At 70.6% G+C, this 922,746-nt stretch carries 751 protein-coding genes, 9 tRNA genes, 3 rRNA genes, 18 pseudogenes and 2 riboswitches (1 of these 783 running past the window's edge); of the genes and pseudogenes, 476 read left to right on the top strand and 305 right to left on the bottom strand.

Annotation, left to right across the window (positions count from 1 at the left end; all coding sequences use genetic code 11):
* The 3 genes in view from K1J60_RS15670 to K1J60_RS45835 are tightly spaced (each overlapping or abutting the next) and all read right to left on the bottom strand, a layout consistent with a single transcriptional unit that may run on beyond the window.
* Positions 1–3,181, bottom strand: partial view of a putative T7SS-secreted protein gene (locus K1J60_RS15670; RefSeq protein WP_220646755.1) — the 5' portion only. It extends 1,496 nt beyond the left edge of the window; only the first 3,181 of its 4,677 coding nucleotides appear in the window; the start codon lies at positions 3,179–3,181; its stop codon lies off the left edge, out of view.
* Positions 3,181–3,873 carry a hypothetical protein gene (locus K1J60_RS15665; RefSeq protein WP_259407741.1) on the bottom strand — a complete coding sequence of 231 codons (693 nt, stop codon included), beginning with the start codon at positions 3,871–3,873 and terminating at the stop codon, positions 3,181–3,183. Before K1J60_RS15665 ends, K1J60_RS15670 begins: the two co-directional genes overlap by 1 nt.
* Positions 3,870–4,469: a hypothetical protein gene (locus K1J60_RS45835; protein ID WP_259407740.1), complete on the bottom strand. Its 600-nt coding sequence runs from the start codon at positions 4,467–4,469 to the stop codon at positions 3,870–3,872. The genes K1J60_RS15665 and K1J60_RS45835 overlap by 4 nt, the downstream gene beginning before the upstream one ends.
* A 398-nt stretch (positions 4,470–4,867) precedes the next feature.
* On the opposite strand from K1J60_RS45835, the gene K1J60_RS15655 reads away from it, so the two are divergent.
* From K1J60_RS15655 to K1J60_RS15595, 13 genes are all read left to right on the top strand, one after another.
* Complete coding sequence (locus tag K1J60_RS15655) at positions 4,868–5,728, top strand: hypothetical protein (protein WP_259407739.1); 861 nt, start codon at positions 4,868–4,870, stop codon at positions 5,726–5,728.
* 112 nt (positions 5,729–5,840) lie between these two features.
* Complete coding sequence (gene cpaB / locus K1J60_RS15650; RefSeq protein WP_220646753.1) at positions 5,841–6,557, top strand: Flp pilus assembly protein CpaB; 717 nt, start codon at positions 5,841–5,843, stop codon at positions 6,555–6,557.
* Between the two features lie 286 nt (positions 6,558–6,843).
* Positions 6,844–8,460, top strand: a complete 1,617-nt coding sequence (locus K1J60_RS15645; RefSeq protein WP_220646752.1) for an AAA family ATPase — start codon at positions 6,844–6,846, stop codon at positions 8,458–8,460.
* A 379-nt stretch (positions 8,461–8,839) separates the two neighbouring features.
* Entirely contained in the window at positions 8,840–9,118 is a 279-nt protein-coding gene (locus K1J60_RS15640) for a hypothetical protein (RefSeq protein WP_398683225.1), read from the top strand.
* Positions 9,119–9,207: 89 nt separating this feature from the next.
* Positions 9,208–10,548: a CpaF family protein gene (locus tag K1J60_RS15635; RefSeq protein ID WP_033531779.1), complete on the top strand. Its 1,341-nt coding sequence runs from the start codon at positions 9,208–9,210 to the stop codon at positions 10,546–10,548.
* Positions 10,549–10,736: 188 nt separating this feature from the next.
* Positions 10,737–11,684 carry a type II secretion system F family protein gene (locus tag K1J60_RS15630; protein WP_220651483.1) on the top strand — a complete coding sequence of 316 codons (948 nt, stop codon included), beginning with the start codon at positions 10,737–10,739 and terminating at the stop codon, positions 11,682–11,684.
* Between the two features lie 19 nt (positions 11,685–11,703).
* Positions 11,704–12,615, top strand: coding sequence for a DUF5936 domain-containing protein (locus K1J60_RS15625; RefSeq protein WP_220651482.1), 912 nt, complete (start codon positions 11,704–11,706; stop codon positions 12,613–12,615).
* Positions 12,616–12,659: 44 nt separating this feature from the next.
* Positions 12,660–14,117, top strand: a complete 1,458-nt coding sequence (locus K1J60_RS15620) for a sensor histidine kinase (protein ID WP_259407738.1) — start codon at positions 12,660–12,662, stop codon at positions 14,115–14,117.
* Entirely contained in the window at positions 14,110–14,880 is a 771-nt protein-coding gene (locus K1J60_RS15615; protein WP_220646750.1) for a response regulator transcription factor, read from the top strand. The genes K1J60_RS15620 and K1J60_RS15615 overlap by 8 nt, the downstream gene beginning before the upstream one ends.
* Positions 14,881–14,985: 105 nt before the next feature.
* Positions 14,986–15,192 carry a hypothetical protein gene (locus K1J60_RS15610; protein WP_220651481.1) on the top strand — a complete coding sequence of 69 codons (207 nt, stop codon included), beginning with the start codon at positions 14,986–14,988 and terminating at the stop codon, positions 15,190–15,192.
* A complete protein-coding gene (locus tag K1J60_RS15605) occupies positions 15,189–15,806 on the top strand; it encodes a pilus assembly protein TadG-related protein (protein WP_259408270.1) in 618 nt (205 codons plus the stop codon). The genes K1J60_RS15610 and K1J60_RS15605 overlap by 4 nt, the downstream gene beginning before the upstream one ends.
* A 15-nt stretch (positions 15,807–15,821) precedes the next feature.
* Positions 15,822–16,421 carry a hypothetical protein gene (locus K1J60_RS15600; protein ID WP_220646749.1) on the top strand — a complete coding sequence of 200 codons (600 nt, stop codon included), beginning with the start codon at positions 15,822–15,824 and terminating at the stop codon, positions 16,419–16,421.
* The gene (locus K1J60_RS15595; protein ID WP_398683224.1) at positions 16,418–17,089 is read left to right on the top strand and encodes an OmpA family protein; all 672 of its coding nucleotides are present in this window, start codon (positions 16,418–16,420) and stop codon (positions 17,087–17,089) included. The genes K1J60_RS15600 and K1J60_RS15595 overlap by 4 nt, the downstream gene beginning before the upstream one ends.
* Positions 17,090–17,110: 21 nt before the next feature.
* Here the strand turns inward: K1J60_RS15595 and K1J60_RS15590 are convergent, their stop codons facing one another.
* On the bottom strand, positions 17,111–18,226 hold the full coding sequence (locus K1J60_RS15590; protein ID WP_220646747.1) for a HEAT repeat domain-containing protein: 1,116 nt from the start codon (positions 18,224–18,226) through the stop codon (positions 17,111–17,113).
* 251 nt (positions 18,227–18,477) lie between these two features.
* Here K1J60_RS15590 and K1J60_RS15585 point away from each other — a divergent pair, with 251 nt between their 5' ends.
* Complete coding sequence (locus tag K1J60_RS15585) at positions 18,478–19,089, top strand: dihydrofolate reductase family protein (protein WP_220646746.1); 612 nt, start codon at positions 18,478–18,480, stop codon at positions 19,087–19,089.
* Between the two features lie 27 nt (positions 19,090–19,116).
* On the opposite strand, the gene K1J60_RS15580 is transcribed toward K1J60_RS15585, so the two are convergent.
* The 9 genes from K1J60_RS15580 to K1J60_RS15540 all read right to left on the bottom strand — a co-directional run bounded on the left by K1J60_RS15580 (position 19,117) and on the right by K1J60_RS15540 (position 29,966).
* Positions 19,117–20,514, bottom strand: coding sequence for an AI-2E family transporter (locus K1J60_RS15580; RefSeq protein ID WP_220646745.1), 1,398 nt, complete (start codon positions 20,512–20,514; stop codon positions 19,117–19,119).
* 165 nt (positions 20,515–20,679) lie between these two features.
* Positions 20,680–21,405, bottom strand: coding sequence for an aggregation-promoting factor C-terminal-like domain-containing protein (locus tag K1J60_RS15575; protein ID WP_220646744.1), 726 nt, complete (start codon positions 21,403–21,405; stop codon positions 20,680–20,682).
* Between the two features lie 386 nt (positions 21,406–21,791).
* Positions 21,792–23,117, bottom strand: a complete 1,326-nt coding sequence (locus K1J60_RS15570) for a PhoH family protein (protein ID WP_220646743.1) — start codon at positions 23,115–23,117, stop codon at positions 21,792–21,794.
* Positions 23,118–23,443: 326 nt separating this feature from the next.
* Entirely contained in the window at positions 23,444–24,217 is a 774-nt protein-coding gene (locus K1J60_RS15565; RefSeq protein ID WP_220646742.1) for an isoprenyl transferase, read from the bottom strand.
* A gap of 615 nt (positions 24,218–24,832) precedes the next feature.
* Positions 24,833–25,612, bottom strand: a complete 780-nt coding sequence (locus tag K1J60_RS15560; protein ID WP_220646741.1) for a class I SAM-dependent methyltransferase — start codon at positions 25,610–25,612, stop codon at positions 24,833–24,835.
* Positions 25,613–25,784: 172 nt separating this feature from the next.
* Positions 25,785–26,318 carry a carboxymuconolactone decarboxylase family protein gene (locus K1J60_RS15555; RefSeq protein WP_220646740.1) on the bottom strand — a complete coding sequence of 178 codons (534 nt, stop codon included), beginning with the start codon at positions 26,316–26,318 and terminating at the stop codon, positions 25,785–25,787.
* Between the two features lie 74 nt (positions 26,319–26,392).
* Complete coding sequence (locus K1J60_RS15550; protein ID WP_220646739.1) at positions 26,393–28,744, bottom strand: ABC transporter permease; 2,352 nt, start codon at positions 28,742–28,744, stop codon at positions 26,393–26,395.
* A complete protein-coding gene (locus tag K1J60_RS15545; protein ID WP_220646738.1) occupies positions 28,741–29,445 on the bottom strand; it encodes an ABC transporter ATP-binding protein in 705 nt (234 codons plus the stop codon). The genes K1J60_RS15550 and K1J60_RS15545 overlap by 4 nt, the downstream gene beginning before the upstream one ends.
* Positions 29,442–29,966, bottom strand: coding sequence for a PadR family transcriptional regulator (locus K1J60_RS15540; protein ID WP_033531809.1), 525 nt, complete (start codon positions 29,964–29,966; stop codon positions 29,442–29,444). Before K1J60_RS15540 ends, K1J60_RS15545 begins: the two co-directional genes overlap by 4 nt.
* Before the next feature lie 334 nt (positions 29,967–30,300).
* On the opposite strand from K1J60_RS15540, the gene K1J60_RS15535 reads away from it, so the two are divergent.
* On the top strand, positions 30,301–32,688 hold the full coding sequence (locus tag K1J60_RS15535; protein WP_220646737.1) for a transglycosylase domain-containing protein: 2,388 nt from the start codon (positions 30,301–30,303) through the stop codon (positions 32,686–32,688).
* Between the two features lie 159 nt (positions 32,689–32,847).
* On the opposite strand, the gene K1J60_RS15530 is transcribed toward K1J60_RS15535, so the two are convergent.
* The 4 genes from K1J60_RS15530 to K1J60_RS15515 all read right to left on the bottom strand — a co-directional run bounded on the left by K1J60_RS15530 (position 32,848) and on the right by K1J60_RS15515 (position 39,296).
* Positions 32,848–34,962, bottom strand: a complete 2,115-nt coding sequence (locus K1J60_RS15530) for an ATP-binding SpoIIE family protein phosphatase (RefSeq protein WP_220646736.1) — start codon at positions 34,960–34,962, stop codon at positions 32,848–32,850.
* Between the two features lie 343 nt (positions 34,963–35,305).
* Positions 35,306–35,998 (bottom strand): cytidylyl-2-hydroxypropylphosphonate hydrolase, encoded by a 693-nt coding sequence (gene fomD, locus K1J60_RS15525; RefSeq protein ID WP_220646735.1) that lies wholly within the window; start codon positions 35,996–35,998, stop codon positions 35,306–35,308.
* A gap of 114 nt (positions 35,999–36,112) precedes the next feature.
* Positions 36,113–37,498, bottom strand: a complete 1,386-nt coding sequence (locus K1J60_RS15520; RefSeq protein WP_220646734.1) for a class II fumarate hydratase — start codon at positions 37,496–37,498, stop codon at positions 36,113–36,115.
* Positions 37,499–37,628: 130 nt separating this feature from the next.
* The gene (locus tag K1J60_RS15515) at positions 37,629–39,296 is read right to left on the bottom strand and encodes a fumarate hydratase (RefSeq protein ID WP_220646733.1); all 1,668 of its coding nucleotides are present in this window, start codon (positions 39,294–39,296) and stop codon (positions 37,629–37,631) included.
* Positions 39,297–39,485: 189 nt separating this feature from the next.
* Between K1J60_RS15515 and K1J60_RS15510 the strand changes: the two genes are divergently transcribed.
* The gene (locus K1J60_RS15510) at positions 39,486–40,208 is read left to right on the top strand and encodes a DUF1707 SHOCT-like domain-containing protein (protein ID WP_220646732.1); all 723 of its coding nucleotides are present in this window, start codon (positions 39,486–39,488) and stop codon (positions 40,206–40,208) included.
* Between the two features lie 173 nt (positions 40,209–40,381).
* Positions 40,382–40,759, top strand: a complete 378-nt coding sequence (locus tag K1J60_RS15505) for a WhiB family transcriptional regulator (RefSeq protein WP_220646731.1) — start codon at positions 40,382–40,384, stop codon at positions 40,757–40,759.
* A gap of 97 nt (positions 40,760–40,856) precedes the next feature.
* Here K1J60_RS15505 and glpX read toward each other — a convergent pair whose 3' ends face one another.
* On the bottom strand, positions 40,857–41,891 hold the full coding sequence (glpX, locus tag K1J60_RS15500) for a class II fructose-bisphosphatase (protein ID WP_033531799.1): 1,035 nt from the start codon (positions 41,889–41,891) through the stop codon (positions 40,857–40,859).
* Between the two features lie 134 nt (positions 41,892–42,025).
* Here glpX and K1J60_RS15495 point away from each other — a divergent pair, with 134 nt between their 5' ends.
* Positions 42,026–42,535, top strand: a complete 510-nt coding sequence (locus K1J60_RS15495; protein ID WP_220651479.1) for a DUF4245 domain-containing protein — start codon at positions 42,026–42,028, stop codon at positions 42,533–42,535.
* 138 nt (positions 42,536–42,673) lie between these two features.
* On the opposite strand, the gene K1J60_RS15490 is transcribed toward K1J60_RS15495, so the two are convergent.
* Together K1J60_RS15490 and xseA are read right to left on the bottom strand one after the other, a co-directional pair.
* On the bottom strand, positions 42,674–42,964 hold the full coding sequence (locus K1J60_RS15490; RefSeq protein ID WP_220646730.1) for an exodeoxyribonuclease VII small subunit: 291 nt from the start codon (positions 42,962–42,964) through the stop codon (positions 42,674–42,676).
* A 10-nt stretch (positions 42,965–42,974) separates the two neighbouring features.
* On the bottom strand, positions 42,975–44,225 hold the full coding sequence (gene xseA, locus K1J60_RS15485; RefSeq protein WP_220646729.1) for an exodeoxyribonuclease VII large subunit: 1,251 nt from the start codon (positions 44,223–44,225) through the stop codon (positions 42,975–42,977).
* A 296-nt stretch (positions 44,226–44,521) separates the two neighbouring features.
* Between xseA and K1J60_RS15480 the strand changes: the two genes are divergently transcribed.
* Both K1J60_RS15480 and ppgK read left to right on the top strand, forming a co-directional pair.
* On the top strand, positions 44,522–45,532 hold the full coding sequence (locus tag K1J60_RS15480; RefSeq protein WP_220646728.1) for a 4-hydroxy-3-methylbut-2-enyl diphosphate reductase: 1,011 nt from the start codon (positions 44,522–44,524) through the stop codon (positions 45,530–45,532).
* 140 nt (positions 45,533–45,672) lie between these two features.
* On the top strand, positions 45,673–46,419 hold the full coding sequence (gene ppgK, locus K1J60_RS15475) for a polyphosphate--glucose phosphotransferase (protein ID WP_220646727.1): 747 nt from the start codon (positions 45,673–45,675) through the stop codon (positions 46,417–46,419).
* A gap of 93 nt (positions 46,420–46,512) precedes the next feature.
* Here ppgK and K1J60_RS15470 read toward each other — a convergent pair whose 3' ends face one another.
* A complete protein-coding gene (locus K1J60_RS15470) occupies positions 46,513–47,136 on the bottom strand; it encodes a DUF6542 domain-containing protein (RefSeq protein ID WP_317619712.1) in 624 nt (207 codons plus the stop codon).
* A 402-nt stretch (positions 47,137–47,538) separates the two neighbouring features.
* Here K1J60_RS15470 and ychF point away from each other — a divergent pair, with 402 nt between their 5' ends.
* A complete protein-coding gene (gene ychF, locus K1J60_RS15465) occupies positions 47,539–48,627 on the top strand; it encodes a redox-regulated ATPase YchF (RefSeq protein WP_033529355.1) in 1,089 nt (362 codons plus the stop codon).
* Between the two features lie 244 nt (positions 48,628–48,871).
* Here the strand turns inward: ychF and K1J60_RS15460 are convergent, their stop codons facing one another.
* The 6 genes from K1J60_RS15460 to K1J60_RS15435 all read right to left on the bottom strand — a co-directional run bounded on the left by K1J60_RS15460 (position 48,872) and on the right by K1J60_RS15435 (position 54,452).
* Positions 48,872–49,180 carry a hypothetical protein gene (locus tag K1J60_RS15460; protein ID WP_220646725.1) on the bottom strand — a complete coding sequence of 103 codons (309 nt, stop codon included), beginning with the start codon at positions 49,178–49,180 and terminating at the stop codon, positions 48,872–48,874.
* Between the two features lie 157 nt (positions 49,181–49,337).
* Positions 49,338–50,438: a PDR/VanB family oxidoreductase gene (locus tag K1J60_RS15455; protein WP_220646724.1), complete on the bottom strand. Its 1,101-nt coding sequence runs from the start codon at positions 50,436–50,438 to the stop codon at positions 49,338–49,340.
* Between the two features lie 23 nt (positions 50,439–50,461).
* Positions 50,462–51,373, bottom strand: a complete 912-nt coding sequence (locus tag K1J60_RS15450) for a metal-dependent hydrolase (RefSeq protein WP_220646723.1) — start codon at positions 51,371–51,373, stop codon at positions 50,462–50,464.
* A gap of 88 nt (positions 51,374–51,461) precedes the next feature.
* A complete protein-coding gene (locus tag K1J60_RS15445; protein WP_220646722.1) occupies positions 51,462–52,385 on the bottom strand; it encodes an alpha/beta fold hydrolase in 924 nt (307 codons plus the stop codon).
* Positions 52,382–53,536, bottom strand: coding sequence for an MBL fold metallo-hydrolase (locus K1J60_RS15440; RefSeq protein WP_220646721.1), 1,155 nt, complete (start codon positions 53,534–53,536; stop codon positions 52,382–52,384). The genes K1J60_RS15445 and K1J60_RS15440 overlap by 4 nt, the downstream gene beginning before the upstream one ends.
* Positions 53,537–53,540: 4 nt before the next feature.
* On the bottom strand, positions 53,541–54,452 hold the full coding sequence (locus K1J60_RS15435) for an SDR family oxidoreductase (protein WP_220646720.1): 912 nt from the start codon (positions 54,450–54,452) through the stop codon (positions 53,541–53,543).
* A gap of 152 nt (positions 54,453–54,604) precedes the next feature.
* On the opposite strand from K1J60_RS15435, the gene K1J60_RS15430 reads away from it, so the two are divergent.
* The 6 genes from K1J60_RS15430 (at position 54,605) to lipB (ending at position 59,974) form a co-directional block, all read left to right on the top strand.
* A complete protein-coding gene (locus K1J60_RS15430; protein ID WP_220646719.1) occupies positions 54,605–55,246 on the top strand; it encodes a TetR/AcrR family transcriptional regulator in 642 nt (213 codons plus the stop codon).
* A gap of 159 nt (positions 55,247–55,405) precedes the next feature.
* Positions 55,406–55,561: a hypothetical protein gene (locus K1J60_RS15425; protein WP_220646718.1), complete on the top strand. Its 156-nt coding sequence runs from the start codon at positions 55,406–55,408 to the stop codon at positions 55,559–55,561.
* 475 nt (positions 55,562–56,036) lie between these two features.
* Complete coding sequence (locus tag K1J60_RS15420) at positions 56,037–56,849, top strand: oxidoreductase (RefSeq protein WP_220646717.1); 813 nt, start codon at positions 56,037–56,039, stop codon at positions 56,847–56,849.
* A gap of 63 nt (positions 56,850–56,912) precedes the next feature.
* Positions 56,913–57,431, top strand: coding sequence for a nuclear transport factor 2 family protein (locus K1J60_RS15415; RefSeq protein ID WP_220646716.1), 519 nt, complete (start codon positions 56,913–56,915; stop codon positions 57,429–57,431).
* Between the two features lie 288 nt (positions 57,432–57,719).
* Positions 57,720–58,871, top strand: coding sequence for an L-dopachrome tautomerase-related protein (locus tag K1J60_RS15410; RefSeq protein WP_220646715.1), 1,152 nt, complete (start codon positions 57,720–57,722; stop codon positions 58,869–58,871).
* Between the two features lie 434 nt (positions 58,872–59,305).
* Positions 59,306–59,974 (top strand): lipoyl(octanoyl) transferase LipB, encoded by a 669-nt coding sequence (lipB, locus tag K1J60_RS15405; protein WP_220646714.1) that lies wholly within the window; start codon positions 59,306–59,308, stop codon positions 59,972–59,974.
* Between the two features lie 40 nt (positions 59,975–60,014).
* Here lipB and K1J60_RS45830 read toward each other — a convergent pair.
* Positions 60,015–60,154: pseudogene (locus tag K1J60_RS45830) on the bottom strand (IS5-like element ISMt1 family transposase); the annotation flags it as partial.
* 31 nt (positions 60,155–60,185) lie between these two features.
* Between K1J60_RS45830 and K1J60_RS45825 the strand changes: the two are divergent.
* The 3 genes from K1J60_RS45825 to K1J60_RS15395 all read left to right on the top strand — a co-directional run bounded on the left by K1J60_RS45825 (position 60,186) and on the right by K1J60_RS15395 (position 61,968).
* Positions 60,186–60,503, top strand: a complete 318-nt coding sequence (locus K1J60_RS45825) for an SNG1 family protein (RefSeq protein WP_259407737.1) — start codon at positions 60,186–60,188, stop codon at positions 60,501–60,503.
* Between the two features lie 38 nt (positions 60,504–60,541).
* A complete protein-coding gene (locus K1J60_RS45820) occupies positions 60,542–61,303 on the top strand; it encodes an SNG1 family protein (RefSeq protein WP_259407736.1) in 762 nt (253 codons plus the stop codon).
* Positions 61,304–61,398: 95 nt separating this feature from the next.
* Positions 61,399–61,968, top strand: a complete 570-nt coding sequence (locus tag K1J60_RS15395; protein ID WP_220646713.1) for a TetR/AcrR family transcriptional regulator — start codon at positions 61,399–61,401, stop codon at positions 61,966–61,968.
* Between the two features lie 111 nt (positions 61,969–62,079).
* On the opposite strand, the pseudogene K1J60_RS15390 reads toward K1J60_RS15395, so the two are convergent.
* Positions 62,080–62,584, bottom strand: a pseudogene (locus tag K1J60_RS15390) (TetR/AcrR family transcriptional regulator); the annotation flags it as partial.
* 303 nt (positions 62,585–62,887) lie between these two features.
* Between K1J60_RS15390 and K1J60_RS15385 the strand changes: the two are divergent.
* The 3 genes from K1J60_RS15385 to K1J60_RS15375 all read left to right on the top strand — a co-directional run bounded on the left by K1J60_RS15385 (position 62,888) and on the right by K1J60_RS15375 (position 66,871).
* Entirely contained in the window at positions 62,888–63,703 is an 816-nt protein-coding gene (locus K1J60_RS15385) for an oxidoreductase (protein ID WP_220651478.1), read from the top strand.
* A gap of 52 nt (positions 63,704–63,755) precedes the next feature.
* Positions 63,756–65,450, top strand: coding sequence for a CocE/NonD family hydrolase (locus tag K1J60_RS15380; RefSeq protein WP_220646712.1), 1,695 nt, complete (start codon positions 63,756–63,758; stop codon positions 65,448–65,450).
* Between the two features lie 719 nt (positions 65,451–66,169).
* Positions 66,170–66,871 carry an SDR family oxidoreductase gene (locus K1J60_RS15375; protein WP_220646711.1) on the top strand — a complete coding sequence of 234 codons (702 nt, stop codon included), beginning with the start codon at positions 66,170–66,172 and terminating at the stop codon, positions 66,869–66,871.
* Between the two features lie 320 nt (positions 66,872–67,191).
* Here K1J60_RS15375 and K1J60_RS46880 read toward each other — a convergent pair whose 3' ends face one another.
* The 6 genes from K1J60_RS46880 to K1J60_RS15345 all read right to left on the bottom strand — a co-directional run bounded on the left by K1J60_RS46880 (position 67,192) and on the right by K1J60_RS15345 (position 77,585).
* Positions 67,192–68,988 carry an AAC(3) family N-acetyltransferase gene (locus K1J60_RS46880; RefSeq protein WP_220646710.1) on the bottom strand — a complete coding sequence of 599 codons (1,797 nt, stop codon included), beginning with the start codon at positions 68,986–68,988 and terminating at the stop codon, positions 67,192–67,194.
* Positions 68,985–70,247: an FxsB family cyclophane-forming radical SAM/SPASM peptide maturase gene (locus K1J60_RS15365; protein WP_220646709.1), complete on the bottom strand. Its 1,263-nt coding sequence runs from the start codon at positions 70,245–70,247 to the stop codon at positions 68,985–68,987. Before K1J60_RS15365 ends, K1J60_RS46880 begins: the two co-directional genes overlap by 4 nt.
* A 90-nt stretch (positions 70,248–70,337) precedes the next feature.
* Positions 70,338–74,309, bottom strand: a complete 3,972-nt coding sequence (fxsT, locus tag K1J60_RS15360) for an FxSxx-COOH system tetratricopeptide repeat protein (protein WP_220646708.1) — start codon at positions 74,307–74,309, stop codon at positions 70,338–70,340.
* A complete protein-coding gene (locus tag K1J60_RS15355) occupies positions 74,299–75,600 on the bottom strand; it encodes a TIR-like protein FxsC (RefSeq protein WP_220646707.1) in 1,302 nt (433 codons plus the stop codon). The genes fxsT and K1J60_RS15355 overlap by 11 nt, the downstream gene beginning before the upstream one ends.
* A gap of 162 nt (positions 75,601–75,762) precedes the next feature.
* Entirely contained in the window at positions 75,763–75,933 is a 171-nt protein-coding gene (fxsA, locus tag K1J60_RS15350; protein WP_220646706.1) for an FxSxx-COOH cyclophane-containing RiPP peptide, read from the bottom strand.
* 545 nt (positions 75,934–76,478) lie between these two features.
* Complete coding sequence (locus K1J60_RS15345) at positions 76,479–77,585, bottom strand: threonine synthase (protein WP_220646705.1); 1,107 nt, start codon at positions 77,583–77,585, stop codon at positions 76,479–76,481.
* 391 nt (positions 77,586–77,976) lie between these two features.
* On the opposite strand from K1J60_RS15345, the gene K1J60_RS15340 reads away from it, so the two are divergent.
* The 6 genes from K1J60_RS15340 to K1J60_RS15315 all read left to right on the top strand — a co-directional run bounded on the left by K1J60_RS15340 (position 77,977) and on the right by K1J60_RS15315 (position 85,048).
* Positions 77,977–79,203 (top strand): DUF4190 domain-containing protein, encoded by a 1,227-nt coding sequence (locus tag K1J60_RS15340; protein ID WP_220646704.1) that lies wholly within the window; start codon positions 77,977–77,979, stop codon positions 79,201–79,203.
* Between the two features lie 149 nt (positions 79,204–79,352).
* The gene (locus tag K1J60_RS15335; RefSeq protein ID WP_033525551.1) at positions 79,353–80,105 is read left to right on the top strand and encodes a GntR family transcriptional regulator; all 753 of its coding nucleotides are present in this window, start codon (positions 79,353–79,355) and stop codon (positions 80,103–80,105) included.
* Between the two features lie 444 nt (positions 80,106–80,549).
* On the top strand, positions 80,550–80,750 hold the full coding sequence (locus K1J60_RS15330; protein ID WP_033525550.1) for an SPOR domain-containing protein: 201 nt from the start codon (positions 80,550–80,552) through the stop codon (positions 80,748–80,750).
* 45 nt (positions 80,751–80,795) lie between these two features.
* Positions 80,796–81,203: a (deoxy)nucleoside triphosphate pyrophosphohydrolase gene (locus K1J60_RS15325; protein ID WP_184899062.1), complete on the top strand. Its 408-nt coding sequence runs from the start codon at positions 80,796–80,798 to the stop codon at positions 81,201–81,203.
* A gap of 344 nt (positions 81,204–81,547) precedes the next feature.
* The gene (locus tag K1J60_RS15320; protein ID WP_033525548.1) at positions 81,548–81,955 is read left to right on the top strand and encodes an ATP-binding protein; all 408 of its coding nucleotides are present in this window, start codon (positions 81,548–81,550) and stop codon (positions 81,953–81,955) included.
* A 318-nt stretch (positions 81,956–82,273) separates the two neighbouring features.
* Complete coding sequence (locus K1J60_RS15315; protein WP_398683220.1) at positions 82,274–85,048, top strand: SpoIIE family protein phosphatase; 2,775 nt, start codon at positions 82,274–82,276, stop codon at positions 85,046–85,048.
* A 161-nt stretch (positions 85,049–85,209) separates the two neighbouring features.
* On the opposite strand, the gene K1J60_RS15310 is transcribed toward K1J60_RS15315, so the two are convergent.
* From K1J60_RS15310 to K1J60_RS15290, 5 genes are all read right to left on the bottom strand, one after another.
* On the bottom strand, positions 85,210–86,997 hold the full coding sequence (locus tag K1J60_RS15310) for a hypothetical protein (RefSeq protein ID WP_259407735.1): 1,788 nt from the start codon (positions 86,995–86,997) through the stop codon (positions 85,210–85,212).
* Positions 86,998–87,116: 119 nt separating this feature from the next.
* Positions 87,117–87,893 (bottom strand): succinate dehydrogenase/fumarate reductase iron-sulfur subunit, encoded by a 777-nt coding sequence (locus K1J60_RS15305; RefSeq protein WP_033525547.1) that lies wholly within the window; start codon positions 87,891–87,893, stop codon positions 87,117–87,119.
* A gap of 22 nt (positions 87,894–87,915) precedes the next feature.
* Complete coding sequence (locus K1J60_RS15300) at positions 87,916–89,883, bottom strand: fumarate reductase/succinate dehydrogenase flavoprotein subunit (protein ID WP_220646703.1); 1,968 nt, start codon at positions 89,881–89,883, stop codon at positions 87,916–87,918.
* Complete coding sequence (locus K1J60_RS15295; RefSeq protein WP_220646702.1) at positions 89,883–90,719, bottom strand: hypothetical protein; 837 nt, start codon at positions 90,717–90,719, stop codon at positions 89,883–89,885. Before K1J60_RS15295 ends, K1J60_RS15300 begins: the two co-directional genes overlap by 1 nt.
* Positions 90,720–90,785: 66 nt before the next feature.
* Complete coding sequence (locus K1J60_RS15290; protein WP_220646701.1) at positions 90,786–91,076, bottom strand: hypothetical protein; 291 nt, start codon at positions 91,074–91,076, stop codon at positions 90,786–90,788.
* 486 nt (positions 91,077–91,562) lie between these two features.
* Between K1J60_RS15290 and K1J60_RS15285 the strand changes: the two genes are divergently transcribed.
* The 9 genes from K1J60_RS15285 (at position 91,563) to K1J60_RS15245 (ending at position 104,788) form a co-directional block, all read left to right on the top strand.
* Positions 91,563–93,968 (top strand): ABC transporter family substrate-binding protein, encoded by a 2,406-nt coding sequence (locus K1J60_RS15285; RefSeq protein WP_220646700.1) that lies wholly within the window; start codon positions 91,563–91,565, stop codon positions 93,966–93,968.
* A 256-nt stretch (positions 93,969–94,224) separates the two neighbouring features.
* Complete coding sequence (typA, locus tag K1J60_RS15280; RefSeq protein ID WP_220646699.1) at positions 94,225–96,132, top strand: translational GTPase TypA; 1,908 nt, start codon at positions 94,225–94,227, stop codon at positions 96,130–96,132.
* Positions 96,133–96,813: 681 nt separating this feature from the next.
* The gene (locus K1J60_RS15275) at positions 96,814–97,854 is read left to right on the top strand and encodes an ABC transporter permease (RefSeq protein ID WP_220646698.1); all 1,041 of its coding nucleotides are present in this window, start codon (positions 96,814–96,816) and stop codon (positions 97,852–97,854) included.
* 103 nt (positions 97,855–97,957) lie between these two features.
* A complete protein-coding gene (locus K1J60_RS15270) occupies positions 97,958–99,760 on the top strand; it encodes an ABC transporter substrate-binding protein (RefSeq protein ID WP_220646697.1) in 1,803 nt (600 codons plus the stop codon).
* Positions 99,761–99,868: 108 nt separating this feature from the next.
* Positions 99,869–100,846, top strand: coding sequence for an ABC transporter permease (locus K1J60_RS15265; protein ID WP_220646696.1), 978 nt, complete (start codon positions 99,869–99,871; stop codon positions 100,844–100,846).
* Positions 100,847–100,856: 10 nt separating this feature from the next.
* Positions 100,857–101,918 carry an ABC transporter ATP-binding protein gene (locus K1J60_RS15260; RefSeq protein ID WP_220646695.1) on the top strand — a complete coding sequence of 354 codons (1,062 nt, stop codon included), beginning with the start codon at positions 100,857–100,859 and terminating at the stop codon, positions 101,916–101,918.
* A gap of 14 nt (positions 101,919–101,932) precedes the next feature.
* Positions 101,933–103,075: an ABC transporter ATP-binding protein gene (locus K1J60_RS15255; protein ID WP_220646694.1), complete on the top strand. Its 1,143-nt coding sequence runs from the start codon at positions 101,933–101,935 to the stop codon at positions 103,073–103,075.
* A gap of 836 nt (positions 103,076–103,911) precedes the next feature.
* Complete coding sequence (locus K1J60_RS15250) at positions 103,912–104,274, top strand: HAD family hydrolase (protein ID WP_220646693.1); 363 nt, start codon at positions 103,912–103,914, stop codon at positions 104,272–104,274.
* Positions 104,275–104,413: 139 nt separating this feature from the next.
* Positions 104,414–104,788, top strand: a complete 375-nt coding sequence (locus K1J60_RS15245; RefSeq protein ID WP_220651475.1) for a VOC family protein — start codon at positions 104,414–104,416, stop codon at positions 104,786–104,788.
* Positions 104,789–105,072: 284 nt separating this feature from the next.
* Here the strand turns inward: K1J60_RS15245 and K1J60_RS15240 are convergent, their stop codons facing one another.
* The 3 genes from K1J60_RS15240 to K1J60_RS15230 form a co-directional block, all read right to left on the bottom strand.
* Positions 105,073–106,056 carry an ABC transporter permease gene (locus K1J60_RS15240; protein ID WP_220646692.1) on the bottom strand — a complete coding sequence of 328 codons (984 nt, stop codon included), beginning with the start codon at positions 106,054–106,056 and terminating at the stop codon, positions 105,073–105,075.
* A 23-nt stretch (positions 106,057–106,079) separates the two neighbouring features.
* Positions 106,080–107,870 (bottom strand): ABC transporter substrate-binding protein, encoded by a 1,791-nt coding sequence (locus K1J60_RS15235; RefSeq protein ID WP_220646691.1) that lies wholly within the window; start codon positions 107,868–107,870, stop codon positions 106,080–106,082.
* Between the two features lie 77 nt (positions 107,871–107,947).
* Complete coding sequence (locus K1J60_RS15230) at positions 107,948–108,952, bottom strand: ABC transporter permease (protein ID WP_220646690.1); 1,005 nt, start codon at positions 108,950–108,952, stop codon at positions 107,948–107,950.
* A 320-nt stretch (positions 108,953–109,272) separates the two neighbouring features.
* On the opposite strand from K1J60_RS15230, the gene K1J60_RS15225 reads away from it, so the two are divergent.
* From K1J60_RS15225 to K1J60_RS15205, 5 genes are read left to right on the top strand one after another with little or no spacing between them, the layout of a single operon-like run.
* On the top strand, positions 109,273–110,916 hold the full coding sequence (locus K1J60_RS15225) for a peptide ABC transporter substrate-binding protein (protein WP_220646689.1): 1,644 nt from the start codon (positions 109,273–109,275) through the stop codon (positions 110,914–110,916).
* 6 nt (positions 110,917–110,922) lie between these two features.
* Positions 110,923–111,846, top strand: coding sequence for an ABC transporter permease (locus tag K1J60_RS15220; protein WP_033525531.1), 924 nt, complete (start codon positions 110,923–110,925; stop codon positions 111,844–111,846).
* Positions 111,839–112,852 (top strand): ABC transporter permease, encoded by a 1,014-nt coding sequence (locus K1J60_RS15215; protein WP_220646688.1) that lies wholly within the window; start codon positions 111,839–111,841, stop codon positions 112,850–112,852. The genes K1J60_RS15220 and K1J60_RS15215 overlap by 8 nt, the downstream gene beginning before the upstream one ends.
* Positions 112,853–112,861: 9 nt before the next feature.
* Positions 112,862–113,857, top strand: coding sequence for an ABC transporter ATP-binding protein (locus tag K1J60_RS15210; RefSeq protein ID WP_220646687.1), 996 nt, complete (start codon positions 112,862–112,864; stop codon positions 113,855–113,857).
* The gene (locus K1J60_RS15205; RefSeq protein WP_033525528.1) at positions 113,838–114,917 is read left to right on the top strand and encodes an ABC transporter ATP-binding protein; all 1,080 of its coding nucleotides are present in this window, start codon (positions 113,838–113,840) and stop codon (positions 114,915–114,917) included. The genes K1J60_RS15210 and K1J60_RS15205 overlap by 20 nt, the downstream gene beginning before the upstream one ends.
* 159 nt (positions 114,918–115,076) lie before the next feature.
* Here the strand turns inward: K1J60_RS15205 and K1J60_RS15200 are convergent, their stop codons facing one another.
* On the bottom strand, positions 115,077–117,194 hold the full coding sequence (locus K1J60_RS15200; RefSeq protein ID WP_220646686.1) for a S9 family peptidase: 2,118 nt from the start codon (positions 117,192–117,194) through the stop codon (positions 115,077–115,079).
* A gap of 225 nt (positions 117,195–117,419) precedes the next feature.
* Between K1J60_RS15200 and K1J60_RS15195 the strand changes: the two genes are divergently transcribed.
* The 6 genes and pseudogenes from K1J60_RS15195 to K1J60_RS15170 form a co-directional block, all read left to right on the top strand.
* A complete protein-coding gene (locus tag K1J60_RS15195) occupies positions 117,420–117,614 on the top strand; it encodes a hypothetical protein (protein WP_005480627.1) in 195 nt (64 codons plus the stop codon).
* A gap of 127 nt (positions 117,615–117,741) precedes the next feature.
* Positions 117,742–118,692 carry an N-acetyl-1-D-myo-inositol-2-amino-2-deoxy-alpha-D-glucopyranoside deacetylase gene (gene mshB, locus K1J60_RS15190; protein WP_220646685.1) on the top strand — a complete coding sequence of 317 codons (951 nt, stop codon included), beginning with the start codon at positions 117,742–117,744 and terminating at the stop codon, positions 118,690–118,692.
* 64 nt (positions 118,693–118,756) lie between these two features.
* Positions 118,757–119,188 (top strand): DUF6113 family protein, encoded by a 432-nt coding sequence (locus K1J60_RS15185; RefSeq protein ID WP_033525525.1) that lies wholly within the window; start codon positions 118,757–118,759, stop codon positions 119,186–119,188.
* A gap of 160 nt (positions 119,189–119,348) precedes the next feature.
* The gene (locus tag K1J60_RS15180; RefSeq protein ID WP_220646684.1) at positions 119,349–121,526 is read left to right on the top strand and encodes a hypothetical protein; all 2,178 of its coding nucleotides are present in this window, start codon (positions 119,349–119,351) and stop codon (positions 121,524–121,526) included.
* 220 nt (positions 121,527–121,746) lie between these two features.
* Positions 121,747–122,243: pseudogene (locus K1J60_RS15175) on the top strand (ATP-binding cassette domain-containing protein); the annotation flags it as partial.
* Position 122,244: 1 nt separating this feature from the next.
* Positions 122,245–122,478 (top strand): annotated as a pseudogene (locus tag K1J60_RS15170) (response regulator transcription factor); the annotation flags it as partial.
* 69 nt (positions 122,479–122,547) lie between these two features.
* On the opposite strand, the gene K1J60_RS15165 reads toward K1J60_RS15170, so the two are convergent.
* Positions 122,548–123,420, bottom strand: a complete 873-nt coding sequence (locus K1J60_RS15165) for a transglutaminase-like domain-containing protein (RefSeq protein WP_259407733.1) — start codon at positions 123,418–123,420, stop codon at positions 122,548–122,550.
* Positions 123,417–124,484: a GNAT family N-acetyltransferase gene (locus K1J60_RS15160; RefSeq protein WP_220646683.1), complete on the bottom strand. Its 1,068-nt coding sequence runs from the start codon at positions 124,482–124,484 to the stop codon at positions 123,417–123,419. The genes K1J60_RS15165 and K1J60_RS15160 overlap by 4 nt, the downstream gene beginning before the upstream one ends.
* Before the next feature lie 140 nt (positions 124,485–124,624).
* Here K1J60_RS15160 and fdxA point away from each other — a divergent pair, with 140 nt between their 5' ends.
* Together fdxA and K1J60_RS15150 are read left to right on the top strand one after the other, a co-directional pair.
* Positions 124,625–124,942: a ferredoxin gene (fdxA, locus tag K1J60_RS15155; protein WP_005480604.1), complete on the top strand. Its 318-nt coding sequence runs from the start codon at positions 124,625–124,627 to the stop codon at positions 124,940–124,942.
* A gap of 132 nt (positions 124,943–125,074) precedes the next feature.
* Positions 125,075–126,175 carry a bifunctional succinyldiaminopimelate transaminase/glutamate-prephenate aminotransferase gene (locus K1J60_RS15150; protein WP_220646682.1) on the top strand — a complete coding sequence of 367 codons (1,101 nt, stop codon included), beginning with the start codon at positions 125,075–125,077 and terminating at the stop codon, positions 126,173–126,175.
* A gap of 58 nt (positions 126,176–126,233) precedes the next feature.
* Here the strand turns inward: K1J60_RS15150 and K1J60_RS15145 are convergent, their stop codons facing one another.
* Positions 126,234–126,647, bottom strand: coding sequence for a hypothetical protein (locus K1J60_RS15145; RefSeq protein WP_033525521.1), 414 nt, complete (start codon positions 126,645–126,647; stop codon positions 126,234–126,236).
* A gap of 312 nt (positions 126,648–126,959) precedes the next feature.
* The gene (locus K1J60_RS15140) at positions 126,960–127,967 is read right to left on the bottom strand and encodes a heavy metal transporter (protein ID WP_450165977.1); all 1,008 of its coding nucleotides are present in this window, start codon (positions 127,965–127,967) and stop codon (positions 126,960–126,962) included.
* A gap of 130 nt (positions 127,968–128,097) precedes the next feature.
* On the opposite strand from K1J60_RS15140, the gene dapE reads away from it, so the two are divergent.
* Both dapE and K1J60_RS15130 read left to right on the top strand, forming a co-directional pair.
* A complete protein-coding gene (gene dapE, locus K1J60_RS15135) occupies positions 128,098–129,177 on the top strand; it encodes a succinyl-diaminopimelate desuccinylase (protein WP_220646681.1) in 1,080 nt (359 codons plus the stop codon).
* Positions 129,178–129,281: 104 nt separating this feature from the next.
* Positions 129,282–130,040 (top strand): LOG family protein, encoded by a 759-nt coding sequence (locus tag K1J60_RS15130; RefSeq protein ID WP_220646680.1) that lies wholly within the window; start codon positions 129,282–129,284, stop codon positions 130,038–130,040.
* A gap of 162 nt (positions 130,041–130,202) precedes the next feature.
* Here K1J60_RS15130 and folP read toward each other — a convergent pair whose 3' ends face one another.
* Positions 130,203–131,063: a dihydropteroate synthase gene (gene folP, locus K1J60_RS15125; protein ID WP_220646679.1), complete on the bottom strand. Its 861-nt coding sequence runs from the start codon at positions 131,061–131,063 to the stop codon at positions 130,203–130,205.
* 119 nt (positions 131,064–131,182) lie between these two features.
* Between folP and K1J60_RS15120 the strand changes: the two genes are divergently transcribed.
* On the top strand, positions 131,183–131,533 hold the full coding sequence (locus K1J60_RS15120) for a DivIVA domain-containing protein (protein WP_220646678.1): 351 nt from the start codon (positions 131,183–131,185) through the stop codon (positions 131,531–131,533).
* Positions 131,530–132,117, top strand: coding sequence for a DNA-3-methyladenine glycosylase I (locus K1J60_RS15115; protein ID WP_220646677.1), 588 nt, complete (start codon positions 131,530–131,532; stop codon positions 132,115–132,117). The genes K1J60_RS15120 and K1J60_RS15115 overlap by 4 nt, the downstream gene beginning before the upstream one ends.
* A 56-nt stretch (positions 132,118–132,173) precedes the next feature.
* Here K1J60_RS15115 and chcB read toward each other — a convergent pair whose 3' ends face one another.
* Positions 132,174–132,965 carry a 2-cyclohexenylcarbonyl CoA isomerase gene (gene chcB, locus K1J60_RS15110; protein WP_220646676.1) on the bottom strand — a complete coding sequence of 264 codons (792 nt, stop codon included), beginning with the start codon at positions 132,963–132,965 and terminating at the stop codon, positions 132,174–132,176.
* Positions 132,966–133,341: 376 nt separating this feature from the next.
* On the opposite strand from chcB, the gene K1J60_RS15105 reads away from it, so the two are divergent.
* Positions 133,342–133,509, top strand: a complete 168-nt coding sequence (locus tag K1J60_RS15105; RefSeq protein WP_003966491.1) for a DUF3117 domain-containing protein — start codon at positions 133,342–133,344, stop codon at positions 133,507–133,509.
* Between the two features lie 114 nt (positions 133,510–133,623).
* Here K1J60_RS15105 and K1J60_RS15100 read toward each other — a convergent pair whose 3' ends face one another.
* Entirely contained in the window at positions 133,624–134,325 is a 702-nt protein-coding gene (locus tag K1J60_RS15100) for an O-methyltransferase (RefSeq protein WP_317619752.1), read from the bottom strand.
* 269 nt (positions 134,326–134,594) lie between these two features.
* On the opposite strand from K1J60_RS15100, the gene sigE reads away from it, so the two are divergent.
* The 5 genes from sigE (at position 134,595) to K1J60_RS15075 (ending at position 140,663) form a co-directional block, all read left to right on the top strand.
* On the top strand, positions 134,595–135,311 hold the full coding sequence (gene sigE / locus K1J60_RS15095; protein ID WP_220651472.1) for an RNA polymerase sigma factor SigE: 717 nt from the start codon (positions 134,595–134,597) through the stop codon (positions 135,309–135,311).
* The gene (locus tag K1J60_RS15090) at positions 135,308–136,510 is read left to right on the top strand and encodes an anti-sigma factor family protein (protein WP_220646675.1); all 1,203 of its coding nucleotides are present in this window, start codon (positions 135,308–135,310) and stop codon (positions 136,508–136,510) included. The genes sigE and K1J60_RS15090 overlap by 4 nt, the downstream gene beginning before the upstream one ends.
* 514 nt (positions 136,511–137,024) lie before the next feature.
* The gene (locus K1J60_RS15085; protein ID WP_398684255.1) at positions 137,025–139,064 is read left to right on the top strand and encodes a S1C family serine protease; all 2,040 of its coding nucleotides are present in this window, start codon (positions 137,025–137,027) and stop codon (positions 139,062–139,064) included.
* A gap of 233 nt (positions 139,065–139,297) precedes the next feature.
* Positions 139,298–139,756: a sec-independent translocase gene (locus tag K1J60_RS15080; protein ID WP_220646674.1), complete on the top strand. Its 459-nt coding sequence runs from the start codon at positions 139,298–139,300 to the stop codon at positions 139,754–139,756.
* 235 nt (positions 139,757–139,991) lie between these two features.
* Entirely contained in the window at positions 139,992–140,663 is a 672-nt protein-coding gene (locus K1J60_RS15075) for a hypothetical protein (protein ID WP_220646673.1), read from the top strand.
* Positions 140,664–140,800: 137 nt separating this feature from the next.
* On the opposite strand, the gene K1J60_RS15070 is transcribed toward K1J60_RS15075, so the two are convergent.
* Genes K1J60_RS15070 through K1J60_RS15060 form a run of 3 tightly spaced genes read right to left on the bottom strand, consistent with a single transcriptional unit; the run spans position 140,801 to position 143,991 of the window.
* On the bottom strand, positions 140,801–141,934 hold the full coding sequence (locus K1J60_RS15070) for an Mrp/NBP35 family ATP-binding protein (RefSeq protein ID WP_220646672.1): 1,134 nt from the start codon (positions 141,932–141,934) through the stop codon (positions 140,801–140,803).
* A 43-nt stretch (positions 141,935–141,977) separates the two neighbouring features.
* A complete protein-coding gene (locus K1J60_RS15065; RefSeq protein WP_259407730.1) occupies positions 141,978–142,700 on the bottom strand; it encodes a DUF1003 domain-containing protein in 723 nt (240 codons plus the stop codon).
* Positions 142,690–143,991: a magnesium transporter MgtE N-terminal domain-containing protein gene (locus tag K1J60_RS15060; protein WP_220646671.1), complete on the bottom strand. Its 1,302-nt coding sequence runs from the start codon at positions 143,989–143,991 to the stop codon at positions 142,690–142,692. Before K1J60_RS15060 ends, K1J60_RS15065 begins: the two co-directional genes overlap by 11 nt.
* Before the next feature lie 176 nt (positions 143,992–144,167).
* Here K1J60_RS15060 and K1J60_RS15055 point away from each other — a divergent pair, with 176 nt between their 5' ends.
* Positions 144,168–144,926, top strand: coding sequence for a hypothetical protein (locus K1J60_RS15055; RefSeq protein WP_220646670.1), 759 nt, complete (start codon positions 144,168–144,170; stop codon positions 144,924–144,926).
* Between the two features lie 128 nt (positions 144,927–145,054).
* Here the strand turns inward: K1J60_RS15055 and K1J60_RS15050 are convergent, their stop codons facing one another.
* Together K1J60_RS15050 and K1J60_RS15045 are read right to left on the bottom strand one after the other, a co-directional pair.
* Complete coding sequence (locus K1J60_RS15050) at positions 145,055–145,630, bottom strand: hypothetical protein (RefSeq protein ID WP_220646669.1); 576 nt, start codon at positions 145,628–145,630, stop codon at positions 145,055–145,057.
* A gap of 156 nt (positions 145,631–145,786) precedes the next feature.
* Complete coding sequence (locus K1J60_RS15045; protein WP_220646668.1) at positions 145,787–146,911, bottom strand: magnesium and cobalt transport protein CorA; 1,125 nt, start codon at positions 146,909–146,911, stop codon at positions 145,787–145,789.
* A 537-nt stretch (positions 146,912–147,448) separates the two neighbouring features.
* Between K1J60_RS15045 and K1J60_RS15040 the strand changes: the two genes are divergently transcribed.
* The 5 genes from K1J60_RS15040 to K1J60_RS15020 all read left to right on the top strand — a co-directional run bounded on the left by K1J60_RS15040 (position 147,449) and on the right by K1J60_RS15020 (position 152,127).
* Entirely contained in the window at positions 147,449–148,033 is a 585-nt protein-coding gene (locus tag K1J60_RS15040; RefSeq protein ID WP_220646667.1) for a suppressor of fused domain protein, read from the top strand.
* Between the two features lie 241 nt (positions 148,034–148,274).
* Positions 148,275–148,916, top strand: a complete 642-nt coding sequence (locus tag K1J60_RS15035; RefSeq protein WP_033525501.1) for a DUF6758 family protein — start codon at positions 148,275–148,277, stop codon at positions 148,914–148,916.
* Between the two features lie 185 nt (positions 148,917–149,101).
* Positions 149,102–149,959 carry a PHP domain-containing protein gene (locus tag K1J60_RS15030; protein WP_220646666.1) on the top strand — a complete coding sequence of 286 codons (858 nt, stop codon included), beginning with the start codon at positions 149,102–149,104 and terminating at the stop codon, positions 149,957–149,959.
* 170 nt (positions 149,960–150,129) lie between these two features.
* Complete coding sequence (locus tag K1J60_RS15025; protein WP_220646665.1) at positions 150,130–150,735, top strand: MarC family protein; 606 nt, start codon at positions 150,130–150,132, stop codon at positions 150,733–150,735.
* A 153-nt stretch (positions 150,736–150,888) separates the two neighbouring features.
* The gene (locus tag K1J60_RS15020) at positions 150,889–152,127 is read left to right on the top strand and encodes an IS701 family transposase (protein ID WP_450165973.1); all 1,239 of its coding nucleotides are present in this window, start codon (positions 150,889–150,891) and stop codon (positions 152,125–152,127) included.
* A 275-nt stretch (positions 152,128–152,402) separates the two neighbouring features.
* On the opposite strand, the gene K1J60_RS15015 is transcribed toward K1J60_RS15020, so the two are convergent.
* Complete coding sequence (locus tag K1J60_RS15015) at positions 152,403–152,555, bottom strand: hypothetical protein (protein WP_107072223.1); 153 nt, start codon at positions 152,553–152,555, stop codon at positions 152,403–152,405.
* 236 nt (positions 152,556–152,791) lie between these two features.
* Here K1J60_RS15015 and K1J60_RS15010 point away from each other — a divergent pair, with 236 nt between their 5' ends.
* Positions 152,792–153,697 carry an NYN domain-containing protein gene (locus K1J60_RS15010; protein WP_220651468.1) on the top strand — a complete coding sequence of 302 codons (906 nt, stop codon included), beginning with the start codon at positions 152,792–152,794 and terminating at the stop codon, positions 153,695–153,697.
* A gap of 64 nt (positions 153,698–153,761) precedes the next feature.
* Here the strand turns inward: K1J60_RS15010 and K1J60_RS15005 are convergent, their stop codons facing one another.
* Together K1J60_RS15005 and K1J60_RS15000 are read right to left on the bottom strand one after the other, a co-directional pair.
* Positions 153,762–154,637 carry an alpha/beta fold hydrolase gene (locus tag K1J60_RS15005; protein ID WP_220646664.1) on the bottom strand — a complete coding sequence of 292 codons (876 nt, stop codon included), beginning with the start codon at positions 154,635–154,637 and terminating at the stop codon, positions 153,762–153,764.
* Between the two features lie 129 nt (positions 154,638–154,766).
* Positions 154,767–157,121 (bottom strand): DEAD/DEAH box helicase, encoded by a 2,355-nt coding sequence (locus K1J60_RS15000; protein ID WP_220646663.1) that lies wholly within the window; start codon positions 157,119–157,121, stop codon positions 154,767–154,769.
* 494 nt (positions 157,122–157,615) lie between these two features.
* On the opposite strand from K1J60_RS15000, the gene K1J60_RS14995 reads away from it, so the two are divergent.
* On the top strand, positions 157,616–158,392 hold the full coding sequence (locus K1J60_RS14995) for a ferritin-like fold-containing protein (RefSeq protein WP_220646662.1): 777 nt from the start codon (positions 157,616–157,618) through the stop codon (positions 158,390–158,392).
* A 146-nt stretch (positions 158,393–158,538) separates the two neighbouring features.
* On the opposite strand, the gene K1J60_RS14990 is transcribed toward K1J60_RS14995, so the two are convergent.
* The 4 genes from K1J60_RS14990 to K1J60_RS14975 form a co-directional block, all read right to left on the bottom strand.
* Positions 158,539–158,811, bottom strand: coding sequence for a hypothetical protein (locus tag K1J60_RS14990; RefSeq protein WP_220646661.1), 273 nt, complete (start codon positions 158,809–158,811; stop codon positions 158,539–158,541).
* A 206-nt stretch (positions 158,812–159,017) separates the two neighbouring features.
* Positions 159,018–159,245, bottom strand: a complete 228-nt coding sequence (locus K1J60_RS14985) for a DUF3107 domain-containing protein (protein ID WP_009293559.1) — start codon at positions 159,243–159,245, stop codon at positions 159,018–159,020.
* A 164-nt stretch (positions 159,246–159,409) separates the two neighbouring features.
* On the bottom strand, positions 159,410–160,051 hold the full coding sequence (locus tag K1J60_RS14980) for a TetR/AcrR family transcriptional regulator (protein WP_033525564.1): 642 nt from the start codon (positions 160,049–160,051) through the stop codon (positions 159,410–159,412).
* Between the two features lie 201 nt (positions 160,052–160,252).
* Positions 160,253–160,471: a hypothetical protein gene (locus K1J60_RS14975; protein ID WP_220646660.1), complete on the bottom strand. Its 219-nt coding sequence runs from the start codon at positions 160,469–160,471 to the stop codon at positions 160,253–160,255.
* Positions 160,472–160,817: 346 nt separating this feature from the next.
* On the opposite strand from K1J60_RS14975, the gene K1J60_RS14970 reads away from it, so the two are divergent.
* The 7 genes from K1J60_RS14970 to moeZ all read left to right on the top strand — a co-directional run bounded on the left by K1J60_RS14970 (position 160,818) and on the right by moeZ (position 170,360).
* Positions 160,818–161,948, top strand: coding sequence for an alpha/beta fold hydrolase (locus K1J60_RS14970; RefSeq protein ID WP_220646659.1), 1,131 nt, complete (start codon positions 160,818–160,820; stop codon positions 161,946–161,948).
* A gap of 746 nt (positions 161,949–162,694) precedes the next feature.
* Positions 162,695–163,720: a DUF3152 domain-containing protein gene (locus K1J60_RS47155; protein ID WP_398683217.1), complete on the top strand. Its 1,026-nt coding sequence runs from the start codon at positions 162,695–162,697 to the stop codon at positions 163,718–163,720.
* Between the two features lie 213 nt (positions 163,721–163,933).
* Positions 163,934–165,973 carry a DUF3492 domain-containing protein gene (locus K1J60_RS14960; protein WP_220646657.1) on the top strand — a complete coding sequence of 680 codons (2,040 nt, stop codon included), beginning with the start codon at positions 163,934–163,936 and terminating at the stop codon, positions 165,971–165,973.
* Positions 165,974–166,194: 221 nt separating this feature from the next.
* Positions 166,195–167,226 (top strand): hypothetical protein, encoded by a 1,032-nt coding sequence (locus tag K1J60_RS14955; protein ID WP_220651467.1) that lies wholly within the window; start codon positions 166,195–166,197, stop codon positions 167,224–167,226.
* A 195-nt stretch (positions 167,227–167,421) separates the two neighbouring features.
* Complete coding sequence (locus K1J60_RS14950; RefSeq protein ID WP_220646656.1) at positions 167,422–168,381, top strand: NAD-dependent epimerase/dehydratase family protein; 960 nt, start codon at positions 167,422–167,424, stop codon at positions 168,379–168,381.
* Positions 168,369–169,118 carry a spherulation-specific family 4 protein gene (locus tag K1J60_RS14945; RefSeq protein ID WP_220646655.1) on the top strand — a complete coding sequence of 250 codons (750 nt, stop codon included), beginning with the start codon at positions 168,369–168,371 and terminating at the stop codon, positions 169,116–169,118. Before K1J60_RS14950 ends, K1J60_RS14945 begins: the two co-directional genes overlap by 13 nt.
* 63 nt (positions 169,119–169,181) lie before the next feature.
* Entirely contained in the window at positions 169,182–170,360 is a 1,179-nt protein-coding gene (gene moeZ / locus K1J60_RS14940; RefSeq protein ID WP_033525488.1) for an adenylyltransferase/sulfurtransferase MoeZ, read from the top strand.
* Positions 170,361–170,473: 113 nt separating this feature from the next.
* On the opposite strand, the gene K1J60_RS14935 is transcribed toward moeZ, so the two are convergent.
* The 3 genes from K1J60_RS14935 to K1J60_RS14925 all read right to left on the bottom strand — a co-directional run bounded on the left by K1J60_RS14935 (position 170,474) and on the right by K1J60_RS14925 (position 176,601).
* The gene (locus K1J60_RS14935) at positions 170,474–172,000 is read right to left on the bottom strand and encodes an alpha/beta hydrolase (RefSeq protein ID WP_220646654.1); all 1,527 of its coding nucleotides are present in this window, start codon (positions 171,998–172,000) and stop codon (positions 170,474–170,476) included.
* Positions 172,001–172,119: 119 nt separating this feature from the next.
* On the bottom strand, positions 172,120–173,670 hold the full coding sequence (locus tag K1J60_RS14930; protein ID WP_220646653.1) for an alpha/beta hydrolase: 1,551 nt from the start codon (positions 173,668–173,670) through the stop codon (positions 172,120–172,122).
* 126 nt (positions 173,671–173,796) lie between these two features.
* The gene (locus K1J60_RS14925) at positions 173,797–176,601 is read right to left on the bottom strand and encodes a lysylphosphatidylglycerol synthase domain-containing protein (RefSeq protein ID WP_220646652.1); all 2,805 of its coding nucleotides are present in this window, start codon (positions 176,599–176,601) and stop codon (positions 173,797–173,799) included.
* 185 nt (positions 176,602–176,786) lie between these two features.
* Here K1J60_RS14925 and K1J60_RS14920 point away from each other — a divergent pair, with 185 nt between their 5' ends.
* From K1J60_RS14920 to nudC, 5 genes are all read left to right on the top strand, one after another.
* Positions 176,787–177,152 (top strand): MGMT family protein, encoded by a 366-nt coding sequence (locus K1J60_RS14920; RefSeq protein ID WP_317619711.1) that lies wholly within the window; start codon positions 176,787–176,789, stop codon positions 177,150–177,152.
* 311 nt (positions 177,153–177,463) lie between these two features.
* On the top strand, positions 177,464–180,898 hold the full coding sequence (locus tag K1J60_RS14915; RefSeq protein WP_220646650.1) for an ATP-dependent helicase: 3,435 nt from the start codon (positions 177,464–177,466) through the stop codon (positions 180,896–180,898).
* 58 nt (positions 180,899–180,956) lie between these two features.
* Positions 180,957–184,394, top strand: a complete 3,438-nt coding sequence (locus K1J60_RS14910) for an ATP-dependent DNA helicase (protein WP_220646649.1) — start codon at positions 180,957–180,959, stop codon at positions 184,392–184,394.
* A gap of 76 nt (positions 184,395–184,470) precedes the next feature.
* Entirely contained in the window at positions 184,471–185,883 is a 1,413-nt protein-coding gene (locus K1J60_RS14905; protein WP_220646648.1) for a dipeptidase, read from the top strand.
* A 96-nt stretch (positions 185,884–185,979) separates the two neighbouring features.
* Positions 185,980–186,927: an NAD(+) diphosphatase gene (nudC, locus tag K1J60_RS14900; protein ID WP_220646647.1), complete on the top strand. Its 948-nt coding sequence runs from the start codon at positions 185,980–185,982 to the stop codon at positions 186,925–186,927.
* A gap of 12 nt (positions 186,928–186,939) precedes the next feature.
* Here nudC and K1J60_RS14895 read toward each other — a convergent pair whose 3' ends face one another.
* The gene (locus K1J60_RS14895) at positions 186,940–187,182 is read right to left on the bottom strand and encodes a mycoredoxin (RefSeq protein WP_220646646.1); all 243 of its coding nucleotides are present in this window, start codon (positions 187,180–187,182) and stop codon (positions 186,940–186,942) included.
* 217 nt (positions 187,183–187,399) lie between these two features.
* Here K1J60_RS14895 and K1J60_RS14890 point away from each other — a divergent pair, with 217 nt between their 5' ends.
* From K1J60_RS14890 to K1J60_RS14870, 5 genes are all read left to right on the top strand, one after another.
* Positions 187,400–189,622 (top strand): ATP-dependent DNA helicase UvrD2, encoded by a 2,223-nt coding sequence (locus K1J60_RS14890; protein ID WP_220646645.1) that lies wholly within the window; start codon positions 187,400–187,402, stop codon positions 189,620–189,622.
* 164 nt (positions 189,623–189,786) lie between these two features.
* The gene (locus K1J60_RS14885) at positions 189,787–190,110 is read left to right on the top strand and encodes a hypothetical protein (protein ID WP_220646644.1); all 324 of its coding nucleotides are present in this window, start codon (positions 189,787–189,789) and stop codon (positions 190,108–190,110) included.
* Between the two features lie 173 nt (positions 190,111–190,283).
* Positions 190,284–190,652 (top strand): WhiB family transcriptional regulator, encoded by a 369-nt coding sequence (locus tag K1J60_RS14880; protein WP_005480495.1) that lies wholly within the window; start codon positions 190,284–190,286, stop codon positions 190,650–190,652.
* Positions 190,649–190,972, top strand: a complete 324-nt coding sequence (locus K1J60_RS14875; protein ID WP_045559068.1) for a hypothetical protein — start codon at positions 190,649–190,651, stop codon at positions 190,970–190,972. Before K1J60_RS14880 ends, K1J60_RS14875 begins: the two co-directional genes overlap by 4 nt.
* Before the next feature lie 148 nt (positions 190,973–191,120).
* A complete protein-coding gene (locus K1J60_RS14870; RefSeq protein WP_220646643.1) occupies positions 191,121–191,330 on the top strand; it encodes a hypothetical protein in 210 nt (69 codons plus the stop codon).
* Between the two features lie 21 nt (positions 191,331–191,351).
* Here K1J60_RS14870 and K1J60_RS14865 read toward each other — a convergent pair whose 3' ends face one another.
* Together K1J60_RS14865 and K1J60_RS14860 are read right to left on the bottom strand one after the other, a co-directional pair.
* Complete coding sequence (locus K1J60_RS14865; RefSeq protein WP_220646642.1) at positions 191,352–192,710, bottom strand: ABC1 kinase family protein; 1,359 nt, start codon at positions 192,708–192,710, stop codon at positions 191,352–191,354.
* Complete coding sequence (locus K1J60_RS14860; RefSeq protein ID WP_220646641.1) at positions 192,703–193,968, bottom strand: TOMM precursor leader peptide-binding protein; 1,266 nt, start codon at positions 193,966–193,968, stop codon at positions 192,703–192,705. The genes K1J60_RS14865 and K1J60_RS14860 overlap by 8 nt, the downstream gene beginning before the upstream one ends.
* A 217-nt stretch (positions 193,969–194,185) precedes the next feature.
* Between K1J60_RS14860 and K1J60_RS14855 the strand changes: the two genes are divergently transcribed.
* The 4 genes from K1J60_RS14855 to K1J60_RS14840 all read left to right on the top strand — a co-directional run bounded on the left by K1J60_RS14855 (position 194,186) and on the right by K1J60_RS14840 (position 198,253).
* Positions 194,186–194,782: a M48 metallopeptidase family protein gene (locus tag K1J60_RS14855; protein WP_220646640.1), complete on the top strand. Its 597-nt coding sequence runs from the start codon at positions 194,186–194,188 to the stop codon at positions 194,780–194,782.
* A gap of 253 nt (positions 194,783–195,035) precedes the next feature.
* On the top strand, positions 195,036–196,787 hold the full coding sequence (locus tag K1J60_RS14850; protein ID WP_220646639.1) for a TerD family protein: 1,752 nt from the start codon (positions 195,036–195,038) through the stop codon (positions 196,785–196,787).
* A gap of 8 nt (positions 196,788–196,795) precedes the next feature.
* On the top strand, positions 196,796–197,473 hold the full coding sequence (locus tag K1J60_RS14845) for an AIM24 family protein (RefSeq protein ID WP_220646638.1): 678 nt from the start codon (positions 196,796–196,798) through the stop codon (positions 197,471–197,473).
* A 27-nt stretch (positions 197,474–197,500) separates the two neighbouring features.
* The gene (locus K1J60_RS14840) at positions 197,501–198,253 is read left to right on the top strand and encodes an AIM24 family protein (protein ID WP_220646637.1); all 753 of its coding nucleotides are present in this window, start codon (positions 197,501–197,503) and stop codon (positions 198,251–198,253) included.
* 173 nt (positions 198,254–198,426) lie between these two features.
* Here K1J60_RS14840 and K1J60_RS14835 read toward each other — a convergent pair whose 3' ends face one another.
* Positions 198,427–198,942 carry an NUDIX hydrolase gene (locus K1J60_RS14835; RefSeq protein WP_220646636.1) on the bottom strand — a complete coding sequence of 172 codons (516 nt, stop codon included), beginning with the start codon at positions 198,940–198,942 and terminating at the stop codon, positions 198,427–198,429.
* Positions 198,939–200,354 carry a zinc-dependent metalloprotease gene (locus K1J60_RS14830; protein ID WP_220646635.1) on the bottom strand — a complete coding sequence of 472 codons (1,416 nt, stop codon included), beginning with the start codon at positions 200,352–200,354 and terminating at the stop codon, positions 198,939–198,941. Before K1J60_RS14830 ends, K1J60_RS14835 begins: the two co-directional genes overlap by 4 nt.
* A 190-nt stretch (positions 200,355–200,544) precedes the next feature.
* Here K1J60_RS14830 and K1J60_RS14825 point away from each other — a divergent pair, with 190 nt between their 5' ends.
* The 4 genes from K1J60_RS14825 to K1J60_RS14810 all read left to right on the top strand — a co-directional run bounded on the left by K1J60_RS14825 (position 200,545) and on the right by K1J60_RS14810 (position 203,784).
* On the top strand, positions 200,545–201,657 hold the full coding sequence (locus K1J60_RS14825) for an SDR family oxidoreductase (RefSeq protein ID WP_033525466.1): 1,113 nt from the start codon (positions 200,545–200,547) through the stop codon (positions 201,655–201,657).
* Between the two features lie 143 nt (positions 201,658–201,800).
* The gene (locus K1J60_RS14820) at positions 201,801–202,259 is read left to right on the top strand and encodes a molybdenum cofactor biosynthesis protein MoaE (protein ID WP_220646634.1); all 459 of its coding nucleotides are present in this window, start codon (positions 201,801–201,803) and stop codon (positions 202,257–202,259) included.
* Positions 202,260–202,449: 190 nt separating this feature from the next.
* The gene (locus K1J60_RS14815; RefSeq protein WP_220646633.1) at positions 202,450–202,614 is read left to right on the top strand and encodes a hypothetical protein; all 165 of its coding nucleotides are present in this window, start codon (positions 202,450–202,452) and stop codon (positions 202,612–202,614) included.
* A gap of 72 nt (positions 202,615–202,686) precedes the next feature.
* The gene (locus tag K1J60_RS14810; RefSeq protein ID WP_220646632.1) at positions 202,687–203,784 is read left to right on the top strand and encodes a YlbL family protein; all 1,098 of its coding nucleotides are present in this window, start codon (positions 202,687–202,689) and stop codon (positions 203,782–203,784) included.
* A 94-nt stretch (positions 203,785–203,878) separates the two neighbouring features.
* Here the strand turns inward: K1J60_RS14810 and K1J60_RS14805 are convergent, their stop codons facing one another.
* A complete protein-coding gene (locus K1J60_RS14805) occupies positions 203,879–204,421 on the bottom strand; it encodes a PPA1309 family protein (RefSeq protein WP_259407728.1) in 543 nt (180 codons plus the stop codon).
* Positions 204,422–204,583: 162 nt separating this feature from the next.
* On the opposite strand from K1J60_RS14805, the gene K1J60_RS14800 reads away from it, so the two are divergent.
* From K1J60_RS14800 to K1J60_RS14785, 4 genes are all read left to right on the top strand, one after another.
* Positions 204,584–207,520, top strand: a complete 2,937-nt coding sequence (locus K1J60_RS14800; protein WP_259408266.1) for a UPF0182 family membrane protein — start codon at positions 204,584–204,586, stop codon at positions 207,518–207,520.
* Positions 207,521–207,564: 44 nt separating this feature from the next.
* Positions 207,565–207,638 (top strand) — tRNA-Met (locus K1J60_RS14795).
* Between the two features lie 171 nt (positions 207,639–207,809).
* The gene (locus tag K1J60_RS14790; protein WP_220646629.1) at positions 207,810–209,864 is read left to right on the top strand and encodes a tetratricopeptide repeat protein; all 2,055 of its coding nucleotides are present in this window, start codon (positions 207,810–207,812) and stop codon (positions 209,862–209,864) included.
* A gap of 114 nt (positions 209,865–209,978) precedes the next feature.
* Positions 209,979–210,052 (top strand) — tRNA-Met (locus K1J60_RS14785).
* Positions 210,053–210,179: 127 nt separating this feature from the next.
* Here the strand turns inward: K1J60_RS14785 and K1J60_RS14780 are convergent.
* From K1J60_RS14780 to hisN, 3 genes are all read right to left on the bottom strand, one after another.
* A complete protein-coding gene (locus tag K1J60_RS14780; protein ID WP_220646628.1) occupies positions 210,180–210,596 on the bottom strand; it encodes a Fur family transcriptional regulator in 417 nt (138 codons plus the stop codon).
* 235 nt (positions 210,597–210,831) lie between these two features.
* A complete protein-coding gene (locus tag K1J60_RS14775) occupies positions 210,832–211,224 on the bottom strand; it encodes a CBS domain-containing protein (protein ID WP_220646627.1) in 393 nt (130 codons plus the stop codon).
* A gap of 152 nt (positions 211,225–211,376) precedes the next feature.
* Positions 211,377–212,177, bottom strand: coding sequence for a histidinol-phosphatase (gene hisN / locus K1J60_RS14770; RefSeq protein WP_220646626.1), 801 nt, complete (start codon positions 212,175–212,177; stop codon positions 211,377–211,379).
* A 330-nt stretch (positions 212,178–212,507) separates the two neighbouring features.
* Between hisN and K1J60_RS14765 the strand changes: the two genes are divergently transcribed.
* Positions 212,508–213,125, top strand: coding sequence for a TetR/AcrR family transcriptional regulator (locus K1J60_RS14765; protein WP_220651466.1), 618 nt, complete (start codon positions 212,508–212,510; stop codon positions 213,123–213,125).
* Positions 213,126–213,379: 254 nt separating this feature from the next.
* Here the strand turns inward: K1J60_RS14765 and K1J60_RS14760 are convergent, their stop codons facing one another.
* The 4 genes from K1J60_RS14760 to K1J60_RS14745 all read right to left on the bottom strand — a co-directional run bounded on the left by K1J60_RS14760 (position 213,380) and on the right by K1J60_RS14745 (position 217,082).
* On the bottom strand, positions 213,380–213,703 hold the full coding sequence (locus tag K1J60_RS14760; RefSeq protein ID WP_220646625.1) for a DMT family transporter: 324 nt from the start codon (positions 213,701–213,703) through the stop codon (positions 213,380–213,382).
* Between the two features lie 128 nt (positions 213,704–213,831).
* The gene (gene rsgA / locus K1J60_RS14755) at positions 213,832–214,845 is read right to left on the bottom strand and encodes a ribosome small subunit-dependent GTPase A (RefSeq protein ID WP_220646624.1); all 1,014 of its coding nucleotides are present in this window, start codon (positions 214,843–214,845) and stop codon (positions 213,832–213,834) included.
* Positions 214,846–214,861: 16 nt separating this feature from the next.
* Positions 214,862–216,193 carry a 3-phosphoshikimate 1-carboxyvinyltransferase gene (gene aroA / locus K1J60_RS14750; protein WP_220646623.1) on the bottom strand — a complete coding sequence of 444 codons (1,332 nt, stop codon included), beginning with the start codon at positions 216,191–216,193 and terminating at the stop codon, positions 214,862–214,864.
* Between the two features lie 166 nt (positions 216,194–216,359).
* Positions 216,360–217,082, bottom strand: a complete 723-nt coding sequence (locus K1J60_RS14745; protein WP_220646622.1) for a M50 family metallopeptidase — start codon at positions 217,080–217,082, stop codon at positions 216,360–216,362.
* 106 nt (positions 217,083–217,188) lie between these two features.
* Here K1J60_RS14745 and K1J60_RS14740 point away from each other — a divergent pair, with 106 nt between their 5' ends.
* From K1J60_RS14740 to rsrA, 4 genes are all read left to right on the top strand, one after another.
* The gene (locus K1J60_RS14740) at positions 217,189–218,004 is read left to right on the top strand and encodes an SOS response-associated peptidase (RefSeq protein WP_220646621.1); all 816 of its coding nucleotides are present in this window, start codon (positions 217,189–217,191) and stop codon (positions 218,002–218,004) included.
* Between the two features lies 1 nt (position 218,005).
* Complete coding sequence (locus tag K1J60_RS14735; protein WP_220646620.1) at positions 218,006–218,653, top strand: alpha/beta hydrolase family protein; 648 nt, start codon at positions 218,006–218,008, stop codon at positions 218,651–218,653.
* Between the two features lie 267 nt (positions 218,654–218,920).
* The gene (sigR, locus tag K1J60_RS14730; RefSeq protein WP_220646619.1) at positions 218,921–219,592 is read left to right on the top strand and encodes an RNA polymerase sigma factor SigR; all 672 of its coding nucleotides are present in this window, start codon (positions 218,921–218,923) and stop codon (positions 219,590–219,592) included.
* Positions 219,589–219,900, top strand: coding sequence for a mycothiol system anti-sigma-R factor (rsrA, locus tag K1J60_RS14725; RefSeq protein ID WP_033525449.1), 312 nt, complete (start codon positions 219,589–219,591; stop codon positions 219,898–219,900). Before sigR ends, rsrA begins: the two co-directional genes overlap by 4 nt.
* 85 nt (positions 219,901–219,985) lie before the next feature.
* On the opposite strand, the gene K1J60_RS14720 is transcribed toward rsrA, so the two are convergent.
* Complete coding sequence (locus K1J60_RS14720; protein ID WP_220646618.1) at positions 219,986–220,351, bottom strand: hypothetical protein; 366 nt, start codon at positions 220,349–220,351, stop codon at positions 219,986–219,988.
* 194 nt (positions 220,352–220,545) lie between these two features.
* Here K1J60_RS14720 and K1J60_RS14715 point away from each other — a divergent pair, with 194 nt between their 5' ends.
* The 7 genes and pseudogenes from K1J60_RS14715 (at position 220,546) to def (ending at position 225,895) form a co-directional block, all read left to right on the top strand.
* On the top strand, positions 220,546–220,887 hold the full coding sequence (locus K1J60_RS14715; protein WP_220651465.1) for a hypothetical protein: 342 nt from the start codon (positions 220,546–220,548) through the stop codon (positions 220,885–220,887).
* Entirely contained in the window at positions 220,884–221,720 is an 837-nt protein-coding gene (locus K1J60_RS14710) for a DUF4388 domain-containing protein (protein WP_220646617.1), read from the top strand. Before K1J60_RS14715 ends, K1J60_RS14710 begins: the two co-directional genes overlap by 4 nt.
* Before the next feature lie 368 nt (positions 221,721–222,088).
* Positions 222,089–222,271: a hypothetical protein gene (locus K1J60_RS46775; protein ID WP_263013083.1), complete on the top strand. Its 183-nt coding sequence runs from the start codon at positions 222,089–222,091 to the stop codon at positions 222,269–222,271.
* 87 nt (positions 222,272–222,358) lie between these two features.
* Positions 222,359–222,748, top strand: a complete 390-nt coding sequence (locus tag K1J60_RS14700) for a roadblock/LC7 domain-containing protein (protein WP_220646616.1) — start codon at positions 222,359–222,361, stop codon at positions 222,746–222,748.
* A 291-nt stretch (positions 222,749–223,039) separates the two neighbouring features.
* A pseudogene (locus K1J60_RS14695) lies at positions 223,040–223,971 on the top strand (metal-dependent phosphohydrolase); the annotation flags it as partial.
* 128 nt (positions 223,972–224,099) lie between these two features.
* Complete coding sequence (locus K1J60_RS14690; protein WP_033525444.1) at positions 224,100–225,107, top strand: tetratricopeptide repeat protein; 1,008 nt, start codon at positions 224,100–224,102, stop codon at positions 225,105–225,107.
* 137 nt (positions 225,108–225,244) lie between these two features.
* Positions 225,245–225,895, top strand: a complete 651-nt coding sequence (gene def / locus K1J60_RS14685) for a peptide deformylase (protein WP_215448915.1) — start codon at positions 225,245–225,247, stop codon at positions 225,893–225,895.
* Positions 225,896–225,913: 18 nt separating this feature from the next.
* Here the strand turns inward: def and K1J60_RS14680 are convergent, their stop codons facing one another.
* Positions 225,914–226,876: a GlxA family transcriptional regulator gene (locus K1J60_RS14680; RefSeq protein WP_220646615.1), complete on the bottom strand. Its 963-nt coding sequence runs from the start codon at positions 226,874–226,876 to the stop codon at positions 225,914–225,916.
* 93 nt (positions 226,877–226,969) lie between these two features.
* On the opposite strand from K1J60_RS14680, the gene K1J60_RS14675 reads away from it, so the two are divergent.
* Positions 226,970–227,149, top strand: a complete 180-nt coding sequence (locus K1J60_RS14675) for a hypothetical protein (RefSeq protein WP_220646614.1) — start codon at positions 226,970–226,972, stop codon at positions 227,147–227,149.
* 47 nt (positions 227,150–227,196) lie between these two features.
* Here the strand turns inward: K1J60_RS14675 and K1J60_RS14670 are convergent, their stop codons facing one another.
* The 7 genes from K1J60_RS14670 to K1J60_RS14640 form a co-directional block, all read right to left on the bottom strand.
* Positions 227,197–228,207 carry a ribonucleotide-diphosphate reductase subunit beta gene (locus tag K1J60_RS14670; protein ID WP_220646613.1) on the bottom strand — a complete coding sequence of 337 codons (1,011 nt, stop codon included), beginning with the start codon at positions 228,205–228,207 and terminating at the stop codon, positions 227,197–227,199.
* Positions 228,207–230,663, bottom strand: coding sequence for a ribonucleoside-diphosphate reductase subunit alpha (locus tag K1J60_RS14665; RefSeq protein ID WP_398683216.1), 2,457 nt, complete (start codon positions 230,661–230,663; stop codon positions 228,207–228,209). Before K1J60_RS14665 ends, K1J60_RS14670 begins: the two co-directional genes overlap by 1 nt.
* Before the next feature lie 123 nt (positions 230,664–230,786).
* Positions 230,787–230,922: riboswitch (cobalamin riboswitch) on the bottom strand.
* A 63-nt stretch (positions 230,923–230,985) separates the two neighbouring features.
* On the bottom strand, positions 230,986–231,492 hold the full coding sequence (locus tag K1J60_RS14660) for a GNAT family N-acetyltransferase (RefSeq protein WP_220646612.1): 507 nt from the start codon (positions 231,490–231,492) through the stop codon (positions 230,986–230,988).
* Positions 231,493–231,574: 82 nt separating this feature from the next.
* On the bottom strand, positions 231,575–232,564 hold the full coding sequence (locus K1J60_RS14655; RefSeq protein ID WP_220646611.1) for a nucleoside hydrolase: 990 nt from the start codon (positions 232,562–232,564) through the stop codon (positions 231,575–231,577).
* A gap of 236 nt (positions 232,565–232,800) precedes the next feature.
* A complete protein-coding gene (gene mctP, locus K1J60_RS14650) occupies positions 232,801–234,429 on the bottom strand; it encodes a monocarboxylate uptake permease MctP (protein WP_220646610.1) in 1,629 nt (542 codons plus the stop codon).
* On the bottom strand, positions 234,426–234,746 hold the full coding sequence (locus K1J60_RS14645; protein ID WP_220646609.1) for a DUF3311 domain-containing protein: 321 nt from the start codon (positions 234,744–234,746) through the stop codon (positions 234,426–234,428). Before K1J60_RS14645 ends, mctP begins: the two co-directional genes overlap by 4 nt.
* Before the next feature lie 258 nt (positions 234,747–235,004).
* Complete coding sequence (locus tag K1J60_RS14640; RefSeq protein WP_220646608.1) at positions 235,005–235,769, bottom strand: GntR family transcriptional regulator; 765 nt, start codon at positions 235,767–235,769, stop codon at positions 235,005–235,007.
* 367 nt (positions 235,770–236,136) lie between these two features.
* Here K1J60_RS14640 and K1J60_RS14635 point away from each other — a divergent pair, with 367 nt between their 5' ends.
* From K1J60_RS14635 to K1J60_RS14620, 4 genes are all read left to right on the top strand, one after another.
* Positions 236,137–237,417, top strand: coding sequence for an extracellular solute-binding protein (locus K1J60_RS14635; RefSeq protein WP_220646607.1), 1,281 nt, complete (start codon positions 236,137–236,139; stop codon positions 237,415–237,417).
* Between the two features lie 295 nt (positions 237,418–237,712).
* A complete protein-coding gene (locus tag K1J60_RS14630) occupies positions 237,713–238,705 on the top strand; it encodes a carbohydrate ABC transporter permease (RefSeq protein WP_220646606.1) in 993 nt (330 codons plus the stop codon).
* The gene (locus K1J60_RS14625; protein WP_220646605.1) at positions 238,702–239,544 is read left to right on the top strand and encodes a carbohydrate ABC transporter permease; all 843 of its coding nucleotides are present in this window, start codon (positions 238,702–238,704) and stop codon (positions 239,542–239,544) included. Before K1J60_RS14630 ends, K1J60_RS14625 begins: the two co-directional genes overlap by 4 nt.
* 9 nt (positions 239,545–239,553) lie before the next feature.
* On the top strand, positions 239,554–241,137 hold the full coding sequence (locus tag K1J60_RS14620) for a glycoside hydrolase family 3 protein (RefSeq protein ID WP_220646604.1): 1,584 nt from the start codon (positions 239,554–239,556) through the stop codon (positions 241,135–241,137).
* 121 nt (positions 241,138–241,258) lie between these two features.
* On the opposite strand, the gene nagB is transcribed toward K1J60_RS14620, so the two are convergent.
* Complete coding sequence (gene nagB, locus K1J60_RS14615; protein ID WP_220646603.1) at positions 241,259–242,044, bottom strand: glucosamine-6-phosphate deaminase; 786 nt, start codon at positions 242,042–242,044, stop codon at positions 241,259–241,261.
* 603 nt (positions 242,045–242,647) lie between these two features.
* Here nagB and K1J60_RS14610 point away from each other — a divergent pair.
* The gene (locus K1J60_RS14610) at positions 242,648–244,114 is read left to right on the top strand and encodes a sensor histidine kinase (RefSeq protein ID WP_220651462.1); all 1,467 of its coding nucleotides are present in this window, start codon (positions 242,648–242,650) and stop codon (positions 244,112–244,114) included.
* A gap of 193 nt (positions 244,115–244,307) precedes the next feature.
* Here the strand turns inward: K1J60_RS14610 and K1J60_RS14605 are convergent, their stop codons facing one another.
* On the bottom strand, positions 244,308–244,565 hold the full coding sequence (locus K1J60_RS14605; RefSeq protein ID WP_003992873.1) for a WhiB family transcriptional regulator: 258 nt from the start codon (positions 244,563–244,565) through the stop codon (positions 244,308–244,310).
* Between the two features lie 319 nt (positions 244,566–244,884).
* Positions 244,885–245,856, bottom strand: a complete 972-nt coding sequence (locus K1J60_RS14600) for a diacylglycerol/lipid kinase family protein (RefSeq protein WP_220646602.1) — start codon at positions 245,854–245,856, stop codon at positions 244,885–244,887.
* Positions 245,857–246,017: 161 nt separating this feature from the next.
* Between K1J60_RS14600 and K1J60_RS14595 the strand changes: the two genes are divergently transcribed.
* On the top strand, positions 246,018–246,470 hold the full coding sequence (locus K1J60_RS14595) for a hypothetical protein (RefSeq protein ID WP_220646601.1): 453 nt from the start codon (positions 246,018–246,020) through the stop codon (positions 246,468–246,470).
* Positions 246,471–246,716: 246 nt separating this feature from the next.
* Here K1J60_RS14595 and K1J60_RS14590 read toward each other — a convergent pair whose 3' ends face one another.
* The 3 genes from K1J60_RS14590 to K1J60_RS14580 form a co-directional block, all read right to left on the bottom strand.
* Positions 246,717–247,865 (bottom strand): SigB/SigF/SigG family RNA polymerase sigma factor, encoded by a 1,149-nt coding sequence (locus K1J60_RS14590; protein ID WP_220646600.1) that lies wholly within the window; start codon positions 247,863–247,865, stop codon positions 246,717–246,719.
* Entirely contained in the window at positions 247,862–248,275 is a 414-nt protein-coding gene (locus K1J60_RS14585) for an ATP-binding protein (protein ID WP_128379511.1), read from the bottom strand. Before K1J60_RS14585 ends, K1J60_RS14590 begins: the two co-directional genes overlap by 4 nt.
* A 316-nt stretch (positions 248,276–248,591) precedes the next feature.
* Positions 248,592–248,852 carry a UBP-type zinc finger domain-containing protein gene (locus tag K1J60_RS14580; RefSeq protein ID WP_220646599.1) on the bottom strand — a complete coding sequence of 87 codons (261 nt, stop codon included), beginning with the start codon at positions 248,850–248,852 and terminating at the stop codon, positions 248,592–248,594.
* 59 nt (positions 248,853–248,911) lie between these two features.
* On the opposite strand from K1J60_RS14580, the gene K1J60_RS14575 reads away from it, so the two are divergent.
* Complete coding sequence (locus K1J60_RS14575; RefSeq protein ID WP_220646598.1) at positions 248,912–250,507, top strand: Na+/H+ antiporter; 1,596 nt, start codon at positions 248,912–248,914, stop codon at positions 250,505–250,507.
* Here K1J60_RS14575 and K1J60_RS14570 read toward each other — a convergent pair.
* Entirely contained in the window at positions 250,504–251,469 is a 966-nt protein-coding gene (locus tag K1J60_RS14570; protein WP_398683215.1) for a 1-aminocyclopropane-1-carboxylate deaminase/D-cysteine desulfhydrase, read from the bottom strand. The genes K1J60_RS14575 and K1J60_RS14570 overlap by 4 nt on opposite strands.
* 55 nt (positions 251,470–251,524) lie before the next feature.
* Positions 251,525–252,115 (bottom strand): N-acetylmuramoyl-L-alanine amidase, encoded by a 591-nt coding sequence (locus K1J60_RS14565; RefSeq protein WP_220646596.1) that lies wholly within the window; start codon positions 252,113–252,115, stop codon positions 251,525–251,527.
* 302 nt (positions 252,116–252,417) lie between these two features.
* Between K1J60_RS14565 and K1J60_RS14560 the strand changes: the two genes are divergently transcribed.
* Positions 252,418–253,824, top strand: a complete 1,407-nt coding sequence (locus tag K1J60_RS14560) for a family 2B encapsulin nanocompartment shell protein (RefSeq protein ID WP_220646595.1) — start codon at positions 252,418–252,420, stop codon at positions 253,822–253,824.
* A 111-nt stretch (positions 253,825–253,935) separates the two neighbouring features.
* Complete coding sequence (locus tag K1J60_RS14555) at positions 253,936–255,135, top strand: family 2 encapsulin nanocompartment cargo protein polyprenyl transferase (protein WP_220646594.1); 1,200 nt, start codon at positions 253,936–253,938, stop codon at positions 255,133–255,135.
* Between the two features lie 137 nt (positions 255,136–255,272).
* On the opposite strand, the gene K1J60_RS14550 is transcribed toward K1J60_RS14555, so the two are convergent.
* Complete coding sequence (locus K1J60_RS14550) at positions 255,273–255,857, bottom strand: TetR/AcrR family transcriptional regulator (RefSeq protein ID WP_220646593.1); 585 nt, start codon at positions 255,855–255,857, stop codon at positions 255,273–255,275.
* 145 nt (positions 255,858–256,002) lie between these two features.
* On the opposite strand from K1J60_RS14550, the gene K1J60_RS14545 reads away from it, so the two are divergent.
* The 3 genes from K1J60_RS14545 (at position 256,003) to K1J60_RS14535 (ending at position 257,508) form a co-directional block, all read left to right on the top strand.
* The gene (locus K1J60_RS14545; protein WP_220646592.1) at positions 256,003–256,587 is read left to right on the top strand and encodes a dihydrofolate reductase family protein; all 585 of its coding nucleotides are present in this window, start codon (positions 256,003–256,005) and stop codon (positions 256,585–256,587) included.
* Positions 256,588–256,663: 76 nt separating this feature from the next.
* Positions 256,664–257,023 (top strand): hypothetical protein, encoded by a 360-nt coding sequence (locus K1J60_RS14540; protein WP_220651999.1) that lies wholly within the window; start codon positions 256,664–256,666, stop codon positions 257,021–257,023.
* A 71-nt stretch (positions 257,024–257,094) separates the two neighbouring features.
* A complete protein-coding gene (locus K1J60_RS14535; protein WP_220646591.1) occupies positions 257,095–257,508 on the top strand; it encodes a YciI family protein in 414 nt (137 codons plus the stop codon).
* Positions 257,509–257,541: 33 nt separating this feature from the next.
* On the opposite strand, the gene K1J60_RS14530 is transcribed toward K1J60_RS14535, so the two are convergent.
* From K1J60_RS14530 to K1J60_RS14500, 7 genes are all read right to left on the bottom strand, one after another.
* Complete coding sequence (locus K1J60_RS14530; protein WP_220651461.1) at positions 257,542–258,297, bottom strand: VOC family protein; 756 nt, start codon at positions 258,295–258,297, stop codon at positions 257,542–257,544.
* A 179-nt stretch (positions 258,298–258,476) separates the two neighbouring features.
* Entirely contained in the window at positions 258,477–258,932 is a 456-nt protein-coding gene (locus K1J60_RS14525) for a VOC family protein (protein WP_220646590.1), read from the bottom strand.
* A 9-nt stretch (positions 258,933–258,941) separates the two neighbouring features.
* A complete protein-coding gene (locus tag K1J60_RS14520; protein WP_220646589.1) occupies positions 258,942–259,367 on the bottom strand; it encodes a helix-turn-helix transcriptional regulator in 426 nt (141 codons plus the stop codon).
* Positions 259,368–259,454: 87 nt separating this feature from the next.
* Entirely contained in the window at positions 259,455–260,357 is a 903-nt protein-coding gene (locus tag K1J60_RS14515; protein ID WP_220646588.1) for a carbohydrate ABC transporter permease, read from the bottom strand.
* A 2-nt stretch (positions 260,358–260,359) separates the two neighbouring features.
* Complete coding sequence (locus K1J60_RS14510; protein ID WP_220646587.1) at positions 260,360–261,346, bottom strand: carbohydrate ABC transporter permease; 987 nt, start codon at positions 261,344–261,346, stop codon at positions 260,360–260,362.
* 182 nt (positions 261,347–261,528) lie between these two features.
* Positions 261,529–262,884, bottom strand: a complete 1,356-nt coding sequence (locus K1J60_RS14505) for an ABC transporter substrate-binding protein (protein WP_220646586.1) — start codon at positions 262,882–262,884, stop codon at positions 261,529–261,531.
* Positions 262,885–263,107: 223 nt separating this feature from the next.
* Positions 263,108–264,130 (bottom strand): LacI family DNA-binding transcriptional regulator, encoded by a 1,023-nt coding sequence (locus K1J60_RS14500; RefSeq protein ID WP_220646585.1) that lies wholly within the window; start codon positions 264,128–264,130, stop codon positions 263,108–263,110.
* Positions 264,131–264,311: 181 nt separating this feature from the next.
* On the opposite strand from K1J60_RS14500, the gene K1J60_RS14495 reads away from it, so the two are divergent.
* Positions 264,312–265,667, top strand: a complete 1,356-nt coding sequence (locus K1J60_RS14495; RefSeq protein ID WP_220646584.1) for a glycoside hydrolase family protein — start codon at positions 264,312–264,314, stop codon at positions 265,665–265,667.
* A 154-nt stretch (positions 265,668–265,821) separates the two neighbouring features.
* Here the strand turns inward: K1J60_RS14495 and K1J60_RS14490 are convergent, their stop codons facing one another.
* The 3 genes from K1J60_RS14490 to sodN form a co-directional block, all read right to left on the bottom strand.
* Positions 265,822–268,104, bottom strand: coding sequence for a UvrD-helicase domain-containing protein (locus K1J60_RS14490; protein ID WP_259408263.1), 2,283 nt, complete (start codon positions 268,102–268,104; stop codon positions 265,822–265,824).
* Entirely contained in the window at positions 268,104–268,994 is an 891-nt protein-coding gene (locus K1J60_RS14485) for a hypothetical protein (protein WP_220646582.1), read from the bottom strand. Before K1J60_RS14485 ends, K1J60_RS14490 begins: the two co-directional genes overlap by 1 nt.
* 517 nt (positions 268,995–269,511) lie before the next feature.
* A complete protein-coding gene (gene sodN / locus K1J60_RS14480) occupies positions 269,512–269,907 on the bottom strand; it encodes a superoxide dismutase, Ni (protein ID WP_007491258.1) in 396 nt (131 codons plus the stop codon).
* Between the two features lie 156 nt (positions 269,908–270,063).
* Here sodN and sodX point away from each other — a divergent pair, with 156 nt between their 5' ends.
* Complete coding sequence (gene sodX / locus K1J60_RS14475) at positions 270,064–270,498, top strand: nickel-type superoxide dismutase maturation protease (protein WP_220646581.1); 435 nt, start codon at positions 270,064–270,066, stop codon at positions 270,496–270,498.
* Here the strand turns inward: sodX and K1J60_RS14470 are convergent.
* Positions 270,402–271,031, bottom strand: coding sequence for a CGNR zinc finger domain-containing protein (locus tag K1J60_RS14470; RefSeq protein WP_220646580.1), 630 nt, complete (start codon positions 271,029–271,031; stop codon positions 270,402–270,404). The genes sodX and K1J60_RS14470 overlap by 97 nt on opposite strands.
* A gap of 125 nt (positions 271,032–271,156) precedes the next feature.
* Between K1J60_RS14470 and K1J60_RS14465 the strand changes: the two genes are divergently transcribed.
* The gene (locus tag K1J60_RS14465; RefSeq protein ID WP_220646579.1) at positions 271,157–271,915 is read left to right on the top strand and encodes a class I SAM-dependent methyltransferase; all 759 of its coding nucleotides are present in this window, start codon (positions 271,157–271,159) and stop codon (positions 271,913–271,915) included.
* A 162-nt stretch (positions 271,916–272,077) separates the two neighbouring features.
* On the opposite strand, the gene K1J60_RS14460 is transcribed toward K1J60_RS14465, so the two are convergent.
* The 3 genes from K1J60_RS14460 to K1J60_RS14450 are packed head-to-tail and all read right to left on the bottom strand — an operon-like array spanning position 272,078 to position 274,785.
* Positions 272,078–272,839 (bottom strand): amino acid ABC transporter ATP-binding protein, encoded by a 762-nt coding sequence (locus K1J60_RS14460; protein WP_317619710.1) that lies wholly within the window; start codon positions 272,837–272,839, stop codon positions 272,078–272,080.
* Positions 272,836–273,777: an amino acid ABC transporter permease gene (locus K1J60_RS14455; RefSeq protein WP_220646578.1), complete on the bottom strand. Its 942-nt coding sequence runs from the start codon at positions 273,775–273,777 to the stop codon at positions 272,836–272,838. The genes K1J60_RS14460 and K1J60_RS14455 overlap by 4 nt, the downstream gene beginning before the upstream one ends.
* A gap of 45 nt (positions 273,778–273,822) precedes the next feature.
* A complete protein-coding gene (locus K1J60_RS14450; protein WP_220646577.1) occupies positions 273,823–274,785 on the bottom strand; it encodes an ABC transporter substrate-binding protein in 963 nt (320 codons plus the stop codon).
* A gap of 609 nt (positions 274,786–275,394) precedes the next feature.
* Between K1J60_RS14450 and K1J60_RS14445 the strand changes: the two genes are divergently transcribed.
* From K1J60_RS14445 to K1J60_RS14430, 4 genes are all read left to right on the top strand, one after another.
* The gene (locus K1J60_RS14445) at positions 275,395–276,636 is read left to right on the top strand and encodes an NAD(P)-dependent malic enzyme (RefSeq protein WP_184899317.1); all 1,242 of its coding nucleotides are present in this window, start codon (positions 275,395–275,397) and stop codon (positions 276,634–276,636) included.
* Between the two features lie 343 nt (positions 276,637–276,979).
* The gene (locus K1J60_RS14440) at positions 276,980–277,945 is read left to right on the top strand and encodes a zinc-binding dehydrogenase (RefSeq protein ID WP_220646576.1); all 966 of its coding nucleotides are present in this window, start codon (positions 276,980–276,982) and stop codon (positions 277,943–277,945) included.
* Between the two features lie 99 nt (positions 277,946–278,044).
* The gene (locus K1J60_RS14435; protein ID WP_220646575.1) at positions 278,045–278,254 is read left to right on the top strand and encodes a helix-turn-helix domain-containing protein; all 210 of its coding nucleotides are present in this window, start codon (positions 278,045–278,047) and stop codon (positions 278,252–278,254) included.
* A complete protein-coding gene (locus K1J60_RS14430; RefSeq protein ID WP_220646574.1) occupies positions 278,254–278,865 on the top strand; it encodes a Clp protease N-terminal domain-containing protein in 612 nt (203 codons plus the stop codon). The genes K1J60_RS14435 and K1J60_RS14430 overlap by 1 nt, the downstream gene beginning before the upstream one ends.
* 52 nt (positions 278,866–278,917) lie before the next feature.
* On the opposite strand, the gene K1J60_RS14425 is transcribed toward K1J60_RS14430, so the two are convergent.
* Together K1J60_RS14425 and K1J60_RS14420 are read right to left on the bottom strand one after the other, a co-directional pair.
* Positions 278,918–280,030 carry a PadR family transcriptional regulator gene (locus tag K1J60_RS14425; protein WP_220646573.1) on the bottom strand — a complete coding sequence of 371 codons (1,113 nt, stop codon included), beginning with the start codon at positions 280,028–280,030 and terminating at the stop codon, positions 278,918–278,920.
* 1 nt (position 280,031) lies between these two features.
* Complete coding sequence (locus K1J60_RS14420) at positions 280,032–280,943, bottom strand: DUF4097 family beta strand repeat-containing protein (RefSeq protein WP_220646572.1); 912 nt, start codon at positions 280,941–280,943, stop codon at positions 280,032–280,034.
* Positions 280,944–281,102: 159 nt separating this feature from the next.
* Between K1J60_RS14420 and K1J60_RS14415 the strand changes: the two genes are divergently transcribed.
* Positions 281,103–281,954 (top strand): hypothetical protein, encoded by an 852-nt coding sequence (locus K1J60_RS14415; RefSeq protein ID WP_220646571.1) that lies wholly within the window; start codon positions 281,103–281,105, stop codon positions 281,952–281,954.
* Between the two features lie 27 nt (positions 281,955–281,981).
* Here the strand turns inward: K1J60_RS14415 and K1J60_RS14410 are convergent, their stop codons facing one another.
* The 6 genes from K1J60_RS14410 to K1J60_RS14385 all read right to left on the bottom strand — a co-directional run bounded on the left by K1J60_RS14410 (position 281,982) and on the right by K1J60_RS14385 (position 291,288).
* Positions 281,982–282,164 (bottom strand): DUF6104 family protein, encoded by a 183-nt coding sequence (locus K1J60_RS14410; protein ID WP_003961784.1) that lies wholly within the window; start codon positions 282,162–282,164, stop codon positions 281,982–281,984.
* Positions 282,165–282,249: 85 nt separating this feature from the next.
* A complete protein-coding gene (locus K1J60_RS14405) occupies positions 282,250–286,050 on the bottom strand; it encodes a multifunctional oxoglutarate decarboxylase/oxoglutarate dehydrogenase thiamine pyrophosphate-binding subunit/dihydrolipoyllysine-residue succinyltransferase subunit (RefSeq protein WP_220646570.1) in 3,801 nt (1,266 codons plus the stop codon).
* A 619-nt stretch (positions 286,051–286,669) separates the two neighbouring features.
* On the bottom strand, positions 286,670–287,824 hold the full coding sequence (locus tag K1J60_RS14400; protein WP_259407727.1) for a HAMP domain-containing sensor histidine kinase: 1,155 nt from the start codon (positions 287,822–287,824) through the stop codon (positions 286,670–286,672).
* A 65-nt stretch (positions 287,825–287,889) separates the two neighbouring features.
* A complete protein-coding gene (locus K1J60_RS14395; protein ID WP_033526582.1) occupies positions 287,890–288,627 on the bottom strand; it encodes a response regulator transcription factor in 738 nt (245 codons plus the stop codon).
* A gap of 131 nt (positions 288,628–288,758) precedes the next feature.
* Positions 288,759–289,439 (bottom strand): spermine/spermidine synthase domain-containing protein, encoded by a 681-nt coding sequence (locus K1J60_RS14390; protein WP_220646569.1) that lies wholly within the window; start codon positions 289,437–289,439, stop codon positions 288,759–288,761.
* Positions 289,440–289,533: 94 nt separating this feature from the next.
* On the bottom strand, positions 289,534–291,288 hold the full coding sequence (locus K1J60_RS14385) for a glycoside hydrolase family 3 protein (RefSeq protein WP_220646568.1): 1,755 nt from the start codon (positions 291,286–291,288) through the stop codon (positions 289,534–289,536).
* Between the two features lie 314 nt (positions 291,289–291,602).
* Here K1J60_RS14385 and K1J60_RS14380 point away from each other — a divergent pair, with 314 nt between their 5' ends.
* On the top strand, positions 291,603–292,304 hold the full coding sequence (locus tag K1J60_RS14380) for a TetR/AcrR family transcriptional regulator (protein ID WP_220646567.1): 702 nt from the start codon (positions 291,603–291,605) through the stop codon (positions 292,302–292,304).
* A gap of 164 nt (positions 292,305–292,468) precedes the next feature.
* Positions 292,469–293,308 (top strand): rhomboid-like protein, encoded by an 840-nt coding sequence (locus K1J60_RS14375; RefSeq protein ID WP_259407726.1) that lies wholly within the window; start codon positions 292,469–292,471, stop codon positions 293,306–293,308.
* Here K1J60_RS14375 and K1J60_RS14370 read toward each other — a convergent pair.
* Positions 293,249–293,899: a GNAT family N-acetyltransferase gene (locus tag K1J60_RS14370; RefSeq protein ID WP_220646565.1), complete on the bottom strand. Its 651-nt coding sequence runs from the start codon at positions 293,897–293,899 to the stop codon at positions 293,249–293,251. The two genes, K1J60_RS14375 and K1J60_RS14370, sit on opposite strands and share 60 nt — an antisense overlap.
* 128 nt (positions 293,900–294,027) lie before the next feature.
* Here K1J60_RS14370 and K1J60_RS14365 point away from each other — a divergent pair, with 128 nt between their 5' ends.
* From K1J60_RS14365 to K1J60_RS14355, 3 genes are all read left to right on the top strand, one after another.
* Positions 294,028–294,567: a GNAT family N-acetyltransferase gene (locus tag K1J60_RS14365; RefSeq protein ID WP_220646564.1), complete on the top strand. Its 540-nt coding sequence runs from the start codon at positions 294,028–294,030 to the stop codon at positions 294,565–294,567.
* A gap of 104 nt (positions 294,568–294,671) precedes the next feature.
* The gene (gene lon / locus K1J60_RS14360) at positions 294,672–297,074 is read left to right on the top strand and encodes an endopeptidase La (protein WP_220646563.1); all 2,403 of its coding nucleotides are present in this window, start codon (positions 294,672–294,674) and stop codon (positions 297,072–297,074) included.
* 170 nt (positions 297,075–297,244) lie between these two features.
* Positions 297,245–297,766 (top strand): MarR family winged helix-turn-helix transcriptional regulator, encoded by a 522-nt coding sequence (locus K1J60_RS14355; RefSeq protein ID WP_220646562.1) that lies wholly within the window; start codon positions 297,245–297,247, stop codon positions 297,764–297,766.
* A gap of 51 nt (positions 297,767–297,817) precedes the next feature.
* On the opposite strand, the gene K1J60_RS14350 is transcribed toward K1J60_RS14355, so the two are convergent.
* Positions 297,818–298,603: a protein phosphatase 2C domain-containing protein gene (locus tag K1J60_RS14350; protein ID WP_220646561.1), complete on the bottom strand. Its 786-nt coding sequence runs from the start codon at positions 298,601–298,603 to the stop codon at positions 297,818–297,820.
* Positions 298,604–298,968: 365 nt separating this feature from the next.
* Between K1J60_RS14350 and K1J60_RS14345 the strand changes: the two genes are divergently transcribed.
* The 5 genes from K1J60_RS14345 to K1J60_RS14325 all read left to right on the top strand — a co-directional run bounded on the left by K1J60_RS14345 (position 298,969) and on the right by K1J60_RS14325 (position 305,086).
* Positions 298,969–301,941 (top strand): sensor histidine kinase, encoded by a 2,973-nt coding sequence (locus K1J60_RS14345; RefSeq protein WP_220646560.1) that lies wholly within the window; start codon positions 298,969–298,971, stop codon positions 301,939–301,941.
* Entirely contained in the window at positions 301,938–302,459 is a 522-nt protein-coding gene (locus K1J60_RS14340; protein ID WP_220646559.1) for a roadblock/LC7 domain-containing protein, read from the top strand. The genes K1J60_RS14345 and K1J60_RS14340 overlap by 4 nt, the downstream gene beginning before the upstream one ends.
* A complete protein-coding gene (locus tag K1J60_RS14335; protein ID WP_259407725.1) occupies positions 302,456–302,950 on the top strand; it encodes a DUF742 domain-containing protein in 495 nt (164 codons plus the stop codon). The genes K1J60_RS14340 and K1J60_RS14335 overlap by 4 nt, the downstream gene beginning before the upstream one ends.
* A 271-nt stretch (positions 302,951–303,221) precedes the next feature.
* On the top strand, positions 303,222–303,797 hold the full coding sequence (locus K1J60_RS14330) for a GTP-binding protein (RefSeq protein ID WP_259408262.1): 576 nt from the start codon (positions 303,222–303,224) through the stop codon (positions 303,795–303,797).
* Between the two features lie 53 nt (positions 303,798–303,850).
* The gene (locus K1J60_RS14325) at positions 303,851–305,086 is read left to right on the top strand and encodes a styrene monooxygenase/indole monooxygenase family protein (protein ID WP_220646557.1); all 1,236 of its coding nucleotides are present in this window, start codon (positions 303,851–303,853) and stop codon (positions 305,084–305,086) included.
* Positions 305,087–305,213: 127 nt separating this feature from the next.
* Here the strand turns inward: K1J60_RS14325 and K1J60_RS14320 are convergent, their stop codons facing one another.
* From K1J60_RS14320 to K1J60_RS14305, 4 genes are all read right to left on the bottom strand, one after another.
* A complete protein-coding gene (locus K1J60_RS14320; protein ID WP_220646556.1) occupies positions 305,214–305,942 on the bottom strand; it encodes a hypothetical protein in 729 nt (242 codons plus the stop codon).
* Positions 305,943–306,044: 102 nt separating this feature from the next.
* Complete coding sequence (locus tag K1J60_RS14315) at positions 306,045–306,386, bottom strand: hypothetical protein (RefSeq protein ID WP_220646555.1); 342 nt, start codon at positions 306,384–306,386, stop codon at positions 306,045–306,047.
* A 10-nt stretch (positions 306,387–306,396) separates the two neighbouring features.
* Entirely contained in the window at positions 306,397–307,122 is a 726-nt protein-coding gene (locus K1J60_RS14310; protein WP_220646554.1) for a TetR/AcrR family transcriptional regulator, read from the bottom strand.
* 287 nt (positions 307,123–307,409) lie between these two features.
* Positions 307,410–308,366: an AurF N-oxygenase family protein gene (locus tag K1J60_RS14305; protein ID WP_220646553.1), complete on the bottom strand. Its 957-nt coding sequence runs from the start codon at positions 308,364–308,366 to the stop codon at positions 307,410–307,412.
* Positions 308,367–308,490: 124 nt separating this feature from the next.
* Between K1J60_RS14305 and K1J60_RS14300 the strand changes: the two genes are divergently transcribed.
* The gene (locus K1J60_RS14300) at positions 308,491–309,321 is read left to right on the top strand and encodes a hypothetical protein (RefSeq protein ID WP_317619751.1); all 831 of its coding nucleotides are present in this window, start codon (positions 308,491–308,493) and stop codon (positions 309,319–309,321) included.
* Here the strand turns inward: K1J60_RS14300 and K1J60_RS14295 are convergent.
* From K1J60_RS14295 to K1J60_RS14265, 7 genes are all read right to left on the bottom strand, one after another.
* Positions 309,314–309,844 carry a DUF3291 domain-containing protein gene (locus K1J60_RS14295; RefSeq protein ID WP_220646551.1) on the bottom strand — a complete coding sequence of 177 codons (531 nt, stop codon included), beginning with the start codon at positions 309,842–309,844 and terminating at the stop codon, positions 309,314–309,316. The genes K1J60_RS14300 and K1J60_RS14295 overlap by 8 nt on opposite strands.
* A 137-nt stretch (positions 309,845–309,981) precedes the next feature.
* Positions 309,982–311,445: a penicillin-binding transpeptidase domain-containing protein gene (locus tag K1J60_RS14290; RefSeq protein WP_220646550.1), complete on the bottom strand. Its 1,464-nt coding sequence runs from the start codon at positions 311,443–311,445 to the stop codon at positions 309,982–309,984.
* Complete coding sequence (locus K1J60_RS14285) at positions 311,442–312,887, bottom strand: FtsW/RodA/SpoVE family cell cycle protein (protein ID WP_259407724.1); 1,446 nt, start codon at positions 312,885–312,887, stop codon at positions 311,442–311,444. The genes K1J60_RS14290 and K1J60_RS14285 overlap by 4 nt, the downstream gene beginning before the upstream one ends.
* Before the next feature lie 43 nt (positions 312,888–312,930).
* Positions 312,931–313,290: an SH3 domain-containing protein gene (locus tag K1J60_RS14280; RefSeq protein ID WP_220646549.1), complete on the bottom strand. Its 360-nt coding sequence runs from the start codon at positions 313,288–313,290 to the stop codon at positions 312,931–312,933.
* 160 nt (positions 313,291–313,450) lie between these two features.
* Positions 313,451–314,719 carry a sensor histidine kinase gene (locus K1J60_RS14275; RefSeq protein ID WP_220646548.1) on the bottom strand — a complete coding sequence of 423 codons (1,269 nt, stop codon included), beginning with the start codon at positions 314,717–314,719 and terminating at the stop codon, positions 313,451–313,453.
* Positions 314,716–315,495 (bottom strand): hypothetical protein, encoded by a 780-nt coding sequence (locus tag K1J60_RS14270; RefSeq protein WP_220646547.1) that lies wholly within the window; start codon positions 315,493–315,495, stop codon positions 314,716–314,718. The genes K1J60_RS14275 and K1J60_RS14270 overlap by 4 nt, the downstream gene beginning before the upstream one ends.
* A 123-nt stretch (positions 315,496–315,618) precedes the next feature.
* Positions 315,619–316,137, bottom strand: a complete 519-nt coding sequence (locus K1J60_RS14265; RefSeq protein WP_220646546.1) for a protein-tyrosine phosphatase family protein — start codon at positions 316,135–316,137, stop codon at positions 315,619–315,621.
* 132 nt (positions 316,138–316,269) lie between these two features.
* Here K1J60_RS14265 and K1J60_RS14260 point away from each other — a divergent pair, with 132 nt between their 5' ends.
* On the top strand, positions 316,270–317,073 hold the full coding sequence (locus K1J60_RS14260) for a nuclease-related domain-containing protein (protein WP_220646545.1): 804 nt from the start codon (positions 316,270–316,272) through the stop codon (positions 317,071–317,073).
* A 38-nt stretch (positions 317,074–317,111) separates the two neighbouring features.
* Here K1J60_RS14260 and ligD read toward each other — a convergent pair whose 3' ends face one another.
* The 3 genes from ligD to K1J60_RS14245 all read right to left on the bottom strand — a co-directional run bounded on the left by ligD (position 317,112) and on the right by K1J60_RS14245 (position 321,181).
* Positions 317,112–317,993 carry a non-homologous end-joining DNA ligase gene (gene ligD / locus K1J60_RS14255; RefSeq protein ID WP_220646544.1) on the bottom strand — a complete coding sequence of 294 codons (882 nt, stop codon included), beginning with the start codon at positions 317,991–317,993 and terminating at the stop codon, positions 317,112–317,114.
* A gap of 104 nt (positions 317,994–318,097) precedes the next feature.
* Positions 318,098–320,497, bottom strand: a complete 2,400-nt coding sequence (locus tag K1J60_RS14250; RefSeq protein WP_220646543.1) for an ATP-binding cassette domain-containing protein — start codon at positions 320,495–320,497, stop codon at positions 318,098–318,100.
* A gap of 276 nt (positions 320,498–320,773) precedes the next feature.
* Positions 320,774–321,181 carry a VOC family protein gene (locus K1J60_RS14245; RefSeq protein WP_220646542.1) on the bottom strand — a complete coding sequence of 136 codons (408 nt, stop codon included), beginning with the start codon at positions 321,179–321,181 and terminating at the stop codon, positions 320,774–320,776.
* A 197-nt stretch (positions 321,182–321,378) separates the two neighbouring features.
* Between K1J60_RS14245 and ku the strand changes: the two genes are divergently transcribed.
* Complete coding sequence (gene ku / locus K1J60_RS14240; RefSeq protein WP_450165938.1) at positions 321,379–322,470, top strand: non-homologous end joining protein Ku; 1,092 nt, start codon at positions 321,379–321,381, stop codon at positions 322,468–322,470.
* A 48-nt stretch (positions 322,471–322,518) separates the two neighbouring features.
* Here ku and K1J60_RS14235 read toward each other — a convergent pair whose 3' ends face one another.
* Together K1J60_RS14235 and K1J60_RS14230 are read right to left on the bottom strand one after the other, a co-directional pair.
* Positions 322,519–323,787 carry a beta-ketoacyl-[acyl-carrier-protein] synthase family protein gene (locus K1J60_RS14235; RefSeq protein WP_220646540.1) on the bottom strand — a complete coding sequence of 423 codons (1,269 nt, stop codon included), beginning with the start codon at positions 323,785–323,787 and terminating at the stop codon, positions 322,519–322,521.
* A gap of 242 nt (positions 323,788–324,029) precedes the next feature.
* A complete protein-coding gene (locus K1J60_RS14230; protein ID WP_398683212.1) occupies positions 324,030–325,385 on the bottom strand; it encodes a YbhN family protein in 1,356 nt (451 codons plus the stop codon).
* A gap of 486 nt (positions 325,386–325,871) precedes the next feature.
* On the opposite strand from K1J60_RS14230, the gene K1J60_RS14225 reads away from it, so the two are divergent.
* The 3 genes from K1J60_RS14225 (at position 325,872) to K1J60_RS14215 (ending at position 331,393) form a co-directional block, all read left to right on the top strand.
* Positions 325,872–329,003, top strand: coding sequence for a SpoIIE family protein phosphatase (locus tag K1J60_RS14225; protein ID WP_220646539.1), 3,132 nt, complete (start codon positions 325,872–325,874; stop codon positions 329,001–329,003).
* A gap of 499 nt (positions 329,004–329,502) precedes the next feature.
* The gene (locus tag K1J60_RS14220; RefSeq protein WP_220646538.1) at positions 329,503–329,886 is read left to right on the top strand and encodes a (2Fe-2S) ferredoxin domain-containing protein; all 384 of its coding nucleotides are present in this window, start codon (positions 329,503–329,505) and stop codon (positions 329,884–329,886) included.
* 388 nt (positions 329,887–330,274) lie between these two features.
* Positions 330,275–331,393, top strand: coding sequence for a substrate-binding domain-containing protein (locus K1J60_RS14215; protein ID WP_220646537.1), 1,119 nt, complete (start codon positions 330,275–330,277; stop codon positions 331,391–331,393).
* Here the strand turns inward: K1J60_RS14215 and K1J60_RS14210 are convergent.
* Complete coding sequence (locus tag K1J60_RS14210; protein WP_220646536.1) at positions 331,350–331,832, bottom strand: MarR family winged helix-turn-helix transcriptional regulator; 483 nt, start codon at positions 331,830–331,832, stop codon at positions 331,350–331,352. The genes K1J60_RS14215 and K1J60_RS14210 overlap by 44 nt on opposite strands.
* 404 nt (positions 331,833–332,236) lie before the next feature.
* On the opposite strand from K1J60_RS14210, the gene urtA reads away from it, so the two are divergent.
* The 5 genes from urtA (at position 332,237) to urtE (ending at position 337,109) form a co-directional block, all read left to right on the top strand.
* Positions 332,237–333,490 carry an urea ABC transporter substrate-binding protein gene (gene urtA, locus K1J60_RS14205; protein WP_220646535.1) on the top strand — a complete coding sequence of 418 codons (1,254 nt, stop codon included), beginning with the start codon at positions 332,237–332,239 and terminating at the stop codon, positions 333,488–333,490.
* 97 nt (positions 333,491–333,587) lie between these two features.
* Positions 333,588–334,475, top strand: coding sequence for an urea ABC transporter permease subunit UrtB (gene urtB, locus K1J60_RS14200; protein ID WP_220646534.1), 888 nt, complete (start codon positions 333,588–333,590; stop codon positions 334,473–334,475).
* Positions 334,472–335,611, top strand: coding sequence for an urea ABC transporter permease subunit UrtC (urtC, locus tag K1J60_RS14195; protein ID WP_220646533.1), 1,140 nt, complete (start codon positions 334,472–334,474; stop codon positions 335,609–335,611). Before urtB ends, urtC begins: the two co-directional genes overlap by 4 nt.
* A complete protein-coding gene (gene urtD, locus K1J60_RS14190; protein WP_259407723.1) occupies positions 335,608–336,411 on the top strand; it encodes an urea ABC transporter ATP-binding protein UrtD in 804 nt (267 codons plus the stop codon). The genes urtC and urtD overlap by 4 nt, the downstream gene beginning before the upstream one ends.
* A 5-nt stretch (positions 336,412–336,416) precedes the next feature.
* Entirely contained in the window at positions 336,417–337,109 is a 693-nt protein-coding gene (gene urtE, locus K1J60_RS14185; RefSeq protein WP_220646532.1) for an urea ABC transporter ATP-binding subunit UrtE, read from the top strand.
* An 18-nt stretch (positions 337,110–337,127) separates the two neighbouring features.
* Here urtE and K1J60_RS45800 read toward each other — a convergent pair whose 3' ends face one another.
* Positions 337,128–337,256, bottom strand: a complete 129-nt coding sequence (locus K1J60_RS45800) for a hypothetical protein (protein ID WP_259407722.1) — start codon at positions 337,254–337,256, stop codon at positions 337,128–337,130.
* Between the two features lie 223 nt (positions 337,257–337,479).
* On the opposite strand from K1J60_RS45800, the gene K1J60_RS14180 reads away from it, so the two are divergent.
* Both K1J60_RS14180 and K1J60_RS14175 read left to right on the top strand, forming a co-directional pair.
* Positions 337,480–338,013, top strand: coding sequence for a hypothetical protein (locus tag K1J60_RS14180; protein WP_220651456.1), 534 nt, complete (start codon positions 337,480–337,482; stop codon positions 338,011–338,013).
* Positions 338,014–338,091: 78 nt separating this feature from the next.
* Positions 338,092–338,555: pseudogene (locus tag K1J60_RS14175) on the top strand (tyrosine-type recombinase/integrase); the annotation flags it as partial.
* 233 nt (positions 338,556–338,788) lie between these two features.
* Here the strand turns inward: K1J60_RS14175 and K1J60_RS14170 are convergent.
* Positions 338,789–338,860: transfer RNA gene (locus K1J60_RS14170), tRNA-Arg, on the bottom strand.
* Between the two features lie 125 nt (positions 338,861–338,985).
* Here K1J60_RS14170 and K1J60_RS47150 point away from each other — a divergent pair.
* The 31 genes and pseudogenes from K1J60_RS47150 to K1J60_RS45790 all read left to right on the top strand — a co-directional run.
* A pseudogene (locus K1J60_RS47150) lies at positions 338,986–339,423 on the top strand (response regulator); the annotation flags it as partial.
* A 418-nt stretch (positions 339,424–339,841) separates the two neighbouring features.
* Positions 339,842–341,170 (top strand): ArgS-related anticodon-binding protein NrtL, encoded by a 1,329-nt coding sequence (gene nrtL, locus K1J60_RS14160; RefSeq protein WP_220646531.1) that lies wholly within the window; start codon positions 339,842–339,844, stop codon positions 341,168–341,170.
* 321 nt (positions 341,171–341,491) lie between these two features.
* A complete protein-coding gene (gene lysA, locus K1J60_RS14155) occupies positions 341,492–342,883 on the top strand; it encodes a diaminopimelate decarboxylase (protein WP_220646530.1) in 1,392 nt (463 codons plus the stop codon).
* 162 nt (positions 342,884–343,045) lie between these two features.
* On the top strand, positions 343,046–344,338 hold the full coding sequence (locus tag K1J60_RS14150; protein WP_220646529.1) for a homoserine dehydrogenase: 1,293 nt from the start codon (positions 343,046–343,048) through the stop codon (positions 344,336–344,338).
* Positions 344,339–344,344: 6 nt separating this feature from the next.
* Positions 344,345–345,403, top strand: coding sequence for a threonine synthase (gene thrC / locus K1J60_RS14145; RefSeq protein ID WP_220646528.1), 1,059 nt, complete (start codon positions 344,345–344,347; stop codon positions 345,401–345,403).
* Positions 345,404–345,727: 324 nt separating this feature from the next.
* Entirely contained in the window at positions 345,728–346,681 is a 954-nt protein-coding gene (thrB, locus tag K1J60_RS14140; RefSeq protein WP_220646527.1) for a homoserine kinase, read from the top strand.
* A gap of 404 nt (positions 346,682–347,085) precedes the next feature.
* Positions 347,086–349,137 (top strand): transcription termination factor Rho, encoded by a 2,052-nt coding sequence (gene rho, locus K1J60_RS14135; RefSeq protein ID WP_220646526.1) that lies wholly within the window; start codon positions 347,086–347,088, stop codon positions 349,135–349,137.
* 168 nt (positions 349,138–349,305) lie between these two features.
* Positions 349,306–351,051, top strand: a complete 1,746-nt coding sequence (locus K1J60_RS14130; protein ID WP_220651454.1) for a trypsin-like serine protease — start codon at positions 349,306–349,308, stop codon at positions 351,049–351,051.
* 242 nt (positions 351,052–351,293) lie between these two features.
* The gene (locus tag K1J60_RS14125; protein ID WP_220646525.1) at positions 351,294–352,439 is read left to right on the top strand and encodes an LCP family protein; all 1,146 of its coding nucleotides are present in this window, start codon (positions 351,294–351,296) and stop codon (positions 352,437–352,439) included.
* A 148-nt stretch (positions 352,440–352,587) separates the two neighbouring features.
* Complete coding sequence (rpmE, locus tag K1J60_RS14120) at positions 352,588–352,809, top strand: 50S ribosomal protein L31 (RefSeq protein WP_028804216.1); 222 nt, start codon at positions 352,588–352,590, stop codon at positions 352,807–352,809.
* Between the two features lie 134 nt (positions 352,810–352,943).
* Positions 352,944–354,020 carry a peptide chain release factor 1 gene (prfA, locus tag K1J60_RS14115; protein WP_220646524.1) on the top strand — a complete coding sequence of 359 codons (1,077 nt, stop codon included), beginning with the start codon at positions 352,944–352,946 and terminating at the stop codon, positions 354,018–354,020.
* 38 nt (positions 354,021–354,058) lie between these two features.
* Complete coding sequence (gene prmC / locus K1J60_RS14110) at positions 354,059–354,904, top strand: peptide chain release factor N(5)-glutamine methyltransferase (RefSeq protein ID WP_033526520.1); 846 nt, start codon at positions 354,059–354,061, stop codon at positions 354,902–354,904.
* 71 nt (positions 354,905–354,975) lie between these two features.
* Positions 354,976–355,623 (top strand): L-threonylcarbamoyladenylate synthase, encoded by a 648-nt coding sequence (locus tag K1J60_RS14105; RefSeq protein ID WP_033526519.1) that lies wholly within the window; start codon positions 354,976–354,978, stop codon positions 355,621–355,623.
* Entirely contained in the window at positions 355,620–356,291 is a 672-nt protein-coding gene (locus K1J60_RS14100) for an arsenate reductase/protein-tyrosine-phosphatase family protein (RefSeq protein ID WP_033526518.1), read from the top strand. Before K1J60_RS14105 ends, K1J60_RS14100 begins: the two co-directional genes overlap by 4 nt.
* A 129-nt stretch (positions 356,292–356,420) precedes the next feature.
* Entirely contained in the window at positions 356,421–357,659 is a 1,239-nt protein-coding gene (locus K1J60_RS14095) for a serine hydroxymethyltransferase (RefSeq protein WP_220646523.1), read from the top strand.
* A gap of 141 nt (positions 357,660–357,800) precedes the next feature.
* Entirely contained in the window at positions 357,801–359,084 is a 1,284-nt protein-coding gene (locus K1J60_RS14090) for an MraY family glycosyltransferase (protein WP_220646522.1), read from the top strand.
* Between the two features lie 338 nt (positions 359,085–359,422).
* A complete protein-coding gene (locus K1J60_RS14085) occupies positions 359,423–359,860 on the top strand; it encodes a hypothetical protein (RefSeq protein ID WP_220646521.1) in 438 nt (145 codons plus the stop codon).
* A 273-nt stretch (positions 359,861–360,133) separates the two neighbouring features.
* A complete protein-coding gene (gene atpB / locus K1J60_RS14080) occupies positions 360,134–360,904 on the top strand; it encodes a F0F1 ATP synthase subunit A (RefSeq protein ID WP_184903689.1) in 771 nt (256 codons plus the stop codon).
* Positions 360,905–360,980: 76 nt separating this feature from the next.
* A complete protein-coding gene (gene atpE / locus K1J60_RS14075; RefSeq protein WP_143636214.1) occupies positions 360,981–361,214 on the top strand; it encodes an ATP synthase F0 subunit C in 234 nt (77 codons plus the stop codon).
* Positions 361,215–361,254: 40 nt separating this feature from the next.
* Positions 361,255–361,803: a F0F1 ATP synthase subunit B gene (locus K1J60_RS14070; protein ID WP_033526514.1), complete on the top strand. Its 549-nt coding sequence runs from the start codon at positions 361,255–361,257 to the stop codon at positions 361,801–361,803.
* Positions 361,800–362,615 carry a F0F1 ATP synthase subunit delta gene (locus K1J60_RS14065; protein ID WP_033526513.1) on the top strand — a complete coding sequence of 272 codons (816 nt, stop codon included), beginning with the start codon at positions 361,800–361,802 and terminating at the stop codon, positions 362,613–362,615. Before K1J60_RS14070 ends, K1J60_RS14065 begins: the two co-directional genes overlap by 4 nt.
* A gap of 144 nt (positions 362,616–362,759) precedes the next feature.
* Entirely contained in the window at positions 362,760–364,355 is a 1,596-nt protein-coding gene (gene atpA, locus K1J60_RS14060; protein ID WP_215449029.1) for a F0F1 ATP synthase subunit alpha, read from the top strand.
* 21 nt (positions 364,356–364,376) lie between these two features.
* Positions 364,377–365,291, top strand: a complete 915-nt coding sequence (locus tag K1J60_RS14055; RefSeq protein WP_220646520.1) for a F0F1 ATP synthase subunit gamma — start codon at positions 364,377–364,379, stop codon at positions 365,289–365,291.
* A complete protein-coding gene (gene atpD / locus K1J60_RS14050) occupies positions 365,291–366,727 on the top strand; it encodes a F0F1 ATP synthase subunit beta (protein ID WP_220646519.1) in 1,437 nt (478 codons plus the stop codon). The genes K1J60_RS14055 and atpD overlap by 1 nt, the downstream gene beginning before the upstream one ends.
* Before the next feature lie 130 nt (positions 366,728–366,857).
* Positions 366,858–367,232 carry a F0F1 ATP synthase subunit epsilon gene (locus K1J60_RS14045; protein ID WP_033526509.1) on the top strand — a complete coding sequence of 125 codons (375 nt, stop codon included), beginning with the start codon at positions 366,858–366,860 and terminating at the stop codon, positions 367,230–367,232.
* Positions 367,233–367,365: 133 nt separating this feature from the next.
* Positions 367,366–367,818: a DUF2550 domain-containing protein gene (locus tag K1J60_RS14040; protein ID WP_033526508.1), complete on the top strand. Its 453-nt coding sequence runs from the start codon at positions 367,366–367,368 to the stop codon at positions 367,816–367,818.
* Between the two features lie 466 nt (positions 367,819–368,284).
* A complete protein-coding gene (locus K1J60_RS14035) occupies positions 368,285–369,325 on the top strand; it encodes a right-handed parallel beta-helix repeat-containing protein (protein ID WP_259408260.1) in 1,041 nt (346 codons plus the stop codon).
* A 464-nt stretch (positions 369,326–369,789) separates the two neighbouring features.
* A complete protein-coding gene (locus tag K1J60_RS14030; RefSeq protein WP_220646518.1) occupies positions 369,790–370,536 on the top strand; it encodes an IPT/TIG domain-containing protein in 747 nt (248 codons plus the stop codon).
* Positions 370,537–370,689: 153 nt separating this feature from the next.
* Positions 370,690–371,964 carry an IPT/TIG domain-containing protein gene (locus K1J60_RS14025; protein WP_220646517.1) on the top strand — a complete coding sequence of 425 codons (1,275 nt, stop codon included), beginning with the start codon at positions 370,690–370,692 and terminating at the stop codon, positions 371,962–371,964.
* A gap of 17 nt (positions 371,965–371,981) precedes the next feature.
* The gene (locus K1J60_RS45795) at positions 371,982–372,641 is read left to right on the top strand and encodes a hypothetical protein (protein WP_259407720.1); all 660 of its coding nucleotides are present in this window, start codon (positions 371,982–371,984) and stop codon (positions 372,639–372,641) included.
* Between the two features lie 87 nt (positions 372,642–372,728).
* Positions 372,729–373,196, top strand: a complete 468-nt coding sequence (locus tag K1J60_RS45790; protein WP_259407719.1) for a hypothetical protein — start codon at positions 372,729–372,731, stop codon at positions 373,194–373,196.
* A gap of 119 nt (positions 373,197–373,315) precedes the next feature.
* On the opposite strand, the gene K1J60_RS14015 is transcribed toward K1J60_RS45790, so the two are convergent.
* The 3 genes from K1J60_RS14015 to K1J60_RS14005 form a co-directional block, all read right to left on the bottom strand.
* Entirely contained in the window at positions 373,316–375,139 is a 1,824-nt protein-coding gene (locus tag K1J60_RS14015; protein WP_220646516.1) for a glycoside hydrolase family 18 chitinase, read from the bottom strand.
* A 139-nt stretch (positions 375,140–375,278) separates the two neighbouring features.
* Positions 375,279–375,920 (bottom strand): response regulator, encoded by a 642-nt coding sequence (locus tag K1J60_RS14010; RefSeq protein ID WP_220646515.1) that lies wholly within the window; start codon positions 375,918–375,920, stop codon positions 375,279–375,281.
* Between the two features lie 37 nt (positions 375,921–375,957).
* Positions 375,958–377,145, bottom strand: coding sequence for a sensor histidine kinase (locus K1J60_RS14005; RefSeq protein ID WP_220646514.1), 1,188 nt, complete (start codon positions 377,143–377,145; stop codon positions 375,958–375,960).
* A 153-nt stretch (positions 377,146–377,298) separates the two neighbouring features.
* On the opposite strand from K1J60_RS14005, the gene K1J60_RS14000 reads away from it, so the two are divergent.
* Entirely contained in the window at positions 377,299–377,889 is a 591-nt protein-coding gene (locus K1J60_RS14000) for a hypothetical protein (RefSeq protein WP_220646513.1), read from the top strand.
* Positions 377,886–378,107, top strand: coding sequence for a DUF5708 family protein (locus K1J60_RS13995; protein WP_220646512.1), 222 nt, complete (start codon positions 377,886–377,888; stop codon positions 378,105–378,107). The genes K1J60_RS14000 and K1J60_RS13995 overlap by 4 nt, the downstream gene beginning before the upstream one ends.
* A 30-nt stretch (positions 378,108–378,137) precedes the next feature.
* Here the strand turns inward: K1J60_RS13995 and K1J60_RS13990 are convergent, their stop codons facing one another.
* Complete coding sequence (locus tag K1J60_RS13990) at positions 378,138–378,710, bottom strand: cob(I)yrinic acid a,c-diamide adenosyltransferase (RefSeq protein WP_220646511.1); 573 nt, start codon at positions 378,708–378,710, stop codon at positions 378,138–378,140.
* Between the two features lie 99 nt (positions 378,711–378,809).
* On the opposite strand from K1J60_RS13990, the gene K1J60_RS45785 reads away from it, so the two are divergent.
* The 5 genes from K1J60_RS45785 to K1J60_RS13970 all read left to right on the top strand — a co-directional run bounded on the left by K1J60_RS45785 (position 378,810) and on the right by K1J60_RS13970 (position 383,583).
* Positions 378,810–378,938, top strand: a complete 129-nt coding sequence (locus K1J60_RS45785) for a hypothetical protein (RefSeq protein ID WP_259407718.1) — start codon at positions 378,810–378,812, stop codon at positions 378,936–378,938.
* Positions 378,939–378,949: 11 nt separating this feature from the next.
* Positions 378,950–379,111, top strand: a complete 162-nt coding sequence (locus K1J60_RS13985) for a hypothetical protein (protein ID WP_220646510.1) — start codon at positions 378,950–378,952, stop codon at positions 379,109–379,111.
* Between the two features lie 129 nt (positions 379,112–379,240).
* A complete protein-coding gene (locus tag K1J60_RS13980) occupies positions 379,241–380,089 on the top strand; it encodes a 3-hydroxyacyl-CoA dehydrogenase family protein (protein WP_220646509.1) in 849 nt (282 codons plus the stop codon).
* A 198-nt stretch (positions 380,090–380,287) separates the two neighbouring features.
* On the top strand, positions 380,288–380,611 hold the full coding sequence (locus K1J60_RS13975; protein ID WP_033526497.1) for an STAS domain-containing protein: 324 nt from the start codon (positions 380,288–380,290) through the stop codon (positions 380,609–380,611).
* Positions 380,612–380,955: 344 nt separating this feature from the next.
* A complete protein-coding gene (locus K1J60_RS13970; protein ID WP_220646508.1) occupies positions 380,956–383,583 on the top strand; it encodes a PT domain-containing protein in 2,628 nt (875 codons plus the stop codon).
* A 195-nt stretch (positions 383,584–383,778) separates the two neighbouring features.
* Here the strand turns inward: K1J60_RS13970 and K1J60_RS13965 are convergent, their stop codons facing one another.
* Complete coding sequence (locus tag K1J60_RS13965) at positions 383,779–384,180, bottom strand: DUF3291 domain-containing protein (RefSeq protein WP_220646507.1); 402 nt, start codon at positions 384,178–384,180, stop codon at positions 383,779–383,781.
* Between the two features lie 90 nt (positions 384,181–384,270).
* On the opposite strand from K1J60_RS13965, the gene K1J60_RS13960 reads away from it, so the two are divergent.
* The gene (locus tag K1J60_RS13960; RefSeq protein WP_220646506.1) at positions 384,271–384,891 is read left to right on the top strand and encodes a MerR family transcriptional regulator; all 621 of its coding nucleotides are present in this window, start codon (positions 384,271–384,273) and stop codon (positions 384,889–384,891) included.
* Positions 384,892–384,989: 98 nt separating this feature from the next.
* Here the strand turns inward: K1J60_RS13960 and nucS are convergent, their stop codons facing one another.
* Positions 384,990–385,661: an endonuclease NucS gene (gene nucS, locus K1J60_RS13955; RefSeq protein WP_033526493.1), complete on the bottom strand. Its 672-nt coding sequence runs from the start codon at positions 385,659–385,661 to the stop codon at positions 384,990–384,992.
* A gap of 394 nt (positions 385,662–386,055) precedes the next feature.
* Between nucS and K1J60_RS13950 the strand changes: the two genes are divergently transcribed.
* On the top strand, positions 386,056–386,448 hold the full coding sequence (locus tag K1J60_RS13950) for an SCO5389 family protein (protein ID WP_005480204.1): 393 nt from the start codon (positions 386,056–386,058) through the stop codon (positions 386,446–386,448).
* Between the two features lie 79 nt (positions 386,449–386,527).
* On the opposite strand, the gene K1J60_RS13945 is transcribed toward K1J60_RS13950, so the two are convergent.
* Entirely contained in the window at positions 386,528–387,556 is a 1,029-nt protein-coding gene (locus tag K1J60_RS13945) for an LLM class flavin-dependent oxidoreductase (protein WP_220646505.1), read from the bottom strand.
* 221 nt (positions 387,557–387,777) lie between these two features.
* Between K1J60_RS13945 and K1J60_RS13940 the strand changes: the two genes are divergently transcribed.
* Positions 387,778–388,125 carry an ATP/GTP-binding protein gene (locus tag K1J60_RS13940; RefSeq protein WP_220646504.1) on the top strand — a complete coding sequence of 116 codons (348 nt, stop codon included), beginning with the start codon at positions 387,778–387,780 and terminating at the stop codon, positions 388,123–388,125.
* A gap of 30 nt (positions 388,126–388,155) precedes the next feature.
* Here K1J60_RS13940 and K1J60_RS13935 read toward each other — a convergent pair whose 3' ends face one another.
* The 7 genes from K1J60_RS13935 to mce form a co-directional block, all read right to left on the bottom strand.
* Positions 388,156–389,022: an ABC transporter permease subunit gene (locus K1J60_RS13935; protein WP_220646503.1), complete on the bottom strand. Its 867-nt coding sequence runs from the start codon at positions 389,020–389,022 to the stop codon at positions 388,156–388,158.
* Entirely contained in the window at positions 389,019–390,287 is a 1,269-nt protein-coding gene (locus K1J60_RS13930; RefSeq protein WP_220646502.1) for an ABC transporter ATP-binding protein, read from the bottom strand. Before K1J60_RS13930 ends, K1J60_RS13935 begins: the two co-directional genes overlap by 4 nt.
* A 170-nt stretch (positions 390,288–390,457) precedes the next feature.
* Positions 390,458–391,228: an ABC transporter permease gene (locus tag K1J60_RS13925; RefSeq protein ID WP_220646501.1), complete on the bottom strand. Its 771-nt coding sequence runs from the start codon at positions 391,226–391,228 to the stop codon at positions 390,458–390,460.
* Between the two features lie 2 nt (positions 391,229–391,230).
* Positions 391,231–392,199 (bottom strand): ABC transporter ATP-binding protein, encoded by a 969-nt coding sequence (locus K1J60_RS13920; protein ID WP_220646500.1) that lies wholly within the window; start codon positions 392,197–392,199, stop codon positions 391,231–391,233.
* 480 nt (positions 392,200–392,679) lie between these two features.
* A complete protein-coding gene (locus tag K1J60_RS13915; RefSeq protein ID WP_033529339.1) occupies positions 392,680–393,618 on the bottom strand; it encodes a coiled-coil domain-containing protein in 939 nt (312 codons plus the stop codon).
* Positions 393,619–393,865: 247 nt separating this feature from the next.
* Complete coding sequence (scy, locus tag K1J60_RS13910; protein ID WP_220646499.1) at positions 393,866–397,717, bottom strand: polarized growth protein Scy; 3,852 nt, start codon at positions 397,715–397,717, stop codon at positions 393,866–393,868.
* Between the two features lie 276 nt (positions 397,718–397,993).
* Positions 397,994–398,434 carry a methylmalonyl-CoA epimerase gene (gene mce / locus K1J60_RS13905; protein ID WP_220646498.1) on the bottom strand — a complete coding sequence of 147 codons (441 nt, stop codon included), beginning with the start codon at positions 398,432–398,434 and terminating at the stop codon, positions 397,994–397,996.
* 148 nt (positions 398,435–398,582) lie between these two features.
* Between mce and K1J60_RS13900 the strand changes: the two genes are divergently transcribed.
* The 3 genes from K1J60_RS13900 to K1J60_RS13890 all read left to right on the top strand — a co-directional run bounded on the left by K1J60_RS13900 (position 398,583) and on the right by K1J60_RS13890 (position 402,349).
* On the top strand, positions 398,583–399,785 hold the full coding sequence (locus K1J60_RS13900) for an acetyl-CoA C-acetyltransferase (protein ID WP_220646497.1): 1,203 nt from the start codon (positions 398,583–398,585) through the stop codon (positions 399,783–399,785).
* Between the two features lie 54 nt (positions 399,786–399,839).
* Positions 399,840–400,796: a methylmalonyl Co-A mutase-associated GTPase MeaB gene (gene meaB / locus K1J60_RS13895; protein WP_220646496.1), complete on the top strand. Its 957-nt coding sequence runs from the start codon at positions 399,840–399,842 to the stop codon at positions 400,794–400,796.
* Between the two features lie 263 nt (positions 400,797–401,059).
* Positions 401,060–402,349 (top strand): MFS transporter, encoded by a 1,290-nt coding sequence (locus K1J60_RS13890; protein WP_259407717.1) that lies wholly within the window; start codon positions 401,060–401,062, stop codon positions 402,347–402,349.
* 231 nt (positions 402,350–402,580) lie between these two features.
* On the opposite strand, the gene K1J60_RS13885 is transcribed toward K1J60_RS13890, so the two are convergent.
* The gene (locus K1J60_RS13885; protein WP_220646495.1) at positions 402,581–403,288 is read right to left on the bottom strand and encodes a PepSY domain-containing protein; all 708 of its coding nucleotides are present in this window, start codon (positions 403,286–403,288) and stop codon (positions 402,581–402,583) included.
* A gap of 181 nt (positions 403,289–403,469) precedes the next feature.
* On the opposite strand from K1J60_RS13885, the gene K1J60_RS13880 reads away from it, so the two are divergent.
* Positions 403,470–404,138, top strand: coding sequence for a response regulator transcription factor (locus K1J60_RS13880; RefSeq protein WP_220646494.1), 669 nt, complete (start codon positions 403,470–403,472; stop codon positions 404,136–404,138).
* Entirely contained in the window at positions 404,135–405,571 is a 1,437-nt protein-coding gene (locus tag K1J60_RS13875; protein ID WP_220646493.1) for a sensor histidine kinase, read from the top strand. The genes K1J60_RS13880 and K1J60_RS13875 overlap by 4 nt, the downstream gene beginning before the upstream one ends.
* Positions 405,572–405,665: 94 nt before the next feature.
* Here the strand turns inward: K1J60_RS13875 and K1J60_RS13870 are convergent, their stop codons facing one another.
* The 4 genes from K1J60_RS13870 to K1J60_RS13855 all read right to left on the bottom strand — a co-directional run bounded on the left by K1J60_RS13870 (position 405,666) and on the right by K1J60_RS13855 (position 408,362).
* Positions 405,666–406,142, bottom strand: coding sequence for a MarR family winged helix-turn-helix transcriptional regulator (locus K1J60_RS13870; RefSeq protein WP_220646492.1), 477 nt, complete (start codon positions 406,140–406,142; stop codon positions 405,666–405,668).
* Positions 406,143–406,277: 135 nt separating this feature from the next.
* Complete coding sequence (locus K1J60_RS13865; RefSeq protein WP_033529328.1) at positions 406,278–407,075, bottom strand: AIM24 family protein; 798 nt, start codon at positions 407,073–407,075, stop codon at positions 406,278–406,280.
* Between the two features lie 2 nt (positions 407,076–407,077).
* A complete protein-coding gene (locus tag K1J60_RS13860) occupies positions 407,078–407,728 on the bottom strand; it encodes an AIM24 family protein (RefSeq protein ID WP_033529327.1) in 651 nt (216 codons plus the stop codon).
* A 1-nt stretch (position 407,729) separates the two neighbouring features.
* A complete protein-coding gene (locus K1J60_RS13855) occupies positions 407,730–408,362 on the bottom strand; it encodes an AIM24 family protein (protein ID WP_033529326.1) in 633 nt (210 codons plus the stop codon).
* Between the two features lie 155 nt (positions 408,363–408,517).
* Here K1J60_RS13855 and K1J60_RS13850 point away from each other — a divergent pair, with 155 nt between their 5' ends.
* The 6 genes from K1J60_RS13850 (at position 408,518) to K1J60_RS13825 (ending at position 412,054) form a co-directional block, all read left to right on the top strand.
* The gene (locus K1J60_RS13850; RefSeq protein ID WP_033529325.1) at positions 408,518–408,862 is read left to right on the top strand and encodes a DUF3817 domain-containing protein; all 345 of its coding nucleotides are present in this window, start codon (positions 408,518–408,520) and stop codon (positions 408,860–408,862) included.
* Positions 408,859–409,149: an MTH1187 family thiamine-binding protein gene (locus K1J60_RS13845; RefSeq protein ID WP_220646491.1), complete on the top strand. Its 291-nt coding sequence runs from the start codon at positions 408,859–408,861 to the stop codon at positions 409,147–409,149. The genes K1J60_RS13850 and K1J60_RS13845 overlap by 4 nt, the downstream gene beginning before the upstream one ends.
* 194 nt (positions 409,150–409,343) lie before the next feature.
* A complete protein-coding gene (locus K1J60_RS13840; protein ID WP_220646490.1) occupies positions 409,344–410,090 on the top strand; it encodes a hypothetical protein in 747 nt (248 codons plus the stop codon).
* Between the two features lie 5 nt (positions 410,091–410,095).
* The gene (locus tag K1J60_RS13835) at positions 410,096–410,827 is read left to right on the top strand and encodes a DUF4166 domain-containing protein (protein ID WP_220651452.1); all 732 of its coding nucleotides are present in this window, start codon (positions 410,096–410,098) and stop codon (positions 410,825–410,827) included.
* Positions 410,824–411,456, top strand: a complete 633-nt coding sequence (locus K1J60_RS13830) for a TetR/AcrR family transcriptional regulator (RefSeq protein WP_220646489.1) — start codon at positions 410,824–410,826, stop codon at positions 411,454–411,456. The genes K1J60_RS13835 and K1J60_RS13830 overlap by 4 nt, the downstream gene beginning before the upstream one ends.
* 88 nt (positions 411,457–411,544) lie before the next feature.
* Positions 411,545–412,054 (top strand): MarR family winged helix-turn-helix transcriptional regulator, encoded by a 510-nt coding sequence (locus K1J60_RS13825; protein ID WP_220646488.1) that lies wholly within the window; start codon positions 411,545–411,547, stop codon positions 412,052–412,054.
* 10 nt (positions 412,055–412,064) lie between these two features.
* Here the strand turns inward: K1J60_RS13825 and K1J60_RS13820 are convergent, their stop codons facing one another.
* Positions 412,065–412,406 carry a DUF3817 domain-containing protein gene (locus K1J60_RS13820; protein WP_033529320.1) on the bottom strand — a complete coding sequence of 114 codons (342 nt, stop codon included), beginning with the start codon at positions 412,404–412,406 and terminating at the stop codon, positions 412,065–412,067.
* A gap of 94 nt (positions 412,407–412,500) precedes the next feature.
* Between K1J60_RS13820 and K1J60_RS13815 the strand changes: the two genes are divergently transcribed.
* Positions 412,501–414,201 carry an acyl-CoA mutase large subunit family protein gene (locus tag K1J60_RS13815; protein ID WP_220646487.1) on the top strand — a complete coding sequence of 567 codons (1,701 nt, stop codon included), beginning with the start codon at positions 412,501–412,503 and terminating at the stop codon, positions 414,199–414,201.
* Positions 414,202–414,409: 208 nt separating this feature from the next.
* Here the strand turns inward: K1J60_RS13815 and K1J60_RS13810 are convergent, their stop codons facing one another.
* Positions 414,410–415,132, bottom strand: coding sequence for a TetR/AcrR family transcriptional regulator (locus tag K1J60_RS13810; RefSeq protein WP_259407716.1), 723 nt, complete (start codon positions 415,130–415,132; stop codon positions 414,410–414,412).
* Between the two features lie 192 nt (positions 415,133–415,324).
* Here K1J60_RS13810 and K1J60_RS13805 point away from each other — a divergent pair, with 192 nt between their 5' ends.
* From K1J60_RS13805 to K1J60_RS13790, 4 genes are all read left to right on the top strand, one after another.
* Entirely contained in the window at positions 415,325–416,302 is a 978-nt protein-coding gene (locus tag K1J60_RS13805; protein WP_220646486.1) for a tetratricopeptide repeat protein, read from the top strand.
* A gap of 695 nt (positions 416,303–416,997) precedes the next feature.
* Positions 416,998–417,633: a DUF6230 family protein gene (locus K1J60_RS13800; protein WP_220646485.1), complete on the top strand. Its 636-nt coding sequence runs from the start codon at positions 416,998–417,000 to the stop codon at positions 417,631–417,633.
* Positions 417,634–417,798: 165 nt separating this feature from the next.
* Entirely contained in the window at positions 417,799–418,422 is a 624-nt protein-coding gene (locus K1J60_RS13795; protein WP_220646484.1) for a DUF6114 domain-containing protein, read from the top strand.
* The gene (locus K1J60_RS13790) at positions 418,412–419,824 is read left to right on the top strand and encodes a hypothetical protein (RefSeq protein WP_220646483.1); all 1,413 of its coding nucleotides are present in this window, start codon (positions 418,412–418,414) and stop codon (positions 419,822–419,824) included. The genes K1J60_RS13795 and K1J60_RS13790 overlap by 11 nt, the downstream gene beginning before the upstream one ends.
* A gap of 147 nt (positions 419,825–419,971) precedes the next feature.
* Here K1J60_RS13790 and pyk read toward each other — a convergent pair whose 3' ends face one another.
* The 3 genes from pyk to pta all read right to left on the bottom strand — a co-directional run bounded on the left by pyk (position 419,972) and on the right by pta (position 424,912).
* A complete protein-coding gene (gene pyk, locus K1J60_RS13785) occupies positions 419,972–421,402 on the bottom strand; it encodes a pyruvate kinase (protein WP_033529314.1) in 1,431 nt (476 codons plus the stop codon).
* A 127-nt stretch (positions 421,403–421,529) separates the two neighbouring features.
* Positions 421,530–422,741, bottom strand: coding sequence for an acetate kinase (locus tag K1J60_RS13780; protein WP_220646482.1), 1,212 nt, complete (start codon positions 422,739–422,741; stop codon positions 421,530–421,532).
* A 32-nt stretch (positions 422,742–422,773) separates the two neighbouring features.
* Positions 422,774–424,912 (bottom strand): phosphate acetyltransferase, encoded by a 2,139-nt coding sequence (gene pta, locus K1J60_RS13775; RefSeq protein ID WP_220646481.1) that lies wholly within the window; start codon positions 424,910–424,912, stop codon positions 422,774–422,776.
* Between the two features lie 279 nt (positions 424,913–425,191).
* On the opposite strand from pta, the gene K1J60_RS13770 reads away from it, so the two are divergent.
* The gene (locus K1J60_RS13770) at positions 425,192–426,217 is read left to right on the top strand and encodes an ATP-dependent 6-phosphofructokinase (protein WP_220646480.1); all 1,026 of its coding nucleotides are present in this window, start codon (positions 425,192–425,194) and stop codon (positions 426,215–426,217) included.
* Positions 426,218–426,282: 65 nt separating this feature from the next.
* Here K1J60_RS13770 and K1J60_RS13765 read toward each other — a convergent pair whose 3' ends face one another.
* Entirely contained in the window at positions 426,283–427,077 is a 795-nt protein-coding gene (locus K1J60_RS13765) for a helix-turn-helix domain-containing protein (protein WP_259407715.1), read from the bottom strand.
* A 173-nt stretch (positions 427,078–427,250) separates the two neighbouring features.
* On the opposite strand from K1J60_RS13765, the gene K1J60_RS13760 reads away from it, so the two are divergent.
* Positions 427,251–427,712, top strand: a complete 462-nt coding sequence (locus tag K1J60_RS13760; RefSeq protein ID WP_220646478.1) for a PPOX class F420-dependent oxidoreductase — start codon at positions 427,251–427,253, stop codon at positions 427,710–427,712.
* Positions 427,713–427,718: 6 nt separating this feature from the next.
* Here K1J60_RS13760 and K1J60_RS13755 read toward each other — a convergent pair whose 3' ends face one another.
* The 5 genes from K1J60_RS13755 to K1J60_RS13735 all read right to left on the bottom strand — a co-directional run bounded on the left by K1J60_RS13755 (position 427,719) and on the right by K1J60_RS13735 (position 434,072).
* Entirely contained in the window at positions 427,719–429,689 is a 1,971-nt protein-coding gene (locus tag K1J60_RS13755; RefSeq protein WP_259408259.1) for a tetratricopeptide repeat protein, read from the bottom strand.
* Positions 429,690–429,792: 103 nt separating this feature from the next.
* A complete protein-coding gene (locus K1J60_RS13750) occupies positions 429,793–430,671 on the bottom strand; it encodes a 5'-methylthioadenosine/S-adenosylhomocysteine nucleosidase family protein (RefSeq protein ID WP_220646477.1) in 879 nt (292 codons plus the stop codon).
* A gap of 254 nt (positions 430,672–430,925) precedes the next feature.
* On the bottom strand, positions 430,926–431,750 hold the full coding sequence (locus tag K1J60_RS13745) for a carbohydrate ABC transporter permease (RefSeq protein ID WP_220646476.1): 825 nt from the start codon (positions 431,748–431,750) through the stop codon (positions 430,926–430,928).
* 5 nt (positions 431,751–431,755) lie between these two features.
* Complete coding sequence (locus tag K1J60_RS13740) at positions 431,756–432,646, bottom strand: carbohydrate ABC transporter permease (protein ID WP_220646475.1); 891 nt, start codon at positions 432,644–432,646, stop codon at positions 431,756–431,758.
* A gap of 10 nt (positions 432,647–432,656) precedes the next feature.
* Complete coding sequence (locus K1J60_RS13735; protein ID WP_220646474.1) at positions 432,657–434,072, bottom strand: extracellular solute-binding protein; 1,416 nt, start codon at positions 434,070–434,072, stop codon at positions 432,657–432,659.
* A gap of 150 nt (positions 434,073–434,222) precedes the next feature.
* Between K1J60_RS13735 and K1J60_RS13730 the strand changes: the two genes are divergently transcribed.
* The gene (locus K1J60_RS13730; RefSeq protein WP_220646473.1) at positions 434,223–434,777 is read left to right on the top strand and encodes a hypothetical protein; all 555 of its coding nucleotides are present in this window, start codon (positions 434,223–434,225) and stop codon (positions 434,775–434,777) included.
* A 272-nt stretch (positions 434,778–435,049) separates the two neighbouring features.
* On the opposite strand, the gene K1J60_RS13725 is transcribed toward K1J60_RS13730, so the two are convergent.
* Complete coding sequence (locus K1J60_RS13725) at positions 435,050–435,742, bottom strand: response regulator (RefSeq protein ID WP_220646472.1); 693 nt, start codon at positions 435,740–435,742, stop codon at positions 435,050–435,052.
* Entirely contained in the window at positions 435,739–437,475 is a 1,737-nt protein-coding gene (locus K1J60_RS13720) for an ATP-binding protein (RefSeq protein WP_220646471.1), read from the bottom strand. The genes K1J60_RS13725 and K1J60_RS13720 overlap by 4 nt, the downstream gene beginning before the upstream one ends.
* Before the next feature lie 505 nt (positions 437,476–437,980).
* Here K1J60_RS13720 and K1J60_RS13715 point away from each other — a divergent pair.
* The 5 genes from K1J60_RS13715 (at position 437,981) to K1J60_RS13695 (ending at position 444,386) form a co-directional block, all read left to right on the top strand.
* Positions 437,981–439,363 carry a cation:dicarboxylate symporter family transporter gene (locus K1J60_RS13715; protein WP_220646470.1) on the top strand — a complete coding sequence of 461 codons (1,383 nt, stop codon included), beginning with the start codon at positions 437,981–437,983 and terminating at the stop codon, positions 439,361–439,363.
* A 234-nt stretch (positions 439,364–439,597) separates the two neighbouring features.
* A complete protein-coding gene (locus K1J60_RS13710) occupies positions 439,598–440,032 on the top strand; it encodes a MerR family transcriptional regulator (protein WP_220646469.1) in 435 nt (144 codons plus the stop codon).
* On the top strand, positions 440,029–440,361 hold the full coding sequence (locus K1J60_RS13705) for a thioredoxin family protein (protein ID WP_078937260.1): 333 nt from the start codon (positions 440,029–440,031) through the stop codon (positions 440,359–440,361). Before K1J60_RS13710 ends, K1J60_RS13705 begins: the two co-directional genes overlap by 4 nt.
* Before the next feature lie 188 nt (positions 440,362–440,549).
* The gene (locus tag K1J60_RS13700) at positions 440,550–442,793 is read left to right on the top strand and encodes a HelD family protein (protein WP_220646468.1); all 2,244 of its coding nucleotides are present in this window, start codon (positions 440,550–440,552) and stop codon (positions 442,791–442,793) included.
* 144 nt (positions 442,794–442,937) lie between these two features.
* A complete protein-coding gene (locus K1J60_RS13695) occupies positions 442,938–444,386 on the top strand; it encodes a cytochrome P450 (RefSeq protein ID WP_259407714.1) in 1,449 nt (482 codons plus the stop codon).
* Between the two features lie 112 nt (positions 444,387–444,498).
* On the opposite strand, the gene glgB is transcribed toward K1J60_RS13695, so the two are convergent.
* The 5 genes from glgB to K1J60_RS13670 form a co-directional block, all read right to left on the bottom strand.
* A complete protein-coding gene (gene glgB / locus K1J60_RS13690) occupies positions 444,499–447,708 on the bottom strand; it encodes a 1,4-alpha-glucan branching enzyme (protein WP_220646466.1) in 3,210 nt (1,069 codons plus the stop codon).
* A 28-nt stretch (positions 447,709–447,736) separates the two neighbouring features.
* On the bottom strand, positions 447,737–449,224 hold the full coding sequence (locus tag K1J60_RS13685) for a maltokinase N-terminal cap-like domain-containing protein (protein ID WP_220646465.1): 1,488 nt from the start codon (positions 449,222–449,224) through the stop codon (positions 447,737–447,739).
* 93 nt (positions 449,225–449,317) lie between these two features.
* A complete protein-coding gene (treS, locus tag K1J60_RS13680; protein ID WP_220646464.1) occupies positions 449,318–451,018 on the bottom strand; it encodes a maltose alpha-D-glucosyltransferase in 1,701 nt (566 codons plus the stop codon).
* A complete protein-coding gene (locus tag K1J60_RS13675; RefSeq protein WP_259407713.1) occupies positions 451,015–453,153 on the bottom strand; it encodes an alpha-1,4-glucan--maltose-1-phosphate maltosyltransferase in 2,139 nt (712 codons plus the stop codon). Before K1J60_RS13675 ends, treS begins: the two co-directional genes overlap by 4 nt.
* 229 nt (positions 453,154–453,382) lie before the next feature.
* Positions 453,383–454,594: a S8 family peptidase gene (locus K1J60_RS13670; RefSeq protein ID WP_220646463.1), complete on the bottom strand. Its 1,212-nt coding sequence runs from the start codon at positions 454,592–454,594 to the stop codon at positions 453,383–453,385.
* Positions 454,595–454,938: 344 nt separating this feature from the next.
* On the opposite strand from K1J60_RS13670, the gene K1J60_RS13665 reads away from it, so the two are divergent.
* A complete protein-coding gene (locus K1J60_RS13665; RefSeq protein WP_220646462.1) occupies positions 454,939–457,575 on the top strand; it encodes a glycosyltransferase family 1 protein in 2,637 nt (878 codons plus the stop codon).
* 167 nt (positions 457,576–457,742) lie between these two features.
* Here K1J60_RS13665 and K1J60_RS13660 read toward each other — a convergent pair whose 3' ends face one another.
* The gene (locus K1J60_RS13660; RefSeq protein ID WP_220646461.1) at positions 457,743–458,153 is read right to left on the bottom strand and encodes a VOC family protein; all 411 of its coding nucleotides are present in this window, start codon (positions 458,151–458,153) and stop codon (positions 457,743–457,745) included.
* 80 nt (positions 458,154–458,233) lie between these two features.
* Here K1J60_RS13660 and K1J60_RS13655 point away from each other — a divergent pair, with 80 nt between their 5' ends.
* Positions 458,234–458,851, top strand: coding sequence for a TetR/AcrR family transcriptional regulator (locus K1J60_RS13655; RefSeq protein ID WP_220646460.1), 618 nt, complete (start codon positions 458,234–458,236; stop codon positions 458,849–458,851).
* Between the two features lie 49 nt (positions 458,852–458,900).
* Here K1J60_RS13655 and K1J60_RS13650 read toward each other — a convergent pair whose 3' ends face one another.
* From K1J60_RS13650 to glgX, 11 genes are all read right to left on the bottom strand, one after another.
* Positions 458,901–459,131: an e9imm peptide gene (locus tag K1J60_RS13650; protein WP_220646459.1), complete on the bottom strand. Its 231-nt coding sequence runs from the start codon at positions 459,129–459,131 to the stop codon at positions 458,901–458,903.
* 50 nt (positions 459,132–459,181) lie between these two features.
* Positions 459,182–460,249 (bottom strand): hypothetical protein, encoded by a 1,068-nt coding sequence (locus K1J60_RS13645; RefSeq protein WP_220646458.1) that lies wholly within the window; start codon positions 460,247–460,249, stop codon positions 459,182–459,184.
* 74 nt (positions 460,250–460,323) lie between these two features.
* Positions 460,324–460,857 (bottom strand): DUF1990 family protein, encoded by a 534-nt coding sequence (locus K1J60_RS13640; RefSeq protein ID WP_220646457.1) that lies wholly within the window; start codon positions 460,855–460,857, stop codon positions 460,324–460,326.
* Positions 460,858–460,932: 75 nt separating this feature from the next.
* Positions 460,933–462,594, bottom strand: coding sequence for a M4 family metallopeptidase (locus K1J60_RS13635; RefSeq protein WP_220646456.1), 1,662 nt, complete (start codon positions 462,592–462,594; stop codon positions 460,933–460,935).
* Positions 462,595–462,812: 218 nt separating this feature from the next.
* A complete protein-coding gene (locus K1J60_RS13630) occupies positions 462,813–464,879 on the bottom strand; it encodes a M4 family metallopeptidase (RefSeq protein WP_220646455.1) in 2,067 nt (688 codons plus the stop codon).
* A 336-nt stretch (positions 464,880–465,215) separates the two neighbouring features.
* Complete coding sequence (locus K1J60_RS13625; RefSeq protein ID WP_259407712.1) at positions 465,216–465,398, bottom strand: hypothetical protein; 183 nt, start codon at positions 465,396–465,398, stop codon at positions 465,216–465,218.
* Between the two features lie 125 nt (positions 465,399–465,523).
* Positions 465,524–467,290 carry an ABC transporter ATP-binding protein gene (locus tag K1J60_RS13620; RefSeq protein WP_220651448.1) on the bottom strand — a complete coding sequence of 589 codons (1,767 nt, stop codon included), beginning with the start codon at positions 467,288–467,290 and terminating at the stop codon, positions 465,524–465,526.
* A 35-nt stretch (positions 467,291–467,325) separates the two neighbouring features.
* Positions 467,326–469,179: an ABC transporter ATP-binding protein gene (locus K1J60_RS13615; RefSeq protein ID WP_259407711.1), complete on the bottom strand. Its 1,854-nt coding sequence runs from the start codon at positions 469,177–469,179 to the stop codon at positions 467,326–467,328.
* Between the two features lie 99 nt (positions 469,180–469,278).
* Positions 469,279–471,324: an ABC transporter ATP-binding protein gene (locus K1J60_RS13610; protein WP_220646454.1), complete on the bottom strand. Its 2,046-nt coding sequence runs from the start codon at positions 471,322–471,324 to the stop codon at positions 469,279–469,281.
* The gene (locus tag K1J60_RS13605; protein WP_220646453.1) at positions 471,321–473,198 is read right to left on the bottom strand and encodes an ABC transporter ATP-binding protein; all 1,878 of its coding nucleotides are present in this window, start codon (positions 473,196–473,198) and stop codon (positions 471,321–471,323) included. Before K1J60_RS13605 ends, K1J60_RS13610 begins: the two co-directional genes overlap by 4 nt.
* A 160-nt stretch (positions 473,199–473,358) precedes the next feature.
* Positions 473,359–475,623: a glycogen debranching protein GlgX gene (glgX, locus tag K1J60_RS13600; RefSeq protein ID WP_220646452.1), complete on the bottom strand. Its 2,265-nt coding sequence runs from the start codon at positions 475,621–475,623 to the stop codon at positions 473,359–473,361.
* A gap of 149 nt (positions 475,624–475,772) precedes the next feature.
* On the opposite strand from glgX, the gene K1J60_RS13595 reads away from it, so the two are divergent.
* The 6 genes from K1J60_RS13595 to K1J60_RS13570 all read left to right on the top strand — a co-directional run bounded on the left by K1J60_RS13595 (position 475,773) and on the right by K1J60_RS13570 (position 482,179).
* Positions 475,773–476,999 carry a L,D-transpeptidase gene (locus tag K1J60_RS13595; RefSeq protein WP_220646451.1) on the top strand — a complete coding sequence of 409 codons (1,227 nt, stop codon included), beginning with the start codon at positions 475,773–475,775 and terminating at the stop codon, positions 476,997–476,999.
* A 193-nt stretch (positions 477,000–477,192) separates the two neighbouring features.
* A complete protein-coding gene (locus K1J60_RS13590; RefSeq protein WP_220646450.1) occupies positions 477,193–478,452 on the top strand; it encodes a L,D-transpeptidase in 1,260 nt (419 codons plus the stop codon).
* 88 nt (positions 478,453–478,540) lie between these two features.
* Positions 478,541–479,308, top strand: coding sequence for an enoyl-CoA hydratase/isomerase family protein (locus tag K1J60_RS13585; protein ID WP_220646449.1), 768 nt, complete (start codon positions 478,541–478,543; stop codon positions 479,306–479,308).
* A gap of 317 nt (positions 479,309–479,625) precedes the next feature.
* A complete protein-coding gene (locus tag K1J60_RS13580; RefSeq protein ID WP_217179687.1) occupies positions 479,626–480,129 on the top strand; it encodes an ATP-binding protein in 504 nt (167 codons plus the stop codon).
* 73 nt (positions 480,130–480,202) lie between these two features.
* The gene (locus K1J60_RS13575; RefSeq protein ID WP_220646448.1) at positions 480,203–481,429 is read left to right on the top strand and encodes a YncE family protein; all 1,227 of its coding nucleotides are present in this window, start codon (positions 480,203–480,205) and stop codon (positions 481,427–481,429) included.
* A 117-nt stretch (positions 481,430–481,546) separates the two neighbouring features.
* Positions 481,547–482,179 (top strand): ADP-ribosyltransferase, encoded by a 633-nt coding sequence (locus K1J60_RS13570; protein ID WP_220646447.1) that lies wholly within the window; start codon positions 481,547–481,549, stop codon positions 482,177–482,179.
* 55 nt (positions 482,180–482,234) lie between these two features.
* Here K1J60_RS13570 and K1J60_RS13565 read toward each other — a convergent pair whose 3' ends face one another.
* A complete protein-coding gene (locus K1J60_RS13565; RefSeq protein ID WP_220646446.1) occupies positions 482,235–482,867 on the bottom strand; it encodes a GNAT family N-acetyltransferase in 633 nt (210 codons plus the stop codon).
* Positions 482,868–482,919: 52 nt separating this feature from the next.
* On the opposite strand from K1J60_RS13565, the gene K1J60_RS13560 reads away from it, so the two are divergent.
* Together K1J60_RS13560 and K1J60_RS13555 are read left to right on the top strand one after the other, a co-directional pair.
* Entirely contained in the window at positions 482,920–483,834 is a 915-nt protein-coding gene (locus tag K1J60_RS13560; RefSeq protein ID WP_220646445.1) for a helix-turn-helix domain-containing protein, read from the top strand.
* Positions 483,835–483,905: 71 nt separating this feature from the next.
* Complete coding sequence (locus K1J60_RS13555) at positions 483,906–484,118, top strand: EF-hand domain-containing protein (RefSeq protein ID WP_005480082.1); 213 nt, start codon at positions 483,906–483,908, stop codon at positions 484,116–484,118.
* Here the strand turns inward: K1J60_RS13555 and K1J60_RS47145 are convergent.
* Together K1J60_RS47145 and K1J60_RS13550 are read right to left on the bottom strand one after the other, a co-directional pair.
* Complete coding sequence (locus K1J60_RS47145) at positions 484,063–484,353, bottom strand: IS3 family transposase (protein WP_398683208.1); 291 nt, start codon at positions 484,351–484,353, stop codon at positions 484,063–484,065. The genes K1J60_RS13555 and K1J60_RS47145 overlap by 56 nt on opposite strands.
* The gene (locus K1J60_RS13550) at positions 484,350–484,646 is read right to left on the bottom strand and encodes a hypothetical protein (RefSeq protein WP_220646444.1); all 297 of its coding nucleotides are present in this window, start codon (positions 484,644–484,646) and stop codon (positions 484,350–484,352) included. The genes K1J60_RS47145 and K1J60_RS13550 overlap by 4 nt, the downstream gene beginning before the upstream one ends.
* Positions 484,647–484,918: 272 nt before the next feature.
* Between K1J60_RS13550 and K1J60_RS13545 the strand changes: the two genes are divergently transcribed.
* A complete protein-coding gene (locus K1J60_RS13545; RefSeq protein ID WP_220646443.1) occupies positions 484,919–485,140 on the top strand; it encodes a hypothetical protein in 222 nt (73 codons plus the stop codon).
* A gap of 685 nt (positions 485,141–485,825) precedes the next feature.
* Here K1J60_RS13545 and K1J60_RS13540 read toward each other — a convergent pair.
* The 8 genes from K1J60_RS13540 to K1J60_RS13505 form a co-directional block, all read right to left on the bottom strand.
* On the bottom strand, positions 485,826–487,412 hold the full coding sequence (locus K1J60_RS13540) for an NADase-type glycan-binding domain-containing protein (protein ID WP_220646442.1): 1,587 nt from the start codon (positions 487,410–487,412) through the stop codon (positions 485,826–485,828).
* Positions 487,409–487,966: a phage tail protein gene (locus K1J60_RS13535; RefSeq protein ID WP_033526814.1), complete on the bottom strand. Its 558-nt coding sequence runs from the start codon at positions 487,964–487,966 to the stop codon at positions 487,409–487,411. The genes K1J60_RS13540 and K1J60_RS13535 overlap by 4 nt, the downstream gene beginning before the upstream one ends.
* Before the next feature lie 145 nt (positions 487,967–488,111).
* On the bottom strand, positions 488,112–490,070 hold the full coding sequence (locus tag K1J60_RS13530) for a putative baseplate assembly protein (protein WP_220646441.1): 1,959 nt from the start codon (positions 490,068–490,070) through the stop codon (positions 488,112–488,114).
* Positions 490,070–490,531: a GPW/gp25 family protein gene (locus K1J60_RS13525; protein ID WP_033526816.1), complete on the bottom strand. Its 462-nt coding sequence runs from the start codon at positions 490,529–490,531 to the stop codon at positions 490,070–490,072. Before K1J60_RS13525 ends, K1J60_RS13530 begins: the two co-directional genes overlap by 1 nt.
* Positions 490,532–490,687: 156 nt before the next feature.
* Positions 490,688–492,589 carry a VgrG-related protein gene (locus K1J60_RS13520; RefSeq protein WP_220646440.1) on the bottom strand — a complete coding sequence of 634 codons (1,902 nt, stop codon included), beginning with the start codon at positions 492,587–492,589 and terminating at the stop codon, positions 490,688–490,690.
* Complete coding sequence (locus K1J60_RS13515; protein ID WP_033526818.1) at positions 492,589–493,314, bottom strand: CIS tube protein; 726 nt, start codon at positions 493,312–493,314, stop codon at positions 492,589–492,591. Before K1J60_RS13515 ends, K1J60_RS13520 begins: the two co-directional genes overlap by 1 nt.
* Positions 493,315–493,330: 16 nt before the next feature.
* Positions 493,331–493,756, bottom strand: coding sequence for a phage tail protein (locus K1J60_RS13510; RefSeq protein WP_033526819.1), 426 nt, complete (start codon positions 493,754–493,756; stop codon positions 493,331–493,333).
* Positions 493,757–493,877: 121 nt separating this feature from the next.
* Positions 493,878–496,421 carry a hypothetical protein gene (locus K1J60_RS13505; RefSeq protein ID WP_220646439.1) on the bottom strand — a complete coding sequence of 848 codons (2,544 nt, stop codon included), beginning with the start codon at positions 496,419–496,421 and terminating at the stop codon, positions 493,878–493,880.
* Between K1J60_RS13505 and K1J60_RS13500 the strand changes: the two genes are divergently transcribed.
* Positions 496,411–497,421: a hypothetical protein gene (locus tag K1J60_RS13500; RefSeq protein ID WP_220646438.1), complete on the top strand. Its 1,011-nt coding sequence runs from the start codon at positions 496,411–496,413 to the stop codon at positions 497,419–497,421. The two genes, K1J60_RS13505 and K1J60_RS13500, sit on opposite strands and share 11 nt — an antisense overlap.
* Before the next feature lie 312 nt (positions 497,422–497,733).
* Here the strand turns inward: K1J60_RS13500 and K1J60_RS13495 are convergent, their stop codons facing one another.
* From K1J60_RS13495 to K1J60_RS13480, 4 genes are all read right to left on the bottom strand, one after another.
* On the bottom strand, positions 497,734–497,892 hold the full coding sequence (locus tag K1J60_RS13495; protein WP_086786782.1) for a DUF6760 family protein: 159 nt from the start codon (positions 497,890–497,892) through the stop codon (positions 497,734–497,736).
* Positions 497,889–498,407: a hypothetical protein gene (locus K1J60_RS13490; RefSeq protein WP_220646437.1), complete on the bottom strand. Its 519-nt coding sequence runs from the start codon at positions 498,405–498,407 to the stop codon at positions 497,889–497,891. The genes K1J60_RS13495 and K1J60_RS13490 overlap by 4 nt, the downstream gene beginning before the upstream one ends.
* Entirely contained in the window at positions 498,407–498,850 is a 444-nt protein-coding gene (locus K1J60_RS13485; RefSeq protein ID WP_033526822.1) for a phage tail protein, read from the bottom strand. Before K1J60_RS13485 ends, K1J60_RS13490 begins: the two co-directional genes overlap by 1 nt.
* 86 nt (positions 498,851–498,936) lie before the next feature.
* On the bottom strand, positions 498,937–500,514 hold the full coding sequence (locus tag K1J60_RS13480; protein WP_220646436.1) for a phage tail sheath subtilisin-like domain-containing protein: 1,578 nt from the start codon (positions 500,512–500,514) through the stop codon (positions 498,937–498,939).
* Positions 500,515–500,750: 236 nt separating this feature from the next.
* On the opposite strand from K1J60_RS13480, the gene K1J60_RS47140 reads away from it, so the two are divergent.
* The 3 genes from K1J60_RS47140 to K1J60_RS13465 all read left to right on the top strand — a co-directional run bounded on the left by K1J60_RS47140 (position 500,751) and on the right by K1J60_RS13465 (position 505,814).
* Positions 500,751–502,733 carry an eCIS core domain-containing protein gene (locus K1J60_RS47140; RefSeq protein ID WP_220646435.1) on the top strand — a complete coding sequence of 661 codons (1,983 nt, stop codon included), beginning with the start codon at positions 500,751–500,753 and terminating at the stop codon, positions 502,731–502,733.
* A gap of 109 nt (positions 502,734–502,842) precedes the next feature.
* Positions 502,843–504,303, top strand: coding sequence for a hydrolase (locus K1J60_RS13470; RefSeq protein WP_220646434.1), 1,461 nt, complete (start codon positions 502,843–502,845; stop codon positions 504,301–504,303).
* 95 nt (positions 504,304–504,398) lie between these two features.
* A complete protein-coding gene (locus tag K1J60_RS13465; RefSeq protein WP_220646433.1) occupies positions 504,399–505,814 on the top strand; it encodes an RICIN domain-containing protein in 1,416 nt (471 codons plus the stop codon).
* A gap of 61 nt (positions 505,815–505,875) precedes the next feature.
* Here the strand turns inward: K1J60_RS13465 and K1J60_RS13460 are convergent.
* The 4 genes and pseudogenes from K1J60_RS13460 to K1J60_RS13445 form a co-directional block, all read right to left on the bottom strand.
* Positions 505,876–506,061: pseudogene (locus K1J60_RS13460) on the bottom strand (ATP-binding protein); the annotation flags it as partial.
* A gap of 107 nt (positions 506,062–506,168) precedes the next feature.
* Positions 506,169–508,259 carry an ATP-binding protein gene (locus K1J60_RS13455; RefSeq protein WP_259407708.1) on the bottom strand — a complete coding sequence of 697 codons (2,091 nt, stop codon included), beginning with the start codon at positions 508,257–508,259 and terminating at the stop codon, positions 506,169–506,171.
* Entirely contained in the window at positions 508,256–508,912 is a 657-nt protein-coding gene (locus tag K1J60_RS13450; RefSeq protein ID WP_220646432.1) for a DUF4255 domain-containing protein, read from the bottom strand. The genes K1J60_RS13455 and K1J60_RS13450 overlap by 4 nt, the downstream gene beginning before the upstream one ends.
* 253 nt (positions 508,913–509,165) lie before the next feature.
* Positions 509,166–509,837, bottom strand: a complete 672-nt coding sequence (locus tag K1J60_RS13445) for a helix-turn-helix transcriptional regulator (RefSeq protein WP_220651446.1) — start codon at positions 509,835–509,837, stop codon at positions 509,166–509,168.
* 313 nt (positions 509,838–510,150) lie between these two features.
* Between K1J60_RS13445 and K1J60_RS13440 the strand changes: the two genes are divergently transcribed.
* Together K1J60_RS13440 and K1J60_RS13435 are read left to right on the top strand one after the other, a co-directional pair.
* Positions 510,151–513,408: a LuxR family transcriptional regulator gene (locus K1J60_RS13440; RefSeq protein WP_220646431.1), complete on the top strand. Its 3,258-nt coding sequence runs from the start codon at positions 510,151–510,153 to the stop codon at positions 513,406–513,408.
* Between the two features lie 161 nt (positions 513,409–513,569).
* Positions 513,570–514,007: a DoxX family protein gene (locus tag K1J60_RS13435; RefSeq protein WP_220646430.1), complete on the top strand. Its 438-nt coding sequence runs from the start codon at positions 513,570–513,572 to the stop codon at positions 514,005–514,007.
* A gap of 306 nt (positions 514,008–514,313) precedes the next feature.
* Here K1J60_RS13435 and K1J60_RS13430 read toward each other — a convergent pair whose 3' ends face one another.
* A complete protein-coding gene (locus tag K1J60_RS13430; protein WP_220646429.1) occupies positions 514,314–515,375 on the bottom strand; it encodes a helix-turn-helix domain-containing protein in 1,062 nt (353 codons plus the stop codon).
* A gap of 161 nt (positions 515,376–515,536) precedes the next feature.
* On the opposite strand from K1J60_RS13430, the gene K1J60_RS13425 reads away from it, so the two are divergent.
* From K1J60_RS13425 to K1J60_RS13395, 8 genes and pseudogenes are all read left to right on the top strand, one after another.
* On the top strand, positions 515,537–516,001 hold the full coding sequence (locus tag K1J60_RS13425; RefSeq protein ID WP_220646428.1) for a peptidase inhibitor family I36 protein: 465 nt from the start codon (positions 515,537–515,539) through the stop codon (positions 515,999–516,001).
* Positions 516,002–516,184: 183 nt separating this feature from the next.
* Entirely contained in the window at positions 516,185–517,078 is an 894-nt protein-coding gene (locus K1J60_RS13420; protein ID WP_220646427.1) for a hypothetical protein, read from the top strand.
* Between the two features lie 12 nt (positions 517,079–517,090).
* Positions 517,091–517,573 (top strand): peptidase inhibitor family I36 protein, encoded by a 483-nt coding sequence (locus tag K1J60_RS47135; protein WP_398683207.1) that lies wholly within the window; start codon positions 517,091–517,093, stop codon positions 517,571–517,573.
* A gap of 113 nt (positions 517,574–517,686) precedes the next feature.
* A pseudogene (locus tag K1J60_RS47130) lies at positions 517,687–517,767 on the top strand (hypothetical protein); the annotation flags it as partial.
* Between the two features lie 74 nt (positions 517,768–517,841).
* Positions 517,842–518,866: pseudogene (locus tag K1J60_RS13410) on the top strand (IS256 family transposase); the annotation flags it as partial.
* A gap of 171 nt (positions 518,867–519,037) precedes the next feature.
* Positions 519,038–520,246 (top strand): annotated as a pseudogene (locus K1J60_RS13405) (IS256 family transposase).
* A 39-nt stretch (positions 520,247–520,285) separates the two neighbouring features.
* Positions 520,286–520,546 carry a hypothetical protein gene (locus tag K1J60_RS13400; protein WP_220646425.1) on the top strand — a complete coding sequence of 87 codons (261 nt, stop codon included), beginning with the start codon at positions 520,286–520,288 and terminating at the stop codon, positions 520,544–520,546.
* A gap of 3 nt (positions 520,547–520,549) precedes the next feature.
* Positions 520,550–521,125, top strand: coding sequence for an SMI1/KNR4 family protein (locus K1J60_RS13395; protein ID WP_220646424.1), 576 nt, complete (start codon positions 520,550–520,552; stop codon positions 521,123–521,125).
* 367 nt (positions 521,126–521,492) lie between these two features.
* Here K1J60_RS13395 and K1J60_RS13390 read toward each other — a convergent pair whose 3' ends face one another.
* From K1J60_RS13390 to gcvT, 4 genes are all read right to left on the bottom strand, one after another.
* Positions 521,493–522,860 (bottom strand): L-serine ammonia-lyase, encoded by a 1,368-nt coding sequence (locus tag K1J60_RS13390; protein ID WP_220646423.1) that lies wholly within the window; start codon positions 522,858–522,860, stop codon positions 521,493–521,495.
* Positions 522,861–522,969: 109 nt separating this feature from the next.
* Positions 522,970–524,232: a serine hydroxymethyltransferase gene (glyA, locus tag K1J60_RS13385; RefSeq protein ID WP_220646422.1), complete on the bottom strand. Its 1,263-nt coding sequence runs from the start codon at positions 524,230–524,232 to the stop codon at positions 522,970–522,972.
* Between the two features lie 18 nt (positions 524,233–524,250).
* Positions 524,251–524,628, bottom strand: coding sequence for a glycine cleavage system protein GcvH (gene gcvH / locus K1J60_RS13380; RefSeq protein ID WP_033526832.1), 378 nt, complete (start codon positions 524,626–524,628; stop codon positions 524,251–524,253).
* A 134-nt stretch (positions 524,629–524,762) separates the two neighbouring features.
* On the bottom strand, positions 524,763–525,890 hold the full coding sequence (gene gcvT, locus K1J60_RS13375; protein ID WP_220646421.1) for a glycine cleavage system aminomethyltransferase GcvT: 1,128 nt from the start codon (positions 525,888–525,890) through the stop codon (positions 524,763–524,765).
* A 167-nt stretch (positions 525,891–526,057) separates the two neighbouring features.
* Positions 526,058–526,156, bottom strand: a riboswitch (glycine riboswitch).
* 218 nt (positions 526,157–526,374) lie between these two features.
* On the opposite strand from gcvT, the gene K1J60_RS13370 reads away from it, so the two are divergent.
* From K1J60_RS13370 to K1J60_RS13320, 11 genes are all read left to right on the top strand, one after another.
* A complete protein-coding gene (locus K1J60_RS13370) occupies positions 526,375–527,046 on the top strand; it encodes an AAA family ATPase (RefSeq protein ID WP_398683205.1) in 672 nt (223 codons plus the stop codon).
* Positions 527,047–527,118: 72 nt separating this feature from the next.
* Positions 527,119–527,895 (top strand): enhanced serine sensitivity protein SseB, encoded by a 777-nt coding sequence (locus K1J60_RS13365; RefSeq protein ID WP_220646419.1) that lies wholly within the window; start codon positions 527,119–527,121, stop codon positions 527,893–527,895.
* Positions 527,896–528,086: 191 nt separating this feature from the next.
* Positions 528,087–528,836 carry an enhanced serine sensitivity protein SseB C-terminal domain-containing protein gene (locus K1J60_RS13360; RefSeq protein WP_220651445.1) on the top strand — a complete coding sequence of 250 codons (750 nt, stop codon included), beginning with the start codon at positions 528,087–528,089 and terminating at the stop codon, positions 528,834–528,836.
* 316 nt (positions 528,837–529,152) lie between these two features.
* Positions 529,153–530,151, top strand: a complete 999-nt coding sequence (locus K1J60_RS13355; protein ID WP_220646418.1) for an ABC transporter permease — start codon at positions 529,153–529,155, stop codon at positions 530,149–530,151.
* Between the two features lie 57 nt (positions 530,152–530,208).
* Positions 530,209–531,966: an ABC transporter substrate-binding protein gene (locus K1J60_RS13350; RefSeq protein WP_259407707.1), complete on the top strand. Its 1,758-nt coding sequence runs from the start codon at positions 530,209–530,211 to the stop codon at positions 531,964–531,966.
* 69 nt (positions 531,967–532,035) lie between these two features.
* Complete coding sequence (locus tag K1J60_RS13345; RefSeq protein ID WP_220646417.1) at positions 532,036–533,043, top strand: ABC transporter permease; 1,008 nt, start codon at positions 532,036–532,038, stop codon at positions 533,041–533,043.
* The gene (locus K1J60_RS13340) at positions 533,040–534,134 is read left to right on the top strand and encodes an ABC transporter ATP-binding protein (RefSeq protein WP_220646416.1); all 1,095 of its coding nucleotides are present in this window, start codon (positions 533,040–533,042) and stop codon (positions 534,132–534,134) included. The genes K1J60_RS13345 and K1J60_RS13340 overlap by 4 nt, the downstream gene beginning before the upstream one ends.
* Entirely contained in the window at positions 534,131–535,384 is a 1,254-nt protein-coding gene (locus tag K1J60_RS13335) for an ABC transporter ATP-binding protein (protein ID WP_220646415.1), read from the top strand. Before K1J60_RS13340 ends, K1J60_RS13335 begins: the two co-directional genes overlap by 4 nt.
* 62 nt (positions 535,385–535,446) lie before the next feature.
* On the top strand, positions 535,447–536,082 hold the full coding sequence (locus K1J60_RS13330; RefSeq protein ID WP_259407706.1) for a trimeric intracellular cation channel family protein: 636 nt from the start codon (positions 535,447–535,449) through the stop codon (positions 536,080–536,082).
* A gap of 45 nt (positions 536,083–536,127) precedes the next feature.
* Positions 536,128–536,982 carry a thioesterase family protein gene (locus tag K1J60_RS13325; RefSeq protein ID WP_220646414.1) on the top strand — a complete coding sequence of 285 codons (855 nt, stop codon included), beginning with the start codon at positions 536,128–536,130 and terminating at the stop codon, positions 536,980–536,982.
* Between the two features lie 174 nt (positions 536,983–537,156).
* Complete coding sequence (locus K1J60_RS13320; RefSeq protein WP_220646413.1) at positions 537,157–537,555, top strand: hypothetical protein; 399 nt, start codon at positions 537,157–537,159, stop codon at positions 537,553–537,555.
* Positions 537,556–537,629: 74 nt separating this feature from the next.
* On the opposite strand, the gene K1J60_RS13315 is transcribed toward K1J60_RS13320, so the two are convergent.
* Positions 537,630–538,256, bottom strand: coding sequence for a TetR family transcriptional regulator (locus K1J60_RS13315; protein WP_220646412.1), 627 nt, complete (start codon positions 538,254–538,256; stop codon positions 537,630–537,632).
* Positions 538,257–538,376: 120 nt separating this feature from the next.
* Between K1J60_RS13315 and K1J60_RS13310 the strand changes: the two genes are divergently transcribed.
* The 3 genes from K1J60_RS13310 to K1J60_RS13300 all read left to right on the top strand — a co-directional run bounded on the left by K1J60_RS13310 (position 538,377) and on the right by K1J60_RS13300 (position 540,131).
* Positions 538,377–538,541, top strand: a complete 165-nt coding sequence (locus K1J60_RS13310; protein ID WP_220646411.1) for a hypothetical protein — start codon at positions 538,377–538,379, stop codon at positions 538,539–538,541.
* Positions 538,542–538,605: 64 nt separating this feature from the next.
* On the top strand, positions 538,606–538,890 hold the full coding sequence (locus K1J60_RS13305) for a DUF4190 domain-containing protein (protein ID WP_220646410.1): 285 nt from the start codon (positions 538,606–538,608) through the stop codon (positions 538,888–538,890).
* Positions 538,891–538,961: 71 nt separating this feature from the next.
* The gene (locus tag K1J60_RS13300; RefSeq protein WP_220646409.1) at positions 538,962–540,131 is read left to right on the top strand and encodes a cysteine desulfurase family protein; all 1,170 of its coding nucleotides are present in this window, start codon (positions 538,962–538,964) and stop codon (positions 540,129–540,131) included.
* Positions 540,132–540,228: 97 nt separating this feature from the next.
* Here the strand turns inward: K1J60_RS13300 and K1J60_RS13295 are convergent, their stop codons facing one another.
* Both K1J60_RS13295 and K1J60_RS13290 read right to left on the bottom strand, forming a co-directional pair.
* Positions 540,229–541,749, bottom strand: coding sequence for a multicopper oxidase family protein (locus tag K1J60_RS13295; protein WP_220646408.1), 1,521 nt, complete (start codon positions 541,747–541,749; stop codon positions 540,229–540,231).
* Positions 541,750–542,033: 284 nt separating this feature from the next.
* On the bottom strand, positions 542,034–542,747 hold the full coding sequence (locus tag K1J60_RS13290) for an N-acetylmuramoyl-L-alanine amidase (protein WP_220646407.1): 714 nt from the start codon (positions 542,745–542,747) through the stop codon (positions 542,034–542,036).
* Positions 542,748–542,807: 60 nt separating this feature from the next.
* Here K1J60_RS13290 and mnmA point away from each other — a divergent pair, with 60 nt between their 5' ends.
* From mnmA to K1J60_RS13205, 17 genes are all read left to right on the top strand, one after another.
* Positions 542,808–543,938 (top strand): tRNA 2-thiouridine(34) synthase MnmA, encoded by a 1,131-nt coding sequence (gene mnmA / locus K1J60_RS13285; RefSeq protein WP_220646406.1) that lies wholly within the window; start codon positions 542,808–542,810, stop codon positions 543,936–543,938.
* Between the two features lie 470 nt (positions 543,939–544,408).
* Positions 544,409–545,281, top strand: coding sequence for a class I SAM-dependent methyltransferase (locus K1J60_RS13280; RefSeq protein WP_398684249.1), 873 nt, complete (start codon positions 544,409–544,411; stop codon positions 545,279–545,281).
* Positions 545,282–545,290: 9 nt separating this feature from the next.
* Positions 545,291–545,830: an LOG family protein gene (locus K1J60_RS13275; protein ID WP_220646405.1), complete on the top strand. Its 540-nt coding sequence runs from the start codon at positions 545,291–545,293 to the stop codon at positions 545,828–545,830.
* Positions 545,831–545,870: 40 nt separating this feature from the next.
* Complete coding sequence (locus K1J60_RS13270) at positions 545,871–546,560, top strand: SDR family oxidoreductase (RefSeq protein WP_220646404.1); 690 nt, start codon at positions 545,871–545,873, stop codon at positions 546,558–546,560.
* Positions 546,561–546,787: 227 nt separating this feature from the next.
* Positions 546,788–547,804, top strand: coding sequence for a methionine synthase (locus K1J60_RS13265; protein ID WP_220646403.1), 1,017 nt, complete (start codon positions 546,788–546,790; stop codon positions 547,802–547,804).
* A gap of 14 nt (positions 547,805–547,818) precedes the next feature.
* Complete coding sequence (gene ligA / locus K1J60_RS13260) at positions 547,819–550,038, top strand: NAD-dependent DNA ligase LigA (RefSeq protein WP_220651441.1); 2,220 nt, start codon at positions 547,819–547,821, stop codon at positions 550,036–550,038.
* Positions 550,039–550,265: 227 nt separating this feature from the next.
* Positions 550,266–552,656 (top strand): putative bifunctional diguanylate cyclase/phosphodiesterase, encoded by a 2,391-nt coding sequence (locus tag K1J60_RS13255; RefSeq protein WP_220646402.1) that lies wholly within the window; start codon positions 550,266–550,268, stop codon positions 552,654–552,656.
* Between the two features lie 319 nt (positions 552,657–552,975).
* On the top strand, positions 552,976–553,272 hold the full coding sequence (gene gatC, locus K1J60_RS13250) for an Asp-tRNA(Asn)/Glu-tRNA(Gln) amidotransferase subunit GatC (RefSeq protein ID WP_005480000.1): 297 nt from the start codon (positions 552,976–552,978) through the stop codon (positions 553,270–553,272).
* Between the two features lie 7 nt (positions 553,273–553,279).
* Positions 553,280–554,776: an Asp-tRNA(Asn)/Glu-tRNA(Gln) amidotransferase subunit GatA gene (gene gatA, locus K1J60_RS13245; RefSeq protein WP_220646401.1), complete on the top strand. Its 1,497-nt coding sequence runs from the start codon at positions 553,280–553,282 to the stop codon at positions 554,774–554,776.
* The gene (locus K1J60_RS13240; RefSeq protein WP_220646400.1) at positions 554,773–555,015 is read left to right on the top strand and encodes a hypothetical protein; all 243 of its coding nucleotides are present in this window, start codon (positions 554,773–554,775) and stop codon (positions 555,013–555,015) included. Before gatA ends, K1J60_RS13240 begins: the two co-directional genes overlap by 4 nt.
* A 15-nt stretch (positions 555,016–555,030) precedes the next feature.
* Entirely contained in the window at positions 555,031–556,545 is a 1,515-nt protein-coding gene (gene gatB / locus K1J60_RS13235; protein ID WP_220646399.1) for an Asp-tRNA(Asn)/Glu-tRNA(Gln) amidotransferase subunit GatB, read from the top strand.
* A gap of 225 nt (positions 556,546–556,770) precedes the next feature.
* A complete protein-coding gene (locus K1J60_RS13230; protein ID WP_220646398.1) occupies positions 556,771–559,008 on the top strand; it encodes an MMPL family transporter in 2,238 nt (745 codons plus the stop codon).
* Complete coding sequence (locus tag K1J60_RS13225; RefSeq protein ID WP_220646397.1) at positions 558,986–559,561, top strand: GNAT family N-acetyltransferase; 576 nt, start codon at positions 558,986–558,988, stop codon at positions 559,559–559,561. The genes K1J60_RS13230 and K1J60_RS13225 overlap by 23 nt, the downstream gene beginning before the upstream one ends.
* A 35-nt stretch (positions 559,562–559,596) precedes the next feature.
* The gene (locus K1J60_RS13220; protein ID WP_220646396.1) at positions 559,597–560,211 is read left to right on the top strand and encodes a hypothetical protein; all 615 of its coding nucleotides are present in this window, start codon (positions 559,597–559,599) and stop codon (positions 560,209–560,211) included.
* Between the two features lie 197 nt (positions 560,212–560,408).
* On the top strand, positions 560,409–560,624 hold the full coding sequence (locus tag K1J60_RS13215) for a hypothetical protein (protein ID WP_220646395.1): 216 nt from the start codon (positions 560,409–560,411) through the stop codon (positions 560,622–560,624).
* Between the two features lie 110 nt (positions 560,625–560,734).
* Positions 560,735–563,821 (top strand): helix-turn-helix transcriptional regulator, encoded by a 3,087-nt coding sequence (locus K1J60_RS13210; protein ID WP_220651440.1) that lies wholly within the window; start codon positions 560,735–560,737, stop codon positions 563,819–563,821.
* A gap of 81 nt (positions 563,822–563,902) precedes the next feature.
* Positions 563,903–564,106, top strand: coding sequence for a DUF6191 domain-containing protein (locus K1J60_RS13205; protein ID WP_220646394.1), 204 nt, complete (start codon positions 563,903–563,905; stop codon positions 564,104–564,106).
* Between the two features lie 7 nt (positions 564,107–564,113).
* Here the strand turns inward: K1J60_RS13205 and K1J60_RS13200 are convergent, their stop codons facing one another.
* The gene (locus K1J60_RS13200) at positions 564,114–565,280 is read right to left on the bottom strand and encodes a PQQ-dependent sugar dehydrogenase (RefSeq protein WP_220646393.1); all 1,167 of its coding nucleotides are present in this window, start codon (positions 565,278–565,280) and stop codon (positions 564,114–564,116) included.
* A gap of 166 nt (positions 565,281–565,446) precedes the next feature.
* Positions 565,447–566,445 (bottom strand): aldo/keto reductase, encoded by a 999-nt coding sequence (locus K1J60_RS13195; RefSeq protein ID WP_220646392.1) that lies wholly within the window; start codon positions 566,443–566,445, stop codon positions 565,447–565,449.
* Between the two features lie 76 nt (positions 566,446–566,521).
* Between K1J60_RS13195 and K1J60_RS13190 the strand changes: the two genes are divergently transcribed.
* From K1J60_RS13190 to K1J60_RS13160, 7 genes are all read left to right on the top strand, one after another.
* On the top strand, positions 566,522–567,523 hold the full coding sequence (locus tag K1J60_RS13190) for a 2-hydroxyacid dehydrogenase (protein WP_220646391.1): 1,002 nt from the start codon (positions 566,522–566,524) through the stop codon (positions 567,521–567,523).
* A 392-nt stretch (positions 567,524–567,915) separates the two neighbouring features.
* Positions 567,916–571,020 (top strand): putative bifunctional diguanylate cyclase/phosphodiesterase, encoded by a 3,105-nt coding sequence (locus tag K1J60_RS13185; RefSeq protein WP_220646390.1) that lies wholly within the window; start codon positions 567,916–567,918, stop codon positions 571,018–571,020.
* A 247-nt stretch (positions 571,021–571,267) separates the two neighbouring features.
* Positions 571,268–573,115, top strand: coding sequence for an acetolactate synthase large subunit (locus tag K1J60_RS13180; protein ID WP_220646389.1), 1,848 nt, complete (start codon positions 571,268–571,270; stop codon positions 573,113–573,115).
* A gap of 25 nt (positions 573,116–573,140) precedes the next feature.
* A complete protein-coding gene (gene ilvN, locus K1J60_RS13175; RefSeq protein ID WP_220646388.1) occupies positions 573,141–573,668 on the top strand; it encodes an acetolactate synthase small subunit in 528 nt (175 codons plus the stop codon).
* Between the two features lie 118 nt (positions 573,669–573,786).
* Positions 573,787–574,788 carry a ketol-acid reductoisomerase gene (gene ilvC, locus K1J60_RS13170; RefSeq protein ID WP_033526863.1) on the top strand — a complete coding sequence of 334 codons (1,002 nt, stop codon included), beginning with the start codon at positions 573,787–573,789 and terminating at the stop codon, positions 574,786–574,788.
* Positions 574,789–575,043: 255 nt separating this feature from the next.
* Entirely contained in the window at positions 575,044–576,633 is a 1,590-nt protein-coding gene (serA, locus tag K1J60_RS13165; protein ID WP_033526864.1) for a phosphoglycerate dehydrogenase, read from the top strand.
* 101 nt (positions 576,634–576,734) lie between these two features.
* Positions 576,735–579,665, top strand: coding sequence for a helix-turn-helix transcriptional regulator (locus K1J60_RS13160; RefSeq protein ID WP_220646387.1), 2,931 nt, complete (start codon positions 576,735–576,737; stop codon positions 579,663–579,665).
* Here the strand turns inward: K1J60_RS13160 and K1J60_RS13155 are convergent.
* Positions 579,643–580,576: pseudogene (locus tag K1J60_RS13155) on the bottom strand (MFS transporter). The gene K1J60_RS13160 and the pseudogene K1J60_RS13155 overlap by 23 nt on opposite strands.
* A 190-nt stretch (positions 580,577–580,766) precedes the next feature.
* Here K1J60_RS13155 and K1J60_RS13150 point away from each other — a divergent pair.
* Positions 580,767–581,363, top strand: a complete 597-nt coding sequence (locus tag K1J60_RS13150; RefSeq protein ID WP_220646386.1) for a TetR/AcrR family transcriptional regulator — start codon at positions 580,767–580,769, stop codon at positions 581,361–581,363.
* Here K1J60_RS13150 and K1J60_RS13145 read toward each other — a convergent pair.
* The 4 genes from K1J60_RS13145 to K1J60_RS13130 all read right to left on the bottom strand — a co-directional run bounded on the left by K1J60_RS13145 (position 581,360) and on the right by K1J60_RS13130 (position 586,719).
* Complete coding sequence (locus K1J60_RS13145) at positions 581,360–582,067, bottom strand: ATP-binding cassette domain-containing protein (protein ID WP_220646385.1); 708 nt, start codon at positions 582,065–582,067, stop codon at positions 581,360–581,362. The genes K1J60_RS13150 and K1J60_RS13145 overlap by 4 nt on opposite strands.
* On the bottom strand, positions 582,064–583,098 hold the full coding sequence (locus K1J60_RS13140; protein ID WP_220651439.1) for an ABC transporter ATP-binding protein: 1,035 nt from the start codon (positions 583,096–583,098) through the stop codon (positions 582,064–582,066). The genes K1J60_RS13145 and K1J60_RS13140 overlap by 4 nt, the downstream gene beginning before the upstream one ends.
* Before the next feature lie 139 nt (positions 583,099–583,237).
* Positions 583,238–585,025, bottom strand: coding sequence for an ABC transporter permease subunit (locus K1J60_RS13135; protein ID WP_259407704.1), 1,788 nt, complete (start codon positions 585,023–585,025; stop codon positions 583,238–583,240).
* Between the two features lie 203 nt (positions 585,026–585,228).
* Complete coding sequence (locus K1J60_RS13130; protein WP_220646384.1) at positions 585,229–586,719, bottom strand: ABC transporter substrate-binding protein; 1,491 nt, start codon at positions 586,717–586,719, stop codon at positions 585,229–585,231.
* 163 nt (positions 586,720–586,882) lie between these two features.
* On the opposite strand from K1J60_RS13130, the gene K1J60_RS13125 reads away from it, so the two are divergent.
* Entirely contained in the window at positions 586,883–587,464 is a 582-nt protein-coding gene (locus K1J60_RS13125) for a DUF4240 domain-containing protein (protein ID WP_220646383.1), read from the top strand.
* Between the two features lie 15 nt (positions 587,465–587,479).
* Here K1J60_RS13125 and K1J60_RS13120 read toward each other — a convergent pair whose 3' ends face one another.
* Complete coding sequence (locus K1J60_RS13120) at positions 587,480–588,703, bottom strand: PucR family transcriptional regulator (protein ID WP_220646382.1); 1,224 nt, start codon at positions 588,701–588,703, stop codon at positions 587,480–587,482.
* 107 nt (positions 588,704–588,810) lie between these two features.
* Here K1J60_RS13120 and K1J60_RS13115 point away from each other — a divergent pair, with 107 nt between their 5' ends.
* The 3 genes from K1J60_RS13115 to K1J60_RS45775 all read left to right on the top strand — a co-directional run bounded on the left by K1J60_RS13115 (position 588,811) and on the right by K1J60_RS45775 (position 592,066).
* Positions 588,811–589,737 (top strand): proline dehydrogenase family protein, encoded by a 927-nt coding sequence (locus K1J60_RS13115; RefSeq protein ID WP_220646381.1) that lies wholly within the window; start codon positions 588,811–588,813, stop codon positions 589,735–589,737.
* Positions 589,738–589,976: 239 nt separating this feature from the next.
* Positions 589,977–591,608, top strand: coding sequence for an L-glutamate gamma-semialdehyde dehydrogenase (gene pruA / locus K1J60_RS13110; protein ID WP_033526871.1), 1,632 nt, complete (start codon positions 589,977–589,979; stop codon positions 591,606–591,608).
* Between the two features lie 326 nt (positions 591,609–591,934).
* Positions 591,935–592,066, top strand: a complete 132-nt coding sequence (locus tag K1J60_RS45775) for a hypothetical protein (RefSeq protein ID WP_005479955.1) — start codon at positions 591,935–591,937, stop codon at positions 592,064–592,066.
* A gap of 88 nt (positions 592,067–592,154) precedes the next feature.
* On the opposite strand, the gene K1J60_RS13105 is transcribed toward K1J60_RS45775, so the two are convergent.
* On the bottom strand, positions 592,155–593,762 hold the full coding sequence (locus K1J60_RS13105; RefSeq protein WP_220646380.1) for a purple acid phosphatase family protein: 1,608 nt from the start codon (positions 593,760–593,762) through the stop codon (positions 592,155–592,157).
* A 142-nt stretch (positions 593,763–593,904) separates the two neighbouring features.
* Here K1J60_RS13105 and K1J60_RS13100 point away from each other — a divergent pair, with 142 nt between their 5' ends.
* From K1J60_RS13100 to cimA, 3 genes are all read left to right on the top strand, one after another.
* On the top strand, positions 593,905–594,948 hold the full coding sequence (locus K1J60_RS13100) for a 3-isopropylmalate dehydrogenase (RefSeq protein WP_220646379.1): 1,044 nt from the start codon (positions 593,905–593,907) through the stop codon (positions 594,946–594,948).
* A gap of 250 nt (positions 594,949–595,198) precedes the next feature.
* Positions 595,199–596,284 carry a branched-chain amino acid aminotransferase gene (locus K1J60_RS13095; RefSeq protein WP_220646378.1) on the top strand — a complete coding sequence of 362 codons (1,086 nt, stop codon included), beginning with the start codon at positions 595,199–595,201 and terminating at the stop codon, positions 596,282–596,284.
* A gap of 381 nt (positions 596,285–596,665) precedes the next feature.
* A complete protein-coding gene (cimA, locus tag K1J60_RS13090; protein WP_220646377.1) occupies positions 596,666–598,270 on the top strand; it encodes a citramalate synthase in 1,605 nt (534 codons plus the stop codon).
* An 87-nt stretch (positions 598,271–598,357) separates the two neighbouring features.
* Here cimA and K1J60_RS13085 read toward each other — a convergent pair whose 3' ends face one another.
* Positions 598,358–598,663, bottom strand: coding sequence for a hypothetical protein (locus K1J60_RS13085; protein WP_259407703.1), 306 nt, complete (start codon positions 598,661–598,663; stop codon positions 598,358–598,360).
* Between the two features lie 215 nt (positions 598,664–598,878).
* On the opposite strand from K1J60_RS13085, the gene K1J60_RS13080 reads away from it, so the two are divergent.
* Positions 598,879–600,261: a hypothetical protein gene (locus tag K1J60_RS13080; protein WP_220646376.1), complete on the top strand. Its 1,383-nt coding sequence runs from the start codon at positions 598,879–598,881 to the stop codon at positions 600,259–600,261.
* A gap of 126 nt (positions 600,262–600,387) precedes the next feature.
* On the opposite strand, the gene K1J60_RS13075 is transcribed toward K1J60_RS13080, so the two are convergent.
* A complete protein-coding gene (locus tag K1J60_RS13075; protein WP_220646375.1) occupies positions 600,388–601,170 on the bottom strand; it encodes a serine protease in 783 nt (260 codons plus the stop codon).
* A gap of 266 nt (positions 601,171–601,436) precedes the next feature.
* On the opposite strand from K1J60_RS13075, the gene K1J60_RS13070 reads away from it, so the two are divergent.
* Together K1J60_RS13070 and K1J60_RS13065 are read left to right on the top strand one after the other, a co-directional pair.
* Positions 601,437–602,309: an aminoglycoside phosphotransferase family protein gene (locus tag K1J60_RS13070; protein ID WP_220646374.1), complete on the top strand. Its 873-nt coding sequence runs from the start codon at positions 601,437–601,439 to the stop codon at positions 602,307–602,309.
* Between the two features lie 240 nt (positions 602,310–602,549).
* Positions 602,550–603,068, top strand: a complete 519-nt coding sequence (locus tag K1J60_RS13065; protein ID WP_220651438.1) for a YdeI/OmpD-associated family protein — start codon at positions 602,550–602,552, stop codon at positions 603,066–603,068.
* Between the two features lie 203 nt (positions 603,069–603,271).
* On the opposite strand, the gene K1J60_RS13060 is transcribed toward K1J60_RS13065, so the two are convergent.
* Complete coding sequence (locus K1J60_RS13060) at positions 603,272–603,889, bottom strand: YceI family protein (RefSeq protein ID WP_220646373.1); 618 nt, start codon at positions 603,887–603,889, stop codon at positions 603,272–603,274.
* Between the two features lie 147 nt (positions 603,890–604,036).
* On the opposite strand from K1J60_RS13060, the gene K1J60_RS13055 reads away from it, so the two are divergent.
* The 3 genes from K1J60_RS13055 (at position 604,037) to K1J60_RS13045 (ending at position 608,386) form a co-directional block, all read left to right on the top strand.
* Positions 604,037–606,385, top strand: a complete 2,349-nt coding sequence (locus K1J60_RS13055; RefSeq protein ID WP_220646372.1) for a polysaccharide lyase 8 family protein — start codon at positions 604,037–604,039, stop codon at positions 606,383–606,385.
* Between the two features lie 165 nt (positions 606,386–606,550).
* Positions 606,551–608,134, top strand: a complete 1,584-nt coding sequence (locus K1J60_RS13050; protein WP_220646371.1) for an acyl-CoA carboxylase subunit beta — start codon at positions 606,551–606,553, stop codon at positions 608,132–608,134.
* 57 nt (positions 608,135–608,191) lie between these two features.
* Positions 608,192–608,386: an acyl-CoA carboxylase subunit epsilon gene (locus K1J60_RS13045; protein WP_033526882.1), complete on the top strand. Its 195-nt coding sequence runs from the start codon at positions 608,192–608,194 to the stop codon at positions 608,384–608,386.
* 140 nt (positions 608,387–608,526) lie between these two features.
* Here the strand turns inward: K1J60_RS13045 and K1J60_RS13040 are convergent, their stop codons facing one another.
* The 8 genes from K1J60_RS13040 to K1J60_RS13005 form a co-directional block, all read right to left on the bottom strand.
* Complete coding sequence (locus K1J60_RS13040; protein WP_013000463.1) at positions 608,527–609,108, bottom strand: GTP-binding protein; 582 nt, start codon at positions 609,106–609,108, stop codon at positions 608,527–608,529.
* The gene (locus K1J60_RS13035) at positions 609,089–609,658 is read right to left on the bottom strand and encodes a DUF742 domain-containing protein (protein ID WP_045561500.1); all 570 of its coding nucleotides are present in this window, start codon (positions 609,656–609,658) and stop codon (positions 609,089–609,091) included. Before K1J60_RS13035 ends, K1J60_RS13040 begins: the two co-directional genes overlap by 20 nt.
* A gap of 98 nt (positions 609,659–609,756) precedes the next feature.
* On the bottom strand, positions 609,757–610,170 hold the full coding sequence (locus K1J60_RS13030; RefSeq protein WP_004983065.1) for a roadblock/LC7 domain-containing protein: 414 nt from the start codon (positions 610,168–610,170) through the stop codon (positions 609,757–609,759).
* Between the two features lie 10 nt (positions 610,171–610,180).
* Positions 610,181–613,399, bottom strand: a complete 3,219-nt coding sequence (locus K1J60_RS13025; protein WP_220646370.1) for a sensor histidine kinase — start codon at positions 613,397–613,399, stop codon at positions 610,181–610,183.
* A 399-nt stretch (positions 613,400–613,798) separates the two neighbouring features.
* A complete protein-coding gene (locus K1J60_RS13020; protein ID WP_033526884.1) occupies positions 613,799–614,374 on the bottom strand; it encodes a GTP-binding protein in 576 nt (191 codons plus the stop codon).
* Entirely contained in the window at positions 614,355–614,753 is a 399-nt protein-coding gene (locus K1J60_RS13015; protein WP_009314205.1) for a DUF742 domain-containing protein, read from the bottom strand. Before K1J60_RS13015 ends, K1J60_RS13020 begins: the two co-directional genes overlap by 20 nt.
* Positions 614,754–614,863: 110 nt before the next feature.
* Complete coding sequence (locus K1J60_RS13010) at positions 614,864–615,277, bottom strand: roadblock/LC7 domain-containing protein (RefSeq protein ID WP_005479910.1); 414 nt, start codon at positions 615,275–615,277, stop codon at positions 614,864–614,866.
* Positions 615,278–615,286: 9 nt separating this feature from the next.
* Entirely contained in the window at positions 615,287–619,144 is a 3,858-nt protein-coding gene (locus K1J60_RS13005; protein ID WP_220646369.1) for a sensor histidine kinase, read from the bottom strand.
* A 605-nt stretch (positions 619,145–619,749) separates the two neighbouring features.
* Between K1J60_RS13005 and K1J60_RS13000 the strand changes: the two genes are divergently transcribed.
* The 9 genes from K1J60_RS13000 to K1J60_RS12960 all read left to right on the top strand — a co-directional run bounded on the left by K1J60_RS13000 (position 619,750) and on the right by K1J60_RS12960 (position 623,808).
* A complete protein-coding gene (locus K1J60_RS13000) occupies positions 619,750–619,929 on the top strand; it encodes a hypothetical protein (protein WP_184899770.1) in 180 nt (59 codons plus the stop codon).
* A gap of 204 nt (positions 619,930–620,133) precedes the next feature.
* On the top strand, positions 620,134–620,910 hold the full coding sequence (locus K1J60_RS12995) for a fumarylacetoacetate hydrolase family protein (protein ID WP_220646368.1): 777 nt from the start codon (positions 620,134–620,136) through the stop codon (positions 620,908–620,910).
* On the top strand, positions 620,903–622,378 hold the full coding sequence (gene gltX / locus K1J60_RS12990; RefSeq protein ID WP_220646367.1) for a glutamate--tRNA ligase: 1,476 nt from the start codon (positions 620,903–620,905) through the stop codon (positions 622,376–622,378). Before K1J60_RS12995 ends, gltX begins: the two co-directional genes overlap by 8 nt.
* 95 nt (positions 622,379–622,473) lie before the next feature.
* Positions 622,474–623,205 carry an HAD family hydrolase gene (locus tag K1J60_RS12985; RefSeq protein WP_220646366.1) on the top strand — a complete coding sequence of 244 codons (732 nt, stop codon included), beginning with the start codon at positions 622,474–622,476 and terminating at the stop codon, positions 623,203–623,205.
* A gap of 90 nt (positions 623,206–623,295) precedes the next feature.
* Positions 623,296–623,367: transfer RNA gene (locus K1J60_RS12980), tRNA-Gln, on the top strand.
* Positions 623,368–623,407: 40 nt separating this feature from the next.
* A tRNA-Glu gene (locus K1J60_RS12975) sits at positions 623,408–623,480 on the top strand.
* Between the two features lie 62 nt (positions 623,481–623,542).
* Positions 623,543–623,615: transfer RNA gene (locus tag K1J60_RS12970), tRNA-Glu, on the top strand.
* Positions 623,616–623,635: 20 nt separating this feature from the next.
* Positions 623,636–623,707 (top strand) — tRNA-Gln (locus K1J60_RS12965).
* Positions 623,708–623,735: 28 nt separating this feature from the next.
* Positions 623,736–623,808 (top strand) — tRNA-Glu (locus tag K1J60_RS12960).
* 265 nt (positions 623,809–624,073) lie between these two features.
* Here K1J60_RS12960 and ndgR read toward each other — a convergent pair.
* Entirely contained in the window at positions 624,074–624,790 is a 717-nt protein-coding gene (gene ndgR / locus K1J60_RS12955; protein ID WP_020270051.1) for an IclR family transcriptional regulator NdgR, read from the bottom strand.
* A gap of 198 nt (positions 624,791–624,988) precedes the next feature.
* Between ndgR and leuC the strand changes: the two genes are divergently transcribed.
* The 4 genes from leuC to K1J60_RS12935 all read left to right on the top strand — a co-directional run bounded on the left by leuC (position 624,989) and on the right by K1J60_RS12935 (position 628,327).
* Positions 624,989–626,419, top strand: coding sequence for a 3-isopropylmalate dehydratase large subunit (gene leuC, locus K1J60_RS12950; RefSeq protein ID WP_220646365.1), 1,431 nt, complete (start codon positions 624,989–624,991; stop codon positions 626,417–626,419).
* Between the two features lie 6 nt (positions 626,420–626,425).
* Positions 626,426–627,019: a 3-isopropylmalate dehydratase small subunit gene (gene leuD / locus K1J60_RS12945; RefSeq protein WP_220646364.1), complete on the top strand. Its 594-nt coding sequence runs from the start codon at positions 626,426–626,428 to the stop codon at positions 627,017–627,019.
* A gap of 287 nt (positions 627,020–627,306) precedes the next feature.
* Positions 627,307–627,537: an SCO5555 family protein gene (locus tag K1J60_RS12940; protein WP_033526892.1), complete on the top strand. Its 231-nt coding sequence runs from the start codon at positions 627,307–627,309 to the stop codon at positions 627,535–627,537.
* A gap of 139 nt (positions 627,538–627,676) precedes the next feature.
* Positions 627,677–628,327, top strand: coding sequence for an HU family DNA-binding protein (locus K1J60_RS12935; protein WP_220646363.1), 651 nt, complete (start codon positions 627,677–627,679; stop codon positions 628,325–628,327).
* Positions 628,328–628,448: 121 nt separating this feature from the next.
* Here the strand turns inward: K1J60_RS12935 and K1J60_RS12930 are convergent, their stop codons facing one another.
* The gene (locus K1J60_RS12930) at positions 628,449–628,652 is read right to left on the bottom strand and encodes a hypothetical protein (RefSeq protein WP_220646362.1); all 204 of its coding nucleotides are present in this window, start codon (positions 628,650–628,652) and stop codon (positions 628,449–628,451) included.
* 9 nt (positions 628,653–628,661) lie between these two features.
* Entirely contained in the window at positions 628,662–629,312 is a 651-nt protein-coding gene (gene cofC, locus K1J60_RS12925) for a 2-phospho-L-lactate guanylyltransferase (protein WP_220646361.1), read from the bottom strand.
* Between the two features lie 165 nt (positions 629,313–629,477).
* Here cofC and K1J60_RS12920 point away from each other — a divergent pair, with 165 nt between their 5' ends.
* Genes K1J60_RS12920 through K1J60_RS12910 form a run of 3 tightly spaced genes read left to right on the top strand, consistent with a single transcriptional unit; the run spans position 629,478 to position 632,517 of the window.
* Positions 629,478–630,293, top strand: coding sequence for a lysophospholipid acyltransferase family protein (locus tag K1J60_RS12920; protein WP_220646360.1), 816 nt, complete (start codon positions 629,478–629,480; stop codon positions 630,291–630,293).
* A complete protein-coding gene (locus K1J60_RS12915; RefSeq protein WP_220646359.1) occupies positions 630,290–631,300 on the top strand; it encodes an NAD(P)H-dependent glycerol-3-phosphate dehydrogenase in 1,011 nt (336 codons plus the stop codon). The genes K1J60_RS12920 and K1J60_RS12915 overlap by 4 nt, the downstream gene beginning before the upstream one ends.
* A gap of 59 nt (positions 631,301–631,359) precedes the next feature.
* Positions 631,360–632,517: a D-alanine--D-alanine ligase family protein gene (locus tag K1J60_RS12910; protein ID WP_220646358.1), complete on the top strand. Its 1,158-nt coding sequence runs from the start codon at positions 631,360–631,362 to the stop codon at positions 632,515–632,517.
* A gap of 106 nt (positions 632,518–632,623) precedes the next feature.
* Here the strand turns inward: K1J60_RS12910 and K1J60_RS12905 are convergent, their stop codons facing one another.
* Together K1J60_RS12905 and K1J60_RS12900 are read right to left on the bottom strand one after the other, a co-directional pair.
* Entirely contained in the window at positions 632,624–633,145 is a 522-nt protein-coding gene (locus tag K1J60_RS12905; protein ID WP_220646357.1) for a DUF3515 domain-containing protein, read from the bottom strand.
* Between the two features lie 20 nt (positions 633,146–633,165).
* Complete coding sequence (locus K1J60_RS12900; RefSeq protein ID WP_033526900.1) at positions 633,166–633,399, bottom strand: Lrp/AsnC family transcriptional regulator; 234 nt, start codon at positions 633,397–633,399, stop codon at positions 633,166–633,168.
* 227 nt (positions 633,400–633,626) lie between these two features.
* Here K1J60_RS12900 and K1J60_RS12895 point away from each other — a divergent pair, with 227 nt between their 5' ends.
* Both K1J60_RS12895 and thiD read left to right on the top strand, forming a co-directional pair.
* Positions 633,627–634,592 carry a thiamine-phosphate kinase gene (locus K1J60_RS12895; RefSeq protein ID WP_220646356.1) on the top strand — a complete coding sequence of 322 codons (966 nt, stop codon included), beginning with the start codon at positions 633,627–633,629 and terminating at the stop codon, positions 634,590–634,592.
* An 8-nt stretch (positions 634,593–634,600) separates the two neighbouring features.
* Positions 634,601–635,422, top strand: coding sequence for a bifunctional hydroxymethylpyrimidine kinase/phosphomethylpyrimidine kinase (gene thiD, locus K1J60_RS12890; protein ID WP_259407702.1), 822 nt, complete (start codon positions 634,601–634,603; stop codon positions 635,420–635,422).
* Here the strand turns inward: thiD and K1J60_RS45770 are convergent.
* Positions 635,397–635,753 carry a hypothetical protein gene (locus K1J60_RS45770; RefSeq protein WP_259407701.1) on the bottom strand — a complete coding sequence of 119 codons (357 nt, stop codon included), beginning with the start codon at positions 635,751–635,753 and terminating at the stop codon, positions 635,397–635,399. The two genes, thiD and K1J60_RS45770, sit on opposite strands and share 26 nt — an antisense overlap.
* A gap of 145 nt (positions 635,754–635,898) precedes the next feature.
* Complete coding sequence (gene rpmB, locus K1J60_RS12880; RefSeq protein ID WP_220646355.1) at positions 635,899–636,084, bottom strand: 50S ribosomal protein L28; 186 nt, start codon at positions 636,082–636,084, stop codon at positions 635,899–635,901.
* A gap of 256 nt (positions 636,085–636,340) precedes the next feature.
* Between rpmB and K1J60_RS12875 the strand changes: the two genes are divergently transcribed.
* Positions 636,341–638,032, top strand: coding sequence for a DAK2 domain-containing protein (locus K1J60_RS12875; protein WP_220646354.1), 1,692 nt, complete (start codon positions 636,341–636,343; stop codon positions 638,030–638,032).
* Positions 638,033–638,288: 256 nt separating this feature from the next.
* Here K1J60_RS12875 and K1J60_RS12870 read toward each other — a convergent pair whose 3' ends face one another.
* Both K1J60_RS12870 and K1J60_RS12865 read right to left on the bottom strand, forming a co-directional pair.
* The gene (locus K1J60_RS12870; protein ID WP_220651436.1) at positions 638,289–641,216 is read right to left on the bottom strand and encodes a tetratricopeptide repeat protein; all 2,928 of its coding nucleotides are present in this window, start codon (positions 641,214–641,216) and stop codon (positions 638,289–638,291) included.
* 26 nt (positions 641,217–641,242) lie between these two features.
* Complete coding sequence (locus tag K1J60_RS12865; protein WP_259407700.1) at positions 641,243–643,156, bottom strand: HSP90 family protein; 1,914 nt, start codon at positions 643,154–643,156, stop codon at positions 641,243–641,245.
* Positions 643,157–643,347: 191 nt separating this feature from the next.
* Between K1J60_RS12865 and K1J60_RS12860 the strand changes: the two genes are divergently transcribed.
* The 8 genes from K1J60_RS12860 (at position 643,348) to mutM (ending at position 651,779) form a co-directional block, all read left to right on the top strand.
* Positions 643,348–646,578 (top strand): helicase-related protein, encoded by a 3,231-nt coding sequence (locus K1J60_RS12860; protein WP_220646353.1) that lies wholly within the window; start codon positions 643,348–643,350, stop codon positions 646,576–646,578.
* Positions 646,579–646,713: 135 nt separating this feature from the next.
* The gene (gene rsmD / locus K1J60_RS12855; RefSeq protein ID WP_220646352.1) at positions 646,714–647,301 is read left to right on the top strand and encodes a 16S rRNA (guanine(966)-N(2))-methyltransferase RsmD; all 588 of its coding nucleotides are present in this window, start codon (positions 646,714–646,716) and stop codon (positions 647,299–647,301) included.
* A 26-nt stretch (positions 647,302–647,327) separates the two neighbouring features.
* Positions 647,328–647,807, top strand: coding sequence for a pantetheine-phosphate adenylyltransferase (coaD, locus tag K1J60_RS12850; RefSeq protein WP_220651435.1), 480 nt, complete (start codon positions 647,328–647,330; stop codon positions 647,805–647,807).
* Between the two features lie 89 nt (positions 647,808–647,896).
* Positions 647,897–648,982, top strand: coding sequence for an ATP synthase subunit B family protein (locus K1J60_RS12845; RefSeq protein WP_220651434.1), 1,086 nt, complete (start codon positions 647,897–647,899; stop codon positions 648,980–648,982).
* 125 nt (positions 648,983–649,107) lie between these two features.
* Positions 649,108–649,761, top strand: coding sequence for a YceD family protein (locus K1J60_RS12840; protein WP_220646351.1), 654 nt, complete (start codon positions 649,108–649,110; stop codon positions 649,759–649,761).
* A 2-nt stretch (positions 649,762–649,763) separates the two neighbouring features.
* Positions 649,764–649,937: a 50S ribosomal protein L32 gene (gene rpmF / locus K1J60_RS12835; RefSeq protein ID WP_007493396.1), complete on the top strand. Its 174-nt coding sequence runs from the start codon at positions 649,764–649,766 to the stop codon at positions 649,935–649,937.
* A gap of 19 nt (positions 649,938–649,956) precedes the next feature.
* Positions 649,957–650,775: a ribonuclease III gene (gene rnc, locus K1J60_RS12830; protein ID WP_398683200.1), complete on the top strand. Its 819-nt coding sequence runs from the start codon at positions 649,957–649,959 to the stop codon at positions 650,773–650,775.
* Between the two features lie 143 nt (positions 650,776–650,918).
* Positions 650,919–651,779, top strand: a complete 861-nt coding sequence (mutM, locus tag K1J60_RS12825) for a bifunctional DNA-formamidopyrimidine glycosylase/DNA-(apurinic or apyrimidinic site) lyase (RefSeq protein WP_220646349.1) — start codon at positions 650,919–650,921, stop codon at positions 651,777–651,779.
* On the opposite strand, the gene K1J60_RS12820 is transcribed toward mutM, so the two are convergent.
* Together K1J60_RS12820 and K1J60_RS12815 are read right to left on the bottom strand one after the other, a co-directional pair.
* The gene (locus K1J60_RS12820) at positions 651,752–652,192 is read right to left on the bottom strand and encodes a winged helix-turn-helix transcriptional regulator (RefSeq protein WP_220646348.1); all 441 of its coding nucleotides are present in this window, start codon (positions 652,190–652,192) and stop codon (positions 651,752–651,754) included. The genes mutM and K1J60_RS12820 overlap by 28 nt on opposite strands.
* A 137-nt stretch (positions 652,193–652,329) precedes the next feature.
* Positions 652,330–653,316 carry a CAP domain-containing protein gene (locus K1J60_RS12815; protein WP_220646347.1) on the bottom strand — a complete coding sequence of 329 codons (987 nt, stop codon included), beginning with the start codon at positions 653,314–653,316 and terminating at the stop codon, positions 652,330–652,332.
* 190 nt (positions 653,317–653,506) lie between these two features.
* Here K1J60_RS12815 and K1J60_RS12810 point away from each other — a divergent pair, with 190 nt between their 5' ends.
* From K1J60_RS12810 to K1J60_RS12795, 4 genes are all read left to right on the top strand, one after another.
* Complete coding sequence (locus K1J60_RS12810; RefSeq protein ID WP_220646346.1) at positions 653,507–653,788, top strand: acylphosphatase; 282 nt, start codon at positions 653,507–653,509, stop codon at positions 653,786–653,788.
* Positions 653,789–654,189: 401 nt separating this feature from the next.
* Entirely contained in the window at positions 654,190–654,390 is a 201-nt protein-coding gene (locus K1J60_RS12805; protein ID WP_005479841.1) for a hypothetical protein, read from the top strand.
* A gap of 234 nt (positions 654,391–654,624) precedes the next feature.
* Positions 654,625–658,278, top strand: a complete 3,654-nt coding sequence (locus tag K1J60_RS12800) for an AAA family ATPase (protein ID WP_220646345.1) — start codon at positions 654,625–654,627, stop codon at positions 658,276–658,278.
* Positions 658,279–658,370: 92 nt separating this feature from the next.
* Entirely contained in the window at positions 658,371–659,786 is a 1,416-nt protein-coding gene (locus tag K1J60_RS12795) for a sugar porter family MFS transporter (RefSeq protein WP_220646344.1), read from the top strand.
* A 123-nt stretch (positions 659,787–659,909) separates the two neighbouring features.
* Here K1J60_RS12795 and K1J60_RS12790 read toward each other — a convergent pair whose 3' ends face one another.
* Positions 659,910–660,881, bottom strand: a complete 972-nt coding sequence (locus K1J60_RS12790; protein ID WP_220646343.1) for an LLM class flavin-dependent oxidoreductase — start codon at positions 660,879–660,881, stop codon at positions 659,910–659,912.
* A gap of 212 nt (positions 660,882–661,093) precedes the next feature.
* Here K1J60_RS12790 and ftsY point away from each other — a divergent pair, with 212 nt between their 5' ends.
* On the top strand, positions 661,094–662,293 hold the full coding sequence (gene ftsY, locus K1J60_RS12785) for a signal recognition particle-docking protein FtsY (RefSeq protein WP_033526916.1): 1,200 nt from the start codon (positions 661,094–661,096) through the stop codon (positions 662,291–662,293).
* Positions 662,294–662,395: 102 nt separating this feature from the next.
* Here ftsY and K1J60_RS12780 read toward each other — a convergent pair whose 3' ends face one another.
* On the bottom strand, positions 662,396–663,052 hold the full coding sequence (locus K1J60_RS12780) for a bifunctional DNA primase/polymerase (RefSeq protein WP_220646342.1): 657 nt from the start codon (positions 663,050–663,052) through the stop codon (positions 662,396–662,398).
* A gap of 426 nt (positions 663,053–663,478) precedes the next feature.
* Here K1J60_RS12780 and nsdA point away from each other — a divergent pair, with 426 nt between their 5' ends.
* From nsdA to ffh, 5 genes are all read left to right on the top strand, one after another.
* On the top strand, positions 663,479–664,954 hold the full coding sequence (gene nsdA, locus K1J60_RS12775; protein WP_220646341.1) for a transcriptional repressor NsdA: 1,476 nt from the start codon (positions 663,479–663,481) through the stop codon (positions 664,952–664,954).
* 388 nt (positions 664,955–665,342) lie between these two features.
* The gene (locus K1J60_RS12770; protein WP_033526919.1) at positions 665,343–666,638 is read left to right on the top strand and encodes an ammonium transporter; all 1,296 of its coding nucleotides are present in this window, start codon (positions 665,343–665,345) and stop codon (positions 666,636–666,638) included.
* The gene (locus tag K1J60_RS12765; protein ID WP_003997576.1) at positions 666,635–666,973 is read left to right on the top strand and encodes a P-II family nitrogen regulator; all 339 of its coding nucleotides are present in this window, start codon (positions 666,635–666,637) and stop codon (positions 666,971–666,973) included. The genes K1J60_RS12770 and K1J60_RS12765 overlap by 4 nt, the downstream gene beginning before the upstream one ends.
* 26 nt (positions 666,974–666,999) lie before the next feature.
* Positions 667,000–669,450 carry a [protein-PII] uridylyltransferase gene (locus K1J60_RS12760; protein WP_220646340.1) on the top strand — a complete coding sequence of 817 codons (2,451 nt, stop codon included), beginning with the start codon at positions 667,000–667,002 and terminating at the stop codon, positions 669,448–669,450.
* A 148-nt stretch (positions 669,451–669,598) separates the two neighbouring features.
* The gene (gene ffh / locus K1J60_RS12755) at positions 669,599–671,149 is read left to right on the top strand and encodes a signal recognition particle protein (protein ID WP_220646339.1); all 1,551 of its coding nucleotides are present in this window, start codon (positions 669,599–669,601) and stop codon (positions 671,147–671,149) included.
* Positions 671,150–671,470: 321 nt separating this feature from the next.
* Here the strand turns inward: ffh and K1J60_RS12750 are convergent, their stop codons facing one another.
* On the bottom strand, positions 671,471–672,229 hold the full coding sequence (locus K1J60_RS12750; protein WP_259407699.1) for an SAM-dependent methyltransferase: 759 nt from the start codon (positions 672,227–672,229) through the stop codon (positions 671,471–671,473).
* Positions 672,230–672,533: 304 nt separating this feature from the next.
* Between K1J60_RS12750 and proS the strand changes: the two genes are divergently transcribed.
* The 18 genes and pseudogenes from proS (at position 672,534) to K1J60_RS12660 (ending at position 687,552) form a co-directional block, all read left to right on the top strand.
* Entirely contained in the window at positions 672,534–673,949 is a 1,416-nt protein-coding gene (proS, locus tag K1J60_RS12745) for a proline--tRNA ligase (RefSeq protein WP_220646337.1), read from the top strand.
* A gap of 260 nt (positions 673,950–674,209) precedes the next feature.
* Positions 674,210–674,806: a hypothetical protein gene (locus K1J60_RS12740; protein ID WP_033526923.1), complete on the top strand. Its 597-nt coding sequence runs from the start codon at positions 674,210–674,212 to the stop codon at positions 674,804–674,806.
* 373 nt (positions 674,807–675,179) lie between these two features.
* A complete protein-coding gene (gene rpsP, locus K1J60_RS12735; RefSeq protein ID WP_220646336.1) occupies positions 675,180–675,599 on the top strand; it encodes a 30S ribosomal protein S16 in 420 nt (139 codons plus the stop codon).
* A 2-nt stretch (positions 675,600–675,601) separates the two neighbouring features.
* Complete coding sequence (locus K1J60_RS12730) at positions 675,602–675,841, top strand: RNA-binding protein (RefSeq protein WP_033526925.1); 240 nt, start codon at positions 675,602–675,604, stop codon at positions 675,839–675,841.
* A 111-nt stretch (positions 675,842–675,952) separates the two neighbouring features.
* On the top strand, positions 675,953–676,495 hold the full coding sequence (gene rimM / locus K1J60_RS12725; protein ID WP_033526926.1) for a ribosome maturation factor RimM: 543 nt from the start codon (positions 675,953–675,955) through the stop codon (positions 676,493–676,495).
* Positions 676,495–677,328: a tRNA (guanosine(37)-N1)-methyltransferase TrmD gene (gene trmD / locus K1J60_RS12720; RefSeq protein WP_220646335.1), complete on the top strand. Its 834-nt coding sequence runs from the start codon at positions 676,495–676,497 to the stop codon at positions 677,326–677,328. The genes rimM and trmD overlap by 1 nt, the downstream gene beginning before the upstream one ends.
* Positions 677,329–677,462: 134 nt before the next feature.
* Positions 677,463–677,813: a 50S ribosomal protein L19 gene (rplS, locus tag K1J60_RS12715; RefSeq protein WP_033526928.1), complete on the top strand. Its 351-nt coding sequence runs from the start codon at positions 677,463–677,465 to the stop codon at positions 677,811–677,813.
* 57 nt (positions 677,814–677,870) lie between these two features.
* Positions 677,871–678,599 (top strand): signal peptidase I, encoded by a 729-nt coding sequence (gene lepB, locus K1J60_RS12710; RefSeq protein WP_220646334.1) that lies wholly within the window; start codon positions 677,871–677,873, stop codon positions 678,597–678,599.
* Positions 678,592–679,311 (top strand): annotated as a pseudogene (lepB, locus tag K1J60_RS47125) (signal peptidase I); the annotation flags it as partial. The gene lepB (K1J60_RS12710) and the pseudogene lepB (K1J60_RS47125), both read left to right, overlap by 8 nt.
* Positions 679,312–679,579: 268 nt before the next feature.
* Complete coding sequence (gene lepB / locus K1J60_RS12700) at positions 679,580–680,593, top strand: signal peptidase I (protein WP_398683199.1); 1,014 nt, start codon at positions 679,580–679,582, stop codon at positions 680,591–680,593.
* An 80-nt stretch (positions 680,594–680,673) separates the two neighbouring features.
* Positions 680,674–681,420, top strand: coding sequence for a signal peptidase I (lepB, locus tag K1J60_RS12695; RefSeq protein ID WP_220646331.1), 747 nt, complete (start codon positions 680,674–680,676; stop codon positions 681,418–681,420).
* Positions 681,410–681,961, top strand: a complete 552-nt coding sequence (locus K1J60_RS12690) for an NUDIX hydrolase (RefSeq protein WP_220646330.1) — start codon at positions 681,410–681,412, stop codon at positions 681,959–681,961. Before lepB (K1J60_RS12695) ends, K1J60_RS12690 begins: the two co-directional genes overlap by 11 nt.
* 56 nt (positions 681,962–682,017) lie before the next feature.
* On the top strand, positions 682,018–682,326 hold the full coding sequence (locus K1J60_RS12685) for a DUF2469 domain-containing protein (protein ID WP_005311352.1): 309 nt from the start codon (positions 682,018–682,020) through the stop codon (positions 682,324–682,326).
* 148 nt (positions 682,327–682,474) lie between these two features.
* Positions 682,475–682,900, top strand: coding sequence for a YraN family protein (locus K1J60_RS12680; protein WP_220646329.1), 426 nt, complete (start codon positions 682,475–682,477; stop codon positions 682,898–682,900).
* Positions 682,900–684,522 carry a YifB family Mg chelatase-like AAA ATPase gene (locus K1J60_RS12675; protein WP_220646328.1) on the top strand — a complete coding sequence of 541 codons (1,623 nt, stop codon included), beginning with the start codon at positions 682,900–682,902 and terminating at the stop codon, positions 684,520–684,522. The genes K1J60_RS12680 and K1J60_RS12675 overlap by 1 nt, the downstream gene beginning before the upstream one ends.
* Before the next feature lie 34 nt (positions 684,523–684,556).
* A complete protein-coding gene (dprA, locus tag K1J60_RS12670; RefSeq protein ID WP_220646327.1) occupies positions 684,557–685,720 on the top strand; it encodes a DNA-processing protein DprA in 1,164 nt (387 codons plus the stop codon).
* A gap of 272 nt (positions 685,721–685,992) precedes the next feature.
* Entirely contained in the window at positions 685,993–686,829 is an 837-nt protein-coding gene (gene whiG, locus K1J60_RS12665; RefSeq protein WP_220646326.1) for an RNA polymerase sigma factor WhiG, read from the top strand.
* A 165-nt stretch (positions 686,830–686,994) separates the two neighbouring features.
* Entirely contained in the window at positions 686,995–687,552 is a 558-nt protein-coding gene (locus tag K1J60_RS12660; RefSeq protein ID WP_220651433.1) for a TetR/AcrR family transcriptional regulator, read from the top strand.
* Between the two features lie 70 nt (positions 687,553–687,622).
* On the opposite strand, the gene K1J60_RS12655 is transcribed toward K1J60_RS12660, so the two are convergent.
* Positions 687,623–688,237 carry a M23 family metallopeptidase gene (locus K1J60_RS12655; RefSeq protein ID WP_220646325.1) on the bottom strand — a complete coding sequence of 205 codons (615 nt, stop codon included), beginning with the start codon at positions 688,235–688,237 and terminating at the stop codon, positions 687,623–687,625.
* Positions 688,238–688,520: 283 nt separating this feature from the next.
* Between K1J60_RS12655 and rpsB the strand changes: the two genes are divergently transcribed.
* From rpsB to K1J60_RS12605, 10 genes are all read left to right on the top strand, one after another.
* On the top strand, positions 688,521–689,435 hold the full coding sequence (gene rpsB / locus K1J60_RS12650) for a 30S ribosomal protein S2 (RefSeq protein WP_220646324.1): 915 nt from the start codon (positions 688,521–688,523) through the stop codon (positions 689,433–689,435).
* Between the two features lie 159 nt (positions 689,436–689,594).
* Positions 689,595–690,431 (top strand): translation elongation factor Ts, encoded by an 837-nt coding sequence (gene tsf, locus K1J60_RS12645; RefSeq protein WP_220646323.1) that lies wholly within the window; start codon positions 689,595–689,597, stop codon positions 690,429–690,431.
* Positions 690,432–690,626: 195 nt separating this feature from the next.
* Complete coding sequence (pyrH, locus tag K1J60_RS12640) at positions 690,627–691,385, top strand: UMP kinase (RefSeq protein WP_045561445.1); 759 nt, start codon at positions 690,627–690,629, stop codon at positions 691,383–691,385.
* A 155-nt stretch (positions 691,386–691,540) separates the two neighbouring features.
* Positions 691,541–692,098 carry a ribosome recycling factor gene (gene frr, locus K1J60_RS12635; protein ID WP_045561444.1) on the top strand — a complete coding sequence of 186 codons (558 nt, stop codon included), beginning with the start codon at positions 691,541–691,543 and terminating at the stop codon, positions 692,096–692,098.
* Positions 692,098–693,216: a phosphatidate cytidylyltransferase gene (locus K1J60_RS12630; protein ID WP_220646322.1), complete on the top strand. Its 1,119-nt coding sequence runs from the start codon at positions 692,098–692,100 to the stop codon at positions 693,214–693,216. The genes frr and K1J60_RS12630 overlap by 1 nt, the downstream gene beginning before the upstream one ends.
* Positions 693,217–694,233: 1,017 nt before the next feature.
* Complete coding sequence (gene rlmN / locus K1J60_RS12625; protein WP_033526944.1) at positions 694,234–695,340, top strand: 23S rRNA (adenine(2503)-C(2))-methyltransferase RlmN; 1,107 nt, start codon at positions 694,234–694,236, stop codon at positions 695,338–695,340.
* A gap of 224 nt (positions 695,341–695,564) precedes the next feature.
* Complete coding sequence (locus K1J60_RS12620; RefSeq protein ID WP_220646321.1) at positions 695,565–696,680, top strand: thiamine ABC transporter substrate-binding protein; 1,116 nt, start codon at positions 695,565–695,567, stop codon at positions 696,678–696,680.
* 107 nt (positions 696,681–696,787) lie between these two features.
* Positions 696,788–698,386 carry an ABC transporter permease gene (locus tag K1J60_RS12615; protein WP_220646320.1) on the top strand — a complete coding sequence of 533 codons (1,599 nt, stop codon included), beginning with the start codon at positions 696,788–696,790 and terminating at the stop codon, positions 698,384–698,386.
* On the top strand, positions 698,386–699,420 hold the full coding sequence (locus K1J60_RS12610) for an ABC transporter ATP-binding protein (RefSeq protein ID WP_220646319.1): 1,035 nt from the start codon (positions 698,386–698,388) through the stop codon (positions 699,418–699,420). The genes K1J60_RS12615 and K1J60_RS12610 overlap by 1 nt, the downstream gene beginning before the upstream one ends.
* An 11-nt stretch (positions 699,421–699,431) precedes the next feature.
* On the top strand, positions 699,432–700,247 hold the full coding sequence (locus tag K1J60_RS12605) for a maleylpyruvate isomerase family mycothiol-dependent enzyme (protein ID WP_259407698.1): 816 nt from the start codon (positions 699,432–699,434) through the stop codon (positions 700,245–700,247).
* 72 nt (positions 700,248–700,319) lie between these two features.
* Here K1J60_RS12605 and K1J60_RS12600 read toward each other — a convergent pair whose 3' ends face one another.
* The 7 genes and pseudogenes from K1J60_RS12600 to K1J60_RS12570 form a co-directional block, all read right to left on the bottom strand.
* On the bottom strand, positions 700,320–701,054 hold the full coding sequence (locus K1J60_RS12600; RefSeq protein ID WP_220646318.1) for an LAETG motif-containing sortase-dependent surface protein: 735 nt from the start codon (positions 701,052–701,054) through the stop codon (positions 700,320–700,322).
* A 105-nt stretch (positions 701,055–701,159) separates the two neighbouring features.
* Positions 701,160–702,305, bottom strand: a complete 1,146-nt coding sequence (locus K1J60_RS12595; RefSeq protein ID WP_220646317.1) for an LOG family protein — start codon at positions 702,303–702,305, stop codon at positions 701,160–701,162.
* A 101-nt stretch (positions 702,306–702,406) separates the two neighbouring features.
* On the bottom strand, positions 702,407–702,814 hold the full coding sequence (locus K1J60_RS12590; protein ID WP_033526951.1) for a VOC family protein: 408 nt from the start codon (positions 702,812–702,814) through the stop codon (positions 702,407–702,409).
* A 108-nt stretch (positions 702,815–702,922) separates the two neighbouring features.
* Positions 702,923–704,212: a hypothetical protein gene (locus K1J60_RS12585; RefSeq protein WP_220646316.1), complete on the bottom strand. Its 1,290-nt coding sequence runs from the start codon at positions 704,210–704,212 to the stop codon at positions 702,923–702,925.
* Positions 704,213–704,832: 620 nt separating this feature from the next.
* Positions 704,833–705,546: pseudogene (locus K1J60_RS12580) on the bottom strand (ABC transporter ATP-binding protein); the annotation flags it as partial.
* A gap of 215 nt (positions 705,547–705,761) precedes the next feature.
* Positions 705,762–707,161, bottom strand: a pseudogene (locus tag K1J60_RS12575) (aspartate aminotransferase family protein).
* Complete coding sequence (locus K1J60_RS12570; RefSeq protein ID WP_220646314.1) at positions 707,146–707,661, bottom strand: Lrp/AsnC family transcriptional regulator; 516 nt, start codon at positions 707,659–707,661, stop codon at positions 707,146–707,148. Before K1J60_RS12570 ends, K1J60_RS12575 begins: the two are co-directional and overlap by 16 nt.
* 174 nt (positions 707,662–707,835) lie before the next feature.
* On the opposite strand from K1J60_RS12570, the gene K1J60_RS12565 reads away from it, so the two are divergent.
* The 5 genes from K1J60_RS12565 to K1J60_RS12545 all read left to right on the top strand — a co-directional run bounded on the left by K1J60_RS12565 (position 707,836) and on the right by K1J60_RS12545 (position 713,638).
* Complete coding sequence (locus K1J60_RS12565; protein ID WP_220646313.1) at positions 707,836–709,272, top strand: gamma-aminobutyraldehyde dehydrogenase; 1,437 nt, start codon at positions 707,836–707,838, stop codon at positions 709,270–709,272.
* A 289-nt stretch (positions 709,273–709,561) separates the two neighbouring features.
* Positions 709,562–710,299 carry an MBL fold metallo-hydrolase gene (locus K1J60_RS12560; protein ID WP_220646312.1) on the top strand — a complete coding sequence of 246 codons (738 nt, stop codon included), beginning with the start codon at positions 709,562–709,564 and terminating at the stop codon, positions 710,297–710,299.
* 197 nt (positions 710,300–710,496) lie between these two features.
* Positions 710,497–711,156, top strand: coding sequence for a YceI family protein (locus K1J60_RS12555; protein ID WP_220646311.1), 660 nt, complete (start codon positions 710,497–710,499; stop codon positions 711,154–711,156).
* 81 nt (positions 711,157–711,237) lie between these two features.
* Positions 711,238–711,783: a hypothetical protein gene (locus K1J60_RS12550; RefSeq protein ID WP_220646310.1), complete on the top strand. Its 546-nt coding sequence runs from the start codon at positions 711,238–711,240 to the stop codon at positions 711,781–711,783.
* Positions 711,784–711,940: 157 nt separating this feature from the next.
* Positions 711,941–713,638 (top strand): sigma-70 family RNA polymerase sigma factor, encoded by a 1,698-nt coding sequence (locus K1J60_RS12545; protein ID WP_220646309.1) that lies wholly within the window; start codon positions 711,941–711,943, stop codon positions 713,636–713,638.
* A 58-nt stretch (positions 713,639–713,696) separates the two neighbouring features.
* On the opposite strand, the gene K1J60_RS12540 is transcribed toward K1J60_RS12545, so the two are convergent.
* Entirely contained in the window at positions 713,697–714,401 is a 705-nt protein-coding gene (locus K1J60_RS12540; protein WP_220646308.1) for a glycerophosphodiester phosphodiesterase, read from the bottom strand.
* Positions 714,402–714,780: 379 nt separating this feature from the next.
* A pseudogene (locus K1J60_RS12535) lies at positions 714,781–716,005 on the bottom strand (adenosine deaminase).
* 93 nt (positions 716,006–716,098) lie between these two features.
* On the opposite strand from K1J60_RS12535, the gene K1J60_RS45765 reads away from it, so the two are divergent.
* A complete protein-coding gene (locus tag K1J60_RS45765) occupies positions 716,099–717,463 on the top strand; it encodes a DUF4190 domain-containing protein (protein WP_259407697.1) in 1,365 nt (454 codons plus the stop codon).
* 79 nt (positions 717,464–717,542) lie between these two features.
* On the opposite strand, the gene K1J60_RS12525 is transcribed toward K1J60_RS45765, so the two are convergent.
* A complete protein-coding gene (locus K1J60_RS12525; protein ID WP_220646307.1) occupies positions 717,543–718,109 on the bottom strand; it encodes an NADAR family protein in 567 nt (188 codons plus the stop codon).
* A gap of 212 nt (positions 718,110–718,321) precedes the next feature.
* On the opposite strand from K1J60_RS12525, the gene K1J60_RS12520 reads away from it, so the two are divergent.
* From K1J60_RS12520 to K1J60_RS12490, 7 genes are all read left to right on the top strand, one after another.
* On the top strand, positions 718,322–719,857 hold the full coding sequence (locus K1J60_RS12520) for a gamma-aminobutyraldehyde dehydrogenase (RefSeq protein ID WP_220646306.1): 1,536 nt from the start codon (positions 718,322–718,324) through the stop codon (positions 719,855–719,857).
* A gap of 82 nt (positions 719,858–719,939) precedes the next feature.
* Positions 719,940–721,184, top strand: coding sequence for a polyamine ABC transporter substrate-binding protein (locus K1J60_RS12515; protein ID WP_220646305.1), 1,245 nt, complete (start codon positions 719,940–719,942; stop codon positions 721,182–721,184).
* Positions 721,185–721,192: 8 nt separating this feature from the next.
* Entirely contained in the window at positions 721,193–722,365 is a 1,173-nt protein-coding gene (locus K1J60_RS12510) for an ABC transporter ATP-binding protein (protein ID WP_220646304.1), read from the top strand.
* On the top strand, positions 722,365–723,300 hold the full coding sequence (locus tag K1J60_RS12505) for an ABC transporter permease (protein WP_220646303.1): 936 nt from the start codon (positions 722,365–722,367) through the stop codon (positions 723,298–723,300). Before K1J60_RS12510 ends, K1J60_RS12505 begins: the two co-directional genes overlap by 1 nt.
* Positions 723,301–724,101: an ABC transporter permease gene (locus K1J60_RS12500; protein WP_220646302.1), complete on the top strand. Its 801-nt coding sequence runs from the start codon at positions 723,301–723,303 to the stop codon at positions 724,099–724,101.
* A 38-nt stretch (positions 724,102–724,139) separates the two neighbouring features.
* On the top strand, positions 724,140–725,558 hold the full coding sequence (locus tag K1J60_RS12495; protein ID WP_220646301.1) for an NAD(P)/FAD-dependent oxidoreductase: 1,419 nt from the start codon (positions 724,140–724,142) through the stop codon (positions 725,556–725,558).
* A 198-nt stretch (positions 725,559–725,756) separates the two neighbouring features.
* Entirely contained in the window at positions 725,757–726,209 is a 453-nt protein-coding gene (locus K1J60_RS12490) for a hypothetical protein (RefSeq protein ID WP_220646300.1), read from the top strand.
* A 111-nt stretch (positions 726,210–726,320) separates the two neighbouring features.
* On the opposite strand, the pseudogene K1J60_RS12485 reads toward K1J60_RS12490, so the two are convergent.
* Positions 726,321–727,162, bottom strand: a pseudogene (locus K1J60_RS12485) (phosphatase PAP2 family protein).
* A 258-nt stretch (positions 727,163–727,420) separates the two neighbouring features.
* Positions 727,421–728,755 carry a 4-aminobutyrate--2-oxoglutarate transaminase gene (gabT, locus tag K1J60_RS12480; protein WP_220646299.1) on the bottom strand — a complete coding sequence of 445 codons (1,335 nt, stop codon included), beginning with the start codon at positions 728,753–728,755 and terminating at the stop codon, positions 727,421–727,423.
* 272 nt (positions 728,756–729,027) lie between these two features.
* Between gabT and K1J60_RS12475 the strand changes: the two genes are divergently transcribed.
* Together K1J60_RS12475 and K1J60_RS12470 are read left to right on the top strand one after the other, a co-directional pair.
* On the top strand, positions 729,028–731,160 hold the full coding sequence (locus K1J60_RS12475) for an ATP-binding protein (protein WP_220646298.1): 2,133 nt from the start codon (positions 729,028–729,030) through the stop codon (positions 731,158–731,160).
* A gap of 173 nt (positions 731,161–731,333) precedes the next feature.
* The gene (locus K1J60_RS12470; protein WP_220646297.1) at positions 731,334–733,226 is read left to right on the top strand and encodes a PucR family transcriptional regulator; all 1,893 of its coding nucleotides are present in this window, start codon (positions 731,334–731,336) and stop codon (positions 733,224–733,226) included.
* A gap of 202 nt (positions 733,227–733,428) precedes the next feature.
* On the opposite strand, the gene K1J60_RS12465 is transcribed toward K1J60_RS12470, so the two are convergent.
* Positions 733,429–734,007, bottom strand: a complete 579-nt coding sequence (locus K1J60_RS12465; RefSeq protein WP_220646296.1) for a TetR/AcrR family transcriptional regulator — start codon at positions 734,005–734,007, stop codon at positions 733,429–733,431.
* 90 nt (positions 734,008–734,097) lie between these two features.
* On the opposite strand from K1J60_RS12465, the gene K1J60_RS12460 reads away from it, so the two are divergent.
* Complete coding sequence (locus K1J60_RS12460) at positions 734,098–734,544, top strand: DUF1772 domain-containing protein (RefSeq protein WP_220646295.1); 447 nt, start codon at positions 734,098–734,100, stop codon at positions 734,542–734,544.
* A 236-nt stretch (positions 734,545–734,780) separates the two neighbouring features.
* A complete protein-coding gene (locus K1J60_RS12455; protein WP_220646294.1) occupies positions 734,781–736,277 on the top strand; it encodes an aldehyde dehydrogenase family protein in 1,497 nt (498 codons plus the stop codon).
* A 145-nt stretch (positions 736,278–736,422) separates the two neighbouring features.
* On the opposite strand, the gene K1J60_RS12450 is transcribed toward K1J60_RS12455, so the two are convergent.
* On the bottom strand, positions 736,423–739,275 hold the full coding sequence (locus tag K1J60_RS12450) for a glycoside hydrolase family 3 C-terminal domain-containing protein (RefSeq protein ID WP_220646293.1): 2,853 nt from the start codon (positions 739,273–739,275) through the stop codon (positions 736,423–736,425).
* A 385-nt stretch (positions 739,276–739,660) separates the two neighbouring features.
* Here K1J60_RS12450 and K1J60_RS12445 point away from each other — a divergent pair, with 385 nt between their 5' ends.
* The 6 genes from K1J60_RS12445 (at position 739,661) to K1J60_RS12420 (ending at position 748,729) form a co-directional block, all read left to right on the top strand.
* The gene (locus K1J60_RS12445; RefSeq protein ID WP_220646292.1) at positions 739,661–741,346 is read left to right on the top strand and encodes an extracellular solute-binding protein; all 1,686 of its coding nucleotides are present in this window, start codon (positions 739,661–739,663) and stop codon (positions 741,344–741,346) included.
* Between the two features lie 26 nt (positions 741,347–741,372).
* Entirely contained in the window at positions 741,373–742,425 is a 1,053-nt protein-coding gene (locus K1J60_RS12440; RefSeq protein ID WP_220646291.1) for an ABC transporter permease, read from the top strand.
* Positions 742,422–743,381, top strand: coding sequence for a carbohydrate ABC transporter permease (locus tag K1J60_RS12435; protein ID WP_220646290.1), 960 nt, complete (start codon positions 742,422–742,424; stop codon positions 743,379–743,381). The genes K1J60_RS12440 and K1J60_RS12435 overlap by 4 nt, the downstream gene beginning before the upstream one ends.
* A gap of 237 nt (positions 743,382–743,618) precedes the next feature.
* The gene (locus K1J60_RS12430; protein WP_220646289.1) at positions 743,619–745,847 is read left to right on the top strand and encodes a sialidase family protein; all 2,229 of its coding nucleotides are present in this window, start codon (positions 743,619–743,621) and stop codon (positions 745,845–745,847) included.
* Positions 745,847–747,847, top strand: coding sequence for a beta-galactosidase (locus K1J60_RS12425; RefSeq protein ID WP_220646288.1), 2,001 nt, complete (start codon positions 745,847–745,849; stop codon positions 747,845–747,847). The genes K1J60_RS12430 and K1J60_RS12425 overlap by 1 nt, the downstream gene beginning before the upstream one ends.
* Before the next feature lie 147 nt (positions 747,848–747,994).
* Complete coding sequence (locus K1J60_RS12420; protein WP_220646287.1) at positions 747,995–748,729, top strand: glycoside hydrolase family 12 protein; 735 nt, start codon at positions 747,995–747,997, stop codon at positions 748,727–748,729.
* 124 nt (positions 748,730–748,853) lie between these two features.
* Here K1J60_RS12420 and K1J60_RS12415 read toward each other — a convergent pair whose 3' ends face one another.
* Entirely contained in the window at positions 748,854–751,178 is a 2,325-nt protein-coding gene (locus K1J60_RS12415; protein ID WP_220646286.1) for a glycoside hydrolase family 36 protein, read from the bottom strand.
* Positions 751,179–751,551: 373 nt separating this feature from the next.
* On the opposite strand from K1J60_RS12415, the gene K1J60_RS12410 reads away from it, so the two are divergent.
* From K1J60_RS12410 to K1J60_RS12390, 5 genes are all read left to right on the top strand, one after another.
* Positions 751,552–752,589 carry a LacI family DNA-binding transcriptional regulator gene (locus K1J60_RS12410; protein ID WP_220646285.1) on the top strand — a complete coding sequence of 346 codons (1,038 nt, stop codon included), beginning with the start codon at positions 751,552–751,554 and terminating at the stop codon, positions 752,587–752,589.
* A gap of 127 nt (positions 752,590–752,716) precedes the next feature.
* The gene (locus K1J60_RS12405; RefSeq protein ID WP_220646284.1) at positions 752,717–754,045 is read left to right on the top strand and encodes an ABC transporter substrate-binding protein; all 1,329 of its coding nucleotides are present in this window, start codon (positions 752,717–752,719) and stop codon (positions 754,043–754,045) included.
* Between the two features lie 25 nt (positions 754,046–754,070).
* Positions 754,071–754,994, top strand: coding sequence for a carbohydrate ABC transporter permease (locus K1J60_RS12400; RefSeq protein WP_220646283.1), 924 nt, complete (start codon positions 754,071–754,073; stop codon positions 754,992–754,994).
* A gap of 8 nt (positions 754,995–755,002) precedes the next feature.
* Entirely contained in the window at positions 755,003–755,818 is an 816-nt protein-coding gene (locus K1J60_RS12395) for a carbohydrate ABC transporter permease (protein WP_220651429.1), read from the top strand.
* Between the two features lie 112 nt (positions 755,819–755,930).
* Complete coding sequence (locus tag K1J60_RS12390; protein WP_220646282.1) at positions 755,931–758,402, top strand: CBM35 domain-containing protein; 2,472 nt, start codon at positions 755,931–755,933, stop codon at positions 758,400–758,402.
* Positions 758,403–758,481: 79 nt separating this feature from the next.
* Here the strand turns inward: K1J60_RS12390 and K1J60_RS12385 are convergent, their stop codons facing one another.
* From K1J60_RS12385 to K1J60_RS12370, 4 genes are all read right to left on the bottom strand, one after another.
* Positions 758,482–759,687: a sulfotransferase family protein gene (locus K1J60_RS12385; protein WP_220646281.1), complete on the bottom strand. Its 1,206-nt coding sequence runs from the start codon at positions 759,685–759,687 to the stop codon at positions 758,482–758,484.
* Positions 759,688–759,751: 64 nt separating this feature from the next.
* The gene (locus K1J60_RS12380) at positions 759,752–761,029 is read right to left on the bottom strand and encodes an AI-2E family transporter (RefSeq protein ID WP_398683197.1); all 1,278 of its coding nucleotides are present in this window, start codon (positions 761,027–761,029) and stop codon (positions 759,752–759,754) included.
* Between the two features lie 131 nt (positions 761,030–761,160).
* The gene (locus K1J60_RS12375; protein WP_220646280.1) at positions 761,161–763,212 is read right to left on the bottom strand and encodes a glycoside hydrolase family 31 protein; all 2,052 of its coding nucleotides are present in this window, start codon (positions 763,210–763,212) and stop codon (positions 761,161–761,163) included.
* 173 nt (positions 763,213–763,385) lie between these two features.
* The gene (locus K1J60_RS12370; RefSeq protein ID WP_220646279.1) at positions 763,386–764,399 is read right to left on the bottom strand and encodes a LacI family DNA-binding transcriptional regulator; all 1,014 of its coding nucleotides are present in this window, start codon (positions 764,397–764,399) and stop codon (positions 763,386–763,388) included.
* Between the two features lie 309 nt (positions 764,400–764,708).
* Here K1J60_RS12370 and K1J60_RS12365 point away from each other — a divergent pair, with 309 nt between their 5' ends.
* From K1J60_RS12365 to K1J60_RS12315, 11 genes and pseudogenes are all read left to right on the top strand, one after another.
* Positions 764,709–765,518, top strand: coding sequence for a GH12 family glycosyl hydrolase domain-containing protein (locus K1J60_RS12365; protein WP_220646278.1), 810 nt, complete (start codon positions 764,709–764,711; stop codon positions 765,516–765,518).
* A gap of 218 nt (positions 765,519–765,736) precedes the next feature.
* Positions 765,737–767,677, top strand: a complete 1,941-nt coding sequence (locus K1J60_RS12360) for an acyl-CoA dehydrogenase family protein (protein WP_220646277.1) — start codon at positions 765,737–765,739, stop codon at positions 767,675–767,677.
* Between the two features lie 400 nt (positions 767,678–768,077).
* Entirely contained in the window at positions 768,078–769,352 is a 1,275-nt protein-coding gene (dxr, locus tag K1J60_RS12355) for a 1-deoxy-D-xylulose-5-phosphate reductoisomerase (RefSeq protein ID WP_220646276.1), read from the top strand.
* On the top strand, positions 769,349–770,653 hold the full coding sequence (locus K1J60_RS12350; RefSeq protein WP_220646275.1) for a M50 family metallopeptidase: 1,305 nt from the start codon (positions 769,349–769,351) through the stop codon (positions 770,651–770,653). The genes dxr and K1J60_RS12350 overlap by 4 nt, the downstream gene beginning before the upstream one ends.
* A 158-nt stretch (positions 770,654–770,811) precedes the next feature.
* Positions 770,812–771,969, top strand: a complete 1,158-nt coding sequence (ispG, locus tag K1J60_RS12345; protein WP_033526996.1) for a flavodoxin-dependent (E)-4-hydroxy-3-methylbut-2-enyl-diphosphate synthase — start codon at positions 770,812–770,814, stop codon at positions 771,967–771,969.
* Between the two features lie 233 nt (positions 771,970–772,202).
* Positions 772,203–773,057 (top strand): GNAT family N-acetyltransferase, encoded by an 855-nt coding sequence (locus tag K1J60_RS12340; protein ID WP_220646274.1) that lies wholly within the window; start codon positions 772,203–772,205, stop codon positions 773,055–773,057.
* 121 nt (positions 773,058–773,178) lie between these two features.
* A pseudogene (locus K1J60_RS12335) lies at positions 773,179–773,694 on the top strand (GNAT family N-acetyltransferase); the annotation flags it as partial.
* Positions 773,695–773,843: 149 nt separating this feature from the next.
* A complete protein-coding gene (locus K1J60_RS12330; RefSeq protein WP_220646273.1) occupies positions 773,844–775,550 on the top strand; it encodes a proline--tRNA ligase in 1,707 nt (568 codons plus the stop codon).
* Between the two features lie 120 nt (positions 775,551–775,670).
* Positions 775,671–776,021 (top strand): hypothetical protein, encoded by a 351-nt coding sequence (locus K1J60_RS12325; RefSeq protein WP_220646272.1) that lies wholly within the window; start codon positions 775,671–775,673, stop codon positions 776,019–776,021.
* The gene (locus K1J60_RS12320) at positions 776,021–777,013 is read left to right on the top strand and encodes an FAD:protein FMN transferase (protein ID WP_220646271.1); all 993 of its coding nucleotides are present in this window, start codon (positions 776,021–776,023) and stop codon (positions 777,011–777,013) included. Before K1J60_RS12325 ends, K1J60_RS12320 begins: the two co-directional genes overlap by 1 nt.
* Positions 777,010–777,168, top strand: a complete 159-nt coding sequence (locus tag K1J60_RS12315; protein WP_259407695.1) for a hypothetical protein — start codon at positions 777,010–777,012, stop codon at positions 777,166–777,168. Before K1J60_RS12320 ends, K1J60_RS12315 begins: the two co-directional genes overlap by 4 nt.
* Positions 777,169–777,319: 151 nt before the next feature.
* Here the strand turns inward: K1J60_RS12315 and K1J60_RS12310 are convergent, their stop codons facing one another.
* The 4 genes from K1J60_RS12310 to K1J60_RS12295 form a co-directional block, all read right to left on the bottom strand.
* The gene (locus K1J60_RS12310; RefSeq protein ID WP_220646270.1) at positions 777,320–778,213 is read right to left on the bottom strand and encodes an IS982 family transposase; all 894 of its coding nucleotides are present in this window, start codon (positions 778,211–778,213) and stop codon (positions 777,320–777,322) included.
* Positions 778,214–778,276: 63 nt separating this feature from the next.
* Complete coding sequence (locus tag K1J60_RS12305) at positions 778,277–779,209, bottom strand: aminoglycoside phosphotransferase family protein (protein WP_220646269.1); 933 nt, start codon at positions 779,207–779,209, stop codon at positions 778,277–778,279.
* A 28-nt stretch (positions 779,210–779,237) separates the two neighbouring features.
* Positions 779,238–779,693, bottom strand: a complete 456-nt coding sequence (locus tag K1J60_RS12300) for a ferritin-like domain-containing protein (protein WP_220646268.1) — start codon at positions 779,691–779,693, stop codon at positions 779,238–779,240.
* Positions 779,690–780,235 carry a hypothetical protein gene (locus tag K1J60_RS12295; RefSeq protein ID WP_259407694.1) on the bottom strand — a complete coding sequence of 182 codons (546 nt, stop codon included), beginning with the start codon at positions 780,233–780,235 and terminating at the stop codon, positions 779,690–779,692. Before K1J60_RS12295 ends, K1J60_RS12300 begins: the two co-directional genes overlap by 4 nt.
* A 276-nt stretch (positions 780,236–780,511) precedes the next feature.
* On the opposite strand from K1J60_RS12295, the gene rimP reads away from it, so the two are divergent.
* From rimP to K1J60_RS12250, 9 genes are all read left to right on the top strand, one after another.
* On the top strand, positions 780,512–781,021 hold the full coding sequence (gene rimP / locus K1J60_RS12290; RefSeq protein WP_220646267.1) for a ribosome maturation factor RimP: 510 nt from the start codon (positions 780,512–780,514) through the stop codon (positions 781,019–781,021).
* A 2-nt stretch (positions 781,022–781,023) separates the two neighbouring features.
* Entirely contained in the window at positions 781,024–782,010 is a 987-nt protein-coding gene (gene nusA, locus K1J60_RS12285) for a transcription termination factor NusA (protein ID WP_220646266.1), read from the top strand.
* Between the two features lie 125 nt (positions 782,011–782,135).
* Positions 782,136–782,432, top strand: a complete 297-nt coding sequence (locus K1J60_RS12280) for a YlxR family protein (protein ID WP_220646265.1) — start codon at positions 782,136–782,138, stop codon at positions 782,430–782,432.
* A 147-nt stretch (positions 782,433–782,579) separates the two neighbouring features.
* Positions 782,580–785,672, top strand: coding sequence for a translation initiation factor IF-2 (gene infB / locus K1J60_RS12275; protein WP_220646264.1), 3,093 nt, complete (start codon positions 782,580–782,582; stop codon positions 785,670–785,672).
* Positions 785,673–785,910: 238 nt separating this feature from the next.
* Positions 785,911–786,204, top strand: coding sequence for a DUF503 domain-containing protein (locus K1J60_RS12270; protein WP_086762067.1), 294 nt, complete (start codon positions 785,911–785,913; stop codon positions 786,202–786,204).
* A 63-nt stretch (positions 786,205–786,267) separates the two neighbouring features.
* A complete protein-coding gene (gene rbfA, locus K1J60_RS12265; protein WP_045561382.1) occupies positions 786,268–786,732 on the top strand; it encodes a 30S ribosome-binding factor RbfA in 465 nt (154 codons plus the stop codon).
* On the top strand, positions 786,729–787,643 hold the full coding sequence (gene truB, locus K1J60_RS12260) for a tRNA pseudouridine(55) synthase TruB (RefSeq protein WP_220646263.1): 915 nt from the start codon (positions 786,729–786,731) through the stop codon (positions 787,641–787,643). The genes rbfA and truB overlap by 4 nt, the downstream gene beginning before the upstream one ends.
* A 349-nt stretch (positions 787,644–787,992) precedes the next feature.
* Positions 787,993–792,393, top strand: coding sequence for a trypsin-like peptidase domain-containing protein (locus K1J60_RS12255; RefSeq protein WP_220646262.1), 4,401 nt, complete (start codon positions 787,993–787,995; stop codon positions 792,391–792,393).
* A gap of 155 nt (positions 792,394–792,548) precedes the next feature.
* Positions 792,549–793,529 carry a bifunctional riboflavin kinase/FAD synthetase gene (locus K1J60_RS12250; RefSeq protein WP_220646261.1) on the top strand — a complete coding sequence of 327 codons (981 nt, stop codon included), beginning with the start codon at positions 792,549–792,551 and terminating at the stop codon, positions 793,527–793,529.
* A gap of 125 nt (positions 793,530–793,654) precedes the next feature.
* Here the strand turns inward: K1J60_RS12250 and K1J60_RS12245 are convergent, their stop codons facing one another.
* The 3 genes from K1J60_RS12245 to eccE all read right to left on the bottom strand — a co-directional run bounded on the left by K1J60_RS12245 (position 793,655) and on the right by eccE (position 799,834).
* A complete protein-coding gene (locus tag K1J60_RS12245) occupies positions 793,655–797,233 on the bottom strand; it encodes an SCO5717 family growth-regulating ATPase (RefSeq protein WP_259407693.1) in 3,579 nt (1,192 codons plus the stop codon).
* 469 nt (positions 797,234–797,702) lie between these two features.
* Positions 797,703–798,500: a hypothetical protein gene (locus tag K1J60_RS12240; protein ID WP_220646260.1), complete on the bottom strand. Its 798-nt coding sequence runs from the start codon at positions 798,498–798,500 to the stop codon at positions 797,703–797,705.
* A complete protein-coding gene (gene eccE / locus K1J60_RS12235; protein ID WP_259407692.1) occupies positions 798,500–799,834 on the bottom strand; it encodes a type VII secretion protein EccE in 1,335 nt (444 codons plus the stop codon). Before eccE ends, K1J60_RS12240 begins: the two co-directional genes overlap by 1 nt.
* A 176-nt stretch (positions 799,835–800,010) precedes the next feature.
* On the opposite strand from eccE, the gene eccB reads away from it, so the two are divergent.
* From eccB to K1J60_RS12220, 3 genes are all read left to right on the top strand, one after another.
* Positions 800,011–801,549, top strand: a complete 1,539-nt coding sequence (gene eccB, locus K1J60_RS12230) for a type VII secretion protein EccB (protein ID WP_220646259.1) — start codon at positions 800,011–800,013, stop codon at positions 801,547–801,549.
* A gap of 114 nt (positions 801,550–801,663) precedes the next feature.
* A complete protein-coding gene (gene mycP, locus K1J60_RS12225) occupies positions 801,664–802,854 on the top strand; it encodes a type VII secretion-associated serine protease mycosin (protein WP_220651424.1) in 1,191 nt (396 codons plus the stop codon).
* A gap of 2 nt (positions 802,855–802,856) precedes the next feature.
* Positions 802,857–804,356 carry an outer membrane protein assembly factor BamB family protein gene (locus tag K1J60_RS12220; protein WP_220646258.1) on the top strand — a complete coding sequence of 500 codons (1,500 nt, stop codon included), beginning with the start codon at positions 802,857–802,859 and terminating at the stop codon, positions 804,354–804,356.
* 56 nt (positions 804,357–804,412) lie between these two features.
* Here the strand turns inward: K1J60_RS12220 and K1J60_RS12215 are convergent, their stop codons facing one another.
* Positions 804,413–804,745, bottom strand: a complete 333-nt coding sequence (locus tag K1J60_RS12215; RefSeq protein ID WP_220646257.1) for a DUF397 domain-containing protein — start codon at positions 804,743–804,745, stop codon at positions 804,413–804,415.
* Between the two features lie 416 nt (positions 804,746–805,161).
* Here K1J60_RS12215 and K1J60_RS12210 point away from each other — a divergent pair, with 416 nt between their 5' ends.
* From K1J60_RS12210 to K1J60_RS12190, 5 genes are all read left to right on the top strand, one after another.
* Positions 805,162–805,548 carry a WXG100 family type VII secretion target gene (locus tag K1J60_RS12210; RefSeq protein ID WP_259407691.1) on the top strand — a complete coding sequence of 129 codons (387 nt, stop codon included), beginning with the start codon at positions 805,162–805,164 and terminating at the stop codon, positions 805,546–805,548.
* Between the two features lie 19 nt (positions 805,549–805,567).
* Positions 805,568–805,879: a WXG100 family type VII secretion target gene (locus K1J60_RS12205; protein ID WP_220646255.1), complete on the top strand. Its 312-nt coding sequence runs from the start codon at positions 805,568–805,570 to the stop codon at positions 805,877–805,879.
* A gap of 773 nt (positions 805,880–806,652) precedes the next feature.
* Entirely contained in the window at positions 806,653–807,081 is a 429-nt protein-coding gene (locus tag K1J60_RS12200; RefSeq protein ID WP_220646254.1) for a hypothetical protein, read from the top strand.
* A 21-nt stretch (positions 807,082–807,102) separates the two neighbouring features.
* On the top strand, positions 807,103–809,448 hold the full coding sequence (locus tag K1J60_RS12195; RefSeq protein WP_220646253.1) for a hypothetical protein: 2,346 nt from the start codon (positions 807,103–807,105) through the stop codon (positions 809,446–809,448).
* Between the two features lie 29 nt (positions 809,449–809,477).
* Positions 809,478–810,167: a hypothetical protein gene (locus K1J60_RS12190; protein ID WP_220646252.1), complete on the top strand. Its 690-nt coding sequence runs from the start codon at positions 809,478–809,480 to the stop codon at positions 810,165–810,167.
* 462 nt (positions 810,168–810,629) lie between these two features.
* On the opposite strand, the gene K1J60_RS12185 is transcribed toward K1J60_RS12190, so the two are convergent.
* The 5 genes from K1J60_RS12185 to eccCa all read right to left on the bottom strand — a co-directional run bounded on the left by K1J60_RS12185 (position 810,630) and on the right by eccCa (position 818,776).
* Entirely contained in the window at positions 810,630–810,947 is a 318-nt protein-coding gene (locus tag K1J60_RS12185; RefSeq protein WP_220646251.1) for a hypothetical protein, read from the bottom strand.
* Between the two features lie 362 nt (positions 810,948–811,309).
* The gene (mycP, locus tag K1J60_RS12180; RefSeq protein ID WP_220646250.1) at positions 811,310–812,689 is read right to left on the bottom strand and encodes a type VII secretion-associated serine protease mycosin; all 1,380 of its coding nucleotides are present in this window, start codon (positions 812,687–812,689) and stop codon (positions 811,310–811,312) included.
* A 32-nt stretch (positions 812,690–812,721) separates the two neighbouring features.
* Complete coding sequence (locus K1J60_RS12175) at positions 812,722–814,248, bottom strand: hypothetical protein (protein WP_220646249.1); 1,527 nt, start codon at positions 814,246–814,248, stop codon at positions 812,722–812,724.
* Positions 814,248–814,766: a hypothetical protein gene (locus K1J60_RS12170; protein WP_220646248.1), complete on the bottom strand. Its 519-nt coding sequence runs from the start codon at positions 814,764–814,766 to the stop codon at positions 814,248–814,250. Before K1J60_RS12170 ends, K1J60_RS12175 begins: the two co-directional genes overlap by 1 nt.
* 50 nt (positions 814,767–814,816) lie before the next feature.
* Positions 814,817–818,776 (bottom strand): type VII secretion protein EccCa, encoded by a 3,960-nt coding sequence (gene eccCa, locus K1J60_RS12165; RefSeq protein WP_220646247.1) that lies wholly within the window; start codon positions 818,774–818,776, stop codon positions 814,817–814,819.
* Positions 818,777–818,939: 163 nt separating this feature from the next.
* Between eccCa and eccD the strand changes: the two genes are divergently transcribed.
* The 6 genes from eccD (at position 818,940) to K1J60_RS12135 (ending at position 826,153) form a co-directional block, all read left to right on the top strand.
* Positions 818,940–820,409 (top strand): type VII secretion integral membrane protein EccD, encoded by a 1,470-nt coding sequence (gene eccD, locus K1J60_RS12160; RefSeq protein WP_220646246.1) that lies wholly within the window; start codon positions 818,940–818,942, stop codon positions 820,407–820,409.
* 198 nt (positions 820,410–820,607) lie between these two features.
* On the top strand, positions 820,608–820,895 hold the full coding sequence (gene rpsO / locus K1J60_RS12155) for a 30S ribosomal protein S15 (RefSeq protein ID WP_030041128.1): 288 nt from the start codon (positions 820,608–820,610) through the stop codon (positions 820,893–820,895).
* Positions 820,896–821,310: 415 nt separating this feature from the next.
* Positions 821,311–823,530, top strand: coding sequence for a polyribonucleotide nucleotidyltransferase (locus K1J60_RS12150; protein WP_220646245.1), 2,220 nt, complete (start codon positions 821,311–821,313; stop codon positions 823,528–823,530).
* Entirely contained in the window at positions 823,527–824,906 is a 1,380-nt protein-coding gene (locus K1J60_RS12145) for a M16 family metallopeptidase (RefSeq protein ID WP_033529272.1), read from the top strand. The genes K1J60_RS12150 and K1J60_RS12145 overlap by 4 nt, the downstream gene beginning before the upstream one ends.
* A gap of 21 nt (positions 824,907–824,927) precedes the next feature.
* Positions 824,928–825,680 carry a 4-hydroxy-tetrahydrodipicolinate reductase gene (gene dapB / locus K1J60_RS12140; RefSeq protein WP_220646244.1) on the top strand — a complete coding sequence of 251 codons (753 nt, stop codon included), beginning with the start codon at positions 824,928–824,930 and terminating at the stop codon, positions 825,678–825,680.
* Positions 825,681–825,697: 17 nt separating this feature from the next.
* Positions 825,698–826,153, top strand: a complete 456-nt coding sequence (locus K1J60_RS12135; protein ID WP_220646243.1) for a tetratricopeptide repeat protein — start codon at positions 825,698–825,700, stop codon at positions 826,151–826,153.
* Between the two features lie 88 nt (positions 826,154–826,241).
* Here K1J60_RS12135 and K1J60_RS12130 read toward each other — a convergent pair whose 3' ends face one another.
* Positions 826,242–826,799: a hypothetical protein gene (locus tag K1J60_RS12130; protein ID WP_220646242.1), complete on the bottom strand. Its 558-nt coding sequence runs from the start codon at positions 826,797–826,799 to the stop codon at positions 826,242–826,244.
* A 190-nt stretch (positions 826,800–826,989) separates the two neighbouring features.
* Between K1J60_RS12130 and thyX the strand changes: the two genes are divergently transcribed.
* The 8 genes from thyX to K1J60_RS12090 all read left to right on the top strand — a co-directional run bounded on the left by thyX (position 826,990) and on the right by K1J60_RS12090 (position 837,308).
* Positions 826,990–827,730 (top strand): FAD-dependent thymidylate synthase, encoded by a 741-nt coding sequence (gene thyX / locus K1J60_RS12125; RefSeq protein ID WP_220646241.1) that lies wholly within the window; start codon positions 826,990–826,992, stop codon positions 827,728–827,730.
* Between the two features lie 210 nt (positions 827,731–827,940).
* Positions 827,941–828,840, top strand: a complete 900-nt coding sequence (dapA, locus tag K1J60_RS12120) for a 4-hydroxy-tetrahydrodipicolinate synthase (protein WP_220646240.1) — start codon at positions 827,941–827,943, stop codon at positions 828,838–828,840.
* A 150-nt stretch (positions 828,841–828,990) separates the two neighbouring features.
* Positions 828,991–830,676, top strand: a complete 1,686-nt coding sequence (locus K1J60_RS12115) for a ribonuclease J (protein ID WP_220646239.1) — start codon at positions 828,991–828,993, stop codon at positions 830,674–830,676.
* A gap of 500 nt (positions 830,677–831,176) precedes the next feature.
* Positions 831,177–832,703, top strand: a 16S ribosomal RNA gene (locus K1J60_RS12110).
* Between the two features lie 305 nt (positions 832,704–833,008).
* A 23S ribosomal RNA gene (locus K1J60_RS12105) occupies positions 833,009–836,129 on the top strand.
* An 89-nt stretch (positions 836,130–836,218) separates the two neighbouring features.
* Positions 836,219–836,335, top strand: a 5S ribosomal RNA gene (gene rrf / locus K1J60_RS12100).
* Together the 16S, 23S and 5S rRNA genes form the textbook arrangement of a ribosomal RNA operon.
* Positions 836,336–836,449: 114 nt before the next feature.
* Complete coding sequence (locus K1J60_RS12095; protein WP_220651423.1) at positions 836,450–837,112, top strand: DegT/DnrJ/EryC1/StrS family aminotransferase; 663 nt, start codon at positions 836,450–836,452, stop codon at positions 837,110–837,112.
* Positions 837,113–837,235: 123 nt separating this feature from the next.
* Positions 837,236–837,308: transfer RNA gene (locus tag K1J60_RS12090), tRNA-Thr, on the top strand.
* Between the two features lie 46 nt (positions 837,309–837,354).
* Here the strand turns inward: K1J60_RS12090 and K1J60_RS12085 are convergent.
* A complete protein-coding gene (locus K1J60_RS12085) occupies positions 837,355–840,099 on the bottom strand; it encodes a SpoIIE family protein phosphatase (protein ID WP_220646238.1) in 2,745 nt (914 codons plus the stop codon).
* 421 nt (positions 840,100–840,520) lie between these two features.
* On the opposite strand from K1J60_RS12085, the gene K1J60_RS12080 reads away from it, so the two are divergent.
* The 10 genes from K1J60_RS12080 to K1J60_RS45755 all read left to right on the top strand — a co-directional run bounded on the left by K1J60_RS12080 (position 840,521) and on the right by K1J60_RS45755 (position 855,581).
* Positions 840,521–845,965, top strand: coding sequence for a HAMP domain-containing protein (locus K1J60_RS12080; protein ID WP_259407690.1), 5,445 nt, complete (start codon positions 840,521–840,523; stop codon positions 845,963–845,965).
* Positions 845,966–846,262: 297 nt separating this feature from the next.
* A complete protein-coding gene (locus K1J60_RS12075; RefSeq protein ID WP_033525098.1) occupies positions 846,263–846,946 on the top strand; it encodes a response regulator in 684 nt (227 codons plus the stop codon).
* Positions 846,947–847,129: 183 nt separating this feature from the next.
* Positions 847,130–849,865 carry a DNA translocase FtsK gene (locus K1J60_RS12070; protein ID WP_259407689.1) on the top strand — a complete coding sequence of 912 codons (2,736 nt, stop codon included), beginning with the start codon at positions 847,130–847,132 and terminating at the stop codon, positions 849,863–849,865.
* A gap of 323 nt (positions 849,866–850,188) precedes the next feature.
* Complete coding sequence (locus tag K1J60_RS12065; RefSeq protein ID WP_220646235.1) at positions 850,189–851,055, top strand: helix-turn-helix domain-containing protein; 867 nt, start codon at positions 850,189–850,191, stop codon at positions 851,053–851,055.
* Positions 851,056–851,177: 122 nt separating this feature from the next.
* The gene (gene rimO, locus K1J60_RS12060; protein ID WP_220646234.1) at positions 851,178–852,659 is read left to right on the top strand and encodes a 30S ribosomal protein S12 methylthiotransferase RimO; all 1,482 of its coding nucleotides are present in this window, start codon (positions 851,178–851,180) and stop codon (positions 852,657–852,659) included.
* Positions 852,656–853,402 carry a CDP-diacylglycerol--glycerol-3-phosphate 3-phosphatidyltransferase gene (pgsA, locus tag K1J60_RS12055; RefSeq protein ID WP_220646233.1) on the top strand — a complete coding sequence of 249 codons (747 nt, stop codon included), beginning with the start codon at positions 852,656–852,658 and terminating at the stop codon, positions 853,400–853,402. The genes rimO and pgsA overlap by 4 nt, the downstream gene beginning before the upstream one ends.
* Positions 853,399–853,944: a CinA family protein gene (locus K1J60_RS12050; protein WP_220646232.1), complete on the top strand. Its 546-nt coding sequence runs from the start codon at positions 853,399–853,401 to the stop codon at positions 853,942–853,944. The genes pgsA and K1J60_RS12050 overlap by 4 nt, the downstream gene beginning before the upstream one ends.
* Before the next feature lie 109 nt (positions 853,945–854,053).
* A complete protein-coding gene (locus tag K1J60_RS12045; protein ID WP_005481441.1) occupies positions 854,054–854,431 on the top strand; it encodes a helix-turn-helix domain-containing protein in 378 nt (125 codons plus the stop codon).
* Between the two features lie 198 nt (positions 854,432–854,629).
* Positions 854,630–855,100 (top strand): Dps family protein, encoded by a 471-nt coding sequence (locus K1J60_RS12040; RefSeq protein WP_220651422.1) that lies wholly within the window; start codon positions 854,630–854,632, stop codon positions 855,098–855,100.
* Between the two features lie 187 nt (positions 855,101–855,287).
* Complete coding sequence (locus tag K1J60_RS45755) at positions 855,288–855,581, top strand: hypothetical protein (protein WP_259407688.1); 294 nt, start codon at positions 855,288–855,290, stop codon at positions 855,579–855,581.
* On the opposite strand, the gene K1J60_RS12035 is transcribed toward K1J60_RS45755, so the two are convergent.
* From K1J60_RS12035 to K1J60_RS12025, 3 genes are all read right to left on the bottom strand, one after another.
* Positions 855,529–856,293 (bottom strand): SDR family NAD(P)-dependent oxidoreductase, encoded by a 765-nt coding sequence (locus K1J60_RS12035; protein WP_220646231.1) that lies wholly within the window; start codon positions 856,291–856,293, stop codon positions 855,529–855,531. The genes K1J60_RS45755 and K1J60_RS12035 overlap by 53 nt on opposite strands.
* A gap of 32 nt (positions 856,294–856,325) precedes the next feature.
* Complete coding sequence (locus tag K1J60_RS12030; RefSeq protein WP_220646230.1) at positions 856,326–857,192, bottom strand: Fpg/Nei family DNA glycosylase; 867 nt, start codon at positions 857,190–857,192, stop codon at positions 856,326–856,328.
* A gap of 153 nt (positions 857,193–857,345) precedes the next feature.
* Positions 857,346–862,232, bottom strand: a complete 4,887-nt coding sequence (locus K1J60_RS12025; protein WP_220646229.1) for an ATP-dependent helicase — start codon at positions 862,230–862,232, stop codon at positions 857,346–857,348.
* Positions 862,233–862,468: 236 nt separating this feature from the next.
* Here K1J60_RS12025 and K1J60_RS12020 point away from each other — a divergent pair, with 236 nt between their 5' ends.
* The 3 genes from K1J60_RS12020 to K1J60_RS12010 are packed head-to-tail and all read left to right on the top strand — an operon-like array spanning position 862,469 to position 864,593.
* A complete protein-coding gene (locus tag K1J60_RS12020) occupies positions 862,469–863,377 on the top strand; it encodes an AraC family transcriptional regulator (protein WP_259407687.1) in 909 nt (302 codons plus the stop codon).
* Positions 863,378–863,406: 29 nt separating this feature from the next.
* A complete protein-coding gene (locus K1J60_RS12015; protein WP_259407686.1) occupies positions 863,407–864,288 on the top strand; it encodes an AzlC family ABC transporter permease in 882 nt (293 codons plus the stop codon).
* Positions 864,285–864,593 (top strand): AzlD domain-containing protein, encoded by a 309-nt coding sequence (locus tag K1J60_RS12010; RefSeq protein WP_220646228.1) that lies wholly within the window; start codon positions 864,285–864,287, stop codon positions 864,591–864,593. Before K1J60_RS12015 ends, K1J60_RS12010 begins: the two co-directional genes overlap by 4 nt.
* Before the next feature lie 73 nt (positions 864,594–864,666).
* Here K1J60_RS12010 and K1J60_RS12005 read toward each other — a convergent pair whose 3' ends face one another.
* A complete protein-coding gene (locus tag K1J60_RS12005; RefSeq protein ID WP_220646227.1) occupies positions 864,667–865,611 on the bottom strand; it encodes a hypothetical protein in 945 nt (314 codons plus the stop codon).
* Between the two features lie 79 nt (positions 865,612–865,690).
* Between K1J60_RS12005 and K1J60_RS12000 the strand changes: the two genes are divergently transcribed.
* The 4 genes from K1J60_RS12000 to recX all read left to right on the top strand — a co-directional run bounded on the left by K1J60_RS12000 (position 865,691) and on the right by recX (position 869,651).
* A complete protein-coding gene (locus K1J60_RS12000) occupies positions 865,691–865,885 on the top strand; it encodes a DUF3046 domain-containing protein (protein WP_220646226.1) in 195 nt (64 codons plus the stop codon).
* A gap of 94 nt (positions 865,886–865,979) precedes the next feature.
* Complete coding sequence (locus tag K1J60_RS11995) at positions 865,980–867,314, top strand: AI-2E family transporter (RefSeq protein ID WP_220646225.1); 1,335 nt, start codon at positions 865,980–865,982, stop codon at positions 867,312–867,314.
* Positions 867,315–867,629: 315 nt separating this feature from the next.
* Positions 867,630–868,760, top strand: a complete 1,131-nt coding sequence (gene recA, locus K1J60_RS11990; protein WP_220646224.1) for a recombinase RecA — start codon at positions 867,630–867,632, stop codon at positions 868,758–868,760.
* A gap of 3 nt (positions 868,761–868,763) precedes the next feature.
* A complete protein-coding gene (gene recX, locus K1J60_RS11985; RefSeq protein WP_220646223.1) occupies positions 868,764–869,651 on the top strand; it encodes a recombination regulator RecX in 888 nt (295 codons plus the stop codon).
* Positions 869,652–869,729: 78 nt separating this feature from the next.
* On the opposite strand, the gene K1J60_RS11980 is transcribed toward recX, so the two are convergent.
* The 7 genes from K1J60_RS11980 to K1J60_RS11955 all read right to left on the bottom strand — a co-directional run bounded on the left by K1J60_RS11980 (position 869,730) and on the right by K1J60_RS11955 (position 875,860).
* Positions 869,730–870,269: a cupin domain-containing protein gene (locus K1J60_RS11980; protein WP_220646222.1), complete on the bottom strand. Its 540-nt coding sequence runs from the start codon at positions 870,267–870,269 to the stop codon at positions 869,730–869,732.
* A 79-nt stretch (positions 870,270–870,348) separates the two neighbouring features.
* Positions 870,349–870,435, bottom strand: coding sequence for a putative leader peptide (locus tag K1J60_RS46875; protein ID WP_316731559.1), 87 nt, complete (start codon positions 870,433–870,435; stop codon positions 870,349–870,351).
* 103 nt (positions 870,436–870,538) lie between these two features.
* Positions 870,539–872,230 (bottom strand): FAD-dependent monooxygenase, encoded by a 1,692-nt coding sequence (locus tag K1J60_RS11975; RefSeq protein ID WP_220646221.1) that lies wholly within the window; start codon positions 872,228–872,230, stop codon positions 870,539–870,541.
* Between the two features lie 199 nt (positions 872,231–872,429).
* Entirely contained in the window at positions 872,430–873,353 is a 924-nt protein-coding gene (locus tag K1J60_RS11970; RefSeq protein ID WP_220646220.1) for an amino acid ABC transporter permease, read from the bottom strand.
* On the bottom strand, positions 873,350–874,027 hold the full coding sequence (locus tag K1J60_RS11965; protein WP_220646219.1) for an amino acid ABC transporter permease: 678 nt from the start codon (positions 874,025–874,027) through the stop codon (positions 873,350–873,352). Before K1J60_RS11965 ends, K1J60_RS11970 begins: the two co-directional genes overlap by 4 nt.
* Before the next feature lie 120 nt (positions 874,028–874,147).
* Complete coding sequence (locus K1J60_RS11960) at positions 874,148–875,002, bottom strand: glutamate ABC transporter substrate-binding protein (RefSeq protein ID WP_220646218.1); 855 nt, start codon at positions 875,000–875,002, stop codon at positions 874,148–874,150.
* 81 nt (positions 875,003–875,083) lie between these two features.
* Complete coding sequence (locus K1J60_RS11955) at positions 875,084–875,860, bottom strand: amino acid ABC transporter ATP-binding protein (protein ID WP_045561136.1); 777 nt, start codon at positions 875,858–875,860, stop codon at positions 875,084–875,086.
* Positions 875,861–876,178: 318 nt separating this feature from the next.
* On the opposite strand from K1J60_RS11955, the gene K1J60_RS11950 reads away from it, so the two are divergent.
* Entirely contained in the window at positions 876,179–876,865 is a 687-nt protein-coding gene (locus K1J60_RS11950; RefSeq protein ID WP_220646217.1) for a response regulator transcription factor, read from the top strand.
* A gap of 9 nt (positions 876,866–876,874) precedes the next feature.
* A complete protein-coding gene (locus K1J60_RS11945) occupies positions 876,875–878,287 on the top strand; it encodes a sensor histidine kinase (protein WP_220646216.1) in 1,413 nt (470 codons plus the stop codon).
* A gap of 155 nt (positions 878,288–878,442) precedes the next feature.
* Here the strand turns inward: K1J60_RS11945 and K1J60_RS11940 are convergent, their stop codons facing one another.
* The gene (locus K1J60_RS11940) at positions 878,443–879,441 is read right to left on the bottom strand and encodes a TAXI family TRAP transporter solute-binding subunit (protein ID WP_220646215.1); all 999 of its coding nucleotides are present in this window, start codon (positions 879,439–879,441) and stop codon (positions 878,443–878,445) included.
* Between the two features lie 152 nt (positions 879,442–879,593).
* Complete coding sequence (locus K1J60_RS11935) at positions 879,594–880,742, bottom strand: peptidoglycan recognition protein family protein (RefSeq protein WP_220646214.1); 1,149 nt, start codon at positions 880,740–880,742, stop codon at positions 879,594–879,596.
* 192 nt (positions 880,743–880,934) lie between these two features.
* Between K1J60_RS11935 and K1J60_RS11930 the strand changes: the two genes are divergently transcribed.
* Complete coding sequence (locus K1J60_RS11930) at positions 880,935–881,330, top strand: pyrophosphohydrolase domain-containing protein (protein ID WP_220646213.1); 396 nt, start codon at positions 880,935–880,937, stop codon at positions 881,328–881,330.
* A gap of 68 nt (positions 881,331–881,398) precedes the next feature.
* Here K1J60_RS11930 and K1J60_RS11925 read toward each other — a convergent pair whose 3' ends face one another.
* The 3 genes from K1J60_RS11925 to K1J60_RS11915 form a co-directional block, all read right to left on the bottom strand.
* On the bottom strand, positions 881,399–882,316 hold the full coding sequence (locus K1J60_RS11925; RefSeq protein ID WP_220646212.1) for a hypothetical protein: 918 nt from the start codon (positions 882,314–882,316) through the stop codon (positions 881,399–881,401).
* A gap of 118 nt (positions 882,317–882,434) precedes the next feature.
* On the bottom strand, positions 882,435–885,125 hold the full coding sequence (locus K1J60_RS11920; RefSeq protein ID WP_220646211.1) for a right-handed parallel beta-helix repeat-containing protein: 2,691 nt from the start codon (positions 885,123–885,125) through the stop codon (positions 882,435–882,437).
* Positions 885,122–896,110: an actin cross-linking domain-containing toxin gene (locus tag K1J60_RS11915; RefSeq protein WP_220646210.1), complete on the bottom strand. Its 10,989-nt coding sequence runs from the start codon at positions 896,108–896,110 to the stop codon at positions 885,122–885,124. The genes K1J60_RS11920 and K1J60_RS11915 overlap by 4 nt, the downstream gene beginning before the upstream one ends.
* A gap of 250 nt (positions 896,111–896,360) precedes the next feature.
* On the opposite strand from K1J60_RS11915, the gene K1J60_RS11910 reads away from it, so the two are divergent.
* The 7 genes from K1J60_RS11910 (at position 896,361) to K1J60_RS11880 (ending at position 908,324) form a co-directional block, all read left to right on the top strand.
* The gene (locus tag K1J60_RS11910; protein ID WP_220646209.1) at positions 896,361–898,601 is read left to right on the top strand and encodes a coiled-coil domain-containing protein; all 2,241 of its coding nucleotides are present in this window, start codon (positions 896,361–896,363) and stop codon (positions 898,599–898,601) included.
* An 86-nt stretch (positions 898,602–898,687) separates the two neighbouring features.
* Positions 898,688–898,987, top strand: a complete 300-nt coding sequence (locus K1J60_RS11905; protein ID WP_033525126.1) for a hypothetical protein — start codon at positions 898,688–898,690, stop codon at positions 898,985–898,987.
* A 370-nt stretch (positions 898,988–899,357) separates the two neighbouring features.
* Positions 899,358–899,936 carry a sigma-70 family RNA polymerase sigma factor gene (locus K1J60_RS11900; protein WP_220646208.1) on the top strand — a complete coding sequence of 193 codons (579 nt, stop codon included), beginning with the start codon at positions 899,358–899,360 and terminating at the stop codon, positions 899,934–899,936.
* Positions 899,933–901,219, top strand: coding sequence for a hypothetical protein (locus K1J60_RS11895; RefSeq protein ID WP_220646207.1), 1,287 nt, complete (start codon positions 899,933–899,935; stop codon positions 901,217–901,219). Before K1J60_RS11900 ends, K1J60_RS11895 begins: the two co-directional genes overlap by 4 nt.
* A 55-nt stretch (positions 901,220–901,274) precedes the next feature.
* Positions 901,275–905,915 (top strand): FtsK/SpoIIIE domain-containing protein, encoded by a 4,641-nt coding sequence (locus K1J60_RS11890; RefSeq protein WP_220646206.1) that lies wholly within the window; start codon positions 901,275–901,277, stop codon positions 905,913–905,915.
* 53 nt (positions 905,916–905,968) lie between these two features.
* Positions 905,969–907,492: a tRNA (N6-isopentenyl adenosine(37)-C2)-methylthiotransferase MiaB gene (gene miaB / locus K1J60_RS11885; protein WP_220646205.1), complete on the top strand. Its 1,524-nt coding sequence runs from the start codon at positions 905,969–905,971 to the stop codon at positions 907,490–907,492.
* A gap of 124 nt (positions 907,493–907,616) precedes the next feature.
* Positions 907,617–908,324, top strand: a complete 708-nt coding sequence (locus K1J60_RS11880; protein WP_220646204.1) for a class III extradiol dioxygenase subunit B-like domain-containing protein — start codon at positions 907,617–907,619, stop codon at positions 908,322–908,324.
* 97 nt (positions 908,325–908,421) lie between these two features.
* On the opposite strand, the gene K1J60_RS11875 is transcribed toward K1J60_RS11880, so the two are convergent.
* Entirely contained in the window at positions 908,422–908,691 is a 270-nt protein-coding gene (locus K1J60_RS11875) for an antitoxin (protein WP_220646203.1), read from the bottom strand.
* Between the two features lie 24 nt (positions 908,692–908,715).
* Positions 908,716–909,003 carry a hypothetical protein gene (locus K1J60_RS11870; RefSeq protein WP_220646202.1) on the bottom strand — a complete coding sequence of 96 codons (288 nt, stop codon included), beginning with the start codon at positions 909,001–909,003 and terminating at the stop codon, positions 908,716–908,718.
* Positions 909,004–909,184: 181 nt separating this feature from the next.
* Between K1J60_RS11870 and miaA the strand changes: the two genes are divergently transcribed.
* The 6 genes from miaA (at position 909,185) to hflX (ending at position 917,438) form a co-directional block, all read left to right on the top strand.
* On the top strand, positions 909,185–910,123 hold the full coding sequence (gene miaA / locus K1J60_RS11865) for a tRNA (adenosine(37)-N6)-dimethylallyltransferase MiaA (protein WP_220646201.1): 939 nt from the start codon (positions 909,185–909,187) through the stop codon (positions 910,121–910,123).
* 108 nt (positions 910,124–910,231) lie between these two features.
* Positions 910,232–910,756: a hypothetical protein gene (locus K1J60_RS11860; protein WP_398684244.1), complete on the top strand. Its 525-nt coding sequence runs from the start codon at positions 910,232–910,234 to the stop codon at positions 910,754–910,756.
* A 22-nt stretch (positions 910,757–910,778) separates the two neighbouring features.
* Positions 910,779–911,648, top strand: a complete 870-nt coding sequence (gene dapF, locus K1J60_RS11855) for a diaminopimelate epimerase (protein WP_220646199.1) — start codon at positions 910,779–910,781, stop codon at positions 911,646–911,648.
* A gap of 298 nt (positions 911,649–911,946) precedes the next feature.
* Positions 911,947–914,112, top strand: coding sequence for a RelA/SpoT family protein (locus K1J60_RS11850; RefSeq protein WP_220646198.1), 2,166 nt, complete (start codon positions 911,947–911,949; stop codon positions 914,110–914,112).
* A 145-nt stretch (positions 914,113–914,257) separates the two neighbouring features.
* Complete coding sequence (locus K1J60_RS11845) at positions 914,258–915,739, top strand: M1 family metallopeptidase (protein WP_220646197.1); 1,482 nt, start codon at positions 914,258–914,260, stop codon at positions 915,737–915,739.
* A gap of 199 nt (positions 915,740–915,938) precedes the next feature.
* Positions 915,939–917,438: a GTPase HflX gene (gene hflX / locus K1J60_RS11840; protein WP_220646196.1), complete on the top strand. Its 1,500-nt coding sequence runs from the start codon at positions 915,939–915,941 to the stop codon at positions 917,436–917,438.
* Between the two features lie 199 nt (positions 917,439–917,637).
* Here the strand turns inward: hflX and K1J60_RS11835 are convergent, their stop codons facing one another.
* Both K1J60_RS11835 and K1J60_RS11830 read right to left on the bottom strand, forming a co-directional pair.
* The gene (locus tag K1J60_RS11835; RefSeq protein ID WP_220646195.1) at positions 917,638–918,090 is read right to left on the bottom strand and encodes a hypothetical protein; all 453 of its coding nucleotides are present in this window, start codon (positions 918,088–918,090) and stop codon (positions 917,638–917,640) included.
* Between the two features lie 182 nt (positions 918,091–918,272).
* Entirely contained in the window at positions 918,273–919,505 is a 1,233-nt protein-coding gene (locus tag K1J60_RS11830) for a trypsin-like serine peptidase (protein ID WP_220646194.1), read from the bottom strand.
* A 482-nt stretch (positions 919,506–919,987) separates the two neighbouring features.
* Here K1J60_RS11830 and K1J60_RS11825 point away from each other — a divergent pair, with 482 nt between their 5' ends.
* Positions 919,988–920,806: an SAM-dependent methyltransferase gene (locus K1J60_RS11825; RefSeq protein ID WP_220646193.1), complete on the top strand. Its 819-nt coding sequence runs from the start codon at positions 919,988–919,990 to the stop codon at positions 920,804–920,806.
* Between the two features lie 198 nt (positions 920,807–921,004).
* Entirely contained in the window at positions 921,005–922,507 is a 1,503-nt protein-coding gene (locus tag K1J60_RS11820; protein ID WP_398683190.1) for a diaminobutyrate--2-oxoglutarate transaminase family protein, read from the top strand.
* Positions 922,508–922,746 lie beyond the last annotated feature (239 nt).

The raw sequence follows: 922,746 nt of genomic DNA, 5'->3' as shown, positions 1-922,746 counted from the left end.
TCGGTGTTGTGCGGGATAGCCGTCGACCGAACTCGTCGTACTTGTACGTCAGTTCGCGGCCGTCGACCGTTTCCGAGCGCACCCGGCCGAAGCGGTCGCGCAGGATCGTCAGTGTCGTACCGTCCGGGCCTGTCGCCTGGGCGAGTTGGTCCGTCATGTCGTACGCGTACGTCGTGACGTCGCCCGCCGCGTCCTTGCGGAGCACTTGGCCCAGTTCGTCGCGCTCGAAGGAAACCACCTGGCCGAGCGCGTTCGTGCGGGTCTTCAGGCGACCCGCCTCGTCGTGGGTGTACGTGAGGGTGCGGTCGTCGAAGTCCGTCTCCGTGACCAGGTTGCCTGCGGCGTCGTACTCGTATGCCCACGTCAGGCCCTGCGGGTTGGTCACCCGCGTCAGGCGTAGCTCCTTGTCGTGGTCGAACTCGTAGCGGACCCCGTCCGGGCCCGTGCGGGCCGTCAGCAGGTCGAAGTCGGTGTACTCGAAGTGGGATACGCCGCCCATCGGGTCGGTGTGGGTGGTGCGGTTGCCCTCGCCGTCGTACGTCCACGACTCCGTGGTGCCGTCGGCGGCGGTGCGGCGGGCGAGGTGGCCCTCGACCGTCCACTCCAGCCGGGTCACCGCACCTGTGGGGTCCGTGATGGTGACGGGTCTGCCGAAGGGGTCACGTGCGTAGCGGGTGACCGCGCCGAGGGGGTCCGTGATCTCCAACGGGAGACCGGCGGGGTCGCAGCGGACCGTTGCCGTGTGGCCGAGGGGGTCCGTTACGGCGGTCAGGTGGCCCGACTCGTTGTACGTGAAGTGGGTGGTGTGGCCGGTCGGCCCGGTCACGGAGGTGCGGTTGCCCCGCTCGTCGTACGTCTGGCGGACGACCGTGCCGTCCGGGTTCACCACCCGCACCGGCAGGCCGAGTTCGTTGTGCTCGGCCCTCGCCTCGCGGCCGTCCGGGCGGGTGACGACGGTCGGGTTGCCGGCTTCGTCGTAGCGGTACGTGGTCGTGTGGCCGAGGGGGTCCGTCAGGGAGAGGAGGCGGTGGTAGCGGTCCCGTTCGAAGTGGGTGGCGGCGCCCAGGGGGTCGATCTCGGTGACGACCTGGCAGGCGTCGTTGATCACGAAGCGGCGGGTGTGGCCCTCGCCCGTTGTCGTGGTCGTCACGCGGTGACCGGTTGCCGGGTCCCGTTCGCCGTAGGTGAAGCGGAGGCTCATGTGGCCGTGCGTGCCGCCCTCGGCGACGCAGCGGTCCCGGTCGTCGTACTCGTACGTGTAGCCGCGGTCGTTCGTGTCCGTCCAGGACGTGACGCGGCCGGCCTCGTCGTACGTGAAGCGGAGGGGGAGGCCGGAGGAGTTGACGACCTCGGTCAGGTGGCCGTCCGTGTAGCCGTAGCGCTTCAGTTCCTGGTTGCCGGAGGCCAGGTGGAGTGCCGTGATCCGGCCGGCCTCCGTGGTGACGCGTACGTCGTATCCGGCGCTGGAGACGATGCCGAGCGGGGTGCCCTCGGCGTCGTACTCGAAGGTGAGCCAGTTGCCGTTGCGGTCGTCGATCTGCTCGATGACGGCCAGGTCGTCTCCGCGGTCGGTGAAGTGCCAGGTGCGGCGCGTACCGGGGTCGGTGACCGTGTAGCCGCCGTCCTCGCGGTCCAGGGGCCAGCGGGGGCCGTGGCTGGGGAGGGTGGGGACACCCGGCGCGGGGTGGGGGTAGGCGAGGAGCAGGCCGTCCTCGGTGACGAAGACGACGCCCTCGGAGTCGATCTGCAGGCGCTGGTCGACCGTTGAGGACCACGACGGGCCGAACCAGCGGCCGAAGTGGTAGCCGGACTCCACACGCCGTCTGAAGACGAGGGGGAGAGCACCTGGAAGCACCACGTCCGTCTGGGGCAGGTACATCTTGCCCGTGGTGAGGTCGACCGGGTCGGTCGGGTCCTTCTGGACCTTCTGGCCGGGGTTGTCGTGCTCTTGGGGCGCCTTGCCGACGGTGTCCCTCAGCCCGCGTTGGGCTCCTCCCGCCTCGGCCGCGTCGTCCAGGGTGTGCTTGAGCGTGCCTTTGATGCCGCCTGTCGCCGCCCCGCGCGCGGCCCCCGCGCCCTTGGTGCCGAGCAGGTCGAGGACGACGCGGCCCCCGAATTCGGACGGGTCCTTCTTGGCGGACTGCCAGGCGTCCTTGAGGGCCCGGTCGGGGTGGGCGACCGTCGATGTGAGCCCCGCGAGCGTCATGTTGACGTTCTGGTAGTACTCGGCGGGGTGGGCGATGTTGTACGGGTCGAGCGCGTTCATGCTGCGGCCGAAGGTGATGATGCCCGCGCCGCCCTTGACGACGCCTCCGACGACATGGGTGAGTTCCACGGCCGATGACGCACCCTGGTCGGCGAAGTTGGCGGCGAGTTTGAGGGCGGGCGGCAGTTCGGCGGGGGCGTGCTCCAGGGCTGCCTTGACCGAGGTGGTGGCGGTGCGGGCGGCCTCGTTGCGCTGGCGGCGGGCCTCCTTGAGGAGTTCGTGGGCGCGGGTGATGTCCGCCTTGCCGGGGTCGCTGAACTCGGCCGGTTTGGGGCCGGGATCCTCACCGGCCTTCACCTTGGCGTTGTAGGCGTCGACCTTGGTGTTGTACGCCTCCACGGCCGCCTGGGACGCTTTCATGCCCGCCTTGTAGGCGTCGATGGCGTCCTGGGCCTGGCCCTGGGCCCACTTGACCGTGTCGGCGTACGAGTCGAGCGCCTTGGCGGCCTGGTCGCAGGCGTCCGCCGCACGCATCCACTTCTTGGGCTGCATGGCGAACTTCTCGCGGAAGGTGTCGGCGGCCTGGCCCTTCCAGTGGGAGGAGTCCAGCTTGCGCATACCGTCGCCGACCTTGTCGAAGGCCGTGTGGAAGTCCTTGAGGTGCTTGGCGCTCTCCTGGATACGGCCGACATTGCCGTGGACCAGTTCGTTGGCCTGCTCGGTCTCCCCGAGCTGCTGCTCGCCGGGGGTGGCGCCCAGGGCGGACGCGGTGCCGTCGCCCCAGTCCTCCACCTTGTCCGCGACGCCCCGGAGGCCCATGTCCTCCAAACGCTCACCGGCGTAGTCGGTGCCCGCGTCGATGCCTTCGCCGAGGAGCTTCTTGCCGTCGTCGTACACCTCTTCGGCCTTGCCGACGACCGTGTTGGCGGCGCCCTTGAGCTTGTCGCCCACGCCGTCCGGGATCCAGCCGCCCATCAGCCCGCGTCCCCGCCTCGCTGGTTCTCGTCCGCCCCGGACTGGGCCGCCTGGTCACGCTCCTCGCGCGAGGGGCCGTACTGCTGGTCCAGCCACGCCTCGTACTGCTGGTCGGTCATGCCCATCGACTCCTGCGGGTCGACCGGCCCGTTCTGGAGGACGGGGGACGTCAGCACGTCACGCTGTGCGTCGTTCCAGGCCTGGTCGGTGTTCTCCTGGGCCCGCTCCCAGGACTCCGCGCTCCAGTCGGAGGTGGCGAACATGTGGTTGTCGCCGATCTCGCCCCAGGACATCCGGGTGACCTGGTCCTCGCTGAGGTGCGGGTTGCCCATCACGGAGTTCGCCGCGATCTTGAAGGTGCCGTCGATGTACTGCTCGGTCTCGTGGAACGTCCCCGCCGCCAGACCCACCGCGTCCGCGAACCTGCTGCCCTCCAGGATCAGCGCACGGACTCCCCACTCCCAGCGCTCGCAGAAGGTGTCGAGCGCCGACGTCAGTCCGCCGTGCCCCAACTCCAGCCCGGACAGGGCCAGGTCCGAGAAGCCACGGCCCACACTCGCCTCGCCGACCATGCCGAGTTCACGGAGCTCCGACATGGCCAGGTTGATGCCCTCGGTGATCAGGGCCAGGCCCTCCACCTGAAGGTCCTTGCCCTCACCGCCGCCGCCCCCGCCACCGCCGCCGTCGTTCACTGCGTCAACTCCCCGTCTCTGCCGGACTCGTTCGTCCCGTCAGCCACGTCCACGTCCACGTCCACGGCCGCCGCGTCCGGCACGATCCCCGTCACCGGCGGGAACAGCGCGCCCTGACCCTCGCTGCCTACGTCCAGCGCCACCCCGTACGGCACCGGCATCGCCGGGATCGCCACGTCCAGCAGCCGGGCGCCCAGGACTCGGTCGTACGTCCACTCCCGCGCGCCTTCGCCCCTTGCGATGGCGAATCGGGCCAGGGAGGGCTCGTCCGAGAAGGCGTAGATCCAGCGGATACCGCCGAACTCCCCGGTCAGTGGGTCGCCGTCCGCCGACAGGGGCACGAGGACCGCCGTACGCCGGAACTCGCCGAGCAGGGCGGCGGCTTCGCGTCGGCGGTGGGCGAGTGCGGCGTCATCCGCCGCCGGGGAGAGGGTGTCGCCGTCTGTCGGGGACGGGGTCCGCTCTTCGGGCGGGGCCGACGGGCGTTCGGAAGCGGGACCGTTCGGCTTGGCCGGCTCGGCCCCTTCCACGTAGTCGAAGATCCTGGATCGGCGTATACCGCCCGCCGCTCCGAAGCCTCCCCCGTGATCAGACATGCGTGCGATCATCGCATCGGCGTGTGGCGCGCTGCAACGCCACGGCCTTTGCCGCAAAGTGTGTCGCCGGACCGGCCATCGGGTGACGGGACCGGGGTGGGCACGACCGTGAAGAAGAGGACGAAGGTACTCCCGCACAGGCCCCGCTCACCCGTCCGGGTCGCCCAATACCCCCTGACGCCCGTCGAGTTGAGGCATATGCGTCTCACTCTGTGTGGATACGGCCCCCACCGCCCGTGAGTTGATCAAGGAGATTCGGTGTTGATCGGGCCATGCCGTGGATATGGTGCTGATGCAAGACGATGCAGGAGGGACGTCGAGGCAGACGTCGCTCCGCACAGGGGCCGTCTGAGGCGGTGGTCGACCACTCCGCCGAAGTGAACGGGGTGGTGTGCAGCGTGCCGACCGCGATAGCCGTCACCAGTTCCGACCTGGTGCTCCCACCGCACGACCGGCAGACCCCGCCCGCGGTCGTCCAGCCGCAGGAAACCCTCGAAGCCTCCCTGTACGGCATGCACGCGCTCATCGAGCAGCACGGCTATGTCATCGCCCTCCACTCGTCCTCCGACGCGTCGGCCGTCACCCGGCGGCTGCACACCGTCCGTTCCGTGCTGGAGAGCGACCGCATCGCCCTGCTCGGCGTGGATCTGCCCCCGCTCGGCGTCGCCCTGCTCGCCCAGCAGCTGCGGCAGCTGTCCGTGTGCGACTTCAGCCCGGGAGTGCTCGCCTCCTCCGTACGCCTCCTCGCGCACTACATCTACGCCGGCGCGCTCCTCGGCTCCGTCGCCAAGCTCGACCGGGTGCCGGTCACGCTGAAGTCGCACGCCAAGTCGTGGCTGCCGGGCGCCCAGTTCGCCGTCCTGGCCAACCCGCGGCCCCAGCTGGTCCGGCTCCACACCGCCGACGAGGAGCCCCTCGCGGGGCCCGAGTTCGGCACCCGCCTGCTCGTCGCACAGGGACCGCAGCCGCCGTCCGACTGGGTCACCGGTTCACTCGCTCCGGCCTGGCAGGTGCAGGGGTCCCTGCCGGTGCCGCTGCCCGAGGGATCCGTGCGCTGGTGGGGGACCGGCAAGCTCGTCGAGTTCGCCGCCGGCCTCTGCGACGTCTCCGTGCTCTACCAACTCGTGTCGTCCGTACGCCGCGAGACCTGCCACTGGTGCGGCCTCGAACTCATCGGCGACCGCTGCGGGTTCTGCTCGGCCCCCTTACGAGAGCCCGAACCGCCGCCCGTGCGCGCGCTGCCCCGAGGGGTCACATGACAGCCGTACGACAACTCCACAGCCCGCAGGGCCGTACGACCCGCCCGTCCCCGCCCCGGTCGAGCAGCAGGCCCGCTCACGTGCCCGGCACGTCCCCACGAGGTGAGATGTAGTGAACTCACGCCAGCGCCGCGGCGTCATCCTGCTGGTCCTCTCGGCCCTGTGCGCCCTGGCCGCCTTCGCCGGGGTGCTCTCGGTGATCCGTGACGTGAACGCGAAGGTCGGGCCCGAGGTGACCGCGTACCGGCTGAAGAGCGACATCGCTCCCTACAAAGAGCTGACGGCGGGCCAGTTCGAGAAGATCTCGATGCCGGAGCGGTGGCTGTCCGGCACGGCCGTCACCGATCTGGCGGAGATCCGCGGGAAGATCGCCGTCACCCAGCTGAGCAAGGGCTCCCTGCTCCAGTCCGACATGATCGTCGACCGCCCCGAACTCGAAGCGGGCCAGCAGGAGATCGCCATCCTGATCGACGCCTCCACCGGCGTGGCCGGAAAGATCAACCCGGGGTCGCTGGTCAACATCTACGCCACGTTCGAGGAGAAGGACAGCGACTCGGGCAAGGACACGTCCAAGCTCATGGTCGCCGACGCCCGGGTCATCGACGTCGGGAAGCTGACCCCCCTCGAACCGGGCCAGTCCAGCAGCGACCGCCGGCGCACGGCGACCGAGGCCGTCCCGATCACCTTCGCGCTCGACACCGCCGACGCCCAGCGCGTCGCCTTCGCCGAGTCGTTCGCCGAGCATGTCCGTCTCGCCCTCGTCGGGGGCGGCGAGGCCACCGTCGTCGTACCGGACGACCGCTCGTACACCCTCGACGAGGACAAGTAGGAGGCCCCGCGATGAGGTCGGTCCGGAACGTCCGCACGAGGGAACCTCGAACGGGGGTACGTCGAATGCCGCTGCGGATGGGCGCGTCGAGGGTGGGCATGCTCAGGGGGGTACGGCGCACGACGGTGCCGAGGCCCACGAGCGGGCCTCGGGTGCCCGGTGCGCCGGGGGCGTGGTCGCCGAGGACGACGCCCGGCGAGCCCCGCCGCCGCGCGGCGGCCGAGCCCCGCCCGTCCGAGGCCCCCGCGCCCTCCGCGTCCTTCGCCACACGAACGGGGATCCGCCGATGACCATCCGCATCCTCCCCGCCGCCGGTGACGTCGAATCGGCCCGTGCCCTCACCACCCTGCTGGGCCAGCTCGCCGACGCGGAACCGGCACCACCCGTCGCCGACTCCACCGCGCTGCTGGACACCCTGGCGCGGATGGCCGCCGATTCGCTGGACGAGCTGCCGGAGGTGGTGCTGGTCCACGAACGGATCGGCCCGGTCCCCGCGTTGGACCTGGTCCGCGACCTCGTCCTGCGCTTCCCGGCGGTCGGCGTCGTGCTCGTCACCTCCGACACCAGCACGGGCGTCCTGACCGCCGCCATGGACTCCGGCGCCCGGGGCATCGTCAACCTCCCCCTCTCGTACGAGTCCCTCGCCGAGCGCGTCCAGGCCGCCGCCGCCTGGTCGGCCGGCATGCGACGCCACCTCGGCAGCGGAACGCCCGAGCTGTACGCGGGCCCCGGCGGCACCGTCGTCACGGTCAGCGGGGCCAAGGGCGGCGTCGGCGCCACCGTCACCGCCGTGCAGCTCGCGCTCGCGGCCCGCGCGTCCGGCCGTACGGTCGCCCTCCTCGACCTCGACCTCCAGTCGGGGGACGTGGCCTCATACCTCGACGTGCAGTTCCGCCGCTCGGTCGCCGACCTGGCCGCCATCACGGACCTCAACCCCCGTGTCCTCCAGGAGGCCGTCTACGCCCACGACACCGGTATCTCCCTCCTCCTCGCCCCCGCCGAGGGCGAACGCGGCGAGGAGGTGACGGACCGGGTGGCCCGCCAGGTGGTGGCCACCCTCCGCTCCCGGCACGACGTGGTGATCGTCGACTGCGGCTCCCAGATGAACGCGGCCACGGCGGCGGCCGTCGAGATGGCCGACCAGGCCCTGCTGCTGGTCACCCCGGACGTCGTCGCGGTCCGCGCCGCCAAACGCATGGTCCGCCTCTGGGACCGCCTCCAGATCCGCAAGGCCGAGGAGACCCTGACGGTCGTCAACCGCCTGTCCCGCGCCACGGAGATCCAGCCCTCCCTGGTCGAGAAGGTCACCGGCACCAAGGTGGCCCGCGCCGCCGTCCCCGCCGCCTTCAAGGAACTCCAGTCCGTCGTCGACGCGGGCCGCCTCCAGGACCTCGACGCCCGCTCCGTCGTCAAACAGGCGCTGTGGGCGCTGGCCGGTGAACTGGAACTGGTCGCCGCGCCGGACCACGGCCACGGCGGCCGGCGCCGCAGGTCCTCCGCCGACCGAGGCGCCCTCGTCCTGCGCCGCAAGGGCGGCGACCGGGGCTCGGCGACCCTCGAATTCGCCGGCATGCTCCCCCTGATCCTGATCACCATGACGATCCTCTGGCAGGCGGCCCTCTACGGCTACACCTACTCCCTCGCCGGCAACGCCGCCGACGAGGCCGCCCGCGCCGCCACCGCCGCGTACGCGGTCGACGGCGACATCGCCGGCGCGTGCCAGACGGCGGGCGGCGCGCACCTGCCGGGTGCCTGGAGCGACACCGCCATCGACTGCGCCGCAGTCGGCCCCGTCATGCGAGCCGAGGTCCAGGCCAACGTCCCCCTCTTCTTCCCGGGCTTCGACACGGGCTGGACCGTCAACGGCGAGGCGGGCGCGGCCCTGGAGGGAGACGCGCCATGACCCGTACCCGCCCGACCACCGCAACGGGTGCCGTACGCCCGACCACAGTGACGACCGCGACACAGCCCGCACGGCGGGTGAGCCGCGAACGGCGAGAAGGGGGCGTGTCGGGGGGTGTCCGCCCGCAGCGGTTGGCGCGTCAACAGGTCGGACTTCACAGCCGACCGATTCCGCGCCGTTCCGAGGACGGACACCCCCGGCGCGCCCCCGACCCACCCACCGCACCCGGGCGAACCCCCCACCCACGGGACGGCGACCCACCCACCGCACCCGGGCGAACCCCCCACCCACGGGACGGCACCGCGCCCACCGCTGGAACGACCGGGGCTCCTCCATCCTGGAGTTCGCGGGCTTCCTCCCGATCCTGCTCCTCGTGGGCATGGCGGCGATCCAGCTCGGCCTGATCGGCTACGGCATCAGCCAGGCCGGATCGGCCGCCCGGGCCGCCGCCCGCGCCGAGTCGCTCGAACCCGGGAACGGCGCGGCCGCCGGCGTGGCCGCGGCGAGCGCGTGGCTGGACCCCTCGGTCGACGCGGGAGGCGGCGGCTCCGACACCACCACCGCCACGGTCGTGGTCACCGTCCCCTCGGTCGTCCCCCTCTTCGACCCGGTCACGGTCGAACGCTCGGCCACCATGCCCAACGACCTCGACCCCTGACCCCACCCGCACACACCCCGCCCCCCGGCACCCCCGCACCGCACCGCACCGGCCCAAGATGCCCACCCCCGAGAGGAGTTGACGACAAGATGAGCCTGCGATCCCGTATCGCCGCCCCCGACGAGGGGGGAGCCGGGCGCGAGGACGGACACCTCGTGGCCGTCTACCGCGCCAAGCTCCTCGAAGAGATCGACCTCGCAGAGATGTCGGCCCTGAGCGCGGCCGACCGCAGGGCCCGCCTGGAACGCGTCCTCGGCCACATCATCAGCCGGGAGGGCCCGGTCCTCTCCTCGGGCGAACGCTCCCAACTCATCCGCAGGGTCGTCGACGAGGCCCTGGGCCTGGGCGTCCTCGAACCCCTCCTCGCCGACGCGTCGGTCACGGAGATCATGGTCAACGGCCCGGACTCGATCTTCGTCGAACGAGCCGGCCGAGTGGAGCAACTGCCCCTGCGCTTCGCCTCCACCGACCAACTCATGCAGACGATCGAACGCATCGTCTCGACCGTCAACCGCCGCGTCGACGAATCCAACCCCATGGTCGACGCCCGCCTCCCCACCGGCGAGCGCGTCAACGTCATCATCCCCCCACTCGCCCTCACCGGTCCGACCCTCACGATCCGCCGCTTCCCCCGCGCGTACACCCTCCCCGAGCTCATCGACCTGGGCTCCCTCGACGAGCAGATGCTGATGCTCCTCGCGGCCTTCGTCCGCGCCCGCTTCAACGTCATCGTCAGCGGCGGTACCGGCACCGGAAAGACGACCCTCCTCAACGCCCTCTCCGGCCTGATCCCACCGCGCGAACGCATCATCACCATCGAGGACTCCGCCGAACTCCAGCTCCAGCAGGAACACGTGATCCGCCTGGAGTCGCGGCCCCCCAACATCGAGGGCAAGGGCCAGATCACCATCCGTGACCTGGTCCGCAACTCCCTCCGTATGCGCCCCGACCGCATCATCGTCGGTGAGGTCCGGGGCGGCGAGACCCTCGACATGCTCCAGGCCATGTCGACCGGCCACGACGGCTCCCTCGCCACGGTCCACGCCAACTCCGCCGAGGACGCGCTGATGCGCCTGCAGACCCTCGGCTCGATGTCCGAGGTCCTCATCCCCTTCGAGGCGCTCAAGGACCAGATCAACTCGGCGGTGGACGTGGTCGTGCAGCTCACCCGCTTCGCCGACGGCTCCCGCAAGGTCACCGAGATCGCCCTGCTCGTCTCGCACGGCCGCGAACAGTTCCGGATCGCCACCGTCTCCCGCTTCGCCCCCGACCCCCTCGGCGCCGACCGCGTCGTCCACGGCCGCTTCGAGCACCTGCCGATACCCCGCCCCGTCGCGGAGAAGCTGTACGTGGCCAACGAGCCGCTGCCCCCCGCGTACGGCGTGACCGAGGCCATCGACCCGCTCAACACCCGCCAGGCCATCGGATAGCCGAGAGCCCCGAGGAGGTAGGACCGACCATGGCGACAGCGCAGGCAGCGCAGGTAGCGCAGGCAGCCCAGGCAGCCCAGGCAGCCCAGGCAGCTGAGACAGCACAGGTGACCCAGGCGACCCAAGTGCCCCAGGCACGCCAGGCACTCCAGGAGCCCCTGGCAACGCTGGCCCAGGCACCCCTGGACCTGGACAACATCACTCTGCTGGCTCTCGGCGCCACCGTCCTCTGCGGCACCCTCGCCGTCGCCGGCGCGCACGCGTACGCCTCCGGCCGCGCCCAGCGCCAGGCCCTCGTCGACCGTCTCGCGGGCCACCAGGGCGGCCCCCCGCGCACGGCGGCGGGCCGGGTGCGGCGCTTCACGGCCGTCGACCGCCGCCTGCGCCGCACCCGCCTGGGCCGCGCCATCCACCTCCGTCTGACCACGACCGGACTGGACCTCACCGCAGGGGAGTTCGCCACCTATGTGGCGATGGTCGTCGTGGCGCTGTGGCTGATCGCCGCCGCCACCCTGGCGCCCTTCTTCGGCCCGATCGCGGGCGCCGTGGGCGTGTGGGCGTCCGCCATCTTCCTCAACTGGCAGCGCCAGAAGCGCATCGAGGCCTTCATCAACCAACTCCCGGACGTGGCGCGCCTCCTGGCCAACGCCACCGCGGCCGGCCTGGCCCTCCGTACGGCACTGGCGATGGCGGCGGAGGAACTGGAGGCCCCCGCCGGTGAGGAACTGGCGCGGGTCGCCGACCAGCTGGCGCTCGGCCGCTCGGTGGACGACGCCCTCGGTGAGCTGGCCGAACGCCTCCCCTCCCGCGAACTGATCGTCCTCGTCACCACCCTCGTCCTGTCCAACAAGGCGGGCGGCTCGGTGGTCAGCTCGCTGCGCAACCTCACCCAGACGCTGGAGGACCGCAAGGAGACCCGCCGCGAGGTCCGCACGATGCTCTCCGAGGTCAACGCGACGGCCTTCACCGTCCCCCTCCTGGGCCTCGGCTCCCTCCTCCTGATCAACTCCTCGAACGACGGCGCCCTGGCCCGGGTGACCGGCTCGCCCCTCGGCCAGCTCCTGGTCCTGATCTCGATCGGCCTCTACACGGTCGGCTTCTTCGTCATCCGCCGCCTCGGCAAGATCGAAGTATGAGAAGGCCCCGGTGACCGACATGACGACCTCGACGCCCTCCTTCCTCCCGCTCCTCCTGGCCCTCCTGATGGCGATCTCCGTGGCGGGCGTGCTCCTGGGCATCCGCATGATCCGCGCCGACGCGAAACTCCCGAGCGACCTGGCCCTCGCCCTGGAGGTGGGCGCCACCCGGGTCTCCAAGACGGGCTCGGCCGTCGACCGCCTGGGCATGCGCTTCGCCCCGCTGGTCCTGCGCCTCATGGGCCCGCGCCGCGTCGAGGCCAAACGCCACCGCATCGACATGGCGGGCAACCCCGGCGGCCTCACCCTCAACCGTTACGCCGCCCGCCGGGCCGTCTACGGCTTCTTCGGCGCCTTCATGGGCCTGGTCTTCCTCACCAGCGGACGCCCCCTGTTCGCCGCGTTCACCTTCGCCTTCGGTCTCCTCGCCGCCGACGCGGCGATCTGGCAGGCCATCCGCGAGCGCAAGGACGTCATCGACCGCACGCTGCCCGACTTCCTCGACGTCCTCGCGGTCGTGGTCTCGGCGGGCCTGGGCTTCCGTCAGGCGCTGGACCGGGTGGCGGAGAAGTACGAGGGTCCGTGGGCCGACGAACTCCGCATCACCCTGCGCCAGATGGACATGGGCGTCAGCCGACGCCAGGCCTTCGACGAACTCCGCAGGCGCAACTCCTCCGAACAGGTGGCACAGTTCGTCTCGGCCCTCCAACAGGGCGAGGAACTGGGTTCCCCCATCGCCGAGACCCTGATCCAACTGGCCGCCGACATGCGCCGCACCGACGCGCAGAACGCCCGCCGCCGAGCCGCCCGCACCATCCCCAAGGCCACCCTCGTCACGCTGGTCTTCATGCTCCCGGCCACGATGATCCTCATCGCCACGGGCATGTTCCTGGGCTCGGGAACCAACTTCGGCGAAATCCTGGGCCGCTGATGAACCCCCGCCGGTCTCCCCGCCTGACTCCCCCCTTGTCCCGGGTGCGGGCAGTCGTGCCGTTGGGGCGATGGAGGTCCCCCCGCTCGAGCGAAGCCGGGAGCGGGGGAGGGTGGGCGCAGCGGCACCCTGTCGGCGCGGGCAAGCACCTCCAACCCCCGCCCAGCCCCAGCGAGGGCCGACGCACCCCACCCCCGCCCAGCCCCACGACCGGCTACCTCCAGGACGACGCCACACCCCCCGCCACTCTCCGCCTCCAGCTCAACGCCCTCCAGGCCCTCGCCCGCCAGACCTTCGCCGTCCGCCTCACCGCCCTCACCATCGGCACCCCGTTCGCCATGGCCAACACCACGAACGGCCCACCGACGCACGCCGTACTCACCGCCGCCGTCCTCGGCATCACCGTCTCGTACGCCATGCTCAGGGACTGGGACCGCTTCGCCCCCCGCCTCCTCGCCCACCCCACTCTCATGGCCCTGGACCTCCTCTTCGGCGCGGTCCTCCTCCTCACCGCCTCCCCGGTCTCCCCCCTCGCCTACGCCACCGTCTGCACCCCCCTCCTCTCCGGCCTCCTCTACGGCTGGCGCGGCGCAGGCGTCCTCACCGGCCTCCAGCTCGCCGTCCTCCTCACCGTCCACCGCGCCTGGGAACACCGTCCCGGTGCAGGCGCCAACACCCTCCTCATCGCCGGCTTCTGCGTCGCCGCCGGCATCATCGGAGTCACCCTCCGCAACCTGATGTTCCGCTTCGGTACGGCCACCCAGGCCCTCTCCGAAGCCACCTCCCGCCTGGCCGTCGCGGAGGCCGTGGAGTCCGAGCGCGCTCGCCTGGCCCGCGACCTCCACGACTCGGTGGCCAAGACCCTCCACGGCCTCGCCCTCGCCGCCGACGCCCTGGCGACCTCGGCGGACCGCCCCGCCCCCGACCCGGCCCACCTCAGACAACAAGCCGGCCTCGTCGCGTCGGCGGCCCGCCGAGCCGCCGCCGAATCCCGTGAACTCCTCACGGACCTACGCCACCACACGGACCTGACGACGCCCGCCCCACCCACCGACCTCACGGCCGAACTGCTGGAGAGGGCCAGGGACTTCGCGTCCCGCACATCGATCCCCACCCACGTCACCCACACCGGCGCGCCACCCCCGCCCCTCCCGCCCGAAACGACCCGCCACCTCCTCGCGATCACCTCGGAGGCCCTGGAGAACATCCACCGCCACGCCCACGCGACCACGGCGGAGCTCTCCCTGACGACCACGCCGGACACGCTCCACCTCGTGATCAAGGACGACGGCGTGGGACTGCCGGGCGCCCTCACCCTCGAAGAAGCGCAAAGATCCGGCCACTTCGGTCTCCTGGGCATGGCGGAGCGAGCGGCCCGCGCGGACGGCACCCTCCGCGTGCGCACGACCAGCCCCGGCACGGAAGTCGCCCTGACCCTCGCGCTGCCCCGCCCCGAACCCCCCGTCACCCCCACCCCCCGACAGGAGGCCGCACATGCCTGACCAGCCGCAGGCACGCCCCGGCCCACCCCTTCGCGTACTCGTCGCGGACGACAACCCGGTGGTCCGCGCCGGCCTCACCGCCCTGCTGGGCGCACACCCCGACATCACGGTGGTGGCCCAGGCCACGAACGGCGAGGAGGCGGTGCGCGAAGCCCTCCGGCACCGCCCGGACGTCGCCCTCCTCGACGTCCGTATGCCGGGCACGGACGGCCTGACCGCGCTCCCCGAACTGGCCGCCCTCTGCCCCGTGATGATGCTGACCTACAGCACGGAGCCCGAGGTGGTGACCGAGGCCCTGCGCCGCGGCGCCTCCGGCTACCTGGTCCACGGCGACTTCACGGCCCCCGAACTGATGACAGCGGTACGGGATCTGCGGGAGGGGCGCCCGACCATCTCCGCGACTGTCTCAACTTCACTCGGCGTTTCCTACGAACCTTCACACGAAAGTCACGACCGACCTTCGCAGCTGCAACCATTTATGACACAGTCGTCAGAGTCCGGCCCCACGCACGCGCCAACTCTGTACCGCCACACCCTCGACCGCGCCAACCGCCCTTCCTACGGCCTGAGTTCAAGAGAGGTGGAGGTGATGGACCTCATCGCGTCCGGCATGAACAACCGTCAGATCGCCGCCACCTGCTTCATCAGCGAGAAGACCGTCAAGAACCACATCAACCGCATCTTCGCGAAACTGCACAGCTCGACCCGAAGCGAAGCCATAGCCCACTGGCTGGGCACCACCCTCGGGGGGTGGCCCCGATGACCCCACCCCCCAACAAAAGTTGGGCCCCCGGACCCACCCCGCGTACGTGCCGTCTCACGTACGGTGATCCGGTTGGTGTCGGCATCGCGCGGGAAGGCAACCGCCATGAAGGTGAAACACCGTTTCGAAGCCTGGAGGACCACGGTCTCCGCCCGCATGCGGGGGAAAGACCGGGACTCGGGCGCGGGGTTCGTGGAGTACGCGGGCATCATGATCATCGTCGCGGGGATCTTTGTGATGATCGACGGTCTGGGGCTGGACGGGTTGATCTCCCAGGCGATCCTGAACGCCGTAAAGAGCGTTATCGGCTGACAGGCGCGCGGCTGGTCTGCGACCGGGGATCGACCCTTCCCCTCTACATCTGGCTGACGACGATCCTGCTCTTCGCAGGGTTGGCGTTCTTCGCGTTCGCTCAGGCCGCCTCCGCCCGCAGCGGAGCGCAGTCCGCTGCGGACGCCGCGGCGTTGGCGGCTGCGCAGCAGGCGAGGGAAGAACTGTTGTTGGACCTCAGTGAGGCCATCGACGCCGGCAACGGCGACTGGCTGGACTGGCTGGACCTGTCCATGGGGGGACTTCCCGTCGACGAGGTCGATGCAGCGGCCGCAGAGCTGGCTGCCCAGAACAATTCGTCCCTCGACGGAAGCGTCCAGCCCACCGAGGTAAACGGTGCCCCGGGATTCCAGGTGGATGTCGTGACGGACTACACCGTGGGTGATTCGATCATTCCCGGAACGGAGAACATGACGGCCAAGGCCCGGGCGGTGGCCGTCATCCAGCCGCGCTGCGACTTCCCCTCGAACACCAACCCTACGGATCCCGTCTCTCTCGACTGCGACGGTGTGCCTGTGGACATCGACCCAGGAAATTTCAATCCGGACGACCTTCCCGACGCGTCCGTGATGTTCTCTGCGTATCTGGCCAAGTGAGAGGAAGCCGTACCGATGAACCTTCGGCACACCATGAAGGGCCGCAGGGCAGTGACCGCGGTGGCGATCGCGACCGGGCTGCTCCTCACGGTGGCCGGTTGCGGCGGGGGAGGTGACGACGACAAGTCGTCCGACAAGGGCTCGTCTTCGACGCCGTCACCGAAGGAAGAAGGCAGCGGCGGTGAGCAGGATGCGTCGGCGCCCGCCACCGACTCGGTGCTGGCCGAGGTGAAGGGGGAGAACGGGTTGACGCTCACGGTGACGTCGGCTCAGAGGGACGACGGAGGGTTCGTCACCGTCGAGGGAACCGTCGTGAACAACACAGGAGAGGCCTGGGTCCCGGCGAATTGGCTGGGCGACGAGAAAGAGCTGGCCAAGAACGGGGCCTCCATCGCGGGTGCCAACCTCGTCGACCAGTCCGGCAGGAAGAGGTACCTCGTTCTCCGTGACACCTCGGGCCGATGCCTGTGCACCAAGTTCACCGGCGGCGTCGACGAGGGCGCCACGGCCCAGTGGTTCGCCCAATTCCCGGCACCCCCCGAAGGCACCACCTCGGTCGACTTCCAGGTCGGCTCCATGCCCCCCGCCACGATCGAACTCTCCGAGGGCGAGTGACCATGACCGTCCTCACCCCACGGGTCACCGCGGCCCTCGCCGTCCTGGCCGCCCTCACGCTTGCGACGCCCTCCCCGGCCGCCGCGGACGACCCCAGCGAACCTCCAGGCACCGTCACCACGTCCCCACCCCCGGAGGTGGACGCGAACAGCCCTGGCCTGAAGCTCGCCCAGGGGGCCACCCTCGCGCCCGCCAAGGTCCTGGACATCAAGTCGGTCGTGGAGGACCTCGGCGGCGAGGAACGCCGCGAGGACACCAACGAGAACGTGACGTTCGCGCTCCAGGCGGAGGTCCTCTTCCCGAAGAACAGCGCGAAGCTCAACCCGCAGGCCCGCTCCCGCATCCAGACGATCGCGGAGGAGATCAAGAAGCAGAACGCGGGCACGGTCCGCGTCTTCGGCTTCACGGACAACCTCGGCTCCTACGCCCACGGCCTGACCCTCTCCAAGAAACGTGCCGAGGCGGTCCACGACCTCCTCGCCGCGGACCTGGGCGGCAACGTCACCTTCGAGGTGCGCGGCTACAGCGAGGACTACCCGATCGCCGACAACTCCTCCGAAGAGGGCCGCAAGAAGAACCGCCGTGTCGAGGTCTCCTTCCCCCGCACCACGGCCGAGCCCGAGACCGCCGCGGACACAGGCACCGACACCGGCAGCGAGGGAAGCTGACCCGACGGACCCGCCACCCACTCACTCCGGCAGCGAATCCCGTACGTCCCACAGACGCTCCCGGGGCCACCGCTCGATGACCCGGAACGCGCGCGCGTAGTACCGGCTCTCACCCGGCTCGTCGAGATACCGCCGTACGAGGATCTGCTCGGCGCGGAAGGGCAGCCGGCGCCCGCTGTCGAGCTTGCCCAGCGCGCAGGCCGCGTCATGGACCACGGACGGGTCCGGGTCGTGCAGAGCGCGGCGCAGGGCGGTGTGCACGGCGGGAACCGGCTCGGCGGGGTCGAAAAGACAGGAAAGGCTCGCCACCGCGTGGCCGCGTACCTCGGCGCACGGGTCGCGAGCCAGGGCGAGCAGGGCCTCCAGGGTCGTACGGGCCTCGCGGCCCCCCAGGTCCGGGGAGACGTCCGGCGAGACGTCCTGGGAGACGTACACGGCGTAGGCGACCGCCGCCCGGACCTCGCGGTGCGGATGACCGGCGTGCCGCAGGATCTCCCGGGCGTCGTCGGCGAAGCCGGACTGCTCCACCAGCCCCTGGATGACGAGTCCGAGGACGGCTGGATGGTCCTCCACCGCCAGTCGCGCCCGCAGCAGCGCCGCCGCCTGCCGCGTCCGGTGTGCGCCGTTGCGCAGGGAGGCGTTGTAGAGGCGGAAGGACCTCAGCAGGTCGGCCGCGAAGTACCGTTCGGACGCCCGGGGACTGTTCAGTGCCACCTCCGCCCCTGCCACGGCCTCGTCGTCCGCCCAGCCGTCCAGGGCCGAGATGGCCCTGAACCAGATGTCGCTCTCGGGATCACCGAACCGGATCGCCCGCTCCATCGTCGTCGCGAAGTCGGCTCGTCTGCCGAAGTACTTCTCCAGATCGGTGACGATCATCAGGTACCCGGGCTCTTCCGGGTGCCGTTCGGCGCCCTCCTCCGCGAAGTCGAGCGCGCTGCGGCCGTGTTCGTCCCGCAGTGCCACGTACGCCCCGTTCTCCCGCAGCGCGTCCGCCGCGTGGTGGGCGCCGGCCCCCGCCGCCAGCATCAACGCGGTCAGCCCGCCGGGCGACCGCCCGTTGACATCGGCACCGCCGTCGAGAAGGGCCCTGACCGACTCCTCGTCGTCGTCCCGCGCGGCCCGTCCCAGTGGCTCCAAGCCCGATCCACCAACCCTCGACTTCCTCGAACATCCATCCGGGGAACCCTGGGCCGGTACGCCGACACGGGCGACCGAAATTCCCCGCCGCGACCCACGTCCGTGCGACCGGCCCCCGTACAGGCGATCCTCTCCCTCACAAGCCGCAACACCCCAGGCACCCAGAAACCCGAGACACCCGAACCCGAGACCGCCCACACACCCGAACACACGCGAACACACTCGAAGCAGCCCGACACCCGAGAGGCCCCATGCGCAAGCTCGTCCTGATGATGTCCGTGTCCCTCGACGGCTACATCGAGGGCCCGAACCGGGAGATCGACTGGCACCTGGTCGACGACGAACTGCACACGCACTTCAACGACGTCCTCCGTGGCATGGGCGTCTTCCTCGAAGGCCGCGTCACGTACGAGCTGATGGACGCCTACTGGCCCACGGCCGACCGGGACCCCGGCACCCCACGTCCCGTGGCCGACTTCGCCGAGATCTGGCGGAACAAGCCGAAGCTGGTCTACTCCCGGACCCTGCGGCACGGGGACCGGCACACCACTATCGTCCGGGACATCGTCGTGAAGGACATCGAGGCGCTCAAGGCACAGGACGGCGGTGACCTGGTCGTGGGCGGCGCCGAACTGGCGGCCCAGTTCATGCGGCACGGCCTGGTCGACGAGTACCGCGTCTACGTCCACCCCGTGCTCCTGGGAGCCGGCAAGCGGCTCTTCCCGGCAGCCGACACGGCGACGCCCACCGGCCTGCGCCTGGTCGAGACCCGTACCTTCGGCAACGGCGTGGTCCTCCTGCGCCACGAACACCGCCACCAGGAAAGCCCGTCCGCCGACCCGTCCGCCGACCCGTCCGCCTAGCCCGACCACCCGCCTCCGCCCGCTGCCCTAGGCGGTGTCGTGCAGTTCCCGCGCCTGCTGCTCGTCCGCGTACGCGCGCAGCGACCCCACCACCGTGTTGGTGACGGCGACCAGCGGCACGGCCACCACCGCACCCCCGATCCCCGCGATCATGCCACCGGCGGCGACCGCCAGCACGACGGCCAGGGGATGCACCCGGACGGCCCGGCCGAGGATGAACGGCTGGAGGATGTGCCCCTCGATCTGCTGCACGGCGAGCACGACGGCCAGCGTCATGACGGCCGTGAAGACACCCTGTGTCACCAGTGCCACGACGACCGCCAGCGCGCCCGAGACGACCGCACCCACCAGCGGGATGAAGGAGAACAGGAAGATGAACACGGCCAGCGGGACCGCCATCGGCACGTCCAGGAAGTAGATCCCCAGGCCGATGAAGATCGCGTCGATCAGCGCCACGACCACCGTGCCGCGCACATACGCCGTCAACGTCTGCCAGGCGCGCGGCCCGGCCGCCGAGACCCCCGGCCGGGCCGCCGCCGGCACCAGCTTCAGGGTCCACTGCCAGATCCGCTTGCCGTCGTAGAGCAGGAATAGGGTGGAGAACATCGTCAGGAGGATGCCGGTGAGCGCTTCGACGATGACGGTCACGCCCTCCAGTCCCGCCGAGGTGATCGTGTCCGTGTTGTCGCTGATCGCCTCGCGGAGGTTCTTCGCGATGTCGTTGATCTGGTTCTCGGTGACGTGGAACGGGCTGTCGAGCAGCCAGCGCTGCAACTCGTCGATGCCGTCCTGGATCTGGTCGGAGAGGTCGTCGATGTTCTCCATGACCTGCCAGGTGACGAACCAGCCGATCAGTCCCATGACGATGAACCCGAGGGCGGCGGTCAGCGCGGTGGCGAGGCCGCGCGGTACGCCGTGCCGGGTCAGCCGTGCCACGGTCGGCTGGAGCACGGCGGTGACGAGCAGAGCGGCGGTGAACGACAGCACCAGCAGCCGTACGGAGCTGATGACCCGCATCAACACCCAGACGGTGCCCGCGAGCACGAGCAGCCGCCATCCGGCCTCGGCCGCCACCCGCATCCCCCAGGGCACCGCCGACGCGGGATCCGGACGCGTGGAGAGGACAGGGGCGGTCGGCCGACTCCGAGAGCCCGCGGACCCGGCAGAACCCGCCGCACCCGTGGGGCCGGTGGAACCACCCGCCTCAGCAGTCGAATCAGAGCCGCCCGTACCGTCGTCGCCAGTCCCGGTCCCGGTCCCAGCCCCGGTCCCAGTCCCAGGCCCGGCTGCGCCCCGGCCGTCTTCGGAGGCGGCCGACCCTTCCGCGTCCTCCGCCTCCATCTCCGCCCGGCGTCGCTCCAACCGCTCGCCCCACCCGCTCAGTCCGGCGCCGAGCCGGCCGAGCCACCCTGGAACTCGCGACATCATCCGTCCTCTTCCCCCGCCGCTCCTGTGGGTCACCACTCCTCCCGGAGGTTGCGATTCCTCTCGGGGGCTCCGACCGTACATGCCCGAAGCCCCCCACCAAAGGACGGCGGAGGGCTTCGCAGGGTTGAGCGGCGGATGGGCGTCACCCCGTCGCCGACCGGCCTAGTACCAGTGGTTGGCCTGCCAGAACGACCAGGCCTCGCACGGGCTGCCGTAGCGCGATTCCATGTAGTTCAGGCCCCACTTGATCTGTGTGGCCGGGTTGGTCTGCCAGTCGGAACCGGCGGACGACATCTTCGAGCCGGGCAGGGCCTGGAAGAGACCGTAGGCACCCGAGGAGGGGTTGACGGCCTTGTAGTTCCAGGTGGACTCGTGGTTCACGATGTTGCTGAAGCACGTCCACTGGTCGCTGGCCACGACCGCCTTCGCCATCGCCTGGATCTCGGCGATGGTGTACGAGCTCTGCGCGGGGATGTCACCGAGAGAGCCGGCGGCAGCGGACTTCGACTTGGCTTCAGCCTCCGCCGCTTCCTTCGCCTTGCGCTCCTGCTCGGCCTTCTCCGCGGCCTTCTGCTTGTCGATCGCGTCCTGGGCCGCCTTCTTACGGGCGGTCTCCTCGGCGTCCTTGCGGGCGCTCGCGTCGGCGGCGATGGCCTGGGCGTCGGCCTGAGCAGTCAGGGACGCGGTCTGCACCTGGGCCTGCTGGCCCACAGGTATGTCGGCGAGCAACGTGGTGTCGTTCGCGACCGCCTCGGCGTCGTCAGTGGTCGTCTGGGCGGTGCTGCCCGAGGCAACTCCGACGACACTGCCGACTGCGGTGACCGCGGTGGCCGAGGCCACTGCGAATCCCCGGACCGAAATCCGGCTCACACGGTTTCCTTCCAGCATCGCCCGCCTCGGTGACCCTGGCGGACGCAATCGTGCCCCTGACGCTGGCCTCCCAACTGCGGGGTCACGGAGGCGCGGGCCCGACGGGCAACTCCCTTGCGGGAGCGCCGTGTGGTGCTCGGGCGGCATACGACGACGCTGTGGAGTTGACGTGGTGGTGCTGTTGTTCCGTACCGCTGGGGGTACAGGTGTGTCGTATGCGGGGCCTGACAGGAATGAGACTCTGCCGTAACCCGACACCGGGAGGCAATTCAGTGGTGAGTGTGAAAGCTCACACCTCGTTTGACGCTGGAGATTCCAGGAAACCCCCACGCACCGAAGCGCCGCCCGGCTAGGCTGCTGAGCCTTTTGCCGGGCGGCGCCCCGGGGTTGGTGCGGAAGTCGTGCTAAATCTGCCCGTCCTCCAGCATTTCGGTCACAAGGGCCGCGATCTGGGACCGTTCGGACCTCGTCAACGTGACGTGGGCGAAGAGCGGGTGACCCTTCAGCTTCTCGACGACCGCGACGACACCGTCGTAGCGGCCGACGCGCAGATTGTCGCGCTGGGCGACGTCATGGGTCAGAACGACCCGTGAATTCGCCCCGATCCGGGACAGAACGGTCAATAGGACGTTCCGCTCCAGGGACTGTGCCTCGTCCACGATCACGAACGCGTCGTGCAGGGAACGGCCGCGGATGTGCGTCAGCGGCAGAACCTCCAACATCCCGCGTGCGGTGACCTCCTCGATGACCTCGCGGCTGGTGACCGCGGACAGCGTGTCGAAGACCGCCTGCGCCCAGGGGCTCATCTTCTCGGACTCGGAGCCGGGCAGATAGCCGAGCTCCTGCCCGCCCACCGCGTACAGCGGCCGGAAGACCATCACCTTCTGGTGCTGGCGCCGTTCGAGCACCGCCTCCAGACCCGCGCACAGCGCGAGCGCCGACTTGCCGGTGCCGGCCCGACCGCCCATCGACAGGATGCCCACGTCCGGGTCGAGCAGCAGATCCAGCGCGATGCGCTGCTCGGCGCTGCGCCCCTTGATGCCGAACGCCTCCCGGTCGCCGCGCACCAGACGGACGTTGCCGTCGGGCGTCACCCGGCCGAGCGCCTTGCCGCGCTCCGACTGGATCGTCAGGCCGGTGTGGACGGGGAGCGTGCTCGCCTCGGGGACATGGATCGACCCTTCCTCGAAGAGGATGTCGACCTGTTCGCCCGGCAGGGTCAGCTCGGACATCCCGGTCCACCCGGAGGCGTCCGTGATGGCCAGCTCCGCGCGGTACTCCTCGGCGAGGAGGCCCACGGAGGACGCCTTGATCCTGAGGGGGAGGTCCTTCGACACCACGGTGACGTCGAAGCCCTCGGCCTGCAGGTTGCGGGCGACCGCGAGGATCCGGGAGTCGTTGTCCCCCAGGCGGTAGCCGCTCGGCAGCACGCTGGGATCCGAGTGATTGAGCTCGACCCGTACGGTGCCGCCGAGGTCCCCGATCGGGATGGGGGCGTCGAGACGGCCGTACCGGACCCGGAACTCGTCGAGCAGGCGCAGGGCCTGCCGGGCGAAGTAGCCGAGCTCGGGATGGTGCCTCTTCGCCTCCAGCTCCGTGACCACCACGATCGGCAGCACGACTTCGTGCTCGTCGAAGCGGCTCAAAGCATTCGGGTCGGCCAGCAGGACGCTGGTGTCGAGAACGTAGGTGCGCCGGTCTGGCATACGGCGCTTTGTGCTGGTCACCACGGAAGGACGTACCCCCTCGGATGAGGTCGGGGAGCGACGGGTTCGAACTGGGCCGGTCGTCGGCACCGTTGCACGGGCCGGTGACCGGCCCTCCGCTGCTTCGTCCGTGCTGTGACCGCACGATCGGGCTGGTGCAAAGGGCCTCCCGGGCGGACGGCCCCGAGCCGCCCGCTGAGATCCGACACCCGTGGTTCGGGCATCGACCTGACTGGCTTATGCCCTCGAACGTGCGCTGCCATGCCAAGCGGTACGACGGCGGCCCGGTGAACTCCTCGTTACTTCTGTCCCGGTGAGGGTCCTGCGCACCTCACCCGTGGGGCGGAGTCTCAGCCTCCGTAACGGCGGTGTCGCGCGGCGTAGTCACGCAGGGCGCGCAGGAAGTCCACCTTCCGGAAGGCCGGCCAGAAGACGTCACAGAAGTAGTACTCGGAATGGGCGGTCTGCCAGAGCATGAATCCGGACAGCCGCTGCTCGCCGCTCGTACGGATCACCAGATCCGGGTCGGGCTGGTCGACGGTGTAGAGGTGGCTGCCGATCAGGTCCACGGAGACCTCCTCGGCGAGTTCCTCCATCGAGGTGCCCCGCTCCTGCGCGTCCTGGATCATCGACCGGACGGCGTCGGCGATCTCCTGGCGCCCGCCGTACCCGATGGCCACGTTGACCAGTATCCCGTCGACGTCCGCGGTGGCCTCCTCGGCCTCCTTGAGCGCGCGCTGCATCCCGGGGGACAGCAGGTCCAGCGCCCCGACGTGGTGCACACGCCAGCGGCCGTCGGCGGCGAGGGAGCGGACGGTGTCCTCGATGATCCCGAGCAGCGGGACGAGCTCTTCCTTCGGGCGGTTGAAGTTGTCCGTGGAGAGCAGCCAGAGAGTGACGACCTTCACGTCCGTCTCGGTGCACCAGCCGAGGAACTCCTCGATCTTGTTGGCCCCCGCCTGGTGGCCCTGCACCGTGGTGGAGCCCGCGGCCTTCGCCCAGCGGCGGCTGCCGTCCACGATCACGCCGATGTGCTTGGGCACCTGGGCGTGGTCGAGGTGACCCTCGACCCTGCGTGCGTAGACCTTGACCAGCAGGCCGCGCAGTTTGTCGCGCAGGTTCACGTCTTCCAGCCCCTCCGGTGCGGTGGCAGTCCCCTAGGTGGGCAGAGCCTACCGGGGCTGGAGGCCAACTGCGCCAAGGGGTGTGCGGGGTCGGCGGGTGCCCGGGGCCCAGGGCGCGGCCTCTTCGGAGGGCCGCCTTCCGGGCAGAAAAAACGGGCCGGTCCGTGGGGGGGAGACGGACCGGCCCGAGGGGGGGTTTCCACCATAACCCTTCGTGAGTGATGCTGCGTGCATCGGCGTGCCACAACTACTCTCCGGAGCCGGACGACAGCGCGGCGGTGAGCGCGGAAGCCTTCATTCAGGGCGTGATCGAAGGGTGATCATGGCCGAATGCCAGCGGATTCCAAGGGAGAATGAAGGAATCTCGGCGGGAATGTGGGGTTTGCGTATCGTTGTGCGACTTCCGGGGAGAAGCGCTCCGGCGCCCCCGTACGGGTGAAGCGTCGGCAGAACGCGCGCTTGACGCCGACGACGGGGTGCCCGGCGTCGCGCAGCCCCCTCCACTGCGCGAGGCCGTGCCGCGCAGCTTTGCTGGCGCGAATTACCTTGGTCTGAACCTACGCGAGTAGACCCGGATAAGCCAAGCCGCGGGCGATAACGATGTGGACAACCGGCTCAGGCGGTCGGCGGCCTGCGGGCCTCGAACAGATGGCGGGCGCTGTGCGCGACAAAGGGCCCCTCGGCCTCGATCCGCTCGTGCAGGGAGCGGAGCTGGGGCAGATACGCCTCGACGGTGAAACCGGGCACCATCCAGACGACCTTCTTCAGGAAGTGCACGACCGCGCCGATGTCGTAGAACTCCATCCGCAGCCGCTCGGCCCGCAGATCCACGATCTCCAGACCGGCCGCCTCGGCGCCGGCGCGTTCCCCGTCCGGATGACGGGCGCTCCGGTTCTCCTCCGGCAGGGGACCGGTGAAGTGCTCGACGAGTTCGTAGGCGCTGCTCGGTCCCACATGCTGCGCGAAGTACGTGCCGCCGGGCCGTAGCACCCGGGCGATCTCCGCCCAGTGCGCTCGCACCGGGTGCCTGCTGGTGACCAGGTCGAACGCCCCGTCGGCGAACGGCAGCGGCGCGTCCTGCGCACTGGCCACCACCACCGCGCCCCGGGGGTGCAGCAGCGCGGTCGCCTTCGCGACGTTCGGCGGCCACCCCTCCGTGGCCACGGTCAGCGCCGGAAGCCGTGCAGCGGAAGCGAGCACCTCACCGCCCCCGGTCTGGATGTCCAACGCCGCCGAGGCCCGCCCGAGCCGCTCGGCCATGGCCCGCGCGTACCCCCACGACGGCCGTGCCTCCGTGGCCCGCCCCTCGAACCACGAGAAGTCCCATCCGTCGGTGGGCACGGCATCGCCTTCGGCGACGAGTTCTTCGAAGGTGGGGGAGGGGAGGGAGGCCATGGGGTGAGCTTTGCAAGAAAGGCGAGGTACGCGCGAGCGCATTTCCGAAGGGCCGCGGCTCCTTCGGGGGCGCGGGGAACCGCGCGATCAGCCACCTTCGAGCCGCGACCGCCCTACGACCCCACCCCCCCGCTCCCAGGCGATTCCAGGCCACCCGTCCCACCCCGGCGCCCTACTCGGAGAGAACCGCCTCCGCCTCCAACGTGACCCCCACCGCCTGCACCACCGAAGCCACCCGGAACGCCTCCTGCACGGTCTCCCGGCTCACACCGGCCCCGCGCAGCACCCGCTCGTGCGAGTCCAGACACGCCCCGCACCCATTGATCGCGGACACGGCGAGCGCCCACAGCTCGTAGTCGACCTTGTCCACCCCGGGATCACCGATGACATTCATCCGCAGCCCCGTCCGCAGAGCGCCGTACTCGTGGTCGGACAGCAGATGCCGCGTACGGAAGAAGACGTTGCTCAACGCCATCGCCGCGGCCGCGGACTTCGCCGCGGTGTACGCCTGAGGCGACAGCCGCGCCCTCGCCTCCGGCGCCAGCTCGCGCAGCACGATCGCCGAACGCGAGGCGATGGCCGTGGCCAGCACCGTGCCCCACAACCGCTGCGCCGACAGCCCGGAGTCACCGAGAACCGCGTCGAGGTTGCGACGCAGGTCCTTGGCGTAGTCCGGAATCAAGGACCTCAAGGTGTCGAGCGACATGCCGTCCTCACTCCCGGGGCGAGCGGTTGACGGGGTCCAGTGTGACGGTGCCGAGGCGGTGCCGCGGCACCGGCCTACTCCGTACGCAGCCCCTCCGGCCGCATCATCCTCATCAGCGGTGGCATGCTCAGCGCGGTGACCAGGACGACGACGCCCGCGCCGATGCCGGTCATGGCCAGCACCCCCGACCAGTCGACGGACACCTTCACGTTCGTCATCCGCAGCAGGACCGCGCCCAGGGTCACCCCGACCGTCGAGGCGAGGACGAGGCCGAGGGTGATCGGGATCGCCGTCTGCCACAGCACGGACAGGCCCAGCGTGCGACGCCGGGTGCCGAAGGCGACCAGCGCCGACAGCAGCTTCCTGCGTTCGCGCAACTGCTCCAGCTGGGAGACGAGCAGGCTCGCGCCGATGAGGGTGAGCACGGCGGCGGCACCGACCAGCAGCCCGGTGCGGATGTCCGCGAACTGGTCCACCCGCCTCGTCGTCTCCCACTCCCAGGTCCGGATCAGCGGATCGATCGCCACGGCGGCGTTGCGCACCTCGTCGAGCGCGTCCGGCACCTTGGGGTCGGTGCGTACGTAGATCGTGCCGTAGAACTCGCTCTCCGTCTTCGCCGGAAGGGCGCCGGGGGTGGCCAGCAGCCCCACCGTCCCGTTCCGCAAGGCGTCGACGCGCTCCGGCACCTCGCGCACCGCGGCCGGCAGCTTCCAGGCGATCTCGGCGCCCTGCTCGTCGCCGGTGTACGTCGGGTCGAAGTAGAGCGTCTTCCCGGGAACGGCCGGCTCCGTCACGCTCGGGTCGTCCGCGGACTCCACCCGGAAGACGTCGCCGTCGCGGCAGGAGGGGATCGTCGCCAGTTCGCGCAGCGCGGCGCAGTCGCCGACGGTCAGGTCCGTCAGCAGCTCGGGGTCCTTGGCCGTGGCGGAGACCGCCGCGCTGGACAGCGCGGCGGTGGTCTGTGCGCCTCTGGCCCGCTTCAGCTTCTCGCCGACGACACTCACCCGGGCGTCCTCCGGCAGGACGAGCTCCAGCTGTGCCCGCGTGGTGTCCTGCCCGGTCGGTACCTCGTACCGGGCCTCGATGCCGGAGAACAGCATCTGCAGGGCGATCGCGCCGGCCACCGCCACCGCGATGCCGTTGACCATGCGGGCCGCCGTACCGCTGCTCAACTGCAGCCTGCGTACGGCCAGTTGCCAGGAGACGGCGCCGGAGCCCAGCCGGGCGACGAACGCCTCGACGACCCAGGGCAGCAGTGCGGTGATGCCGACCAGCAGCAGGACGACACCGCCGGTCACCATGTACTCGTTGAACTCCCCGTTCTCCGAGCCCTGGCCGATCATCGGGTAGAGCAGGGCGAGGCCGGCGAGCGGCGGCAGCAGTCGCCACCAGAGCCTGCGGCGCGGCGGCTTGGCCTTGCGGACCACGCCGAGGGGCTCGATGACCACACCGCGCAGCGCGAACAGGGTGACGAGGATCGCGGCGGTCGGCACCGCGACCGCGACCAGCAGGGCCAGACCGGGGGAGGGGTCGAGGTCGCTGGGGAACACACTGATGTCGAACACCTCGACGGAGCCGGCGACCGCCCTGCCGAGCAGGAAGAAGCCGGCGCCGAAGAGCAGCCCCAGCAGGGAGCCCGCGAGCGCCTCACCCGCCGCGATCCGACGGGTCATCCGTCCGTCGGAGCCGACCAGCCGCAGCGCCGCCAGCCTGCGGTCGCGCCGCTCGCCGCCGAACCGTACGGCCGTGGCGATGAAGACGGCGACCGGCATCAGCAGCACCACGAAGACGACCAGGGTGAGCAGGAGGAGGATCGGGTCGACCTCATCGTCGGGCAGGCCGGTGGTGTCCATTCCGAACGCGTCGATCCGCGCCACCACCGAGCCGTCGACCCGGTCGGCGATCTCCTTGCTGCCGGCGTAGTAGACGAGGTCGGTCGAGCCGATGAGCCCGGCCTGGCCGATGGTGCCCACCATCTCGTACGGCAGGCGCTCGCGCAGGAGCTTCCCGGCGTCGGACTCCAGCAGCTCGGACAGGGCGGGGGAGACGACCATCTCGCCCGGCGCGGGGAACTCGGCGACCCCGGGCGGCAGCGGCGCCTTCGCGCCCTCGGGCTGGAGGAGCCGCCCCCGGATCTCCCGCTGCCGGTACTCGGTGTCGGTGTCGGCGATGACCAGGCTCTCGCCGGTCGGCTTCGACTGGTCGTCGAGGTAGCCGATCGACCGGTCCTCCCGGGCCTCCGCACGGGCCTCCCGAGCGGACAACAGGTTCGGCACCGCCGCGGTGAGCAGCAGCAGCGCCACCCCGAGTCCCACCCCGACGGCGGTGAGCACGGCACGCACCCACCCCTCGCGGCCCCCGGTGAAGGTGAACCGCATCCCCATCGCCAGGTCCCGGTACCACTGGCGGAACACGGCGGAACTCATATGACGCGCTCCATGTCCCGGGACCTGCCGTCGCGTACGACGATCTCGCGGTCGGAGTACGCGGCCACCCGCGCCTCGTGCGTGACCAGGACGACGGCGGCGTTGGTGGACCGGGCGGCGTCGGTGAGCAGTTCCATCACCCGCTCGCCGTTGAGGGAGTCGAGCGCCCCCGTGGGCTCGTCCGCGAACAGCACCCGCGGGTTGGTGACCAGCGCCCGTGCGACGGCGACCCGCTGGCCCTGGCCGCCGGAGATCTCGCCGGGCCGCTTGCGGGCGAGGTCGTCGACCTCCAGGCGCTGCATCCAGCCGAGGGCAGTCTTCTCGGCCTCCTTGCGGGAGGCGCCGTTCAGCCGCAGCGGCAGCGCCACGTTCTCCACGCACGTCAGCTCCGGCACGAGCTGGCCGAACTGGAAGACGAACCCGAACTCGCTGCGCCTGAGCGCGCTGCGCTGGGCGTCGTTCATGGTGGCCATCTCGCGGCCGTTGTACGTGATCGAGCCCGAGTCGGGCGGCACGATCCCGGCGAGGCAGTGCAGCAGCGTCGACTTGCCGGAGCCGGAGGGGCCCATCACCGCGACGACCTCGCCGGGGTGGATGGAGAACTCGGCGCCGTCCAGCGCGGTGGTCGGGCCGTAGGACTTGCGCAGATCGGTCGCGACGAGCAGGGAACCGGCGGGGGCCGGCGAGGAGGTCGGGTTCACCGGGTCACCGCCTCGGCCAGCTTGCCCAGTCGGGCGGCGGTCAGCTCCAGCCATCGCAGATCGGCCTCCAGGTGGAACAGGGCGTGGTCGCAGATCAACTGGTCGGCCAGGTCGCCCTTGCGCTTGCGGTCGGTGAGGATGCGCATCATGCGCAGGTGCTCGGAACGCTGGGTGTCGAGGATGTCGGCCGCGTTCCGGTCGGTGAGCAGGGCGAGGACGACCTTCGTGTAGAGGGTCGACTGCAGATACGGCTCGGGCTTCTCGGGTGTCGCGAGCCACCGCTGGACATCCGTGATGCCGGCCTCGGTGATCGCGTACCGCTTGCGCTCGGGGCCGCCGCCGGGCTCGATGCCGTCGACCTCGACGAGGCCGTTCTTCAGCAGCCGCGACATCGTCGAGTAGACCTGGCCGTAGTGCAGCGGCCGGTCGTGACCGAACTTCTCGTCGAAGGCCCGCTTCAGGTCGTAACCGTGTCGGGGCCCGGACTCCAGGAGTCCCAGGAGGGTGTGACCGATGGACATGAGCACGACTGTACACACGGGGTATACACCGCACGTATACATGCCGTGTATAGCCCCTCGTCGGATGGTGAGAGGGCGCAGGTCAGAGCTGATTGTCACGGTTCTGTCACCGAGGCCGTCAGGAACTGGTGAGTCGAGTGGGGCAACCATCGCCCCTGCTGGAACGTCCGTTCCGGTGGGATGAGGTCTGTGGACACGCGTCGCGCGTGCGCTTTGTCACGTCGCCACAGAGCGGACCGACTCCCTCTTGTCATGGTCCTCGGTGTTAGCTTGCTGAGCCGACAAGACCCGAGTGACGTATGAGACCGAGCAGAATGCGGAGCGGACCGGAGCCATGGGACGAGCGGAAGAAAGACGAGCGCGGCAGCGCGGCGGTCGCCGCGCGGCGCCCCAGCGCTCGTCCGGGGGCGAAGCGGGCACGACGACCGTCATAGGCGCGCCGGAGGGCGGCGGCCGGGCGGCGGCGCGCGCGGCGGCCAAGGCCGGCGGCAAGAAGCAGCAGAAGAGCCAGCAGAGCTTCCTGCGCCGCCTCTTCACCTGGAAGAAGATCCTCGGCACCTTCTTCGGTGTCTGTCTGCTCGGCATGGGCGCCTTCATCGTGCTCTACCTGATGATCGACATACCCAAGGGGAACCCCGAGGCGCTGCAGGAGAGCAACGTCTACAAGACCTCCGACGGCAAGATCTTCGCCCGCACCGGCGACACCAACCGCGAGATCGTGGAACTCGAGGACGTCCCCAAGCCGGTCCAGCTCGCCTTCGTCGCCGCCGAGAACAAGACGTTCTACTCGGACCCCGGCGTCGACTTCAAGGGCATGGCGCGCGGTGTGATCAACACCCTCTCCGGCAAGGGCAAGCAGGGTGGCTCGACCATCACCCAGCAGTACGTCAAGAACTACTACCTGACGTCCGACCAGACGGTGACCCGCAAGCTCAACGAACTGGTCATCTCGCTGAAGCTGGAGCGCAACGAGTCCAAGGACTACATCCTCGCGGGCTACATCAACACCAGCTACTACGGCCGCGGCGCCTGGGGCATCCAGGCCGCCGCCCAGGCGTACTACCAAAAGGACGCCAAGGACCTCAACGTCCGGGAGGGCGCGTACCTCGCCGCCCTGCTCCAGGCTCCCAGCCAGTACGACCTGTCCACCGCCACACCGACCGGCAAGAAGCTGGTCACCGCGCGCTGGAACTACGTGCTGGACAACATGGTCGAGATGCAGGATCTGACCAAGCTGACCGCCTCGGAGCGGGAGGGCATGAAGCTCCCCAAGCCGAAGGAGCCCCAGGCCGCCCCCGACATGGAGGGTCAGAACGGCTACCTGGTCACGGCCGCCAACAACCAGCTGGCCAGGCAACTCGTGGCCAACGACGCGGCGGACAACCTCGAAGAGGCCAAGACCAAGATCGACGCGGGTGGCTGGACCGTCACGCTGAACATCAACCCGAAGAAGCAGGCCGCGCTGGAGAAGGCCGTGAAGCAACGCCTCACCAGCAAGCTCGACCCGAAGAAGCGCAAGGTCGACAAGCACATCCAGGCCGGCGCCGTCTCCGTGGACCCGAAGACGGGCAAGGTCGTCGCCATGTACGGCGGTGTCGACTACGTGAAGCACTTCACGAACAACGCCACCCGCCGGGACTACCAGCCCGCCTCCACCTTCAAGCCGGTCATCCTCGCCGCGGCCGTCGACGAGGACGCCGAGACGCAGGACGGCGACCCGATCACCGCCAGCACGGTCTACGACGGTGACAGCCGGCACAAGGTCACGGACGACGGCACCGCGGTGGGCTTCGCCCCGCCGAACGAGGACAACGTCAACTACGGCGACGTCACCGTGCAGGCCGCCATGAACAAGTCCATCAACTCCGTCTTCGCCCAGATGGGCGTCGACGTGGGCATGGAGAAGGTCATGGAGGTCGCCGGGAAGCTCGGCATGGACACCGAGGGCATGGAGGCCGTGCCCGCCCAGACCCTGGGCTCCATGGGCGCCAGCCCGCTGGAGATGGCAGGCATCTACGCCACCCTCGACAACCACGGCAAGAAGGTCACCCCGACCATCATCGCCTCGGCCGAACACCGCGACGGCGAGGTCGAGTTCCCCGAGCCGATCGGCGAGCAGGTCATCAGCGTCGAGGCCGCCGACACGGTCACCTCGGTCCTCACCGGCGTGGTCGACGACGGTACGGCCAAGACCTCCGTCCGTGACAACCCGGCCCGCAACGGCCAGCAGGTCGCCGGCAAGACGGGTACCTCCGACGAGAACCGCTCCGCCTGGTTCACCGGCTACACGCCGAACCTCGTGACCTCCGTCGGCCTGTTCGGCGAGGACATGAGCAAGAACGGCAAGCACGTCTCGATGTACAACGCCCTCGGCGAGCCCCGGATCAACGGTGGTGGCTTCCCGGCCCGGATCTGGGCCACGTACACCTTCGGCGTGATGGGCAAGACCACCAAGTTCGACCTGGACACCAAGCAGGGTGCCGCGGTCGCGCCGACGGAGTCCCCGACCCCGTCGGCGACGCCGTCCGAGACTCCTTCGGAGACGCCGTCCGAGACCCCGTCGGAGACGCCCACCACGGACGAGCCGACCAGCGAGCCCCCGACGACCCCGGAGACCACCCCGGAGGAAACCCCGGAGACCACCCCGGAGGAGACCCCGACGGGCGACGACGGGGGTATCGAGTTCCCGACGAACCCGAACGATCCCCAGGTGGACGACTAGCGATCGAGAAAAGCGGAGGGCGCCCGGTGAACCACCGGGCGCCCTTTGCGCGTCTGGGGGCCGCAGGCCCCCCAGGGGCGCGGGGAACTGCGGGAGAAGTCCCACCGCACCCGCACCCGCCGAACTCACGGAAGCCCTACGGCGCTCCCGCGAAATCCCTCACGCCTGGTTGAGCTCGAACCACACGACCTTCCCCGCACTCAACCGAGTGGCCCCCCACCGCTTCGCCAGCCGATTGACCAGGTAGAGCCCACGGCCCCCCTCGTCCGTCGCCCGAGCCTGCCGAAGCCGGGGCAGCTGAGGCACGTCGTCGGTGACCTCGCACCGCAGCACATCGGTCCGCAGCAACCGCAGGGTGACGGGCCGCGTCGCGTACCGCACCGCGTTCGTCACCACCTCGCTGATGAGCAGCTCGACCGAGTCGGTCAACTCCTCAAGGCCCCATCGGGACAACGCGTGCCGGGCCAGCCGACGCGCCCGCCCCGGGGCCATCTCCTCCGGCTCCAGGAACCAGTAGGCGACGTCGCTGGGAGCGATCCCATCGAAGCGCGCGGCAAGAAGCGCGATGTCGTCGTCGCGGTCCCCCGGGCCGAGCATGTCCAGCACCTCGTCGCACAGCGCTTCCAGCGGCGGAGGGTGATCCGGCCCGGTCAACTGCGCGGTGGCGGCCAGCTTCTCCCGCAACTGCTCTATCCCGGTCCACACGTCCCGCAGCCGGGACTCCACGAGCCCGTCGGTGTACAGCAGCAACGTGCCACCGGCCGGCGCGTCCAGCTCGACCGCCTCGAAGTCCACCCCGCCCACACCGATCGGCGCGCCCGGCGGCACCCGCAGCACCTCGGCACGCCCGCCGAGATGCAGCAGGACCGGCGGCGGATGCCCGGCGTTGGCGATGGTGATCCGGTGCGATACCGGGTCGTACACGGCGTACAGACAGGTCGCCATGCGATCCGTACCGAGCCGCTGGGCCTGCTCGTCGAGATGGTGCAGCACTTCCTGCGGCGGCAGATCCAGCCCCGCCAGCGTCTGCGCGGTGGTCCGCAGCTGACCCATGATCGCGGCCGAGGTCATCGAATGACCCATCACATCACCCACGACCAGCGCGACCCGGCTCCCCGGCAGGGGAATCGCGTCGTACCAGTCGCCGCCGACCCGCGCGGTCTCGGCGGCCGGCAGATACCGGTGCGCGAGCCGCACGCCGGTGCACTTCGGCAGCGCCTCCGGCAGCATCGTGCGCTGCAACTCGTCGGCGATGTACGCCTCGCGGCCGTAGAGCACCGCCTTGTCGATGCCGAGCGCGCTGTGCGTGGCGAGCTGGGCGGCGACCAGCAGATCGTCCTGCTCGAACGCCATCCGCTCCGGGCGGCGCAGGAACACCGCCGCGCCGATCACCCGGCGCCGCCCGCGCAGCGGGGCGAGGATCGCCCGCTGGCCGGTCGGCACGGTCAGTTCCGCGTCCGGGCCCAGCAGTTCCGGCAGCGCGTCGTGCGCGGCGGGCGCGTCCGCGAAGACCGGGCGCACACCCCGCAGCACCTCGGCGAGCGCCCCTCCGGGCCGTACCTCGCACTGCTCGGCCGTGACGACCGCGAGATCGACGGGCTGCTCGGGCTGGAGCGACGAGGGCATGAAGCCGCCCTCGGTGTCCCGCTCCTCCGGGATCCGGTCGGTGCGGCGCAACCGCAGCACCATGGGCCCGGTGGGCCGCTCGTCACCGACCGGCAACGGCTCGCGCAGATAGACGAGGATCGCGTCCGAGAACGTCGGCACGGTGGCCCGGCACAGACCCATCACGATCTCGTCCAGGTCGATGCCCCGGGCGATCCGCCGGGTCGCGGCGCCCACGAAGCGCAGCCGGTCGCCGTCACGCCGCATGGGCATGGGAGCGCCGGGCGGCACTCCCTGCCCGCCGCGCCGCTCCAGGCCGCCCGCCGCCGAGCCGGACCGGTCCGGCTCACCGCCGGGCTGCGCCGGGATGGTCTCCGGCGCGGGCCTCGGGCGGTGCGGATCGGGCTCGGTGGCCGCGGGCTGCGAGTGCTCGGAGAGCGCCGGCTGGGCGTGCTCCGAGGGCGCCTGTCCGCTCTTCGCGCACGGGGCCGCGGTGCCCGGCTCGGCCGGTGCGTCACCCTTGCGTGCCTGAGCGGGTAAGGCCGTGGCGGGCGCGGTGCGCATCGGCTCCTGGGTACGCAGAAGCGCCCCGCGGGGATCCGTGGGGCCGGCGCCGCCCTGAGGGCGCTCGTGGGAGGTGGGGTGCTCCGTCACGCGTGTCGAATCCATCCGTCCGGGACTGCGCGTCGTGAGCGCAGTGCGTCCCGCAAACCCGATCCTTCGTCCCGCAGAAAGGCCGATACCCGGATTACGTGTCCTGGGAACGGAATTCCCGCGTGGTCAGAGGCAGTTCCTGTGGCACACACGGTACCGGCGGGCTCGCCGAAGGGCAGTACTGCCCGTCCGTCGGGCCGTCTCCGGCTCGCCCCGGTGTAACACTCGTACCCCTTGATCACGTCTTGCCGCCCCTCGGTGACGTACGGTCAAGCCCTGCCCGAACTGCGGGAGTTGCCCCTGTGAACCATTGCGGAGGACGATCCTACGGTTGCGGACCGGGGGCGCATCAAGGGTCTCATGAGGACAACTGCGCGGGCGTACGGTCCCAGTCTTCCGGGAGAGACGGTACCCCCCACGCCGGATTCGGGCGCCAGTGCTGCCAGCCGTCCGAGAACGGCGGGCCCCACGCGCGGATCACCTCGACCGCCGACAGCCCCGCCTCCCGTACCCCTCGGGCCGCCGACGCGTCCATCAGACCGTCCTGCTGGGCCTGCGCGAACTCGTCCTCGTCGAGCCAGTTCCACGTTCGGTCCGGGTACACGCAGATGTCCAGGAAGTGGTCCTCGGAGTCCACACCGCCGTCCCAACGGGCCAGTGGCGTCTCCAGATTGACGTACCAGTTCTTGAAACGCCAACCCTGCTCCCAGAACAGCCACACCGACCACGGCTCGCCCGGCCGCGCCAGCTTCAGCACCCCCGAGCCGGACCAGCGGCCGAGCCGCACCCCGCGCGGCTTCTTGTAGCGGGACGTCAGGGGTTCCGAGTTCAACGAGGTGCCGTCCGCCAGCACGGGCCGTACACACTCGGTACCGGGCGCCATCCACACGGCCAGCAGTTCCGCGTCGTCGCGCACCACTGTGACCGGACGCGCGATGTGGAAGCTCTCGCCGCCGTTCTCCCGGTAGCGCCACAGGATCTGACTGCCGGGCTCCCAGAACGCCGTCGACCCGCCCGCTTCCACTCGTCTCACCACTCCGTCGTCTCCCATGCGCAGATATTAGGTGTCATGCGCATACGACGCTGCGGCACCGGTCACGGTTCACGCCTTGGCGGGAATCGGTTACCCGGAGGACACCCACGAAGGCCGGAACTCGCCGTCCCGTCACGGCCGCGTCATCCGCAGTACATCCAGCGCCTCGTCGAGCTGCTCCAGTGTCAGATCGCCACGCTCCACGTAGCCGCTGTCCAGGACGACCTCGCGGATGGTCCTGCGTTCCGCGAGCGCCTTCTTGGCGACCTTCGCGGCCTCCTCGTATCCGATGTACTTGTTGAGCGGGGTGACCACGGACGGGGACGACTCGGCGTACTCACGGGCCCGCTCCCGGTCGGCGACGATCCCGTCCACGGTCCGGTCGGCGAGCAGCCGCGAGACGTTCGCGAGGAGCCGGACGGACTCCAGGACGTTCTTGGCGATCACCGGCAGCATGACGTTGAGCTCGAAGTTGCCGGAGGCGCCCGCCGTGGTGACCGTGACGTCATTGCCCGTGACCTGCGCGGCGACCATGAGCACGGCCTCCGGGATCACCGGGTTGACCTTGCCGGGCATGATCGAGGAGCCGGGCTGGAGGTCGGGCAGGGAGATCTCCGCCAGACCGGTCCGCGGCCCCGACGCCATCCACCGCAGATCGTTGGCGATCTTGGTGAGGGAGACGGCGATCGTACGGAGCTGGCCGGACGTCTCGACGATCCCGTCCCGTGCGCCCTGCGCCTCGAAGTGGTCCCGCGCCTCGGTGAGCGGCAGTCCGGTGACCCGCGCGACCTCCGCGATGACGGCGGCGGAGAAGCCGGGCGGCGTGTTGATGCCCGTCCCCACCGCCGTTCCCCCCAGGGGGAGTTCGGCGAGCCGGGGGAGCGAGGCCGTGAGCCGCTCGACGCCGTACCGCACCTGGGCCGCGTAGCCGCCGAACTCCTGGCCGAGAGTCACCGGTGTGGCGTCCATCAGATGTGTACGACCGGACTTCACGACGTCCGCGAACTCCACGGACTTGCGGGCGAGGGCGTCGGCGAGATGCTCCAGGGCCGGGATCAGGTCACGCGTCACGGCGGCGGTGGCGGCGATGTGGATGGAGGACGGAAACACATCGTTGGACGACTGCGAGGCGTTGACGTGGTCGTTCGGATGCACGTCGCGCCCGAGCCGCTCGCTCGCCAGGGTGGCGACGACCTCGTTGGTGTTCATGTTCGAGGACGTCCCGGAGCCCGTCTGGAACACGTCCACCGGGAAGTGCTCGTCCCAGCGGCCCTCCGCGACCTCCTCGGCCGCCTCCCGGATCGCCTCGGCGATGTCCTTGTCGAGCACGCCCAGTTCGGCGTTGACCTTCGCGGCCGCGCCCTTGATCCGGGCCAGGGCCTCGATGTGGGCACGCTCGATGTGCTGCCCGGAGATCGGGAAGTTCTCGACCGCCCGCTGGGTCTGGGCCCGCCACTTGGCGTCCGCCGGCACGCGGACCTCGCCCATGGAGTCGTGTTCGACGCGGTAGTCACTCATGCCCGGTACAGCGTCCCGGCCGCCCGTGGTGTTCCCGGCCTTACCCCGTGAGGGTGACCATGACGCGCGGCGGCGGGCCCCGGTCCCGGGGCCCGCCGCCGTCATGACTCCTCAGGTGTCCGAGGGGGCGCTACGCCAGCCCGGGCCCCCGCACCGGGATCGACGTGAACGTGGGTGCCGGGGCCGGGTCCTTGAAGAAGTCGTTGCCCTTGTCGTCGACGACGATGAACGCCGGGAAGTTCTCGACCTCGATCTTCCAGACGGCCTCCATGCCGAGCTCCTCGTACTCGACGACCTCGACCTTCTTGATGCAGTCCTGCGCGAGGCGGGCGGCGGGGCCGCCGATGGAGCCGAGGTAGAAGCCGCCGTGCGTCCCGCACGCGTCCGTGACCTGCTGCGACCGGTTGCCCTTCGCCAGCATCACCTTGGAGCCGCCGGCTGCCTGGAACTGCTCCACGTACGAGTCCATCCGCCCGGCCGTCGTCGGACCGAACGACCCCGACGCGTACCCCTCGGGAGTCTTCGCCGGTCCCGCGTAGTACACGGGGTGGTCCTTCAGGTACTGCGGCATCTCCTCGCCGGCGTCGAGCCGCTCCTTGATCTTGGCGTGCGCGATGTCGCGCGCCACGACCAGCGGCCCCGAGAGCGAGAGCCGCGTCTTCACCGGGTACTTGGTCAGCTCGGCGAGGATGTCGTCCATCGGCTGGTTGAGGTCGATCTCGACCACGTCGCCGTCGGACTCCAGGTGCTCGTCCGTGGTCTCCGGCAGGAACCGCGCCGGGTCCGTCTCCAGCTGCTCCAGGAAGACGCCCTCGGCGGTGATCTTCGCGACGGCCTGGCGGTCGGCCGAGCAGGACACGGCGATCGCGACAGGGCAGGAGGCACCGTGCCGCGGCAGCCGGACGACCCGCACGTCGTGGCAGAAGTACTTGCCGCCGAACTGCGCGCCGATCCCGATCTTCTGCGTCAGCTCGAAGACCTTCTCCTCCAGCTCCTTGTCCCGGAACCCGTGCCCGAGCGGCGACCCCTCGGCCGGGATCTCGTCGAGGTAGTGCGCGGAGGCGTACTTGGCGGTCTTCAGCGCGTACTCGGCGCTCGTGCCGCCCACCACGATCGCGAGGTGGTACGGCGGACAGGCGGCCGTACCCAGCGAACGGATCTTCTCCTCCAGGAACTTCATCATGGAGGCCTCGTTGAGGACGGCCTTCGTCTCCTGGTAGAGGAAGCTCTTGTTGGCGCTGCCGCCGCCCTTGGCCATGAACAGGAACTTGTACGCGCCGCCGTCGGTGGCGTACAGCTCGATCTGCGCCGGCAGGTTCGACCCGGTGTTCTTCTCCTCCCACATGGTGAGCGGAGCCATCTGCGAGTAGCGCAGGTTGAGGTTCAGATAGGCGTCGTAGATGCCCTGGGACAGGGCCTTCTCGTCGCCGCCCGCCGTGAGGACGTTCTGCCCGCGCTTGCCCATCACGATCGCCGTACCGGTGTCCTGGCACATGGGCAGCACACCGGCGGCCGCGATGTTCGCGTTCTTCAGCAGGTCGAGCGCGACGAACTTGTCGTTGCTCGACGCCTCGGGGTCGTCGATGATCCGGCGGAGCTGCGCGAGGTGCGCCGGACGCAGATAGTGCTGGATGTCGTGGATCGCCTCGGCGGCCAGCTTGCGCAGCGCCTCCGGCTCCACCTTGAGGAACGTCCGCCCGTCGGCCTCGAAGGTGGAGACACCCTCGGAGGTCACCAGCCGGTACGGGGTGGTGTCCTCTCCCATGGGGAGCAGATCGGTGTACTCGAACTCAGGCATGTCGCCCATTCCTCACTCGGCACTCGGCGCTCGGCGCTCGACAAGACGGCGCGGCTGGCCTCCATCGGCAGCGTCCACCAGCGTAGAACCTGCCTCGGGGGCCGGGCTTGTGAGGTAAGGCTCAGTTCGTCGGCCCCGAGTTGTCCACACCTCTGGTCGCGATCTATCGCGAGTGGGTACGCTGCTGCCGTGGACCTTCAGAAGCGCCCCACCCAGGAACCGCCGTTGTCCGCTGCCGAACTGCGCGCCTCCGACGCCGACCGCGACCGGATCGCCGACCTCCTGCGCGACGCTCTCGCCGAGGGCCGCCTCACCGCGGACGAGCACGCCGAGCGGGTCGAGGGCGTGCTCGCCGCGAAGACGGTGGGCGAGCTGGACGTCTTCGTACGGGACCTGCCGGCCGGCCAGGCCCGCAAGGCGGGCCAGGTGTATGTGCCGCCCGTCTCCTCCGTGCCCAACCGGCCCACGCCCGGCGCCATCCCGATCGACCCCGACGACCGTCTGGTCGCCGTCTTCAGCGCCTCGACGCGCAAGGGCCGTTGGCGGCCCGGGCGCCGTATCCACGCCTGGGCGATATTCGGCAGTGTCGAACTGGACCTGAGCGAGGCGCTCTTCGAGCACCGTCAGGTGATGATCAAGGCGATCTCGGTCTTCGGCAGCGTCGAGATCCGCGTCCCGGAGAACGTCTCGCTGCGCGGCAGCGGCGGCGCCGTCCTCGGCGACTTCACGGTGGACGCGCTGGATTCGAGCGAGACCGACGCCCCCGTGGTCTATGTGGACGGGCTGGCCGTCCTCGGGAGCGTCGAGGCGAAACCCAAGCGGGGCAAGGTGATCTCCGACCTCCTCGGTCGGGTCACCGACCATGTCGCCCGCAAGGTGGACGATCATTTGCGCAAACATCTGGATCGTTGACGGTTGTGAATTCGACCACGCCCGGACAGCCCCCGAGCGATCCGGTCCGGTTGTGACCACACGGTGTTGACAACGAATTCCAGCGGTTCGGGACTCAGTGCATAGGCCCGCGCACAGCGGGTAGGCCTTGCTGCATCGTCTCTCGCTCGCGAAGCCGTCGTCAGGAGTAGACCGTGCTGCATCCGCCGCATTCGTCCCTGCAGGTCGCTGCTGTTCCGCCCCAGCGGGTGCCAGTGGGAGACAGGGATCAGGACGCCCCGTGGCACACGGAGGCCGTGTGCCGGCGTGACGAGGCCGGGCTGTTCTTCGCCCCCTCCAAGGAACCCACCGCGTCCCGGCTCTCCCGCGAGGAAGCCGCCAAGCGTGTCTGTGCCCGCTGCCCCGTCATGGTCGAGTGCCGGGAACACGCACTCCTGCAACCCGAGCCCTACGGCGTCTGGGGCGGCCTCACCGCGGCCGAACGCCGCGTGGTGCTGGCCCGCAGGCGCCGCCGGGACCTCGAACTGAAGAAGGCCGCGAGGACGAACGGGACGATAGCGGCGGCAGGTTGAGACCCGCACCCACCCAGGAGGGCGCCCTCTCCGCACAAGAGGGCGCCCTCCTGGTGTGGTTACTGCCAGGGCACGGGGTACCGCGCGACCGGCGGAGCTACTTGGCCTTCTCGAAGTCGATGGAGCTGTAGGCCCGCAGCTTGCTCAAGCGGTGCGTCGAGTCGATCCGCCGCACCGTCCCCGACTTCGACCGCATCACGATCGAGTCGGTGGTCGCGGTCTCCGACCGGTACCGCACCCCGCGCAGCAGCTCACCGTCGGTGATCCCCGTGGCGACGAAGAACACGTTCTCCCCGGACACCAGGTCGTCGGTCGTCAGTACCCGGTCGAGGTCGTGCCCCGCGTCGATCGCCCGCTGCCGCTCCGCGTCGTCCTTCGGCCACAACTTGCCCTGGATCGTGCCGCCGAGACACTTCACCGCGCAGGCCGAGATGATGCCCTCGGGCGTACCGCCCACCCCGAGCAGCAGATCGACGCCCGTGCCCTCCCGCAGCGCCAGGATCGAGCCCGCGACATCGCCGTCGGAGATCAGCTTGATCCGCGCCCCGGCCTCCCGGATCTCCTTGATGATCCCCTCGTGCCGGGGCCGGTCCAGGATGACCACGGTCACGTCGTCCGGGGCGGACCGCTTGGCCTTGGCGACCCGGCGGATGTTCACAGAGACGGGCGCGTCGATGTCGACGAAGTCGGCCGCCTCGGGCCCGGTGACCAGCTTGTCCATGTAGAAGACGGCCGACGGGTCGAACATCGTCCCCCGGTCGGCCGCGGCCAGCACGGCGATCGCGTTCGTCATGCCCTTGGCGGTCAGCGTCGTACCGTCGATCGGGTCCACGGCGATGTCGCACTCCGGCCCGGTGCCGTCACCGACACGCTCGCCGTTGAAGAGCATCGGGGCTTCGTCCTTCTCGCCCTCCCCGATCACGACGACACCGTTCATCGACACGGTGGAGACGAGGGTCCGCATGGCGCGCACGGCCGCTCCGTCCGCCCCGTTCTTGTCCCCGCGGCCGACCCAGCGGCCCGCGGCCATCGCGGCCGCCTCGGTCACCCGTACGAGCTCCAGGGCGAGGTTGCGGTCGGGGGCCTCGGAGGGGACTTCGAGCTCGGACGGCAAATGATGGTTCTCGGTCATCGGAGCGCACCTTTCTGATACGACGACGGCCGGATGAGGGTTCCCGTCGACTCTATCGTCAGTTCGACAGAATGAGCAGGGGACCCCACGGATGAGCAGACCAGGGCACCTGCGACGATGAGGCCGTGGCAGGTATGAAAGGCAAGCAGACCGTTCGCGACATGGTCCTCTCCCTGGGGCTCATCATGCTGGCGGCATGGGTGATCTATCTCTTCATCCCGCATGACGAGACCGAGCAGGAGCCCAAGCGCGTCGACTACCGCGTCGAACTGCTGACGGCACGTCGCGCGGCCTCCTATCCGGTGGCGGCGCCCGAAGGCCTGCCCGCCACCTGGAAGGCGACCTCCGTCCGCTTCCGGGGCGACGAGTCCGACCGCTGGCACCTCGGGTTCCACGACCCCGACGGGCAGTACGTGGGGATCGAGCAGTCCGCCGAGAAGCCAGCCCGGTTCATCGCGGACGCCACCCAGGACGCGAAGAAGACCGGCACCACGCAGGAGATCGGCGACGAGACTTGGACCCGGTACGAGGGCGACCGCTACGACGCCCTCGTCCTGCAGGGCCAGGGCTCCACCACCGTGGTCACCGGCTCCGCGTCCTTCGCCCAGCTGACGAAGATGGCCGAGGCGCTCACGACGGAGTGACCGGCGCTCACGACGAGTGACCACGCGCGGTGGGACGAGGCCCGCGGAGGGCCCCGGCGAGTGCGCCGGGGGTCCTACGTCATGGCTGCTGTGAGGCTCGGTCGGGTGGCATTCGCCCCGGTCGGGGACCGCTCGCCGCTACTCGGAGCCCCGGGCCTTCCCGTCGGCCGCAGGCTCCGCCGACTCGTCCGCCAGCGCCGCGTCCAGCCGCGCCCGTGCCCCGTCCAGCCAGCGCCGGCAGACCTTGGCCAGCTCCTCGCCGCGCTCCCAGAGGGCGAGGGACTCCTCCAGCGTCGTACCGCCCGCCTCCAGGCGCCGGACGACCTCGATCAGCTCGTCCCGCGCCTGCTCGTACCCGAGGGCGCGATCGGCCTCGGAGACCCCGGCGGCCTCGGTCGTCGCCTCGGCCTCACTCACGTTGCTGGTCATGCGGCCCACCTTATGCGTCCCCTCCGACAGTCCCGGTCTCGTGGCCGGTCCCCGCTCCCTCGACCCGTACGACGAACTCGCCCTCCGCCACCCGCGCCCGCAACGGCTCCTCCGGCCCGACCTCGCCGGGCGCGCGGATCACATGCCCGTCCGCCTTCTGCAGCACCGCGTACCCCCGCTGGAGCGTCGCCGCGGGGGAGAGGGCCACCACGCGCGCGTGCGTGTGCGTCAACTCCGAGACGGCGCGGTCCAGATGGTGCCCGAGGCAGCGGCGTCCCCGGTCGAGCAACGAGGCCACGTGGTCGGCACGCTCGTCGATCATGCGGTGCGGGTCCTCTATCGAAGGGCGCGCCAACGCATGGGCCAGCCCCCGCTCCTCCCGCTCCACGAACGCCTGCACGCACCGTCGCGCCCGGTCCCGCAGCCACCGCACGCGCTCGTACTCCTCGCCCACGTCCGGTACGACCTTCTTGGCCGCGTCGGTCGGCGTGGACGCGCGCAGGTCCGCCACATAGTCCAGCAACGGCGTGTCCGGCTCGTGCCCGATCGCCGACACCACCGGCGTACGACAGGCCGCGACCGCCCGTACGAGCTGCTCGTCGGAGAACGGCAGGAGATCCTCGACGCTGCCGCCGCCGCGCGCCACCACGATGACGTCCACGCCCTCCAGCGCGTCCAGCTCCTTCACCGCCTGCACGACCTGCGGCACCGCGTGCACACCCTGCACGGGGACGTTACGCACCTCGAAACGGACGGCCGGCCAGCGGTGCCGCGCGTTCTCCAGCACGTCCCGCTCGGCTGCCGAGGCGCGGCCGCACACGAGCCCGATGAGCTGCGGCAGGAAGGGCAGTGGCTTCTTGCGCTCGGGCGCGAACAGCCCCTCGCTCGCCAGCGACTTCTTCAACTGTTCCAGTCGGGCCAGCAGTTCACCGACGCCGACCGGCTTTATCTCGGTGGCCCGCAGCGACAGCTGCCCGCGCGGGGCGTACCATTCCGGCTTCGCCAGGACGACGACCCGGGCGCCCTCGCTCACCACGTCGGCCACCGCGTCGAACACCTGCCGGTAGCAGGTCACGCCCACGGAGATGTCGTGCGACGGGTCCCGCAGCGTGAGGAACACGACGCCCGCACCCGGCCGCCGCGACAACTGCGTGATCTGCCCCTCCACCCACACCGCGCCGAGCCGGTCGATCCAGCCACCGATGAGGCGGGAGACCTCGCCGACGGGGAGGGGGGATTCGGCGGATGTGTTCAGAGCCATGCGGCCGAGCGTAGCGGGGGGTACGGACAAAGCCGCCGACGAGCGCGGGACGGGGTGGGGGTGCCTGTGCGTCGGCGGGTGCGGGTGGTTCGTGGTTGCTCGCGGAGTTCCCCGCGCCCCTTGAGGGCCTACGGCCCCATCGGGTCGAAAAGCACGGGGCGCAGCCCCTGCTTTTCAGGGGCGCGGGGAACTGCGCGAGCGAGAAGCCCCACGCACCCGCAGCCGCCGACGCACCGGCACCCCCACCCCCTCTCGCGCCGCCCGTCGGCCAAGACCCCGCCGGGGAACCCCCTACGATGGAAGACATGACCGCTTCGCCTGGCCGCCGCCGTGTCCTCCTCGCCGCCCCGCGCGGCTACTGCGCGGGTGTCGACCGCGCGGTGATCGCCGTCGAGAAGGCCCTGGAGCAGTACGGGGCCCCGATCTACGTCCGCCACGAGATCGTCCACAACAAGTACGTCGTGCAGACACTGGAGAAGAAGGGCGCCATCTTCGTCGAGCAGACGGAGGAGGTCCCCGAGGGCAACATCGTCATGTTCTCGGCGCACGGCGTCGCCCCGACCGTCCACGAAGAGGCCGCCCGCGGCAAGCTCGCCACCATCGACGCGACCTGCCCGCTGGTCACCAAGGTCCACAAGGAAGCGATCCGGTACGCGCAGGACGACTTCGACATCCTCCTGATCGGGCACGAGGGCCACGAAGAGGTCATCGGCACCTCGGGTGAGGCCCCGGACCACATCCAGCTGGTCGACGGCCCCGAGGACGTCGCCAAGGTCGAGGTCCGCGACCCGTCCAAGATCGTCTGGCTCTCCCAGACCACGCTCTCCGTCGACGAGACGATGGAGACGGTCGGTGCGCTCAAGGAGAAGTTCCCGCTGCTCGTCTCGCCGCCGAGCGACGACATCTGCTACGCCACGCAGAACCGTCAGCTCGCCGTGAAGCAGATGGGCGCCCAGGCGGAACTGGTCATCGTGGTCGGCTCCCGCAACTCCTCCAACTCGGTCCGGCTCGTCGAGGTCGCCAAGCTCGCCGGCTCGCGCGAGGCCTACCTCGTGGACTTCGCGAGCGAGATCGACGAGGCCTGGCTGGAGGGCGTGGAGACCGTCGGCGTCACCTCGGGCGCCTCCGTGCCGGAGGTCCTCGTCGAAGAGGTTCTGGAGTGGCTGTCCCGGCACGGCTACGAGGACGTCGAACTGGTGAAGGCCGCCGAGGAGTCGATCACCTTCTCCCTGCCCAAGGAGCTCCGCCGCGACCTGCGCGAGGAGGCGGCCTCCCTGGTCGCCGAGCGCACCGGCCAGGGCGCCTGACCCCGCGAACACGCGAGTACGGCCCCGGGACGTGAAGGTTCCGGGGCCGTACCCGTTCGGGGACGTGAGGATTCCCGCTCCCGTCGGCGGTCGGCCACCTCGGGAACGTGACTGTCAGTCGTACGACGTAACGTAGGGCCATGCACATCTTCGGCGTGGACATCGGCGGTTCGGGCATCAAGGGCGCTCCCGTGGACCTGGACCTGGGGGACCTGGCGGACGAGCGGCACAAGGTGCTGACCCCGCACCCGGCGACGCCCGACGCGGTGGCCGACGGGGTCAAGGAGGTCGTCGACCACTTCGGCTGGACCGGCCCGGTCGGCATCACCTTCCCCGGCGTGGTCACGGGCGGTGCCACGATCCGCACGGCGGCCAACGTCGACAAGAGCTGGATCGACGTCGACGCGCGCGCCCTGCTGAGCGAGCGGATCGGCGGCCTGCCGGTGACCGTGGTGAACGACGCGGACGCGGCGGGGGTGGCCGAGGTCCAGTTCGGCGCGGGGCGCGACCGGCAGGGCACGGTCATCCTGCTCACCTTCGGCACGGGCATCGGCAGCGCCGTCTTCTCCGACGGCGTCCTCGTCCCCAACACGGAACTGGGCCACCTGGAACTCCACGGCCACGACGCCGAGACCCGCGCCTCCACCAAGGCCAAGGACGACCACGAGCTGACCTGGGAGCACTGGGCCAAGCGCGTCACCAAGTACCTCGCCCACGTCGAGATGCTCTTCTCGCCCGAGCTGTTCATCGTCGGCGGCGGCGTCAGCCGCAAGTCCGCGAAGTTCCTCCACCTCATCGAGGGCATCAGGGCGGAGATCGTCCCGGCCCAGCTGCAGAACAACGCGGGCATCGTCGGCGCGGCGATGCGTGCGGCCAAGGCCGGCTAGGGGGCGGGCGGTCCGGAAAGAAGAGCCGGGGCCTGCTGCGGCTTCCGCGGCACCCTGACGCACGGCACCGCGGAGGCACGTCGCGCGGAGCGCTCAGTACCCCCGGGGCACGGTACGGCGGGGCTGGGCCGGAGGCCTCGGCGCCCTGGGCCCGACGGGCCGGTGGCCGTACGAAGGCCGCGCCTGGACACCCGGCGCTCGCTCCCGGCCCTGCCCCTGGCTGCCCTGCCCGCCGACCCGCGCCCGTCCCTCCCGGCCGTCCCGCTCCCCCGCCCTCTCTTTCACCCTCTCCCTTTGCCTCTCCAGCTCCCGTTCGGCGGCTCGGCGGGCCATCAGCCGCAGCTTGCGTACGGTCACGATGACCCCGGCGACGAGCGTGCCGCCGTAGAGCCAGCCGGCCTGCATGGCGAGGGCGGTGACCAGGGCCATCAGATGTCCTCCGAGGCCGCCCTCGCCCTCGGCGAGCAACGGCAGCCCCACCGCGAAGGCGATCGGTACGACGACGGGCGCGCTCGCCAGGTCCCCGCGCCGCACCCACCCCGCGCTCAGCGCGCTGACCAGCAGGAAGAGCACGCCGTACACGGCGGCGGACGCGCCGAGGAGCAGCCGGTCGAGGCCGGCCAGCACCACCATCGACACTCCGCAGAACACCCCGCAGCCCAGTCCGGTGAGGCGTGGATTCGGCATCCGGCGCACGGCCCGCGCGATGCTCCGCACGGCTCGGACCGGAGGCGGTACGGGCCCGCGCGCGACCGGAGCACGACGCGGTCCGCCCGCGCCGGGAACCCGGCGCCCTCTGCCCGCCTGCGGCGGCAGGGGCGAGGCGCCGCGCTGCGGCCCGGTCCGAGGGGGATGCGGGGGGTACGTCCTTTGCTGCTGCTCCACTCGTCCAACTTAGGTCGGTTAATGTGCCGAATGGGTTCACAGACACGCCGTCGAGCGGACCTTGGCCAAGCGTTCGATACCTCGCCGGTGCGGGTGCCGGTACGCCGTAAACTGGGGGATCGGCCGGCCTTCCGGCCGCTGGGGCACGATCCGCCGGACAGGCTCCGGGCCGGCCCCAGGCCCAGCCGCCCAGCCCCGGCCGCCTGGCCCTCCTACGTACGGGAAGTCGCAAACGTGTCGCTCACGATCGGAATCGTCGGTCTGCCCAACGTCGGCAAGTCGACCCTGTTCAACGCCCTGACCAAGAACGACGTGTTGGCGGCCAACTACCCGTTCGCCACGATCGAGCCGAACGTCGGCGTCGTGGGCGTCCCGGACGAGCGCCTGGCCAAGCTGGCCGAGATCTTCGGCTCGCAGCGTGTCCTCCCGGCGACCGTCGACTTCGTCGACATCGCGGGCATCGTGCGCGGCGCCAGCGAGGGCGAGGGCCTCGGCAACAAGTTCCTCGCGAACATCCGGGAGTCGGACGCGATCTGCCAGGTCATCCGTGCCTTCCAGGACGAGAACGTCGTCCACGTCGACGGCAAGGTCTCGCCCAAGGACGACATCGAGACGATCAACACCGAGCTGATCCTCGCCGACCTCCAGACCATCGAGAAGGTGCTGCCCCGGCTCCAGAAGGAGTCGCGCATCAAGAAGGACATCGCCCCGAAGGTCGCCGCCGTCGAGGCCGCCAAGGAGATCCTGGAGAAGGGCGACACCCTCTTCTCCCAGGGCATCGTGCAGGGCTCCGGCAACGAGGAGCTCCTCCACGACCTGCACCTGCTCACCACGAAGCCGTTCCTCTACGTCTTCAACGTCGACGAGGACGAGCTGACCGACGAGGACTTCAAGAACGAGCAGCGCGCCCTGGTGGCCCCCGCCGAGGCGATCTTCCTCAACGCCAAGCTGGAGCAGGACCTCGCCGAGCTGGACGAGGCGGACGCGATGGAGCTCCTGGAGTCGGTCGGCGCGGTGGAGCCTGGCCTCGCCACCCTCGCCCGTGTCGGCTTCGACACCCTGGGCCTGCAGACCTACCTCACGGCCGGCCCCAAGGAATCCCGCGCCTGGACCATCAAGAAGGGCGCGACGGCCCCCGAGGCGGCCGGTGTGATCCACACCGACTTCCAGAAGGGCTTCATCAAGGCCGAAGTGATCTCCTTCACCGACCTGGTCGAAACCGGCTCGGTGGCCGAGGCCCGCGCCAAGGGCAAGGCCCGTATGGAGGGCAAGGACTACGTCATGCAGGACGGGGACGTCGTCGAGTTCCGCTTCAATGTCTAGTCGGTGACCTAACGCCACTTCGCCGATCTGGCAAACATGCAGGTCAAATGGGGTCTGACTCTTCGGGGGCAGGCCCCTGGATTTTTACCGTGCTGGATAGGTGCTGGATTTTCAGACCTGTCGTCGCCTGTCATCACCCCCGCTCATCCCTACCGTGCTGGATCCGTGCTGAGAAGGAAGCAACTCGACTCCACCCAACTCGGGACGGTCCGGAGCCTCCATCAGACCCGGAGCGGTTCAGATGTCAGTCAGCGTCACCAGGCGTTCGATCTCCTGGGCGCCGACGGCCGTGGTCGGAATATCGGGGACGGGCAGGTCCAGGTTTGCCGTCGGTCTCTGCCACTCCGTCTTCCAGGCCCAGCCGGGCGCCCTCGGTCGGCATCCTGGACTTGACTTCCACGAGCAGCACGAGGTCGTCGAGGACGACGATCCAGTCGACGCTGAGGAACCAGTTGCGCTTGACCTGGTAGGTGATCTCGCCGATGACCTCAGCATCTGGTATCAGGCGGAGTTGGCGGCCGACGTATTCCCCGCTTGCTTGCGGTGGCCACATACTTGGCCACGCTTCTCGGAGAAGCGGATGAGGCCATCGGTCTCTGACGCTTTGGTAGGAGGGACGGGCGCGGGCTCGGGTTCATGGTCGGAACAACCCTCGGTTACGCATGCGAGGGCGTCACGCAGGACTTCCTCGACGGGCGCTCGGTCATCGCTCACACCTCCAGCACCAACCGCTCTCCTTCCGGTGCGCGCGAGACGCAGGGCAGCATGGCGCCGGCCGCACGTTCGGTGGCCGTGAGCCGACGGTCACGATGATCGACCTGGCCCTGGGCCACCCGTACCCGGCAGGTGCCGCAGAACCCCTGGCGGCAGGAGAACGGCAGGTCCGGCAGGGCCTCGTGGAGAACATCCAGGGCGGAGCGGTCGTACGGCACCGGCAGAACCCGTCCGGTGTCGCCCAGTTGGAGTTCGAAGGGACGGCCGTCCGTGATCGGGGGCGGGGCGAAGCGCTCGAAGTGCAGGGCTGACGCGCGGCTGCCACCGAACGCGCGCCGAACGCCGTCGATCATGGGCGCGGGCCCGCAGCAGTACACCGCACCCGCCGCCGGGATCGAGCTCAACAGATCGGCTGCTTCGGGCACGCCGGACTCGTCGTCAGGACGGATGGAGACCCGGCCGGGGGCGGCGGCCGCGAGTTCGGCCAGCTCTGCCGCGAAGGGCATCGAGCCGCGGCTGCGGCCGGTGTGCACGAGCCTCCAGTCCAGGCCGCGTCGGGCGGCCTCCCGGGCCATCGGCAGGATCGGGGTGATTCCGATGCCGCCCGCGATGAGCAGGACGGATGCCTCGGCGGCGAAGGGGAAGGCGTTCCGGGGCGCGGTGACGGCGACCCGCACACCGTCTCCGAGCGTGTCGTGTACCTCGGCCGAACCGCCTGCGCCGTCGGCGATGCGGCGCACCGCGATGCGGTACCGGTGGCGGTCGGCGGGGTCGCCGCACAGGGAGTACTGGCGCTTGCGGCCGGAGGGCAGGTGCAGTTCGATGTGGGCGCCGGGCTGCCAGGGCGGGAGTGTTCCCCCGTCGGGTGCTGCCAGCCGCAGGGAGACGACATCCTCGGCTTCTTGGTGCTTGGTGGCGACCACCAGTTCCCGGATCGCGGGCATCGCGGTGGTCGCCGGGTGCCTTGGAGGATTGCTGCGCCGTGCGAGTCGCGTGACCGCGTTGTCGCTGAAGGACGCCAGCTTCTGCATGAAGGAGTCGCTGCGCGGTCTGCCGTACAGGTCCGGCGGCCGAGTGACGGGTGTGCTGATGTCCATGGGATGCCTTGCCGGTTGCTGGGTCACTGGGCAGCCGCTCGGGCAGCGGGGGAGGCCGCCAGGTAGGCGACCGCCTGCTGGGTCGAGCCCTCCTGGGTGGGGTGGTAGCCGGGGCGGAAGTAGCGCAGCACCGAGCGGGCGAACGAGACCGGCGGGGGCAACAGGTCCTTGCGGGCCGCGGCCAGGTAGTCGCGGAAGCGGACCTCGACCCGGTCGTCGAGTTCGGGGTCGGCGCTCATCAGGAAGCGGACTCCGCGGATCCACAGCCGGGTCAGCACCGGAGCGGTGACGAGCATGCCGACCACTCGGCGCCGGTAGCGGGGATCGAGGTGCACCAGCAGGTCGAACGCGACCGAACGGTGCTCGACCTCCTCCGCGCCGTGCCAGCGGAACAGATCGAGCATCGCGGGGTCCGCGCCGGCCCGGTCCAGGTGCCCGTTGCTGAGAATCCAGTGACCCATGTACGCGGTGAAGTGCTCGAAGGCCGCGATGAGGGCGAGCCGTTGGAGGAGGTGCGCGTGTGCGGCGGCCGGCGTCAGCTCCGGCCGGTCTCCGAGCACCCTTCGGAAGATCCATTCGGACTGCAGGGTGTACGGAGCCGGGTCCAGCCCCTTGGCGAGCAGGTGCTCCAGGACCTCCTGGTGCGCCTCGGCGTGCATCGCTTCCTGGCCGATGAAGCCGCGTACGTCCTCGCGCAGCCGGTCGTCGGTGATCAGTGGCAGTGCCTGCTCGAAGGTGCGCACGAACCAGCGTTCGAGCTCGGGGAGCATGAGGTGGAGCACGTCGAAGGTGTGGGTCGCGAAGGGCTCACCCGGCAGCCAGTGCAGCGGGGTGGTGCTCCAGTCGAAGGTGACGTCCCGGGGTTGCAGCACCAGGTCGTGGTGGTCGATGGGTTCGAACGGGCCTTCCAGGTGGGTACGTGCGGCTCGGAACATGACGGGTTCCTCCTCCGTCGGCGATCGGTGTGTGTGAAGGGGCGGTCAGGCAGTCGTCCAGTACTGCCGGTCTGTTGCTGCTGGCCCGTCAGATCGGGTGCGCGGTGTGGTCCGGACTGCGGCGGGAGCCGTCTTCGACGTGGTGGGCGAATTCCGCGATCCGGGACGCGACCTCCTCGGGGTGGCTGAGCTGTACCCAGTGCCCGGCGTCGATCGGACGCCGTCGTATCCGGCCCGTCCAGCGCTCCACTCCGTACGACAGCACCGGGGTGACGCAGAAGTCGCGGGTGGGGATGATGAGCTGAACCGGGACGGTGGTCGGCCGGTCCCGGGGACGCAGCAGGCGGGGCAGCATGTTGGCGCGGTACAGCGCGATGCCGGACACGGCGTCGCGGGCCAGCGTCGGCGCGGGGTAGGGGGCGTGCCCGGGCACGCCTTGGGAGCCGGTGAGGAAGGCGCGCCAGCGGTGTCCCAGCGCTCTCCAGGTCAGGGTGGGCAGGAGCGGGACATGGAAGTAGGCGATGTACCAGGACCGTGCGGCCTGCCTCAGCATCTTCGGCAGGTCCGGATGCCGTGGCCGAAGGCGGGCCCGGATCAGGTGGCCGACGTGGTCCAGGCAGGGTCCGGAGATGGAGGTGAACGAGGCGATCCGCCCGGCCAGGCGGGTGCCGGTGACCGACTCCCAGGAGTGGATCGATCCCCAGTCGTGTCCGACCAGGTGCACCGGGCGGTCGGGGCTGACGGCGTCGAGAACCGCCTCCAGGTCGGCTTCCAGGCGGGACATCCGGTAGGCGTGCAGACCCCTGGGCCGGTGGGAGGCACCGGCTCCCCGCACGTCGAAGGCGGTGACGTGGAAGCAGTCGGCCAGGCGCTCGGCGACCGGGCGCCACACGGCGCTGGTGTCCGGATAGCCGTGGACCAGCACCACCGGAGGAGCCGTGGACAATCCCCACTGGTAGGCGGCCAACTCCACGCCGTCCGCGGCGATCCGGCGGGCGGCCGGGCCGGTCATCGGCCACCACCGGCAGGGCTGAGTTCGCCGTAGTTCAGACCGCCGTGGACGAAGCTGGGCACCACCGGCCAGTGCCGCTTGAAGGGAGCCAGCTCCGAGGAGGGCAGGATCTGCAGCCAGCGCGGATCGCGTCGGCTGGGGTCGGCGAGCGTCTTCTCCTTGACCATGGAGTCGTACTGGTCGAGGGAGTCCTCCAGGGTGTTGGCGTTGGGCACCACCTCATGGCCGTAGAACGCGGCGTGGCGGCGCACCCCGGGGATGCGGGAGAGCTCGGGCTGCCAGTTGTCGGCCGAGATGCCGTTCTCGGAGGAGACCCACACTCCGTCGGGGGTGTTCAGCACCAGGGAGTGGTTGCCGTCCGTATGGCCGGGGGTCCACAACAGGCTGACGCCGACACCGAGTTCGACATCGCCGTCGAAGGCGGTGACGCGCTCGGGCGGTACCCCGTCCATGCCTCCGTCGACGTACCAGGCCCACTGCATCGGATGCGTCGATGCGAAGGTGCCCAGCTCCCTGCGGTGCACCAGCAGCCGGGCGCGCGGGAACAGCGCTTCGCGGGGTGCCCGTTCGCCGGGAATGGTGCTGGTACTTCCCATGATCATGCGCACGTCCTGGACGTGCAGATGGTCGAAGCTGACGAAGTCCACGTCCTCGGGTCGCAGACCGCAGGAGGGCAGGACGGTGTTCGGGTCCTGGTAGTAGCGGGCGAAGACGTGCTCGGTGAGAAAGTCCCCCGCCAGCCGCTTGAGCTGGGCGTAGAACGGCGCTTGAGCCGTTCCGGCGGCGACGGTCGGCTCCCACACCAGTGTCTTCGGCTCACCGTCGAAGCCGTCGAACTGCACGACGAGCATCCGGTTGACGATGCTCACGAACGGGTTGACGGCGAGCGCGGCGCCGTGGAAGCCGAACCGGGTCGGGTACGGGGCGGCGGCGATGTCGAAACTGCGGACGGCGCGGATGCGGCCCTGCTGGACGAACCGCTCACGGTAGGTGGCCGCGGCGCTGCGCACGGCGCGCAGCCGGTCACCGCGGGGCCAGACGTCGTGGACACCTTCGAATTCGGGGATGGGGCGCAGAGCGGCGGCGTCCTGGGCCTCCTGGGCCTCCTTGGTCTTCTTCGCGCTGGGCGCCGGCTTGGGCGTGGTGGTCACGGGCTCATCCTTCGGGCAGGCGGGCGGTGCGGGTGCGCTGCTCGTACGCCGCGCGGACCGACCGGTCGGACAGGGCAGCGAGTTGGTTGGGGACGAGGAGGTGGTGCAGGGCGTCGCGGGCACGGCCCGGCAGCACCGCGGCCAAGCGGGTCAGGGCGGCTACCCGGCGTGGGACGAAGACCTCGAACCGCGGGCGCAGCACGACGTCGAGCACCGCGTCGGCCACCTGATCCGTCGTCAGGCGTCGGGTGGGGCCGGTCGCGGTGCCCACGGCCAGCTCGGTGTCCACGACGCCGGGCATCACCAGGGACACGTGCACGCCGGTGCCGCGCAGTTCGGCGCGGACGGCTGTGCTGTAGCCGTGGAGTGCGTGCTTCGTCGCCGCGTAGGTCGCCTCGCCGGCCGGGGCGACCTTGCTGGCGGCGGAGGCGATGTTCACCACGTGACCGCGACCGCGTTTCCGCATCCCGGGGATCACGAGTTTCATCCCCCGCAGTACGCCGTGGACGTTGACGTCGAACTGGCGCAGGGCGGCTTCCTCCGGTTCCTCCTCGAAGGGGCCCACCCACATGATTCCGGCGTTGTTGATCAGTACGTCGATGGGCCCCAGCTCGGTCTCGACGGTGCGCAGGAAGTCTTCGAAGGAATGGGTGTCGGTGACGTCGAGAGGCAGCCCGAGCAGTCGGCCACCGGGATGCGCGCCGAGGGCTCCAGCCGTCTCCTTGGCAAGCTCCGTGTCGAGATCGCCGATCGCCACGGCGGCTCCGGCTGCGGCGAGCCGGGCTGCGACGGCACGCCCGATTCCACGGCCCGCTCCGGTGACCGCTATCACTCGGCCGGTCAGGGGTTGTGTGTGGGGGAGCCTGTCGCGGTCTCTCCGGCTGGACGTGTACGAGATTTTGGGCGGTGCTGCCACGATCGAGCCCCTTTCTTGCCCTGAGCATGAGCGGAGCGCCGAGCGGCCGGCGGACCTCACGCTCGTCTGACACGATGCCATGTCAGATGAACTGACAAGCTAGAGTGTCAGTTCGGAGTACACCGGTGTCAACACCTCTGCGAAGGGGAGAAATGACCGGCACACAGACCGCCGGGCGGCGCTACGGCGGACGCGACGCGGCGCAGCGACAGCAGGAGCGCCGCACCCGCCTCATCCAGGCGGGCCTCGACCTGTTCGGCACGGCCGGATTTGCCGCAGCGTCCGTCAAGCAGGTGTGCTCGCACGCCGGACTGACCGAGCGCTACTTCTACGAGTCCTTCCGCGACCGCGAAGACCTTCTCGCCGGGGTCTACGACGAGCTGATCACTACGATCATCGCCGAGACCGCGCAGGCCGCAGCCGCTGCCGCACCCGATGTCGACGCCCAGCTGCGCGCCGGACTCGAGGTCTTCATCCGCACACTGGCCGGCGACGCCCGCAAGGCCCGCCTGGTGCTCATCGAGGTCGTGGGCGCAAGCCCCCGCCTCGAAGTGCGGCGCCGTGACGTCCTGCACGAATTCGCCGCGATGGTCGCCGCCGTCGTCGGACCGCTATCCGACCCGGAAGCCTCCTCCAGCCGGCTCACCATGACCGCGATGAGTCTGGTCGGCGGAGTCAACGAACTGCTCGTGGACTGGACGCTCGGCCACCAGAAGGCCACCGTCGAAGAACTGATCGACCTGTGCCACACCCTGTACATCGCGGCCTACCGAGCCATCAGCGATCAGCTCTGATCAGGCAGGCCGGATTCCCTCATCAGGAGCTTCTGCACCGGACGGCAGCCCACACCCCCTGCTCACCGGACAGGCCCTGCCGCTATCGCTGGGCGCCCGCAGCTGCCCGAACCCGCTAGGTGCCCGCATCCTCGACCGCAGCCACTTTCCCTTCGCGCGGTGGACGCATTCGCCGGAATCGAGCACTGCGCCCAGCTGGTGATCATCGTCGACGGCAGCGGGCTCGTGCCTGTCCCACCCGACGCCGCCGAGGGCTTCTGCTGCTTGGTGTGCCTGGCGGCTGCCGCGACCGGGCATCCCCGCATCTGTGTCTGAAGCGTTTTCGGGGTGTGCCGAGACCGGCCGCAGTGTCCGATCGCCATTGAGCTGCTCATGGCGGGTGAGGCCCGCTCGTGCCGCCCGTCCTTGGCCACCTGTCGAACGCCAGGAAGGCGTTCTTCCGCGCTCCGCGTCAAGGTGGCGGCGATCGCCTTCTCGCCCGGGAAGAGTCGGAAGAGGTACGGCTGCGTGGCACCGGCCTGCTTGGCAATCGCCTCGGCGGAAATGCCATAGCAGCCCTTGGGCCCGAACTCGCGATCGCAGCGCGTTGATGGTGCTGTCGCGTCTCTCCCGCCTGTTCGTCCGGCGCGTGCCGCCATGTCGGCGGGCGTCGGTCAGCTCGACTTGAAGCCGGCCGGCGACGCGGCCCGGGATCGGTTCTGTGCGTGAGCTTGCGCACTGGAAACCGATCGGTTTACAGTGAGGCAAAGAGGAAACCAATCGGTTTCCCGGGTGGGTTCGGGAGTGCGTGATGACGACAAATCGACCGGTGGCCCTCGTGACGGGCGCCTCCTCCGGTATCGGCAGGCAGACCGCCCTCGCGCTGGTCGCGGCGGGTTTCGAGGTGGCCGGCACCGGCCGCGACACCTCACGCGTCACCCCGCTCCAGGGCGTGACGTTCTTCGACCTCGACGTGGTCAGCGACAAGTCGGTCACCGCCGTGGTCCAGCAGGTGATCGACCGGTTCGGGCGGATCGACGTCCTGGTCAACAACGCCGGCATCGGCTCGATCGGCGCGGCCGAGGAAACCTCCCTCGCGCAGGCCCAGGGCGTCTTCGACATCAACGTCTTCGGGGTCATGCGCATGGTCAAGGAGGTCCTGCCGCACATGCGCGCCCGGGGGCGCGGCCGCATCATCAACCTCTCGTCCGTACAGGGCTTCATCCCCGCCCCCTACATGGCCGTCTACGGCGCGTCCAAGCACGCCATCGAGGGCTACTCCCAGTCCCTGGACCACGAGGTCCGGCAGTACGGCGTCCGCTCGCTCCTGGTCGAACCCGCCTACACCAACACCGGATTCGAGACCAACAGTGCCAAGCCCGACACCCCCCTGCAGACCTACGCCGACCAGCGGCACGTCTTCGACCGCCTGATGGCGGAGGCGATCAAGGCGGGCGACGACCCCGCCGTGGTCGCCAAGGCGATCGTCACGGCCGCGACCGACACCAAGCCGAAACTGCGCTACGCCGCCGGCCCCATGGCCGGACGCGCACGCATGCTCCGCTTCGTTCCCGCCTGGGTCCTGGACAAGCAGATCCGCACGATGAACAAGCTCACCGGCTGACACCCCACCCGCGCACTCCGCCACCCACAAACCCGTTCGCGCCGCTGATACCGGGAGAGACCCATGTCCGAGACCCTGCACTCCGCCGCCGCTACCGTCGCCAGCTGGCGCTCCGCCGAGGAACGCGGTGACGTCGACGCCGCGGTCGCGTGCCTGAGCCCGGACGTCGTGCTGAGCTCGCCGCTCACCGACCAGTTCCGCTTCGAGGGATCTGACCAGCTGCGCGACTTCCTGACCGTGGCGTTCGCGACGGTCAAGGACGTCCGCTACCACACCCAGACCGGCGAGGGCGACGCGTACGCGCTGGTCTACCGGGCGCGGGTGGGTTCCCAGTCGCTCGAGGAAGTGCAGATGCTGCGGCTCGATGACCAAGCACGCATCACGGAGATCACGCTCTTCGGGCGCCCGATGCCGGCCCTCACCGCCCTGATGCACCTGATGGGTCCGGCGCTCGCTCGCCAGCAGGGCCGCCGGGGCCTTGCGACGCTCATGAGCGTCAGCACCGTACCCATTCACGCGATGGTCTCCTCAGGGGACCGCGGCATGGTCGCGAAGACCCGCCCAGCAGCCCGGCGGACCTGAGAGCACCGGGTCCACCGGCCGTTCGGCCCCAATCCCCTTCCAGGAGCCGGCGGGAGCCGCGGGCGATGTCCCCGGCGAACAGCTCCAGGTCGCAGGAACGCACGAGGTACCCGCCGTCCAGACGGCTCCGGCTCGCCCTGACCACACGGGCGAAGTCGACTTCCCGGGGGCGACTGCCCGGAGGCACCGCCCTCCACCGGCCAGGGCAACGTCCGCCCCCCATGCGTCGAAGTGATTGCGGCAACTCGACGTGCTTTCCAGCAACTTGACCTAACAGGAGACGCTCCCATGAAACGACGCACGTTCCTTACGGCAACCACCGCGTCGCTGGCCGCCACCCAACTCGCCGCACCCGCCTCCGCCTCCCCATCCGGCTCAACAGCCGGCCGCTACGAGGTCGTTGCCCGCTTCTGGGGTGCGATGCCGACGGGTGTCACCGTCTCGCGCCGCGGCCGCACCTTCGTCAACTTTCCCCGCTGGGGCGACGACGTGCCGTTCACCGTCGCCGAGCTGCGGGGCGGGAAGCCGGTGGCCTATCCCGACGCCGAGGTGAACCGCGAGGACGCCTCCGATCTGGCCGGGCACTTCCAGTCGGTGCAGAGCGTCGTCATTGATGGGGCCGACCGGCTGTGGATTCTCGACACCGGAAGCCCGGGGTTCGCCGGATCGTCCTACGGCGGTCCCAAGCTCGTGGCGGTCGACCTGCGCACCGACCGGATCGTAAGGAAGATCCTCTTCCCGCCCGAGGTGGTGCCGGCGAACAGCTACCCCAACGACGTGCGCTTCGACCTGCGGCGGGGCGCCGAGGGCATGGCCTTCATCACCGACTCGGGCGGCTCCAACGGCATTATCGTGGTCGACCTCGCCACCGGCCGCTCCTGGCGGCGATTGACCGGGCACCCCTCGGCACTCCCGGACAAGCAGTTCCTGCCGGTCATCGAGGGCGAGCCCTTCATGGTCCGCCCCGCGGGTGGCGAGCCCACGTACTACGAGACCGGCTCCGACGGCATCGCTCTGAGCGCCGACGGCACCCGCCTCTACTACTGCCCGCTCTCCAGCCGTCGACTGCACAGCGTGTCCACCGACGCCCTCGCCGACCCGGACGCCACGGACGCCGAGGTGGCGGGGACGGTCGAGGACCTCGGGTTCAAGCCGATGGCCGACGGCCTGGAGAGCGACGACAGGGGGCGGCTCTACGGCGGCGACCTGGAACACAACGCGATCTGGCGCAGGAGCCCGAACGGCACCTACCGGACCCTCGCCCAGGGACGCGACCTGCTCTGGGTCGACACCTTGTCCGTCGCCTCGGACCGGCACCTGTACGCCATCGCCAACCAGCTCAACCGGCTGTCGCCCTTCCACGAGGGCAAGGACCTGCGCCGCAAGCCCTATCTCCTGGTCCGCCTGCCCATCGGTGCTGGGCCGGTCAGGCTCGTGTGACCTCTCCGGCTCACGTCAGGTGGCCGCATGGTCGCTGGATCGGAGCGCACCCCAGCCGTGCAGCGGGCGACCCCGGCCCGGGCGCGGAACCGGTCGGGGCAAGGCTTGCCGGTGCAGTGCGCGGCGATGCGGTCGCGGGCGCAAGACCGCGCACCGCCGGTGGAGTCTCGACGCGGCGCTGGCAGCGCTGTTCGACCGCATCGACCATGCGCATCTGCTCCGTCGGCCCGGCACATGCTCCGAGGAGGATCAAGCAGCGGCTGAAGCCGGGCGTGGCCGAGCTTGAACAGCTCACCTCGACCGAGGCGAGGGGGCCGCCTCCCCGCCGCGACCGCCCGCGCCATGCGATGCACGGTCTGCTCATCGGCAACACCGGACCAGGAGTTTGCAGGCGCGGCGCGAGGCGACGTCGCCTCGAAGGCAGAGGAGAGGTAATGCGGCCAGGGAAGATGGAGCGAGTCGATCTGGGCGAGGTGCCGTATGAGGTGGCGCAGGCCGACATGGCCGGTTGGGTTGCCGAGCGGAAGCAGGGGCGAACCGGGGATCGGCTGTTTCTGCTCACTCACCCTCCCGTGATCACCTACACGGCGCGGACACCGGCCGACCAACTGCCAGAGCCGACTTCACCGATCAGCCTGGTCGAAGTCGACCGGGGAGGTCACGCCACCTATCACGGGCCAGGGCAGCTGATCGGGTATCTCGTGCTGAACGTACGCGAGCTGGGACCGCGCGGCTTGATACGACGGATCGAACACGCCCTGATCCGCGCGCTGGGGTCACTCGGATTCGAGGCGGTACGCCGGGACACACCCCGAGGCGCTGAGAGCCTGGTCGGCGTGTGGACGCCCGACCACCGCAAAATCGCCTCCATCGGCATGCGCATCAGCGGCGGCGTCACCAGCCACGGATTCGCGCTCAACGTCGACCCGGACCTCGACGTCTACACCACGTTCATGGCCTGCGCCCTGCCCGGTGTCCGGATGACCTCGTTGGCTCAACTCGCTGCCGAACTCGACCGGCCCACGCCCACGGAGGCGCAGGTGAGGGATGCTGCAGCCGAGGCCGTAACAGCCGAGCTGGCGCCAACGCGCGCAGTCTCCTGAGCCGGGGCGGGCGCTTGCGCGGTGGCTGCAGCTCAGTTTCCAGTCTCCGCCTCCCGTAGACCGGCGGCCACAGACCGAACCTGCCCGGCATTTCCCGCCATCGGCTGCTGGTGCGGAACCGTCGGATCACCCCTCGAACTGCTCACGCAGCCGCTCAGGGTACGGGTCGTGCTCGCCCATCGGTAGGAAGGGCTCGATCAATTGCCACAGCTTGTCGCTCGTCGCCCCTGCCGACTTCACGTCCGCCACCACCGCACTCACTGGCGGCGCGACCACCGGGACCCCGACCCGCCCGACGCTGACGGTGCTGACCAACCAGTCCGCCGGCAGCGTGGGCTCCAGCCTGGCCCGGACAGCGACGACGCAGGCGGCCGAAAGCGCCTCGCTCCAGGTGGGCAAGGAACTCGCGTCCCAGGGCGGGATTGGGCAGGCGAAGCTGCCCGCCGCGGCACGCGTCCTGCCGGCCGACCCGGCTGCCGTCACGATCGAGGACGGCCATCCTCTCGACTCGCAAGCGGCCTGGGTCTGACGGCCTTCTAGTACGCGCTCGTCCTCGTGGTCTGCGGCATGCTCTCCGCCAACGTCATCAGCGGCCAGGTCGACCACGCCCTCGGCTACACCCACAACGACATGGGCCCGCTGCGCCTGCACCGCCCGCTCATCCGGGCGACCCGGGTGCAGACCCTCGCCATCAGCAGCACCCTCATGGCCGGTTCGTCCCTGCTGATGGGGAGCCTGGTCATGGTGGGCGCGGTCGGCCTCATGGGGATGCACGCCGCCCATCTGCCACTGCTGTGGCTGTACTCGGTGTGCGTCATAGCTGTCTCCGGGATCGGTGCGCTCACCCTGCTCGTCGTGTTCGGCACGCCCGGCATGCTGGTGGTCACTCTGGTCTTCGTCGGAATGGCGGTGCCGACGGCCAACGCCACCATGCCGCTTCAGGCACTGCCCGGCTTCTACCGCTTCCTGGCGGAGTTCGAGCCGCTGCGGCAGATCACCGGCGGCATCCGCTCGATCCTCTACTACGACGCCCAGGCCGACGCCGCCGGCCTGACCCGGGGCTGGGTCATGATGGCCGTCGGCCTCGCGGCGGCCGCCCTCTTCGGCTTCGGCATGACCAGCTGGTACGACCGCAAGGGGCTGCACCGCATCCCCGCTGAGACGAAGCCGGAGATGACCGCTGCCCCGGCGTTGCGGAACGCGGCTCACCCAAGACGGGGCCATTGCTCGGAGTGGCCCCGGTGTGCGTCGCCCCCGTGGGGACGAGAGGTGCGCGCACCATCAGGGCCGGCGGCGGTCTCTCCCTCAAGGCCGTCGTCGAGCCTCTGAGGGGCCTTCAGGCGTCCGCTGGGCGGCGGGCGCCTCCCCGACATCCTGGAAACCGATCGGTTTCTATTTCGTCCGATTCGAGTTAACCTCACGGTATGACCACCGAAGTGAAGCAAAGCCCCCGGGAGCGGCTGCTGGAGGCGGCAGCCACGCTCACCTACCGCGACGGCGTCAACATCGGCGTCGAGGCGCTGTGCAAGGCGGCGGGGGTGTCGAAGCGCTCCATGTACCAGCTGTTCGAGAGCAAGGACGAACTGCTGGCGGCGAGCCTGAAGGAGCGTGCTGCCGCCTTCGTGGCGAGGGCCCTGCCCCCGGCGGATGATGGCCGTTCCCCCCGCGAGCGGATCCTGTACGTCTTCGAGCGGGTGGAGTCGCAGGCGGTCGCGCCCGACTTCCAAGGCTGCCGGTACCTGGCTGTGCAGATCGAACTCAAGGACCAGGCCCACCCCGCGAGCCGGGTGGCCCACCAGATCAAAGCGAACCTGACGGCCTTTTTCCGTTCCGAGGCCGAACGGGGTGGGGTGAGCGATCCCGACCTGCTGGCCCGGCAGCTCATCCTGGTCTTCGACGGCGCCAGCGCCCGCGCGGGGATCGGTGCCGACAATCTGACCGGGCTCGTCGCGCCCACTGTGACCACCCTGCTCGATGCGGCAGACATGCACTGATACCGCCCCGACTTCGAGCAAGGTCGGCGACCGAAGTGCTCTTTCGGGTTGCTGCCCGACTCCGGCAGCCGAAGCGGCGCCCATGACCTCACGCCCCTGCTTCCCTGCAGGCGGAGGGAAGCCCAATGGCCGTAAGAGGTTGCCGAGCATGCCGCAAGCAAAGAATCCTGTGGTCGTTTTGGCATCGGCACCCAGTGACAGGTGCACGGTTTCCCACAGTCTCATCCAGCCGGCCCGGACGAGCTCGCCCGTCTGGTCATCGCCCTCTGCCTCGGCGGCCGCGACGACGGCGTAGCCCCGCCTCTGCATCGGGAGCGTTTCGGGGCGCGCCGAGACCAGCCGCGCGTATGCGCCCGCCATGGCGCCCAGGGCCTGCTCGCTGCCCTCCATCCCCTCGGTCGCCCGCTCGAAAGCCAGGCGGGTGTCTTCCATGCTCCGCACCAAGGCGGCGGCGAAGATCGCCTTTTTGCCCGGGACGAGCCAGGCACGGCTGCATGACACCGGCGCGTTTGGCGATTGCCTCAGTGGAGGTGCGGTAGTAGCCCTTGAGTGCGAACTCGGCGATCGCTGCGCGGACGACGCTTTCGCGTCTCTCCTGCGCACTGATCCTGGCCATGCCGTCATCGTGGCAGGCGCCGGTCGGCTTTGCGTCTGCCGGCAAAGCGCCTGACCGGGTGCTGATCCGCAGGGCCCTTGTGGAGGCCGACCGCCATGAGTCGGGCTCCTGTCCGCCGCGCGTCACCAACAGCGCTCCACCCCACCTCGGGCGAGGCGCCGCAGCAGCCGCGCAGCCCGATCGGCCTCAGTGCGCAGACGGTGGCGCGGCCCGGATCGGGTCGCCGCTTGAGCTTGCGCATGAAAACCGATCAGTTTACTGTGGGCGGAAACTGATCGGTTTCTAGCGAGTCGGGAATGCATGATGACGACGAACCGGCCGGTGGCACTCGTGACGGGTGCGTCATCCGGCATCGGGAAGGAAACCGCGCTCGCGCTGGTCGCGGCGGGTTTCGAGGTGGTTGGCACAGGCCGCGACACCTCGCGGGTCGCCCCGCTCGGCGGTGTGACGTTCCTGGACCTCGACGTGGCCGGTGATGCCTCGGTCGCCTCTGCAGTCCAGGAGGTGAGCGAGCGGTTCGGGCGGATCGACGTCCTGGTCAACAATGCCGGCGTCGGCTCGATGGGTGCGGCGGAGGAAACCTCCGTCGAGCAGGCCCAGTCCGTCTTCGACACCAACGTCTTCGGGGTCATGCGCATGGTGAACGAGGTCCTGCCGCACATGCGCGCCCAACGAAGCGGGCGCATCATCAACATCTCGTCCGTCCTCGGGTTCCTGCCCCAGCCCTACATGGCCGCCTACGCCGCCTCCAAGCACGCGATCGAGGGCTACACCGAGTCCCTGGACCACGAGGTCCGTGACCACGGCATCCGGGCGCTCATCGTCGAACCCGCCTACACCAGGACCGGATTCGAGGCCAACAGCGCGAAGCCCGACACCCCTCTGCACGCCTACGCGAAGCAGCGGCTCACCGTCGACCGCGTGATGGCGGAGGCGGTCAGGAACGGCGACGCCCCCGCCATCGTCGCCAAGGCGATCGTCGCGGCGGCTACTGACACCAAACCGAAGCTGCGCTACACCGCCGGTCCCCTGGCCGGACGCGCGCGCATACTGCGCCGCCTCGCTCCCGCCGGGGTCTTCGACAAGCAGATCCGCAAGATGAACAAGCTGGCCGGCTGACGCCTGGCCGCACTCATGCACCCCGCAAGTAGAAGATTCAAGGGAACAGCGCATGACGGAGATCCAGATCGAGCTCGACGTTCCGGCCGAGATGCGTGAGGGCACGGTGCTGCGCGCGGATGTCTACCGGCCCGGTGGTACGGGACCGTGGCCGGTGCTGCTGAGCCGGCTGCCGTACGGCAAGCAGACGCCCATGATGGGCGTCGTACTCGATCCTCTGGCGGCGGCCAGGCACGGATTCATGGTGGTCCTCCAGGACACCCGTGGCCGGTTCGCCTCCGAGGGGGAGTGGGAGCCGTTCACGTATGAGGAGAGCGACGGTTACGACACCGTACGGTGGGCCGCCACCCTCCCCGGCTCCAACGGCTCCGTCGGCATGATCGGCGGCAGTTACTTCGGCAACACCCAGTGGATGGCGGCGCTGTCGAAGCCGCCGGAGCTGAAGGCCATCGCGCCGATGATCACCTGGTCCGACCCGGACGACGGGCTGTGGACGCGTGGCGGTGCGATCGAGCTCGGCCTCAGCGTGCCCTGGTCGCTCCTGCAGGGTGCCGACACCCTGATGCGCCGTCACTCCACCGACCTCGACGGGCTCGTGAACGGCATCACCGGGCTCGTGCAGGATTTCGACGGCCTGGCGAGCGGCGGTTACGGGGAGCTGCCCGCCGGGCGGTTTCCCGCGTTCGCCCGGCACGACCTGCCCGAGCTGGGCCACGAGCGTTCCCGGCGCGAGCCCGAGTGGGCGGCGTCCTGCACCGTCGCGGGCCGGCACGGCGAGATCGATCTGCCCACCTTCCAGGTCGGCGGCTGGTTCGACACCTTCGGCCAGGGCACGCTCGACAACTTCACCGCCATGCGCCGCGCCGGCCGGTCCGCCACGCTGGTCATGGGCCCGTGGGCGCACACCAACTGGCGGCACGTGGTCGGTGACGTCAACTTCGGGTTCGCCGCGAACTCCGACTACATGGGCATGCGCGGACGCCTGCACGACCTGCAGTTCGACTGGTTCCAGCGCACGATCGGCGACGGCGAGGCTCCGGAGCCGGACACGGGCGAGGTGCTGCTGTTCGTCATGGGGATCAACCAGTGGCGCGAGGAGACGGAATGGCCCCTGTCGCGCGCCGTGGACACGGACTTCCACCTGCGCGCCGACGGACGCCTGACGCAGGAGCCGCCGTCCACCGCCGAGCAGGCCGAGGAGTTCACCTACGACCCCATGGATCCGGTGCCGACCGCCGGCGGCGCGCTCCTCATGGGTGGCGGGCTCCTGAACACCGACGAGTTCCGTCCCGGGCCGCTCGACCAAACGGCCGTGGAGGCGCGCAAGGACGTTCTGGTCTTCACCACCGAACCGCTTGAAGATGACGTGGAGGTGACGGGCCGGGTCCGGGCGGTGCTCTTCGCGGCCACGGACGGACCCTCGACCGACTGGGTGGCCCGCCTGTGCGACGTCGATGAGATGGGCGTCTCCCGTAATGTGGCCGACGGCATCGTGCGGGTACGCGCGGCGACACCGGGCGAGGCGGCCGAGCACGTCGTGGACCTGTGGTCGACCAGCATCGTCTTCCGCGCGGGACACCGCATACGGGTCCAGGTCACCTCCAGCAACTTCCCCCGCTGGGACCGCAATCTCAACACGGGCGAACCCGAGGAGATCGCGACCACGGCCCGAGTGGCCCGGCAGCAGGTCTTCCACGACCCCGCCCGACCCTCCCGCATCGTCCTGCCGGTGGTTCCGGTCCCATAAGAAGCGCCGGAGATCCACATGGGCGGACACGGGCGATTTCATCTCGCACAGGGTGATCCTCAGCGCTACGTCCGTTGAGCCGCCACAGTCGTGGGATTGATCGTCACCCTCCGGTCTTCGTTTCCCCCCCAACGCACCAGCGACCGGGGCGCCTGCAGGCGGCGTCGCGGCGCTCGGCGACAGGCGACACAAGGTGGGCCGTCACAGGGGCCGGATCATCCCGCGACTCCTATACGTGGGCTCCAGCTCACGCAGAATGCGTGCCCCGTCCGCGGGCCCCGCGGACGGGGCCTCTCGTCGCGAGGTCGCGTCGCCACAAAGGCCGTCGGCGCCGTCGGGCCTGACTTCCCTGTCGTGCGCGCCTCGCCGACCTGCCCGCCGTACCTGGGCTGTCCTTGCGCCGCCGGCAGTTGGCCGCCCTTGGTCGCCGACCCCAGGCCGGCTCGGAACGCGCGGCCGAGCACGTAGGCGACACCGAGCCGTACGGCACGCCACTCCTCACGTCATTCCGCCGAACCCCGCCTGAGGTCCAGCCAGGTCACGTCGATCCCTGTCGGCGGGCTCGCGGCTTCGCCGGCCTGCGCCCGGCGCGTACGGACTTCGCCGATGGACACGAGGCCAGCCAGCCCCTGCAGCCTGAGTTCCGACCGACTTGCATCACAAAACCGATCGGTTTACGGTGGTGAAACCGATCGGTTTTCATCTTTGTGGAGGTAGTCATGACAGCAATCAAGGGCGCCGGCGTCTTCGTCACCGGAGGCAGCCGTGGCATCGGCAAGATGCTGGTCGAGGAGCTCTATGCGCGTGGGGCAGGCAAGGTCTATGCCACGGCCCGTGACCCGCGCACGGTGACCCACCCCGATGCCGTTCCGCTGGCGCTCGAGGTCACCGACCCGGCATCCGTGGCAGCCGCCGCCGAGCAGGCCCAGGACGTCACCATCCTGATCAACAACGCCGGGGCCTCCGTCCGCGCTTCGTACCTCAACTCCCCGATGGAGGATGTGCGCCGGGATCTGGAGACCAACTTCTACGGGCCGCTGCTGGTCACCCGGGCCTTCGTGCCGGTCATCGAGCGCAACGGCGGGGGTCACATCCTCAACGCCCACTCTGCTCTGTCCTGGCTGGCCGACGGCACGCCCTACGGCGCCTCCAAGGCCGCTTTGTGGTCGCAGACCAACTCCCTGCGCCTGGAGCTGCAGCCGCGCGGCATCGCGGTGACCGGGCTCCACATGGCCTACGTGGACACCGACATGACCTCGGGCGTCGACGCGCCCAAAGCGGACCCCCGCGACATCGCCTTGGCCGCACTCGACGGCATCGAGGCGGGAGCACACGAGGTGCTGGCCGACGACACCACCCGCTGGGTCAAGTCGCAGCTCTCCGCCGACCTGGAAGCCATGTACGCCCAGCTGGCGAAGTAGGAGCACGCACCTACGCATGTACGCACTTGGGCACTTCAACGAGATCCGCGTGGCCTTCCGCCGCCTGCCGGCCGGGGCCTCCGGCGACAACCCGCTCGGCAGGGAGCCTCGCCCGGTTGGTATGGGGCTCCTGGACACCATGTTTGTCGGGACATCATGCGGAACGGGATCGCCCTGCGGTCGAGGACCCGGAGGAGTCTGTCTCCGCGCTCCGCTTCAACGTGCAGCGGGTGACGCGCCACCACGCCGCTGACCTTGCGAAGCACAGGTCAGCCGGGTCCTGACTCCTCGGGGTGGGGCCCCTGACTTCTTCGTGGCGATCACTCTCTGTCGGCCCCGTCGGCCCCGTCGGCCCTGTCTGCCCCGTCGGCCCTGTCCGCCAGCCGCCCCACGGCGAACGCGACGGCGTCAGCGAAGTCGAACAGGCGGCAGTGGGCATGGCCGACCCGGCCGGAGCGCACCGCCCCGGTCGCCTCGAAGGCGGCCCCCAGCGCTGCGAACGGGGAGGAGTCCAGGTGTGGGTCGGCGCCTTCGGGCAGGCCCGCGAGACGGCTCGGGACGCGGTACTCCGCCAGGTGGAACGCGGTGCACGCCTCGAAACCGATCCCCAGCAACAGCACCCGGGCGCCGAGCTTCTCCAGTCTGCCCAGCGGTGACTCCTCGCCCAGGGAGCAGTCGGGGGAGTGGTCGGAGGTGATGTAGTCCGCCTGGGCGCCCAGCGCCGTGAAGGAACTCCGCGGATGAGCGCTGCGCAGGGCGGCGGGCCGGGCCCGTACCGTCTCGGCCAGGACACCGACGCCGAAACCCGGTGCGGTGTACGCGGCGGGCGCGGGCGTCCGGGCGCGGGCGTCGTCGGGTGCCGGGGTGTACATCACGAGCGTCCCGCCGGGTCCGAGGACTTCGGACAGCGCGCTCACCATGGTCTCGGCGCCGTTGGAGACGGGCCCGACCGTACTCAGGGCGGAATGCACGAGGACGGTGTCGCCGGCCCGGAGCCCCAGTCCGCGAAGGTCATGCACGAGGTCCGCTCTGCCTCGCAGCGTCCCCGCGGGCACGGACCGGCGACGTACGGCCTCACGCAGTTCCGTCACGAACCGCTCGCCCGCGGGCAGGAGTTCGCCGCTTTCGAGGAGCGTGCCGGCTGCGGTGTCGGTGTGCTCGCGCCAGGTGTCGTACTCGCGTCGGGCACGCTCGTTTCCCGTCCCGGAGGCGACTTCGGTGCGCCAGAAGTCCGTCACGCCCAGATGCGCGTACGTCCCCTGCAGCAGCGCTCCGGCCGGTCGCGGATCGGGCCGCCACGGGGCGTGGTAGCGGGCGTCCGTCGGTGGGCCGTGCAGCGGCAACAGGTCGAGCAGTGCACCGAGTTGGACGTGCAGAAACTCGTGCACGAGGGTCAGTGCGAGGAGCACCGGGTCGTCGGGGAGGGAGGAGGCGACGGCACCGAAGGCCCGCCGGGCCGCCGAACTCACCTCGGTGCCATCGGGGTTGGGGCGCAGCGGGACCACGGTGGTCAGGCCGGCGGCGATGGTCTGCGCGTGCCAGGGGTGCCGCCGCACGAGCACGGTCCAGGCGGCACGCAGCGCTTGTGTCCACTCCTGTGCCTGCCCGGCGGTGAGCGGGTCGGCGAGTTCGTGACCGTGCGCCTCACGGAAGGGGCCGTGGTCGGCGAGCCGCAGTTCGAGTGCCGTGCCGTCACAGAGGGCGTCGACGCGATGCCATGCCCGCCGACCCGGATCCGCCGTCAGTTGTTCCAACCACCGCAGATCAGTGGGCAGTCCGCGGTCCAGCGCGGTGAGGGCCCGGGTCAGTCCCTCGTCCAGGTAGGGGTGCAGCATGACCTCGTGCCATGTCGCGCGGTCCCGTCGGTTCAGTTCGACCAGGGCGCGGTACGCCGCTTCGGCGATGCCCTCCTCCGGATGCCCGTCCGCCGCCCGGCGCAGGGCCCGCACCATCAGCATGCGTTTGCTCAGTTGCCCGTTCCGCAACAGGTCCACGGCGGTCGCACCGCCGCGGGCGCGGGCCAGGGCCTTGAAGACGAGGGCGGGCACGGTGTGCGGGACGAGATCCTGGCGGGGGCGTGGTGCGACACCGGCCCCCTGCCCCGTCGCCGCTCTCATCGGGACGCCTTCCGCCGGGGCGCGGTCAGCGCGGCGACGTCCCGGCGCAGCCGGGTTCCGATGTGGTCGACCAGTACCGCCAGGTCGTCGCAGTACACGGAGGGAGCCGAGAAGACCGGGGTGGCTCCGGGCGAGTATCTGTGGGCGTACAGGCCGCCGCCGCACACGCGGGAGCGGGAGCAGGAGCGGCAGACCGGCCCGAGCCCATTCAACCCGCGCTGCCGGGCGCGGAAGGCGGGATGCGCGGCGGCGTCGGCGAAGGTGTCGCGCAACACGTGCAGCCCGGTCTCGGGCGCCCCGGGATAGCTCACCTTGAGCGAGTCGGCCTGCTCGATCGCCCCGTCGGTCTCCACGACGACGAGGTCGATGGGTGTGAGACCGACGACCTCGCTGCGGGCGGTACCGCCGAGCAGCAGCACCATGATCTCCTCGAACAGGCGGATGCCGGTCTCCCGGCTCGGGGCGCCGTACCAGCGGTCGAAGACCGGGCGCAGCCAGTCGGCGTACGGGGTGGCACCCGGGGTCGCGCCCGGCGCGGGTGGCATCGACGGCGGGGACGTCCGTGCGGCGAGCCCGGGGGGCGGAGCCTGCCAGGTCCCGTGCGGGAGTAAGAGATCCAGCCGGGGCGGAGCGAACCGCAGGAGCGCGTCGTACGTCTCCAGCGGGTCGGTGGTGGGGTCGATCACGCACAACAGGCCGGCGAACAGGTGCCGGTGGGCCGGGTCCGTCAGCAGTTCGAGCGCGCGGGTGGTGGCGGCGTGACTGCCCCGCCCGTCGGCCCGCCTCCGGTGCCGGTCGTGCCCGGCCGGGGTGCCGTCCAGGCTCACCCCGATCCGGACCCCGTGAGCGTCGAGAACGGGGAGCAGCCGCGGGTCCTCGGCGAGCCGGATGCCGTTGGTCTGCAGGGTGAAGCGAGGTGCGGCGATCCCGTCCAGGGCGTCCGCGACCGTCCCGAGGAGCCTTTCCAGGTGCTCCGGTCCGACCAGCAGCGGCTCGCCGCCGTGCAACACCACGTGCACCTCGGACAGTCCGTGCTCCGCGGCGTGTTCGGCCATCAGCCGCGCCGCCCGCCGAACCGTCGCCGGCGCCATGCTCCTGGGACGTTGCCGCCAACTCTGGTCGGCCGCCTCGTACATGTAGCAGTACGTACAGGCCAGGTTGCACCGGCTGTGGATCTTCAGCAGGAACTGCCGGAAGGGCACGGACTCCGTCCCGCTGTCCGGTGCGGCGGGCGGGGCGTTGGTGGCGGACATCGGCATCGATCGCTCTGGTACGGCGGCGGAGGAAAGAGGCCATCATAGGTACCCGGTGGGCGCCCTGTGGCCCTTGGGGCGGATGACGTCCGCTGATCAGGTGGTCGGTGGTTCGATGTCGGAGTCGAGTCGTTTTCCGGACAGTATCGTCCGGGTCGTGGGGTGTGCCTCGCCCAGCTTGTCCCGGGCCCTGCGCGCCGCCTCCTCCGCCAACTGCCCTGCCTCCTCCGTACGGCCGATCGCCCGCAGGCTCAGGCCCAGGTTGGAGGTGATGCTGATGGCGTCGTAGTGGTCCGGGCCCAGGATGTCGAGGAAGTACCGCCGCGCACGCCGGTCCCACTCGACCGCCTGTTCCAGGTTGCCGGCCAGAGCGAGGTCGTTCGCGTGATTGATCATGCAGCTGAGGCTGTACGGGTGACTCTCCCCGACGATCCGTGACATCTGGTGCAGAGCCATGTGGGACAGCTCGCATGCGGAGTCCGCACTGCCGGTCAACCGCCGGTAGACCGATAGGTTGGTGGCACAGGCGAGCGTGACGGGGTGTTCCGGCCCCAGGTAGGTGCTGTAGCGGTCCATCGCCCGCTCGGCCAGCTGCCGTGCCCGCTGCGGCTCCCCGAGCGCGGCCAGGTCACAGGCGAGACCGCAGGCCGCGGCGAGCGTGTCCGTGTGCTCCGTGCCGTGCGCCTCGACGTAACGGGAGTGGATGTCCTCGTCGATCTTCCTCGCCTGTTCGTAGTCACCGGCCCGGCGCAGGGCCACGGCGAGGTTGCGGCGCGTCCTCAGCGTCTCCATGTGACCGTCGCCGAGGGTCTGTTCGTACAACTGGACGGTGTTGCGCAGCAGCTCCAGGGCCTCCCTCAGACTCCCCGTCTCGCGCAGGTCCCGAGCGTAGTTGCTGGCGAACAGCAGGGCGTAGAAGTTGTCCCGGCCGCGCGCCTCGCTCTGCTGTCGGTAGGCGAGTTCGTGGAGATCGAGGGCCGCCCGGCGATCACCCGCGAGGTACTCCGACATACCCAGGTTGCTGGTGTACATGAGGGTGCGCGGGTGGTCGTCTCCCAGGGTCCGCAGGGCTCCGTCGAGGGTCTGGCGGTCGAGTTCCCGGGCCTCCACGTAGCGGCCCAGCGCACGCAGGTCGGCGGCGACGTTCCCGGCGGCCGCGAGCGTGTGCGCGTAGTCCGGCCCCTTGGTGCGGTGGAACCGCTCGAAGGTGTCCCGGTCGATCTCGTACGCCTTCTCCAGCCGCCCCCTGGAGCGAAGCACGTTGCCGAGCTGGATGCGCAGCATCAGGGTCTGGGGGTCGTCGGGGTGGCCGATGCCGCACGTCTTCCAGCGGGCCAGTGTGCGTTCCGCGAGCTCCTGGCCGTCTGCGCGCAGGCCGCGTTTCCACAGATAACGCACGGAATCGGTGACCCACTTGCGCACTTCGGGATCCGGGCTCTCGGCCGCCAGGCTGGGCCGCAGATGGGGCAGCAGTTCCGCGTAACGATCCCAGTCCGCGGGGACGTCGGGGTCGCCCGGATCGGCGTCCACCAGCGCGGCGTGCACCACACCCCGGGCCTGTGGTTTGCGCGCGTCGTCGACCTGGTCGCGGATGACCGCCTGCACCAGCCGGTGGACCGTGAGGGTCGCGCTGCTCTGATCGCTCTTGGCCAGGCCGAACCGATTGATCGTACGCACCAGTTGGGCGACCGCCATCTCGTCGCGCGGCTCACCCGACGGCAGGGTCAGCGCCTTGGTGACGGCCTTGCTGTAGAGGAGTCGCAACGGAATGGGGTCGGGTCCGAAGAAGGAGCAGATCTCCAGCATCTCGGCCGCCGCCTGGTTGACCCGGCGCAGTTCGTCCACCGCCAGGTTCCAGGTCGCCGCGGCCGAGCGGGGATAGTCCCGCTCGGGTAACTGGGTCGTCTGCAACACCTCGGTGAGGCGGTCCTTGAGCAGTGCCAGATAGGTGGCCACCGGCATACTGCTCTCGCTCAGCCAGACAGCGGCCTGGGCGACGGCCAGCGGCAGGTCGCCCAGTTCCCTGGCCACCTCCTCGGCGTCGGAGGCCGTGAGCCCGGTGTTGAGGCGGTGCAGCAGGTCGGTGCTCTCCTGACGCTGGAACACCTCGACCTCGACCAGTCCCGCGTCGTTCACCCAGGTCCGGTCGCGGGACGTGAGGAGGACGTGCCCACCGGGCGGCCCGGTCGGGATGAACGCCGCGAGCTGTTCGGGACGTCCGGCGTTGTCGTAGACCAGGAGCCAGCGGTCGAAGGGCTCCCCCCGTCGCAACGCCCTGAGCACCGACTCCGCGGTGCTCCCCACGTCCTCGCCGACCTCCAGGCCGAGACGCGGCGCGAGATCGGCAAGGGCGGGGCGGATCAGACCGGGTTGCGCGGCGGTGACCCACCAGACCACGTCATAGGCCGCTTTGAAGCGATGTGCGTATTCCTGAGCTATTTGCGTCTTTCCTACCCCGCCCAGTCCGTAGAGGACCTGTGTCGTGTTGCCGGAGGTGAAGCCGTTGCGCAGCCGCTCCAGCAGAAAGCCCCGGCCGGTGAAGGACACGTTCCTGGAGGGAACGCGCTGTACCGAGGGGGACGTGCCGGGAAACGGCGGGGCGGGTGAGTCGGGAGCCGGTGCGACGCTGCCCGGGACGCGGGCGCGGCGGACCGGGCCGACGACCGCCAGCAGCTGGGCCTCCGCCTCCTCGGGGGTGCAGTGGGTGAGGTCGGCGGCGAACCGTCCCCGGAAGGGGGCCCGGGCAGTGGTCTCGAACTCCTGGACGCGCACCGCCAGCAGTGCTCTGTCGGCGCTCTCAAGACCTCGCAACTGCTTCCAGACCTCCTGTGCACGCCGCTGCACCATGTACTCGGGGGAGAGCAGGGCGAGCATCCGTCCGCGCCCCTGCAGTACGGGGGCGACCTCGGGCAACGTCCCCGTGCCCGGTTCGGCGGTGCTGTGCAGCGAGACCTGGTATCCGATGACCTCCAGCCTGGCCGCGATCCATTCCGCCCACATCCGGTCGGCCGAGGCGTAGCTGACGTGGATGCGCGGCCACGACGTCCTGGGGTCGAGGTAGGCGGCACGCATCCGCTGCCGCTCCTCCTCCGGATGAGGGACGAGGGACCGTACCCGGCCGTCGGTGATCCACGAGGTGAGCCGCTCGAACGCCGCGAGCAGGTTGCCCGGCTGGGAGGGCCGGTCGCGGACCGTGGCCGGGATCTCGGCGTAGGCGTAGTACTTCTTGTAGGGGACCTCGACCTCTCCCCAGTACTGGTCCTGCTCCGATTCGTCCAGCCAGGAGAGGAACGGTCCGAACTCGGCACGCGCCATGTCCCGGCCCCATTCGAGCAGCTCCTGTTCGCCGTCCTCGACCCGCATGGGGACGGGGAGGATGCGTACGGGGTGGCGCACCTCCGAGGCCACCGACTGCGCGATGTCCAGGCCGCCTTCGATGCTCTGGTGGTTCAGCACGAACCCGTCGACGAGGACGTCCGGCATGACGGTGGTGCAGATCCCCGAGATGTCGCTGACGCCGGTGCGGCTGTCGAGGAGGACGTAGTCGTACGAGGCCTTCATCTCCTCCCGCAGCACCTGAAGGAAGGAGCCGCCACCCAGACGCTCGTAGAACGCGCGCCAGTTGAAGCTGGTGACGTCTGCGGAGTACGAGGGGGACATCCGCCCGGCGGGCAGGAAGTCGAGCCGGCCGCCCGCGGGGAAGCGCAGGTCCAGGCCGGTGGTGCGAGGGCCGAGCCGAGCGTGGGAACGCAGTTCGTCGTCACTCATCACGGTGGTCCCGGCGCCGGGTTCCAGCGGTTCCCCGGGCCGTATCACGTGTCCGACGAAGGAGTTCACCATGTTGATCAGGCCGTCGGTGTCCCGCAGCTTCGGGTCGAGGAGGAAGGGGCGCAGATACCGGTGCAGTCCGGGGGCCTCGAGGTCCCAGTCGACCAGGAGCACCCGCTTGCCGTTACTGGCCATGATCCAACCGACGTTGACGAGGGCCATCGTGCGGCCCGTGCCACCCTTGTACGAGTAGAAGGTGACTATCCGGCCGGTGTCCTGAGCCTCGGTCTCAGAGCTCATCGTCCTGATCCTTCTGCGGGGGCGTACGACCCGGCGGCTCGGTCGGATCGTCGCTGCTGGGGGGCGGCGTGTACGGGACGTTGAGTCCCGGCATGGGCGGTGCCGACGGCCCGGCGGGCAGTCGGCGTGGCACGGCCTGCTCCATGAGACGGTTCTGGGCGACCACCACCATGCGGGCCAGCCTGCTCTCGAACCGTTGTCTTTCGACCTGGACCTGGAACAGCGGGTCGTAGGGGTCGTTGCGCCGCATCCAGTTGCGTCTGAAGACCTGCTGGAGATCGGTCCACAGCTTCTCGTCGACGGATTCCTCGTCCGTCTCGTGACACGGGACGAGTACGCCGGTGACCGGATGGTTCTGCCGGTCGTAGTCGGACAGCGGAGCGCGGTACTGGCTGTCCCGGGCGGCCCACGCGTCGACCAGCAGCACGGATGTCTGGTTGTTGTGCATGGCCTCGTCGAGCTTCTCGCCGAGGCCGCGGTCGACGACTTCCAGGCTGCTCGTGCACCCCTCGTCGATGATCACACGCTGAGCCCGGTAGGCCACGGTGGGATGGATCGGCGGATGGTACGGCGTCCAGTCGAGCGGTGAGGGCCCGTAGTACTCGTGCCGCTGCCGGCCCGTGGGCAGGGGATCGGTGACGCCCGCGGCGATGAACACGCGGACGTGACCCGTGGTGCGTCTCCCCGGGCCCGTGGGTTCCCGCCCTTCGAAGGGGCTGCGCACGGTCCCCAGGTCGAGGCCATGCGCGCGGGGCAGCCGGAAGAGATCGGCGACGTGGTGCACCCGCTTCGCGACGAGTTCCAGGACGGCGCGGTAGGCGCGGCCGCCCGGAGCGGAACGCAACAGTCCCATCAGCCCCTGCTCCAGGTACTCCTGACCCATCGGCGGTTCGAAGTACTGGTACTTGCTGATCTCCGGCGGCATCGCGTTGTGCAGGGGGACCCACAGGACCGGTATGAGCGCCGGTACCTCGATGTCGGTCTGCTCGCGATACCTCAGCAGCCGGGATTCGAAGGCGGCCCATTCCTTGCCGCAGTAGGGACTGTTGACATAAGCGGGCGAGCAGAGGGCCACCAGGGCCCGACAGTGCCCGATCTCGCTGCCGAGCGCGCTCTCCCAGTCCATGCCCAGGCCGATCCGCTCGATGTCGAGGAACGGCTGTTGTCCGCTGCAGTCCGCACCCAGGCGGCCCAGCTCCGCCAACAGATCGTCGTAGAAACGACGCACGAAGGCGCTACCCCGGTCGTCCCGGCGCGCGTAGCTGAGGAAAAAGTACGGCTCTCGCTCCAAAGCACCCCCCGGCCGTCGTATCCGGCCGCAGGCGTTTCACCGCGCCTATGAGCCGGGATACGTGCGTGGCAACGTGATACCCCGCTGGGCCGGTGCTCAACTCACCACGGGGGAACGGATCGTAGTTGGCCGAAAGGCAGCGAGGAGGGGGATGCCGGCGTGTCAGAGAAGCGCCGACGCGAACGCGGCGAAGCTCTCGCCCGACGGGAATCGCACATCGTGGAGCACCGAAGCGAGGACCGTGTCCGGCAGGTCCTCCAGCGCGTCCATGGGCAGGTCGGTGATGTCCACCAGGCCCGAGACGTACTCGGGGCCGCTCGTTTCTCTCAGCACCTGCCGTGCCTTTCTCCTCGCATGCGCCGACCGTGGGGCGTGCTTGTTGCCGGTGCCACGCCGGGGCACCGGGCGGCGGGACAGAGCCTAGTCGTAGAGCAGCCCTGTTACGCATTCGGGAGGCTCCCCGGAGGGAAATTCGTGCCCTATGTCGGCACGGCACCTGTCGGCGCGGGCCGAGGGACCTCCCGCTCGGTCGGTAGCACGTCCTGATGCCGTCCTGTCGAGAACATGCGGGTTTGGGGTGTCAATCTCTTGGGGTGGGCAGTTCTTCAGCAGGTCGGCACATCAGGTTGGGGAGGGGAACCACATGTGGGTGGCATGGGCGATTCTCGGTGTGCTCGTCGTGTTCAACGGTGAGTTCCGTGTGCTGGCGGTCGCAGCCGGAGCGCTCCTGTTGTGGGCCGGACACAGGCGCGGCAGCATGCTGCTGACGGCGGTCGGCGCGGGATTCCTGGCGCTGATGCTGTACGCGGCGTACTGGCCCAGAGGCCCGCGGGCCCTGCCGGTCCTGCGGCCGTTCGGGTCCTCCGGCCGTTCGGTCCTCAGCTCCCCGCCAGCCCCGTCTTCACGCCCGCGCCGCACAACGGCACCACCGCCGTGCGCGACCCCAGCGCTCCGTCACGCACCGCCGCCCAGCAGGCCACGCCCGTGGACTCGACGTACAGGCCGCGGGAGGCCAGGTCGCGTTGGGCGTGGCGGATCTGATCCTCCGTCACGGTGAGGAAGGCGCCGCCGGAGTCGCGGACGGCGCGGAGGATCTGGCGGGCCCGGGGCGGGCGGGGGATGGCGATGCCCTCGGCGAAGGTGGGTGCGGTGGGCGTGGTCCCGACGAGGTCGTCGGCGCCCTCGGTCCAGGCGTGGGCGAGCGGTGCCACGGCGGCGGACTGGACGGCGTAGAGGGCGGGGCGGCGGTCGATGAGGCCCGCGGCGTGCAGTTCCGCGACGGCGAGGGCCGCGCCCAGCAGCAGCGTGCCGTTGCCCACCGGGACCACTATCACGTCGGGGAGGCGGCCGCCGAGGTCCTCCCACAACTCGTGGACGTACGTCTTGGTGCCGTGCAGGAAGTACGGGTTGTAGACGTGCGACGCGTAGAAGACACCGTCCTCGTCCGCCGCCGCGCGGGCGACCCGGGCCGTGGCCTCGCGGTCGCCGTCGACGAGGTGGAGCTGCGCGCCGTGCGCCCCGATCTGCTCCAGCTTCTTGTCCGACGTGCCGGCCGGGACGTACACCGTGCAGGGCAGCGCGGCCCGTGCGCAGTACGCGGCGACCGCCGTGCCCGCGTTGCCGCTGCTGTCGGCGATCACCTGCCGGGGCCCGAGCCGCAGGGCCAGTTCGGCGAGGAGCACCGCGCCCCGGTCCTTGAAGGACAGCGTCGGCATCAGGAAGTCCAGCTTGGCCCGGATGCCCTCGCGCAGCTCGACGAGCGGGGTCCGGCCCTCGCCCAAAGAGACGGTGGGCGACGCCAGCGGGAGGCATTCCGCGTAGCGCCAGAGCGAGTTCACCCGGCCGGAGAGGGACTTGAGCGATGCCGGTGTGGGCGCGAAGTCCAGGTCCAGGGGGCCTCGGCAGGCCGGGCAGCACCAGGCGAGGGAGGCGGCGGGGACGCGCGTGCCGTCCGTCGGGCAGAAGCGATCCGGCAGAGGGGTCATGAACGAAGATTAGTTCGGGTGGGGCGGGTCGGCAGGGGCGGCCGGGGCGCGTTCCGAGGCTGGTGTCGGCCGGGGGGCAGCCCGTGCCGCCCGGGGAAGCCCATGCCCGGCCGGGGAAGCCCGTGCCGCCCGGGGCAGCCCATGCCCGGCCGGGGAAGCCCGTGCAGGCCGGGGCAGCCCATGCAGGCCAGGGGAAGCCCATGCAGGCCGTGCGGCACATGTCGCCAGGGGAGGTCCGTGACGCCCGGGGAGATGCGTGCCGCCAGGGATGCCCGTGGCCCCCGTGGACGTTCTGGGCCGCCCGGCGTATCGCCCGCCCCCGCCACCCGCTTACCATGCGCCCAGTCGTACGTCAGTTCCCCTCTGCTCTGCGCAAGGAGTATCCGCATCCGTGGCCACACCCCCGCCCTTCGGGCCCCAGCCACCTCACGGAGGTGGCCCGTTCCCGTCGGCGGGCCAGCCGCAGGCGGGGGGCGGGCAGCCCTACCCGTACGGGGCGGCAGCCGAGCCCTGGGGCCGGTCCTGGGGACAGGCGTATCCGGCGTGGGTGCCCACCCCGCCCGTCAACGGGCTCGCGATCGCCTCGCTCGTGCTCGGAGTGCTCTGCTTCCTGCCGGGGGTCGGGCTGGTGCTGGGCATCGTCGCGCTGGCGCAGATCAGGAAGAAGGGGGAACGCGGCAAGGGTATGGCGGTGGCCGGAATCGTCCTGTCGACGGTCGGCGCGCTGCTGATCACCCTCGCCTCGACCACGGGCGGCGCACGCGACGCGTGGGACGGCTTCCGCGGCGCGGCGAGCGGCGCGGGTGGCACCTTCTCGGTGGCGAAGGGCGAGTGCTTCGACTCGGTCAGCGGCTCCCTTGAGGGGTACGCGTACGACGTCGACATCGTGCCGTGCGACGGTGAGCACGACGCCGAGGTGTTCGCCGGCTTCCCGATGCCGGACGGCGACCGCGCGGACGGTGACTTCCCCGGCGACGACGCGATCACGGATGTGGCCGACGACCGGTGCTTCGAGCTATCGGAGGCGTACGCGATGGACGTCTGGGCGCTCCCTGGCGACGTCGACGTCTACTACTTCATTCCCACGCGGGAGAGCTGGCGCCAAGGCGACCGCGAGATCACCTGCATGTTCGGCAACGTGGACCCCGAGGCCGGCCTGACGGGCTCGCTGCGGCAGGACGCGACGACCCTCGACAGCGACCAGTTCGCCTTCCTGGAGGCCGACGCGGTCCTGAACGACGCCTTCGACGAGATGCCCGACACGGACTACGTGGAGGACGATCTGGCGGGGCACAAGGCGTGGGCGTCACAGGTGGTCGACGCCCTGGACCAGCAGACGACCGCCCTGCGCGCACACGACTGGGAGCCCGCCGCCGAGCAGGCCGTGATCGACTACGCCGACGCCCTGGACGAGGCGCGCGAGGAGTGGGAGGCGGCGCACGGGGCGCGCGACGCGGAGGACTTCAACGACCACTGGGACGAGGCGCACCGATTGACGGACGGCACCATGGCCATCACCGCGCGCGAGGCTCTGGGGCTGGCCACCGGACCGCCGACGTACGACGACGAGGACACCGGCGGGGGCGACGGCGAGGACGGGCCCAAAGCGGAGGTGTGAGACGCCCCCCATAGTGGGGAGAAAGTGCCTGCGTAAAGCCCTCCCCGGGTGCATGTCATCACATCGAGTGATTCTCTGGCCTTTGCTTGCCTGGCTGAACCCAGGGTTGCCACGCTGTTGCTGTCTGTACATCCAGATGGGAGCGGCCAGTGACTTTCGGTGAGCAGCCGGCGTACTTGCGTGTCGCGGGTGATCTCCGCAGGAAGATCGTGAACGGATCGCTGCCGCCGCACACCCGCCTCCCTTCCCAGGCCCGTATCCGCGAGGAGTACGGCGTCTCGGACACGGTCGCGCTGGAGGCCCGCAAGGTGCTCATGGCCGAGGGGCTGGTGGAAGGCCGCTCGGGGTCGGGTACCTATGTGCGGGAGCGGCCGGTGCCGCGTCGGGTGGCGCGCTCCGGATTCCGGCCCGCCGGGGGGGCCACGCCCTTCCGGCAGGAACAGGCCGACGCCGCGGCGCGCGGCACCTGGGAGTCGCGCAGCGAACAGGTCGAGGCGGGACGGACGGTCGCCGAGCGGCTGGAGATCCAGCCCGGTGACCGCGTGATGTGCACCAGGTACACCTTCCGGGACGCGGGGGAGGCGATGATGCTGTCCACCTCCTGGGAGCCCCTCGCCCTCACCGGTCGCACGCCCGTGATGCTTCCCGAGGAGGGTCCTCTCGGCGGTATGGGCGTCGTCGAGCGCATGGCGGCCATCGACGTCGTCGTCGACAACGTCACCGAGGAGGTGGGTGCCCGCCCCGGCCTGGCCGAGGAGTTGCTCGCCCTCGGCGGTGTCCCCGGGCATGTCGTCCTGGTCGTCCACCGCACCTACTTCGCCTCCGGGCGCCCGGTGGAGACGGCGGACGTGGTGGTGCCGGCGGACCGCTACCAGGTGGCGTACCACCTGCCGGTGAAGTGAGGCCGGGGCGCGGCCCGTTCGGGAATCCGGCTGAGCGCGTGTATCGGACGGTGACGTGGGCATGGGTCAAGTGGCCTTTGCCAGGGGGAAGTTGAAGTCGTCTCAGCCTCGGAGGATCCGTCCGAACGTAGTTCGAATTCGGTCGTTCTCTGCGACGGGTCGTCATGGCGCCCGGTAGGTGCCCGTTTCGCGCGAACGGCACGGGACCGCTGCTCGTCGGTGCACAGGGGGGCGCGCGGGTGGTGATCGACGGCGCGTTCGACGGGGTGCGCCCCCCTCGTCTTGGCTGGTTGCGTACCTCTTTGTGAGAAGTCGGATTCGCTGTGTAAAGGTTGGGCGTACGCTCGGGCATATGCGGATTGCGGTTTCCTTAGGTGGCGGGGCGCGGCGGCATCCGGGGGCGGGACCTGGAGGGGCCGGGGCGGGAAGGAGCGGTGGGGGTCGATGAACGACGGCACGATCACTCTTCCCTGGCTCGTCATAAGGCAGGACGACAACGGCAACCGCTACCGGGTGGGCAGGTACGCGACGCGCGCCGAAGCGCAGAAGATCGCGGACAGTCTCGACGCTCGCGGCCACAAGCAGCTCTACTGGGTCGAACGTATCGGGCAGAACGGCCAGAACGGGATGAGTGGGAGCAAGTGACGCACCCCGCCCGGCGCTCGTGTCCGCTCCCGTAGGCTCCCGCGCATGACCGAACCGATCGTGGTGGTGGGAGCCGCTCTGCTGAGCGGCGGCCGACTGCTCGCCGCGCGCCGCAGCGCACCGCCTGAGCTGGCCGGACGGTGGGAGCTGCCGGGTGGCAAGGTGGAGCCCGACGAGTCTCCCGAGCAGGCGCTCGTGCGTGAGCTGCGGGAGGAGTTGGGTGTCGAGGCGAAGTCCGCGGAGCGGGTGCCCGGTGAGTGGGTGGTGCGGCCGGGCTATGTGCTGCGGGTGTGGATCGCGCATCTGCTGTCCGGTGAGCCTCGGGCGCTGGAGGATCATGACGAGCTGCGTTGGCTGACCGTGGACGAGGTGTGGGATGTCGACTGGCTGGATCAGGATGTGCCGGCGGTGATGGAGGCGGCGCGGCTGGCTTGGGGGGACGGGGGCGCGTGATGTCGCGCCGGATGCGTTCCCTCGCCTCCGCCGCCCCTGTCCGTCCCGTCCGGGGCCCCTCGGTTGCCGTCCCCGCCCGGAGGGTGCTGCCCGGCGACCCCGTCCCACCCCAGGAACGCTGACCCCTCGTCCCCTCCTCGGGCCAGTCGAAGACTCGGCGCTCCGCGCCGGACCCGTGTGCGCGGTTCCGCGCGCCCCCTACGAGCTGGGCCGAAGGTTGAGGGTTGTCGCCCCTACGCCGTTTGTGCCACAGTGCGCCCTCGTGCGCGGTACTTCGGGCTTGATATCGGGTATGTGCCCATTAACCCCATGAAACCGGACAGGGTCTGCTTCTGGACTGGGAAGTGATCGGCGTGATCGACAGCGGAGACGACTGCGCCGAGTGGACCTTCCCCGCGCAACCAGGGGCGGTGCGGGACGCTCGTGCGGTGGTGCGAGGGCAGCTGCGCGAGTGGCGGCTGGAGGTCCTCGCCGACATCACCGCCCTGTTGGTGAGCGAGTTGGTGACCAACGCGCTGCGGCACGCGACGGGACCCATCGGAGTGCGGCTCGTGCGCCCCGCCGACCCCTCGGGGACCCTCTTGGTCGAGGTCTCCGACCCGTTGCCCGATCCACCGCGCGAACGCGCGGCCGATGCCGACGACGAGAGCGGCCGGGGGCTTCAGTTGGTGGCCTGGTCCTCCCGGGCCTGGGGTACCCGCCCCGGGGAGACGGGCAAGACCGTCTGGTTCGAGCTGGCGGTTCCCGGCTGAAGGCCTCCGTCCACGTACGAACCGAAGGTCCGGGTGCACGGCGGGGGTTCACGGCGTACGGCAGGGGGGGAGGGGGCGGCTACCGGGGGCGCGCGTGCGACCGACTGGTTCAAGCCAGTAGCGCTGGCTGGAGTCTTTGATTCGAGGGGGCAACGCCTGGTTAGAAGACTTGGGAGTATGTCGCAGCCGGTCCAAAAACGATCGGGACCGTGCTGTGATCGTGAACACCGTGTTGCGCGGCGCCGTAGTGCTGGATACTGCGGGCAGCCGCCCCTGGTGACCGAAGCCGGACGCGGTGAGCTGGAGGGGACGGTTCGCGTGAGCGAGATACCAGCGAAGGCCACGAAGTCCACGGGGTCAGGGAACCCGTCGGACCGCGCGAGGCCCGAGGCCGCAGACGATTCCGGCCTGGGCGGAGCCACTCGCGACAGCGGCGCCGCACGCGACAGTGCGGGCGACGGGCCGAACGGCGGCGGCCGCACCGACGCGCGTGGCCACGGCGCGGGCGGATCCATCGGCGGCGTCGGCGAATCCTCCGGTGGCACGGGTGTCCTGGGTGGTTACGGGGTCGGTGACCCCGTGTGGCAGACCAGCCCTCCCGGGTCCATGTACGACTACATCAAGGTCGCCTCGTTCTCGATCGGTCCGGACGGACTCGTCGACCAGTGGAGTCTGCGGGCCGAGCAGTTGTTCGGTATCTCGGCGGAACGGGCCGTGGGGATGGACCCCATCGAGACCTTCGTCGACCCCGATCGGCGCGCGGAGGGCCAGCGGAAGATGGCCGAGGTCCTCGACGGCCGGGAGTGGACCGGGGTCGTCCCCTTCCGTGTGCCGGAGCCCGGTGGGGAGGAGGGGCTCGCCGAGGTCTATGTGATGCCCACCACCGTGGAGGGCGGTGAACGGGCCGCCGTGTGCATCGTCGTGGACGTCCGGACCCTGCGCCGGATAGAGACCGACCTTGCTGCTTCGCAGGCCATTTTCGGCCAATCTCCTTTCGGTTTCCTTCTGATAGACGCCGATCTCCGGGTGAGGCGCGCCAACCAGCGGTTCGCCGCCATCTACGGAGGCGAGGTCGACGACCACCGCGGCCGGGGCGTCCACGACTATCTCCAGTCCCCGGAGGCCGAGCGGGTCGAGGCGACCCTGCGCCGGGTCATGGAGACCGGCGACTCGATCACCGACATGCACATCACGGGCTTCGTGCCCGGCTCCGAAGAGCGCCGCCACTGGTCCGTCAACCTCTACCGCGTGCACAGCGGCACCGGCCGTCCCATCGGCATCGCCTGGCTCGCCATCGACATCACGGCCCGCCGTTCGGCCGCCCGCGAGGCCGCCGCGGCCCGGCGGAATCTCGCCCTCCTCAACGAGGCGGGCTCACGCATCGGCAACTCCCTCGATCTGGAGACCACCGCCCGCGAACTCCTCGACGTCGTCGTCCCCGGCTTCTGCGACCTGGCGACCGTCGACCTCTATCAGGGCCTGCTGGCGGGCGACGAGACCCCGCCCGGACTCGCCGACGGCAGCGCCGAGCTGCGCCGGGTCGCCTTCGCCAGCGCCGTCTCCGACGCGCCGTTCGTCGGCGGACCCGCCCCCGTGCGCGTCGGGGCCGTCCACCACTACCCGTTCAACTCGGCCTGTTCGGACGCCCTGCGCACCGCCCGCCCCCAGGAGGTGCCCGAGGAGGGCAACCTGATCCAGTCGACGCTCGCCGTGCCGATGGTCGCGCACGACACCGTCGTCGGGCTCGTGCAGTTCTCCCGGACCAAGGGCAGCGAGCCGTTCGGTGAACGCGACCGGGGACTCGCCGTCGAGCTGGCCGCCCGCGCCGCCGTCTGCATCGACAACGCGCGCCTCTACCGCCGCGAACACGAACGCGCCCTCATCCTGCAGCGCTCCCTGCTGCCGCCGGGCGACCCCGAGGCCTCCGGGCTCGACATCGCCTGCCGCTATCTGCCGGGCAACGCGGCCACCGAGGTCGGCGGCGACTGGTTCGACGTCATCGAACTCCCCGGTCACCGCACGGCACTCGTCGTCGGCGACGTGATGGGCCGCGGGCTGCGGGCAGCGGTGGCGATGGGTGAACTTCGTACGGCCGTTCGCACGTTGGCCCTGCTGGACCTGGAGCCCGCCGAGGTCCTCTCGGCGCTCGACGAGATCGCCCGTGGCCTCGGCACCCCCGGTGGCGTCCAGTCGGCCTCCCGCACCGCCGCCAGCCGGCCCAGCGACAAGGACCTCTCCGAGGTCTACCTCGCGACGTGCGTCTACGCCGTCTACGACTCGGTGACCCGCCGGTGCACCTTCGCCAACGCCGGCCATCTGCCGCCGGTGCTGGTCGAGCCGGGCGAGAGCGCGCTGATGCTCGACGTGCCGCCCGGCATGCCGCTCGGCGTCGGCGGCGAGCCGTTCGAGGAGGTGGAGGTCGAACTGCCCGAAGGGGCACTGTTGGCGCTCTACACGGATGGACTGGTCGAATCCCGCGACCATCCACTCGACGAGGGCCTCCAGGCGTTCGTCGGCGCGCTCACCGACCCCGGTCAGCCGCCGACCACGCTCCGGGCGGACACGCCGCGGTCCCTGGAGGACGTGTGCGACCACGTCCTCAACACCCTCGACACCCACCACGGCGAGGACGACATCGCGCTGCTGATGGCCCGTGTGCAGGGCCTGCCGGAGGACTCCGTCGGCGACTGGACCCTGCCGCGTGAGCCGCGCAGCGTGGGGCGTGCCCGGGAGTACGCGCGCGGACGACTGCAGGCGTGGGATCTGGAACCGCTCGTCGACACGGCGGAACTCCTGGTCAGCGAGCTGGTCACCAACGCGCTGCGGTACGGCGAGGGCGAGATCCGGCTCCGGCTGCTGCTGGACAGAACGCTGGTGTGCGAGGTGTGGGACGCCGGGCTCGTGCAGCCGCGCCGACGTCGTGCCCGGGACACGGACGAGGGCGGACGCGGACTGCAGCTGGTCGGACTGCTCTCCGCCGCGTGGGGCTCCCGCCGCACACCTCGCGGCAAGACGGTGTGGTTCGAACTGCCGTTGCCGGGTGGGGAGCATGGGCTGACGGATCCGGCGGAGGCCTTGCTGAGCTTGTTCTAGGGGGTGTTTCGAAAGTCCTGTGCGGTGCTCGCGGTGTCCGGTGCGTGCTCTCGGCGTGCCGGGCGCCGTGGGTGCTGTGCGGGACTTTCGCAACACCCCCTAGGGCCGGCTTTCGCCGCCGCGCTTCCCGCGTCCCCGAGGGCACGGGGCGGCCCGGCCGCTCAGAACTGGCCGCTCATCGCTCTGCGGGCCCGGGTGGCGGATCCCCCGTAGCAGGCGGGGCCTCGTAGGTCTGCCCGGCCGGTGCCGTCCGGGGGCTCGCCGAGGATGATGCCGCCCAGGAGGGCGCCGGAGAGGCCGTCGCCGCCGGGGCCGCCGTACGGGTTGCCGTACGCCCGCACGTCCTGCTCGGCCAGGTGGCGTGCCTCCTGGGCGAGGGAGTCCGCGCGTCGGGCGTGGTCGCCGTTCTCGGCCTCGTCGTCGAGCGCCAGGTGCCGTTCCGCCTCCGACAGCCGTGTCCTGGCCCGTACGCCGACCGCCGCCCGGTGCGTGGTGACGAAGTCGGCCGCGGCCGCGACGGCGCTGCGGGACGGCAGGGACCAGCGGCTCTGGCGGCGCAGGACGTCGAGGGGGTCGTCGTCCGGGCCCGTGTACGGAGCGCCCTCCTTCACGAGCTCGGTGGCGCGGGCCAACTCGGCGGAGAGCCGCTCCACGCCCGTCACGAACAGATCCGCCTGGTCGATCGCGCCCTCGGCCGCCCGTAGGTGCACGGCCGCGGTGTCCAGGTCACCGGGGTAGGCGGACTGACGGGCCCGGTTCAGTTCGGTGGTGGCGAAGACCAGGCGGTCCTTGGCCTGCTCGACGTGGCCGGTGACGGGGAGGGAGGCGGCGGGGGCGTAGGTGTGGCGGAGGGCGGTGAGGGTGGTGGCCGCGTTCGCCGTACGGCCGGTCAGCTCACGGAAGCGGGCCTCCGCGCACTCCAGGGCGGGGGCGATGTCCCACTCCAGGGCCCGGAGTTGGTCGAAGGCCGGGGTCGCCGTGTCGAGCCGCCGCTGTGCCGTCGTGCACCGGACGAGGATCTTCTCCAGCAGCGCGCGCTCCTCGTCGGGCGACAGGGATCCGCTCGCCTCGTCCAGCCGCTGGCCCGCCTCGAACGCGGCCACCAGTTCACCCCGCGCGTCGGCCAGGGCCTCCACGAACGGGCGCACCGCGTCCCGCATCGCCGGCGTCTCCGCGAAGGGCTGAGTCGGATCGAGCGTGAACGGCGTCGCCGCGTGCGGTCCGACGGGGCCGGGCTGCCGCGTCGGGTTCGTCGCCTCCGGCTCGTCTACGTCCTGCTCGTCTACGTCCTGCTCGTCTACGTCCGGCTTCTCCGCGTCCGGGGTGCTCGGGGCCTGCGGGTCCGCGTGCGGCTTCCCCGCGCCCGGCCCGTCCGCGTCACCGCGGTTGGAGGGACCCGCTGAAGGTGCTTCTGCCTCGCCGTGTCCCGGCCGGGCCGCCGCGAAACCGAGTTCCTCGGTGCTGGTGCGGACACTGTCGTCGGTCTCGACGAGCAGGCGCCGGGCGCGGCGGCGCAGGTCGGGCAGCGGGGTCGTAGGGGGGTCGAAGACGCCGGTCGGGGTCGTGCGCAGCCGGGCGCGGCGCCTGCGTCGTACGAGGGAGTACGCGGCGACGGCAACAGCCGTGCCCGCGGCGGCCACCGGCAGGATCAGATCCGAGCCGGAGCTGTCGTCCGCCGGAGCCGCGAACCCGTCGGCGGACGGGGGCACGACGAGCCGGCCGGGGGCGGCGGCCGCGGGCCACTCGCCGACGGGCGGTCCCATGACCCTGATGACGGACCCCTCGGGGGCGTACGGACCCCTGGGGCGCCCCTCGGCGGCCGTCTCCGTCGCCGTGGGCAGCAGGAGCCACGCCAGGGCCACGAGCCCCCCGAACGCGGTGTGGGCCACGCGCACGGCTATGTGGGACGTGGCCCCGCGCGCTCGGCTCCTGCTCAGACGCGACGTCACATTCGGGAGCGTATGGCCGGTGCCGGGCGCCCGCGAGCGGGGTGGGCCGGAGTGGGCAAGCCGCCCGTGTGCGGCGGGCGGGGTGCCGACCGCCCGCCCGGAACCTCACGCCCGGAACCTCACCCCGCCGAGGAGCGCCTCCTGATCTTCGAGCCCAGCCACACCAGCGGGTCGTACTTGCGGTCGACGGCACGTTCCTTGAGGGGGATCAACGCGTTGTCCGTGATCTTGATGCCCTCCGGGCACACCTCGGTGCAGCATTTGGTGATGTTGCAGTAGCCGAGACCGTGTTCGTCCTGAGCCGTCTTCTTGCGGTCCAGGCCGGTGTCCTCGGCCGCGTCGAGCGGGTGCATGTCCAGTTCCGCGACACGCATCAGGAACCGGGGGCCCGCGAAGGCGGGCTTGTTCTCCTCGTGGTCACGGACGACGTGGCAGGTGTCCTGGCAGAGGAAGCACTCGATGCACTTCCGGAACTCCTGCGGGCGGTCCACGTCCTCCTGCATCATCCGGTACTCGCCCGGGCCGAGCTTCTCCGGCGCCACGAAGGCCGGGACCTCGCGCGCCTTGGTGTAGTTGAATCCCACGTCCGTGACCAGGTCACGGACCACCGGGAAGGCGCGCAGCGGTGTCACGGTGATCGTCTCGTCCCGCTCGAACACCGACATGCGGGTCATGCACATCAGCCGGGGACGACCGTTGATCTCCGCCGAACAGGAACCGCACTTGCCCGCCTTGCAGTTCCAGCGGACGGCGAGGTCGGGGGCCTGGGTCGCCTGGAGGCGGTGGATGATGTCGAGGACCACCTCGCCCTCGTTCACCTCGACCCTGAAGTCCTTCAGGTCACCGCCCTCGACATCGCCGCGCCACACCTTGAAGCGGGCCTCGTAGCCGCTCATGACCGCGGCTCCTCGTAGCTGCTCACTCGTACAGCTCCTCTTCGGCGAGGTACTTGACCAGCTCCTCCTTCTCGAAGAGGGCGAGCAGGTCGGGACGGATGGCTTCGGTGGTCTCGCGGGTGAGGATGATCGGGCCGACGACTTCTGCCTCTCCGGCCGCCTGAGCGGGCACCGGACCGGCCGCCGGATCGGTGAGCCGGCAGAGCAGATTGATCCGACGCCAGTCGCGGTCCATCGTCGGATGGTCCTCGCGGGTGTGGCCGCCCCGGGACTCCGTGCGCTCCAGCGCCGCCCTCGCCACGCACTCGCTGACCAGCAGCATGTTCCGCAGGTCCAGGGCGAGATGCCAGCCGGGGTTGAACTGCCGGTGCCCCTCGACACCCGCCCGGCCCGCCCGGACCCGCAGATCGGCGAGCTTCTCCAGCGCCTGTTCCATCTCGCCCTCGCGGCGGATGATGCCGACCAGGTCGTTCATGGCCTGCTGGAGTTCCTGGTGCAGGGTGTACGGGTTCTCCGGCGGCCGGCCACCCGCCGCCTCGGGCTGCCCGGGCGCCGGGCCTTCGGCGGAGAACGGGCGCAGCGCCTCGGCGGCGGCCGTGTCGACCTCGATGTCGTCCACCGGAGGGCGCGCACCGGCCAGGCCCGCCGCGTACTCGGCCGCGTGCACACCCGCCCGGCGGCCGAAGACCAGCAGGTCGGAGAGGGAGTTGCCGCCCAGCCGGTTGGAGCCGTGCATCCCGCCGGCCACCTCACCGGCCGCGAACAGACCCGGCACCCCGCGCGCCGCCGCCGTGTCCGACTCGACCGCGATCCCGCCCATCACGTAGTGACAGGTGGGCCCGACCTCCATCGCCTCCGCCGTGATGTCGACGTCCGCCAGCTCCTTGAACTGGTGGTACATGGACGGCAGTCGGCGCCGGATGGTCTCCGCCGGCATCCGCGTGGACACGTCCAGGAAGACCCCGCCGTGCGGCGAGCCCCGGCCCGCTTTCACCTCGGCGTTGATGGCCCGCGCCACCTCGTCGCGCGGCAGCAGTTCGGGCGGGCGCCGGTTGTGGTCCGGGTCCTCGTACCAGCGGTCGCCCTCCTCCTCGGACTGCGCGTACTTCTCCTTGAAGACGTCCGGGATGTAGTCGAACATGAACCGCTTGCCCTCGGAGTTGCGCAGGACACCGCCGTCGCCGCGCACCGACTCGGTGACGAGGATGCCCTTCACCGACGGCGGCCAGACCATGCCCGTCGGATGGAACTGCACGAACTCCATGTTCAGCAGCGGCGCGCCCGCGAGCAGCGCCAGCGCGTGGCCGTCGCCCGTGTACTCCCACGAGTTCGACGTCACCTTGAAGGACTTGCCGATCCCCCCGGTGGCGATGACGACGGCGGGTGCTTCGAGCACGAAGAAGCGCCCCGACTCGCGCTCGTACGCGAAGGCCCCGGAGACCCGTTCGCCGTCCTTGAGGACCCGGGTGACCGTGCACTCCTGGAAGACCTTCAGCCGGGACTCGTAGTCACCGGTCTCCTTGTGGTCCTCCTGCTGGAGGGCGACGATCTTCTGCTGGAGGGTGCGGATCAGCTCCAGGCCCGTACGGTCGCCGACGTGGGCGAGGCGCGGGTACTCGTGGCCACCGAAGTTGCGCTGCGAGATCCGGCCGTCCTTCGTACGGTCGAAGAGGGCACCCCACGTCTCCAGCTCCCAGACCCGGTCGGGGGCCTCCTTGGCGTGCAGCTCGGCCATCCGCCACTGGTTGAGGAACTTGCCGCCGCGCATGGTGTCGCGGAAGTGGACCTGCCAGTTGTCACCGGAGTTGACGTTGCCCATGGCGGCCGCGATGCCGCCCTCGGCCATCACCGTGTGGGCTTTGCCGAACAGGGACTTGCAGATCACGGCCGTACGGGCGCCCCGCTCGCGGGCCTCGATCGCGGCGCGCAGCCCGGCGCCGCCGGCGCCGATCACGACGACGTCCCACTCCTGTCGCTCGACCACGGACATCAGAACAACCTCGGATCGTCGAAGGCGCCGGACGCGACCAGGTACACATAGAAGTCGGCGAGTGCCACGCTCACCAACGAGGCCCAGGCCAGCTGCATGTGACGGGCATTGAGCTTCCCGACCCACTGCCACATCCGGTAGCGCACGGGGTGCTTGGAGAAGTGCTTGAGCTTGCCGCCGACGATGTGCCGGCACGAGTGGCAGGAGAGGGTGTACGCCCAGATCAGCACGATGTTGAGGAGGAACACGAGGGTGCCGAGGCCCATGTGGCCCCACTCGTAGTGCTCGTCGCGGAAGGCGAGGACCGTGTCGTAGGTGAGGATGCCGGCGACCAGCAGGGCGGCGTAGAAGAAGTACCGGTGCAGGTTCTGCAGGATCAGCGGGAAGCGGGTCTCGCCCGAGTACTTCTGGTGCGGCTCGGCCACGGCGCAGGCCGGCGGGGAGGCCCAGAAGCCGCGGTAGTAGGCCTTGCGGTAGTAGTAGCAGGTCAGGCGGAAGCCGAGCGGGAAGATCAGGATGATGATCGCCGGTGAGATGCCCCACCAGCCGCCGAAGATCTCCCAGTTGGGGCCGCCCCGCATGGGTTCGCAGCGTTCCGCCAGACAGGGCGAGTAGAACGGCGAGACGTACGGGGCCGCGTAGTAGTGCGCGTCCGCGAAGGCCCGCCAGGTCGAGTAGACGATGAAGGCGAGCAGTCCGGCGGCGGTGGCGGCGGGGGCCAGCCACCAGCGGTCGGTGCGCAGATGCGGGGCGGAGATCGCGGCGCGCGTACGGGCCCGCACGCCGCCGCGCTGTGGAAGGGGTTCTGTTGCCGGTGGTTCCGTACCAGTGGCCAACGGGGGACTCCCGGTCGGGTTGGTTGTCGGGGGTGGGCGGACTCGGGGGTGGGCGGACGACGGCGGTCAGGGGGCGCGGCGGTCGCGGGAGCCGAGGCCCTCGTCGTCCGAGTCCGTCCACAGGGAGCTGTCGTACGGGGTGTCGGGGATGGGGACGAGGTCGGGGCGGCGCGGCTTGGCCAGGGAGGCGGCGGCCTCGCTGAGCAGCGCGATGCTCTCGCGCAGGTGGTCGGCGTCGGTGCGGACGCGGCGTATCTCCAGGCCGCTGCCGCCGAGCTGTTGTTCCAGGCGACGTACGGACCGGGTCAGTTCGTCCAGGCAGCGCCGGACCGACGTCAAGTCGTCGTGCACGGACATGACTTGCCCTCGCTTTCACGGGGTGTGGGCCCCAAGGCGGCAACGTTCATGCGCCTGCGAGTGTCGCGCGTCACACCTGCCGGTGGGAAGCGGTTTGCGGTTTTCTTTTGCGCGGGTGGGGTGGGGGCGGGTGGGTTGGCGGTCGGGCGCGGGTGCGTGGGGTTGCTCGCGCGGTTCCCCGCGCCCCTGGAAGACCAGGGCCCGCGCCCCTGAGAAGCAGGGGGCGCAGTCCCTGCTTCTCAGGGGCGCGGGGAACCGCGCGAGCAACCCCCACCGGACCCGACACAGTCTCCATGCGACCGGCCCTCTCCCGGGGGACCCGCGTCCGAACGGGTGGGTTCCAGGGTGTCCCCGTCGTGTCGGCGGCCCCGCGCGAACCTCGTCCTCTTCAGTGGGCCGCGTCCGTCTGATCAGCTCCATATACCGCCGAACGTGATCAGAGCCGCCCCCGTCCCCGTTCTCCCACCGCGGAGCGAGGAGGTCGCAATGACGCCGATTCCCCACGACCGCGTTCGACCGCGCGCCCCGCGCCGCTCGCTGGTGTTCCTCGTCGCCGGCGTGCTCACCATGCCCGCGCTGAGCGGATGCGGTGAGGAGGATCCGGCGGGCAGGCCCGTCGCCGGACAGGACATCGCCCCCGCCGCCCGGGACCTGGTCGCCGACGGCGGCACGCTCCGCTGGGCCGTGGACGCCGTACCGGAGACGCTGAACACGTTCCAGGCGGACGCCGATCCGGCCACCGCACGGATCGCCGGCGCCGTACTGCCGTCGATGTACCGCCTCGACGCCAGTGGACGCCCGGAGCTCAACTCCGACTACGTGGAGTCCGCGAAGGTCGTCGAGCACGAGCCCCGGCAGGTCGTCCTCTACAAGCTCAACCAGCAGGCGGTCTGGAGCGACGGCCGGGAGATCGGCGCAGCCGACTTCGCCGCGCAGTGGCGGGCCCTGTCCGGCAAGGACTCCGCGTACTGGACGGCCCGGAACGCCGGCTACGAACGCATCGAGAAGATCGAACGGGGCGACAACGACCTGGAGGTCCGGGTCACCTTCGCCCGCCCGTACGCCGACTGGAAGTCGCTGTTCACACCGCTGTACCCGAAGCAGGTGATGGGCACCCCGGACGCCTTCAACGACGGAGCCCGCAAGAAGCTCAAAGTCACCGCCGGTCCGTTCGCGCTGAAGGACATCGACCGCAAGGGCGGCGCGGTCACGCTCACCCGCAACCCCCGCTGGTGGGGCCGCACCGCCAAGCTCTCCACCCTGGTGCTGCGTGCCGTGCCGCGTACCGAGCGGGTCGAGGCGCTGGCCGAGGACAAGGTCGACATCGCCGAGATCGACTCGGTCCAGGCCGAGCGGATCATGCTCGCCACCCGTGACAAGAAGGAGACAGGGGCCGCCGGGCCGCTCTCGCAGAGCGACTCCGCGAAAGCGCTGCGTTCCTGGGCCGTCGCGCACGGCTCGGACGAGGAGGCCGCCGGAGACGAGATCAGCGCCCGGAAGAAGCGGCGCGCGGCGATCGCCGAGTACACCGCCCAGCGGTCCGCCCTGCGCGGCTTCACCGTCCGCCGCTCCCTGGAACCCGCCTTCACCCAGCTCGCCCTGAACGGTTCCGACGGCCCCCTCGCCGACGAGCGGGTCCGCCGCGCCGTGGCCCGTGCGATCGACCGTGAGAAGCTCGCCGCCCTGGTCCTGGAACCCCTCGGCCTGCCCGCCGTCCCCGTGGGCAGCCACCTCGCCCTCGCCGGCCAGGCCGCCTACGCCGACAGCAGTGGCGCTCTCGGCGGCCAGGACACCGACGAGGCGCGCGCCCTCCTCGCCGACGCGGGCTGGGAGCAGGGTGGCCCTCTCGCGCCCGGGAAGAAGGCGGCCGGCGCGGAGGGGGAGACGACCGCGACGAAGGACGCCTCCGGCTCAGCCGAGCCCAGCTCCGACAAGCCCGCCTCCGGCTCGGCCAAGCCCGGCTCCGGCTCAGCCGAGCCCAGCTCCGACAGGCCCGCCTCCGGCTCGGCCAAGCCCGCCTCCGGCTCAGCCGAGCCCAGCTCCGACAAGCCCGCCTCCAGCTCGGCCAAGCCCGCCTCCGGCTCGTCCAAGCCCGCCTCCGGCGAATCCGGCTCCGCCGAGGACGAGAGCACGTACAGCGTCGGCCAGGACGACAAGCCCCGCGACGCTGACGAGAAGGAGGGCGAGGAGGGCGCGAACCTCGCCCAGGACGGCAGGCAGTTCCAGCCGGGCGGCGCGCCCGGCGCGTACGCGCCGCAGGGGACACGGGCGCCCGCCGATGCCGCCAGGGGTCCGCTCGCCAAGAACGGCAAGCTGTTGACACTGCGGTTCGTGCTGCCGTCGGGGCCGGGCACGGAGTCGCTGCGGGCCGTCGGCGGGCGGATCGCGGCGATGCTGGAGCGCGTCGGGATCCGTACGGAGATCTCCAAGGTCGCGGACGAGAGCTACTTCAAGGACCACATCGCGAACGGGCAGTACGACCTCGCGCTGTACTCCTGGCCGACCTCCGCGTACCCCGCCACCGACGCCCGGCCGATCTACGCCAAGCCGGTGCCCGCGGCCGACGGCTCGCTGAGCGTCGAGCAGAACTACACGCGCGTCGGCACCGACCGGGTCGACCAGCTCTTCGACCAGGCGGTCTCCACCCTCGACGAGGCCAAGACGCGCTCCTTGATCCGCAAGGCGGACGCCCGCATCTGGGCCGCCGCCGGGTCCATCCCCCTCTACCAGCGGCCCCAGCTCGTCGCCGCCCGCACCGACCTCGCGAACGCGGGCGCCTTCGGCTTCCAGACCCCGTTCTACGAGGACATGGGCTTTCTGAAGAAGGGCGCGAAGGGACCGGCGCGGCCCACCGGGAAGCAGTCGGACCCGAGGCAGTCCGCCGAGAAGTGACGGGACCGTCCCCGACGGACTCAGGCCGCCGCCCCGTACGACCGGGGCGGCGGCCCCCTTCTCGTGGGCCGGGGCGACCGGGACCCGTCTGAGCTGGGGCTGGGCCGGTGCGAGCCGGGCGGGAGCGGCCCGGGGAGCCTCGGTGCCCGCGGCCCCGTACCATGGGGTGAGGCCGTGGCGTGTCCAGCCCGGCAGGGTCCGCGCGACACAGATGTCAGCGCAGGCCGTCCTCACACTCCGGGAGAAGCGCCTCACTATGGCCACGCGCCACGACATCCGCAACGTTGCCATCGTCGCCCACGTCGACCACGGCAAGACCACTCTGGTCGACGCCATGCTCAAGCAGGCCGGTGCCTTCGCCGCGCACGCCGCCGAGTCGCTCGACGACCGCATGATGGACTCGAACGACCTGGAGCGTGAGAAGGGCATCACGATCCTCGCCAAGAACACGGCGGTGAAGTACCACCCGAAGGATGGCGGCGACGTCATCACCATCAACATCATCGACACCCCCGGCCACGCCGACTTCGGTGGCGAGGTCGAGCGCGGTCTGTCGATGGTCGACGCGGTGGTCCTGCTCGTCGACGCCTCCGAGGGCCCGCTGCCGCAGACCCGCTTCGTGCTCCGCAAGGCGCTCCAGCAGCGCCTGCCCGTCATTCTGTGCATCAACAAGACGGACCGCGCGGACTCGCGCATCGACGAGGTCGTCAACGAGACCTACGACCTCTTCCTCGACCTCGACGCCGACGAGGACCAGATCGAGTTCCCCATCGTCTACGCGTGTGCGCGTGACGGTGTCGCCTCGCTGACCAAGCCGGAGGACGGCACGGTCCCGGCCGACAGCAACAGCCTGGAGCCGTTCTTCTCCACGATCCTGTCGCACGTCCCGGCCCCGTCGTACGACGAGGAGGCCCCGCTCCAGGCCCACGTCACCAACCTGGACGCCGACAACTTCCTCGGCCGTATCGCGCTGCTCCGCGTCGAGCAGGGCGAACTGCGCAAGGGCCAGACCGTCACGTGGATCAAGCGTGACGGCACGATGTCCAACGTCCGCATCACCGAGCTGATGATGACCGAGGCGCTCACCCGCAAGCCCGCCGAGGTGGCGGGCCCCGGTGACATCTGTGCCGTCGCCGGTATCCCGGACATCATGATCGGCGAGACCCTCGCCGACACCGAGAACCCGATCGCGCTGCCGCTGATCACCGTCGACGAGCCGGCGATCTCGATGACCATCGGCACGAACACCTCGCCGCTGGTCGGCCGCGGCGGCACGGGCAAGGGCGCGGACAACAAGGCCGCGGTCAAGGACCGCAAGGTCACCGCCCGCCAGGTCAAGGACCGCCTGGACCGCGAGCTGGTCGGTAACGTCAGCCTCCGTGTCCTCGACACCGAGCGTCCCGACGCCTGGGAGGTCCAGGGGCGTGGCGAGTTGGCGCTGGCCATCCTGGTCGAGCAGATGCGCCGTGAGGGCTTCGAGCTGACCATCGGCAAGCCGCAGGTGGTCACCAAGGAGGTCGACGGCAAGGTCTACGAGCCGGTCGAGCGCATGACGATCGACGTCCCCGAGGAGCACATGGGCGCCGTCACGCAGCTCATGGGCGTCCGCAAGGGCCGGATGGACAACATGTCGAACCACGGCTCCGGCTGGGTCCGCATGGAGTTCGTCGTCCCGTCCCGCGGCCTCATCGGCTTCCGTACCGAGTTCCTGACCGGCACGCGCGGCACGGGCATCGCGCACTCCATCCACGAGGGCCACGAGCCGTGGTTCGGCACGCTGACGACCCGTAACAACGGTTCGCTCGTCGCCGACCGCGCCGGCGCCGTCACCGCGTTCGCGATGACGAACCTCCAGGAGCGCGGTGTGCTGTTCACCGACCCCGGTACCGAGGTCTACGAGGGCATGATCGTCGGTGAGAACTCCCGCTCCGACGACATGGACGTGAACATCACCAAGGAGAAGAAGCTGACGAACATGCGGTCCTCCTCGGCCGACTCGTTCGAGGCCATCGTGCCGCCGCGCAAGCTCTCCCTGGAGCAGTCCCTGGAGTTCTGCCGCGACGACGAGTGTGTCGAGGTGACCCCGGAGGCCGTGCGCATCCGCAAGGTCAACCTGGACGCCCGCGAGCGCGCACGTGCCGCGAGCCGCGCCAAGCACGGCTGACAGAGCGCGGACCTGGTCCGGTCCCCGCTTCTGCGGGGGCCGGCACCATGTCGCGTCCGGTGGCGGCTGCGTGGTCGCGTGCCGGGCAGGACCACCACGCTGCCGCCGTGGTGGTGGTCGCCCGCCGTGCCGGCTCCGGTGTTGATCGGTTCCCAAGGATCCTCCCAACGACGCTACGCGTGTAGACTGACTCGACCGCAGTGCTCACCAGTGCGCCACCGAGCCATCTGTCGAAGCGTCAAGTACCGGTTCCCCGGCCCGTGGAGGGTCGGGCTTCAGGTGTATTCGCATACAGGGGAGGTCCCATGGGGAAACTGGGGATTCCGGGGAGGTTGCGAAGAGCGCGCAAGGGAGGCTGGACTTCCGGCCGGGATCCTTCGGTTGACTGTCTGTCGGCTGTGGAGCGCTGTTCGGATATCGGTGTTGCAGCGATCAAGTTTCGGACATGTAAACAAAAATCGTTCCGCGTATGTCCGATTCGCCGGTTTCTTGTCTCACCTGTCAAGCGCGACCAGGTGTCAATCTTTGCAATTTTTGCTCAAAATATGGACGGTAGGGAGATCCCTATGTCTTCCGCCCTTGACGCGCGTTGACCCGTTTGGCGAAAGTTCCCCCAAACCACAGAACCTGCCGGTATCTGTGCTGCGCTCAACTCTCCAACCCCCCGGGGGAAGAACAGACATGACCAGTCCAACCAAGGCCGAGGGCTCCGGGTCCGCGGTCGCCTTGGACCCCGAGCTCGAGACGACCGCCGAGGTCGCCAAGGGTGAGAAGAAGCTTGAGGGTCGTTCCCCCGGGCAGTTGATGTGGCAACGGTTCAAGCGGGACCGTACTGGAGTCATCTCCGCGTGCGTAGTGATTTTCTTCTTCGTCATCGCGGCGCTCGCGCCGGTCATCTCGGCGCTGTACGGCAAGAACCCCTACACGCTGTACGCGCAGGAGCCCGACTACCCGTTCCTGCTCGACGACTTCGCGATGCCCACCGGTTCCTTCGGTGGCATGTCGGGTGACTTCTGGTTCGGCGTCGAGCCGAAGCTGGGCCGCGACGTGTTCACGATGCTGCTGTACGGGATGCGGACGTCGCTGTACATGGCGGTGCTCGTCACCATCGCCAGCGTGGTGACCGGTGTCGTCATCGGCCTGATCGGCGGCTACTTCGGCGGTCGGGTCGACTACTGGGTGGGCCGGGTCACCGACTTCTTCCTGGGCTTCCCGCAGCAATTGTTCTTCATCGCCTTCATGCCCATCGTCACCGCGCTGTTCGTCGACCCGCGTGACGAGACGCCGACCTATGTCCGAGCCGTGGCCATCATCCTCGTGATGTGGTTCCTCGGCTGGATGGGCCTCGCCCGTCTAGTGCGCAGCTCGGTACTCTCCCTGCGCGAACGCGAGTTCGTCGAGGCGGCCAAGGTGTCCGGGGCCTCGCCCTGGCGCATCGTCCGCAAGGAGATCCTGCCGAACATCGTCACCCCGATCCTGGTGCAGGGCACGTACATCCTGCCCAGCACGATTCTCTCCATCGCCTTCCTCTCGTTCGTCGGCGTCGGCTTCACCGAGCCCACCCCCGACTGGGGCCGCATGTTCGCCGTCGGCGCCGAGGTCTACGAGCAGGACCCGATGTTCATGTTCTTCCCGGGCGTGGCGATGGTCGTCTTCGTGCTCTGCTTCAACCTTCTCGGCGACTCCGTCCGGGACGCATTCGACCCCAAGACCGGACGGTAATCGTCCATTGGTGGGTGGGGGGACTGCCGCCCCCGACCCGGGTTCACCCGGGCCGACAGGCAGTACTCGTGGACAACTATCGACAGGTAGGTGCATAGGCATCATGAAGCCCATCAGAAACCGCACCACGCGCGCCGTGGCCGTCGCCCTCGTGGCCGGCTCGCTCGCGCTGGCCGGCTGCGCGGACAACGGCAAGAGCAACTCGAAGGACACCTCCCAGAACAAGGAGGACGCCGCCGAGCAGTCGAAGCCTGTCGAGTACGGCGACGCCGCGGCGTCCACCGGCCCGGCCGAGGAGGTCAAGGGCGCCAAGTCCGGCGGTGTCATCAACGTCTACCAGCAGTCGGACATCACCCACCTGGACCCGGGTCAGATCTACGTCTCCGACGCCGGTCAGCTCGCGAACCTGATCCACCGCGGTCTGACGAACTACCAGGAGGACGACAAGGGCAACCTGACGGTCGTCGGTGACATCGCCACCGACTCCGGCAAGTCCTCCGACGGCGGCAAGACCTGGACGTACACGCTCAAGGACGGCATCAAGGACGAGGACGGCAACGCCATCACCTCGGCCGACGTCCGTCACACCATCGAGCGCCAGTACTCCAAGGTCATCTTCGACGGCCCGACGTACATCCAGAGCTGGCTGTCGGGCGCCGACTACCGCAAGGCGCTGCCGGACGGCCCGTACAAGGGCAAGCACCTGCCGGACTCCGTCCTGGAGACCCCGGACGACAAGACGGTCGTCTTCCACTTCGACCAGGCGCGCCCGGACCTGCCGCAGGCCCTGGCCATGGCCGGCTACGCCATCGTGCCCGAGAAGCAGGACACCAAGGAGAAGTACGACAAGGCGCCGGCCTCCCTCGGCCCCTACAAGATCTCCGAGCTCAAGGCCGGCAAGTCGCTGAAGTTGGTCAAGAACGACCAGTGGGACCCGAAGACGGACTCGGTGCGCCACCAGTACGTCGACGGCTACAACTTCACCAACACCATCGACCAGGCCAGCCAGACCAAGCGTCTGATCGCCGACCAGGGCGAGGCCAAGAACGCCATCCAGTTCACGGACTCCGTGGACCCGGCGCAGATGTCGACGGTCATCGGCAACGCCGCGACCAAGAAGCGCACCATTCAGGGCTACCAGCCCTACGTGTGGCAGCTGACCTTCAACCTCGACGCCGCCGCCGTGAAGGACAAGAAGGTCCGCGACGCGATCACCTACGCGATCCCGTCCCAGGCCATGGTCCAGGCCGACGGTGGCCGCTACGGCGGTGAGGTCGCCGGTGGTCTGATGGCGCCGACCCTGCCGGGTTACGACGCGTCCTACGACCCGTTCGGCAAGACCAAGAAGCCCAACGGTGACCTGGACAAGGCCAAGGAGCTGCTGAAGGAGGCGGGTGTCAAGGAGGGCACGAAGCTCACCTACGCCTACTCCAACACCCCGCGCGGCCAGGCCCAGCAGGTGATCATCAAGGACGCGCTGGGCAAGATCGGCTTCGACGTCCAGGCCAAGGAGATCGACCGGGCCAGCTTCTACGAGCAGGTCGGCAAGCTGGACAACCCGTACGACATCTACATGACCGGCTGGGGCCAGGACTGGTCTTCCCCGTCCACGGTCATCACCCCGGTCTACGACGGCACGCTGGTCGCCGACGGTGGCTCGAACTACTCCCACATCAAGGACGCCAAGGTCGACGCGCTGATCAAGAAGGCTCTGACCGAGGAGCCCGAGGCCGCCGCCAAGACGTGGGAAGAGGCTCACCACCGCATCGTGGAGGAGATCAACCCGGCCGCCCCGGTCTACTACTCGAAGCAGATCCAGCTCTTCGGATCGAACATCGGTGGTGCCCGGTACAGCACGGAGTCGAGCTACATCGACATCAACGACCTGTTCCTGAAGCAGCCGTAATCCGTCAGCCCGGCTGATCCGCGGGGGTGTGCGCCAGGCGGAGCGCACCCCCGCGGTCGGTTCCACCCCCTCCGACCGCCGCGTTTTCGAAGAGAGCATCCACCCGCCATGCTTCAGTTCCTCATCCGCAGGCTGATCGGCGCCGTCGTCATCATGTTCCTGATCGGCGCATTCACGTTCTTCCTGTTCTATACGATCCCCCAAGACTTCGCGCAGCTGTCCTGCGGCAAGAACTGCTCCCCCGAGAACATCGCGGTCATCAGAGAGAACCTCGGCCTCGACAAGCCCATCACCACGCAGTTCTGGGAGTTCATGTCGGGCATCGTCCTCGGCCGGGACTTCCCGGTGGGGCACTGCTCGGCCCCGTGTCTGGGAGTGTCCTTCCAGAGCGGTGACTTCGTCTGGGACTCCATCGTCGACAGCTTCCCGCTCACCCTGTCGCTGACCATCGGTGGTCTGATCATCTTCCTGGTGCTGGGTCTCGGCGCCGGCCTGATCGCCGCCTGGAAGCGCGGCACCGCCGTCGACAAGGCCGTCAGCGGCGCCTCGATGGTGCTCAGCTCGTTCCAGATCTACTTCCTCGGCCCGATCGTCCTCGGCATCTTCGTCTACAGCACCGGCTGGATGGAGAGCCCCAAGTACGTGCCGTTCACCGAGGACCCGGCGGGCTGGGGCATGGGCCTGCTGATCCCCTGGGCCGTGATGGCCACCATCTTCACCGCCCAGTACACGCGTATGGCCCGCTCGACCATGATCGAGCAGCTCTCGGAGGAACACGTCCGCACGGCCCGCGCGAAGGGCATGAAGCAGCGGTACGTATTCTTCCGTTATGCCTGGCGTGGTTCACTCATCCCGATCGTCACCATCATCGGCATGGATTTGAGCGCATTGCTGTCCGGCGCGGTCGTCACGGAGTTCACCTTCGACCTCGCGGGGGTCGGCCGTCTCGCGGTCAAATCGTCGCTGGACAAGGACATCCCGCTGACGATGGGCGTGATGCTGTTCGGCGCCTTCTTCATCCTGATGCTGAACATCATCGTGGACATCGCCTACGCCTACATCGACCCGCGCGTGCGCCTCAGCTAGGAGAAATACCGTGACCACTCTGACCAAGACCGAAGGTGAGAAGGCCCCGACCGGGCCGGAGGCCTTCCTCTCGGTCCGCGACCTGCGGGTGCGGTTCTCCACCGAGGACGGCATAGTCAAGGCCGTCGACGGGCTCTCCTTCGACGTCGAGCGCGGCAAGACGCTGGGCATCGTGGGTGAGTCGGGCTCCGGCAAGTCCGTGACCAACCTGACCGTCCTCGGTCTGCACAACCCCAAGAGCACCACCGTCGAGGGGGAGATCATCCTCGACGGGAAGGAACTCGTCACCGCCAAGGAGAAGGAGCTGGAGCAGCTCCGCGGCAACAAGGTGGCGATGATCTTCCAGGACCCGCTGACGGCGCTCTCGCCGTACTACACGGTGGGCCGGCAGATCGCCGAGCCGTACATGAAGCACACCGGCGCCTCCAAGAAAGAGGCCCGGCAGCGGACGATCGAGATGCTGGCCAAGGTCGGCATCCCCCATCCGCAGACCCGCGTGGACGACTACCCGCACCAGTTCTCCGGCGGTATGCGCCAGCGCGCCATGATCGCCATGGCCCTGGTCTGCGACCCCGACCTGCTGATCGCGGACGAGCCGACCACCGCGCTCGACGTGACCGTCCAGGCGCAGATCCTCGACCTGCTCAAGGACCTCCAGCAGGAGTTCGGCTCCGCGATCATCTTCATCACCCACGACCTCGGCGTCATCTCCGACATGGCCGACGACCTGCTGGTGATGTACTCGGGCCGGGCCGTGGAGCGCGGCAGCGTCCGTGAGGTGCTGCGCAACCCCAAGCACCCCTACACCTGGGGTCTGCTCAGCTCGATGCCCCGCCTCGGCGGCGACACCGGGCAGGCGCTCACCCCGATCCCGGGCTCCCCGCCCAGCCTGCTCAACCCGCCCACCGGCTGCCCGTTCCACCCGCGTTGCGCGTTCACCGGTGAGGTCACCGGCAACCGCTGCAGCACGGAGCGGCCGCCGCTCGGCGAGGGGCGTGCCTCTGCCTGCCACCTGACGGCGGACCAGAAGCAGACCATCTTCATCGACAAGATCCAGCCCCGGCTGCGCTAGGGAGAACCGAGATCATGAGCGACAACCTCACCCTCCCCACACAGCAGGGCTCCCAGGACACCGCGGCCGAGACGCTGCTCAGGGTCGAGGGGCTGACGAAGCACTTCCCCATCTACGGCGGTTTCCCGATCAAACGCAAGGTCGGTGCGGTCCAGGCCGTGGACGGCATCGACCTGACCGTCGGGGCCGGCGAGAGCGTCGGTCTGGTCGGTGAGTCCGGCTGTGGCAAGTCCACGACCGGGCGGCTGATCACCCGGCTCCTGGAGCCCACCGGCGGGAAGATCACCTACAAGGACCAGGACATCACGCACGCCTCGCGCAAGCAGTTGGCGCCGGTGCGGTCCGAGATCCAGATGATCTTCCAGGACCCCTACTCCTCCCTCAACCCGCGGCAGACGGTCGGCACGATCATCAAGTCGCCGATGGAGGTCAACGGGATCGAACCCGCGGGCGGCCGGGAGAAGAAGGTCCGCGAGCTGCTGGAGCTGGTCGGCCTCAACCCCGAGCACTACAACCGCTTCCCGCACGAGTTCTCCGGCGGTCAGCGCCAGCGCATCGGTGTGGCCCGCGCGCTCGCCCTGAACCCGAAGCTGATCGTCGCGGACGAGCCGGTCTCGGCGCTGGACGTGTCGATCCAGGCGCAGGTCGTCAACCTGCTCCAGAAGGTCCAGGACGAGCTGGGCATCGCGTTCCTGTTCATCGCCCACGACCTCGCCATCGTCCGGCACTTCTCGAAGCGCGTCGCGGTGATGTACCTCGGCAAGATCGTCGAGGTCGCCGACCGTGACTCGCTCTACAACCGGCCCCGGCACCCGTACACCCACGCGCTGCTCTCGGCGGTGCCCGAGGTCGCGATCGACGACGAGGTCGAGGTGAAGGAGCGGATCCGGCTCGCCGGTGACGTGCCCTCGCCGATCGCGCCGCCGTCCGGCTGCCGCTTCCGCACGCGCTGCTGGAAGGCCCAGGACAAGTGCGCCTCCGAGGAGCCGCCGCTGGTCCAGCTCTCCGGCAACCTGGCCGGCCACCTGACGGCCTGCCACTTCCCGGAGGACCCGACGACCGAGGCCCGCGCCGAGGATGTCGTGTTGGACCCGGCGCTCAAGGCCTTGGAGGACAGCGCGCCGGAGGAGTCGGGCGCGAAGGTCGCCAAGGACTGACGCCAAGGCTCGGACCGGCCCTGAGGGGTGGACCGGCGGGGCGAGTTGGTCTCGATCGGGTTCGGCCCGATCGGGTTCGGCCGACCGAGTCCGATCGGTTCGAGTACGGCTCGTTCGAGTCTTCGAGGGCTCGTCGTACGACGGTGGTGGTCCCGGTGACGGGGCCGTCGGCGCGGTACGGCGGGCCCTCTTCTGCGCAGAGCTGCTGTCGACGGGGCGTGCGAGCAGATGAGGACGGCTTCCGGAGGACCGATCGGCGACGGTACGGCCGCCGCCGTCCTCTTCGACGTGGACGGGGGTATGAGCTGCTTGCCGAGGAGTGCGAGCGAGGTCGAAGCAGCTCGATGGTGTGATGGTCGAATTCCGGGCTTGCGGTGTGCGGTGTCCTGGGCCGTTCGGGTTGGCGTGATCGTGCGACCTGGGACGCCGGGTACGGCGGCAGCGTGCGGGGCCCCTGTTTCACCGGTGTGATGGCGCAGGGCCTGCCCGTCGCCTCTGGCCGTATCCATATGGCCGGGTCGCGCAGGGAACCGGCCTCCCGGGATCGGACCACGCACAGGATGCGTGTCGCCGCCCCGGGGTCGAGTACGCCGGGGACCAGCTCGCCCAAGACCGTTCGGCCGACTCGCACGGCAGGGTCTGGCGGGCCTGGGCACGGGAGCGGGGGCTGGACCCCGAGGCCGTGTGGCAGGCCACGCAGGGGCGCCGACGGGCCGACATCCTGAGATCGCTGGCCCCGGAGCGGGACCCGGCCGGCGAACACCGAGCCCTGGACCGGCTGATGGCCGCCGAGGAGCCCGGCATCCGGGCCTTCGACGGGGCCGCCGGGCTGCTGCGTGCCCTGCCGCCGGGCCGTCGTCACCTCCAGCCGTGCCGAGCCGACTGCCGCCCGGCTGGCGCGTACGGGGCTCATCGTGCCCGAGGTCCGGGTGTGTGCCGAGGACGTCTCCGAGGGCAAGCCGTCGCCCGAGGGCTGTCCGACCGCCGCCGCGCGTCTGGGTGTCGATCCGCGCCGGTGCCTGGTCGTCGAGGACGCGCCGGCGGGCGTAGCGGCGGGGCTCGCGGCCGGCTGCACGGTGTACGCGGTGGCGTCCACGCACCGCCCAGATGAACTCCGGGGCGCGCACGGGTGTTTCGGGTCGCTGAGGGAGGCGGCGGAGGCCGTGCTGCGGGCCATGGGCGGAGCCTGTGCCCGGTAGGAAATCGGTGGCGGGCCGTGGCGGGCGGCGAGACCCTGGTCCGCGAGGCCCGGTCGGCGACGCCGTCCCGACCCAGGCCGGCGGACCACGGACGCCCCACTCGCACACCCACTTACGACGGAGAACCCACTTGAGCCCCATGCACCCCGCCATCCACAGCATCACCTTCGACTGCACGGGCGACCCGTACGACGTCGCTCTCTTCTGGAGCGAGCTGCTCGGCCGACCGCTGGCCGACGACGACAAGCCCGGTGACCCGGAGGCGCTGATCGCCGATCCGGCCGGTGGGCCGCGGTTGCTGTTCGTCCGGGTGCCCGAGGGCAAGACGGTCAAGAACCGGATCCACGTCGACCTCAAGCCCCGAGGCCGTACCCGTGCCGAGGAAGTCGAGCGGGCGGTCGCGCTGGGCGCCCGGGTGGTCGCCGACCACACCCGCCCCGACGGCGGCGGCTGGGTGCTGATGGCCGACCCCGAGGGCAATGAATTCTGCGTGGAGCGCGGGGAGTTGGGCTGAAGCTCAGTTGTTGCTCAAGTTGCGTGCGAGGCCCGTGAGTTCGCTGATAGAAAGAGGACACCTTCCGGTTCACCTCCATGAATTTCCGGCGTCGTCCGCACGAAGCGCCCGAAGAACATCAAGAAGATGACCTACATCGTCAAGTACTCCCTGAAGTGACCGATTTCTCGGTCGTGCTCGCAAGGTGAATTCACTGGTGGGTCAACGGGGGATCCACCGGGAATGCGCACTGCGGAAAGGCCCGGGTCCGTCTCTCCACGGACCCGGGCCCTTTTCTTCGCCGTTTACGCCAGCCGCACCCGAGGATCGATCAGCGCGTACACCGCGTCCACCACGATGTTCGCGATGACGATCGCCGTGGCCGCGACGAGGACGACGCCGAGGAGCAGGGGCAGGTCGTTGTCGCGGACGGCCTTGATGGACAGGGCGCCGATGCCGTGCAGGCCGAAGGTCTCCTCGGTGATGATGGCGCCGCCCAGGAGGTAGCCGATGTCGAGGCCGAGAATGGTGACGATGGGGCCCATGGCGCCGCGCCAGGCGTGGCGGAAGAAGACCGTGGGCCGGGACATGCCCTTGGCGCGGGCCGTGCGGACGTAGTCCTCGGCGAGGCTCTCGACCAGTTGGGAGCGGGTCATCCTCGTGTAGTTGGCGGTGAAGATGATCGCGAGGACCAGCCAGGGCAGGAGCAGGCCCTTGAGCCAGGCCAGCGGGTCCTGGGTGAGCCCCACGGCGTCCGAGGGGCGGGGGAGCAGGCCCCACTGGTCGGAGAGGTAGTACATGGCCACCACGCCGACGATGTAGATCTGGAGCGACGAGCCGACCAGGGACACCGACGAGGCGATCTTGTCCAGTGCCCTGCCCTGCTTGACCGCCGCGATCATGCCGGTGCCCACGCCGAACACGACGAAGACGACCGTGCTGCCGAGGGCGAGGGAGAGCGTGGTCGGAAAGCGGTCGGTGATCAGGCCGAGCACCGGTTCGTGGTTGGTGAAGGAGTAGCCGAGGCAGGGGGCTGGGCAGTGGCCGAGGCCGGCGTAGTCGCGGCCCGCGAAGACCCCGACCAGCCAGTGCCAGTACTGGACGGGCAGCGGATCGGCGATGCCGAGGTTGTGCCGGACCAGTGCGAGCGTCTGCGGGGTGCACAGCTTGCCGCAGGCGGCGCGGGCGGGGTCGCGCGGGGCGACGTAGAAGAGGAGGAACGTGATGGCGCTGATGATCAGCAGGATCAGCAGCGCGCTCAGTGTCCTGCGTGCGATGAAACGGAGCATGGCCGCGCGGGTCCCGGGGCCGCTCAGGCCTTGGCGTACAGCTTGTAGATGATGAACGCCGAGAAGAGCGGGTCGAACTGGGCGCCGCCCACCTTCGAGCCGTACAGGTAGTAGCGCCGCTGGTAGGTCTCCGGGATGATCGGCGCCTCCTTGGCCATGATCTCCTTGTCCAGTGCCGCCCAGGCGGCGTTCTCCTTCGCGGTGTCCGTGAGGGTCGCGTCCTTCTTGATCGCCGCGTTGACCCAGCCCACGTTCAGCTGGGAGACGTTGGGGGCGTTGTCGGCGATCGTGGTGCCGTCGAAGAGCGGCTGGATGAGGGTGTAGGCGGCGGGCCAGTCGGGGGACCAGCCGTACCACATCACGTCGAACTGGTTGTCTATCTGGCCCACTTGGTCGTAGTAGCTCGTCGACTCCACGGCCTTGACCACCGGGTCGAAGCCCGCCTCCTTCAGGGCGTTGACGATGACGACCTTGGTCTTGTCGTAGGCGTCGTTGGCGCCCTGCGGATAGGTGTAGACGATCTTCTGGCCCAGCTTGCCGGCCGACTTGAGCAGCGCCTTCGCCTTCGCCGTGTCGCCGCGCGGGTTCTTCAGTTTGCCGTAGACGTCGAACTTCACCCGGCCCGCGATGTCCGGGCTGAGGATGGTCGTCGCGTAGTCACCGGCCGACGGGCCGCCGTAGATGGAGCGGATCTGCTCCAGCGGCCAGGCGTGGTTGAGGGCCTGGCGGACCCGGACGTCCTTGATGCGGCGGCAGTTGATGGCGTAGTAGTACAGGCCGGTCAGCAGCCCGTCGATCGTGCGGGGCTCCAGTTCGCCGTCGCTGATCACCTTCTGGATGCGCTCGGCCGGCACCCCGCTGTAGGCCATGACCGCGTACCGGTCGGTTCCCGAGTCGGCGATCAGCCGGTCGGTGGCCGGGAGGGACTCGGGGCCGAACTCGAAGACCACGGAGTCCGGGTAGGCGTTGCGGATCGCGTCCGTCCTCGGGTCCCAGTGGGTGTTGCGCACCAGCGTCAGGGACTTGTCGACCGAGTGCTGCCTGATCCGGTACGGGCCGCAGGAGACCGGGTCCTTGTCGTACTTCTCCTTGCTGTCGTGCGCGACCGGCACGGCACCGTAGGAGTGCATCGCCAACGCCCAGTTGAGGTCGGGACGGGCCGTCTTCAGGTGGAAGGTGATGGTCCTCTTCGCGGTGTCCGTGACGACGGAGGAGAGGTGCTTGCCGCCGTACGGGCCCTTGTAGACGGACCGGAAGTCGTGCGAGCCGGTCAGCCAGGTCTGGACGTAGGTGGCGCCCTCGGTGGTGAAGCTCGCGAAACCGCGCTCGATGCCGTGCCGTACGTCCTCGACGGTCAGCTCGCTGCCGTCCTCCCACTTCAGGCCGTCCTTGAGGGTGAACGTCCAGGTCCTGCCACCGTCCGTCATGGTCCCGGCGTCGGTGGCGAGATCGCCGACGAGCTTCATCGAGCCGTCGGAGGCGATCTTGTAGCCGGTGAGGCAGCGGACGTAGAGGTTCGCGACCGTGGAGTTCCACGCGAAGTAGATGCGCTGCGGGTCCAGATGGGAGAAGTCGTCCGGGCCGATCGGATGGATCGTGCCGCCCTTGCGGGCGCCCGCGATCTCCGGCGCGGGACCGGTGGAGTCCGCCGCGGTGCCCACCGCGACCTTGGAGTACGTGGCGGCGGAGCCGGAGGCCGCGCCGCCTCCCGCCGTGCCTCCCCCGCCCCCGCTGCTGCACGCGCTGAGGACCAGGGCGCCGCCGGCCGTCGCGACCGAGCTCGCTATGACGAAGTTTCTGCGGGAGATCGACATGGTTGTCCTGCCTGAATCAGGGAGAAGGAGCTTCAGTAACGGGGAGCTTCTGGAACGGGAAGCCTCTGGAACGGGGTTCAGCGCCCCGCTTTCGGGTCCAACGCGTCGCGGACCGAGTCGCCGAGGAGGTTGAAGGCGATCACGAAGATCACCATCGAGAGGCCGGGGAAGAGCATGTACGTGATGTCGCTCTGGTAGACCTGCGCGCCGCGCTGGATCATCACGCCCCAGTCCGGGGTGGGGTCGCTGAGGCCGACGCCGAGGAAGGCGAGGGCCGCCTCGGTCGTGACGTACATCGGCAGCGCGAGGGTCGCCTGGATGAGGACCGGCGTCCACAGGTTGGGCAGCAGCTCCCGGAAGACGATCCGGGCGGGGGAGGCGCCGGTGACCTTGGCCGCCTCGACGAACTCCCGCTCGCGCAGGGCCAGTACCTCGCCGCGCAGCAGCCGGGCGATGGGCGCCCAGCCGAAGGCGGTCATCACCGAGATCAGGCTTACCACCGTCAGCCAGGTCGGGGTGTTCTCGTCGGGCGGGACCAGGATCGAGATCAGCACCGGCCACATGGCGATGAAGAACAGCGTGGAGGGGAAGGCCAGCAGGATGTCGACGATCCGGCCGACGAGGTTGTCGATCCGGCCGCCGAGATAGCCCGCCGTCACTCCCACCACGATGCCGAGGCCCGTGACCAGCAGGGTCGTCACCGTGGCGATCAGCAGGGAATTGCGGATGCCGTAGAGGAGGAGGGTGAAGACGTCACGGCCGAGCTGTGGTTCGACGCCGAACCAGAAGTCGCCGCTCACGCCGCCGTTCGGGGCAACGGGGAAGCCGAACTGGTTCAGCAGCCCGGGCTGGTTCTGGCCGTACGTGGTGTACGGGTTCTTGCCGTAGAGCTTCGCGATCAGGGGGGCGGCGATCGCGGTGACGAAGAACAGGACGACGACGTACGCCGACATGACGCCGGCGCGGTCCCGGCGGAAACGGCGCCAGGCGATGCGGCCGGGTGAGCTGGTGCCGCCGGTTTGTGGCGGGGTGGTGGGTGCCGTCTCGAAGGGGGCGGCGGTGAGTGTTGGCGTGGTCCCCATGACGTGACCCTTCAACCGGCCGCGGTGGTGGGTCAATGCGTTCGTGGGGGCTTTGACCAAGGGGAGGGGGATTGCCGAACGCGCTCTTACGGGGGCGAACCCTTCTCTTACCGGCTCTTCGGGATTTTTTCAGACGCGAGAGGGGTGGGGGCCTGCGGTGCGTCGGCGAGCGCCGGCCCGGTGGGGCTTCTCGCGCAGTTCCCCACGCACCCGCACCCGACAACGCACCCCATACGGCCCCCCAAATGTGCGGTATGGGCGAAACGCGTCGATATTGTCCGGTAACAAGAAGATCGCGCACGTAGGACGAGGAGGCACCCATGCGTGGAGCCACGCACGCCCGATGGATCGCCTGCGCGGCGGCGATGGCTCTCGCCGCGACCGCCTGCGGGGGCGGGGACGACAGCGACGGCGGCAGCGGCAGCGGTGACGCCGGCGCGGTGCTCAGCTCCTCCTGGGGCGACCCGCAGAACCCGCTGGAGCCGGCCAACACCAACGAGGTGCAGGGCGGCAAGGTGCTGGACATGATCTTCCGCGGGCTGAAGCGGTACGACCCCAAGACCGGCGAGGCGAAGGACATGCTCGCCGAGGACATCGAGACGACCGACTCGCAGAACTTCACCATCACCGTCAAGGACGGCTGGACCTTCCAGAACGGCGAGAAGGTCACCGCCAAGTCCTTCGTGGACGCCTGGAACTACGGGGCGAGCCTGAAGAACAACCAGAAGAACGCGTACTTCTTCGAGTACATCGAGGGCTACGACAAGACCCACCCGGACGACGGCAGCAAGCAGACCGCCGACACCCTCTCGGGGCTGAAGGTCGTCGACGAGAACACCTTCACGGTCAAGCTCACCCAGAAGTTCTCGACCTTCCCCGACACCCTCGGCTACAACGCCTTCGCCCCGCTGCCGCAGTCGTTCTTCACCGACCACGACGCCTGGCTCGCCAAGCCCGTCGGCAACGGCCCCTACGCCGTCGACTCCTACACCAAGGGCTCCCAGCTGTCGGTGCGCAAGTGGGACGACTACCCGGGCGAGGACAAGGCGCAGAACGGCGGCGTGGACCTCAAGGTCTACACCGACAACAACACCGCCTACACCGACCTGATGGCGGGCAACCTCGACCTCGTCGACGACGTCCCCGCCGCCCAGCTGAAGAACGTCGAGGCCGATCTCGGCGACCGGTACATCAACACCCCGGCCGGCATCATCCAGACCCTGTCCTTCCCGTTCTACGACGAGAACTGGAACAAGGAGGGCTCGGACAAGGTCCGTGAAGGGCTCTCCCGGGCCATCGACCGCGACCAGATCACCGACACCATCTTCCAGAAGACCCGCACCCCCGCCACCGACTGGACCTCCCCCGTCCTCGGCGAGGAGGGCGGCTACAAGGAGGGCCTGTGCGGTGACGCCTGCGAGTACGACGCGGACGCGGCCAAGAAGCTGATCCAGGAGGGCGGCGGCCTCCCCGGCGGCCAGGTCAAGATCACGTACAACGCGGACACCGGCTCCCACAAGCAGTGGGTCGACGCCGTCTGCAACTCCATCAACAACGCCCTCGACAACGACAAGGCGTGCGTCGGCAACCCGGTCGGCACCTTCGCCGACTACCGCAACCAGATCACCCAGCGGAAGATGAGCGGCCCGTTCCGGGCCGGCTGGCAGATGGACTACCCGCTCATCCAGAACTTCCTGCAGCCGCTGTACTACACCAACGCCTCCTCCAACGACGGCAAGTGGTCCAACGCCGAGTTCGACAAGCTCGTCGACCAGGCCAACGCCGAGTCCGACACCACCAAGGCCGTGGAGACGTTCCAGAAGGCCGAGGAGGTCGTCCGGGACAACATGGCCGCCATCCCGCTCTGGTACCAGAACGGCAGCGCGGGCTACTCGGCGCGCCTCTCCGACGTCGCCCTGAACCCGTTCAGCGTGCCGGTGTACGACCAGATCAAGGTCGGCTGACGTCCCATGGGACGGTACGTCGCCCGGCGCCTGCTCCAGATGATCCCGGTCTTCGTGGGCGCCACCCTCCTGATCTTCCTGATGGTGAACGTGATGGGCGACCCCATCGCGGGCCTCTGCGGCGACCGGGAGTGCGATCCGGCGACGGCCGCCCAGCTCAGACGGGAGTTCGGCCTCGACAAGCCCGTGGGGCAGCAGTACCTGACCTACATGGGCAACGTCTTCACCGGCGACTTCGGCACCGCGTTCAACGGGCAGGAGGTCACCGAGCTGATGGCCTCCGCCTTCCCCGTCACCATCCGGCTGACGATCGTCGCGATCCTCTTCGAGATCGTCATCGGCATCACCCTCGGTGTCGTCACCGGCCTGCGGCGCGGGCGGCCCGTCGACACCGGGGCCCTGGTGATCACCCTGGTCGTCATCTCGGTCCCCACCTTCGTCACGGGTCTGCTGCTCCAGCTGCTGCTCGGCGTGGAGTGGGGCTGGATCAGTCCGTCGGTCTCCTCCGACGCCACCTTCGACGAGCTGATCGTCCCCGGGCTCGTCCTCGCCTCCGTCTCCCTCGCGTACGTGACGCGCCTGACCCGGACGTCCATCGCGGAGAACACCCGCGCCGACTACGTCCGCACCGCCGTCGCCAAGGGACTGCCCCGGCACCGGGTGATTCGCAAACACCTCCTGCGGAACTCCCTGATCCCCGTGGTCACCTTCATCGGCACCGACATCGGCGCGCTGATGGGCGGCGCCATCGTCACCGAGCGGATCTTCAACATCCACGGCGTCGGATACCAGCTCTACCAGGGCATCCTCCGCCAGAACACCCAGACAGTCGTCGGCTTCGTGACCGTCCTCGTCCTGGTGTTCCTCATCGCCAACCTGCTCGTCGACCTCCTCTACGCCGTACTCGACCCGAGGATCCGCTATGCCTGAGCCGCTGCCCGAGGAGCCGCACGTCTCGGGCGGTCAGCGCGCCGCCGAGGACGGGGCGATCGCCGCGACGGGGCTGGACGGCACGATGGACCTCGCCACCACCGAGGGGGAGACCTTGGAGAAGGGGCTCGGCGACGCCGACCTGGGCGGACCCTCCGACAAGGCGCGCAGCCTCTGGTCCGACGCCTGGCGCGACCTGCGGCGCAACCCCGTCTTCATCATCTCGGCCCTGGTGATCCTCTTCCTGGTCGTCATCTCCCTGTGGCCGTCGTTGATCGCCTCCGGCAACCCCCTCAAGTGCGACCTGTCCAAGGCCCAGGAGGGCGCGCAACCCGGCCACCCGTTCGGGTACGACGGCCAGGGCTGCGACGTGTACACCCGTACCGTCTACGGGGCGCGGATCTCCATCGCCGTCGGTGTCTGCGCCACGCTCGGTGTCGCGATCCTCGGGTCGGTGCTGGGCGGGCTCGCCGGGTTCTTCGGTGGCTTCTCGGACTCGATCCTGTCCCGGATCACCGACGTCTTCTTCGCGATCCCGGTGGTCCTCGGCGGTCTGGTGCTGCTCTCCGTGGTCACCAGCAACAGTGTCTGGCCCGTGATCGGCTTCATGGTGCTGCTGGGCTGGCCGCAGATCTCGCGTATCGCCCGGGGCTCGGTCATCACCGCCAAACAGAACGACTACGTCCAGGCCGCCCGTGCCCTCGGCGCCTCCAACTCCCGCATGCTGCTGCGCCACATCACGCCCAACGCCGTCGCCCCGGTCATCGTCGTGGCCACCATCGCCCTCGGCACCTACATCGCCCTGGAGGCGACCCTGTCCTACCTCGGCGTCGGGCTGAAACCGCCCAGCGTCTCCTGGGGCATCGACATCTCCGCCGCCTCCCCGTACATCCGCAACGCCCCCCACGCCCTGCTGTGGCCCTCCGGGGCCCTGGCGATCACCGTCCTGGCGTTCATCATGCTGGGCGACGCGGTGCGTGACGCCCTCGATCCGAAGCTGAGGTGAGCCGCCGTCATGCTGCTCGAAGTGCGTGGTCTGCACGTGGAGTTCCGCACCCGGGACGGGATCGCCAAGGCCGTCAACGGGGTCGACTACGGGGTGGACGAAGGGCAGACGCTGGCCGTGCTGGGGGAGTCCGGCTCGGGGAAGTCGGTCACCGCGCAGGCGATCATGGGCATCCTCGACATGCCGCCCGGCAGGATCACCGGCGGCGAGATCCTCTTCAAGGGCCGGGACCTGCTGAAGCTCAAGGAGGACGAACGCCGCAAGGTCCGGGGCGCCGAGATGGCGATGATCTTCCAGGACGCCCTGTCCTCCCTCAATCCCGTCCTCTCCGTCGGCGACCAGCTCGGCGAGATGTTCGTCGTGCACCGGGGCATGTCGAAGAAGGACGCCCGGGCCAGGGCCGTCGAGCTGATGGACAGGGTCCGCATCCCGGCCGCCAAGGAGCGCGTACGGGACTACCCGCACCAGTTCTCCGGCGGTATGCGCCAGCGCATCATGATCGCCATGGCGCTGGCCCTCGAACCCCAGCTGATCATCGCCGACGAGCCGACGACCGCACTGGACGTCACCGTCCAGGCCCAGGTCATGGACCTCCTCGCCGAACTCCGGCGTGAGCTGAACATGGGGCTCATCCTCATCACCCACGACCTCGGTGTGGTAGCGGACGTCGCCGACCGCATCGCCGTGATGTACGCGGGCCGGATCGTGGAGTCCGCCCCCGTCCACGACATCTACAAGGCCCCGGCCCACCCGTACACGCGCGGCCTGCTCGACTCGATCCCGCGCCTGGACCAGAAGGGCCAGGAGCTGTACGCGATCAAGGGCCTGCCGCCCAACCTGATGAACATCCCGCCAGGCTGCGCCTTCAACCCCCGCTGCCCGATGGCCCGCGACCTGTGCCGGACCGACGTGCCCCCGCTGTACGACGTGGAGCCGGCGGACGGGATCCGGATGAGCGCCTGCCACTTCTGGAGGGAGTGCCTCGATGACCACCACCACCGCTGAGGCCGAGCCGATCCTGGAGGTCAGCGGCCTGGTCAAGCACTACCCGCTCACCGAGGGCATCCTCTTCAAGAAGCAGGTGGGCGCCGTGAAGGCGGTCGACGGCGTCGACTTCGCCCTCGGCAGGGGCGAGACCCTCGGCATCGTCGGCGAGTCCGGCTGCGGCAAGTCCACGGTCGCCAAGATGCTGGTCCACCTGGAGCGGCCGACCGCCGGATCGATCCGCTACAAGGGCGAGGACATCACCAAGCTCTCCGGCAGGGCGCTCAAAACCGTCCGCCGCAACATCCAGATGGTCTTCCAGGACCCGTACACCTCCCTCAACCCCCGGATGACCGTGGGCGACATCATCGGGGAGCCGTACGACATCCACCCCGAGGTCGCACCCAAGGGCGACCGTCGGCGGCGGGTGCAGGAACTCCTCGACGTGGTCGGCCTCAACCCCGAGTACATCAACCGCTATCCGCACCAGTTCTCCGGCGGCCAGCGCCAACGCATCGGCATCGCCCGGGGGTTGGCGCTCCGCCCCGAGATCATCGTCGCCGACGAACCCGTCTCCGCCCTGGACGTCTCCGTCCAGGCCCAGGTCATCAACCTGCTGGACCGCCTCCAGGGCGAGTTCGGACTGTCGTACGTCTTCATCGCCCACGACCTGTCCATCGTGCGGCACATCTCCGACCGGGTCGGTGTCATGTACCTGGGGCGGATCGTGGAGATCGGCCGCGACGCCGAGATCTACGACCATCCGACGCATCCCTACACGCAGGCGCTGCTGTCCGCCGTGCCCGTCCCGGACCCCGAGGCCCGCGAGCACCGGGAACGGATCATCCTCTTCGGCGACGTGCCCTCCCCGACGAACATTCCGTCCGGGTGCCGCTTCCGCACGCGGTGCTGGAAGGCCCAGGAGCGCTGTGCGCTGGAGGTGCCGCTGCTGGCGGTCCCCGCGGAGTTCCGGCTCACCACCGGCCCGGCCGCCCATGACTCGGCCTGCCATTTCGCGGAGGAGAAACAGGTGGTGCCGCCGGAGGAGCCGACGGACGATCTTGCGGATGAGGCGGAATAAGCCTACAAATCCACACCAAATGCTTTAACACGCAGGCAACTTGGCTGACGCGGTTCCGATATACGGACGCGCGAATCTACAACGCGTACGGCCGTGCGGGTGCCGTAAACGGGCCGGGGCTCGCCATGTAGCCCCGGCCCGTTGCCGTGCCGCTCCCGGCTAGGCAGGGCCCAGCGAACGCTTCAGGAAGTCGACCTGGAGCAACAACAGGTTCTCCGCGACCTGTTCCTGCGGGGTGATGTGGGTGACACCCGAGAGCGGCAGCACCTCGTGGGGGCGGCCGGCCGCGAGGAGCGCGGAGGACAGGCGCAGCGCGTGGGCGAAGACCACGTTGTCGTCGGCGGTGCCGTGCACGATCATCAGCGGGCGGTGCGGCTCGGCGGGCGAGGACAGGCCCTCGTCCGTGATCAGTGAACTCTTCGCGTAGGCCGCCGCGTTCTTCGCCGGATCGCCCAGATACCGCTCGGTGTAGTGCGTGTCGTACAGCCGCCAGTCGGTGACCGGGGCGCCCGCGATGCCGGCGTGGAAGACGTCCGGGCGGCGGAGCACCGCGAGGGCCGCCAGCCAGCCGCCGTACGACCAGCCGCGGATCGCGACCCGCGTGAGGTCCAGCGGATGCGACTTCGCCAGGTCGTGCAGCGCCTCCACCTGGTCGTCCAGGGAGAGCGTGAAGTCTCCGTCGATCTCCTTCTCCCAGGCGGGGGAGCGGCCGGGGGTGCCGCGTCCGTCGGCCACGACCACCGCGAAACCCTGGTCGGCGAACCACTGCGAGGTGAGGTGCGCGTTGTGCGCGGCGAGCACCCGGGGGCCGTGCGGACCGCCGTAGGGGTCCATGAGCACCGGGAGGGGTGTGACCCCGTCGTAGTCGCTCGGCATAAGCAGGGCGCACGGTACGCGGCGTGCGCCCCCCTGTGTGAAGTGCACGCGCGGTGACATACCGGGATCTTCCGCGCAAGACGCCACGGTCGCCACCCGCTTGCCGTCGCGCAATACCTGAACCCGGGCGCCGGCCTGCCCCGGAACGGCCGAGACGAGCACGGTCACGCCCCCGGCGCGCACGGCGGAGTGCACGCCGGGCTCCTGGGAGACGCGCTCCATGCCCAGCTCGTTCACGCGGTAGACGTGGATCTCGCCGATCTCCGGATCGGCCGCCGCCTCACCCGCCGAGGCGGAGACCAGCACATCCGCGTCCGCGACGTCGAGCACCGCGCGGACGTGCAACTGCGGCCCGGTCAGCGGGCGTTCGCCGACCGCCAGCACCCGCGCGCCGCCCTCGTCCGCGACACGCACGAGCCGGCCCGACGGACTCCACGCGGGCGCTCCAGGGAAAAGATCAAGCCAATGTGGATCTTCGTCGGCGTGCACCATCCGAGTCGCCCCGGAGTCCGGGTCCACGGCCAGGAACAACTGGCTGAGCTGGTCCCGCGCCTGCACCAGGATCAGCGGCGCACCCGCCGCTGACCAGTGCACATGCGCCAGATACGGGTAACGGGCCCGGTCCCACACGACCTCCGTGCGTGCCCCGGCGAGGTCGATCACGAAGAGCCGCACCTCCGCGTTGGCGGTCCCGGCCACCGGGTACGCCACCTGCTGCGGGTCCCTTTCCGGCTGCGCCGGGTCCGAGATCCACCAGCGGCGCACCGGCGTGTCGTCCACACGCGCCACCAGCAGCCGGTCCGACTCCGGCGACCACCAGAAACCACGTGAACGGCCCATTTCCTCGGCCGCGATGAACTCCGCCAGACCGTGGGTGACGTTCCCCGCCCCCTCCTCGCTGAGCGCCAGGTCCTCACCGCCCTCGATACCGACCACCCGCAGCCCGCCGCGGGCGACGTACGCCACGCACCGGCCGTCGGGCGAGGGACGGGGGTCGATCACCGGCCCGGGAACGTCCAGTTCACGTGCCGTCCCGGCCCGCAGCTCGGCCACGAAAAGCCGCCCTGACAAGGCGAAAGAGGCCAACTCCACGGCCGCGTCAGTGGCGTAGCCGACAATCCCGGCGCCGCCCTCACGCAGGCGCTCGCGGCGCGCGCGCTCCTCGGCCGACAACTCCTCCGAGGAGCCGGCGAGCAGTGCGCCCGGGTCGGCCGCCACCCTCTCCGCGCCGTCCCCGAGGTCCAACACCCACAGCTTGTTGGCCCGGTCGGTGCCGGACGAGGACCGCAGAAACGCCACGCGGGAACCGTCCGGTGCGACGGAGAAAGCCCTCGGCGCGCCGAGGGAGAAACGTTGGGTCCGGGCGTGTCGGCGAGGGAAGGACTCGGGCTGGGTCGTCATGCCCCGACCATATTGGCCATGCGCCCCCTTGTGCGGCCGTGCGCCGACCGATGCGCGCGTATGGATAGTTATGATCACTACCGCTGGGTGGGTATGAACCTGCTGGCCGCTGTATGGATTTACAACTGCGTCACCCACGTCACCGGTTGACGACGGTCCCCGCCGTCAGCCTTCGACAACTGCTTCGCTCCCCAGGTCCCAGGGAACTTTTGGAGGTGAGCCGCCGTGGCACTCTCGATTTCGGCGGTGGTGCTGCTGGCGATCATCGTCTTCATCCTGATCAAGAAGTCAGGGCTGAAGGCACCACACGCGATCATCTGCATCCTGCTCGGGTTCTATCTCGCCTCCTCGACCATCGCGCCGACGATCAGCGAGCTGACGACCAACATCGCGGGCATGATCGGCAGTATCAAGTTCTGACACCTCCGGCCGCCGGGGGCCTCTCCCAGGGCCCGTCCCACCGGGCCCGCGACCCCCGCGGCCGACCGTTCCTGTGAATGACCGCGCCCGGCACGGGCGCGGACCAGGGGCCTCGTAGGGTGGCCCCATGACGGATCTGCTCACCCGCCGACTGCTCCTGGTGCACGCGCACCCGGACGACGAGTCGATCAACAACGGCGCGACCATGGCCAGGTACGCGGCCGAGGGAGCGCGGGTGACGCTGGTGACCTGCACCCTCGGCGAGGAGGGCGAGGTCATCCCGCCCGGCCTCGCCCACCTCGCGCCCGACCGCGACGACACACTGGGCCCGCACCGGGTGGACGAACTGGCCGCGGCCATGAAGAAGCTCGGCGTCACCGACCACCGCTTCCTCGGCGGCCCCGGCCGCTACCGCGACTCCGGGATGATGGGCGTCGAACAGAACGAGCGGCCCGGCGCCTTCTGGTCCGCCGACGTCGACGAGGCCGCCGCTCACCTGGTCGAGGTGATCCGCGAGGTACGCCCCCAGGTCCTCGTCACCTACGACCCGAACGGCGGCTACGGCCACCCCGACCACATCCAGGCCCACCGCGTCGCCATGCGCGCCGCCGACCTGAGCCCCGACCCGGACCACCGCCCCGATCTGGGCGAGCCCTGGGAGATCGCCAAGGTCTACTGGAACCGGGTGCCGCGCGGGGTGCTCCTGGAGGGCTTCGGCCGGCTCCGCCGCGATCTCGCCGAGCCCGGACGGCTGCCGTTCGAGCGGGCCGCGAGCGTGACCGATGTGCCCGGAGTGGTGGACGACCACATCGTCACCACCGAGATCGACGGCACCGACTTCGCGGCAGCGAAGGCCGCCGCGATGCGCGCGCACGCCACCCAGATCGAGGTCGCCGAGCCGTACTTCGTCCTCTCCAACCGGCTGGCCCAGCCGCTCCTGACGACCGAGTACTACGAGTTGGTGCGCGGCAGACGCGAAGGCGGAAGCCGGGAGAGCGACTTGTTCGAGGGGATTCCCGGCGATTCTTTCGACGAACGGCAGACTTTCGGCGAACAGCAGAACGGAACGGCCCTGTGATGCGTACGCATGGGTATGACACACGAGTGGTGCGCGCGCACGGCCGCCGAGAGGAGAGCCGGCGATGACCGCGAAGGACCGGCCGACGGGCGGGCAAGGCAGCGCGCTCGCCCAGCCGTTGACGTTCCCCCCGCTGGGGCGGGCCGCCGCACACCTGGGACTCTTCGTGCTGGGAGCCGTGGTCGGGTTGGCCGGCGGACTGCTCCAAGCCGCCTGGTTCCCCGGGGGGTTGCTGCTCGCGCTGCTCGGCGCGGCCGGGCTGTTCCTGGGCGGCGCCCGGGCGACGGGCGGCCGGGCCGGGGCCGTTGCGCCGGCCGCCGGCTGGATGATCTCCGTCGTCCTGCTGACGTCCACGCGGCCGGAGGGAGACTTCCTTTTCGGCGCGGGAGCGGGCTCGTACCTTTTCCTGCTCGGCGGCATGGCCGTGGCTGTGATGTGCGCCACCCTTGGGCGGGGGTGGCAACCGACCGGGCCCGACGCCCGACTTGGGAAGTGACGTACCACTTCGCCGCAGCGCGGGGGTGCGGGTCCCGTGTGGGTTTCCCACGCGGTCGTGGGATACGCGCCGGAAGTGGCCAGTATGGTGGTGCGCGCCGCCGAGCTGCCCGCTGAGTTGAGGTCGTGACGGGCGGCGGAGCAAACCGGGAGAACCTGCCTTGAGTCGTGAAACTGACACTTCGTCCTCCGGGGCCAATGGGCGCGGCAGCACCGCGTACCCGTCGGGGACACCGCCGTACGGCACACCCATGGCCACCCAGGCCGGTGCCGACGCGGCCCGGTCGGCCGCCGGCGAGCGGCCGGACGGACCCAAGACCGAGACCACACTGACGACGCGGGTCCGGATCAACATCCCCGGCTCGCGCCCCATCCCGCCGGTCGTCGTCCGCAAGCCGGTCGGTGACGGCGACGGCACCGCGGACGACACCGGGTCCGAGTCGGAGACCACCGGCACCACGGCCATGCCCGTGTTCACGGACACCCCGGCGCCCGCGCCGGAGTCCGCCGCGCCCGCCGACGACAACAAGCCCACCAGCGACTGGTTCGCGCCCCGCAAGGGCGCAACCCCCGCCAAGGGCACGAGCACCGGCGGCAGCAACGGCGCGGGCTTCTCCACCGGCTCGATCGGCGGTCCCGGCACCGGTGCGCCCGGCGGTCCCGGCACGGGTGCCCGCCCCGGCGGTGCGGGCGGACCCGGCCCGACGGCCGGCGGTCCGGGTGCCCAGCCCGGCGGACCGCGCCCCGGCGCGAGCACGGGTTCCAGGCCCGGCGGCGCGAACGGCGGGCTGCCCGGCGCCACCGGCGGTCAGCCGGTCGCTCCCGGCCACGGCGGCGGCACCGGCTCCTTCGACGTCTCGGCCGCGCTCGCCGGCACCAAGCCCGAGCGCGACGACCTGCCGTACTTCTCGGGCGACGGCGGCCGCCCCGGCGGCCCGAACGGCCGCTCCGGCCCGGCGGGCCCGACCGGCGGCCCCGTCACCGGCGACAGCCCGCTCGGCCCGCCGCCCGCCCAGGGCGGTCCCGGTGGCCCCGGCTACCAGGGCAACCCCTTCGGCGGCCCCGACGCCGACTTCTCCGCGCCCGGTGCCTCCGGCGCCTACGCCCGCCCCGGCGGCGGCATCAGCGACGACACCGCGGTCCTCACCCCGCAGCGGCCCGCCCCCGAACCCGGCACCCCGGGCTACGGCGGCTCCGGCCCCGTCGTCGACAACCCCTCCGGCCACACCCTGACCAGCGGCATCCCGGTCGTGCCCCCCGGCACCCAGGGCGCGCCGTTCGGCGTGGGCGGCCCCGACGGCGCCGTGCAGCACACCCCGCCCAAGCTGCCCGACCCCGGCCCGCAGCAGAAGTCCGGCCCGGCGAAGAACACCAAGTCCGCCAAGCCGGCCAAGAAGAAGGGCCGCAGCAAGCTCGGCCTGCTCGTCGGCGGTGTGATCGTCCTCGGCGGCGGTGTCTACGGCGCCGGTCTGCTGATGAACCACTCGGACGTCCCCAAGGGCACCACCGTCCTCGGCGTCGACATCGGCGGCGGCACCCGTGACGAGGCCGTCAACAAGCTCGACGTGGCCTTCGGCAAGAGCACGAACGAGGCGCTGAAGCTCGCGGTCGACGGCGAGACCGTCTCCCTCAAGCCCGACCAGGCCGGACTCCAGTTCGACAAGCAGGCCACGGTCAGCGCCGCCGCCGTCAGCGACTACAACCCGGTCTCGGTGATCGGCGCGCTCTTCGGCCAGGAGCGCGTCGTCGAGCCCGTCATGCCCGTCGACGAGGAGAAGCTCCACGCCGCCCTGCGGCGCGCCGCAGGCAGCTCCGGCTCGGCGAGCGACGGCACGGTCAAGTACGAGGCCGGCAAGGCCGTCGCCGTGTACGGCAAGGCGGGCAAGGGCATCGCGGTCGACGAGTCCACCGACGCCGTCGAGGAGGCCTACCGCACCCAGGTCGAGACCGGCAAGCCCGCCACGGTGCGGCTCCCGACCACCACCAAGGAGCCGTCGGTCGACAAGGCCGAGGTCGACCGGTTCATGAAGGAGTTCGCGGAGCCGGCCATGTCGGGCACCGTGACCGTCCAGACCGACGCCGCGCACAGCATCCCGCTGAGCCCGGAGAACTCCCTCTGGAAGTTCCTCACCGTCAAGGCCGTCGACGGCAAGCTCGTCGACTCCTACGACGAGAAGGCCCTCAAGGAGCTCTACGGCGGCACCTTCGACGGCGTCCTCATCACCCGGGGCAACGGCGAGAAGACCCCCGTCACCGTCGAGGACGTCTACGGCGCCCTCCGCCTCGCCCTGAAGAGCACCACCGACCGCACGGCGGTCATCGAGACGGACCCGAGCTAGTGCCGCGGCAGGCGACGTTCGCCCCGTCGCAAACGCTGCCTGCCGCGCCACGGGCGGCACCCGGCGGGCGCCGGTGAGCTGATCGCGCCGGCACGACGAGGGGGCACCCGGTACATCCCGGGTGCCCCCTCGCCGCCGTTCCGGGTATGACTTCCGTCATCCCGGGGTGAGGACACCCGACACTGCCGCCCGCACCCCCCGCGCGCCGACGATGGTGCCCATGACGACGACCACGACGACGACCACGGCCGCGGCCACCCACGCCGCGGTGGTGGGGTTCGACAACGTGACGAAGGCGTACGGCGACGTCCGGGCAGTGCACGGACTGACGCTCGCCCTGTGCCCGGGGGAGACGGTGGCCCTGCTGGGCCCGAACGGGGCCCGCAAGTCCACCACCCTCGACCTGCTGCTCGGCCTCAAGAGCGCCGACAGCGGCGCGATCGACCTCTTCGGCACCGGTCCGCGCGAGGCGATCACTGCCGGACGCGTGGGCGCGATGCTGCAGAGCGGCGGCCTGATGGACGAGGTCACGGTCACCGAACTGGTCCGGCTCGCCTGCGCCCTGCACCCCAGGCCGTACCCGGTCTCCGTGTCGTCGCCCGCGCCGGCCTCACCCAGATCGCCGACCGCAAGGTGCACAAGCTCTCCGGCGGCCAGGTCCAGCGGGTCCGCTTCGCCCTCGCCCTCGCCACCGCCGGCGGCAGCGACCTGATCGTCCATCGACCCGACGCTCGCGACGGCGGCCCTGTCCGAGGGCGCGAACCCCCTGACCGACCGCGAACGCGAGGTCCTGCGAGCGGCGGCCGACGGCTCGACCGACGCGGAAGTGGCCGAGGCCCTCCACCTCTCCCGGGGCACGGTCCGCAACCACCTGTCGACGGCGATCCACAAACTGGCGGTGCGAAACCGAACGGAAGCGGTCCGCATCGCGAGCGAGAAGGGCCGGCTGTGACCGCCGACGCGCCGCGGAAGAGCCAGGGGCGCGGAGAACCGCGCGACCGGCCACAACCCGCCCGCACCCTCAGTTCAGCCGAGCCCGAGCCGCCTCCGCCTGTCTGCGCATCTTCTCGGCGGCCCCGGCATCCACCCCGGCCACCACCTCCGCGTACTCCTCCAGCGCGGCGGCCCCCCGCACGAACTCCCCACGCTGCACCAGCAACCGCGCCCACTCGTACCGCAACCGTCCCGGATGCGAAGGCATCGCCAACGACAACTCCAGCGCCCACAACGCCACATCCGTCCGCTCGGGCCGCGCCGCCGCCCAGGCCCGCACGTTGTTGAGGACCCGCACCACCACGTCGAGCGGATCGGCGGGACTCAGCATCGCGGGGTCCAGCGGGGCGCCCGTCGCCCCGGCCACCAGCAGCTCCGCGTCGCTCCCGCTCAGCACCCGCCCCCCGTCGAACGGATCGGCGAGGACCTGGTCCTCACGCGGCCCGAACCCCACGACGAAGTGCCCCGGCAGCGCGACCCCGTACACGGGCGCACCCGCCCGCCGGGCCACCTCCATCCACACCACGGACAACAGGATCGGCAGCCCCCGCCGCCGTACGAGCACCTGGTGCAGCAGCGACGACTCCAGCCGCTGGTAGTCCCCGGCGGACCCGCGGAACCCGCACCGCTCGCCGAGCAGCTCGGCCGCCGCGACCGCCCACGCGCGCGGCGCCCCCGGCCGGTACGGCATCAGCCCGGCCAGCCGGTCGAGCTCGATCTCGGCGGCGTCGACGCCCGCGTCGTCCAGTGTCCCGTCGCCCGCGGCACCCACCAGCAGACACAGCAGGGCCAGGTCGGGCCGCTCGGCCCGCGCCTCCTGCGCGAACCGCCGCCGCACCTCGCCCGCCCGCTCAGGCTCCGGGGGAAAGGGCGGCGGCACGGCGGGGTGATGCCCGCTCACGACGATCCATCCGGCGCGGAGCCGGAACCCGGACTGGATCCGGGACCAGAACCGGCGTCACCGTGGTCGGCGTTCCGGGGCTCCCGGTAGTGGTGGTACGCGTGGTGCGCCGCGAACCCCATCCCCCCGTACAGCGCCCGCGCCCCCGCGTTGTCCGTCTCCACCTGGAGCCATCCGGCCGAGGCCCCTTCGTCCAACGCCCGCCGGGCCAGTGCGGCCATCACGGTCGTCGCGAGCCCCCGCCGCCGCTGGGCGGGATCGACCTCGACGGCCGCGAAACCGGCCCACCGCCCGTCCACGACGCACCGCCCGATGGCGGCCGGGCCCGCGTCGCCGGCCCCCGCCACGGTCGCGAACCACACCGACGGCCCGCTCCCGAGCACCTTCAGCGCGACCTCGCCGAGCCCCTTGCGCTGGTAACGGCCGAGCCATGCCTCGTCTGCCGAGCGCGACAGCTCGACCCCGGCACACTCCCGGTCCGCGACCGGCGCGAGCGCGCCGATCCACAGCTCGGCGGTCACCTCACGCACCCAGCCGCGGTCCGCCACCTCCGCGCACAGCAGCTCCTGCGTGCCCTCGGCGCCCGTGGCCAGCTGCAGGTAGGCGGGCAGCCGCCGGGCCGCGTACCAGCCGCGTACGGCCGTGAGCGCGTCGTCCAGGGGCATTCCGGGGTCACCCGTCGGCAGCACCGAGTTGGCGCGCCGGGTGAAGCCGGAGGCGGCCCGGAGCTCCCACTCGCCGAGCAGCTCGCGTTCGACCGGCTGCCAGGCTCGCGCGGAGACCCGCGCCAGCTCCTCGTACGAGGCGGCGGGCCCACGCCGACGGGCCGGGGCGGCGGGCACGACCTTCCCCGCGACCAGGGACGACTCCTCGATCCGTACCCGCTCCCCGTTCCGGCGGGTGATCAACAGCACGCCGCCGTCCCATGATGTGAGAACACCGACCGTGTCGGTGAATTTCCCACCCCCGGCGGCAGCGTCGTCGACGCACCGTACGGACACGCGTTTGCCCACGTCAGCAGCAGAGACACGGATCTCGAGCCGTCCACCGGCAGAGATTTCCACAGGTCTGTCCACCCCTCCTGTTCGGATCATGCCCAGGAACGGAGATACTAGGTGCGGGCATCGACGACGCCGCGCTCCCGCGCGCCAGGCGGCGGAGCCTGAGGAGGCCCGCCAGCGCCCTATCGAGGAGGAACGACAGCGTGACCTACGTCATCGCGCAGCCTTGTGTCGACGTCAAGGACAAGGCGTGCATCGAGGAGTGCCCGGTCGACTGCATCTACGAGGGGCAGCGATCCCTCTACATCCACCCGGATGAATGCGTCGACTGCGGTGCCTGCGAGCCGGTGTGCCCGGTCGAGGCGATCTTCTACGAGGACGACACCCCGGAGGAGTGGAAGGACTACTACAAGGCGAACGTCGAGTTCTTCGACGAGCTCGGCTCGCCCGGTGGTGCCAGCAAGCTCGGTCTGATCGAGCGCGACCACCCCTTCGTCGCCGCACTCCCGCCGCAGGCCTGAGAGCGACGCCGCAGGCCCCGGGGTGACGCCCCGGCGGCCCGCATCCGCGCCGCCCCGGTCCCGTACGGCCCGATCACCATGATCGCCGTACGGGACCGAGGCGTTCGCCAGTGAGAAAGTGAGCCAGATCCCGTGTCCGCAGTCAGCGACCGCCTCCCCACCTTCCCCTGGGACAAGCTGGAGCCGTACAAGGCGACGGCCGCCGCGTACCCCGGTGGCATCGTCGACCTCTCCGTCGGCACCCCTGTCGACCCGGTGCCCGACCTGATCCAGAAAGCGCTGGTCGCCGCGGCGGACTCGCCCGGCTATCCCACCGTCTGGGGCACCGTCGGACTGCGCGACGCGATCACGGGCTGGCTGGAGCGCCGTCTCGGCGCCCGCGACGTCACCCACCACCACGTCCTGCCGATCGTCGGTTCCAAGGAACTGGTGGCCTGGCTCCCCACCCAGCTGGGCCTCGGCCCCGGCGACCGGGTGGCGTACCCGCGCCTGGCCTACCCGACGTACGAGGTGGGCGCCCGGCTCGCCCGCGCGGACCACGAGGTCTACGACGACCCCACGGCCCTGGACCCGGCCGGTCTGAAGCTCCTCTGGCTGAACTCGCCGTCCAACCCCACGGGCCGGGTGCTGTCCAAGGCCGAGCTGACCCGGATCGTGGCGTGGGCCCGCTCGCACGGCATCCTGATCTTCTCCGACGAGTGCTACCTGGAGCTGGGCTGGGAGGCCGACCCGGTCTCCGTCCTCCACCCGGACGTCAACGGCGGCTCGTACGAGGGCATCGTCGCCGTCCACTCCCTCTCCAAGCGCTCCAACCTGGCCGGGTACCGCGCGGCCTTCCTCGCCGGTGACCCGGACGTCCTCGGCCCGCTCCTGCAGATCCGCAAGCACGGCGGCATGATGACCGCGGCCCCCACCCAGGCCGCCGTGGTCGCCGCCCTCGGGGACGACGCCCACGTCCAGGAGCAGCGCGCCCGCTACGCGGCCCGCCGCACGGCCCTCCGCGACGCCCTCGTCGCCCACGGCTTCCGCATCGAACACAGCGAGGCCAGCCTCTACCTCTGGGCCACCCGGGGCGAGTCCTGCTGGACCACCGTCGCCCACCTCGCCGACCTCGGCATCCTCGTGGCCCCCGGCGACTTCTACGGCTCAGCGGGCGACCACCACATCCGTGTGGCCTTCACGGCGACGGACGAGCGCGTGGCGACAGCGGTCGAACGCCTGTCCCGGGCGTAGCGCACACGACGTCGAAGGGGCCCGGGGAGTTCCCCGGGCCCCTTCGACGTACGGCAGGTCAGCCGAGCGGGCTCTTCGCCGGCAGCTGCCCCGTCGGCAGCCCGCCCTTCGTCGCCGTCTTGGTCGTGTCGCCCAGGACGGTGCCCGCGGATCCGGCAGCCTCCCCGGCGGCCTTCTGCGCGACGGGCGTCGTCGTCTTGACGGCCTTCCCGCCGGTCTTGCTCACGGTCGGCAGGGTCTGCTTGGACGCCTTGGTGCCGGCGTCGCTCGCGACCCCGGTGACGTTCTGCGTCGCGCCGTCCACGGTGCTGCCGGCGTTCGCCCCGTCCACGGCGGACAGGCCGCCGAGGTTCGGGGTGGCCGGGAGTTCGGGCGCCGCACTCGCGGAGCCGGCCGCACCGACCACGGAGGCCGCTCCCGCTGCGGTCAGCAGCGCGGCACGGGCGATCCGGCGGGTCAGGGGGAGGGACATGGTGCTCCTTTGACGGAAGAGAACGTTGAAGTGTCCGACCGCGCCCGGGAGTTGATCGTTCCGGGCTCGGACGCAGTGACTACCGCTCGAAGTCCCCGAAGGTTGCGGCGCCCCGACGTAAAGAGTTTGCAATGCGTCGCATGATCAAATGTGGATCCAGTCGGACAAACGCCACCCGCTCTGACAGTCTGCTGAATCCTTACGGCCCTGTGTTCCCAACGGATTCCGCACACCGGGGGTGAGCAGGGGAAAACCCGTGCACCCCGTCCACCCGACGCGCCGCGCCTACCCCGCACGGGTGAGCCGTGCGGCCTACTGTCCAGTGACGATTCGGACCTCGGTGGTGGTGCCCACCGCACCGCCCGCCGCGCCCCGGGCCTTGCGCCACGCGCCGGCCCGTCCTTCGGCGACCCACTCCCGGCCCGCGTAGGAGACGCGCTCGACGCCGAGCCGGGAGGAGTTGGCCACGGCCCAGTGGGCCAGCTTCCAGCCGCGCCGGGCCCGGTCCGCCTCCTCGGCGTCCCCGAGGGGGATGGTCACGGTCCCGGCGGCGGGGGAGACGCTCGGACTCGGTGCCGCACTCGCCTCGGCGGAGGCGCCGTCCTCGGAGCTCACCACCGCCGCGGCCGACTCGAACGCGTCGTCCCCGAAGTCCCGGGCGAGCGCGCTGCGCACGGCGTCCGGGCCGCCCGCGTAGGCGGTGCCGGTGCCGGTCGTGTCCCGGCGCCCCTCGCACGTCAGCGTGGCCGCCGACCGCCCGGTCAGCGCGGCGGCTAGCAGCGTGGCGTCGGGCTCGTGCTTGGCGTACGCCTCCGGATAGCCGCTGCGCTGCACGCGCTGGGCGGCCACCGTCAGCGGCAACTGCTCGTAGCCGTCGACCTTGACGAGGTGCTCGTAGAACTCACCCGCCGCGTACACCGGGTCCTGGATCTGCTGCTCGGTGCCCCAGCCCTGCGACGGCCGCTGCTGGAAGAGGCCGAGCGAGTCCCGGTCGCCGTGCGCGATGTTGCGCAGGCTCGACTCCTGCAGTGCGGTCGCCAGCGCGATCGTCACGGCCCGCTCGGGCAGCTCGCGCGCGGTGCCGACCGCCGAGATCGTCGCCGCGTTGGCCGCCTGCTCGGGCGTGAACTCGTACGACGCCCCGTCGCCGGCCCCGGACACGACCACACACCGCGGGGTGCCGTTTCCACCGGTCAGATACTGCACGGTGAGATACGCCCCGATCGCGGCGAGCACGACGAAGGCCGCCATGAACTGCAGCACACGACGGCCGCGACGGCGGGGACGGGGACCTGGGGGGAAGGGGTACGGCTCCGACACGCGGTCCAAGGTACTGGACGGTAATGGCACTCGTGCAGGAGTTGTGAACAGTGATGTGAACAGGGGTGCGGAAGTGACCGGATCCACTCGCCGGGAGGCCCGGACCCTGCGGCGCGTTAGGGTCGGGGACATGGCCGAGACCCCGATTGACCTCACGCTGGACGCCGCGCGGCTGACCGCGCAGCTCGTCGACTTCCCCTCCGAGAGCGGCACCGAGAAGCCCCTCGCGGACGCGATCGAGACCGCCCTGCGCGCCCTGCCGCACCTCACGGTCGACCGGTACGGCAACAACATCGTCGCCCGTACCGACCTCGGCCGCGCGGAGCGCGTGATCCTGGCCGGCCACATCGACACCGTGCCCATCGCGGACAACGTCCCCTCCCGCCTCGACGACGACGGCGTCCTGTGGGGCTGCGGCACCTGCGACATGAAGTCCGGCGTCGCGGTGCAGCTGCGCATCGCGGCCACGGTCCCGGCCCCCAACCGCGACCTGACCTTCGTCTTCTACGACAACGAAGAGGTCGCCGCGGACCTGAACGGCCTGAAGCACGTCTCCGAGGAGCACCCCGAGTGGCTCGCGGGCGACTTCGCGGTCCTCCTGGAGCCCACCGACGGCGAGGTGGAGGGCGGCTGCCAGGGCACCCTGCGGGTCCTGCTGACGACCAAGGGCGAGCGCGCCCACTCCGCCCGCGGCTGGATGGGCTCCAACGCCATCCACGCGGCAGCCCCGATCCTGGCGAAGCTGGCCGCCTACGAGCCGCGCCACCCGGTGATCGACGGCCTGGAGTACCGCGAGGGTCTGAACGCCGTCGGCATCTCGGGCGGCGTGGCAGGCAACGTCATCCCCGACGCGTGCGTCGTGTCGGTCAACTTCCGCTACGCGCCCGACCGCAGCGAGGAGGAGGCCATCGCCCACGTGCGCGAGGTCTTCGCCGACTGCGGGGTCGAGGAGTTCGTCGTCGACGACCACAGCCCCGGCGCACTGCCCGGCCTGTCCCACCCGGCGGCCGCGGCGTTCATCGAGGCGGTCGGCGGCACGGCACATCCCAAGTACGGCTGGACGGACGTCTCCCGCTTCAGCGCGCTCGGCGTCCCGGCCGTCAACTACGGCCCCGGCAACCCGCACTTGGCGCACCGACGCGACGAACGGGTGGAGACGGCGAAGATCCTGAAGGGCGAGGAACGCCTGAGGTCCTGGCTGACGGCGTGAAGTGTCCGGCGCGGCGGATGGCGCCGGACACGCTGACGTCCCCCGTCCGTAACCCGTATGGATCTACGCTGAGGTGAACCACCAGCACGGCGGAGGGAGCGGACATGGCGACCGGCAACCCCGAGGGCAAGAAGCAGCCACCCGAGGAGCAGCGGCTCGGACCGGTGCTGCGCAGACGCGGCCAGGTTCAGGCGAGCACGACGGACCAGCGGCTGCTGGACGCGGGCGGTCCCTCGGACTGGGTCCACACGGACCCCTGGCGGGTCCTGCGCATCCAGTCCGAGTTCATCGAGGGTTTCGGCACCCTCGCCGAACTCCCGCCCGCGATCAGTGTCTTCGGCTCCGCCCGCACTCCCACCGACTCACCGGAGTACGAGGCGGGCGTCCGGCTCGGCCGCGGCCTGGTGGAAGCCGGCTTCGCCGTCATCACCGGCGGCGGCCCGGGCGCGATGGAGGCGGCCAACAAGGGTGCCCTGGAAGCGGGCGGCACCTCCGTCGGCCTCGGCATCGAGCTCCCCTTCGAACAGGGCCTGAACCAATACGTCGACATCGGCCTCAACTTCCGCTACTTCTTCGTCCGGAAGATGATGTTCGTCAAGTACGCCCAGGGCTTCGTGGTGCTGCCCGGCGGCCTCGGCACTCTCGACGAACTCTTCGAGGCCCTCACCCTCGTCCAGACCCAGAAGGTCACGCGCTTCCCCATCGTCCTCTTCGGCGAGTCCTACTGGGGCGGCCTCGTCGACTGGCTGACCAACACCCTCATCGCCCAGGGCAAGGCCGCGGAGAAGGACCTGACGCTCTTCCACGTCACGGACGACGTCGACGAGGCGGTGGCCCTGGTCTCGAAGGAGGCGGGCAGATAACTCCCGGACGACCCCCGCGCCTTCAGGGGCGCGGGGAACTGCGCGAGAACCCCCACCGGACCGGCAGCCGGAATCAGTGGGCCGGGGGGGGACAGCCGGGGGGCAAAGGGGCGCAGCCCCTTTGAGGACGGGACGGGTAGGGGCGGCGGGGGCGAAAAAGAACTAGGCAAGCCCCCGCCGGGCAACGGCAGGCTCGTGCCACCCCGCGATCGCCCCCACCATCTCCACCACCTGCCGGGTCTCAGCCACCTCATGCACCCGATACACCTGAGCCCCCAGCCAGGCCGAGACAGCGGTGGTCGCCAACGTCCCCACCACCCGCTCCTTCACCGGCTTGTCCAGCGTCTCCCCCACGAAGTCCTTGTTGGACAGGGACACCAGCACCGGCCACCCCGTCGCGACCATCTCCCCCAACCGCCGCGTCGCCTCCAGACTGTGCCGCGTGTTCTTCCCGAAGTCATGCCCCGGATCGATCATCACGGACTCCCGGGGCACCCCCAACGCCACCGCCCGCTCCGCCAACCCCACGGTCACCCGCAGCACGTCGGCCATCACGTCGTCGTACTCGACCCGATGCGGCCGGGTACGCGGCTCGGTCCCGCCCGCGTGCGTACACACCAGCCCCACCCGATACCGTGCCGCGACCTCGGCGAGCCGGGGATCGACCCCACCCCACGCGTCGTTGAGCAGATCCGCCCCGGCCTCGCACACGGCCTCACCGACCTCGTGCCGCCAGGTGTCGACGCTGATGATCACCTCGGGAAACCGCCGCCGCACCTCCGCCACGAACCCCACGGTCCGCCGCGCCTCCTCCGCTGCGGTCACTTCCTCCCCGGGGCCGGCCTTCACCCCGCCGATGTCGATGATGGCCGCGCCGTCGGCGACCGCCTGCTCCACACGCGCGAGCGCCGGCTCGTCACGGAAGGTGGCTCCCTGGTCGTAGAAGGAGTCCGGCGTCCGGTTCACGATCGCCATGATCACCGGCTCGTGCGGGCCGAATTCCCGCTTGCCCAGCCTGAGCATCCGCTGTGACCTCTCCCAGTACGTCCCGTCGACTGCCGGCCTTGCCCGACCGCCTGCGACCTTAACTGTCAGACTCGCATGGCACGATCGGAGCCGAACACACTCGAGGGGACCCAGCGATGTTCATGTTCTTGTTCCTGGTCGTCGCGCTCGCCGTCGTGGTCGCCGCGGTGACGCTCGCGGTGGTCGGCGGCGGCGACAACGCGGTGCTGCCGGAGGCCGAGGGCGAGCGGCTCCAGGACCCGCTTCCGGCGCACCGCCCGGTCAACCGCGCGGACGTCGAGGCGCTCCGTTTCCCGGTCGCCCTCCGCGGCTACCGCATGGTGGACGTGGACGACGCCCTCGGCCGCCTCAGCGCCGAGATCTCCGAGCGGGACGCCCGGATCGCCGACCTGGAGTCCGCGCTCGCGGGCGCCCGCGCGGCGACCGTGACCTCGCTGCACAAGCCGGAGGAGGGCGACCACCGGTGAGTGACGGCACCGCCCTGCCCGGCCCCGACGGCGCGCTGCGCTGCCCCTGGGCCCTGTCCACCGACGACTACGTCACCTACCACGACGAGGAGTGGGGCCGCCCGGTCCACGGCGACGACGCCCTGTACGAACGGCTCTGCCTGGAGGCCTTCCAGTCCGGCCTCTCCTGGATCACCATCCTGCGGCGCCGCGAGGGCTTCCGCTCCGCGTTCGCCGACTTCAAGATCGCCTCGGTCGCCCTGTTCACCGAGGCCGACCAGGAACGCCTGCTCGCCGATACCGGCATCATCCGCAACCGCGCCAAGATCGAGGCGACCGTCGCCAACGCCCGCGAGCTGTCCACCTGGACCTCCGGCGAGCTGGACGAACTCATCTGGTCCCACGCCCCGGACCCGACGACCCGCCCGGCCCCGAGAACCCTCGCGGACGTCCCGGCGGTCACCCCCGAGTCCACGGCCCTGTCCAAGGCCCTGAAGAAACGAGGCATCCGCTTCGTGGGCCCCACGACGGCGTACGCCCTGATGCAGGCGTGCGGCCTGGTCGACGACCACTTGGAGACATGCGTCGCGAGAAGCGCCCCCTGAGAGGCGCGGGGAACTGCGCGATCAACCCCGTCGAACCCGCAGCTCCCCACGGACCGTCACCGCCCCAGGTACTTCGGCTCTTCCTTGTTCACGAAGGCCCGCACAGCGATCTGGTGGTCCTCCGAAGCCCCGGCCCGAGTCTGGAGCTCGTCCTCCTTCTCCAGCGTCTCGGCCAGCGAGTGCGTGAACCCGTACGCCACCGCCTCCTTGATCGCCGCGTACGCCACGGTCGGCCCCTCGGCCAGCATCCGCGCGACCTCCTCGGCGGCGGTGTGCAGCGAGGCCGCCGGCACGACCCGGTTGGCGATCCCCAGCTCGTACGCCTCCTGCGCCTTGATGCTGCGCGGGAACAGCAGCAGATCGGCGGCACGGCCGGGGCCGATCACCCGCGGCAGGGTCCACGAGACCCCGGAGTCCGCCGTGAGCGCCACCCCGGCGAAGGACGTGTTGAAGGAGGCCGTGTCGGCGACCACCCGGTAGTCCGCCGCGAGGGCGAACCCCAGACCGGCACCGGCCGCGACACCGTTGACCCCGGCCACCACGGGCTTCGCCATCTCGGTGAGCGCCTTCACCACGGGGTTGTAGTGCTCCTTGACCGTGCTCATGACCTGCCCCGAGTCCTCGATCAGCAGCCCGATGTGCTCCTTGAGGTCCTGGCCCACACAGAACGCCCGCTCCCCGGCGGCCGTCAGCAGCACCGCCCGCACCGCGTCGTCTCCGGCGGCCTCCTCCACGGCCTCCCGCAGCGCGACCTTCGTCGCGATGTTCAGCGCGTTCATCGCCTCGGGGCGGTTCAGAGTGATCGTCGCGAGTCCGTCGTGCACCTCGTAGAGCACGGTGTCGGCCATGGCGGTTCCCCTCCGGTGTCGCGGCAGGCGACGTACTGATCAGTACGCCCTCGTCACAGCACAGCATGGCGGAGTTCACGGGCGACGGCCGGGCCCGGACGTGTGACCTGCGTCAAAGAATCACCAATGGGGGAGCACCCGGCTGGGACCGTGCGGTGGCGCAGTATCGCAGTCACACCGCCGAATTGGGTGGTTTTGCTCGCGCGCGTTGCCCAAGCGATGCCGACCGATGTTGGTCATCGGGTCATGAGATGCGGGATAATGGCCTGGAAGCAATGTGTTCGATGCCGGTGTCGCGTGTCCCCAGGTGGGCCCGCGCCTGCCCTCCCGGGCCGTCGGCTTTGGCGATGAGCTGGTTTCAGGAAGGGGTACGAGCATGGCGGCCATGAAGCCGCGGACGGGCGATGGCCCGCTCGAGGTGACCAAGGAGGGGCGGGGCATCGTCATGCGCGTTCCGCTCGAAGGCGGCGGTCGGCTCGTCGTCGAGCTGACCCCGGACGAGGCGGACGCCCTCGGAGACGCCCTCAAGAAGGTCGTCGGCTGACGCGCGTAGCGACCATACCCTTTCAGTTGCCCCGGCACCGCCGCACTCGGTGGTGCCGGGGCGCTGTTGTGCCAGGGGGTGTGATCGGGGGCGGGCCGGGTTCGGGGTGGCCGCTCAGCGCTTGACCGCGCACAGCAGGCCGTCGCCCACCGGGAGCAGGGACGGCACCAGCTCGGGGCTCTCCCGGACCGTGCGCAGCAGCTCCCGCAGGCGTATGACCTCCGTGGGCTGAGGGTTGGAATCCACCGTCCGGCCACTGGCGAACACACCCTCGAACGCCACGAGGCCACCGGGCCTGAGCAGACGCAACGATTCAGCGAGGTAGTCCAGGCACTCCAGCCGGTCGCCGTCGCAGAAGACCAGGTCGTACCCGGCGTCCGCGAGCCGGGGGAGCACGTCCAGGGCGTGGCCCGGGATGAAGCGCGCGCGGTTGCTGGCGAAGCCCGCCGCGCGGAACGCCTGCCGGGCGAACTGCTGGTGGTCCGGTTCCGGATCCACGGTGGTCAGCACCCCGTCGGGCCGCATACCGTGCAGCAGGTGGATCCCGGAGACGCCGGTCCCGGTCCCGATCTCCGCCACCGCCTTGGCGTCCACGGTGGCGGCGAGCACCCGCAGCGCGGCGCCCGTGCCGGGCGACACCGAGCGCAGCCCTGCCTCCCGGGCCCGTTCCCGGGCCCAGCGCAGCGCCTCGTCCTCGGCGACAAAGGCGTCGGCGAACGCCCAGCTCGTCAGCCGGTTGCCGGTAATGACCCTCTCCTTATGTCCCCGTGGTTGCCTGGGCGTGACTGTATCCGTTGCCGTCGGGAACCTGCTGATGGGACCGGTCGTTTAAAGGGATGAGTGAGTGACGGGGCCGCGACGGGGGGCACGGTATGGATCGGTCCGACGAGCAGGTGCGCGCATCGACGCAGCTGCTGACCAAGCCACATGGGCCGCGTCAGCCGGATGAGCCACATCGGCGCGCATCAATTTCTTATAAAACCGCTTATCCGGAGCTAACGGGCGAGGTGGCTATGGTAGGGGCTCCACTGGACACCACCAGAGCCGACAGGGGAGGTGCGGCTGCGCCTGTGGATCGGGGAGGAGTGCTGCGGCGCTTTCTCGGATCGGCAGGCAGGCCGAAATCCGTGAACGACACCGCTGACCACAGCCACGCCGACGCTTCCGCCTCGGGCGGAGTACAGACCGCGACCTTCACCACGGACGCGCACGCACAGGCGTGGACTCCGCCCACCTGGGAGGAGATCGTCAGCACCCACAGCGGCCGCGTCTACCGGCTCGCCTACCGTCTGACCGGCAACCAGCACGACGCCGAGGACCTCACCCAGGAGGTCTTCGTCCGCGTCTTCCGCTCCCTGTCGACCTACACTCCCGGCACCTTCGAGGGCTGGCTGCACCGCATCACCACCAACCTCTTCCTGGACATGGTCCGGCGCAAGCAGCGCATCCGCTTCGACGCCCTCGGGGACGACGCGGCCGAGCGCCTGCCCAGCCGCGAGCCCACCCCGCAGCAGATCTTCAACGACGCGCACTTCGACGCCGACGTCCAGCAGGCCCTCGACACCCTGGCACCCGAGTTCCGCGCCGCCGTCGTCCTCTGCGACATCGAAGGACTGTCGTACGAGGAGATCGCCGCGACCCTGGGCGTCAAGCTCGGCACGGTCCGCTCCCGGATCCACCGCGGCCGCTCCCAGCTCCGCAAGGCCCTCGCGCACCGCTCCCCGGAGGCCAGGGCCGAGCAGCGCCGCGGGTTCGTGGTGCCGCAGGTGGCCGTGCTGGGAGGAGGGGGCGCGACCGCGTGAGTGGATCCCGTCCTACGCCTGCTGAGCAGCACCTGGGAGACCGTCTCTCCGCCCTGGTCGACGGAGAACTCGGTCATGAGGCGCGTGACCGCGTCCTGGCACACCTCGCCACCTGCGCGAAGTGCAAGTCGGAGGCGGACGAGCAGCGCCGCCTGAAGAACGTCTTCGCGGAGGCCGCTCCGCCGCCTCCCTCCGAGAGCTTCCTGGCCCGTCTCCAGATGCTCCCGGCGGGCGGCGACAGCGACGGCGGCTCGCCGCTGTCCGGTGGCTTCGGCGGAAGACTCGGAGGTGCGGCCGGAGTGCCGGGCCTGCCCGGCGACCCCTCCGACCCTCGGGACTTCGCCGTCTTCGGCTCCGGAGACTCCTTCGGGTACGTCCCGTCGGGACCGCACCGCGGCGTGCTGACGCCGTCGGAGGGCCGCGGGCTGCTCGGCGGCGGCCGAGGAGCGTCCGGCGGCCGTGGGTTCCTCGGTGACCGGGGTTTCCTGAGCGGTCGTGGCTTCCTCGGTGACCGGGGGGCGCTGGGCGACCGTGGCTTCCTGGGCGGCGCACGCGGCCTCTCCGACGGTGCGGACGACCGTCCGGACCGGGAGGAGAGAACCGCCGGCGACAGGGATGACAGAGGGGCCACGGGCAACCGGGGCTTTCGGATCCATGACGTGAGCAGGCAGGAGGCCGAGCGTTCCGCCTCGCGCGGCATGCGGTTCGCCTTCGTGGCGGCGGGCGCGGTGTCGCTGGCCGCGATCGCCCTCGGCGGCGTGACCAACGGCATGCCCGTCGAGACGGCGGACGCCCGGGGCGGTTCCGGTGCCGGCAGCAACGTCACGCCGCTGCGGACCCAGGCGTCGGGCACGGTTCCGACGCCCGAGGCGCAGCGCCGCCGGGGAACCGTCGGGCCGCTGCTCGGACAGGGGCAGCAGTCCCTGGGCAACGTGCCCGTCGCCCCGACGGAGATCTCCGCACCCCTGCTGCCCGGGATCCCCGCTCCGGCCGGCCAGGACCGTCGGTCCGTACACCCGCTGACCGCACCCGTGTTGGCCGGTGCCGCCGTCATGTCACCGCTCATACGTCCGCTCACCGTCGCGCCGCCCCTGCAGCTGACCGACTGGTCCCCGACCCCCGAGCTCACGGGACCGGGCCTGCTGACGGCCCCCGACACCACCTCGTCCCCCACACCCACCTCGCCCGTCCTTCGCTGACCCCGAGTTCTGCGCGCCGGCCCGCGAACCTGGTTGAATCCAGAGTGGGCCGTGTCCGCTCGGGCCGGTTCCGGCTCGCGGCGCTCGGTGAACGGTGGGCGGCGGGCCGGTCCTTGGGACGGGCCCTAGGTGTGGGGAGAACATGAACGAGGGGAAGCCCACGAAGGCGAAGTGGTGGAGCCGCCCCCGAGCGCACGGCGCGGGGGCCGAGACGGCGGAGGACCACATCGGGGCGACGGCGGCCGACGAGCCCATGGGGACCACGGGATCGGCGGCAACCGCCGCTTCCGGACGGCCTGTCGGGACTGGGGAGACCTTCGGGTCGTCCGCGAACGCGCCTCGTGAAGAAAACCCCGAGGGCGACTTCGCGTTGGAGCGTCCGGCGACGACGGCGGTGGCGGCACCGGCCCTCGACGAGGTCGACCCACGGACCCAGACCAAGACCGAGACCGACTCCGACTCCGACTTCGAACTGGCCCGCCCGGTTGTCGGGGTTCCGCCCGGGGCCGCACTCATGCCGACCGCCGACGCGGCCGGTGACACGGACGGCGACTTCGAACTGGAACGACCGGCCGTGAGGAACGCGGGGCACGACGCGGAGGGCGGGACGAGCTCGCCGACCGGGCCCGACGGGGTCGGTACCGGTGGTGCCGCAGCCGCTGCCACTGCCGCCACAGTCGGCGATGGCCGGCCCTCGGGCGAGGAGGGTGCCCTGAGCGCCCCTGACGCGCCCTCTGAGCGCCCCAGGCCGCTGCATGACCCCGATCCCTACAGCACCCCGCCCTATGGCGAGCCGGGCCCTTGGGCGCCCGCTCCGCCGGTCCAGCATCCGGCGACGACTCCCGTCCCCGGCACGAACGTTCAGCCGACGACACCGGCACACGGCGTGCGCGCGGCGCCGGGGGAGCCGGCACTCGACGGGCCGACCGCGTCGGGAGTCCTGAGCGGCGGTGGAGCGGCGTCGGCGGCTTCCTCGACGCACGCCGGAGCGCCGGCGGCGGCCGCGCATGAGTACGCCGACCCGACCACGCCGGTGACCTCGGCCCACGGCACCGCCGTACCGGCGGCCGCACCGGCCGCAGCGCCTTCGTACGCGGAGGTGCCCGTGGCCGCCGCGGCTCCCTTCCCGGACACGGCCCGGCCCACCCCCGCGCCCTACCCCGACCCCTCTCAGCCCGCCGTGGCCTCCTACGCCTATCCGTCCCAGCCGGGCCCTCCGCCCTTCGGGGATTCGGCGCGGCCGGTGCCGCCCCCGTACGCGGGCGGAGACCAGCCGGTGCCGCCCTCGCAGGGAGCCGGAGGTCAGCATCCCTCGGGAGCTCACACCGATCCCGGGCGGCCGCCGCACGGTTCGCAGGGGCCCTGGCAGAACTACGACCCGTGGGCCGCATCGGGGCCGCTGCAGCAGAACGGGGCCGCGGTGGACGACGTGGCGCGGCGACGTCGGCGCAGGGGCAGGACGCTCGTGGTCGGGGCCCTGCTGATCGCCGTCGTGGCCGGCGGCATCGGCGGAGCCGTGGGCGCGTACCTGGAGCGGAACGGCGGAGTCGGGGCCATAGAGCTGCCACAGACCAGCGACGGGGTGACGGGCCGGGCGCCCGACAGCGTCGCCGGGATCGCCGCCAGCGCGCTGCCCAGCGTCGTGACCCTGCACGTGAGCGGGGACAGCGCACAGGGCACCGGCACGGGCTTCGTGCTCGACGAACGCGGCCACATCCTCACCAACAACCACGTCGTCGATCCCGCGGGCACCGGCGGCGACATATCGGTGACCTTCAGCGGCGGTGAGACCGCCGAGGCGCGCATCGTCGGCCGGGACACCGGCTACGACCTGGCCGTGGTCAAGGTGTCCGGCGTCAGCGGACTCAAGCCGCTGCCCCTCGGCAATTCCGAGGAGGTCCAGGTCGGTGACCCGGTCGTCGCCATCGGAGCCCCCTTCGACCTCGCCAACACCGTCACCTCCGGCATCATCAGCGCCAAGGAGCGGCCCATCACCGCAGGCGGCGAGAGCGGCGACGTCAGCGACGTGTCGTACGTGGACGCGCTGCAGACCGACGCGCCGATAAACCCCGGCAACTCCGGAGGCCCGCTCCTCGACGGCAAGGCCCGCGTGATCGGCATCAACAGCGCCATCCGCTCCGCCGGCAGCGGCTCCGAGTCGGACGGCGGGCAGGCCGGCTCCATCGGACTGGGCTTCGCGATACCCATCAACCAGGGCAAGCGCGTCGCCGAGGAACTGATCAACACCGGCAAGGCCACCCACCCGGTGATCGGGGTCACCCTCGACATGGACTACTCGGGCGACGGCGCCCGCATCGGTGACCGGGGCGACGGCAACGGCTCCGGGGTGACCTCGGGCGGCCCCGCCGACCGGGCGGGCATGCGCTCGGGCGACGTCATCACCGAGGTCGACGGCCAGCGGGTCCACTCCGGCGACGAACTGATCGTCAAGGTCCGCGCGCACCGGCCCGGCGACCGCCTGGAGCTCACCCTGCTGCGCGACGGCAGGGAGCGGACGGTCTCCCTCACCCTCGGCTCGTCCGGCGGCGACTGACCGTAATCCGGCGGCCATGACGTCGGCGCCCACTGACAGCAACCTCACAGGAGGGGGCCCCGTACCCCTCCTGCCAGGCAAACAGCTGGGAAAACCCGTCGTTCGGGCGTGGTCGGAAGCCGCCCGACGGTACCCGTTCGACGGGATGGCCGGGTACCGTGGATCCGGCCCGGACCACGGAAGACCTGCCGAGGCCCGCGGATCGGGACCGAGGACATCGCAAGGAGCTTCAGGTGTTCAATGACATAGGTGCACTCGAGGTGGTGACGCTCGTCGTCCTCGCCGTGCTCGTCTTCGGTCCGGACAAGCTCCCGAAGGTGATCCAGGACGTCACGCGGACGATCCGCAAGATCCGCGAGTTCTCGGACAGCGCCAAGGCGGACATCCGCAACGAACTCGGACCGGAGTTCAAGGACTTCGAGTTCGAGGACCTCAACCCCAAGACGTTCATCCGCAAGCAGCTGGACAACGACGAACTGGGGCTGAAGGAGATCCGCAACGGCCTGGACCTGAAGAAGGAGATGGCCGAGCTCACGGACGCGGTCCACGGCCGCGAGTCCGCCTCCTCCTCGTCCGTCTCCTCCTCGGACTCCTCCGGTGGCTCCTCCTCGGGTGCGACCGGCGGCTCCGTCGACATGACGAAGAAGCGCGAGATCGAAGAGCGTCCGCCGTACGACATGGACGCCACCTGAGCCGTACGCCGGTGTGCTGCCGCGCCCCCTTACGTGATGCGATTCATACCCTCGCGCACCCTCGTACGGCCTGAACCCGCCAGTACGCCGTCCTACGCGCCGGGCGCTTTCCCTGCTGCTCGGAGAGCTGTGGCTATGCTGCCCAGTTGTTGTGCGGACCGTAAGAAGAGCGAGCGACGCACCCGAGGGGGGCGGGCCGCTCCGGTCCGTCGAGAGCGAGGAGGCGTCCGGGCACATGGAGACGACGAGTCGGGTAGGCGCGCAGGCGTCGGTCGCGGAGGGTGGACAACAGCTGCCCTCCGCCCGACGCACGGTCGACGGCTACCTGCTGGCGCCCTTCCCGTGGTACGGCCTCGACGAGGCCTTCACGGGACAGCGCTGGCTGATGCAGGTCGGTACGTCGGCGGAAGGAGCCGTCGAGCACGGTTCGATCGGCCACGGTGACGAGCCCTCGGTGCGCAACGAGTACACCGCCGGGTCGGACGACGAGGTCAAGGAGCGGTTCGCGGTCGTGGTGACCGTCGCGGCGAATCCGTCCCGGAGGAGCGCCGACGGTACGGGGCTGCTGGAGGCCACGTCGGTTTCCTCGGCGGCGTGGCTCGCGGGCGTGGGGCTGCTGTCGTTCACCTGGCCCGGCCAGTTGGACCACTCCCTGCGGGACGACTGGCTGGACCAGCAGACCGAGGCCGCGTGGGTGTTGGCCGACGATCTCGCCGGACCCGACTGGACCACCCTGTCCCTGCCGGTGGACGGCGTGCCGACGCCCTTCCACTACCGGGAGTCCGAGTTCGGGTGGGTGCTCGCGGGGTCGACCTCGCAAGGGGTGCATGTGGGGGCGTACGGGCGAGGGATGAGCGCGTACGGACTGGGCTTCGCCGTGATCAAGGACGTCGAGGCGTACGCGTAACGGTGAAGGGCACCGCCTTGTCGTGCTGCGGTGCCCTTCAACGGCGTGGTGGCTCGGGTCACTCAGGTGGTTCGGGGGCTGCGGTGCGTCGCGGCTGATCGCGCGGTTCCCCGCGCCCCTCGCGGGGCGCCAGGCCCCTAGAACTTGTTCCGCGGGGTGATTCCCAGGCTCATGCCCGACAGGCCCCTCTGACGGCCGCCCAGCTTGCCCGCGATGGCGCGCAGGGCCGCGCCGGCGGGGGAGTCGGGGTCGGTGAGGACGACCGGACGGCCGTCGTCGCCGCCCTCGCGCAGGCGTACGTCGATGGGGATGCTGCCCAGGACCGGGACGGTGGCGCCGGTGGTGCGGGTGAGGCCGTCGGCGACGGTCTGGCCGCCGCCCGTGCCGAACACGTCGACCATCTCGTCGCAGTGCGGGCAGGGCAGGCCCGACATGTTCTCGACGACGCCGACGATCTTCTGGTGGGTCTGCACGGCGATGGAGCCGGCGCGCTCGGCGACCTCGGCCGCAGCCTGCTGCGGGGTCGTCACGACGAGGATCTCGGCGTTCGGGACCAGCTGGGCCACCGAGATGGCGATGTCGCCCGTGCCCGGCGGGAGGTCGAGGAGCAGCACGTCCAGGTCGCCCCAGTAGACGTCCGAGAGGAACTGCTGCAACGCCCGGTGCAGCATCGGGCCGCGCCAGACCACCGGGGTGTTGCCCGGGGTGAACATACCGATCGAGATGACCTTCACACCGTTCGCGGACGGCGGCATGATCATGTTCTCGACCTGGGTGGGAAGGCCGTCGGCACCCAGCATGCGGGGCACGGAGTGGCCGTAGATGTCGGCGTCGACGACGCCGACCTTGAGGCCGTCGGCGGCCATGGCCGCCGCCAGGTTCACCGTCACCGAGGACTTGCCGACCCCGCCCTTGCCGGAGGCGACGGCGTACACGCGCGTGAGGGAGCCCGGCTTGGCGAAGGGCACCTCGCGCTCGGCCTGGCCGCCGCGCAGCGCGTTCGCCAGCTCCTTGCGCTGCTCGTCGCTCATGACGTCGAGTTCGACGTCGACGCGGGTGACGCCCTCGACCCGCGCGACCGCCTCGGTCACGCGCTGGGTGATGGTGTCGCGCATGGGGCAGCCGGAGACCGTCAGGTACACGGCGACCGCGACCGCTCCGTCCGCGCCGATCTCCACCGACTTGACCATCCCGAGTTCGGTGATGGGGCGGTTGATCTCGGGGTCGTTCACCGTCGACAGTGCTTCGCGCACCGCGTCTTCCGTAGCCATAAGGACGATGGTACGGCGCTGCGCGGGGCCGCTGGGAGCCCTGTCAGCGGTCGCCCATGTCACGTCCGCGGTGGTGCTCCGGCGGGAATACGGTCCGGGTCCCGCGCGGCCCGTCACCGTCGTGTTCGTGCATGTCCCTGACCAGGTCCTGGAGCTCCGAACGCAGCCAGTCGCGGGTGGCGACCTCGCCGAGGCCGATGCGCAACGCGGCGATCTCCCTGGTCAGGTATTCGGTGTCGGCGATCGACCGTTCGTTCTGTTTGCGGTCCTGTTCGAGGTTGACGCGGTCGCGGTCGTCCTGGCGGTTCTGCGCGAGCAGGATCAGCGGGGCCGCGTAGGAGGCCTGGAGGGAGAGCATCAGGGTGAGGAAGATGAACGGGTAGTTGTCGAACCGCAGGTCGCTCGGGGCGGAGACGTTCCACACCACCCACAGGATGATGACGACCGTCATCCAGACGATGAACCGACCGGTGCCCAGGAACCGCGCGATCCGCTCCGACAGCCGTCCGAAGGCCTCCGGGTCCCATTCGGGCAGGAGCCTGGCCCGGCGCGGCAGCGGCAGGTCGAGACGCGTACGCGGGCGGGCGGTGGCCCCGGAGGGTGTGCGATCCCTCAGAGGAGTCCCGGAGGGCGACGTGCGCTCCCGCACTCCCGCGGCGGAGTGCGCGCGCTCGCGCCCCAGGTGCCGCCCGTCCCGCCCCTCACGTCCTCCGGGCCGGCCCTCCCGCCCCTCCCGGGCCTCACGCCCGTCCCGGTCAGGAGCCATTGTCGGCCCCCTGCCCGTCCGCGACGCCGTCGTCCTCGTACAGATGGAACTCCGTCTCCCGCCAGTCCTCGGGGAGCATGTGGTCCAGTACGTCGTCGACGGTCACCGCGCCCAGCAGCGAGCCGCTCTCGTCGACCACGGGCGCCGCGACCATGTCGTACGTCGCGAAGAACCCGGCGACGGCGCGCAGCGCGGCCTCCGGGTCCAGCGGCTGAAGATCGTCGTCGACGAGCGCGCTGACCAGGGTGTACGGCGGGTCCCGCAGCAGCCGCTGGAAGTGCACCGTGCCGAGGTACTTGCCGGTCGGGGTCTCGTCCGGCGGCCGGCACACGTACACCTGGGCGGCGAGGGCGGGGGACAGGTCGGCGTTGCGGACCCTGGCGAGCGCGTCGGCGACGGTCGCGTCCGGGCGCAGCACGATCGGCTCGGTGGTCATCAGACCGCCGGCGGTCTTCTCCTCGTACGCCATCAGCCGCCGTACGTCCGCCGCGTCGTCCGGCTGCATCAGGGTCAACAGCCGTTCCTGTTCCTCCTCGGGGAGCTCGGCGAGGAGGTCGGCGGCGTCGTCCGGATCCATGGCCTCCAGGACGTCGGCGGCCCGCTCCTCCTTGAGCTTGCCGAGGATCTCGATCTGGTCGTCCTCGGGCAGCTCCTCCAGGACGTCGGCGAGCCGGTCGTCGTCGAGGGCGGCGGCGACCTCGGCCCGGCGCTTGGGGGAGAGGTGGTGCAGCACATTGGCCAGGTCGGCGGGGCGGAGCTGCTCGAAGGTCGCGAGGAGGTTCTCGGCACCCTGCCCGTGCTCCTCCAGCGAGAAGCCGGTGACCGCCGACCACTCCACGGTGACCGTCTCGCCCTTGTGCCGACGGAACGTCCCGCCCTTGCCCTTGCGGACGAACACCCGGTCGATCTCCCAGTCCCGGCGGGCCGGCAGCTGCTGGACCGAGATGTCCAGGACCGTCACCTCCTCGCCGGTCTCGACGAGGGTCACGCGCCGGTCCAGCAGTTCTCCGATGACGAGGCGCTCGGTGGGGCGCTGCTCGAAGCGGCGCACGTTCAGGACTCCGGTGGTGATGACCTGGCCCGACTCGATGCCGGTGACCCGGGTCATGGGCAGGAAGATCCGGCGGCGGGTGGACAGTTCGACGACCAGGCCGAGCAGGCGCGGGGGCTTGCGGCCCACCCGCAGGATGGCCACCAGATCCCGGACGCGCCCCACCTGATCGCCGTTCGGGTCGAAGACGGCGACGCCGGAGAGGTGGGAGACGAAGATCCGGGCCGCCACCGCCGCCATGAGCCGCCCCTTTCCTTCCCGTCGTGAGGGGAATGTCCGCCTAGGACGGCTTCAGGCTAGCCCGTCCCGATCGGATATGCCCTGGTGAGCGGTGCGGACGGACTGGCTCCTTGGTGGTTCGGGAGCCCCGGTACTCTGCGGTACGCCTGGACTCCCCACGAAGAGGTGCATCGCCTGTGACTGTGATTCCCCGTACCCGAAGGGCCGCACTGGTGAGCGCCGTCTGCACCCTCGTGGTCGGCGGGCTGGGGCTCACAGGATGCGGTGAGGATCCCAACGAGGGCACCAACGGGGTCGGCAAGCTGGAGCCGGCGAAGATCCAGAGCACGACCAGGGCGGCCGCCACGGCGGCGGACACGGTCAGGCTGTCCGGGGCCGTGGTGAGCAACGGCAGGACCTACAAGCTGGACATGCGCCTGAAGGAGGATGGCGGTACGGGTTCGGTGACGTCGGAGGGCTCCACGTTCCGGCTGCTGAAGGTGGGGGAGCACCTCTTCCTCAAAGCCGACGCGGACTTCTGGGACCCCCAGGACTCCGGGAAGGACGGCGGGAAGAACGAGGACTCGGAGACGGCCGCCGCGGACAAGCTGGACGGCATGTATGTGAAGGTGCCGACCGGTGACCCCGCCTACAAGCGGTTCAGCGGCTTCACCGACAAGGACGTCCTCCTCAACAGCCTGCTCACCCTGCACGGCACGCTGTCCACCGAGGGCCACCACGAGCAGTCCGGCACCCGCACCATCCGCATCACCGGCGACAAGGGCTCCGGTGGCACGCTCGACGTGTCCCTCGAAGGCACTCCCTACCCCCTGCGCCTCGTCCGCGCCGGCGACGCCGGCACCATCCTCCTCTCCGACTGGGGCAAGGACTTCACCCTGGAGGAGCCGGACGAGAAGTCGGTGGTGGACTACGGAAAGCAACTGCCGAGCTCATGAGCACGCCGCCGCGGCGCTGATCGATGTCGGGATGGGCTTCGGCGGCGCCGATCCGGCGGATCTCCTGCCGCCTTTCGGGCCCGAGCAGATGCCCATGAGGGGCCGTGTGGCAGGGCGGGCCCGCTTTCTCAGCCCTTGCCGCGCTTGCGGCGGGTGAAGAGCAGGCGTGGTACCGCCGCCGGAACCGGCTGCCGGGTGGTCGCCGACGTGGCGACCGGCGCCCGTGCCAGATCGCCGTCGGGCAGGGGCAGAATCGTTCCCGTCGGCTCCAGGCGGAGCACCCGGCACTCCCGGGCCCAACGGGCCGGCATGGCCTCACCGTCGGGGGCGTTGAGCCGTTTGCCCTTCAGCTCGGCCACGGCGGATTCCCACTCGGGGGAGTCCGGGACCAGCTCGACGACGTGCGCCGCCCAGCCGACCAGCCGCCCGCCCTTGTCCTTGCTGCGGACGGTCACCACCGCCGAGCCCCCGCCGACCAGCCCGGGCAGCGGCTGCTCACCCGGCCCGTCGCCCACGACACACGCCGCACCCTCGTGCCAGACGTGCCACAACGCCCGCGACGCCCCACCGGGGCTCTGCTGTGCATCCGCCCCACCACCTCGGACCCAGATCAGCCCGGACTTCTTGGTGGCCTCTTCGACGAGGGCCGCTTCGAGCAGCGCGTCGGAGGTCGGCGAATCGGCGGGGAGCGAATCGGCGGTCATGGGGGCAGCCTAACCGTGCCCTTGTGAACCGAGCCCGCCCGCTCGAGGTACGAACCGAGCCCGCCCGCTCGAGGTACGAACCGAGCCCGCCCGCTCGCAGTACGAACCGAGCCCGCCCGAAGACCTCGGCCCCCGCCTCGACCAGGGCTCACCCCGTCACAGCCACCCGTTGCGCTTCAGCGTCCGGTGGATGCCGAGGCAGAGCGCGACCGTGACGCCGAGGACCACCGGGTAGCCGTACTTCCAGTGCGTCTCCGGCATGTAGTCGAAGTTCATGCCGTACACGCCACAGACCATCGTCGGCACGGCGATGATGGCCGCCCAGGACGTGATCTTGCGCATGTCCTCGTTCTGCGCGACGGAGGCCTGCGCCAGGTTCGCCTGGAGGATCGAGTTGAGCAGCTCGTCGAAGCCGACGACCTGCTCCTGGACGCGGGCGAGGTGGTCGGCCACGTCACGGAAGTACTTCTGGATGTCGGGGTCGATCAGCCGCATCGGCCGCTCGCTCAGCAGCTGCATGGGCCGCACCAGCGGCAGCACCGCGCGCTTGAACTCCATGACCTCGCGCTTGAGTTGGTAGATCCGGCCGGCGTCGGTACCCCGGGGCGTGCCCTTGCGCCCGGGGGAGAACACCTCCGTCTCCACCTCGTCGATGTCGTCCTGCACGGCGTCCGCGACCGCCACGTACCCGTCGACGACATGGTCGGCGATGGCGTGCAGCACGGCGGAGGGTCCCTTGCCGAGCAACTCCGGGTCGTCCTGCAGCCGGTGACGCAGCGCCCGCAACGAGCCCTGCCCGCCGTGCCGGACGGTGATGAAGAAGTCCCGCCCGGTGAAGCACATGACCTCGCCGGACTCCACGACCTCGCTGGTGGCGGTGAGTTCGTCGTGCTCGACGTAGTGGATGGTCTTGAAGACGGTGAAGAGGGTGTCGTCGTACCGCTCCAGCTTCGGCCGCTGGTGCGCGTGCACCGCGTCCTCCACGGCCAGCGGGTGCAGCCCGAACTCGGCCGCGATACCGGAGAATTCGGCCTCCGACGGCTCGTGCAGGCCGATCCAGACGAAGCCGCCGTCACGGCGCACCTGACGGATCGCCTCGTGCGGGGTCAGGTTGCGCTCGAACGACACGCGCGCGCCGTCGCGGTACACGGCGCAGTCCACGACGGCCGTGGCCGCCTCCGCCGGACGCGTGGCGTCGTACACCCCGCCGTCCTTGCGCAGCGACAGCCGCGAGGGACGGGACGGGCGGACCGCGGCACGCAGGTTGTGGATCATCGACATGAGCTGGCTCCTTCGCAACGAAAGGCCGCCGACGACGGTTGGAACTACCCGGAATGGGGACGTTTTGACTGCGGATGTTTGGCACGTCCACAAAGCGGGGAGCACCGCACCGTCGCGGTGACAGCTTCGCTTGATTCAGATCAAGACGGGAAAGAAGTGCTCTTCCGATGCGCGACGACCGGCGAACGGCATGCGACGCGAGTGAGGGTGGTAGCCAGCGGAGCGAGTACTACGGCTACGACCAGCGCTACGGAACTCGAACAGCGGAAGAGCGGGTGGTACTGCCAGGTCGACTTCGGTCCATCGCAGCCCCACCTCCTCCGGCCGGTCCCTCGTAAGGGACGTTCCATACCCCATCCGGGGTTCCCCGTAGGGGAGTCAGTCTTCTCGGTCCGGGACGCCAAGGTGTGAGAAGCCTTGAGAACGAGGCTTCTGCGTGCTGCCCGCGTGCTGTCCCGACCGGCGCCCCAGACTAACAGCCGGCTGAAGTGTCAAGGCGCCCGTTTGCCTGTTCCTGACGAGTTCTATGCTCGGCTCATGGCTGATGTTCTTCCGTTGGTGGAGGCCCGTTTGCGCACCGCGCTGGGCGAACCGGACGCGCGCGCCGCGGTCACCTTCCTCGGCACGGACCGCATCGAGGTGCTCCGTTTCACCGACGGCGACGTCGTCCGCTACGCCACGCTCGGCATGTCCGCCCAGCCGATGGCCGACCCCACCGCGGTCCTCGCCGACCCCGTCAAGGGCCCGCGCGCCGAGCTCGTCCTGTCCGTGCGGCGCGGCGTCGCCGACACCGACAAGGTGCTGCGCCCGCTCGCCGTACTCGCCGCGTCACCGCAGGTCGAGGGCGTGGTCGTGGCCCCCGGTGCCTCGCTGGACGTAGGGGATCCGCTCTGGCCCGGCGCCCCCTTCACCTCCGTCCTCGTCGCCGAGTCCGGCGGCCTGGTCGAGGATCTCGAACTCGACGCCCCCGCCGATCCCGTCCGGTTCCTGCCCCTCCTGCCGATGACCCCCAACGAGGCGGCCTGGAAGCGGGTGCACGGCGCCCAGGCCCTCCAGGAGCGCTGGCTCACCCAGGGGGCCGACCTCCGTGACCCGGTCCGCAAGTCGGTCTCCCTGGACTGACCGGACCGGCCGACACGGCTTCCCCGTGTGACGGACGGCACGCCATACGTGACCGGAGGCCGCCAGAGAGGTGGCCGAAAACCGCCGCTTCCCTTGGCGGTGTGGGTAGTTGATTCCGTTGGTCGGCCGTCGGGCCGACCGACGGCCGGAGACCGGCGTTCGTGCGCGGAATGTGACGCGCACACGCCGGACGGGTGATCGTCCTTGACGCGAGGAAGCACGGGGAGGACCGTTGGGCCCTATGAGGGGCGAACCCAGTTGCCCGAAGTGTGGTGGCCGGGTCAGGGCTCCCGGCCTCTTTGCCGACTCCTGGCAGTGCGCCGCGCACGGGACGGTGCACCCGCTGCAGCCCGTGATCCCGCCCAGCGTCGAGGCCCTCAGCGTCGTCGTGCACCGCGCCAAGGTGCCGGTCTGGATGCCTTGGCCGCTGCCTGTGGGCTGGCTCTTCACGGGTGCCGCCTTCGCCGGGGACGACCGCAGCGGCGGACGTGCCACCGCCGTGGCCTGCTCCGGTCCGGGCCCGCTCGGCGGTGTCGGGGAGCTCGTCCTCATCGCGGAGGAACTCGGCGTCGGACTCGGTGCGCGGTACGCCGGCATCGACGGACCCGACCCCGGCCCGTACCTGAGCGTCGAGAAACCGCCCCAGGCCAAAGTGCTGGCCGCCGGACGGCCCACACCGCTGTGGCACGTCACCGGCACGCCGGACGACCGCGCGGTCTTCGCGGGCGAGGCGCTCGGTCTGTGGCTGTGGGCGATCGTGTGGCCCGAACAGACGGGGCTGCTGATGTACGACGAGCTCGTGCTGACGGATCTGCGGGACGCGGGAGCGGAGGTGGAACTGCTCCCGTGCGGAGCACTCTCGCCGCGCATCCTGGAGCCGTAGGGCGCCTGATGCCGTGGTGCCCCCCAGTCGCCGAAGACGCGATCAGAGGGAGGCGCCTCTTCCGCTCGCCCTGGGCTTCAGGCCTGTAGGGGTCAACCCCCGGTTTCGGGTGTGACAGGACCTGCCCGGAAGGGCGCTATCCTTGAGCGTCCGCTTCCGTTTCTTCTGCGCCTGGAGTTCGAGTCGTGCGTATCGATCTGCACTGCCACTCCACGGCCTCCGACGGTACGGACACCCCGGCGGAGCTGGTACGGAAGGCGGGGGCGGCCGGTCTGGACGTCGTCGCGCTGACCGACCACGACACCACGCGCGGGCACGCCGAGGCCATCGCCGCGCTGCCGGAGGGGCTCACTCTGGTCACCGGCGCCGAGCTGTCGTGCCGACTGGACGGCGTCAGCATGCACATGCTGGCCTATCTGTTCGACCCCGAGGAGCCCGACCTGCTGGCCGAGCGCGAGCTGGTCCGGGACGACCGGGTCCCGCGGGCCCGCGGGATGATCGCCAAGCTGAACGAGCTGGGTGTGCCGGTGACGTGGGACCAGGTCGCCCGGATCGCCGCCGGCGGTTCCGTGGGACGGCCGCACGTGGCCACCGCGCTCGTCGAACTCGGCGTCGTACCGACCGTGGGCGACGCCTTCACGGAGCAGTGGCTCGCCGACGGCGGCCGTGCCTACGTGGAGAAGCACGAGACGGATCCCTTCGAGGCGATCCGGCTGATCAAGGGCGCCGGCGGCGTCGCCGTCTTCGCCCACCCCGCCGCCGTCAAGCGCGGCCGGACGGTACCGGAGTCCGCCATCGCCGAGTTGGCCGCCGCCGGACTCGACGGCATCGAGGTCGACCACATGGAGCACGAGCCGGCGACCCGGGCACGGCTGCGCGGCCTGGCGAAGGAGCTGGGGCTTCTCGCCACCGGTTCCTCGGACTACCACGGCAGCCGGAAGACCTGTGTGCTCGGCGAATACACGACCGACCCCGAGGTGTACGGCGAGATCACGCGCCGGGCCACCGGAGCGTTTCCCGTCCCGGGGACCGGCGGGAACTAGCCGGTCCCCGACCGTACGGGCACCCGGCGGCCGCCGGCCGTGCCCACCATGCCTCACTCCCGCCTCCGTTCGAGCGGGCGGTGCCCCCATCGCCCCGCGGAGCCGTCGCTCACAGTGGCCCCTCGCTGTGGGCTGCCCTCGTCTCTTCTCCACTCCCGCAAGGCATCCCCGTGTTCGATCTGGCCATCTTCGGTTCCCTCTTCCTCACCCTCTTCGTGATCATGGATCCCCCTGGGATCACTCCGATCTTCCTCGGCCTCACCGCGGGCCGACCCGCGCGTACCCAGAAGCGGATGGCCCTCCAGGCCGTCTGCGTGGCCGGTGGTGTGATCACCGTCTTCGGGCTGCTGGGCCACCAGATCCTTGACTATCTGCATGTGTCCGTGCCCGCGCTGATGATCGCGGGAGGGCTGCTGCTTCTGCTGATCGCGCTCGATCTCCTGACCGGCAAGACGGACGAGCCCAAGCAGACGAAGGACGTCAATGTCGCGCTCGTGCCTCTGGGGATGCCGTTGCTGGCCGGTCCCGGTGCGATCGTGTCGGTGATCCTCGCCGTGCAGAAGGCGGACGGCGTGGCCGGTCACGTCTCCGTATGGGCCGCGATCCTGGCGATCCACGTCGTGCTGTGGCTGACGATGCGGTACTCGTTGCTGATCATCCGGGTCATCAAGGACGGTGGCGTGGTGCTGGTGACCCGGCTCGCGGGCATGATGCTCTCCGCGATCGCCGTGCAGCAGATCATCAACGGCGTCACCCAGGTCGTGCAGAGCGCCTAGTACTCCAGCAGTACTTCGTGGCTTGACCTGGGGAAACGTCGAGCGGTGGGAGTGTAGCGGGCGGGAAGTCGTCACGGACGGCTTCTGCCCGCACGCCCCTCGAAGGAGTGCCCCCGATGGCAAGGTCGCCCCGGGCCTGGGAAGCCTCCGGTCGTGATCACAGAACAGGCAGCCGAGACCTGGGACCGCGACCTGGACCACCTCTTCACCACCATCGGGCGCCACTTCGGCCGTGTCGAACCACGCCGCCGCATGCGGGACTACGTGCGCGCACTGCTCGCCCCGGTGGCCCGAAAAAACAGCTGGCAACTTGCCGAACACGCTGGCCACGCCACCCCGGACGGCCTGCAGCACCTGCTCTCCCGAGCCCGCTGGAACCCCGACGACATCCGCGACGACCTGCAGACCTACGTCGCCGAACACCTTGGCCGCCCCGACGGGGTACTGATCATCGACGACACCGGGTTCCTGAAGAAGGGCACTACATCCGCCGGAGTCCAACGGCAGTACTCCGGCACCGCCGGCCGTACCGAGAACTGCCAGATCGGCGTCTTCGCCGCCTACACCAGCACAGTCGGCCGCGCCCTGGTGGACCGGGAGCTCTACCTGCCCAAGTCCTGGACGGACGACCGTGACCGATGCCGCGCCGCCAAGATCCCCGACGAGCGGGAGTTCGCCACCAAGAACACCCTCGCGGCAACGATCGTCCGCAGAGCTCTGGCCTCGCCACTGCCGGTCGCCTGGGTCACGGCGGACGCCGCCTACGGACAGGACAACCGCTTCCGCCGGATGCTGGAAACATCCGGCGTCGGCTACGTCCTGGCCGTCCCCAAGTCCCAGTTCTCCCTGGCCGGCCCACGCATCGACAAGGCCTTCGAGCAGGCCCCCGACCAGGCATGGGAACGCCGTTCCTGCGGCGCGGGCGCAAAGGGACAGCGCGAATACGACTGGGCAGCCGTCAAGTTGCGCCCAGTGGTCGAGTACGACCACCAGGGCGGCGTGTTGATCCGTCGACGGTGGGCGCTGGCACGGCGCAGCTTGAGTCGGCCGGACGAGATCGCCTACTACCTCGGCTACGCACCGCTGGATGTCGGTGTGGACGAACTGGTGCGCGTCGCTGGCGCCCGGTGGGCGATCGAAGAGTGTTTCCAGGCAGCGAAGAACGAGTGCGGCCTGGACGAGTACGAAGTCCGCCGCTACGTGGGCTGGTACCGGCACATCACCCTGGCCATGCTCGCCCACACCTTCCTCGTTGCGATGAGCGCGCGAGCAGCCGAAAAAGGGGATCCACCGGTGAGGATGCCGCGGTCATCGAGCTCACCGTGGCAGAAGTGCGGCGACTCCTGGCAGCTCACACACCCCGAGACCTTCACACCCTCACTCACGTGTTGAGCTGGTCGCACTGGCGCCGACGACGCCAAGCGGTGGCCCGCCGCTGCCACTACCGACGTCGGGGGCACTCCTTCGAGGGGCGTGCGGGCAGAAGCCGTCCGTGACGACTTCCCGCCCGCTACACTCCCACCGCTCGACGTTTCCCCAGGTCAAGCCACGAAGTACTGCTGGAGTACTAGGCCCTGTACGCCCCGGGCACCGCGGCCCCGGGATGTCGCAGAGCCCCGTACGGCGTCGTGCCGTACGGGGCTCTGAAGTGTGAACGGATCCGCGTCCTATGAGGCGGTCGCGTCGGCCGGGCGGATCCAGAGGCGCTGCCCGATGGCGGCGGCCTGCTGCACGATCCTGTTGACGGAGGCGGCGTCCACGACGGTGCTGTCGACGGGCGTGCCGCTGACATCGTCGAGTCGCAGAATTTCGAAGCGCATGGGCTTCTCCCTTCGTCTGGTCATCCTCCTGAGGAGAACTACTGGTGGTGGCTCACGGGTCGTCGGTGCCCGTGTTCCATGAGTAGTCAACGGCATGCGTGTTACGAACATTCCCTACGCTAAGGAAATTTTTCGAGAAGCTAATTACTAGCCGTTAAGTGGAGTGGTGATATGTCTACCTGAAGGCAGGAAGACTGATCGAGACCGGTTGTGTTCGCAGCGTGACCGCCGGGACAATGGTGGTGATGAACGACGACCTCACGGCGCTCGGCGCCCGCATCGACCGTACGAACGAGCTGCTGCACCGCATGCTCGCCGAGGTGGCGAAGACGCCCTCGACACACGCGATCTTCGTCGATGCCGGGTACCTGTACGCAGCCGTGGGACGGCTCGTGGCCGGCACGGAGGACCGGCGGTCCTTCGATCTCGACGCGGAAGGTCTCATCGACGCGCTGATCGACAAGGCCCGCACGATCTTCGCGGACAGCCGGCTGCTGCGGGTCTACTGGTACGACGGGGCGCGCCGCCGCATCCATACGGCCGAACAGCAGTCGATCGCCGAACTGCCGGACGTGAAGGTCCGACTCGGCAACCTGAACGCGAACAACCAGCAGAAGGGTGTCGACTCCCTGATCCGCACCGATCTGGAGTCACTGGCACGGCACCGCGCGATCAGCGACGCGGCCCTCCTCGGCGGCGACGAGGACCTGGTCTCGGCGGTCGAGGCCGCGCAGGGGTACGGAGCGCGCGTCCACCTGTGGGGGATCGAGGCGCCCGAGGGCCGCAACCAGGCCGATCCGCTGCTCTGGGAGGTCGACAGCCAGCGGACCTTCGACCTCGACTTCTTCAAGCCGTACGTGTCACGGCGTGCCGCCCCCACGTACGACGCCCCCACCGGTACCCGTCCCACCCGTGACGACGTCCGCTTCGTCGGCGCCCAGATCGCAGCGAAGTGGCTCGCCAACCGGGGCCGGGAGACCTTGCAGGAACTGCTCCACGGCCATCCGTACCTCCCCGGCTCCGTCGACCAGGACCTGCTCGTCGAGGCGGAGGGCCTGCTCCAGTACTCGCTGCGGGGGCAGGCGGACCTGAGACGGGCGCTGCGGGACGGCTTCTGGGAGCACTTGCGGGCGCAGTACTAGGGGCTGGGCCGGGCCGGGCCGGCTGGTCCGGGTCCGGGTTCGGCGAGGGCTCGGGCCGGCGGTCTCAGCGGGCGACCCGGTCCCAGAAGCCGATGAGGGCGTCGGCCGTCGCCTGCGGCTGATCGGTGTTCGGGGAGTGCTCGGCGCCGCGGACGACGGTGCGGTGGGCGCGCAGCCGTACGGCCATGTCGTCGAGCACCGGGATCGGCCAGGTGTCGTCGCGTTCACCGGAGAGGACGTGCTTGGGCAGGTCCACGGCGGCGAGCTCGACGACGCGGTCGGGTTCCGCGCAGAGTTGGCGGCCCGTGGCGATGAGCTGGGCGGGTTTGGTGGCGAGCCAGCGGCGGCGCAGGTCGGCGCGGTCGTCCAGCCCTGCGTCGAGGGCGCCCGTGTCGGCCTCCTCCGGCTCCGGGGCCTCCATCGCCTGGATGGCGTCCCACACCTGCTCCATGTCCATCACGGCGAGGGCGTCCCGCAACAGCTTCACGCGCTCCTGCTGACTCGCCGAGATCTCGGCGGGGCCCGAGGCCATGAGGGTGAGCGAGGCGAAGAGGGAGGCGTCCATCAGCACGGCGGCGCGGGAGATCTGGCCGCCGAGGGAGTGGCCGACGAGATGCAGTCGGCCGCCGTCGCTCACTGCCTGCGCCTGGGCGAGCAGGTCCTTCGCCAACTCCGCCTGCGCGTACGGTGCTTCGTCGTCCTCGGCTCCTGGGCTCTCGTACTGGCCGCGCCCGTCCACGGCCACCGTCCGGTACCCCGCCGCCGCCAACGGCTCATGCAGCGCGATGAAGTCCTCCTTGCTCCCCGTGAACCCGGGCACGAGCAGCACGCTCCCCTTCACCGCCACCCCCGCCTCGATCACGGCGAACTCCCCACGAGGGGTACGCAATCGGTGGGCGCTAGCGCCGGGGGGCGGGGTGAACGAGGGGGGACGGCTCATGGGGGGAGCGTAACCGCACGCCGACGTGGAGGCTCGTGCTGCCCGCTCTTTCAGGGATCCCTGAAAAGGCCGAAGGCCCGGCCCCCTGTGCCAAGGGAACCGGACCTTCATGCGACAGGCGGGACGGCCTCAGCCCTCCGCGCTCTCCACCACAGCCGCAGCCTTCCGCGTACGTCGCCGCGGTGCCGGAGTCTCGGCCCCCGCCTCCTCGGCGGCAACCGAGGCCGCTGCCTTCCGCGTGCGACGCGGCTTCGTGGCCTGCTCCTCCGTCGGCTGCGCGGGAACCGCCCCCTCAGCCGTCGCCACGGCCTTGCGGGTCCGGCGGCGGGGCGCGGGTGCCTCGGCGGCGGTGTCCGTCGCCTCGGCGACGGTCTCGGCGGTCTTGCGGGTCCGGCGGCGGGGCTTGGCCGGTGCCTCTTCGGCGGCGGCCTCCTCGGCGACGGTCTCGGCGGGCGCGGCGACCTTGCGGGTACGGCGGCGCGGCTTGGTCTCGGCCTCGGGGGCCGGCTCGACCACGGACGTGCCCTCCGCCGTGTCGACGGCGGCCTCGGCGGCAGGCGTCACGGCGGCAGCGGCGGTCTTGCGGGTCCGACGACGCGGGGCCGGAGCCTCGACCGCCGCCTCCTCGGCGACAGCCTCGACCACGCTCTCGGCAGCCTCCGCCACGGCCTTGCGGGTCCGGCGGCGCGGCTTGGCGGCGGGTGCCTCTTCGGCGGCGGCCTCTTCGGCGACGGTCTCGGCGGGCGCGGCGACCTTGCGGGTACGGCGGCGCGGCTTGGTCTCGGCCTCGGGGGCCGGCTCGACCACGGACGTGCCCTCCGCCGAGTCCAGCGCGGCTTCCGCGGCGGGCGCGGCCTCGGCCACGGTAGCCGCGGCTGCCTCCACCGACTTACGGGTCCGGCGGCGGCGCGGCTTGGGGGCCTCCTCCACCGACTCGGCCGGCGCGCCCGCGACGGTGTCGACCACGGTCTGCGCCGACTCGACCGGCGCACTCTCGACGGTCTCGGTCTCGGTCTCGGTCACGGCCTCGGCGGCGGCGGGGTTCACCCCGGCGCGCGTGCGGCGGCGACGGCGAGGCGTACGGGCCTCGGACGCGTCGGTGTCGGTGCCCGGCGTCTGCGTGGTCTCCGAAGGCTCCGTGACCGGTGCGGCCTCCGGGGACGCACCGTCGACGGTGGCACCGCCACGCGTGCGGCGGCGACGACGCGGCGTACGCGCCGGGCGCTCCTGCTCGCGCTCGGCGGACGACGGGCCGGAGGAACGGCCACCACGACCGCGCGGACCACGCCCGCCCGTCTCACCGAGGTCTTCCAGTTCCTCCGCCCCCAGCCCGGCGCGGGTCCGCTCCGAGCGCGGCAGGACACCCTTGGTGCCTGCGGGGATGTTCAGTTCCTCGAAGAGGTGCGGGGAGGTGGAGTACGTCTCCGGCGGGTCGCTGAACCCGAGGTCCAGCGCCTTGTTGATGAGCTGCCAGCGCGGGATGTCGTCCCAGTCGACGAGGGTGATCGCGATGCCCTTGGCACCCGCGCGGCCTGTACGGCCGATGCGGTGCAGGTACGTCTTCTCGTCCTCGGGGGACTGGTAGTTGATGACGTGGGTGACACCCTCGACGTCGATGCCGCGCGCGGCGACGTCGGTGCAGACGAGGACGTCCACCTTGCCGTTGCGGAAGGCGCGCAGGGCCTGCTCGCGGGCGCCCTGGCCGAGGTCGCCGTGGACCGCGCCGGACGCGAAGCCGCGCTGCTGGAGCTGGTCGGCCAGGTCGGCCGCCGTCCGCTTCGTACGGCAGAAGACCATCACGAGACCGCGGCCCTCGGCCTGCAGTATGCGCGCGACCAGCTCGGGCTTGTCCATGTTGTGCGCGCGGTAGACGTGCTGCTTGGTGTTCGCGACCGTCTTGCCCGCGTCGTCCGGCGCCGTGGCGCTGATGTGCGTGGGCTGCGACATGTAGCGGCGCGCGAGGCCGATGACCGCGCCCGGCATGGTCGCCGAGAACAGCATGGTCTGGCGGCGGGCCGGAAGCATGTTGATGATCTTCTCGACGTCGGGCAGGAAGCCCAGGTCGAGCATCTCGTCGGCCTCGTCGAGGACCAGGCACTTGACGTGCTTCAGGTTCAGCTTCTTCTGGCCCGCGAGGTCGAGGAGCCGACCGGGGGTGCCGATGACGACGTCGACACCCTTCTTGAGGGCCTCGACCTGGGGCTCGTAGGCGCGGCCGCCGTAGATCGCGGTGACGCGCACGTTGCGCACCTTGCCCGCGGTCAGCAGGTCGTTGGTGACCTGGGTGCACAGCTCGCGCGTGGGGACGACGACGAGCGCCTGCGGCGAGTCGACGAGGTCCTCGGGCTTGGCGCGGCCGGCCTCGACGTCGGCGGGGACGACGACGCGCTCGAGGAGCGGGAGGCCGAAGCCCAGCGTCTTGCCGGTGCCGGTCTTGGCCTGGCCGATGACGTCGGTGCCGGTGAGGGCGACCGGGAGCGTCATCTCCTGGATGGGGAAGGGGTTGACGATGCCGACGGCCTCAAGGGCCTCGGCGGTCTCGGGAAAGATTCCGAGATCTCGGAAAGTCGTAGTCAGGGTGCTGCCTCTTCTGTGTACGCGGTGTGAGGCGAGCGCGGGGGTCGTGTCGGACCGTGCCGGGGGACGTCGGCCGCCTCACGGGCGGACCGTGTGGCACGGGACCACTGCCGACGCTCTAGCGCTCATACCGCTGAGGGGTTCCCTCCGGACGCCGTACGCAGAGTGCCGTACGGAAAAGGAGGGCTGTCGGGTCGGAGCCGATCGGGCCACCGACCGGGCATCCTCATGCGTGCGGCCTGTCGAGACACCGTCGAACTACGTCGCGGTACCAGCAGGCGCATTACCACCATACCCCGGAATCGCGCATATGCGATGGCCGATTTGGTCACGTAGTCGTTGTCACACTGAATGACGCACGACATGACGGGGCCCTTCCGCCCTGCGCGAAGCGGGCTATTGTGCGCTTCATGACCACGTCTGACAAGCCTGAGAACGCCAGCGGCGGCGAGTCCGCCGACGCCGCCGACACCACGGAGGTCACCGGGATCGCCGCCCAGAACTGGGAGCGGGCCTCGGCCGACCCGCAGTACCGCGCCGCGGTGGTGGATCTGCTGGGCGCGCTGGCGTACGGGGAGCTGGCGGCGTTCGAACGGCTCGCGGAGGACGCGAAGCTGGCGCCCACCCTCGTCGACAAGGCGGAGCTGGCGAAGATGGCGGCGGCCGAGTTCCACCATTTCGAGAGGCTCGCCGGCCGGCTCACCGAGATCGGCGAGGAGCCGACGCGTGCCATGGAGCCGTTCGTCGACGCGCTCGACGGCTTCCACAAGCAGACCGCGCCCTCGGACTGGCTGGAGGGGCTCGTCAAGGCCTACGTCGGCGACTCGATCGCCAGCGACTTCTACCGGGAGGTCGCGGCGCACCTCGACTCGGACACGCGCGGGCTGGTGCTCGCCGTGCTCGACGACACGGGGCACGCCGGGTTCGCCGTGGAGAAGGTGCGGGCCGCCATCGACGAGGACCCGCGGGTGGGCGGTCGACTGGCGCTGTGGGCGCGGAGGTTGATGGGGGAGGCGCTGTCCCAGTCGCAGCGGGTGGTCGCCGACCGGGACGCCCTGTCCACGATGCTCGTGGGCGGTGTGGCCGACGGGTTCGATCTCGCCGAGGTGGGGCGGATGTTCTCGCGGATCACCGAGGCGCACACCAAGCGGATGGCCGCGCTGGGCCTGGCCGCGTGAGCGCCTAGTCGCCGTGGGGTGCGGTGTCGTCGTGCGGATGCGGGCCTGGTCGTGGCCGGTCGCGCGGGGCCCCGCGCCCCTGGACGGGCGGCTCGGCCGCTGTCAGAGGGGCCTCCGGCAGGGGGTCTTCCGGCAGGGGGTCTTCCTCACGCCGTCGCCGAGCTGCTGCGTCGAAAGCGCTCCGTCGGGCGGAGGAGCAGGGACAGGGAGGCCGCCGCGACGACCAGTGCGCCGGTGAGCACCACCAGGTAGTTGGCGGAGCCGAGTGCCGTGTGCGTGAGGAAGGCGCCGAAGAGACCGCCGGCGGTGCCGGTCGGCAGGACCAGGGCGCGGGACGGCAGACGGTGCGGCAGACGGTAGGCGGCGGCGCAGGCGAGGACGAAGCCGAGGAGTGCGGATCCGAGTGCTTCCAAGAACATGATCGGGTTCCCTCCCGCACGGCCTGGCCTGGGCAAATCGGTCGTAGCCGGTACTACCCGCGCGGCGTGGAACGCAATCATCGTCGGTGGACGAGATGTGGGCACTCTGTGAGGCGCGTCCCATGGCGGCCATGAGACGCGGGCGTACGGAGGGGCCCGGTGGTTCACACCACCGGGCCCCCTCCGTACGCCTCTTGTGCTCTTGACTACAGCGCGCTGAAGCCCACCTTGCGGACGGTCGGCTCGCCGATGTCGACGTAAGCGAGACGGTCGGCCGGGATCAGCACCTTGCGGCCGTGCTCGTCCGTGAGGCTCAGCAGCGCCGACTTGCCGGCCAGCGCCTCGGCAACCGCACGCTCGACCTCCTCGGCACTCTGACCGCTCTCCAGAACGATCTCGCGGGGCGCGTGCTGCACGCCGATCTTGACCTCCACGGCTATGTCCCTCCGACGGTCAGTGAAATGCGCGGGCTTCCGCGCTGTACGCAGCACACATTAGCCCGGTGAGGGGACGTACACGCTCCGCCTGAGAACGCCAGGAGCGAACAGGGGACGGGAACAAATCCCCGGACCAGGGTGCGCCGTGCCGGCCGCTGGCGTCAGTGCTGGTCCGTGCCGTGCAGGGGGAAGCCCGCGATACCGCGCCAGGCCAGCGAGGCCAGCAACTGGACCGCCTGCTCGCGCGGGACGCTGCGGTCGCTGTGCAGCCAGGACCGCGCCACCACCTGTGAGAGACCGCCCAGTCCCGAGGCGAGGAGCATCGACTCCGCGCGGGAGAGGCCGGTGTCCTCCGCGATGACGTCGCGGATGGCCTCCGCGCACTCGTTGGTGACCTTGTCGACGCGCTCGCGCACTGCGGGCTCGTTCGTCAGGTCGGACTCGAAGACCAGCCGGAAGGCACCGCCCTCGTCCTCGACGTACGCGAAATAGGCGTCCATCGTCGCCAGGACCCGCTGCTTGTTGTCGGTCGTCGACGCCAGCGCACCCCGCACGGCCTGGATCAGGGACTCGCAGTGCTGGTCCAGCAGCGCCAGGTAGAGGTCGAGCTTGCCGGGGAAGTGCTGGTAGAGCACCGGCTTGCTGACTCCGGCGCGCTCGGCGATGTCGTCCATCGCGGCCGAGTGATAGCCCTGGGCCACGAAGACTTCCTGGGCGGCGCCCAGCAACTGGTTCCGTCGGGCTCGGCGGGGCAGGCGTGTGCCCCGCGGGCGCGCCGCCTCTGTCTGCTCGATGGCTGTCACGCCGCCTCCCAAGATCGTCCACATGCGGTGTGCGCCGCGCCGCCATCGTACTTTTCGGTAACCCGGGTGTGCGCGGTGCGAGCGCAGAATTTCACGGACCGGACAGCGGGGAAAGTGCCGCCTACCACATCAAACAGGTGTAGAGCGGGCAGGAGGAAGCCCTTTCTCGTTCACCGGTCGTCGTCCCTGGTGAGGATCGGGTTACCGATAGTCGTCCTCGTCCAGGGAGACCACGCGGGCCTGTTCCGCCAGATCGGCCTCGTTGGCCGCGTCCGGATCGATGTCGGTCAGTGGGTCGTCCCGGTGCTGGGCGACGTCCGCGTGCTGCTCGGCGGCATCGGCCTCGGGGGCTTCGACATCGTCGAACTCCACAGAATCCTCCTCGACGAAGGTGTCGGGATCGGTCGGATCAACGGCCATCGTGGGTTCCCCTTCCTGATGCTGCCCTGGTGCCGCCGGAACGTCCCCGGCGGCGGCGGGGGCCACGTACGGGTGCCCTCTTCGTGGGCGCGGATGCGCTGCCCACGGGCTTGCCTTGCGGACTTGCTCGCGGCCTGCCCGTGAGCGCGCTCACCGGCCCGTGCGAGAGCGCGTTTCCGAGCCTAGGAGACAGGTCATCGCGGCGCTATGCGGTCGGGCCGGGGGGGTGCTGTTCCGGCGGTGAGTGCTCCACGCCCGGTACCCCCGGAGAAGTGGCTGATTTGTGGGGTGGTCTGTGACGGCGAACACATGAGTCACTGCGTGATCGTCTCGTAACATTGCCCGCATGTCTTCGACCGAGCTGCCGTCCCTGCTGACCGCCACCGCGTCGCCGAAGGCGAGCGCCGTGCGCGTGGCACCCGGTGAGCGGCTGAGGTCGGTCCGGTTGCCGGGGATCACGCTGTCCGTGCGGTCGAGACCGTCGGCGCGCGAAGGGCTGCCGCCCGCCCTGTACGTACACGGACTGGGCGGTTCCTCGCAGAACTGGTCCGCGCTGATGCCGCTGCTCGACGGGCTCGTCGACAGTGAGGCGCTCGATCTGCCCGGCTTCGGCGACTCACCGCCGCCGGACGACGGCAACTACTCCGTCACGGGACACGCCCGCGCGGTCATCCGCTACCTCGACTCCGCGGGGCGCGGCCCCGTGCACCTCTTCGGCAACTCCCTCGGCGGCGCGATCACGACCCGCGTCGCCGCGCTGCGCCCGGACCTCGTCCGCACCCTGACCCTCGTGTCGCCCGCGCTGCCGGAGCTCCGCGTGCAGCGGACCGCCGTGCCGACCGGGATGCTCGCCCTGCCCGGCGTGTCGGCGCTCTTCACCCGCTTCACCAAGGGCTGGACCGCCGAGCAGCGCGTCCGGGGCGTCATCGCGCTCTGTTACGGCGACCCGGGCCGCGTCTCGGACGAGGCTTTCCGCAACGCTGTGGAGGAGATGGAGCGGCGCCTCCAACTTCCGTACATGTGGGACGCGTTGACGCGCTCCGCCCGAGGGCTCGTGGACGCCTACACTGTGGGCGGACAGCACTCGCTCTGGCGCCAGGCCGAGCGGGTCCTCGCCCCGACCCTCCTCGTCTACGGCCGCCGCGACCGACTCGTCGGCTACCGCATGGCCCAGCGCGCCGCCCGCGCCTTCCGCGGCTCCCGCCTCGTCTCCCTGCCGGACGCGGGGCACATGGCGATGATGGAGTACCCGGAGGCGGTCGCCGCCGCGTTCCGTGAACTGCTCGCGGATTCGGGGAGGACGCGGGGCGGGGTGGATTCGATGCCGGCGTGTTCGGAGCCGGTGGGTTCGGAGCCGGGGCCGGTCGATGTTTCGGGTGAGGGTGGTTCGGTGAGTGGCGATGGCTCGGTCGGCGCCGACGACGGTGACTCGGTTGCCGAAGGGCCGCCCAAGGGCTCGCCCGGCGTGGGGAGCTGAGGCGCGGCGTGGGACGGCACAGCCGTAAGGGGCGGGCGCCGAAAGGCGACAACAGCGATATAAGGACAGCAGCCGGGACAGCCACGTCCACCGGGACGGGCGACCGTGCGCCGGGGGCGCCGCGAGGGCCGGGCGTCGAGAGTGCGTCGGCGCCTGCGGCACAGACGAGAGCGCAGTCGCCGGAGTACGACAGGACTCCGGGGCAAGGGACCCTGGGGCGGCGGATGCCGGGGGCGGGCGGTGGTGTGCCCGGGCAGCAGGGCATGCCGCCGTTCGGTGGTGGTGCGCCCCGGCCGCAGGGGGTGCGTTTCCCTGACGGGACGCCCGCACATGGCTTCCCGCGACTGCCCGACGGCACGCCCGCACATGGCGTACCGCGATTCGCCGACGGCACCCCGGCGCACGGTTTCCCCCGCCTCCCTGACGGCACGCCCGCGCGCGGGATGACGCGTCTGCCCGACGGCACGCCGGCGCACGGCTTCCCGCTTCTTCCGGACGGCGCCCAGGCCCGCGGTTATCCGCCGAGTCGTGGTGAACACCCCGAGCAGCGTGAAGCGGGCGGGGGTTGGGGCCACCTGGGTGGTGGTGGGCGTCGGCAGGATGCCGGACACGGCGTGGCGCAAGGGCCTCCTGCGGGGGCTCCGTATGGTGGGCCGGGCGAGGCGTCACCCCATGGCGCCCCGCACGGCGTGCCTCCGGAGAGGTCGGGCCGCCGTATCCCCATTCCCCGGCAGCGGCAGGAGACCATGCCCCCCGGTGGCCCACGCCAGGCCTATCTGGACGCCTTCGACGAGGTCGACGACGTCTTCGTACCCGGCCGGACACATCGTGGTGCGCCGGGTGCCGACGACGGCCGGGTCGGGACGGCTCTGGCGGAGGAACCGCTGCGGGGGCGGTCGCCGCGACAGACGCCGCACGATCAGCCGCCGGGCGACGAGCCCCAGGCCGCCGGGGCGGCGAAGGGCGGCAAGGGGCGGGCGTTCGCCGGGATCGCGGCCGCCGCTGTCACGACCGTGCTCGTGGTGGTCGTCGGCGGACAGATGGCCGTTGGGGAGGACGACACCGCCACTCGGCCGCAGGCCGCCGACGCCGGCGAGCGCGCCGTGCGCGACGCCTCGCGCAGTGACAACCGGCCCACCCCGCCCGTTTCGCCCAGCCCGAGCGTCACCCCGCTGTCGTACGACCAGAAGATGGACAAGAAGTACCCCCTCGCGGCGGACCTGGAGGGCGGCGGGAAGTTCGAGGCGGTCAGGGGCTTCGCCAAGGCGCCGGGGGCGGGGCAGAAGTACCGCTACCGGGTCGATGTCGAGCAGGGGCTCGGGCTGGACGCGGAGTTGTTCGCCGACGCCGTGCAGAAGACCCTGAACGACGAACGGAGTTGGTCCCACGGCGGCGGCCGTACGTTCGAGCGGATCTCCTCGGGCACACCGGACTTCGTGATCACGCTGGCGAGTCCGGGGACCACCGCGTTCTGGTGCGACAAGTCGGGGCTCGACACCACCGTGGACAACGTCTCCTGCGACTCGGCCGCCACCGAGCGCGTGATGATCAACGCGTACCGCTGGGCCCAGGGTTCGAAGACGTACGGCGACCAGATCCACGCGTACCGGCAGATGCTGATCAACCACGAGATCGGCCACCGCCTCGGGTACAGCCACGTGACCTGCGACAAGAGCGGCGAACTCGCGCCCGTGATGCAGCAGCAGAGCAAGTTCCTGACCTACCGCGGGATCACGTGCAAGGCCAATCCCTGGCCCTACCCGGGGAGTTGACGGGACCTCCTCCCGTCGGCCGACGCAGTGTGATCGCGTGATCCCTTAGCGCGACCAAACGCGTCCCGCTAGTGAAAGTTACGACCGTTCACCCCTTTTGGTGGTGCGATGGACAACCGTCCGTCGCACCACTGCCTTGTCCGCATACGTTCTTCCCGCTGCGGGCCGCCGGGCGAACGGCGGCTCCTCAAACGGGAGATCGGGGGTGCACGCGTGCGCATCGGACTGCTTACGGAGGGTGGCTATCCGTATGTGAGCGGTGACGCCAGGCTCTGGTGCGACCGACTCGTACGTGGGCTGGAGCGACACGAGTTCGACGTCTACGCGCTCAGCCGGAGCGAGCGGCAGGAGGACGAAGGCTGGATCTCACTGCCGCCACAGGTCAACCGCGTCCGTACGGCACCACTGTGGACGGCCGAGGACGACGGGGTCGTTCATGGCCGCCAGGCGCGAAAGCGCTTCGCGGAGGCGTACGGCGAGCTGGTGGCGGCTGTCTGTTCGGGAGGAGCAGGCGGCGCCGACGCGGCTGGAGAAGTCCTCGAAGGTCCGGCCGGTGTTGAGGCGGACCGTTTCGGCAACGCGCTGTACGGGCTGGCCGAGCTGGCCCGGGACGAAGGCGGGCTGGTCGGCGCACTGCGCTCCGAGGCTGCCGTCCGCACGCTGGAGCGCGCCTGTCGCGCGCCGGGCGCCCTGCGAGGGGCGCGCGAGGCTCGCGTACCGGATCTGCTGGCGGTCGCCGCCCACCTCGAACGTGCTCTGCGCCCCCTCTCACTCGACTGGTACGAGGAGGACGGACTCGGCTCTGTCGACCTGTGCCACGCGGCTGCGGGCGGGTCGGCCGCGCTGCCCGGACTGCTGGCCCGTCACTTCCACGGGGTGCCGCTCCTGGTCACCGAGTACGGCGTGCCGCTGCGGGCGCACTACCTCGGGACGTCGGGAGAGGCGCCGGTACGCGCGCTCCTCGCGGCCTTCCACCGGCGGCTGACCGCGGAGGTGTACCGGCAGGCCGCCTGCCTCACCCCCGGGAACACCCATGCCCGGCGCTGGCAGGAGCGCTGCGGCGCCGACCGAGCCAGAATCCGAACGGTCTACCCCGGCATGGACGCCACCCGCTTCGCGGAGGTGGGCGAGTCGCCGGAGCGTGCGGATCCGCACACGCTGGTGTGGGTGGGCCGCATCGAGCCCGCCAAGGACCTGATCTCGCTGCTGCACGCCTTCGCCGAGGTCCGTCGGGCGGAGCCCAGAGCGCGGCTCAGGATCGTCGGAGCGGCCGCGGGGGCCGAGGCCACCGCCTATCTGGGCCATTGCAAGGCCCTCGCCGCGCAGCTCTTCCCCGACGAGGCGGACGGAGTCCACGCGGTCGGCGACAACCCCGTCTCCTTCGAGGAGGTCGGCGACCCGGCCGTCCCCGACCTGGCCGAGGCCTACGCGGCCGGTGCGGTGGTCGTGCTGTCGAGCGTCGTCGAGGGCTTCCCGATCAGTCTGGTCGAGGCCATGTTCTGTGCCCGGCCCACGGTCTCCACCGACGTGGGAGCGGTCGTGGAGGTCATCGGCGGCACCGGGCTCGTCGTCCCCCCGCGCAATCCGCGGGCGCTCGCCGAGGCGTGCGTGGCGCTCTTGCGAGAACCCGAGCGCCGTGCGCGCCTGGGCGCGGCCGCCCGCGCCCGCGCTCTCGAACTCTTCACGGTGGAGCAGAACGTCGCGGCTTTTCGTGGCATCTACCTGGAGATCGTCTCTCACGCCCCGGTACACAAGATCGTCCTCGACGACACCGGTGAACCACTGCCCTTCGGATCCCCCGCCGAGGCCCACGTCCCCGGACGCTGGACCGAGCCCCGGCCGGCGGCGAGCGGCTTCGGGGTCGCGGGGGTCGCGGGGGTCGTGGGGGTTGCCGGAGCGGCGGGGGTGACCGGGGCCGCCGCAGACGCCGGTGCGGTGGGTTCGGCTGGGGGCACCGTCGGGAGACCGCGCTGGGCGGTTGGCTCGCCTGTGCGGGCTGCGGCGCCAGTTCGGGATGCGGTGTCTGAGCGGGACCGGGTGTCTGAGCGGGACGGGGTGCCCGTCAGGGGCGCTGTTCCGGCGCAGGACGGGGCGACTCTGCGGGGTGACGTGGCTGGGAGGGACGCGGCTTCGGCGGCGGGTGCCACGCCGGCTGCTGGTTCTGTACTTGGGGCGGCGTCTGCGCGGGCTGCGGAGCGGCCTTCGGGTACCGCCGCCGTGGAGCCGGTGCCCGTGGGGGAGGGGGCGCTGTGAGCGAGCTGCGGTTGGACGGGCTGGACCGGTTGGACGGGTTGGACGGGTTCGATGCGAAGCTCCCGCCGGATGCCATGACGTCGGACGACCCCTCGGCCTCCCGGGACCTGGTCGCCCCGCCCGACTCTGTCCTCCGGGCGGTCGGCGACGGCCTCGGCGTGCCCGAGGCCGCGCCCAGGCCCGCTCCCCGCCGCGGTGCCGTGGACCCCGTGAAGGCCCTGATGCACCGTCACCGAGAGCTCTGCGAGCGGGCGGTGGACCCCTTGGAGATCGCCGCCGCGCTGGAGGCCCACGGGGTGACCGACCGGACGGCCGCCCGCTTCCGGCACCGCGACGTCTTTTCGCTCGCCGAGGAGATGTACGCGCGCGTGTCGCGTGACGGGGATGAATCCGCAGAGCGCCAGCCGGTGCCGTGCGCGTCCGGCCCGCGCGGGGGATGGGCCGTGTTCGCCCTGTTGCCGGGTGCCCTGTGCGCGGCGGCCGTCGCCGGAGTCCGGCTCACCGACGGCCAACCCCGGCTCATGGCCGCGGCCCTCGGCGCCCTCGCGGTGGCGCTCGGCCTTCGCGTGGCACTCGACCGGGGGCCGCTGCGTGCCGCGTCCGGTACGGCGGGCCGTACCCGCACCTGGACCTGCTGGCTGATCGCGTACGCCCTTCTCGGCGACGGCCTGCTCGCCGCCGGTCTCGAAGGCGGGCCCCACGGCCCCTGGCCCCTGGCCCTCGCGCCCGTGCTCGCGCTCGCGCTGTCCTGCGCTCCCGCCGTCTGGTGCGCCCACCTCCTCTCCGTACGGGCCCGTCGCAAGCTCACCGCCAGCCGGGGTCTCGCGGAGTTCGCCGAGTCCATGAAGCCCCTGATCCTCGGTGTGTTCGCACTCCACCTCGGTGCCCTGACCGCCCTGCTCACGCTGTGCGGCACGATCCTGGACGAGCCCACCGGGTACGGGGGAGCCGCGGCCCTCGGCGCCCTCCTGCTGCTCGCCCGTCTCCTCACCGCCCATGGCTTCGCCCAGGCCCCGGTCGTCGCCCTCCGCGCAGCCGCCCTCGCCGAGGCGGTCGCGCTGGGCACCGTCTTCGCCGGCCGCCTGCCCGGCTGCTCCTTCCTGGCTGCCCCCGCCGAAACCGTCGTCCACGCGTGGGGGCCCGGGGCCGTACCCGCCCTCGTGTGCGGCGCCGCCGCGCTCGCCCTGCTCGTCCACACCACCCGCACGCTGACCCGGGCCTCGGCCCATGCCCCGCCCTCCGGGGCGACCTGACCCCTCGGGCTTCGCACGACGGATCAGACCGCCGCGCGAAGCCCGAGCCCGATCGACGCGCGGGGCTTCCGTCCCGGGCGTCCCCTCCCGCGGGGCCGACACCGCGGGGCACCTCATCAGCCACGGCACCACCCCATAAGGAGAACGCCAGATGATCACCTCCCGAACCGGAGAGCCCGCCCCGGGAGCCGCCCGATGAGGGTCCTGCTGATCGGAGCCAACGGATATCTCGGCGGCTTCGTCGCCGAACGTCTGCTCGCCGACCCGGCCGTCCAGCTCACCGCGCTCGGCCGCGGCGACGACGCCGACGTACGGTTCGACCTCGCCACCGGCAGCCCCGGCGCGCTCACCCGCTTCCTGGACGCCGTCCACCCCGGAGTCGTCGTCAACTGCGCCGGCGCCACCCGGGGCGGTGCCCGCGAACTCACCCGGCACAACACCGTCGCCGTCGCCACCGTCTGCGAGGCCCTGCGCCGCAGCGGCTGCGGGGCGCGCCTGGTGCAGCTCGGCTGCGGCGCGGAGTACGGGCCGAGCCAGCCCGGTTCCTCCACCGCCGAGGACGCCGTGCCCCGCCCCGGCGGTCCGTACGGAGTGAGCAAGCTCGCCGCCACCGAACTCGTCCTCGGCTCCGGCCTGGACGCCGTGGTCCTGCGCGTCTTCTCGCCCGCCGGGCCCGGCACACCCGCCGGATCCCCGCTCGGCCGCCTCGCCGAAGCCATGCGCCGCGCCATGCAGTCGGGCGACGGCGAACTCAAACTCGGCGGCCTCGGCGTCCAGCGCGACTTCGTCGACGTCCGAGATGTCGCCCGCGCCGTCCACGCAGCCTCGCTCTCCGCGGCGCAAGGCGTGATCAACATCGGCTCGGGCCGAGCCGTACGCCTGCGTGACGCCGCGGCCGTACTCGCCCGCGTCGCCGGCTACGGCGGCGCCCTCCACGAACTGGACTCCCCGCCCAACCCCCTCAGGTCGACCATCGGCCACCCCCGTCCCGACTCCGACCACGCCGCCCCCGTCTCCTACCCCTACCCGGACGGCTGCGGCAGCTGGCAGCAGGCCGATGTGCGCACCGCCCGCGACCGGCTCGGCTGGCGGCCCCGCATCAACCTGGAGGAGTCCCTGGCCGACATCTGGATGGAGGCGGCATGCCGTATCTGACTCCCGCCCCGTCCGGCATCGCCCGCACCGGCTCAAGCCTCGGAATCGGGGTCCCCGGCTATGCCCACCCCCTCGTCGCTCCACTGGAATGGGGCGAACTCACCCGCCCCGGCACCCCTCTGCACTGGGTCGCCCTCGACGTCTCCGACGGCCCCGGCACCCGCCCCGACCGGCACTGCCTGGAGGCCGCCGGACGGTTGCGGAACGCGGGCGTCCAGGTCCTCGGCCGTCTGGACATGACCTACGGGGCGCGCGCCTTCGCCGAGCTCGCCGCCGACGCCCGCCGCTATCTCGACTGGTACCTGGTCGACGGCTTCCTCCTGGACCGCTGTCCCACCGAGTGCGGCGCCCTCGCCGAGACCGGCCGCACGGTCACCACACTCCGTGCCCTCCTCGGTGGCGGCCACATCGTCCTCGGCCACGGCACCCACCCGCACCCCGGATATGTCGAGACCGCCGACCAGTTGGTGACCTTCTCCGGCTCCTGGAGCGACTACCGGTGGTCTCAGGTGGCCGAATGGACCGCCGACCATCCACCCGAGCGCTTCTGCCACTTCGTCCACGGGGTCCCGCGCGGTCACCTCGACGAGGCGCTGCGCATCGCCCGCTGGCAGGGCGCGGCCACGATCTACTTCACCGACCGTACGGATCGCGACGGCAGGATCGATCCCTGGGAGACGATGCCCGGCTACTGGGACGAAATCGTCTCGCTGGTTGGAACGGGTGTCTCGGAATGAAAAAGGGCGTGGCAGTGTTACGGGGAGAACAACTGTAGTGATTGACCGACCAACGGAGTCCCCGTGTCGCTGCCACCCCTGGTCGAGCCCGCTTCCGAGCTCACCGTAGACGAGGTCCGCAGGTACTCCCGCCACCTGATCATCCCCGACGTCGGGATGGACGGGCAGAAGCGGCTGAAGAACGCCAAGGTGCTCTGTGTGGGCGCCGGCGGCCTGGGCTCGCCGGCGCTGATGTACCTGGCCGCGGCGGGCGTCGGGACGCTCGGCATCGTGGAGTTCGACGAGGTCGACGAGTCGAACCTGCAGCGCCAGATCATCCACAGCCAGGCCGACATCGGCCGCTCCAAGGCCGAGTCCGCGCGCGACTCCGTCCTTGGCATCAACCCGTACGTGAACGTGATCCTCCACGAAGAGCGGCTCGAGGCCGAGAACGTGATGGACATCTTCAGCCAGTACGACCTGATCGTCGACGGCACGGACAACTTCGCGACGCGCTACCTGGTCAACGACGCGGCCGTGCTGCTGAACAAGCCGTACGTCTGGGGTTCGATCTACCGCTTCGACGGCCAGGCCTCCGTCTTCTGGTCCGAGCACGGTCCCTGCTACCGCTGCCTCTACCCGGAGCCCCCGCCGCCGGGCATGGTCCCCTCCTGCGCCGAGGGCGGCGTCCTCGGTGTGCTGTGCGCCTCCATCGGTTCCATCCAGGTCACCGAGGCCATCAAGGTCCTCACCGGCACGGGCGAGCCGCTGGTCGGCCGTCTGATGATCTACGACGCGCTGGAGATGCAGTACCGCCAGGTCAAGGTCCGCAAGGACCCCAACTGCGCCGTCTGCGGTGAGAACCCCACCGTCACCGAGCTCATCGACTACGAGGCCTTCTGCGGCGTCGTTTCCGAGGAGGCCCAGGAGGCGGCCGCAGGTTCGACGATCACTCCCAAGCAGCTCAAGGAGTGGATCGACGACGGCGAGAACATCGAGATCATCGACGTGCGCGAGGTCAACGAGTACGAGATCGTCTCCATCCCGGGCGCCAAGCTGATCCCGAAGAACGAGTTCCTCATGGGCACGGCCCTGGAGGCCCTCCCGCAGGACAAGAAGATCGTCCTGCACTGCAAGACGGGTGTCCGCAGTGCGGAAGTCCTCGCGGTGCTGAAGTCGGCCGGCTTCGCCGACGCGGTCCACGTCGGCGGTGGCGTGATCGGCTGGGTCAACCAGATTGAGCCCAGCAAGCCGGTCTACTAGCCGCACAGGCCGGTTCACGGCACGCGCGCCTTCCGAGGAGGGGCTCGGCACCACGGGTGCCGGGCCCCTCTCCCCCGCCCACCTGACAGGCGCGAGCCGCTTGCCGCTCCGGTCTACGCGCAGACCTTGCCGTCCTTGGGTACCGTCCCGTCCAACAGGTACGCGTTCACCGTCGAGTCGACACAGCGGCTGCCGCTGCCGTACGCGCCATGGCCCTCGCCTTTCCAGGTGAGCATCACACCGACGCCCTCGCCCAGCTCCCCGGCCATCCTCCGCGCGCCCTCGTAGGGCGTCGCCGGATCCCCGGTGTTGCCCACCACGAGGACGGGCTCCGCTCCAGGGGCGCTCACCTCCGGCGAGTCCGTGAGACCGGGCACCGGCCAGTCGTGGCACCAGCCCGCCGTGTCCCAGCCCAGGAACTCGCCGAAGACGGGCGAGATCTCCCGGAACTCGGGCAGCAGCTTCTTTGTCTCCTCCGGAGTCGGCCGCTGCTTCTGGTCCAAGCACGATATGACCCGTTGCGAGTGGGTCGTCGTGCCGTAGTGGCCCGACGGGTCACGCTCGTTGTACCCGTCGGCCAGCGCGAGCAGCTCGGTGCCGTCGCCGTCCTCGGCCGCGTCGAGCGCGCTGGTCAGTGTGGGCCAGCTCTGCTCGCTGTAGAGCGGCAGCACGATCCCTGTGGTCGCCAGGCTCTGGGTGAGCTCGCGGCCGGACGTCGTCGCCAGCGGCTCGGCGTCGATGCGCTCCAGCAGCTTCTCGATCTTCCGGGTGCCCTCTTCGGGGTCCTGGCCCGTGGACTGCAGATAGTTGTCGAGGGCGCGCTGGAAGCCCAGGGCCTGGTTCTTCGCGTGGCCCACCGTGTCGGCGGTCGGGTCGACCACCGCGTCCAGGACCAGGCGTCCCACGTTCCCGGGGAACAGATGGGCGTAGACGCCACCCAGTTCGGTGCCGTAGGAGATGCCGAAGTAGTGCATTTTCTCGTCGCCGAGCACCTGGCGCATGAGGTCCATGTCACGGGCGGTCTCGGTGGTCGAGACGTGCGACAACAACTTGCCCGCGTCCTTCTCGCAGCCCGCGCCGAAGTCGGCCGCGTCCTTGAAGAAGACCGTCTCCTCGGCCGTGTCGTCCGGTGTGGCGTCCACCGATTCGCCCGCCTGGATCTCCTTGTCGCTGCGGCAGCGCACCCCCTCGCTCAGGGCCACCCCGCGCGGGTCCCAGCTCACCAGGTCGTACCGCTTGTGCAGTTCGCTCGTCAGGCCCGCGTACGACGGCAGCATGGAGACACCGGAGCCGCCCGGTCCGCCGAAGTTGAACAGGAGGGAGCCGACACGTTCGTCGGCGTCGCCCGTCGCTCTGCTGCGGATCAGTGCGAGCCCGATCGTTGCGCCGTCCGGTTCGGCGTAGTCCAGCGGCACCTTCAGCGTCGCGCACTGCCAGTCGTCGCCCGGCGCCGGACCCTCCGACGTCGCTTTGCAGCGCCCCCAGTCGAGTTCCTGGGACGCGGCCGAGGACGTCGGCGCGGACGCGGAGGCCTTGCCGTCGTCCTTCTCGTCGTCGGCTCCGTCGTCCGTGCCGCCGCTGCAGCCGGCGATCAGCAGCACGGCTGCGGCCAGAGCCGCCCCCCGTGTAAAACGCGCCATGAACACTTCCCCCCTCTCGAGATACCGTCCGTCGGTTGTCCCGAATGACGGTCATGCCATGGTATGCGGGCTGCGGGGAATGCCGAGATGGCCTGTGGATAACGTTCTGACCTGCAAGTTCATGGGCAGACGGTCCCGGCCTTCGGTACCTTCCCCGTCAGCAGGTAACCGTTCACGGCCGCGTGGACGCACGCGTCGCCGCTGCGGTACGCGCCATGGCCCTCCCCCTTGTACGTCAGCCCCACTCCGACCCCCGGCCCGAGCGCCTCGACCATCCTTCTCGCTCCCTCGTACGGTGTGGCCGGGTCGCCCGTGGTGCCGATCACGAGGATCGGCGCCGAGCCCGGGGCCCGCACATCGGGATGGTCGGCCGCGCCGGCGACCGCCCAGTCGGTGCAGCTGAGCATGGCCCAGGCGAGCCACTCACCGAAGACGGGCGAGGCCGCCCGGAACTCGGCCAGCCTCTCCTCCACGTGCTCGGTGGTGTAGCGCGGCTTGTCGTCCGCGCAGTTGATGGAGACGTTCGCCGCGGAGATATTGCTGTACTCGCCGTTCTCGCTGCGCCCGTTCAACGAGTCGGACAACAGCATCAGCACTTGGCCGTCCCCGTCGTACGCCTGATCCAGGCCCTCCGTCAGGTACTGCCAGAGATTCTGGGAGTACAGGGCCTGCGCGATACCGTTCCTCGCCTCGGATTCGGTCAGGTCGCGGGGGAAGACACCGGTGATCGGCTTTCTGTCGAGGTCTTCGAGCAGCTTGACGATTCGGTCCTCGACTTCCTGCTCGGTGTCGCCCACCGGGCACCCCGCCACCTGGGAGACGCAGTCCCGGGCGTAGCTGTCGAGCGCCCGCTGGAAGCCCTTGGCCTGGGCGAGCGAGCCCTGCTCCGAGGTCTGGGTCGGGTCGACGACCGCGTCGAACACGGCCCGCCCGACGTTCTCCGGGAACAGATGGGCGTAGACGCCGCCGAGTTCGGTGCCGTACGAGAAGCCGAAGTAATGGAGTTCGTCGTCGCCGAGGACGCGGCGCATGAGGTCCATGTCGCGGGCCGCGTCCGTAGTAGGGACGTGCGGGAGGGTCTTGCCGGAGTTGTCCTCGCAGGCGGAGTTGAACGTCTTCGTGTTGTCGAGGAACTCCGTCCGCTCGGACGCGTCGTCCGGTGTCATGTCCTGCTGGAAGTACTCGTCGAGTGCCTCGTCGTCCTCGCACGCGATGCCGGCGCTGCGCCCGACGCCACGCGGGTCGAAGCTCACCAGGTCGTAGCGGGTCCGCAGTTTCGCGTAGTCCTCACCGAACGACGGAAGCGTCTTGACGCCCGAGAGGCCGGGGCCGCCGAAGTTGAAGACGAGCGAGCCGATCCGCTCACTCTCGGAACCACTGGACCGGGCCCGGATCAGGGCGATGCCGATGGTGTCGCCGTCTGTCTCGTCCCAGTCGAGAGGTGCCTTCATGGTGGCGCACTGCCAGATGTCGCCGTCCGGCAGCGGTGAGGGGGCGGTGCCGCCCCCCTGGGACTCGGACGGTGCCTCACAGGTCTTCCAGCTCAGCTTCTGCGTCGCCAGGTCCCCGTCGTCCCCCTGGGCGTCGTCGCCGCAGCCCACGGCCGTCAGGGACAGCAGGGCGGCGATGGCGGTCACGGCGACGGCACGCGGTCGGGAACAGAGGGGCATGCCTCCATCCTGGAAGCGTCAGGAGCGATGCGCTCGGCGCGCGGGCCGTGCGAGTGAGCCCCGGGCGTGGCCACGCGCGCGTGGACCGCGTGAGTCGTCGAGAGGGACCTCACGCGCGCGTGAGCTCTACAGCGCGCCCTTGCGCGACAGTTGGTTGAAGGCCAGCCATCCCGGGAGTACGGGCAGCCACAGGGTCAGCAGACGGAACAGCAGCACGGCGGGCGCGGCGACCTCCTTGGGGAGCCCGACGGCGATCAGACCGACGGTGAGGGTGGCCTCGACGGCACCCACACCGCCCGGGGTCGGGGCCGCGGAACCGAGCGCGTTTCCCGCGAGGAAGACGACCGCGACGCTGGCGATGCTGATCGACACGTCCTCGTTGCCGAACGCGCGGATGGAGGCGTCCAGACACATCACGAAGCAACCCGTGAGGAGCAGCATGCCGCCGATGCCGGTGATCAGCTTCTGCGGCCGCTGCAGCACGTCGAGCATGCGAGGCACGACACCGGCGAAGAGCGACCGCACGCGCGTGACGACGAACTTGCGCAGGAACGGGATCGACGTCACCACCAGCACGAGCACCGCGACCGTCAACAAGCCCGCGATGACGGTGCGCGACGGCGACAGGGACGGCGTCTTCTCGGTACCGGTCAGATAGCCGAAGGCCAAGAGCATCAGGATGTGGCAACCGAGCCCGAAGAGCTGCGATGCGCCGACACTCGCCACCGCGAGCCCCGGCCGCACTCCCGCACGCTGCAGGAAGCGTGTGTTGAGTGCCACACCGCCCACCGCGGCCGGCGCCACGATCTTCACGAACGATCCGGCGACCTGCGCCCCGATCGTCCGCAGGAACGGCACCCGTTCCGGCACGAAGCCCAGCAGGCTCATGGCCGCCGCGACATAGCTCAGCGCGGAGAAGAACACCGCCGCGGCTACCCAGCCCCACTCGGCGTTCTCGATGAGCGGCCCGAACTCGATGTGGGTGAGCTGGGTCAGCAGGAAATACGCGCCGATCGCACCGGCGATGAGACTGATCAGCGTGCGCGGCTTGACCCGCTCCAGCCGGGCCGGTTCGACCGGTGCCTGGGGCCTGATCAGCAGCACCTGGTGGCGGATCTGGGTGAGCAGGTCCTCCTCGCGGGCCTCTTCCAGGGCCTCGTCGATCGCCCGCTTCTCGGCGCGCTGCTCGGCCCGCGCGGCCTTCTTGTCGGCCTTGCCCGGCTCGGCGGCCTTGCTGTGCTCCTCCGCACGGGCCTGCTTGGCCAGGTGGGACGCCTCCAGGACCGCCTCGCGCTCGCGTTCGGCGCGCTCCCGGGCGAGTCTGCGCAGGGTCGCGCGTGTGGAGCGTGACAGGGCGATCGGCTGGAGCATCGGCAGACAGTCGGCCACCGCGTCGGGGCCGAGCACGCCGACCGCCGAGGCCACCGCGCGTTCCGCGCCCACGCGCAGGCCGAGGGTCGTCAGCAACTGGGAGACGTCCATGCGCAGCACCAGATCGCCCGCCGCGATCTCGCCGACACGGAGATCGGTGAGAATCACCGTGCCGGAACGATCCACCAGAATCGCGTCACCCACGAGCCTGCGGTGCGCGATGCGCCGCGACTGCAGTGCTTTCACCTGGTGCCAGGTGTCCGACATCAGCTCGTCGGTGACCTCGTCGTCCGCCAGGGAATCCAGGGTGCGGCCGCCGGTGTGCTCGTAGACGAGCATCACGGCGTCCGGTCCGAGCTCGGACGTGGCGATCAGCTTCGGCGCGTTGGCACCGGCCGCGATGGCCGCGTACGCCAGGAGGGCCTCCTGCTCCAGCGCCTGGCGCAAGGACTGGAGGCTGCGGCGCGTGGTGATGCCGCGCAGCGTCAGACGCCGCCAGACGCGGTAGAAGAAGCCCTGAGCCTGCTGCTCCCGGTCCACGACGGTGACGTCCAGGGGTGGGCCGTCCTCCAGCGTCACGAAGTACCGTCGACCCCGGTCCCCGCCCTCCGCCGTCTCCGGGATCTCCTCACGGGCGGCGCTCACCGGCTTGAAGCCGACCCGCCTGAGGCCGGCCATCAGAGTCCGGCCGGTCGGGCGGACGTTCGGGGAGCCCACTGCGTACAGCGTTCCGTAGGCGACGGTCCAGCCGATCAGCACCGTCAGGATGATCGAGAACGGTGTCGTGTAGCCCGTGACCAGCATCGAGAAGGCGTCCAGGAGCAGCACGATCCACAGCACGGCCCGCCAGCGGGGTCTGCGCGACATGCCGACGGCGGTCATGTACGCGATGACCGGCGCGAGGTAGCCGTGTACGGGGTCTGTGAGGGCGTGGATGTCGCCGGGGGAGGGCTGGGTGAGCGCCTCCTGGATCGAGTCCGGGGCCGCCCTGGCGACCCACAGGTCGGTCGCCAGCGTCACCCCGTGCGCCAGGACAGCCGCCAGCACACCGTCGGCGATGCGCAGACCGTCCCGCTTGATCAGCCGCTCGATCGCGAAGGCGACCGGTACGAGCAGGATCGCGATGCTCGATCCCAGGCCGGCGAGCTTGATCAGAAGATCGGGTGCCTGTCCTGTGCCCTTGTTGATGTCCTGTTCGAGCCCGGAGGTGGTGCCGTGGGCGAACGCGGCGATCGCCAGCAGGACGATGATCCCGAGGATGCCGACCGACAGCCGCATGAGGTCGGAAGGACGGTGCACGCGCGCGGGGAGCAGTGGTTCGTCGCCCTCGACCTCGTCGGCGTGCGTCTCCTCGAGGTCGTCCTCGTCCTGCTCGTTCGGCTGCTTGTCGTCCTCGTGCGGCGTGGGGGATTCTTCTTCGGTGGAGGGAGGGGTGGTGGTGCCGGAGGCCTTCCTCGAGACGTTGTCGCTGCCCTCGTCGCCCCCCTCGGAGGCGTCCGGGCGCGACGAGGCGTCAGAGGTGCCCGCCGCGTCATCCGGGTGCACGCTCTGCTGCTTCATCGTCTCTTCTTGGTCTCTTATCACCAGTCACCGCCCGCACGATGGTGGCATGCCGGGTGGGCACACAGGGGCATCAGGGTGCAATGCGGGGGCGCACAGTCTGCCCGAAGACCGCCCCCGGGGCGAGGGACGCACGCGTCGGCCACCACGTCCCATTGTCGGTGGGGTGGGGCAGGATGGGGCGGATGAGCGAGGAGAGCCTTCCGGCGGACGCCCTGCCGGAGTACGCGGAGCGGGTCCTCGAGGTCGCCGACCTGATCCCGCCGGGGCGGGTCATGACATACGGGGACGTCGCCGAATGGCTGGGGGAGGGCGGCCCGCGCCAGGTGGGCCGTGTCATGGCCCTCTACGGGGGCGCGGCCGCGTGGTGGCGGGTCGTCCGTGCCGACGGCGTCCTGCTGCCCGGCCACGAACTGAGAGCCCTGGACCACTACCGCGCGGAGGCGACCCCCCTGCGCGAAGCGAGCCGCGCCACCGAGGGCCACGTGCCGCGCGTCGACATGAGGCGGGCGCGCTGGGACGGCGGTGGAGGCGCGGAGGGTCACACCTGACAGCTTCCGGCATCCGAGGGACCTCGGTGCGACCTCTGGTCCGTACGGGGGACGCGGGGCACGTCGGTGCCATGCCGTACGTTCGTGGGGCGAGGGACGCACGTGTCGCGCGCGTCGGGGGGCAATAAGGGGAAGCCCTGCTTCCGCACCACCTGTCGGCGTAGCGTCGGCTGCGCGTGTCCCCCTCACCCCGCAACCACCGTCCTCGACGGGCGGCGCGCCGCGCACCCTTTTCCCGACCACCACCCCTCGACACCGGCGCACCGCGTCGGCAGTGACACCTCGCACACCCACCAGGACCGGCGAACCACGTGAGCTCCTCTTTCTCCACCAGGCGCCTGTCGCACACCCAGGTGCGACAGGGGAACCGTGGCGCTTACCGACTGGTGCGTACCCCACCGGCCCGGACGGACCCCCCTCGTCTGGACGCCGAGCAGCGCGGCGTGGTTGACCACGAGAGCGGGCCCCTGCTCGTTCTCGCAGGTCCGGGCACAGGCAAAACGACCACGCTCGTCGAGTCGGTGGGGGCGCGCGTCGCCCGCGGGGCCGACCCGGCGCGCGTGCTGGTCCTGACCTTCAGTCGCAAGGCGGCCGTGGAGCTGCGCGACCGCATGGCGCGGCGCATGGGCGCCGCGCGCGCCCCGCAGGCCACCACCTTCCACTCGTTCTGCTACGCCCTGGTCCGCGCCCACCAGGACAGCGACCTGTTCGTCGAGCCGCTGCGTCTGCTGTCCGGCCCGGAGCAGGACGTGGCGGTTCGTGAACTGCTCGCGGGCCAGCCCGACCTCGAGCGTCTGGGCCTGGCGCATGTGCGCTGGCCGGACGAACTGCGCGCCTGCCTCACCACGCGCGGCTTCGCCGACGAGGTCCGCGCTGTCCTCGCCCGCAGTCGCGAACTGGGTCTGGCCCCCGAGGACCTGCGCGCCTTCGCCTCGCGCATCGGCCGCCCGGACTGGCTCGCGGCCTCCGCGTTCCTCGCCGAGTACCTCGACGTCCTCGACCTGCAGGGCGTCCTCGACTACGCGGAACTGGTCCACCGCGCGGTGCTCCTGGCCGGCCGCCCCGACGTCGCCGAGCGGCTGGCCGCGCAGTACGACGCGGTCTACGTCGACGAGTACCAGGACACGGACCCCGCGCAGGTACGGCTGCTGAGGACCCTCGCCGGCGGCGGCCGCACCCTGGTCGCCTTCGGCGATCCCGACCAGTCGATCTACACCTTCCGGGGCGCCGACGTGAACGGCATCCTGGAGTTCCCGCATGCCTTCCCGCGCGCGGACGGACGCCGGGCTCCGGTCGCGGTCCTCAGGAACTCCCGCCGCTCGGGAGCGAACCTGCTCGCCGCCACCCGCCTGCTCACCCAGCGCATGCCACTCACCCGCCTCCCCGCCGAGAAGGTGCGCGCCCACCGCGAGCTGAGGCCCGTACGGGACGGAGGGCGCGTCGAGGTCTACACGTACCCGACGCCGGGCACCGAACTGGACAACATCGCGGACGTGCTTCGCCGGGCACATCTGGAGGACGGCGTCCCCTGGAGCGAGATGGCCGTCCTGGTGCGCGCCGGCGCACGCACGATCCCCTCGATCCGGCGCACCCTCACCGCGGCGGGTGTTCCTCTGGAGATCGACGGCGACGACCTGCCCCTGCGCCACGAACCGGCCGTACAGCCCCTGCTGACGGCGCTGCGGGCGGTGGCACGGGCGGAGCTGGGGGAGGCGGCCCCGACGGCCTCGGCAGCGGAACCCCACGACTCACCCGACGTGTCCGAGCCGCCGAACGAGCCCGACTCTCCCGACAAGTCCGAGTCTCCCGACGAGGCCTCGGCAGATCCGTCCGCGGCGTCCCGCACGCCCGACGCGCGGCCCCGCTGGCTCGACACCGAAACCGCGCTCGACCTCCTGTCCTCCCCCTTGGCGGGCATGGACACCGCCGATCTGCGGCGTCTCGGGCGCGCGCTGCGCGAGGAGGAGCGAGCCGGCGGCAACCCCGTACCTCCGCCCTCGGACGAACTGCTGGCACGCGCGCTGGCGGAGCCGGAGCGGCTGGTGGCGCACGATCCGGTGTACGCGCGCGGCGCTCAACGCCTCGGCGCGCTGCTGCGGAAGGCCCGTGAACGCCTCGCGGGAGGCGGTACGGCCGAGGAGGCGCTGTGGGAGCTGTGGGACGGCACGCCGTGGCCCAGGAGGCTGGAGCGCGCCGCCCGGCGCGGCGGCGCGGCCGGACGCAACGCGGACCGTGACCTCGACGCCGTGTGCGCGCTGTTCGCCACGGCGGCGCGCGCGGAGGAGCGCACCGGCGGTCTGGGCGCACTCAACCTCCTGGCGGAACTCGAGGCTGAAGACATCGCCGCCGACACGCTGACCGGGCGGACCGTCCGCCCCGACGCCGTACGTCTGATGACCGCGCACCGTGCCAAGGGCCTCCAGTGGCGCCTGGTCGTCGTGGCGGGCGTCCAGGAGGGTCTGTGGCCGGACCTACGCCGTCGCGGTTCGCTCCTGGAGGCCGACCGCATCGGCCGCGACGGTCTCGCCGAACCGCTCACGCCGGGCGCGCTCCTCGCGGAGGAACGCCGGCTGTTCTACGTGGCGGCCACGCGTGCGCGTGAACGCCTCGTCGTCACCGCGGTGAAAGCCCCCGCCGACGACGGCGACCAGCCCTCTCGCTTCCTCACCGAACTGGGGGTCGAGCCCAAGGACGTCACCGGCCGTCCCCGCCGCCCGCTGTCCGTGGCCGCCCTCGTCGCCGAACTGCGCGCCACCACGGTGGACCCGCGCGTGTCGGAAGCCCTCCGTGAGGCGGCCGCTCTCCGGCTGGCGCGGCTGGCCGCGCTGAGCGACGAGGACGGCCGTCCGCTCGTGCCGTCGGCGCATCCCTACCGCTGGTGGGGCATGTTCGAGCCCACCGAGAGCAAGGTGCCGCTCAGGAACCGTGACCAGCCCGTCGTGCTGTCCGGCAGCGCCCTCGACCAGCTCGCCAACACCTGCGCCCTGCAGTGGTTCCTGGGCCGCGAGGTGAAGGCCGACGCGCCCGCGACCGCCGCCCAGGGCTTCGGCAACGTCGTCCACGTGCTCGCCGACGAGGTCGCCTCCGGGCGCACCCCGGCCGATCTCGACGTCCTCATGGAGCGCCTCGACTCCGTGTGGAACGCGCTCGCCTTCGACGCGCCCTGGAAGTCGGAGCAGGAGAAGCAGCACGCGCGCGTGGCGCTCGAGCGCTTCCTGAAGTGGCATGTCATGGACCGCGCGGGGCGTGCCCCGGTGGTCAGTGAGCACGACTTCGACGTCACTCTCGAGGCGGGCGACTACGAAGTGCGCATTCGGGGCTCCATGGACCGCGTCGAGACCGACACCGAGGGCCGCGCGTACGTCGTCGACTTCAAGACGGGCAAGCAGCCCGTGAGCTCCGCCGAGGTGACCCGCCATCCCCAGCTCGCGGTGTACCAGCTCGCGGTCCGCGAGGGGGCCGTCGACGAGCCCTTCGGCGGCGTGCGCCCGGAACCGGGCGGCGCCGAACTCGTCCAGCTGCGGCAGGGTGCCGCCAAGAAGAACGGTGGCGAGACCGTCCCCAAGGTGCAGGCGCAGGGCCCCCTTGAGGGCACGGAAGGGGAGTGGGTGGGGGACCTCCTGGCCACCGCCGCGGGCAAGGTGCTGGACGAGCGTTTCTCTCCGACCGCCGGACAACACTGTGCACACTGCGCTTTCCGGGCATCGTGCAGTGCCCGCCCCGAGGGGCGTCACGTGGTCGAGTGACGGCGCCCGCTCGGCGGTCCCGCAGCCGCTGTCAGTGGGCGGCGTTAGCCTCTCTGGAATGTCCGCCCGTATCAGCGATCCCGAGCAGCTCAAGGAGCTCCTGGGCATTCCGTTCACCCCGGAGCAGACGGCCTGCATCGTCGCGCCGCCCGCTCCGCAGGTGATCGTTGCCGGAGCGGGGTCGGGCAAGACCACCGTGATGGCCGCGCGCGTGGTGTGGCTGGTCGGTACCGGACAGGTCGCCCCCGAACAGGTGCTCGGCCTGACCTTCACCAACAAGGCGGCGGGCGAACTCGCCGAGCGCGTACGCAAGGCCCTGGTCAGAGCGGGCATCACCGACCCGGACGTGATCGACCCGGACAACCCGCCGGGGGAACCGGTCATCTCCACGTACCACGCCTTCGCGGGCCGCCTGCTGACCGACCACGGACTGCGCGTCGGCCTGGAGCCCACCGCGCGGCTCCTGGCCGACGCCACCCGCTACCAGCTCGCCGCGCGGGTCCTGAGGGAGTCCCCGGGCCCCTACCCGGCGCTGACCCGCTCCTTCCCCGATCTCGTCAGCGACCTCCTGACCCTCGATTCCGAACTCGCCGAGCACCTCGTACGCCCCGAGGACCTACGCGCGTACGACGCCGAACTGCTGCGCGAACTGGAGGGTGCGAAGCTCACCAACGCGGATCTGCGCAAGGTCCCCGAGGCGGCCGCCGCCCGACGCGAACTCACCGAACTGGTCGGCCGCTACCGCGCGGCCAAGCGCGAGCGGGACCTCCTCGACTTCGGCGACCAGATCGCCCTGTCCGCCGGCCTCGCCCGACTCCCCGAGGTGGGGCGCATCCTGCGGGACGAGTTCCGAGTGGTCCTGCTCGACGAGTACCAGGACACCTCGGTCGCCCAACGTGTCCTGCTGGCAGGTCTGTTCGGCGGCGGCACCGGTCATCCCGTGACCGCCGTGGGCGACCCCTGCCAAGCCATCTACGGCTGGCGCGGCGCCTCCGTCGCCAACCTCGATGATTTCCCGGAGCACTTCGCCCACCCCGACGGCCGCCCCGCGGCTCGCCAGGCGCTCAGCGAGAACCGCCGCAGCGGCGGCCGTCTTCTCGACCTCGCCAACGGTCTCGCAGAGCCCCTGCGGGCCATGCACGCGGGCGTGGAGGCCCTCCGCCCCGCTCCCGGCGCCGAACGCGACGGTGTGGTCCGCTGCGCCCTCCTGAACACGCACGCCGAGGAACTGGACTGGCTCGCCGACGCGATCGCCCACCTGGTGCGCACAGGAAAGGAACCCGGTGAGATCGCGGTCCTGTGCCGCACCGCCGGCGACTTCGCCGAGATCCAGGGCGCCCTCGTCGCCCGGGACATCCCGGTAGAGGTGGTCGGCCTCTCCGGGCTGCTCCACCTCCCCGAGGTCGCCGACCTGGTAGCTGTCTGCGAGGTTCTCCAGGACCCGGGCGCCAACGCTTCTCTCGTCCGCCTCCTCACCGGCCCGCGCTGGCGGATCGGCCCCCGCGACCTCGCCCTTCTGGGGCGCCGCGCCAGGCTGCTCGTGTCCCACGCGCGCGTGGACGGCGACGCCGACCCGGACCGCCGGCTCGCCGCGGCCGTCGAGGGCGTCGACCCGTCCGAGGTGATCTCGCTCGCGGACGCGCTGGACACGTTCCTGGAACTCCCCCTGGAAGCCGGGGGGGAGGACGACGGGCTGCCGTTCTCGCCGGACGCGCGCGTCCGCTTCGCCCGGCTCGCCGCCGAACTGCGTGACCTGCGCCGCTCGCTCGCGGACCCGCTCATGGACGTCCTCCACCGCGTCCTCGCCGTCACCGGCTTGGAGGTGGAACTCTCAGCGTCCCCCCACGCGCTCGCCGCCCGTCGCCGCGAGACCCTGTCCAACTTCCTGGACGTCGCCGCCTCCTTCGCCGCCAACAGCGCGGGAGAGGCCACCCTGCTCGCCTTCCTCGGATTCCTGCGTACGGCCGCCCAGTACGAGAAGGGCCTCGACAACGCCCTGCCGGGCGGAGAGAACACCGTCAAGGTCCTCACCGCCCACAAGTCCAAGGGCCTGGAGTGGGACGTCGTCGCCGTCCCCGGCCTGGTCACCGGTACCTTCCCCAGCACCCAGGGCCGCGAGAAGTGGACCGCCCAGGGCAAGGTCCTGCCGCACGAGCTGCGCGGCGACGCCGACACCCTCCCCGACGTCGAGGCCTGGGACTCGCGCGGCCTGAAGGCCTTCCAGGAGGCCATGAAGGACCACCAGCACACCGAGGAACTCCGCCTCGGCTACGTCACGTTCACCCGGCCCCGCTCCCTGCTCCTCGGCTCCGGCCACTGGTGGGGCCCGTCCCAGAAACGCCCGCGCGGGCCGTCCGACTTCCTCAAGGCCCTGTACGACCACTGCGTCGCCGGGCACGGCGAGATCGAAGCCTGGGCCGACGAGCCGGAGGGGGACGCGGAGAACCCCGCCCTCCACGAGAGGGCGGCCGACCACGCCTGGCCGCTTCCGCTCGACGCCACGGCCCTGATGCGCCGCCGCGCGGCGGCCCGCACCGTACTGGCCCACCTGGACGCGGCCGCCGGCCACGACGACACGCGTCCGGGTACCGCTGACGAGGACTTCGCGGACGACCCCTCGGCCGACGAGGACACCGACGACTGGGACTCCTGGTCGTCGGACCGCCCCGCGCAGGGCCCCCATGCGCGCGTGCAGCCTCCCGCACCGGCCGAGCTCGCACCGGCCGTGCCGCACGCCCGCAGACACCCCTCCGCCTCCGCACTCACCCCCGAGGAGTCCCGCACCGTCGCCTCATGGGACCGCGACCTGGACGCCCTCACCGGAGAGCTCATGCGAGCCCGCGCGAAGGTCACCGACGTACCCCTGCCGGCGTCCCTGACCACCTCGCAGCTGATGCGTCTGGCCGCCGACCCGGACGGCTTCGCGCAGGAGCTCGCCCGCCCCATGCCGCGCCCCCCGCAGCCCGCGGCACGCCGCGGCACCCGTTTCCACGCCTGGCTCGAAGCCCGTTTCGAGGAACTTAGGCTGCCCATGCTGGAGCCCGAGGAACTGCCCGGCAGCGAGGCCGAGATCGCCGACGAACTGGACCTGGAGGCCCTCAAGGAGGCATTCGAACGCACGCCGTACGCGCACCGCACCCCCCACCGGGTCGAGGCACCCTTCCAGATCGACATCGCCGGCCGTGTCGTACGCGGCCGCATCGACGCCGTCTACCGGACCGACGACGGCGACGGGACGACGACGTACGAGATCGTCGACTGGAAGACCAGCCGCACCCGCGCCGCCGACCCGCTCCAGCTCGCCGTCTACCGACTGGCCTGGGCCGAGCAGCACGGCGTGCCCCTGGAGTCCGTCGACGCGGTCTTCCTGCACGTCCGCACAGGGGACGTCGTACGACCCGCGAACCTCCCCGGCCGGGACGCTCTGGTGCGACTGCTCATGGAGGAACCCGGTACCGGAGAGGAACCGGATTCGAGCACGGAGTGGCCGGAGTGACCGGCGGACGGACGGGAGACGGTCACGGACGAACCGCCGGACGAGCAGGTCGGCGCGGGCCGATAGGCTCGTGAGCATGAGCCAGTCCGTTGACAGCGACGTCAGCGTCGTCCGTACGTACATCGAGAACCACCGTGCCGCCTTCCTCGACGACCTCGTGGAATGGCTGCGCATCCCGTCGGTCTCGGCCCAGCCCGAGCATGCGACGGACGTACGCCGCAGCGCCGACTGGTTGGCCGCCAAGCTCCGGGAGACCGGCTTCCCGACAGCCGAGGTCTGGGAGACGCCAGGAGCCCCCGCCGTCTTCGCGGAATGGCCTTCCGCGGACGCCGACGCCCCCACGGTCCTGATCTACGGACACCACGACGTGCAGCCCGCGGCGCGCGAGGACGGCTGGGACACCGAGCCGTTCGACCCGGTGATCCGTGCGAACAGACTCCACGCGCGCGGGGCGGCCGACGACAAGGGGCAGGTGTTCTTTCACACACTCGGTGTCCGTGCCCACCTCGCCGCCACCGGCCGCACCGCCCCCGCCGTCCACCTCAAGATGCTGATCGAGGGCGAGGAGGAATCCGGTTCCCCGCACTTCCGCGCCCTCGTCGAGGCACAGGCCCAACGGATCGCCGCCGACGCGGTGGTCGTCTCCGACACCGGAATGTGGGCCGAGGACACCCCTACCGTCTGCACCGGCATGCGCGGCCTCGCCGAGTGCGAGATCCAGCTGTACGGCCCGGACCAGGACATCCACTCCGGTTCCTTCGGCGGCGCCGTACCGAATCCGGCCACCGAGATCGCCCGCCTGGTCGCCGCCCTGCACGACGAGCACGGGCGCGTGGCGATCCCCGGCTTCTACGACGGCGTCGTCGAACTCACCGACCGCGAACGCGAACTCTTCGCCGAACTGCCCTTCGACGAGGAACGATGGCTGCGCACGGCCAAGTCGACCGCGACATGCGGCGAAGCCGGCCACACCACCCTGGAGCGCATCTGGGCCCGCCCGACCGCCGAGGTCAATGGCATCGGCGGCGGCTATCAGGGCGCGGGAAGCAAGACGATCATCCCGTCCTCGGCCATGGTGAAGTTGTCCTTCCGCCTGGTCGCGGGCCAGAACCCGGACCACATCGAGAAGGCTGTCACCGCCTGGGCCGCCGAGCGGATCCCCGCCGGGATCCGCCACGAGATCACCTTCAGCGGCTCCACCCGCCCCTGCCTGACGCCCCTGGACCACCCGGCCCTGCAGTCGGTCGTACGGGCCATGGGCCGCGCATTCCAGCAGCCGGTCCGCCACACGCGCGAGGGCGGCTCCGGCCCCGCCGCCGACCTCCAGGAAGTTCTCGACGCCCCCGTGCTCTTCCTGGGCATCTCCGTCCCCTCCGACGGCTGGCACGCCCCCAACGAGAAGGTCGAACTCGATCTGTTGTTCAAGGGCGTCGAGACCAGCGCGTATCTCTGGGGCGAACTGGCCGAAGGCACCCACGAGGCACACTGAAGAAGGCCCCGCCCGCTCCAGGACGCCCCGCCCGCCGCACGCCCCGTCGAACCGCCCGCCCAATCAACCGTTTCACCGGGGGAGTTGGAAGCACCCGTGACCACCTGGACCGACCACACCGCCGACCGACCCATCGCGCTCACCGCCCCCAGCGGCATCGACCGGGCCGCCCACCACCGGCTCGACGAGGCCTGGCTCGCGGCGGCGTGGAGCCACCCCACGACCCGCTGCTTCGTGGTTTCCGGCGGTCAGGTCCTCATCGACGAGACCCCGGACGGCACCACCGAACTCGTCATGACCCCTTCCTTCGAGGCGCCGCTCACCGAGGCGCACCGCTACTTCCTGGGCACCGACGCCGACGGTGTGAGCTATTTCGCACTGCAGAAGGACGCGCTGCCCGGCCGCATGGACCAGTCGGCTCGCCCGGCCGGGCTGCGGGAGGCAGGCATGCTGCTGTCGCCGCGTGACACGGGCCTCATGGTGCACGCGGTCGGCCTGGAGAACTGGCAGCGCACCCACCGCTTCTGCTCCCGTTGCGGAGAGCGCACCGTCATCGCGGCGGCCGGACACATCCGGCGCTGCCCGGCCTGCGGCGCCGAGCACTACCCGCGCACCGACCCGGCGGTGATCATGGCGGTCACGGACGACGAGGACCGCATCCTGCTCGGCCGCCAGATGCACTGGCCCGAGGGTCGTTTCTCCACTCTCGCGGGCTTCGTGGAGCCCGGCGAGTCCATCGAGCAGTCCGTGCGGCGCGAGGTCCAGGAAGAGGTCGGCATCACCGTCGGCCAGGTCGACTACATCGCCAGCCAGCCGTGGCCCTTCCCTTCCAGCCTCATGCTGGGATTCATGGCCCGGGCCACCTCCACCACCGTGGACGTCGACGGCGACGAGATCCACGAGGCCCGCTGGTTCTCCCGCGAAGAACTGCGGGCCGCTTTCGAGTCCGGGGAGGTCCTGCCTCCCTACGGCATCTCGATCGCGGCCCGACTGATCGAACTCTGGTACGGCAAGCCCCTGCCGACACGAGGTCACACCGGCTAGAGCCCGCCGTGGTTACGCGCCGATCTTCTGCTTGACCTGCGCCAGCGAAGGGTTCGTGAGCGTCGAACCGTCCGGGAAGAGGACGGTGGGGACCGTCTGGTTCCCGCCGTTCGCCTTCTCCACGAAAGCGGCGGACTCCGGGTCCTGCTCGATGTTGATCTCCTCGTACGTGATGCCCTCGCGGTCCATCTGGCTCTTCAGCCGACGGCAGTAGCCGCACCACGTGGTGCTGTACATCGTCACAGTGCCCGGCATGTCCCTGGCGCTCCTTCACGGTCAGAGGGGTGCGTGGTCGCAGTGAGTGGAACGTACGCGACAGGCCCGCCATTCCCCCACACGGGTGACGGCCGGCACCGCTGCCCCGCGGCGGGCGCACCGGAACACAGGAGCGACTGCCGCATTAGTACGACTGCGGGGGCCTGCCTGTGGACAACCTGCTCGACCGCCTCCGGCGACCTGGCAGCATGGCCGTGTGACAGCAGCAACGCATTCCACCCTCTTCCCGCAGGTCCCCGACTCGGCCGACGCGGTGCTCGAAGGGCTCGACCCCGAGCAGCGCGCGGTGGCCACCGCGCTGCACGGTCCGGTGTGCGTGCTGGCCGGCGCCGGTACGGGCAAGACCCGTGCGATCACCCACCGCATCGCCTACGGAGTGCGAGCCGGCATGCTCCAGCCCGCCAGTGTGCTGGCCGTCACCTTCACCAACCGGGCTGCCGGAGAGATGCGCGGCCGTCTCCGCCAACTCGGCGCCGCCGGAGTCCAGGCCCGGACGTTCCACTCGGCCGCACTGCGTCAACTCCAGTACTTCTGGCCGAAAGCCGTCGGCGGCGGCATGCCTCGCATCATCGACCGCAAGATCCAACTCGTCGCGGACGCCGCCGCCGCCTGCCGCATCCGTCTCGATCGCAATGAACTGCGCGACGCGGCCGCCGAGATCGAGTGGTCCAAGGTCACCCGCACCGTCCCCTCCGACTACGCCGCCGCGACCGCCAAACACGGCCGCGAGGCACCCCGTGACCCCGCCGAGATCGCCCAGATCTACGCCACGTACGAGGACCTGAAGCGCGAGCGGGCCGTCATCGACTTCGAGGACGTGCTCCTGCTCACGGTCGGTATCCTCCAGGACCGCCACGACATCGCCGAGCAGGTCCGCTCCCAGTACCAGCACTTCGTGGTCGACGAGTACCAGGACGTCAGCCCCCTCCAGCAGAGCCTCCTGGAGCTGTGGCTCGGCGACCGGGACGACCTGTGCGTCGTGGGCGACGCCAGCCAGACGATCTATTCGTTCACCGGCGCAACTCCCGACCATCTGCTCGACTTCCGTCACCGTCACCCCGGGGCCACCGTCGTCAAACTCGTCCGCGACTACCGCTCCACCCCGCAGGTGGTCCACCTCGCCAACGCACTGCTCTCCCAGGCCCGCGGCCGCGCCGCCGACCACCGCCTCGAACTGATCTCCCAGCGGCCCCCGGGCCCCGAGCCCCGGTACACCGAGTACGCGGACGAGCCCGCCGAGGCCGAGGGGGCCGCCCACCGCATCCGCGACCTCATCGCCTCCGGAGTCCTCGCGAGCGAGATCGCCATCCTGTTCCGCACGAACTCCCAGTCCGAAACCTACGAACAGGCACTCGCGGACGCCGGAGTGCCGTATCAGCTGCGCGGCGCGGAACGGTTCTTCGACCGCCCCGAGGTGCGCAAGGCCGGGGCCGCGCTGAGGGCGGCCGCGCGCTTCGGGGGCAACGACACCCTCCTTGAGGACGCCGTGGACCTCCCCTCTCAGGTACGGGCCGTGCTGTCCGGCGAGGGCTGGACCGGTGAACCACCGGCGGGCTCCGGGGCGGTCAGGGAACGCTGGGATTCCCTCGCGGCCCTGGTGAACCTGGCCCACGACTTCGCCGCCGCCAAGCCCCACGCCACGCTCGGCGACCTGGTCGCGGAACTCGACGAGCGGGCCAACGCCCAGCACGCCCCGACCGTCCAGGGCGTCACGCTCGCCTCGCTGCACTCCGCGAAGGGCCTTGAGTGGGACGTCGTCTTCCTCGTCGGGGTCGCCGAGGGCATGATGCCGATCACCTACGCGAGAACGGACGAACAGATCGAGGAGGAGCGACGACTTCTCTACGTGGGCGTCACCCGCGCGCGCGAACAGCTCTCCGTCTCCTGGGCCCTGTCCCGCTCGCCCGGTACCCGCCCCAACCGCCGCCCCAGCCGATTCCTCAACGGCCTGCGCCCCGGATCCACCGCCGGCCCGGGACGGACCGGCACGGGCGGCTCCGGGGGCGTCGAAGTGGGCTTCCCGGGCGCCCGGGCGGGTGACCTCGTAGGCGGCGGCACCGAGGGGGCACCGCGCCGCACCAGCCGCACCCCGGCGCGCTGTCGTGTCTGCGGGCGCACTCTGCGGGACGCCGGCGAGATGAAGCTGATGCGCTGCGAGGACTGTCCCTCCGACATGGACGAGGGCCTCTACGAGCGACTGCGAGAGTGGCGCGCGGTCCAGGCACGCCGCAGTGGCCAACCCGACTTCTGTGTCTTCACGGACCGGACACTGATGGCGATCGCGGAAGCGGGGCCGAGCACTCCGGTTGAACTCGCCCGCATCCCCGGCGTCCGCGCCCGCAAGTTGCAGCGCTACGGCGCCGATGTTCTCGACATCTGTGCAGGTCGGGAGCTTGAGGGCGACGACGAGAGCGACTGATGCGAACTCGTCGAAAAAATAGTTTGCGCATGCCCCGGCAATCCCCATAGGTTCTTAGGCACGAGAGCAGCGGCCTTCTCGAAGGCCCTGGTTTCGTGATGTACTTCATATCCGTCGGATTGGTTCGCGCCGGTCCCCGTAGACGCCGAGAGGAGGCGAGTCCAGTGATCAGCATCAACACCAGCTACATCAGCACGGTCAAAATGACCGATCGCTCGGCCGTCTCCCTGTGCATGCTCGGCGTCTCGAACCTGGGCACCGGTCTGTCCGCCATCAGTGGCGGCCGTCCGGCGTCCTCCGTGTCTCTGGCGGGTCTTCCCGTCCGTGAGCGCAATGAGCGACCGACCAAGGCACTGGAAGCAGCAGTAGAGGCACAGGCCCACGCCTATGCCTTCGCGGCGGCCGGTGCCGGATTCCGGAAGCAGACGACGCAGCACCACCTGATGTGGGCCTTCCGTGGGCCTGAACCCTGGAGTGATCCAGCCTGATCGACGATCAGGTCGGCGCCTTCAGGGCCGCGGAACCCCATCCGGGATCCGCGGCCCTTCTGTTTGCCCCCGACCAGGGACTACAGAGCGAAGGGGCCTCGGGACAAGAAGAGAACCCGGTACCAGCCGCAACCGGCCAACAGGCCGGAACGACCAGACGAGGAAGACGAACCGTGCAACTCGAAGCGCACGCCCCGTCCGTACCGCCTTCCGAAACGATCCCCCCGCCCGGCCTCACGGAGGACTCCACCTTGACCCCGCTCACCGCGCTCACCGCGCTCGACGACGCCATCGAGAACCTCGGCGTGCCCGTCCCCTGCCGCTCCTACGACCCGGAGGTCTTCTTCGCCGAGTCGCCGGCCGATGTCGAGTACGCCAAGTCCCTCTGCCGCACCTGCCCGCTGATGGAGGCCTGCCTCGCCGGCGCCAAGGAGCGGCGTGAGCCCTGGGGCGTCTGGGGTGGCGAGCTCTTCGTCCAGGGTGTCGTCGTGGCCCGCAAGCGGCCCCGTGGTCGCCCGCGCAAGAACCCGGTCACAGCATGAACATCACCGGAACGATCGACCGCCCCCTCACGCACGACCCCAAGAAGCAGGCCCCGATGAAGCCGTCCACGAGCGAGCCCGCCGGCTCCGCGACACCTGATTTCACCACCACCGGCGCGAACGCCTCGCGTCAGAACAGGACCCGAGAAATGCATCTCATGCCAGAAGCCCTGGCTCGTGCGCATATGCACGAGCGCCTGCACCAGGCTGAGCAGGAACGCCGGGCCATGCGCCTGGCGGTCGCTCAGCGGATGCAGCGCAGGGCCGAGCGCGCCTCGCTGCGCGCCCGCCGTGCGCTCGCCATGGCGGTCATGCAGTAGTCGCCACGGCGGCGACCGGCAAGACCCGGCCTGGACAGGCACGTCACCACCACCAGCAGTGGCTCCCCGCGGGGGCCGGTCCGAAGGGACCGGCCCCCGCGGTGCGTTGTGCCCACGGATCCGTCGAGGGCGGCGATATCGTCGCCGAGTGACGAGTCTTTCCGGGGACGGCGACCAGGGCGGCCCCGCCGCGGAACCCCAGACCCTCGTGTGCGCCCGCTGCGGCACCACCGCCGAGGCCCCTCGACCCTTGTGGATCTGTTCCGTGGAGAACGGGGCACGGCACTACTTCTGCGAGACCTGTGCCAGGGAGAACCTGCGCGCGATCGAAGGCAGGCTGGACTCGGCCTGGTGGTGAACCCGCCCTCGCCCGAACCGGCTACGCCTCCGCGGCCGACTCGCCCTCCTCCTCTTCTTCTGCCAGGAAGCCCGGCAGCCACTCCTCCAACTCGTCGCGCATACGGACCGTCGCGCCGAGCTGGCACAGGACGCCGATGGTGCTCAGGGTCACCCGGTGGATGAGGAGGTAGGACGGGGGCAGGTTCAGCTGCTTGCCCAACTGGTGGGCGGGGGAGCGTGGATCGGCGATCCGCGCGGCCTGGCTGCGCATCCAGCCGCGGGCGAAGGTGAACTCGTCCGCCCGGACCGGCTCGATGATGGGGTGCAGATAGTCGAGGACGGCGTCCGGGTCCAGGTCTATCGACTCCTTTACGAAACCCTCCGTACGGAGCATCTCGTAGACCGCTTCGGCCTCACCTTCGATGGTCAGCCGGAGGGCGTCTCCGATCGGGGTCGGCAGGCCGCCCGGCAGTCGGTCCACCGTGCCGAAGTCGAGGACGCCGAGGCGCCAGCCGCTCTTCTCGTCCGGCAGGAGGCGGAAGTTCCCCGGATGGGGGTCGGCGTGCAGGAGACCGGTGCGGGCCGGACCCGAGAAGAGGAAGCGGGTCAGCAACTGGCCCGCCCGGTCGCGCTGCTCCTGAGAGCCGTCGGTGATCACCTCGGAGAGAGGGATGCCCTCCATCCACTCGGTCACCAGCACCTGCTCGCACTGGTGCACCACAGCCGGGACCACCACGTCCGGGTCGCCCTCGAACTCCTCCGCGTGCGCCTGCTGGGCCTGGGCCTCCAGGCCGTAGTCGAGCTCTTCGGAGACACGGTCCCGCAGTTCCGCGATGAGCGGTTTGATGTCCATGCCAGGGATCAGCGGGCCCAACAGGCGGGCGAACCGGCTGAGTTGACCGAGATCGGAAAGCAGGGCCTCGCCCGCGCCCGGGTACTGCACCTTCACTGCGACCTCTCGGCCGTCGTGCCACACCGCTCGGTGCACCTGGCCGATCGAGGCCGCGGCGGCCGGTTTGTCCTCGAACTCCAGGAACAGCTCCTGCCAGTCCGCTCCGATGCGCTCCTCCAGCACGGCATGCACCGTGCGGGTCGGCATCGGTGGTGCCGCGTCCTGGAGCTTGGTCAGAGCCGCGCGGTAGGGGCCCGCCACCTCCTCGGGAAGCGCCGACTCGAAGACGGACAGGGCCTGCCCGAACTTCATCGCGCCGCCCTTCAGCTCGCCCAGGACCTTGAACAACTGCTCCGCCGTGCGCTGCTGGAGTTCACGGCCCACGAGATCGGCCGACTCGCCGACGATCCGCTTGCCGAGTCCCCAGGTGGCCCGGCCTGCGATGCCGAGCGGAAGCGCGGCGAGCTTGGCGGTCCGGGTGACCGCCTTCCGGGGAAGATCAGACATGCGCCCTCCAAGTCCCAGCAGGCCGTGCCGCGTGTGCCGTGCGGGACAACCTCGTTGACCGCTGATGCCCGGCCATTGTCTCGTGCGCCTCCCCCTCCTTTGCGGTGTGTTCCCCGTTACCTTTTCCGGCGGCACCGTTTTCCGCGGCCGCGCAGGAACATGAAGGGTGCGGCCACACCGGACGCGGGTGCCAGTCGAACCCTGGTACCGAGACCTCCCAGCGGGCACCCGCGCTGGACGGCGTCCGCCCGTCGAGGAAGGCGAGCGCGTGCGCCGCGGCCAGTCCGGCGACCGTCGTGGCCAGGGCCAGGTCGCACGCTTCCAGCTGGTGCGGGCGTCCGGACCGCCACTGCGCGACCAGCCGCGGCCACGTCTCGTCGCGGTCGGTACGGCTCTGTTCGAGGCAGCCCGCACAACCCGTCTCACCCGGCAGGACCAGAGGGCCGACCACGCCCGTCCCCTCGACGACACCCGCATAGAGGTGTGGTGTGCCCGACGAGATGAGCGGCTCGGCGGCCATGGGCCTGGGAGCGTGGACGTCGACACCGTCGCGTGAGGCGAGGATCACCAGCGAGAAGCCGGGCTCCTCGCGGAGACGGTCCACCGTCAGGTCCCCGGGTGGAGCTTCGGGCGGCCGGGAGCCGCGGCGACGCCGAGGCGGGCGATCGGGCGCCGCGTGGCGAGCGGCCCGACGGGCCGCCGCGTCCCTGCGCTCGCCGATCGATTCGGCCGGCAACCCACCCGGTGCCACGTCACCTGGCTCGACCCTGCCGACATCGCGGACGTCGACCTCGCCGACCCCGGCGCCCGACAGCAGGGAGGCGAGCACCACCCCCACGCGCCCCGCACCCCGCACCTGCACTCTCAGTGACCGGCGCGCGGCCAGACGACTCATGGCGTCGCCCGGCTCGGAGGCGATCAGGGAGAGAGTGGCGGCGTCGGGCCGCAGCCGGTCCAGGACCTCCGGTTTGGCGCGCAGTTCGTCGGCGGCCGGGCCGCCGCCCGTCGCGTCGTCCAGCAGGCCCGACCGGGACAGCCGGTCCACCAAGCCGTCCACGTGACCGTCCGGCAGGCCCATGCGGCGCGCCTCGTCGCGCAGGAGCGGCACACCGCGTGTGCCGTCGAGCAGGGCGAGGAAGCTGCCCGTCGCCGAGTCCATCGGGCCCAGCACCATGGCGTGCGCCGGGGCCAGACCGAACTGCACGGTGTTGAGATCCCGCCAACCGCGCCGGAGCGCGGGCTTCACCATCGGATGCATGATCGGCCCCCGTAGCCAGAGATCGGTTCCGTATGCCGACGGTGCGAGTGCCTGGTCCGCCGACGAGTGCCAGCATGCACGGACAGTGACGACGTCTGTCGAGAGTTGTCCACAGGCGACGGCATTCGTCGTACAAATCAGGCGCTCGGAGTGCGGATCGATATCGAACCGTCCCGGAGGCGGGACTTCCCGCGTGTGCAGCGGGTAACGTCAGGGCGTGCCCGCCGACCCACTGCACCGCGCCGCGAAGTCACCGCGCAGCACGACGAGCCAGCCGCCGAGCGGCTCGGGGGCGAGCGCGATCGAGGTCCGCAGGAGCGCGCGACGGCGCAGAACGGTCTCCGCGTACCGCGAGGGCGATCGCACCGTCGTGCTCATCCCCGCCCGGATGTCCGAGGCCGAGGAGCAGCGCTGGGTGACCGTCATGCTCGACAAGCTGGCCGCGCAGGAGAGCAAACGGCGCCTCGGCGACACCGAGTTGGCGGAGCGGGCCGCCCGGCTCTCGGACCAGTACTTCGGCGGTCGCGCCCGGCCCACCTCCGTGCGGTGGGTCACCAACCAGAACACCCGCTGGGGCTCGTGCACCCCCGCCGAGGGCAGCATCCGTCTTTCGCACCGACTGCAGGGCATGCCCGAGTACGTCGTCGACTACGTCCTCCTCCACGAACTCGCACACCTGCTCGTACCAGGACACGGCCCCCGCTTCTGGCAGCTGCTGGACGCCTATCCACGCACCGAGCGTGCTCGCGGCTACCTCGAAGGGGTGGTCGCCGCCGACCGGCTGCCTCACCTGCCCCTTACGCGGGACGAGTGACCCCTCGCGTGGCCGTTCGCCCGTACACGGTCCACGACCCGCTGCTCTAAGGCGCCGCCCGGCCGGTGCTCCGGGCGTGGGTGCCACGAAACGGGCGCTTCACGCGCGCGTGCGCGTTTGTGGGACCGGTGACCGAAGTCGCGCTTTTGTACCGTCTCTGTACCAGCCTCGTACGCTTCAGGACTTTGCGGTTAGCCTGGCGCGACGCATTCGCAGGCGCACGCACTTTCGGGATGGGGGACGGTCGTTACGCATGGCCAGGGAATTCCAACGCGGCCACAAGGCCAAGATCAGTGACCTCACCGCGGGTACGGATCTGTACGTAGGTGTACAGATCTCCGCCCCCGGGCTGAGCTTCGACATCAGTTGCTTCGGACTGGACGCCGACGAACGGCTTTCGGACGACCGCTACTTCGTCTTCTTCAACCAGCCGAAGACCCCCGAGGAGTCGATCCAGCTCCTGGGCGCCCAGTCGGGTGACACCGAGTCCTTCCGCGTCACCCTCGACAAGATCCCGTCGCAGATCCAGAAGCTGTCCTTCACGGCGACGATCGACGGCAACGGGCAGATGTCGCAGATCGGCCCCGGTTACGTCCGAATCGTCGCGGGCGGCGAGGAGGTGGCCAGGTATCCGTTCGACGGCTCGGAGTTCTCCACCGAGCGCGCCGTGATGCTGGGCGACTTCTACCTGAAGGACGTCTGGCGGTTCGCGGCCGTCGGGCAGGGTTTCGACGGCGGCCTCGACGCGCTGCTGAAGAACTTCGGCGGCGAGGTCGCCGAGGAGGAGCCCGTCGCCCCGCAGCAGCCGCAGGCCGACGCCACGCCGGGCTTCGCCCCACCCGCGTTCGGTGCCCCTGCGGCTCCGGCCACCCCGGCGCCCGCCCAGCCGTTCGCGCCCCCGGCGCCCCCGCCCTCCGTGCATGCCGCTCCGACGATTGCCGCGCCCCTGAACACGCCGCCCGGCGGCACCGTCCCGCCCCCGGCCGCCCCCGCACCTCAGGGTGGCCCCTTCACCCCGCCCGGCGCTCCGCCTCAGGGTGGCCCCTTCACCCCGCCCGGCGCTCCGCCTCAGGGTGGCCCCTTCACCCCGCCCGGCGCTCCGCCTCAGGGTGGCCCCTTCACCCCGCCCGGCGCTCCGCCTCAGGGTGGCCCCTTCACCCCGCCCGGCGCTCCGCCTCAGGGTGGGCCCTTCACTCCTCCCGGTGCCCCGCCTCAGGGGGGACCCTTCACCCCGCCGGGCGCAGCTCCGCAAGGCGGCCCTTTCACGCCCCCGGGTGCCCCGGGTGTCTTCCCGGGCCAGGCACAGCCTTTCGGTGGCGGTACACAGCTCGCGCCGGTGCCGCCGGAGGCAGGGCTGAGAGTCGTCCTGACGAAGTACTCCGAGGCCCCCGTCGGGGACCGCTGGACCGAGCAGAACCCGCAGATGGTGCGGGCCACGCTCACCAAGGGCGCCAACATCCTCGCCAAGCAGGGCAGCATGGTCGCCTACCAGGGCGACATCGACTTCGCTCACAAGGGTTCCGGCCTGCTCGGCAAGTTGACGGGCCAGCTCACCGGCCAGGGCATGGCCCTGATGCGGTGTTCCGGAGACGGTGAGGTGTTCCTCGCCGACGAGGGCAGCCGTCTCTTCGTCATCCGCCTGGAGAACGAGCAGCTCTACACCAGCGCACGCGGCGTCCTCGCCTTCGACGAGTCCCTGGACACCGAGATCCGCCGCATCGAGGGCGCGGGTCTGCCCGGTGGGGGCCTGTTCAGCATGCTCTTCTCCGGCACGGGCGCGGTCGTCGTCAAGACGCGCGGGGTTCCCGTCGTCCTGCCCGTCGGCCCGGCCACCTACGTCGACGGCAACGCCGTCATCGCCTGGTCCGCCGGCGCGCAGGCTGTCACCACGACCTCGCTCAGGCTGCGCCGCTCCGGGTACGCACGGCAGACCCAGGAGGCCGTCAACCTCCAGTTCCGCGGCGCTCCCGGCAACTTCGTCGTCGTCCAGCCCTTCGAGGTGTGAGGCAGAGCATGGACCTCCAGACACTCAACGCGCACCGCTCCGCCTCCACCGGCGTCCGTATGAGCGTGCACAGCTCCAAGACACTCAAGGTCACCATGGTCACGGGTCAGGACCTCCTGGCCAAGGCCGGCTCGATGATCGCGTACGACGGCTACGTACAGTTCGACGGTCCGCCCGCCACGCTGCGGCGCAGCGCGGAGGAGATGGTCAGCGGCGAGGGCGGCAAGCTGATGCTCTGCCGGGGCGACGGGGACCTGTACCTCGCCGACTACGGCGGTGACGTCCTCATCCTCCACCTGAACAACGAGGCGCTGTCGGTCAACGGCCCGACCCTGCTGGCCTGCGACGCCTCACTCCAGCTCTCCATCGAGCCGGTCAAGGGCCTCGCCAAGCTCTCGGGCTCCGGCCTCACCAACCTCGTGATCCGGGGCACCGGATGGGTCGCCCTGGTCAGCCGGGGTGTGCCGATCTCCCTCGACTGCGCCGAACGGGAGACGTACGTCGACCCGGACGCGCTGATCGCCTGGACCGACGGCCTCGACATGAAGGCCCGCCGCACCATCAAGGCCAGTGCGCTCATCGGCCGGGGCAGCGGGGAGGCCTTCCAGATCGGTTTCAAGGGGCGGGGCTTCGTGGTCGTCCAGCCCAGCGAGGACACCGGCGACCGTTTCAAGATCCGTGGCTGACCGGGGCTGAGAGGAGAACAGCACACCATGCACAGCACACTCTTCGCGCACATCCCGGTGAACCACACCGAGCGCTACACACTGCAGAACCCGCAGCTGCTCAAGACCGATGTGACCATCGGCAGCAGCCCGGTCCTGGCCCGCCAGGGCGCCATGGTCGCCTTCGAGGGGCAGGTCGACTTCGACAGCCAGTACCGCAACCGCAGCTGGCGCAACGCCGAGCGGATGACCGGTGAGCGGCTCGAACTCATGCGCTGCAAGGGCAACGGGATCGTGTATCTCGCCAACTTCGCGCAGTACCTGCACATCATGGAGGTCGGCAGAGGCATCACCGTCGACTCCTCCGCGGTCCTCGCCTTCGACGGTTCGCTCAACGTCGGCATCGTCGCCGTGGACAGCGCCGTCGAGGTGGCCTCGGCCGGGGCGTACAACCTGGAGCTGTCCGGTGGCGGCAAGGTCGTCCTGATGACCTCGGGTGCGCCGCTCGCTCTGGAAGTGACGCCCGAGAAGAACATCTGCGTCGACTCGGACGCCGTCATCGCCTGGTCCACCTCGCTGCGTACGCAGCTCCAGGCGCCGACCTCCACGTCCGCCGTGTGGCGCCGCAGGGGGTCCACCGGTGAGGGCTGGGAGATGCACTTCGGTGGCCACGGACATGTCCTGGTGCAGCCGAGCGAGTTGCTGCCGCCGCAGCACCTGCGGACGTCCGGGGTGCTCGGGCAGTTCGGCATGGGCGCGGGCGGACTGAGCGGGAACTCGCTCGGGGGCAGCCGCAACTGACCGACGGGCCGATGGGCGAGCCGGACCATGCCCAGCATGTGTCAGCGGTCCACGTGTAAGGGGCGTTCCGCCTTGCGGACGCCCCTTACCGCGTTCGTGCCCCCGGCGGGGGCATGCCCCCGGTCCGGCGGCGCCATGCCGACAGGCCGCCGACGTCATGCGAAAGAGCGAGGTCAGAGCCGCGCTCGCGTGGCCTCCAGCAGGCGTACGACCGAATCGTCGGCCACGGTCGGCACCTCGTCGTAGGCGAACCACCGCAGGTCGAGGGACTCGTCGCTGATCGCTTCGACCGCGTCGGCCGGGGCGAGGGCCGCGTACTGGACGTCCAGGTGCCAGGCGCACGGGGTGTGATGGCGGTCGAGGCGGACCGGGCCGCCCGGCAGCAGCGTCAGGCCCTCGATGCCGGACTCCTCCGTGGCCTCGCGGAGGGCGGAGCCGGCCAGGCTGATGTCCCCGGGCTCGCAGTGGCCGCCCATCTGGAGCCACATGCGCAGCTTCTTGTGGAGAGTGAGCAGCACCCGGCCGCGCTCGGGGTCGATCACCAGGCCGCTCGCCGTGATGTGCCCGGCGCCGCAGGCCTTCCACATGCCGTCCGGGTGGGCCACGAGATGGTCGAGGTACGCCTGGCGCAGCTCGGCCTGGTCCTCGTAGCTCTTCAGTACGAGGACCGCGTCGTCGTGCAGGCTCACTCGGTGTCGTCGTCCTTCTTCTTGAAGTCCGGCTTCTCGGTGGAACCGCCCGCAGCCTCACCGAGCATCTTGTCCAGCTCGGAGAAGTCCATCTGCTCGCGGTGGACGAAGCCGTCCGGGTCGTCCAGGTCGGAGGCGGTGGGCAGCATGTCGGGGTGGGACCACAGGGCGTCGCGGCCGTCGACACCGCGCGCGTCCGTGAGGGACGCCCACAGGCGGGAGGCGTCGCGCAGGCGGCGGGGGCGCAGCTCCAGACCGATCAGCGTGGCGAAGGTCTGCTCGGCCGGACCGCCGGTGGCACGGCGGCGGCGCAAGGTCTCGCGGAGGGCGTCGGCGGACGACAGGCGCGGCTTCGCCGCGGCGTGCACCACGGCGTCCACCCAGCCCTCCACCAGCGCCAGAGCGGTCTCCAGACGCGCCAGGGCCGCCTTCTGCGCAGGGGTGTCCTCCGGCTGGAACATGCCCTGCTGGAGCGCCTGCTGCAGCTCCTCGGGGTTCTGCGGGTCGAACTGGCCGACCACGTCCTCCAGCTTGGCCGTGTCGACCTTGATCCCGCGCGCGTAGCCCTCGACAGCGCCGAACAGATGCGAGCGCAGCCACGGCACATGCGCGAAGAGGCGCTGGTGGGCGGCCTCGCGCAGGGCCAGGTAGAGCCGCACCTCGTCCTTGCCGACGCCCAGGTCCTTGCCGAACGCCTCCACGTTCAGCGGCAGCAGCGCGGCCTTGCCGGCCGGTCCGAGCGGCAGGCCGACGTCGGTGGATCCGACGACCTCGCCCGCGAGCACGCCCACGGCCTGCCCGATCTGCTGGCCGAACATGGCGCCGCCCATCGACTTCATCATGCCGATCAGCGGGCCGGCCATGGCCTGCATCTCCTCCGGCAGGATGTCGCCCATGGCGCCGCCGACCCGCTCGGCCACCGGGTCGACCAGTTCCTTCCAGGCGGGCAGGGTGGCCTCGACCCACTCCGCGCGGCTCCACGCCACGGCGGAGCCCGCGCCGGACGGCAGCGACGTCGCGTCGTCCAGCCACAGGTCTGCCAGGCGGACGGCCTCCTCGACGGCGGTGCGCTCGGCGGGGCCGACACTCTCGTCCTTCGTGCCGTCGGCGGTCCCCTGGGAGACCGTCTGGCGGGCGATCTGCTTGGCCATGTCCCAGTTCACCGGGCCGCCCTCGTACGAGAGCATCTGGCCAAGCTGCTGGAAGGCGGCGCCCAGGTCGGTGGGGTTCATGGAACCGAACATCGCGGCGAACGGATTGTCGGCGCCGGGGCCCCCGGCCCCGGGGAACCCGAAACCGAACGGGTTGGCCGGGCCCTGACCACCACCGCTCTGCTGGTCCTTCTTCTTGCCCTCGTCGCCGTCGTCCGGCTCCTCCGGCGGAAGGCCGAATCCGAATGGGGTGTCACTCACGGGATTCCTCGGCTGATAGGGCCATCGGTTTTCTCCGACGGCACGGCTGCCCGAACACCACCCAGCGTAGACACCACGGCGGGTTAAGGCCTCGGTGCTCCGCCGACCGAAGGCCTGCGGCAGGATGGATGCCACCTGGTACGTACGCGTCACCCGCGTTCGTACTGAAGACAACCGCTGGAGACGCCCGGTGAGTTCCCCAGATCCGCAGGTTCGCGCAGCGCGAAACCACTCAACCAGTCCCGCCGTGCGCGGGCCCGTCGTCGCGGTCACCGGTGCCGCGTCCGGCGTAGGAGCGCTGCTCACGGAGCGGCTCGCCGAGTCCGACGAGATCCGGCAGGTCATCGCCATCGACGAGCGGCGCGGCGAGTGCGCTGCCGCTCAGTGGCACATCCTGGATGTGCGGGACCCGGCGATCGCCGAGAAGCTGCGCGGGGCCGACGTGGTGGTGCACCTCGCCGTCGATCTCGACCTGGGGGCGGACTCGGCGGCCCGCAGCGCGTACAACGTGCGCGGGACGCAGACCGTGCTCACGGCCGCCGCCGCGGCCGGGGTGCACCGGGTCGTGCTGTGCACGTCGGCGATGGTCTACGGGGCGCTGCCGGACAACGAGCTGCCGCTCTCGGAGGACGCCGAGCTGCGGGCGACCGCCGAGGCCACGGGGGTCGGCGACCTGCTGGAGATCGAGCGGCTCGCCCGCCGGGCGCCGCGTGCCCATCCGGGCCTCAATGTCACCGTGGTGCGTCCCGCGACCCTTGTCGGAGGGACGGACACCGCGCTGACCAGGTATTTCGAGTCGCCCCGACTGCTGGTGGTGGCCGGGTCGAGACCCGCCTGGCAGTTCTGTCACGTCGAGGACCTCTGCGGCGCGCTGGAGTACGCCGTGCTGGAGAAGGTCGACGGGGAGCTGGCCGTCGGATGCGAGGGGTGGCTGGAGCAGGAGGAGGTCGAGGAGCTCAGCGGGATCCGGCGCATGGAGCTGCCGTCCGCGGTCGCGCTCGGGGCCGCCGCCCGGCTGCACCGGATCGGGCTCACGCCGTCACCGGCGGGGGACCTGGCGTACACGATGTACCCGTGGGTCGTGAGCGGGAGCCGGTTGCACGACGCCGGGTGGCGGCCGCTGTGGACGAACGAGGAAGTGCTCGCGGAGCTCTTGGAGGAGGTCGCCGGGCGGCACACGGTGGCCGGACGGAGGCTGGGGCGGAAGGACGCGACGGCTGCGGGTGCCGCCGGTGCGACGGTCGCGCTGCTGGGTACGGCGGCGTTGGTCCGGCGGGCGCGGAAGGCTCGGGGCAGGCGTTGAGGGGTGCCCTCGCCGGTCTGGGCCGGGGGCCGGGTCGCGTCGGCCGGCGCGTGCCGCTGCGCCCACCTGTGTCGCCCAGCCGCACAGGTGCCCGCGGCCACGGCAGGGAGACGTCCCGGTGTCGGGTGGGGCACGATGGGGGTATGGCTGTGAATGATGATCACCCAGGTGAGCGGCGGGCCGAGGAGCCCGTCAAGCTGATCGGGATCCGGGAGACGGCGCTCTCCCTCGACGAGGTGTTCCAGGCGGTCGGGGACGACGCGGCCGGGGGGACCGCGCTGTTCGTGGGGACCGTGCGGAACCACGACGGGGGCGCCGATGTCGACGAGCTCGGCTATTCGTGTCACCCCACGGCCGAGGCCGAGATGCGGCGGATCGCGGAGAAGGTGGTCGCCGACTACCCGGTGCGGGCGCTGGCGGCGGTGCACCGGGTGGGAAACCTGAAGGTCGGGGATCTGGCCGTGGTCGTCGCCGTGTCCTGTCCGCACCGGGGCGAGGCCTTCGAGGCGTGCCGCAGACTGATCGACGATCTGAAGCACGAGGTGCCCATCTGGAAGCACCAGAAATTCTCCGACGGCACCGATGAATGGGTCGGCGCGTAGGGCCGTCGGTGAGGGGCGGTGGTCGGGAGACGTCCCGGTGTCGGGTGGGAGCCTGCTGAGGTCGTGACCGGAATCCACCCCTGCGCGTTCCGGTTGCGTAACCCGCCCCCCGGCGAGAGCGTTGACGGGGCGGACGGATAATCTGCTGATCAGTCAGTTGTGGTTGCTTCATAGGGGTTGGGAGGCCGGCATGGCGGCGCTCGCCTGGTTGCTGATTCCACTGGTGGCCGCGATCGGTGCCGGACTGTGGGGTGGCTGGGCCAGCCGGAACCGCAGGAGCATCGAGGACGGCTCCGAACTCGCGGGATACTCGCGCTTCCGCGAGGCCATGGAGCGGTCCCACACCGGCGGCTGACGCCCTCGCACCCGGCCCCCGGACGGACGGCCCCGACGGTGCACTGACAGGCCTGTCCCGTACTGTCGTTCCATGCCACGCCGCACCGCGACGATGCTCGCCTCCACCCTGATGCTGATCGCGCTCCTGTGCGCGGGAGTGATCATTCCCGTGCCCTATTCGGAGATGTCGCCGGGGCCGACGGTGAACACGCTCGGGGAGCACGACGGGGAGCCGGTGCTGCAGATCTCGGGACACAAGACGTACGCGACGACCGGGCACCTGAACATGACCACGGTCCGTGTGACCAGCGCCGACTACAGGATGAACCTCGTCGAGGCCGTGTACGGCTGGCTGGCACACGACAACAAGGTCGTGCCGCACGACACGCTCTATCCCGACGGCAAGACCGAGGAGCAGTCGACCCAGGAGAACGCCGAGGAGTTCAGCCAGTCCCAGGAGAGCGCCAAGGTCGCGGCCCTGAAGGAGCTGGACATCCCGGTGAAGTCGTGGGTGATCGTCTCCACCGTTCTCAAGGACTCGCCGGCCGAGGGCGAGCTGCACGCCGGTGACGTGATCAAGTCCGTCGACGGCACGGCGGTCAAGGCGCCCGAGGACGTCGCGAAGCTGGTCACCAAGCACAAGCCGGGCGAGGACGTCGACTTCGTCATCGTGCCCGCCAAGGCGCAGGCCGCCGCCGAGAAGGCGAACAGGACGGCGACCGAGACCGAGAAGGTCACGATCACCACGGCCAAGTCCGACGACACGGGCGAGGAGCGGGCGATCGTCGGGATCTCCGCCGGGACCGACCACACCTTCCCGTTCACCATCGACATCAAGCTCGCCGACGTCGGCGGCCCGAGTGCCGGGCTGATGTTCGCCCTCGGTATCTACGACAAGCTGACGCCGGGCAATCTGACCGGCGGCAAGTTCGTGGCCGGCACCGGCACGATCGACGACGAGGGCAAGGTCGGCCCCATCGGCGGCATCGAGATGAAGACGGTCGGCGCGCGCGACAAGGGCGCCGAGTACTTCCTGACGCCCAAGGACAACTGCGCCGCGGCCGCCAAGGACACCCCCGGCGGACTCACCCTCGTCAAGGTCGACACCATCGAGGACGCGCTCGGAGCCCTGAAGGACATCCGGGCCGGCGACACGGCCGACCTGCCGAAGTGCACGACCAAGGGCTGACAGGAGCAGAGGACGGCGTACGCGCGCGTGGGGGCGCCCTCGCAGGCGGAGGGCGCCCCCACAGTCGTAGATCGGATCGTCGTCGATCCGAAGATCAGTCCACGAAGGTCGCGGACAGGGCCTCCGCCAGGCCCGGGACCAGCTCGGGGCCGGTGAGAACCTCCGTCGGGGTGTCCTTCTCGCGCAGGCGCAGGGCCGAGTCGCGGGAGCCGTCACGCAGGACGGCGACCGTCATCCGGACCTCCTGGCGGTCCGGGTGGGAGGCGACCCACTTGGTGAGACGGGCCCCGTCGAGATCCTCGGGGACCGACGCCTCGGCGGACGGCGGCAGCATCAGCCGCTCCACGGTCAGCGCGCAGCCGACCACCGCGTCGGGCCAGGCGATGGTGCCGAGGAACTCGTCCAGCGCCTTGCCGGCGGGGATCTCGTCCTGCTCGATCGGGGTGAGGCCGGCTGCCTCGGGCGCTTCCTGAAGACCGAGCTGGTCCGCGAGCGCGGGTTCCTGGTCCCGCAGACGCGCGGTATCCACGAGGGCGAAGAGGCGAGCGGGCTGGTCCCAGCCGAGGCCCGAGGCGTACTCGTCGATCTCGAGGACGGCCCGGGTGAGGGGGTTCGCTGCCATGGGAGTGTTGGACATGGTCACAATCCTGCCTCGTTCGTTCCCCGAAGCGGGAACCGAGTAAAGCGTGAGTAAGTTGCATAGGTGAGGCCCCTACGATCACGGGGCCGCTGGAGGGTCCGTAGACGCGGGCCTGACGTATCGACAGCGAACTTCGAGGTGCGCACCTTGGCTTTCCAGATGCCGGACCGCGGCGGAGGCCCGACGGGGCCGCGGATGAGAGTGGGCCGACCGTCCCGACGTGTCCGGACCCTGCTCATGACGCTGGGCGTCCTTGCCGTCCTCGGCATGGCGTTCGTCATGTTCGCGGGGTTCTGGACGGACTGGCTCTGGTACCGGTCGGTGAAGTATTCGTCCGTCTTCACCACCACCCTGTGGACGAAGATCGGGCTCTTCTTCGTCTTCGGCCTGCTGATGTCGGCCTCGGTCGGCTTCAACATCTGGCTGGCGCACCGGCTGCGGCCGCCGCTGAGCGCGATGTCGATGGAACAGCAGAGCCTCGACAGGTACCGCATGGGCATCGCGCCCTACAAGAAGTGGCTGCTCCTCGGGATCACTTCCCTGGTGGGCCTCATCGCCGGCGCCTCCGCCTCCGGGCAGTGGCGCACCTGGCTGATGTGGGTGAACGGAGTGTCGTTCGGGCAGAAGGACCCCCAGTTCAATCTGGACGTCGCCTTCTACGCCTTCGACCTGCCCTGGTACCGCTTCCTGCTCGGCTTCGGCTTCGCCGCGGCCGTGCTCTCGGTGATCGCCGCCGCGCTCACGCACTACCTCTACGGCGGCCTCAGGGTCACTTCCCCGGGCGCGCGTGCCACCGCCGCGGCCACCGGGCACCTGTCGGTGCTCCTCGGTATCTTCGTCGCCCTGAAGGCGGTCGCCTACTGGCTCGACCGGTACGGGCTCGCCGTGAAGTCCAGCGACTTCAAGGCGACGGGCAACTGGACGGGTCTGAGGTACGTCGACGCCAACGCCTACCTGCCGGCCAAGACGATCCTGTTCTGCATCGCCGTGATCTGCGCGCTGCTGTTCTTCGCCACCATCTGGCGGCGCACCTGGCAGCTGCCGGTCATCGGCTTCGGCCTGATGGTGCTCTCCGCGATCCTCATCGGCGGGCTGTACCCGGCCATCGTCCAGAAGTTCCAGGTCCAGCCGAACGAGCAGGCCAAGGAGGCGCCGTACGTCGAGAAGAACCTGGCGGCGACCCGGCAGGCCTACGGCATCGACGGGACAGACGTCGAGGAGTACTCGGGCGTCAGCGACACCACGGACAAGGCCAAGCTCCGCAAGGACGCCGACACCACGGCCAGCATCCGCATGCTCGACCCGAACATCGTCTCGCCGACGTTCCAGCAGCTCCAGCAGATGAGGAACTACTACGCGTTCCCCACGAACCTGGACGTCGACCGGTACAGCAACGAGGACGGCGCGGAGCAGGACACCGTCATCGGTCTGCGCGAGCTGAACCTGGCGGGCATCCCGAAGAACAACTGGATCAACGACCACTTCCGCTACACCCACGGGTACGGCGTGGTCGCCGCCAAGGGCACCGAGGCCACCTCCGGCGGCCGTCCCGTGTTCACCGAGTCCGACCTGCCGTCCAAGGGCGACCTGGGCGAGTACCAGCAGCGGGTCTACTACGGCGAGAAGACCACCCAGTACTCGATCGTCGGCGGTCCCCAGGACGAGATCGACTACTCCGACGACAGCGGTGAGAAGACCACCAGCTACAAGGGCAACAGCGGGATCAACCTCTCCAGCCCGGTCAACCGGGCGGCGTACGCGGTGGCGTTCAACGAGCCGCAGATCCTCTACTCCGGTGCGATCGGCGAGGGTTCTCGGATCCTCTACAACCGCACGCCCAAGGAGCGGGTCGAGGCGGTCGCCCCCTGGCTGACCATCGACGGCGACGCCTACCCGGCCGTCGTCGACGGCAAGATCCAGTGGATCGTCGACGCGTACACCACCACCAACGGCTATCCGTACGCCTCCCGCACCACCCTGGGCGACACGACGGCCGACTCGCTGACCGCGGACAACAGCCAGCGCGCGGTGGTGGCACAGCAGAACCAGGTCAACTACATCCGCAACTCGGTGAAGGCGACCGTCGACGCGTACACGGGTCAGGTCAAGCTCTACCAGTGGGACACCCAGGACCCGGTCCTGAAGACCTGGATGAAGGCGTTCCCGGGCACGGTGGAGTCGAAGGACGACATCTCCGACTCGCTGCTGGCCCATCTGCGGTACCCGCAGGACCTGTTCAAGGTGCAGCGCGAACTGCTGACCCGCTATCACGTGAAGGACGCCGAGACGTTCCTCAGTGGCAGCGAGGTGTGGCAGGTCCCGGACGACCCGACCAACACGTCGGGCAACGCGGTGCCGCCGTACTACCTGAGCATGAAGCTGCCCGGCCAGACGGAACAGGCGTTCTCGCTGACCACCACGCTCACGCCGAACGGCCGGGACAACCTCAGTGCCTTCGTGGCGGTCAACGCCGAGGCGGGCACCAAGGACTACGGCAAGATCAGAATTCTGAAACTGCCGACCAGCGAACCGATCGACGGACCGAAGCAGGTCCAGAGCCAGTTCAACTCCGAGCAGGACATCGCCGAGACGATCAGCCTCCTCAAGAGAGGTGACTCACAGGTCGAGTACGGCAACCTCCTGACGGTCCCGCTCGACGGCGGACTGCTCTACGTGGAACCCGTCTATGTGCGAGGCGGCGGGCTCAAGTACCCGCTGCTGCGCAAGGTACTGGTCACCTACGGCGGCAACACGGCCTTCGAGGACACCCTCGACGCGGCGCTCAACAAGGTGTTCGAGACCGAGGGTTCGCCGCCCACCGAGCCACCGGTGGACGACGGCGACGAGGGCACCGACGAGCCGCCGGCGTCCGGCGATCCGACGGTCCAACAGGCCCTGGAGGAAGCCCAGAAGGCGTTCGACGAGGGGCAACAGGCCCTCAAGGACGGCGACTGGGAGGCGTACGGCCGGGCCCAACAGGACCTGGAGGACGCCCTGAAGCGGGCCGAGGACGCGCAGGCCAAGGCCGACGGGACCGGCGGCAGCGGCAGTGAGGACAGCGACCAGAGCGGCGACGGAGGCTCCGGAAGCGGCTGATGCGAGGCTCCGTCCCGCGCCGTGGTACGGTTGCAACACAACGGCGCGGGGTGGAGCAGCTCGGTAGCTCGCTGGGCTCATAACCCAGAGGTCGCAGGTTCAAATCCTGTCCCCGCTACTGAAGTTGAAGGCCCGGATCCTCTAAAGGATCCGGGCCTTCGACGTGTTGCCTGGGGCGGTCGGCAAATCTGTGTTTGACTTGTCGCTCTGTGGGCATGTCGACAAAACGCTGTAGTGACCTCAATGGCTGCGGTATACCAGGTGTACCCAGGTTGCAGGTGGTGCGACGATGGACGTTATGGGGGACAAGGCAACTCTGTTGGAGACAGGGCGGTTTGCGCAGCCTGCCGACATTGCGCTGCCTGCCGACTTCGTGATGCCCGCCGAGTCCGCCTCGTCGGTCGAGTCCGTGCGGGCAGCGGACGAGGACGAGACGGGGGACGCCGTCGAGGAGGCACGTCAGCGGCTCGCCGCCGAAGCAGGCGACACCGAGGCGATGAGTGTCCTCGGCGCCATGCTGCTGCGCCGCGGCGACCTCGACGGAGCCGAGCCCTGCCTGCGGGGTGCCACGGCCGCCGGGGACCGCGCGGCCGCCAACAACCTGGGTGTCCTGCTGCACCAGCGTGGGTACGCCGACGAGGCCGCCAGCTGGTGGCGGGTCGCCGCCGTCGCCGGTTCCGCCGCGGCCGCGCACGCGCTCGGCCGGCACCACCGCGAGCGCGGCGACGAACCCGCCGCCGAATACTGGCTGCGCCAGTCCGCCGAGCAGGGGCACGCCCTGGGGGCGTACGCGCTCGCCGACCTGCTGGAGCACCGCAGTGACGCCGCCGCCGAGCGGTGGATGAGAGTGGCCGCCGAGCGCGGGCACCGTGAGGCCGCGTACCGGCTCGCGCGGGTGCTCGACCAGCGTGCGGAGCAGGAGGAGCGCGCCGCCGTGCGCGAGGGGCGGAAGATCGCGCGCGCGGCGCTCGAGATCGGGAGCGGCAGCCGCGAAGCGGTGCGAGAAGGGCGTGACGCGGGACGCGGGGGGCGCGAGGGTCGTGCCCCCGCGCGGGACGGGCGTGCTGCCGTGCGTGACGGCGGGCCTGCCGTGGGCGCGGGGGGACGCGGCGCCGACAACGGTGTCGGGACGGGTGCCGCCGAGGAGGCCGAGCAGTGGTACCGGCAGGCCGCCGCGCGCGGGCACCGGCGGGCCGCACTGCACCTCGGGGCGATCCTGGAGCGGCGCGGTGAGCTCAAGGAGGCCGGGCGCTGGTACCTGACCTCCGCCAAGGACGGTGAGCCGCGCGCCGCGTGCGCGCTCGGGTTCCTGCTGCGGGACGCCGGCGACACCGAGAGCGCGGCCGTGTGGTGGTTGCGGGCCGCCCAGGACGGCGACGGAAACGCGGCGAACGCGCTGGGCGCGCTGCATGCCGAGCGCGGCGAGACACAGACCGCCGAGCGCTGGTACCGGGCCGCGATGGACGCCGGGGACGTCAACGGCGCGTACAACCTCGGGCTGCTCTGCGCCGAGCAGGGGCGGACCGCGCAGGCCGAGCAGTGGTACCGGCGTGCCGCGTACGCCGGGCACCGGGAGGCGGCGAACGCGCTGGCCATCCTGCTGCTCCAGGTTGGCGACGCGTCCGGCGCGGAGCCGTGGTTCTCCAAGGCCGCGGAGGCCGGCAGCGTTGACGCCGCCTTCAACCTGGGCATTCTGTTCGCCGGGCGGGGTGACGACGCGACGGCGCTGGTCTGGTACGAGCGGGCGGCCGCGGCGGGGCACACCGAGGCGGCACTCCAGGTCGCCATAGCGCGGCTGCGGGACGGTGACGAGCGGGCCGCGGAGCGTCACCTGCGGTGTGCCGCCGGCGGGGGCAGCGCGGAGGCCGCGTACCGGCTGGCCGCCGTGCTCGACGCGCGCCGTCCGCCCGCGCCCGCGCATGAGCTGGGGGAGCCCGTGCGGGAGAAGAACGAGTGCGAGGAGTGGTACGAGAGGGCCGCTTCGCAGGGGCATCGTCGGGCGCAGGTGCGGGTCGGGATGCTGGCGGCCGGGCGGGGGGACGTGGTCGAGGCCGCGCGGTGGTACCGGGTCGCGGCGGAGTCCGGGTCGCGGAACGGGGCGTTCAATCTGGGGCTGCTGCTGGCTCGGGAGGGCAGCGAGCCGGAGGCCGCGGTGTGGTGGGCCCGCGCCGCCGACGCGGGGCATGGGCGGGCGGCGTTGCGGCTCGCGCTCGTCTACGCGCGTCGGGGTGAGCTGGCGGAGGGCAAGCGGTGGGCCGATAGGGCCGTGGCGCTCGGCCCGGCGGAGGTGGCGGAGCGGGCGGCGCGGTTGCGGGACGCGCTGCGGGACGAGCTGTCGGCGTAGGGGCTCGTGGCCGCCTCGGCAACCGCCGCAGGGGCCGGCGGCGGTGCTGGTCGGAGGGCGGCCTTAATGGATTTGCTCTGGTCGGCAGGGGTGACGTAGTGTTCTGTTCATCGCCGCGGGGTGGAGCAGCTCGGTAGCTCGCTGGGCTCATAACCCAGAGGTCGCAGGTTCAAATCCTGTCCCCGCTACTGAAGACCGATGGCCCGGAACCACTTTGGTTCCGGGCCATCGGTGTTTTTGTGTCCGTGCGACGAAACGCGACGAAAAGAGAGCCCCCGGCGCTGGAGCCGGGGGCTTCGTCGTTCGGTGGTGGGGCTATGCCTTGGTGCAGGTCGGGCAGACGCCTCGGTAGGTGACCTCCACGTCCGAGACGGTGAAGCCGAAGCGCTCGGAGGCGGGGAGGTCGGCCAGCGGGTTGCCCGTCGGGTGCACGTCGCGGATCGTGCCGCACTGGGCGCAGACCAGGTGGTGGTGCGGACGGTGCGCGTTCGGGTCGTACCGCTTGGCGCGCTTGTCCGTGGCGACCTCGAGCACCTCGCCGAGGGAGACCAGCTCACCGAGGGTGTTGTAGACGGTCGCCCGGGAGATCTCGGGCAGCTTGGCGACAGCGCGCGCGTGCACCTCGTCGGCCGTCAGATGGACGTGTTCGCCGTCGAGGACCTCGGCCACGACACGCCGCTGCGCGGTCATACGCCATCCGCGTCCGCGCAGCCGCTCCAGAAGGTCACTCATACCGGTCAGCGTAACAGCAAGCGGAAACAGATCCCGAACAGGTGTGACTTTAGAGCTTGACTTGATTTGGATTATGTCCAATATGGGATCTCGTTCGGTCAATGCAGACTTCGGCAGGCGCCCGGAGGCCGCCGTCCAGGCCCTGGGCGGCCGACCGGGGTTGGACCGCTTGCCGTTGGGGCGGGCCGGGATCTCCTGGGAGAGCCCGGCCCGTTCGTGCGTCCGGGATCGGAGGCTATGCCGGTGCGTGCTGTCGGGCGGGTGCCCAGCAGCGGATGATGTCGCGGACCGAGACGATGCCGATGGGGGCGCCCTCGTCGAGGACGATCAGATGGCGGAAGCCGCCGTGGGTCATGGCGCGGGCCGCTTCCTCCAGCGTCCAGGACGGCGTGGCGAACACGACGTCGGTGGTGGTGTGGGCGTGGGCGCGTTCGGCGTCGGGGCTCTGGCCCAGGCCGACGGAGTTGAGGACGTCGCGCTCGGTCAGGATGCCGAGTCCGCCGGCGTCCGGGTCGAGGACCACGGCCGCGCCGATCCGGCGAGCCGCCATCAGGGCGGCGGCCTGGCGGAGGGTGTGATCGGGACCGATGGTGAGGACCACTGTGCTCATGGCGTCGCGGACGAGCATGGAGTTCAGCCACCTCCTAGGGAATCCGGTGAACGGATTGTTCAAGGATTCACAAGTTCACAAGTGGGGGGACTCTCAATGTGGCAGGTAAAGCGGAGGTCAACAAGGGGGCGGGCGTGGTCAGTTCGGGGCGCCTCGGGTCGCTCCAGGGCTCAGTAGCGCTCGTTCAGGTAGCCCAGGAGCTCGTCGTGGAGGAGGCCGTTCGATGCCGCCGCGTTGCCGCTGTGCGGGCCGGGGCGGCCGTCCAGGCCGGTGAAGCTGCCGCCCGCCTCGGTGACGATGATCGCGTTGGCGGCCATGTCCCAGAGGGAGAGCTCCGGTTCGGCGCAGATGTCCACGGAACCCTCGGCGACCATCATGTACGGCCAGAAGTCGCCGTACGCGCGGGTGCGCCACACCTCACGGGTCAGGTCCAGGAACCCGTTGAGGTGGCCGCGCTCCTCCCAGCCGCTGAGGGAGGAGTACGCGAAGGAGGCGTCCCGCAGATCGGCGACGCGGGAGACGCGCAGGCGGGAGGCCGAGCTCAGGCTGCGGCCGGTGAAGGCGCCGTGGCCCTTCGCGGCCCACCAGCGGCGGCCGAGCGCGGGGGCGGAGACCACGCCGACGACGGGCCGGTAGCCGCCCTCGGCCGCCTCCATGAGGGAGATCAGGGTGGCCCAGACGGGGACGCCGCGGACGTAGTTCTTGGTGCCGTCGATGGGGTCGACGACCCAGCGGCGGGGGCCGGTGCCCTCGACGCCGTACTCCTCGCCGAGGATGGCGTCCCGGGGGCGGGCGCGCTGCAGTTGGCCGCGGATGAGTTCCTCGGCGGCCTTGTCGGCCTCGCTCACCGGGGTCATGTCGGGCTTCGTCTCGACCTTCAGGTCGAGGGCCTTGAAGCGGGACATGGTGGTCGCGTCGGCGGCGTCCGCGAGGACGTGGGCGAGGCGGAGGTCGTCGAGGTAATCGGCCATGTGGCGAACGGTATCCGCCGAGGTCGGTGCGGGGCTACAGGGGGCCGGGCGTCGGTCGGGGCGCGGTGGACCGAGCGGCGGTGCGGTGGGCCGCCGCCGAGCTCCGCGCATGCCGGCCGTGGTGGTGGGCACACGAAGGGGTGCTGTTCGTCGGGTGGGGTGTTTCGGGGGTCGTACTTCTCTTCGGTGTGTGGTCTCGGGCGTCGGCGGAGCGTGCCGCGCACGTTGGCCGGTGTGCGCCCCTACGGAGCGCCGTGAACCCTTGACAGTGACTTGATGCGCGTCAAATCTGAGGGCCAGAGCCGCCCGCTCGCTTTTAGGGAGGCGATGATGCCTGCAGCGCGGGAATCCTTGTTGGACGCCGCTTACACGGCGCTGGTGCGTCGGCCGTGGTCCGCCGTGCGCATGGTGGACGTGGCGGCGGTGGCCGGAGTGTCACGTCAGACGCTGTACAACGAGTTCGGCAGCAAGGACGGGCTCGCCAGGGCCCTGGTCCGCAGGGAAGCGGACGGCTATCTGGCGGGCGTCGAGCGGGCGCTGGCCACCCCCGCGGACTCCCGGGACCGGTTGGCAGCGACCGCCGAGTGGACCGTGGCGGCCTCCCGTAACAACGCGCTGATTCGCGCCATGCTCACCGGATGCTGGAGCGAGCGTCTGCCGTCACCGACGCTCGCCGCGGTGCGCTCGTCCTCCGCAGTGCCCGCGCAGCGGCGCGCGGACGGACCGCTGCCCGCGCCCGCCGACTTCGTGGCCCTGGTGCGCGAGCGGGCCGTGGCCGTGCTGTCCGCGCCCGGCACCCCCCGGTCGGACGCGGCGGAACTCGCCCGGTCCTGTGAACTCGCGGTGCGGCTCGCCCTCTCGTGCGTGGCGGCGCCCCCGGTCGAAGGGGGAGTCACGGATCTCGTCCGGACGGCCCTGCCCCGCCAGCTCAGTCGGACCCTCGGCTAGTGCCGCGGCAGGCAGCGTTTGCCCGTCGAGGAGCGGCGTCGTGGGGGCACCGCCCGCGCGAGCGCAGCCGAGCGTGGGGGAGCGTGCTCTCGGCGTGCCGGCCGGAAGTCCTCGTACTGGACGTACTGGGGCTTTCGGCCGGTGCGGCGAGAGGGTGTGCCGGGCGTCGCGACGGGCGAAGCTGCCTGTCGCGGCACTGGCTGTCGCCGGCAGCGATGCGCGGGGCGATCGCCGGAAGTGATGTGCTGGGCGAACTAGTGGGCCGAGCCCGACAGTTGGAGTCCCACGACTCCCACGATCACCAGGGTGATCGAGACGATCTTCAAGGTCGACACGACGTCGCCGAGGAAGATCATCCCGTAGATCGCGGTGCCGGCCGCGCCGATGCCCGTCCAGACGGCGTAGGCGGGGCCCACGTCGAGCTTCTTCAGGGAGAGGGTCAACAGGCCGAAGCTGCCGAGGGCGAAGACGCAGAACGCGACCGTGGGCCAGAGTCTGGTGAAGCCGTGCGAGAGTTTCAGACAGACGGCGAATCCGGTCTCCAGAAGCCCCGCCACGACCACCAGCAGCCACGCCATGTCTCGTCCTCCCGTGTGCCCACGTTCCGTGACCGCTTCGTCTGTTCTCGGCTGTCTCGTCTGGTCTGGGTTCGACTCGGTGCGATTATGCACTTACCGGGTGGACGGGGGCGCAAACAACGCGGAGGTCAGTCGCCTTCCCGCCGTTCGCGCGTCGAGAGCAGCCTGCGCAGGGAGTAGAGCCGGGCCGGGTCCGCGTGACCGTCCGCCACCCACTGGTCCAGCGCGCAGTCCTGCTCGTCGTGACCGCACGCGCGTGGGCAGCCCTCCGTGCCCGGCACCAGGTCCGGGAAGGCGTTGATCACCCGCGACGGATCGACGTGCGCGAGGCCGAACGAACGCACGCCGGGGGTGTCCACGACCCAGCCGCCGTCCGAGTCCGCGAGGGGGAGGGCGAGTGCGGAGGTCGTGGTGTGCCGGCCGCGGCCGGTCACCGCGTTGACGTGGCCCGTGATACGGCGCCGGTCCTCCGGGACGAGGGCGTTCACCAGGGTCGTCTTGCCGACGCCCGAGTGACCGACGAATGCCGTGACCTTGCCGGCGAGGTGCTCGCGCACACGGTCGGCGGCGCCGCCGGTCTCCAGCTCCTCGCGGCTCGTCACGACGTACGGGATGTCGATGTCGCCGTAGAGCTCCAGGAGTTTGTCCGGGGAGGCCAGGTCCGACTTCGTGAGGACGAGGAGGGGCTCGAGGCCGCCGTCGTAGGCCGCCACCAGGCAGCGGTCGATGAGGCGGGGGCGGGGCTCGGGGTCGGCGAGGGCGGTGACGATGGCGAGCTGGTCGGCGTTGGCGACGACGACGCGTTCGTAGGGGTCGTCGTCGTCGGCCGTGCGGCGCAGGACCGACGTGCGGCCGGCGATGCGGACGATCCGTGCGAGCGTGTCCTTCTTGCCGGAGAGGTCGCCCACGAGGGCCACGGTGTCGCCGACGACCGCGGCCTTGCGGCCCAGTTCACGGGCCTTCATCGCGAGGACGACACGGTCCTCGACAAGACAGGTCAGCCGGCCCCGGTCGACCGTGAGGACCATGCCCTCGGCGGCGTCCTCGTGCTTCGGGCGGATGTTCGTCCGGGGACGGTTGCCCTTGCGGTTCGGGCGGCTGCGGATGTCGTCCTCGTCGGTGTGCTTGCCGTAACGGCGCATGATCCAGGTCCGCCCGTCAGTTCTTCCCGAGCATCCCGGTCCACATGTCGGGAAAGTCCGGCAGCGTCTTGGCCGTCGTCGCCACATTCTCGATCTGTACACCCTCCACGGCCAGGCCGATGATCGCACCGGCGGTGGCCATGCGGTGGTCGTCGTAGGTGTGGAAGACACCGCCGTGCAGTGGACGCGGGCGGATGTGGAGGCCGTCGGCGGTCTCGGTGACGTCGCCGCCGAGTTCGTTGATCTCCTTGGTGAGCGCGGCCAGGCGGTCCGTCTCGTGCAGGCGGAGGTGGGCGACGCCGCGCAGTGTGGAGGGGGAGTCGGCGAGGGCGGCGACCGCCGCGATGCCCGGGGTCAGCTCGCCCACCTCGCTCAGGTCCACGTCGATGCCGTGGATCGCACCCGAACCGGTGAACACCAGCCCGTACTCGGTCAGTTCGCAGGTGCCGCCCATCTCCGTGAAGATGTCGCGGAGCTGGTCACCGGGCTGGGTGGTGCGCGCCGGCCAGTCGGGCACGACGATCTTGCCTCCGGTCACCAGGGCCGCCGCCAGGAACGGCTGCGCGTTGGAGAGGTCCGGCTCGATCGTGAGGTCGCGGCCCAGCAGCGCGCCCGGCGTGACCCGCCAGACGTTCGGCTCGCCGCCCGACTCCGGGGTGTCCACCTGCGCGCCCACCGAGCGCAGCATGTCCACGGTCATCCGGATGTGGGGGAGGGAGGGCAGGGTCGCGCCGGTGTGGCGGACCTCGACGCCCTGGTTGAAGCGGGGGGCCGAGAGGAGGAGCGCCGAGACGAACTGCGACGAGGAGGACGCGTCGATCGCCACCGGGCCGCCGTCCAGGGCGCCGCCGCCGTGGACCGTCAGGGGGAGCGCGCCCCGGCCGTCGTCGTCGATCCGGGCGCCGAGGAGGCGCAGGGCGTCGATCACGCCGTTCAGGGGGCGCTCGTAGGAGCGGGGGTCGCCGTCGAAGCGGATGGGGCCGTCGGCCAGGGCCGCCACCGGGGGGAGGAAGCGCATGACCGTGCCCGCGTTGCCGACGTCGACGGTGGCCGGGCCGTGCAGGCCGGTGGGCAGGACGCGCCAGGCCTCGCCGGAGCCGCCCGCGCCGGAGGAGCTGGAGGAGACGGTCTCCTCGATGCCGACGCCCATCGCGCGCAGGGCGCCCGCCATGAGGAGGGTGTCGCGGGAGCGGAGGGGGCGGCGCAGCCAGCCGGGTTCGCTCGCGAGGGCGGCGAGGACGAGGGCACGGTTGGTGACCGATTTGGACCCCGGGACGTGGACCGTCGCGTCGACGGCTCCGCTCGCGGCGGGGGCGGGCCAGAGGGCGGGCTGTGCGTTCAGGGCCATGGGCCCACTTTAGTGGGGGTTCGCTCCGCCGGGTCGCGCCGGGGAACCAGGGTCGGCTTTGTCCGCGGGTCCGTTGTGGCTGGTCGCGCCCACACGGCGGAGCCGCACACGGATACGGCCGCGCGCCCCTCACGGGGCGCGCCTCTCGCCCCTGCTTCGCAGGATCTCAGAGGTCCAGCAGCCAGCGGCCGCCGCCCATCAGGGCGCACAGCGACACCACGTGGAACATCACCAGCCACACCGTGGCCGGGAGGTGGGTCAGGCGGGAGAGCTGGTCGGCGTCGGAGTCGCCGGCCCCTCCTCGGCGACGCTTCGCCTGGAGTTCGAACGCCGGGCGTACGCCCCCCAGCAGCAGGAACCAGACCACCGCGTAGGCGAAGGCGGCCTGCACCTGGGGGCCCGCCAGCCAGGAGACGACGACGAAGGTGCCGCCGGTGAGGAGCACCGTCAGGGCGCCGTAGGCGTTGCGGATCATGACCAGCATGGCGACCAGCAGGATCGTGGCGAGCCAGAGGAGCAGGGTGATGCGGCCGGAGCCGAGGAGGGCGGCGCCGCCGAGGCCGAGGAGCGGGGGCGCCGTGTAGCCGGCGGCGGCGGTGAGGATCATGCCGAGGCCGGTGGGCTTGCCGCGGCTGACCGTGAGGCCGCTGGTGTCGGAGTGCAGTCGGATGCCGGTGAGGGTGCGGCCGGTGAGCAGCGCGACCAGTCCGTGGCCGCCCTCGTGCGCGATGGTGATGGCGTTGCGCGAGAGCCGCCAGACGCTGTGCGGGACGATCGCCGCGAGCGCGGCGACCGCGGTGGCTATGACGACCCAGAGGTCGGGGTCGGGCTGAGTGCCGAAGACCTCGTCCCACAGGGAAGCTAGCGAGGTGGCTGCGGTGCTTTCCATGTTCTGCGGTGGCTCCCTCGGGTCGCGATCAACGGGGGCTGGCGCGTAGCGCCATCGTTGGGGGGGTGGTGGTCGGGTGACGGGTGGGCCTGGCAGTGTGGCACTTATGTGCGGACGGTATGCGTCGAGTCGTAGGCCCGAGGATCTCGCAGGAATCTTTGAGATCGAGAAGTGGGACCCGGAGGAGACCCTGGAGCCGGATTACAACGTGGCTCCCACCAAGGAGGTCTACGCGGTTCTCGACCGTCCTTTGAAGGACGCCGACGACAAGCGGCCGGTTCGCCAGCTGCGGAAGCTGAAGTGGGGGCTGGTCCCCTCCTGGTCCAAGAACCCCGAGGGTGCCGCGCGGATGATCAACGCCCGTGCGGAGACCGTGCACGAGAAGCCGTCGTACCGCCGCGCCTTCGCCGCCCGGCGTTGCATCCTGCCCGCCGACGGCTACTTCGAGTGGGTCACCGGCAAGGGGGAGCGGGACCTGGAGGTGGAGGGGAAGAAGAAGCGGCCGCGCAAGCAGCCGTACTTCGTGCTCCCGGCGGACGGCTCGGTCTTCGCGATGGCCGGGCTGTACGAGTTCTGGCGGGACAGGACGCTGCCGGACGACCATCCGCAGGCCTGGTGGGCGACCTGCTCGGTGATCACGACGGAGGCCGAGGTCACCCCGCTGGCGGTGGCACCGGAGGACGGCCCGCACGCGTTGGCCGAGATCCACCCCCGGATGCCGCTGATGCTGACGCCCGACCGCTGGGACGGCTGGCTCGATCCGGCGCGTACGGACCTCGACGCCCTGCGCGGGCTGCTCGAACCGCCGCCCGCCGGGCTGATGCGCGCCTACCCCGTCACCACGGCCGTCAGCAACGTCCGCAACAACGGCCCGGAGCTGCTGAAGGAGCTGGAGGGGCCCGAGGAGGGCACACTCTTCTGACGTGACCGAGATCGAGGCAACAGCGCGCGAAGAGATCGACACCGAGGCCGGCACCGGCCGCGTCAGCTGGTACGAGGCCGGGAGGCCGGAATTCGTGCTCGCCGTCAGCCACGGCGCCGGCGGTGGCGTCGAGGCCCGGGATCTGCGGGCCCTCGCCGCCGTCCTCCCCGCGCACGGCGTGACCGTCGCCCTGGTGGAGCAGCCGTGGCGGGTGGCGGGGAAGAAGCTCGCGCCCGCGCCCAGGACGCTGGACGTGGGCTGGCGGGGCCTGTGGCCCGCGCTGGCGAAGCCGGGGCTGCCGGTGATCGCCGGCGGGCGGAGTGCCGGGGCACGGGTGGCCTGCCGTACGGCGGCGGAGCTGGGCGCGGCGGCCGTACTGGCGCTGAGCTTTCCGCTGCATCCGCCGGGCAGACCCGAGAAGTCCCGGGCCGACGAGCTGCTCGGGGCCGGGGTGCCCACGCTGGTCGTCCAGGGCGGGAACGATCCGTTCGGCAGGCCGGAGGAGTTCCCGGACGGTGCGTACGGGCTCGTGGAGGTGCCGTACGGCGATCACGGGTTCGCCGTGCCGAAGCGCGCTCCCCTCGGGCAGGACGAGGCGCTGACGGTGATCACCGAGGGTGTCGTGGAGTGGATCGCGTCACTCCGATGACCCGCCCGGCGGTGGCGGGAATGCGGAGCGACAGGCCTCTGTTGTGCGGATCAGACAGCGCGAAAGACCGTGCTGACCGCCGTAGGAGAGGAAGTCCGCCGCATGGGTTCGACCTATTGCCCGAGCCGCAGCAGCCGCGCTGACCTGGACTGGACGGTGCTGCATGCGGCCAAGAGCACGCCTGTTCGGGCGGCGGCGGGCATGGATCGTCGTCTATCCTCCGATTCTGGTGGTACCGGTTTCGGTATCGCACAGACGCTGGAGGAGGTGGGTCCGGTCACTGGGACCGACGCAGGGACCGAACGGGGCCAGGCGGAGCAGCCCGAGGGCACCGAGACCGCCGCGGACCGCAGCGCCCGGTTCGAGCGGGACGCTCTGGAATTCCTCGACCAGATGTACTCGGCCGCGCTGCGCATGACGCGCAACCCGGCCGATGCCGAGGACCTGGTGCAGGAGACGTACGCGAAGGCGTACGCGTCCTTCCACCAGTTCCGTGAGGGCACCAACCTGAAGGCCTGGCTGTACCGCATCCTCACGAACACCTTCATCAACTCGTACCGCAAGAAGCAGCGCGAACCCCAGCGCAGTGCGGCCGAGGAGATCGAGGACTGGCAGCTGGCGCGCGCCGAGTCGCACATGTCGACCGGGCTGCGCTCGGCCGAGTCGCAGGCGCTCGACCACCTGCCCGACTCGGACGTGAAGTCGGCGCTGCAGGCGATCCCCGAGGAGTTCCGCATCGCCGTCTATCTCGCGGATGTCGAGGGCTTTGCGTACAAGGAGATCGCCGACATCATGGGGACACCCATCGGTACGGTGATGTCCCGGCTGCACCGGGGCCGCCGTCAACTGCGCGGCATGCTCGAGGACTACGCCCGTGACCGCGGGCTTGTCCCGGCCGGCGCCGGAGAGTCGAACGAAGCGAAAGGCTCGGGCTCATGAGCTGCGGAGAGCCGCATGAGACGGATTGCAGCGAGATCCTCGATCATCTCTACGAGTTCCTCGACCGGGAGATGCCCGACTCCGACTGCACCAAGTTCGAGCACCACTTCGAGGAGTGCTCGCCCTGCCTGGAGAAGTACGGGCTCGAACAGGCCGTCAAGAAGCTGGTGAAGCGGTGTTGCGGGCAGGACGACGTGCCCACCGATCTGCGCGCCAAGGTGATGGGCAGGATCGACCTGATCCGATCGGGACAGACCGTTCCCGAGCATGATGTGACGGCCTCGCCGGTCACGCCGCAGGAGAGCTGACGTTTTTTCTGAGCCCGTTCGGGGGCTGCCGCCGGCAGCCCCCGAACGGGCTCAGTCGTGTGCGGAGCGCGGCGGCGCAGCGGCCTCAGACCTCCAGGCCGCTCTCGATGCGCTTCAGTCCGTGCCGGGCCAGCGCCAGGTTGCTGCGGGTGCGGTCCAGTGCCAGGTAGAGGAAGAGCGATCCCTTGCTGCTGCTCAGCGGGCGGATCAGGTGGTACTGCCGGCCCAGTGTGATCAGGATGTCCTCGATCACGTCGTTCATGTCCAGCGAGGCCAGCGTGCGCATCTTGGAGCGCACCACCTCGGTGTTGCCGGCCGCCGCGAGCTCCAGGTCGAGGTGCTGCCCGCCACCGAGGGAGCCGAGCGACATACCGCTCTCGTAGTCGACCAGCGCGACGCCGACCGCACCGTCGAGGGCCATGGCTTCCTTGAGTGCCGTCTCGATGTTCATTTGCTGCCCCAATTCCTCAGTGCTGCTGACCGGTCACTGTCCGGCCAACTACGATCGACACGAGTGACCCACCGGTCACAAACATCAACTTTTCTGTGTGTTACGGAAGTTGGCGTTCAAAGTACTGTGCGGCGCGTCAACGTGGAGGGCGAATGGGGGGACTTGAGGAAAGGAAGCCCGCGCTCCAGGCCTCCCTGGACCGGCTTCTCGACTCGCCCGGCGTCACCGGCCTCGCCCTGATCGACGCGGTCACGGGACTCACCTACGCCGTCGCCGGCGACGCCGCCCAGGCCGGGACGGGCGCGGAGTGCGCGGATCTGGCCACCCTCATCTCCGATCGGCTCGGCGCGGCGGGGGCCGAGGGGGAGTTGGAGAGCGTGGTCATGACCAGCAGGCGACGCCATCACGTGCTGCTCTCCGTGGACCGGACGGCCGGTGACCCGCTGCTGCTGGCGGCCGGACTCGACCGCGACCGCGCGAACATGGCGCTGGCTCTGCGCAGCCTCGGCGACCGGGCGAGCGAGGTGCTGGCGTGAAGACGCCCTCGGCGCGCAACGTCCCCGCTCTGCTGCAGGCACTGCATCAGGAGGGCCACACCGGCACGGTGGAAGTCTCCGGCTCCCCCGGTGGCACGATTCACCTGCGGGACGGACTGATCGGAGCGATCGAGACACCGGGCGCGCCGACCGCGACGTCCACGCTGCTCGCCTCGGGCCGGATCGACGACGACGCCTGGCTGGCGGCCTGCGCGGCCGAACCCGACGCGGACCTGCTCGCCGCGCACCTGATCACCGCCGGTCTGATCGGCGCCGCCGAACTGGAGGTCGTCTGCACGGCGGCCGTGTTCGACGGGGCCTTCGCGATGGCGCTCAGCCCGCCCGGCGGCTGGGAGCTGACCGAACGCCGACCCACCCTCCTCGCCCGGCCCGGGGTCGAGCCGCGACCGCTGGCCGAGGAGACCACCCGCCGTATGGCGTTGCTGGCCCGGTCATGGGGTCCCGCGGGCGAACTGGCCCGGGTCCGGCCCCGGCCCGTCGGAGGTCCCGGCACTCCGGCGTCCGACGGGCGGCTGACCCGACGCCACCGGGACCTCGTCGAGAGCGCCAACGGCCGCCGCACCCCGCGTGACATCGCCTTCGCCCGGGGGCGCGGACTGTACGCGGTGATGCTGGACCTCATCCGGCTGGAAGCGCGCCGGGCCGTCCACTGGGAGACCAGGCCGGCCCCCGACAGCCGGCCCAGCACCGCGCCCCGGGTCCCCCAGGGACAGCCGGCACCGGACGAACCGTCACCGAGAGCCGGTCCCCTGCCCAGACGCAGGCCCGGTGGAGGCTCTCCCACCGGAGACCTCGGAGCGAAGGGCGGGTAGTGAGCCCCCACAAGGACCCGGCCCGTAAACGCCGTATACGCAGCAAGGTCGCCCGCCTCCGACGGCGTCCGGTGCCGAGAGCGCCCGTGGACGACCGCACGGTCCCGCCCGCCGAAGCCCCACCGTCCGCGGCGCCCGTCCCCACGAACGCGGTACGACCGCCGTCCACCGAACCCGGTGGCAGCGCGGCGGGACGGCCCCCGTCCGGTGGGACGGCGGTCGGCTCGCCACCGCCACCGCCACCGCTACCGCCGCCACCACCACCGCCACCGCCCACCGAGACCGATGCCCCGGCCGCAGAACGGCCGTCGCGCGCCGGACCCGGTGATGTCGCCGCGAAGCCGCCGCCGTTACCCGTGCGGGGCGCGGTGCCTCTCCCCACCGACGCCGCGGACGACACCTCGGACATCCCGGCCGTGCCGTCCCCGTTCCCGCCCATCTCCCTGCTGTCGGCCGAGGAACTCCTCGCCGACCAACCCTCCGTAGACATGCTGCGGCGTGTCCGTCGCGGGCTGCGGGCTCTCCCCGAGTCCGACCGGCACGGGCCGTAGGTCCCGGGGCGGGAAAGTCCCGCGATCACCCCCTGCCGCTCGGACCGCACACCCACCGCAGACGTACGGACCAAGGAGCACGTGCCCATGACCGCAGACGCATCGACCGAATCGCTGACCGGCATCCTGACCTCGCTGCGTGACCGGGTGATGGGCGTCGCCGAGAGCGTCCTGTCCACCGTGGACGGGCTCCTCGTCGTCGCAGACGTCGACAAGGTCCACCCCGAGTCCGTCGCCGCCCTCGCCGCCGCCACCCTCGGTGTCAGCCGTCGTATGGCCGACCAGTCCGGCGCCGGGGCCCTCCGCGAGGTCGTCGTCCGGTGCGGTGCGGGGCACGTCATCGTCGTCGCCGTGGGCGAGCGCACCCTGCTGACCGTCATGGGCGACGACGGCCTCGACCTCGCCGCCTTCCAACGTGAGTCCCCGGCGACCGTGGAACAGCTCAACAAGGTGCTCGCCGCGGATGTGGCGCACTGAGCGGAAGAGGCTCGGCGGTGTGTCGACCGGACGGTCGACGCAGGAGCGTCACTTCACCCCAAGGAGTTAATCCGGGCCGTCGTGGCCCGATGGATTCACCCGTAGCCGTCCCCTCCCGCCGCACCCCGTCCTAGGCTCCGCAGCCTGAACTCGGGAGGGGTGCCATGAGGACGGTGGCGGCACGGGCACGTGGGTACGTCGTCTGTGTCGTCCTCGGGGCCCTGGTCCGTCTCGCGCCCCTGTCGGGCAGCCACGTCCCGTGGCGGGCGGTGGCCCTGCTCGCCGCGCGGCGGGCGGCCGACGGGGCACGGCGTGCTCCGGGTCGTCGCGGTCATGGTCGGGGCCGCGCCGCTGGGATGCGTGCCGCACGTGGCCGAAGGACGCGGCTCGACCGTCGATCACCTCACCCGGCGCGTCCTCACCGTCGCCTTCGCCGCCCTCTGCTTCCAGCCGCCGCACCACCGGGGCCAGGTGTCGGAACGGGGTGGCCCCTCGTACGCCCTGCTGCTGGTCGCGCTGCTCGTCCCGACCGCGCTGTGCGACGCCGTGTCGGCGGCGGCCATGGCACACGCGCGGACCAGGTGGCCGTTCGGCCCGCTGCTGAGGGACGAACCGAGGGCGCTGCCCGGAACAGGCCGGCGGTGTGCGCGACGGGGGCCGTCATGGCCCTCGCGACCGGTGTCGTCGGGCTGTGGGCGCTGCCGGTCTTCTCGCTGCCGCTGCTCCTCGCCCAGCTGTCGCTGCGGAGGAACGCCCTCGTCAGGATCACCTACCGGCAGGCCATCGCCTACCGGCAGACCATCGCCTACCTCGCCCGCGCCACGGAGATCGTCGGGTACACCCCTGCCGGGCACGCCCGGCGGGTGGCCCTGAGCCTCGTCGACCCCGTCCCCGCCGGGGCCACCGCCGGGCTCCCGGCGGCCGAGCAGCGCCGGATCGCCCCGCTGGGCGGCGTCGTCGTACGGCGGACCGGAGTGGCCGCCGAGGTCGCCGTGGTGGTGGAGCGGCAGGCGGATCCGTACCGTGAGCAGCCGGTCGGCGCGCGAATCGTGCGAGCCGTGAACGCATACGAGGAGAAGGTCCGGGAAGCAGGGCCCGAAGGGCCGCTCAGGGCGTTGGAGGAACTGCGGCTGGGCACGGCTCGGAACCATCACCCGGAGGTGGTGGAGCCGCTCGCGCGGGTACTGTCGAGAGACTGTCTGACCTTGCCCGCGGTGGGGTAACCCATGGGTAATGAGCGGCCCTCCAGCCGGTCGTGGTTGGATGCGAGGGAGAGGGTGTACCGGGGGGCGACGGCCAGCCCACTCCGATGGAACTGGCAGGCGGGAACCGTAACTGGCAGGCGGGAATCGTGAGGATCTTCGGCAAGGGACGGCATCGGCCCTCCGCCTCTTGGCGGCAGGCCACCGATCGTGCGTTCACGCTGATCGGTGACGGTCGGTACGAGGACGCTGGGGCGCTTCTGACACGTGCCGCGGACCTGGAACCGTGGCTGTCCGAGTCCTGGTTCAACCTCGCCCTGCTGCACAAGTTCCGGCACGACTGGGAACAGGCGAGAGCGGCCGGTCTACGGGCTGTCGCACTGCTCGACCGGGAGACCGGCGCGCCCGACTGGTGGAACGTGGGCATCGCCGCCACGGCCCTCCAGGACTGGCCGCTGGCCCGCCGGGCCTGGCAGGCGTACGGGCTGCGGGTGCCCGGGGGCGCGTCCCGGCCGAAGCCCGGAAGCGGCCCCGGCGACACCGGGGAGCCGGTGGGCATGGACCTCGGCAGCGCGGCCGTACGGCTCTCGCCCGAGGGCGAGGCCGAGGTCGTGTGGGGGCGGCGGCTCGACCCCGCCCGGATCGAGGTGCTCTCCATCCCGTTGCCGTCGTCCGGGCGGCGCTGGGGCGAGGTCGTCCTGCACGACGGGGTGCCGCACGGCGAGCGGACCACGGTCGCGGGGCACGCGTATCCGGTGTTCGACGAGATCGAGTTGTGGGCGCCGTCTCCCGTGCCGACGTGGGTGGTGCTGCTGGAGGCCGCTACCGAGGCGGACCGGGACGCGCTGGAGCGGCTCGCGGCGGACGCGGGGTTCGCGGCAGAGGACTGGTCGTCGTCGGTGCGGTTGCTGTGCCGGCTGTGCTCGGAGTCGCGGATGCCGTCCGACGAGGGCGACGGCGAGCATCTCGATCCGCACGATCACAGTGAGCCGGGACATCCCGGGCCGCTGGGGCACGTGACGGACGGGCAGCTGTGGGCGCCGGAGCGGGAGTGCGGGGTGGCCGCGCCGGCTTCGCTGGTCCGGGGGCTGCTGGACGGGTGGGTGGCCGACAGTCCGGATTCCAGGGATTGGCGGGATCTGGAAGAGGTCTGTTAGGGGGCGGGCGGTTCGATGCCGGCCGTGGGTTCGTCGGGTAGCTCGCGCAGCATCCCGCGCCCCTCGCGGGGCGCGATCCCCGTACCCTGTATCAGCAACTTCACCGCTTGTTGTTTTGAGGAAGGCGTACGTCTGTCATGGCCCAGCAGGACACCGATCAGCAGCACGTGGGCGTGCTCCCCGTCGATGACGAGGGGTTCGTCATCGACACGGAGGACTGCGAGGAGCGCGAGCAGGCGTACCGGGAGCGTGGCACGTCGTTGCCGATCACCGTGGTCGGGAACCCGGTGCTGCACAAGGAGTGCAAGGACGTCACGGAGTTCGGGGACGAGCTGGCCAAGCTGGTGGACGACATGTTCGCCAGCCAGCGCACGGCGGAGGGCGTGGGCCTGGCCGCGAACCAGGTCGGCGTCGATCTGAAGGTGTTCGTGTACGACTGCCCGGACGACGAGGGCAAGCGCCACACCGGTGTCATCTGCAACCCGAAGCTGGTCGAACTGCCCGCCGAGAAGCGCCGGTTGGACGACAGCAACGAGGGCTGCCTGTCCGTGCCGACTGCGTACATGCCGCTCGCCCGCCCCGACTACGCCGAGGTCACCGGTCAGGACGAGAAGGGCAACCCGATCAAGGTGCGCGGCACCGGCTACTTCGCGCGCTGCCTTCAGCACGAGACCGACCACCTGTACGGCTACCTCTACATCGACCGGCTCTCCAAGCGCGACCGCAAGGACGCCCTGCGGCAGATGGCCGAGAACGAGCCCCGCTACCCCGTGGTCGCCAACGACTGAGCCGGATCGGCGCCGTCCTCAGGCGGCCTCCGGGCCCCGGAAGGTCCGGCGGTAGGCCTGCGGGGTCGTACCCAGCGACCGGACGAACTGATGACGCAGGGCGGCGGCGGTGCCGAAGCCGGTGCGCCAGGCGATGGCGTCCACCGTCTCGTCCGTCGCCTCCAGCAACCGCTGGGCCAGCAGTACCCGTTGGCGCAGGATCCAGCGGTACGGGGTGGTCCCGGTCTCCTGCTGGAAGCGGCGCGCGAACGTGCGCGGGGACATGTGCGCGCGGGCGGCGAGCTGCTCGACGGTGACCTCCTCGTCGAGGTGCCGCTCCATCCACACGAGCACCTCGCCGACCGTGTCGCACTGCGAGCGCGGCAGCGGCCGCTCGATGTACTGGGCCTGGCCGCCGTCGCGGTGCGGAGGCACCACCATCCGCCGGGCGATCTTGTTCGCCACCTCCGGCCCCTGCTCCTTGCGGACGATGTGCAGACAGGCGTCGATACCGGCCGCCGTGCCCGCCGAGGTGATCACCGGGTCCGCGTCCACGTACAGCACGTCCGGCTCGACCACCGCGCGCGGATACTGCCGGGACAGTTCCTCGGCGTGCCGCCAGTGGACCGTGCACGGCCGGCCGTCCAGCAGTCCGGCCGCGCCCAGCACGAAGACGCCCGAGCACACGCTCAGCACCCGGGCGCCCCGGTCCGTGGCCCGGCGCAGCGCGTCCAGCAGCTCGGCCGGGTAGATCCGGTGCACATAGCTGTCGCCCGCCGGTACGACCACCAGGTCGGCCTCTTCGAGCCGGTCCAGGCCGTGCCGCGTGGAGACGGTGAAGCCCGCGTGCGTCCGCAGGGTCGGGCCCTCCGCCGACGCGACCGCGAAGTCGTACACCGGCAGGCCCTCGTCGCTGCGGTCGAGGCCGAACACCTCGCAGACGACTCCCAGTTCGAAGGGATGCACACCGTCCATGAGGATGGCGGCCACGTTCTTCAGCATGCTGCCAGTGTGCCTCGGAAGTGGCAGTAATTCGAGGGGGTGCGGCAGTCCTGCCACTGTTTGTCAGGAGCGTTCGGCGCGACAGTGGTGTCCATGGATACGACACAGCTGCAAGGACTCATCGGAACTCTGGCCGTCCTCGGACTCCTCGCCCTGGTGGTGCTGCCCGCGGTCATCGGCGCCGTGCACGACCGGCGCGTCGACCGGCAGCTCGAGCGGGCGGCGGAGGAGCGGCGGGCGTCGTCGTCGCACCGCATCGCCCGCCCCGCCTGATCGCGTGAGGACCACGGATCCCCGCCCGTTCGACCAAGTCCGCCGAGCTAGAAGTCCTCGTCCAGGTCGACGGTGCCCTCCACCGCGACCTGGTACGCGGACGGGCGCCGCTCGAAGAAGTTGGTCAGCTCCTGGACGCCCTGCAACTCCATGAAGGAGAAGGGGTTCTCCGAGCCGTACACCGGGGCGAAGCCGAGGCGCGTGAGGCGCTGGTCGGCCACGCACTCCAGGTACTGCCGCATCGACTCGGTGTTCATGCCCGGGAGACCCTCACCGCACAGGTCGCGCCCGAACTGCAGCTCGGCCTCGACGGCCTCCCTCAGCATGTCCGTGACCTGCTGCTGCAGTGCGTCGTCGAAGAGCTCCGGCTCCTCCTTGCGGACGGTGTCCACCACCTCGAAGGCGAAGGACATGTGCATCGTCTCGTCGCGGAACACCCAGTTGGTGCCGGTGGCCAGGCCGTGCAGCAGACCCCGGCTGCGGAACCAGTAGACGTACGCGAAGGCGCCGTAGAAGAACAGGCCCTCGATGCACGCCGCGAAGCAGATCAGGTTGAGCAGGAAGCGGCGGCGGTCCGCCTGGGACTCCAGGCGGTCCAGCTTCTCGACCGAGTCCATCCACCGGAAGCAGAACTCCGCCTTCTCCCGGATGGAGGGGATGTTCTCCACCGCCGCGAAGGCCGCGACCCGGTCCTCCGGGTCGGGGAGGTAGGTGTCCAGGAGCGTCAGATAGAACTGGACGTGCACGGCCTCCTCGAAGAGCTGGCGGCTCAGATAGAGCCGCGCCTCCGGGGAGTTGATGTGCTTGTAGAGGGTCAGCACGAGGTTGTTCGCCACGATCGAGTCGCCCGTCGCGAAGAACGCGACCAGGCGGCCGATCAGGTGCTGCTCGGCCGGGGAGAGCTTCGCGAGGTCGGAGACGTCCGAGTGGAGGTCGACCTCCTCGACGGTCCAGGTGTTCTTGATCGCGTCCCGGTAGCGCTCGTAGAAGTCCGGGTAGCGCATCGGGCGGAGAGTCAGCTCGAAGCCGGGGTCGAGGAGATTCTGGTTGCTGGGCATCACTGGCAGGCCTCGCAGGACTCGGGGTTCTCAAGGGAGCAGGCGACGGCATCCGGGTCGGCCGACTGCTGGACGGGGATGGTGTTCTCGGGCCGGGCCGGGGTCTGCGCCTGGCCCTGGCCCTGTGCCGCGCGGGCGATGCGCGTCGCCGGGCGGGAGCGCAGGTAGTACGTGGTCTTCAGGCCCGACTTCCAGGCGTACGCGTACATCGAGGAGAGCTTGCCGATGGTCGGCGTCTCCAGGAACAGGTTGAGCGACTGGGACTGGTCCAGATACGGCGTGCGGGCGGCGGCCATGTCGATCAGACCGCGCTGCGGGATCTCCCAGGCCGTGCGGTACAGCGCCCGTACGTCGGCCGGGATCCACGCGAAGTCCTGCACCGAGCCGTTGGATTCGCGCAGCGCCTCACGGGTGCGGGCGTCCCAGACGCCCAGCTCCTTCAGGTCCTTCACCAGATACGAGTTGACCTGGAGGAACTCACCGGACAGCGTCTCGCGCTTGAACAGGTTGGACACCTGGGGCTCGATGCACTCGTACACACCGGCGATCGAGGCGATGGTGGCCGTCGGCGCGATGGCGAGGAGCAGGGAGTTGCGCAGGCCCGTCGTCGCGACGCGCTCGCGCAGGGCAGCCCAGCGCTCCGGCCAGGTGGGCTCGACACCGTAGTGGTCGGGGTGCAGCACACCGCGCGCCGTACGGGTCTTCTCCCAGGCCGGAAGCGGGCCGACCCGCTCGGCGAGGTCGGCGGAGGCCTCGTACGCGGCGAGCATGACGCGCTCGGCGATCCGAGTGGACAGGGCCTTCGCAGCCGGGGAGTCGAAGGGCAGACGCAGCTGGAAGAAGACGTCCTGCAGGCCCATCGCGCCGAGTCCGACCGGGCGCCACCTGGCGTTGGAGCGGCCCGCCTGCTCGGTCGGGTAGAAGTTGATGTCGACGACGCGGTCGAGGAAGGTGACGGCGGTGCGGACGGTCGCGTCCAGCCGCTCCCAGTCCATGTCGCCCGTCGCCCGGTCGACGAACGCGCCCAGGTTCACCGAGCCCAGGTTGCAGACCGCCGTCTCCCCGTCGTTCGTGACCTCCAGGATCTCCGTGCAGAGGTTGGAGGAGTGGACGACGTGGCCCGGCTCGGCCGTCTGGTTCGCCGTGCGGTTGGCAGCGTCCTTGAAGGTCATCCAGCCGTTGCCGGTCTGCGCGAGGGTGCGCATCATGCGGCCGTACAGGTCACGGGCCGCGATGGTCTTCTTCGCCAGGCCCTTCGCCTCCGCCTCGCGGTACGCGGCCTCGAACTCCTCGCCCCACAGGTCGACCAGCTCGGGTACGTCTGCCGGGGAGAACAGCGACCACTGCTCGTCCGCGTTCACCCGGCGCATGAACTCGTCCGGGATCCAGTGCGCCAGGTTCAGGTTGTGCGTACGCCGGGCGTCCTCGCCGGTGTTGTCACGAAGCTCCAGGAACTCCTCGATGTCGGAGTGCCAGGTCTCCAGGTAGACCGCGGCCGCGCCCTTGCGCCGGCCGCCCTGGTTCACGGCGGCGACCGAGGCGTCCAGGGTCTTCAGGAACGGCACGATGCCGTTGGAGTGCCCGTTGGTGCCCCGGATCAGCGAACCGCGCGAGCGGATACGGGAGTACGACAGGCCGATGCCGCCGGCGTGCTTCGAGAGGCGGGCCACCTGGTGGTAGCGGTCGTAGATGGAGTCCAGCTCGTCCAGCGGGGAGTCGAGGAGGTAGCAGGACGACATCTGGGGGTGTCGCGTACCGGAGTTGAAGAGGGTGGGGGAGGAGGGGAGGTAGTCGAGGCGGCTCATGAGCCCGTAGAGCGCGGCGACTTCGTCGAGGGCACGGATGCCCGCCTCCGCATCGGCACCCGTGTCCTCGGCGAGGCCGACGGCGACCCGCAGCATGAAGTGCTGGGGCGTCTCGACGACCTTGCGGGTGAGGGGGTGCCGGAGCAGATAGCGGCTGTGCAGGGTGCGCAGGCCGAAGTAGCCGAAGCGGTCGTCCCCGGCCGGGTCGATCAGGGCGTCGAGGCGCTCGGCGTGGGCGCGGGTGAACTCGGCCGTGCGGTCGGCGACGAGTCCCTCCCGGTGGCCCACGGCGATGGACTCGGTGAACGTCGTGACACCCTGCGAGGCCGCCTCGGCACGGATGCCGACGGCCAACAGCCGGGCGGCCAGTTTCGAGTAGGCGGGATCCTCGGAGATGAGGCCCGCGGCCGCCTCCGTGGCCAGCTCACGCAGCTCCGCGACCATCTCGGCGGAGGACACACGCACCGACCGGCCGCGCAGCGCGGCGGCGGCGACCCGGCCGGGATCGGCGTCGGGCAGGTCGGCGGTCAGCTCGGTCAGGGTCCGCAGCAACGCGGTACCAGGACCGTCGGTCTCCGTCGTCGGGTCTGTTGAAACCGACCTGGCTGCGGCCAGGTCGGCTGACACCGGATCGGCTGGCGCGATGGTCACGTGGGGCTCTCCCTCGCTCGGCTGGGGCCCTGCAGAGGGCAGGCGGCAGCACACGAGCGCACGGGGGCGTCGCGTCCACCGGCCCATTCCACGAGGCCCGGACGTCAGGGCACCCGGACCGGACGGCCGGGCGCACTGTCGGCAGGTGTTCGGACTGAACAGGCGTGCACACATGACGACGTATGCACGCGAGTACACCGTTGCGGGACAGTTCCGGATTCACACCGGATTCCCCTGCGGCGACAGCGAGCATGAGCATACATCTAGTGTCGGGTCGCGGTGTCACCCCCACATGTTGTGTCGCCATCGGCTTCGCAGGGTGTCAGAGCGTCAACTCGTAGGTGATCAGCGTGAGGTCGAGGAGGTCGGGGAGGGGGTTCCAGTCGCGCTCAGGTGTGCGAGTGAAGCCCAGACGTCCGTAGATGCGATGGGCCGCGTGCATGCTCCGCTGGGTCGACAGCACGACGCGCGCACAGCCCTCCACGGTGCGGGCGCGCTCCAGGCAGGCCCGTACGAGTGCCTCGCCGACACCTCGCCCACGGGCCTTCGGGGAGACCGCGAGCATCCGTATCTCGGCCTCTCCCTCGCGGGCGATGTCGGCCATGGGCCCGCCCGCGGGGACGAAGGTCACTCCGCCCAGCACCTGCCCCTCCGCGACCGCCACGAGCACGTCGGCCCGGGCGGCCCGCTTCGCCACGTTCCGCAGCTCGTCGAGGTACTGGTCGCTCTCTCCGAAGTCCAGCAGTCCGTCGTCGAGGTAGGCCTGTGCGGTGATCTCGCCGAGCGTGGCGTACTCCTCGGGGGTCACCGGCCTGATCGTGATGTCCATGCGTCGCAGTGTGCACGAGGGGCGGCTTCGCACGGCGGCGGTTATCCACAGGCGCCGCCGATGGTCGGACCATCGGATCGCGTCAGGTTGCCGCCGGCCACCTGGGCAGCGTCGTCACGAAGTCCGCGCTGAAGTCGCGGGTGCCCGGTCCCAGCGCGACGCGGCCGGTGGCCTGCAGACGGGCGGTCAGGGCGGGGGACTCGGAGTAGTAGACGCGCCGGGCTGCGGTCGGCACGAACACGGTCTGGCCGCGTGTGAGCTCGCTCGCGCACTCCACGACGACGGCCCCGTCGGCGGCCTCGACGAACGCCTCGTCGCCGCAGACGCCGACGGCCAGCGGATCGTGCAGCGGGCAGGTGCCGTCTCCGCCGTGGCGGGTGTAGGCGTCCATGTAGGTGCGCATCAGCCGTGCGGCGAGGGCCGTGCCGGGTCCCGCGGCCTCCAGCGCGGCCAGGTCATCGGGGCGGAACAGCCAGCGGTGCGAGGCGTCCAGGTCGACCATGGTGAACGGGATGCCGGAGGACAGCACGATCTCGGCGGCGTCCGGGTCGGCCCAGATGTTGAACTCGGCGACCGGGGTGAAGTTGCCCGGGACCTGGGCGGCGCCGCCCATGAACACGAACTTGCGGACGCGGTGGGCGAAGTGCGGGTCCTCCAGCAGGGCGACGGCCACGTTGGTGAGGGGGCCGGTGGCGCAGACCGTCAGCTCGCCCTCGTACTCCCTCGACAGGCGCAGCAGGGCCTGGGCGGACGACTCCGTCGGGTGGGCGGCCGTCGAGTCGGGGAGGGTCTCGTCGCCGAGGCCTGCGGGGCCGTGGAAGGCGGATGCCTCGCGGTAGGGGAGGCGGGAGAGGGGGCGGCCGGCGCCTCTGTGGACCGGGACGTGGGCGTCGATGCGCAGGGCGCGGGCGAGGGCGCGGGCGTTGGTGTAGGTGGCTTCGGCGGGGAGGTTGCCGCCGGTCGAGGTGTACGCCTTGAGGTCCCACAGGTCGGTGCCGAGCAGGTACTGGAGGGCTACGGCGTCGTCGATGCCGGGGTCGCTGTCCAGGACGATCGGGGGGCGAGCGGTCACCGTTGCAGCGTAACCGGGTGATGTACGCCCCCGCCGCCCCTACCCGTCCCGTCCTCCAGGGGCTGCGCCCCTTCGACCCCCATCCGCGGGTCCGGTGGGGGCTGGTCGCGCAGTTCCCCGCGCCCCTGAAAAAGCGGGGCTGCGCCCCTGCTTTTCAGGCCCTCCAGAACCAGCCCGCCCCGGACCCGCGCCCGAAAGAACGAAGCTGAACGCGGGCTGGGGGGAGGCTCGCCCGGCTAGTGGCTCGTTCCCGCCGTCGCCGGCGGGAGTTCCACCTGGACGCCCGGGTCGCCGGCGTCCGCCGTGTAGTCCTGCGGCCTGGTCTCGTCGATGCCGTCGGGAGCCTTGGCGGCCCGCAGGACGAAGGTGAAAACCACCGTGACCACGACGTTGAGGACGAAGGCGGTCAGACCGATGTAGCCGATCTCGCCGATGCCGGGGATCTCGGCGGACGAGCCGCCGAAGTGCTTCTGGGTGGGGGAGGCCACGCCGTACGCGGCGATCGTCCCGTACAGCATGCCGACCGCCCAGCCGGCGATGAGGGCCCAGCGGTGGAACCAGCGGGTGAAGAGGCCGCCGACGAGGGCCGGGAAGGTCTGGAGGATCCAGATGCCGCCCAGGAGCTGGAAGTTGATGGCGACCGTCTTGTCCATGGTGAGGACGAAGGCCAGCGCGCCGACCTTCACCAGCAGGGACACCAGCTTGGAGACCTTGGTCTCCTGCGCGGGCGTGGCGTCCGGCTTGATGAAGTCCTTGTAGATGTTGCGGGTGAAGAGGTTCGCCGCCGCGATGGACATGATCGCCGCGGGCACCAGGGCACCGATGCCGATGGCGGCGAAGGCCACGCCCGCGAACCAGTCGGGGAACATCGTCTCGAACAACTGCGGGATCGCCAGCTGGCCGTTCTGCACCTGGACCCCGGCCGCGATCGCCATGAAGCCCAGCAGGGCCAGCAGTCCCAGCATCAGGGAGTACAGCGGCAGGATCGTGGTGTTGCGGCGGATGACCTCGCGACTCTTCGACGACAGCGTCGCCGTGATCGAGTGCGGGTACATGAAGAGCGCAAGCGCCGAGCCGAGGGCGAGCGTCGCGTAGGTCCACTGGTTGGCGTCGCCCGGGACGAGCGCGCCGCGTGGCTTGTCCGTCGCCGGGTTGGTCTGGCTGTAGGCCTCGCCCGCCTTGGCGAAGATGTCGTCGAAGCCGCCGAGCTTGATCGGGATGTAGATGATCGCCACCGCGATGACGATGTAGATCAGGGTGTCCTTGACGAACGCGATCAGCGCGGGGGCCCGGAGGCCGGAGGAGTAGGTGTAGGCCGCCAGGACACCGAACGCGATCAGCAGCGGCAGGTCCTTGATGAACCAGTTGGTGTCCTCACCGCCGCCGACGCCCATCACGTCCAGGACGGCCTGGATGCCGACGAGTTGGAGGGCGATGTACGGCATCGTCGCGAGGATGCCGGTCAGCGCGACCGCCAGCGACAGGCCCTTCGAGCCGAAGCGGCCGCGGACGAAGTCCGAGGTCGTCACATAGCCGTGCTTGTGGGAGACCGACCACAGACGGGGCAGGAACGTGAAGATGAGCGGATAGACCAGGATCGTGTAGGGCACCGCGAAGAAACCGGCCGCGCCCGCCGCGTAGATCGCCGCCGGCACGGCGACGAAGGTGTACGCGGTGTAGAGGTCGCCGCCCAGCAGGAACCAGGTGATCCAGGTGCCGAACGACCGGCCGCCCAGGCCCCATTCGTCGAGGCTGTGCTCGTTCTCGGCCTTGCGCCAGCGCGCGGCCAGGAAGCCCATGACCGTGACGGCCAGGAAGAAGAAGATGAAGACGGCGAGTGCCACGCCGTTCACGCCGTCCTTCACTTCTCGACACCCCCGTCCTGGGACTGCTCCGACTGCTGGGGCTGCTGAGACCCGCGGGATGTCCGGGCGCGCTGGTCACGCTGCCACAGGACGTACGCGGTGGCGGTGAGCGCGGTGGAGATGAGCACCCAGGCCATCTGGTACCAGTAGAAGAAGGGGATGCCGATGAAGGCCGGGTCCGTCTTGGCGTACGAGCCGACCCAGAGCATCGCGGCGAACGGGGCGAGCAGGCACAGGGCGATGACCACCCTGACAGGTGTCACCGTCGGTGGTCCCGCTTCCGGAGCCGGCGGTCTCACTTCGGACGCTTCTGACATGTCCCGGTTCCGTCCCCTCGCTGATCACCATTGGTCACCGCTGATCACCTGCTCAACGCGCAGGAAATGTAAGGGACGGCTTCCTTCGCACGGAACCCCCTGTCCGGATATCGGATGCGGAGGTTCTGTGTTCAAGCCCTTGGTTCGACGGCAGCGGAATCCCTGCCGGAGGTCCGCTTCCTGGCGGTCCGTCCGCATGCGCTCGAAGTCCCGCCGGGACGGTTCCGGGGCGGCTCCGGGACGGTGCCGGGGCGTGATTCAGTCCTGCGGCCGCTTGAGCCGTGCCACGAACTTGTACCGGTCGCCCCGGTACACGGACCGCACCCACTCCACCGGCTGACCGTCCTTGTCCAGTGAGTGCCGGGAGAGCATCAGCATCGGCAGGCCCACGTCCGTGCCCAGCAGGCCGGCTTCGCGCGGGGTGGCCAGCGAGGTCTCGATGGTCTCCTCGGCCTCGGCGAGCCGGACGTCGTACACCTCGGCGAGCGCGGTGTAGAGGGACGTGTACTTCACCAGCGACCTGCGCAGGGCCGGGAAACGCTTGGCGCTCAGATGGGTCGTCTCGATCGCCATCGGTTCGCCGTTCGCCATGCGTAGCCGCTCGATGCGCAGCACCCGGCCGCCCGCGGTGATGTCGAGCTGTCCCGCGAGCGTGTCGTCGGCGGTGATGTAGCCGATGTCCAGCAGCTGCGACGTGGGTTCGAGCCCCTGGGCGCGCATGTCCTCGGTGTAGGAGGTGAGTTGCAGCGCCTGGGAGACCTTCGGCTTGGCCACGAACGTGCCCTTGCCCTGGATACGCTCCAGCCGCCCCTCGACCACCAGCTCCTGCAGCGCCTGGCGCACGGTCGTGCGCGAGGTGTCGAACTCGGCGGCGAGAGTGCGCTCGGGCGGTACCGGGGTGCCGGGCGGAAGCGTCTCGGTCATGTCGAGCAGGTGCTTCTTCAGGCGGTAGTACTTGGGCACGCGTGCGGTACGGACGGCCGCCCCGTTCTCGTTCTCCGCACTGCTGACGTCGGTGCTCATGCTCCGCCTTCCCGGCTCCTCGTGGCGTGATCTCTCTGTATACCTCTGCGGGCCTCGCTGGTCTAGTCCACGGAAGGGTCTCCGGTGGTCTCCCGAGGGAGGTGCAGTGGTCTACCCGACGAGTGTGGCTCAGTCGCGCGGTTTTCGCTGGCTTATTACATAAAGGTTCCTGCATATGTAGGTCGCATAACGGCTGGTGGGAGGGGGTTCGAGCACCCTTGACACGGCGAATGGTCTGAGCCAAGCTCCGGCGTACTGGTCTACACCATTGGTCCAGGTCCTGGCCCCATGGGCGGTACGTCTGTCACCGCGGGGAGCAGGGGGGTTTGTGGCATCCCTGAGCAATGGCATCCCTGAGGAGGGTGGCGTGAAGAGGAAGCTGACGACCGCGATCTGTGTCGCGGGCATGATGGTCTCCATCGCGGCGTGCGGGGGCGGCGAGGACAAGAGCTCCGACACGGGGGCGGACACCAAGGAGCTGACGGTCTGGCTCACGGTCGACGCGCAGAACAACTGGCCGGAACTGGTCAAGGCCGCCGACACGGCGATCGAGAAGAAGCACCCCGGCATCAAGATCACGCACGAGTACTACGGCTGGCCCGACAAGAACGCCAAGCTCGACGCCGTCCTCGCCACCGACAAGGCCCCCGACGTGGTCGAGATGGGCAACACGGAGATGCTCGCCTACATGGTCAAGGGCGCCTTCGCCCCTCTCGACCAGGCGAAGTTCGACAACTCCGACGCCTGGCTGGACGGCCTCAAGGCCTCCGTCACCTACGAGGGAAAGACCTACGGCGTCCCGTACTACGCCGGTGGCCGCGTCGCCAACTGGCGCAAGGACGTCTTCGCGGCCGCGGGCGTCAAGTCCCCGCCGAAGACGTACGACGAGCTCACCGCCGCCCTCGACAAGGTCCAGAAGAAGCGGGGCGACAAGTTCAGCGCCTGGTACCAGCCCACCCGTGACTGGTACGCGGCCATGTCCTTCGTCTACGACGCCGGCGGCTCCATAGCCGTCGAGTCCGGTGGCAAGTGGAAGGCCAGCCTCTCCTCCCCGGAGTCCATCAAGGGCCTCAACGAGTTCAAGAACGTCGTCGACACCTACATGCACGGCGACAAGACCAAGGACGAGTCCGACCGGTACATCGTCTACGGCCAGGGCAAGTCCGGCATGATCTTCGCCCCCGCCTGGGAGGGCGCGACCGCCGCGGCCAAGGAGAACGACAAGACCGGCAAGCTCGAGGGCAACGTCGAGAACTTCGTGATGCCCGGCCCGTCCGGCAAGAACCTGCCCGTCTTCCTCGGCGGCAGCGACCTCGCCGTCCCGGTGAAGTCCGACGCGCAGACCGTCGCCGCCGAGTGGATCAACGCCTTCACCGGGCCCGCCGGACAGAAGGGTCTGATGGAGAAGGGCAACCTGCCCAACAACAAGACCGACCTCGCCACGCTGAAGGACGACCCGGCGACGGCGGTCCCGGCCACGGCGGCCGAGTCCAACTGGTTCGTGCCGATGGCACCGGGCTGGGGCCAGGTCGAGAAGGCGCAGATCCTCCAGAAGATGCTGCAGTCCATCGGCACGGGCAAGCAGTCGGTCGAGGACGCCGCGAAGGAAGCGGACGCGGCGATCGACAAGGTCATCAACAACGAGTGACGGCGACCCGTGGTCGGGTCCGGCGGACGACGCCGGGCCCGACCGGGGGCGTCACAGGCCGGTGCGTGACACGGACCGGGGCGTGACGCAGGCCGGTGGGTGACACGGACCGGGGCGTGACGCAGGCCGGTGGGTGACACGGACCGGGGCGTGACGCAGGCCGGTGGGTGACACCAGAAAGTGCCGCGACGGGTGGTTGGCTTGCTGCCCGTGCGTCGTGGCTGGTCGCGCAGTTCCCCGCGCCCCTTCGGGGCGCTCGCTGCCGGCCCCTCCTTCATCTGCTTAGGAGCGCGCGATGAGTGCCGCAGACACGACTGCCCCTGCGAAGGTGCCGCCCGCGCGGCCGGCGCCGCCGCCGACTCCGCCGGCGGTCACCAGCAGTCCGACCAGACGTTTGGCAGGTGGGGCCGCTGTCCCCTGGGCCCTCCTGGCCCCCTGCCTGCTGATTCTCGCCGTCGTCCTCGGCTACCCACTCGTCCGTCTCGCCACCCTGTCCTTCCAGGAGTTCGGCCAGTCCCAGCTGTGGGGGTTCAAGCCGGCGGAGTCGGTCGGCTTCGACAACTTCGCCAAGGTGCTGGGCGACAGCGAGTTCTGGGCGGTCGTCGTCCGGACCATCGTCTTCGCCGCCGCCTGCGTCGTCTTCACGATGGTCATCGGCATGGCGATCGCCCTGCTGCTCCAGCGGGTCTCCGGCTGGGTGAAGACGCTCATCAACATCGCGCTCGTGGCGAGCTGGGGCATGCCGATCATCGTGGCCACCACCGTCTTCAAGTGGCTCTTCGACTCCGACTACGGCATCTTCAACGCGCTGCTCAGCAAGCTCCCCGGCGTCGACATGATCGGCCACAACTGGTTCGCCAGCGGACCCGAGGGCCTGGCCGTCATCACGCTCCTGGTCGTCTGGGGCGCGGTGCCGTTCGTCGTCATCACCCTCAGCGCCGGACTCACCCAGGTCCCCAAGGAGTTGGAGGAAGCCGCCCGCCTCGACGGAGCCGGTGCCTGGGGCGTCTTCCGCTACGTCACCCTCCCCATCCTCAAACCGATCATCGTGATGCTCACGACCCTCTCCGTCATCTGGGACATGGGCGTCTTCCCCCAGGTCTTCGTGATGCGAAACGGCCACCCGGAGGCCGAGTTCCAGTTGCTCACGACCTACTCGTACGACAAGGCGTTCGTGGTCAACGACTACGCGCAGGGCTCGGCGATCGCCTTGCTGACCGTGCTGTTGCTGCTCGGCGTGATCGGCGTCTACATGCGCCAGATGCTGAAGATCGGAGAGGTCGAATGAGTACCGCCACCGTCTCCGGCCCCCGGAGGTCCAAGCTCGGCTGGAACCTCCTCGGCCTGTTCGTCTTCGTGACCGCGGGCTTCCCCGTCTACTGGATGCTCAACACGGCTCTCAAACCGGCCAAGGACGCGATCGACCCCGACCCCAGCCTGCTGCCGACCTCTCTCACCTTCGCCAACTTCGGCCGCGCGCTGGACATCGCCGACTTCTGGGGTCCGGTCGGCCGCAGCCTCGTCGTCTCCCTCACGGTCGTCGTGATCGGCATCGTCGTCGGCATGCTGGCCGCCCTGGCCATCTCCCGCTTCGCCTTCCGCGGCCGGAAGGTCGTCATCGTCGGCATCCTGGCGGTGCAGATGGTCCCACTGGTCGCCATGATCATCCCGGTCTTCCTGCTCCTGAACGACCTCGGCCAGTACGACCGTCTGACCGGCCTGATCATCACCTATCTGACCTTCATCCTCCCGTTCACCGTGTGGACGCTGCGCGGCTTCATCGTCAACATCCCGCGCGAGCTGGAGGAGGCGGCCATGGTCGACGGTTGCTCCCGCACCACCGCCTTCATCCGCGTCGTGTTCCCGCTGCTGGCGCCGGGCATGGTGGCGACCTCGGTCTACGGCTTCATCCAGGCGTGGAACGAGTACCTCTACGCCCTGATGCTGATGAGTCAGCAGAACCAGACCGCGACCGTCTGGCTCGGCAACTTCACCACCAAGCACGGCACCGAATACGCCCCGATGATGGCCGGCTCCACCCTGATGGCCGTGCCGATCGTCGTCCTCTTCCTCCTCGTTCAGCGCAAGATGGCCGCGGGCCTCACCGCGGGCGCCGTGAAGGGATAACCAACCCTTATGTCACCGACGACATTCGCCACCGGCTCGCCCGGTTCCCCGTCCGGACAGGACGGGCTCACCCGGGACGCCCTGACGGTCCTCCAGCCCGGCTTCACGGGCACCACCGCCCCCGACTGGCTGCTGCGCCGCCTCGGCGAGGGACTTGCCTCCGTCGGACTCTTCGGCCGCAACATCGTCTCGCCCGGACAACTCGCCGCCCTCACCGCCCAGCTGCGAGCCGAGCACGAGGACGTCCTGGTCGCGATCGACGAGGAGGGCGGTGACGTCACCCGCCTGGAGGTCCGCACCGGCTCCTCCTTCCCGGGCAACCACGCCCTGGGCGCGGTCGACGACGTGGACCTCACCAGGCAGGTCGCGTCCGCCCTGGGCCGCCGCCTGGCCGAGTGCGGCGTCAACTTCAACTGGGCCCCGTCGGCCGACGTGAACGCCAACCCGTCCAACCCCGTCATCGGGGTCCGCTCCTTCGGCGCCGATCCAGAGCTGGTCGCCCGCCACACGGCCGCCTACGTCACCGGCCTGCAGGCCGCCGGCGTCGCCGCCTGCACCAAACACTTCCCGGGCCACGGCGACACCGCCGTCGACTCCCACCACTCCCTGCCTCGCATCGACGCGGACCGCTCACTCGTGGACACCCGGGACCTGGCCCCGTTCCGGGCCGCCATCGCCGCCGGGTCGCGCGCGATGATGAGCGCCCACATCCTGGTGCCGGCCCTGGACGCCGACCTTCCGGCAACGTTGTCCCGCGGCATCCTCACCGGCCTCCTCCGCGACGAACTGGGCTACGACGGCCTCATCGTCACCGACGGCATGGAGATGCAGGCCATCGCAGGCACCTACGGCATCGAACACGGCAGCGTCCTCGCCCTCGCCGCCGGCGCCGACGCCATCTGTGTCGGCGGCGGCCTCGCCGACGACGAGACCGTCCGCCGTCTTCGCGACGCCCTCGTCACCGCCGTCCGCACCGGCGAGCTCCCCGAGGAACGCCTGGCGGACGCGGCGAACCGGGTCCGGGCACTGGCCCGGTGGACGCGATCGGCCGCCGGGGGAGCGGAAGGCGTCGACGGCACGTCGCACGAGCCCCGCGGGGAGACCGGCCGCGCCGACGGCAGCGGCGGCGGCAGCGGCGGTACCCGCACGGACATCGGTCTCGTGGCCGCCCGCCGCGCCCTGACGACGACCTTCGCGGCGCCCTACGACCCGCCCACCCAACCCGTGTACGTGGCGGCCTTCACCCCGGTGGCGAACATCGCCGTGGGCGACGAGACCCCCTGGGGCGTCGGCGCGGAGCTGGCCCGCCTCCTCCCCGGCACGGAGACGGGCACCTTCGCCGGCGACAGCGCCGGAGCGTCTGCCCTGGCGGTCGCGGGCACCCGTCGTATCGTCGCCGTCGTCCGCGACGAACACCGTCATCCCTGGATGACCACCGCCCTGGACATCCTCCTCACCACCCGCCCCGACACCGTCGTCGTCGAGATGGGCATCCCCCAGTCCCCGCCCCGGGCCGCCCTCCACATCGCCACCCACGGCGCGGCAAGGGTCTGCGGCAGAGCGGCGGCGGAGATCATCGCGGGCGTGCGCTAGGTGCGGCGGGTACTCACCCGGCCCCCGCACCCTCGACGACCCGTGCCCCACAGCACAGCACACAGGCGCCACGGCCCTTCCCCCCGGGCCGTGGCGCCTGATCGCGCACCCTCCTGCAGCTTCAGATCCCCTGCCAGTCGGGCTTGTTGTCGTACGTGTGCCGGAAGTAGTCCGCCAGCTTCAGCTTCGACGCGGCGCCCTCGTCCACCACGACGGTCGCGTGGCGGTGGAGCTGCAGCGCCGACGCGGGGCACACCGCCGCCACCGGCCCTTCCACGGTCGCCGCGACGGCGTCCGCCTTGCCCTCGCCGGTGGCGAGCAGCACCAGATGCCGGGCCTCCAGGATCGTGCCGATGCCCTGGGTGATGACGTGGTGCGGCACCTGGTCGATGTCGCCGTCGAAGAACCGCGCGTTGTCGATCCGGGTCTGTTCGGTGAGGGTCTTGATCCGCGTCCGGGAGGCGAGCGACGAGCACGGTTCGTTGAACCCGATGTGCCCGTCGGTGCCGATGCCGAGCACCTGCAGATCCACACCCCCCGCCTCGGCCAGCGCCCTGTCGTACGCCTCGCTGGCCCCCGCCACGTCCTCGGCGGTGCCGTCGGGCCCCATGAAGGCGTCCATCCCGAGCCCCAGTGGCTCCAGCACCTCCCGTCGCAGCACCGAGCGGTACGACTCGGGATGCTCGGCCGGCAGCCCCACGTACTCGTCGAGCTGGGCGACCCGTGCCCGTGAGACATCCACGGCGCCCGAGCGCACCTTCCGCGCCAGCGCCTCGTAGATGGGCAGCGGGGTCGATCCCGTGGCCACCCCGAGCAGCGCCTCGGGCTTCCGTCGGAGCAACTCCGCCATCGCCTCGGCTATGAGCTCGCCACCCGCCTTGGCATCCGGAACGATGACAACTTCCACGCTGGGCCTGCCGATCTGGAAAGTAAGGACTCAAGAGGACTCGACCGGAACCTGCGGGGTCAAGCACCTTCCATGTGGTGTAGACCAATCTAGCAGGGGTGGCCCCTTCTCCACAGGGGGCGATCTGCCCGCCCGCCGCCCGCCGGTGCGGACCGGTGACGGCGTTCCGGCCCGCCCCGGGCCGCGGCGGGCTACTCTGCGGGTGGGCCGGCCACTGGATGCCGGGCAAGGGAACAACAACAAACATCCGCCAACGCATGGACACACGCAGTGGTCTAGTCAACAATGCGTGGTAGAGCATGTGATCGATCAGCGGCCCGCCGCCGGGGATCGCACGCGACGACAAGCCTCCGTCTTCCCCGCACAGGAAGGCGGACCGAGGAACCGGCGCTCTCTGCCCTGACTGCTCCGGGTCCTCATCCTTCGGCCGACTGGGACCGCACACCCCACGGCCGATGTTGCTCCGGGCTGCGGTGCCGGGAGGGTTGAGGGTCCCTCTCAGGCGCCGCGGCCCGCGGGTGTTTCCCGGGCCCGTACCGGCCACATCAACGGCTGTTTCCGGTCATGTCCGTACCGCCAGGTACGCTCACACACGTGCCCTCCATGAACGAACTCGTCCGCCAGCACACCGCCCTCAGCGACTCCGACCTGGAGTGGCTGCATCTGCTGGTGTCGGAGTGGCAGCTGCTGTCCGACCTCTCCTTCGCCGACCTGGTCCTCTGGGTTCCCACGCGCGACGGCACCCGTTATGTCTCCGTGGCCCAGATGCGCCCCAACACCGGCCCCACCTCGTACCAGGACGACATGGTCGGCCACCTGGTCCCGCGCGGCCGCCGACCTCTGCTCGACGCCGCGCACGACGAGGGCCGGATCGTCCGCGAAGGCGATCCGGAGTGGCGCGAGGAGGTGCCCGTACGGGTCGAGTCCATCCCCGTACGCAGGGAGGGGCGCGTCCTCGGCGTCATCGCGCGCAACACCAATCTGCTGACCGTGCGGACCCCGAGCCGCCTGGAGTTGACGTATCTCCAGAGCGCGTCCGACCTGGCCCAGATGATCGCCGCGGGCGCGTTCCCGTTCCCCGACCAGCAGGTCGACATGGACGCCTCACCGCGCGTCGGTGACGGGCTGATCAGGCTCGACGCCGACGGCATCGTCCAGTACGCCTCCCCGAACGCCCTCTCCGCCTACCACCGTCTCGGCCTCGCCGCCGACCTGGTGGGCTGCCACCTCGGCCGTACGACCGCCGAACTCGCCCCTTCCCGGGGCCCGGTGGACGAGGCGCTCGCCAAGGTGGCGAGCGGGTGGGCGCCGCGCGAGTTCGAGATCGAGTCCAGTGACGGGGTGATCCAGTTCCGCGCGATCCCCCTCAAGCCCAAGGGGCCACGCATCGGTTCGCTGGTGCTGCTGCGGGACGTGACCGAACTGCGGCGACGCGAGCGTGAGTTGATCACCAAGGACGCGACCATCCGGGAGATCCACCACCGGGTGAAGAACAACCTCCAGACCGTGGCAGCCCTGTTGCGCCTCCAGGCCCGGCGTATCGATTCCGAGCGCGGCCGGGAGGCCCTCGAAGAGGCCGTACGGCGGGTCGGATCGATCGCGATCGTGCATGAGACGCTGTCCCAGAATCTGGACGAGCGGGTGGAGTTCGACGAGATCGCCGACCGGGTGCTCGCGATGGTCGCCGAGATCTCACCGGGCAAGGTCGCCGGCCGGCGTACGGGACGGTTCGGCATCCTGGACGCGGAGGTCGCCACCCCGCTGTCCATGGTCCTCACCGAGATCCTGCAGAACGCCCTCGAACACGGTTTCCGTGAGGGCGACACCGGCACGGTCGAGGTCTCGGCCGTCCGCGGCGGCGGCTCCAAGGAGACCCGGCTGCTCGTCACCGTCCAGGACGACGGAGTCGGCCTCCCCGAGGGCTTCGATCCGCACCGCTCGGGCAACCTCGGCCTGCAGATCGTACGGACGCTGGTGGAGGGGGAGTTGGGCGGCACCTTCGACATGGTCCCGGCACCGGAGCGGGGCACCCAGGTGATCCTGGACATCCCGGTGCGTGCCCAGAAGTAGCGCGCGTACGGCGGAACCGGCACCGAGGGGCGCCGTGCCGGAAACAGCACCGAGCCCCGGACCATTGTGTGGTCCGGGGCTCGGGCTCGTGGCTGATTAAGCGCACCGGGGGCACTGCGCGCTGCGGCTCGGGGGCGGGAGAAGCGCACTCGCTGTGCGCGCCGCCAAGCTCAGGCTATTGCTGGGTGGGATGTCAGGCGGATGCCTGACGGGCCCGGTTGCGGGCGGCGCGGCGCTTCATGGCGCGGCGCTCGTCCTCGCTGAGACCACCCCAGACGCCGGAGTCCTGGCCGGACTCAAGCGCCCACTGCAGACACTGCTCGATCACCGGGCAGCGACGGCAGACAGCCTTGGCTTCCTCGATCTGCAGCAGCGCAGGACCGGTGTTGCCGATGGGGAAGAAGAGCTCGGGGTCTTCCTCGCGGCAAACGGCGTTGTGACGCCAGTCCATGGCTGCTACCTCTCCTTGGTATTACATGCACGTTAGCTTGTGAATGTGAACGCTTTCACGAATCCCTCAACAAGTGAAGGGCCGATCACCAGACGGACTGGTGTGGTCCTGTGGATTGAGGAGGGGTTCTGGCGCTTGCTTGAGCCGGTGTTGCGGGCTGTCCCGAGCGCCACGTAGAGACTCGCAAACCTCAGCGGCGGATACAACCCCTTCCGGAAAGTTTTTTTTGATTCCTCGGTGTCGACTGTGTCACAGCCGTACTTCCATGGGGTGGATCCTGGCCTAAACGTTCGAGTGGAAGGACTTTTGCCCGTTCCGCTCACACAATCACACGCAGTGCACGGCGTACGCCTGTGAACGTCACGCTCGTACGCAGTCCGAGGTGGTCGCCGTCCATCTGCAGGGGGAGGGGGGCCTTCGAATGCAAGGTGAAGTCGGTCAGATCGTGCAGGGTGGTGGCGTGCTTGCCCTGAGGTCCGCGCTCGGGGGACGAAGTGAGCAACTGTGTGCCATATCGGGCGAGGGCGGGCGTCGACATGCGGCTGAGACCGAGCACGTCGAGACCTTTATCGAACGAGGCCTTAGGTGACGCGTACACCGGGCGATTGCCCAGAAACGTCCAGGGGGACGTGTTGCAGACTATGGACAGCACAAGATCGGAAATGGGGTCCTCGCCGGCCCGCTCCAAAGTGATCGTGCCGAGTCTGCGGTGGGGCTCTTCCAGAAACTGCCGAAAAGCCTGACGCAGGTAAAGGGCGTGTGTGGATTTCCGCCCGCGTTCCCGCTGTTGCTCGACCCGGCCGATCACGCCCGCGTCGAACCCGAGGCCGGCGCAGAACGTGAACCAACGGGACGGCACCGCCTCGTCCTCCGTGCCCGGGGTGCCCGAGGCCATGCCCAGGCCGACCGTGCGCTCCCGGCTCTCGCGCAGCGCGTCGAGCAGGACGCCGGTCGCCTCCACGGCGTCGTTGGGCAGACCCAGGGCGCGGGCGAAGACATTGGTGGAGCCGCCGGGGACCACGGCGAGACGGGGGAGGCGGTCGGGGTCCGGGCCGTGGTGCAACAGACCGTTGACGACTTCGTTGACCGTGCCGTCGCCGCCGAGCGCGACGACCAGTTCTATGTCGTCCTTGCCCTCTGCGGCCTGGCGGGCTAGGTCCCGGGCGTGCCCCCGGTACTCGGTGGTCACCGCCTCCAGCTTCATCTCGCTCGCGAGGGCGTGGATCAGCACATCGCGCGTACGTGCGCTTGTGGTGGTTGCCGCCGGATTGACCACGAGAAGTGCACGCATGAGTTGCAGCGTACCTACTGGGTGGTACCCGGCCCATACCGAGGTGCGGATCAAGGGGGATATCAGGTAGTGACGATGAGCACGTGGGGGCGCGCGAACGCGGCGTACATGCCGGACACCGGGGGCGGAGCGGGCCACGGGGCGAGGGCTACCCTTCAGGGGTGAGCCCTGAGCAGACCCCCACGCCGGACACCTCCGACGCCGAGCCCCGCCCCGGGCGGCTGACCGCCGCGGCCGCGCTGGCCGCGCTGGAGGGGGTGGCCCTGCTGGTGGGCGGCGGGGCCATGCTCGTCGTCGGCGTCACCGGTGACACGGACGACCTGAGCACCGGCGTCACCGGCGGCATCACCCTGATCGCGCTGGCCCTGCTGCCGCTGATCGCCGCGCGCGGGCTGCTGCTGCGGCGGAGCTGGAGCCGAGGGCCCGCCATCATCACCCAGATCATGGCGCTGCCGGTGGCCTACAACCTGCTGCGTGCCGACAGTGTGGCGATCCCGGCGGGCATCGCGCTCGCGGTGGTCGCGATCGCCGCGCTGGTCCTGCTGATCAATCCGGCTACGACCCAGGCCCTCGGCATCCAGGGCCCGGGGCGGGCACAGGGACCGGAGGCCTAGCGGGTCGCCGGGCGGCCAGGGAAGCCGGCGGACCGGTCGGCCCCTGAGCCGAACCGCCGGGGAAGCCGACGGCCCGGCCGCCCGACGAACTGCTGCTGAATCCGGCGGCCAGCCGATCACCGGGCGGACGAGGAAGCTGAAGCCTGCTCGGCCGGACGGACGCGGAAGCCGAAGGGTCCGGGCGCCGCTGACGGCTCCTGGAGCTGTCTCGCGCCACGAACGGGGCCCCGGCTCCTCCCCCCCCCGCTACTCCTCGACGAGCAGCTTCTCGCGCAGTTGCGCCAGGGTCCTCGCCAGCAGTCGGGAGACGTGCATCTGGGAGATGCCGACCTCCTGGGCGATCTGCGACTGGGTCATGTTGCCGAAGAACCGCAGCAGCAGGATCCGCTTCTCGCGCGGCGGGAGGTCTTCGAGCAGCGGCTTCAGGGACTCCCGGTACTCGACGCCCTCAAGCGCCTCGTCCTCCGCGCCGAGCGTGTCCGCGACGGCCGGGGACTCGTCGTCGGTGTCGGGGACGTCCAGGGAGAGCGTGGAGTACGCGTTGGCCGACTCCAGGCCCTCCAGGACCTCCTCCTCGGAGATGGCCAGCTTCTCGGCCAGCTCGTGCACCGTCGGGGAGCGCCCGTGCTGCTGCGACAGCTCGGCCGTGGCCGTGGTCAGCGCGAGCCGCAGCTCCTGCAGCCGGCGCGGTACCCGCACCGCCCAGCCCTTGTCGCGGAAGTGCCGCTTGATCTCGCCGACGACCGTCGGAGTCGCGTACGTGGAGAACTCCACGCCCCGGTCCGGGTCGAAGCGGTCCACCGACTTGATCAGGCCGATGGTGGCGACCTGGGTCAGGTCGTCCAGCGGCTCGCCGCGGTTGCGGAACCGGCGTGCGAGGTGCTCCACGAGCGGCAGGTGCATCCGGACGAGCCTGTTGCGCAGCTCCGCGTACTCGGCACTGCCGTCCGGCAGGGCGCGCAGCTCCACGAACAGGGCGCGCGCCCCGCTGCGGTCCTGAGGGTCGTGCTGTGCGCTTCGCACGCTCTGTGCGCTCGCCTCGTCGTGTCGCTCGTGCTCGCTCATAGTCCCGCCCGCCGTCACCGTTCCCCCAGCTCTCGACTGTGCTCGAGCGGGGGAGGCCCCAGTCCGCCCTCGTGAGGACGTGGTGCTCCGTAGGGCACCCTCCGGATCCCGTTGCCCGTCGGAGGGTGCCTCGTCGTCGGACGGCTCCGCCCACCGAGACGCTCCGGCCGCCGCCGAGGACTCGTCCTCCGGGTGCGGCCGGGCCTGCTCGGGGATGCCGTCGACGCCGTCCGCCAGATGCGCCGGCCCACTCGGACCGCCGTCATCCTCCGCGGGCAGTTCCCGTGTGCCGCGTTCTTCGTCCCGCACCGGCCCGTCCCCGTTCCTCACGCCGGCCCGGGTCCGGCGCCGCGCTGTTTGTAGAGGCTGATCGAAACGGTTTTGTCTTCGGCCACCGCGGAGGAGACCTTGCCCGCCAGGGCCGACAGCACGGTCCAGGCGAAGGTGTCGCGCGAAGGGGCGTGGCCGTCCGTGGTGGGGGCCGAGACCGTGACCTCCAGTGAATCGTCGACCAGACGGAAGACACAGCTGAGCACCGAGCCGGGCACGGCCTGCTGAAGCAGGATCGCGCAGGCCTCGTCGACCGCGATGCGCAGGTCCTCGATCTCGTCGAGGGTGAAGTCCAAACGGGCTGCGAGGCCGGCCGTCGCCGTACGCAGCACCGACAGGTAGGCACCCGCGGCCGGCAGCCGGACTTCCACGAAGTCCTGGGTCCCGGGCTCGCCTGCGATCTGGGACACCCTCACCTCCAAGGTGGTACAAGCTTTTTCGGGGGCCGAGGGTCGCCCCCCGGGGTAACGCGCTACGTGGTTCAGCGGTGACGCTATCGCGCTACCGAGCGCCGTGTCCTCGGGGGCCTGAGGACCCCACCCCATGCTGTCACTCATAGTAAGCCTATGAATACGCTCGGTGGCTAGAGGTCTGCGGGCCTCAAATAGGAAGAGCGCGCGCCGGATTGACGTACCCAGGCGTCGGACCGCCGAACCGTGTCACACGAGTACGTCGACGTGTCACGGGGTGACATGGTTCCGTCGTACGTCGTCTCGGCCGTGTTCGTCAAACGAGTACATGGTCCACGAAGCACCAGCGCCAGGTCTCGCCGGGCTCGAACGTGCGCATGATGGGATGGCCGCTCTCCTTGTGGTGCTCGGTCGCGTGCCGCATCGGCGAGGAGTCGCAGCAGCCCACGTGCCCGCACTCCAGGCACAGCCGCAACTGCACCGGGTGGCTCCCGGCGGCCAGGCACTCCGGGCAGGTGTCGCTCAGGGGATCGGGCTCGGGGTGCGGCAGCGCGTCCGTGTGCGTGCACTGTTTCATGATTGCCAGGTTACGACGGGCGCGCGGAACCACGCGCGGAAACGAAGGCGGCGGAAGCGATGCACTTTTTGCCCTTGCTGTTGCTGGTCGCAGGGAGTGCGACGGTCGCCGGGGCCGCCCGGCGTACGCCGGTGCCCGCCCCGCTGCTGCTGGTGGCGGTGGGACTCGTCGTGTCGTACCTGCCCGGAGTGCCGCACTACGAACTCGACCCCGAGATCGTCCTGCCGCTGATCCTGCCCCCGCTGCTGTACACCGCCGCCCGCGACAGTTCCTACCTCGACCTGCGGGCCCAACTGCGGCCCGTGGCCCTGCTGTCGGTCGGATACGTCCTCTTCGCGACCCTCGCCGTGGGCTGGGCCGCGTACCTGATCGTGCCGGGGATGCCGCTGACCGCCGCGCTGGTGCTCGGTGCGGTGGTGGCGCCGCCGGACGCGGTCGCGGCGACGGCGGTCGCCCGGCGGGTGGGGCTGCCGTCGCGGATCACCACGATCCTGCAGGGCGAGTCTCTGGTGAACGACGCGACCGCGATCACCGCCTACCGGGTGGCCCTCGCGGCCACCGTCGGCGAGGGTGCGAGCTGGTCCGGTGGGATCGGGGAGTTCCTGATGGCGGCGGTCGGTGGCGTAGCGGTGGGCCTGCTGCTGATGGTGCCCCTGCACTGGCTGCGCACGCACCTGGAGGAAGCGCTGCTGCAGAACACCCTCTCCCTCCTGATCCCCTTCGTCGCCTACGGGCTCGCCGAGTGGGTGCACGCCTCCGGGGTGCTCGCCGTGGTCGTCGTCGGCCTGTACCTCGGCCACCGCAACTGGCAGGTCGACTTCGCCACCCGCCTCCAGGAGGAGGCCGTGTGGAAGATGGTCGCCTTCCTGCTGGAGTCCGCCGTGTTCGCCCTCATCGGACTCCAGCTCCCGGTCGTCCTCGAAGGGCTCGGCGAGTACGAGGGGGGCCGTGCCGCCTGGTACGCCGTGGCCGTCTTCCTCGTGGTCGTGATGTCCCGGTTCATATGGGTCTATCCGGCGACCTTCCTGCCCCGGGTACTGTCGCGACGCATCCGGGAGCGGGAGGGCAATCCCACCTGGAAGGGGCCGTTCGTCGTCGCCTGGGCCGGCATGCGGGGCGTCGTCTCGCTGGCCATCGCCTTCTCGATCCCGCTCACCGTGCACGGCGGGGAGGACTTCCCCGAGCGGAACCTGATCCTCTTCCTCACCTTCACGACGGTCATCGGGACGCTCGTCATCCAGGGGCTGACCCTGCCGCCGCTGATCCGCGTCCTGAAGCTGCCGGGACGCGACCAGCAGGCCGAGACCCTCGCCGAGGCCAACGCCCAGGCCCAGGCGTCCCGGGCGGCCGAGGCCCGGCTGGACGAACTCCTCGCGAACGAGCGCAACGAACTGCCGCCCCCGCTCGTCGACCGCCTGCGCACGGTCCTGGAACGGCGCCGCAACGCCGTCTGGGAGCGGCTCGGCGCCGTGAACCCGGTGACCGGGGAGAGCGCCGACGACACCTACAGCCGCCTCTCCCGGGAGATGATCGGCGCCGAACGCGAGGTCTTCGTCAAGCTGCGGGACGGCCGGTACATCGACGACGAGATGCTGCGCACGCTGCTGCGGAGGCTGGATCTGGAGGAGGCGGCGGTCTACCGGGAGGCCGCCTAGGCCGTGTGCTCCGGGAAGGGGCGGCCGGTGATCACCGCGGCGACCGTCGTCCCGGGCGGGAAGGCGCCCTCCGCCGCCAGGGCGACAAGTCCGTAGAGCAACTTGGCGACATAGAGATGCTCCACCGGGAGGGAGTGGCGGGTCTCGAAGTCGTCCGCGAAGGCGTCCAGTTCGGCCGAGGTCCGGGCGTAACCGCCGAAGTGGAAGCGGTCGTCGAGACTCCAGTTGCCGCGCGGGCCGCCGAACGTCCTGTCCTGGAGCTTCCGTATCTCCTCGTCGAGGAAGCCGCCCTTGAGAACCGGAATGCCGAGGGCGCGCTGGTCGGAAGCCAGGCCCGCGGCCAGTCCGGCGAGGGTGCCGCCGGTGCCGCAGGCGAGGGCCGCCACATCGGCCCGGCCACGCAGTTCCGCGCCGAGGTCCTGGCAGCCGCGCACGGCGAGGGCGTTGCTGCCGCCCTCGGGGACCACGTAGGCGTCCTGCGCGTCGGCGGCGCGGAGGACGGCCGCCAGGGTGGCCGGATCGGACTTGTGGCGATACGTCGATCTGTCGACGAAGTGCAGCCGCATCCCGTCCGCCGTGCAGCGGGCCAGCGACGGGTTGAGGGGGCGGTCGGCCAGCTCCTGGCCGCGCACCACGCCGATGGTGGGCAGGCCCAGGAGGTGGCCCGCGGCGGCCGTGGCGCGCAGGTGGTTCGAGTAGGCGCCGCCGAAGGTGAGCAGCGGGCGGCCCGCCGCCGCGCGCAGGTTCGGGGCCAGTTTGCGCCACTTGTTGCCGACGAGCCGCGGGTGGATCAGGTCGTCGCGCTTGAGCAGCAGCCGGAGGCCGTGACGTGCGAAGCGCTCGTCCTCGACCTCCTGGAGGGGGGACGGCAGCCTGGGGTTCAGGGCGGCGGTGGGGTCGTCGGGGACGGAGGGGCTGTCCTGGACGGTGAGGTCGTCCGGGGCGGGGGGCTGGCCGGTCACGCGCCCATTGTCGGACACATGACCGGTCGGCGTCGGGCGCGCCCGCGGTCGGGCCCTATTTCAGGCGGTCGCGTACGCGCTCTCTCATCTGGGCCATGGTGAAGCCCCGGGGGTCGACCTTTCCGGGCTGCCATTCGAGGTGGCCGATGACGGACCGCTGGTTCCAGCCGTGGTGACGGCAGATGGCGGCGGAGACCCGCTCGATGGCTTCGAGTTGTGCCTCCGGCCAGGGGTCCTCGCCGTCGCCGAGGTTCTCGCACTCGAAGCCGTAGAAGTGGCGGTTGCCGTCGGTGTTGGCCTCGTTGTCCCGGGGCAGCGCCTTCTCGGCGATCACGGCCCGCAGCACGTCGTCGTCGCCCAGGCCGGCGTGGTTGGCCCGGCCGTAACCGACGAGGTGCACCCGGCCGTCCTTGGTGATCACACCGTGGCACAACGGTCCGGGCAGCCCCGAGTACCCGTTACGGCAGATACGCACGGTGCGTTCGCTGCCGGACGTGACGGTGTGGTGGATCATCACGCCGTGGACGGGCCCCCACGGGCCCACGTGGTTGCGGTTGTGATGTTCCCAGTCGCCGACCTCGACGACCCGCACGCCCTCGTTCTTGAGGACGGTGAGAAACCTGCTCGCGGACATGGGTGGGGCCATGGCCGGCTCCTTCGTGCCGTGCGACGGCCGCTGGTCGAGGCCGCCTCGTAGGCATGCTTGTACCCACGTCGCACGGCGCCAGCGAGTTGTCGGTGGGGCGCGCGGATGGATCCGGTCAGATTCGCGCGGGGCTCGGACAGGTGCGCGAGCGGGTCGACAAAGCCGACGGATATGCCCAGTCTCCTAAGATCCATTCCCGCTCTTTCGGGTAATAGCACCAACACGTTCCGTGATGCAAGGCTGGATCGCGAGATCGGTGACCGCGATCAGTGCTGTCAGTGCATACCCGGAGGGGAATCCGCATGTCGGTAGGCGAAGAGGTTCGCTCGCAGCAGGACAGGCCGCAGCAGAGTCTCGGCACGGCCGCTGCCCGGAACCTGGCCACCACCACGAAGTCCACGCCCCAGATGCAGGAGATCAGCTCGCGCTGGCTGCTGCGCACCCTGCCCTGGGTGAACGTGCAGGGGGGCACGTACCGGGTGAACAGGCGGCTCACCTACGCGGTCGGCGACGGCCGCGTCACCTTTGTGAAGACCGGCGACCAGGTCGCCGTCATCCCCGCGGAGCTCGGCGAACTGCCGGCCCTGCGGACTTACGAGGACATCGACGTACTGGGCGAACTGGCCCAGCGCTGCGAGCAGCGGGAGTTCACGCCCGGCGACGTCCTGGCCGAATTCGGCAGCCGGGCGGAAGAGGTGTTCCTGCTCGCGCACGGCAAGGTCGAGAAGATCGGCACCGGCCCCTACGGCGACGACGCGGTCCTCGGCGTACTGGCCGACGGCGCCTACTTCGGCGAGCAGGCCCTGCTCGACCCCGACGCGATCTGGGAGTACACGGCCCGCGCGGTCACCGCGTGCACGGTGCTCGTCCTGCCGCGCCAGGCCGTCGAGCAACTCGCCGAGCGTGCCGAGACGCTGAGCGAGCACTTGCAGGAACAGCGCTCGATCCCGTCGCAGCGCACCAACAAGTACGGCGAGAAGGAGATCGACCTCGCCGCCGGCCACAGCGGTGAGCCGGACATCCCGCACACCTTCGTCGACTACGAGGCCGCGCCGCGCGAGTACGAACTCAGCGTCGCCCAGACCGTCCTGCGCATCCACACGCGCGTGGCCGACCTCTACAACCAGCCGATGAACCAGACCGAGCAGCAGATCAGGCTCACGGTCGAGGCGTTGAAGGAGCGCCAGGAGCACGAGCTCATCAACAACCGGGAGTTCGGCCTCCTCCACAACTGCGAGTACGACCAGCGGCTCCAGCCGCACGACGGTGTGCCCAGCCCGGACGACCTGGACGAGCTGCTCTGCCGGCGCCGGGGCACCAAGCTGCTGCTCGCCCACCCGCGTGCGATCTCCGCGTTCGGCCGCGAGCTGAACAAGCGCGGACTGGTCCCGGAGACCGTCGACATCGCCGGCAACCGCATCCCCACCTGGCGCGGCGTGCCGATCTACCCGTGCAACAAGATCCCGGTGACCGAGGCCAGGACCACGTCGATCATCGCCATGCGTACCGGCGAGGAGGACCAGGGGGTCATCGGTCTGCGGGCCGCGAGCATCCCCGACGAGATCGAGCCCAGCCTGTCCGTGCGGTTCATGGGCATCAACGAACAGGCGATCATCAAGTACCTCGTGACGGCCTACTACTCGGCCGCGGTCCTGGTCCCCGACGCGCTCGGCGTGCTGGAGAACGTCGAGATCGGCCGCTGGCGGTGACCCTGTCCGACCGGACGCCGTGTCCCCGCCCGACAGGGCGGGGACACCCCGCGCGCACGTGCCCGCACACAGCGGAACGGCCGCCCTCCGTGGCCTCTCCGAGGCGATCCCATGGGTGAGTTCGTGACGGAGACGAAGCGGAGCGCCGCCGCCGGGGTTCCGAGGCCGGCGGCGGTCGTCGAGCGGAATCGGAGGCAGGCTCTGGAGCCGGAGGGGGACGCCGAACCGGAGAAGACGTCGCCTGCCGCCGGTCCGGGCAGGCCGGTCGGCCGGTCGGCCACGGCGAGCGGCCCCCAAGGACACGAGGCGGTGGAGATCCTGGAACAGGCGCGGAGGTCGGTCGATCCCGAACTGCGCCGGGCCGTCGGGTCGTTACCCGCTTCGATGCGCCGCGTCGCGCGCTACCACTTCGGTTGGGAGGACGCGGACGGCACCCCGGTCACGGGGAACGCCGGCAAGGCGATACGCCCGGCGCTGGTCCTCGCCGCCGTCTCCGCGCTCGGCGGGCGCGAGTCCGCCGCTGTGCGGGCCGCCGCAGCGGTGGAGCTGGTGCACAACTTCACGCTGCTGCACGACGACGTGATGGACCGGGACACCACGCGCAGACACCGGGCCACCGCCTGGTCCGTGTTCGGGATTCCCGATGCGATCCTGGCCGGGGACGCGCTCCAGGCCCTGGCCCAGCGACTGCTCGCCGAGGACCCGCATCCGGCGTCGGCCGCGGCCTCCGCCCGGCTCGCGGCCTGCGTCGTCGAACTGTGCGCAGGCCAGCACACCGACACCGAGATGGAGGGCCGTCGGCCGGAGGAGGTCACTCTCGACGAGGTGCTCGTCATGGCGGAGGCCAAGACGGGCGCGCTGCTGGGCTGTGCCTGTGCGGTGGGCGCGTTGTACGCGGGCGCCTGCGAGGAGGACGTCGAGGCACTGGACGCGTTCGGGCGGGAGGCCGGGCTGGCCTTCCAGCTCATCGACGACGTGATCGGCATCTGGGGCGACCCGAGCCACACCGGCAAGCCGGCCGGGGCGGATCTCGCGGTCCGCAAGAAGTCCCTGCCGGTGGTCGCGGCGCTCGCCTCCGGCACCCCGGCGGCCGTCGAACTCGCCGAGCTGTACGGACTGCCGTACGAGGAGGGGGACCTGGAGCGCACGGCGTCGGTCGTGGAGCGGGCCGGCGGGCGCGACTGGGCGCAGATCCAGGCCGCCGATCGCATGGCCCGGGCCATGCAAGAACTCTCTCGCGCGGTGCCGGACCCGGAGTCGGCCGGTGGGCTGCTCGCACTGGCCGAGTTCGTGACGCGCCGCAGCAGCTGAGACGGGCCGCCGGAGGCGGTCGATGCTCCGGAGGTGTGGTGCCGTGCGGACCTGACCCCGCGCGGTACCGGCGCCTTCGGGTGGTCGGCGGGTCCCGCACATCCCCACGGTGTGCGGGGCCCGCCGGTTCTTCGCTCCTACGGGACGATCGTCTTCACGACGCGTTCCATCAGGCCCTCGGGGGCGGTGACCCCGGGAAGGGCGTCGTCGAGGACGTCCGGCAAGGTCAGGTGTTCGAGCAGGAGGCCCTGCATGGCCAAGTAGAGCACCATGACGGTCTCGTCGCCGCCGGGGAGGCCCGCCTCACGGTGGAACCGCATGCCGAAGTCCAGCTCGCCGCGCACCGACTCGGTGTACGAGGCGTACAAGGCAGGGCGGCGGGTGGCTTCGAGGCGTAGTTCGAGGTGGGCGAGGTAGCCGGTGCGGTCCCCGGTGACGCGGGCCAGCAGATCACGCATGAAGGCCACGACCAGGGTCCGGTCCTTCGGCGAGGCGAGCAGCTCCTCGACCACGGCCGGGTCGGGGGCCAGGCGTTCCTTCAGCCGCGCGTCGATCTGGTGGAGCAGGGCGTCGCGGTCGGCGAAGTAGTTCGACGCGGTGCCCACCGGTACCGAGGCCTCGGTGTCCACCGCGCGGAACGTCAGACCGCGTGCCCCCTCCCGTGCCAGCACCGCCACCGCCGCGTCCAGCAGAGCGACTCTGCGCTCGGGGTTCCTGACCATCCGGGGCTCCTTCGTGCTGAATTCCGAATTCCCTTGCAACCACTACAGGTGAAGTACTATAACTGACGTGGTTGCGAGCCGCGGTGTCGGACGACTGCCGCCGGCTCTGACGCCAAAGCCTGTCGGACGAGGGAAAGAGACCGGTTTGCGCAAGCTGACGTACCTCATCGCGTGTTCGATCGACGGGTTCATCGGGGACCCGGACGGTGACGCGTCGTACATGTATCCCTACGTGGTGGGTGAGTTCGCCGAGTACCTCCGCGCGGAGCACCCGGACACCAACCCGAGCAGCGTCCGTCGGCTCATCGGCACCGACGGTCTGCCCAACAAGGACTACGACACGATCATCCAGGGCCGTGCCAGCTACGACATCGCGCTGAAGGAGGGCGTCACCAGCCCCTTCGCCCATCTGCGCGAGTACGTCGCCTCGCGCACGCTGAAGGAGTCGCCCGACCCGCACGTCGAGATCATCTCGGACGACCTGATCGGCAAGGTCCGCGAGCTCAAGGCGGAGGACGGCGGTCTCGGCATCTACCTCTGCGGCGGCTCGGTGGTCGCGGGAGAGCTGATCGACGAGATCGACGAGCTGATCATCAAGACGTACCCGGTCGTGCAGGGTTCCGGCATGCCGATGTTCGGCTCCGGATTCGCCCTCTCCGAGTTCACGCTCGACGAGGTGCGCGGCTTCGACAACGGGGTGGTCGTGCGGAAGTACAGCAGGAAGCGCTGAGCGCCGACGCCGAGGGGCGCGGATTGTCGGTGTACGACGGGGAGCGCACCGACCCCGTCGGCCCTACCCTGAGGACATGGGCATCGACGAGCGTGTCTGCCCGGTCTGCGGACAGCCTGTGGCCACGGTCGTACGGCGACACAAGACGCTGGGCGCGTGGGTACCCGTGTGGGGTCCGGGTCCGTGCAGGAATCACGAGTGTGCGGCGTACGTCGACGAGGCCGTCGCGGCCGCGGAGGCCGCCGCGGAGAAGCCCCGCGCGGTCGCCCGGCGGACGCACGGGAGCCATGGTGTGCATGGCGGTCACGGTGGTGGTGCCGTCCATGCCGGTCTCGCCGGTCATGAGACGCACCCCGGCGAAGCCGAGGCGGAGGCTGAGTCGACCGAGGTGACGGAGTCGGCTCCGGCCGAGGCGAGGACCGAGGAGAAGGCCTGACCTGGCTGGGCTCGGCCCCCGGCTTCGGCCCCTGGCTGCGACCGGCCGGCGGCGGACGAAGGAGCGGACTCATGAAGTTCCTGATGATGGTCCTGGGCACGCAGGCGGACTACGAGGGCATGCGGGGGAAGGCCTCCGAGCACTCTCCGGCCTGGACACAGGATGAGTTGCGCGCCATGTACGCCTATATGAGCGCGATCAACGACGACCTCACCGAGACCGGGGAGATGCTCGACGGGCAGGGGCTGGCCGAGCCGGCGCGCACCCGGTTCGTCACGGCGGACGTCGACGGCAAACCGGTGATCACGGACGGTCCGTACCCGGAGACCGCTGAACTGCTCGCCGGCTACTGGCTCCTGGACTGCGCCGACCTGGACCGGGTCACGGAGATCGCGGCCCGCGTCGCCCAGTGCCCCGGCCCCGAGGGGCTCACGGAGTATCCCGTGGTCATCCGCCCGGTGCTGGAAGGCGCGGAGGACATCTGAGCCGACGGGGCCCGTGGTCCCCAGGGTCCGACCTCATCTGGCCGTCGGAGGCAGTCCGCCTGTCTCCGGGGCGCGGCCCGTCAGGCAGTACGTGCCCCCTGCCGGGTCGCGCATCACGGTCCAGTGGGGATGGTGGGACACGCACGTCGCGCCGAGGGATTCGTGGCGACCCCGGGTGGTGTCGATGTCGGTGCAGGCGAAGTCGAGGTGAGCCGAGGTGGGGCGGGGGGCGTCGAGGCGCTGGAGGAGGATGCGGAGGGGGAGGCCGGTCGGCGGGCGCAGCACATGGAACTCCGGGCGGGAACCCGGACGGGAGTCCCACCCCGTCAGGGCCGCCCAGAACGTGACCTCGTCTTCGAAGGCGGCCGGCGTCACGTCGAGGCACACCTGGTCCAGTCGGCTTCCGTCCACCACCGGCGGCCGCTTGGCCTCTCCGCTCCATGGCACCACGCAGAAGAGCTGCCCGGCGGGTGAGCCGAGCACCGCCCAGTCGTCGTGCGGGGCGACCACCTCGGCGCCGAGCCGGACCGCCCGGTCGACGAGCGCGTGAACGTCCTCGACCGCGAAGTCCAGGTGCGCGCCGCCGTCGCCCGACTCGACCCCCTGCGCCTTCACGCACGCGTCGCCGTTCTCGGGCAGCAGCGTGACGAACTCGCCCCGATCACCTCGCGGTGCGGACAGCCGCGTCGCCGTGACCGCCGTCCAGAAGGCACAGGCCCGCTCGAACCGCGCCGCCGGCCGGTCGACGAACGCGTACGTCCACCGAATCGGCCCACCGGCCTCGCTCATCCCGCCCACCGAGCCGCCGTCCCCGCCGCCACTGCCGTTACCGCCCACTCCACCCACAGCGCCGCTCCCTGTCGTACGGTCCAGCCCCACGGCTGAACGACTCGTACGGTCCCTTGCCGCCCCGTTCCACGCAACGCCGTTTTCCGCCGGGCCGGGCCGCTGCCGCCGCGCTCGGGCGGTCAGTCCCGGCGCTGCATGAAGCGCAGCATGTTGCCCGCCGGGTCGCGGAACGCGCAGTCGCGGACGCCGTACGGCTGGTCCGTGGGGGCCTGGAGGACGTCGGCACCGGAGGCTTCGACACGGCTGTACAGGGCGTCGCAGTCGGCGGTGGTGAAGTTGACACCGCGCAGCACGCCCTTGGCGAGGAGGGCGGCGATGGTCTCGCGGTCGGCGGGGGAGATGTCGGGGTCGGCGGCCGGCGGCTCCAGGACGATCTCGACGTCCGGTTGGAGCGGGGAGCCCACGGTGACCCAGCGCATGCCCTCGAAGCCCACGTCGCCGCGGACCTCCATGCCGAGCACGTCACGGTAGAAGGCGAGTGCCTTGTCATGGTCGTCGACGGCGAGGAAGCACTGGGCGAGCTTCACATCCGGGGCCGGGAGCCCGTGCGCGGCGTGCGGATCGTTCGTAGCCATGTCCTCACGCTAGGACGCCTCGCCGGGTTCCGCCGTGCGTATGCGGTGTCGGGTCGGCCGGGTCAGGCGCTTCGCCACACACGCGGGGATGGCCGCGCCCTCCTCGTGCGAGCGGGCCCGGTACGCGCTCGGTGTCTCGCCGACCAGTTCGGTGAAGCGGGAGCTGAAGGAGCCCAGTGACGTACAGCCCACGGCCAGGCACACCTCGGTCACCGTGAGGTCGCCGCGGCGGAGCAACGCCTTGGCGCGCTCTATCCGGCGGGTCATGAGATAGCCGTACGGCGTCTCGCCGAAGGCCGCGCGGAAGCTGCGGTGGAAGTGTCCGGGGGACATCAGCGCGGTGCGGGCGAGCGCGGTCACCTCCAGCGGCTCGGCGTACTCGCGGTCCATGCGGTCCCGCGCCCGCCGCAGCCGCACCAGATCGTCCCGGTTCATGCCCACAGCATCGCACCGGCCACTGACAACGGGCCACGCACAGCGCTTCGGCGTACGGCCGCCCCCCCCCGGAGCGGGCGTGGTGCGTCACCCCTTCACCGCCGAGCTGGCCACCCCCTGGACGAACCACCGCTGGAAGAAGGCGAAGACGATCAGTACCGGCAGGACGAGGAGGACGCCGAAGGCGAGGATCTGGCCCCAGTCCGGGGGCTGCTGCCCCTGGAAGACGCTCATCTCCAGCGGCAGCGGACGTACCGACGGGTCCGAGACCATCAGCACCGGCCACAGGAACGACCCCCACTGGGTGAGGAAGGTCAGGATGGCTACCGAGGCGAAGGCCGGCTTCGACATCGGGACGATGATCGCGAAGAAGGTGCGCCACGGGCCCGCGCCGTCCAGCCGGGCCGCCTCCTCGATGCTCGGCGGGATCGAGCGGAAGAACGTGTGGAACTGGTAGACCGAGAAGGCGTTGGCGACGAAGGGGAGCGCCTGGATGAAGAGCGTGTTCCGCTGGTCGTTGAACATGTAGAACAGCGGCACGGCCACCGATTCGAACGGCACCAGCATCAGCAGCAGGACCAGGGTGAAGACGGCCTCCCGGCCCCGCCACCTCAGCCGCGAGAGCCCGTACGCCGCCATCGAGTTGATGAAGAGGCCGCCCGTCACCACCACGAACGCCAGCAACAGCGAGACGCCCATGAACTGCCAGAAGTAGCCCGTGCTGTCGGAGTTCAGGCTGTCCAGGACGGCGGAGTAGTTGTCGAAGGACAGATGGGTGGGGAGGAATCCGGACAGCCCGTCCAGGACCTCGTCGGACGGCTTGAGGCTGCCGAGGAGGAGGTAGATGACGGGCAGGGCGAAGACGAACGCCAGGACGGAGAGGACGGCGTAGTCGAGGAAGCGGCGCAGCGGTCCACGGGAGAGGCCGCCACCCGTGCTCACGCCCGCGCCCCCACCCACACCCGTGTGCGTGCTCGTAGTCGTGCTCATGCTCAGTCCTCGTTGTCGGGCCGGACGACGCGGCGCTGGATCAGGGTCAGGGCGACGACGATCAGGAAGAACACGACGGTGATCGCGGACGCCTGGCCGATGTTGTTCTGGTCGAAGGCGGTGGTGACGGCCTGGTACATCACCGTGCGGGCCGCGTCCTCGTCGAGCCCGCCGCCCTTGACCAGGACGTACACCTGGTCGAAGACGCGGAAGGACAGCACCGAGGTGAGCATCACGACGAAGACGAGGGTGGAGCGGATGCCGGGCAGGGTGACATGCCGGAACTGCTGCCAGGGCGAGGCCCGGTCGAGCTGGGCGGCCTCGTACAGCTCGCCCGGGATCTGCTGGAGCCCGGCGAGCAGGATGACCATCTGGAAACCCACGCCCTGCCAGACGGAGAGGACGATGATCGAGGCCATCGCGGTCAGGCCGTCGCCGAGCCAGTCGAACGCGCCCCAGTTGCCGAGGCTCACCGCGTCCAGCGCCGAGTTGAGCATGCCCTGGTCGCTGCGGGCGAGGATCAGCCGCCAGATCACCGCGACCAGGGCCATCGGGAAGACGACCGGCATGAAGAACACCGACCGGAAGACGCCGATCGCCTTCAGCTTGCGGTTCAGCAGGATCGCCAGGCCCAGGGCGAGCCCGGTCTGGAGGGGGACGACGACCACGGCGAAGGTCAGGTTGTTGAGCAGCGCCCGCAGGAACGGGCCGGAGAGGTCGGGGTCGGTGAACAGCCGTCGGTACTGTTCGACACCGAAGAAGGTGGGTTCCAGCGGGGAGCCGAGGCGCACGTTGTAGAAGGAGAGCACGACGGCGTAGCAGAAGGGGATGCCGACGAAGGCGATCAGTCCGGCGACGGCGGGGGCGGACATGAGCAGTCCGTGCAGCCATTCGCGGTTGCGGCGCGACGGCCGCGGGGCCGGTGCGCCGGGGCGTGAGGCCTGCTGTCGGCCTGGGGCCGCCGCGGGCGCGGGTTCCACGGTTTTCACGGAGGGGTCCTCTTCCCGGAGGGGCGGGCGAACACGGCGTGCGCGCGCCCGCCCCGGCCGATGGGTTCGGCTGAACGCGTTGAGTCCGACTGGTCCGACGGGCGCGGTCGCACCGGGGGCCCGGTTGAACGGATGCCGTCAACCGGACCCGACGGGTGCGATGCGGCCGACCGGGCGCGTGGCTACGGGATCTCGTAGCCGGCGTTGTCCGAGAAGTCCCGGTCGATGGCGCGAGCGGCCTTCGACAGGGCCTCCTTCGGGTCGGCGCCGCCGTAGATCGAGCTCACCGCCTCGCTGAACTTCGCGGTCACCACGGGGTATCCGGCGGTCACCGGCCGGGTGACGGCGACACACGACTTGCTGATGTCACGGTCGCCGCAGGGCTTGGCGAGCTGGTCGGCGAAGAGCTGGAGCGGGCCGCCCTGCCGGTAGAGGGGGCTCGCGGCGAGCGCGGACTTCGTGGCCGGCGGAGCGCCGTTGGCCTTCGTCATGGCGCCGACGTTGGTGTCGTCGAGGAGGAAGTCCAGGAAGGTGCCCGCGGCCTTGGCGTTCTTGCTGTTCGCGCCGACACCCCAGGCCCACGAGCCCTGGCCGGTCTTCGGGCCGTCGCCGAAGTCGGGCAGCGGCAGCACGACCAGGTCGTCACCGAGTGCCTCGCTGTAGGCGGGGTACATCCAGTGCCCGACCCAGCTCAGGGCGACCCGGCCCTTGGCGAAGGCGTTGCCGTCGGTGTTGGCGTCCGTCGCGGCCTTCCAGGACTGGAAGGTCTTCATGGCCGATGCCACTGCGGGGGTGTCGAGGGCGCCCTCCGCCTTGCCGTCCCTGAGCAGGGAGCCGCCCGCCGACCAGACGATCGGGGCGAATCCGTAGGTGCCCCACTCGGTGGCGTAGCCGTTGCCCTCCTGGAGGTCGATGACCTTGCCGTCGGAGTCCTTCGCCTTGAGCGCCTTGAGCGCGGCGTCGAACTCCTTCGCGGTCCAGGCGTCGTCCAGGCCCTTCGGGTACGTCACACCGGCGGCGTCCAGCAGCTTCTTGCTGCCGTACATGCCGAGTCCGGAGTCGAACATGCCCAGGCCGTAGTGCTTTCCGTCGATCTCGCCCTGCGCCTTGCTGGCATCGGTGGCGTTGTCGAGGGTCTTGGCGGAGACGTGGTCGTCGATCGGGGCGAGCTTCTTGTTGTAGACGAAGTTCGCCATCGTCGGGCCGTCGAACTCCAGGACGTCCGGCAGTTCGCCGGCGTCCGTCGCGGTGATCGTCTTGGTGTAGTCGGTCTCCGGTATCAGCTTCAGTTCGACCTTGACCTTGTCCTGCGAGGAGTTGAACGACTTCACCGCGTTCTGCAACGCCTCCGACTCGCTCTTCTGACCCTGGTGGGCCCAGACGCTGATCGTCCCCTCGCCGCTGCCGGCCTCGGCGGAGGTGTCGCCACCACCGCCCCCACCGCAAGCGGCCAGCGCCGCCAGGGGGAGGACCAGGGCCAGCCCTGTACGGGCGGTGCGGCGGAACCTTCTGCTGGTCGAGCTGGTGGTCGGGTTCATGGTGTGTGCCTCCGTGCGGGATGAGGGTGCGAGGTGCGGGGGGCTGTCGGGTGGTGGGGCGGTCGGGCGCCGGGGCGGCCGGACTGGACGGCGTTCGGCGGGTGGGGGGTGAGGGGCCCGGGTCCTACGGGTCGTATGGGCGTCCGGGGCGTACATGCCGTGCGGGGCGTACGGGATATGCGGGACATGCGGGATGTGCGGGACATGCGAGGTGGGCGGGACGTCACTGGGGTCCGCGTGGGCGCGGCGGTGCCGTCGTCTCGCGCAGGACGAGCCGTATGGGCATCTCCACCCGGCCTGGCGGCTGTTCGGCGTCCGGCTCGTCCAACTGCCGCAGCAGCATCCGGGCGGCCTCCGCGCCCTGCCCGGCGACCGGCTGGGCGACGGTGGTCAGCCCGACCACGTCGGCGAGTTCGTGATCGTCGAAGCCGACCACGGACACGTCGTCCGGCACCCGCAGCCGATGCCGTCTGAGCGCGCGCAACGCGCCCATCGCCATCTCGTCGGACTGGGCGAACACGGCGGTCGGCGGCCGGGACGCGGCCAGCAGCTCGGTCATCGCCCGCTCGCCGCCGTCCACGGTGTAGTCGCCGTCCGCCACCAGCGCCGGATCGTGCTCGATCCCGGCTTCGGCGAGGACGTGCAGATAGGCGGCGCGGCGGTCGACGGGGGTGGTCCAGTGCAGCGGCCCGCTGGCCCCGGAGATCATGCCGATCCGGCGGTGGCCGAGGTTCACCAGGTGCCGTACGGCGCTCTCCGCGCCCGCCCGGTCGTCGATGCCGACCACCGTGAAGCCGGGGCGGGCGCCCCCGACCGTGGAGGCCAGCGGCACCCCGAGGGAGCGCAACGCGGCGGACTCGTCCTCGTCCGGGATGAGCAGCGAGAGCACCGCGTCGACCCGCTTGCGCACCGGCAGTTTGGTGAAGAACCGCTTGCGCGCCTCGGCCGACCCCAGGTTGTAGAGCAGTACGTCGTACCCGGCGGCGCTGAACACCTGCTCGGCGGCGTCCAGCACGGTCCCGAAGAACCAGCGGCCGATGTACGGGGCGACGACCCCGATCGTGTACGTGCGTCCACTGGCGAGGCTGGACGCCGAACGGGACGCCGTGTAGCCGAGTTGTGCGGCGACGGCCGCGATCTGGGTGCGCACCTCGTCCGAGACGCCAGGCCGGCCCCGCAGTGCGCGGGACACGGTGGACGCCGAGACGCCGGCGGCGCGGGCGACATCGGTGATGCTGACCGGCACGGCGGATTTCTCCCGTCGGGTTCACGTCGGTGTGTCTGTGGGTGACGTGACCGTAAACCCGGCCTCCTTGTTGCGCAAGCGTTTGCGTTCAGTTTTACTTGCGCTGATTCTCAAGCGATACCTCTCTCAACCATGGTCAGCGCACGCGTTTGGGCGCTACGAGCCGACAGGACTGCTGCGCATGCGATACGCCCCGCCGGGCCTCTGCGTGAACGACTTCGCCCTGCTCCGCGAGGACGACGGCACCTACACGGTGCTGCATCTCCAGGGGCCCTGGACCGCCGAGTTCGACCATCTGCGGATGGAGACGTCCTACGGGCGGGCCACCTCGGTCGACCTGGTCGGCTGGCGGCCCGAGGGCACCGCCTTCGGCAACGGTCTGCCCGGCCGCTTCGACCAGCAGGCGGTGTGGACGATGCACCCCGTCCGCCACGGCACCGGAAGCGCGATGTTCTACACCGGGGTGAGCGGACTGACCCCGGAGGGCTGGCCCCTGCAGTCCGTCGGCCTCGCCCACTCCGACCGTACGGACGGCACGGGCTGGCGGCGCCACAGCACCGGACCGGTCGTCGAGGCCGACGCGCGCTGGTACCGCACCGGCGACCGCATGGGCTGGCGCGACCCGTTCGTCGTCCGCGACGACGAGGGTGACGGCTGGGTCATGGTGATCTGCGCGAGCGACGCCTCGCTCCCCGTGGAGGTCAGCGGCTGCGTGGCCCTCGCCACCTCGCCGGACCTGGAGCACTGGACGGTCCACCCGCCGCTGATCTCCCCTGGTGACGTGGACGAGTTGGAGTGCCCCGTCCTGGAGCGCCTCGACGACGGCACCTGGCTCCTCCTGGGCTCGATCGGCGCGACGCGCGGGTTCGACGCGTGGACGGCACCCCGTCTGCGCGGCCCCTGGACCCGGCACGGCCAACTGGGCCCCACGGGGGCGTATGCCCCCCGCGTCATCCTCGACCCCGACGGCTCCCGCGTCGTGCTGCACACGACACCTCGCCGGGTCGGCCTCACCGACGCCGGCGCCCCCTGCCGGGGCATGCTCGCCCAGCCCAAGTCCCTGGTCGTCGGGGCGGATTCGGCCCCGCACCTGGCCTGGTGGCCGGGCCTCGGCACCTGGCTCGGCGACCCGACGACCGACCCCGCTCTCCACGCGGTCGGCGACATCGCCCTCGGCGGCCGCCCCGTCGAGGTCGCCCTGCGCACCGACGCGGCCGACCCCGCCCGCCCCGCCCTCACCGTTACCTGCGACGGCAAGAACCTCCACGTCACGGGCCCGGCCGGCACCCCGTTCGCCGAGACGGTGCTCCGTGAACCCCCCACGTCACTGCGCATCCTGACGGTCGGCGAATACGTCGAGGTCTACGCGGACGGCGTCTTCGCCCTGACCGCCCTCTGCTACTCCGGCCGCCCCGCCCCCTGGACGGTCACCACCGACGACCACACGGCCCCCGTCCCCGTCCGTCCCCTTCGCCTCCCGAACCCCGACCGCGACGACGCGTCGGCGGTCTGGCCCGGCCCCGCCCCGACCACCTGACTCCGGCGGGCCGCACGGCCCGCAACGGCCCGCACGGCCCCCGGACACCACCGCACCCGGCCCGTCACACCGCCGTGCGAGACGGCGGTATACGGACCGGGTGCGGACGAGAGAGGCCGGGTCAGGCCTTCTTTGTCTCCGTGCGCCCCGTTGTCTACTGCGACCGGGGATTGGGTGCGACGGCGGAACCGGTAACGGCTACATCAGCATCGACAGCCTTGCCCAATACTTCGCCGAAGCCTCCCTGCTCCTGTGGGGCGACGATGGTCAGATGCTCCTCGGCGCGGCTCGCAGCCAGGTAGAACTGGGAGTACAGAGCCCGCATCGCGCTGGTGCCGTGTCCGTACTCGTGGTTCCCGCTCGTGCCTCCGACCACCACGACATGCGAAAACTGGAGGCCGGCGGCGTACTCGGCTGCCGTCACGATGAGGGCACGCCGGGAGTAGCGCAGCCGTTCGATTTCATCCCTTCCGTCGATCAGGACGTACGAGGCCGTGGAGTGCCCCTTGTCCTTGAGGACCTCCCTGATTGCCTCCAGTTCGCTGTTGCCTATTCCGATGAGGGCCACCCGCTGTTCCTGAGTGCTCGCAGCATGCAGGGCGAAAGCGTCTGTCACGCCGGTCTCGGCCAACTTGTGACGGCTGACGAATCGCGCTCGAGGCAGCTCTCGGCCTGTCTTACCGGAGTCGGGGATCGCGTCGTACACCCAGTCGTGTCCGAGCTCCACCACGTTCGGCATCTGTGTGTGCAGATAGCGCAGGAAATTGAAGACGGGCTCGGTGAATCGATGCGTCGTCTTCAAGTCGATCGACTTTGTCTGCCCGCGCTGGATCATGCCGCTGGCAGCGCGGCTGATGTCGGTCTCGGCCAGGCCGGTGAGGAGCAGGAAAACGGACTGGCTCGGGTCCATCGCCATGACAAGCCGCGGCGGCTTCTCCGCCTCGCGGGTGAGTAAATGCAGCAGGTAGCGCTCGGGGTCGCTGAAGAGATGGAACTCATCGACGAAGACAATGTCGTAGCCGCGGCCGGCTCGGACGGCGTTCCACTCGTATTTCTCGAGGTCCCTCCTCAAATCGTCCACCACCTGGTCGGTGGTGACCAAACCCTCCTCCACCAACTGTCGGACGTAGTACTTGTACACGCGGAAGGAGAGTTCTCGGTCTGCATTCGTTTCGAGTGGCACCATCCACGATTCACGAGGGAGATCAATATATTTCTGCAGCGCATTGGGCAGGGTCTTGATCTCGCGCGAGTCGAAGACCTCGGCGAATTCACGCAGCAAAGCCCAGCAGAGGCGGAGCCGATCGGCCTCGTCCCGGTCGGCGTCGACGCCCTGCCGCACCCAGTCACTGACATTGGCCTTGTAGCTCGTCCAGATACTGGACTTGATGTGTTCGACAGCATCGCTGATGAGGCGCATCTGCTGCTGCTTGCCGTCCAGACTGTCTTCGCCGAGGACCTCGACCTCTGAGGACAAGGGGCCTTGGAGCCACTCTTTCAAGTAGAGGAGCGGCATGACATCAATCTTGGAGGAGAGCCCGCGCTCGTCGAGGCGCCTGAACGCCTCCTCCACCTGCTCTGCCATGGACCAACTGTGTGTGAGGAACAGGATCCGCGGCAGCGCTCCACTGGCGGACCCCGGGGTCTGGGCATTGCTCTCCGCCGCGGACGACGTGTACAGCTCGTGCAGCGCCTTCAGTTGGAGGGTGAGGGTCTTGCCCGAGCCGGCTACACCGCGGATCTTCAGTGGGTCGGCCAATGCGTTGTCGAGGATGTCCCGCTGGGCGTCCGTCAGCTGCGGAAGCCACTCCGAGTACGAGCGTTCCCGGGCGACGGACCCGGCACCTACCCGCATCAGGTCAATGGAAGGCTGCAGCAGTTGGGGCTTTTCCTTGACGCCACTGAACGCCTGGACGGCTGCATCCAGCGCCTGGTGGTAGCCGGAGATCGCATCGTTGACGGGCGTGTGGTCGATGGTGAAGCTCTGAAGGGGTTTCGGATCGCTCCGGTCGGTGAGCCACCAGAAAGCCGCGTGCCCTCCCTGGAGGGTTTCGGCGACCCACCGCAACGAATCATGGTTGATGTTGCGGGGCAGCGCGAAGAAGGCCAGGAAATTCTCGTACGAGAACTTGCTCCACTGGTGGGGAAGAGAGACCGGCGGGTGAGCCATGGCACGGGAAGCCCGGTCGATGCGTTCCAGAAAACGGGTGGCCGTCTCCGTGGAGTCTTCGGTGATCAGTTCCCAGCACCAACCGTCCACCAGGATCAATCGACTGTCTTGGTCGTCCTCGCGGCGCACAAAGAAGCGGCAGCCCATCGTCTCCGACAGGAATAGATTGTCACCCAGCAGCCCTGGTTCAGGATTCGACTGAAAGCCATTGATGCGGCCGTGCTCGATGTATTCAGGAAGGCTACTGCGTGTAAAGACAATCAACATCACTTGCCCCAGCTTTCAACGTAGTCATCAAGGTGCGAGTCCCGTGCTCCCTCGTAGTCGGCAGGCAAGCCGATGTCGGTGAATACCTGGGCCATCTGCTGGACGACACGGTGACAATAGAGGATCTTCAGACGGGCGATCCGCCGTGCTCGATGTTGCCCCGGGGAGTGGTATTCGTCGGCCGGCCGCAGGGCTACCGAGGTGTCCTCGATGCTGCGGATGAGGCGCAGCATCACGACGTACCCACCTGCGTAGCCAGGGCCGGGCTCGCACAAGAAGAGGGTATCGCCGGGGAAGCTCTTGAGCCTGCTTTTTATCTCTTTGCGAAGCAGTTCCTTGCTGCTCGTCTTCGGCTTGCGCAGTTTGTCGAGATCGGCGCTGAGTCCCTCGATGTGGCGCCAGTATTCATCAGAGTCCGTGCACTGCTTCAGAGTGACCTGGGCGGTCCAATAAAGCCCGAGGGTCTGGAGTTCGGCTTCGAAACGGGGGCGTCCCTTGCCGTCCGGGGGCAGCAGTACCGAAATTTCCTCCATCGGATATCCAAGTTGCAGCATCTCCAGGGCGCGTTCCACGGATTCAGTTGCCACTTCTTGCGTGAACAGGCTGTGCAGTATCTTCTCGGACTTTGTGCATTCCGTGGCGATAATCTTAGGGATGATGAATTGCTGGACGTAGACGTCGAACGGGATTGCCGGCACATAGGTGACTGTTCCCCAGTGTTTCCCGAAGGACAGGTCGCAGTTCGCGGTCACGACGATGGCAATAGTGTCGCGCCAGCCAGTCGGGAATTCCTCCTTCTGGAGGAATTCCAGTACATCGCCCTGCCGGAGGGGCTGCTCACTCAAACCGGTCTCGTACTCGCGGAATGGTGCTGATGTGGCGTCCATCACGCCTGGATGCTACAGCCCGGCCCTGACCTTTCGTAGCCGCTTGCGGGTTCAACTGCCGGGCTGTCCATGGCCCTTGCTCGAGACGGGAGACTACGATCCCGAGCAGCTCGGAGGGGTGTTGTCGAGGGCGCACATGCGTGTCCCCCGCCGGTTTCGGGCTGAGCCTGGCCCGAGAAGCAACGTCGCCTCGCGAGCCGGGCGGATCATGTTCGAGGCGTACGCCGAAGTGGGAGGCGTGGCTCATCGCCGCCGGTCCGCGCCGCTCGCCCCTCCGAGGAGTGGCTGTTCGCGAGGGAGGAGGGCGAGCCCCTCAACCACTGCCGCTGGAAACGGAATGGAACTGCACCACTTCTGCGCCTCCGCCCTCATGGCCGGCGGAGAGCGTCAAGCAGGTGCGGCCAGAAAGAAGACCGCACCCGGACCGTCATGGACGCCGTGCTCGGCGGCATGCGGACCGGGTGCGGACCGGTTGACCTGGCGACCAAGGAAATCGCAGGTCACATGGCGTGATCAAAGATCAAGCCTTCTTGGTCTCCCAGAAGATCTTGTCGATCTGGGCGATGTAGTCGAGCGCCTTCTGGCCCGTCGCCGGGTCGGTCGAGCCCTTGGCGGCCGAGAGGGCCTTGAGGGCGTCGTTGACCAGCTGGTGCAGCTCCGGGTACTTCTCGAAGTGCGGGGGCTTGAAGTAGTCGCTCCAGAGGACCGACACATGGTGCTTGGCGAGCTCGGCGCGCTGCTCCTTGATGACGGTCGCGCGAGCCTGGAAGTGCGGGTCGTCGTTGGCGGCCATCTTCTCCTGCACGGCCTTCACCGACTCCGCCTCGATGCGGGCCTGGGCCGGGTCGTACACGCCGCAGGGCAGGTCGCAGTGGGCGCTGACCTTGACCTTGGGGGCAAACAGGCGGGAAAGCATGGAGCATTCCTTCCTCGTGATCGTCTTCTCAGGTGGGACATTACTCCCTACGAGAGAGGTTTTCGCGAGTGCCCCCATGGGCTTAGGACAAAAGTCCGGGGTCAGACTGGGACTGGTGGAGCACTGGAGAGGAACGGACCGGGGAGGTGCCGGGTGATGCCGGAGCCGTCGCAGGAGAGCGAGCGGGGCAGGGCCCTCCTGCCCTTCGGGGTGGCCGAGGTCACAGGGCCCTCCATGGTTCCCACGCTGCGCCACGGGGACCAACTGCTCGTCCACTACGGGGCCCGCCTGGGGATCGGTGACGTCCTCGTGTTGCGCCACCCCTTCCAGCAGGATCTGCTCGTCGTGAAGCGGATCGCCGAGCGCCGCGACGGCGGTTGGTGGGTGCTCGGGGACAACGCGTACGCGGGCGGGGACAGTACGGACTACGGGGTCGTCCCCGATGAACTGGTGCTGGGGAAGGTGCGATTCCGGTACCGGCCCCGGCCGGAGGGTCAGGGTTCGCCGTTCGCGCTCGCCCGCTGGGCGTTCTCGGCGGCCAGGCCCGTGTTCGGCGACCGGTCCGCCTCCAGGCGTTTGCGGGCCCGGTAGGCCGCCACGTTGGCGCGGGTCGCGCAGCGGTCCGAGCAGTAGCGCCGGGAGCGGTTGGTGGAGGTGTCGAGGTAGGCGTTGCGGCAGGGCGCCGCCTCGCACAGACCTAGCCGGTCCACGCCGTACTCGGTGAGGTGGAAGGCCAGGCCCATCGCGGCGATGGCGGCGTAGCCCGCCGTCGCGTTGGACGGGTGGTCCGCCAGGTGCATGTGCCACAGAGGGCGGCCGTCGTCGTCCCGGAAGTCGTGCCCCGAGATCTGCGGGCTCACCGGGAATTCGAGCAGCAACGAGTTCAGCAGGTCCACGGCGAGGGTCTCGTCGCCGTCGTTCGCGGCCTCGAAGACCGAGCGCAGCCGGGCCCGTACCGACCGGAACCGGGTGACGTCGGCGTCCGTCGCCCGCCGGGCCGCCTGCCGGCTGGGCCCGAAGAGATCGCGGACGGCCTCGACCGAGGTGAGCGTGTCCTTGCCCCGGGTCGGCTCCTCGGTGTTGACGAGGCGTACGGCGTAGTCCGAGTAATGGGCCAGTTCCACTTGTAGTCCTTACGGGGGCGCTCTAATGTCGTGGTGCGGGTCAAGTAATGGCTGCTCGTGCTTACAGGGTATTACGTGCGTGCCGGAAGAAGCGGTACAAGCGGTACACCGAGGGAGGGAACCCCATGACCACCACGGCCGGAACCGACTGGCAGGCCTGGCAGGAGAGCTGGGACCGGCAGCAGGAGCTGTATCTGCCGGACCGTGAGGAGCGGTTCCGGGTGATGCTCGACATGGTGGAGGCCTTCATCGGCCCCGAGCCCCGCGTCCTCGACCTCGCCTGCGGTACGGGTTCCATCACGTCCAGGCTGCTGGCGCGGTTCCCCGAGGCCGTCAGCACCGGCGTGGACCTCGACCCGGCCCTCCTCGCCATCGCCGAGGGCACGTTCGAGGGCGACCGGCGGGTCGCCTTCGTCACCGCCGACCTCACCGACCCCGACTGGCCGACCCGGCTGCCGTACGACTCGTACGACGCCGTCCTGACGGCCACAGCCCTGCACTGGCTGCACAGCGAACCCCTCGCCGCCCTCTACGGTCAGGTCGCGGAACTCCTCCGCGACGGCGGTGTCTTCATGAACGCGGACCACATGATCGACGAGTCGACGCCCCGGATCAACGCGGCGGAGCGCGCGCACCGGCACGCGGGTATGGAACAAGCCAGGGCGGACGGTGTCGTCGACTGGGCCGCATGGTGGCAGCTCGCCGCCCAGGACCCCGTGCTCGCCGCGCCGACGGCCCGCCGTTTCGAGATCTACGGCGAACACGCCGACGGTGACTTCCACAGCGTCGACTGGCACGCCCGGGTCCTGCGCGATCAGGGCTTCGCCGAGGCCCGCGCGGTGTGGTGCTCGCCCGCCGACTCGATGGTGCTGGCGGTGAAGTAGCCCGGGGTGTCGGCCGTGGCGTGGACCACCGGGCGTGACGACGGGGCCCGCGGCGCGGCTCAATGACGACCGGGCCCGTGACACGAGTGAGGGGCGGTACGGGATGTCCGTACCGCCCCTCGTCCGCGTACCGCGTCCCGTCCGTCCGTGCGTCCGGCCCGGTCAGAGGACCTTGGACAGGAACGACTGCGTCCGCTCTTCCTGCGGGTTCGTCAGCACGTCACGGGGGTTGCCGGACTCGACCACCACACCGCCGTCCATGAAGACCAGGCTGTCGCCGACCTCGCGGGCGAAGCCCATCTCGTGGGTGACGACGACCATCGTCATCCCGGACTCGGCCAGGTCGCGCATGACGTCGAGGACGTCGCCCACCAGCTCCGGGTCGAGCGCCGAGGTCGGCTCGTCGAAGAGCATCAGCTTCGGCTCCATGGCCAGGGCCCGGGCGATGGCCACCCGCTGCTGCTGGCCGCCGGAGAGCTGCGACGGGTAGTTGCCCGCCTTGTCGCCGAGGCCGACGCGCTCCAGCAGCTCATGGGCGCGCTCACGGGCCTGGGCCCTGCTGACGCCCTTGACCTGGACCGGCGCCTCCATCACGTTCTCCGCGGCCGTCATGTGCGGGAACAGGTTGAAGCGCTGGAACACCATGCCGATGTCACGCCGCTTGAGCGCGACCTCGCTGTCCTTGAGTTCGTACAGCTTGTCGCCCTTCTGGCGGTAGCCGACCAGTTCGCCGTCGACGTACAGCCGTCCGGCGTTGATCTTCTCAAGATGGTTGATGCACCTGAGGAAGGTCGACTTGCCGGAGCCGGACGGACCGATGAGGCAGAACACCTCGCCCGTCCGCACCTCCAGATCGATGCCCTTGAGGACCTCGACGGGGCCGAACGACTTGTGGATGCCCTCGGCCTTCACCATGGCGGTCATGCCGAGACTCCCTTCGGACGGCGCAGCGGCAGCAGGGCCGTCTTGAAACGCTGCATCGGTGTCGGCGGCAGGGACCGGGAGGACCCCTTCGCGTAGTGCCGCTCCAGGTAGTACTGCCCGACGCTGAAGATGCTGGTCAGGATCAGGTACCAGGCGGCGGCGAGGAACAGCATCTCCACCGTGGACCCCGAGCCCTGTCCGATGTCCTGGGCCGCCTTGAGCAGATCCACGTACTGCACCGTCGAGACGAGCGACGTGGTCTTCAGCATGTTGATGACCTCGTTGCCCGTGGGCGGCACGATCACGCGCATCGCCTGCGGGATCACGATCCGCCGCAGCGTCTTGGCGTGGCTCATGCCGAGCGCGTGCGACGCCTCGGTCTGCCCCTCGTCCACCGACAGCAGACCGGCGCGGCAGATCTCCGCCATGTACGCGGCCTCGTTGAGACCGAGGCCGAGCAGCGCCGTCAGCAGCGGGGTCATGAAGGACGACCAGTAGTCCTTGTAGATCGGCCCGAGGTTGATGTACTCGAAGACCAGGCCCAGGTTGAACCAGACGAAGAGCTGGACCAGGACCGGCGTGCCGCGGAAGAACCAGATGTAGAACCACGCCACCGACGAGGTCACCGGGTTCTTGGACAGCCGCATCACGGCGAGCAGGATGCCGCCGACGATGCCGATCACCATGGACAGCACGGTGAGCAGCAGGGTGTTCAGAACGCCTTCGATGATGCGGTCGTCGAAGAAGTAGTCGGGGACCGCTCCCCAGTTGATCTTCTTGGCCTGCGCGAACGCGTAGACGATCGAACCGAGGAGGGCGAGTGCGATGGCCGCGGACACATAGCGCCCCGGGTGCCGGACCGGAACGGCCTTGAGGGCCTCCGGGCCGGCGGGGGGCGTGTCCGAGGGACCGTCCGTCTTGTTGACGTCAACAGTCACTGGTGGAGCCTTTCAGAACCGAGCCCAGGATCAGGAGCGCTGTGATCAGGAGCCGCCGTTGATCTTGGCTTCGGTGACGGCGCCGTCCTCGACGCCCCACTTCTTGATGATCTTCTCGTACTCGCCGTTGTCGATGATGGCCTGGACGGCGGCCTGGAGCGCGTCACGCAGCTCGGTGTTGTCCTTCGCCACGGCGATGCCGTAGGGGCCGGCCTCGACCTGGTCGCCCACGATCTGGAAGTAGTCGCCGCCGCCCGAGGTCTTCACGGAGTACGCGGCCACCGGGTAGTCGGCGGAGACGACGTCCGCGCCCTTGGAGCGCATCCGGGTCTCGGCCTCGGGGTTGGTGGCGAAGTCCTCGATCTTGAGCGCCTTCTTCTTGTCGTCCTTGCACTTCTTCGCCTGATCCTTGGCGAGGTCGTGCGAGAACGTGTTGCGCTGCACGGCGATCGTCTTGCCGCAGAGGTCGTCCCAGGTCTTGATGGACTGGTCGTCGCCCTTGTTGGTGTACAGCGAGACACCGGCGGTGAAGTAGTCGACGAAGTCGACGCCGGCGCCGACCTTCTTGCCGGTGTCGGCGTCGATGCCCTCCTGGCGGTCCTTGGTGTCGGTCATGGCCGACATCGCGATGTCGTACCGCTTGGCGGCCAGACCACCGATGAGGGTGTCGAAGGTGGCGTTCTGGAACTTGAAGTCCACACCGAGCTGCTTGCCCATCGCCGCGGCGATGTCGAGGTCGATGCCGACGACCTTGCCCGACTCGTCCTTGTACTCGACCGGGGCGTAGGCGATGTCCGAACCGACGTTGATCACGCCCTTGTCCCGCACGGCCGCGGGCAGCTTGTCCGCCAGCGGTGCCGCGCTGGTGGAGGCGCTGTCGGAGCCGTTGTCCTTCTTGGTCTGGTCACCGCAGCCGGTGAGCAGCAGGGCGCCCGCGACCGCGATCGCTCCGACCGCGGCTGTACGGGAACGCAGGCCGGTCGTACGACAGGTGGTGCTTGCGGTCATGGTGGGTTCCTCCGGCGGGGTGGTGTGGAGTTGCCGACAGGTCGACGATTAACACGCGTCTTCGAGTGTGGCGACCTCGTGTGATTACGGCATCTTGCCATTCGGGCATGTGCAATCAGATGACCAGCCATGTCAAAATCGGATAACGGGTGACCCCCGAATGACCTACGAACCGCTGCGGACCAGGTGATCACACCGGACCTTGTGCGGCATCGCCCTCTTCCGGCCGGAAGATCTTCGGTGCATCTCAGGATGCGGTCGGCTGCGAACTCCGCACACGTGGCCGTACAGAACTTGTCGTGATGTGGCCCGACTTGTCCTGTCATCCGTCGATGAGTCGAACCAACCATGATCGTCTTCAAATGACCTTCGAGTTGTGACCTTCGAGGTATGAAGACCTATGGACTCGTCCTCGGCGCCGTCCGTCCGGTAAGAAGGTTCCTTACACCCCTCATCCGGGGCCCAGGGCGCGTGTGCGGCGCGCCCGTCGCGTCTGAGCCCGCAGGCGTCGCCGTACGTACCGGTGACCTGGGACTTACGCGGTGCCCGCCCGCCTCCGAACCGGGAGCGGTCACCCTCAAACCATGCAGACCTAAGGGGTACAACAAAGTGGCAGCGGAGATTGTCAATCCTCGCACCGACAACGGCGACGGAAGTACGGGCCAGGAAGGCGGCGGGGAGCCCCTCAATTCCCTCGACTCCTTCGACCCCGCCTTCGCCTTGCACCGCGGCGGCAAGATGGCCGTGCAGGCCACCGTGCCGATCCGGGACAAGGACGACCTGTCCCTCGCCTACACGCCCGGCGTCGCGCGGGTGTGCACCGCCATCGCCGAGCAGCCGGACCTGGTCAACGACTACACCTGGAAGTCCTCGGTCGTCGCCGTCGTGACGGACGGTACGGCGGTCCTCGGCCTCGGTGACATCGGCCCCGAGGCCTCCCTCCCCGTGATGGAGGGCAAGGCGATCCTCTTCAAGCAGTTCGGCGGCGTCGACGCGGTGCCGATCGCGCTCGCCTGCACGGACGTCGACGAGATCATCGAGACCGTGGTCCGCCTCGCTCCCTCGTTCGGCGGTGTGAACCTGGAGGACATCTCCGCGCCCCGCTGCTTCGAGATCGAGAAGCGGCTCCAGGAGCGCCTGGACATCCCGGTCTTCCACGACGACCAGCACGGTACGGCGGTCGTGACGCTGGCGGCCCTGCGGAACGCCGCCCGGCTGACCGGCCGTGGGCTCGGCGATCTGCGCGCCGTGATCTCGGGTGCGGGCGCGGCGGGCGTGGCCATCGCCAAGATGCTGCTGGAGGCCGGCCTCGGTGACGTCGCGGTCGCCGACCGCAAGGGCATCGTCTCCGTGGACCGCGAAGACCTCACCCCGGTCAAGCGGGAACTCGCCGAACTCACCAACCGGGCCGGGCTGTCGGGCTCCCTGGAGGACGCCCTCGCGGGCGCGGACGTCTTCATCGGCGTCTCCGGCGGTACGGTCCCGGAGGAGGCGGTGGCCTCGATGGCGGAGAACGCGTTCGTCTTCGCCATGGCCAACCCCAACCCCGAGGTGCACCCGGACGTCGCCCACAAGTACGCGGCGGTCGTCGCGACCGGGCGCTCCGACTACCCGAACCAGATCAACAACGTCCTCGCCTTCCCGGGGATCTTCGCGGGGGCCCTTCAGGTGCGGGCCTCCCGGATCACCGAGGGGATGAAGATCGCGGCGGCGGAGGCGCTGGCGTCGGTCGTCGGTGACGATCTCGCGGCGGACTACGTCATTCCGTCGCCGTTCGACGAGCGGGTCGCTCCGGCGGTGACCGCGGCGGTCGCGGCGGCGGCTCGGGCGGAGGGCGTGGCTCGGCGCTGAGCCCTCCGGGTGGTGGCGGTGTCTTCCTCGCCCCCGCCGCCCCTGCCCGTCCCGTCCTCAAGGGGCTGCGCCCCTTCGACCCCCAGGTGCGGGTCCGGTCGGGGCTGGTCGCGCAGTTCCCCGCGCTCCTGGAAACAGCGGGGCTGCGCCCTGAAAAGCTCCAGGCCCTGCGGGCCTGGAGCTTTTCAGGGCGCGGGGGACTGCGCGAGAAGCCCCACTCACCCGCAGCCGCCCACGCACCCGTGCTCCCGAGCTGTCAGGCGCTGAGGCCGACGTGGGACGGGACGCGTGTCACAGTGGTCCGTGGTTCCATCGCTCCCGGCATCCCCCTATGGTCAGGCGCATGTTCGCTGCCTACGCCGCCCGCATCGACCGTGACCAACCGCTCAACGGACTGGAGTTGGGCGACCGGCCCGCGCCGGAATCGAGGCCCGGCTGGACGACCGTGAAGGTGAAGGCCGCCTCGCTGAACCACCACGACCTGTGGTCCCTGCGCGGGGTCGGCCTCGCGGAGGACAAGCTGCCCATGATCCTCGGCTGCGACGCCGCGGGCGTCGACGAGGACGGCAACGAGGTCGTCCTGCACTCGGTGATCGGCCAGACGGGCCACGGTGTCGGCCCGGACGAACCCCGCTCGATCCTCACCGAGCGCTACCAGGGCACCTTCGCCGAACTCGTCTCCGTCCCCACCTGGAACGTCCTCCCCAAGCCCGCCGAACTCTCCTTCGAAGAGGCCGCCTGCCTGCCCACCGCCTGGCTGACGGCGTACCGCATGCTCTTCACCAACGCCGGTGTACGACCCGGCGACTCCGTTCTCGTCCAGGGCGCCGGCGGCGGTGTGGCCACCGCCGCGATCGTGCTCGGCAAGGCGGCAGGCCTGCGGGTCTTCGCCACCAGCCGGGACGAGGCCAAGCGCAAGCGGGCCCTGGAGCTGGGCGCCGTGGAGGCGCTGGAGTCGGGGGCACGGCTCCCGCAGCGTGTCGACGCGGTCATCGAGACCGTCGGCGCCGCCACCTGGTCCCACTCGGTGAAGTCCCTGCGCCCCGGCGGCAGCCTCGTCATCTCGGGTGCCACCAGCGGCGACCGCCCCTCCCACGCCGAACTGACCCGTATCTTCTTCCTCGAACTCAAGGTCGTCGGCTCCACGATGGGGACCAAGGATGAGCTGGAGGACCTCCTCTCCTTCTGCGCCGCGACCGGTGTCCGCCCCGTCATCGACGAGGTGCTGCCCCTGGACCGTGCCCGCGAGGGCTTCGAACGCCTCGCGGCCGGCGACCAGTTCGGCAAGATCGTGCTCACCAGCCCCTGACGGTTCCTTCGTCATCACGGCCGGCCCGGATCTCCGGGTCGGCCGTCGTCATGTCAACCAGGGTTGACGCTCCGGGTCGTGTCAACGTAAGTTGACAGCATGACCGAAGCAACGGATCTCGCCGAGCGCGCGGGCGATCGAGACCCCCGGGTCGGGCTGCGGGCCGTCGCCGCACTGCGGAGGCTGCTGGAGCAGTTGGAGTCGGTGCAGGTGCGCAGCGCGCGCAATCAGGGCTGGTCGTGGCAGGAGATCGCCGCGGAACTCGGCGTCAGCAGGCAGGCCGTCCACAAGAAGCACGGGAGGCATTGATGTTCGAGCGCTTCACGAAGGATGCCCGGGCCGTGGTCCTGGGCGCGGTCCAGCATGCCGAACGCGCCCGTGCGGGGGAGGTGACCGAGGAGCATCTGCTCCTCTCGCTGCTGGACAGGAAGGCCAGCCGTGCCTCGTTCGCCCTGGGCGCGCTCGGGCTCGCCGAAGGTGAACGCCGCGACTCCGTCGAGCGTGCCCTCGCCGAGGCCCGACGCCGGGGTGGCCTCTCCCGGGCGGACACGGACGCGCTCTCGGGTCTCGGCATCGACCTCTCGAAGATCGTCTCCCGCGTCGAAGAGGCCCATGGGACAGGGGCGTTGGACTCGGGTGGGGAGGGCCGACGGCGGCGTCGGCCGTCGGGGCGTCGTCCCTTCACCCGCGATGCCAAGGACGTCCTCACCCGCTCCCTCCGCACCGCCCACGCCCACCGCGACCTCCCCCACGCTCGAATCCGCTCGCGTGGGGGAACCCTCGTCATCGGCGACGAGCACATCCTCCTCGCCCTCACCATCCGCCCTGGGGTCCCGGCCGAGGTCCTCGCGGACCACGGGGTGACGTACGAGGCGCTGGAGCGGGTTCTCTACGGGGTGGGGGAGGCCGAGGCGGGCTGAGCGGGGAGGGCGTGAGGCGCTCCGCGGCGGGTTCTCCGAGCGTCGCGCGGGTTCATCCCTTGGGCGCTCGCAGTATCACCCCGATGTGCGCCGCCGCTGTCGACAGGTGGCGGCGGGCGTCACGGAGCTGGTCCTCTGTCACGCCGTGGTCGCGGGCCGCGTCGCGGATGTCGTCGCGGAAGCGGTCCAGGAGGCGGTCGAGGTCGCGGGACGGATCGCCGGTGGGCGTCTCGTGCACCCAGGCGGGCTCGTAGTCGGCCGGGAAGTCCTCGGGAGTGGTCGAGTACTCGGGCACCCCGCCGCTGGTCGTCCCGGTCCCCGTGGCCGAGGTCGTCCCGGTCCCCGCACCGCCCGCTGCGCCGGCCGCTTCCGAGCCGGACTCCGCACCCGTCCGTCCGAAGCCGAAGTCCTTGCCGAACTCCTTTCCGAAGTCCTTCCCGAACTCGCCGAACTCCTTGGCCAGCTCGGTCAGGCCCTCGCGTACCCCCGTCGGCCAGTCGCCCCGTGTGAAGTGGTCCTGCACGTGGTCCTGGACCCGCTTGGCGATGCGCTGCAACTCCTCCTGGGCCTGGGTGCGGGCGTGCTCCTGAGCCTCCTTGGCCTGGCGGCGGGCGCGCTGGGCCTCCTCCCGGGCCCGGCGGCTCTCGTCCTTCGCGCGGCGGGCCTGCTCCTTCCATTCCTGCTTGACGCGGCGCATCTCCTCCTTCGCCGCCCGCCAGGACTCGTTGTCGGCGTACTCCCCGGACTCCCCGGGCGGAGCACCTTCCCCGCCGCCCCTGCGGGCCTCGGAGGCCGCCGCCCGCATCTCACGGCGCAGGTCGCCCGCCGCGCCCCGGACGTCGGCCCGGATCTCGGCGGCCAGCTCCGCGACCGACTCACGGATCTCCAGTTCCAGGTCGGCCAACTCTCCCCTGCGGTCGGCCAGTTCGGCGCGGCCCGCGTCGGTGATCGCGTACACCTTGCGGCCGCCCTCGGTGGTGTGGGTGACCAGGCCCTCGGCCTCCAGCTTGGCCAGGCGGGGGTAGACGGTGCCGGCCGAGGGCGCGTACAGGCCCTGGAAGCGTTCCTCCAGCAGTCGGATCACCTCGTAGCCGTGGCGCGGCGCCTCGTCGAGCAGCTTCAGCAGATACAGCCGCAGGCGGCCGTGGGCGAAGACGGGAGGCATGTCAGAGCACCTTCTTGTCGGTCGTGCGAGAGGTCGTGCCGTCGGTCGCGTCAGCGGCCGTGCCGTCGGTCTCGGGGGCGTCGAGGTCGTCCCACGGCTCGTCCTCCGCCGGTGGCCTGCGGAGGAGGGCGATGGATCCGGAGACCGTCGTGGCCTTGAGGCGGCCGCTGCCCGTGCCGAGGCGGCCGGTGACCTTGTGGGCGCCCCAGGGGCCGCTGACGCGGAGGTCGTCGAAGGCGTTGGAGATGGTGCCGCTGGCCGTGTTGGCCTCCACCTCGGCGTCGGCGGGGTGAGGGAGGCGGATGGCGATCTCGCCGGAGACACTGGTGAGGCCGATGTCGGTGGGGCCGCCCGTGGAGTCGAGGTCGAGGATGATGGCGCCGCTCACCGAGTCGGCCTTCACGGTGGGGCAGGAGCCCTCTATGACGGTCAGGTCCCCGGAGACGGAACTGAGCCGTAGATCGCCCGTGAGGGCCTGAGCCTCCACGCTCCCCGAGACCGTCGTGGCGCGCACCGGCCCCGACAGACCGACCAGCGTGGTGTCGCCCGAGACGCCCTTCACCTCCGTGCGCCCGCCCAGCCCGGACACGACGGCCGTGGCCCCCACCACGCCCACCTCGACCCGGGTGCCCGTAGGGACGGCGAGCGACACCAGTACGTTGCGACGCCGGCCCTTGCGATCGAGCCACTTCAGAAAGCCCGCCCAGGGCAGGTCGTCGTAGGCCACGGTCAGTGTGCCGTCCTTCTGTGTCACCGTCAGCGGTGGGCCCTCGACGTCGGCCACCTCCAGACGGGCGGAACCCTCGTCGGTGCCCATGACGTTCACCGTTCCGTTGACGACGCGCACACGCAGTGCCGTCACCGGCTCGTCGAACGTGAGCTTTCGCGGCTCGGCGACGGACCACTCGGACATGGTGCTGACCTCCTCGGCAGACCCGGCACGACAGAACACTCCATCGCGCACTATCGCGTCTCACGTAATTCACGATATATCGCGGTCAGGGAAAGTCAAGGCACCCGTTCTGGTGATCCCGCAGGGATATTCCTGGGCAAATCGGCCTAGCGTGGGGGCATGTCGACGGAACACTCCCAGGGATCCCGTTACCACCGGCCCGCCCCTTCCCCCGGCGCGCTGCTGCTCTGCCGGGCGGATCCCGACTCCGTCGCCCCCGTCGCCCAGCTGCTGCGCGAACGCATGCTGCTCGTCCCGGCCGGTACGGAGTGGACGGCGCTCGTTCCGGAGGGAAAGCCCTGGTCGCACGGCGGGGAGCTGGTCGACCGGGTCCTCACCGGCTGGGCGACCGCCCTCGCCGTCGGCGTCTCGTGGCCCGTACTCGCCCTCTGGTGGGACGCCGACCGCGGCGGGTACACCCTCGCCGCCGGATTCCGCCGCACCGTCGGCTACGTATGGCTCGCGAACGGCACCCCCGCGGGTGAGGGCGAGGCGATGCGTACCTTCGCCGCCCGCCTGGGGTTGGATGCGGTCCTGGACGCGCAGGCCCTGGACCACCTCACCGAGCCCGACCCGGCCGCCGACGCCCGCGCCCGCCTGCTGGGGCTGCTCGCCGTCCTCGCCCGCGCCGGAGTGTCGCTCCCCGCGGGCCTCACCCCGGGCGAACCCGCCGACCGGCTCCGTGAGGTCGCCCGGGTCCAGCCCGGTGTCCAGCGCATCGAGTGGACGGGCTGGCGCGGGGCCGTCCGCACGGAACTCGACGCCCTCGAACGGGACCGCCTGGGCCCGTGGCTGCCGTGGGCGGGCACCCCCAGAGCGCGCGCCCTGGCCACCGCCCAACTCCTCGCGGGACTCCCGCTGACCGGCTGGGGGCTCCTCCGCCGCAGTCCCGGTTGGCTCGTCGCCGGCGGCCTCCTGATCGCCCACGGCACCCTCGGCCTGCTCTACGACCTGGCCCATCCGCGTGACTGAGCCCGGTCGCTCCCGCCGGAGGAACGGCTACTCGTCCTCGTCCTCGTCGTCCAGCCGCGCCAGCCACGTGGCCAGCCGCTCCACCGGCACCTCGAAGTCCGGATTCAGATCCACGAACGTCCGCAGCTGCTCGGCGAGCCACTCGAAGGTGACCTCCTCCTCGCCACGCCGCTTCTCCAGTTCCTCGATGCCACGGTCCGTGAAGTACATGGGTCAAGGATAAGTGCGGAAAAACGGCCGGGCCGCACCCCCGGCGAGGGGGTGCGGCCCGGTGGCGTGCGGCCTTCGAGTGCTGTTACGCCTCGAACACCTCACGCACCAACTGCTCCTGCTCGGCCTGGTGGCGCTTCGCCGAGCCGACCGCCGGGGAGGACCCGTGCGGGCGGGAGATGCGCCGCAGGCGCTCGCCGTGGGGGACGTCCGCGCCGACCGCGAGGTCGAGGTGGTCGATCAGGTTGAGGGCGATGAAGGGCCAGGCGCCCTGGTTCGCCGGCTCTTCCTGGGCCCACAGGTACTTCTCGGCGTTCGGGTACTTGTTGACCTCCGCCTGGACCTCGGCCCCGGGCAGGGGGTAGAGGCGCTCGATGCGGATGATCGCGGTGTCCGTGACGCCGCGCTTCTGACGCTCGGCCTCCAGGTCGTAGTAGACCTTGCCGGCGCAGAAGACGACCTTCTTGACCGCGTTCGGGTCGACCGAGCTGTCGCCGATGACCGGGCGGAACCCGCCGCTCGTGAACTCCTCCGCCTTCGACGCGGCGGCCTTCAGGCGCAGCATCGACTTCGGGGTGAAGACGACCAGCGGCTTGTGGTGCGGGTTGTGCACCTGCCACCGCAGGAGGTGGAAGTAGTTCGACGGCGAGGTCGGCATGGCGACCGTCATGTTGTTCTGCGCGCACATCTGGAGGAAGCGCTCCGGGCGGGCGGACGAGTGGTCCGGGCCCTGGCCCTCGTAACCGTGCGGGAGGAGCAGGGTGACGCCGGACGTCTGGCCCCACTTCTGCTCCGCCGACGAGATGAACTCGTCCACGACCGTCTGGGCGCCGTTGACGAAGTCGCCGAACTGGGCCTCCCACATCACCAGGGACTCGGGACGGGCGAGCGAGTAGCCGTACTCGAAGCCCATCGCCGCGTACTCGGAGAGCAGGGAGTTGTAGACGTTCAGCCGCGCCTGGTCCTCGGAGAGGTACATCAGCGGAGTGAACTCCTCGCCCGTCTCGCGGTCGATGATCACCGCGTGACGCTGGCCGAAGGTGCCGCGCTGCGAGTCCTGGCCGGCCAGGCGCACCGGGGTGCCCTCCAGGAGGAGGGAGCCGACCGCCAGGGTCTCACCCATGCCCCAGTCGATCGTGCCGTCCTCGACCATGGCCGCCCGGCGCTGCAGCTGCGGCAGCAGACGCGGGTGGGCGGTGATGTGGTCCGGGACGTTGACCTGGGACTCGGCGATCCGCTTGACGGTCTCCGCCGTGATCGCGGTGTTCACCGCGACCGGGAAGCCGTCCTGCGGGTCGTGGACCTCGCCGGGCGTCGACTGCGAGGTGGCCTCGCGGACCTCCGTGAAGACCTTCTCCAGCTGGCCCTGGTAGTCCTGCAGCGCCTGCTCGGCCTCTTCCAGGGTGATGTCGCCGCGACCGATGAGGGACTCGGTGTAGAGCTTGCGCACCGAGCGCTTCTTGTCGATCAGGTCGTACATCAGCGGCTGGGTGAAGGCCGGGTTGTCCGACTCGTTGTGACCGCGGCGGCGGTAGCAGATGAGGTCGATCACCACGTCCTTGTTGAACGCCTGACGGAACTCGAAGGCCAGCCGCGCGACGCGGACCACGGCCTCCGGGTCGTCGCCGTTCACGTGGAAGATCGGCGCCTCGATCATGCGGGCCACGTCGGTGGCGTACATCGAGGAACGCGACGACTCCGGAGCCGCCGTGAAGCCGACCTGGTTGTTGATGACGATGTGGACCGTGCCGCCGGTGCGGTAGCCGCGCAACTGCGACATGTTCAGGGTCTCGGCCACCACGCCCTGGCCCGCGAAGGCCGCGTCGCCGTGGAGGGCCACCGGCAGGACCGTGAAGTCCGTGCCGCCCTTGTTGATGATGTCCTGCTTGGCGCGCGCGACGCCCTCCAGGACCGGGTCCACGGCCTCCAGGTGCGAGGGGTTCGCGACCAGGCTGACCTTGATCTGCTCGCCGTCGAGACCCGTGAAGGTGCCCTCGGCGCCCAGGTGGTACTTCACGTCGCCGGAGCCGTGCATCGACTTCGGGTCGAGGTTGCCCTCGAACTCGCGGAAGATCTGCGCGTACGACTTGCCGACGATGTTCGCGAGGACGTTCAGCCGGCCGCGGTGGGCCATGCCGATGACGACCTCGTCGAGGCGGGACTCCGCAGCGCTGTCGATGACCGCGTCGAGCAGCGGGATGACCGACTCGCCGCCTTCGAGCGAGAAGCGCTTCTGGCCGACGTACTTGGTCTGCAGGAAGGTCTCGAAGGCCTCCGCCGCGTTCAGCCGGCGCAGGATGCGCAGCTGCTCCTCGCGCTCCGGCTTGGTGTGCGGGCGCTCGATGCGGTCCTGGATCCAGCGGCGCTGCTTGGGGTCCTGGATGTGCATGAACTCGACGCCGGTCGTGCGGCAGTACGAGTCGCGCAGGACGCCGAGGATGTCGCGGAGCTTCATCAGGGACTTGCCCGAGAAGCCGCCGACCGCGAACTCGCGCTCCAGGTCCCACAGGGTGAGCCCGTGCTCGGTGATGTCCAGGTCGGGGTGCTTGCGCTGGCGGTACTCCAGCGGGTCGGTGTCGGCCATGACGTGGCCGCGGACCCGGTAGGAGTGGATCAGCTCGAAGACACGCGCGGCCTTGGTGACGTCGTCGTCGTGCGACGCGTCGATGTCCTTGAGCCAGCGGACCGGCTCGTAGGGGATGCGCAGGGCCTCGAAGATGTCGTCGTAGAAGCCGCCCTCGCCGAGGAGGAAGTTCGCGACGATCCGCAGGAACTCGCCGGAGGCGGCGCCCTGGATGACCCGGTGGTCGTACGTCGAGGTCAGGGTCATGACCTTCGAGATGCCCAGCTTGTTCAGGGTGTCCTGGGACGTGCCCTGGAACTCGGCCGGGTAGTCCATGGAGCCGACGCCCATGATGACCGACTGACCGGGCATCAGGCGCGGGACCGAGTGGACGGTGCCGAGGCCGCCGGGGTTGGTCAGGGAGACCGTGACACCGGTGAAGTCGTCCATCGTCAGCTTGCCGTCACGAGCGCGGCGGACGATGTCCTCGTAGGCCTGCCAGAACTCGAAGAAGTTCAGCGTCTCGGCCTTCTTGATGCCCGCGACGACCAGCTGGCGGTCGCCGTTGGGCTTCACCAGGTCGATGGCGAGGCCGAAGTTGACGTGCGGCGGCTTGACGAGGGTGGGCTTCCCGTCCTTCTCCGCGTAGTGCCAGTTCATCGACGGCATCGTCTTGATGGCCTGCACCATCGCGTAGCCGATCAGGTGCGTGAAGGAGATCTTCCCGCCCCGGGCCCGCTTCAGGTGGTTGTTGATGACGATGCGGTTGTCGAACAGCAGCTTCACCGGGACGGCGCGCACGGACGTGGCCGTGGGCAGTTCCAGCGAGGCGTTCATGTTCTTCGCCACGGCGGCGGCGGGGCCGCGCAGGGTGATCAGCTCCGGGCCCTCGGCGGCGGCAGCGGCGGGCGCGGCCTGCTTCGCCGGGGCGGCCGCCGCGGGCTTGGCCGGCGCGGGCGCGGCAGCCGCGGGCTTCGCGGGGGCCGGCGCGGCGGCGGGCTTCGGGGCAGCCGGGGCAGCCGGGGCGGGTGCGGCCGGGGCGGCGGGTGCGGCCTGGGCCGGGGCGGCGGGGGCCGCCGGTGTGGTGGTCGCTGCGGCCCCCGTGGCCGCAGAACTCGCCGGAGCCGAGGCGGCAGCGGCGCCTGGCTTGTAGTCGGCGAAGAAGTCCCACCAGGCTCGGTCTACCGAATTCGGATCCTGGAGGTACTGCTGATAGATCTCGTCGACGAGCCACTCGTTCGGACCGAAGGCCGCTGCGGGGTTCTTACCCGCTTGGTCTGAGTCGGTCGAGATGCTCGAGTTACTGGGGGACTGTGGCGACACGGCGGCAACCGCCCTCTTCCGCTTCACAAGGTGATGGACAGCGGGAATAAAGGCTACGCCCCTGTGGCCGGGAAGGTCAGGTCGAGCCCGCTCTTCGTCGCGTAAGTCACATCGGAATGCGTGTTTCGGTGGCGGAAATGGCGGGAAACAAGCGTGGTTCCGGTCTGGAACGGGTGTGGGGGGCAGGTGCCGGGCATGCGTCGGGCGGGGCCTGCGGCGATGTGCACGCGGCCCTCTGCTCGAACGCACCTGATCACACGTGTCCGGCTGGGCGGATCTGCCATGGATCTTGTGGCTCCGGTTCGAACTTTACGTCAACTTGGGAGAGAAGTAAGCCCCGGGAGGATGAGCGAAATCTGGCAATGACGGGGGGATTCAGCCAGTTCGGATGTGGGTATCGCGGGATTTTTCCGCCCCCGCCGCCCCGCCGCCCCTACCCGTCCCACCCTGTTCCTGGGGGCTCCGCCCCCAGACCCCCGCCGGGGTGTGTGGGGGTCTGGGGGGTATGTGGTCGGGTGCGGGTATGTGGGGGTTGCTCGCGCAGTTCCCCGCGCCCCTGGAAGCCTGCGGCTTCCCGGGCCAGGAACGCCGGCGGCCTTGGCGGCCGCGGCCCCTCGTTCTAGACGCCCGCGCTTCCCTGGGGTTTCGCGGGTACCCCCGGGAGGACCACCTGGATGCGGCAGCCCTTCGGGGACTCGGCCACTCCGATGCGGCCGCCGTGGAGGTCGACCGCCCAGCGGGCGATGGCGAGGCCGAGGCCGGTGCCGCCGTCGCTGCCGGGGCCGTGGGGGGAGCTGACGGCGCCCCGGTTGAAGCGTTCGAAGACGCGGTGCCACTCGGATTCGGGGATGCCGGGGCCCTCGTCCAGGACCTCCAGCTCCAGCGACTCGGTGGTGGGGCCGCGCCGGGCCTTCACCGTCACGCGGCCGTGCGCCGGGCTGTGCTTGACCGCGTTGTCGATGAGATTGGCCACGACCTGGTGGATGCGCTCCGGGTCGGCGTTCGCGGTGAGCTCCGGCGGGTGTACGTCCAGGTGCAGGTGCACGTCCGTACGCGTGTGCTTGCCCGAGTCCGAGGCGACGCCGCCGCGGGCCGAGGAGACCATCTGGGCCTCCTTGAGGACGCCCGAGAGGTACGGCCAGACCTCGAAGCGGCGGCGGCGCAGCGGGACGACGCCGTTGTCCAGGCGGGACAGGTCCAGCAGGGTCTCCACCAGCCGCCCCAGGCGCTCCGTCTGCTTCAGGGCCGTGCGCATCGTCTCGGGGTCGGCCTGGGTGACGCCGTCGACGATGTTCTCCAGGACCGCGCGCAGGCCGGCGATGGGCGTGCGGAGCTCGTGGGAGACGTTCGCCACGAGCTCCTTGCGCTGACGGTCCTGGGCCTCCAGCTCGTCCGCCATGAGATTGATCGTGTGGGCGAGGTCGCCCAGCTCGTCCCGGCGGTTCTCACTGACCCGGCGGGTGTAGTCGCCGCGCGAGATGGACCGGGCGACCGCGTTCATCTCGTCCAGCGGCGCGGTGAGCGAATGCGCCACGAACTGCGTTATCAGGAGTGTGGCGATCATCGAGAACACCGTGATGAAGCGCAGCTCCGTCTTGGTGTGCACCGCGATCATCGACAGACCGGTGGTGATCAGCACCGAGATGACGACGAGCGCGCCCAGCTTCGTCTTGATCGAGAAGGGGCGCACGCCGCCGAGCGGGCTCGCGCCCTTCCGCGACTGCGCGCCACCGGGACCCCGGTTCCGGGACCTCGGGTCACCGACTCCGCTCATCACGCCACCAGCCCCTTGCGCCTACGTGCCTGCGTATGCCCCGCGCACGCGGTGCGGGCACGGGGTCAGGGAGTCGGGGTCTCCAGGGCGTACCCCACACCGTGCACCGTGCGGATCCGCTCCGCGCCGATCTTCCGCCGCAGCGCCTTGATGTGGCTGTCCACGGTCCGCGTCCCGGACGCGTCCGCCCAGTCCCACACCTCGGCGAGCAGCTGCTCGCGCGAGAGTACGGCACGTGGGGTGTTCGCGAGACATACGAGCAGGTCGAACTCGGTGGGCGTGAGGTGCACGTCCTCGCTGCGCACGCGGACGCGGCGCTGCGCGTGGTCGATCTCCAGTTCGCCGAGGCGCAGGATGCCCGAGCGCGGCGTGGTGGCGGCCAGCGCGGCCCGCTCCACCCGGCGCAGCAGGACGTGCACGCGCGCGGCCAGTTCCCGCATGGAGAACGGCTTGGTCATGTAGTCGTCGGCGCCGACGCCGAGCCCGACCAGCATGTCCGTCTCGTCGTCCCGGGCGGTGAGCATCAGCACGGGGACGGGCCGCTGGGCCTGGACACGCCTGCACACCTCCAGGCCGTCGAAGCCGGGCAGCATGATGTCGAGGATCAACAGGTCGGGCTGCCAGGCCTCCGCGGTGTCCACCGCGGCCGGTCCGTCGGACGCGGTCTGGACGACGAAACCCTCGGCGCGCAGGCGGGCCGCGATGGCGTCGACGATCGTCGGGTCGTCCTCGACCACGAGGACCCGGCGCTGTGCGCCCGGCGTCGCCGTGGTGTTGTTGTGGGTGGTGTGTGTCTGCTCCATCGCCCGCCCCTGTGTTGCTTTCCGGAATCCGTGGGGTGATCCCTTGACTACGCATGGCTGCGCATGACTGCGATTGACGCTTGAATGATCGGCGTCAGGCAAGCAGGGTACGGGCAGTCACCGCACCAGGGCTATCCAGGTCGGACCGCGAGGTGCACCACGTCCGGAACTCCTCGGGCAACCGGGATCTCTTCGGTACGCACCTGTTGGAACCCGGCATTCCCCAAGGTTTCCTCGAATTCCGCAGATGGCCGCGCCGACCACACGGCAAGCACCCCACCTGGCCTCAACACCCTTGCGCAGCTTGCCAGTCCGGTCGGCGAGTAGAGGCTGTCGTTGCTCTCGGAGACGGTCCAGTCCGGCCCGTTGTCGATGTCCAGGCAGAGCGCGTCGAACGTGGCGGATGTCTCATTGACGTACGTGACGAGATCGGCTTCCACGATCTCCGTACGGGGGTCCGCGAGCGCTCCGGCGGACACCTCGGCCAGCGGTCCGGTGCGGTGCCACGCGATGACGGAGGGTTCGCGTTCGACAACTGTGATCGGCCCCCAGCGCGGATCCGCGGCGGCCTGGGCGAGCGAGAAGCCGACGCCCAGACCGCCGATGAGCACACTTGGCCGAGAACGATCCGTCAGCGCGGAGAGAGCGACGTCGACCAGCAGCCGCTCCGAACGGCCGTCCGAGGTGTCCATGAGGAAGCACCCGTTGGCGATGATCTGCAACAGCTCTCCGTGCCGTCGCAGCACGACCTCGCCGTAGGGGCCCTCGTGCCGGTCGATGACCACGGGTTCGTCGGTGTCGGTGATGGGCATGCGCCCATCCTTGCGTGCCCCGGGCACGGGGGCAGCCGAATTACGACGGCCCTGCGACGTCCCGGAGGCGAAGTGGCTCGATCGGAGCGCGACTTCAGAGCGCCAGGCCGTGGCCGTACGGGAAGACCGGGTCCGCGGTGTCGTTGGGGACGCCCGGACGGGACGCCTCGACGGCCGCCATGGAACGCGGCAGTTCGAAGGGCAGCCGGCCCTCGGCCCGGGCCCGGCCGAAGGCCACGTCGAGCAGGGCCGTGTCCGAGGCCCCGTAGTCGGCGATCAACGCGGCGGCGTTCGCGGCGATCTCCGGGAGCACGGCGGGCCGCTCCAGGTTGACGCAGACCAGGGTGGGCACGGCCGCCAACAGCGCCAGGATGTCCTTCAGCCGCTCCTCGTCGAACGCCAACGACCCGGAGTGGAAGAAGGACTCGGAGAACCCCGGCCGCTCCTCGTGCGGCGTGCGCAGCCGCAGCACGGCCACGTCCGCGTGGGCCGGGTCGGCCACGACATTGCCGTACAGGGACGCCGTCTGCGCGCCCACTCCTTCGACGTACAGGTTCGGGCGGTCGGTGAGCGGGAGGAGGGAGTGGTTGGTCAGGACGGTGAGCGAGCGGCGCTGGGCGGCCTCGCCGAGGGCGGTGAACTCGCTCGCGCCGACGGTCTCCTCGGCGCGGTCCGGATCGACGTACCGCTTCTCGAAGAGCCCGAGGACGAACTTCTCGCGCAGGAGGCGGCGGACGGAGGCGTCGACGCGCTCCTCGGTGATCCGGCCGGAGCGGACCAGTTCGACGATCACCTCGGGGCACTGTTCGCCGCCGAACTGGTCGGCGCCCGCGTCCAGGGCCTTCGCGGCGCGTTCGGCGACGGTGAGGTGTTCGACGCCCCAGGCGTGGGCCTGGTGCGTCTCGCCGCCGATGCGGGCGTCGGTGAGCAGGCCCCAGTCGGTGCAGACGATGCCGTCGAAGCCGAGGCGTTCGCGCAGCAGGCCGGTCAGCACGTCCCGGTTGAAGCCGAAGCCGACCTCCTCCCAGCCGTCCACGCCGATCGGCAGTCCGTAGTACGGCATCACCTGCGAGCACCCGGCCTCGACGGCCGCCCGGAACGGCGCGAGGTGGTGGTCACGCATGCCGCCCGGATAGATCTGCTCCTTGCCGTGCGGGAACTGCGGGTCCTCGCCGTCCCGTTGCGGGCCGCCGCCGGGGAAGTGCTTGACCATGGCGGCGACCGAGCGCGGACCGAGCCGGGGTCCCTGGAGACCGCGTATGTACGCCCTGACCAGCGCGCTCGTGACCTCGGCGGACGAGCCGAAGGTGCCGGACTGGCGAGCCCGGCGGGGCTCGGTGGCGAGGTCGATCTGCGGGTGCAGGGCGACCCGCAGGCCGACGGCGAGGTACTCGCGGCGGACGGTGTCGCCGAACCGCTCCACCAGCTCCGGCTCGCCGATCGCGGCCAGGCCCAGGGGCTCGGGCCAGGCCGAGAAGGCACCGGAGCCGAAGCCGGCGCCCGGGTTGTCGGTGAACGAGTGGCGCGGGTCGGTGGAGAGGGTGACCGGGATGCCCAGTCGGGTGTCGGCCGCGAGTGCCTGGAGCCGGTTGACCCATTCCGCCGTCTCCCGCGTCCCGTACCGGCCCACGAGGTTGAAGTGGGTCAGATGGCCGCCCGCGACCAGTTCCGTGGTGCCCTGCCGGGGGAACGGCCCGTCGGTCGCCTCGGCGAGCGTCCCGTCGCCGTTCATCGTCAGCATCGTGTGGAAGAGCTGACCCGCCTTCTCCGCGAGGGTCATCCGGGCCACGAGGTCCTCCACCCGTTCGTCGACGGGGCGGCTCGGGTCGCGGTACGGGGCTGTGGACATCCGGGGTTCCTTGGACGAGACGGAGGCCGGGTTCGGGACGGTGGCCGGGTACAGGACGGTTGCCGGGTTCGGGACGGTGGTACGAAGCGGTGGCCGGGCCAGGGGCTCTCCTGGGGGACGAGGGCGGCGGCGTCGCCGCTCAGGCCCGTTCAGGGAAGCAGCAAAACCGAGTGGGTACTAGGTTTTGGACAAGTGGCCACTCTCACGCGGCACATGGCTTGAAAGAAAGGGTGATTGACTCGTGTAACCGTCGGTCAGCGAAGGCCTGCGAGGTCGCGCGGCGGGGCTGGCGCGGCGGGGCTAGGGTGGCGGCCATGGTGCGGAACCGGAGGTCGGAGGGGTCCGACAGCTCCGCGGCGCGCAAGCCGGAGGGGTCCGACAGCTCCGCGGCGCGTCAGCCGGAGGGCTCCGGCGTGCGGGGCACGTACGCCGTCGGGGACGAGCGGCGGCTGTGCATTCTCGACGCCGCCGTCGAGCACTTCGCCCAGCGGGGCTTCCACGCCTCCTCGCTGGCCCGGATCGCCGCCGACGTCGGCATCACCCAAGGCGGGCTGCTGCATCACTTCCCCAGCAAGGAGGACCTTCTCGTCCAGGTCCTCCAACGCATGGACGCGAGCGACCGGGAGCGGTTCTTCTCGCGGGAGTTCGAGTCGGCGGCCCAGATGTTCACGGCTCTCGTGCGACTCGCCGAGTACAACAGCGCGCGGCTGGGCCGCACCCGGATGTTCAACGTCCTCGCCGCCGAGGCCGGCGACCCCGGGCATCCCGCCCACGCGTACTTCGTCGAGCGGTACGCCGACGTCGTGGGCACCCTGTCCGGAGTGCTGCGGCGTGGCGTGGACAGCGGTGAACTGCGGGCCGACACGGATGTCGTGGCCGTCGCGCAGGAGCTCGCCGCGGTGATGGACGGGCTGCAGATCCAGTGGGTGCTGGATCCGAAGGGGTTCGACATGGCGGGCCGGTTCCGGGCGTATGTGGAGCGGGTGAGGAGGGAGATCGGCGCCGAGGGCTCGTAGCGGAGGGCTGGTGCGGAGGGGCGGTACCGGTGGAGTGGGAGCGGGGGCTCGTGGAAGCCCGAGTGCTGTCGGCCTGCTGTGCATCGCCCTTCGGGTGGCCGGGGTCACAGACAGGGGCGTGCCGGGGCGTCGAGGGTGAGGTGAAACGGAAGGAGACCCTCACTTTGGATGCCGCCGAGACTGTGGAGACCGCGGGGCCCGTCCTCGACGGCATCCCGCGGCAGCCGGGTACGACACCCGGGCGGGCGGCGGCGGAGGCCGCGGATGCCGGGGCGTGCGCGGAGGAGACCGAGGCGCGCGCCGGGCGTACATCCTCCCCGCACCGGCGCCTCCCGTTCCCGCGCCCCTGGCGACTGCTCCCCACCCCCGTCGGCACGCCCTTCGCCTTCTTCTACGCCACCGTCCTCGTGATGACCTCGCTCGTCGCCGAGTACGCCGACCCGGCCCTGGTGCACGCTCTGCATCAGGGCTCCAGTACGGATGTGGCGCATCTGGTCCGCACCCCGGTGCCGGTTCTGCTCACGAGCGCGCTGTGGGTCGCGGGCGGGGTCGGTTCCCTGTACGCCCTCGCCTTCCTGCTGGTACTGACCGCGCTGGAACGCCGGATCGGCGGGTGGCGCACGGCCGGTGTCTTCCTGCTGGGCCATGTCCTCGCCACTCTGGCGACGGAGGTCCCGGTGGGCTTCGCCGTCCTGGCCGGTCACCTCCCCGGCAGTTCCCTCCACCGCCTCGACTACGGCATCAGCTTCGGCGTGGCCGCGAGCGCCGGTGCGCTGGCGGGCCTGCTGCCACCCTGGCTGCGGTGGCCGCTCCTGCTGGGCTTCGGCGGGATGCTGGTGGACGACCTGATCGCGTTCACGGACCCGATGACCAACTGGGGGCATCTGCTGTCCCTGGCCATCGGGGTGGCGACGTGGCCGGTGGTGCGGGAGTGGCGCCGCCCGTCAGGGGGAGCCGGTGAACTTCACGCTCGTCAGCGGGGCCGTCACCGTCCAGCCCAGTGATGCGTACAGGGCCCGGCCGTCCGGTGTGCCGGCCAGTACTCCTGTTTCCGCGCCCTGTGCGATGGCGGCTTGGGCGAGGGTGCGCATGACGAGGGTGCCGAGGCCGCGGCGGCGGTGAGCCGGGGACGTCTCTATCCGGTCGGCGACCGCCGTCGCGCCGGTCGGGGCGATCTGGCCGCGGGCCGCCAGGGAACCGTCCGGCGCCGCGACCATCACCCGGGTCACGCCACCGCGCGACCATGTGCGCAGCCGGTAGCCGTCGGGCAGGGGCGCCGGGGTCTCGCGGGGCCTCAGTCGTACGGTCATCAGGAAGCCGGGGTCGGGGTCGATCCACCAGCCCTCGCCGAGCCAGGGGCCCACCGTGGCCGCGTCCGCGAAGACCTTGAGCCAGGTGCCGGCGCCGGTGACGGAGTCCGCGACCTTGCGGACCGTCTCCTCGTCCACCTCGCCGTTCGTCGCCGAGAAGACGTGGCGGGTGACGTGGTGGGCCATGCCCATGTCGATGGTGAAGCCCCAGGGCTCGACCACCGGGGGTGCCGCGCCTCGGGAGACGACCCATCCGTCGACCCATGCCCGCACTGTTCCGTCCACCGCGACCACCGTGTTTGTTGTAATGGGTGAGATTGGAGGCAGGGTATTACGTGAGGAGGGTGGTGGTGTATCCGAGAAGCCGTGCATCGTCTTGATCGCCGCCGGGGCCGGTTGATTGGCTGACCGACATGACTGACCTCGGACCCGTCGCCTGGCCGCCTGTCCCGATCCGGACCGAGAGGCTCGTGCTCCGCGGGTCCGAGGCCCGGGACCGTGCGGTGTTCATCGAGCTGCACGCTTCGCCGGAGGTGCACACCTATCTCGGCGGGCCCCGGCCGCGTGACGAGTTGGAGCGTGAGATGCCCGCGGTGCCCGGGCGGTGGCCGGGGAGTTTCGTCGTCGAGCTCGACGGGGCGATGATCGGCCGGATCCTGCTCCGGAGGGCGCCGGAGCATCGTCGCCCGGCTGCCGAGGGGAAGGTTGATCTCGGGTACCTGTTCCTGCCTCGGGTGTGGGGATGCGGGTATGCCGCCGAGGCGTGTGCGGCGGCACTCGGCTGGGTCGGCGGCCTCCTTCCCGGTGAGCCGGTGGTGCTCGCCACCCAGACCGCCAACGTCGGCTCGATGCGCCTCGCGGCCAAGTTGGGGTTCACCGAGGTGGAGCGGTTCCAGGCCTGGGGTGCCGAGCAGTGGCTCGGTGTGCGGTCCCCGGTCGCGCCCTCCGATTGACGGCCGGTGATCGCCCACAGCGAACGGTCGCCCTCTCGGGGAACATTCCTCGGCTCACGTGCATTGAGTCCGCATAGCTCAACTTGACTGCCGAGGGAGAGATCATGGCATCGACGTCCGCACCGCTCACCCTGCCCGTACTGCCGCTCGACGAGGAGGTCGTGCTGCCGGGAATGGTGGTGCCGTTGGACCTCAATGACACCGACGTACGGGCCGCGGTGGAGGCCGCGCAGGCCGCGGCGCGGGCGGTGCCCGGGAAGCCGAAGGTGCTGCTGGTGCCGAGGATCGACGGGGCGTACGCGAGCACGGGCGTGCTCGGGACCGTCGAGCAGGTCGGACGGTTGGCCGACGGGGACCCGGGAGCGCTCATCCGCGCCATAGGGCGGGTGCGGATCGGGGCCGGGACCACCGGGCCCGGCGCCGCCCTCTGGGTGGAGGGGACCCGCCTCGACGAGAGCGTGCCGGAGCCGCTGCCCGGTCAGGTCGTCGAACTCGTCAAGGAGTACAAGGCACTTGCCACCAGCTGGCTGCGCAAGCGCGGCGCCTGGCAGGTCGTGGACCGGGTACAGGCCATCGACGACGTCTCCGCACTCGCCGACAACTCCGGCTACTCGCCCTTCCTCACCGTCGAGCAGAAGATCCAGCTCCTGGAGACCGCCGACCCCGTCGCCCGGCTGAAGCTCGCCACCCAGCTGCTGCGCGACCACCTCGCCGAGCAGGACGTCGCCGAGACCATCGCCAAGGACGTCCAGGAAGGCGTCGACAAGCAGCAGCGCGAGTTCCTGCTGCGGCGTCAGCTCGAAGCCGTCCGCAAGGAACTGCGCGAGCTCAACGGCGAGAAGGACGGCGAGGAGTCCGACGACTACCGGGCGCGCGTGGAGGCCGCCGACCTGCCGGAGGCGGTGCGGGAGGCCGCGCTCAAGGAGGTCGACAAGCTGGAGCGGTCCAGCGACCAGTCGCCCGAGGGCGGATGGATCCGCACCTGGCTCGACACCGTCCTGGAACTCCCGTGGAACGAGCGGACCGAGGACGCGTACGACATCCAGGGGGCGAAGGGTGTCCTCGACGCCGAGCACGCCGGGCTGGAGGACGTCAAGGAGCGCATCACCGAGTACCTCGCGGTGCGCAAGCGGCGGGCCGAGCGCGGGCTCGGCGTCGTCGGCGGGCGGCGCGGCGGTGCCGTGCTCGCGCTCGTCGGGCCGCCCGGTGTCGGCAAGACCAGCCTCGGCGAGTCCGTGGCGCACGCCATGGGGCGGAAGTTCGTCCGGGTCGCGCTCGGCGGTGTGCGCGACGAGGCCGAGATCCGCGGGCACCGGCGTACGTACGTGGGCGCGCTGCCCGGCCGTATCGTCCGTGCCATCAAGGAGGCCGGTTCGATGAACCCGGTCGTCCTGCTCGACGAGATCGACAAGGTGGGCTCGGACTTCCGGGGCGACCCGGCGGCGGCGCTGCTCGAAGTCCTCGACCCCGCGCAGAACCACACCTTCCGGGACCACTACCTGGAGGTCGAGCTGGACCTGAGCGACGTCGTCTTCCTCGCCACGGCCAACGTGCTGGAGGCGATCCCCGAGGCACTGCTCGACCGGATGGAGCTCGTCCGGCTCGACGGGTACACGGAGGACGAGAAGGTCGTCATCGCCCGGGACCACCTGCTGCCCCGGCAGCTGGAGCGGGCCGGGCTGGACGCCGACGAGGTCGTGCTCGACGAGAGCGCGCTGCGCAAGCTCGCCGGTGAGTACACGCGCGAGGCGGGCGTACGGAACCTGGAGCGGTCCGTGGCGCGGCTGCTGCGCAAGGTCGCGGCCCAGCACGAACTGGGCCGGCGGGAGCTGCCGTTCACCGTCACCGACGAGGATCTGCGCGCGCTCATCGGGCGCCCGCACCATGTGCCCGAGTCGGCCCAGGACCCGGCGGAGCGGCGTACGGCGGTGCCGGGTGTCGCGACCGGGCTCGCGGTCACCGGCGCGGGCGGCGACGTGCTCTTCGTCGAGGCGTCGCTGGCCGACCCGGAGACGGGCGCGGCGGGGCTGACCCTCACCGGCCAGCTCGGCGACGTGATGAAGGAGTCCGCGCAGATCGCGCTCTCCTTCCTGCGCTCGCACGGCGCGGAGCTGGAGCTGCCCGTCGCCGACCTGAAGGACCGGGGCGTGCACATCCACTTCCCGGCGGGCGCGGTCCCCAAGGACGGCCCCAGCGCCGGCATCACCATGACGACGGCCCTCGCCTCGCTGCTGTCCGGGCGGCTGGTCCGTACGGACGTGGCGATGACGGGTGAGGTCTCGCTGACCGGGCGGGTGCTGCCCATCGGTGGCGTGAAGCAGAAGCTGCTCGCCGCACACCGGGCCGGTGTCACCACCGTCATCATTCCGAAGCGGAACGAGGCCGACCTCGACGACGTGCCCGCCGAGGTCCTGGACAAGCTCGACGTCCACGCGGTCACCGATGTCCGTCAGGTCCTGGAACTGGCCCTGGCCCCGGCGGCGGTGGAGGTGCCCGTGGCCGCGTGAGCGCCGGGGCGACACCCGCAGCCGACCCGGACCGTTCCCTGAGCGGACGGTGACCGCCCGCGCGGCGGTCACCGTCCGCTCCCGCCTGCGAAATACTGAACGGCGCTGCCCGCGAAGCGGAGTCGGCGAGAACCTTCAGGAACCCGGAATCGGAAAGCAGGAGCGCTGACGTGCACGACGAGGGCGGAAACGGCGACGGAGGCGGCGACGGCGGTGTCGGGGCCGGCGGCGGTGTCGCGACCGGCATGCCGGCGGCCGGCATGGACCAGGCGTTCCTGGCACTGGAGCGAGAACTGACGGTCCTGCTGCGGCGCGCCCGTGCCAAGTCCGGGGAGATGGCCCGGGCCGTCCACCCCGACCTGGAGTCCGCCGCCTACGGTCTCCTCGCCCGCCTCGACGAGGCCGGTCGCCTGCGCGCCACCGAACTCGCCGCCTACATCGGCGTCGGCAAGGCCACCATGTCCCGTCAGCTCCGCGCCCTGGAACACCTCGGCCTCATCGCCCGCGAGCCCGACCCCGCCGACGGGCGTGCCTGGCTCGTCCATCTCACGGAGGAGGGCCGGGCCCGCTTCCGTGCGGTCCGGGACGCCCGCCGGGTCGCCTACGTGCGGCAACTCGCCGGCTGGGACCGGGACGAGGTGGCCGAGCTCGCGCGTCTGCTGCACCAGCTGAACCGCGGTGTGGAGAGCTGAGCGGCCGAAGCGCCACTCGTGGGCGGGGGGCCCGTCACCCGGAGGAGTCGCTCACCACTCCACGAACACCACGCTCGCGTCGTCGTGCGTCTTGGCGCGGCCCAGGAACTCCCGCTCCACATCGGTGGCTTCCAGCTCCCGCACCCGCTGCACCAGCCCCCGTGCCCCCGTCTTGCGGACGAGGGTGAGGCAGTCCGCCCAGTCGCCCTCGCGGAACGTCTCCACCCAACGGCCCGCCCCGTCCGTCAACGCGGCCAGTGCGCGGACCTCCTCGCGGGGGACGGTTCCCGTCACCGCCCGCGCGGCCACGGCCGGATCGGCGGCCGCCGTCCAGAACCCGCCCTCCTTGTTCCGCACCGTCGAGTCGGCGATCGCGGCCGTCGCCAACGAGGCCCGGGGCAGCCGGGAGAGCCGGTCGTCCAGCACGGCCGTCACCGCGCCGTCCGGCCGCTCGAACAGCAGGGCCGAGTCCGACAACACCAGGTACTCCACGGCCGCTTGCGACCAGCGGGCGAGGACCACCGTGGCCTGTGGGGTTCGCGGGTGAGAAAGGTCACAGGTTTGGGCGTGGGCCCGGGCGGTACGAGAAATGGCCTGTGAGAGCACGTCGGGCAACGGCGAATCCCGCTCCGAAACGGACAGTTCGGTCAGGGTGCCGCCGAGGCGGGAAGTGAACCATGCGACCGAATGTCGACAGCCGTAGCCGTCGGGCGGCGGGGTCACGCCGTCGAGGAGGACGAGGGCGCCGCCCTGTCCCCCCGCGGGCAGGGCCACCGACGCGAAGTCCTCGTTGGGGCGACGGGGATCGCCGGGTTCCGAGACGAGTTCCGTGCGCATTCGGCCAGTCTGCACGAGCCCGCCACAAGATCCGTGAAAGGCCGACAACGGTCGCCGTACGACCCGGACCCTCCAGGCGGGCCGCCGGGTTTGGCATGGAATGATCGTGAGCGGTGAAGCGCGGCGGCGAATACTGTCAAAGCGCGTCGCCGACGTCCAACCGGCCCGCTGCGGGGGGCATCGGCACGAGCCGGGGGAACTTGCCCGCCAACTCCTCGGGGATGTTCACTCCTTCGGGTGGCGGGACCGATGATGCGGGACCACTGCCCACCGGCACTGGGAGGGTCGGGAGCCGTACCGGGGGGACGGCCAGATTTGACGAGTTGACGGATCGTCACCCGGGCTAATGGGTACACGAGTCAGGAATGCGAGCACCGGTGCAGAAGACGCGGCCTCGGCGCGCAGGCAAGCAGGCAGCCTCGAAGGCCTCGGCGGCCTCCCCGAACCAGCAGGGGACGGCACAGTCCGGGGCCCCGGCCGTCGGCACCGGGCGGAAGGCGCACGTACGCAACCGGCTCATCGTCGCCGTGGCCGTCGTGGCCGCCGCCATAGCGGGCGCCGGGGCACCTTCGATCCTCGCCGCCTCGGAGCAACTGCACGAGACCCAGAGCCTCGTCACGCTCGCCGAGCAGACCCAGGAGGCACTCACCCTCGCGCACGCGCTCGCGGACGAGCGGGACGAGGTCACCGCGTACATCGCCGCCGGGCGCCCCAAGTCGGCCGCGCCCAGCGAACAGCGCAGTGACCGGGTCGACACCCAGGCCGAGGAGCTGAGCGCCGACACCGACACCTCCGCCGCTCTGCGCGAGGACATCGCCTCCATCGCCGGCGTGCGGGAATCGGCGCTCTCCGGGAAGAGCACCGCTCTGGAGGCGCACACGGCGTACACCGCCGTCGTCACCGAGCTCCACGCCCTCGCCGAGGAACTGGCCGCCGAGCTGCCGCCACGCGCGGGCGGCGGCGCCTACGCCCTCGCCGAACTCGACACAGCAGTCCAGCAGGCCGCCGCCGCCCGGGGGCTGCTCGTCGCCGCGCTCAGCGTCCCGACGACCACTCAGACGGTCATCGACCCCACCACCGGACTGCCCACCACCACGACCGGCGCCTCGGCCGCCGACGAGAAGCAGCGCGACGCCCTCACCGCCGTCGCCCAGCAGGCCCGCGTCCGTTCCGACGCCGCCCTCGCCCACTTCCGCGAGACCGCGCCCGCCGCCGGACGCTCCTCCTACGACGCCACGGTCACCGGCCCCGAGGCCGACGCCGCCGACGAGTACCTGGCGGACCTCACCGACCAGCCCACGCTCTCCGGCAGCGAGGCGGGCACCAGCGCGGAGAAGGTCGGCGCGGCCCTCTCCGCCCGCGTGGACCTGATGCGCGGCGCCGAGTCCTCCCTCTACGACCGGCGCACCAAGGACCTCGCCCAGCTGCGCGACGAGGACGTCACCGCGCTGGAGATCAGGGTCGCCGTCCTCGGCGCCCTGATGCTGCTGGCCGTCGGTGTGGCCACCGGCATGGCCCGTTCCCTCACCCGCCCGCTCGCGGTGCTGCGCATCGGCTCCGCCCGGGTCGCCGGCGACCCGGCGAACGAGGAACCGGTCAAGTTCACCGGCCGCAACGACGAGTTCGCCCAGGTCGTGCGCTCGGTCAACGCGCTCCACGCGCATGCCCTCGCCCTGCACGAGCGGCTCGCGCCCCTGGAGGGCGACCGCAAGCACCTCATCGGCCAGCGCCAGACCATGGCCGACGACCGCGACCGGCTGCGCGCCGAACTCGCCGAGGCGACGGCCCATCTGACGAAGGTCCAGCACAGCGTCCACGCCACGTTCGTGAACCTCGCGCTGCGCACCCTCGGCCTCGTCGAGCGGCAGCTCGCCGTCATCGAGTCCATGGAGGAGCGCGAGCAGGACCCCGACCGGCTCGCCACCCTCTTCAAGCTCGACCACTTCGCGACCGTCATGCGCCGCCACAGCGAGAACCTCCTCGTGCTGGCCGGTCACGAGCACGTTCAGCACCACGCCGGGCCCGTCCCGCTCGTCGACGTCGTCCGCGCCGCGGTCAGCGAGATCGAGCGGTACGAACGCGTCCGCATCGCCGCGCTGCCGCCGGGCGCGCACGTCGCCGGGTTCGCCGCCGACGACCTCAGCCACCTCCTCGCGGAACTCCTGGAGAACGGCACGTCGTTCTCGCCGCCGGAGATGTCCGTCGAGGTCACCGGCTGGCTGATGGAGAACGGCGAGATCACCCTCTCCGTGCAGGACGGCGGTATCGGGGTCGCCCCCGAGCGGCTCGCCCGGCTCAACTCCCGCCTCACCGACTTCGACCCCGAGGCGCCCTACGAGCAGGAGGACGGCGAGGGCCTCGGCCTCGGCCTGTACGTCGTGGCCCGCCTTGCCCACCGGCTCGGCCTGCCCGTCCGGCTCCAGCCGCACGGCTCGGGCGGCACCGCCGCGGTCGTCGTCCTGCCCAAGGCGCTGCTGGCCCCCACGCCCGCCGTGCCCGTGGGAACACCGGTCTCCGTCACGCCCCAGTTCTCGCTGCCGGGCGCCGACGCCGAGGCCAACTCGAACGTCCTGCCCGGCCGATCCGTCGCCGTACGCGAGCCCGCGGGCGACGGCGACCCGCTCATCGAGGCGGCCGAGCGGGCACTTCAGGCGAGGGAGGCCGTGGGGACGGCCGCCGACGCCGCAGAGGCCGCCGGGAGCGTCGTACCGGAAGACGACGAACCCGAGGCCGCATCCGGCCCCGACACCGAGGCCGCATCCGGCCCCGACACCGAGGCCGCATCCGGCCCCGACACCGGGGCCGGAGCCGGACCCGCGTCCGGGGCCGAGTCCGTGTCCGAGACGACGATGGAGCTCTTCGCTCCGGTGACCCCGGGGAAGGGCGCCGACGAGGAGAGCGACGAGGGCTTCGCCGCTCACGACACCGACACCGACACCGACACCGACGGGGACGCCCCCTACCCGGGCGAATCCGACACCCATGAGCGGGCCGCCGACGAGGGGAACACGGCGGGCGCGACCGAGGTGTCACGGGCCGGCACGGAGGGGCCACGGGGTGAACCGACCCCGCGCCTCACCGACAAGGGCCTGCCCAAGCGGACGCCCAGGATCACCGCGCCGGCACCCACGACCCCCCGGCCACGGGTGGGCGGCGTGAACGCCGAGGAACTGCGCCGTCGGCTCGGCGGGTTCCACCAGGGGGCCAGGGAGGGGCGGCGCGACGTCGAGGCGGAGATCGCCGAGCAGTCGGGTGAGACACGGATGCCCGTGCCCCATGAGTACCGGACAGAGGCAGTTGACACCACGGGGGGCACTTCCGAGGAGGAAAGCAGTTGACCGCGCCCATTACCTTCGGACTGAGCAGTGAAGCCCGCAACCTGCACTGGCTCCTGACCAACCTGGTGGAGGAGGTGCCGGGGCTGCTGTCGGTCGCGGTGGTCTCCTCCGACGGCCTGCTCCTGCTCTCCTCCGACCCCGGCAGAAACGCCGAGGCCCGCGAGGCCCGGGAAGAGCGGCCGCAGGGCCCGCGGGGCTCCGCCGCCGACCTGGCCACCATCGTCTCCGGCATCGGCAGCCTCACCATCGGCGCCGCCAAACTGATGGAGTTCGGCGGCGTCAAGCAGACGATGGTCGCGATGGCCGAGGGCAGCCTCTTCGTGATGTCCATCAGCGACGGCTCGCTGCTCGGGGTGCACGGCTCCCCGGACTGCGACATGAGCGTGGTGGCCTACCACATGGCGCTCTTCGTCGGCCGCGCCGGCCATGTCCTCACCCCGGAACTCCGCAGCGAACTGCGCAAGTCCCTGGAGGCCGAGTCCCAGCGGGAGACCGAGGCGGCCGGGAGCCGTCGATGAGCGGCCCGAGGAAGAGCAGGCCGCGCGCCCCCGAGTCCGGCCCGGTGAAGAGGACGGCCGTGCCGCACGGGGCGGCGGGCGCGAAGGGCTCCAAGGGCGCGAACAGGCTGCCCGTGCGTGGCGGCGACCGCAAACCCGCCCGCGTACGCCCTTACTCGCTCACCGGGGGCCGCACCCGCTTCGGCCACGTCCTGCTCGTGGAGACGTTCGTCGCCGTACTCGAAGCCCCGGCGGAGCGGCCGAAGTTGGCGAATGGTTCACTCAACACCAAGGTGATGCCCGAGATGCGGGCCATCGTCGAACTCTGCCGCCGTATGCGGACGGTGGCGGAGATCGCCGCGCTGCTGAAGATGCCGCTCGGTGTGGTCCGCGTCCTCCTCAGCGATCTCGCGGACCAGGGAAAGATCCGTGTGTACGGAACAGGTCACGGACCGGGACAGCCGGACCGCGCTCTGCTGGAAAGGGTGCTGAGTGGACTCCGCCGTCTCTGACGCCGCCTCGGCCGGCGTCAACCCCGACGCCCCGGCCGGCGTCACCCCGGGCGTCGACGACGACGCCCCCCGCGTCGAGATAGACGCGGGCGCTCCTCGTCTCGACGCGGACGCCGTGCCTGCCGGTCTCGGCACGCACGGCGTCGGCATCGACACCGACGCGGCCCCGCCCGGGGGCTACGCCCGGGCCGCCTCGCGCGGTCTCGACCGGCTCGCCGAAGCGGAGGCCGAAGCCGACCCGGCGGGGCCGGGCGCGGAGCCCGAGGAGGAGCTGAAGCCCTGGCAGTCCGACCTGAGCCGGGCCCCCATCGCCACGAAGATCGTGGTGGCGGGCGGCTTCGGCGTCGGCAAGACCACCTTCGTCGGCGCGGTCTCCGAGATCACCCCGCTGCGGACCGAGGCGCTGATGACCGAGGCCAGCGCCGGCACGGACGACCTCTCCGCGACACCGGACAAGCTCACCACCACCGTGGCCATGGACTACGGCCGCATCACCCTCGACGACGACCTCGTCCTCTACCTGTTCGGCACGCCCGGGCAGGAGCGGTTCTGGTTCATGTGGGACGACATGGTGCGCGGCGCGATCGGCGCGGTCGTCCTCGCCGACACCCGCCGACTCGGCGACTGCTTCCCCGCGCTCGACTACTTCGAGAGCTGTGGACTGCCGTACATCGTCGCGGTCAACGCGTTCGACGGCAGTGTGCGCTACGAGCCCGAGGACGTACGGGACGCGCTGACCGTGCCCGACCATGTACCTGTCATGATCATGGATGCGCGCAAGCGGGCCTCCGCGATGGAGACCCTGCTGGCGCTGTGCGCCCACGCGATATCCCTCAGCCCCGAATAGTCCCCGAGCGGGACGACACGGGACGCCACGGACGAACCAGGAGACCTGTCCGGATGCGGAAGATTCTCGTCGTCGGAGCCGGCCAGTCCGGGCTGCAGCTGGCCCTCGGGCTCCAGTCGCACGGGTACGAGGTCACACTGATGTCCAATCGCACCCCGGACGAGATACGCGCCGGCCGCATCATGTCCACCCAGTGCATGTTCGACTCGGCCCTGCGCCACGAGCGCGACCTCGACCTCGACTTCTGGGGCCCCCAGGCGCCGAGGATCGAGGGCGTCGGAGTCTCCGTCGCCGGCCCGGACGGGCAACGCGCCGTCGACTGGGTCGGCCGGCTGCGCGGTTACGCACAGGCCGTCGACCAGCGGGTGAAGATGGCCGGCTGGATGGAGACGTTCTCCAGGCGGGGCGGCCAACTGGTCGTCCACGGCGCCGCGGTCTCCGACCTGGACTACTTCTCCCGCGTGTACGACCTGGTGCTCGTCACGGCGGGCAAGGGCGAACTGGTGCGGATGTTCCGCCGCGACGCCGCCCGCTCGCCCTACACCGAACCGCAGCGCGCGCTCGCCGCGGTGTACGTGCACGGACTGGGCCCGCGCCCCGAACACCCGGAGTTCGACGCGGCCCGCTGCAACCTGGTGCCCGGCGTCGGCGAACTCATCGTCCAGCCCGTCCTCACCACCTCCGGGCGTGCCGACGCCCTCTTCTGGCTGGGCCTGCCCGGCGGCCCGCTCGACGTCTTCGAGGGCGTCCGGGACGCGGAGGGGCAGCTCGCGCTGACCCTGGACCTCATGAAGCGGTACACACCCTGGGAGTACGCGCGGGCCGCGGACGTCGGGGTGACGGATCCCGGGGCGGCGTTGACCGGCCGCTACACACCGGTCGTGCGGCACCCCGTCGGGCGGCTCCCGAGCGGCGGGCTGGTGCTGGGGGCCGGGGACGTCGTGGTGGCCAACGACCCGCTCACCGGGCAGGGGGCGAACTCGGCGACCAAGTGCGCGGCCGTGTACCTCTCGGCGATCCTCGACCACGGGGACGGGGAGTTCGACGAGGTGTGGATGCGGCGGACGTTCGAGCGGTTCTGGCAGATCGCGGGGCCGGTCACCAAGTGGACCAACACGATGCTGGCTCCGCCGGCCGAGCACGTCATGGAGCTGGTCGGGGCGGCCGAGGGGCTGCCGGTGGTGGCGGATCGATTCGCCAATGGCTTCGACGACCCGGCCGATTTCGAGGGGTACTTCTACGAGGCGGAGAAGACCCGCGCGTATCTCGCGGAGGTCGCGGGAGCTTAGGGCGGGCGCCGTGGGGGTGCTCGCCGCATGCCGGGGCTCGCCGCATGCCGGTGCTCGACGGCTGCAGGACGCGGGCCCGGTGGGGCTTCTCGCGCCGTTCCTCGCGCCCCTGCGAGCCCCGGGGCGCTCAGCGGCTTCGGCCGGGCGCGGGCTCGTCGGTGTCCTCCGCCTTCCTGAGGTCGGCCAGCTGGGCCGGGGTGAGGGAGGCGAGGAGTTCCTCGATCTCGTCCAGGCGGTCGGACGCGGTGTCGTGTTCCCTCCTGTGCTGGGCCGCGAGGGTGAGCTGGCGGTCCAGGGCCACGCGGGCCCTGCGGGCGAGGGTGTCGGTGTCCTGTTCGCTGCCGACCAGGCGCTCGATCGTCTCGGCCCGCTCCTGAGCCACCTGTCCGATCACGTGCCCCTGCTCCAGCGCCCGGTGCGGGTCACGGCTCATCAGCAGCCGTACGTAGGGGGAGAGCGCGGTGCTGCTGTTCTGGTACTGCTGCCGGGCAAGTCGGCCGGCCGCGCCCCGGCTGTCGTGCAGGGAGAGGCGGGCCGCCGCGAGCCGGTGGTCGAGCCTCGCCACCTCGCCCCGCTGTTTCCTGAGCTCCTGGCCGGTCCTGCCGTACGCCTCGGCGGCCTTCTCGGCCTCGCGGTGCAGCCGTCGCAGATCGGTGAGGAGGTCGGCGACCGAGCGGCCCTCGGGGGAGGGGGACTCGGCGGGGGTGTCGGCGGCGGTGTCGGTGTCGGCGGGGGTGTCGGCGGCGGGCGGTGCCGGGGCGGCCATGACGGGTGCGGGGGCCGTGGTGAGCAGGGCGCCGGCCGTGAGGGCCGTGACCGTCGCCGTACCGACCAGACGCAGAAGCCTTTCTGACACGACATCACCTCCGGTGCTCAGGTGGGCCGTCCACCTCGCACCGGCAGGATCGGGGGAGGGGGAGGCGGCCGCGCGCCGGGTGGACCGTTCGGTGCCGGGGTGTCACTCGTCGGTGGGGCGCGGCCGCGCGGGCGGCGTGGCGGATTGTCCGTCCGCGCTGTCCGGGGTGCCGGCACCCGCCGGGGCGTCCGGCTTGGACCAGGGCCACCTCAGGCGGCGCCGGGGGTCCGCGTCCGGGGCGTACTCGTACCTCCACAGCTGGTGCAGCAGGCCGCCCCGTCCGGCGTCGACCCGGCGGTAGACGAGGACCGTCGGCGGGCCGCCGGCGGCGTCGGGCACCGGGACCCGGTACGTCTTCGGGGGGTGCCCGGTGATGCCGAGCAGCACGGGCAGGACGCGCCCGTCGAGGGGGCCGCCCACGAAGGGGGTGTCTTGGCTCTTCACCGGACCAGTGTCACAGCAGGTGGCCGGCGTCACCGACCACGGGCAGGATGCGGCGGGCCAGGGCCCCGACGGCGCCGTCGGGGGTCTCCACGGTGAGGGCGTGCCGTACGACGGCGGCGGTCTGCGGGTCGCGGCCGGCGGTGGCGGTGAGACAGGCGACGAACTGCTCGACGAGCCAGTCCCGCAGCTCGCCGACGTCCGGCTGTTTCCCCTCGTCGAGCCAGATGAGGGAGGCGGCCTCCACCGAGGTGATCCACATCCGGACGGTCATCCGCAGCCGGAGCCCCGGCTCGGCCGCCTCCAGGTGGCGCAGGATGTGGTCGGCGGCGGCCCGCCGGACCCCGTCCACGATGGCCGTCGCCCGGGAGGTCTCCACGACGCTGCCGCCCTGGAGGAGGGCGCTGAAGCCGGTGTCGTGCGTGTCCACGAAGTCCAGATACCGGTCGAGGGCGCGGGCCAGGCGGCTGGTGAGGGGGCCCTCGGCGGGCTCGTCGAAGCAGTGCTCCAGCTCTTCCGCCGCCGTGCGCAGGGCCGCCTCGTAGAGCTGCTGCTTGCCGCCGGGGAAGTAACGGTAGACGAGGGGCCGTGAGACGCCGGCCGCCTCCGCCACGTCGTCGAGGGAGACGTCCTCGGGCGCGTGGTGCGCGAAGAGCTCCAGGGCCGCGTCCAGCAACTGACTGCGCCGCTCCTCGACGCTGAGCCGACGGTACGCGCGGGTGGGGGCCTCGGACGTCATACCTCGCAGCGTACGGGCTGCGCCGCCGGGCCGGGGGTGTGGTGGGGCGAGGGTGCGTTGGGGTGCGTTGTCGGGTACGGGTCCGGTGGGGGTTGCTCGCGCAGTTCCCCGCGCCCCTGAAAAGCAGGGGCTGCGCCCCGTGCTGTTCGGGCCCGCAGGGCCGTGGTCCTTCAGGCCCGCAGGGCCTGGGCTTTCAGGGGCGCGGGGAACTGCGCGAGAAGCCCCACGCACCCGTACCCGACAACGCACGCCGACGCACCCCGACGCACCCTCACCCCCTGACGCGCCTACGGCAACAACCCCGACGACCTCCACATCCGCCGCCCCGCACCCCGCAGCACCCCGATGTCGTCCAGGAAGTCCGTCAACCGCTTCGCGCCGGTCTGCATGATCTCGCGACGGTGCCCACTGGCCCGCACCTGGGCGACGGCCGCCCGCTGGTCGAGGCCGACGTTCGAGTAGACCTCGGGATTGACGAAGGCGACGGAGAAGACGCGGGCGAACTCGCCGGACGTGACGCGGGTGAAGCTCCGGGACAGCCGGGGCGCCGTCACCATCTGACGGCGCAGCTCCTCCCGGGCGTACCGCACGTGCCGGGCCTCCTCGACGACATGGATCCTGGTGACACCCCGGATCAGCGGTTGGACCCGCTCGTCGGGGAAGGTCAGCCGCTGCATCCAGTCGAGGATCTCCTCGCCGAGCAGGGTCGCGGTGAAGGATCCCGGCGTCGTCGAGATCGTCTTGAAGACACGGCCCAGGTTCTGGTGCAGCCGGCTCACCGGGTAGTACGGGGTGCCGCCCTTGCTGATCAGCCGGGCGAACATCTTCGAGTGCCGGCACTCGTCCTCGATCTCGGTGAGCGCGTAACGCACGTGCGCGCTGGTCGCGGCCCGGTCGTAGATGTGCCGGACGAGCAGCTGCATGAGGATGATCTCGAACCAGATGCCGAGGGAGGCCAGTGCCGCGGCCTCGTGCTGGGACAGCGCGATGCGCTGCTCCTCCGACATCTTCCGCCACATCGGCGTCCCGTACAGGGACACCAGCTCCGGCGGCCAGAACCACTTCCCCTCTTCGAAGGGGGCGTCCCAGTCCAGTTCCTTGTCCGGGTCGAAGGAGTGCTTCGCGGAGGAGACGAGCAGCCGCTCGGCCACCTGTTCCCGGTCCTTGAGGAGCCCGAGCGCGTCGCGCAGCACCGCCGCCTCCGACTCGGGGTTCGTCGAATCCAGCGAGGTCACCGTAGTCATGGCTGTCGCAGCTCCTCGTACGGGAGTTCAGGGAGTTACCAGCGGTCACCGCTTATGAGACTACTTGTCAGCAAGGCCGTCAATCCTTTGTGCGTGACTTGTGCAGTAGCGTGCTGGCGTGTCCATGCCTCCATCGCCTCAGCAGCCCTACGGCCAGCAGCCGCCGCACCAGGGGCCGTACGGCCAGCAGCCGTACCCGTCGCAACCGCAGCCACAGCCGTACGGTCAGCACCCGCACGTGCCGCAGCAGTACCCGCCGCAACCACAGCAGTACGGCGCGCCCCACCCCGGCGGCCGGCAGCCCACGCCGCCGCCGAAGAGCAGGGTCGGGCTCGTCCTCGGGCTCGTCGGCGGGGTCGTCGGGCTCGTCGTGCTCGGGGCCGTGGGCCTGTGGGTCGTAGGGACGCAGAGCACCAGCGGATTCCCGGAGGCCGAGTACAAGCTGGCCCTGCCCGAGACCGTCCTCGACGGTGAGTACAAGCTGGCCCAGGACCTCTCCGACAGCACGGGGCGGCAGGTGGAGGACGAGGCGGAGGGCGCCTGGGACGCCCGTGACGTCACGGCCGCCGTCGCGCAGTACGCACCCCGGGCGGACGGGGCCGAGGGTGCCCTGATCGTCTCGGGCATGTACGGCCGGTTCAAGAACACCGACGCCGCCCGCGACAACATGCTGAAGGGCGCGGCCGGGGTCAGCAGCATCACGGTGGTCGTGCCGCCCGAGGACTACACCCCGGGCGACTCCGACCTCACCATCAGCTGCCAGGTCGTCACCCAGGACCAGGCGGGCAGCGAGATCACGTACCCGATGTGCGCCTGGGCCGACGGCAACACCGGCGCGTCCGTCGCCGAGCTGAGCGTGGAGAGCGTCGGCCGGGACGCCTCGGAGGTGGACGTGGAGGCCTTCGCGGAGCGCACCCTTCAGGTCCGCTCCGAACTCCGGCAGCCGATCAGCTGAGGGCCGCGTCCGGCGCGACGGGCTTCGGCGTCGGCTCCGCGACGAGCTCCGCGGGTCCGGCCGGTCCGGCCGGTCCCGCCGGGAACGATGTGCGCAACGTGAAGGCGTACGGGGTCGGGCCGTGGGCGCGCAGGTGGAGGATCCGTTCCTCCGCCTCGGCCACGGTGGGCCGGTGACCGACCGGGACCCACCACAGGGCGGTCACCGCCTCGCTCAGGCGCTCGAACCACTCCCGCCTGCGGGACAGCAACTCCCGGTGCTGCCCCTGGTACATGAAGGAGGTCAGGGCGTCGGTGTCCCGCCACACCGACATGTTGATGATCAGCCATTCGTCGCCGAGGACGGGGATGTCCGTCGCGTTGCCGGAGTCGCTCTGCAGGCGCCAGACGAAGCCGGGGGAACGGTCCGCGACCGCGTTCACCGGGTCGAGGGCGTCGACGAAGTCCTTCAACAGGGGAGAGTCCAAGGGGGCTTTGAGGCGGGCGATGTTGACCTGGGCGAGTTCGTGCGTGGCGGTCGTCATGGGCGCACGATAGGTCGGGCCGGGGACGGGACCACATCGCTTATCTCAGATGGTGGGCATGGTCGGGCATGGTCGGTACGGCGCACGCCGGTTGAGCCGCCGGCTCAGTTGCCCGTACCCCCGACGGGGCGCCGCCCTCAGCCGGAGGCCCTCAGCACCGCCCGCATCACCTCCCTCGCGATCGGTGCCGCGTCCCCGCCCCCGCTGATGTCGCCCCGTACCGCCTCCGCGTCCTCCACCACCACCGCCACGGCCACCTGCGGTTCGATCGCGTCGTCGGACTGGGCCCAGCCGATGAACCAGGCGAAGGGCGTGCCGGAGTTGCCGATGCCGTGCTGGGCGGTGCCGGTCTTGCCGCCGACGGTGGCGCGGCGGAGGGCGGCGTTGGCGCCGGTGCCGTCCTCGACGACGCCGCGCATGAGATCGCGCAGGCGCCGCGCGGTGGTGGGCTCCATGGCCTGGCGCAGGGGGTGCGTCCCCGAGCCGGCGACCGTGCGGCCGCTCGCCGTCGTGGTGCGTTCGACCAGGTACGGCGACCGCACCGAGCCCCCGTTGGCGACGGCCGCCGTGACGAGCGCCATCTGCAGGGGCGTGGCCCGGGTGTCGTACTGGCCGATGGAGGAGAGGGCGAGTTGGGCCCGGTCCATCTCGGTGTCGAAGCTGCTGGGGGCGACCGAGAAGGGGATCCGCAGGCCGGAGTCGTTGAAGCCGAAGGCGCGGGCGGTGTCCGTCATGGCGCGGAGGCCGACGTCCACGCCCAGCTTCGCGAAGACCGTGTTGCAGGACCACTCGAAGGCATAGCGCAGCGAGGCGTTCTCGCAGCCCTCGACCTCGTTGGCGAGGGAGGTCGTGGTGCCCGGCAGGGTGTAAGGGTCGGGGGAGCGGGTCGGGGCGTCGAGGTCCGTGACCACCCCGGTGTCCAGTGCGGCGGCCGCCGTCACCACCTTGAAGGTCGAGCCCGGCGGATAGGTCTGCCGCACCGCCCGGTTGAGCATCGGCCTGCTCGCGTCCCCGTTCAGCCGCGCCCACGCCTCGGCCGCCTCGGGGCCGTTGCCGGAGAGCACGGAGGGGTCGTACGACGGCCGGGAGACCAGTGCCAGAACGCGTCCGGTGGCCGGTTCGAGCGCGGCCACCGCGCCCCGGCGGGTGCCGAGGCCCCGGTACGCCGCGCGCTGGGCCGCCTCCTGGATCGTGGTGACGACCGCGCCGCCGGCGTTCTGGTCACGGGTGATGTCGTTCCACAGCGGGAGGAAGGACAGCAGCGGGTCGCTGCCGTCGAGGACGGAGTCCTCCGCGTGCTCCAGGAACGTCGTCCCGTACACCTGCGAGGCGAAGCCCGTGACCGGTGCGTACAACGGGCCGTCGCGGTAGGTCCGTTCGTAGCGGAGCTGCTCCCCGGTGTCCTTCGAGCCGGTGACCGGGCGCCCCCCGACCACCATGTCCCCGCGCGGCTGGCCCCAACGGGCGATCTCCGGGCGGCGGTTGGCGGGATTGTCGTCGTAGGCCCGGGACTGGAGGACCTGGACGCGGGTGGCGTTGACGAGAAGGGCCAACAGCAGCAGGGCGCACAGGGCGGCGGCCCGGCGGATGTACCTGGTCATGCGCCCCGGCCCTCCCGGACCTCGCCCCGGCCTTGGTGCTCCGTGCCCTGGTGCGCGCCCGTCGGCGGCGGCCCGGGGGCGTACTGCCTCCGGGAGGAGTCGCTGAGCCGCATCAGCAGCGCCACGATGACCCAGTTGGTGACGACGGAGGAGCCGCCCTGGGCGAGGAAGGGCATCGCCATGCCGGTGAGCGGGATGAGGCCGGTGACACCGCCGGCGATGACGAAGACCTGGAGGGCGATGATCGAGGCGAGGCCGGTGGCGAGGAGACGGCCGAAGGGGTCGCGCAGGGCGAGGCCGGCCCGGTAGCCGCGCTCCACCAGCAGGGCGTAGAGCAGGAAGATCGCGGACAGTCCGGCGAGGCCCAGCTCCTCGCCCGCGGTGGCCAGGATGAAGTCGGACTTGGCGGCGAAGCCGATCAGGGTCGAGTGGCCGAGGCCGAGCCCGGTGCCGAGCAGCCCGCCGGCGGCGAACGCGAAGAGGGACTGGGCGAGTTGGTTGGCGCCCTGCCCCGCCTCGATCGACGCGAACGGATGCAGCCAGTCCTCGACGCGGCTGTGGACGTGCGGTTCGAGCCAGCCGACGGCGCCCGCGCCCACGCACGCCAGCAGCAGTCCCACCGCGATCCAGCCGGTGCGGCCCGTGGCGATGTACAGCATGATCACGAACAGGCCGAAGAACAGCAGGGAGGTGCCCAGGTCCCGCTCCAGGACCAGGACGCCGACGCTCAGCAGCCAGATGGTGACGATCGGGCCGAGGACCCGCCCGGTGGGCAGTTGAAGGCGTCTGAACCGCCAGATCTGACGTCCGGCGTACGCCAGCGCGTTGCGGTTCGCCGCGAGATAGCTGGCGAAGAACAGCGCGAGCAGCACCTTCGCGAACTCGCCCGGCTGGATGGAGAACCCGGCGATCCGCACCCAGATCCGGGCCCCGTTGACCGGCGGGAAGAGGATCGGCAGCGCCAGCAGCGCGAGCGCGGCCACCACCGAGACGTACGCGTACCGCTGGAGCACCCGGTGGTCGCGCAGCAGCGCCACCACCGTGATGAACAGCGCCACCCCGAGCGTCGACCAGTTCAGCTGCGCGGGCGCCGCCTGGTCGGCCGGGGTCTCCAGGTCGAGCCGGTGGATCAGCACCAGACCCAGGCCGTTGAGGAGTACCGCGATCGGCAGCAGCAGCGGATCGGCGTACGGCGCCCGCAGCCGGACCACCAGATGGGCCAGCAGCGCGAGCACGCCGAGCCCGGCGCCGTAGTCGGCGGCGCCGGGCGGGACGGTGCCGTTCTTGGCAAGACCGACAGCGCAATAGCCGTACACGGAGAGCAGGACGGCCACGACGGTGAGGGTGAACTCGACGCCTCGGCGCCGGAGCAGGCGTACGGCGGGCGGCGGGGACGGATCCGAGGGATCCACCGCCAGGGTCGTTCCGGCCTTGGTGGTCATGCCCGGAACTTACCCAAATGGAATGCCTTGTGTGTCTTGTCGCTCAGGCGTCGCACCAGCGTGGCGTCTTGAAGGGGGCGATGTAGCGGGCCGAGCCCCAGGCCCAGGAGCCGTCGACGAGCAGGTACCACTGCCGGTTGCCGTCGGCGCTCTGGCCCTCGGCCCGGCAGTAGATCTTGACGATCTCGCCGTGGTGCGCGACCCGGATGACCGAACCTCCGCGGGTCGGCGCGCTGCGCAGCACGAGGCCGGTGCGGGCGACGACCTCGCCGTCGACGAGCTGCTCGCTCTTTCGGGGGTCCTCCTGTTCGACACCGGCGGCGGGAGTCGTGGCCGCGAACGCCAGAAGGGCGCCACCGGCAGCGGCTATGCCGAACCGCATGAGCAGAATCCGCAGGGACATCTGATGCTCCTCCAGGAAAAAAAGGGGGCGAGGGTGACCATTCGCCACGTTAGGAGGAGGGGGGAGAGAGCGCCTTTCTCAATGGGCCATCAGGGCAGCGCCCCTGCAAGGGGGGGGCACGGGCCGGTGTCCGCTGTACGGCTGCGCCGCGTGGGCGCGATCAGTCCGTACCGGCCGGCAGTCGCAGCACGGCCAGAGCGCCCCCCTGCGGAGCGTTCGCGAACTCCAACCGCGCCCCCAACACCTCCGCCTGCCCCACGGCGATGGTCAGCCCCAGCCCGTGCCCCTTGCCGGCCCCTTCCGTACGGAACCTCTGCGGCCCCTCGGTCACCAGGTAGTCCGGGAACCCGTTCCCGTGATCCCGCACGCTCACCTCCGCCCCCTCCACGGTCAACACCACCGGGGGTGCCCCGTGTCTGTGGGCGTTGGCCACCAGGTTCCCCACCACCCGCTCCAGCCGCCGCCGATCCGTCTCCACCGAGGCGTCCCGCACGACCCGCACCTCGGTGTCGCCGCTCGCGTGCGCGGCCACCCGCTCCGCCAGCTGCCCGAGCCGGATCGCGTCCAGTTCCAGCCGCTCGCTCCCCGCGTCCAGGCGGGAGATCTCCAGCAGATCCTCGGTCAGCGTCCGCAACGCGGCGACCCGGTTCCGCACCAGCTCCGTCGGCCGCCCCGCCGGCAGCAGCTCGGCCGCCGCGTGCAGCCCGGTCAACGGCGTCCGCAGCTCGTGCGCGACGTCCGCCGTGAACCGCTGCTCGCCGATCAGCTTCCGCTGCAGCGTGGACGCCATGGTGTCGAGCGCGGCGGCCACCGCGGCCACCTCGTCGCGGTAGCGCGCCGGGTCCGTCGTGCGGGGGTCGCCGACCCGCGCGTCCAGGTCGCCCGCGCTGATCCGCCGGGCCACCTGGGAGGTCGTGCGCAGCCGCCGGGTCACCCCCCTGACGCCCAGCGCGCCGAAGATCAGGGTCACCCCGATCGCCAGCGCCGAGGAGCCCAGGATGGCCCGGTCGAGGTTCTCGATGGTGGCCGCACTCTGGGCGTAGTCGATCTGCACGGCGAGGGCGCGGCCGTCGGCGGGGGCGGCGGCCCACATCGAGGGGACCCCGGAGACGACCCCGACCATCGTGCCGCGTCGCCCGCTCACCGCCAGCTCCCGGAGATCACCCGGCAGGCCTCGCGGGTCGATCCCGGAATCGGGCGGGAGCCGGTTCCCGGCCTCGTACGCCCGTGCGGCCTCGTCGAGCCGGACCAGGGCCCGGGAGCGGGCGTCGCTCACGGTCCGGTTGGTGACGGAGACATGCACCAGGGCGCCCAGCAGCGCGGCCAGCCCACAGCACATGACCGTGATGAAGGCCAGCGCCTTCCAGGTGAGCGAGGAGGTCCACCGGGGCAGGCCGAACCGTTTCCGCCCGGTCCTCCCGGCGCTCACCCCGGCCCCACCGACGACGAGGCGGAGCGCGCGACGGGCGAAGGGGAGACGGAGGGGGAGACGGAGGGCGGAGCCGCGGGGGACCGGGACGGCTTCGCCGCCGCGCCCACGCGCAGGATCTCGTCTCGCGTGAGCAGCATCGCCAGCTGGTCCTCGTCCCAGGTCCACTGCGTGCGGTACTCGTAGCCGACGATACCCGCGGGGGAACGGATGATCACGGTACGGCCGGCCAGTTCGACCGCGAGCACGGCGTCGTCGTTCGCCAGCACCTGCACCAGCCGGTCCGCCTGGAACGTGTACATCCGCACCGCCGTCTGGTTGCCGGGCAGCAGCCGGAAGCCGAGCACCATGTCGTCGCGCCCGTCGCCGGTGAGGTCCCGGTAGTAGGCCTTGAGGACGGGGCACGCGGCTCGGGCGCGACCCTTGCCGCAGTCGGCCATGCGCGCGGCCGTTCCCCCGTAGAGGGCCTCGGACCCGGAGTACACGTCGGGATGCGCGGCGATCTCCGCGCGGACGACGGCCAGCGGGTCCACCTTGTGGATGTCCTCACCGGGAGCCTTGATGCCCCTGACCACCTCCGTCTCGGCCTCCCCGTAGTCGTAGGCGGGAGAGGAGGCGGGCGGTTCCCCGGGCCACAGCCGGGTCGGGCCGCTCGCGGTGGGTGTCGCGCCCGCGCTCACCAGGCCCCCGGAGTCGCCGCAGCCGCCCAGCAGCAGGGCGGCGGCCACGGCGGCGAAGGCGCCGACGGCAGCGCGCGCGGGGCGGCTCGGGGACACGGGACCGGGACTCCTGGGGGTACGGGTACGGGGAGGGCGGCTGTGGGGGAGGCCGCTGTGATCCCGTACACCCTAGTTCGTGCGGAAGTGCTTCTTCGTGACGGCTCGGTCGCGCACGCCCCGCTACTCGGCGGGCTCCTCCAGTTCCTCCAGCAGCCGGACCGTCGCCAGCCCCGTGTGCAGATACTCCACGAACAGCTCGTTGTGCAGCGCCCACGGTGAACGGCGGGTGCGGATCAGCCGGATCGCCTCCTCGGCGGAGTGCCCGTCGCGGATCAGCGCGTGCGCCACGACCAGACCGGAGCGGTTGTACCCGCTGTAGCAGCGCACGAGGACCCGTCTGCCGTCCTCCAGCGCGTCGCACGCCGCCTGTGCCAGCCGCATCACACCCGCCAGCTGCGTACCGTCCAGCGGCCCGTCCGGGATCGGCCACACATGGTGCTCGACACCGTCGTCCGGGCCGTGCCCCGGCAGCCGCAGCAGGGTCAGCACCAGATCGAACTCGTCGCGCACGACCGCGAATTCCACGCCCCCGGTACCGGTCGGCCCCGCGAACTCGTGCCCACCCATCCACAGCCCGGGCACGATCTCGCTCCACGGTTCCCTCGGAGCCGGGACATCGGGTTGCTTGCGCGTGCGCAACGGCGCCTCCCCCAGGCCTCAGGGCCCTCCTGACGGACCCCGGCCCTTGACGGCGGGTCGTCACCTCAAAGGTAGCCGGGTTCTTGCCGATGGAGCACCCCGCCTGTTCCCATGGTCGTGGGGTGATGGTGCATGAACCGACTGCGCGTCATACCGACCTGGCGTCACGGACGACAGCGCCTGTACGTGTGCCGGACCGACGGGAGGAACATCGCCTGGTACGACCGTGAGGCGGGCCGGGTGAACCTCCTCAGCGAGGAGCTGAGAGAGGACGTGCTGGCCGTCCTCGGCCCCTTCGTCACCGGCCCGGTCACGGTGGGGCCGCCGCCCGTGCCGACCCCCGCCGAACTGGCCCGCCTGAGCCTCCCCCCGGACGACGACCTTGCCCCCAACCGGCCCGGCGAGGCCCTGCTGATCTCCCTCGACCGCGCCCCCGGCCCGCCGCGCCGGCTGCGCCCCGACCCGCGCCGCCGAGCCCTGGCCGCCGAGCGGACGGTCGGTGACGCCCTGGACCGGCTGGAGGGCGCCGGCTGGCACACCCTGCACTCCGTGCCACTGCCCGGCGGCGATCGCATCCACCACCTGGTCGTCGGCCCCGGGGGCCTGTTCTGCGTCCGCTCCGTCCACGCCCGCAGGCAGCGGGTCGTCGTCACCGACCCCATGGTCGCCGTGGGCCGGCACGAGCCCCGCGCGCTCCTGCGCGGACTGCGCGCCGACGCCGACCGCGCCTCCTACGCCCTGACCGCCGAGGTCCGTCCGGTCCTCGCCCTCGCCGAACCCTCCGCCGTCGTGGTCACCACACCCCTGCGGGAGGTACGCGTCCTGCGCGACACGGACCTGTCGGAACTCGCCCGCGCCGGTGGGGTGCTGAAGCCGGCGGACGTGGAGGGCCTGCACGCGATGGCCCGCGACCGGCGGACGTGGACACGGGTGTAGGTCCTGACTGGCCCTGGACCACACCGGCGGTACCGCCGTCACGGCAGTGGTCGCGCGGCCTCCGGGTCCAGGAGCGGGGCCAGCAGGTCGCCGTAGTCCTGCAGCCGGGGGCCGATGTCCGGGGCGCGGAAGGACAGCCGCTCAGGGGCGCCGCACTCCTCGACCTCGGTCCAGGTCACCGGCGCGGAGACGGTCGGCTCGGGGCGGGCCCGCAGGGTGTACGGCGCGGCCGTGGTCTTGCGGGCGGCGTTCTGGCTCCAGTCGACGAAGACCTTGCCGGGGCGCAGACTGCGGGTCATCCGGTGGACGACCCGGCGGGGCATCGCCCGCTCCGCCTCGACGGCGAGTTCCTTGGCGTACTCCGACACCCGCTCCGAGGACGCCCCGCGCACCGCCGCCAGCAGATGCAGCCCCTTCGACCCGGACGTCTTCGCGTACGCCTCGATCCCGTCCGCCGCGAGCCGCTCCCGCAGCCAGCAGGCGACCTCGCAGCACTCGACGACCGTCGCGGGCGACCCGGGGTCCAGGTCGAACACCAGCCGGTCGGCCTCGTCGGAGGTGCGGACGGTCCACTGCGGTGTGTGGTACTCCACGACCAGGTTCGAGGCCCACATCAGGCTCGCCAGGTCCTGGACCAGCACCATCCGGGCCGGCCCCTCCATCCGCCGTACCTCGGCGGTGGTGACCCACTCCGGTGTGCCCGGCGGCACGTTCTTGGTGAAGAAGACCTGGCCGCCCGGCCCGTCCGGGTAGCGGAGGAAGGAGACCGGGCGGTCGCGCAGGTGCGGCAGCAGGGCGTCCGCCGTCGTGGCGTAGTAGTGCAGCAGCTCGCCCTTGGTGAAGCCCGTCGCCGGGTGGAGGACCTTCTCCAGGTTGGAGAGGGCGACCCTGTGGCCCTCCACCTCGGTGATCGGTGTCATGGGAGCCAGAATCCCATGATTCGGTGACGAAAGGGGCAAACGGTGGAGGGAGACGGGGTGTACCCGGAAGCCTCCGAGTGGTCCCCGCCCTCCCCCGTCCGCGCTCAGGCCCCCACGTACGCGGCCAAGTGCTCGCCGGTGAGCGTGGAGCGGGCCGCGACCAGATCGGCCGGGGTGCCCTCGAAGACGATCCGGCCGCCGTCGTGGCCGGCGCCGGGGCCGAGGTCGATGATCCAGTCGGCGTGCGCCATGACCGCCTGGTGGTGCTCGATGACGATCACCGACTTGCCCGCGTCGACCAGCCGGTCGAGCAGCCCGAGCAGCTGCTCCACGTCGGCGAGGTGGAGACCCGTGGTCGGCTCGTCGAGGACATAGACCCCGCCCTTGTCGCCCATGTGGGTGGCCAGCTTCAGCCGCTGCCGCTCACCGCCGGAGAGCGTGGTGAGCGGCTGGCCGAGGGTGAGGTAGCCGAGCCCGACGTCCGCCATCCGCTCGACGATCCGGTGGGCGGCCGGGGTGCGCGCCTCACCCTCCCCGAAGAACGCCTCGGCCTCGGCCACCGACATCGCGAGCACCTCGCTGATGTCCCGGCCGCCGAAGCGGTACTCCAGCACCGACGCCTCGAACCGCTTCCCCTCGCACTCCTCGCACGTCGTGGCGACGCTCTGCATGATCGCCAGGTCGGTGTAGATGACACCGGCACCGTTGCAGGTGGGGCAGGCCCCCTCGGAGTTGGCGCTGAACAGCGCCGGCTTGACCCCGTTGGCCTTGGCGAAGGCCTTGCGGATCGGGTCGGCCAGCCCGGTGTACGTGGCCGGGTTGCTGCGCCGGGAGCCGCGGATCGGGGTCTGGTCGACCGACACCACGCCCTCCTCGCTCGGGATCGAGCCGTGCACCAGCGAGCTCTTCCCGGAGCCGGCGACACCGGTGACGACGGTGAGCACGCCGAGCGGGATGTCGACGTCGACGTTCCGGAGGTTGTTCGCCGAGGCGCCGCGGATCTCCAGCGCGCCTGTGGGCTTGCGCACCGACTCCTTCAGCGCGGCCCGGTCGCCGAGGTGACGTCCGGTGACGGTGTCACTCGCCCGCAGCCCCTCCAGGGTGCCCTCGAAGCACACCGTGCCGCCCGCCGTACCGGCGCCGGGGCCGAGGTCCACGACATGGTCGGCGATGGCGATGGTCTCCGGCTTGTGCTCCACCACCAGCACCGTGTTGCCCTTGTCGCGCAGCCGCAGCAGCAGGTTGTTCATCCGCTCGATGTCGTGCGGGTGCAGCCCGATGGTCGGCTCGTCGAAGACGTAGGTGACGTCGGTGAGCGACGATCCGAGATGGCGGATCATCTTCGTCCGCTGCGCCTCGCCGCCGGAGAGCGTGCCGGAGGCCCGGTCGAGCGAGAGGTAGCCGAGGCCGATCTCCACGAACGAGTCGAGCGTGTAGTGCAGCTTGGCGAGCAGCGGCGCCACCGACGCGTCCTCGATCCCGCGCGCCCACTCGGCCAGGTCACGGATCTCCATCGCGCAGGCGTCCGCGATGTTGAGCGTGCCGATCCGTGAGGAGCGGGCCAGCTCGCTCAGCCGGGTGCCGCCGCATTCGGGGCACTGGGCGAAGGTGACCGCCCGGTCCACGAAGGCCCGGATGTGCGGCTGCATCGACTCGCGGTCCTTGGCGAGGAAGGTCTTCTGCAGCTTCGGGATCAGCCCCTCGTAGGTGAGGTTGACCCCGTTGATCTTCACCTTGGTCGGCTCGCGGTACAGGAAGTCGTGCCGTTCCTTCTTGGTGTACTTCCGGATGGGCTTCTCCTTGTCGAAGAAGCCCGACTCGGCGATGACCCGCACGACCCACCCGTCCCCCGTGTAGGTGGGGATGGTGAACGGATCCTCGGACAGCGACTTCGTGTCGTCGAACAGCTGCGTGAGGTCGATGTCGGAGACCGTGCCCCGCCCCTCGCAGTGCGTGCACATCCCACCGGTGCGGCTGAACGTCACCTTCTCCGTCTTGGTCTTGTCGGCGCCCCGGTCGACCGTGAGGCCGCCACTCGCCGAGACCGAGGCGACGTTGAAGGAGAACGCGCCGGGCGGGCCGATGTGCGGTCTGCCGAGCCGGCTGAAGAGGATGCGCAGCATCGCGTTGGCGTCGGTGGCGGTCCCGACGGTGGAGCGCGGATCGGACCCCATCCGCTGCTGGTCCACGGTGATCGCGGTGGTCAGCCCGTCCAGCACGTCCACCTCGGGACGGGCCAGGTTCGGCATGAAGCCCTGGAGGAAGGCGCTGTACGTCTCGTTGATCAGCCGCTGCGACTCGGCGGCGATCGTGTCGAACACCAGCGAGCTCTTCCCCGAGCCGGAGACCCCCGTGAACACCGTCAGCCGGCGCTTGGGGATCTCGATGCTGACGTCCTTGAGATTGTTCTCCCGCGCGCCGTGCACACGGATCAGATCATGGCTGTCGGCGGCGTGCGGCCCGGGAGCCTGCGCCTCGGTCCGCGCCCTCGTGGCCTTGGTCATCGTTCCTCCATCTGTCGGGCGGGGCCGCGTCCCACGCTCCCCGCCGGCGTCGCCCGTCCGACGTCGCCCGTCCGCTTCCGATCCGCTGGGAACAGGTCCGCTGCGTACCGTACGTGGGAGGGTGCGCCCGCCGGGTGTGTTCCGCGGGTCCGCTGCGGGCCGCCGCGCCTCTGCTCCGGGTGTGCCGCGCGTCCGCTGTTCGTCTTCGTACGACTACGACGGTCCTCTTCTACGACGGTCCTCTTCGCATCGCACGATGACGGCGGCCCCCGGATCTCAGACCTCCTGGACGCGGATCAGGTTGCCCGCCGGATCACGGACGGCGAAGTCGCGGACGCCGTACGGCTGCTTCGTCGGCTCCTGGACGACCTCGGCCCCGCCCGCCTCCAGCCGCTCGAAGGCGCCGTCGAGGTCGGTGGTGGCGAGGAGGACACGCGCGTACGTCCCCTTCGCCATCATCTCGACGATCATGCGCCGCTCGCCCTCGTCGACGGACGGGTCGACCGCCGGGGGCTCCAGGACGATGGACGTGTCGGGCTGACCGGCCGGTCCGACCGTGATCCAGCGCATGCCGTCGTATCCGCTGTCGTCGCGCACCTCGAAGCCGAGGACGTCGCGGTAGAAGGCGAGGGAGGCGTCCGGATCGTCGTGCGGGAGGAAGCTCGCGTTGATGGTGAGGTTCATGGCCCTCACGCTAGGGGCGCCCCACCCGGCCGCGCTTCTCGAATCCTGACCGGTCCGGTGGCGGGGCCCGGCCCGGCCGGTGGTGAGCCGGGCCGGGACGTCCAGGGGTGTGCCCGGCGGCCGACGAGCAAGGGCGGCGGGTCGGCGTTACGGTGTGGACAAACCGGAAGCAGGGACCCGAAAGGTGCGTGCTGCCCGTGCGATCCATCTGGAACGGCGCCATCTCCTTCGGCCTGGTCAGCATCCCGATCAAGCTGGTGAACGCGACCGAGAGCCACTCCGTCTCCTTCCGCCAGGTCCACCTGGAGGACGGCGGCCGCATCCGTTACCGCAAGGTCTGCGAGCTGGAGGACCGCGAGGTGACGCAGGGGGAGATCGGCAAGGCGTACGAGGACGCGGACGGCACGATGATCCCGATCACCGACGAGGACCTCGCGTCGCTGCCCATCCCCACGGCCAAGACGATCGAGATCGAGGGCTTCGTGCCGGCGGAGCAGGTCGACCCGCTCCAGGTGGACGCCGCGTACTACCTCGCGGCGAACGGAGTCCCCGCCGCCAAGCCGTACACCCTCCTCCGCGAGGCGCTCAAGCGCAGCGGAAAGGTCGCCATCTGCAAGTTCGCGCTCCGTGGGCGCGAACGTTTGGGGATGCTCCGGGTGGTGGACGACGTCCTGGCCATGCACGCTCTGCTCTGGCCCGACGAGATCCGTACGACCGAGGGGGTCGCCCCCGACGCGGGTGTCACCGTCCGCGACAAGGAACTCGACCTCGCGGACGCCCTCATGGACACGCTCGGAGAGGTCGACCTGGAATCCCTCCACGACGACTACCGCGAGGCGGTCGAGGAGTTGATCGCGGCGAAGGCCTCCGGCGAGGAGCCGCCGAGCGCTCCGGTCCCGGCCGCGGAGGGCAAGGTTCTCGACCTCATGGCCGCACTGGAGAAGAGCGTGCGTGAGGCCAAGGAGTCCCGGGGCGAGGAGGCAGGCGCCGACGTGACCCACCTCGCGTCCCGGCCCACCCCCAAACAGGCCTCCGGCAAGAAGTCCACCGCGTCCACCGGGAAGACGGCCGCCGCCCCCAAGAAGTCGACCTCCACATCCACACAGCAGACGAAGAAGGCGGCCACGAAGAAGCAGGCCCCCAGAAAGACGGCGACCCCGAAATCGGCGACCACGAACACGAAATCCACGGCCTCGACGAAGTCATCGACGGCGAAGACCCCCGCGAAGAAGACCCCCGCGAAGAAGACCGCGGCGAAGAAGACCGCCGCCCGCAAGCGCTCGGCCTGACCGCCCTCCCGCGCCGTTCGCAGGGCAGACGGGAATGTGACCACAGGTCTAGGCGGTGCGGCGCAGGGCCAGGACCGCGTTGTGGCCGCCGAAGCCGAAGGAGTTCGTGAGGGCGAGGTCGCCGTCGGCCGGGAGGGCGCGCGGGGCGGTGGTGACGAGGTCGAGGGTGATGGCGTGGTCCTGGTCGGCGCAGCCGATGGTCGGCGGGATGAGCCCGTGGTGGAGCGTGAGCGCGGTGGCGAGGGCCTCCACCGCCCCGGCGGCCCCCTGAAGGTGCCCGAGGTGCCCCTTGAGTGCCGTCACCGGCACCCGGCGCCCCGACAGCACCGCCGCCAGCGCGTTCGCCTCCGCGAGGTCACCGTCGATCGTGGCGGTGGCGTGCGCGTTGACGTGGACCACGTCCGAGGGCACCGCCGCCGCGTCCTCCAGCGCCCGCCGCAGCGCGAGCGCCACCCCCGAGCCCGACGGATCGGGCGCCGCCATGTGATGCGCGTCGGCGGACAGCCCCCACCCCGCGGCCTCGCAGTAGATCCGGGCCCCACGCGCCCGGGCATGGTCCTCCGCCTCCAGCAGCAGGAACCCGGCCCCCTCGCCGTTCACGAACCCGTCCCGGTCCTTCGCGAACGGCCGGGACGGGCTCGCCCCACCACCGTTCAGCCCGTGCCGCGACAGCGCCCGCATCGCCGCGAAGGACGCCATGATCGCCGGTGTCACCACCGCCTCGGCCCCGCCCGCGAGCGCCACGTCCACCCGCCCGTACCGGATCCGGTCGACCGCCTGTCCGATCGCCTCGGTACCGGAGGCGCACGCACTGGTGACGGTCCGCGCCTCCCCGGTGATACCGAGGTCCAGCGAGATCTGCGACGCCGCCTGCGAGGGCACACACATCGGGGTCGTGAGCGGGGAGACACCGCGCGCCCCCCGCTCCCGCAACTGCCGGTCGCCGGCCACGAGCACCGACGCGTCACCGAGGATCGCCCCGGCGGACACCCCGACCCGCCCCGCGTCGAGCCCGCTCCGCGCCGTACCGCCGGGATGGAAGCCGCCGTCCCGCCACGCCTCCCGCGCCGCCAGTACGGCGAACCGCGCGGCCCGGTTCATGCGCCGGGCCCGGGGCCGGGGGATCAGCTCGGCGGGGTCCACCGGCACCGTCCCCGCGACCCGCACGGGTAACTCGGCGAACTCCTCCCCGTCCAGTTCCCTTATCCCGCAACGCCCTTCCAGCAGGCCCTGCCACAGCTCACCCACGCCCACCCCGAGCGGAGTGACGGCCCCCAGCCCCGTGACGACCACCCGACGCCCCACCGCGTACGACATACGCCCTCCCCGACCTGCCCAGCCCCGCCCGATCCTCCTGTTCCAGAGATGGTTCCCGTTTCAACTGCTTCCTGCACCCCACAAGGGTGTCCTCACGGTCGGACCCCGGTACGTCGGCCCCGCTCGGCCCCCTGTCCGGCGTCCGAGCGCGCCGAACTCCGCTCAGATCACCGTGTCCTCAGATCACCGTGCCCCGAGTGCGCCGTCCGCTCGCAGTGCCGTCCGCTCGCAGCGCTGTCCCCTCAGAGCACCTTCGCCCGCACCAGTGCCGAGAGGACGAGCGTGCCGGGGAGGAGGGGGAGCCAGACGGTGAGCACGCGGTAGCCGATGACCGTGGTGGTGGCGAGGGTCGCCGGCGCGCCGAAGGCGACCAGCGTGAAGACGAGCGCCGCGTCCATCGGGCCGAGGCCACCCGGCGCGGGCACGGCACCGGCGGCCGTACTGGCGACGAGGTACGCGAAGAGCATCTGCGGCCAGGACAGCGGCAGCCCGAGCGAGGAGCCGACCGAGGCGACCACGGCCCCCTGGCACAGCGGGAAGGCGGCGGCCCCGCCCCACAGGGCGAGCGCGCGGACGGGTCGGCTGTGCACGATCCGGGTGTCGGTGAGGGCGGAACGCAGCCCTCCGATCAGCGGACGCCGCAACGGTCGTACGGTCGTGATCAGCGTGACCACGGCGGCGAGGCTGACGCCGGTGATCGCACCGACCAGGGCGAGCGTCTCGCCCTTCGGGAGCAGTTCGGTCAGGCGGAGCGTGCCCGGAAAGGCGACGACGAAGGCGACGATCACCAGGGTCTTGGCCACGGGTTTGACCGCCGAGTACAGGGCGAGCGAGGACGTGGCCCGGGCGAGCGGGATGCCCCGGCGCCGCAGGAAGCGCAGGACGACGGCGTGGGCCCCGATGTTGCCCGGCAGGGCGTGACCCGCCGCCCCGGCCGCGAACTGCGTCGCCAGCAACTGGCCCGGTGGCAGCCGTTCCGGCACCGCACCCTGCCGTACGCACGCGGAGGCCACCGAGCACAGGGCGGTGAAGAACACCCCGGCCAGCAGCCACCGCGGATCGGCCGAGGCGAGCCGTACCGCCCCGCCGTGCACGGTGCGCCAGTCGACCGCCGCCCAGACGCCGAGCAGCACCAACGGCAACAGTGTGAGAGAGAGCCGCAACCGTCGGCCGTTGGCGGCCGTCCGGGCGGGCAGCAGTGCCCGGACCCTGCCGGGCAGAAGCGCGAGGAGCCGGGGCGGGTGGTGGGCGGCGTGCTGGGCGGGGGTGGGGTCGCAGGGAGTGATGGGGTCGCCCAGGGCGGGGGCGGGGGAGGGGCATGCCGGGGTGTGGCCGGCGGGCGCTGTCGGCCCCGGGTCAGGGGTGAGGACGCAGGGCGGGGCGGTGGGCGCCGTCGGGTTCGCCCGGGTTGCGGTAGCCGTGGGGTCGGCAGTCGTGGGGTCGGCAGCCGTGGGTGTGGCTGCCGTGGGCGTGGCGTGGCTCGGGGTCCGGGTGAGGTCCACGGGACGGGCCGGGCTGGGTATCAGGCTGAGCGGTTCGGGATCCGGGGACGGGGTGGGCCGCGAGGGGGGCGGCGCGTCGAGCGGGAGCGGGAACAAAGGGCACGTCGTCCTTCCGCGTCGCGTCGGTACGGCGGGGGACCGCACCGACGGAGGCAGGGCAAGTCAAGAACGAAGGGAACCCCAGGACCGTTCCCACCCCAAATGACTCCCCGGTATGCACCGCCCGAACTCCTGCCACCGCCAGAACGACGACACGGCCTCCGAGCAGCGGCTCCGCCGTCGACACCCCTCCGAACGCCCCCACCCCGCATGAGACACAAGTCACTCCCCGGCCCTCCGCCGCGGGGACCCCACACACCCCTGCGGCCGCCGCCCGCCCAGGCCCGGTCCTTGACCCGCCTTCGGCCCGGCCCTCCCATGAGCCTCACCGCCGAGCCCCGCCCGCCTCTCCCGACCCTCCGCCCGCCCTCACTCGCGTCGTTGTGATATGCGTCACGCAAGGTCTAGGGTTGTAGCGCCTGGCAGGCGGCCCGTGGGCGCGTCCGGTGGTGGTACGCGGCGGGCCGTGCGCAGGTGAGGGAAGTGATCCCGTTGTCCGTCTCCTGGGACGACATCGGCGGTCTCGTCGATGCCCATGAGCGCTTCCTCGCGGGCGCGCACGTCGACTCCGACGTCCGCGACCCGGTGCTGGACTCGTGGAAGCGCTGCCGTTCCGCCGGCCTCGAACCCCACCGGTTGCTTGTCCCCTTCGTGCCCGACCTCGCGATGGAGGACCCCTTCCTGCGCGCCGCCGGCCCGGTGCTCACACGGCTCACCGCCTCCCTCGCGGACGTCAGCATGACCGTCGTGCTCTGCGACGGACAGGCCCGCATGATCCAGCGGCACGGCGGTGACCGACAGCTCCTCAGCCGTCTCGACGAGGTGAACTTCGCCCCGGGCTTCTGCGCCTCCGAAGCCGCCGCCGGCACCAACGGCGTGGGCACGGCCCTCGCCGAGCGGCAACCCGTCCTCGTCCTCGGCCGGGAACACTTCGCCGACTGCCTCTCCCCGTTCGCCTGCGCGGGCGCCCCCGTGCGCAACCCGCTCAGCGGCCGCGTCGAGGCCGTCCTCGACCTCACCTGTCTGCGCGACGACAGCGACCCCGCCATGCTGCGGCTCGTCCGAGAGGCGGCCCACGACATCGAGGCCGCCCTCCTGGAACAGGCCACGCAACGCGAGCAGGCGCTCCTGGCCGCCTACCGCCGGGCCGCCCGTGCCGCCGCAGGGCCAGGGCCAGGGCCAGACCCAGGTCCGCGTTCGGGCCCAGGCGCGGGCGCGGCAGCCGCGGGCACGGACACCTGGCCCCGCCAACCCGAACGACCGCCCTGGGCGCGGGACGACGACGGCCGCTACGCCGAGCCCCTCGGCCGGGTCGACATGGCCGTCCTCCGGGAGAAGGCCGAGGAACTCATCGCCTCACCCCACCGCACCCTCGACGAGGTCACCCTCTCCGGCAACCGCGTCGCCACCCTCCTGCGCCGCCCGATCATGAGCGAGTCGGGCGAGACAGGCGTGGTGGTCGAGGCCCGCGTCCTGGGCGGCCCCCACCTCCGCCACACGCAACTGCTGACCCCGGCACACGAAGCCCCGCAGGCTCAGCCTCCACACCAGCCTCCCCCCACCCGCTCACTCGCCCCCCGCACCGCCACGGCCCCTGCACCCCCGACCGTCCTCCTCCGCCCACGGGCCCCCACCGCCCTCCACCCGCGCCCGACGCCGTCACCGCCCCCCACCGCCCCGTACGAACCCGATGCACCCCCGGAAACCCCTGACGCACTGCCGGAAACCCCCCGAACCCACGCACCCCACCGCGCCGACCCACCTCCGCCACCAGCCGGACCAGCGCCACAAACGCCCCCGCAGAAGACTCCACACCCGCCCCCGCAGGCAACCCGGCGAACGACACCCACCCCGCCCCCGGACGCCGCCCCGGACGCCGCCTCCGACGCCTGGCTGGTTCTCATCGGTGAACCCGGGGTCGGCCGACTCGCCGTGCTCGCGCGTCGGCGGCTGGAGCTGCTGCACGACGCCGGAGTCCGCATCGGCACCACGCTCGACGTCACCCGCACCGCAGAGGAACTCGCCGAGGTGGCCGTCCCCCGCTTCGCCGACTTCGCGGCCGTCGACCTGCCCGTCTCCGTCCTGCTCGGCGACGAGCCGGAGCCCCTCGACCCCGGCACACGGCTGCGCCGGGTCGCGTTGGGCGCCGTACACGAGGAGTCCCATCTGTACGAGGTGGGGGACCCGGTGCGCTACGTCCCCTCCACCCCGCAGGCACGCAGCTGGGAGACCGGTCGCTCGGTGCTGGAACCCGTACTGGCGGAGGCGGGCGGCTGGCTCGCCCAGGACCCGCCACGGCTGGAGCGCGCCCTCGCCGCCGGCATCCACTCCCTGATCACCGTGCCGCTGCGGGCACGCGGCGCGACCCTCGGCGTCGTCAGCTTCTACCGCTCCGAGCAGCCCGCCCCGTTCGAGGACGACGACCTGTCGCTGGCCCAGGAACTGGTGGGCCGCGCGGCGATCTGCATCGACAACGCCCGCCGCTACACACGCGAGCACAACACCGCCCTCGCTCTGCAACGCAGCCTGCTGCCGCGGGGACGCCCCGAGCAGAGCGCGGTCGAGGTCGCGTACCGCTACCTCCCCGCCCAGGCGGGCGTGGGCGGCGACTGGTTCGACGTCATCCCGCTCTCCGGCGCCCGGGTCGCGCTCGTCGTCGGTGACGTCGTCGGTCACGGCCTGCACGCCGCCGCGACCATGGGCCGACTGCGTACCGCCGTCCACAACTTCTGCTCCCTCGACCTGCCCCCGGACGAACTGCTCACCCACCTCGACGACCTCGTCGGCCGCCTCGACCGGGGCGAGGGCTGGGCGGTGGAGAACACCCACGAGGACTCCGGAATCGTCGGCGCGACCTGTCTGTACGCCGTCTACGACCCGGTGTCCCGACGCTGCGCCCTCACCCGTGCGGGGCACCCGCTGCCGGCGGTCGTCGCCCCGGACGGGACGGTGGAGTTCGTCGACCTGCCCTCGGGGCCGCCGCTGGGCCTCGGCGGCATGCCCTTCGAGACCGTGGAACTCGACCTGGCCGAGGGCAGCCAGCTGGTCCTCTACACCGACGGCCTGGTCGAGGACCGGCACCGCGACATCGACACCGGCCTCGACCGGCTCCGTACCGTCCTGGCCCGCCCCGACCGCGCCCCCGAGGACACCTGTGAGGCGGTCCTCGACGCCCTGCTCCCGGCCCGGCCCGGCGACGACGTGGCCCTCCTCGTCGCCCGTACGAACACCCTGGGCCCGGAGCAGGTCGCCCAGTGGGACCTGCCCAGCGACCCGGCGGTCGTCGCCCGAGCACGGGAGGCCGTCACCGGGCAGCTCGCCGCCTGGGGCCTGCACGACCTGGCCTTCACCACGGAACTGGTGGCCAGCGAACTCGTCACCAACGCCATCCGCCACGCCACCGGCCCGGTCCAACTCCGTCTCCTGCGCGACCGTGCCCTGATCTGCGAGGTCTACGACGGCAGCGGCACCTCACCCAGGCTGCGCCGCGCCCGCACCGAGGACGAGGGCGGCCGGGGCCTCTTCCTCGTGGCCCAGCTCACCGAACGCTGGGGCACGCGCTACACCCCCGACGGCAAGACCATCTGGACCGAACAGCCCCTGCCCGGACCGTGATTCAGCGCCGGACGCCGGGCCGCAGCCGCCGGGCCGCAGTCGCCGGGACACCGGGGCCGCTCGGCGAGGGCCCCTGAAAATCGCCGAAAGCCCGCAGCCCGCAGTCCATGGCCCGCAGCCCGCAGCCCGCACCGCGCAGTCCACGGCCCGCAACCCGCACCCTGTAGTCCGCTTCCGCGCCTGGAAGATCACCCTCCCGACAAGATCGCCGACACCGCACGGGCCCGGCGACTGCCGGCCGGCCGACGGCCGGGGCCGAAGACGCGGAGCCCAGGTGACGGGACGGGCAGGGGCGGCGGACCGAGTAAAATCCCCGCGAAAAAACCCAGCCCACCAAGCCACCCCAGTAGACCCAACCGCACGAACCGCACGAACCGCACGAACCGCACGAACCGCACGAACCGCACGAAGCACACGAAGCACACGAACGCATACGGCACACGAGGCACACGAGGCACCGAATGACGACGCCCCCCACACCCACCGCCCCGTTCCCCAGGTGACTCCCGACCGGCTGAACCCAGGCCCCGCCTCCGACCCCGCCCCGTGCCGAGTAACGGTCTGCCGAGACTGCTGCTGCGGCACCCCCAAACTGCCCGGCGTGGACCACGAGGCCCAGACCACCCGCCTCCAGTCCCTCGTCCCGACCCGCATCTCCACCTGCCTGGACGCCTGCGACCAAGCCAACGTGATCGTCGTCCAACCCTCGGCGGCAGGCCGCGCCGCAGGCGCCCGCCCCGTCTGGCTGGGCCTGGTCAACGACCCGGACGCCACAGAGGACATAGCCACCTGGGTCCGCTCCGGCGGCCCGGGCATCGCCCCCATGCCCCCCATCCTCGACCTCTACCTCTTCACCCCACCGGCCCGCCGCACTTCTCCCTGACGGCCGGCGCGCCCTCACCTTCACGAAGATCCCGCGCATGGCCGGGGCGCCGCGCCGGCGCCGTCCGCTGACCCGCCCGGGCAAGCGGAAAGCCGCCCCCGACCTGGTGCGGCGCAAGTCCGACGCAGACGGTCAGGTCGACGGCGTCATCCGTGGAAGGCCGGGCGGATCGAGGAGAAGAAGTGGACGGCGGGGGGCTGTCCCGGCGCGCACTGCCGACCAGGGCCTCGCGCAGGCACGCGTGCCCGAACCTTCGAGCCGAGCCGGCCGCCTCCGCTCGACTCCGCCCGTCTCCCGCCAAACGGTCGGCTCCTCCGTGATCTCTACGAATCGGTCTCGATCCCGGCCGTCGCTTGGGCCACGGCGGCGGCCGGGCAATCATGTGGCCATGCACCGGCCACTCAGCCTTCACACCCCCCGATGGGTCACGGCCGACGACTCGACCCTGAACGTCGCGCTCGTGTACCCGATGCAGGGGCCTGCCGGGATCTTCGGTCCCGCCTGTGAGGCATGCGCGCGGCTGGCCGCCGAGGAGATCAACAAGGCCGGCGGGGTACTCGGCAAGGAGCTGAGGCTGCTGGAGGTCGACGGCGGTGCCGAACCGGAGCAGGTCGCCGCCGAGGTGGGGGCCCTGGTCGCGACCGGCGCGGTGCACGGTGTCACCGGCTGGCACATCTCCTCGGTCAGGCAGGCCGTGGCGCCGCGCGTCGCGGACCGGGTGCCGTACGTCTACACCGCTCTCTACGAGGGCGGGGAGCGGACCGACGGCGTCTTCATGACCAGTGAGACGCCCGACTGGCAGCTTCTGCCCGCCATGCGGGTGCTGGCCGAGACGCGGCGGGTGCGGCGGTGGTTCGTCGTCGGCAACAACTACGTCTGGCCCCGGCGCACCGCCCGGGCCGCCCGCCGTTACGCCCACGTGTGCGGGGGCGGGCGGGTCTGCGGCGAGGAGTACCTCCCGTTGGGCACCGGAGACTTCCGTGACGTGTTGCGGCGTATCGAGCACACGGACGCGGACGGTGTGCTGATGCTCCTGGTCGGCAGTGACGCCGTCCGCTTCAACCGGGCCTTCGCCGCGTCCGGCCTCGACCAGCGGTGTCTCAGGCTGAGCACGCTGATGGACGAGAACATGCTGATGGCCAGCGGACCGGAGGCGACCGGCGACCTGTACAGCACGGCCGGGTTCTTCGCCTCACTGGCCAATCAGGACACCCTGGACTTCCACGGTCAGTACGCCGGCCGGTTCGGTGTCGAGGCCCCGGCCCCCGGCAGCCTCGGCGAGTCCTGCTACGAGGGTGTGCTACTGCTCGCGTCACTCATCGAACGGGCCCGCACCCTGGACGTGTCGGCTATCTCGGCCGCCGCAGAGACCGTCTCCTACGAGGGTCCGCGCGGCCTGCTCCACCTCCAGGACCGGCATGTCCGCCAGCGCATCTACCTCGCGGAGGCGGACGGACTCGACTTCAACGTGCTCGCCCAACTGCGCGCTCCCCACGACCTGTGGTGACTCTGGCCGGGCCGGCGGTGTCCCCGTCCTCCAGCGCCTCGGCCAGCCGGACGAGCGGACCGTTCAGCTCCTCGTCCGGGAGCAGCTGCTCCAAGTCCCCCCAGTCGGCCCGCACTTCACGGACGAGCACCTGCCAACGCCGCACGCCCCGCGGGGTGAGGTGGGCCAGGACGCGGCGTCGGTCGGCGGGGTCGACGCGGCGGTAGACCAGGTTCTGGTCGACGAGTTGGTCGACGAGTTTGGTGAGGCTCGGCGCCGGCAGGAAGGCGTGGTCGGCGAGGGACGTCATGTTGTGGCCCTGCCCGTCGGAGAGCAGGTCGAGCACCCGCCATGCCTCCACGGAGCAGTCGAACTCGTCGAGTACGGACTGGACTCGGCGCACGGCGAGACGTTCGGCCCGTGTCAGCAGGTAGAGCAGTTCCTGGGGCCGTGTCGCCATCGTGCTCCTCCACTCGTGCTCCTCGGCTGGCGCCCGAGCCTACCGCCGATCACCCGGCCCTTGACAAGTGGAACAAGGGAAACCGTCCCTTTCCGCAGGAAGCATTAATTGCCGTTTCCATGAGGCCGCCGACCCAACTTCCGTAGCAGCGGCCTCTTTTGTTTCATCCACTATTTTACTTCCGCTGGAAACTATCCTTCAATTGCTCCGAAACGCAGGGGAAACAGTTCCGGCGCAGGCTGTGGTCGCACTTCAGCGACCAGCCCGGACGTCACCCCGGAACGACTGGGGACCCGTGCGTCAACGCCGCCGCTCTGAAGCGCGTCACATTCATTCCCTCCCGATGCTCCTCCGTGGAGCTCTTCCGCTCTTTCACATCGCCCTACGGGGCATGGAGGTTTTGTATGTCCGGGCTCAGCATCAGCAGACGCGGTCTCCTGGCCGGTATTTCGGCGGCCGGTGCGTCCGCCGCCCTCAGCGCGTGCGGCGCCAAGACGGGCGACAGCACGTCCGCCGATTCCGGCGCCAAGGCGGACACGTCCGGCGACACGGTCAAGGTCGGTCTGCTGAACTCGCTGTCGGGCACCATGGCGATCAGTGAGGTGACCGTCCACAACGCGCTGCTGCTCGCGGTCAAGGAGATCAACGCCGCCGGCGGTGTGCTGGGCAAGAAGCTGAAGCCCATCAGCCAGGACGGCGCCTCCGACTGGCCGACCTTCGCCGAGAAGGCCGAGGCCCTGATCACCGACGACAAGGTGGTGGCCACCTTCGGCTGCTGGACCTCCGCCAGCCGCAAGGCCGTCAAGCCGGTCTTCGAGCGGTACAAGTCGCTGCTGTTCTACCCCGTGCAGTACGAGGGCCTGGAGCAGTCGCCGTACATCTTCTACATCGGCGCCACCACCAACCAGCAGATCGTCCCGGCCCTCGACTACCTCAAGAAGCAGGGCCTGACCAAGCTGTACCTCGTCGGCAGCGACTACGTCTTCCCGCGCACCGCCAACAAGATCATCAAGGCGTACGCGAAGGCCAACGGCATGGAGGTCGTCGGCGAGGACTACGCGCCGCTGGGCTCCACCGAGTTCGGCACCATCACCAACAAGGTCAAGGACTCCGGCGCGGACGCGGTGTTCAACACCCTCAACGGTGACAGCAACGTGGCCTTCTTCAAGGAGTACAAGTCCGCGGGCCTGACCGCGAAGAGCCTTCCCGTGCTCTCCGTCTCCATCGCGGAGGAGGAGGTCAAGAGCATCGGCACCCAGTACCTGGAAGACCAGCTGACCGCCTGGAACTACTACCAGACCACCCCGGGCGCCGCGAACACCGAGTTCGTGGCGGCGTACCAGGCCGCGTACGGCAAGGACAAGCCGACCTCCGACCCGATGGAGGCCGCCTACATCTCCGTCTACCTGTGGAAGGAGATGGTCGAGAAGGCCGGCTCCTTCGACGTGGCGAAGGTGAAGGCCGCCTCGGACGGCATCGAACTCGACGCCCCCGAGGGCAAGGTCACCGTCGACGGCGCCACCCAGCACGTCTACAAGACCGCCCGGATCGGCAGGGTCGGCGCGGACGGGCTGATCACCGAGGTGTGGAACTCCGGCAAGCCGGTCAAGCCGGACCCCTACCTCAAGGGCTACTCCTGGGCCTCCGGCCTCTCCTGAGCCGCACCCTCACCGGTGAGAACCCGGCCCCGTCACGGGGCCGGGTCACGCCCATGGCGCACACCCGCACCTCCGTCCCCGACCCGGAGCCGACCTCATGACGGTCATCCTCAACCAGTCCTTCACCGGCATCAGCATCGGTGCCGTCCTCCTGCTCATCGCGCTCGGCCTGACCCTGACCTTCGGTCAGATGGGCGTGATCAACATGGCGCACGGCGAGTTCATCATGGCCGGCGCCTACACGACGTACGTCCTGCAGAAGTCCATCAGCGGCGCGGGTCTCTCGCTGCTCGTCGCCCTGCCGGTCGCCTTCCTCGTCGCGGGCGCCATGGGCGCGCTGCTGGAGTGGCTGCTGATCCGGCGTCTGTACACGCGCCCGCTGGACACCCTGCTGGTCACCTGGGGCGTCTCCCTGATGCTCCAGCAACTCGCCCGGGACGTCTTCGGCGCCCCCAACGTGCAGACCGCGGCCCCCGACCTGCTCACCGGCAACATCTCCCTGGGCGGGGGCATCACCTTCGCCAACAGCCGGCTGTTCATCCTCGGTCTCGCCCTGCTGAGCGTCGTCGCCCTCACGCTGATCCTGAAGCTCACCCCGCTGGGCCGTCGTATCCGGGCGGTCGTGCAGAACCGGGACCTCGCCGAGGTGTCCGGCATCGCCACCGGCCAGGTCGACCGCATCACCTTCTTCATCGGCTCCGGACTCGCGGGCGTGGCCGGCGTCGCGCTCACCCTGGTCGGTCCGATCGGCCCGACGATGGGCACCAACTACATCGTCGACGCCTTCCTCGTCGTGGTCGTCGGCGGTATCGGGCAGTTGAAGGGCAGCGTGATCACGGCCTTCGCGCTGGGCGTGCTCCAGTCGGTGCTGGAGTACTCGACGACGGTGAGCGTCGCGAAGGTCATCGTGCTCGTGGCGATCGTCGCCTTCCTCCAGTGGCGACCCCAGGGCCTGTACACACTGCGCACCCGGAGCCTGGCATGACGACAACGACGCCCCCCGTCACGACACCCCCCGTCACGACGCCCCCCGTGCCCCTGCTGGAACGCCTCCGCGTGCCCGGCGGATTCGTCCTGGGCGCCGTCCTCCTCCTCGGCGTCGCCCCCCTCGCGCTCTCCGACTTCCGGCTCTCGCTCCTCGCGAAGTACCTGTGCTACGCGATCGTGGCCGTCGGCGTCAGCCTGGCCTGGGGCCGGGGCGGGCTCATGGTGCTCGGCCAGGGCGTCTTCTTCGGCCTCGGCGGCTACGCCATGGCCATGCACCTCAAGCTCACCGACGCCGCCGCCACCGGCGAGACGCTCCCCGACTTCATGTTGCTCTACGGCACCGGCGACGCCCTGCCCTGGTGGTGGAAGCCCTTCGCCAACCCGGCGTTCGCGCTCGCCATGACCGTACTGCTGCCGATGGCGGTCGCGGCGGTACTCGGCTTCTTCGTCTTCCAACGCCGGGTGAAGGGCGCCTACTTCGCGATCCTCAGCCAGGCGCTGGCCGCCGCCCTGTCGATCTGGCTGATCGGCCAGCAGGCCACCACCGGCGGCACCAACGGCCTCACCGACATCCAGGGCTTCTTCGGCTACTCGCTGGACGACCCCGTCAACCAGCGGATGGTGTACTTCATCATCGCGGTGGCCCTGCTCCTGCTGATGGCTCTGGCCCGCCAGCTGTTCGTCAGCCGCTACGGCGAACTCCTCATCGCCGTACGGGACTCCGAGGAGCGGGTCCGCTTCCTCGGCTACAACCCGGCCAACGCCAAGCTCGTCGCGTATGTCGTCGCGGCCGGCATGGCGGGACTCGCGGGCGCCCTGTTCGTCCCGGCCGTCGGCATCATCTCCCCGGCGCTGATCGGGATCGTGCCGTCCATCGGGTTCGTCATCGGCGCGGCGGTGGGCGGACGGGCCTCGCTGGTGGGCGCGGTGCTCGGCGCGATCGCCGTGGCCTGGGCACAGAGCACGCTCTCGGACGAGTTCCCCGCAGCGTGGACGTACCTCCAGGGCCTGCTGTTCGTCCTGGCGGTCGGCTTCCTGCCCGGCGGCCTCGCCTCCCTCGGCGTCGTCCTGCGCAGACGCCGCACCCGCACCCTCACCCGTACCGGTACTCCTGCGACTGGAGAGACAGCATGAGCGGCGAGGGACTGACCGTCCGCGACCTGCGGGTCACCTTCGACGGATTCACCGCCGTCGACGGCGTCGACCTGGACATCCACCCCGGCGACCTCCGCTTCCTCATCGGCCCCAACGGTGCCGGCAAGACCACCCTGGTCGACGCGGTCACCGGCCTGGTGAAGGCCACCGGATCGGTCCGCTTCGGCGACCAGGACCTGCTCGGCAAGCCCGTGCAGAAGATCGCACGGCTGGGCATAGGCCGTACCTTCCAGACCGCCACCGTCTTCGAGGAACTGACCGTCCTGCAGAACCTCGACATCGCCGCCGGCGCCGGTCGGGGCGTGTGGACGATGCTGAGGCGCCGCAAGGGCATCCCCGCGCCGGTCGCGAAGGCCCTGGAGACCACCGGACTCACCGAGCTGCGCGACCGCCCGGCCGGCGTCCTCGCCCACGGCCAGAAGCAGTGGCTGGAGATCGGCATGCTGCTCGTCCAGGAGGTGAGACTCCTCCTCCTCGACGAGCCCGTCGCCGGCATGAGCCACGACGAACGCGAGGCCACCGGCCGGCTCCTGCAACGGGTCAGCGAGGACCACACGGTCGTCGTCATCGAGCACGACATGGACTTCATGCGCTCCTTCGCCCGCAGCGTCAGCGTCCTGCACGCCGGAAGGGTCCTCAGCGAGGGCACGGTCGCCGAGGTCCAGGCCGACCCCCGCGTCCAGGAGGTCTACCTCGGACGCGCCCTGGAACCCTCGGCATCCGAGCTCCCACCCGCCACCGCCACCGCCACCGCCGTGGCCGTCGCCGAGGAGGCGTGAGACCCATGCTGGAACTGAGCAACGTCCAGGCCGGATACGACCGCACCACCGTCCTGCACGGCGTCACGGTCTCGGTCCCGAAGGACGGCGTCGCCACCGTCCTCGGCCACAACGGCGCCGGAAAGAGCACCCTGCTGCGCGCCGCCATGGGCCTGATCAAACCGCGAAGCGGCACCATCCTGCTCGACGGCGAGGACATCACCCGCCTCGCCCCCCACCAGCGCGTCGCCCGCGGCATGGCCTACGTCCCCCAGGGCCAGCAGTCCTTCCCCCACCTGACCACCGCGGAGAACCTCCAACTCGTCGCCGACGGCCGCGCGAACGGCAAGGAAGCGATCGCCGAGGCCCTGGACCTCTTCCCCGTGCTGCGTGAACTCTCCGGCCGCCGCGCCGGCCTGCTCTCCGGCGGCCAACGCCAGCAACTGGCCATCGCCCGCGCCCTCATCACCCACCCGAGACTCCTCCTCCTCGACGAACCCACCGAGGGCATCCAGCCGTCCGTCGTCGCCGAGATCGAGGAGACGATCCTCGCCCTGACCCGGCGCGGCGGACTCTCCGTCCTCCTCGTCGAACAGCACGTCGGCTTCGCCATGCGAGCAGCCCAGCACTACTACGTCCTGGAAGCGGGCCGCGTGACCTCCTCCGGCGAGGGCGGAACGGACGCCGAACAGACCGTACGGACCGCGCTCAGCGTGTGAGACCCCACTCGGCCGGTCTCACTCGCCGCCGCACCGGGCGCATCGGCCGCAGACCATCAGCGACCCCGAGGCGCCCGGCTGCGGCACGGTCAGCTCCTCGACGCTGTCCACCGCCTCCGTCAGGCGCTCGTGGGGGAGGACCGCCACCTGGGAGTTTCCGCGCCACGATGCGGTCGGGAAAATCGGTCGTACCGCAGGGATCGGGGCGCTCGCTGCCGATGCTGCTGTGCCCCGGTTGGCGTACGGCGGCGAGCTCGCACAGAGCCATGGCGCCGGCGTCCTCCCGTAAGGGAGGATGCCGGAGAGTGCCAACGATCGAGAGCACGGCGGGGTGGGGATGAAGCAGGGGGATTCTGAGTCCGTGGTCGGCATGGACAAGCCGACGGGCCAGGAGGCACGCGAAGCCTGGAGCTCAGAGGCGTACACGATCCTCGTAGGCGTAGCGCAGACCTACCACGCAGTGATCACTTACAAGGAGTTGGCGGAGGAGATCCAGAGCAGGACCGGCATCCGGACCAAGACCCTTCTGCACAACTGGATCGGTCCGATTCTGGGCCGGGTGGTGCGTGAAGCCCACCGTCGCGGCGATCCACCACTGACGGCTCTGGTGGTCCATACAGACGACGGCAAGGTAGGCAGCGGCTACAAGGACGTTCTGGCGGTCGCCGGAGAGCCGCCGGTAGATGACGAGATGGAACGCGAGCATCACGCTGCCGACGCCCGCCTGGCTTGCTACCGCCACTTTGGGGCGAGCATGCCGCCTGGCGGTGGTGTGCCGGCCCTCGCCCCCAGACTTCAAGGAGCGGTCGAGCGTCGGCGCGAGCGCACTGAAAGGCCCGCCCGGGTTTGTGAGCGCTGCTTCGTCCAACTGCCTTCGACAGGCGTCTGCGATTCGTGTGGTTAGGCAGCCGCGGCGTTGCACGCATGCGTACCCCCATCGGTGCAGCTACCGGGTGGTTCACTGCCTCGGCGCAGGGACTGAACGGGGGAGGTGCACGACAACCGCGGCCTCAAGAATCGACCCGCCAACGAGACCTGCATCGTTCCGGCTCCGCCCCGCCTGGTGCGCTGCTCCGGGCTTACATCGAGGAGTTCGGCACAGCCGAGGACGGCCGGCTGTTCGCCAACGAACGCGGGGGAGCGGTCGCCTCGACGACGTATTGGCGTCTCTGGGACGAGGCTCGGCACATGGCACTCACGCCGGAACAGGCGGCCTCGCCGCCGGCCGCTCGACCGTACGACCTGCGCCACGCCGCGCTCTCCTCCTGGCTCAACGCTGGCGTGGACCCCACCGAGGTCGCGGAGCGCGCGGGCAACAGAGCCGAAGTGCTCTTCAGCCGGTATGCGAAGTGTCTCGACGGGCGACAGGACATCGCCAATCGCCGGATCGCCCAACTCCTCGGAGAGCAGGGCGTCCAGGAGGACGGGCACGGCGACGGGTCTTGATCCCGCCACACTTACGACACGCGTACCTGCGGCATGATGGCCCCCGGACTTCGGTCTGGGGGCCTCGTCATTTCCTGGGGTCTACCTGCGGCTTTCTGCCCTGCGGCCTGGCCGCGAATAGGCTGCGGACTCCGACATACGCCCGCTCCGAGCGGCACACGACTGCACATACGCGAAGACCCCGTTCTCAGCGAAAGCGCTGATGGCGGGGTCTTTGGGCACCTCATACAAGGTGCCCCCGGCAGGATTCGAACCTGCGCACACGGCTCCGGAGGCCGTTGCTCTATCCCCTGAGCTACGGGGGCGTGTCAGGCGCCTTGTTCGGCGGCGACGGGTAGAACCCTACCAGCTCTGCGAGGTAGATCATGAACGGGTTTTGCGGGGGTGGGGGCGGGGTTGAGCACCCGGGGACCGCCCGCAGGGGGTGGAAGTGGGGAAAACCCGGACGCGGCGGTGGGCGCGGACCTACTCTCGAGTTGTGCCAGGCGCGTCCGGCCGGGTGCTTGTTGTGGACGACAACAAGGTCATCCGGCAGCTGATCAGGGTCAACCTCGAGCTGGAGGGCTTCGAGGTGGTGACCGCGGCCGATGGTGCCGAGTGCCTGGACGTCGTTCATCAGGTGCGGCCCGATCTCATCACCCTCGACGTCGTCATGCCTCGGCTCGATGGTCTTAGTGCTGCCGCCCAGCTCCGTGGGGATCCGCGGACGCGACGTCTCCCGCTCGCCATCATCAGCGCCTGCAACCAGTACGAGGTCGAGGCCGGGCTCGACGTCGGCGTCGACGCGTTCCTCGCCAAGCCCTTCGAACCGAGCGAACTCGTCGCCTTGGTGCGTCAGTTGGTCGAGCGCGCGCATGGCGCGGGTGGTGAGGCCGTGCCGGACGGGGGCGGCGTCGACAGTCCAGTCGTCACTGCCACCAACGCCGCTTCCGGCGCCGCTGTCACCCATGTCCCCGCCGCTTCTGGCCCTGCCGTCGCGTCCCCCTCCGCCGGTGCCCCGGCCAGCGGCATCGGGAACGCGAGCGAGCACCCCGAACGTGCGGAGCACGCCGAACGTGCGGAGCGCGCCGGCCGCACATGATGTTGACGGCGGGGTTTCCAGAGGTTGCGTAGTCCGGTGATCTCGGAGCCTCCGTCCCGGTGACGCCTGTCGCCCCCCACTCCGGCTCCGGCACATCCCACCCCCACTGCTCTCCCCTATGCAGTCCCACCCGCCCGTCCACATCGCGGACCGCGAGGTAAACCGGTTCGCATACCCACCCCCCTCCTCCCATACGCTTGTCCCCGTGACCCCCGTCGAGCTCTCCCGCACCGTGCTGCGCGCGGTGCGTCGTGCTGTGGACGAGGGGGAGCTGAGCGTGGCGGTGCCCGCACGCGCGGTCGTCACTCCGCCCGGGCCCGGCGGACGAGGGGACTACGCGACGAACATCGCCCTGCAACTGGCCCGGCCCGCCGGCCGCCCCCCGTTGCAGGTCGCCGAGATACTGCGCCCCCACCTCAGCCGTACCGAAGGCGTCGCCGCCGTCGAGATCACCGGCCCCGGCTTTCTCAACATCCACCTCGACCGGGCCGCCGTCACCGCCCTGGTGCGCCGGATCCGGGGAGATCAGGACACACGGAGCGCCCAGGACATCCAGGATGCCCAGGACGCCCAGAACAGCCAGGGCAACCGCCCCCGCCCAGGCCCCGCCCCCGCCACGCTCCCCTACGGTCACAGCGACACCCTCGCCGGGCACGTCGTCCGGCTGCGCATCCCGTACGACATCCGCGCCGAGGTCGTCGCGGACGCGCTCGTACGGATCGTCGGCAGCCAGGGCGGTCGAGTCGAGGTCGATCACATCCGGCCCCCCGCCGCCGCCGAGGGCGCCGACACCTCCCTCGACGGTTCCGGAGAACCCGGCCCGCCACGTGAACCCCGTGCCGGTGACCCCGGTCGGCCCGGCGAGATCACCGAGCCCGGCCGCCCCCGCTACGGCACCACCGGCTCAGGCGCGCCCGGTGATCCGGAATCGGCCACCACCCCCATCGATCTCCGACCCGTCCCCGCCCCGGAGGACCCCACCCCCCTCGGCCCCGACGCCCTCCGCTGGGCCCTTCTGCACCCGGCCGCCCACGACCGCCCCCGGATCACGGCGGACCTCCTGGTGCAGCGGGCAGCCAACCCCCTCTTCCGCGTCCGGTACGCCCACGCCCGTGCCCGCGCACTCACCCGCAACGCCGCGGCCCTCGGTTTCACCGGCACCCCGGGTGACCTGAACACCCCCGACGCCCTGCCCACCTCGCGCCCGGCCCCTGCCGTCACCACCCCAGACGCCCCGCCCGCGCCCCCCACCGCCGTCGCCACCCCCGACGTGACCACCCCCCTCGTCAGCGCCCTCACCGAATACCCGTCCACCCTCGCCCGAGCGGCCACGCACCGCGCTCCCGATCGTCTCGCCCGGCACCTGGTCGTCCTCGCCGACGCCCTGCTCGCTTTCCAGCACACGGTGCTGCCGCGCGGCGACGAGAAACCCTCGGCCGCCCACCGGGCCCGGCTGGCCCTTGCCGAAGCAGCCGGGACGGTGCTGGCCGGCGGCCTGTCCCTGCTCGGCATCGACGCACCCGAATATCTCTGAGCGAGCCCGCGGAGCCCATAGCCACAGCCCCAGGAGCCGACGGCCGAGAGTCGACAACAGACCGCAGACCGCAGACCGCAGACCGCCGAGGCAGCCAGCCGACAGCAGAAAGCCGACAGCCGAGGCAGCCAGCCGACAGCAGAAAGCCCACAGCCGAGGCAGCCAACCGAAAGCCGAAAGCCGAAAGCCGAAAGCCGACAGCCGAAGCGCAAGCGCCCCCCGCAGTCGACATCCCAGCCGACGCCCGCCCCACCTCCCGGTCCACGCCCCACCCCCGGCCGACCGCGCCCCCTCAGAGAGCACACAGAAAGCCGTACAGACATGAGCCGTTCCGCACACCCCGCCGGGCCCCGTCACGCCGACGTGCTTCCCGAGGGGCACTACACCGCCCCGCCCGCCGACCTGAACACGCTGGACCCGAAGGTGTGGGCGCAGACCGTCACCCGTACCCCCGACGGGGTCGTCAGCGTCGGTGGGATCGATGTGAAGGCGCTCGCGGAGGAGTTCGGTACGCCGGCGTACTTCGTCGACGAGGCCGACTTCCGCGCGCGGGCGCGCGCCTGGCGCACCGCGTTCGGGCAGGACGCCGACGTGTTCTACGCGGGCAAGGCGTTCCTGTCCCGGGCCATCGTGCGCTGGCTGCACGAGGAGGGGCTCAACCTCGACGTCTGCTCCGGCGGTGAACTCACGACCGCGCTCTCCGCCGGTATGCCCGCCGACCGCATCGCCTTCCACGGCAACAACAAGTCCGAGGAGGAGATCCGCCGGGCCGTCGAGGCCGGCGTCGGGCGGATCGTGCTCGACTCGTTCCAGGAGATCGCGCGGGTCGCGCACATCGCCCAGTCGCTCGGCACGCGGCAGCGGGTGCAGATCCGCGTCACCGTCGGCGTCGAGGCGCACACCCACGAGTTCATCGCCACCGCCCACGAGGACCAGAAGTTCGGGATCCCGCTGGCCGGGGGGCAGGCCGCCGAGGCCGTACGGCGGGCGCTCAAGCTCGACGGGCTCGAACTCATCGGGATCCACAGCCACATCGGTTCGCAGATCTTCGACACCTCCGGGTTCGAGGTCGCCGCCCACCGGGTGGTCGGGCTGCTCAAGGAGATCCGTGACGAGCACGGCGTCGAGCTGCCCGAGATCGACCTCGGCGGCGGGCTCGGGATCGCCTACACCAGCGACGACGACCCCCGTGAGCCCCACGAGATCGCCAAGGCGCTGACCGAGATCGTCAACCGGGAGTGCGACGCCGCCAGGCTGCGCGCCCCGCGTATCTCCGTCGAGCCGGGGCGGGCCATCGTCGGGCCCACCGCCTTCACGCTCTACGAGGTCGGCACCATCAAGCCGCTGGACGGGCTGCGGACGTACGTCTCCGTGGACGGGGGCATGTCCGACAACATCAGGACCGCGTTGTACGACGCCGAGTACAGCGTCGCGCTGGTGTCGCGTACCTCCGACGCCGAGCCGATGCTCGCGCGCGTGGTCGGCAAGCACTGCGAGAGCGGTGACATCGTGGTGAGGGACGCGTTCCTGCCGGCGGACCTGGCACCGGGTGACCTGATCGCCGTACCGGCCACCGGCGCGTACTGCCGTTCCATGGCGAGCAATTACAACCACGTCCTGCGCCCGCCGGTCGTCGCCGTCAATGATGGAGAGGCCCGTGTCATCGTCCGCCGGGAGACGGAGGAGGATCTTCTCCGTCTCGACGTCGGCTGAGGCGCGGAGCCGGAATTCACGAGCCGGAAGATCTCCGTCTTCCGGCGCTGAGAAAATGAAATAGATGTCTCACGATCCGGACCGGGGATAGAAACTCCCGTCCGGTGAGTGAGACTGGTCCCACCGTGTTCGGTATGTCGGTATGTGAGGAAACGAGGTCGGATGATGCGTACGCGTCCGCTGAAGGTGGCGCTGCTGGGCTGTGGGGTTGTCGGCTCAGAGGTGGCGCGCATCATGACGACGCACGCCGACGACCTCGCCGCGCGCATCGGCGCGCCGGTCGAGCTCGCGGGCGTGGCCGTCCGGCGGCCCTCACGGGTGCGTGAGGGCATCGACCCGGCGCTCGTCACCACCGACGCGACCGCCCTGGTCAAACGGGGGGACATCGACGTCGTCGTCGAGGTCATCGGCGGTATCGAGCCCGCCCGCTCCCTCATCACCACCGCGTTCGAGTACGGCGCCTCCGTCGTCTCCGCGAACAAGGCCCTCCTCGCCCAGGACGGCGCCGCCCTGCACGCCGCCGCCGGGGACCACGACGCGGACCTCTACTACGAGGCCGCCGTCGCCGGCGCCATCCCGCTGATCCGGCCGCTGCGCGAGTCCCTCGCCGGCGACAAGATCAACCGGGTGATGGGCATCGTCAACGGGACGACCAACTTCATCCTCGACAAGATGGACTCCACGGGCGCCGGATATCAGGAGGCCCTCGACGAGGCCACCGCCCTCGGGTACGCGGAGGCCGACCCGACCGCCGACGTCGAGGGCTTCGACGCCGCCGCCAAGGCCGCGATCCTCGCCGGTATCGCCTTCCACTCGCGCGTGCGGCTCGACGACGTGTACCGCGAGGGCATGACCGAGGTGACGGCGGCCGACTTCGCCTCCGCCAAGAACATGGGCTGCACCATCAAACTGCTCGCCATCTGCGAGCGGGCCGCGGACGGCGGCTCCGTCACCGCGCGCGTGCACCCCGCGATGATCCCGCTGACCCACCCCCTCGCCTCCGTGCGCGGCGCCTACAACGCCGTGTTCGTGGAGTCGGACGCCGCCGGGCAGTTGATGTTCTACGGTCCCGGCGCGGGCGGTGCCCCCACCGCCTCCGCCGTCCTCGGCGACCTCGTGGCCGTGTGCCGCAACCGGCTCGCGGGATCCACCGGACCTGGCGAGTCCGCCTACGCCGCCCTGCCGGTCTCGCCGATGGGCGAGGTCGTCACGCGCTACCACATCAGCCTCGACGTCGCCGACAAACCGGGAGTTCTCGCCCAGGTGGCGACCGTGTTCGCGGAGCACGGTGTGTCGATCGATACGGTTCGGCAGCAGGGCAAGGACGGCGAGGCCTCTCTCGTCGTCGTCACCCACCGCGCCTCCGACGCCTCCCTCACCGGGACCGTCGAGGCGCTGCGCAACCTCGACACCGTGCGGGGTGTCGCCAGCATCATGCGGGTTGAAGGAGAGTAACCAGCAATGACCCACCAATGGCGCGGAATCATCGAGGAGTACCGGGACCGGCTGCCCGTCTCCGACACCACGCCGGTCGTGACGCTCCGCGAGGGCGGCACGCCCCTCGTACCCGCGCAGGTGCTCTCCGAGCGCACGGGCTGCGAGGTCCACCTCAAGGTGGAGGGCGCCAACCCGACCGGATCCTTCAAGGACCGCGGGATGACCATGGCCATCACGCGCGCGAAGGAAGAGGGCGCGAAGGCCGTCATCTGTGCCTCGACGGGCAACACCTCTGCCTCCGCGGCCGCCTACGCCGTACGCGCGGGCATGGTCTCGGCCGTGCTCGTCCCGCGGGGCAAGATCGCGCTGGGCAAGATGGGCCAGGCCCTGGTGCACGGCGCGAAGATCCTCCAGGTCGACGGCAACTTCGACGACTGCCTCACCCTCGCGCGTGAACTGAGCGACAACTACCCGGTGGCGCTGGTCAATTCGGTGAACCCGGTGCGCATCGAGGGCCAGAAGACCGCCGCGTTCGAGATCGTGGACATGCTCGGCGACGCGCCCGACATCCACGTCCTGCCGGTGGGCAACGCGGGCAACATCACGGCGTACTGGAAGGGCTACAAGGAGTACGCCGCCGACGGCATCGCCGCGAAGACGCCCCGCATGTGGGGCTTCCAGGCCTCCGGCTCCGCGCCGATCGTGCGCGGCGAGGTCGTCAAGGACCCGTCGACGATCGCCACCGCGATCCGCATCGGCAACCCCGCGTCCTGGCAGTACGCCTTGGCCGCGCGGGACGAGTCGGGCGGCTTCATCGACGAGGTGACGGACCGTGAGATCCTGCGCGCCTACCGGCTGTTGGCCGCTCAGGAGGGTGTCTTCGTGGAGCCCGCCTCCGCCGCCTCCGTGGCCGGTCTGCTGAAGGCCGCCGAGCAGGGCAAGGTCGACCCGGGCCAGACCGTCGTCTGCACGGTCACCGGCAACGGCCTCAAGGACCCGGACTGGGCCGTCGCGGGCGCCCCGCAGCCCGTCACGGTCCCGGTGGACGCGGCGACGGCGGCCGAGCGCCTCGGTCTCGCGTAACCTCACGCCGGGCCGCTCGCGTATCCTCTCGCCCAGCCGTTCGAAAAGACCTGAGAGCCGCGCGTAGACGTCGATTCTCGGGGGATAACCCTGACAGGACCCGACAGGGGGTGCACAGGGGGCTTACGACACGCATCGTGCGCCTCCTGTGCGCCCTATGTCGCCACAGAACCTTCCTTCGATAGGCTGTGGTGAACCCGCCCGCCGCATATGCCCCGCAAGGGTGCGGCGCCGCGCCGTCTTGAGCGGCCGCAGGGTTTCACCTACCTACCGAATGTCATTCGACAATCGTCAATCTCGCAGCTCAAGGAGAGTCATCGAGCGATGGCCGGTCCAGCGTTCCGCGCCGCCGCCGTACGGGTGCGCGTCCCCGCCACCAGCGCCAACCTCGGTCCGGGCTTCGACGCCCTGGGCCTGTCGCTGGGGCTCTACGACGACGTGGTCGTCCGGGTGGCCGACTCCGGCCTGCACGTCGACATCGCGGGGGAGGGCAGCGAGACCCTCCCGCGCGACGAGCGGCACCTGCTCGTCCGCTCCCTGCGCACCGCCTTCGACCTGCTGGGCGGACAGCCCCGGGGCCTGGAGATCGTGTGTGCCAACCGCATCCCGCACGGCCGCGGCCTCGGCTCCTCCTCCGCCGCCATCTGCGCCGGCATCGTCGCCGCCCGCGCCGTGACCATAGGCGGCGACAACCGGCTCGACGACGCCGCGCTGCTCGAACTGGCCACGGAGATCGAGGGTCACCCCGACAACGTCGCGGCCTGCCTCCTCGGTGGTTTCACCCTCTCCTGGATGGAGGGCGGCGCCGCGCGGGCGATCAGGATGGATCCCGCGGATTCCGTCGTTCCGGTGGTTTTCGTCCCGGGGAAGCCCGTGCTGACGGAGACGGCGCGCGGACTGCTTCCGCGCAACGTCCCGCACGTCGACGCAGCCACCAACGCGGGCCGGGCGGCCCTCCTCGTGGAAGCCCTGACCAGGCGCCCCGAGCTGCTGCTGCCCGCCACCGAGGACCGGCTGCACCAGGATTACCGGGCGCCCGCCATGCCGGAGAGCACGGCCCTGGTCGAGCGACTGCGGGCCGACGGCGTCCCGGCGGTCATCTCCGGCGCCGGACCCACGGTCCTGGCCCTGGCCGACGAGGCCAGTGCCGACAAGGTGGCCGATCTCGCGGGTGCGGGATGGGCCGCCAACCGGCTGGACCTCGACGCCCGAGGGGCGTGTGTCCTGCCGCTCACCACCACCGTCGCCGAGCCCGGCGCCGACAGCGGCGACGACTAGGCGTTCGGTTGCCGGATTTCGAGAGGGGGAATGTTTGTTGGATCCGGTAGTGTTAACCTCAAGTCTGCACCTGCCCCAGCCATGGCGAGGTGCTTATCGTCCCCCTCCGGGACAACCATTCTTCCGGGAGTCTCCCAAGCCGCACTGCGCTTCGTACGTCAAGCTGTACGCCGTACGCAGGCACTGAGCGGTCTGCCGAGCAGGCTCCGGAACCGGCGTGGCCGAGCCGCGTGACACAGACACTCAGTGCCACGGCCCGGAAAGCGCCGAATCACCAGATATCTCTTCCGCCGCCTTTGGCGGACCACCGCCCCGGCACGGTCCCACCCAACAGGGCCGAAGCCGGACAGCACAAACGGTCGCCGAGCCAGAAGGCCGACGTCCGCTCCAGGGAAGGACCCTTCGTGAGCGACACCACCGATCTGATGGGCGCACGTGTCGAGGACACCGCTGCCGCGCCCGCCACGGACGCCGCGCCTGCCAGCGGTGCCGGCTCCCGGCGGCGCCGTGGTACCGGCCTCGAGGGCATGGTGCTGGCCGAGCTGCAGCAGGTCGCATCCGGCCTCGGCATCAGGGGCACCGCGCGGATGCGCAAGAGCCAGCTGATCGAGGTCATCAAGGAGGCGCAGGCGGGAGGGGGTGCCCCGGCCAAGGCCGAGGCCGCCGCCGAGACCAAGCCGAAGCGCCGCGCCACCTCGAAGGCGCGTTTGGCCACCGCCGATGCCGCGCAGACGGGCGACGACACCGCCCCGGCCGAGAAGGCCACCGCCAAGAAGGCCGCGGCGCCCGCCGAGAAGGCCGAGAAGGCCGTGGCCCAGCAGCAGATCGAGATCCCCGGCCAGCCGGCCGGTGGCGACGAGGCGCCCACCGAGCGCCGTCGGCGCCGGGCCACCGCCGACGCGGGCAGCCCCGAGACGGTCACCGCCGAGGCGAAGAGCGAGCCGAAGGCCGAGACCCCGGCAGCGACCGCCGAGACCAAGGGCGACGCCGGTGACCAGGGCGGCGAGGGCCGTCAGGGCCGCCGCGAGCGTGGCCGTGACCGGGGCGAGCGTGGGGACCGCGGTGAGCGCGGCGACCGCGGCCGCCGTGGCAAGGGCGACGAGCAGCAGGGCGGCGGTGGGCCGCAGCGCGACCGCGGTCAGCAGCAGGGCCAGCAGCAGGGCGGCGGCCGTCAGGACCGCCAGCGTGACAACGGCCCGCAGGACGACGACGACTTCGACGGCGGACGCCGTGGCCGTCGCGGCCGCTACCGCGACCGCCGTGGCCGTCGCGGCCGTGACGAGATCGGCGCCCCCGAGCCGCAGCTCGCCGACGACGACGTCCTGATCCCCGTCGCGGGCATCCTGGACATCCTCGACAACTACGCCTTCATCCGTACCTCGGGCTACCTGCCCGGCCCGAACGACGTGTACGTCTCCCTCGCCCAGGTCCGCAAGAACGGCCTGCGCAAGGGTGACCACGTCACCGGTGCCGTGCGTCAGCCCAAGGAGGGCGAGCGCCGCGAGAAGTTCAACGCGCTGGTGCGGCTCGACTCCGTCAACGGCATGGCGCCCGAACACGGCCGTGGCCGCCCGGAGTTCAACAAGCTGACGCCGCTGTACCCGCAGGACCGCCTCCGGCTGGAGACGGACCCGGGCGTGCTCACCACCCGCATCATCGACCTGGTCTCGCCCATCGGTAAGGGCCAGCGCGGTCTGATCGTGGCCCCGCCGAAGACCGGTAAGACCATGATCATGCAGGCGGTCGCCAACGCGATCACGCACAACAACCCCGAGTGCCACCTGATGGTCGTCCTCGTCGACGAGCGTCCGGAAGAGGTCACCGACATGCAGCGGTCGGTGAAGGGCGAGGTCATCTCCTCGACCTTCGACCGCCCGGCCGAGGACCACACGACGGTCGCCGAGCTCGCCATCGAGCGTGCCAAGCGCCTCGTCGAGCTGGGCCACGACGTGGTCGTGCTCCTCGACTCGATCACGCGTCTGGGCCGCGCCTACAACCTGGCGGCGCCGGCCTCCGGCCGCATCCTGTCCGGTGGTGTCGACTCGACCGCCCTGTACCCGCCGAAGCGCTTCTTCGGTGCGGCCCGCAACATCGAGGACGGCGGCTCGCTGACCATCCTCGCCACCGCCCTGGTGGACACCGGGTCCCGCATGGACGAGGTGATCTTCGAGGAGTTCAAGGGCACCGGCAACATGGAGCTCAAGCTCGACCGCAAGCTCGCCGACAAGCGCATCTTCCCGGCGGTGGACGTGGACGCGTCCGGTACCCGTAAGGAAGAGATCCTGCTCGGCAACGAGGAGCTGGCGGTCGTCTGGAAGCTGCGCCGGGTGCTGCACGCGCTCGACCAGCAGCAGGCCATCGAGCTGCTCCTCGACAAGATGAAGCAGACCAAGTCGAACGTCGAGTTCCTGATGCAGATCCAGAAGACGACGCCGACGCCCGGTAACGGCGACTAGGTCCCGTACCTCCGCAAGCGCTGGGGCCACCCTCTTTGTGAGGGTGGCCCCAGTTTTCTGTATGCGACACGTGTACGATCACGGTCTTCTACGATCAGTTTCTGCACTATCTGATCAACCTATGCACTCCCAGGGGGGAATTGAGTGGCTAGACGTTTGTCCGGAGCCATGGCCGCCGCGATAGCCGGGACGCTGCTGATGTCGTCCGCGAGTGCGGCCGGCGCCGACAGCACCTCGACACCGAACGAGGCGGATGTACGGATCGCCAAGGCGATGGCGGCGGACGACACCGCGGGTGTGGCGACGCGGGAGCCGTCGTCCACCGAGAGTGCGGACAGCGACAGCGACGGCGACAGTGGACTGAAGCCGTCCGCCCAGATCATCGGCGGGTCGGAGACGACCATCGCCTCCGCGCCGTGGATGGCGCAGCTCTGGTACTACGACGAGACGCAGGACCTCGGCTTCTTCTGCGGCGGCACGGTCGTCTCGCCGACGAAGATCCTCACCGCCGCGCACTGTGTCGACAAGAACTACTACAACTGGGTCAAGTACGGCGAGATCGTCACCGGCACCGATCAGCTGCCCACCGCCGTCTACAACGACGACGACAGCTTCGACCACCTCGACTACCACGGTGGCACCCCGAGCAAGGTCTCGCGCCAGTGGAACCACTCCTCGTGGGACGAGGAGGCGATCGACAACGACGTCGCGGTCCTCACGCTGGCCAGTCCCGTCAAGGCCACGCCGATCAAGATGACGACGTCGACCGACACGGCCTCGTACACGGCGGGCACCAGCGCGAAGGTCTACGGCTGGGGCCGTACCACCTCCACCAACAACGACATCTCGCAGACGCTGAAGACGGCCACGCTGCCGATCGTCAGCGACACGACCTGCGCGAACACGTGGAGCCCCTACTTCATCAAGGGGCACATGGTCTGCGCGGGCAAGCCCGCCGGCGGCACCGACGCCACGACCACCGCCACCTGCAACGGTGACTCCGGTGGCCCGCTCGTCGTGGGCAACAAGGTCGTCGGCGTCGTCTCGTGGGGCGTCGAGGACTGTGTGTACAAGGGCGCCTACCCGGTCTTCGCGAAGGTCAGCAAGTACGTCGGCGCGACCCAGCCGCGGGTCGACGACGCCGCCATCACCCGCGACGGCAAGGCCGACGTCTTCCTGCGCAACAAGGAGACCGGCACGGGCTACGTCCGCGCCTCCACGGGCTCCAAGCTCGCCGACCGCAAGGCCCTGACCGAAGAGGGCAGCTGGAAGGGCTACAACCTGGTCCAGCAGACCGACCTGAACCGGGACGGCTACCAGGACTTCGTCCTGCGCCGCTCCTCCGACGGTGACGTCTTCTGGCGGCGGTACGTGCCCTCGTCCAGCAGTTGGACGACCACGCAGATCTTCGACAACTGGACGACCCGTACCCGGATCCTCACCCCCGGCGACGTCACCGGCGACGCCCTGCCCGACCTGCTCTCGGTCGACTCGGCGGGCGCCCTGTGGATCTACCCGGGCAAGGGCAACGGGACGTTCTCGACCCGCGTCAAGGTCGGCACGGGCTGGAACCAGTACAACGCGGTGCTCGGGCACGGCGACTTCACCGGCGACGGCAAGGTCGACCTGATCGCGCGCACCAAGACCGGCTCGAACGTCTACCTCTACAAGGGCGTCGGCAAGTCCGGCACGGGCGCCTTCGCCACCCGGATCAAGGTCCGCTCGGACTGGAGCGCCTACAACACGCTCATCACTCCCGGTGACGTGAGTGGCGACGGCAGGGCGGACCTGCTGGCCCGTACGCCGGCCGGCACGCTGTACCTCTACACGGGCACCGGCAAGGCCACGAGCGAGATCTTCACCACACGGGCCTCGGTCGGCACCAGCTACGCCCAGTACGACCTGCTCGGCTGAAACACCAGGTGAACCCGGTCCCGCCGGGCTCATCCGTCACACACGGTGCCCATCGCGCTTTGCGCGATGGGCACCGTTCGTTGTGCAACCCTTTCCCGGCATATCCCGTCTGACCGGGCGGATGCGGCCACTGAATCGTCGATGAGTGTCGATGAGCGTCGGCGGAGTCATGGCCGTGTCCGACCCGACAGGCCTGGGCCTGAGCGCAGGGGGTAACCGACCGGAGAGAGAACGAGGAGCAGATGTCCGCCGAGAGCACGCCGGACGCCGGCATACCGGGGAAGACCGGCACCACCGGCCCGCGTCACCGCGCGGCCAAGGGCCGCCGCCGCAAGTCCCGCGACGGGCACAGCAGAGCGGCGCTCGCCGTCGTCTGGACCGCCGCGGGCGTCCTGGTACTGGGCGGCACCGGAATCGGCTACCTGTACTTCAAGCTCAACGGCAACATCAAGAGCGTCGACATCAACCAGGCCCTCGGCACCGACCGGCCCCTCGACGTCGACAACGGCTCGCAGGACATCCTGGTCCTCGGCTCCGACACCCGCTCGGGCAGCAACAAGAAGCTCGGCGGTGGCGTCGACGACGGCAGCGCCCGCTCCGACACGGCGATGGTCGTGCACGTCTACGAGGGCCACAAGCGGGCCAGCGTGGTCTCCATCCCCCGGGACACCCTCGTCGAGCGGCCCGAGTGCACCGACGCGAAGGGCCAGGCCCACCCGGCGGCCTCGTACGCGATGTTCAACTCCGCGTACTCCACCGGGGGCGCCGCGTGTGCGGTGAAGACCGTCGAGTCCATGACCGGGATCCGGATGGACCACTACATCGAGATCGACTTCGCGGGCTTCGAGAAGCTGATCAACGTCCTCGGTGGCGTCCCCATCACCACGACCAAGGACATCAAGGACCCCGACAGCCATCTGAACCTGAAGGCCGGGGAGCACACCCTCACCGGCAAGCAGGCGCTCGGGCTCGTCCGCACCCGGCACGGGGTGGGGGACGGGTCGGACCTCGGGCGCATCCAGCTCCAGCAGGCGTTCATCAAGGCGCTGATCGAGCAGGTCAAGTCGGTGGGGATCTTCAGCAGCCCCAAGAAGATCTACGACCTCGCCGAGTCAGCGACCGACGCCGTCACCACCGACTCCGAACTGGACACCGTCAAGGACCTCGCGTCCTTCGCGAACGGCCTCAAGGGCATCAGCTCCAAGAACATGAACATGGTCACGATGCCGGTCCAGTACGACCCCGCCGACCCGAACCGCGTCCTGGTGGACGAGGCGAAGTCGAAGCAGGTCTGGGCGGCCCTGAAGGCCGACGAGACCATCCCGAAGTCGGCGACGAAGGGCACGGCGACGGGCGCCGCCGAGGGCGTCGTGACCGCCGGCACCTGAAGGCGGGGGGAGGGCCGTGGGAATACCTGTGCGCACCCCCTGGTTTTGGGAGATGGCGCCAGTCCTGGCAGACTGGTACGTCGGCTCCGGTTCACGCGCTCGCATCCCGCGGACGCGACCCGGCGCCCTCCCGAAACTAGGAGACACCTTGAAGCGCGACATCCACCCCGAGTACGTCGAGACGCAGGTCAGCTGCACCTGTGGCGCGTCGTTCACCACCCGCAGCACGATCGAGAGCGGCACCATCCGTGCCGAGGTCTGCTCCGAGTGCCACCCGTTCTACACGGGCAAGCAGAAGATCCTCGACACCGGTGGCCGCGTGGCCCGCTTCGAGGCCCGCTTCGGCAAGGCTGCCGCTGCCAAGAAGTAGCGAGCCCCCAGCGCCGGTCCGCGGTGCCCCCATCGGGGGCGTCGGGACCGGCGCTTTGCGGTGCGGCACACAGCTGCGCAGCCCAGGAGTGCAGCCCACTCACAACGTCGTACGTCGTACAGGGAGCCGGAGAGATGTTCGAGGCGGTCGAGGAACTGGTCGGGGAACACGCCGACCTGGAGAAGAAGCTCGCCGACCCGTCGGTCCACGCGGACCAGGCCAACGCGCGCAAGCTCAACAAGCGCTACGCGGAGCTGACCCCGATCGTCGGCACGTACCGCTCCTGGAAGCAGACCGGCGACGACATCGAGACGGCCCGTGAATTCGTCGCGGACGACCCGGACTTCGCAGCCGAGGTCAAGGAGCTGGAGAAGCAGCGCGAGGAGCTGACCGAGAAGCTGCGGCTGCTGCTCGTGCCCCGGGACCCGTCGGACGACAAGGACGTCATCCTGGAGATCAAGGCCGGTGCGGGTGGTGACGAGTCCGCCCTCTTCGCCGGTGACCTGCTCCGGATGTACCTGCGGTACGCCGAGCGCGTCGGCTGGAAGACCGAGATCATCGACTCCACCGAGTCCGAGCTGGGCGGCTACAAGGACGTCCAGGTCGCCGTGAAGACCAAGGGCGGCCAGGGCGCCACCGAGCCCGGCCAGGGCGTCTGGGCCCGGCTGAAGTACGAGGGCGGGGTGCACCGCGTCCAGCGCGTGCCGGCCACCGAGTCGCAGGGCCGTATCCACACCTCCGCCGCCGGTGTGCTGGTCACGCCCGAGGCCGAGGAGGTCGACGTCGAGATCAACATGAACGACCTGCGGATCGACGTCTACCGCTCCTCCGGGCCCGGAGGCCAGTCCGTCAACACCACCGACTCCGCCGTGCGCATCACGCACATTCCCACCGGAGTCGTCGCCTCCTGCCAGAACGAGAAGAGCCAGCTGCAGAACAAGGAGCAGGCGATGCGTATCCTGCGCTCCAGGCTGCTCGCCGCGGCACAGGAGGAGGCGGAGAAGGAAGCCGCCGACGCCCGCCGCAGCCAGGTCCGCACCGTCGACCGCTCCGAGAAGATCCGCACGTACAACTTCCCGGAGAACCGCATCTCGGACCACCGCGTCGGCTTCAAGGCCTACAACCTGGACCAGGTGCTCGACGGTGAACTCGACGCGGTGATCCAGGCCTGTGTCGACGCGGACTCGGCCGCGAAGCTGGCAGCCGCGTAAGGCCGTTTCGAGCACGACCAGTACGACGGAGGACTTGCGTGAACCTGCTGCTCGCGGAAGTGGCCCAGGCCACCCAGCGCCTGGCCGACGCCGGCGTGCCCTCGCCGCGCAACGACGCGGAGGAGCTCGCCGCGTTCGTGCACGGCGTCAAGCGGGGCGAGCTGCACACCGTCAGGGACTCCGACTTCGACGCCCGGTACTGGGAGGTCATCGCCCGGCGCGAGCAGCGTGAGCCGCTCCAGCACATCACCGGGCGCGCCTACTTCCGCTACCTCGAACTTCAGGTCGGACCCGGGGTGTTCGTGCCGCGGCCCGAGACCGAGTCGGTGGTCGGGTGGGCCATAGACGCCGTCCGCGCGATGGACGTCGTCGAGCCGCTCATCGTCGATCTGTGCACCGGCTCCGGTGCCATCGCCCTCGCCCTCGCCCAGGAGGTGCCGCGCTCGCGCGTGCACGCCGTGGAGCTGTCCGAGGACGCCCTGACGTGGACCCGCAAGAACATGGCGGGCTCACGCGTCGACCTGCGCCAGGGCAACGCCCTGGACGCCTTCCGCGACCTCGACGGCCAGGTCGACCTGGTCGTCTCCAACCCCCCGTACATCCCGCTCACCGAGTGGGAGTACGTGGCGCCCGAGGCCCGCGACTACGATCCCCAACTCGCCCTGTTCTCAGGGGAGGACGGCCTGGATCTGATCCGAGGCCTGGAACGCACCGCACACCGGCTCCTGCGCCCGGGCGGTGTCGTCGTCATCGAGCACGCCGACACCCAGGGTGGCCAGGTGCCCTGGATCTTCACCGAGGAGCGGGGCTGGGCCGACGCGGCCGACCACCCGGACCTCAACAACCGGCCGCGGTTCGCGACCGCCCGCAAGGCGCTGCCCTGATGAGCACGAGCATGAGCGCGCGCCCGACGACAACCCCCCAGCAGCAGTACGTGTACGAGGAGGCCCGCTAAATGGCACGGCGATACGACACCAACGACGCGACCGACCGCGCCACCGGTCTGCGCGAGGCCGCGTCCGCCATTCGCCGGGGCGAGCTCGTGGTGCTGCCGACGGACACCGTGTACGGCATCGGCGCGGACGCGTTCACGTCGGAGGCCGTGGCCGACCTCCTGGAGGCCAAGGGCCGGGGGCGCAACATGCCCACGCCCGTGCTCATCGGCTCCCCGAACACCCTGCACGGCCTGGTCACGGACTTCTCCGAGATGGCCTGGGAGCTGGTCGACGCGTTCTGGCCGGGTGCGCTCACGCTCGTCGCCAAGCACCAGCCGTCGCTGCAGTGGGACCTCGGCGACACCCGGGGAACCGTCGCCGTACGCATGCCGCTGCACCCGGTCGCGATCGAGCTGCTGACCGAGGTCGGCCCCATGGCGGTCTCCTCGGCGAACCTGACCGGTCACCCGGCGCCGGAGAACTGCGACGCCGCCGAGGCGATGCTCGGCGACTCGGTCTCCGTGTACCTGGACGGCGGCCCGACCCCCGGCAACGAGCCGTCGTCGATCGTCGACGTCACGGGCAAGGTGCCGGTGCTGCTGCGTGCCGGGGCCTTGTCGGCAGAGGAACTCCGCAAGGTCGTACCCGACCTTGAGGTGGCGAATTGACGGCCCCTGACGCGGGGCGTGGCATATGGGACGGGGAAGAGACGCGGACCTTCACGGGGCTGCCGCGGGACACCTTCCGCATCCTCCACGTCAGCACCGGCAACGTGTGCCGCTCGCCGATCACCGAGCGGCTGACCCGCCATGCCCTGGCGGACCGGCTCGGGGACCCGCTGTGGGGCGGACTGATCGTCGAGAGCGCGGGGACGTGGGGGCACGAGGGGGCGCCCATGGAGGCGAACGCGGAGGCGGTCCTCGCGGACTTCGGCGCGGACGCCTCCGGTTTCACGGGGCGCGAGCTGCTGGACGAGCACGTCATCCGGGCCGACCTGGTGCTGACGGCCACCCGTGACCACCGGGCCCAGGTCATCTCCATGGGGCACTCCGCCGGGCTGCGCACCTTCACCCTGAAGGAGTTCACCCGCCTGGTGCGCGCCATCGACCCCACCACGCTGCCTCCTCTGGAGGAGGGCATGGTCGTCCGCGCACGCGCCCTGGTCCGCGCCGCCGCCGCTCTACGCGGGTGGCTCCTGGCCCCCACCGCAGAGGCCGACGAGGTCTACGACCCGTACGGCGCCCCGCTGCCGTTCTTCCGCTCGGTGGGTGACGAGATACACCAGGCCCTGGACCCGGTGGTGACCGCCCTGACAGGGGTGCCGGCGAGGGCGTAGCCGCCGCGGTGCCCCGGCACCGGCGGTCGGGGCGGGTGGTCGCGGCCGTAAGTGGTGACGATGTCGGGCATGCCGGGCGTCCGGGGTCTACATTGGCCGTACGTCATCGTCGACGCCCCGGAGTCCATCATGTCGGTCACCCCTGTCCTAGAGGCCGATGTCCTGCGGCGGCAGGACCCTGAGCTGGCCGACATCCTGCTCGGTGAGTTCGATCGGCAGGCGACGACGCTGCAGCTCGTCGCGGCCGAGAACTTCACCTCGCCCGCGGTCCTGGCCGCGCTGGGCTCCCCCCTCGCGAACAAGTACGCGGAAGGGTACCCGGGCGCCCGGTACCACGGCGGGTGCGAGATGGTGGACATCGCCGAGCGGCTGGCCGTGGAGCGCGCCAAGGCCCTCTTCGGGGCCGAGCACGCCAACGTGCAGTCGCACTCCGGTTCTTCGGCCGTCCTGGCCGCGTACGCCGCCCTGCTGCGCCCCGGCGACACCGTGCTGGCGATGGGCCTGCACTTCGGCGGCCATCTCACCCACGGGTCGCCCGCCAACTTCTCCGGCCGCTGGTTCGACTTCGTCGGTTACGGGGTGGAGGCCGAGTCGGGGCTGATCGACCGCGAGCAGGTGCGCACCCTCGCCCGCACCCACCGCCCCAAGGCCATCGTCTGCGGGTCCATCTCCTACCCCCGGCACATCGACTACGCCTTCTTCCGCGAGGTCGCCGACGAGGTGGGCGCCTATCTCATCGCCGACGCGGCCCATCCGATCGGGTTGGTCGCCGGGGGAGCGGCGCCCAACCCGGTGCCGTACGCCGACATCGTGTGCGCCACCACGCACAAGGTGCTGAGGGGGCCGCGCGGCGGGATGCTGCTGTGCGGGAGCGAGCTGGCCGAGCGGGTCGACCGGGCGGTGTTCCCGTTCACCCAGGGCGGCGCGCAGATGCACACCATCGCCGCGAAGGCCGTCGCGTTCGGGGAGGCGGCAACGCCGGCGTTCACCGCGTACGCCCATCAGGTGGTCGCGAACGCCCGCGTCCTGGCCCGCGGGCTGGCCGAGGAGGGGCTCGTGGTCGTCACCGGCGGCACCGACACCCACCTCCTGACCGTCGATACCGCGCCACTCGGGATCGACGGCCGTACGGCCAAGGGGCGGCTCGCGGCCGCCGGGATGGTCCTGGACTGCTGCGCGCTTCCGCACGGGGACGCCCGTGGCCTGCGGCTCGGCACGGCCGCGCTGACCACTCAGGGCATGGGCGAGGCGGAGATGACACGGCTCGCGGTGCTCTTCGCGGGCACCCTGCGGGACGGCGGCGACGGCAGGCGGACCCGTGAAGAAGTGCGGGACCTGGCCGGAAGATTTCCGCCGTATCCGCGCTGAGGTGGGGTAGACGCACCACCAGGCACAGCATCACGTGCAACCATCGTCGCTACCCGGATGTCCTCCACCGTATGCGTGCATCGCTCCGCGCATCGCTAGGGTGTGAGGCTGTGATGGCCAGCGAGACCTGTGGGGAAGCCCGTGCGTGAATACCTCCTGACGCTCTGCATCACGGCCGCGGTGACGTACCTGCTGACAGGGCCGGTGCGGAAGTTCGCGATCGTGGCCGGAGCCATGCCGGAGATCCGTGCGCGCGACGTCCACCGTGAGCCGACGCCCCGGCTCGGCGGCATCGCGATGTTCTTCGGGCTGTGCGCGGGTCTGCTGGTCGCCGACCACATGACCAACCTCAGCGAGGTCTTTCGCGACTCCAACGAACCGCGCGCGCTGCTCTCCGGGGCCGCCCTGATCTGGCTCATCGGCGTCCTGGACGACAAGTTCGAGATCGACGCCCTGATCAAGCTCGGCGGCCAGATGATCGCCGCCGGTGTGATGGTCATGCAGGGTCTGACGATCCTGTGGCTGCCCATCCCCAGCGTGGGGATCGTCGCGCTGACCCAGTGGCAGGGCACCCTGCTCACGGTCGCCCTGGTCGTCATCACCATCAACGCGGTCAACTTCGTCGACGGCCTCGACGGTCTCGCCGCCGGCATGGTCTGCATCGCCTCCGCCGCGTTCTTCATGTACGCCTACCGCCTCTGGTACAGCTACGGCATCGAGGCCGCGGCCCCCGCCACGCTGTTCGCGGCCGTCCTGATGGGCATGTGCCTGGGCTTCCTGCCGCACAACATGCACCCCGCGCGCATCTTCATGGGCGACTCCGGCTCGATGCTGATCGGTCTGGTGCTGGCGGCCGGCGCGATCTCGGTCACCGGACAGGTCGACCCGGACGTGATGAACCTCTACGGCTCGGAGCGCAGCACGGTCTACTCGATGGTGCCGGTGTACATCCCGCTGCTGATGCCGCTGAGCATCCTCGCGATCCCGGCCGCGGACCTGATCCTCGCGATCGTGCGCCGCACCTGGCGGGGCCAGTCGCCGTTCGCCGCCGACCGGGGGCATCTGCACCACCGGCTCCTGGAGGTCGGGCACTCGCACAGCCGGGCCGTGCTGATCATGTACTTCTGGTCCGCGGTGATCGCCTTCGGCACCCTCGCGTACACGGTGAACGCGGCGTCCATGTGGATCGTCCTCGCCATCGCCATGCTCAGCGGGGTCGGTCTCTTCCTCCTCCTGCTGCCCCGCTTCACCCCGCGCGCGCCGCGCTGGGCGCAACGCTTCGTCCCGCCCCGCTACCGCCGCCGTGCGATCCCGGCGACCGCTCCGGAGCCCGTCGCCGACTGGGCGCCCTCGCTCAACGGCGCCACGGCGATCGGCGGCCGTACCCACGAACCGGAACGCAGCCCGGCGGGCGCGGGCCGTTGAGAGAGGGCTCCGGCGGGGCGTGGCGCTGACGGCAAGGTAAGAATCTGACTAACACTTTGCCGATGCCATGCGAGCACGTGACGACGCAAATCGGCCTTATACCAGACAAGTCGGCTGGGATTCTGCACAGACGGGCAGGTTCACTCTCATGTGTGACACCTGGCACAGCGTTCAGGTAAAGACCTCATCAAATAGTTTGTGATACGGTTCACGAGAACCCGGGACAGAGTCGAAGGACCGCACTGTGACGGTCCGTTGGCGCGAGATTCTCGCTCGCCCCCGGGGTCTACGCTCGTCCATGACGACACCCTGCCCCCTTAGCAAGCGGAGTTGCCGCCATGCCGTCCAATGACGTCCGGACCCTCCTTCAGGCCGCCGTGCCCACGGCAGCCGCCGGCGCGATCGCCGCTGTCGTCAGCGGTGTCATCGTCGGAGGAAAGGGGGCTCTCGGCGCCGTCGTGGCGGCGGTGATCACGATCCTCTTCATGGGAATCGGGCTCTACGTTCTGCAGCGCACTGCCAAATCGCTTCCTCATCTGTTCCAGATGATGGGCCTCATGCTTTACGCGGCGCAGATTCTCTTGTTGTTCATCTTTCTGTCCGCGTTCAAGGACACCACTCTGTTCCACCCCAAGGCCTTCGCGTTCACGCTCGTCGCCACCACCCTCGTGTGGATCGCCGCACAGACGCGCGCCCATATGAAGGCCAAGATCCTCTATGTCGAACCCGATGCGCCGACGGGCAACAAGCCCGAAAAATCGGGGCACTCGTCGTGAGGAGTAGGGCCGGGATAAGGGCGTGTGCGAACTCCTGCTATCGTCCGGTGCCAACTGCGGCATCGCGGGCGCGGGCATCTGAGCTGACGCCTGCTCAATCGCGAGGCTTGATGCCCCCCAGCCGCCCCCACATCCGTAACACCAGTCCAGTGCCGACCCGCGGCTGCGCGCCGCGCCGACACAACGAGGTTGCCGTACCCATGCGTCACGCCGAAGGAGCCCGTGGTGAGTGCTGACCAGACCCAGCTCGCCTTTGACTGGAGCTGTCGGATCATGTCCGACAACGGCTGTGGCTTCCCGGCTCCGGGCCTGCACTCGTTCCTCTTCAAGCCGATCGCCACGGTCGGCGGGTTCGAGTTCAACAAGGTGATGCTGCTCGCCCTCGTCACCACTCTCCTGGTGATCACCTTCTTCACCCTCGCCTTCGGCAAGGCGAAGGTGGTGCCGGGCAAGCTGCAGATGATCGGTGAGGCGGGCTACGACTTCGTACGCCGCGGCATCGTCTACGAGACGCTGGGCCGGAAGGAGGGCGAGAAGTACGTCCCGCTGATGGTCTCGCTGTTCTTCTTCATCTGGATCATGAACATCTGGTCCGTGATTCCGCTGGCCCAGTTCCCGGTGTCGTCGATCATCGCCTACCCGATGGTCCTCGCCCTGGTCGTCTACGTGGTCTGGGTCTCGCTGACCTTCAAGAAGCACGGCTTCGTCGGGTTCTTCAAGAACGTCACCGGCTACGACAAGTCGCTCGGCCCGGTGCTGCCGCTCGTGGTGATCATCGAGTTCTTCTCGAACCTGCTGGTCCGCCCGTTCACGCACGCGGTGCGACTCTTCGCCAACATGTTCGCCGGTCACCTGATGCTGGTCATGTTCACCGTGGCCTCCTGGTACCTGCTGAACAGCTGGATGATCCCGGCGGCCGGTGTCTCCTTCATCATGACCATCGTCATGATCCTCTTCGAGCTCTTCGTGCAGGCCGTCCAGGCGTACGTCTTCGTGCTCCTCGCCTGCTCGTACATCCAGGGCGCGCTCGCCGAGCACCACTGAGTCACGCGCTCCACCAGCCCCCAGAACGTCCGGTGGCCAACCACCGCCGGTCCATGAAAGAGAAGGAAGAATCAGCATGGCTGCCCTTGAGACCCTCGCCGCTGTCGAAGGCAACATCGGTTCCATCGGCTACGGCCTCGCCGCCATCGGCCCCGGCGTCGGCGTCGGCATCATCTTCGGCAACGGCACCCAGGCCCTGGCCCGCCAGCCCGAGGCCGCCGGCCTGATCCGTGCCAACCAGATCCTCGGCTTCGCCTTCTGTGAGGCGCTCGCCCTCATCGGCATCGTCATGCCGTTCGTCTACAACTGACGAGCCCTGACGAGCAAACCTTTCAACGAAAGGCACTGATGTGATCGCCAACCTGGTACAGCTGGCGGCCGAGGAGGAGCAGAACCCGCTCATCCCGCCGGGCCCCGAGCTGCTCGTGGGCGCCATCGCCTTCGCCATCGTGTTCTTCTTCTTCTGGAAGAAGGCGCTCCCGAACATCAACAAGGTTCTGGAAGAGCGCCGCGACGCGATCGAGGGCGGTATCGAAGAGGCCGACCGCATGAAGGTCGAGGCCCAGAGCGTGCTGGAGCAGTACAAGGCCCAGCTCGCCGAGGCTCGGCACGAGGCCGCGCGGCTGCGCCAGGAGGCGCAGGAGCAGGGCGCCGAGCTCATCGCCGAGATGCGGGCCGAGGGCCAGCGGCAGCGCGAGGAGATCATCGCCGCCGGTCACTCGCAGCTCGCCGCCGACCGCAAGGCCGCCGCTTCGGCGCTGCGTCAGGACGTGGGCAAGCTCGCCACCGACCTGGCCGGCAAGCTCGTCGGTGAGTCCCTGGAGGACCACGCCCGGCAGAGCCGTGTGATCGACCGCTTCCTCGACGACCTCGAGGAGAAGGCCGAGGCCACGCGATGAACGGAGCGAGCCGCGAGGCCCTGGCAGCCGCACGGACGCGTCTCGACGCGCTGACGGACTCCACGTCCGTCGACGCGGCGCGGCTCGCCGAGGAGCTGGCCGCCGTCACCGCTCTGCTCCACCGCGAGGTGTCGCTGCGTCGGGTCCTCACCGACCCGGCGCAGTCCGGCGAGGCCAAGGCCGAGCTGGTCGGCCGCATCCTCGGCGGTCAGGTTGGCGCGACCACCGTCGACCTGGTCTCCGGCCTGGTGCGTTCCCGCTGGTCGCAGCCCCGCGACCTGGTGGACGCCCTGGAGCAGCTGGCCGATGTCGCCGACCTCACGGCCGCGCAGCAGTCGGCCACGCTCGACGACGTCGAGGACGAGCTGTTCCGCTTCGGCCGGATCGTCGCCTCGAACACCGAGCTGCGGGCCGCGCTGACCGACCGTGCCGCGGGCGGCCAGGCCAAGAGCGCGCTGCTGAGCAGCCTGCTCGGCGGCCGTGCCAAGGCCACCACCGAGCGTCTGGTGACGCGCCTCGTGACCGCGCCGCGTGGACGTAGCCTGGAGGGTGGACTCGAGTCCCTGTCCAAGCTCGCCGCCGAGCGCCGGGACCGCATGGTCGCCGTCGTCACCTCGGCGGTCCCGCTGAGCGACCCGCAGAAGCGACGCCTCGGCGCCGCCCTGGCGAAGCTCTACGGCCGGCCCATGCACCTCAACCTCGACGTGGACCCCGGCGTCCTCGGCGGGATCCGGGTCCAGGTCGGTGACGAGATCATCAACGGCTCGATCGCGGACCGACTCGAGGACGCCGGCCGCCGCCTGGCGAGCTAGCACAAACTTCATAGCAGTACGTACGTATTCCTACGGCCCGGTTGGGCCGTGCAGAGGATTCACCTCGTTCAGGGGGGAGTCCGGGAGTTTACGCATTCCCCCCAAGTGAAACTTCGGGCCCAACAAGGAGAGCAGGGAACCCAGATGGCGGAGCTCACGATCCGGCCGGAGGAGATCCGGGACGCGCTGGAGAACTTCGTCCAGTCGTACAAGCCGGACGCGGCCTCGCGCGAGGAGGTCGGTACGGTCACCCTTGCCGGCGACGGCATCGCGAAGGTCGAGGGTCTTCCCTCGGCCATGGCCAACGAACTGCTGAAGTTCGAGGACGGCACCCTCGGCCTCGCGCTCAACCTGGAAGAGCGCGAGATCGGCGCCATCGTCCTCGGTGAGTTCAGCGGTATCGAGGAGGGTCAGCCGGTCACCCGTACCGGCGAGGTCCTGTCGGTCGCGGTGGGCGAGGGCTACCTCGGCCGCGTCGTCGACCCGCTCGGCAACCCGATCGACGGCCTCGGCGAGATCGAGACCAGCGGTCGCCGTGCCCTGGAGCTGCAGGCCCCGGGCGTCATGGCCCGTAAGTCGGTGCACGAGCCGATGGAGACCGGCTACAAGGCCGTCGACGCGATGACCCCGATCGGCCGTGGTCAGCGTCAGCTGATCATCGGTGACCGCCAGACCGGCAAGACCGCCCTGGCCGTCGACACGATCATCAACCAGCGCGACAACTGGCGCTCGGGCGACCCGAAGAAGCAGGTCCGCTGCGTCTACGTCGCCATCGGCCAGAAGGGCTCGACCATCGCGTCGGTCCGCCGCGCGCTGGAGGAGAACGGCGCGCTGGAGTACACGACCATCGTCGCCGCCCCGGCGTCCGACCCGGCCGGCTTCAAGTACCTGGCGCCCTACACCGGTTCGGCCATCGGTCAGCAGTGGATGTACGAGGGCAAGCACGTCCTCATCATCTTCGACGACCTCTCGAAGCAGGCCGACGCCTACCGCGCCGTGTCCCTGCTGCTGCGCCGCCCGCCGGGCCGTGAGGCCTACCCGGGTGACGTCTTCTACCTGCACTCCCGTCTGCTGGAGCGCTGCGCGAAGCTCTCCGACGAGTTGGGCGCGGGCTCGATGACCGGTCTGCCGATCGTCGAGACGAAGGCCAACGACGTCTCGGCGTTCATCCCGACCAACGTCATCTCCATCACCGACGGCCAGTGCTTCCTGGAGTCGGACCTCTTCAACGCCGGTCAGCGCCCCGCGCTGAACGTGGGTATCTCCGTCTCCCGAGTCGGTGGCTCCGCCCAGCACAAGGCGATGAAGCAGGTCTCCGGCCGTCTGCGCGTGGACCTCGCCCAGTTCCGTGAGCTGGAGGCGTTCGCCGCCTTCGGTTCCGACCTGGACGCCGCGTCGAAGGCGCAGCTGGAGCGCGGTCAGCGCATGGTCGAGCTGCTGAAGCAGGCCCAGTACGAGCCGATGTCCACCGAGGACCAGGTCGTCTCCGTGTGGGCCGGCACCACCGGCAAGATGGACGACGTGCCGGTCGCCGACATCCGCCGCTTCGAGAAGGAGCTGCTGGAGTACCTGCACCGCAAGGAGCAGGGCCTCATGACCTCCATCAAGGAGGGCGGCAAGCTCTCGGACGACACGCTGACCGCCGTCGCGGACGCGATCGCCGACTTCAAGAAGCAGTTCGAGACCGCGGACGGCAAGCTGCTCGGCGAGGACGCTCCGGCCGTCAACGTCTCCAAGTGACGTAAGGAAGGGACCTGACTCATGGGAGCTCAGCTCCGGGTCTACAAGCGTCGCATCCGATCCGTCACCGCGACCAAGAAGATCACCAAGGCGATGGAGATGATCGCCGCCTCGCGCGTCGTCAAGGCGCAGCGCAAGGTGGCGGCCTCCACGCCCTACGCGACCGAGCTCACCCGCGCGGTCACGGCGGTGGGCACTGGTTCGAACACCAAGCACCCGCTGACCACGCAGGCCGAGAAGGTCACGCGTTCCGCAGTGCTGCTGCTGACGAGTGACCGCGGTCTCGCCGGTGCCTTCAACTCCAACGCCATCAAGGCGGCGGAGAAGTTGACGGCCCGCCTCGAGGCCGAGGGCAAGCAGGTCGACACGTACATCGTCGGCCGCCGCGGTGTCGCCCACTACAACTTCCGCGAGCGCAAGGTCGTGGAGCAGTGGACCGGCTTCACCGACGAGCCCACGTACGCGGACGCCAAGAAGGTCGCGGGCCCGCTGATCGAGGCCATCGAGAAGGACACGGCGGACGGTGGTGTGGACGAGCTCCACATCGTCTACACCGAGTTCGTCTCGATGATGACGCAGCAGGCGCTCGACGCGCGTCTGCTGCCGCTCAGCCTCGAAGAGGTCGCGGAGGAGGCGCCCAAGGGCGAGATCCTCCCGCTGTACGACTTCGAGCCGTCGGCGGAGGACGTCCTCGACGCCCTGCTGCCGCGCTACGTCGAGAGCCGCATCTACAACGCGCTGCTGCAGTCGGCTGCCTCCAAGCACGCCGCCACCCGCCGCGCGATGAAGTCGGCGACCGACAACGCGGGTGAGCTGATCAACACGCTCTCCCGCCTTGCCAACGCGGCCCGCCAGGCCGAAATCACCCAGGAAATCAGCGAGATCGTCGGTGGCTCCGCAGCCCTTTCCGACGCGACCGCGGGGAGTGACAAGTAATGACGACGACTTCTGAGACGGCCGTTGCCACGGGCCGCGTCGCCCGGGTCATCGGCCCGGTCGTCGACGTGGAGTTCCCCGTCGACGCGATGCCGGAGATCTACAACGCCCTTCACGTCGAGGTGGCCGACCCGGCCAACGCCGGCGAGCTGAAGACGCTGACCCTGGAGGTCGCCCAGCACCTGGGTGACGGCCTGGTCCGCACCATCTCCATGCAGCCCACCGACGGTCTGGTCCGCCAGGCCCCGGTCACCGACACCGGCGCTTCCATCAGCGTGCCGGTCGGCGACTTCACCAAGGGCAAGGTGTTCAACACCCTCGGTGAGGTGCTGAACGTCGACGAGCAGTACACGGGCGAGCGCTGGGGCATCCACCGCCAGGCTCCGAACTTCGACGAGCTCGAGTCGAAGACCGAGATGTTCGAGACCGGCGTCAAGGTCATCGACCTTCTCACCCCGTACGTCAAGGGTGGAAAGATCGGTCTGTTCGGTGGTGCCGGTGTCGGCAAGACGGTGCTCATCCAGGAGATGATCTACCGCGTCGCCAACAACCACGACGGTGTCTCCGTGTTCGCCGGTGTCGGTGAGCGCACCCGTGAGGGCAACGACCTCATCGAGGAGATGTCGGAGTCCGGCGTCATCGACAAGACCGCGCTGGTCTTCGGCCAGATGGACGAGCCCCCGGGCACCCGTCTGCGCGTGGCCCTCGCCGGTCTGACCATGGCGGAGTACTTCCGCGATGTGCAGAAGCAGGACGTGCTGTTCTTCATCGACAACATCTTCCGCTTCACCCAGGCCGGTTCCGAGGTGTCGACCCTGCTCGGCCGTATGCCCTCCGCGGTGGGTTACCAGCCGAACCTGGCCGACGAGATGGGTCTCCTCCAGGAGCGCATCACCTCGACCCGTGGTCACTCGATCACCTCGATGCAGGCGATCTACGTCCCCGCGGACGACCTGACCGACCCGGCCCCGGCCACCACCTTCGCCCACCTCGACGCGACGACGGTTCTCTCCCGTCCGATCTCCGAGAAGGGCATCTACCCGGCCGTGGACCCGCTGGACTCCACGTCCCGCATCCTGGACCCGCGCTACATCGCGGCGGACCACTACAACGCCGCGATGCGCGTGAAGTCGGTCCTGCAGAAGTACAAGGACCTCCAGGACATCATCGCGATCCTCGGTATCGACGAGCTCGGCGAGGAGGACAAGCTCGTCGTCCACCGTGCCCGTCGCGTGGAGCGCTTCCTGTCCCAGAACACCCACGTCGCCAAGCAGTTCACCGGCGTCGACGGGTCGGACGTGCCGCTGGACGAGTCGATCGCCGCGTTCAACGCGATCATCGACGGTGAGTACGACCACTTCCCGGAGCAGGCGTTCTTCATGTGCGGTGGTATCGAGGACCTGAAGAAGAACGCGAAGGAGCTCGGCGTCAGCTGACGTCAGGCGAATCGTGATCAGTGGGGGGCGAGGCCACACCTCATGGGGTGCGTCCCGCCCCTCTCTGTACTCCCACTAGAATTGACCCAACACCCGGCCGAGGCGCCGGGTGGTGACCCGAGGAGCCACCTTGGCTGCTGAGCTGCACGTCGCGCTGGTCGCGGCCGACCGAGAGGTCTGGTCGGGCCAGGCCACCCTGGTCGTCGCGCGGACCACGTCCGGCGACATCGGCGTCATGCCCGGTCACCAGCCGCTGCTCGGTGTGCTGGAGTCGGGCCCGGTGACCATCCGTACGAGTGAGGGCGGCACCGTCGTCGTCGCTGTGCACGGCGGTTTCATCTCGTTCGCGGACAACAAGCTGTCCCTGCTGGCCGAGGTCGCCGAGCTGGCCGACGAGATCGACGTCCAGGGCGCCCAGCGGGAGCTGGAGCGTGCGAAGGCGGAGGGCGATGCCGCCGCCGAGCGCCGCGCGGATGTACGACTGCGTACGGCGGGTGCGCGCTGAGCGCAGACGCCGTGTGATGCTGTACCTCAGCCGCGGCTGGGTCTGGATGTCTACATCCCGACCCAGCCGCGGCTGAGGCGAATATGGGTGTTTTTTGCGTTCCGTTACCTAGGAGACGAGGAGGTCGGTGTCGATGGTCCTCGCTCTGACTGTGTGCGGTTCGGTGATCGCGCTCGTGGTGGTCGGGCTCTTCGTCTTCGGACTGCGCCGACGCCTCATCCAGCGTTCCGGCGGAACGTTCGACTGCAGCCTCCGCTGGGCCGCCCCGGAGAAACCCGGCAGCGACGAGAACGGCAAGGGCTGGGGGTACGGCGTCGCCCGCTACAACGGCGACCGCATCGAGTGGTACCGCGTCTTCTCGTACGCGCCCCGCCCCCGCCGCGTCCTGGAGCGTGCCTCGATCGAGGTGGCCGGGCGCCGCACCCCGGAGGGCGAGGAGGAGCTGGCACTTCTCTCCGACGCCGTGATCCTCGCGTGTCTGCACCGGGGGACCCGGCTGGAACTGGCGATGAGCGAGGACGCGCTGACCGGTTTCCTCGCGTGGCTGGAGGCAGCCCCGCCCGGCCAGCGAGTGAATGTGGCGTAGCCTCCGGTCGGAATCCCGCGGCCCCACTGCGAGGGGCTCGCGTGTCCGGGTGTGAGGTGGCGGCGGTCGGGACCCTGTTGCCGATCAGCCGACGCCGCGAACGGCACCGGCTGATCGGGATCCAAATTCTCCACGGGGGTGCCCATCGCGGTATGTCGGCGCAGTCGCCCGTGCCTCTGCAGAAAGGCGGCAGGCAGTCCGACTCCCGCACCCCCCGGTGAGAATGGGCCGCCCACCGGTCGGATCCATTTCAGTAACCCACGCTTGAGCCGACAGCCGCGAGCGTTCTTGCATATGTCACTCGAATGGTCCATCGCCCGCACCGCTTGCCGTTGCCGCTGCGTACGTACTTCTTCACCCGTCCGGATCTCACTGGGTGCCGAGGGGCGGCGCTCCCGATCAGGTTGAACCACAACGACCGAAGGGAGAACCAGTGCTGTCCTGGAAGAACACTCGGGCCTTGGCCGTGGCCACACTGCTGGGCGCGGCCGTGTCCGCTGTCGCCGCACCGGCCACCGCGTCCTCGCCCGCGCTCCGGGCGAGAGCGGTGCCGTGCGGGGACGTCGCGGAGTTGATCGAGCAGGTCAACGAGGCGAACGCGCGGGGGCGGGGAAGCATCCTGCTGTCGTCGGGATGCACCTACGCGCTCACTGCTCCGGCCCTGCCGGACGGCGCCAACGGGCTGCCGACCATCACCGGCAACGTCGCCCTCACCGGTAGCCGAGTGACGATCACCCGTCAGTCACCCACGCCGTTCCGGATCGCCGAAGTCGCTCCGCAGGGAGAACTCACCCTCAACGGGATCACCGTGTCGGGCGGCAGCGCGACCGGGAACTCCGCCACGGTCGGCGGCGGCATCCTCACCGAGGGGAGGCTCGCCCTGGTCGCGAGCCGGATCACCGGCAACACCGCTTCCGTCCTCGGCGGAGGGATCGCGGTCGCGTCCGGTGCTGAGGCACGTCTCGACGGCACCACCGTGTCCGGCAACGGTGCCGGTGACGGGGGAGGCGTTCATGTGGGTGGGTCCGCGCAACTGGACATGACCGGAGGGTCCATCCAGAGCAACAAGGCGACGTTCCTCGGTGGAGGGCTGGCCAACTTCGGCACCACGGTCCTCAACGGTGCGGCAGTCGGGGGCAATCGCACCGAGAACTTCGAGGGCGGCGGCATCTTCACGGCGCTGGGTCCCCTCAGCCTGAACGGCGCCTCCGTGATGGGTAACGAGAGCGCCTCGTACGGCGGAGGCATCGCCAACGCCGGAAGCACCCTGCGACTGCTGAGAACCCTCGTGGACGGCAACGAAAGCGGCCTCGACGGCGGCGGTCTCTACCAGCAGGCAGGTACGTCCCACCTGGTCGGCGGCAGGGTCTCCCGCAATGTCGCGGGCGGCCAGGGCGGTGGGATCTTCCGGGTCGGCGGCACGGTCGTCCTGACCGGAACGCCTGTCGTGAACAACACGCCGGACAACTGCGGACCGCCGCCCGGAGTCCCCGGCTGCGCGGCGTGACGGCGGCCGGCCAAGCTCCAGACCCCTCGGGGGCCTGGAGCTTGGCCGGCCGGTTCGACATAAGGAGAGGTCAGGAAAGGACGGAACGTTAGTCCTTTCGGGTGATGCGAAGGATGCCGTCTTGTCACTCGATTGGATGCGTGGGTAACTAAGAGTGTGAACCGGCGGGCTGCCCATCCCCGAGCCGGGGGAACGTTCGATCAGGCAGCGCTTGCCGGTTTCTCCTTGCCCAGAGGAGATGGCGGAGGTCGCCGCCCGCTCGGCCGGGCGGGCGAGGGTGCCTGTGCGGGTTCGTTCACCCGGGCGCGGACGCACTGTTGATCAGTGCTCGCCGCATCGCAAGGAGTCGGGCAGAGGCCGACGTGCTCCTGTCGGCGGTCCCCCTCCTGAGGACGTCTCAGTCGATGGCTGGCCGTTCCTGCCGGTTTCTCGCATGTCCCCATCAACCAGCGAGGAGCTTCCTCATGCCGATCTCTCCGAATCAGGGTTCCACCGGGGGCGGGACCCTGGTGACCATCACCGGCACCAACCTGGCCAACACCAGCGCGGTGAAGTTCGGCGGCAAGTCCGCCACGAGCGTCACCAACGTCTCCCCGACGCAGGTCACCGCCGTCTCCCCTTCGGGGACCGGCACGGTCGGCGTCACGGTGACCACCCCGGGCGGGACCAGCAACCCGGTGCCGTTCTTCTACGTCGGCGCCCCGTTCAAGTCGTCCCTGGGCACCGACTCCGGGCCACTGGCCGGCGGCAACACCATCACCGTCAACGGTACCGGCCTGTCGACGGCCACCAGTGTGTCCTTCGGCGGGGTCACCGCCACCCCGACCGTGACCAGTGACAGCTCCCTCAGCGTCACCGTGCCCGCAGGCGCGGCGGCCGGACCGGTGTCGGTCAGCGTCACCACCGCGGGCGGCACCAACAACGGCCTCAGCTACACCTACGTCGACACCCCCACGATCGGGACCATCGCCCCGGACGAGGGGCCGACCTCCGGTGGGACGGCCGTGACCATCAGCGGCACCAACCTGGACAGCACGGACTCGGTCACCTTCGACGGCGTCGCGGCGCCGTTCTCGGTGATCAACACGACCACGCTGTCCGCGGTCAGCCCGCCCGGAACCGCGGGAGCGGTCGACGTGGTCGTGACCAACCCCGCGGGATCGGCCACCGCGGTCGGCGGCTTCACCTACGTCACCGGCCCCGGTATCTGACCGGTCCTCGTGCCTCCGCGACACGGAGGCGATGAACCCCCGTCCGGGCGGCAGTCCCCCCACCGCCCGGACGGGCTCGACCCCCGCGGCCACGCCGCGACGCGGCTACGCCGGGACGTGGCCGCCTCCATTCCTGCGCGAAGGAGTACAGCCATGGCTCCCCCTGTGGTCTCTTCGGTCAGTCCCAACCAGGGATCGACCTCGGGTGGTACGACGGTCACCGTGACCGGATCCGGTTTCACGGGAGTGACCAACGTCCGGTTCGGAGCCAAACCGGCCACGTCGTACACCGTCAACAGCAGTACACAGATCACGGCGGTGACTCCCTCGGGCGCCGGCAGCGTGAACGTCACCGTCAGCACCACCCAGGGCACGAGCGGCCAGGTGGTGCTGTTCACCTACGTTGCCACGCCCTCCCTCTCAAGTCTGTCGCCGAATCAGGGCCCGGTGTCAGGGGGGACGACGGTGACGCTGACGGGCGCGAATCTCTCCGGTGCGACGGCGGTGCAGTTCGGCGGGGTGGCGGCGTCGTCGTTCACCGTCAACAGCGGTACGCAGATCACGGCGGTGACTCCCGCTCTTGCGGCCGGTGCGGCGGCGGTCACGGTGACCACCCCCGGCGGCACCAGCAACGCCCTCACCTTCACTTACGTTGCCACGCCCTCCCTCTCAAGTCTGTCGCCGAATCAGGGCCCGGTGTCAGGGGGGACGACGGTGACGCTGACGGGCGCGAACTTCTCCGGTGCGACGGCGGTGCAGTTCGGCGGGGTGGCGGCGTCGTCGTTCACTGTCGACAGCGGTACGCAGATCACGGCGGTGACTCCCGCCCACGCTGCCGGCGCGGCGGCGGTCACGGTGACCACCCCCGGCGGCACCAGCAACGGCGCCGATCCCAACGCGTTCTTCTTCTACTCCGCGCAGCCCCTGCTGACGTTCCTCGCGCCTCCCTCCGGACCCACGGCGGGCGGCACCGCGGTCACACTCACCGGCAGCGGTCTCCTCGCCGCGACGGCGGTGCAGTTCGGCGGGGTGGCGGCGTCGTCGTTCACTGTCGACAGCGGTACGCAGATCACGGCGGTGGCTCCCGCCCACGCTGCCGGCGCGGCGGCGGTCACGGTGACCACCTCCGCCGGCACCAGCAACCCGGTCGACTACGTCTACCTCAACGCTCCCGTTCTGGTCTCCCTCGTGCCTGACCTGGGGTCGACGGACACCGGTACGGTCGTCACGCTGACGGGCAACGATCTCACGACGGCGACCGCAGTCCAGTTCGGCGCCCTCTCCGCGTCGTTCACCGTGGTCTCCCCGACGCAGATCACGGCCGTTGTCCCGACCGGCCCGCCCGGGCCGGTATCCGTCACGGTGACCACACCGGCCGGCACCAGCAACGGTTTGACGTACACGCGGTTCGCCGCGCCCAGCATCTGATGCGCCGGGATCACGGGATGAGCTCCTTCCACGCCGCAGTCGTTCACGCCGATCGGTCCGTCACCTACTGCGGCACCGTCGGCACGGACCATCTGCGGACCGTGCGGGCCATGGCCGCTCTGCCCGCCACGACCCACCGCGTCGTCGAGCATCCGGGCCGTCCCGGCTCGGTGTTCGTCCTGCGCGCGGACGGCGACCTGGATTGGTACCAACCCGTCGACACCGCCCCGCCCCCGGTACGCCCCCGGGCCCCGGCAACGCGCACCCACGCTGTCGGGCAGGAACGGGAAGGGGCCGGTGCGATCACCGACGAGGTTCCGTTCACCGCCCGGGACCAGGGCACGGTGTGGATCGATGCCGCGATCCGGTTCGGTGACGGAGTGATCGGCGGCCCGATGGACACGCCCCGCAATCCGCCCCGGGTGGTGCACCACACCACCGAGTCCCCGGCCGGAGGGAAGTACCTGGAGGCGGTGGCGTCGTACCTGATCGAAGTGGCCGCCGAACCGCACCTCGTGAACTGCCCGGTCACCGGCCGCGTCGGGCAGTTCGGCCCCTTGCACCACTCGGCCCGCGCCCTGCGCAACGACGGTTCTCGCCGTACGAATCGCGAGGGTCTGGTCTGTGTCCAGATCGAGGTCCTCGGGCGTGCCTCCGAGCCGTGGACCGATGCCTGAAATCCACGGGAGAAGCCGGGATGGCAGCGGATCCTGGCCGCCATCCGCTCCTGGGAAGTGCCGGACGACTGGCCGATGGGCCCTCCCGTGCCGTACCCCCCGGGCTCGTCGGCCCGCACCCGCTCGGTGTGGCAGTCCGAGGGCGGACACTTCGGCCACTGCCACGTACCCGGCAACGACCATGGTGATCCGGGAGCGATCGACACAGCGAAGGTCCTGTCCGTGGGGACGGGCACCGGCACTCAGGGCGGGACCCGTCCGAGGGTGAGCCTCGCCCGGGTCGTGGCGGCCGCCAAAAAGGACCCCCCGGCGCCCGGCGGTCACCGCACGTATCCGAGGGACGTCCGTCCGGTGGAGGAGGCGCTCGCCGCCGAGGGACTGCTGGAACGCCGGTATGTGGACGGCTCGTTCGGTACCCGCACCCTCGCCGCCTACGCCGGCTGGCAGCGCAGCAGAGCAGGTGGCTCGTACCGGGGCGGTGACGCCGACGGGATACCGGGCCGGGACTCCCTGACCCGGCTCGGCGACAGACATGGCTTCACCGTCGTCGGATGAACCGAAAAGGGACGAACCTATGACCGGTTGCCTCGCATGGCGCTCCCCCGGACACGGTCCGGGGGAGCGCCACTGGTGCCTGATCTCCCGACAGTCGACTGCTCCAGCCGGTAGCCGGTCTACTTGAGCCCGTTGCTGATCGCGTTCACCAGCTCTCCGTTGCTGGTGTCGCCGCTGAACTCCCAGAAGAAGGCGCCGCCCAGGCCCTGGTTCTTCGCCCAGGTCATCTTTCCGGCAATGGTGGACGGGGTGTCGTAGCTCCACCAGTTGTTGCCGCAGTGGGCGTACGCCGTGCCGGCGACGGTGCCGGTGGCCGGGCAGGAGTTCTTCAGGACCTTGTAGTCCTCGATCCCCGCCTCGTAGGTGCCGGTGGCCGCGCCGGTCGCCGTGCCGCCGGGGGCGGACTGGGTGACGCCGGTCCAGCCGCGGCCGTAGAAGCCGATGCCGAGCAGCAGCTTCGAGGACGGGACACCCTTCGACTTCAGCTTGGCTATCGCGTCGGCGGAGTTGAAGCCTGCGGTCGGGATGCCGGAGTACGACGTCAGCGGGGAGTGCGGGGCGGTCGGACCGGTGTTCGCCCAGGCGCCGAAGTAGTCGTACGTCATCACGTTGTACCAGTTCAGCGAGGCCGCGGCTCCGCCGTAGTCGGCCGCGTCGATCTTGCCGCCGGAGGAGCCGTCGGCGGTGATCGCGGCGGTGACCAGGTAGTTCTGGCCGAATTCGGTGCGCAGCGCCGACATCAGGTTCCTGAAGGCCGCCGGCCCGCTGGTGTCGCAGGTCAGACCGCAGGCGTTCGGGTACTCCCAGTCGATGTCGATGCCGTCGAAGACGTCGGCCCAGCGCGGGTCCTCCACGACGGCCTTGCAGGACTTGGCGAACGCGGCGGGGTTCTGCGCGGCCTGGCCGAAGCCGCCGGAGTAGGTCCAGCCGCCGAAGGAGTACAGCACCTTGATGTGCGGGTACTTGGCCTTGAGCTGGCGGAGCTGGTTGAAGTTGCCGCGCAGGGGCTGGTCCCAGGTGTCGGCGACGCCGCTGACGGACTGGTCGGCGGTGTAGGCCTTGTCGGTGGCCGCGTAGGCGTCGTCCAGCACGCACTGGCCGTTCTTGACGTTGCCGAACGCGTAGTTGATGTGGGTGATCTTGGCCGCGGAGCCCGAGGTGACCAGGTTCTTCACGTGGTAGTTGCGGCCGTAGACGCCCCACTCGGTGAAGTAGCCGAGATTGACCTTGGAACCGGGGTTCGGATCGGTTCCGCCGCCGGTGGTCCGCACGGCGGCCGCGCCGCTCACCGGGCCGGTCTGGTCGGCGGTGTCACGGGCCTGGACGGTGTACGAGTAGTCGGTGCCCGCGGTCAGCCCGGTGTCCGTGTAGGTGGTGCCGGTGACGGTGGCGACCTTGGTGCCGCCGCGCAGGACGTCGTAGTTCTTGACGCCCTTGTCGTCGGTGGCGGCGCGCCAGCTCAGCTTCACCGAGGTGTTGGTGACGTCCGAGGTGGTCGGGGTGCCGGGGGCGGAGGGTGCCGCGTCGCCGGGGACGCTGGGGCCGCCGTCGCAACTCGCGCCGTTGAGCTTGCAGTTGGCCGGGGAGCCTGAGCCGCTCCCGTTGAAACCGAAGGAGACGGAGGCGCCGGGGGCGAGGGTGCCGTTCCAGGACTTGTTCTTGGCGGTCCAGTGGGTGCCGGAGGAGGTGACGTCCGCGTCCCAGGCGGAGGTGACCGTCGTGCCGGAGGGGAAGTCCCACTCGACGGTCCAGGAGCTGATGGTCGTGGTGCCGGTGTTCTTCACCGTCCACTTGCCTTCGAAGCCGGAGCCCCAGTCCTGGGGCTTGGCGTAGGTGGCGGTCGCCTCCGCGGCCGCCTGCGCGGGGGTGGCGAGGCCGACCAGTCCGGCGAGGGGGAGGAGGAGGGTGGCGAGACCCGCTGTGAATCTGTGCCTGAAGCGCATGTGCGCCTCCTTGTGGGGTGTCTTGATCATGAACATGACGTGGCGCAGTGTGGCTGAGAATAGAAAGGTCTGGACCATAGGTCAATGGGTCTGGACCAGTGCGCTCACGTCGGACACCCCGGGGAAGGGCCGACCGGGGTCAGACCCGCAACTCCTGTGCCAGCACGGCCGCTTGCACCCTGCTGCGCAGATCGAGCTTCCCCAGCAGACGGCTGACATGCGTCTTCACCGTCGCCTCGGCCATGTCCAGCCGCCCCGCGATCTCCGCGTTCGACAGCCCTTCGCCCAGACAGGAGAGGACTTCCCGCTCCCGCCTGGTGAGGGAGTCGAGGACGGCCGGATCGACCGCGGGCTCCCGTACGGGCTTGGCGGCGAACTCCGCGATCAGCCGCCGGGTGACGGCCGGGGCGATCAGACCCTCGCCGCGCCCCACCGCCCGTACGGCCTCGATGAGGTCCTTCGCCTCCGTGTTCTTCAGCAGGAACCCGGCGGCCCCGGCCCGCAACGCCCCGAAGACGTACTCGTCCAGGTCGAAGGTGGTCAACACGAGGACGTCGGCCAGTCCCTCGGCGACCACCTGCCGGGTCGCCGACACGCCGTCCAGGCGTGGCATCTGCACATCCATGAGCACCAGGTCCGGTCGCAGCTCCCGCGCGAGCGCCACCGCCCGCTCGCCGTCCGCCGCCTCCCCGACCACCTCGATGTCGGGCGCGCTGCGCAGGATCAGCACCAGCCCGGCCCGTACGGCGGACTGATCCTCGGCGACGAGCACACGGATCATGCGGGTTCTCCTTCGGCTGCGGTGACGGACGCGGGGGTCACGCGGGCTCCCCCTCCGTGACGGGGAGGGCGGCGCGGACGCTCCAGATCTTGCCGTGCCCCGCGCTCTCGGGACCCGCCTCGAAGGTGCCGCCCAGCAGGGCCACCCGCTCCCGCATCCCGACCAGGCCCGCGCCGGAACCGGGTGCGCTCGGGCCGTCACGGTCGCCGTACGGGCTGGTCACGGCGATGTCGAGGGCGCCGTCGGCCTGGCGCAGCGCGACGGTGACCCGGCCGGGGGAGGCGTGTTTGAGCGCGTTGGTCAACGACTCCTGGACGATGCGGTAGGCCGCCAGTTCCACGGGGGCGGGGAGGGAGTCGCCGTGGTCGGCGTCGAGGGTGACGTCGAGCCCGTTGGTGCGGGCGGTGTCGACCAGTGAGCCGAGCCCGTCGAGGGTGGGCGCGGCCGACGGCTCGGCGTCGTCGCCGGAGTCCCGGAGGATGCCGATCAGCCGGCGCATCTCGGCGAGCCCCGCCACGCTGTTCTCGCGGATGACCCCGAGGGCCTCCTTGGAGGTGTCCGGGTCGTCGAGGGAGAGCGCGGCCGTGGAGTGGATCGCGATCGCCGAGAGGTGGTTGGCGACCATGTCGTGCAACTCCCTCGCCATACGGGCCCGTTCGGACACCACGGCCTGGGCGCGGTCCATCTCCGCCAGCAGGGCCGTCTGCTCGGCGCGCAGCCGGGCGGCCTCGGCGGCGTCGCGGTGGTTGCGGACGATCCAGCCGGTGATGGCCGGCATGAGCGAGACCAGGCCGACCACCACCCCGATGAGCAGCGCCTCCGGTTTCCGGAAGGCCGTGAGCGGCACCACGGTGAAGGCGACGGTCACCAGGCCGGAGATCCAGGGCACCCGGCGGGCCGTGGCGGGCGGGCCGTACAGCACGGCGGCGTAGACCAGGTCGGTGAACATCAGGACCGTGATCAGGTTGCCCTGGGTGATGGTGTCCAGGGTCAGCGCGGCCCAGCCGACCAGCAGGGCCGTGCGCGGCAGGGTCCGGCGCAGCGCCTCGCAGACAGCCATCGCGGCCAGGGGCGGCAGGACCCACCAGTGGCTCTCGAAGACCACGATGCCGTCGTGGGGCGTACGGGTGTCGAGGCCCAGGCCCCACAGCAGCAGGCCGCCGAGGAGTCCGGCGGCGGCGATGCACAGGTCCATGCGGTGCGGGCGGGGCGGTCGTACGGCCATGCCCTCCATCCAACACGGGCGGGGCGCCCGGCGCCTGGTGCCCGAGAACGGTCCTGGACTGCATCTTTCGATGTACCGCGACTTCGTCACCGGCGACGACGCATCGGCGGCCGCGCGCCGGGAGCCTGGAAGGGTGAACGAGAGGAGCGCATCGTGATCGTCGCGTTGATCATCGCCTGCGAAGTCGGCTTCTGGGTGCTGCTGGCACTGGCCCTGGCCGTCCGCTACCTGCTGAACAAGCGCCGGGCCAGTGTCGTGCTGCTGCTCTGCGAGCCCTTGCTGGAGCTGGTGCTGTTCGTCGTGACCGCGATCGACCTGAAGAACGGCGCCGAGCCGAGCTGGGAGCACGGGGTGGCGGCGCTCTACATCGGCTTCACCGTGGGCTACGGCCACTACATGATCAGCTGGCTGGACGGCCACGCGGCCCACCGCCTGGCCGGAGGGCCCAAGCCGCCGGGTCCGCCGAAGTACGGCCTGGCCAGGGCCCGCCACGAGGGCAGGCTGTGGACACGGACGCTGGTGGCGGTCGGGGTGGCGCTGGCCCTGCTCCAGCTCGCCGTCTGGTACGTCGGCGACGACGGGAACGTCGATTCGCTGAGGTCGTTCCAGTGGATCGCCCTCCGGGCCGCCGGCATCCACGGCCTGGTGGCCCTCGCCTACACGATCTGGCCGAAGAAGGAACCGGACGCCCCGCAGGACGGGGATCGGGAGTCCCGGTACGCGAAGGAGAGGAGCGGGCGATGAGCGGCACGCCGGACAGGACGGCCGGCCGGGCCACGAGGAACCTGCTGGAGGGGACCGCCACCTTCGTGATCGGCCTGGTGCTGTGGCTCTCCACCGAGGGGGTGAAGGTCCCGGTCGTCACCTTGACCAAGGTCGGCGTGGTGATGATGTGCGTGGGGGGCGTCCTCGTCGCCACGGGCCTCTACCGGCGGGCTCGCGGAACGGCGGGCGGTGGCTGAGCCGATCCGTGGGAGCGCGGCGGGGAGCGGCTACCGCTCCCCGCCGGGCACCCACAGCACGTCCCCGACCTCCTTGTTCGCCGTCCTCGCGAGGATGAACAGGAGGTCGGAGAGCCGGTTGAGGTAGGTCGCGGTGAGGGGGTTCATCGCGTCGGCGTGGGACTCCAGGGCGGCCCAGGTCGAGCGCTCGGCACGCCGGACCACCGTGCAGGCCTGGTGCAGCAGGGCCGCACCGGGGGTGCCGCCGGGCAGGATGAAGGAGCGCAGCTTCTCCAGCTCCCCGTTGAAGCGGTCGCAGTCGGCCTCCAGCTTGTCGATGTAGAACTGCTCGACCCGCAGGGGCGGGAACTCCGGGTTCTCGACGACGGGGGTCGAGAGGTCGGCGCCCACGTCGAACAGATCGTTCTGCACCCGCACGAGGACCTTGACGACCTCCTCGTCCAGTCCGCCCAGCGCGATCGCCGTGCCGATGGCCGCGTTGGCCTCGTTGGCGTCCGCGTACGCCGAGATCCGCGGATCGGTCTTGGGCACCCGGCTCATGTCGCCGAGGTTGGTGGTGCCCTGGTCGCCGGTCCTGGTGTAGATGCGCGTCAGATTGACCATGTGACCAGCGTAGTTACGCCTCGGCCGTCCGGACGTCCCGTGTGCCCACCGTCACGGGGATCGCCGTGCGGCCGAGACCGGCCGGGCACCGTCGCGGTGGTGGCCGAGGCGGCCGGCTTCTCCGTGAACGCGGTCCCCGCCGGGGACACGGTCCACAGCTGCTTCCCGGCCGAGGAGGACCTTTCTCGGGCCTTTCGGGAGGAGAACGGCTCCCCCTCCAGCCCCTGAGCACCGGTCAGATGAACCGGGCGCACCGGACGGTGACGGCCGTCATGGTGCGCGGGAAGCCCGCCCGGCGCAATCCGGACGAACCGTGCCGAGAAGTGACTCTTCTCCTCGGTGGAATGGAGGGCTTGTTGAGCGAGGAGGCGCTCAACTACGCCGTACGACCCTTCGAGTGAGTGCTGCCGGTGTGATGTCCGTCCATTGAGACGTGACTCGCGTTACTAAGCGGTCACACGGCCCCTCACGAGCGCTAGTGTCCGGCCGAGAGGTCAGTCATCGACAGCGCGTACCAGGGGAGTCGCACAGTGGCACGGAAGCTCGCCGTGATCGGAGCCGGACTCATGGGGTCCGGGATCGCCCAGGTGTCCGCGCAGGCGGGCTGGGACGTCGTCCTGCGCGACGTCACCGACGAGGCGCTCAACCGTGGCATCGGCGGCATCACGGCGTCGTACGACAAGTTCGTGAGCAAGGGGAAGTTGGCGGCCGGGGACGCCGAGGCGGCGCTGGGGCGGATCACCGCCACCACCGACCTCGACGCGGCGGCCGACGCGGACATCGTCGTCGAGGCCGTCTTCGAGAAGCTGGAGGTGAAGCACGAGATCTTCCGGGCGCTCGACAAGGTCGTCCGCGAGGACACCGTGCTCGCCTCGAACACCTCCGCCATCCCGATCACCAAGATCGCGGCGGCGACCGAACGGCCCGAGCGGGTCGTCGGCGTCCACTTCTTCTCTCCGGTGCCGATGATGCAGCTCTGCGAACTGGTGCGCGGCTACAAGACGAGCGACGAGACGCTCGCCGCCGCACGGGAGTTCGCCGAGTCGGTCGGCAAGACCTGCATCGTCGTCAACCGGGATGTCGCCGGCTTCGTGACGACCCGTCTCATCTCCGCCCTCGTCGTCGAGGCCGCGAAGCTGTACGAGTCGGGCGTCGCCACCGCCGAGGACATCGACCTCGCCTGCAAGCTGGGCTTCGGCCACGCGATGGGACCGCTGGCCACGGCGGACCTGACGGGCGTCGACATCCTGCTGCACGCCACCAGCAACATCTACACCGAGTCCCAGGACGAGAAGTTCGCCCCTCCGGAGCTGATGCGCCGGATGGTGGACGCCGGTGACATCGGACGCAAGAGCGGGCAGGGCTTCTACACCTACTGACGCGGACCGGCTGACACCCGGCCCCGCGTCATGGGCGGCCCCTCCCAGGCATGTGAACGCATGAGCCTCTCCGGCCTCACCCCTTGAGGTGAATTCGGTATCGGTTCGCTCACAGACGGCAACCTGGTGGTGTCAAACACCGTCAGACGTTGCATCACCCACATCACGGAGTACGAGACGCACTCACGGGGAGCGCTTATGTACATCAGGGGCGACCACGCCGAGCTGGTCGTCGGGGGCCGCCTCGACGTACGCAGCGCGGCGGACGCCCGTACGGTCCTGCACTCGGCCGTCGACGACGGAGCCGGCGACCTGGTGCTCGACCTGTCAGAGCTGGACTCCTGGGACGCCACCGGACTCGGGGTGATCATGGGAGCCCACCGGCGGGCGGGACGGTGCGGACGGCGGCTCGTGCTGCGCGATGTGCCACCGCAGATGCAGCGGCTGCTCGTGGCCACCCGGCTGCACCGCATCCTCGCGATCGAGGGCGGAATCGGTCTGGAGTCGTTGCCCCGCGTGTGAACGCGTGTGCGGGCTCGTACGTATGGCTCGGTGTGTGCGGGACACCCGGTCGGCACGACCCTCCGGTCGGCATGACCCCTCCGGTCGTCATGGGGGACATGAGGCCCAGGGGACCAGTGCGGACCATGAGGGCGAAACGCACCACGCTCGCAATCCTCACGAGACTGTGATGTCTCGGACGGCGCGGGACCCCGGACTGTCGGAGATACTGTGCGAAGGTTTAGGGTTCGGCTGCCCGCTGCCAGCTACCCTCGAGCGGGTTCCGGACCAGAAGCGACAGCGCGGTGTGCGACACGGCCGGGAGGGGCTCCAGCACACGAGACGCTTTTGGGGGGCTAGGACCGATGGACCCGAACAACCGGGGACCCGAAGAGTACGGCCATGACGACGGACAGGCGCAGAGCAAGCGTCCACCACGGGACGCGCTGACGCAGGATTTCGACCGGCACGCCCCGGCGCTCGCCCGCACCGTCCAGCTCGTCTCGGGCGACTTCCTGCTCACCGTCAACCCCGTCGACGGCAGCGAGATAGAGAACTGCCCACCGGGCGAACTGCCTGGTCAGCCCGTGAAGCACACGCCCGCCGAGCGCGCCGTCCTCGACCGCGCCGCCCGGCCGCCGGTGCCCCCGGGTCCCTCGCTGCCCCGACTGCCCCTGCTCCAGCGCGACGAGGAGAGAGCCCGTCTCGTACGGCTGCTCGCGCGCGGCCGCTCCGTGCGCCTGACCGGAGCCCCCGGCTCCGGTCGCACCACGCTCCTCGACGCGGTCGCCGAGGACTGTGCGGATCTGGCCCCCGACGGCGTCGTCCGGCTGAGCGGTTTCCGGCGCACGGTCGACGACCTGCTGTACGAACTGTTCGCAGCCGTGTACAGCACACCGTTGTTCCGGCCCGCCCGGCAGCAGATCCTCGACATCGTGCGGGACATCGGCGCGGTGGTCGTCCTGGACGACCTGGAGTTCGGCGGGATCGCGCTCGACGAACTGCTCGACGCCACCCCCGAGTGCGCCTTCCTGATCGGCACCACCCCCGACACCCCCCTGCCGTCCGCCGACGCGCCCCTGGAGGAGATCGTCCTCGGCGGCTTCGACCGGGCCGGCAGCGAGCAGCTCCTGGAGCGCGCCGTCGGGCGGACGCTCACCGAGGACGAGTCGAACTGGGCCGGTGACCTCTGGTTCGAGTCCGAGGGACTGCCGCTGCGCTTCACCCAGGCCGGGGCACTGCTCAGGCAGCGGGACCGGCAGCGGGCCGGTGCGGACGCCGTCGACGAGTTCGGGGTCTTCCAGGAGGCACCGCCCGTCGACGCGCCCTTCGACGCCGTCCCGGACGGGCACGACGTTCCCCTGCCGTCGCTCGCCGAAGCGGCCGCGCCCGCCGCGTTGCTCGCCTCCCGGCTGAGCGCCTCGGCCCACGAGACCCTCAGGTTCGCCGTCGCGCTTGGCGGGGAGATCCCGCACCAGGCGCACCTGCCCGCCCTGGTGGGCGACACCCACGCCGACGCCGCCCTCGGCGAGCTGGTCGGCTGCGCCCTGGTGACACCTGTCGGTGCCCGCTATCGGCTCGCGGCCGGGGTGCGGACGCAGCTGGAGGCCGCCGGGTACGCCGATGACACGGAGACACGCGCCCGCACCACCGCCCAGCACTACGCCTGGTGGGCGGGGCACCCTTCGGTGACCCCGGAGCGGGTCTCGGCCGAGGCGGACGCCGTCCTGGCCGCCCTCACCGCGCTCGTGCCCGTGACGACCCCGCCCGGCGAGGACGAGGAGAGCGCCGCCGTGGTGCTGGCCCGGCAGGCGGCGCCCGCGTTCGCCGCCGGGCTGCGCTGGAACGCCTGGGAGCGGGCGCTCCGGGCCGGTGCCGAGGCGGCCGATCTCGTCGGTGACACCGGCGAAGAGGCCTACTTCCACCACGAGCTGGGCGTCCTCGCGCTCTGCTCCGGGCAGTTGGAGCGGGCCCGGGCGGAGCTGGAGGCCTCCATCGGGCTGCGCAACGTCCTCGCCGACAAGCGCGGCACCGTCGCCGGACGCCGGGCTCTCGCCCTGGTCACCGACCGCTCCGGGGCGACACCGCCCGGCGGGCGCACGGCGGCGGGGGAGGAGGTGCCGGACGCCCGGCACGAGGAGTCGGCCTCACCGCCCGGAGGTGTGCCGTCCACGTACCCGTCGGGGGGACTGGCCGGGGCCGGTCTCGGGGCCACGGGCCTCGGCGGGGCCGGTTTCGGGACGCCGACCGGCTCGGGGGCGTGGGGAACGGGCGTGGCCGGGAACGGCGGAGCCTTCCCGACGCCGGCGGCCGGTGACAGCACGCTCGTCACCCAGCGGGCCGGCTCCAGGTCGCCCGCGCACAGGCTGAGCGGTCTCAAGACCCTGGTCGGCGGCGCCCGGCGCAACCTCGTCGCGGCGGGTGCGGGTGCGCTCCTCGCGGCCGTCCTGGGCACCGTCGTGACCCTCGGGGCGACCTCCGACCGCAACGGCGACACCCCCGCCGAGAAGGTCGGCGTCAACCCGTCCGCCAGCGAGGGCACCGGCGACGGGGGTCTCGTCGCGGACCGTCCCAAGGCGGGCGACGAGAACGACACCCCGGGCACCCTGCCCGAACCGACGGACCCGGGACCTGACGGCACCTACGGCACGTCGGACGATCCCACCCCCTCGGACACGGCGGGGCCCTCGGACGACCCGAGCGGTACGAAGGGGCCGTCGGGCAAGCCGACACCGTCCCCGACGAAGACCTCCCCGAAGCCGACGCCGTCCGACGACCCGACGACGGACCCCACGGACGACCCGACCGGCGATCCCACGGACGACCCGACGGACGACCCCACGGACGACCCGACCGACGATCCCACGGACGACCCGACCGACGACCCGACGGGCGACCCGCCGCCCCCCGGAACCACCGACACCGCCACCGCCCCCACGGCGACGAGCGCCTCGGCTACCGTGCCCGAGCCTCCGGCCGACACCGTGGCCTGACGGCGACGGGTTCGGTCGTCTCCCGCGTGCACGAGACGTTCTCGCGGGAGACGAGGAGGTGCTGGATGGGCGGGGGCCGAGCGCGCACAGACCGTCGCCGAGAACCGTCGGGCGGCGCCGAGGTGGTCGAGCGTGTTCTCTTCGGGCGACGTCCTGGTGGGGCCTCTCCCCGGCGCAGTCCTTGGCCGTCGGGGATCAGGAACCGTTCCGTGCCTGCTCGGCCAGGCGGCGTCGGGCGTCCGGCCAGGCGATGGGCAGGTCGGCCGACGGGGTCTGCCAGAAGGTGAAGACCGAGTCCTTCATCACGGGCCGCAGCCCGGTCATGATCGACCGGTGCGGTTCGGTCCTCGCGTACGTGTACAGCGCGTCCTTGTCCTCCCACGCCGACAGGGTCCAGAACGTGCGCTTCAGGGGTTCGGCGATCAGCGAGGCGCCGTAGGCCCCGGGCGCGCCCGAGACCTGCTTCCACGCGGACAGGGATCGCAGGAAGAAGCGCGGTACGTCCTTGAACGAGCGGACCTCGAACCGCGAGGCCATGACGAACGCCTCGGTGTCCGGTGCGGGGGTGTTGACCGTGGTCCAGGGCAGGGTGGGCATGACTGTGGCCCTCTCCGAGGGGATGTTGGATACCTTCACTATCTATGTTAGACAGTGAAGGTATCCAACTTCTAGTGCGGAGGGCGACCGATGCGTATCTCCGAGCTGAGCCGCCGCAGTGGTGTCTCCGTCGCGACGATCAAGTACTACCTGCGCGAGGGGTTGCTCCCGGCCGGGCGGCAGATCTCGGCGACGCAGGCCGAGTACGACGAGAGTCATGTGCGCAGGCTCCGACTGATCCGCGCGTTGATCGGCGTCCGGGGGCTGTCCGTCAGTACCACCCGGGAGCTCCTGGGTGCCTTGGCGGAGCACGCCGGAGACACCCATCTACAGCTGGGCCTCGCCCTGGGGGCCATCCGGCTCGGCGAGGAAACCGGCGAGGCCCCGTCGGAGGCGGCGAAGGTCGACGCCCTCGTCGAGGAACTGGGCTGGCACGTGCACGAGTCGGCACCCGCCCGCGCGGTCCTGGCCGAGACCCTGGCCACGCTGCGCACGCTGGGCGCCCCGCTCGACTGGCAGGCGCTGCTGCCGTACGCCCGCCTCGCGGAGCACACCGCGACCCTCGACCTCGACCAACTGGACGGGATAGAGGACCCGTTGGAGGCCGCCGAACGCGCCCTGCTGCTGACCGTCCTCCTGGAACCCGCGCTGCTGGCGCTGAGGCGCATGGCCCAGCAGAACGAGTCGGCGCGCCGGTACGCCGGGGGCTAGCCACCCCCGGCTTCGAGTGCGCGCAGGCCCGTGCAACTCCGCTCGCGCGGCAGTGCGTCCACCGGCCCCGCGGGCCTACGGCAGCGGTGGCGACCGCTTCAGAACAGGCGCAGCTTGTCGTCTTCGATGCCGCGCAGGGCGTCGTAGTCGAGGACCGCGCAGCCGATGCCGCGGTCGGTGGCGAGGACTCGGGCCTGGGGCTTGATCTCCTGGGCGGCGAAGATGCCGCGGACCGGCGCGAGATGGGGGTCGCGGTTCAACAGCTCCAGGTACCGCGTGAGTTGCTCGACGCCGTCGATCTCACCCCGCCGCTTGATCTCCACCGCGACGGTCGCGCCGTCGGCGTCCCGGCACAGGATGTCGACAGGGCCGATGGCGGTCATGTACTCGCGACGGATGAGGGTGTAGCCCTCGCCCAGGGTCTCGATACGGTCGGCGAGGAGTTCCTGCAGATGCGCCTCGACGCCGTCCTTGATCAGCCCGGGGTCGACGCCCAGCTCGTGCGAGGAGTCGTGGAGGACCTCCTCCATCGTGATGATGAGCTTCTCGCCCGCCTTGTTGACGACGGTCCAGACGCCCTCCTCGTCCCCGGAGCCCTCCTTCAGCGTGCAGGGCGGCGACATCCAGTTGAGGGGCTTGTAGGCCCGGTCGTCCGCGTGGATCGAGACGCTGCCGTCAGCCTTCACCAGGATCAGGCGAGGGGCCGAGGGAAGATGGGCGGTGAGCCGGCCCGCGTAGTCGACGGAGCAGCGGGCAATGACGAGACGCATGGTCGGCAACGCTACTCGACGCCGACGGGTGCGCGCGATTCGGCTGCCGGAACGGCCGTCGCAGGACTCCGCTCCTGTGCCCTCGCACCCCGCCGGACGGCGTTCGACGAATCCGTCGCTTCAGCCCGGCCACTGTCGCCCTCCGTCACGTCCTCCCGCCCCTCATGTGGACCTTCGGCGTCCCCCGGCATGTGCCGCTGTCAACTCCTGTTCGGCATTGGCTGATTGTGTGCGTCACACGCCCTGTCGGTGCGCGCAATCTCCTGGTGCGGTCACCTTCGGTTGCTTACCGTAGAAACTGGAGGTCGCGGAGCGTGCACTCTGCGTGTTCGCCGACCGATCTCCGCCCCTGTCCGTCAACCCCTGTTGTTGCGGGGGTGCGAGAGGAGAACCCATGTCGCTCGACGTCTCACCGGCCCTACTCGAACAGGCCGAGCGAGGCGAGGTCGACGAAGCCGCCTTCGTCGACTGCGTCCGGACCTCCCTGCCTTACGCGTGGGAGATGATCAGCTCTCTGGTGGCCCAGCTGAAGGTCGACGGCGGAGAGTTCGCCGACAACCAGACGCCCCCGCCGGACGAGCAGGCGCGCGGGCAGCTGCTGCGCGCGCTCGCCAGTGACGCGATTCGCGGCGCGCTTCAGCGGCACTTCGGTGTACGGCTCGCCTTCCAGAACTGCCACCGGGTGGCGGTGTTCCCGCTGGACCCGTCCGTGGACGACAGGCTGGCCCGCTTCACCTCGATCCGCGGTCAACTCCTCAACCAGTCCCCGGAACTCCGGGACTGCTGAGGGCATGACGCGCCACAGCTTGCCGCTCCCATCGCGGGAGGTGCATCGGTAACCGGGGCGGCAAGCTCCCCGCAGTGGCTCAGCCGAGGTGAGGCAGCACCTCGGCACCGAGTCGCCGTACGTTCTCCTCCGTCGCGGCCAGATCGCCGGAGCCCTCGACGAGCAGGGCGAAGCGGGAGATGCCCGTCCGTTCGCTGGTCGCCGCGAGCCGGTCGGCGCACAGCCGCGGGGTGCCCACCGGGTGCAGCCCGCAGAGGAGTTCGGTGTAGGCCAGCGGGTCGCGCATGGCGCGAGCGCGGCCGTCGACGGTCACATGCGCGTCGAGGCCCTGCTTCAGCCAGCCCGGCATCGCCTTGGTGAGCGACTCCACGGCGTCGGTGCGCCGGTCCGCGATCTGGCAGACGCCGGCCGAGACATGGGCCGCGCCGGAGATCTCCTCCGGCGAACGGCCCGCCGCCCGGGCGCAGGTGCGCCACAGCGCGACCATCTCGGCCTTCTCCTCGTCCCCGACGTGCATGCCGAGGAGCATCGACAGCCCCCGTTCGGCGGCCAGCTTCACACTCGACGGCGAGGTGCAGGCGACGACGACCTCCGGGCCCGGTGTCTCGTCCAGGTCCTCCGCGGGCCTCGGGACGACGGGCACCTCACGAAAGCTGAATCGTTCCCCCGACGCCGACACCGACGGCTCACGCAGCCAGCGCATGAGCAGATCGAGTGATTCCGGGAAGCCGCTCTCGTACGCCTCCAGCCCGGAGCCGAAGACCTCCAGATCGACCCACGGCCCACCGCGCCCGACGCCCAGGGAGAAGCGTCCGCCGGAGGTCACATGCAGCAGCGCGGCCTGTTCGCCCAGGGCCACGGGGTGGACGGTGGGCAGCACACTGACCGCCGTGCCGACCCGGATGCGCCGGGTGCGCCCCAGCAGTAACGCGGCGAGGGTGATCGCCGACGGGCAGGTGCCGTACGGCACGAAGTGGTGCTCGGCCAGCCAGACCGCGTCCAGCCCGGCCTCGTCGGCCACTTCGGCGGTCCGTACCGCCCGGTGGAGCGCCTCCCCCTGGCCCTGGCCGGGGAATTGGGCGCCCAGTACAAATGTTCCTACGTGCATCGCTCTTCCTGCTTCCTCGGCTCCGACTCGGGAGCTCCCCCACCGGCATAACCCCGTGACACGTGCCGAAGACACGGCCTGGCGACGAGATTTGCGGATTGTCTGCAGAATGCGCCGGGCGGAGGGCGTTCTGAGGGGATTGGTGACGTACGCATACCCCCACCGGGCCCGCGTAGGCTGGACGCCAACCCTGCTCCCTGTATAGCCCCGTGAGGTGTCCCGTGTCCCCGCGTCGCAACCGCCCCAAGGACCATGGCTCCTCGGGTCCGGGTCCGTCAGGCCGCAGTGCGGACGAGGACCGTTCGGACCGGTACGGCGGCTGGCAGACCAGCGAGCCGTGGCGGGGCGAGGAGTGGAGCGTGCGCCATGTGGCGGGCGCGAGCGCGGCCGGCAAGACCTACCGCTGCCCCGGCTGTGACCAGATGATCCCCTCCGGGGTGCCGCACGTCGTCGCCTGGCCCGAGCACTCGGGCGTCGACGAGCGCCGGCACTGGCACAAGGCCTGCTGGAACGCGAAGGACCGCCGCACCTCCCGGGTGCAGCGGTCCCGTAACGCGCCGAGGTTCTGACACCTCGCGGACTCCGGTCGTGGCCCTCGGTCAGACGTCCCGCTTCTCCAGCAGGGCGTACGCGCCGACGAACCCGGCGACCACCAGGGCGAGCATGATCCACAGCGGATCCCAGCCCGACGGGCCGGACTGGCTGATCTCCGCACCGTAGAAGACGCTGAGCTGGCTCGGGATCGAGTACTCCAGCAGGAACTCCTGCACGTCCTTCAGCGACTCGGAGAACATGAAGATCGCGATGACCAGGGGCGCGAGGAAGACGCCGAGCATGATGGTGATCGCGCCGGCGGAGTGCCGGATCAGCGAGCCCATCAGCAGCGACAGCAGCCCGAAGAGCGCGAGGAACAGGCTCACGCCGACGGTGGCCTTGAACCACTCCTCGCCGTCGGGGCTCACCACACCGTTGTCCTCCAGGATCGCCACCTGGGCGAAGCCGACGAACGCGGCGGTGACCAGGGTGACCGTGAAGGTGAGCGCGAAGAACACGATGGCCTTCGCGAGCAGTACCCGGCCGCGGCTCGGGCAGGCCGTCATCGTGGTCCGGATCATGCCCGTGCCGTACTCGGAGGCCGTGGTCAGCACCCCGAGCGTGATGATGCAGACGCTGCCGATCATCAGCCCGAACAGACCGAGGCCCAGCGGGGACTCGCCCTCCAGGTTCATGTCCGTGGAGGCGGCGATCAGGGCGAAGAGCAGGCCGAGGCCGATCACCAGGACGACGAAGACGCCCAGCGTCCACACCGTCGAGCGGACCGACTTGATCTTCGTCCACTCGGAGGAGATCGCGTGCCCGAGGTGGGTGCGCACGATCGGGATCGGCGAGGTGTACGAAGTGCCCGGCGCGCCCTGCCAGTTGGGGGCGGGCGGCTGCTGGGTGAGGGGCGGCTGGGGCGTGCTCATCGGGCGTCCTCGGACTTCGTCAGGTCGGCGGCGGGCGCGGGGGCCGCGGGTGCGGGGGACGGGGTCGGCGCAGCCGCGGGGGCCGGGGGCGCGGCCGGGGGCGCGGACTGGGCGTACGGGTTCGGCTGGGGCTGCGCGGGCGCCGGAGCGGGCGCTGTGGGCGCCGGGGCGCCGTAGGGACCGGCCGGCGGCTGACCCTGCGGTGCGGGGTGGCCCTGCGGCGCGTACGGCGTGCCGCCCTGCTGCGGTGCGGGCGGGGCGTACCAGCCCGGCTGGCCCTGCCCGGGCACCGGCATCGGCGGCTGTGCGCCGGGCGGCAGGGGTTGCTGGAGACCGGCCTTCTGGTCGGTCGTCGAGCGGTAGTCGACGGCGCCCTGCGTCATCCGCATGTACGCCTCCTCCAGCGAGGCCTGGTGCGGCGACAGTTCCCACAGCCGTACGTCGGCGCCGTGCGCGAGGTCGCTGATCCGGGGGAGCGGCAGACCCATGACACGCAGTGCCCCGTCCTGCTCGGGCAGCACCTGGCCCCCCGCCTCGGTCAGCGCCGCCGTCAGCTTCTCGCGCTGCTGCGGCTCGGTGTCCGGCGTCCGTACGCGCGCGAAGTCGGCGGAGTTCGCCGAGATGAAGTCCTTGATGCTCATGTCGGAGAGCAACTGCCCGCGCCCGATCACGATGAGGTGGTCGGCGGTCAGCGCCATCTCGCTCATCAGGTGCGAGGAGACGAAGACCGTACGGCCCTCGGCGGCGAGCGCCTTCATCAGGTTGCGGACCCAGAGGATGCCTTCGGGGTCGAGGCCGTTGACCGGCTCGTCGAAGAGCAGGACCTGGGGGTCGCCGAGCAGGGCGGCGGCGATGCCGAGCCGCTGGCCCATGCCGAGGGAGAAGCCCTTGGAACGCTTCCTGGCGACGTCCTGGAGGCCGACGACACCGAGCACCTCGTCCACCCGGCGGGCCGGGATGCCCGACAGCTGGGCCAGGGACAGCAGGTGGCTGCGGGCGTGCCGGCCGCCGTGCACGGCCTTGGCGTCGAGGAGCGCACCGACCTGACGGGCCGCGTTCGGCAGCTTGCGGTACGGATAGCCGCCGATCGTCACCTGCCCGGAGGTGGGATTGTCCAGGCCGAGGATCATGCGCATCGTCGTCGACTTGCCCGAGCCGTTGGGGCCCAGGAAGCCGGTGACGGCCCCCGGCCGCACCTGGAAGGAAAGGTTGTACACGGCCGTCTTGGCGCCATAGCGCTTCGTCAGGCCGACTGCCTCGATCATGCTCCGCACCCATCGAACGGTTCAGGACGTCTCAGGACGTCGGGGCACACGCCCCCGTAAGGATTAGGAGCTTATCGGGGCGCTGACGGTTCCGCCCAAGAGGAAGTAAAACCGCGCAGGTCACGGGCCGGTTGTTTTGGCATGTACGTAATCGCTGGTCAAACCCCCGCTCACGCGTCGCGCCGCTTCAGCGTCAGAAACCCGCCGAGCAGGGCCGCCGCCACCCACAGCGCCATGATGGCGAGGCCGCCCCACGGTCCGTACGGTGTGTCGTCGTCGACCGGGGTGACCACCTGCATGATCTTGCTGCCGGCCTGGTCGGGGAGGTAGCGGCCGACCTTCTCGGTGGCGCCGACGTTGCCCAGGATGTTGGAGATCAGGAAGAAGAACGGCATCAGGATGCCGAGCGACAGCATCGGGCTGCGCAGCATCGCCGCGACGCCCATCGAGAACATCGCGATCAGGGTCATGTAGAGCCCACCGCCGAAGACCGCGCGCAGGACGCCCGGATCGCCGATCTCGGCCCGGTGCGAGCCGAGCATCGCCTGTCCGAGGAAGAACGTGACGAAGCTGGTCGCGAGTCCCACGGCGAAGGAGAGGGCGGTGGCCACCGCGATCTTGCTGAAGAGAAAGGTGCCGCGCTGGGGCACGGCGGCCAGCGAGGTCCGGATCATGCCGGTGCTGTACTCGTTCGACACCACCAGCACCCCGAACACGATCATCGCCAGCTGCCCGAGCGTCATTCCCGCGAAGCTGATGAAGGTCGGGTCGAACGAGAGCCGGTCGTCGCGGCTCAGATTGTCGAACTCGTGCTTCGACAGCAGGGAGATCAGCACGCCGAGCGCGATCGTGACGATCCCGGCCAGCGACAGCGTCCACACCGTGGAAGCCACCGAACGGATCTTGGTCCACTCCGAGCGGACGACCTGGGCCGTGGTCACCGTCAGCCCTCCCGCTTCCAGCCGACGCCCCAGGCGGGGGCGGTGGGCGGGCTCGCCACCGGGGTGCCGTCGTGCGCGTGGTACTCCACCGACTCGGCGGTCAGCCGCATGAACGCCTCCTCCAGCGAAGCCTGTCGGGGGCTCAGCTCGTGCAGCACGAGCTGGTGCTGGGCGGCCAGCTCGCCGATCTGCTCCGGTTTCCCGCCGTCCACCTCCAGCGCCCCGTCGCCCGTCTCCACGACCATCACACCGACCGCGTTCAGCACGTCGAGCAGTTGTTCCCGCTGGGGGGTGCGGATCCGTACGTACGACCGTGAGTTCCGCTGGATGAACTGTGCCATCGAGGTGTCGGCGAGGAGCCGCCCCTGTCCGATCACCACGAGGTGGTCCGCGGTCAGCGCCATCTCGCTCATCAGATGCGACGACACGAACACGGTCCGGCCCTGCGCCGCGAGGGACTTCATCAGGTTCCGGATCCAGTGGATGCCCTCGGGGTCGAGGCCGTTGACGGGCTCGTCGAACATCAGGATCCGTGGGTCGCCGAGCAGCGCGCCGGCGATGCCGAGCCGCTGCCCCATGCCGAGCGAGAACCCCTTCGCCTTCTTCCTCGCGACCGACGTCAGTCCGACCGTGTCCAGCACCTCGTGCACCCGGGCCCGGGGGATCCCGTTGCTCTGCGCGAGGCACAGCAGGTGGTTGAAGGCGCTGCGGCCGCCGTGCATGGCCTTGGCGTCCAGCAGCGCGCCGATGTACGTCAGCGGGTCCCTCAGCCGGTCGTAGTGCGTGCCGTCGATCCGGACGTCTCCCGCCGTCGGACGGTCCAGCCCCAGGATCATGCGCATCGTCGTCGATTTTCCGGCTCCGTTGGGTCCGAGAAAACCGGTGACGATCCCGGGCCGCACGGCGAAGGTCAGGTTGTTCACCGCGACTTTCTCGCCGTACCGCTTGGTCAGCCCGTCGAGCTCGATCATGCGGCCACGCTAGAACGGGGGCCGGGGGCCTGCCACCGGAGTACCGCCTTGTCACGGCCCCAGAAAGGAGCGCGAAGAACGCGGGGACGCAACCGGCCGGGTTGGGGGGAGCGGGGAAGGGACGGCTCAGGCTGAGGCCGACGGGACACAGGCGGCTCAGGTTGTGGGGCAGCGACACAGACGGGTCGGCTCGGAGAGTGGTGCGGCGGGGTAGTGGTCTGCCCCGGTGAGTGGCACGGCGGAGGCGGCCTGCGCGGGAGGGCCGGTCCGCAGCTGGGGCGGGGACAGACGGGCCGGGGACAGGCCGGGCGGGCGATGGGCGCGGCCCGGCGGATGCCCCACGTGCCGCAGGGCCGGGGGCCGTGCAGGAGGTGGTGAGATGGGGCGGCCATGGCCCCCCGGATGCCGAAGGCCCGCGCCCCCCCGGAGGGGAGACGCGGGCCCAGGTGCCTCGTCCGGTGTGGCCGGCAGGAGACGGTGTTACCGGGACTGCTGGGCCGGGACCCCGCGGGAGATCGGCTCGTCGTCGGTGACCGGCGTGCTCGCGGCGGCGACCGCCGCACCCGTGAGGGTCGCCAGCATCTCGCGCACGTTCGTCAGCTGGGCGTTGATCGAGTCGCGGCGGTTGGTGAGCGCCGCCAGCTCGCGCTCGGATTCCGAACGGATCCGGTCGGCCTTGGCGTTCGCGTCCGCGACGATGTCCTCGGCCTGACGCTGCGCGGTCTCCACCGTCTGGCGGGCACGGCGCTCGGCGTCGGTGCGCAGCTTCTCGGCCTCCAGGCGGAGCTGCTCCGCGCGGTGCTCGATCTCCGCGAGGCGCTTCTCGGCCTTCTGCTGACGCGACGCGAGGTCCCGCTCGGACTGCTCGCGACGCTTGGCGAGGTTCGTCTCGAAGTCGGCGGCGGCCTGCGCGGCCTTCGCACGGGTCTCCTCGAAGAGGGCGTCCGCCTCCTCGCGCTTGGACTGCGCGTCCTTCTGCGCCTCGGCACGCAGCTGCGAAGCGTCGCTCTTGGCCTTCTCGACGATCCGGACGCCCTCGTCCTCCGCCTTGGCCTTGCGCTCCGCGGAGAAGGACTCCGCGTCGTTGCGCACCTGCTGGGCCGCCGACTCGGCGAGCTCACGGTGCTGCTCGGCGGCGCGGCGGGCCTCCTCGCGCAGGTCCTTCGCCTCCTCCTCGGCGAGGCGGAGGATCTTCTCGACGCGCGCGCCGAGACCGGCGTAGGACGGCTCGGCGTCGGTCACCGCCGCCTGGGCGTTCTGCGTCTCGAGGTGGAGTTCCTCGATGCGCTTCTCCAGAGCGGTGATGCGGGCGAGAGCGGAGTCACGGTCGGAGACGAGCTTGGAGATACGTTCGTCCACCTGAGCGCGGTCGTATCCACGCCGCACAAGCTCGAAGCCGTAGGGGGAAGTGTCGCTCATGGGGTTCCTGTCGAATGAGACCGGTGAGGTGATAGGTGGAATCCTAGGGGGCGAAGCGGCGTGTCATCGAGCAGATGCACGTTTGATCTGGAGAATGACACCCCTTTTGAGTGGCCGACCATCGGAATACTTGCCAGAAACTTTGCGTAAAGGCCTGAAAGCACAGATGGCAAGCACAGAACGAGCACAAATTGGTGTCTGTAGTACCAGGGCGGGGCGGGAAGATACCCGCAACACCCCGGCACCGCTAGCCGTCTGACGACTTGCCACCCGAACGAGTCGCACCCGCCGCGGCACCCGTCTTGACTCCACCGTCCTTGCCGCTCGACGGGGCCTCAAAAGACTCCAACGCGACCAGGACGTCCTGGACACGGGAGATCTCCGCATTGATGTCCTCGCGGCGGCGGACCAGCACCTCCAGCTCGCGCTTGCCCTCCTCGACCGTGCGGCGGGCCTCGCGGATCGCCTCGGCCTTCAGCTCCTCGGCCTCACGGACGAGCGTGGACTTCTTCTGCTCGGCCTCCTTCAGAAGGCCCTCGGCCTTCTTCACCGCGGCGATACGCACCTTGCCCGCCTCGGAGTTCGCCTCGGAAACGATCTCCTTGGCCTTCGCCGTCGCCTTCTCCAACTGCTCCTCGGCCGCCTTGATGAGCGCGTCACAGCGGTCACCGGTGGATTTCATCGTCTCGGCGGCCTCACGGCGGGCCCGCGTGTGCAGTGCCTCGATCTCGGCCGTGATGCGGTCGCGCAGTTCCTCGGCCCGCTCCCTTATGGCGGTCGCGTCCCGGCGCGCGCCGACGAGCAGCTCGTCGGCGTCGGTACGGGCCTTCTCCACCGTGGAGTTGCCCTCGACGGTCGCCTCCGCGACCAGCCGCTCGGCCTCCTTGCGGGCCGCGCCGACCATGGAGTCGGCCTGCCCCTCGGCGTCCGCGGTGGTCTGCAGCGCCTGCGTCTGCGCCTCGGTGAGCAGCTTGTCGGCCTCGGCAGCCGTCTCCGAGATGAGCTTGTCGACCTGCTCGGCGGCCTCGGAACGCCGCTTGTTGGCGTCCTTGCGGGCCTGGTCGAGGGTGTTGTCGGCCTCCTCGCGGGCGTGCGCCATGAGCCGGTCGGCCTCCGCCTCCGCCTGGGCCCGCGCCCGCTCGGCGTCGGCCCGTACCCGCTCGGCGTGCTGCTGCGCGGAGCCCACCGTCTCGGCGGCCTCGGCCCGCAGCCGCTCGGCCTCGTCGGTGGCCTCGCCGATGAGCCGGTCGGCCTTGGCGACGGACTCGGCCCGTACCCGCTCGGCCTCCTCGTTGGTCTCCCGGGTCAGACGCTCCGCCTCGGCCGTCACCTCGGTGATCAGGGTGTCGGCCTGGGTCGCCGCGTCCGAACGGATGCGGTTGGCGTCGTCGCGGGCCTCCGCGCGGGTGCGCGAGGCGTCCTGGTCGGCCCGCGCGACGGTGTCCGAAGCCTCCGTACGCGCCCGCTGGGCGTGCTCGGACGCGTCCGAACGCACCCGCTCCGCCTCGGCGATCGCCTCCGCGACCGTCCGCTCGGCGAGCGACTTGGCGGCCTCCGACTCCTCCCGGGCCTCGCGGCGCACCCGGTTGGCGTCCTCGGTGGCCCGCTCCCGCTCCGCGTAGGCGTCGGCGCGGACCCGGTCCGACTCCTCCTCGGCCTCGCGGCGCATCCGGTCCGCCACGTGCTCGGCCGTGTTGCGCAGCCCGGCGATCTCCTCCTGGGCCTGCTCGTGCAGCCCGGCGACGGAGTCCCGCACCTGCTGCGCGTGCTGCTCGGCCGCCGACACCATCTCGCCGGCGCGCCGCTCGGCCTCCTCGACCAGCCGTACGGCCTCGGCCTGGGCCTCCTCGACGCGCTTGCGCGCCGAGGCCAGCAGCTCCTCGCTCTGCTCGCGCGCCCGCAGCCGCTCCTGGTCGGCCTCCTGCCGGGCCGCGCCGAGGAGTTCCTCGGCCTCGCGGCGGCGCCGGGCGGCCTCCTCCTGCGCGGCGGCCAGCGCCTGAGAGGCCTCCGTGGCCAGCCGCTCGGCCGCGGCCTGCGCCTCCGCCCGTACCCGGTCGGCGGTGTCCTGCGCCTCGGACTTCAGCCGCTCCGCCTCGGCCGCGGCCTCCGACCGCAGCCGTACGGCGATGGCCTCGCCCTCGGCGCGGGACGCGGACGCGTCGGACGCGGCCTCGTCGCGCAGCCGCTCGGCCTCGGCCTCGGCCTGTGCCTGCAGCGTACGGATGCGTTCGGCGGCCTCGGTGCGCAGCCGGTCGCTCTCCTCGCCGGCCTCGCGGCGGATCCGCTCGGCCTCGGCGCGGGCGTCGGCGAGTGCCTCCTCGGCGGAGGCCAGCCGGGCCTCGGCCTCGCTCTGCAGCCGGGTCAGCTCCTCGGCCGCCTCCACCTTGCGGGCCTCGACGCCGCGCTCGGTCTCCTCGCGCAGCTCACGGGCGGCGCGCTCGGCCTCGGCCTTCAGCTCCTCGGACTGCTCCTCGGCCTCGGCGCGGTGCCGCTCGGCCTCCTTGCGGGTGCGCTCCAGCGTCTCCTCGGCCTGGCGGCGCAGCGTCGAAGCGCGTTCGATGGCCTCGGTGCGGACCTTCTCGCTGTCCGTGGTGGCGGTCTGCCGCAGCTCGTCGGCGTCCGTCCGGGCCTTGGCGAGCAGCTCCTCGGCGGTCTTGGCCGCCTCCTCGATCTGCTGGACGGCCTCCCGCCGGGCCTCGGAGCGGATCCGCTCGCCCTCGGCGACCGCGTCGGAGCGCAGCTGTTCGGCCTCGCCGCGCAGCCGGCGCGCCTCCTCCTGCAGCTCGACGGTCTTGGCGCGGTACTCCTTGGTGTCGTCCTTCGCCGTGCCCTTGAGCTGTTCGGCGAGGTCGTGGGCCTCGGCGCGCAGCCGGTCCGCCTCGGCCTCCGCCTCGGAGCGGATGCGCTCGGCCTCCTCGGCTGCGGCCTTGGTGGTCTTCCGGGCTTCCTCGGACGCCTTGTTCAGCACGTCCTCGGCGGTCTTGGCCGTCTTGGCGAGCTGGGAGGCGGACTCCTCCGCGGTGATCGAGCGGGCCTTCTCGGCGGCCTCGGCGACGATCTTCTCGGCCTCGGCCCTGGCGTCGGCGACGGCTTCCTCGGCGGCCGCCTTGGTGGCCTCGGCCTCCTTCGTGGCCTCGGTGACCAGCCGGGCGACCTGCTCCTTGGCCGTACGGGTGCGCTGTTCGTTGGTCGACTCGGCGGCGGTGACGGCCTTGGCCGCGTTCTCCTTCGCCTCCGTGACCAGCTTCTCGGCCTCGGCGCGCGCCTCGCGCAGCGCCGCCTCGGCCTCCGCCATGCGCTGCTCGGCCGCCCGGCTCAGCTCGGAGGCCTGGCGGCGGGCGGAGTCCGACTCGGTGGCGGAGCTGGACCGCAGCTGCTCGGCGTGCTCGGTGGCCTCCTGGGCCTGGGTGGACGCCGCGTTCAGCAGCCGCTCGGCCTCGGCGCGGGCCCGGCGCAGGATCTGGTCTGCCTCGCTGCGGGCGGCTTCCGAGTCGCTCTGGAGCCGCTGACGGGCCTCGGTGGCGAGCCGCTCGGCCTCGGCGCGCGCGGCGGCCAGCGCCTGCTCGGCCTCGGCGCGCGACTCGTCGACGAGCCGACGGGCCTGGGACTCGCTGCGGGCGCGCAGCTGCTCGGCCCAGGCCACGTTCTCGTTGACGTGCGACTCGACCGTCTGGCGGCGCTCCGACAGCTCCTGGTCGAGCTGCTGGCGGCGGGTGACCGCCTCCTGGTGCAGCTCCGCCTGGAGGCGCGCGGCCTGCTCGGCGTGCTCCTGGAGGATCCGCTGCGTCTGCGCCCGGGCCTGACTCAGCTCCCGCTCGGCGTCCGCGCGCAGCTGGTCGGCCTGCATCTGGGCCTGGCGGAGCATCTGCTCGGCCTGGTAGCCGAGGTCGCCGCCGCTGTCGTAGGCGGGCCGGGACATGAGGGTGCGGCGCGCCTCGTGCAGCTTGGCGCGCAGCACCTCGACCTGGTAGCCGAGGTCCTCGGCGTGCTGGATCGCCTTTTCCCGCTCGGTCTTCAGCCGCTCCATCTCGGCCTCGAACCGAGAGAGGTGGTCGACGTCAGCCGCCGGCTCTCGCTCCTGGCGTTCGTAGCCCCGCACTGCGCGGTCCCATCCGTCCCCTGGTCGCAACCTCTGGCAAACGAGCTCCGTCCAACCGCCGAACGGTGCCCCCGGGGAATGGTGTCAGATCAACGGCGGAGCACGGGCTGCCGCCCTCACCCTCGTCCCCCGAAACCTGGACCCCGGCCCTCGGACAACCGCTGATGGATCTTCGCGGTGCCCTTGGATCCCGCTCCTCGGAAGGCGGCAGGACCCGGGCCGTCCCCCTCGAAGGCGACGGCCGACCCCAACCCTACCGGCCCATATGTACGGGGGTCAGTGCTCAGGTGACTCAACTGGCGCCGAAGTGACCAGTTCTGTCAGTACGCCATGACAATCCTTGGGGTGCAGGAACGTGATCCGTGACCCCATGGAACCGACTCGCGGCTCCTCGTACAGGACGCGTACGCCCTTGTCCTTGATCGCGGCCGCCTCGCCGTCGACGTCCGCCGTACCGAAGGCGATGTGGTGGACCCCCTCGCCGTTCTTCGCCAGCCACTTCGCGACGGTCGAGTCCTCGCGGGTCGGCTCGAGAAGCTGCAGGTAGGAGGCGCCGCCGTCGTCCGTGCTGTTGATTTTGAGCATGGCCTCCCGCACGCCCTGCTCCTCGTTGACCTCGGAGTGGTACACCTCGAAGCCGTACGTGGCCCGGTAGAACTCGACGGTGGCGTCGAGGTCGAAGCAGGCGATCCCGATGTGGTCGATTCGCGTCAGCATGATGTCAGTGCAGCGCTCCCGAGACGGTTACGCAACGTGCCAGCGATCACACTGACAGCCCGATGACGGCACGGAGTGCCACTCAGTACATTCGAAGTAAACCCTCGTTCACTCCTCGGCTGTGCAAGCTGGAAGGGGATCGCACCTCATGTCTGGTTCGAACCGCAACACATCGGTGATCGTCGCGGGCGCCCGTACGCCCATGGGACGGTTGCTCGGTTCGCTGAAGTCCTTCTCCGGAGCCGACCTCGGCGGCTTCGCGATCAAGGCCGCCCTGGACCGTGCGGGGATCGGTGGCGACCAGGTCCAGTACGTGATCATGGGCCAGGTGCTGCAGGCCGGGGCGGGGCAGATCCCGGCGCGCCAGGCCGCGGTCAAGGCCGGCATCCCGATGAACGTGCCCGCGCTCACCATCAACAAGGTCTGTCTTTCGGGCCTCGACGCCATCGCGCTCGCCGACCAGCTGATCCGCGCCGGTGAGTTCGACGTGATCGTGGCGGGCGGCCAGGAGTCCATGACCAACGCCCCCCACCTGCTCCCGAAGTCCCGTGAGGGCTACAAGTACGGGGCGATCCAGATGCTCGACGCGATGGCGCACGACGGGCTCACGGACTCCTTCGAGAACATCGCCATGGGCGAGTCCACCGAGAAGCACAACACCCGCCTCGGCCTCCTCCGCCCCGAGCAGGACGAGATCGCCGCCCTGTCCCACCAGCGCGCCGCCGCCGCCCAGAAGAACGGCCTCTTCGACGCCGAGATCACCCCGGTGGAGATTCCGCAGCGCAAGGGCGAGCCGGTCGTTTTCAGCCAGGACGAGGGCATCCGGGCCGAGACGACCGCCGAGTCGCTGGGCAAGCTGCGTCCGGCGTTCACCAAGGACGGCACGATCACGGCCGGGTCCTCCTCGCAGATCTCCGACGGCGCGGCCGCCGTGGTCGTCATGAGCAAGGCCAAGGCGGAGGAACTCGGCCTGACGTGGCTCGCCGAGATCGGCGCCCACGGGAACGTGGCGGGACCGGACAACTCGCTGCAGTCGCAGCCGTCGAACGCCATCCAGCACGCTCTGAAGAAGGACGGCCTGGCGGTCGCCGACCTCGACCTCATCGAGATCAACGAGGCCTTCGCCGCAGTGACCGTGCAGTCAATGAAGGACCTCGGGATTTCCCCGGAAAAGGTGAACGTCAACGGCGGTGCTATCGCTCTCGGACACCCCATCGGCATGTCCGGCGCCCGGCTCGTCCTCCATCTCGCCCTGGAGCTGAAGCGGCGCGGCGGAGGTGTCGGCGCGGCCGCGCTGTGCGGTGGCGGCGGTCAGGGTGACGCGCTGATCGTGCGGGTACCCAAGGCCTGAGGCCCGTCGGTTCCGGGCGTACGTGGCCCGTCGTCTTCTCGGATCGGAGCTGTGATGCAGGACGTCCCCACACTGGTGGCGCAGGCCAGGGAAGGGCGGCCCCGGGCCGTCGCCCGGCTGATCTCCCTGGTGGAGGGGGCGTCCCCGCAGTTGCGTGAGGTCATGGAGGCGCTGGCACCGCTCACGGGCGGGGCGTACGTCGTGGGCCTCACCGGCTCGCCCGGCGTGGGCAAGTCCACGTCCACGTCGGCGCTGGTGACCGCGTACCGCAGGGCCGGCAAGCGGGTCGGGGTGCTGGCGGTGGATCCGTCCTCGCCCTTCAGCGGTGGCGCACTGCTCGGCGACCGCGTCCGGATGTCGGACCACGCCTCCGACCCCGGCGTGTACATCCGTTCGATGGCGACCCGTGGCCATCTGGGTGGCCTCGCCTGGGCGGCCCCGCAGGCGATCCGGGTCCTGGACGCGGCGGGCTGCGACGTGATCCTCGTCGAGACGGTCGGTGTCGGCCAGTCCGAGGTGGAGATCGCCTCGCAGGCCGACACCTCCGTGGTGCTCCTGGCGCCCGGCATGGGGGACGGCATCCAGGCGGCCAAGGCCGGGATCCTGGAGATCGGCGACGTCTACGTCGTCAACAAGGCCGACCGGGACGGCGCGGACGCGACCGCGCGCGAGCTGAACCACATGCTCGGGCTCGGCGAGTCCCGTGGGCCCGGCGACTGGCGGCCGCCGATCGTCAAGACGGTCGCCGCGCGGGCCGAGGGCGTCGACGAGGTCGTGGAGGCGCTGGAGAAGCACCGTGCGTGGATGGAGGAGCGGGGGGTCCTCGCGCAGCGGCGGCGGTCCCGTGCGGCGCGCGAGGTGGAGACCATCGCGGTGACCGCTCTGCGGGAGCGGATCGGGGACCTGCACGGTGATCGGCGGCTGGATTCCCTGGCCGAGCGGATCGTGGCGGGGGAGCTGGATCCCTATCGGGCGGCGGACGAGTTGGTGGCCGGGTTGACGGAGGGCTGACCTCGCGTTTTCTCGCCCCCGCCGCCCTTGCCCTTCCCGCCCCCAGGGGCTGCGCGCCCCTTCGGCCTCCGGTCAAAGATCCGGGGCTCCGTCCCGGACCCCGTTCGCGCGGTTCCCCGCGCCCCTGAAGAACGCCCGTCTCGAGCTGCTAACTTGGCCGCGTGTTCCTTCACCTTGCGTAGAGACGCCCCCCCGCAGGCGACGTGTCGTCGTCGTGCGGGGCCTCGGTGTCCCTGCACGCCCTCAGGTGAGGAACCTTTCGCATGTCCGCGACCTCCTCGCGGCCGTCGTACGCAGCGGTGCTCCGCATCCCGTACGCCCGCCGCACCTTCGCCGCCGTACTCGTCGGCCGGCTCTCCTATGGCATGGTGCCGGTCGCCGTGCTGCTCGCCGTGACCCGTGCGACGGGGTCGTACGCCGTCGCCGGTACGGTCATGGCCCTGTTCGGGGCCACCAGTGTCTTCCTGTCGCCCGCGAGGGCGGCGCTCGTCGACCGCTACGGCCCCCGTCGGGCGCTGCCGCCGATGGCCTCGCTGTACGCCGTGCTGCTCGGCCTGCTGGCGGTGGCGAGTTGGCGGCCGGGCGTCTCCGGCCCGGTGCTGGGCGCGGTCGCGGTGGCGGCGGGCGCCTGTACGCCGCCGCTCGGGCCGACGATGCGCACGGTGTGGAGCGAACTCGCCGCCGACCGGGGGCTGTTGCCGCGCGCGTACAGCCTCGACGGGGTCGCGGAGGAACTGCTGTTCGTGTCGGGGCCGTTGGTGGTGGGCGCCGTGGTGCAGGTCGCCGCTCCGGCCGCCGCCGTGGCCCTGGGCGCCGTGCTGGTGGTGGCGGGGACCTTCGGTTTCGTCGCCTCCCCGGCCGTGGCGCGCGTTCCGGTGCGGGGCGCGGTGTCCGAGCAGCGGACGGGCCGACGCCGGTCGTGGGTCGTCACCGGCATCGTGCCGCCGGTCGTCGCGGCCGGCGGCGTCGGGCTCTCGCTCGGCGCGCTCGACCTGCTGGTGCTGGCCTTCGCCGAGCAGCGGGGCCACGGGGACGACGTGGTGGCCTGGATCTTCGCCGCGCTGTCCGCCGGGAGCGCGGTGGGCGGCCTGCTGTACGGCGCGGTCGAGTGGCGCTCCGGTGCACGCGTACGGCTGTCGCTGCTGGTGGCGGGTCTTGGCCTCGCCCTCGCGGGTGCCGGGCTCGCCCCGGACCTCGCCGTCCTCACCGGCGCCGTCGTCTGCGCCGGGCTCTTCGTCGCCCCGGCCCTCACCACCGCGTACCTCGTCGCCGATGCCTCCGCCCCGGCCGCCGCCCGCACCCGGTCCGGCGCCTGGGTCAACACGGCCGTCAACGCGGGCATTTCGGCGGGAGCGGCCGCCTCAGGGCTGCTGGTGGCCCAGGTCTCGCCCACCCTCGGCTTCGCCCTCGTGGGCGGCGCGGCCCTGCTCGCGGCGACCGTGGTGGGGGTGGGGAGCCGGCGGGGCCGTGCGGCCGGGCCGGCGGCGGGAGCGGCGGGGCACACGACGGAGCAGGTCGTGAGCGCCGAGGCGCGGGCGGCGCAGTCGCCGTGAGGTGAGCCGACCGCGCGAACGCCGGTAGGGGCACCCGGTCTCGGGTGCCCCTACCTGGGGTGAGGAAGGCCGCGTACCTCTGGGGGGCGAGGTGTCGGGCTTCCCGGCGTGGAAGGAGGAGCCGGGGCTCCCGGGGTGTGGGGGGAGAGCGCCGGTCCTCCTGGAGGGCGACGTCCGGCCGAGGGGGGTCGGCGGGGTCGGTCCTCCCGGTGGTTCAACGGGACCGCGAGATCAGTCCTCCGAGCGGTCGGCGGTGAGCTTGCCGGAGTCGGGGTTCACCCTCCAGTCGCTGCCGGTGCCGTCGGCGGCGGTGGTGTCGACCTCCCAGGCCTGGTCCGCGCTCTCCTCGTCGAGGTCGACGGAGGTCACCGTGCCCTTGTCCGCGGCGGCTTCGGCGGCCTCGGCGGCGGTCACGGAGCTGCCCTTCAGTGCGGCCCGGATCTGCTGGGTCTCGGCGGCGTCGTCACCGTCGTCGTCGCGGTCGGCGTGCGAGCCGAGGACCTTGCCGGTGCCGGGGTCGACCTGGACGCTGAACCACTTGCCGCCGCCGGTCAGCACGTCGACGTCCCAGATCAGGTTCGTGCCCTCGTCGTCGAGGTCGGCGGAGACCGCCGTACCGTCCTTGTGCTGCAGCGCCGTCCTGATCGCCTCGGCGGCCGTGACCTGACCGGCCTTCGCCTCGGCCGCGTTCTCGGCCTTGTCCTCGGCGTCCTGGTCGGTGTCGCGGGCGGCCCGGTCCTCGGCCTTGTCGTCCGCCTTGTCCTCGGCCGTGCCGTCGGAGTCGTCGTTCACGTCGTCGCGGTCGTGGTCGCCGTTCGACACCGACACGGTCTTCTTCGCCGGCGCCTCGTCGTCACCCGAGACCGCGATGGCGGTCGCGGTGCCGCCGCCGATCAGGGCGACGGCCGTGATGGTGGCGATGACGATGTTGCGCTTCATGAGGTTCCTCCAGGATGCGACTGGCTGCAACCAGTAACGGATGATGTAGCCGGTTGCAGATGGCTTGTCTGGCTTATCCGCCTCGTCTGCTTTCGACGGGAACCAATCTGGCCGACCGACGCTGAAGCGGACCTGAAGCCCCCTGAAGACCGCTTCAGGTTCGGTTTGCCAAGCTGAACGCATGCGCCTGTTGATCGTGGAAGATGAGAAGCGGCTCGCGGTGTCGCTGGCCAAGGGCCTGACGGCCGAGGGGTACGCCGTGGACGTCGTCCACGACGGGATCGACGGACTGCACCGGGCGAGCGAGGGGTCGTACGACCTCGTGATCCTCGACATCATGCTGCCCGGCATGAACGGCTACCGCGTCTGCGCCGCCCTGCGCGCCGCCGGCCACGACGTGCCGATCCTGATGCTCACGGCCAAGGACGGCGAGTACGACGAGGCCGAGGGGCTCGACACGGGCGCCGACGACTATCTGACCAAGCCGTTCTCGTACGTCGTCCTCGTGGCCCGGGTGAAGGCGCTGCTGCGGCGGCGCGGCCCCTCGGGCGGCGCCTCGCCCGTGCACGAGGTCGGCGATCTGAAGGTCGACACCGCCGCCCGGCGCGTGTTCCTCGCCGAGGACGAGATCACGCTCACCACCAAGGAGTTCTCCGTCCTGGAGCAACTCGTCCTGAGAGCCGGTGAGGTCGTCTCGAAGGCCGACATCCTGGAGCACGTCTGGGACTTCGCCTACGACGGCGACCCGAACATCGTCGAGGTCTACGTCAGCGCGCTGCGCCGCAAGCTCGGCTCCACCCTCATCAAGACCGTACGAGGGGCCGGATACAGACTGGAGGGCCGCTCGTGAAACGCCGTCTCGGCTCGGTACGGGCCCGCGCGACCCTCGCCGCGACCGTCGTCGTCGCCGTGGCCCTGGTGGCCGCGGGCGCCGCCGTCCTGCTGTCGCTGCGGTTCACCCTCACCGACAAGGCGGACGCGGAGGCCGACTCCGTGGCCCGCAACGCGGCCTCGGCGCTGGCCAACGGCTTCGCCTACGCCGAACTGCGGCTGCCCGACGGCGACGAGAACCCGGTCGAGGTCCTGGACCGCGACGAGAAGCCCGTCGCGGTCGGCGAGGACGTCGAGGGCATGGACGTGACCGCCATCGACTCGGACCGGCTGAACTCCGAGACCAACGACGACGCCGACGACCGCGCGGAGGGCGACAAGGACGCCGAGGACGAGGGCAGCCTGAAAGCGGGCGATGTCGCCGACGAGACCTGGTACGGCGAGGGCACCGCGACCGTCGAAGGGGTCACGGCGGACTACCGGTTCGCCGGGGTCGACGTGGTCACGCCGGCCGGAGTGCCGCTCACCGTCTACGCGGGCGCCCCGCTCTCCACCGAGGAGGAGGCCGTCGGCACCGCGCTGACGACGATGCTCATCGGGCTGCCGCTGCTGCTGCTGACCGTGAGCGGGGTGACGTACGTCGTCACCGGGCGGGCGCTGCGCCCCGTCGAGGGCATCCGTGCGGAGATGGCGGCGATCACGGCCTCCGAGGACCTCTCCCGGCGCGTCCCCGAGCCGGACACGCACGACGAGGTCGCCCGGCTCGCGCGCACCACGAACGAGACGCTGGCCGCCCTGGAGGCCTCGGTGGAGCGGCAGCGCGCGTTCGTCGCGGACGCCTCGCACGAACTGCGCAGCCCCATCGCCTCGTTGCGCACCCAGCTGGAAGTGGGCGCCGCGCACCCGGAGTTGCTGGACCTGGACGGGGCGGTCGAGGACACCGTGCGGCTGCAGAGCCTCGCCGCCGACCTGCTGCTGCTCGCCCGTCTGGACGCGGGGGAGCGGCCGCCGCCGGACGCGCGGTTCGACCTGGCGAAGGTCGTACGGGAGGAGGTGGCGTCCCGGGAGGGCGTGACGCTGGACGGCGTGGACTCGGTGGAGGTGCGCGGCTCGCGCAACCAGATCTGCCGCGTCCTCGGCAACCTCCTGGACAACGCCGGCCGCCACGCCCGCGACCGCGTCGCCGTCACGCTGCGCACCACGCCGGACCAGGCGATCCTCCAGGTGGTGGATGACGGCGCGGGCGTCCCGCCGGCCGACCGCGACCGCATCTTCGAACGCTTCGTCCGCCTCGACGAGTCCCGGGCGCGGGACGACGGCGGCGCGGGCCTGGGACTGGCCATCGCCAGGGACATCGCCGTACGCCATGGAGGCACCCTGACGGTCGGCGACGCCCCGGGCGGCGGAGCCCTCTTCGAACTGAGGGTGCCGCTCAGGCCCCCGGGCACCTGAGAGGCGCGGGGAACTGCGCGACCGGCCACGAGGAACCCGCAGCCGACACTCGATCCGCAGTCCCCCGGCGCCGAACCGGCCCCCGAGCGGAGCGCTACGGCTTACCGCGGTGGCTTCGGAGGTGCTCCGCGATCGGCACCAGCGACTTGTGCAGCTCCTCCAGCGCCTCCTCCGGCAGGAGATCGATGAAGTGCCGCCGCACGGAGGCGACATGATGCGGCGCCACCCGCTGCATCGTCTCCATGCCGTGCTCCGTGAGCACGGCGAACAGCCCGCGCCGGTCGGACTCGCAGTTCTCCCGGCGCACCAGGTCGGCGTTCTCCATCCGGGTGATCTGGTGCGAGAGGCGGCTCTTGGACTGGAGCGTGGCGGCGGCGAGGTCGCTCATCCGCATCCGCCGCCCCTCCGACTCGGAGAGGTTCACCAGGATCTCGTAGTCGTTCATTGTCAGGCCGAACGGCTGCAGATCCCTTTCGAGCTGGTGCGTCAGCAGCCTGTTGACGTCCAGATGGGTGCGCCAGGCGCACTGCTCCGCATCGGTCAGCCAGCGCGTGGCCGTTTCGGTCTCCATGAATGAAGTCTACCTAAAAGGTTGAAAGGCGAACTAGTGAGGGTTCGGTGTGTCACTCGTGCGGACAGGTCGGGTCTTACGGGTTGAGGCATGACGACGCGCACACGTTCGATGTCACACTCCGCAGACTACCGCTCACAGCCCGAAGCGACGCTGGAGGTCCCCCAGCTGTCCGGGAAGGCGCGGTGCCCCCGCCGGCTGTCCGTGATGCCCGGGTACCCCGCCGCCGCCGGGTACGCCCGGCTCGTGCGGGACCATGCCCGTGGCCTGCTCGGCCATGAGGGTCTCGGAGGACTGGAGCAACACCGTGCCCGCCCCGACGAACTCGAACTGGTGCTCCTCGCCGGACGCCCCGCCGATCCCCGTCATCGCACGTAGACCGCCCATGACACCTGTCATGTAGCCGTGGTCGTAGTGGTGGCACGGCGAGGGGCAGTCGGCCCACCCGACCAGGGCCTGCGGGTCGACCCGGATGGGGGGTTCCATGAACACCACCGGGCCGTTGGAGGCCGCCACGAACTTGCCCGTGCCGATGAGGGTCAGGAAGCCCGGGACGATCGACTGCTTCATCGCGAGACTTGGCTGAAAAGCGAGGAGGTTGCCCGAGCGAATGGTCAGGTTGCCGTCCTCCAAGTCATACGAATTGACGTCGAAGGCCCGGTCGGCGAGGAGCATCTTGCCGGATCCCTGGGCCACGACCCAGTCGCTCGCGTGCAGAGGCGAATGGAACGAGGAGCGGACGAGGCGATCGAGTCCGCCGTGCCCGATGCCGTTGAACTCCATCTGGCCGTAGTAGGCGATCATCTTGCCCTTCTGCAGGAACCACTGGCTCCCCTTGAGCTCCACGCAGAAGGTGTAGTTGTTGACGTTGTCGTCCGACGGCAGCGTCATCGGGTCGAAGACGGTCGGGCCGGCGACCGGGGCCCCGTACATGCTCACAGCTTCTCCTCCGAGGCCTGGACGTACACCGCACCACTGCCGCTCAGCTCCAGCTGGAACGCCTCGCCGGAGCCCCGGCCCACCATGTCGCGCCAGCCGAGAGCGGTGGACAGCTTGTTGCGTACGTCGCCGTGGTGCGCCACGTACGCCTGCGGGTCGACATGGACCGGGCGCTGGGGGGTGATCGGGACCTCGATCACCCCGCCGTGCGCCATGACGGCGACGGCGCCGTGGCCCTTGAGGGTCGTGGTGAACAGGCCCTGGCCCGTCACCTGGCCCCGCACCATGCCCATGACGCCGCCCTGCGAGCCCATGAACATCGTGCCCTGCTGGAGGGTGCCGTCGAAGGCCAGCAGCCGGTCGGCCTCGACGTAGAGGGTCTCGCCGGTCAGGTTGATCACCTGGATGTGGTGACCGCCGTGTCCGAACAGGACCGTGCCGCTGCCCTCGACGGTCATCAGCGGGGTCGCCTCCCCCGCCACCCGGCGGCCGATCATCGACGCGATACCGCCCTGCCCGCCCTGCATGTTGGGCGTGAACGAGACCTCGCCCTTGTAGGCGAGCATCGCGCCGCGCTGGCTGAACAGCCGCTGGCCCGGCATCACGGTCGCCTCGATCATCTTCGAGTTGATCTCACGGAAGGCCATGTCAGACGTCCCCCGCCACCGTGTTGCGCTCGCTGGGCTGGACGTAGACGAGCCCGTCGCCCTCGAAGCGGATCTGGAAGGCCTCGCCGCCGCCCTCGCCCATGAACGTGCGGAACGTCACACCGGACTGGAAGGACTGCTGGAGGTTGCCCTGGTGCGCGATGTACGCCCCCGGGTCCACCGTCAGCGGGTACTGGTGACTCACCCGCAGCACCACCGCCGGGCCGTCGGACATGATCGCCGCCTGGCCGTGGCCCTCGATTGTCGTGGTGAACAGGCCGTTGCCCTGCGAGGCGCCGCGCAGCCCCGTGAAGCTCGTGCCCGTCCGCAGCCCGGAGTCCGTCGCGAGCAGATTGCTCGACTCCACGTACAGCTTGTCCCCCTGAAGATTCACGAGGTTGATCTCGGAGGCCCGGTCCGCGAACCAGCAGGTCCCTTGCCCGGTCACCTCCATCAACGTCATCTGTTCGCCCGTGAGGCGGCGCGTCACCATCCCGCGCAGACCCTCACCGCCGCCGCTGAGCTTCTTGAACGTCATCTGGCCGTCGTAGGCGACCATCGATCCGTTCTTCGCCTTCACGGCGTCCCCGGTCATGTCGACGGCCAGCACTTTGCTGCCTTGAAGTCGGAACATTGCCACGGGGTGACGTTAACCGGCCGATGGCCGGACAGGACAGGGCCCAGAGGGGGATCTCGACCCTGAAAGGACCCTAGGGGACCTCCCGGGAACGCCGGATGTCAGAATGGGCCCGAGCTTGTGCTTCCGTTCACAAAGACCGAAGGTGACCCGTGGACATAAAGACCGTCTCCGCCCTCCGCCGCCTGCGCCTCGTCTCCGCCCCCGAGGCCGTCTCCTTCCTGCTGCTGCTCGTCTGCTCGGTGCTGAAGCGGACCACGGAGTTCAACGCGGTGCCCGTGATGGGCTGGGTCCACGCCATCCTCTTCATCCTGTACCTGATCTTCTGGGCCGACGCCTGGAACCGTACGAAGTGGTCGCTGAAGACCGCCGCGCTCTACTTCGCCCTCTCCGTCCTGCCCACCGGCGGCTTCTTCGCCGACCGCAAGCTGCGGCGCGAGGCCGAGGACGCGGTGATCGCGACCCGGGCCCGCAAGGAAGGGGTCGTGAACGCGTGATCGTCGCCTTCTCCGTGACCCCTCTCGGCGTCGGCGAGGACGTGGGGGAGTACGTCGCCGAGGCCGTACGGGTCGTCCGTGCATCGGGTCTGCCGAACCGGACCGACGCCATGTTCACCTCGATAGAGGGTGACTGGGACGAGGTCATGGACGTCGTGCGCCGAGCCGTCGCCGCCGTCGAGGAGCGCGCGCCCCGCGTCTCCCTCGTCCTCAAGGCCGACATCCGCCCCGGCGTCACGGACGGCCTCACCTCCAAGGTGGAGACGGTGGAACGCCACCTGTCGTAGCGCGCGCAGGCGCACAGGCGCGAAGGTGTCGTGGCCGGCCGCGGGCACGTTGTCGCGGCTCCCGGGAACCCCGATCCCTCCGGATCGGGGTTCTCTCATGTCCCGCCGTTTGAGCGATCGCTCAAACCGGGGTACGGTCGTGCCCACCACATTGAGCAGTCGCTCAAAAACTTCACCGGCCCGGGGGAACACGGATGGGGCTCTACATCGAGGCACGAGTACGGGCGGACCTGGGGGAGGTGTGGGCCCGCACCCAGGACCCGGCCCTCCACCAGCGGTGGGACCTCCGCTTCACGGAGATCGACCACCTCCCACGGGCGGCGGGCGAGCCGCAGCGCTTCCGGTACGCCACCCGCGTGCTCCCCGGTGTGACGGTCGCCGGGACCGGGGTCTCGGCCGGGGAGAGGGAGCGGCCGGACGGCACCCGGACCTCCGCGCTGCGGTTCGCCTCGCCGCACCCGCTCTCCCTGATCGCCGAGGGCAGCGGCTACTGGCGCTACGTCCCGGACGGTGAGGGCGTCCGCTTCCTCACGGGCTACGACTACCGGCCCCGCTGGGGCCGCCCGGGCGCCCTCGCCGACCGGGTGCTGTTCCGCCCGCTCATGGGCTGGGCCACCGCCTGGTCCTTCGACCGCCTCCGCCTGTGGCTGGAGCGGGACATCACTCCCGAACGGGCCCTGCGGCGCTGGCTCGCCGAGGCGGTCGTCCGAGTGCTCACGATCGCGGCCGCCTGCGCCGGGCTCGCGTACGGGGCGCTGGGGGACCCGGCGGGCGTCCTGGCGCCGCTCGCGCTGTTCGCGACTCCGGTCCTGGCCGTGTCGGCGGTCCTGGCCGCCCTGCTGGTACCGCCCCTGCCCGGCACCCCGTCCGCCCGCCGCTGCGTGCGGACCGCACCCGCACGCGCGCGTGCGCCCCGGCTGCTCGCGACCCTGGAGGGATGAGCGGCATGGACGCCACGACTCCGGGGAGCGCCCCGTCCCCCGCCACTTCGCCGGCCCACGCCTCGATCTTCCGTACGGCCATGGGCGCGGACTTCGACCGGCTGCATCCCGAGTTGCGGCGCCGCTTCTCGGTCGGACTGGCGAGCGGGCAGTCGTGCACGGGCCGGGGTGTGATGGACCGCATCTGGCACGGGCGGGGCCTGGTGAAACCGTTCCTCGCCCTCGGAGGCACCCGGAACATCCTCGTCCCGCGCGAGGGGCGGCACGTGCCCTTCACCATCGAGAACGTGCCGTACGCCGACGGTTTCGGCCGTGAGACGGTGACTTTCGTGCGTACCTTCGACCTGCCCGGCCGGTCCCGCCGGTTCGACGCCCAGATGGTGCTGGGTCCCGAGGGCGACCGGGTCCTCGACTACCTCGGCACCCACCAGCACCTCGCCAGCGACCCGCACTTCCGTGCGGAGCCCGACGGGTCACTGCTGATCCGCTCAGGAGAGCACCGCTTCCGGGAGGGGCCGGTCGACGTCCGCGTCCCCGAACTCATCGGCGGTGAGGCGGAGGTGCGGGAGCGGTTCGACGAGCGGACGGGACGTTTCCGCATCCGGGTGCGGGTGGTGAACCGGCACTTCGGGCCGCTCTTCGGCTACGAGGGCTCTTTCGCCGCTACCTACCAGGACGTCCGGGTGTGCGGGGTCCGGCCCGGGTTGCGGCCGGTCCGTGAGGAGGCGCGCGCGTGAGCGCGGCGACCCGGACGAAGCTGCTGGAGGGCGCGCTGCGCACGCTCGTCGAGCAGGGGATCGCCAAGACGTCCGCCCGTACGATCGCCGCGACCGCCGGGGTGAACCAGGCGCTCGTCTTCTACCACTTCGGGTCCGTGGACGAACTCCTCGCGGCGGCCTGCCGGTACGGGGCGGAGCAGCGGGTCGCCCGCCACCGGGAACGGATGGCGGCGATCGGCTCGCTCTCCGAACTGCTGGCCTTCGGGCGGGAGATGCATGTGGAGGAGCGCGCGGCGGGACATGTGGCCGTGCTGGGGCAGCTCCTCGCGGGGGCGCAGACCCATCCGCGGCTGGCGCCGGCGACGGCCGCCGGGCTGGACCTGTGGATCGCGGAGGTCGAGGGGGTGCTGCGACGGGTGCTCGCGGCCTCGCCACTCGGGGAGTTCGCCGACGCGGGAGGGCTGGCACGGGCGGTGGCGGCGTCGTTCGTGGGGCTGGAGCTGTACGAGGGGGTCGATCCGGAGGGGGCGGGAGAGGCGTTGGGGGCGCTGGAGCAGCTCGCGGCGCTCGCCGCCGCACTCGACGGCCTCGGGCCCGTGGCGCAGCGGGCGGTCAGGCACCAACTGCGGAAGGCCGTTGGCCGTTGAGGCGCCGGGGCCGTTTCGAGGGAGCGTGGGGCGACCGAAAGGCGAGACGGGGCTGACCAGCATATGACCGGCCGGTAAGGTCGATGCCGTGCCGAAGCCGCTCAGCCTCTCCTTCGACCCCATCTCGCGCGCCGACGAGCACTGGAAGCAGCGCTGGGGAAACGTCCCTTCCATGGCCGCGATCACGTCGATCATGCGTGCCCAGCAGATCCTGCTGGCGGAGGTCGACGCGGTGGTCAAGCCGTACGGGCTGACGTTCGCGCGCTACGAGGCCCTCGTGCTGCTCACCTTCTCGCAGAAGGGCGAGCTGCCGATGTCCAAGATCGGCGAGCGCCTCATGGTGCACCCCACGTCCGTGACGAACACCGTCGACCGCCTGGTCAGGTCCGGCCTGGTCGACAAGCGCCCGAACCCCAACGACGGCCGGGGCACCCTCGCCTCCATCACCGACAAGGGCCGCGAGGTATGCGACGCCGCCACCCGTGACCTCATGGCCATGGACTTCGGCCTCGGCGCCTACGACGCCGAGGAGTGCGCGGAGATCTTCGCGATGCTCAGGCCCCTGCGGGTGGCGGCGGGGGACTTCGAGGAGAGCTGACCGGAGACGGTCAGGCGGCGGCCGGGTTCGGGGCCGTCTCCTTGATGATCAGCGGCTCGACCTCGCGGCTGACCTTGCGTTCCACGAAGAAGGCGGCCGTGGGCACGGTGCCGGCGAGCAGCACCCAGGCGAGACGGCCCAGCGGCATCTTCGCCTTGCTGCCGAGGTCGAAGGCGAAGACCAGGTACAGCACGTACAGCCAGCCGTGGGCGAAGCCGACCACGGTGACGAAGCCGTCGAAGCCGTCGAGGCCCAGCAGACGCTTCCCGATCACGCCCACCGTCAGCAGGATCAGCAGTACGGCGGTGACGTAGGCCATCACCCGGTAGCGGGTCAAGACGCTCTTCTTCATGGCGTCGAGCGTAACGGGTGCTTCTCGGCGCCCCGCGCGCGCGTCCTGGCCTGCGTCGCTGTCGTTTACTAGGACGTCCTAGTAAATTGGTCTCATGGACGCTGACGCCATCGAAGAGGGCCGCCGCCGCTGGCAGCACCGTTACGACTCCGCGCGTAAGCGGGAGGCCGACTTCACGACGCTCTCGGGGGATCCGGTGGAGCCCGTGTACGGACCCCGGCCGGGGGACGTGTACGAGGGGTTCGAGCGGATCGGCTGGCCGGGGGAGTACCCCTTCACCCGCGGGCTGTATCCGACCGGCTACCGGGGGCGGACCTGGACGATCCGCCAGTTCGCGGGATTCGGCAACGCGCGCCAGACGAACGAGCGCTACAAGACGATCCTCGCCAACGGGGGCGGAGGGCTGTCCGTCGCGTTCGACATGCCGACACTGATGGGGCGGGACTCCGACGATCCGCGCTCGCTCGGTGAGGTGGGGCACTGCGGGGTCGCCGTCGACTCCGCCGCCGACATGGAGGTCCTGTTCGAGGACATCCCGCTGGGCGACGTCACCACCTCCATGACGATCAGCGGTCCCGCCGTCCCCGTCTTCTGCATGTACCTCGTCGCCGCCGAGCGGCAGGGCGTCGACCCGGGGGTGCTCAACGGCACCCTCCAGACCGACATCTTCAAGGAGTACATCGCGCAGAAGGAGTGGCTCTTCCAGCCCGAGCCGCACCTGCGCCTCATCGGTGACCTCATGGAGCACTGCGCGGCGGAGATCCCCGCGTACAAGCCGCTCTCCGTCTCCGGCTACCACATCCGCGAGGCCGGGGCCACGGCCGCGCAGGAGCTGGCGTACACGCTCGCGGACGGCTTCGGGTACGTGGAGCTGGGGCTCAGCCGGGGGCTGGACGTCGACGTGTTCGCGCCCGGCCTGTCCTTCTTCTTCGACGCGCACGTCGACTTCTTCGAGGAGATCGCCAAGTTCCGCGCGGCGCGCCGGATCTGGGCGCGGTGGATGCGGGACGTCTACGGGGCCCGGACGGAGAAGGCCCAGTGGCTGCGGTTCCACACCCAGACCGCCGGGGTCTCGCTGACCGCGCAGCAGCCGTACAACAACGTGGTGCGCACGGCGGTGGAGGCGCTGTCGGCGGTGCTCGGCGGGACCAACTCGCTGCACACCAACGCGCTGGACGAGACGTTGGCGCTGCCCTCCGAGCAGGCCGCGGAGATCGCGCTGCGGACGCAGCAGGTGCTCATGGAGGAGACCGGGGTCGCCAACGTGGCCGATCCGCTGGGTGGTTCGTGGTACGTCGAGCAGCTGACGGATCGTATCGAGGCGGACGCGGAGAAGATCTTCGACCAGATCAAGGAGCGGGGGCTGCGGGCGCATCCGGACGGTACGCATCCGATCGGGCCGATCACGTCCGGGATTCTGCGGGGGATCGAGGACGGATGGTTCACCGGCGAGATCGCGGAGTCCGCCTTCCGGTACCAACAGGCGCTGGAGAAGGGGGAGAAGCGGGTCGTCGGGGTCAATGTCCACCATGGGTCCGTGACCGGGGACCTGGAGATCCTGCGGGTCAGCCATGAGGTGGAGCGGGAGCAGGTACGGGTGCTCGCGGGGCGGAAGACGGCGCGGGACGAGGCGGCGGTGCGGTCCGCGCTCGACGCGATGCTCGCGGCGGCGCGGGGTGGGGTGAACATGATCGGGCCGATGCTGGACGCGGTGCGGGCCGAGGCGACGTTGGGGGAGATCTGCGGGGTGCTGCGCGAGGAGTGGGGGGTGTACACGGAGCCGCCGGGGTTCTAGGGGGTGTTTCGAAAGTCCTGTGCGGTGCCCGCGGTGTCCGGTGCGTGCTCTCGGCGTGCCGGACGAAAGCCCTCGTACTGGACGTACTTGGGGTTTCGGCCGGTGCGGCGGTGGGGGTCCCTCCCGCTCGAGCGGAGCCGAGAGTGGGGGAGCGTGCCGGGCGCCGTGGGTGCTGTGCGGGACTTTCGAAACACCCCCTAGGAGGCCATTACCTCGGGGGCGCGTCGTCGGGTGCGGATGCGTGGGGGCCGGTCGCGCGGTTCTCCGCGCCCGTGGGCGGAGGGGCTTCGCCCGTTCCGGCCACCGCGCTTCCGCTCAACCCCCGGAGCAACAGGGCCGTGAAGGCCCGGGCCCAGGCCTCGTCCGCCGGTTCCGCGCTGACCAGGGTGCGGTGGACCACCGCACCCGCGACGACGTCGAAGATGAGGTCGACGGTGGCGCCGGCGGTGCCGGTGACGGGCTCCGGTTCCGGAGGGAGTTCGCCGCGGGTCTGGGCCCGGGCGCGGCCCTCCAGGACCAGCCGTTTCTGGCGGTCGACGATGGACGCTCGGATGCGTTCGCGCAGGGCGTCGTCGCGGGTCGCCTCGGCGACGACGGCCATGAGACCGCTCTTGGCCTCCGGACGGGCCAGGATCGCCGCGAACTGGAGCACCACCCCCTCGATGTCCGCCGCCAGACTGCCCCGGTCGGGGAGGCGGAGCTCGTCGAAGAGTTCAGCCACCGCGTCCACGACCAGCTCGTTCTTCCCCGCCCAGCGGCGGTAGAGGGTCGTCTTCGCGACACCGGCCCGGGTGGCCACGTCGCCCAGGGTCAGCTTCGACCACCCCAGCTCGACCAGTGCCTCCCGGGTCGCGGCCAGGATCGCGGCGTCCGCGGCGGCGCTGCGCGGACGGCCGCCCGTGGCGCGGGAGGCGGGGGTGCGGCTCTGCATCCGCCGACCATATCCGGCCGTTGTCGAAGTCCTCCCCGCCGTCGTGAGACAGATCACCGGGGAGTGGGTACTGAGGGGTACAGGAGAGGCGCCGACCCGGTTACGCTACGAGTCGTAGCGAAAGACCGGGGTGGACGACCGGCTTTCAGGACGCTTTTTCACCTGCGTGCTCGGAAGGGGGAGGATGTACTCATGCAGCCACGGAACATGTCCATGAGCGGAGTCGTCGACCTCGCCGCGGTGAAGGCGGCCCAGGAGGCCAAGGCGAAGGCGGAGCAGGCGCGCGCCGAAGCGGCCCGGCAGGGCGGGGGAGGAGCGGTCTCCCCGGCGGACCTGGTCATCGACGTCGATGAGGCCGGGTTCGAGAGCGAGGTTCTGCAGCGGTCCACCGAAGTCCCCGTCGTCATCGACTTCTGGGCCGAGTGGTGCCAGCCCTGCAAGCAGCTCAGCCCGGTGCTGGAGCGCCTCGCCGTCGAGTACAACGGCAAGTTCGTCCTCGCGAAGATCGATGTCGACGCCAACCAGATGTTGATGCAGCAGTTCGGGATCCAGGGGATCCCGGCGGTGTTCGCGGTGGTGGCCGGGCAGGCCCTGCCCCTCTTCCAGGGCGCCGCCCCCGAGCAGCAGATCCGCGCCACCCTTGACCAGCTCGTGCAGGTCGCCGAGCAGCGCTTCGGGCTCACCGGCCTGGTGGTGGACCCGGACGCCGAGTCCGGCGCCCCCGTCGAGGTGGCCCCGCAGATCCCGGCCGGCCCCTACGACCACCTGCTCGAAGCCGCCGTACGGGCCCTGGACGCGGGCGACTTCGGCGGCGCGGTGCAGGCGTACAAGAACGTGCTGAGCGACGACCCGGGCAACACCGAGGCCAAACTGGGCCTCGCGCAGGCCGAGTTGCTCCAGCGCGTGCAGGGTGCCGATCCGCAGGACGTGCGCAAGGCGGCCGCCGAGAACCCGGGCGACGCGCAGGCGCAGATCGCCGCGGCGGACCTCGACCTCGTCGGCGGACATGTGGAGGACGCGTTCGGGCGACTCATCGACACGGTGCGGCGCACGGCCGGTGACGACCGGGACGCCGTACGGCTGCGGCTGCTGGAGCTCTTCGAGGTGGTCGGCGGCGACGACCCGCGGGTGGCCGCGGCGCGTCGGTCGCTGGCGAGGGCCCTGTTCTGACCTGTCCGTGAACCCGTGCCCCGGCTGAGTGCCGGCTGTGACGGGCGGGGATCCGGGGGAGGACGCGACCACCGCGTCCCGCACTGTCGGGACGCGTGGTGCGCGAGTGAGCGATTTGGCGACACAACGACACCTGCGGCCGCGCTTTACCAAATCTTGGTAATCGCGGCCGCTGTTACTGGCAGTAAGAGAATGCCGTCGAGTTGTCGGACTCTGTCCGACTGTTCACCCATGTGTCGCCTCACTCGGCGCCACCCAGGGTCGCTGGCCGATGCCGATGGGTCGTTGTTCGGTTATCCGTCCGTTACTAGCCAGTAACGACCCCCCTTGCGGGGGCGGCGAGAATGCACCACGATCGGCGACGCTCGGTCCTGTCCCGTACCCCGCCAGCCAGTCGGGTCAACGGGTTTTCTGGGTCCCCACCGAGTAGAGCGGGCGACAGTGGCGCCGGCTCTTGGGCAGGGGGGTCTCCGCCAACCGCGGAGCCTGTCCAGCAGGTTGTGCGTGATGCGTGTCAGGCGCGACCAGTGGTTGTCGCTCGGGGGTGATCGCCGGTGAGTTCGGGCGCTTTTCGCGCCACCGAGCGCGGGCGCTCTCCTTCCCGAGGACGTAGCACTTCTCCCATCCCTGTCCGGCCGAGCCGCCGTCAAGGGGCGAGCCGGTATCAGGAGATGTACGTCCGAGAAGGAGGAAATATGGAGTCCCAGGTGCGTGGCGGGACCAGATGGAAGCGGTTCGCTGTGGTCATGGTGCCCAGCGTCGCCGCCACGGCAGCGATAGGTGTCGCCCTCGCGCAGGGTGCTCTCGCCGCGTCGTTCAGCGTGTCGGGCCAGTCGTTCAAGGTGACGGCGGGTCAGCTCGACGGCACGGGCTTCTCGCAGTACGGAGCGCTCGACGAGGGTTACACCCTCAAGGGCGAGAAGACGGTTCACCCCGTCGCCGTTTCGGCGTTCAAGACCGCGTCGATCACCAACATGTGCCAGTCGGTCGTCACCCCCGGTGTCCCGCTGCTCGGTAGCGTCAGCCTCAAGCTGACCGCCGGTACCGGTGGCAAGAAGGTCGAGGCCGAGAACCTCTACATCGACGTCGAGGACCTTGAGGCGGATGCCGTCTTCAAGGGCATCGACATCGGTGTGGCGGCCAAGGACGCCAACAAGGGTCCGGGCATGAAGGGTGGCTCGGAGCAGGCCAACCCCTACGGGTTCGCTCAGCAGGCCGACTCGGCCTCGCTGACCGGCGTGAAGCAGACGGCGTGGGCGACCACCGCCGGAACCTTCAAGCTGAGCAACTTGAAGATGTCGCTCCACAAGGGCGTCGTGGAGTGCTACTAGGCACTCCCTGGGCGGGTGAGGAGGCGTCCGCTTCTTCGCCCGCCCGTCCCTCCCGTCGTGCGCTCCACCGCGCACGCGACCTCCGTACCTGAATTCCGTACGCCCGCTTCGTACGTGTCGTACGTGAACTTCTCACAGCAACACCGTTCCAGGGAGCTGTTGTCCATGAGCGCCGAGTCAACGGGGCAGAACGAAGACTATCTCCGCGCCTTTCGGCGGCGCTTTAGCGACTGGAGGGGCTCACGTCCCTTCTGGGCGGGCCTGTTGGTCCTGCTCGGCGGTTTCCCGATCATGTATCTGCCGTACGCGAACCTCCAGATCGGTCACCTCACGCTCGCCATGTCGACGACGGGCGGCGCGGGATCCCTCATCATCGGCGTGCTGCTGGTGGTGCTCGGGGTCAGCCTCTGGTTCCAGCGGCACGTACGCACCTTCGCCGGTACGGCGGCGATCCTCCTGGCGCTCGTGTCCATCCCGGTCTCCAACCTCGGTGGCTTCGGTGTCGGCTTCCTGCTCTCCCTGATCGGCGGTGCGCTGGCCATCGCCTGGGCGCCCGGTCACGAGGAGGCGGCGGTGCCGTCCACCTACAAGACCCCGTCGCGGAAGCCGGTCGCGCAGGACACGGCTCCCGAGAACACGGCACAGCAAGGTGCGGTCCCCCTGCACAAGGGCGACGCCCCGGAGTCCGCGGGAGCGGGCTCGGTGAGCGGGGCGGCGAACGACGAGGGCGACGACCTGACAGGTACCACCCCCACGAACGGGACGAACGGGAGGCACAGTGCCGGCTGACGAGGTGACCCACGGGACTTCGGTGGGAGAGTCCCGTGCGAGATCCGGACCGCGGCACGCGGCGCCCAAGAAGCCCCTTCTCACCCGGCTGAACATGCCGGCGGGCAAAGCGATAGCCCTGGCGGCGATGCCGACGGCGGTCCTCATGGGCATGGGCTTCACGCCCACGCTGACGCTCGCCCGCGCCGACGACCCGACGAAGCTGAGCCTGACGGCCGACGAGTACAAGGACTGCGTGGAGGCCCTGGAGGCCGCCGAGGAGGGCACCGACACCTCCGCCTCGCCGACCCCGACCCCGTCCGCCGAGGCCTCGGAGAGCGCCGACCCCACGGACGAGGACACGTCCACGGACGAGGACAAGGACACGTCCGCGGGCGACGACTCCGCCGACGACAGCAACTCCTCCGGCGACTCGGCCACCGACGACACGACCACGGACGACTCCGCGTCGTCGGATTCAGGTTCCGACGACAAGGACAGCTCGACCTCGGACGAGTCGTCGACGACGGGCGGCACCGACGAGTCCGCGGCCGACTCCGGTGACACCTCGTCGGCCGACACCTCCGGCACCGACAGCGGCGGCAACGTGCTGGAGGACATCGGCACCGCCATCGAGGACCTGTTCACGCCGGACGACGAGGAGACGGAGACCACCACGCCGTCCACGTCCACCAGCCCGTCCCCGTCGCCCTCCGGCTCGGAGGACGCCTCCGGCTCGGACAAGGACGAGGACGCGGGCTCGGACGCCGGCAAGGACGCGCAGGACACCGCCGACAACGCCTCCGACAAGGTCCAGGACGCCGCGAAGGACGTCACCGGCACCGCCGAGGACACCGAGAAGGCGGCCGAGGACGCCACCGACGACGCCACGGACGACGCCACCGCCACGCCGAGCCCCTCGCCGAGCGAGAGCACGGACGCGGAGGGCTGCCCGGTCGCCACGGACGACGAGAGCGGCGTCGAGAAGGGCATACCGCCGCTGCCGAACGACCCCTGGTACCTGGACGCCAGCTCGCTGCTGCTGAAGGGCGCCGACTACAAGGGCGTCGTCAAGGTGAAGACCGCCGACGGCTCGGTCAAGGAGGTGCTGAAGTACGTCATCTCCGACGGCACCGACATCGGCGACCTCCACCAGACGGTCGAGGACAAGCAGGCCGGCGTGACCTACCACGTGCAGGCCGGCAAGGGCACGACGTCCACGATCCGTGAAGGCAAGACGGTCATGTACACCGAGAGCATCTCCGGCAACCTGCTCGGTCTGATCCCGGTGACCTTCGACCCGAAGCACCCGCCGCCGCTGAACATCCCGCTGATCTACTTCACCAAGGTGAAGGTCGTCCAGGCGGGCCAGTTCGGTGGAACCCTCACCGTTCCGGGCATGCACCAGTTCATGACCGACTGAGCAGCCGGTCACTCCAGGGCCCGGGCAACCGGGCCCCCAGGACCCGTCCGGGAGCCGCACAACACCGAGGGCGCCCCCTGTCTCCAGGGGGCGCCCTCGGTGCTGTCCTGCGTGGTGCTCCTGCGCCGACGAGCGGTCGGCGCGGGGTCAGTCGCGGGCGCCGCCGCCCAGGTGGTGCACCCGGACCATGTTGGTGGTGCCCGGGACACCGGGGGGCGAGCCGGCGGTGATGACCGCGATGTCGCCCTCGTTGAAGCGGTTGAGCTTGACCATCTCGTGGTCGACCAGGTCGACCATCTCGTCGGTGCTGTTCACGAACGGCACGACGTGCGACTCGACGCCCCAGCTGAGCGCCAGCTGGTTCCGGGTGGACTCGTCGGTGGTGTACGCGATGATCGGCTGCTGCGCGCGATAGCGCGAGAGCCGGCGGGCGGTGTCACCGGACTGCGTGAACGCCACCAGGGCCCGTCCACCGAGGAAGTCGGCGATCTCGCAGGCGGCACGGGCGATCGAACCACCCTGCGTGCGCGGCTTCTTGCCCGGCACGAGCGGCTGCAGACCCTTGGAGAGCAGCTCCTCCTCGGCCGCGGTGACGATCTTCGACATCGTCCGGACCGTCTCCAGCGGGTACGCGCCCACGCTGGACTCCGCCGACAGCATGACCGCGTCCGCGCCGTCCAGGATCGCGTTGGCCACGTCGGAGGCCTCGGCGCGCGTGGGGCGGGAGTTGGTGATCATCGACTCCATCATCTGGGTCGCCACGATCACCGGCTTGGCGTTGCGGCGGCACAGCTCGATGAGCCGCTTCTGCACCATGGGGACCTTCTCGAGCGGGTACTCGACGGCCAGGTCGCCACGGGCGACCATCACGCCGTCGAACGCCATCACGACGTCCTCCATGTTCTCCACCGCCTGCGGCTTCTCCACCTTGGCGATGACGGGGACCCGGCGGCCCACCTCGTCCATCACCTTGTGGACGTCCCGCACGTCGTTCGCGTCCCGCACGAAGGACAGCGCCACCAGGTCGCAGCCCATGCGCAGCGCGAACCGCAGGTCCTCGACGTCCTTCTCGGACAGGGCGGGCACGTTGACGGCCGCGCCGGGCAGGTTGATGCCCTTGTGGTCGGAGATGACACCGCCCTCGATGACCTCGGTCCGCACCCGCGGCCCGTCGACCTCGATGACCTTCAGCTCGACGTTGCCGTCGTTGATGAGGACCTGGTCGCCTGGGGAGACGTCCCCGGGCAGCCCCTTGTACGTCGTACCGCAGATCTGCTTGTCGCCCGGCACGTCCTCGGCTGTGATGGTGAACTCGTCACCGCGCACCAGCTCCACGGGGCCCTCGGCGAAGGTCTCCAGACGGATCTTCGGGCCCTGGAGGTCGGCGAGGACACCGATGGCCTTGCCGGTCTCGGCGGCGGCGGCCCGGACCCGGTCGTAGCGGCCCTGGTGCTCTGCGTGGCTGCCGTGGCTGAAATTGAAACGGGCCACGTTCATGCCGGCCTCGATGAGGGCGACCAGTTGCTCGTGGGAGTCGACCGCGGGGCCGAGAGTACAGACGATTTTCGAACGGCGCATGGGACGATCCTATCGGTTTGTTTCGCTGCGGAATATTCCGTCTGGCGGAATGCATATGGGCGGCTATGCGCTCAGTCGTGTTACCGACGTGTATTGCCCGGTGGTGCTCAGTTGTTCTTTTCGAAGCTCAGATGTTCTTTCCGACCAGGGTGTAGGTCTGTGTCGCGATCTCCAGTTCCTCGTCCGTCGGGACCACCGCGACGGCGACCCGCGCACCGGCCGGCGAGATCAGCCGCGGCTCGTCGCTCCGTACGGCGTTGAGGTCGCCGTCCACGGCGAGGCCCAGGCCCGCCAGGCCCGCGAGGGCGGCCTCCCGCACCGGCGCCGCGTTCTCGCCCACCCCGGCCGTGAACGCGACCGCGTCCACCCGGCCGAGCACCGCGTAGTAAGCGCCGATGTACTTCTTCAACCGGTGAATGTAGATGTCGAAGGCCAGCTTCGCCCGCTCGTCGCCCCCGTCGATTCGCCGGCGGATTTCCCGCATGTCGTTGTCGCCGCACAGCCCGATCAGACCGCTCTTCTTGTTGAGGAGAGTGTCGATCTCGTCCGTGGACATTCCGCCAACGCGCATCAAATGAAAGATGACGGCCGGGTCCATGTCTCCGGACCGCGTACCCATCACGAGCCCCTCCAAAGGCGTCAGCCCCATGGAGGTGTCCACGCACCGGCCGCCCTCGACCGCCGAGGCCGACGCCCCGTTGCCGAGGTGCAGCACGATGACGTTCACCTCCGAGGGGTCCTTGCCCAGCAGTTCGGCCGTCGCCCGGGACACGTACGCGTGCGAGGTGCCGTGGAAGCCGTAGCGGCGGATGCGGTACGCGTCGGCCGTCTCGACGTCGATGGCGTAGCGGGCGGCCGACTCCGGCATGGTGGTGTGGAACGCCGTGTCGAACACCGCCACCTGCGGCAGGTCCGGGCGCAGCGCCCGAGCCGTACGGATCCCGGTGAGGTTGGCCGGGTTGTGCAGCGGCGCCACCGGGATGAGGCGCTCGATCTCCGCGAGCACGGTGTCGTCGATCACGGTCGGCTCGGTGAAACTCTGTCCGCCGTGGACCACCCGGTGCCCGATGGCGGCCAGTTCGGCGGAGTCGAGGCCCAGCCCGTCCGCGGCCAGTTCCTCCGCGACGGCCTTCAGAGCGGCCTCGTGGTCGGCGATCGGCCCGGTGCGCTCGCGGGAGGCGCCGCCGGTGGTGAGCGGGGTGTGCTTCAGCCGGGAGTTCTCCTCGCCGATCCGCTCGACCAGGCCCACGGCCAGCCGGCCGCTGTCGCGCATGTCGAGCAGCTGGTACTTGACCGAGGAGGAACCGGAGTTGAGGACGAGGACGCGGGTGGCGGTCACGGTGGTCGGGTGCCTTCTGTCGTCGGTGGGAGTCACGGGGCGGTGGCGGTCGCGCCGGCGGTGGCCGGGGCCGGGGGCACGGCGGTCCCGGCCGCCGGCGTCTGGGCCTGGATCGCCGTGATGGCGACCGTGGTGACGATGTCCTGCACGAGCGCGCCCCGGGACAGGTCGTTGACCGGCTTGCGCAGCCCCTGGAGGACCGGCCCGACCGCGAGCGCGCCCGCCGACCGCTGTACGGCCTTGTAGGTGTTGTTGCCGGTGTTGAGGTCCGGGAAGATCAACACCGTTGCCTGGCCCGCGACTTCGGAGTCCGGCAGCTTGGTCGCCGCGACACTCGGCTCCACGGCGGCGTCGTACTGGATCGGCCCCTCGATCAGCAGGTCGGGCCGTCGGGAGCGCACGATCCCGGTGGCCTCGCGCACCTTGTCGACGTCGGCGCCCGACCCGGACGTCCCCGTGGAGTACGACAGCATCGCGATCCTCGGCTCCACCCCGAACCGCCGTGCGGTGGCGGCCGACTGGATCGCGATGTCGGCGAGCTGCTCGGCGTTCGGGTCCGGGTTCACCGCGCAGTCCCCGTACACCAGCACCCTGTCGGCGAGGCACATGAAGAACACGGACGAGACGATGCCCGCGTCCGGCTTGGTCTTGATGATCTCGAAGGCGGGCCGGATGGTGGCGGCCGTGGAGTGCACCGATCCCGACACCATGCCGTCGGCGAGGCCCTCCTGGACCATCAGCGTGCCGAAGTAGTTCACATCGGAGACGACGTCGTACGCCAGTTCCAGGCTGACGTTCTTGTGGGCGCGGAACTCGGCGTACTTCTCGGCGAAGGAGTCCCGCCACTCGGAGGTCGCCGGGTCCACCAGCATGCTGTCGCCGAGGTCGATGCCGAGGTCGGCGGCCTTCTTGCGGATCTGCTCGACGGGGCCGAGGAGGGTCAGGTCGCAGACGTTCCGGCGGAGGATGACCTCGGCCGCTTGCAGGACGCGGTCCTCCGTGCCCTCGGGCAGGACCACCCGGCGCCGCTCGGAGCGGGCCTGTTCGAGGAGCGTGTGCTCGAACATCATCGGAGTGATCCGGTCGCTGCTCGGCGCCGAGACCCGGCCCCGCAGCTCGGCGGTGTCGACGTACCGCTCGAAGAGCCCGAGCGCGGTCTCCGCCTTGCGCGGTGTCACCGCGCTCAACTTGCCCTCCATGGAGAACAGTTCGGAGGCGGTGAGGAAGGAGCCCGACTCGACGGCGACGACCGGGGTGCCCGGGGCGAGGCGGGCGGCGAGCGTGAGGATCTCGTCGCTGGGCCGCTCGTTCAGGGTGAGCACCACACCGGCGATCGGCGGGGTGCCGGCGCTGTGCGCGGCGAGGGCGCCGACGACGAGGTCCGCGCGGTCGCCGGGGGTGACGACCAGACAGCCCGGGGTCAGGGCGTTGAGGAAGTTCGGCAGCATGGCACCGCCGAAGACGAAGTTCAGCGCGTCGCGGGCGAGGCCCGAGTCGTCACCGAGGAGGACCTTGCCGCCGAGGGCGTGGGTGATCTGGGCGACGGTCGGCGCGGAGAGCGCGGGCTCGTCGGGCAGGACGTAGCAGGGCACGGGCAGCGGCAGCCGCGAGTCCCCGAGCCGCTCGGCTATCTCGCCGCGGTCGGCGGGCGTGACCCGGTTGACGACCATGGCGAGCACGTCGCAGCCGAGGCCCTCGTACGCGCGGTACGCGTTGTGCGTCTCGGCCACGACCGACTCGGCGGTCTGCTTCCGCCCGCCGACCACCGGGATGACGGACGCTCCGAACTCGTTGGCGAGCCGGGCGTTGAGCGACAGCTCGTCCGGGAACTGCGTGTCCGCGAAGTCGGTGCCCAGGACGAGGACGACGTCGTAGTCGCGGGCGGCGGCGTGGAACCGGTCGACGAGGGTGGAGACCAGCTCGTCCGTGCCGTGCTCGGCCTGGAGCGTGGACGCCTCGTGGTAGTCCATGCCGTACACGGTCGCCGGGTCCTGGGTGAGCCGGTAGCGGGCGCGCAGCAGGTCGAAGAGCCGGTCCGGTCCGTGGTGCAGCAGCGGCCGGAACACCCCCACCCGGTCGACCTGGCGGGTCAGGAGCTCCATCACCCCCAGCTCGACGACCTGGCGGCCATCGCCGCGATCGATCCCGGTCACGTACACGCTGCGCGTCACGTGTGCTCTCCGTTTCATGTGGTTCGACTGTTTCGGCAGGTTCGGCAGGTTCGGCAGGGGAGGGGCGGAAATCACCGTCGCGGCGGACGGAAACCCTCTTGACAATACCTCTGGCCATGGATAAGGCGCCCATCAACGGGGAGGGGTGCCGGGTGGGGCGGGAGGGGCGCGGCGACCCCCGGTCGGCCGTGAAACAATCGGACTGGCTCATAAGTACCGGCACCGAGCCGGACACTCAGGACGCTCAGGACGATCAGGACGAGCAGGAGACACAGCACGATGCGTATCGGAGTTCTCACCGCAGGCGGCGACTGTCCGGGCCTGAACGCAGTGATCCGGTCGGTCGTGCACCGAGCGGTCGCCCACTACGGCGACGAGGTCATCGGCTTCGAGGACGGCTACGCGGGTCTCCTCGACGGCCGCTACCGCACCCTCGACCTGGAGTCCGTCAGCGGCATCCTGGCCCGTGGCGGCACGATTCTCGGCTCCTCCCGCCTCCAGCGCGACCGTCTGCGCGAGGCCTGCGAGAACGCCCAGGACATGGCCCACCGGTTCGGTATCGACGTACTGATCCCGATCGGCGGCGAGGGCACGCTGACGGCGGCGCGGATGCTCAGCGACGCGGGCCTTCCGGTGGTCGGTGTCCCGAAGACCATCGACAACGACATCTCGTCGACCGATCGCACGTTCGGTTTCGACACGGCCGTCGGTGTCGCCACCGAGGCGATGGACCGCCTGAAGACCACCGCCGAGTCCCATCAGCGGGTGATGGTGGTCGAGGTCATGGGCAGGCACGCGGGCTGGATCGCCCTGGAGTCGGGGATGGCGGCGGGCGCGCACGGCATCTGTCTGCCCGAGCGGGCCTTCGACCCCGCCGGCCTGGTGAAGATGGTGGAGGAGCGCTTCTCGCGGGGCAAGAAGTTCGCGGTCATCTGCGTCGCCGAGGGCGCGCACCCGGTTGAGGGTTCCATGGACTACGGCCACGGCGAGATCGACCAGTTCGGCCACGAGCGCTTCCAGGGCATCGGCACGGCGCTCGCGTACGAGCTGGAGCGCCGCCTCGGCAAGGAGGCCAAGCCGGTCATCCTCGGTCATGTCCAGCGCGGCGGCACCCCGACCGCGTACGACAGGGTGCTCGCCACGCGCTTCGGCTGGCACGCGGTCGAGGCCGCGCACCGGTCCGACTACGGCCGCATGACCGCCCTGCGCGGCACCGAGGTGCTGATGGTGCCGCTGGCGGAGGCGGTGACCGAACTGAAGACGGTGCCGAAGGACCGGATGGACGAGGCGGAGTCGGTGTTCTAGGGGTCCCCCGGGGCCGCGGCGCCAGGTCTTTCCACTTGCGGTGCGGCGGGTGTGGCGGGCCGGGGTCAGTAGGGGGCCGTTCGCCGGACCAGTGACCAGAAGTGGTCGGTGATCCGGTCGAGGTAGTCGCGGCCGGCGTCGCCCGAGTCGGTCGCGGCGGTGCCGTTGGCCCAGGTGAGGGTGGCGGTCATCAGGCCCTGGTAGTCGGTGTGCATCTCCTGGAGGACGTCTTCCAGGAGATGCCGGTCGAGGGCGAGCATCTTGGTGATCGGTCGGACGTGTGCCTGCCAGCGGGTGGTGACCGCGCTGTGGAGCAGCTCCCTGAGTTTCGTCTCGCGCCCCGTCACGGTGGTGAGTTCGGGCAGCGAAAGGTCGAGCACGGTGGCGAGGGCGGCGGACTGACGGTCGGTGCCGCGCCATTCCCCGGTCTCCTCCATCCCCAGGTACGAGGAGAGTTCGAGGCCGACCGCGCGGGCGACGTCCTCGGCGGCGATCCCCTGCGCCGTGCGGTGCTCGCGCAGGGTCCTGGGAGCGGTGACGAGTTCACCGACCGAGCACCACAACACCCCCGCGAGCGCGCTGAGTTCGGGGCCGGTGGGGGAGACGGCGCCGCCTTCCCAGGCGGCGACCAGGTCCGGGGTGACGTACGGGAGGCCGTACGAGGACCGCATTCCGTAGGCGACGTGTTCGGGCCCCATGCCCAGCGCCACGCGTAGTTGGCGGGCGGCCGGGGCGTTGAAGGGCGGGGCGGGGGCGGCGGCTTGGGGGTCCGTGTCCGCGTGCGCGTATGGCCGCGGGTTCGAGTGCGGGTGCGGGTAGGGGTGCTGGGGCTGCCGTTCGTGGGCTGAGCGTCGGTGCACGCGCACAACGTAGGGGCGCGGGGCTGCGGTGACTACGGGCTGTTCGGCCACAAACACGGATTGTAGGAAGCTACGGGTGGTGAGAAGCCTGTGACTCCTGGGGATCGAGGGGCGGCCCTGGGAGCCTGGGGCCCGGGTGCGGATGCGTGGACGGCCTGGGTAGGGATGACGGCATGACGAAGCTGGACGGGCACATACGTGAGCGCCTACTGGCGCCGAATTTCTGGCACTTGGCGACGGTCGGGCCGGACGGGGCGCCTCAGGTGTCCCCCATGTGGGTGGACATCGAGGAGGACGCGGGGGTCGAGTACGTCATGGTCAACACCTCTGTGGGGCGGGTGAAGGAGGAGAACCTGCGGCGCAACCCGAGCGTCTCCCTGTCCCACATCGATACCGAGAACCCCTACGACCGGGCGGAGATCCGGGGACGGGTGGTGCGCTTCGTGGAGGGGGAGGAGGCGGAACGGGCCATGGACCGGCTCACGCGGAAGTACATCGGGGAGGAGCGGTATCCATGGCTCCTGCCCGGGGAGCGGCGCCTGATGATCCTGATCGAGGCGGTGCGGGTGCGGCGGGTGGTGGGGGTGGAGCCGTTCCGGGCTGGGAAGTTGGGTGGGCCGGAGCAGGAGGCGTGACGGCGGCTACGCCAGGGCTGCCGCGGCGGCTCGGGCGCGGGTGGCCCGATCGGGTGCGTCGGCGAGGGTGAAGGCGTCGCAGGCTCGGAGGTAGTGGGCGCGGGCCTGGTCCCGCGCGCCGACCGCCTCGTGGATCATGGCCAGGTGTTCGAGGGTCTGACCGGCCCCGTACCAGTTCTCGAACTCCTCGAAAATCTCCAGGGATCTGCCGTATGCCTCGATCGCCTCGTTCATCCGGCGCGCGTCCCTCTGGGCGAAGGCGAGGTTGGCCCACGCGTTGGCTTCGCCGAGACGGTCCCCGACGGCCTGGTACAGGTCGCGGGCGCGGGCGAGGGCGGTGAGCGCCTCCTCCGGCCGCCCCGCCGCCCCCAGAGAGATACCGAGGCTGCCCCACGCGTCGGCTTCGCCGAGACGGTCGCCGACGGCCCGGAACAGTTCGAGGGCCTGAGTGTGGGCGGAGGCGGCCTCCTTGAGCCGACGTGCCGACAGCAGGGCGAGGCCGAGGTTGTTCCAGGAGCGGGCCTCACCGGCGTGGCCACCGCTGGTCCTGAACAGGGCGAGGGCACGGGTGTGGGCGTCAACCGCCTCCTTCGCCCGACCCGTGTCCCGCATGGCGATACCCAGGTGGTCCCACGCGCGGGCCTCAGCGATGCGGTCACCGGACCGGTGGGCGGCACTCCGCGCGATACCGGCCACGGTGATCCAGTCGTCGAAGAAGCGCCGCCACTCCAGGTACATCGCCAGGTGGGAGGCCAGTTCCACCGCTGCCGCCGTGAAAGGTTCCTCTGCCGCCCACCGCACTGCCGCCACCAGCCCCGCGCGCTCGCGGTCCAGCCATTCCAGCGCTTTCTGCCGGGTCACGAACCGGCCCTGCGAGTCCTGCCCGCCGGCAACCCGGCGCAGCCGGTGAGTCGCCGCGTCAGCCCACCGCACGTATAACGCGAGCACCCGCTGCCGCGCGGCCTCCCCCTCCCTCCGCAACCCCGCGTCCCCCGCCACCACACTCATGCCGTACGCCCGCACCAGGTCGTGCAACCGCCACCGCGGCATCGAGCCCTGCGCCCGGTCGTCCCGGACCGGTGTGACCAGGTGGGCGGCGGCCAGGTACTCCAACGGGGCGAGCACGGAGGTCGTGTCCGCGTCGGCCAGCGCGGCCACCGCCTCCGTGGTCGTCTCCGAGTCGGGAGCGAGGGACAACAGGCGCAGCAACCGGGCCCGGTCCTCCCGCAGTCGGTGGTACGAGGTCTCCAGCACCGGCCGCAGGACCAGCGAGCGCCCGTACAGGTCCGTCCCGGGACTGCCGTTGTCGAGTGCGGTCGTCGGGTCCCCGGCAGCCCTGATCTCCTCCACCAGCGACGCGATTCCCTCGTGTCGGTGGCGGCGTCGGCGTAGCGTCGCCGCCGCGATCTGGAGTGCGAGGGGCAAGTGGCCGCAGAGGGCGGTGAGTTCGTGGAGGGCGTCCGGTTCACGAGTCGGGCGGTCGTCGCGTTCGTCGGCGTAGTGCAGGGCGCGGGTGATCAGCGCGGCGGACTCGTCGGGGTCGAGCGCTTCGAGTGCGATGACGCGTACCGGGAGCGCGTCCGGGCGCTCCCGGGACGTGATCAGCACCCGGTGGTGATCCGTGCCGGGGAGCAGGGGGAGGTACTGGGACGGGTCCGAGGCGTTGTCCAGGATCAGCAGCGTGCGGTCGTGCCGCTGGGCGAGGAGCGTGCGGAAGGTGTCGTACTGGCGTGCCGTCGTCGGTGGCAGATCAGAGCCGCGTACGCCCAGCGCGTCGAGCAGGGCCACGACGGCCTGGTCGGCGGTGGCCGGGTCGTCGTCGTAGCCGCGCAGGTCGACGAAGAGGAACCCGCCGGGGAACCAACCCTCGGCCCGTGCCCGGTGCGCCGACTCCAACGCGAGGGCCGTCTTGCCGACGCCGCCCATGCCGGTGACGGCCAAGAGCAGCGGGGCGCTCTCGTCCGAGGTGGGGGCCAGATGGGGGAGCAGGCGGTCCAGATCCGCCGTGCGGCCGGTGAAGCCGGGAGGGCGGGGCGGGAGGGTGGTGGTCGCGACCGGGACCGGACCGTGGAGCGTGCCGCTACGGCCGGTGTCCGAGCTGTTTGCCGATGACGGGTCCGTGGAAGGGGCCGCCCCGGAGGTCGATGTGGTCGCCTCCGTACGAGGCTCCGCCGTCCCCGTCGACCCGTTGGGGTCCCTCCTCGGTGTCGGAGGAGCCGTCGCGGCCCCCGCGCGGCCGGTGCTTCCGAAGCGTCGCCACCGCCACCGAGGCCGCCTGGGCGGCGGCCCGCTCCTGCGAACCCGTCGCGTCGGCCTCGTGCTTGGCGGCGTCGGCGTGGTCGCTGATGCCCCGGAGCACCAGCGCGTGCAGCTGGCCGTTCAGGTGGGCGGCGCGCAACGTGCCCGCACCCTCCATCTCGATCGCCGCGGCGTCGTTGTAGTTCTCGCGCAGATGCTGGGCGATCTTCGACTCGGCATCGGCCAGGACCACGTCACCGGAGGCGATCGGCTTGAAGTGCGCCCGTACGCCGTCCATGTCCCGCACCGCGGAACGCGCCGCGCTCTCCAGCGCGTACGAGACCGGCCAGGCCTCGGGACGGACCTGGAAGCCGTTCTCCGTCTGCTTGCCACCGTGGATGCCGTACACCCTCGTGCCGACCACGACGTCCCCGATGCCGATGTCGGCCTTGAGGCTGCCCGCGACGCCTACGAACAGCACCGCCTCCGGCTTCAGCCAGCCGATGATCTGCGTGGTGAGCGCGGCCGCGTTGCTGTTGCCCTCGCCCAGTTCGGCGAGGGCGAGGTACCAGTCGGTGCCGGAGAGCCTGCCCCGCTCCACTCGGGCTCCGGCGTTGTCAGGGTGGACGAGCTCCTCCCGGTCCTCGATGTGGGGACGCACAGCGGCGTACTCCAGCGCGAGCGCGGTCAGGACGAGGACGGTGGGGTGAGTCTCCGGCACGGTTTCAAGGTACTGCCAAGAGGTTCGCCCGGTGCGGGTGTTGACTGGTCGAGGGGCGCGAGATGGGTACCGGCTCGCGGGACTGGTTCTGGGCAGCCGCCACGCTGCAGAACCTGGCCCTGGCCCATGCGGCCGCCCGACGTCCTGCTGAAGCCGTGCCCACTGGTTCCAGGCCGTAGACGCCTACGTCCGAGCCGACCAGCCCGCTGAAACCGCGGAAGCCCGCACCCGAGCCGCAGCCCTCGAGCAACTCCTCACCCCTTGACCGCCCCACCCAGAGCAAACCCCCCACCCAACCGCCTCGCCACCCCCACATACAACAAAACCACCGGCGTCGAATAGATCACCGAGAACGCCGCCAGCTGCCCGTAGATCACCGTCCCCCGATTCCCGAAGAATTCATTGATGCTCACGGCAGCCGGCATCTGCTCAGGCGTGAGCAGCAGCATGAACGGAACGAAGAAGTTCCCCCACATCATCACGAACGAGAAGACGGTCACCACCGCGACGCCCGGCCCCATCAGCGGCAGCACCACCCGCACCAGCGACTGGAGCGACGACGCGCCGTCCGTCCACGCCGCCTCCTCCAGTTCCTTCGGCACCCCGTCCATGAAGTTCTTCATCAGCCAGATCGCGAACGGCAATTGGGACGCGGCGAAGAAGAAGATCGTGCCCTGCATGGTGTCGATCAGGTTCACCTGGACGAAGAGCGCGTACACCGGCACCATGATCGCCGTGATCGGGAGGCTCGTCGCGAAGAGGATGGTGAGGAGGAAGGGGCGGTTCAGGCGGGAGCGGAATCTCGACAACGGGTAGGCCGCCAGGGCCGCGCATATCACCGTCAGCACAGTCCCCCCGCCACACAGCAGCAGACTGTTCAGCATCGGCGTGAAGGTGATCTCCGGGGTCAGGACCGCGTCGAAGTTGTCCAGGGTCACGCCGTCCGGGACTTTCACCGTCAGGTCCGCCCGCGGGTCCACCGACGAGAGGATCACCCAGGCCAGCGGGAGGACGAACGCCGCGGCGATGGCGAGCAGCCCCGCGTCGGCCGCGAGCCGACGGGTGTTCGGGGAGGTCACGGCACCTACACCTCCGTCCGCAGCAGCCGCAGATAGATCACCGAGAACAGCGAACCCACCACCAGCAACAACAGCGCCACCGCCGTGCCGTAGCCGATCATGCTCTTCTGGAACGCCTCCTCGTACATGAACAGGGGGAGGGTCTGGCTCCTGCCGCCCGGGCCACCCCTCGTCATCACCCAGATCAGGCCGAAGACCGACAACGTCTGCAGCGTGATGAGCATCAGGTTCGTGCCGATCGAGCGGCGGATCATCGGGAGCGTGATGTGCCACATGCGGCGCCAGCCGCCCGCGCCGTCGACCTCCGCCGCCTCCGTGATCTCCTTCGGGATCTCGTTCAGGGCCGCCGAGTAGACCAGCATCGAGAACGCCGTTCCCCGCCAGACGTTCGCGAACGACACCGCCAGGATCGGAAGCGTGTACAGCCAGTTCTGGGTGGGGAGTTGGAGCCAGTCCAGGACGGCGTTCAGGGTGCCTTCCCGGCGGAAGAAGGCGTACAGGAGGAACCCCGCCACCACCTCGGGCAGGACCCACGCGGTGACGACGATTCCTCCCACCAGCGTGCGAACCGGTTTCGAGGCGCGTTGCATCAGCGCCGCCAGCGCCAGGCCCAGCGTGTTCTGGCCGAGCAGCGCCGAGACCACCGTGAAGACCAGGGTCAGCCAGACCGCGTTGAGGAAGGCCTCGTCCCCGAACGCCGTACGGAAGTTGTCGAAGCCGATGAAGGAGTCCTCGGCCTGGCCGGTGAGCTGGAGGTCGGTGAAGGCGATGTAGGCGCAGTAGGCGATCGGGCCGGCCAGGAACAGGAGCAGGAGGACCGAGGCGGGGGTGAGGGGGAGGGCTCGGGTGAACGCCCGGAAGGCGGGGTGAGGAGGCCCCGATGCCTGCCTCTTCATGCGCGAGGGCTCATTCTTCCGTCCCCTCGATCACCTGGTCGTCCGTCGCCGCCTTCAACTCCTCGTCGTAGTTCTTCGCCGCCTCCGCCACCGACGCGTCTCCCGTCGTCACGGACTCCATCGCTTCCTGGATGGCCGTGGAGACCTTCGGATACGCGGGGTACGCCGGGCGGTAATGCGTGCTGGACACCAGGTCGGTGAAGAACTTGATGCCGGGCTGGGCCTCCACGTAGGCGGGGTCGGCGGCCACGTCCTTGCGGACGGCGATCCCGGAATTGGCGATGTACCACTTCTGCGCGTTCGCCTTCGACTGCATCGTCTCGATGAACTCGAAGGCGAGGTCGGGATTACCGGCCTTGTCGGGAATGGCCCAGGTCCAGCCGCCGGACATGCTCACCTTGCCGGGGGACTGGCCGTTCTGCGTCGGCATATGGGCGAGGCCCAGCTTCTCCGACCACTCCGGCCATTCATGACCGCTGCCGGGCAACCAGTCCTGGGGGAGCCAGGAGCCGTCGAGGTTGATGCCCAGTTTCCCCTCGGGGAGGAGTTCGCCGCGTACTCGGGTGCTGATGTTGGGGTCGAGGGCGTCGGACACCTCCGGGCCCAGTTTCTCCTTGTAGACCGTCTCCACGAAGGCGAGGGCGTCCTTGAACCCCTGGGTTCCCGCCTTCCATTTCTTCGACTTCTCGTCGTACAGGGGGTCGGTCGCGCCGGCCGCGGTCGCGCCCTCCGTGCCGTAGAGGAGCATTTCGAAGCCCTGCATGGTCGCGGCCTCGCCTGCCGGTTTCCCCGTGTAGACGTTCAGTGGGATGACATCGGGCACCTTGGCCTTGATCGTGCGGGCGGCGGTGAGAAGGTCGGCCCAGCTCTTCGGCTGCCAGTCCGACGGCAGGCCCGCCTTCTCGAAGATGGCTTTGTCGAACCACAGACCGCGCGTGTCCGTGCCGTCCGGAATGCCGTACGTCTTTCCGTCCTCGGCCTTCGCCGCCGTCTTGGCCGTGTCGATGAACTGGTCCCAGTCCTTCCAGTCGGCCAGGTAATCGTCCAGGGGCTTCAGATAGCCGCTCGTGATGTCCGAGTTGATGAGGAACGTGTCCTCGTAGACCAAGTCCGGTGCCGTCTTCGGTGAGCGCAGCATCTGCTGCACCTTGGTGTAGTACTCCGAGTCCGGGGCCTTGATCGGGACCAGTTTCACCTTCTTGCCCGGATTCGCCTTCTCGAACTGCTTCTTGACGTCGGCGAGGAAGGTGTCCATCACGCGGACCTGGTTGTCCGTGGACTGTTTGTAGGAGACCTCCACCGTGTCCGGGTCGCTGCCGGAGCCGCTGCCGCAGGCGGCGAGCGCGCCCGGCGCGGTGACCGCCAGGGCGGCGGTGAGGAGGAGGCGGAGGGGGGATCGGCGGGAGCTGGGTGCGGTGGGGCGCACGGGCACGACCTCCTGCTGGCTACGTCGCTGTGGCCTTGGGTGGTGCCCGGTGACGGTAAGGGGAGTGGTCTAGTCAGGTCAATGAGTCTGCACCGCTTCCCCTTAAGGTGCTTGAGCAGAGGCTTCGTTGGCGCCGGGTAGGGGGCAAGGGTGTCGGAACGGGACGACGTCACCGTCGGGCAGTTGCTGCTCGTCGAGTACCAGACCGTCAAGGACGAGCAGAAGACGCGGATCGGGTTCCGGGACAACCTGCTCTACGTCACCCTCACCGTGCTCGCCGCCGTCATCGCCGCCTCGGCGCAGGCGAAACAGCCGGCGATGCTGCTCGCGCTGCCGCCCGTGTGTGTCGTGCTGGGATGGACCTACCTCGTCAACGACGAGAAGATCTCCGCGATCGGGGCGTACGTGCGGGACGATCTCGGACCGCGGCTCGCCCAGCTCGCCGGTGCGGAGAAGGTTTTCGACTGGGAAGTCGCGCATCGGGCCGATGCGCGCAGGCGGTCCCGCAAGGCCATCCAGTGCGGGATCGATCTGCTGGCCTTCTGCGTCGTCCCGCTCGCCGGGCTGCTGGTGTACTGGGTGAGCGGGAGGACCAGCCCCGGACTCGTCGCGCTCTCGGCCGCCGAGGCCCTCACGATCCTCGGGCTCGGTGCACAGGTCGTCGTCTACGCCGCACCGTTCCGGGCGCCGAACCCCTCCGGCTGACCCTGTCGGTCGGCTGGCGTCGCTGGTTGGTTGGTCCTGTCGGCAGGCTGGTCCTGCCTGTCGGCCGGTTCCGCCTGTAGGCCGGTCTTGCCTGTTGGCTGGTTCCGCCTGTAGGCCGGTCTTGCCTGTTGGCTGGTTCCGCCTGTCGTCCGGTCTCGCCTGTCGGCTGGTCCTGTCGGTCGGCTGGTCTGGCCCGTCGGCCGGCCCCCGCCCGTCGGCCCGCCCCGGCCTGTCGGCCGCCGCCCTCGCCCCTGGGCCGGCCCCGCCGCCCCCTACTGCCCCTTCACCCACCGATACTGCAACTCCGGCCGCCCCACCTGCCCGTACTGCGGACTCCGCGCCGCCCGGCCCGCGTCCACCAGGTGCTCCAGATAGCGCCGGGCCGTGATCCGTGAGATGCCGACCGCCTCGGCGACGCCCGCCGCCGTCAGGCCCTCGCCCGCGTCCCGCAGGGCCACCGTCACCCGTTCCAGCGTCGGGGCGCTGAGCCCCTTCGGCAGTGCCGCCGGGCCCGGCGCCCGCAGGGTCGCCAACGCCCGGTCCACCTCGTCCTGGCCGCTCGCCTCGCCCGCCGCCGCGTGGAACTCGGCGTACCGCACCAGCCGGTCCCGCAACGTCGCGAACGTGAACGGCTTCAGGACGTACTGCACCACGCCCAGCGAGACGCCCTCCCGGACCACCGTCAGGTCCCTCGCCGACGTCACCGCTATCACGTCCGCGTGGTAGCCGGCCGCGCGGAGGGAACGCGCCAGTTGCAGGCCGTGCACGTCCGGCAGGTGGAGGTCCAGCAGCAGCAGGTCCACCGGCGTACGGTCCAGCGCGCGCCGCGCCTCCGCGCCCGTGTGGGCCTTGCCCACCGCCGTGAAGCCGGGGACGCGGCCGACGTACATCATGTGCGCGTCGGCGGCCACGGGGTCGTCCTCGACGACCAGCACTCTGATGGGGTCGGACCCGGCCTTCGTCATGCGTCGTCGCCTCCAGCCACAGTGGCCCGAGGGGCCTGGACAGCATGTGCGGTCGGTGCAGCCTGTACAGCTTGCCCCGTCCTGTTCGTACCGCTCCTGCCCAGCGGCAGTCGTACCTCGAACTCCGCCCCGCCCCCGGCCGCCTCCGACACGGTCAGCGTGCCCTCGTGCCGGCGCGCCGTCTGCCGTACGAGGGCCAGACCGAGGCCGCGGCCGCCGGGTCCGGCGGGCTTCGTCGAGAAGCCGCGTTCGAAGACGGCCTCCGCGAGGGCCGGGTCCACGCCCGCCCCCGTGTCCGACACCCTCAGCACCAGCACGGGATCGTCCAACGGCCCGCCCGCCCCGATGTCCCCGGGCGCGCCCGTCTCGTCCGTGTACGCCGTCACCGTAACCCTCGCCCCCACCGACCCCTGCGCCGCGTCCACCGCGTTGTCGATCAGGTTGCCCAGGACCGTGACCAGGTCACGGGCCGGGAGGGACTCCGGGAGGAGGCCGTCGTCGATGCGGCTGTCCTCGGAGACCACCAGTTCGACGCCCCGTTCGTTCGCCTGGGCGGCCTTGCCCAGCAGCAGGGCGGCGAGCACCGGTTCACTGACCGCCGCCACGACCTGGTCCGTCAGCGCCTGCGCCAGCTCCAGTTCCGCCGTCGCGAAGTCGATCGCCTCGTCCGAGCGGCCCAGCTCGATGAGCGAGACGACCGTGTGGAGGCGGTTGGCGGCCTCGTGCGCCTGGGAACGCAGCGCCTGGGTGAAGCCCCGCTCGGAGTCCAGCTCGCCCGTGAGGGACTGGAGTTCGGTCACGTCGCGCAGGGTGACCACCGCGCCCCTGCGCTGGCCGCCCGACACCGGAGAGGTGTTCACGACCAGCACCCGTTCGGCGGTCAGGAGCACTTCGTCCACCCGGGGCTCCGAGGAGAGCAGGGCGCCCGTCAGAGGGGCGGGCAGCCCCAGCTCCGCCACCGAACGGCCGACCACGTCGTCCGTCACCCCCAGCAGCTCCCGCGCCCCGTCGTTGATGAGGGCCACCCGGTACTGGCCGTCGAGCATCAGCAGGCCCTCGCGCACGGCGTGCAGGGCGGCCTGGTGGTAGTCGTGCATGTTGCTCAGCTCGGCGGCGTTCATGTTGTGGGTGTGGCGGCGCAGCCGGGCGTTGACGATGTAGGTGCCGATGCCGCCGAGGGCGAGGGCGCCGACGGCCACTCCGACCAGGGCCGTGAGCTGGTCCTCGACGCGGTCGCTGATCGCCTGGACCCGGATGCCGGCGCTGACCAGGCCGATGACCTCGCCGTCCTCCATGATCGGGGTGACCGCGCGCACCGACGGGCCGAGGGTGCCGGTGTAGGTCTCGGTGAAGGACTCGCCGTTCTGCGCCTTCTCGATGTGGCCGAGGAAGTGCTCCCCTATCCGGTCGCGGTCGGGGTGCGTCCAACGGATGCCGTCACGGGTCATGATCGTGACGAAGTCGACGCCGGCGTGCCGCTGCACCTCCGTGGCGTACGGCTGGAGCCGCTCGGTCGGATCGGACGTGTGGATCGCCGCCCGGACCGACGGGGAGTCGGCCACCGTGGCCGCCACGGCCAGGGCCTGACGACGCCCCGCCTCCTCCGCCTGGGAGCGGTCGCTGATGTACGTGAACAGCGCGTATCCGGCCACGACGGCCGCGATCAGCACCGCCTGCACGGCGAAGAGCTGACCGGCCAGGCTGCGGGGACGGAGGCGGGGAGGGACGCGCATGGCAACAGTCTGCATCCACGGGTTGGCGTGAACTAAATGAACGGAAGGGTGACCGCCCTCACAGGGAGGGAGATAGTCACTGCATCGACCCGTCCAGCACATGGACACCGACAGGGAGTACGACTCCCGCCCCGGGACCCCACAACCCGAGCCGCCGGGAGCCCGTCCCCCACCCCCGGGAGACATCTCTCCCACCATCGGGAGCCCGTCTCCCCGCCCCGGGAGCCCCCAGCTCCCACCGGAGGCCTCGGCCTCCGGCCCCGGAAGCCCGCCGGCTTCCACCGCCGGGAGCCCCGGCTCCCACACCCCCCGGGAGCCCTGCTCCCACCGCCGGCAGTCCCCCAGCTACCGGCTCCGGGAGCCCGCCGGCTCCCGACCCCGGGAGCCGGTCTCCCACCCGGGAACCCGCCGGTTCCCACCAGGGAGACCGTCTCCCGCATTCCCCCGGACGTGAGCCGCACGCCGGAACAGCGAGCCGACGACGTCGTCGACGAGGAGGGCAGCCGTGGCCAGCACCACCCATACGGCACCTACCGCACCCGCCAAGCGGGACCGCACCCACTACCTGTACATCGCCGTGATCGTGGCTGTGGCCCTCGGCATCGCCGTGGGTCTCATCGCCCCCGACTTCGCCGTCGAGCTGAAGCCCATCGGTACCGGCTTCGTGAACCTGATCAAGATGATGATCTCGCCGATCATCTTCTGCACGATCGTGCTGGGCATCGGCTCCGTACGGAAGGCCGCGAAGGTCGGCGCCGTGGGCGGTATCGCCCTGGTCTACTTCCTGATCATGTCGCTGGTGGCCCTCGCCATCGGTCTGGTCGTCGGCAACATCGTCGAGCCCGGCACGGGTCTCGCGGTCACCGACGCGATCAAGGAGACCGGTCAGGCACAGGTCTCGGCCGAGGCGAAGGACACCACCGAGTTCCTGCTCGGCATCATCCCGACCACGATCGTCTCCGCGTTCACCGGCGGCGAGGTCCTCCAGACCCTGCTCGTCGCCCTCCTCGCGGGCTTCGCGCTCCAGGCCATGGGCGACGCCGGCCAGCCGATCCTGCGCGGTATCGAGCACATCCAGCGCCTGGTCTTCCGCATCCTCGCGATGGTGATGTGGGTCGCCCCGATCGGTGCCTTCGGTGCCATCGCGGCCGTGACCGGTTCCGCGGGCCTCGACGCCCTCAAGAGCCTCGCCGTGCTGATGATCGGCTTCTACGTCACCTGCTTCCTCTTCGTCTTCATCGTCCTCGGCGCGCTGCTGAAGATCGTCGCGGGGCTGAACATCTTCACGCTCTTCAAGTACCTGGGCCGTGAGTTCCTGCTGATCCTGTCCACCTCCTCCTCCGAGTCCGCGCTGCCGCGGCTCATCGCGAAGATGGAGCACCTGGGTGTCAGCAAGCCCGTCGTCGGCATCACCGTCCCGACCGGCTACTCCTTCAACCTCGACGGCACCATGATCTACATGACCATGGCGTCCCTGTTCATCGCCGACGCCATGGGCACGCCGATGGCCGTCGGTGAGCAGATCGCGCTGCTGCTCTTCCTCCTGGTCGCCTCCAAGGGCGCGGCGGGTGTCACCGGCGCCGGTCTCGCGACCCTCGCGGGTGGTCTGCAGTCGCACAAGCCGGCCCTGGTGGACGGCATCGGCCTCATCGTCGGCATCGACCGCTTCATGAGCGAGGCCCGCGCCCTGACGAACTTCGCGGGCAACGCGGTCGCCACGGTCCTCATCGGTACCTGGACCAAGGAGATCGACAAGGAGCGGGTGAACCAGGTCCTCGCCGGGCAGGCGCCGTTCGACGAGGCGACGCTGCTGGACGACGGTCACGGGTCCGCCCCGGCGGCTGCCGCCGCCGAGCCGGAGGGCGAGAAGGAACTCGCCAAGGCCTGAGGCTCCGCCTCCACGACTCCGTACGGCCGGGTCCTCCCCCCGTAGACCCGGCCGTACGGAAACCAACTGAAGAGTCCCAGAACCCCGAGTGGCCAGGTCCTCCCCCTATAGACCTGGTCACTCGGTTTTTTCGCGTCTCGATCCGCCCCCGCCGACGGGGCTTCTCGCGCATTCCTCGCGTCCCGGACGGGGCGCGTTGGCCTTGACGTCGGCGTCAAGGAATACCGTCCTCGTATGCGCATCGGGGAGCTGGCGGCACGGGCCGGGACGACGACACGGGCGTTGCGGTACTACGAGGCGCGGGGGCTGTTGCCCGCGCGGCGGGCGGGGAACGGGTACCGGACGTACGACGAGGCGGATCTGAGGCTGCTGCGGCAGATCCGGACCTTGCAGGACTTCGGGTTCGACCTGGAGGAGACACGGCCCTTCGTGGAGTGCCTGCGGGCGGGCCATCCGGAGGGCGACTCGTGCCCGGCGTCGCTGGCGGTGTACCGGCGGAAGCTGGACGAACTCGACGCGCTGATCGGCGAGTTGGCGGCGGTGCGGGCGTCGGTCGGCGAGCAGCTGGCGCGGGCCGAGCGGGCGCGGCAGCGGCTGGCGGACGAGGCGGGGGTTCCGGGCGGTCCGGAGCCGGAGTGTGAACTGGGAGCGGGAGGCGGGGAGCTGTGATCAGAGCGGCTGGTGTGGCCGAGGTGACAGACGCGGACTTCGAGGCGGAGGTGATCGGGGCCGCGTTGCCGGTGTTGGTGGAGTTCACCGCCGACTGGTGTCCGCCGTGCCGGCAGATGGGGCCGGTGCTGAGCGCGCTCGCGGCGGAGGAGGGCGAGCGGCTGAAGGTGGTGCAGCTGGACGTGGACACCAATCCGGAGACCACCCGCGCGTACCGGGTGCTCTCGATGCCGACGTTCATGGTGTTCAAGGGCGGTGAGCCGCTGAAGGCCATGGTCGGCGCGCGGCCGAAGCGGCGGCTGCTGGCGGAACTGGACGACGTGCTCTGACGGACGACGGCTCCGACCTCAGGGACGAGAAAAGCCCCCGAGCAATTGTGCTCGGGGGCTTTTTCTGCGTATATTGAATGGTTCGCGACTTCAAAAGGATGGGTCGCAAAGAAGTTCAGTGAGCAGAGTATATCCGGGCGGGAGTGGAATTGTCAAACACCGGCTTTTCGCATGATTCACACGATGAATTGCGGCGCGAGCAGGAATTCATCGACGGGCTGTATGCCCGCGTGGACGCCCTGCGCGGTGAGACCGAGGGGTCCGTCACGGACGCGCTCGCCCAGGGCAACACGCCCATGCAGGCCCGTCTGGAGCGGGACATCCTGGTCGCCGAGCGCTCGGGACTGCTGGCCGCGCTGAACGCCGTCGACGGCTCGCTCTGCTTCGGCCGGCTCGACCTCGCCGACGGGGCCGTCCACCACATCGGCCGCATCGGGCTGCGCGAGGACGACGCCGAGCGGACCCCGATCCTCATCGACTGGCGCGCCGACGTCGCCCGACCCTTCTACCTCGCCACCGGCCACACCCCGATGGGGCTGCGCCGCCGCCGGCACCTCACCACCGAGGGCCGCCGGGTCACCGCCCTGCACGACGAGATCCTCGACCTCGGCGACGCGACCCGTACCGGGTACGAGGACCCGACCGGCGACGCCGTCCTGCTGGCCGCCCTCAACTCCGCCCGCACCGGGCGCATGGGCGACATCGTGCAGACCATCCAGGCCGAGCAGGACCGCGTCATCCGCGCCCCGCACCAGGGGGTGATGGTCGTGGAGGGCGGCCCCGGCACGGGCAAGACCGCCGTCGCCCTGCACCGGGCCGCCTACCTCCTCTACGAGCAGCGGGACCTGCTCGCCAAGCGCGCCGTCCTCGTCGTCGGGCCCAACCCGGCCTTCCTCGGCTACATCGGCGAGGTGCTGCCGTCGCTGGGCGAGACGGGGGTGCTGCTGGCCACGGTCGGCGAACTGTTCCCCGGCGTACGGGCCACCGCCACCGACACCCCGGCGGCCGCCCGGGTGAAGGGGAGCGCCGTCATGGCCGACGTCCTCGCGGCCGTCGTGCGGGACCGGCAGTCGCTGCCCGACCCCGTGATCGCCATCGAGCACGACCGGGAGATCCTCATGCTCGACGACGACCTCGTACGGGTCGCCCGCGAGCGCACCCGCGAGGCGAAACTCCCGCACAACGCGGCCCGCGAGTACTTCGAGGGCTACATCCTCAACACCCTCACCGAGATGGTCGCCGAACGCATCGGCACCGACCCGTACGACGGCAGCAACCTCCTCGACGCCAGTGACATCACCCAGATCCGCGACGAGTTGGCCGAGAACCCCGAGGTCTGGTCCGCCATCGGCCAGTTGTGGCCCCGGATCACCCCGCGCCGGCTGATCGCCGACTTCCTGGCCGAGCCGGACGCGTATCTGCCGAAGGAGGACGCCGACGCCGTACGCCGTCCGGTCACGCGCGCGTGGACGGTCGCCGACGTGCCGCTGCTCGACGAGGCCGCGGAACTGCTCGGGGAGGACGACCGGCCGGCGCGGGCCCGTGCCGAGCGCGAGCGGGAGACCCAGATCGCCTACGCGCAGGGCGTGCTGGAGGTGTCCTACGCGTCCCGGACCTACGAGTTCGAGGACAAGGAGGACAGCGACCCCGACGGCTCGGAGGTGCTGTCCGCCCACGACATCATCGACGCCGAACGGTTCGCCGAGCGGCACGAGGAGGACGACCACCGCAGCGCGGCCGAGCGGGCGGCGGCCGACCGCACCTGGGCGTTCGGGCACATCATCGTCGACGAGGCGCAGGAGCTGTCGCCGATGGCCTGGCGTCTGCTGATGCGCCGCTCGCCGACCCGCTCCATGACGCTGGTCGGCGACCCGGCCCAGACGGCCGAGGCCGCGGGCGTCGGCTCCTGGGCCGACATCCTCGCCCCGTACGTCCAGGACCGCTGGGAGCACACCCGGCTGGGCGTCAACTACCGCACCCCCGCCGAGATCATGGCGGTCGCGGCCGGTGTCGTCCGCGCCGAGCGGCCGGACTTCGAACCGCCGAGCTCCGTACGGTCCACCGGCGTACGGCCCTGGGCGCGCCGCGCGGCGACGAGGGAACTGCCCGCCGCGGTGGCCGGGGTGGTCGCCGAACTCACCCCCGCCGAGGGCCGCCTCGCGGTGATCGCGCCGCGCGAGCTGCACCGGGCGCTGGCGGCCCGGCTGGACGGCGTCACGGCGGGCGCGGAGCCCGACCTGACCCGCACCGTCGTCCTCCTCGACCCCCGGCAGGCCAAGGGCCTGGAGTTCGACTCCGTGCTCGTCGTCGAGCCGGGGCGCTTCGGCACGAGCGATCTGTACGTCGCCCTGACGCGAGCGACGCAGACGCTCGGTGTCGTGCACGCCGAGGAACTGCCGAAGGCGCTGGAGGAGTTGCCGGCCCTGGCTTGAAGTGGGCCGGGGTGGCCGACTGCCGGGTGCCCGGCAGCCGGCACCCCCGCCACCGTCACCACAGGTGCATCAGGGATCACCAACCTGTAACGGTTGGCGTCATCGTCACTGCTCGTACACGCTTCATGCGGTATGCGTGTCGGCATGGAAACACATCCGTTCGCGGCCGCACCGACCGGCGGCCCCGGCCTGGAATCGCTCCCCGTGGAGCCGTTGCTGACCTCGGAGTTCGACGGGGACCCGGGCAGCGTCTACGAGCGACTGCGGAGTACGTACGGCCCCGTGGCACCCGTGGGGCTGATGGGGGTGCCGGCGTGGCTGGTTCTCGACTACCGCGAGGTGCTGGAGGTCCTGCGCAACGAGAGCGTGTGGCGGCGCGACGTACGGCACTGGCGGGCGCGGGCGGAGGGGCGGCTGCCCCAGGACTGGCCCCTGCTCGCCGGGTACGAGGTCCGGCAGACCATGTTCTTCGACGACGAGGAGCACCGCCACGCACGGCTGAGCTACCACTCGGCGATGCGGCCCTTCCAGGACGGGCACTCGCCCGAGGGCTGGGAGCTGCGGGCGGCCGTCGCGCACTACGCCGACGAACTGATCGCCATGCTCGCCGCCGAGTCGGGGACCACCGGGTTCGCCGACCTCGCGGCGCAGTACACCCGGCCGCTGCTGCTCATGGTGACGACCAAGCTCTTCGGGTGTCCCGTCGAACTCGGCGACGAGATGGTCATGGACCTGTGGCGGATGCTGGACGGCGGACCGGACGCGGGGCCGGCGACCGGGCGGGCGCTGGGGGCTATGACACGGCTCGCCGCGCATCGGCGGTCCCGCCCCGGGGAGGACCTCACCTCCTACATGCTGCTGGCCGACCCGTCGTTGAGCGACGAGCAGTTGGGCCGTGAGCTGTTCATGAACGCGGTCTATCTCAACGACATCACCGGCAACATGGTCTGCAACACGCTGCTGGAGGTGCTGCGGGGGAACGCGACCGTGCGGCGGAGCCTGTCGAACGGGCAGCTCGGGGAGACCGTGAACCGGGCCGCGCTGGCGAATCCGCCGACGGCCAATCTGTGCTTCCGCTTCGCGGCGCGTGACGTGCGGCTCGGGAACTTCCTGATCCGGGCCGGGGACATCGTGTCGCCGTCCGTCGCCGCCGCGCATCAGGATCTGCTGAAGATCGGGTCCTCGCACCTCGTCGACTCAGCCGTCAGTACGCGGGCGCATCTGGCGTGGGGGGCGGGGCCGCATCAGTGTCCCAGCGCCGCACGGGAGCTGGCGGGGACGATCGTCACGACCGCGGTGGGGCGGATCTTCGAGCACTTCGGCCGGGCGGAGCTGACTCTGCCGCCGGATCAGTTGCCGTGGCGGTCGGGGCCTGTGGTGCGGGGGTTGAAGCTGCTGCCGGTGCGTTACGAACTCGCCGGGCACAGTTCGGTGCGTGGGGTGGGGGAGCGGTGGGTGGACGGGGCGGGAGCGTCGGCTGCGTCGGCCGAGGCGGGGGTCGCGGGTGTTGAGCCGGGGGTGCGGCAAGAGGAGAGCAGTGGGTTGTTGGGGTTGCTGCGGCGGATGATGTCGGGCAGGAGGAGAAGCGGCTGACGCGTTGTCGGGTGCGGGTCCGGTGGGGCTTCTCGCGCAGTTCCCCGCGCCCCTGAGAAGCAGGGGCTGCGCGACCAGCCCTCACCGGACCCGCACCCGACAGCACACCCGGTCAGGCCGGGCGGAGCCAGAGGGTGGTCAAGGGCGGGAGGGTCACCCGGATGCTGGCGGGCTGGGCGTGCCAGGGGTGGGGCTCCGGCTTCACCGGGTGGGCCGTGGTCAGATCCGTCCCCCCATAGACACCGGCGTCCGTGTTGAGCACCTCACGCCACGCAGGGACGTCCTCGGGGACACCCAGACGGTAGTCCTGCCGCACCACCGGCGAGAAGTTGGAGACCGCCAGCAGCGGACTGCCGTCCTCGGCGAACCGCAGGAACGCGAGGACGTTGTCGTCCGCCGAGTCCCCCGTGATCCACGAGAACCCCGCCGGCCGGGTGTCCTGCTCCCAGAGGGCGGGAGTGCGGCGGTACACCGTGTTGAGGTCACGGACGAGGTCCCGTACCCCCCGGTGGTCCGCCTCCGCGCCGTACGCCGGATCGAGCAGCCACCAGTCCGGCCCGTGCGCCTCCGACCACTCCGCGCCCTGCGCGAACTCCTGCCCCATGAAGAGCAGTTGCTTGCCCGGATGGGCCCACATGAAGCCGAGGTAGGCGCGGTGGTTGGCGCGCTGCTGCCACCAGTCGCCCGGCATCTTCGACACCAGTGAGCCCTTGCCGTGCACGACCTCGTCGTGCGAGATGGGCAGGACGTAGTTCTCGCTGTACGCGTACACCATCGAGAAGGTCATCTCGTGGTGGTGGTGCTTGCGATGGACGGGGTCCTTGGCCATGTAGTCCAGCGAGTCGTGCATCCAGCCCATGTTCCACTTCAGGCCGAAGCCGAGCCCTCCGAAGCCGCCCGGACCGGTGTGGTGGGTGGCGCGCGTGACCCCGTCCCAGGCCGTGGACTCCTCCGCGATCGTCACGACGCCCGGCACCCGCCGGTACACGGTGGCGTTCATCTCCTGGAGGAAGGCGACCGCGTCCAGGTTCTCCCGGCCGCCGTGCTCGTTCGGTGTCCACTGGCCCGGCTCGCGCGAGTAGTCGAGGTACAGCATCGACGCGACGGCATCCACCCGCAGCCCGTCGATGTGGTACTCCTCGCACCAGTGGACGGCGTTGGCCACCAGGAAGTTGCGCACCTCGCGGCGCCCGTAGTCGAACTCCAGCGTGCCCCAGTCGGGGTGCGACGCCCGCGCCGGGTCCGCGTGCTCGTACAGCGGGCGCCCGTCGAACTCCGCCAACGCCCAGTCGTCACGCGGGAAGTGGGCCGGCACCCAGTCCATCAGCACCCCGATCCCCGCCCGGTGCAGGGCGTCGACCAGGTACTTGAAGTCGTCCGGGGTGCCGAGGCGGGCGGTCGGGGCGTAGAACCCGGTGACCTGGTAGCCCCAGGATCCACCGAAGGGATGCTCGGCGACCGGCAGCAGCTCGACGTGCGTGAAGCCGAGGTCGGAGACGTACGCCGGCAGTTGCTCCGCGAGTTGTCGGTAGGTCAGTCCCGGTCGCCAGGACGGCAGATGGACCTCGTAGACCGAGAACGGCGCCTCGTGCGCGGGGGTCTCGGCCCGACTCGCCAGCCACTCCTCGTCGCCCCACTCGTAGTGCGAGGCGTGCACGACGGACGACGTGGCGGGCGGGACCTCCGTGCGGCGGGCCAGTGGGTCGGCCCGGAGCGTCCGCGAGCCGTCCGGCCGGGTGATCTCGAACTTGTACAGCTCACCCTCGCCGATCCCGGGCACGAACAGCTCCCACACGCCCGAGGAGCCCAGCGAACGCATCGGGAAGCCCGTGCCGTCCCAGAAGTTGAAGGTCCCGGCCACGCGTACGCCGCGCGCGTTCGGGGCCCACACCGTGAAGCGGGTGCCGGTGACGCCCTGGTGGGTCATCGGCTCGGCGCCGAGCGCACGCCACAGCTGCTCGTGCCGCCCCTCACCGATGAGATACAGGTCCAGCTCACCGATCGCGGGCAGGAAGCGGTACGCGTCCTCGGTCTCCTGCTCCGTCCCCTCGTACGACACCAGCAGCCGGTACGCCCCCGGAACCTCCCGCAGCGGCAGCAGCGCCGAGAAGAAGCCGCCCCCGTCGTCGTGCAGCTCCGCCCGCAGTGACCCCACCACCACGCTCACCCCGAGCGCGTACGGCCGGAACGCCCGGAACACCACACCACCGGGTGCGGGATGGGCCCCGAGCACGGCATGCGGCTCATGATGCGTACCGGCCAACAACCGCTCCCGGTCACCGCCGTCCATCGCGGGGGAGAAGGCCGGCTCGGCGAGGGGGGACTCGGGGGCTTGGGTGCCGGCCGGTGCGGCGACCGTGGTTTCGTCGAGCACCGGCTCGGCCGTGGCCTGCTTGGGGACCACGGGGTCGGGGCCGGCCGGCTCGGAGGTGGCCTGGTGGGGGACGGTCGCTCCGGGGGGCGTGGTGGACGATCCGGCCAGCACCGACACGGCCGCGGACGGCTCGGACACGGCCGACTCGGGCGCTGCCACGGCCCTTTTCGCGGAGGCCTTCCTGGCGACGGTCTTCTTGGTGGTGGCCGTCTTGGCTACCGCCGATTCGGCCACCGCCTTCTTGGCGACGGGCTGCACGGCGACCGCCGTCTTCGCGACCGCTTTCTTGGGGGCGGCCTTCTTGGCGGCCGCCTTCTTCGCGATGGTCTTCTGGGCGGTGGCCTTCTTCGCGGCGGCCTTCTTGGCTACGGCCTTCTTGGCTACGGCCTTCTCGGCGACACCGTCGGCGGTCACGGCTCCTGCGGTGACATCATCGGCGGAGGCACCAACGGTGACGACCTTCCCGGCCGTGGTCTTCCCGGCCGTGGTGTCCTTGGCCGCGGTCCTCTTCCCGACCGCCTTCTTCGCCACGGTCTTCTTCGCGGCCGGGACCTTTTTCGCCGCGGCCTTCTTCGCCGCCGCCTTCTTGGCGACGGCGTGCGTTGTGGGGGCCTTCTCCGCCGCCGTGCCCGCGCTCTGCGCCGTCTTTCTCGGCGCGGCCTCGCCACCACCCCCGGTGGCCGTCCGCGTGGCTGCCGGTGCGCCCGAGGCCGCCTCGGCGGCGACAGCTCCGGTCGTACTCTTCGCCGCCGTCTTCCTCGTCGCTGTCTTCTTCGCCGTCGCCTTCTTGGCGACCGTCTCCTTCGCTGCCGTTGCCTTCTTCGCTGCCGTCTTCTTCTTCGTCGTCGTGGCCGTCTTCTTCGCGGCGGTCTTCTTCACCGGAGCCGGTACCTCGGCCCCGGCGTCGGGGGGCTGCGTGCTGTCGTCGGACGGCGGGCGGGGAGTCACAGGGACGGTCTCCTCGGGAGGGGTGGTGTCAGGGGGTGATGTCGGTGCAGGGGTCCGTGGCCAGGCGGTGGACGGCGGCCAGGGGGACGGGGAGCCAGTCGGGGCGGTGGCGGGCCTCGTACAGGACCTCGTACACGGCCTTGTCGGTCTCGTACGCGCGCAGCAGCACGGGATCGGTCCGCGGATCGACCCCCGCCACCTCCGCGTACCCGGAGCAGTACGCGGCCCGGCAGGTGGTCGCCCAGTCCGTGGCCGGGGGCTGGAGGGAGTGCGCGGCGTAGTCGAAGGAGCGGAGCATGCCGGCGATGTCACGGGCGACGGGCTGCGGCATCCGCCGCTCGGCCAGCGGCTTCGACGGCTCGCCCTCGAAATCTATGAGCGACCACTCCCCGGACGGAGAACGCAGACACTGCCCCAGGTGCAGGTCACCGTGGATGCGCTGGGCCGTCCAGGTGCGCCCCTCGGCCGCCAGGTCGGCCAGCGCCTCGAACGCCGTGTGCAGACCGGGCGCGTACGGCCGCAGCGCGGGCACGGACTGCGCCGCCGCCTCCAGGCGCTCGGTCATCCCCTCGACCAGCGACTGCAGTTGGGGCCGGCCCAGGGTGACCGTGGGCAGGGCGCGCGTCAGCGCCGTGTGCACCTCGGCGGTCGCCCGCCCCAGCGCCCGTGCCTCGGCGGTGAAGTCCTCGCCCTTGGTCAGCATGCTCAGCGCCAGTTCCCAGCCGTCCGCCGCGCCGTGCAGGAACGGTTGCAGGACGCCCAGGACGTGATGGCCGTCGGGGTCGCCCGCGCGGCCCAGGTCCGCCACCATCCAGGCCACCGGCGCCGGTACCCGGGGGCAGCCCTCGCGGGACAGGGTGAGCGGCAGTTCGAGGTCGGGGTTGTCGCCGGGCACGACCCGGCGGAAGAGCTTCAGGATGAACGTATCGCCGTAGACGAGGGACGAGTTGGACTGCTCGGCGGTGGCCAGACGCGGCACCAGGCCCTCGGGGATGTCATGGCGCGTGTCCCGCCCGCAGCGCAGCTCACCGACGCGAGCCTGGGTCCGCAGCGCCTCCAGGAGGACGTCGGCGAGACGGGGGTCGTGCAGCCCCTCGTACACCGTCCGCCCGGCCAGCGGCCCCTCCGCCACATGCCCGATCAGCGCGGGTGCCAGCCGGGGCGGCAGCGCCTCGCGTACGCCGAGCAGCAGTTGGTAGCAGTCGCCGGGGTGCGTCGCGGCCCCCTGGGACGGCACCAGCGGCTGATGGGCGCGGACGAGGAGATGCAGCAGACCGGCCTTGGAACCGCCGGCCCCCTGTGACCCGCCGGCCGTGGAGGAGCCCACCGGCAGCAGTTCCGTGGCCGCCACCAGGCTGAACCCGGTGACCGGTCGCCCTTTCCCCGCGAACCAGCGCTGTCGCGGCAGCCACTCGCGCAGCAGGGGCTCCAGCGAGGTGAGCAGCCCGGCTGTCGGTTCCGTGGCGGGTGGTGGTGCAGGACTTGTCGCGGTGGAGTGCGAAGCGGCTTCCGACATGGAATCGCGTCCTTTCCCCGGGGGCGGGGTGTTCCTGTCTGCGTGCCCCGGGCGGGCCGGGGGAAACCGGCCCGCCCGGAGTTCCGGTCGGGCTTACACGGCGTCCTTCCGTAGGCGGAACCAGTAGAAGCCGTGGCCCGCGAGGGTGAGGAGGTAGGGCAGTTCACCGATGGCGGGGAAGCGGACTCCGCCGATGAGTTCGACGGGGTGGCGTCCCTCGTAGGCACGCAGATCGAGTTCCGTGGGCTGCGCGAAACGGGAGAAGTTGTTCACGCACAGCACCAGGTCGTCCTTGTGTTCGCGCAGGTAGGCGAGGACGGACGGGTTGGACGAGGGCAGCTCGGTGTAGGTGCCGAGGCCGAACGCCGGGTTCTGCTTGCGGATCTCGATCATCCGGCGGGTCCAGTGCAGCAGCGACGCCGGCGACGACATCGACGCCTCGACGTTGGTGACCTGGTAGCCGTAGACCGGGTCCATGATCGTCGGGAGTGACAGCCGTCCCGGATCGCAGGAGGAGAAGCCGGCGTTGCGGTCCGGGGTCCACTGCATGGGGGTGCGGACGGCGTCGCGGTCGCCGAGCCAGATGTTGTCGCCCATGCCGATCTCGTCGCCGTAGTAGAGGATCGGCGAGCCCGGCAGGGACAGCAGCAGGGCGGTGAACAGTTCGATCTGGTTGCGGTCGTTGTCCAGGAGCGGGGCGAGCCGCCGGCGGATGCCGATGTTGGCGCGCATGCGCGGGTCCTTGGCGTACTCCGCGTACATGTAGTCGCGTTCTTCGTCGGTGACCATTTCGAGGGTCAGCTCGTCGTGGTTCCGCAGGAAGATGCCCCACTGGCAGTTCGAGGGGATGGCCGGGGTCTTGGCGAGGATTTCCGAGACGGGATAGCGCGATTCCCGCCGGACCGCCATGAAGATCCTCGGCATGACCGGGAAGTGGAACGCCATGTGGCATTCGTCGCCGCCGCTGGGGAAGTCGCCGAAGTAGTCGACGACGTCCTCCGGCCACTGGTTCGCCTCGGCCAGCAGCACCGTGTCGGGGTAGTGCGCGTCGATCTCCTTCCGCACCCGCTTGAGGAAGTCATGGGTTGCGGGAAGGTTTTCGCAGTTGGTGCCCTCCTGCTGGTACAGGTACGGCACCGCGTCGAGGCGGAAGCCGTCGATGCCCAGGTCCAGCCAGAACCGCAGCGCCGAGATCATCTCCTCCTGCACGGCCGGGTTCTCGTAGTTGAGATCGGGCTGGTGGGAGAAGAAACGGTGCCAGAAGTACTGTTTGCGGACGGGGTCGAAGGTCCAGTTGGAGGCTTCGGTGTCGACGAAGATGATGCGGGCGCCGGGGAACTGTTTGTCGTCGTCGGCCCAGACGTAGTAGTCGCCGTAGGGTCCGTCGGGGTCCTTCCTCGATTCCTGGAACCACGGGTGCTGGTCGCTGGTGTGGTTCATGACGAAGTCGATGATGACGCGCATGCCGCGTTGGTGGGCGGCGTCGACGAATTCCACGAAGTCGGCGAGGTCGCCGAATTCGGGGAGGACGGCGGTGTAGTCGGAGACGTCGTATCCGCCGTCGCGGAGGGGGGATTTGAAGAAGGGTGGCAGCCAGATGCAGTCGATGCCGAGCCACTGCAGGTAGTCGAGTTTGGCGGTCAGGCCCTTGAGGTCGCCGACGCCGTCGCCGTTGCTGTCCTGGAAGGAGCGGACGAGGACCTCGTAGAAGACGGCGCGTTTGAACCAGTCCGGGTCCCGGTCCTTCTGCGGCGTGTCCTCGAAGGTGTCCGGAACGGGCTCGTTGACGATCATTGTGTGGGTGACCCCCCGATCTGCGGGTTGGACGGTCGCAGGACGGTCAGTACGTGGGCGGGTGTGCGGCCCGGTTCCAGACGTACGTAGTTGTTCCTGCCCCAGGTGTAGACCTCGCCGGTGAGCTCGTCGCGCACCAGCACGGACTCATGCCAGTCCAGGCCGAGTCGCGGCATGTCCAACGAGACCGTGGCCTCCTGGGTGTGGTGGGGGTCGAGGTTGACCACCACCAGAACCGTGTTCGAGCCCGCGCGCTTCGAGTAGATGATCACCGCTTCCTGGTCGGCGTGGTGGAAGTGCAGATCCCGCAACTGACGCAGCGCCGGGCTCCGACGCCTGATCTCGTTGAGCTTGCCGAGCAGTGGGGCGATGGTACGTCCGTCGCGTTCTGCCGCGTCCCAGTCGCGGGGGCGGAGTTGGTATTTCTCGGAGTCGAGGTATTCCTCGCTGCCGGGTTTGAGGGGGGTGTTCTCGCACAGTTCGTAGCCGGAGTAGACGCCCCAGGTGGGGGAGAGGGTGGCGGCGAGGACGGCGCGGAGTTCGAAGGCGGGGCGGCCGCCTTCCTGGAGGAAGGCGTGGAGGATGTCGGGGGTGTTGACGAAGAAGTTGGGGCGCATGTAGGCGGCGGCTTCGCCGGCGAGTTCGGTGGCGTAGTCGGTGAGTTCGGCTTTGGTGTTGCGCCAGGTGAAGTAGGTGTAGGACTGCTGGAAGCCGGTGGCGGCCAGGGTGTGCATCATCGCGGGGCGGGTGAAGGCCTCGGCGAGGAAGATGACGTCGGGGTCGGTGGCGTTGATCCGGGCGATGACCTGTTCCCAGAAGACGACCGGTTTGGTGTGGGGGTTGTCGACGCGGAAGATGCGCACGCCGTGGTCCATCCAGTGGCGCAGGATCCGGCAGGTCTCGGTGATGAGGCCGGGCATGTCGGCGTCGAAGGCGATGGGGTAGATGTCCTGGTACTTCTTGGGCGGGTTCTCGGCGTAGGCGATGGTGCCGTCGGGGCGGTGGTGGAACCACTCGGGGTGCTTGTCCACCCAGGGGTGGTCGGGCGAGCACTGCAGGGCGAAGTCGAGGGCGATCTCCATGCCCAGGGCGCGTGCTTCGGCGACGAAGTGGTCGAAGTCGTCGAGGGTGCCCAGGTCCGGGTGGACGGTGTCGTGGCCGCCCTCGGGGGAGCCGATCGCCCAGGGCACGCCGACGTCGTCGGGGGTGGGGGAGAGGGTGTTGTTGCGGCCCTTGCGGTAGGTGGTGCCGATGGGGTGGATGGGGGGCAGGTAGACGACGTCGAAGCCCATGGCGGCGATGGCCGGGAGGCGTCGGGCGGCGGTGCGGAAGGTTCCGTGGGGCTGCTCGGGGGTGCCCTCGGAACGGGGGAAGAACTCGTACCAGGAGCCGAACAGCGCCCGCTCGCGCTCCACCAGCAGGGGCAACGGCTCGGAGGACGTGACCAGTTCCCGCAGGGGATGACGCGTGAGGACCTCGTCCACCTCCGGCGCCAACGCCGCCGCCAGACGGGCCGAGGCGGGCCGTGCGGTGTCCCGGAGCGCTGCTACGGCGGCGAGCAGGGTGCCTCGTCCGCTCTCGCCCTCGGGCACCCCGGCGGCGGCGCGCTCGTGGAGACCGGCGCCCTCCTCCAGCACCAGTTCGGTGTCGATGCCGGCCGGGACCTTGATGCGGGCGTGGTGGCGCCAGGTGGTGACCGGGTCGCCCCAGCCTTCCACGGCGTACGACCAGACGCCCTCGCTCGGAACGGAGACGGTGGCGCCCAGGCGGTCGGTGCCGGGGGCGAGTTCGCGCATCGGGGTCCACCCGGCCGGGCGGCCCTCCGGGTCCCGGAGCACGACATTGGCGGCGACCGCGTCGTGGCCCTCCCGGATGACGACGGCCGAGACCTCGAAGGCCTCGCCCACGACGGCCTTCGCCGGTCGGCGGCCGTGGTGGACGGTCGGCCGCACATCGAGGACCGGTATCCGTCCGATGGTGGGAGCGCCCGGGGTCGCCGGGGGTGTCGGGGGCGCCGAGGAGGGCGCGGGCGGGCCGGTGTGCGCCCGGCGTGCGGGGCGTGCGGCGGTGCTGTCGGGTGGGGCGGGGGTGGTACTGGTCGTCGGGGGTGCTGACGAGTGGTGCGTGGCGGGCATGACCGCTCCTGTCCGCGTCAACGTGGGTGGGCGGATGAGGGTGTGGGGAGGTGGGGCCAGCGGGACGTACCGGTGGAGCCTTCCCACACAGTGCGGGTGGGCATTCCGGCACTTTGTTAACTACTCACGCGTATGTCTACACACAAGACCGGCCTCGTCCGAAGGGGTCGAGGCCGGTCACTGTAGTCGCTCTCGGTAAAGAGCCGTTCACCTGTGGTGTTACGGGCTCCTACAGGTTGTCGACGAGGAGAAGCCTGTTCGGGGAGCCCGGATATCTGTCCTTGACCTTGCCCGAAACCGCACCCTCCACCAACGCCTTGGCCACCTCCGCCGGAGCGGCCCGTGGCCGGTCGGCCAGATACAGGGCCGCCGCGCCCGCGGCGTGCGGCGAGGCCATCGACGTACCGGAGTGGGTCGCCTTCGCGGTGTCGCCCCGGTGGGAGGCCGAGGTGATGGACCTCCCGGGCGCGAACAGGTCCAGGCTCGGGCCCCAGTTCGAGAAGTCGGCGCGGACGTCCTCACGGTCGGTGGCGCCGACCGTGATCGCCTGCTTGACGCGGGCGGGTGAGTAGAGGCCCGCGGCGCGTCCGTCGTTGCCCGCGGCCACCGTGTAGGTGACCCCGGAGGCTATGGAGTTGCGTACGGCCGCGTCGAGTTGCGCGTTGCCCGGGCCGCCGAGGCTCATGTTGGCCACGGCCGGTTTCCTCGCGTGCGCGGTGACCCAGTCGATACCCGCGATGACCTGGGCGGTCGTCCCCCCGCCCGCGTCGTCGAGCACGCGTACGGCGACGACCTTCGCCTTCTTGGCGACCCCGTACGCGGTGCCGGCGACGGTCCCCGCGACATGGGTGCCGTGGCCGTTGCCGTCCTGGGCCGTCCGGTCGTTCTGTACGAAGTCCCAGCCGTTGCTCGCCCGTCCGCCGAAGTCCTTGTGGGTGATCCGTACGCCGGTGTCGATCACGTACACGGTGACGCCCCTGCCCGCCGACCTCGGCCAGGTGTAGCTCTTGTCGAGCGGCAGGTTCGGCTGGTCGACGCGGTCCAGCCCCCATGAGGGCGGGTCGGCCCGACGGCCGTCGTACGTGACCTTCGTGTCCTGGACGACCGACGCCACGCGGGAGTCCGCCGCGAGCCGCCTGGCCTGTTTCTCACCGACCGTCACGGAGTAGCCGTTCAGGGCGGTGCTGTACATATGGCGTATTTTCGCCCCGTACTTCGACGCTATGCCCCTTCCCTCTGTCGACGGGGCCTTCGTTCCCGGTTTGAGGGTGACGATGTAACTGCCGTTGACGGAACCGGGATCACCGGCGCCGTGGACGAACCCCTCCGGTGCGGCGTGCGCGGGCAGACTGATGGCCGAAAGCACCGCGGCCGTCATCACCGCCGTGAACCCGCCCGCCCGGCGCGCACGCCCGTTTCTCGCCTCTGCCGGCTGGTGCATGTCTGAGAACCCCCTCCTCGACCCAGCGCTCCCACACCGGGGTTCACCGGAAGCCTCTCGTGCGGTGTGAAGCGCCACAAGGCCGCGCAGAGGGGTGGAATCAGCCAATATCGCCCGTGGGGTACATGTGAAGGTTGCTGCGGGGTTGCGGCGAATTCAGGACTGAACGGGCCGGAGCGGACTGCCCCGCCGGGAGGCCGGGGTACGGATGCGCCGTAATTGCATACGGAGGGACGCGCCGTAGTTGCCACGGCCCCCGCGCCGCTACCGTCGGGGGTGACGAACGGCGCACAGCGGAGTGCGTCCCCCGGCCCGTACGTCCTGGCGCGAAGGTGGAATCCTCTGTGAAGGCCATCCGCAGATTCACCGTCCGACCCGTCCTGCCCGAAGCCCTCCACCCGCTCAGCGAACTGGCGCGCAATCTGCGCTGGTCCTGGCACCCGGAGACCCGTGACCTCTTCCAGTCGGTCGATCCCGAGTGCTGGGCCGCGTCCGGCGGCGATCCCGTACGGCTCCTCGGCTCCGTCTCCGTCCGGCGTCTGGCCGAACTCGCCGAGGACCGGCGCTTTCTGCGCCGGCTGACCGCCGCCGCCGACGACCTGCGCGACTACGTCACCGGCGACCGCTGGTACCAGGGGCAGGCGCAGAGTGCCGAACTCCCGGCCGCCATCGCCTACTTCTCGCCCGAGTTCGGCATCACGGCCGCGCTGCCGCAGTACTCCGGCGGCCTCGGCATCCTCGCCGGCGACCATCTGAAGGCGGCCAGCGACCTCGGTGTCCCGCTGATCGGCGTCGGCCTGCTCTATCGGCACGGCTACTTCCGCCAGTCCCTGTCCCGGGACGGCTGGCAGCAGGAGCACTATCCGGTGCTCGACCCGAACGAACTGCCCCTGGTCCCGCTCCAGGAGGCCGACGGCACCCAGGCGCAGGTCGGCCTGGCGCTCCCCGGCGGCCGTCGGCTGCACGCCCGGATCTGGGAGGCCCAGGTGGGCCGGGTGCCGCTGCTGCTGCTCGACTCGGACGTCGAGGAGAACGACCTCGGCGAACGCGGGGTGACCGACCGGCTCTACGGCGGCGGCAGCGAACACCGGCTCCTCCAGGAGATGCTGCTCGGCATAGGGGGTGTCCGGGCCGTCCGCACGTACTGCAGGCTCACCGGTCACGCCGGGCCCGAGGTCTTCCACACCAACGAGGGCCACGCCGGCTTCCTCGGCCTGGAACGCATCGCCGAGCTCGGCGACGAGGGGCTCGACTTCGACGCCGCCCTGGAGGCGGTCCGCTCCGGCACCGTCTTCACCACGCACACCCCCGTCCCGGCCGGCATCGACCGCTTCGACCGTGAACTGGTCGCCCGCCACTTCGGCCCGGACGCCGAACTCCCGCGCATCGACGTGGGACGCATCCTGGGGCTCGGCATGGAGACGTATCCGGGCGGCGACCCGAACGTCTTCAACATGGCCGTGATGGGGCTCCGGCTCGCCCAGCGCGCCAACGGGGTCTCGCTGCTGCACGGGCAGGTCAGCCGGGAGATGTTCTCCGGCCTGTGGCCGGGCTTCGACCCGGACGAGGTCCCCATCACCTCGGTGACGAACGGCGTGCACGCCCCGACCTGGGTGGCCCCGGAGGTCTTCCGGCTCGGCGCCCGGCAGATCGGCGCCGAACGGACCGAGGACGCCATGTCCGTCGGCGGCTCCGAGCGCTGGGACGCCGTCGGTGACATCTCCGACCAGGACATCTGGGACCTCCGCCGCGATCTGCGCGAACAACTGGTCGTCGAGGTAAGGGAACGCCTGTACGCCTCCTGGCGGCAGCGCGGTGCCGGCTCGGCGGAGTTGGGCTGGATCGATGGGGTCCTGGACCCGGACGTCCTCACGATCGGCTTCGCCCGCCGCGTCCCCTCGTACAAGCGTCTGACGCTGATGCTGCGCGACCAGGACCGTCTGATGGAGCTGCTGCTCCACCCGGAACGCCCGATCCAGATCGTGATCGCGGGCAAGGCGCACCCGGCGGACGACGGCGGAAAACGCCTGATCCAGGAGCTGGTGCGGTTCGCGGACGACCCGCGCGTCCGCCACCGGATCGTGTTCCTCCCCGACTACGGCATGGCGATGGCGCAGAAGCTGTATCCGGGGTGCGACGTGTGGCTGAACAATCCGCTGCGCCCGCTGGAGGCGTGCGGGACGAGCGGGATGAAGGCGGCGCTCAACGGCTGTCTCAATCTCTCCGTCCTGGACGGCTGGTGGGACGAATGGTTCCGGCCGGACTTCGGCTGGGCGATCCCGACGGCGGACGGGACGGCGACGGACGAGGACCAGGACCGCCGGGACGACGTGGAGGCGGCGGCGCTCTACGACCTGCTGGAAGGGCGGGTGGCCCCCCGCTTCTACGAGCGCGGCCAGGGCGGTCTGCCCGACCGCTGGATCGAGATGGTCCGCGAGACGCTCACGCATCTGGGGCCGAAGGTGCTGGCGGGCCGCATGGTGCGGGAGTACGTGGACCGCCTCTACGCCCCGGCCGCCCGCGCCCACCGCGCCCTGTCACCGGACGTGGCCCGCGAACTGTCCGAGTGGAAGGCGCGGGTGCGGGGCGCCTGGCACCGGGTGAGCGTGGACCATGTGGAGACCTCGGCGGCCCCGCTCAGTACGGCCGCCGAGCTGGGCGCGACCCTCGTGCTCCGGGTCCGGGTCGGCCTCGGCGACCTGGTCCCGGACGACGTCGAGGTCCAGGCCGTCTCCGGCCGGGTGGACGCCGAGGACCGCATCACGGACGCGACCTGCGTCCCGCTGAAGCCGGCGAGCGGCCCCGACGGTGAGGGCCGCTGGATCTACGAGGGCCCACTCTCCCTGGACCGCACGGGCTCCTTCGGCTACACGGTCCGCATCCTCCCGACCCACCGCCTCCTGGCCTCGTCCGCCGAACTGGGCCTGGTGGTGGTGCCTTCGGAGGAGTTGGGGGAGGGGGCGGGTGTGCTGATGCGCTGAGTCGAGCGGGCGGGGTGCGCGCGGCGCACCTCGCCCGCTGCGCGGCGGTGAAGCGACTGAGAACGTGTTCGCGCGGGCCGATGACCGCCAAGACCGGTCCTTCGCTCTCACCGCTCCCTCTCCGATCCTTCACGCATCGAGCGTGGGGCCATGCGGGCGCTGAGTCGCTAGACGTACTGCTCGGCGTATTCGGCGGTGGGAGCGATCGGCGTGATGATGTCGATCAGGACGCCGTTGGGGTCGGCGACGATGAAGTGCCGCTGCCCGAAGTCCTCGGTGCGCAGATCGAGGAGGGGCCGGAGCTTCTCGCGGGTGACCAGCCGGTGCCATTCCGCGTCCACGTCCTCGACTTCGAAGTTGAGCAGCAGACCCTGGGCGGGGGTGCGGTAGTCCTCCGGGAGCGTGGGATGGGTGTGGTCGAGGAGAGCGAGTTCGTAACCGACCTCCCCCGGGTGCCGCAGGCTGATGTACCAGTCCGCCTCGAAGGTCGTGCTGAACCCCAGCAGGCGCGTGTAGAAGTCGCGGGACTCTTTCAGCCGGGCCGTGCAGATCACCGGATACAAACTGGTCAGCCTCATCACGACAACTCCCTTTTCGCATACCGTCGGTATGTCGGTAAGCTATTGACGTACCGTCGGTATGTCAATGAGGTGGTGTGATGCGGCAGCAGGGCGTCCGGGCGCAGCAGCGGGAACAGACCAGGCAGGCGCTGTTGCGGGAGAGCAGGCGGCTGTTCTCGGAACGCGGGTATGCCGCAGTGGGACTGGCGGAGCTCGTACACGCGGCCGGGGTGACGAAGGGAGCGCTCTACCACCACTTCCCTGGTGGCAAGACGGATCTTTTCCGGGCAGTGCTTGAGGAGGCCCAGCAGGAAGTGGGCCGACGGGTGGCCGCGGCCGCCGAGGCTCAGGATGATCCGTGGACGCAGTTGACGGCCGGCTGTCAGGAGTTCCTCGCCGCGGCCACCGCACCGGAGACACAGCGGATCATGCTGGTGGACGGCCCGGCCGTGCTGGGCTGGAGTGAATGGCGGGCGATGGACGAGGCCGCGTCGGCCCGCCATCTCGCCGAGGCCCTGACCTCACTCGTCGAGTCGGGGGTCATCACCCCGCAGCCCGTCCCGCCCCTGGCCCATCTGCTGTCGGGGGCGATGAACGAGGCGGCACTCTGGCTGGCGTCCTCGTCCTCCGGTCCTGAGGACCTCGCAGACACCGCGGCCGCACTGAAGCGCATGCTCCAGGCGCTGCGCGCAACCAGTCAGCCTGGCGGCTGTTGACAGGGAGATCGGTCAGGTCTTCGCCACCTTCGCGGCTGAGTCCCCGGCCTCACAGCGCGATCGCTCGATCCGACAGAGCCTGATCGACCACCTCATCCGCCGAAAGCTCCCGCTCCGGCGGCCAGAAGACCAAGTCGCTGACGTGACCGGACGGGCACGCCAAGGCTCTGTCGAGTCGATTCAGCCAGTCGGCCACCTCGTCGTCGGAGGCGTAGTCCGCTTCCATGATCCGCCGCACGAGCGCGACCGCCTCCGCGCGGCTCATCTTCACTGCACTCATCAGGCCTTTCTGGCGCGTCTACCGTGGCGGAGCGTGATGGCGACGGTCACCTAGTCGCCGCCGCCACCCCCACCGCCGTCCCCGCCACCCCCGCCGTCTCCGCCGCCCGAGTCTCCGCCGTCTCCGCCGTCCGAGCCCCAGCCGTCGCCGCCGCCGGGCTCGTTGTCGTCGCTGCTGTTGCCGAGGTTGCTGAACCAGGTGCGGTCCCACCACTCGTCGAGGGCGATCGGTTCGCTCTCGCGCGCCGGGCGCTTGCGGTTCGCCGGGAAGCGGGCCAGACCTGTCGTGTCCCCGAGCCCGAAGGCGACGGAGAAGACATGGGCCATGACGGCGTCCAGGGGGTCGGCGCTCTCGTGGTGCACGGGTGCCAGCGGCAACAGCACCGAGCCCGGATCGAGTACCTGGCGGCGTGGCGGACGGGTCAGCAGGGCGACGCGGCGCTCGTCGCGCAGCAGCCATGAACTCTTCCCGCTCTCCCGGCACAGCACCCAGTGGCCCCCGGGCAGCCGCACTTCCACGGAGCTCTTCGACTTGCGCAGCCGCTTCGTGAGGACGAGTCGGGCCGTGACGTCGCCGACGGTCAACAGCAGGCCCTTGGACGGTTCCGGGGCTTGGCTGTGGAAGCCGTGTGGGGCCCGGATCCGTACGACGGGAGCGTGCGGCCCCCACACGTCGACGCGTACCAGACGTCGGTCCACGGCGACGGTCACCGGACCGGCGGGGCCCGCCGCGTACCGCCGCGCGATCCACAGGGGTACGCCCTCGGCCCTGGCCCGGTCCGCCAGGGCGGCCACCTGCACCGGTCCACCGCATCGCCGTACCGCCAACTCCCCCAGCCGGTGGGCGAACTCGGCGGCCTGCCGCACCTTCACCGGCGTGGAGGTGCCGGTGATACGGGTCACCGGGACGACCCCGGGGCCGTTCGGCAGCCGCGTCAGCGGGCGTTCCGTTCCGCCGCCCCCGACCCAGTACCCGCGCTGGAACGCCTCGGCCATGGCGCCGAGGTTCAGCTCGCCCAGCGGCGTGATCCTGCCGCCCTTGCGCAGCTGCTCCTCGGTCAACTCCACGGTCCGCGCCAGCGGATTCCTCGACCGTTCGCCATACCGCACCTGACTCACGACACCCCCGTACGTACGCTGTCCAGCCGAGTTCAGGGGCACATGGCCGCGCCCCGGTGCCTGAGACGCCCGCCTCAGTCCTTGGGGTTCCCCGCCAGCCTCCGCAGCACCACCCCGCACCGCCGCGCGTAAGCGTGCTGCAACCCCCGCGTCGCCGCCCCGCCCGCCCGTGCGTACCACTTCGCGCCCCGGCTGAAGGCCGTCACCGTCAGCCAGACCGTGCCGTCTCCCGTGCGGTCGACCACGAAGGCCTCCTCGCCGCACTCCGGGTGGCCCGGGAGCGTGCCGTAGGCCCAGCCCTTGCGGCGGGGTTCGTCGACCGTCCACACCACGCGGCAGGGGGCCTTGATCACGCCGCCCAGGGTGACCGTCACGTCGACGCCGGGGGCCGCCTCGGGGGCGGAGGCGCTTATGCCGACGCCCAGCGCACGGTGCATCTCCCAGGTGCGGACCGCGTTCGCGGCTCGCTCGAACACGTCCGTGCCCTCTCCTATGCGGGAGCGGACGTGGAGCGGGCTGAAGTCGGGCGGGCAGTGGCCCTCGCGGGTCGCGCCGACGGCCTCGTAGGTGAAGGGGCCCTCGGGGAGCGGGCCGGTGGTATGGGGCATGGCGCACAGACTAGGGCGGCACCCGGAGTCGCCTTCTCTCCGGGTACCGCCCGAGCAACCTCAGTCAGGCCGGCGTCACGCCGTGACGTTGACCGCCGCCCACGCCGCGTTCACCGCCGCGTACTCCGCGCTGCTCGCGCCGTAGAGCGAGGACGCCGCGTTCAGGGTCGCCGTGCGGGCGCCCTTGTAGTTCGTGGTCGACGTCATGTACGTCGTCAGCGCCTTGTACCAGATCTGGACGGCCTTGGCGCGGCCGATGCCCGTGATCGTGGAGCCGTTGGAGGTGGGGGAGTTGTACGAGACCCCGTTGATCGTCTTGGCGCCGCTGCCCTCGGAGAGCAGGTAGAAGAAGTGGTTCGCCGGGCCCGAGGAGTAGTGGACGTCCAGGCTGCCGAGCGACGACGACCAGTAGTTGGCCGACGAGCCGTCCTTGCTCGGCTGGTCCATGTAGCGCAGCGGGGTGCCGTTGCCGCGGATGTCGACCTTCTCGCCGATCAGGTAGTCGCCCGGGTCCTTGGCGTTGGCGGCGTAGAACTCGACCGCCGTGCCGAGGATGTCCGAGGTGGCCTCGTTCAGGCCGCCGGACTCGCCGCTGTAGTTCAGACCGGCGGTGTTGGACGTCAGGCCGTGGGTCATCTCGTGGCCCGCCACGTCCAGCGAGGTGAGCGGCTTGGTGTTGCCCGCGCCGTCGCCGTACGTCATGCAGAAGCAGCTGTCGGACCAGAAGGCGTTGACGTACGCGTTGCCGTAGTGGACCCGGGAGTACGCGGCGACGCCGTTGTTCCTGATGCCGTTGCGGCCGAGGACGTTCTTGTAGAAGTCCCAGGTGACCTGGGCGCCGTAGTGGGCGTCCACGGCGGCGTTCTGGTCGGTGGAGGAGCTGGTGGCGGTGCCGGTGCCCCAGACGTCGTCCGCGTCGGTGAAGAGCGTGCCGGCCGAGGAGGACGTGGCGCGCGCCTTGTTGTACGTCTTGTGGGCGCCGCGCGAGGCGTCGTTCAGCTGGTACGTCGAGCCGGACAGCGAGGTGCCGATGGTGACCTGGCCGTTGTACTGGCTGTTGCCGGTACCGGTCTGGACGGCCTCCCACTCGTACAGCTTCTTGCCGGTCTCCGCGTCGGTGACGACGTGGAGCTCCTGCGGGGTGCCGTCGTGCTGGAAGCCGCCGACGACCGTCTCGTAGGCGAGGGTCGGCTTGCCGCTCGCGGCCCAGACGACCTTGCGCGGCGCCTTGTCGGCCTGGGTCTTGGTGGAGCCCTCGGCCTTGGCGGCCTTCAGCGCCTGCTTCTCGGCGGTGGCCTTGGCGACGGCCGGGGTCAGGTCGGCGACCTTGACGGAGGCGGTGGTCGCCTTGGTGACGCTCTTGATGTCACCGGCCTTCGACTCGTGGACGACCAGGTCGCCGCCGAGGACCGGGAGTCCGCCGTAGGTGCGCTCGTAGCGCGTGTGGACCGTGCCGTCCGCGTCCTTGAGGACGTCACGGACGACCAGTTCCTCCTTGGCGCCCAGGCCTATCTCGTCGGCGGTGTCGGCCGTGGCCGCGTCCGCCTCCTTGATCAGGGCGGTGCGCGCGGCGGGGGTCAGCAGGACGGGGGCTCCGGCCGGCCGGGCCTTGTCCGCGGCGGGCGCGGGCTGGGCGGTGGCGCCGGAGGTCAGGCCGGTGGTCAGCAGCGCGCCGGCGGCGATGGCGGTCGCGATGGCGAGCGTGGTGCGCTTGTGACGCGCGTAGAGGGGAGACACACAAGCTCCTTATGTGGGGGAGTTCGCTGGTGCTGGTGCGGCGGGTGGAGGAAGAGTGACACCTGAGTCGTGTTCATGTCAGGAGGGGGTGATGATGTTGGCCGAAAGTCAACTGTCCGGTGAATGTTGCGGGAACATGAACGGGCGCCGCCCCGGCGGGAATCGAACCGCCGGGGCGACGCCTTTCAGGTGCGGGAAGCGTGTGCCGCGCAGGTGACCTACGGGAACGTCAGCTTCCAGCTGTTGATGTACCCGGTGTCCCGCGCCGCGTTGTCCTGGACCCTCAACTGCCATACGCCGTTGGCGACTTCGGATGAGGCGTTCACGGTGTACGTGGTGTTGATGTTGTCCGTGCTGCCGCCGGTGCCGTACGCCTTCAGCGTGTACGCCGTGCCGTCGGGGGCGACCAGCTGGACCTGGAGGTCACCGATGTACGTGTGGACGATGTCCACCGCGACCGCAAGGTTCGAGGGGGCGTTTCCGGTCCGGCCGGAGACCGTGATCGGCGAGGTGACCGCCGCGCCGTTGTCCGGAATCGATACGTCGGTCGTGCTCTCGAACGACGTACCGCCGCCCCCGCCACCGCCGGGCCGGGTGCCCACGTTGACGCCCGCCCACGCGTTGGCCACCGCCGTGTACTCGGCCGACGTGGTGCCGTACAGCTCACCGGCCGCCGCGAGGGTCCCGGTGCGGGCGCCCGCGTAGTTGGTGGTCGAGGTGAACTTGGTCGTCAGCGCGCGGAACCAGATCTTCTCCGCCTTGTCCCGGCCGATGCCGGTCACCGGCAGGTTGTCCGAGGTGGGCGAGTCGTAGCTGACGCCGTTGATGGTCTTGGCGCCGCTGCCCTCGGAGAGCAGGTAGAAGAAGTGGTTCGCGGGGCCCGAGGAGTAGTGCACGTCGATCGAGCCGATGCCCGAGTACCAGGCGTCCCTGGACGAGCCGTCCTTGCTCGGCCGGTCCATGTAACGCAGCGGCGTGCCGTCGCCGTTGATGTTGATCTCCTCGCCGATGAGGTAGTCACCGACGTCGGAGGAGTTCGCCGCGAAGAACTCGACCGTCGCGCCGAAGATGTCCGAGGTGGCCTCGTTCAGACCGCCGGACTCACCGCTGTAGTTCAGGCCGGCGGTGTTGGACGTGAGGCCGTGGGTCATCTCGTGCGCGGCCACGTCGATCGACGTGAGGGGGTTGGCGTTGCCCGAGCCGTCGCCGTACGTCATGCAGAAGCAGGAGTCCTGCCAGAACGCGTTGACGTAGTTGTTGCCGTAGTGCACGCGCGAGTAGGCGCCGACGCCGTCACCGCGGATGCCGCTGCGGCCGTGCACGTTCTTGTAGTAGTCCCAGGTCAGTGCCGCGCCGTAGTGGGCGTCGGCGGCGGCCGACTCCAGGTTCGACGGGGCCCCGTTGCCCCACACGTCGTCGGGGCCGGAGAACAGGGTCCCGGTGCCGGACGTGCCGCGGTTCAGGTTGTTCGTGCGGTGGTTGCCGCGCGCGCCGTCGGTGAGGTTGTACGTCGAACCGGACTGGGTGGTGCCGAGGGTCACCTGGCCGCTGTAGACCGTGTTGCCGGTGCCGGTCTCGACCGCCTCCCACTCGTACAGCTTGGCGCCGCTGGTGGCGTCCGTGATGACGTGCAGCTCCTGCGGGGTGCCGTCGTGCTGGAAGCCACCGACGACCGTCTCGTAGGCGAGGACCGGCTTGCCGCTCGCGGCCCAGACGACCTTGCGGGGCGCGCGGTTGATGTCCGGGTTCTTGGCGTCCTCGGCCTTCGCGGCGCCGAGGGCCTGCTTCTCGGCCTTGCCCTTGCTGACGGTCGGCGTCAGCGACGGGACGGCGATCTTCGCCTTGGTGGCCCTGACGATGCCTTCGGTCGCGCCCGCCTTCGAGGTCTCGACGACCAGGTCGCCGCCGAGGACGGGGAGGCCGTCGTACGTCCGCTCGTACCGGGTGTGCACGGTGCCGTCGCGGTCCTTGACCACGTCACGGACGACGAGCTTCTCCTTGGCGCCGAGGTTCAGCTCCTCGGCCGTCTCCGCCCTCGTCGCGGTGGCCTCGCGTATCAGCTCGGCCCGCTGGGCGGGGGTGAGCTTGACCGAGGCCGTGCCGGTGGCCTTGCCCGCTGCCGACGGTGCCTTCTCCGGGGCGGCGGTGGCGGCGCCCGACTGGACGGCCGCGGCCAACAGGGCGGTGATGGCGACGAACGCGCCGGCGGCCGTGCGCCTACGGGCGGTGCGGCCGAAGGTGGTACCGGTGTGGGAGGTGCGTCTGTGGGACTGGCGTCTCAACACTGACTCCTTCTGCGTGGCCGCGGGTTCGCACGGCCAGGGGAGACCGGACGACTGGTGGCCGTCCGGGCAGAACAAGGTGTGCACTGACGAACGCGAAACCACATGCGTGGGGGGTGCCGCGCGGCACGTGGGAGCGCTCCTTGTGAGGTTGCTGTGCCGCGGTTGTGGGCAGAGTGGCAGGAGATTGCGCTTCCTGTCAGGAGCGCGTCAAGAAGTTGGCCGGAAACAGTCCGTTGCCCGGTTGATCATGTTCGATAAACGGAGCGTTCACCTTGGCGGGGCGGAGGGCCGGAGCGGAGGGCCGAGGGCGGAAAGCGGAGGGCTGCGGAGCCCGTCCTACCTGATCCGTTCCAGCGCCTCACGGGCCGTCAGGTCGGTCAGTCCCTCGGCCAGGTGCGCGTGGTCGTTGCAGAACCAGACGGCGTTCTCCGGGTGGCCGACCCAGTCGTCGTCATACGTCCGGGTCGCCCGGAAGTACACCAGGGTGAACTCGGAGAAAGGCTTGTCGTCGCGCCGCATGCGAGGGCAGACGACACACATCGGCGGCATCACAGGAGGCGTTCTTCCCCTCGTCGTAAGGCTGTTCGGCAATCTTCGCACGGGTGCCGTGCACGCTTGTCGGACCGCACGGGCCCCGCCGCCCGTCAGGCGGCCTCCTCCCCGTGCCACCGCCGCCACAGCGCCGCGTACGGGCCGTCCGCCGTCACCAACTGGTCGTGCGTGCCGAGTTCGGTGAGGCGGCCGTCCTCCATCACCGCCACCCGGTCCGCGTCGTGGGCGGTGTGCAGGCGGTGGGCGATGGCGATGACCGTGCGGCCGTGCAGGACGGCGGCGAGGGCGCGCTCGGTGTGGCGGGCGGTGGTGGGGTCGAGGAGGGCCGTGGCCTCGTCGAGGATGAGGGTGTGCGGATCGGCCAGGACCACCCGCGCGAGGGCCAGTTGCTGGGCCTGGGGGCCGTCCGTGCGGCGCCCGCCCTCACCGAGGCGGGTGTCCAGGCCCTCGGGGAGGTCGCGGACCCAGCCGTCCGCGCCCACCGCCGACAGCGCCGCCCACACCTCCTCGTCCGTGGCCGCCGGTTCGGCGATGAGGAGGTTGTCGCGGACCGTGCCCAGGAAGACATGGTGTTCCTGGGTGACCAGGACCACCTGGCGGCGCAGCCGTTCCGGGCCGAGGTCGACGACGGGCACACCGCCGACCGTCACGTTGCCGGCGGTCGGCGCGTCGATGCCTGCCAGGAGCCGGCTCAGCGTCGTCTTCCCGGCGCCGGACGGACCGACCACCGCGAGCCGTTCGCCCGGGCGGACCGTCAGGTCCACACCGCGCAGCACCTCGCCGCCCCGCTCGTACGCGTACCGGACACCCCGTACGTCGATGCGGTCGTCCGCGGGCTCCGGGGTGTCGGCGGAGCCCGCGCGAGGCGCCCCGGCCAGACCCTCCACCCGGGCGAAGGAGGCGCCACTGCTCTGCAGCAGTTCCACCCGCATCAGGATCTCGTCGAGCGGGCCGCTCAGCTGCTGCAGATACAGGGCCGCCGACACCACCGCGCCCAGGGTGACCGAGCCGCGCGCCAGCAGCACTCCGCCGAGGAGGAGGACGAGCACCTGGGGCACGAAGTACGAGACCTCGACCCCGGGGAAGAACACCGTGCGCAGGAACAGGGTGTGCAAGCGGCGGCGCCTGGACTCCTCCAGCGCGTCCCGGCTCGCGGTGATCCGCCGGCGCTCCAGTCGCAGCGCCTCGACCGTACGGGCCCCCGACGCGGTCGCCGCGACGATCTCCGCGACCTCCGAACCGGCCGCGCCCTCCGCGAGATAGCCGGTACGCGCCCGGTGCAGATACCAGCGCAGCACCACCCCGATGCCGCTCAGCCCGACCAGCGCGCACACCCCGAGCAGCGGGTTCAGGGCGAAGACCGCGCCGATCAGGAACAGCGCCTGCACCGAACTGATCAGCAGCTCGGGGCCCACGTCACGCAGGGTCCTGCCCACCGCGTCCACGTCGGCCGTGCCGCGCGCCGTCAGATCACCGGTCCCCGCCCGCTCCACGACCGACGCCGGCAGCGCCAGCGTCCGGTCCACGAACTCCTCACGCACCCGCGCCAGCGTGCGCTCCCCGAACCGGTGCCCCACGTACCGGGCCCAGCGCGCCAGCAGCAACTGCGCCACCGCGCACAACAGGATCGCCGCCGCCAGCCGGTCCACCACGCCGACGCCGGCCCCGCCGCGCACCTCGTCGATGATCCGGCCCACCAGCCACGGCCCGGCGAGCCCCGTCGCGGCCGCTGCCCCGTTCAGGCCCAGCACGGCCAGGAAGGCCCGCCGGTCCGCCCGCACCAGCCGCACGGTCGCCCGCCGCACGGCCGGCGCGTCGGCGATGGGCAGGCGCCCGGAGGGGGCGGAGACGGGTCCCACCGGGCCCGATGCCTTGGCCGTCGTCGCTGCCTCCGTCACCGCACGACCTCCGCGTCCGTGCGCTCCATCCCGCCCGTACCCTTCATGCCGCCCGTGCCCTCCGCCTCGCCCCTGTCGCCCCCGACGCCCCCGCCGCCCGCTTCACCCGTGTCCCCGGCGTCCTCGCCGTCCGCCCCGCCTCGCGCCTCCGCCGGCTCTCCCGCGTCCCGGGCCACCAACCGCCGGTAGCCCCGTTCCGTGGCCAGGAGTTCGTGGTGGGTGCCGGTGGCCGCGACCTTGCCGTCCACCAGGTGGAGGACGATGTCGGCGTGGTCGAGGACGAGCGGTGAGGTGGTCGTGACGAGGGTCGTGCGGCCCTCGCGCGCGGCGCGCAGCCGTCCGGCGACCCGGGCCTCGGTGTGCGCGTCGAGCGCCGAGGTCGGCTCGACGGCGAGCAGGACCTCGGGGTCGGCCACCAGCGCCCGCGCCAGCCGTACCCGCTGCCGCTGACCGCCGGAGAGATTGCGGCCCTGCGCGTCGATCGCCGAGTCGAGGCCGTCCGCGAGGCCAAGTACGACGTCCTCGGCCACCGCCGTCCGCAGCGCCCGTCCGGCCGTCTCGTCGTCGACGTCCCCGTGCCCGCCGAGCAGCTCACGCAGCCGGCCCGCGAACAGGTCGGCCTCGTGGTCGGCGACCAGGACCCGCGCCCGGACCTGTGCCAGCGGGATCGCGTCCAGCGGGATTCCGCCCCAGGTCACCGCGGTCGGCGCGTACCGGCCGAGCCGGTCCACCACGGCCGCCGCGTCGGCCGGCCGGTCGGCGGCGAGCGCGACCAGCCGACCGGGCGGCACCCGCACCCCCGACTCGGGGTCGTGCAGCGTCGACGGCTCGGCGGGGGCGTCCGTCGTGCCGTGGTCCGGCAGCGGCTCCAGGTTCAGGAACCGGATGACGCGCCGCGCGGCCACCACCCCGCGGCTGACCTCGTATCCCCAGTCGACGAAGTACGACACGGGCCGCACCAGTACGGTGACGTACCCGTACACCGACACCAACTCGCCTACGGTGATGGCACCCTGGGCAGCGAGCCGGGCCGCCAGCCAGGTCACCACGGCGAGGAACAGCGTCGGCAGCCCCACCCCGAGCGCCTGCATCCAGCTGGTCACCGCTCCCACCCGGTACCCCTGCGCCCGAAGACGCTGCGAGTCCCGGCGGAACGCGTCGGCCACCAGCTCCTTGCCGCCCAGCCCGTTGAGGACCCGCAGCCCGCCCGCGAGGTCGGCGATCCGCGCGGTCAGCACGCCCCGCCGCTCCCGGTACTCCGTCTCCGTGCCCTGCAGCCGCCGCATCAACGGCCCCACGATCACCGCGATCAGCGGCATCCCGAGCAGCACGACCGCCGCGATGGGCAGGGAGACCGACACGAGCAGTCCGGCGACCACCAGGTAGGCGGCGAGCGCCCCCACCCCCGGCCCGATGACCGTCAGCGAACCGGCGATCGTCTGGACGTCCCCGACACCGATCGTGACGACCTCTCCGGCGCCGACGCGGCGTCGCAACGCCGCTCCCAGCCGGACGGCGTGCGCCATCACGACCTTCACCGTGCGGAAGTTGGCGTCCATCCGGACCCGCGTCATCGTGCGGTGGCGCATGATGCTCAGCCAGGCGTTGAAGGCGCCCACGCCGAAGAGGGCGGCCGTCCAGCCGGCCAGGGCCCGGTGGTCGCCGGGTTCCAGGCCCTCGTCGATCGCTCGGGAGAGCAGGTACGGGGTGGCGGCGAGCAGCACCATCCACGCGCAGGAGATGAGGGAGCCGAGGGCGGAGCGGCCGGCCTGCTGCTTGACCAGCCACCACAGGTAGTGGGCGCCACCGCGGCGGTCGGGGGTGCCGGGGTCCTCGTACGCGTTGATCATCGGCCCCCGGTCTCTGTAGGTGTCGAGTCGTGTTCGGCTGCTGGTTCGGTGGGGCTTCCCGCGCATTTGCCCGCGCCCCGGAACGGCCCTTCGGGCCGATCAAGCCAAGCTGTCCCGCCAGGCCCGGTGCAGGTCCGCGAAGCGGCCCGTGCCCGCGATCAGGTCCGCCGGGGTGCCGTCCTCCACGACGCGGCCGTGTTCCATCACCAGGACCCGGTCGGCGATCTCGACCGTGGAGAGGCGGTGCGCGATCACCACGGCCGTGCGCCCGCGCAGGACCGTCGCCATCGCGCGCTGGACCGCCCGCTCGCCCGGGACGTCGAGCGAGCTGGTCGCCTCGTCCAGGATGAGGACGGCCGGATCGGCCAGCAACGCCCTTGCGAACGCGACGAGTTGACGCTGACCGGCGGAGATACGGCCACCGCGCTTGCGTACGTCGGTGTCGTAGCCGTCGGGCAGGGCGGTGATGAAGTCATGGGCGCCGATGGCCTTCGCGGCGCGCTCGATCTCCTCGCGGTCGGCCTCGGGGCGGCCGATGGCGATGTTCTCGGCGACCGTGCCGGAGAACAGGAAGGACTCCTGCGTCACCATGATCACCCCGCGCCGCAGCTCGGGCACCGAGAGGTCGCGCAGGTCGACACCGTCCAGGAGGACCCGCCCGGACGTGGGGTCGTAGAAGCGGGCCACCAGCTTGGCGAGGGTCGACTTGCCGGCGCCGGTGGAGCCGACCACCGCCACCGTGCTGCCCGCGGCGAGGGTGAGGTCGAACCGGGGCAGGACCTCGCCACCGGTGCGGTACGCGAACCGTACGTCGTCGAACACGACCTCACGGCCCGGCAGTTCGCGGTCCGTCACCGGCAGCTCCTTCGGCTCGGCGGGCTCCGGGACCGACGGGGCCTGGGCCAGCAGACCGGCGATCTTCTCCAGCGAGGCCGCCGCCGACTGGTAGGAGTTGAGGAACATGCCGAGCCGGTCGATCGGGTCGTACAGCCGCCGCAGATACAGCACCGCGGCCGCCAGCACGCCCAGCGCCAGCGACTCCGACGCCACCCGGTACGCGCCCCACAGCACGATCGCGGCGACCGTGATGTTGGCGACCACCCGGGAGCAGACCACATAGCGGGCCATCTCCAGGATCGCGTCGCCGTTCTTGCGCTCGTGGTGCCGGTTCAGGGCGCTGAACTCGGCGTCGTTGGCGGCCTCCCGGCGGAACGCCCGCACCGGACGGATGCCGTTCATCGTCTCCGCGAACTTCACGATCACCGCGGCGATCGCGCTGGACCGGGCCGTGTAGACGCTCGCCGCGCGCCGCTGGTACATCCGTACGAACCCGTACAGCGGCACGAACGACGCCAGCGCCGCCGCGCCGAGCCCGAGGTCCAGCCAGAGCAGCATCGCCGAGATGTAGACGAAGGCGAGGATCACCCCGATGAGTTCCTGGAGCCCCTCGTTGAGCAGTTCGCGCAGCGACTCGACGTCCGTGGTGGACCGGGAGATCAGCCGGCCCGAGGTGTACCGCTCGTGGAAGTCGATGCTCAGTGCCTGCGCGTGCCGGAAGATCCGGCCGCGCAGATCCAGCAGGACGTCCTGGTTCACCCGCGCGGACGCCCCGATGAACAGGTACTGCAGCCCGCCGGCCGCCAGCGCGCACGCCAGATAGCCGACCGCCACCGCGATCAGCGGCCCGTGCCGGCCGTCGCGCAGCGCCGGTACGGCACTGTCGATGGCGTACGCCACCAGCAGCGGGCCCGCCTGCACCGCGGCCTGCTGCAGCAGGAGCAGCACGCTCGCCACGACCACCCGGGCCCGCATCGGCGCGAGCAGCGAGCGCAGCAGCGCGAGGGTGGCGCCCGGGGGTGTGGGGAGGTCGTCGTGGTCGAACGGGTCGCCGACGGGGGCCTGGCGCGTGGGGGCCGCGGCCTCGGGGGCCGTGGATTCGGGGGCCGCGGCCTCGGGGGTCGTGGGGGGCCGGTCGCCGTCGGATGCCTTCTCCAGGGACGTCGTCCTGTCCGGTCGGCCCGCCGAGTGCCCGTCCGCCTCGGCCGCCGACTGTCCGTCCGCCGTGCCGTCGGACTTGCCGTTCGCCTCGCCGTCCGGTTCCTCGTTCGGCTCCTTGTCCGGCGCGGTGGTCAGGGGCGCCGTCATCGCTCGTCCTCCTCGGTGCCGGACATCAGATGGGCGTACTCGGTGTTGGTGCGCAGCAGTTCCTGGTGGGTGCCCACGGCCGTGACGCGGCCGCCGGAGAGCAGGGCGACCCGGTCGGCGAGCAGCACGGTCGACGGGCGGTGCGCCACGATCAGCGCCGTCGTCTCCGCGAGCACCCGGCGCAGCGCGGCCTCCACCGCGGCCTCCGTGTGCACGTCCAGCGCCGACAGCGGGTCGTCCAGCACCAGGAAGCGGGGTCTGCCGACCACCGCCCGCGCGAGCGCCAGGCGCTGCCGCTGGCCGCCGGAGAGGCTGAGGCCCTGCTCGCCGACCTGGGTGGCCGTGCCCTGCGGGAGCGCGTGCGCGAACTCCGCCTGGGCGATGGCCAGGGCGCGGTCGAGCTCGGGCTCGCCCGCGTCCGGTGGGCCGCCCATCAGGACGTTCTCGCCGACGGTCGCCGAGAACAGGGTGGGTTCCTCGAAGGCCACGGCGACGAGGGCGCGCAGCGAGTCCCGGGACATCTCGGTGATGTCGTGGCCGTCCAGCGTGATGCGGCCGGACGTCACCTCGTGCAGTCGGGGGACGAGGGCGGTGAGGGTGGTCTTGCCGGAGCCGGTGGCGCCGACCAGGGCCATCGACTCGCCCGGCCGGATGTGCAGGTCGACGCGGTCGAGGGTGGGGGCGCTGCCGGGAGCGGCATCGGGATAGCGGAAGGTGACGTCGTGGAACCGGAGTCCGCCGTCCCCGTCCCCGTCCCCGGCGGGGACGGGGTGGGCCGTCCTCGTCGACGATTCCGGGGCCTCGTCCATCACCTCGAAGTACCTTTCCGTCGCCGTCGCCGCCTCCTGACTCATCGCCAGCAGGAAGCCGATCGAGTCGACGGGCCAGCGCAGCGCGAGCGCGGTGGACAGGAAGGCGACCAGGGTGCCCGCCGACAGCACGCCGTCGGCGACCTGGACGACGCCGAGGACGAGGGCCGCACCGATCGCGATCTCGGGGAGCGTGATGATGACGCCCCAGATCGCCGAGAGCAGGCGGGCCTTGCGCAGCTCGGTGCCGCGCAGCGTCCGGGACAGCTCACGGAACGCGCGCGCCTGGCTGCGGTGCCGCCCGAACCCCTTGATGACGCGGATCCCGAGCACGCTCTCCTCGACGACCGTCGTCAGGTCGCCGACCTGGTCCTGCGCGAGGCGGGCGACGGCGTTGTACTTCCTCTCGAAGACGACGCAGGTCACGATCACCGGAACGACGGGCCCGAGGATGACGAGCCCGAGGGTCCAGTCCTGGGCGAGCATGATGATCACGCCGACGACGATGGTCACCGCGTTGACCAGCAGGAACGTCAGCGGGAAGGCGAGGAACATCCGCAGCAGCATCAGATCGGTCGTCCCGCGCGAGAGGAGCTGACCGGAGGCCCAGCGGTCGTGGAAGGCGACCGGCAGGCGTTGCAGACGGCGGTAGAGATCCGCGCGCATCGACGCCTCGACCCCCGCGAGGGGCCGTGCCACGAGCCAGCGCCGCAAGCCGAACAGCAGTGCCTCGGCGAGCCCGAGCAGCAGCAGGTACAGCGCGCCGAGCCACACGCCCGCCGGGTCCCGGTCGGCGATCGGGCCGTCCACCATCCACTTCAGGACGAGCGGGATGAACAGGCCCACGAGGGAGGCGACGATCGCGACCACCGCGGCGACGGACAGCCGCACCCGCACGGGCCGCACATACGGCCACAGCCGCAGCAGCGTACGTACGGCGGACCGCCCGGCGGCCTTCCCGGAGGCCGCGGCCCCCTCGGGCTCCGCGGTTTCCGCGGGTTCGAAGGCCGCCCCCGGTTCCTCGGTCCGGTCGGGTTCCTCTGCGGTTGCACGTGTCGTGGCCATCAGCAGCGAGCCTACGGATCGCCACTGACAACGCCCACCGAGTTTTGGGCCGGACCGCGTTCGGTCGTGAGTCCTACGACGGTCCCTCGACGGTCCCGCGCCTGTCCTGCGAGCATCCCGCGATCCGCGTGGCCACGGGGGTCGACGCCGTCGGCGGTGTTCAGCGGACCACCCGGAGCAGCAGTACGCACCGCGCCGGTACCGTCACCGACTCCCCGGCCCGGTGTACCACCCCCGGCCCCTCCCGCTGCTCCTCCCGTGACGTGTCGACGACCACCTCGTAGCGCTCGGCCCACGGCGTTCCCGGCAGGACGAAGCTCACCGGGCGGTCGCCGGCGTGCAGGACGGTCAGGAAGCTGTCGTCCAGGACGGCGGCGCCCCGGGCGTCCCGGCCGGGGATGTCCCGTCCCGACAGGTACATGCCCAGCGTCGTGGTCGGCGCGTACCAGTCCCGTTCGGTCATCTCCGTGCCGCGTGCCGTGAACCAGGCCAGGTCCCGCAGTCCGTCCGCCGAGTGGGCGCGGCCGGAGAAGAAGGCCCGGCGGCGCAGGACGGGGTGCGCGTGGCGGAGCGCGATCAGCCGGGACGTGAGATCGAAGAGGGCCTTCCACGCGGGGTCCTCCAGCAGGCTCCAGTCGAGCCAGCTGATCTCGTTGTCCTGGCAGTACGCGTTGTTGTTGCCCCCTTGCGTGCGGCCCAGTTCGTCGCCGGCGACCAGCATCGGGACGCCCGTGGAGAGCAGGAGGGTGGTCAGGAGGTTGCGCAACTGGCGTCGCCGCAGCGCCCGTACGCGTTCGTCGTCCGTCTCGCCCTCGGTGCCGCAGTTCCAGGACCGGTTGTCGTCCGAACCGTCCCGGTTCCCCTCCCCGTTCGCCTCGTTGTGCTTGCGCTCGTACGACACCAGGTCGCGCAGGGTGAAACCGTCGTGCGCGGTGATGAAGTTGACCGAGGCGTAGGGCCTGCGGCCGCCCCAGGCGTAGAGGTCGCTCGACCCGGACAGGCGGTAGCCGAGGTCCCGTACGTCCGGCAGCGCGCCCCGCCAGAAGTCCCGGACCGCGCCCCGGTAGCGGTCGTTCCACTCCGTCCACAGGGGCGGGAAGGCTCCGACCTGGTAGCCGCCAGAACCCACGTCCCACGGCTCGGCGATCAGCTTCACCCGCCGCAGCACCGGGTCCTGGGCGATGACCGCGAGGAACGGGGAGAGCATGTCGACGTCGTGCATCGAGCGGGCGAGCGCCGCCGCCAGGTCGAAGCGGAAGCCGTCGACCCCCATCTCCGTCACCCAGTAGCGCAGCGAGTCCGTGATCAGGCGCAGGACGTGCGGCTGGACCACGTGCAGGGTGTTGCCGCAGCCCGAGTAGTCCGCGTAGCGGCGGGCGTCGCTCTGCAGGCGGTAGTAGCCCCGGTTGTCGATGCCGCGCAGCGACAGGCTCGGGCCGCGTTCGTCGGCCTCGGCGGTGTGGTTGTAGACCACGTCGAGGACGACCTCGATCCCGGCCGCGTGCAGCGCCCGCACCATCCGCTTGAACTCCCCGACCTGCTGCCCGGTCGTGCCCGACGAGGAGTACGCCGCGTGCGGGGCGAAATAGCCGATCGAGTTGTAGCCCCAGTAGTTGCGCATGCCCCGGCGCAGCAGATGGTCCTCGTGGGCGAACTGGTGCACGGGCAGCAGCTCCACCGCCGTCACGCCCAGCTGCACCAGGTGCTCGATCGCGGCGGGGTGAGCCAGACCGGCGTACGTGCCGCGCAGCTCCTCCGGGATGCCGGGGTGGGTCATGGTGAAGCCGCGGACGTGCAGTTCGTAGATGACCGAGTCCGCCCACGGCGTCTTCGGGCGGCGGTCGTCGATCCATTCGTCGTCGGGGGCGTCGTCGTGGACGACGACCCCCTTGGGGACGTGCGGTGCCGAGTCCCGTTCGTCGCGCACGGTGTCGGCGACATGCTGCTCGGGCCAGTCACGGACGTGCGCGTACACCTCCGGCGGCAGGGCGAACTCGCCGTCCACGGCACGCGCGTACGGGTCGAGGAGCAGCTTCGCCGGGTTCCAGCGGGCGCCGGTCCACGGGTCCCAGCGGCCGTGGACGCGGTAGCCGTACCGCTGCCCCGGCAGGACGCCCGGCACGAACCCGTGCCAGATCTCATGGGTCAGCTCGGTCAGCCTCAGCCGGGTCTCCTCACCCGCCTCCGAGAACAGACACAGCTCCACGGACTCCGCCCCGCCCGCCCACAGCGCGAAGTTGGTGCCGGCGACCCCGTCGGGGCCCACCCGGAACCGCGCCCCCAGCGGTGTCGACGCCCCCGGCCACACGGGCCTTCGTTCCGGCGCGGCCTCCTCACGCCGGCCGCCGTTCAGCACGGTGGCCGGACGCGCGGCCGGCACCCCCCGCGTCCCCCGCACTTCGTCCTGCTCGGCTGCGCTCGACACCTCAGGCCTCCCGCGGCTCGGTGGGCGACGGAGAAGGGGAGCGAGATGTCCCGTCACCGCTCCCCATCGCGTCGTCCTCCCAAGGGTTCTGCCCAGAGCACGCCTCGCACTCACGTTTCCCGGGGGCGTGCGCCGTCGTTGGGCCGCACGTGAACCACGCACAGACGCACGCGCGCCGCGCCGGGGCCGCCCTGGCCGCCGCGCTCACCTGGGCCGGCCTGCTCGCCGGGGTCGCCGGCTGCACGGCAGGACCGCCGCTCACCAGCGGAAAGGCACCCGACGACACGATCCGGGTCACACCGGAGGACGGCAGCAAGGGCGTGCGCCCGGAGCAGCGCTTCGAAGTAAGGGTGCCCAGTGGGCGCCTGGAGTCCGTCAAGGTGGTGAAGTCCCAGGACGCGCAGGAGTCACCCGTACCGGGACGGCTCTCCGCCGACGGGCTGACCTGGCGCCCCACCGGCTCACCGAAGCTCGCGCTGGCCGCCCGGTACACCGTCGACGCCGTCGCCCTCGACGGCCACGGCCGGCGCTCGGCACGACACGTCACCTTCACCACGCACGTCCCCGACGAGCGCTTCGTCGCGTACGCCACGCCCGAGAACCGGGCCACCGTCGGCACCGGGATGATCGTCTCCCTGGAGTTCAACCGGGTGATCGAGGACCGCGCGGCCGTGGAACGCGCCGTCGAGGTGACCGCCGAGCCGGCCGTCGAGGTCCGCCCGCACTGGTTCGGCGGGGGACGCCTCGACTTCCGCCCCGAGACGTACTGGAGGCCCGGTACCAGGGTCACCGTGGCCCTGCGGCTGCGGGACGTGGAGGGCGCGCCCGGCGTCTACGGCCAGCAGGACCGGACGTTCTCGTTCACCGTCGGCCGCCACCAGGTCAGCGTGGTCGACGCGGCCCGGCACACCATGCGCGTGGAGCGCGGCGACGGTGTGCTCGCCACGCTTCCCATCACCGCCGGGGCGCCCAAGACCACGACGTACAACGGGAAGATGGTCGTCACCGAGATGCTGGAGGTGACCCGGATGAACGGGGCCACCGTGGGCTTCAGGAAGGCGAACGGCAAGAGCGAGTACGACATCCCGGACGTCCCGCACGCCATGCGCCTGACCACCTCCGGCACCTTTCTGCACGGCAACTACTGGGCCCCGGACGCCTTCGGCCGGGCCAATGTCAGCCACGGCTGTGTCGGTCTGCGCGATGTGAAGGGCGGCGATTCCGGCACCCCCGCGGGCTGGTTCTTCGACCGCAGCCTCGTCGGGGACGTCGTCGAGGTCGTCAACAGCGACGACAAAAAGGTCGCTCCCGACAATGGCCTCGGAGGGTGGAACATGGGATGGAAGGAGTGGAAAGCGGGTGCCGCGGTGAAGTAGACCGACATAGCGGCGACATGACACCTCGCCCGGCACCGGCAGGGGGAGCGCGCGTGATGATGCAAGTTGGGACTGAACGGTGACATTCACCGAGGCCAAATCATCCCGATCATCTGGTTAATGTACGTGCGTACGCGCACGCTGCGCGTAGGGGTGCGGGCCTGCTCAGGCCGTGCGAGGGGAGAACAGAGAGTTGAACGGGCGACCGATATCGGGGGCGTCGGTTGGCGCGCGGACTCGGCGGCGCAAGGGGGCCCTGGCCATGCTGCCGGTCCTGATGCTGCTCGCCGTCACCGCGTGCGGCGGAGGCGGGGGCGCGGACTCCGGCTCCGGCGGCGACAAGGGCAAGGGCTCCGACAAGACCGCCTCCGACAAGGCGGCGGCCACCGGGGCCTCGGAGGCGGTGGTCTCCATCGCCCCGAAGAACGGCGCCGATGCCGTGGCCACCAGCGGAGCGCTCAAGGTGACCGCCGCGAAGGGCAAGCTGTCCGAGGTCACGGTCGAGAACGACAAGGGCGAGAAGATCGATGGCGAGATAGCGAAGGACGGCTCCAGCTGGACGCCGTCCATCCACCTCAACTCCGCCACCGAGTACAAGGTGCACGCCGTCGCGAAGGACTCCGAGGGGCGCGAGGCCGCCGAGGACTCGACCTTCACCACGCTGACCCCGAAGAACACCTTCGTCGGCATCTTCACCCCCGAGGACGGCTCGAAGGTCGGCGTCGGCATGCCGTTCTCGATCCGCTTCACCCGGGGCATCACCGCGCCGAAGGACGTCGAGAAGGCCATCACCATCAAGACCGAGCCGGCCGTCCAGGTCGAGGGCCACTGGTTCGGCAACGACCGCATCGACTTCCGCCCGGAGAAGTACTGGAAGGCCGGCACGAAGGTCACCGTCGACCTCAACCTCGACGGTGTCGAGGGCCGCGACGGCGTCTACGGCGAGCAGAGCAAGAAGATCTCCTTCACCATCGGCCGCAGCCAGGTCTCCACGGTCGACGTCAAGAAGCTCACCATGAAGGTCGAGCGGGACGGCAAGGTCATCAAGACCATCCCGGTCACCACCGGCAAGCCCGGCATGGAGACCTGGAACGGCCAGATGGTCATCAGCGAGCGCCTGAGCGTGACCCGGATGAACGGCGAGACCGTCGGCTACGGCGGCGAGTACGACATCAAGGACGTGCCGGACGCCATGCGGCTGACCACCTCCGGCACCTTCATCCACGGCAACTACTGGGGCGGCGACGCCTTCGGCAACTACAACGCCAGCCACGGCTGCATCGGCCTGCGCGACACCCGCGGCGGCTGGGACCGGAAGGCGCCGGGCGCCTGGTTCTTCGACAACTCGATGATCGGTGACGTCGTCGTGGTCAAGAACTCCAACGACCGGACCGTCGACCCGGACAACGGCTACAACGGCTGGAACATGTCCTGGGACAAGTGGAAGGCGTGAGCGCCACCGCCTGAGAACCCGACGTACGGCCCCGGTGTGATGTAAGGCACCGGGGCCGTCGCCGTTAGTCGCGGTTAACCTGCGGAGCATGACCGTGCATCTCGAAGTCGCCGAAGGCGTGGGCACCATCCGCCTCGACCGCCCCCCGATGAACGCCCTGGACATCGCGACCCAGGACCGCCTCAAGGAACTCGCCGAGGAAGCGGCGGACCGGGACGACGTACGCGCCGTCGTCCTCTACGGAGGAGAGAAGGTGTTCGCGGCCGGCGCGGACATCAAGGAGATGCAAGCCATGGACCACGCGGCGATGGTCGCCCGGTCCCGGCCCCTGCAGGAGTCCTTCAGCGCCGTGGCCCGTATCCCCAAGCCGGTCGTCGCGGCCGTCACCGGGTACGCCCTGGGCGGCGGGTGCGAGCTGGCGCTGTGCGCCGACTACCGGATCGCCGGGGAGAACGCGAAGCTCGGCCAGCCGGAGATCCTGCTCGGGCTGATCCCGGGCGCGGGCGGCACCCAGCGTCTGTCCCGGCTCGTCGGCCCCTCCAAGGCCAAGGACCTGATCTTCACCGGCCGGATGGTCAAGGCGGACGAGGCCCTCACGCTCGGCCTGGTGGACCGGGTCGTCCCGGCCGACGAGGTGTACTCCGCCGCACACGAGTGGGCCGCCCGGCTGGCGCGGGGCCCGGCGATCGCGCTGCGGGCCGCCAAGGAGTCGATCGACGCGGGCCTGGAGACCGATCTGGAGACCGGGCTCGCGATCGAGCGGAACTGGTTCGCCGGGCTGTTCGCCACGGAGGACCGCGAGCGCGGGATGCGGAGCTTCGTGGAGGAGGGGCCGGGCAAGGCGAAATTCGTCTGACGGCCGTGGAACCGCGGTCGGCGCCCCTCGGAATCAGGTTCACAAGTTCCACTGATCGACTTGCAGTTGACGCGGTGTATTACCCGCGTCCCCCGAAGGGGCGTTTCATCCGAGCCTTAAGGCAGCCTTAAGGGCAGGGTGCCCAAGGGGCCTGCCGCTGACCGAAGTTCAGCCGGTTCGCGCAGGTCGGAAGGGCTGTGGCGAGCAGCTTTCTGCCACTGGCATATGCCAAAAGAAACCCCCGGAATGGTTGGTTCCGGGGGTTGTATTCCTGCGGAACGGCCCCGCAGGGGGCTCGGGACGGCCATGATGGGGGCATGGCGGGGCTGGAGGGTATCGAACAGCCGCGGCGGCACGGGAGTGCGACCGCGGCGCGTTGGTCACCTGCGATCGAGGACGAACGGGCGCAGAAAGCACTGGAGTTGTTCGGCAACCCCACCGAGGCAGAGGTTCCGCTCCCGTCCCGCCCCGAGTCCGCGGCCACCGCGCGGCGGCTCGCCCAGGTCGTCGTCCTGCGCCAGTGGCGACTGTCGCCGAAGATGACCGAGGACGCCGTCTTACTCGTCTCCGAACTCGTGGGCAACGCCGTACGGCACACCGGCGCCCGCGTCTTCGGACTCCGCATGCGCCGCCGGCCCGGCTGGATCCGCGTCGAGGTCCGCGACCCCTCACGGGGGCTGCCCTGCCTGATGCCGGTCCAGGAGATGGACATCAGCGGACGGGGCCTGTTCCTGGTGGACAAACTCTCGGACCGGTGGGGCGTGGACCTGCTGCCGCGAGGCAAGACGACCTGGTTCGAGATGAGGGTCGCGGACCGGTAGCCCCTCGCCGCGCGCACCTCCGTCGATCGGACGAATCGCCGACATTCGTGGGGAACCTCCCTATAAAGGTCGCGTGACCACGCCCCGCACCCCCCTCAAGCAGCGCACCCTCGCGCGGCGCGCCCTTCTCGCGGCCGCCGTCCTCGCCGCCGTGGCCGCGTGCGGCTCCGCGACCGGGCCCACCGAGCAGGAGCAGCGCGTCCGGGCCGACCGGGCCGCCGCCGAAGCCGAAGCCGCCGAGCGCAAGAAGAAGCAGCGGACGGCGGTCCGGGGACTGCACGGCATGCCGCCCGTGCTGGACCCCCACGACGTCTACGCCGCCGACCGCCCGAACCGGCTCTCCCCAGTGGTCAAGGACTTCCCGTCCCGGGTGTACGTGCCCAACAGCGAGTCCGACACGGTCTCCGTCATCGACCCCGAGACGTACGAGATCATCGAGACGATCCCGGTGGGCCGCCAGCCCCAGCACGTCGTACCGTCCTGGGACCTGAAGACGCTGTGGGTCAACAACAACCGGGGCCACACCCTCACCCCCATCGACCCGAGGACGGGCAAGGCGGGCAAGCCGGTCGAGGTGCACGACCCGTACAACCTGTACTTCACCCCCAACGGCAAGTACGCCGTCGTCATGGCCTCCCTCGACCGTGAACTCGTCTTCCGTGACCCGCACACCATGAAGCGGATCAGGACCGAGCCGGTCACGTGCTACGGCGTCAACCACGCCGACTTCTCCCTCGACGGCACGTACTTCATCGTCTCCTGCGAGTTCAGCGGCGAACTGCTCAAGGTCGACACCGCGAAGATGAAGGTGATCGGGCAGCAGAAGCTGCCGTTCGAGGGGGCCATGCCGCAGGACGTGAAGATCTCACCGGACGGCAGGCGGTTCTACATCGCCGACATGATGGCCGACGGCATGTGGGTCCTGGACGGCGACAAGTTCGACGAACCGAAACTGCTGCCCACCGGCAAGGGCACCCACGGCCTCTACGTCGGCCGCGACTCCCGCGAGATGTACGTCTCCAACCGCGGCGAGGGAACGGTGTCGGTCTTCGACTTCACCAAGGACAAACTGACCAAGAAATGGCACCTGCCCGACGGCGGCAGCCCCGACATGGGCGGCGTCTCCGCCGACGGCAAGGTCCTGTGGCTCTCCGGCCGCTACGACTCCGAGGTGTACGCCATCGACACCCGCACCGGGGAGCAGCTCGCCCGCGTCCCCGTCGGCAGCGGCCCGCACGGCCTCGCGGTCTACCCGCAGCCCGGCCGCTACTCCCTCGGCCACACGGGCATCTTCCGGTGACGACCCGCGACGTGGGGCGGCATCTTCCGGTGACACATGACAACCGGGCGGGCTGACACGCCTCCCAACGAGTGAGGGTCCCCGGCCCGGCGCCGCACAGCCGAGATCGTGCTCGACATGATCACCACTCGTGCGCGGCGCCGGGCCGCCGCCGTCGTCCTGTCCCTCTCCGCCGTCCTCGCGACCTCCGCCGCGACCGCACCGGCACAATCCCCCGCCTCGACGTCCGCCAAGGCCGCCACCGCCTTCGTGGGGGCCGCCGCCCCCACCTGCCCCCGGTTCGAGGACCCGGTGCACGCCGCCGCCGACCGCCGCGTGGACGTCGACCGCATCACCCCCGAGCCGGTCTGGCGCAAGAGCTGCGGCACCCTCTACCGCAGTGACAGCCGGGGCCCGGCCGTCGTCTTCGAGCAGGGCTTCCACCCCAAGGACGTCATCGACGGGCAGTACGACATCGAGAGTTACGTCCTGGTCAACCAGCCCTCGCCATACGTCTCCACGACCTACGACCACGACCTGTACAAGACCTGGTACAAGTCCGGCTACAACTACTACATCGACGCTCCCGGCGGCGTCGACGTCAACAAGACCATCGGTGACCAGCACAGGTGGGCCGACCAGGTCGAGGTCGCCTTCCCCGGCGGCATCAGGACGGAGTTCATCATCGGCGTCTGCCCGGTCGACAAGAAGACCAAGACGGAGAAGATGAGCGAGTGCGAGAGCAACCCGCACTACGAGCCCTGGCACTGACGCCGTCGCCCCACGGCGCCCGGCATGCCCGACCGCCCCACCCGCCCCCTCGCGGCTATCGGGCGATGAGCAGGATCTCCGAGCCAACCGGCCGATAGCCCGCCGACTGGAACGCCCGCACGCTGCGGGCGTTCCCCGGCGCGATCTGCGCCCACAGCGGCTCGGCGACGAGATGGCGCGCGGCACGCACCAGCGCCCGGCCCAGCCCCCGCTGCCGTACGCCCTCCTCCACCTCGACCGAGACCTCCAGCCGCCCGGCGATCCCCCGGCCCGTCGTCAGGACGCCGCCCTCCGCCGTCCAGACCCGTACGTCGTCACGGCGCCGCCGCGCGTACGCGACGCGGGGGTGGCCGGCGTCCGTGATCTCCCGCAGCGGGAGCGGCGGTTCGCCCGCCAGGGGCGAGGCGACCAGCATCGCGTCGATGGTCTCGGTCGTACGGCCCGTCCGTTCCATGAGGACCGCCAGGAACCGGGGGTTCATGCTCGCGGACAGCGCGTCGCACTCCATCGACGCCAGGAGCTCGCGCACCCACTCCGGATCCTCGTCCGTGAAGACGACGGAGTGCGCCGTGAAACACAGGACACCCGCGTCCCGGGGAGAGTGCTGGGCGACGACGGTCGTACCGCCGTCCGCCGGAGGGAAGACCCCCACGGCCGCCGCGTTCACCATGTCCTGCAAGCTCTCCATGGCCGCCGTACTCCTTGAGTCTCCACCCACTGGAAGGCCCACACTCGCAGACATGATCGAGAACGGCACCGGCCTTTTCACCATCGGGCAACTCGCCCGCGGCTCCGGTCTGTCCGTCCGCACGATCCGCTACTGGTCCGACGAGGGCGTCCTGCACCCGGTCACCCGCAGCGCGGGCGGCTACCGGCTCTACGACGCCGAGTCCGTGGCCCGGCTCGAACTCGTCCGCACCCTGCGGGAACTGGGCCTCGGCCTGGACCACGTACGGCAGGTGCTCGCGGGCGAGACGACCGTCGCGGAGGTCGCGGCCACGCACGTGGCCGCGCTGGACGCGCAGATCCGCGCGCTGAGGGTGACCCGGGCGGTGTTGTCGACCGTGGCGCGACGCGGCTCGACCGCGGAGGAGATGACACTGATGAACAGACTGGCCCGGCTGTCCGCCGCCGAACGAGGGCGGATCATGGACGACTTCATGGAGGAGACCTTCGGCGGACTCGACACCGCCGACCCCGACATCCGGACGCGGCTCAGGTTCAGCCTCGCGGATCTGCCGGAGGACCCCACGCCCGAGCAGGTGGACGCCTGGGTGGAGCTGGCCGAGATGCTCCAGGACCCGGGGTTCCGGGCGCGGATGCGGGAGACCGTCGAGTTCAATGCGGCGGACCGGGGGCCGGACGCGCCGTCGGGCACCTCCCTGTGGTTCATGAGCCGCTTGGTGCAGTCGGCGGGGGAGGCGCTGCGGGCCGGCGTCGACCCGGTCTCGCCTGCCGCCGAGGAGGTACTGGCCGGGCTGCTCGGTGACGCCGACCGGGCCGCCGTGCTGGAACGCGTCACGTCGGCGGCCCACGTCGAGCTGGCCCGGTTCCGGGAGCTGGCCGCGCTGGTACGGGGCGTGGACCCGCTGTCGGCGCACACCGAGGAGTTCGCGTGGGTGGTCGCCGCACTCCGCGCTCGGGCGGCCGGTTAATCTGACCTGCGTCAGTAGGACTGTCAGCAGGACTGCCTCGAAGAGGCAGGGCACCAAGAAGGGGCGGATCGGTGGCCGACATCGAGGCAGCGCGCAAGGAGTTCCAGCGGATCGACGCGGACGGCGACGGGTTCATCACCGCCGCCGAGTTCAAGACCGCCCTGGCCCAGGAAGGCGACTGGAACGTCACCGAGTCCGTGGCGGAGGTCATCATCCGCACCCGCGACCTCAACGGCGACAAGCTCCTGTCGTTCGACGAGTTCTGGGGCCACCTGAACAAGTGAGCCGAGCACGAAGGGGCGCCCACCGTCGCGTAGGACGGAAGGGCGCCTTTTCGTCATCCAGCCCAGTCGTCAGCCAGGAGTTCCATGGCTGGACGATCTCCAGTGGCCAGTGCTCGACGGTGCAGTGGGTCACCGCATGTCCCTGGCGGTTCAGCTCGCGCCAGATCTTCCGGGCCTCGTGGACACGGTGGTTGGACGTGTAGACCTCCTGGATGCCGCTCTTTGAGTTCCTCATCGCGCACGGAACGGGCGGAGGGAGTTACCAGGCGCTTCTTGCGGGCGTAGGAGGTGGAAGGGGCGATCTTGCAGTCGTGCTCCGGACTCCTTCGTCGTCGTCCCCGGACGCGTCCCCGCGTCGATCTCGTGCTGCTTCAGCCAGTTCCGCGGTGTCTCGCGGGAGCCGATGCCGAGCTTGTCGGCGACCGCCTGCAGGGCGGCCGTCTCGTTCGGGTAGTCGTCGCGCACCTCGGCGACCATGCGCACCGCGCGACGGCGGAGCTCAAGCGGGCGACGGGAAAATCGTGCCAAGATTCGATTCTTTCATGAAATGGAGTCTCCCTTCGAGTCGGGGGGCAGGGTGACCGCTTGCGCGCAGCCGCTTGCCCATCTGGACACCGGAGCAAGACCAACCGCTGCAGATGTCCGACGGACTCGGCAATTCGCGGAATCTTCACAAGATCGATGTTCGGCGCTCACTAAACGCCATGTAGTCTAAATGCGACGGAATATTCGAATAGGTTTCCGTTGCATCAGAAATGCCTCTACGGATTAGTCAAGTGTTTGCAAAAGGGGAAAATCCAATGCGCAATAAGCTCGCGCTTTTCGCCGCAGGTGTCGCGGTGGCCGTCGGCGCCGGCCTCGTGACCGCTGGTTCCGCTCAAGCCGCGACCTACTACAGCACCAAGGCTGAGTGTGATGCGGCGCTGAGCCAGCGGGCCGACGCGGCGCGGTGGGAGTGCCAGAAGAGCTGGGGTAATTCCCCTGAGGGCTGGTTCATAAACGACGCTTCCGCCCAGGGATAAGTGTTGTGTAGAGCTCATCACGCAGTCTTGTTGAGGTGCGCTGGTCGGGCGAGACCGAAGTGCTCGACTGTGAATCGCGGCTGACGACCTGTCGCGACATGGAACGGCGAACAGAATTCCACGGCACCTCAGGAAACACTGGCCGTGTTATGAGCTCTAAGCCCAGCTGACATGATTCACATTCATCATCCCGGCGGGTCGAGTGGGCAGGGCTGATTCAGAGTCCTGAGGGTCATGGAGACGCGCAGGCCGCCGAGGTGTGACGATCCGGGGAAGTCCGTCACGGACGCAACGAAGCTCCGGTTGACGGGGTGACCTTCCCAAGTCGCCCTGCCCGTCCGGAGCTTCGTTGTGCCGCCAGTCCTCCACTGTCTGCCTGACCAAGTCGCCCACCGCCGCCCAGCGCGGCGTGAAGGGTGTCGCCGAACGACCGGCCGTTCTTCGCGAGTCGCAATCCGCACAGCCCCCGTACGGAACTCCGCATCGAACTTCCGTCTCTTGCCTGCCATGACTCCCCACTTCCCCTGCAGTCACGGTCTCTACGCTGCGAGGGAAGGCCACCCACCGGCTGGTTCCGCTTCCATGCCCACCGCCCGCCCCTCTCACGTTCGAAGTGCCCACCTTAGGAGGGGCCCTGGCGGTCGTCACGTGAGGGGGGCGGACGGCGAGATGGGTGAGCCGTTTTTCAGCTACCGCCGTTGGAGCGGCCGAAGAACTCGATCTCGGCTATCGCGACCTGCTTCTTGGCGTCGGCGCCGTAGGCGGAGAGCAGGGTGAACCGGACGGTCTCCGCCGCGCCGACCCGGAACTTGCGGCGCTGGCCGCCGGCGCTCTGGTCGAGGGTGAGGGTCTTGGTGGAGACGGAGCCGTCGGGGGCGGTGATCTTCGCCTCGATGCGGTGCGGGCGGGCCGACTCCGCGCGCTGGTCCGCGTTCTTGGAGACACCCGGGGTGATGACCACGTCGAGCAGACGCGTCGGCTCCTCGAAGCGGGCCTCGATCCACTCGCCCTCGCCGGACTGGGTGACACCCGGGCCCCACCACGTGTTGCTGTACGTGTCGAAGGCCAGCTGCGGCTTGTGGCCGGGGAACGAACGGGACGCCTTGAAGCTGTCCGGGACCACCGACGCGCGCTTGGCGAAGTGGTCGCGGGTCGCCTGGTAGGCGTCGTCGGCCTGGAAGGCGAGGGTGACGATCAGGGTCAGGACGAGGGCACCGACCAGCCAGCTGAGGATCTGGCCGAAGCCGCGGCGCAGCCGGGGCCGGTCACCCGCCCACGGGGTCTCCGTGTTGCGGCCGGTCAGCACCCGGCGCCACCACGGCAGCCGGGCCGGTGCCTCGGTACGGCCGGCCATCGGCATCGCGCAGCGTGCGCAGAAGTGCCGGTCCGGCCGGGTGGGGGTCCCGCACCACGGGCAGGGTACGCCGCCCTCGGCGCCGAACTCCGGCTGCGGGGCGCGGACCTGGGGGCGCTGCACATCGGGGCGGCCCGGCAGTACGGGGGCGACGGCCGGCTCCGCGGGCGCGCGGTGCTCGGGGTCGGCCACCGGGACCAGGAGGGACCTGGCCCGGTCTGCGGCGGAGGGGGAGGGGGAGGGGGGCGGTGTCGGGGCCGGTGAGGTGGGGGGTGCGGGGGAGGGGTGGGTCGGGAGGGGGGTGGTGGGGTCCTCGTCGCCGGGGTGGGGGTGGGGTGCTGAAGGCTGGGCCTGTGCCGGGGCTTGTGCCTGGGGCTGGGGTCGGGTCTGGGCCTCGGAGGCGAGGACGGTCGCCGGGGTCGCTCCCGCCTGGGTTGTGTCGTGTGCCGTGCGGGCCGTACCGGTCCCGGCGCCCGGGAGGGAGGAGGCGTCCCAACCCGGCTCGTTGCCGGCGGCGTCACGCTCGGCGTTCGTCGGGGCCGGGGCGGCGGCCGAGGAGGAGGGCGAGGCTTCGGGGCTCGGGTGTCCGGTCGCGGTCGCGGTCGCGGCTGCGGTCGCGGCTGCGGGGGCGGGCGCCGGGCGGTCCGGGGTCGCGTCCGCCGTGCGTGCGCCGTCGGCCTGGGCCTGGCTCGTCGCGCGTCCGGCGTCCGACCCGGCCGAGGTGTCGCTCGGGGTGCCGGAGGTGTGCGCGCGGTCGGCGGACTCGCTCCTGGCGGCGCCCGTGGCGGACCGGGCCGGGGTGCCGGACCAGCCGAGTACCGCGCCGCAGGCGTCGCAGAAGGACTGGCCGGGCTCCCCGCGGGTTCCGCATTCGGCGCAGCTCTGGGCCTGGCCGGTGCCGGGGGTCGGGCTGGTCATCTCTCGGGGATCCTTTCGGCGGCGGTCACCTGGACCGTGTACGGCATGTGGGCGGGGCGGGCGGCGGCGACGAGGCTGTCCAGCCGGTGTTCGTCCGCCGGGGTGGGATCGGGCAGGCGCAGGGCCACGTGCAGGCGCGGGCGGCGCTCGCCCGGGACAGGTCCGAGGGGGCGGGCGTCCCAGGTGGCGGCGCCGCTCTCGGTGATCTCCGGGGTCACGCCGAAGACCAGGCGTACGGCCTCGGACAGGCCGCGCCGGGTGCCGCGTACCCGGTGCAGATACGCGGCGGCGGCGACCGCGGCGCGCAGGCGGTCCTCCGGTTCCGTGCCGTCCGTCTCGGCGCCGACCCAGCCGGCGAGCCACTGGGTGAAGTCCACCGGGGCCAGGGACGGCGTGAAGTAGGAGTCCAGGCAGTCGAGGACGGAGAGGATCGGGGCGAGGACCTCGTCGAGGCCGCCGATGAAGCGTTGGGCGAGGTCGTCGTCGGCGAACACGGCGGGGAGCATCGTGCCGATGGGGTGCGAGGAGCCGAGGCCGTCTATGGAGCCCCTCATGTGCGGCCTCCGGGTGCGCCCAGGAGCTCGGGGGGTGCGGTGAGCCGGCGGCCGCGGGTTCGTCGTGGTTGCTCGCGCCCACGCGGCGGAGCCGCATATGTAACAGCCCCGCGCCCCTTCAGGGGCTGCGCCCCGTCAAGAGATTTCACTGCTTGTCCCCGATCACGCGGACCCGGTGGTCGAAGGAGAAGACCAGGGACGGGGGCGAGAGGTCGATGCGGTTGGTGGGGTCGCCCCGTTTGCCGGTGAGGGGGTCGGCGGGGTGGAGCTGGACGTCGTCGACGAGTTCGACGCCGGGCACCCGCTGGAGGACGGCGAAGACCTCGCCGGACTGGACGGGGCGGCCGAAGGGCCAGCCCCGGCCGTCGGCGCCGCCGGTCAGCGGGTCGAGGTGGCGGTAGAGCGCGTCGTGGGCCTGACGGCGGACGCGGTCGGTGTCCACGCCCCGGAAGGCGTGCAGCGTGGCGACGACCGTGATGCCCTGGTAGAAGGGCGGGCCGACGGCCAGCCGCGTGCCGATCAGGCGGCGCTCGTCCAGGTGGCGGGTGATGCGGCGCAACAGGGCGTCACCGGGGACGAGTTGCTCGAAGCGGAGCCGGCCGCCCGGGTCCGGGACCGCCTGGGGGACCACCAGCACCCGTACCGCGTAGGCCCCGTGCTCGCCCTCCTCGCCCTCCAGACAGGTGATGCGGGCGGTCTCGGGGGCCGCGCGGCGGGCGAGTTCCTCGTAGTCGCGCAGGGTCACCGCGCGTTCCTGGGCGCGCAAGGTGATCGGTGCCCGGACCTTCGCTTCTTCCACGGTCTCCGCGTCGACCCCGCCGCGCGCGGCCTCCCGGTTGACGACCTCGGAGACGTACGGGACGGAGGTGCGCAGCACCCGGATGGCGCCCCGGGCCACATTGCCGGCCCGGCCCCCGCCGGTGCGGTAGCGCACGGCGCGGATGACGGACCCCTTGGGCGCGACGGCCCCGTACTGGCGCAGGCTCCCGTCGGGCTCCCGCACCGCCGGGCCGAAGGCGATCTCACCGGTGGCGGAGTCCAGGGTGATGTGGCGGTCGTAGGAGGTGGACGCGGCGAAGGACGGGACGACGTCCCAGTCGGTCCAGCCGTCGTGCTCGGCGGTCTGGAGCAGCACGGGCGGGGTGTCGCCGACCACGGGGAAGTGCGCGAGGCGCAGCCGCTGTCCGGGCAGGCCGGTGGACTCGCCGAGCGCCTCGTCGTACACGGTCTCGGCGTGGACGACGGTGGTGGTGCCGCCGATGGTGAAGGCCTCGGCGGCCCGGACGGTCGGCGAGGTGGTGTAGAAGGGCTGGCCGGGCAGGGGTTCGGTGACCCGGCAGCGCAGCCAGCCGGCCTCCTGGCCGCCGGTGCGGGACAGGGTGTGCCCGCCGGGCATGTGCAGGACGACCTCGCCCGGACGGTTCAGGCCGCCCGTGCCGTCGCGGTCGACCTCGCACGCCGTCCAGCCGTCCTCGGTCCACGCCTCCCAGACCAGCGGCGGCTGCCGGGGGTCCACGCCGACACCGTCGACCACGCTGTCCAGTTCGAGCACCACCGCGCAGTGCGGCACGGCGGCCGTCAGCCCGAACAGCATGCAGTCGCCGGGCCGCGGGGACTCCGCGAAGCACATCAGGTCCTTGCCCTCGGCGAGGTCGGAGGTCCGGTCGGCCACCGGCTCACCGGGCCGCTGGGTCACCAGGTACCGCAACGCGCAGGGCACGACGTCCAGTTCGCGCTCGGTGGTGAAGACCACCGCCTCCTCGCTCTCGGTGCGTACGGTCGCGACCTCGGTGCCCACCGGCAGTGCCACCGGCTCCTCCTGCGGCGCCGACAGCCAGAACGTCACGTCCGTGCGGGCGGCCGAGGGCGGGAACAGGGTGATGCCCACCAGGTCCAGGAACGCCAGATGGTTCTTCTCCGGCACCCGGTTGAGCCGGTAGACGATCTGGTCGGCCATGTGGGCGACCGTCTCCACCAGGGTGACCCCGGGGTCGGAGACGTTGTGGTCGGTCCACTCCGGGGCCCGCTGCTGGATGTAGCGCTTGGCGTCGTCGACGAACTGCTGGAAGCGGCGGTCGTCGAGGTTCGGGGAGGGCAGGGCCATCAGCGGTCGCTTTCGGGACGGTCGGGGCGTTCGGGACGGTCGGAGCCTTCGGAGGTCGGGTCCGGCTCGTCGTGGGAGGGGATGACGTAGAACGGGAAGACCAGGCTGCGCGGGTTGTTGGTGCCTCGGATCGAGTAGCGGACGTCGATGAAGAGGACGCCCTGGTCGGCGCCCGCCGTCACCTCGACGTCGGTCACCTCGATCCGCGGCTCCCAGCGGTCGAGGCTCGCGTACACCTCGTGCTGGATACGGCCGGCGGTGGCCTCGTTGACCGGCGCGAACACCAGGTCGTGGATGGCGCAGCCGAACTCCGGGCGCATCGGCCGCTCACCCGGCGCGGTCGCCAGGACGAGCCGGATGGCCTCCTCGACCTCCCGCTCCCCGCTGACCAGGGCGATGCCCCCGGTGGGGCCGATGCGCAGCGGGAACGCCCAGCCGGATCCGACGAACTGCTCGGCCATCAGCGGGCCACCCCCCTTCCATACCTTGCGGACGAACGTGTACTCATGAGCGGCCCCCGGACCAGGGCGATGCGACCGACCACGGCGACTCGACGAGCGATGGCGACGTGAGCGGCCATGGCGACCTGTCGGGCCGGGGCGACAGGAAGGGGGCCGTCACGGGATCGGATACAGCTTCTTGTTGACCATGACGATGCCCGTGATGTCGACGTTGGCCGCGCGCAGCGCCGCCTGGCCGACGGCGTTGATCTGCACGGTCCCGGCCGCGCTGAGCGTCGCGGCGCCCGCCGCGTTCATGGAGAGGGCGCCGACCGCGTTGATGTTGACCGCGCCGCCCAGCGACCTCAGGCCGACCATGCCCTGGCCCTGGAGGTTCAGGGGGCCGCCGCTGCGGATGGTCACGGACCGCAGCGCGCTCAGCGTCAGATCGGTCCCCGCCTTCACGGACACCGAGGTGCCGCCCGTGATGCTGACGGCCCCCTTGCTGTCCACGGTGATCTCGGTCTTCGTCCGGTCCAGGTTGATGATCAGCCTGTCGTTGCCGCTGGCGATCCGTACGCCCTGCTTGCGCAGGCCTGTCTGCTGGCTGAGCAGGTCGACCCGGTTGCCCTCGCGGTCCGACAGGGTGTGCCGGATCGCCTTCTTCTTCACCGGGTCGTGCAGCCACACGTCCTTCACGGGCGTCGGCTTGTCGACGCCGTTGTAGAGGCCGCCGATCACGAACGGGTGGTCGAGGGCGCCCCGGTCGAAGGCGACCAGCACCTCGTCGCCGACGTCGAGCGGGAAGATCCCGCCGCCGCCCTTGCCGCCCATCTGCACCGTCCGCGTCCAGTCGCTGACGTAGGTGTCGTCCAGCCACGGGAACTGGAGCTTCACCCGGCCCTGCTTCAGCGGATCCTGTACGTCGGTGACCAGGGCGTTGGCCACACTGGGCAGCCGGGGCGAGGCGGAGGTGCCGCCCGAGGTCAGGCCGAACAGGGAGCGCCACTGCCGTCCGCTGACGGTCACCCAGGTCTCGTAGTGGCTGCCGTCGCCGAAGGAGTGCCGCACGGAGGTGCAGGTGTACTTGCCCTCGAACGGGGTGCCCACCTCGGTGAGCGTGACCGGCACCCCGGGCCGCAGCTTCGGGTTGCCGCGCACGGTGACCTCCAACTCGGCGAAGGACGAGGTGATGTCGTCCGCGAGGGAGCCGGCGGCGTGCGTGACCTCGGTCTGGAGGTCGTACGGCGTGTCGGTCTCCACCAGCTTCGCGGCCTTGAAGGCACCCGCCGCCTTCTGCGGGGTGGTGCCGATGGCGATCCCCGGGTTGTCGTTCGCCGGGGTGGTCGCCGTGAGCTTCTTCTTCGTCGTGACGTTCCAGCCGCGTGCCTCGACCCGGCCGACCTGGTCGGCGGCCGTGACGGCGGCCCGGCAGCGCAGGATGTCCACCCCGGCCTGGAGCACGAACGGGCTCTTCTCGCCGGGGGTGCTCGTCGGGGGCGCGCCGGACGCCGGCTTCGGTTTGACGAACTGGAACTTCCCCTGCGAGTCCAGCGACATCACCATCTCGTTCTCGTCGGCGAGCCGCGCCAGGAAGTCCCAGTCCGTCACGTTGGACTGCGAGATGAAGTCGTAGACCGTCTTGGTGCCCTGCACCTGCCCGACCGGGATGCCGTTCATCCCGGCCAGCTTGCGGGCGATGTCGGAGGCCGTCTGATTGCGGTACGCCGCCACCCTGCGCACCCGCATCAGCCGGTGCCCCGGGTCGTAGCCGCGGACGACGGTGAAGGTGCCGGTGCCGTCGTAGTCGGTCTCCATGCCGGTGACCTCGCCGGTGAGCAGCGGGGTGCCCGCGCCCTGTCCGTCGGCGACGGGCGCGATGACGACCTCGGTGCCGAACCTGACGTTCAGTTTGCCCAGCAGCAGTCCGTGCGGGTCCCGGAAGGTGAGCCGGAACGCGCCCGGCACCCCGGCCCCGAGGTCCACCCAGCCGCCGACCAGCAGATCGGCGTACTCCGGCGGCAGTTTCGCGCCGTCGAGGGTGACGTGGATGACGTTGGAGAAAGAGGGCTTCACCATCAGAATCCGACCTCCTCGGCGGCCGGCAGGACGAGTTCGATGCCGGTGGGCAGCCGGGTGGGATCGTCGATGCCGTTGGCCTCCGCGATCGCCCGCCACGCGGACGCGTTCCCGTACTCCCGCCACGCCAGCGACTGCAGCGAGTCGCCCGCGACGACCCGGTGCACACTCCGCGCGGTCAGCGCGCCCGACGTCGGGTTCTGCCCCTTGGTGTTGCTGGGGATCTCGTGCAGCGACAGCCGGCAGGTGGCCCGGATCGGCACCCCGGTCGTCCCGAACAGGGAGTACGTGACGTCCACGGAACTGACGTACGCCGTGAAGCGGGCCGTCGAGAACGACCCCCACTGGAACACCACCCAGGGCGGCGACGGCTGCTTCGCGGCGAGGCTCTTGGAGGTGACCTCGCAGCACGACAGCAGCGACTCCACCTTCTTCAGCACCGTGGTGCCGCTCGGCTTGGCGGAGGAGTCGAGGAAGATCTCGACGTTCATCTGCCGGGCCTCGGGCCCCATGAACTCCGGCAGGGCGCCGTCGCGCACGGCCGCGCTGATCGTGGTCTTCCACTGGGCACCCTGGCGCAGCGTCAGCTCCGCCGGATTGAACTCGAAGCTGAACGTCCTGATCAGCCCGCCGGGTGTCGTGCTCGTCCCGACCGGCGGCTCGTGGATGGCCAGTGTGGCCCGCACGAGGCTCTTGCCCGCGCCGCCCTTGCTGCCCTTCGCCATGTGCTGTCCCCGCCCCTCAGTCCGTGAATCCGTGGTGGGTGATCTCCAGGACCTCGGTCGCCACGCTCGGGTTCGACGGGTCCAGGGACGGCCCCTGCCAGCTCACCGGCAGGACGTCGATCAGCCCCCAGTGCGCCACCTCCGAGCCGTCCGCGCGCAGCGCCGCGATCTGGGCGGTTGGGCGCTTCACGCCCGTCGCCACGGACGAGATCCACGCCGCGACCTTGGCGGTGTCCGGGGTGAGCGGCCTCGTCAGCCGGATGTTCGAGAACGTCACGCGTGACGGGAACTGCCAGACGAACCCGTTGTTCCCGCCCTCCTGGCGGTGCTCGATCTCCACCGTCGAGGACAGCCCCTCGCACCCGTTGAAGTAACCGAGGCTCTCGCCGTCGATCGTCAGGGTGAAGAAGATGGTGGAGCCCGGGTCGAGATCGCGGGGCATCGGGTGGGCCTTTCTGCGGGCGGCTGCCGCCGGGGTTGTGCGGGTCGGGTGGGGCGGTGCGGGCCGGGTGGGGGTCGGTGGTGAGGTCGTTGGTGGGAGTCGGTGGCAGGTGTGGCGGGGGTCAGTGGCGGGGGTCGCGGAGTTTGCCGATGCGTTCGCGGTCGAGGCGTAGTTCGGTGCGGACGAGGCGGGTGATGCGACCGATGAGCTTGTGGGTCAGCTCGTCCAGCTGGAAGTCGGTGAGGGACCGGGGGTCGAACTGGTTTGCGGGGTCCACTGCGGCGTAGGGGGGCGGAGCGTCGGTCGGCGGGGTGCGGTGAGCCGTGGCCGTGGCCGTGGTGGTGGCGGTGGTTGTGGTGGCGGGGCTGGGGCGGAGGGGGGCTTCCGGGGCTCGCTGGATGGCGGGGGGTGCGGGCGGGGGTGTGGGGGCGGCTGTGGGTGCGGGTGACGGTGCGGCGCGGGGCGGGGTGGGTGCCTGGGCGGTGACGGGGGGTGTGGGTGGGGTGGGGGCTTGGCGTCGGACCACCGGGAGGGCGGGGAGGAGGGTCGGCTTCTGCGGTGCTCGCTGTGCCTGCGGGGGCGTCGTGGGAGCGACGGTGGTCGAGGCGGGTGAGGCGGGTGAGGCGGGTGAGGCGGGTGAGGCGGGTGAGGCGGGCGAGACGGGCCTGTCCGCGGTGAGGCGTTGTACGGCCGGGCCGCTGCCGCTGCCGCTGCCGGTGCCGGTGCCGGTGCCGGTGCCGAGGGTCGCGGGGCGGCGCAGGGGGACGGCAGGCCGGGGGGTCTGACGCTGGATTGAGGGGGGCGGGCTGGTGGTGGGGGTGGGCAGGGCTGTGGTCAGGGCGCGGGTGGGGGTGAGGGGGCGCACCGGGGTGGTGGTGGGTGCGGGTGGGGCGGAGGGTGCGGGCAAGGCGGATGGCATGGGCAGGGCGGACGGTATGGGCAGGGCGGACGGGGCTTTCGGCCCTGCGGGGGCCGTCGGTGTGCTGGTTCGTTCGGGGGTGTGCCGGGTCGGGTCCTGGGGCGACTGCGGGCCGTGCGTGGCTGGCCGCGCGGTTGGCCGCGTCCCTTCAGGGAGGGCCGGGGCGGGGCCGGTGGTTGTCAGGCCCCGGTGCGGTGCCGTCGCTCGCTGGACGGGAGAGGTGTGGGCGATGGGGCTCGGGGCGCCGGGGATCGGGCGCCCGGACAGTGGCTTCGCGCCGTCGGGAGGGGTGGAGAGGGGGGCACCGAGAAGGGGGCGCTGACGGGGGGTGGGAACGGGGGCGGGGGCCACGGTGGGCTGAGCCGGGGGCGCCGGGGGTGGGGGCGTGGTGGGCGGCACGGGGCCGGCGGTGGGGGTGCCGAGGCCCATGCGCCGCGTGCTGGTGGAGGTGCTCCGCTGCACGGTGGGCGGCTGGGGGCTGGGCGCGGTCCGCTGTGGCCGCGCGGAGCTGCCGGGGACATCGGTAGCGGTACGGGTGCCGGAGCCGGGGGTGGGGTTGGTAGCGGTGCCGGCGGGGGTCGGGCTGGTGCCGTGCGTCGGGCCGGTGGCGGGGGCGGGGGCCGCGTCACGGGGGCCGGCCGTTGTCCGTTGGACGGTGTCGGCCGCGCTGCGGGTGGGCGGGGCGGCAGCGGTCGCGGAGGGAGCGACGGTCGGGCCAACCGCCGTGCCGCCGAGGTCCGTTGCCGTTGCGCTGCGGTCGTGTGGAGCCGAGGCGCCGACTCCGGGTGGCGTGGCTGCCGTACGGCTGGGGGCGGCCGTCACTCGCCGCACGTCGGAGGGGCCGGTCGCGGCGGGCCCGGAGGCGGGCGCCGTTGCCCCGGGGGCCGAACGCGGGTGGGCAGGGCTGTCGGCGTCGGCTGTGGCCGGTGCGCCCGTGGGGCCGGTCGCTGAGCGCTGAACGTCGACGGACGGGGTGCCGGGGTTGGGGGTCCGTGCGGCAGGGCCGCTGGGGGTCGTCCTGTGAGTCGTCGACGTCAGGGGCGTGGCGCCCGCCGGGTTGCCGAGAGCGGCCCTGGACGGTCGGGCGTCAGCCGCCGCGTCGCCGGTCCCGGAAGCCGTGCCACCGGGGCGGGCGGACGCTGCGTGAGCGCTGTCCGCTGCTCCGGCGGGGTTGCTGTTCGCCGCGCCGGTGGTGTTCGCCGCAGTACGGCTGGAACCGGTCGCTGTGCGTTGGACGGTGCGCTCGGAAGGTCCGGGGGTGGCCGTGGTGTGGGCAGGGTTGGTACGGGTGCCGGTGAGGTCGGCTGAAGTGGGGCCGGAACCGGTCACCGCCCGTTGGAGGTCGACGTCCGCGTTTCGAGGCGTGACCGGGATGCCGGAACGGTTGGTGCGCGTGTCAGTGGGGCCGGTCGTCGTACCGGCGGGGTCGGCTGCCGTGGCGCTGTTCTCGGTCGTCGCCCGCTGGACGTGCTTCTCGCCGTGCCCAGGGCCGGGGCCGGGGTCGGAGCCCGCGCCGACGGGGTTGCCTGCTGCGGCGCCCACCCCGGGGACCGCCCGTCGGCCGGCGATGCCCCGTTCGGGGCCGGCAGGGGAGGCGCCAGTCTGCACGGGGGTGCCCGACGCGGCGCCGGCTGACGTCGTCGCCCGCTGGACGCTGACCTCGCCCCGTCCGGAGGGGGTGGGGCCGCCCGCGGACCGGTTGCCCGTGGCGTCGGACGGGGGCGCGATCCCGGCCGTGTCGCCCACTGTGCGACGGGGGCTCGTCGGCGTACTGGCGGAATCCGGCGCCGTACCGGCCGAATTCCCCGTCACACGGCCGACGTTCGTCGGTGCGCCGACGGAGTTCGTCGTCGCGCGGGCGGGCTGCGTCGTGGTGCGGGCGGGCTGCGTCGTGGTGCCGGCGGAGTTCGACGTCGCACGGCTGGACTTCGTCGCCGCGTCGGCGGGGTTCGACACCGTACGGTCGGGGTTCGCCGACGTTCGGCCGGAGTTCGGCGTCGTACCGGCGGCGGTGTCAGGCATCGCCCGCTGGATGGCGAGCCCCGCGCGCCCGGGGTCGGCGGTGGTGCTTCCGGAGGCGGCGTCGGCTGCGCCGCCCGACGTGCCGACCGGGCCCGTACCCGAGTCCGCAGGGCCCGTCCCGCTTCCCGCGGATGCCGTACGCGCCGACGGGACGGCCGGCGCCGGACGCGGTGACGCGGAGCCACCGGAAGTCATGGGCCCGGACGAGGAGCCGTCCGCCGCCGCCCGCCCGGGCGACGCACCCCCCGGTGTCGTCGGCCCCGTAGCCGTACCCTCCGGTGCTCCGGCGGGCCCGGAGGCCTGTGGCCGTGCCGTCGGCAGTGTCCGGCGCTGGACGGCCGGTGAGGCGGGGGCCTTGGTCAACGGGGTAGGCCGGGTGGCGTGGGGCGGTGCGGGGGTGACCCGGGGGCCGGTCGGACGGGTCGGCGTGACCCGGTACGGGGCTCGCCGCACAGGCCGAGGGTCGACCGACGTGGACGTGGAGGGCGGGGCCTCCGGCTCGCCGTTCGGCTCGGCGCTCGCCACCGGCAGGGTGCGCGAAGGCAGTTCCAGGCCGGCGACGGGTGCCGCCGACGTGGTGAGGACGTTCCTGACCAGCCCACCCGGCGCGTCGGGCAGGACGGCGTGGGACAGGGTCCCGGTGAAGGACGGGTTCTGCCAGGTGCTCAACCGCCCGCTGAACCCGGCGTCCGCGACAGAGGCCCGCCCCCCGGTGGCCCGCTGAATCGGGCCCAGCCCCTCCCAACCACCGCCGGAACCACCGCGACCGCCGGAAGCACCCCCACCGCCGGAAGCGCCCCCACCGCCGGAAGCGCCCCCACCGACCGAAGCGGTCCCGTCGACCGAGGCACCCGCGGCACCCGAACCGATCACGGCATCCGAACCGATCACGGCACCCGTGTCGGCCCCGGCACTCGCGTCGGCCCCGGCACCCGAACCGCCCCCGGCCCCGCCGGCCGACGCACCGCCGTCAACCCCACCCCGGCGCGCCGCCGACCCGGCGGCGCCCCGCAGGCGATCCATGAAGCCCACGTGTTCAGCCCTCCGACCCGCCCCGTGTCACGAGGGACGCGATCTGTTCGGTGTAGCGGCGGCGGTCGTGGTGTTCGAGGTCGAGGATCTCCTCGAAGCTCCAGTGGAAGTGGAAGGCGACGTACGCGATCTCCTCGTGCAGCCGGTCGGTCGCGTACGTCACGATTCCCCCAGGCGGCTCCCGCCGAGTTCGACCTCGAAGGGCTCGGAGCAGTGGGGGCACTCCACGGCCGCGCGGGTGTGGCCCTCCGCGTTGACCTGCCGGTAGAAGTCCTGAAGGAAGGCGAGGTCGGACGCGAACATGTTCTCCACGATCCCGTCGTGGACCATCGGCAGATTGCCCAGCCGGGTGATGACCCGGCCGAGCAGCACGACCGACAGATACGCCGGGTTCTCCTGGACCCGGACGTCGCGGAGCGGGATCAACTCGTCCCGGGCGGTGGCGAGACGCATCACGCCCTCCCGGTGAACGTTCCCCGCCTCGTCGACGTAGCCGCGCGGCAGTTCGAACGGGAACTCCGTCCGCAGCCGCTGCGCCACCGGCGCGACAGCCGGAGCAGCCGCCGGTTCCGGCGCGGCGACGGGAGCGGCGGTGGTGGGGAAGGGGGACGCGGCGGAAGCCGCCTCCTCCTGCCCCGTCACCGTCATCGCGCCCGCCCTGCCAGCCGTACGCCGCATTACTCGATGACCAGTTCTTCGAAGACGATGGTCACGGTCTCGGTGAGCGCGGACGCCTCGCCGGCCTTGAGGGTGCTCGCGTCGATCTTGCTGCACCAGGCGTTGCGCATGTTGTACCGCTTCACCGGGTTGTTCTGGTAATCCATCATGATGATCGACGCGTTCTTCCGCGCCGAGCCCATCTGACCGTTGATCGAGTCGTTGATCCACGTGTTGAACGCGGCCGACTGGGTCATACCGCGGACCACGGTGCACTGCCCGTTCTTCTGCACACCGGGCAGAAGGTTGACCTCGGGCCGGCCCTGGGCGGAGTTCTGCTGGTACGTGATGACGTCCTGTTCGAGGGTGAGGCCGCTGACCTCCGCGAGGTACTCGACCATCACCCCGTCGATCTGCAGGCCGAAATTGTGTGAAGTAAGGGCGTCACCCGGCGCGAGGCTCATCTGTTCTGTGTCCTTCTAAGGGGCAGGGGCAAGGGGCTTGCGGAACGGCTGGTGCACGGACGCGGCTGGGGCGGGCCGGGGGCGGCCTACTCCTCCAACTCGCCGCTGCCGCTGGAGAACTGGGCCAGCCGGAAGATCACGAACTCGGCGGGCTTCACCGGGGCGATACCGATCTCGCAGATGACCCGGCCGAGGTCGACCGACTCCGGCGGGTTGGTCTCCTCGTCGCACTTGACGTAGTACGCGTCCTCGGGCCGCTGGCCGAACAGGGCGCCCTGGCGCCACTCGTTGACCAGGAACGCGGAGACGTTGCGCCGGATCCGGGCCCACAGCGCGTGGTCGTTCGGCTCGAAGACCACCCACTGGGTGCCGATCAGGATCGACTCCTCCAGGTAGTTGAAGTACCGGCGGATGTTGAGGTAGCGCCACGCCGGGTCCGAGGACATGGTGCGGGCGCCCCAGACGCGGATGCCACGGCCCGGGAAGGCGCGGATGCAGTTGACGCCGATGGGGTTGAGCAGGTCCTGCTCGCCCCGGGTGATCTGGAGTTCGAGGTCCACCGCGCCGCGTACGACCTCGTTGGCGGGCGCCTTGTGCACCCCGCGCTCGAAGTCGTTGCGGGCCCAGACACCGGCCACGTGACCGCTCGGCGGGATCACCTTCGACTGACCGCTGGCCGGGTCGAAGACCTTGATCCAGGGGTAGTACAGGGCGGCGTACTTGGAGTCGTAGCCGGCGGTCTCCTGGCGCCAGACCCGGATCTGCCGGGCGTTGAGGCCGGGCGGCGGGTCGATGACGGCGACCCGGTCGCCCATCAGCTCGCAGTGCGCGATCAGACCGAGCTGGACCGCCTTGACGGCCTCCAGGTCGATCGCGCCCCGCTGGTAGGCGGCCATCAGGTCGGGCACCGCGACCATGGAGATCTCGTCCACGGCCTCCAGACCGCCGAAGCCGGTGCGGTCGGCGGAGTCACCGAGGTACTCGGCCGGGCCGGGGTGGGCGTCGTCGTTCCCGGCGGGCGCGACGGCGGCCGGTGCGGCGGGGGCCGCCAGGGCCACGGTCTGGTTGTCGGGGCGCGCGAGCTGCGCGGCCGGCGCCGTCTCCGTGACCGTGATGAGCTTGGAGCGCTCCTTGACCTGGGTGACGACGTAGTTGCGGCCGCCCTTCTTGGCGGTCACGTCGAAGGTCTCGACCGGCTTGTCGCCGTCCTTGACGATCAGTTTGAAGCGCTCGGCGGGGCCCTCGCCCTCGGGGTCGGCGACCTCGACGCTGAGGGAACCGCCCGCGATGGCGGTCACACTGAACGTGCCCAGCTGCTTCGGCTCGCCCGGCGGGAGCGCGGCCGGCGCGGCGGACCCCGTCACGGCGGCCGGAGAACCGGCGGACGCGCCGTCCTGGGCCGTGCCGCCCACGCGGACGACGTACGCGGCGCTGCCGCCGTTGTTGAAGAACCCGTACACCGAGTGCGCGAGGTAGTAGCCGTCGGTGAACTCGCCGAAGGCCGCGACGAACTGGGACCAGTTGGTCACCAGGGTCGGCTCGTTCAGCGGACCGGTCGGGGCCAGGCCGACGAAGGCGGCCACCGAGGTGCCCACACCCTCGATGGGACGCGAGCCGCTGGCCACCTCCTCGACGTAGACGCCCGGCGACAGGTAGGACGGCATGCTCTGCTCTCCTTGGGGTACGAGACAGGTCGCCTCTCACCCTCACGCGCGAAGCGCGTCCCCCGAAACGTCCCGGAGGGCCGGGACGGGGGCAGTGCCGTTGCCCGCAGGGGCACACGTGGGGGCAACGGCGGCTCTCCCTGCCCCCAGGACTGCCCCCGAGTACCTTCCGGGGTGGGGGCCGGTCCGGTAAGCCTGGTCGACCGGAGCAGTTGTCGTCGAGCCGAGGAGCACCGGTGCGCGAGCGGAACGGAGCGAACGACAGGGAGCGAGGCCGGGCGGGAGACGAACGAAGGCCCGGTCGCGTCCCGCCACCGGGGCCCGCCGCCGCGCTCCTGGCCCTGCAACGCGCCGCGGGCAACGCGGCGGTGGCCCGCGCCGTCGAGGAGCAGCGCCACCGGCACAGCGCGGCCTGCGGACCCGACGCCCCGGTGCAGCGCTCCGCCGTGCACCAGGTCCTGCGCACCTCGGGACAGCCGCTGGACCCGTCGCTGCGCAGCGAGATGGAGGGCCGGTTCGACGGCGAGGACTTCAGCGCCGTACGCGTCCACACCGACACCGTGGCCCAACGGTCCGCGGCGGAGATCGGGGCGCGGGCGTACACCTCCGGCTCCCATGTGGTGTGGGACGGCCGGGACAAGCACACCCTCGCCCATGAGCTGGACCACGTCCGCCAGCAGCGGCGCGGCGCGGTGCCCGGTACGGACGACGGTTCCGGCCTGCGTGTCTCCGACCCTTCCGACTGGGCCGAGAAGGAGGCGGAGGCCACCGCCCGGCGGGTCATGGGCGGGCCCGGACCCGTCCAGCGCGCGACGGACGCCTCGCGGCGCGCGGGAGCGCCGGGTGTGTCGGGTGCGCCGGCCGGGCCGGCGGTCCAGCGCAAGGGGCTCGAGACGCTGGAGAGCGTGGCGAACGCCCCCGCGAAGTCGCTGACCGGCCGGTTCGCCGGCTGGATCAAGGACAAGCCCGTCTCCGAGGCGGTGGCACCGGTGAAGGAGGCCGTCCTCGCCTACGACCGGTCCACGGTCCGCGACCCGACGCACTGCATGACGGAGCTGGCGAACATCCAGATGCTCGCCCTGCCGATGCGTGAGGGCGCGCTCCCCGGTGACCTGCGCTATCTGGAGCAGGTGCTCGCCGCCGTCCGCGCCGAGATGGACGTCGTGGGCAAGCAGGTCGATCGCGACGGGCGCATGCCGGAAGCGGCGGCGGCGCCGTACAAGGCCATGACCGACCGGGGCACCATGTGGAAGGACCCCCAGTTCGCCCAGAGCACGGTGAACTTCCGCATGTCCGGCTTCGGTTACGTCCGGGAGATGTCGGAGCTGAACCGCGCGGAGCTCACGAAGGAGATCGGCGGCGCGGGTGGCAAGGCGTGGGTCAAGGACGTCAGGGCCAAGCTGGAGAACGAGCTGAACAACAGCGTGCTCGCCCACTACACCCAGCAGGAGCGGGCCGACGCGATGCTCGCCTCGGAGAAGAAGCTGAAGCCGAAGTCGGAGCTGGGCGACGCCGAGAACAACACCATGAACGTCGACGAGTTGGTGCTCGGCAACGACGGCTTCGTCTTCTTCTACATCGAGCCCAGGGGCAAGACGGACCGCGCTCCCCGGTTCGGCGAGATCCGGCTGGAGGTCGGCATCGGCCGGCTGGTGAGCGAGGGCTGGATCATGCTGAGCGACTTCATCCAGCGCGACTACCCCAAACTCATCGCCCCCGCGAACCGGCCGGACCTGCCGGAGCACAAGGCGAAGTCGGGTCAGCACGAGCGGGCGAAAGAGCAGGCCGGGTACCAGCCGGTGCGCGAGTTCAAGCGGGGCGAGATCGAGGGGGACGCCCTGATGGGCATGGTCACCGCCTTCTCGGACATCCAGAACGCGGAGGAGCAGCAGGCGCACATGCTCGCGCGACAGCTCGCGCTCACGGTGCCCGGGGACGAGATGGTCTACGGCCCGGAGAAGGAGATCAAGCGGCCCGAACTCCTCCACAAGAACATCCTCGCCGGCTCGGACATCCTCCCCGGTCTGGTCGAGCGCGCGATCGTGGAGATCATCCGCTTCGAGCAGGCCAATCCGCCGCTGGCCCAGCGGCTCAAGGCCATGAGCGGCGCCGAGCTGATGGACTTCCTGCTCCGGGACCTGTTGCGCCCGCAGGCGATGCTGCCCAACTCCGTGGACATCTCCAACGCCACGGTCACGAAGGTCAAGGGCAAGGGCTGACCGCCGCCCCACGTCGGCCGGGGAACCGGTACGGAGGCTGCCCCTTGAGGCACGGAAGGCTGCCCCGGCGTCTCTGACCCGCCGCCGGGCACTGCCGTAGCGTCCCGGTGTGAGCCTTTGGACTTCCCTCGAACCCGCCTCCGCGACCGTCGACCCGGGGAGCAGTACGACCGTACGGCTGCGGCTGCGCAACACCGGTGACGTGGTCGACGAGTACCGCTTCGAGCCGGTCGGTGACATCGCGCCGTGGACGACCGTGGAGCCGCAGACGCTCCGGTTGTACCCGGGCACCACGGGGTCGGTGGAGCTGACGTTCGCGCCGCCGCGCACCCCGGACGCGACGGCCGGCCCGAACGCGTACGCGGTGCGGATCCTGCCGACCGAGCATCCGGAGGCGACGACCGTTCCCGAGGGGAACCTGACGATCACGCCGTTCACGGAGGTGCGGGCGGAACTCGTGCCGCCGACCGTGAAGGGACGCCTGCGGGGCCGGCCGAAGCTCGCCGTGGACAACCTCGGCAACACCAAGGTCACCGCGTCGGTCAGCGGCAGCGACAACGGCGATCAGCTGTCGTACGACATCCACCCGAGCAACGTGCAGATCGAGCCCGGCCGTGCCGCGTTCGTGAAGGCCACGCTGAAGCCCCGGCAGATCATCTGGTTCGGGTCGAAGGAGGAGCGGCCCTACACCTTCGCGGTGAAGCGGTCGGGGGTGACTCCGCTCGACGTCGAGGGCACCTATGTGCAGCGGAGCTTCCTGCCGGGCTGGCTCGCCACCTGCCTCGGCATCCTCCTGGCGCTCGCCATCACGTTCCTGACGCTGTGGCTCGCCTACCAGCCGAAGGTCGTCAGCGCCACCACGGAGCTGCGGGAGGCCGGCGTCAGTACGCTGCCGCCCTCCCCCTCGCCGAGCCTGTCGGCCCCCGCACCGCCCACGCCCACCCCGCCGCCCGTCTCCTCGGCGCCGCCGCAGACGGAGGAGCCGAAGAGCGACGGCGCCGGCGAGAGCGGGAGCGGAAGCGGCGGCGGGGGTGGCGGCTCCGGCGGCGGGGACGAGGAGCAGCCGAAGAAGGCGCCGACAGCCGCGACCGCCGTACGGCAGCTCGCCGCGTCCGACCCCGGCGGCCGGCACGTCTGCTACCGCGCCTTCGTGAAGGGCAAGGGCTGGACGTCCCCGGAGTGCGACGGCGACACGGCCGGCACGGTGGGCCAGGCCAGGCCGCTCACGGCCCTCAACATCGCGGTGTCCGGCGTGGGCGGCACCGCCAGCGCCGCCTTCGTCCACAACCCCGGCTCGACGAACGGTCAGGGGCATTACGTGGAGCCCTGGTCGGGTGCGCCCGACGGCCTGGACAACTACATCGGCGACTCCAAGAAGGACGCCCCGGCCATGCTGGGCTTCACCATCAACGTCGACGACGGCGCCCGAGGGGTCTGCCAGTCGGTCCACCAGAAGGACAGGGGCTGGCAGAACCTGGCCTGCGACAAGCCCGGCGAAGGAGAGCGCTACATCTTCGGCGGCACCCTGGACAACGGCATCTGGCTCGAAGCCGTCAAGTTCACCGTGTGACAAGGCCGTTGGGGCGGGGCCGGGTGGCCGTCGGGGCAGCAGGTCCTGCCCCGACGACTCCTGACCGCACACGTCCGGTCGCGTAGCGTCCCTCTGTGAGCCTTTGGACTTCGCTCGAACCCGCCTCCGCGACCGTGGACCCGGGGAGCAGTACGACCGTACGGCTGCGGCTGCGCAACACCGGTGACGTGGTCGACGAGTACCGGTTCGAGCCGGTCGGTGACGTCGCGCCGTGGACGACCGTGGAGCCGCAGACCCTGCGGCTCTACCCGGGGACGACGGGCACGGTGGAGCTGACGTTCGCCCCTCCGCGCACCCCGGACGCGACGGCCGGGCCCAACCCGTACGCGGTGCGGATCACGCCGACACAGCACCCGGAGGCGACCACCGTCCCCGAGGGGAACCTGACGATCACGCCGTTCACGGAGGTCAGGGCGGAACTCGTCCCGCCGACCGTGAAGGGACGTCTGCGGGGCCGGCCGCAGCTCGCCATCGACAACCTCGGCAACACGAAGGTCACCGCGTCGGTCAGCGGCAGCGACAACGGCGATCAGCTGTCGTACGACATCCACCCGAGCAACGTGCAGATCGAGCCCGGTCGTGCCGCGTTCGTGAAGGCAACGCTGAAGCCCCGGCAGATCATCTGGTTCGGGTCGAAGGAGGAGAGACCGTACGCGCTCGCCGTCCAACGGTCGGGCGTGGCACCGCAGTCCGTCGACGGCACCTACGTCCAGCGGGGGTTCCTGCCGGGCTGGCTCGCCACCTGCCTCGGGGTGGCCGTGGCGCTGGCGATCACCTTCGTGACGCTGTGGTTCGCCTACCAGCCCAAGGTCGTCAGCGCCGCGAGCGACCTCCAACAGGCCGGTACGACCGCCCTGCCGAGCGCCAGCCCGTCCGCGATGGCCCCGGCGCCCACCGTCTCCGCGGCGCCGCTGCCCTCCGAGACGCCCGAGGCGCCCCAGCAGGAGGAGCCCGAAGAGGCGGATCCGGGTCCCGACTCCGGTTCGGACGCGGGCTCCGGGTCCGGTTCCGGCTCCGGTTCCGGTTCCGGCGGATCGGGCTCCGGGTCTGACCAGGAACCGGACACCAAGGAGACGACGAAGAAGCCGTCCGCCGCCAAGGGGTTCGCGATCATCGGCCGGGGTTCGAACCGCTGCGTCGACGTCACGGACGCGCAGAACGGCAAGGGCAAGGACGGCACCCCGCTCCAGATCTGGGACTGCGCCGGCTCGGCCAACCAGAAGTGGGACTTCCGGGGAGACGGCACCGTGCGCTCCCTCGGTCTGTGCATGGACGTGGCGTGGGGCTCCCGGGACGACGGCGCGGTCATCCAGCTGGCCAGGTGCAGCGGCAACCCCGCCCAGCAGTTCGTGCTCAGCACCGAGGGCGACCTGGTCAACCCGCAGGCCGACAAGTGCGTCGACGTGAAGGACAACGGCACCCGCAACGGCGCCGACCTCCAGCTGTGGACGTGCGCGGGCACACCGAACCAGAAGTGGCGCGTGAAGTAGGCACGGGCCGTCCGGTGGGGGCGCCGTCGAGGGTTCGCCCTCACGGGTGTCCGCCGGGCTGTTACCAGTTGCCTTCGCCCGGTACCAGTCGTCCGGCTTTGCGGTACTCGCGTTCCGCGCCTTCCCGCAGGTCGGCGGGGGTCACGGGCCCGCCGCGTCCGGCGGCGGCGTAGGCGGCGGTGACGACCGCGCCGCGGATGGGACCGTGGGCCGGTTCGGCGTTGCGGGCGGCCGCCGGGGGGGCGGTTGTGGGTGTGCGCGGGCGCACCGGCCGGAGGTGGCGGGTGAGGTAGGCGTGGGCCGTCCGGTGGGGGCGCCGTCGAGGGTTCGCCCTCACGGGTGTTCGTCGGGCTGTTACCAGTTGCCTTCGCCCGGTACCAGTCGTCCGGCTTTGCGGTACTCGCGTTCCGCGCCTTCCCGCAGGTCGGCCGAGGTCACGGGCCCGCCGCGTCCGGCGGCGGCGTAGGCGGCGGTGACGACCGCGCTGCGGATGGAACCGCCGGCCAGCTCGAAGTCGCGGGCGACCGCCGCCGGGTCCGTGTCGTCGGCGCGGGGCACGGCGGCCAGGCTGTGCCGCCACAGGGCCAGCCGCTGGGCGGTGTCCGGGAACGGGAAGTCGACCACCAGATCCAGCCGCCGGGTGAACGCCTCGTCGATGTTGGCCCGCAGATTCGTGGTCAGCAGGGCGATCCCGTCGAAGGACTCCAGTCGCTGGAGCAGATAGGCGCTCTCCATGTTGGCGTACTTGTCGTGCGAGTCCTTGACCTCCGAGCGCTTGCCGAACACGGCGTCGGCCTCGTCGAAGAGCAGCACGGCGTCGGTGCGGTCGGCCTCGGTGAAGATCCGTTCCAGGTTCTTCTCGGTCTCGCCGACGTACTTGTCGACCACCGAGGAGAGCTGCACGACATAGAGGTCCAGGCCGAGTTCGGCCGCCACGACCTCCGCCGACAGCGTCTTGCCGGTGCCCGACTCGCCCGCGAAGAGCCCGAGCACCCCACGGCCCCGGCCGCCCCCGGCACTCAGCCGCCAGTCGCCGAGCACCCGGTCGCGATGCCGGGCACGCAGGGCGAGCTCCCGCAGCTGGACGAGGGGTTTGTCGGGCAGCACGAGGTCGTCCCAGCCGACGTCGGGGCGGATCCGGCGGGCGTGCCGCTCCAGACCGGAGGCGGACTGCAGGCGCGCCGCGAGCCGCAGATGGGCCGCGGTCACCTCGGTGCCGTCGAACGCCGCGAGGTCCACGGCCGCACGGGCCGCCCGCTCGATCCGGTCACCGCCGAGCCGGTACGGGGCGACCGTGGCCGCCAGGTCGAACCCCGGCCCGTCCGCCCCGGCACCGAGCGCCGCCGACCAGGCCTCCACCGCGCCCGTGGGCGGCCGGGGCACGTCGAGGACCAGCGGATCACGGTCGCACCACTGCGGGTCGTACGGTTGCGGCCCCGCGAACAGCACGGACACGTCGGCCGCCGTCAACGCACGGAACAGCGGCCCCGGCTTCTCCGGCAACGGCGACACCACGACCGCGCACCCGCGCAGCCGGGCCTCGCGCAGCAGGCGGGGCAGGAGCGCGGAGAGCTCGTCCTCGGCCGCCGGGGGCGTGAAGTGCAACGCCTGCGTCCCGGCGGCGCGCAGGGCGGCACCCGCGCGCAGCAGGCCGTCGCCCTCGCGGTGCTCCCGCAGATGCACGGTGACCGGAGCGGCGGCGAGCCGGGCGGCCAGTCGGGCCGTGAACCCGCCGTCCTCCACCGACGAGGGCCCGGCCGGAGCCACCGCCGACGTCGACGCGAGCGGACGGACATGCCCGACGAGCGCCGCGTCCATCGTGTCGTCGCCGAGCAGATGCGCGACCAGCCGGTCCGGCACCCGCAACCCCCGCCCGAGGAAAGGGCGTTCGGGGTCCTCGACGGTCAGCAGTCCGAGGGCGCTCAGCGGTGCCGAGGGCATGAACCGGGCCCGCGCCCGCGCCAGATGCACGGGCAGCCCGCACAGATCGAGCGCGAGCCCGACCGTGGCCCGACGCCTGCTCACGTCGTCGTTCAGATACCCGTACAACTGCTCGTAGGAGCGGTCCAGATCGGGGGCCAGGGCGATGAGCAGGATCCGTGTGTCCAACTCGGTCAGCCCCAGCCGCCCCGCGAGCCGCTCCAGCGGACCGTCCACGGCGGCCTCCCGGCCCGGTTCCTGGTTCGGTACCGGGTGCGATACCTGGTGGGGTTCCGGTCTCGGTTCCGGAGTCGGTTCCAGGTCGGGGAAGACGGACGGGTACGGCTCCGCCGGCGGCTCCAGCAGATGCCGTACGCCCTCCTCGGACAGGTACAGCCCACGCAGCGGATCACTCGCCGTCGGATCTCCGGCACCGCGCTCGGCCACCAACTCGGCCACGCGCTCGCGCAGCCGGGCGAGCCGGAGCAGGAGCGCATCGGTGTCCCGGCTGACGTGCACGGTCACCGCCGCCGCTCCCCGGTGATCGGCGCGGACGCCAACTGCCCCGGCCGGTGGGCGCGTTCCTCCGAGCCCTCCAGGGAGCCGTCGATACCGCGCACCCGGATGGCGGCACCCTCGGTGACCGGGGGACCGGCGTCGTACTCGGGGAAGGACGGGAAGGGCGCGGTGACCACGAGGTCGAGGGACGGCTTCAGCTCGCCGCCCAGCGCGGACCAGATCTCGGCGAGGGACCGCGACTCGGTGTGCAGCCCCGCGACCGAGACCGGCACGGACAGACCCAGCGCGCCGAGCGCGCCCGGGAGTTCGCTCGGGGGCAGCAGTTCGCGCGGCAGCAGGTTGGCCAGTACCGCGGAGAGCAGCCGGTGTTCGTCCTGGGGCTGCTTGGTCCAGGCGGTCACCAGGTACGACAGCCGGAACCAGCGGGGCGGCTGCCGGCGGCGCACGACGATGTCGCGCTCGTCGCGGACCGGCATGTGGCCGCGCTGGCGGCGCGAGACGTCCTCACGGATGTCGTACAGATAGGTGTTGACGGCGGGCGCGTTGCGCCGGGCCGCCCAGTCGCGGGTCGGGGCCTCGAAGGAGACGTCGATGCCGGAGCCGGCCAGGGCACCACCGCCGATCAGTCCCTTGAGGACCTCGTCCACCTCGTGGATCACGGTCGTGCTCCTGCTGTGATGCGGTCGGATGTCTGTCCGCTGCCGTGGCGGATGTCTGTCGGCCGTCGGGTCGGACGTCTGTCCGCCGTCGGGCCGGACGTCTGTCCGCTGCCGTGGCGGATGTCTGTCCGCCGTCGGGTCGGACGCCTGTCCGTCGATCCTGCCCGGCGCGGATGCCGTACCCGTAGACGCGCCGGGGACGACCCCCGGGCAGAGTGGGTGCCCAAGTGGCCGGGTGCGACTGCCCGTTCGATCAGATGTAGCCTTCACGGAGGGCATAGGCCACCGCGTGCGCCCGGTTGCGGAGATGCAGCCGGGTGGTGAGCCCGTGCATCACGTTCTTGACGGTGCGTTCGGAGTAGGAGAGCTTGCTCGCGATCTCACCGGTGTCCATCCCCTCGGCCACCAGTCGGAGGACGTCGATCTCCCTCGGCACCAGGCCGGACAGCGGCGCCCCGGTGCGCCCGGCCACCGAACGCTGCAACGTCCCCACCTGGTTGATCAGCCGGCCGAGCAGATCGGCGGGCAGGTCGCCGTCCCCGCGCGAGGCCGCGAGCACCGCCTGCGCCAGCCGGTGCGCGGTCGCCTCGTGGCGCCACACGATGGCCCCGACCCCGCATTCGATGACATCGAGCAGCTCCGTCTCGCGGATCACGCTCACCACCAGCACGGCCCGCGCCCCCTCGCTGCGCACCAGACGGCGCAGCGCGGAGAGCAACGGCTCGTCCGGGGTGTCACCGACGAGCACGGCCACGGTGCCCGTACGTACCTCGGCGTCGTCCACGAGGTCGATCACCGGGTGCCCCCGCAGCTGGCTGAGCACGCCGGCGCGGGAGAGCGGGTCGAGGGTGTGGACCACGACCGGGATGCGACGCCGGGTCTCCTGGGGCTCCGACGCGCCGGTGGCCGCGGCCGTGGCCGTCACCGTGTCCGTGGTCCGGAATGTGCTGCGCAACCGTTTCTCCCGTATGCACGAAATCGCCGCTCCCGTGAGGGGAGTGGCCGATGGGCTCGATTCACACTTCTGTGTGCCGTGTGCGCTGCGCAATCGTGGAGGACCACGAGATACACCACGAGATCACCGCGGGACCGACCACGGGACCGACCGCGGGCCCACCGCGGGACCCACCGAGGATCGGCCACGGCGTTTTCACGCCGACCGTCCGCGAACGGTGCACCCCGACGGGCCGTGCCCCGTCTACGGAAGCGGAAAACTACCTTCCACGAAGGAGACAGCGATGTGCCCGCCGGAACCGCTTCTCGAACGCCGTGAGGCCCTGGAGGTGCTGACCGCGGAGGCAGCTCGTGCCCGGACCGGCTCGGGCCGCCTGGTGCTGCTCCGGGGTGCCACCGGCACCGGCCGCACCGCACTCCTGGAGTCCGCGGCCGACCACGCGGCGGCGTGCGGCATGCGGGTCCTGCGGGCCCGCTGCTCGCCCGAGCACACCTCCGTACCGTTCGACACCGTCTTCCAACTCCTCTGTCACGGACCGGAGTTCGACCAGGTCGCGGGCGAGGCGCCGGACCCGCCGGGCACCCCGCCGCACCGGGGCAGGCCCGCCCGGCTGTGGCGCCTGCTGCGTTCCTACGCGGTCGAGTCCCCCCTCCTCGTCGCCGTGGACGACGCGCACTTCGCCGACCCCGCCTCCCGCCGCTGGCTCGTCGAGGCCGTTCGCCGCATCGACCGTCTGCCGGTCCTCCTCGTGGTCACCGAGCGCGGCCAGTACGACATAGAACCCCCGGCGGACGGTCTCGCGCACGCCCTCTCGCCTGCCCTCGTGCACACCCGCACCCTTGCCCCACTGAGCCCCGACGCCGCCGCACGCCTGGTCCGTTCCGTCCACGCCGATGCCCCGCCGGAATGGGTCGACGCCTGCTTACGCGCGGGCGCGGGCAACCCGCTGTTGCTGCGCGCCCTGCTGTCCGACCTCCGCAACATCCACCCCGGGGCCTTCCCGGCTGCCCTTCCGGACACCTGCGCGGCGCTCTATCCGGGCAACTACGCCGCCGCGGTGTCCTGGTGGCTGGACAGCGCCGGACCCGCGACCGTCGCGGTCACCCGCGCACTCGCCGCGCTGGACGACGAGCACGCCCCCGTACCGGTCGACGCCGACCTGCTCGCCCGCACGGCCGACGTCGACCCCGCCCGCGTCCCCGGCTGGCTCACCGCGATGACCGGACTCGGCCTGCTGCGCCCCGACCCCGAGGGCCGGCCGCGTTACGCCCACCCGCTGCTGCGGGACGCCGTGCTCGGCGGCTGGGCCGGCGCCGACCGGCAGACCGCCCACCGCCGGGCCGCCGAGGCGATGCTGCACCGCGGTGACAGCGCGGCGGCCGTCGCCGGACAACTGCTGCGCTGCGGCCCCGTGGGCGAGGCCTGGGCGACCGGCGCCCTGCTCGACGCCGCAGACCTCGCCGTCCGCGACGACCGCAGCGACGACGCCCTCGCCCTGCTGCGCCGCGCCCTCGACGAACCGATGCCGGCCGCCCGCCGCACCGTGGTCCTCACCGAACTGGGCTCCCTGGAATACGCCACCGTGCGGTCCGGCGCGGGCATCCCCCGGCTCGTCGAGGCGATGCGCCGACCGGGCCCACCGCGCGAGCGCGTCCAGGCGGCGGTCGCCCTCGGTACCGCCCTGGCACGGCGCGGCGAGGCCCGCGCCGCCGTCGACGTGCTGCGCGGGCTGCGCGACGAGCACCTGACGGGCCATCCGGACCTGATCCGCACGGTCCAGACGGCCTCGGCGCTGCTCTCCGACCACGACCAGGGCGTACGGCAGGAGGTCTACCGCTGGCTGCGGGAGAGCGCCGAGGACACCCCCCACCTGGTCGGCACGGCGGGACAGGCACTGCTGGTGCGCTACGAGGCCACCGCCGGTCTGACCTCGGCGGCCACCGCGATGGACCGCGTCCGGGCCCTGCTCTCCCAGCCGGCCGACCCGACGGACGAGGTCTTCCTGCTGGGCACGGCGGCCGCGGTCGCCCAGTGGGCAGACCAGCTCGACGAGGCCGAACGGCTGGTCCACCGCGGCCTCAGCGGCCGGCGGACCTCCCTGCTGCACCCCATGCATCTGGCCCTCCGCAACGTCCGCGTCGACATCATCGCCGCGCGCGGCGCCCACGAGGACGTCCTCGCCGACCCCGAGGTCACGCGCGCGGTCGCCGGCCGTCCCGAGTCAGCCAACGCGCTGGCCCACGCGGTCATCGCCCTCGTGGAGACCGACCGCGCGGACGAGGCGGAGCGCCTGGCCGACGCCTTCGACCTCCAGAACGCCCACGACTCCTGGGAGTTGAACCGCTTCCTGTACGCCCGTGGCCTCCTCCGCGCCGCCACCGGCGACCCGGCGGCCGCCCTCGACGACTTCCTGGAATGCGGCCGACGCCAGTCGGCACGGGACGTGACGAGCCCCGTCGTCACCCCCTGGCGCACCGCCGCCGCGGAGTGCCACCTCGCCCTCGGCCGCCCCCACGAGGCGCTCGCCCTGGCCGAACAGGAACTCTCGCTGGCCACCGTCTGGAACACCCCCCGAGTGGTCGGCCGCGCCCTCACCACCCTGGCCACGGCCACCCGCGGTCGTCGCGGCCTGCACCTGGCCGACCGAGCGGTACATCTCCTGCGCCGGGGCATCGACGACGACCCACGTGACGCGTCCGAAACCCCGGGGGAGGCCGGGGCCGTGGTCGCGGCGGCCGGGCGAGCCGCCGTGAACGCGTGGCCGACGGTGTGGGGTGCCGAGCCGGCGGTCGGCGGTTCGACGATGTGGGCCGCCGGAGCCGTGAGCGGAGGAACTTGGATGTGGGGTGCCACGGCGTCGGGCGGCGCGCCCGCGAGGGTGACGGCGATGCGGGGCTGGGCACTGGGCGAGGGCCCGGGGCGAGAAGCGACTGCCTGGACGGCGGACGGAGCGTCCACCGTCTCGTCGATCGGTGGCCGGTCCGCGCCGTCGGCCGGAGACGGGTCCGCACTGCCGGACGGTGGCTGGGCCGGGCCGCCGGGCGGAGGCAGGACCGTATTGCCGGTCGGCGACCGGAAGGCGCAGGGCGGCGGCGGGCCGGCGTCCGGCGGGCGTCGTGGGACGGAGCCGGACGGTGGTGCGCCGGTCGAGGCGGAGTTGATACCGGCGCTCCTGGCGCAGGGGCGGGGGCTCGCCGCCGCCGGGGAACGGGCGCGGGCCCGGGACGCCTTCCGGGAGGCGGCCGAACGGGCCGAACGCCTGGGCGCGCACCGCCTGCGCGCGCTGGCGGAGTCGGCGCTGCGCGAGGGCGGTGCCCGCCGCACGGCGACCGCCCTCACCGGCCCCGCCGCCCTGACCGCCGGAGAGCGCCGTATCGCCGAACTCGCCGCCCAGAACCGCACGAACACCGAGATAGGAGAACTTCTTCACCTGGCCCGTCGCACCGTCGAGACCCATCTCACCAGCACCTACCGCAAGCTCGGCATCCGCCGCAGATCGGAGCTGGGCGCGGCCCTCGCGAACACCGGGGAGACCCCCTGACCCACCTCGAACGGACGCCCCGTCACGGCCGCCGAAGTCCGTGCCGAAGTCCGCACCGAAGTCCGCACCGGATTCCGCACCGGATTCCGTGAACCGGAGGCCGGGCGGACGCGTAGGAGACGGGAGCACCCACGCGTAGCCGACACATCCGAGGAGTACCCATGAGCAGCCCTTCGCGCCTGGACGACTGGCTGACGGCACGCCGGCCCCTCGTCCTGGGCCTGTTCCGCATCGTCCTGGGCCTGCTGTTCGCCAGCGAGGGCGCGGCCACGGTCTTCGGCATCCTGGACCGCAAGGCGAGCCCGGTCGGCGACTGGCCCTTCTGGTACGCCGGAGTGATCGAGCTGGTCTGCGGCGTCCTCGTCCTCCTCGGCGCGGCGACGCGCGGTGCCGCGTTCCTCAGCTCGGGCATCATGGCCTTCGCGTACTTCACGGAACACCAGAAGGACGGCCTGTTCCCCCTCCAGAACGGCGGCCTCGCCCCCGTCCTCTTCTGCTGGGGCTTCCTCCTCCTGGTCTTCACCGGCCCGGGCGCCCTGGCCCTGTCGGGCCTCACCGGCCGCGAGGCCGGCACCCGCCCTCTGCATGAGACCGCGTAACCGGCCACGGAGCTTCACCGCGCGGGCGAGAGAGGAGGCAGCGGCGCGGACGGACGGGCGCCGACCCGCACCGGGATCCGACCGAGATCGCCGCCACTCCCCGTCGGCCCCGGCCGGCATCCGCGCCGACTGGACGAAGACCCCCGCTGCGCCTGCTCGCCCCAGCCGCCCAGGGCTTCACCCTGCGACGAACCCCACGCGATCACGCTCGTCACCCCGACCGGGCCCGCTTCGTCGACACCTGCCCGCACGACACCCTGATCGTGGCCCTGACGCCGATCGTGACCGGCGTCCTCGCGGTGACCGCTATGGCGACGACGACAGCCCCGCCCTGGACCCACCCGACCGGCTCGACCCCGCCCGGCGCGTACAGGCGCGGAGCACGGACGCGCCGACCGGGGTGAGGGTGTGCAGCACCGTCGTCGCGTGCCGACTGCTGGTGATCAGTCCCGCGTCCCGCAGCGCGGTGGCGTGTCGGCTGGCCGACGACGCGGACACCCCGGCGGCCCGCGCGATCTCCCCGGTCGTGGCCCCGGACGCCGAGGCCCACAGGGCGGTGGCCCGGGTCTGCCCGAGCAGGGCGGTCAGGGACGCCTCGGGGGAGTCGTCCAGGACGCGCCGGACCTCCGGCGACGAGGCCGACGGATGCTCGTGCAGCAGTGGATACATCAGCACCTGCGGCAGCCCGGGGTCGGCGAGCCCCACCGGGCGGTGCCAGCAGAAGTACGACGGGACGAAGAGCATCCCGCGGCCGTCCAGGCGCAGATCGCGGTCCACGGCGGGGTGGTAGTCGACGCGCAGAACGGGAGAGTCCCAGCACATCGTGGGACCGAGACCGGCCAGCATGCCCTCCACACCGCCGTCCAGCAGCCCGCGGCACCGCATCGCCCGCTCGGTCTCGATACGGGACTGCATCTGTTCCTCGTACGGGGCGATGGCGACCTCGTGGTAGGCGCGCAGCACCCGCACGAGCTCCTTGCGCGGCCGTGACTCGGCTAATCGCGGGGCCCATGAGGGGGCTCCCACGACGCGGTCGAGGATGGCGATCTCCTCCAGGACCCTGCGCGGTGGCGTGGCCAGAATGGCCTCCAGCCCGGCGTCGAACCCGTCGGACGCCTCGACCGGGGTGAGGAAATCCGGAAAGTAGGAGGCTCTCGGAAGCAGCGGCAGCAGCACGGTGTGAAGGGCACGATCGAGTTTCTTATCCCGCAGCCGGTGGCGGACGGTGCGATACCACTCCGCGTATGCCCAGCGGCCCTGCCGGGTCTGGAAACGGTGCAGGCTGGCGACGATCTCCCAAAACGGGTTCGGGCTCGCGGACAAGCGAGTTCTGGCCAGATCGGCGTCGCTGAAATGTATGCGGAGCATCTCGTTCTCCCCCGATGAGCTCAGCTTTTGCGGTCAGCCGCAACAGCATGGCTCGGTGTCAACTTCTTTGCAATGGTGGAACACGCGGATCGAGCCGCTGACGCGCATTGTGGCTCGATCGGGCACGCACGGGTATCGGCCCACTGTGAGGGGAAGATCAATTGAACAAGGCGACCAAGCGGTTCTTGGCCATCGCGGCGGGAGTGATTCTGCCGGTGGGCGGGCTGGCGGGCACGGCCACGGCCAGTTCAGCGAGCGATTCGGTCAAGGCCAGCGCATACGTCTCGACTGCGGCACCGGCCGGCGACAACGCCATCACCGCGGCACCGCCCGGATGCACGGCGACGAACGTGTGCTTCTGGAACGGCACCAATTACTCGGACGGCCCGGGAAGACTGTCCGGGTCGAACTCGAACTGGACCGCGTTCTCGCATTCCAGCTGTCCGACCGGGACCTGGAACGACTGCGCCTCCTCGGTCTACAACAACGGGACCAGCTGTAGGGCCAATCTGTGGACCACCGCGAACTACGGCGGATCCAGGCTCACTCTCGGCATCGGCTCGGGCCAGACGGCTCTGAGCTCCACGATGAACAACGCCATATCGTCCAACAACTGGAGCTGCTGAGCCGGCCGATAGCGATGGGCTGGTGTCCGTGAGCGCTGATTCACGGACACCAGCCGTCCTCACCTGTAAGCCTGCACCGACCACTTGTTGAGGGGCACCCGGATGGCACGCGGCCAGAGATCTGGTGGTGGCGTTTCGATTTCCTGCGCGCTGGCGGGATTTCTCCTGCTCACGGCATGCGGAGTGTCCGGGCCGGACGCCGCGGACGACGAGGGCGGACCGCCCGGCCTCACCGCGGCCGAACTCGATCTGCTCACCCGATCCGGCTCCTACGCCCGAGGTGAGCGCGCGCTCCGCAGAGCCGAATCAGAACTCATCGCGGTATGCATGGCGGACAAGGGATTCCCGTACCGGGCCGGGAGATCCGCCTCGGCACCTCAGTCCTACGAGGAACAGCTGCTCGGCATGGACGAGCGGCGCAAGCGAGGATACGGCCTCTACGCGCAGTACCTGGATTCCCCGGGGGGTGGAGAAAAGCGGGAGGGCGGCGAACCTCTCGCGCCGGGGATGGAGAATGACGCTTATGTGGCCCAGTTGTCCGAGGCGGAAGCGGAAAAGTATGTGTACGCGCTGCGCGGAGATGCCTCCGACCGCCGCGAGATGAGGCTTCCGGACGACCAGACGGTCACCTTCTCGGGTAAAGGGTGCGAGGCGGTGAGCCGCCAGGAACTGTACGGAAGTCTGGACGATTGGGCGGCCTCCGAACATGTCCCGCAGATCCTCAACAACTCGCTCACGGACCGTGTGACAGAAGATCCCGAGTATGCGGCCGCCATGCGGAACTGGAAAGAATGCATGGACGCGAAGGGATATTCCTACGAGGATCCCGACGACGCGTACCGGAAACTCAAGGGCGAGTACGGCGAGCGGGGCGCCACCCGGGACATGCGAAAGCGGGAGATCGAGGTGGCGACGGACGACGGAACCTGCGCTCGGAAGGCGCGTGTCCCGGACACCGTCCTGTCGCTCAGAAGGCAGCACGCGGAATCCCTGCCCGCCACCGACAAGCGCGACCTCCGCCAACTCACCGACATATGGGAGGCAGCGGCCACGCACGCCCGCGAGCTGACCGAGTGAGAGGAAGACCTGGTGAAGACCGAGAAAAGGACGAGGACCGGGGCCAAGGCAAGGACGAGGACGGGGGCAAAGACAAGGACGAGGACGGGGGTGCGGAGAAAGCCGAGAACCAGGGCGTTGCTCGCTGTCGTGGCAGGGGCGCTCGTTTCGCTGGGTGGCCCGGCGGCCGGGTCGGCCGCCGCCGACACGCAAGCCGTGGCGCTGTGCCCATCGTCGTATCTCTGTTTCTGGTCGGGGCCCAACTTCACAGGTCTGCAGGGCCGGATAGCGGAGGGGACCTCGATCCCGAACTGGTCCTTTCTGCCCGGTGCCGACTGTCCTGCCGGAAACTGGGCGGGATGTGCGCAGTCGTTCTACAACAACGCGGCCGTCTGCACGGCGGAACTGTGGTCCGGGCCGAACTACTCCGGATCCAGGATTTCCCTGCCCAGAGGGACGGCCCTGGCGAATCCGCCGGCCACGGTGCGTGTCCACTCCAACAGTTGGCGCTGTTGAGGACCACGCATCCCGTCAGCACTCGATGATGTCGACGGCCAGCCCTGTTGCCCGACGCCACGTGGTGGCCCGCGGAGCTCGACGCCTGCCCTACGCCGGAGCGGTGGCCCCGAGTGGACCGCCGAACGGTGTTCACCATCGCCCGCGCGGCTGGAACCACCACGGGCAACCGGCACCTCCTGGTCGCGGCGCGCTTGTGGGGCGCAGGTACCAAAGCACAGTCCGTACACAGGCGGGGGAAGATCTCCGCGAACACGTCCCCGACCGGACCACGCAGGCCGGGGATCTGGACCTGGCGATCCACAAGGTCCGCACCGGCAGCTTCTTCCCCAGCCTGCTGGAGCGCCGGCGCCGCATCGACCAGGCCCTCTACGCGGTCGTCATGGAGGCGTACGTGCAGGGCGTGTCCACCCGCAGCGTGGATGACCTGGTCAGAGCCCTGGGCGGACACCGGGATCTCCAAGAGCGAGGTCTGCAGGATCTGCGGCGATCTCGACGTGGAGCTGGGCGTGTTCCGCACCCGGCCCCTGGACCACACCCGCTTCCCTTACATCTACCTCGACGCGACGTACTGCAAGGCCCGCGTGAACCACCAGATCGTCTCCCAGGCCGTGGTCATCGCCACCGGTATCACCGAGGACGGCGGACGCGAGGTGCTCGGGCTGATGGTCGGTGACAGCGAGACCGAGGTGTTCTGGAGCGAGTTCCTGCGCTCCCTGCGCGAGCGGGGTCTGACCGGGGTCCGCCTGGTCATCGCCGATCACCACTCCGGCCTGGTCAAAGCCGTCCGCAAGGTCATGCTCGGCGCCGCCCACCAGCGGTGCCGCGTTCATTTCCTGCGCAACGTCTTCGCGGTGATCCCCAAAGACGCCGCGGAGATGGTGGCCGCGACCGTCCCCACGGTCTTCGCCCAGCCCACCGCCGAGGCCGTCCGCACCCAGCTCGACACTGTCGCCGACATGCTCGGACGACAGTTCCCCAAGGTCAAAGCGATGCTCGCTGGAAGCGAAGGTCGACCTGACCGCCTTCGCGGACTTCCCCGAGCGACATTGGAAGAAGGCCCAGTCGACCAACACCCTGGAACGGGTCAACCGGGAGATCAAGCGCCGCGTCGACGTCGTCCAGATCTTCCCCAACCCCGGCGCCCTCGAACGCCTCACCACCGCCGTCCTCATCGAGATGCACGACGAATGGATCGCTTTCCCCCGCCGCTACCTCCCCGAAGGCAGCATGGACAAGATCTGTCCGGCTGGAGATCAACCCGGCACGGTTACACCACCACAGGGGACGTGACCCCAGTTCGACGAGGCTTACCCGGCGGGAGTGTAAATCTAACGGCGGATCCGACGATCATGGGAGTGAAGCCAAGTGACTGATACCGCCGTGGAGTTGGAGACCGTGGAGCCTGTCGAGAGTGCCCGGTCCGGGCAGCCTGTGCCCGTGTCCGACGAGCAACTGGTCGCGATGCTGGTGGAGCGTGCCCGGTCGGAGGGGTTGCAGTTGACCGGGCAGGGTGGGCTGCTGCAGCAGCTGACGAAGCGGGTGCTGGAGTCCGCCCTGGAGGGCGAGATCACCGATCACGTCGGCTATGACAAGCACGACGCGACGGGCCGGAACAGCGGCAACAGCCGTAACGGCACCCGGGCCAAGACGGTGCTGACCGACGTCGGCCCGGTCGAGGTGAAGGTGCCCCGCGACACCGCCGGCACCTTCGAACCGCAGATCGTCCGCAAGCGGCAGCGGCGCCTGACCGGCGTGGACGAGATGGTGCTCTCCCTGTCCGCGAAGGGCCTCACGCACGGGGAGATATCGGCTCATCTGGCCGAGGTGTACGGGGCGGAGGTGTCCAAGCAGACCATCACCACGATCACGGACAAGGTGATGGAGGGCATGGCGGAATAGCATGCCCGCCCGCTCGATCGCGTCTATCCCGTCGTCTTCGTGGACGCCATCAACGTGAAGATTCGCGATGGCAAGGTTGCCAACCGACCGATCTACGTTGCGATGGCCGTCACTGTCGAGGGTACCCGGGACATTCTCGGGATCTGGGCCGGTGACGGCGGGGAGGGTGCCAAGCATTGGCTTCAGGTCTTCACCGAGCTGAAGAATCGCGGAGTTGAAGATGTCCTGATGCTCGTCTGCGACGGGCTGAAGGGTCTACCGGACGCGGTGGAGACGGTCTGGCCCCGCACCGTCGTCCAAACATTCATCGTTCACTTGATTCGCAACAGCATCCGGTACTGCGCTCGCCAGGACTGGGACAAGGTCGCCAAGGACTTGAAGCCCGTCTACACCGCGCCGAGCGAGGCCGCCGCGACCGAGCGGTTCCTGGAGTTCTCCGAGAAGTGGGGCACCAAGTATCCGGCCGTGATCAAGCTGTGGTCCGACGCCTGGGCCGAGATGGTGCCCTTCTTGTCCTTCGACGTCGAGATCCGCAAGGTCATCTGCAGCACGAACGCGATTGAGAGTGTGAACGCCCGCATCCGCAAGGCGGTTCGGGCCCGCGGCCACTTCCCCTCGGAGGCCGCCGCGTTGAAGTGCGTCTATATGGCGCTGATGAGCCTGGACCCGACGGGCAAGGGCCGGCGCCGCTGGACGATGCGCTGGAAGGCACCCCTCAACGCCTTCCAGATCACCTTCGACGGCCGCCTGACCCACACCGACCAGCGATAACTCAACAACCAAGATCAGCCGTTAAGTTGACACACCCCCTTGTCGGAGTACGAGAAGACCAACACGCCGTATCTCAGTTCAGGGGTGGAGCGGGACATAGTGAAGGCGATCAAGGCAGACAAACATGTCGCGCTGTCCATCACGCCCCACTTTGAGGGGAAGCGTGCTCAATCTGGGATTCCGTCCAGCATCGAGTACAACTACTCGATCATCGAGGACGGTGTCAGCAAACACTGTGTCGTGCATCCGACGCCTACCGGTGGCCGGACGACTGGTTCCGTGAACTGTCCGAAGAGGTGAAAAATGGAGTACCGAACCAGGCTTGCCGAGATTCTGGGGCCGTCTCGACACAACGCCACCCCTGGCGCATGGCAGGCGCTTGAGGCGGAACTGGCTGCGGGCCTGCCCAGCGATTACAAGGAATTTATCGAGTCGTACGCGCCGGTACGCGTCAATAGTCATCTCCACTTCGATCACCCTGCCCACCCACAGTGGAACCTGGGAAAATGGATCAAGGAGACTCTGGATGCCTATCGTGAGGTGGAGTGGGATGAGCTGACCTGTCCGGACTTCGTGTCCTCGGAGCCGAGTTTCGGTGCTCCTGATGGTTTGGTTCCGTTGTTCGGGTCGGACCGTGGAGAGTGCTTCTTCTTCCGGCCCGGTAGAAATCCGAGTGTGTATGTCTATGTGGGGAGCGACGACGACTTCTACCGCTACGACATGACGTTTTCGGAGTGGTTGTACCGCTATCTGAGTGGTGAGGACATGGCTGGCCCCAACAGCAGTGCCTTCTATCCAGGGCCGGTCAGGTTTGATGCCCTTCCTGGTGCGGAGGGGCCCGAGGGCGATTCCTGGTTCGGGCCTGCCCGGCTGGATTAGATAGAGGCCAAGGGCACGGCAAGTAGACGGCTGGGCTGGGTACTACCGGGAAGGCATCCGTTGAGCCCACCGTGGATGGCTTGTCTTCAGCCGGATAGATCTTGTCCATGCTGCCTTCGGGGAGGTAGCGGCGGGGGAAAGCGATCCACCCGGCGGTCGGCGGTCAGGGCAGATCGGAACAGTGATTGCGGATGTCACGAACCCCCAGTTCGGACGCCCATCCTGTGGGATTTCCCGGGGACTTTTCGGGGACACTCACGCCCTGCCTCAGGGACATTCCGGGGACTTTCCGCCGTGTAAGCAGGGAAGGCCCCGACAGCGCTGACAGCGCTGAAAGACAAGAACGCGCTGCTCAGAGCCCATCCCCTCAGCACTCGATGATGTTCACCGCGAGCCCGCCCCGAGCCGTCTCCTTGTACTTGACGCTCATGTCCGCGCCGGTCTCCTTCATCGTCTTGATCACCTTGTCGAGGGACACCTTGTGGGTGCCGTCGCCGCGCATCGCCATACGGGCGGCGGTGACGGCCTTCACCGCGGCCATGCCGTTGCGTTCGATGCAGGGGATCTGGACGAGGCCGCCCACGGGGTCGCAGGTGAGGCCGAGGTTGTGCTCCATGCCGATCTCGGCGGCGTTCTCGACCTGTTCGGGGCTGCCGCCGAGGACTTCGGCGAGGGCCCCGGCCGCCATGGAGCAGGCGGAGCCGACCTCGCCCTGGCAGCCGACCTCGGCGCCGGAGATGGAGGCGTTCTCCTTGAAGAGCATGCCGATGGCCCCGGCCGCGAGCAGGAACCGCACGACGCCGTCCTCGTCCGCGCCCGGCACGAAGTTGATGTAGTAGTGGAGGACGGCGGGGATGATGCCGGCCGCGCCGTTCGTCGGGGCGGTGACGACCCGGCCCCCGGCGGCGTTCTCCTCGTTCACGGCCATCGCGTAGAGCGTGATCCACTCCATGGCGTGGGCCAACGGATCGCCCTCGGCGCGCAGTTGACGTGCGGAGACGGCCGCCCGGCGACGGACCTTCAGACCGCCGGGGAGGATGCCCTCACGGGTCATGCCCCGGGAGACGCAGGCCTGCATCACCCCCCAGATGTCCAGGAGTCCGGAGCGGATCTCCTCCTCCGTGCGCCAGGCCCGTTCGTTCTCCAGCATCAGCGCGGAGATGGACAGACCGGTCTCCCTGGTCAGGCGCAGCAGCTCGTCGCCCGTGCGGAAGGGGTACTTCAGGACCGTGTCGTCGAGTTTGATGCGGTCCGCTCCGACCGCCTCCTCGTCGACGACGAAGCCGCCGCCGACCGAGTAGTACGTCTTCGACAACAGCTCCGCGCCGTCGGCGTCGTGGGCCCAGATCGTCATGCCGTTGGCGTGGTAGGGCAGCGCCTTGCGGCGGTGGAGGACCAGGTTCTTGTCGAAGTCGAAGGGGATCTCGTGGTCACCGAGGAGACGGATACGGCCCGACTCCTTGATCGACTCCACCCGGTCGTCGGCCGACTCGACGTCCACCGTGCGCGGTGAGACGCCCTCCAGGCCCAGGAGTACGGCCTTGGGGGTGCCGTGGCCGTGGCCGGTCGCGCCCAGCGAGCCGTACAGCTCGACACGTACCGAGGCGACGCCCGCGAGCAGTTCCTCGTTGCGCAGCCGGCGGGCGAACATCCGGGCGGCCCGCATCGGGCCGACCGTGTGGGAGCTGGACGGGCCGATGCCGATCGAGAACAGGTCGAAGACCGAGATGGCCACGGTGACTCCTCAGAACGGGGGAGGTGGTGCGGGGGGTGGGGCACCGCGCTCACTGCCCAGTGTGCGCGGTGCCCCCGGAAAGCGGGACTGCCGACGGGTGAACCCCGGGTTACTTCCCCAGGCCCGGGTACAGCGGGTGCTTGTCGGCGAGTGCCTTGACCCGGGTCTTCAGCGCCTCCGCGTCGTAGGCGGGCTTCAGCGCCTCGGCGATGACGTCGGCGACCTCGGTGAAGTCCTCGGCCGTGAAGCCGCGCGTCGCCAGAGCCGGTGTGCCGATGCGCAGGCCGGAGGTGACCATGGGCGGGCGGGGGTCGTTGGGGACGGCGTTGCGGTTGACCGTGATGCCGACCTCGTGGAGGCGGTCCTCGGCCTGCTGCCCGTCCAGCTCGGAGGCGCGCAGGTCGACCAGGATCAGGTGCACGTCCGTGCCGCCGGACAGCACGTCGACGCCGGCCGCGCGGGCGTCGGCGGCCGTCAGGCGCTCGGCGAGGATCCGCGCGCCCTCGACCGTACGGCGCTGGCGCTCCTTGAACTCCTCGCTCGCCGCGACCTTGAAGGACACCGCCTTCGCCGCGATGACGTGCTCCAGCGGGCCGCCCTGGAAGCCGGGGAAGACGGAGGAGTTGAGCTTCTTCGCGAAGTCCTTCCTGGCGAGGATGATGCCGCCGCGCGGTCCGCCGAGCGTCTTGTGCGTCGTGGAGGTGACCACGTCCGCGTACTCGACCGGGTTGGGGTGCAGTCCGGCCGCGACCAGGCCCGCGAAGTGCGCCATGTCCACCCACAGGTACGCCCCGACCTCGTCGGCGATCCGGCGGAAGGCGGCGAAGTCCAGCTGACGGGGGTACGCCGACCAGCCCGCGATGATCACCTTCGGGCGGTGCTCCTTGGCGAGCCGCTCGACCTCGGCCATGTCGACGAGTCCGGCGTCGTCCACGTGGTAGGCGACCACGTTGAACTGCTTGCCGGAGAAGTTCAGCCGCATCCCGTGGGTGAGGTGGCCGCCGTGCGCGAGGTCCAGGCCGAGGATGGTGTCGCCGGGGGAGGCCAGCGCGAACAGCGCGGCCTGGTTGGCGGAGGCCCCGGAGTGCGGCTGGACGTTGGCGTACTCGGCACCGAAGAGGTCCTTGACCCGCTCGATGGCGATCTGCTCGGCGACGTCGACGTGCTCGCAGCCGCCGTAGTAGCGGCGGCCCGGGTAGCCCTCGGCGTACTTGTTGGTCAGCACCGAGCCCTGGGCCTCCATGACCGCCACCGGAGCGAAGTTCTCCGAGGCGATCATCTCCAGGGTGGACTGCTGACGGTGCAGCTCGGCGTCGACGGCGGCGGCGACGTCCGGGTCCAGCTCGTGCAGGGGCGTGTTCAGAAGCGACATGCGTACGACCTCGTCTTCTCAGCCGGCGGTGTGGGCGACGTACTCGTCGGCGGAGAGCAGATCGTCCGGCTCCTCCGCGACGCGTACCTTGAACAGCCACCCGCCCTCGAACGGGGCGGTGTTCACCAGCGACGGGTCGTTGACGACGTCCTCGTTGATCTCGGTGATCTCACCGGAGACCGGCGAGTACAGGTCGCTGACCGACTTCGTGGACTCCAGTTCGCCGCAGGTCTCGCCCGCGGTCACGGTGGAGCCCACCTCGGGGAGCTGGGCGTAGACGACATCGCCGAGCGCGTTCGCCGCGAACTCCGTGATGCCGACCGTCGAGACGCCGTCCTCGGCGACCGACAGCCACTCGTGCTCCTTGCTGTAGCGCAGCTGCTGGGGGTTGCTCATGGCCTGAATTCTCCTGTACGCGGGGGAGTGGTGATGAATGGGGGACTGCTGAAACCGTTGTTGAGCAGCACGGATGTGCCGAGCGTCACTGCCGGCACGCGCACGGCCGCCGCTTTCGAACGACTACGACGGTGTCACTTCTGCCGCTTGTAGAAGGGCAGCGCCACGACCTCGTACGGCTCGTGGCTGCCCCGGATGTCCACGCCCACACCGGCGGTGCCCGGCGCCGAGTGCTCGGCGTCGACGTACGCCATCGCGATCGGCTTCCCGAGGGTGGGGGAGGGGGCGCCCGAGGTGACCTCGCCGATCACCTTGCCGTCGGCGACCACCGGGTACCCGGCGCGCGGGACCCGGCGGCCCTCGGCGATCAGGCCGACCAGGACGCGAGGCGGCTCGTGGTTGAGGTTCTCGAGGGCCTCGCGCAGGGCGGTGCGGCCCACGAAGTCGCCCTCCTTCTCGAACTTCACGACCCGACCGAGGCCGGCGTCGAAGGGCGTCAGCGCGGTCGACAACTCGTGCCCGTACAGCGGCATGCCCGCCTCCAGGCGCAGCGTGTCCCGGCAGGACAGCCCGCAGGGCACCAGCCCGGCGCCCTCGCCCGCCTTGGTCAGCGCCTGCCACAGCTCGACGGCGTGCTCCGGCTTCACGAACAGCTCGAAGCCGTCCTCGCCGGTGTACCCGGTGCGCGCGATCAGCGCGGGAACCCCGGCGACCGTGCCCGGCAGCCCCGCGTAGTACTTCAGCCCGTCGAGGTCGGCGTCGGTGAGCGAGGCCAGGATCCCGGGCGACTCGGGGCCCTGCACGGCCAGCAGGGCGTAGGCGTCCCGGTCGTCCCGCACCTCGGCGTCGAACCCGGCGGAACGCTCCACGAGCGCGTCCAGCACCACCTGGGCGTTGGAGGCGTTCGCGACGACGAGGTACTCCGTGTCCGCCAGCCGGTAGACGATCAGGTCGTCGAGGATGCCGCCGTCCTCGCGGCAGATCATGGTGTAGCGGGCGCGGCCGGTCTTCACACCGCCGATGTTGCCGACGAGCGCGTGGTCCAGCAGCGCGGCGGCCCGCGGGCCGGTGACGGTGATCTCACCCATGTGGGACAGGTCGAAGAGGCCGGCCCTCGTGCGGACGGCGGTGTGCTCGTCCCGCTCGGAGCCGTAGCGCAGGGGCATGTCCCAGCCCGCGAAGTCGGTCATCGTCGCACCGAGCGAGCGATGCAGGGCATCGAGCGCGGTCCGGCGCGGTCCAGTGGTGGGGCTGCTGCTCATCGGATTCTGCTCCCAGGGCATGACAGGCGACAGGCGAGGAAAGTCCTCCCCATCTGTCATCGGAACCTGAGAGGTTCACCACGACCGTACGTACCGGTGGTCGTGACTTGCACCGTGGGTGGAGCCGCCCCCGCGGAAGAGGGGTACGGCCCGCTTTTCAGATGTGCCTCGCCCACGCGGTATCTGGGCCTGAGAGATTCAAGGGAGGGACTTGCTCCTTCGGCGCCCCAGCGATCGACTGCTGGGAGCTCTCCCGCGCGGATTCAAGCGGCCGGTATGCAGTTGGCGCGCACATCATTGCACGCATCGACGCGGGGCGGCAGGGGGACCTTTCAGAGGTGGGGAACGACGGAGCACAGGCAGACACAGCGGTCCGTAGCACTCTTGTGGCAATACGAGGACTGAATCAGGAGGGATCGGGCATTACCTTTTCTTTACGGTCTGTGGGGATGGGACCTCCATGCCCCTGGGGAGGACGATCACGGTGAACAGGACCACGGCGTACGCGACGACCTCGGGCATCGCCATGCCCAAGCAGCCCGTCGCACCGGCCGGCGCGGCGTGCGGCCCGTTCCCGAGGGCGGTCGTCCGCGACCTCCGGGCGCGTTCGGGGCGCAGTCCCCACGAGCTGTCCTTCGGGCCGGACGACCTGGTGGTGGTCACCGGGCTCCCCGGCAGCGGCAAGTCGACACTGATGCGGCGGACAGTGCCCGGCGTCCGCATCGACTCCCAGGACACGCGCGACCGCTTCGACGCCCGCTTCGCCCGTCATCTGCCGTACGCGTTGTACCGCCCCTTCGTGCGCCTCGCGCACTACGCGGGGCTGCGACGCGCCCTCCGCTCGGGGGAGGGCGTCGTCGTGCACGACTGCGGGACGCAGGCGTGGGTGCGAAGCTGGCTCGCCCGCGAAGCCCGCCGCCGGGGCGGCACCCTTCACCTGCTGTTGCTCGACGTCACTCCCGGTGAGGCCCGGGACGGACAACGGGAGCGCGGCCGGGGCGTCTCCCGCTACGCGTTCGCGCGGCACCGGGGGGCCATGACCCGATTGCTGCGTGCGGTGGAGAAGGGGAGGCTGCCGCAGGGGTGCGGGGCGGCCGTGCTCATCGACCGGGCCGCCGCCGATGTCCTGAAGCGGATCGACTTCCCGCGCTCCTGAAGGGCGCGCCCGCCCCGGGAGCAATTAAGGTGCAGGGACAACAGCATCACGGAGCAAAGCGGTAGGCAGCAGATGGACTTCCCGGCGGACTTCCCGGCACAGGCGTATCCCCATGGGCACGGCGGATGGCCCGGCAACGAGCTGGAGGAGGTGCTGTCCGCCTCGCTCGGGGTGCCCCAGGCCGGGGCGCGGATCGTGGAGGTGCTGGCCCGCAGCTTCGTCTGGGTGCCGCTGCCGGAGGGCGGCGGCCCGCAGAGCGGTCAGCTCGACCTGCCGACGATGGAGTTCGACGGGCAGGCGTATGTGCCGGTCTTCAGCTCCGAGGAGCAGTTCCGTCAGGTCGTCGGCAACCACATGTCGTACACGATCGCCCCCGCCGTCGAGTTCGCGCGGGGTCTGCCCCCGCAGATCGGGCTCGCCCTGAACCCCGACGGCGTCGTGGGCATCCCGCTGCCGCCGCCCGCGGTGGCCGAGCTGTGCCGGGCCGGCCGGACCCCGCTGGACGGATCGGCGAGCGGTGCCCGCGTGCGCCTCTTCGAACCGGACTGGCAGGACGACCCGGTGGACTTCCTGGCCGCGGCCTCCGCCGAGTTCGCCGGAACCGGAGTCGTCCTCTGCGCCCGTCGCTGCCTCGCCACCATCGAGACCGCCGACCCCGTCATGTTCATCGGCGTCGAACTGGCCTCCTGGGAGGCCGACCGCGCCCTCCCCCTCGCCGCCCTCGGCCGGGCCCTCACCAAGGTCCCCGTCCCCTGGCCCGTCAACATGGTCTTCCTGGACGTGGCCCAGGACCCGGTCGGCGACTGGCTCCGCGAAAAGGTACGGCCCTTCTATCAGCAGGGGTACTGATCAGCGCGCCGCGAAGGGGCGCGGGGAACGGCGCGACCAGCCACAACGAGCCCGCACCCCGCGACGCACGTCAACCTCCGAGCCCTGACCGGCTCAACCGGCACACCACCTAAGCTGTCTCCTATAACCAGGGTCCAACACGAAGGACGGCCAACGTGAGCGGCAGCATCGCCACCGGGCAGGTCGAGCACATGCTGCGCCAGGTGACGCCCGGGCGTTACGACGCCTACGAGGCGCTGCTGCGTGCCCTGGCCACCCCGTCCTCCGGCCAGATCTGGATGCTGCTCTGGCACGGCCAGGCGGGGTCCCCGGACGCCCAGTACGGGAACATGGAGGTCGACGGGTTCAACTACGCCCCGTGCGTGACCTCCGCCCAGGAGCTCTCCGCCAGTGGCTGGAACCGCAGTTACGAGGTCGTCGACGGCCTCGACGTGGCCCGCACCCTCTACCCCGACCACTACGGCCTCTGGCTCAACCCGCACGCGCCGGGCGGCGGCGTCGGCATCCCCTGGCTCGACCTGCGCCGTATCGCCACCGGCCTGGAGCGGCAGCCCGCGGGGCCGCTCAGGCTGTCCGAGCCGGCCATCGAGATCCCGCAGTTCTACGCCCTGCTGACCCAGAACGCCCACCGCACGCCCGCCGTGCGCTCACTGCGCCGCGCCTGGGTGCAGCCCGCGCTCGGCGCACCGTACCTGGCCATCGGCCTCGACGTGTACGACACCTCGCCGCAGGCCGTCGACTCGGTGCGGGCGATGATGCAGCAGTCCATCGGCGCGGTCCCGGACGGTCTGCCCGTCTCCACCGTCGCCATGTCCGACGAGTACGACCCGGTCGCCATGTGGCTGCGCGCGGGCGCCCGCCCCTTCTACGACCGCGAGGCCCACGCGGCGCCCGCCCAGGCCCCGGCGGCGGGCGGGTACGGCTACCCGGGCGGCTACTGAGCCGGGTGAGCGTGGTTTCCACCGCTCAACAGAGCGTCACGTCCGCATAGCGGAACCCTGCTGGCCACATCACGGTTGCGCATACATTCGCCGTCAAGTCTGGTGCCTGATCGCGCGACCGTTGAAGACTCCCCCAGAGCGATGGGGGGATCCGGCGAACACGCTGTTCATGCGGTGAAGTTCGGTGCCGTACCTCCTCTCGTACCCATCAGTAGTCACAGAGCAAGAGAGCAGCAGTGGTGACGGACCGCACCGCAGACCCGGGCGGCCGCCAGGCACAGTCGGCAACCACCGGCACGGGCAAGCACGAGGGACGATGACCGCACCCATTGAGACAACCGGATCGCAGGCCGAGGCACAGCCCGAAGCCGTGCTGGAAGGTGTCGAGGCCAAGAAGATCGAGGGCCGTTCGCTCGGCCAGATCGCCTGGACCCGCTTCAAGCGCGACAAGGTGGCGGTCGCCGGCGGTGTCATCGTCGTCCTGCTGATCCTGATCGCGGCGCTCTCCCGGCCGCTGCAGGCGATGCTGGGGCTCGACCCCAACACCTTCAACCAGGACCTGATCGACGCCAACACATCCCTGCCCAAAGGCGACTTCGGCGGGATGAGCTGGGACCACCCGCTCGGAGTCGACCCCAAGTTCGGCCGTGACATCCTCGCCCGCATTCTTGAGGGCTCCTGGGTCTCCCTGGTCGTGGCCTTCGGCGCGACGATCCTGTCCAACGCCATCGGAGTGGTGCTCGGCCTCGTCGCCGGCTACTACGGCGGCCGGGTCGACACGATCGTGAGCCGGCTGATGGACACCTTCCTGGCGTTCCCGCTGCTGCTCTTCGCCATCGCCATCTCCGCGACGCTCCAGGGTGGCGCCTTCGGCCTCAAAGGGCTTCCGCTGCACATTTCGGTGCTCATCTTCGTCATCGGCTTCTTCAACTGGCCGTACATGGGGCGCATCGTGCGCGGTCAGACTCTGGCGCTGCGCGAGCGGGAGTTCATCGACGCCTCGCGGGGGATGGGCGCCGGCGGGCCGTACGTCCTGTTCAAGGAACTGCTGCCCAACCTCGTCGCCCCGATCATCGTCTACTCGACGCTGCTCATCCCGACCAACATCATCTTCGAGGCGTCGCTCAGCTTCCTCGGTGTCGGGATCCAGCCGCCGCAGGCCTCCTGGGGCGGAATGCTCAACGACGCGGTCGACTACTTCCAGGTCGACCCGCAGTACATGATCGTTCCCGGCCTCGCGATCTTCATCACGGTGCTGGCCTTCAACCTCCTCGGTGACGGCCTCCGGGACGCCCTCGACCCCCGCAGCCGCTGACGTCTGCGGTCTGTCGTCCCACACAACTGTCCAACTACGAAGGGGAAACCGACCATCATGCGAAGGTCAGCAATGGCCGCGGTCGCGGTTGCGAGCGCCGCCGGACTGCTTCTGTCCGCGTGCAGCAAGGCGGATGACGGCACGGACGACGCACCCAAGGGCGCCGGCGCCAACGCCGCGACCAAGGGTGTCGTGAACGAGTCCACGGCGAAGGGCGGCACGGTCACCTACGCCAGCTCCGACGCCCCCGAGTCCCTCGACCCGGGCAACATGTACTACGCGTACGGCTTCAACTTCAGCCGCCTCTACGCGCGTCCGCTGATGACGTTCAAGCCCGGCGCGGGCGAGGCGGGCAACGAGCTCGTCCCCGACCTGGCCGAGAGCGCGGGCACGCCGAGCGACGGCGGCAAGACCTGGACGTACAAGATCCGCCAGGGCGTCAAGTTCGAGGACGGCACCGTTGTCACCTCGAAGGACGTCAAGTACGCGGTCGAGCGCTCGAACTTCGCGCGTGACGTGCTCTCCTCGGGCCCCAACTACTTCCAGCAGCTGCTGGCCGGCGGGGACAAGTACAAGGGCCCGTACAAGGACAAGGACGAGGCGGGCATCGCGTCCATCGAGACGCCGGACGACAACACCGTCGTCTTCAAGCTCAACAAGCCCTTCGCCGACTTCGACTATCTGGCGAGCATGCCGCAGACGGCCGCGGTGCCGCGGGCCAAGGACACCGGCGTCGACTACACGAAGAAGGTCGTGTCGACCGGCTCGTACAAGTTCGAGAAGTACGAGGAGGGCAAGCAGATCGTCCTCGTCCGCAACCCGGAGTGGGACGCCAAGACGGACCCGCTGCGCAAGCAGTACCCGGAAAAGATCGTGGTGAACCTGAAGGTCAACAAGGCCACCATCGACAAGGACGTCATGTCCGGCGACACCATGATCGACATCCAGGGCACCGGTGTCGACGCCCAGACCCAGGCCCAGGTCCTCAAGGACAAGGACCAGCTGGCCAACACGGACAACGCGCTCGGCGGCCGTCTCGTCTACACGGCGATCAACACCAAGGTGGCGCCGTTCGACAACGTCGAGTGCCGCAAGGCCGTGCAGTACGCGATCGACAAGACCGCCGTGCAGACCGCCATGGGCGGCCCGATCCGCGGTGACATCGCCTCCACCGTCCTGCCCACCGACGTCTCGGGCTACGAGAAGGCCGACACGTACGCCACCCCGGACAACAAGGGTGACGTCACCAAGGCCAAGGAGCACCTGAAGGCCTGCGGCAAGGAGGGCGGCTTCAAGACCTCCATCTCGGCCCGCACCGACCGTCAGGGCGAGGTCGACGCGGCCACCGCGATCGTCGAGGCGCTGAAGAAGGTCGGCATCGAGGCCGACATCAAGCAGTACCCGTCGGGCAAGTACTTCTCCGACTACGCGGGTGTGCCGAAGTTCAACAAGAAGAACAACATCGGCCTCATCATGATGCAGTGGGGCGCCGACTGGCCCACCGGCTACGGCTTCCTGCAGCAGATCGTGCACGGCAAGGCCATCGGCCAGGCCGGCAACACCAACCTGTCCGAGCTGGACGACCCCGCGATCAACAAGCTGCTCGACGACGCGATCGGCAACACCGACGAGGCCGCCCGCACCGCCGCGTACACCGAGGTCGACAAGAAGGTCATGGAGCAGGCCGCCATCGTGCCGCTGACCTACTTCAAGGTCCTGCTGTACCGCTCGCCGTACGCCACCAACCTGGTGTCGTCCTCGGCCTTCAGCGGTCAGTACGACTACCTCAACATCGGTGTCAAGGAAAAGAAGTAGCCCCGGAAGGCAGGTGAAGGCATTGGCGCCCGCGGGTGAGCACACCCGCGGGCGCCGGCGCCGGTCCTCGTGATCTCGTACATCATCCGCCGGACGATCGCGGCGGTGATCCTGCTGCTCGTCGTCACCGCGGTCACCTTCGGCATCTTCTTCATCCTGCCGAAGCTCGCCGGACAGACCGCCGACCAGCTGGCACAGCAGTACATCGGCAAGAACCCCTCGCCCTCGGACATCGAGGCGGTCAAGCGGAACCTCGGCCTGGACCAGCCGGTCTACGAGCAGTACTGGAACTTCATCAAGGGCATTGTCTCCGGTGCCACGTACGACCTGGGGCCCTCCACCGTCCGCTGTGACGCCCCCTGCTTCGGCTACTCCTTCAAGGACCACCTGGAGGTCTGGCCGCAGCTCACCAGCCGCCTGCCGGTGACCATCTCGCTCGCCGCCGGTGCCGCCGTGCTGTGGCTGGTCGGCGGTATCACCGCCGGTGTCATCTCGGCCCTGAAGCCCGGGTCGATCTTCGACCGGTCCGCGATGGGCGTGGCGCTCGCCGGTGTCTCCCTGCCCATGTTCTTCACCGGACAGCTGGCCCTGCTGCTGTTCAGCTACCAGCTGGAGATCTTCGGCAGGACGTACGTCCCCTTCACCGAGAACCCCTCGCAGTGGGCCAACACCCTCTTCCTGCCGTGGTGTTCGCTGGCCCTGCTCTATTCGGCCATCTACGCCCGGCTCACCCGCTCGGGCATGCTGGAGACGATGAACGAGGACTACATCCGCACCGCGCGGGCCAAGGGCCTGCACGAGCGCAAGGTGGTCGTCAAGCACGGCCTGCGCGCCGCGCTGACCCCGCTGGTGACGGTCTTCGGCATGGACCTCGGCCTGCTCCTCGGCGGTGCCCTCATCACCGAGACCGTGTTCTCCCTGCACGGCATCGGCGAGTACGCGGTCCAGTCGATCAGCGCCAACGACCTGCCCCCGATCCTCGGGGTGACCCTGCTCGCGGCGTTCTTCGTCGTCTTCATGAACCTTGTGGTGGACCTGCTGTACGCCACGATCGACCCGCGGGTGAGGCTCTCGTGACCGAACTGTCCAAGACCGGGGCCGCCGTCGGCGAGCCCGCACGCGCCGGGGACGCCCCCGGGGCGTTCCTCGAAGTGCGTGACCTCAAGGTGCACTTCCCCACCGACGACGGCGTGGTCAAGTCCGTCGACGGCCTCTCCTTCCAGCTGGAGAAGGGCAAGACCCTCGGCATCGTGGGCGAGTCCGGCTCCGGCAAGTCGGTGACCTCGCTGGCGATCATGGGCCTGCACCGCCTCGGCGCCCGCGGCAAGAACGTCCGGATGTCCGGCGAGATCTGGCTCGACGGCAAGGAACTCGTCGGGGCGAGCTCCGACGAGGTGCGCCGGCTGCGCGGCCGCGACATGGCGATGATCTTCCAGGACCCGCTGTCCGCGATGCACCCGTACTACAAGGTCGGCAGCCAGATCGTCGAGGCGTACCGCGTCCACCACGACGTCAGCAAGAAGGTCGCCCGCAAGCGCGCCATCGAGCTCCTCGACCGCGTCGGCATCCCGGAGCCCCACAAGCGGGTCGACGGCTACCCGCACGAGTTCTCCGGCGGTATGCGCCAGCGCGCCATGATCGCCATGGCCCTGGTCAACAACCCGGAACTGCTGATCGCCGACGAGCCCACGACCGCCCTGGACGTCACCGTCCAGGCGCAGATCCTGGACCTGATCCGGGACCTGCAGAAGGAGTTCGGCTCCGCGGTCATCATCATCACGCACGACCTCGGCGTGGTCGCCGAGATCGCCGACGACATCCTCGTGATGTACGGCGGCCGTTGCGTGGAGCGCGGCCCGGTCGACGACATCTTCCACCAGCCGCAGCACCCCTACACCTGGGGCCTGCTCGGCTCGATGCCGCGCATCGACCGTGCCCAGACCGACCGGCTCATCCCGGTCAAGGGCCAGCCGCCGAGCCTCATCAACGTCCCCTCGGGCTGCGCCTTCAACCCGCGCTGCCCCTACGCGGACGTCCCCAAGGACAACATCACCCGCACCGAGCGCCCCGAGCTGCGCGAGGTCGGCGGCCGGCACTTCACCGCCTGCCACCTGTCGCAGGAGGACCGTACGCGGATCTGGACCGAAGAGATTGCGCCGAAGCTGTGAGCGAGACTGAGACCCGGGCCGCCGTGCCGGCCCCGCGCGCCGACGCCGACGAGAAACCGCTGCTCAGGGTCGAGGGCCTGGTCAAGCACTTCCCCATCAAGAAGGGCCTGCTCCAGCGGCAGGTCGGCGCGGTCAAGGCCGTCGACGGCATCGACTTCGAGGTCCGCCGCGGCGAGACCCTCGGCGTCGTCGGGGAGTCCGGCTGCGGCAAGTCGACCATGGGCCGGCTCATCACCCGTCTCCTCGAACCCTCCGGCGGGAAGGTCGAGTTCGACGGCACGGACATCACGCACCTGAACACGGCCGGCATGCGCCCGCTGCGCCGCGACGTGCAGATGATCTTCCAGGACCCGTACGGTTCGCTGAACCCCCGGCACACCATCGGCACCATCGTCTCGGCGCCCTTCAAGCTCCAGGGCGTGGAGCCCGAGGGCGGGGTGAAGAAGGAGGTCCAGCGTCTGCTGGAGCTGGTGGGCCTGAGCCCCGAGCACTACAACCGCTACCCGCACGAGTTCTCCGGCGGCCAGCGCCAGCGCATCGGCATCGCCCGCGCGCTCGCCCTCAAGCCCCGGATGGTCGTCGCGGACGAGCCGGTCTCCGCGCTCGACGTGTCGATCCAGGCCCAGGTCGTCAACCTGATGGACGACCTCCAGGACGAGCTCGGCCTGACGTACGTGATCATCGCGCACGACCTCTCCGTCGTCCGCCACGTCTCCGACCGCATCGCGGTGATGTACCTCGGCAAGATCGTCGAGCTGGCCGACCGGGACTCGCTCTACGCGGCGCCGATGCACCCGTACACGAAGGCACTGCTGTCGGCCGTGCCGATCCCGGACCCGTCGCGCCGGGGGGCCAAGAGCGAGCGCATCCTGCTCAAGGGCGATGTGCCCTCGCCGATCGCGCCGCCGAGCGGCTGCCGCTTCCACACCCGGTGCTGGAAGGCCACCCAGGTCTGCAAGACCACCGAACCGCCGCTCGCCGAGTTGAGGCCCGGCCAGCGGGTCGCCTGCCACCACCCGGAGAACTTCGAGGACCAGCAGCCGCAGGACGTCGTCCTGCTGACGGCCGCGAAGGAAGCGGGCGAACTGGTGCCGGACACGGTGAAGAAGGCGGAGGGGCCGGAGGCGCCCGAAGCGCCCGAAGCGCCCGAAGCGCCTGAGGAGCCCGAGGCCCCCGAGGAGCCCGAGGCCCCCGAGGAACCGGAGGTGCCCCAGAAGCCCGAGGCCCCCGAGAAGCCCGGCAAAGACTGACGTCAGACGGTGTGCGCCTTGCATTGCAAGGCGCACACCTGTTTGCGGGGCAGAATATACGGGTGTCCCCCTACCCGCTCGACCTGATCGGCATCTTCGTCTTCGCCATCTCCGGCGCGCTGCTGGCCGTCCGCAAGAACTTCGACATCTTCGGCATCGCCGTCCTCGCCGAGGTCACCGCGCTCGGCGGCGGCCTGTTCCGAGACCTGATCATCGGTGCCGTACCGCCGGCCGCCTTCACCGACCTCGGCTACTTCCTCACTCCGCTGCTCGCCGCCCTCCTGGTCTTCTTCCTCCATCCGCACGTGGAGCGCATCCAGACCGGGGTGAACGTCTTCGACGCGGCCGGCCTCGGCCTCTTCTGCGTCGCGGGCACGACGAAGGCCTACGAGTACGGGCTCGGCCTGACCGCCTCCGCCACCCTCGGCCTCGCCACGGCGGTCGGCGGAGGTGTGCTGCGGGACGTCCTCGCCAACGAGGTCCCCTCGCTGCTGCGCTGGGACCGCGACCTGTACGCCGTGCCCGCGATGGTCGGCAGCGGGCTGGTGGTCCTGTGCATCAGCCAGGACGCCCTCAACCCCGTCACCTCGGCCCTCGCCGCGGTCACCGCCTTCGTCCTGCGGCTGCTGGCGATGCGGTACCACTGGCGGGCGCCGCGCGCGTGGAACCGGCGGTCCGCCGCTGTCGAGGAGGCGTGAAGCATAAAGCTACCGCTTAGTAATGACCTGTTGTACCGTTCACCCATGCCCGAAGCAGCTTCCGTACAGGCCACCGTCGGCGACAGCGAGTTCGACCGGGACACCGCGCTCACCCGGCGGATGCCCGGCGTCTACGACATCGACCTCTCCGCCGGCTGGACGATCATCGGCGCCGTCAACGGCGGTTATCTGCTGGCCGTCCTCGGCCGCGCCCTCGCCGACGCGCTCCCGCACGACGACCCGTTCACGATCTCCGCGTACTACCTGACCGCGTCCCAGCCCGGCCCCGCGGTCGTACGCACGGACGTCGTCCGCACCGGCCGGACCCTCTCGACCGGCCAGGCATCCCTCTTCCAGCACGACGACGAGGGCCGCGAGATCGAGCGGATCCGCGTCCTTGCCTCCTACGGCGACCTGGACTCCCTCCCGGACGACGTCCGGACGACGGCGAAGCCGCCCGCGATCCCGCCGATCGACCAGTGCTTCGGCCCTCAGGACGCTCCCGGTCCCGTGCCCGGCGGCTCCGCCATCACCGACCGGCTGTTCCTGAAGCTCGACCCCGCGACACTGGGCTGGGCCCTCGGGGCGCCCTCCGGCAACGGCGAGATGCGGTCCTGGTTCGGGCTCGCCGACGGCCGTGACGCCGACCCGTTCTCCCTGCTTCTCGCGGTGGACGCACTGCCGCCCACCGCGTTCGAGATGGGCCTGAAGGGCTGGGTCCCGACGGTCGAGCTGACGGTGCACATCCGGTGCCGCCCGGCACCGGGACCGCTCCGGGTCGCCATCACCACCCGCAATCTCGCCGGGGGCTTCCTGGAGGAGGACGCGGAGGTCTGGGACAGCGCCGACCGCCTGGTCGCCCAGTCGCGGCAGCTGGCGAGGGCCAGGCTGTCGGGCTGAGGCGCCGAGGGCCGGACGCCGAGGGCCGGACGCCAAGGGCTGTGGGGCGAGAGGCCGTTGGTGATCGCTTTGCCGTTCGCACAGGGATGGCACAGCGCGAACCCAAGAGAGGGACAAGCCGCGTTGATTCGATGCCGCTCACGAGCTCCCTCATCGTTCTTGGAGTTGTCTCTCATGAAGCGTGCACGTCTCGTCCCCGCCGTCGCCCTGCTGGCGGCCGCACCCCTCTTCCTGGTGGCGTGCGGCTCCGGCGACTCGTCGTCGTCCACCTCGGACAACGGCAACTCGGGTCAGCAGCAGAGCTGTCAGCCGCCCTCGGGTGCCCCCTCGGGCGCTCCCTCGGGCGCACCCTCCGCCAACGGGCAGGCCCCGTCCGGTGCCCCCTCGGGTGCCCCCTCCGGCCAGCCGTCCGGCGTGCCCAGCGGTGCCCCGGGCGGTGGCGGCCAGAACGGGGGCCCCGGCGGCGGAGGCGGCTGCGGCGGTCCCGGTGGTGGTCAGCCCGGCCAGGGTGGCCAGGCGCCGAGCGGAGCGCCGAGCCAGGAGGCCTCGGCTTCGGCGTCCGAGGACGGCTGACCGGTCGAGCGGACGGCAGGGAGGGCGCGCCCGATGTCCGGGCGCGCCCTCCCTGCCGTGTGCGTGAAGGTTGTTCAGTCCAGCCAGTGGCGACAGCCGATGCTGATCAGCCGCATCCGGCGGCTCGCCAGCCGGGTCACCCGCAGGCGTTCCTCCTCCGACTCGTCCTGGGCCTTCAGGAAGAGCGAGGCGGTCATCAGCATCTGATCGACGTACAGGCCCGCGAGCATCAGCCGGTCGTCGTCGGTCCACCCCTCGGTCTCCGGCCGCTTGGCCAGCTCGCCGCGCACCTCCTCGGCGAACCGGGTCAGTTGCCCCTGGATGGCGTCCCGCACCGGCTGGACCCCGCTGTGCCGTTCGCGCGCGATGAACCGGACGTGTGCGGGGTACCCGTCGACATGGCGGGCGATCAGATCGACGGCACGCTCGATGAGTTCGTCACTGTCGCCCACCGCCGACATCAGATCCCCGAGCACGGGGTGCAGGCTGCCGAGCGCCTCCTCGACCAGCGCGACGCCGAGGTCCGCGGTCGACCGGAAGTGCCGGTAGAACGCGGTGGGAGCGACCCCCACGGCCCGGGTGACCTCGCGAAGTCCCAGGCTGCTGAGGCTCTGCTCCTCCAGCAGGGCCAGGGCGGCGTCCATGAGCGCCCGCCGGGTCTTCTGCTTCTGCACCTGCCGGACGCCGAAAGTGTGACTCATGCCATGCAGTTAACAACTGTTCTCCGTAATTGCAAAGCCGGGTCGCGCGCTAGACTTGGCGGTCAGTGAACAATTGTAACTACAACCGTTCACCCAACCGTAACGAGAGGCATTCCCGCGATGTTGTTCCTCGTCGCCGCACTCCTGCTGCTGGGCATCGTCCTGGGCACCGTGGCCCATGTGCCGCCGGCCGTCTCGACCGCCCTGGCCGTCGGTATCGCCCTCTGGCTGGCGATCTTCGCGTACCGCGAGCGCCACGCCCGCCGCGGCCGCGGCACGCACTGACCGTCCACCGCCACCGCCACCGCCGAACGACCGTCACCCGATCGCACAGGGGAGCAGACCGACCATGCAGCTCACCGCCGCACGTCAGCAGAACGGAACGACCGCCGCCCGCCCCCGAGGCCGTGACGCCGACGGCATGGCCGTCGCCTCCTTCGTCCTCGGCCTGCTGGGCCTCCTCGTGCTCAACCTCTTCCTCGGCCCGATCGCGATCGTCCTCGCGGCGGTGGCCCTCAAGCGCGGCACGGTGCGACGGGGCCGCGCCTTCCTGGGCCTCGGTCTGGGCATCGCCGACCTGGTCGTCCTCGCCACCCTGATGCAGACGACGAACACGGTGTCCTGGAGCGTCTGAGGCCGGAAATCCCTGCTCGCCCGGGAGCACCCCGAGGTCGCCCGAACACGGCCCCGTAGAATCGGCTCACCATGGCTTACCTCGACCACGCGGCGACCACCCCGATGCTCCCCGAGGCGGCAGAGGTCCTGACCGCCCAGCTGGGCGTCACCGGCAACGCCTCCTCGCTGCACGCCTCCGGCCGCCGAGCGCGGCGCACCGTCGAGGAGGCCCGCGAGACCCTCGCCGAGGCCCTCGGGGCCCGTCCCAGCGAGGTGGTTCTCACCTCCGGCGGCACCGAGGCCGACAACCTCGCCGTGAAGGGGCTGTACTGGTCCCGCCGCGACGCCGACCCGGCCCGCACCCGGGTCCTCGCCAGCCCCGTCGAACACCACGCGGTCCTCGACGCCGTCCACTGGCTCGGCGAACACGAGGGCGCCACCGTCGAGTACCTCCCGGTCGACCCGTACGGCCGAGTCCACCCCGAAGCCCTCCGCGAGGCCGTCGCCCGCAATCCCGACGACGTCGCCCTGGCCACCGTGATGTGGGCCAACAACGAGATCGGCACGATCATGCCGGTCCGTGAACTCGCGGACGTGGCGGCGGAGTTCGACATCCCGCTGCACGCCGACGCGGTCCAGGCCTTCGGTCAGGTTCCGGTCGACTTCGACGCCTCCGGGCTCGCCGCGATGACCGTCTCCGGCCACAAGATCGGCGGCCCGTACGGTATCGGCGCGCTGCTGCTGGGCCGCGAGTACAGCCCCGTGCCCGTCCTGCACGGCGGCGGTCAGGAGCGCCATGTCCGCTCCGGCACCCTCGACGTCCCGGCCATCGCCTCCTTCGCGGTCGCCGGCCGGCTCGCCGCCGAGCAGCACGAGTGGTTCGCCCGGGAGATCGGCGCCCTGCGCGACGCCCTCGTCGAGGCGGTCCGTGCGGCGGTGCCGGACGCCGTCCTGGGCGGTGACCCGTCCCCGGCGGGGCGCCTCCCGGCCAACGCGCACTTCACGTTCCCCGGCTGCGAGGGTGACTCCCTGCTGCTGCTGCTCGACGCCCAGGGCATCGAGTGCTCCACGGGTTCGGCCTGTACGGCCGGCGTCGCCCAGCCCAGCCATGTCCTGCTCGCCACCGGCACCGACCCCGACCTGGCCCGCGGCACCCTGCGCTTCTCCCTCGGCCACACCTCCACGGAGGCGGACGTCGAGGCGGTCGCGAAGGCGATCGGCCCGGTGGTGGAGCGCGCCCGCGACGCCGGCCTGAGCTGAAGAGCGCTGCCCGTCCGGCAGTCGAGTCGACGGCGGGGTCGCGGTCACCGAGTCCGCGGACGCACGACCCCACCGCCGTCCTGGGGCCCCGCCGACGCTAGCTCTCCATCACCATCAGGCCGGCCATCATGCCCTCGTCCTCGTGCTGGAGGAGATGGCAGTGGAGCATGTACATGTACGTGTCGTCCGCGAAGTCGGTGAACTCCATGGCGATCTTGATGGAGCCGCCGCCGACCACCTCGTAGGTGTCGAACCAGCCGAGATCGACGCCCGTCGGCTCCTCGCCGTTGATCTCGATCAACTGGAACGGCACGTCGTGCAGATGGAACGAATGCTCCAGCATCGTGGTGTTGGTGATCGTCCAGACCTCCTTGGCGCCCAGCGTCGTCATGATCGTCGCCATGGACTCCATGGTGGTGCCGACGGCCCCGTTGATCGCCATCTCCAGGCCGTCCTGGTCGAGCGTGATCTCCCGGGCGGTGAAGTCCGACGTGTCGTACCGCTCGATCGTGTTGAGGGAGGACGGCAGGTCGTCGGGGGTGTCCGAGGCGTCGGGGGTGACGGTGAGGAAGTCGTACGTACCACTGCCGCCGCGGACCCACCCGGTCGTGACGACGGCCTGGAGGGTGACCGCTTCGCTCAGGTCCATGACGAACTCGGCGCGCCCGCCCGCGACCAGCCGGATGGACTTCACCTCGGTCGCCCCGGTGAGACAGCCCTGCTCGGTGGCGACCTGGGTGAGCGTGCCGCCGTCGCTCCGCTGGACGGTGATGATGTCGGACGGCGAGGCGTTCAGGACCCGGAAGCGGGTGCGCGTCTTGGTGGCGGTGAAGGTGAGCGTGGTGTCGTCGACGTTGGAGCCGTTGCACAGCACCGGGAAACTGAGCGTGTTCTGCAGATAGCCGGTCAGGTTGTACTTGATGTCGCCGGCGCTGTCCGTGGCCAGGCACTGCAGCACGAGCGGGACGTCGTCCACGCCGTACTCGTCGGGCAGCGCGGCGGACGCCTCGGTCTCGTCCTCCACGATGATCAGACCGGCCAGCCCGTGCACGACCTGCTCGGCCGTGGTGCCGAGCGCGTGCGGGTGGTACCAGAGCGTCTTGGCCTCGTCGAGGATCTCGAAGGTGGGGGACCAGGTCTCCCCGGCGGCGAAGGCGTTCTGCGGGCCGCCGTCCATATCGGGCGGGATGTGCGCGCCGTGGAAGTGGACGCTGGTGTCGGCGTCGAGGTCGTTGGTGATGTTCAACAGGACCGTGGAGCCGGTGGTCCACTTCATGGTCGGGCCGAGGTAGGACCCGTTGTAGCCGGCGGTGTCGCTGGTGACGCCGCCGAGGACCTCGTGCGTGCCTGTCTGTGCGGTGAGCGTGAACGTGGTCGTGCCGTCGGAGGTGGTGCCCTCCAGCAGGTCGGGGATGTTCAGCGTGGCGGTGTTGGTCGCCGCGCCCGCCTTGTTGCCCTTGGCGTCGGTCAGCAGCGAGAACGTCGCCCCGGCCGCCGCGACCGCCGCCAGCCCGGCCCCCGCCATCCCGCCCAGGAACTTGCGGCGATGCAGCCCCTTGCCCGTGTTGCTGCCCTTGTTGCCCCTGCGGCTGTGCTTGCGCTCCGTGTTGTTCGTCATGAGCCGGGATGCTCGACCTGAGGGCTGTGCGAGCACTGGGGCGAAAATAGGAGCGGGCCGAGGGCGCTGTGAGCCGGCCGTGCGCGCCGAGCCGTCTCAACTTCCTTTCAAGGAAGGGGAGTTGAGGCTTCCGCAGGTCGGGTCCGTGGCGCGGGACGTATCGGGTGGGCGTCGGACGGACAGACGGCGCCGGCACGCGCCGGTGTGATGCCGGTCACGGAATCGACGGTCTGTGGTGGCGCTGTCCCCGGCCCCTCGCACCCCTGTGGCCCGGCTGTCGAGGCTCAGGCGGGCGTCGACGTCCCGGCCTTCGCCGCCGCGCGCACCAGCTTCATGTAGCGGTCCCAGTCCCAGCCCTCGCCGGGATCCGTGTGGTCCGTCCCGGGGACCTCGACATGGCCGAGGATGTGCTCGCGGTCGAGAGGGATGTCGTACCGGGCGCAGATCCGGGCCGTCAGCCTCGCGGAGGCCTCGTACATCTCGTCCGTGAAGTCCTCGGGCTTCTCGACGAAACCCTCGTGCTCGATGCCGACACTGCGCTCGTTGTAGTCGCGGTTGCCCGCGTGGTACGCCACGTCCAACTCGCGGATCATCTGCGTGACATGGCCGTCCTTGCGGACGATGTAGTGCGCGGCCGCGCCGTGCGCCGGGTCCTGGAAGACCTTCACCGCGCTGTCGAAGCTGCCCTGGGTGACATGGATGATCACCATGTCTATGCCGAAGTCGTCCGGGCGGTCCGCCAGCCGCCAGTTCGCGTCCGACGCCGCGACCCACTTCGCGCCCGTGTAGTCGACCTCACCGTCCTTGCGCGGCTTCGTGACCCCCGGCACCCGCCACCACGCGCGCGTCAGCTCGTCCCGTGCCACCACGGCCGTACCGACGGCGGCCACGGCCGTGCCGATGAGCAGTGCCCGGCGGCCGACGCGGCGGCCCGCGTCGCTTCCGCCGGAGGCACTCGCGCCGTCGGAGCCGTTCTTCGAAGCCCTTCTCGTTCCCACGAGACCGTCAACGGATACTCGCGGGCTCCGGTTCCCGGCGACCCGTACCCTTGAAGGGTTATGACTGAGATCTCGCAGCGCTCCCGCCCCCTCCGTGTCCTCGCCGCCATGTCCGGCGGGGTCGACTCCGCCGTGGCCGCCGCCCGCGCGGCGGAAGCCGGGCACGACGTGACGGGCGTCCATCTGGCGCTGTCCGCGAACCCCCAGTCCTTCCGGACCGGGGCCCGCGGCTGCTGCACGATCGAGGACTCCCGGGACGCCCGCCGGGCCGCGGACGTCATCGGCATCCCCTTCTACGTCTGGGACCTCGCCGAGCGCTTCCGCGAGGACGTCGTCGAGGACTTCATCGCCGAGTACGAGGCCGGGCGCACCCCGAACCCCTGCCTGCGCTGCAACGAGAAGATCAAGTTCGCGGCCCTGCTCGACAAGGCCCTCGCCCTGGGCTTCGACGCCGTCTGCACCGGCCACTACGCCCAGGTGATCGTGCGTGAGGACGGCACCCGGGAGCTGCACCGCGCCTCCGACATGGCCAAGGACCAGTCGTACGTCCTGGGAGTCCTGGACGACAGGCAGCTCGCCCACGCGATGTTCCCGCTGGGCGACACGCTGACGACGAAGGACGAGATCCGCGCGGAGGCCGAGCGCAGGGGGCTGGCCGTCGCGAAGAAGCCCGACTCCCACGACATCTGCTTCATCGCCGACGGCGACACCCAGGGCTTCCTCGCCCACCGGCTGGGCCGCTCCGAGGGCGACATCCTGGACGAGTCCGGCAACGTCCTGGGCACCCACGAGGGCGCCTACGGCTACACCATCGGCCAGCGCAAGGGCCTGCGCATCGGCACGCCGGCCCCCGACGGCAAGCCGCGCTACGTCCTCGACATCTCCCCGGTGGACAACACGGTGACGGTCGGCCCCGCCGCCGCCCTCGACGTCGACGCCCTGACCGCGATCCGCCCCCGCTGGTGCGGCGCGGCCCCCACCGGCCCCGGCACCTACACGGCCCAGCTGCGCGCCCACGGCGGCGAGACCGAGGTCCGGGCGGAGCTGGTCGACGGCGCCCTCCAGGTCCGCTTCACCGAGCCGGTCCGGGGTGTGGCCCCCGGGCAGGCGATCGTCCTGTACGACGGCACGCGCGTGGTGGGGTCGGCGACGATCGCCTCGACCACGCGCGCGCGGGCGGGCGTGGCGTAGGGCCCACGGCCACGATCGTCCCTCCCCGGGTAGCCGTCCGCGCGTGCGCGGCGCAGGCTGCTTGATGGGTTCTTCGAGCCCAGCCGGAGGCCCTGGCGGGCCGCAGGGGGACGTAGGAGGCCGTGATGACAGCCATAGATCCGTCCGGGCAGGCCGACATACCGCCCGAGCATCCCGGAAAGCAGCCCGAGCAGCCCGGCATACCGTCCGGGGAGCCCGGCATACCGTCCGGGCAGCTCGGCGAAGCGGTTGGGCAGGCTGCGGACCCTTGGGGGCCGGGCGGAAGCATGTCCGAGCAGCCTGACGGACCGGCCGGGCACGCCGGGAGATCATCCGGGCAGGGGGCGCATTCGTCCGGGCAGGTACGGGACGGTTCCGAGCAGGCCTCGAACCCGTCGGGGCCGGGCGGAAACCGCTCGGCCGGAGATCCCTCGGGGGAGGGCGGAGGCATGTCCGGGCAGGGCGGAAACATGGCGGGGCCGGGCGCGGCCAGGTCCGGGCAGGGCGGAAAGCGGGCGGGGAGGGAAACCGGCCCCGCTTCCCGGAACCGGCGGAGTCTCACCCACCGGGTCCGTTACGCGCTGCGTCACCCCCGGCGCGTGCCCGCGCACGCCCGGCGGGTGGCGCGGGACACCTGGCTGCAGCTCAAGCACCGCGACCACATCTCCTACTACCGCGCCGTCATGGCCGCCGACACGGCGCGCAGCCCGGAGGCCGCCGTCGGGCACAACCCGTCGGTCGAGAAGTGGGAACGCATGGGCCGGATGCAGTTCGAGTACCTCCTGCGGCACGGCCTGGAGCCACGGCACCGGATGCTGGAGATCGGCTGCGGGAACCTGCGGGCCGGGCGGCTGTTCATCGACCACCTGGACACCGGGAACTACTACGGCATCGACATCTCTCCGGCCATCCTCATGGAGGCCCAGCGCACCCTCGCCCGGGAGGGCCTGCAGGCCAAACTCCCGCATCTGGCGCTCGTCGCCGACCTCACCTTCTCCTTCCTGCCCGCCGGGTACTTCGACGTCGTCCACGCACACAGCGTGTTCTCCCACTCGCCGCCACACGTCATCGAGCAGTGCCTCGCCCACGTGGGCCGCGTCCTCGCCCCGGGCGGCTTCTTCGACTTCACCTTCGGCCGCACCGAGGGTGCCGAACACCAGGTACTGCACGAGGACTTCTACTACCGGACCGAGACCCTCGTCGAACTCGCCCGGAAACACGGCCTGTCCGCCCGCCTCATGGACGACTGGGAGGATCTGCCGCACCGGCAGTCGAAGATCCGTGCGACGGTGGCCGAGGAGGCCGGTGGACGAGCGGACCCCGATGTCGGTACCGCCCCCTAACGTGGACCCATGAACATCTGTGTCTTCCTCTCCGCCGCGGACCTCGCCGACCGTTACACGCGCCCCGCGAAGGAGTTCGCGAAGCTGCTCGGCAAGGGCGGGCACACCCTCGTGTGGGGCGGTTCGGACGTCGGGCTGATGAAGGTGGTCGCCGACGGAGTGCAGGAGGCGGGCGGCAGACTGCTCGGTGTGTCGGTCGAGTTCCTGGCGGCCAAGGCCCGGCCCGGCACCGACGAGATGGTGGTGGCGCGGGACCTCGCCGAGCGCAAGCGGGTGCTTCTGGAGAAGGCCGACGCGGTCGTCATCATGGTCGGCGGCACCGGCACACTCGACGAGGCGACCGAGATCCTGGAGCTGAAGAAGCACGGCCACACCGAGATGCCGGTGGTCCTGCTGAACACCGCCGGCTTCTACGACGGGCTGAAGGAACAGTTCCGGCGCATGGAGGACGAGGGCTTCCTGCCCCGCCCCCTGACCGACCTGGTCTTCTTCGCGGAGGAGCCGGTGGGGGCGCTGGCGTATCTGGAGGAGAGCAGAGGCGTCGCCTGAGCCGTTTTTCGTCCCGCTCCGGTGATGCGAGCATGACGGCATGGCTACTCATGTGATCACCGGGGCGGGTTCCGGCATCGGCGCGGCCGTCGCCCGACGGCTGCACGAACGCGGGGACGAGCTCGTGCTGCACGCGCGCGACGCGGGGCGGGCGAAGGAACTGGCGGCGGAGTTCCCGGGGGCGAAGACGCTGGTCGGAGATCTGGCGGACCCGGACAAGCTGTCCTGGGCCTTCTCCCACCAGACGCTGCCCGACCGGGTGGACTCGCTGCTGCACATCGCGGGCGTGGTGGACCTCGGCTCGGTGGGCGACCTGACGCCGAAGTCGTGGCGCCACCAGCTCAACGTCAACCTCGTCTCGCCCGCCGAGCTGACCCGTCACTTCCTGCCCCAACTGCGGGCCGCGCGAGGGCATGTGGTGTTCGTCAACTCGGGCGCGGGGCTCAACGCGCACGCGGACTGGTCCGCCTACGCGGCCTCCAAGCACGGGCTCAAGGCCCTCGCCGACTCCCTGCGCTGGGAGGAGCACGGCAACGGGGTCCGGGTGACCACGGTCTATCCCGGGCGCACCGCCAGTCCCATGCAGGCGAAGGTCCACCAGCAGGAGGGCAAGGAGTACGACGCCTCGCGGTGGATCGCCCCGGAGTCGGTCGCCACGACGATCCTCATGGCGCTTGACCTGCCCCGCGACGCGGAGGTGAACGACCTGACGGTCCGGCCGGGTATCTGACCGGCGGGGGCGAGGGTGCGTTGTCGGCTGCGGGTGCGTGGGGGCTTCTCGCGCAGTTCCCCGCGCCCCTAAAGGATTCAGGCCCTGCGGGCCTGAAAAGGCTGGGGAGCAGCCCCGTCTTTTCAGGGGCGCGGGGAACTGCGAGAGAAGCCCTCACCCGGCCGCACCCGACAACCCACCCGATGCCCCGGCCAACGCCCCCGCAAGGGAACCGTAGGCTTCGGGGCGTGAGCGAAGACTTCAGTTTCGGCCCGGCCACCGGTGTGGGTTCCATGCCGGGCGGCGACGCCCGAGAAGCCGCCAAGACCGTCACCGGCACCTTCGAGTGGCCGGCGACAGGCATGGCGTACCTCCCCGAACTCCCCGCCAGAGGCCCCGGCGCCGACATGATCGGCAGAACCGCCGGCCTGCTCGTCGAGCTGTACGCCCGCGTGGAGCCCAGCGGCTGGCGCATCGGCGACCGACCGGGCCGGGACACCAAGCGGGCCAGGTCGTGGCTGGGCGAGGACCTCGACGCGCTGGAGGAGTTCACCCAGGGGTACGAGGGCCCGCTGAAGGTCCAGGCCGTCGGCCCCTGGACCCTCGCCGCCGCGCTGGAGCTGAGGAACGGCGAGGCCGCCCTCTCCGACCCCGGGGCCTGTCGCGACCTCGCCGGCTCGCTCGCCGAGGGCCTGCGCCAGCACCTCGCCGAGATCCAGGGGCGTATCCCGAGCGCCCGGATCGTGCTCCAGCTCGACGAGCCGTCCCTCATCGCCGTCCTGCGCGGCCAGGTCAGGAGCGCCAGCGGCTACCGCACCCACCGCGCCGTGGACCGCCAACTCGTCGAGGCCACCCTCAGGGACGTCATCGGCGTCCACGCGGAGCACGGGGCGGTCGTCGTGCACTCCTGCGCCCCCGACGTACCCTTCGCCCTCCTGCGCCGCGCCGGTGCCACCGGTATCTCCTTCGACTTCACCTTGCTCACCGAGCGTGACGACGACACGATCGGGGAAGCGGTGGAAGCAGGCACGAAACTGCTCGCCGGTGTCGTGCCGACCACGGAGGGAGCATTGTCGGACCCTGCCGGTAGCGTCATGGGGGTCAGGACGCTGTGGCGCAGGCTGGGGCTGCATCCGGGGCTGCTCGCGGAGGCGGTCACGGTCACTCCGACGTGCGGGCTCGCGGGGGTCTCCCCGGCCTACGCACGCCGGGCGCTCGCCCACTGCGTCGAGGCGGCGAGATCCCTCGCGGACAACCCAGAGTGACGGAGGACAACACGGTGGCCGGCGACAAGGACGCACAGCCCACATCGGTACCCGCCGAGACAGCGGTGCCCGCCGAAGCACGCGAGAAGCACGCGCGGCTCGCCGAACAGATCGAGGAGCACCGCTTCCGGTACTACGTGAAGGACGACCCGATCGTCAGCGACGCGGAGTTCGACGAACTCCTGCGCACACTGGAGGCGTTGGAGGACGAGTACGGCGAGCTGCGCACCCCGGACTCGCCGACGCAGAAGGTGGCCGTCGAGTACGAGACCGACCTCGCCGAGGTGGAGCACCGCGAGCGCATGCTCTCCCTCGACAACGTCTTCGACGACGAGGGCCTCGCCGCCTGGGCCGAGCGCGTCGCCAAGGAGGTCGGCACCTCCGACTACCACCTGCTGTGCGAGCTCAAGATCGACGGACTCGCGGTCAACCTGACGTACGAGGACGGCAGGCTCACCCGAGCCGCCACCCGGGGCACCGGTCGGACCGGCGAGGACATCACGCCCAACGTCATGACGATCGCCGAGATCCCGCACCGGCTGAAGGGCGACCGCGTCCCCCGGCTCGTCGAGATCCGGGGCGAGGTCTACTTCCCGATGGAGGCCTTCCAGGGCCTCAACGAACGCCGTGTGGCGGCCGGCGAGAAGCCGTACGCCAACCCCCGTAACTCCGCCTCGGGTTCACTGCGCCAGAAGGACCCCAAGGTCACCGCCACCCTGCCGCTGCACATGGTCGTCCACGGCATCGGCGCCCTGGAGGGCTTCGACGGCGGTTTCACGCGCCTGTCCCAGGCCTACGACCTCCTCAAGTCGTGGGGCCTGCCCACCGCCGAGCACAACAGGGTGGTCGACGACCTCGACGGCGTACGGGAGTTCATCGCCTACTACGGCGAGCACCGCCACTCCGTGGCGCACGAGATCGACGGCGCGGTCGTCAAGCTCGACGAGATCCGGCTGCAGGGCCGCCTCGGATCGACGGCTCGCGCACCCCGCTGGGCGATCGCCTACAAGTACGCGCCGGAAGAGGTCAACACCAAGCTCATCGACATCAAGGTGGGCGTCGGCCGCACCGGCCGGGTCACGCCGTACGCCCAGGTCGAGCCGGTCACGGTGGCCGGCTCCGAGGTCGAGTTCGCCACCCTGCACAACCAGGAGGTCGTCAAGGCGAAGAACGTCCTCATCGGCGACACGGTCGTCATCCGCAAGGCCGGTGACGTCATCCCCGAGATCCTCGGGCCGGTCGTGGCGCTGCGCGACGAGAAAGCGACGCGCCCCTTCGTGATGCCGACCGAGTGCCCGGAGTGCGGTGAGCCCCTGGCGCCCGCCAAGGAGGGCGACATCGACGTGCGGTGCCTCAACTCCCGTAGTTGCCCGGCCCAGTTGCGCGAGCGTCTCTTCTACCTCGCCGGACGCAAGTGCCTCGACATCGAGCACTTCGGATACGTCGCCGCCGCCGCGCTCACCAAGCCGCTGGAGCCGTCCGAGCCGCCCCTCCATGACGAGGGCGACCTGTTCGACCTCACCATCGAACAGCTGCTGCCCATCAAGGCGTACGTCCTCGACCAGGACAGCGGCCTGCCCAAGCGGGACCCGGAGACCGGCGAGAAGAAGCACGCCATGGTCTTCGCCAACAAGGAGGGCGGGCCGAGGAAGAACGCGGTCGCGATGCTGGAGAACATCCAGGCGGCCAAGAACCGGCCGCTCGCTCGGATCCTGACCGGTCTGTCGATCCGGCACGTCGGCCCGGTGGCCGCCGAGGCGCTCGCGCGTGAATTCCGCTCCATCGACAGCATCAGGGAGGCGACCGAGGAACAGCTCGCCGCGACCGAGGGCGTCGGCCCGACCATCGCCGCTTCCCTGAAGGAGTGGTTCGCGGTGGAGTGGCATCAGGAGATTCTCCGCAAGTGGAAGGCCGCCGGGGTCCGCCTGGAGGAGGAGCGCTCCGGCGAGGACGAAGGCCCCAGGCCCCTCGAAGGGCTGACGGTCGTCGTGACCGGGACACTCGAACACCACACGCGTGACGGGGCCAAGGAGGCGCTGCAGAGCCGGGGCGCGAAGGTCACGGGGTCGGTGTCGAAGAAGACCTCCTTCGTCGTGGTCGGTGAGAATCCGGGCTCCAAGTTCGACAAGGCGATGCAGCTCAAGGTGCCCGTCCTGAACGAGGACGGCTTCGCCGTCCTGCTCGAACAAGGGCCGGACGCAGCCGCGGAAGTCGCGCTCCCGATCGAGGAGTAGGGGTTGAAGGCCACCCGTTCGGCGCATACCAGATGCATACGGGTGGCCGGTCGCATTCGGGCAACCGACACCGACCGCTGCCCGTGGAAGCCTTGTGCGGCCTACTGTTGAGGTGGGCGCCTGCCGTGCCCGGACGCGTGGTGGGTTCTCGGACGCGGTGCCGCCCCGGTTGTTCGGGAGCAACGGGCCGCGTGGCGTGGGCACCGCCGGCTGTGAGAGGGACGGGAATGGAACCGACCGAGAGCGTCGCCCCGGACTCGCGGCTGCGCCTGCGCCGGGTCTCCGGGGCCTGGCGACGGGGACGCTCCCTGCTCATGGGAGGACGCCCGTTCGAGGGAAGCCGGGAGCCGGAGAACCAGGGGCCCGGAGGCCTGGAGCAGGGCCCCGGTCGGAGGACCGCCGCGGAGTCCAGGGCAGGGGCCGCCTGGCCGCCGGGCCGTGCGGGCGCGAGCGCACGCGGCCCCCTCGTACCGGGCCCGGCCCCGCTCACCTCCGCCACCCTGGTCGGCACGGGGGCTCCCGCTCTCACCGGCGCGCTCGGTGAGAGCCGCGGCCACGAACTGCCGGGCCACGACGCCGAACGGCACCTGACCTGGCCCGCGCTGCCCGCCGTGATCGTGGGCCTCGCCGGCGCCATCCTGGGCGCCGGGTTCTACCGGGCGTTCGTCGGGCAGCACGCCCTCTTCCCGGCCGGAGCGGTCGGCTGGTCCCTCGCCCTGCTCACCGGCGTCATCGTCGGCCACCTCGTCGCCATGGGCCGCGCCCGCTGGTGGGGCGGCACGGGCTCCGGCGCCGCCCTCACCCTCGCCGTCCTGCTGCTCTACGGCTGGGTGGCCGCCGGCATGGTCAGCCTCACGGTCGTGGTGCTCGTCGGCGTCGCCCGCCGGGGGCGCTGGCGCCAGGGCGTGCTGCACGGCGCGGTCGACATCCTCGGCATCGGCGCCGGCGCGCTCGTCCTGCGGGTCTTCGGCCGTGTCCCCTCGGTGGAGCGGCCCTGGGACCCGGACAGCTGGAACCTCTACTCGGCGCCCCAGGTGGCCCTGGTCGCCATCGCCTATCTCGTGGTCAGCCGCGTCCTGCTCTGGCATCTGGCCGCACCACGCGGCGGTCTGCCCACCGTCGCGCGCACCGCCCTGGTCAGACAGGGCCTCGTCGCCGTCGCGCTGCTCGGCATCGCCCCGCTCGTCTGCGTCGTCGCCCTCGCCCAGCCGCTGCTGCTGCCGCTCTTCGCCATCCCCCTCATCGCGCTCGACTCCACGCTGTGGATCGCCCGCGCCCGGGCCGAGGAACAGCTGCGCGACCCGCTCACCGGACTGCCGAACCGCCAGTGGCTGCTGGAACGCACCTGGACCGCCCTGGACGACGCCGAACGCATCGGGGCGAGGTCGGCGCTGATGCTGATCGACCTCGACCGCTTCCGGTCCGTCAACGACACACTCGGGCATCTCGCGGGTGACCGGTTGCTGTTGCAGATAGCCGATCGGCTGCGGGTCGCCCTGCCACGCGGAGCGGAGGCCGCGCGGCTCGGCGGCGACGAGTTCGCCGTCCTGCTGCCCGTCGCCGACTCCACCACGTCCGCCTCCCGCGTCGCCCGCAACCTCGTCGCCGCGCTCGGCTCACCGCTCGACCTCGACGGGCTCACCCTCGTCCTGGAGGCCAGCGCCGGGCTCGCCGTCTTCCCCGACCACGCGCTCGACGCGGAGGGGCTGCTGCGACGGGCGGACGTGGCGATGTACCAGGCGAAGCGGGACCGCACCGGTGTCGAGGTCTACGAGTCCAAGCGGGACTCGAACACCCCGGACCGGCTCGGTCTCCTCGGTGACCTGCGGCGCGCGCTGGACGCGCAGGAGGTCGAGCTCCACTACCAGCCGAAGGTCCGCTTCGACGGGCAGGTCGCCGGGCTGGAGGCGCTGGTGCGGTGGGTGCATCCCGAACGGGGGAAGGTGCCGCCGGACGAGTTCATAGCGATCGCCGAATCGTCCGGGCTGATGCCGCACCTGACGGAGTACGTCCTGGAGACGGCGCTCGGGCAGGTGGCGAGGTGGCGGGCGCAGGGGCTGCACGTGCCGGTCGCGGTGAACGTGTCCCCGCGCGACGTCCACACCCCCGGGTTCGCGGGGGCGGTGGCCGCACGGCTGGCCCGGCACGGGGTGCCGGCCGGGGCGTTGCAGTTGGAGATAACGGAACACGTGCTCCTGGAGGACCCGCAGCGGGCCGCGGACACCCTTGCCGGGCTGACCGGGCACGGGGTGAAGATGTCGCTCGACGACTTCGGGACGGGGTACTCGTCACTGGTCCATCTGCGGCGGCTGCCGGTCAGCGAGCTGAAGATCGACCGGTCGTTCGTGGCGCGGTTGGCGATCGACAACGAGGACGCGGAGATCGTGCGCTGCACGGTCGATCTCGCCCACTCGCTGGGGCTGCTCGTCGTGGCGGAGGGGGTCGAGGACGACGAGACGTGGGAGCGGTTGCGGGATCTCGGGTGTGACGCGGTGCAGGGGTGGCTCGTCGCTGCCGCGATGCCGCCCGAGGAGGCCACGGCCTGGCTACGGGCGCGGGGGTCGCGGGGGTGGCAGCGGCCCGCCGCGGCGTTGCCTGCGGCGACGGCGGAGGAGTGAGCAAGGGCGCCTGGGAGCTCGGTGGGGGCGGTTCGTCGGCGGGTGCGGGTCCGGTGGGGCTTCTCGCGCAGTTCCCCGCGCCCCTGAAAAGCCGGGGCTGCGCCCCGTGTTTTCAGGCCCGCAGGGCCTGGGCTTTCAGGGGCGCGGGGAACTGCGCGACCAGCCCCCACCGGACCCGCAGAGGGGGCTGATGGGGGCGCAGCCCCTGGGTGATGGGACGGGTAGGGGCGGCGGGGGCGAAGAACCCGTGCGCGGCCAACCCCCCGCGCCCCATAGGATTGGCGCCAAACCACACACACTCACCCCAGAGGATCGCTGCATGCCTGGCATCACGCGCGAGGAGGTCGCCCACCTCGCACGGCTGGCGCGTCTGGAGCTGAAGCCCGAAGAACTCGAACACTTCGCGGGCCAGCTGGACGACATCATCGGCGCGGTCGCCCGCGTCAGCGAGGTCGCCGACCAAGATGTTCCGCCGACCTCGCACCCGCTGCCGCTGACGAACGTCATGCGCGCGGACGAGGTCCGTCCGTCGCTCACCCCCGAGCAGGCGCTTTCCGCCGCCCCGGCCCAGGAGCAGCAGCGTTTCAAGGTGCCGCAGATCCTGGGGGAGGACTGATCACGTCATGACCGACAGCATCATCAAGCTCACCGCGGCTCAGATCGCCGCGAAGATCGCTTCCGGCGAGCTCACCGCCGTAGAGGTCACCGAGGCCCACCTGGCCCGGATCGAGGCCGTCGACGAGAAGGTGCACGCCTTCCTGCACGTCGACCGCGAGGGCGCTCTCGCGCAGGCCCGCGCCGTCGACGAGAAGAAGGCCAGGGGCGAGAAGCTCGGCCCGCTCGCCGGTGTGCCGCTCGCGCTCAAGGACATCTTCACCACGGTCGGGATTCCCACCACCGTCGGGTCGAAGATCCTGGAGGGCTGGATCCCGCCGTACGACGCCACGCTCACCAAGCGGCTGAAGGACGCGGACGTCGTCATCCTCGGCAAGACCAACATGGACGAGTTCGCCATGGGGTCGTCGACGGAGAACAGCGCGTACGGACCGACGGGCAACCCGTGGGACCTCACCCGCATCCCCGGCGGCTCCGGCGGCGGTTCCTCCGCCTCGCTCGCCTCCTACCAGGCACCCCTCGCCATCGGCACCGACACCGGCGGTTCCATCCGCCAGCCGGCCGCCGTCACCGGCACGGTCGGCGTCAAGCCGACGTACGGGGCCGTGTCGCGGTACGGCATGGTGGCGTTCTCCTCCTCCCTCGACCAGGGCGGGCCCTGTGCCCGTACGGTCCTGGACGCGGCGCTGCTGCACGAGGTGATCGCCGGCCACGACCCGCTCGACTCCACCTCGATCGACGCCCCGGTACCGCCGGTCGTCGAGGCCGCCCGCAACGGCAGCGTCGCCGGGATGCGCGTCGGCGTCGTCAAGCAGTTCCGCGGCGAGGGCTACCAGGCCGGTGTGGTCCAGCGGTTCGACGAGTCCGTCGAGCTGCTGAAGGAACTGGGTGCCGAGATCGTCGAGCTGGACTGTCCGTCGTTCGACCTGGCGCTGGCCGCGTACTACCTGATCGCGCCGAGCGAGTGTTCGAGCAACCTCGCCCGCTTCGACGGACTGCGCTACGGCCTGCGGACCGGCGACGACGGCACGAACTCCGCCGAGACGGTCACCTCCCTCACCCGTGAGGCGGGCTTCGGCCCCGAGGTGAAGCGCCGCATCATGCTCGGCACGTACGCGCTCAGCTCCGGCTACTACGACGCGTACTACGGCAGCGCCCAGAAGGTCCGTACGCTCATCACACGGGACTTCGAGAAGTCGTTCGAAAAGGTCGACGTCATCGTGTCGCCGACCACGCCCACCACCGCCTTCCCGATCGGCGAGCGCGCCGACGACCCGATGGCGATGTACCTCGCGGACCTCTGCACCATCCCGACCAACCTCGCGGGCAACGCCGCGATGTCCCTGCCCTGCGGCCTCGCGCCGGAGGACGGGCTGCCGGTCGGACTGCAGATCATCGCCCCGGCACTGAAGGACGACCGTCTTTACAAGGTCGGCGCCGCCGTCGAGGCCGCCTTCGTGGAAAAGTGGGGGCACCCGCTTCTCGAGGAGGCTCCGTCGCTGTGAGCAACGCACTGTCCAAGGCCAAGGACTTCCAGAAGTCCAAGTCCGGCACGTACGTGTCCATCGCCACCACCGCCTTCGGCGCGTGGGGCATCGCCAAGCGGATCAAGAAGGCCCGCGCCGAGCAGGACACGCTGCGGCTGATCGACTCGACGGTCGCCGCCGTCGGCATCGTCACCGGCCTCGCCATCCTGTACCGCGAACTGAAGCGGCTGGGCGACGACGACGTCCTGCTGGGCTGAGAGGGAAGTTAGACCGTGACCACCACGACCGACCTGGTGTCGTACGAGGACGCGCTGGCGTCGTACGACCCCGTCATGGGCCTTGAGGTCCATGTCGAACTCGGCACCAAGACCAAGATGTTCTGCGGCTGTTCGACCGAACTCGGTCAGGACGCCAACACGCAGACCTGTCCCGTCTGCCTCGGCCTGCCCGGCGCGCTCCCGGTCGTCAACGCGATCGGCGTCGAGTCGGCCATCAAGATCGGTCTCGCGCTGAACTGCGAGATCGCCGAGTGGTGCCGCTTCGCCCGGAAGAACTACTTCTATCCGGACATGCCGAAGAACTTCCAGACCTCCCAGTACGACGAGCCGATCGCCTTCAACGGCTACCTCGACGTCCAGCTGGAGGACGGCGAGACCTTCCGCGTGGAGATCGAGCGCGCCCACATGGAGGAGGACACCGGCAAGTCGACGCACGTCGGCGGTGCCACCGGCCGCATCCACGGCGCCTCGCACTCGCTGCTCGACTACAACCGCGCGGGCATCCCGCTCATCGAGATCGTCACCAAGCCGATCGAGGGCGCGGGCGAGCGCGCTCCCGAGGTCGCCAAGGCGTACGTCCGTGAGCTGCGCGAGGTCATCAAGGCGCTCGGCGTCTCCGAGGCCCGGATGGAGATGGGCCAGATGCGCTGCGACGTGAACCTGTCGCTGCGCCCGAACGGCACCGAGAAGTTCGGCACGCGTTCGGAGACGAAGAACGTCAACTCGCTGCGGTCCGTCGAGCGTGCCGCCCGCTTCGAGATCCAGCGGCACGCGGCCGTCCTGAGCAGTGGCGGGACGATCATCCAGGAGACCCGGCACTTCCACGAGGACACGGGGTCCACGACCTCCGGCCGCGTGAAGGAGGAGGCCGAGGACTACCGGTACTTCCCCGAGCCGGACCTCGTGCCGGTGGCTCCCTCGCGCGAGTGGGTCGAGGAGCTGCGGGCCGCGCTGCCCGAGCTGCCGCTGGTCCGCCGCAACCGGCTCCGCGAGGAGTGGGGCGTCTCGGCCACCGACATGCAGGCGATCCTCAACGCCGGTGCGCTGGACCTGATCGTCGCCACCATCGAGGCCGGGGCGGACGCCGCCTCCGCTCGCAAGTGGTGGATGGGCGAGCTGGCCCGCAGCGCCAACGAGTCGGGCACGGCGCTGGACGAGCTGGCGATCACGCCGGAGCAGGTCGGGCGGGTGACCGAGCTGGTCTCGAAGGGCGACCTGAACGACAAGCTGGCCCGGCAGGTCATCGAGGGCGTCCTCGCGGGCGAAGGCACCCCGGACGAGGTCGTCGACAAGCGCGGTCTGAAGGTCGTCTCCGACGAGGGTGCCCTGACGACGGCGGTCGAGGAGGCCATCGCGGGCAACCCGGCCATCGCGGACAAGATCCGCGGCGGCAAGGTGGCCGCGGCCGGCGCCCTGGTCGGCGCGGTCATGAAGGCCACGCGCGGTCAGGCGGACGCGGCACGCGTCAAGGAGCTGATCCTGGAGAAGCTGGGCGTCAGCGAGGGCTGAACGGTCGGCGGTTCCGTCACGTATCCCCGAGGGCGGCGCATCACCGCGATGCGCCGCCCTCGGGCGTGCGCGCGCCGAGTGACGCAGGGCGACAGAGTGCCGCCGTTTGTCCTGTGAGGTGCCTCCCATCCCATGTGAGGAGACCCTCAAAGGGGCCAAACGATCACATTGTGGTGCAACAGTTGCCAGGAATTGCTCATGCCTCCCCCCTCAGGAGCACGATCCGTGGCAGCCCTCGCGCGCTGGTGTGTCCGGCACCGTCTTGTCGCCGTCCTTCTGTGGCTTCTCGCCTTCGCCGGCACGGCCGCCGGCGCCGCCGTCGCGGGAGCCGCGTACTCGAACGACTACAAGACCCCCGGAACCGAGTCCAGCCGTGCCACCGAACTGCTGAGCGAGGGCTTCCCGGGCGTCAGCGGTGACAGCGCCACCGTCGTCTGGCACACGAGCGACCAGGCCGCGAGCGTGCGGGCCGCCGCCGTCGAGCAGACGATGACCCGCGCCCTGGACGAGATCGCCGACCTGCCCGGTGTCGCCGCCGTGACCGATCCGTACGACGGCGCCGACGGCGGCCGGATCAGCGAGGACGGGCGCACGGCGTACGCCACCGTCACCTTCGACCAGCCGGCCGAGGACGTGGACAAGGCGCAGGCCCAGGCCGTCGTCGACAGGGCGAAGGCCGCCGAGGGCGACGGGCTCCAGGTGGAGCTGGGGGGCACCTCGATCGGGCTCACCGAGGCCTCCGGCGGGCATCTCGCGGAGATCGTCGGTGTCCTCGTCGCCGCCGTCGTCCTCTTCCTGGCGTTCGGCTCGCTCGCCGCCAGCCTGCTGCCGATCGCGACCGCCCTGGTCAGCGTGGGCACCGCCTACGCGGGGATCACCCTGCTCGGGCACGCCATGACGGTCGCCGACTTCGCGCCCATGCTGGGCACCCTCATCGGCCTCGGCGTCGGCATCGACTACGCGCTGTTCATCGTGACCCGGCACCGACGGGGGCTGAAGCGGGGCCTGTCCGTGGAGGAGGCCGCGCGGAGCGCCGTCGCGACCACCGGACGGGCCGTGGTCTTCGCCGGCGCCACGGTCTGCATAGCCCTGCTGGGCATGCTGATCCTGCGGCTCGGCTTCCTCAACGGCGTCGCGCTCGCCGCCTCCCTCACCGTGGTCCTCACCGTCGCCGCCTCCGTGACACTGCTGCCGGCCCTGCTGTCGTTCATCGGCATGCGCGCCCTGAGCCGCCGCGAGCGCCGCCGCCTCGCCGAGCACGGTCCCGAGCCCGAACTGCCCACGGGCTTCGCCGCCCGCTGGTCCGCCTTCGTCGAGCGGCACCCGAAGAAGCTCGGCGCGCTCGCCCTCGTCGTCATGACCCTGCTGGCCCTGCCCACGCTCGGACTGCGCCTCGGCACCTCCGACCAGGGCAACGACCCGAAGGCGACCACCACCCGCCAGGCCTACGACCTCCTCGCCGACAGCTTCGGGCCCGGGGTGAACGGCCCTCTGACCCTGGTCACCGAGGTCGACGGCGCCGCCGACGAGCTCGCCCTCGACAACCTCGACACCACGCTCAGGGCCACCGAGGGCGTCTCGGCGGTGACCCCGGTGACGTACAACACCGGCGGCGACACCGCGTACCTCACCGTCGTACCCGACTCCTCCCCGCAGTCCGCGAAGACCAGCGATCTGGTCGAACGGCTGCGCGACGAGGTGCTGCCGCGCGCCGAGACCGGCACCTCGCTGGATCTGCATGTCGGCGGGGTGACCGCTGGTTACGACGACTTCGCCGACGTCATCGTCGGCAAGCTCCCGCTGTTCGTCGGCGTCGTCATCGGCCTCGGCTGTCTGCTGCTCCTGCTCGCCTTCCGGTCCATCGGGATACCGCTCAAGGCCGCCGCGATGAACGTCGCCGCCGTCGCCGCCGCGTTCGGCGTGGTCGTCGCGATCTTCCAGTGGGGCTGGGGGAGCGAGCTGCTGGGCCTCGGCCGGGCCGGGCCGATCGAGCCCTTCCTCCCCGTGATCATGGTCTCGGTCCTCTTCGGGCTCTCCATGGACTACCAGGTCTTCCTGGTCAGCAGGATGTACGAGGAGTGGCTGGAGACCGGCGACAACCGGCGCGCGGTCCGGGTCGGCCTCGCCGAGACCAGCCGGGTGATCAACTCCGCGGCGGTCATCATGATCTCCGTCTTCCTCGCCTTCGTGCTCAGCGGCGACCGCGTGATCGCCATGTTCGGCATCGCGCTCGCCGCCGCCGTCGCCCTCGACGCCTTCGTCCTGCGCACGCTCCTCGTCCCCGCCCTCATGCACATGCTCGGCGGCGCCAACTGGTGGCTGCCCCGCTGGCTCGACCGGCGCATGCCCCGCATCAGCATCGAACCGCCCGAGACCCGCGCCGCCCATGAGAGGCTCGCGGACGTCGTGGTGGAAGACGTGGAGAAGGAGCGGCCGAAGGATGTACGCGATATCCCTGGGTGACGACGGCGCCGAACTCCGGCCCCTGGAGCCGTGGCACGCCGAGGAGTTCCTCGCCCACCTGGAGCGGGGACGGGACTTCATCAACCAGTACGTCCCCTTCGGTCAGGCCGCCACGGACGTCGACGGCGCGCGCGCCGTCCTCCAGCGGTACGCCGACATGCGCGCCGCCGACACCGGCTCCCTGCACGGCATCTGGCTCGACGGCAAGCTCGTCGGCGGGGTCCTCTTCCTCAACTTCGATGCGGAGAGCGCCAACTGCGAGGTCGGCTGCTGGCTGGAGCCCGCCGCCACCGGGCGAGGGCTCGTCACCCGCGCCATGCGGATCCTCATCGACTGGGCCGTCGACGTCCGCGCCGTCCACCGGGTCGAGTGGATCGCGGCCTCGGGCAATACGCCGAGCCTCGACGTGGCACGGCGGCTCGGCATGGTCAGAGACGGTGTGCAGCGCGAGAGATATCCCCACCGGGGTGTGCGGCACGACTTGGAGATATGGTCCGTCCTGGCGCCCGAATGGCGTGCGGCACGCGCCCGCAGCGCTCACAAGGATCATTAAGAAACCTCTCAGACAACATTCGTACGGTGCGAGGTATGGGAACCAAGACAGTTGACGAGACCGGGGCCGACACGGGCGCCGAGGCCAGGAACGACGACGAGTCGGTGAAGGGCACCGACGTCACCAAGGAGGACGCGGCCCGCGAGGAAGCCGCGACGGAGGCCGGCGACTCGGTCGAGACCGACGGCTCCGACGCCTCCGACGAGGCCGTGGAGTTCGACGAGGAGTTCCCGCCGGCCACCGCGAAGGCGACGCCGGGCGTCGGTCAGGGTGCCGCCGGCATCGTGTCCGTGGTGCTGGGCCTCGTCTCGCTGACCGGAGGCTGGGTCGGCACCGTCGCCTCCGCGCGTGAGGAGATCACCGGACAACTGGAGATGCAGGCCGCGACCAACGCGACCGTCGCCACCCAGCTCCAGGCCGTCTACGGGGACGCCTGGCAGGCCTCCGCCCTGTGGGCCGGCGTCTTCGCGCTGGTCGGCCTGATCGTCGGCGTGGCCGTGCTGGTGCGGCCCGCGTTCGGCGACCCCGACCAGGTGCAGACGCCGTGGATCAAGTCGGTGGCCTGGGCCGGAGTCTCGGTCGGCTTCATCGGGCTGGTGCTGGCCGCCCTGAAGTACTCCGACCTCCTGCTGGCACTGCCGAGCACCTGACGCGCGCCCGCCCGCACAGGGCGGACCAGCGGCTTCTGAGGGGCCTTAGGCCCGTCGTGGGCATACCTACGACGGGCCTAAGGCCCCTCGCGCGTTCAAGATGCGGAATTCTCCCGATGTGGCGCCCCCGCCTCGGAGACGAAGGTTGAGGCATCGCACCAAGCGAGCCGAGACTGACTCTTCACGAGGGGTACGAGATGTTCGAGTACGAGCTCCAGCAGATCCGTTCCGCCGAGCTGATCCGCGAGGCGGAGCACTACCGTCAGGTACGCGAGGCCCGCCGCGCCCGCCGCGCGGCCGCACACGACGCCACGACCGCGACGAGGTCCGCCTCGAAGGAAGGAGAACAGGACGCGGAGGGGAGCGTGCCCGGCCATCGCCCGCGTCGGCTCCGCTTCCCGCGCGCCGCGTGACGGGCACCGTCGGCCGAGCCGGCGCGGGGACCGTCCCGGGGGCGGACGGTCGCCTTCAGGCCGCCCGTGCGCCGCGGATAATCGGTGCCCGAGTGTCCGAGGGCCGTGCGATGCTCGGCCATGTGGAGACCAGGTCCGTCAGTCCGGTGTTCGTGGGTCGTGCCGACGAACTGAAGCTGTTGCGTGAGGCGTTGGCCCGCGCGGATGGAAGCGCCGCACGGGCGGCGGGGAACGGGGGAGACGGACGCGGCGGCCCCCAGGCGCTGCTGCTCGGCGGTGAGGCCGGGGTCGGCAAGACCCGCCTGGTCGAGGAGTTCACCGGTGAGGCCGCGCGCGGGGGCGCGGTCGTCGCCCTCGGCGGCTGTGTCGAGATCGGCGCCGACGGCCTGCCCTACGCACCCTTCACCACCGCCCTGCGCGGCCTGCGCCGCCGACTGCCCGAAGAACTGGCCGCCGCGGCCGCCGGACAGGAACAGGAACTGGCCCGGTTGCTGCCCGAGTTGGGCGAGACCTCGCGCGCACGGCACGACGAGGAGGGCACCGCGCGTCTTTTCGAACTCACCGCCCGCCTGCTGGAACGCCTCGCTGCCGACCGCACGATCGTCCTGGTCCTGGAGGACCTGCACTGGGCCGACGCCTCCACCCGCCACCTCCTCGCCTACCTCCTGCGCACACTGCGCACCGGCCGCCTCGTCGTCCTCGCCACCTACCGCTCCGACGACATCCACCGCCGCCACCCCCTGCGCCCCCTCCTCGCCGAACTCGACCGCCTGCGCACGGTCCGCCGCGTCGAACTGCCCCGCTTCAACCGTGCCGAGGTCGGCCACCAACTCGCCGGCATCCTTGCCACCGAGCCCGCACCGGAGCGCGTGGACGAGATCTTCGACCGCTCCGACGGCAACGCCTTCTTCGTCGAGGAACTCGCCGTCGCCGCCCACGACGGCGGCTGCCCCGGCCTCACCGACTCCCTGCGTGACCTGCTCCTCGTCCGCGTCGAACGGCTCCCCGAGGACGCCCAGCGGATCGCCCGCATCGTCGCCGAGGGCGGCTCCACCGTGGAGTACGCCCTGCTCGCCGCAGTGGCCCGGCTCCCCGAGGACGACCTCATCGAGGCTCTGCGGGCCGCCGTCGGCGCCAACATCCTGCTCGCCGCACCGGGCGACGACGGCTACCGCTTCCGCCACTCCCTGGTCCGCGAGGCCGTCAGCGACGACCTGCTGCCCGGCGAACGCTCCCGCCTCAACCGTCGCTACGCCGAGGCTCTGGAGGCCGACCCGGCCCTCGTCCCCACCGACGGCCGCGCCACCCGCCTGGCCAGCTACTGGTACCACGCCCACGACGCCGCCAAGGCCCTGCCCGCTGTCCTCGACGCCTCGGCCGAGGCCCGCTCCCGGCACGCCCACGCCGAGCAACTACGCCTCCTGGAGCGGGCGATGGAGCTGTGGGACGCCGCCCCCGAGCCCGTACGCGCCGCCCTCCGCCCCGTCGACTACACCGAGGTCTACCCTCCCTGCGGCTGCGACCCGGCCACCACCCCGCTGCGCTACCTCGACCTCATGGCCGAGGCCGCCGTCGCCGGACGACTGTGCGGCGAGCGGGAGCGGGCCATGCGGATCACCCGGCGCGCGCTGGATCTGCTCGCGGACGGGGGCGACCCACTGCGCACCGCCTGGTTCTGGGTCCAGCGCTCCATGCTGACCGAGGGGCTCGCCCGGGGCGACGGCTGGAAGGAACTCGCCACCGCCCAGGACCTCGTACGCGGGCTGCCGCCCTCAGAGGTGCACGCCGAGGTCCTCTCCCGGGTGGCCGGCTGGTCCATGCTCCACGCCCCCGGCCCCGACGCGCTCTCCGACGCCCAGCGCGCCGTCGACTACGCACGCATGGTGGGAGCCGAGGACATCGAACTCAACGCCCGCCTCACCCTCGGCGGCCTGATGGTCGACGCCGGTGACGTCGAGACGGGCATCGCGGTCATGGAGGAGGTCCGCCGCCGTGCCCTCGAACGCGGCCCCGCCGCCGTCGTCGGCCGCTCCTATGTGAACCTCCCGTCCTGTCTGGAGGGCATCGGACGCTCCCAGGACGCCGTGCGCCTGCTGAAGGAGGGCATCGACGTCACCCGACGCCGGGGCCTGTCGGAGTCCGAGGCCTGGGTGTGGGGCAACCTCGCCGAGTCCCTGCTCTCCCTGGGCCGCTGGGACGAAGCCCTGGAAGCGGTGCGCAAGGCCCAGAACGTCGTCTCCAGCCACAAGCCCCGAGGCCTCAGTACCCTCATCCACGCCTCCGTCGCCCTCGCCCGCGGCGACATCGCCGAGGCACGCCGCCAACTGGCGGCCGCCCGCGGCCATTACGGCCACCACAACCCCATGCCACAGAACGACCTGCCGCTCTCCTTCCTCTCCCTCGGCATCGCCGCCGCCGAGGGCCGTCTCACGGACGCCCGCGCGGAACTGGCCCGCGTCCTCGACACCGGCTTCTCCGTCGGCACCCAGCGCTACGCCTGGCCCCTGCTGCTCACCGCCGCCACCGCCGAGGCCGACGCCCGGGCCCTGCCGGCCGCCGGGCCCGGCCGCGCCGAGCTCCTCGACCGGATCTTCACCGTGGTCAAGAAGCTCACCACCGGCTCACCGATCTGGCTCGCCCACGAATGCTGGGTACGTGCCGAACTCCAGCGTGCCGAGGGCCGGACGGCCCCGGACGTCTGGTCCGACGTCGTCACCGCCTTCGAGCCCCTGGACCGGCCCTACGACCTCGCCCGCGTCCGGCACCGCCTCGCCGAGGCGCTGCTGGCCGACGGCACCGGCGACGAGGCCCGGGACCGAGCCACGGAACTGCTGCGCCTCGCGGCCGCCGTCGCCGACCACCTCGGCGCCCGCCCCCTCGCCGACGAGGTCACCCTCCTCGCCCGCCGAGCCCGCCTCACCCTGAGCCGTGCCCCCGAGCAGGCTCTCACCCCCGCCGATCCCGTGGCCGCACTCGGCCTCACCGACCGGGAGGACGACGTCCTCCGCCTGGTCGCCGCAGGCCGCACCAACCGCCAGATCGCCGAGGAACTCTTCATCTCCCCCAAGACGGCGAGCGTCCACGTCTCCAACATCCTCGCCAAGCTCGGCGTCTCCAGCCGGGGCGAGGCGGCGGCGGTGGCCCATCGTGTGGGACTGGCTCCGGCGGGGGCCGGAGAACGGCTGGCAGCGGGATGATGGTGGGGAGGACCACCGAGGCTCCGCTGTTCGGCCGGGACCGACCGCCCGCCGCCTCGTGGCCCTGGGGGAGGGAACACAGTGTTCAACGCTTTCGAGGAACTGTTCGCACCTGGCCGCAAGCACACCCGTGACGAGGAGAACCGGCTGGCACTGACCCGCGAGGACGTCGGGGACAACGATCCGGGACGCGGACCGATAGACCTCGCGTCCGGGAAGGTCGTCGTACGCCCGCCCGAGCCCGTGGAAAATGAGGCCGAGTCCGCCACGGCGGCCGAGGAGTAGGGGAGGCCTACGTCACCTCCAGCTCCAGGATCTTGTCGTCGCCCTCCTCCGGGGAACCCCGGCCGTCCGTCTCGCTGGTCACCAGCCAGAGCTTGTCGTCGCCGGCGGCGACGACCGTGCGCAGTCGGCCGTAGTCGCCCTCCAGGAAGGCCTGGGGCTCGGCGGCGGTCTCGGTGCCGTCGAGGGGGACGCGCCACAGACGCTGGCCGCGCAGGCCCGCCATCCAGACCGAGCCCTCCGCGATGGCGATCCCGCTCGGGGAGGCCTCCTCCGTGCTCCACACGGCCACCGGGTCGACATAGCCGGACTCGCCGCCCTCGCCCTCCACCTCCGGCCAGCCGTAGTTCCCGCCGGGGCGGATGTGGTTCAGCTCGTCCCAGGTGTTCTGACCGAACTCCGAGGCCCACAGGCGCTGTTCGGGGTCCCAGGCGAGCCCCTGGACGTTGCGGTGGCCGTACGAGTAGACGACGGAGTCGTCGAAGGGGTTGCCCGGAGCGGGCTGTCCCTCCGGGGTCATACGGAGGATCTTGCCGCCGAGGGAGTCCTTGTCCTGGGCCAGCGGGCCCTCGTACCGCTCGCCCGTGCTCGCGTACAGCATCCGGTCGGGGCCGAAGGCGAGCCGGCCGCCGTTGTGGTTGGTGCCCTTGGGGATGCCCCGGAGGATGGTGTCGGGGGCGCCGAGCTGTTCGCCGGCCGGCTTCTCGGGGTCGTACAGCATCCGCACGATCCGGTTGTCGGACTCCGAGGTGAAGTACGCGTAGATCATGTGGTCCGAGGCGTACTCGGGGGAGACGGCGATGCCCATGAGGCCGCCCTCGCCCGCCGGGGCGACGCCGGGGACCTCGCCGAGCTCGATCCTCCTGCCGGACTTCTCGTCGATTCTGCTGATCGTGGCCTCGTCACGGGAGGAGACGAGGAGGCCGCCCTCGGGGAGAGGCGCGAGGCCCCAGGGGGTGTCGAGGTCCTCGGCGACGGTGCGGACCACCTTCACCGAGCCCTTCGCCGGGGGCGCCTCGCCCGCCGTCCGACCGGGCGGGGACGACCCCGTACTGCTGCTGCTCGGGGACGGGCTGCCGGCCGCGTCCGTCTTCTCTCCGTCGTCGGAGGAGCAGCCGGTCGTCACCAGGAGCACGGCTGCGGCCAACGCGGCCGTCACCACTCGACGTTGCACCATCACGATCCCTTCGGCGTGGAGCTTCTACTTGTCTTACACCGCGAGGGCCCCACAAGTTCCACCTCCGCCCGAACCAGCGGATCTTTCGCCCGATGCCCGATGCCCGATGCCCGATGCCACGCTCCAGGCGGGCATCAGTTCCTCAGTCCCTCAGTTCCTCAGCACCTCAGTCCCAGGATCCCCGCGCGGGCGGAAGGCCCGCCACCTCTGCCAGGTCCTCCGGCGTCAGGCGCAGCGCGTGGGCGGCAGCGTTCTCCGTCACCCACCGTGCCTGCTTCGTACCCGGCACCGGGACCACGTGAGGGCCGAGCGACAGGATCCAGGCGAGGGCGACCTGGGCCGGGGTCACCGTCGCCCCGTGGCGGGCCGCGACCCGGCGCAGGCCGACGACGAGGGGTTGGTTGGCCGCCATCATCTCGGCGGTGAAGCGGGGGTGGCGGGCACGGAGGTCGTCCGGCTCGAAGCCTCCGCCGGGTGTCAGGGTGCCGGTGAGGAAACCGTTCCCCAGAGGCATGGCGGCGAGAAAACCTATGCCCCGGGCCACGCACCAGGGGAGGAGGGCGTCCAGGGCCTCCCGCGACCAGACCGACAACTCCGCCTGTACCGCGCTCACCGGGAAGACCTGCTGGACCCGCTGGAGCTGGCGCAGGGTGGTGTCGTGCACACCCGCTCCCGGCCGCCGGCCCGCCCGCGCGCCCACCGCGCACAGGCCCAACGCCCGCACCTTCCCGGCCTGAACGAGCTCCGCCATCGCGCCCCACGTCTCCTCCACGGGGACCTCGGGGTCCGCCCGATGGAGCTGGTAGAGGTCGATGACATCGGTCTGCAGCCGACGCAGCGAGGCGTCACAGGCACGTTTCACATAGCCGGGACGGCCGTTGGCCACGATGTGCTGCTCGCCCACCAGCAGGCCCACCTTGGTGGAGACGAAGGCCTCCGCGCGGCGCTCCTTCAGTACCCGGCCGACCAGCAGCTCATTGGTGAAGGGGCCGTACATGTCGGCCGTGTCCAGCAGCGTGGTGCCGAGGTCGAGGGCCCGGTGCACCGTCCGCATCGACTCGTCGCCCCGTTGCCGCGACCCGGTGTACGCCCAGCTCATCGGCATGCACCCGAGTCCTACGGCCCCCACCTCGAGCGTCGCCGCGCCGATCGTCCTGCGCTCCACCTGGTCGTGACCCTCCCTCTCCCGAACCCCCAACCTAACCTCTGCCGTAGCGGGTACCTGACATAGCCTCCGGAGCATGACTGCTGACGCGACTGCCGACCCGATGCCGGACGTGAACGCCGACGTGTGGCTCCCCATCCCGCCGGACGAGATCGAGGGGCTCCCGCAGGGCCCCAACTACCTCTTCTGGGACGGGGGCGAGGACGGCACGCAGCCCTATCCGGGCGACCCCGCCGACTGCGTCCTGTACGTGGTCCCCTACATGAAGCGCAAGGCGGTGGCGGCCAACCCGCTGGCGTCCATGCGGAACCTGCGGGTCGTCCAGACGCTCACGGCGGGGGTCGACGACATCACGGCCCGGCTGTCGGTGGTCGCGCCCGGTGTCCAGCTGTGCAACGCCCGTGGAGTGCACGAGGCCAGCACGGCCGAACTCGCGCTCACCCTGACCCTCGCCTCGCTGCGCGGTGTCCCCGACTTCGTGCGGGCCCAGCAACAGGAGCGCTGGCAGGGCGACTTCCGCCCCGCGCTCGCCGACAGGACCGTACTGATCGTCGGTTACGGCGCGATCGGCGCCGCCATCGAGGACCGGCTCGTACCCTTCGAGGTGGCGCGGGTGGCGCGCGTCGCGCGCTCTGAGCGCACCACGGCGCGCGGACCGGTGCATTCGTTCACCGAATTGCCCTCCCTGCTGCCGCAGGCGGATGTCGTGATCCTGTCCACGCCTCTCACGGAACAGACGAAAGGCCTGGTCAACGCCGATTTCCTGGCCCGTATGAAGAACGGGGCCCTCTTGGTGAATGTTGCCCGCGGAGGCGTCGTCGACACCAAGGCACTGCTGGCGGAACTGGACAACGGCCGCATCACCGCGGCGCTCGACGTCACCGACCCCGAGCCGCTGCCGCCGGGGCACCCGCTCTGGCGCGCGCCCGGGGTGCTCATCAGCCCGCACGTCGGCGGCCCCACGTCGGCCTTCCTGCCGCGTGCCAAAAGGCTGCTGGTGGACCAGTTGGGGCGTTTCGTGAACCGGGAGCCCTTGCGCAACGTGGTCCTTACGACAGGCGAGACGGACGACGCGTAATCCACTTCGGGCACCCTCCGCATTCCTTCGGAAGCGGAACGTGCTCGTGTTGCCGCAGGTGGTCACTGAGCGTAGAGGAACTATGTCCCTGAGTGACGAGGCTGGTGTATCGTCCCCGACAGGGGCTGCGCCGCGCACCGTTCGGCGCCGGGGACTGACTTGAGACAGCGAGGGGGGCGACGGGCGATGCACGGCCTATGGACGAACGATCCGACGCGGCGGAGCCGGCGACGGCGGCCCTGGCGAGCTGCGACGCGGAGGCACCCGCACGGGAGCCACGGCGGCCGCGGCGGTCACGGTCAGTACCACCGGCACAGCAGCCGCAGAAAGCACACCCACCCGACGCGGCGGGACCGGCGGGACACGGGAGCGGTGCGCACCGGGGAGACCCCGTGAGCACCCGCCCGTCCTCCGCCTCCACACTGGACCCCACGCTCCGTGCCGCCAAGCAGCCGCACGGGCCGCAGTCGCCCGGCGGGCAGGCGCCCGGCCGCAGTGGCGCGAGCCTACGGGCCCAGCTCATCCTCGCCCTGCTCTGCGCGGCCTACGCCGTCGGTGCCGCGTTCGGCTGGGGCAACGAGCAAGTCGCCCTCGTCATGGGCGACTTCGGGCTCAGCGCCGCCGCGGCGGCCGCGGCCGTCTCCTGCTTCCGCTACGCGCGCAGCCGCCGCAGCCGCTTTCGACCCGCCTGGCTGCTGTTCGCCCTCTCCTCCGCGATGGCGGCCCTGGGCAACGGCGTCTGGGGCTGGTACGAGGTCGTCCTGGACCGGCCCGTCCCCGAGCCGAGCTACGCGGACCTGTTCTTCCTCTGCTTCGCGCCACCCGCCATCGTCGGTCTGCTGGTGCTGGCCAAGAGGCCCGTGACCAAGGCCGGCTGGATCTGCCTGGCCCTGGACTCCTGGCTCATCGGCGGTTCCCTCGTCACCCTCTCCTGGAGCCTCGCGCTCGCCCAGAACGCCCAGCTCGAAGACTCCAACACCGCCCACACCGCACTCTCGCTGGCCTACCCGCTGCTCGACATCGCCCTGGTCAGCATGGTGCTCGCCCTGCACTTCCGTCGGTCCTCGATGCACCGCTCCGCGGTCAACACCGCGATCGGCGCCCTCGCGCTCACCGTGATGTGCGACGCCCTGTTCACCTCGCCCCTGCTGCACACCAGCTACCAGTCCGGTCAGCTCCTCGACGCCGGCTGGTTCGCGGGCTCCCTGCTCCTCGCCTACGCCCCCTGGGCCGGCCGGCGCAACGGACAGGCGGAGGAGGGCGGGCACGGGCGTGTGGTGCACGAACACATCCCCGGTCAGCGGCACGACGCGCACGCGGGCCACCGCCACGAGGTGCAGCCGGGTCATCGGCACGACGGTTCTCAGGGCGGGCACGTCCATGTGCTCCTCCAGGGAGGAGGTCACAGTCGGTATCCGGCCACCCGCCCCATCGCCGGATCCCTGGCCGCACTCACTCCGTACCTGGCCGCCGCCGTCTGCACCCTGGGCATCCTCTACAACGTCCTCAACGGCCGCAGCGTCGACCGCGTGGTGCTCATCACCGCCTGCACCGTCGTGCTCGCGCTCGTCGTCCGCCAGGGCATCATGCTCCTGGACAACATCACCCTCACCCAGGAACTGGCCCAGAAGGAGAACCACTTCCGCTCCCTGGTCCAGGGCTCCAGCGACGTCATCATGATCGCCGCACCGAACGGCATCCTCCGCTACGTCAGCCCGGCCGCCGCCGGGGTCTACGGACGCCCCGCGGAGGACCTCGTCGGCAAGGAACTGGCCTCGATCATCCACCCCGAGGACCTCGGCTGCGTCGTCCACGAGGTGCGCCGCTTCCTCGCCGCCAGCCCCGCCGAGGAGCCCACCACCCGCATCGAGTGCCGCTTCAAGTCCGGCGACGGCGGCTGGCTCAACGTGGAGTCCACGGTCAACCGCCACCACGGCGGCCTGATCTTCAACAGCCGGGACGTGACCGAAAGAGTGCGCCTGCAGGCCCAGCTGCAGCACAACGCCGAGCACGACCCGCTCACCGACCTGCCCAACCGCGCCCTGTTCACCAAGCGCGTCCAGCAGGCGCTCTCCGGCCGCCGCTCCTCCGACCGGGGCGTCGCCCTGCGCAACACGGCGGTCCTCTTCATCGACCTCGACGGCTTCAAGGCCGTCAACGACACCATCGGGCACCAGGCCGGGGACGAACTGCTCGTCCAGGCCGCGCGCAGACTCCAGGACGCCGTCCGGCAGGGGGACACCGCCTCCCGGCTCGGCGGCGACGAGTTCGCGGCCCTCATCGTCGGCGACTGCTCCCGCGACCGCGCAGCCCGGGAACAGCACATCCTGGAGCTCGCCGACCGCCTCAGGATCGCTCTCTCGCAGCCGTACACCATCGACGGCAACGACGTCCGGGTGGCCGCCTCCATCGGGGTCTCTTTCGCCGAGCCCGGCCTCGGCGCGGGCGAGCTGCTGCGCAACGCCGACCTCGCCATGTACCGCGCCAAGGCGTCCGGCAAGGGCCGCGTCGAGTTGTACAAGCCACAGATGCAGCAGGACGTCGTACGCAAGGCCGAGCTGGCCACCCGGCTGCGGGCCGCGCTGCACGACGGCGAGTTCATGCTGCTGAACCAGCCCGTGGTGGAGCTGGAGACCGGCCGGATCTCGTCGGTCGCCACGGCGGCCCGCTGGCGCTCGTCCCAAGGGGTGCTGTTCACGCCCGCCGAGTTCCTGCGCGTCTCCGAGGACAGCGACAAGACCGCCGAGCTGGGCCGCTGGATGCTGGAACAGGCCGTCGAGCAGGCCGCCGACCGTCTCACGGGCGGCCTGAACGTCCCGGTGTCCGTCCGGATGAGCGCCCGGCGCCTGCTGGACCGCTCACTGCCCCCGGGCTCGGTGGAGACGCTCCTGGCCCGCCACGGGCTGCCCTCCGGCTCCCTGGTCGTCGAACTCTCCGACACCGAGTTCAAGGGCCCGCTCGACGAGCTGGAGCGCCGCTTGCACCACCTGCGGCGCCTCGGTGTCCGGATCGCCCTGGACGGCCTCGGCAGCGGTCACGCGCCCATCACGGCGCTGCGCCGTCTCCCCGTCGACGTGCTGAAGCTGGACCGGACCCTCGTCGAGGGCATCGTGGAGTCCACCCGGCTGCACAAGATCACCCGGGGGTTGCTGCGCATCGCCGACGATCTGGGGATCCAGTCCGTCGCCGACGGCGTGGATCTGCCCGAGCAGGTGGTCGCCCTGCGCGCGATGGGCTGCACCCACGGCCAGGGCGCGGCCTTCTCCGGACCCCTGGACGAGTACCGGCTCCGCCGGGCCCTGTCCCTCGGCCACTACCCGGTGCCCGGAGGGCCCGCGGAACCCGCGTTCGCGGGTGGCGCGAGAGAGCCCGAGGGACGCGTCGGGGGTGAGCGGGCGTGGCGAGGCGCGGGGGTGTACACAAGTGGTGTACCCGCTGTCTACGGAGGCGGAAGTGCCCGTCGTTCACATAATGAGACTCCCGTCCCACCCGCTTGACACGCGGTGCGCGCGAGGGGGAGGGTCAGTGCCATGCGCACCCGAATCCTCGTACTTGGAAAGCGCGTCGGCTGAAGCTGGGACCCACCGGACGGCGATCCGGAATCCCCAGCGACCGTACCCGGCGCGCTCCCCTCGCTTGCCTCGTGGCAAGGAGGGGTTTTTTGTTGCACGGGCACCAGTCGGGCGCCAGCCCAACACCGCACGAACCTCGCAAAACACCCTCAGCATCGAGAAGAGAATGCCGATGACCGAGCAGGCCACCGGGGCCCACCATCCGCAGCCGCGGCCCCGATCCGGAGGACCGACCACCCCCGTCGAGCACGTCACGGGTGCGCAGTCCCTCATCCGCTCTCTCGAGGAGGTCGGGGCCGACACGGTATTCGGCATTCCCGGGGGCACGATCCTGCCGGCGTACGACCCGATGATGGACTCCAAGCGGGTGCGCCACGTGCTGGTCCGCCACGAGCAGGGCGCCGGCCACGCGGCCACCGGTTACGCGCAGGCCACCGGCAAGGTCGGGGTGTGCATGGCGACGTCCGGGCCGGGCGCCACCAACCTGGTCACGCCGATCGCGGACGCGCACATGGACTCCGTGCCGCTGGTCGCGATCACCGGACAGGTCGTGTCCGAGGCGATCGGTACGGACGCCTTCCAGGAGGCGGACATCGTCGGCATCACCATGCCGATCACCAAGCACAGCTTCCTCGTCACCAAGGCGGAGGACATCCCGCGGGCGATCGCGCAGGCGTTCCACATCGCCTCCACCGGCCGTCCGGGACCGGTCCTGGTCGACATCCCCAAGGACATCCTCCAGGCGAAGACGACCTTCACCTGGCCGCCGACCATGGACCTGCCCGGCTACCGGCCCGTCACCAAGCCGCACGCCAAGCAGATCCGCGAGGCCGCCAAGCTGATCACCGCCGCCAAGCGGCCCGTGCTGTACGTCGGCGGCGGTGTCCTCAAGGCGCACGCCACGGCCGAGCTGAAGGTGCTGGCCGAGCTGACCGGCGCCCCGGTCACCACCACCCTGATGGCGCTCGGCGCGTTCCCCGACAGTCACCCGCAGCACCTGGGCATGCCGGGCATGCACGGCTCGGTGGGCGCCGTCACCGGCCTGCAGAAGGCCGACCTGATCGTCGCCCTCGGCGCCCGCTTCGACGACCGTGTCACCGGCAAGCTGGACAGCTTCGCTCCGTTCGCGAAGATCGTCCACGCGGACATCGACCCGGCGGAGATCGGCAAGAACCGCGCGGCCGACGTGCCGATCGTGGGTGACGCCCGCGAGGTCATCGCCGACCTGATCCAGGCGGTGCAGAAGGAGCACAGCGAGGGCGGACAGGGCGACTACAGCGCCTGGTGGAAGGACCTCAACCGCTGGCGCGAGACCTACCCGCTCGGCTACGACCAGCCGGCCGACGGCTCGCTCTCCCCCCAGCAGGTCATCGAGCGCATCGGACAGCTCGCCCCCGAGGGCACGATCTTCACGGCGGGAGTCGGCCAGCACCAGATGTGGGCCGCCCACTTCATCCAGTACGAGAAGCCCGCCACCTGGCTGAACTCCGGCGGCGCCGGAACGATGGGGTACGCGGTCCCGGCCGCCATGGGTGCCAAGGCCGGAGCCCCGGACCGGACCGTCTGGGCGATCGACGGCGACGGCTGCTTCCAGATGACCAACCAGGAACTGACCACCTGCGCCCTGAACAACATCCCGATCAAGGTCGCCATCATCAACAACGGCGCCCTCGGCATGGTCCGCCAGTGGCAGACGCTGTTCTACAACCAGCGCTACTCCAACACCGTGCTGCACAGCGGTCCGGACGACGTCAACCCCAACGCCCGCGGCACCCGCGTCCCCGACTTCGTCAAGCTGTCGGAGGCCATGGGCTGTTACGCCATCCGTTGCGAGTCCCCGGACGACCTCGACAAGGTCATCGAGGAGGCGAACTCGATCAACGACCGCCCGGTCGTCATCGACTTCGTCGTCCACGAGGACGCGATGGTGTGGCCGATGGTCGCCGCCGGCACCTCCAACGACACGATCATGGCCGCCCGGGACGTCCGCCCCGACTTCGGCGACAACGAAGACGACTGAGAGCCGTAGGTAAAGGAACCCGACCATGTCCAAGCACACGCTCTCCGTCCTGGTGGAGAACACCCCCGGCATCCTGGCCCGGATCGCCGCCCTGTTCTCCCGCCGCGGCTTCAACATCGACTCGCTCGCGGTCGGCGTCACCGAGCACCCCGAGATCTCCCGCATCACCATCGTGGTGACGGTGGTCGAGGCACTGCCCCTGGAGCAGGTGACGAAGCAGCTCAACAAGCTCGTCAACGTCCTGAAGATCGTCGAACTGGAGCCGAGCTCCGCCGTTCAGCGGGAACTCGTTCTGGTGAAGGTGCGCGCCGACAACGAGACGCGCTCCCAGATCGTCGAGATCGTCCAGCTCTTCCGCGCCAAGACCGTCGACGTCTCCCCGGAGGCCGTCACCATCGAGGCCACCGGGTCCAGCGACAAGCTGTCCGCCATGCTCAAGATGCTGGAGCCGTTCGGCATCAAGGAGCTGGTCCAGTCCGGCACGATCGCGATCGGCCGTGGTGCCCGTTCGATCACGGATCGCTCGCTGCGCGCCCTGGACCGATCGGCCTGACCCGCGAAACGGGCGGCCGACGACGTGCGGCCGCCCGTATGCCGAGACCCGCAGACCTTCCTTCCGCCCGCCGTCATACGGTGGGACGCAACACCTGCACTCAAGGAGAGAACCCAAAGTGGCCGAGCTGTTCTACGACGCTGACGCCGACCTGTCCATCATCCAGGGCCGCAAGGTCGCGGTCATCGGCTACGGCAGCCAGGGCCACGCCCACGCGCTGTCCCTGCGTGACTCGGGCGCGGACGTCCGCGTCGGTCTGCACGAGGGCTCCAAGTCCAAGGCGAAGGCCGAGGAGCAGGGCCTGCGCGTGGTGACCCCCTCGGAGGCCGCCGCCGAGGCCGACGTCATCATGATCCTCGTCCCGGACCCGATCCAGGCCCAGGTCTACGAGGACCACATCAAGGACAACCTCAAGGACGGCGACGCGCTGTTCTTCGGCCACGGTCTGAACATCCGCTTCGGCTTCATCAAGCCCCCGGCCGGCGTCGACGTCTGCATGGTCGCCCCCAAGGGCCCGGGCCACCTGGTCCGCCGCCAGTACGAGGAGGGCCGCGGCGTTCCGTGTATCGCCGCCGTCGAGCAGGACGCCACGGGCAACGCCTTCGCGCTGGCGCTGTCGTACGCCAAGGGCATCGGCGGCACCCGTGCCGGCGTCATCAAGACGACCTTCACCGAGGAGACCGAGACCGACCTCTTCGGTGAGCAGGCCGTGCTCTGCGGTGGTACGGCCGCGCTGGTGAAGGCGGGCTTCGAGACGCTGACCGAGGCCGGCTACCAGCCGGAGATCGCGTACTTCGAGTGCCTGCACGAGCTGAAGCTGATCGTCGACCTCATGTACGAGGGCGGCCTGGAGAAGATGCGCTGGTCGATCTCCGAGACCGCTGAGTGGGGCGACTACGTCACCGGTCCCCGCATCATCACGGACGCCACCAAGGCCGAGATGAAGAAGGTCCTCGCCGAGATCCAGGACGGCACCTTCGCCCAGCAGTGGATGGACGAGTACCACGGCGGTCTGAAGAAGTACAACGAGTACAAGACCCAGGACTCCGAGCACCTGCTGGAGACCACGGGCAAGGAGCTGCGCAAGCTCATGAGCTGGGTCAACGACGAAGAGGCGTGATCCGAGAGGCCGGTCATGGCGGGTTCACCCGGTGCCATGACCGGCCTCGTCTTCACGTCCGGGTGACCTTTCCGCAGCGGCGTGGGACGACGCTCTCGGCGCCACTACACTGCCGTACTACATACGCGTCAGGCCCACAGCGTCGTGCGTCTTCCACGCGGCCAAGCGACACCGGGGAATTCCGGGTGTCACTCCCCTCCACCGCCTGCGGCCGTCGGGACGGCCGTCCGCAGCATTGGACTTGTGAGGACTCACGTGAGCTCGAAACCAGTCGTACTGATCGCTGAAGAGCTGTCGCCCGCCACCGTCGACGCGTTGGGCCCGGACTTCGAGATCCGGAACGTCAACGGAGCGGACCGAGCCGAACTGCTCCCGGCCATCGCCGACGTCGACGCCATCCTGATCCGCTCGGCCACCAAGGTCGACGCCGAGGCGATCGCCGCCGCGAAGAAGCTGAAGGTCGTCGCGCGCGCCGGTGTCGGCCTGGACAACGTGGACGTCTCCGCCGCCACCAAGGCCGGCGTGATGGTCGTCAACGCCCCCACCTCGAACATCGTGACCGCCGCCGAGCTGGCCTGCGGTCTGCTCCTCGCCACCGCCCGCCACATCCCGCAGGCGAACACGGCGCTGAAGAACGGCGAGTGGAAGCGCAGCAAGTACACGGGCGTGGAGCTGGCCGAGAAGACCCTCGGTGTCGTCGGCCTCGGCCGTATCGGTGCCCTGGTGGCCCAGCGCATGTCCGCCTTCGGCATGAAGGTGGTCGCGTACGACCCCTACGTGCAGCCCGCGCGGGCCGCGCAGATGGGCGTCAAGGTCCTGTCGCTGGACGAGCTGCTCGAGGTCTCCGACTTCATCACCGTCCACCTGCCGAAGACCCCCGAGACGGTCGGCCTGATCGGAGCCGAGGCGCTGCAGAAGGTCAAGCCCTCGGTGCGCATCGTCAACGCCGCGCGCGGCGGGATCGTCGACGAGGCCGCGCTGTACTCGGCGCTCAAGGAGGGCCGCGTCGCGGGCGCGGGCCTCGACGTGTACGCCAAGGAGCCCTGCACCGACTCGCCGCTGTTCGAGCTGGACGAGGTCGTCTGCACCCCGCACCTCGGTGCCTCCACCGACGAGGCCCAGGAGAAGGCGGGCATCGCGGTGGCGCGTTCCGTGCGGCTCGCCCTCGCCGGTGAGCTGGTCCCGGACGCGGTGAACGTCCAGGGCGGTGTCATCGCCGAGGACGTCAAGCCGGGCCTGCCGCTCGCCGAGCGGCTCGGCCGGATCTTCACCGCGCTCGCCGGTGAGGTCGCGGTCCGCCTCGACGTCGAGGTGTACGGCGAGATCACCCAGCACGATGTGAAGGTGCTGGAGCTGTCCGCGCTCAAGGGTGTCTTCGAGGACGTCGTCGACGAGACGGTGTCGTACGTCAACGCCCCGCTGTTCGCGCAGGAGCGCGGCGTCGAGGTGCGGCTGACCACCAGCTCCGAGTCGCCCGACCACCGCAATGTCGTCACCGTGCGCGGCACGCTCGGCAGTGGCGAGGAGGTGTCGGTCTCCGGCACCCTGGCCGGGCCGAAGCACCACCAGAAGATCGTCGCGGTCGGTGAGTACGACGTGGACCTCGCCCTCGCCGATCACATGGTCGTCCTCAGCTACGTCGACCGTCCCGGAGTCGTCGGCACGGTGGGCCGCATCTTCGGTGAGGCCGGTATCAACATCGCCGGAATGCAGGTCGCCCGCTCCACGGCCGGTGGCGAGGCACTGGCGGTGCTGACGGTGGACGACACCGTTCCCCAGACGGTGCTCGCCGAGGTCGCCGAGGAGATCGGCGCCACGTCGGCCCGGTCGGTCAACCTGGTCTGAGGTCACTGTTCCGCCGGAGGCGGGGCCCGGTCACCTAGGTGGCGGGGCCCCGCCTTCCGCATGCCGGGGGCGGGACGGAGGGGGCGTGTCAGGATGGCCGTGTGCCGCAGAACATATTCCACGCGCCGTTCGTCGGGCGGGACACCGAGCTGGCCCGGTTGACGGATGTGCTGGACCGGGCCCGGGCCGGCGAGCCCCGGGCCGTGCTGGTCGCCGGAGACGCGGGCGTGGGCAAGAGCCGCACGCTGGCCGAGGCCGCGGCGTACGCGGCGGGCAGCGGAACAACCGTGTTCACCGGGCACTGTGTGGACCTCGGTGACGTGGGGCTGCCGTACCTGCCGTTCACGGAGGTCCTCGGCGCCGTCGCCGCGGACGAGCGCTTCGCGCCGCTCCTCCGGGCACACCCGGCCACCGCACGCCTCCTCGGCGGAGCGGACGGCGGCGACCGGCTCCAGCTCTTCGAGGGCGTCGCGGCGTTGCTGACGGACCTCGCGGCCACGACGCCCGTCCTGCTCGTGCTGGAGGACCTGCACTGGGCCGACCAGTCCTCGCGGGACCTGCTGCGCTTCCTGCTCAGCCGGGCCGTGCTCCAGCGGCCCGCCCCCGGTGCCCCGGCCCACCGGCTCGCGGTCTTCGCCTCGTACCGCGCGGACGATCTGCACCGTCGGCACCCACTGCGCCCCCTGCTCGCCGAACTGGTGCGGCTGCCCGCCGTGGAACGGCTGGAGCTGAGGCCGATGCCGGACACGGAGGTGGCCCGGCTGGTGCGCTCGCTGCGCGCCGAGCCACTGCCCGAGGCCACGGTGGGCCGGATCGTCGAGCGGGCGGAGGGCAACGCGTTCTACGCGGAGGAGTTGCTGGCCGCGACGGCGGAGGAGCCCGGCGCGGTGCTGCCGAGCGGACTGGCCGACGTCCTGCTGATCCGGATCGAGCAACTGCCCGGCGCGGCCCAGCAGGTGCTGCGCACGGCGGCGGTCGCGGGCCGCAGGGTCGAGCACGACCTGCTGCGGGACGCCGTCCAACTCCCCGACGACGAGCTGGAGTCCGCGCTGCGCGAGGCGGTCGGCCGGCAACTGCTGCTGCCGGGCGAGGGATCGACGTACGAGTTCCGGCACGCCCTCACCCGGGAGGCCGTCTACGCGGATCTGCTGCCGGGCGAACGGGTCCGGCTGCACGGGGTGTTCGCCAAGCTGCTGGCCCGCCGCGGGCGGGCGGGGGAGAGCGCCGAGCGAGCCCACCACTCGCGCGAGAGCCACGACCTCGCCGACGCGCTGACGGCGTCCGTCGAGGCCGCCGACCACGCGCGCGGCATCGGTGCGCCCGCCGAGGAACTGCGGCAGCTGGAGGGCGCTCTCGATCTGTGGTCGTCCGTGGACGCCGGGGCCCGGCCCCGGGACCTGGACACGGTGACCCTGACCCTCCGTGCCTCGGCCGCCGCCGCGCGCGCCGGGGAGAACCACCGCGCGGTCTCGCTCTCCCGCTCGGCGCTCGCCGGAGCCGGCCCGGACGCGGACTCCGAGCTCGCTGCCCGGGTGCGCTACACGCTCGCCGGTGACCTGATGCGCGTGGACCATCTGGAGGCCGCGTTCCGGTACAGCAGCGAGGCGCTGGCGATGATCCCCGCCGAGCCGCCGTCCCGTACCTGGGTGTGGGCGGCGGCCACGCATGTGATGGCGGCGCGGTACGTGGGGGAGGACGAGGAGGCCGGGCGGGTGGCGCGAGAGGCGCTGGACGTGGCCGAGCGGCTCGGACTGGCCGACGCGCAGGCCGATCTGATCATCTCCGCGGTGGGCCTCGACCCCCGCGGCAACCGGCGCACGACGAAGGGCCGCGGGCGGCTGCGTGACGCCCGCGAGCTGGCCCGCGGCGCGGGCAACGTCCCGGTGGAGATGCGCGCCCTGTTCAACCTCGCCGTCGGTTGTTTCGAATCGGGCGACCTCGACGACTGCCTCGCCTGGCTCTCCGAGGGGCTGGACCGGGCGCGCCGCGCCGGTCTGCTCTCCTCCCCGTATCCGGTGGAGATGCGTTACCTCCACTCCCTCTGCCTCTACACGCTGGGCCGCTGGGACGAGTGCGTCCGCTCGGCCGCCGACGCCGACCGGCTGCCGTCGGAAGCCGGCTACGCGGTCGGTCCCGCCCTGTACGTCGCCCTCGCCCGGGGCGACGAGAGCGCCGTCGACCGGGCGCGGGCGCTCCTGGAGGGGCCGTACGACTTCATGGCGGCCCTCGTCGCGGGCATCACCCTCACGGAGGCGGCCCTCCTGCGGCACGATCCCGAGGCCGCGGTCGCTCAGTTCCGCACGAGTGTCGCCACCCTCACCGAGCAGGCCGGGGCCCGGCCCGACGCGACCGTCCGGTTCGCCGCGCTCACGCTGGGGGCGCTCGCTGACGCGGTGACGGAGCGGCGGTCCGCCGGGGACGAGGAGGCGGTGCGGCGCTGGGCCGCCACGGGTGAGGAGTTGGTGCGGGTCGCACGGGACACGGCCGCCGTGGGGGAGGACGGGATCGAGCAGGGGCCTGAGGGGCTGGCCTGGCTGGCGCGGGCCGAGGCGGAGTGGACGCGACTGCGCACCGGCCCCGACGTGGGGGTCTGGCGCGTGGCGGTGGACGCGTTCGGGTTCGGTGATCCGTACGAGTCGGCCCGATGCCGGCTGCGGCTGGCGGAGGCGTTGCTGGCGGCGGGGGCGCGGGAGGAGGCGGGGGCCGAGGCCCGGGCGGTGGGGGAGACCGCCGACCGGCTGGGCGCCGTGCCGCTGCGCTCCGCCCTGGACGCGCTGGTCCGGCGGGGGCGGTTGGGCGAGACCCCTGGGGGCGGGGGCGTGCCCGCGCTCACCACGCGGGAGAACGACGTCCTGCGGCTGCTCGCGCGCGGCCGGACCAACCGGCAGATCGGCGACGAGCTGTTCATCACCGGGAAGACGGCGAGCGTCCATGTGTCCAACATCCTGGCCAAGCTGGGCGCGGCGAGCCGTACGGAGGCGGTGGCCATCGCCTACCGGGAGGGACTGATCACGAGCGGCTCGCCGACCTGATCCCGCGCGCCGTCGGCGTCGCGGTTTCCGTCTCTGTTACCGGACCCCGGCTCCCGGCCGTTGCGCATCTGCGGGCCGCCGGGCCCGGCAGGCGTTCGGCCACCGCGAGGGCACCCCCGAGGGTCTCGCGGGCCGGGGCGGGCGCGGATGCCGGGACCCGGTGGTGGTAAAGGGCCGTACCGACTGAGCCGAGGGCGGCCGCGCCGAGGGCGCCGCCGAAAGCCTGGCCGGTCCCCACGAGAGTGGACGCGCAGCCGGCGCGTTCGACGGGGGTGGCGTCCAGGGCGAGGGCGGTCAGCTGGGCGAGGCGAGGGCGGCGACGAGACGGGCAGGACGGCCGCCATCGACAGCGGCCGCTCGGCAGGTCGAAGCGGCCCGGGGCCGGGTCCCTCGACTCCGGGAGCAGGAGCGGGCCGAGGAGCAGCAGCAGCGCCGTCGCGGGGAGGTTCACCAGGAAGACCGAGCCCCACCAGAAGTGCTCCACCAGGACGCCGCTGAGCACCGGGCCGAGTGCGACGCCGGCCGTCAGCCTGCCCGACCAGATGCCGAACGCCATCGCCCGTGGGCCGGGGTCCGTGAACATTGTCCAGGTCAGCGCCATCGTCGACGGCAGGAGCGCGGCGCCTCCGACGCCGAGCAGCGCACGCCCCACGATGAGCGTCTCGGTGCTGTTCGCGCCGGCGGCCACCAGGGACGCCGCGCCGAAGACGACCGCCCCGATCAGCAGGAGCCGACGGCGGCCGACCCGCTCACCGAGCGAGCCCATCGTGATCAGCAGCCCGGCCAGCACGAACGCGTGGATGTCGAGGATCCACAGGAGTTCGGTGCCGGGGTCGCAGCTGGGCGCTGATCGCCGGGACCGCGGAGCAGAGCACCGACACGTCCGTCGCGACCAGCAGCGGCGGAAGCATCAGGACGCAGAGGCCGGCCCGTTCCCGGCGTCCGGCGCGGGCCACGGGGGGTGGGACTGGTCGTCATGACAGTGACCGCGCGAGTGTCTTATACGTACGTATAGCGCGAGCGTATGAATCCCCTATATGGAACGTGTGTGTAAAACGTACGTCTTGGACGCTTGTTCGTGGGCGAGGTTACGCTGACCCCATGGGACACCGTGAGGATCTACTCGAAGGCGCCAAGCGCTGCCTGTTGGAGAAGGGGTTCGCGCGAACGACGGCGCGCGACGTCGTCAGGGAGTCGGGAACGAACCTGGCGTCAATCGGCTACCACTACGGCTCCAAGGACGCGTTGCTGGCGCAGGCGTACGTGGCGATGGTCGAGGAGGTCTCGGACACCTTCGAGGGTGGCGGGGCGGTCGGCAGCGACAGTGATCCCGGCTCGGTCGAGCGGTTCCGCGAGGTGTGGGCGAACGCCGTGGAGAGCATGCGGGCGCCGGGCTCGATGTGGCGGCTCAGCATGGAGGTGCTGGCCATGGGGGACCAGTTGCCGGAGGTGCGCGAGCATCTGGCGCGGGCCCAGCGGGAGGGCGCGCGCGGGATCGTGACGCTTTTCATGGGCGGCCGGGACGAGGACGTCACGGACGCGGCGGCGGACACCCTCGGCCGCTTCTACCTGACCCTTCTGCTGGGCCTCGTCGCCCAGTGGACCTTCGACCCCGACACCGCGCCCGACGCCGAGGCCCTGACCGAGGGGCTCCGCCAGGTGATGGAGGCCGCGAGGGACCGGGGCGGCATCGTCTAGGCCGGGGCTGCCGTGGCGGCCGGGGCCGGTACGAGTCTCCCGGCGCGCATCTCGATCGAGCGGTCGGCGAAGTGGCGTACGACCGCACGGTCGTGGCAGATGAAGAGGTACCCGAGGTTCAGCTCGTCCTGGAGGTCGGCGAGCAGGTTGAGGACGCCGGCCCGGATGGAGGGGTCCAGGGCGGACACCGGCTCGTCGAGGACCAACAGACGGGGCTCGGACGCCAGAGCCCGCGCGATGCCGACCCGTTGGCACTGACCGCCGGACAACTCGTGCGGAAAGCGGTCGCCGAGGACCGGGTTCAGACCGACCCGGTCCAGGAGCCCGGCGACCCGGGCGGGGCCCGTGGCGTCCCAGCGGCCCTGGACGCGCAGGGGTTCCGCCACCGCTTCCCGGACGCGGTGGCGAGGGCTGAGCGAGCCGTACGGGTCCTGGAAGACCGGCTGCATACGGGGCCGGAGCGGGCGCAGCTCGCGTTCGCCGAGCGACGTCAACTCCTTTCCCTCGAAGCGGACTCGGCCACCGTCCGGGCGGCGCAGTCCGAGCACGGCGGTGACCGTGGAGGACTTCCCGCAGCCGGACGGGCCGTTCAGGGCCAGGGTCTCGCCCGCGTCCACCGTGAAGGACACCCGGTCGACGGCCGTGACCGGGCCGTAGCGGACGACCAGGTCGCGCACGTCGAGCAGAGGGACGTTCGGCTTCACGCTGGCTCCAGGAACAACTCGGTCGCGGGGTGGGGGACTTCGTCCCAGCGGTGGCAGGAGACCTCGTGACCGTCGCCGGCCGTCGACGGCCGCGGTTCCTCGTGACGGCAGCGGTCCTCGACGAGCGGGCAGCGCGGCGCGAAGGCGCAGCCCGGCGGGAGAGCGTCGGGCGCGGGCGGGGAACCCGGGATGGAGGGCAGCCGACGGCGACGGCGACCGGCGAGGCGCGGACTGTCGCTGTCGCTGTCGCCGTGGCCGTCGAGGTCGCCGTCGTCCGGCGGCAGCGACGCCAGCAGGCCCGCCGTGTACGGCGCTCGGGGGCGGCCCCACACGGCCGCCGCCGGGCCCTGTTCGACCTGACGTCCGGCGTACATGACCAGCACGCGGTCCGCGTGCTCCCGGACCACGCCCAGGTCATGGGTGACCAGCACGAGCGCGGCACCGACGGCCTCCCGCTGTGCGGCGAGGACTCGCAGGACCTGTTCCTGGAGTTCCGCGTCGAGGGCGGTCGTGGGCTCGTCCGCGACGACGACATCCGGTTCGTTGATCGTCGCCATGGCGATCACGGCCCGCTGGCGCATACCGCCGGAGTACTCGTGCGGATACGCCCGCGCCCGGCGCACGGCATCGGGGATGCCCACCCGGTCGAGCGCGGCGACCGCCCGGGCACGGGCCTCCTTGCGGGAGACGCGCGCCACCGACCTTACGGCCGCGGCGAGTTGGTCGCCCACCGGGTGCACGGGGGAGAGCGCCGACAACGCGTCCTGGGGCACCAGGGCGATACGCCGGCCGCGCTGGGCGGCGAGGTCCGCGTCCCCGCGCAGCCGTACGGTTCCGCTGCTTGTCGCACCCTCGGGCAGCATCCCGAGCAGCGCCCGCGCCGTGAGGGACTTGCCCGCGCCCGACTCGCCGACCAGGGCGAGCACCTCGCGCGGTCGGACGTCGAAGGACAGCCCGCGTACGGCCTCGACCCCGTCGAACGCGATCCGCAGGCCGCGGACCGAGAGCAGGACGTCGGACGCCGGCGGCACAGGGGACTCCGGCGGCGCGTCCGCCCTCGACGGCACGTCGGACTCCGGTGGCACGTCGGACTCCGGTGGCGGGTAGGACCGCGGTGGCCCGTCGGAGCCCGTCGGGACGTCCTTCGGCGGGAGGCCCTCGGGCGGCACGTCAGACCTCGGCTGCGACTTCAACGGACGCCTTCCCCTTCACATGGTGTGACCGACCGGGTTTCCGCGTGCGGCGAGCCGTCCGCGATTGCGCGTACGCCGCCCCCGACACCGCGAGACCGGCCAGCAGGGCGAGGGCGACCGCCGGTGCAAGGGCCGCCCACGGCGCGCGTTCCACGTACGCGCGGGACTCGTCGAGGAGCAACCCCCACTCCGGGGTGGGCGGTTGGGCTCCGAGGCCCAGGAAGCCCAGGGAGGCGAGGGCGAGGGCGATGCCCGGGAGGCGCAGGACGGCGTGGCGGGCGACGGGGGCGGCGACCGACGGGAGGACGTGCCGGGTGAGGATCCACCACGGGCTCGCGCCGATGGCCCGTTGGGCGGACAGGAACGCGGACGCGCGGACCTCCTGCACCAGCGCCGCCGCGTGGGCGGACAGGGCGGGCCAGGAGATCAGCGCCACGGCGAGGGCCGCGCCGCCCGTGCCGGGGCCGGCCGCCGCGGCGACGAGGATGCCGACGATCACCGGGGGCAGCGCGTTCGCGATGTCCGCCGCGCCCGCCGCCACCCGGGGCAGGAAGCCGAGCGCCAGGGAGACGAGGAGGCTCAGCGCGCAGACCGCCGCCGCCGTGCCGACCGTGGCGGCCGCGCCGTGGCCGAGACGGGCCAGGACGTCGCGGCCGAGCCCGTCCGTGCCGAGCGGGTGCGCCCAGGACGGCGGGAGGAGGCGGGCGGTGGTGTCCACGGCGTACGGGTCACGCAGCAGACCCCAGCCGACGGTGATCAGGAGGACGGCCGCCAGCGTCAGCGGTATCGCCGGGTGGGCGCGGACCGGGCGGGCCGGCGGCAGGGTGAGGCCCGCGTCGCGCAGGGCCGGGCCGAGGAGCCGGCGCCGGACGAGGGCGGCCAGGGCGCCCGCGACCAGGCCCAGGGCGAGGAGGGCGAGGACCGCGCCCTGGAGGAGGGGCAGGTCCTGGGACTTGGCCGCGCCCAGTGCGGTCCGGCCGATGCCGGGCACGGCGAACACCATCTCCACGGCGACCGCGCCGCCGGTCAGACCGACGGCGGCCATGCCGAACTGCGGTACCAGGGGCGGCAGTACGCGGCGCAGCGCCGCGGCCGAGACACGGGCCCGGCTCACGCCCGCGCCCCGCCACAGCTCCACCCAGCGTTCGTCGAGCACGGCGGGCAGCGCGTCCGCGACCAGGCGGCCCAGCAGACCGCCGGCCGGGACACCGAGGGCGATCGCGGGCAGCACCAGGTACTGCGGGCCCGCCCAGCCGGACGTCGGCAGCCAGCCCAGCCAGACCCCGCAGACCAGCAGCGCCACCGTGGCCAGCAGGAACTCGGGGACGGCGGCGAGCATCGCGGCGAACGCGCCGGCCGAGCCCCGGCCCCGGACGAGCACCGGGGCGACCAGGACGCAGGCCAGCAGGAGCGCGACGACGAAGGCGGTGCCCATCAGGCTCAGGGAGACCTGGAGGCCGGAGACCACCGAGGGCAGTACGTCCGTGCCGGACACCCATGAGGTGCCGAGGTCGCCGCGCAGCAGCCCGGAGGCCCAACTCCTCAACAGGGAGAGGGGTCCGGCGCCCAGGCCCAGGTCCTCGCGGATCGCGGCCAGCGCCTCGGGCGTCGCCTCCTGCTCGGCCGACCGGGCGCGCAGCACGGTCAGCGCGGGATCACGGCCGGACAGCCACGGCAGCAGACCGACGACGGCCAGCACACCGACGAGACAGCCGAGACGGGTCAGCCCGGCGGGACCGACCAGCGGTTGGGCGATGCGGCGCACCCGAACCCGCCCCCGCCCCGGACCGGAGTCCCTGGCACCCCCCGTCCGTCGGGCGGGTCCGGCCGACTCCGCCGCGGAACGGACCGTCCGCGCCGCGCTCGCACTCTGTGCGCTCGCACTATCGGTGCTCGCACTCACCGTGCTCGCACTCACCGCGACGCGCGCGCCCCGTGCCGCGTCGGTCGGTTCCCCTGCGGGCGCGCTCACTTGACGTACGTGTCCGCCGTGACCAGCTCCCGCTCGCGCGGGTCGTGGGCCGCGTCCACGACTCCGGCCGCGTCGCCCTGGATCACCCGCTCATGCAGCATCGGCACGGCCGCGTCGGTGGTGAGGACGGCGGCCTCGGCTTCGATGACGGCCTGTCGGCGGGCGTCACCGGCGGCGGTGTCGGAGGCCTGGTCGATGGCCGTGTCGACGGTCTTGTCGGCGAGCTGGGAGATGTTGAAGGAGCCGTCGGAGGCGAAGTCGCTGTAGAGGTACGCGGCCGGGTCGCCGGAGTCGAGGACGGTCGCCCGGGAGAGGATGAAGGCGTCGAACTCGCCCGCGAGCGCGTCGGACTCGATGTTGGCGTACTCGCGGACGTCGAGCTTCACCTTGAACCCCGCCTTCTGCAGCTGCTGTTGCAGCGTGGCGGCGACCTCGGGCAGCTCGGCGCGGTCGGTGAACGTGCCGATGGTGATGGCCTCGCCGTCCGGGTCCCCCGCCTCGGCGCGCTTCAGCGGGGACCGCAGCTCGGCCGCCCACGGGAGCGCGGGCCCGAGCAGCCCCTCGGCGACGTCGGCACGCCCCTCGTACACACCCTCGACGATGGACTCGGCGTCGACGGCCTCGCGGGCGGCGGCGCGCAGCGAGGCGTCCTTGAACACGCCCTTCTCGGTGTTCAGGTAGAGGGTGTTGGTACGGGGCATCGGGACCTCGGTGATCAGGTCCTGGTCGAGGACGGCGGCCTGTGACACCGGGACCGCCTCGACGATGTCGGCCTCGCCGCTGCGCAGGGAGGCCGCGCGGGCGGTGCCGTCCGGCACGTACTTCACGTCGATGCCGGGGGCCTTGGCCTTGCCGCCCCAGTAGTCGTCGTAGCGGTCGAGGGCGGCCGAGGCGGTGCCGTTGACCTCGGTCAGCTCGAAGGGGCCGGTGCCGGCGCCGAGCGGGTTCACCGTCTTTCCCTCGTAGGCCTTCGCCGCGAGGATCGACAGCTGCGGCGAGCTGAGGCGCTGCGGGACCAGTGGGTCCTCGACCGCCGTGGTGACGGTGACGGTGTCGCCGTCGGCCTTCGCCTTCAGGTCCACGCCGTCGAGGATGCGCGGCTTGGGGGACGCGGTGGCCGCCTCGGTGAGCGAGTTGACGACGGCCGCAGCGGTCAGCTTCGTACCGTCGTGGAACGTCACGCCCTCCCGGATCGTGAACGTCCACGTCTTGCCCGAGCGCTTCCACTCGGTGGCGAGCGCGGGTCGCGCGTCGCCCTCCGCGTCCAGTTTCACCAGGGTCTCGGCGGTCGACCAGCGCGACAGCTTGAACGCGTCGTCGGAGAGCGGGGACAGGCCCGAGCGGGGCGGCTGCATCATCGCGACCCGTATCCGCTTGCCCTCGCTCCCGGCCTCCTCGGGGCCCGCGGCCGAGAAGCAGCCTGTGAGCAGGGCGGAGGTCGCGGTGGTGACCGCGGTGAGAGGGACGAAACGGGCCGGGAGGCGCACGGGACACTCCGAGTAATGGCGTGGTCAAAGTTTCAACGTGCCCGACCGTAGCACGATGACAATCATTTTCAGAAGTGCGGTTTCGCGCCACCACGATGCCGCCCCACGACCCCCTCCACCGGCGGCCGGTCGCGTTGTCAGTGCCCCCTGCCATGGTGGGGACGTGGACGACGAGACCTTCTGGGACGTGATCGAGGACTGCCGACGGGTGACACCGGACCCCGACGAGCGGTCGGAGTGGCTGTGCGAGCGGTTGAAGGACCGGTCGGAGAACGAACTCCTGCGGTTCCAGGAGACCTTGGACCGCGTGTTGGCCCCCACGCTCACCTGGGACCTGTGGGGCGCTGCCGACCGGATCATGGGCTGGTGCTCCGACGACAGCTTCTTCTACTTCCGGCTCTGGCTGGTCGGCCTGGGCCGGGACGTGTTCGACCGGGCCGTCCGTGATCCCGACTCCCTGGCCGACGTGCCCGCGGTGCGGGGGCTCGTGGGCCGCCCGCCGCAGGTCTGGGAGGAAGAGGAGGTGCTGGAGTGGGAGGAGTTGGACTATGTCGCCGTGCGGGCGTGGGAGCACGTCACGGGTCGCACGGAGGAGGCCTTCTACGACGCCCTGGAGAGCCTCGTCGGCGACGACGCCGAGCCCATGGACCCGGCCGGCGAACGCTGGGACGCCCGCGACGACGAGGAGTCGCACCGCCGCCTGCCGCGCCTCAGCGCGTTGTTCCCGCTCTCCCCGGCGAGTTGACGTCCCCGGGGTGCGTCACAGCCGCGCCCCCTTCAGCGCCATGTGCAGCAGCAGGCGGTCCTCGCCGTCGGTCAGGCGCAGACCCGTGAGCTGCTCGACGCGGGAGAGGCGGTAGTAGAGGGTCTGCCGGTGGATGCCCAACTCGGCCGCCGTGCGCCCGGCTTGGCCCGCGTGATCCAGGAAGACCTCGGCGGTGCGGGCCAGTTCATGGTGGGCGGGGGCGAGGAGGGCACGGACGGCCGGGTCCTGGGGGAGGCCGGGAGGCAACGCGGTCAGCAGCCGGTACGGGCCGATGGAGCGCCACTCGGCGATCGGGCCCAGCCCCGGTTCCGCCAGCGCCGCCCGGGCCGCCGCCGAGGCCTCCCGCCAGTCGGTGCCCAGTTCGGCGAGGCCCGCGCGGGCTGCCGAGACGCCCGCCGCCGCGTGCGCGCCCGCGCGTTCCAGCAGCCGGGCGGCGGCGGTGAGCGCCGGGGCCGTGGTGTCGGCCGAGCGGAGCCGTACCAGCAGGGCCAGGCCCTGGCCCGCCGCACCCCAAGGCACCGTGCACAGCGCGGTCGCCCCCGGCACCGTACGGAAGGACGGCGCGTCGTCCTGGTCGGGATGCGGCCAGGGGGCCACGCACACCAGCGCGTGGACGCCGTCGCCGCGGGGACCGAGTGCCGTGCGCAGCTCCGCCACGGCCATGTCGCGCTCCCAGTCGCGCTCGGCGGTGAGGACCGCGCGCAGCTCGCGGGTGAGATCGGCGCCGGCCTGGGCCTCGTCCGCGAGCAGGGCGCCGATGCGGGAGGCCACCGCCATGGCGGCGGACAGCTGGGCGTCGGTGGGGCCCGGGTCGCCGTCCAGGAGCCAGACATAACCGAGGACGACCCCCCGATGGCGTACCGGGAGGCAGACCCGCCCCCGGAGCACCCCCGCCTCCGGCGTCGGCGGGATCCGGACCGGTCCCGTCGCCCGGGTGATGCCGAAGCCCTCGAACCACTCCCGGACCGCCGTCGTCGAGCGGCGGGTCAGGATCGAGCGGGTGCGGACCGGGTCCAGGGCCGACGGATCGAGCTCACCCTCGCTGTCGTACGCGCCGAAGGCGATCAGCTCGAAGTCGCGGTTCTCCAGCGTCGCCGGGGCGCCGAGCAGCGCGGAGATCTCGTCGACGAGTTCCTGGTAGTCACCCACGGGATGGGGGCTTGAGCTTTCCGGCGTCACCCCGGCATTGTCGCGTATCCCCGAGTGCCCTTCATACATCTGTCTGAGATCTGCGGCACGGATACGTGACAGCTGTCGATGGTCGGCGAACGGGGGGATCCTTAGGTTTCACGGTGGTTCTATCTGCTGGTTTGTGGAGGTGCCCCGTGCTGGGTCCCGTGATTCTCGCCGCGTCGCGCAGCGACCGGATACGACGCCTGATCTCGGCGGCGCCCGTGACCAAGCAGGTCGTCGACCGCTTCATCCCCGGTGAACGCGTGGACGACATCGTCCCCGTCATCCGGGAGCTCACCGGCCGCGGTCTCGACGTGACGATGGACGTCGTCGGCGAGGACATCACCCGTCCGGAGCAGGCCGCCGCCGCCCGCGACGCCTATCTGGAGCTGATCGACCGGCTGAAGGAGCTGGAGCTCGGCGAGCGCGCCGAGATGTCCGTGAAGCTCTCCCTCTTCGGCCAGGCCCTCGACGGCGGCCACGAGCTGGCCCTCGCCAACGTCCGCCCGGTCGTCGAGGCCGCCGCCGCGATCGGCACGACGGTCACCCTCGACGCGGAGGACCACACCACCCTCGACTCGACGTTCGCCATCCACGACGAGCTGCGCCGGGACTTCCCGCAGACCGGCTGCGTCATCCAGGCCTATCTCTTCCGTACCGAGGCCGACGCCCGCCGCCTGGCCGAGAACGGCAGCCGGGTGAGGCTGGTGAAGGGCGCCTACAAGGAGCCCGCCGACGTGGCCTTCCAGCAGAAGGCCGAGATCGACAAGGCGTACGTCCGCGTCCTGAAGATCCTCATGGACGGGGAGGGGTACCCGATGATCGGGTCCCACGACCCGCGCCTGATCTCCATAGCCCAGGAACTCGCCCACCGCGCCGGACGCAAGCTCGACGAGTACGAGTTCCAGATGCTGTACGGCATCCGCGGCGACGAGCACCTGCGGCTCGCCGCCGAAGGACACCGGATGCGGGTCTACACCGCCTACGGCACGGACTGGTACGGCTACTTCATGCGCCGCCTCGCGGAGAAGCCGGCGAACCTGCGCTTCTTCGCCCGCTCGATGGTCAGCAAGGGGTGAGCGGTAGCTGTCGGCACCCGGGTGCATTGCGGGTGACGGCAGCTACCGCCCATGGATCGGCTGAGCCGACCCGGTTCCGGTAAGGAGTTACGGAACCCGTGACTCCGCCCCCGTGGGGGCTTCTCACTCGCCCGCCGCGGCGGGTTCGTGACGGTCAAGCCCTGACCGCCGCCCAACATACGCACACGGCTTCGGCTCCCCGGGACTGAAGCCAGGGATTCACTCGGAAGAGGTAGCTCATGGACGCTGTGACCCAGGTCCCCACCCCCGTCAACGAGCCGGTGCACGGCTACGCCCCCGGCTCGCCCGAGCGCGCCCGGCTGGAGGTCAAGCTGAAGGAGCTGGCCGAGAACCCGATCGACCTGCCGATGACCATCGGCGGCGAGAAGCGGATGGGCGGCGGTGACCGCTTCGACGTGGTGCAGCCGCACAACCACAAGGCCCGCCTCGGCACCTACGCCAACGCCACCGGGCAGGACGCCCAGGACGCCATCGACGCGGCCCTCGCGGCCGCGCCCGCCTGGCGTGCGATGTCCTTCGACGACCGCGCCGCGATCATCCTGCGCGCCGCCGACCTCCTCGCGGGCCCGTGGCGCGAGACGCTGGCCGCCTCCACCATGCTCGGCCAGTCGAAGACCGCCCAGCAGGCCGAGATCGACTGTCCCTGCGAGCTGGTCGACTTCTGGCGCTTCAACGTCAAGTACGCCCGTGACCTGCTCGCCGAGCAGCCCCCGGCCAACTCCCCGGGCGTGTGGAACCGCCTCGACCACCGCCCGCTGGAGGGCTTCGTCTACGCGATCACGCCGTTCAACTTCACGGCCATCGCGGGCAACCTGCCGACCGCCCCGGCGCTGATGGGCAACGTGGTGGTGTGGAAGCCGTCCCCGACGCAGACCCACGCGGCCGTCCTGCTCATGCGACTGCTGGAGGAGGCGGGTCTGCCCAAGGGCGTCATCAACCTCGTCACGGGCGACGGCATCGAGGTCTCCAAGGTGGCCCTCGAACACCGTGACCTCGCCGGCATCCACTTCACCGGCTCGACCAAGACCTTCCAGTACCTGTGGAAGACGGTCGGCGCCAACATCGAGAAGTACCGGTCCTACCCCCGCCTCGTCGGTGAGACCGGCGGCAAGGACTTCGTGGTCGCGCACCCGAGCGCCGACCGCGCCGTGCTCAAGACCGCCCTCACCCGCGGCGCCTTCGAGTACCAGGGCCAGAAGTGCAGTGCGACCTCCCGGGCCTACATCCCGGCGTCGATCTGGAACTCCGGCTTCAAGGAGGAGTTCGCCGCCGAGGTCGAGTACCTGACCATGGGCGACGTCACCGATCTGTCCAACTTCATCGGCGCCGTCATCGACGAACGCTCCTTCGCCAAGAACAAGGCAGCCATCGACCGCGCCAAGTCCGACCCGACCTGCACGATCGTCGCCGGCGGCTCCTACGACGACTCGGTCGGCTACTTCGTCCGCCCGACCGTCGTCGAGTGCACCGACCCGACGAACGAGGTCTTCACCACCGAGTACTTCGGCCCGTTCCTCGCCGTGCACGTCTACGAGGACGACCGGTACGAGGAGATGCTGACCCAGATGGAGTCGGTGTCGGCGTACGCCCTGACGGGTTCCGTCATCTCGGGCGACCGCGCGGCCGCCGCGTACACGATGGACAAGCTCCGCTACGCGGCCGGCAACTTCTACATCAACGACAAGTCCACCGGCGCCGTCGTCGGCCAGCAGCCCTTCGGCGGCGGCCGTGCCTCCGGCACCAACGACAAGGCCGGCGCCCCCCAGAACCTGATGCGCTGGACCCTGACCCGCGCCATCAAGGAGACCCTGGTCCCGCCGACCGACTACTCGTACCCGCACATGGGCTGACGTCGGGCACGGACAGCGCGCCCGGCCCCTCCGTCGTGGAGGGGCCGGGCGCTGCCGTGTCCGGCGGGATCCAGGAAAGCGCAGGTCAGAGGGGTGTGACCCAATCCACCGTCTCAGATAGTAGGAAGTCCGACTAATTGTGGAGACAGATGCGCCGCGCTCACCTAGCTTTGTAGGAGCCGAACGTCTCGCTCGATCCAGCGAATGGCGGACGTGAGCCGGAGCCCTAGTCAGGCAACCCCTGCGGCCCCGCTCCCCGCCCCATCCGGCGTCTCGCAACCCTCCCGTTTCCGTACTCCGGATTGCCTCGAAGGAGTCGATTCCCCATGGCCGAGACGACCGTCCGCCGCCGAGTCCGTCACGTTTCCCGGACCACCGAGTCCGACCGCAAGAACGCCGCCGCGGCCCTGCAGCGCGCCCTCGACCGCAGGGACAACGGCGGCTCGACCGGGCACTGAGCGCCCCACCAGCCGGGAGCCGCACCCGTTCGGAGTGCGGCGCGGCCGCGGGTGGACGCCTACGGCCGTGCCGCACCTCGAACTGCACTCACGTCCCGCGCCGCACCTCGAAGTGGTCGACGCGGTCGCCGTTCTGTGCCAGCGCCGACACCTTCAGAGCCGGTCGCGCGCCGCCTGAGACCTCCACCGAGAGCAGCGAGAAGCCCCGGTAGCGCACCCGCGACCACTCCACCGTCTCCGCCTTCGACCTGCGCGACCTGGTCCACTCGAAGGTCTCCACGGCGTCGTGGCGGGTGACGTGCCCCTCGTAGCTCTCCTTCACGCCGGACGGGAAGCCGTACAGATCGCGCCCACCGCCGCCCGCCGTGACGTACACGATCCCGTCCCGGGTCGGGTCGGTGGACGCGCCGACGGGTACCGGCCTGCCGACGTCGCCGTCCTTGACGGCGTCGGTCCGCTCGTAGACGTGGTTGTGGCCGTTGATCACCAGGTCCACCTGGTGCTTCGCGAACAGCGGCGGCCACGCGTCACGGACACCGCCGTCGGAGGCGTGCGAGGACGTCGAGTAGGCGCAGTGGTGGAAGAAGACGACGATGAAGTCGACGTCCTTCGCGGCCCTCAGCTCCCCCAGCTTCCTGTCCAGCCACTTGGTCTGCCGGCCGCCCGAGTAGCCGAGGTTGGCGGGGATCTCGTACGACACGTCGTTCGCGTCCAGCGCCACGAAGCCGACGTTGCCGTAGGTGAACGCGTACACCCCCGGCGCGGAACGGGGGTCGAAGCCGTTGTCCGGGAGGGACCAGCGGGCGAGTTGACCGCCGTAGCCGTCCGGCGAGTACCAGGCCTCCATGTCGTGGTTGCCGGTCGTCACCATCCACGGCACGGACCTGGCCACCGGCTCGTTCTGCTTGAGGAACAGGTCCCAGAAGCCGGGGTCGTAGCCGTCCGACTCCACGCCCTTGCCGTTGCCGTTGGCGTAGCAGATGTCGCCGGCGTGGAGATGGAAGGCCGGCTTCTGGCGGATGATCAGGTTGTCGTTGGCCGCCGCGGCCTTGCCGACGCCCTGGTCGCCGAAGGCGGTGAACACGAACTTCTCCGGTGCGGCGGGCGCCGTGCGGAAGGTGCCGATCGTGGAGCGGTGGGCGGGGGCGGCCGGGTCGAAGCCCTCGTGGCCGACGCCGTAGTAGTACGTCGTCCCGGGTCGCAGGCCGTCCAGGGCCGCGTGCAGGTAGTACTGCTCCAGCTCCAGGCGCACTCCCTCGATCCCCGGCGTGTGCAGGTCGCGGATCTCCGCCTCGACCTTCCGGGTCAGCTCCTCGGGCTTCAGGCCCACGCGCACGTACGGCTTCTTCACCGCGAACGGCACCTGCCAGGAGATCCGCATCCGCGTCTTCGGGTCGGCGCCGAACGCCAGATGGCGGCCGAAGGGGGTGACGACGGAACCGGGCGCCTTCGAGGTGGCGGGCGACGGGGCCGAGGTCGTCGCGTTCGGTGAGGCCGGCGAGTCGGATCCGCCGCAGCCGGTCAGCAGCCCGCCCGCCGCCAGTGAGCCCGCCGTCACCAGGGTGCGGCGCCGCGACAGCTTCGTACGCAGGTACTCGTACTGTTCGGCCATGCTCATCCGGCGCGCGAGCTGCGGCGGGATGCCGAAGTCGAGTACGGGAGGTCCGGGGGGTGTCCTCCTGGAAGGGTGGGTCATGCTGACGAAGTTCCCAGCGAATCCCAACACCCGCCCCCCGTACGGGTGAACGCGTGGTGACGTGTGGGCAGCGTCACCCGACCGTGCGTCCGTATCGCGGACACCTTGTGTCATCCCGTGGGACCAGGAGTACGGTGCCGTCATGTCTCGCAGCCTCAATCTCGCAGTGATCCCCGGTGACGGCATCGGTCAGGAAGTCGTGGCCCAGGGGCTCAAGGTCCTCTCCGCCGTCCTTCCGCAGGATGTGAAGCTGGAGACCAAGGAGTACGACTTCGGCGCCAAGCGCTACCACGCCACCGGTGAGACCCTCACCGAAGCCGACCTCGACGCGCTGAAGCGGCACGACGCGATCCTGCTCGGCGCGATCGGTGACCCGAGCGTCCCCTCCGGCGTACTGGAGCGCGGCTTCCTGCTCAAGCTCCGCTTCGCCTTCGACCACCACGTGAACCTGCGCCCGTCGAAGCTGCTCCCGGGTGTCGCCACCCCGCTCGCCGGCCAGCCCGAGATCGACTTCGTCGTGGTCCGTGAGGGCACCGAGGGCCCGTACACCGGCAACGGCGGCACCATCCGCAAGGGCACCGAGCACGAGGTCGCCACCGAGGTCTCCGTGAACACGGCCTTCGGTGTCGAGCGCGTGGTCCGTGACGCGTTCGCCCGCGCCCAGGCCCGCCCGCGCAAGAAGCTCACCCTCGTCCACAAGAACAACGTGCTGACCTTCGCCGGTCACCTGTGGACGAACATCTTCAACAAGGTGGCCGAGGAGTTCCCCGAGGTCACCACCGACTACATCCACGTCGACGCGGCCACGATCTACCTGGTCACCGACCCGGCCCGGTTCGACGTCATCGTCACCGACAACCTCTTCGGTGACATCATCACCGACCTCGCCGCGGCCGTCTCCGGCGGCATCGGTGTCGCGGCCTCCGGCAACATCAACCCCTCCGGCGACTTCCCGTCCATGTTCGAGCCCGTGCACGGCTCGGCCCCGGACATCGCCGGCCAGGGCAAGGCCGACCCTTCCGCCACGGTCCTGTCCGTCGCCCTGCTCCTGCGCCACCTCGGCTACGAGGCCGAGGCCGCGGCGATCGAGGAGGCCGTCTCCGCCGACCTCGCGGAGCGCGTCGGAAAGCCCGCCCGTTCGACGGCCGAGATCGGCGACGCCCTCGCCGTACGAGTAGCCGGCTGACCCGCCGCGCCACTCGAAATCTTTCGAAGCCGCCGGGTCGCTACCGCACCCGGCGGCTTCCGCATGTCCCCGCCGGGTGCCACCATCATCCCCTGGGTCGCATTCACGCCGTTTTCTTCCGCCGACTCCGCTTGCGATAATCGAACGCGGAGCCGCCGAACGAGGGAATGCTCGGACGCCCTAGCACTCGCCACTGGAGTACGGATGTGAGCGCGGCCCGTCACACACAACCGGTGAAGGACACCCACTCATGACGCCCACGATCGAGCTCAAGCCCTCCGCCAGACCGCTCTCCGACGCCGAGCGCGACGCGGTCCTGGCCAACCCCGGTTTCGGCCGCCACTTCACCGACCACATGGTCGTCATCAAGTGGACCGAGGGTCGTGGCTGGCACGACGGCCAGCTCGTTCCGTACGCGCCGCTCTCCCTGGACCCGGCCACCATGGTCCTGCACTACGCCCAGGAGATCTTCGAGGGCCTGAAGGCCTACCGGCAGCCCGACGGCTCCGTCGCCACCTTCCGTCCGGAGAAGAACGCCAGGCGCTTCCAGGCCTCCGCCCGCCGGCTCGGCATGCCGGAACTGCCGGTCGAGACGTTCATCGAGGCCTGTGACGCGCTGGTGAAGCAGGACCAGGGCTGGGTCCCCGCCCACGGTGGCGAGGAGTCCCTCTACCTCCGCCCCTTCATGATCGCCACCGAGGTCGGCCTGGGCGTCAAGCCGGCGGGCGAGTACCTCTTCCTGGTGATCGCCTCCCCGGCCGGCGCCTACTTCCCCGGCGGAGTGCAGCCCGTCTCGATCTGGGTCTCCGAGGACCACGTCCGCGCGGTCCCCGGCGGCATGGGCGACGCCAAGACCGGCGGCAACTACGCCGCCTCCCTCCTCGCCCAGGCCGAGGCGGCGGCCGAGGGCTGCGCCCAGGTCTGCTACCTCGACGCGGTCGAGCGCAAGTGGGTCGAGGAACTCGGCGGCATGAACCTGTACTTCGTGTACGGCGACCGCATCGTCACCCCCTCCCTCACCGGCTCCATCCTGGAGGGCGTCACCCGTGACTCCCTGCTGACGGTCGCCGCCGACCTCGGCTACACCGCCGAGGAGGGCCGGATCTCCATCGACCAGTGGCAGGCCGACTCCGAGAGCGGCGCCCTCACCGAGGTCTTCGCCTGCGGTACGGCCGCCGTCATCACCCCCGTCGGCACGGTCAAGCGCACCGGCGCCGCCTGGCAGCAGTCCGGCGGCGAGCCCGGCCCCGTCACCCTCAAGCTCCGCGAGGCGCTGCTGGACATCCAGCGCGGCACGGCCGAGGACAAGCACGGCTGGATGCACGAGCTGGGCTGACGCCGAGCGTCGATCCCCTCCAGGGCCGCCACGGACGATGCGTCCGCGGTGGCCCTGCCGCGTCGAAGCGCGCTGTTCGCATCCTGAGACAGACGGTGAGCACGGGGACGGTCTGTGCCAGACTGCCCCCGTGCTCTCGTTCGCCATGATTATTGGCAGCAGGCGCGCCGGTCCGCAGTGACCGCCAGGTACGACCACGTACGGGCGGACACCGTCGTCCTCGACCCGCGCGCAGACCTCTCGCACCCGCGAGAGGTTTTTCGCTTTTCTGGCCCACCTTCAGCCGGGAGCGCAGCGTGAGGGAGCATTGGGGACGGTGGAGCCGGTCATTCCGGTACAGACCGTGATCCAGCGGGATCCAACAGCAGGAGCCTTGACACCATGACGGAAACCAGCGAACTCGACGACTCCTTCCACGTCTTCGACACCACCCTGCGCGACGGCGCCCAGCGCGAGGGCATCAACCTGACCGTCGCGGACAAGCTGGCCATCGCACGGCACCTGGACGACTTCGGCGTCGGCTTCATCGAGGGCGGCTGGCCCGGCGCGAACCCGCGCGACACCGAGTTCTTCGCCCGCGCGCAGAAGGAGATCGACTTCAGGCACGCCCAGCTGGTGGCGTTCGGCGCCACCCGCCGCGCGGGCGGCAAGGCGAGCGAGGATCCGCAGGTCAAAGCCCTGCTCGACTCCGGCGCCCCGGTGATCACCCTGGTCGCCAAGTCCCACGACCGTCATGTGGAACTCGCCCTGCGCACCACGCTCGACGAGAACCTGGAGATGGTCCGCGACACCGTCTCCCACCTCCGCTCCGAGGGCCGCCGGGTCTTCGTCGACTGCGAACACTTCTTCGACGGCTACCGGGCCAACCCCCAGTACGCCAAGGCCGTCGTCCGTGCCGCCGCGGAGGCCGGCGCCGACGTGGTGATCCTCTGCGACACCAACGGCGGCATGCTGCCGGCGCAGGTCCAGGCCGTCGTCGCGACCGTGCTGGCCGACACCGGCGCCCGCCTCGGCATCCACGCCCAGGACGACACCGGCTGCGCGGTCGCCAACACCCTGGCCGCCGTCGACGCCGGCGCCACCCACGTCCAGTGCACCGCCAACGGTTACGGCGAGCGGGTCGGCAACTCCAACCTCTTCCCGGTCGTCGCCGCGCTGGAGCTGAAGTACGGCAAGAAGGTCCTCCCCGAGGGCGCCCTGCGCGAGATGACGCGGATCTCCCACGCGATCGCCGAGGTCGTCAACCTCACCCCCTCCACCCACCAGCCGTACGTCGGTGTCTCGGCGTTCGCGCACAAGGCCGGCCTGCACGCGTCCGCGATCAAGGTCGACCCGGACCTGTACCAGCACATCGACCCCGAGCAGGTCGGCAACACCATGCGGATGCTGGTCTCCGACATGGCGGGCCGTGCCTCCATCGAACTCAAGGGCAAGGAGCTGGGCGTCGACCTCGGCGACGACCGGGAGCTGGTCGGCCGGGTCGTCGAGCGGGTCAAGGAGCGCGAACTGCGGGGCTACACCTACGAGGCCGCGGACGCCAGCTTCGAGATCCTCCTGCGCGACGAGGTCGCGGGCAAGCCGCAGCGGTACTTCCGCACGGAGTCCTGGCGGGCCATCGTCGAGGACCGCCCCGACGGCAGCCACGCCAACGAGGCCACCGTCAAGCTGTGGGCCAAGAGCGAGCGCATCGTCGCCACGGCCGAGGGCAACGGCCCCGTCAACGCGCTCGACCGCGCCCTGCGCGTCGCCCTGGAGAAGATCTACCCCCAGCTCGCCAAGCTGGAGCTGGTCGACTACAAGGTCCGCATCCTGGAGGGCAAGCACGGCACCAACTCCACGACGCGTGTGCTGATCTCCACGACGGACGGTGCGGGGGAGTGGTCCACGGTCGGTGTCGCCGAGAACGTCATCGCCGCGTCCTGGCAGGCGCTGGAGGACGCGTACACGTACGGGCTGCTGCGGGCGGGTGTCGAACCGGCGGAGTGATCGGCCGCGAGTCGGTGGACGGGATGCGCGGGGCGACCGCGGACGGTCCGTGGCCGCCCGCTGGGCGCACCGGGCCGCCCCGCCTCCTCAGCACGACTCCTCGGCGAGTTCCTCGAACTCGTCGAGGTCCATCGCCCGGTCGTCGGCCCACACCTGCCCGGTCCCCAGACCGGAGAGGTCCCCGGCGGTGAAGGCGACCGTGCCGTTGTAGTCGTCCTCGTGGTGGGTGAAGGTCAGCTGGTAGGTGCGGTCCGGCAGCAATCGACGCTCACCCCCGGCGTCGGTGCCCCACGCGGGTGGCGGCGAGAAGAGCGCGAACGCGGTGTCGCCCGACCGTTCACCTTCCGCCCGCCAGAGCGTGACGTCCGTGTCGTCCTGTCCAGGGCCGTGCAACCGCTCAACAGCGTCGCCCCGCCGACCGCGCCCACCACCGCCGACACTCTTCGCAGCATTCCGCTCGCCCCCGTTCCGCCGTCGCCAGGACCCGGCCCGAACCCCTTCGAACGGTTGTACAGCCGTTCCGGCGTCCACCCAAGTCGACGGTCGGTCCCATCGGGTCACGAAAGCGGATCGTCCGTTTTGCGGTGGAACGAGGTAGCTTCGAAGGTATGAAGGGCGCACCGGTTCGTCGTCTGCTCCGCCTCCTCATGGTGCCGCTCGCCGCGATGGCGCTGGCGGCCCTGGCGGTGCTGTCGGTCGGTGCGCCGAGCGCACACGCGGCCACCGACCTGTCGACGGTGGCCGCGGCCCTGCGCGAGGGCCCCGTCTACGTCGACCCGGCCGCCACCGACCTGCTCTCCTCGGCGGACGCCGAGGCCCTCGCCGACAAGATCGAGGACGCGGACGAGCCGATCTTCGTGGCGGTCCTCCCGGCCGGCTACCCGAGCGAGAACCTCTTCCAGAACCTCCGCACCGAGACGGGCGTCACCGGCCTCTACGGCGTCCGCCTCGGCGATCGTTTCGACGCCCGGGCCGACAGCAGTGTGCTGAGCCAGGAGGCCGTCGCCAACCTGGTCACGGCGGTCCAGGGCGCCGGCGACCCGAAGGCCCAGCTCAACGACTTCGTGGACGACGCCCTGCGCAGCAACCCGGGCGGCACGGCCCCGTCGAGCTGGAGCGACGGCGGCGACGCGGGCGTGGACGCCGGTGCCCTGGCCGCGGCGGGCGCGGTCGTGGTGGCGGGCGGCGTCGGCGCGTACGCGCTGGTCCGCCGCAACCGCCGGCGCAAGGAGGAGGAACGCCGCGAGGCGCTGGCCAAGCTCTCCGTGGTGGTGGACGAGGACATCACGGCCTTCGGCGAGGAACTGGAGCGCCTGGACTTCCACCCCGCCGAGGCGGGCGCCGACGACGCGATGCGCGCCGACTACGAACGGGCCCTGGACGCCTACGAGAAGGCCAAGTCCCTCATGGCGGCGACCACCCGCCCCGAGGAGGTCCGCGCGGTCACCCAGACCCTGGAGGACGGCCGCTTCTCCCTCGCGCAGCTCGCCGCCCGCAGGGAGGGCCGTCCCCTGCCGGAGCGCCGCGCCCCCTGCTTCTTCGACCCCCGCCACGGTCCGTCGGTCGCCGACGTCCTGTGGGCCCCGGGCGTCGGCACCGCACGCGAGGTGCCGGTCTGCGCCGCCGACCGGGCCCGCCTCGCCGACGGCGAGGACCCCATGATCCGCGAGGTGGAGACGGTGTCCGGCGCCCGCCGCCCCTACTGGGACGCCGGCCCGGCCTACGGCCCCTGGGCGGGCGGCTACTACGGCGGCGGCCTCCTCCCCGGCCTCCTCGTCGGCACCATGCTCGGCAGCATGATGGCCACCCCCTCGTACGCCGCCATGTACGGCTCCGGTTACGGCGACTTCGGCGCGGCCTCCGGCTACGGCGGCGGCGACGTCTCGGGCGGTGACTTCGACACGGACGACTTCAGCGGTGGTTTCGGCGGCGGGGACTTCGGCGGCGGCGGCGATTTCGGCGGCGGCGGGGACTTCGGCGGAGGCTTCTGAAGCCCCGTCCCCGACACGGGCCGGCCGTGGGTACGGACACGGGCAAGGACACGGGCAAGGACACGGGCCCGGCGCTGGGAGCCGCCGGGCCCGTGGACGTCGTACGAGAGTGCTGCGGCGCGTCGCTCAGAGAGTGGCCGCGGCCGCCGCGATCTGGGACGCGAAGGTGGACACCTCGGTGTAGACACCGGGGGCGTTGGGCTGGGCGCAGCCTATGCCCCAGCTGACGATGCCGACCTGGATCCACTGGTTGGCGTTGTCCCGACGGAACATCGGACCGCCCGAGTCGCCCTGGCAGGTGTCGACGCCACCCGCCGCGTAACCGGCACAGATCTCCTCGCCGGCGATGAGCCCGCCGTAGCCGCTGTAGGAACGGCAGGTCGCGTCGCTCACGAACGGCACGGTCGCCTTGAGCATGTACCGCTGCTGCGCGCCGCCCTGGGTGGCCGCGCCCCAGCCGGCGACCGTGAAGGTGCCGGAGTTGTACGCGGTGGTCGTGGCGATCTTCAGTGTCGGGAGGTTGATGGGCGAGGCCAGCTTGATGAGCGCCCAGTCCTTGCCGTCGCCGTTGTAGCCGGGGGCCCGGTACACCTTGGTCGAGCGGACCTGGACCCGGCCGCTGGTGCTCTGGAGGTCCACGACACCGGCCGTGGCCGTGTAGCTGGTGTTGTTGCCGGTCGCGCCGACACAGTGCGCGGCCGTGAGCACGATCTGCTGCGTGTACAGCGAGCCGCCACAGCCCATCGACAACCGGACCATGAACGGGAACTCGCCCTGCGCGGCCCGCGTGCCGCCGACCACCGGCGCCGGCGCGGCCGTCGCCGCCGACACGGGCTGCAGGCTGGCGATCGCGAGCGCGGCTGCACCGACAGCCGCGCATCTCTTCAGAGCGGTGATGAGTCGCTTCAACGTGATGCCTTCCGTGGGGGGTTGACATGCGATGAGTCGTTCGATGACACGTACTGCCGAACCGCAGGCATGACGCAGACATGCCAATCAGGCGACATGAAATCGCCTTTGGTGGCATGCCCAGGTCAATTTCTGTTGCAGGATTATGAGAACGCCGGAAGCCCTCACACAAGGGGCGCGAACCAGCCAGCCTTGCTGCCGGCCCACGAGCCGTCCCGCGGGAAAAGGGAGTGCGGCGGCGCCGGAGGACCGCGCACACTGATCCGGTGATCGACATCTCGACCGAGCTCGTACGCACCCTGATCTCAAGCCAGTTCCCGCAGTGGAGCGACCTCCCGGTCAGAGCCGTCGACCGGCAGGGCTGGGACAACCGGACCTTCCGGCTGGGGGAACGGCTGACGGTCCGTCTGCCCAGCGCGGAGGGCTATGTGGCAGCCGTGGCCAAGGAGGACCGATGTCTGCCCGAGCTGGCCCGGCATGTGCCGCTGTCCGTGCCGGAGCCGGTCGCCGTCGGGGCGCCCGGGGCGGGGTACCCGTTCCCGTGGTCGGTGCGGCGGTGGCTTCCGGGGGAGACGGTCGAGGTCGCGACGGACCTCGACGGGACGCGGCTCGCCCGTGACCTCGGGACCTTCCTCACCCGGCTGCGCGAGGCGCCGGTCGGGCGGGGCCCGGCCGCCGGACGGCACTCGTACTTCCGTGGCTGTCATCCCGGCGTCTACGGCGACGAGGTCGAGGCGGCCCTGGAGCGGCTGGCCGACTCCGTCGACGTCGCCGCCTGCCGGGCCGTGTGGGCACAGGCGCTGACGTCCGCCTGGCCCTCCCCGCCGACGTGGTTCCACGGTGACGTCTCCGTCGGGAACCTCCTCACCACCGACGGGGTTCTCTCCGCCGTCATCGACTTCGGCTCCTCCGGGGTCGGCGACCCCGCCTGTGACCTCGTCATCGCCTGGAACCACTTCACCGGCGAGGAGAGGAAGGTCTTCCGCGAGGCCGTCGGCCTGCCCGACGACGCCTGGCGACGGGCCCGGGGCTGGGCACTGTGGAAGGCTCTGGTCAGCACGGCGGGTCTGTCCAGTCCCGACCCCGAGGGAAGGCAGCGCCGGGTGCTCGACCGCGTACTGGAGGACGCGGTCGTCTGAGGCCCCCAGTACGAGGCCTTTCGTCCGGCCACGCCGAGAGCACGCTCCCCCAGTCTCGGCTGCGCTCGACCGGGAGGTACCCCCACGACGCCGCAGAGCCGCCCTTCGGGCGACGAAGGGACTTCCGAAACACGCCCTAGGACAGAAACCGTCCTAGATCCGTTCTACCGTGCCGGGCATGACCACTCGCGAAGCCCCGGAGCCCGCGCGTTCCCCGACGCCGACCACCTCGACGCCTGGCTGGTCGCCCACCCCGCTCCGCCGTCCGGCGGCCTCTGGGTCAAGGTCGCCAAGAAGGGGGCCGGGGTTCGTTCCGTCGGCGCCGGTGAGGTCAATGACGTCGCGCTGTGCCACGGGTGGATCACCGGGGGCCGGCGCCGGCTCGACGCCTCGTACTTCCTCCAGCGGATCACCCCGCGTCGGCCGGGCGCCGACTGGTCCATGGTGAACGTGCGGCGGGTGGCGGAGCTGACCGCCGCCGGGCGGATGCGAGCCGGTGGTCTCGCGGAGGTGGCCGCGGCGCGGGCGGACGGCCGGTGGGCGGCGGCGTACGAGTCGCAGAAGAACGCCGTCGTGCCGGAGGACCTCGCGGCCGCGCTGGAGGAGAACCCCCGCGCGAAGGCAGCCTTCGACGCGCTCGGCAGGACGGAGCGGTACCTCGCCATGCTCGGCGTCCTGCGGGCGCGTACCCCGTCGCAGCGGGCGGCCCGGTCGGCGGCGGCGGTCACCAGGCTGGAGGAGGGACGCGCGGTCCGATGACGGACAGGCGGTCCGATGGCAGATGCGCGCTCCTATGACGGACGCGCGGCGAGTTCAGCGCTCCGGCGCGTCGTCCCTCGCACGTCGAGCCGGGTGCCCGCGTGCCGACATGCCGAGCCCTCGCCCGCCTGCCCAGGGGGGCAGTCGAAGGGCGAGGGTGCTCAGCGGTGGGTCAAGACCGGGCGGCGTCGCCGCCGAAGGGGTCACGCGTTCCGGATCGCCGAGATGTCGAAGGTGAGCTTGATCTTGTCCGACACCAGGACGCCGCCGGTCTCCAGCGCCGCGTTCCACGTCAGGCCCCACTCGGAGCGCAGGATCTCCGCCTTGCCCTCGAAGCCGACGCGCTCGTTGCCGAAGGGGTCCTTCGCGGCGCCGTTGAACTCCAGGTCGATGGTGAGGGGCTTGGTCGTACCGAGGATGGAGAGATCGCCGGTGATGCGGTAGTCGTCGCCACCGAGGGCCTCCGCCTTGGTGGAGCGGAAGGTCATCGTCGGGAACTCCTCCGTCTTGAAGAAGTCCGCGCTCTTCAGGTGACCGTCACGGTCGGCGTTGCCGGTGTCGATGCTCTCCATCTCGACGTCGATGGAGGCGGTGGAGCGGGACGGGTCCGTGCCGTCCAGGTGCAGGCTCCCGGAGAAGTCGAGGAAGGCGCCCTTGACGTTGGTGACCATGGCGTGGCGGGCCGTGAAGCCGATCGTGGTGTGGGACGCGTCGATCGTGTAGTCGCCGGTCAGCGCGGCGAGCTCGGGGTTCACCGCGGAGGTGGTCGCCGTGGTGGCGGCGGTCTCGGTGGTCGTGGTGCTGCGGCCGAAGATGCCCATGACGTACTCCTTGAGTGATGTCGTTCAATGTTCAACGAACTGAACACGGCTCACCGTAGTCCTATTCCGTTCAAGTTTCAACCTTGTCGATCCGGTGATCGCCGTGTCACGCGTTGTTGATCCGGCGGCGCCCGGGTGATACACGGCATGGGCATGACCCCCACACGCCGCACCGTCCTGCTCCTCGCCGCGACCCTGGCGGCGGCGACCGCACCCGACCCCACCGCGGACGCCGCGGAGCCCGCCGAGGACGAGTACGACACCCTCCGCCACCGCTGGCGCGCCATCGCGCTCGGCGAAGGCTACGACGCCGTCGCGGAGCCCTACGCCACCCGTCTGCGCGAGACCGGCGACCTCGCCCACGCCTTCCGCGCCGCCATGGCACCCACGGCCAACTCCCTCTGGCCGGGCCACCCCTTCGACCCGCCCGCCGGAATCACCCAGAGCTACAGCCGCCTGTGGACGATGGCCCAGGCGTACGCCCAACCCGGCACCGGCCGCACCGGCGACGCCGCCCTCCTCGCCGACGTCCTGCGCGGCCTCGACCACCTCGGCACGACCGTCTACCACCCGCGCACCACCCGCTACGGCAACTGGTGGGAGTGGCAGATCGGCAGCCCCCGTCTCCTGCTGGACATCGTCGCCGCCCTGTACGACGACCTGGGACCCGCCCGCAGGGCGGACGCCTGCGCGGCCGTCGACCACTTCATCCCCGACACGATGCTGCGCGAGTACACCGGCACCTCCACCGGCGCCAACCGTGTCGACCTGTGCCGCTCCGTCGCCCTGCGCGGCATCCTCGGCCGCGCCCCCGAGAAGATCGCCCTCGCCCGTGACGCCCTCTCGCCCGTCTTCCCGTACGTCACCCGGGGCGACGGCCTGTACGCCGACGGCTCGTTCGTGCAGCACACCTGGGTCGCCTACTCGGGAACATACGGGCAGGTCATGCTCGACGGGCTGGGCAGGCTCTTCGCACTGCTGGCCGGGTCGAGCTGGGCGGTGACCGATCCCGACCGGCAGATCGTGCTCGACGGCGTGGAGCGGGCCTACGCGCCGCTCATCCACGACGGCCTGGTGATGGACAGTGTCAACGGCCGTGCCATCAGCCGCGGTTACCTCAAGGGCGACGACCGGCACATCCTGCGGAGCGACCACTTCCACGGGCAGGCGCTCATCGCCGCGATCGCCCTGCTCTCGCTCGGGGCCACCGCCGCCGAACGTGAGCGGTGGCACGCGCGGATCAAGGGCTGGATCGAACGCGACACGGTGTCACCGATCCTCTCGGCGCGACAGTTCGGTGTCGCGGACCTGGCCCGGCTGCACGCCGTCGCCGCCTCCCCGGTCGTCGCCGCGCCCGAACCCGTCGGCCACCGCCTCTTTCCGGCCATGGACAGAGCCGTCCACCGCCGCCCCGCCTTCACGGTGAACATCGCCATGGCCTCCGACCGCATCGCCCACTACGAGTGCGGCAACGGCGAGAACCCGCGCGGCTGGCACACGGGTTCGGGAACGACCCTGTGGTGGGCCGACGGACACGGTGACCAGTACACGAACTGGTTCTGGCCCACCGTCGACTGGTACCGCCTCCCCGGCACCACCGTCTCCACCAAACGGCTCGCCGACCGCGAGGGCGGCGAATGGGGCGCGCCGAAGCCCGCGGTCCGCTGGGTCGGCGGTACGACCGACGGAGAGTACGCGACCGTCGGCCAGCACCTCGCGGGGCTCGGCTCCACACTCCGGGCCCACAAGTCGTGGTTCTGCGTCGCGGACGCCGTCATCTGCCTCGGAGCGGGGATCACCTGCGCGGACGGGGTGCCGGTGGAGACGGTGGTCGACAACCGGAACCTGGGGGAGGCCACCGCCACGGCGTCCCAGGCCCTCCTGCGGGGCCGACGCTGGGCACACCTGGAAGGACACGGCGGCTGGGTCTTCCCCGACACGCGGTCGGACGCCGCTCTGCGCACCCTGCGCGAGGACCGCGCCGGCGCCTGGTCCGACATCAACACCGGCGGTACGACCGAACGCCGCACCCGGCGCTGGCAGACCCTCTGGCTGGACCACGGCACCGATCCGGTGAACGCCGGCTACGCCTATCTGCTCATGCCCGGAGCCTCTCGCCACGCCGTCGAGGCCCGTGCCGCCGATCGGCGCTGGTTGTCGATCTTCGCCAACGACAGCACGTGCCAGGCCGTCCACGTCCCCTCGCTCGGTCTGACCGCCGCCAACTTCTGGCAGCCCGGCACGGCGGGCCCGCTGACCGCCTCCGCCGGGGCGAGCGTGCTGGTACGCCGCCGGGGGAGGACCGGTACCCTCTGCGTGAGCGAACCGCCGCGCACGGGAGAACCGGTGGAGATCACCTGGCACGGACCGGTCCGCGCGGTGGTCCGGGCGGACGACCCGGTCGAGGTGCTGGAGTCCACGGCCGGCCGACTGCGGCTCCGCGTCACCCCCGGCACGGCCTGCGCCACGTACACCTGTGACGTGACTCTCGGCTGAGCGACCCGACCGGTCTTTGTGCGACCCCTACAAGCCCCACACCCCCTGAGCAGTCGGTTCGACTGCATGCCGACGAGGTTCTGTTCAGGGGTACCAGGAAAACACGCCGGAGACTGTACGGAGTCGACGGACCGCTTTCCTCACTCGGCTTCGTAAGGTCACTACATGACCGTTTTGGATGAGGCACCGGGTGAGCCGACGGACGCGCGCGGGCGAGTGGCCGAACTGCACGAGATCCGTGCCCAGGCGTTGGCCGGCCCCAGCGAGAAGGCGACCGAGGCGCAGCACGCCAAGGGCAAGCTGACCTCCCGGGAGCGCATCGAGCTGCTGCTGGACCCGGGGTCGTTCAACGAGGTCGAACAACTGCGCCGGCATCGGGCCACCGGATTCGGTCTGGAGGCCAAGAAGCCGTACACCGACGGTGTCGTCACCGGCTGGGGCACGGTGGAGGGCCGTACGGTCTTCGTCTACGCCCATGACTTCCGCATCTTCGGCGGTGCCCTGGGCGAGGCGCACGCCACCAAGATCCACAAGATCATGGACATGGCCATCGCGGCCGGTGCTCCACTGGTCTCGCTCAACGACGGCGCGGGCGCCCGTATCCAGGAGGGCGTCTCGGCGCTGGCCGGATACGGCGGCATCTTCCAGCGCAACACCAGGGCCTCGGGTGTCATCCCGCAGATCTCGGTCATGCTCGGCCCCTGCGCGGGCGGCGCGGCCTACAGCCCCGCCCTCACCGACTTCGTCTTCATGGTCCGCGAGACCTCGCAGATGTTCATCACCGGCCCGGACGTCGTCAAGGCGGTCACCGGCGAGGAGATCACCCAGAACGGCCTCGGCGGCGCGGACGTGCACGCCGAGACCTCCGGCGTCGCGCACTTCGCGTACGACGACGAGGAGACCTGCATCGCCGAGGTGCGCTACCTCCTGTCGATGCTCCCGCAGAACAACCGCGAGAACCCGCCGCGCGTCGAGCCCTCCGACCCGGCGGACCGCCGCAGCGAGGTCCTGCTCGACCTGGTCCCGGCCGACGGCAACCGGCCCTACGACATGACCAAGGTGATCGAGGAGATCGTCGACGACGGCGACTACCTGGAGGTCCACGAGCGCTGGGCCCGCAACATCATCTGCGCCCTGGGCCGGCTCGACGGCCAGGTGGTCGGCATCGTCGCCAACCAGCCGCAGTCCCTCGCGGGCGTCCTCGACATCGAGGCCAGCGAGAAGGCCGCGCGTTTCGTGCAGATGTGCGACGCCTTCAACATCCCGATCATCACTCTCCTGGACGTACCCGGCTTCCTCCCGGGCGTCGACCAGGAGCACGGTGGAATCATCCGCCACGGCGCGAAGCTGCTGTACGCGTACTGCAACGCGACCGTGCCCCGGATCTCCTTGATCCTGCGCAAGGCGTACGGAGGTGCCTACATCGTCATGGACAGCCAGTCCATCGGGGCCGACCTCACCTACGCGTGGCCGACCAACGAGATCGCCGTCATGGGCGCCGAAGGTGCCGCCAACGTCATCTTCCGGCGTCAGATCGCCGAGGCCGAGGACCCCGAGGCGATGCGGGTCCGGATGGTCAAGGAGTACAAGGCCGAGCTGATGCACCCGTACTACGCGGCCGAGCGTGGCCTCGTGGACGACGTGATCGACCCCGCGGACACCCGCGCGGTCCTCATCCGCTCCCTGGCGATGCTCCACACCAAGCACGCGGACCTGCCGTCCCGCAAGCACGGCAACCCGCCGCAGTAACCCGACGGTTCCTTCGCGGTACCCCTGCGGAAACCTCACCCACGGAGACTGACACCCATGAAGCTTCCTGATATTCGCGTCGAGAAGGGCCACGCCGAGCCCGAGGAAGTGGCCGCGATCACCGCGCTGCTGATGGCCCGAGCGGCCGCGCAGCCGGCGGAGGCCACGCCGGTCCACCGAGGCCGCCTCCGCGCGGGCTGGCGCCGCCTGGAGCGCGAGCCGGGCTTCCGGGCGCCGCACAGCTGGCGCTGAGTCCTGGCTTGAAAGGGCCCCCTCCGCATGGAGGGGGCCCTTTCTCATGCGGGCTCCACCGGGCCCGCAGCCCAAGACGAGAGGGGACCCCTCCCGCAAAGGGAGGGGTCCCCTCTCGTCTTGGGCTGAGCGCCGCGGACCTACCGCAGGCGGGCCATGAGCGCGTGCTCGACCAGGGTGATCAGGGCCGACTTGGCGTCCGAGCGGTGGCGGGCGTCCGTCGTGATGATCGGGGTGTCGGGGCCGATCTGCAGGGCCTCCCGGACCTCGTCCGGGTTGTACGGCTGCTGGCCGTCGAAGCCGTTGAGGGCGATGACGAAGGGCAGGCCGCTGTTCTCGAAGTAGTCGACGGCCGGGAAGCAGTCGGCGAGACGACGGGTGTCCACCAGCACGATCGCGCCGATGGCGCCGCGCACGAGGTCGTCCCACATGAACCAGAAGCGGTCCTGACCGGGGGTGCCGAACAGGTACAGGATCAGGTCCTGGTCGAGGGTGATACGGCCGAAGTCCATGGCGACCGTGGTGGTCGTCTTGTCCCCGGTGTGGGTGAGGTCGTCGATGCCCGCGGACGCGGACGTCATCACGGCCTCGGTACGCAGCGGGTTGATCTCCGAGACGGCCCCGACGAACGTGGTCTTGCCCACGCCGAAGCCACCCGCCACCACGATCTTCGCCGAGGTGGTGGAGCGGGAAGGACCGCCGCTAGAGCTTGCGAAGTCCACTGAGCACCCTTTCGAGCAGTGTCACGTCTGGCTGGCCGCCGGCGCTCTCGTCGCCGCCGGGCTGATGGATGGCGACCAGGCCCGCCTCCGCCAAGTCGGCGACGAGGATCCTGGCCACGCCGAGGGGGATGGTCAGGAGCGCCGAGATCTCGGCGACCGACTTGATCTCTCGGCAGAGGTTGCAGATCCGCTGATGCTCGGGCAACTGGCCCTGCATCTGGTGCGGCTGCGCGGTGGTGTGCACCAGTGCCTCGATGGCGAGCTGGTAGCGCGGCCTGGTGCGGCCGCCTGTCATGGCGTACGGGCGCACCAGGGGGTTGGTCGCCGCCCCCGCGGGGGACGGTTCAGGGGTGCGGCGCTGCGGCTGCACGGGCTGGATGCGCGGCGCCGGCGGCTGGTCGTACGGCGAGGGGCCGGGGCCCTGCGGTGCGTACGGCTGCTGGCGGCTCGGTGCGGAGGGGAAGTTGTATCGGTTCTGGTCACCCTGGCCCGGCCCCTGGCCAGGGTAGGACCAGTTGCCCGACGATGAACCGCCTGGGGGTGTTGCCACGTTCTCTCCTCCTCCGACTGTGCTGGCATCCATGGCTCATTGGAAGCCGCGTCCCGAAACCTTACGGCCCCGGGACGCCAAAACGCACCGTCTGACTGTTAGTTGAGCAGGCTGCCCTGGAGCTCCGCACGAAGATCGGGCGTCAGGACCGTACCGGCACGGTCCACCAGAAGGGCCATCTCGTACCCGATGAGGCCGATGTCGGCTTCCGGATGTGCGAGAACGGCGAGCGAGGAACCGTCGGAGATGGACATGATGAACAGGAATCCCCGCTCCATCTCCACAACCGTCTGATTGACGCTGCCACCTTCGAAAATGCGGGAGGCACCCGCGGTCAGAGAGGTCAGACCCGACGCGACGGCCGCCAGCTGGTCGGCACGGTCGCGGGGAAACCCTTCGGACATCGCCAGAAGGAGTCCGTCGGCGGAGACCACCACCGTGTGCGACACCCCGGGGGTGTTGTCCACGAAATTGGTGATCAACCAGTTCAGGTTCTGCGCCGCCTGGCTCATCGGGCTCACACTAACGCTCCTGGTTGTAGGTGCTGTCAGGACCGAAGCCCTGGCCGTTCGTTTCACTGCCTGCGTTGCGCCCACGCTGGACACCCCGGCGCAGGTTGCTCAGCCTGCCCCGGACGTCCTCGGGAGCGCGGGAGATCTGTGGACCTCCCTGCGGGGTCGTCGTGGCGGCGCCCTCGACCAGGTTGGCCTTGGGCACCCGCCGAGGCAGACCGGAGGAGGTGACCCCGCCTGCCTTGGGCTTCTTCAGCTGGGAGGCCTGCTGCCAGCGCTCGTCGTTGGCGGAGCGCCAGTCGCCGTTCGGTCCCCCGGCCGTCGTCGGCTGGTCCTGGGCCACATCCTGTCGTCCGTTCGCGGCGCCCGCGCTCGTGCCGCCCGCGCTCGCGGTGGAGCCGCGGCGGGGCAGGCCGGCGTCGGTCAGCGCGTGGCCGGCGGAAGGGGTGGATCCCGGACGGTCGAAGCCTACGCGGTCCGGCTCCTTCACGTCAGCGGCCTGCGCAGATTCCGGTTCCGGAGCGTACTCGGAGCGGTACGAGCTCTGGTAGTCCTGCTGCTGCGGCCAGTCGTCCTGATAGGACGGCTCTTCGAAGCCCGGGTACGTCTCCGGGGCGTGCGCGGCGGCCGCCGCGTGGTCCTCCTGGACGGACTCCGCATAGGCGGGCTCGGGGTAACCGCCGGTAGCGGTGAACGAGTCGTTCCCGCCCGGGAGGTGTCCGTTGCCGTTCGACACGCCGTTGCCCTGGCCGAAGTACGCCTCGTCGTACGACGGTTGCTGCGGCTCCTCGTACGCCGTCTGCTGGTCGAACGACCGCTGCGGGTCAACATAGCCCGTCGCGCCGTTGTCGTAGGACGGCTCGGGCGACTGGAAGTCGTCGCCGTAGCGTGGCGCCTCGCCGGCGGGCAGCTGCGGGTTCTGGTGCGCCTGGGACTCCAGCGCCGCGCGGCGCTCCTCGCGCATCAGGGAACGGCCCACGGGGTCCAGGTCGCGGATGTCGTCCGGAACCTCGTAGCGGCTGTCGTCGAAGCCCAGCTCGGCGGCGGTCCGCATCGGGGCCACGGCCGGCTGCTGGAACGAGTGCTGCTCCGGGATGATCTGCGAGACCGTGAACTGGTCGGCGGCCGGCTGCTGCTCGCCACCGCCACCGTGGGTGATGACGTCGGGGAGCATGACCAGCGACGTCGTACCGGCCTGCTCGCCCGAGGGGCGCAGCTGGACGCGGATGCCGTGCCGGTCGGACAGCCGGCCGACCACGAACAGACCCATGCGCTGGGAGATCGCGGCGTCCACGGTCGGCGGGTTGGCCAGCTTGTGGTTGATGTCCGCGAAGTCCTCGGCGGTGAGGCCGATGCCCTTGTCGTGGATCTCGATCATCACGCGGCCGTCCGGGAGACGGGTCGCGGTGACGCGGACCTTGGTCTGCGGGGAGGAGAACGTGGTGGCGTTCTCCAGGAGCTCGGCGAGCAGGTGCACGAGGTCGGTCACGGCACGGCCGTGGATCTCGGCCTCCGGGACGCCGGAGAGCTCGATGCGCTCGTACTGCTCCACCTCGGAGGAGGCGGCACGCAGCACGTCGATCAGCGGGACCGGCTGGTCCCAGCGGCGGCCGGGCTCCTCGCCGGCGAGGACCAGGAGGTTCTCGCCGTTGCGGCGCATACGGGTCGCCAGGTGGTCCAGCTTGAAGAGGTTCTCCAGCTGGTCCGGGTCGGCCTCGTTGTTCTCCAGGTCGGTGATCAGGGTCAGCTGGCCCTCGATCAGCGACTGGTTGCGGCGCGAGAGGTTGGTGAAGATCGCGTTGATGTTGCCCCGCAGCAGGGCCTGCTCGGCGGCGAGCCGGACGGCCTCGCGGTGGACCTGGTCGAAGGCGCGGGCGACTTCGCCGATCTCGTCCGTGCTGTTGATGGGGATCGGCGCGACCCGGGTGTCGACCCGGCCCGGGTCGGTGCGCGAGAGCTGGTCGACCAGCATCGGCAGGCGCTGCTCGGCGATGCCGAAGGCGGCGTTGCGCAGCTGGCGCATCGAGCGGCTCATCTGGCGGGCCATGATCCCGGCGATGATGAACGCGGCGAGGAGGGCGACGATGACGATGGCGCCGTTGATGTAGGCGTCGCGCTGGGCGTCGGAGGCGATCTGGCCGGCCTCGGCCACCGCGCGGTTGATCAGCTCGGTCTCGACCTCGCTGTAGCCCTCGAACTTGAGCGTGGAGGCCGCCATCCAGTTCTGGTAGGTGACGCCCTGTTTGGCGAGGTCCTCGGGGGAGGCACCGCTGCCGATCGCCTGGATCATCTTCAGCATGGTGTCCGGCGGCGCGACGTAGTCCGGGTCCTTCGCGGCGGCCTCGGCCGCCTGCTTCTTGCCCTCTTCGGTCTTCTGCGCCATCACCGACTCCAGGCGCGCGGCGTCGGCCTCGGTGCCACCGGAGACGTACTCCTGTACGGCGATGTTCTCCAGGTAGGCGTATGAGGTGAACGCGGTGACCTGCTGACGGAAGACCCTCTCGTCCTCACTGGGGCGGACCAGCAGGTGGGTGCCGATCGAACGCTGCAGCGAGGCGGCACCCTTGGCGAGCGTGACCGCGTAGACCGTACGGCCGTACGCGGTGATGTTGCCGGTACCGAGGCCGAGCTCGTTGGAGAACTCCGCCAGGAGGTGCTCGACGGTGACATAGCCCTCTTCGGTCTGCACCGGGTCGGCGGCGCGGGTGAACGCGGTCTGCCGGAGCTTCTCCAGCGACGGTTCGGCCTCCTCCACCAGGCGCAGTCGGCGTTCCAGGCCCTGCCCGGACGGCATTCCCACGACCTCGGCGTGGAAGGCGTCGGCCTTCTCGTCGGTGAAGGCGCGGGCGTCCTTGACGACCTCGCTGTCGCGGTCGCCGTTCAGCAGCGGCTGGGCGGAGAGGTCACGCTCGTTGAGCAGGGCCTCGGCGTAGATGCCGGCGGCGGCCACGATCTTGGCGACCTTCTCGGCGTCGCGCGCCTCCTGCCATGTGTCGATCGAGCCCTTCACCTGGAAGCCGCCCATGACCAGGCCGACCAGCACGGGTATGAGGAGAATCGCGTTCAGGCGAGTGGGTACACGCCAGTTGCGGGGGGAGAGACGACTGCCGCTGGGCGCGGGAGCTGCCGTCGGCTCCGGTCCGGTCACTTGTGCGGGTGCCGCTCCGCGCGGCGGCGGGGTGAAGTTGCCCCGCGCCGACGGCTCGGGACCTTTCTTGCTTCGCCTCACTCGACCAACAACCTCTCGGCGCCGGCACCTACGTCGTGCCGCGGGTGACTCCACGCCCTAGTACGTCTTTGACTAATGGGCAGTTCAGGCATTCCAGCACGTCACGCTGAGGACTTCCAAACACTGGGAGGCAACGATTCCGCGTGATGTAAGTCCCAGATAAAACGGTCATAAAGAGCGAGCCCCGGCAAAAAGCGGGGCCATTGTGAGCGCAGCGGCACCGATCGACCGCGACGCGTGGTCGTACCACCCTATTTCTCTGTCGAAACGTTATGAACACCGAGGCCGACCGTGTCAAAGGACACAGCCGGCTCCGGTGTAACTACGACAACTGCCGTATGACGTTGTGGACTTGGGTCCTGTTTTTGGACCCGGTCGCGGTGCTTCGACCCCTGTGCCCTACCGCAACCGTGCCATGAGCGCGTGCTCGACCAGGGTGATCAGGGCCGACTTGGCGTCCGAGCGGTGGCGGGCGTCCGTCGTGATGATCGGGGTGTCGGGCCCGATCTGCAGGGCCTCCCGGACCTCGTCGGGCGTGTACGGCTGGTGCCCGTCGAAGCCGTTGAGGGCGATGACGAAGGGCAGGCCGCTGTTCTCGAAGTAGTCGACGGCCGGGAAGCAGTCGGCGAGACGACGGGTGTCGACCAGCACCACGGCGCCGATGGCGCCGCGGACCAGGTCGTCCCACATGAACCAGAAGCGGTCCTGCCCCGGCGTGCCGAAGAGGTACAGGATCAGGTCCTGGTCGAGGGTGATACGGCCGAAGTCCATGGCGACCGTGGTGGTCGTCTTGTCCCCGGTGTGGGTGAGGTCGTCGATGCCCGCGGACGCGGACGTCATCACGGCCTCGGTACGCAGCGGGTTGATCTCCGAGACGGCCCCGACGAACGTGGTCTTGCCCACGCCGAAACCGCCCGCCACCACGATCTTCGCGGAGGTGGTGGCCCGTCCCGCTTCAGAGCTTCCGAAGTCCACTGAGCACCCTTTCCAGCAGAGTCACGTCCGGCGCGCCACCGGCGTTCTCGTCGCCACCGGGCTGATGGATCGCGACGAGTCCGGCCTCGGCGAGGTCCGCGACCAGGATCCGTGCCACACCGAGCGGCATGGACAGCAGGGCCGACACCTCGGCCACCGACTTCACCTCGTGGCACAGGTGACAGATCCGCTGGTGCTCGGGGAGCAGCCCCATCAGGTGCGCGGGGTCTGCCGTCGTGCTGATCAGCGCCTCGAGGGCTAGCTGGTATCGCGGCCGCGTCCGGCCACCGGTCATGGCGTACGGCCGTACCAGCGGCTGGTCGCCCTCGTCTCCGTACGGCTCTGCGTACGGATCGTGAGGAGCGGTGGGCGGGGTCATTGATCCTCCGAGCGGGACAGCAAGTCGGTCAGTCGTGCCGTCTGACGGGGGCCGGTGGGGGGACTGCGTCGGCCGGACGGTGAGTGGTGAGTTCTGTTGATCCGCAGGCGTCAGTGGAGCAAGCTGCCTTGGAGTTCGGCGCGCAGGTCGGGCGTGAGCACAGCGCCCGCGCGGTCGACGAGCAGCGCCATCTCGTAACCGACCAGGCCGATGTCGCACTCGGGGTGGGCGAGTACGGCCAGGGACGATCCGTCGGAGACGGACATCAGGAAGAGGAATCCGCGCTCCATCTCGACCACCGTCTGGGCCACGTCCCCGCCCTCGAAGATCCGGGACGCCCCGGCCGTGAGCGAGGTGAGTCCGGAGGCGACGGCCGCGAGCTGATCGGCACGGTCGCGCGGAAAGCCCTCCGACATCGCCAGAAGAAGACCGTCGGCGGACACGACGACGGTGTGGGACACCCCGGGGGTGTTGTCCACGAAGTTGGTGATCAACCAGTTGAGGTTCTGTGCCGCTTGGCTCATCTGGCTCAACTAACGCTCCTGCTGGTGAGTGGGGCTCGGGAAGCTGCCGGTCTGGCCGTTGCCGGCCTGTCGACCCTGCGCGATGCCCCGACGGAGATTGGTCAGCCGGCCGCGTACGTCGTCAGGCGAACGCGAGACCTGCGGACCGGTTTGGTGCTGTTGCTGCTGAGCCGTGCCCGGCACGAGGTTGGCGCGCGGGACCCGGCGCGGCAGGCCGGAGGTGGTGACCCCGCCTGCCGAGGGCTGACGGGCTCGTTCGGCCTGGCGGACCAGGTCGTCGTTGGGAGTGCTGCGCCAGGTGGGGGAAGCCGGCGCGGCGGGAGCCGCCGGACGCTGGGGAGCGGCCGGAGTCTGGGGAGCCGGAGCGGTGTGCTGCTGCGGCGCGGTGTTGTTGCCCTGCTGCTGGTCGTTCTGGCCGCCCTGACCGTGGAACCAGTTGGTCTCCAGCGTGTCGTACAGCGGGGTACGGCCGTCCATCGGGCCCGTCGCCGGGGGCAGTGCCTCCGGCTCCTGCGGACGCGCGGGACGCTGCGGGGGCACCGGGGGACGCTGCGGCGGGACCGGCGGCCGGGGCGCGCCGTAGCTCTCGCCGTTGACCTGCGGCCGCTCGAACTGTCCGGTGTCCTGCGGGTTCTGCCGACCCGGCCCACCGAACTGTCCGGTGCCCTGGCCGTTCTGGCGGCCGGGCATGCCGTACTGGCCGGTGTCCTGCGGGTTCTGTCGGCCCGGAGCCGGGAACTGGCCCGTGCTGGAGCCGTCGTAGCCCGACGGGGCGAACTGGCCGGTGGAGGACGAGTCCTGCGGGACGCCGCGGGACGGGCCCGTGGGCGCCGGCGGAGCACCCGCACCGCCGAACACGTCGGAGCGGACGTAGGAGCCGGTGCCGTTCTGCGGTGTACCCGCACCGGGGCGCCGACTGTCGAAGTCGCCCTGCGGGGAACGCGGGAAGTCGTTGGGCGAGCCCGGAGCCTGGTGGGGGTCCACGCGCGGCATCGGCGCGGTGACGTCCGGCTGCTCCTCGTGGCCGCGCGGGGCGTCCAGCGAGGCGCGCGGCACCGGCGGCTGCGCGTTGTCGTCGCTCCAGCTCGGCCGCGTGGGGGAGTTGCCACCGGGCAGCTCGGCACGCGGTCCACCGCGGCCGGGCAGCTGCGGGCGGCGCCTGCCGGAACGTTCCTTGCCCTGCTTCGGCGGCACGGCACCCGGGCCGTTGTCGGCCCCGCCCGGCCGTCCCGCACCGGTGTCACCGGGACCACCGGCCGGGCGCAGGCCCGAGCCGGTGGGGAAGCCACCCTGGCGCCCGGAGTCGTCGAAGCTCTCGAATCCGCCCGGACCACCGGTCCCGGCGGCCTGCAGCCCCTGCGGGGCACCCGGCGCCTGTCCGCCGCCGAACCCGCCGGCACCGGCGCCCGCCGGAGTCGGCCGACCGCCCTGCGGGGGCACCGGCGGTCCGCCCTGCGGCCCGCGCTGGCCGCCGGGGCTGCCGAAGCCGCCCGGACCACTGGGGTTGCCGGGCAGCGCGGCGCGCGGGCCCTGGCCCGCGCCGACCTGCCCACGCTGTGGCGCGCCGCCCAGCAGCCCGCCACCGGCGGACGGGCCGCCGAGCGGCGGACCCGACTGGTTGCCCGTCTGGCGACGCGCGGCGGCGGCACCGGCCGCGGCCTGCGCGGCGGCCGGGCCACCGGTGGACGGAGCACCCTGACCGGGCTTGCCCGGGGTGGGCTTCTTGTTGCCCTGCGCCACGTCGACGGGAAGCATGACGAGCGCGGTCGTACCGCCCGAGTCGGACGGACGAAGCTGGATACGGATGCCGTGGCGCTGCGACAGACGACCGACCACGAACAGACCCATGCGTCGGGAGACCGACACGTCCACGGTGGGCGGCGAGGCGAGCCGCTCGTTGATCGCCGCGAGGTCCTCGGGGGAGAGACCGATACCGGTGTCGTGGATCTCGATCAGGACGCGGCCGTCGGGCAGCGCGTGACCGGTGACCTTGACCTTGGTCTGCGGCGAGGAGAACGAGGTGGCGTTCTCCAGCAGCTCGGCGAGGAGGTGCACGAGGTCGTTGACCACGCGGCCGGCCACTTCGGTGGTCGGCACGGAGGCCAGCTCGATGCGCTCGTACTGCTCCACCTCGGACGCGGCGGCACGGAGCACGTCGACCAGCGGGACCGGACGGGTCCAGCGGCGGCCGGGCTCCTCACCGGCGAGAACGAGGAGGTTCTCACCGTTACGGCGCATGCGGGTGGCGAGGTGGTCGAGCTTGAAGAGGGAGGACAGCTGGTCCGGGTCGGCCTCGCGGGACTCCAGTTCGGAGATGAGCGACAGCTGACGCTGGATGAGGCCCTGGGAGCGACGCGAGAGGTTGGTGAACATCGCGTTGACGTTGCCCCGGAGGAGGGCCTGCTCGGCGGCGAGGCGGACGGCCTCGCGGTGCACGTCGTCGAAGGCCGCGGCCACCTGGCCGATCTCGTCCCGGGAGTGCACACCGACCGACTCGACGGAGGTGTCGACGTCCTGGGGGTCCGACTCCGACAGCTGCTTGACGAGCTCGGGCAGCCGGTCCTGGGCGACCTTGGTCGCGGTGTCCTGGAGGCGCCGCAGCGAGCGGATCATGGACCGGGCGACGACGAACGCGCCGACGAGGGAGACACCGAGGACGAGCAGGATCAGCGCACCGGAGATGATCGCCTCTTGCTCGGCGTCGGCGCGCAGGTTGCGAGCGGTCTGCTCCATCTCCTCCAGGAGCGAACCCTCGATCTTCTTCATCTGCTCGATCTTGGCCGAGGAGTCGTCGGTCCAGTCCCTGTACGAGCGGTTGTCCTGGCCGCCCAGACCGCCGGCGCTGGCGAGCACCCGGTCCGCGTAGACGTCGGCGGCCTCGATGGTCGGGGTCGCGTCGTCGATCGGCTTGGTCAGCTCCTCGGCACCGGATCCGTAGATGTCGGAGAAGGTGCTGCGGTCCGACTCCTCGTTCGACAGCGCCGAGTTCGCGTAGAGCCGGTCGTTCTCGGAGAGCTTGCCGGCCTTGTCGTCGGTGGCGGGCAGGGCCGCCGCGATGACCGCGCGCTGGATGGAGGCGTACTCCTTGGCGGAGGAGAAGGCCGCCAGGGCACGGGTCCGCTTGATCATGTCCGGGTTGCTGGTGGCCTCGGCCATGTCCGTGGACAGGTCCAGCAGCTGGGAGATCAGGCGGTGGTAGGCCTCGACCGTCTGCGTGGAGTTCTTGGGGTCCACGTAGGCGTTCTTGCGGATGCTGCTGAGGTTGTAGAGCTCGCGCACCACGCGGACGAGGCTGTCGCGGACGCCGGGCATCTTCGCGGTGGTGTTCGCGGTCTCGGCGGCCTGGGTCGCGTCCGTGAACTGGATGCGGGCCTGGTCCGTCTTCTCCCGGGTGCCCTTGACGGTGAAGTCGGTGGCGTCCAGGCCGTGCGTGAGGGGACCGGCCGACAGGTCGCGCTCCTGCTGGAGCGCGGCGGCGAGCTCGGTCGCCTGCTTCGTCATGTCGGTCAGCAGCCGCATGTTGTCGAGCTGCTGGATGTCGTCCACGTTGTCGCCGATACGCAGGGCACCGAGCGAGGTCGCCGCCACCACGGGGAGCGCGAGCAGCGACACGAGACGGGTGGAGATGCGCCAGTTGCGCAGGGCTATTCGGGAGCCGCTTCCGGCGCCCGCCTTGGTGCCGCCCTTGGACTTCCCGGGCGGCACGGGAGCAACTGACGCGCCGGGGCGCCCGGAGCGCTCCCCGCCGTCGCCGATCTCAGCCGGACCCGGGTTCTGGGCGTGCTGGGGGGAGGAACCGTTGCCGGTTCCGATCTGTGGCTCCGGCTCCGCCGAAGCGCTGCCATCCCTCTTGAAACGTCCCTGCACTAGCGTCGCAACCTCTGGACCAGGCGCCCCACCGAGTGAACGGCGGGACGGTGTCGGCGTCTTCGGGGGCGCCCTGAATACGTCCCCAATTGGTGGTCGTGAGTGACCGGCGCTGGCTCCCCCTTCCACCGCCGCCAGGCGCTTTGTTCTTGCGCCTCTGCGCGCCGGCACGATCCTGCGGCGGTCCGTGGAATTCCAGCACAGTGCCGGATCTCCAACAAGGCCAATGGGTAACGGTCTGTTCACTGTGACAGCATGTGAGGACTACGTCACCAGGCGTGGTAGGTATTTCCGTCCATTACGGGCATACCTGTGCGATCCAGGGGTGTGAGCAGGGTGTCCCAGTCGCCATGATCAGGAGCGGAATGCGGGCTTCAGGTAACTAATGTCCGTTTCGAGGGGGAGAGTTGATGGCCGGGAATGCCCGTTTTACCCATGACTGAGTGAGCAAACTCACACGCCGATCATGCCTTCTTCACGACTTGACCCGGGAATCGGATGTTTAGCCTGACGCTTTACAGGGATGGCGAATCCGACAACCCGCGCTTGTGGGACGGCCCTTGCGGCCCGCCCGGCGCCCGTACACGACGAGGTCCAGGACAACAGTGAAGACGACGACGATGTTCCGCACGATAGCCAACCCCCGGCGCACGACCCTGGCCCACCTCGAAGACGCCGAGGACCTGCGTACGCCGGAGCAGGAGCACTCCGTCGACCTCCCCTCCGTGACCGCCAACCCCCGCCGGACGGTCCTGATGACGGTCCCGGTCCAGGCGGCGGAGTAGTTGCAGGCTCAAGTACGCGTGGAATCCACCGATCACTCAAGTAGGTTCCGGTGAAGAAACAGCGGATTCCCGTGAAGGCTCCGCGAAAGGGCGCCCGGCACGAGCCGGGCGCCCTTCCGCGTCATGCGCGAGGCGGGCACCCCGCCCCGCGTTAGCCTGGACCGTCAGACTCCAGCCAGCTCAGTTAAGGGGCGCAAGCATCCCGTGCGCATCGCCAGGTTCTCCATCGACGGGAACGTAGCCTTCGGCGCGGTCGAGGGCGACAAGCCGGACGAGCTCGTCCTCGACATCATCAAGGGCATTCCGTTCGCGGACTTCGAGCTCTCCGGGACGAAGGTCCCGGTCAACAAGGTCAGGCTGCTGCCGCCGGTGCTCCCCAACAAGGTCGTGGCCTTCGGCCGCAACTACGCCGAACACGCCCGCGAGCTCGGCAACGAGGTCCCCGACGCCCCGTTCGCCTTCTTCAAGCCCGCCACCTCGGTGATCGGCCCCGGCGACGCGATCCAGTACCCCTCCTTCTCCGCGGACCTCCACCACGAGGCCGAGCTGGCCGTCGTCATCGGCCGGATGTGCCGCGAGGTCCCGCGCGAACGCGTCAAGGACGTGATCTTCGGCTACACCTGCGCCAACGACGTCACCGCCCGTGACGTCCAGAAGCGCGAGAAGCAATGGGCCCGGGCCAAGGGCTTCGACACCTCCTGCCCGCTGGGCCCCTGGGTGGAGACCGACCTCGACCCGAGCGACCTGACCATCCAGCTCACCGTCAACGGCGGGCAGCGCCAGCTCGGCCGGACGAGCGAGATGATCCACTCCATCGAGGATCTGATCGTCAACATCACCGAGGCCATGACGCTGCTCCCCGGCGACGTGATCCTCACGGGCACCCCGGCAGGGGTCGGCCCCCTCAACGTCGGCGACGAGGTCGCCGTCACCATCGAAGGCATCGGCACTCTCACCAACAAGGTGATCAAGCGTGGCTAACGGCTCCGTCCGCGTACGTTTCTGTCCGTCCCCGACCGGCAACCCCCATGTGGGCCTGGTCCGCACGGCCCTGTTCAACTGGGCGTTCGCCCGCCACACCGGCGGCACGTTCGTCTTCCGCATCGAGGACACCGACGCGGCCCGCGATTCCGAGGAGTCCTACGACCAGCTCCTGGACTCGCTGCGCTGGCTGGGCTTCACCTGGGACGAGGGCCCCGAGGTCGGCGGCCCCCACGCGCCGTACCGCCAGTCGCAGCGCATGGAGACGTACCAGGAGGTGGCCGAGAAGCTCAAGGACGCCGGCCACGCCTACTACTGCTACTGCACCGCCTCCGAGCTGGAGGAGCGCCGCGACGCCGCCCGCGCCGCGGGCCGGCCCTCCGGCTACGACGGCAAGTGCCGCGAGGTCACGCCGGAGCAGAAGGAGCGGTACGAGGCGGAGGGCCGCGAGCCGATCGTGCGCTTCCGGATGCCCGACGAGACGATCACCTTCACGGACCTGGTCCGCGGCGAGCTGACCTTCACCCCGGAGAACGTGCCGGACTACGGCATCGTCCGCGCCAACGGCGCCCCGCTCTACACGCTGGTCAACCCCGTCGACGACGCCCTGATGGAGATCACCCACGTCCTGCGCGGCGAGGACCTGCTCTCCTCCACCCCCCGCCAGATCGCCCTCTACAAGGCGCTGATCGAGCTGGGCATCGCCAAGGAGGTGCCGTCCTTCGGACACCTGCCGTACGTGATGGGCGAGGGCAACAAGAAGCTCTCGAAGCGCGACCCGCAGTCGTCGCTCAACCTCTACCGCGAGCGCGGCTTCCTCCCCGAGGGCCTGCTCAACTACCTCTCCCTCCTCGGCTGGTCGCTCTCCGCCGACAAGGACATCTTCACGATCGAGGAGATGGTCGCCGCCTTCGACATCGCCGACGTGAACCCCAACCCGGCCCGCTTCGACCTGAAGAAGGCCGAGGCGATCAACGCCGACCACATCCGTCTGCTGGATGTGAAGGAGTTCACCGAGCGCTGCGCCCCCTGGCTGAAGGCCCCCTTCGCCACCTGGGCGCCGGAGGACTTCGACGAGGCCAAGTGGGAGGCCATCGCCCCGCACGCCCAGACCCGCCTCAAGGTCCTCTCGGAGATCACGGAAAACGTGGACTTCCTGTTCCTGCCGGAGCCGGCCGAGGACGAGGCGAGCTGGGCCAAGGCCATGAAGGAGGGCTCCGACGCGTTGCTGCGCACGGCCCGCGAGAAGCTGGAGTCCGCCGACTGGACCTCGGCCGAGTCCCTGAAGGAGGCCGTCCTGGCCGCCGGCGAGGCCCACGGCCTGAAGCTCGGCAAGGCCCAGGCCCCCGTCCGCGTCGCCGTCACCGGCCGCACGGTCGGCCTCCCCCTCTTCGAGTCCCTGGAGATCCTGGGCAAGGAGAAGACGCTGGCACGGATCGACGCGGCGCTGGCGAAGCTCGCGGCGTGACGCACGGTGCGTGAGGGGCGGCACCCGGAGTACCGGGTGCCGCCCCTTCGGCATCCCCCGGACAGGGCGGCCGACCCCGGGCTACGGTCGGTTCCATGAACATCAAGGCCGTGCTCTGGGACGTGGACGACACCCTTTTCGACTACACCGCGGCCGACCGTGCCGGGATGCGCGCCCACTTGGGCGTCGAGGGACTGCTCCACGGCTACGACTCCGTGGATCAGGCGATCACGCGCTGGAAGGAGCTCACCAGCCTGCACTGGCGGCGCTACGCGGCCGGTGAGGGCGACTGGGAGGCGACCAGGCGCGACCGTGTCCGGGACTTCCTAGGCGAACCGCTGACCGACACGGAGGCGGACGCCTGGTTCGAGCGGTACGTCGCCCACTACGAGCGCGCCTGGGCCCTCTTCCCCGACGTCCTGCCCGTCCTGGACGCCCTCGCCGCGACCCACCGGCACGCGGTGCTCTCCAACTCCAGCCTCCCCGTCCAGGAGCGCAAGCTGCGCGCCCTCGGCGTGTGGGACCGCTTCGAGACGGTGCTGTGCGCCGAGCAACTGGGTGTCCACAAGCCGGCCGCCGAGGCGTTCCACGTCGCCTGCGAGGCCCTGGAACTGCCTCCGCACGAGGTCGCGTACGTCGGTGACCACCCGGAGATCGACGGCCGGGGTGCCGCCGACGCCGGTCTGCTGTCCGTCTGGATCGATCGCGACGGTCTCCACGCGACCGTCGACCCGCCGGTCGGACCGCACCGGATCGCCACCCTCACCGAACTCCCCGCGATCCTCGGCTCGGATACCCGTTTTGGAGCGCCGTCCACCTTCGGGTAATGTTCTTTCTGCGCCGCCGGGGAGCGGGCCGAAAGGCCGGAACCGACGGAGCAAACTAGAACAAGATCCCTTCAGGGGCTTGCGTTCCAGTGGCCTATGGTGTAATTGGCAGCACGACTGATTCTGGTTCAGTTAGTCTTGGTTCGAGTCCAGGTAGGCCAGCTCGCAGAGCTCATCTGCAGGCGGAGATCAATTCCGCGAAGCCCCCGTTGTGTAGCGGCCTAGCACGCTGCCCTCTCAAGGCAGTAGCGCCGGTTCGAATCCGGTCGGGGGTACAGATCCTTCCCGCGAGGAGAGTTCGGGTCGCACCCCCTCACTTCGATGCAGGATCGCTAGGGCCCCCGTTGTGTAGCGGCCTAGCACGCCGCCCTCTCAAGGCGGTAGCGCCGGTTCGAATCCGGTCGGGGGTACTGACTGGTCTAAACCACATTGGTCTATGGTGTAATTGGCAGCACGACTGATTCTGGTTCAGTTAGTCTTGGTTCGAGTCCAGGTAGACCAGCTCGGACCTGCGGAAACGCAGGCTCCACGCCCCCGTTGTGTAGCGGCCTAGCACGCCGCCCTCTCAAGGCGGTAGCGCCGGTTCGAATCCGGTCGGGGGTACGTTTCACGAAGGCCCTCCACTTCGGTGGAGGGCCTTCGTCATGTGCTCCGGCTCCTCGATCGCGGAGGCCTGGGCGGTCCGGCCCGACTGGCGGCCTGGTGCGTCAACTCGGCTTACGGGGCCATGCGTTCGGAGTCGCACCGAGAGCCGAGCCGCGGCATCACCGGCGCCGGGAGAGGCCGCGTCGGGGTGCACGGCATGAGAAAAGGCCTGCCGCGGCGTTGAGGCAGGCCTTCTTCATGGTGGGACGTGAGCTTCGAGGGGTCAGCCCGTGCGGCGCAGGGCCTCGGAGAGGCGGCCCGCGGCGTCGATCACCGCTTGGGCATGCATACGGCCGGGGTGGCGGGTGAGCCGCTCGATGGGGCCGGAGACGGAGACCGCGGCGACCACACGGTTCGACGGCCCGCGTACGGGGGCGGAGACCGAGGCCACGCCCGGCTCGCGCTCGCCGATGGACTGGGCCCACCCCCGGCGCCGTACGCCCGAGAGGGCGGTGGCGGTGAAGCGGGCGCCCTGAAGACCGCGGTGCAGGCGCTCGGGCTCCTCCCAGGCCATCAGGATCTGTGCCGAGGAACCGGCCTTCATCGTCAGGGTCGACCCGACCGGGACCGTGTCCCGCAGTCCGGACAGACGCTCCGCCGCGGCGACGCAGATGCGCATGTCGCCCTGGCGGCGGTAGAGCTGAGCGCTCTCGCCCGTCACATCCCGTAGATGGGTGAGCACCGGGCCCGCCGTCGCGAGGAGACGGTCCTCGCCGGCGGCCGCGGCCAGCTCGGCGAGCCGGGGGCCGAGGATGAAACGGCCCTGCATGTCGCGTGCCACCATGCGGTGGTGTTCCAGAGCCACGGCCAGGCGGTGGGCCGTGGGCCGTGCGAGTCCGGTGGCGCCGACCAGACCCGCGAGGGTGGCCGGACCGGACTCCAGAGCGCTCAGGACCAGGGCCGCCTTGTCCAGAACGCCGACGCCGCTACTGTTGTCCATGCAACGATACTCGCGTCTCACTCTGTGAAACGCAAGTTCAATTTCGCGTGGACCTTGCCACTCTGGAAGCAGAACAACAACGGCTCGCGGACCGACGAGCCCGGCGGCCGGCGCGCGCCACGAGGGGATTCGCGCGCTCGCCACCTCCGACATCTCTAGTTGGGCCGACACGCTGCCGCGTCGGCCGGAGGGAAAGCGATGGGTAGGACACTCGCGGAGAAGGTCTGGGACGACCACGTCGTCCGGCGCGCCGAGGGCGAGCCCGACCTCCTCTTCATCGATCTGCACCTGCTGCACGAGGTGACCAGCCCCCAGGCCTTCGACGGTCTCCGCAAGAGCGGGCGCAAGGTGCGCCGGCTCGACCTGACCATCGCGACCGAGGACCACAACACCCCCACCCTCGACATCGACAAGCCCATCGCGGACCCGGTCTCCCGCGTCCAGCTGGAGACGCTGCGCGCGAACGCCGCCGAGTTCGGTGTGCGTCTGCACCCGCTGGGTGACGTCGAGCAGGGTGTCGTGCACGTCGTCGGACCGCAGCTGGGTCTGACCCAGCCCGGTATGACGGTCGTCTGTGGTGACTCCCACACCTCCACGCACGGTGCTTTCGGCGGTCTGGCGTTCGGTATCGGCACCTCCCAGGTGGAGCACGTGCTGGCCACGCAGACGCTGCCGCTGGTCCGCCCCAAGACCATGGCGATCACGGTCGAGGGCGAGCTGGCCGAAGGGGTCACCGCCAAGGACCTGATCCTGGCGATCATCGCCAAGATCGGTACGGGCGGCGGCCAGGGCTATGTCCTGGAGTACCGGGGCCCCGCCATCGAGAAGCTCTCGATGGAGGCGCGCATGACCATCTGCAACATGTCGATCGAGGCCGGCGCCCGCGCGGGCATGATCGCCCCCGACGAGACCACCTTCGAGTACCTCAAGGGCCGTCCGCACGCCCCCGAGGGCGAGGACTGGGACGCGGCCGTCGCGTACTGGAAGACGCTGAAGACGGACGAGGACGCCGAGTTCGACGCCGAGGTGATCATCGACGGTGCCTCCCTGTCGCCGTTCGTCACGTGGGGTACCAACCCCGGCCAGGGCGCGCCGCTTTCGGCCTCGGTCCCCGACCCGGCTTCGTACGAGGACGCTTCGGAGCGCCTCGCCGCCGAAAAGGCCCTGGAGTACATGGGGTTGGAGGCCGGCCAGCCGCTGAAGTCCATCACCGTGGACACCGTCTTCGTAGGTTCGTGCACCAACGGCCGCATCGAGGACCTGCGGGCCGCCGCCGAGCTGGTCAAGGGCCGCAAAGTCGCCGACGGTGTACGGATGCTGGTCGTCCCCGGCTCCGCGCGGGTCGGTCTGCAGGCCGTCTCCGAGGGCCTGGACGTCGTCTTCAAGGAGGCCGGCGCCGAGTGGCGGCACGCGGGCTGCTCGATGTGTCTGGGCATGAACCCCGACCAGCTGGCCCCCGGTGAGCGCTCCGCGTCCACCTCCAACCGCAACTTCGAGGGCAGGCAGGGCAAGGGCGGCCGTACCCACCTGGTCTCGCCGCAGGTTGCCGCCGCGACGGCCGTGCTCGGCCACCTGGCGTCCCCCGCCGACCTGTCCGACGTCGACACCCCCGCGCCCGCTGGAGTCTGAACAGCCATGGAAGCATTCACCACGCACACCGGCCGGGCCGTCCCGCTGCGCCGCAGCAACGTCGACACCGACCAGATCATCCCCGCCCACTGGCTCAAGAAGGTGACCAGGGACGGCTTCGAGGACGGGCTGTTCGAGGCCTGGCGCAAGGACGAGACCTTCGTCCTCAACCAGCCCGAGCGCCAGGGCGCCACCGTCCTGGTCGCCGGCCCCGACTTCGGCACCGGCTCCTCCCGTGAGCACGCGGTGTGGGCGCTGCAGAACTACGGCTTCAAGGCCGTCATCTCCTCCCGCTTCGCCGACATCTTCCGCGGCAACTCGCTCAAGAACGGCCTGCTCACGGTCGTCCTGGAGCAGAAGATCGTGGACGCGCTGCAGGAGCTCACCGAGAAGGACCCCGAGGTCGAGATCACGGTCGATCTGCAGGCCCGCGAGGTGCGTGCCGAGGGCATCACCGCCTCCTTCGAGCTGGACGAGAACTCCCGCTGGCGGCTGCTGAACGGGCTGGACGACATCTCCATCACCCTCCAGAACGAGGCCGACATCTCCGCGTACGAGGCCAAGCGCCCCTCGCACAAGCCGAGGACGCTGACGATCTGACCCATGGGCGCGGACCACCCCTCGGGCGGTCCGCGCAAGGCGGAATCCAGCCACCGCGACACCCCCAGGTACCCCCAATCGTGCACGGTTGGGGGTACCTCCATGTCTGGGTTCGGGGACCTTCGAAGTCATGTGCAGAAAGGTTTCAACTCCCCTAGTTACAAAGGTGATTGCCGGGGTACGCGCATCATGGTGTGGCATCGGCCCGGGGTGCTCCACGGGCCCCGGGGAGACGGCAGTTGCCCCCTGCGCAGGCGACAACTCGCCCCAGATGGCACAATCTGTGCATGGAACACGACGGCCAACTCGAGCTCTATGCGGCGGTCGCGGGCCAACTCAAGGAAGCGCACGCAAGAGTGCGCGCACTGCAAGTCCCGGAGGGCGTACGCATGGCGCTGACCCGGAAGCTGCTGGTCATTACGGCCGTGGCCAAGCACGATCTCGCCGACGCGGCAAGGCGTCTGGAGAGCTTCACGACGGACCTCGACGAGGGGCGAATGCCCGTAGAGGAACGCTGAAGGAACTCCATGACGGTCCGAGTTCGTTGCGGCACAAGGGTGATAAGCCCGTTTCGTGTTTGATTTGCGGTATATATCTGCCTAACGTGCGAAAAAGCTTGAACACTATCGTTCGGGCGATGTCTCCGAAGGGGAAGACGTGAACAAGGCGCAGCTCGTAGAAGCGATTGCGGACAAGGTCGGCGGGCGTCAGCAGGCCGCCGACGCGGTCGACGCTGTTCTGGACGCCATCGTCCGCGCGGTCGTCGGCGGGGACCGGGTGTCGGTCACCGGCTTCGGTTCGTTCGAGAAGGTCGACCGGCCGGCCCGTTACGCCCGCAACCCGCAGACGGGTGAGCGGGTTCGGGTCAAGAAGACCTCCGTGCCGCGGTTCCGCGCGGGCCAGGGCTTCAAGGACCTGGTGAGCGGCTCGAAGAAGCTTCCCCGTGGTGGCGAGGTCGCGGTCAAGAAGGCGCCCAAGGGCAGCCTGAGCGGTGGGGCTTCGGCGACGGTCAAGAAGGCGGCGGCGAAGAAGACCGCCGCGAAGAAGACGACCGCCCGCAAGACCACGGCCGCCGCCAAGAAGACGACGGCCGCCGCGAAGAAGACCACGGCGAAGAAGACGACCGCCAAGAAGGCCACCACGAAGACGGCGGCGGCGAAGAAGACCACCGCCAAGACGACGGCCGCGGCGAAGAAGACCGCGGCGAAGAAGGCCCCGGCCAAGAAGGCCACCGCGAAGAAGGCGCCGGCCAAGAAGTCGACGGCTCGCAAGACGACCGCGAAGAAGACCGCCGCGCGTCAGGCCTAGGCCGTCGGGTACTCACACACACGCGCCGGGCCGGGTTCCTGCAGGGAGCCCGGCCCGCGGCGTGTTCCGCGGGGGATTTCCGAGCGCCTGCCCGCCGTGAGGGACTCGCGGGACGACGCGTTCAGAACGTCTGCAGGGTGATCAAGGTGATGCGCAGGGACTCGCCCTCGCCCTCCGTCTCGATGCGCACGCGCTGACCGGGGCGCAGCAGGCGCAGGGCGCCCGCGTCGAAGGCCGGGGTGTCGAAGGGGAGCGGGGTGCCGTCGTCGAGGAGGACCTGGCCGGTGCGGGTGGCGGGGTCGTAGGTGTACGCGGTGGCCTGCATGGCCGCAGCCTACTGGCCGGGGATCAGCAGGCGCGCGGCCGCCGCGGCCGTACGGGGACCGACGCCGAGGCCGAGGGCCGCGCGGAGGTCGTCCCCGGTGTCGACGTCCTGGCGCACGGAGTCCACGTCGGTGAGCGCGAGCTCCACGGCGCCGGAGTGGCGGTGGCGCCGGCGGGAGTCGGGGCCGAAGACGGGGGAGAGGTCATGGCCGGGGGTAGCGGCGAGCAGGGTCGTACCGGTGTCGGCCGCGTCGGCGAGGAAAGCGCGGGGGAATTCGGCGGCCGCGTTCAGCACCCGGGTCAATTCCCCCGGTCGCAGGGCGGGGAGATCCGCGTTCAGGGCCGCCAGGGGCATTTGCGGGCGTACATCGCGTACGACGGCCGCAGCATGCCGCAGAGCGGCGTTCAGGCCGTCCCGGGAGCCTTCGCGGGGATCCTCGGGGACGGTGCGGGCGCCCAGGGCCGCGAGCTCGCGCGCGGCCAGCGGGTCGTCCGTGACCACCACCACACCCCGGACCGCCGTCGCGGCCAGGGCCGCGGCCACCGTGTCCTGCGCGAAGGCGAGGGCCAGACCGGGGCGCACCCCGTCGTCGGCGGTGTCCGCGAGCCTGCTCTTGGCCCGCGCCAGGGGCTTCAGGGGTACGACCAGGGTCCACTGCACGGGCGTTCCGTCCCTCTCTTGTCGCGGCCATTGTCACCTGGGGGCCATGGACGGCCGCAGGGCGGGGCGTACGGTGTTCTCGACAGACCGGCAGCCCGGGGCGACACTTGTGCGGCTCCGGGCCCCCGGAACAGGCCCTGGGAAGTCCTAGAGGAAGGTGTCCGCGTGCCCCGCCGGAGAATCGGCTTCTGGTACCGCCTCGCCGCGGTGATCGCCAAACCACCCCTGGTGGTGCTGATCAAGCGGGACTGGCGCGGAATGGAGAACATTCCGGCCGAGGGTGGATTTATCACTGCCGTGAACCACAATTCGCATGTAGATCCCTTTGCGTACGCCCATTATCAGTACAACAGCGGCAGGGTTCCGCGATTTCTCGCGAAGAGCGGTCTCTTCGGGAAGGGATTCATCGGCGCCGTGATGCGCGGCACCGGGCAGATTCCCGTCTATCGCGAGAGCACCGACGCGCTGAGCGCCTTCCGGGCCGCGATCGACGCCGTGGAGCGCGGCGAGTGCGTCGCCTTCTACCCCGAGGGCACCCTCACCCGCGACCCGGACGGCTGGCCCATGACCGGCAAGACCGGTGCCGCGAGGGTCGCCCTGCAGACCAGGTGCCCGGTGATCCCCGTCGCACAGTGGGGCGCCAACGAACTCCTGCCGCCGTACGCCAAGAAACCGAACCTCCTGCCGCGCAAGACCCACCACGTCCTCGCGGGCCCGCCCGTCGACCTGTCGCGTTTCTACGGCCGGGAGATGAGCCCCGACCTGCTGAAGGACGCGACGGAGGTCATCATGGCCGCCATCACCCACCAGCTGGAGGAGATCCGCGGCGAGAAGGCCCCCGCGACGCCGTACGACCCCAAGCGGGAGCGGATCGAGCAGCGGCGCAGGAGTGCCCGCGCGGTCCTCGACAATGGGAACCGGCAACATCACAGCACGGTCCAGCGGGCCCAGGAACATCAGGAAGAGGGGCAGGGCAAGTGAGCAAGCCGGTCAAGGCGGCCGTCTTCGGCACCGGTTCGTGGGGCACGGCCTTCGGCATGGTGCTCGCCGACGCGGGATGCGACACCGTTCTGTGGGGACGGCGTCCGGAACTCGCGGACGCCGTCAACTCCACCCGGACCAACCCGGACTACCTCCCCGGCGTGGAGCTCCCGGAGAACCTGCGGGCCACCTCGGACCCCGCCGAGGCCGCCGCGGACGCCGACTTCACCGTCCTCGCCGTCCCCTCCCAGACACTGCGCGCGAACCTCGCCGACTGGACCGGTCTGCTGGCCCCCGGCACCGTCCTCGTCTCGCTGATGAAAGGCGTCGAACTCGGTTCCGCCATGCGGATGAGCGAGGTGATCGAGGACGTGGCCAAGGTGGGCCAGGACCGCGTCGCCGTCGTCACCGGGCCCAACCTGGCCCGTGAGATCGCCTCCCGCATGCCGGCCGCCTCCGTGGTCGCCTGCACCGACGAGGCGGTCGCCCAGAAGCTCCAGACCGCCTGCCACACGCCGTACTTCCGCCCGTACACCAACACCGACGTCGTCGGTTGCGAACTCGGCGGCGCGGTGAAGAACGTCATCGGTCTCGCCGTCGGCATCGCGGACGGCATGGGCCTCGGCGACAACGCCAAGGGATCGCTCATCACCCGCGGTCTCGCGGAGACGACCCGGCTCGGTCTCGCGATGGGCGCCGACCCGCTCACCTTCTCCGGACTCGCGGGTCTCGGCGACCTGGTGGCCACCTGTTCCTCGCCGCTCTCCCGCAACCACACCTTCGGCACCAACCTCGGCAGGGGCATGACCCTCCAGGAGACCATCGCGGTCACCAAGCAGACCGCCGAGGGCGTCAAGTCCTGCGAATCCGTACTGGACTTGGCCCGTCGGCACGGCGTCGACATGCCCATCACCGAGACGGTCGTCGACATCGTCCACGACGGCAAGCCGCCGGTCGTCGCCCTCAAGGAGATGATGTCGCGCAGCGCCAAGCCGGAGCGACGCTGAGCGAAAGCGACCGTTCGGGCACTGACTCGCGCCCTACCACCGGGTACTCTCGACGCGATATGAGCAGCGAGAACCTCCCCCAGAGCCCTGAGCAGCCGTCCCGCAAGCCGCGCGTGGCCGTCGTCTTCGGCGGCCGCAGCTCGGAACACGGGATCTCCGTGGTCACGGCCGGCGCCGTACTGCGTGCCATCGACCGGACGAAGTACGACGTCCTGCCGATCGGCATCACGCGGGACGGCCGTTGGGCGCTCACCGCCGACGAACCGGACCGGATGGCGATCACCGATCGCCGTACGCCGAGCGTCGAGGAACTCGCCGAGTCCCGGGAGGGCGGCGTGATCCTGCCCGTCGACCCCGCCAACCGCGAAGTCGTCTACAGCGAGCCCGGTTCGGTGCCCAAGGCCCTCGGCGAGGTCGACGTCGTCTTCCCCGTCCTGCACGGTCCGTACGGTGAGGACGGCACCCTCCAGGGACTCCTGGAACTCTCCGGTGTCCCGTACGTCGGCTCGGGTGTCCTCGCCTCGGCCGTCGGCCAGGACAAGGAGTACATGAAGCGGGTGTTCACCTCCTTCGGACTCAAGGTCGGTCCGTACGTGGTGATCCGGCCGCGCGAGTGGCAGCTCGACGAGTCCGCCGCCCGCAAGAAGATCATCGACCTCGCCGGTGAGCACGGCTGGCCCCTGTTCGTGAAGCCCGCCCGCGCGGGCTCCTCCATCGGCATCACCAAGGTCGACGACCTGGACGGCCTCGACGAGGCGATCGCCGAGGCCCAGCGCCACGATCCGAAGATCCTGGTCGAGGCGGCCCTGCGCGGCCGTGAGATCGAATGCGGCGTCCTGGAGTTCGAGGACGGTCCGCGCGCCTCCGTGCCCGCCGAGATTCCGCCGCCCGAGGCCCACGCTTACTACGACTTCGAGGCCAAGTACATCGACTCGACGCCCGGCATGGTCCCGGCCCCGCTGACCCCGCAGGAGACGGCGGAGGTCCAGCGGCTCGCGGTCGACGCCTTCGACGCGGCCTCCTGCGAGGGCCTGGTCCGCGCCGACTTCTTCCTCACGGAGGACGGCGACTTCGTCATCAACGAGATCAACACGCTCCCCGGCTTCACACCGATCTCGATGTACCCGGCGATGTGGAAGGCGAGCGGCATCGAATACCCGGAACTCGTGGACCGCCTGATCCAGGCCGCGCTGCACCGGCCGACAGGCCTGCGCTGAGACGGACTCCTGCGAGGCCGAAGGCCCCACGGAGGGCGGGCGCGGGAAGCCGCGCAACCGGTCACGAACCGGCCCGCGGCCTCGCGACCGCCTCCTGAGGCGCCCCTCAGGAGGCAACCCCTTCAGGTATCGCCTTCTTGATCGCGGGGGCCAGCCCCACCAGGATCGGCGACGTGTCCTCGGCGGCTCGCTCGGCCGCCACCGACACCTCCACGTACGCGGAACGATTGGCCGTGGTGAAGCGGTAGGCGCCACCGTCCCGCTTCTCCATCAGCCAGTCCACCCCGTCGACGGCCCCGGCCACCGCGTCGGCGTCCCGCCCCTCGGCCACCCCGGGGTCGACCATCTTGGGCGGCTGCGGCACCCCGCAGCGCAGTATGATCACCGCGTCGCCCCAGCCCGCCGTCAGCGAGGAGGCGGGCTGAGGATCCCGGCGGCCGAGACCGTCCACCTTTCGCGGCAACACCCCGTCCAGGTTCCGGCACAGTTTCGTGGCGGCGGCCCCCGGGCTGGGAACCGCCGCCGAGCCGCCGTCGTCTGCTGAGGAGCAGCCCGCGACGGCGATCAACGAAACGGCCAGGACGGGCAGCCCGAGACGAGCGGGGCGCCGGTGACGGAACGGGTTCACCGGGCAAGGGTAGACGGGGGCTACAGGTGAACGACCGGGCAGGTCAGGGTGCGGGTGATCCCGTCCACTTGCTGGACCTTCGCGACCACCAGCCGGCCGAGGTCGTCGACGGTGTCGGCCTGGGCGCGCACGATGACGTCGTACGGCCCCGTCACGTCCTCGGCCTGGATGACACCGGGGAGCTTGCTGATCGTGTCGGCGACGGTCGACGCTTTGCCGACCTCCGTCTGGATCAGGATGTACGCCTGTACCACGGAACCTCCAGGGCGGCCACGAGGATCATGTGGATCATGTCGGGAAAAGGAACGCCACGGTATCGCGTCGTCCCGCACCACGGGGAGACCCGTGGAGGCCGCGCCACGCACACCGGGGTGCGGGGACGACGGAAGTTGACGGTCCACTCGACCGTACCGAGCACGAGAACGGCCCGCGACCGGGCGCGACAGACACTGGAAGCGGCACGAGAAGGGGCGATACGACGATGAAGGGCACCGTGGGAGAGCTGGGGGAGTTCGGGCTCATCAGGGAGCTCACCTCCCGGCTCACCACCACCCCGGCGGTCCGGGTCGGCCCCGGCGACGACGCCGCCGTGGTGGCGGCGCCGGACCGCAGGGTCGTGGCGAGCACCGACCTCCTCCTGGAGGGGCGGCACTTCCGGCGTGACTGGTCCACGGCGTACGACGTGGGGCGCAAGGCCGCCGCGCAGAACCTCGCGGACATCGCCGCCATGGGGGCCGTGCCCACCGCCCTGCTCCTCGGTCTGGTCGCGCCCGCCGAACTCCCGGTGACCTGGGCCACCGAGCTGATGGACGGCCTGCGCGACGAGTGCCAGGTGGCCGGCGCGGCCGTGGTCGGCGGTGACGTCGTCCGCGGCGACACCATCATGATCTCGATCACCGCCCTCGGTGATCTGCGTAACCACGAGCCCGTGACCAGGGGCGGAGCCCAGCCCGGTGACGTCGTCGCGGTCACCGGCTGGCTCGGCTGGTCCGCCGCCGGGCACGCGGTGCTCTCCCGGGGCTTCCGCTCGCCGCGCGCCTTCGTGGAGGCCCACCGGCGCCCCGAGCCGCCGTACCACGCGGGCCCGGCCGCCGCCGACCTCGGCGCGACCGCGATGTGCGACGTCAGCGACGGGCTGATCGCGGACCTGGGGCACATCGCCGAGGCGAGCAAGTGCCGGATCGACATCCGCTCCGGCGCCATCGACATCCCCATCCAGATGCACGACATCGGTCAGGCCGTCGGTGTCGACCCCCTCCAGTGGGTGCTCACCGGGGGCGAGGACCACGCGATCGTGGCCACCTTCCCGCAGGACGTGAAGCTGCCCGCGCGGTGGAAGGTGATCGGCGAGGTCCTCAACCCCTCCGCCCTGCCCCAGGTGACCGTCGACGGCGCCCCCTGGACCAGCAAGGGCGGCTGGGACCACTTCGGGGACATCGAGTCATGAGCCCGGCCATGAGTCCCGCCATGAGCTCGGCGCCGCCGAGGGTCCTCACCGTGGCCGGGTCCGACTCCGGCGGCGGGGCCGGCATCCAGGCCGACCTGAAGACGATGCTCGCGCTCGGGGTGCACGGCATGAGCGTCGTCACGGCCGTCACCGCGCAGAACTCCCTCGGTGTGCAGGGCGCTTGGGAGCTGCCCGTGGCGGCGGTGCGTGCCCAGTACCGCAGCGTCGTCGACGACATCGGTGTCCAGGCCGTCAAGACCGGCATGCTCGCCTCCGCCGAACTCGTCGAGGCCGTCGCCGAGTTGCTGGCCGCCACCGACGCCCCGGTCGTCGTCGACCCGGTCGGCGTCTCCAAGCACGGCGACCCCCTCCTCGCCGCCTCCGCGCTGGACTCCGTACGGACGCGACTGCTGCCGGTGGCCACGGTGGCGACGCCGAACCTCGACGAGGTGGCCCAACTCACCGGTGTCCGGGTCGAGTCGGAGGCCGGTCTGCGCGAGGCGGCCGAGGCCGTGCTGGCGTACGGGCCGCGGTGGGCGCTGATCAAGGGCGGCCATCTCCCGGGGGAAGCCGTCGATCTGCTCACCGACGGCTCCGAGGAGCACTGGCTGCGGGCCCCCAGGTACGACAACCGGCACACCCACGGCACGGGCTGCACCCTCGCCTCCGCGATCGCCTCGCACCTCGCCGGGGGGCGGACCGTGCCGGAGGCCGTCGCGGCGGCCAAGGAGTACGTCACGGGCGCGATCGCCGCCGGGTTCGCGCTCGGCGGGGGGATCGGGCCCGTGGACCACGGGTGGGCCCTCAGGCGGGGTACTCCGGCAGCTTGATGTTGGTCGCCGACATCTCGGTGACGCGCTCGAAGAAGGCCGCCAACGGGCGGGAGGCGAGGAGCCGGTACATCCGGTCCCGGCCGCGGATCCGAACGCCGTACGTGATCGCCGCCCGCCAGGGCCGGTTCACCGGCCAGGACGTACGCGCCGACGATCGCCACCCCGGGGGCGCGCCGGGCCGCCTCCTGGACGCCGAGCGCCTCGGCGGGCCGCCGCCGAGGGCGAGGTCCGCCTTGATCCGGTCCTGTGCGGCCGTCAGCCGCAGGTCGTCGAGGCGCGCGTCCTCGCCGTACGCGTCCGGCAGGTCGGGCGTGGCCGGCCCCGTCACAGGGCGAAGGCCACTGACAGGTCGCCCGGCCGCCAGATACGGCGTTGCGGGTACGGCGTCGTCAGGGAACAGCAAGAAGCCGGTCCACCCCAGGTGGACCGGCTCGATGCAGCGAACCAGCAGTGGCCGCGCGCTTAGCTGTGCGTCAGCGCGCGACCTTGCCGGCCTTGATGCACGAGGTGCAGGCGTTCACGCGCTTCGGCGTCCCGCCGACCACGGTACGGACGCGCTGGATGTTGGGGTTCCAGCGACGGGACGTACGGCGGTGCGAGTGCGAGATGTTGTTGCCGAAGCCCGGCCCCTTGCCGCAGACGTCGCAGTTGGCAGCCACGGGTCACTCCAAAGACTTCAGATGCACTTACGGATGATCCCGGCAGGCCGGGATCGAGATCACAGGATCAGAGATCTGAGTGGCGTTGCCAGGGGAATGGCCCGATGTGGATCGGGCAACCGGAGCAGCATACAACGACCGCGCCAGTACAACGAAACTACCATGGCCGCTCAGGAGCCCTGCCCCGCCCCCTTCCGGCGGACACCCCTCCAAGGTCTACTCTGCGTCCCAGTCCCAGCAGCTCAAGGAGGCGCAGGTGCCGCAGGTGCCGCAGACATTCTTCGATGCTCTCGCGGTGCGCACCTGGTGCGGACTCGCGCTGGCGGCGCTGGGACGCGCGCGCGAGGAGATCGACGCCATCAACGTGTACCCGGTGGCCGACGGCGACACCGGGACCAATCTGTACCTGACGATGGAGTCGGCCGTGGCGGCGGTCGAGGCGGTGTTCGCGGGCCACGAGACGGCGGGCCGCCCGGCCGGAGCGGGGCAGCCCACGCTCGCCGAGGCAGCGCGGGCCATGGCGCACGGCGCGCTGATCGGCGCCCGGGGGAACTCCGGCACGATCCTCGCCCAGCTCCTGCGGGGCATGGCCCAGGTCCTCGCCGACGACGGTGAGGCGCCCCGCACCGACGGGCGGGGACTGCGGCTCGCCCTGCGGCACGCCGCCGACTCCGCCCGTGACGCCGTCGCGCACCCCGTCGAGGGCACCGTCCTCACCGTCGCCTCCGCCGCCGCCGACGCGGCCGGTGACGCCGAGGACGACTGCGGGACCGTCGCCCGTGCCGCCTACGAGGGCGCGGGCAGAGCCCTGGCGGCGACCCCCGCCCAGCTGGCCGCCCTGGCTCGCGCCGGTGTCGTGGACGCGGGCGGACGGGGTCTGGTGGCGGTGCTGGCGGCGCTGGTGGAGACGTTCACGGGAGAGGCGCCGAGAGCGATGGCCGTTCCCGCCGTGCACGCGCGCGTGGCTGTCGCCGAAGCCGGGGCGGAGGTGTGCGAAGCCGACGACCGGACCGAGGCGGGCGGCCCGGCCTTCGAGGTGATCTACCTCCTGGAGGCGGAGGACACGGCGGTGGCCCGCCTGCGGCGGCGCCTGGACGACCTGGGGGACTCCCTCGTCGTGGTCGGCGGGGACGGGCTGTGGAACGTCCATGTGCACGTCGACGACGCGGGGGCCGCCGTGGAGGCCGGGGTGGAGGCCGGGCGGCCGTACCGGATCCGGATCACCCACTTCGGGGCCGAGGACGCCCACATGACCGGTGAGGCCGCGAGGCAGCCGCGCGAGCGCGCCGGGCGGGCCGTCGTGGCCGTCGTGCCGGGGGAGGGGCTGGCCCGGCTCTACGCCGAGGCCGGCGCCACCACGGTGCTGGCCCGGCCCGGGGAGCCGCCCGCCAGCGGGGAGCTCGTGGAGGCCGTGCGGCGCGCCCACGCGCGCGAGGTGGTGCTGCTGCCCAACGACGCGGACCTGCGGCACACGGCGGCCGCCGCCGCAGAGCAGGCCCGCGCCGAGGGTGTTCGGGTCGCCCTCATCCCCACCCGCTCGGCCGTCCAGGGCATCGCCGCCCTCGCCGTCCACGAGCCCGAACGCCGTTTCGACGAGGACGTCGTCTCCATGACCTCCGCCGCCGGTGCCACCCGTTACGCCGAGGTCGTCATCGCCGAGCGCCAGTCCTGGACCATGGCGGGCATCTGCCAGGCCGGCGACGTCCTCGGTCTCGTCGACGGGGACGTCGCCGTCATCGGGTCGGACGTCACGGTGACCGCGGCGGCGGTGGTGGACCGGATGCTGGCGGCCGGTGGGGAGATGGTCACGCTGGTGCTGGGGGACGAGGCGCCGGCGGATGTGGTGGAGCGGGTGGAGGCCAGGGTGCGTGAGGGGTATCTGGCGGTGGACACGGTGGTGTATCGGGGTGGGCGGCAGGGGGCGTTGCTGCTGATCGGCGTGGAGTAGGACGTTTTCTCGCCCGCGCCGCCCCTACCCGTCCCGTCCAGAAGGGGCTGCGCCCCTTCGACCCCCAGACGTCCGCCCGGTGGGGCTTCTCGCGCAGTTCCCCGCGCCCCTGGAAAGGGGCGCGGGGAACTGCGCGAACGGGGTCCGGGGCGGAGCCCCGAATCTTTGACGCGGGGGTCGAGGGGGCGCGCAGCCCCTTCTGGACGGGACGGGTAGGGGCGGCGGGGGCGAAGAACCCCGCAGGCGCCCCGGCGACTCAGTCCCGTTCCGCCGCCTCCAACAGCCGCCCCGCCTCCCCCCGCCGAGCGACCGCCGTCTCGTCGTCGCTGTCGGCGAACACGGACAACACCCCCCGGGCCCGCTCGACGGCGGCCCCGCCCCGCCGAAGGTCCACCTCCAACCACCCCGCTGCCAGCTCCGCGGCGGTACGCGCGTCGAGAAAGTCCGGCCCCAACGACCCGTACACCGACACCGCTCGCTCGACGAACCCCAGCGCCTCCTCGAAGACCGGCCCGAACGAGGCGGGTTCCGCGTCCTCGGCCACGGACCGGGCGAGGAGGTCGCCGAACTGGCGGCAGGTCTCGCCGAGCTCCGCGACAATCCGCCGCCGGTGCTCCTCTCCGGCCACGTCGGACAGTGCCGCCTCGCAGCCCGCCACCGCGTCCCCCATCAGCTCCCGGGCCTGGTCCAGGTCGGCCGGCCCGGGAGCCTCCCGGCTCTCGCGCGCCGCGTACCACGCCCGCGCCCGCAGCGCCCGCACGTACCCGTGGACGTTGCCCAGTTCGCCCCAGAGGTCGACCGCGCGCGCGTACGCGCGGTCGGCGTCGGCGGGCAGCCCCGCGCGCGCCAGCGCCTCGGCGGCGAGGTGGGCGAGCATGGCGTGGTCGCGCTGCTCGGGCCAGTGCCGGGCGATGTCGGCGGCCCGCAGCCACCGGTCCGCCGCCTCGCGGTGCTCGCCCAGCTCGGTGTGGCAGTCGCCGAGCCACCACAGGGTCTGCGCGACCGCCCCGTCCCCGTGGGTCTCGGCCGTGAGATCCGGGAGCGCCGACTCCAGTACCTCGGCCGCCTCCGCCCACCGACCCAGCCGCAGCAGGAACCCGCCGAGCAGATGCCGGGCCCAGGCGCCGAGCGTCGGACCCTCGCCCGCCTCGTCGGCCCAGTGCGCCGCCTCCAGGGCGTGCTCGGCGGCCTCCTCGACCCGTTCCCCGGCGCCCAGCAGTTCCGCCAGCTGGAGGTGCAGCTGGGCGTGGCCCACCGGCTCCAGCTCCGTCCCGCCGTGCTCCAGGGCCGCGCGGGCCGCCCGCTCTGCGGTCTCCAGGTCTCCCAGGTGTTGCGCCACTCCGGCGAGCCGCGCCTCGTACTGCACCGCGAACCACGGCAGCCCGGCCGCCACATACCGTTCCGCCGCCTCCGCGAACAGCTCGGCGGCCGCCTGTGCGTCCCCGCCGCGCGCGGCCAGCTCCCCGAGCATGCCCCGCGCCTCCGCGGCCCGCGAGGCCAGCCGTACGTCCTCCGCGCGGCGCGGCTCGACGAAGTCCGCCAGCTCGCGCACGGCGTCCTCGGCCAGGGCCACCGCGTCGGCGTCCTCGGTCTCGTGCATCCGCTGCACGAGTATCCGCGCCCGCCCCACCAGGACGGACGCCGTCTGCCGCGCCCCCGTCCCGCCGGTCGACCAGAGGGCGAGGATCCGCTCGTAGGGCTCCGCGATCAGGTCCATGGCGGCATCCGCGTGGCCCGTGAGGGCGTGGACGTTCGCCCCGCGCGCGCGTGCCGCCAGGGCCTCGCCGGGGTCGCCGGCCGCCTCGTACATGTCGGCGGCGCGTTCGAAGAGGGGGAGGCCCTCCGGACCGAGGCCGATCGCCTCGTGGTCGACTATTTCCGCGCGGTCCCAGGCGTCCAGCTCGGCGCCCTCGGTGTCGGCGGCACGCGCCACGGCGGCCCAGGCCTCGACGGAACCGGGGTGCAGGGACGCGGAGAGCCGCCGCGCCTCGGCGAGGAGGGCAGGCAGGCCCTCCCCGGCCGCCGCGGTGCCCGCCTTCTGGGCGGCGGGCCGACGGGGCGCGGGCAGCGTCACGGTGGTCCGCTTCGCGCGCACGCCCAGCGGCAATCGGTCCAGCAGGGGACGCTGGTCCATGCGCTCCCGGACATGTGTGCTGACGTACGCCGTGCCGTTGCGCGCGTCGAAGAGCGCGGCCAGCGAAAGGGCCTCCTCGCGCGCGTGGGAGGCCAGTTCGCCGGCGGTCCAGGCGCGGCCGGCGGGGCCGGGGACGGTCTGTTCGCCCAGCCCGCGGGCCGTGAGGCGGTCCATGAGCAGGGCCACCACGCTCATGAAGTCCAGCTTGCTGCGCGGGTCCCCGGAATCGGTGAAGTACGCCGGACGCTCGGCCAGCAGCTCCAGGCCGCGCGCCTCGTTGCCGGTCAGGGCACAGAACTCCACGTGGTCCGCGTACGCGCCCCGCATGCTCTCCATGGCCCGCACCAGCCGGAAACCCCGCAGATGGTGCGCCCGCGCCTCGTCGGGCCGCCCCAGGCGCAGCAGCGGCATCAGGGAGGACGCCAGAACGGTGTGCGGCTCGTGGGCACAGCTGTACTCGCCCTCCAGGACCGGCGCCCACAGCTCCAGCGCCTCGGCGTCCTCGCGCCGCCGCGCCCGCCACCAGCCCTGCCCGTGCAGTTCGCACGCGTGGCAGTCGGCCATCGTGTCCCGGTCGGCGGCCAGCCATGCCCCGTAGGCCCGCTCGGCCCGGTCCAGGTCGCCGATGTGCGCGGCCACACTGAACTCGGCGCTGCGCACGGCCCGCTGCGAGTGCCCGGCGAGCCGGTAGCGGTGCTCCATCTCGCCGAGCCACTTCTCGATGGAGGCCAGCGGGATGTGCGGCTGGTTCAGCATGCCGGCCGACATCCACTTGAACACCCAGTGCAAGGAGTGGATCTCGTACTCGTCGAAGTCCTCCGGCCGTTCGTCCCACATGCGCAGCAGACGCGCGAAGGGGACGAACATCTTGGCCTTCTCGGAGCTGTAGTTGTAGACCTTCAGCTGGTGCCCGAGCGCCTCGATCACGGCGAGCGGCACGTTCAGCTTCTCCGCCTCGGCGAGCAGCCGCTCCGCGCGCGCGTTGCGCGCGGGACCCTCCGGCTGCTCGTAGTTCTCCGCCATGGCCCGACGGAGCTCGTCGAAGTCCATGGAGTCCATCGAATCCATGACGTCACTCATCGGCGACCGCCCTCCCCGAAGCCCGGACCGGGCCCGAAGCCCGGACCGGACCCACGGCCCGGCCCGGAACCCGGCTCGGTGTGCGTGGCCCACTCCAGCAGGCCGATGAAGGCGCGGTTCAGGAGCGCCGAGTCCGCGGGCCTGAGCGGCCGCTGGGCCATCAGCAGGGCCTGCCCGTACAGGGACTCCGTGGCCGTGCCGATCAGCTCCCGGTCGGTCAGGGAACTGATCCGTCGGATCAGCGGGTTGAGATGGTTGAGCACCAGCCGCGCGCGGGGGGCACTGCCCCGCAGCGAACCGAGGATCCCCGCCCACAGATCGTCGGCCTGCTCCTCCGCCTCCGCGCGGGCCTGCTCGTGCCGGGAGGAGCGGTCGTCCAGGTGCAGCGCGGGGACCGACAGCGGATGGAAGGACCGCAGCACCACGTCGCAGCCCAGGGGGTCGAGCTTCGCCCGCGCGGCCGACAGGAAGCCCGCCAGCGCCAGCTCCTCGTCCGGGTCCAGCACGTCCAGGTGCGCGGTCACCGTGTCGGCGTCCAACTCGGCGACCACCGTCCCGGGACGCACCGACGGCAGCGCCTCGACCAGCTCACTGTCGTACGTGTAGCCGCCGTTGACCACCCCGACGCCCTGCGCGGAGGCGATCGGCGCCACCTGCCGGTACTCCTCGACCGTCCGCGTGAAGTGCACCACCGGGTGCCGCTGCGCGAACTCCTCCAGGGACAGCCGTCCGTCGGTCGTCTCGAAGGGGAGCCACGGCAGCATCGTGCGCAGCATCTCCCTGTCGTGCCGCGCCAGCGACTTCACGCCCAGGTAGTGCACCGAGAGGAACGCCGCCAGCCGCTCCGGATCACCCGCGGCGAGCCCCGTGAGCCAGCTCCGGATCCGCTCGCCGAGCGCCTCCCGCACCGCAGCCAGCGTCTCGTCCTCGTACAGCGACTCCCGCGACGCCGTGGGCCGCAGGCTGTCCGTGTCGAGGACGCAGCGCACGAAGAACGCCCAGTCCGGCAGCAGCTGTTCGGCCCGCTCGGTGAGCAGCATGCCCTTCAGATGCACCCGGTGACTCGCCCGCTGGGCCGGGCTGACCGCGGTCGGCAGGACGTACGCGACGCCCCGGATGCCTGCCAGCGGTACGTCCAGCTCTATCGAGTCCAGCGGCGTGAACCCGAACAGGTCATGGCAGTGCCGGGCCAGGGCCACCCGTCGGCCGGCGGGGGAGGGGTACGCCCGGTCCCAGGGCGCCGGCAGATCGGCGACCGCCTCCTCGCCCACCCGGACGTCGTACGGCAGCAGTGATCCGAAATCCCGCGCCAGCGTCAGCACGCGCGCGGGGGAGAGCCATTCGGCCGCCCCGGGCCGCGCGACCAGGTGCACGGTCGTGCCCGGCTCCGGGCGCGCCTCGTCGGGCAGCGTCCGCACGGTGTACGAGCCGTCGTCGGCCGCCGTCCACTCCACGGGCGACGCGTCCGGGGTACGGGCGCTGCGGCTGACCACACGGATGCGCTCGGCGACCACGAAGCAGGCGAGCAGCCCGATGCCGAACTGCCCCAGGAAGTCCGAGCGGACCTCCTGGATGCCCCCGTCGTCGCGCTTGGAACTGCGGCCGATGGTGGCGAGCAGGTCGTGCACATCGGCCTCGGTGAGCCCGATGCCCGAGTCCTCGACCCGCAGCGTGCCGTTCTCGGCGAACAGCCGTACCCGGGCGGGCGCGTCGGACTGCTCGGCGCGGCGCGCGGTGATCGCGTCCACCGCGTTCTGCAGCAGCTCGCGCAGATAGACCTTCGGACTGGAGTACAGGTGGTGCGAGAGCAGATCCACCAGGCCACGCAGATCGACCTGGAACGTGTGAGGCGACTGGGGTGCCTGAGGAGTCTGGGGTGCCTGGGATGACTGTGAGGTCATTGAATCCATCGTCGCAGCGCCGGTGGGAGGGGATTCTGGCGACGGCGGCGGGGTCGGGCGGTCCCGTCGGACGGTGACCGCGGACGGAGGCGGCAGGGCCCGACTGCTGGGCCCGGGAGTGCGTCATCCTAGGCGCGAACGACCCGCCTGACCAGCGGATTTCAAGGACGTATACGGGATTGTCAGTGGCGTGGTGTGCAATGGATCTCGTGCCCGCGCTCGAAGAACCGCTCAAGAACACGCTCGGCGCCGCCACCGCGAAGGTGATGGCCGAGCACCTCGGCCTGCACACCGTCGGCGATCTGCTGCACCACTACCCCCGCAGATACGAGGAGCGCGGCCAGCTCACCCACCTCGCCGACCTGCCGATGGACGAGCACGTCACGGTGGTCGCCCAGGTCGCCGACGCCCGCCTGCACGCCTTCGCCTCCGCCAAGGCCCCCCGGGGCAAGGGCCAGCGCCTCGAAGTCACCATCACCGACGGCAGCGGCCGCCTCCAGCTCGTCTTCTTCGGCAACGGCGTGCACAAACCCCACAAGGACCTCCTCCCCGGCATCCGTGCCCTTTTCGCCGGCAAGGTCTCCGTCTTCAACCGCCGCCTCCAACTGGCCCACCCGGCCTACGAGCTGCTGCGCGGCGACGACGACACGGAGACCGTCGACACCTGGGCCGGCGCCCTCATCCCGATCTACCCGGCCACCGCCAAGCTGGAGTCCTGGAAGATCGCCAAGGCGGTCCAGACCGTCCTCCCGAGCGCCCAGGAAGCCGTCGACCCCCTCCCCGACTCCCTGCGCGAGGGCAGGGGCCTGGCCGCCCTCCCCGAAGCCCTGCTGAAGATCCACCGCCCGCACACCAAGGCCGACATCGAGTCGGCCCGGGACCGCCTCAAATGGGACGAGGCCTTCGTCCTCCAGGTCGCCCTCGCCCGCCGCCGCCACGCCGACTCCCAACTCCCCGCCGTGGCCCGCCGCCCCGCTCCCGAAGGCCTCCTCACCGCCTTCGACGCCCGCCTCCCGTTCACCCTCACCGACGGCCAGCGGAAGGTCTCCCAGGAGATCTTCGACGACCTGGCCACCGAGCACCCGATGCACCGGCTGCTCCAGGGCGAGGTGGGCTCGGGCAAGGCTCAGCCTCTCGACTCGCTCGTGCTCACCCCTTCCGGGTTCCGTCGTCTGGGCGACGTGACGACGGGCGACGAGATCGTCGTGCCGGACGGAGAGATCGCGCTGGTCGACGGTGTCTTCCCGCAGGGAGAACGCGATGTCTGGCGCCTGGTCCTGTCCGACGGAAGCTCCGTCGAGTGCGACGACGAGCATCTCTGGATCGTCGGCACGAGGAGCGGGTGGCACCGGGGCCAGGCGCCCGAGGTCATGACGACCCGGGAGATCCGCCTGGACGCCTTCGAAGCCGACGGATCTCCCAAGTGGTACCTCCCGACAGCGACTCCGGTCGATCTCGGGGACGACTTCGGGCTGTCTCTCGATCCCTACCTGCTCGGCGTTCTCCTGGGAGCCGGTTCGTTCAGGCACGACCTGCGTCTGTCCATGGCCGACGACGAGACCAGGGACGCGGCGGCGGCGACCCTGGCCCCCGAATGCCGGCTGGTCCCGGTGGAGGGATCCCGAGGCGACCACACGATCGAGCCGACCCGCCGTACGGACGGCGTTCGCCATCCGGTGATCCAAGCCTTGCGGGACCAGAACCTCTGGGGCGTGGCGTCGCACGGCACCTTCGTCCCCGACATGTTCAAGAACACGTCGATCAAGAACCGACTCGCCCTGCTCCAAGGACTCATGGACACCGGGGGCACCGTCCCCACAGACGGCCTCAGCGCCACGTTCCGCTCGGTCTCCCGGAGCCTCGCGGAGGACGTCGCCTGGTTGGTGCGCTCGCTGGGAGGCCACGCGAGGCTTCTGCCGAAGCGGGAGGCCTTCGACGTCTCGGTGTCCTTGCCCGACCGGTACGCGCCGTTCAAATCGGCGCGCAAGGCCGAACAGGTACGCCCCCAGCCGAAACACGCCACCTTTCGGCGGGGGATCCGGGCGGTCGAGTACGTGGGACGGAAACCGGTCCAGTGCATCAGCGTCGCCCACCCGAGCCGTGCCTACGTCACCGACAACTTCACGGTCACCCACAACACCATGGTGGCCCTGCGCGCCATGCTGGCCGTCGTCGACGCGGGTGGCCAGGCGGCCATGCTCGCGCCCACCGAGGTGCTCGCCCAGCAGCACCACCGGTCGGTGACCGAGATGATGGGGGAGCTGGCCGAGGGCGGGATGCTGGGCGGCGCCGAGCACGCCACCAAGGTCGTGCTGCTCACCGGGTCCATGGGCGCCGCCGGCCGCCGACAGGCGCTGCTGGACCTGGTCACCGGCGAGGCCGGGATCGTCATCGGCACGCACGCGCTGATCGAGGACAAGGTCCAGTTCCACGACCTGGGCCTGGTCGTCGTGGACGAGCAGCACCGCTTCGGCGTCGAACAGCGCGACGCCCTGCGCGGCAAGGGCAAACAGCCGCCCCACCTCCTCGTCATGACCGCCACGCCCATCCCGCGCACGGTGGCCATGACCGTCTTCGGCGACCTGGAGACCTCGGTCCTGGACCAGCTCCCCGCCGGCCGTTCACCCATCGCCAGCCATGTCGTCCCGGCCGCCGACAAGCCCCACTTCCTCGCCCGCGCCTGGGAACGCGTCCGGGAGGAGGTGGCGAACGGCCACCAGGCGTACGTGGTCTGCCCCCGCATCGGGGACGACGCCGACGAACCCGGCGACCCGAAGAAGGCCGGCAAGAAGTCCGCCGAGGACGAGGCCGAGAAGCGCCCGCCCCTCGCCGTCCTCGACGTCGCCGACCAACTCGCCAAGGGCCCCCTCCAGGGCCTGCGGGTGGAAGTCCTGCACGGCAGGATGCACCCCGACGACAAGGACGCGGTCATGCGCCGCTTCGCCGCGGGCGAGACCCAGGTCCTGGTCGCCACCACGGTCATCGAGGTCGGCGTGAACGTCCCGAACGCCACCGCCATGGTGATCATGGACGCCGACCGCTTCGGCGTCTCCCAGCTCCACCAGCTCCGCGGCCGGGTGGGCCGGGGATCCGCCGCCGGTCTCTGCCTCCTGGTCACCGAGATGCCCGAGGCCAGCGCCGCACGCCAGCGCCTGGGCGCCGTCGCCTCCACCCTCGACGGCTTCGAGCTCTCCCGCATCGACCTCGAACAACGCCGCGAGGGCGATGTCCTCGGCCAGGCCCAGTCCGGCGCCCGCACCAGCCTCCGCATGCTGACCGTCATCGACGACGAGGAGATCATCGCGGAGGCGAGGGAGGAGGCGGCGCGGGTGGTCGCGGCCGACCCGGACCTGGAGCGCCTCCCGGCGCTACGGACGGCCCTGGACGCCCTCCTGGACGAGGAGAGGGAACAGTACTTGGACAAGGGCTGACAGGGCAGGCCGTCCAAGGGGCACGGGGAACCGCGTGAGCGACCACGACCGAGGGGCAGGCTCCCACGGCCCTCACGCACCCCCCTCGGACTGCCAGACTGGACCCGTGACCACGCCCTCGAACAAGGACCCACGATGACTCGCGTGATCGCCGGCGCGGCCGGCGGACGCCGCCTGGCCGTCCCGCCGGGGACCGGAACGCGGCCCACCTCCGACCGCGCACGCGAAGGCCTCTTCTCCACCTGGCAGTCCCTCCTCGGCGGGCCCCTGGACGGCGAACGGGTCCTGGACCTGTACGCGGGTTCGGGCGCCGTCGGTCTGGAGGCCCTCTCCAGAGGCGCCGGCCACACCCTCCTCGTCGAGGCCGACGCGCGAGCGGCCCGCACGGTCCGCGACAACGTCAGATCGCTCGGTCTGCCCGGCGCCGAGGTGAGATCGGGCAAAGCGGAGCAGATCATCCAGGGTCCGTCGCCGGACGAGCCGTACGACCTCGTTTTCCTGGACCCCCCGTACGCCGTCTCGGACGACGATCTTCGGGAGATCCTGCTCACACTCCGTACCGGGGGCTGGCTCGGCGACGAAGCCCTCGTCACCGTGGAGCGCAGCACCAGAGGCGGTGAATTCGCCTGGCCGACCGGTTTCGACGCCATCAGGGCCCGTCGCTACGGCGAGGGAACGTTTTGGTACGGTCGCGCCGCCTCTACGTGCGAAGACGCACGATGACCGGACCGGAGAGCGAGGGATCCCAAGTGCGCCGCGCCGTCTGTCCCGGGTCGTTCGACCCCATCACCAACGGACACCTCGACATCATTGGCCGCGCCTCCAAGTTGTACGACGAGGTCTATGTCGCGGTGATGATCAACAAGTCGAAGAAGGGCCTCTTCGAGGTCGAGGAGCGGATCGAGCTGATCCGCCAGGTCACCGCCGAGTACGCGAACGTACGGGTGGAGGCCTTCCACGGACTGCTCGTCGACTTCTGCAAGCAGCGCGACATCCCGGCCATCGTCAAGGGCCTGCGCGCGGTCAGCGACTTCGACTACGAGCTGCAGATGGCCCAGATGAACATCGGCCTGTCGGGCGTGGAGACCCTCTTCGTCCCCACCAACCCCACTTACAGCTTCCTGTCGTCCTCCCTGGTCAAGGAAGTCGCGACCTGGGGCGGCGATGTCTCCCACCTGGTGCCCCCACTGGTCCTCGAAGCGCTGGCCGAGCGACTGAAGCGGGACTGAGCGGACGAACGTCCCCCGCTGGCCGTACAGTCGACCCGACCGTCTCCAACACAGCTGTAGAGAGTGGCGAGCACACGGTGGACCACACGGTGGACGTGCAGAAGAAGCTCGACGAGATCGTCTCGGTGGTCTCGGGCGCCCGATCCATGCCCATGTCGGCCTCGTGCGTGGTCAACCGCGCCGAACTGCTCTCCCTGCTCGACGAACTGCGCGCGGCCCTGCCCGACTCCCTCGCCCAGGCACGGGAGCTGATCGGCGACCGCGACCACATGGTGGAGCGGGCCCGCCTGGAGGCCGAGCGGATCATCGAGAACGCGCACGCCGAGCGCGGCTCCCTGATCTCCGACACCGAGGTCGCCCGCCGCTCCCAGAACGAGGCCGACCGCATCCTCGGCGAGGCCCGCCAGGAGGCCGAGGAGGTCCGCGCCGAGGCCGACGACTACGTCGACTCCAAGCTCGCCAACTTCGAGGTCGTCCTCACCAAGACCCTCGGCTCGGTCGGCCGGGGCCGCGAGAAGCTCCTCGGCACCGGCCCCGGCGTCGACGAGCAGGGCTACGAGGACGAGGACGCCCCCGAGCGCAGTCACGACCCCGAGACCCTGCGCCGCGACGCCGACGCCTATGTGGACGCCAAGCTGGGCGCCTTCGAGGCGGTCCTCGCCAAGACCCTGGAGGCCGTCGGCCGCGGCCGCCAGAAGCTCCACGGCCGCATCGCCACCGACGACCTCGGCGCCCTCGCCCTGAACGACGACGGCACCTCCCCCCGGCCCACCAGCGACGCCGACTACCTGGCCGGGCTGGCCGAACTCACCGACACCCCCGCCCGGCATTCCCCGTCCGTGCCGGAGCAGCAGCGGTACGGTCAGCAGCAGGACGCCTACCAGGCGACGGCGTACCAGCAGGATCCGTACGGCGGCTACCAGCAGCAGTACAGCCAGCCCCAGCAGGCCGCCGACCCCTACGGATACCAGCAGGCCGACCCGTACGCGGCCGGCTACCCGCAGCAGCCGGCGTACGACCCGAACCAGGGGCACGCGGACCCGCAGGGACACCAGGACCAGCAGGGGCACCAGGGGTACGCGCAGCCGCAGGCGACCACGCTCGACGAGACCAGCCTCTTCGACACCACCATGATCACGGCGGAGCAGTTGCGCCGCTACGAACAGGGCCGCTGACAGCGGATTGGGCCGAGAGCGAAAGGTCCAGTATCCTGGCTCTTCGGTCGCGTGTACGTCCGCGATCAACGCTGCCCGGGAACATCGGAGGGCGGCGTCCTCAAGCTTCGAGATCGAAAGCAGGAATGGCTCTGAACGCCCGCCTCGACCACCGCAACCCTCTCGTGTTCGACACACACGAGCTGGGGCGGCGTCCTGGCGCGCTGCAGCGCCTGACCCGTGAGATCGACGCTCCCAAGGATCTCGGGATCCAGGGAGTGATCGGAGTGCCGGAAGGCGCCCCGGTGGAGCTCGGACTCCGTCTGGAGTCGGTCATGGAAGGTGTGCTTGTCACAGGCACCGCCCGTGCACGGGCCAAGGGGGAGTGCGTAAGGTGTCTGGAGCCGCTTGAGCTGGAGCTCGAAGCGGACTTCCAGGAGATGTTCTCGTACCCTGACGCCGACGACCGGGGCCGCCCCAAGGCGGAACCGGCCGACGACGCCGAGGGATCCGCAGAAAACGAGGACAGGCTCTTCATCGAGGACGGCCTGTTCGACCTCGAACCCGTGCTGCGTGATGCGGTGGTGCTCGCACTGCCGATGCAGCCGGTGTGCCAGGACGACTGCCCCGGCCTGTGCTCCGAGTGTGGAGCCAGGCTCGCGGACGACCCGGACCACCACCACGACGCCGTCGACATCCGTTGGGCGGCACTGCAGGGACTCGCCGGTTCACTCGAAGACGGCGAGAAGGACGAGATGAGCGGCGCCGAAGCCGGTGTCGACGAGAAGCAGGAGAAGTAGCCGTGGCTGTTCCGAAGCGGAAGATGTCGCGCAGCAACACGCGCCACCGCCGGTCGCAGTGGAAGGCTGCGGTCCCCACCCTGGTTGCGTGCGAGCGCTGCCACGAGCCCAAGCTGCAGCACATCGCGTGCCCGTCTTGCGGCACTTACAACAAGCGCCAGGTCCTCGAGGTCTGAGCGGCTGGTGAGAGGCTCTATGTCTGACGCCAAGGCGGAGACCAACGCCAAGAAAAAGGCGGAGAACACAGCCTCGTCCCACACGCTTCTGGAAGGGCGGCTCGGCTATCAGCTCGAGTCCGCCCTTCTGGTGCGTGCGCTGACCCACCGTTCGTACGCGTACGAGAACGGCGGCCTGCCCACCAACGAGCGCCTGGAGTTCCTCGGGGACTCCGTCCTCGGTCTCGTGGTCACGGACACGCTGTACCGCACCCACCCCGACCTGCCCGAAGGCCAACTGGCCAAGCTGCGGGCCGCGGTGGTCAACTCTCGTGCGCTGGCGGAGGTGGGCCGCGGGCTCGACCTCGGCTCCTTCATCCGGCTCGGCCGCGGTGAAGAGGGCACAGGTGGCCGGGACAAGGCATCCATCCTCGCCGACACCCTCGAAGCGGTGATCGGTGCGGTCTATCTCGACCAGGGGCTCGACTCCGCGGCGGAGCTGGTGCACCGCCTGTTCGACCCGCTGATCGAGAAGTCCTCGAACCTCGGAGCCGGCCTGGACTGGAAGACCAGTCTCCAGGAGCTCACCGCGACCGAAGGACTCGGCGTGCCCGAGTACCTGGTCACGGAGACCGGCCCCGACCACGAGAAGACCTTCACCGCTGCCGCCCGCGTCGGAGGCGTCTCGTACGGCACCGGCACCGGCCGCAGCAAGAAGGAAGCGGAGCAGCAGGCGGCCGAGTCCGCCTGGCGTGCGATCCGCTCCGCGGCGGACGAGCGGGCGAAGGCGGCGGCCGAGGCCGCCGCGGCTTCGGCCGCCGACACCGCGGACACACCTTCGGACACCGCCCCGGCCTGACGCCGAGGCTGCCGCCCCCGGGCCCCGCGAGGGGATCCGGGGGCGGTGCCGGTCCGTGGAGGCGTGCGGGTCGTCGACGGTCGCACCACCCACCCGCAGCCGGCCTACGACGTCACCCCACCCGCTCTCTCCGGAGGAGACCTGTGCCCGAACTTCCCGAGGTCGAGGTCGTCCGGCGCGGACTGGAGCGCTGGGTGGCTCACCGGACGGTCGCCGAGGTCGAGGTGCTCCACCCCCGGGCGATCCGCCGGCACCTGGCCGGTCCCGAGGACTTCGCGCACCGGCTCAAGGGCCGCCGCATCGGCGAGCCCAGCCGGCGCGGGAAGTATCTGTGGCTGCCCGTGGAGGACACCGGGATCGCCGTTCTCGCGCACCTCGGCATGAGCGGTCAGCTGCTCGTGCAGCCGCACGACGCGGTCGACGAGAAGCACCTCAGGATCCGTGTCCGCTTCGCGGACGACCTCGCCACCGAACTGCGCTTCGTCGACCAACGCACCTTCGGCGGACTGTCGTTGCACGACACCACCCCCGACGGTCTGCCGGACGTCATCGCGCACATCGCCCGTGACCCCCTCGACCCGCAGTTCGACGCCGAGGCCTTCCACCAGGCGCTGCGGCGGAAGCGTACGACGATCAAACGCGCCCTGCTGGACCAGTCGTTGATCAGCGGGGTCGGCAACATCTACGCGGACGAGGCGCTCTGGCGGGCGAGGATCCACTACGAGCGCCCCACGGCCGGTTTCACCCGCCCCCGCACCACCGAACTCCTGGGCCACGTACGGGACGTGATGAACGCGGCCCTCGCGGTGGGCGGCACGAGCTTCGACAGCCTCTACGTCAACGTGAACGGTGAGTCGGGGTACTTCGACCGGTCGCTGGACGCGTACGGCCGTGAGGGGCTGCCCTGCCGCCGCTGTGCCACACCGATGCGGCGGCGGCCGTGGATGAACCGGTCCAGCTACTTCTGCCCGACGTGTCAGCGGGCGCCGCGCGTCGCGTCGTAGCGCTCGCGGGACCGGAGCACATCCTCCATGCGGTCCTCCACGCAGGTGATGAGGGCCAGCAGGCGCTCGGAGACCTCGCGCCCGAGCGGGGTGAGGGTGTAGTCGACGCGGGGCGGGTTGGTGGGCTGCGCGTCGCGGTGGACGAGGCCGTCGCGCTCCAGGGCGTGCAGGGTCTGGGAGAGCATCTTCTCGCTGACGCCGTCCACGCGGCGGCGCAGCTCGTTGAAGCGGAGCGATCCCTCGTGCAGCGCGCCCATGGTGAGCACGCCCCAGCGGCCCGTGACGTGCTCCAGTGTGCCCCGTGAGGGACAGTTCCTGGCGAACACGTCGAAGGCCAGCTCGTCGACGTCCAAGGCGTCCGCACCCGTGGCGGCCCGCGCGGGCGTGACGCCGGTCTGCACGGCTGATTCCATGCGATCGAGGATACTCCCGCACAGCGCTAGCCAGAAGATTGCACTAACTACTGGTTAGCGCTGAGCTATGGACGAACGAATGATCGTTCGAACATGCGAGCTGTGCGGGGCCGGGTGCCCTCAGCCTCGGAAGGGTCCTAGTAGCCGAAGTCCTGCGTCCACCAGGGTCCGCCGTCACCCAGGTGGACGCCGACCCCGAGGGTCTTGAAGTCGCAGTTCAGGATGTTCGCCCGGTGGCCGGGGCTGTTCATCCAGGCCTCCATGACCGCCTCGGCGGTCGCCTGGCCGCGGGCGATGTTCTCGCCGCCGAGGCCCGTGATCCCGAGGGCGGCCGCGCGGTCCCACGGGTCGGAGCCGTCGGGGTCGGTGTGGTCGAAGAAGCCGCGCAGGGCCATGTCCTCGCTGAACGCCTCGGCCAGCTTCGCCAGGTCGCTGTTGGCCGCGACCGGCTGGCAGCCCGCCTTGGCCCGCTCCTCGTTGACCAACAGGAGGACCGCGGCCTCGGCCTGGGTCTCGGAGGAGAGTTCCGCCGGAGAAGTGGTGTCCTTCTCCTTCCCCTTCTCCTTCTCCTTGGGGGGCTTCTCGGACGGCGTCTTGGTCTTCTGCGAACCGGAGCCCTTGTCCGCCTCTTCGGCGGGCTTCTTCTCGGACGGGGGCGTCGAGGGGGCAGGGGTGTTCGACGGGGAGGCCTCGCGCTCGGCGTCGCGGCTGGTGGACTCGTCCTCGCGCTGTTCCTGCGCGGCGCCGTCCGTACCGCCCTGCTGGGCCGCCGCACCCGTCGGCGAGCCGGCGGGCACCACGGTCTCGTTGGCGTTGCCCCCGCTGACCGTGTACTGATCGCCGCCCGGCAGCACGCCGGTGGCCACCGCGACGGTGCCGAGGGCGACGGCGGCGGAGACACCGAGGAGACCGGTCTTCACAGGCGTCACGGTCTTCTTCTTGCGGCGGCGCGATCCGCCTGCCCGCGAAGCGGCCTGGGCGTCGGCCTCCAGGAACGCCGCGAACCCGTACAGGTTCTCCGGACCGTAGTGCGGCTCCTCGGGAACGAAGCCCCTGTCAGTGACCCCGGCGGCGCGGCCCCCCCTGGCGGCGCGGCCGGCGGCGGAGCGTCGGTGGCGTCCCATGTCTTGGCCTTCCTCGTCCTTGCGGTGTCCTGCGGTCAACGTTGGGGAGTTCGTCAACGTTGTGATTGTCGTCTTCACGAATCTCACACGAAGGAGTGAGTTTCATATGAGATTCATTGGGTGGGGACGGTACAGCATGGCGCCAGGGGAGGGAGAGGCCCAGGAGACATTGGCCCGTTAGCGTGCAGGCATGAGCGAGGATGTACGGCTGGTCGCCTGGGTGCGTGGACGGGTGCAAGGTGTGGGTTTCCGCTGGTTCACGCGGGCCAGGGCCCTGGAGATCGGGGGCCTGAGTGGTTTTGCTCTCAATTTGGCCGACGGGCGGGTCCAGGTGGTCGCCGAGGGCCCGCGCGAGGCGTGTCAGGAGCTGCTGGAGTGGCTCCAGGGTGACGACACGCCCGGGCGCGTGGTGGGTGTGACCGAGATCTGGGACACACCGCGAGGGGGGTACGAGAGCTTCGCCATCCGCTGAGCACCTCGGCTGAGCGAGTCGCGCAAGAGTGGAGAGGAGCGCCACCGGCATATGTCAGGAGCATGCACAAACCAGAAATGTGCAGGTGATTGCCAAGACAGGTTTGTCATGGCAGGCTCCGCAGAAAGGATGACCCCCTCGCTCCGCCGGCCAGGAGAGGTCCCGGAATCGCCGCAGCGCCGCCCGATCGGGGCCGCGCGGCAACGGGGTGCCCGCCGATGCGGGGCGTGATCGTGTTGACCGTCAAACTTTTTGGTGAGACGCTAAAAGCAACCCCGCGCACCTTAGCTGTTTGGCATGGAGACAGCAGCAAAAACTCAACAGTGCCAAGCATCACGGGTGCGATTCCCTCACGACCCACACCGCTTCGGTCGGTCACTCAGTGTGGAGGACCATCCATCATGGCAAAGGCGCTTCTCGGTTACGTCGGCGGCTCCGACCCGCGACTCCTCGCCGAGATGCGACGGCTCCAGCAGCGTGTCCAGGACCTGGAATCCGAGCTCGGACGAATCCAGGCGGAGAACGACGCGTTGACGGCTGCCGCTTCTCACGACTCGCTCATGGAGCTCGACGCACGCCAGGCGGAGCCTGCGCTCACCTGATCACTGCATCGCACCACGACAGACAGCAGTGGTTGGGCTGCCCGTATCAACCGCTAAGTTGTCAGATCTGCAAGGGACGCCTTCTCTAGAGGCGTCCCTTCTTTCTGTCCCCGAGTCCCCGGCTCGGCCCCCGACCTACCTCACCCTCTTTAACGTCTGATGTGCCCTGCACGTTCATGGGCGAAACCGCGCGTTCATGGAGTGAGACAAGGCCGGAAGGTAGAGTCCAGCGCCGTGCACCTCAAGGCCCTGACCCTCCGAGGGTTCAAATCGTTCGCCTCGGCGACCACGCTCCGGTTCGAACCGGGCATCACGTGCGTCGTCGGGCCCAACGGTTCGGGCAAGTCCAACGTCGTGGACGCGCTCAGCTGGGTCATGGGCGAGCAGGGCGCCAAATCGCTGCGCGGCGGCAAGATGGAGGACGTCATCTTCGCCGGCACCACCGGCCGTCCCCCGCTCGGCCGCGCGGAGGTGTCCCTGACCATCGACAACTCCGACGGGGCCCTCCCCATCGAGTACTCCGAGGTCACGATCACGCGGATCATGTTCCGCAACGGCGGCAGCGAGTACCAGATCAACGGCGACACCTGCCGTCTCCTCGACATCCAGGACCTGCTCTCCGACTCCGGCATCGGCCGCGAGATGCACGTCATCGTCGGCCAGGGGCAGCTCGACTCCGTCCTGCACGCCGACCCCATGGGCCGCCGCGCGTTCATCGAGGAGGCCGCCGGGGTCCTCAAGCACCGCAAGCGCAAGGAGAAGGCGCTCCGGAAACTGGACGCCATGCAGGCCAACCTGGCCCGCGTCCAGGACCTCACCGACGAACTCCGCCGCCAGCTCAAGCCGCTGGGCCGCCAGGCCGCTGTCGCCCGCCGGGCCGCCGTCATCCAGGCCGACCTGCGCGACGCACGCCTGCGACTGCTCGCCGACGACCTCGTACGCCTCCACGCGGCGCTCCGTACGGAGGTCGCCGACGAGGCCGCGCTGAAGCAGCGCAAGGAGGCCGCCGAGACCGAGCTGAAGAAGGCGCTCCAGCGGGAGGCCCACCTGGAGGGCGAGGTGCGCCGGCTGACCCCGCGCCTCCAGCGCGCCCAGGAGACCTGGTACGAGCTGTCGCAGCTCGCCGAACGGGTGCGCGGCACGATCTCCCTGGCCGACGCCCGGGTCAAGAGCGCCACCTCCGCGCCCCCCGAGGAGCGGCGCGGCCGGGATCCGGAGGACATGGAGCGCGAGGCCGCCCGCGTCCGCGAGCAGGAGGCCGAACTCGAAGCGGCTCTCGAAGCGGCCGAGCGTGCCCTGGAGGACACGGTCGAGCACCGCGCCGAACTGGAGCGCGAACTGATGGTCGAGGAGCGTCGGCTGAAGGACGTCGCCCGCTCCATCGCCGACCGCCGCGAGAGCCTCGCCCGCCTGGGCGGCCAGGTCAACGCCGCCCGCTCCCGGGCGGCCTCCGCCCAGTCCGAGATCGACCGCCTCGCCGCCGCCCGCGACGAGGCGCGGGAACGGGCCGCCGCCGCCCAGGAGGAGTACGAGGCGCTCAAGGCCGAGGTCGACCACCTCGACGCCGACGACTCCGACCTGGCCGAACGGCACGACGCCGCGAAGCGCGCCCTGGCCGAGGCCGAGAGCGCCCTCGCCGCCGCCCGCGACGCCACGACCACAGCCGAACGCCGCCGCGCCGCCACCCAGGCCCGCCACGAAGCCCTCGCCCTGGGCCTGCGCCGCAAGGACGGCACGGGCGCGCTGCTCACCGCGAAGGACCGGCTGGCGGGATTGCTGGGTCCGGCCGCCGAGCTCCTGACGGTCACCCCCGGTCACGAGGTCGCCCTGGCGGCGGCCTTCGGCGCGGCTGCCGACGCGATCGCCGTGACCACCCCGGCCTCCGCCGCCGAGGCCATCCGCCTGCTGCGCAAGCAGGACGCGGGCCGGGCGGCCCTGCTGCTGGCGGGGGCACCGGAGGACCTGACACCGCGCCCGGCGGCAGCACCGCTCCAACGGGGCACGGGGAACGGCGCGACCGGCCACGACGATCCCGCAGACGGACAACGGCCTTTCACGGCATCCCCCGCGCAGCCGCCGCTCCCCACCGGGCAACGGGCGACCGACCTGGTCCGCGGCCCTTCCGACCTGATGCCGGCCGTACGTCGACTGCTGCGCGACATCGTCGTCGTGGACACCCTCGAAGACGCCGAAGACCTTGTCTACGCCCGCCCGGACCTCACCGCCGTCACCGCCGAAGGCGACCTGCTCGGGGCCCACTTCGCCCACGGCGGCTCGGCCGGGGCACCGAGCCTGCTGGAGGTGCAGGCCGCCGTCGACGAGGCGGCGGCCGAGCTGGAGGAGCTGGCCGTACGGTGCGAGGAGCTGGCCGAGGCCCAGCAGAACGCGGTCGAGCTGCGCCGGGAGCGGGCCGGGGCCGTGGAGGAGCTGGGGGAGCGGCGCCGGGCGGGCGAGCGGGAGAAGTCCGCGGTCGCCCAGCAACTCGGGCGCCTGGCCGGGCAGGCGCGGGGCGCCGCCGGAGAGGCCGAGCGGTCCACGGCCGCCGCCGCACGCGCCCAGGAGGCGCTCGACAAGGCCGTACAGGATGCCGAGGAGCTGGCCGAACGGCTCGCGGTGGCCGAGGAGATGCCCGTCGAGGAGGAGCCGGACACCTACGTACGGGATCGGCTCGCGGCGGACGGGGCCAACGCGCGGCAGACCGAGATGGAGGCCCGGCTCCAGGTGCGGACGCACGAGGAGCGGGTCAAGGCGCTCGCGGGGCGGGCTGATTCGCTCGACCGCGCCGCGCGCGCCGAGCGCGAGGCACGGGCGCGGGCCGAACAGCGCAGGGCACGGCTGCGGCACGAGGCCGCCGTGGCCGAGGCCGTCGCCTCCGGCGCCCGGCAGCTGCTCCGTCACGTCGAGGTCTCCCTGGCCCGCGCGGAGCGGGAGCGCACCGCCGCCGACGCGGCCAAGGCGCGCCGCGAGCAGGAGCTCGGGCAGGCCCGTGACGAGGGGCGCGGCCTCAAGACGGAGTTGGACAAGCTGACCGACTCCGTCCATCGGGGCGAGGTGCTCGGCGCCGAGAAGCGGATGCGGATCGAGCAGCTGGAGACCAAGGCGCTGGAGGAGTTGGGCGTCGAACCGGAGGGGCTGATCGCGGAGTACGGGCCCGACCAGCTCGTGCCGCCGTCGCCTCCGGCGGAGGGGGAGGAGCTGCCGGAGGACCCGGAGCATCCCCGCAACCAGCCGAAGACGTTCCACCGCGCCGAGCAGGAGAAGCGGCTCAAGGCGGCCGAGCGGGCGTACCAGCAGCTCGGCAAGGTCAATCCGCTGGCGCTGGAGGAGTTCGCGGCACTGGAGGAGCGGCACAAGTTCCTCAGCGAGCAGCTGGAGGATCTGAAGAAGACCCGCGCCGATCTGCTGCAGGTGGTGAAGGAGGTCGACGAGCGGGTCGAGCAGGTCTTCACCGAGGCGTACTGGGACACCGCCCGGGAGTTCGAGGGGGTGTTCGGTCGACTCTTCCCCGGCGGCGAGGGACGGCTGATCCTCACCGATCCGGACAACATGCTCACCACCGGTGTCGACGTGGAGGCCCGGCCCCCGGGGAAGAAGGTCAAGCGGCTGTCGCTGCTCTCGGGCGGGGAGCGGTCCCTGACCGCCGTCGCCATGCTGGTGTCGATCTTCAAGGCGCGGCCCAGCCCGTTCTATGTGATGGACGAGGTCGAGGCGGCGCTCGACGACACCAACCTCCAGCGGCTGATCCGGATCATGCAGGAGCTGCAGGAGGCGTCGCAGCTGATCGTGATCACCCACCAGAAGCGGACCATGGAGGTCGCCGACGCGCTGTACGGCGTGTCCATGCAGGGAGACGGCGTCTCGAAGGTGATCAGCCAGCGGCTGCGTTAGGCGTTTCCGAGCGGGGGTAGGCGGGGCTGGTCCAGCAGATCATCAGGCCCGTTCCCCCTACATCGGCGACGTGCCCGCCGAGGAGTACAGACGTGACCAGCACAGCGCAGCCCAGGGCAGGAGCTCGCGGCGCTCAGCCCGACCATCTCTCGCACGTGATCTTCATCGCGGCGGCGGCCGCGATGGGTGGCTTCCTCTTCGGCTACGACAGCGCCGTGATCAACGGCGCCGTCGAAGCCATCCGCCACCGCTACGACATCGGCTCCACAGCCCTGGCACAGGTCATCGCCGTCGCGCTCATCGGCTGTGCCGTCGGCGCGGCCACCGCGGGCCGGATAGCCGACCGCATCGGCCGCATCCGCTGCATGCAGATCGCGGCCGCCCTCTTCACGGTCAGCGCCGTCGGTTCCGCGCTCCCCTTCGCGCTGTACGACCTCGCCTTCTGGCGGATCGTCGGCGGCTTCGCGATCGGCATGGCGTCCGTCATCGGCCCCGCCTACATCGCCGAGGTCGCACCGCCCGCCTACCGGGGCCGGCTCGGCTCGTTCCAGCAGGCCGCGATCGTCGTCGGCATCGCCGTCTCCCAGCTCGTCAACTGGGGCATCCTCAACGCCGCCGACGGGGACCAGCGCGGTGAACTGCTCGGCCTGGAGGCCTGGCAGATCATGCTCGGCGTCATGGTCGTCCCGGCCGTCCTCTACGGCCTGCTCTCCTTCGCGATCCCCGAGTCCCCCCGCTTTTTGATCTCCGTCGGCAAGGACGAGCGCGCCCGTGAGGTGCTCGCCGAGGTCGAGGGCGAGGACGTCGACCTGGACGCCCGGGTGGCCGAGATCGAGTCGGCCATGAACAGCGAGCACAAGTCGACCTTCAAGGACCTGCTCGGCGGCAGCTTCCTCTTCAAGCCGATCGTCTGGATCGGCATCGGCCTGTCGGTCTTCCAGCAGTTCGTCGGCATCAACGTCGCCTTCTACTACTCCGCGACGCTGTGGCAGTCCGTGGGCGTCGACCCGAGCGAGTCGTTCTTCTACTCCTTCACGACCTCGATCATCAACATCGTCGGCACCGTCATCGCGATGATCTTCGTCGACCGGATCGGCCGCAGGCCGCTCGCCCTCATCGGCTCCGTCGGCATGGTCCTCGGCCTCGCCCTGGAGGCCTGGGCCTTCTCCTACGACCTCGTCGACGGCAAGCTCCCCGCCACCCAGGGCTGGGTCGCCCTGATCGCCGCCCACGTGTTCGTCCTCTTCTTCGCCCTCTCCTGGGGTGTCGTCGTCTGGGTCATGCTCGGCGAGATGTTCCCCAACAGGATCCGCGCCGCCGCCCTGGGCGTCGCCGCCTCCGCTCAATGGATCGCCAACTGGGCCATCACCGCGAGCTTCCCGTCCCTGGCCGACTGGAACCTCTCCGTGACGTACGTGATCTACACGGTCTTCGCCGCGCTCTCCATCCCCTTCGTCCTGAAGTTCGTGAAGGAGACGAAGGGCAAGTCACTGGAGGAGATGGGCTAGCCCTGCGGCCCCCGGGTCCGAGGAGAAGGACCAAGTCCCCGCTGACCTTCTCCTCGGACCCTCCACCGGTCCCGGCCCGACCACCGAGCGGGCCGGGACGGCGGCATTCCAGGGGCGTGACGGTCAGTCGGCCAGGCGCGGCAGCACCCGCTCGGCGAACAGACGCAGACCACGCCAGCCCTCCTCGACCGGCATCCCGCCGACCAGCGGATGCAGGACGTAGTTGTCCAGGCCCAGCGCCACACACTCGTCCGGCGTGACGATCCGGTACACACCCTCCGCGCGCAGCTCCGCCACCGTCGCCGCCCCCGAGCGCACGGCCGAACGGATGCCGGCCGACTGCCAGGAGGCGTACGTCCGCGCCTCGTGCAGGAAGTGCTTGCCGTACTCGGCCCACGCGCGGTCCGGATCCTCCGCGACGTGCAGCAGTGGCGTCTCCGCGGCGGGCATCATCGTCCAGCCCTCCGTGCCGTACTCCACGAGCCGCTCCTTGTAGTACGACTCCAGCTCCGGCAGATGCGCGCTCGGGAAGAAGGGGAGCCCGAGCCGGGCCGCCCTGCGGGCCGCGGCCTTCGACGAGCCTCCGACCAGCAGCAGCGGATGCGGCTCGGTGCCCGGACGCGGGGTGACCCGGACCGTGCGCCCCCGGTACGCGAACGGCTCACCCGTCCACGCCCGGAGCAGCGTCTGCAGCACCTCGTCCTGGAGCTTGCCGCGCCCCTTCCAGTCCACGTCGAACTGCGCGTACTCCTCCGGCCGGTACCCGATCCCGGCGACGGTCACCAGCCGCCCACCGCTCACCAGATCCAGTACGGCGATGTCCTCCGCCAGCCGCAGCGGATCGTGCAGCGGCCCGATCACCGCCGACACCGTGACCGCGATCCTCCGCGTCGCCCCGAACACGGCCCCCGCGAAGACGAACGGCGACGGCAGCCAGTTGTTCTCGACCCCGTGGTGCTCCTCCGTCTGCACGGTGCTGACGCCCTGCTCATCGGCGTACGCGGCCATCTCGACGGCGGCACGGTAGCGGGCCCGGAGCGAGGTGGGCGTGGCGCCGGGCTCGACCAGGTTGAAACGGACGACCGTGACGGGCATGGGACCCCCTTCGGGCGGCTGTGAAGGGGGACGTTAGCTGACGAGGTATCAGGTTTCTAGGGGAGGGTGTGTGACGGCCCACCACATGGGCCGTCACGCACCCTGGGGACGTTTCTCGCGTGCACCAGCCGGGTTGGACCAGCCCGGTGGGGTGAGGAGCCCCACGTGGCCCGCGAACCGTCGGGCGGGAGGTCACGCATACTGGAGCGGTTATGGAACTCATCCTTGCTGTAGTCATCGCCGTGGTCGTGCTCGGCGTGCTGGGCGGGCTCGTCGTAGGCAGCCGCAGGAAGAAGCCGCTGCCCCCGGCTCCCCCCACGACACCCGACATCACCGCCCCTCCGGCCGAGCCGCATGTCGGCGACGAGGCCGAGACGCCGCGCGACGAACCGCGCCGGACCATCGAGGAGGTGGATCTCCCGGACGGCTCGGCGTCGGCGCCCGTGGCCGTCGAGGAACCGCCCGCCGCCCCCGCGATCGAGATCCCCGAGCCGACCGCCGGCCGTCTGGTACGGCTGCGCGCCCGGCTCTCCCGCTCACAGAACGCGCTGGGCAAGGGGCTGCTCACGCTGCTCTCGCGCGAGCACCTCGACGACGACACCTGGGAGGAGATCGAGGACACCCTCCTCACCGCCGACGTCGGCGTCCAGCCCACCCAGGAACTGGTCGAACGGTTGCGCGAGCGGGTGCGGGTCCTCGGAACCCGCACCCCTGCGGAGCTGCGCACGCTGCTGCGTGAGGAACTGCTGAAGATCCTCGTCCCGGAGTTCGACCGCGCGGTCAACACCGACTCACCGCTCGACACCCCGGGCATCGTGATGGTCGTCGGCGTCAACGGCACCGGCAAGACCACGACCACCGGCAAGCTCGCGCGCGTCCTCGTCGCCGACGGCAAGAACGTCGTCCTCGGCGCCGCCGACACCTTCCGGGCCGCGGCCGCCGATCAGCTCCAGACCTGGGGCGAGCGCGTCGGCGCCCGTACCGTGCGCGGTCCCGAGGGTGGCGACCCGGCGTCGATCGCCTTCGACGCCGTCAAGGAGGGCATCGAGGAGGGCGCCGACGTCGTCCTCATCGACACCGCCGGCCGACTGCACACCAAGACCGGCCTCATGGACGAGCTCGGCAAGGTCAAGCGCGTCGTCGAGAAGCACGCGCCGCTGGACGAGATCCTGCTCGTCCTCGACGCCACCACCGGTCAGAACGGTCTCGTCCAGGCGCGGGTCTTCGCCGAGGTCGTCGACATCACCGGCATCGTCCTCACCAAGCTTGACGGCACCGCCAAGGGCGGCATCGTCATCGCCGTACAGCGCGAGCTGGGTGTGCCCGTCAAGCTCGTCGGCCTGGGAGAGGGAGCGGACGACCTGGCGCCGTTCGAGCCGGAGGCGTTCGTGGACGCCCTCATCGGTGAATGACCCCGTGGACCACTTACGGGATCTCTTCAGTGGTCGAAGAAGCGCCCGCCCCCCGAGACGCGGTGGGGTCGGGCGCTTCGCCGTGTAGGTACGGCGGTCGGGTCAGGCCCGGGACCGGTGTGCCACGTAGGCCAGCGTGCCCAGCAACAGCCGCGCGGCCGGTGGCCTGGTCGCCGAGTCGAGCGCGGGGGAGCGGAGCCAGCGGACCGGGCCGAGGCCGCCGCGGTCGGAGGGCGGGGCGGTGACATGGGTGCCGGGGCCGAGGCCGCGCAGGTCCAGGGCCGAGGGGTCGTCCCAGCCCATGCGGTAGAGCAGTGAGGGCAGCTCGGCGGCGGCGCCGGGAGCGACGAAGAAGTGGGCGCGGCCCTCGGGGGTGGCGATCACCGGGCCGAGGGGGAGGCCCATGCGTTCCAGGCGGACCAGCGCGTGCCGCCCGGCCGACTCGGCGACCTCGATCACGTCGAACGAGCGGCCCACCGGCAACATCACGGAGGCGCCGGGGAACTCGGCCCAGGCCTCGGTCACCGCGTCGAGCGTCGCTCCGGCGGGGATGGGAGCCGCGAAGCCGAGGGGATGTGCGCCGGGCGCGGAGCAGGTGGTCCTGCCGCACGAGCACGCGCCCGAAGCCGTCCGCGCGCCGGGGACGACGTCCCATCCCCAGAGGCCGGTGAACTCGGCCACGGCCGTGCACTCCGAGGAGCGGCCGCGTCGACGCGTGCCGGATCGCATCTCCCGGATGCCACCGATCGTGAAGCCCATGCCCCCTCCAACGGGTCCAGCGCGCGGGTGGTTACGCGACGGAGTCGGGATGCGACGCTCTGCTTCCGTGCGGGCGGCGCACTTCCGCACCCCGGGTGGTGCGGTCGCTGATGCGCGCCCCTGAATGCATCGCTCCGCCCACTCTCGGCCGTCATGTGTCAAGTGAATCGCGGACGGGTGACCGTTAGTTCATTCGAAGGGGTGGCGAATGGTGGCGTTTCTGGAATCGCCGTGGCCGGACGCGTGATCGTAGGATTACTTTGAGTGCACGGGGTCTGGGGACGTACACGCCCGTGGGTATGCCGGAGGCAAGTCGTCTTTCCGTTCGATGGGTGACGGGGGTCGGACGTACGGCGTGGTAACCGGCATTCTGGTAGGGCTTGGCGCACACAGCGCACAAGTGGTTTCAGGGATGGGGGCGTTCCAGTGGGCGGCAACGGCGGAAGTGGCACGAACGCTGAGAAGCGCCCGAACGAACTGCTCGGTTCGTGGTTCGTCCGCAGCGGATGGTCCAAGGGCGAGCTCGCGCGGCAGGTGAACCGTCGGGCCCGTCAGCTCGGCGCCAACCACATCTCCACCGACACCTCGCGCGTACGACGGTGGCTCGACGGGGAGAACCCGCGCGAGCCGATCCCGCGGATCCTGTCCGAGCTGTTCTCCGAGCGGTTCGGCTGTGTCGTCGCCGTGGAGGATCTGGGTCTGCGCGCGGCGCACCAGGCCCCGTCCGTCTCCGGTGTCGACCTGCCCTGGACGGGCCCGCAGACCGTGGCGCTGATCAGCGAGTTCTCGCGCAGCGACCTGATGCTGGCGCGGCGCGGCTTCCTCGGGAGCTCGCTCGCCCTCTCCGCGGGTCCGGCCCTCATCGAGCCGATGCAGCGCTGGCTGGTCCCCTCGCCCCCCGCCCCGCGCACGGAGCCGGAGCCGTCGCCCGCCGCCCGCCGCGCCGGCCGGCTCTCCCGGCCGGAGCTGGACCTCCTCGAATCCACGACGGTGATGTTCCGGCAGTGGGACGCCCAGTGCGGCGGCGGTCTGCGCCGTAAGGCGGTCGTCGGCCAGCTGCACGAGGTGACCGACCTCCTCCAGGAGCCGCAGTCCGAGGCCACCACCCGGAGGCTGTTCAAGGTCGCCGCCGAACTGGCCGAGCTGGCCGGCTGGATGAGCTACGACATCGGCCTCCAGCCCACCGCACAGAAGTACTTCGTCCTCGCCCTGCACGCGGCCAAGGAGGCGGGCGACAAGCCTCTCGGTTCGTACGTCCTGTCCAGCATGAGCCGGCAGATGATCCACCTCGGCCGCCCCGACGACGCGCTCGAACTGATCCATCTCGCCCAGTACGGCAGCCGTGACTGTGCTGGCCCGCGCACCCAGTCGATGCTGTATGCGATGGAGGCCCGGGCCTACGCCAACATGGGCCAGCCCGGGAAGTGCAAACGGGCCGTCCGGATGGCCGAGGACGTCTTCGCGGACGCCGAGGAGTGGGACGACCCGGATCCCGACTGGATCCGCTTCTTCAACGAGGCCGAACTGCACGGCGAGAACAGCCACTCCTACCGCGACCTCGCCTATGTCGCGGGCCGCAGCCCCACCTACGCCTCCCTCGCCGAGCCCGTGATGCGCCGGGCCGTCGACCTCTTCGCCACGGACACCGAGCACCAGCGGTCGTACGCGCTGAACCTCATCGGCATGGCCACCGTGCACCTGCTCCAGCGTGAGCCCGAGCAGGGCGCCGCCATGGCCAAGGAGGCCATGGACGTCGCCCGCAAGGTCCGCTCCGAGCGCGTCAACACCCGCATCCGCAAGACCGTGGACACGGCCGTACGCGATTTCGGTGGTCTCGCCGAGGTCGTCGACCTCACCGACCAGCTCGCCGTCCACCTCCCCGAGACCGCCGAAGCGGTCTGATCCGGCCCGGCGCACCCGCCAGGGCCCCTTTCACGCCGACCGCGGCCGGCCATCCCGAACTGCCCGACTCGGCTCCCCCATGCCAGGTCATCGGATGGTCTGCCGCGGCCGGTCCGTTCGGGGAAGTCCCACCGGAAGTTCCATCGGATACGAAACCGTTATCCGCCGAGGGCCTCGCAGAGGCTGGGCCCCACATGGGATGAATCCTCAGCGATTCACGTTTCACCTGTCTGTAACGTGATGGGCGCCTTCGTCACCTCCGGGAAACATTTCCAAACTCCCGGCGAAACGGTGCTGCGTCAGTCTCCTCAGCACAGTCGGCCCTCCCGATAGCTCCCCAAGCTTCCGCATCCGCACGGGCCGTTCCGACCACGAGGAGATACCGGCATTGAACGGCACAGATACCGGATTCGTATTGATCAGTGCGGCGCTCGTCATGGTGATGACGCCGGGCCTGGCGCTCTTCTACGGCGGCATGGTTCGTGCCAAGAGCGTGCTGAACATGCTGATGATGTCCTTCATCTCGCTGGGCATCGTCAGCATCCTGTGGGTGCTGTACGGCTACTCGCTCGCCTTCAGCGGTGACCAGGGCGGCTTCATCGGCAACCTGGACGCGATCGGCCTCAAGGGCATCGACGCCGCCAGCACGGTCGACAGCTTCGTCGCCGGCGCGAACGGCGAACCGCACAAGATCGCCGCGTTCGCCTTCATCCTCTTCCAGATGCTGTTCGCGGTCATCACGCCGGCCCTGATGAGCGGCGCGCTCGCCGACCGCGTCAAGTTCGGCGCCTGGATGATCTTCGTCACGCTCTGGGTCACCCTGGTGTACTTCCCGGTCGCGCACTGGGTCTGGGCGCCGGGCGGCTGGCTCTTCGAGCTGGGCGTCATCGACTTCGCCGGTGGTACGGCGGTCCACATCAACGCCGGTATCGGCGCACTCGCCGCGGTCCTCGTCGTGGGCAAGCGGATCGGCTTCAAGAAGGACCCGATGCGGCCGCACAGCCTGCCGCTGGTCCTGATCGGCACCGCCCTGCTCTGGTTCGGCTGGTTCGGCTTCAACGCCGGCTCCTGGCTCGGTGTCGACGGCACGACCGCCCGCATGGCCATCAACACGCAGATCGCGACCGCCGCGGCCATCATCGGCTGGCTGATCTACGAGCGCATCCGCCACGGCGCGTTCACCACCCTCGGTGCCTGCTCCGGTGCTGTCGCGGGTCTCGTCGCGATCACCCCGTCCGGCGGTCACGTCAACGCCTTCGGCGCCATCCTGATCGGTGTCGTCGCCGGTGCCCTCTGCTCCTGGGCCGTCAGCCTCAAGTACAAGCTCGGCTACGACGACTCCCTCGACGTCGTGGGTGTCCACCTGGTCGGTGGTGTCATCGGCACCCTGATGGTCGGCTTCCTCGCCACCGACGGGATCGGCGGCCTCGACCAGTTCGGCAAGCAGGCCACCGGTGCCTTCTCCGTCATGGGCTACACCTTCGTGGTGACCTGGATCATCGCCTTCGCCATCCAGAAGACGATCGGCTTCCGGGCGTCCGAGGAGGACGAGATGACCGGCGTCGACCAGGCGCTGCACGCCGAGACCGCGTACGACTTCAGCTCGGCCGCCGGTTCGCACATCTCCGCCAGCACCACGAGCAGCGTCGCTGCCACCACTGAGAGCAAGAAGGTCGAGGCATGAAGCTGATCACCGCGGTCGTCAAGCCGCACCGGCTCGACGAGATCAAGGAAGCCCTGCAGGCCTTCGGGGTGCACGGACTTACGGTGACCGAGGCCAGTGGGTACGGTCGGCAGCGGGGACACACCGAGGTGTACCGCGGCGCGGAGTACACGGTCGACCTGGTTCCCAAGATCCGGATCGAGGTACTGGCCGAGGACGACGACGCCGAACAGCTGATCGATGTCATCGTCAAGGCCGCCCGCACCGGCAAGATCGGTGACGGCAAGGTCTGGTCCCTGCCGGTCGAGACGGCCGTAAGGGTCCGGACCGGCGAGCGCGGCCCGGACGCGCTCTGACCGAAGAGAAGAACAGGAGTCGCTGGGTGACGAGTACGGACGTACGTACGGATGCAGAGGACTCGGGACCCAGCGGCTACGCGGCGGCCCGGCTGCGCCTCCTCCAGGAGGGGGCGCAGTCCGGGCCGCCGCGCCGTTCGGCCCTGGCCGAGCTGACCGACGACTGGCTGGCCGGCCTCTTCGGGGCGGGGGTCGCCGAGACGCGCGGGGTCTCCCTCGTGGCCGTCGGAGGCTACGGGCGGGGCGAACTCTCGCCCCGCAGCGACCTGGATCTGCTGCTCCTGCACGACGGGTCCGACGAGCAGGCGGTGGCCGCGCTGGCCGACCGCATCTGGTACCCCGTCTGGGATCTGGGGCTGGCCCTCGACCACTCCGTGCGCACCCCCGCCGAGGCCCGCAAGACGGCCGGCGAGGACCTCAAGGTGCAACTCGGGCTGCTGGACGCCCGCCATATCGCCGGTGACCTGGGCCTGACCGCCGGCCTGCGGACCTCCGTCCTCGCCGACTGGCGCAACCAGGCGCCCAAACGCCTCCCGGAGCTCCAGGAGCTGTGCGCCGAGCGGGCCGAGCGGCAGGGGGAGCTGCAGTACCTGCTGGAACCCGACCTCAAGGAGGCGCGCGGCGGGTTGCGGGATGCCACCGCCCTGCGCGCCGTCGCCGCCTCCTGGCTCGCCGACGCCCCGCGCGAGGGGCTCGCCGACGCCCGGCGCCGCCTCCTCGACGTCCGCGACGCGCTCCACCTCACCACCGGGCGCGCGACCGACCGGCTCGCGCTCCAGGAACAGGACCAGGTCGCCGCCGAGCTGGGGCTGCTGGACGCCGACACCCTGCTGCGCCAGGTGTACGAGGCCGCGCGGGTCATCTCGTACGCCAGTGACGTGACCTGGCGCGAAGTGGGGCGCGTGCTGCGCTCTCGCGCCGTGCGGCCCCGGCTGCGCGCCATGCTCGGCGGGGGCAAGCCGGCTCCTGAGCGGTCGCCGCTGGCCGAGGGCGTCGTCGAGCAGGACGGCGAGGTCGTGCTCGCGCGCGCCGCCCGGCCGGAGCGGGACCCGGTGCTGCCCCTGCGCGCCGCCGCGGCTGCCGCCCAGGCCGGACTGCCGCTGTCCCTGCACGCCGTACGCCGCCTCGCGGCCACCGCCCGGCCGCTGCCGACGCCCTGGCCGGCGGAGGCGCGCGAGCAACTCGTCACCCTGCTGGGCTCCGGGCGTCCGACCGTCGACGTCTGGGAGGCGCTGGAGGCCGAAGGCCTGATCACCGACCTGCTGCCCGACTGGGAGCGGGTGCGCTGCCGGCCGCAGCGCAACGCCGTGCACATCTGGACCGTCGACCGGCACCTGATCGAGACCGCGGTCCAGGCCTCCGAGATGACCCGCCGGGTGCACCGGCCCGACCTCCTGCTCGTCGCCGCGCTGCTGCACGACATCGGCAAGGGCTGGCCCGGCGACCACTCCGTCGCCGGCGAGATCATCGCCAAGGACGTGGCCGCCAGGATCGGCTTCGACCGTGACGACGTGGCGGTCCTGTCCACCCTCGTCCGGCACCATCTGCTGCTCGTCGACACCGCCACCCGGCGCGATCTGGAGGATCCGGCCACCGTCCGTTCGGTGGCCGACGCCGTCGGATCGCCGGGCACGCTCGAACTGCTGCACGCGCTGACCGAGTCGGACGCGCTGGCGACCGGTCCCGCCGCCTGGTCGTCGTGGCGGGCCTCACTCGTCTCCGAACTGGTCCAACGGGTCGACGCGCTGTTCGCCGGGGACGCCCCGGAGGAGCCGGAGCCCGGGGAGACCAGCGCCGAGCAGGAGCGGCTCGCCATCGAGGCGTTCCGCACGGGCGGGCCGGTGCTCTCGCTGCGCGCGCAGACGGAGGCCGCCGCCGAGGAGAAGGACGAGAAGGCCGACCCGGAGCCGCTCGGGGTCGAACTCCTCATCGCCGTGCCCGACCAGGCGGGCGTCCTGCCCGCGGTCGCCGGCGTGCTCGCCATGCACCGGCTCACCGTGCGCACGGCCGAACTGCGGACCTTCGACCTCCCGGACGGCGTCGAGGGCTCGGTCCTGCTGCTGAACTGGCGGGTGGCCGCCGAGTACGGCTCGTTGCCGCAGGCCGCCCGGCTCCGCGCCGACCTCGTACGGGCGTTGGACGGCTCCCTGGACATCGCCGGGCGACTGGCCGAGCGGGACGCGGCCTACCCCCGGCGGCGGGGCGTGGTCGCGCCCCCGCCACGCGTCACGGTGGCCGCGGCGGCCTCCCGGCACGCCACCGTGATCGAGGTCCGCGCCCAGGACGCGCCGGGGCTCCTGCACCGGATCGGACGGGCTCTGGAGGACGCGCACGTACGGGTGCGCAGCGCGCACGTCAGCACGCTGGGCGCCAACGCCGTGGACGCCTTCTACGTCACCGGACCGAAGGGGGCGCCGCTGCCGGGCGACGAGGCGGCTTCGGTGGCGCGCAAGCTGGAGGAGACCCTGCGCGGCTGAGCGCGTCGGGTACGGGGCCGTCCGGTTCCGTACCCGACACGGCCGGGCTCCGTCACGACTATCCACAGGGGTGGAGACCCGACCACACCCAGACAGATACCCTGGAGGGCAGCCCACACTGCCCCCGACTCCGAGGACCGACACCGCCGTGTTCGATACGCTCTCCGATCGCCTCTCAGCGACTTTCAAGAACCTGCGCGGCAAGGGGCGCCTTTCCGAGGCGGACATCGACGCCACGGCGCGCGAGATCCGCATCGCGCTCCTGGAAGCGGACGTCGCGCTGCCGGTCGTCCGGGGCTTCATCAAGAACGTCAAGGAGCGTGCGCTCGGCGCCGAGGTCTCCAAGGCGCTCAACCCCGCCCAGCAGGTCCTCAAGATCGTCAACGAGGAACTGGTCGGGATCCTCGGCGGCGAGACCCGCCGTCTGCGCTTCGCCAAGCAGCCGCCGACCGTGATCATGCTCGCCGGTCTCCAGGGTGCCGGTAAGACGACCCTCGCGGGCAAGCTGGGCCGCTGGCTGAAGGAGCAGGGCCACTCGCCGCTCCTGGTCGCCTGTGACCTCCAGCGCCCGAACGCCGTGAACCAGCTCAGCGTCGTCGCCGAGCGCGCCGGCGTCGCGGTCTACGCCCCCGAGCCGGGCAACGGCGTGGGTGACCCGGTCAAGGTCGCCAAGGACTCCATCGAGTTCGCGAAGTCGAAGGTCCACGACATCGTGGTCGTCGACACCGCGGGCCGCCTGGGCATCGACCAGGAGATGATGCAGCAGGCCGCCGACATCCGGGACGCGGTCTCCCCGGACGAGATCCTCTTCGTCGTCGACGCGATGATCGGTCAGGACGCCGTCAACACGGCGGAGTCCTTCCGGGACGGCGTCGGCTTCGACGGCGTGGTCCTGTCCAAGCTCGACGGTGACGCCCGCGGCGGTGCCGCCCTGTCGATCGCCTCGGTCACGGGCAAGCCGATCATGTTCGCATCGAACGGCGAGAAGCTCGACGAGTTCGACGCGTTCCACCCCGACCGGATGGCCTCCCGCATCCTCGACATGGGTGACCTGCTCACCCTGATCGAGCAGGCGGAGAAGACCTTCAGCCAGGAAGAGGCCGCCAAGATGGCCTCCAAGCTGGCGTCCAAGAAGGGTCAGGACTTCACGCTCGACGACTTCCTGGCCCAGATGGAGCAGGTCAGGAAGATGGGCAGCATCAGCAAGCTGCTCGGCATGCTGCCCGGCATGGGGCAGATCAAGGACCAGATCAACAACATCGACGAGCGCGACGTCGACCGCACGGCCGCGATCATCAAGTCGATGACCCCGGCCGAGCGCCAGGAGCCGACGATCATCAACGGCTCGCGCCGCGCCCGTATCGCCAAGGGCTCCGGTGTCGAGGTCAGCGCGGTGAAGAACCTCGTCGAGCGGTTCTTCGAGGCCCGCAAGATGATGTCCCGCATGGCCCAGGGCGGCGGCATGCCGGGGATGCCGGGGATGCCCGGCATGGGGGGCGGCCCCGGCCGGAGCAAGAAGCAGCCCAAGCAGGCCAAGGGCAAGCAGCGCTCGGGCAACCCGATGAAGCGCAAGCAGCAGGAGCAGGAAGAGGCCGCGCGCCGGGCCGCCGCGGCCCAGGGCGGCGCCCTCGGACTGCCGGGCCAGCAGGGCGCTCAGGACTTCGAGCTGCCGGACGAGTTCAAGAAGTTCATGGGCTGACCGCGATTCCGCGATTCCGCGGTGCCTTGGGTTCCGCGGCTCCACGGGGACGAACGGCGGACGCCGCGTGACCGGCCGGGGGGTGTGGCCGGGCGCGCGGCGCCGGGTGCCGTGCGTGAACGGCATGGGTGTGGTGTCGCTCGTCGTGCTCCTCGGTGCCAACTCCCGTACGCGGATGTGTAGTTCCCCTGGACGATGCGCCAGGCTATGGGTGCCGTGCGGCACTTGGCCAAGCGAAAGCGCTACCGGCCCGCTTTCTTCACACCATTCACACCCGCATCGGAAGAAGTCTCGAAAACCTTCTCAGGGCCTCGGCCTTTCTCAGGGTGTCCGCGCGATCAGATAGCGGAACACGTTCGGCATCCAGACCGTCCCGTCGCGGCGGCGGTGCGGATGCAGTGCCTCGGTCAGTTCCTTGTCCACCTGGTCCTGGTCGGTGGCCCTGATCGCCGCGTCGAACAGGCCGGTCGACAGCAGCCCCCGTACGGCGTTGTCCACGTTGGCGTACCCGAAGGGGCAGGCCACGCGTCCGGAGCCGTCCGGCTTCAGGCCGGCCCGCTGGGCGACCTCCTCCAGGTCGTCCCGCTGCGCGGGGCGCCAACTGCCGGCACTGCGCAGGGGATCGGCGAGCTTCGTGGCCACGCGGAGCACGGTGGACGTGGTGCAGCGCTCCGGCGGGCCCCAGCCGGCGAGGACCACGGGGGTTCCGTGTTCCGCCTGCGGGGTCGCCGCGGCGAGCAGTTCGCCGAGCCCTTCGGAGTCACCGGCCAGACAGCCGATCGGCTCGAAGGCGGTCACCAGGTTGTAGCCCGGTTCACCGGGCGCGCGGACCACGTCCTCGGGGTCGCCTTCGACGACCCGGGGCTCGGCGCACGCGCGCGTGCGCCAGGACTCCGGCCGCAGCCGCTCCCGCGCCAGTGCCGTTCTCTCCGGCGCCGCCGATTCGACGCCGGTGACCGCGGCTCCCCGCCCCGCCGCCATCAGCAGCGCGAGCCCCGACCCGCAGCCGAGACCGAGCAGCCGCGTCCCGGTACCGACGTCGAGCCGCCGGTACACGGCCTCGTACAGCGGTACCAGCATCCGTTCCTGGATCTCCGCCCAGTCACGCGCGCGTGCACACCGGTCCACGCGGGGTGCGGTCCCCGCGCGAGGCAGTTGCTGCCGCACGAGCGTAGGTGTCATATCGAAAGCGCCCCAATCCGCCGTGAGTTGCCGTTGCCGGATTTCCTGGCCCCCGTGGCAGTGCGCGCTCGCACTCCCCCCGTATGCCAGGTAACTCCGTGCCCGGCGAGTCGTCCAGGGGTCGCGGACACCGGTTTGCGAACTGTCCAGGGACGGAAAAAAGAATTCACATCGTCGCAATATGCCCCCGTACCATTCCGCCATGGCAAAGGCACCCGTACTCACGCCGCGCGCGCACGACTTCCCGCGCTGGTACCAGGATCTGATCACCAAGGCCGAACTGGCCGACAACGGTCCGGTGCGCGGCACCATGGTCATCCGACCGTACGGGTACGGGCTCTGGGAGCGGATGCAGCAGGAGATGGACGCCCGGATCAAGGAGACGGGCACCCAGAACGCCTACTTCCCGCTCCTGATCCCCCAGTCGTACCTCAGCCGCGAGGCCGAGCACGTCGAGGGCTTCGCGCCGGAGCTGGCCGTCGTGACGCACGGCGGCGGCAAGGAGCTCGAAGAGCCCGCCGTGGTCCGCCCCACCTCCGAGATGATCATCAACGACTACTTCTCGAAGTGGGTGCAGAGCTACCGCGACCTGCCGCTGCTGATCAACCAGTGGGCGAACGTGGTCCGTTGGGAACTGCGTCCCCGCCTCTTCCTCCGCACGAGCGAGTTCCTCTGGCAGGAAGGCCACACGGCGCACGCGACGTACGAGGAGGCGCGCGACTTCGCCGCGCACATCCACCGGGAGGTCTACGAGGACTTCATGGTGAACGTCCTCGCGATGGACGTCGTCCCCGGCCGCAAGACCGTCAAGGAGCGCTTCGCGGGCGCCATCAACACCCTCACGCTCGAAGGCATGATGGGTGACGGCAAGGCCCTGCAGATGGCCACCAGCCACGAACTGGGCCAGAACTTCGCCAAGGCGTTCAACACCCGGTACCTGTCGAAGGGCGGCACGCAGGAACTCGTCTGGCAGACCTCCTGGGGCTCCACCACCCGCATGATCGGCGCCCTGGTGATGATGCACGGCGACGACCACGGCCTGCGTGTGCCGCCCCGGCTGGCGCAGGTCCAGGCCGTGGTCGTCGCGATCAAGGGTGACGACGCGGTTCTGGCCAAGGTCCGCCGACTCGGCGCCGAGCTGAAGGCGGCCGGCGTGCGCGTGCAGGTGGACGACCGTACGGACGTCCCTTTCGGCCGTCGCGCGGTCGACTGGGAGCTCAAGGGCGTTCCCGTGCGCATCGAGGTCGGCCCCCGTGACCTGGAGAACGGCACCGCGATGCTCGTCCGCCGCATCCCGGGCGGCAAGGAGGCGGTCGCCCTCGACTCGCTCGTGCATCTGCTCCCCTCCGTTCTCGAGGAGGACCAGGCGCTCCTGCTGAGGCAGTCACGCGAGCGTCGTGAGTCCCGGACGACCGAGGTGTCCACGCTCGACGAGGCGATCGAGGCGGCCACGGCCGGCGGCTGGGCGCGGATCCCCTGGTCGACGCTGGGCGAGGACGGCGAGAGCCGGCTCGGGGAGCACGCGGTGACCGTAAGGTGTCTGGTCGCCGAGGACGGGTCGGTGCCCGACTCCTACGACGCACCCGGTAACGTCGCCGTCGTGGCGCGCGCTTACTAGAGCACTCCGTTCCGCCGGGAGAGCGACCGAAACGTCCCTTGCGCATCTGCCGAACTCAGGGGCCCCGGCGCGCGGACCTCGTCTACGCGCCGGGGCGTACGTGTTACTACGTACCGCCTTGTGGTGAGCTGCGAGGCTTCTCCGCAGATCAGCGCACCCGCCCTCGTCAGGACGCACTAGTGGCAACTGACGGGTACGTGCAAATTATTTGGGATGGCCCGGAATCGGAACACAGCGGCACTCAGGCTCGTTGTCATTACGTGAGCACGACACAGACACCACCTGTTCTCGCCGCAGAACTGGCACAGGCGTGGGCCGACATTCAACGGCACCACCCCGAGCTGCCGGATCTTGCCGCTCCCGAGTCCCTGATCGGAGAGTCGTCGTCCGCATGCGGGCACGAACTCTCCTTCGAGCGACTGCTCCATGAGGCAGTCCATGGCATCGCCGCCGCGCGCGGGGTCCGCGACACCTCCCGCGCCGGCCGGTACCACAACCGGAGATTCCTCGCGATCGCCGAGGAGCTCGGCCTCGACCACCCGGAGGAGCCGCATCCCAGCAGCGGCTTCTCGCTGGTCACGCTCAACCCCGAGGCCAAGCGTCGCTATCGCCCGACCATCGACAGACTGCAGCGCGCCCTCAAGGCCCACACCGCGGCGACCTCCGCGGACACGGCCCGCAGCTTCCGGGGCCCGGCCGCCCGCCACGGCTCCTCCGGCGGCGGCGTCCGGGTCAAGGCCGTCTGCGACTGCGGCCGCAACGTCCGCGTCGTCCCGTCCGTACTCGCCCAGGCCCCCATCGTCTGCGGCGGCTGCGGCAAGCCCTTCCGGATCCCGGAGGTCGTGGGCGCGGCGTGAGACGAGGGCGAGCCGAGAAGACGGCGAGCTGAACAGACGGCTGCTCGTGGCAGCCGTATCGGGCTCGCGGTCGGTCAGTGGTCCGCCCTTGCTGCGGGCAGTCGTGCCGCTGGGGCGGCACGGGTGGATGCAGCGGCACCCGGTCGGCGGCGGTGAGTGAAAGCCCTGGCGCCGGGTGCCGCTTCGGCATGGCTGCGCGCAGCCCCGGTAAGAGGTGAACCCCAGCGTGTGGCAGAATGGCTAGCTGTACTCGACAGTCGCACAGGACCCCTCTCTCCTCCGGCTGACGCGTCCATCGGGCACTCGGGTACCGCAACCCCACGCGGCTCTCTCGCCGTGCCCAACCACGTCAATTCCAGGAGAACCCACTCCCGTGGCAGTCAAGATCAAGCTGAAGCGTCTGGGCAAGATCCGTTCGCCTCACTACCGCATCGTCGTCGCCGACTCCCGCACTCGCCGTGACGGCCGTGCGATCGAGGAGATCGGCAAGTACCACCCGACGTACAACCCGTCGGTCATCGAGGTCGACGAGGAGCGCGTCGCGTACTGGCTGGGTGTCGGCGCGCAGCCGACCGAGCCCGTGCTCGCCATTCTGAAGAAGACCGGCGACTGGCAGAAGTTCAAGGGCGAGCCCGCTCCGGCGCCGCTCCTCGTGGCTCAGCCGAAGTCCTCCCGCCCGTCGTTCGAGGCCCTGGGCGGCGACGACGAGGGCAAGGGTGAGGCGATCACCCAGAAGAAGAAGGCCGAGAAGAAGGACGAGGCTGCCGCCGAGTCCGAGTCGACCGAGGCCTGAGCATGCTCGAGGAGGCTCTCGAGCACCTCGTCAAGGGCATCGTCGACTACCCCGACGACGTGCAGGTCGCTTCCCGCAACCTGCGCCGGGGGCGCGTACTCGAGGTCCGGGTCCACCCCGACGACCTCGGTAAGGTGATCGGCCGCAACGGCCGTACCGCCCGCGCTCTGCGTACCGTCGTGGGCGCCATCGGCGGCCGCGGTGTCCGTGTCGACCTCGTCGACGTGGACCACGTCCGCTGACGAACATTCGCAGCACCGGCTCGGGCCGGGGAGGGCCACTGGGCCGTCCCCGGCCCGTAGTCGTCTGCGTCGTATGAGTCGTATGAGTTGTATGACAGGAGATCGAGCACAGTGCAGCTCGTAGTCGCACGGATCGGCCGCGCCCACGGCATCAAGGGCGAGGTCACCGTCGAGGTCCGCACCGACGAACCGGAACTCCGGCTCGGCCCCGGCGCCGTTCTGCTCACGGACCCCGCCTCGACGGGCCCCCTCACCATCGAGACCGGCCGGGTCCACAGCGGCCGGCTGCTTCTGCGCTTCGAGGGCGTCCGGGACCGCAACGCCGCCGAGGCTCTCCGCAACACCCTGCTGATCGCCGAGGTGGACCCGGAGGAACTGCCGGAAGAAGAGGACGAGTACTACGACCACCAGCTGATGGACCTGGACGTGGTCACCAAGGACGGCGTCGAGGTCGGCCGGATCACCGAGATCTCGCATCTGCCCTCCCAGGACCTGTTCATCGTCGAACGGCCCGACGGGAGCGAGGTGATGATCCCGTTCGTCGGGGAGATCGTCACCGAGATCGACCTGGAGGAGCAGAAGGCGGTCATCGACCCGCCCCCCGGTCTGATCGACGACCAGGCGGAGATCGCGTCATCCCGGGACGAGACCTGATGCGGCTCGACGTCGTCACGATCTTCCCCGAGTACCTCGAACCCCTGAACGTCTCCCTCGTCGGCAAGGCCCGCGCGCGTGGACAGCTGAATGTGCACGTCCACGACCTGCGGGAATGGACGTACGACCGGCACAACACGGTCGACGACACCCCGTACGGCGGCGGCCCCGGCATGGTCATGAAGACCGACCCCTGGGGTGACGCGCTCGACGACGTGCTGGCCCAGGGATACGAGACGGGTTCCGCCCGGCCCGCGCTCATCGTCCCCACCCCCAGCGGCCGCCCCTTCACCCAGGCGCTCGCCGTCGAACTCTCCGAGCGCCCCTGGCTGGTCTTCACGCCGGCGCGCTACGAGGGCATCGACCGGCGTGTGATCGACGAGTACGCCACCCGCGTGCCGGTGTACGAGGTGTCCATCGGTGACTACGTCCTCGCCGGCGGCGAGGCGGCCGTCCTCGTCGTCACCGAGGCCGTGGCGCGGCTGCTGCCCGGCGTCCTCGGTAACGCCGAGTCCCACCGCGACGACTCCTTCGCGCCCGGCGCCATGGCCAACCTGCTGGAGGGGCCGGTCTACACCAAGCCCCCCGAGTGGCGCGGCCGGGAGATCCCCGAGGTGCTGCTCAGCGGCCACCACGGCAAGATCGCGCGCTGGCGGCGGGACGAGGCGCTGCGACGGACGGCCGCCAACCGGCCCGACCTCATCGAGCGCTGCGACCCGAAGGCCTTCGACAAGAAGGACCGCGAGATGCTCTCCATCCTGGGCTGGTCCCCGGATCCGGAGGGTGAACCCTACGGCCGATTTTGGCGGCGACCGGAGGGCGTGGAACAATAGGCCGCTGTTGTGCGTCGTCCGGCGCGCGCCCCTGCCACAGGGGGACACGACGCCCGCCCCGACCCGGACAGCATCCTCTCGTAACACCTAGCTCCCGCCTATGACCTGTGGCATGGGCGAAGAAAGCAGACGAAATGTCTCACCTGCTCGACTCCCTCGACTCCGCCTCGCTGCGGAGCGACATCCCGGCGTTCCGCCCGGGTGACACCGTCAACGTCCACGTCCGCGTCATCGAGGGCAACCGCTCCCGTGTGCAGCAGTTCAAGGGCGTGGTGATCCGTCGCCAGGGCGCCGGTGTCCGCGAGACCTTCACGGTCCGCAAGGTCTCGTTCTCCGTCGGCGTCGAGCGCACCTTCCCGGTGCACACCCCGATCGTCGAGAAGATCGAGCTCGTCACCCGCGGTGACGTCCGTCGCGCCAAGCTGTACTACCTGCGCGAGCTGCGTGGCAAGGCGGCGAAGATCAAGGAGAAGCGCGACAACTGATCGCGCGTTCGAGTCACAAGAGGTCGTCACATCGGGGCCGGATACGATCTGGCCCCGATGGACACCGAAGCACAGCAGCACATGGAGCGCGACCGTTCCCCCCGCCCTTCCGGCGTCGAGGTCTCCGAGGAGATCTCCGACACAGGAGGGTCGGAGGAGCGGTCGCGTTTCGCGTGGGTGGACCGGACCACCGCGTTGGTGCCGGGCGGGAGATACACCCTGACCGTGCTGATCTGCCTGCTTTTTCTGGCGCTCTTCAGCAACTTCGTGATGCAGCCGTTCCAGATTCCCAGCAGCTCCATGGCCGACTCATTGAGGATCGGGGACCGCGTTCTCGTAAATAAGTTGGCGTACCGTTTCGGATCTGAGCCGCAGCGCGGTGACGTCGTCGTGTTCGACGGCACCGGCTATTTCGGGAACGCCGACTACGTCAAGCGCGTTGTCGGCGTGGGGGGAGACCGGGTGGTCTGCTGCGACCAGGAGGGGAGGCTTGAGGTGAACGGCCGGTGGGTCGACGAGTCGTCGTTTCTGTACCCGGGGGACAGCCCGTCGAACGTACCCTTCGACGTGGTCGTCCCCGAGGGCAGACTGTTCCTCCTCGGCGACCACCGCAGTGACTCCAGTGACTCCCGTGACCATCTCGGGTCCCCCGGCGGCGGCATGGTCCCCCTCGTCTTCGTGATCGGCAGGGCCGAGTGGATCGCCTGGCCCGCAGACCACTGGACGCGGCTGGACCGCCCCGACGCGTACGCGCGTGTGCCCGCCGCCGGCGGTGCGCATGGGTAACCGCGGCAAACCCCGCGGTGCCCCTGCCAGCACCGCGGCCGACAATCTGCTGCCCACCGGCACCCGGCGGTCCGGGGGTGCCGCCCGGCCGAGCCGGGTCGAGCGGCGCAAGCTGGCCCGCAAGATCAAGCGGCGCAGACGTCGCTCCGCGGTCAAGGAGATCCCGCTCCTCGTCGGTGTCGCCGTCCTGATAGCCCTGGTCCTGAAGACCTTCCTCGTCCAGGCGTTCGTGATCCCGTCGGGCTCCATGGAGCAGACGATCCAGATCGGCGACCGGGTACTGGTCGACAAGCTCACGCCCTGGTTCGGCTCCAAGCCCACCCGGGGTGACGTCGTCGTCTTCAAGGACCCGGGCGGTTGGCTGGAGGACGAGCAGACGACGGCCATCACCGAGGACCCGATCGTCATCAAGCAGATAAAGGAAGGCCTGCAGTTCATCGGCCTTCTCCCCTCCGACGACGAGAAGGACCTGATCAAGCGGGTCGTCGCGGTCGGCGGTGACACCGTCAAGTGCTGTGACACCCAGGGCCGCGTCACCGTCAACGGCATGCCCCTGGACGAGACGGCGTACATCCACCCCGGCAACCAGCCCTCGACCCAGCGGTTCGAGGTGACCGTGCCACAGGGCCGCCTCTGGGTGATGGGCGACCACCGGGAGAACTCCGCCGACTCGCGCGCCCATCAGTCCGACGATTCGAAGACCGCTCAGTTCGGCGGTACGGTGCCGGAGGCCTCCGTTGTCGGCCGGGCCGTCGTCATCGCCTGGCCGGTCGGCCACTGGGGGCAGTTGGAGGAGCCTGACACGTTCTCCGCCGTGCCGAGCGGGTCGACCACCGCTCTCGGCGCTTCGCATAGGGTGGCCTCCGCGGATCGAAACGGATTGATCCCTCTCCCGACCCCTGCGGAACTCCCGCTCGTTATGGGAGTGGTGGGCCTGCACCGGCTGTGGCGCGGGCGGCGGTACGGAGTGAGGAGTGGATGTGGGGGATTTGGCGGTCGGAGCACGGTCGGGACACGGTGGTTCCGAAGAACGGCCGGAGCGATCCGACGAGGCGGCTTCCCCGGCCGCGGAGAACGTGGAGGACGTGGAGAGCGCCGTGAATTCCGAGGGTCCCGCCGGCTCCGGGAGTGACTCCCCGGACGGCGACGCGACGGACGGCGAGACCGGCGCCCGGACTTCGGCCGACGACGGCGACCAGGACGAGCGACCCAGGAAGAAGCAGCGTTCCTTCTGGAAGGAACTGCCCATCCTGATCGGTATCGCGCTGGTGCTCGCGCTGCTGATCAAGACGTTCCTGGTGCAGGCGTTCTCCATCCCCTCCGACTCGATGCAGAACACCCTGCAGGAGGGCGACCGGGTCCTGGTCGACAAGCTCACCCCGTGGTTCGGCTCGGAGCCCGAGCGCGGCGAGGTCGTCGTCTTCCATGACCCGGCCGGCTGGCTGGACGGCGAGCCCACCCTGGAGCCCAACGCGGTGCAGCGGGTCCTCGGCTGGATCGGCCTGATGCCGTCCGCCGAGGAGAAGGACCTCATCAAGCGGGTCATCGGCGTGGCCGGCGACACCGTGGAGTGCAAGGGCACCGGCCCGCTCAAGGTCAACGGCAAGGCGCTGAACGAGCCGTACGTGTACCCGGGCAACACGCCCTGCACGGTCGACGACACCGGCGGCCAGTTCAAGGTGAAGGTGCCCGAGGGCAAAATCTGGGTCATGGGTGACCACCGGCAGAACTCGCTGGACTCCCGCTACCACCAGAACGACAGCAACAAGGGCATGGTCCCCGTGAGCCAGGTCGTGGGCCGCGCCATCGTGGTCGCCTGGCCTCCCACCCGCTGGTCCACGCTGCCGGTCCCCGACACGTTCGACCAGAACCTGAGCGCCGCCGCCCCCGGCGCGCTCGGCCTCGCGGGCGCGGTGCCGTTGGTGCTGTGGCGCCGACGCCGCCTTCTGGCCACCGAAAGCCCGAGGGTTTCTGGCACGGGTACCGCCGGGTAGGGTGCCGTCCCAGATCGCCGATCTTCCGCGGCCCGCTCGGGGCCCGGACGGTCGATTCTCCGACCTGGGGGAGCACTGGGATGAGCGGGACGACAAGTCGTACGGACGAGGGCCGCGGACGGCTCGGCAGCAAGCTGTCGGGACTGGCCGTGGCCCTCGGCTGTGTGCTCTTCCTGGGCGGCTTCCTCTGGGGCGCGGTCGCCTACGCGCCCTACACCGTGCCGACCGACTCGATGTCCCCCACCATCACCTCCGGGGACCGCATACTCGCCGAGCGGGTGGACGGCTCCGAGATCAAGCGTGGTGACGTCGTGGTCTTCCGGCAGGAGACCTGGGGCAACGCCCCCATGGTCAAACGGGTCGTCGCGGTGGGCGGGGACACGGTCGCCTGCTGCACCGACGGCAAGCTGACCGTCAACGGCAAGCAGATCGACGAGGGGTACCTCCCCGAGGGCCAGCAGGCCGAGCTGACCGGGATCCCGGAGATCACCGTCCCCAAGGGCCGACTGTTCCTCCTGGGCGACGAGCGCAGTGGCTCCCTGGACTCCACCGCCCACCTCACGGAGGCGGGCAACGGCACGGTGCCGCGCAGCCATGTGGACGCGCGCGTGGACGCCGTCGTCTGGCCCATGGACGGCATGCTGGCCCGCCCCACGGGCTTCGAGGAACTGGGCGCGCTCTCTTCTCCGGGCCCGCTGCGGCTGATCACCGCCGCACTGATCGTGGGCATGGTGCTCGTGCTGGGCGGCGCGGCCTACGGGCCCGTCGCCAAGCGCGTCGGCGGACGCGGCCGTACGGCGCAGGCGGAGCCGGCCGGTGTCGCCTGAGGGCACGAACGGGGACACGAACGGGGACACGTACGGGGACACGTACGAGGGCGGACTGCGCAGGGTGGCCCGGGTGATCCTGCTGGATCCGCAGGAACGCATCCTGCTGCTGCACGGGCACGAGCCGGACGATCCTGCCGACGACTGGTGGTTCACGCCCGGCGGCGGCGTGGAGGGCACGGAGACCCGCGAGGAGGCCGCCCTGCGGGAACTGGTGGAGGAGACCGGGATCACGGACGTGGAGCTCGGCCCCGTGCTCTGGCGGCGGATGTGCTCCTTCCCCTTCGCCGGACGCCGCTGGGACCAGGACGAGTGGTACTACCTCGCCCGGACCCCCGAAACGCACCAGGTGGCGCCCGTCGCGGCGGGCCTCACGGAGCTGGAACGGCGCAGTGTGGCCGGAGCACGCTGGTGGACGTGCGGGGAACTGGCCCGGACGCATGAGACGGTGTACCCGACCAGACTCGCCGAACTGCTTCGCACACTGCTCGACGAGGGTCCCCCTGCCAGACCCGTGGTCCTCGACACCGAAATTGTCTAGGGGCTCGCGGGACTGGCGCACAATGGTGGGATCGCACGGCTGAAGGGGAACATGCCATGAGCGCCGAGGACCTCGAGAAGTACGAGACCGAGATGGAGCTGAAGCTCTACCGGGAGTACCGCGATGTCGTCGGTCTGTTCAAATACGTGATCGAGACCGAGCGGCGTTTCTATCTCACCAATGACTATGAGATGCAGGTGCACTCGGTCCAGGGTGAGGTGTTCTTCGAGGTGTCGATGGCGGATGCCTGGGTGTGGGACATGTACCGGCCGGCTCGGTTCGTGAAGCAGGTGCGGGTGCTCACGTTCAAGGACGTGAACATTGAGGAGCTGAACAAGAGCGATCTTGAGTTGCCGGGCAGCTGAGGCCGACTCAACGCCGAGGCGGTCGTCAAACGCCGAGGCGGTCGTCATTCGTGCGGGTGAGGAAGTTGTCCACAATCGGCTACTTGTCCACCAAGATCCAATAGCGGGCTGAGCTGCCCTCAATGTTGGCGCCGGAGGTGGTGCCGACATGAGCAAGGCACGAGGCGACGACGCGCGCCGAAGCGATGCACGAGGCGGCGGGAACCGCGGCAGCAACGCCCGGGGCGCGCTCGGCAAGTACGGCGAGGAGCTGGCCGCGCGGCGGCTGGTCGAAGCCGGGATGACGGTCCTGGAGCGCAACTGGCGCGGCGGCAGGACCGGCGAGATCGACATCGTGGCCCGCGACGGGGACGCGCTGGTCGTCTGCGAGGTGAAGACCCGCAGGGCCGGCCCCTTCGGACATCCCATGGCGGCCGTCACGACGACCAAGGCCGAACGGCTGCGCGGCCTCGCCGAACGCTGGCTCCAGGAGCATGGAGGGAGCCCACCGGGCGGCGTCCGCATCGACCTCGTCGGTGTCGTCCTCCCCGACCGCGGGGCCCCCGTCGTGGAGCACGTGCGGGGGGTGGCCTGATGGGATTCGCCCGCACGTGCTCCGTGGCCCTCGTCGGCGTCGAGGGAGTCGTCGTCGAGGTCCAGGCCGATCTGGAACCGGGCGTGGCGGCCTTCACGCTGGTAGGACTGCCGGACAAGAGCCTGACGGAGAGCAAGGACCGGGTCAGGGCGGCCGTGGTCAACTCGGGCGCCGAATGGCCGCAGAAGAAGTTGACGGTGGGGCTCAGCCCGGCGTCGGTACCCAAGGCCGGCAGTGGCTTCGACCTGGCGGTGGCCTGCGCGGTACTGGGGGCCTCCGAGCGGATCGATCCGCGGGCGCTCTCCGACATTGTGATGATCGGAGAGCTGGGGCTCGACGGCCGGGTCCGGCCGGTGCGGGGCATCCTGCCCGCCGTGCTGGCCGCCGCCGAGGCCGGATACGAGCAGGTGGTGGTGCCGGAGTGCGCGGCGGCGGAGGCCTCGCTGGTGCCTGGTGTCTCGGTACTGGGGGTGCGTACCCTGCGGCAACTGATCGCCGTGCTCGCGGACGAACCCGTGCCGGACGAGGAGCCCGACGAGGGACGCCCGGACCCGCTCATGGCGGGACTTCGCCTGCCGGGCGCGGGGGCGGCCACGGGCGTGCACACGGCAGGAGCCGCGCAACAGGACCATGGCCATGATCTCGCCGATGTCGTCGGTCAGCTCGCGGCCCGCACCGCGGTGGAGGTCGCCGCAGCCGGTGGACACCACCTCTTCCTCGAAGGGCCGCCCGGGGCGGGCAAGACGATGCTCGCCGAGCGGCTGCCGGCCATCCTGCCGAAGCTGGCCAGGGAGGAGTCGCTGGAGGTCACGGCGGTCCACTCGATCGCCGGTCTGCTGCCTGCCGGCAAGCCACTGGTGGACGACGCGCCCTACTGCGCCCCCCACCACTCGGCCACGATGCAGTCCCTGGTCGGCGGCGGGCAGGGCATCGCACGCCCCGGAGCGGTCTCTCTCGCCCACCGCGGGGTGCTCTTCCTCGACGAGACCCCTGAGTTCAGCAGCCATGCCCTGGACGCCCTGCGGCAGCCGCTGGAAGCGGGTCACGTGGTGATCGCGCGCAGTGCGGGAGTGGTCCGGTTCCCGGCGAAGTTCCTGATGGTCCTCGCCGCCAATCCCTGCCCCTGTGGCCGGTTCTCGCGGACGGACGACCTGTGCGAGTGCCCGTCCGCGGCGATCCGCCGCTATCAGGCCCGGCTCTCCGGGCCGCTGCTGGACAGGGTCGACCTGCGGGTCGAGGTCGACCGGGTCACCCGGACCGAACTCACCGGGCGCGGGGCCCGGGGCGAGTCCACGGCGACGGTGGCCGACCGGGTGCGCTCGGCGAGGGAACGAGCGGCCGAACGGCTGCTCGGCACACCTTGGCGGACGAACAGCGAAGTACCGGGGCGCGAACTGCGCAGCCGGTGGCATGCGGCCCCAGGCGCTATGGACGAGGCCGAGCGCTGCCTGGAGCGGGGTGGACTGACCGCGCGCGGACTGGACCGGGTGCTCCGGGTCGCCTGGACCATCGCCGACCTCGTCGGCCATGACCGCCCTGACGCGACGGACGTCAGCCTGGCTCTGCAACTGCGCACCGGAGTCCCGCGTGGGGTGCCGATGGCGATCGGCGCGCTGACGTGAGGCCCGAGGCGTGTGGTTCACGGGTGGGCGTGCCATGACGGGCGGCGGAGGGGCGCCGGACGGCGAGCGGCTCGACCGGGCCTTCCTGGCCCGTGTCCTCGAACCCGGCGACGAACTCGGCGGGCGATGGCTGCGGGAGTTCGGGGCCCGGGAAGTGGTGCGGAGGGTCTCCGGGGGCGGGCCACCGCTGCCACAGGCCTCCGAGAAGCGGTGGGCGGGTCTCCGTGCCCGAGCCGGACGGGCCGATCCCGCAGGCGACCTGGCACAGGCGCGGGACGCCGGAGTCCGGTTCCTCATCCCCGGTGACGGGGAGTGGCCCCGGCAGCTCGACGACCTCGGGGACGCGCGGCCGGTGGGGCTGTGGGTGCGGGGGGCCGCGAATGTACGGATGTGGGCGTTGCGGTCGGTGGCCGTCGTGGGGGCGCGGGCCTGCACGGAGTACGGGGCGCACATGGCGTCGGCGCTGGGCGCGGGACTGGCCGAGCGGGGGTGGGTGGTGGTGTCCGGGGGCGCGTACGGCGTGGACGGCGCCGCGCACCGGGGCGTGCTCGGGGCCGGCGGCGCGACCGTCGCCGTGCTCGCCTGCGGAGTGGACCGGCCGTATCCCCGGGGGCATGTCCAGCTGATCAGCAGGATCGCGGAACAGGGTCTGGTGGTGGGCGAGTTGCCGCCGGGGGAGCACCCGACGCCGAGCCGGTTCATTCTGCGCAACCGGGTCATCGCCGCGCTCACCAGGGGAACCGTGGTCGTGGAGGCGGCCTACCGCAGCGGTGCACTGGTCACGGCGCGGGCGGCGCAGCGGCTGGGCCGGTTCACCATGGGGGTGCCGGGACCCGCCACCTCGGCGCTCTCGGCCGGCGTGCACGACCTGCTGCGGGGCGGCGCCGTCCTCGTGTCCGACGCCGCCGAAGTCGTCGAGCTGGTGGGTGACATGGGAGAGCTGGCGCCCGACCGCCGAGGCCCCGTTCTCCCCCGTGACCTGCTGGAACCCGGAGCGCGGCAGGTGCTGGCCGCCTTGCCGGGGCAGGGGAGCGCGGCCCCCGACGACATCGCCCGCGGCGCGGGGACGACCGTGGACGACGCGGTCGGGAGACTGTACGAACTGCGCGCACTCGGTTACGTCGAACGACACGGCGACGGCTGGAAGTTGACACGCCAGGCGATGATCTCCGTCTCGCCCGATCGGAGGTCGGGTTGACGGAGCGTGTTCGGCCGTCCGGGGGAACGCCGACGGCCTTGCGGTTTCCGGCAGTTGGTGCACCGGAGAGTCCGCGCACCGCGATTGTCGTGACCCGGCGGGGCGTCCAGCGGAACGTATCTGCGCACCGGCGATCCCTCGGCCTTCGCGCACTGCGACTCTCCAGTCACGCTACGCTCACGAGGATTCCGACTCAGGACAGGCAACTCGACATCAGACCGACAGCTCACCCAGGCACTCCCAGTTCACGGCAGAACGGCACAAGGCGACGAATGCCCCAGCACACCTCCGGGTCTGACCGGGCGGCGGTACCCTCCGCCGTTCGCGGCACCGTGCGCCCACCCGCCCCCTCGACACTCGACGAGCTGTGGCGGACGTACAAGACGACGGGCGACGACCGGCTGCGCGAGCAGCTGATCCTGCACTATTCACCGCTGGTGAAGTACGTGGCGGGCCGGGTGAGCGTCGGCCTGCCGGCCAACGTCGAGCAGGCGGACTTCGTCTCCTCCGGGGTCTTCGGGCTCATCGACGCGATCGAGAAGTTCGACATCGACCGGGAGATCAAGTTCGAGACGTACGCGATCACCCGGATCCGGGGCGCCATGATCGACGAACTGCGCGCGCTGGACTGGATCCCCCGGTCGGTGCGGCAGAAGGCCCGCAATGTCGAGCGGGCCTACGCCACGCTGGAGTCACGGCTCAGACGCACCCCGAGCGAAGGCGAGGTCGCCGCAGAGATGGGCATCGCGGTCGACGAACTCCACTCGGTCTTCAGTCAGTTGTCGCTGGCCAACGTGGTGGCGCTGGAGGAGCTGCTGCATGTCGGGGGCGAGGGCGGCGACCGGCTGAGCCTGATGGACACGCTGGAGGACACCGCCGCGGACAATCCGGTCGAGGTCGCCGAGGACCGGGAGCTGCGCCGTTTCCTGGCGCGGGCCATCAACACGCTGCCTGAGCGGGAGAAGACCGTCGTCACGCTCTACTACTACGAGGGGCTCACCCTCGCGGAGATCGGGAACGTGCTGGGGGTCACCGAGAGCCGGGTGAGTCAGATCCACACGAAATCGGTGCTGCAGCTGCGGGCGAAGCTGGCGAGTTTCGGCCGTTGACCGCTCGGATCCGGCCGGATGTCGACAGGCGGCCGGAGGGCAGGGGCGGGTGCGGGCCGCGGGGGCTCCGGACGGCCTTCGGCGAGGGCTCGTCGGGGAAGGCACTCCCGTGGGTGGCGGTCCGTCCGTAAAGTGGATGACGTGCCAAGGATTCGAGCGGCCTCCGTGGCCGAGCACCGGTCGATGCAGCGAGCCGCCCTGCTGGACGCGGCTCGCTCGCTGTTGTCCGAGGGTGGGACGGAGGCGTTGACGTTCCCCGCCCTCGCCGAGCGCACGGGGCTGGCGCGGTCGTCCGTGTACGAGTACTTCCGGTCGCGGGCCGCCGTCGTCGAGGAGCTGTGCGAGGTCGACTTTCCCGTGTGGGCGGCTGAGGTCGAGGCGGCGATGGCCGCGGTCGAGCGGCCCGAGGGCAAGGTCGAGGCGTACGTCCGCAAGCAGTTGGAGCTGGTCGGGGACCGGCGGCATCGGGCCGTGGTGGCGATCTCGGCGAGTGAGTTGGACGCCGGCGCGCGGGAGAACATCCGGGCAGCGCACGGTGGGCTCGTCGCGATGATCGTGGAGGCTCTGGCGGACCTCGGGCAGGCGGAACCCCGGTTGGGGGCGATGCTGTTGCAGGGGGTCGTGGACGCGGCTGTGCGGCGTATCGAGCTGGCGGCGGCCGAGGACCCCTCCGCGATCGCTGAGGCGGCTGTGGCCATGGCGCTGCGGGGTGTGCGGGGCTGAGGCCGCGATGGCCGGCGTCGGGGCCGCGCCTCGTGGAGGGTGCCCAGGGCGCCGACCTGCGACGGCGTGGCTACTCGGGCACCGGCAGTAGACGTGACGGGCCCTTTCGTAGCAGCCAGGGCGGTAGCAGCGTGAGTGGGTCCAGGTAGGTGTCCCCTCTGCGCAGGCCCCAGTGGAGGCATGCTGTCGGGCAGTGCGAAGGGGCGGCCTCCAGGGTGCCCAGGGGGGTGCCCGCCGTCACCTCGGCGCCCTTCTTCACCGAAGTCCGGACCGGTTCGTAGGTCGTGCGCAGGGGCGGGTCGCCGGTGCCGGTCAGTTCGACCGAGATGACTCCGCGGCCCGCCACCCGGCCCGCGAACGAGACGCGGCCAGGGGCCACCGCGCGGACCGGGGAACCGGGCTGCGCGGCGAGATCGACGCCTCGGTGACCTCGGGCGTAGGGGGTCGGCGGGGGCTGCCAGGCCCGTGTCACCAGGGGCCGCAGGCCGACGGGCCAGGCGCGGGCCACGGCGGGGACGGGCCCCTCGGCGGCCGGCGGCGCCGGGGCGGCGTCCTGTCCCGGGGCCGCGCGGGGTGCCGTGGTCCAGGCCGTGAGCAGGAGCGCCGACATCAGGCACAGCAGCAGGGTCGGCCACGTGCGGGTACGTCGTGCGGGTGTGTGCCCGTTGGGCATTTCGTCGGACATGGGGAAAGCGTCCCGGGAGTGGCGCGATCATGGCCGGGATCTGTGGAGTACTCGTCGGTTGTGGATATCGGCGTCACCCGGGGCCTCGTGGGTCCCGTACACTTCTGGTGGCGATCCGGGTCACCGGGTCGACTTCGCACGCCCCGGTACGAGGTCCGTCAGATTCGTCGGACGGTCCGTATCAGCGCCCCTCGGTCCTTCGTGGCAACGGCGCATCGCGGGCGTCAGGCGCGGGAGCCGTCCGGTTCTCGCGGCACAACCGAGAAACACAAGGAGAACGGCCATGGCCGTCGTCACGATGCGGGAGCTGCTGGAGAGCGGCGTCCACTTCGGTCACCAGACCCGTCGCTGGAACCCGAAGATGAAGCGCTTCATCTTCACCGAGCGCAACGGCATCTACATCATCGACCTGCTCCAGTCGCTGTCGTACATCGACCGCGCCTACGAGTTCGTCAAGGAGACCGTCGCCCACGGCGGCACGGTCATGTTCGTCGGCACGAAGAAGCAGGCGCAGGAGGCCATCGCCGAGCAGGCCACCCGCGTCGGCATGCCCTACGTCAACCAGCGCTGGCTGGGCGGCATGCTCACCAACTTCTCGACCGTCTACAAGCGTCTGCAGCGCCTCAAGGAGCTCGAGCAGATCGACTTCGAGGACGTCGCCGCGTCGGGTCTCACCAAGAAGGAGCTTCTCGTGCTCTCGCGCGAGAAGGCCAAGCTGGAGAAGACCCTCGGTGGTATCCGCGAGATGCAGAAGGTGCCCAGCGCCGTCTGGATCGTGGACACCAAGAAGGAGCACATCGCGGTCGGCGAGGCCCGGAAGCTCAACATCCCGGTCGTCGCCATCCTCGACACCAACTGCGACCCCGACGAGGTCGACTACAAGATCCCCGGCAACGATGACGCGATCCGCTCCGTCACGCTGCTCACCCGTGTGATCGCCGACGCGGTCGCCGAGGGCCTCATCTCCCGCTCGCGTGTCGCCACCGAGGGCAAGGGCGACAAGGCCGCGGGCGAGCCGCTGGCCGCGTGGGAGCGCGACCTGCTCGAGGGCGAGAAGAAGGCCGACGAGGCTCCGGCCGCCGCTGAGGCTCCGGCTGCCGCCGAGGCCCCTGCCGAGGCTCCTGCCGACGCCCCCGCTGAGGCTCCGGCCGAGGCCCCCGCCGCCGAGGCTCCGGCCGCGGACGCCGAGCAGGCCTGACCTTCACGGTCGTAGGGCTGTCGACATGACGGCGGGTGGCGCCGAGCGCGCCACCCGCCGTTCACCCACAGCCCGTAGATCTTCGGCGGGCGCCCGCCCTACGAGCGGCGGCGGACGCCGACTTCGAGACTTCGAACTCCGAGAAGAGATTCACAGATCATGGCGAACTACACCGCCGCCGACGTCAAGAAGCTCCGCGAGCTCACCGGCGCCGGCATGATGGACTGCAAGAAGGCGCTGGACGAGGCCGAGGGCAACGTCGACAAGGCCGTCGAGGCCCTGCGCATCAAGGGCCAGAAGGGCGTCGCCAAGCGCGAGGGCCGCTCCGCCGAGAACGGCGCCGTGGTCTCCATCATCGCCGACGACAACACCTCCGGTGTCCTCGTCGAGCTGAAGTGCGAGACGGACTTCGTCGCCAAGGGCGAGAAGTTCCAGGCCGCCGCGAACGCCATCGCCGCGCACGTCGCCGCGACCTCCCCGGCCGACCTCGACGCCCTGCTCGCCTCCGAGATCGAGGCCGGCAAGACCGTCCAGGCGTACGTCGACGAGGCCAACGCCAACCTCGGCGAGAAGATCGTTCTCGACCGCTTCGCCCAGTTCGCCGACGGCTTCGTCTTCGCCTACATGCACCGCACCATGCCCGACCTGCCCCCGCAGATCGGTGTCCTGGTCGAGCTGGACAAGGCCGACGCCGACCTCGCCAAGGGTGTCGCCCAGCACATCGCCGCCTTCGCGCCGAAGTACCTCTCCAAGGAGGACGTGCCGGCCGAGGTCGTCGAGTCCGAGCGCCGCGTCGCCGAGGAGACCACCCGCGCCGAGGGCAAGCCCGAGGCCGCCCTGCCGAAGATCGTCGAGGGTCGCCTCAACGGCTTCTTCAAGGACGCCACGCTGCTCGGCCAGCCCTACGCGCTGGACAACAAGAAGTCGGTCCAGAAGGTCCTGGACGAGGCCGGTGTCACCCTGAAGCGCTTCACGCGTATCAAGGTCGGCATCTGAGTCCGTCACGCGACCAGCGCCCGGCCCCGATAGGGTCGAGTGCAGTCGTTCGCGTACGCCGCCCCGTGCGCGCGTGACGCGATACGGACGACAGCAGATCTGACGAGGAGGCCATTGCCGCGCATGGGATGCGAACACCACCCCACCGGCAATGGCCTTCTTCGTATGTGCGACACGTAAAGAGGCGAGATCCCCATGACCACCAAGCCCCAGAAGAGCGACGACGGCAAATTGAGCGGCCGGTTTCTGCTGAAGCTGTCCGGAGAGGCGTTCTCCGGGGGCGGTGGCCTCGGCGTCGACCCCGACGTGGTGCACGCGATCGCCCGGGAGATCGCGGCCGTCGTACGCGACGGCGCGGAGATCGCCGTCGTGATCGGCGGCGGCAACTTCTTCCGCGGCGCCGAACTCCAGCAGCGAGGCATGGACCGGGCCCGCTCCGACTACATGGGCATGCTCGGCACGGTCATGAACTGCCTCGCCCTCCAGGACTTCCTGGAGAAGGAAGGGATCGACAGCCGCGTCCAGACCGCCATCACCATGGGTCAGGTCGCCGAGCCGTACATCCCGCTGCGTGCCGTGCGCCACCTGGAGAAGGGCCGTGTGGTCATCTTCGGCGCCGGTATGGGCATGCCGTACTTCTCCACCGACACCACCGCCGCCCAGCGCGCCCTGGAGATCGACGCCGAGGCGCTGCTGATGGGCAAGAACGGCGTGGACGGGGTCTACGACTCCGACCCCAAGACCAACCCGGACGCGGTCAAGTTCGACTCCCTCGGCTACGGCGAGGTCATCACCCGCGAGCTGAAGGTCGCCGACGCCACCGCGATCACGCTCTGCCGTGACAACAAGCTCCCGATCCTCGTGTTCGAGCTTCTCAAGGAGGGCAATATCGCGCGGGCCGTCAAGGGTGAGAAGATCGGCACTCTCGTGGGTGATCAGGGAAGCCGGGCCTGACCGGGTCCTTCCCCTGCCCGGGGGACGGAGCCTGACCGGGGGATGGACAATGTCCTGCCGGTCGGGAACCGTGCAGGAACAAGACGCGACGCAGCCGGCCGCCGACGTGACCAAGTACAGCTGCCGGGCCTACTCAAGACACGCAGGAGCAAGTGGTGATCGAAGAGACCCTCCTCGAGGCCGAGGAGAAGATGGAGAAGGCCGTCGTGGTCGCCAAGGACGACTTCGCCGCGATCCGCACCGGTCGTGCGCACCCGGCGATGTTCAACAAGATCGTGGCTGACTACTACGGCGCGCTGACGCCGATCAACCAGCTCGCCTCGTTCTCGGTGCCGGAGCCGCGCATGGCCGTGGTGACCCCGTTCGACAAGACCGCCCTGCGCAACATCGAGCAGGCGATCCGCGACTCCGACCTCGGCGTCAACCCGAGCAACGACGGCAACATCATCCGGGTGGTGTTCCCCGAGCTGACCGAGGAGCGCCGCCGCGACTACATCAAGGTCGCCAAGAGCAAGGCGGAGGACTCCAAGGTGTCCATCCGCTCGGTCCGTCGCAAGGCCAAGGACGCGATCGACAAGCTCGTCAAGGACGGCGAGGTCGGCGAGGACGAGGGCCGCCGTGCGGAGAAGGAGCTCGACGACACCACCGCGAAGTACGTCGCCCAGGTGGACGAGCTGCTCAAGCACAAGGAAGCGGAGCTCCTCGAGGTCTGATGAACGACTCTTCCTGGGGGGCGCCGCCACAAGCCGGGTACTGGGCGCCGACCGACCGGGGACCTGTCCAGGGGCATGCCCCGGCGGGTCCCACGTACGATGCGCCTGAGGCCCAGCAGACTCGCCCCATGCCCATCGTGCCCGACGTACCCGCGCATGGCGGGAACCAGGACGACGACCGGGGGGCCGCTCGGCAGGCCGGTCCCCCGTTCGGTGACGAGACGCCGTCGGCGCGGCCCCACGGGGCGGCGCCGCAGAAGCCGGAGCCCATGCCCGACGCCCCGCAGCCCGCCCCGCAGAAGAAGAGCGCGGGCCGTGACCTGGGCGCCGCCATAGGGGTCGGCGTCGCGCTCGGCGTGGTCATCGTCGCGTCGCTGTTCATCGTCAAGGCCGCGTTCGTCGGCGTGATAGCAGTCGCCGTCGTCGTCGGTCTGTGGGAGCTCACCTCGCGCCTGCAGGAACGCAAGGGCATCAAGGCGCCCCTCGTGCCGCTCGCGGTCGGCGGGGCCGCCATGGTCGTCGCCGGGTACGTCCGCGGGCCCGAGGGCGCGTGGGTGGCCATGGCGCTCACCGCGCTCGCCGTTCTCGTCTGGCGGATGACCGAACCGCCGGAGAACTACCTGAAGGACGTCACGGCGGGGGTCTTCGCGGCCTTCTACGTGCCGTTCCTGGCCACGTTCGTCGCGCTCATGCTCACCGCCGACGACGGGCCGCAGCGGGTCCTGGTGTTCCTGGTGCTGACCGTCGTCAGCGACACGGGCGCGTACGCCGTCGGCTGGCGGTTCGGCACGCACAAGCTCGCGCCCCGCATCAGCCCCGGCAAGACCCGCGAGGGGCTGCTCGGCGCGATCGCCTTCGCCATGGTCGCGGGCGCGCTGCTCATGGAGTTCGTCATCGACGACGGGGCCTGGTGGCAGGGCCTGCTCCTCGGTCTCGCCGTCGCGGCCAGTGCCACGCTGGGCGACCTCGGCGAGTCCATGATCAAGCGGGACCTCGGTATCAAGGACATGGGCACGCTCCTGCCGGGCCACGGCGGCATCATGGACCGCCTGGACTCCCTCCTCCCGACCGCCCCGGTGGTCTGGCTCCTGCTGGTGCTGTTCGTGGGCTCGGGCTGACCGGTCGGTCGCGCCTGTCGAAGTGAGTGGGCCCCCATCCTGTTCTTCAGGGCGGGGGCCCACTGCCATGACCCTCTCGGGAGATCGAGACAGGTCGATGGAGTTCGCGTCCATGGGTGCCGATGGTGCGAGACGCTCATCGACCAGGCGGGCCGGCGCAAGCCGCGGCTGTACTGCGGTATGCCCATCGCTGGAAGAACCACGGGGCGTGGGTCGTGGGCGTGGTCGGCGGGATCTTCTGATATGCCCTGCACCTGGAGACCTGGCAGGCGCCAGGCACGCATAGGCCCCCTACTTGCGCATTTGGCGCCGATACGGGGCCTGTTTCGGGTTGCTGGGCCGTCTCTGGGCCGTCAGTACAGCTCGTTGATGTCTATCAAGAGGTCTTGTATGGCTTCCCCCCGGAGCGCGCGGACGGCGTCCCAAGTGAGGGGCACGCGGTCTGCCACGCTTACGAACTTCTCTCGGAAAGGCTCCTGAAGGGCTCGTATCTGCTCCTGTAGTTGTTTCCTCCTCGAACAGCCGGGTGACGTGGGCGTCGTTGAGGCAGCCACACCTGCCGTGAGTGGACTGTGCTCACTGCGCGTGGTGGCCACGGTCGGTGGTGGCGGCGGTCCAGCAATGGCCCGGGTGCGGGCAGGCGCAGGGTCCCGCGGCTCCCGCCGTCGCACCAGGAAGCCCGTGCCTGCCCGCTCAGCGGCGTCGAGGCTCCGTGCGGGCTCAGGGGCGAACCGATCGGCGTAGCGACCGTTTGAGGCGGAGTGAGGGGGCTTGCATGCGGCCTTTGCCTCGTCCCGAGCGAGTGAGGTGAGGCGGTGGGCCGGGCTGTCAGGGATGGCATGGCGTGCGTCTCCGTCGGCTTGCTCACCAGGAGAGACGATGTTGCTGAGACTGAGCGTCTGGGCCGTGTCCGGGCCGTCCCAGGGGGATCCGCGACAACCAGAGACGACCAATGACGACATCGCGGCTGGCTCGCAGCCCAGGTCACCCGATTCGATCTGCGACACTGGGAGGGTTATGCCTGCACCCGGAGAACTCACATTCGTCGCCCCCCGCGGAGCCAAGAAGCCGCCGCGGCATCTTGCTGATCTTTCGCCTGTGGAGCGGAAGGAGGCTGTGGCCGCGATCGGGGAGAAGCCGTTTCGCGCCAAGCAGCTCTCGCAGCACTACTTCGCGCGGTACGCGCACGACCCGGAGCAGTGGACCGACATCCCCGCGGGTGCGCGGGCGAAGCTCCAGGAGGCGCTGCTTCCCGAGCTGATGACGGTCGTGCGGCATCTGTCGACCGACCAGGAGACCACGCGCAAGACGCTGTGGCGGCTGTTCGACGGGACGCTCGTCGAGTCGGTGCTGATGCGGTACCCGGACCGGGTCACCATGTGCATCAGCTCGCAGGCCGGCTGCGGGATGAACTGCCCGTTCTGTGCCACCGGGCAGGCCGGGCTCGACCGGAACCTGTCCACCGCCGAGATCGTCCATCAGATCGTCGACGGGATGCGGGCGCTGCGGGACGGGGAGATTCCCGGCGGGCCCGCGCGGCTCTCCAACATCGTCTTCATGGGGATGGGCGAGCCGCTCGCCAACTACAACCGGGTCGTCGGGGCCATTCGCCGGCTCACCGATCCGGAGCCGGACGGACTGGGGCTGTCGCAGCGCGGGATCACCGTGTCGACGGTCGGGCTGGTGCCCGCCATCCACCGGTTCGCCGACGAGGGGTTCAAGTGCCGGCTCGCCATCTCCCTGCACGCCCCGGACGACGAGCTGCGTGACACGCTCGTCCCCGTGAACACCCGGTGGCAGGTGCGCGAGGTCCTGGACGCCGGGTGGGAGTACGCGGCCAGGTCCGGGCGCCGGCTGTCCATCGAGTACGCGCTGATCCGGGACATCAACGACCAGGCGTGGCGCGGCGACCGGCTGGGCCGGCTGCTCAAGGGCAAGCCGGTGCATGTGAACCTGATTCCGCTGAACCCGACTCCGGGCTCCAAGTGGACCGCCTCCCGGCCCGAGGACGAGAAGGCGTTCGTCGAGGCCATCGCCGCCCATGGTGTGCCGGTGACCATCCGGGACACCCGGGGGCAGGAGATCGACGGGGCGTGCGGTCAGCTCGCGGCGACCGAGAGGTAGTCTGAGACCCGTACGTACATATTCATATTCCGACAGGGGAGCGCCACAGCGCTGAGAGTGCGGCATCCGGGCCGCAGACCCTCTGAACCTCGCCCAGGTCATTCTGGGTAGGAAGTTCGGTCATCACTCAAGCTGTTGCGCCCTGCCCGGGAGCCTTCGATGCGACGAAGGGCCCGGGCGGGGCCGCGTCTCTTCCTGGTCACTTCCAGGAGGAATGAAATCCAGTGGGCATCACCAGGAGAGCAACGGTTCTCGTCGTCGGCCTCGGGCTCGTCACGTTGTCCGCGTGCGGCTCGTCCTCGGACGACACCGGCTCCGGCGGATCCAAGACAGTCACCCTCGTCAGCCACGGCTCCTTCGCCTACTCCAAGGACGTGCTGAAGGCGTTCGAGAAGGAGTCCGGGTACAAGGTCAAGGTCCTCAAGAGCGGGGACGCGGGGCAGGCCGTCAACCAGGCGATCCTGACCAAGGACAACCCGCAGGGCGACGTCTTCTTCGGCGTCGACAACACCCTGCTCTCGCGCGCGCTCGACAACGGCCTCTTCCAGCCGTACGAGGCGAAGGGGCTCGACAAGGTCGGTGCCGAGTACCAGTTGGACAAGGACGAGCACCGGGTCACGCCCATCGACTCCGGTGACATCTGCGTCAACTACGACAAGGCCTACTTCAGCGAGAAGAAGATCGAGCCGCCGCAGTCGTTCGACGATCTGATCAAGCCCGAGTACAAGGACCTGCTGGTCACCGAGAACGCCTCCACCTCCTCGCCGGGGCTCGGCTTCGTCCTCGGCACGGCCGCGAAGTACGGCGATGGGGGCACCTCCCGCTCGAGCGAAGCCGGGAGTGGGGGAGGCTGGGAGGGCTACTGGGAGAAGCTCAAGGCCAATGGCGTGAAGGTCGTCGACGGCTGGGAGCAGGCGTACTACCAGGAGTTCTCCGGGTCGACGGACGGCAAGAAGGCAGGCGGCGACCGGCCGCTCGTCGTGTCGTACGCCTCCTCGCCGCCCGCCGAGGTCGTCTACGCGGACCCGCGTCCGAAGACCGCGCCGACCGGGGTCGCCGAGGGCACCTGCTTCCGGCAGATCGAGTTCGCGGGGCTGCTGAGCAACGCGAAGAACGCCGAGGGCGGCAAGGCGCTGATCGACTTCCTGATCTCGAAGCGGTTCCAGGAGGACATGCCGCTCAACATGTTCGTGTACCCGGTGGTCGAGGGGGTGTCCGTACCCGCCGAGTTCACCGAGTACGGGCCCGCGGCGAAGGACCCCGAGACCATGGCGCCGGAGAAGATCGCCGAGAACCGTGACCAGTGGGTCAAGTCGTGGACCTCACTCGTACTGAAGTAACCGAGTCAGCCGAGCCTGCCGCGCCGGACGAGCCCGTCGTGGCCGCGCCGCCTCGACCTCGCCGACCGGGTTCCGGTCGGCCGGGGGGCGCGGCGCGGCTCGGGCTCATGGCGCTGCCCGTCGCGTTCTTCGGGGTGTTCTTCGCCTATCCCGTCACGGCGATCGTCGCCCGGGGGCTGAAGGCAGGCGGGAGCTGGGACCTCGGGCGGATCGGGGAGGTGCTGGGGGACCCGGGGATCCGGCACGTGCTGTGGTTCACCACCTGGCAGGCGCTCGTCTCGACCGCGCTCACGCTGGTGATCGCGCTCCCCGGCGCGTATGTGTTCGCGCGCTTCGATTTCAAGGGCAAGGATTTTCTGCGGGCGGTCGTGACCGTGCCGTTCGTCCTGCCCACCGTGGTCGTCGGGACGGCGTTCCTGGCACTGGTCGGGCGCGGCGGGCTCTTCGACGAGCTGTGGGGCGTACGGCTGGATACGACGGTCTGGGCGATTCTCCTCGCTCATGTGTTCTTCAACTACGCGGTCGTCGTGCGGACGGTCGGCGGCCTCTGGGCACAGCTCGATCCCCGGCAGGAGGAGGCCGCGCGGATGCTCGGCGCCTCCCCGCTCGCGGCCTGGCGCAAGGTGACCCTCCCGGCGCTCGCGCCCGCCGTGGCCGCCGCCGCGCTGATGGTCTTCCTCTTCACCTTCACCTCGTTCGGGGTCGTGCAGATCCTCGGCGGGCCGACCTTCTCCACGCTCGAAGTCGAGATCTACCGCCAGACCTCGGAGATCTTCGACCTGTCCACCGCCGCCGTACTGACGCTGGTGCAGTTCGTCGCGGTCGGGCTGATCCTCGCCGTGCACGCCGTGACCGTACGGCGGCGGGAGACCGCCCTGCGCCTGGTGGACGCCTCGCTCACCGCCCGCCCACCGCGCGGGGCCGGGCAGTGGGCACTGTTGGGCACGGTCCTGGCGACCGTCGTCGTGCTGATCCTGCTGCCGTTGGGCGTGCTGGTGGAGCGGTCGTTCGACGTGCCCGGCCTCGGCTCCTACAGGGCGCTGACCAGTGACGAGAGCGGGATCTTCCTGGTCGCGCCGATCGAGGCGATCGGGAACTCGCTCCGCTACGCGGCTGCCGCGACCGCCATCGCCCTGCTCGTCGGCGGACTCGCCGCCGCCGCGCTCACCCGGCGGGCGGGCCGCCTCGTGCGGGGCTTCGACGCGCTGCTGATGCTGCCGCTCGGGGTGTCCGCGGTGACCGTCGGCTTCGGGTTCCTGATCGCTCTGGACGAGCCGCCACTGGACCTGCGGTCGTCGTGGATCCTCGTACCGCTCGCGCAGGCCCTGGTCGGTGTTCCCTTCGTCGTGCGGACCATGCTGCCCGTGCTCCGCGCGGTGGACGAACGGCTGCGGGAGGCCGCTGCCGTACTCGGCGCGTCGCCGTGGCGGGTGTGGCGCGAGGTCGATCTGCCCATGGTGCGACGGGCGTCGCTCGTCGCGGCCGGGTTCGCCTTCGCCGTGTCGCTCGGGGAGTTCGGGGCGACCGTGTTCATCGCACGCGCCGACAATCCGACGCTGCCGGTCGCCGTGGCACGGCTGCTCGGACGGCCCGGTGAACTCAATTACGGCCAGGCGATGGCCCTTTCGACGATTCTGATGGTGGTGTGCGCGGTGTCCCTGCTGGTGCTGGAACGCCTCCGCACCGATCGCACGGGGGAGTTCTGATGTTGCTCAGGCTTGAGGACGCGACCGTACGGTTCGACGGTCGGCCCGTGCTCGACCGGGTCGACCTGGAGGTCGCCGAGCACGAGATCGTCTGTGTGCTGGGGCCCAGCGGCAGCGGCAAGTCGACGCTGCTGCGGGTGGTGGCCGGGCTCCAACCTCTCGACGGGGGACGGGTGTCGCTCGACGGGGGGGACCAGCGAGGCGTGCCCGCCCACAAGCGCGGTGTCGGCCTGATGTTCCAGGACCACCAGCTCTTCCCCCAGCGCGACGTCGCCGGCAACGTCGCCTTCGGGCCCCGTATGCATGGCGCGGCGAAAGGCGAACGGGCCGCTCGCGTCGAGGAGTTGCTGGAGCTGGTAGGACTGCGTGGGGCCGCGCGCCGGCGCGTCGGGGAGCTGTCCGGCGGTGAGCAGCAGCGGGTGGCGCTGGCCCGGGCCCTCGCGCCTCGCCCCCGACTGCTGATGCTCGACGAGCCCCTCGGCCAGCTGGACCGGTCGCTGCGGGAGCGCTTGGTCGTCGAACTCCGTGCGTTGTTCGGGGAGTTGGGCACGACCGTGCTGGCGGTCACGCATGACCAGGGCGAGGCTTTCGCGCTGGCCGACCGGGTCGTGGTGATGCGTGACGGGCGGATCGCCCAGTCCGGTACGCCCCTTGAGGTGTGGTGTCGGCCGGTGGACGAGTTCGTGGCCCGTTTCCTCGGCTTCGACAACGTGGTCGAGGCGACGGTGACCGGGCAGGCGGCGGACACGGTGTGGGGCAAGGTGCCGGTGCCGGAGGGGTCGCCGCAAGGGGTGTGCGCGCTGCTCGTCCGGCCCGCCGGCGTACGACTGGTGGGCGTGGCCGACGGGCTGCGCTGCACGGTGGCCGCGCGCACCTTCCGGGGCACGCATGTCGCCGTGCACCTTCAGCCGGAGGGCGCCCCGCGTCTTGAGGCGGCGTGCGCGCTACGGGATGCGCCGGAGCCCGGGGACGAGGTCGGCGTGAGCTTCGACGGGAACGAAATCGTCGTGCTGGGAGCCGGTCCCGCCGCATAAGGTGCGGCACCATGGCGATGCGTACGCAAGAATCCCGGGCGCGGCATGAGCGCTACTGTGCCGAGATCGAGTCGCAGGTACGGAAGTTGCGGGACCTGGTGACCTCCGGCGCCGATCTGTCGGCGACCGTGCCGACCTGCCCCGACTGGTCGCTGGAGCAGCTGCTGCGGCACACCGGCGGTGCCCTGCGCTGGGTCGAACTGAACGTACGGACCCGGGCGAAGGAGGAGGTCCCCGAGGCGGACGTACCGCTGTACGAGGGGCCGGAGCCGCAGGGGGACCCGGCGGCGCTGGACGCCTGGCTCGCGGAGTGCGGTGAGATGGCCGTGACCACACTGCGCGAGGCGGGCCCCGAGGCGCCCGTGTGGTCGTGGGGGTGGGAGCACAGCGCGGGCTTCTGGGCCCGCCGGATGGCCCTCGAACTGGTCGTCCACGGAGCCGATGCCGCGCTCACCGTCGGACGGGCGGTCGAGGTGGCGCCGGAGATCGCCGCCGACGCGATCGACGAGTGGCTGCAGATCGTCGAGTTCGTCCAGCGGACCATCCCGCACGACGAGGCGGCCGAACTGCGTGGTCCGGGGCGCAGCATCCACCTTCATGCCACCGACACGGCCGCTGAGGTCGACGCCGAGTGGGTGGTCGAGTTGACCGAGGACGTGGTGCGTTGGCGGCGCGGCCATGAGAAGGCGACGGTGGCGCTGCGTGGCCCGCTCACCGACGTGCTGCTCGCCTTCTATCGCCGACTGCCGCTGGACAGTGGGGAGTTGGAGGTGTTGGGGGACCGGGAGCTGCTGGAATTCTGGCTCAAGCGGGCCACGTTCGGCTGAGCGGGCCCGGAACAGCGGATGGCCCGTACCCCGTGGTGAAGGGGTACGGGCCACGGCCCTGACGAACAGGGATCAGCGTGTGGAGGCCCCACGCCGCCGCATGCTGTAGTACACGGCACCGGCGCCGAGAGCCACCAGGGCCGCCGCGGCAGCGGCGATCGTGCCGGTGTTGGAGTCGCCACCGGTCTCGGCGAGGTTGGAGTCGCCCTCGGGGGAGGGGGCGTTGTCACCGTTCGCACCCGCGGGCACGGTGCCCTCGGACCCGGACGGCGTGGGGGAGGTCTTGGTCTGGGACGGCTCGCTCTCGTCCTGCCCCTTCTCCTTCTCCTCCTTGTCCTTGCCCTTGTCCTTGTTGTTGTTCGCTGACTTCCCCGGGGCCTTGGACGCGGCCGGCGGGGTGATGGCTTCGGCCGTGCAGGCGTCGGCGGGGGCCACCAGGATCGGCAGGTCCTCGTCGACGTAGCCCTTCGCCTCGACGTGGATGCGGTACTCGGCGTTCGGCTCCCAGTCCTCGTCGAAGGTGACGGTGACACCCTTGGCGGTGGAGTCCTCGATCGTCCGGCTGCCGACCATGCGCAGGTCGGCCCCGTTGTTCTCCAGGTAGACCGTGATCTCGGCCTTGACGCCCAGCGGGTCCACGTCGGTCACCCGGATGACGCCCTTGTCGCCGTCGCACTCGGCGACGGCGGAGAAGTCCTTGATGCTGCAGGCCATGGCGTTGCCCGCGACACCGAGCACGAGTGCGGCGGACGCGAAAGCGACACCGATGGAGCGCGAAGTCCGCGCGCTACGGGGAGATATGGACACGTTTGCCCTTCACGGGAAGCACAGGGGAGTGGGGGTGACGGAGGGCCGCCGGGGGAGCGGCTTCCCCATGTGCCTCACAGGTTTATAAGCGCGCCATAAGTCATGTCAATCCGAAGACGTGTTTGAGCGGTCCCCGAGACGTGCCAGAGCCTCCGGTGCCTCCTCGATCCGGTCGACCAGGGCGATCCGGGCCTCCATCGAACGGCCCCGCGCCAGCGATCGCAGCAGCGGCCAGGTCGGTAGCCTCTCCGTCCAGTGGGCCCGGTCGACGAGGACCATGGGGGTCGGTTCGCCGCGCGACTCGTAGTAGTTGGGGGTCGCGTTGTCGAAGATCTCCTGGACGGTTCCGGCGGCTCCGGGCAGGAAGACGACGCCGGCGCCGCAGCGGGCGAGGAGGCCGTCCTCGCGGGTGGCGTTGGCGAAGTACTTGGCGATGTGCGAGGCGAACGGGTTCGGCGGCTCGTGGCCGTAGAACCAGGTGGGGATGCCGACGGAGGGGCCGCCCCTCGGCCAGCGGGTGCGCACTTCGAAGGCGGCGCTCGCCCAGTCGGTGATCGACGGGGTGAACTTCGGTGCTTTCGCCAGCAGTTGCAGCGACTCGGCGAGCATCGCGTCGTCGTACGGGGCCGCGTAGGCGCCCAGGTTCGCCGCCTCCATCGCGCCCGGACCGCCGCCGGTGGCGACCTTGAGACCCGAGCGGGCCAGGGTGCGGCCGAGGCGGGCGGCGCCCTCGTACGCCTCGGTGCCGCGTGCCATCGCGTGACCCCCCATCACGCCCACCACCCGGGCACCGGAGAGGAGTTCGTCGAGAGCGTCCGAAACGGAGTCGTCGTGGACGGCGCGCAGCATGGAGGCGTAGACGTCCCGGTCGGCCTTGGTGCGCTGGAGCCAGGCGTACGCGAGGGCGTCGGGCGTGGCCTCGTAACCGCCGTCGGACAGGGACGCGAAGAGTTCGTCGGGGGAGTAGAGCAGGCCCCGGTACGGGTCGAAGGGCAGGCCGGGGACGGGCGGGAAGACCAGGGCGCCGTCCGTGCGTATCTTCGTCGCCGCCTCCGGTCGCATCGGACAGCCCAGGAAGACGGCCTCCGCCGTGTCGGTGGCGAGCAGTTCACGCGTACGGTCCGTCAGATCGACGGCCTGGATCCGGAATCCGGCGAGGGTGCCGCGCGCCGAGACGGTCGCGTCGAACTCCTCGATCGTCTCGATCTCGTGGTCGTCGTGGTGGGCCGCGTGGGCGGGCATCGTCTGCACCCGCCCATGCTAGGGCGCTCCGCCGGCCGGGCCGTTGTTCGCGCGGCTCCCCGCGCCCCTTGCGGGCGCGGGGGGTACGCGGCCGTGGGCGAGCGGGGCTTTCAGCCCTCGATCGCGGACGGGTCCATCCATACGACCTCCCAGGTGTGGCCGTCGAGGTCGTCGAAGGCGCGGCCGTACATGAAGTCCATCTCCTGGACCTTCTCCGAGACGGTGCCGCCGGCGGCGGCCGCCTTCTCGACCAGCTCGTCGACCTTCGCGCGGCTCTCGGCGCTCAGACAGAGCATCACCTCGCTGGTCTTCGTGGCGTCCGAGATCTCCTTCTTGGTGAAGGTCGCGTAGAACGGCTTGGTGAGCAGCATCGCCACGATGGTGTCGCTGATCACGACGGAGGCCGCGTTCTCGTCGCTGAACTGGGGGTTGAGCGCGTAGCCGAGCTCCGTGAAGAACTTCTTCGAGGCGTCGAGGTCGTTCACGGGCAGGTTCACGAAGATCATCTGCTGGTACATGGCGAGGTCTCTCCCGTATCCGTCGTATGCGTTTCGGTCTGTTCGCAGGGGTAGACCGAGGGTCCCCGTGAAACTCATCGCCGCGCGTGAACTTTTCCGTACGAGTTTTCAGGCGGCCAGCGGGAGCGCCGCCAGCTGGGCGGTCGTCCAGGTCAGGGGGCCGAACACGGCGAGCAGGGCGGCCGCGCGGAGCAGGGCCGCCTGCCGGGGCAGCGCGCGGGGCGCCCCCAGCCGCACCAGCGCGGCCGTGGTGTCCGCGTGGGCACGCCGGGCCTCGACGGCGGCCGTCGCGAGGGTCAGCACGGCACAGCCGGCCACCACGAGCGCGCCCAGCAGGGTGAGCGGGCCGATCGTGGGGCGTACGCCTGAGGACAGCGTCACCATGGCGTACGCGCCGGAGGCCACGGCGCACACCACGCCGAGTGGGCGTCCGATGCGCCGGGCCTCCTCCTGGAGCACGCGCCCGGAGAGGAGGCGCAGTGCGCCGGGGCGTACGGACTGGAGCAGGCGTCCGGTGAGGTGGGTGAGGCCGGGCCCGGTGAGGATCAGCCCGAGTGCGGTGACGAGCCAGCCGCCCAGCACACCTGCGGGGCTGTTCGCGAAGCCGCCGGGGAGGGCGAGGCCGGAACCGTCGTCGGACTGGCCGGCGTAGGTCTCCAGGGCGAGGCCGACGGCGAGTACGGCGATGCCCCAGGGGAGGCCGCCGGGGGCGGGGCGCGGAGGCGGTGGTTCCGGCGGCGTCCGCCCGACCTCGGAGGTGGTCGCTCCCTCCTCGTCGGCCTCCTCCTCGTACCTCGTGGCGCCCGCCGGGGGCGCGGTGCGCCGGCCGATCGCGAAGGTGTCGTACGCCATGAAGCGGGTCCGGGGGCCGGTGGGCCGGGCCCCGGTGTCCCTGGGGCGCAGGACGAGCGCGGTGGTGGCGGAGGCGACGGCCGGTACGAGGGCCAGGAGGGTGAGGGCGGCCGGGAGGGGCAGGGGCCGCCCGGCGGCGAGGACGTCGGCGGCCGCGCCGTCGAAGGGCATGCCCGTGAGGTCGCCGCGCAGGTGGAGGAAGAAGAAGAGGGCGAGCAGGGAGCCGAGGACGGTGGACAGGGCCGTGGTGACCGCGGAGATGGCCATCAGCCGGCCGGGACCGAGGCCGATCGCGGAGAGGCCGGGGCGGGGTCGGGTGCCGGGGTCGGTGCGGGCCACCGTCACCGCGAAGTAGACGGTGGCGGCGGCCGGCGCCACGCACCAGGCCAGGCGGAGCACCGAGCCGGCCGGGGCGTGCGGGTGGGCCATGGCGTGCCCGAGGGCGCAGAGGAGCAGGAAACCCGTGCCGCAGGTGGCGGCGGCCACCAGGAGCCGACGGAGCTGGACCACGGGGTGGGCCCGGCGGGCTAGGCGGAGAGCGAGCACGCTGCCCGGCCTTCCCCGTCGGCTGCGGAGGAGCGCGTTCCGGCCGGTCGTTCGTCGGCTTCGGCGGGCTGCCGGGGCTGCCCTTCGGCGGGTGGTCGGGCTTCTCCCTCGGTTGCGGGGCGGCCCACTTCTGTGGCGGCGGCCGGTCGTTCGTCGGCTTCGGCGGGTTGGCGGGGCTGCTGCTCGGCGGGTGGTCGGGCTTCTCCCTCGGTTGCGGGGCGACCCACCTCCACGGCGGCGGAGGTCCGGTCCTCCCGCGTTGTGGGGTCGGCCGGTTCCGCTGTGGTGGCCGGCCGGGTTCGCCGGGTTGTGGGCTGGTGCGGCGCGGTGCGCGTTGCTCGTGTTCCCCGGGCCGTGGGGTGGGCGGGTTGTTCGGGTTCCGCGGCGGTGGTCGGCCGGGTTTCGCGGGGCGAAGGGTGACTCACCTCCGTCGTGGCGGTGGGGCGGGCCGAGCCTTCGGGCTCGGCTCCGGCTGTCTCCGTGGTGGACCGTCCCGTCCCTCGGGCGGCGGGTCGCCCGCCCGCCCCGGGGGTCGGGCGGCCCGCCTCGTCGGTGCGGGGCGGCAGGGCGTCCGGGAGAGCGTCGTCGGGGGCGGTGCGGCTGTCCCGGTCGACGGGGACCCGGCTCTCGCCCTGTGCGGCGGTGGGCAGGTGGAGCGTCCTCACGTGGCGGCCGTCCAGCAGGGACACCGTGCGGTCCGCGAGGGCCGCCGTCTCGGGGTCGTGGGTGGCGAGGACGACCGTGATGTGGTGGGAGCGGGCCGCCGTGGTCAGGGTGCGCAGGACGTGGGCGTGTTCGGCGCGGTGGAGCGGGGCGGTCGGTTCGTCCGCGAAGAGGACCATGGGGGCGCAGACCAGGGCGCGGGCCACCACCACGCGCTGGCGCTCCGACTGGAGGAGGGCGTGGGGGCGCTTGCGGGCCGTGTCGCGAATGTCTAGGCGCTCCAGCCACTCCAGGGCGGCGGCCTTCGCGGCCCGGCGGCCGGTGCCGCGCAGCATCAGCGGCAGGGCGGTGTTCTCCCAGGCGTTCAGCTCGGGCACGAGGACCGGCTCGGGATCGATCCACCCGAAGCGGTCGAGGCGCAACCGCTCGCGGGCGAGCGCGCCCATCGTGTGGACGGGGACGCTGTTGAACCACACCTCTCCCCGCTGGGCCCGCAGCTGTCCGGACAGGCACCGCAGGAGCGTGGTCTTGCCGCTGCCTCGCGGGCCGGTGACGGCGACGATCTCGCCCTCCCGGACGTTCATCGACACACCGTGCAGGGCGGGCGAGCCGTCGTGCGCGTAGGTCAGACCACGTGCCCAGAGCACGTCGTTGTCCGGCGGGGCCACCATGGGCGTACACCTCGGTTCGGATCAGGGTTGCCGGGGGAGCCCCCCGTCCGGGGGAACGAAGGCAGGGCCGATCGGTTACAGGGGCACGCTAGGGAGTCGGGGCGGCAGGGGGCGGACAGCACACGGCCCGGGACGCCCCCATCTCACTCGGATGGGGGCGTCCCGGGCCGATCGCGGAGCGGCCCCGCAGGGATGCGGGCTGGGCCGCCGCGGGGCTACAGCAGCGTCCATGCCTCCGACAGCGTCGCGCGCAGGATCTGTTCGATCTCGTCGAAGGTCGACTGGTCGGAGATCAGCGGCGGGGCGAGCTGGACGACCGGGTCGCCGCGGTCGTCGGCCCGGCAGTAGAGGCCGTTCTCGAACAGCTTCTTCGACAGGAAGCCGTAGAGGATCCGCTCGGTCTCGTCGTCGTCGAAGCTCTCCTTCGTCGCCTTGTCCTTGACCAGCTCGATTCCGTAGAAGTAGCCGTTGCCGCGGACGTCGCCGACGATCGGCAGGTCGTGGAGCTTCTCCAGCGTGGACCGGAAGGCCGCCTCGTTGTCGAGGACGTGCTGGTTGAGCTTCTCGCGCTCGAACAGGTCGAGGTTGGCGAGGCCGACGGCCGCGGAGACGGGGTGGCCGCCGAAGGTGTAGCCGTGCAGGAAGGTGTTGTCGCCCTTGTAGAAGGGCTCGGCTATGCGGTCCGAGACGACGCAGGCGCCGATCGGGGAGTAGCCCGAGGTCATGCCCTTGGCGCAGGTGATCATGTCCGGGACGTAGCCGAACTTGTCGCAGGCGAACATCGTGCCGAGCCGGCCGAAGGCGCAGATGACCTCGTCGGACACCAGCAGGACGTCGTACTGGTCGCAGATCTCGCGGACCCGTCGGAAGTAGCCGGGCGGCGGCGGGAAGCAGCCGCCCGCGTTCTGCACCGGCTCCAGGAAGACGGCCGCGACCGTCTCGGGGCCCTCGAAGAGGATCTGCTGCTCGATCTGGTCGGCGGCCCAGCGGCCGAACGCCTCCGGGTCGTCGCCGAAGATCGGGGCGCGGTAGATGTTGGTGTTCGGGACCTTGTGCGCACCCGGCACCAGCGGTTCGAAGGGGGCCTTGAGGGCCGGCAGGCCGGTGATGGACAGGGCGCCCTGCGGGGTGCCGTGGTAGGCGACGGCGCGGGAGATGACCTTGTACTTGGTCGGCTTGCCCTGCAGCTTGAAGTACTGCTTGGCGAGCTTCCAGGCCGTCTCGACCGCCTCGCCGCCGCCGGTGGTGAAGAAGACCTTGTTCAGATCGCCGGGCGCGTGGGAGGCGATACGTTCCGCCAGTTCGACGGCCTTCGGGTGGGCGTACGACCACACCGGGAAGAAGGCCAGCTCCTGCGCCTGCTTGAACGCGGTCTCCGCCAGTTCGGTGCGGCCGTGGCCCGCCTGGACCACGAAGAGACCGGCGAGACCGTCGAGGTACCGCTTGCCCTTGTCGTCGTAGATGTACGTGCCCTCGCCCCGGACGATGGTGGGGACCGGGGAGTTCTCGTACGAGGACATGCGGGTGAAGTGCATCCACAGGTGGTCGTACGCGGTCTGGCTGAGGTCCTTGGGGCTCACGGCTTATCCGTCCTCACGGTTATCGGGTTCCCCACATGTAGGTCTGCTTCTTGAGCTTGAGGTAGACGAAGCTCTCGGTGGAGCGCACGCCGGGCAGGGTCCGGATGCGCTTGTTGATCACTTCCAGGAGGTGGTCGTCGTCCTCGCAGACGACCTCCGCCATCAGGTCGAAGGAGCCGGCGGTGATGACGATGTACTCGACCTCCGACATGGCCGTCAGGGCGTCCGCCACGGGATCCAGGTCGCCGTCCACGTTGATGCCGAGCATCGCCTGCCGCCGGAAGCCCACGGTGAGCGGGTCGGTGACGGCGACGATCTGCATCACGCCCTGGTCGAGCAGCTTCTGGACGCGCTGGCGGACGGCCGCCTCGGAGAGGCCGACGGCCTTGCCGATGGCGGCGTACGGCCGTCGGCCGTCCTCCTGCAGCTGCTCGACGATGGCGAGGGAGACGGCGTCCAACTGAGGAGTGCCGTTCCTGGGCTCCCTGGAGTCCTTCTGGTCTGCGCTTCGACTGGCCACGGGCTCACTGTGCACGACGTCTCGACAGTTCCGCAAGGCTGAACCGATGAAATTCGTTGTTTACGGGCTCGTAGCTTGCGGATTTCGCAGTCACTGAGGTGTCAGGGGTGTTGAAAACGTGGGCAGGCGGATTAGGGTGGTGTCTCAAGGAATGGACACCCCAATCTGGACCCATCTGGAGGGCCGGCAGTGAGCACCGAGCTGCGTCGTCTGCGTAACTACATCGACGGGGAATTCCGTGACGCCGTCGACGGACGGACCACCGAGGTGGTCAACCCCGCGACGGGCGAGGCCTACGCGACAGCGCCCCTGTCCGGCCAGGCCGACGTCGACGCGGCGATGGCCGCCGCAGAGGCCGCGTTCCCGGCCTGGCGGGACACGACCCCGGCCGAACGCCAGAAGGCCCTGCTGAAGATCGCCGACGCGTTCGAGGAGCGGGCCGAGGAACTGATCGCGGCGGAGGTGGAGAACACGGGCAAGCCGATCGGGCTGACCCGCTCCGAGGAGATCCCCCCGATGGTGGACCAGATCCGCTTCTTCGCGGGCGCCGCGCGGATGCTGGAGGGGCGCTCGGCCGGCGAGTACATGGAGGGCATGACCTCGATCGTCCGCCGTGAGCCCGTCGGCGTCTGCGCCCAGGTCGCGCCGTGGAACTACCCGATGATGATGGCCGTGTGGAAGTTCGCGCCGGCGATCGCCGCGGGCAACACCGTCGTGCTGAAGCCGTCGGACACCACGCCCGCGTCGACCGTCCTGATCGCCGAGATCATCGGGTCGATCCTGCCCAAGGGCGTCTTCAACGTCATCACCGGTGACCGTGACACCGGCCGGCTGATGGTCGAGCACCCGATCCCGGCGATGGCGTCGATCACCGGGTCCGTGCGGGCCGGCATGTCCGTCGCCGAGTCCGCGTCCAAGGACCTCAAGCGGGTCCACCTGGAGCTGGGCGGCAAGGCGCCGGTCGTCGTCTTCGCCGACACCGACATTGCCAAGGCCGTCGAGGACATCTCGGTGGCGGGCTTCTTCAACGCGGGGCAGGACTGTACGGCCGCGACCCGTGTCCTCGTCCAGGAGGGCATCCACGACGAGTTCGTGTCCGCGCTCGCCAAGGCGGCGGCCGAGACGAAGACCGGGCAGCCCGACGACGAGGACGTGCTGTACGGCCCGCTCAACAACCCCAACCAGCTCAAGCAGGTCGCCGGGTTCATCGAGCGGCTGCCGGCCCACGCCAAGGTCGAGGCCGGCGGCCACCAGGTCGGCGAGAAGGGGTACTTCTACGCGCCGACCGTCGTCTCCGGGCTCAAGCAGGACGACGAGATCATCCAGCGGGAGGTCTTCGGGCCGGTCATCACCGTGCAGTCCTTCTCGGACGAGGCACAGGCCGTCGAGTGGGCGAACGGCGTGGAGTACGCGCTGGCCTCGTCCGTGTGGACGAAGGACCACGGGCGCGCCATGCGGATGTCGAAGGCCCTCGACTTCGGGTGCGTGTGGATCAACACGCACATTCCGCTGGTCGCGGAGATGCCGCACGGCGGGTTCAAGAAGTCCGGGTACGGCAAGGACCTGTCGGGATACGGGTTCGACGACTACACGCGGATCAAGCACGTGATGACGTCGTTGGACTGAGGGTTCGTCGACGGGAGAGGGGTGAGTGCGGCCGGTCGCGTCCACGCGGCCTGCCGCACATGCCGCCGTCGTTCCCGCCCGCGCGCCCTCGGCGCGGGCGGGAACGACGGCGCCGTGAGTTCGCCCGGCGGTGGAACGGGATCGTCGGCCCGTAGGGCGCGCTCGGAGAGCCAGGGGAGCGGGCCGGACGGCTGAAGGGTCACCTCGGGGGTGGTACCGGCGTTGAGGAAGGCGGGGGAGGGCCTCGGGGAGGGCCGTCGTCGTCGGTATCGAAAGCGGGAGGGCCGTCATGCGGCTGACCGACCATGTCACGCTCGTCGCCAGCGGGGCGTACGGATTCGACCTCAGCGATCCGTTGGACTGCCACGTCTACCTGGTGCGGGGCACCCGGCACAGCGTGCTCGTGGACGCCGGAGCCGGCCGGTCCGCCGAGGCGATCGTGCGCGCCGTGCGTACCACCGGCGCAGACCCCCGTCATCTCCTTCTCACCCACGGCCACGCCGACCACGCGGGCGGAGCCGCCGCGCTCGCCGAACGGCTGCCCGGACTGCGCGTACTGGCCGGTGCCGAGGCCACGGGCTGGATCGCGGCGGGCGACGAGGCGGGCGTCAGTCTGGACCGTGGCAAGGCGTCCGGGTACTACCCGGCCGACTACACCCTCGCCCCCTGCCCCCAGGTCGAGGCTTTGGCCGACGGCGAGGAGATCGACCTCGGGGGTGGAGTGGTCCTGCGTGCCGTCGCGACGCCCGGTCATGCCGACGGCCACCTCTGCTACCACCTGCGCACCCCCGGCCGGCGGGCGCTCTTCTCCGGGGACTGTGTCTTCACGGGGGGCCGTATCTCGCTGCAGAACCTGCACGACAGCCGGGTCCCCGAGTACGCGGCCAGTCTGACCCGGCTGGCCGCGCTCGACGTGGACGCGCTGTTCCCCGGCCACCACGAGGTCTCGCTCGCGAGGGCCGGGCGCCATCTGGAGGCCGCCCGTGACACTCTCGCCCGTGGACTGCTGCCGAAGAGCACGACCTGACCGTCGTACGACTCCGTTTCTCTTCAGGCCATTCCGGGGTGAATTGTGTGGCGGGAAATTCGTGACGGCCCTGTGGAGATAGTGCAATCGTCTGCCGTGCGGTGGCGTTTTATCAGCCTTTCGGGGTCGATTCGGACCCGGCGGATCCGTCGACGAAGGGTTGCGGCACATCCCGTCGTGCCGTAGTTACGTGAATCATGAACCTGTTCACCCGTGCTGCGTCCCTGCGCCGCCCGGCAGCCCCCACAGCCTCACAACTCCCCCACGAGTCAGCGGCATTCGCCCCCGACGGCCCGTCCGACCCCTCCCTCGCCATGCTGACCGGCGAATGGATGATCGACGCGGCGCACAGTCGTATCGGTTTCTCCGTCCGGCACGCCCTGGTCACGACCGTGCGCGGGGCATTCACCGAGTATCAGAGCCGGCTCTATTTCGACGGCCGTGATCCATCGCGCTCACGGGCCGAGATAGTGCTGTCCACCACGTCCGTCGACACCGGAGTGGAACAACGTGACGCTCATCTGATGGGTCGCGACTTCCTGGATGCCGCGAACCATCCGCGTATGCGCTTCGTCAGTACGGCGGTGCGTCTTGTGGGCAACGATGTCTATCGCATGGCCGGGGAACTCACGATCAAGAGCATCACCCGTCCCGTCGATCTGGAACTCACCTATATAGGACACGTCATGGACCCCTTCGGATACGAGCGGGTCGGATTCGACGGGACCACCACCATCAATCGTTCCGAATGGGGCCTCACCTACAACCAGCGGCTCGCGGAAGGCGGCGCCATGGTCAGCGAGAAGGTGCGCCTGCAGTTCGACATCGCCGCGATCCGCTCGATCCCCGGCGGCTGACCGCCGCTGCGTTCCCGTGGGGCCCGACAGGTGTCGGGCCCCACTTTTGAACGCGTTCAAGTAGGGGCGTACGCTCACCGCATGAGCGACAGAGCCGCCCTGCTCAAGGGCATCCGCGCGTGGCTGGTCTTCTTCGTCGTCTGTCTGGTGCTGAGTGGTGCCACAGCCTTCCCGCTGGTCCACGAGCTGCGCTGGACCGAGGAGTTGTTGCGGTCGTTGTCCGTCGGGGAGTACCTGCCGGCGCTCGTCGAGTGGATCGAGCGGGTACGGGCGGGGCTCGACGAAGCCGACACCGAGTACCCGTTCCTCCTGTACGGCACGGACTGGCTGGCCTTCGCGCACCTGGTGATCGCGGTGTCCTTCTACGGCCCCTACCGTGACCCGGTCCGCAACATCTGGATCATCGAGTTCGGCATGATCGCCTGCGCGGGGATCATTCCGCTGGCCCTGATCTGCGGGCCGATCCGGGACATCCCCTTCTGGTGGACCGTGATCGACATGTCGTTCGGGGTCTTCGGGGTGATCCCGCTCTACGTCGTGCGGCGGCGGATCAAGAGGCTGGAGGCCCTCACCGGAGGGTGGGACCGGAAAACTGTTATCCCGGCCGCCTCCACACCGTCTCCGTAGGCACCCCTGTCTCCCCACAAGCAGGAGCGAGCCGTATGAGCAGTGTGTGCAGTGTGATCTCCGCCTCGGTGGTTCCCCATGCCGGAGCGATGGCTGAGAAGGTACGGAACACAGCCAAGTGATCAGGGTGAGCCCAGCGGGATCGAAGGGGACGTACGTGGACGGGCGGCAGTGGCGTTCCACCATCGCGGCCGCGCAGGCGGGGGACCGGCGCGCCCTCGACGAGCTGGTCGAGGGCTGGTTGCCGCTCGTCTACAACATCGTCGGCCGGGCCCTCAACGGCCACGCCGACGTCGACGACGTCGTGCAGGAGACCATGCTGCGCGCCGTCGACAACCTCGACACGCTGCGCGATCCGGACAGCTTCCGTTCCTGGCTGGTCGCGATCGCGATGCGACAGATACGGGACCGGGCGCGCCGCCGCACCGCCGACCAGCTCGACGACCACGACGCCCACGGCGCCACCGACTTCGCCGAACTGACCGTGCTGCGGCTGCAGTTGGAGGGCCAGCGCAAGGAGGTCGCGGAAGCGGTCCGCTGGCTCGACGACGAGGACCGGCAACTGCTGTCGCTGTGGTGGCTGGAGGTGGCGGGCGAACTCACCCGGCGCGAACTCGCCGCCGCCGTCGGCATCAGCCGACAGCACGCCGCCGTACGCGTCCAGCGGATGAAGGCCCGGCTGGAGACCGCGCGCGGTATCGTCCGCGCCCTCGACTCCTCCTGCTCCGACCTGGGCCGGGTCACCGCACGCTGGAGCGGGCAGCCCGACTCGGTGTGGCGCAAGCGCATCGCCCGGCACATCCGTGGCTGCGCCCGCTGCGACGGTCACGGCCGCCCCGGTGAGGTCGTCGTGCCCGCCGAACGCCTCCTCGTCGGGCTCGCTCTCGTCCCCGTCCCCGTCGGCTTCACCCTGTCCCTGGCGTTCGGTGGCAAGACGGCCGTGGCGGCGACCGCCGCGACCGCCTCCGTGGGCTGGTCCGCCAAGGTGGTCGGCGCCCTCGCCAAGCCCGCCGTCGCGGTGACGGCGGGCGCGTCGATCGTCGCCGGGGGCGCGTACGTCGTGACACAACCCCCGATGGACCGGCCCGCGCAGGCCGCGCCGTCGGTGATGAGCACGGCCCGTGGACCTGCGGCTCCGGCGTTCCGCACCCCGTCGCCCTCCTCGGTGCCGTCGTCCTCACCGTCCCCCTCGGCCTCCCCGTCGTCGGTGAAGAAGAAGGAGCCGAAGGACCTGTACGGCACCGTCGTCGACGCGGTGGACGAGGCACCGGACCCGGACACCCCGCCCGCCGCCCTCCCCCGGCGGCCCGAGTCCGGTGTCACGAGCAGCGGTGGCGCGCGGACCGTGATGAACCACCGCGGCGACAACGTGACGTTCACGGGCCAGGGCTATGTCCTGGTCCGCTGGCAGATCTCGCCCCAGTACCGGGCGGGCGGTCTGGTCATGCCCACCTGGACCGGCCTGGAGGGCAAGCTGTTCCACGTCGCCTCGGGCGGCGGCCGCCGTATGGACGACCCGACCTCCGCCGACGGCAGGACCTCGGGCATGGGCGGCCCCGACACCGGCTACACCGTCCTGCCCGACGGCACCCAACAGATGTGGCAGAACGAGTACTTCTACCTCGACGGCACGGTCACGCTCACCCAGAACGAACGAGGCGCCGACTACGGCATCACCGTCGCCCCCTCCACCTGGAACGCCGTCACCGACGACCTCGCCCTCGGTCCCGAACGGGGGGCCATCCGCTACGGCCTCGTCCGCGACGACGGCAAGGACTCGGCGCCGGTGCCGCAGTACGTCACCCGGGCGAAGCCGGCGGACGCGGCGAGCGTGGCTCAGCGGTCCGACGTGTAGCGGCAGCGGGCGCGTGCGTGTGGACGGGGGCGCTGACCGCACGCGGTTTCCGGCGCCCTCAAAGGGTGGGGCTCGCCTCGCCGGTGGCTCTGAGTGTGCACAGGGCGTCGATGCGATTGGTGGTGATCGAGTCGACCCCCCAGGACAGCAGACGGCGCATCGAGCGCCGGGTGTCAGGGGTCCAGGCGGAGAGGAGGTAGCCGTCCCGGTGGACGCGGTCCGCCAAGGAGCGGGTGAGGAGGCCGAAGCGGTAGTTCAGCCAGCGCGGACGGATGGCGTCGAGGAGGGCGGGACGCGGCGGTGCGGAGGTCTTCCAGGTGAGGGCGAGCTCGGCCGTGGGGGCGGCGGCGCGGACGGCGAGCACGGTCCGCGGGTCTGCGCTGTAGTAGACACGGTCCTCGGCGTCGCACTCCCGTACGACGCCGAGGATCTGCCGCACCGCCCGTGGGTTCACCGCACCCGGCAGATCCACCATGACGCGGCTGCCCCCGGTGGCGCCCAGCGCGTCGGCCAGCGTCGGCACCCCGTCTGCCGTCAGCCCGCGCAGCTCCGCGGCGGAGAGCGCGGCCAGCGGCCGGTCCACCTCCCAGAGCCGGTTCAGCGTCGAGTCGTGGAGCAGGACCGGCACCCCGTCACGGGTCGTCCGCACATCGAACTCGACGGCGTCCGCACCCAGTTCGAGCCCGGCCCGCAGGGAGTCGAGCGTGTTCTCACGGTGGCGGTAGGGGGCGCCGCGATGGGCGACGGCTGTCACGGTGCGCATGGTGGTGGTTTCCGGTCCCGATCGGATCAGGGGGTTGCCAACTGCTTGCTGGGGAGAGTGCACGAGGCTGAATCAGCTCGACCGTGTGATGGTCGGCTTACGGGCTTGAGGCGGTGTGGGCCGTTCGGGCTACGGTGAGCGGGCGATCTGGAACGCCGGGTACGGTGTCGGCGTGCGGGGCCCCCGCTCCACCAGAGGGATGGTTCGGGGCCTCCCCGTCGCCACTGGCCGTACCCACCTGGTCAGGTCGCGCAGGGAACCGGCCTCCCGGGATCGGACCACGCACAGGATGCGTGTCGCTGCCCCGGGGTCGAGTACGCCGGGGACCAGTTCGCCCAAGACCGTTCGGGGCGCGCGGCTGAGTCGGGCTCACTCTTGCTCAGTCTTCAGGAACGGTCAGCCAGGCCGAGGTGTAGGTGTCGATCTCGGCGTTCACCCGGGCTTTGCCGGGCTCGTCGAGGAAGGACGCCTCCACGGCGTTCTTCGCGAGCGCGGCCACGCCCTGCTCGTCGAGGTCCAGGAGACGCGCGGCGACCGCGTACTCGGTGTTCAGGTCGGTGCCGAACATCGGCGGGTCGTCGGAGTTGACGGTGACCAGTACGCCGGCCTCCACGAACTCCTTGATGGGGTGCTCGTCGAGGGTGCGGACCGCTCGGGTCGCTATGTTCGAGGTCGGGCAGACCTCCAGGGCGATCCGGCGCTCGGCGAGATGGGCCAGCAGCTGCGGGTCGCGAGCCGCGCTGGTGCCGTGTCCGATGCGCTCGGCGCGCAGCTCGTTCAGCGCGTCCCAGATCGTCTCGGGGCCGGTGGTCTCGCCGGCGTGCGGCACGGAGTGCAGCCCGGCCGCGATCGCCCGGTCGAAGTGGGGCTTGAACTGGGGCCTCGGCACGCCGACCTCGGGCCCGCCGAGGCCGAACGACACCAGCCCCTCCGGCCGTAGCCGGTCGTCGGTGGCGAGCCGCAGGGTCTCCTCGGCCGCGACCATTCCCGCCTCGCCGGGAATGTCGAAGCACCAGCGCAGGACGGTCCCGAACTCGGCCTCCGCCGCCTTCCGGGCGTCCTCGATCGCGTCCATGAAGGCCCGCTCCTCGATCCCGCGGCGGGTGGAGGAGTACGGCGTGATGGTCAGCTCGGCGTACCGCACCTGCTGCCGGGCGAGGTCCCGCGCCACCTCGAACGTCAGCAGACGGACGTCCTCAGGGGTGCGCATCAGGTCGACGACGGACAGGTACACCTGGACGAAGTGGGCGAAGTCCGTGAACGAGAAGTAGTCCGCGAGCGCTTCGGGGTCCGTGGGCACCTGGGAGTCGGGGTGGCGGGCGGCCAACTCCGAGACGATACGGGGGGAGGCGGAGCCGACGTGGTGCACATGAAGTTCGGCCTTCGGCAGACCGGCGATGAAGGCGTTCAGGTCGCGGCTGCCGGGAGCGGCGGCGGTGTCGGCGACGGCGGGGCTCAAGGGCACGCCCTGCGCGGTGCGATGGTCGGTCAAGGTTCCTCCCCGGGAACGACGTCCGCCCGGACCGTGGTCTGCTGCGGGGGACGCGGGTGATCGGCTGATCGGTGACTCGGGGATCATCGTAGGCGGCCGTCCGAACATCGATCCCCGGGCCTTAGCATGACCGAACGTACAGCTGATCGCGTGCGACGGAAAAGACGACGCGGAACGGCACGGAACGTCACAGGGGGACCCGCTCATGGCAGCCGACGAGGCACCGATTCCGGAAACACCGACCGCTCCTCAGCCCGGCCCGTGGGCACCCCCACAGGGTGACGCCGCGCTACCGCCGACGGTGGTGGACGGTGCCACCCTCCCGACGGTGACCGACGACGCCGCTCCGCTGACGGTGGTGGACGGTGCCACCCTCCCGACGGTGACCGACGACACCGTGCCGCCGACGGTGGTGGACGGCGCCACCCTCCCGACGGTGACCGAGGACGCCGTTGCGTCGGCGTCGAGCGGAGGTGCCGAACTGCTGACGGTGGCCGACGGCGTGGCCCTGCCGACCACGCCGGGCGCCGTCCCGAGGCCCGAGGACGCGATACCGGCCCCGACCCCGACGGTCGCCCTCGACAAGCCGGGCGCGCCGACGGGGTCGCCCGACTCCGGCGAGCCGGGCGGGTCCACCGAGGGGCCCGGGGCCGTCCACGCGAGCGCTCCGGTCGCGCCCTCCGGCTCCGCCGAGACGGTGGCCTCGGTTCCGCCCGCATGGTCGGCGCCGACCGCGTCCGCGCCCCAGGCTCCCTACGATCCATGGGCCGCCCCGGCCGACACCCCGGCTCAGGGCAGCGCCGCGCACCCTCCCGCTCCGACTCCCACCACGCCCTCGGTGCACGACCAGATGACGGTTCTGGCCATGCCGGGTGCGCCGACGGGCGGCCCCGCGTCGGCCGGCACCGGTGGGCCGACGTCCACCCAGGCCCCCGCGCCGCAGCCCTGGGCGGGTCCCGGCGCGTACGCAGCCCCGGGTGACCGCCCGCCCGCGATGTCGCCCGCCCCTGCCCCCAATCCGTTCGCCCCGCCCGCGCCCGGCGCACCCCACGCCTCCTACCCCCCGCCCGCGGTCTCCGCGCCCTACCCCGCCCCCGGCGCGGCCGTACCTCCCCCGCCCATCGGCCCAGAAGGGCCCGGACAGGCCCCGTACGGGTACCCCCAGTATCCGGGCGCCCACGCCTACCCCGGTGCCGGCTACCCCGTTCCGGGCGCGGGCTCTGCCTGGCCCCTGCCGGCGCTGCCGCCGAGCAACGGGATGGGGATCGCGGCGATGGTGCTCGGCATCTGCGCCGCCGTGCTGTTCTGCCTGTGGCCCCTCGCGATCCTGCTCGGGATCATGGCCATGATCTTCGGCTTCATCGGCCGGGCCAAGGCGCGCCGGGGCGAGGCGACGAACCCGGGGCACGCCCTGGCCGGGATCATCTGCGGTGTCGTCGGCATCCTGCTCGGCATCGGCTTCATCGTGCTCATCGTCCTGGCGTCCGAGAGCGACGGCTACGACTCGGACACCGACCCCTTCGACGACAGCTACTCCACGTCACTGTCCCTGGTGCTGCCGAGGGGATAAGCCGGCGTGTAGCGCTGAGGAGGAGCGCGCCGAAGGACGGCGCCCACCACGGATGGCGCCGTCGGCGCTCAGCGGACGCTCACACCTCGACCCCGTTCGACAGTCTCTCCCGGGCCGCCATCAGCGCGAAGCCCAGCAGATTGGGGCCCCGCCAGCGCGCGGGGTCCATGGCGCGTTCGTCATCCGCCGCGAGGCCGATGCCCCAGATCCGGTCGACGGGGCTGGCCTCGACGAGCACCCGGCGGCCCGTGCCCAGGAGGAACGCCCGCAGGTCGGCGTGGGCGGCGAACTTGTGGAGGCTGCCCTCGACGACGATGCCGAAGCGCTCCCGCTCCCACCGGGCGTCGTCGAAACCGCGCACCAGCCGCCCGGCCTTCTTGGCCTGCGCGGGGCTCGACGCGGCCACGGCCTTGCGCTCCGCCTCCGGATCCCCGAACAACCGCGCCTTCGAGGCCATCATCCAGTGCTCGGCCGTCGCGTACTCCACGCCGTCCACCGTGAACGGCGACGGCCACCACTGGCTCAGACAGCTCGCGCCGATCCGGCCGTCCGGCAGGGGGCGGTGCCCCCAGAAGTGCAGGTACTTGACCCTCGCCCCCGTGCGGACCGCTTCCGTCAGCGTGTCCCAAGAATCGATCTTCTCCATGCCGACGAGTCTGGCAGGAACCACTGACACACCGTCCTCGATTTCCTGTGTCGACTGGACACCTGGTCGACAGATTCCGTCGCGTAACCAAAAGGCAACAACGGAATCCCTTGTTGGTGCCGCATGGCTCTGTCAGGATCGGCACTCAAATCGAGCTGGAGCTACGCCACCCGCCCCCGAGGACAGAGGGGGCACCGGCGGAGGAGAGCGACATGCAGAACCCGGGCACCGCCACCCCGGACCGATTCCCCGCACAGGATCGCTTCGCGGTCGGCGCGCAGTTCGTCGCCGGCCGTCTGACCAAGGGCACGTCGGGCCGCACCCACGCGGTCGTCGACCCCGCGACCGGCGACGAGGTCCTCACCTACGAGCTGGCCGGCCCCGACGACGTGGACGCGGCCGTCGCCGCCGCCCGCGCGGCGTTCCCCGGCTGGGCGGCCACCACGCCCGGCGAGCGGTCGGACGCGCTGCACCGCTTCGCCGCCGTCCTGGCCGACCGGGCGGAGGAGTTCGCGCGGGCCGAGTCCCTGCAGTGCGGCAAGCCGCTCAAGCTGACGCGCGAGTTCGACGTGCCCGGCACCATCGACAACACCGCCTTCTTCGCGGGCGCCGCCCGCCACCTCCAGGGCCAGTCGGCCGGCGAGTACTCCGGGGACCACACCTCGTACGTACGCCGGGAGCCGATCGGGGTCGTCGGTTCCATCGCGCCGTGGAACTATCCGCTCCAGATGGCCGCGTGGAAGATCCTCCCGGCGATCGCCGCGGGCAACACGATCGTGCTGAAGCCCGCCGAGCCGACCCCGCTCACCTCGTTGCTCTTCGCGCAGGCCGCCACGGACGCGGGCATCCCCGACGGTGTGATCAACATCGTCACCGGCACCGGCAAGGAGGCCGGCGAACACCTCGTCGGCCATCCCGATGTGGTCATGACCTCCTTCACCGGGTCCACGGCCGTCGGCAGGCGCGTCGCCGAGATCGCCACCGCCACCGTCAAGCGCATCCACCTGGAGCTCGGCGGCAAGGCACCCTTCGTGGTCTTCGACGACGCCGACCTGGAGGCCGCCGTCCACGGTGCGGTCGCGGGCGCCCTCATCAACACCGGCCAGGACTGCACGGCCGCCACGCGCGCGTACGTGCAGCGGCCTCTCTACGAGGAGTTCGTCGCACGGACGGCCGCCCTGATGGAGACGGTCCGGCTCGGCGACCCCTTCGCCCCGGGCACCGACCTCGGTCCGCTGATCTCGCACGTCCAGCGCGACCGGGTCGCCGCCTTCGTCGAGCGGGCACGCGGGTACGCGCGCGTGGTCACCGGCGGTGAAGCGCCCCGGGGCGAGCTGGAGAACGGCGCGTACTACCGGCCCACGCTGATCGCGGACGCCGCGCAGGACAGCGAGATCGTCCAGGCGGAGATCTTCGGCCCGGTGCTCGTGGTCCTGCCCTTCGACAGCGACGACGAGGGCATCCGCCTCGCCAACGACACCCCGTACGGCCTCGCCGCCTCCGCCTGGAGCCGGGACGTGTACCGGACGGGCCGCGCCACCCGGGAGATCAAGGCCGGGTGCGTGTGGGTCAACGACCACATTCCGATCATCAGCGAGATGCCGCACGGCGGCTACAAGGCGTCCGGCTTCGGCAAGGACATGTCCGCGTACTCGTTCGAGGAGTACACGCAGATCAAGCACGTCATGTTCGACAATACGGCGATCGCCAGGAAGGACTGGCACCGCACGATCTTCGGGGACCGCTAGTCAGCCCGGGGACCGGCCGCCCGACCCCGGCCGGTCCCCGCCCACCCTCCCGAAAGGGCACGTCCGAAAGGGCACCACGCGCATGGAGCAGTACGAGCCCGAACGCCTCTCACCGGCCCAGGCGGCCGCCGTGCGGCGCAGCCTCACCGACGGCAGGGCCGCGCTCAGCCGCCGTTCACTGCTGCGCGCCGGAACGGGCGGCGCGCTCGCGGTCGGCGGGCTCGGGGCGCTGAGCGCCTGCGGCATCCCCGCGGCGAAGAGCACCTCGGGCGGCTCGTCCGAGGACCACTCGGCCAAGGAGAAGGAGGTCAACTTCTCCAACTGGACCGAGTACATGGACGTCGACGACAGCGGCAAGCGCCATCCCAGCCTGGACCAGTTCACCCGGCGCACCGGCATCAAGGTCGACTACACCGAGGACATCAACGACAACGTCGAGTTCTTCGGCAAGATCAAGCCGCAGCTCGCCGCCGGCCAGGACACCGGACGCGACCTCATCTGCGTCACCGACTGGCTCGCCGCCCGGCTGATCCGCTTCGGGTGGGTCCAGAAACTGGACGCGTCCAACCTGCCGCACGCCTTCATGAACCTCTCGCAGCAGTTCCGCAGCCCGGACTGGGACCCGGGGCGGGCCTACTCGTATCCCTGGCAGGGCATCTCGACCGTCATCGCCTTCAACCGGAAGGCCCTCGACGGGGAGGAGGTGAGGTCCGTCTCCGACATGCTCGACAACCCGAAGCTGAAGGGGCGCATCGGCTTCCTCTCCGAGATGCGCGACAGCATCGGGATGACCCTGCTCGACATGGGCAAGGACCCGGCGAAGTTCGGCGACGACGACTACGACGCGGCGACAGCCCGCCTCCAGAAGGCCGTCGACAAGGGCCAGATCCGCCGCTTCACCGGCAACGACTACACCTCCGACCTCACCAAGGGCGACCTGGCGGCCTGTATCGCGTGGGCCGGTGACGTCGTCCAGCTCAAGGCCGACACCCCGGACGTCGACTTCGTCATCCCGGACAGCGGCTACATGACCTCGACCGACAACCTGCTGATCCCGAACAAGGCCCGGCACAAGACCAACGCCGAACGGCTCATCGACTACTACTACGAGCCGAAGCCGGCCGCCGAACTCGCCGCGTACATCAACTACGTGTGCCCCGTCGACGGTGTGAAGGCGGAGCTGGCCAAGATCGATCCGGACGCGGCGAACAACCCGCTGATCATTCCCGACGCGGCCATGGCAGCCAAGTCCCACGCCTTCCGCTCCCTCAGCCAGAAGGAAGAGACGGCGTACGAAGAGAAGTTCGCGAAGCTGACAGGGGCGTGACGAGGACGATGACCAGCAAGAAGAGCAGCAAGAACGCCGCGGACGGCGGCAGCGGTGACGTCCGTCTCTCCGGCATCGGCAAGACCTACGACTCCTTCACCGCCGTGCACCCGCTCGACCTGACCGTGCCGGAAGGTTCCTTCTTCGCCCTGCTCGGCGCCTCCGGCTGCGGCAAGACCACCACGCTGCGCATGATCGCCGGCCTGGAGGAACCTTCCTGCGGAAGCGTCCGGCTCGGCGACCAGGACGTGACGAACCTGCCCCCGTACAAGCGGCCCGTGAACACGGTCTTCCAGTCGTACGCCCTCTTCCCGCACCTCGACATCTTCGAGAACGTCGCCTTCGGTCTGCGCCGACGCGGCATCAAGAGCGTGAAGAAGCAGGTCGAGGAGATGCTGGAACTGGTCCAGCTCGGCGAGCAGGCCCGCAAGAAACCGCACCAGCTCTCGGGCGGCCAGCAGCAGCGCGTCGCCGTCGCCCGTGCCCTCATCAACCACCCCAAGGTGCTCCTCCTCGACGAGCCCCTCGGCGCCCTCGACCTCAAGCTGCGCCGCCAGATGCAGCTGGAGCTGAAGCGCATCCAGACCGAGGTCGGCATCACGTTCATCCATGTCACGCACGACCAGGAGGAGGCCATGACCATGGCCGACACGGTCGCCGTGATGAACGGCGGCCGGGTCGAGCAACTCGGCTCGCCCACCGACCTGTACGAGAATCCGCAGACCACCTTCGTCGCCGACTTCCTCGGCACCTCCAACCTCATCGAGGCCGAGGTCGACTCCAAGAGCGGCGACGAGATAGTCCTGACGGCGGGTGACGGCAAGCTGGTCCTGCCCGAGGCGCGATGTGCCGCGCCCACCCGGACCGGCGGCAAGGTCCTCGTCGGCGTACGCCCCGAGAAGATCACCCTCACCCACGCCGACGACGCCGGGGAGATCCCGGTCGGCCGCAACCGCGTCACCGGCCGGATCACCGCCACCAGCTTCATCGGCGTCTCCACGCAGTACGTGATCGACAGCTCGGTCTGCCCCGAGTTCGAGGTCTACGTCCAGAACATCGACCGCGACACCCGGCTCGTTCCCGGCGCCGACGTCGTCCTGCACTGGAGCCCCGCGCACACGTTCGGACTGGATGCCGCCCAGGACATCGACGCGGGCGTGGACGAAGGGGCGGCCGCCTGATGTCGACCCTCGCCGAAGCCGAGGCGCCACCACCCCTCGCGCCCGCCCCGACCACCGGGAAGCCCCCTCGCAAGAGGGGCCGCTGGACGCCGTACCTGCTGCTCGCGCCCGGTCTGATCTGGCTGCTGGTCTTCTTCGCGATGCCGATGGTCTACCAGGCCTCCACCTCCGTGCAGACGGGCTCCCTGGAGGAGGGCTACCGGGTCACCTGGCACTTCGCGACGTACTGGGACGCGCTGAGCGAGTACTACCCGCAGTTCCTGCGCTCGGTGCTCTACGCGGGCTCCGCGACGATCCTGTGTCTGCTCCTCGGCTATCCGCTGGCGTATCTGATCGCCTTCCGGGCCGGCCGCTGGCGCAATCTGATCCTGATCCTGGTGATCGCCCCCTTCTTCACCAGCTTCCTGATCCGCACCCTCGCCTGGAAGACGATCCTGTCGGACGGTGGCCCGGTCGTCGGCGTTCTGAACTCGCTGCACGTCCTGGACGTCACCAGCTGGCTCGGCCTCACCGCCGGGGACCGGGTGCTGGCCACTCCGCTCGCCGTCGTCTGCGGCCTCACGTACAACTTCCTGCCGTTCATGATCCTGCCGCTCTACACCTCCCTCGAACGCATCGACGGACGGCTGCACGAGGCGGCCGGCGACCTGTACGCCAGACCGTTCACCACGTTCCGCAAGGTCACCTTCCCGCTCTCCATGCCGGGCGTCGTCTCCGGAACCCTGCTGACCTTCATCCCGGCCAGCGGCGACTACGTGAACGCCGAACTCCTCGGCTCCACCAACACCCAGATGATCGGCAACGTCATCCAGAGCCAGTTCCTGCGGATCCTCGACTATCCGACGGCGGCGGCGCTCTCCTTCCTTCTCATGGCCGCGATCCTCGTCATGGTCACGGTCTACATCCGTAAGTCCGGGACGGAGGATCTGGTCTAAATGGCCTTCGTGAAATGGCTCAAGCGCCGACTCGTCGTCATCGCGGGACTGCTGACGCTCGGATATCTCCTCCTGCCGAACATCGTCGTCACGGTCTTCTCCTTCAACCAGCCCAAGGGCCGCTTCAACTACGAGTGGCAGGAATTCTCCACCGCAGCCTGGACCGATCCGTGCGGCGTCGCCGACCTGTGCGGCTCGCTCTCGCTCAGCCTCCGGCTGGCCGCCTGGGCGACCCTCGGCGCCACCGCCCTCGGCACGATGATCGCCTTCGCCCTGGTGCGCTACCGCTTCCGCGCGCGAGGCGCCGTCAACTCGCTGATCTTCCTCCCGATGGCGATGCCCGAGGTCGTGATGGCCGCCTCGCTGCTCACCCTGTTCCTCAACCTGGGTGCGCAGTTGGGATTCTGGACGATCCTCATCGCGCACATCATGTTCTGCCTCAGCTTCGTCGTGGTCGCCGTCAAGGCACGGGTGATGTCGATGGACCCGAGGCTGGAGGAGGCCGCGCGCGATCTCTACGCCGGGCCCGTCCAGACCTTCGTCCGGGTCACCCTGCCGATCGCCGCACCCGGTATCGCGGCGGGCGCGCTGCTCGCCTTCGCGCTCTCCTTCGACGATTTCATCATCACCAATTTCAACGCGGGCTCGACCGTCACCTTCCCCATGTTCGTCTGGGGTTCGGCGCAACGCGGCACACCCGTCCAGATCAATGTCATCGGTACGGCCATGTTCCTGGTCGCCGTACTGTTCGTGGTGGCCGGAATGGTCATCGGAAATCGCAGAAAGCGGCAGAAGGCATGAACGCCGCTCGTTCGATGAATCAGTAGGGAGTTGAAATCATGGCCCCAAGCGCCATGAACCGTTGGACAAAGTCCCTCTCCGACGCACGGCCGGTCCCGTACTGGCTCGAAGACCCCGGCAAGCCCCACCCCGAGCCCGCGCTCACCGGCGCCGAGACCTGCGACCTGCTGGTCGTCGGCGGTGGCTACAGCGGACTGTGGACCGCTCTGAACGCCAAAGAGCGCGACCCGGGCCGGGATGTCGTCCTGCTGGAAGGCCGTGAGGTGGGCTGGGCCGCCTCCGGCCGCAACGGCGGCTTCTGCGCCGCCTCGCTCACCCACGGCCTGGCCAACGGTCTCGCCCGCTGGCCCGACGAGATCCACAAGCTGGAGGAACTGGGCGCCCGCAACCTCGACGAGATCGAGGCGGCGGTCACCCGTCACGGCCTGGACTGCGACTTCGAACGCACCGGCGAGATCGACGTCGCCACCGAGACGTACCAGGCCTGGGAACTGCGCGACTGGTACGACGAGCTCGCCCGCAAGGGCCTCGCCGACGGCATCGAGTTCCTGGACGCCGACGCCGTCCGCGAGCAGGTCGCCTCACCCACCTTCGAGGCCGGCCTGCACGACCGCCGGGGCGTGGCCATGCTGCACCCCGCCAAACTCGCCTGGGGCCTCAAACGGGCCTGTCTGAACCTCGGCGTCCGGGTCTACGAGCACACACCCGCGCTGAACCTGAAGGCGTACGGCACCGGCATGGCCGTCCGCACGCCCTACGGCCAGGTCCGTACCCGGCAGGTGGCGCTCGGCACCAACATCTTCCCCAGCCTGGTCAGGCGCGTCCGCGCGTACACCGTGCCCGTCTACGACTACGCCCTGATGACCGAGCCCCTCACCGCCGACCAGCTGGCGTCGATCGGCTGGAAGAACCGACAGGGGCTCGGGGACTCGGCCAACCAGTTCCACTACTTCCGGCTCAGCGCCGACAACCGGATCCTCTGGGGCGGCTACGACGCGGTCTACCCGTACGGCGGCCGGGTGCGCTCCGAGTACGACGACCGGCCGGAGACGTACGCCAAGCTCGCCGGGCACTTCTTCACCTGCTTCCCGCAGCTGGAGGGCGTCCGGTTCACCCACGCCTGGGGCGGCGCCATCGACACCTGCTCCCGCTTCTCCGCGTTCTTCGGTACCGCCCACCAGGGCAGAGTCGCCTACGCGGCCGGGTACACCGGACTGGGCGTGGGCGCCACCCGCTTCGGCGCGGACGTCATGCTGGACCTCCTCGCGGGGGAGCGCACGGAACGCACCGAACTGGAGATGGTGCGCAAGAAGCCGCTGCCCTTCCCACCGGAGCCGTTCGCCTGGACGGGCATCGCCCTTACCAAGTGGTCCCTGGCCCGGGCCGACTCCCACGCGGGCCGCCGCAACCTGTGGCTGAAGGCCATGGACCGGCTGGGGCTGGGCTTCGACAGCTGAGAACGCCCCCACCGAACCGTGGTCGGCGGGGCGTGCGGGCGCACTCGTGATCAACAGGCGTACGCCTCTCCGACGGTGTTACGCCATTCACCACCAAGAAGTGGTCGGAACCCGCGTAATGCCCGGCCGGAACCTCTGTCTGTGCTCCTGACGCGAAACCGCGTCCGCAGGAGCTCTACAGAGAGGAAGGTCCCTGTCATGACTGGGGCCAAGACGGCGGTCGAGTGGCTGGCATCCGTGTCACCGGATCCCGAGGCCTGCCGCTGGGAGTGGGAGCGCAACCCCCTGGGGGTCGCCCTGCTTCCGGCCGGCAGGGCCTGGGACGTGCTGACCCTGCCGGGGGAACTCGGCTATCCCACGCTCGACGTCCTCACCCGCATCATCGATCAACCCGGGCCCGTGCTCGTCGATTTCGGCGACGACCGCATGGGGTTCTTCGTACCGCCGGGCACGGCGTCGCGGTGGCTGGGCACGGGGGTGCGCAGCGCGGGCGGCGGCACCTGGATCGTGGTGCCGTACCCGGGCCGGCAGACCGGCGGCGTCCGGTGGCTGGTCCCGCCGGACGGCAACGGCACCCTCACCGACCCGGCCCTCCTCGAACTGGCGATGCACGAGGCGGCGGCGAACCTGGCGAGGGACGAGGACCGGTGACGGGGACCGACCGCCCCGTGTCGTGACGAGCGGCCGTCCCCCGGCCGCACCGCGCTCTCGTCGGCCGCCCGTGCGGCCGACGCGGACGTCGAACGGACCTGGCCGCGCACGTCATCCCGGACGGGGCCGCACCCGGAACCACAGCGAGGAGAGCAGCAGCGCGCACACGCACCAGCTCGCCACCACGTCGAGCGGCCAGTGATAGCCCTGGCGCACCAAGCCGAAGCCGACCCCGATGTTCAGGACGACCGCGAGGGCGACGACCGCGCGGCGCGCGAGGGTGCCACGCAGCCAGGGCAGCAGAAGCAGGACGGCGGCGCCGTACGCGACGGAGGCGGTCGCGGTGTGGCCGGAGGGGTAGAAACCCGTCCCCGGGCCCATGACCGGTGGGCCGGTCCGAGCGATGAGCTCCTTCAGCGGGACGACCCAGAGCGGTACCGCGGCCATGAGGAGGGCCGCGGCCGCGGACGGCCGCCACCAGTGGTCCCGACCGGTGGCACGCGTTCGCCGCGCGACGAACAGGAGCACCAGGGCGAGAACCGGGACGGCGACCGTGATGTTGCCGAGGTCGGCGAGGAACTGCGTGGGGGCGCCCCGGTGGACGAGGGCGTCGCTGAGGCGTTCGTCCAGGCGGGCCAGCGGGCCGCGCGTGAGGACCTGCCAGGTGATCAGTGCGAAGAGAAGGGCCGGCGCGCCGCCGAGAAGGAGGAGAGCGGCGCCGCGGCCAAAGGGGGCGGTCGGCCGTCCTCGAACAGGGGGGTGGTTCGAGGACGGCCGACCGGATCGGTGTGCCACCCGCCCCGGGGGGTTTGGGACGGGCGGCCATCCGATCGGTGAGGAGATCCGGAGCCGGAAGCTCCGGGTGTGTGCGCGAGGGCACGACCAGGGCGAAGCTGGGGAGGCCCCGACCCGGTGTCACCCACAGTCCCCTGTGGGTGGGGTGTATCTCTCATCTGCGTCAAAACCTACGACAGGGAGGGCGGCGACGACAGGCGGAATCGCGACCCGACATGCACCTTGCACACCTTCTTCACGCCCTCTGACGCTTGTCGACAGGGACCGGAATCCGGTGTCGGATTCCGGTTCCGGGAAGCGTGGGACGTCGGGGACGGATGGGGGATTCCGTATGCGAGCGCCCCGCGAAACGGGGCCCTCGCACGCGCGTCCGGCGGTCCCGGACGCGTGTCGGATACGTGTGTCGGAGACGCGTGTCAGATACGGGTGAACGCCTGCTCGATGATGTCCAGGCCCTCGTCGAGGAGGTCGTCGCCGATGACGAGCGGAGGCAGGAACCGCAGCACGTTGCCGTAGGTGCCACAGGTCAGGACCAGCAGCCCCTCCTGGTGGCAGGCCTTGGCCAGCGCGGCGGTCGCCTCCGGGTTCGGCTCCTTCGTCGTACGGTCCTTGACCAGCTCGATGGCGATCATGGCACCGCGGCCGCGGATGTCGCCGATGAGGTCGAACTTCTCGGCCATGGCGGTGAGGCGCGCCTTCATCGTCGCCTCGATCTTCTTCGCCCGGGAGTTGAGGTCGAGCTCCTTCATCGTCTCGATCGAGCCGAGGGCGCCCGCGCAGGCGACGGGGTTGCCCCCGTAGGTGCCGCCCAGGCCGCCCGCGTGCGCCGCGTCCATGATCTCCGCGCGGCCGGTGACGGCGGCGAGCGGGAGACCGCCGGCGATCCCCTTGGCGGTGGTGATCAGGTCCGGGACGATGCCCTCGTCCTCGCACGCGAACCACTGGCCGGTGCGGCAGAAGCCGGACTGGATCTCGTCGGCGACGAAGACGATGCCGTGGTCGGAGGCGAACTTGCTGATCGCCGGCAGGAAGCCCTTGGCCGGCTCGATGAAGCCGCCCTCGCCGAGCACCGGCTCGATGACGATCGCGGCCACGTTCTCGGCGCCGACCTGCTTGGCGATCTGGTCGATCGCCTGCGCGGCGGCCTCCGGGCCCGCGTTCTCCGGGCCGGTCGGCCAGCGGTAGCCGTACGCCACGGGCACGCGGTACACCTCGGGCGCGAACGGGCCGAAGCCGTGCTTGTACGGCATGTTCTTCGCGGTCAGCGCCATCGTGAGGTTGGTACGGCCGTGGTAGCCGTGGTCGAACACGACCACCGCCTGGCGCTTGGTGTACGAGCGGGCGATCTTCACGGCGTTCTCGACGGCCTCGGCGCCGCTGTTGAACAGCGCGGACTTCTTGGCGTGGTCACCCGGGGTGAGCTCGGCGAGGGCCTCGGCGACCGCGACGTAGCCCTCGTACGGGGTGACCATGAAACAGGTGTGCGTGAAGTCCTGGAGCTGGGCGGTCGCCCGGCGGACCACGGCCTCCGCGCTCGCGCCGACGCTCGTGACGGCGATGCCCGAGCCGAAGTCGATCAGCCGGTTGCCGTCGACGTCCTCGATGATGCCGCCGCCCGCGCGCGCGGTGAACACGGGCAGCACCGACCCCACGCCCGCCGCGACGGCGGCGACACGACGAGCCTGCAGCTCCTGGGACTTCGGTCCGGGGATGGCGGTGACTACGCGGCGCTCCTGGGGAAGTGCGCTCATGTGGGGCTCCTGGAGTGGTGCGGACGGCTTGCCTTCTTTTCTCGCAGGCTAGGGCGACGGCCGGTGGGTGGGCATGCTCCATGTGGGCGTTGTCGGGTGTTCGTCTTGTCCGGGTTGGACATGGAGGAACGGTGGGCACGGATGTGCGCCCGGCCGCGTAATACGGTGAGCACAGGGGTCCACCCGGCCGCGTAAACGGTGAACTCCCCTTGCGGGAGCGTTAGATTGGCTCGCTGATGGTGGACGGAACGGCTGGTCAGGGGGCAAGCGGGATGAACAGCGACGGGACGCGGGACGCGCGGGGCACACATGCGAATTCTGTGCCGCGTCCGGCGGGGTCGCCGGAGATGCCCGCAATGCCCCCTCGGCCCGCGCGTGCACCGGGTACCCCTCCCATGCCGGACGGATCTTCCTTCCTTGCCTGGCTGCGGGCACCGCGCCCGGACGCGGCACCGGGAGTGTGGCGATTCGGGCACACGCCGCGCCCCGACGAAGAGCCCGACGAGATCCCGAAACGACAGCTCGTTGGAGGCGCTCTGATCGCCTTCTTGGTGGGCTGGCTCCTCTGGTCCCTGCTGCAGAACGGCTATCTCGGCTACTGGTGGTGGATCCCGCTGGACCTGATCGCCCCTGACTCCTGGCAGGGCGGCACGGGAGAAGGAGGCCAGGTCGGCACTTTTCTCCTGTACCGGGGCTATGAGCTACTTGTTGCGCTGATGATCCTGGTCGCAGTGGCCCGGCTCGGCCGCTGGGGTGAGGTATGGCGCCGATTCGTCGCTCCGCGTTTCCACCTGCGGCCCGCGGAGCAGGCGGCTCCAGTTCCCCAGGACGACCCCGCCCAGTGGAACCAGCTGCGGGAGGCCGGGGCCGCAGAGGCTGCCGAGCGGCTGGTGGCCGAGGCGGGGGCCGGGCTGATGCGGGACGTGGACCATGCGCGGATCATGCGGGCATGGCAGGGCGTGCGCAGTGGCCGGCACAGTCTGGCGACGTTCACCGGAGCCGTGCTGAAGGACGGGGCGGCTGCCTGCCTGCACCCCTCCGGAGAGCGGGATCTGCCGACCCGGCTCGCCAGGCACGACCTGGTCACCGGGCAGGTCCGCCTGGGCGGCACCGTCGACGACCCGCGCAACCCCTACGCCTACCGGGGCACCGGTCTGGCCCTGGGCCCCGAGCTGCTCGGCACGTCCCTGCTGGCCGTCGGGCCCGCCGGGTCGGGGAAGACGGCCAGCGTCGTGTGGCCCGTCGCCGAGTCGCTGTGTCTGCACGCGCTCGCCGGACGGGCCGCCGTGGTGGTCGTGGGTGCGGCGGGGGCGGGGCTCGGCCCGGCCGACGCCTACGACGTCGTCGTGCGGATCGGCAACCCGGAGTCCGTGTACGACCTCGACCTCTACGGCGGGACCACCGATCCCGACGAGGCGGCGGCCGTCCTCGCCGAGGCGCTCGTCGGCGATCTCGCCGACCCGCACCCCGGCGGTGACAGCCGGCGCTCCACCACGGTCCTCGCCCAGCTGCTCGGCCCGTTCCGGGCGGTGCACGGGCGGTTCCCGTCCGTGCCGCAGCTGCGCCAACTGCTGGACGGCGCCCCCGGCCTGCTGGGCGAGCTGCGCGAGGCCCTCCAGGACGCCGGGCAGGAGTCGCTGCTGCGGGAGCTGGACGCGCGGGAACGCCAGCTCGGGCACCCCGGGGACCTCGCGGGTGTCCTGGCGGACCGGCTCGCCCTTCTCGACCGGCCCGCCTTCGCCGCCTTCTTCGACACATCCGGACAGTCCCGGCCCTTCTCCCTGCGGGCCCTCGACCACCCCGTACGGGTCCGGATCGACCTTCCCGAGCGCGGTCACGCCGACGCCTCGCGCATCCTGGCGCGGCTGGTGCTCGCGCAGTTCACCGCGAGCGTCGCGGTACGGGAGGACCGGTCGCTGTTCGCCTGCCTGGTGCTGGACGACGCCACGGGGGTCATCACGCCGGATGCCGTACGCGGCATCCAGCGGCTGCGGTCCACCAACGCGGGGACGGTCCTCACCCTGCGTACCCTCGACGACGTGCCCCGGCCGCTGCGCGGCCCGCTCCTCGGCGCCATCGGCTGCCGGATGGCGCTGTCCGGGCTCACCCCGTGGGACGGTCAGGACTTCGCCGAAGTGTGGGGCAAGGAGTGGACCGAGGCCCGGGACGTCACCGACCGGCAGATCATCGCCGACTCCCCGGCGGGCAAGGCCTGGCACGCGCTGCGCCGGGTCATGACCGGCCACGCGCCCACCGCGCGGGCCGTGACCGTACGGCAGGTGGAGCGGGAGCGGTGGTCCGCCTCCGAACTGGCGCACGGGGTGCCGCCGGGGCACGCGGTGCTGTCGCTGACGAACGTGCGGGGTGAACACGCGCCGCCGTTGTTGGTGGACCTGCGGGGCTGAGCGGGCGGGCCGGGGTGCCGTTCGATTTGAGCCATTCGGTGTGCGGTGCGTGGGACTTGTGATCGTACGGTGAGGCAGAATCGTCACAGGCCGTTCATACGCGGCGGCCAAAAAGGCGTTGCGTTTCCCTGACGCGCACTCTTCTCCCCTTCCGATGTCGACCTGAAGGTCTCATGCCCCCGACGCTCGCCTCGCTCGTCCACCACTCGGCGCTCAAGCTGACCGTGCGGGCGGGCGAGGACCGCCTTGACGTGCCGGTGCGCTGGGCGCACGCCAGTGAGCTCGCCGACCCCGTGCCGTACATGGAGGGCGGGGAGCTGTTGCTGATCACCGCGTTGAAGCTGGACGTGGAGGATCCGGAGGCGATGCGGCGCTATGTGCGGAGGCTGGTGGGGGCCGGGGTCGTCGGGCTCGGGTTCGCCGTCGGGGTGCACTACGAGGACATCCCCGAGGCGCTCGTCGACGTGGCCGAGGAGGAGGGGCTGCCCCTCCTGGAAGTGCCCCGGCGTACGCCCTTCCTCGCCATCAGCAAGGCGGTGTCGGCCGCGATCGCCGCCGAGCAGTACCGGGCGGTGACGGCGGGGTTCGCCGCACAGCGTGAACTCACCAGGCAGGCGTTGACCGCCGGACCCGAAGGGCTGCTGGGCGCGCTCGCCGGGCAGGTCGACGGGTGGGCGGCCCTGTACGACGCCTCGGGCGCGGTCGTCGCGGTGGCACCCGAGTGGGCGGAGCGGCGGGCCGGACGACTCGTCGCCGACGTCGAACGGCTGCGGGACCGGCCCACTCCGGCCAGCGCGGTCGTCGGCGGCGAGGACCGCGTCGAACTGCACTCCCTCGGCACCGGCCGCCGGGCCCGCGCAGCCCTCGCCGTCGGCACGGCGGCGGCCCTCGGTACGGCCGAGCGCTACGCCGTCCACTCCGCGATCGCCCTCCTCACCCTCACGACGGAACGGTCGCGCCCGTTGTACGCGGCCGAGCAGCGGATCGGCGCGGCGGTGCTGCGCATGCTGCTGGCGGGGGAGTGCGACCATGCGCGCGCGGTCGCCGGGGATCTGTACGGCGGCCTCCTGGACGCCCCGTTCCGGCTGATCCTCGCCGAGGCGGCGTCGGCTTCGGCCGCGCGGGCGCGGATGGAGGGGGCAGTGGGCGCGGTGAGTGCGGCGGCTGCCGTGGAGGAAGTGCCCGAGGCCGGGGCCGAGGCCGTGCCGGTGAGCCCGGCCGGGGCGGCGGCCACGCGTGCCTCCGGAGGGGGGCGTGGGGCCGGGGAAGGGGCTCGTCGGTCCGGGCGTGGGGGTGTGCAGGGGACCGCCGGGCCAGGGGCCGCGGCTGCGGGTGTGGCCGCCGACGTCGTACGGGCCGCGGTGGTCGGTGGCGACTCGGGCGGGGAACTGCTCGGACAGCTCGTCGAGGTGGTGGAGGGGGCTGCCGCGCGCGCCGGGGAGCCGGTGCTCGTGGTGCCCGACGGGGAGCGGCTCGTCGTGCTCGCCGTGGACGGGGGCGCTGCGGTCGCCGCGTGCGGGGAGTTCGCGGTGGCGTTGGAGACGGCTCGGGCGGCGGGGCGGGATCCGGACTCCGTCGGCGCGTCGTCCGCCGGCGCGTCCGCCTCCGCTGCCGTCGGTGGTTCCGTCGAGGACGAGGAACTCGTCGTCGGGCTGTCCGCGCCCGCCGGGCCGATCGCGGCCGCCGCGGCGTACAAGCAGGCCGAGCAGGCGCTGTCCGTGGCCCGGCGCAGGGGACGTTGTCTCGTCGAGCACGAGGAGTTGGCGGCGGGCTCCGTGCTGCCGCTGCTCGGGGACGACGCCGTGCGGGCCTTCGCCGACAGCCTGCTGCGTCCGCTGCGTGAGCACGACGCGACGGGGCGGGGGGATCTGGTCGCTTCGCTGCGGGCCTGGTTGTCGCGCCACGGGCAGTGGGACGCGGCTGCCGCGGACCTGGGGGTGCACCGGCACACGCTGCGATACCGGATGCGCAGGGTGGAGGAGATCCTCGGCCGGTCGCTGGACGATCCGGACGTGCGGATGGAGCTGTGGCTGGCACTGAAGGCCACGGCTGCGGCAGGGGAGTAGGTCGCGCCCACCCTCGCCCCGCCGCCCCGCCGGTGACGGGCTGGTGGACGTCGTTCCTGGCGTGCGGGCCCTGCGGAGGTCCCCCCCGGGAGACGGCAGGTCGGCATGGGTGCCGCCGTAGCGACCGGGAGCAACGCCGGAAGGGGCAGCGGGTGGCAGCGGGGTCCGGGGAGCCCGGCCAGGTGCCCGCCGGGCAGGTGGGTCAGACGATGGCGAGCCGGTCCACCAGCAGTTCCACTCTTCGTTCGGTGTCCTCGGGCGGGAGGCGTCGCGCTCGGGTCAGGGTGGCCAGTCCGTGCAGGGCTGCCCAGAACACCTCGGTGAACAGTCCCGGGTGGACGCCCTCCCCGGCGACCTCGTCGAGGTTCTCCAGCAGGGCGGCGAAGGCGTCCTTCAGCGGCTCGGGGGTGTCCTCGTGCGCGAACGCCAGGCCGCCGTCGAGCCGGAACATGGCGTCGTACACCGCCGGGTGGCGTTCGGCGAAGTCGAGGTAGACGCGGGCCAGAGCGGTGACCCGGGTGCGGGGGCCGTCCGCGGCGGAGGTCGCGGCCCGCAGCGCCGCGGCCATCTCGGCGGCACCTTCCAGGGCGACGGCTCCGATGATCTCGCGCTTGCCGCGGAAATGGCTGTAGAGGACGGGCTGGCTGTATTCGATGCGCTCGGCGAGCCGACGGGTGGTGACCGCGTCCCAGCCCTGCTGCTCGGCGAGTTCGCGGGCCGTGGCCACGATGAGGCGCTCGCGGACCGCCCGTTCGCGCTCCTTGCGTTCCTGTACCGACATGTTTCGATCCTAGCATCGCTAGACAATCGGGCGGTGGCAGGTCTAGCGTTGCCTCATCAGCTAGCGGTGCTAGATCCATGGAGGGTCATCATGCTCGACGCACTTGAGGTGTTCACCACCGTGGTCATCGGCCTGATGGTGGGGGTGGAGTTCTCCGTCGCCTTCGTCATCAACCCGATCCTCAACGGACTCCCCGAGGAGAGCGTCGTGCTCGGCCGCGCCCGCGGGGGCCGGATGCTCGGCGCAGTGATGCCGGTCTGGTACATCACCTCCCTCGTCCTCGTCGCGGTCTGGGCCGTCGCCGGATGGCAGCACCGCGGCACCGGCCTCGTGGTCACCGCCGGCGTGCTGCTGGTCATCAGCGTGATCATGTCGCTCCTGCTGCTCGTCCCGATCAACAACCGGGGCAAGACGTGGACACCCGAGAGCCGGCCCGAGGACTGGAAGGAGCAGGTGAACCGCTGGGACCGCTTCCACTACGTCCGCGTCGCCGTCATCATCGCCGCCTTCACCCTGCTGGTCGCCGCCCTCGCCTGAGCCCGCGCCGTTGGCGCGCGACCCGCTCGTTCATCACCACCCGACACGGACTCCACGGGCGCTCTTCCCGCGCGAAGCGGCGGGACCGGGGAGAGGGCGTCCGCTCACCCTCACCCGTCCAATCTGGCGCAAGTCCCAGCCGTACTCATACGCGCCGGACAAGCGACCCCCTGCCCCGCCGGCCCTACGGTGGAGCGGAAGTCGAAGTGTCACTTACCGAAGGGCCGGGAACGACTATGACCGCCACTCACGCCTTCTGGCTCGCCGGCCGTCAGGCCCGCGGTGAGACCACGTTCGATGTGACGTCGCCCTGGGACGGCCGGTTGGTCGGCAGGGTGAGTGTGCCGACGGACGAGCAGGTCGAAGAGGCCGTGGCCGCCGCGTACGCCGTGCGGGACGAGTTCGCGGCGACGCCGGCGCATGTACGGGCCGCCGTGCTGGACCGGGTCAGCAGGTGTCTGGTCGAGCGGACCGAGGAGATCGCGCAGCTGATCTCCGCCGAGAACGGCAAGCCGATCAAGTGGGCGCGGGGCGAGGTCGGCCGGGCCGTGTCCGTGTTCCGGTTCGCGGCCGAGGAGGCCCGCCGGTTCAACGGGGGCGAGGCGCAGCGGCTCGACACCGACCTCGGCGGTCAGGGGCGACTGGCCCTCACGCGCCGTTTCCCCAAGGGCGCCGTCCTCGGCATCGCGCCCTTCAACTTCCCGCTCAACCTCTGCGCCCACAAGATCGCCCCGGCGATCGCGGCCGGTGTGCCGATCATCCTGAAGCCCGCCCCGGCCACCCCCCTCTCCGGGCTGATCATCGGAGAGCTGCTCGCCGAGGCCGAGGCCCACGCGGCGGGCGCGGCCGGTGCGGCCGGTGCGGGAGCCGGGACCGTCCTTCCCGTCGGTTCCTGGAGCATCCTCCCCGTCGCCAACGACCGCATGCCCGCCCTCGTCCAGGACGAGCGGCTGCCCGTGATCTCCTTCACCGGCTCCGAGAAGGTCGGCTACGCGATCATGGACTCGGTGCCGCGCAAGCACTGCACCCTGGAGCTCGGCGGCAACGGCGCGGCGGTCGTGCTGGCCGACTACGCGAGCGACGAGGACCTCGACTGGGCCGCGACCCGTATCGCGACCTTCTCGAACTACCAGGGCGGCCAGTCCTGCATCTCCGTGCAGCGGGTGATCGCGGACGCGTCCGTGTACGAGCGGCTGCTGCCGCGCATCGTCGCCGCGGTCGAGGCCCAGGTGACGGGTGACCCGTCCGACGGCGCCACCGACGTCGGACCGCTGGTCGACGAGAACGCCGCCAAGCGGGTCGAGGCCTGGGTGCAGGAGGCGGTCGACGCCGGGGCCGCCCTCCTCACCGGCGGCAAGCGCGACGGCGCCACGTACGCGCCGACGGTCCTGGCCGACGTGCCCGCCGACGTGACCGTCTCCTGCGAGGAGGTCTTCGGGCCCGTCCTCACCGTACGCAAGGTGGACGGGGAGGCCGAGGCCTTCGCCGCCGTCAACGACTCCAAGTACGGCCTCCAGGCGGGCGTCTTCACCCATGACCTGCAGACCGCCTTCCGCGCCCACCGCGCACTGGAGGTCGGCGGCGTGATCATCGGCGATGTGCCGTCCTACCGCGCCGACCAGATGCCGTACGGCGGCGTGAAGCAGTCCGGAGTGGGGCGTGAGGGTGTGAAGTTCGCGATGGACGACTACACCTACGAGCGGGTCATGGTCCTGACGGGGCTCCAGCTCTGACGCACGACTGAGATCACCCCGCCCCACCCCTAGCTTCTGACAATCGTTTTCAGGTAGCCTGGGGTCAGATCCCGGGATGAAGGGGCCCGGCACCGATGCCTTCCGGTGCCGGGCCCCTTCTGTGTGCCGGCCTGCTTCCGGACCCTCAACCGGAGAAGCCGACGTGCGCCAGCCGCAGTGGGCCGCGCAGCTTCAGGTGGACGTCGTGGACGCCCGCGGCCGCCACGCCGGTGCGCAGCGTGGTGTACGCGTACGGGTCGCCGGTGGGGCGGTCCAGCGTCAGCGTCGCGAGGACCGGACCGCCGATCAGGGAGAACTCGACGGTGCCCTCCCCGGACACATCCACCTCGATCCCGGTGATCCCCGCGCCGAAGTCGCAGTTCTGGAAGAGCAGTTCACCCAAGCCGCCGTCCGCCGGTGTCACCGCGTCGCCCGACACCTTGGTGCGGTCGACGATCTCCGTGGCGCGCTGTTCGTCGAAGTCCGCCGCGTCCAGGCCGTGCGTGACGACCGGGCGCGGAGCCACGGGTGTGCCCTCGACGGTGACGGTCGTACGGAGACGGATGTCCTCGCTCGACGCGCCGGCGAGGAGTTCGTACGCGCCGGGCTCCAGGTGCCAGGTGCCGTGGGCCACGTCCCAGAACTCCAGGACGGACAGCGGGAGCCGGAAGGTCAGTTCCGTCGAGGCGCCGGGAGCGAGGGTGACCCGGCGATGGCCGAGCAGCTCGCGGCGGGGGCGGGGGACCGACGGATCCGCGGCGCGGGCGTACAGCTGGGCGACCTCGTCGGCGGTCACCGCACCCGTGTTGGTGACGGTGAAGGAGACCGTCAGGGCGTCCTCGCCGAGGTGGGTGACCAGGTTTCCGTACGCGAACTCCGCGTACGACAGGCCGTGGCCGAACGGGAAGAGCGGGGTGCCTTCGAAGTAGAGATACGTCTGACGGCCGCCGATCACGTCGTAGTCGAGGAGGTCGGGCAGGTCGGAGTCGGAGGCGTACCAGGTCTGCGGGAGGCGGCCGCCGGGGGAGACGTCGCCGGCGAGGACGCGGGCCAGGGCGGTGCCCGCGGCCTGGCCGCCGTGCGCGGTCCACAGGACGGCGGGCAGGTCGGCGGGGTCCACCGCGTACGGATAGGCCGAGACCAGGACCAGCGCGGTGTTCGGGTTGGCGGCGCGGGCCGCGCGCAGCAGGCGCTCCTGGTGGGCGGGGAGCGCGAGGCCGGTGCGGTCCTCGGTCTCGCGGCCGTTGATGTGCGGGTCGTTGCCCGCGACGACGAGGACCACGTCGGCCTCGGCGGCGACCCTGGTCACGGCCTCCTCACCGGGCTGGACGACCATGAGTTCGAAGGTTTCCGGATTCTCGTCGGCAACCTTCACGCCGTCGGCGCCGACAGTGACGTACCGGCCCGTCCCTGTGTGCTTGAGGAGGTGACCGTTCGCGTGGGATCCGGAGGGCTCCAGGCGGAACGTCTCCTGGACGACCCAGCCGCCCGGCTGATCCGCCGAGGCGCGCAGGTAACCGTCGTCGGCGACCGAGAGATAGCGGCCGTCGGGGGCGCGGAAGGTGAGGACGCCCCCGCCCCAGTCGACGAGGGCCAGTTCGGTGCCCTCCGTGTCCGTGGTGAGCGGCGGAAGGTCGGTGCGGCCGGCCAGGAGCGCCGGGTCGAGGGCGCCCTGCGCACCGCGCACCTCGTCGGCGGCCTCGGCGGCCTGGGGTACGGAGACGAAGGCGCCGGTGGACAGCGTCCGCAGGCGTACGCGGTCCACGCCCTCCGCGAACGTCACGCGCTCGGCGCCGAAGCGGTCGTACAGCCCTTCGAGCGGCGTGGAGCGGTGCAGCAGGGTGCCGCTGTACCAGTCGAGTTTGCACTCGTCGGCGAGCAGCCCGACGACGGCGATCCGGGCGTCGGCCGCGAGCGGCAACAGGTCGCCCTCGTTCTTCAGCAGGACGACCGCCTGCTCGGCGGCCTCCCGGGCGAGGGTCCGGTGGGCCGGGGTGTCGAAGTCCGTGAGGCCCGCGTACGGGTCGGCGTCGGCGTCGAACTCGCCGAGGCGGAAGCGGACCGAGAGCTGACGGCGGACCGCTCGGTCGATGTCGTCCTCGGTCAGCAGGCCCTTGTCCAGGGCGCCCCGGATGCGGCCGATCATCGTCGAACTCTCCGTGCCGTGGTCGGTGAAGCTGTCGACCCCGGCGCGCAGCGAGGCGGCGGTCGCCTCCTCGTGCGTGGTGAAGTAGTGCTCGGAGTCGACGAGGTTCGACGGCGCGCCCGCGTCCGAGCAGACCAGCAGATGCTCGTCGGTCCAGCGGCGCAGGTGCGCGGCCAGATGGGGCGAGACGTGGTTGGGGCGGCCGTTGACCAGGTTGTACGCGGGCATGACGCCGGCGACCGCGCCCGCCTCGACGGTCTCGCGGAAGGCGCGCAGGTCGTACTCGTGCAGGACGCGCGGGCGGACCGAGGAGGAGGTGGTGGAGCGGTCGGTCTCGTTGTTGTGCGCCAGCCAGTGCTTGAGCACGGGGGCCGTGCGCCAGTACGTGGGGTGGTCGCCGCGCAGGCCGCGGGTGTAGGCGGTGGCGATCGCCGAGGTCAGCTTCGGGTCCTCGGAGTAGCCCTCCTCGTTCCGGCCCCAGAGCGGGTGGCGCAGCAGGTTGACGGTGGGGGACCAGACGTTGAGGCCGACGCGGTCGTCGCGGGCGCGCATCGCGCGGGTCTCGGTCGAGACGGCCTCGCCGACGCGGCGGACGAGGTCCTCGTTCCAGGTCGCGCCGAGGCCCACGGCCTGCGGGAACACCGTCGCCGGGCCCATCCAGGCCACGCCGTGCAGGGCCTCCTGGCCGGTGCGGAACGCGGCCACTCCCAGCCGGTCGACTGCGGGGGCGAACTGGTGCAGGAACGCGATCCTCTCGTCCAGGGTGAGCCGCTGGAGCAGATCGTCGATGCGCTTCGCGAGCGGCAGCTGCGGATCGCGGAAAGGCGGCGTGGGCGTCGTCTGTGCGGTCACGTTGGGGATCCCTTTGCGGTGGAGCGGCGAGGCGCTTTCGAAGCGCTTCGATGCTCATTCGACCGTGGGGTGGGTGTCAAGAGACCAAGGCGCAACAGATCCGTTTCCTCACCGTCATACAGGCCGAGATATCGAAGGTCGGAGGGGCTCGTTCCAGTCGTCCACACCTCCGAGGAATCTGGGAATCGACCCTTGTGCACCCCCGGTCGTTCACTTAACCTCGCAGCAACATCGAAGCGCTTCGACTGCGGAGGGAAACGCTTCGCGTGCTCACCTCCCTCCGCTGCTCGACGGTTCACCGCTTCAGCACAGCCAGTTCCACTCAGACACCGCAGCCGACGGCCACCGCCGGGTGTCCTGGTGTGCGCCATGAAGGGTTGACGCAATGACGCCGAACTCCGCCACCTCCGCCGCGCCCAGCCGGAGAAGCTTCCTCGCCTCCACGGCGGTCGCCGCCGCCGCAGTGGCGGGGGGTGTGCCGCTGCTGTCCGCCTGCGGCGGCTCGCAGGAAGGCCGCAAGGAGGGCACGACGTCGGGCAAGGACGCGCAGAAGATCCTTCCGACGTTCGTCGCGTCGAGCGTCGTGGCGCCCGACATCCCGGCGAAGAACGGCGCGCCCGCCGGCTTCACCACGGCGATCGCGACCGCCGACCTGAAGACCTCGGTCCCGAAGAAGCTCGGCAGCGGTGGCAAGCTCAAGGTCATGTCCCCGTTCTGGGGCACCCCGCCCAAGGGCGACAACCCGTACTACACGGCGATGAACGAGGCCGTCGGTGTCGACGTCACCTGGCAGAACCAGGACGGCGTCACCTACGACCAGAAACTCGGCGCGGTCCTCGCCTCCAGCGACATCCCGGACGTCGTGGTCGTCCCCGGCTGGAACCTGATGGGCAAGATACCGAGCGCCATCAACGCCAAGTTCGCCGACCTCGGCCCCTACCTCTCCGGCGACAAGGTCAAGGACTACCCGAACCTCGCGGCCGTCCCCAGCGAGGCCTGGCAGCGCGGCATCTTCGGCGGTCAGCTGCGCGCGATCCCGTTCCCCGCGCCGTACGTCACCGACATCGCGCCCATGTACCGCCGGGACATCTTCAAGGAGAAGGGGTACAGCGTCCCGACGAGCCCCGACGAGTTCCTGTCCTGGGCGAAGGAGGCCACCGACGCCAAGTCGAAGGTGTGGGCCTGCGACGACATGAAGTGGACGGCGTTCAACGTCTACGGCGTCTTCCCCGGCAGCGACAAGGCGCTGTGGTGGAACCTGGTGGACGGCAAGCTGGTCAACCGCGTCGAGACCGAGGAGTACCTCGAAGCGCTGGAGTGGACGCGCAAGCTCTACGCGGCCGACGTGGTCCACCCGGACGCGGTCTCCGGCAAGGCGGGCGGCGACGCCAGGAACCGGTTCACCGCCGGTCAGTCCCTGGTCTTCAACGGCAACATCTCCGCCTGGTGGGGCTCGGTCTCCGAACAGGCCACCCAGAACAGCGACTTCGACATGGCCGCGTTCGACATCTTCGGCCCCGACGGCGGCGACCCCGCCCTGTGGGCGGTCCAGCCCGCCAACATCTTCACCTTCGTCAGCAAGAAGGCGACCGAGCAGCAGATCAAGGACTTCCTCGCCCTCTGCAACTACTGCGCCGCCCCTTACGGCACCAAGGAGTTCATGCTCACCGCCTACGGCGTCGAGGGCACGGACTACGAGATGAAGAAGGGCCTGCCGGTCAAGACCACCGCCGGTGTCAACGAGGTCAACGGCGCCTACGACTACACCGGCAACCCGGCGCCGTACACCGCCTACCCCGACTTTCCCGAGGTCACCAAGGGCATGGTCGAGTGGATGCAGCGCATGGGCGCCTTCACCAAGAAGACCTCGTTCTTCGGGCTGACCGTCACCGAGCCCAACCGCTGGGCCAACCTGGCCGACAACTTCGAGCAGTTGGAGGACGACGTCGTGCGCGGGCGCAAGAAGATCAGCGACGTCCAGCAGGCGGTGTCCGACTGGAAGAGCAAGGGCGGCGACGGTCTGCGCGACTGGTACAAGAAGCTGCTCGACGACACCGGTTCGGCGAACTGACCCGGGGCCGAGGCGAGGAGAAGGCCGTGTCCCACAGCACGGTGCCCCGGTCGAGGGCCGGGGCCAAGACCCCCGAGACGACCCCGGTGGAGTCCGACGAAGCCACCGGATCCAGCGCCCGGCCCCCGTCCGGGAGCGACGGACGCGCGGGCAAGCTGGCCCTTCGCCTCAGGTTCCGGCGCGACCGCACGCTGATCCTGATGACGCTGCCGGCCGTCCTGCTGATCCTGGTCTTCAACTACATACCGATTCTCGGCAATGTGGTCGCCTTCCAGGACTACGACCCGTACCTCAGCGAGAACGGCTTCATCGCCATCTTCCAGAGCCCCTGGGTCGGCGTCGAGCAGTTCGAACGGATCTTCGCGGACTCGGCCTTCTGGCACGCGGTGCAGAACACCTTCGTGCTGTTCTTCCTCCAGCTCGTGCTGTTCTTCCCCATCCCGATCCTGCTGGCGCTGCTCATCAACAGCATCGTCAGGCCCCGGATCCGGGCGGTCGCCCAGGCGATCATGTACCTGCCGCACTTCTTCTCCTGGGTCCTCGTCGTCACCGTGTTCATGCAGATCTTCGGCGGGGCCGGCGTCATCGCGCAGACGCTCCGCAGGCACGGCTACGACGGCTTCGACCTGATGACCAACCCGGAGATCTTCAAGTACCTGGTCACGGTCGAGATGATCTGGAAGGACGCCGGCTGGGGCATCATCGTCTTCCTCGCCGCGCTCTCCTCCGTTTCGCACGACCTGTACGAGGCCGCCGCGATGGACGGCGCGGGCCGCTGGCGGCGCATGTGGCACATCACCCTGCCCGCCCTGCGCCCGGTGATCGCCCTGCTGCTGGTGCTGCGGGTCGGCGACGCCCTCACCGTCGGCTTCGAACAACTGCTTCTGCAACGGCAGGCGGTGGGTGTCGACGCCTCCGACGTCCTCGACACCTACGTGTGGTGGAACGGCATCCGCAACCAGGACTTCAGCTACGCCGCCGCGGCGGGACTCGTCAAGGGCGTGGTCGGCCTCGCGCTGGTCCTGACCGCCAACAAGGTCGCCCATCTCATGGGTGAGCAGGGGGTGTACAAGAAATGAGCGCACTCGTCGAGAAGGCGGCCCCGGTCGATGAGCGGCCGACTGTGCCGAAGCCGAGCCGCTGGGCCGCGCCGCCCCGCCCGTCCTGGGAGGAGGAACCCGCCAAGGCGGGCCTCGCGGGCAAGGGTATCGCCCTGGGCTTCGCCTGCTTCGCGATCCTCTTCCCCCTGTGGATCGTCATCGTCACCAGCCTCCAGACGAAGAAGACCATCGACGAGGCGGGCGGGCTGGTCGTCGTCCCCAAGGGCATCACCTTCATCGCCTACCAGGAACTCCTCAGCGGCGGCCAGGTCCAGACGGCCGCGCTGGTCAGCGTCGGGGTGACGGTGGTCGGCACGTTGTTCAGCATGACCGTCTCGGTCCTGTGCGCCTACGGCCTCTCCCGCGTCGGCTCGCTCGGCCACCGGTGGATCCTGATGACGCTGCTCGCCACGATGTTCTTCGGCGCGGGTCTCATCCCGACGTATCTGCTGGTCCAGGGCCTCGGACTCACCGACACCTACCTCGCGCTGATCCTCCCCAGCGCGGTGAGCGTCTTCAACATCCTGGTCCTGCGCTCGTTCTTCATGGGCATCTCGCCGGAACTCATCGACAGCGCCCGCATCGACGGCGCCGGCGACTGGCGCATCCTGTGGCAGATCGTGATGCCGCTGTCGAGGGCCGTCCTCGCGGTCATCGCCCTCTTCTACGCGGTCGGCTACTGGAGCGCCTGGTTCAACGCCTCCATCTACCTCACCGACCAGGACATGATGCCGCTGCAGAACGTCATGATCCAGCTCGTCCAGAAACAGGAACGCCCGGTCGGCCTCTCCGCCCAGATCAACACCGGCCAACTCTCCCCGCTGGCCATCCAGATGGCGGTCATGGTCATGGCCCTGCTCCCCGTCGCCGTGCTCTCCCCCTTCGTCCAGAAGCACTTCAAGAAGGGCATGCTGACCGGCGCGGTCAAGGGCTGACCGGGGCGCCTGATCACTCGGGGTGCGGGTGAGAGTGCGCGCGACCGCGGGTGGTTGGTGGTTGCTCGCGCGGTCCCCCCGCACCCCCAAAAGACTCCGGGCGCCATCCACGCCGCCAAGCGGCGCGGGGAACCGCGCGACCAGCCCCCCACTCACCCGCGGTCGCGCACGCACCCGCACCCCCGGTGCAGAGGCGCCGGATCCCCCTCCCGCACGCACAAACCAACGAGGTATGTCATGCGCACCCCCCAGCCGACCCGCCGCACCGTACTCGCCGGTACCGCAGCCGCCGCGGCCCTCACCACTCTCCCCGCACTGACAGCCCAGGCTCACGCCGCCGGGGTGCAAGGCGGCTCCACCGCCGGGGGCTACCGCTGGCGCAACGCCGTGATCGGCGGCACCGGCTTCATCACCGGCGTCCTCTTCCACCCGGCGAGACGCGGCCTCGCCTACGCCCGCACCGACATCGGCGGCGCCTACCGCTGGGACGACCGCAAGGCCCGCTGGACCCCGCTGACCGACCACCTCGGCTGGGACGACTGGAACCTCCTCGGCGTGGAGGCCATCGCTCTCGACCCCGCCCACCCGGACCGCGTCTACCTCGCCCTCGGCACCTATGCCCAGTCCTGGGCCGGCAACGGCGCCGTCCTGCGCTCCGACGACCGCGGCGCCACCTGGACCCGTACCGACCTCACCGTGAAGCTCGGCGCCAACGAGGACGGCCGGGGCGCGGGCGAGCGGCTCCTCGTCGACCCGCGCGACAGCGACACCCTGTGGCTCGGCACCAGGCACGACGGCCTGCTCAGGTCGACGGACCGGGGTGCCACCTGGGCGTCCGCGACCGGCTTCCCGGCGACCCCGAGCGGCTCCGGCCAGGGCGTCACCCTGCTCGTGGCCGCGGGCCGCACCGTGTACGCCGGCTGGGGAGACGCGGACGGCACCTCCGCGACGGCGAACCTGTACCGCACCACCGACGGCACCACCTGGGAAGCCGTCCCCGGCCGCCCGACCGGCACCGCCGCGAAGGTCCCGATCCGCGCCGCGTACGACCGGCACACCCGCGAGCTGTACGTGACGTACGCGAACGCCCCCGGCCCCAACGGCCAGTCCGACGGCAGTGTGCACAAGCTCCGCACCACCACCGGCAAGTGGACCGAGGTGACCCCGGTGAAGCCGGGCGGCACCACGACCGACGGCGGCGCCGACACCTTCGGCTACGGCGGGGTCGCCGTCGACGCACGCCGCCCGGGCACGGTGGTCGTGTCCACCAACAACCGCTGGGCCGAGATCGACACCCTGTTCCGGTCCACGGACGGCGGCCGCACCTGGACGTCCCTCAAGGACTCCGCCGTCCTGGACGTGTCCGAGACCCCCTATCTCAAGTGGGGCGCCGACAAGCCGAAGTTCGGCTGGTGGATCCAGGCGCTCGCCCTCGACCCGTACGACTCGAAGCACCTCGTCTACGGCACCGGCGCGACCCTCTACGGCACCCGGGACCTGAAGAACTGGGCCCCGCGGATCCGGGGCCTGGAGGAGACGTCGGTACGCCAGCTGATCTCGCCCCCGGTCGGGCAGGCGCACCTGATCAGCGGCAGCGGGGACATCGGCACGATGTACCACGAGCGGCTCACCGCGTCCCCCTCGCGCGGCATGGCGTCGAACCCCGTGTTCGGATCGGCGACGGGGCTCGCGCAGGCCTCGGCGAAGCCCTCGTACGTGGTCCGCACCGGCTGGGGCGACCACGGCAACGGCGCCCGCTCGGACGACGGGGGCCGGACCTGGGCGCCCTTCGCGGCCCAGCCCGACATCGCCAAGGACGCGCCGGGACCGATCGCCGTGAACGCCGACGGCAGCGCGTTGCTGTGGTCCTTCGTGCACTGGGACGGCACGAAGTACGCGGCCCACCGTTCCGCCGACCACGGCGCGACCTGGGCCGAGGTCTCCACCTTCCCGAAGGGCGCCACGCCGGTCGCCGACCCGGCCGACCCGGCGCGCTTCTACGCCTACGACACCGACACGGGAACGCTGTACGCCAGCACGGACAGCGGCCGTTCCTTCACGGCCCGGGCGACCGGACTGCCGAAGGGGGACAGTCAGTTCAAGCTGGTCGCGGCCCCCGGACGCACCGGCGACCTGTGGCTGAGCGCGAAGACGAACGGGCTGTACCGGTCCACCGACGCAGGAGTGACCTTCTCGAAGGTCGACAGCTGCTGGGCCTCGCACACCCTCGGCTTCGGCAAGGCCGCCGACGGCGCAGACTACCCGGCGATCTACCAGGTCGGCTCGACGGAGAGCATCACCGCCGTCTACCGCTCCGACGACGGCGCGAAGACCTGGACCCGTATCAACGACGACGCCCACCAGTGGGGCTGGACCGGCGAGGTCGTCGTCGGCGATCCGCGCGTGTACGGCCGTGTGTACCTGGCCACGAACGGGCGGGGCATCCAGTACGGGGAGCCGGTCTGATGCGGCAGCAGCCGGGCCCGTCCCTGGCCGACGCCACCCGTGGCCGCATCCTTTTCGGAGGTGACTACAACCCCGAGCAGTGGCCCGAGGAGACGTGGCACGAGGACGTACGGCTGATGAAGGAGGCGGGCGTCAACTCCGTCACCCTCGGCGTCTTCTCCTGGGCGAAGCTCGAACCCCGGCCCGGGGCAAGGGAGTTCGGCTGGCTGGACCGGTTGATGGACCTGATGCACACAGGCGGCATCGGCGTCGTCCTCGCCACCCCCACCTCCTCCCCGCCGCCGTGGATGGGGCGTCTGCATCCCGAGACCCTCCCGCGCGACGAGAACGGCCAGATCGAGTGGTGGGGCTCGCGGCAGCACTTCTCGCACTCCAGCGACACCTACCGCCGTCACGCCGCAGCCATCACCGAGGATCTAGCCGCCCGCTACGGCGACCATCCGGCCCTCACGATGTGGCACATCAACAACGAGTACTGCACCTACGACTGGGGCGACGAGGCGGCGAGGACCTTCCGGGCGTGGCTCCAGCGGAAGTACGGGACGCTGGACGCGCTCAACGAGGCCTGGGGCACGGCCTTCTGGAGCCAGGGCTACGACGGCTGGCACGAGATCCTCCCGCCGCGCCGCGCCCACTACATGAGGAACCCCGCCCAGGTGCTCGACTTCAAACGCTTCACGAGCGACATGCTCCTGGAGTGCTACGTCATGGAGCGCGACATCGTCCGCCGGCACACCCCGCACCTGCCGGTCACCACCAACTTCATGCCGATGTGGGTGGGCCAGGACGCGTGGCGGTGGGCCGAGGAGGAGGACGTCGTCTCGGTCGACATCTACCCGGACCCGCGTGACCCGCTCGGCGCGCAGCACGGGGCCCTGGTCCAGGACATGACCCGCTCGCAGGCGGGCGGCGGCCCCTGGATGCTGATGGAGCAGGCGGCGGGACCCGTCAACTGGCGCGGTGTCAACCACCCCAAGCCCCGTGGACTCAACCGTCTGTGGTCCTTCCAGGCCGTCGCCCGGGGTGCGGACGCCGTCTGCTACTTCCAGTGGCGGCAGTCCCGCCAGGGCGCCGAGAAGTTCCACTCCGGCATGGTCACTCACGCGGGAGAGCAGGGTCGTACCTACCAGGAGGTGCGGCGACTCGGCCGGGAACTGGCCGCCGTCGGCCATGAGGTGACTGGTCATCATATCGACACCGACATCGCCGTGCTGTTCGACTGGAACTCCTGGTGGGCCGGCGACCAGGACGGCCGGCTGTCGTCCGAGGTCGATCTCCCCCAGGTCGTACGCTCCTGGCACCGCGCCCTCTGGGAGGAGAACCTCACCACCGCCTTCGCCCACCCCGAGCACGATCTCTCCGCCTACCGCCTCGTCGTCGTACCGCAGCTCTACCTGCTCACGGACGCGGCCGTGGACAACCTGCTCGCATACGTACGAGGCGGCGGCACCCTCGTCAGCGGCTTCCTGACCGGCGTCGCCGACGAGGACGACCGGGTACGCCCCGGCGGCATGGACGCCCGGCTCCGCGACCTCTTCGGTATCCGCACCCTGCACGAGTGGTGGCCGCTGGACGCGGGGGAGGAGGTCGAGTGCGACGGCGCCCGGGGCGTCTTCGGGGGGACGCTGTGGTCCGAGGAGATCGAGACGGCGGACGCGGACGAGGTGGTCCCCTACAAGGGCGGCGAGCTCGACGGCCTTCCGGCGGTGTTGCGGAAGGGACGCGCCTGGTACGTCTCCACGCTGCCCGAACCGGCCGAACTGCGCCGGCTGTTGGGGCGGGTCGCGGCCGACGCCGGGGTCCGGCCGGCTCTGGCCGGACTGCCCGACGGGGTCGAGGCGGTACGGCGCGGTGAGGTGCTGTTCGTGCTCAACCACGGCCGCGACGAGGTCACCGTCGACGTGCCCGGCACCCATCGCGACCTGCTGACGGGGGCGACCGTCACCGGACCGCTGTCGCTCGGCCGGCACGGCGTGGCGGTACTGAAGCCGTCACCATGACTTCCCCCGGTGCCGAAGCGTTCGCGGTGATCGGCCGAACGTTCGCCGCGATCGCCCTCGTCGCCGGAGAAGACCGCGTCCTCATCGCGAGGCCGCGGTAGCTCCCCACCGCGCACTTCCCCCCACCCATGGAAGGAACCGACACCCATGGCAACACGCACCCGCACCCTGGGCCGGATCGGCAAAGCCCTTCTCGCCCCCGCACTGGCGCTCGGCGCCACGATCGGTCTCGCCTCCGCCCCCGCCTCGGCCGCCGTCTGGAACTCGTGCGACCAGTGGGGCAACACCAGCCTGAACGGCTACACGCTCTACAACAACATCTGGGGCTCCGGAGCCGGCAGTCAGTGCATCTGGGCCAACTCCGGCACCAACTGGGGCGTCTGGGCCAACCACCCCAACACCGGCGGCATCAAGTCGTACCCCAACTCCAAGAAGGTGATCAACAAGACGATCACCTCGCTCGGCTCCCTCAACAGCAGCTACAACGTCACCGTCCCGTCCTCGGGCGCGTACAACACCTCGTACGACGTCTGGGACACGGACTACGACTACGAGATCATGCTCTGGGTCAACTACAACGGCGCCGTCGGCGCCCTCGGCACCTTCCAGCAGAGCGTGACGCTCGGCGGCCACAGCTGGAACGTCTACAAGGGCCGCGCCTACCGGTCCGACGGCACGTACTGGGACGTGTTCTCCTTCCTGCGCACCTCGGACTCCACCTCCGGCACGGTCCAGATCCTCCCCGTCCTCAAGTGGATCAAGGACACCAAGGGCTGGATGGGCAACGAGACCATCGGCGACGTGCAGTTCGGCTTCGAGGTCACCTCGTCCTCCGGTGGCCTGGACTTCACCACCAACAACCTGACGGTCAGCAGCAGTTGACGTGCGGTGAGCGGTGAGCCGTAGATAGGTCCGCGGACGAGTCCGAGCCGGTGCCGTGCCCCCACGCGGCACCGGTTCGGACACCCTCCGGGCCTCGGAAACCCTCCGGGCCTCGGGCACCCAACTAGACCTCGGTTCCGTATTCCGGCGTCAGACGGATCAGCGACACACCGGGGGTGCGCGGCACCGCCACCCGCAGTTCGCCGGTGCGGGGGTCCCAGGACGTCGGCGAGTCCGCCCGTGCGGCGGACGGGTGCAGGATCTCCATGCGGACGGGGAGGTCCGTCCCCGCCAAGTGCCGCACCGGCAGCCGTACTTCGGCCGCACCGCCTCTGCGCCACACGGACAGATACGTCGGTCCGTGTCCGTCCGGGGCCCGCAGCCCCAGGGCCAGCCACTCGTCCGTCCAGCCCGGCAGGCCGAGCGGCCAGAACGGCACGGCCCCGGCCAGGTCGCCGCGGATCGACTTGTACGTGTCCACCGCCTCGCGCACGAGGGTGAGCTGGTGTTCCGTCATGCGGTCCAAATGTCCCGACAGGTGGATACGGCCGAGGAGGGCGCCGCCGAGTGTGAAGGCGATCAGGTCGTCCTCGTACTCGGGCTGCGGGTAGGCCCAGACGGCGCCCTGTTCCGGGGGGACCGCCGTGGGCGCGGCGGCGGCGATCGGGGGGTAGCGCAGGGGGTCCTGCTGGTCGCTGGTGGACTGGAGCTGGGTCACGGCCAGGGTGGCGCCGTCCATGCGCATACCGCCGGAGGCGCAGTTCTCGACGACGAGGTGCGGGTAGCGGTCGAGGACGTCGGAGAGCCAGTCCAGGTAGGCGTGGGCGTGACCCAGGAGGCCGGCGCCGGGGGACAGGTCGTCCGGGCCGGTGGTGCCGGGGTCGATCACGATGTTGTAGTCGAGCTTGAGATAGCCCACGCCCCAGTCCCCGACGAGGCGGTCCACCGTCTTGTCGAGGTGGGCACGGGCCGCCGGGTGACGCAGGTCGAGCTGGTGACGACCCTGCTCGGTCAGCCGCACCCCGTCCCGCTGGAAGAACGCCTCCGGCGGCAGCTCCGCCGCGACCGCGCTGCGGACGCCGACGACCTCGGGCTCCAGCCAGAGCCCGGGAACCATGCCGCGCTCCCGGATCCGGTCCAGCACGGCGCGGATCCCCTCGTCGGCCGGGGCACCCACTCCTGCCTCGGCGCCGCCTCCTCCGGCCGCGCCGCTCGCCCCGGCCTCGGCACCGACCTCTGCGGCCCTCCCACCGTCCACACCCCCCGTCGGGAACCGGCGTGACGACGGCAGCCATGCGCCGACGCCGTCCCACCAGCCCCCGTCCACCGTGTCGTCGTACCAGCCGGAGTCGATGCAGAAGTACTCCGCGCCCACGTCCGCCGCCGCGTCGATCAGCGGCAGCAGCTTCGCGGTGGTCGGGTCGCCCATCAGCGTGTTCATGTAGTCGTTGAAGACGACGGGAAGCTTGTCGTGGTCGGGATGGGGACGGCGAACGGCACGGCGGTACGCGGTCAGCGCCGCCCACGCGTCATCGAGCCCCGAGCCGCCGTCTCGCGTCCCGAGCGCGAGCGCCGCCGCCACGGTCGTGAACGTGCCGCCCGGCGCGAGCCGCACCCGCCACTGGTGCTCCGCGTCCGTCGGCCCGTTCAGCGCGACATACGTGCCGTGCGCGCGTTCCCCCAGGTCCCAGCGCCAACCGGCCGGTGACTCCACCTGCCAGACCCAGGCCCGGCCCTGGCCTTCACTCCGGCCTCCGCCCCTCTCCGCGACCGCGTTCCCGTCGCGGCCCCCTCCTCGCTCCGTGAGCGCCCCCATTGCCAGATGCCCGTCACTGGGCCAGCTCCCGCGTCCGGTGAGGGCGAGCGCCGCCCGGCTGTCGTGCTGATGGGCCTCGACGCTGATGTCGGCGACCGTCGCCCGAAGCGGCTCGGCGTACCAACGGCACTCGGCGAGCCAGTCGTTGCGCGCCCGGTGCACGTCCAGGAGGTCGGGGGAGGGCAGCCCACCGAGAACCAGGCTGCTGACGGACTGCACGACGAGAGGCTCGGCCCCGTCGTTGCGCAGCCGCACCCGGGAGCGCAGGACGGCGACCCCGGCGGGGGAGGACAGCTCGACGAACGCGGTCAACCCGGTCGCGGGGTCGTGGAGTTCTACGGTCAGCCGCGCCCAGTCGCCGTCGCCGTCGCCGTCGCCGTCCCCGGCACCCACGCCCGCGCCTACGTCACCACGGTGTCCCCGGTACTGGAGCCTCGCCCCGAACGCCGTCCCCGTGAACCGTGGCCCTGACCACCCGCTTCCGTGCCCGAAGGCGGTCAACTCGACGAGCGGAAGCGCGATCTCGGGGTCCACGGTGTCACCGGAGGGACCGAGCCGGATCAGCCGCAGTGTCCCGTCCATGGCCGTCGCGAACACGCTCTCGATGGCCGGATGCCCCCAGGTGAAGGTCATGCCCGTGGGCTCGGGACCGGTCGAACCGCCTGTCGTGCCGACCGCCGGACCGCCTGACCTGGCGACTGTCGAACCGCCTGTCACCCCGCCTTCCGGACCGCCCGCCGGACCTCCCGTCGAACCCTCTGCCGGACCGCCCGTCGGACCGCTTTCGCCGAAGTCGCTCGCACCCGAGTCCACGTCGCTTCCCCTCCTGAGCCGTCCTGAGCCGTCCTGATTCGTCCCGAGCCGTCTTGAGCCGTCCGAGGCGTTTCGAGCCGTCCCGAGTCGTCCCGAACCGTCCCTCCGCGCGCCCTCCGCAGCCGGAGGCGCCCGCGTGAATCCGTCGTTACGTTCTCTTGACGCCTGCTGTGTGACCGGTCACAATCCTGGCATGAATGTGACCGGTCACACAAGGCGCCCGGCGAGCATCCGGGACGTCGCGACCGCCGCCGGGGTCTCGTACCAGACGGTCTCGCGGGTGATCAACGACCACCCCAGCGTCAAGCCGTCGACGCGGGACCGCGTGCTGGCGGCCATCGACGAGCTGGGCTTCCGGCGCAACGCCACCGCGCTCGCGCTGGCCAGCGGGCGTACCCGGGCCGTGACCGTGCTGACCGCGAACACCACGCACTACGGCTACGCCTCGATCCTCCAGGGCATCGAGGAGGCGGCGCGGGCGGCGTCGTACGCGGTCGGCATCGGAGTCCTGGAGTCGGCGGACGAGGCCGCGGTAGCCGCCGAGGTGCAGCGCGCGGCGGACGCGGGCGGCGGTCTCATCGTGATCGCCTACGATCCGGCCGGGGTCGCCGCCCTCGCGGCCGTGCCCACCGAACTGCCGGTCGTGGGCGTGGTGGAGACGCCCGCGGCCCCGCCCGGTGGCGATCGCCCCTGGGTGTGGACCGACGACCGCGAGGCCGCCTACGAGGCGACCCGCCACCTCCTCTCGCTCGGTCACGAGACCGTGCACTACGTCGCGATCCCGTCCAGCACCCGGCGGACCAGTGCCCGTACCACCGGCTGGCGGCAGGCGCTCAAGGAGGCCGGGGCCCCCGAACCCCGTCCGGTACAGGGAAGTTGGGGCCCGGCGGGCGGTCACGCGGCCGGTCTCCGGCTGGCCGGGGACCCGGCGGTCACCGCGATCCTCTGCGGCAACGACGACCTCGCGCTCGGTGTGCTGCGCGCGCTCCACGAAGCCGGGCGGTCCGTACCCGGGGAGGTCAGCGTCGCCGGGTTCGATGACGCCCCGCACTCCGCCTATCTGACCCCGTCCCTCACGACGGTGCGCCTGGACTTCACCGGCCTCGGTCGGGCCGCGTTCGCCCTGCTGCACGGGGTGGTGGAGGAGTCCGCGCGGATCGCCCCGCACCCCGTCTCCGTACCGGAACTGGTGGTGCGGGAGAGCGTCGGGCCCCCGCCCGCGAAGCCCTGACCCCCCGGTCGCCCCGAGCCGCCCCCCCCGAAAGTCCACTGGCACTTCGCCCGAACTCCCCGCCCGAGCACAGCTGTTCCGCATCCTGCCCTGCCCTGAACCACCTGTTGTTCTCGAAAGGCACGTGATGAAAACAAGAGCTCTCCCGACGCTGGCCCTCATATGTGCCCTCGGCCTGGCCGCCACCGCGTGCAGCGACCCCACGGCCGGGGCGTCGGGCACGGACTCGGACACGAAGCGGACGGCCGTCGATCCCACCGCCCGGCTCGACGGCGTGAAGCTGACCATGTGGACCGCGCAGAACACGGTCACCGCGCCCCGGCAGGTCATCGACGCCTTCGAGAAGGCCACCGGCGCCGAGGTGGAGACCCAGGCGGTCCCGGACCCCTACGAGTCGAACGTGCCGACCAAGCTGGCCTCGGGCGACCGCCCCGACCTGATGTTCTGGCAGCCCTCCGTCTCCACGCTGCCCTTCATCCAGCCGCAGCAGAACCTGCTCACCCTCGATGGCGAGGAGTGGGTCTCCAAGCTGGGCGACACGGAGAAGTCGCTCGGGGTCATCGACGGCAAGCGGTACGCGGCCATCGTCACCAGCCCCGCCATGCTCGGCGTCTACTACAACAAGGACGTCTTCAAGCAGGCCGGCATCGCCGAGAAGGACTTCCCGAAGTCGTACGACGAACTCCTCGCGCTCGGTCACCGAGTGGTCGACGACACGGACGCGGCCGCCTTCTACGAGGCCGGCGGCGACAAGTGGCCCCTCCAGTGGCAGATGCAGGTGCAGCTCACCGACCTCGACCAGCAGTGGTGGACGGACCTCAACGCGAACAAGGAGAAGTGGACCGACCCCGTCGTCGTCGACGCGATCAAGAAGTACAAGGAGAAGCTGCTCGGCGCCGGACTCGCCCAGAAGAACTACCGGACGGGCACCTTCACCGGGCAGGCCGACGCCCTGTGGAAGGGCGAGGCGGGCATGGTCCTCAACGTCACCTCCTTCCAGAGCCAGTTGCAGGCCAAGTACTCCACGGCGGAGATCGACAAGAGGATCGGCTGGTTCCCGATCGCCAACTCCGCCGCCACCGGCCTGTATTCGCCCGACCAGACCAACGGTGTGGTCGCCTTCAGGACGGGTGACGACAAGCGGCAGAACGCGGCCCGGCAGTTCCTCGCGTTCTGGCTCGGCCCCGACTACGCCGACTACATCAAGGCGATGAAGATCCCGTCCGTGCAGCCGTCCGTGCCGACTCCGGACGGCCTGCCGGAGGCATCGAAGGCCCAGGTCAAGGCCCTTCCCACGGCCATCGGTGTCTTCCAGGCCAAGGCGATCGTCGCCCCGGACACCCACCTCTACCTCGCCGACATGCTCTTCGACAAGAAGAGCCCGCAGCAGGTCGCCCAGGCCATCCAGGACCAGTTCGCGCAGGTGGCCAAGGCCCAGGGCGCGCCCGGTTTCTAGCCGGGGCGAGAGACAGGGCTCTTCGATGGCGGACACGGCCGTACGTACACGCAAGCAGGCACCCACGAGAGGCGAACCCCGGCGGGTGGGGCGGCTGCCCCGGGCCGCCGTGCACCACCCCTGGTGGTTCGCGCTCCCCGCGATCGTCGTCTTCGCGGGCTTCTTCCTGGTGCCCAACCTGCTCAACTTCTACTACCCGTTCACCAACTGGTCCTCGTACCACGCGGACATCGCCTTCACCGGCCTCGACAACTTCACGACCATCGCCGACGACGGCACCCTCGTGCGGGCGATCCGCACCACCCTGCTGTACGCCCTGCTCGCGGCTGTCTTCCAGAACGCCTTCGGGCTGGTGCTGGCGCTGCTGCTGGAGGACGACACCCGCTTCAACCGGTTCTTCCGTGCCGTCTTCTTCCTGCCGGTGCTCATCTCGGCCCTCGCCACGGGGTACGTCTTCCAGGCGCTCCTCGACCAGGACGGCGCCGTCAACGCGGTCCTGGGCACCGACATCCCCTGGCTGGGCTCGACGACCTGGACCCTCGTCGTGGTCACGCTCATCCACGGCTGGAAGTGGATGGGCCTGTCGATGCTGATCTATCTGGCGGGGCTGAAGGGCATCCCGGGCGACATGCTCGAAGCCGCGCGGATGGACGGGGCCGGGCCCTGGCGGACCTTCTGGTCGGTGCGCTGGCCGATGCTCGCCCCCGCCCTCACCTTCAACGTCACCACGGCGCTCATCGGCTCGATGAACACCTTCGACATCGTGCAGGCCACCACCGGCGGCGGGCCGGCCGCTTCCACCGAGGTCTTCAACATCTACATGTTCCGGATCTTCGGACAGGGCCTGTACGCGCAGGCGTCGGCGATGAGCCTGGTGCTCTTCCTGGTGGTGGTGGCCGTCGCGATTCCGCTGGTCATCGGGTTGCGCCGAAGGGAGCAGCTGCTGTGAGCACGGTGATGTGGCGCTACGGCCGCCCGGCTCTCGTCCTCCTCCTCGCCGGGCTCGCCGTCGGCGTCCCCCTGTGGCTGGTCCTCGTCACCTCGGCCAAGCCGCAGGCCGAGGCCATCCGGCCGAACCTCGACCCGCCGGCGCACTGGCAGCCCGGCGCCAACTACGAGGACGCCGTGGCCCAGGGCGAGATGCTGCGCGGTCTCCTCAACTCGCTGCTGGTGGTGGTCCCTTCGGTGGTCCTCGTGCTGATCCTCGGCGCGGGCGCCGCCTGGGTCTTCGCCCGCCGGAAGTCGAGGCTCGTCTCGGCGGCGTACGCGCTGTGCATCAGCGGCCTGCTGCTGCCGCCGGCGGTCATCACCATCGTGATGGAGCTGCGGCAGCTCGGCCTGGCGGGCACCCGGCCCGGGATGATCGCCGTGTACACCGGGATGTACCTCTCCACGTCGATCTTCTTCATGACGGGCTTCATCCGCGCCATCCCCATGGAACTGGAGGAAGCGGCCCGCATCGACGGCGCGAAGCCGTTCCGGATCTTCGCCCGGATCGTCCTTCCCCTGCTCCGGCCTGTCATCGCCACCGCGACGATCATGGTGATGCTCTACGCCTGGAGCGACATCTTCTACGCCTTCTTCGTCCTCGGCGGCGGCGACCGGGCGACCCTCCCGCTCAACCTCTACAAGGTCGCGAGCGCCCAGCTCTACCTCAACAACTGGCATCTCGTCTTCGCGTACGTCGTGGTGATGAGCCTGCCGATGGTCGCCGTCTTCCTCGTCGGCCAGCGAAAGATCGTGTCCGGAATCACCAGTGGAGCCGTCAAATGACCGGAGGTCCAGTCGCGTGATCACCCCCACCCGCACGAGAGCCCGCACCCGGAACCGGACCAGGTCCCGAACGAGAACTGCCCTGGTCACAGCACTACTTGGAGTCACCGTCATGGCAGGCACCCTCCCCGCCACCGGATCGTCCGCGGCGGCCGCCGCCGATCCGCAGCGCCTCACCGTCGACCTCTCCGCCTCCGAGGGGCCGGTGATGCGCGGCGCCAACGGCGCGCTGTACGGGCTCAGCGACGACGGGGTGCCCAGTGACGCGGCCCTCGCACCGCTGAAGATCACCAGCATCTCGCAGAAGCCGGAGGGCGGCGCCCAGCACCCCAACGGCGACGCGCTCACCGTCTCCAGGTCCTTCTTCCGCAACGGCGGCGGCGAGGTCCTGGTGATGATGCAGGACGTCTATCCCAAGTGGCCCTACGACGACCTCGGCATCGACGACTACCTCCCCAAGGTCGACAAGATCACCAAGGAGGTGTCGGCGGACCCGAACAGCGACCGCTTCGTCTACATCCCCTTCAACGAACCGGACCTCATCTGGTACGGCCTCAACGCCTCCGACCCGGCGCAGTACGAGGCCAACCGCGACCGGTTCCTCCGCGACTGGAAGACGGTCTACCAGCGCATCCGCGCCATCGACCCCGACGCAACCATCGCCGGCCCCAACGAGTCCGGCTACCACTCCCGTCTGATCACCGACTTCCTCACCTTCGCCAAGCGCGAGAACGTCCTGCCCCAGATCATGACCTGGCACGAGCTGGGCTCCGGCTCGCTGCGCGACTTCCAGGGCCACTACGACAACTACCGTTCCATCGAGCGGCAGTTGGGCATCGAGCCCCTGAAGATCAACATCGACGAGTACGCCAACCGCCGCGACCTCTCCGTCCCGGGCCAACTCGTCCAGTGGGTCTCGATGTTCGAGCGCAACAAGGTGTACGCCAACCAGGCCTACTGGGACGCGGCCGGCAACATGGACGGCAACGTCGTCCGCTCCAACATCCCCAACGGCGGCTGGTGGTTCTTCCGCTGGTACGCGGGCCTGACCGGGAACACCGTCAAGGTCACCCCGCCGCAGGCGAACACCATCGACACCCTCCAGGGCCTCGCCTCCCTCGACACCTCCCGCCGCCAGGCCCAGGTCCTGCTCGGCGGCTCCGCCGGCGACGCGGACGTCGTGGTCCGGAAGGTCCCCCGGTCCCTCTTCGGGCGCACGGTCACCGCGACCGTCGCCGAGGCCGCCTGGTCCGGCTACGAGGGACAGCACGCCGCCCCGCGCGTCCTGACCCGTACGAAGGTGAGGGTCGCGGACGACGGCACGGTGACCGTCCCGCTGCGCGGCCTGCACAAGATGTCCGCCTATCGCGTCGTCCTCACCCCGGGCGGCTCCGGCACCCCGGCCACCCCGTCCGTCCCTTGGACCGCCTCCTACGAGGCCGAGGACGCCGCGATCACCGACGGCAAGGTCTACACCCAGGGCACCGTCAGCAACGCCAACGGCTACGCGGCCTCCGGCACCAAGGACGTCGGCTCGCTCAACCAGCCCGGCAGCAAGGTCGACTTCACCGTGTCGGTGCCGAAGGACGGCACGTACGACCTGGCGATCCTGTACGGCAACCAGTCCGGGACCCCGGCCACGCAGAAGCTGATCGTCGACGGCGGCGACCCGGTCACCGTCACCTACCCCTCCACCGAGAACTGGACCTACCGCGCCAAGAAGGACCTCACCGTCCGACTCACGGCGGGCACCCACCAGTTGACCCTGGCCAAGGGCGACACCGAGGTCACCCTCGACCGGATCGACCTCACCGCCCGCACCGCCGAACCCTCCGCCTCCTACGAGGCCACGCTCGCCGACATCAGCGGGAAGCCGTCGTACGACTACACCTCGTCGGCGGGTGTCGGCACCGGCGCGCTCGGCTTGCGCTCCGGCGACAAGGCGGTCTTCGACGTGTACGCCCCGCGCGACGGCTACTACCGGGTGGTGCCCCGGGCGTCCGCGCCGGTGACGCTCGCCCTGCACGGGCAGTCGGTGGCGGCGGTGCCCGACCGGCCGCTGCGGCTGTACCTCGTGGCGGGCAACAACCGGATCACCGCCACCGCCAAGCACACCGCAATCCGCTCGCTCGACGTCACGGGCGCCGGCTCGACCACCGGGACCCTGACGTACGAGGGCGCCACGGCCACCCTCGCCGGCGGGGCCAAGCTCGTCGACTCCCGCTACGCCTCGGCCGGTTCGTACATCGGCTGGCTCGGCAACAGCGCGGACTCCACCGCCGGGTTCACGGTGAACGCCCCCACCTCCGGCCGCTACGTCCTGGTCGTCCATTACGCGCACAACGACCGCCGCGACAACGGCCACGCCTACAACACCGACATCATGTCCCGCACGGCGGACATCACGGTCGGGGACGGTGAACCGCGCACGGTCACCTTCAAGAACACCTGGGGCTGGGACGACTACTGGACCGTGGGCGTCCCCGTCGACCTGAAGAAGGGGGCCAACAAGGTCACCTTCGGCAACCCGGGTGCCTGGGCGCCGAACATCGACCGGATCGAGGTGGGCCGGGTCGTGGGCTAGCCAGGACACACACCGGACCTCGGCCGCCGGTGGGGGAGCGCCCCCGCCCGGTGGCCGAGGTCCGGTGCGTTCCGGGTCCTCAGGCCCGGTCGACCTCGGCCCGCAGCGCGTTGTAGTCGGCGAACGCGGACTCGACGTCGGCCGGGGTCAGCCCGTAGCGGGCCAGGTCGTAGCGGTGCGGCCGGCTGCCCTTGGAGCGGGTCGCGGCCTCCGGGAGCCGGGCGGCGTCGGCCTCGGTCCAGCGGGCGCCGATCGCCTCGTACAGCTTCGGGGCGCCCGCGGCCGGGTCGGTGCCGAGCGAGGAGTACGGCACGTCCACCACCGCCTCGCGGGGGAGGTCGGCACGGGCCGCGAGGCCTCGCCGTACCGACCGGCTCAGCAGGTCCAGCCAGGTGGCGCCGAGCCGACGCAGATCGACCTCGCGCCGGGAGATGACCATACCGACCTCGACCAGGCTGCAGAAGGACGCGACCGCGGCTGCCGGATCGCGGTGGGTCCACACCAGCGTGGCGTCGGGGAACACCTTCATCAGCGCGTCCAGGTTCGCGGTGTGGAAGGGGGACTTGAGGATCCACCGGCGGCGCGGACGGCCGTACTGCAGGACCTGGAACGCCTGCTTGAGACGGCGGTAGTCGGGCACGAAGTCGCGCTCGAAGTGCCAGGCGTGGTACGCGGGTATGCGGGCCTGGGACAGCGGCACCGGGGCGTGCGGCAGGAGGAACGTGCACTCCTCCGGGCCCTCGGCGGTCATGGGGTGGATGTCGCGGAAACGCGGGTTCAGCAGATGGGTACCGTCGAGCACGCGCCGGGCCGCGGTGATCCGCTTGCGCCGCTCCCTGGGCGAGGGTTCGAGGTCGGGCGCCAGCAGCTCCCACAGCAGGGGGCAGCGGTGGTCGTCCGAGAGGGAGAGCACCCCGTGGGTGAGCGTGGTCGCGGTGCGCGGCAGACCCACCACGAACACGGGCCTGTCGACGGGCTCTTCCTCGATGGCGGGGTTCTCGGCGATCAGCCGCCGGACGCGGGCCCGGTTGGTGAGATGCCTGCGGACGTGCGCCTGCGCGGACTGCCAGCCGACCGGGGCGAGATCCTCGTCCTTCGCCCACTCCCGCAGCAGGAACCGGAAGCTCTCGACGAGCTCCTCGTCCCCGTCCCACCCCCGGTCGCCGCCGACCCGGCCGGCTCTGTCGGCGATCCGGTCGAACACCCGGTCCGGATCGCGGCGGGAGCCGAGTGTGGGCCCGAGTAACAGGTTGGCCAGCTTCAGGGGGACGGGGGCGGAGGACATCGAGGTTTCCCTTCGCAGCGGGTCGGGTGCGGGCGGTCCGCCGGGGTGGCCGGACCGCCGCTGATCATCCTGTCGCCCCGGCCACTTCCGGCGTCCCCGGGGGTGGGGTCGCGCCCGCCCCGTCGCCGTAGCGCGTCCGCAGCTCCGACAGCACACCGGAGACCGCCGCCGTGAGCGGCACCGCCAGGAGCATGCCGAGGATGCCGGCGATGGAGGCGCCCGCCGTCAGGGCCAGCAGGATCGCCGCCGGGTGCATCTGCACGGTCCGGCTGTGGATCATCGGCTGCAGCACGTTCCCTTCGATGAGCTGCACCGCGAAGACGACCCCCACCGCCCACAGCGCCGTCACCAGGCCGCGGTCCGCGAACGCGACGAGGATGGCCACCGCGCCCGAGAGGAAGGCGCCGAGGTACGGGATGTACGCGCCGACGAACACCAGCGCGCCGAGCCCCACGGCGCCCGGCACCTGCAGGATCAGCAGGCCGACGGCGATCAGGGCGCCGTCGATGAAGGCGATGAGCGTCGTCCCGCGCATATAGCCCTCGATGGCCCGGAACGCGCGCCGGGCCATCACCTCCAGGGTGTCACCGGTGCCACGCGGCGCGAGCGAGTGCAGGGAGGCGACCGCCTTGTCGGAGTCCCGCAGGAAGAAGAACATCAACAGCATCGCCAGCACCGCGCTGGCCACGAACCCACTGACCGCGCTGACCCCGGTGAGCACCCCGGAGGCCGCGGTGCCGCCGAACTTCGACAGCAGCTCCCTGGCGTTCTTCGCGAGGTCGTCCAACGACGTCCCCGCCGGCCCGAACTCATTGCTGAGTGACTTCGCCGCGTCCCTGAGCGACGAGATGATCTGGTCACCGGTGTCGATCAGCGCGGCCACCACGATGTACGCGGCCCCGCCCATCACCACGATCACGGCCGCGCAGGTCAGCCCGGCGGCCAGGGACCTGTTGAACCGCATCGCCACCAGCCGCCGGTACAGCGGGCCGAGCAGTGCCGTACCGAGCAGCGCGATCAGCACGGGCGTGACCGCCGTCTGGAACGTCACACAGATCCACACGCCCACGTAGACGACACCCGTCACCAGCAGCGTGAGCGCGCTCCACACGGCGATGTGCCGCGCGGGTCCCGGCAGGAAACCACGGGGGGCGACCGGCTCGGACGGCGCCGCCACCGCCCTCGGCGCCTCCCCGTAGCCCCCGTGTCCGCCGGAGCCGCCGTATCCACCGGTGGTACGTATCGTCGTCCGCGTCCGATGAACCGGTCTGCGCGCGGGCCCTCTCCCACGACCAGGCCGTCCCCCGCGTACTGCGCGAGAGTCTCCCGTACGGCTGTTCATCCCCTGTCATCTCCACTCACTCAGAGGTCGCGCACACCCCCTGAGGATCATGGGATGGCCGTGGCGGAACAGCGTAGACCGGGTCGCCGAGGCGCTGTCTCCGGGAGGTGGTCTCCCCGGACTGCGGGTGTTTACTCGGCGATCGGCAAGGTAGCCCCGTCCCGCAGGAAAACGGGAATCCGCTCCAGAGGAGCATCGACGGTCACCGACCGACCCCCCTCGTACGTCTCCCCGCTCCACGCGTCGGCCCACCGCGCCCCCGCCGGAAGGTAGACCGTCCAGCTCCGCGCCCCCGCCTCCAGCACCGGCGCCACCAGCACATCGCGCCCGAACAGATACGCGTCGTCCACGGACCACGTCCGCTCGTCCTCGGGGAACTCCAGGAACAGCGGCCGCATCACCGGCAGCCCCTCCTCATGGGCCTCCCGCATCACCCGCAGCACATACGGCTTCAGCCGCTCCCGCAGCCGCAGGTACGCCTCCAGGATCGCCCCGGCCTCCTCCCCGTACGACCAGACCTCGTTGGGCCCGCCGGTCATGGCCGGCCCGAGCGGCATCCCGGGCTCACGGAACCCGTGCAGCCGCATCAGCGGGGAGAACGCCCCGAACTGGAACCAGCGGACCATCACCTCGCGGTACGCCGGATCGTCGGGGTCGCCCCCGTGGAAGCCGCCGATGTCCGTGTTCCACCACGGGATGCCGGACAACGCCGTGTTGAGCCCCGCCGCGATCTGCCGCCGCAGGGTCGGGAAGTCGGTCCCGATGTCACCGGACCACAGCGCGGCCCCCCACCGCTGACTGCCCGCCCACGCCGAACGGTTGAGGGAGACGATCTCCTCCTCACCGGCCGCCCGCAGCCCCTCGTAGAAGGTGCGCGCGCTCTCGGCCGGGTAGATGTTGCCGACCTCCAGACCGGGCCCCGCCCAGTAGCGCAGGTTCTCCTGGAAGCCCGGCTTGATCTCCGGCTCGCATGCGTCCAGCCAGAACGCCTTGATGCCGTACGGCTCCAGATAGTTCTCCTTCACCCGCGACCACACGAACTCCCGGGCCTCCGGGTTCGTCGCGTCGTAGAAGGCCACCTGAACCGTCGAGGCGACCTCCTTGTCCGGCCAGTCGGCGTGCGCCATCGGGCCGTACTGGGTGCCGATGAAGTACCCGCGCTGCTCCATCACAGGGTGGTTCTCGCTCAGCGGCGACACCGACGGCCACACGGACACCACCAGCTTGATGCCCAGCTCGTCCAGCTCCCGGACCATGGCCGCCGGGTCGGGCCACTCGGCCGGGTCGAACTTCCACTCGCCGAGGTGCGTCCAGTGGAAGAAGTCGCACACGATGACGTCGATGGGCAGGCCCCGCCGCTTGTACTCCCGTGCCACGGCGAGGAGTTCGTCCTGGGTGCGGTAGCGCAGCTTGCACTGCCAGAACCCGGCCGCCCACTCCGGCAGCATCGGCGTACGGCCCGTCGCCGCGCTGTAGCGGCGCTGCGCGTCGGCCGGATCGCCCGCGGTGATCCAGTAGTCGATCTGCCGGGCCGAGTCCGCGACCCAGCGGGTGCCGTTGCCGGCCAGCTCGACGCGGCCGATCGCCGGGTTGTTCCACAGCAGGGTGTAGCCACGGCTGGAGGTCAGCACCGGGATGCCGACCTCCGCGTTGCGCTGCACCAGGTCCAGCACCAGCCCCTTCTGGTCGAGCCGCCCGTGCTGATGCTGCCCGAGGCCGTACAGCTTCTCGTCGTCGTACGCGGCGAAGCGCTGCTCCAGGCGGTGGTGGCCGTTGCCGACGGCCGTGTAGAGACGCGAGCCGGGCCACCAGAAGTGGGCGCGGGCCTCCGACAGCAGCTCGCTGCCGTCGGCCGTGCGGCTGTAGCGGATCAGGCCCTCCGCGTTCACCTCGACGGTGAGCGCGCCGACGACCAGCCGCCCCAGCCCGTCCTCGATCTTGACGCTGCTCTCGGTGTACTCGGCCTCGTCGAGCAGGGCACCCGGCAGCCCGTCGAGCACCGGACCGCCGAGGCGGGCGCGGACCCGTACGGCGTCCGGGCCCCAGGGCTCGATCCGCAGGGTCTCCTGACGTCCGCTCCACTCCAGGGCACCGTCCCGCTCACGGAACGTGCCGACGGTGGGGGAGGACTGGGCGAGGCTGACCGCACCCGTCGGGGTCTGGTTCTCGGCAGGCTGATTCACGAGGGGTCTCCTGGAAGGGAGGGGTGAACGGAGGGGTGAAGGAAGACGGGAGGAGAGCGCGGGAGCAGAGGGGAGGCCGTACGGCGGCTTCCGTACGGCGCGGTCGGTGGGCGATACGGCGCGGTCGGTGGGCGATGGCTTGCGTGCGAGCTCGGCTCGCGTACGGCGTCGGCTCAGCCGGTGTGGGACAGCGGCCCGGTGCTCGCGCGGACCGTCAACTCGGGGGCGAGGAGCACCACTTCGTCGGTGTCCCGGCCCTCCAGCTTGGCGATCAGCTGCTCCACGGCCCGGCGGCCCATCTCCTGGGCGGGGATCGCCACGGACGTCAGCCGCACCGAGGCCTGTACAGCGACCTGGTCCGGGCAGACCGCGATCACCGAGACGTCCTCCGGCACCGCGCGTCCCTGCTGCCGCAGCAGCGCGAGGAGCGGTTCCACCGCGGACTCGTTCTGCACGACGATCCCGGTGGTGCCGGGCCGTTCGTCGAAGATCCGGGCCAGGGTCGCGGACATCGCGTCGTAGCCGCCCTCACAGGGGCGGTGCAGCACGCGCAGGCCCAACTCCCGCGCGCGGGAACGCAGTCCGTCGAGGGTGCGCTCGGCGAAACCGGTGTGCCGTTCGTACACCGCGGGTGCCTCGCCGATGACCGCGATGTCGCGGTGGCCGAGCATCGCCAGATGCTCCACGCACAACGCGCCCGTCGCGCCGAAGTCGAGGTCGACACAGGTCAGGCCGCTGGTGTCGGCCGGCAGTCCGATGAGCACCGACGGCTGGTCGGTGCCGCGCAGCAGCGGCAGCCGCTCGTCGTCGAGCTCCACGTCCATCAGGATCATCGCGTCGGCCAGTCCGCTGCCCGTGACCCGGCGCACCGCGTCCGGGCCCTCCTCACCGGTGAGCAGCAGGACGTCGTAGCCGTACGTACGGGCGGTGGTGGCCACCGCGATGGCGATCTCCATCATCACCGGGACGTACATGTCGGTACGCAGCGGGACCATCAGGGCGACGATGTTCGACTTGTTGCTCGCCAGGGCGCGGGCCCCCGCGTTCGGGTGGTAGCCGAGCTCCTGGATGCTCCGCTCGACCCGCTGCCGGGTGCCGGCGGAGATGGACCGCTTGCCGCTGAGGACATAGCTCACCGTGCTCGCCGAGACTCCGGCGTGCTGGGCGACCTCGGCGAGGGTGACCATCCAGCTCTCCAAGCGTGTTTAAGCGCTTCGACAGCGCGCTGTCTCTGAACAAGGGCGAGTGAGGATGGCTCGACACTAGCTCGGTGGTGGGTGGGTGTCCATAGGTTGTCGAAGCGCTTCGATTATTGGCGCGGCGCGCACGAGTGTGGTGAGGGTGTGTGGTGGCGGCTGCGGGTCCGTGGGGGCTTCTCGCGCAGTTCCCCGCGCCCTTCCGGGCGCCCCTGACATTTCCAGTTTAGGACCGACGGCAACTTCGGGAGGGGGCGGCGGCGACCAGGACCCGTACGCACCGCCCCCGGAAGGAACCGCATGCAGCACCGTCGCCCCCGCCTGACCCGAACCGCCAAGATCGGCGCGGCCGTCGTCACCGCACTCGCCGTCGGGGCCTCCGTGACCGTGGCGATGGCGGGGGAGGAGGCCAAGAAGTGCACGGACTTCGACACGATCACGCTCGGCAAGTACTACGTGAACAACAACGTCTGGAACCGCGAGAAGGCCACCGGCACCCAGTGCGTCTGGGACAACTCCCGATCGGGCTCGACCATCTCGTGGGGCACCAGCTACAGCCTGGCCAACAGCGCCACGGGCAAGGACCACGACGTCAAGTCGTACGCGAGCAGCGTGCTCGGCTGGCACTGGGGCTGGAAGACCGACAAGGCGGCCACCCAGCTGCCCGTCCGGGTCGGTGACCGCAAGCCGGTGCGGACCGGCTGGGAGTTCTCGGTCAGCTCGAACCCCGGCACCATGAACGTCGCCTACGACCTGTGGCTGCACTCCAAGGACACCGCCGACTGGCAGGACCAGCCCACCGACGAGGTCATGATCTGGCTCAACCGACAGGGCGGAGCGGGCCCGCTCGGCACCAAGTACGGGAGCGTCAGCCTCGGCGGAGCCATGTGGGACATCTACACCGGTGACATCGGCTGGAAGGTGTTCTCCTTCGTCCGCCGCGCCAACACCACCAAGGCGACCCTGAACCTGGACGACTTCACCCAGGCCCTGGTCCGCCGCAAGCTGCTGAGCAACGACAAGTACGTCTCCGGCATCGAGGCGGGCACCGAGGTCTTCAAGGGCACGGGGCGCCTCGACACGAAGGCGTACTCGGTGAACATCGGCTGAGCGCCGAGCGGTGGGGAGGTGGGCGGCTGGGCGCTCGGCTTCCGAAGAGTGCGGGAGGGGGCGGACGGGGCGCGGGAGGGGGCGGAAGAGAGCCGATCGCGCACGCGAGGGGTGGCGGGGGCACTCCGGATCGGGTACCAACGATCGAGTAGCACCCATTGGTAACCAATCAGGTACCCATCCGGTACAAGATCCCGATTCGCGGCGAGGTGAGCCTCATGTCCGCCCCACCCCTCAAGAAGCCCGTCGTCACCGAACGTGAGGCCCGCCAGGTGGCGGAGGCCGCCCGCGAGCAGGCCTGGCGCAAGCCCAGCTTCGCCAAGGAACTGTTCCTGGGCCGGTTCCGCCTCGACCTCATCCACCCCCACCCGCTCCCCACCGACGAGGCCGTACGGCGCGGCGAGCAGTTCCTGAACAAGCTCCGCGCCTTCTGCGAGACGAAGGTCGACGGGGCCCTGATCGAGCGCGAGGCCCGGATCCCCGACGAGGTGATCAACGGCCTCAAGGAACTCGGCGCCCTCGGTATGAAGATCGACCCCAAGTACGGCGGTCTCGGCCTCACCCAGGTGTACTACAACAAGGCCCTGGCCCTGGTCGGCTCGGCCAGCCCGGCCATCGGCGTGCTGCTCTCGGCGCATCAGTCGATCGGCGTACCGCAGCCGCTGAAACTGTTCGGCACCCCCGAGCAGAAGGAGAAGTTCCTCCCGCGCTGCGCCCGTACCGACATCAGCGCCTTCCTCCTCACCGAACCCGACGTCGGCTCCGACCCCGCCCGACTGGCCACCTCGGCGGTGCCGGACGGCGACGACTACGTCCTCGACGGCGTGAAGCTCTGGACCACCAACGGCGTGGTCGCCGACCTCCTGGTCGTCATGGCACGCGTGCCCAGGTCGGAGGGCCACAAGGGCGGCATCACCGCCTTCGTCGTGGAGACCGACTCGCCCGGCGTCACCGTCGAGAACCGCAACGCCTTCATGGGCCTGCGCGGCATCGAGAACGGCGTCACCCGCTTCCACCAGGTGCGGGTCCCCGCCGCGAACCGCATCGGCCCCGAGGGCGCGGGCCTGAAGATCGCGCTGACCACTCTCAACACGGGCCGTCTCTCCCTGCCCGCGTCCTGCGTGGCCGCCGGCAAGTGGTGCCTCAAGATCGCCCGCGAGTGGTCCACCGCCCGTGAGCAGTGGGGCAAGCCGGTCGCGCATCACGAGGCGGTCGGTCAGAAGATCTCCTTCATCGCGGCGACCACCTTCGCCCTGGAAGCGGTGCTGGACCTCTCGTCCCAGATGGCCGACGAGGACCGCAACGACATCCGCATCGAGGGCGCCCTCGCGAAGCTCTTCGCCTCCGAGATGGGCTGGAAGATCGCCGACGAGCTGGTCCAGATCCGCGGCGGCCGGGGCTTCGAGACCGCCGACTCCCTCCGGGCCCGCGGCGAACGGGCCGTCCCCGCCGAGCAGATCCTGCGCGACCTGCGCATCAACCGGATCTTCGAAGGCTCCACGGAGATCATGCACCTGCTGATCGCCCGTGAGGCCGTGGACGCCCACCTCACCGTGGCCGGCGACCTCATCGACCCGGAGAAGTCCCTGACCGACAAGGCGAAGGCGGGCGCGAACGCGGGCGTCTTCTACGCCAAGTGGCTGCCCAAACTGGTCGCCGGACCGGGCCAACTCCCGCGCACCTACGGCGACTTCCACCCAGCGGGGCACCCCGACCTCGCGACCCACCTGCGCTACGTCGAGCGCAACGCCCGCAAGCTGGCCCGCTCCACCTTCTACGCCATGTCCCGCTGGCAGGGCCGGATGGAGACCAAACAGGGCTTCCTGGGCCGGATCGTCGACATCGGCGCCGAACTCTTCGCGATGAGCGCGGCCGTCGTCCGCGCCGAACTGCTGCGCACCACGACCGACCACGGCCGCGAGGCCTACCAACTGGCCGACACCTTCTGCCGCCAGTCCCGCATCCGCGTCGAGGAACTCTTCGGCCGCCTGTGGACCAACACCGACGACATCGACCACAAGGTGGTCAAGGGTGTCCTCGGCGGCGCCTACGCATGGCTGGAGCAGGGCGTGATCGACCCCTCGGGCGAGGGCCCGTGGATCGCGGACGCGGCACCGGGCGAGAGCGAGAAGGAGAACGTCCACCGCCGCGTCCAGTGACCTGACACGTCACCCCGCGCCTCATGAAGATCGGCCCGCAGGGCCGTCTTCAGGGGCGCGGGAACTGCGCGACCAGCCCCCACCGCCCCGCACCCGCCCTGGGACAACGTCGCCGTGTCGCTCGTGTCGTTCCACACACAGGCCTTGCGGTTCTGAAACTCGGTCGCGCTCGTGTCCGTGTACTTGTGGTCGTCGAGGTCCTTCAGCACCCAGCCCTTCAGCGAGATCGCCGACGAACTCGTGTTCTTGAACCGGATCAACGGGCCGGAATTCATATAACCCCTTCTTCACGCGTGCTTCACCCATGGAGAAACAGCCCCGTCAATCACAGACGGCACGAAGCGGGTCATCAGGGGGACGCGCGGTCCTGACGGACAGCGGATGCGGCCACAATGGGGGGATGAGCGACAGTCCAGCCCCTCTCGCCGATCCGCATCTCGTCTACGACCCGGTCGACGGCGTACGGGACGTAGTGATCCTCGGATCGACCGGCTCGATCGGCACCCAGGCCATCGACCTCGTCCTGCGCAACCCGGACCGCTTCCGTGTCACCGGGCTCTCCGCGGCCGGAGGGAGGGTGGAGCTGCTGGCCGAGCAGGCGCACCGCCTGCGGGTGCGGACGGTCGCCGTCGCCCGCGAGGACGTCGTACCTGCCCTGCGCGAGGCCCTGGCCACGGCGTACGGCGCCGGGGAGTCGCTGCCCGAGATCCTCGCCGGCCCGGACGCCGCCACCCACCTCGCCGCCTCCGACTGCCACACCGTCCTCAACGGCATCACCGGCTCCATCGGCCTCGCCCCGACCCTCGCCGCCCTGGAGGCGGGCCGTACCCTCGCGCTCGCCAACAAGGAGTCGCTCATCGTCGGCGGCCCGCTGGTGAAGGCGGTGGCGAAGCCGGGCCAGATCATCCCGGTCGACTCCGAGCACGCCGCCCTCTTCCAGGCCCTCGCCTCCGGCACCCGCGCCGATGTGCGCAAGCTCGTCGTCACCGCCTCCGGGGGTCCCTTCCGCGGCCGTACGAAGGCGGAGCTGGCCGACGTGACGCCCGCCGACGCGCTCGCGCACCCCACCTGGGCCATGGGCCCGGTCATCACCGTGAACTCCGCGACCCTCGTCAACAAGGGCCTGGAGGTCATCGAGGCGCACCTCCTCTACGACATTCCCTTCGACCGCATTGAGGTCGTCGTGCACCCCCAGTCGTATGTCCACTCGATGGTTGAGTTCACGGACGGATCGACGATGGCCCAGGCGACGCCCCCCGACATGCGCGGGCCCATCGCCATCGGCCTCGGCTGGCCGCAGCGCGTCCCCGACGCGGCGCCCGCCTTCGACTGGACCAAGGCGTCCACCTGGGAGTTCTTCCCTCTCGACACCGACGCGTTCCCGTCGGTCGGGCTCGCCCGACACGTGGGGGAACTCGCGGGCACCGCCCCGGCGGTGTTCAATGCGGCGAACGAGGAGTGCGTCGACGCGTTCCTGCACGGCGGTCTCCGGTTCGACGCGATCATGGAGACCGTCACGCGGGTCGTCGAGGAGCACGGCACGCCGCGGGCGGGAACTTCCCTGACCGTGGCGGACGTCCTCGAAGCGGAGACCTGGGCGCGCGCCAGAGCCCGTGAACTGACCACCTCGACAGGCAAACCCACCGAGCGGACGACCGCGGAGGCCCGTGCATGACGACCCTGATGTTCATCCTCGGCATAGTGGTCTTCGTGATCGGCCTGGCGTTCTCGATCGCGTGGCACGAGCTGGGCCACTTCTCGACCGCCAAGCTCTTCGGCGTCCGCGTGCCCCAGTTCATGGTGGGCTTCGGTCCCACCCTCTGGTCGAAGAAGAAGGGCGAGACCGAGTACGGCGTCAAGGCGATCCCCCTCGGCGGCTACATCCGCATGATCGGCATGATCCCGCCCGGCGAGGACGGCCGGATCGAGAGCCGCTCGACCTCCCCGTGGCGTGTGATGATCGAGGACGCCCGTGCGGCCTCCTTCGAGGAGCTCCAGCCCGGCGACGAGAAGCGCCTCTTCTACACGCGCAAGCCCTGGAAGCGCGTCATCGTGATGTTCGCCGGCCCGTTCATGAACCTGATCCTGGCCTTCGTGATCTTCCTCGGCGTGATGATGACCTTCGGCGCCCAGACCCAGACCACCACCGTCAGCAAGGTCTCGGACTGCGTCATCGAGGCCAGCGAGAACCGCTCCAAGTGCCGGTCCGGCGACGAGGAGGCCCCCGCCAAGGCCGCGGGCCTGAAGCCGGGCGACAAGATCGTCGCGTTCAACGGCGAGCCCGTCGACGACTGGGCCGCCCTGCAGTCCGACATCCGCTCCAACCCCGGCAAGCAGGTCACCGTCACCGTCGACCGCGACGGCAAGGAGCTCGACCTGACCGCCACCCTGGTGAAGAACCAGGTCAGCAAGACCGACGGCAACGGCGGCTACGTCGCGGACAAGTACGTCTCCGCCGGCTGGTTCGGCTTCACGCCCGCCTCCGGCATCGTCCCGCTCTCCTTCGGAGAGTCGGTCGACCGCATGGGCGACATGATGGAGAACGGCGTCGAGTCCCTGCTCTCCCTGCCCGCCAAGGTCCCCGCCCTGTGGGACGCCACCTTCGGCGACGGCGAACGCGAGGCGGACTCTCCCATGGGCGTGGTCGGCGCGGCCCGCGTCGGCGGCGAGATCTTCACCATGGACATCCCCGCCACCCAGCAGCTCGCCAGCTTCCTCATCCTGCTGGCCGGCTTCAACCTCTCCCTCTTCCTGTTCAACATGCTCCCGCTCCTGCCGCTCGACGGCGGCCACATCGCGGGCGCCCTGTGGGAGTCGCTGCGCCGGAACGCGGCGAAGGTGCTCCGCCGGCCCGACCCCGGCCCGTTCGACGTGGCGAAGCTGATGCCCGTCGCCTACGTCGTGGCCGGGATCTTCGTCTGCTTCACCCTCCTGGTGCTGATCGCGGACCTCGTGAACCCGGTGCGCATCTCCTAGACACCCGACGTTCACGACGGCCGGGCACACTCACGCGGTGGAGCCCGGCCGTCGGGACGGTGATGTGCTCGGGAGCCTGCCTGTGCCGTAATCTCGAAGCCTGGAGCCCGCCCGTACCGGGACCCGATCCTGATCCACAACTTGGGGTTGCACAGCAGATGACTGCGATTTCTCTCGGCATGCCGTCCGTTCCGACCAAGCTCGCCGAGCGCCGGAAGAGCCGCCAGATCCAGGTAGGGTCCGTGGCCGTCGGTGGAGACGCCCCGGTGTCGGTCCAGTCCATGACCACCACCCGCACGTCGGACATCGGCGCCACGCTGCAGCAGATCGCCGAGCTGACGGCCTCCGGCTGCCAGATCGTCCGCGTCGCCTGCCCCACGCAGGACGACGCCGACGCCCTCCCGGTGATCGCCCGCAAGTCGCAGATCCCGGTCATCGCCGACATCCACTTCCAGCCGAAGTACGTCTTCGCCGCGATCGAGGCCGGCTGCGCCGCCGTCCGCGTCAACCCCGGCAACATCAAGCAGTTCGACGACAAGGTCAAGGAGATCGCCAAGGCGGCGAGCGACCACGGCACCCCGATCCGCATCGGCGTCAACGCCGGCTCCCTCGACCGCCGCCTGCTCCAGAAGTACGGCAAGGCCACCCCCGAGGCGCTCGTCGAGTCCGCCCTCTGGGAGGCCTCCCTCTTCGAGGAGCACGGCTTCCGCGACATCAAGATCTCGGTCAAGCACAACGACCCGGTCGTCATGGTCAACGCCTACCGCCAGCTGGCCGCCCAGTGCGACTACCCCCTCCACCTCGGCGTCACCGAGGCGGGCCCCGCCTTCCAGGGCACCATCAAGTCCGCGGTGGCCTTCGGCGCGCTCCTCTCCGAGGGCATCGGCGACACGATCCGCGTCTCCCTCTCGGCCCCGCCGGTCGAGGAGATCAAGGTCGGCAACCAGATCCTGGAGTCGCTGAACCTGAAGCCGCGCCGCCTGGAGATCGTCTCCTGCCCCTCCTGCGGCCGTGCCCAGGTCGACGTCTACAAGCTCGCCGAGGAAGTCACCGCCGGCCTCACCGGCATGGAGGTCCCCCTCCGCGTGGCCGTCATGGGCTGCGTCGTCAACGGCCCGGGCGAGGCCCGCGAGGCCGACCTCGGCGTCGCCTCCGGCAACGGCAAGGGCCAGATCTTCGTCAAGGGCGAGGTCATCAAGACCGTCCCCGAGTCCAAGATCGTGGAGACCCTCATCGAGGAAGCGATGAAGATCGCCGAACAGATGGAGGCGGACGGCATCGCCTCCGGCGAGCCGACGGTGGCGGTAGCGGGCTGAAACCCGCTGCCCCTGGAGGAAGGCCGCAGGCCGGTCCTCCAGGGGCGCGGGGCTGTTTCGACATGGGCCCCGCCGCGTGACGCGAAAGCCACGACGCACCCGCACCCGCCAGAGCGCGGCAGCCCCCGAGCTGCCAGGCGCCCCGACCGCGGCGCAGCCGCAGGGCGCCCCGCCACAGCCCGGCAGGGTATCGTGCGGAGACCAGCGCAGACCCCAGGGTGAGGCCCCCGCACGTGTTGACCCAGACCACCACCAGGGTCCTCGAACCGAGTGACCTGGACGCCGCACTCGCCGTCCTGGACCGAGACCCCGTCGCGAACGCCTTCGTGACCTCCCGCGTCCAGGTCGCCGGGCTGGACCCGTGGCGGCTCGGCGGCGAGATGTGGGGCTGGTACGAGGACGGCGCACTGACCTCCCTGTGCTACGCCGGCGCCAACCTCGTCCCCATCTGCGCCACCCCCCGTGCCGTGCGCGCCTTCGCCGACCGCGCCCGCCGAGCCGGGCGCCGCTGCTCCTCGGTCGTCGGCCCCGCCGAACCCACCGCCCAGCTCTGGCGCCTCCTCGAACCGAGCTGGGGCCCGGCCCGCGAGGTCCGCTCGCGCCAGCCCCTCATGGTCACCGACCGGCTGCCCGACCCCGCCGAGGTCACGCCCGACCCGTACGTCCGCCGGATCCGCAAGGACGAGATGGAAACGATCATGCCGGCGTGCGTCGCGATGTTCACCGAGGAGGTGGGCGTCTCCCCGCTGGCCGGCGACGGCGGCCTCCTCTACCAGGCCCGGGTCGCCGAACTCGTGGGCTCCGGCCGCTCCTTCGCCCGCCTCGACGCCGACGGCCGCGTCGTCTTCAAGGCCGAGATCGGTGCCGCCACGCCCCAGGCGTGCCAGATCCAGGGCGTCTGGGTCGCCCCCGAATACCGGGGCCAGGGCCTCGCCGCCCCCGGCATGGCAGCGGTCCTGCGTTACGCACTGGCCGACGTGGCCCCCTTGGTCAGCCTCTACGTCAACGACTTCAACACGGCGGCGCGGCGCACCTACCACCGCGTGGGCTTCCAAGAGGTGGGCGCCTTCATGAGCGTGCTGTTCTGAGCACGCGCCGTCGGCCCGCCGGGCGGGAAACGCGCCCCACAGGGGCACGGGAAGCCGCGTGATCGGCCACAAACTCCCCGCACCCCACAGACCACACGAACCCCCCTGTAGAGTCCGCGACATGGACCTTGTCATCGGCCCCTTGGACCTCTCCGCCCACGTGGACGAGGCCCTGGCCGTCCAAGCCGTCGCCTTCGGCCTGGGCCCCGACGAGGTGGCGGTCCGCCGCCAGATCGTCCTCCGCCACATGACGTACCCGGGGGCGAGGGCACTCGGCGCCACGGTCGGAGGCCGCCTCGTCGGCTTCGTCTACGGCATGCCCAACGACCGCACCCACTGGTGGTCCACCGTCGTCGAGCCCTACCTCCGCTCCCTCGGCCACGACCACTGGCTGGACGACTCCTTCGTCATCACCGAACTGCACGTCCACCCCCGCCACCAGAACCACGGCGTCGGCCGCGCCCTCATCACCACGATCACCGACAGCGCCGTCGAACCCCGTTCGATCCTCTCCGCGATCGACGTCGACAGCCCGGCCCGCGGCCTCTACCACTCCCTCGGCTACATCGACCTGGCCCGACGGGTCGTCTTCCCCAGCGCCCCCAGGCCGTACGCGGTGATGGGCGCCCCCTGCCCCTGCGCCGCAGGTAGCCGACCCGCCACCCCCCACCGCCACCACCGGATTTCCACGGGCACCCGCCCCCCGGCTAACCTCCTGCCATCACCCTCCCCCACTCTCGGCTGCGCTCGAGCGGGGGGACCACCATCGGCAGGAGTACGACAACCATGGCGAACGTACCGGTCCAGCGCATGTCCCAGTTGATGGCGAAGACGCTGCGCGACGACCCCGCGGACGCCGAGGTCCTCAGCCACAAGCTCCTCGTCCGCGCCGGTTACGTCCGCCGCACGGCGGCCGGCGTGTGGACCTGGCTGCCGCTCGGCAAGAAGGTCCTCGCCAACGTGGAGCGGATCGTCCGCGAGGAGATGGACGCGATCGGCGCCCAGGAGGTGCTGCTCCCCGCGCTGCTGCCGAAGGAGCCGTACGAGGCGACCGGCCGCTGGGACGAGTACGGCCCGGAGCTGTTCCGCCTGAAGGACCGCAAGGGCGGCGACTACCTCCTCGGCCCCACCCACGAGGAGATCTTCACGCTGATCGTGAAGGACCAGGCGTCCTCCTACAAGGACCTGCCGGTGATCCTCTACCAGATCCAGACCAAGTTCCGTGACGAGGCCCGCCCCCGCGCCGGCATCCTGCGCGGCCGTGAGTTCCTGATGAAGGACTCGTACTCCTTCGACACCGAGGACGAGGGCCTGGCCCAGTCGTACGCCCTGCACCGCCAGGCCTACCAGAAGGTGTTCGAGCGCCTGGGCCTCGACTACCGCATCTGTGCCGCCACGGCGGGCGCGATGGGCGGCTCGAAGTCGGAGGAGTTCCTCGCCCCGGCCGGCGCCGGCGAGGACACCTTCGCGGACTGCCCGGCGTGCGACTTCGCGGCCAACACCGAGGCGATCACCTTCGAGCTGCAGCCGGTGGACGCGGGCGACGTGCCCGCCCTGGAAGAGATCCCGACCCCGGACACCCCGACCATCGAGACCCTCGCCGCGTACCTCGGCGTCGAGGCCTCCGCCACCCTGAAGAACCTCCTCGTCAAGGTCGACGGCGAGATCGTCGCCGTCGGTGTCCCCGGCGACCGCGAGGTCGACATGGGCAAGGTCGAGGCGCACTTCGCCCCGGCGGTCGTCGAGATGGTCACCGAGGCGGACTTCGCCGGCCGCCCCGACCTGGTCCGCGGCTATGTCGGCCCCCAGGGCCTCGGCGAGAAGGTCACGTACATCGCCGACCCGCGCGTCGCCCCGGGCACCGCCTGGATCACCGGCGCCAACAAGCCGGGCACACACGCCAGGAACGTCGTCGCGGGCCGGGACTTCGAGGTCGGCGCGTACGTCGACGTCGTGGTGGTCCAGGAGGGCGACCCCTGCCCGAACTGCGGCACCGGACTCAAGCTGGACCGCGCCATCGAGATCGGCCACATCTTCCAGCTCGGCCGCAAGTACGCCGACGCCCTCAAGCTCGACGTCCTCGGCCAGAACGGCAAGCCCGTCCGCGTCACCATGGGCTCGTACGGCATCGGCGTCTCCCGCGCGGTCGCCGCCCTCGCCGAGCAGTCCGCCGACGACAAGGGTCTGTGCTGGCCCGCCGAGGTCGCCCCGGCCGACGTCCACGTCGTCGCGGCGGGCAAGGCCCTGCAGACCGAACTGGCCCTCGACGTCTCCGAGAAGCTGCGGACCGCCGGCCTCCGCGTCCTGGTCGACGACCGCGCGGGTGTCTCCCCGGGCGTGAAGTTCACCGACTCCGAACTGATCGGCGTACCGAAGATCCTGGTCGCCGGCCGCCGCTCCGCGGAGGGCGTACTGGAGCTGAAGGACCGCCGTACCGGGGAGCGCGAGGAGTTGACGGTCGACGAGGCGATCGCCCGTCTGACCACCGCCTGACCATGGCCTGAGGAAACACTCAGAAACTTCTTTTGAGGCCTATAGGCGCCTCACAGGTTTCTCTCAGACCGTTCCCCGACCGTAGGGCGTGACAGAACGTCACTACGGAGGGGAACGGTCATGACGACCTGGGGACGAGGTGCCGTCGCGGGGATCCGCGGAGGCGCCCGGCGCACGGCGGCCACCGCGGCGGCGGTGACGCTCGCGGCGGCAGCCGGCGTGTTCGCGCTGACCGGCACGATGCAGTCGTCCGCGGACACCACCGCCGGCGGCAGCGGCAGTGGCACGAGTTCGACGTCGTCGACCACGACCGGCGACACCGACACCGGCGGCAGCACGGACACGTCCTCGGACTCGTCCTCCTCCAGGGAGAGTTCGAGCGACTCCTCCTCGGCCCTCCGGTCGCCCTCCGACGGCATGACGTCCGCCGCGGGCGACGACGCGGCGGACTCGACCTCGGGGGCGTCGTGATGACCGTTTCGAAGACGACCCCGCGCTCCACGGCCGCCACCGACTGGCGCGCCCTCGGGACGAGCGTCCGTCTGGTCACCACGGACCCGACCCTGCTCGACTCCTGCAATCTGCTGCTGGCCCGGCACCTGGCCGAGGTCGACGCCGCGTGCGGCCGTTTCCGCGAGGACTCGGAGCTGACGGCGCTGAACAGGGCCGAAGGCCGACCCGTGCGGGTCAGCCCGCTGCTGGCCGAGGCCCTGCAGGTGGCCCTGCGCGCCGCCCGTGCCACGGACGGCGCGGTGGACCCCACGGTCGGCTCGGCGATGGAGGCCCTCGGTTACGACCGGGACTTCACGCTGGTCCAGGAGGACGACCGTCCCGTACGTCTGGTGGTGCGGCGCGTGCCGGGCCGGAGCCTGGTCGACCTGGACCGCGTCACGAACACCGTGACCCTTCCGCCCGGCGTCAGCCTGGACCTGAGCGCCACCGCCAAGGCCTGGGCGGCCGACAGTGCGGCGCGGATGCTGGCCCGGACGGCCGACTGCGGCATCCTGGTCAGCCTCGGCGGCGACACGGCCGTGGCGGGCGAACCGCCGGCCGGTGGCTGGCGCATCCGCGTCCAGGACGAGATCGCCCCGGTCGACCGGCTGCCCGAGCACGGCTCCTACGCCACGGTCGGCATCCGCAGCGGCGGCCTCGCCACGTCCGGCACCACCGCCCGCCGCCCGCGCCGCGGCGACCACCCCCTCCACCACATCGTCGACCCCCGCACGGGCCGACCCGCCACCACCCCGTGGCGCACCGTCTCGGTCGCCGCCGCCACGTGCGCCGACGCCGACGCCGCCACCACGGCGGCCCTGGTGAAGGGCGAGAGCGCGGTCCGCTGGCTCTCCCGCCTCGGCCTCCCGGCCCGTTTGGTCACCCAGGAGGGCACGGTCGTCACGACCCCGGGCTGGCCCTCCTCGACACCGACGACGCACCCCACGCCGGCAGCGGAGCCCACCGCATGAGCGACGAGATCCTCCTGTACGCCGACAGAGCCACCGGCGCCGGCTGTCTGCTCCTCTTCACCGTCGTCGCCCTCCTCGGCATCGCCGTACGCCTCCGCGCCCGCATCCCCGGCCCGCCCCGCTTGCAGCGACCGCCTGCCCGGTGCCGGCCCTGAAACCGAGGGGCGCCTGTAGGGCCCTTCTGAGCACGAGGAAACCGTGCGACCAGCCGCACCCCACGCGGCTTCCCCCGGGCCCGCTTCCGGCGGGCGTCGCAGAGCAGAAGGGACTTCCGAAACACGCCCTAGACGAGTCATTCCGATGTGATCAGTGGTCGTAGGCGATCAGGGATCGCATGACCGGCTGTCCGGTCTTGTGGTTGTGCCAGATCGCCACGGCCAGTGCGAGGACGCGCTGGGCGACGCGGACGGCGACGCCCTCGAAGGTCCGGCCGCCGTGCTGCTCCAGGTCGAGCTGGCCCTTGAGAGTGTCGTTCACCGACTCGATCAGCTGCCGCACCGACTTCAGCAGGGACTCGCCTTTGCGGTGCTTCTCCCGCTTGAACGACGGCCGCAGCAACTCTGCCCCGCGCAACGCCAGGTCCGCCTCGAACTCTTTGGAGGCGAAGCCCTTGTCCGCGATCAGTAGCAGGCCGGGCCGGTCGGTGACCGCGTCCGGCTCGCGGTCCAGCATTGCCGTCAGCACCTCGCGCTCGTCCAGCTTTGGGTTCGCCAGGGCCCACAGGATCGGCATGCCGGTTGGGGTGCACACCAGGTACAGCCGCAGCCCCCAGAAGAATCGGGAGTGACTGGCGCAGTATCCGTATCCGGCCCAGCCGGCCAGGTCCGACCGCTTCACCGTGGGCCGTGAACGGCCGCACTCGACGGGGGTGGAGTCGATGATCCAGTGGTTGTCGAACCAGAAGTCGGTGTCCGCCGCGAGGAGCCGTATGGCTCGTTTGACCAGGGGCAGCGCGGCCCGCAGCCGCTTGTTCCAGCCCGGCTGCTTCGGTACGTACGGGAACATCGCAGCCAAGCGGGAGCCCACGAACCGCAGCCACCTGGACTCCGAGGCGAAGCCGAGCATCGCCTGGGCAACGGCGAGGCAGACGAGCTCGGAGTCCGTCAACCGGGGCGGCCGTCCCAGCCATCGGGTGTCTCCCATCTCGTCGTCGATCTTCACGTACAGTGCGGTGAGCAGGGCGTCCAGGTCATTCGTCACAGATCGATCTTGGACGCCCTGTCTGCGTTCCCGAACGCACCGTCAGCATTCGGAATGACTCGTCTAGAGCCACCCGGCGAACTCAAGCAACAGCTCCGCGTCCCTGGGCCGCCCCACCCGCCGAGCCCGAACTCCCGACTCCACGGCCCGGAACAGCGTCCACCCCCGCAACCGGGCCTGCTCCACCTCCAGCGACTCGGCCAACTTCTTCACCCGCCGCCGGGTGATCGCCGCCCCTGAGGGTGAGGCGATCAGATCCTCCACCCGGTCCCGCACCAGCCGGGCCAGATCGAACGCGCACTCGCCCACCACCGGGTCCGGCCCCACCGCCAGCCACGGCAGCCGCTCCCCGGCCAGTACCTTGCTCTGGCGAAACGTCCCGTGCAGCAACCGCTCCTCGGGAGCGGTATCCAGCAGCTCCGCACGGACCCCGAGAGCCGCGTCGACCAGCCCCCGCACCTCGGCGTCCGCCTCGGCGCCCGCCCGCATGGCCTCGGCCTGCCGCTCCGTCCGCTCGGCCACGGTCTCGAAGACATGAGCCTCAGGCGGCTCGACCCACAGCCGTCGCAGGGTCGCCGCGGCCTCCAGCAGCGCCTTCGCCTCGGGCAGCGACCGCACCGACAGATCGGGATGGAGCCGCTCCAGCAGCAGCACGCCATGACTGTCCCCGGGGTTGAGCAGCTGGACCGCGCCCCGCCCGTCCCAGTGCGCGAGCGCGGACCGCTCGCTCTCCGGCCGGGCCCGCTCGGGGGCCAGCTTGAGCACGGCAGGCGTGCCGTCGATGAGCCGCACCAGGAGCACCAGACTGCTCCGGCCACCCGGGGCCTGCACCCGTTCGACGGTCAACTCGCGTAGATCCACGGCCTGTCGGGCCAGCTCGGGGAGCCTTTCCAGCCACGCGCCGATCCCGTCACCGCCGTCCGGCCGTCGGGTCTCGGCGAGCGCTCGCACCAGCCGCTGCGGCGGTTCGAAGTCCTCGAAAGCCTTGCGCGCCATGGGCGAGTCGTTCCCTTCCGGAGCGTGATCAGGTGTGCGGTGTCGCCGACGGGCCGGCGGCGGCCGTCCGCTCGGCGAGACCAGGGAAGGCTACGCTTCCGCCCCGCCACCGCACCGCCCGCACCGCCGCCTCCCGCAGCGCCTCGGCGGCGGCGGCGCGCCGGGCACTCTCGGCGGCCCGCACGAGATCGGAGTACACGCCGGCCACCCGCTCCTCCAGCTCCACGGCGAGCCGCACGGCGGACTCGGAATCGGCCACCTGGAAGGGCAACGCGTACCCGGCGGCCGCCACGGCGGGCTTGCCGCCCAGATCCCGTACGGCCCGGGTGAGCTCGTCCCGGCGGGCCCGGTGCGCGTCGTACGCCTCCCGGGCCTCGCGCTGCCGCGCCTCGCCGATCTTCCCCCCGACGACGCCGTAGCCGTACACGGCGGCGTGCTCGGCCCCGAGTGCCGCCTGTACCGCCTTCAGCTCCCCGCTGCTCACTTCGCCCCCTCAGTCAACACGTACGCGTGCCCGGCACCCGCCGCCGCCACCGACGCCATCAGCCGCGCCAGCTCACCCGGCACCCCCAGCAACGCCTTGGCCCGGCTGTCGGCGAGTCTCCGCTCGGCGGCGGCCAGTTCGGTGAGGGCGGCCCCGGGGTCCGCCGGCACGGAGGAGGGCGAGGCCGAGGCGGAGGGGGAGGCGGAGGGCGAACCGGACGGGGAAGCGCTCGCCCCCCGCGCACCGGCCCCCTTCCCGCCCCCGAACGCCTTGGCGTGCCGAACGACCTCCGCCCGCAGCGGCGTCAGTAGCGAGGCCAGATCCGGATGGGCGGCGATCACGAGGTCGTACCGCTCCACGAGCCTCTCGCTGTCCCGCGCCACGCGCGCGCGTGCCCGCTCCACCTGCGACGCACCGTCTCCGCCGTCGGACCCCGGAGCCCCGGACGAGCACCCCGCGAGCAGCCCGGCACCGGCGGCCCCGACGAGCAAACTCCTTCTGCGCGGCCCCGACAGGGCACGCGACGACAGGCTGAACGACACAGCAGACGTCCTCGGGGGGTCGTACGAACAAAGAAGCGGTGCGATCACGGTACCCGTGAAACGTGCCGCGTCTCGCTAGGGGCGCGGGGAAGCGCCCGGCGAGCCTCCGCGCACCCGCAGCCGCGCGAATACCAGCACCCCCGAGCCATGAGGCGCCCCCATGGGCGCCCCCGCTCACAGCCCCCACATGGACGGCAACACCCCAGCGGAGCGGCTACCCTTTGACCTGACACGCGCCCTACCCACAACAGCACACGCGGCCGAGGAGTCACCCGGATGAGCACCACCCAGAGCGAGAGGCTGCGAGAACTGCTGGAACCGCTCGTACGCTCCCAGGGCCTGGATCTCGAAGAGATCGCAGTGGACTCGGTCGGACGCAAGCGGGTGCTGCGTGTGGTCGTCGACTCGGACGAGGGCGCGGATCTGGACACCGTCGCCGACGTCAGCCGCGCCGTCTCGGCCAAGCTGGACGAGACGGACGCGATGGGCCAGGCGGAGTACACCCTGGAAGTCGGTACGCCGGGCGCCGAGCGCGCCCTCACCGAGCACCGTCACTACCGCCGTGCCGTGGACCGGCTGGTGAAGTTCACGCTCCGCGAGGACGGGGAACTGATCGCCAGAATCCTGACCGTGGACGACGACGGCCTCGACCTCGAAGTGCCCGGAGTGAAGGGCCGCAAGGCCACCGCCCGCCGGCTCGCCTTCGCGGAGATCGACAGGGCCCGCGTCCAGGTCGAGTTCAACCGCAAGGACAAGAAGGACATGAAGGAAGAGGAGGAGGCGTAGCCGTGGACATCGACATGAGTGCCCTCAGGGGCTTGGTGCGGGAGAAGGAGATCTCCTTCGACCTGCTGGTCGAGGCGATCGAGGCGGCCCTCCTCATCGCCTACCACCGCACCGAGGGAAGCCGCCGCCACGCGCGCGTGGAGCTCAACCGGGAGACCGGCCATGTGACCGTGTGGGCGAAGGAGGATCCCGAGGACCTGGAGGAGGGGCAGGAGCCGCGCGCGTTCGACGACACCCCGTCGGACTTCGGGCGCATCGCCGCCACCACCGCCAAACAGGTGATCCTGCAGCGACTGCGGGACGCCGAGGACGATGCCACCCTCGGTGAGTACGCCGGGCGCGAGGGCGACATCGTCACCGGTGTGGTCCAGCAGGGCCGCGACCCGAAGAACGTGCTCGTGGACATCGGCAAGCTGGAGGCCATCCTGCCCGTGCAGGAGCAGGTCCCCGGCGAGACCTACCAGCACGGAATGCGACTCAGGTCGTACGTCGTACGGGTGGCGAAGGGCGTGCGCGGCCCCTCCGTGACGCTCTCCCGCACGCACCCCAATCTGGTGAAGAAGCTCTTCGCCCTCGAGGTGCCGGAGATCGCCGACGGGTCCGTCGAGATCGCCGCCATCGCGCGTGAGGCCGGACACCGTACGAAGATCGCCGTCCGCTCCACCCGCAGCGGTCTGAACGCCAAGGGCGCCTGCATCGGCCCGATGGGCGGCCGGGTGCGCAATGTCATGGGCGAGCTGAACGGTGAGAAGATCGACATCGTCGACTGGTCGGACGACCCGGCGGAGATGGTGGCGAACGCGCTCTCCCCGGCCCGGGTCTCCAAGGTCGACGTCGTGGACCTCGCGGCCCGCTCCGCGCGGGTGACGGTGCCCGACTACCAGCTGTCGCTGGCGATCGGCAAGGAGGGCCAGAACGCCCGCCTCGCCGCCCGTCTCACCGGCTGGCGGATCGACATCCGACCGGACACCGAGCAGCCGTCCGAGTAGGTGTCCGAGCAGCCGGGGAATAGATCCAAGCCGCAGGTCGCTTAGATCACGTCAGTTATATGCGCGGCAACTGTTCGATTCTTGCCCCAAAGGGGTGAGGTCGCCGCGGGGAGGTAGACTTAGCAGTGTCTGGCCGGACGCGTGCCCGTGCATGCCCTGAACGCACCTGTGTGGGGTGCAGGCAGCGATCGGCCAAGACCGAACTGCTGCGCGTCGTGGCGATCGAGGGCGAATGCGTCCCCGATCCTCGCGGTACGCTGCCCGGCCGGGGTGCGTACGTACACCCCGTTCAGGTCTGTCTCGACTTGGGGCTACGCCGCCGGGCGTTCACGCGGGCGCTGCGTGCCCCGGGAGCGCTCGACACAAAGGCGTTGCGCCGATACGTGGAGCAGACAACAGTTGCCGAGCAGGCAACACCGTAAGACGTGTCGCACGGAGCCTCCGTGCGGCCCTGGTACCCCGCGAGTTGGAAGTAGGTCGAGATTGCGATGAGCACTCGATGAGCACGCGATGAGTACGCCCATGAAGTAGCGACGGTCCGGACGCACCCGGACCTAAAAAGGAGCGAAGTGGCTAAGGTCCGGGTATACGAACTCGCCAAGGAGTTCGGGGTTGAGAGCAAGGTCGTCATGGCCAAGCTCCAGGAGCTCGGTGAATTCGTCCGTTCGGCGTCCTCGACGATCGAGGCCCCCGTTGTACGCAAACTGACTGACGCCCTCCAGCAGGGCAGCGGCGGCGGCAAGCCCGCCCCGCGCAAGGCCGCCCCGGCCCGTCCGGCGGCCCCGTCCCCCGCGCAGGCCGCACGTCCGGCCGCGCCTCGTCCCGGTCCGGCCGCGCCGAAGCCGCCCGTCGCCGAGCGGCCCGCAGCCGCCCCGGCCCCGGGTCCGCGTCCGACGCCCGGTCCCAAGCCGCCGACGCCGAAGCCCGCTCCGGCCTCCCCGGCCCCGAGCGTGCCCGAGTTCCAGGCGCCCCCGTCGGCTCCGGCCGCCCCGTCCACCCCGCGTCCGGGCGCCCGTCCCGGTCCGGGTGCGCCGCGTCCCAGTGGCCAGCAGCAGCGTCCGGGCGGTCCCGGCCAGGAGCGTGGCGGCCAGTCCGCGCGCCCCGGCGGTCAGCGTCCCGGCGCCGGTGCGCCCAAGCCGGGCGGTGCCCGTCCTGCGGGTCCGCGTCCCGGTAACAACCCCTTCACCTCCGGTGGCTCCACCGGCATGGGGCGCCCGCAGGGCCCCCGTCCCGGCGGTGCCCCGCGTCCCGGCGGCCAGGGCGGCCCCGGCGGCGCCCAGGGCGGTCCGCGTCCCGCGGCTCCCGGTCAGGCGCCGCGTCCGCAGGGTGCCGGCGGCGGTCCCCGTCCGCAGGCTCCGGGCGGCGCCCGTCCGACCCCGGGCGGCATGCCTCGTCCGCAGGGCGGCGGTCCCCGTCCCGGCGGTGGCCCCGGCGGCCCCCGTCCGAACCCCGGCATGATGCCGCAGCGTCCGGCTGCCGGCCCGCGTCCCGGCGGCGGTGGTCCCGGTGGCCGCGGTCCCGGTGGCGGCGGTCGTCCCGGCGGTGGCGGCGGCGGTCGTCCCGGTGGCGGCGGTTTCGCCGGTCGTCCGGGTGGCGGCGGTGGCGGTTTCGCCGGTCGTCCGGGTGCTCCCGGTGCCGGTGGCGGTTTCGCCGGTCGTCCCGGTGGTCCGGGTGCCGGCGGCGGTGGCCGTCCCGGCTTCGGTGGCCGTCCCGGTGGTCCGGGTGCCCGTGGTGGCACGCAGGGCGCCTTCGGTCGTCCCGGCGGTCCCGCGCGTCGCGGTCGCAAGTCGAAGCGGCAGAGGCGCCAGGAGTACGAGGCCATGCAGGCCCCGTCGGTCGGCGGCGTGATGCTGCCTCGCGGCAACGGCGAGACCATTCGCCTGTCGCGCGGTGCGTCGCTCACCGACTTCGCCGAGAAGATCGGCGCCAACCCCGCCTCCCTCGTCGCGGTCATGATGAACCTCGGCGAGATGGTCACGGCCACGCAGTCCGTCTCCGACGCGACCCTCGAGGTCCTCGCCGGCGAGATGAACTACACGGTCCAGATCGTCAGCCCCGAGGAGGAGGACCGCGAGCTGCTCGAGTCCTTCGACCTGGAGTTCGGCGAGGACGAGGGCGACGAGGACGACCTGGTCGTCCGCCCGCCGGTCGTCACCGTCATGGGTCACGTCGACCACGGTAAGACCCGACTGCTCGACGCCATCCGCAAGACGAACGTCATCGCGGGCGAGGCCGGCGGCATCACCCAGCACATCGGTGCCTACCAGGTCACGACCGAGGTCAACGAAGAGGATCGCAAGATCACCTTCATCGACACCCCGGGTCACGAGGCGTTCACCGCCATGCGTGCCCGTGGTGCCAAGTCGACCGACATCGCAATCCTGGTCGTCGCGGCCAACGACGGCGTCATGCCGCAGACGGTCGAGGCGCTCAACCACGCCAAGGCGGCCGAGGTCCCGATCGTCGTCGCGGTCAACAAGATCGACGTCGAGGGCGCCGACCCGACCAAGGTGCGCGGTCAGCTGACCGAGTACGGCCTGGTGGCCGAGGAGTACGGCGGCGACACGATGTTCGTCGACATCTCCGCCAAGCAGGGTCTGCACATCGACTCGCTGCTCGAAGCGGTCATCCTGACCGCCGACGCCTCGCTCGACCTGCGGGCCAACCCGAAGCAGGACGCGCAGGGTATTTCCATCGAGTCCCGCCTCGACCGCGGCCGCGGTGCCGTGGCGACGGTCCTCGTCCAGCGAGGCACGCTGCGGGTCGGCGACACGATGGTGGTCGGTGACGCGTACGGCCGTGTCCGTGCCATGCACGACGACAACGGCAACAACGTGCTCGAGGCAGGCCCGGCGACGCCGGTGCAGGTCCTCGGTCTCACCAACGTCCCGGGTGCGGGCGACAACTTCATCGTCGTCGACGAGGACCGTACGGCCCGTCAGATCGCCGAGAAGCGCGCCGCCCGTGAGCGCAACGCCGCGTTCGCCAAGCGCACGCGCCGCGTCTCGCTCGAGGACCTGGACAAGGTGCTCAAGGCCGGCGAGGTCCAGCAGCTCAACCTCATCATCAAGGGTGACGCTTCTGGTTCCGTCGAGGCCCTGGAGTCCTCCCTGCTCCAGCTGGACGTCGGCGAAGAGGTCGACATCCGCGTCCTGCACCGCGGCGTCGGTGCGGTCACGGAGTCCGACATCGACCTGGCGATGGGCTCCGACGCCATCGTGATCGGCTTCAACGTGCGCGCCGCCGGGCGTGCGCAGCAGATGGCCGAGCGCGAGGGTGTGGACGTCCGCTACTACTCGGTCATCTACCAGGCGATCGAGGAGATCGAGGCGGCCCTCAAGGGCATGCTCAAGCCGGAGTACGAAGAGGTCGAGCTCGGTACGGCGGAGATCCGCGAGGTCTTCAAGTCGTCCAAGCTGGGCAACATCGCGGGTGTTCTCATCCGCTCCGGCGAGGTCAAGCGGAACACCAAGGCCCGCCTCCTCCGCGACGGCAAGGTCATCGCGGAGAACCTCAACATCGAGGGTCTGCGTCGCTTCAAGGACGACGTCACCGAGATCCGCGAAGGCTTCGAGGGTGGTATCAACCTCGGAAACTTCAACGACATCAAGGTCGACGACGTCATCGCGACGTACGAGATGCGCGAGAAGCCGCGGTCGTAGGACGGTGGTTCACGCCGGCCGGGGGTGCCATGGGCGCCCTCGGCCGGTGTGGTCGTTCCTGGGGTCTTCGCCCCCGGACCTCCTTCGCGCGGTTCCCCGTGCCTGGGAGAAGGGTCCCGGGCCCCAGGCGCCGATATTGCGTCGAGTCGCAGCGCCAGGCCGATGTACGGTTCTGATGTTCCCGCCCGGCTACGGGCGGGCCATCGATCCCGTACCGGCGGGTGAACCGGATACACACATGTACGTGGGGACTCTGTCCTTCGATCTCCTCCTCGGCGACGTACGGTCGCTGAAGGAGAAGCGCTCCGTCGTCCGCCCGATCGTGGCCGAGCTGCACCGCAGGTTCGCGGTGAGCGTGGCGGAGGTCGACCATATGGATCTGCACCGCAGGGCCGTGATCGGCCTGGCGGTGGTCTCCGGCGACACGGGGCACCTGACCGACGTACTGGACCGGTGCGAGCGGCTGGTCGCCGGGCGCCCCGAGGTGGAACTGCTGTCGGTACGGCGGCGCCTGCACGGCGACGACGACTGATCCGGCGGCGCGGGGACAGTTGAAGAAGCAGTAGTTACGCAGAACGAGCTAGGAGACGGACCAGTGGCCGACAACGCGCGTGCCAAGAGGCTGGCGGACCTCATCCGAGAGGTGGTGGCCCAGAAGCTGCTGCGCGGGATCAAGGACCCGCGGCTCGGCTCACACGTCACCATCACGGACACCCGGGTGACCGGGGACCTGCGGGAGGCGACCGTCTTCTACACGGTGTACGGGGACGACGAGGAGCGGGCGGCCGCCGCCGCGGGGCTGGAGAGCGCCAAGGGCATCCTCCGTTCCGAGGTCGGCCGTGCCGCCGGTGTGAAGTTCACGCCGACCCTCACCTTCGTGGCCGACGCCCTCCCGGACACCGCCAAGACCATCGACGACCTCCTCGACAAGGCGCGGGCCTCCGACGCCGCGGTGCGCGAGAGCGCCTCGGGGGCCAAGTACGCCGGTGAGGCCGACCCCTACCGCAAGCCGGGCGACGACGCCGAGGACGACGCCGACGAGGATGCCGCCGCCGAATGACCCAGCAGCGCCAGAAGAACACCACGCCCGACGGCCTTGTCATCGTCGACAAGCCGTCGGGCTTCACTTCGCACGATGTCGTCGCCAAGATGCGCGGCATCGCCCGGACCCGACGGGTCGGACACGCGGGGACGCTCGACCCCATGGCCACCGGAGTGCTCGTCCTGGGGGTGGAGAAGGCGACCAAGCTGCTCGGTCACCTCGCGCTCACGGAGAAGGAGTACCTCGGCACCGTCCGGCTCGGGCAGACGACGGTCACCGACGACGCCGAGGGCGAGATCACGGCGTCGGTCGACGCGTCGAAGGTCACCCGCGAAGCCGTCGACGCCGGTGTGGCCGAGCTGACCGGACGGATCATGCAGGTGCCGTCCAAGGTCAGCGCCATCAAGATCGACGGCGTGCGGTCGTACAAGCGGGCCCGCGACGGTGAGGACTTCGAGATTCCCGCCCGGCCCGTCACCATCTCCTCCTTCGCCGTGTACGACGTCCGCCAGGCCGTCGCCGAGGACGGCACCCCCGTTGTCGACCTGGTGGTGTCGGTGGTGTGCTCCTCCGGGACCTACATCCGTGCCCTCGCCCGCGATCTGGGTGCGGGACTGGGCGTCGGTGGCCATCTCACCGCGCTGCGCCGGACCCGCGTCGGCCCGTACAAGCTGGACTCCGCGCGGACTCTCGACCAGCTCCAGCAGGAGCTGACCGTCATGCCGGTCGCCGAAGCCGCCGCGGCCGCGTTCCCCCGCTGGGACGTGGACGACAGGCGCGCCCGGCTCCTGCTGAACGGGGTCCGCCTGGACATGCCCGAGGAGTACGCGGACCGGGGCGCCACGGCCGTCTTCGACCCCACGGGTCGCTTCCTGGCCCTGGTCGAAAGCCAGAAGGGCAAGGCGAAGAGCCTGGCCGTCTTCGGCTGACCCCGAGGCGGGCACCGCAGCACCAACCCGCGTTGTCAGGCGAGGGCTAGGGGGCTCGGGGGCTCAGCCCCTGGCCCGGACGGTGCCGCAGGGGCACCCGGCCCGACACGGCTCGACCCGGTGGAGCGTGGAGCGGCGGTCTCACGGGGTCGCTGTTCCCGCCGCTCCACGGTCCCCCCTCGGTTCCCCCACCCAGAGGTGTATCCATCTGCCCGGGGCTATTCACCCCTTCGTGCAGGCGCTCGGAGTGAACCGAGGGAGTGGAAGGGGGCGCGTTCGTCGCGCGATCTGTTCCGCTGATCTTCACGTGCCTACCGTCGGAACACAGGTACGACGGGGAGGTCAGGACATGGTGGTACGGGGCCGTCGGGCGACCGACGACGGCCGCCGGGCGGCGCGGGACGAAGTCCTGGTGCGGGTCGGCGATCTGGCGGGACGACCACGTGGCACGGGGTTCGTCGCCGACCACCACGGCACGGTCGTCACCAGCCACGAGGCGGTGGACGGGCTGGCCCGGATCGTGGTGCGCGCCACCGGCGACCGTGTCTGTGTGGTGACGTCCGACGCGGTCACGCCGTTGCCCGCCCTCGACCTCGCGCTCATCCGCACCCAGGGGCTGTGCGTGGACCCGCTGCCCTTCGCCCTGCGGGACGAGGTCGAGACGGGTGCGTACGTCCGCATCGCGGCCGGCGGCTGGCGCGAGGCACGGGTGCTGGGTACGGCGGACGTCACGTACACCGCGACCGACGGTTTCCATCTGCTGCGCGGCGCCCTGGAGTTGGCGATCGGCACCGCGGGGAGCGACGCGCTGCGGCTGGGCGGGGGCGCGGCCGGGGGACCCGTGCTCGACATGACCACGGGGGCCGTGGTGGGCGTCCTCGGCACGGCCCTGGAGGCACAGCACCGGGCCACGGGCTTCGCCGTTCCCCTGCGGGGGTGGCAGGCCGAGCAGCCGCTGGCCGAGCTGCTCGCCCGCAACGCGGCGACCGTGCCGGCGTACGGAACGGATCTGAACCTGGCGGGGGTGCTGGAGCTCACGGCCACGACGGTGGGCTCGGACGGGCCGGGGGCGGGCGCCGGGGCCATGGCGGCGGCCGACGCCGATCCGGTCGAACGGGTCGACGTCGTAAGGGAGTTCAGCGCCTTCTCCGAGGGCCCCGCCGCCGTTCTCGGTCTCGTCGGCCCACCCGGCAGCGGCCGTACGACGGAACTGGCCGCCCTCGCCGCCCGACGCGGCCGGGGCCCGGCCCCCGCCCCCACTCTCTGGCTCCGCGGCGCCGACCTCCTCTCCGCCGACACCTCCGTGGCGGACGCGGCCCGACGCGCCCTGGAACGCGCGGGACGGATCGTGGCGGCGTCCGTGTCGGCCTCCTCGGAGGGGTCGGACGCGGGGGGTTCCACGGGGGAGTGGGAGGCGTCGGCGCGAGGATCCGGGGGGCCTGGCAGGAGCGCCGGCTCTGGCGCGGGACAAGCCTCGGCCGCCGACGGGCCCGGGGCGGCTGACGGGCCCGGGGCGGCGGACGAGGGCGCCGCGTCGGGTGGGTGGGCCGCGTCGGACTTCTCGGCCGCATTCGCCGCTTCCGCGGGTGCGTGTGGCGGTGAGGATTCCTCGGGCGGTGCCGGTGCCGGTGCTTTGGGAGATCGGGCAACCGAGGGCGGGCGGCCGTGGCTGCCGGGTCGCTACCAGGGCGAGTTGGGGGACATCCGGCCGGAGCGGCTCGCGCGGCTCGCGGGGGCGGAGGGGCGGCCGCTGCTGTTGTTGCTCGACGGGCCCGAGGAGATGCCGCCGACGCTCGCGCACCGGCTGGCCGAGTGGACCGCGGGGACGGTCGAGTGGCTGCGGGCGAACGGGGCTCGGCTCGTGGTGGCCTGCCGCGCCGAGTACTGGGAGCGGGCCGGGACGCACTTCCCCGCCGAACTGCTGCACGGGGAGGCTTCCGGCGCCGAGGGGCAACTGCTGCCGGCCTGTGTGCGCCTGGGCGACCTGACCGAGAGCGAGGCCCGCCGGGCCCGCCTGCGGTACGGGATCCCCGAGGACGCGCTCACCGCCGAGGACGCCCGGCACCCCCTCACCCTGCGACTCCTGTCCGAGGTCCGAGCGGCACTGCCTGACCCCGCGAACGGCCGGCCCGGCGAGGATGGCGCCTTCGCCGGACCGCCCGACGGGCACATGGCAGGGGCCACTGGGACGGGCCGGACCGACGAGGAGCCGGAGGACCGGGTGCCGGGCGGCTCCGGGCCGGCGCATCAGGGCCGTGGCGACCGGGGCCCGGAGGACCAGGGCCGGGACGGCTGGGGACCGCGGGCGGCGGGCCGGGACGCCTGGGGACCGCAGGAGCAGGGGCGCTACGGCCCGGGAAACCGGGGCCCGGAGGACCGGGGACCGAGTGAACCGGGACGCGACGGGCTCGGCATCCCGTCGGCCGGGGCCGACATCCCTTCCACCGGGCGCACCACCACGACCGCCCCCACCCCCGGCGGAGCCTCCGCTCCGTCCGCTCCCGGGGCACGGGACACGGGCGGTCACCCGCACGGCCGGGCGCAACGACCCACCGGCCCGGGACCGTCCTCCTCCGGCCCGACCGCCTACGACCCCGGCCCGACCCCGCACCCCTCGGGTCCCACCGCGGACCGCACCGCTCCAGGCCGCCCCGGCAGGGACGAGGTGCTGGCTGCCTACCTGGATCTGATGTGTCTGCGGATCGCCGTGCGGCTCGCCGCGGTGAACGGGGTGCGCGGCGCGGCCGTGCGGCGGCTGGCGGCGCAGGTCTCGGGGCAGGTGCACGAGGCGGCCCGGCGGTGCCTCGGCCCCGGACAGGGGGAGTTGGACCGGGCCGCGTTCGAGGCCGTGTTCCCGTGGGGACCGGTGCCGGGACGGCGGCTCGGCGGCACCACCGGCTGGGCCTCGGCCGTGCTCACCGAGGGCCTGCTCGTCCCGGCCGGCGACGGCTACCGCTTCGCCCACGAGGAACTGGCCGACTGGATCCAGGGCGCACACCTGGACCTCGACGCCGCCCTGCACGCGCTCGTGCACCGTGGCTGGGTCGCCCAGGCCGAGACCCGGCGGGGCTGGGGCACGATGCCCTCGGAGGCCCGCGTGCGCAGGCAGGCCCGCCGGGCCACCCGCGACCTCCCCGTGCCGCGCCACCGTATCGGCCCCGTCGTCCACGCCCTGCTCCTCCTCGGCCGACAACAGGGCCCCACCGAACTCGCCGGACGCCTGGAGGAGTTGCTCGACGCCCTGGACGCCCTGCTGCCCCCGGGCGCCCCCGCCCCCGACGACCCCACCTGGTGGGCCACCCGTCTCCTGGCCGAGGCCCTGCTCCGGGTGCCCGACGCGACGCCGTACACCAGGGTGCTGCGGTTCCTCACCGAGCGGATCGGTGCCTGGCGTGCCCAGGGCCGAGGTGTGCCGGCCGAGTTCGGGCCGGACTTCTGGGCCTCGCTGCCCCTGCCCGAGGCGGAACGGTTCGACCTGCTGCGACGCCTGGTCGTCGCCGACCCGGCCACCGGCGAGGGGCCCCGCTACCTGGACGCGGTCTCCCGGTTGTTGTCGGCCGCCCCCGTCGACGTACAACCGCTGCTCACCCGTTGGTTCGCCGACGACACCCCCTTGGTCGCGACCCCGGACGCCACCGTGGCGACGGCCGCGCAGGCACTGCTGCACACCCATCGACGATGCGCCCTGGACGACCTGACCGAGGCACTCGTCGACTGCGCGCACCGACGTGGCGACGAGCTCCTCGCCGTACTGTCCGAGGAGGAGCCCTCGGCGGTATGCCGGGCCGTCGACCGGTGGGCGCACGACGAGCGTCCGGCCCGACGGGTCGCGGGGCTCGCGTACGGGCTGCGGACCGCTCCGCACGTGCGCACGGAGGCCGACCGCGAACTCCTGCGCTACGCGGCATTCGCCCTGCTGGGCCGCCCCGCCGACGTCACCCTGCACAGCGGCGCCCTGGCCCTGCTCGTACGGGATCCGCGGACCAGGCCGCGGTATCTGCCGCAGGCGCTGGAACGCTTCGCGGCGGGTGACCCGCAGCTGCCCGCGAGCGCCGTGGTCACCGCACTCGCGACCGACCCGGACCCGGTCCTCGCCGCCTTCCGCGCCCGGCTGCGCACGCCCGGCGCCGAGGGCTCGGACGGGGAGGCCCTGCGCACGCTCGCCGAGGTCACCACGCCCGGCCTCGCGCGCCGCGTCACCACCCTCGTACGGGAGGTCGTCGCCCTGCGCCCCGAGGTGGCCGGGCACGTCGCCGTGTACGTCGACCGCAGACTGGAACACGGCCCGGGCACCCGCGCCGTACTGTTCCCTCTGGTCAGCGGCCTCATCGTCGACGGCCCGGTCCAGGTTCGCGCGGCCCTGGCTGCCGTCTTCGCCGAACCGGGCACCCCCGTCTCCCGCCCGCTGCGCCGCGAACTGCTCGACCTGCTGATGGCGACCGAGCGGGACCCGTCCGTCCTCGACGCGCTGCTGCGGGCGGTCGTCGCGGGCGCGGCGGGTACGAGCGTGGGCGCGGACGTCCGGGTGCTGGTTCACCGCATCGGCCTGCTGCTGGTCCGCACGCCCGAAGGGGCCACCCGATTCGACTGGGCACTCGTCGACCTGGCCCGCCACGTGCCCGGGTTCGCGGAGCTGGTGGTCGGCTGGCTCAGCGGCACGCCCCAGGAGTGGGCGGCGGTGGTCGGTCCCAGCACCCGTCGGATGATCGAGAACCTGGCGGGGGTGCCGGGTGTGCGGGTGCCCGCGTGAGGAGGGACGGGCGTACCGGGTCGAGGGGCCGGATCCCGTGCTCAGGGTCACAGCCCGGATGCCGATGCGGGCGGAGAGCATCGGGCATGGCACCCTTAGACCTGCGCAAGGGTTAGGCGTCAATACGGACACGGGTTCGACGAGGAGCGGTCACAGTGCAGCGCTGGCGTGGTTTGGAGGACATCCCCGAGGACTGGGGGCGCAGCGTCGTCACCATCGGTTCCTACGACGGGGTGCACCGCGGGCACCAGCTGATCCTCCGACACGCCGTGGAACGCGCGCGTGAGCTGGGCGTTCCCTCCGTCGCCGTCACCTTCGACCCGCACCCCAGCGAGGTCTTGCGCCCCGGCACACATCCTCCGCTGCTCGCCCCGCACCACCGTCGTGCCGAGCTGATGGCCGAACTGGGGGTGGACGCGGTCCTGATCCTGCCCTTCACGACCGAGTTCTCGCGGCTGTCCCCGGCCGACTTCGTCGTCAAGGTGCTGGTCGACAAGCTCCGCGCCAAGGCCGTCGTCGAGGGCCCCAACTTCCGCTTCGGCCACAAGGCCGCCGGGGACGTGGCGTTCCTGGCCGAGCAGGGCAAGACCTACGACTTCGAGGTCGAGGTGGTCGACCTGTTCGTCACCGGCGAGGCGGGCGGCGGTCAGCCGTTCTCCTCGACCCTGACCCGACGGCTGGTCGGCGAGGGCGATGTCGAGGGCGCGCGCGAGATCCTCGGCCGTCCCCACCGCGTCGAGGGCGTCGTCGTACGCGGCGCGCAGCGCGGCCGTGAGCTGGGCTTCCCGACGGCCAACGTCGAGACCCTCCCGCACACCGCGATCCCCGCCGACGGTGTCTACGCCGGCTGGCTGCACGTCGCCGGCGAGGCCATGCCCGCAGCGATCTCCGTCGGCACCAACCCGCAGTTCGACGGCACCGAGCGCACCGTCGAGGCGTACGCCATCGACCGCGTCGGCCTCGACCTCTACGGCCTCCACGTCGCCGTCGACTTCCTCGCCTTCGTGCGCGGCCAGGCGAAGTTCGAGTCGCTGGAGGCGCTCCTGGTGGCGATGGGCGAGGACGTGAAGAGGTGCCGAGAGCTGATCGCCGCGTACGAGGGGGACGAGGGCGACGAGGGGAAGCAGCGCCGGTAGCTCCGAGGCCGGCCCGCCCCCGGACCTGGATGGACTGAGGCCCGTACCGTTCACGATCCGTGAACGGTACGGGCCTCAGTCGTGCCGCCGTGCTGTGTTCCGCGTGCCGCCGGCTGTCGTGCGGGCTACTGCTGGGGCGGTGCCGGCGGGTGGGGCTGCCCCTGCTGCGGTTGCGCCTGCTGCGGCGGATATGGCTGCCCGGGTGCGGGCTGGCCGGGGTGACCGTAGGGCTGGGGGGCCTGTCCGGGGGCCGGCTGCCCCGGGTAGGGCTGACCGGGATACGGCTGCTGGCCCTGCTGCGGATGTTGCTGATACTGCGGCGGGTACGGCTGCTGAGCGGGAGCCTGCTGACCCGGCATCGGAGGGGCGACGACCGGCGGCGGGTTGCCGTCCGAGGTCCACAGACCGTGCGACTGCTGATGACGGGCGATGTCCTCGGCGACCATCGCGGCGAGCGTGAAGTACGCCTCCCGCACCTTCGGCCGCATCATGTCGAGATCCAACTCGGCACCCGCGGAGAGGTGTTCGTCGAACGGCACGACGACGACACCCCGGCAGCGCGTCTCGAAGTGGGAGACGATGTCCTCCACCTTGATCATCTTGCCGGTCTCGCGCACTCCCGAGATGACCGTGATGGAACGTGCCACCAGATCCTGGTACCCGTGCGCGGAGAGCCAGTCCAGTGTCGTACTGGCGCTGCTCGCACCGTCCACGGACGGCGTCGAGATGATGATCAGCTGGTCGGCGAGGTCGAGCACCCCGCGCATCGCGCTGTAGAGCAGACCGGTGCCCGAGTCGGTGAGGATGATCGGGTACTGCTTGCCGAGGATGTCGATCGCACGCCGGTAGTCCTCGTCGTTGAACGTCGTGGAGACGGCGGGGTCCACGTCGTTGGCGATGATCTCCAGTCCGGAGGCCGCCTGCGAGGTGAACCGCCGGATGTCCATGTACGAGTTGAGGTACGGGATCGCCTGGACGAGGTCACGGATGGTCGCCCCGGTCTCGCGCCGCACACGACGGCCGAGCGTGCCGGCGTCCGGGTTGGCGTCGATCGCGAGGATCTTGTCCTGCCGTTCGGTGGCGAGGGTCGAGCCGAGGGCCGTGGTGGTCGTCGTCTTGCCCACGCCGCCCTTGAGGCTGATGACCGCGATGCGGTAGCAGGACAGCACCGGCGTCCTGATCAGCTCCAGCTTCCGCTGCCGCTCGGCCTCCTCCTTCTTGCCGCCCAGCTTGAACAGCCCGCCCCCCGAGGACGGACGGCTGCTCTTCTGCTTCTGCTTCTTGCTGTTCAGCAGCCGGTCCGACGACAACTCCACGGCCGCCGTGTAACCGAGGGGCGCCACCCCCGGGTTGGTGGGCTGCCGGTGGTCGTGCTGCACGGGCTGCGGCCAAGCGGCGCCGGTGCGGGGGTCGATGGGGGCGGGGGGCTGGGGCTGCCCACCGGGCTGACCGGGGTGTCCCGGGTGACCGGGGTGACCGGAGTGGGCCTGCTGCCCCGGGTCTCCGGGCTGACCGGGGAAGGGGGGTTGGGGTTGACCGGGATGGCCCGGGTGCCCCGGCTGACCTGGTTGAGCAGGGGGCTGGGGGAATCCATAACCACCCTGAGGGGCGGGGGAGTTGGGCGGGCCCGGAGGGGTCGGCGCCTGAGCGGCTGAGGGCGGGAATCCGTAGCCGGTCTGGGGGGCCGGGGGGTACGGGGAGCCGGGCGGCTGGGCCGCCCCTTGAGGAAAGCCGTAGCCGTGCTGCTGAGGCACGGGGGCACCAGGGGCACCAGGGGTCCCCGGCTGGGCCGGCTGGTCCGGCTGGGCCGGGGGTTGGGGGAAGCCGTAGCCGCTCTGCTGGGGGATGGGTGCCTGCGGCGGGACGGGTGCGTCGGCGGGCGGGAAGCCGTAACCGGGGGTGGGTTGCGCCGGGGGCGACGCGCCGGGGTGGGGGGCGACCGGCTGACCCGGGTGACCGGGGTGCCCGGCCTGTCCCTGGTGCTCCCCCTGTACCGGCTGACCTGGCTGGGCCGGGGGTTGGGGGAAGCCGTAGCCGCTCTGCTGGGGGATGGGTGCCTGCGGTGGGACGGGTGCGTCGGCGGGCGGGAAGCCGTAACCGGTGGGGGAGGGGGTGCCGGGGGCCTGCGGGGGCGCCGCCGGCTGGCCCTGCGGAGGCGTCGGGCCGGGGGCGGCGGGGCTGGTGGGGGCGTGGGGTGCGTCGGGTGAGGCGGGCACGCCGGGTGCCATGGGTGCTGCGGGTGCTGCGGGTGCTGCGGGTGCACCAGGGACGCCGGTGGCGTCGGGGGTGCCCGGTGTGCCGGGCTCGCTCGGGGCGCTGTTGGTGCCGGGAGTGCCGGGGGCGCCGGGTGCGCCGGGTGTGTCGGGTGCGTTGGAGGCGATGGTCACCTGAGGCGCACCGGCCGCGTCAGGGGCGGCGGGGGCGGCGGGGTCGCCGGGGGCGGGGGAGGCAGCGGGGGTGGGGGCCCCGATGGGGGCGCCGGGTGAGGCGTCGATCGGGGTGCCCCAGGCTGCGGGGGCACCCTGCGGAGCCTGCGGGTGGTCCGGCTGCTGCGGAGGTACGGACGGTGCCCCCTGCGCGTGCGCAGCCTGCTGCTCGGGCGTCCCGGGGGACACCTGCGAGGCCTCGGCCGGCGGCGCGGACGGCGGCGCGGACGGCGGCCACTGCGCTGCCGGTGCGGGCGCGACAGGCGCCGCGAGCTGGAACGCGGGCGGCAGCGGCGGAAGCGCACCGTGCGGTGCTGGTGGGGGAGTCCAGGCGGAGGCCCCCTGAGGCGCACCACCGGGGACACCCGGAGCGGGCGTGACAGGCGGGGTGTTCTGCGGTGCACCGGTCTGAGGCACGGGTTGAGGCGAACCCGGCTGAGGCGCTGCGGCCGAGGGTGCGGCCTCGTCGGCTTGGACGTCGTCCGTTGTCGCGCTCTGGGGCGACGAGTCCTGCGCAGCGGTGTGCTGAGGTGTGTCGCCCTGAGGCGCGGCGTCCTGAGAGACGGCTCCCGTCGGCTCCGCCCCGTCGGAGGCGGAGTCCGGGGTGATGTCGCCGCCTGACGGTTCGACTCCAGAGGCCTCGGCCTCGGATGCCGCCTCGCCGGACGCACCCACGGTGGCCGTACCGTCCGCAGCGGCACCGCCGCCGCCGTCCTGACCGGCGCCGCCCTGCGTGTCCTGCACCGTCTCGGCAGCGGAAGCAGCTACAGGCTGCGCGGCGGCACCCGCGCCCGGCTCGCCGACCTCAGCGACAGCGGCGGTCGTACCGGCCTCGCTCACTCCCTCGACACCCGTGCCACCGTCTGCCGCACTCGCACTCTCAGACTCGGCCGAGCCACCAGCACCAGCACCCACAGCCGAGATCTCTTGCTTCAACGCGGCGGCGGAGATCCGCATGGTCGCGCCACTCTCGATGTCCCCGCTCTCCGCACCGGCTTCGGGCGCGGCAGCCACCGGCGGCCAGGGCGGGGCCGGATGCGCACCACCCGGAAGGCCCCCCTCGTCCGACGCGGCCCCGGGTTCCGTCCCCGTCCCCGTCCCCGTCCCCGTACCCGGTCCCGAACCCGACCCGCCCGACGAGGCGTTCTGCGTGTACCAGGCAGGCGGCGCGTAATCGATGGTGAACTCGCCCGTCGCCTCGACGGCGGACTCCGCGTCGGACTGGTCATCGCCGGGTGTGGCCCAGCCCCCGCGGATCCCGTCCCGATCGCTGTTCACAATTCCTCCTGGTGTGGTCGAGCACCCTCAAAGCCGTGCCGGGGCCGACCGTTCTGGTCGTTCGAGCCGTGTCGTCGTGACGTCGTGATGTGCGCCCCCGGTCCCAGCCTAATCACCACAAGGGCAACGACGGCAGGCCCGTCCACCCCACCGCGCCCCGCCCGCTTCGCCACGCCCTGCCCGGGGATGGCGCACATATCCCCAACGAGACTGGTCAAACCGGTCATTATCGGTGAGCGACTCCAAAGCAGAGATCCGGAGCCGATGCACCACAGTGACCGGCGCCGTGCTCGCGACGGCGACCAGGACGGTCACCGGGACCGGACATTCACGAGCCGAAATGCCCACCGGCACCGCCCGATTATCGGGACCGAACGGTTACCGGACCGGAACGCCAGCTGCTGTCGCACCCGTAGGCCCGACGCAGCCCGAGAGCGGTCCGCGAAACCCCGACGCCCCTCGACCGCCCTCAGTCGATCCGCCGAGGCGTACCCAGCAACCCGATCTCGGCGTCGGTCGGCTGGGTCATCACGTACTGCCGGTCGCGATCGGCGCACCAGAGGGTGACGCCGTCGGCGAGTGTGGGCAACGAGTCCATGTCCGCCCGGGGCAGGGCCATCGTGCGCCCCAACTCCGCCGCCTCGTCTGGTGAGACCCGCTGCACACCGACGAGCCGGGCCTGCCGGATGAGCCGAGGAGCGACCGGACTGAGGTACGGCAGCAACGTCACCACGGACTGCCAGGGCCCGGAGACGACCCGGCCGCGCGGCGGTCGCATGCCGCAGTCACGGATGACGACCACAGGACCGCCGGCCGACGCGCCCTGCGGAGGTACCCGCCCGACGTCGTACACGGCCATGCCGTTCTGACCGCCGCCCATGGCATGCACCATCTGCATCCAGGCCTGCGGACGCCCGGTCTCCACGGCGACCCGCGCTCCCGTCGCCGCCGCGCGGAGGGCGAGCACCTGGGCGGTCCACAGCCCGCCGATGAGGACGATGTCGTACGGAGTGGGCCGGTTGATCCCCAGCACGGCGGGCTGCCTCTCGGCATCCACCCCTATGACGACCCCGTCGTCCCCGATGGGCAGCGCGAGCGAGTCGAAGTGGTCGACCGACAAAGCGTGCCGCCCGTGCCGGGGCCCGATGAGCCCGAACCCGGAGCGCACCCGCTCCCGCACCCGCTCACCGACGGAAGGCTCGGCAATGCCGGACCCGGGGTCGGCGCCGACCCCGGGCGCATGCGGACCCGTACCGGTCATGGTCATCACCGAACACCCCCGAGAGGCAGACTGGCGAGCACGCCCGGCAACTGTTCACGGTCCAGCCGCGCGAGCCCGGCCCCGGCCTGCCGGGCCGCGTGCTCCAAGGCGCGCCGGGCCACCACGAGTTCGTCGTCGCTGCGCCCCGTCACCCGGAGGTGCCCGGTGAGCACCACCTCGTGCCGTTCGCCGCGTGCCAGGGTCAGACTGAAGGTCGTCGCGAGCGCGGGTATGGCCGTGAGCAGCCCCACGAGCTGTGGCAGCGAAGGCCCCCGACCACCCAACTGCGGCCAACGCCGCACCCAGTAGGTCGTGTGCCGACGGTTGTCGCACCGCCAGCTCCGCCCTGACTCCTCGGTCCGCCGCTGCGGAGTGTCCGTACGTCCGGCCTCCGCCGTCACCAGCGGATTGGCGCAGGCGGAAGTGGCGAGCGCGGCGACCAGTTCCTCCTCATCGAGTAGGGTCGTCCGGAATCCGGCCCCGGTGAGCCGGCTGGCCAGATGATCCGCGACCCGCACCACACACTTCTGCGCCCCCAGGAGCCCACCCCCGCGGGCGGCCACGGCCTCGGGGCACAACTCGGGATCCAGCTTCAGCGCGATCCAGGTGATCCGGACCGCCGGGGCGCCCGTCTGCGCCTGCAGAGGCGCATAGTTGCTGACGGCCACCGACTGCTGGGGCAGCTGTATGGCGGGCGCGGGCTGCGTGTGCAGCACGATCTGCGCACCCTCCAGCCGGATCCCGTCCACCTCCAGCGCGTCACGCACCAGCCCGAGGGGCAACGGCTGCCGGCTTCGCTCGGCACGCAGCGCGGTGGCGTCCGCCTCGACCTGCAGCACGGCGGTGACGAACGTCCCGTCCCCGATGATGCCGACGGCCCGCCGGTCCCTCCCGCCGTACGCGTACGTCCGCAGGCTCGGGTCGCACTCCACGGCGGGCGCCAGCCCTGGCTCCGTCCCCGGCCGGACCACCGCACCGGCGGCCTTCCGCTGCCGCGCCTTCAACGCCCGCGCCGTGGCGAGCCATTCGGGCAGGGAGCGCCCACGGCGACGTACGACGGCGAGCAGCACGAGCACGACGGCGATGACGGCCGCGGGAACGAGCGCGAGGGGGTGCACAGCCCAGCCGGCGAGCAACACGGCGGCAGCCGCCTCGACGAGCAGCAACTGCCGCAACCGGAACGCCCCGAAGTGCCCGGAACCCGCCTTGAGGCGAAGCGCGACCGGACCGGGAACGGGCGTCGTCACCGCGGGCGTGGACGCCGGGGCGGGCGCGGGAGACGAACGCGGGCCGGCCGCCTCTGTGCGCGACCGTGATCGCGTCCGGCTTGCGGAAGCCATTGCTGCAAACCCCCCGTAGACACCTGAAACGACCCACTCGACAGCGGCCTCGATGCGGAAGGCACCCTACCCGCCCCACGCGCACCAAGGCTCAACAGGCATAGTAGGGGGCCGGTCTGACACGGAGGGCGGGGGCTGTTGGCCCCCGGGCGCGGTACGGGGAGAAACAGGCACTCATGGCATCACGGCGGGACGAACTCAACGCCTACACGTTCGCGAAGCGACGCACTCTCGCAGCCTTCCTCCAGCCGTCGCCCTGGGGCTCTGAGGAAGGGGCTCCGAAGCCGTTGCGGGCCGTCGTGCCTAGCCTGATCGCGGGCGCCCTCGCACTGGGCGTCTTCGGAGCCTGGGGCATGTTCCAGCCCACCGCGCCCAAGGACTGGAACCAGCCCGGCACCCGGGTCATCGTGGGCAAGCAGTCGACGACGCGCTACGTCGTCCTCAAGACGGACGGGACGACCCGCCTCCACCCCGTCCTCAACCTTGCCTCCGCCCGACTGCTCATGAACGGTGCCGACTACCAGGTCGTCCAGATCAGCGACAAGATCCTCGACGCGGGCAAGCCGCCCCGCGGCCCGATCCTCGGCATCCCCTACGCACCGGACCGGCTGCCGACGTCCGACGAGGCGGGCAAGGCCAAGCGGTGGGCGGTGTGCGAGCAGCCCGGCGGCAAGGGCAGTACGGTCCAGGAGGCGACGTTCGTCTTCGCCGACCGGGATGTGCGGAAGACGGACGGCTCCGAACGCCTTTCCGGCGGCGAGGTGCTGTACGTCAAGACCCGCGCCGGGGAGCGCTATCTGGTGGACGCAGCCGGGAAGGCGTATCGCGTGGCGGGCGAGGCGGCGGACGAGGACGATCAGAAGTTGACGGAGACGCTCGTCGGCTCCAAGCAGCCACAGCTCGTCACCAAGGAGTGGATCGAGACCCTGCACCGGGGCGACCCGATCTCGTTTCCCCGACTCCCGCCCGGAGTCGGCTCCCCCGCCGGGGTGCAGGGTCAGCTCTCCGACGAGGAGAACAGGGTCGGCATGGTCCTTGTGACGGAGACGGGCGAGGGCGAGAAGTACTACGTCGTGCTGCCGGGTGAGGTGAAGGCCATCAGCGCGTTCACCGCCTGGCTGCTCATCAACTCGCCGCAGTCCGCGGTCCTCAACATGAACAGCCAGGCGGCGAAGGTGGGTCTCCAGGACTTCACCGCCGACGGCACGCCTTTCGCCGGTCAGCCGTCGGACTGGCCGGCACAGCGCGCCTCCATGGTCAACTCGGCTTCCGCGGACTCGGGTCGCAACACTGTGTGCAACGTCCTGAGCGACGTCGACGACGACAACGGCACCACGCTCCGGACCTGGGCGGGCACCGAGTACCCCGCTGAGATCGCCGCGGGCGGCACGAGCACGTACGTCACTCCGGGAACGGGACTGCTTTACACCCAGATCCAGGGCACCGACAGCGACTCGGGATCGCTCTTCCTGGTGACGGACACCGGCCTCAGATACGCCGTCCAGGCGAACGGCGACAGCGACAGCGAGCGGTCCGGCGTCGGTGTGGACGGTAAGAAGAGGACGTCGGACGGGACACCGGAGCCGAGCGAGGCCCAGGTGAAGCTCGGCTACGAGAACGTCCGGCCGGCGAGGGTTCCACTGGTCTGGTCGGAGTTCCTCGCCAAGGGCCCCCGCCTGGACACCAACAGCGCCCGCCAGCCGCAGGGTTCGTGAACGCGAGCGTCTGCGCACCACCCCAGCAGCGGCTCCACAGCACAGAAGGACGGGAGCGACGTACAGGTGTCGCCGAAGAAGACAACTCTGCCGGCCGTGGCCGCACTGCTGACGATGCTGAGCACCGCTGCGCCCGGGGCCGGCCCGGAGGCGCCCGGTACGTCCGACACGCGCGTGCGGCTCGACGGCAGCGGTGCGTGCGCGTTCCCGGCCAAGCAGATCAAGGGCACGCCCTGGGCGTTGCAGCGTGTGCTCCTGGACGAACTCTGGCAGGGCACCGACAAGGGCAAGGGCATCCGGGTTGCGGTCATCGACACCGGAGTCGACGACCGCAACCCGCAGTTGAAGGCGGCGGTCGACAAGGCCGCAGGCCGCGACTTCCTGGCAAAGGGCAAGGGCGCCGATCCCACGAACGACCGCGAGGGACACGGGACGAAGGTCGCGGGCATCATCGCGGCCCGGCCGCACGACGGCACGGGCTTCGTGGGCCTTGCCCCCAACGCCACGATCATCCCGATCCGCCAGAACGACGCCGAGAACAGCGGCGACTCGGACTCCATGGCGGAGGCGATCACCTACGCCGTCTCCCAGGGTGCCGACGTCATCAACATCTCCCAGGACACGACCAAGCCCCTGTCCGGCACCTCCAGGCTCGCGCAGGCGGTCCGCGCCGCCCTTGAGCGCGACGTCGTCGTGGTCGCCTCCGCAGGCAATGACGGCCTCGACGGCACGTACAAGAACACCTATCCGGCTGCGTTCCCCGGTGTCCTCGCGGTGGCGTCCTCGGACCGCAACAACGAGCGGGCGTCCTTCTCCCAGGCGGGCGCATTCGTGGGCGTGGCGGCCCCTGGCGTCGACATCGTTTCCACGGTCCCGGGCGGCGGTCAGTGCACGGACAACGGCACCAGCTTCTCCGCCCCGTTCGTCTCCGGGGTTGCCGCGCTCCTCAAGGAGAAGCACCGGGACTGGTCGACCGCGCAGATCGTGACCCAGATCGAGCAGACGGCCGAACGCTCCGTCAACGGCCACGACAACTTCGTCGGCTGGGGTGTGGTCGACCCGGTCCGCGCCGTCCAGGACTCCGACGTGGCCGACCCGCCCTCGTCGCCGACCCCGGACCCCGGAGTGTCCAAGGCCCCGGCCCCCGACACCGCCCGCTTCTCGCTCGCCGAGACCCCGCAGGAACGCGACGAGCGCTACGCCACGTACACCCTCGGCCTCGCCGCGGCCGTGGTCACGGTCATCGTCGGCACGGCGGTCGTCTTGCGCGATCTGCGCCGCCGGCACCGCAGAAAGGGCGCTTGAGCATGACCTTCGGGCCGCCTCCCTCCCCGTTCACCGCGTCCGCCGACACGGCGCGGACCGCACGCCGACGCCGTACGAGACTGCTGGGATCAGTGGCGGCCGCCGTGGTCGCCGCGCTGTGTGCGGGCGCCGGGCTGCTGGCGTACGCGACCGAGGATGATCCCACCCCCGGCGACACAAAGTCAGCCGCCGCCCCCCAGCACCCGGATGACGTTCGCGAGACCGTCGAGAAACGCCCCCGCACCATCAGTGGACGGATGGCGTTCCGCTTCTCGGTCGACGACGTGGGCCCGGGCGAGCACACAGAGATGCCGGGGCTGTGGGCCACGAAGACGATCCTCGCCAAGGGCATCAACCGCACGCTCGCGGGCTACGAGATCGGCCAGGACGTGACCCTGGGCGACGAGGCCTGGCGGGTCAGACTGGACGGCCCGATCTGCGGTACGACGCACCATGTGACCGCCGACGGCCGTACGGCGGTGCTGTTCAGGGCGGACTCGGGGGAGCAGGCGCTCTGCGACCACGTGGCGTTCCTCGACCTCGACACGGGCAGGAAGCTCTGGCAGAAGGCGCTCCCCTCGACCGGCGCACCGCACTATGCCGAGACCCTGCCCAGCGTCACCCTGACCAGGGGCACCGTGGCTGTGACGTGGAGCAAGGGATCGAGCGCGTACGCGATGTCCTCGGGCGAGGAACTTTGGCGCAAACGGCGCACCGACGGTTGCCGGGACACGGGCAGTGCAGGCGGAAAGGCCCTGCTGATCCGCGACACCTGCGTCGTCAGGAAGACGCTCGATTACACCTTCCGGATCCGCAGCGTCGACCCTCGCACCGGCGAGGTGCGGTGGACGTACGACGTCACCAAGGGCGTCCGGAACGTCTACCTGATGTCCAGCGAACCGGCCGTCCTCGGCACCGCGGCAGGCGATGTCAACATCACCGACCTGATCACGCTCGATGAGAACGGTGACTACCGCGCGACGATCAGCCTTGGCAACGGCACGTATGTCGCCGACTGCGCGAGCCAGACGAACGTCAACACGATCGACGACTGCCCGTCCGTGGTGGTCGGAGACGGTCAGGTCTTCCTGGAGAGCAGGGAAGACCCGGACCAGACAGCCGAGGCGAACTCCAACTGGATCATCGGGTTCGACGTCGAAACGGGAAAGACGACGAAGAAGTTCGAGTCGGGCCACAACCAACTCCTCCACCCCTTGCGCATGAGCGGTGACCAACTCCTCGCATACCGAGAGAGCACCGACAACATCAGGCCCTACGGCCTCGTCAGCATCGACCCCCGAAGCGGCAGGGAAACGCCCTACTACTACTTCGGCCTCCCCATCGAGGCGACGATCCTGGCGACCCCGAAACTGGTCGACATCCGCGTCCAGAACGGCCGCCTCTTCTTCGGAGCAAGGGTGGCGACGGGCCCGGACGACGGCCAGGAGAAGAAGTGGGTGTGGCTGGTGCTGGGCATCGAGGCCGTGCGACCCGGGACGTGAGGTGGGGCCCCGGGGGTCCGGAGAGTCGCGCACCGGGCCCCGGGACGGCGGCTACCTCACCCTTCTTGCTGTGCGGCGCCAGCCCCTTGCTCCAGCCCGCCGTTGTGAGGTGCCGGCTCCAGGTCGAACTCCCCGTCCCGCGCACCGAGCACGAAAGCCCGCCACTCGGCTTCGGTGTACCGCAGCACGGTGTCCGGATCGAGCGACGACCTCATGGCCACGGCACCCTCGGGCAAGTACGCGATTTCCACCCGCTCCTCATGCTCCTCGGTACCGGGCGCGCTGTGCCACTCCACCCCCGAGATGTCCAGCGAGTAGAGCTCGTCCTTCTCGCGCTCTTTGCGTTCCTTGAGTGCTTTCTCGGCACCCTTGTCCAGCCCATCGGCCATGACGGCGAGGTCCCTTCCCGACGTACGAACGAGCTACGGGCTCACAGTACTTGTGCGGTGACACATCCGTGACCGACAAACAGAACAGCTATGCGTCACACCCCGCGATCCCCGTATCACACCCTGTCGGCAGCCAGGGTTCCTGCTGCGCCCCTTGTCCCGATACCTGCCCGTCCCCTGAGCCGCCCCTGAACTGTCCATTATGACTTTGCAGTTGGAAGCGTCACGTCAAGTGACTAGAGTGGCGTGCCGTATCACGTGACTGATACGGCACGGGGGCGGTGTGACGCTGTGACCGCGCGACGCGCGCTGATCACAGTGATTCTTGCCCGCCTGAACCATCTGGGCGCTCGGCCTCGATGGACGCGTCACGGCGGTCCATGCCGCCGTCACATCAAGAGGAGGGTGGAGAACCTGTGAGTGGGACCCCGGACCAGAAACGCGAGAATGACCAACTCATCGCGCTGGCCAACAAGATCCAGAACTTCCACGTCGAGGTGAGCCGTCGTGTGACGTCGCTCAATACCGTGGTGGACATGATCCAGGGCGGCTGGCAGGGCGCGGCGAGCCAGGAGTACGACAGGGTGCAGCGAGAGGTGAACGTCCACCTCAAGAAGCTCCAGGACAACCTCGTCGACCTGGAAGACGTCATGCGCATGGCCGTCAACGGGTTCGACGAGCATGAGCAGGAGCGCATCGCGGAGATCCGGAAGGTGGACAACTCCTCGGAGTCCCAGGCCCAGGCAGAGGCCGGGATGAGGGGCCAGACGTACACCACCGACCGCATCACCAGCCTCGCCTGAGCCACGGAGGAGACCCACGATGAGCACCAGCTATGACCGCACAGCGATCAGCTACGCAACAGTCACCCAGGCCGCGAGCGACGTCCGCAAGACCGCCACGGACCTGACCCAGGAGCTCGAAGCCCTCATGCAGGAGGTGAAGCGCGTCGCCGAAACCTGGGAGGGTGAGGCGAAGACCGCGTACGGAGACATCCAGCGCAAGAACACCACCGAGATGCAGCAGATGACCGAAAAGCTCCGCTTCATCGCCGACCTCCTGGACAGGTCGGTCGTCGGCTACCAGGGCACAGACCTGGACGGCGCGAAGCGCATCCGCATGTTGATGGGCTGAAACGCGGCTGAGGCGCGGGGGAGTCGGCGGGATACGCTGCCTCCCCTGTCGTGCTGATGAACGCCACTCGACATATTCCGGAAACTCAAGGGGAACCCCGGGAGATAAGGCCACAGTCGACGGTGCTGGTGCTGGTGCTGGTGCGGAAGGCTTGCGGGCTGACCGCAGCAACCGGTCGACCGCATACGCCGAGGCCGGACAGCTCGGCGCCTCGGAACGCGGTCCACGTCGAGGACCGGTGGCTAATCTGGAAAAGCCTTGTGGAGGTCGTCGAGAGTTTGGATATCCAGCACCACGCTCTGCTTCCCTAGCCGGAGGAGACCAGCCTGGTCCGCACCGGCCTACCCGTGAACGCCACGGAACTCGGGCCGCATCCCTCGGGCGAGCCAGAATGCCCATGACATCCAAGCAGCAAATGCCGGTGGATTTATGTTGATTGGTGGCATATCGCCAAAGGCGGGTGTGCGGAGGTGGGTTGGAGCGTGATCCGGGAGTGCATCCCGGACGTGAGTCAGCGTGTGGAGCGCAATCGGGTCGGCTGATTACGGAGGCCCCTGCGCCTATGATCGCCACCAGGCTGGGCGCTAACCGGCGGATCGTGTGAGGTGGCTGACAAATCGCGAGTGGTCGTTTCTGCTGCCGTGTCTGTCGCCTTCGGGGGATCAACTGTCAGCCGTCCCGCGGGTGGGTGATGGTATAAGCGACAGGTGATCAGGTTGGTGGCCGTGCGAGTACGGCGGGTTGGCCTGCCCGGATGGACTTGAGAGGAATTCATGACGTTCGAGCAAGAATGGGCCGAACTGCGCGCGACGGCGGCCGAGCGGACTGCCATGCAGATCAACAGCGTTCCTGCCGAAGGCGGCGGAGGTGGTGGCGGGAAAGACCTGGTGGTCAACCGGGACGACCTCGGCGCTATCGGCAATGACGCGTATGACCTGCTGGGTCGGCTGGCGAAGGAGGGCGACATCGCCCGTCCCGCCACGTTCGACGCGGCGATAGCGCTGACCAACGGGAACTTCGTGAGCGGTTCGGCCGTGTTGAAGGTACATGACTACTGGCAGACCCACCTGAGGACCCTGCTGGACGCCTGCGCGCAGATTTCGAATCACCTCGATTACAGCAAGGCCCAGCACGCCAAGGACGAGGTGAAGATCGTGGGTGATCTGACCCGGATATCCGCGCTCACGGAATACATGAAATAGGGCTCGGGGGAGCGCACAGAATTGCTGAAGTACGAGGACATCATCGACGCTCCGGTGGCGAAGCTGAAGGCCGCCGTCGACGACTGGTCGGAGATGGCGAAGAAGCTGGACACTCTTGCCACGGACGCCACCGACGGGATGAAGGCCAAGGCGGACAGAGCGGAGTGGGAGGGTGTCAACGCAGGGGTCACCAGGGCGTTCATCGGTAAGACGGCCAAGGAGTTCGCGGACGCCGCGGCCGAGGCCAAAGGCGTGAAGCAGATCCTGGAAGAGGGTCACGCGGCCATCAAGAAGGCCAAGGACGACCTGATCAACATCCGGGACCACGAGGGGCCCGCAGCCGGCATCCGGGTGGACGGCAAAGGCAAGGTCACGGCGAAAAACCCGTTGTCCGAGGTCCCCGGGGCGCTGCACGACCCCGACTACAAAGAGCCCCTGCAGCAGGAGGCGCGGAACATCGAGTCGTGGCAGAAGAGGATCGACCTCATCGTCGACAACTGCAACGACACCGACGTCGCCCTCAAGAACACCCTTGAGGCCAACGTCACCGACCGCAAGGACTTCAACGCTCCGACGTACACGAAGCTGGACCAGGAGGAAGCCGCCCGCGCCGCCGCTCTGGCGGGCAAGGGCCGGGACCTCACGCACTCCGAACTTCAGCAGCTCAACGAACTGCTGAAGGACAACAGCAAGTCGGTGGAGTTCTCCAAGAACTTCTACGAGAAGCTCGGCCCTGAGAAGTCGCTCGCATTCTTCGGCCAGCTCTCCACGGACACGTACGAGTACGGCAAGGTCGACTCGCAGCGCCTCAAGGACGTCCAGCAGCTCCAAGAGAACCTCGGCCTCAACCTGGCCACCGCCTCCCACGACAAGGAATTCTCCGACAAGTGGGGCCTGGAGCTCCGCAAGTTGGGTCCGGAGCGCATTCCGCTGTCCAAGCAAGACTACGGCGGTCCGTTCGGATACCAGCTGCTCGGCGGGATCATGCGGTACGGGAACTACGACGCGAAGTTCCTCAACCCGATCGCCGAACACGTGGCGCAGCTGCACGCGAAGGACCCGGACATGTTCGCCGATAACAAGGTGGTGAACAGTCCGTTCAAGAACCCGTTCAACCCCTCCGGAGTGAACGGGGCCGGCTACGACCCAGCCACAGCCATGCTGGAAGCGCTCGGCAACAGCCCGGAGGCGGCGAAGAAGTTCTTCACCGAGCCCCCGACCGCGTACAACGAGGACGGCACGGTCAACCACGGTGCCGCGGCCGACCTCGGGAAAAACAAGGACGGCGAGGTAATCGACAACTACTTCGACTTCTTCGGCAACGAGAAATGGGAGTCCTTCCCCGACGTCAACTCGCTCGACGAGAAGGAGCTCAAGGACTCGCTCGACCAGATGCCCGACGCCCTCGGCCACGCCCTGGAGGCAGCGACCCTCGGCTACCCGGCCGGGCACCCGGACGCCGGCGTGGTGCGAGACGCGGACAACGCCGCTGTCATGCAGCAGGTCATGGAGAAGTACGGTGCGGACCCGGGTCTGCTGAAGGAGCACCACGAGGCGTTGGCCGACAGCCTGGGCGTCATGGGCGGCGGCTACATCGACGACATCAACTGGGCGCTGGACAAGAACCACCCGGAGAGCGTGTTCGCGCCGGGCAAGAACCCGGAGGGCCACCTCGACTTCGCGGACACCGTGGACGGTCACGGGCGGAGTATCGTCCGGGGCTTCCTCAGCGCCCTGGGCCAGCACCCGGACGCCTACGCGACGGTCTCGACCGCGGAGCAGGTCTACACCCGCAGCGTGCTGGAGGAGACAGTGGGTTCGGACGGGATCAAGGAGGGCGCTGCCAGGGCGACCGTGCGCGTGGGCGCCGAGGTGCAGGGCATGCTCGACCAGTCCCGGGCCGACCAGGTGGAGGCGACGAACCTCAAGACCCACGAGGACTACGAGAAGGCGGTCGCCAAGCGAGCGGGCTGGGTCCAGTTCGGGGCCGCGGCGGGCATCGCGGCGGGCGTCGCCTTCCTGCCAGCGACGGCGGCCGTGGGCACGGCCGCGGTGCTCATCCCGCTGGCAACGGATACCGCCGCCGGAGCTGCCGAACAGGTCATCGGTCAGATGGTCGGCGACATGTCCGAGAAATCGGTGGATGAGCACAAGGGGAAGATGGAGGACCTCAACGACGAGGAGAAGGACGAGATCTACTCCGCCGGCGAGAGTATGGCCGAGGCTCCGATGGATGCTTTCCTGCAGCACAACGGCGTGGACCCCAACAGCGATTTCGCACAGGACCTACGCGAATCGATGCTGCTCGGTTACGCAGTAGGCAACGACCGGGAGAACCAGCAGGGCCACGACCCGGAGACCGGTTGATACCGGTGGACGGCCGAGGACACTTAAGGATGCAGACAGTGATCAGTCGTAGGTCAGTACGCGGGGGACTCCTCTCCGCGGCCGTGGCCGGCTCGTTGTTTCTCGGGGCCACGGGTTGTGGAGGGGACGGGGACGAGGACGGAGTTCCGGACGACTACAAGGTCGTCGCGGGGACACAACTCTGCGGTGGCGACGCCATGTCCGCCGACGCGTCCAAGGCACTGAAGGTGATCACGGGAGCGTCGCGGTTCGAGGCCTCGGCAGAGAGGTACACCATCGCGCAGGCCGCGACGACCATTGTCGAGACGCTCTGGGACCCCAACGTGTATCGCGGGGACGTCTGCCGTGTTTACACGCCCACCGACACGCCGGATTTCGACCTCCGAATCACTTGGAGGCGGGTCGACACCGCTGCGACGGGCACCCCCGCCTCGGAGTTCACCGTGCTGAAGATGGGGGAGCGGGCCCTGGCAGCGGTGGACAAGGCGTACGTCCAGTTCGCGTGCAAGAGCGACAAGTTGGGTGGCTCGTCGGATGCGGCCCACATCGAGATCGGCGTGGAGCACCGGGATCCATTTCATGAACCCGAGGGTGACATCAAGGCCTTGAAGGAGGCCTACGCGACCGTGGCCCACTCCGTCTCGCTTGCCATGGCCAAGGAACTGCGCTGCGAGAACAACGGCGGGCTCCCCGCGAAGCCCGTGCTGGATTCCGCGTAGCCCCTGACGTATACAGAAACGACCGTGATCAGGGCACCCTTCCTGTCTTTGCAATCGCCCTGGGTCCCACACCGGCACGAAATCCAGAGCGCCCGATCCCTACTGTTCGTGGCGGCGATACGTGCGTGCGACAGCGTGGACGTGTTCTGGCACGGACGGCCCAGCCCGCTCCTCGACGACTCGTGGATCGACACACCAGAGTCGGCAACGTGAATCCAGACCAGTACGCCGTATGTGCGGCATGATCACGCCGCCCGTACCTACTGGCCGGCAGGTCCTGGCGACAGTCAGTTGATCATTGTGTTGCGACGCCCCCTGGAATGATACGTCGGCAGGCACGCTCTTCCACTCGGACCACGGGGCGTCGAAAACTTCATGATCTTGGGAGTCCGTGCCTGTCGCGCTCTCCGGGAGGCATCAGCAGCAGGGCCGGGCCCCGCCGACCGTTGATTGAGCAGGGGATTAACCGAGCGGCAGCTCAACACGTCGTCCGAGGCCGATCTCCTCTGCCTCATCACTGGTGACCATCGCGAACACTCCGCTCGGGATGCCTGCAAGACCAGCCGCGCGAGACGCCACGGCCAGCCGGTCCTTTTCGTCGGCCCCGGTGATGAAGAAGACGTATGCCTCGCCGTACTCCTCACCGTCGTCATACACCTCCGCCGCCTCCTGCTCGGCGAGGAAGTCCTCGACCTGGTCGATCCACGGGAAGAGAGAGGAACCCTCCACAGCGCCCACGGCTTCCCGCAGGGGCACATGGATCTCAACAGCAATCTCCATGAGGCTCATTGTCACTGGTCAGCCCCCGGATACCGGTACCCGCCCCGCTCCCGGAGCACCGCGAAGCACGGCAACCATCACAAACAGGACGCCACGCGACTACGCCGGAGCCTTGGCCTTCTCCGTGCCTCGGGGTATGTCGTCCTGCAGCATTTTGATCGCGACAGCCTTGCCCGACGAGTTCGTTTTGAGGTCGGCGGCATCGCCGCCACCCCCGCCGGGGGCAGCTGGTTCGACTGCATGCCGCTGCTTTGGTGAGCTGCAGATGCAGTGCGTGCTTGACCCCAGGCTTCATCGAACGACATTACCGATTTCCTCGTGGTACTCGCTGACTATCAGGCCGCCGGTGCTCGGCATGCTCATCAATGCTGTCCCGTACTCGGCGGGCCCTCCGGCGGCGAACCGGTGCCATGACTCTGTCTTGGGCTGGCGGGTGGGTAGTGGTGCTGTGGTGCGTACATGGGAAGCGGGGGGACGGTGAGAGGAGCGGGACGTCGGCGTCGCGCGCGAATCACGGGCACGGCGACCGCTGTACCGAGGAGCGCCGCGGCCCCTACGCCAAGGGCGATCCACAGAGCCGGGTTGCTCTCGTCCGCGGGGGGCGCTGCCGCGGTGGGTTCGTCGTCCTTCTTGTCATTGCTGGAGGAGCCGCCGGATTTCGAGGGTTCGGGAGACGGTGACGGTGACGCTGCCGCAGCCAGGTCCGGCAGCGGATACTCATCGGCCGGACCTGGGTCGCCCGGGTTCTTCAGTGCGATACGTGGACGGACAATGCCGTAACCGATGGCGTTGTTCCAGGTCCACTTCTTCTCGTTGCCCTTCATTGTGTTGATCAGGACACGCAGGACCTGGTTGTTCGTCCAGGTCGGGTGCTTCGACCAGATGAGGGCGGCAGATGCGGAGGCGATGGCGGTGGCGCCACTGGTGCCGTCACCCGTGCACACCTGGGTTCCGCCACTACATGCGGAGACCATCTTCTCGCCTGGCGCCGCAACATCGATTTGTGGACCCCACTGAGATTTTGACGTCCGCTCGATCTCTTCGTTGATCGCTGCGACTCCGACAACGCCGGGCGTTGCGGCCGGATACTCTATTCGATTCGACGTGTCCCCGGTGTTTCCCGCAGCGGCAAAGATCAATTTTCCTTTGTTGAGCGCGTACTTCACGGCGGCGGAGAGTTCCGGTGTTCCGACGTCCTGCTGCCCGGACGAGTTGGCGCTGGCCATCGAGATATTGATGATCTGAGCCGGGGTGTCTGCCGCGTAACGAATTGCCTGGGTCAGCACGCGGGAGTACTCGGCATTGCTGTCGACTTGACCGAAGTCCTCGGTGGCGTAGCGCATGCGGATAGGCAGGATCTTGGCTCCTGGAGCCAGTCCGTAGGAGCCATTCTGGGCCCCTCGCGCGCCAGTGGCTGCGATGAGCGCAGCGATACCTGTTCCGTGGTTGGCGAGATCGGTGTGTTCGTCGCCAGACTGTTTGGAAAAGTCCTTGCCATCGAGGACCTGACCCTTTAGGTCGGCCAGAGAATCATCGACTCCCGAGTCGATGACGGCGACTGTGATGCCACGACCCGTGCTGACATTCCACATCTCTTCGGCGTGCATGGCATCCAGGTGCCATTGCTTGGCCCGAACCGACTCGGCATGGGCAGGAGTCGCGGCAACACCTACCAGCAGTAGGCCAAGAGAAACCGACACCACTGATACGGGCCGCCGTGTTCGCATACTGCTGAATCCCATGTGCCTTCCTGAGTCGTTGACGGGGCGGGAAGTCAGTCCACTACTGGCGGCAGAGCCCGACGGTGGTTCTGCTGCCACGTCTGCTCTTCCTCAGAGAGGTAGCCAGGTCGTTCCCTGTCCCGCTGATTCCGCTGTGAGGGCGTTGCGTTGCGGGAGGTGGGCGTTGCATCACCGCGAGTCTGCGCCGATGCCCTTGCTCCGTCCGGCATGTTGCCCGGACGGAGCAGCCCGGCTCCCCCTGGTGTGAAAGGGCGGCTCGACGTGCGGCCGGCTTGAGCGGGACGACCTGCGACGCCGCCCGCCTCGGAGGCCATACGCCGGCCTCCAGTCGCACTGCTTTGGCTGGCGTTCGTACCAGTGCCGCCCGGCATCCCTTGGGCAATGCCACGCCCCATGGGTGTACGCCCTTGGGTGCTCTCTCCGCCAATGACCGTGCCCCGCGGGATGCCCCCCAATCGGCCGGACGTGGGAGTGACGGGGCGTCCTCCCATGATTCCGCTCTCACGCGGCATGCGGGCCACTCCGCCGTTGCCTGTTCCCTGTCCCGGAAGCAGCGGAGAACGTGCGACCGAGGGAAGCCGTCCAGGGGTGGTCTGTCCCGGTCCACTTCCACCACCGTTGAACGACGGCGGAATTGCTCCTGGCGGTATCTGAGATGGCGTTTCGGGACGAGGCGTGATTCCGTTGGAAACGGGGGGTGTCAAACCGTGGTTCGGGCTCTCCGGGAGTGTGGCCAAACCGTCGATTCCCATGGAGACCGGCTGGGAACGACTGACCTGATCTGTACCCTGCTTCGACTCGACTCGACTAGGTTCTGTCTGAGGGCCGCTGCCGCTGTGGTTGCGGCCATCGCTGTAAGGGGAAGCGGATGTTCCCGCTGTTGAAGCACCAGACGCCGTGACGGCGATGTACTCGTTGGGTTGCCGCCACTCGTCATGGCCCAATTGTTCTGCTGGCGGCACAAACGTAGGCGGCTCCACCCCATTAACCTGCGCAGCCGACTGCTGATAAGTCTGCGCCAGCTTCCGCATCTGCTGGACGGCTTCATACCGAGCCGCGTCGATCCGCCCCTGCGCAGCCGTCGCGTCGGACTGGGCGGTCTGGGCCAGCTTGCGGGCGTCGGGGTCGTTGCGCGCGCCCGGCTCCTTGGCTGCCGCGAGGGACTTCTCCGCGGTCCGGAGGTCCGCCTGCGCGGCCGTGGTCTCGGAGGTGTCCGGCATGACGGCCTTCGCCTCCGCGATTGCCTGGGACACGACGCCCATCCACCGGGACGCCACCTCGGCGTACTCACCGAGGTGGAGCGTGGCGCTCGCCGTCTGCCCGCCCCACTCGCGGAAGGTGTCGCCGGCCTCGCCCTGCCACTCCAGTCCCTTGACGTACGTCATGAGGTCGTCGCCGATCTTGGTGATCGTCGAGGCGGCCTTGGAGAGCTTGGCGGCGAGGTCGTAGGCGCTCTCGGCGTTGGCGGACTCGAGCATGGCCACGAGTTGAGGGTGGGTCATGGACTCGAAGTCGGTGTGCTGGGGCTGGGGTTGGTTCCGCTTGGGCTGCTCGCTCATCACAGGCCCTTCTCGGCGTCGGTGACCTCCGCGACCGGCTCGCCTTGTTGCTGCTCGCCCTGGCGCTGCGCGTACGGATCCCGGTCCACGTCGTAGTACTTGTCGACTTCCGCGTTGACCTCCTGCATCCGCGCCTTGATGTCCTCGTCGAGGTTCTCGAAGCCCACCCGGGACGCGTGCACAGCCAGTCCCACCCCCTCGATCTGGGCGCTGAGCGCCTTCGAGAGGTTCTCCAACTCGTCATGGACGATGGCGTACGACTCGTAGAGGAACTGCGCTTCCTTGAACTCGGCTGAGCCGAGCTGGGTGCGGGAGAGACGGTCCTGGCCGACCTTGTCGGGGGAGGCCTCGGACTTGCCGAGCTCGATCAGAAGGTTGTCGACGCGCTTCTTGAAGCTCTTCATGGCGTCGTGCTGGATGTCCAGCGCCATCTGAGGGTTCACGCCGTACAAGCTGTCGAAGGACTTGCCGGTGTCGGGCGCGCCCCCTCCACCGCTGCCGCCCCCGTCCGAACTCACGTCAGCCGCCTCCCCGTTCACCTATGACCATCAAGACTTGGTCCATCACTCTAATGGCGTTGCGGAAGCAAGCCCACCTGGATAAGTGGGGCCCCGCGCTTGCGTGACACGAATGTGCCACGTCCGGGTGGCATGGGCCGCGCCCGGACGTTACCGAGGATGTCGCCCTCCATCGGGTCGCCGGACAGCACCACACCCTGTGCGCCGAGCTCCTTGACCCGCTGCATGAACGACTCGTACATGGAACGCGAGGCTCCCGCAGCGTTGCGGGCGATGATGAACTTGACGCCCACGTCACGCGCGAAGGGCAGATGCTCGACGAGGGCCGACAGCGGGTTCCCGGAGTTCGTGGCGACCAGTTCGTAGTCGTCGACGATGATGAACAGCTGCGGGCCGTTCCACCAGCTGCGGTCGCGCAGCTGTTGCGGCGTGATGTCGGGCTTGGGCGCGCGCATCTCCATGAACTGCCGGATGGCGTCCATGTGGACGTCCATCGCGGACGCCATCGGCGCGTACTCCAGCAAATGTTCCTCGGAGACCGTCTCCAGCATCGTGCGACGGTAGTCGCCGACGACGATCCGGGCCTCCGAGGGCGTATAACGCTCGGCGATCTGCTTCGCGATCAGGCGCAGCAGGTTCGTCTTTCCCGACTCGCTCTCCCCGAAGATCAGGAAGAAGGGGTCCGTGTCGAAGTCGATGAAGACCGGTTCGAGGTTGGCTTCGTCGATGCCGATCGCGATGCCGTGCTGCGGGAACTCGAAGCCCTTGGGCAGTTGGTCGGCCGGCAGCCTGCGGGGCAGCAGGCGGACCGTCGGGGCCGCAGGGCCCTGCCAGTTGCCCTTGACCGCCTGCACCAGCTGGGCTGTGGCGTCCGACAGACCGTCCGCGTCCGACGAGGAGTCGATACGCGGCAATGCCGTCATGAAGTGCAGCTTCTCCGGGACCTGGCCACGCCCTGGTACACCCGCCGGCACGTTCGCCGCGACCCTGCGGTCGAACTCGGAGTCCATGACGTCACCGAGACGCAGTTCCAGTCGGCCCAGGATCTGGTCCTTGAGCGCGGACCGTACCTCCATGTAACGCGAGGCGGAGAGGACGATGTGGATGCCGTAGCCGAGACCGCGGCCCGCGATGTCGTTGACGACACCCTCCAGAGCGTCGTAGTCGCCCTTGAAGTTTCCCCAACCGTCGACAACCAGGAACACGTCGCCCCAGGCCTCACCGGGCAGCTCGCCGGCAGCGCGCCGTCGACGGTACGTGCCGATCGAGTCGATGCCGTTCGCGCGGAAGAACTGCTCGCGGCGGTTGAGGATCCCCGCCACCTCCGCGACCGTACGGCGGACCCGCTCGGGGTCCAGGCGGGAGGCGACTCCGCCGACATGCGGCAGGTCCGACAGGGACGACAGGCCGCCGCCACCGAAGTCCAGGCAGTAGAACTGCACCTCGTGCGGCGTGTGGGTCAGCGCGAAGGACGCGACCAGCGTGCGCAGGAGTGTGGACTTGCCGGACTGCGGGCCGCCCACCACCATCATGTGGCCCGCCGCGCCCGAGAAGTCCCGGTACAGCACCTCGCGCTTCTGCTCGAACGGTTTGTCGATCAGGCCGAGGGGGACGGCCAGGCCGCCCAGCCGCGTGAACCCGGCGGCCTGCAGGCCGCGTTCGGTGGTCGTGGCCAGCGGCGGCAGCAACTGATCCAGCGTCGGCGCCTGATCCAGCGGCGGCAGCCACACCTGATGGGCGGGCACACCCTGCCCCTCCAGCCGCTGCACGACGACGTCCAGCACGGTGTCGGCCAGCGCGTCGTCCTCCTGCCGAGAGGGGGCCTGTGCCTGCGCCGGGTCCGGAGCCGCGTAGACCACCGGCACCGGCGTCGCCGTGAACAGCGCAGGCCTGCGCTCGATCGGCAGCCGGTCCCGGGAGACCTCGGGGCCGCCCGCGCGGTACGTGCCCGAGACGTACGCCGCCTTGAAGCGGGTCATCTCGTCCGTACCGAACTTCAGATACCCGGAACCGGGCACGGACGGCAGGTGGTACGCGTCCGGCACGCCCAGTGCCGCGCGCGACTCGGCGGCCGAGAACGTACGCAGGCCGATCCGGTACGAGAGATAGGTGTCCAGGCCGCGCAGCCGACCCTCCTCCAGGCGCTGCGAGGCGAGCAGCAGATGCACACCCAAGGAGCGGCCGATGCGGCCGATCTGGATGAACATGTCGATGAAGTCCGGCTTCGCCGTGAGGAGTTCGCTGAACTCGTCGATCACGAGGACGAGCGAGGCCAGCGGCTCCAGCGGCGCACCGGCGGCCCGCGCCTTCTCGTAGTCGTGGATGTTGGCGTAGTTGCCCGCCGAGCGCAGCAGCTCCTGGCGGCGCTGGAGTTCGCCGCGAATCGCGTCGCCCATGCGGTCGACGAGGGTCAGGTCGTCGGAGAGGTTGGTGATGACGGCGGCGACGTGCGGCATCTGCGACATGCCGGCGAAGGTGGCGCCGCCCTTGAAGTCCGCGAGGACGAAGTTCAGCGTCTCCGAGGAGTGCGTGACCGCGAGGCCCAGCACCAGCGTGCGCAGCAGCTCCGACTTACCGGAACCGGTGGCGCCCACGCACAGACCGTGCGGGCCCATGCCGTCCTGCGCGGCCTCCTTCAGGTCCAGCATCACGGGCCGGCCGTCCTCGCCGACACCGATCGGCACCCGGAGGCGCTCCGGCGTCGACCGGGGCCGCCACGTACGGCTCACGTCCACGGATGCGGCGTCGCCGAGACCCAGCAGATCCGTGAAGTCCAGGTTGGCGAGCAGCGGTTCGTCATCGTCCCCGCCGCCCATGCGCAGCGGAGCCAGCTGCCGGGCGAGCGCCTCGGCGGCGGGCAGCGACAGCCCGTCGGGCGTGCCCTCGTAGGCGACTCCGGCTCCCGAGTCCAGCCACAGCCGGTCCGGTCGTACGACGATGGAGAGGCCGCCCCGTGGCTGGTCGAGCTCGCCCGGGACCACTTCGATGATCGTCACGCCCTGCAGGCCCTCCGCGGCCGCGAAGGCAGAGGTCGGGGGCACGATCCCGCCGTCGAGAACGATCACGAGATGCGGCTGGTCCAGGACAGGCTGGCCGTCCCGGCTGAAACGCGGGCGGCCTTCGAGCCGGGCCGACAGCAGTTGCTCCAGCTCACCGAGGTCGTCACCGAACAGCCGCCGTGTACCCGAGCCGTCGAACTGGCCGGGCAACTGGCTGTGCGGCAGCCACTTGGTCCAGTCCCAGCGGCCCACCGCGTTCGGGGCGGCGACGACGGCCACCATCAGGTCGTCGGGGGAGTGCAGCGTGGTGAGTTGGGCCACCAGGGCACGCGTCGCGGCCTGTGCGCTCTCCTGCTCACCGGATATCGTCACGTGATAGAAGGCGCGCAGCGACACCGCGACCGGCAGCCCGTCCAACTGACCGTGCACGGCGAGGAACCGCTGCATGGCCCCGGCGCACAACGGCTCCAACTCGTCCACGGGCGCCGTGTCCGGAGCCACCAAGGGCGAGGCCAGTTGCTGCGGGCCCAGGCCGATCCGTACCTGCCCGAAGTCGGCGTCCCCGACACGGCGTTCCCACACCCGGCTGCCCTCGGCGACCACCGACCACAACTGCTCGGGGGATGGGTGCAGATACAGCTGCGCGTCGCGCTGCTTCAAGCCCGTCCTGCGGACCGTACGCCGCGTCTGCGCGAGATATTTGAGGTAGTCCCGGCGCACATCGGCCATTTGCCCCTGCGTACCGCGGCGGTGCCGGACGATCTGCGCGATCACCATTGCGGCCGTCGACACGAGCATCACCACACCCATGATCCGCATGAACGGATGGGCGTTCGGGGACGCGAAGTAGAACACCACCGACGAGCCCATGCCGAGCGTCGGCAGGATCTGCATCAGCATGCCCTCCTGCTGACCGCGCGGCAGCTCTGGAGGAGGCTCCAGTCGCAGCTCATCCGAGGGCACTTCGGGCGGAAGGGAACGCGGTGGGCGCTTGATGACGATCTGGCTCACCGGAGCATCAATCCCCCTATACGGACGGGCAGTTTCGTACCGGCACCCCCGTGGTGGCGGTCGCCCTCCGCTTGTCGGCGATCCTACTTGTCACTACTGACGGAGCCTGCCGGTAGGGTGACGCCCGCAGCGTACGCATCCGCGAAGCAGGGGGTCAGTGAAGGTGAGTACGACCGCGACGACCGGGTTCTGCCGAGTCACTGTCGTGGCACCCGACAGCCGTATCGACGTCGCCCTCCCGGTGGACATCGCCATCGCCGACGTCTATCCGGAGATCCTGCGTCTGACGGGCCAGACCCAACCGGTCGGCACTCCGGCGGGCTACCACCTCGTACGGCGTGACGGCACCGTCCTCGAAGGCGCCCGCACGCTCGCCGGTGAACGGGTGCTCGACGGTGAGGTGCTCAGCCTGCGCCCCTTCGCCGAGTCGCTGCCACCGGCAGTCCACGACGACGTCTCCGACGCGGTCGCCTCCGCGGTCGTTCGCGACCGCCACCTGTGGAGCGACGACCTGCTGCGCGCCGCCGGACTGATCGGCGGCGCCCTGCTCCTGCTGCTCGTCGCCTTCGTGCTCTGGTACGCCGATCCGGTCCGCCACGACATGCACGGCTTGCCCGGCCTCATCGGGGGCGGGCTCGGCGTACTCCTCGTCGCCTACGCGGCCGTGCGCGCGCGTGTGTACGCCGACCGCCTCGCGGCCGTCGCCCTCGGGCTGGCCGCGCAGCCCCTGCTCCTCCTCGCCGGTTCCGGAATCGTCGGCCCGGCGGGCGGTCAGGGGCCCGGCAGGCTTCAGTTCATGCTGGGCTGCGTGGCCGTCCTGGTCGCCTCCGTCGCCCTCGTCGCGCTCACGCCCAGTGGGGACGCACCCTTCGTGGCCTCCGCCTTCCTAGCGGCGGTGGGCACCCTCGCCACCTTCGTGGCGATCGTCGCGGACGCCTCCGCGACCGAGGCCGCCTCGGTGTGCGCCCCGGTCGCCATCGGACTCGTCGCCTTCCTGCCGGGCCTGTCGGCCCGTTTCGCCCGTCTGCCCATCGGCTACGCGGCGCCGCGCTCCGCCATGCACGAGGACTTCGACCTGGATCCCGGCCAGGGTCCGGACACCGACCCCTTGGACGCCGAACGTATCGCGGCCCAGGCCCGACGGGGTCACGAGATGCTCCTGGGTCTCGTCGGCGGTACCTCCGCCGTGGCCGTCGCCTCCGCTGCCGTCCTCGGCTTCTCGGACGACATCTGGGGCCAACTCCTGGCTCTCGCCTCGGGCCTGGCCATGCTGATCCGAGCCCGGCTCTTCCGCTACACCTCCCAGGTGGCGTGTGCCCTCGTCGCCGGCCTCGCGGCCATCGCGCTCCTCCTCGTCGGCCTCGCGCTCAACCCGCCGACCGGGGCTCTCACCGAGTTCGTGCTGCACGACGACCGGGGCGCGCTGGACCTCCGGACCATCTGGCTGACGGTGGCCGTCGCGGCCGGAGCCGCACTGCTCGCGGCGATCGGGCTGATCGTCCCGCAGAAGGGCCTGTCCCCGTTCTGGGGCCGCTTCCTCGACATTGCCGAGGGCTTCGTGCTGCTCACGCTGATTCCGTTGTGTCTGGCGGTGCTGGGCGTCCTCACGGCCGTCCGTTCCCTGACCGGCTGAGGAAAGCGGACCGGCGGTACGGAGCGGGTGCCAAGCCCGCCCTCCAGCCTGGTAACCTCAATGACGGCCGTTTGTGTGCGCACCCCCGAACTCCGGAGGCAGCTCCCGACGGATCCCGTCACCAGAGTCACGTAAGCCCCCCTGAGAAGAAGACCAGGGGCACTCGGTGGCATCAATGAGACTCAAGAGGAGTATCGCGTGTCGCTCGACGCCGCTACGAAGAAGCAGATCATCAGCGAGTTCGGTACCAAGGAGGGCGACACCGGCTCCCCCGAGGTCCAGGTCGCGATGCTCTCCCGCCGTATCTCCGACCTGACGGAGCACCTCAAGACCCACAAGCACGACCACCACTCCCGCCGTGGTCTGCTGATCCTGGTCGGTCAGCGTCGCCGTCTGCTGCAGTACCTCGCCAAGAAGGACATCCAGCGCTTCCGTGCGCTGGTCGACCGCCTCGGCATCCGCCGCGGTGCGGCGGGCGCCAAGTAGGACGCCGTGCAGGGGAGCGGTTCCCGGGAGAATCGGGACCGCTCCCTTTGCTGTACACCCCTCCGCGACACCCGCCGGATCCCCGGCGTGACCTCGCCGGAAGGGGGCGCGCGGCCCCGTCGTACGCGGGACGTACAGGCGGAAACGTGCGGAGTGTCACCACCCCTTTGTAGTGTGGTAGCACGACGCAATAGGCACGACACAGTGTGAGGACGCCCGGGCACGGGCGACCGCACGCACACCGAACGAGGAGAAGCGCACCTCGCCGCCGCCGGTCCTCGGTAGTGGCCCCCGGGGAATTGCGAACCCCGAGGGCTTCGATCGAAGACCGGCCCGCACCAGACGGCGCGCTTCTCCGCCACCGTCCCCCTGCCACACGGGCGGGATCCGGGACGAAGACGAGGAGAATTTGCTAGTGGAGAACGAGACCCACTACGCCGAGGCCGTCATCGACAACGGTTCCTTCGGCACCCGCACCATCCGCTTCGAGACGGGCCGTCTGGCCAAGCAGGCCGCCGGCTCCGCCGTGGCGTACCTGGACGACGACACCATGGTGCTGTCGGCCACCACCGCCTCCAAGAACCCCAAGGACCAGCTCGACTTCTTCCCCCTCACGGTGGACGTCGAGGAGCGGATGTACGCCGCCGGCAAGATCCCCGGCAGCTTCTTCCGCCGTGAGGGCCGTCCCTCCGAGGACGCCATCCTCACCTGCCGCCTCATCGACCGCCCGCTGCGCCCGTCCTTCAAGAAGGGGCTGCGCAACGAGATCCAGGTCGTCGCCACGATCATGGCGCTCAACCCCGACCACCTGTACGACGTCGTGGCGATCAACGCCGCCTCCGCGTCCACGCAGCTGGCCGGTCTGCCCTTCTCCGGCCCGATCGGCGGCGTCCGCGTCGCGCTGATCAACGGCCAGTGGGTGGCCTTCCCGACGCACTCCGAGCTCGAGGACGCCGTCTTCGACATGGTCGTCGCGGGCCGCACCCTGGAGGACGGCGACGTCGCGATCATGATGGTCGAGGCCGAGGCCACCGAGAAGACCATCCAGCTGGTCAAGGGCGGCGCCGAGGCGCCGACCGAGGAGGTCGTCGCCGCCGGTCTGGACGCCGCGAAGCCCTTCATCAAGGTCCTCTGCAAGGCCCAGGCCGACCTCGCGTCGAAGGCCGCCAAGCCCACCGGCGAGTTCCCGATCTTCCTCGACTACCAGGACGACGTCCTGGAGGCCCTCACGGCCGCCGTCCGGGACGAGCTCGCGCAGGCGCTCACCATCGCGGGCAAGCAGGAGCGCGAGTCCGAGCTGGACCGCGTCAAGGCGCTCGCCGCCGAGAAGCTGCTCCCGCAGTTCGAGGGCCGCGAGAAGGAGATCTCCGCCGCGTACCGCTCGCTGACCAAGAGCCTGGTCCGTGAGCGTGTCATCAAGGAGAAGAAGCGCATCGACGGCCGCGGCGTGACGGACATCCGTACGCTCGCCGCCGAGGTCGAGGCCATCCCGCGCGTGCACGGCTCCGCCGTGTTCGAGCGTGGCGAGACCCAGATCCTGGGCGTCACCACCCTCAACATGCTCCGCATGGAGCAGCAGCTCGACACGCTGTCGCCGGTGACGCGCAAGCGCTACATGCACAACTACAACTTCCCGCCGTACTCCACCGGCGAGACGGGCCGCGTCGGCTCCCCGAAGCGCCGCGAGATCGGCCATGGCGCCCTCGCCGAGCGCGCCCTCGTGCCGGTCCTGCCGACGCGTGAGGAGTTCCCCTACGCGATCCGCCAGGTCTCCGAGGCGCTCAGCTCGAACGGCTCGACGTCCATGGGCTCGGTCTGCGCCTCCACCATGTCGCTGCTGAACGCCGGTGTGCCGCTGAAGGCCCCCGTCGCCGGCATCGCCATGGGTCTGATCTCCCAGGAGATCGACGGCGAGACGCACTACGTCACCCTCACCGACATCCTCGGTGCGGAGGACGCCTTCGGCGACATGGACTTCAAGGTCGCCGGCACCAAGGAGTTCGTCACCGCCCTCCAGCTCGACACCAAGCTGGACGGCATCCCGGCCTCCGTCCTGGCCGCCGCCCTCAAGCAGGCCCGTGACGCCCGTCTCCACATCCTCGACGTGATGATGGAAGCGATCGACACGCCGGACGAGATGTCCCCGAACGCCCCGCGGATCATCACCGTCAAGATCCCCGTGGACAAGATCGGTGAGGTCATCGGCCCCAAGGGCAAGATGATCAACCAGATCCAGGAGGACACCGGCGCCGAGATCACGATCGAGGACGACGGCACCATCTACATCGGTGCCGCCGACGGCCCGGCCGCCGAGGCCGCCCGCGCCACGATCAACGGCATCGCCAACCCGACCATGCCGGAGGTCGGCGAGCGTTACCTGGGCACCGTCGTGAAGACGACGACCTTCGGTGCGTTCGTGTCGCTGCTCCCGGGCAAGGACGGTCTGCTGCACATCTCGCAGATCCGCAAGCTCGCCGGTGGCAAGCGCGTGGAGAACGTCGAGGACGTCGTCGGCGTGGGCCAGAAGGTCCAGGTCGAGATCGCCGAGATCGACTCCCGCGGCAAGCTCTCCCTCATCCCCGTGATCGAGGGCGAGGAAGGTTCTGAGGACAAGAAGGACGACGGCGACAAGTGACGTCCCGTAGCTCCAAGGCGACGGCCCGCACCTCCACGGAGGCGCGGGCCGTCGCCCGTACCCAAACCCTGATCAAGGGCATGAACGGCATCGGTACGGTCCGCAAGACCACCCTCCCGGGCGGCCTGCGCATCGTCACCGAGACCCTGCCGTCCGTGCGCTCCGCGACCTTCGGGATCTGGGCGCACGTCGGCTCCCGCGACGAGACGCCCGCGCTGAACGGCGCCACGCACTACCTGGAGCACCTGCTCTTCAAGGGCACCGCCCGCCGTAGCGCGCTCGACATATCGTCCGCGATCGACGCGGTCGGCGGCGAGATGAACGCGTTCACGGCGAAGGAGTACACGTGCTACTACGCGCGCGTGCTCGACTCCGACCTGCCGCTGGCCATCGACACGGTCTGCGACATGCTCACCGGCTCGCTCATCCGCGAGGAGGACGTCGACGTCGAACGCGGTGCCATCCTCGAGGAGATCGCGATGACCGAGGACGACCCGGGCGACTGCGTGCACGACCTGTTCGCGCACACCATGTTCGGCGACACCCCCCTCGGCCGCCCGGTCCTCGGCACGGTCGACACGGTCAACGCCCTCAGCGCCGACCGCATCCGCCGCTTCTACAAGAAGCACTACGACCCCACCCACCTCGTGGTCGCCTGCGCCGGCAACATCGACCACAACAAGGTCGTACGCCAGGTCCGCGCCGCCTTCGAGAGCGCCGGCGCCCTCACCCGCGTCGACGCCACCCCGATCGCGCCGCGCGAAGGCACCCGGAGCCTGCGCACGGCCGGTCGTGTCGAGCTGATCGGGCGCAAGACCGAGCAGGCGCACGTCGTCCTCGGTATGCCCGGCCTTGCCCGCACCGACGAACGCCGCTGGGCTCTCGGCGTCCTCAACACGGCACTGGGCGGCGGCATGTCCTCCCGCCTCTTCCAGGAGGTCCGGGAGAAGCGCGGCCTCGCCTACAGCGTCTACTCGTACACCTCCGGCTTCGCCGACTGCGGCCTCTTCGGCGTGTACGCCGGCTGCCGCCCGTCCCAGGTCCACGACGTGCTCAAGATCTGCCGCGACGAACTCGACCAGGTCGCCGAGCACGGGCTGCCCGACGACGAGATCGAGCGCGCCATCGGCCAGCTGCGCGGCTCCACGGTCCTCGGCCTCGAGGACAGCGGCTCGATCATGAACCGCATCGGCAAGAGCGAGCTGTGCTGGGGCGAGCAGATGTCCGTCGACGAGATGCTGACCCGGATAGCCATGGTGACCCCGGACGAGATCCGCGCCGTGGCCCGCGAGATCCTGGGCCGGCGCCCCTCCCTGTCGGTGATCGGCCCGCTCAAGGACAAACAGGCGTCCCGTCTGCACGAAGCCGTCGCCTAACCCCAGTTAAGGAACCAAGCAATGAGCAAGCTGCGCGTGGCGGTCCTCGGTGCCCGGGGCCGCATCGGCTCCGAGGCCGTACGGGCCGTCGAGGCCGCCGAGGACATGGAGCTGGTCGCCGCCCTGAGCCGGGGCGACAAACTGGAGACGCTGGCGGAGACCGGTGCCCAGGTGGTTGTCGAACTGACCACCCCCGCCTCGGTCATGGACAACCTCGACTACTGCGTACGCCACGGCATCCACGCGGTCGTCGGCACCACGGGCTGGACCGACGAGCGCCTCGCGCAGCTGAAGGGCTGGCTGGACGGGTCCCCGGAGACCGGCGTACTCATCGCGCCCAACTTCTCCATCGGGGCCGTCCTGACGATGAAGTTCGCGCAGATCGCGGCGCCTTACTTCGAGTCCGTCGAGGTCGTCGAGCTGCACCACCCGAACAAGGTCGACGCCCCCAGCGGCACCGCCACCCGCACCGCCCAGCTCATCGCCGAGGCCCGCCGCGCGGCCGGTACCGCCCCGGCGCCGGACGCCACCACCACGGCCCTGGAGGGCGCGCGGGGCGCCGACGTCGACGGCGTCCCCGTCCACGCCGTCCGCCTCCGGGGCCTCCTCGCCCACCAGGAGGTCCTGCTCGGCGGTGAGGGCGAGACCCTGACGGTCCGTCATGACTCCCTTCACCACAGCAGCTTCATGCCGGGCATCCTGCTCGGCGCCCGCCGCGTGGTGACCACCCCGGGCCTCACCTTCGGCCTCGAACACTTCCTCGACCTGGGCTGACCGGCCAAAGGAACGTCATGCGCGCGAAGATCACCTACGCCGTCACGGCAGCCGTCCTGGTCGTCTACTTCGTCCTGGTCGGCAGCCGCGGGATCCTCCTCATAGAGACCGGCACACCGGTCACCATCGCCTTCGGCGTCGCCGTGCTCGTCCTGCCGGGAATCGGCCTGTGGTTCCTCTGGAAGAACACCCAGTTCGTCCGCAGGGCCAATCAGCTCGCCGCCGAACTCGACGCCGAAGGGGGCCTCCCTGTCGACGAGTTGAAGCGGACACCGAGCGGCCGCATCGACCGCGACTCGGCCGACGAGGTCTTCGCCCAGCGCAAGGCGGAGACCGAGGACGCCCCCGACGACTGGCGTACCTGGTTCCGTCTGGCCGTCGCCTACCACGACGCCCGCGACACACCCAGGGCCCGCAAGGCCATGCAGCGCGCCATCGCCCTCCACGACGGCAGGCCGGCGCCCGCCGCCTGAGCCGACGTGCCTCCGCACGGCGGTGAGGGGCCGGTCCGCACCTGCGGGCCGGCCCCTCACCGCCGTCTTCGACCTTGCCGGTGTCCGACTACGCGGCGCGTCCGTACTCCGCCGCCCATGCCTCGATCGTGTCGGCCGCCCGGTCGAAGGCCTCCGTACGCGCCAGGAAGTCGGCGTTGTGCGTGGTCATCAGCGGCGTCACATACTCCTGTACGCGGTCCCTGCGGACGAGGAGCAGCGCCTGTCCCTGCACGGACCGCGGGAGCCCGAGCCAGCGCACCGGCTGCTGCAGGGTACGCACCGAGACGCTGGCCTCCCAGGAGGCCGTACGGGTGCGGAAGAAGCCCACCTGCCGCACCCCCCGTGCGCTCACCCAGATGCCGACCCGCAGCAGTCGCAGCGCGCAGGTGATGACGAGCAGCGCCGCTCCGAAGAAGACCGCGCCCGCTTGCGGTGTCTCGGCCGCCGCGATGATGACCGCCGCGACCAGCACGTACGACGCGAGCAGCAGCAGGAGCGCGGCCGCGCCGACCCGCCAGGGGCCGGGCCGGTAGGGGCGCCGCCAGCGGTCACGGTCCTCGAACGGCAGCGGTTCGTCCACCGCATGGTCGAAGGCGCGGTCGGCGGTCAGGAAGGGCAGGGGCACGGGTGATCCTCACTCAATCCACGCACAGCTATCGCCGGGTGAGGCTACCGAGCCGGACCCCTCCCCACCACTCTCGGGGGTCCAACGGGGGCACAAGAGGGTGCAACTCGGGGCATCCGGACGCCTTGTCGGTGCCGGCCCGTAGAGTGGGCGCCGCCCGAGAGCAGCCATGGGAAGGATCCTCCGCGCCGTGACCGACACTCCCGTCGACGACCTCAAGCCCAGCTTCCGCAGCGATGTGACCGTCGAGTTGGTGAAGCACAGCGCCGCCGACTCGGACGTGCTGTGGGCCGCCCGCGTCTCCACCGCCGGCGAGCAGTCCCTGGAGGAGCTGCAGAAGGACCCCGAGCGTTCCAAGGGCCTCATCAACTACCTCATGCGGGACCGGCACGGCAGCCCCTTCGAGCACAACTCGATGACCTTCTTCATCAGCGCCCCGATCTTCGTCTTCCGCGAGTTCATGCGCCACCGGGTGGGTTGGTCCTACAACGAGGAGTCCGGCAGGTACCGGGAGCTCCAGCCCGTCTTCTACGTCCCCGACGAGGCCCGCAAGCTCGTCCAGGAGGGGCGCCCCGGCAAGTACGTCTTCGTGGAGGGCACCCAGGCGCAGCAGGAGCTGGTCGGGCGGGTCATGGAGGACTCGTACGTCCACGCCTACGAGGCGTACCAGGAGATGCTGGCCGCCGGCGTCGCGCGCGAGGTCGCCCGCTCGGTCCTCCCGGTCGGACTCTTCTCGTCGATGTACGCCACCTGCAACGCCCGCTCGCTGATGCACTTCCTCGGTCTGCGCACCCAGCACGAGCTGGCCAAGGTCCCGTCCTTCCCGCAGCGGGAGATCGAGATGGTGGGCGAGCGGATGGAGACCGAGTGGGCGAGGCTCATGCCGCTCACGCACGCCGCGTTCAATGCGAACGGCCGCGTCGCGCCGTAGCGACCGTCGACTTTCGGCCAGGCACAGATGTGCGGGTCAGCCGAGCGAAGTGTCCGTATTGCGGCATTTCGCGAAGTTCATCTAGCCTGATCAAACGGACCCGGCACTGCTTGAACCCCCGAGCAGGCAGTGCCGGGCTCCGCATTTGTCCTGACTTTTCCTGCCCCCCGAGGGCAGACCGCGCCCTGAGCAGCGAGTAGCGTGTTACCCATGGCTCCGACCTCGACTCCGCAGACCCCCTTCGGGCGGGTCCTCACCGCCATGGTCACGCCCTTCACGGCGGACGGCGCACTCGACCTAGACGGCGCGCAGCGGCTCGCCACCCACCTGGTGGACGCAGGCAACGACGGCCTGGTCATCAACGGCACCACCGGCGAGTCCCCCACCACCAGTGACGCGGAGAAATCGGACCTGGTACGAGCCGTCCTCGAAGCCGTCGGAGACCGCGCGCACATCATCGCCGGCGTCGGCACGAACGACACCCACCACAGCACCGAGCTGGCCCGCGCCGCCGAGAAGGTCGGAGCCCACGGCCTCCTCGTCGTCACGCCGTACTACAACAAGCCCCCGCAGGAAGGCCTGTACCGCCACTTCAAGGCGATCGCCGACGCGGCCGACCTGCCGGTCATGCTCTACGACATCCCGGGCCGCAGCGGTGTCCCGATCGACACCGAGACGATCGTCCGGCTCGCCGAGCACCCGCGCATCGTCGCCAACAAGGACGCCAAGGGTGACCTCGGCCGGGCCAGCTGGGCTATCGCCCGCTCCGGCCTCGCCTGGTACTCCGGCGACGACATGCTCAACCTCCCGCTGCTCTCCGTGGGCGCTGTCGGCTTCGTCTCGGTCGTCGGCCACGTCGTCACCCCCGAGCTGCGCGCCCTCGTCGAGGCGTACGTCTCCGGTGACGTCCAGAAGGCCACCGAGATCCACCAGAAGCTGCTCCCGGTCTTCACCGGCATGTTCCGCACCCAGGGCGTGATGACCACCAAGGCGGCGCTCGCCCTCCAGGGCCTGCCCGCGGGACCGCTGCGCGCTCCCATGGTGGAACTTTCGCCCGAGGAGACGGCCCAGCTCAAGATCGATCTTGGTGCCGGCGGGGTACAGCTCTGACACCGGACTTCGTACGACGCGACAACCAGACTTCACAACTGAATAGGCAGGACGACAGTGCCTGCATCCACATCCACAACTGCTTTTGCACGAACGTCATGCGCGCCACGTGCCACAGAGGTACGTGGCGTGCGTGGTGAGGAGAGTCTTTTGAGTCATCCGCATCCTGAACTCGGCCCGCCGCCGCCGCTCCCCGAAGGTGGCCTCCGGGTCACTCCCTTGGGTGGCCTCGGCGAGATCGGCCGGAACATGACCGTCTTCGAGTACGGCGGCCGACTGCTGATCGTCGACTGCGGGGTGCTCTTCCCCGAGGAGGAGCAGCCCGGAATCGACCTGATCCTGCCGGACTTCTCGTCCGTCAGGGACCGCCTCGACGACATCGAGGGCATCGTCCTCACGCACGGCCACGAGGACCACATCGGCGCGGTCCCGTATCTGCTGCGCGAGAAGCCCGACATCCCGCTGATCGGCTCCAAGCTGACCCTCGCCCTGATCGAGGCCAAGCTCCAGGAGCACCGCATCCGCCCGTACACCCTTGAGGTGGTCGAGGGGAACCGCGAGCGCATCGGCCCGTTCGACTGCGAGTTCGTCGCGGTCAACCACTCCATCCCGGACGCCCTCGCCGTGGCCATCCGAACCCCCGCGGGCATGGTGGTCCACACGGGTGACTTCAAGATGGACCAGCTCCCGCTGGACAACCGCCTCACCGACCTGCACGCGTTCGCACGACTGAGCGAAGAGGGCATCGATCTTCTTCTCTCCGACTCCACGAACGCAGAGGTTCCGGGGTTCGTTCCCCCTGAGCGTGACATCTCCAGCGTTCTGCGTCAGGTTTTCGCGGGCGCCCGGAAACGGATCATCGTGGCCAGCTTCGCCAGCCACATCCACCGCATCCAGCAGATCCTCGACGCCGCCCACGAGTACGGCCGCCGGGTCGCCTTCGTCGGCCGTTCGATGGTCCGGAACATGGGCATCGCCAGGGACCTGGGCTACCTGAGGGTTCCGCCGGGCCTGGTGGTGGACGTCAAGACCCTCGACGACCTCCCGGACCACGAGATCGTCCTCGTCTGCACCGGATCACAGGGCGAGCCGATGGCGGCCCTGTCCCGCATGGCCAACCGGGACCACCAGATCCGCATCGTCCAGGGCGACACGGTGATCCTGGCCTCGTCGCTGATCCCGGGCAACGAGAACGCGGTCTACCGCGTCATCAACGGCCTGACCCGCTGGGGCGCCAACGTCATCCACAAGGGCAACGCCAAGGTCCACGTCTCCGGACACGCCTCGGCCGGTGAGCTGCTGTACTTCTACAACATCTGCCGCCCGAAGAACCTGATGCCGGTGCACGGCGAATGGCGCCACCTGCGGGCCAACGCGGAACTGGGCGCCCTGACCGGCGTACCGCACGACCGCATCGTCATCGCCGAGGACGGCGTGGTCGTCGACCTCATCGAGGGCAAGGCCAAGATCGCGGGCAAGGTCCAGGCCGGTTATGTGTACGTCGACGGCCTCTCGGTCGGTGACGTCGGTGAGCCGGCGCTCAAGGACCGCAAGATCCTGGGAGACGAGGGCATCATCTCCGTCTTCGTCGTCGTGGACTCCTCCACCGGCAAGATCACCGGAGGTCCGCACATCCAGGCCAGGGGCTCCGGCATCGAGGACTCCGCCTTCAGCGCGGTCGCCCCGAAGATCACCGAAGTTCTGGAGCGTTCGGCACAGGACGGGGTCGTCGAGCCTCACCAGCTGCAACAACTCATCCGCCGCACCCTCGGCAAGTGGGTCTCGGACACCTACCGGCGTCGGCCGATGATCCTGCCTGTGGTGGTTGAGGTCTGACCCTCCGTCAGCGCCCATCCGGAGCGGGGCTCCTCGATTTGCATCGGGGCGCCCCGCTCCAGTACGTTTACGGCTCCGCCCAGGGGGGAACCCGGTGCAACTGACGCGCCAGGAGCCGCCTGGACCGGGTGGAAATCCGACTCAGAACTTCTGATAAAGTCGGAATCGCCGGAAAGGGAAACGCGGAAGCGGAAACCTGGAAAGCACCGAGGAAATCGGATCGGAAAACGATCTGATAGAGTCGGAAACGCAAGACCGAAGGGAAACTGCCCGGAGGAAAGCCCGAGAGTAGCTTGGGTGAGTACAAAGGAAGCGTCCGTTCCTTGAGAACTCAACAGCGTGCCAAAAATCAACGCCAGATATGTTGATACCCCGTTCCCGGCCGGTCATCGGTTGGGGCGAGGTTCCTTTGAAGCAAACACAGCGAGGACGCTGTGAACCATCGGATCATTCCTCCGGTGGTTCCGCTCTCGTGGTTTGCACCCGATTACGGGTACACATTCACGGAGAGTTTGATCCTGGCTCAGGACGAACGCTGGCGGCGTGCTTAACACATGCAAGTCGAACGATGAACCACTTCGGTGGGAATTAGTGGCGAACGGGTGAGTAACACGTGGGCAATCTGCCCTTCACTCTGGGACAAGCCCTGGAAACGGGGTCTAATACCGGATACAACCACTGCAGGCATCTGTTGGTGGTGGAAAGCTCCGGCGGTGAAGGATGAGCCCGCGGCCTATCAGCTTGTTGGTGAGGTAACGGCTCACCAAGGCGACGACGGGTAGCCGGCCTGAGAGGGCGACCGGCCACACTGGGACTGAGACACGGCCCAGACTCCTACGGGAGGCAGCAGTGGGGAATATTGCACAATGGGCGAAAGCCTGATGCAGCGACGCCGCGTGAGGGATGACGGCCTTCGGGTTGTAAACCTCTTTCAGCAGGGAAGAAGCGAAAGTGACGGTACCTGCAGAAGAAGCGCCGGCTAACTACGTGCCAGCAGCCGCGGTAATACGTAGGGCGCGAGCGTTGTCCGGAATTATTGGGCGTAAAGAGCTCGTAGGCGGTCTGTCGCGTCGGATGTGAAAGCCCGGGGCTTAACCCCGGGTCTGCATTCGATACGGGCAGACTAGAGTGTGGTAGGGGAGATCGGAATTCCTGGTGTAGCGGTGAAATGCGCAGATATCAGGAGGAACACCGGTGGCGAAGGCGGATCTCTGGGCCATTACTGACGCTGAGGAGCGAAAGCGTGGGGAGCGAACAGGATTAGATACCCTGGTAGTCCACGCCGTAAACGGTGGGAACTAGGTGTTGGCGACATTCCACGTCGTCGGTGCCGCAGCTAACGCATTAAGTTCCCCGCCTGGGGAGTACGGCCGCAAGGCTAAAACTCAAAGGAATTGACGGGGGCCCGCACAAGCAGCGGAGCATGTGGCTTAATTCGACGCAACGCGAAGAACCTTACCAAGGCTTGACATACACCGGAAACGGCCAGAGATGGTCGCCCCCTTGTGGTCGGTGTACAGGTGGTGCATGGCTGTCGTCAGCTCGTGTCGTGAGATGTTGGGTTAAGTCCCGCAACGAGCGCAACCCTTGTTCTGTGTTGCCAGCATGCCCTTCGGGGTGATGGGGACTCACAGGAGACTGCCGGGGTCAACTCGGAGGAAGGTGGGGACGACGTCAAGTCATCATGCCCCTTATGTCTTGGGCTGCACACGTGCTACAATGGCAGGTACAATGAGCTGCGAAGCCGTGAGGCGGAGCGAATCTCAAAAAGCCTGTCTCAGTTCGGATTGGGGTCTGCAACTCGACCCCATGAAGTCGGAGTTGCTAGTAATCGCAGATCAGCATTGCTGCGGTGAATACGTTCCCGGGCCTTGTACACACCGCCCGTCACGTCACGAAAGTCGGTAACACCCGAAGCCGGTGGCCCAACCCCTTGTGGGAGGGAGCTGTCGAAGGTGGGACTGGCGATTGGGACGAAGTCGTAACAAGGTAGCCGTACCGGAAGGTGCGGCTGGATCACCTCCTTTCTAAGGAGCATCTAGGTCCCGTCAAGGGATCCAGGGCCATAACGCAGGCGAGTGTTCTGCGGTGGTTGCTCATGGGTGGAACGTTGATTATTCGGCTGGTTTTCACGGGCCGGAGGCTGTTAGTACTGCTCGCAAGAGTGTGGAAAGCATGATCTCCGGGCGGGAGCCGGCCGGGCACGCTGTTGGGTGTCTGAGGGAATGAACTTTCCTTCAGTGCCGACCCCGGTGTACTCGCTGGCTTTGCCGGCGGGGTGGCGGGTGGTTGGTCGTTGTTTGAGAACTGCACAGTGGACGCGAGCATCTGTGGCCAAGTTTTTAAGGGCGCACGGTGGATGCCTTGGCACCAGGAACCGATGAAGGACGTGGGAGGCCACGATAGTCCCCGGGGAGTCGTCAACCAGGCTTTGATCCGGGGGTTTCCGAATGGGGAAACCCGGCAGTCGTCATGGGCTGTCACCCATACCTGAACACATAGGGTATGTGGAGGGAACGCGGGGAAGTGAAACATCTCAGTACCCGCAGGAAGAGAAAACAACCGTGATTCCGGGAGTAGTGGCGAGCGAAACCGGATGAGGCTAAACCGTATACGTGTGAGACCCGGCAGGGGTTGCGTATGCGGGGTTGTGGGATCTCTCTTTCACAGTCTGCCGGCTGTGAGGCGAGTCAGAAACCGTTGATGTAGACGAAGGACATGCGAAAGGTCCGGCGTAGAGGGTAAGACCCCCGTAGTCGAAACGTCAGCGGCTCGTTTGAGAGACACCCAAGTAGCACGGGGCCCGAGAAATCCCGTGTGAATCTGGCGGGACCACCCGCTAAGCCTAAATATTCCCTGGTGACCGATAGCGGATAGTACCGTGAGGGAATGGTGAAAAGTACCCCGGGAGGGGAGTGAAATAGTACCTGAAACCGTGTGCCTACAAGCCGTGGGAGCGTCGCGTTGAGTACTTGTGCTCAACGTCGTGACTGCGTGCCTTTTGAAGAATGAGCCTGCGAGTTTGCGGTGTGTTGCGAGGTTAACCCGTGTGGGGAAGCCGTAGCGAAAGCGAGTCCGAACAGGGCGATTCAGTAGCGCGCTCAAGACCCGAAGCGGAGTGATCTAGCCATGGGCAGGTTGAAGCGGAGGTAAGACTTCGTGGAGGACCGAACCCACCAGGGTTGAAAACCTGGGGGATGACCTGTGGTTAGGGGTGAAAGGCCAATCAAACTCCGTGATAGCTGGTTCTCCCCGAAATGCATTTAGGTGCAGCGTCGTGTGTTTCTTGCCGGAGGTAGAGCACTGGATAGGCGATGGGCCCTACCGGGTTACTGACCTTAGCCAAACTCCGAATGCCGGTAAGTGAGAGCGCGGCAGTGAGACTGTGGGGGATAAGCTCCATGGTCGAGAGGGAAACAGCCCAGAGCATCGACTAAGGCCCCTAAGCGTACGCTAAGTGGGAAAGGATGTGGAGTCGCACAGACAACCAGGAGGTTGGCTTAGAAGCAGCCACCCTTGAAAGAGTGCGTAATAGCTCACTGGTCTAGTGATTCCGCGCCGACAATGTAGCGGGGCTCAAGCGTACCGCCGAAGTCGTGTCATTCCAGCATGAGGGCCAACGCCCGCTGGGATGGGTAGGGGAGCGTCGTGTGCCGGGTGAAGCAGCCGCGGAAGCGAGTTGTGGACGGTTCACGAGTGAGAATGCAGGCATGAGTAGCGATACAAACGTGAGAAACGTTTGCGCCGATTGACCAAGGGTTCCTGGGTCAAGCTGATCTGCCCAGGGTAAGTCGGGACCTAAGGCGAGGCCGACAGGCGTAGTCGATGGATAACCGGTTGATATTCCGGTACCCGCTGTGAAGCGTCAAACATTGAACCAGGCGATGCTAAGTCCGTGAAGCCGCCCCGGAGCCTTCGGGCAAAGGGGAGTGGTGGAGCCGACGAACCAGACTTGCAGTAGGTGAGTGATGGGGTGACGCAGGAAGGTAGTCCATCCCGGGCGGTGGTTGTCCCGGGGTAAGGGTGTAGGACGTCAGGTAGGTAAATCCGCCTGGCAATAGTCTGAGACCTGATGCCGAGCCGATTGTGGTGAAGTGGATGATCCTATGCTGTCGAGAAAAGCCTCTAGCGAGTTTCATGGCGGCCCGTACCCTAAACCGACTCAGGTGGTCTGGTAGAGAATACCGAGGCGTTCGGGTGAACTATGGTTAAGGAACTCGGCAAAATGCCCCCGTAACTTCGGGAGAAGGGGGCCATCACTGGTGATCCGATTTACTCGGTGAGCTGGGGGTGGCCGCAGAGACCAGCGAGAAGCGACTGTTTACTAAAAACACAGGTCCGTGCGAAGCCGTAAGGCGATGTATACGGACTGACGCCTGCCCGGTGCTGGAACGTTAAGGGGACCGGTTAGCTCACTTTCGGGTGGGCGAAGCTGAGAACTTAAGCGCCAGTAAACGGCGGTGGTAACTATAACCATCCTAAGGTAGCGAAATTCCTTGTCGGGTAAGTTCCGACCTGCACGAATGGCGTAACGACTTCTCGACTGTCTCAACCATAGGCCCGGTGAAATTGCACTACGAGTAAAGATGCTCGTTTCGCGCAGCAGGACGGAAAGACCCCGGGACCTTTACTACAGTTTGATATTGGTGTTCGGTTCGGCTTGTGTAGGATAGCTGGGAGACTGTGAAGCTCGGACGCCAGTTCGGGTGGAGTCGTCGTTGAAATACCAGTCTGGTCGTGCTGGATGTCTAACCCGGGTCCGTGATCCGGATCGGGGACAGTGTCTGATGGGTAGTTTAACTGGGGCGGTTGCCTCCCAAAGGGTAACGGAGGCGCCCAAAGGTTCCCTCAGCCTGGTTGGCAATCAGGTGGTGAGTGTAAGTGCACAAGGGAGCTTGACTGTGAGACCGACGGGTCGAGCAGGGACGAAAGTCGGGACTAGTGATCCGGCGGTGGCTTGTGGAAGCGCCGTCGCTCAACGGATAAAAGGTACCCCGGGGATAACAGGCTGATCTTCCCCAAGAGTCCATATCGACGGGATGGTTTGGCACCTCGATGTCGGCTCGTCGCATCCTGGGGCTGGAGTCGGTCCCAAGGGTTGGGCTGTTCGCCCATTAAAGCGGTACGCGAGCTGGGTTTAGAACGTCGTGAGACAGTTCGGTCCCTATCCGCTGCGCGCGCAGGAATATTGAGAAGGGCTGTCCCTAGTACGAGAGGACCGGGACGGACGAACCTCTGGTGTGCCAGTTGTTCTGCCAAGGGCATGGCTGGTTGGCTACGTTCGGGAGGGATAACCGCTGAAAGCATCTAAGCGGGAAGCCTGCTTCGAGATGAGTATTCCCACCCACTTGATGGGGTAAGGCTCCCAGTAGACGACTGGGTTGATAGGCCAGATATGGAAGCCTGGTAACGGGTGGAGTTGACTGGTACTAATAGGCCGAGGGCTTGTCCTCAGTTGCTCGCGTCCACTGTGTTGGTTCTGAAACCACGAACAACCCCACGTCTGTCACAGAGCGTGGTGCGGTTGAGTGTTTCATAGTGTTTCGGTGGTCATAGCGTGAGGGAAACGCCCGGTTACATTCCGAACCCGGAAGCTAAGCCTTACAGCGCCGATGGTACTGCAGGGGGGACCCTGTGGGAGAGTAGGACGCCGCCGAACAAATATTGATAGAGCTGGTCCCCGAATTTCGGTTCGGGGACCAGCTCTTTTTTGTTGGGCTTTACGTGGAGTTCACGTTGCGCGACCAGGATCCGCGCCATGGGTACCGTTGGAATGCTCAGGGCCGCGGGTGTCGGCGCAGGTGACGAGGTCGTCGTGCCGGCGTTCGGGAACCCGGAGGTCGCTCAGGCGGTGAGCCTGGCCGGGGCCGTGCCGGTGTTCGCCGATATAGATCCGATGACGTACTGCCTGGATGGCGCGGCTGTCCAGGCCGCGGTGACGTCGCGGACGGTGGCCGTCGTCGTCGTACACCGCTTCGGGCGGTCCGCCGACATCGCGGCGCTTCGTCAAGTCGGTCAGCGGCACGGTCTGTTGGTGCTGGAGCAGGGCGAGTCGGAGACGCCGTACAGCGAACTCGGGGAGCGTCGGCGGCGGGCCGCGTATCTCAGTGCCAAGCTCAAGGGCGTACGGACTCCCGAGGGATGTGACGGGCACACCTTCCAGCAGTACGTCGTGCGGGTGCCGGGGAACGGGCGACCGGACCGGGACGCCTTCGCCCGCGCCGTACGGGCCAAGGGAGTCGTGTGCAGCGTGCCGGTGAAGACGCCGGTGCACCGGATGCCCGGGTTCCGGCGTGACGTCTGTCTTCCGGAGACCGAGCGGGCCGCCGACGAGACACTGGCCCTGCACATCGGCGGTGAGATGTCCCGGCGGCAGCTCCAGCGGCTGGTCTCGGCCTGCAATGCGCTCGGTGGGCTGTTGCAACCGGCTTTCTAGTCCCGGCGCTTGGGACGACTCAGGGGCGCTGTGCCTGGTCGGTGCGCTGGTGGTTCGAAGCATCCGCCGAATCGGGGTATGATCTATCCCGTTGCCGCGAGGGAAACCTCGAACAGGTGACAGGCCCCTATAGCTCAGTCGGCAGAGCGTCTCCATGGTAAGGAGAAGGTCAACGGTTCGATTCCGTTTGGGGGCTCAGACAGAAGGCCCCGCCCATTGGGCGGGGCCTTTTTCGTGCTCGCTCAGTCCTGCTGGAGGCCCGGGACGCGCATCGCCAGAATGGCCATGTCGTCGGAGGGCGCATCGGAGGCGAAGCGTTCGACCGCACGCATGACACGCGCCGCGACCGCTCCGGCCGTGAGGCCCGTGCACGTGGTGAGGACCTCGGTGAGGCCGTCGTCGCCCAACATGCGGGTGCCTTCGCGGCGTTCGGTGACGCCGTCCGTGACACAGAGGAGGACGTCCCCGGGGTCGAGGGTGACCGTCTGCTCGTACAGCTCCAGGTCCTCCATCACACCGAGCAGGGCCTGCGGTTCGGCGGCCGGCTCAACCGTGCCGTCCTGGCGCAGGCGCAGCGGGAGCGGGTGGCCTGCGCAGACGACCTTCAGGACCGCGCTGCCGTCCTCCTGGGGCCACAACTCGCCGTACAGGAGCGTCAGGAAGCGGCTGCGGGCCCCCTCGTCGATGATCGCGGAGTTGAGACGCTCCAGAACCGCCGGGCCGGCGTAGCCCTCGCGGGCGAGCAGGCGCAGGGCGTGGCGGGCGAGGCCGGTGACCGCGGCGGCCTCCGGGCCAGTGCCGCAGACGTCGCCGATGGCGAAGCCGTACGCGCCGTCACGGATGGGGAAGAGGTCGTAGAAGTCGCCGCCGACCTCGTTGCCCTCGCCGGCCGCGCGGTAGATGACCTCGACCTCGACGCCGTCGATCTCCGGGAGCTCGGGCGGCAGGAGGCTGCGCTGGAGGGACTGGCTGATGGCCACGCGCTCCGAGTACAGGCGGGCGTTGTCCAGGGCGAGGGCGGCCCGGCGGGAGAGGTCCTCGGCCAGCTCCAGGATCTCCTGGCGGAAGTGCTCGTCGGTGGGCTTGCCGAGGGTCAGCATGCCGATCACGCGGTTGCGGGCCACCAGCGGGAGGACGACGGTCTCGCCGCCCACCGCCGAGGCCGTCGCCAGGGTGGTGCCGATGCCCGAACTGACCGTGGCGGGCTCGCCGAGGCCCAGGCTGCGCATCGAGGTGCGCAGGGCCGCCTGGTGAGCGGCCTCGGCGGGAGCCGTCCAGACGCGGGCACCCGGGGTGGGGATGGGATCCGGCGGGCGGATCTTGGAGAGGAGGGCCTTGAGGCCGTCGATGAGGTCCTCGTCCTCGTGCAGGACGTAGCTGAGGTATGGGTCCGAGGCCTGGTCGGCGATCGTGTAGACCGCGCACCACGTCGCGAGGGTCGGGATGGTCATCTGGGCCATGAGGGCCAGGGTCTGGTCGCGGTCCAGGGTGCCCGCGAGGAGGTCGGAGGCCTCCACCAGGAAGCTCAGCGAACCGCGGCGCAGGCGCTCCAGCTCGCCGAGGCGGGCCGACTCGACGGCCAGGGCGATGCGGTCGGCCGCGAACTGCAGGCGCAGGGCCTCCTCGTTGGAGTACCGGCCCTGGGCCTCGGCGGCGACGCCCAGGGAGCCGGTGAGGCGGCCTTCGACCTTGAGGGGGACCGTGACGACCGAGCGCATGCCCGTGCCGTTGAGGAGGGGGACGGCGCCGGGGACGGCCGTGAGGTCGTCGTGGACGGCCGGCATACGGGCCGAGCCATACCGGCCGGGGCCGGCCTCCACGGGGACGCGGGCGAAGCGCTGGCGGGCCGAGGGGAGGCCCGTGGAGGCCCGTACCTCCAGCTCCGTCTCGTCGTCGGTGGCCAGCAGCAGGAAGGCGGAGTCGCCGTCGAGCATGTCGCGGGCGCGTTCGACCGTGCGCTGGAGGAGGCCGTCGAGGTCGTCCGGGGCGGGGGAGCCGATGAAGACCTCGAAGGGGTCCGTGGCCTGGCCCTCGCCGGAACCGGAGCTGTCGCCGGACTGCATGCGGATCGGGGTCTGGAGGACGGCGCGCTCGTGGTCCCGTACGAGAAGGCAGACCGTGGAGGGGTCGCCGGCCGCGTCGCGGACCCGGAGGTGGGAGGCGTAGACCGGCGTCACCCGGCCGTTGGCGCCGCGGATGCCGTAACTGCCCTCCCAGCGGGAGAGCTGGAGGGCCTCGGCCACACCCGTGCTGGTGCCGGGGGTGTGCGGCCACGCGGCGAGGTCGGTGAGGGGCTTGCCGATGACCTGGTCGGGGGCATAGCCGAAGAGCTCCTCGGCGTCCTCGTTCCAGGCGCTGATGGCGCCCGCCCGGTCGATCTGGACGACCGCGACACGGACCCGGCCGTCGGCGAGCGGGAGCAGGTCCGCGGGCAGGGACGGGCCGGCCGAGCGGGTGCCCACCGGGCGGTCGGGGAGGTCGAGTTGGAACCAGACCTGCTTGTGCGTGGACGTGTACTCGACGCCCCAGCGGGTGGCCATCGCCGCGCACAGCTGGAGGCCGCGGCCGCCTTCGCGGTCGGGGCTGCCCATGTTGATGTGACTGCCCTGGAGAGGGATCTCACGTTCGGGGTATCTGTCGGCGACCTCGATGCGTACGCCGTCGTCGGCGCGCAGACAGAGGACGTCGGCGGGGGTGCCGGCGTGGACGACCGCGTTGGTGACGAGTTCGCTGGTGAGGACCACCGCGTCGTCGACGATGTCGGCGAAGCCCCAGCCCTGGAGGGTGTCGCGGACGAACGAGCGGGCGGTCGCGACGGATCGTGAGACGGCAGCGAAGCTGGCGGCCGCGCGCGCGGTGATCACAGAACTCCTTGTCCGGTTCTCTACGTGCGGGGGTGCGAGGACGGCCTCCTGCCGGGGCAGGGGCCTGTTCTCCGTCGGCCTGGGGTCCTGGGGGGTCTCCCCGGGATGCAGTCCGGTGGTCATGGTGAGGCCGCCCCTCCGATGCCTGCCCGCTCGTGCTCGTGCGCCACCGCCCAGGCCGGGTCGGAACCGGCGTGGCTGGACAGCCGCATGCAAGGTTACTTACCTTCGCCGTCCATGCGGATGCCGGTCGTCTGTGTTTCCGCCCGGAGGTGTGCGGACCGTGTGCGAAGCTGCCGAACTGTTATGGCCTGGTTCAGCCATGGTGAAACACTGGGCAGGCTTCCAGGAGAAGGTCGGGCGACTCCGAGTACGAAGTGGCACGAGTGGTACGAGCAGTGTGAGCAGTACGAAGCGCTCGAATACGGCGAAGTACGTCTAGGAAGTACGTCTAGCAGGAACGGTCGACCCTTGCGGGAGGGACACAGTGGAGTCTGGCGCAGCGACGCGGGGCACTAAGACGCGCGCGAAAGGCGGACAGTCCATGAGTGACCAGCGCAAGTCGCGCAAACCGCGCAATGGCACGACGACCGTGGACACGGCTGCCCTGAGTCGGCTGCTCACGGCTCTGGAGTCGATGCGGGACGGCAACTTCCGCAAGCGGCTGACCGTCTCGGGTGACGGGGTCATGGCCGAGATCGCCGCGGTCTTCAACGAGGTGGCGGACCGGAACCTGCATCTGACCGGTGAGCTGTCGAGGGTGCGGCGTGTCGTCGGGCGGGAGGGCAAGCTCACGGAGCGGCTGGAGACGGGTGCCGCCGAGGGGTCCTGGGCGACGGCGATCGACGCGTCGAACGCGCTGGTCGACGACCTCGTACGGCCGGTCTCCGAGGTCAGCCGGGTGTTGTCGGCCGTGGCGGACGGTGATCTGTCGCCGCGCATGGAGTTGCGGACGCAGGCGCCGGACGGGACCGGGCATCCGCTGCGCGGGGAGTTCCTGAAGGTCGGGCGTACGGTCAACAACCTGGTCGACCAGCTGTCCACGTTCACCGACGAGGTCACCCGGGTGGCCAGCGAGGTGGGCACCGAGGGCAAGCTGGGCGGGCAGGCCAAGGTGCGCGGCATGTCCGGTTCGTGGAAGGACCTGACGGAGTCCGTCAACACGATGGCGTACCGGCTCACCGCGCAGGTGAGGGACATCGCGCTGGTGACGACGGCGGTCGCGAAGGGTGACCTGTCCCGGAAGGTCACGGTTCATGTGGCCGGCGAGATGCTGGAGCTGAAGGAGACCGTCAACACGATGGTCGACCAGCTCTCCGCGTTCTCTTCCGAGGTGACGCGAGTCGCCCGAGAGGTGGGTACCGAGGGCCAGCTCGGCGGGCAGGCCGAGGTGCCGGGCGTGGCCGGGGTGTGGAAGGAACTCACCGATTCGGTGAACACCATGGCCGGCAACCTCACCCTTCAGATGCGCGGGATCGCTCAGGTCACCACCGCGGTCGCCAACGGTGATCTGTCGCAGAAGGTGACCGTCCCGGCGCGCGGTGAGGTCGCCAAGCTGGCCGAGACGATCAACCAGATGACCGAGACGCTGCGGATCTTCGCCGACGAGGTCACGCGGGTGGCCAACGAGGTGGGTGCCGAGGGTCGGCTGGGCGGTCAGGCGCAGGTACCGGGTGCGGCGGGGACGTGGAAGGACCTCACCGATTCCGTGAACACCGTCTTCCGGAACCTGACCATCCAGGTGCGGGACATCGCGGCGGTGACGACGGCCGTGGCCAACGGCGACCTGTCGCAGAAGGTCACCGTCGATGTCGCGGGCGAGATGCTCGCGATGAAGAACACCGTCAACGGGATGGTCGACCAGCTCTCGTACTTCGGCGCCGAGGTCACGCGGGTGGCCAACGAGGTGGGTGCCGAGGGTCGGCTGGGCGGTCAGGCGCAGGTACCGGGTGCGGCGGGGACGTGGAAGGACCTGACGGACTCCGTCAACACCGCGTTCCGGAATCTCACCGGACAGGTGAGGAACATCGCGGCGGTGACGACGGCCGTGGCCAACGGCGATCTCTCGCAGAAGGTCACCGTCGATGTCGCGGGCGAGATGCTCGAACTGAAGAACACCGTGAACACGATGGTGGACCAGCTGTCGAGCTTCGCCGACCAGGTGACGCGGATGGCCCGGGACGTGGGCACCGAGGGCCGCCTCGGCGGCCAGGCCCGCGTCGACGGTGTGTCCGGCACGTGGAAGGAGCTCACCGACTCCGTCAACTCGATGGCCGGCAACCTCACCTCGCAGGTGCGGAACATCGCGCAGGTGACGACGGCCGTGGCGCGCGGCGACCTGTCGCAGAAGATCGACGTGGACGCGCGCGGCGAGATCCTGGAGCTGAAGAACACCATCAACACGATGGTCGACCAGCTGTCGTCCTTCGCGGATCAGGTGACCCGGGTCGCCCGGGACGTGGGTACGGAGGGCCGCCTCGGCGGTCAGGCGCAGGTGCCCGGCGTGGCCGGTGTGTGGCGTGACCTCACCGAGTCCGTGAACGGTATGGCCGGCAACCTCACCGGCCAGGTGCGGAACATCGCCCAGGTCGCCACGGCGGTGGCCCGGGGCGACCTGTCCCAGAAGATCACCGTGGACGCGCGCGGCGAGATCCTGGAGCTGAAGAACACGCTGAACACGATGGTGGACCAGCTGTCGTCGTTCGCGGAGGAGGTCACCAGGGTCGCCCGTGAGGTGGGTACGGAGGGCCAGCTCGGCGGTCAGGCCGAGGTGCAGGGCGTCTCCGGCACCTGGAAGGACCTCACCCAGTCGGTGAACTTCATGGCGAACAACCTGACCATCCAGGTGCGTCAGATCGCCGAGGTCACGACCGCGGTCGCCAAGGGCGACCTGTCGAAGAAGATCACCGTCGACGCGAAGGGCGAGATCCTCGAACTTGTCACCACCGTCAACACGATGGTCGACCAGCTGTCGTCCTTCGCCGAGCAAGTGACCCGGGTGGCCCGTGAGGTGGGCACAGAGGGCATCCTGGGCGGCCAGGCGCATGTGCCGGGCGTCACCGGCATCTGGAAGGACCTCAGCGGCAATGTGAACCTGATGGCCAAGAACCTGACCATGCAGGTGCGGAACATCTCCCAGGTCGCCGCGGCCGTCGCCAACGGCGACCTGACCCGTACGGTGACGATCGAGGCGGCCGGTGAGGTCGCCCAGCTCGCCGACACCTTCAACAGCATGGTGAAGACGCTGAGTTCGTTCGCCGACCAGGTCACCAAGGTGGCCCGCGAGGTGGGCACGGACGGCATCCTGGGCGGCCAGGCGCACGTACCGGGTGTGGCGGGGACGTGGAAGGACCTCACCGAGTCCGTGAACTCGATGGCGTCCAACCTGACCGGGCAGGTCCGCAACATCGCGATGGTGACGACCGCCATCGCCAAGGGCGATCTGACCAAGAAGATCGACATCGACGCGCGCGGCGAGATCCTGGAGCTGAAGACCACCATCAACACGATGGTCGACCAGCTGTCGTCGTTCGCGGAGGAGGTCACCCGGGTGGCCCGCGAGGTCGGCACGGAGGGGCAGCTGGGCGGTCTCGCGCGGGTGCGGGACGTCGACGGCACCTGGCGGGACCTCACCGAGTCGGTGAACGAGATGGCCGGGAACCTGACCCGGCAGGTCCGTGCCATCGCGCGCGTGGCCACCGCGGTGACCCGGGGCGACCTGAACCTCAAGATCGACGTCGACGCGTCCGGCGAGATCAAGGAGCTGCAGGACTACATCAACAAGATGATCGCCAACCTGCGTGACACCACGATCGCCAACCAGGAGCAGGACTGGCTCAAGGGCAACCTCGCCCGGATCTCGGCCCTGATGCAGGGGCGCCGGGACCTCGACGACGTGGCTTCGCTGATCATGAGCGAGCTGACGCCGGTGGTGTCCGCGCAGCACGGCGCGTTCTTCCTGGCGTTGCCGTTCCTCGACGGCAAGGACCTGGCCCCGGACAACGACGACCAGTACGAGCTGCGCATGCTCGGCTCGTACGGCTATTCGATGGGCTCCATGCCGACGTCGTTCCGGCCCGGGGAGGCGCTGGTCGGGACGGCGGCCAAGGAGAAGCGCACGATCCTGGTGGAGAACGCGCCGAGCGGCTACCTGAAGATCTCCTCCGGGCTCGGCGAGGCGCCCCCGGCGCAGGTCATCGTGTTGCCGGTGCTCTTCGAGGGGACCGTGCTCGGGGTGATCGAGCTGGCGTCGTTCACGCCGTTCACGCAGATCCAGAAGGACTTCCTGAGCCAGATCGCGGAGATGATCGCGACGAGCGTCAACACCATCTCCGTCAACACCAAGACCGAGGTGCTGCTGAAGCAGTCGCAGGAGCTGACCGAACAACTGCGTGAGCGGTCCGACGAGTTGGAGAACCGGCAGAAGGCCCTCCAGGCGTCCAACGCCGAACTGGAGGAGAAGGCCGAGCTGCTGGCCCGGCAGAACCGCGACATCGAGGTGAAGAACACCGAGATCGAGGAGGCGCGGCAGGTCCTGGAGGAGCGCGCCGAGCAGCTCGCGGTGTCCATGCGCTACAAGAGCGAGTTCCTCGCGAACATGTCGCACGAGCTGCGCACGCCGCTGAACTCGCTGCTGATCCTCGCCAAGCTGCTCGCCGACAACGCCGAGTCGAACCTGACGCCCAAGCAGGTCGAGTTCGCCGAGACGATCCACGGGGCGGGTTCCGACCTGCTCCAGCTCATCAACGACATCCTGGACCTGTCGAAGGTCGAGGCGGGCAAGATGGACGTCTCACCGACCCGGATCGCCCTCGTCCAGCTCGTCGACTACGTGGAGGCCACCTTCCGGCCGCTGACCGCGGAGAAGGGCCTGGACTTCTCCGTACGGGTCTCGCCGGAACTGCCGGCCACGCTGCACACGGACGAACAGCGGCTGTTGCAGGTGCTGCGGAACCTGCTGTCCAACGCGGTGAAGTTCACCGACTCCGGGGCCGTGGAACTGGTCATCCGGCCGGCGGCCGCGGATGTGCCGGTGGCCATCCGCGAGCAGCTGCTGGAGGCGGGCTCGCTGCGGGACGCGGACGCCGACATGATCGCGTTCTCGGTGACGGACACGGGCATCGGTATCGCGGCCAGCAAGATGCGGGTCATCTTCGAGGCGTTCAAGCAGGCGGACGGCACCACGAGCCGCAAGTACGGCGGTACGGGTCTGGGGTTGTCCATCTCGCGGGAGATCGCCCGGCTGCTGGGCGGCGAGATCCACGCGCAGAGCGAGCCGGGACGCGGGTCCACCTTCACTCTGTACCTGCCGCTGCACCCCAGTGAGCTGCCCCCGCAGGGCTACGCGCACAACGCGCCCGCCGCGCTGGAGGCGGGCGAGCTGCTGGCCTCCGAGGAAGAACTGGCTCAGCGCGCCGAGACGCCGGCCGAGGTGAAGTCGTACCGCGAGACCCAGAACGGGGCCGCCGCGCTCTTCAGGCGGCGCCGCAGGTCCGTGTCGGCCGGTTCCCCGTCCGCCTCGCACGCGCAGGGCAACGGGCAGGCGCAGGAGCACTGGGCGCAGCAGGCCGTTCAGGAGGCGGCCTCGCAGGCGCGCAGGACGGCGGCCCGCTTCGACGGCGAGAAGGTGCTCATCGTCGACGACGACATCCGTAACGTCTTCGCGCTCACCAGCGTCCTGGAGCAGCACGGCCTGTCCGTGCTGTACGCCGAGAACGGGCGTGAGGGCATCGAGGTCCTGGAGCAGCACGACGACGTGACGCTCGTCCTGATGGACATCATGATGCCCGAGATGGACGGGTACGCGACGACCACGGCGATTCGCCGGATGCCCCAGTTCGCCGGGCTGCCGATCATCGCGCTGACGGCCAAGGCGATGAAGGGCGACCGGGAGAAGGCGATCGATTCGGGCGCTTCCGACTATGTGACGAAGCCGGTCGATCCGGATCATCTGCTGTCGGTCATGGAGCAGTGGATGCGGAGTGAGTGACAGGAGGGGCGACCCGTGGTCACAACCCGTTGGGAGGCGCACGGAGTTGCTGACTGAGTGTGGCCGAGGCCGTGTAGAAACGCGGGATTCGGGGAACCTTCTGGTCCCCGCTCGCGTTTCTGCTACGAGCACAGTGACATCACGGTGACAGGGTGTGGCGACGGGCGGGGTGCGGCTACGATGACCGGCACAAGGACGGGTGGCGCGAGGGAGTCGTCCCCTGGCGTGACGCCGAGTGGTGTCACGTCGAGTCCTGCGGACAGGGGAGGCCCCAAGCCGGGGCGAGGAGGGCGGGCCATGGTGCAGAAGGCCAAGATCCTCCTGGTCGATGACCGGCCGGAGAATCTGCTGGCGCTGGAGGCCATCCTCTCCGCGCTCGATCAGACACTGGTGCGGGCATCGTCCGGGGAGGAAGCGCTCAAGGCGCTGCTGACGGACGACTTCGCGGTCATTCTGCTGGACGTCCAGATGCCGGGCATGGACGGATTCGAAACGGCCGCGCACATCAAGCGGCGTGAACGGACCCGGGACATCCCGATCATTTTCCTCACCGCCATCAATCACGGACCGCACCACACCTTCCGTGGGTACGCGGCAGGTGCGGTCGACTACATCTCGAAGCCGTTCGACCCATGGGTGCTGCGCGCCAAGGTCTCCGTCTTCGTCGAGTTGTACATGAAGAACTGCCAGCTCAGGGAGCAGGCGGCGCTGCTGAGGCTCCAGTTGGAGGGCGGTGGCAAGGGCGCGGCCGGCGGTTCCAAGGAGCCCTCCGGCGGCATCCTCGCCGAACTCTCCGCGCGGCTCGCGGCCGTGGAGGAGCAGGCGGAGGCGCTCTCCAAACAGCTCGACGACGACTCCGCGGACGCGGCGGCGGTGGCCACCGCCGCCCATCTCGAACGCAAACTCACAGGCCTGCGCAGGGCGCTGGACGCGTTGGAGCCGGGCACGGGCGGACCCTCGCCGATGCCGTCGCAGAACTGAGCGCATGTCGCAGAGCGGGCCCGGTCACGGAAGTGGCCCGGGCCCGCGTCTCGTTGTGGCCGACGCCGGTGCCGTTGACGGCCTGTCAGTCGTGTCAGCTTCAGGGCGGCACACACGCGACACGAACGGGTGAAGCCGTAGGCACACGTGTCGGCCGTGGCCTCCACCGGTAACCTCACATCCATGGCCTCACGTCAGTCCGCAGCGAAGAAGCCGCCCGCGAAGAAGGCGGCCGCTCCGACGAAGGCTCCGGCGAAGAAGGCCCCCGCGAAGAAAGCCGCCGCCAAGAAGGCACCTGCCAAGAAGGCGACGGCGAAGAAGACGGCCCCTCCGAAGCCGGCGCCCAATCCGACCGGAGGCGTGTACCGACTCGTACGCGCCGTCTGGCTCGGTGCCGCGCACGCCGTCGGCGCCGTCTTCCGCGGCATAGGGCAGGGGGCGAGGAATCTCGACCCGGCGCACCGCAAGGACGGCGTCGCGCTGCTGCTGCTCGCGCTCGCCCTGATCGTCGCCGCCGGTACCTGGTCGAATCTGCGCGGTCCGGTCGGCGATCTCGTCGAGATGCTGGTCACCGGTGCCTTCGGCCGGCTCGACCTGCTGGTGCCGATACTGCTCGCGGTCATCGCCGTCCGGTTCATCCGGCATCCCGAGAAGCCCGAGGCCAACGGCCGGATCGTCATCGGCCTGTCCGCGCTCGTCATCGGCATCCTCGGCCAGGTCCACATCGCCTGTGGCTCACCCGCCCGCAGCGTCGGCATGCAGGCGATAAGGGACGCCGGAGGACTCATCGGCTGGGGCACGGCCACACCGCTGACGTACACCATGGGCGAGGCCCTCGCCGTGGCGATGCTCCTGCTGCTCACGGTCTTCGGACTGCTCGTCGTCACCGCGACGCCCGTCAACGCGATCCCACAACGGCTGCGGCTGCTCGGTCAGAAGCTGGGCATCATCGCGGACGACGAGGACGAGGACGAGTACGGCGAGGACGACGCACGCTACGAGGAGCAGTGGCGCGACGCCACACCCGGGCGCTCGCGCCGGCGTGGTTCCGCGTCCGAGCCGTTCGACCCGGACGGCGCCGAGCAGGAGGCCCTCACCCGGCGCCGCCCGAGGCGCTCCGCCGTACGGCAGCCCGACCCCGGTCGGCCGATGGACGCCGTGGACGTCGCGGCGGCGGCCGCCGCCGCGCTCGACGGGGCGGTGCTGCACGGCATGCCACCCTCGCCGGTGGTCGCCGACCTCACCCAGGGCGTCACCGTGGGAGACCGGGAGGAGACCACTCCCGTACCGGCCGCGCGCAGCAAGCCGACGCAAGCGGATCCCCCGGCCGCCAAGCCGACCAAGGGCGCCAGGCAGGACGCCCTGGTACCGGACCTGACCAAGAGGGCACCGGACGAGCCCCGCGAACTGCCGGCGCGTGCCGAACAGCTCCAGCTCTCCGGCGACATCACCTACTCGCTGCCCTCGCTCGACCTCCTGGAGCGGGGCGGTCCGGGCAAGACGCGCAGTGCCGCCAACGACGCCATAGTGGCTTCCCTGTCGAACGTGTTCTCCGAGTTCAAGGTCGACGCCTCGGTCACCGGCTTCACCCGCGGGCCGACGGTGACCCGCTACGAGGTCGAGCTGGGCCCGGCGGTCAAGGTCGAGCGGATCACCGCGCTCACCAAGAACATCGCCTACGCCGTCGCCAGCCCGGACGTACGGATCATCAGTCCGATCCCCGGCAAGTCGGCCGTGGGCATCGAGATCCCCAACACCGACCGCGAGATGGTCAACCTCGGCGACGTCCTGCGCCTCGCGGACGCGGCCGAGGACGACCATCCGATGCTGGTCGCGCTCGGCAAGGACGTCGAGGGCGGCTATGTGATGGCCAATCTGGCGAAGATGCCGCATGTGCTCGTCGCGGGTGCGACCGGCTCGGGTAAATCGTCGTGCATCAACTGCCTGATCACGTCGATCATGGTCCGCGCGACCCCCGAGGACGTCCGCATGGTCCTCGTCGACCCCAAGCGCGTCGAACTGACGGCCTATGAGGGCATCCCGCACCTCATCACGCCGATCATCACCAACCCCAAGCGGGCGGCCGAGGCGCTCCAGTGGGTCGTGCGCGAGATGGACCTGCGCTACGACGACCTGGCCGCGTTCGGCTACCGGCACATCGACGACTTCAACGAGGCCATCAGGAACGGCAAGGTGAAGCTGCCCGAGGGCAGTGAGCGCGAGCTCCAGCCGTACCCGTATCTGCTGGTCATCGTGGACGAGCTGGCCGACCTGATGATGGTGGCGCCGAGGGACGTCGAGGACGCCATCGTCCGCATCACGCAGCTCGCGCGCGCGGCCGGCATCCATCTGGTGCTCGCCACCCAGCGGCCGTCCGTGGACGTCGTCACCGGTCTGATCAAGGCGAACGTCCCCTCACGGCTCGCCTTCGCCACCTCCTCGCTCGCCGACTCGCGCGTCATCCTCGACCAGCCCGGCGCCGAGAAGCTGATCGGCAAGGGTGATGGACTCTTCCTGCCGATGGGGGCGAACAAACCGACCCGCATGCAGGGCGCGTTCGTGACCGAGGACGAGGTCGCCGCGGTCGTCCAGCACTGCAAGGACCAGATGGCGCCCGTCTTCCGGGACGACGTCACCGTGGGCACCAAGCAGAAGAAGGAGATCGACGAGGAGATCGGCGACGACCTCGACCTGCTGTGCCAGGCGGCGGAGCTGGTCGTCTCCACGCAGTTCGGCTCGACCTCCATGCTCCAGCGGAAGCTGCGCGTCGGCTTCGCCAAGGCCGGGCGGCTGATGGACCTCATGGAGTCCCGCGGAGTCGTCGGACCGAGCGAGGGCTCCAAGGCGCGTGACGTTCTTGTGAAACCCGACGAGCTCGACGGCGTGCTGGCCGTGATCCGGGGGGAGACTGAGGCGTAAGGGCCGCAGCGGTATCGCGGAGGGGTGCGACAGGGGCGCACGACAGGAGAAAACCGGTTGTCCGACGGGCGGAACACGGATGGGATTACGGCATCCGGGTATTCGAACGTGACTCACCCGTAAGGAAATGGTGAGCAACCGTTTCCCTTCGTCGTACGTCAAGTTGGACGAGGGGGCAGCCCTGTGCCCCACCCTCACCACCAGCAGGATGTCCGGCCATTCTGATGGCGTACAAAGTCCCACCGCCCGGTTGCCCCACCCTTTCGTACCCCCCCTAGACTGAACTTCCAGCACAGGTGGCTACACGCTCGAAAGGCGCCCCCGTGTCCATCGGCAACTCCCCTGACGGCAACTTCCCCGAAGACGAGCGTCCGTTCGAAGACGACCGTGACGAACGCTCGGCGGAACGCCCCTCGATCGGTCGTGCCCTTCAGCAGGCACGCATCGCGGCCGGGCTGACCGTCGACGACGTCAGCAACGCCACCCGGGTCCGCATCGCCATCGTGCACGCGATCGAGCAGGACGACTTCGCCCCCTGCGGTGGCGACGTCTACGCGCGCGGTCACATCCGTACCCTCGCGCGCGCGGTGCGCATCGACCCCGCCCCGCTCCTCGAACAGTTCGCAGAGGCGCACGGCGGACGGCCCGCGCCGACCCCGGCGGCGCCGCTGTTCGAGGCGGAGCGGATCCGTCCCGAACGGCGCGGCCCCAACTGGACCGCCGCCATGGTCGCCGCGATCGTCGCGGTGATCGGCTTCGTCGGCTTCACCGCGTTCAGCGGTGGAGACGGCGACGGCGACACCACACAGATCGCCGAGGGCTCCACGCCGACCACCGGCAAGTCCGCCTCGCCGACGCCCAAGGCCGACAAGCCCGACGCCGACCCGAAGCCCGACCCCACCGACAGTGCCATCGCGGCCGCGCCCCGTGACAAGGTGACCGTGCAGGTCAGCGCCTCCGACGGCCGCAGCTGGATCTCCGCCAAGGACCACAACGGCAGGTTCCTGTGGGACGGCCTGCTCAAGCAGGGCCAGTCCAAGACCTTCCAGGACAGCTCCAGGATCGACCTCGTCCTCGGTGACGCCGGAGCCGTCCAGCTCTATGTCAACGGCAAGAAGATCAAGGACGACTTCCAGCCCGGCCAGGTCGAACGTCTGACGTACACGAAGGGCGACCCGGAGGTCGGCTGAATCTTCTGTACGCCCGGATCGGACGTACAGAAGATTCAAAGGGAACGCGGGTACGGGGTTGGCCGGGATTCGGCCAACCCCGTCGACGTGGGCTGTCACCGGGACGAAGTAGTCTTGAGCCCATGCCTGAACGCCGTACCGTCGCACTCGTCACTCTTGGCTGCGCCCGTAACGAGGTGGACTCGGAGGAGCTCGCAGGCCGCTTGGAGGCGGACGGCTGGGAGCTCGTCGAGGACGCCGAGGAAGCGGACGTCGCGGTCGTCAACACCTGTGGCTTCGTCGAGGCCGCCAAGAAGGACTCCGTCGACGCCCTCCTGGAGGCCAACGACCTCAAGGGCCACGGCAGAACCCAGGCCGTCGTGGCGGTGGGCTGCATGGCGGAGCGGTACGGCAAGGAACTGGCCGAGGCGCTGCCCGAGGCCGACGGCGTGCTCGGCTTCGACGACTACGCCGACATCTCCGACCGTCTCCAGACCATCCTCAACGGCGGTATCCACGCGTCGCACACCCCGCGCGACCGGCGCAAGCTGCTGCCGATCAGCCCGGCCCAGCGGCAGGAGTCCGCGGCCGAGGTCGCGCTTCCGGGGCACGCCCCCGTCGATCTTCCGGAAGGTCTCGCTCCGGCTTCGGGGCCGCGTTCCCCGCTGCGCCGCCGTCTGGACGGCTCACCCGTCGCCTCCGTGAAGCTCGCCTCCGGCTGCGACCGCCGCTGCTCGTTCTGCGCCATTCCCTCATTCCGCGGCTCCTTCATCTCGCGCCGTCCCTCGGACGTGCTGAACGAGACGCGCTGGCTGGCCGAGCAGGGTGTCAAGGAGGTCATGCTGGTCTCCGAGAACAACACCTCCTACGGCAAGGACCTGGGCGACATCAGGCTGCTGGAGTCCCTGCTGCCCGAGCTCGCCGAGGTCGACGGCATCGAGCGGGTGCGCGTCAGCTACCTCCAGCCCGCCGAGATGCGGCCCGGCCTCATCGACGTGCTCACCTCCACGCCCAAGGTCGTTCCGTACTTCGACCTCTCCTTCCAGCACTCCGCCCCCGCGGTGCTGCGCTCGATGCGCCGCTTCGGCGACACCGACCGCTTCCTGGAGCTGCTGGACACCATCCGCGGCAAGGCCCCCGAGGCCGGCGTCCGGTCCAACTTCATCGTGGGCTTCCCCGGTGAGACCGAGGACGATCTCGCGGAGCTGGAACGGTTCCTGAACGGCGCGAGACTGGACGCCATCGGTGTCTTCGGGTACTCCGACGAGGAGGGCACCGAAGCGGCGACGTACGAGAACAAGCTGTCCGAGGACGTCGTCTCCGAGCGGCTCGCGCGGGTCTCGCGACTGGCCGAGGAACTGGTCTCGCAGCGCGCCGAGGAACGCGTCGGACAGACCGTGCGCGTGCTGGTCGAGTCGGTCGACGGCGACGAGGGTGCGTACGGCCGTGCCGCGCACCAGGCGCCCGAGACCGACGGTCAGGTGCTGTTCACGAACGGCCAGGAACTGAGCGTCGGTCTTATGGTCGAGGCGAAGGTGGTCGGCACGGAAGGCGTCGACCTGGTGGCCGAGGTGCTTCCGGGCTCGCTCGCCTCCCCCACGTGTACTGAGGAGGCGGCCAGATGACGGGAGTCCCGGCATCCGCGGCGGGCGGCACCTCCGGCGCCAAGAGCGCGACGAACGCTTCCGGCGTTCCAGGCGCCCCGAGCGCCGCCGCCTCCGACGCTGCCGGGGAGACGCGGCCCGTCCGTGGCGGGAAGCTGGGAGCTGCCGCCGTGAATCAGGCCAGCCTCTGGAACATCGCGAACATTCTGACCATGGTCCGCCTGGTTCTCGTGCCGGGTTTCGTCGTCCTGATGCTCATGGACGGCGGATACGACCCGGTCTGGCGAGCCTGGGCGTGGGCCGCCTTCGCCGTCGCCATGATCACCGATGTCTTCGACGGCCATCTGGCCCGGACGTACGACCTCGTCACCGACTTCGGGAAGATCGCCGACCCCATCGCCGACAAGGCGATCATGGGGGCCGCCCTGATCTGTCTGTCCTACCTCGGCGATCTGCCGTGGTGGGTGACGGGCGTCATCCTCGGCCGGGAACTGGGCATCACACTGCTGCGGTTCGTCGTCATCCGGTACGGAGTCATCCCGGCGAGCCGCGGCGGCAAGCTGAAGACCCTGACGCAGGGCATCGCCGTCGGGATGTACGTGCTGGCGCTGGAGGGACCCCTGGCCACCCTGAGGTGGTGGGTGATGGCTGCGGCGGTCATTCTGACCGTGGTCACCGGATTCGACTATGTGAGACAGGCCATTGTGCTGCGCCGCCGCGGAACCGCCGAGCGCGAAGCTGCGGAGGAGGGAGCGGAACGTTGACTTCCACGGCTGCCGAAGTGCTGCGACTACTGACCGTGAGGGGCGAGACGCTCGCTGTCGCGGAGTCGTTGACAGGCGGTCTGGTGGCGGCCGCGCTCACCGCGGCCCCTGGCTCCTCCCAGGCCTTCCGGGGCTCGGTCACCGCGTACGCCACCGATCTGAAGCACCGGTTGCTGGACGTGGACGCAACCCTCCTGGACCACCGGGGAGCGGTGGATCCGCAGGTCGCGGTGGAGATGGCCCAGGGCGTCCGCACGGCGCTCGGCGCCGACTGGGGGATTTCGACCACCGGTGTCGCGGGCCCGGAACCGCAGGACGGCCGGCCCGTCGGCACGGTCTATGTGGCCGTCGCCGGACCGTCCACAGCGGAATCCGGCGTATCAGGTGGCGGGAAAGTGTCGTCGTTGCGGTTGAACGGCGGCCGGACGGAAATCCGTATGGAGAGTGTACGGAGCGTACTCGCACTGCTCCTTGAGGAGCTTGCGGGCGAACAGACCGGGAATGAGCGGGCACAGGATACGGAACAGAACGGGGGGACTTGATGTTTGCAGCCCTGAGTGAACACAACAGCGCTCCCCGCACGGCCGCAGCGCAAGGCGGTACGGTGGGGCGTGAAGGATGCGGCTACGCGGTCCGAGGAGGGAGCCACCGATGATTCTGCTCCGTCGCCTGCTGGGTGACGTGCTGCGTCGGCAGCGCCAGCGCCAGGGCCGTACTCTGCGCGAAGTCTCCTCGTCCGCCCGAGTCTCACTCGGCTATCTCTCCGAGGTGGAGCGGGGGCAGAAGGAGGCTTCCTCCGAGCTGCTCTCCGCCATTTGCGACGCGCTGGACGTACGGATGTCCGAGCTCATGCGGGAAGTGAGCGACGAGCTCGCCCTTGCCGAGCTGGCCCAGTCCGCAGCGGCCACCGAGCCGGTGCCAGCACCAGTGCGTCGACCGATGCTCAACTCCGTCTCGGTGGCCGGTGTGCCGCCGGAGCGGGTCACGATCAAGGCGCCCGCCGAAGCGGTGGACGTCGTCGCGGCGTGACCTGCCGCGACCGGGTCCATGAGCACCGGCGCGCGCCGGTGAAGCGGTAGAACCAAGCGGAAGCCCCGGCCGGGGGCCGCCAGGGAGACCTGGAGGTGCCGGCCGGGGCTTTTGTGTTGCCTGGGGCTCCCGTTTGCCGGGGTGGCGGTGGGCGGTCATGGTGGTCGTACGGTCGTCTCAAGAATCCGGAGCGTGCTGATGTACGTGGTGAAGAGCCCGCTGTCCGAGGCCGATCTCAAGACCGTCTCCGAGGCGCTGCAAGGTGCCCTGGTCGATCTTGTCGACCTCTCCCTGGTGGCCAAGCAGATCCACTGGAACGTCGTCGGGCCGCGCTTCCGCTCGGTCCATCTCCAGCTCGACGAGGTCGTGGACACCGCCCGGCTGCACTCCGACACCGTCGCCGAACGCGCCTCCACACTCGGTGTTCCGCCGGACGGGCGGGCCGGGACGGTCGCCGGGAGCAGCGGTATCGGCAGGGTGCCGGACGGCTGGGTCAAGGACACGGACGCGGTCGCGACCCTGGTGGAGGCGCTCGGCGCGGTGATCACCCGGATGCGGACGCGAGTGGAGAGCACCGCGGAAGCGGATCCGGTGAGCCAGGACATCTTCATCGGGATCACGGCGGATCTCGAGAAGCACCACTGGATGTTCCAGGCGGAGAACGGGTAGCGCGGCGCGGGTGACCGCTGGGGGCGTGAGGACGGCGGTGAGTGGCTGCGGGGCGCATCGGGTGGCCTGTCGGTGCGGTCCCTGCGAGAGGGCCGTGCGTCCCTGTGCCGGTGGTGCGCCCTCTCAGGCCGTGACGCGGGCCGTCTAGCGTCGTTCTGGGGGCCCGAAGGCCTTGGAGGTGGCGGCCATGCGAATAGCTCGCTGGGGGGCGGCTCTGGGGCTCGGTGCGCTGTGGTGGTGGGGTGTGCTGCGACTCGCGCTGGTGCCGGACGCCGGCGCGGTGGAGGGGGCGGTCGCGGCCGGGGGGTGGGGGCTGAGTCTCCTGCCTGTCCACTGCGTGCCGAAGGGGCGGGCCCGGGAACGGTCGGGGGGCGCGTCAGGGGGCGCGAGGGGTGGTCCTGTTCTGGGGGGCGCGGTGGGGGCCGTGGTCACCAGGGCATGGCCACCCCGCCGTTCGGGCGGAGGATCTGGCCCGTGGTGAAGGCCGAGGCGTCGGAGGCGAGGTGCAGCACGGCATGGGCGATGTCATCGGGCTCGCCGACCCGGCCCAGTGGTGAGAGCCGGGCCATGAGGGACTCGGTCCGCGCCTGAGCCTCGCCGTCCTGGCGGTCGGTCATGGGGGTACGGATCCAGCCCGGCGCCACGGCGTTGACACGGATGCCGTGCGGGCCGACCTCGGTTGCCAGGGTCTTCGTCAGCTGGACCACCGCCGCCTTGGTCACGCCGTAGCAGAGAAGTCCCGGACCGCCGGTGTCGACGGCGCCGGAGGCCATGGTGACGATGCTGCCGCGCGTCTCGTCGGTGATCATCCGGCGGGCCGCTTCCTGGCAGGCGTGCAGCACTCCCTTGAAGTTGACGTTCCACACCCGTTCCAGGTCCTCGTCGCGGGTCTCCAGCACCGGGCTGCTGTGCATGATCCCGGCGATTGCCGCCATCACATGGAGCCGCTCGCAGGCGGCCACAGCCCGCGCGAGCTGGACGCGGTCGGTGACGTCGAGGTGGTGGACGTGGGCGGTGCCGTTCCCGGCCTTGATCAGGGTCGCCGTCTCGTGCAGCCCCTGCGCGTCGCGGTCCGCGCAGTGCACCTCGGCGCCCGCCTCGGCGAGCAGTACCGCCGACGCTCGGCCGATACCGCTGCCGGCGCCGGTGACGAACGCGGTGCGGCCGGTGAGGTCGTACGCCGGGATGGGCATGAGGCGACGGTACGAGCGATTCTGACGGCCCGTCAATTGGCTGTACGGCCTTGGGTTGGACGTGGGGTGCCGGGGCTCGGGCGGGACGTTCTGCCGACGCCCGGCGCCGGTGCCGGACCCGACTGGCAGGCGGGGCACCAGTAGGTGGGGCGCTCCCGGGAACCGTCGCCCTGGTCGGCCGCGCGGACGGGGGTACGGCAGCGCAGGCACGGGCGGGGGGCCCGGCCGTACACGAAGAGGTCGTGATGGCGGTGGCCCGTCGTGTTGCGGATCGGGCGGTCGCGGTTGGCTTCGAGGAGCTTCTTGGCGAGGCCGGGCAACCGGGCGGCGAGTTCCTCCGGGAGGGCGCCCACAGGGAGCCAGGGAGTGACCCGGAGCAGGAAGCAGAGCTCGCTCTTGTAGACGTTGCCGATGCCGGCGAGATTGCGCTGGTCCAGCAGGGCCTCGCCGAGGGGGCGCGCGGGGTCGCTCAGGAGGTTGGTGAGGGCTCGGTCGGGGTCCCAGTCCGGGCCGAGCAGGTCGGGGCCGAGGTGGCCGACGGCGCGGGATTCGTCGACGGTGCGGATCAACTCCAGCACGGGGAGGCGGTAGCCGACGGCCGTGCGGTCGACGGTGCCCAGGATGGCGCGGATCTGGTGCGCGGGGCCGCCGCGCCAGCGCTCGTCGTTGGCGTACACCTTCCAGGAGCCGTCCATCCGCAGGTGGGAGTGGAGGGTCAGGCCGCCTTCGATACGGGTGAGGAGGTGCTTGCCCCGGGGCGTGACGTCCAGGACGGCGCGGCCGGTGAGGTCGGCCGTGGCGAACTTCGGGACCCGCAGGTCGGAGCGGGACAGGACCTTGCCGGCGAGGGCGGTGTGGAGTCGTCTCGCCGTCTGCCAGACGGTGTCACCTTCGGGCATGGGTCAAGGGTGGCATGTGCGGGGGAGCGGCTGCCTGGTGGCTCGGGGACGCGGTGGTCCGGCCGTGGGGGCGGGATCCGACTGATCGTGCCCACGCGGCGGAGCGGCCTGGCGACCCCGCCCCTGTGCCCCTGACGGGGCGTGATGCTCGGTTCACGCTCGGATGCGCAAACCGCGTGGGGTCGCGATGAAGCCCGCTCCTTCCAGGAGGGGGCCGTGGGGGGAGGTGAGGGCCGAGGTGCCGTTCACGCGTTCCACCGTGACCGTACCCAGGGAGCCCGCGCGGGCCGCCGCGGAGAGGGCTTCGGCGGCCGGGCGCAGGCGGGGGTCGTCCAGGGGTCTGGCGTCGGGGTCGGCGGGCCAGGCCAGGAGGGTCTTGCCGCCGCGCTCCATGTAGAGGGTCAGCTCGCCGTCGACCAGGACGACCAGGGAGCCCGCCTTGCGGCCCGGCTTGTGTCCGGCCTCGGTGGGTGGCTCGGGCCAGGCGAGGGCGGCGCCATAGGCGTTCGCCGGGTCGGCGGCGGCCAGGACGACGGCACGCGGGGAGGGTGTGGGACGGGTGTGGTGAGGGGGGCGGCCGATGCGGTGGTACGGGCCGGCTTGGGCGGACGTGTGGTGTCCGTCCGGGGTGCCGTCCGGAGCGTACGGGGAGTCGAGGCCGGGGTGGAGGTCGGGAGGGCCGGGGTCGACAGGGGTGAAGGGGGCGTCGGAGAAGGTGTCCCACGGGGTCTGGGGCTGTGCCGTGGGGTGGGCTTCGTCGGCGGAGGTGTACGGGGTGGGGGTCGGAACGGGCTCGTTCCGTTCGCGGGCGTTGGAAACCGCGCGGAGACGGTCCACGGCGCCGTCCATCGCGAACTGGGCGGCCCCCAGACCCTCGACGACGTAACCACGGCGGGCCTGGCCGCTTTCCTCGAAGACGGACAGGACGCGGTAGACCGCGGAGAAGCCGCCTTCGACACCCTCGGCGGCCACGGCGCCGCGGGTCACCACACCGTGGCGGTCGAGGAGGGTGCGGGCCAGGGCGTGGGCGCGGACGGTGGGGTCGGGTTCGTGGGCGGGGAGGAGGGACCAGCGGCCGGCGACCGTGGGTGGGCCCGTACGGGACTGGGGGCGCGCGGCGGCGGTCAGTGAGCCGTACCGGCCGCGGGGGACCGTGCGCTTGGCGCGGTGGGCGGTGGAGCCCGCGGTGCGGCCCGAGCCGAGGAGGGAGCGCATGGGGGCGAGCGTGTCGTTGGTCAGCCGGCCGGACCAGGCCAGGTCCCAGACGGCGTCGGCCAGTTGGGGATCGGTGACGTCGGGGTGGGTGGTCGCGCGGACCTGGTCGGCGATCTGGCGGAAGAAGAGGCCGTAGCCGCCGGAGAGGGTGCTCAGGATCGACTCGTGGAGCGCGGTCAGCTCCAGGGGGTGCGGCGGTGGGAGGAGGAGCGGGGCAGCGTCCGCCAGGTACAGCGAGACCCAGCCGTCCTTGCCGGGGAGGGCTCCGGCCCCGGCCCAGACGACTTCTCCGGCAGCGGTGAGTTCGTCGAGCATCGCCGGGTTGTACTTGGCCACCCGGGAGGGCAGGACCAGCTTCTCCAGGGCGGAGGCGGGCACGGAGGCGCCCTGGAGCTGTTCGATCGCGCGGACCAGGCCGTCGACGCCGCGCAGTCCGTGGCCGCCGCCCACGTGCTGCCACTGGGGCAGGAACTGGGCGAGCGCGGCGGGCGGCACCGGCTCCAGCTCATGGCGCAGGGCCGCCAGCGAGCGGCGGCGCAGGCGTCGCAGCACGGCCGCGTCGCACCACTCCTGGCCGATGCCCGCCGGGTGGAACTCGCCTTGCACGACGCGGCCGTTCGCCGCCAGGCGGTGCAGGGCGCCGTCCGTGACGGCCACGCCGAGGCCGAAGCGGGCGGCTGCCGCGGCCGAGGTGAACGGGCCGTGGGTGCGCGCGTACCGGGCCAGGAGGTCGCCGAGGGGGTCCTTGACCGGCTCGGTGAAGGCCTCGGGGACACCGACCGGCAGGGCTGTGCCGAGCGCGTCCCGCAGGCGGCCCGCGTCCTCGATCGCCGCCCAGTGGTCGGTGCCGGCGACGCGGACCCGGATGGCGCGGCGGGAACCGGCCAACTCCGGCGCCCACCGCGGCTCGGCGCCACGCTCGGCCAACTCGGCGCCCGTGAGGGGGCCGAGGACGCGGAGCAGGTCCGCGACGCCTTCGGCGTCCTTGACGCGTCGGTCCTCGGTGAGCCACTGGAGCTCCCGCTCCAGCTCGGTCAGCACCTCGGCGTCGAGCAGTTCCCGCAGCTCCGCCTGGCCCAACAGCTCGGCGAGCAGCCGGGAGTCCAGCGACAGGGCGGCCGCACGGCGCTCGGCGAGCGGGGAGTCGCCCTCGTACAGGAACTGGGCGACGTAGCCGAAGAGGAGGGAGCGGGCGAAGGGGGAGGGCTCCGGGGTGGTGACCTCGACGAGGCGGACCTTGCGGGACTCGATGTCGCCCATCAGTGCGGTGAGGCCGGGGACGTCGAAGACGTCCTGCAGACATTCGCGGACCGCCTCCAGGACGATCGGGAACGAACCGAACTCACTGGCGACTTGCAGCAGTTGGGCCGCTCGCTGGCGCTGCTGCCACAGGGGTGTGCGCTTGCCGGGACTGCGGCGGGGCAGCAGGAGAGCGCGGGCGGCGCACTCACGGAAGCGGGACGCGAACAGCGCCGAGCCGCCCACCTGGTCGGTGACGATCTGGTCGACCTCGCCCTTGTCGAAGGCGACGTCCGCCGCGCCGAGCGGGGCCTGCTCCGAGTCGTACTCCGCGCCCGCCCTCATGGGCTCCATGTCGAGCAGGTCCAGCCCCATGAGATCGGCGTCGGGCAGGCGCAGCACGATGCCGTCGTCGGCGTGCATGACCTGGGCGTCCATGCCGTACCGCTCCGAGAGCTTCGCACCGAGGGCGAGGGCCCAGGGGGCGTGGACCTGGGCTCCGAACGGGGAGTGGACGACGACCCGCCAGTCGCCCAGCTCGTCGCGGAAGCGTTCGACGACGATGGTGCGGTCGTCCGGTACGTGGCCGCAGGCCTCGCGCTGTTCGGCCAGGTAGGAGAGCACGTTGTCCGCGGCCCAGGCGTCGAGTCCGGCGGTCAGCAGACGCAGCCGGGCGTCCTCCTCGGACAGGGACCCCACCTCGCGCAGGAAAGCGCCGACCGCGCGCCCCAGTTCGAGCGGGCGGCCGAGCTGGTCGCCCTTCCAGAACGGCAGACGGCCCGGGACACCCGGCGCGGGGGAGACCAGCACCCGGTCGCGCGTGATGTCCTCGATGCGCCAGGAACTGGTGCCGAGGGTGAACACGTCCCCGACCCGGGACTCGTACACCATCTCCTCGTCCAGCTCACCGACCCGGCCGCCGCCCTTCTTGGGGTCGGAGCCCGCGAGGAAGACCCCGAAGAGACCCCGGTCCGGGATCGTGCCCCCGGAGGTGACGGCGAGGCGCTGGGCGCCCGGGCGGCCCGTGATCGTGCCGGCGACCCGGTCCCACACCACACGCGGGCGCAACTCGGCGAAGGCGTCGGACGGGTAGCGGCCCGCGAGCATGTCGAGGACGGCCGTGAACGCGGACTCGGGGAGCGAGGCGAACGGGGCCGCGCGGCGGACGGTGGCGAGGAGGTCGTCGAACTGCCAGGTGTCCATCGAGGTCATGGCGACGACCTGCTGTGCCAGGACGTCCAGGGGGTTGCCCGGGATCCTCATGGACTCGATGGAGCCGCTGCGCATCCGCTCGGTGACCACGGCCGACTGGACCAGGTCACCCCGGTACTTGGGGAAGACCACACCCGTGGAGACCGCGCCCACCTGGTGTCCGGCGCGGCCCACGCGCTGGAGGCCCGAGGCGACCGACGGAGGTGACTCCACCTGGACGACGAGGTCCACCGCGCCCATGTCGATGCCCAGTTCGAGGCTGGAGGTGGCTACCACGGCCGGCAGTCGGCCCGCCTTCAGATCTTCCTCGACCAAGGCACGCTGCTCCTTGGAGACCGAGCCGTGGTGCGCGCGGGCGAGGACCGGGGGCGCTCCCTGGGCCGCGCCCGAGCCGCCCATCAGCTCCGCCGGGGCGTGGTGTTCGTCCAGGGGTTCGCCGGTGGCCCGCTCGTACGCGATCTCGTTGAGCCGGTTGCACAGTCGCTCCGCGAGGCGGCGGGAGTTGGCGAAGACGATCGTGGAGCGGTGGGCCTGGACGAGATCCGCGATCCGCTCCTCGACGTGCGGCCAGATCGACGGCCGCTCCGCGCCCTCGTTGGCGTCGGCGACCGGGGAGCCGCCCAGCTCGCCCAGGTCCTCCACCGGCACGACCACCGACAGGTCGAACTCCTTGCTGGAGGGCGGCTGGACGATCTCCACCCTGCGGCGTGGGGAGAGATAGCGAGCGACCTCGTCGACCGGACGCACGGTGGCGGACAGGCCGATGCGGCGGGCCGGCCGGGGCAACAGCTCGTCGAGCCGCTCCAGGGAGAGGGCGAGATGGGCGCCGCGTTTGGTGCCGGCGACCGCGTGCACCTCGTCCAGGATCACCGTCTCCACGCCCGTGAGCGCGTCGCGCGTGGCCGAGGTCAGCATCAGGAACAGCGACTCGGGGGTGGTGATCAGGATGTCGGGCGGGCGGGTCGACAGGGCCCGGCGCTCGGCGGCCGGAGTGTCCCCGGAACGGATGCCCACCTTCACCTCGGGCTCGGGCAGCCCCAGGCGCACCGATTCCTGACGGATGCCGGTCAGCGGACTGCGCAGGTTCCGCTCCACGTCGACCGCGAGGGCCTTCAGCGGTGACACGTACAGCACCCGGCAGCGCTTCCTCGGGTCGGCCGGGGGAGGGCTCGACGTCAGCTGGTCCAGCGCGGCGAGGAACGCGGCCAGCGTCTTGCCGGAGCCGGTCGGCGCGACCACCAGCACGTCCGAGCCCTCGCCGATCGCCCGCCACGCCCCGGCCTGGGCCGCGGTGGGCGCGGAGAAGGCCCCCGTGAACCAGCCGCGGGTCGCGGGGGAGAAGCCGTCGAGGGCTCGATCTGCGGAGCTGACCATGCCCCCATCCTGCACCCGACCACTGACAACGGCTCGGACCTGGGTAAACGGCTCGGAGCGGGACAGCACCAGGGCCGGGGAGGGCGCGGGTCGTACGGGGGCGGGTGAGCCAGGCCGGGTGGGGTCGGGTGAGTCCGGGTGGGGTCGGAGAAGTCCGGGTGGGGCCGGGGAAGGGTGGGGCGGGACCGGGCGGGGGCAGTGGGGTTCGCCGCTCGGGCCGGCCGCAGAATGGGAGCATGGCGGGTTCGGTGGAGCGGGCGAGGCACTGGCGGTACGCGGAGCTGCCCGGGGTCGACCTGCTGCGGGCGAGCTATGTCGAGAAGAAGTTCGTGCGGCACACCCATGAGAGCTTCGTGATCGCGGCCATCGCCGACGGTGTCGAGGTGTTCCACCACGGCGGCGCCGATCAGTACGCGGGCCCGGGCACCCTGGCCCTCGTCAACCCGGACACTCCGCACACCGGACGCGCCGGCGTGCCCGAGGGGTGGCGGTACGGCGCCGTCTACCCGTCCCCGGACGTGGTGGCCGAGATCGCCGCCGAGACCACCATGATCCGCGGTACCCCCGGGTTCGTGCATCCGGTGCTCGACGATCCCTACGCAGCCGGCCTCGTCCATCAGGTGCTGCGGGCCGTCGACGAGGGCAACGCGCTGGCCGCGGACACCCTGCTGCGGGTCGCCGTGACCCGGCTGCTGCGCTTGAACGGCGGGCCCCTGCCCCAACGCCCCGTCCGTACGGCAGGTGCCTCCGTCGCGGCACGCGCGCGTGCCGTGCTGTCGGAGCGGCTGGCCGACCCGCCACCCCTGGAGCGGCTCGCCGCCGACCTGGGCACCAGCCCCTTCGCGTTGCTGCGGGCCTTCCGCGCGGCCTACGGCATGCCACCGCACGCCTGGCTGACCGACGCGCGCGTGCGGCGGGCGCGGAGCCTGCTCGACGCGGGCACGGCTCCGGTCGATGCCGCCGTCGCCGTCGGCTTCACGGACCAGCCACACCTCAACCGCCACTTCAGCCGGATCGTGGGCGTGCCTCCGGGGGCCTACCAGCGCGAACGCATCGGCGGTCTCGGCGGCGGCCGTGAGGGTGAGGACCAGGCGCGCGGACGCACGGACGGCGCTCGGGGGCGCAAGAACGTACAAGACGCATAGGGCCGACGGCTCGTACCGTCCGGTGCGTGGTGACGGAACAGACAGGTCTCGCGGAGACACAACACGACGGTGGCGGCACGAAATCCGACGGAGCGGTCGTCCGGGACGCCCTGGGAGTCGGGGTGGCCGTCGGCCTCTCCGGGTTCGCCTTCGGGGTGACCTCGGTCGGCAGCGGGCTCAGCCTGCCGCAGACCTGCGCGCTGAGTCTCCTGGTGTTCACCGGGGCCTCCCAGTTCGCTCTCGTGGGCGCGCTCGCGGCCGGCGGCAACCCCTTCACGGCAGCCGCCGGGGCCTTCTTCCTGGGCGTGCGCAACGCGTTCTACGGGCTGCGTCTCTCCCAGGTGCTCGCCCTCCCGCGCGCGGTGCGGCCGTTCGCGGCCCAGTGGGTCATCGACGAGACCACGGCTGTCGCCCTCGCCCAGCCCACGCGCCGCGCCACCCGCATCGGCTTCACTGTCACCGGGCTCAGCCTCTATGTGCTGTGGAACCTCACCACGCTGCTCGGCGCGCTCGGCGCCGAGGCCATCGGCGACACCGATGCCTGGGGGCTCGACGCGGCCGGACCCGCCGTCTTCCTGGCCCTCCTCGCGCCGATGCTGAAGACCGCAGGGGAGCGGGCCGTCGCGGGCATCGCCGTCGTCCTGGGGCTGGGCCTGCTGCCCGTACTGCCCGCCGGAGTCCCGGTCCTGGTCGCCGCGACGGCCGCCCCGGTCGTCCTCTGGGCGCAGGGGCGCCGCCGCAGGGCCGGCGGGCCACGGGTGGACCGCCGGAGGGGCGGCGGCCGGCCGGAGGTCGGGCAGGACGAGGCCGCGCGCGGCCCACAGGGCGAGGCACAGGGCGTGGACGTTGGTGGGCACGGACCACAGGGCGAGGACGGCCGGCGAGGCGACAGGCAGGGGAACCACCGGTGAACGTCTGGATCGCGGTCGCCGTCACCGCCGTCGGCTGCTACGCGGTCAAGCTGATCGGCCTGCTGGTGCCGACGGGCGTCCTGGAACGCCCACTCGTGCAGCGCCTCGCCGCCTTGCTGCCCGTGGCCCTTCTCGCCGCCCTCACGGCACAGCAGACCTTCGCCGACGGCCACGACCTGGTGGTGGACGCGAAGGCCGCGGGGCTCGCCGCGGCGGCCGTGGCGCTTTTCCTTCGGGCCCCCTTCCTGGTCGTCGTGGCCGCGGCGGTGCTGGTGACGGCGGGGGTGCGGGCGCTCACGGGCTGACGGCCGCCGTGGCTGTCGTCCGGCGCACGCACGCACACACGTACACGCGTGCCGAGTTCTGACCTGCCGGGCCTCAGCTGATCGGACGCCCGTAGGCCCGCAACGTACGCAGCGCCTCGATCGTCACGATCGGGCGGCTCTCCATGGCCGTGCTCGGGGCCCACTGCCGCCAGCGGATCGGCCAGCCGCCGTCCTCCGTCTGCTCACTCGCCAGGAAATCGAGGGAACGGGACATCTCCTCGTCGGTGAACCACGCGCGCGCGAGGGACTCCGGGGTGCGCGCGAAGTCGTGCGGGTAGTGGTGCTCGCCCGGTGCGTAACCGGCCGACACCGGGAAGTCGTTCGGTCGCTCCGGATCCAGCGCGGCGAGCCGGTGCTCGCGCACCAGGCGGCCCAGCCGGTCGGCTGCCGCCCGCGCGCGGGGGCGGTCCGGCACCGACTCCAGGAACGCTACGGCGGCATGGACCTCGTAGGGGTGCGACTTCTCCAGGGACTCGACCGCCTGCCAGCAGAAGTCCGTGGCCCGGAACAACCACGCGTGCCACACCTGGTTGCGGTGCAGCAGGCCCACCACGGGCCCGGTGGCCAGCAGGTCACTGGGCGGGTCGTCGACGATCGGCACGAACGGGGCCGCCGGATAGCCGCGCTGGCTGGGGTGCACCGCGGGGAGCGCGCCGTCCGGTGTCGACACCGAGGTCAGATAGCGGCACACGCGCTCCACCCGCTGTCCGCCGCAGCGCCCGATCGAATCCAGGACACGCAGCGCGTGCCCGGTGTGCAGCGGCTGGCTCACGGGTCCGCGCAGATCGGGTTCGAGCGCGTGTCCGTACCCCTCGTCGGCATTGCGGTAGGCGGCCAGCGCGGTCTCCACCGCGTCGGCGCCCCCCTCCAGGAAGTGGTAGGCGAAGCGGCGCTGCTCCAGCACGCGCGCGGTCAGCCAGATGAACTGCTCGGCGCGAGCCAGCGGGGTGTGCGCCGGGGACGACGAGGGGAGTGGGGATGCTCCGGTTTCGGACATGGCTCCGACCGTAGGGCGGAAAGCGGTATCGGAAAGCCGTCCCGCGAAGGCCCACCCCCTGGGGCGGGATACTGGACTCATGCGGTTGACGGTCTTCTGGCAGCGGATGGCGGAGCACTTCGGTGCGGGGTACGCCGACACCTTCGCGCGCGATCATGTGATGTCCGACCTCGGCGGACGCACGGTCCACGAGGCGCTGGACGCGGGCTGGGAGGCCAAGGACGTGTGGCGCGTGGTGTGCGCGACCATGGGCGTTCCGGCCGAAAACCGCTGAAAAGCCCGGGACTTCACCACGCTGACGTCGGTCGTCGTACCGGAGGATCCGGGGGCGGCGACTGACTGTCGGTGGCGTGGGCGAGACTTGGTGCGTGGCCCCCACAGACGAGACCGCGAGGTCCCAGCAGCAGGCTCCCCCGTCCGGCACGACATCCCCCACCGGCCCTCCGGCCGGCCCGGGACCCGGTGTCGCGCCGAGCGCCCGTATGCCGCGCTGGCTGCCGCGCGCGATGGTGCTCGCGCTCTCCCTCGTCGCCGTCTTCCAGCTGGGCAGCTGGGCGTTCCATCAGCTCATCGGACTGCTGGTCAACATCCTCATCGCCTTCTTCCTGGCGCTCGCGATCGAGCCCGCGGTGAGCTGGATGGCCTCGAAGGGGCTGCGCAGGGGCTTCGCCACCTTCCTGGTCTTCCTGATCACACTGATCGGGGCCGCGGGGTTCGTCACCCTGCTCGGCTCGATGCTCGCCGGCCAGATCATCAAGATGGTCGAGGACTTCCCGGCGTACCTCGACTCCGTCATCAGCTGGATCAACACCACCTTCCACACCGAGCTCAAGCGCGTCGACATCCAGGAGGGGCTGCTCCGCTCCGACTGGCTCCAGAAGTACGTGCAGAACAGCGCCACGGGCGTCCTCGACGTCTCCGCGCAGGTCCTGGGCGGCCTCTTCCAATTGCTGACGATCGCGCTGTTCTCGTTCTACTTCGCCGCCGACGGACCACGACTGCGGCGCGCGCTGTGCTCCGTGCTGCCGCCCGCGAAACAGGCCGAGGTGCTGCGCGCGTGGGAGATCGCCGTGGACAAGACCGGCGGCTACCTCTACTCGCGCGGGCTGATGGCGCTGATCTCCGGCGCGGCGCACTACGTCCTGCTGGAGTACCTCGACGTGCCCTACGCACCCGCGCTCGCGGTCTGGGTCGGCCTGGTCTCGCAGTTCATCCCCACCATCGGCACCTACCTCGCGGGTGCCCTGCCGATGCTGATCGCCTTCACGGTCAACCCGTGGTACGCGCTGTGGGTCCTCGTCTTCGTGGTCCTCTACCAGCAGTTCGAGAACTACGTGCTGCAGCCCAAGCTGACCGCCAAGACCGTGGACATCCACCCGGCCGTCGCCTTCGGGTCGGTCGTCGCGGGTACCGCCCTCCTCGGGGCCATCGGCGCGCTCATCGCCATTCCCGCCATCGCCACCCTGCAGGCCTTTCTCGGGGCGTACGTGAAGCGGTACGACGTCACGGACGACCCCCGGGTGCACGGTCACCGCAGACGTGGCTCACGCAACCCCGTCGCGCGCCTGCGCAGGCGGTTGGAGGAGAAGGCGGACCGGCAGCAGCCGACGAGCCGACCGATGGACGACGCCAGGGACGATGACGGCCCCAAGCGCGGCGCCGGGGCCGAGAGCGGCGCCGGCCCGGAGGGCGGCACTCCGTAGGCGCGGCCTCCCGGGCCGTTTCGCGCTGTTTCGCCGCCACCAGGCGCCACCGGCCCGGGGCCGCCGTGCGAGAAGGTTGCATGGGAACGACAGCAGGAAAGTCCTCCGGATGGCTCGGGGTGTCGCTTGACACTAAAATCGAACATCTATTCTCATGGAGGCTCCGGCGCGGCTGTCGACGGGAGTTCGACAGGGTTTTCGTGGAGAAGTGCCCGAGTTATCCACAGGCCGGGCGGGCGTAGGGCCCCATTGTCAGTGGCAGGCGTTAGCGTCTTTCACGTGAAGCGATCGACTCAAGCAAACCGGGTGGAACCCATGGCAGGAACCGACCGCGAGAAGGCGCTCGACGCCGCGCTCGCACAGATTGAACGACAATTCGGCAAGGGCGCGGTCATGCGCATGGGCGACCGGTCCAAGGAGCCCATCGAGGTCATCCCGACCGGGTCGACCGCGCTCGACGTGGCCCTCGGCGTCGGTGGCCTGCCGCGTGGCCGTGTGGTGGAGGTGTACGGACCGGAGTCCTCCGGTAAGACGACCCTGACGCTGCACGCGGTGGCGAACGCCCAGAAGGCCGGCGGCCAGGTCGCCTTCGTGGACGCCGAGCACGCCCTCGACCCCGAGTACGCGAAGAAGCTCGGCGTCGACATCGACAACCTGATCCTGTCCCAGCCGGACAACGGCGAGCAGGCCCTGGAGATCGTGGACATGCTGGTCCGCTCCGGTGCCCTGGACCTCATCGTCATCGACTCCGTCGCAGCCCTCGTCCCGCGCGCGGAGATCGAGGGCGAGATGGGCGACAGCCACGTCGGTCTGCAGGCCCGGCTGATGAGCCAGGCCCTGCGGAAGATCACCAGCGCGCTCAACCAGTCCAAGACCACCGCCATCTTCATCAACCAGCTCCGCGAGAAGATCGGCGTGATGTTCGGCTCCCCGGAGACCACGACCGGTGGCCGGGCGCTGAAGTTCTACGCCTCGGTGCGACTCGACATCCGCCGCATCGAGACCCTCAAGGACGGCACGGACGCGGTCGGCAACCGCACTCGCGTCAAGGTCGTCAAGAACAAGGTCGCGCCGCCCTTCAAGCAGGCTGAGTTCGACATCCTCTACGGCCAGGGCATCAGCCGTGAGGGTGGTCTGATCGACATGGGCGTGGAGCACGGCTTCGTGCGCAAGGCCGGCGCCTGGTACACGTACGAGGGCGACCAGCTCGGCCAGGGCAAGGAGAACGCCCGTAACTTCCTGAAGGACAACCCCGATCTCGCCAACGAGATCGAGAAGAAGATCAAGGAGAAGCTGGGCGTCGGCGTCCGGCCCGAGGAGCCCACCGCCGAACCGGGCGCGGACGCGGCGGTCTCGGATCCGGCCACCGCGGACGACGCCGCGAAGACGGTGCCCGCTCCGGCTGCCAAGGCCACCAAGACCAGGGCCGCGGCGGCGAAGAGCTAGTCCGTGACGCGCAGAACGGACTGGGGCGAGTACGCGTATCCCAGGGCTTCCGAGAGCCGGGAGCGCGGGGGTATCGACGGGGGGACCGGGGGATTCGGCGCGGAGGGACGCGGGCGCGGGGACGAGGCGTTCCGACCGTACGGCGACGGCGGTGACGGTGACGTCGCACGGCGGGAGGGCGGCTCGCGCTCCGGTGAGGGCGCGGCCGTCGGCAGCCGTCGGCGTGGCGGCGGCACCTCGCGCGGCGCGGGCGGCGACGCACGTGGCCGGCGTGGCGCTCGAAGCGGTCAGCGGCGCGGCTTCGGGGAATCGGGCGACGGCCCGGACGACGGGGGACCACAGGACGGGGGTTCGTCTTTCTCGTCGAGGGCCGAGAAAGGGGAGTCCTCAGGGGACCCGGCTGAGCGGGCGCGCGCGATCTGCCTGCGCCTGCTCACCGGGACCCCGCGCACTCGCAAGCAACTCGCGGACGCCCTGCACAAACGGGAGATTCCCGAGGATGTGGCGGACGAGGTGCTGTCGAGGTTCGAGGAGGTCGGACTGATCAACGACAGCGCGTTCGCCGACGCCTGGGTGGAGTCCCGGCATCACGGTCGGGGCCTGGCGCGACGGGCTCTCGCCAGGGAGCTGCGCACCAAGGGTGTCGACTCGGCACTGATCGACGAGGCCGTCTCCCAGCTCGACTCGGAGCAGGAGGAGACCACCGCGCGCGAGCTCGTCGCGCGCAAGCTGCGCGCCACTCGCGGCCTCGATCGCGACAAACGCCTCCGTCGCCTCGCCGGCATGCTCGCTCGCAAGGGCTACCCCGAGGGAATGGCCCTCCGAGTGGTCCGGCAGGCGCTGGAGGAGGAGGGGGAGGCGACGGAAGGGCTGGAGGACGAGGGGTACTGAGGGCTGGGGATGGAGCGTGGGGGAGCGAGCCGGGGCTGCTCGGGCCCTGGAAGGCTCACCGCCAGCCGGCCCCTGGGCTCACTGCCAGTCAGATGGGCGCTCGACGTGTTCCAGGCGCAGCACCTGTCCCGTGCGGCTGAAGCGGCGGATGCGGGGGAGGGGCGGGTAGTAGGCGTGGACGGAGATCGCGTGCTCCTCGCGGGACTCGTTGAGCACCTCGTGGACATGGTGGCGTCCGAAGGAGCGGCCCTTGCCCGCGGACAACTGCCGCTCGCGGTCGACGCCTTCGGTGAGTTCGAGGGTCTTCCAGCCGTCCGTGGGCAGCCGGGCGGCGAGCGAGTACTCCTTGAGTTCGCCCGCCGCCGTGACGAAGGCGCCCACCGAGTCGGCGTGGTCGTGCCAGCCGGTCCCCGTGCCGGGCGGCCAGCCGATCAGCCAGGCCTCGCTGCCGCCGGGACCTTCGAGCCGTACCCAGGTACGGCCCTCGGGATCGAGCGGGAGGGACGCGATCAGCTCGGCGTCGGCGGCGGTGCGGCGCGCGAAGTCGAGCAGTTCCGCCTGCGTGGGGGCGGAGACGGCCGGAGCGGAGGTAGGGGGAACAACGGGGGACACAGACACGGGTACCGTCCTGAATGTGCGTTCGCTCGGGAGCGCGCGGCCGCATACGGGTGGCGCGCGAAAGAAGAGGGATGCGAAGTCAGCAGGACGGACGACACACGCAGCCCGCGTAGCGGACGAGGTCCATATGGACCCTCCGCCACAGGCGCGTAGAGGTGTCGGTCACGGACCGGAGTACACCACGACCGGGCTGGGCGGTCAACTCACCGTCACTATGTGGACACACAGTGACGGCGGTCGACGAAGGGCGAGGGCGCTACAAGGGCATCTCAACGCGCGCTCGTGGCCGCGTCGCTGGGCTCGGGCTGCCGCTTCGCCCCGCCCAGTGTCGCTTCCGCGGCCGCGTACAGGTCGGCGGGGCGTACGCCGCTCAGGGCCGTGACGAGGTAGCCGTCGGGGCGGACGAGGAGGACGGTGTGGGCACCCGCGCCCGGGTAGGCCTCGGCGACCAGCAACTCGGCGGGCCGCGGCAGGGCTGAGACGGCGGCGGCGAGACGGGGCATGATTCCGGCGCTCATCCAGTGCTTGCGCTCCCACACCCCGGTGCCCGGCGCGATCAGCACGACCAGCAGTGCCCCGCGTCCGAGCCGGTCCCGCAGCGGTACGAAGGAGCCGTCCTCCGCCGTCACCTCCACATCCACGACCTGGGTGCCCGGCGCTGTGTCGACCGGGATCTCCGCAGCGGCGCGCGGAGGCATGAGCGGGGAGTCGGAGTACGCCCCTGGCGCACCCAGTGCCCCGCGCCCCAGGTGCCCGTCGGCCAGCAGCGCGTCGTGGCCCCGGGCCGAGCCGGGGACGTACGACCGCAGCCCCTTGCCGCCGCGCAGCAGGGGCAGCACCTGGTCGGCGGCGCGCAGCCGGGCGGCGACGACCGCGCGCCGTTCCGTCTGGTAGCTGTCGAGGAGGGTCTCGTGGGGGCCGTGGTGCCAGGCCAGGGCCAGCTTCCAGGCGAGGTTGTCGGCGTCCCGCAGGCCCTCGTCGAGACCCTGGGTGCCGAGCGCCCCGAGCAGGTGCGCGGCATCCCCGGCGAGGAAGACCCGGCCCACCCGCCACCGCCGGGCGAGCCGGTGGTGCACGGTGTGGACGCCGGTGTCCAGCAGGTCGTACGGCGGTGTCGAGCCGCCCGTCCAGCCGGCGAGGGTCTCGCGGACGCGGGCCACGAGGAGCTCGGGCGTCACGAGGTCCTTGCCCGGGGGCAGGAGCCAGTCGAGGCGCCAGACACCCTCGTCGAGGGGCCGTGCGGTGATCTCCCCGCCGGACGGGCCCGCCGTGCGCCACGGTGGCATGCGGTGCAGCAACGCTTCGCCCGGCCAGGGGAGTTCCGCGCGGAGTGCCGCCACCGCGTGACGTTCCACCGCCGTCCGGCCGGGGAAGCGGATGTCCTGGAGCTTGCGGACCGTCGAGCGGGGGCCGTCGCACCCCACCAGGTAACTGCCGCGCCACCAGGTGCTCTTGGGGCCGCGGGTGTGGGCCGTGACGCCGGACTTCTCCTGCTCCAGCGCGTCGAGCCGGCTCTCCACGGCGATCTTGACGAGCCGTTCGCCGGCGATGGCCTCGCGCAGGGCGGAGGTCAGGACGTGCTGGGCGATGTGGAGCGGGGGGAACTCGGTGGAACCTTCCACGACGGCGTCGTGGCCACCGCGGGCACCCTTCGCGCCCACCCCGGGGGAGAGGTCCGGCTCCTCGAAGCCGGCTTCCACGAACCGGACCTGACGCATCACCTGCTTGCGTCGCATCGACCGCCATCCGGCCCAACGGAAGCCCACCCGGGAGAGGGGGGCGCCGGACAACCGTTCCAGCAGGGCGGCGGTGTCCTCGTTCAGGACCACCGTCCGCGCGAGCCGTTGCTCGTCCTTCCCCGGTCCCTCGTCGAGGACCACGGACGGCACCTCCTGGCGCGCCAGCGCCAGGGCGAGCGTGAGCCCCACGGGCCCCGCACCGACGATGATCACCGGATCCACGGCGCGGTGCCCCCTGCCCGACGTGACGTCCCGGCGGACGTGGGTGAACAGGAAGTTGGAGCAGGGTGCACGATCACAGAACGTATGCAACCCATTGCCGGTGCTTGCGTCAAGTGACGGAGGGCAGTGGCGATCATGCCACTGCCCTCCGGGGGAGCGATTCGGGTGGCACCCGGGGCGGACGCCACCTGATCAATCGTCAGGGGCCTTGCTTCTGAATGTAGGTGCCGAGGCCGGGCACGCCGCCGCCTTCCCCACCGGTGGCCGTCGTACCTCCGACCGCTGCCGCCGGAATCACCGCACCGGTCGACTTCTTGCCCCGCCGCAGCCTGCCCTCCAGCCAGCTCGCGAAGGTGGTGATGATGAAGTTCAGGACGATGTAGATGATCGCCACCACGATGAAGCTGGGGACGACGTTGGCGTAGAACGCCGCGAGCGTCTGGCGTGAGTTCAGCAGTTCGGTGAACCCCAGCATCACGCCGCCGAGCGCGGTGTCCTTCACGATCACCACGAGCTGGCTGACGATGGCCGGCAGCATCACGGTGACAGCCTGCGGCAGCAGGATGGTGCCCATCGTCTGGCCCTTGCGCAGACCGATCGCCTGGGCGGCCTCCGTCTGCCCCTTGGGGAGGGCGAGGATGCCGGCGCGTACGACCTCGGCGAGGACCGAGGCGTTGTAGAGCACCAGGCCGGTGACGACCGCGTAGAGCGGCCGGTCCTCACTGCTGATGTCCGTGGAGCGGACATACACCTCGTTGGCGAACAGCATCAGCAGCAGCACGGGGATGGCGCGGAAGAACTCGACCACGGTGCCGGCCACTCCCCGGACCCACCGGTGATCGGACAGCCGGGCGATGCCGAAGAGCGCGCCCAGCGGGAGGGCGATCACCATGGCGAGCCCCGCGGCCTTGAGCGTGTCGGCAAGCCCCGGCAACAGATAGGTGGTCCAGATCTCGGACGTGGTGAACGGCTCCCAGAGCTTCCACTCCAGCTGGTTCTTGTCGTCCATCGTCCGCCACACCCACCACAGGAGCAGGGCGAGCAGGACGAAGAAGACCACCGTCAGGATCGCGTTGCGCCGCTTGGCCCGGGGGCCAGGAGCGTCGTAGAGGACGGAACTCATCGCTTCACCGCCAGGCGCTTGCTCAGCCAGCCGAGGATCAGGCCGGTGGGCAGGGTCAGTACTACGAATCCGAAGGCAAAGATCGCGCCGATGAGCAGCGTCTGCGCCTCCTTCTCGATCATGCCCTTCATGAGGTAGGCGGCCTCGGCCACACCGATCGCGGCCGCCACGGTCGTGTTCTTCGTGAGCGCGATCAGCACGTTGGCCAGCGGGCCGATGACCGCCCGGAACGCCTGCGGCAGCACGATGAGGCTGAGGACCTGGGTGAAGCTCAGCCCGATGGCGCGGGCCGCCTCGGCCTGGCCGACGGGCACCGTGTTGATGCCGGAGCGCAGCGCCTCGCAGACGAAGGCCGCGGTGTAGGCGACGAACCCGAGGATGGCGAGTCGGAAGCCCTGAAGCTTGAAGTCGTCGGGTGCGCCCATCGTCATGCCGAAGATGTCGGCGAGCCCGAGAGAGGTGAAGACGATGATGACGGTCAGCGGGATGTTCCGCACGAGGTTCACATAGGCGGTGCCGAAGCCGCGCATCAGCGGGACCGGACTGACGCGCATGGCGGCCAGCAGGGTGCCCCAGATCAGAGAGCCGATGGCTGAGAGGACGGTGAGTTTGACCGTCATCCAGAACGCACCCAAGAAGCTCGGGTCGTTGTAGTTTGAAAGGAAGTCGAACACTGTCTCCCGCGCTTCCGGGTGTGTGGCGTACGAGGCAGGCGCAGCGCGCCGCCGCCTCTACCGCGCTCTGCGGCGGGCGGCGGCGCGACTACGAGACCCGCGCTGGGTGCGGGTACCCGCTTACTTGACGATGTCGCCGATCTTCGGGGCGGGCTCGTTCTTGTAGTCGGCCGGGCCGAAGTTCTCCTTGACCGCGGTCTCCCAGGCGCCGTCGCTGACCATCTTCTCCAGGGCGGCGTTGATCTTGTCCACGGTCGCGGTGTCGCCCTTCTTGACACCGATGCCGTAGTTCTCGTTGCTGAGCTTCAGGCCCGCGAGCTTGAACTGACCCTTGTAGTTCTCCTGCGAGGCGAAGCCCGCGAGGATCGAGTCGTCGGTGGTGACCGCGTCCACGGCACCGCTCTGCAGGCCGGCGATGCACTCCGAGTAGCCGCCGTACTCCTTCAGTTGCGCGTCCGGGGCGATGTCCTTCTTGACGTTCTCCGCCGAGGTGGAACCGGTGACGGAGCAGAGCTTCTTGCCGTTGAGGTCCGTGCCCTCGGCGATGTCCGAGTCGGCCTTGACCAGCAGGTCCTGGTGGGCCAGCAGGTAGGGGCCGGCGAAGTCGACGAGCTTCGCGCGCTCGTCGTTGATCGAGTAGGTGGCCGCGATGAACTTGACGTCGCCGCGGGCCAGCGCGTTCTCGCGGTCGGCGCTCTTGGTCTCGACGAACTCGATCTGGTCGGGCTCGTAGCCGAGTTCCTTGGCCACGTAGGTCGCCACGTCGACGTCGAAGCCGGTGAACTTGCCGTCCGACTCCTTCAGACCGAGACCGGGCTGGTCGTACTTGATACCGACCTTGATCTTGCCGCCGCCGCTGGAACCGGAGTCGGAGCCGTTGTCGTTGCCGTTGCTGTCGTCGCCACCGCACGCGGTGGCCGTGAGGGCGAGGACGAGGGCGGCTGCTGCTGCGGCGGAGGCCTTGCGGAGCTTCATGGTGAACATCCTTTGCGTGGTGAAGAGATGCGGACCGTCATGGTGCGGGTGCCGGGGCCGGAGAAGGCGTCGGCAGGGCCGTCAGTGGTGCAGGATCTTCGACAGGAAGTCCTTGGCCCGGTCGCTGCGGGGGTTGCTGAAGAACTGGTCCGGCACAGCCTCTTCGACGATGCGGCCGTCCGCCATGAAGACCACCCGGTTGGCGGCCGAACGGGCGAAGCCCATCTCGTGGGTGACCACGACCATGGTCATGCCGTCGCGAGCCAGTTGCTGCATGACTTCCAGGACCTCGTTGATCATCTCGGGGTCGAGTGCCGAGGTCGGCTCGTCGAAGAGCATGACCTTGGGGTCCATGGCCAGCGCCCGCGCGATCGCGACACGCTGCTGCTGACCTCCCGAGAGCTGCGCGGGGTACTTGTCCGCCTGGGTACCCACGCCGACCCGGTCGAGAAGGTTCCGCGCCTTCTCCTCGGCCTGCTTCTTGTCGGTCTTGCGGACCTTGAGTTGCCCCAGCATCACGTTCTCGAGCACGGTCTTGTGCGCGAAGAGATTGAACGACTGGAACACCATGCCGACGTCAGCCCGCAGTCGTGCGAGCGCCTTGCCCTCCGCGGGCAGCGGCTTGCCGTCGATCGAGATGTCGCCGGAGTCGATCGACTCCAGCCGGTTGATGGTGCGGCACAGGGTGGACTTACCGGACCCGGAGGGTCCGATCACCACGACGACCTCGCCCCTGGTGATCGTCAGATCGATGTCCTGGAGTACGTGCAACGCGCCGAAGTGCTTGTTGACGCTCTTCAGGACGACCAGGTCGTCGGCCGCGGGCACCGCGTCCTTGACCACCGAAACTTCGGTCATCGCTTTGGGCTCCGTCTTCCTCGGTTTCGGAGGACAGTAGTGACCGGCGACGACCAGCGTCATTACATCTGAGCGAGAATTGAGCATAACGATCTGGTAGCCGGACGGACACTGCACGTGACGGCCCCGTGCGAGGTATTTCGGCTGGATAACGGAACCCGCTCGGAACCCGTACGGCCTTGACGGCGTCCTCACTCATCAGTGTGACTGCGAGGGAGCCGATACGCGCGTGCCCGGGATGCGAATCCGCGTAATGTGTGCCAGCCGAGACGCACACATGACCGAAACGCATGACCCGCCGAGCAGGAAGGGGCCGGAATGAGGCTGCTCCTCGTCGAGGACGACAACCACGTCGCCGCCGCGCTGTCCGCGGTCCTGGCCCGGCACGGCTTCGACGTCACCCACGCCCGCAGCGGCGAGGAGGCCCTCCAGGCGCTGGTGCCGGAGGGCAACGGCTACGGGGTCGTCCTGCTCGACCTCGGCCTGCCCGACCAGGACGGATACGAGGTCTGCGGCAAGATCCGCAAGCGCACCAGCACCCCGGTGATCATGGTGACGGCCCGCTCCGACGTACGGTCCCGGATCCACGGGCTCAACCTGGGCGCCGACGACTACGTGGTCAAGCCCTACGACACCGGCGAGTTGCTCGCCCGTATCCACGCCGTCGCCCGCCGGCGGGCCCCCGACGGGGCCGCGGCCCCCGGCGGCAGCGGGCTGCGACTGGGGTCCGTGCTCATCGAGCTGCCCACCCGGCAGGTCAGCGTGGACGGCTCGGTCGTCCAGCTGACCCGCAAGGAGTTCGATCTGCTCGCGCTGCTGGCTCAGCGGCCCGGGGTCGTCTTCCGCCGGGAACAGATCATCAGCGAGGTGTGGCGGACCAGTTGGGAAGGGACCGGCCGCACCCTCGAAGTGCACGTGGCCTCCCTGCGGTCCAAGCTGCGGATGCCCGCCCTGATCGAGACGGTGCGCGGGGTCGGCTACCGGCTGGTCGCCCCGACGCCGTAGCGTGCCCGCGTGCGCACTCGTCTTCTTCCGCTGCTCATCGTCCTGATGGCCGCCGTGCTGCTGGCCCTCGGCATCCCGCTGGCGGTGAGCCTCGCGGCGGCGCGCCAGCAGGAGGTGGTCGTCGACCGCATCGACGACACGGCACGCTTCGCGGCCCTCGCCCAGTTCGTCACCGAACGCCCGAGCGGATCCCGCGTGGACACCACGGACGGCCGCGGCGAGACCCTCCAACGGGAGCTGGAGCAGTACTACCGGGTGTACGGCATCAAGGCCGGCGTCTTCTACCGGGAGAAGAGCCAGTCGGCCATGGCCAACGCCCCCCAGGAGTGGGGCCGGCCCACCGAGGGAGAGGGGCTGGCCGCCTTCGAGGAAGCGCTGCTGGGGCGCCGTCCGCACGACCCGAAACAGGTGTGGCCCTGGCAGGAGGGCCGACTCGTCGTCGCGTCCCCCGTCATCCACGACGGCGACGTCGTCGCGGCCGTCGTCACCGACTCGCCCACCGACCAGATGCGCTCGAAGATCCTGCGCGGCTGGCTGATCATCGCCGCGGGCGAGAGCGCCGCGATGCTCCTCGCCGTCGGCGCCGCGCTGCGGCTGACGGGATGGGTCCTCAAGCCCGTCCGTGTCCTCGACGTCACCACCCACGCCATCGCCTCCGGGCGTCTGAAGTCACGGGTCGCGGTGGCCAGCGGTCCGCCCGAACTGAGGCGGCTGGCACGGTCGTTCAACGAGATGGCCGACAACGTCGAGGACGTGTTGGAGCAACAGCGCGCCTTCGTCGCCGACGCCTCGCACCAACTCCGCAACCCGCTGGCCGCGTTGCTGCTCCGCATCGACCTCCTCGCGCTCGAACTGCCCGAGGGCAACGAGGAGATCGCCTCCGTGCGCACCGAGGGCAAGCGGCTCGCGTCGGTCCTCGACGATCTGCTCGATCTGGCGCTCGCCGAGCACGCGGAGTCCGATCTGCGGCTCATCGACGTGGGTGAGCTGACCGCCGAGCGCGTCGCGTCCTGGTCGCCGCTGGCCGACGACAAGGGGGTGGCGCTGGCCGGCACCTGCCCGGCCACCACCGCCTGGGCCGATCCCATCGCCCTGTCCAGCGCCCTGGACGCGGTGATCGACAACGCGCTGAAGTTCACGCCCGCCGGGGAGCGGGTCGAGGTCAGGGTCAGCTCGAACGGCGAGACCTCCACGGTCGTCGTCACCGACGGCGGGCCCGGCCTCAGCGACGAGGAGCTGGAACGCGTCGGCGACCGCTTCTGGCGCAGCACCGCCCACCAGAACATCAAGGGTTCGGGGCTCGGCCTCTCCATCTCCCGGGCGCTGATCGCGGCGGGGGGCGGCTCCATCGCCTACGCCCACCACGAGCCGCACGGGCTGCGGGTCACGGTGACGGTGCCCCGGTCGCGTCCGCCGGCCTGAGGGTCCGAGCAGCAGCAGCGAGAGGCCGCCGGGAAAGGCCCCTCCGGGCCACTGAGAAGGCTCTGCCGACCGCTGAGACGGCTCCTCCGGGCCTGCTGGAAGGCACCGCCAGTGGGCCGAGGAGGCCCTCCCGGTCGCTGAGGAGGCCTCCGGGGCTACGGCTTGACCGACCGGTAGTACGCCCTCGCGCCCTGGTGCAGCCGCAGCGGGTCCGTGTAGATCGCGGTGCGCAGATCCACCACCTGAGCCGCGTGGACGTGCTGGCCGATGTTGTCCCGGCTCTTGAGGACGACGCGGGTCAGCCATTCGGTGAGCCGGGGGTCCATGTCCGCGCGGGTGATGAGCAGGTTCGCCACGGTGAGGGTGGGCACCGGGCCCGTGAGGACGGCCGGGTAGGCGTCGGCCGGCATGACGGATGCCCGGTAGTGGCTGAAGACCCCGCCCTGGTCGTGCAGCTTCGTCACCAGGTCGCTGCGGATCGGGACGAAGCGGAAGTCGTACCGCTCCTTCTCCGCGAGGTCCGTCAGCCCCTTCGTGGGCAGGCCGCCCGACCAGAAGAAGGCGTCGATCTTTCCGGTGCGCAGGGCGTCGGGGCTCGTGCCGATGGTGTCGCGCCGGGCGTCTATGTCCTTGTCGATGTCCAGCCCGTCCGCCGCCAGCAGACGTTCGGCGATCAGCCGGACGCCTGAGCCCTCGGGGCCGACGGCGACCCGCTTGCCCCTCAGCTCCGAGACGTTCTGGATCGTCGAGTCGGCCGGGACCACCAGCTGTATGTAGTCGTCGTACAGCCGGGCCACGCCCCGCAGCTTCCCGGCGCCGGGCTGGTCCTCGTCGATGTACGTCTGGACGGCGTCGGCCGCGGCGATGGCGAAGTCGGCCTGCCCGGTGGCCACCCGGCGGACGTTCGTCTGGGAGCCGTTGCTCGGCATGAGCTGGACCCGCAGCCCCGGCATGTCCCCGGCGAGCGCGTTCCGCAGCCGGCTGCCGTACTCCTGGTAGACGCCCCGCTCGGCTCCCGTGGTCACCGTGATCGTCCCGCTCGGCGGCTTCTCGTTGGGCCACAACCACCACGCGAGCAGCCCGAGGACCACCAGCGAAGCCACCGAGCCCAGCAGCGCGTGCCGCCTGCCGATGCGTGGGAGTACCTGGACCATGCGACGAAATCCTGCCAGGTCAGCGAGCGGGCGGCCAGGGTCGGACCCATCCGGTGCGAGCTCGTGACCTCGGCGACGCCGGACCCGCACGGGGGTGGGTCCGGCGGCCGGGGCACACAGCGTGGTCAGCGGCCGGTGGCCACCGGCCGTGGTCAGCGACCGGTGGCCACCGCGGTGCGCAGGCGCTCCAGCTCTCCGTACATGACCTCGCCCGGGCACTCGGTCGCCATCCAGTCCCGGTGGCCGCTGATCTCCGCGACCTCCTTCTGGGTGCCGTTGACCGGGTTGGTGTAGGTCACGCGGGCCTGCGGGTCGACGCCGTGCTGGCGGACCAGGACCTTCACCAGCCGGGTCAGCGAGGCGCGGGCGGCCTCCTTGGGGCCCTGCTCGGTGAAGGTGCCCAGCAGGGCGATGCCGAGGTTGCCGGAGTTGAAGCCGCCGACGTGGAAGGCGGTCACCACCTTGCCGTCGGCATCGTGCGCGGGCAGGCCGTCCTCGCCGGAGTAGCGGCCCTCGTAGATACGGCCCTCCTCGTCGATGAGGAAGTGGTAGCCGATGTCGCCCCAGTCGTTGGTGACGGCGTGCAGCTGGTAGATCGCGCGGACCGTCGCGGCCGGGTCCGGGTCGTCGTTGGTCATGGCCGTGTGGTGCACGGTGATCGTCTGGAACGGGTAGAACGCGGTCGGGCTGTTCTCCGTGCCGTCCGCCTTGAACCGCAGCGACTCGTCGGCGCCCCAGGCGGCGCGCGTGAGGTACTGCACGCCCCGCACACGGGTCGGGTCGGACGGGACGGCCACCTTGCGGTCCGGGCCGTGCAGGGTGTCGAGCGCGAGCGAGCGCAGCCCGGTGGCGCCGTCGGGCGCCTTGAGCTCGTATCCGGCCGCCTGATCGGCCGCGAGCAGCACGCCGCCGCCGTTGGCCAGGGAGCAGCCGCCGTCGCCGAGAGGCTGCCACGTGCCCTGTCCGCCGTCGGCGGCCCGCAGCCGGATGCCGCCGCCGGTGGTCTCGTCGGTGCCGCCCCAGCGCACGCCCACGTAACCGATGGGGAAGGCCGCCTCGACGGGCGCTTCGCCGGTGGCGGCCTCGCTGCGGGTCTTCGGGAAGGTCTCGGTCGTCGTGCCGGCGGCCGATCCCTCGGCGCCGGTGTCCGAGGACGCCGCGGTGCCGGAGTCGCCGGTCGTGGCCATCACCGTCGGCGTGATCACGGCGCCGGCGGCGACCGCGCCGGCCGCGCCGATCACCGTACGGCGGGTCACCCGGGACGTGGCCCGGTGGCTGGGGGAGGTGGGGGGAACGCTCACGATGGTCCTCAATCGCTCGGGGTGGTACGTGAAGACTCAACGAAGCGTACGGAGTGGAGTCATCGGTTCCGCCACCGCCCCCCTGTGCTGACGTAGCGTCAAACGTCCGTGACGGAGGCGGACTTGGGCGTCATGACCGTACGAGACGGACAGAACTGTCCGCGTGGGGAGGCCGGTCGGTAGGGTCGACGGATGAGTTCCTCTCCCGCTCGCCTGGTCCGTGAGTTCCACCGGGCTTTCGGACTCGACGTCCGCAGCACCCCCACCGAGGTCTCGCCGGAGCTGGCCGCCCACCGGGGCGAGTTGCTGGCCGAGGAGGCCGCCGAGGTCGCCGAGGTGGCGGTCGACGGGCCGCTCGACCGGCTGGCCCACGAACTGGCCGACGTGGTGTACGTGGCGTACGGCACCGCTCTCGTCCACGGCATCGACCTGGACGCCGTGATCGCCGAGATCCACCGATCGAACATGACCAAGCTGGGCCCCGACGGGCGGGTCGCCCGCCGGGCGGACGGCAAGGTGCTCAAGGGGGACCACTACCAGGCGCCCGACGTGTCCTCGGTGCTGCGGAAGCAGGGCTGGGCGGGCTGAGCCCGCCCAGCCCTGCAGCTGTCCGGCCGGGCGCTCTCCGGGCCGGGGTCACAGGTGCGGCCGGTGGTTCAGAAGCGTCCGGACAGGTACTCGTCCTCCGAACCGTTCGCGACGGTCGTGACGGTGTAGAGGTCGCGGGCCGCGTCGCGTCGGCCCTGGTCGTGGTCGTACTGGACCTTGAAGACATAGGTGCCGGGGTCGAGGGTGACACCCGACTTCAGCGTGATGACGTACCCGATCTGGTCGGCGGTGGCGTTCTGGCCCACGACGACCTTGTCACCCAGGGAGGACCAGGCGCCCGTGCTCGACACACCGCCGGTCTGGACGACACGGACGACGACCTTGAGCGAGGTGATCGGCTTGGTGGACCTGACGGTGACGGTGCTCTGGTCCCAGTACTCGTTCGAGTCGGACTCCACGCTCCCGTCGGCCCACAGATAGCCGGATGTCGCCCCGGAGTCGGTGTTCTGGGTGGTCGTGGACTTCTTCTCCTCGGTGCCGGTCGTGCCGCTCGAGCCCGTCGAGCCCGTCGAGCCCGTCGAGCCGGAGGTGTCGCCCGTGGTGCTGCCCGTGTCGGACCGGGCGCCGGTGTCCGGTGCCGAGTCCGCCGCGCCGCCCGACCCCGCTCCGCCGCTGACCGGGACGTAGACGACCTCGGGGCCGTCCTTGCCCTTGCCCCCGTCCTCGGCCCGGTCCGTCGGCGACGGGTCCACCGCCGCCTTCTTGGTGTCGCCGGGGACGGAGTGCTCGTCGGCCGGTTTGTCGGCCGCCGTGGTCACCTTCTCGGACGGGTCGCCGCTCCAGTCGATGGCGGCCACGGCCGTGGCCGAGCCGGCGATCACCAGGACCGCGGCGGCGGAGCCACCGATCGCCTTCCACACCCGGCGGCCGGGCAGGAAACCGCGGAGCGGGACGCGCGTCCTGCGGGCGAAGAGGTCGGCGAACTCGCCGTCCCTGCGGTCGCTTCGGTCGGGTGAATGCGGCATCGGGTGGTCCTTAGGGGTGGGTCCGTGCGGGTGGGCGCGGGGACGGATGGGTGGGAGGGCGGTCGGTCGGGGCGCCGGAACGGTCGGTGGACTGGCCTCGAACGTTCACGGGGCCCGGCTAGAGGGTCTGGGGGATGTCCTCCGGCCTGAGCGTCATCACGTCGGCCTCCGAGGCCTCGGGGAGTTCGGCGATGCGGTACGCCTGGCGTTCCGTCATGGCCTGGAACAACTGGCGTGCCGTACGGCCGTTGCCGAAGCCGCGGTCGCGGGGCATGGCGTCGAAGCGCGTGGTGAGCGCCGTGAGGGCGTCCGGAGTCAGTTCGTACTGGTGCTGGGCGGCCTGGTGCTCGACGATGCTGACCAGTTCGGCGCCGCTGTAGTCGTCGAAGAGCAGGGTGCGGTTGAAGCGGGAGGCCAGGCCGGGGTTGGAGCGGACGAAGACCTCCATCTCCTTGAGGTATCCGGCGACGATGACCACCACGTCGTCGCGGTGGTCCTCCATCAGTTTCAGCAGGGTGGCGACTGCCTCCTGGCCGAAGTCGTTGGACCCGGCGTACTGGGTGAGGGAGTACGCCTCGTCGATGAACAGCACGCCGCCCCGGGCCTGCTGGAAGACCCGGGTGGTCTTCGGACCGGTGTGGCCGACGTACTCGCCGACCAGGGCGGAGCGGTCGGCCTCGACCAGGTGCCCGCGCTCCAGCAGTCCGACGGCGGCGAGGATACGGCCGTAGAGGCGGGCGATGGTGGTCTTGCCGGTGCCCGGGTTGCCGGTGAAGACGAGGTGGCGGCTGAGCGGGGGCGGGACCAGGCCCATCTCCTCCCGGCGGCGGACCATCTGCATCAGTTTGACCAGGGACGAGACGTCGTTCTTGACGCGCTCCAGCCCCGCGAGACCCTGGAGTTCGGCGAGCAGGTCGTCGAGGGTGTCCTCGGCGGGTGCCTCGGTCTCCCGTGCGGTGGTCCCCGAGCCCGCTGCCTCCGGCCCCCCGGCCGAGGAGAGGGCCTGTTCGGCGCCGGTCGGCAGGGACGGGTTCTTCACGTCCCGCGAGACACAGTCGTCGAACACCGGGCGGGCGCCCTTCTCCAGCGCCACGTCCTCCTCGCAGTCGCGGACCAGACAGCCGCGCAGGACGGGCGCCCCGCCCGTCGAGATGTGCAGGGCGGGGAAGGCGGCGCCGTCGGTGCCCGCTCCGCCGAAGACGCACTCCTCGAAGGTGCCGCGGGCCTTCTCGCCGACGAACAGACTGTTCTTGCCGGTCCGGGCCACCGTCACGGCCCGGATCCGGGGTTCGGCGCGGGGGCCCACGACGACGCCGGAACCGTCCGCGTCCCGGACCGTGCAGCCCTCGACGCTCGGCGTGGCGCGCTCGCCGATGACCAGGCCGGCCGTGCCGGTCCCGCTGATCCTGCAGTCCCGCAGCACCGGGGTCGTCTCCGTGCCGCAGGAGATCCCGGCCCGTTCGACGCCGACGACATCGCACTCCTCCAGGACCACGGTCCCGGACGACTCGGTGGTGATCCCGGCGCGGCCGCGCACCACGGACAGGCCGCGCATCCGCGCCTCGGCGGCCCCGTCGATCTGCACCCCGGACAGCCCGCAGTCCGAGATCCGGCCGCCCTCGACGGTCAGTCCGGCCCGGTCGGTGGCCCGGATGCCGTGTTCGGCGGAGGAGCCGATCCGGCAGGCGGTGAGCGTCACCCGGGAGTCGTCGCAGGCGTGCACCGCGCTGAACGAGCACGCCGTCAGGTCGCCGGCGTCCACCCGCACCTCGGAGCGGCCGCCCGCCAGCAGGCCGTTCGCCCGGCTGCCCGTCACCGAAGTGCCCTCGGCCGACAGCCGGGCCGTGCCCCGGGCCACCAGACCCGAGCCGTGCGCCCCGTCCACCTGGCAGTCCACCAGCTCGGCGCGGCCCTCGTCCTCCACGCTCACCCCGGGCCCCGAACCGTCCCGCAGCCGGCAGCCGAGCAACAGCACATCGCCGCCGCCGGAGACGGCGACGCCGTCCCCGCCGGTGCGCAGCACCTCGCAGCGGGCGAGCACCACGCCGCCCTCGCCGGACTCCCGGTCCCCCGAGGGTGGGGTGGACCGCGCCGAACTGCCCAGCACCCGTACGCCCTCGGCGGCCGTCTCCGCCACCCGGCAGTCCCGCGCGGTGACCGAGGCGTCGTCCTCCACCAGCAGCCCACTGCGCCCGGCGCCGGAGATCCGGCACTCCCGCAGGACCACGCGGGCGCCGCCCCGGGCCCGGACACCGGACCCGGTGACCCTTCGTACCGTCAGCTCGTCGGCCTCGGCGGTGCCCCGGGAACCGACGACGACACCGGTCCCCTCGACGTCCTCGACCACGACCCGGGTCAGCCGCGCCGATCCGGTGCTGTTGAGGTGCACGGCCGCCAGCTCGGCGCCCGCGACGCGGCAGTCCGTCAGGGCGAGCGACGCGTCCCCGCCCGCCTCGACGCGGCCGCCGGACACCTCGCAGCCGTCCAGCTCCAGATCCCCGGCGGCCACCAGTACGGCGGGCAGCCCGGGGTCCTGGCCGACCAGGACGAGGTCCTCGACGCGTACGTCCCGGGCGGCGACCTCCAGCACCGGACGGCCGGGGGAGGCCGCCAGCAGGCGTACGGCGTGCCGCGCGCCCGCCTCCGGCACCAGGAGCACCGCACGGTCGATCAGCAGGTGTTCGACGTACTCGCCGGGGGCGACATGGATCTCGTCTCCGTCGCGGGCGGCGCGCAGGGCGGAGGCGATGCTGCGATGGGCGCCGCGTCCCTTGGGGGCGACCCGGTGCACGGTGGCGGTGGGGGTCACGGGAACTCCAATCCGTCGGCGTGCGGGGCGGCCGGATCCGAGGCCGGTTGCCGCGGTGCCGTCGCCGGTGCCAGTGGTGGCGTGGTGGTGCGGGTCGTGGTCGTGGTCGTGGTCGTGGGCGTGGTGGTCTTCGGCGCGGCCGGGAACGATCGGCCGGGGGAGGGCAGGTTGTTCCCGTTCTTCTTGTCCGCCTCGATGATCAGCCAGTTGATGTACTTGGTCAGCGCGGCCTCGCCCCAGTTCAGGCCCAGTTCGGGCAGGCCGCCCTTGTGGAAGACCCGGGCGCCGGTGGTGAGGTGGAAGGCGTTCTTCGCCAGACCGGTGGTGACACCGCTGAAGGCGGAGGCCCCTGCGCCCCACAGACCGGCCAGCAGGGCGTCCGCGCCCTTGACCTCGTGGCCGTTGACGCCGAAGACCGACGCGCTGATCGCGTTGCTGACGAAGCCGCTGAGCGCGCCGGTGGCGATGCCCACGGTGTTCGCGTAGGTGGCGTTGCGCCAGCGGGTCGGCTTCTCCTGCGCGGCCCAGTCGGTGGCCCAGTCGTCGGTGTTGGAATTCATCGACTGTTTCGGGTGCCCGCCCCAGTCACGGGCGCCCATGCTGGTCTTGAGGTAGCCGAGGGCGGTGCGGTTGTAGAGGACGTTGAGGCCGCTGCTGAACGTGCCGCCGACCGAGCCACTGAGCAGGGCCTTGTAGACGTCGAGCCTGGTGACGCCGCCGTCGCCGGTGGTGGCGGCGGTGATGGCGAGACTCGCGGTGAAGTCGGTGACGAAGCCGATGGTGAACGAGGTGAGCGCGCCGCGCAGTTCGCGCTGCCACACCGGCATCTCGGCCGAGACCCCGTCCCTGACCCCGGTGAGGACACCGTGCCACGGGTCCTGGGCCTCGCGCAGCAGACCCAGCGCCTCGATCTCCGGGCCCCGGAAGTCGGTCTCCCGGCCGATGAGCCGCCAGCCGGTGTCGCCCGCCAGCCCGACCTCGTCGCCCATGCGGGGCAGCGCCCCCGCCAGGTACTCGGGGACGAACGCCGGGCCGGAGGTGCTCAGCCGGCCGAAGGCGTCGGTCTTCCAGATCCGCCCGGTGAAGGTGCGCTGCTCCACCAGCCGTCCGTCCTGGAACTCACGCCACTGCCCCCACTGCTTGTCGACTTCGCGGAACCGGCCGGGCACGCCGTCCACGGCGACCCGCTCGCGGAACACCTTCCCGAGGTCGTACTCCTTCCAGACCTGCGCGTTCACCTCGACCGTGCGCGGCGGCTCGAACCGGCGGGCCGCGTGCGCGAGCAGATCGCGCAGTGAGCCGGTGGTCGGCGGGGTCGTCGGGGGCTCCGGGGTGAGGATCTTGTAGTCGAACTCGCGGACCCGGCCCCCGGCCGCCCGCTCTCTGACCACCTGGCCATCGACGAGGTCCCGCCAGCGGCCGCCGCCCGCCACGCCCTCGTACACGCGCGTGCCCTCGGAGTGGACCGTGCCGTCGGCCGCGGTCTTCGTCCACTTCCACGTGCCGTCGGGCTGCCGGACGGCGTCGACCCAGGAACTCCCGGTGTCGGTGGCGTTGCGCTCGCGCACGGTGTTGCCGAGCCGGTCCAGGTCGACGAACGAGTCGTCCCAGGTCTTCGAGTAGAACGAACCGCGGTTCTGCTTGCGGACCCCCTCGGCGATCACGGTGGCCGGATCGTCCGCGGAGAACTCCCGCCAGGTCCACGAGGTGCGGTACGGGCTGCCGGACGACTCGACGATCCGGCCGTCGATCAGGTCACGGCGGCCGGTGATGTGCAGCAGGGAGTTCCTGTCGACCCAGGTGCCCGCCTTGTCGTTCAGCGAGAGGTCGCGGGTGGAGGGCGCCTCGAACAGGTACTCGCGGCTGTTCCGGCCCTCGCCGCGCATCCGGACCCGCTCGACGCCGTCGCCGTCGGTGAAGAGGTCCCGCCAGCGGCCGTCGCCGTCCACGTGCCGGGTGCCGGTGGTGCCGCTGGTGGTGTCGCGCCAGGACAGCTCGTACGAGCCGCCCTCGCGGTACTCCGGGAGAGGCGCCCAGCGGGTGGGGTCGTCAGGGCTGCGGCCGATCTCGACGATGTCGCCGTTGTCGAGCTTGCGGGTCTCGCGCACGATACGGCCGTACTGGTCGATGTCGATCCAGTTGGCTCCGGTCGGGTTGAGACGGACACCGGTGATCTTCGTGCCGTCGGCGGCGGTCTGGGTCCAGTGGCTGACCCGGTGCAGCGAGTCGCCGGCGAACAGGTCGCGGAAGAAGCCGTCGAACGGGCTGCGGCCCGCCGCGCTCTTCCACAGGAACGCGGGCGGACGCATCTCCGAGAAGCGTTTCACCAGCAGGCTGCCGCCGTCCGACAGCGTCTCCAGGCTTTTGATCTGGGCGTTCGCCAGGCCATGGCCGGTGTACGTGCCCACGTCGATGCGGCCGCCGGCGGGCGCGTGCCCCGGCACCACCGAGAACTCCTGGTACATGCGGGAGCCGTGCACACCACCGAACGGCCAGGTGGCGCCCCGGCGTTGGGCGATCGACTCCACACCGGTCGCCGGGTCGAGGAAGGTGTCCCGGAAGCCGACGTGGTCCCGGTTCCAGTGCCGGGTGCCGGACAGCGACTCGGTGCCGTCCTTGGCGAAGCGTTGCCATGTCCACTCGCCGCCGGTGCCTTTCTCGGCCCGCACCAGACCGCCGTCGCTGCCCTTGGTGTACGTCCGCACGTCACCGGCGTTGTTCAGCAGCCGACGCCAGGAACCGGAGGGCACGTCGTGGAAGGTGCGCATGTCGGCGTCCCCGATGCGCCGGCCGTGCCGGAACACGTCACCGGCGGCGTCGAACTCGGTCCAGCGGGCCTGCCCGAAGCGGTCCCGGGACAGGTGCAGGACGTTGCCGTTCCTCAGCGTCTCGCGTTCGAACAGCGTGACCTTGCCCGGGTCCGCACCGGTCAGCCTGAACTGGCCGGTGCCGGACCGCTCCACGGCCGCGGTGTCGAAGCGGCCGGTGAACGCGGTGCCCGAGGCGTCGGTGCGGACGGCCGTGCCGGAGACGTGGTCGATCTTCCAGAGGTCCCCGGTGGGGACGCCGCCCTTGCCGCGCACCGCGACCGTCTCCTCCAGCAGGGTGCCCGCCGGGTCGAACACCGTCCGTTCCAGGGCGTGGGCGCCGTTGCCGGTGGGGACCAGCGCGATCCGGCCCTCGTCCAGCAGGTCGACCCGTACGCCGCCGAGTCGACGGCCCGTCGGGTCCAGCACCTGTGGCGCGCCGCCGGGGGTGCCGACGTCGAAGCGGAGGACGCCGCGGTCGGCGGGCAGCCGCACGTCCCGCAGGGCGGCGACGCCGTCGGGGCCGTAGTGCCACCTGGTCGTCCCGGCGGCGTCGGTGAGGCTGAGTCCGCCGCGCACGTCGGTGCTGGGGGCGAGGGTGAAGCCGTCCGCCGTGCGGGTGCCCACGAAGTCGAACGAGTCGGGTGTCCAGGGTCCGCCGTCCGTCGCCCGGCCGGTGACACCGATCTTCAGCCCGTCCAGTTCGCCCGGGCCGCCTCTGAGGAACATCTCCTGGTAGCGGAGTTCACGGTCCGGGCCGAAGCCCAGCGTGACGTCCGACGGGTCGTGGCGGACGGTGTGGTGGCTGCCGCCGGGCCCACCGTGCGGTGTCGGGGTGACGGTGAAGTCGCCGACGACACGGCCGCCGGCGCCCTGGGCGACGGACGGCAGGCCGTCGACGCGGGTCGCCGGTGGGAGGCCGAGAAAGTCGTCGAGGGCGGTGGCGGCGTTCCGGTGCAGTGTGCGGTGAGCCTGGTCGGCCAGGCGTAGCCGGTCGTCGAGCAGTTCGGGACGGAGCCCGAGGGGGTCGGGCGAGGCGGTCATGTCGTCGGCAAGCCCTGGGAGGCGGGGCAGGTCCGGTGACGGGGCGGCGAGCGAGTCGAGCGCCCCGTGCGGGAAGTCGAGGGCTCCTGCGGTGTCGGACAGGTGGGCGGGGGTGCCCCCCGGGGCCGCACGGAGGCCGGAGGCCTCGCCGAGCGTGAGATCGAAGATCCGCGCCATGTCGATGGCGCCCAGGACGTCGTTCTCGGGGGCGAGCGGCAGGTGGCCGCCGTCTCCGACGCTGTCTCCCATGCCGTCGCCGAGGTCGTCGAGCCTGGTCGGCGGTGTGTCGGGGGCCGCCTCGGTGAAGCGCAGGAAGCCGGAGCCCTCCTGGTCGGGGAGGTCGCGGAGGGCGAGGCGGCCGGTGTGGTCGAAGTGGAAGCGGGCGCCGGTGACCGAGTCGGTGACCGTGAAGCCTCGCGGCAGCCGTCCGGAGAGCGTTCCGCCCACGGGGTCGAGCCGGAAGGAGTCGGTGAGGTTCTGCGGACCGGTCAGCTCCAGCACCCTGGTCGTGGTGCCGCCCGAGCCGGGGGCGGTTGTCATCCTGACCCCCAGACCGGACGGACCGTCCAGGCCCGGCAGCGTGAGCGGCAGCTCCCGAGAGTGCGTCAGGCCACCGGGTTCGAAGCGCCACACCGCGGCGGGACCGTCGGGGCCGGGCATGGGCACGCGCACGGTCAGCTCGCTCAGGGTGCCGGAGGCGTCCCGTACCGGTGTGACGACGGCGCCGGGGACGGGGGCTCCGTCCGGGCCGGTCACCCGGATCGGACGGAGGGCGTCGTCGGTGAAGCGCAGCGAGAAGTCGGTGCCGGTCAGCGGCAGTTCCCGGTGCTCCAGGCGCCCCGCGGCGTCGAACTGCCAGCGCACGCCACCCTGCGGGTCGGTGGCGGTGAATCCGCCGCCCTCCCGCACGGTGACCGAGGCATCCGGCAGCCGCGCCGGCCCGCCCTGTGCGGTGAAGTCCAGCACCTCGACGCGGATCGACGCCGGGGCGGCGTCGGTCGCCGGGACCTCCGTGACGCGCAGCCGCAGCCCGGCCACGTCGTCCAGCCCGGACAGGGGAACCTCGCGCACCGAGGGCATGGGCGGGGGCGGGGAGTCGAGCGACTGCCCTCTCAGGGGGGAGACGTTCAGCTCGGGGGCGGGTGCGTGGCGGAGGGTGACGTCCTGTGCGGGGGTGGTCCGGAGGAGGGTGACGTCCGGTCCCTCGGTGATTCTCGGCAGGTCGATCCCCGGTGTCCGTGGGGTCCGGGGCAGGTCGGTCGCGGGTGTGTGCGGCGCGTCGAGGTTGGTCAGCGGCCGGTTCAGCTCGTCCTGCAGCGGCCCCGCGCCGACGTGCGGGGGTGCCGGCGGGGCGGAGGGGACGGCGGAAACCGGCGGCCTGGCGGGTGCCACGGGCATGGCGGTGATGTCCTGCCAGACCTGCGGGTGCCGCAGGCCGATCCACTCGGCCTTGTGACGGGCCGCCGCCATCCTCAGGATCGCGTCGGTGCCCTTGTTCTGATGGATTCGCCCGGCGTCCGGATCCCTGGGGAACTCCGTGCGGTACCAGTCCGCGAAGGCGTCCCTGTTCTCCGGCCCGGACACGAAGTCGTTGATCCGCCGGACCCCGGCCGCCCGGTTCCCGCCCAGCTCCGCCAACGGGTCGGTGACCAGGGACACAGGCGCCTTCTCGTGAGGTACGGCGCCCTTCAGCTCGTCCGGGAGGGTGCGGAACTCGAACAGCAGGGCTCGTTCTCCACCGACCGTGGCGTTGTTGATGCCTCGTCCGGCCACCTCGTTGCCGTTCAGGATGTACTGCCTCGCGGCCTTCCACACCGACTCGTCACCGAGGGCGGGGGCCTCGCGCAGGAGCCTCAGTGTCAGAGCGCGGTCACCGGGCGACAAGGAGTCGAGGACCAGGCTCGGTCTGGTCCTGGGCAGTACGGACCACTCGTTCTTCACCGCCGGGTGGGTCAGACCGTGGTAGGGCGGTGCGCCGGCCCAGCCCTCCATGGGGGTGCCGTGCCTGCGGACCAGGTCGGAGGTGAAGTCGATGACGGACTTCACATAGGTGTACGCGTTCTCCACCTGCTCGGGCGCGTCGAGCGTCTCCCGGGCCAGCGCCGTCCGCAGAGCGTCGTCGTCGCGGAAGGCGGGCTTGTACCAGTGGGCATGGTCGGCCAGCAGTCTCAGCTCGTGTGTGGCGCGGGAGCCGAAGTCCACGGCTCTGATACCGATCGTGGCCTGTTGCTGGGTGGTCGGCATGGAGACGGAGGGAAGGCCTTCGAGTTCCAGGCCCGTCCCCGCAGCGATGACGTGCCGGTCGCTGGTGACCTGCAACCGGTAGAGCCCGTCGGGGCTGACCATCGACTCCAGCGGCCGGTGGTTGTGGATGCCGAGCCGCTCCTTGAAGACGTCGAGCAGCCACTGGGTCGCGCCGTTGCGCGCGCCGATCGCCCCCTGATCGCCCAGACGGGAGGGATAGGTGATCAGCTCCACGGTGTGCGTCTGCCAGTTGCCGCGCTGTGCCATCGGGAGGTCCGCGGGGTTGGCGTACGCGCCCTTGCCCATGTCCTTGGTGACCATGAGCAGGGGTTCGTCGGTGTCGACCTTCGACACGAAGGCGAAGGTCCGGTCCGCGCTCTCCGGGAGTGCGACGACGAACCCGCCGAGCTCGCTCTCGCTGCCGATGGAGGGGGAGGGGAAGGACGTGTCGAATCCCGGTGCCACGGCTCGCGGGGCCCGGGCGGCCACCGGCGCCCCGGGCATGTGCGCCGTGGGAACCGGTGGCGGAGCGACGAGGGGCGGGGCGGGCGGAGGCGGAGCGACACGGGGCGGGGCCGGAACAGCCAGGTCCTCCAAAGACAGGCGCTCGCCGGTCGGGAGCGGTCCTGCGACATCGCCCGCCACGTCGTCCAGGACTCCGGTCGCGGGGAGGGACGCCGGCGGAATCCGCTCGGAGGGATTGCCGCCGAGACCGTCGAGGGCCGTCACCGGACGCGCCGTCGTGTCCGGCACCGTCGTCCCGAACGTGTCCAGCCTGGTCGTCGGCGCCCCGTCCACGGGAAGATCCACGAACCGTCCGTCCCGGTCGAACACGAACCGCGTTCCGGTCGCCGTGTCGGTGACCGAGAAGCCGCCCGGCAGCCGCCGGGCCAGATCGCCGTCGAGCCGTACGACGGCGAAGGCGCCGTCGCCCAGCCCCGGCACCGTCAGCCGGTACGTCACAGACTGCGCCCCGCCCGGCAGTTGGGTGAACGACGTGCTCAGCCGGGACCCGGTCAGCGGGCCGCCGGCGGGGCCGGACAGGGTCAGCTGCTCCGACAGCCGCGTACCGTCGAGGTCGAAGCGGGCGACCCAGGAGCCGTCGAGCGACTGCACCCGCACCCCGGTCACCACGCCGAGCGCGCCCCTGACCGGTTCGACGGTCGCACCGCTGCGAAACGGCACCCCGTCCTGGCCGACGATCCGGGGCAGCGACGCCGGCCCGGCGTCGGCGTCGAAGCGTACGAAGCCCGCGCCTCCCGGAAGCCGGATGTCGGTGAACTGCCGGACCTCCCGGGCGTCGAACACCAGCCGGAGGTCACCGGTCCGGTCGGTGAGCCCGAATCCGCCGTTCTCCAGCGGGGTCCGTTGCCACTCCGCCCGGAAGCCGGTCACGCCCGTGAGGTCGGCCGGGTCCACCACCACGGTGTCCGTTCGAGGAGTGGGCGCGTCGAAGCGGTCGAACCGGAAGTCGTCGGAGAGATAGCCGAGTTCGTCCAGTTGGCTGCCCACGTCGTTCAGGGAGTCGGCCCGGCTGAGCGAGTCGAGGCCGTTCGGTGAGCCGAGGCCGTTGGGCGAGCCGAGGCCGTTCGGCGAACCGAGGTTGTCGAACGTCCCCGCCCCGCCCAGGTCGAGCTGGTCCAGCAGCCGGAGTTGGTCGTCGAGGGAGAGCCCCTGGAAGTCGAGCGCGCTGAGGCCCGGGGTTCCTTCGCCGGTGAGGCCCGAGGTGCCCTCGCCGGGAACCCGCAGATCCGCCGCCAGCTCGGGCAGGGGGTCGCTGCCCCGGAAGTTGGGGTTGGGGATCCACTCCAGCAGATTGTGCTGGGCGTCCATCCGGTACGCGCCCCGGATGAACTCGGAGGCGATACCGCCGGGGAAGGCGATCTCGTTCTCCGACGCCCAGCCCGAGGCCCGCCAGGCGTCCGGGCCCATGGAGCGCTCGAAGGTCCGGCCGACGTCGATACCGCCGGACGCCTCGATCTCGAACTTGTAGACGCCGTCCCAGACGAGGTTCCTGTCGGTCGTGGTGCTGACGAACGCGGACGGCTGGCCGGTCCTGACCATGACGTCGAGGTTGGTCTCCAGCGGATCGCGGACGGTGAACCCCTCGCGGAAGATCTGGTCGAGGGGACGCTTGCCGCCGATGCGCCACAGCGTCTCGTCGGTCGCACGCCAGACCGGGGCCGGGGCGATGGCCTGGATGTCGACCGACCGGTCGGCGGCGAAGGCCAGCCGGTCCGGCCGCCCGTCGGCCCCGAACCGGGTGACGGCACCCTCGGGGCCGGTGACCGTGAAGGTCCCGTCGACCATCCGCACCTCGACGCCGGGGACGATCCCGGAGTCCGTCCTGAGCACCCAGGTGACGTTCTGCCCGGGCTCCATGGTGATCCACCGACCGGTGGGCAGCCCGAGGTCGTCCAGCAGCCGCAGTTCACCGGTGGGCAGGACGGCGGCAGGGCCGTCGACCCGGGCCGTCATCACCAGGACGTCCCGGCGGACCGTGTCCAGGTTCATCCCGAGCCGGTCGAACGCGATCCGGGCCCGGCCGAGGTCGAGCCGCGCGGCGCTCAGATCCAGCTCCGCCTGCGCGCGGCTCAGCGGTGGTACGCCGGTCAGCCCGTCGAGTTCGCTGAGCCTGCGCCCGGCGGTGTCCAGCTGCAGCTGGGCGGACTGGGCGCTCAGCCAGGTCCGGAAGCGCTCCGTGGCGAGTCTGCCGGTGGCGCCGCCGGTGACGATGTCCCGCAGGGTCAGCGCGGTGAAGGGCTTGGTGGCCGGGGGAGCGGCGACGTCCGTGCGGACCGGCCCCAGGCCGAGCAGCTCGCGCGCGGCGCGGGAGCCGTCGCCGGTGTCGGGGAGCAGCCGGGTGAGGTCGTCGAGCCTGATGCCGAGGTCGTCGAGGCCTTCGGCGCCCTTCGTGGCGTTCCAGGTGGGGACGCGGGGGTCGGCCGGTCCGAGGACCTCGATCGTCACCTCGTCCTTCAACCCCACCCGGACGTCGATCGGATCGGTCTTCCCGATGCGCAGGACCACCCCGTCGGGGGTGACGCGCACCAGGTCGATCTCGCCGTCCAGGACCCGCCGCACCTGGGACTCGGTGAGTCCGCCCAGCCTGCCGTCGAGGCTCAGTCCGGCCAGGTCGTCGAGGGGCCTGAGCAGACCCGTCGGCGTGCGCTCCATCCCGGTCAGGGCGTCGAGGTCCCGCAGCTCGTCGAGCGCGGTGGGCGGCGGCAGCAGATCGTCGCCGACGCGGCCGGTCGTGGGGTCGAGGAGACGGAGGCGCCCGCTCACGGGGGTGAGGAGGCCGAGGCCCTGCCCGCCGGGGACCGTGCCCACGGGCAGGCCCACCGTGTCGAGGTCGTCGAGCGCGCCGAGCCGTACGCCCAGGTCGTCGAGGCGGCCCGGCATCCGGACGGGGCTCGGGCCCGGCAGCGAGCTGAAGCCCGGGGTGCGGGACGCCGTCACCGGTGTCACCGAGATGTCGGCCAGCTCGTCGAGGGTGTCGTTGAACTCGGGGGTGCCGGGAACGGCGAGCCTGTCGGAGCCGGGGCCGTCGAACGGGCGCAGGGTGCCGCCCCGGTCGAGGTTCCCGCCCCGCAGGTCCATGAGGTCGCCGGAGAGGGAGCCCGTCCTGGTGAGGAGGCCGGAGCCTTTCGGGGCGAAGCGCAGACCCCGGTCGATGAACCCCATCCGGGCCGCGCCCCGGTACCCGAACCGGGCTATCTCGGAGTACCTCATCGGCAGCAGCGCCGTGGCCGTGAGCCGGCCGAGGCTCATGATCGTGAAGACGCCCAGCTTGGTGGCCATGTTGCCGGTGACGAACGCGGTCGACTGGTAGAAGTCGCGGCTCAGCGCGGACCAGCCCTGCCGGAACGTACCGCGGGCGAAACCGCCCATGAACCTGAGGGCCGACCCCAGCATCGCGGGCGTCTTCGACAGCACCCGGGGCAGCGCCATGAACGCACCGCCCGCCCGACCCGCCAGTCCCCCGCCCAACCTGACCAGCCCCTGCCCCGCCAGCGACAGCAGCCGGCCGGGGGAGGACATCAGCGCCCTACCGCCCCGGAACAGCAGTCGTCCGCTCGCGGAGAGGGCGCCGCCGAGGGCCTTCGCACCCCCGGAGCCCAGCCGGAACAGTCCACTGAGGGTCGTCAAACCCTTCGTCGACGGGAACAGGACGCCCAGGAACGCCAGGCCCAGGCTGAGGGCGTTGCCGTTGCCCGTGGCGTAGTCGAAGAGGGCCTTGGCGAAGAGCACCGCGCCCAGTCCGAAGGCGACCAGACCCAGCGGGCCGCCGATGACGGCCGCGATCAGGGTGATGACCAGCGCGACGATCTCCAGCACCTTGAAGAACGTCGACACGAAGCGCTTCCAGAAGCTCTTCTTCGGCTTCTTCACGGGCCTCGACACCAGCCGGGCCGCCTCGCGCAGGGCTTCCTCCAGGATCTTCGCCTCGGCCTGGACGGCGTCCCGCTCCGCGTCGACCTCGCCGCGGGCGCGGGTCATCTCCGGATCGTTGTCGGCCAGCGGCTGACCGCCGACCCGCTCCAGCGCCGCCACGGTGTCCGCGGCGTTCTCGGCCCGGTCCTGCGCGTCCCCGAGGGCGCGGGCGTAGCGGGCGGTGGCGTCGGCGGCCATCTCGAACGAGCGGTTGATGTTCGCCATGTACGTCTTCAGCTCGTCCTTGACGTACGTGCGCAACGCGTCCGCGGTCCGCCCCTCGAAGCCGCCGTCCTCGGCCTTCGTCAACAGGGTGTCGAGGCCGCCGCTGACCCGTCCGGCGAGATCGCCGAGGTCGCGCAGCTCCTTGGTGACACGCTCCAGGAGGCCCGGATCCCCGGTCACCGGATTGCCGGTGAAGCCGACTCTGCTCCACTCGTCGGAGGTGGCCAACGAATCCTCCACGTGGTCCGGGACTTGGGGTACCGAAAGCAGACGCAGTGGAGCGGCTTGAGAGTTCAAGAAAGTGGCGCACGCCACATTCCCGCCGGTCAGTGCGGTGCGGACGAAAGTTTTTTGAACCATCCGGCCCCGGCTCCTCGTCTACAGGGCGGCTCGGCACCGAACCCCGGCGCGAGCCGCGGGACCGGCCCTCGTGCCCGATCGCCCGGCACACGACCGCATCGAGGAAAGGACGGCGGACATGGTGCGCGTCTCCTACGACTACGACCTGATGACCGTCCTCGCGCGCCATCTGTGGCACCTCCGCGACGAACTGGACGTCACCTCGCAGACGGACAAGGCGTTCGCCCCCGGGGACGTCGGCCCCCGCCGGGAGACGGCCGAGGCCCTGGAGGACTTCTACGGGGCCTGGAAGAAGTCGTTCCAGGAGGGCTGGCAGGTCATGACCGACCTCGGCAACCTCCTCGACAGGGCGGGCAAGGCCTTCTACGACCAGGACGCCGCCCACGCCGCCGGTGCCGCCCAGCAGGTCACCTCCCAGGTTCGCGACGAGGCGACCCGGCAGAACGACATACGCAAGCAGACGCTGGACGGCAAGCGGCGCGAGGCGTTGGCCCGACGTCTGGAGGCCGGCTACAAGACGCAGCAGGCCCGGCTGAAGAAGGAGCAGGACGCCCTCGTCCAGAAGCGGAACAAGCTCGACGAGCAGATCGCGGCCCAGGAGAAGCGGCAGCAGGAGCTCAACAAGCAGCAGGAGGAGCTCGCCGCGAAGCGGGAGCCCCTGCTGAAGCAGCAGGACGAACTCCAGGCCAGGCAGCGGCAGCTGTGGCAGGAGGAGAAGGAACTCCTCAGGCAGCGCGAGGAGAAGCTCCAGGCGAAACGGGACGAACTGCAACAGGGCTACGAGGCCCTCCGCGCGCAACAGGAACCCCTCATCCAGCGGCAGGAGGAGCTCCAGCGCAGGCAGCAGCAGCTCTGGGAGGACGAGAAGGCCCTCCGTGCCGAGCAGGACGCGGCCATGGAGAAGAAGGTCGGCGCCCTCGAACAGGAGCAGAAGGCCTACGACGCCAAGCAGGAGGCGCTCCAGGAGAGGCAGGAAGCTCTCTGGAGCAAGCGGGAGGCCCTGTTGTCCGAGGGCGGCGCCACCCGGGCCGACCTCGACGCCTGGCAGCGTGAGCAGGACGCCCTCGACAAGGAACGCGACGCCCTGTGGGAGTCGGAGGGCAAGGGGCTGGAGGCGCGCTGGGACGCGCTGGAGCAGGAGCAGCGCGACCAGCAGAAGGCGTTCGACCCGCTGAACGAGCGGCAGAAGGAGATCGACGCCGAGCGCGACGCGCTGGCCGCCGAGCAGAAGCCCCTCTCCGAGCGGCAGGACGAGCTGCAGCAGAAGCAGAAGGACCTCTGGGCCCTGGAGAGATCCACCCAGCAGGAGGTCGAGGACGCCATGAAGGGGAAGCAGGACGGCCTCGACGCCGACCGCGCCGACCTCCAGTCGCGACTGGCCCCCCTGGACCAGGAGTCGAACGACCTCCAGGCCCGTCAGCGGGAGCTGTGGGACGACCAGTCGGACACCGAGGACGCGCAGGCCGCGCTGACCGAGGAGGAGAAGCCCCTGCAGCAGCGCCAGCAGGACCTCCAGGACGGCTTCGGCGAGGAGTACGACAAGATCCGCGACCGGGACTTCGACAAGGACGAGGACCTCGGTCAGCTCCGGGGAATGCGTGGCCAGCTGGACGACCTGCCCCCCGAGGCCTTCGTGCCCAAGGGGTACACGATCGAGGACGAGAACAGCACCACCACGGTGTCGTTCCAGCTCGACGAGAACGGTGAGATCAAGGTCGACGAGAACGGTGACCCCGTCGAGACGACCACCACCGTCACCAACAAGAACACGGGCCTGTCGTACTCGGAGACGTACCACCCGCTCTCCGGCGAGGGCGATTCCGTGACGACGATCCGCAGCTCCGACGGCACCGTCACCAAGGTCTACACGGATGCCGACGCCGACGGGTCCGCGACGCGTTACGTCACCGACGCGACCGGCCGGGACACCCAGCAGATCTGGAGCAAGCAAGCCGGCGGCGACTGGGTGTTGCGGATGGACAAGGAGACCTACCTCGCCTCCGAGGCAGGCCGGCAGGACGCCCAGCAGTTCCTGGACAGGCCCCCGGCGTATCTGACGGTGGAGAACCCGGTGGTCGGCGCCGACGGCCGCCCGTCCGGCGACTCCTCCCCGGGAACCACGACCCAGCTGCAGGACGGGGTCACGCGGACGGACTACACGGAATCGGACGGCTCCGTCCTGAAGGTCGTCACCAACGAGAACACGGGACAGCGCTTCGTCGCCGGAGAGAACAACGAGATCCAGGAGATCTGGCAGCGGCGCGAGGACGGGACCTGGTACCTGCGGGAGTCCGTCACCCAGCACGAGCGCTACGGCGACGAACCGCCCCTGGGGACGCTCGGCGAGAACTGGCGCTGACCCCGCGGGCGCCGCCGCGCCCGCCCCGAAGCTCCCGCGCGCTCTTCCCGCGCTGCCGGGTTCATCAACAGAGAACGAGGTGCACCATGCCCAAGAACGTCATCGACGACGAGGAAATCGAGAGCACTGCCAAGAAGCTCGACTCCGCCGTCAGCGACACCCTGGTCCCCCAGCTGTCCTCGCTGCAGGCCGAGGTCGAGAACCTGCTCCAGGGCGGCCTGCTGCTGACGGCCACCAGCCCGAAGATGCAGACCTCCTACGCCAACTTCAACAAGTCGTTGACAGAGGCAGTGAACAACATCACGCAGTTCTCCAAGCAGTTCCGTGACATCTGCAACGCGGTGAACAACCTCGACTCGCAGATCGCGGGCGGCATCCCCGCCTGATCCACCCCGAAGCGGGGTGCCGGCCCCTCAACTCCCCCTCCGTCGGCACCCTTTGGGCAAGGGCGCCGGTCCATCCCCCGGACCGGCGCCCCTGTCGCTTTCCACCACGCCGTTCGACGGGCCGAACCCTCGGGGTGCCCTCTCTCCAGACCGTCTACCAGGAAGGTTTCGTTCTCGTCAGTAACCTCAGGTTCTTCTCAAGAACTCTTGAAACATCCAGAAGCGCTCATAGACTCCCAGCGGAACCTCACCTTCCACCCATGAACCGTGAGGCCACCCGGGTACCCGTGCTCAGCCCCTGCCCAGCCAACGCCGCCGCCGCGGCGCCCGACCGGACCGGCCCAGACCCACGCCGGCCCTGGGGGAATCTATGAGAACGCCCACGCCCAGCTCCGCCGTGCCCCGGAGTGCCCCGGACACCGGCGAGGCCATGCCCTCCTCCCACGACGGTTCCGTCCGCAAGCTCTACGAAGAGCACCACGGCCCCCTGCTGCGCTATGTGTCGAGCCTCATCCGGGGCGACCGCCAGCGCGCCGAGGACTTCGTCCAGGAGACCCTGGTCCGCGCCTGGTTGAGCACCGCGAACCAGCCACCCGGCTGGTCACCGTCCCGGGCCTGGCTGATGAGGGTGGCGCACAACCTGGTGATCGACTGGTCCCGCCGCGAGCGGGTGCACACCGACATCCAGCACGAACACACCCTGGACAAGCACCTCGAACCGGTGGACCCCATGAGCCAGGCCGTCCAGCGCCGCTTCATGGTCCACGCCCTCTCCCGGCTCTCGCTCGCCCACCGCGAGGTCCTCTTCTACGTCTACGTCCTCGGCTGCACCGGGACCGACGCCGCGGACGCCCTGGGCATCCCCCCGGGCACCGTCAAGTCGCGCACCCACCACGCGATACGGGAACTGCGCCGCCGGCACCCCGAACACGCCCTGGCGGCGGCATGACCGGGCCCGTGGCCGGTGCCGACGTGACGGCACACGGTCGGCTGGTCGCGATCGGCAAGCCCGGCGACTCGGTGCTCACCGTGGTCATCGTCGGCGCGGTCGTCCTGATCCTGCTCGTCCTGCTGCTGCGGCACATGATCCGCAAACGGGGCGGCTGGCGCCGGTTCCGGCGGGCCGTCGGCCGGGAACTGACCCTCACCCGGCGGGCCTTCGGCGAGCCGCTGCGCGCCTACCGCCGGCACCGCCGAGGTGTCCGCGCCCTCGCCCGGCAGCTCTCCGACCCCCGGGGAGGACTGCTCGTACGACGGCTGTTCGACGCGTCGGCGGCCGCCCTCGCCGACGTCCCCGGCGCCATGGCGCACGCCGTGCGTCTCGAACCCGGCTGGGCCTCGGTACAGATCGCCGCCCGCCGGCTGCCGGAACCGCCCGCGCCCTGGGAGGCCGCCGCCGAGCCCGGCCCGCAGCGCTGGGAGCTGCCGCTGGACGAGGCGGACGCATTGCCGCCGGGCCGCACCCGCGCCGGTGCGGTGAGGCCGCTGCCGGTCGCCGTCGGCATGGCGGACGACGCCTGCGTACACGTCGACCTGGCCGCCGGACCACGGCTGATCACCGTCGAGGGCGACACCGCGGCCCGCGCCCTGCTGTTCCAGGCACTCGCCGCCCAGCTGGACCGGCCCGGCAGCGGGGCGTCGGTGGTCGTCGCGGACGGAGTCCATCCGCAGCACCGGGGGCGACGGCTCGACACGTTGCTGACGGAGCTGGAGGCGGCTGCCGCACCGAGCGGCACGGGCGCCGCCGAGGACACCGGGGCGCGGGAGCCCGACGAGATCGGGGAGCCGGGGCGCGCCGCCACCACCGTCGTAGTCTGCGCCGCCCCCACCCCGGACCAGGCCCGCAGGCTCGGCGCCCTCGCCGCCTCCGGCGCCGTCGTCTGCCTGGTCGACGGCCGGGTCGCCGGGCACGCCTGGACCCTCCGGGTGGACGGCCGCAGTCGGGTGACCGCGCCGGAACTGGACCTGGACGCCGACTCGGGTCCCCTGGGCCGCGCCGTCGTGGCGGCCGTCCGCGCCGACCGGCGCCGCCTGCGCCGAGAGCCGCCGATCCGCCCGCGCCCGAGCCGCCCCGAGCCGCCCCGCCCCCACCTCCTGGACGAGACCACCCCCCTCCAGGAGCACCCGACGGAAGCAGCCCTCCCCACCAGGACCGGCGCGGACCTCCTCGCGGAACCGGCCACCGCTCGCGAACGCACCACGGCGGCCTCCTCCACCACGAGAGACGACTGACCGACGGGCCTGCCCCACACCACCCCCGGCCCCCGAACCACCCGCAAGGGGAGAAGTGAAACTCCTCATCACCACAGTCGACGGCGGCGATTCCCGCAGCAGCCAGGACGTCCTGCTCACCGCGTCCGGCAGCACCCCCGTCGAGGACGTCGCCGCGCACCTGGCCCGGCTGCGCGCCGGGGACGCCGACGAGACCGACGGCTCGTTCCCCGCACCCGGGCCCGCCCCCGCCTGCTTCCTCGGCGACGAGCCCCTCGCGCCGGGCACCCCGCTGTCCGGCACCCGGCTCATGGACGGCAGCGTCGTCGCCCTGGGCCTCCCACACGCCCCGGCCGTCACCGCGTACGGCCCCGAGCGCGACGCGATGCCGCAGCCGCACCGGCTGGACCACGCCCCCGTGGTCGAGCTCCAGGTGGTGGGCGGCCCCGACGCCGGACGCGTGTACCCCCTCGGCCTCGGCACCCACGGCATCGGCCCCCTGGAGGACGCCGCCGTGCCCCTCGAAGGCCGCGGCCTGCCGACCGAGGGCATCCGGGTGACCGTACGCCCGGACGGCTCGGCCGTCGTGGAGCTCCGCGAGGGCGGGCCCGCCCGGCTGTCCGTGCCGGAGCCGCCCGAGCACCGGGGGCGGCCCGACACCCCGTTGCTGCCCCTCGCCGAACAGGACGAGGAGGACGAGGGAGAGGACGGCGGGCCCGAGGCGGAGACCGAGGGCCCGGCGCTCCCCGACGGCTGGCAGCCGTGGGCCGTCGGAGCCGAGTTGTCGGTCGGTGAGTATCTGCTGCGGCTGACCGAGCCGACCCCCAGGGACGCCGCCGTGGTGCCGTCCGAGGGCGGCGGCGGCCTCGACTACAACCGGCCGCCGCGCATCCTGCCCCACCTGGCACCCGAACGGTTCCGGCTGCCTGGCCCGCCCGACCCCCCGGCCCGCAGACCGATCCCGCTGATGGTCTCGCTCGCCCCGATGGTCTTCGGCGTGGCCATGATGCTGTTCTGGAATTCGTACTTCTACCTGATCTTCATGTTCCTCTCGCCGGTGCTGATGGCGGCGAACTACATCAGCGGACGACGCCAGGCACGCAAGGACTACGAGGAGCGCTCCCGGGTCTACCGGCAGCGCCGGGCCTCCCTGGAGGAGGACGTCCGCGAGAAGGTCGCCACCGAGCGGCGGCTGCGCACCGAGAGCGCACCCGACCCCGCGGTCGCCGGCCTGTGGGCGGTCGGCCCCGGCCGACGCCTCTGGGAGCGCCGGCGCGGCGACCCGGACCACCTCGCCCTGCGCATCGGCACCGCCCCCCAGCCCTCGCTGCTCGGCATCGACGACACGGCCCGCGAGGACAACCACACCGCCGTCCACTGGACGATCCCGGACGCCCCCGTCAGCGTCGGCCTGGTCGACAGCGGTGTGGTCGGACTGGCCGGAGCGCCCGGACCCGTCCAGGCGCTGGCCCGCTGGATGACCGCACAGGCAGCCATCCTGCACACCCCGCGCGACCTGCGGATCGTCGTCCTCACCGACAAGGGCTCCCAGGACTCCTGGAACTGGGCCCGCTGGCTGCCCCACTCCCGCGACGGCCTGCCCGGCACCCGCGGCGGCGCCGTCACCCTCATCGGCAACGACCCCGAGACGGTCGCCAACCGCGTCGCCGAACTGGTCTCCACCCTGCGCACCCGCCAGCGGGCCGCCGAGTCCACCATGAGCAAGGCGCTGCTGAGCGAGCCGGACGTCCTCGTCGTCATGGACGGCGCCCGACGGCTGCGTGACGTGCCGGGCGTGGTGTCGATCCTCAAGGAGGGCCCCGGCGTCCGGATCTTCCCGCTCTGCCTGGACCAGGAGGAACGGCTCCTGCCGGAGGAGTGCACCGCCGTCGTCCGCCACGAGAACCACCGGCTGACCCTGCGCCGCACCGGACAGCCCGACATCACCGACATCCGCCCCGACCTGGTCGAGCCCGACTGGTGCGAGCGCGCCGCCCGGGGCATCGCACCGATCCGTGACGTCACCCCCGACGCCTCCGAGGGCCTGCCCACCGAGGTGGGACTCCTGGAACTCCTCGGACTGCCGCAGCCGAACGCCGAACTGATCACCGCACGCTGGGCGCGGCGCCCGGCCTCCACCGGTGTCCTGCTGGGCGCCGGCTACGACGGACCGGTCGCCTTCGACCTGGTCAAGGACGGGCCGCACGGACTCGTCGCCGGTACCACCGGCTCGGGAAAGTCCGAACTGCTGCAGACCTTCGTGGCCTCCCTCGCCGCGATGAACCGACCCGACGAACTCACCTTCGTCCTGATCGACTACAAGGGCGGCAGCGCCTTCAAGGACTGCGTCGACCTGCCCCACACCCTCGGCATGGTCACCGACCTGGACAGCCACCTCGTGCAGCGCGCCCTCACCTCGCTGTCCGCCGAACTCACCCGCCGCGAGCACATCCTGGCCGAGGCCGGCGCCAAGGACCTGCCCGAGTACCAGGGCATGCGCCGCCGCACCCCCGAACTGGCCCCCGTGCCCCGCCTGGTCATCGTCATCGACGAGTTCGCCACCCTCTACCGGGAGATCCCCGACTTCATCCCCGGCCTGGTCGGCATCGCACAGCGCGGCCGCTCCCTCGGCATCCACCTGATCCTGGCCACCCAGCGCCCCGCCGGAGTCGTCAACTCCGACATCCGGGCCAACACCAACCTGCGCATCGCGCTGAGGGTCACCGACTCCTCGGAGAGCATGGACGTCATCGACACCAAAGACGCCGTCAGCATCTCCCCGGCGACCCCCGGCCGTGCCCTCGCCCGGCTCGGCCATGGCACCGTCGTCCCCTTCCAGACCGCGTACGCCGGAACCCCGAGACCCGTCGCCGAACCGTCCGCCGAGGTCCGGGCCCACCAGGAGCGGCAGGCGGCCGAGGAGGCCCGGATCTGGGGCACCGCGCTCCACTGGCAGCGCCTCGGCCGAGCCGTCGCCCAGCCCGGAACCCCCGCGGGCGAGCAGGGCGCGGACCCGGCGGACCTGATGGCCGAGGAGGCACCCAACGACCTCAACGCCCTGGTGGAGGCTCTGTCCGAGGCCGCCCGGCTCGCCGACTGCGTGCCGCAGCCCAGCCCCTGGCTGCCCGCGCTCGGCCAGCAGGTCCTGATCGACGACCTGCCCCAGCCGGACGAGACCGGCGGCGCCCGGCCGGCCCCGGTCTCCTGGGCGCTGTCGGACATCCCCGAGGCCCAGGCGCAGCTACCGGTCCGGCTCGACCTCGCCGAGTTCGGACACCTGTACGTCGTCGGTGTCCCGCGCTCCGGCCGCTCCCAGGTGCTGCGCACCATGGCCGGAGCTCTGGCCCGGGCCCATTCCAGCGCCGACGTCCACCTCTACGGCATCGACTTCGCCGGCGGCGCGCTCACCGCGCTGGGCGTGCTGCCGAACACCGGGGCCGTGGTCCCCCGTGGCGACATCGAGCGCCTGGAGCGGCTGTTCGCCAGGCTCGACACGGATCTGGAGCGCCGTCAGGAACTGCTCACCCGCCATCACGCCGGCAACCTCACCGAACTGCGCGAACTGGTCGCCGCCGGGGAACGCCCGGCCCACATCATGCTGTTCATCGACGGCTGGGACGCCCTGATCGAGGCCGTGGCCGACCACAACGGCGGACGCCTGGTCGAACAGGTCAACCGTCTCCTGAGGGAAGGAGCCGCGGCGGGCATCCACCTCGTCGCCACCTCCGAACGCGCCCTGCTGTCCGGCCGGGCCACCGCCCTCAACGACAACAAACTGCTGCTGCGTCTGAACGACCGCACCGACTACCACGCGGTCGGCAAGCGGGCGCGCGACATCCCCGACCTCGTCCTCCCCGGCCGCGGCTTCACCTCCGACGGCGGCACCGAGATCCAGGTCGCCCTGCTCGCCCCCGGCGCCACCGGCCAGGAGCAGGCCGAGGCACTGCGCCGGATCGGTGCCGAGGCCACCCGCCGCGACGCCGGACTCCCGGCCGACCGCCGCCCCGCCCGCATCGGCACCCTGCCGGCGAAGGTCACGTTCACCGACGCCTACGAGAAGGTGGGGGAGGAGCTCCGCCGGCCGATGTGGGGCCTGCTCGGCCTCGGCGGCGACGACGTCTCCCCGGTCGGCGTCGACTTCGCGGACGCCTCGCCCACCTTCTCGGTCGTCGGCCCGCCCGGCTCCGGCCGCAGCACGACCCTGGCCGCCCTGGCCGTCTCCCTGCTGGCCTCCGGCACCCGCCTGGTGATCCTCGCCCCGCGCGAGTCGCCGCTGCGCACCCTGGAGGGCCACCCCGGCGTACGGCTGATCACCGCGACCGAACCCACGGTCGAGGAGTTCACCGAGGCCCTGGAAGCGGGCGGCGGACCCCGGGTGGTCATGGTGGACGACGCCGACCTGTTCGTCCTGCCGGACATCGACCAGAACCTGCGCTCCCTGGCCCAGTCCGGCCGGGACCGCGGCATCGGTATCGTCATCGCCGCCACCGCCGAGACCATGACGGGCGCGATGGGCTGGCTCAGCGCCCTGAAACGGCACCGCAAGGGTGTGCTCCTGGGCCCGCAGAGCGTCCTGGAGGGCGACTTCGTCGGGGCCCGCCTCGCCCACGCCCACCTGCGCGGTCGCAAACCCGGCCGGGGCATCACCGTCGACCAGCGCACCGGCGAACTGATCAACGTGCAGATCCCGGAGACCGTGCTCGACACGGACCACTGAGACCGCAGCGCCTGGGGACGAGGGCTCCCCGGGCGCTGCCTTAGGCTTACGGAGTGACCAACAGCAGCGACCGGAGTCAGGCAGTGGGCGTCAAGACATACGAAGTGCGTACTTATGGATGTCAGATGAACGTCCATGACTCCGAACGCCTGTCCGGTCTCCTGGAGGACGCCGGATACGTCCGCGCGCCCGAGGACGCGGGCGAGGGCAACGCCGACGTCGTGGTCTTCAACACCTGCGCCGTACGGGAGAACGCCGACAACCGCCTCTACGGCAACCTCGGCCGCCTCGCCCCGATGAAGACCGCCCGCCCCGGCATGCAGATCGCCGTCGGCGGCTGCCTGGCCCAGAAGGACCGGGACACCATCGTCAAGAAGGCGCCCTGGGTGGACGTCGTCTTCGGCACGCACAACATCGGCAAGCTGCCCGTCCTGCTGGAGCGCGCCCGCGTCCAGGACGAGGCCCAGGTCGAGATCGCCGAGTCCCTGGAGGCCTTCCCCTCCACGCTGCCGACCCGCCGGGAGAGCGCCTACGCCGCCTGGGTCTCGATCTCCGTCGGCTGCAACAACACATGCACGTTCTGCATCGTCCCGGCCCTGCGCGGCAAGGAGAAGGACCGCCGTACCGGCGACATCCTCGCCGAGATCGAGGCCCTGGTCGGCGAGGGCGTCTCCGAGATCACCCTGCTCGGCCAGAACGTGAACGCGTACGGCTCCGACATCGGCGACCGCGAGGCGTTCAGCAAGCTGCTGCGGGCCTGCGGGCGGATCGAGGGCCTGGAGCGCGTCCGCTTCACCTCCCCGCACCCCCGCGACTTCACCGACGACGTCATCGCGGCCATGGCCGAGACGCCGAACGTGATGCCGCAGCTGCACATGCCGCTCCAGTCCGGCTCGGACACGGTCCTGAAGGCCATGCGCCGCTCGTACCGCCAGGAGCGCTACCTGGGGATCATCGAGAAGGTCCGCGCGTCCATCCCGCACGCGGCCATCACCACCGACATCATCGTGGGCTTCCCCGGCGAGACCGAGGAGGACTTCGAGCAGACCATGCACGTGGTCCGCGAGGCCCGCTTCACGCAGGCGTTCACCTTCCAGTACTCCAAGCGGCCCGGCACGCCCGCCGCCACCATGGAGGACCAGATCCCCAAGGAGGTCGTCCAGAAGCGCTACGAGCGCCTGGTCGCCCTCCAGGAGGAGATCTCCTGGGAGGAGAACAAGAAGCAGGTCGGCCGCACCCTGGAGCTGATGGTCGCCGAGGGCGAGGGCCGCAAGGACGGGGCCACGCACCGGCTCTCCGGCCGTGCCCCCGACAACCGTCTCGTCCACTTCACCAAGCCGGACCAGCAGGTCCGCCCCGGCGACGTGGTGACGGTCGAGATCACCTACGCCGCGCCGCACCACCTGCTGGCGGAGGGCACGGTCCTGGACGTAAGGCGGACCCGGTCGGGCGACGCCTGGGAGAAGCGGAACGCCGCGCCCGCGGAGAAGCCGGGGGTGATGCTGGGGCTGCCGAAGATCGGGGTCCCGGAGCCGCTGCCGACGGTTACCACCGGTGGGTGCGGGGCCGTTCAGTAGCGGGTTCGGCTCGGTCTTGACGGTTGCTCGCGGGCTGCCGGTGCGTGGGGGGAGTTCGCGCAGTTCCCCGCGCTCCTGAAGGGCGCGTGCGTCACCCCCGCTCCCGGAAGTTACCCTGCGCATCATGCTTGTCGCCGCCGCCGTCTGCCCCTGCCCGCCCCTGCTCGTGCCCGAGGTCGCCGGCGGTGCCGCGGCCGAGCTGGACACGGCGCGGGACGCGTGCGCGGACGCGCTCGGAGTGCTCGCCGCCGCCCGGCCCGACCGGCTGGTGGTCGTGGGTCCCGCCGGACGCGACGCGTCGTATCCGGAAGGCTCCGGGGGCTCGTTCCGGGGCTTCGGCGTGGACCTCGACGTCCGCCTCGGGCGCGGGGGAAAAGGCGATACGGCGGTGCGGCTGCCCGCCTCGCTCGCCGTCGCCGCCTGGCTGCTCGACCGCACCGGCTGGGCCGATGCCCCCATGGAAGGGCTCGGGGTGGCGGAACCGACCACCGTCGAGCGGTGTACCCGAGTAGGACGGCAGGTCGCCGGGGCGGCCGAGCGGGTGGCTCTGCTGGTGATGGGCGACGCGAGCGCGTGCCGCACGCTGAAGGCCCCGGGGTACCTGGACGACCGCGCGGCCGGTTTCGACGCGCGGGTCGCCCGGGCGCTCGCCGACGCCGACGTCGAGGCTCTGAAGACGCTGGACACCGGACTCGCCCGCGAACTGCAGGCCTCCGGGCGCGCCTCCTGGCAGATCCTCGCGGGCGCCGCGGAGGGTACGGGTCTGCGCGGCACCCTGCTCTACGACGACGCGCCGTACGGCGTGGGCTACCTGGTGGCCGCCTGGTCGTAGACCGGGGCGCCGCGCGATCGGTCGGCCGGATAGGGAGGCCGGACACGGCGGACGGCCGGGAGCGAGACACTCCGCGGCCGTCCGACGATGTGCGTGTTCAGGAAGCGGGAGGCGGAGGTGTGGCGCCGCCGCCCGGCGTCGGCGGCGTGTGACCGCCGTCGTGGTGCGCGAGTCGGTCCATGGCGTGCTTCGCCCTGCCCGTGCCCGACTGGATCTTGTCGCTGTACTTGCCCTTGGTCTTCCGGTCGACCGTGTGGGCGGCCCTGTCGAGACCGTGCTGGATCTTGCCCTCATGCTTCTGAGCGAGGTGCGAGACCTTGTCCTTGGCCGGGGAGAGTCTGGTTTTCAAGTTATCCAGCAGACGCATGATTCACCTTCCCGCGCGGGGCAGTCACTTGCGGGCGTTCTCACTGGACTCGTTGTCCGCCGCCTGATCGGCCGTCTGCTGCTTGGGGATCTCCACGTCGTCCGCCGCGTCGACGGCCTCCGCCACCGGCTCGGTCGCGTCGGCCTCCGCCGCGGCCTCGGACGTGCTCTCGGCCTCCGGCTGGGCGGCCTCGGTGGCTCCCTTCGCCTGGTCCGGCTCCTCCGCCTCCGTCTCGGCGTCCGGCTCGGGCGCCGTCACGGCGGCCTCGTCCGCGTCCTTCGCCTTACGACGGAAAAGTGAAAAAACGCCCATTTCAACCTCAATGCTAATCATGCGGGTTAATTCCCGCGCTCTCCCGGAGCGTCCGATTGCGTCATCCGGGTCGCCGGCACTCGAAACCGGCGCTGCGCACACGCAACACGCAACGACTCCGGCTCCCCCGCGTCACGTAGCTCGTTCGAGAACGGGCCCCGACATTTGCGAGACTGGGGCAGTGAGTAACGCAGTTCCCCCTCCACGGGTCATCGCCGTCGTCGGACCGACCGCGGCCGGAAAGTCCGATCTGGGCGTCTTTCTGGCTCAGCGCCTCGGCGGCGAGGTCGTCAACGCCGACTCCATGCAGCTCTACCGGGGCATGGACATCGGCACCGCCAAGCTGACCCCCGAGGAGCGCGACGGAGTCCCGCACCACCTCCTGGACATCTGGGACGTCACGGCCGCCGCCAGCGTCGCCGAGTACCAGCGGCTCGCCCGCGCCCGCATCGACGCCCTGCTCGCCGAGGGTCGCTGGCCGATCCTGGTGGGCGGATCCGGGCTGTACGTCAGGGGAGCCGTCGACAACCTGAAGTTCCCCGGGACGGACCCCGAGATCCGCGCCCGCCTGGAGGAGGAGCTGACCCTGCGCGGCTCCGGCGCGCTGCACGCCCGGCTCGCCGCAGCCGACCCCGAGGCCGGCCAGGCGATCCTGCCCAGCAACGGCCGCCGCATCGTCCGAGCCCTCGAAGTGATCGAGATCACCGGAAAGCCGTTCACGGCGAACCTGCCGGGCCATGACGCGGTCTACGACACCGTCCAGATCGGCGTCGACGTGGCGCGGCCCGAACTCGACGAGCGCATCGCCCGCCGGGTCGACCGCATGTGGGACGCCGGACTGGTCGAAGAAGTGCGCGCACTGGAGGCGCAGGGGTTGCGCAAGGGGCGTACGGCTTCACGCGCGCTCGGCTATCAGCAGGTTCTCGCGGCACTCGCCGGGCAGTGCACCATGGACGAGGCGCGTGCCGAGACCGTGCGTGCCACCAAGCGCTTCGCGCGCCGTCAGGATTCATGGTTCAGGCGTGACCCCCGGGTGCATTGGCTCAAGGGGGGTCTCGCCGACCTGACGGAACTCCCGCAGCTCGCACTGGCGTTGGTCGAACGACCGGTCACAGCCTGATCACGTCATGGCATCGGGTCGCCCCGGCGGTCATCCCGGCCTCCGGGGGCGTGCCATCATCGAGCTTCGATCGACCAAGTGGAGTCCGAGTTGGGAGGGCGCGTGGCGATGGAGGCCGGCCCTCGCGACACCGCACAAAGCATGGAGCAGGGCACCGCGGAGGACGCGGACCAGCTGGTTACCGAGGGGTACGCACTGGATTCCGAAGGTGATCCGCTGAGCCCGGACGGCCCGGAGGACCAGACCCCCGACGGCGTCAGCGACGACGGACCGGAACCGGACGAGATGTCCGGGCCGGAGGTCGAGGTCGAGCTGCGTCCCCAGCGCAGGCTGCGGCTCTGGCAGCTCGCGCCGATCGTGGGCCTCGCCGCCGTCGGCTCCCTGATGTTCGCCTTCCCACTCGCCTTCGAGTTCGGGGACGGCGGCGCCGTGGTCGCCATGCTCGGTCTGCTGATCTGCGCCACCGCGGCCGGCTGGGGCATGATGGCCGCCCGCCGGGTCGGTTACACGTGGCCCGGCCTGCCCGCCCGCGGCTCCGGCCGCCGCCCGGACTGGCGCCTGGTCCTCGCCTACGCCCTGGTCGTGGCCGCGGTGGCCTTCCTGGCCGTCTGGCGGGTGGCGCGGCTCCGTTAGAGCGGCCGCGTACGATCGAGGAATGAGCACGCGGATCGCCTTCCTCAAGGGGCACGGGACCGAGAACGACTTCGTGATCGTCCCGGACCCCGAGAACGCCATCGACCTCCCCCCGGCCGCCGTCGCCGCCCTGTGCGACCGCCGCGCGGGCATCGGTGGTGACGGCGTGCTGCACGTCGTCCGCTCCGCCGCGCACCCCGAGGCGAAGGCGCTGGCGGCCGAGGCCGAGTGGTTCATGGACTACCGCAACGGTGACGGCTCGATCGCGGAGATGTGCGGAAACGGCGTCCGGGTCTTCGCGCGCTACCTCCTGCACGCCGGGCACGTCACCGAGGGCGACCTCGCCGTCGCCACGCGCGGTGGCGTGAAGAAGGTCCACATCGACAAGGACGGTGACGTCACCGTCGCCATGGGCAGCGCCCGCCTCCCCGAGGGGGACGTGACGGTGAGCGTCGGCGAGCACAGCTGGCCCGCGCGCAACGTGAACATGGGCAACCCGCACGCGGTGGCGTTCGTCGACGACCTCGCGGACGCCGGCGATCTCCTCTCGGCACCCCCCTTCAGTCCCGCCTCCGCCTACCCGCACGGCGTGAACGTCGAGTTCGTGGTCGACCGGGGTCCCCGTCATGTGGCGATGCGCGTCCACGAACGCGGCTCCGGCGAGACCCGCTCCTGCGGCACCGGCGCGTGCGCCGTCGCCGTGGCCGCCGCCCGGCGCGACGGCGCCGACCCGGCGGTCACCGGCACCCCCGCGACCTACACCGTCGACGTGCCCGGCGGCACACTGGTGATCACCGAACGGCCCGACGGCGAGATCGAGATGACAGGCCCCGCGGTGATCGTCGCCGAGGGCGAGATCGATGCCAAGTGGCTGGAAAACGCGGGGCGTTGAGGTGTGGTAGGGCTGGGGATGGTGGCGTCCGCTGCGCTGACGCCAGGGAGATCCAAGCCCATCATGTGTTCAGGGGTGCGAATCCATGGCGCACCCGGGGTGGGGTGGCCCGAAATCGTAAACCTCGGAACCTTCGCTCGAATGGGTGATCCGTTTCACGCTCGGCGAGAGGCGGTCGGACGGGCGTGATGGGCTCGGTAGCATCAAGCACCGGCACGGACGGGGGAACGACACGGTCCCCTGAGCCGCCGCACGCCCTGGGGCACCCGTCCGCCGGTCCACGCAGCCGGAGGTGCCCATGAGCGCGGAGGCCACGAACCCCGCCGTATCGCCCGCCCCTGCGCCGCAACCAGCGCACCGCAGGAAGGGCCGACCTCGTATCGACCTGCGCCGTCTGGGCCGCGCCGCACTCCTGGGCCCGACGACCCGCGACCGGCTGCCCGACGCGATCAGCCACGTCGCCGAGGCGCACCGCGCCCACCACCCCGACGCCGACCTGGAGCCGTTGCGCCGGGCGTACGTCCTCGCCGAGTCCTCGCACCGCGGTCAGATGCGCAAGAGCGGTGAGCCGTACATCACCCACCCGCTCGCCGTGACGCTGATCCTCGCCGAACTGGGCGCGGAGACCACGACTCTGACGGCCTCTCTGCTCCACGACACCGTCGAGGACACCGATGTGACCCTCGATCAGGTGCGCGAGGAGTTCGGCGCGGAGGTGTGCTTCATCGTCGACGGCGTCACCAAGCTGGAGAAGGTCGACTACGGCGCCGCCGCCGAACCCGAGACCTTCCGCAAGATGCTCGTCGCCACGGGCAACGACGTCCGCGTGATGTCGATCAAACTCGCCGACCGGCTGCACAACATGCGCACCCTCGGCGTGATGCGCCCCGAGAAGCAGGAACGCATCGCCAAGGTCACCCGGGACGTCCTGATCCCGCTCGCCGAACGACTCGGCGTGCAGGCGCTCAAGACGGAGCTGGAGGACCTCGTCTTCGCGATCCTCCACCCCGAGGAGTACGCCCTCACCCGCCAACTCATCGCGGACAACGCCGCACAGGACCGCGACCCGCTCGCCGAGATCGCCGACGAGGTACGCGGCGTCCTGCGCGAGGCGGGCATCCAGGCCGAAGTCCTCATCAGGCCACGCCACTTCGTCTCCCTGCACCGCGTCTCCAGAAAACGCGGACGGCTGCGCGGCACCGACTTCGGCCGGATCCTGGTCCTCGTCGGCGAGGACGCCGACTGCTACGCCGTCCTCGGCGAGCTGCACACCTGCCTCACCCCGGTGGTCTCGGAGTTCAAGGACTTCATCGCCGTACCGAAGTTCAACCTGTACCAGTCGCTGCACACCGCCGTCGCGCGCGGCGACGGCCAGGTCGCCGAAGTCCTCATCCGCACCCACCAGATGCACAAGGCCGCCGAGGCCGGCGTGGTCGCGCTCGGCAATCCGTACGCCACTCCCGCGGAAGAACAGCCCGACGGTCGGCGGACCGACGGCGAGGGCGAGCGCATCGACCCCACCCGACCCGGCTGGCTCTCCCGGCTCCTCGACTGGCAGGAGGCGGCACCGGACGCGGACATGTTCTGGTCGACCCTGCGCGAGGACCTCGCCCAGGACCGGGAGATCACCGTGTTCCGGCCCGACGGGGGCACGTTGGGGCTCCCCGAGGGCGCCAGTTGCGTGGACGCGGCGTACGCGCAGTACGGCGAGGACGCCCACGCCTGTATCGGCGCCCGCGTCAACGGCCGTCTGGCGACGCTCAGCACGGTCCTGAAGGACGGCGACACCGTCCAGCTCCTGATGGGCCAGGACCCGGCCTCCGAGCCCTCCAGGGAGTGGCTGGAGCACGCCCACACGCCTGCCGCGCGCATCGCCATCCAGCGCTGGCTCGCCACCCACCCGTCGCCCGCCGCCGACGAGCACGAGGAGCACGACGACGGCCGCAAGGACAAGGGGCCCGCCCTCCGCCCCGCCCTCGACGAGCCCGCCGCCGGCTCCGACTCCGTCGGCGCCGTGGTCGTCGTCGACAGGCCCGAGGCGACCGTCCGTCTCGCCGGCTGTTGCACGCCCGTACCGCCCGACGAGGTCACCGGGTTCGCCGTGCGCGGGGGAGTGGTGACCGTGCACCGTGTCCCGTGCGCCGCCGTGACACGGATGAAGGGCCTGGGGCGCCCGGAGATCGAAGTGCGCTGGGGCGACACCACCGAGTTCCGGGTCACCCTGGTCGCCGAGTCCTTCCAGCGCCCCCACCTGCTGGCCGACCTCACCGAGGCCATCGCCCTCGAAGGCGTCGACATCGTCACCGCCACCGTCGAGCCCCCGACCCAGCAGCGCGTCCGCCACACCTACACACTGCAACTCCCGGACGCCGCGCACCTCCCGGCCCTGATGCGCGCGATGCGCAACGTGCCCGGCGTGTACGACGTGGGCCGGGCCCAGCACCAGGCGGTCGCCGCGTACTGAGCCGACGTACCGAGCCGATGTACTGCACCGACGTACTGAGCCGACCGGGACGGGCGGGCCGGCTCGGCGGACGGTGGCCGCTCGTTCGGGTGGGCCCGCCGCGCGTCGGCCGCGCGGAGCGGGAGCGCGCTGGTAGCGGTGGTCCATGCCGCTCACCTCACGCCCCAGGAGCCGCCGCGTCCAGGCCGCGCTGCTCGCCTCCGCCGTCTCCGTCTGCCTGATCGCCGCGAGCGCCCCGTCACCCGCCGTCCCGCTGGGCGTCGGCGACCGGCTCTTCCCGCACCTCGGCAACCCGGGATACGACGTGCAGTCGTACGACCTCGACTTCACCTACCCCGGTAGCAACCGCGAGCCGCTCACCGCCGTCACCACCATCGACGCCCGGACGACCTCCCCGCTGGAGCGGATCAACCTCGACTTCGCCCACGGCAAGGTCGACTCCGTCGAGGTGGACGGGGCGCGTGCCGCCTTCACCGGCGCCGGGGAGGACCTGGTGATCACACCCCGGGCGCCGCTCCCCGAGGGGAGCAGGACGCGCATCACCGTGCGGCACACCAGCGACCCGGTCTACACGGGCGAGGTGGAGGGCGGCTGGGTACGGACCGCCGACGGACTCGCGATGGCCAACCAGGCGGACGCGGCGCACGTCGTGTTCCCCTGCAACGACCACCCGTCCGACAAGGCCATGTTCACCGTCCGCGTCACCGTCCCCGACGGCTACACGGCCGTCTCCAACGGTCTCGCCACCGGCACGGACCGCGCCTCCGGCACCACCACCTGGACCTACCGCACCCAGCACCCCATGGCCACCGAACTGGCCCAGATCTCCATCGGCCGCTCCGCCGTCGTGCACCGGACCGGACCGCACCGCCTGCCCGTACGCGACGTGGTCCCCGCCAAGGACCGGGAGAAGCTCGAACCGTGGCTCGCGAAGACCCCCGCCCAGATCGAGTGGATGGAGCGCAAGGTCGGCCGCTACCCGTTCGAGACGTACGGCGTGCTGATCGCCGAGGCACAGACCGGGTTCGAGCTGGAGACCCAGACGCTCTCGCTCTTCGAGAGGGCGCTGTTCGTCCGGCCCGAGTACCCCAAGTGGTACGTCGAGTCGATCATGGTCCATGAGCTCGCCCACCAGTGGTTCGGCAACAGCGTCAGCCCCCGGACCTGGTCCGACCTGTGGCTCAACGAAGGACATGCCACCTGGTACGAGGCCCTGTACGCCGAGGAGACCGCGGGCCGGACGGTGGCGGCGCGCATGAAGGCCGCGTACGGCGCCTCCGACCGCTGGCGCGCCGCCGGAGGACCGCCGGCGGCGCCCAAGAAGCCCGGCAACGGTCAGAAGATCGGCATCTTCCGGGCGAACGTCTACGACGGCGCCGCCCTCTTCCTCTACGCCCTGCGCCAGGAGATCGGCGCCCCCGCCTTCGCCCTGCTGCAGCGGGCCTGGGTCACCGTCCACCGGGACGGCGTCGCGTCCACCGCCGACTTCCAGGAACTCGCCTCGCGGATCGCCGGACGGGACCTGGGCGACTTCTTCCACGCCTGGCTGTACGAGGTGAGGACACCGCCCATGCCGGGCCACCCCGACTGGAAGTCGGCACCGGTGGAGGCCTCGGCCGAGCGATGACCGTGATCCGCACGGGTGTGACCCCCGTGCGGACGGGAAATAACCCGGTGAAGAGACGGGGCGTACCGTGCGACCATCTTCGGGTCGACGACGGCACCTCCCGGGAATCCCCGGGAAGCCCCGGACGTTGTCACCGGTGACGGGTCGGGATCCGTGAAGATCCGTCGCCTTCGCTATCCCCCATCGACGTAAGGACCCAATGACCTCCTCTTCTTCCCCTTCCCAGGCCGCACAGCGCGCCTTCGCGCAGAACAACCCCGAAGGTCTTCGGGCCGATGCCCTGATGGAAGAGGACGTCGCCTGGAGCTTCGAGATCGACGGAGAGCGGGACGGCGACCAGTTCGACCGCTCCGACCGCGCGGCCCTGCGCCGTGTCGCGGGCCTCTCCACCGAGCTCGAGGACGTCACCGAGGTCGAGTACCGACAGCTCCGCCTGGAGCGCGTCGTACTCGTCGGTGTCTGGACCACGGGAACCTCGCGGGACGCGGAAAACTCGCTGGCCGAGCTGGCCGCCCTCGCGGAGACCGCCGGCGCGCTCGTGCTCGACGGCGTGATCCAGCGTCGCGACAAGCCCGACGCGGCCACCTACATCGGCTCCGGCAAGGCCAACGAGCTGCGGGACATCGTCCTCGACTCGGGCGCGGACACGGTCATCTGCGACGGTGAGCTGAGCCCGGGGCAGCTCATCCACCTCGAAGACGTCGTCAAGGTCAAGGTCATCGACCGTACGGCCCTGATCCTCGACATCTTCGCCCAGCACGCCAAGTCCCGAGAGGGCAAGGCACAGGTCGCGCTCGCGCAGATGCAGTACATGCTGCCGAGGCTGCGAGGCTGGGGTCAGTCGTTGTCCCGCCAGATGGGCGGCGGCAAGGGCGGCGGCCTCGCCACCCGTGGTCCCGGTGAGACCAAGATCGAGACGGACCGGCGTCGGATCCGCGAGAAGATGGCGAAGATGCGCCGGGAGATCGCGGAGATGAAGACCGGCCGCGAGATCAAGCGCCAGGAGCGCCGCAGGAACAAGGTGCCTTCGGTCGCCATCGCCGGTTACACCAACGCGGGCAAGTCCTCCCTGCTCAACCGGCTCACGGGCGCGGGCGTCCTGGTCGAGAACGCCCTGTTCGCGACCCTCGACCCGACCGTGCGCCGGGCCGAGACCCCGAGCGGGCGGCTGTACACGCTGGCGGACACCGTCGGCTTCGTACGCCACCTGCCGCACCACCTGGTCGAGGCGTTCCGTTCCACGATGGAGGAGGTCGGCGACTCCGACCTGATCCTGCACGTGGTCGACGGTTCGCACCCCGACCCGGAGGAGCAGCTGGCCGCCGTGCGCGAGGTCATCCGTGACGTGGGCGCCACGAACGTGCCCGAGATCGTGGTGATCAACAAGGCGGACGCGGCCGACCCGCTGACGCTCCAGCGGCTGATGCGGATCGAGAAGCGCTCCATCGCGGTCTCGGCCCGCTCCGGCCAGGGCATCGAGGAACTGCTCGCCCTGATCGACGACGAACTGCCGCGCCCCTCGGTCGAGATCGTGGCGCTCGTGCCGTACACCCACGGCAAGCTCGTCGCCCGCGCCCACACCGAGGGCGAGGTGATCTCCGAGGAGCACACCCCGGAGGGCACGCTGCTCAAGGCCCGGGTGCACGAGGAACTGGCGGCCGACCTGACACCGTACGTCCCGACGGCCACGACGGCCTGACCATCCGGTCGGGCCTGATCGTCCGGTCGGGCCTGATCGTCCGGTCGGGCCGCGCGGCCCGGCTGTGCCGGCCCTCCAGACGTACCCGAAGGCCCGTCCCTCCACCGAGGGGCGGGCCTTCGGTATGTGCGGAGGCAGCGGCCGCTTGATGCCCCCTGATCGAGGACTGTGCCCCCGCGCCCGGCGCCCCCTGGGAGAGTCATGGTGCCGGCTCGGTCGACGCTGTCCTGCTGCAGATTCCGGCTTCAGATTCCGGTTGACCAGCACGCTCACCGCCGGCGAGGGCGGGTGCGTGGCCACCGCGGATGCCCTGCTCGCGGCCCGCCTGTCCAGCCTCCGCGACGGCGGACGCGCACCGCCGAGTTGGCTGCAACCTGGCAGTCGCCCCCGCCTCACTGAGCCACGTGTCCCGGTCCCAGTTCTTCCAGCCGCCGTTCTTCCAGTCACCGATGTCCACACCGTGCTCCTCGAGCTTGTCGGCGAGGACGTCGGGAATGCCATCACCGTCTCGGTCGGCGGTGCGGGACGAGGTGGCGCCGGGGTCGTCCCCGGCGCCGCGGTCGTCCGACGCACAGGCGGTCGCGGTCAGCGCGAGAGCCGCGACGAGTCCGGTGACGGCGAGCCGGTGGTACCGCCGATGTGGGAAACGCATGGTTCTCGACCCCCGTCGGAACTATCCGTGTGTCACGCCCACTATGCGGGGGCGCCGGGGGACGGACGGAGGGCGCGCGACAGGAATTTCCGCGCGCCGCCCCACCTCCGCCCCTTTCCCGGGGCGGCACCACCTGGTCAGCCGGGGGTGGATGAGCCGAGCCTCACTTGGTCAGCCGGGCGTCACTGCGACGCGAACTTGTCGCTCACCGCCTGGTACACGCCCTCGGCCTCCTCGCCCAGTCGCGGCCCGGCCAGCCAACCGGCGCTCACCGGGCCGATGGAGGTGTTGGACACCAGCGCGGGCTCACCGTCCGAACCGGTCGCCACCCAGCCACCACCGGACGAGCCGCCGGTCATCGAGCAGCCGATGCGGTACATCGTCGGGTCGGACTCGACGAGCGAGAACCGCCCCGGCTTGTCCGTGCACTGGTACATCGTCTCGCCGTCGTACGGAGCCCCGGCGGGGTAGCCGGTCGCGGTGATGCTCTCCACCTGCTGCACGGCAGGCGCGTCGAAGTCCACCGGCAGCGCCGAACCGACCATCTCCTCCAGTGACTTGCCCCCGCTGCCCTCCTCCGGCGTCACATGGATCACCGCGAAGTCGTACGGCGCCCCGTCACCGCCCGTCTGACCACCCTGCTCGATCCACTGGTCCGAGGTCTGGGCCCAGTCACCCCACCAGACGCCGTACGGAGCGACCTCCTCCTTGGTGGCCGTCTTCAGTTCCGACGCCGCCATGGCACTGTCGTTGTACGAGGGCACGAAGGCGATGTTCCGGTACCAGCCGCCCGACTTGCCGGCGTGCACACAGTGACCGGCCGTCCAGACGAGGTTGGACTTGCCCGGGTTGGCCGGGTCCTGCACGACCGTCGCCGAGCAGACCATCGTGCCCTCGGGCGCGTCGAAGAACACCTTGCCCGCCTCAGGCACGTTCGCGTGGTATTGCGCCGACACCGCCTTCGCGTCGATGGACTCCGGCGTCGGGTCGGTCACGCCCTGGTCACCGGTGAGGTCGCCCTCGTCGACCTCCTTCTCCGGCTCCTCGGCGTCCCGCATCCGGTCCGGGTCCCACAGGTCCTTGATGATCGGGTTGACGTAGTCCTCGGCCTCGCGCAGCCAGTCGTCCTTGTCCCAGTTCTTCCAGGCCCCGCCCCGCCACTTGTCGAGGTCGATCCCGTGTTCCTTGAGCTTGTCCTTGATGTCGTCCGTGATCTGGATCTTGCCGTCGCCCCCGCTGCCGCTGCCCTGCGCGGACGCCGACGCCTCGGCGTTCGCCGCCGTGTCACCCGAGCCGCACGCGGTCGCGGTCAACGACAGAACCGTGGCAAGGCCGACCGCGGCCAGAACGGGGGAGGTTCTGCGGCGCGTGCTCCTCCCACGACGAGCGGCCAAGAGCGGTCGTATGGGTCGCATGGTGTGAACTCCCCCTGGGGCGTAAGAGAAATCTGTGGTGCCGAAGCGGACAGCGCACGACTCCTCCGTGCGCCGGCCGCCTCCTTGTACGTAGCCGACACGGCATTCGCGCGGCTCCGCACATCTGTTTCTTCGCACGTAGTGCGTACGTAGTCGTCGTCCGCGCGGCTTGGTGCCATCCACCGAGCCGCTTCCTTCGGAACGGCACCACACACTATGCGGTCGTTGTGGGGGACATCCGATGGAACGGCAACGGTTTGGCTACGAGCCGACCGACCAGGCAATCGTCCAGGTAGGCCTCGCGCGGAAGGCACCGGCGACAGTTGATCAAGCCCTCGAACCGGTAACAGCGCCCCCTTTCGCTGCTGTTGCTGAGGCAACCGACCGGCCGAACCAAATGCCCTTTCTCCTACGGCAGTTGATCGACTGAGCCTAGGTTGGGGGTGAAACCCGCCGCTCATGTTTCGAAGGAGACCACCCGTATGTCGGACCACTTCCACCAGGACGAAGGTGTCGCCCGCATCAGTCAGATCCGAACGAATGTCTCTCATTCCGCGCGGATCTGGAACTACTGGTTGGGAGGCAAGGACCACTACGAGGTCGACGAGGAGGTCGGCGACCAGATCCTCGGTTTCGTGCCCGAGCTTCCCCGCTCCGCCGTGGCCGACCGCCGCTTCCTGGCCCGCACGGTCCGCTTCCTGGCTGAGGAGGCGGGCATCCGGCAGTTCCTGGACATCGGTACCGGCCTGCCCACCGCGGACAATACCCACGAGGTCGCTCAGCGCGCCGACCCGTCCTGCAGGATCGTCTATGTCGACAACGACCCCATCGTCCTCGCGCACGCCCACGCTCTGCTCAACAGCACCCCCGAGGGTGCCACCGACTACATAGACGCGGACGTCCACGACCCCGACACGATCCTGAGGGGCGCCGCGGTCACCCTGGACTTCGATCAGCCGATCGCGATCACCATGCTGGGCGTCCTGAACTTCGTCATGGACACCGACGAAGCGGTCTCTGTAGTACGGCGGTTGGTGGATGCCGTACCGTCCGGCAGCCACCTCGTGATCTCCCATCCCACCACCGAGATCGACGGCGAAGCGATGACGCAGGCGGTCGACTACTGGAACGGACAGGGCTCGGCGCCGATGACCCTGCGCAGCCACGCCGACCTCGTACGCCTCTTCGGTGACGTCGAGGTCCTGCCCCCGGGCATCGTCTCCTGCTCGCGCTGGCGTCCCGAAACCGACGACGAGGACATTGATGTCACTCACTTCGGCGGCGTCGGGCTGAAGCCGTAACCCGCCCGCAGGGGCCCCGCCGTGGTGGCACGGTCGCCGTGCATCGGGCCGGACCGGCAGCGTTTCTGCCGAGGCACGGATTTTCGTCTCACCCGCTTCCCCGTACCGGTCGCGTCGTTGGTACGTGCGGGGGGACCCGCCGGTGTTCGGTGCCCCCTGTCGACTCGCCTCTGATGAACCGTGGGAGGAAGTGCAGCAGTGGCGGTGACCGAGTCTGCGGTGGCGCCGGTGGGGCGTGAGCCCGAGCGAGCGCGTTCGGGACCCGAGAACGAACGGGCCCGCCCACGACGGGAGCACGACGGGGCCCGTGCGGTGCGGCCGGGGCACGGGGGAATGCCGCGGTCGCAGGCCGTCCGCGATTCGGCGGCACGCACCTACGCGCGCTCCCTGCCCGTCGTACCCGTACGCGCACGGGGGCTGACCATCGAGGACGCAGACGGACGCCGCTACCTCGACTGCCTGTCCGGCGCGGGCACCCTTGCCCTCGGCCACAACCACCCGGTCGTCCTCGAAGCGATCCGCAAGGCGCTCGACTCCGGCGCTCCTGTGCACGTCCTCGACCTGGCCACCCCGGCCAGGGACGCCTTCACCACCGAACTGCTCCGCACCCTGCCGCCAGAGCTCGCGGCCCGCGCCCGTGTCCGGTTCTGTGGCCCCTCCGGCACCGACGCCGTCGAGGCCGCCTGCAAACTGGTCCGGGCCGCGACAGGACACACCGGCATGCTCGCCTTCACCGGCGCCCACGCAGGCCTGACCATGGGAGCCCTCGAAGCGCCCGCAGGCGCCCGCGACATCCGGGCGGCACGCCTGCCCTACCCGCAGGACTACCGCTGCCCGTTCGGTATCGGCGGCGAACGCGGCGCCGAACTCGCCGCCCGCTGGACCGAGTCCGTTCTCGATGACGCCGAGCCCGGAACACCGGTGCCCGCCGGCATGATCCTCGAACCCGTGCAGGGCGAGGGCGGTGTCCTCCCCGCCCCGGACGGCTGGCTGCGCCGCATGCGGTCGATCACCGCCGTCCGCTCGATCCCGCTGATCGTCGACGAGGCCCGGACGGGCGTGGGCCGCACCGGACGTTTCTGGGCCGTCGAGCACAGCGGCGTCGTCCCCGATGTCATGGTCCTGTCCCAGGCCATCGGGGGCAGCCTGCCGCTGGGCGTCGTGGTCCACCGCGATGACCTCGACGTATGGCGGCCCGGCACCCACGCGGGCGCCTTCCGCGGCAACCGACTCGCCATGGCCGCAGGCGCCGCCACGCTCGCCCACGTCCGCGAGAACGGCCTCGCCGAACGCGCCGACGCTCTGGGCGCCCGCATCCTCGCCCAGCTCCGCCCCCTCACCGAGCGCTTCGCCTGCGTCGGGGACGTACGAGGACGAGGGCTGATGATCGGCATCGAAATGGTCACCCCGGACGCGCCACCCGGATCCGACGACATCGGCCCGCCTCCGCCCGCCCCCTCCCTCGCCACGGCCGTGCAGCGCGAGTGCCTCCGCCGAGGCCTGATCGTCGATCTCGGCGGCAGCCACGCCGGCGTCGTACGCCTCCTCCCACCCCTCACGATCACCGACGAGCAGACGAACGCCGTGCTCGACCGCCTGACGGACGCGATCGACTCGGTGGCGGCCACCGCAGCAGCTCGATTCCCGGCGCACCCGGCACGCGTGCGAGGCGGACGCCTGGCACGCGTGCCGGGCGGATGAACAGCCCTCCACCCGAGCAGCCGTCCACCACGCCATCCCCGAACCAGCCAGCCACCCACGGCACCGCCCCACCACCGCCCGGCACGCTCTCCCGAACACCGCACTCCACCGCACCACCGCCCCGCACCCCTCTCGCACCAGCCCCACCCTCGCTCGCCCGCACAGACCCGCGACTGCCCTCCCGCACGAGCAACCTCAGGAACCGCCGTGAACCCGCCGCCCGCCCCCGGGGCCCACAC

Origin of the sequence: Streptomyces akebiae, assembly GCF_019599145.1 — a bacterium.
GTDB lineage: Bacteria > Actinomycetota > Actinomycetes > Streptomycetales > Streptomycetaceae > Streptomyces > Streptomyces akebiae.
The sequence above is the reverse complement of the archived record's forward strand: the minus strand, read 5'-3'. Positions and strand labels throughout refer to the sequence as shown.

Excerpts from the sequence above, each read along its gene's own strand:
- K1J60_RS13045 (WP_033526882.1), top strand. The coding sequence starts at position 608,192 with ATGAAGCTTCCTGATATTCGCGTCGAGAAGGGCCACGCCGAGCCCGAG.
- K1J60_RS15445 (WP_220646722.1), bottom strand. The coding sequence starts at position 52,385 with ATGACCGGCCCGGCCGCCCGCCGGATCGCCGCGGACGGCGTGGAGTTG.
- K1J60_RS12425 (WP_220646288.1), top strand. The coding sequence starts at position 745,847 with ATGCGGCAGCAGCCGGGCCCGTCCCTGGCCGACGCCACCCGTGGCCGC.
- urtB (WP_220646534.1), top strand. The coding sequence starts at position 333,588 with ATGACGGTCATCCTCAACCAGTCCTTCACCGGCATCAGCATCGGTGCC.
- K1J60_RS12185 (WP_220646251.1), bottom strand. The coding sequence starts at position 810,947 with ATGGAGATTGCTGTTGAGATCCATGTGCCCCTGCGGGAAGCCGTGGGC.
- K1J60_RS12460 (WP_220646295.1), top strand. The coding sequence starts at position 734,098 with ATGCTCGACGCACTTGAGGTGTTCACCACCGTGGTCATCGGCCTGATG.
- K1J60_RS13365 (WP_220646419.1), top strand. The coding sequence starts at position 527,119 with ATGGACTTCCCGGCGGACTTCCCGGCACAGGCGTATCCCCATGGGCAC.
- K1J60_RS15635 (WP_033531779.1), top strand. The coding sequence starts at position 9,208 with ATGAGCCTGCGATCCCGTATCGCCGCCCCCGACGAGGGGGGAGCCGGG.
- K1J60_RS13945 (WP_220646505.1), bottom strand. The coding sequence starts at position 387,556 with ATGCACGTAGGAACATTTGTACTGGGCGCCCAATTCCCCGGCCAGGGC.
- K1J60_RS14280 (WP_220646549.1), bottom strand. The coding sequence starts at position 313,290 with ATGTCCCTGCGGATTCTGCTCATGCGGTTCGGCATAGCCGCTGCCGGT.
- K1J60_RS15495 (WP_220651479.1), top strand. The coding sequence starts at position 42,026 with ATGAAAGGCAAGCAGACCGTTCGCGACATGGTCCTCTCCCTGGGGCTC.
- K1J60_RS11845 (WP_220646197.1), top strand. The coding sequence starts at position 914,258 with ATGCCGCTCACCTCACGCCCCAGGAGCCGCCGCGTCCAGGCCGCGCTG.
- K1J60_RS14810 (WP_220646632.1), top strand. The coding sequence starts at position 202,687 with ATGCCACGCCGCACCGCGACGATGCTCGCCTCCACCCTGATGCTGATC.
- mycP (WP_220646250.1), bottom strand. The coding sequence starts at position 812,689 with ATGGGATTCAGCAGTATGCGAACACGGCGGCCCGTATCAGTGGTGTCG.
- K1J60_RS12400 (WP_220646283.1), top strand. The coding sequence starts at position 754,071 with ATGGCGGACACGGCCGTACGTACACGCAAGCAGGCACCCACGAGAGGC.
- K1J60_RS15365 (WP_220646709.1), bottom strand. The coding sequence starts at position 70,247 with ATGCCGATGTCCGCCACCAACGCCCCGCCCGCCGCACCGGACAGCGGG.
- K1J60_RS14555 (WP_220646594.1), top strand. The coding sequence starts at position 253,936 with ATGGGTGAGTTCGTGACGGAGACGAAGCGGAGCGCCGCCGCCGGGGTT.
- K1J60_RS13685 (WP_220646465.1), bottom strand. The coding sequence starts at position 449,224 with ATGTCGGAAGCCGCTTCGCACTCCACCGCGACAAGTCCTGCACCACCA.
- K1J60_RS12505 (WP_220646303.1), top strand. The coding sequence starts at position 722,365 with ATGTCGACCCTCGCCGAAGCCGAGGCGCCACCACCCCTCGCGCCCGCC.
- K1J60_RS15345 (WP_220646705.1), bottom strand. The coding sequence starts at position 77,585 with ATGACCCCTCTGCCGGATCGCTTCTGCCCGACGGACGGCACGCGCGTC.
- lysA (WP_220646530.1), top strand. The coding sequence starts at position 341,492 with ATGAGCCGTTCCGCACACCCCGCCGGGCCCCGTCACGCCGACGTGCTT.
- K1J60_RS14235 (WP_220646540.1), bottom strand. The coding sequence starts at position 323,787 with ATGTCGTACGCGGTGGGGCGTCGGGTGGTCGTCACGGGGCTGGGGGCC.
- K1J60_RS15270 (WP_220646697.1), top strand. The coding sequence starts at position 97,958 with ATGAAGCCCATCAGAAACCGCACCACGCGCGCCGTGGCCGTCGCCCTC.
- K1J60_RS14840 (WP_220646637.1), top strand. The coding sequence starts at position 197,501 with ATGCACAGCACACTCTTCGCGCACATCCCGGTGAACCACACCGAGCGC.
- K1J60_RS14565 (WP_220646596.1), bottom strand. The coding sequence starts at position 252,115 with ATGGCCCCACCCATGTCCGCGAGCAGGTTTCTCACCGTCCTCAAGAAC.
- K1J60_RS11940 (WP_220646215.1), bottom strand. The coding sequence starts at position 879,441 with ATGGTCCAGGTACTCCCACGCATCGGCAGGCGGCACGCGCTGCTGGGC.
- urtD (WP_259407723.1), top strand. The coding sequence starts at position 335,608 with ATGAGCGGCGAGGGACTGACCGTCCGCGACCTGCGGGTCACCTTCGAC.
- rsmD (WP_220646352.1), top strand. The coding sequence starts at position 646,714 with ATGACTCGCGTGATCGCCGGCGCGGCCGGCGGACGCCGCCTGGCCGTC.
- K1J60_RS13760 (WP_220646478.1), top strand. The coding sequence starts at position 427,251 with ATGACGAAGCTGGACGGGCACATACGTGAGCGCCTACTGGCGCCGAAT.
- K1J60_RS12810 (WP_220646346.1), top strand. The coding sequence starts at position 653,507 with ATGAGCGAGGATGTACGGCTGGTCGCCTGGGTGCGTGGACGGGTGCAA.
- K1J60_RS13740 (WP_220646475.1), bottom strand. The coding sequence starts at position 432,646 with ATGAAGAGGCAGGCATCGGGGCCTCCTCACCCCGCCTTCCGGGCGTTC.
- urtC (WP_220646533.1), top strand. The coding sequence starts at position 334,472 with ATGACGACAACGACGCCCCCCGTCACGACACCCCCCGTCACGACGCCC.
- K1J60_RS13300 (WP_220646409.1), top strand. The coding sequence starts at position 538,962 with ATGGCTTACCTCGACCACGCGGCGACCACCCCGATGCTCCCCGAGGCG.
- K1J60_RS13855 (WP_033529326.1), bottom strand. The coding sequence starts at position 408,362 with ATGTTCCGACTTCAAGGCAGCAAAGTGCTGGCCGTCGACATGACCGGG.
- K1J60_RS13200 (WP_220646393.1), bottom strand. The coding sequence starts at position 565,280 with ATGGTGCAACGTCGAGTGGTGACGGCCGCGTTGGCCGCAGCCGTGCTC.
- aroA (WP_220646623.1), bottom strand. The coding sequence starts at position 216,193 with ATGGCCCTGAACGCACAGCCCGCCCTCTGGCCCGCCCCCGCCGCGAGC.
- K1J60_RS15645 (WP_220646752.1), top strand. The coding sequence starts at position 6,844 with ATGACCATCCGCATCCTCCCCGCCGCCGGTGACGTCGAATCGGCCCGT.
- rsrA (WP_033525449.1), top strand. The coding sequence starts at position 219,589 with ATGAGCTGCGGAGAGCCGCATGAGACGGATTGCAGCGAGATCCTCGAT.
- K1J60_RS14540 (WP_220651999.1), top strand. The coding sequence starts at position 256,664 with ATGGGCATCGACGAGCGTGTCTGCCCGGTCTGCGGACAGCCTGTGGCC.
- gcvT (WP_220646421.1), bottom strand. The coding sequence starts at position 525,890 with ATGAGCAGCAGCCCCACCACTGGACCGCGCCGGACCGCGCTCGATGCC.
- K1J60_RS15380 (WP_220646712.1), top strand. The coding sequence starts at position 63,756 with ATGACGGAGATCCAGATCGAGCTCGACGTTCCGGCCGAGATGCGTGAG.
- K1J60_RS14380 (WP_220646567.1), top strand. The coding sequence starts at position 291,603 with ATGGTGCGGAACCGGAGGTCGGAGGGGTCCGACAGCTCCGCGGCGCGC.
- K1J60_RS13840 (WP_220646490.1), top strand. The coding sequence starts at position 409,344 with ATGGGGCTCTACATCGAGGCACGAGTACGGGCGGACCTGGGGGAGGTG.
- K1J60_RS14560 (WP_220646595.1), top strand. The coding sequence starts at position 252,418 with ATGTCGGTAGGCGAAGAGGTTCGCTCGCAGCAGGACAGGCCGCAGCAG.
- gcvH (WP_033526832.1), bottom strand. The coding sequence starts at position 524,628 with ATGAGCAACCCCCAGCAGCTGCGCTACAGCAAGGAGCACGAGTGGCTG.
- K1J60_RS15460 (WP_220646725.1), bottom strand. The coding sequence starts at position 49,180 with ATGTGGCCACCGCAAGCAAGCGGGGAATACGTCGGCCGCCAACTCCGC.
- K1J60_RS13710 (WP_220646469.1), top strand. The coding sequence starts at position 439,598 with ATGCGCATCGGGGAGCTGGCGGCACGGGCCGGGACGACGACACGGGCG.
- atpE (WP_143636214.1), top strand. The coding sequence starts at position 360,981 with ATGGCTGCCCTTGAGACCCTCGCCGCTGTCGAAGGCAACATCGGTTCC.
- lepB (WP_220646331.1), top strand. The coding sequence starts at position 680,674 with ATGAGCGGGACGACAAGTCGTACGGACGAGGGCCGCGGACGGCTCGGC.
- K1J60_RS12550 (WP_220646310.1), top strand. The coding sequence starts at position 711,238 with ATGAGCGACAGAGCCGCCCTGCTCAAGGGCATCCGCGCGTGGCTGGTC.
- K1J60_RS11905 (WP_033525126.1), top strand. The coding sequence starts at position 898,688 with ATGCCCAAGAACGTCATCGACGACGAGGAAATCGAGAGCACTGCCAAG.
- rnc (WP_398683200.1), top strand. The coding sequence starts at position 649,957 with ATGTCTGACGCCAAGGCGGAGACCAACGCCAAGAAAAAGGCGGAGAAC.
- K1J60_RS15255 (WP_220646694.1), top strand. The coding sequence starts at position 101,933 with ATGAGCGACAACCTCACCCTCCCCACACAGCAGGGCTCCCAGGACACC.
- K1J60_RS14420 (WP_220646572.1), bottom strand. The coding sequence starts at position 280,943 with ATGTCCGAGTGGTCCGTCGCCGAGCCGCGAAAGCTCACGTTCGACGAG.
- K1J60_RS13950 (WP_005480204.1), top strand. The coding sequence starts at position 386,056 with ATGTCGCTCGACGTCTCACCGGCCCTACTCGAACAGGCCGAGCGAGGC.
- K1J60_RS12680 (WP_220646329.1), top strand. The coding sequence starts at position 682,475 with ATGAGCAAGGCACGAGGCGACGACGCGCGCCGAAGCGATGCACGAGGC.
- K1J60_RS13935 (WP_220646503.1), bottom strand. The coding sequence starts at position 389,022 with ATGAGCACGCCCCAGCCGCCCCTCACCCAGCAGCCGCCCGCCCCCAAC.
- K1J60_RS15450 (WP_220646723.1), bottom strand. The coding sequence starts at position 51,373 with ATGTTCCGAGCCGCACGTACCCACCTGGAAGGCCCGTTCGAACCCATC.
- K1J60_RS12025 (WP_220646229.1), bottom strand. The coding sequence starts at position 862,232 with ATGGTCAGCTCCGCAGATCGAGCCCTCGACGGCTTCTCCCCCGCGACC.
- K1J60_RS14910 (WP_220646649.1), top strand. The coding sequence starts at position 180,957 with ATGTCCGCCCGTATCAGCGATCCCGAGCAGCTCAAGGAGCTCCTGGGC.
- K1J60_RS14495 (WP_220646584.1), top strand. The coding sequence starts at position 264,312 with ATGCGATACGCCCCGCCGGGCCTCTGCGTGAACGACTTCGCCCTGCTC.
- K1J60_RS12820 (WP_220646348.1), bottom strand. The coding sequence starts at position 652,192 with ATGGAATCAGCCGTGCAGACCGGCGTCACGCCCGCGCGGGCCGCCACG.
- K1J60_RS12590 (WP_033526951.1), bottom strand. The coding sequence starts at position 702,814 with ATGTACCAGCAGATGATCTTCGTGAACCTGCCCGTGAACGACCTCGAC.
- K1J60_RS12270 (WP_086762067.1), top strand. The coding sequence starts at position 785,911 with ATGTACGTGGGGACTCTGTCCTTCGATCTCCTCCTCGGCGACGTACGG.
- eccB (WP_220646259.1), top strand. The coding sequence starts at position 800,011 with ATGGCATCACGGCGGGACGAACTCAACGCCTACACGTTCGCGAAGCGA.
- K1J60_RS12750 (WP_259407699.1), bottom strand. The coding sequence starts at position 672,229 with ATGCTGGTACCGCTGTACGAGGCCGTGTACCGGCGGCTCGACGTCGGT.
- K1J60_RS14055 (WP_220646520.1), top strand. The coding sequence starts at position 364,377 with ATGGGAGCTCAGCTCCGGGTCTACAAGCGTCGCATCCGATCCGTCACC.
- K1J60_RS12040 (WP_220651422.1), top strand. The coding sequence starts at position 854,630 with ATGTACGTGGTGAAGAGCCCGCTGTCCGAGGCCGATCTCAAGACCGTC.
- K1J60_RS14970 (WP_220646659.1), top strand. The coding sequence starts at position 160,818 with ATGTCTTCGACCGAGCTGCCGTCCCTGCTGACCGCCACCGCGTCGCCG.
- K1J60_RS12655 (WP_220646325.1), bottom strand. The coding sequence starts at position 688,237 with ATGTCCGACGAAATGCCCAACGGGCACACACCCGCACGACGTACCCGC.
- K1J60_RS13570 (WP_220646447.1), top strand. The coding sequence starts at position 481,547 with ATGATCACCACTCGTGCGCGGCGCCGGGCCGCCGCCGTCGTCCTGTCC.
- K1J60_RS14680 (WP_220646615.1), bottom strand. The coding sequence starts at position 226,876 with ATGCTGAAGAACGTGGCCGCCATCCTCATGGACGGTGTGCATCCCTTC.
- K1J60_RS11970 (WP_220646220.1), bottom strand. The coding sequence starts at position 873,353 with ATGAGTTCCGTCCTCTACGACGCTCCTGGCCCCCGGGCCAAGCGGCGC.
- urtE (WP_220646532.1), top strand. The coding sequence starts at position 336,417 with ATGCTGGAACTGAGCAACGTCCAGGCCGGATACGACCGCACCACCGTC.
- K1J60_RS12390 (WP_220646282.1), top strand. The coding sequence starts at position 755,931 with ATGGCAGGCACCCTCCCCGCCACCGGATCGTCCGCGGCGGCCGCCGCC.
- K1J60_RS14790 (WP_220646629.1), top strand. The coding sequence starts at position 207,810 with ATGGACGTTATGGGGGACAAGGCAACTCTGTTGGAGACAGGGCGGTTT.
- K1J60_RS13395 (WP_220646424.1), top strand. The coding sequence starts at position 520,550 with ATGGAGTACCGAACCAGGCTTGCCGAGATTCTGGGGCCGTCTCGACAC.
- K1J60_RS15200 (WP_220646686.1), bottom strand. The coding sequence starts at position 117,194 with ATGACGACCCAGCCCGAGTCCTTCCCTCGCCGACACGCCCGGACCCAA.
- K1J60_RS14025 (WP_220646517.1), top strand. The coding sequence starts at position 370,690 with ATGGCTCCCCCTGTGGTCTCTTCGGTCAGTCCCAACCAGGGATCGACC.
- K1J60_RS13885 (WP_220646495.1), bottom strand. The coding sequence starts at position 403,288 with ATGAAGCGCAACATCGTCATCGCCACCATCACGGCCGTCGCCCTGATC.
- K1J60_RS14505 (WP_220646586.1), bottom strand. The coding sequence starts at position 262,884 with ATGAACCCGACCACCAGCTCGACCAGCAGAAGGTTCCGCCGCACCGCC.
- K1J60_RS15275 (WP_220646698.1), top strand. The coding sequence starts at position 96,814 with ATGACCAGTCCAACCAAGGCCGAGGGCTCCGGGTCCGCGGTCGCCTTG.
- K1J60_RS12470 (WP_220646297.1), top strand. The coding sequence starts at position 731,334 with ATGCCCCCGACGCTCGCCTCGCTCGTCCACCACTCGGCGCTCAAGCTG.
- K1J60_RS12085 (WP_220646238.1), bottom strand. The coding sequence starts at position 840,099 with ATGACCACCGGACTGCATCCCGGGGAGACCCCCCAGGACCCCAGGCCG.
- K1J60_RS13820 (WP_033529320.1), bottom strand. The coding sequence starts at position 412,406 with ATGAAGAAGAGCGTCTTGACCCGCTACCGGGTGATGGCCTACGTCACC.
- K1J60_RS12360 (WP_220646277.1), top strand. The coding sequence starts at position 765,737 with ATGTCCGCCCCACCCCTCAAGAAGCCCGTCGTCACCGAACGTGAGGCC.
- gatA (WP_220646401.1), top strand. The coding sequence starts at position 553,280 with ATGACCGACAGCATCATCAAGCTCACCGCGGCTCAGATCGCCGCGAAG.
- K1J60_RS12840 (WP_220646351.1), top strand. The coding sequence starts at position 649,108 with ATGGCTCTGAACGCCCGCCTCGACCACCGCAACCCTCTCGTGTTCGAC.
- K1J60_RS15005 (WP_220646664.1), bottom strand. The coding sequence starts at position 154,637 with ATGAGCCGTCCCCCCTCGTTCACCCCGCCCCCCGGCGCTAGCGCCCAC.
- K1J60_RS12515 (WP_220646305.1), top strand. The coding sequence starts at position 719,940 with ATGGAGCAGTACGAGCCCGAACGCCTCTCACCGGCCCAGGCGGCCGCC.
- K1J60_RS13795 (WP_220646484.1), top strand. The coding sequence starts at position 417,799 with ATGAGCGCCGAGTCAACGGGGCAGAACGAAGACTATCTCCGCGCCTTT.
- tsf (WP_220646323.1), top strand. The coding sequence starts at position 689,595 with ATGGCGAACTACACCGCCGCCGACGTCAAGAAGCTCCGCGAGCTCACC.
- K1J60_RS13310 (WP_220646411.1), top strand. The coding sequence starts at position 538,377 with ATGTTGTTCCTCGTCGCCGCACTCCTGCTGCTGGGCATCGTCCTGGGC.
- thrC (WP_220646528.1), top strand. The coding sequence starts at position 344,345 with ATGACCCACCAATGGCGCGGAATCATCGAGGAGTACCGGGACCGGCTG.
- K1J60_RS13965 (WP_220646507.1), bottom strand. The coding sequence starts at position 384,180 with ATGCCCACCCTGCCCTGGACCACGGTCAACACCCCCGCACCGGACACC.
- K1J60_RS14105 (WP_033526519.1), top strand. The coding sequence starts at position 354,976 with ATGGCACGGCGATACGACACCAACGACGCGACCGACCGCGCCACCGGT.
- K1J60_RS15420 (WP_220646717.1), top strand. The coding sequence starts at position 56,037 with ATGACGACAAATCGACCGGTGGCCCTCGTGACGGGCGCCTCCTCCGGT.
- K1J60_RS14210 (WP_220646536.1), bottom strand. The coding sequence starts at position 331,832 with ATGGCGACACGGCCCCAGGAACTGCTCTACCTGCTGACACGGGCCGAA.
- K1J60_RS12815 (WP_220646347.1), bottom strand. The coding sequence starts at position 653,316 with ATGGGACGCCACCGACGCTCCGCCGCCGGCCGCGCCGCCAGGGGGGGC.
- K1J60_RS15520 (WP_220646734.1), bottom strand. The coding sequence starts at position 37,498 with ATGAGTGACTACCGCGTCGAACACGACTCCATGGGCGAGGTCCGCGTG.
- cimA (WP_220646377.1), top strand. The coding sequence starts at position 596,666 with ATGACGGAAACCAGCGAACTCGACGACTCCTTCCACGTCTTCGACACC.
- K1J60_RS14700 (WP_220646616.1), top strand. The coding sequence starts at position 222,359 with ATGACCGCAGACGCATCGACCGAATCGCTGACCGGCATCCTGACCTCG.
- K1J60_RS12540 (WP_220646308.1), bottom strand. The coding sequence starts at position 714,401 with ATGCGCACCGTGACAGCCGTCGCCCATCGCGGCGCCCCCTACCGCCAC.
- K1J60_RS13490 (WP_220646437.1), bottom strand. The coding sequence starts at position 498,407 with ATGCGGCGTACGGCTGGCAGGGCGGGCGCGATGACGGTGACGGGGCAG.
- K1J60_RS14600 (WP_220646602.1), bottom strand. The coding sequence starts at position 245,856 with ATGCGTGCACTTCTCGTGGTCAATCCGGCGGCAACCACCACAAGCGCA.
- K1J60_RS12985 (WP_220646366.1), top strand. The coding sequence starts at position 622,474 with ATGAACATCAAGGCCGTGCTCTGGGACGTGGACGACACCCTTTTCGAC.
- K1J60_RS15555 (WP_220646740.1), bottom strand. The coding sequence starts at position 26,318 with ATGTCGCTCGACACCTTGAGGTCCTTGATTCCGGACTACGCCAAGGAC.
- K1J60_RS12030 (WP_220646230.1), bottom strand. The coding sequence starts at position 857,192 with ATGCCCGAAGGTGACACCGTCTGGCAGACGGCGAGACGACTCCACACC.
- K1J60_RS11900 (WP_220646208.1), top strand. The coding sequence starts at position 899,358 with ATGAGAACGCCCACGCCCAGCTCCGCCGTGCCCCGGAGTGCCCCGGAC.
- K1J60_RS12525 (WP_220646307.1), bottom strand. The coding sequence starts at position 718,109 with ATGGAGAAGATCGATTCTTGGGACACGCTGACGGAAGCGGTCCGCACG.
- K1J60_RS15490 (WP_220646730.1), bottom strand. The coding sequence starts at position 42,964 with ATGACCAGCAACGTGAGTGAGGCCGAGGCGACGACCGAGGCCGCCGGG.
- K1J60_RS15245 (WP_220651475.1), top strand. The coding sequence starts at position 104,414 with ATGCACCCCGCCATCCACAGCATCACCTTCGACTGCACGGGCGACCCG.
- K1J60_RS14335 (WP_259407725.1), top strand. The coding sequence starts at position 302,456 with ATGAGCGGCCCGAGGAAGAGCAGGCCGCGCGCCCCCGAGTCCGGCCCG.
- prfA (WP_220646524.1), top strand. The coding sequence starts at position 352,944 with ATGTTCGAGGCGGTCGAGGAACTGGTCGGGGAACACGCCGACCTGGAG.
- K1J60_RS13655 (WP_220646460.1), top strand. The coding sequence starts at position 458,234 with ATGCGGCAGCAGGGCGTCCGGGCGCAGCAGCGGGAACAGACCAGGCAG.
- K1J60_RS15060 (WP_220646671.1), bottom strand. The coding sequence starts at position 143,991 with ATGGCGGCGGTGGCGGCCCGGATCTTCGTCTCCCACCTCTCCGGCGTC.
- K1J60_RS12305 (WP_220646269.1), bottom strand. The coding sequence starts at position 779,209 with ATGGCGCGCAAGGCTTTCGAGGACTTCGAACCGCCGCAGCGGCTGGTG.
- K1J60_RS14245 (WP_220646542.1), bottom strand. The coding sequence starts at position 321,181 with ATGAACCTCACCATCAACGCGAGCTTCCTCCCGCACGACGATCCGGAC.
- K1J60_RS14990 (WP_220646661.1), bottom strand. The coding sequence starts at position 158,811 with ATGTTCTTGGAAGCACTCGGATCCGCACTCCTCGGCTTCGTCCTCGCC.
- K1J60_RS13150 (WP_220646386.1), top strand. The coding sequence starts at position 580,767 with ATGGGACACCGTGAGGATCTACTCGAAGGCGCCAAGCGCTGCCTGTTG.
- K1J60_RS13930 (WP_220646502.1), bottom strand. The coding sequence starts at position 390,287 with ATGATCGAGGCAGTCGGCCTGACGAAGCGCTATGGCGCCAAGACGGCC.
- K1J60_RS12395 (WP_220651429.1), top strand. The coding sequence starts at position 755,003 with ATGTGGCGCTACGGCCGCCCGGCTCTCGTCCTCCTCCTCGCCGGGCTC.
- K1J60_RS12865 (WP_259407700.1), bottom strand. The coding sequence starts at position 643,156 with ATGGATTCAATGACCTCACAGTCATCCCAGGCACCCCAGACTCCTCAG.
- def (WP_215448915.1), top strand. The coding sequence starts at position 225,245 with ATGGCCCAGCAGGACACCGATCAGCAGCACGTGGGCGTGCTCCCCGTC.
- K1J60_RS15210 (WP_220646687.1), top strand. The coding sequence starts at position 112,862 with ATGCTGCTCGAAGTGCGTGGTCTGCACGTGGAGTTCCGCACCCGGGAC.
- K1J60_RS12350 (WP_220646275.1), top strand. The coding sequence starts at position 769,349 with ATGACGACCCTGATGTTCATCCTCGGCATAGTGGTCTTCGTGATCGGC.
- K1J60_RS14425 (WP_220646573.1), bottom strand. The coding sequence starts at position 280,030 with ATGCCTCCCGTCTTCGCCCACGGCCGCCTGCGGCTGTATCTGCTGAAG.
- rlmN (WP_033526944.1), top strand. The coding sequence starts at position 694,234 with ATGCCTGCACCCGGAGAACTCACATTCGTCGCCCCCCGCGGAGCCAAG.
- K1J60_RS14095 (WP_220646523.1), top strand. The coding sequence starts at position 356,421 with ATGTCGGTCACCCCTGTCCTAGAGGCCGATGTCCTGCGGCGGCAGGAC.
- K1J60_RS12035 (WP_220646231.1), bottom strand. The coding sequence starts at position 856,293 with ATGCCCATCCCGGCGTACGACCTCACCGGCCGCACCGCGTTCGTCACC.
- mycP (WP_220651424.1), top strand. The coding sequence starts at position 801,664 with ATGCTGAGCACCGCTGCGCCCGGGGCCGGCCCGGAGGCGCCCGGTACG.
- K1J60_RS14850 (WP_220646639.1), top strand. The coding sequence starts at position 195,036 with ATGGCCAGGGAATTCCAACGCGGCCACAAGGCCAAGATCAGTGACCTC.
- K1J60_RS13280 (WP_398684249.1), top strand. The coding sequence starts at position 544,409 with ATGGCGGGGCCGGGCGCGGCCAGGTCCGGGCAGGGCGGAAAGCGGGCG.
- K1J60_RS15325 (WP_184899062.1), top strand. The coding sequence starts at position 80,796 with ATGACCGAACCGATCGTGGTGGTGGGAGCCGCTCTGCTGAGCGGCGGC.
- dapF (WP_220646199.1), top strand. The coding sequence starts at position 910,779 with ATGAGCACGCGGATCGCCTTCCTCAAGGGGCACGGGACCGAGAACGAC.
- K1J60_RS13225 (WP_220646397.1), top strand. The coding sequence starts at position 558,986 with ATGTACGCGATATCCCTGGGTGACGACGGCGCCGAACTCCGGCCCCTG.
- K1J60_RS13120 (WP_220646382.1), bottom strand. The coding sequence starts at position 588,703 with ATGTATGAAGGGCACTCGGGGATACGCGACAATGCCGGGGTGACGCCG.
- K1J60_RS13480 (WP_220646436.1), bottom strand. The coding sequence starts at position 500,514 with ATGCCGTCCTACCTGTCGCCGGGCGTCTACGTCGAGGAGGTGGCCAGC.
- K1J60_RS14815 (WP_220646633.1), top strand. The coding sequence starts at position 202,450 with ATGGCGGCGCTCGCCTGGTTGCTGATTCCACTGGTGGCCGCGATCGGT.
- K1J60_RS15580 (WP_220646745.1), bottom strand. The coding sequence starts at position 20,514 with ATGTCGCGAGTTCCAGGGTGGCTCGGCCGGCTCGGCGCCGGACTGAGC.
- K1J60_RS14620 (WP_220646604.1), top strand. The coding sequence starts at position 239,554 with ATGTCACCGACGACATTCGCCACCGGCTCGCCCGGTTCCCCGTCCGGA.
- K1J60_RS13725 (WP_220646472.1), bottom strand. The coding sequence starts at position 435,742 with ATGACGAAGGCCGGGTCCGACCCCATCAGAGTGCTGGTCGTCGAGGAC.
- K1J60_RS15000 (WP_220646663.1), bottom strand. The coding sequence starts at position 157,121 with ATGACGCTCCCGGTCGCCCTCACCGGCACCGACGTCATCGGCCAGGCC.
- K1J60_RS12790 (WP_220646343.1), bottom strand. The coding sequence starts at position 660,881 with ATGCCCGTCACGGTCGTCCGTTTCAACCTGGTCGAGCCCGGCGCCACG.
- K1J60_RS14610 (WP_220651462.1), top strand. The coding sequence starts at position 242,648 with ATGAACGAACTCGTCCGCCAGCACACCGCCCTCAGCGACTCCGACCTG.
- K1J60_RS14285 (WP_259407724.1), bottom strand. The coding sequence starts at position 312,887 with ATGACCACCAAGGCCGGAACGACCCTGGCGGTGGATCCCTCGGATCCG.
- K1J60_RS13440 (WP_220646431.1), top strand. The coding sequence starts at position 510,151 with ATGTGCCCGCCGGAACCGCTTCTCGAACGCCGTGAGGCCCTGGAGGTG.
- K1J60_RS13580 (WP_217179687.1), top strand. The coding sequence starts at position 479,626 with ATGGCGGGGCTGGAGGGTATCGAACAGCCGCGGCGGCACGGGAGTGCG.
- K1J60_RS15640 (WP_398683225.1), top strand. The coding sequence starts at position 8,840 with ATGGCGGCGATCCAGCTCGGCCTGATCGGCTACGGCATCAGCCAGGCC.
- K1J60_RS45820 (WP_259407736.1), top strand. The coding sequence starts at position 60,542 with ATGCTCTCCGCCAACGTCATCAGCGGCCAGGTCGACCACGCCCTCGGC.
- recA (WP_220646224.1), top strand. The coding sequence starts at position 867,630 with ATGGCAGGAACCGACCGCGAGAAGGCGCTCGACGCCGCGCTCGCACAG.
- K1J60_RS14310 (WP_220646554.1), bottom strand. The coding sequence starts at position 307,122 with ATGACGTCCGAGGCCCCCACCCGCGCGTACCGTCGGCTCAGCGTCGAG.
- K1J60_RS12455 (WP_220646294.1), top strand. The coding sequence starts at position 734,781 with ATGACCGCCACTCACGCCTTCTGGCTCGCCGGCCGTCAGGCCCGCGGT.
- K1J60_RS13695 (WP_259407714.1), top strand. The coding sequence starts at position 442,938 with ATGGAAACACATCCGTTCGCGGCCGCACCGACCGGCGGCCCCGGCCTG.
- atpA (WP_215449029.1), top strand. The coding sequence starts at position 362,760 with ATGGCGGAGCTCACGATCCGGCCGGAGGAGATCCGGGACGCGCTGGAG.
- K1J60_RS14670 (WP_220646613.1), bottom strand. The coding sequence starts at position 228,207 with ATGCCCAGCAACCAGAATCTCCTCGACCCCGGCTTCGAGCTGACTCTC.
- K1J60_RS14740 (WP_220646621.1), top strand. The coding sequence starts at position 217,189 with ATGTGCGGACGGTATGCGTCGAGTCGTAGGCCCGAGGATCTCGCAGGA.
- dapB (WP_220646244.1), top strand. The coding sequence starts at position 824,928 with ATGAGCAAGCTGCGCGTGGCGGTCCTCGGTGCCCGGGGCCGCATCGGC.
- K1J60_RS13990 (WP_220646511.1), bottom strand. The coding sequence starts at position 378,710 with ATGGTCAATCTGACGCGCATCTACACCAGGACCGGCGACCAGGGCACC.
- K1J60_RS13540 (WP_220646442.1), bottom strand. The coding sequence starts at position 487,412 with ATGACCAGCCCGACCCCCGGCACCGGCCAGGCCCAGAGCTGCGCCGAA.
- K1J60_RS14625 (WP_220646605.1), top strand. The coding sequence starts at position 238,702 with ATGAGTACCGCCACCGTCTCCGGCCCCCGGAGGTCCAAGCTCGGCTGG.
- K1J60_RS12415 (WP_220646286.1), bottom strand. The coding sequence starts at position 751,178 with ATGACCTTCACCTGGGGGCATCCGGCCATCGAGAGCGTGTTCGCGACG.
- K1J60_RS15015 (WP_107072223.1), bottom strand. The coding sequence starts at position 152,555 with ATGCGCTTCGAAATTCTGCGACTCGACGATGTCAGCGGCACGCCCGTC.
- K1J60_RS14435 (WP_220646575.1), top strand. The coding sequence starts at position 278,045 with ATGACCGAAGCAACGGATCTCGCCGAGCGCGCGGGCGATCGAGACCCC.
- K1J60_RS13315 (WP_220646412.1), bottom strand. The coding sequence starts at position 538,256 with ATGAGTCACACTTTCGGCGTCCGGCAGGTGCAGAAGCAGAAGACCCGG.
- K1J60_RS15045 (WP_220646668.1), bottom strand. The coding sequence starts at position 146,911 with ATGTCGATGATCCACAACCTGCGTGCCGCGGTCCGCCCGTCCCGTCCC.
- K1J60_RS14820 (WP_220646634.1), top strand. The coding sequence starts at position 201,801 with ATGGCTGTGAATGATGATCACCCAGGTGAGCGGCGGGCCGAGGAGCCC.
- rplS (WP_033526928.1), top strand. The coding sequence starts at position 677,463 with ATGTCTCACCTGCTCGACTCCCTCGACTCCGCCTCGCTGCGGAGCGAC.
- K1J60_RS13770 (WP_220646480.1), top strand. The coding sequence starts at position 425,192 with ATGCGTATCGGAGTTCTCACCGCAGGCGGCGACTGTCCGGGCCTGAAC.
- leuD (WP_220646364.1), top strand. The coding sequence starts at position 626,426 with ATGGAAGCATTCACCACGCACACCGGCCGGGCCGTCCCGCTGCGCCGC.
- K1J60_RS12730 (WP_033526925.1), top strand. The coding sequence starts at position 675,602 with ATGCTCGAGGAGGCTCTCGAGCACCTCGTCAAGGGCATCGTCGACTAC.
- K1J60_RS13975 (WP_033526497.1), top strand. The coding sequence starts at position 380,288 with ATGTACATCAGGGGCGACCACGCCGAGCTGGTCGTCGGGGGCCGCCTC.
- K1J60_RS14975 (WP_220646660.1), bottom strand. The coding sequence starts at position 160,471 with ATGGCCGTTGATCCGACCGATCCCGACACCTTCGTCGAGGAGGATTCT.
- sodX (WP_220646581.1), top strand. The coding sequence starts at position 270,064 with ATGCCGGAGCCGTCGCAGGAGAGCGAGCGGGGCAGGGCCCTCCTGCCC.
- K1J60_RS15415 (WP_220646716.1), top strand. The coding sequence starts at position 56,913 with ATGTCCGAGACCCTGCACTCCGCCGCCGCTACCGTCGCCAGCTGGCGC.
- ppgK (WP_220646727.1), top strand. The coding sequence starts at position 45,673 with ATGCACATCTTCGGCGTGGACATCGGCGGTTCGGGCATCAAGGGCGCT.
- K1J60_RS13520 (WP_220646440.1), bottom strand. The coding sequence starts at position 492,589 with ATGGTGAAGCCCTCTTTCTCCAACGTCATCCACGTCACCCTCGACGGC.
- K1J60_RS12045 (WP_005481441.1), top strand. The coding sequence starts at position 854,054 with ATGATTCTGCTCCGTCGCCTGCTGGGTGACGTGCTGCGTCGGCAGCGC.
- K1J60_RS12685 (WP_005311352.1), top strand. The coding sequence starts at position 682,018 with ATGAGCGCCGAGGACCTCGAGAAGTACGAGACCGAGATGGAGCTGAAG.
- K1J60_RS14580 (WP_220646599.1), bottom strand. The coding sequence starts at position 248,852 with ATGAAACAGTGCACGCACACGGACGCGCTGCCGCACCCCGAGCCCGAT.
- K1J60_RS13835 (WP_220651452.1), top strand. The coding sequence starts at position 410,096 with ATGGACGCCACGACTCCGGGGAGCGCCCCGTCCCCCGCCACTTCGCCG.
- K1J60_RS15130 (WP_220646680.1), top strand. The coding sequence starts at position 129,282 with ATGGCGACCGGCAACCCCGAGGGCAAGAAGCAGCCACCCGAGGAGCAG.
- K1J60_RS12475 (WP_220646298.1), top strand. The coding sequence starts at position 729,028 with ATGAACAGCGACGGGACGCGGGACGCGCGGGGCACACATGCGAATTCT.
- K1J60_RS14440 (WP_220646576.1), top strand. The coding sequence starts at position 276,980 with ATGTTCGCTGCCTACGCCGCCCGCATCGACCGTGACCAACCGCTCAAC.
- hisN (WP_220646626.1), bottom strand. The coding sequence starts at position 212,177 with ATGGCCGATTACCTCGACGACCTCCGCCTCGCCCACGTCCTCGCGGAC.
- K1J60_RS13030 (WP_004983065.1), bottom strand. The coding sequence starts at position 610,170 with ATGAGCCAGGCGGCGCAGAACCTGAACTGGTTGATCACCAATTTCGTG.
- K1J60_RS13640 (WP_220646457.1), bottom strand. The coding sequence starts at position 460,857 with ATGCCCCATACCACCGGCCCGCTCCCCGAGGGCCCCTTCACCTACGAG.
- K1J60_RS15230 (WP_220646690.1), bottom strand. The coding sequence starts at position 108,952 with ATGGGGACCACGCCAACACTCACCGCCGCCCCCTTCGAGACGGCACCC.
- K1J60_RS13010 (WP_005479910.1), bottom strand. The coding sequence starts at position 615,277 with ATGAGCCAAGCGGCACAGAACCTCAACTGGTTGATCACCAACTTCGTG.
- K1J60_RS11835 (WP_220646195.1), bottom strand. The coding sequence starts at position 918,090 with ATGCGTTTCCCACATCGGCGGTACCACCGGCTCGCCGTCACCGGACTC.
- glyA (WP_220646422.1), bottom strand. The coding sequence starts at position 524,232 with ATGTCGCTTCTGAACACGCCCCTGCACGAGCTGGACCCGGACGTCGCC.
- K1J60_RS12215 (WP_220646257.1), bottom strand. The coding sequence starts at position 804,745 with ATGGCCGATGGGCTGGACAAGGGTGCCGAGAAAGCACTCAAGGAACGC.
- fomD (WP_220646735.1), bottom strand. The coding sequence starts at position 35,998 with ATGGGAGACGACGGAGTGGTGAGACGAGTGGAAGCGGGCGGGTCGACG.
- K1J60_RS13435 (WP_220646430.1), top strand. The coding sequence starts at position 513,570 with ATGAGCAGCCCTTCGCGCCTGGACGACTGGCTGACGGCACGCCGGCCC.
- K1J60_RS14775 (WP_220646627.1), bottom strand. The coding sequence starts at position 211,224 with ATGCTCGTCCGCGACGCCATGAGCACAGTGGTCCTCACCATCGGTCCC.
- K1J60_RS13880 (WP_220646494.1), top strand. The coding sequence starts at position 403,470 with ATGCGCCTGTTGATCGTGGAAGATGAGAAGCGGCTCGCGGTGTCGCTG.
- rpsB (WP_220646324.1), top strand. The coding sequence starts at position 688,521 with ATGGCCGTCGTCACGATGCGGGAGCTGCTGGAGAGCGGCGTCCACTTC.
- ilvN (WP_220646388.1), top strand. The coding sequence starts at position 573,141 with ATGTCCAAGCACACGCTCTCCGTCCTGGTGGAGAACACCCCCGGCATC.
- K1J60_RS11825 (WP_220646193.1), top strand. The coding sequence starts at position 919,988 with ATGTCGGACCACTTCCACCAGGACGAAGGTGTCGCCCGCATCAGTCAG.
- K1J60_RS14290 (WP_220646550.1), bottom strand. The coding sequence starts at position 311,445 with ATGACCAGGTACATCCGCCGGGCCGCCGCCCTGTGCGCCCTGCTGCTG.
- typA (WP_220646699.1), top strand. The coding sequence starts at position 94,225 with ATGGCCACGCGCCACGACATCCGCAACGTTGCCATCGTCGCCCACGTC.
- K1J60_RS11950 (WP_220646217.1), top strand. The coding sequence starts at position 876,179 with ATGAGGCTGCTCCTCGTCGAGGACGACAACCACGTCGCCGCCGCGCTG.
- K1J60_RS13320 (WP_220646413.1), top strand. The coding sequence starts at position 537,157 with ATGAAGCGTGCACGTCTCGTCCCCGCCGTCGCCCTGCTGGCGGCCGCA.
- K1J60_RS14860 (WP_220646641.1), bottom strand. The coding sequence starts at position 193,968 with ATGCATCCGATGGTGAAGCCCGCGCTCCGGCGCGGTTGGCGGGATCTC.
- K1J60_RS15515 (WP_220646733.1), bottom strand. The coding sequence starts at position 39,296 with ATGCCTGAGTTCGAGTACACCGATCTGCTCCCCATGGGAGAGGACACC.
- K1J60_RS14905 (WP_220646648.1), top strand. The coding sequence starts at position 184,471 with ATGAGCCAGTCCGTTGACAGCGACGTCAGCGTCGTCCGTACGTACATC.
- K1J60_RS15560 (WP_220646741.1), bottom strand. The coding sequence starts at position 25,612 with ATGGCCTCCCTCCCCTCCCCCACCTTCGAAGAACTCGTCGCCGAAGGC.
- K1J60_RS14645 (WP_220646609.1), bottom strand. The coding sequence starts at position 234,746 with ATGTCAGAAGCGTCCGAAGTGAGACCGCCGGCTCCGGAAGCGGGACCA.
- K1J60_RS15285 (WP_220646700.1), top strand. The coding sequence starts at position 91,563 with ATGACGCCGATTCCCCACGACCGCGTTCGACCGCGCGCCCCGCGCCGC.
- K1J60_RS13190 (WP_220646391.1), top strand. The coding sequence starts at position 566,522 with ATGACTGCTGACGCGACTGCCGACCCGATGCCGGACGTGAACGCCGAC.
- K1J60_RS12365 (WP_220646278.1), top strand. The coding sequence starts at position 764,709 with ATGCAGCACCGTCGCCCCCGCCTGACCCGAACCGCCAAGATCGGCGCG.
- K1J60_RS12805 (WP_005479841.1), top strand. The coding sequence starts at position 654,190 with ATGGCAAAGGCGCTTCTCGGTTACGTCGGCGGCTCCGACCCGCGACTC.
- eccE (WP_259407692.1), bottom strand. The coding sequence starts at position 799,834 with ATGGCTTCCGCAAGCCGGACGCGATCACGGTCGCGCACAGAGGCGGCC.
- K1J60_RS14955 (WP_220651467.1), top strand. The coding sequence starts at position 166,195 with ATGCACCGTCACCGAGAGCTCTGCGAGCGGGCGGTGGACCCCTTGGAG.
- K1J60_RS12075 (WP_033525098.1), top strand. The coding sequence starts at position 846,263 with ATGGTGCAGAAGGCCAAGATCCTCCTGGTCGATGACCGGCCGGAGAAT.
- K1J60_RS15050 (WP_220646669.1), bottom strand. The coding sequence starts at position 145,630 with ATGACCGCCGATTCGCTCCCCGCCGATTCGCCGACCTCCGACGCGCTG.
- K1J60_RS11870 (WP_220646202.1), bottom strand. The coding sequence starts at position 909,003 with ATGGGCGTTTTTTCACTTTTCCGTCGTAAGGCGAAGGACGCGGACGAG.
- K1J60_RS14260 (WP_220646545.1), top strand. The coding sequence starts at position 316,270 with ATGAACCGACTGCGCGTCATACCGACCTGGCGTCACGGACGACAGCGC.
- K1J60_RS45795 (WP_259407720.1), top strand. The coding sequence starts at position 371,982 with ATGAGCTCCTTCCACGCCGCAGTCGTTCACGCCGATCGGTCCGTCACC.
- K1J60_RS15105 (WP_003966491.1), top strand. The coding sequence starts at position 133,342 with ATGGCGGCCATGAAGCCGCGGACGGGCGATGGCCCGCTCGAGGTGACC.
- K1J60_RS14925 (WP_220646652.1), bottom strand. The coding sequence starts at position 176,601 with ATGAAGCAGCAGAGCGTGCACCCGGATGACGCGGCGGGCACCTCTGAC.
- K1J60_RS15265 (WP_220646696.1), top strand. The coding sequence starts at position 99,869 with ATGCTTCAGTTCCTCATCCGCAGGCTGATCGGCGCCGTCGTCATCATG.
- K1J60_RS13215 (WP_220646395.1), top strand. The coding sequence starts at position 560,409 with ATGTTCGAGTACGAGCTCCAGCAGATCCGTTCCGCCGAGCTGATCCGC.
- K1J60_RS12615 (WP_220646320.1), top strand. The coding sequence starts at position 696,788 with ATGGCGCTGCCCGTCGCGTTCTTCGGGGTGTTCTTCGCCTATCCCGTC.
- atpD (WP_220646519.1), top strand. The coding sequence starts at position 365,291 with ATGACGACGACTTCTGAGACGGCCGTTGCCACGGGCCGCGTCGCCCGG.
- K1J60_RS14875 (WP_045559068.1), top strand. The coding sequence starts at position 190,649 with ATGAACATCACCGGAACGATCGACCGCCCCCTCACGCACGACCCCAAG.
- gabT (WP_220646299.1), bottom strand. The coding sequence starts at position 728,755 with ATGAGCGCACTTCCCCAGGAGCGCCGCGTAGTCACCGCCATCCCCGGA.
- K1J60_RS13515 (WP_033526818.1), bottom strand. The coding sequence starts at position 493,314 with ATGGCGAAGGGCAGCAAGGGCGGCGCGGGCAAGAGCCTCGTGCGGGCC.
- K1J60_RS12895 (WP_220646356.1), top strand. The coding sequence starts at position 633,627 with ATGAAGGGCACCGTGGGAGAGCTGGGGGAGTTCGGGCTCATCAGGGAG.
- K1J60_RS13180 (WP_220646389.1), top strand. The coding sequence starts at position 571,268 with ATGACCGAGCAGGCCACCGGGGCCCACCATCCGCAGCCGCGGCCCCGA.
- K1J60_RS12675 (WP_220646328.1), top strand. The coding sequence starts at position 682,900 with ATGGGATTCGCCCGCACGTGCTCCGTGGCCCTCGTCGGCGTCGAGGGA.
- K1J60_RS12630 (WP_220646322.1), top strand. The coding sequence starts at position 692,098 with ATGAACGACTCTTCCTGGGGGGCGCCGCCACAAGCCGGGTACTGGGCG.
- K1J60_RS14415 (WP_220646571.1), top strand. The coding sequence starts at position 281,103 with ATGTCGACGGAACACTCCCAGGGATCCCGTTACCACCGGCCCGCCCCT.
- K1J60_RS13100 (WP_220646379.1), top strand. The coding sequence starts at position 593,905 with ATGTCTCGCAGCCTCAATCTCGCAGTGATCCCCGGTGACGGCATCGGT.
- K1J60_RS12430 (WP_220646289.1), top strand. The coding sequence starts at position 743,619 with ATGCGCACCCCCCAGCCGACCCGCCGCACCGTACTCGCCGGTACCGCA.
- K1J60_RS12240 (WP_220646260.1), bottom strand. The coding sequence starts at position 798,500 with ATGACCATGACCGGTACGGGTCCGCATGCGCCCGGGGTCGGCGCCGAC.
- K1J60_RS13605 (WP_220646453.1), bottom strand. The coding sequence starts at position 473,198 with ATGGCCACGACACGTGCAACCGCAGAGGAACCCGACCGGACCGAGGAA.
- K1J60_RS15035 (WP_033525501.1), top strand. The coding sequence starts at position 148,275 with ATGAGGGGCGAACCCAGTTGCCCGAAGTGTGGTGGCCGGGTCAGGGCT.
- K1J60_RS12330 (WP_220646273.1), top strand. The coding sequence starts at position 773,844 with ATGGCGAACGTACCGGTCCAGCGCATGTCCCAGTTGATGGCGAAGACG.
- K1J60_RS15235 (WP_220646691.1), bottom strand. The coding sequence starts at position 107,870 with ATGTCGATCTCCCGCAGAAACTTCGTCATAGCGAGCTCGGTCGCGACG.
- K1J60_RS12370 (WP_220646279.1), bottom strand. The coding sequence starts at position 764,399 with ATGGTCACCCTCGCCGAGGTCGCCCAGCACGCCGGAGTCTCGGCGAGC.
- K1J60_RS14005 (WP_220646514.1), bottom strand. The coding sequence starts at position 377,145 with ATGGCCGTACGACCGCCCCGCCCGCACCGCATGGACCTGTGCATCGCC.
- K1J60_RS12780 (WP_220646342.1), bottom strand. The coding sequence starts at position 663,052 with ATGGGCTTCACGATCGGTGGCATCCGGGAGATGCGATCCGGCACGCGT.
- K1J60_RS12465 (WP_220646296.1), bottom strand. The coding sequence starts at position 734,007 with ATGTCGGTACAGGAACGCAAGGAGCGCGAACGGGCGGTCCGCGAGCGC.
- rimP (WP_220646267.1), top strand. The coding sequence starts at position 780,512 with ATGAGCACCACCCAGAGCGAGAGGCTGCGAGAACTGCTGGAACCGCTC.
- proS (WP_220646337.1), top strand. The coding sequence starts at position 672,534 with ATGGCAAAGGCACCCGTACTCACGCCGCGCGCGCACGACTTCCCGCGC.
- K1J60_RS14125 (WP_220646525.1), top strand. The coding sequence starts at position 351,294 with ATGTCCGCCGAGAGCACGCCGGACGCCGGCATACCGGGGAAGACCGGC.
- K1J60_RS12175 (WP_220646249.1), bottom strand. The coding sequence starts at position 814,248 with ATGAGCGAGCAGCCCAAGCGGAACCAACCCCAGCCCCAGCACACCGAC.
- K1J60_RS14325 (WP_220646557.1), top strand. The coding sequence starts at position 303,851 with ATGCGGAAGATTCTCGTCGTCGGAGCCGGCCAGTCCGGGCTGCAGCTG.
- K1J60_RS47145 (WP_398683208.1), bottom strand. The coding sequence starts at position 484,353 with ATGAGGAACTCAAAGAGCGGCATCCAGGAGGTCTACACGTCCAACCAC.
- glpX (WP_033531799.1), bottom strand. The coding sequence starts at position 41,891 with ATGACCGAGAACCATCATTTGCCGTCCGAGCTCGAAGTCCCCTCCGAG.
- K1J60_RS11860 (WP_398684244.1), top strand. The coding sequence starts at position 910,232 with ATGGAGGCCGGCCCTCGCGACACCGCACAAAGCATGGAGCAGGGCACC.
- K1J60_RS11930 (WP_220646213.1), top strand. The coding sequence starts at position 880,935 with ATGAGTTCCTCTCCCGCTCGCCTGGTCCGTGAGTTCCACCGGGCTTTC.
- K1J60_RS15615 (WP_220646750.1), top strand. The coding sequence starts at position 14,110 with ATGCCTGACCAGCCGCAGGCACGCCCCGGCCCACCCCTTCGCGTACTC.
- K1J60_RS15610 (WP_220651481.1), top strand. The coding sequence starts at position 14,986 with ATGAAGGTGAAACACCGTTTCGAAGCCTGGAGGACCACGGTCTCCGCC.
- K1J60_RS12020 (WP_259407687.1), top strand. The coding sequence starts at position 862,469 with ATGGCGGGTTCGGTGGAGCGGGCGAGGCACTGGCGGTACGCGGAGCTG.
- K1J60_RS14250 (WP_220646543.1), bottom strand. The coding sequence starts at position 320,497 with ATGACCAAGGCCACGAGGGCGCGGACCGAGGCGCAGGCTCCCGGGCCG.
- K1J60_RS12205 (WP_220646255.1), top strand. The coding sequence starts at position 805,568 with ATGAGCACCAGCTATGACCGCACAGCGATCAGCTACGCAACAGTCACC.
- gatC (WP_005480000.1), top strand. The coding sequence starts at position 552,976 with ATGCCTGGCATCACGCGCGAGGAGGTCGCCCACCTCGCACGGCTGGCG.
- K1J60_RS13915 (WP_033529339.1), bottom strand. The coding sequence starts at position 393,618 with ATGAGCGACACTTCCCCCTACGGCTTCGAGCTTGTGCGGCGTGGATAC.
- K1J60_RS14745 (WP_220646622.1), bottom strand. The coding sequence starts at position 217,082 with ATGGAAAGCACCGCAGCCACCTCGCTAGCTTCCCTGTGGGACGAGGTC.
- K1J60_RS15550 (WP_220646739.1), bottom strand. The coding sequence starts at position 28,744 with ATGAGTTCCGCCGTGTTCCGCCAGTGGTACCGGGACCTGGCGATGGGG.
- mshB (WP_220646685.1), top strand. The coding sequence starts at position 117,742 with ATGACGGATCTGCTCACCCGCCGACTGCTCCTGGTGCACGCGCACCCG.
- K1J60_RS13800 (WP_220646485.1), top strand. The coding sequence starts at position 416,998 with ATGGAGTCCCAGGTGCGTGGCGGGACCAGATGGAAGCGGTTCGCTGTG.
- K1J60_RS13565 (WP_220646446.1), bottom strand. The coding sequence starts at position 482,867 with ATGGAGAGCTTGCAGGACATGGTGAACGCGGCGGCCGTGGGGGTCTTC.
- K1J60_RS13430 (WP_220646429.1), bottom strand. The coding sequence starts at position 515,375 with ATGCTCCGCATACATTTCAGCGACGCCGATCTGGCCAGAACTCGCTTG.
- K1J60_RS13650 (WP_220646459.1), bottom strand. The coding sequence starts at position 459,131 with ATGAGTGCAGTGAAGATGAGCCGCGCGGAGGCGGTCGCGCTCGTGCGG.
- K1J60_RS14950 (WP_220646656.1), top strand. The coding sequence starts at position 167,422 with ATGAGGGTCCTGCTGATCGGAGCCAACGGATATCTCGGCGGCTTCGTC.
- K1J60_RS13530 (WP_220646441.1), bottom strand. The coding sequence starts at position 490,070 with ATGGCCCTGCCCTCCCCGAACCTCGACGACCGCCGCTTCCAGCAGTTC.
- K1J60_RS14410 (WP_003961784.1), bottom strand. The coding sequence starts at position 282,164 with ATGTACTTCACGGACCGTGGCATCGAGGAACTGGAGAAGCGGCGTGGC.
- dapA (WP_220646240.1), top strand. The coding sequence starts at position 827,941 with ATGGCTCCGACCTCGACTCCGCAGACCCCCTTCGGGCGGGTCCTCACC.
- sodN (WP_007491258.1), bottom strand. The coding sequence starts at position 269,907 with ATGCTTTCCCGCCTGTTTGCCCCCAAGGTCAAGGTCAGCGCCCACTGC.
- lon (WP_220646563.1), top strand. The coding sequence starts at position 294,672 with ATGGCATCGACGTCCGCACCGCTCACCCTGCCCGTACTGCCGCTCGAC.
- urtA (WP_220646535.1), top strand. The coding sequence starts at position 332,237 with ATGTCCGGGCTCAGCATCAGCAGACGCGGTCTCCTGGCCGGTATTTCG.
- trmD (WP_220646335.1), top strand. The coding sequence starts at position 676,495 with ATGCGGCTCGACGTCGTCACGATCTTCCCCGAGTACCTCGAACCCCTG.
- ftsY (WP_033526916.1), top strand. The coding sequence starts at position 661,094 with ATGGAACTCATCCTTGCTGTAGTCATCGCCGTGGTCGTGCTCGGCGTG.
- K1J60_RS12080 (WP_259407690.1), top strand. The coding sequence starts at position 840,521 with ATGAGTGACCAGCGCAAGTCGCGCAAACCGCGCAATGGCACGACGACC.
- K1J60_RS13585 (WP_220646449.1), top strand. The coding sequence starts at position 478,541 with ATGACCGTGCATCTCGAAGTCGCCGAAGGCGTGGGCACCATCCGCCTC.
- K1J60_RS15075 (WP_220646673.1), top strand. The coding sequence starts at position 139,992 with ATGGAGACGACGAGTCGGGTAGGCGCGCAGGCGTCGGTCGCGGAGGGT.
- K1J60_RS14130 (WP_220651454.1), top strand. The coding sequence starts at position 349,306 with ATGGCCGCCGCGATAGCCGGGACGCTGCTGATGTCGTCCGCGAGTGCG.
- K1J60_RS15540 (WP_033531809.1), bottom strand. The coding sequence starts at position 29,966 with ATGTCCATCGGTCACACCCTCCTGGGACTCCTGGAGTCCGGGCCCCGA.
- K1J60_RS14465 (WP_220646579.1), top strand. The coding sequence starts at position 271,157 with ATGACCACCACGGCCGGAACCGACTGGCAGGCCTGGCAGGAGAGCTGG.
- K1J60_RS12200 (WP_220646254.1), top strand. The coding sequence starts at position 806,653 with ATGACGTTCGAGCAAGAATGGGCCGAACTGCGCGCGACGGCGGCCGAG.
- K1J60_RS15480 (WP_220646728.1), top strand. The coding sequence starts at position 44,522 with ATGGAAGACATGACCGCTTCGCCTGGCCGCCGCCGTGTCCTCCTCGCC.
- mnmA (WP_220646406.1), top strand. The coding sequence starts at position 542,808 with ATGACTGAGATCTCGCAGCGCTCCCGCCCCCTCCGTGTCCTCGCCGCC.
- K1J60_RS12560 (WP_220646312.1), top strand. The coding sequence starts at position 709,562 with ATGCGGCTGACCGACCATGTCACGCTCGTCGCCAGCGGGGCGTACGGA.
- K1J60_RS14575 (WP_220646598.1), top strand. The coding sequence starts at position 248,912 with ATGCACTTTTTGCCCTTGCTGTTGCTGGTCGCAGGGAGTGCGACGGTC.
- K1J60_RS12510 (WP_220646304.1), top strand. The coding sequence starts at position 721,193 with ATGACCAGCAAGAAGAGCAGCAAGAACGCCGCGGACGGCGGCAGCGGT.
- folP (WP_220646679.1), bottom strand. The coding sequence starts at position 131,063 with ATGCTCAGGCTGGGCAAGCGGGAATTCGGCCCGCACGAGCCGGTGATC.
- K1J60_RS12610 (WP_220646319.1), top strand. The coding sequence starts at position 698,386 with ATGTTGCTCAGGCTTGAGGACGCGACCGTACGGTTCGACGGTCGGCCC.
- K1J60_RS14845 (WP_220646638.1), top strand. The coding sequence starts at position 196,796 with ATGGACCTCCAGACACTCAACGCGCACCGCTCCGCCTCCACCGGCGTC.
- K1J60_RS15220 (WP_033525531.1), top strand. The coding sequence starts at position 110,923 with ATGGGACGGTACGTCGCCCGGCGCCTGCTCCAGATGATCCCGGTCTTC.
- K1J60_RS13900 (WP_220646497.1), top strand. The coding sequence starts at position 398,583 with ATGTCTGGTTCGAACCGCAACACATCGGTGATCGTCGCGGGCGCCCGT.
- K1J60_RS15375 (WP_220646711.1), top strand. The coding sequence starts at position 66,170 with ATGACAGCAATCAAGGGCGCCGGCGTCTTCGTCACCGGAGGCAGCCGT.
- K1J60_RS12930 (WP_220646362.1), bottom strand. The coding sequence starts at position 628,652 with ATGCAGGCCACCGCGTACACCTACGACCCCGCCACCCGCACCGGCCAG.
- K1J60_RS12910 (WP_220646358.1), top strand. The coding sequence starts at position 631,360 with ATGAGCAGCGAGAACCTCCCCCAGAGCCCTGAGCAGCCGTCCCGCAAG.
- K1J60_RS11925 (WP_220646212.1), bottom strand. The coding sequence starts at position 882,316 with ATGCCGCATTCACCCGACCGAAGCGACCGCAGGGACGGCGAGTTCGCC.
- K1J60_RS12405 (WP_220646284.1), top strand. The coding sequence starts at position 752,717 with ATGAAAACAAGAGCTCTCCCGACGCTGGCCCTCATATGTGCCCTCGGC.
- K1J60_RS14805 (WP_259407728.1), bottom strand. The coding sequence starts at position 204,421 with ATGTCCAACACTCCCATGGCAGCGAACCCCCTCACCCGGGCCGTCCTC.
- dapE (WP_220646681.1), top strand. The coding sequence starts at position 128,098 with ATGGCCGAGACCCCGATTGACCTCACGCTGGACGCCGCGCGGCTGACC.
- K1J60_RS12555 (WP_220646311.1), top strand. The coding sequence starts at position 710,497 with ATGAACCTGTTCACCCGTGCTGCGTCCCTGCGCCGCCCGGCAGCCCCC.
- K1J60_RS14385 (WP_220646568.1), bottom strand. The coding sequence starts at position 291,288 with ATGTCCACAGCCCCGTACCGCGACCCGAGCCGCCCCGTCGACGAACGG.
- K1J60_RS13810 (WP_259407716.1), bottom strand. The coding sequence starts at position 415,132 with ATGCAGAGCCGCACCCCCGCCTCCCGCGCCACGGGCGGCCGTCCGCGC.
- K1J60_RS14430 (WP_220646574.1), top strand. The coding sequence starts at position 278,254 with ATGTTCGAGCGCTTCACGAAGGATGCCCGGGCCGTGGTCCTGGGCGCG.
- ndgR (WP_020270051.1), bottom strand. The coding sequence starts at position 624,790 with ATGGACAACAGTAGCGGCGTCGGCGTTCTGGACAAGGCGGCCCTGGTC.
- K1J60_RS15070 (WP_220646672.1), bottom strand. The coding sequence starts at position 141,934 with ATGGCTACGGAAGACGCGGTGCGCGAAGCACTGTCGACGGTGAACGAC.
- K1J60_RS12315 (WP_259407695.1), top strand. The coding sequence starts at position 777,010 with ATGAGCGACGAGATCCTCCTGTACGCCGACAGAGCCACCGGCGCCGGC.
- dxr (WP_220646276.1), top strand. The coding sequence starts at position 768,078 with ATGAGCGACAGTCCAGCCCCTCTCGCCGATCCGCATCTCGTCTACGAC.
- K1J60_RS11955 (WP_045561136.1), bottom strand. The coding sequence starts at position 875,860 with ATGACCGAAGTTTCGGTGGTCAAGGACGCGGTGCCCGCGGCCGACGAC.
- K1J60_RS12500 (WP_220646302.1), top strand. The coding sequence starts at position 723,301 with ATGGCCTTCGTGAAATGGCTCAAGCGCCGACTCGTCGTCATCGCGGGA.
- K1J60_RS13675 (WP_259407713.1), bottom strand. The coding sequence starts at position 453,153 with ATGCCCGCCACGCACCACTCGTCAGCACCCCCGACGACCAGTACCACC.
- K1J60_RS13610 (WP_220646454.1), bottom strand. The coding sequence starts at position 471,324 with ATGACGGCGCCCCTGACCACCGCGCCGGACAAGGAGCCGAACGAGGAA.
- K1J60_RS14780 (WP_220646628.1), bottom strand. The coding sequence starts at position 210,596 with ATGAGTGACCTTCTGGAGCGGCTGCGCGGACGCGGATGGCGTATGACC.
- meaB (WP_220646496.1), top strand. The coding sequence starts at position 399,840 with ATGCAGGACGTCCCCACACTGGTGGCGCAGGCCAGGGAAGGGCGGCCC.
- K1J60_RS15535 (WP_220646737.1), top strand. The coding sequence starts at position 30,301 with ATGGGACGAGCGGAAGAAAGACGAGCGCGGCAGCGCGGCGGTCGCCGC.
- chcB (WP_220646676.1), bottom strand. The coding sequence starts at position 132,965 with ATGGCCGACACCGTGCTCTACGAGGTGCACGACGGACTCGCGACGATC.
- whiG (WP_220646326.1), top strand. The coding sequence starts at position 685,993 with ATGCCCCAGCACACCTCCGGGTCTGACCGGGCGGCGGTACCCTCCGCC.
- K1J60_RS12255 (WP_220646262.1), top strand. The coding sequence starts at position 787,993 with ATGGTGGTACGGGGCCGTCGGGCGACCGACGACGGCCGCCGGGCGGCG.
- K1J60_RS14305 (WP_220646553.1), bottom strand. The coding sequence starts at position 308,366 with ATGACTACGGTGACCTCGCTGGATTCGACGAACCCCGAGTCGGAGGCG.
- K1J60_RS13355 (WP_220646418.1), top strand. The coding sequence starts at position 529,153 with ATGACCGCACCCATTGAGACAACCGGATCGCAGGCCGAGGCACAGCCC.
- K1J60_RS14460 (WP_317619710.1), bottom strand. The coding sequence starts at position 272,839 with ATGACCGCCATGGTGAAGGCCGAGGGCATCCACAAGTCGTTCGGCCCC.
- K1J60_RS12325 (WP_220646272.1), top strand. The coding sequence starts at position 775,671 with ATGACGACCTGGGGACGAGGTGCCGTCGCGGGGATCCGCGGAGGCGCC.
- leuC (WP_220646365.1), top strand. The coding sequence starts at position 624,989 with ATGGGTAGGACACTCGCGGAGAAGGTCTGGGACGACCACGTCGTCCGG.
- K1J60_RS12410 (WP_220646285.1), top strand. The coding sequence starts at position 751,552 with ATGAATGTGACCGGTCACACAAGGCGCCCGGCGAGCATCCGGGACGTC.
- K1J60_RS12420 (WP_220646287.1), top strand. The coding sequence starts at position 747,995 with ATGGCAACACGCACCCGCACCCTGGGCCGGATCGGCAAAGCCCTTCTC.
- K1J60_RS14065 (WP_033526513.1), top strand. The coding sequence starts at position 361,800 with ATGAACGGAGCGAGCCGCGAGGCCCTGGCAGCCGCACGGACGCGTCTC.
- K1J60_RS13255 (WP_220646402.1), top strand. The coding sequence starts at position 550,266 with ATGGAACCGACCGAGAGCGTCGCCCCGGACTCGCGGCTGCGCCTGCGC.
- K1J60_RS15305 (WP_033525547.1), bottom strand. The coding sequence starts at position 87,893 with ATGAGCGGCTACGAGGCCCGCTTCAAGGTGTGGCGCGGCGATGTCGAG.
- K1J60_RS13985 (WP_220646510.1), top strand. The coding sequence starts at position 378,950 with ATGAACCGGGCGCACCGGACGGTGACGGCCGTCATGGTGCGCGGGAAG.
- K1J60_RS14345 (WP_220646560.1), top strand. The coding sequence starts at position 298,969 with ATGCGAGCACCGGTGCAGAAGACGCGGCCTCGGCGCGCAGGCAAGCAG.
- K1J60_RS45775 (WP_005479955.1), top strand. The coding sequence starts at position 591,935 with ATGGCCGAGACGACCGTCCGCCGCCGAGTCCGTCACGTTTCCCGGACC.
- K1J60_RS14450 (WP_220646577.1), bottom strand. The coding sequence starts at position 274,785 with ATGACCGCAAGCACCACCTGTCGTACGACCGGCCTGCGTTCCCGTACA.
- K1J60_RS12385 (WP_220646281.1), bottom strand. The coding sequence starts at position 759,687 with ATGTCCTCCGCCCCCGTCCCCCTGAAGCTGGCCAACCTGTTACTCGGG.
- K1J60_RS12435 (WP_220646290.1), top strand. The coding sequence starts at position 742,422 with ATGAGCGCACTCGTCGAGAAGGCGGCCCCGGTCGATGAGCGGCCGACT.
- K1J60_RS14395 (WP_033526582.1), bottom strand. The coding sequence starts at position 288,627 with ATGGAGCAGACACACACCACCCACAACAACACCACGGCGACGCCGGGC.
- K1J60_RS14800 (WP_259408266.1), top strand. The coding sequence starts at position 204,584 with ATGCCGGACCGCGGCGGAGGCCCGACGGGGCCGCGGATGAGAGTGGGC.
- K1J60_RS14150 (WP_220646529.1), top strand. The coding sequence starts at position 343,046 with ATGATGCGTACGCGTCCGCTGAAGGTGGCGCTGCTGGGCTGTGGGGTT.
- K1J60_RS13485 (WP_033526822.1), bottom strand. The coding sequence starts at position 498,850 with ATGAGCCTCGCGCCGGGTGACGCCCTTACTTCACACAATTTCGGCCTG.
- K1J60_RS14765 (WP_220651466.1), top strand. The coding sequence starts at position 212,508 with ATGCCTGCAGCGCGGGAATCCTTGTTGGACGCCGCTTACACGGCGCTG.
- K1J60_RS13060 (WP_220646373.1), bottom strand. The coding sequence starts at position 603,889 with ATGGGCATCTTCGGCCGCAGCACCACGACCACCGAGACCGCCGCCACC.
- rimO (WP_220646234.1), top strand. The coding sequence starts at position 851,178 with ATGCCTGAACGCCGTACCGTCGCACTCGTCACTCTTGGCTGCGCCCGT.
- K1J60_RS11875 (WP_220646203.1), bottom strand. The coding sequence starts at position 908,691 with ATGCGTCTGCTGGATAACTTGAAAACCAGACTCTCCCCGGCCAAGGAC.
- K1J60_RS13920 (WP_220646500.1), bottom strand. The coding sequence starts at position 392,199 with ATGATCGAGCTCGACGGGCTGACCAAGCGGTACGGCGAGAAAGTCGCG.
- K1J60_RS14390 (WP_220646569.1), bottom strand. The coding sequence starts at position 289,439 with ATGCCCATCACCGACACCGACGAACCCGTGGTCATCGACCGGCACGAG.
- K1J60_RS14030 (WP_220646518.1), top strand. The coding sequence starts at position 369,790 with ATGCCGATCTCTCCGAATCAGGGTTCCACCGGGGGCGGGACCCTGGTG.
- K1J60_RS15410 (WP_220646715.1), top strand. The coding sequence starts at position 57,720 with ATGAAACGACGCACGTTCCTTACGGCAACCACCGCGTCGCTGGCCGCC.
- K1J60_RS14720 (WP_220646618.1), bottom strand. The coding sequence starts at position 220,351 with ATGAACATCGAGACGGCACTCAAGGAAGCCATGGCCCTCGACGGTGCG.
- K1J60_RS46880 (WP_220646710.1), bottom strand. The coding sequence starts at position 68,988 with ATGAGAGCGGCGACGGGGCAGGGGGCCGGTGTCGCACCACGCCCCCGC.
- K1J60_RS13995 (WP_220646512.1), top strand. The coding sequence starts at position 377,886 with ATGAGCGGCACGCCGGACAGGACGGCCGGCCGGGCCACGAGGAACCTG.
- K1J60_RS12870 (WP_220651436.1), bottom strand. The coding sequence starts at position 641,216 with ATGGACTTCGACGAGCTCCGTCGGGCCATGGCGGAGAACTACGAGCAG.
- K1J60_RS11895 (WP_220646207.1), top strand. The coding sequence starts at position 899,933 with ATGACCGGGCCCGTGGCCGGTGCCGACGTGACGGCACACGGTCGGCTG.
- K1J60_RS13305 (WP_220646410.1), top strand. The coding sequence starts at position 538,606 with ATGCAGCTCACCGCCGCACGTCAGCAGAACGGAACGACCGCCGCCCGC.
- K1J60_RS13890 (WP_259407717.1), top strand. The coding sequence starts at position 401,060 with ATGTCCGCGACCTCCTCGCGGCCGTCGTACGCAGCGGTGCTCCGCATC.
- K1J60_RS13535 (WP_033526814.1), bottom strand. The coding sequence starts at position 487,966 with ATGAGGGGCTCCATAGACGGCCTCGGCTCCTCGCACCCCATCGGCACG.
- K1J60_RS12860 (WP_220646353.1), top strand. The coding sequence starts at position 643,348 with ATGGATCTCGTGCCCGCGCTCGAAGAACCGCTCAAGAACACGCTCGGC.
- K1J60_RS14640 (WP_220646608.1), bottom strand. The coding sequence starts at position 235,769 with ATGAGCACCGACGTCAGCAGTGCGGAGAACGAGAACGGGGCGGCCGTC.
- K1J60_RS13015 (WP_009314205.1), bottom strand. The coding sequence starts at position 614,753 with ATGACCCCGCCCACCGCTCCTCACGATCCGTACGCAGAGCCGTACGGA.
- K1J60_RS14760 (WP_220646625.1), bottom strand. The coding sequence starts at position 213,703 with ATGGCGTGGCTGCTGGTGGTCGTGGCGGGGCTTCTGGAGACCGGATTC.
- K1J60_RS13870 (WP_220646492.1), bottom strand. The coding sequence starts at position 406,142 with ATGGAGACCGAAACGGCCACGCGCTGGCTGACCGATGCGGAGCAGTGC.
- K1J60_RS13105 (WP_220646380.1), bottom strand. The coding sequence starts at position 593,762 with ATGACCCACCCTTCCAGGAGGACACCCCCCGGACCTCCCGTACTCGAC.
- K1J60_RS15330 (WP_033525550.1), top strand. The coding sequence starts at position 80,550 with ATGAACGACGGCACGATCACTCTTCCCTGGCTCGTCATAAGGCAGGAC.
- K1J60_RS47155 (WP_398683217.1), top strand. The coding sequence starts at position 162,695 with ATGCCCCCCGGTGGCCCACGCCAGGCCTATCTGGACGCCTTCGACGAG.
- K1J60_RS15600 (WP_220646749.1), top strand. The coding sequence starts at position 15,822 with ATGAACCTTCGGCACACCATGAAGGGCCGCAGGGCAGTGACCGCGGTG.
- K1J60_RS15290 (WP_220646701.1), bottom strand. The coding sequence starts at position 91,076 with ATGTCCGTGCACGACGACTTGACGTCGGTCCGGCGCTGCCTGGACGAA.
- xseA (WP_220646729.1), bottom strand. The coding sequence starts at position 44,225 with ATGGCTCTGAACACATCCGCCGAATCCCCCCTCCCCGTCGGCGAGGTC.
- treS (WP_220646464.1), bottom strand. The coding sequence starts at position 451,018 with ATGATCGTCAACGAGCCCGTTCCGGACACCTTCGAGGACACGCCGCAG.
- K1J60_RS15120 (WP_220646678.1), top strand. The coding sequence starts at position 131,183 with ATGTTCATGTTCTTGTTCCTGGTCGTCGCGCTCGCCGTCGTGGTCGCC.
- K1J60_RS15300 (WP_220646703.1), bottom strand. The coding sequence starts at position 89,883 with ATGTCCGTGGTCGAGCGACAGGAGTGGGACGTCGTCGTGATCGGCGCC.
- mce (WP_220646498.1), bottom strand. The coding sequence starts at position 398,434 with ATGCTGACGCGAATCGACCACATCGGGATCGCCTGCTTCGACCTCGAC.
- K1J60_RS14490 (WP_259408263.1), bottom strand. The coding sequence starts at position 268,104 with ATGTTGATTGTCTTTACACGCAGTAGCCTTCCTGAATACATCGAGCAC.
- ispG (WP_033526996.1), top strand. The coding sequence starts at position 770,812 with ATGACTGCGATTTCTCTCGGCATGCCGTCCGTTCCGACCAAGCTCGCC.
- K1J60_RS13545 (WP_220646443.1), top strand. The coding sequence starts at position 484,919 with ATGCGCAATAAGCTCGCGCTTTTCGCCGCAGGTGTCGCGGTGGCCGTC.
- pyk (WP_033529314.1), bottom strand. The coding sequence starts at position 421,402 with ATGCGCCGTTCGAAAATCGTCTGTACTCTCGGCCCCGCGGTCGACTCC.
- K1J60_RS12220 (WP_220646258.1), top strand. The coding sequence starts at position 802,857 with ATGACCTTCGGGCCGCCTCCCTCCCCGTTCACCGCGTCCGCCGACACG.
- K1J60_RS15215 (WP_220646688.1), top strand. The coding sequence starts at position 111,839 with ATGCCTGAGCCGCTGCCCGAGGAGCCGCACGTCTCGGGCGGTCAGCGC.
- K1J60_RS13660 (WP_220646461.1), bottom strand. The coding sequence starts at position 458,153 with ATGAGGCTGACCAGTTTGTATCCGGTGATCTGCACGGCCCGGCTGAAA.
- K1J60_RS15455 (WP_220646724.1), bottom strand. The coding sequence starts at position 50,438 with ATGGACATCAGCACACCCGTCACTCGGCCGCCGGACCTGTACGGCAGA.
- K1J60_RS11960 (WP_220646218.1), bottom strand. The coding sequence starts at position 875,002 with ATGAAGCTCCGCAAGGCCTCCGCCGCAGCAGCAGCCGCCCTCGTCCTC.
- K1J60_RS14605 (WP_003992873.1), bottom strand. The coding sequence starts at position 244,565 with ATGGACTGGCGTCACAACGCCGTTTGCCGCGAGGAAGACCCCGAGCTC.
- K1J60_RS14660 (WP_220646612.1), bottom strand. The coding sequence starts at position 231,492 with ATGGACATCACGATCAGGCCGGTGACCCCCGAGGAGTACGCCACGCTC.
- K1J60_RS12135 (WP_220646243.1), top strand. The coding sequence starts at position 825,698 with ATGCGCGCGAAGATCACCTACGCCGTCACGGCAGCCGTCCTGGTCGTC.
- K1J60_RS15185 (WP_033525525.1), top strand. The coding sequence starts at position 118,757 with ATGACCGCGAAGGACCGGCCGACGGGCGGGCAAGGCAGCGCGCTCGCC.
- K1J60_RS15225 (WP_220646689.1), top strand. The coding sequence starts at position 109,273 with ATGCGTGGAGCCACGCACGCCCGATGGATCGCCTGCGCGGCGGCGATG.
- K1J60_RS11910 (WP_220646209.1), top strand. The coding sequence starts at position 896,361 with ATGGTGCGCGTCTCCTACGACTACGACCTGATGACCGTCCTCGCGCGC.
- K1J60_RS13220 (WP_220646396.1), top strand. The coding sequence starts at position 559,597 with ATGGGAACCAAGACAGTTGACGAGACCGGGGCCGACACGGGCGCCGAG.
- K1J60_RS12940 (WP_033526892.1), top strand. The coding sequence starts at position 627,307 with ATGGAACACGACGGCCAACTCGAGCTCTATGCGGCGGTCGCGGGCCAA.
- K1J60_RS13670 (WP_220646463.1), bottom strand. The coding sequence starts at position 454,594 with ATGCACCAGCCGGCAGAGGCGAGAAACGGGCGTGCGCGCCGGGCGGGC.
- K1J60_RS11850 (WP_220646198.1), top strand. The coding sequence starts at position 911,947 with ATGAGCGCGGAGGCCACGAACCCCGCCGTATCGCCCGCCCCTGCGCCG.
- rsgA (WP_220646624.1), bottom strand. The coding sequence starts at position 214,845 with ATGCGCCGTTACGGCAAGCACACCGACGAGGACGACATCCGCAGCCGC.
- K1J60_RS12445 (WP_220646292.1), top strand. The coding sequence starts at position 739,661 with ATGACGCCGAACTCCGCCACCTCCGCCGCGCCCAGCCGGAGAAGCTTC.
- K1J60_RS13525 (WP_033526816.1), bottom strand. The coding sequence starts at position 490,531 with ATGGCCGAGCAGTTCGTCGGATCCGGCTGGGCGTTCCCGCTGCGCATC.
- K1J60_RS12000 (WP_220646226.1), top strand. The coding sequence starts at position 865,691 with ATGCGGTTGACGGTCTTCTGGCAGCGGATGGCGGAGCACTTCGGTGCG.
- K1J60_RS15205 (WP_033525528.1), top strand. The coding sequence starts at position 113,838 with ATGACCACCACCACCGCTGAGGCCGAGCCGATCCTGGAGGTCAGCGGC.
- K1J60_RS14015 (WP_220646516.1), bottom strand. The coding sequence starts at position 375,139 with ATGCGCTTCAGGCACAGATTCACAGCGGGTCTCGCCACCCTCCTCCTC.
- K1J60_RS12070 (WP_259407689.1), top strand. The coding sequence starts at position 847,130 with ATGGCCTCACGTCAGTCCGCAGCGAAGAAGCCGCCCGCGAAGAAGGCG.
- K1J60_RS12095 (WP_220651423.1), top strand. The coding sequence starts at position 836,450 with ATGCTCAGGGCCGCGGGTGTCGGCGCAGGTGACGAGGTCGTCGTGCCG.
- K1J60_RS13055 (WP_220646372.1), top strand. The coding sequence starts at position 604,037 with ATGGGCATGACCCCCACACGCCGCACCGTCCTGCTCCTCGCCGCGACC.
- pruA (WP_033526871.1), top strand. The coding sequence starts at position 589,977 with ATGGACGCTGTGACCCAGGTCCCCACCCCCGTCAACGAGCCGGTGCAC.
- nucS (WP_033526493.1), bottom strand. The coding sequence starts at position 385,661 with ATGCGTCTCGTCATTGCCCGCTGCTCCGTCGACTACGCGGGCCGGCTC.
- K1J60_RS14400 (WP_259407727.1), bottom strand. The coding sequence starts at position 287,824 with ATGAGCGGAGTCGGTGACCCGAGGTCCCGGAACCGGGGTCCCGGTGGC.
- K1J60_RS12520 (WP_220646306.1), top strand. The coding sequence starts at position 718,322 with ATGCAGAACCCGGGCACCGCCACCCCGGACCGATTCCCCGCACAGGAT.
- K1J60_RS15385 (WP_220651478.1), top strand. The coding sequence starts at position 62,888 with ATGACGACGAACCGGCCGGTGGCACTCGTGACGGGTGCGTCATCCGGC.
- K1J60_RS15065 (WP_259407730.1), bottom strand. The coding sequence starts at position 142,700 with ATGGCTCCTGACCGGGACGGGCGTGAGGCCCGGGAGGGGCGGGAGGGC.
- pyrH (WP_045561445.1), top strand. The coding sequence starts at position 690,627 with ATGACCACCAAGCCCCAGAAGAGCGACGACGGCAAATTGAGCGGCCGG.
- K1J60_RS15085 (WP_398684255.1), top strand. The coding sequence starts at position 137,025 with ATGCCGACCGCCGACGCGGCCGGTGACACGGACGGCGACTTCGAACTG.
- K1J60_RS13270 (WP_220646404.1), top strand. The coding sequence starts at position 545,871 with ATGGCTACTCATGTGATCACCGGGGCGGGTTCCGGCATCGGCGCGGCC.
- K1J60_RS13350 (WP_259407707.1), top strand. The coding sequence starts at position 530,209 with ATGCGAAGGTCAGCAATGGCCGCGGTCGCGGTTGCGAGCGCCGCCGGA.
- K1J60_RS12380 (WP_398683197.1), bottom strand. The coding sequence starts at position 761,029 with ATGAACAGCCGTACGGGAGACTCTCGCGCAGTACGCGGGGGACGGCCT.
- K1J60_RS14295 (WP_220646551.1), bottom strand. The coding sequence starts at position 309,844 with ATGACGACCGCCACGCACGAACTCGCCCAGGTCAACATCGCCCGCCTC.
- K1J60_RS14215 (WP_220646537.1), top strand. The coding sequence starts at position 330,275 with ATGCACCGGCCACTCAGCCTTCACACCCCCCGATGGGTCACGGCCGAC.
- K1J60_RS14365 (WP_220646564.1), top strand. The coding sequence starts at position 294,028 with ATGACTGACCTCGGACCCGTCGCCTGGCCGCCTGTCCCGATCCGGACC.
- K1J60_RS12490 (WP_220646300.1), top strand. The coding sequence starts at position 725,757 with ATGACTGGGGCCAAGACGGCGGTCGAGTGGCTGGCATCCGTGTCACCG.
- atpB (WP_184903689.1), top strand. The coding sequence starts at position 360,134 with ATGTCCGACAACGGCTGTGGCTTCCCGGCTCCGGGCCTGCACTCGTTC.
- K1J60_RS12190 (WP_220646252.1), top strand. The coding sequence starts at position 809,478 with ATGCAGACAGTGATCAGTCGTAGGTCAGTACGCGGGGGACTCCTCTCC.
- K1J60_RS45765 (WP_259407697.1), top strand. The coding sequence starts at position 716,099 with ATGGCAGCCGACGAGGCACCGATTCCGGAAACACCGACCGCTCCTCAG.
- K1J60_RS14630 (WP_220646606.1), top strand. The coding sequence starts at position 237,713 with ATGAGTGCCGCAGACACGACTGCCCCTGCGAAGGTGCCGCCCGCGCGG.
- K1J60_RS14300 (WP_317619751.1), top strand. The coding sequence starts at position 308,491 with ATGCCTCCATCGCCTCAGCAGCCCTACGGCCAGCAGCCGCCGCACCAG.
- K1J60_RS13625 (WP_259407712.1), bottom strand. The coding sequence starts at position 465,398 with ATGCGGCGCGACGACAAGCCTTTCTCCGAGTTCACCCTGGTGTACTTC.
- K1J60_RS14525 (WP_220646590.1), bottom strand. The coding sequence starts at position 258,932 with ATGGCTACGAACGATCCGCACGCCGCGCACGGGCTCCCGGCCCCGGAT.
- K1J60_RS14675 (WP_220646614.1), top strand. The coding sequence starts at position 226,970 with ATGGATACGACACAGCTGCAAGGACTCATCGGAACTCTGGCCGTCCTC.
- K1J60_RS15430 (WP_220646719.1), top strand. The coding sequence starts at position 54,605 with ATGACCGGCACACAGACCGCCGGGCGGCGCTACGGCGGACGCGACGCG.
- dprA (WP_220646327.1), top strand. The coding sequence starts at position 684,557 with ATGACGGGCGGCGGAGGGGCGCCGGACGGCGAGCGGCTCGACCGGGCC.
- K1J60_RS15040 (WP_220646667.1), top strand. The coding sequence starts at position 147,449 with ATGGCTGATGTTCTTCCGTTGGTGGAGGCCCGTTTGCGCACCGCGCTG.
- K1J60_RS14920 (WP_317619711.1), top strand. The coding sequence starts at position 176,787 with ATGAGCGAGGAGAGCCTTCCGGCGGACGCCCTGCCGGAGTACGCGGAG.
- pgsA (WP_220646233.1), top strand. The coding sequence starts at position 852,656 with ATGACGGGAGTCCCGGCATCCGCGGCGGGCGGCACCTCCGGCGCCAAG.
- K1J60_RS15395 (WP_220646713.1), top strand. The coding sequence starts at position 61,399 with ATGACCACCGAAGTGAAGCAAAGCCCCCGGGAGCGGCTGCTGGAGGCG.
- K1J60_RS12320 (WP_220646271.1), top strand. The coding sequence starts at position 776,021 with ATGACCGTTTCGAAGACGACCCCGCGCTCCACGGCCGCCACCGACTGG.
- K1J60_RS15585 (WP_220646746.1), top strand. The coding sequence starts at position 18,478 with ATGCGCAAGCTCGTCCTGATGATGTCCGTGTCCCTCGACGGCTACATC.
- K1J60_RS14040 (WP_033526508.1), top strand. The coding sequence starts at position 367,366 with ATGGTCCTCGCTCTGACTGTGTGCGGTTCGGTGATCGCGCTCGTGGTG.
- K1J60_RS14520 (WP_220646589.1), bottom strand. The coding sequence starts at position 259,367 with ATGAACCGGGACGATCTGGTGCGGCTGCGGCGGGCGCGGGACCGCATG.
- K1J60_RS15625 (WP_220651482.1), top strand. The coding sequence starts at position 11,704 with ATGACGACCTCGACGCCCTCCTTCCTCCCGCTCCTCCTGGCCCTCCTG.
- K1J60_RS14515 (WP_220646588.1), bottom strand. The coding sequence starts at position 260,357 with ATGAGCACGACTACGAGCACGCACACGGGTGTGGGTGGGGGCGCGGGC.
- K1J60_RS13960 (WP_220646506.1), top strand. The coding sequence starts at position 384,271 with ATGCGTATCTCCGAGCTGAGCCGCCGCAGTGGTGTCTCCGTCGCGACG.
- K1J60_RS14180 (WP_220651456.1), top strand. The coding sequence starts at position 337,480 with ATGGACAAGCCGACGGGCCAGGAGGCACGCGAAGCCTGGAGCTCAGAG.
- K1J60_RS13815 (WP_220646487.1), top strand. The coding sequence starts at position 412,501 with ATGGACGCTGACGCCATCGAAGAGGGCCGCCGCCGCTGGCAGCACCGT.
- K1J60_RS14085 (WP_220646521.1), top strand. The coding sequence starts at position 359,423 with ATGCCGTCCAATGACGTCCGGACCCTCCTTCAGGCCGCCGTGCCCACG.
- K1J60_RS15530 (WP_220646736.1), bottom strand. The coding sequence starts at position 34,962 with ATGGATTCGACACGCGTGACGGAGCACCCCACCTCCCACGAGCGCCCT.
- K1J60_RS13325 (WP_220646414.1), top strand. The coding sequence starts at position 536,128 with ATGCCCGAAGCAGCTTCCGTACAGGCCACCGTCGGCGACAGCGAGTTC.
- thrB (WP_220646527.1), top strand. The coding sequence starts at position 345,728 with ATGGCCGGTCCAGCGTTCCGCGCCGCCGCCGTACGGGTGCGCGTCCCC.
- hflX (WP_220646196.1), top strand. The coding sequence starts at position 915,939 with ATGACCTCCTCTTCTTCCCCTTCCCAGGCCGCACAGCGCGCCTTCGCG.
- fxsT (WP_220646708.1), bottom strand. The coding sequence starts at position 74,309 with ATGAGCTCTGAGACCGAGGCTCAGGACACCGGCCGGATAGTCACCTTC.
- K1J60_RS15240 (WP_220646692.1), bottom strand. The coding sequence starts at position 106,056 with ATGCTCCGTTTCATCGCACGCAGGACACTGAGCGCGCTGCTGATCCTG.
- K1J60_RS12605 (WP_259407698.1), top strand. The coding sequence starts at position 699,432 with ATGGCGATGCGTACGCAAGAATCCCGGGCGCGGCATGAGCGCTACTGT.
- K1J60_RS14865 (WP_220646642.1), bottom strand. The coding sequence starts at position 192,710 with ATGTCTGATCTTCCCCGGAAGGCGGTCACCCGGACCGCCAAGCTCGCC.
- K1J60_RS14550 (WP_220646593.1), bottom strand. The coding sequence starts at position 255,857 with ATGGTCAGGAACCCCGAGCGCAGAGTCGCTCTGCTGGACGCGGCGGTG.
- K1J60_RS12765 (WP_003997576.1), top strand. The coding sequence starts at position 666,635 with ATGAAGCTGATCACCGCGGTCGTCAAGCCGCACCGGCTCGACGAGATC.
- K1J60_RS13560 (WP_220646445.1), top strand. The coding sequence starts at position 482,920 with ATGATCGAGAACGGCACCGGCCTTTTCACCATCGGGCAACTCGCCCGC.
- K1J60_RS11830 (WP_220646194.1), bottom strand. The coding sequence starts at position 919,505 with ATGCGACCCATACGACCGCTCTTGGCCGCTCGTCGTGGGAGGAGCACG.
- K1J60_RS13720 (WP_220646471.1), bottom strand. The coding sequence starts at position 437,475 with ATGCGCGTCCCTCCCCGCCTCCGTCCCCGCAGCCTGGCCGGTCAGCTC.
- lipB (WP_220646714.1), top strand. The coding sequence starts at position 59,306 with ATGCGGCCAGGGAAGATGGAGCGAGTCGATCTGGGCGAGGTGCCGTAT.
- K1J60_RS13860 (WP_033529327.1), bottom strand. The coding sequence starts at position 407,728 with ATGGCCTTCCGTGAGATCAACTCGAAGATGATCGAGGCGACCGTGATG.
- K1J60_RS14530 (WP_220651461.1), bottom strand. The coding sequence starts at position 258,297 with ATGAGCGAGGCCGGTGGGCCGATTCGGTGGACGTACGCGTTCGTCGAC.
- K1J60_RS13970 (WP_220646508.1), top strand. The coding sequence starts at position 380,956 with ATGGACCCGAACAACCGGGGACCCGAAGAGTACGGCCATGACGACGGA.
- K1J60_RS11880 (WP_220646204.1), top strand. The coding sequence starts at position 907,617 with ATGCTTGTCGCCGCCGCCGTCTGCCCCTGCCCGCCCCTGCTCGTGCCC.
- thiD (WP_259407702.1), top strand. The coding sequence starts at position 634,601 with ATGAGTCCCGCCATGAGCTCGGCGCCGCCGAGGGTCCTCACCGTGGCC.
- K1J60_RS13360 (WP_220651445.1), top strand. The coding sequence starts at position 528,087 with ATGCTGCGCCAGGTGACGCCCGGGCGTTACGACGCCTACGAGGCGCTG.
- ligD (WP_220646544.1), bottom strand. The coding sequence starts at position 317,993 with ATGACACCGATCACCGAGGTGGAGGGCCACAGGGTCGCCCTCTCCAAC.
- K1J60_RS13510 (WP_033526819.1), bottom strand. The coding sequence starts at position 493,756 with ATGCCCCGCGATCTCGACCCGGGCTCCACCATCTTCTTCACCCTGACG.
- lepB (WP_220646334.1), top strand. The coding sequence starts at position 677,871 with ATGGACACCGAAGCACAGCAGCACATGGAGCGCGACCGTTCCCCCCGC.
- K1J60_RS14010 (WP_220646515.1), bottom strand. The coding sequence starts at position 375,920 with ATGATCCGTGTGCTCGTCGCCGAGGATCAGTCCGCCGTACGGGCCGGG.
- K1J60_RS45835 (WP_259407740.1), bottom strand. The coding sequence starts at position 4,469 with ATGTCTGATCACGGGGGAGGCTTCGGAGCGGCGGGCGGTATACGCCGA.
- K1J60_RS14895 (WP_220646646.1), bottom strand. The coding sequence starts at position 187,182 with ATGCCGGGCACTGTGACGATGTACAGCACCACGTGGTGCGGCTACTGC.
- K1J60_RS15575 (WP_220646744.1), bottom strand. The coding sequence starts at position 21,405 with ATGCTGGAAGGAAACCGTGTGAGCCGGATTTCGGTCCGGGGATTCGCA.
- K1J60_RS13615 (WP_259407711.1), bottom strand. The coding sequence starts at position 469,179 with ATGATCAACGCGTACGAGGACCCCGGCACCCCCGACCGCCGCGGTGGC.
- K1J60_RS13095 (WP_220646378.1), top strand. The coding sequence starts at position 595,199 with ATGACGCCCACGATCGAGCTCAAGCCCTCCGCCAGACCGCTCTCCGAC.
- K1J60_RS15145 (WP_033525521.1), bottom strand. The coding sequence starts at position 126,647 with ATGTCCCTCCCCCTGACCCGCCGGATCGCCCGTGCCGCGCTGCTGACC.
- K1J60_RS14930 (WP_220646653.1), bottom strand. The coding sequence starts at position 173,670 with ATGCCCCTCTGTTCCCGACCGCGTGCCGTCGCCGTGACCGCCATCGCC.
- K1J60_RS12495 (WP_220646301.1), top strand. The coding sequence starts at position 724,140 with ATGGCCCCAAGCGCCATGAACCGTTGGACAAAGTCCCTCTCCGACGCA.
- K1J60_RS13275 (WP_220646405.1), top strand. The coding sequence starts at position 545,291 with ATGAACATCTGTGTCTTCCTCTCCGCCGCGGACCTCGCCGACCGTTAC.
- K1J60_RS15010 (WP_220651468.1), top strand. The coding sequence starts at position 152,792 with ATGGTGGTGATGAACGACGACCTCACGGCGCTCGGCGCCCGCATCGAC.
- K1J60_RS13050 (WP_220646371.1), top strand. The coding sequence starts at position 606,551 with ATGACCGTTTTGGATGAGGCACCGGGTGAGCCGACGGACGCGCGCGGG.
- K1J60_RS14535 (WP_220646591.1), top strand. The coding sequence starts at position 257,095 with ATGAAGTTCCTGATGATGGTCCTGGGCACGCAGGCGGACTACGAGGGC.
- K1J60_RS13805 (WP_220646486.1), top strand. The coding sequence starts at position 415,325 with ATGCAGCCACGGAACATGTCCATGAGCGGAGTCGTCGACCTCGCCGCG.
- K1J60_RS13210 (WP_220651440.1), top strand. The coding sequence starts at position 560,735 with ATGCTCGGCCATGTGGAGACCAGGTCCGTCAGTCCGGTGTTCGTGGGT.
- K1J60_RS14935 (WP_220646654.1), bottom strand. The coding sequence starts at position 172,000 with ATGGCGCGTTTTACACGGGGGGCGGCTCTGGCCGCAGCCGTGCTGCTG.
- K1J60_RS45755 (WP_259407688.1), top strand. The coding sequence starts at position 855,288 with ATGCGAATAGCTCGCTGGGGGGCGGCTCTGGGGCTCGGTGCGCTGTGG.
- truB (WP_220646263.1), top strand. The coding sequence starts at position 786,729 with ATGACCCAGCAGCGCCAGAAGAACACCACGCCCGACGGCCTTGTCATC.
- K1J60_RS14350 (WP_220646561.1), bottom strand. The coding sequence starts at position 298,603 with ATGCGCACGGAACTCGTCTCGGAACCCGGCGATCCCCGTCGCCCCAAC.
- K1J60_RS13295 (WP_220646408.1), bottom strand. The coding sequence starts at position 541,749 with ATGACGAACAACACGGAGCGCAAGCACAGCCGCAGGGGCAACAAGGGC.
- K1J60_RS13080 (WP_220646376.1), top strand. The coding sequence starts at position 598,879 with ATGAAGGGCGCACCGGTTCGTCGTCTGCTCCGCCTCCTCATGGTGCCG.
- K1J60_RS14945 (WP_220646655.1), top strand. The coding sequence starts at position 168,369 with ATGCCGTATCTGACTCCCGCCCCGTCCGGCATCGCCCGCACCGGCTCA.
- K1J60_RS13865 (WP_033529328.1), bottom strand. The coding sequence starts at position 407,075 with ATGTACGGGGCCCCGGTCGCCGGCCCGACCGTCTTCGACCCGATGACG.
- K1J60_RS12005 (WP_220646227.1), bottom strand. The coding sequence starts at position 865,611 with ATGTCCGAAACCGGAGCATCCCCACTCCCCTCGTCGTCCCCGGCGCAC.